Below are 895,455 nucleotides of genomic sequence, written 5' to 3'. Positions count from 1 at the left end.
GCGTTCTCGGTCTACGTGGTGCCGATGCTCGTCGTGATCGCGGTCGCGCTGGCGATCGTCCTCGGCCGGCCCGAATGGCTCGGCGTCATGGGCGGCGCGTTGTTCGCCGCGTACGGCTGCGGGCTGGCGATCAACGCGTTCGTCTCCGTGCTCGGCGCGTACTCGCTGCCCGAGTCGAGCAACCCGTTCGCCATGAACAGCGGCGCCGGATTCACCAAGGGCCTGCTCACCCTGGTCTCCATGGTCGGCTCGGCGGTGGTTGCGGTGCCGTTCGTGGTGGCCGCCGCGCTGCTCGGCGACGTGTGGCTCTGGCTGGCGCTGCCGGTCGGCCTGGCGTACGGCGGAGGCGCGGCACTGCTCGGCGCGTACATGGCGGGGGACACGCTCGACCACCGGCAGCCGGAGCTGCTGGCCGCTGTCACGCCGAGGCGCTGATGCCTGTCGTCGAAGCGGTCACCACGGTCCCGGTCCCGCCGGAGCTGGCGTTCGCCGTCTCCCAGACCACCGCCCCGGTGCGGTACCGCTGGGATCCGTTCGTCCGCGAGCAGCACTTCGTCGACGGCGCGACGCGGCCCGGCCGGGGCGTGCGCACGTACACCCGGTCCCGGCACGGCTTGGTCATGGTCAGCGAGTACGTCTCCTGGTCACCGCCGACCAACGTCGGCATGAAGATGGTGCGCGGACCGTGGTTCTTCGAGCGGTTCGGCGGCGGCTGGCGCTTCGCGCCCGGTCCGGAGCCGGACACCACGATCGCGACGTGGCGGTACAACTTCCGCTGCCGGCCGGCGTTCCTGCGCCCGGTCGCCGAGCGGATCGGTGAGTGGTTGCTCGGGCGCGACATCCGCCGCCGGATCGCCGGGTACGCGGCCGGCTGCGCCGATCCGGAGGTGCTGGCCGCCGCCCGCCGGTTGCTCGCCGACGACTGAGCCGCGCGTCCCGGGCTGCCGTCAGGCGGTGCGGCGCATCGCCGCGTAGACGTGGTGGCCGTCGCCGACACTGGTCATGGTGACCAGCTCCCAGCCGTAGTTCGACAGGTGCTCCACCGCTTCCATCAGCGGCTGGAACGCCCTGCGGCCCCAGGTGTTGTTCGCCCTGACCAGCAGGTGCCGGTGGGGATAGGCACGCAGGTCGACCTGGCCGCCGAGGATGGCGTCGGCGGCGACGACCCGTTCCTGGGCGAGCTGCTGCGGGGGAATGAGAGCCATGCCCGGCAGGGTAGGGCGTTCCGTCGAACCTCGCGCGGGGACGGGCGGCACAATGTTTCACGTGAATCCAGAGCCGGGCGCGCAGATCCACTCCACCGATCCGTTCGCGGCGCCGGCCGCGCAACGCTCGCCGGTACGCCGGCTGCGCGGACGGCTGGCCGCCCCGGTGACGCTCTGGACCGCGCCCGGTCCGGCCGGGCTGACCGTCTCCTCCACGCTCGTGGCCGAGGGCGAGCCGGACCGCCTGCTGGGCCTGATCGACCCGGATTCGGACCTGTGGGCGGCCGTCGAGGAGGCGGGACGGTTCGCGGTGGCCCCGCTGGGCCCGCAGCACCGGCAGCTCGCCGACCGCTTCGCCGGCCTGTTTCCGTCGCCCGGCGGCCTGTTCGCGCTGGACGCCTGGACCGAGACGCCGTACGGCCCGGTGCCCGCGGACGCCGGCGGCTGGGCGGGCTGCCGCCTGGACACCGCCCGCGAGTACGGCTGGGGTCTGCTGGTCGAGGCCACCATCGAGTCGGTGGACCTCCCCCGGGACACACCCCCGTTGCTGCACTACCGGGGCCGCTACCACGACCTCCCCGGCTGACCCCTCGCGCCGACGATCATGAAGTTGGCCGCGTTCGGCGTCCGATTTGTCGCCGTCAACCTCATGATCGACGGGGTCGGGGTGACCGGTTAGCGGAGTGATGTGGGTCACTGGGCGCAGTGGGGGCGCCGTTCGGCGCAGCCGTCCGCCGCCCGGCGGCGGAGCCTTCCCGGGTCGGGAGCGCGCTCTCTACCGTGCGCGAAACTCCCCCACGCCTGCGAAGGTGGTGATCCACAGATGTCCACGGACACACCCGCGTCCGCACCCGCCGAGTCGGCGGCGGAACGGTACCTAGCCGTCCAGCGGTCGGACGAGTTCGCCGGGTTGCGTCGCGCGCTGCGCGGCTTCGTCTTCCCGATGACCGTCGCGTTCTTCCTGTGGTACGCGCTCTACGTCATCCTCTCCGCGTACGCGCGGGGATTCATGGGCACGAAGCTGATCGGCAACATCAACGTCGCCCTGGTCTTCGGCCTGCTCCAGTTCGTCTCCACGTTCCTCATCGCCTGGTTCTACTCGCGGTTCGCCAGCCGCCGGATCGACCCGGTCGCCGACCGGATCCGCGACGAGATGGGGGAGGTGACCCATGAACACGGTCCTCGCGGCTGAGGCGGGCAGCACCACCGCCCGGAACCTCACCATCACGCTGTTCCTGGTCTTCGTGGCGATCACGCTGGCGATCACCGTCTGGGCCAGCCGGCAGACAAAGACCGCCACCGACTTCTACGCCGGCGGCCGGTCCTTCTCCGGCTTCCAGAACGGCATGGCGATCGGCGGCGACTACATGTCGGCGGCGTCCTTCCTGGGCATTGCCGGGATCATCGCGCTCTACGGCTACGACGGCTTCCTCTACTCGATCGGCTTCCTGGTCGCCTGGCTGGTGGCGCTGCTGCTGGTGGCCGAACTGCTGCGCAACTCCGGCCGGTACACGATGGCGGACGTCCTGGCGTTCCGGATGCGGCAGCGGCCGGTCCGGACCGCGGCGGCGGTCTCCACCATCACCGTGTCGATCTTCTACCTGCTGGCCCAGATGGTCGGCGCGGGCGCGCTCGTGGCCCTGCTGCTCGGCATCAAGCCGGGCACCACGTTCCTCGGCATGGACGCCGACACCGCCAAGGTCGCCACCATCATCATGGTCGGCGCCCTGATGATCATCTACGTGACGGTCGGCGGCATGAAGGGCACCACGTACGTCCAGATCGTCAAGGCGTTCCTGCTGATGGGCGGCGCGCTGGCGATGACGCTGCTGGTGCTCGCCAAGTACAAGTTCAACCTGTCCTCGCTGCTCGGCGACGCGGCAAGCGCCTCCGGCAAGGGAGCGGCGTTCCTCGAACCCGGGCTGCGCTACGGCGTGGAGACACCCGGGGACGCGCTGAAGACGTTCTACAGCAAGATGGACCTGCTCTCGCTGGGCATCGCGCTGGTCCTCGGCACGGCCGGCCTGCCGCACATCCTGATCCGCTTCTACACCGTGCCGACCGCACGGGCGGCCCGTAAGAGCGTGCTCTGGGCGATCGGCATCATCGGCACGTTCTACCTGCTCACCCTGGCGCTCGGCTTCGGCGCTGCGGCGATCGTCGGCGGGTCGGAGATCACCGCGCAGGACAAGGCGGGCAACACCGCGGCACCACAGCTCGCCGAGAAGCTGGGGATTGACTTCCTCGGCGGGGACCTGGGCGGCGCGACACTGCTGGCGATCATCGCAGCGGTCGCGTTCGCCACGATCCTCGCCGTGGTCGCCGGCCTCACCCTGGCGTCGTCGTCCAGCCTGGCGCACGACTTCTACGCCAACGTGATGAAGAACGGGCAGGCGTCGGAACGGCAGGAGGTGAACGTCGCCCGGATCTCCGCGCTGGTGATCGGCGCGGTGTCGATCGTCCTGTCGATCTACGCGCAGAACCTCAACGTGGCGTTCCTGGTCGCGCTGGCGTTCGCGGTCGCCGCATCCGGCAACCTGCCGGCGATCCTCTACAGCCTGTTCTGGAAGCGGTTCAACACCTCGGGCGCGGTCTGGGCCATCTACGGCGGCCTGCTCGCCGCCGTGGTGCTCGTCTTCTTCTCGCCGGTCGTCTCCGGCGCGCCGACGGCGATGTTCCCCGACCACGACTGGCAGTGGTTCCCGCTGTCGAACCCGGGCATCATCTCGATCCCGTTCGGCTTCCTGTGCGGCTGGCTCGGCACGATCCTGTCCAAGGAGAGCGACGAGGAGAAGTACGCGGAGCTGGAGGTGCGCTCGCTCACCGGAGCCGGCGCCCACTGAGCACCACCGTCGAGCGGGGCCCCTGCCTTACGCGGGGGCCCCGCCTCGCGTGTATAGGCTGGCCGCCATGAAGGTCGCTCCCCGCTTCGGTACCGGACACCGCATCCTCGTCACCGGCGGCGCCGGTTTCGTCCCGTCCCACCTGGTCGACCGGCTCGTCGAGCGCGGCTGCGACGTCGTGGTGCTGGACAACTTCGTCACCGGGTCCAAGGACAACGTGGCCCACCTGCTGGACAAGCCGACCTTCACGCTCGTCGAGGCGGACATCTCCGACGGCCTGCCGAACCACCCGGCGATGACCGAGCGGTTCGACGCGATCCTGCACATGGCGTCCCCGGCCAGCCCCACCGACTTCGAGAAGCTGCCGGTGGAGATCCTCCGGGTCGGCTCGGTGGCCACGCTGGCGCTGCTGGAGCGGGCCACCGACGACAGCGCCCGGTTCCTGATGGCCTCCACCTCGGAGGCGTACGGCGACCCGAAGGAGCACCCGCAGCGCGAGACGTACTGGGGCAACGTCAACCCGATCGGCATCCGCAGCGTCTACGACGAGGCGAAGCGCTTCTCCGAGGCGGCCACCATGGCCTACCACCGGAGCCGGGGCACCGACACCGCGATCGTACGGATCTTCAACACGTACGGTCCGCGGATGCGCCCGGACGACGGCCGGGCCATCCCGACGTTCATCTCCCAGGCGCTGCGCGGCGAGCCGATCACGGTGCACGGCACCGGCAACCAGACCCGCTCGATCTGCTACGTCGACGACCTGGTGCGCGGCATCCTGCTGCTGCTCGACTCGACTGAGACCGGCCCGATCAACTGCGGCACCGAGCATGAGATGTCGATGCGGCAACTCGCCGAGACGATCGTGTCACTCACCGGAAGCACGTCCGAGGTGAGCTACATCACTCGCGCCTCCGACGACCCGGAGATGCGCCGCCCGGACCTGACCCTCGCCCGCGAACTGCTCGGATACGAGCCGAGCGTCACGCCCGAAGACGGCCTCCGACGCACGATCGAGTACTTCCGCGGGCGGCTCGGGTACTGAACCCGACGGGAACGCGGCTGACACCGGCGCGCGTACGAGGGCGACGGTGGCCCGGCCGACCTACCCTCGGTTACATGTCAGCGACCTCGTCTGCCGGCGCCCCGATCCCCCGCCACCTGAGCCGGGGCGCGGGCCGCGCCCAGGTTCCCGGCTCGGACCGGGCCGCCACCGGGCGCGCCCGGCCCTCGGAAACCAGGTGGTACCCCGCACACGACGAGGCGCCCCGCTCGGGCGGTCCCGGCGGCCCGGTGGGGCCGACCGGTCCCGGTGGTCCGGGCGGCGGCGGTCCGGGCGGGTCCGGGCGGCGTGGCCCCCGGCCGCGCTGGGGACGCATCGGCCTGGTGGCCGGCGTGGCGGTACTGGTGCTGGCGCTGCTCGGCGGCCTCGGCGCATGGTTCTACGCCCGCAACCTGGACGATGACCTGGCCCGCACCGACCCGTTCGCCGGGATCACCGGGGGGCGGCCGGCCAAGCAGGTCGAGGGCGCGTTCAACATCCTGCTCGTGGGCAGTGACTCGCGGGATCCGGACGCCCCGGTCGACGGGAGCGGCAAGTGGCGCGCGGACACCGTGATCGTCATGCACATCCCGGCCGACCACAAGAGCGCCTACCTGGTCTCGGTGCCGCGTGACCTGTACGTGCCGATCCCGGAGAGCGCGGGCGCGTCGTGCGACTCCGGCTCGCGCAACAAGATCAACGCGGCGTTCGCGTTCGGCGGCCTGCCGCTCGCGGTGAAGACCGTGGAGTGCTTCACCGACGTACGGATCGACCACGTCATGGCCATCGACTTCGGCGGCTTCAAGGAGGTCACCGACGCGCTGGGCGGGGTGGACCTCAAGGTGGAGCGGACCATCACCTCGATCCACAAGCCGTACCGGACGTTCACCAAGGGCGTGAACCACATGAACGGCGCAGAGGCGCTGGACTGGGTCCGGCAGCGCAAGCAGTTCCCGGACGGCGACTTCGCCCGGATGCGGCACCAGCAGGAGTTCCTGAAGGCGCTGATGGACAAGGCGGCGAGCACCGGGACGCTCACCAACCCGAAGAAGCTGAACGACTTCCTCAAGGCGGTGACCGCCGCCGTCACGGTCGACCAGGGATTCTCGTTGACCGACATGGCAGTGCAGTTCCGCAGCCTGCGGGGCGAGAACCTGACGTTCGTCACCAGCCCGCACCTGGGCGGCCAGACCATCGACGGCCAGTCCGTGGTGGTCTCCGACCGGGAGAAGGCGCTGGCGATGTACAAGGCCATCGCCGCGGACCGGATGGCCGAGTGGATGCAGGCCAACCAGAAGGGTTCGGGCGACAACGCGGGCGGCTGACGCCGGCACGACATGACCGGTAACGAGCGCTAGGGTCTCGCCACCACGGAGGCCAACCGCCGACCGGCTCCTTACCCCTGCCCGTTCGGCCACAACCCAAAGGTGTTGGCCGGTATTGACGGGAATTGCGCCCCTACGAGGTCGCGAGAACGGGAACAGATACGTAAAGTGGTCCCGCCCCCGATCACCGAGCTGGAGCACGCATGTCGGTCCAGACCAGCCGTCGCCCGCAGTCACCGGCACCCGGATCATCCGGGCGGGTCCCTCCGGTCATCCCCACACAGCCCGGTTCCGGCGGTCGCGGTCCCGGCGGTGGCAAGAAGAAGCGCACCAAGCGCAAGGACCCGCTCTGGGCGAAGCTCACGCTGGTGCTCGGCGCCGTGCTGATGGTGACCAGTGGTGTCGCGATCGTCGGCAGCAAGGCGGTCATCGGCCAGGCCACCAGCAACATCGCCCAGCGCAATCTTCTCGGCGAAGCGGGCAAGACCGAGGCTGAGGGCGGCAACAGCCTCGAAGGCCCGATCGACATGCTGCTGCTCGGCGTGGACGCGCGGGCCCGCTGGGCCGCCGACGACGTCCGGTCGGACACGATCATCGTGTTGCACATCCCGGCCAGCCACGACCAGGCCTACCTGATCTCGATCCCTCGGGACACCGAAGCCCGCATCCCGGCGTATGAGAAGAGCGGCTACCGAGGTGGCGTCGACAAGATCAACGCTGCCTTCTTCCACGGCGCGCAGAACGGCGGTGGCTGGGAGGGCGGTGCCCAGCTAATGGCCAAGACGATCAAGGGCATGACCGGCATCAGCTTCGACGGCGCCGCGATCATCAACTTCGGCGGCTTCAAGAACGTCATCGACGCGATCGGCACAGTCAACATCTGTGTGACCCAGGACGTCTCTTCGCTGCACATGTCGTACGTCGACGGCAAGCCGATGTGGAACGCGGACGCCAAGAAGACCGGCAAGAGGATGAAGCCGGTGAGCTACAAGAAGGGTTGCCAGGAGATGGAGGGGTGGCAGGCGCTGGATTACTCCCGGCAGCGCAAGACACTCCGCAACGGCGACTACGACCGGCAGCAGAATCAGCAGCAACTGATCAAGGCGATGGCGAAGAAGGCGAGCCAGAGCGGGACGTTGACCAACCCGATCAAGCTGAACGCGCTGATCAAGGCGGCCGGCAAGGCGTTCGTCCTGGACACTGGCGGTGTGTCGATCGAGGACTTCATCTTCACCATGAAGGGTGTGACCGGCAACGATTTGGTCATGCTCCGCACCAACGGCGGCACCTTCAACGGCAACGGCAACCGGGAGATCCTCAACGAGGTCAGCATGGACATGTTCAGGGCGGTCAAGAACGACAAGCTGGCCGAGTTCGTGGTGAACAACCCGGACGTCCTCTCCACCCGGAAATGACCCGCTGACCTGCGCGAAAGCGATACCGGTCGGCCGATCCCCCCGTAGCCTGACGTGAGCGTGTCTCATGTCGCGGCTACGGGGGGATCGTCACGTCCAGGCCAGCACGGAACCGACGCGGGCGGGGTGGACCCGCCCGCTGGGCCCGGTTCCTGCTCGGCACCGGGCTCGTGCTGGTCCTGCTCGCCACGCTCGGCGTCGCCGGGCTGCACTGGCTCACCTCGCGCTACGACCGCACCGTGGCCAAGGAGCAACTGCTCGACCCGGCCGCCCGGAACAAGCGGACCGACCTGGACGGCGCGCTCAACTACCTGCTGATCGGCTCGGACCACCGGCCCGGCGCGAACCCGGAGGACCAGCGCTCCGACAGCATCCTGATCGTGCACGTGCCGGCCGGGATGCGGCAGGCGTACCTGATCTCCGTGCCGCGCGACCTGCTGGTGGCGCTCCCCGCGGCGCCCGGCTTCCCCGGCGGCCAGGACAAGGTCAACGCCGCGTACGAGCACGGCGGCGGCGGTGAGGGCGGTGCCCGGCTGCTCAGCACCACCCTGAGCCGGCTCACCGGGATCCGCTTCGACGGGGCGGCACTCGTCGACTTCTCCGGCTTCAAGCAGGTGATCGACCAGCTCGGCGGCATCCGGATGTGCGTGGACACGCCGGTGCGCTCGATCCACACCCGGCACCAGTTCGACGCCGGCTGCCAGCAGATGGACGGCGCGCGGACGCTCGACTACGTGCGGCAGCGCTACGACCTGCCCGGCGGCGACTACGACCGGCAGCGGCACCAGCAGCAGATGCTGCGGGCGGTGCTCGACCGGGCGGGCGAGACGCGGCTGCGCAGCGACCCGGTCAAGCTGGACCGGGTGCTCCGCGCGGCCGGCGGGGCGCTGACCGTCGACACCAACGGCGTACCCCTGGACGAGCTGTTGTTCGCGCTGCGCGGCCTGCCCGCGGACGCCCTGCGCGGGGTCCAGGTGCCCTCCTACCCGCAGACCATCGACGGCGTCTCGTACGTGGTGCTGGACAACGGCGGCGGCGGGCTGTTCACCGCGCTGCGCGACACGCGCGTGCCGGAATGGGCCGGCGCCAACCCGCGCTGGGTCAACCGGCTCTGAGCGACGAGGGCGACTAGGCTTGGTGACCGTGTTCGGAGCCTCACTACCCAGCGTCCCCGCGTCGGCCGTGCCCGACGACGTCTACCTGCTCGACGTCCGCGAGGACGACGAGTGGGCCGCCGGTCACGCGCCGGCCGCCCATCACCTGCCGATGACCGAGCTGCCCGCCCGGCTCGCCGAGATCCCGCAGGACCGCGACGTCGCGGTGATCTGCCGCTCGGGCGGACGTTCCGCCCAGGTGGTCGGTTACCTCATGCGCAACGGCTGGGACCAGGTGCGCAACGTCGACGGCGGGATGGGCGACTGGGCCGCCGCCGGCCGTCCGGTGGTCACCGACGACGGGCAGCCGGGCCGGGTCGCCTGAGTCGGTGACGCGGCCATGACCGTCCCCCTGGTCTTCGCCCATCGCGGCGCCTCGTACGACCTGCCGGAGCACACGCTCGCCGCCTACCTGCGCGCTCTCGACGAGGGCGCGGACGGGCTGGAGTGCGACGTCCGGCTGACCCGCGACGGGCACCTGGTCTGCGTGCACGACCGCCGGCTGGATCGCACCAGCAACGGCCGTGGGCTGGTCAGCGCGCGGACGCTCGCCGAGCTGGAGGCGCTCGACTTCGGCTCCTGGCACCGGGCCGCGACGCTCGCCGAGGACGACGCGCCGCTCGACGAGTCGCACACCCGGCTGCTCACGCTGGAGCGGCTGCTCGACGCGGTGCTGGCCGCCGGGCGCCCGGTCCGGCTGCTGATCGAGACCAAGCACCCGTCCCGCTACCGGGGCGAGGTCGAGCGCCGCCTGGTCGAGATGCTGCGCCGGTACGGGCTGGCCGAGCCCCGCCCGGGCCATCTCGTCCAGGTGACTGTGATGTCGTTCTCGCCGCTCGCCGTACGCCGGGTCCGGGAACTCGCCCCGGCGCTGCCCACGGTGCTGCTGCTGGAGGTGCTGCCGCGTCTGCTGCCGCTGGGCCGGCTGCCGTTCGGCGCCCGGATCGCCGGCCCTGGTGTGGACCTCGTCCGGACCCGCCCGCGGCTGGTTCCCGCGCTGCGCGCCGCAGGCAACGCGGTGTACGTCTGGACCGTCAACGAACCGGAGGACCTGGAACTCGTGCTGGAAGCGGGCGTGGACGGGGTGATCACGGACCGGCCGGCCCGCGCGCTGGCCCGGTTGGGCCGGTGAGTCCCGTCGATCGGTACCGGCGACGGTCGACCGGCCGGGGGTGTCACGGACGCGGACGGCGCGGCACACTCGGGACATGCCGGAGCGAACCGACTACCCCGCCTTCATCGCCGGCCACACCGCAGTGATCAACATGATCAACTCGGGCGAGTCCGGTCTCGCCGTGCTCACCCGTCTGCTCCGCGAGGCCGAACCGTCGGTCGGCGCGGCCGGCCTGGTCTTTGTGGAGTTCACCCCGGCCGGGGGCCGGGTGATAGCGGCGACCGGCAGCGCCGAGTTCGTCCTCGGCCGCCCGCTGCCCGCCACCGACCCGGCCACCGTCTGCCTGCTCGCCGGCCCGCCGGTACGGGAGGTCCGGGTCGACGCGATCCCCGGTGCGCTCGCCGACGAGGTCGCCGGCCGGGGCCTCTGCCGGATGATCGTGGCGCGCGCCGAGATCGGCGGGCTCACCATCGGCAGCCTGCACGCGCTCTACCCGCTGGGCGAACCGCTGCAACCCTCGCAACGCGCCGTCATCGGCTACATCGCCGCCTGCATCGCCCACATGTACGGCGACCAGACCGGCCTGCCCGTACACGGGGACGGCCCGGTCGTGGCGGCGCTCGCCGACGGCCTCGCGGTGGTGGACCGGGACGGACGGGTCCGGCTCTGGAACCCGGCCGCGGTCGAGGTGACCGGCCGGCCGGCGGAGGAGGCGCTGAGCCGTCCGCTGCCGTTCCCGCTGCCGCCGCCCGGCCAGGTGCTCGACCACCGGCTGCCGGACGGCCGCTGGCTGCGGATCACCTCCGGCGAGCTGCCCGGCCCGAACGCGCTGCGGGTGGTCAGCTTCCGCGACACCACCGACCAGCAGCGGCGCGACCACGACCGGGACCTGTTCGTCGCGGTGACCAGCCACGAGCTGCGTACCCCGGTCACCGTGATCAAGGGGTACGCGGACACGCTCACCGACCACTGGGACTCGCTGAGCGACGGCGACCGGAGGCAGGCCGCCCGGATCATCGGCCAGCGCGCCAACGAACTGGCCCGCCTGGTGGACCGGCTGCTGACCGCCGCCACGGAGAACCGCCCCGGCGGTGAGCCGGCCGCGCCGTTCGACCTGGTCGACGCGCTGCGGTCGGCGGTGGCCGACCTGCCGGCCGACGTCCGGCACCGGGTCGTGCTCGACCTGCCCGCCGACCTGCCCAAGGCGCTCGGCGACCGGCACAGCCTCGCCACGGTGCTCACCGAGCTGGGCACCAACGCCGGGAAGTACTCGCTGCCGGACACGCCGATCGAGATCACCGCCGAGGCGAACGAGCGGACCGTCTCGTTCCGGGTGGCCGACCGGGGCATCGGCATCCGGCCGGAGCACGTGGAGCGGGCCTTCGACCGGTTCTGGCAGGGCGAGTCCGGCGACCGCCGCCGGTATCCCGGCGCGGGGCTCGGTCTCTATCTCGTCCGCCAGATCGTTGAACAGCAGAATGGATGGGTATCCCTCCGGCCCAGAGCCGGTGGCGGTACGGTCGCAGAGGTGCGGCTGCCCCGGGGTTGACCGGGGCGCTCACGGGCGGGGAAGGAACGACGTGTCGACTGGTCCGGCCGAACGGTCGTGGTGCGTGGTGGTGCCCCACGACGCCACCGGCGCGCGCCTGGCCCGGCACCGGCTCGCCGACGAGCTGACCGGTGTCGTACCCCCGGTCCTCGTGGCCGACCTGGTCGCGGTCCTCGCCGAACTGGTCGGCAACGCGGTCCGGCACGCCGACGCGCTGCCCGGCGGCGTCGTCCGGGTCGCCTGGCGGCTACGGACGACCGAGCAGGGGCCGAGTGTCGAGCTCCGGGTCACCGACGGCGGCGCCGGCGCCGGCCCGTGCATGCGTACCGCCTCGCCGGACGCGGCGGACGGGCGAGGGCTGCACATCGTCGCCGGGCTGGCCAGCGGCTGGGGCGTGGAGCGCGACGGCCTGGGCCAGAGTGTGTGGGCCCGGTTCGACCCGGTGCCGGTGCAGCGGACGGATCTGGTCGCCGCCGGCTGACCGACGCGGCGGGCGGGTCCGGCACCCACCGCCGAGACCCGGCATCTAGGCTGTCTCGCCATGGGCGAGCGGAGCGGAGCGGGCGCATGAGCAAGCGTCGGAAGAACCAGTGGGCCGGCGAGGCCACCCCGAAGCGGGAGAAGGTGCGCGACGTCTTCGTGCCCCGGCCGTTCGAGGGCCTCGCCGACGAGCCGGAGTGGATCGCCCTGCGCGAGCTGGTCCCGGCCGCCTCCGCGCCGCTGCGGCTGACCCCGGAACTGATCGAGGAGTACGGCGACCGGCCGGTCACGCTGGCCACCGTGCTGCCGATGGCCGCCCCGGCGATGACCAAGCCGGACGGGCGGGTCTTCATCGGCCTGCAACGGCACCAGCAGTCCGGCGACGTCTCCCGTGACCTGGCCGACGCGCTGATCTCCGCGTTGCGGACCGAGCCGGGCGGCCAGGTGAACGTGCCGCCGCTGCCCGGGCCGGGTCCCCGCCTCCAGGACATCCTGGTGGACGGCCCGCTGGAGATCAGCATGCACGAGGGGTTCGACTTCTGGCTCGACCCGGGCGCCGCCGACGACCCGAACGTCCAGGCGTCCCTGGAGCGGGCCAACTCGGCGATCTACCCGACGGTGAAGCTGGCCGCGGCGCGGGCCGCCTACTGGTGCCAGGTGCCGGAGAAGGCCCACGTGCGCCTGGTCCTGCCGGAGGACGAGGACACCGCGCTGGACGCGCTGTCCCGGCTCGCCGCCGCGGGCGCGCTGACGCTCGGCGACGACACGAAGTTCGCGGGCATGTTCCGGGCCCACGGGCGCCTCGCGCCGGTGTGGGACCTGCCGGAGGACACCCCGGCCGCCGAGTGGGAGGCGCCGGTGGCGGAGTTCGCCAAGCGCTACGCCGAGGCGGTCGCGGAGCGGGAGCCGCTCGACGCGGCCGGCCGCCGGGCCCGCCAGGGCCTGCTCGGCCGCCAGCTGACGCTGCGCTGACGTCTCCGGGTCAGGCGGCCCCGCCCTTCTCCCGCACCAGCGGGCAGGACATGCAGCGCGGGCCGCCCCGCCCGGAGCCCAGCTCCGACCCGGCGATGGCGATCACCTCGATGCCGGCTCGTTCCAGTTGCGCGTTGGTCTCCACGTTGCGCTCGTACCCGACGCAGAGCCGGGGCGCGAGGGCGAGCGTGTTGTTGCCGTCGTCCCACTGCTCGCGTTCGGCGGTGACCGGGTCGAGGCCGGTGTCGATCACCCGGAGCTGGTCGAGGTCCATCGCGTCGGCGGCGGCCCGCAGGAACGGCGCCGGGCCGTCGACCCGCAGGTCGTCGCCGTCCGCGCCGGCGATGACCGTGTACGCGGACAGCTGGTCGGCGACGTTCGCGTACATCAGGACGGCGTCGACGTCGACCATGGTGCAGATCGTGTCCAGGTGCATGGTGGCGCGCTCCTGGGCGATCGGCACCACCAGGATGGTGTGCGCCAGCCCGGCGGCGAACACCTGCCGGGCCAGCCGTTCCGCGCCGGCCGGGGTGGTGCGCTCGCCGACGCCGACGGCGAGCACCCCGGGCGCGAGCAGCAGCACGTCGCCGCCCTCCAGGTGCTCCAGCCGGGGGTGGTAGACGAACTCGGTGCCGACGAAGCGCGGGTGGAAGCGGTAGATCGCGTCGGTGAGCGTGGTCTCCCGCCGCCGGGCCGGCATGGCCAGGCTGGTCACTCCGACCCGGTCACCGATCCAGACCGACGAGTCGCGGGTGAACAGCAGGTTGGGCAGCGGGTCGATGACGAAGTCGTGCCGGTCCATGAGCGTCCAGACCAGACCGCCGGGGCGGTCGGCGCCGATCCGCAGTTCCTCGTGGGCGAGCCCGGCGGTGAGCACGTCGGCCAGCCCGGCCGGGTCGAGGTACGCCAGATGGTCGGCGACCCGGCGCCGCAGGGTGTGGCCGAGCCGGCGGGACCGCAGCACCTGGTCGGTCAGCTCGGCCCGGGCGTCCGCCACGGCGAGCGTCTCGACCAGCAGGTCGGCCAGGTAGAGCACCTCGACTCCGCGGGACCGCAGCGCCGCCGCGAACGCGTCGTGCTCCTCCTGCGCGCGTCCCACCCATGGGATAGCGTCGAACAGGAGACTGTCGTTGTTCCGCGGGGTGAGGCGGGCCAGTTCCGGTCCCGGGCGGTGCAGCAGCACCGTCCCGAGCCGGGCGACTTCGCTGTCCACATAGTGGGTCACTCCCGCAGCCTAGGGCAGGCTTGCGCACCATCCGGAAAAGAAGTGTGAATGAATATGGCATTCATCCACACTCACTCCGGCGGTCCAACTTGCCGAGCCCCCGGGGGCGCAACGTAGGGTAGTGGAGACATAACTTCGAGAGACCTTTTGCCGGAGGTCGCGATGACTGTCTTTCCCGCTCGTCGAGCCGTACCGAGCAGGGCACTGCCGCCCCGCACGGTGCCGCACTCCCGGGTCGAGCCCACCTCGGTGCTCGAGCCGGCCCGACCGACTCCGCTGGAGTGGGCCCGGCGTCGCCGGGCGGAGCGGGGGGCCCGCCGGTTGGAAGCGGCAGGGGCCCGCGCCCTGGGCCAGCTCGACCACCTCGGTCCCGCCTGGCACGTCATCGAGTGGCCCCGGACGGACCCGGCGGACATGCTGCTCGACCGCGGCCGCGACGACCGGGCCGGGTTCCTGGCCATCGGCCCGAGCGGTCTGTTCGCGGTCACCATCGCCGACCACGGCCGGGCCCGGGTGCTCGTGGCCGGAGACGTGGTCCAGATCAACGGCAAGCGCCCGCCGTACGTGGCGGAGGCGCGCCGGGACGCCAAGCGGGCCAGCAAGGCCCTCTCCGACGCGGTCGGCCTGCCGATCCCGGTGACCCCGGTGCTGACGTTCGTCGGCTCCGGGGTGATCAGCGTCTACGGCCTGCCGAAGGACTGCCTCATGGCCACCCACCGCGAGCTGGACCGCCTGCTCGTGGCCGGCGGGAACCGGATCAGTCCGGCCACCGCCGAGAAGCTCTCCCGCGTCGCGCAGGCGCCGGCCACGTGGTTCAACGGCACGTACCGTCCAACCGCCGACTACCGGTGGTATGACGAGGGCCGAACGGCCGCTGACAAGCGAGCCGCCCACCGGTAACGTCTCCGGCGACGCCACGCGGCCCACGGCACCGCCCCCGACTGGTTCCGTCGGTCCGCGCCGTCGCCGGCCGCCCGGCAGCCGATGCTTCCGCCGCACCGACCGGCTAGCGTGGACAGACCGTCGGTGTACATAGGAGGCGCGGTGGCCCACGTCGAACTCTCACTCTCGGAAGTGTTCGCGCCCGCGGCATCCACCGAGCAGGAGTCCGACAACTTCGGGCAGTGGTCCGGCATGGTCTCCCGGGCCGCCGAACCGTGCCTGCTGATCGACGAGGGCACCACCGTCGTGGCGATCTCCTCGTCCGGCTGTGACCTGCTCTGCCTGGGCGCCCCGGAGGACGTGATCGGCCTGCCGCTGCTGGAGGGCGGCCTGCGCCTGGTCGACTTCACCGCGAGCCCGAGCGAGCTGACCGAGCAGGAGACCGACAAGATCCCGCCGCTGCTCGCGCTGCACTCCGGGCGGCTCGCCCGCGGCCTGCTGCGGGTGCAGGGGCCCGGCTCCGACGCGGGCCGCACGGTCGACGCCATCTCCACGCCGGTGCTGACCGACGGCGCGGTGGCCGGCTCGCTCACCTTCCTCTCCGCGGTCTGACCCCCTCGCGGTCCGACCGGCACGCTTCACCCCGGGACGGTCCTGCTCCTACGATGGCCTCGGTCCCACCACACGACGACATCCCTCGATGCCCGAGGACGCCCCCGTGCCCCGCACCCCACACCCCCGACGCCGCCACCGCCCACTGGCGCTGCTGACGCTGCTCGCCCTCGCCGCCTGCGGCACCCCGCCGGAGCTGCGCACGCCACCCGCCGCCGCCACACCCGTCCCGGTCCCGTCCGCGTCCGCCACGCCCAGCCCGAGCGCCACCCCGGCCCCATCGGCGCCGGTCCTCCCGCCCACGCCCCCGCCGTCCGCGCCGTCCTCGGCGGCGCCCTGCCGGGGGCGGCCGTCCGGCGACCGGATCGTCGCGCTGCTGCGCGGCTCGGCAGGCGTGCTGCCCCGCGACGTCAAGGTGACGGTGGCGACCGGTCCGCTCTGCGCCGAGGGCTGGCAGTACACCGTGCTGACCGTCACCGGGCACGAGGAGTTGCAGGTGGTCACGCGCGGCGAGACCGGTACGCCGAGGCTGGTCACCGCCGGCACGGACGTGTGCGGCGTCGAGGTACGGACCGTGGCGCCAGCCGGCATCCGTACCCTGGCCTGCGACGGCACGCCGGGTGCGTAGGCTGGTCGGCATGCCGGGAACACCGCCGACCCGCTTCGTCTACCTGGGCCCCGAGGGCACCTTCGCCGAACAGGCCCTGCGTACGGTGCCCGCCGCCGAGCGCGGGGACCGCACGCCGGCCCGCAGCGTCGGTGAGGCGCTCGACGCGGTACGCGCCGGGGAGGCGGACGCGGCGCTGGTGCCGCTGGAGAACTCCATCGGCGGCGCGGTCGGGGTGACGCTCGACGAACTGGTCGAGGGTGACCCGCTGGTGATCACCCGCGAGGTCGTCCTGCCGGTGGAGTTCGTGCTGGCCGCCCGCGCCGGCACCACACTGTCCGACGTCCGCTCCGTCGCGGCCCACCCGCAGGCGTCCACCCAGTGCCGGGGCTGGCTGCGGGAGCACCTGCCCGACGCCACAGTGGTCGACGTGCTCTCCAACGGCGCCGCCGCGGCCGGTGCGGCGAGCGGCGAGTACGACGCCGCCATCTGTGCCCCGATCGGCGCGACCCGGCACCGGCTCGCGGTGCTGGCCGACAAGATCGCCGACCACCCGGACGCGGTGACCCGGTTCGCGCTCGTGTCCCGCCCCGGGCCGCCCCCGCCGCCCACCGGCGACGACCTCACCTCACTCGCGGTGTGCCTGGCCCACGACCGGGTGGGCGCGCTGCTGGCGGTGCTGATGGAACTGGCGGTGCGCGGCGTGAACATGACCCGGATCGAGTCCCGCCCGACCGGCGAGGCGCTCGGCCGCTACGTGTTCTTCCTGGACTGCGCCGGACACGTCGCCGACGTACGCCTCGGCGAGGCGTTGCAGGGGCTGCGCCGGGTCTGCGCCGACGTGCGGTTCCTGGGGTCGTACCCCCGGCACCGCTGGAGCACGGCGGCGGGTGACCAGCAGACGCCGGTGCCGCCCGGGCTCACCGACGCCGACTACGCCGACGCGGCGGCCTGGGTGGCCCGGCTGCGGGCCGGCGAGCTGAGCTGACCGGCCCGGGGCGACCTCGGCGGACGCCCCGGGCACCGGAGGGTCACTGCAGCAGGCCGCCGAGCACGCCGCCCTGCTGCTGGGAGCCGCTGCCGGCCACCGGAGGCTCCTCCGAGGGCTGGACCACGACGAAGCCCTGACCGGCGAAGCTCATCGTGAACGCCTCACCGGTGCTGCGGCCGAGCAGCGTGCCGAGCCCGAGCTGCTCGGCGCGGTGGTAGCCGGTCTGGAGGTTCGCCGACCAGCAGACCGCCGCCTGCGGGTCCACGTACGTCGGCGCGTCCACGTTGAGCACCACCGGGGTGCCCTTGGTGGTGACGGCGATCCGGCCGTGGCCGGTGAAGACGCAGTTGAACAGGCCGGACGAGGACGCGAAACCGGCGCCGCCGACCATCTTGATGTCGTACTGGAGCGTCGAGTCGAACGCCAGCACGCTGGAGCCGTTGATGGACAGCGCGTCGCCCGGCTCCAGGTCGATGACGTGCACGTCCTTGGCGAAGTCGGCGAGGAAGACGTCGCCGCGCCCGGAGACCTTCATCAGCGGCACGCCCTCGCCGGTGAGCCGCTGCTTGATGAACTTGCCGATGCCGCCGGAGCCGAGCGCCTGGAACTGCACCTGCCCCTGGTAGGCGACCATCGACCCGACCCGGGCCATCGCCTCGCCGTTCAGCTCGATCTTCAGCATCTTGGAGTTCTGCAACCGCATGCCCGGCTGCTGGGACTCCTTCTCAAGGTTCTCCGCGGAGAACAGCGCGCTGCGCATGGGTTTTCCTCCTGCATCAGGATCTGCCTGATCCGCAGGTTAGGGGACCGGCGCAACCGCCGGAATCAGCCGGGCGGGGACGCGCCGGAGGCCGGTCAGCCCCAGCCCAGGGCGTGCAGGCGCTCGTCGTCGATGCCGAAGTGGTGGGCGATCTCGTGCACCACGGTGATCGCCACCTCGTCGACGACGTCGTCGTCGGTGTCGCAGATCGCCAGGATCGGGTTGCGGTAGATCAGGATGCGGTCGGGCAGCACGCCGGAGTAGTCCCAGCCACGAGAGGTGAGGGAATGCCCCTCGTACAGGCCGAGCAGGTCCTCGCCCGGCGGCGGGTCGTCCTCCACCAGGATGACCACGTTGCTCATCAACCCGAGCAGTTCCTCGGGCACCTCGTCGAGCGCCTCGCCGACCAGTTCCTCGAACCGGTCCCGGCTCATCTCCACGGCCACGCGGCCCGGTCACTCCCTCCGGATCGGGCACACCGCACGGCGAGGGCGCCCCGCAGGACACCCCCGCCGTGCCGTACGCGATGTCAGGCCAGACGGGCGTTCAGCGTGATCTGCGCGCCCGGCGACAGCAGCCGGGAGATCGGGCAGTTCTCCTTGGCCGCCTCGGCGAGCTTGGTGAACTCGGCCTGGTCGATGCCCGGAACCTGGCCCACTGTCTCCAGGTCGATGCGGGTCACCGTCATGCCGGCGTCGGTCTTGTCGAAGTGCACCTTGGCGGTGGTCTCCACCGCCGTCTCCTGGGCGCCGGCGTCGGCGAGCTGCTTGGAGAGAGCCATCGAGAAGCAGCCGGCGTGTGCGGCGCCGATCAGCTCCTCGGGGTTGGTGCCCTCGCCCTCCTCGAAGCGCGACTTGAAGGAGTAGTTGCCGGACAGGCCGCCCTTGCCGGTGCGGACGGTGCCGGACCCCTCGGTGAGGTTGCCCTGCCAGCGAGCGGATGCGGTACGGATAGGCATGGCACCGACGCTAACCGAAAGCGGGCCGCCCCGCACCGGACCTCGGGGTCGCGATCCCGGCCGCCGGGAGCGGGCTGTGCCATGATTCGACGCAGGCCCGCGTACGGGAAGGGTGGCCATGTCGCAGGATCTCCCCGTTCCCCGGCAGGACAAGCGAATCCCCCTGCAGGACAGCCGGTCCGACGACACCACGATCGTCGAGTGGGGCGACGCCGAGCCGGAGTCGTCCGGCCGGGCCGCGCGCTCGCTCGCCGCGCTGGGCCGGGACCGCCGCCTGCCGCCCGTGCTCACCGGGCTCGGCGCGGTGGCCGCGATCGCCTCGCTGCTCGGCGAGTGGCTGGCGATCACGGTGCCGGCCGAGGCCCGGGGCGACGACGCGCCCGCCCGGCTGACCGGCGGCATCTCCGAGATCGGCGGGTTCGGTACGGCGTACCTCGTGGGCCTTCTCGGGCTGTCGGTCGCGGTGGGGCTGGCGCTGCGCGGTGCCCCCGCGGTACGGCAGCACGCCCGGCTGGCCGGGCTGGGTCTCGCGGCGGGCTTGCTCGGAGTGCTGGTCGCGACCGCCGGCTCCCTCGAACAACTGGCCCGGCGCATCCTGTTCTTCGTCGGCGAGCAGCAGCTGGAGGCCGAGCACGGACGCGGTCTGGTCAGCGCGTTCGTCGCCGTCGCGCTGCTGGCGGCCGCGCTGCACCTGGCCGGCCGGGCGGCCGGCGGGACGCCCGCCGACGGGGAGCCGGACGACGACCGGCCCGACCGCCGCCGCCGGACGGACGAGGACGACGTGCCACCGGCCCCGGCGGATCTGACGGTGCAGCCCACGGTGCCGTTCGCCGGCCCCGAACGGGCGTACTGAACCGGGTCCGCCGACGCGTCCGGCGGCCACCGGAGCTTCGCCGCCGATTCGCCGGAAAGCCGTGGTTGCCGCCCCTTCCGCGAGATACGGTTGCTGCCCGCCGTCCCATGGTCGCGGCACCGAGGACCTGGTCGGCCGGCGTGACGGCGGCGGGCGAAGGAGGAACCATGACCCGCCCGGGACTGCCCAAGCTGATCGCCACCGACCTCGACGGCACGCTCGTGCGCAGCGACGAGACCGTCTCCGCGTACACCCATCGGGTGCTGGACCGGGTGCGGTCCGCCGGGATCCCGGTGGTCGGCGCGACCGGCCGCGGACCGCGTCTGACCGAACTCACCCGCAACGACATCCGGGCCGCCGACTTCCTGGTGATGGCCGGCGGCGGCCGGGTGGTGGACCAGAGCGACCCGGAGGGGCCCCTGGTGCTGCGGGACGAGCGGCTGCCCGGCGAGGTGCTGGCCCGGATCCTCACCGACCTGGAGGCTGCGGTCGGCCCGCTGACGGTGATGGTGGAGGCGTCGGACGAGCACGACGCGCCGCTCTGGGGCGACTACCACCCGAGCTGGCCCTACCCGGACCGGTTCGAGGCCCGCAGCCGGGTCGAGTGCCTGTCCTGCGACGTGATCAAGGCGTTCGCGCGTACCGCCGACCACCACGTGGACGAGCTGCTGGCCGCGGCGCGGGCGATCGTGCCACCGGACGTGGCCACGCTCACCCAGGCCGGGCTCGACTTCGTCGAGATCTGCCCGCCCCGCACCGACAAGGCCAGCGGGCTGAGTGTCATCGCCGAGCGGCTCGGCGTGGACCCGGCCGACGTGCTGGTCTTCGGCGACCAGCCGAACGACCTGCCGATGTTCGACTGGGCCGGCTGGGCCCGGGTGGCGGTGGCGAACGCCCACCCGGAGGTGCGCGCCGCGGCGGACGAGATCACCTTGCGCAACGACGACGACGGGGTCGCGGTCTACCTGGACCGGCTACTCTCCCGGTGATGGAAGATCCACCTCGCCTCGTCGCCTCCGACATCGACGGCACGCTGCTGCGCGACGACCGGACGCTCAGCGCGCGTACCGCCGCGGTGCTGGCCCGCATCAACGCCGCCGGCACGCCGGTCGTCCTGGTCACCGGCCGTCCGATCCGCTGGCTCCAGATGGTGTACGAGCAGCTCGCCGAGCCGCTGCCGGCGATCTGCGCCAACGGCGCGGTGGTGTACGACCCGGTCACCGACCAGGTGCTGCGGGCCGACCCGCTCGCCCCGGAGCTGCTGGCGGAGGTGGCCCGGCGCCTGCGCGCCGAGGTGCCCGGGGTGAGCTTCGCGGTGGAGATCGTGGACAGCCGGCAGATGCGGCACGAGGCGCACTACCCGCTGCGCTGGGACGCCGACCTCGACGCGATCCGGGCCGTCGAGTCGCCCGAGGAGCTGCTGTCCGCGCCCGCGGTGAAGCTGCTGGCCCGGGCCGGTGAGCAGGACCCGGACGTCTTCGTGCGGGTGGTGGCGGGCGCGCTGGAGGGGCTGGCCGAGGCGACCCACTCGTCGTACAGCGGGCTGATCGAGATCTCGGCGGCCGGCGTCACCAAGGCGGCCGGTCTGGCCTGGTACGCGGAGCGTCTCGGCATCGGCGAGCGGGACGTGCTGGCCTTCGGCGACATGCCCAACGACGTGCCGATGCTGGCCTGGGCGGGACGGGCGGTGGCCGTCGCCAACGCCCACCCGGCCGTACGCGAGATCGCACACGAGGTCACCGGGCCCAACACCGAGGACGGCGTCGCGGCGTACCTGGAGAAGGTCTTCGGGGTGGACTGAGCGGCCGGGGCGCGTGACGCGCCCCGGCCGACGGGTCACAGGTACTGGCCGGGCGCGTGGCCCTCGCCGCCGGGCATCCCCGGCATGCCCGGAATCACGCCGCCCGGGCCGCTCGGCAGCGCCTGGCGGCCGGAGCGCATCTGCTCCAGCTGGACGCGGGCGGCCATCTGCTGGGCCACCAGCGCGGCCTGGATGCCGTGGAACAGCCCCTCCAGCCAGCCCACCAGCTGGGCGTGCGCGATGCGCAGCTCACCCTCGCTCGGCGCCTGCTGCTCGGTGAACGGCAGCGAGATCCGCTCCAGTTCCTCGCGCAGCTCGGGGGCGAGGCCCTCCTTCAGCTCGACGATCGAGCGCTCGTGGATCTCCCGCATCCGGTGCCGGCTCGCGTCGTCGAGCGGCGCCGCCTTCACCTCCTCCAGCAGCTGCTTGATCATGCTGCCGATCCGCATCACCTTGGCCGGCTGCTCGACCAGACGGGTCGGGTCCTCGCCCTTGCCCTCGTCGGTCTGCACCGTGCCGACCGGGCGGCCGTCCGGCCCGACCACCACCACGGTGCCGGGGATGCCATCGTTGCCCTGTTCGTCGTCGTGTCCGGCGGAGTGCGCTTCGGTCATGGCACCCATCTTTACCCACGCCGACCATGTGCACGCGGCCGGACCGGTGGACGCTACCGTCGCCGCATGCTCTCCGACCCGCGCGAGGTGCTGACCCGCCCGTCCCCGCCCCCGGATGCCACCGTCTCCTACGGCGACCACCCGGACCAGTGTGCCGACCTGCGCCTCCCGGCGGGCGACGGGCCGCCCCGGCCGCTCGTGGTCGTGGTGCACGGCGGCTTCTGGCGGGCGGAGTACGACCGGACCCACACCGGCCCGATGGCGGCGGCGCTCGCGGCGCTCGGCCACCCGGTCGCGCAGATCGAGTACCGGCGGACCGGCCGGCCGGGCGGAGGGTGGCCGCACACGCTCACCGACGTCCGCGCCGGGATCGCCGCGCTGCCGGAACTCGCCGCCGCCGCGCTGCCCGGCCGGGTGGCGCCCGTGCCGCCGATCCTGGTCGGTCACTCCGCGGGCGGGCACCTGGCCCTGTACGTGGCCGCGCACGCCCCGGAGACGGTCGGTGGGGTGCTCGCGCTGGCACCGGTGGCCGACCTCGCGCAGGCGTACCGGCTGGACCTGGACGAGGGGGCGGTGGCCGCGCTGCTCGGCGGCGGCCCGGAGGAAGTGCCGGACCGGTACGCGGCGGCCGATCCATCGGTATTGGTACCCATCCAAACACGCACAGTAGTCATTCACGGTGATCAAGATATGCAGGTTCCGATCGCGATCAGCCGGTCCTGGATAGCCGCAGATCAGGCCGCCGGAGGCTCGGCCACGCTCGTTGAGCTGCCCGAATGTGAGCATTTCGGGCTGATCGCACCGGGCTCCACCGCATGGCCCCGGGTCGCCGAGGCGTTGCGGTCGCTTCACGATGATCTTCCGGGCATTGACGCAGCGTCGTCGACCAGGTAGAACGCCGAAGGGGTGTGCACCATGGCCGCCCCGTCGGGAAGGAAGTCGGTGGCACAGATGAACCGCAGGCGGGCCCTGCAACTGCTGGCCGCGCTGGGCACCACCGGACTGGCGGCGGGGTGCGGCTCCGGAGACGACTCCGGGGAACAGGCCGGATCCGGCAGCCCGATCAAAGTCGGACTGATCGTGCCCGGGAGCGGGGCGAACAAGGCCATCGGCGACGAGATCACCAACGGCTTCCAGCTCTTCCTCAGCATGCGCGGTCAGCAGATCGCCGGCCACCCGGTCACGCTCGTGACCGCCGAGGAGGGCGACACCGCCGCCACCGGCAAGGCCGCCGTCGACCGGCTGCTCTCCGAGGGCGTGCTCGCGCTCACCGGCGTGGTCAGCCCGACCGTGATGACCGGCATCAAGGACGCGGTCGAGGAGGCCCGGGTGCCCCTGCTGGGCTCCAACGCCTCCCCGTCGACGCTCCAGGGCGTCGTCTACATCTGGCGCACGTCGTACGTGCTGACCGAGCCCGGCGAGGCGCTCGGCGAGTACCTGCGCCAGAAGCTGGACGCCTCCAGCCGGATCGCCATCTTCGGCACCCGCGGCCCCGGCAGCCAGGACGTCATCGAAGGGCTGCGGCGCGCGTACGAGCGGGGCCGCCGGCTCACCGAGGACCCGATCTTCACCGAGGACGACCCCAACCCCTCCCGGTCGCTCTACTCCGGGCCGATCCGCAAGGCGCTCGGGCGCAAGCCGGACGCGGTGTTCTGCCACTACTCCGGCGCCCAGGCGGTGCAGTTCGTCAAGCAGCTCTACGCCCAGGGCTACCGGGGGCCGATCTACGCCCCCGGCTTCCTCACCGAGGGCACCGCGCTCGACCAGCTCGACGACGGGGAGAAGGGCCGCGAGCGCAAGCTCATCGAGTCGTACGGCATCGAGACCGCGCTGAACTACTCGGCCGACCTCAACAACACCGCGAACCGGATCTTCGCCTCGGCCTACCGGAAGACGTTCAACTCGGCGCCCACCACGTACGCGATGGCCTCCTACGACGCCGCGCTGGTGCTGGACAAGGCGATCCGGCTGGCCGGCGGGAACCCCTCGCCGCAGCAGGTCAACCTGGCGCTCGGCAAGGTCGGCCAGGTGGACAGCCCGCGCGGCACCTGGCAGTTCAACCAGACCCGTACGCCGCAGCAGAAGTGGTACCTCCGCCGGGTGCAGACCGACGGCCGGCTGCTCTCCAACGTCGTGATCAACGAGCTGGCGACGCTGGGCTGACCGGCCCCCGTACACGCGCAAGGGCGGTCTCCCACCGGGAGGCCGCCCTTCGCGTCGAGGCGTGGCTCAGTGCCGCAGCTCGGCGATGCAGCACTTCACGCTGCCACCGCCCTTCTTCAGCTCGGCCAGCTCCACCGGGACCGGGTGGTAGCCGGCGGCCTTCAGCTTGCCGGCGAGCCGGGTCGCCTCGTTGTTCAGCACCACGTTGAGCCCGTCGCTGACCAGGTTCAGGCCGAACGCCAGCGCGTCCTCGTCGTCCGCGACGATCCCGTCCGGGAACAGCTGGGCCAGCACCTTCTGACTGGCGGCGGAGAAGGCCCCCGGGTAGTAGACGATGTTCTCGTCGTCGATCGAGGCCAGCGCGACGTCCAGGTGGTAGAAGCGCGGGTCGACCAGGTGCAGCGAGACCACCGGCCGCCCGAGCGCCTCCTGCGCCTCGGCGTGCGCGGCCGGCTCGGTCCGGAAGCCGTACCCGGCGAGGACCAGGCCGCCGTGCGCCTCCGGCAGGTACGCGAAGTCACCCTCACCCTCGTTGGTCTCGCTCGGCGCGATGAACCGCCAGCCGTGCTGCTCGTAGAACGCCCGGTGCGCGGCGGCCTCGGCGGACCGCTGCTCGTGCTTGAACCGGGCGCCGTAGACGGTGCCGCCGACCACGAACGCGCCGTTGGCCGCGTAGACCATGTCCGGCAGGCCCGCCTCGGGAGTCAGCAGGTGCACCTCGTGGCCCAGCCCGACGAGCGTCTCGCGCAGCCGGTCCCACTGCTTGACCGCCAGGTCGGCGTCGACCGGCGTGGTCACGTCCATCCACGGGTTGATCGCGTACTCGACCGTGAAGTGCTCGGGCGAGCACATGAGATATGTCCGCTTTCGCGAGACTCGCTGCTGGTTCACGGTCACCAAGAGTAGGTACGGTACAAATTTGGTAACAGCCACAAGCATTGCTTCCCAGGAGCAGAACGTTGCAGATAGACACGGTCGACCAGCGAATCATTGCGTTACTCGTCGCGGATGCTCGCGCCTCGTACGCGGACATCGGCAACCGGGTGTCACTCTCCGCCCCCGCCGTCAAACGACGGGTCGACCGACTCCGATCCGCCGGGGTGATCCGCGGGTTCACCGCCGTCGTCGACCCGGCCGCCGTCGGCTGGACCACCGAGGCGTTCGTCGAGCTGTTCTGCGCCGGCCGGACCACCCCGGCGCAGATCGGCGCCGCCGCCCGCCGGCACCCCGAGGTGGTCGGCGCGTACACCGTCTCCGGCGAGGCGGACGCGCTCGTGCACCTACGCGCCGCGGACATCTCCCACCTGGAGGAGGCGCTGGAACGGCTGCGCGCCGAATCGTTCGTCACCTCGTCCCGCAGCACCATCGTGCTCTCCCGGCTGGTCGAGTCCCCCGGCGTCGGACCGTCGACGCCTTGACCTCAACCTCGCTTCATGTCGTGCACTGGTGACCGGCTCGAAGCGAGGGGGCGGTATGCGTGCGGTGTGGCTGCGGGAGTTCGGCGGACCGGAGATGCTCGTGCCCGGGACGGCACCCGACCCGGCACCCGGACCGGGCCAGGTGCTCGTCGACGTGGCACACGCGAACATCACGTTCGTCGAGACCATGTTCCGGGCCAGCGGCTTCGGGCCGTTCGGCGCCGAACTCCCGGTGATCCCCGGTAACGGGGTCGGCGGCACGATCACCGCACTGGGACCGGACGTCGACCCGGCGCTCGCCGGCCGCGTCGTGGTCACCGCCACCGGCGGCACCGGCGCGTACGCCGAGCGCGTCGTGGTCGGCCAGGGCGCGCCTGTCCCCGTACCCCCGGGTTTGGCGCTCGACGCGGCGGTGGCGCTGATGGCCGACGGCCGGACCGCCCTGATGCTGGCCCGCGCGGCCGGGCTGCGGCCGGGCGACCGGGTCCTGGTCGAGGCGGCGGCCGGTGGCGTCGGATCGCTGCTCACACAGCTGGCGGCGGCGGCCGGCGCCACTGTGGTGGGCGCCGCCGGCGGCGACCGCAAGGTGGACGTGCTGCGCGCCGCCGGCCTCGACGTGGTCGTCGACTACCGGCGGGCCGGCTGGACCGGCCGGGTCCGGGACGCCGTCGGCGCCGTCGACGTGGTGTTCGACGGCGTGGGCGGGCCGCTCGCCCGGGAGGCGTTCGACCTGCTGGACCCCGGCGGACGGATGCTCAGCTTCGGGCTGGCCGGCGGCGCCTGGGCGGACATCCCGGCCGAGTCCGCCGCCGCACGCGGAGTGACGCTGCTGAGCCCCCGGCCCAGCCCGGACGAACTGCGCGCCCTCACCGAGGCGGCACTCGGCGAGGGCGCGGCCGGGCGGCTGCGGCCGCTGATCGGGCAGCGCTTTCCGCTGGAACGGGCCGCCGCCGCGCACGCCGCGATCGAGGCCCGGGAGACGGTGGGCAAGACGCTGCTCGACGTACGGTGACCGGGCTCAGAGGTACATGCCGGTGCGGTGCTCCTCGGCCCGGGCCGGCTTGTCGCCCTCACCGAAGAAGCGCTTGCCGCCGAACTCGCCGTGCAGGCGGTCGTCCAGCTCGTCCGCGAGACCGGTCATCACCTGCACCGCGAGCATCAGGTGAGTGGGCTGGAAGTTGCGGCCGAACACCGGGATCGACGCCCACACCGTGTCGTCCGCGCAGTACAGCCGGCCGATCGGCATCCGGTTGGTCAGCTCGGAGAGCTTCACGTACAGGCGCTCGGTCGGTTCGACCTCGGTCAGCACCGGCGAGAACACGTCCACCAGCGGCGGGTTGTCGCGTACCCGGACGAAGACCATGGCCGAGCCGGCCCGGATGTTGATGTCGCCGTCGGAGTCGACCTGGAGCTGGTCGGACGCCGACTTCAGCATGGTCGACACGACGGTGCGGACCCGCTCCTCCAGCGCCAGCACGTCGTTCTCACCGGACTGCGCGGCGGCCGCCGCGGCCAGCGCCTCGTCCAGGTCGGCCTCGACGTCGCGGTCCGGGCCGAACTCGCTGCGGGCGGTACCGAGCGGTTCCACCGGCAGCGCCTCGCCCTCGGCGTCGTGCACCAGGTAGACGAGGAAGGCCGGATGCGGGGCGCCGTAGACGTCCCGCAGCGTCCGGGACAGCACGGCGGCCAGCCGGGTCGCCTCGTCGACGCCGCAGTCCAGCCCGAACTGCTCCCCGGAGCCCGGCACCACACCCGGCGGCGACCAGCCGAGCGCCACCATGTCGGCCACCGCGGCCCGGTCCAGCCGGTAGCCCTGCGGCAGCGTGGCGTTTCCGACCGCGCGGGCCGACAGACGCCCCTCCTCGCCCGCGTCCACGCTCACCGAGTAGACGGCGTCGCCGGTCCCCGAGGCGGTCGGGTCGAGCGTGACCTCCAGGTGCCCACCGGCGGGCAGCCCGCGCAGCCGGTCGGCGAGCGCCCGGGCGAACTCCCGCCAGGCCTCGGTGACCTTGGCCCGCAGATCAGCAGTGGTCGGCTCGTCGAGCAGGATCGACTCGTGGTGCTGCTCCGGCGCGCCGCCGGTGGCCTGATGCGCCGACGCGGCGCCGGTGGCGTGGTGCTCCGGCGCGCCGCCGGCAGGCTCGTCGACCGGCTCCGAGGGGTGGTCTGCCGTCATGATCGCCTCCGTCCGTTCCCGCCACCCTACCCAGGCGCGAAGGGGACCGAATCCCGCGCGAGGCGCTAATCCTCAGGCGTGGAACCACCCAGGTCCACCGGCCAGGAACCGGCCAGCGCACTGAGCCGCTCGGCCGCCGCGGCCGGGTCCGCGCCGCGCCCCACCGCCAGCCCCAGCAGGTACGCGGTGACCGGCGCTCCCGGCCGGACCACCTGGTGGGCCACGTCCCGGGCCACGTCGAGCACTGTCGGCACGGGCACCCCCGCCGGGTCCAGGTCCAGTTCGGCGCAAACCGCCGTGACCCAGTCGTCCAGCACCGTCATCTCGTCCACTCCTCCGCCCGGCGTACGTCCTCGTCAGTGTCGCAGTCGAACCACGGCGGCGGCCCCGAGCCGGACCAGGACACCTCGCGTACGGCGACACCGGCCAGCAGCCCGCGTACCGGCGCCCCGTCGAGCGAGCCGCCCCGCGTCGCGGCGAGCCGGTCGAGGGCGGCCCGCAGGGCCGGCACCCGCCAGACCGCGCAGAGGTACTGGCGGCGGCCGTCGCCGTCCACGTAACAGGCGAGCGCGGCGTATGGACCGCCCAGGGTCTCCCGCCGGGCGGCGGCCGGTGCGTCTTCCGGCCCGGCGGCTGCGGCGGCGAGCGCGGGCGGGTCGTCGCGGGACTGACAGGCGGCGAGCGCAGGCGGGTCGTCGCGGGACTGACAGGCGGCGAGCGCAGGCGGGTCGTCGCGGGACTGACAGGCGGCGAGCGCAGGCGGGTCGTCGCGGGACTGACGGGCGGCGAGCGCGCGTCGCAGCTCGGCCACCGCTGCCGCGGTGAGTAGCGGCAGGTCGGCGGCGAGCACGGCGACTGTCGTCGTACCGGGGTCGAGCCACGCCAGCCCGGCTGCCGTAGCGGCCACCGGACCGCCCCCGGGCGGCTCTTCCCGGGCCGTCCGGACTCCCTTGGGCAGCGGGCCGGACGAGCCGACCACGATCCGCTGGTCCGCGTCGGCCACCGCGTCCAGCACCCGGTGCAGCATCGGCCGGCCGCCGACCGCCCGGGCCGGCTTGTCCACCCCGCCCATCCGCCGGGCCGCGCCACCGGCGAGCAGGATCGCCGCGTACCCCGTCACCGCCTCACAGTAGCCACAGCCACGACCGCCGCCTCCCGGCTCGGGTCGGCGCCCGGCGTTGTTCGGCGGTTTTCCGACGTTGATCCACTGCTTTTCGCCGGAGTGGTGGCATCCATTGGCCTCCGACACCGCCACTTCGCCGAACTCGTGTCGATCATCGGGGTTGGGTCGGCCGGCCGGGCGGGCCGGCCGGGGGCCGGGGTGGGGTGGGGTGGGGTGGGTGAGGGTGGGAAGGCCTGGGGCGAGGTGCGGGCGGCGGGGTGGCCGGGGAGGATGGCGGCATGGGACGGGCGACGGATCGGCGTGGTGTGCTGCGGATCGACCTCGACGCGGCCGGGGACGGCCGGGGGCGGATCCGGCGGCAGGACACCCTGGCCGTGGAGGAGCCGCTGGAGATCCGCGTCGGCGCGGCCGGCCCCGGCCGACGCCGGCCGCTGGCGGTGACTATGCGTACGCCCGGCGACGACCTGGACCTGGCCATCGGCTTCCTGCTCACCGAAGGGCTGATCCGGTCGGCGGAGGACGTGCACACCGCGCAGCTCTGCGCCGGGGCGGAGACCCCGAACACCTACAACGTGGTCGACGTGGTGCTCTCGCCCGGAGTGCCGGAACCCGTCACCGACCCTTCGCGCAACTTCTACACCACCAGCTCGTGCGGCGTGTGCGGCAAGGCGAGCATCGAGTCGGTGCGGACCCGCTCGCAGTTCGCGGTGCAGGACGACCCGTTGGTGGTCACCGCCGACCTGCTCGCGGGGCTGCCGGACCGGCTGCGCGTCGCGCAGCGCGCCTTCGACCGCACCGGCGGCCTGCACGCCGCCGGCCTCTTCACCCCCGACGGGGAACTGGTCGTGCTGCGCGAGGACGTCGGGCGGCACAACGCGGTGGACAAGGTGCTCGGCTGGGCCACCCGGGAAGGGCGGCTGCCGCTGGCCGGGCACGTGCTGCTGGTCTCCGGACGGGCCAGCTTCGAACTCACCCAGAAGGCGTGGATGGCGGGCGTGCCGCTGCTCGCGGCGGTGTCCGCACCGAGCACGCTCGCGGTCGAGCTGGCCGAGGAGGCGGGGATGACGCTGGTCGGCTTCCTGCGCGGGCCGACCATGAACGTCTACACCGGGGCGGCGCGCGTCGGCGGCTGACGGCCAGGCAGCACCGGACATCGGCGGGACGGGCGTCGGCGGCCCGGTGGGCGGCTGACCACCGGGTGGCTGACGGCTCACCGGCGTGGCCGGCGTCGGCGGCGCCGCAGCACCGCGCCGTCGCCGGAACCGGGCCACCCGTCCAGCGCGGACGGGGCGACTCCGCGCCGGAGCGCCTCGTCGAGCAGCACCGCGAGCGAGTAGCCGGGGTGGGCGGACAGCACCCGTTCCAGGGCGACAGCCGCCAGTGCCCCGTGCCCCGAGCGCCAGGCGGCGAACGCGAGCAGGCATCCCGGCGCGGCGATCAGGTCCGGCTCGGCGCGTCGCAGCACGTCGGTCCAGAGGCTGATGTCCTCGTCCCGGCCGTCGGTGCGGGACCAGGCGTGGTCGCGTACCTCGACGTGGGTGAGGAGCACCGTCAGCCAGGCCACCTCGTCGTCGTCCAGCCGCTCGCCGCGCCGCTGCCGCCGGAAGGCGGCTCGCACGGCCGCCGTGCCCGCCGTCCGCACGGCCCGCGGCTCCCCACCCGATCCGGCACCGCCGTCCGCGACCGGCGACCGCCCATCCGACCCGGGACCGTCGGCCAGGACCAGCTGCTCCCCGCCCGACCCGGGACCGTCTGCCGGGACAAGCGGCTCCCCGCCCAGGCCGGGACCCTCCGCCGGGACCAGCGGCTCCCCGCTCAGCCCGGGACCGTCGGCCGAAACCGGGACGGCCTCGCCCAGCCCGGAGCCGTCGCCCGGAACCGGGGACTTCACGTACGGCCCGGAGCCGTCGGCCGGTGCTCCGCTGAGCGGGCTTTCCGCCGACGATGAGGACGGCCGTCCGGTGAGCGCGGCCAGGCGGAGGCGTGCCCGCCCGGTGGCCCGGCGCATGGCGAGCCGGACCGGCCCGTCGAGCGGGGACACCTGCGCCGCGAGCGCGGCCCGGTCGGGCAGGGCCACCTGACCGGCGAACACCGCCGCCGCGCTGACCTGGCTGGCGGCCGGGTCGTACAGGGTGCCCTCGGGCGGGCAGCAGGACGGCTCGGCGCACAGGTACGAGAACCAGCGGCCCTCGGTGACCCGCAGCGCGTCGAGCACCACCACCCCGGTGGCGGTCAGCGCGTCGCCGATCGCGTCCACGACGCCTGTCACCCGGGCGGCCGGACCGTAGCCGACGACAGTGGCGGCGTCGGCGTCCTGCCGGGCCACCACGTGCGCCAGGTGCCGGGCTGCCGGGCCGGGGTCGGCTCCGGGCGCGGGCAGGTCGCCGCGGGCGGCGAAGACGACGCGCCGGCCGCGTACGGCGACCACCACGACGCTGTCGGCGGGATGGAAGCCGAGCAGGTAGGGCACGGCCGCGACCATGTCGGCCGGCGAGCGGACGGAGAGGCGCGCTGGCTCGGTGGAGTTCATGCCGGGAGCGTGGGCGGTCGCGGGTCACCGCGTCCGCCCCTGTGGACGACACGCGGTCCGTCCACAGATACGGAGCGTATCGGTCCAGGTCAGCGGTGATCGACGGCGCTTCTCGGCACACGGATGTCCGGGGTAACCGCTACCTTGCGCTCATGGACCTGGCATACCTGCGGGCACACCCGGAGCACCTGCCGACCTTCCTGACCCACCAGCGGATCCGGGAGACCCCGGTCTCCGGCGGTGACATCTGCGCGGCCTCCCGGCTGACGCTCGACGACGGGCACTCGGTGTTCGCCAAGACCTGGCCGGAACGGGCCGCGCGTGCGCTGCCGGAGGGCTTCTTCGCCGCCGAGGCGGCCGGTCTGCGCTGGCTGCGCGAGGCCGGCTCGGTGCCCGTACCGGATGTGCTCGTCGCCCTGCCCGACCTGCTGGCGCTCGACTGGGTGGAGCCCGGCGAACCGACGCCGGAGGCCGCGGAGGTGTTCGGCCGCGACCTGGCCGGGCTGCATCGGGCCGGGGCACCCGCGTTCGGCGCGGACTGGCCCGGGTTCATCGGCGCGCTGCCGCAGGACAACACGCCCGGCCCCGGTCCCTGGCCGGACTGGTTCGCCCGGCACCGGCTCCTGCCCTACCTGCGCATGTCGGTCGACGGCGGCGCGCTCGACGACGCCGGGGCGGCGCTCGTCGAGCAGGTCGTCGACCGGATCGGCGAGTTCGGCGGTGACGAGCCGCCGGCCCGGCTGCACGGTGATCTCTGGCCCGGCAACCTGCTCTGGGGCGCCGACGGCCGGGTCTGGCTGGTCGACCCGGCCGCGCACGGCGGCCACCGCGAGACCGACCTGGCGCAGCTCGCCCTGTTCGGCGGCCCGCCGCACCTGGACCGGATCACGGCCGCCTACCGGGAGGCGTGGCCGCCGGCTGACGGATGGCGGGAACGGGTGCCGCTGCACCAGTTGCATCTGCTGCTCGTGCACACCGCGATCTTCGGCGCGGCGTACGCGGACGCGGTGCGCTCGACCGCCCGTGCCGCCCTCCGTGGGCCCGACCGCGCTACGGTCGACAGATGAGCGCCCCCGGGACGAGCGACGGCGTCCTCGCCGACCGGTACGGCCGTGTCGCGCGGGACCTGCGGGTCTCGCTGACCGACAAGTGCAACCTGCGCTGCACCTACTGCATGCCGGCCGAGGGTCTGCCCTGGCTGGCCGGTCCGCAACTGCTCACCGACGACGAGATCATCCGGCTGGTGGGTGTCGCGGTGTCGCGGCTCGGCATCACCGAGGTGCGCTTCACCGGCGGCGAGCCGCTCATCCGCCCGGGCCTGCCCGGCATCGTTGCGGCGGTCGCCGCGCTCACGCCCCGGCCGCGCATCTCGCTGACCACCAACGGCATCGGCCTGGCCCGGATGGCGCCGGCGCTGCGCGCGGCCGGGCTGGACCGCGTCAATGTCTCGCTGGACACGCTGGACCGCGACCGGTTCACCGCGCTGACCCGCCGTGACCGGCTCACCGACGTGCTCGCCGGGCTGGCCGGCGCGGCGGAGGCCGGGCTGACCCCGGTGAAGATCAACTCGGTGCTCATGCGCGGCACGAACGACGACGAGGCGCCGGAGCTGCTGCGGTTCGCGCTCGCGCACGGCTACGAGCTGCGGTTCATCGAGCAGATGCCGCTCGACGCCCAGCACGGCTGGGACCGCTCGACCATGGTCACCGCCGACGAGATCCTGGCCTCGCTGCACGCCGCGTTCGCGCTGACGCCGGACCCGTCCGAGCGGGGCGCGGCACCGGCCGAGACGTGGCTGGTGGACGGCGGGCCGGCCCGCGTCGGGGTGATCGCCAGCGTGACCCGGCCGTTCTGCGGCGACTGCGACCGCACCCGGCTCACCGCCGACGGCCAGGTACGCAACTGCCTGTTCGCCACCGAGGAGTCGGACCTGCGCGGCGCGTTGCGCGACGGCGCCGACGACGAGGAACTGGCCCGCCGCTGGCGTGCCGCGATGTGGGCCAAGCGGGCCGGGCACGGCATCGACGACCCGGCGTTCCTCCAGCCCGCGCGCTCGATGTCGGCGATCGGAGGCTGAGGATGGAACTCACGGTCCGCTACTTCGCCGGCGCCCGCGCGGCCGCCGGACGATCCGAGGAGACCGCATCCGCCGGCCGGTCCCTGGACGAACTCCTCGATGACCTGGCCGCCCGGCACGGCGAACGCCTCGCGGTGGTGCTGAAGGCGGCGAGTTTCCTGGTCGACGGCGTGGCCTGTCATGATCGACGGGCACTGTTGCCGGCCGGGGTGACGGTGGACGTGCTGCCGCCCTTCGCAGGCGGCTGAGGGGGACACACGTGCTGGCCATGGCGACATTCCTGGGCTTCGTCGTGCTCGTGATCGGCCTGATCCACTTCTACCTGTGGAAGCGGCTGGTCCGGGACACCACGCGCCCCGGGCGGTGGCGCCGGGCCGGTGGCGTGGCGATCGCGGCGCTGGCGGTGCTCGTACCGGTGACCATGGCCGGCACCCGCAACGGCTGGTACTGGCTGGCCTGGCCCGGCTACCTCTGGGTCGCGCTGATGTTCTACCTGCTGGTGCTGCTGCTGGTGCTGGAGGTGCCGACCGCGGTGGTCCGGCTGGTGCTGCGCCGCCGGGCCCGCTCGGCGGTCGCCGCCGGCCCGGAGCCCGAGCCCGCACTCGTGGGCGCGGCGACGGCGGAGGGCGCGACGCCGCCGCCGGTCGACCCCGCCGACGCGCCGCCGGCCGGTACCCACGCGCCGGACCACGACCCCTCCCGGCGACTGCTGCTCGCCCGCGGAGCGGCGATCTTCGCCGGGCTCACCGCCGCCGGCGTCACCGGGTACGGCGTCCGCACCGCGATGGGTCCGCCGCAGCTCGACCGGGTGCAGATCCCGCTGGCGAAGCTGCCCCGGAGCATGGACGGCCTGCGTATCGCCACGGTCTCCGACATCCACCTCGGGCCGTTGCGCGGCCGGGCGCACACCGAGCGGATCGTCGCGATGATCAACCGGATGGACGCCGACCTGGTCGCTGTGGTCGGTGACCTGGTCGACGGCACGGTGGCCGAGCTGGGCGAGGCCGCCGAGCCGCTGCGTGACCTGCAGTCCCGGTACGGCAGCTTCTTCGTCACCGGCAACCACGAGTACTACTCCGGCGTGGAGGAGTGGGTCCGCGAGGTGGACCGGCTCGGCCTGCGCGTGCTCCAGAACGAGCGGCTGGAGATCCAGGCCCGGGGCGGCGTGCTGGACCTCGCCGGGGTGAACGACGTGAGCGCCGCCGGCACCGGGGTGGCCGCACCCGCCGACTACGCCGCCGCCCTCGGCGACCGTGACCCGAGCCGGCCGGTGGTGCTGATGGCGCACCAGCCGGTGGCCGCGCAGGAGGCCGCGAAGTTCGGCGTCGACCTCCAACTCTCCGGACACACGCACGGCGGCCAGATGGTGCCGTTCAACCTGGCGGTGAAGCTCGAACAGCCGGTGGTCTCCGGTCTCGGCGAGGTCGACGGCACGAAGGTCTACGTCACGAACGGCGCCGGTTTCTGGGGCCCGCCGGTGCGGGTGGGCGCGCCTCCCCAGGTGACGCTCGTCGAGCTGCGCGCTCAATAGCGTGCATGGGCCGCCGAGTCCAGCACCGCATTGCTCAGGTCACCCGTACGCGTGGCGACGGGCGGGCGGGGGACCGGACGTGACAGGATGCGGCGTGCCTCCGTTCAGCGCCGCACCCCCCGGTGGCCTCCCGCCGTACGTCGCGGATCTGCACATCCACTCGAAGTACTCCCGCGCGTGCAGCCGCGACCTGACCCTGCCGAACCTGGCCTGGTGGGCCCGGCGTAAGGGCATCGGCGTGCTCGGCACCGGCGACTTCACCCATCCCGCCTGGTACGACCACCTGCGCGAGACACTGCACCCGGCCGAGCCGGGCCTGTACCGGCTCTCGCCCGAGGCGGAGCGGGACGTCGCCCGGCGACTGCCGCCCCGGCTCGCCAGTGAGGCGGAGGCGGACCCGGTCCGGTACATGCTGAGCGTGGAGATCTCCACGATCTACAAGCGCGACGACCGTACGCGCAAGGTGCACCACCTGATCTACCTGCCGGACCTGGACGCGGTGGCCCGGTTCAACACCGCGCTGGGCCGGATCGGCAACCTCGGCTCGGACGGCCGGCCGATCCTCGGGCTGGACTCCCGCGACCTGCTGGAGATCACGCTGGAGGCGAGCCCGGACGGCTTCCTGGTGCCCGCGCACATCTGGACGCCCTGGTTCTCCGCGCTCGGCTCGAAGTCCGGCTTCGACGCGATCGCCGACTGTTACGCCGACCTGGCCGAGCACATCTTCGCGGTGGAGACCGGCCTGTCGTCCGACCCGGAGATGAACTGGCGGGTCGGCAGCCTGGACCGCTACCAGCTGGTGTCGAACTCGGACGCGCACTCGCCGCCCGCGCTGGCCCGGGAGGCAACCGTCCTCACCGCGGCCCGCGACTACTTCGCCATCCGCGAGGCGCTGCGTACCGGCGACGGGCTCGCGGGCACCGTGGAATTCTTCCCGGAGGAGGGCAAGTACCACGCCGACGGGCACCGCCTGTGCGGCGTGAACTGGTCGCCGGAACGGACCCGCGAGGCGGGCGGACGCTGCCCGGAGTGCGGCAAGCCGCTGACCGTGGGCGTACTCAGCCGGATCGAGGAGCTGGCGGACCGGCCGGCCGGGCACCGTCCGGCGCACGCCCGCGAGGTGACCCATCTGGTGCCGCTGGCCGAGATCCTTAGCGAGCTGAACCGGGTCGGCGCGCGGTCGAAGAAGGTCGAGGGCAAGCTCAACGAGCTGATCGCCGCGCTCGGCCCGGAGCTGGAGATCCTGACGCGTACGCCGATCGAGGAGATCGGCCGCGTCGGCGGCGAGCTGCTCGCGGAGGGCATCGGCCGGCTGCGCCGCGGCGAGGTACGCCGGGTGCCGGGCTACGACGGCGAGTACGGCGTGATCACGCTGTTCGACCCGGCGGAACTGGGCGCCTCGGGTGCCCGGGCCGGGCAGGAGACGCTGTTCGACGTACCGGTGCCCGCGCAGCGGCGGCCCGCGGAGCCGGCGCCGAAGCCGAAGGCCAAGCGCCCGGCGGCGGCCCGGCCCGAGCCGAAGCGGACGCCGCCGCCCGCGCCCCCGATCGCGCCGCCGCCGTCCCCGCACGAGCCGTTCGAGCCGATGCTCGCCGGCATGGAGGAGGTCGGCACCGGCCTGCTGGACCGGCTGGACGCGATGCAGCGGGTGGCCGCGTCGGCGCCGGGTGGCCCGCTGCTGATCGTGGCCGGTCCGGGCACCGGCAAGACCCGGACGCTCACCCACCGGATCGCGTACCTGTGCGCGGAGCTGAACGTCTTCCCGGACCAGTGCCTGGCGATCACGTTCACCCGGCGGGCGGCCGAGGAGCTGCGGCACCGGCTGGACGGGCTGCTCGGCCCGGTCGCCGAGGACGTCACTGTGGGCACGTTCCACTCGCTCGGCCTGACCGTGCTGCGGGAGAACGCGGCGGCGGCCGGGCTGCCGGCGGACTTCCGGATCGCCGACGACGCGGACCGGGCGGCGGCGCGCGCCGAGGCCGGTGACGACGACGAGCGGTACACGGCGCTGCTGCGCAAGCGGGATCTGGTCGACCTGGACGAGCTGCTGACGCTGCCGGTGGCACTGTTGAAGGGCGACCGGAAGCTGGTCCGGGAGTACCGCGAGCGGTGGAAGTGGATCTTCGTCGACGAGTACCAGGACGTCGACGCGGTGCAGTACGAGCTGCTGCGGCTGCTCAGCCCGCCGGACGGCAACCTGTGCGCGATCGGTGACCCGGACCAGGCGATCTACTCGTTCCGGGGCGCCGACGTGGGCTACTTCCTGCGGTTCTCGCAGGACTTCACCGACGCGCGGCTGGTCCGGCTGAACCGCAACTACCGCTCCTCGGCGCCGATCCTGGCCGCCGCCGTGCAGGCCATCGCGCCGTCGTCGCTGGTGCGCGGCCGGCGTCTCGACCCGGCCCGGCTCGACCCGGAGGCGCCGCTCGTCGGCCGGTACGCGGCGAGTTCCGCCTATGACGAGGCCGACTTCGTGGTCCGTACCGTGGACGAGCTGGTCGGCGGCCTGTCCCACCGCTCGCTCGACTCGGGGCGGATCGACGGGCGGGCCACCTCGCTGTCCTTCTCCGACATCGCGGTGCTGTACCGCACCGACGCCCAGGCCGCGCCGATCGTGGACGCGCTGGCCCGGGCGAACATCCCGGTGCAGAAGCGCTCGCACGACCGGCTGCGCGACCGTCCCGGCGTGCCGGCCATCGCCCGCGAGCTGCGCCACGCCGGTCTCGACGGCTCGCTCGCCGCCCGGGTACGCCAGGCCGGGCAGATCCTGGCCGAGCGCTTCGCGGTGCCCACGCTGGACGGCTCCGGCGCGGTACGCCCCGAGGACGTCCGCACGGCGGTGGACCTGCTCACCCCGCTGGCCCGGCGCTGCGGCGACGACCTGGAGCTGTTCCTCAACCAGCTCGCCACCGGCGCGGAGGTGGACGCGCTCGACCCTCGTGCCGAGGCCGTCACGCTGCTCACGCTGCACGCCGCGAAGGGCCTGGAGTTCCCGGTGGTGTTCCTGGTCGGCGCCGAGGACGGTCTGCTGCCGCTGCGCTGGCCCGGCTCCGAGCCGGACGACGACGCGGTGGCCGAGGAGCGGCGGCTGTTCTTCGTCGGGCTGACCCGGGCGCAGGACCGGCTCTACGTCAGCCACGCGGGCCGGCGCGCCCGGCACGGCGCGGAACGCGACTCCCGCCCGTCGCCGTTCCTCGACGTGATCGACCCGGCGCTGTTCGAGCGCCTGGACGCGACCGAACCCCGCCGCCCGAAGGACCACCAGCTCCGGCTGATCTGACGGCACCTCTCAGGTGAGGACGGCGGCGAGCCACGCGCCGCCGAGCAGCGCCGGGCCGAACGGCACCGGGGTGTCCCGGCGTACCCGGCCGGTGGCGAGCAGGACGAGCACCGCCGTACCGGCGAGCACGTGCGGCAGGAGCAGCCCGAGGCGCAGCGCCGGCCAGCCGAGCCAGCCCAGCGGCAGCCCGAGCGCGGCGGCGAGCTTCACGTCGCCGAAGCCGAGTCGGGCGCGGGGCAGCAGCGCCAGCAGCGCGTACCCGGTGAAGGAGAGCGCGGCCCCGGCCACCGCGACGGCCAGGCGGCGCGGTTCACCGGCGGTCGCCGTGGCAGCGGTCAGGCCGAGCCCGCCGCCGAGCGCGACCACGCCGACGAGCGGGTCGGGCAGCCGCAGCGCGGACACGTCGGTGACCGCGAGGACCAGCCCGGCGGCGGCGACCAGCAGCAACGCGGGTAGCGCTGGCTCGCCGCCCCGGGCGGCGGCGAGCCCGCCGAACACCACGGCACCGGCCAAGGCGAACGCTCCCCGGCGCGGAGCGCCGCCGGCGGAAACGGTGACGAACGACCGGCCGACCGGTACGGCCGCCCACCCGACCACCGCGCCGAGCAGCGCGACCCCCGTCACCAGCAGCGCCGACACGGACCGGGACGCTACCGCCGGGCAGGTTCTCCGGCTGCCCCGTCGACGGCTGGTGGCGGGGACCGGCGGGGTCGCTCGGTGCTCACCACCACCGCCACGCCGACCACGATGACCGCGCCGCCCATCAGCACCTGCGAGGTGATCGGTTCCGCGACGAACAACGCGCCGAGCGCCACCGCGACCACCGGGTTCACGTACGCGTACGTGGAGACCAGGGAGATCGGCGCGTGGGCGAGCAGCCAGACGTACGCGGTGAACGCGACGAGCGATCCGGCCACCATCAGGTAGGCCATCGCCGCCCAGGACCGTCCGGTCACGTCGGCGAAGGAGAAGCCGCGCAGCTCGCCCCGGGCCACGCCGACGAGCGCGAGCACCGCCGCGCCGGCCACCATCTCGTAGACGGTGGCCACGAACGGGTCGGCGGGCATCAGGATCTTCCCGGACAGGTACGAGCCGACCGACCAGCTCGCCGCCGCTGCCACCACTGTCAGCGCTCCGGCCACGGGCACGCCGTCCACCCCGTCCCGGGGCAGCACGAGCAGGACCAGGCCGGCGAAGCCGAGCGCCACCCCGAGGAACGTCCACGGTCGCGGCCGGTCCCCGCCTGCCGTGCGCAGCAGCACCACGAGCAGCGGCACCGTGGCGACGAGCAGCGCGGCGACACCGGAGGGTACGGCGGTGCCGGGCGGCCCGGACTCGGCGAGCACCACCAGACCGTTGCCGCCGGCCAGCAGCAGCACGCCGACGAGCGCGGCGGAGCCGACGCGGCGCGCGGGCACCCGCAGAGCGCCCGGTCCGCGCCGCAGGCGCAGCACCACGGCGAGCACCACCGCGGCGGCGGCGAACCGCATCGCCGCGGAGATGAGTGGCGGCAGGGACTCGACCGCGACCCGGATGCCCAGGTAGGTCGAGCCCCAGAGCAGGTAGACCAGCACGAGGGCGGTCCAGATCAGCGCGGTGCGGGCCGGCGGCGTCGCGGAATCGACGACGTTCGTCGCACTCGTGGGGCGTGAGCTCATCGTGGGACCACGCTACGGTGACCACGGCGTCGGCGTCCCCAGTTGGTGGCCGGCCTCTCAGCACTGGCGTACGCAGGAGGCGTTCATGTCGAACTTCGGTCCACCGGGCGGCGGCTCTCCCGAGCCCTGGGGGCGGCCCGACGACGGCTACGCCCCGCAGCCCGATCCCCGCTACGCGCCGCAGGGCGACCCGCGTTACGCCCCGCAACCCGACCCGCAGTACGGCCCGCCGCCGGGCGCGCGGCCGTACGGTCCGCCGGCCGATCAGTACGGACCGCCCGCCGACCAGTACGGGCCGCCCACGCAGCAGTACGGGCCCGCCGACCGGTACGGGCCGCCGGCGCAGCGCTACGAGCCCGGTCCGGCCTGGTCCCCCGGGCCGCCGCAGCAGGGCCACCCGGGCGACCCCTACGCCGGGCCGCAGTACGGCGGTGGCCAGCCGCCGTACGCCGAGCCGACGCCGCCGAAGCGCGGGAAGGGTCCGCTGCTGGTGGTCGTGATCGTGCTGGCCGTGCTGCTGCTGGGCGGCGCCGGGGCGTACTGGATGGTGGGCCGGGACGAGCAGACCCCGACCGGCGGTACGACCGCTGCCACCCCGCCGGCTGCGGATTCGAGCGAGGCGCCGCCGAGCGATCCGGCCGACACGACGCCCACGACGGCGGCCCCGGCCTCCTCCACCGATCCGCGCTTCGTCAAGGCGGGCCAGTGCGTCGCCAACGAGGGTGGCGGCGGCCAGCCGAAGCTGGTGATCGCCGACTGCGCCCCGAAGACGTACGAGGTGCTGCGCCGCATCGACGGCGCGACGAGCGGCAAGAAGGACGCGGAGGCGAAGTGCGGGAAGGTGGCCGGCTACACCGACTGGTACTTCTTCGACAGCGAGCTGGACACGCTCGACTTCGTGCTCTGCCTGAAGCGCCGCTGAGCGCCGACAGCCTCGCCGGGCGCGCCACGGATCAGCGCCGGTAGCCAAAACTAGGGCTGTCTAGCATCCACGCTAGACAGCCCTAGTTTTATGTCGAGGCCGACACGCGGTAGCCGCCTCTACGCGCATCTAGCCTGGTCCCTAGAGAACCCGATACTGTGCGATTCGTGGATCCGGTCCGCAACCCGTACGCACCGGGCGCCGGCCAGCGCCCGCCCGAACTCGCCGGGCGGGGGCGGGAACTGGACGTCTTCGACGTGGTGCTGGAACGGATCGCGCGCGGTCGCCCCGAACGCAGCCTGATGCTCACCGGCCTGCGGGGAGTGGGCAAGACGGTCCTGCTCAACACGCTGCGCTCCGAGGCGATCAACCACCTCTGGGGCACCGGCAAGATCGAGGCCCGGCCGGACCAGTCGCTGCGCCGGCCGATCGCCGCCGCGCTGCACATGGCGGTCCGCGAACTGGCGCCCCGGCACCGCGCCCCGGACCGGATCGACGCGTTCCTCGGCGTACTCAAGGCGTTCGCGCAACGCTCCGCTCCCACCGGGCGCGGCGGCGCGGCGCCCAAGCTGCGCGACCGCTGGCAGCCCGGCATCGACGTGCCGGCCAGCAGCGGACGCGCCGACTCCGGCGACATCGAGATCGACCTGGTCGAGCTGCTCAGCGACGCGGCGGCGGTCGCCACCGACGTCGGCACCGGCATCGCCGTCTTCATCGACGAGATGCAGGACGTCGGCGCCGAGGACGTCTCCGCGCTCTGCGCCGCCTGCCACGAGCTGTCCCAGCTCGGCGCGCCGCTCATCGTCGTGGGCGCGGGACTGCCGCACCTGCCCGCAGTCCTCAGCGCCGCCAAGTCCTACTCGGAGCGGCTCTACCGCTACCAGCGCATCGACCGGCTCGACCGGATCGCCGCCGACCAGGCGCTCTGCGCGCCGGCCGAGCGGGAGGAGGTCGAGTACGAGCAGAAGGCCCTCGACCTGCTCTACGAGAAGTCCGGCGGCTATCCCTACTTCGTCCAGGCGTACGGCAAGGCCACCTGGGACCACGCGCCCCGCTCACCGATCACCGCTGCGGACGTCCGGGTCGCCGCGCCGGAGGCGGAGGCCGAGCTGGCGGTGGGGTTCTTCGGCTCCCGGTTCGAGCGGGCCACCCCCGCCGAACGCGAGTACATGCGCGCGATGGCCACGCTGGCGCTGGTGGACGGCGAGGAGGGCGGCCGGGACGACATGGACGCGGCGGTGCCCACCGCCGAGATCGCCCGCGCGCTCGGCCGCAAGCCGGCCAGTCTCTCCCCGGCCCGGGACGCACTGATCAAGAAGGGGCTGATCTACTCCGGCGAGCGGGGAACCGTGGCGTTCACAGTGCCGCACTTCGGCCGCTACCTGCGCACCCAGCCCGCCTGACCGCTGCTTTTAAAACGGCCTCAGACCCGCGACCACGGCGGCGGGAAGACCACCTCGCCGGCCGGCGGTGGCGGCTCTCCGCTCGCCGACGGCGGCAGCACCAGCGCCTGCCACGGCTCCCCCAGCCCGGACCAGGGACTGGTCAGGCCCAGCCGGTCGGCCGGGCCGAACCCGAACCGCCGGTAGTAGGCCGGATCGCCCAGCACCACCACCAGCCGTTCGCCCAGCTCGGTCGCGGCGTCCAGCGCCGCCTGCACCGCCGCCGTGCCGTGCCCCAGCCGCTGCCGGTGCCGGGCCACCGCCACCGGACCCAGGGCCAGCGCCGGCCAGGTGCCGCGTTCGGTGCGTACGCCGACGCGCGTGAGCAGCGCGTACGCCACCACCTCGCCGCCGTACTCGGCGACCATGGCTAGCTCCGGAATCCACGCCGGGCTGTGCCGCAACTCCTCGACCAGGCCGACCTCCGGTGGGGTGGCCACGTCGGGACGGGCGAAGGCGGCGGCCAGCACCCGGGCCACCGGCGCCTCGTCGGCGGGGCCCTCCGGGCGCAGTCGCAGCGTCGTCACCCGCGCGACCTTACCGAACGCGACCGGTCCATCCGCGACGGTCGCTGAAATCGATACCGATCGGACGTCCACGTCGGCCGATACCTTTCGTGTGTTGCGGGGATGACGACGTCCCCGACGGGGTAAGACTGAGCCATGAAGCCCGTGCGCTCCCTCGCCCGAGTCATGTTGAGCGGCATCTTCGTGGTCAGCGGCGCCCGCAACCTGCGCAACCCGGAACGCCTGGTGCAGGCCGCGGAACCGGTCACCGGGAAGGTCGCCCCGCTGATCCAGAACGTGCACCCCCGCATCCCCACCGACACGGTCTCGCTGATCCGGGCCAACGCCGCCACCCAGCTCGTCGGCGGCCTGATGTTCGCCACCGGCCGGTTCACCCGTCCGGCCGCGCTGGTGCTCGCGGCCACGCTGATCCCGACCACCGCCGCCGGTCACGCCTTCTGGAACAACGACGACCCGGCCGCCCGCAACAACAACCAGATCCACTTCCTGAAGAACCTCGGCCTGCTCGGCGGCCTCCTCCTCGCCGCCGCCGACACCGAGGGCAAGCCGGGCCTGCGCTGGCGCGCCGGACACCGGATCGACCACTCGCGCCGGTCGGTCAAGCGTGCGGTCCGCACCGCGCGACGCGAGGCGAAGATCGCCGTACGCTCCGCGTCGACCGCCCGCCGCATGCCCGGCTGACAAGCGTTTTCGTACGGCCGCCACCCCCCGCAAGGCCACCAATCACCTGAACCGTCCGAGACCCGTTAACGCGGTGGAAATGTCAAAAACACGTGTGGGATCGGACACGGTCGCGTAACGCGGGAGGCAGCAACGTGAGGCGCCGTTCTAGGCTCCGTTCTGGACCTGGACGGGTACGACGACCTTGGTACGGGGGTGGCCACGCCATGCCGACGACAGTCGGTAGACGGACCAACCGCCTCGCCCCGACCTCCCGCGTCGACCGCCGGATCGTCATGCGTCTCGGCGTCGTCGCCGCCGTGTCGTACGCCGCGTGGCTCGCCATCGGAGCCTTCGGACGGCCGTACAACTTCTTCGACATGAAGATCTACCACGGCGCCGTGCTGTGGTGGGCCGGCGGCAACGAGCTGTACGACTTCGTCGCGCCCTCGACCACGCTGGGTTTCACCTACCCGCCGTTCGCCGCCCTGGTCATGCTGCCGATGTCCTGGCTGCCGGTCGACGGTGCCGGTTTCGTCAACGCGCTCGCCAGCATCGGCGCGCTCGCTGTCGTCCTCGCCGCGCTGCTGCGCCCCATCGTGGACCGGCTCGGCTGGCCGCTCTGGTTCACCGTCGGCATCGCCACCCCGCTCGCGGTCGCCATCGAGCCGTCCCGGGAGACGCTCGGCTACGGGCAGGTCAACCTGCTGCTCTTCGTGCTGATCATGGCGGACATGGTGGGCCTGCGCTGGCGGGCCAAGCGGGGCACCCACTACGAGACGGCCGACTCGCCGCTGGCCCGGTTCGTCTACAGCGGTACCTGGGCCGGTGTGGGCATCGGGCTCGCCACAGCGGTCAAGCTCACCCCGGCGTTGTTCGTGGCCTACCTGATGCTCACCCGGCAGTGGCGGGCCGCGCTCACCGCCGTCGGCACCGCTGTCGGCGTGACCATCGCGACGTTCGGCGTACTCGGTGAGGAGTCCCGCGCGTACTTCACCGGCGTGCTGTGGCAGACCGAGCGGGTCGGTGCGGCGGACATGACCGCCAACCAGTCCCTCGCCGGTCTGCTGGCGCGGCTCTACGACTCGATCGAGACGCCCGGCCTGCTCTGGCTGGCGTTCTCGGTGCTGATCCTCGCGCTGGGCCTGTCCCGGGCGATGAGCGCCCGCGCCGACGGCGACGAGCTGACCGCGTTCACGCTGGTCGGGCTCACCGCCAACGTGATCAGCCCGATCTCCTGGTCGCACCACCTGATCTGGGTCATCCCGGCGATCATCGTGCTGGCCGACGCCGCGGTACGCCGCCGCGAAGCCAGCCGCGGCCTGCCGCCACGCGGCACCGGCGGACCGTCGGCCAACGGCGTGCCGACACTGCGCCCGCCGATCTGGTACCCGACGCTCACCGGGCTCCGCCACGGCGTCGGCGCGCTCGGGCTCTACCTGCTGTTCCTGATCTCACCGATCTGGCCGTACGAGCACCAGCTCCCCGAGGTGTCCCACTACCAGGACGGCCTGTTCGGCGCGTTGATGGAGAACTCCCTGGCCATCGCGCTGATCGTGCTCGTCGCGGCGCTGCCGTGGCGCCCCGGCGCCGAACCGGCGTTCTACCACGAACGGCTGGGCCGCACCGCCGCGCTCGCCGCCCGGCGCTGAGCGTTCAGGGGCAGTTCACCCACTCCTCGGTGCCGTCGTCGAAGACCTGGCGCTTCCAGATCGGCAGCCGCGCCTTCACCTCGTCGACCAGGCGTGCGCAGGCGGCGAACGCGGCCGCCCGGTGCGCCGTGCTGACGGCCGCCACCAGTGCCACGTCCCCGATCTCCAGCGGGCCGATCCGGTGCGACACCGCCACCGCGTACACCTGCGGGTCGGCCGCGACCTCGGCCGCCACCTCGCGCAGCACCGCCTCGGCGGTGGGGTGGCCCTCGTACTCCAGCCGGGTGACCCCCCGCCCGTGGTCGTGGTCGCGGACCACGCCCTGGAAGGACACCACCGCGCCGGCCCGGCGGTCGGCGACCGCCACCTCGTGCGCGGCCAGGTCGAGCGGCCGGTCGGTCACCGCGCCGAGCACCACGCCTGCTTCCACTGTCACGACGTCTCCCGTCGGCTCGTTCGTCGCGCTCACCCGAATCGCTCCCCGGGGGTCAGTGGCAGCGGCACGAGCGGCACCCGGTCGCCGGCCGCGCCGCTGGTGCCGGGCCGGATGACCGCGAACCCGTCCGCGCCGGCCAGCCCTCGCAGCATCGCCGAGCCGACGTGCCGCACCGGGTACGCGGTGCCGGCGACGCGGTCCCAGCGGGCCAGCGCCAGATGGGTGTAGTCGCCACGCCCGGGAATCGGCTCGGCGAGCGTCACGTGCGGCAGCACCGGCATCGGCCGTCCGGTGAGACCGGCGAGCAGGGGAGCGACGAGCGACACGAGCGCCACCACCGCTGACTGCGGGTTGCCGGGCAGGCCGGCCACGAACCGCACCCGCCCGTCGCCGTCCACCAGCCGGGCGAGCAGCATCGGGAAACCGGGACGCACCGCCACGGTGTTCACCACGTAGTCGGCGCCGAGCGCCTCCAGCGTCGGGTGCAGGTGGTCGACCGGGCCGTGCATGGTGCCGCCGGTGGTGCAGACCAGGTCGGCGTTGGCGAGCGCGCCCCGCAGCGCCGCCACGTGCGCGGGCAGCGTGTCGGCGACCGGGCCGACCACGTCGGCCGCACGCACCTGGCAGCCGTAGCGGCGCAGCCAGGCCGGCACCGACGGACCGAGCGCGTCACGGACCCGGCCCGCACCGGGCGGACCGGAGGTGAGCAGTTCGTCGCCGAAGACCAGCAGCGCGGCCCGGGGTGGGCGGCGGACCCGCAGCGTGTCGAGCCCGCAGGAGGCGGCCAGGCCCATCACCGCCGGGTCCACGGGGGTGCCGGCCGGCAGCAGTTCCTCCCCGAGGCACGCCTCCTCGCCCGGCTCCCGCCACTCCGGCGCCGTGCGGGGCGTGCCGGACACCAGGCCGTCCGCCGTACGCGTCGACTCCTCGATCCGCAGGATCGCCGTCGTGCCCTCGGGAACCATCGCGCCGGTGGCGATCTCCACCGTGCTGCCGTCGGCCTCCAACGGAGGCGCGGTGTGCCCGGCGAGCACCCGCCCGACAACCCGCCACGGCCCCGGGCCGCGCACCGCCCAGCCGTCCACGCTGGAGGTCGGGAACGCGGGCAGGTCGGTACGCGTGGTCAGCGGCTCGGCCAGGGTGTGCCCGTCGGCCTCGGCCAGCGGACGGGCGACCGCGGGAAGCGCGGCGGACAGGCCCACCGCGTACACCCGGGAGCGGGCCTCCTCCCACCCGGCCGGGGGTGGCGTGCCCGCCTCGGCCGTGGCGGCTTCGGTTTCCGTGCTCATCCGGCGAGCCTAGCGCCGGGGCACGTGTCGCGCGGGTTCAGTGGTCGCCGCCGCGAAGCTGGTCGACGGCGTGCCGCAGGATCGGCCCGAGCACGGCCAGGCCGTCCCGGGCACCACCCCGCGAGCCGGGCAGGTTGACCACGAGCGTCCGGCCGGTCACCCCGGCCAGCCCTCGGGACAACGCCGCCGTCGGCACGGTGTCGCGGCTGTGCGCGCGGATCGCCTCGGCGATGCCGGGGATCTCGTAGTCGAGCAGCGCGCGCGTCACGTCGGGCGTGCGATCGGTCGGGGTGATGCCGGTGCCACCGCTGGTCAGTACCACGTCGACGCCGTCGGCGCGGGCCGCGCGCAGGGCGTCACCGACCGGTTCGCCGTCCGGCACGACCACCGGCGCGTCGACCTCGCACCCCAGCTCGCGCAGCCCGGTCACGAGCAGCGGGCCGCTGGTGTCCTCGTACACCCCCGCGGCGGCCCGGTTGGACGCCACGATCACCCGGGCCCGGATCACGGCCGGTCCTCCGGCCGGACCCACTCGCCGGTCTTGCCGCCCTCCTTGCGGAGCACCCGCACGGCGTCCACCGACGCGGCCGGGTCGACCGCCTTCACCATGTCGACCAGGGCGAGCCCGGCGACCGCCACCGCGGTCAGCGCCTCCATCTCGACGCCCGTGCGGTCGGCCGTCTTCGCCGTAGCCGTGATCTCCACCGTGTCGGCGGTGAGCTCCAGGTCGACGGTGACGCCGTGCAACGCGATCGGGTGGCACAGCGGGATCAGGTCGGGCGTGCGCTTGGCCCCCATGATGCCGGCGAGCCGGCCGACGGCCAGCGCGTCGCCCTTGGGCAGGCCGTCGCGACGCAGCAGGTCCACCACCTCGGCGGTGGTGCGGAGGCGGCCGGCGGCGACCGCGAGCCGGCCCGAGACCGGCTTGGCGGAGACGTCGACCATCCGGGCCGCACCGGCCGGGTCGACGTGGGTGAGCTGCGCGGGTTCGGTCACGGCCCGACCCTATCCGCCGGGTACGACGCCGCGGGTGCCCCGGCCTGCGGCGGGGAGGAGCGTCGTGTCGGGTGCCGGTGCACGACGCTCCTCCCTCACCTGCCCACCGCCGATTCGCTGGGGAGAACTGACGGTGGGGGCCTCGTTCGGCCGGGTCCGCTCGGACGGTGGACCCACCCCGTGGCCGATGCCGGGGACGCTAACGAACGCCGCGATAAGAAATCGATAAGCCGGTTCAGTGGCTCACGCCGAGGAGCAGAGCGCGGACTCGCTGCTGTTCCGGTCCACCGATTCGCTCGAAGATGGCCAGCGCCCTCCGCCACAGCCGGCGCGCTTCGTCCGGATCCTTGTCCGACAGGAGACTACCGAGCCGAGTCAGAGCACGGCCTTGTTCCTGAGGGTGTGCGATACGGCTGGCCAGCTTCAGAGCCTGTTCATGCAGGCGAATCGCTTCCTGCGGGTATCCCTGGGCTCCGGCGGTCGTACCGAGTTCGTTAAAGGCGGCGCACTGAGCGTGGCGTTCACCATTGTCGAGCGCCAACCGCAAGGCTGTTTCGTGCTGATGACGAGCTTCGTCCAACCGGTTGAGCTCACGTAGGGCGATGCCGAGATCCACCCGAAGCTCCGGCTCGCCGTAGCGGTGGCCCGTCCGATCCCGTAGCCGCAGCGAAGCTTCCATGATCCGAACAGCAGGTTCGAAGTCCCCCATCCTCGACCTGACCATGCCGATGTGCCCCAGAGCATTGAGCAATTGAAATTGGTCTGATGCAGATCTCGCCAGGAACAGGTGTAATCGATGAAGTTGCAACGCCTCCTGGTACCTACCGATCGCTGCCAGCGCGATGCCGTGATTCGGTAGCACGAGATCGATCCAGGCATGGCGGCCCAGCAACACCTCCCGTCGTAGATACGCGCCCAAATGCGCCGCCGCCTCGAGTTGCCCCGTCAACCAGTAGACGACCGTAAGATTGGCACGGTACCGAGCCGCATTACGCGTGTCGCCCAACTCCTCGTAAATTTCAACCGCTGACTCCACCAGTTTGGTCGCTGCGGGATAGTCACCGGTTCGCACGTAGGCGGAGGCGAGGTAGTTCTGCATCTGGGCGGTCGCCTTTCGATCGCCGAGACGCTGGGCGGAGCGCAAGCCACACCGGTGGGTCGACAGCATGTCGTCGAAATACGTTCTCATGTAGAAAAAGCGCCAGAGCGAGCGCGCCAGCCGCCAGGAGAATTGGTCATGACCCATTTGTGTGGCGTAAACCACGAGAGCAGTGAGGGTATTCCGTTCGCGTTCCAGCCATTCTATGTCCGGGCTGATCGCCGCAACCAGATCCGGGCGGGAAGGCGGCTCGGCGACCAGCTCGCTTGCCTTCAGGCGCGGCTCCAGCTCCAGCGCCACGGACAGTGCAGCGTGAAGACACAGCTCGAGAAGCCGGTCTGTCGCCTCCCGTAGAACCCGCGGCGGATCGATGCGCCGCGAGAGCCCACTGGCGTACTCGCGAACCAGGTCGTGCAACCGATAGCGCCCGCTCGTCTTCTCCTCGAGCAGATGGCGATCCACCAGTTCGTCAAGAACCCGCTCGGTCTCGGGAAGCGGGAGATCGGCCAATGCCGCCGCCATCGGTGAACTGAGATCGTCGCCGGGATGAAGCGCGAGAAGCCGGAACACCTGCCGACTTCGCTCATCGAGCGGTTCATAGGAGGTCGAGAACGCGTCCACCAACGTCCGGTCACCTACTGCGATCTGGCCTAGCCGACCGCGTTCGTCGGCGAGTCGAGCCGCCAGATCCGCAACCAGCCAACTCGGGCGGTGCGCCAACCGTGCTCCTGCAAGCCGTATGGCCAGGGGAAGACAGCCGCAGCGGCGTACCACCTCGTCTGCCGCCTCCGCCTCCGCTCGCACCCGATCTGCACCAGCGGTGGAGGCGAGCAGGGCGACGGCCTCGGCAGAGGTCAGGACTCCCAGGGACTCCGGAACTCCAAGTTCGGTTGCGAGCAGCCTCGACCGCGTGGTTATCAGCACTACGGTTCCCACGCCTTCGGGCAACAGCGGGAGCACCTGCTCAACGCTCGCCGCGTTGTCCAAGACCAGCACCGTCCTGCGTTGTGCCAGCTCACGGCGCCAGAGATCGGCTCGATCCTCGAAGTCGGTCGGCACCCGCCCTGGAGGCACGCCCAACTGTCGAAGCAGTGTCAACAGGACCGCCTGCGGTTCCAGAGCGGCGGTTTCTCCATGGCCTCGCAGATCGACGAACAGCTGGCCGTCCGGATGCCGCGTTCGCAACAGCTCGGCCAGCCGGACTGCGAGAGTCGTCTTGCCGCAGCCCGCCATCCCGTCGATCACCTGGATGACGGCCGCCTGCTCCGAACGTCTCCTGATTTCGCGCAGCAGCCGGTCCAGCACGTCCTGTCGACCGACGAAGTCGGTTGTCGGCCGAGGAAGCCAACTTACGGAAGGCGCCCCCTCAGGGGACGCCGACCGGTCAGGCGAGTTCGGCAGCCGCCGGCCGGCCTCAAGTGCCTTTCGATGCAGCTCGTCCAGCCGCGAACCCGGCCGCACGCCCAATTCTTCATTTAGCGCCGCCCGAGTGGACCGGTAGACGGCGGACGCTCCGGCCGAGTCCCCACCAGCAATCAGAGCTTCCATGAGAACCGTCTGAAGCCGTTCCCGGGTGGGTTGACGGGCGGCATGGGGTCGAAGAAGCCGGATGGCCTCCTCCGGCCGCCCAGAGCCCAGGTGTAAGCCGGCCAGGAGCACCAACGCAGCCTCGTGTTCCCGTTCGGCCACTTCGCGGCGGGCGGACAACACCGGCCCCAGTGGCAGCCCGGGAAGAAGTAGACCCGACCAGTCGTCGACAGCATCGGTGAGCACACGGATTGCGGCGCTTGCCTGGCCTGCGTCGACCATGGCACGCCCGTGGGCGACCTGGCGCTCGATCCGGGCCAGGTCGACCGCATCCGGACCGATCAACAGTTGGTATCCGCCCGGCTGGCGAACGACCACCGCTTCTCCGTCGGCATCGACGAACGTCCGCCTGAGGTTGGCCGCATATGTGCGGACGTTAGGTACGGCCGAGCGAGGAGGCGAGTCTGGCCACAGTTCGTCCACCAGCTTGTCGAGGGTCACGAGCCGACCCGCGTGTACGGCGAGCATCCCCAGGACAAGCTGCTGCTTCGGGGTGCCGAGGTGCACCGACCCGCCCTCGTGGTACGCCGCCAGGCCGCCGAGAACCCGAATCTTCACGCCGTCCGACTCCGGATTTCGCGAACTCAATTACGCTAGTTGAATCCTAGTCTTCACTGCGGGCCGTCGCTGACCGGCTACCGAGGAGCAGGGGCGCCACCGATGCGGCCATTGAGGCATGAAAGCTGCGCCGCCCGACGGTTGTATTCCCGCCTAAGGGTCACCCAGGCTGACAGCATCACGCGAGGTGCGGCTGACCCTGGTTGCAATCCGCAACCGGGCAAGCACCGGCAGGATACTTGCGACTTCGCTCTGCATCACCACGATGGACAGAACGTCATTAATTAGCACAGACTTAGCTGATATTGCGCATAGCGACATTTATGTCTTCTAACCAGGACCTTTCCTCTCCTAAGCTCCTTTCGAGGTTTTGCCCCGCCGTAAAGGCTTCGAAAAGAGCAGGAAAGGAGTTCGGAGATGCGCGGTAGCGAGTGGCACTGAAATGCGGCACTTCTCGCCGAGAAACTCCTCGCGGTAAGCTCTTGGTCACGCCGCTGGCAACCCACCAGCGACGTGCGTCAGCCTCTCAGCCCTGGGAGCTGCATGAGTCGCACCGCCGGACGACGCGATGCTGGGACCGATCGACGTCTGCTGACGCTCGTCGGTCTCATCGTCGTTCTCGCGTCAGGCGTGGTGGTCGGCGCCATCGCCTCCCTGCCCCGAACTCTTCCCGATTCGGTCCGGGACATCGGAACCTTCGCCACGCTCATCTTCATGATCACGCTGGGCGGTGTCGTCAAGGCGTCGATCCGGATCCGCTCCACCACGCACTCCATCGCCTGGGTCGAAACAGCTGTGGTGTTGGGTGTAGCGATCGCGCCGGCCTCCTGGGTCGTCGCCAGCACCGTCCTGGGTGTCGCCGCGTCCTCGATCATCCTTCGTCTGCCGGCAATCAAGTCAGCCTTCGGAATCGGCAAGAACGTGCTGATCGCAGGCGGCACGGTTGCCGTCGCGTCGCTCCTCGACTGGCCGGGTGAGTCGCCGTCGATAGGTGGCCTCATAGGCACCCTGGCCATCGTCTACCTGGTAGCGGCGCTCCTCGATGATCTCCTGGCCATGCCGGTCATCGCGCTCGCGTCCGGGACGCCCGTCGTCCGGCAGTTCCGCACCGACCTCGACCTGCGGGTCGCCGGCTTCGCGGTCCGCTTCCTCGTCGCCGCGTGCACGGTACTCATCCTGCGAGCCGACCCCCGATTGCTGCTCGCCGTGCCACCGCTCGTCCTCAGCCTGCACCTGGCCTACTCCGCCCGGATCCGCACCCGCACCGAGCAGCAGGCATGGCAACGCCTGGCCCGCGCCACCGACGCCCTCAACGTGGTCGACCTCGACCAGGTGCTCACCACCGCGGTCACCGAGGCCAGCGAACTCTTCTCCGCCGACGAGGTCGAGATCGAGCTGCGCGACGGCGGACGCACCGTCCGGGGCAACGGCACCGACATCGCGTACGACGGAACAGCCCCGCAGCCCAGCGCCGTCGACGGTCAGGTCATGCCGGTCCCGTTGGAGGGCCACAACCGCACCGACGACGTCGGCGTGCTGCGGCTCCGGTTCGCCGGCCCGGTCGAACTCTCCGAACGCGAGCAGTACACCCTGCGTACCTTCGCCTCCGCCCTCTGCACGGCGGTCCGCAACGCCCAGGCGTACGCCGAACTCGCCCGCATCGCCGAGGACCACGCCTACGCCGCCACCCACGACGCCCTCACCGGCCTGTCCAACCGGCGACACCTGCTCGACGAGGGCAGCGCCCAGCTCACCACCCGGCACGCCGACGGCGTCACCGCGCTGGTGCTGATCGACCTCAACCACTTCAAGGAGGTCAACGACACCCTCGGGCACGGCGCCGGTGACCGGGTGCTGATCCAGGTCGCCGAACGGCTGCGCGACGCGGCCCGCCCCGACGACCTGGTCGCCCGGCTCGGCGGCGACGAGTTCGCCGTACTCCTGCGCGGCCTGCCCGCCCCGGCCGTCGCCGCCCACCGCGCCGAGGCCCTGCTCGCCGCGCTGCACGACCCGCTGGACCTCGACGGCATGCGGATCAGCGTGGAGGCCAGCGGCGGCATCGCGGTCGCCCCCGCCACCGGCGGCATGGCGGAACTGCTGCGCCGCGCCGACGTGGCCATGTACCAGGCCAAACGTGCCGGCCAACGCGTCGCCACGTACGCGCCGGCCCGCGACACCGCCGACCTGAGCCGGCTCACCCTCGGTGGCGAACTGCCCCGCGCCGTCGCCGACCACGAGTTCACGGTCAACTTCCAGCCCATCGTCGACCTGGCCGGCGGCGAGGTGATCGGCGCCGAAGCCCTGGCCCGCTGGCACCACCCCACCCACGGGCTCATCGACCCGCTGCGCTTCCTCGAAGCGGTGGAACGCTCCGGGCTGCTCCCCGCGTTCGCCGAGGCGATCCTCGACCAGGCGCTCATCGCCGCCGGCTCTTGGCGCGACGCCGGCTTCGACCTGCCCGTCTCGGTCAACGTGTCCCCACGCAGCCTGCTCGACGCCCGCTTCCCCGGCGCGGTACTGGCCCGGCTGCGCGCCCACGACCTCCCGCCGGACCGGCTCGTGCTGGAACTGACCGAGACGCTCACGCTCAGCCAGCTCGACGTGGTCGACCGCGTACTCAGCCGCCTGCGTGACTCCGGCGTCCGGCTGGCACTCGACGACTTCGGCACCGGCTACTCGTCGCTCTCCCTGCTCTCCCGCATCCCCGTGCACGAACTGAAGATCGACCGCAGCTTCGTCGGCGCCATGGAGACCGCACCCGAAGCCGCCGCCGTGATCCGCTCCACCCTCGACCTCGGCCGCAGCCTCGACCTCACGGTGGTCGCCGAGGGCGTGGAGAGCGAACCGCAACGCCGCGCGCTCTGGGAACTCGGCTGCGCCGCCGGGCAGGGCCACCTGTTCGCCCGCCCGCTGCCCGCGGCCGCGCTGCTCGCCGCCCTCCATCGCGGCCACGGCGGCCGGACCGGCGCGCTCGCACCCGCGCTGCACGACGCCGGCGCCGTCATCCGCCTCCCCGGCCGCCGCACCGGACGCACCCGCCCGGCGCCCCCCGCCGCCACCGACGCCCGGCAACCCTGACCCGGCCGGGCCACCCCGCCGGTCTGCCACACTGGCCCGCGTGACCGCCCACGCCGACCCGGCAACCCCCGTCTCCCGCCGCTGGTCGGCACTCGACACCGCCGCCGGCGGCCTCGCCCTCGACCTGGGCCTCTACGCCGCCGCCACCGCCTTCGCCGCGATCACCGCCGCCACCTCCACACTCCCGCCGCACCGCGCCTGGGGCACCGTCGCCACCATCGGGTACGCGCTCGCCACGCTCGCCGCGACCACCCAGCTGCTCGCCCGCCGCCGCCACCCCGGCACACCCCTGGCCGGCCTGCCCGCACGGTGGACCGTCGCCGGTCTCACCTGGGCCGCCACCGCGCTGCTGCCGATCGTCACGCAGAGCGTCGAACGCGCCGGCGGACGCACCGACCGCGCCCAGGAGGAGGTGATCGTGGTCGAACACGCCGGCGCCCGCCTCGCCGAGCACGGCACCCCCTACCTCGGACCCGACGCCATCGCCGCCCTGCCCCCCGGCGAACAACTCCTCGGCTACACCCCCTACCAGCCCGGCATGGCGCTGTTCGGGCTGCCCCGAGCCGCCGTCGACGCCTGGTGGACCGACTCCCGCGTCTGGTTCGCCCTGGTCACCGCGCTCACCCTCGTCGCCCTCGTCGCCACCCTGCGCGCAAGCGGCAGCCCGTCCGCGCCCCGCCGCGACGCCGCCGTACTGCGCGCCTTCCAGGCCGCCACCGTCCTGCCCGTCTGCGCGCTCACCCTCGCCACCGGCGGCGACGACCTGCCCGTACTCGCGCTCTGCCTGCTCGCCCTCGCGCTCGCCGCCGCCGGACGACCCGGCCGGGCCGGCCTCGCGATCGGCGCCGCCGGCGCCCTCAAACTCTTCGCCTGGCCGGTCGCCGTCGTCCTGATCTTCTGGGCCGCCACCCGCCGGGCCGCACTCCGCACCGCCCTCGGCGCCATCGGCCTGCCCGTCCTCGCGCTGGTCCCGGTGCTGCTCGTCGACCGCGACGCCCTCGTCGAGAACGTCCTGCGCTTCCCACTCGGCCACGGCCTCGTCACCAGCCCCGCCCAGTCACCGTTCCCCGGCCATCTGATCGCCGAGACACTCCCGGCCGGCCGGGCCGTCGCCGCCGCGCTGCTCGTCGCCGCCGGAGGAGCCATCGCCGTCCGGCTGCTGCGCCGCCCGCCCCGCACCGCCGCCGCCACGGCCCTCATCTGCGGGTACGGGCTGCTCGCCGCGATCCTGCTGATGCCCTCCACCCGCTTCGGGTACCTGCTCTACCCGGCCGCCCTGCTCGTCCTCGCCCCCGCGCTGGCGCTCACCCGACCGGACGACCCGGCGACATTCCCGGCAACCGCCCCGCGCGATCCCGCCGGAAGGCGTACACCTGAGGGATGACCACCTACCGCGACCGGGCCGAGGCGGGACGCGAACTCGCCGAACGACTCACCGACCTCGCCGGCCGGCCCGACGTCATCGTGCTCGGCCTGGTCCGCGGCGGCGTACCCGTCGCCCGGGTGGTCGCCGACCGGCTCGGCGCACCACTGGACGTGCTCGTCGTCCGCAAACTCGGCGTGCCCTGGGCACCCGAGGTCGCGTACGGCGCACTCGGCCCCGGCGGCGTCCAGGTCCTCAACGAGATGGTCGCCGGCCGGATCAGCGAGAACGACCGCGCCCAGGTCCGCCGCCGCGAACAGGCTGAACTGGAACGCCGCGAACAGCGCTACCGCGGCGGCCGCCCACCGCTGGACCTCACCGGCCGCACCGCCGTCATCGTGGACGACGGACTCGCCACCGGCGCCACCGCCCGCGCCGCCGTCCAGGTCGCCCGCCACCTCGGCGCCGCCCGCGTCCTGGTCGCCGTCCCGGTCGGCTCCGAGCAGGCGTACGACATGCTCGCCGCCGACGCCGACACGGTCGTGAGCTGCCAACTCCCGCACGACTTCGCCGCCGTCGGCGCGTACTACGAGGACTTCCACGAGGTCTCCGACGACGAGGTGACGCAGGCGCTGACCGCCGTCGCGTGAAAACACCCGGTACCGTCGTTGTCATGCAGATGACCTGTCCTAAATGCCGCGGAGAGATGCGCCAGTACGAGCGCAGCGGAGTAGTCATCGACCAGTGCGGCGAATGCCGGGGCATCTTCCTCGACCGCGGTGAGCTCGAGAAGCTGTTCGAGGCCGAGGCCAACTGGAACCGGCAGCACGGCGGCGCCCCGCAGCAGGCCGCGCCGGCCGGTGCCGGCTACCCGCCACCCCCGCCGCCCCCGCCCGCCGCGCCGCACCAGCCCGGCTACGGCGCCGTCCCCCCGCCCCCTCCGCCGCCGCCCGGCCACGGCTACGCGCAGCCCGCGTACGGCCACAGCCAGCAGCAGCACTACGGCTACCACGGCCACTACCGCCGGAAGAAGAAGCACGGCTTCCTCGGCGAACTGTTCGACTGACCGCCGACAACACGCACGCCGGGCCGGTGCACCGCATCGACCCGGCGCGCTCGTCGGCGTGCCGCACCTGCCACACCGTGGCAGGCTGCTCGGCATGAGCCCGATCCGGCAGCACAAGGCGCTGGCCCAGGCGTACGACGGCATCACCGCCGTGGTCACCCCGCTCGACGACGCCGCCCTGCAACGGCCCACCCGGTGCCGCGGCTGGCTCGTCGCCGACCTGCTCTTCCACGTGCTCTGCGACGCCCAGCGCGCGCTCGTCGCCCTGGCCAGCCCCGCACCCGGACCGGCGGACGTGGACGACGTCAGCTACTGGCGCGCGTTCACGCCCGGCGACGACGACGCGGTCGCCGGGCACGCCTGGTGGGCCCGCCGATCCGCCGCCGCCTTCGACCGGCCCACCGGAGTGGTCCGCCTCTGGACCGACACCGCGCCCGCCGCCGTCCGCGCGGCCACCGCAGCCGACCCCGACGGGTACGTGACCACGCAGGGTCACGTGCTGCGCGTACCCCATCTGCTCGCCACCCTGACCACCGAGGCGGTCATCCACCACCTGGACCTGGTGGTGGACCTGCCGGACGCGCCGCGACCGGCGGCGGACCCGACGCGGGTCGCGGTGACCACGATGGACGGCCTGCTCAGCGACGACGCGGTACGGCCAGCCGGCTGGGACGACCACGACTACCTGCTGAAGGCCGCCGGGCGGGTGCCGCTCACCGACCGGGACCGGCTGGAGCTGGGCGAGGCAGCCGGATGGTTCCCGCTGCTCGGCTGACGCCGCTCAGACGATCGCCATGTCCACGAAGCGCGACAGGTGCAACTGGGCCGCCACCGTCACCGTGTCGGTCGGCCCATTCCTGTGCTTGGCAACAATAAAGTCCGCCTCGCCCGCTCGCGGTGACTCCTTGTCGTAGTAGTCGTCGCGGTGCAGAAGGATGACAACGTCCGCATCTTGCTCGATCGAGTTGTGCGCGGCGATGCCGTTGGCGATGAAGTTGTGTGTGCCGAGCACCGTGGCGTCGTAGACGTCCTTCTCGCCGACTGACTCGATCGAGACGATCTCGTCCCAGAAGACGTCGTTCGTCGCGTGCAGATCAAGATCCGCAGAGTCCAGCACCGCGGCCACCTTGGCGAGTCTTGACCGGCTGGGTGCACGCTTCCACATTGCGCTGCCGGAGAACTGGGTACCGACGGCCGCGGCGAACTCTCGGTGGCTCATCTTGCGCTCCGCCAAGATTTCGCGAACCCTGGACCACACCTCCTTGGGCACGGTATCCACGTTCGGATTGCTGACGACGGATTCGAGAATCACAAGCAGCGCCGCGCAGCCGTTGGCGCGCTCGCCGTGCACACCGATCTCCCGGAGGAAGCGAAGCTGGTCGTCGCGACCGGAGATGTCCAGGGTGTACTGCGGCCGATGTCCAGCGACCGGCACCTGTCGCAACCGAGCCGAGATTCCGTAGCGAAGCAGCAGGCGTGAGATGTCCTCCAGCATGCGCGGCGATGTCGAGGAGAAGTAGATCCGTCCGCCTCGACCGGACTTGTTGACAGTTACGGACCCGTCCGTCGCCCAGATGTGTCGCAGGAAGAGCGTGATCTGTTCCTTAGGCAGGCCGAACACCGCTGGCGGTACGAACTTCTCGTGGGACCGCAGCCCGAACAGCCCCAACCCGTCCAACCACTCGGCGATCGGGTTCCGTCGCCCGCGGGCGAGCCGGAACGGTGCCGGTAGTCGGAGCGTCGTCACCCGCGCAGCCGGGTAGTCGTCTCGCACAGCCGTGATCCCGAAGTGCATGGCCGCCTCCGACACGGCTGTCAGATTGGCCTCGTCACAACTGGCGTAGCGGATCGGCTGCCGGCGGACGAACGAGCCGTCCCCGAGGAGGTGAGCCAGCATCACCACCTCCGGCTCAGCCCATGGCTGAATGTTCAGCGGTGGCGGAATGTGCCGAGGCGCGGCAAGCCGAGTTCCCACCGTGAGTTCTCCCAGCGGCAGCCAACCACCGAAGGTGAGAAATGGGTGGTTAGCGGTCGCTTCCACCTGCTTCCCGGATGCCAGGGTCATCCGGAACACCTCGCGCGTTCCACTGGGAAACGCGTGGGTGAGCGTTCGGGGGGTGTAGCGGAGACCTTCATCGAGGGCCCACACAGGAACGTCCCTGACGTTCCCGGCAAGGAGCGCCCCGAGAGTGATCTCCGAGTTGTCATCGGCTCGTACGAGCCTGGTGTCGGCCGTCAGGCAGCCGGATTCACGCAGGTCGGACAATTGCGGACGCTTATCGGTGCGCTGCTCGGGGCCACGGTTCAGCTGGCTCACCGCGATCACCGGGCACTCGACCTCCTTGGCCAGCAGCTTCAGGCCACGGGACAGGTCCGCGACCTCCTGCTGCCGACTCTCGGTGCGTTTCGGTGAAGTCATCAGCTGGAGATAGTCGACGACGATCAGCTTCAGGTCGTGCTTCTGCTTGAGCCGCCGCGCCTTCGCCCGGATCTCCATCAGGTTCATGCTCGGCGTGTCGTCGACGAAGAGCGGCGCCTCGCTGATCTCGCCCATGCAGCGGGCCAGCTTGGTCCAGTCGTCGTCGGAGAGCTGCCCGCTGCGCAACACGTGCAGCGGCACGCGCGCCTCGGCCGAGAGGAGTCGCATGACGATCTCGACCTTGCTCATTTCCAGCGAGAAGATCGCCGACGCCTGGTTGGCGCGGATCGCTGCATTTCGGGCGAAGTCCATGCTCGCCGTGCTGTTGTGCGTCGGGATCATCGAGCGGCCCGCCAGATACAGGTGGTCGGGATTGTCGACAGTCACACAACGCACCGGAACGCTCGGCACCGGACGGACGTCCACGATGAACCGCGAGTGGGAGCGGACGTCCGAGGACGTCCGGCGTCGGGCCGCATGAGCGGTGCGCTTCCGGTCCAGCCGGAAGACCGTGTCCGGGGTGGAGAAGTTCAGCGTGTACGCGATCGACGATTCCTCGGTCCGGCCGCGCACCTTGCGCTCGGTCATGGTGCACCGATGTCCCAGGCTGACGACGAGTTCCCGAACGCCGTCGATCAGGCGCCTCGAGGTGGATGTGTACTGCAGGTTCCCGGTCGGCGCCACCGTGCCGTCGGTGTCCATGAGACCGGCGAGCAACGCCCGGCGCTGTGTTTCGGAGGCGCGGAGGTAGTCCCGCGGAATGTGCTTGTCGTAGGCCACCCCGACTCGCCGGAGCAGGGCCAGGAAGGAGCCGTTCCGCTCGTGGCACTCGGCGCAGCGGCGGGTTTCGGGGTTCTCCCGCAGGGCACGAGTGGAGCCGCCGCAGTCGACGCAGGTGCGGTCCGGCGTCCTGGCCGGCGCGGGCAGATGCACGCTGTAGACCATGGGGCCGCTCGGGCGTACCAGGAAGCCGTCCTGGGCCACGAGGTCGAGCATCTCCGCGTCCGCGGTGGTGAAGCGGCTTGCCCCGGTGTGCCCGTCGCCGAGCCACACCCCGAGGGTGTACGGGGGGACGACCAGATCGCGTTCCGGAAGCCGGAGCGGCGCGCAGTTCCGCACGGCGTGGTTGAGACGGCGGTCGGCCGTCTCGGTACGCAGCGTGGCCGCGATCTGCGCCGTCGTGACGATCCCGTCGTGCTCGGCGCGGCTGCCGGCGTTCACCGGTCGTTCCGCGCGTGCACGGAGGCCGGAGATCAACGCGCCCACCGGGTAGCCGGGTGCCGTCCAGTTGCGTGTCTTGCCGGCCCGGGTCACCGGTCGGGCGACCCGGCCGTTGGAACCCACCGTCTGCGCCACCGCGTGGAGCACGTTGCGGAATTCCGGGCCGACCTGATCCAGGGTCTCCGCGAGAGTGACCAGCCGGTGCGGTTCGGTGGATGCGGCCGCCTCGGCCGCCCGTACCTTCGCCAGCGCCGGCTCGGCCCAGTGGTGCCGCCGGCGTGCCTCCGGCTGGCGCCGGCTGGCCCGGGTGGTGGTCTTCCACAGGTGCTCGGCGTCCGCCACGATGACGCTTCCGTCGGAGAACTCGACCTCGTAGCAGGGGCGGTCGTACATCACGTCGAAGACGTTGGTGATCGTCGTCGGAGTGCCGTCCGCGGCGAGGAGCTGCTCGCCGACGCGCACCTCACCCATGGTGGTCCAGCCCTGCGGGGTGGGCAGCGGGGTGTCGAGTGCGAGCGCCTTACCGAGACCGGGCCGGCCGGCCACGATGATGAGTTGGCCGGCGTGCAGGCCGTTGAGCAGGCGGTCGAGGTCGGTGAAGCCGGTCGGCACACCCGTCATCACCCCGCCCTGGGCGCCGACCGCCTCGATCTCGTCGAGCGTCGGCTGGAGCATGTCGGCCAGGACGGCGAAGTCCTCGCTGACGCGCTTCTCGGTGATCTCGTAGACGGCCTGCTGGGCGAGGTCGACGATGTCGTCGACGTCGCGGCTGCCGCTCGGGCCGGTGCCGTAGCCGAGCTGCACGATCCGGGTGCCGGCCTCGACCAGCCGGCGGAGCACCGCTCGTTCGCCGACGATGCGGGCGTAGTACGCGGCGTTCGCGGCGGTGGGCACGCTGGCGATCAGCGTGTGCAGGTATGGGGCGCCGCCGATGCGGGCGAGGTCGCCGGAGTCGGCGAGCGCTGCCGCCACGGTGATCGGGTCGGCGGGTTCGCCGCGTCCGTAGATGTCCAGGATCGCGTCGAAGATGGTGGCGTGGACCGGGCGGTAGAAGTCGTTGGTCTTCAGGATCTCCACGACGTCCGCGATGGCGTCCTTGGAGAGCAGCATGCCGCCGAGTACGCACTGCTCGGCGGCGACGTCCTGGGGTGGTGTCTTTTCGAACGCCGCATCGCGCGGTGGCGGCTCGGGCGGTTGCCCCCCGGTCCGTTCCGCACGCGTCTCGTCGGTGACCGACACGGGTTCCCCCCTCGCTGCGTCGGATCGAGTCCAGCTGTATCGCCGGGGTATGACAACTCTCCGCCGACCCTCCGGTCGATCGGGGGTCATCGCCCGGCGGTCGGTGGACCACGATACGGAACCCGAGGTCAACCGCTCAACAAGGCCGGTGGATGAGCCTCGGGACAACCTGTGGACGCCTGGGGACAGGCATGTGCGCAGGGTGTGCACAGGGGTGTGGAAAAGTGATGGGGAATTCCGGGCTTATCGCCTCTGACCTGGGCTTTTCCTATCCCCACCCTGTGGACGGAAGATTTCCGGCCGAGCTTTGTCGTCGTTCGTCCCGTACTATCGCTGCGAACGGCGACACCTGGGACAGCGGGTTTACTTTCGGGTTGAGAGAGGTCACGCTCCGGCCGTGAGACACCGGGACTGGGGACGCGGGGAGGACAGCCCGCGCGAGCGACGGCCGAGCGGTTCCTGGGATGAGCCCGCCGGGCCGCGCCGGGTCGACTCGTACGCGCCGGAGGGCTACCGCACGGCGAGCCGGCGGCGCGCGATCGAGCGTGGCCAGGACGAGCCGGTCGAGACGTACCTTCCCCGTTGGGCTCTGGAGTCCGGGGTGAGTCGCGCGGACGGTGGCGGGCGGCATGCCGCGCCGGACGACGAGGTGGAGACGCCGTCCTCCGGCGGTGGTCGGCGGGTGGACGCCGGGCCGCGTCGCGATCTGCGCGCGATCGGTGCGGGTCCGTTGTCGGATCACACCGCCGAGTGGACGATGGACGCCCCGCAGGAGCGGGGGTACGTGGGCAACCGGCGGGCGGACGAGGGCGACGAGCCGGTGTCGGGGGCGGTGCCCCGGAGTCGTCCGCGTCGGGCGGCGACACGTCGGCCGCAGGTGACCTGGTCCGGGCTGCCGGAGTCGGCGGGTTCGAGCGAGGGGCCGGCGGGATCGGACGGTGAACGGCCGGCGGGCCGCCGTCGCCGGTCGGCGTCGGGTTCCTCCTGGCCGCCGCCGGCGGGGTCGGATTCCGGCTGGTCGCGGCCGGCGGCCCCGGACGGCGCGTGGCCCCGCTCGGGGACGGATGCCGACTGGCCAACGGCGTCGGATGCGGGCCGGTCGGCGGCGAGGGCCGCGGAGCCGGAGCCGAGCTGGGGACAGACGGCGGCGAGGGCGGCGGAGTCGGAGTCGGCCTGGTCGCGGGCGGAGCCGGAGTCGGCGCGGCCGCAACCGGCGGCGGATCCGTGGCAGCGCCGCCGGAGCGTCGAGCGTGAGCCGGTGCAGCCGCCCGCTGTCGATCCGTGGGACGCGTCCGGGGTGCACGCCTGGGACCGGCCGGTGCCCGCGAGCCGCTGGGAGCGGGCGGAGAACCGGTGGGACCGTACGGAGCACACGGGTGAGTGGGACCGGTTCACCGACACCGGTTTCCTGGAGCCGGTGCGGGACGCGGGCGACCGGTACGCGCCGGCCGATCCGTGGGACCGGTCGGCGCCGCCGGTGCGGGAGGGCTGGGCGTCGCCGGAGCGGGCCGAGGCGTTCTGGTCGGGTACCCGGCTCTCCGGTGACGATCCCCGGTGGATGGAGACCCCGTTGACGGCGCCCCGCTCGCCTGCGGTGGCGTACTCGGCGCCGCGCCCGCGTACCGTGCCTCGCCGTGGCCCGGTGGAGCCGGCGCCTTCGACGTTGCGGCGCCGGGTGGAGACGATCGGCGGTGGTTCGTGGGGCCGGCGGCTGGAGGACGACCTGCTGGATCCGGACCCGGGTGGTCCGTTGCGGCCGTTGGTCTACACGGCGGCCTGCTATCTGGTTCCGGCGGTGCTGCTGGTGATCGGTCTGCTGTTCCTGAGCGGTCAGCCTCCGGCGGGGTGCGTCACGGACATCACCGGCGGTGGGTGTGACTCGCCGCGTGCGCATGCGCTGGAGTCGCTGGTGTCGGCGGCGCCGCGGTTCGGGTTGGCGATGGTGAGCAGCCTGGTGGTGGCGGTGCTGCTGCGGCAGGTCGGGACGACGTGGCGGTCGGCGACAGTGGCGCTGGCGGCCGCGGTGGTGGGTGGTGGCCTGTCCACGGTGGTGATCAGCGCGGTGACGGGCAAGCCGCTCGGTTGAGCGGTGAGGATGTGGAAAGGCCCGCACCGGCGACCGGTGCGGGCCTTTCGCGTCGTGCTTCGGGTGTCAGCCCTTGACCACGTTCAGGTCGAACTTGGCGGTCACCTCGGGGTGCAGCCGGATGCTGACCGGGTAGGAGCCGAGCGCCTTGATGTGGCCGGGCAGCTCCAGCCGGCGGCGGTCCAGGGTCGGGCCGCCGGCGGCCTTGACGGCGTCGACGATCTCGGCCGGGGTGACCGAGCCGAAGAGCCGCCCGCCGTCGCCGGCGCGGGCCTTCAGGTTGACCTTCAGGCCCTCGACCTGGGTCTTGACCTCGGTGGCGTGGCCCAGGTCGCGGATCTCGCGGGCCGAGCGGGCCCGCTTGATGACCGTGACCTGCTTCTCCGCGCCCTTGGTCCAGGCGATCGCGAAGCCCTGCGGCAGCAGGTAGTTACGGCCGAAGCCGTCCTTCACCTCGACGATGTCGCCCGGAGAGCCGAGGCCGGACACCTCCTGAGTCAGGATGATCTTCATGTCCGTGCCTCCTCTCAGCGGGTCGTGGCCGTGTACGGCAGGAGCGCCATCTCGCGGGCGTTCTTGACCGCACGGGCGATCTGCCGCTGCTGCTGCGAGGTCACGCCGGTCACCCGTCGAGCGCGGATCTTGCCGCGGTCGGAGATGAACTTGCGCAGCAGCGCGGTGTCCTTGTAATCGATGTAGGTGATCCCGTCCTTGTCGAGCGGGTTCACCTTCTTCTTCGGCTTGCGAAGTGCCGCAGCCTTAGCCATTGCTCGTGCTCCTGGTTTGCGATCGCGGGCGCTCGGCGCCATTAGAACGGAGGCTCCTCGTCGAAGTTTCCGCCCGAACCACCGCGGGAGGGGGCGGGGGCAGCAGAGGCCCAGGGGTCGTCGAAGTTGCCTCCGCCGCCGCCCTGGCCGCCACCACCACCGAAGCCGCCGCCACCGCCACCGGAGCGGGACATCTTCTGCACCTTCGCCGTGGCGTAGCGCAGCGACGGGCCGATCTCGTCGACCTCCAGCTCGATGACGGTGCGCTTCTCACCCTCACGGGTCTCGTACGACCGCTGGCGCAGTCGGCCGGACACGATCACGCGAGCGCCGCGCTGCAGCGACTCGGCGACGTTCTCGGCGGCCTGGCGCCAGACCGTGCACGAGAGGAACAGCGGTTCGCCGTCCTTCCACTCGCCGGAGGCCTTGTCCATGAAGCGGGGCGTCGAAGCGACCCGGAACTTGGCGACCGCCGCGCCGGAGGGGGTGAATCGCAACTCGGGATCATCGGTCAGGTTGCCGATGACCGTGATGGTGGTGTCTCCTGCCATGACCATCTCCTCGCGCACTCATCTTTGTGCCGTTCAGGCTCTCAGAGCCGTACGACAGCGTGGATGAGGCTTGTGATCCGGACGTGCCGGGTCTGGATGCTCAGCGCATCTCCGGTCGGATGACCTTGGTGCGCAGCACCGACTCGTTGAGTCGGAGCTGACGGTCCAGCTCGCCAACGGCCTCCGGCGTCGCCTGGAGGTCGATGACGGCGTAGATGCCCTCGGCCTTCTTGTTGATCTCGTACGCGAGGCGCCGGCGGCCCCACACGTCGGTCTTCTCCACCGAGCCACCCGCGGTCCGGATCACGTTCAGGTACGTGTCGAGCGACGGGGCGACGGTGCGCTCCTCGAGGCTGGGGTCGAGGATCACCATGACTTCGTAGTGACGCAAGACGTGCTCACCTCCTGTGGGCTAAGCGGCCACGGTCCTTCCGTGGCAGGAGGTCGTGCGTCGCTGCCCGCGCCGGTGCCGGGGGAACCCGGTCGGACACGCGGACAACCGGACCAGGATAGCCGGTCCGGACGATCATGGCCGGGCCGGTGGCCCCGGTGTCCCGGGTGCGGCGACAGGGGCCCACCTCCGGCGAGCCGGCAGGTGGACCCCTGTCCACGGGACCGCGGGGCGTCCCGTCCGCATTCCTTGGGTGGGACCTGGGGAGGAACGACCACACCGATGAGGTTGGATCGAAGACGCCCCGCGGAGCTTTATCGTGTTGTCACCTGGTCTGACCATACAATGGCTCTCGTCACCACTTGGGGTAAATGGAGGAATTGGTCCTACTGCTGGCCTCCCGTACCGGGATGACGAGCGGATCCCGCCCCGTCGTGCCGGGCCGCACGGCGGGGCGTCCCGTTTCCGGGGGTCCACCCTCGCCCGTCCGTGCTGTGGACCACGTTCGGGCGGAGCGTCGACCATCGATCCCACCTCGGACAACGACCGCCGGGCCGGGTGGTGACGCGTTCGACCCGCCGGGCGCCTCCCGCGAGCGCGCCGACCGTCGCAGGCGCGACGTAGGCTGCCCTGCATGCGAATCGGAGCCCACGTCGATCCGACCGACCCGCTGGCCGAGGCGGCCGCCCGGCAGGCCGAGGCGGTCCAGTTCTTCCTGGCCGACCCGCAGGGCTGGAAGGCCCCGAAGCCGCGCGAGGACGCCGAGCGCCTGCGTTCCGCCGACGTCGACCTCTACGTGCACGCGCCGTACGTGATCAACGTGGCCACGCTCAACAACCGGATCCGCATTCCCAGCCGTAAGCTGCTGCTCGCCCACGCCACCGCCGCGGCGGACGTCGGAGCCAAGGGGCTGATCGTGCACGGCGGCCACGTCAACGCCGGCCACGACGTCGCCGTCGGCTTCGACAACTGGCGCAAGACCTTCGCGTACGCGGCGGACTCGGGCGGCTTCCCGCTGCCGGTGCTGATCGAGAACACCGCCGGCGGCGACAACGCCTGCGCCCGGCACCTCGACTCACTGGCCCGGCTCTGGGACGCGCTCGGCGACCACGAGGTCGGCTTCTGCCTGGACACCTGCCACGCGTACGCGGGTGGCGAGGAACTGCTGGGCCTGGTCGACCGGGTGAAGGCGATCACCGGCCGGATCGACCTGATCCACGCCAACAACTCCAAGGGCGCGTTCAACTCCGGCCAGGACCGGCACGACAACCTGACCGGCGGCACCATCGACCCGGAGCTGCTGGTGGCGGTGATCCGCGCGGCGGGCGCGCCGGTGATCGTGGAGACCCCCGGTGGCGTCGAGGGCCAGGCCGCCGACATCGCGTTCCTGCGCGGGCAGCTGGGCGCGGCGGCGTGACGACCGAGCAGTCCGGCACGACCGGCCGCCGGTCCGGCGCCGAGCCCCGGCCGGACGGGACGGGCGCGCGGAACCGGCCGGACGAGAGGGCCGAGGCGACCCCGACCGGCGAGGGTGGGACCGCCGAGGGCGGATCCGGCGTGGACGCCACCGCCGGCAAGGCGGGCACCGGGCCCGGTGCCGGCACCGCGGACGAGGCCGCCGCCGAGGAGAAGGCCGAGGCCCGGGACGATGCCGCCGCCGGCAAGGGCGGCGCCCACGACGGGCCGGCGAAGGGCGGCGACGCCGGAGACGCCGCCGGCACGAAGGCCGAGGGCCGGGACAAGAGCGCAACGGGTACGGCCGACGAGAAGCCCGCCGACCCCTGGTCCGCGTTCGGGCCCGCGCCGGAGCCGGTGCTCGGCCGGGCCCGCCGGGCCGTACGCGCGGTCGGCCGGTTCCTGGTGCACGAGTGGACGCTCGCCGCCGTCGCCGCGCTGGCGCTGGCCGCGGCGATGACCTGGCCCACGTTGCGCTATCCGCGGCACACGCTGCCGCAGGACTACTGGGATCCGAGCCTGCAGGCGTGGCAGATGGCCTGGTCCGGGCACATCCTGCGGACCGACCCGGCGATGCTGTGGCACGCGAACACGTTCTATCCGGAGAACTGGAGCTTCGCGTTCTCCGACACGCTCCTCGGGTACGCCCCGGCCGGCCTGATCGGGGTCGGCCCGGAGCACGCCGTCCTGCGCTACAACATCATGTTCGTGCTGGCGCACGCGCTCGCCGCGTTCGGCGCGTACGTGCTGGCCCGGCAGCTCGGCGCGGGCCGCATCGGCGGCGCGGTGGCCGGGGCGAGCTTCGCCTACGCGCCGTGGCTGCTGGCCCAGGCGGGGCACCTGCACATCCTCTCCAACGGCGGCATCCCGCTGGCGCTGGCCATGCTGGCCCGGGGGCACGGCTGGTCGCTGCGGTACGGCTACCGGCCGCGCCGCCGGCACGCGGGCTGGGCGTTCGCCGGGTGGCTGGTGGCCGCGTGGCAGCTCAGCCTGGGGTTCGGCATCGGGCTGCCGTTCGCGTACATGCTGGCCGGGACCGGCGTGGTCTCGGTGGTGCTGTGGTTCGTGCGGCGGCGCCGGGTGAAGCGTCCGTTCGGGCGGCGGCTGTTCCTGGCCGACGTGTTCGGCGGGCTCGCGTTCGCCGCGGTGGGCGCGGCGCTGGCGGTGCCGTACTTCAAGGTCGCCGAGCTGCACCCGAACGCGGAGCGGACGCTCGGTGACATCGGGCTCTACTCGCCGCCGGCGAGCGGGTTCTTCACCGCGCCGGCCGAGTCCCGGGTCTGGGGCGGGCTGCACGAGGGCGCCCGCGCCGTGCTGCCCTGGCATCCGGAGATGACGCTGCTGCCGGGCTTCGCGCTCTACGCGCTCGCCGCCGGTGGCCTGTTCTTCTCGGTCTGGCGGGTCCGGCACCGGATCTTCCTGCTGGCCGGGGTGCTCGTGACGATGGCGCTGGCGATGGGCACCCGGTTCTTCGGCGGCCGGTTCACCTACGTGCCGTTGTTCGACTACCTGCCGGGCTGGAGCGGGCTGCGCACGCCGGGCCGGATGATGCTCTGGACCACGCTGCTGCTGGGCCTGCTCGCGGCCGGCGCGGTCACCGCGCTCTGCATGCGCGTACGCGAGCTGGCCGCCGAACGGGTGCCGCCGTGGCCGGGCCCGTGGCTGCGGCTGGCCACGCTGCTGCCGTTGGCGCTGGTGCTCGTGGAGGGGCTGAACGCCACGCCGCAGCCGGTGGTGCCGCGGCAGCCGGCGGCGATGCGGACCGTCGACGGCCCGATGCTGGTGCTGCCGAGCAGCCAGAACCTGGACCAGCCGGTGATGCTCTGGTCCACCGACCGGTTCCAGCCGATGGTCAACGGCGGCAGCGGTTTCACGCCGCGTTCGCAGGCTCAGATCCGCGAGGCGACAGTGAGTTTCCCGGACTACGCGAGCGTCGACTACCTGCGGCAGATCGGCGTGAAGAACGTGGTCGTGTTGCGCGACGAGCTGGAGGGCACCCCGTGGGAGGGGATGCTCGACCGGCCGGTCGACACGCCGGGAGTGACCCGGGAGCAGGTCGGCGAGGCGGTCGTGTTCCGGCTGTAGACCGGAACACGACCGTCTCGGTCACACCGGAACGGGTTCGGCGGGCCGTTCGGCGGCGCGAGCCCGCCAGCGCTGATGCCAGGGCGCGTCGGGCGCGCCGTCGAGCACTCCGCCGTCCGGGTCGTCGGGGTAGGTGTGCCGGACGACGTCCAGTTCGGGCCGCATGATGTCCCGGATGACGAACCCGCAGAGGACCGCCACGGTGATCAGGCGCAGGCTCGACGCCAGCACGAAGACGCCTTCGGGGAAGACCGGCCGGGACATGGCCGTGCCGAGCAGTTCGCCGTAGAACGCGGCGAAGTAGCAGACCTCGGCGACCTGCCAGGCCAGGAACGCGCCCCAGCGCGGCCGGGCGAGCACCGCGAGCGGCAGCAGCCAGAGCACGAACTGCTGGGACCACACCTTGCTGAAGATGAGGAACGCGGCGACCACCAGGAAGGCGAGCTGGGCCAGCCGGGGGCGGCGTGGCGCGAGCAGCGCCAGTCCGGCCACGCCGAGGCAGGCCAGGCCGAAGAGGAGGTACGACAGCCAGTTGAGGGTGGGGATGTTCGCGTTGAGCCACTCGAAGGGCCCGAGTTCGCCGGGTGAGGACGGGCTGATCCGGCCGTCCAGGTAGCGGCCGATGTACCAGAGAGTGCCCCAGTCGATGGGGCGTGTGGTGTTCAGGTCGAAGAAGCGTTCCCAGTTCTCCCGGTAGGGGATCGCCACCGGCAGGTTCACGGCCACGAGCGTCACCAGCGCGGTCGCCGTGGCGACGAGCCCGGCCAGCATCTTGCCGGCGCGCAACGCGAGGACCAGGATCGGGCCGAGGAGGAACAGCGGCCACATCTTGGCCGCGCCGCCGAGTCCGATGAGGACGCCCGCTACTCCGGGCAGCAGCAGCGCGTACCGGCCGGGGCGGGCGCGCGCCCAGGCCAGCAGGCCGAACGCGGCCAGGCCGATGGCGAGCAGGTCCCAGTTGACGGTGGCGGTGAGCACGAGCGCCGGGGAGAGCGCGAACAACGCGGCGTCCCAGGGTCGTCGCCGGCGCAGGCTGAGGATCACCGCGACGGTGGCGACGGCGAGCGCGCCGAGTACCAGCGCGTTCAGGTTGTAGAACCACTGGCCCTGGTTGATGGCGGGGTTGTCGGCGCCGAGGGCGTGCACCGGCAGGCCGAGAGCGCCCATGAAGTAGCCGGTCAGCACCGGGTACTCCACCGGGTGGTCGGCGTAGGGCACCTTGCCCTCGTTGAGCCCTTCGGCGTAGTAGAGCGCGAGCACGTCGGTGTAGCACATCCGGGTGTACTGGATGTTGTTCTGCCAGGCGCCGTCCTGGCAGGGCGACTTCTGCACCCAGTGCAGGGCCAGCGTGAGGCAGACGAGCGCCAGGACGATCCGGCCGGCGGTCCAGAAGCGGCTCTCCCGGTCGGCGGGCCGGTCCAGGGCGGCGGCGTGGTCGCCGAGCGGCCCGCCGATCAGACCGGAGGCGCCCCGGACGAACCAGTCGGAGCGGGACGGGTGGTCCACCGTCTCTGCGGATCGTGGCGCCGCCTCGGACGCGCCGGGCTCATCGATGCCTGCGGGCGACTGGGTGCTCATGGAGAGGCATCCTGCCGTACACCGGGGGTCGCCGTCCCGTCGCGCGCGGAGAAATTCCGGTACGCGAAACGCGGCGGCGGCCGGACCCGAGGTCCGGCCGCCGCCGTCAGGTGGTACGCGTCAGTTCTGTCGTGTCGGTGGTGTGCTCGGTAGCAGCCCACCGCCGCCACCGCCGCCACCGGGGCGTCCGCCGCCTCCGGGGAGCCCGCCCCCGCCGGGCGTTCCACCCTGGTCGCCGCCGCCACCGGGGGTGCCGCCACCGGGCGTGCCGCCGGGGCAGAACAGGCCCAGCGGGTCGCAGTTCGGGCCGCCCGGCTGGCCGGGCTCGTTCGTCGGCGGCGGGGCCTCGCCGTTGCCGGTGTCGTCCTCGCCGACGTTCGCCGCTGGGGGGAACTCCTCCTTGTCCTTGCCCTTGAGCGCCTCGTTCATGAAGCGCTGGAAGATGTCACCGGGCATCTTGGCGCCGCTGATGCTCTCGCCGCCCTTGTACTTGATCGCCTTGCGGTCGCCCTTGTTGCCGACCCAGACCGCGGTGGCGAGCTGCGGCGTGTAGCCGATCATCCAGGCGTCGCCGTTGTCGGTGGTCTTGTCGTTGAGTTCCCAGGTGCCAGTCTTCTCGGCGACCTGCCGGCCGTCCTCGAGCTTCTTGTTGATCTGGCCCGGGTACTGCTTCAGCACGGAGGTGACATCGGCCGCGATGTCCTTGTCGATCCGCTGCTGCCCCTTGAGCTTCTCCGAGCCGACCAGGTCCCACTTACCGGTGTCCGGGTTCTGCTTCTCCACCTTCCGGATGAAGTGCGCCTTGTGGTAGACGCCCTGGTTGGCGAAGGTGGCGACGCCGTTGGCGTGGTCGAGCACCGTGATCGGGTACTGGCCGTAGCCGAGGACGTGGAAGAACGGCGACGGAGCCAGGTCCTTCGGGTCGGCCTTGGTCAGGTCGTGCGCCTTGGCCGGGTTGGTGTCGGTCTGCCACATGGTGGTGACGCCGGCCTGCTTGGCCATGTCGAGCACCTTGTCCGGGCCGATCTTCTCGGTGATGTAGTAGAACGGCACGTTCAGCGACTTCAGCGTCGACAGTTCGAGCGTGCAGGAGTCACCGCATGTGACACGGTCCGCGCCGGCGTTGCTGACCTTGAACTTGGTGCCCTTCGGCGTGAACGCCGACCCCTTCCACCGGGACTTGAGGGAGATGCCTTCCTTGAGCGCCGCGGCAAGCGTGTAGATCTTGAAGCTCGAACCCGGCGAGTGACCGCCGCTCACCACGCCGTTGTCGACGTTCTTCCCGGCGTAGTCGGTGCCGGTGCCGTTGTCGCCGCCGTAGTAGGCCAGCACCCGGCCGGTCTTCGGGTCGATGGCCACCACGGCGGCCATCAGGTTCGGCGGCTGGCCGGCGAGTTCGGAGCCCTTCTTGGCCCGCTGGGCCGCGGCGAGCGCCGCCTCCTGCATCTTCTGGCTGATGGTGGTTGTGATCTTGTAGCCGCCGCGGCTGAGCGCCTTGGCGCAGAGCGGCTTCTTCTCGGTCGCCTCGGCCTCGTTGTCGGTGCAGAGCTTCATCTCGCGCAGTTCCTGCGAGACGTAGTTGACGATGTTGCCGTACGCGGTGTCGATGCCGAAGCCGCCGCCGCTGTTCTTCGTCGGCTTCGCGATGTTCGTCGGGTACTCGGTGGGGTGCACCGGCATGTTCGGCGCATCAAGCCACTTCTCCGTGATCATGCCGTTGATCACGTAGTTCCACCGGTCCAGCGCGGCCGTCGGGTTGATCGCCGGGTCGTAGCCCTGGTGGGTGGCGCTCGGCTCCGGCTGCTTGATCAGCGCGGCGAGCACCGCGGCCTCGGCCACTGTGAGGCTCTTGACGTCCTTGCCGAAGTAGGTCCGCGCCGCCGCCTGGATGCCGTACGCGCCCCGGCCGAAGTAGATGACGTTCAGGTAGTGCTGCATGATCGCGCGCTTGTCGTACTTGTCGTTCAGCTTGGAGGCGAGGATCGCCTCCTTCACCTTGCGGCCGTACGTGTCCTGGTTCAGGTTCTCGAACGCGTTGCGCGCGTACTGCTGGGTGATGGTCGAGGCGCCCTGCTTGTCGCCGCCGGTGAGGTTGTTCCACGCGGCCCGGGCGATGCCCTTGTAGTCCACACCGGAGTGCTTGTAGAAGTTCCGGTCCTCCGCCGCGGCGACCGCGTGCTGGACGTGCTCCGGGATCTGGTCGATGGTGACCAGCTGGCGGTTCTGGTCGCCGATCCGGGCGATGGCGGTCTTGCCGGTCGAGTCGTAGATGGTGGTGGACAGCGGCGGGATGGTGTCCTCCGGGAGCACCACCTTGGTGGAGTACCAGGTGAAGCTCACCACGCCGATGCCGGCGAGCATGATGAACACGGCGAAGCCGGCGATCAGCATGTTGATCCGGCGGCGCTTCTTCGCCCGCGCCGGGTCCTCGCCGCGGCCACGCCGGCCGGGGCCGGCCGGACCGCCGGGACCACCGGGGCCACCGCCGGAGGCGCCGGGCACCCGGGCCCGGCCACCGACAGCCGCCGCGCCGACGCTCGCGCGTGCGCCCACGCTCGCACGCCCGCCGACGCCGGCCGCGCCGACGCTCGCCGAGCCCACCGAGGCGCGTCCGGCCGGAGCGGCCGGGGAGACCGGCACCGACGCCCGGCCGGCGCCGGCGCGTCCGGAGACGCCGGGCGCCGGCGAGACGGGCACCGAGGCGCGGCCCGCGCCGGCCCGGCCGACCGAGGCCGAGCCTGCCGCCCCACGCGGCGCCGGAGCGGCGCCGCCGACCGAGGCCCGGCCGCCCGCGCCGTACGGTGTCGCGGAGGCGCGCGCCGAGGCGCCGCCCTCAGCCGCGCCGGACCAACCGCTCCCGCCCCGGCTCCCTTCGGAACCGGGGTCGCCGTTCGGGCCCGGGATCTGGGCCCGCCCACGCGAAGAACTGGGATCGCCGTAGTTCATTCCTCACACCCTGCCGGTCGCGGTGGGGCGCGGGGGCGCCGCCACCGGGTTGCCGTGAGCTGGAACACGGGACGTTACCCGCCGGCCGTGCCAGCGATCGCCCGTCAAATCCGATCTATTCGGACCAATTACGCGTAAGGGCTGTCGATCCTGCCACCCGGGGAATGGGCCGGCAGTGATCGGGACAGCCGCGTTCACCGTTGCGCCTCTCGCCTTCGCCGAGGGGTGGAGCCGTTGGCCGCGACCGACTCGTCCGCGTCCTCCGCCTCGCCCGCGAGGCCGTCCCGGCCGAGCAGGAACTGCTCGACGAGATGGTTCCAGTCGCAGCCGGGGCAGACCTCCACCACGAACACCTGGAACTCACGCAGCGTCATGGCCAGGACGGGCAACTCGGCCCGGGTACGCGCCTGGCCGGCCGACTGCTTGAGTTCGTCACCGTAAATGTAGTGGACGTGGATCAGGTTCTCGCTGCGGCAGATCGGGCAGCGGTGGTCGGTCGGCTCGCCATGGAAACGAGCAGCGTTCTTCAGGTACGGCGAAGCGTCGCAGACGTCGTACGTGCCGACCCGCCCGGCGAGCAGTTCACGCAGCACAGCCCGCTTCTGAAGCGAGTAGTCGACGACCTGGCGCTGCGTACGCATGCGGCAAAGGGTACGCGCTCCGGCGAACCCAGGCGACCATGGTCACGATGCGTGAGGACCGCGTCGCGTAAGCAGGGGTTTGCCCCACCCTCACCTCTCCGCTAACGTGCGATGTATCGGTCCGATACATCGCGGTGGTTAGTGCTCCGCGCAGGGGGAAAGAGGGGATGGCCCGTGCTCGAGCTTGCCATCCTCGGCCTCCTGCAGGAGGCACCGATGCACGGCTACGAGCTGCGCAAGGAGCTGACCGCCAAGCTCGGTGCCATCCGGGCGGCGATCAGCTACGGCTCGCTCTACCCGACGCTGCGTCGGCTGCAGGCGGCGGGATGGATCGCCGAAGCCGCCGAGACACCCGCGACCGCCGAGGAGGTACCCGCGCTGACCAGCCGACGCGGTCGGGTGGTCTACACCATTACCGCGGAGGGCAAGGAACGCTTCGCCCAGCTCATAGCGCAGGCTGGACCCGAGACGTACGACGACACGGGCTTCGGCGTGCACTTCGCGTTCTTCGCCCGGACCGACCAGGCCACCCGGCTCCGGATCCTGGAAGGTCGTCGCCGCAAGATCGAGGAACGTCGCGAAGGTCTTCGTGACGTGCTCGGCCGGGCAGCCGAGCGCCTCGACGCGTACACCCTGGAACTGCAACGCCACGGGCTCGACGCCTGTGAGCGCGAGGTCCGCTGGCTGGAGGAGCTCATCGCCAACGAGCGCTCCGGCCGGGCCCCGGCCGACCCGCGACCCGGGACGGCCGGTGGCCGAGGAGACAACGACAGCCCGCCCACGCCTGGAACGTCCAGGACAGAGCGGCCGTGATGAAGAAGAAGGAGGCAGACGCTATGGGCTCCGTCCGCGTCGCCATCGTCGGTGTGGGTAACTGCGCCTCGTCCCTCGTACAGGGCGTGGAGTACTACCGGAACGCCGACCCGAACGACCGCGTCCCGGGTCTCATGCACGTCACCTTCGGCGACTACCACGTCTCGGACGTGAAGTTCGTCGCGGCGTTCGACGTGGACGCCAAGAAGGTGGGCATGGACCTCGCGGAGGCGATCGTCGCCAGCGAGAACAACACGATCAAGCTGTGCGACGTGCCGCCGACCGGCGTCACCGTGCAGCGCGGCCCGACCTTCGACGGTCTCGGCCAGTACTACCGCGAGATCGTCGAGGAGTCGGACGCCAAGCCGGTCGACGTGGCGCAGGCGCTGCGCGACGCGCAGGTCGACGTGGTCGTCTCCTACCTCCCGGTGGGCTCCGAGGAGGCCGACAAGTTCTACGCCCAGGCCGCGATCGACGCCGGCTGCGCGTTCGTGAACGCCCTGCCGGTCTTCATCGCCTCCGACCCGGAGTGGGCGAAGAAGTTCACCGACGCCGGTCTGCCGATCGTCGGCGACGACATCAAGAGCCAGGTCGGTGCCACCATCGTGCACCGCGCCCTGGCGAAGCTCTTCGAGGACCGCGGGGTCGAGCTGCTGCGCACGTACCAGCTCAACTTCGGCGGCAACATGGACTTCATGAACATGCTGGAGCGCAACCGCCTGGTCTCGAAGAAGATCTCGAAGACCCAGTCGGTGACCTCCCAGATCCCGCACGAGATGAGCAAGAGCGACGTGCACATCGGCCCGTCCGACCACGTGCCCTGGCTGGACGACCGCAAGTGGGCGTACATCCGCCTGGAGGGCCGCTCCTTCGGTGACACCCCGCTCAACGCGGAGCTGAAGCTCGAGGTGTGGGACTCGCCGAACTCGGCCGGTGTCATCATCGACGCCGTCCGCGCCGCGAAGATCGCGCTGGACCGGAAGATCGGTGGCCCGATCCTCTCCGCCTCCTCGTACTTCATGAAGTCCCCGCCGGAGCAGTACGCCGACCACGACGCGCACGCCGCCGTCGAGGCGTTCATCGCCGGCGAGATTGAGCGCTGACACGTCTCACGAGCACGAAGAAAGAAGGCCGGGTCCGCGCGGACCCGGCCTTCTTTCTTCGCGTACGTCAGGACCAGGCTCGCCGCAGCGCCACCGACGCCTCCAGCTCCAGCAGCGTCACCTTGCGCGGCAGCCCGCCGCCGAAGCCGACCAGCTTGCCGCCCGCACCGACGATCCGGTGACAGGGCACGATCACCGGCACCGGATTGCGGTTGCAGGCCACCCCGACCGCCCGGGCGCCGCCGGGATCTCCGACCGCCTTCGCCACCTCGCCGTAGGTCTTCGTCTCCCCGTACGGGATGCGGGTCATCTCCCGCCACACCGCGCGCTCGAACTCCGAGCCCCGGGGCGCCGACACCGGCACCGTGAACTCGGTCAGCTCACCGGCGAAGTACGCCCGCAGCTCCGCCACCGCCAGCCGGGCCACCACGTCACCGGGTTCGTCGGCCGCCCCGTCCACCCGGCCGAAGTGCGCGCCGCGCACCGCGTCGTCGTCGGTGCCGACGGAGAACTCCCCGATCGGCGAGTCGAGCACGGTCCAGCGCATGGCACCCATTGTCGCGCGCCCGCCGGCATTGCCTCGCTGAGGGCGGGCTGGACGACCGCTGAGCGAAGTCGATGTTGCACGGCGTCGATACCGTGCAGGTCATGGCCACCGGGACGCTCATCTTCCTGATCATCGGCGGGGTCGGTGTCGGCGTGCTGACGCTCGCCCTGCTCGGCTCGGGAGTGCTCCACCTCGGCCAGCCGGACGTCGACGGGCCGGTGTCGCTGGAGGCGGCCGCCGGGTTCACCGGGGCGTTCGGTTTCGGCGGCGCGATCGTCAACGAGCTGCTCGGGGGCCGTACCCCCGGAATGATCGCGGCGGCGGTGGCCGGCGGCGCGCTCGCGGCCGTGCCCACCGGCTGGCTGGCGGCGCGGCTGAGCCGCGCGGCCCGCAACATGCGCACCGACGCCACACCCACCCGCGACCACCTGGCCGGCGCGATCGGCCTGGTGGTGACGCCGATCCCCAGCGGCGGCTACGGCGAGGTGCGGGTACGCCTCGCCGGCCAGCCGGTGAAGCTCAACGCCCGCGCCGACGGGCCGATGCCGGTCGGCACCCGGATCTTCGTGGTCGAAGCACTGAGCGAGACCAGCGTGCACGTCGAGACCTACTGACACACCACCACACAGACGGGAACGCCCATGCCCCTGCTCGTCGCCATCGGCGGCGCGGTCCTCCTCGCCGTCGTCCTCGTCCTCTTCGTGTTGTCCCGGATCAAGGTGGCCGGGCCGAACCAGGCGTTCATCGTCACCGGCCGCAAGGGCCGCACCACCCAGTCCGCCGACGGAGCCCGCTCCACCGACATGTCCGGGCAGAAGGTCGTGCTCGGCGCCTCGGTCTTCGTGCTGCCGGTGGTGCAGAAGCTCCAGTCGCTCGACCTGTCCAGCCGCCGGATCGACGTCAGCATCCGCGGCGCGGTGAGCAAGCAGGGCATCCGCACCGAGCTGCACGGCGTGGCGATCGTGAAGGTCGGCGGCACCGAGGACGCGATCCGCGCCGCCGCCCAGCGCTTCCTGAACCAGCAGGAGGAGATCGACAACTTCACCCGCGAGGTGCTCGCCGGCGCGCTGCGCTCGATCGTCGGGCGGCTCACCGTCGAGGAGATCATCCGGGACCGGGCGGCGTTCGCCAGCGCGGTCGCCGAGGAGGCCGAGCACTCGATGACCAACCAGGGCCTGGTGCTGGACACGTTCCAGCTCCAGGACATCTCGGCCGAGGGCTCCTACCTCCAGGACCTGGGGCGGCCCGAGGCGGCCCGGGTGCTCAAGGACGCGGCCATCGCCGAGGCGCGGGCCCGGCAGCAGGCCGAGCAGGAGCGGCTGCTCGCCGAGGAGGCGATCGCCGAGGCGAACCGGAACCTGGCGCTCAAGCAGGCCGGCATCCAGGCCGAGATCGACGCGGCGAAGGCGAAGTCGGCCGCGGCCGGTCCGCTCGCCCAGGCCGAGCGGGACCAGGCGATCCTCTCCGAGCAGCAGAAGGTGGCCGAGCGCAACGCCGAGCTGAAGCAGCGCCAGCTCGACACCGAGGTGCGCAAGCCGGCCGACGCGGCCCGGTACAAGGTCGAGCAGGAGGCCGAGGCGGCCCGCAACGCGGCGGTGCTCAACGCCGACGCGCAGCGGCAGGCCACCATCGCCGCCGCGCAGGCCTCCGCCGAGCAGGCCCGCCTCACCGGTGAGGGCGAGCGGGCCCGCCGGGCCGCGCTGGCCGAGGCGAACGCGATCGAGGGCGCCAAGGAGGGCGAGGCCGAGCAGCGCCGCCGTTCCGCGATCGCCGAGGCGGTCGAGCGCGAGGGCCAGGCCGAGGCCGCGGCCATCCTCGCCAAGGGTCAGGCCGAGGCCGACGCGATGGCCCGCAAGGCCGAGGCGTTCGCCGCGTACGGCGAGGCGGCCGTCCTGGACCTGCTGGTCAAGGTGCTGCCCGAGGTGGTCGGCGCGGCCAGCGCCCCGATCGGCGCGATCGACAAGATGACTGTGATCTCCACCGACGGCGCGTCGTCGCTGACCAAGTCGGTGGCCGGAAACGTCGCCCAGGGCCTGCAGCTCGGCAGCGACCTGACCGGCATCGACCTGGCCGGCCTGCTGGCCCGGCTGGGCAGCAGCGCGCAGAACAACGGCAAGAACACCGTGGACGGCACCACAGTCACCCAGTGACGACGGACGCCCGCCGGTTCCCCTCGGGGAGCCGGCGGGCGTCGTGCGGTGGTACGGATCAGAGCACGGCGATGACGAACTTCTCGCCCTCGCCCAGATCGAAGGGCGGGCCGCCCCAGTCGATGGTCCGGCTGGCGATGAGCTGGCTGGTACCGGCGCTGCCGGCGGTGACCGCCTTCTCGTTGACGTTCGCGTACAGGTAGACCGAGCCGTCGGCGTTGTAGTGCAGGAGCGACAGCCCCTCCCACGCGCCGATCGAGGCACCCCGGGCGATCAGCGGCTTCGCCCCGGCGCTCTCCGCCGTCACGAACTTGCCGTTGATCTGGGCCTTCAGGCCGAAGGTGCCGAAGCCGTCACCGACGTTCACCAGCTCGTACTTCTCCCAGGCGCCGACGGTCGCGGAGCGGGCGATCAGCGGCTTCGCCCCGGCACTCTCCGCCGTCACGAACTTGCCGCTGACCACCGACTTGATGCTCACGAGCGGCGCCGGGGCGTCGAAGTCGAACTTCTCGGCGGTGCCGATCGCGGTCTTGCTCGCGATCAGCGGCGAGGTGGCGCTGGGCGCGGTGACGTACCTGCCGTTGATCGCCGCCTTCAGGCTGATCGTGCCGTCGGTGTTGTCGACGATCTGGAACTTCTCCCAGGCGCCGATGGTGGCCGAGCGGGCGATCAGCGGCTTGGCCCCGGCGCTCTCCGCCGTGACGAACTTGTTCGTGACCCGCGCCCGCAGGCCGAACAGGCCCCCGCCGGCGTCGACCACGTCGTACTTCTCCCAGGCCCCGATGGTGGTGCCGCGGGCGATCAGCGGCTTCGCCCCGGCGCTCTCCGCGGTGACGTACCGGCCGTTGCCACGCGCCTTGAGCCCGTACGAACCGCGGGCCGTCGCCGCCGCGCCGATGTGCAGCAGCCGGTCCGTGGAGCCCATCGTGTCGTGCACCGCCCCGCCGATGCCGGTGGTCACGACCGAGTCCCGCACCTGCTGCGGCGACCAGTCCGGGTGCTCCTCCAGCAGCAGCGCGGCGGCGCCCGCCACGTGCGGGGAGGCCATCGAGGTGCCGCTCATCGACTCCGAGCCGGCGCTGGTGCCGGCCTTGGCCGAGACGACGCCGGTGCCCGGGGCGAAGAGGTCCAGGCAGCGGCCGTAGTTGGAGAACCAGGCACGCATGTCCACCCGGTCGGTGGCGCCGACGGTGATGGCGGCGGGCACGCTCGCCGGCGAGGACTCGCAGGCGTTCGCCATGATGTTGCCGGCGGCGACCGCGTACGTGATGCCGGAAGCGATCGAGCGGGCGACCGCGTCGTTCACGGCCTGGTCGACGCGGCCGACGCCGAGGCTCATGTTCGCGACGGACGGCCCGGTGGCGTTGGTGGTGACCCATTCGATGCCGGCGATCACCTGCTCGCTGTCGCCCTCGCCGTCGCAGTTGAGGACCCGGACGGCGACCAGCTCGACGGCCTTCGCGACGCCGTACGTCGTACCGCCGATCGTGCCTGCCACGTGGGTGCCGTGCCCGTGGCAGTCCTGGGCGACGTTGTCCTGCTCGACGGCGTCGTAGCCGTTGCCGGCCCGCCCGTCGAAGTCCTGGTGGTCGATGTCGATGCCGGTGTCGATCACATAGGCGGTCACCCCGGCGCCGGTCGCCGGATAGGTGTACTTCCCGTCGGTCCGGGTCTTGAGCTGGTCGATGCGGTCCAGGCCCCACGGCGGGGTGGTCTGGGTGCCGGCGGTGCTCCAGCGCTGGACCTGCTGGACGTACTCGACGTCCGGGTCGGCGGCGAGCCGCGCGGCCTGCCGGACGTCCATCGTGGCGGAGTAGCCGTTCAGCGCCTTGCCGAAGACCCGGCGGACGGTGCCGCCGTGCTCGCCGGCCAGCGCGGACGCGGCGGACTTCACCTTGGCCGGGGTGGTCTTGCCCTTCTTGAGGACCACGATGTAGCGGCCGGGCACCGCCTCGGCCGTGCCGGCGCCGCGGACCGACGGTCGCTTCGGGTCGGCCAGGGCCGGGCCGGCGACTGTGGCGCAGAGTATGGAGGTGGCGCTGGTGAGGGCGAGCCCCACGAGCGCGGAGCGGCGCAGGCCGCCGTGACGTGTCATGAATTGACTCCCCGTGTCCAGCGACCGTCCGGAGCGGACGGGCGGATGAGATCGGACAGCCACATCTGTCGATTCGGCGGCTGCCGATGACTCATCATGCGGGAGACATCGACCGGAACGGGTCAACCGATCGGTCGACACGCCGCCGTATCGTCGTCAGATCACGGACGCCGGTCTCAGCCGGTGATGCCCTCGTCGCGCGCCCAGCGCAGCAGCTCCGCCTCGGCCTCGTCGCGGTCCAGCGGGCCCCGCTCCAGGCGCAGCTCCTTGAGGTACTGCCAGGCGCGACCGACCACCGGCCCCGGCGGTACGCCGAGCAGCTCCATGATCGCGTTGCCGTCCAGGTCGGGCCGGACCCGGGCCAGGTCCTCCTCGGCGGCGATCCGGGAGATCCGCTCCTCCAGCGCGTCGTAGTCGGCCGCGAGCTGGGCCGCCTTGCGCCGGTTGCGGGTCGTGCAGTCGGAGCGGGTCAGCTTGTGCAGGCGGGACAGCAGGTCACCGGCGTCGGTGACGTACCGGCGCACCGCCGAGTCGGTCCACTCGCCGCGGCCGTACCCGTAGAAGCGCAGGTGCAGCCCGACCAGCTTGACCACCTGGGAGGTGATCTCCTTGGAGTAGCGCAGCGCCTTCATCCGGTTCTTGGTCAGCCGGGCGCCGACCACCTCGTGGTGGTGGAAGCTGACCCGGCCGTCCGTGCCGACCGCCTTGGTGGCGGGCTTGCCGACGTCGTGCATCAGCGCGGCCATGCGCAGCACGAAGTCGCAGCCGTCGGACTCCATCGACATGGCGTTACTGACCACTGTGAGCGTGTGCTCGTAGACGTCCTTGTGCTGGGCGTGCTCGTCGATGGTGAGCTTGAGGCCGGTCAGCTCGGGCAGGAAGCGCTCGGCCAGCCCGGTGTCGACCAGCAGGCGCAGCCCGGTGATCGGGTCGGCGCCGCAGAGCAGCTTGGTGAACTCGTCCCGGATCCGCTCGGCGGTGATCCGGTCCAGGTCCGCGGCCATCTCGGTCATCGCCGCACGGACGTCCGGGTGGACGGCGAAGCGGAGCTGGGCGGCGAACCGGGCCGCGCGCAGCATCCGCAGGGGGTCGTCGCGGAACGACTCCTGCGGCGTCCCGGGGGTACGAATGATCTTGGCGGCGAGGTCGGCCAGCCCGCCGTACGGGTCGGTGAACCGGTGGTCGGGCAGGCTGACCGCCATCGCGTTGACTGTGAAGTCGCGGCGCTTGAGGTCTTCGGTCAGGCTGGTGCCGTACTGCACCACCGGGTTGCGGCTGACCTGGTCGTAGACCTCCGCGCGGAACGTGGTGATCTCCAGGTTGAGGCCGTCGCGCTGGCAGGCGATGGTGCCGAACTCGCGTCCGGTCTCCCAGATCGACTCGGCCCAGCCGCGGATGACCTTGATGGTCTCGTCCGGGTGGGCGTCGGTGCAGAAGTCGAGGTCGTTGCCGAGCCGGCCGAGCAGCGCGTCGCGGACGGATCCGCCCACCAGGTGCAGTTCGTGACCGGCCTGGGCGAAGCGCCGGCCCAGCTCGTCGGCGACCGGTGAGACTCGGAGCAGTTCGGCGACGGCGTTGCGCTGCGCGGCGGTCAGTTCGCGGCGGTCGGCGGCGTGGGAGGCGGAGGCTTCGGACATGGGATCGCCAGCCTATCGGGCCGGAGGTGGATCGACCGCGCCGGGCGCGGGTAACGGGCCCGGGTTGACTAAGGTTCCGGTTGGGCGGGGCCGGCCGGGCCCGGTCGCCACGTACCCCCTGGAGGCTGGCAGATGAGCGGCGGGCTCTACCGCAGCGCGAACGCGCACGGCGGCGGCCTGCCGCCGGACGACGGCGCCACCTTCATCTCCGCCGAGCCGCTGAACCAGCCCGGCGTCGAGGCCGTCGCGCCGCCGCAGGAGGTGGTCGCCGAGACCAGCGCCGCGGCGAACAGCGCGGTGATGGCCATCGGCAGCCTGGTGAGCCGGGGTACGGGCTTCATCCGCAACCTGATGATCGGTGCCGCGCTCGGCACCATGGTCGGTGACGCGTTCACCACCGCCCAGTTCCTGCCCAACCAGGTGTACGAGTTCCTGCTCGGCGGCGTGCTGACGAGCGTCCTGGTTCCGGTGCTGGTCCGCCGCCGCAAGATCGACGCGGACCGGGGCGAGGCGTACGCACAGCGCCTGCTGACCCTCGCGGTGCTGGCGCTCGCCGCGACCGCGCTGATCGCGGTGCTGCTGGCCCCGGTGCTGACCGCCGTGTACGCGGCCGGTGGCGACGACCCGGCGTACACCACGCTCGTCACCCGGCTGTCGTACCTGATGCTGCCGATGCTGTTCTTCACCGGCATCAGCGCTTTGATCGCCGCGGTGCTGAACACGCGCGGGCACTTCGCCGCCCCGATGTGGGCGCCGATCCTCAACAACCTCGTCTCGATCGGCACGTTCGGCCTGTACATCGTCGTCTTCGGCGCGACCGGCCTCCGGCCCGACGAGGTGGGCTGGGACCGGATCCTGCTGGTCGGCGGCGGCACGCTGCTGGGCGTGGCGGTGCAGGCGATCGGACTGCTGCCCGCGCTGCGCAAGGTCGGCTTCCGGTGGAAGGCGCGGTTCGACTTCCGCGAGCTGGGGCTGCGCGAGCTGGCCCGGCTCGGCGCCTGGATGTTCTGCTACGTCGCGGTCAACCAGCTCGGCCTCTTCGTGGTGGTCAACCTGCTCAACCGGGCCACCGGCGGGGACGGCGAGAACGCCGGCCTGCTGATCTACAACAACGTGTTCCTGCTGCTGATGATGGCGCACGGCATCATCGCCGTCTCGATCATCACCGCGCTGATGCCCCGGATGAGCGCGGCCGCGGCCGAGAACCGGTTCCACGACGTCACCGCCGACCTGTCCCGGGGCACCCGGATGGTCACCGCGGTGCTCGCACCCATCGCGGTCTGCTACGCGGTGCTGGCCGCCCCGATCTCGGTGGTGGTGTTCCGGTACGGCGCGTTCACCGGCGACAACGCGGTGGCCACCTCGACCGTGCTGCTGGTGGCGGCGCTCGGCCTGGTGCCGTTCGCGGTGAGCCAGCTCTTCACGTTCGCGTTCTACGCGCTGCCGGACACCCGCACCCCGGCTCTGATCAACATTCCGGTGGTGGCGCTGCGCGTCCTGCTCCAGGTGGGCCTGTTCCTGCTCTTCTCGAACACGTTCGCGGCGGCCGGGATGATGCTCGGCAACGCGGTGTCGTACCTGGCGGCAGCGATCATCTCGGCGATGCTGCTGCGGCCCCGGGTGGGCCGGATCGGGCTGGGCGGGATCATGCGGACGCTCGGGCGGGTGGTCGTGGCGGCGCTCGGCGCCGCGCTCGTCGGCGTACTCGTGGTCGCGGTGCTCCCCGGCGACCCGGCGAGCCTGAGCTGGCTCGCCGCGGCGGTCCAGTTGGTGATCGGCGGCGCGGCGATCGGCGCGACCTACCTCGGGCTCGCCATGGTGCTGCGGATCGGCGAGATCACCGAGGTGGTCGGGATGGTCCGGCGGCGCCTCGGGCGTTGACCCCCTCGGTGACCGACGGTGAACGAGGATCACCAGGCTGGGGATACGGCTGTGGATAACTTGGAATTCCGCCGTCCAATGGGCCTCTCGGCCTGTGGACAACCAACCGTACGGATGAGGGAGCGCAGGCCGGGGCGGGGAAAACCTTCCCGCCGCCGCACCGGTACGCCCCTGTGCCGCTTCCTTGCCGTCAACCTTTAGATTGGCGGTGCGTGTCCGGCTCGCCCGCCGGGTGGGCGGGCGACCCGGCCGGGGCCCGTGGCGACTGGCCTTCCGGCCGGTCACAGCGGGAAGATGACATGTCGGAGAACCGGGCATCCCGGGTAAGGTCGCTCTCGACGGGTACGACCGGGATCGACGCGGGTGTCGACACCGCGGCCGTTCCACCGAAGGTAGAGCGGGAAGCCACATGCCCAGCAGCACGGGTCCATCGATCGACGCGATCACCGAGGGAGGACGGGTGACCCAGGTCGGCGAGGGTCAGGAAGCGGAGGAGACCTCTCCTGCGGTCGTGACCTTCGGTGCTCCCACGGTCGGTGAGCTGCTCGCGGAGCGATACGAACTGGTCGAGCACATCAACAACGACAGCGCGGGCCGGCTGGTCTGGCGCGGTGTCGACGTGGTGCTCCGCCGTCCCGTCGCCGTGGTCCTCCGCTACCCGGGTGGCGACTCCGCCACCGAGATGCTTCAGGCCGCGGTCGCCGCGAGCCGCGTCATCCACCCCAATCTGGTCGGCGTCTACGACGCGATCGACGAGGACGACCGGGCCTACGTGGTCCGCGAGTGGGTCGACGGGCAGTCGCTGCGCGAGATGGTCGCCGCCGACGGGCCACTGGACCCGGCCCGGGCCACCGCTATCGGCAACGCCGTCGCCAGTGCCCTCGCCGCCGTGCACGCCACCGGCATGGTGCACGGCAACCTTCACCCCGGCACCGTCATGATCAGCGACGACGGCCGGGTGGTGCTCGCCGACGCGCGTACCGACGGTGCGGACAGCCAGGAGAACGACCTGCGCGCGGTCGGCGGGGTGCTCTACTTCGCCCTGACCGGGCACTGGCCGCACGGCGAGGCCCCGCTGCACGGCGCCACCGCCGGGCACGGCCGCGCCGCCCTGCCGGACGCCGTCCGCGACGCCGGTGGCGCGATCGCCGCGCCCCGGCAGATGCGCGCCGGTGTGCCCGCCTACCTCGACGACCTCACCATGGACCTGCTCGACCCGGAGATCGCGCCGCCGTCGTCGGACGTGCTGGCCGCCGAGCTGAGCCGGCTCGACATCCCGGCCGACGAGCAGTTCCTGGAGCAGGCCGGCCCGCTGCGTTTCACCGCCGAGCCCGGCGAGGAGCCCTCCCCGCTGGCCGCGGCCGGCGGTCGCAAGGTCGCCATCGGCATCGCCGGTCTGCTGGCTGTGGCCCTGGTCGGGCTGCTCATCGGCATCAACGCGCTCGGTGGTGGCGACGACGGCGGCAAGGAGCCGGTCGCCCAGCCGTCGAACAGCGCGCCGGCCACCGGGGGCGGGGACGAGCCCGCCGCGCAGGTCCGCAAGCTCACCATCGAGGCCGTACGGATCATCGACCCGGACGGCGACCGCGCCGAGGTGCGCAACGCCGAGAAGGTGATCGACGGGAACGACGACGAGGGCTGGGAGACCAACAGCTACCGCAACAACGGCAAGTTCGGCGGGATCAAGAAGGGCATGGGCGTCTGGATCGACCTGGGCGCCCCGCACTCGGTCAAGCAGCTGGAGGCCACGCTGTCGGCCACCGGCGCCACCGTCGAGCTGCGCACCGGCGCTCGCGGCGACTTCCCGTCCACCTCCGCCGGCGACAAGCAGCTGGTCAACGCCTACTCGACGTTGATCGGGCCGCCGAACGAGGACGGCGGCACCAAGATGATCTTCAACGCCTTCGAGCCGGACCAGAAGTACCAGTACCTGCTGTTCTGGATCACCAAGCTGCCGGCGAAGGACAGCGGCAGCGGCTGGAAGCTCGGCGTCCAGGAGATCGTGGTCCAGGGCTCGTGACCCGGCCGCCGTCCCCGCCGCGCCACCTCCTCCGGATGTGGTGATGGCGGAACGCGACGGCGCGCAGCCCGGCCGCTCCGACCTGGAGCTGCTCCGGGCGCACGCGGCGGGTGACCGGGACGCCTTCACCGAGCTGTTCCAGCGGCACCGGGACCGCCTCTGGGCGGTCGCGCTGCGGACGATCGGCGACCGCGAGGAGGCCGCCGACGCCCTCCAGGACGCCATGCTGTCGGCGCACCGCGCGGCGGCCCGGTTCCGGGGCGACTCGGCGGTCACCACCTGGCTGCACCGCATCGTGGTGAACGCCTGCCTGGACCGGATCCGGCGGCGCCAGACCCACGCCACCGTCCCGCTGCCCGACGGCGTGCACACCGACGGCGAACCGGGCCGGCACACCGGCGGCCCGGAACCGGCCGCGCCGGCCCACGACCACGACACCGCGCTCGTGGTCCGGCAGGCGCTCGCGGCACTGCCCGCCGAACAGCGGGCCGCGCTGGTGCTGGTCGACGTGCAGGGCTACCCGGTGGCCGAGGTCGCCGCCATGCTCGGCGTCGCCGAGGGCACCGTGAAGAGCCGGTGCGCCCGCGGCCGGGCCCGCCTCGCCGTGCTGCTCGGGCACCTGCGTACCGGCACCGACGCACCGGCCGCCGACGTGCCGCGGCTCACCTCCGGGAACCGCAGGCGCCCCGAGGGCGTCGGATCCTCGTCGGGAGCGTCCCGTCAGGCCGTCAGCCAGGAGGAGCCGTGACTTCCCGGGAGTTCAGCGAGGTCGACCACGACCTGCTCGCCGACTACCTCGGCGGGGCGCTGGACGGCACCCCCGAGCAGGCGACAGTGGCCCGGCTGGTCGAGCAGGACCCGGCGTGGCGTGCCGCGTACGAGAATCTCGCCGACGCGGTCGACCTGGTCGGCGCCGACCTGGCCGGCTGGGCCGCGGCCCCCGCGCCGGAGATGCCCCAGGTGGTGGCCGACCGGATCACCGCGGCGCTCGCCGGGGCCGGACCCGCGCTGCGCGACGGCACGCCGGTCGTCCCGGCGCAGTCCGGCGGCGCGAGCCGACCACCCGGCACGGCCCCCCGTACCGACCGGCACAGCGGCCCCGGCCGTCGTCCCCGGCGCTGGGCCCGCATCGCCGGGCCGGTGGCCCTGGCCGCCGCCTCGGTCGCCGCGGTGGGGCTCGGTGTCGGCCGGCTGGCCGACCCGGGCGACAGCGGTACGGCCGACCAGGCGGCCCGGGAGGCGGCGCCGATGGTCGGCGCGCCGTACCGGACCACCGGACCGGCAGTGCGCAGCGGCACCGACTGGACACCGGAACGCCTCGCCGCAAGCGGGGCGTTCGCCGGGACGAAGTCGAATCCGGGGGACATGGCCGCGGCGTCCGGCGCGGCGAAGGACGGCGCGGAGACGCCCCTGCCCGGCGCGCCTGACCGCCTCAGCGCCCTCGGCGGGCTGGACCGGCTGACCCGGCCGGAGACGCTCGCCGCTTGCCTCACCGCGATCGGGGTCGAGCACGCCGCCGGGCCGCTCACCGTGAACATGGTCGACTACGCCCGGTTCCAGGGTGCCCCGGCGCTCGTGGTGACGTTCGCGGACGCGGGCGGCGCCCGCTGGGGCTGGGTGAGCGGGCCGGAGTGCGGGGTACCCGGGTCCGGCGCGGACACGCGGTTCCGGACGCGGGTAGGGTGAAAACGCGGTCACGACGCTTGTCCCGCCACGTGACCTGACCCACCGGATGACCGGCTCGGGAATCCCCGCTTCGTACGATGACGTTCTGCAAGTCAGGCGCCGGCGCCCCTAGAGCCGTCGGCACTCGGGATCGACATCGGTGCGGCCGGTGACGAACACACACATCGGGAGACGGCAGTGGACGAGGTCCGCAACCTGATCATCATCGGCTCCGGTCCGGCCGGCTACACGGCGGCGGTCTACGCCGCCCGCGCCAACCTGAAGCCGCTGGTGATCGAGGGCGTGCAGTCGGGTGGCGCGCTGATGACCACCACCGAGGTGGAGAACTTCCCCGGCTTCGCCGACGGCATCCTCGGCCCCGAGCTGATGGACAACATGCGCAAGCAGGCCGAGCGCTTCGGCGCCGAGTTCCTCACCGACGACGTGACGCGGGTCGAACTGAAGGACACCGGCGAGATCGGCTCCGACGCGGTGAGCACCGTGTGGGTGGGCGAGACCGCGTACCGCGCCCGCGCCGTCATCCTCTCCACCGGTTCGGCCTGGCGTCCGCTGGGTGTGCCGGGCGAGCAGGAATACCTCGGCCACGGTGTGTCGTCCTGCGCCACCTGTGACGGCTTCTTCTTCCGCAACCAGCACATCGTGGTGGTCGGCGGCGGCGACTCGGCGATGGAGGAGGCCAGCTTCCTCACCCGTTTCGCCGAGTCGGTGACCATCCTCCACCGCCGCGACTCGTTCCGCGCCAGCAAGATCATGGCCGATCGCGCGCTGGGCAACGAGAAGATCAAGGTCGAGTGGAACACCGTCGTCGAGGAGATCCTCGGCGACGACGGCAAGGTCAACGGCGTACGGGTGCGCAACGTGCACACCGGCGAGAGCAAGGTGCTCGACGTCACGGGCGTGTTCGTGGCGATCGGTCACGACCCGCGCAGCGAGCTGTTCCGCGGTCAGGTGGAACTGGACGACGAGGGCTACGTGAAGGTGCAGGCCCCCAGCACTCGTACCAGCGTGCCCGGTGTGTTCGCGGCGGGTGACCTCGTCGACCACACCTACCGGCAGGCCATCACGGCGGCCGGCACCGGCTGCGCCGCCGCGCTGGACGCAGAGCGGTTCATCGCCACCATCCAGGGCTGAGAGTTCCACGAGCAAGGTTCGGAGGAGGAGAGTTCATAGTGGGAGCAACCAAGGCGGTCACGGACGCGAGCTTCGTCAGCGACGTGCTGCAGTCCGACAAGCCGGTTCTGGTCGACTTCTGGGCGGAGTGGTGCGGCCCCTGCCGCAAGGTCTCGCCGCTGCTGGAGGAGATCGCGGGCGAGATGAAGGACCAGGTCACCATCGTCAAGCTCAACATCGACGAGAACCCGGAGACGGCGCGCGCCTACCGGGTGATGTCGGTGCCGACGCTGACCATCTTCAAGAACGGCCAGCCGGTGCAGTCGATCGCCGGCGCCAAGCCGAAGGGTGAGCTGGTGAAGCTCATCGAGTCGGCGCTCTGAGCCGTACCGACACCTCCGGAACCCCCGTCACCGCGCCCGGTGACGGGGGTTCCGGCTTGCCTGACCTGCATGAACGCGAACCCGTCGGGTATCGGCCACGGTACGCTCCGTAAGCATCCGTCGGAGTTCCGGTCCGCCAACGTCCGTGCAGAGGGGGTCGTCGTGCGTCCGATCCGACCCGGTGACCAGGGACCGGCGGTGGCCGAGATCCGTACCGTCCTCGCCGGCCTGGAACTTCTTCCCGCCGAGGCCGGAGGCGACGACTACGACGCCCAGACGGAACGCGCGGTCCGGGCCTTCCAGCAGTCCCGCGGCCTCAGCGTCGACGGGCGCGTCGGCGCCGAGACCTGGCGGGCGCTCGACGCGGCCCGCTGGCGGTTCGGCGCCCGCGCGCTGTACCACGCCGTACCCGAGCCGCTGACCGGCGAGGACGTCCGCTCGCTCCAGGAACGCCTGCTGGAGATGGGGTACGACGTGGGCCGCGCCGACGCCATCTACGGCATCCGCACCTCCCGCGCGGTGGCGCAGTTCCAGCGGGAGATGGGCCTGAAACCGGACGGGTCGTGCGGACCACACACCGTCAACGCCCTGCGCCGCCTCGGCCGCAAGGTGGTGGGCGGGCGCCCGCAGTGGCTGCGCGAGTCCGACGCCATCCGGCAGGCCGGGCCGACGCTCGTCGGGCGGACCGTGGTGATCGACCCGGGTCACGGGGGCACCGACCCGGGTGTGGTGGTGCCCGACGGCACGCTGCGCTGGAGCGAGGCGGACCTCGTACACGACCTCGCCAGCCGGCTGGAGGGGCGGCTCGCCGCCGCCGGCGTACGGGTGCAGCTCACCCGGGGCCCGTCACCCGGCGACTGCCTGCCGGACGCGGACCGGGCCCAGCTCGCCAACTCCCTCGGCGCCGACGTGTTCATCTCCCTGCACACCGACGGGCACGCCAACCCGGAGGCCGAGGGCGTGGCCACCTACCACTACGGCACCGACAACGGCGTCACGTCGGCGACCGGCGAACGCCTGGCCGGGCTCGTGCAGCGGGAGATCGTGGCCCGCACCGGGCTGCGCGACTGCCGTACCCACGCCAAGGCGTGGGAGCTGCTGCGGCTCACCCGGATGCCCGCGGTACGCGTCGAGGTCGGCTACCTCACCTCACCGGACGACCGGGCGCGGCTCGTCGACCCGCGCTTCCGGGACCGGGTGGTCGAGGCCATCGTGGCCGGCGTGCAGCGGATGTACCTGCCGATCGAGCGGGACGTGCCGACCGGCTCGATCGACGTGAGCGAACTGCGGGCGATCGTCGCCGCCGGCACCGTCGTCGACTGACCCGCGACTCAGCTCGTCGAGCGGGTGGCGGGCGCCGGGCGGACCGGCCGCAGCAGCGTCTCCGGGCTCATCGAGCCGAGCAGCTTCTCCAGCGCGTACTCGACGTCCGACTTCCAGCTCAGCGCCGTCCGCAACTCCAGCCGCAGGCGGGGGTAGCGCGGGTGCGGCCGGACCGTCTTGAAGCCCACCGAGAGGAAGAAGTCGGCGGGCGCCACACAGGCGCGGGCCGGGTCGTCCGCGTCGTCGCCGAACTTCGCGTCGCCGAACGCCTCGATCGCCTTGATGCCGCGCTTGGTCAGGTCGCGGGCCACGCCCTGCACGAGCATCCGGCCCAGGCCGCCGTCGGCGAAGGCGGGCACCACGTGCGCCGTCATCAGCAGCGCCGCGTCCGCCGAGACCGGCGAGGTGGGGAACGCCATCGAACGCGGGACGTACGCCGGCGGGGCGTACATGACGAAACCGGCCGGCATGCCGTCGACGTAGACGAGCTTGCCGCAGGAGCCCCACTCCAGCAGCGTCTGGGAGACCCACGCCTCCTTCTCCAGGCCCGGGTCGCCGGCCGCGCAGGCCCGCTCGGCGGAGACCGGATCCAGCTCCCAGTAGACGCATTGCCGGCAGGATCGAGGCAGGTCCTCCAGCGTGTCCAAGGTCAGGCTGACCAGACGTCGCGACATGAGCGCACCCCACCAATAGGCTCGGAGCGCCGGTGAGTCCCGCGCCCTCCTGCTCCCGACGAGCGATCGTACGCCCCTGTCCGGCGGTACGGGAGGGAACGCGCGAACCCCCGCCCGGACGGCCGACGGCGGGTCCGGGATGTGGACGTGTCCACACGGCCGGTGCCGCGACCGTCACCGGGGACTACGATCGACCAACCGGCCCCCGCCGCCAATGGATGTCGGCATCGCGGGTACCACACCGGGCGGCAGCCCCGCCGACACCCGATCGAGGTGATGTCCATGACCGGCACGACGCTCGACGACTACACCGACCGGTACGCCCGGCGCGTCCGCGGGATGACCGCCTCGGAGATCCGGGCACTCTTCGCGGTGGCCAGCCGGCCGGAGGTCGTCTCGCTCGCCGGTGGGGCTCCCTACATCGCGGCGCTGCCGCTGGACGCGGTCGGCGAGATGCTCGGCCGGCTCGGCTCCGAGCACGGCGCCACCACTCTCCAGTACGGCATCGGCCAGGGCACCCCGGAGCTGCGCGAGCGGATCTGCGAGGTGATGTCCCTGTCCGGGATCGACGCCTCCTGCGGCGCCTCCCCCGAGGACGTGGTGGTGACCGTCGGCGGCCAGCAGGCCCTCGACCTGGTGGCCCGCCTGTTCCTGGACCCGGGTGACGTGGTGCTCGCCGAGGGCCCGACGTACGTCGGCGCGCTCGGGGTGTTCCAGGCCGCCCAGGCCCAGGTCGCCCACGTGCCGATGGACGACGAGGGGCTCATCCCGGAGGCGCTGGAGGTGGCCATCGCCGACCTGGCACGCGCCGGCCGGCGGGTGAAGTTCCTCTACACCATCCCCACCTACCAGAACCCCGCCGGCGTGACGCTGAGCGAGGAGCGGCGCGAACGGGTGCTCGACATCTGTGAGCGCGCCGGGCTGCTCGTGGTGGAGGACGACCCGTACGGTCAGCTCGGTTTCGAAGGTGAGGCGCCCCGGCCGTTGCGGGCCCGGCGGCGCGACGGGGTCTTCTACCTGAGCACGTTCTCCAAGACGTTCGCGCCGGGCCTGCGGGTGGGCTGGATCCTGGCCCCGCACGCGGTCCGCGACAAGCTGGTCATCGCCAGCGAGGCGCAGATCCTCTGCCCCAGCGCCTACGCGCAGTCGGCCGTCTCCACATACCTGGGCACCATGCCGTGGCGGCAGCAGCTCAAGGTCTACCGCGAGGTCTACCGGGAGCGCCGGGACGCGCTGCTCGACGCGATGACCGACCTGATGCCGGAGGGCACCACCTGGACCACGCCCGCCGGCGGCCTGTTCGTCTGGGCGACGCTGCCCGACGGGCTCGACTCCAAGGCGATGATGCCCCGCGCCGTGGCCGCCCGCGTCGCGTACGTGCCGGGGACCGGCTTCTACGCCGACGGCACCGGCACCGGCAACATGCGGCTGAACTTCTCCTTCCCGACGCCGGAGCGGATCCGCGAGGGCGTACGCCGGCTGGCCGGGGTGATGGAGCAGGAGATCGCCATGCGCAAGGTCTTCGGCGCGGTCGGCGGTGCCGGACCCCGCCGTCGCCAGGGCGGCTCGGACGCGCCCGGTCCCGACTTGGCATGATGCCCGCATGTCCGACAGCCCCGCCGCACCGCTTCCCGTGACCGGATCCGCCACCGACGAGCTGCACGTACTCGTGCTCGCGGGCGGCCTCTCCTACGAGCGGGACGTCTCACTGCGGTCGGGTCGCCGAGTGCTCGACGCGCTGCGCGCCGTCGGTGTCGACGCGGAACTGCGCGACGCCGACGTGGCGTTGCTGCCCGCGCTGACCGCCGACCCGCCGGACGCCGTGGTGATCGCCCTGCACGGCGCCACCGGCGAGGACGGCTCGCTGCGCGGCGTACTCGACCTCTGGGACGTGCCCTACGTCGGCTGCGACGCCCGGTCGTCCCGCCTCGCCTGGGACAAGCCGTCCGCCAAGGCGGTGCTGCGCGAGGCGGGCATCCCGACGCCCGACTGGGTGGCGCTGCCGCACGACCGCTTCTCCGAGCTGGGCGCGGTGGCCGTACTGGACCGGATCGTCGACCGCCTCGGGCTGCCGCTGATGGTCAAGCCCGCGCAGGGCGGTTCCGGACTGGGCGCCGCCGTGGTCCGGGAGGCGGCGTCGCTGCCGGCCGCGATGGTGGGTTGTTTCGCGTACGACCAGACCGCGCTCGTGGAGCGCTACGTCCCCGGGATGGACGTGGCGGTCTCCGTGCTCGACCTCGGCAAGGGGCCGCAGGCCCTGCCCCCGGTCGAGATCGTGCCGCGCAACGGCGTCTACGACTACGCGGCCCGCTACACCGCCGGGCGTACCACCTGGCACGCGCCCGCCCGGCTCGACGCCGCGACCACGGCCCGGGTGACCGAGGTGGCGCTCGCCGCGCACACCGCGCTCGGACTGCGCGACGTGTCCCGGGTCGACCTGATCGTCGACGGCGGAGGCGACCCGCACGTGCTGGAGGTCAACGTCTCCCCGGGCATGACCGAGACGTCGCTGCTGCCGCTGGCGATCCAGGCGGCCGGGCTGGACTTCGGCCGGGTCCTCGGCACGCTCGTGACCCGGGCCGCCGCCCGCCGCTGACCTCAGCTCTGCGGAGTACGCGTCGCGCCCTGCTGATCGTCCGGGGCCTTCTGCGGCTCGACCTCGTCCGCTTCTTCGCTCTCGCCGGCGCTGTTCTGGGCGCCGCTCGGCGAGCTGTCCGGCGCGTTGTCCGGCGCGTTGTCCGGTGCGTTGTCCGGTGCGTTGTCCGGTGCGCTGCCCGGTGCCGGGCCGGTCTGCGGTGCCGGGTGGGGCTCCAGCGGGTCCGCCGAGGGGTCTGAGAGGTCCGCTGCCGCGTCGGACTCCGGGATCTCGTCCGCAGCCTCGATCACGGACGCGGACTCCTCCTCGGGCTCCTCAACGGCGTTCGCGGGGGAGGTCGGGGAGAGACTCGACGGCGCCTGCCACTGGATGCGCGGCGGCTCGGCCAACGGGCGGCCACCGAACTCGGCGAGCCACGCGGCCACCATGGCGAGGTTCTCCCGCCACTGGTCCTCGGAGATCGGCGGCAGGATCGAGTCCCACAGCGACAGGAACGTGCCCCGCAGCTGCAGCCGCCCGTACGGCCGGGCCAGGAACCACAGGTGCAGGTGCGCCGAGCCGTCGCCCCACCGGTTCACGTGAACCCGGGCCACCCCGTCGAGCGAACGGACGGCCCGCTCCAAGCGGACGGTCATCACGCCCAGTTCGGCGGCGAGCAGGTTCGGCAGGTCGCCCAGATCCAGGTGGGAGCGGGACTCCAGGATCAGGACCATCGGCAGGCCGGTGGGCCGGTCCATGGCGCGGACGCGCCACCGCTCACCGACCCAGATGTACGCCTCGTCGGGCGCGTTGCAGGCGGTGCACTCCCGGTCCGCCTCGCCGCGGCGGGGAGGTTCGAACGGTACGGGCTCATCGAGCTGCTTGACGCGGAGATCGCCCTCGAAGGGGAAGGACGGCCACTGGGTGAAGTCGGGAACTGAGGGAGGGGTGTCCGGCACGACGCTGACCCTAACCGAGTTGGCGACGCCTGTCCCTACCCGTTCCACTGGCCGTCCACCGGTTGTCCACCGTGTTGTCCACAGGCTGCCGAGATCACCAGCACAGCGCGTCATGCACTGCTCAGCAAGGGTTTCATCGCTTTGTTTCACGTGAAACGGGGCGCGCCTGTGGACAACTGCTGTGGATAACTTTGGGGGTGGTTCCGGGTCCGTTCTTCCAACGATCCGGCGGCCGATCCGCACCGGGTGCCGTCGGCTTCTTCTCGTGCGTGTTTCACGTGAAACCGCGGGCGCGCGCTGCTCCCCAGCCGGTGCCGGCAGCCGCCAGTTCGCCGAAGTGGCGGGGACGTGGAGCAGATCGGGGAAACGGCTACATCACGGCCATCCTCACCACACCACTTCCCCGAAGTGGTGGGACGTCCGGCTCGCCACGCCGGTCGGGTGTGTTCCGAGAGCTCGACTGCTTTTTCGAGCCTGGCGCCGGACGAGCGAGTGATCGGGAGGCCGCCGGCTGGGGTGCCGCGAAGCGGCCGCCGTCCGAAGGCGGTGGCGTTGTTCGGGGCTTGGCCGCGATGAGCCGGGCGACGCTGCCGCTCTGCTCATGCCGAGCGAGCGAGCGGCATCGCTTGCACCCGGCGCAGTCCTACCCGGGGGGCGGTGGCTCGCTGCGCGATCCGTTTCACGTGAAACGGGTCGTCGTCCAACCAGGGCTCGCCTGCGCAATGAGGCTGCGGGCGAGGCGCGTCACCGCGTGGGGTGGAACCACTCGCGGGAGTCGAGAGTTCGGGCTTGCCATGCGCCGCAGCCCGAAGGATGGGGCTCATCGTTGCACGGACTCTCTGCGGATCGGGCTTGTCATGCGCGGCCCGATGGAGGGGAATCGTCGTGCGGCCCGATGCTGGGGGTTCGCCGGCAGGCGCCCGCTCCTCCGGCTCACCACGCCCGGGGAGGCGGACCCGCACCGCGATGTGGGCCGAGTGATTGATCCCGGCACCCACGCCCGATAGTCCGGCCTCGCGCCGGCCGGACCAGCCGGGTCGATCCGAGGGCGGGCGGGCTGGTTGGCTGCCCGGCTGCACTGGTCCGCCCGCACTGCTCGACCCACCGTGTGGGTCAGGGCTCGACGCACCGTGTGAGTCGGGCTCCCCACACCCGGCGCCGCTCTCCGGTTCATCCAACGGGCTGAGATCCCTCGTCTCCTTCCGACAGGACAGAACAGAGCGAGGTCGGGAGTGCAGCTCTGGGCGCAGCCCGATCCCGGCCCGCACTGGCGATTCGGCCAGGCGCCGAAGTTCGTCCTGAACAGGAACGCGGCGTCATCCGACCTTGAGCCGTCGAGCCTGGACGTTCGGCACTGCAACCCGAGCCAGCGCGCCGAGCCTGAGCCGTCGGACCCCGACGCTCACCCCAGTGAACTGACCCGAGCCGGCGTGGCAGGTGTGGCTCGGAGGAATGAGCTAGGCGTGCTGAGCGAAGGAGCGATTCGACGCCTGGGCCGTCACGCGGCCCACGCTTGGTTCGCGTCCGATCGGTTGGGCGGTGGGCGGTCCCAGGCCGGCAACGAAGCGGTGGGATCCGGCAGGCGAGCCAGCCGTCAAGGGACGGATTCCTCAACCGTCGAAGCCTGCCCGGTCTCCCATCGCTGCCGGCTCCCATCGCCCCCGCCCGCCGATGCCGACCTCCATCGCCTACCCGCTCGGCGGCACCGACTCCCCACCCGCCCTACCAACCGGGCGGTACCGACTCCCATCACGGACGACCCGGAACCGCCATCCCGTCGCTACGGGCCGACCGGTGCCGGCTCGCCTGTTATCGAAGAAAGCCCTCAGAGTGCTCGGCCGCTCGACCGGTCTCAGCCCGGTCTGCGCGTGCGCCGGTCTCAGCCCGGTCTGCGCGGGCGCCGCGAGCGCCGCACGCCTCGGCCGCGCTACCCGTTTCACGTGAAACCGGGGGTGACATTCGGCAGCCGACCAACCGACGCGATCAGGAAGCGAGCCGCCCGCCTCGATCATCCAGGTGCGACGCGGACCATCCGGCGACCCACCGCGGAGCCACCAGCACGATGAGGTCGACGCCGACAGCGGCCCGCAAACACAGATCCGGCCGCACCGCCCGACGAGGGGGTGCGGCCGGATCGACGACCGGAGGTGCCGGGCTACTCCTGGGGCTGTCCGTCCTCGCCGACACCGATGATGCCGACGATCCGCTCCAGGTCGTCGACGGTGGCGAACTCGATCGTGATCTTGCCCTTGCTACGGCCGATGTCGACCTTCACCCGAGTGTCGAACCGGTCGGAGAGCCGGTCCGCGAGATCGGTGAGGGCCGGGGCGTGCGGCTTCGGCCGGCGCTTGGCGGCGGCTGACTTCGCCGGCTCCTCGGCGAGGGCCAGGTGCACCAGTTCCTCGGCGCCACGAACCGTGATGCCCTCGCGGACGATCCGCTCCGCGAGTGCCTCCTGCGCCTCGGCGTTGTCCAGACTGAGCAGAGCCCGGGCGTGGCCGGCGGACAGGACGCCGGCGGCGACCCGGCGCTGCACGGCGGGCGGCAGGTTCATCAGCCGGATGGTGTTGGAGATCTGCGGCCGGCTGCGGCCGATCCGCCGGGCCAGTTCCTCGTGCGTGGCGCCGAACTCCTCCAGCAGTTGCTGGTACGCCGCCGCCTCTTCCAGCGGGTTGAGGTTGGCGCGGTGGATGTTCTCCAGGAGCGCGTCCCGGAGCATCGCGTCGTCCTTCGTGTCCCGGACGATGGCGGGGATGGTCTCCCGGCCGACCGCCTGGGCGGCACGCCAGCGCCGCTCGCCCATCACGAGTTCGAACTTCTCGGGGTCGAGCTGGCGGACCACGATCGGCTGGAGGAAACCCACCTCCTGGATCGAGGTCTTCAGCTCCTCCAGCGCCTCCTCGTCGAAGACGTGCCGGGGCTGCTTCGGGTTCGGGACGATCGCGTCGACCGGGATCTCCGCGAAGCGGGCGCCGGGCACCGGGCTCAGCTGAGGCTCGGGCTCGACGGCCGGAGACGGGGTGCTTCCGACGCCGCCGGTGATGGCGGCGGTCGCACCGGCTACCGGAGCCGACGGCGACGCGGCAGCGGTCGACGACTCCGGCTCGACGGCAGCCGGTTCGGCGCCCGGTACCGGTCCGGTGGGGATGAGGGCACCGAGCCCTCGGCCCAGTCCGCCGCGGGGACGGTTCTTCATGCGACGCCTCCCAGCGACATCTCCGCACTACGCATTCCGGCTCACCGGCTCCTTGACGCCTCGCTCCGCGATCTCCTGGGCGGCCTCGAAGTAACTCGTGGCTCCCCGCGAACCGGGATCGTAGGTCATCACCGACTGGCCGTAGCTCGGTGCCTCGGAGACACGCACGTTGCGGGGGATGACGGCCTGGAGCACCTTTTCGCCGAAGTGGTTCCGGACGTCCTGCTCCACCGCGTCGGCCAGCCGGGTACGCCGGTCGTACATGGTGAGCAGGATCGTGGAGACCTCAAGCTTCGGGTTGAGGTGCTGACGTACCAGGTTGATGTTGTTGATCAACTGGTTGAGGCCCTCCAGCGCGTAGTACTCGCACTGGATCGGGATCAGCACCTCCTGCGCGGCCACGAGCGCGTTGACGGTGAGCAGGCCGAGCGACGGCGGGCAGTCTATGAAGACGTAGTCGAAGTGCCCCGGATACGCGGCGATGGCCCGCGCCAGGCGCGACTCCCGGGCCACCACGGAGACCAGCTCGATCTCGGCGCCGGCCAGGTCGATCGTGGCCGGTACGCACCAGAGGTTCGGGATGCCCTCGACGGCCTGGGCCACCTCCTCCAGCGGCACGCTGTCGATCAGGCAGTCGTACACGTCGGGCACGCCCGTGTGGTGCGGCACGTTCAGACCGGTGGAGGCGTTGCCCTGGGGGTCAAGGTCGACCACGAGCACCCGGTTGCCGTGCAGCGCGAGCGCCACGGCCAGGTTCACGGTGGTGGTCGTCTTACCCACGCCGCCCTTCTGGTTGGCGACGCACATCACCCGGGTCCGGTCGGGGCGCGGCATGGTGACCTCGCCACTGGGATTCAGGATCTGCACGGCGCGCATCGCCTCCATAGCCAACGGTGGATCATCCTCTTCGCGCGTCGGGGTTTCACGTGAAACGTACGTGCTGGCATCTACCTCGTCCCCGTACCCATCTGCCTGTGGCGTGTCGGACGGCGCCGCGGTGACCTCGGGGGCGGCCTGATGCGGAACGGCCGAGACGGGCGGCTGGGGTTCGTAGCGAGTGGGCACCGCGGCGTTCGCCCGCACCGCGGGCGGGCGCGGGGTCGGTGCGTTCACCGGGCCGTCGGCCGGGTCGAGCGGGTCGCGGGCCGGCGGTACGTTCGCCGGCACCGACGAGACAGGACGTACGGGCCCGCCGGCCGACGGCTCCCGTCGCCTGGACGGCTGAGCCGGGTACGGGGAGGACGGTTCGCCGGACTCGTTCACCGCCCACTCCTGGTCGTTGGTTTCACGTGAAACGGGGTCGGCGGAGGGCTGGCCTCCTGGTCCGGTCAACCGTGGATCGTCGTACCTGCCGTCGTCATGCACCTGTCATCCCTACCCGCTCCGGATGGTCGGTCCGCACCCGTCGAATCGCGTCCGCGCCTCGCACCGTGCCGTCGGATCGGCGGGAACCATCGGGTTCGGGTGCCGCCCGGCACCGCCGTTCCACACTATCGACGCGCGGTCAGCCTACGGCCGACGGGCGCGGTGGGTCCATGTCGGGTTGTGATCGATCACGTCACGCCCACCGGTCCAACGACCGGATCGGGCGTGCGGAATGGCGTACCCGCTCAGCGGTCGCCGCGACGGCGACCGCCACGCGACCGCTTCGGCTTCTTCGGACGGCGCGGGTTGACCACGCGCTCCCGGACCACCTCGACCACCGTCGCCGGTGGGTCGATCACCCCTTCGCCGCAGCGATGCAGTTCCGGCGTCCCACCGCCGAGGCGGGTCACGGCCTCGGTGTGTTCGGTGATCTCGTCGGCCGCCGATGCGCCCTTGAGCGCGACGAGCCGGCCGCCGGGGGCCACGAGCGGCAGGCACCAGGAGGCGAGCCGGTCCAGCGGCGCCACCGCGCGGGCCGTTACGATGTCGGCGCTCAGCGGTTCCCGGTCACGCGAGCCGGCCGCCGCCTCCTCGGCCCGTCCACGGAACACACGGACGTCCCGGGTCAGGCCGAGCCGCTGTACCGCCTCGATCAGGAAGGCGGTCCGTCGAGCCAGCGGCTCGACGAGCGTCACGGTGAGGTCGGGACGCGCGATCGCCAGCACCAGGCCCGGCAGCCCGGCGCCGGAGCCGACGTCGATCACGCTGGCACCCTCCGGGATCCGTTCCGCCACCACCGCACAGTTGAGGAGGTGCCGCTCCCAGAGCCGCGGCGTCTCGCGGGGGCCGATGAGGCCGCGGACCACGCCGTCGGTGGCGAGCAGTTCGGCGTACGCGGCGGCCAGGTCGAGCCGGTCGCCGAACAACGCGCGGGCGGCCTCCGCCAGTTCGGGTGGCAGCGTCGCCGACGCCGGATCGGGTGCGGCATCACTGTCCACGAGGGACGGTTCGTCCTCCGACGGCTCCGCGAAGACCGGGTCGGCCACGGCGGCCGGGTCGGCCGGCGTCACGTCCGCCGCCTGCTCACCGGAGAAGGCGGGTGTCACGTCCACCGCCGGGTCGGCGGGCTCGATCCCGGTCACCACCGCCGGCTCCGCGGAGAAGGCGGGCTCGCCGGGGTCGGTCACCGCCCTTCCCGGGTACGCCGGGTCGGCCGGCCCGTCGTCGTCGGAGAAGACCGGGTCGACAGTGTTGTCGGGGCGCACAGCCGACGGCCCGGGCGGCGTACCGCCCGGGCCGGTCACGGCTCCTGCCGTCGTCTCGTCGGAGATCACGGACCTCAGTCCGTCACCGGGCGGACGACGATGCGGCGGTTGGGCTCGACGCCCTCGGACTCGCTCTCCACCCCGCTCATCGCGTTCACCACGTCGTGCACGCACTTGCGCTCGAACGCGGACATCGGCTCCAGGCGCACCGGCTCACCGTGCTCCTTGACCTTCTCGACCGCGTTCTTCGCCACGGCGGCCAGCTCCTTGCGCCGGGTGGCCCGGTAGCCGCCGACGTCGAGCAGCAGCCGGCTCGGGGTGCCGGTCTGACGGAACACGGCCAGCCGGGTCAGTTCCTGGAGCGCCTCCAGGGTCGCGCCGCGCTGGCCGACCAGGTTCTGGAGCCGCCCGCCGACCACCTCGACGACCGGGCGGCCACCGGACACCAGCTCGTCGATGTCGCCGTCGTAGTCGAGGATGTCCAGCAGACCCTCGACGTAGTCGGCGGCGATCTCGCTCTGCCGGAACAGGTCGCTCTCGGCCGGGGCCTTCTTCTCCCGGGCCTCGCCCGCGGCGTCCTCGGTCTCGGTGGCGGCGGTAACGGGGGTCTCCTCGTCCAGGGACTGGTCGGCGCTGGGGATGCTGGTCTCGGTCACGGGTCTCATCTCCGTACTCGCTCGGCCGGACCGTCGGGGGTCCGCTGGTCTCCCGGGGCCGGCGGGAGGTTCGCCGGGTGCCCTCGGGCACGTCTGTACGGGCCAGTTTCGCCCGTGTCCGCGCTCCGCGCGGCGATTCCGGCCCGGCGCCGACTCCTCGGATGGCAGCACGCGGCCGGAACGGGCCACCGCCGGCGTCGCGGCGGTGGCCCTGTGGGCTCAGCCCTGTCGCTTGGCGGGCTTGTTGCCGCCCTTCTTCGGGTTGACCGGCTTGGCGCCCGGCTTCGGACCGGCCACCTTCGGCGCCGCGGCCGGAGCCTTCGCCGCCGGCGGGGTCGTCTTGCGGCCGAACAGGCCACCGGCCTTGGCCGGCTGCACCGGGCCCTTGCCGGAAGTGCTCTTGCCGGCGGTGGCGCTCTTCGCGGTCGGCGGCGGCGGGAACTTCCGCAGCACCCACTGCTGCTGGCCGAGCGTGAAGAGGTTGTTGGTGACCCAGTAGATGATCACACCGATCGGGAAGATCGCACCCGAGATCAGCAGCGACAGCGGGATGCCGTAGAGCATCAGCCGCTGCACCATGCGCTGCTGCGGGTCCTCGGCCCAGCCGGTCTTGAGGATCATCTGACGGCTGGTCAGGTAGGTGGTGGCGATCATGATGAGCACCAGGATGCCGGCGACCACCTTGACCGTGCCGGTGCTCGCGCCGAGCCGGCTCAGTTCGTCGGCGGTGGAGCCGAACTTGCCGGAGATCGGCGCGGTGAACAGCTTCGCGTTGGAGGCGCTGTTGAACTGGTCGACGGTCCAGCCGTACAGGGTCTTGCCCTGGTTGTCGGGGTTGAGCCGCCGCAGCGTGTGGAACAGGCCCAGGAAGACCGGGATCTGGAGGAACATCGGAAGGCAGCCCATGAGCGGGTTGGCCTTTTCCTTCCGATAGAGCTCCATCATCTCCTTCTGGAGCGTCTCCCGGTCACCCTTGTGCTTCTCCTGGAGCTCCTTCACCTTGGGCTGGAGCGCCTGCATGGCACGCTGCGACTTGATCTGCTTGACGAAGACCGGGAACAGGATCACCCGGACCGTCACCACCAGGAAGATGATGGCGAGGATCCAGGCCCAGTTCGTACCGATCACGGCCCCGACCGGCACTCCGATGGCGTCCCAGGCCGAGTGCCAGGCCAGCAGGATCCACGAGATCGCGTAGTAGATCCAGTCGAGACTAAACACTCAGGCTCCAGTCACGTCGGAACGGCGGCGGTCGCCCGGCTCCGGAACCGGGTCGTGTCCACCAGGGTGGAAGGGGTGGCAGCGCGACAGCCGACGGACCGTCAGCCAGGCTCCCCGCAGCGCACCGTGCCGGGACACCGCCTCGACGGCGTAGGCACTGCACGACGGGTAGAACCGGCAGCGGGCCGGCAGTGCCGGACTTATCCACCGACGGTACGCGATGATGGGCGCCAGCAGCATGCGGGCACCGGTTGTGGGCGACGGAGTCGCCGTCGGCGGGCCGGTCACCGCGACCGCCGTCCCCGGGGGGTCCGCGCGGCGGCGAGAGCGGCGTCCAAGTCGGCCCCGAGCCGGGTGTACGTCGCGTCGGCTGCCGCTGGCAGCGCGCGTACCACGAGGGTGGTGCCGGCGGGCAGCTCGGCCAGCCGCTCGCGGACCAGGTGCCGGAGCCGGCGGCGGACCTTGTTGCGGAGCACCGCGCCGCCGACGGCCTTGGACACGACGAAGCCGGCGCGGCTCGGTGCGGAGGTCTCCGCACCGCTGCGTCGCGCCGGCTCCGGCGAGAGTGTCGCGGTGGTGCCGATCGGCTCGGGGAGGGTCAGGTGGACCACGACGGCGCCACGGCCGACGCGTCGGCCACCGCGAACCGCTGCGGCGAAGTCGTTACTGCGCCGCAGTCGTTGCGCGGCGGCCAGCACGACTGCCCACGTCCCCGGACCGGACCTGTCGGCGTCAGGCCGACAGGCGGGCGCGGCCCTTGGAGCGACGGGTCGAGATGATGGCGCGGCCGGCACGGGTGCGCATGCGCAGCCGGAAGCCGTGGGTCTTCGCGCGCCGGCGGTTGTTCGGCTGGTAGGTGCGCTTGCTCACGTCAGGCTCTCCGTTGTCGTACGCCCCGCGCGGCGGATCGCCCGGGGTCGTGTGCTGGTCCAGATCACCTGTCGGTGACCTCCGATCGGCGCTGCCGTGACACGCTCCCCGGCGATGCGAGGTGACAGCCACGGACAGCAAGCATCAATCACCCTAGCAGAGGGCGAGAGAGCAGCCGCTCCAGCCTACGCAGGGGCGCAATGACCGTCAAACGTCACACTCGGGCGTCCGACCTGCGGGCAAGCGCGACCGAAGGGGCGGTTTTCACTGATGTTGCCAAGGTCGTCAGGGTGTCGCCGGTTGATGCTGTGGGGTCCGCGCTGTTAGCGTGCGCGATTGCGGTCGGCGTCGGGGGTCCGGGGTTTGTCGCCGATCGGCAAGACCGGACACGCTGTTGAATCGTTCGGCACGGTGAACCCGCTTCAACGCCTCCGTGGATCGAGGGGGGCAGGTCCGACCCGCGTCCGGTGGGCGGCCACAATCGGTCGGTACACAGGCTGTGGATAACTTGTGGATGACGACCGGTCAGCCGTCCGGGCGGGCGTGAGAAGGAGCAGGCGAGGGGGTGGCACGACGGTGACCGGAGCGACCGACCTTGCCGCGGTGTGGACGGCGACCACCGACGAACTCGCCGACGAGATCATCTCCGCGCAGCAACGGGCGTACCTCCGGCTCACCCGGCTGCGGGCGATCGTCGAGGACACCGCGCTGCTCTCGGTGCCGGACGCCTTCACCCGGGACGTGATCGAGTCCCGGCTCCGCCCGGCCATCACCGAGGCGTTGAGCCGCCGGCTCGGCCGGCCGATCCAGGTGGCGGTCACCGTACGGGTCGCCGACGACCCGAATGCCCGTCCGGCCGGCACCGTCTACCGCAGCAGTCCGGAGCCGCTGCCCGAGCACGACGGCGCCGCCCCGCTGCCCGGCTTCGACCAGCCCGGCCCGCACGCGTCCGCCCCGGCTTTCCCGTCGCCGCGCCCGGAATCCGGGTACGCCGACTCCCGCTCGGAGTCCGGTTACGCCGGCGCCCGCTCCGAGCCCGGTTACGCCGACTCCCGCCCGGAGTCCGGTTACGCCGACTCCCGTCCGGAGCCCGGATACGCCGAACCGCGCCCGGAGCAGCCGCTCGACGAGCCGGCGCCGCGCCAGCGGAGCGCCGACGGCGGCCGCCCGCACCTGATCCCGGCCGGCCGCGACGCCCAGGACACGCTCTTCAGCGCCGCGTTCGCCGAGCCGGTGCGCACCGCGCCCGAACGCCGCGGCTTCGACGAGCCCACCCGGGTCGAACCGCCGATGCCCGACACCGGCGGCTACGAGCCCCGCTACCGGGAGAGCCCGGCCGCCGGCCCCGCGCCGATGCGCGGCCTGCCCCGCGACGGCGCCACCGACAACGGCCCCGGCCGCGGTGGCGCCGACCACCACCGCCCCGGCGGCGGCCAGGCCGACCGCAGGCTTCCCGGCGGTACGGAGAGCGGCGGCAACCGGCTCAACCCGAAGTACATGTTCGAGACGTTCGTCATCGGCTCGTCGAACCGGTTCGCGCACGCCGCGAGCGTGGCGGTGGCCGAGTCGCCGGCCAAGGCGTACAACCCGCTGTTCATCTACGGCAGCTCCGGGCTGGGCAAGACCCACCTGCTGCACGCCATCGGGCACTACGCCACGACGCTCGGCAACGCGCGCTCGGTCCGGTACGTCTCGACCGAGGAATTCACGAACGACTTCATCAACTCGCTGCGTGACGACAAGACGAGCGCGTTCCAGCGCCGCTACCGGGACGTGGACATCCTCCTGATCGACGACATCCAGTTCCTGGAGAACCGGGAGCGGACGCAGGAGGAGTTCTTCCACACGTTCAACACGCTCCACAACGCCAACAAGCAGATCGTGATCACGTCCGACCGCTCGCCGAAGCAGCTGGCGACGCTGGAGGACCGGCTGCGTACGCGCTTCGAGTGGGGCCTGCTGGCCGACATCCAGCCGCCGGACCTGGAGACGCGGATCGCGATCCTCCAGAAGAAGGCGGCGCAGGAACGGCTGTTCGCACCGCCGGACGTCCTGGAGTTCATCGCGTCCCGGGTGTCGAACTCGATCCGCGAACTGGAGGGGGCGCTGATCCGCGTCACCGCCTTCGCCAGCCTCACCCGGTCCTCGGTCGAGCTGTCGCTGGCCGAGGAGGTGCTGCGGGACTTCATCCCGGACGGCGCCGGCCCGGAGATCACTGCGGACCAGATCATGGTGTCGACCGCCGACTACTTCGGCGTGAGCCTGGAGGACCTGCGCGGCCACTCCCGCTCCCGGGTGCTGGTGAACGCGCGTCAGGTGGCCATGTATCTGTGCCGCGAGCTGACCGATCTGTCGCTGCCCCGGATCGGGCAGGCGTTCGGCGGCCGGGACCACACCACTGTGATGCACGCGGACCGCAAGATCCGTCAGCAGATGGCGGAGCGGCGCTCGCTCTACAACCAGATCGCCGAGCTGACGAACCGCATCAAGCAGAACACCTGACTTTCCCTCCGCCCCGCCTCCCTGGCGCCGCTCCGGCGGTGATCAAGGAGTTCGTGTCCGGGAGAGACGTCATTCCCGCCCCAAACTCCTTGGTCAACAGGGCGCGGCAAGCGCGCGGACGCCGCCGAGCGGGGAAGTGGCCGTGTCCCGCTGGACCGTCAACTCCACGATCGACCCGGTGGACGTGCGCTCGCTCACTTCATCCGCCTCCCGCCCACGAGCCGCGGTTGAGCCGAGGGCCACGCCCCCGCCCCTCACCCGCCGGCCCTCCCCGTCGATCATGAGGTTGGCGGTGACAAATCGGGCGCCACTTGCCGTCAACTTCATGATCGACGCGAGCAGGGGCGGGCGGCGAGAGGGTGCGGCGGGGTGGGAAGTTGCCGACAGGGGGACGGGTTGACCCTCGACCCGGTGGAGGGCCCAGGATCGGGGGTGTGTTCGTCCACAGCTTGTACCCGTTGTCCACAGCCCCTGTGTCACAGGCGGTGGACAACCACGCTTCGCACCCGGCCGGTTACCCACAGACTGTGGACAACTCCTGGGGACGACGCTGTGGATGCCTGGGGATGACCATCACGTTGTCCCCAGACAGCGGTGCGCCTGTGGGCGGGCTGTTGAAGGTTCTGGGGATGACGGCTGTGGACCCGGCCGGCGCTGTCCACAGCGCTGGGGAGAAAACCGGTGGATTACCGGTGGACAACCGGTGGACAGCCGTGGAAAACCCGGCGGCCGGCGAGGGCTGTGGACCGGGACACGAGTTTTACCCCTGGTTCTCCACAGCCAAACCACCGGTGGATAACGTGTCTGACCTGCGCGGACGCCGGTTCTCCACAGTTTGCACAGGTGCGATGAAGACGATGAGTTATCTCTTCTAAACAACAAAAACCAATCATCACCGTTGGACTTCCTGTGGATCGGGCCGAAGCACTGCCGTCGGCAGTCGCCCCGGCACCTGGATCCACGGGGTCGGGCGCACAGCCGATGCCCCAGCGCCTTAAGGTGCGATGGGTACCCGCACGGTCGGGCGGGACGGGTGGCAGCGGTCGGCATGAGAGAGTTGTCGCTGACGTCGACGCGGAGGCATTGATGAAGTTCCGAGTGGAGCGCGACGCGCTCGCCGAGGCGGTCGCGTGGACCGCCAAGAGCCTGCCCAACCGACCCTCCGTACCGGTGCTGGCCGGGGTGATGCTCCGGGTCACCGACGGCAACCTCCAGGTCTCCGGCTTCGACTACGAGGTCTCCAGCCAGGTGACCGTCGAGGTGCAGGGTGACGCTGACGGCGCCGCCCTGGTCTCCGGCCGCCTGCTCGCCGAGATCACCAAGGCCCTGCCGGCCAAGCCGGTGGACATCGCCGCCGTCGGCGCCCACCTCGAACTCGTCTGCGGCAGCGCCCGGTTCACGCTGCCCACCATGCCGGTGGAGGACTACCCGACGCTGCCGGAGATGCCGGAGAGCGCCGGCACCGTCGACGCCGCCGCGTTCGCCTCCGCCGTGGCCCAGGTGGCAGTCGCCGCCGGCCGCGACGAGACGCTGCCGATGATGACCGGCGTCCGGATCGAGCTGAGCGGCAGCACCATCGCCATGCTGGCGACCGACCGCTACCGTCTCGCGCTGCGCGAGATGGAGTGGAACCCGGACGACCCGGAGATCAGCCTCAATGCGCTGGTGCCGGCCCGTACGCTGCACGACACCGCGAAGGCGCTGGGCCCGCTCGGCGGCCACGTCACCATGGCCCTGTCGTCCAGCAAGGCCGGCGAGGGCATGATCGGCTTCTCCGGCGGCACCCGCCGGACCACCAGCCGGCTGCTCGACGGCGCCAACTACCCGCCGGTGCGCTCGCTGTTCCCGGCCGACCACAACGCCGAGGCCCGCGTCGCCGTCGCCGCGCTCATCGAGGTGGTCAAGCGCGTCGCGCTGGTCGCCGAGCGCACCACCCCGGTCCTGCTCAGCTTCAGCGCCGACGGTCTCGTGGTCGAGGCGGGCGGCACCGAGGAGGCCCGGGCCAGCGAGGCCATGGAGGCCACCTTCAGCGGCGAGCCGCTGACCATCGGGTTCAACCCGCAGTACCTCATCGACGGTCTGGCCAACCTGGGCGCGCAGCACGCCCTGCTCCGGTTCGTCGACGCGTTCAAGCCCGCGGTCATCTCCCCGGCCGGCGAGGATGGCGAGGTCATCCCGGGGTACCGGTACCTCATCATGCCGATCCGCGTGTCCCGCTGATCGCAGGCAGCACGACCCTGACGTACGGAGGTAGGAGCAGATGCAGCTCGGCCTGGTAGGACTCGGCCGCATGGGCGGCAACATGCGGGAGCGGTTGCGCGCCGCCGGGCACGAGGTGGTCGGCTACGACCGCAACCCGGAGATCAGCGACGCCGCGAGCCTGGCCGAGCTTGCCGAGAAGCTCCAGTCGCCCCGCGCGGTCTGGGTCATGGTTCCGGCCGGCGTCACCGACGCCACCATCGACGAGCTCGCCGGTGTGCTCGGCGAGGGCGACATCATCATCGACGGCGGCAACTCCCGGTTCAGCGACGACGCCCCGCGTGCCGAGCGGCTCAACGAGCAGGGCATCGGCTACATCGACGTCGGCGTCTCCGGCGGCGTCTGGGGCCGGCAGAACGGGTACGCGCTGATGGTCGGCGGTGCGCAGGAGCACGTCGAGCGCCTGATGCCGATCTTCGAGGCGCTCAAGCCCGAGGGCGAGTTCGGCTTCGTGCACGCCGGCCCGGTCGGCGCCGGCCACTACGCCAAGATGGTGCACAACGGCATCGAGTACGGCCTGATGCACGCCTACGCCGAGGGCTACGAGCTGCTGGCCGCCTCCGAGCTGGTGACGAACGTCCCCGGCGTGTTCAAGTCGTGGCGCGAGGGCACCGTGGTCCGGTCCTGGCTGCTCGACCTGCTGGACCGGGCGCTCGACGAGGACCCGGAACTGGCCGAGCTGAGCGGCTACACCGAGGACACCGGCGAGGGCCGCTGGACGGTGGACGAGGCGGTCCGGCTCGCCGTGCCGCTCAACGTCATCACCGCGTCGCTCTTCGCCCGGTTCGCCTCCCGGCAGGACGACTCGCCCGCGATGAAGGCCGTCGCCGCGCTGCGCCAGCAGTTCGGCGGCCACGCCGTCCACAAGCGCTGACCGGTATCCACAGGCTGTGTACGTCCGCCGGCTCGAACTGGTCGACTTCCGCTCCTACGAGCGGGTCGGCGTCGACCTGGAGCCGGGTCCGAACGTGCTCGTCGGTGCCAACGGCGTCGGCAAGACCAACCTGGTCGAGGCGCTCGGCTACGTGGCGACCCTGGACTCGCACCGGGTCGCCACGGATGCCCCGCTGGTGCGGATGGGCGCCACCTCGGCGGTGATCCGCTGCGCGGTGGTGCACGAGGGCCGGGAGCTGCTGGTCGAGCTGGAGATCGTCCCGGGCAAGGCCAACCGGGCCCGGCTCGGCCGGTCCCCGGCCCGGCGCGCCCGGGACGTCCTCGGCGCGCTGCGCCTGGTGCTGTTCGCGCCGGAGGACCTGGAACTGGTCCGCGGCGACCCGGCCGAACGCCGCCGCTACCTGGACGACCTGCTGGTCACCCGCCAGCCCCGCTACGCGGGTGTCCGCGCCGACTACGAGCGCGTGGTCAAGCAACGCAACGCGCTGCTGCGTACCTCGTACCTCGCTCGCAAGACCGGTGGCACACGCGGCGGCGATCTGTCGACGCTGGCCGTGTGGGACGCGCATCTGGCGCAGCACGGCGCGGACCTGCTCGCGGGCCGCCTGGAGCTGGTCGCCGCGCTCACCCCGCACGTCGCGAAGGCGTACGACGCGGTGGCCGCCGGCCGCGGCGCGGCGGGCATCGCGTACCGGCCCTCGGTGGAGCTGCCCGAACCCGGCGCCGACCGCGCGGCGCTGGCGGAGGCACTCGCCGCCGCGCTGACCGCGAACCGGGCCGCCGAGATCGAGCGCGGCACCACGCTCGTCGGCCCGCACCGCGACGACCTGGCGCTGACGCTCGGCCCGCTGCCCGCCAAGGGGTACGCGAGCCACGGCGAGTCCTGGTCGTACGCGCTGGCGTTGCGGCTTGCCGGGTACGACCTGCTGCGCGCCGACGGGATCGAGCCGGTGCTGGTGCTCGACGACGTCTTCGCCGAGCTGGACACCGGCCGGCGGGAACGGCTGGCCGAACTGGTCGGCGGCGCGAGCCAGCTCCTGGTCACCTGTGCCGTGGACGACGACGTGCCGGCGACGCTGCGCGGCACCCGGTACGCGGTGGGCGAGGGGACGGTGCGACGTGCCGGATGACGAGGTGCAGCTCCCGCCCGCACGGCTCGGGCCGGGACGCGACGCGCGTACCCCCGGAAAGCCCGCGGAGGGTGAGCCGGCCGCGAACCTGCCGGAGGGCTCGACCGGGCCGGAACTGGCCCGGGCGGTGCTCGACGCGGCGAAGGCCCGGCGGCAGGCGGCGGCGCCGCGACGGCGCGGCGCGGTCCGCGGCGACGGGGAGAAGCGGCTGCGTGGCTACTCCGGTCCGGGGCCGGACCCGCGCGACCCGCAGCCGCTCGGTGCGGTGCTGGACAAGCTGATGAAGGCGCGTGGCTGGCAGCAACCGGCGGCCGAGGCGACGGTGTTCGGCGCGTGGGAGAAGGTGGTCGGCCAGGAGGTCGCGCAGCACAGCCGACCGGTCAAGCTGGAGGACGGCGAGCTGACAGTGGAGGCCCGGTCGACGGCCTGGGCGACGCAGTTGCGCCTGCTGGCGGGCTCGCTGTTGCAGCAGATCGCCCGCGAGGTGGGCCACAACGTGGTGCGCAAGCTGCACATCCACGGGCCGGCGGCGCCGTCGTGGTCGCGCGGCCCTCGTCGGGTACGCGGGCGCGGCCCGCGCGACACCTACGGCTGACCGACGCCGCCGGAACGCCGCGCCTCACGCCGGGCGCGCTTGAGTTCGCGCTGCTCACGGCTCCACTGCTTGCGGCGCTCCAGGTCTTCCTTCCACGCGTCGCGGGCCAGCTTCGAGCCGCCCTGCACCGCGCCCTGCACCTGGGACGGGCCGGCGAGGTTGCGGAACACCCAGCCCAACAGGCGGCCACCCTTGCCGGAGGCGTCGCCCACCTGCTCGTCGTCGCTCATCCCGCCGCCCTCTCGCTGTTTTGTGTGCAAACCATTGGTACACCAATCGTTGCTAGGATCGCAACGACGACGAGGAGGACGAGGGTGACCGACGGCATCGAGGAGGACCCCCTGGCGTTGGAGCAGCAGGTCTGCTTCGCGCTCTCAGTCGCCGCCCGCAGCGTCGTCGCGGTCTACCGCCCGCTGCTGGAACCGATGGGGCTCACCCATCCGCAATATCTGGTCATGCTGGCGCTCTGGCAGCACGCGCCGCTGTCGGGGCGGGATCTGAGCCGGCTGCTCCAGCTCGACCCGGGCACGCTGTCGCCGCTGCTCAAGCGGCTGGAGGCGGCCGGATACATCCGGCGGGAACGCGACGCCGCCGACGAGCGCAGCCTGGCCGTCTCGCTCACCCCCGAGGGGCAGGCGCTGCGAGCGCGGGCCGAGCAAATCCCGCCCGCCATCGTGCAGCGCCTGGGCCTGCCGCCGGCCGACCTGCGGCACCTGCACTCGGCGCTGACCGAGGTGATCGCGGCCGCCAACCGGGCAACGTCTTCTCCCGGCGCTGCGGCGCCCGGTCAGGCGTCGGCGTAGACCGCGAAGCCCCGCTCCGCGCAGCGCCGGTAGAAGGCCGCCAGCACGCTCAGCTCGGCGCAGGTGAAGTTCCACTGCGGCGGGTCGCCGTTCTCGTCCCGCAGCCGGTCCAGCCGGCTGTCCAGCCAGCGGAGCTGCTGCTCGGCCAGCCGCCCGTCACCGAGCAGCGCGCGCAGCACCTCGCTCACCGACTCGAACGTGACCGGCTCGCCGTACGGCCGGTGCCGCGCGACGAACTTCTCCACGCCCTCGGCGATCCAGGAGCAGCCGTCCGGGTCGATCACCGGGTCCTCGTCCTCGACCGCGTTCTCCGTGGCGTAGAGCACATTTTCCAGCCCGAGGATCAGGTCGACCAACTCGGTGTACGCGGTCGCGCGTACCGTGCCGGTCTTCGCGATCAGCTCGGCGAGCGCCGCGGTCGGCGCGGAGATCCGGGGCATGTCCACGATCTCGCCGAAGTCCACGAACTCAGCCGGCGCGACCGGGTCGTAGAAGCGGCCGGTCCGCGGCCAGTGCACCGCGACGTTGTCCAGCCCCATCTGGCGTCACCTCTCACCAAGCGTTTTCGGACCGTCTCCGACGATCGTCCCGGTTCCGGGCGCAAAAGATCAAGACCGCAACGGCGGCGCCGCAAAAGCTACGGCACGCCGGGCCCGGCCGCGACCCCCGGTCGGATGACCGTCACGGCTCACGGTGGCCGGTGGCGCGGCGCCGCCCCAATGGCGTGTAGGGGGAGTCGTGGGCGGCGCGGTTCGTCCGGCTACGGCATTCTCAGCCGCCTCGGAGAGGGTGCCGAGTGGCGGTTTGGTCGGCTCCGCACAGTAAGATTGGGGGCGAGACGAAAGACCCGAGACGGAGCGACGGACTGGGGCCCGGTGGGCCCTCGATCATAGTCCCGCATCGGGTCCGAGCCGATCGCGATCCGCGGGCAACCGCGGCGCCCGGCGCACATGATCCGACCTGGCGATCCCAGGGGCGGACCATGCGCGCCGACGTCGCGTCCTGTCCGCCGAACCCGCGCCCCCGCGCCCACGCGCGGCCGGTGCGAGAAAGTGGCCGAGGGTGGCAGCGGAGGACAACAAGAAGTACGGCGCCGAGTCCATCACCGTTCTCGAGGGCCTGGAAGCGGTCCGGAAGCGGCCCGGTATGTACATCGGGTCCACCGGCGAGCGCGGTCTGCACCACCTGGTGTGGGAGGTCGTCGACAACGCGGTGGACGAGGCGCTGGCCGGGCACTGCGACACCATCGACGTGGTGCTGCTGGCCGACGGCGGTGTCCGGGTGACCGACAACGGCCGTGGCTTCCCGGTCGACCTGCACCCGAAGCTGAAGAAGCCGGGTGTCGAGGTCGCCCTGACCGTGCTGCACGCGGGCGGCAAGTTCGACGGCAAGGCGTACGCCGTCTCCGGCGGCCTGCACGGCGTCGGCGTCTCCGTGGTGAACGCGCTGTCCACCCGGATGGCCGTGGAGATCCACAAGGACGGCTTCGTCTGGCGCCAGCAGTACGACCACTCCAAGCCGACGCCGCTGGAGAAGGGCGAGGAGACCGACCGCACCGGTTCGGCCGTCTCCTTCTGGCCCGACCCGGACGTCTTCGAGACCGTCGACTTCGACTTCCACACCATCTACCGGCGCCTCCAGGAGATGGCCTTCCTCACCCGGGGTCTCACCATCCACCTGCTCGACGAGCGGGTCCCGGAGGACGAGGACGGCAAGACCCGCGAGGTCACCTTCCACTACGAGGGCGGCATCGCCGACTTCGTCCGGCACCTCAACGCCTCCAAGAGCCCGATCCACAAGACGGTGGTCGAGTTCGGGGCCGAGGAGACGGGCATGTCGGTCGAGATCGCCATGCAGTGGAACGAGTCGTACGGCGAGTCGGTCTACACCTTCGCCAACAACATCAACACCCACGAGGGCGGCACCCACGAGGAGGGCTTCCGGGCCGCGCTGACGAGCGTCGTCAACCGCTACGGCGCCGAGAAGAAGCTGCTCAAGGGCGACGAGCGCCTCTCGGGTGAGGACATCCGCGAGGGCCTGGCCGCGATCATCTCGGTCAAGCTCACCGACCCGCAGTTCGAGGGTCAGACCAAGACCAAGCTGGGCAACACCCCGGTGAAGGGCTTCGTGCAGCGGGTCTGCAACGAGTCGCTCGTCGACTGGTTCGACCGCAACCCGGCCGAGGCGAAGATCATCATCCAGAAGGCGTCCCAGGCGGCGCGCGCCCGGATCGCCGCGCAGCAGGCGCGCAAGCTCGCCCGGCGCAAGTCGCTGCTGGAGTCCGGCTCGATGCCCGGCAAGCTGGCCGACTGCCAGTCCACCGACCCGCGCGAGTCCGAGGTCTTCATCGTCGAGGGCGACTCGGCCGGCGGCTCGGCCAAGCAGGGCCGCGACCCGCGCGTCCAGGCGATCCTGCCGATCCGCGGCAAGATCCTCAACGTCGAGAAGGCCCGGATCGACCGGGTGCTGAAGAACAACGAGGTGCAGGCGCTGATCACCGCGCTCGGCACCGGCATCCACGACGACTTCGACATCGAGAAGCTGCGCTACCACAAGATCGTGCTGATGGCCGACGCCGACGTGGACGGCCAGCACATCCAGACGCTGCTGCTCACCCTGCTGTTCCGCTTCATGCGGCCGCTGGTCGAGCTGGGCCACGTCTACCTGGCCGCCCCGCCGCTCTACAAGATCAAGTGGAACAAGAAGGGCGACGACGCCCAGTACGCGTACTCGGACCGCGAGCGCGACGGGCTGATCGCCCTGCGCCAGCAGAAGAAGCCCAACGCCCGCCCGGACGACATCCAGCGGTTCAAGGGTCTCGGCGAGATGAACTACCCCGAGCTGTGGGAGACCACGATGAACCCGGCCACGCGTACGTTGCGCCAGGTCACGCTCGACGACGCCGCCACCGCGGACGAGCTGTTCAGCGTCCTGATGGGTGAGGACGTCGAGGCTCGCCGGTCGTTCATCCAGCGCAACGCCAAGGACGTGCGGTTCCTGGACATCTGACGGACGCGCCCGGGCCGGCCGGACATCCACCGGCCGGCCCGGCAGTCCACAGAGTTATCCACAGCCTGAACGCTTTCCACAGCCGTTATCCACAGCGAGACCACGACTGAAGAGTCTGATAAGGGTTAACAGTGACCGATACTCCCGAGTCCACCCCGAACGAGCCGGAGACCCCGGAGACACTGGCGGCGGTCGTCCAGCACGACCGGATCGAGCCGGTCGGCCTCGAGGTCGAGATGCAGCGCTCGTACCTCGACTACGCCATGAGCGTCATCGTCGGGCGGGCCCTGCCGGACGTCCGGGACGGGCTCAAGCCGGTCCACCGCAAGATCCTCTACGCCATGTTCGACTCCGGCTACCGGCCGGACCGCGGGTACGTGAAGTGCTCCCGCGTCGTCGGTGACGTGATGGGCCAGTTCCACCCGCACGGCGACTCGGCCATCTACGACGCGCTGGTCCGGATGGCGCAGCCGTGGTCGCTGCGCTACCCGCTGGTCGACGGCAACGGCAACTTCGGCTCGCCCGGAAACGACCCGGCCGCCGCCATGCGTTACTGCCTCGTCGGCGACGCCCGGATTCGTACCGCTGAGGGGTCCGTGAGGATCGCCGACGTCGTGCCGGACGCCGCACCGAGCAGCGAGACCGATGTCGACCTGAAGGTCCGTGACCGCAACGGTGACCTGGTCCGCGCCTCCAAGTTCTTCCACTCCGGCGAGCACCCCACGCTGCGGCTGCGCACCCGCGAGGGGTACGAGCTGACCGGCACCCACAACCACCCGGTGCTCTGCCTGGTGAACGTGGCCGGCGTGCCGACCCTGCTGTGGAAGCTGCTCGCCGAGATCTCCCCGGGCGACCGGGTGGTCCTCCAACGCACCGTGCCGGACGAGATCGGCTACCCGATGCTGGAGCACGTCGAGGCCGCCGTGCTGGCGGGCGCGTTCGTGTCCGAGGGGTGGGTGTCCGAGCAGCGGGCCGGCTTCAACAACGTGGACCGGGAGTTCTTCGTCCGGGTCCTTACCGCCTACGACCTCGCGGTCGGCGGTCCCCGGTACGTCGCCGAGCGGGTCATCGCCTCCGGCAGCACGCTGCACGAGCTCGACGTACAGGATCTCTCCGCACTCCGGGCCAGCGTGCTGGGCGAGATGGTGGGAGCGCGGAGCGCCGACAAGTTCGTGCCGGAGTTCGTCTGGCGCGGGCCGGCCGCGGTCAAGCGGGCCTTCCTCCAGGCGCTGTTCGAGGGTGACGGTTCGTCGTCGCTGCTGCCCCGCCACACGATCCAGGTCTCCTACTCGACCCGCAGCGCGCGGCTGGCCCGCGAGGTCCAGCAGCTGCTGCTGGAGTTCGGCGTGGTCAGCCGGCAGTGCCGGTACGACAACGGCGAGATCAAGGTCGTCGTCACCAACCGGCGGAACGCCCGGATCTTCGCCGCCCACATCGGCTTCCTCGGCCGCAAGCAGGCGAAGCTGGAATCCGAGCTGTCCCAGGTGCCGGCGAGCAGCACCGCGCTCTCCGGCGACCACGTGCCGTTCGTCGGCGACTTCGTCCGTGAGCACGGCGCGAGCCGCTGGACCGAGCGCGACTGGCTGCGCCGGCACAACGTGGACCGGATCGAGCGCTGGGAGCGGGACCGCGACGAGATCGCGGCCCGGATCACCGAGCCGGGCATCCTCGACGTGGTCGAGCCGCTCGTCGACGGGCGCTTCTACTACGCCGAGGTGACCGAGATCACCGACGCCGGTGTGCGGCCGGTCTACAGCATCCGGGTGGACACCGAGGACCACTCGTTCGTCTCCGACGGCTTCGTCAGCCACAACACCGAATGCAAGCTCGACCCGCTGGCGATGGAGATGCTGCGGGACATCGACGAGGACACCGTCGACCTGCAGGACAACTACGACGGCCGGGCCAAGGAGCCCACCATCCTGCCGTCGCGGATCCCGAACCTGCTGATCAACGGCTCCGAGGGCATCGCGGTCGGCATGGCCACCAAGATCCCGCCGCACAACCTGCGCGAGATCGGCGCGGCCGTGCAGTGGTGCCTGGAGCACCCGGAGGCCGACGAGGCCACCACGCTGGAAGCCCTGCTGGAGATCGTCAAGGGCCCGGACTTCCCGACCTACGGCCTGATCGTCGGCCAGGCGGCCATCCAGGACGCGTACCGGACCGGGCGTGGCTCGATCCGGATGCGCGCCGTGGTCGAGGTGGAGGAGGACAAGCGGGGCCGGCCGGCGCTCGTGGTCAGCGAGCTGCCCTACCAGGTCAACCCGGACAACCTCGCCGAGCGCATCGCCGAGCTGATCAAGGAGGGCAAGCTCGCCGGCATCGCCGACATCCGCGACGAGTCCTCCGGCCGTACCGGCATGCGGATCGTGCTCGTGCTCAAGCGCGACGCGGTCGCCAAGGTGGTGCTGAACAACCTCTACAAGCACACCCAGCTCCAGGAGACGTTCGGCGCCAACATGCTGGCGCTGGTCGACGGTGTGCCGCGCACGCTCAACCTGGCCCAGTTCATCCGCTACTACGTCGAGCACCAGATCGAGGTGATCCGGCGGCGGACCGCGTTCCGGCTGCGCAAGGCCGAGGAGCGGGCGCACATCCTGCGCGGTCTGTCCAAGGCACTGGACGCGCTGGACGAGGTGATCGCCCTGATCCGTCGCTCGCCCACGGTGGAGGACGCCCGGCAGGGCCTGATCCGGCTGCTGGATATCGACGAGGTCCAGGCGACCGCGATCCTGGACATGCAGCTGCGCCGGCTCGCCGCCCTGGAGCGGCAGCGGATCCTGGACGACCTGGCGAAGCTCGAACTGGAGATCGCCGACCTCAAGGACATCCTGGCCAAGCCGGAGCGGCAGCGGCAGATCGTCTCGGAGGAGCTGGGCGAGATCGTCGCGAAGTGGGGCGACGAGCGGCGCACGAAGATCGTCCCGTTCGACGGCGAGGTCTCGATGGAGGACCTCATCGCCCGCGAGGACGTGGTGGTGACGATCACCCGCACCGGGTACGCGAAGCGGACCAAGGTCGACCTCTACCGGTCGCAGCGGCGCGGCGGGAAGGGCGTCAGCGGGGCGACGCTCCGCCAGGACGACATCGTCAGCCACTTCTTCGTATGCTCTACCCACGACTGGATCCTGTTCTTCACGAACAAGGGTCGGGTCTACCGGGCGAAGGCGTACGAGCTTCCCGAGGCCAGTAGGGTGGCCAAGGGCCAGCACGTGGCCAACCTGCTCGCGTTCCAGCCCGACGAGCAGATCGCGCAGATCATTGAAATCCCGAACTACCAGGTGGCCCCCTACCTGGTACTGGCCACGAAGAACGGCCTGGTGAAGAAGACGCGGCTCGAGGAGTTCGACTCCAACCGTTCCGGCGGCATCATCGCGGTCAACCTGCGCGATGAGGACGAACTGGTCGGTGCGGTCCTGGTCGCTCCGGAGGACGACCTGCTGCTCGTGTCGAAGAACGCCCAGGCGATCCGCTTCAACGCCACCGACGAGGCGCTGCGCCCGATGGGCCGGGCCACTTCCGGGGTGATCGGCATGCGCTTCAGCGGCGAGGACGAGTTGCTCGCCGTCGAGGTGGTGCGAGAGGGTCTGGACGTTCTGGTCGCGACGAACGGGGGTTACGCGAAACGTACCCCGATCGAGGAATACCCGGTCCAGGGCCGGGGAGGTAAGGGCGTGCTGACCGCGAAGATCACCGAGCGACGCGGTGGCCTGGTCGGCGCGGTCGTGATCGATCCGGAGGACGAGCTGTTCGCCATCACGAGCAACGGCGGCGTCATCCGGACTCCGGTGAAGCCTGTACGCCGTACGCGTGACCGGAACACAATGGGGGTCAAGCTGATGGACCTCCCGGACGGCGTGACTATCGTGGCGATTGCTCGCAATGCCGACGAGCCTGACGAACAGGACTAGTTGATGACGGAGACACAGGCGAAGTCGGGGAACAAGGGGACCTCGGCCACTCCGGTCGAGGAGGAGGCCGCGCAGGGCGGCACACCAGCGACCGGCCGCGCGGCTGTGGGCCGGGCCACGGTTCCCGCCGACGCGCCTGCCCCGAAGTTCACCCGGGCTCCCGGCATGGCCCCGCCTCCGGACATGCCGGGAGAGGACTCCGGCTCCCGGGACTCGGCCGAGACCAAGGTCGACGCTCCGACGTCGGCCGACGGTCTGGCCGCTCCGGCAGCCAAGCCCGCGAACGCCACGAACACCCAGCCGATCACCCCGTCGGCCGCCGGCCGGGCCTCCACCGGGACGACCGGCACGCAGCCGCGGATCGGCGCCGGCCTGGGCACCGCCCCGAAGGCGTCGCCCGACGGCTCGCGCCCGAGCGGCGCCGCGAGCGCCCAGGCGCGGCCCGCCAACGGTGGCGGCCTGCCGCCGGGCATCAGCGGCGCGGCGGCCGTCGGCGCCGCGCGCGTGGGTGAGGCGGTACGCGCCGCGCGTACCTCGGTCAGCTCGGCCGCGTCGCGCGGACCGCGACGGGCCCGGCTGAATCTGAAGCGGATCGACCCGTGGTCGGTGATGAAGTTCGCCTTCGCGGTGTCCGTGGTGCTCTTCATCGTGGTCGTCGTGGCGACGTCGGTGCTCTACCTGGCGCTGGACGCCATGGGTGTGTTCAAGAGCGTCAACGACAGCCTCACCGACCTGGTGAACGCCGGCGGCGGCCAGGGTGGCGGCGGCTTCCGGATCACCGCCAAGGGCGTGATCCTGACGTCGGCGCTGATCGGCCTGGTGAACGTCGTGCTGTTCACCGCGCTGGCCACGCTCAGCGCGTTCGTCTACAACGTCTGCGCCGACCTGGTCGGCGGGATCGAGCTGACGCTCGCCGAGCGGGACTGATCGACCGACGCCGGGGCACCGCGTAAAGCGGTCGCCCCGGCGTCGTGCGTCCGGGTAGGTTCGAGGTGGCGCGGGTGCTTCCACCACAGACCCCCGATTTGGGCGCGGTGGAGGCGATGGGTTAACCTAGCTCGTCGCTACGCGGGGCTATAGCTCAGTCGGTTAGAGCGCAGAGCTGATAACTCTGAGGTCGCTGGTTCGATTCCAGCTAGCCCCACCGCACATCGTCCGACGACAGTCGAGCGCGAGGGGTCAAGCACATGTTCAAGAAGCTCCTGATCCTGGCCGGCATCGTCGGTGTGGCCGCCGTCGTGGCCAAGAAGGTCAAGGCCTCGAACGACGAGCGCGCCCTGTGGCACGAGGCGACCACGGCGCCCGACCTGCGCTGAACGCCGACACGGGGCCCTAGCTCAACTGGCAGAGCACTGCCTTTGCAAGGCAGGGGTTAGGGGTTCGAGTCCCCTGGGCTCCACCAGCACTTTCCCCGGTTGATCTCGGGTCCGAGTACAGCCATTCGTACAGCCAAGCGGTCACGCCATATCTTCCTCGCCGAGGACCCGGTCAATGGCCGAGGCAGCCTGACGAGCCCGCGCCGGCAGGACGTGCCCATAGGTGTCGGCCGTCATCCGGATCGTGGAGTGCCCGAGCAGCTCCATCACCGTGCGCAGCTCCTCGCCCTGGTCGAGCAGGAACGTGGCGAATGCATGGCGCAGGTCGTGCAGGTGCAGCCAGTCCAGACCTGCCGCCGCGCGGAGCTGGTCAAAGCGCCGGTTGACGTTCCGCGGCTCCATCGCGGTCCCGATAGTGCTGGCGAAGACCAGGCCCAGATCCGACCACAGCTCTCCGGCCGCGAGCCGTTCCTTGGCCTGGCGAACCCGCTGCGACTCCAACGCCCGTACCGCAAGGGACGACAGCGGCAGCGGACGGCTCGACCGGTGCGTCTTCGGTGGCACGAGCTCCAGCCCGCGATCCGTGCGCTGCAGCGTCTGCCGAACGAACAGCGCCCGCCCCGGCAAGTCGACATCCGACCAGCGCAGGCCCAACAGCTCAGCCCGCCGCAGTCCGGTCGCCAGCGCCAGGACGAACAGCGATTCCAGCCGGTCCCCGGTCAGCGCCGACAGCAGCGTCTTGGCTTCCTCCGGCGTCAGGGCACGTCGCTCGGTCCGGCCGAGAGCCGGCGGCTTGGCGGCCTTGGCGACGTTGCGCGGCACCAGGTCCATCCGCTCAGCGTCGGCCAAGGCGACCCGCAGCACCGCGTGCACCTTGATGATGCTGGCCGGCGCGAGCTTGCCCCGTAGACCGGAGAGGAACCGCTGCACATCCCGAGGCGTCAGCCGATCGAGCTTCACCCGACCCAGGCCCGGCACCAGGTGCTTGCTCACGGCCAGGCGGTAACGCACCAGCGTTGACGGCCGGGTACCATCGTGCGCCTTCACGTCCCGCAGCCACTCGGTCAACCAGGCTTCCAGCGTCCGAGGCCGCGCAGTGAGGTCGACCCCGAGCTGAAGTTGACGACGCAGATCGTCCCGCTTCCGGACCGCCTCAGCCTCGCTCTTGGCGTAGACGTACTTCCGCTTACGCTTCCCGTCGATCCACCCGAGGTCGACCACCGCAGCCCACACGCCCGGCCGCTGCTCGTACACCGAGCCCTCACCATGAGCACGACGCCGCCGGCCGGTCATGCCGCGAACTCCTCATCGGCCGACAGGAACTGGTCGATTGCCGCGACCGGTATCAGCCGAGCACGGCCCGCTTTGATCGACCGCAGGCGACCGGATCGCATGAGGACGTAAACGGTGTCTCGACAGACGCCGAGCAGGGCCGCAGCCTCAGCCGGGCGGACGCTCTTCTTCTCGCTCATGCTGCGGTCCCTTCCTGCTCTGCGGACTGACGTGAGGTGGTTGCCGAAACGTCGGGCGGGTCGGCGGCTGCTCGTCTGGCGGCGTCGAGTTGGGCGCGCCATTGGATGCGTTCGGAGATGGCCCGTAGCACCCGGTGTCCGATCGGCGGAACGTCGGGATCGGTGGGCTTGGCCAGTTCCCAGGCATGCCGTTGCTCGCCACCGGCCGGGGCGGTGTTGGCGTCGGTGGTGACGCCGAGCAGGGCCTTAACCCAGTCGCGGCGGTCGGCCCGGTGATCAGTGAGCGTCTTGCCGGACCACTGCCGGGAGATCAGCACCCGCCGCCCACCGATGCCGAGCGTTTCCCGCTTGTGGACCTTGTTCTTGCAGTTGCCGGGCTTCAACCCGGGCCGCGCCTTCTTCGGCTGGATGCCGTAGAGCAGCCAGTTAGCGCACCGCTCGGAGCACGGCGTGTGCCGCAGCTCGGCCCAGAGCCGTTCCAGGTGCGCCCGTTGGCGGCCGGTGGTGATGTCGTGGCAGTCGGCGGCTTGCTTGGTCAGGTACTTGGTGATGTAGCCGACGCACCGATCCGCGTCCTTGGTCCCGGCGAGCACGCCTTTGGCGTCAACCTGAACGCCGAAGCGGACGACGTGCACCGGGGTGGCGTCGGGGTCGGCGTCGACCAGGTCCAGGGCGTCATCCCAGGACGGCAGCAGCCGCCCGGTATCGGGGTCGGTGTAGCCGGCGGCGTCGGCGTCCCATCGCGGCGCCCTCCCCGGTTCGTAGACCACCTCGGTGGCGGGCGGCCACCAGACTTGGTGGTAGGTGGCGGCGGCGACCTGGCGGACGAGGGCGCGGGGGATGGTGCCGCGCATGGCGAAGTGCGCGTGCGGGGCGAGGCGGCGTTGCGGCTCGACCGCGCCCGCGTATTGGACGTTCCAGCCGACTGCGCGGCGCAGGTTCTGCCAGAAGCGGTCCAGGAGTCGGGGGAAGTGCACGGCGTCCCAGGCGGCGCGGCGGTAGTCGTAGGCGTCCGGGTCGACGGGGGTGCCGTCGGAGTGGACTCGGCCGTAGGAGCCGAGGGTGAGGGTCAGGAACATCGACGGCCGGAACACCTGCCCGCCGTGGCCCTCGAACGTCCGCCCGATCGTGCGGTTCTCCACCGGCAGCCGGGGCAGGTCCGGGGCGTCCTGGCGACGTTTGGTGGAGCGGACCCGTCGCTTGCCGTCGCCGTCCTGGTCGTCGTCGGTGGCGTGGGGTGGGGCGGGTCGGCCGCGCATGCCTTCGGTGGTGATCTCGGCTTCCAGTTCCGCGATGGCGTCGTCCAGGTCCGCGACCTGGTCCCACTGTGAGGTGCGGGCGGCTTCGTCGCGGGCGAATTCCAGGTGAGCGCGGGCGACGATGAGCGCCTGTTGCGCCTCGGTCGCCGGGCGGGGACCGGGGTCGGGTTCGTCGTCACGATGCCAGCCCTCGCGGATCTGCTGCTGCCGCAGGCGGCGCGCCCGCTTGGCGCAGGCTGGGCACTTGGCTTCCTGGGTGGCGCCGCAGGGCATGTCGATGACCTCGGTCTGCCCGGAGTCGAGGTCAGTGCGGCGCAGGGACACGGGGCGGGTGCAGACGCCGTAGTCGGCGGCAAGGTCGGCCACGACGTCGACGGAGCGAGGCATGAGCATCCGGGCGGCCCGGGAGCCCGGCCTCGGAGCCTTCGCCGAGGTGGCGGGTTCGAGGCCGGGCAGCGTCGGAGACAGGGTCATCGGCTCACCCCCTTGGTCGGGGCCAGTTCCCGGGTGCGGACCAGGGGCCGGGGGTCGGCGGTGGCGTGGTCGTCCCGCAGCGGGTCGAACGCGGCCACTCCGGCGCGGGTGGTCTTGGCCCGGTACATGGCCGCGTCCGCGTCGGCGAGGGCGGCGGCGAGCCCCGCCGGGCTGGCGGGTGCGAGGCCGATGCTGGCGGTCACCGACACCGCCACCCCGGACGGCAGCCGGACCGGCGCGGCGATCGCAGCGGCCAGGCGGCGGGCCGCCGTGGCGGGGTTGGTGTCCAGGAGCAGCGCGGCGAACTCGTCCCCGCCGAGGCGGGCCGCGACGCCATGCACGGCACGCAGGCGGGAGGCGACGGCGGTCAGGACGACATCTCCGGCGGCGTGGCCGTGAGTGTCGTTGACCGGCTTGAAGCCATCCAGGTCGACCACCACCACCCACGGCCGCAACGCGGCGAGCTGCTCCCACGACTGAGCGAGTCCGGCGCGGTTCGCCAGGCCGGTCAGCGGATCACGCAGGGTCGAGCGGTGCAGCGCGGCCAGCTCGTAGCGCACGGCGTAGAGCCGGTACTGATCCCAGCAGAACACGGCGAGGGCGGCGATGAGGAGCAGGCCGGTGAGCAGGTGGTCGGTCATCGGGTCACCTCTCCGAGCAGGGGGACGCCGTTGCGGCGGGTGAACGCGGCCGGCGGCACCGGAGCCACCGCAACCGGACGAGCAGGCGGGACAGGAGCCGCAGCCGGGGCGGGCGGCGCGACCGGGCGGGACGCAGCCGGGACGGGAGCAGACGGCGGCACCGGAGGAGCCAAGACAGCAGCAGAGACAGGAGCCGTGGCCGGAGCCGGAGCCGGAGCCGGGACGGGGGCCGGGGTGGGGGTGGTGGTGACGACGAGTTTGGACAGGCCCATGAACGCCAGCGCGGGGACAGCCGACAGCAGCCAGCCGGACAGGCCGGGCTTGGCGACGGCGAGCTGCGCGGCCAGGGACAGGGCGACGGCGGCGACGAGCAGGAACATCGGGTAGCCGACCGGCTGGCGGGCGCGGCGTCGGCGGCGGATGGTCAGCAGCGCAGCCACGGGCACCAACTCGCTGATGACGGCGTTGGCCCAGCCGAACCACGCCCCGGTCCCAGGCGGGGAGTTGTCGAGGGTCCATTCCTTGACGTGGGTGAACGACGCTGCGCCCGCGAACCCGGCCACCAGGAGGAGGATGACGACGAGGACCAGGCCCTCAACGCGCTCGGTGCGGGTGGTGGTGGGGTGAGGCTTCACGCGGCACCTCCGAGGACTTCGCCGTCGATGACGCGGAGACGGCCGTAGGTGTGGGCCATGTCGCGGATCTCGTCATCGGTCAGGTAGGAGAACCGGACCCGCATCGGGGTGGGGTCGCCGTCGATGACCACGAACGCCACCCCCGGCAGTGACTGTGGGATGCGGTCACACAACGCGCCCCGGTCCCGCATCCCCTCACCCAGCACCAGGTCCACCTGGGCGGCTTCGGCCAGCCGCAGGCCGATGCGGGTGGGGAACAGGTCCCGGAACGGCAGCACCTCCTTACGCGGGTCCTGAATCGCCGCGACAACGTGCACACCGACGGCGCGGCCTTGCGAGAGCAGGATCGACAGGGCGGCCTTGACGCGGTCCTTCAACTGCCGGTCGGTCAGATAGGCGGTGAGGTTCGCCAGCTCGTCAATGACGACGACGATCAGCGGCTCATCCGGCGTCGGGGTGTGCTGTCGGGTGCGGCCGTAGAGCTTGCCGGCGCGGTCTTTGGCGACGGTGGCGGCTTCCTCGATCAGCTCCACCATGGCCGGGTAGTCCTTGCGGGCGAAGCGGGCGAACATCGGCGCGCCCATCCCCAACTCCATGCCGCCCTTGGGGTCCAGGCCCCACAACTGCACCAGGCCGGAGGTGACCCCGTTGGCGAGGGAGCGGACCAGCGACCAGATGACCGAGCCCTTCCCCGCACCCGTCGCCCCGACGACGAGAACCTGCGTGCCGAACAGCCGAAGGTCATAGCCCTCGCCGTCCTCACGACGGCCGACCGGCAGGGCGGTGAACTCGGGGACCGCCGGCACCGGCAGCGGGCGCACCAGTTTGGCGAGGGGGTCCCCACGGAACAGGTGCAGCAGCACCACATCCGGCCGCGCCCCTGGGATCGCCTTGACCTGGCGGACGCCGAAGGTGTGGGCGAGGCGTTCGGCGACCTTGGCGAAGTCGTCGGGGATCTGGCCGGTGACCATCCGCACCGTCACCACGTCGACCCCGCCCGCGCACTGGACCTTCCGCAGCACCGGCAACACGGTGTGGGAGTCGAAGGAGACGGCGAGCTTCGCGGTGACCATCGCGGCGTGCCAGTTGCGCCGGTACAGCCACCGCCGGAACCGGGCCAGGACCGGCCACCACCCGAACCGCAGCCACGACGACCGATGCCCCAAACCCCAACCGGCCGCGACGGCGGCGACCAGGACCACGACACCGACCGGACCGACCCAGCCGAAGCGCAAGTACAGCCAGCAGAAGAACAGCACCGGGGCGGTCACGTACCAGAAGCGGACCAGGACCGCAGCCAGCCGGGCGAGGCCCTTGAGCGTCCACCAGGACAGGGCCAGCCACATCGGGATACGCACGAACGGCGTCCGGACGTTGAGCGGGGCGGAGTCGATGCGCTCACCCCGGATCACGTTGACCAGCGGCACGACTCAGCCCTCCCCACCCGCAGCGGCGAACAGGACGGCCTGACCCGGCGCACCGGGACGGCGGCGAACCACCCGGCGGCGCACCGGGATCCGGGACGGGCCGAGAGCCGCCAGGTCGACCGGGCCGGTCAGCGGAGCCGGGACGTGGCGGGTCATGGTGGGCAGCCACCGGCCCCGGCCCAGGACGGCACGGAGGTCGACCCGGTCGGACACGTGCGGGGCGATCAGGTCCGGGTCGAGGCGGCGCAGCTTCACCACCGTCCGAGCGAGGGCAGCGGCAGCAGCGGAGATCTCCACCAGCGCCGCCACGCGGACCGCGTCGGACGGGACGGTGGTATAGACCTCGCGGGCGGCCCGGATCCCGGGACCGGCCAGCCGCATCACGGTCCGGCGGTGCGTCGTGCGGCGTGGGGCGGGGCGCGGGTTCCCGACGATGCGGGCAGCGTCAGCTAGCGTGGGCATCAGCCCAACTCCTTCCAAGGAGATGAGGGTCAGAGCGCGGGGCGGGAATCGTCTTGGTCGGTGAGCCCGCCCCGCGCGTGCAGTTCTGGTCAGGCCGCCTGCTTCGACACGGCGGCGGTCGGCTCGGTCATGGCGCCCGCGCGGATCGACCACGCCTGACGCGCCCGGCACTTCCCCGAGCCCTTGCACCGCTGCGAGTCGACGTACGGCGTCAGCGTCACGTCGGAGAACGTCACCGCCGGCGGGTAGCCCGGGATCTTCGACGCGGGCGGGACCGGCTGCTGAGGGGCGGCGATCTTCACCTTGACCTCCTTCGACCCGCCGAACTTCCCCGCCTCCGGGTCCAGGTCCAGAACCTTGACCACCCACAGGCGCTCGCCCGTGTCCTTGTCGCGCGCCTGGTCGTCACCCTGGCCGCGCTTGTCGAAGTCCGTCACCGGCTCCACACCCAGGCACAGCGCGCCCGCCGGGAAGACGTAGTCGAACGGAACCGGAACCTTGATCGAGTTCGGGACAGCCATCTCGGCACTCCTTCATGTCGCCGCCGGCCCTCTGCCGGTCTTGGCGGGTCCGAAGACCTATAGAGGACTGTAGGTGGTTGGCTGCCAGTCATCAAGACCTCTATAGGACCAATGTTGCCGATAGGTGCGGGCCTCATCGGCGCTACCGTGGTCAAGAGGGGTAGACCTCCATAGGACCGGCCCAGGATGGGGCAGACATGACCGACGACCTTGGTGCCAAAGCACCCAAGTACTTGCAGATCGCGGCCCAGCTACGCAGGGAAGTCCGCGAGGGCAAGTTCAAGCCGGACAACCGGCTTCCCGCTGAGACAGCTCTCGCAAAGCGCTTCCGAGTCAGCCCAATCACTCTCAGGAACGCCATTGGCGTGCTTCGGGCCGAAGGACTGATCGAGTCCCGTCACGGCGTAGGCACGTTCGTGCGTGAAAGCCGTCGGCTGCACCGTCGGTCCCGCGACCGCTACGGGCGAGCGCGCAAGGATCAGCGGCTGCTGACCTCACACCTCCGGCACGAGATCGTCTTTGCCGGACGCGCCCACGTACCCGCGCACATCGCCGAAGTCATGGGCATCGAACCAGGCACGGAAATCGTGGTTCGCCGCCGCAACCTCTACGACCGGGAAACGGGCAAGCCCGAGGAGATCGGGGCCAGCTACATCCCCGCCGAGATCGCTGCTGGCACCTACCTGGAGGAACCCACAGTCGTCCCGAAGGGCCTGTTCCTCTGCGTGGAAGACCTCAGCGGCAAGCGCTACACAACGGCACGGGACCAATGGGTAGCCCGCCTTCCCACCGCCGACGAAGCGGCAGCCCTCGCGCTACCTCTGGGTGCCCCAGTCATGCACGTCATCCACACGGCCCGAGCCGAAGACGGCAGCATCCTCGAAGTGTCAGAGTCGGTATGGCCCGCCGACCGAATCATGGTCATCGACGACTACCAAGTAGAACCAGGGGCCATCGAGCCCGAAGCACCCTCCGAAGTCTGACAGGAGAAGCCGTGTCACTCGCAGACCTCGCACCGGGGCAGCACGCCGACCGCGTCCGTGACCACTGGTGGTGGCGGCCCGGGTGGCGCGTCGGGCGCCGCTTCTACGCCTTCCACGTGACCTTCGAGGACCAACCCGAGCTCTACCGCCTTGCCGACTCCTACCGGTCAGCTCTGGCCGCTGCTCCGCCCTCGACGCTGATTCCGGATGAGTGGCTACACCTCACGATGCAGGGCATCGGCTTCACCGACGAAACCAGCGAGGCGACACTGGCCGCAGTCATCGAGGAAGCGGGCAAGCAGCTCACGCAACTGCCCGCAGTGTTTGTCGAGTTCGGGGAGGTTGTTGTGGCTGACGAGGCCATCGTCATGCCCGCGCTGCCCGTCGAGCCTCTCCAACGACTACGAGCCGCGACGCGGACCGCCATCGGGCACGTCGTCGGTGAGGACCAGGTCCCCGAGGACCCCAGCCGATACCGGCCTCACGTCAGCGTCGCCTACCTGACCACCGATGGCCCATCCGAGCCCTACGTCCAGGCGGTGCAATCCGTGGCTCCCGAGCCCGCCACCGTCTCGATCAACCACGTCGATCTGATCGAGATGCACCGAGACCGGCGCATGTACGAATGGCAACTCGTCGCGCGGATGCCGCTCGGCTAACCCTTGCGGTCTGCGTTGCCGAATTCCGCTCTATCAGATCAAGGCGGCCCGCAAGCGGGCCGCGCCGGCCCGGCCCCGGCCTGCTGGCGACCTCCGGCCGGCATCGGCCGGGCCGGCCGGCCACGCTTCGAGACGACAGGTCCTTGAAGACCTCGGGGCTCCGCCCCGAACCCCGACCCTCCTCGGAGATCAGCCGCGGATCCCCTCGCCGGGCACCACGAGGGCTACCAGCCTCCCCGGACGGGGTCCAGGTCGTTCGTCCGGTGGGGCGCTCCACCTGGACCCCGTCCGGGGAGGCTGGACGGTCTACGACTGCCCGACGAGGAGATCCGCCACTTCCGCAGCCGGCATGAGCCCCAAAAGCAGATGCGTACCCATGGATGCATCGGCATACTGCCCGGATGGATTTTGAGGCCATCAGGGATGAGTGGCAGACCCATGGATTTGTCATCCTGCCCGGCTACATCCCGCCAGCGGACCTAGCACCGGCACTTGGTGAGTTAGACACCATGTTTCCCTCACCTGAAGGCTTCCATGACGGGACCGACCCACGGCGAGACCGATACATCGGAGACGAGTTCGCCGGCATTGAGGCCTTCCCCTTCGAGAGCGTCGAGCTCAGCTTGCTGGCGGTGAGTGATCGCTTGGTCGGCCTGGCGCGCGAGCTGCTCTCCGACGAGGATCTCAGGATCTACTCCGCCGAGGCATGGGCGAAGTTCACCGGAGCGGCTGACTACGACCAAGCACTGCACCGCGACTACCTCAACCACACTCTGCTCGTGCCCACGGACGCGACCGACTACCAACAGGTGGAGATGTTCGTCTACCTCGTCGACGTGCCCGAGGGCCTCGGTCCGCCGCACATGCTTTCCACCCAACGCACCCGGGACTTCTCTGCCAAGCCGAACTGGTACCCGCGTGCAGACGTGGGCGGGGAGGTCAGCGAGTTCGTTTCGCCTACCGGAAGCCCGCACCTCTATGAGGCGGAAGTGTCCGGTGCCGGTCCAGCCGGCACGGTGGTCGCATTCCAACCGGGCACGTTCCATCGAGGCACAGGCATGACCACGCCACGGGGTGCGCGCTACAGCATGCATCTCAATTACCGGCCAGCCTCCGTGGAGTGGGGTACTCGCTATGCCTGGGCCGACCGAAGCCACGAGCCCGCCTGGTACCGGTTCGTAGGCCAAGCAACTCCACAGCAGCTTTCGCTCTTCGGCTTCCCGCCACCGGGCCACCCCTACTGGACCGCCGAAACCGTCACAGGAGTTGCCCAGCGTTACCCGAACCTGGACATGACGCCCTGGAAGATCTGAGGTCAAGGCAGAACAGCCGCCAACTCTGAACTAACCCGACGAGGTGTGCGAGTTCCGGCCGTGTCCACACTTCCTAACCCGTGTGGCTGTACAGCCATCCGTACAGCCAAGCCGGTCGACGGGTATGGGTGACGAGCGACAGCAGCCGACAAGCCGAGCAGGTCAGCGGCAGTGGCCGACGCTGGTCGACAGAAGTCTTGATCTTTGCAAGGCAGGGGTTAGGGGTTCGAGTCCCCTGGGCTCCACCACATCATCCGGCCAGGTCACGGCCTGTTCTCTCCTCCCCTGACTCTTGGCTGACTTCGGGTACGGCTTGTCGAACAGGTGGCCGTCGACCTCGATGACGACCCGCTCGACAACTAGAGTCGACGGGTGCTGGCAGCGTCGTCAGCGGTGCTCGCCGAAGACCGCCGCGGCCACCTGGTAGCTGTCGAACGCCCGGGCCGCCCCGGCGTACGCCTCTAGGTGGATGAAGAGCTCGACGATCTCCTCCTTGGTCACGCCGGACGTCAGCGCGATGCGCAACTGCCCCCGCAGCGGCTCGTGGGTGCCCAGCGCCGCCGCGACGGCCACCGAGATCAGGCAGCGGCTCCGCAGGTCCAGGCCTGGTCGCGGCCACGAGTCGCCGAAGGTGTGTTCGGTCGCCAGCCGCCGGAAGTCCTGACCGACCGCGGGTTCCCCGTCGGCCAGCGGCAGGGTCAACGGTTGGCCGAGGAGGCGCTCCGCGGTGTCGAGGGCCTGCTGGTATCGGGGATCGTCGGGCATGCGTTGCCACCTCCGCACGTGTCAGCCGATCGACTGCCGTTCGGTTCCAGCATCGCGCCCACCCCGGCCGTTCGGTCGGCCGTTCCGGGAAACCGGTTCCGTCCCTGCTGATGCTTGACGGTTGGTTTAGTGCGCCTGCTTTAGGCGAGGGCTACTCGCGGCCGGTGGCCATGACGAGGGCTTAGGTGAACTGCTTCCAGGTCGGTTGGTCGGGGAAGTCGTCCCCGCGCGGTTGCGATAGAGCCATGGAAGGGCTTTGAGCGAGGATTTGAGTGCGTCCAGGGAACGTTCGAGGGTGTGGTTCTCCCACTCGGTGGGGGCGCGCGCAGGTCGGTGAGCATCCGCGCGACGATCTCGGCCGCATCGGTGTTCGTGGTGACGTGGTCGACGTCGTCGGCGCGGATGTTGGCGAACCTGCCGGTATCGTGTGCGCTGCTCATCGGGTCATCGTGCCCGTTCTGGAGGGGGAGTCGGTCTTTCGGGGCGGCTGGCTTGATGTTGCGGACGGGCTGGGGGGTGGTGCGTATGCCGTCGTTGCAGGTGATGGCCAGCTCGGTGACGTCGACGGTGACGGTCTTGCCGGCATGGACTCGACCGAGGGCCACTTCTTGCCCGTTGTCTGACGCTGGCACGACGCGGTCGCGGAGTTTGGTCGCCGGCTGGGTTCACGGAGGTGGGCTTTGAGGCAGAGGAGCGGTATTGCCGGACGAGGTGTTCCCCAGCGATCTTTCCGGCCACTTCTGGGCAACAGTGAAACGCCTGCCGGAACTCGATCGATGGCGCTTTGAGATCCTCGACTATCAGAACAACGTCCTGCTCAGCGGCTTGGCCTGTAGCGAGAGGCAGGCCGCAGTCATTGTCAACCCGTGGGACCAGGTGATCGCAGCGTCGCCGGACGAAGAGGACCGCAGCATGGGTGGCATCGATGACTCGGGATGACGGGCAAATCCGCGCCACGCGGACGCGCGGTCCTAAAGCATCGCGATCTGGCCGGGCAGTTCGGTAGGACCGGACAGCACTGCGCGGAGCCTGGTGATCCGCGGGAACTCGATCGCTCCCGCCTCGCCCCATAGGCTCCGCCACTCCGAGTCGTCGCCGAGGACCCGGTCGAGTGCTTCGACCGCCAGCTGTGGCAGGTCATCGTCCAAGTCAAGGGATTCACCAGCAAGCAGGAAGTCCGGCGCGTACGGCGAGGTTATCGGTTCTCCGCCGGGCATCTGAGACGCCACGATGGCCGCTGCGGCGATGGCCGAGGCGGCGTCGTCATGGTCGAGGTACCCGGTGTTGAGCGCTGCCGTTGTCAGAGCAGCACGAACCATTGCCGGCCGGGCAGGCGGATCGGCATCGTGGAGATCACCGCACCAGTCGGCGGCGCTGTCGTTGTCGAACGGGCCGTCGTCCCAGGCGCCCATGTGCTCCTCCTTCACGTTCCCGGTGAGCGGATCATGAAGCCGAGCGGGGGCGGACGCAAGGCGCGAGAGCGCTTGGCGGTACAGCCATCGGTACAGCCAAGCCAGCCGACGGGCGCGCGTCGAAGCGCCTGGCGGGATCGGGGGTCCGTGCGGAGGCTTCGGCTCACAGTGGCCATGGTGGGCGGACGGCACTACGACGACAACGGATTTCTCCGTGTAGCAACTCGGTGAGACGGGCGGGGGTGGAGCAGACTGCCGGCAAGCACCCGAGCGGCGGGCAGATCGGCGAGGCTGTTCGGACCCAGGGACCACGTACTGATCGGTACAGAACGTGACCCGGATCAGGGACCGATCGGTACAGAATCCTGTTACGGTCGTGTCAGAACCGAGCGGTACAAAATCTCGCTCGCTCCGACGGCCGGTCCGGTGATGCGGGTCGACGCACACAGATGAGGGAAAACGATCATGAGCTTCGTCGTAACCCAGCCAGCCATGTCCACCCAGGAACTGCGGGACTTCTACCTGCGGTACGTCGAGCTGGCGAACAAGCGGGAGTTCGCCCGCATGGCCGACTTCGCCCACGAGGAGGTCGTCATGAACGGCACCCCGGTCAAGATGGCGGACATGGTGGCCGAGTTCTACAAGCACGTGGAGGCGGTGCCAGACCTCCACTGGGAGATCCAGGACCTCGTCGTCGAGGGCGACACGATCGCCGCCCGGCTCGTCGACACGGGCACCCCGGTCAAGGAGTGGAACGGCCTGACGCCCACCGGCAAGTCGGTGTCGTTCACCGAGACCGCCTTCTACCGGGTGCAGGACGGCAAGTTCAAGTACATGTCGTACCTGATGGACACCGACTCGGTGCGGCGGCAGCTCGCCGGCTGACGGGGGAATCCGGAAAACGCGGCGCGCCCAGCCCGATGACGCAATCGAGCTGGGCGCGCGCAGGGAACTACGCGACGAAGCGGGAACGACGCCGGCGTCCGATGACGTAGCTGGCGCCGCCGATGAGCAGGAGTGCCCCACCGATGCCGGCCACGGTCGCGGTGTCGGCGCCGGTCACGGGCAGCCCGCCGCCCTCGCCACCACCGTCGCCGCCGGGCGCACCCACGCCGGCGGAGGGGGTGACGGGCGGTACGACTGTCGACGTGGCGCTGGGCGTCGCGGTCGGCGTGGTCGTGGGCTGAGACGGCGTCGGAGTCGGCGTCGGCGTCTGGGACGCGCAGTCGAGCGCACGAGCCTCGTACAGGCCGTTGTTCAGGTAGGCGAGGTAGGCCTCGACGGACGGGTCGTCGAGCACCTTCTGCGCGGCGGCCCGCACGTTGGGGCCGGCGCCCGTCATCGTCTGGCCGATCCTGACGCGCAGAGCGATCGCCCAGCGATCCTGCACGTTCTTGAGGTATGCGCGAAGGTCGTCCGAGGTGCCCTTGAGCCGCTCCTCGATCTCGCCCGGCAGAACCGGCAACGATTCGGCCTGCGCCTCGGCCAGCAGCCGGTACGCCAGCAGCCGAAGCTCGGAAACGGTGGCGGTGTCCAGGTCGATGGTGACAAGTTCGCGGAAGTCCTTGTACACCTTGCGTTCGACCGTCTGGCAGGACTCGTTCAGCCCGGGCGATGCGGCTTGCGCCGCCGCAGGGGCCGCCGGAATCAAGAAGGCCAGCGCCACCAGGGCACCGGCCGGAACCTTCCATTGCATGTGGACTTTCCTCCCCGTGGAAATCAAAACATGGAGATGTTAGCGGTATCGGTCCCCAGAGCAAGGGCATTGATGTGGCCGACGCTGCACAGAGTGCGCTAAGGGCACGGTCGATCAACTGCCTCTTTGATCGCCGTCACCCGGGTCGCGAGCGGTCCCGCCGGCACGTCGACGAGGTCGAATCCCGCCTCGCGGTACGTCAGTTCGTGGACCCGCTCGAAGACGATCGACTCCTCGAAGCTGATCCGCCGGGCCGCGGTCGCCTCGACGAAGCCCTGATTCCGGACGAAGAAGACGGTCCGTTCCGCGGTCATGCCCTCGATCTCGTCGAGCAGGGCGGACGGCGGTGTCATGCCGAGGTGGCGGCACAACGCGAGCGTGCACACGGGTGAGCGGTCGTGGAACACCACGTCGTCGCCGAACATCTCGGCCCGGCGCCGACGCCTCCGCTGGAGATCCAGCACCCGGTCGGCGAAGCCCGGCTCCCGCCACGGCTCCGGCCGCCCGAGCGCCTGCTGAAGCGCGATCACGTCGGTCGCGGCCTCCTCCACGACGGGGTATCCGTCGATCTCCAGGTGCCGGAGGATCGCTGTCTTACCGGAGCCGGGAGCGCCGGTGAGGATGTATCCGGGCATGACGTCCTCCGATGGCGGGCAGCCTCTTGATAGGCAAGCCACTACTTGCATATGGTGGGTGACGTGGGCGATCTGTACCAGGCGCTGGCCGATCCCACCCGCCGCCTGATCCTCGACGAGCTGACCGAGCGCGACGGTCAGACGCTGTTCGAGATCTGCGGCCGGCTGGCCACGAAGCACCAGGTCGGCTCGTCCCGGCAGGCGATCTCCCAGCACCTCGACGTCCTGGAGGCCGCCGGCCTGATCGTCACGCGGCGGCAGGGGCGCTACAAGTTCCACCACCTCGACACCCGGCCGCTGCGGTCCATCACCGAGCGATGGCTCAGGTCCGCCGAACCCACCCAGGAGAACCCATGAGAATCAACCTCACCAGCGTGTACGTCGACGACCAGGCCAAGGCGCTGCGCTTCTACACCGAGGTGCTCGGCTTCGTGAAGAAGACCGACGTGCCGACCGGGGAGTACCGCTGGCTGACAGTGGTCTCGCCGGACGCCCCGAACGGCGTGGAACTGCTGCTGGAGCCCGACGCGCACCCGGCCGCCAAGGCGTTCAAGGAGGCGCTCGCGGGCGACGGCATCCCGCTGACGCAGTTCGCGGTGGACGACGTGGCCGCCGAGCACGACCGGCTGCGGGGCCTCGGCGTGCTGTTCACCCAGGAGCCGGTCGACATGGGCCCGGTGACCACAGCGGTGTTCGACGACACCTGCGGCAACCTGATCCAGATCGCACAGTACCGGTAGCCGGGCGCTGACTCCACGCGGAACCGCTGGACACGATCGGTCACGCTGGCGGCATGACGGTGTGGCGGCGTCCGTACTCGCTGGACCTGACCACCGCCGACTTCATGGTCGTGGCGGTGCTGGCGGTCGGCTTCTTCGTGCTCCTCGTGTTCGAGGTCCGCAGCGGCGGGCTGCTGGGACCGGAGGCGCTGTTCCTCGGAGTGTGGAACGCCGTCGGCCTCGCCGTCGCGGTTCGCCGCGCGATGCTCGGCGTCTGGGTGAGCCCCGTTGGCGTGCGCGCGCGCTTGCTGCTCCGCACGACCACGGTGCCGTGGGCGTCGGTCGTGGAGATCCGCAGCGGTGCGGGTTCGATAGCGGGTCTGGACATGGGACGCGACGCGATCGTCATCGAGCGGACCGACGGCGAGCCGGTGCAGACGCCGATCCAGTCCGGCGCCGTCGTCCGGCCGTTCCGCCTGGAGCTGACCCGCCTGGTCACCTGGCCGGAGCACTACGACGAGATTCTCGCGAACCTGCGGGAGTGCCACCGCAACGCCCGTCCCCCGGAGCAGCGCGCGCCGGCGAGCCCGGCACCGGACCCGGCCCGCGCCGACCGGCCGGACCCGCCGGAGCAGGTCCGGCGGCCGGCTCCGAACGCCGCCCGGCGGCGCGACATCCACGCGCTGACCAGGCAGTACGAGCGTGGGGTGCTGACCGACGCCGAGTACGCGGCGGCGTTGGCGCGGCTGCGCGGTGACGGGTAGGCGTCAGCCGAGCCGGTCGAGCAGTTCGCGGCTGCGGCTCACCACCAGCGCGGTCGCCTCCGCGTCGTACGAGGGCAGCGAACTGTCGGTGAACAGGTGCCGGTCGCCGGGGTAGACGTACAGCTCGCCGCGCTCGGGGCCGACGATCGACACCAGCTCGCGGGCGGCGTCCACGTCCCCTTCCAGCCCGAAGAACGGATCGTGCTCCATGCCGTGCACCTGCACCGCCACGCCGTCGGGCCAGGGACCGATCGCCCACTCGCCGGTCACCGGCAGGCAGGCCTCGTAGAGGAGGGCGGCCCGGGCGCCGGCCCGGGTCTGGGCGAGCCGCTGGGCGATGGCGGCCCCCCAGGAGACGCCCGCGTAGACCAGGCCGGCCGGCAGGTCGGCGACGAGCGCGTCGGCGCGCTGGTCCAGGACGTCGCCGCCGATCCGCTTGGTCAGCGCGGCGCCGTCGGAGATGGTGGCGGGCAGTTCGCCGTCGAAGAGGTCGGGGGCGTGCACGGTGTGCCCGCCGGAGCGCAGGGAGTCGGCGAGCGCGCGAACCCCGTCCGTGAGCCCTTGAATGTGGTGGAAGAGCACGATCTCGGCCATCACTACACTCCTGAGTTGTCAGACCAGAGTTATCGAACGAACCAGAATCTTAGAACGGTCGAGAAATGTCGGTCAATCAGCGGATCCCGGACTACGACCTCGACGACCTGCTCGTGGTCACCGCTCCGGAGCAGCTGCGTGCGCTCGCCGACCCGTTGCGGAGCACGCTGCTCGAACTGCTCCTGGAGCGCGCCGCCACTGTCAACGAGATGGCCCGCGCCGTCGACCGGCCCAAGAGCAGCGTGGCGTACCACGTGAACCAGCTGGTGGACGCCGGTCTGCTGCGCGTGGTGCGGACCCGGCGGGTACGCGCCATCGAGGAGCGGTTCTACGGGCGGGTGGCGCGCACCTACTACGTCGGGGCGCTCAGCCGGGCGGAGGACAAGCAGGTGGTGTCCCGGATGAACGGGCTCGCCGAGGCAGCCGCCGAAGCGGCGGCCGCGCACGCCGCCGACGAGTTGCGGTGCACGCTCGTGCACGCGCGCATCCCGATCGAGGACGTCCGCGAGTTCTGGGCGGAGGTGCAGGCGCTGGCCCGGCGGTTCGCGCAGATCCCCCGGGCCGGCGACCAGGTGTACGGCTTCGCCGCCGGCCTCTACCCGACCGACGCGCCCACGCTCCCCGACACGGACCCCGCCACCGACCCACGCGGCTGACCGCCCCACCACGCGACGGCGGGGTCTTGCCGGGGCGGCGATCCGGGCAGGCTAGCGTCGGAAGCGTGAGCACCGGATCCCCGCGCGTCCTGCCGGCCGAGAGCGGCATCGACGAGGCAGCCGCCGTCCTGCGCGCCGGCGGGCTGGTCGCCTTCCCCACCGAGACGGTCTACGGGCTGGGCGCCAACGCGCTCGACGCCCGGGCCGCGGCGCGGATCTTCGAGGCGAAGGCCCGGCCCAGCTTCGACCCGCTGATCAGCCACCTGGCCGACGCCGCCGACCTGGCCGCGCTGGTGGGCGAGGTGCCCACGGCGGTGGCCGAGCTGGCCAAGCGGTTCTGGCCCGGCCCGCTCACCCTGATCGTGGACCGGCCGGAGATCATCCCGCCGATCGTCACCTCCGGCCTGGACACCATGGCGGTACGCGTACCGGACGAGCCGTCCGCGCGGGCACTGATCGCGGCGGCCGGTGTGCCGGTGGCCGCGCCGAGCGCGAACCGGTTCGGCCAGCTCAGCCCGACCCGGGCCGAACACGTGGTGGCCGGGCTGGGCGGCGCGGTGGACGTGGTGCTCGACGGCGGGCCCACCCGGTGCGGGATCGAGTCGACGATCGTGGACGCCCGGGGTGACCGGCCGGTGGTGCTGCGGCTGGGCGCGCTGCCGGTCGAGGCGCTGGTCGAGGCGGTCGGCCCGGTCGAGGTACGCCAGGGCAGCTCCGGCCAGCCCGTCGCGCCCGGGACGCTGGCCGCGCACTACGCCCCGCGTACCCCGTTGCGGTTGGGCGCGGCGGCCGAGCCCGGCGGCGGCCGGCAGGGATTCCTGGCCTTCCGGGAACCACCGGCGGACGGCGACTGGGCCGCGGTGGAGGTGCTGTCGGCCGACGGCGACGTGACGGCGGCGGCGGCGCGGCTGTTCGACGCGCTGCACCGGCTCGACGCGGCCGGGGTGACCGAGATCGTCGCCGAGCCGGTACCGGACAGCGGCGTGGGCCGGGCGATCAACGACCGGCTGCGCCGCGCCGCCGCCACCTGGCACTGAGCGGCGGTCAGCCGCGGAGCGGCCGCCCGCGACCCGCCGGTCAAGGTGTCAGCGGAACCGTTTCGCCACGAAGAACGGTACGAATCTGGCCGGCGAAGCCGCGCCGCCTCGCCTCCTCGACGAAGTGCCGCAACGGCGACCGGAACACCGGGTAGTCGTCGTAGTGGATCGGCACGGTGAGCCGTGGCCGGATCAGCTCCACCACGTCGGCGCCCTGCCGGGCGTCCATCGTGAGCAGGATGCCGGCGATGCGGGTGCCGCCGAGGTGGATCAGCATGGCGTCGATGTCCGGGAAGCGGGCGGGGATCTCGGCGAGCTGCGGTCGGCGCAGCGTGTCCCCGGTGACGTAGAGGCGGAAGCGCCGCTCGCCGCCCTGTTCCAGGTCGATCAGGCTGCCCATCACGTCGGGGAGCGCGCGGTCGAGCAGGCCCGGCCCGTGCTGGCCGGGCAGCGCGGTCAGGCGCAGCGTCTCGTCGCCCCGGTGCAGCTCGTACGCCCGCCAGGTGGGCAGCCCTTCCGCCGCGCCGAAGCCCCAGCGGCGCAGCTTCCGTTCCGCCTGCGGCGTGGTGAGGATCGGCAGCGACCGGTCCAGGCCACGCCGGGCGACCCGGTCGAAGTGGTCGCCGTGCAGGTGGGACAGGACCACCGCGTCCAGCGGGGGCAGCTCGGGGACGGTCAGCGCCGGGTCGGTGCTCCGCTTCGACCACAGGCCCCGGCCCAGGTACGCCCGCTGCCCCCGGTGCAGGAAGTTCGGGTCGGTGAGCAGCGTGAAGCCGCCGATCCGCAGCACAGTGGTGGCCGTACCGACGAACGTCACCTCAGGCGTCATGTCCTTCGCCGTACCCCTGATCGGGACGCCCATGCGAGCCGGGCTGCGGCAGGCGGTCGACCAGCTTGGTCAGCGTGCCGTTGGCGAACGTCGCGCCGAGCGCCGAGCCGGTCGCGATGGTCCAGCCCACCGGGCCGAGCGGCGTGCAGCCGAAGAACTGGCTGACACCGGGCGTCTGGACCACCGCCACGAGCACACCCACCGACGCGGCGGTGGCGGCGAGCACGCTGGGGCTGGTGCCGCCGGCCAGCACCGTCTGCCCGAGCTGTGTGCCGATCAGCGAGGCCAGTGCGACGGTGCTGGCCCGCCGCTGGGTGCCGGTCCACCTGGCGATCGTCCAGCCGGCGGTCGCGCCCAGCGTGGTCGACGCCGCGCGCAGGCCGATCTCCCGGGTCATGGTGACGCCGAGTGAGGAGTCCGGCCCCTCCCGCAGCAGGTGGTCGGCGCTGTCGTCGGCGGGCGGGCGGACCGCGATGGCGAGCGCGGGCGCCAGGTCGGTGAGCAGGTTGACCAGCAGGAGTTGCCGGCCGTTCAGCGCGGACCGGCCGGTCGCGGCGGCGGTCAGCACGCTGAACGCGATCTCGCCGAGGTTGCCGCCGACCAGGATGCTCAGCGCGTGCCGGACCGACGACCACATGGCCCGTCCCTCGACGAGTGTGGCGATGATCGTCTCCAGCCGGTCGTCGGTGACCACCAGGTCGGCGGCGGCGCGGGCGGCGGGAGTGCCCCGTTGACCGAGAGCGATACCGACGTCGGCGAGCCGGATCGCCGGGGCGTCGTTGGCGCCGTCACCCGTCATCGCGACGGTGCGGTCCTGGCGCTGCAACGCCTGGATGATCCGTACCTTGTGGGCGGGCGTGCAGCGTGCCACCACGTCGGTCGCCATCAGGCGCTCGGCGAGCGTGGCGTCGTCCAGCCGGTCCAGGTCGCTGGCCGTGACGACGCGCTGCCCGCCGTCGTCCGGGCTGATCGCGGCGGCGATCGCCTCGGCGGTGGCCGGATGGTCGCCGGTGATCATGACGGTGTGCACGCCCGCGGCCCGGATCCGGGCCACCGCCGGCCGGGCGCTCTCCCGGACCCCGTCGGCGAGCGTCAGGAAACCCACGAAGACCAGGCCGTCGACCTGCTCGTCGCTCACCTGCTCGGTGGAGACCGGGCACTCGGCCACGGCGAGGATGCGGTGCCCGGCGCCGGCCCGCCCGGCCAGCATGGCCTGCACCTCCTCGCGTCCGGCCGCGTCGAGCGGCCGGTCCCCCTCGGCGGTTCGGCGGGACGCGCAGCGCGGCAGCACCGACTCGGGGGCGCCCTTCACGCTCAGCAGCAGCCCGCCGGCGGCACGGCCGACAGCGGCGCTGTAGCCGCGGGACGGCTCGAACGGCAGCCCGGCCGTGGCGGTCCAGTCCGCCGCTCCGGTCCGCTCGTCCACCCCGGCGGCGTCCGCGCCGTGGCGTACCGTCCGGTCGGTCTGCTGCGGCAACTCGTCCGGGTCGGCGGCGGACGGGGTGGCCCGCACCGCGGCGGCCAGCGTCGACCGCAGCGGCTCGTCCAGGTCGTCCAACGCGGCGTACCGGCCGTCGCCAGTACCCACCCCGGCCAGCAGCAGCTTCCCCTCGGTGAGCGTGCCGGTCTTGTCGAAACAGAGCACGTCGACCCGGCCCAGCGCCTCGATCGTCCGGGGGTTGCGGACCAGGGCGCCGTGCTCGGCCAGCCGCCGCGCCGCCGCCAGCTGCGCGGCGCTGACCAGGAACGGCAGCCCCTCCGGCACCGACGCCACGGCCAGGTTCGCGGCGGTCGCCGCCGTCTCGGCAAGGGGTACGCCCCGAAGCAGTCCCGCCCCGGCCACAGCGATCGCCGAGGCGGCCGCCAGGGGTACGGCGCTGCTGGTCAGCTTGCCGAGTCGCGCCTCCACGCCACTGGCGGGCGGGGCCTCCCGGGCCATGGCGAGGCTCCGCCCGGCCTCGGTCTCCGCGCCGGTGGCCACCACCACCGCGGTGCCGTGGCCGGCGGCGACAGTGGTGCCCTCGAACAGCATCGAGTGCCGTTCGGCGATGGCCGCCGCCACCACCGGATCCGGGCTCTTCGCCACCGGCAGCGACTCGCCGGTCAACGACGACTCGTCCGCCTCCAGCCCGTCGCTGGTCAGCACCCGGCAGTCGGCCGGTACGGCGTCCCCGGAGCTGACGGTGATCACGTCGCCGCGTACCAGCTCCTCGGCGGGCACCACCCGCTCCTCGCCGTCGCGCACCACCCGGGCGGTGACCGCCGAGCGGGACAGCAACTCGGCCAGGGACCGTTCGGTGTTGCGCTGGTGCACGGCGCCGACCAGCGCCGAACCGCCCACCACGCCGCCGACCAGTGCGGCGTCGACGAGGGAGCCGAACGCGGCGGAGAGCACCGCGCCGGCGGCCAGCACCGGGGTGAGCGGGTTGGACAGCTCCTCGACGAACGAGCGGAGCAGCCCGGCCGGGCCGTGCTCGTCCCCGACCTCGACGCGCCGGCGGCGGGCCGCCTCCTCGTCGGTCAGCCCGGACGGGCCGGTGTCGAGCTGGTCCAGGACGGTCTGCGCCGGCATGAGATGCCAGGCGGTGAGCGCGGGCATCGGGGCGCCGGTACGGTCCGGCAGCCGGTGCGCCCGGAACACGCCGTGCGCGAACGCGAGCGCCGCCGCGCCGTTCACCGCCGCCAGGGCCGGTCGGGGCAGGCGCCGCCGGTCGGCGGTGAACGCGCCGAGCGCACCGAGCCCGCTGCCGGCCATGGCGATCCGGATGTTCTGCTCGGTCATCCGGCGGGCCACCCCGGCGGCGTCGATCAGCAGGGCCGGCACGCGCAGGTCGTCGCCGACGAGCAGGTGCGCGCCCCACGGCGGCAGGTCGTCCGGGCCGTACACGCCGAGGCCGCAGTCGGACGCGGCGAGCGCCGACCGCTCACCGGAGACGACCATCACCACAGCGCCCTCGCGTTGCAGGTCGTGCACCGAGTCGGCGAGCCCGGGGCCGCCGGGCACGAGCAGGTCCGCGAAGTCGTACCGGCCGTCGTCCGGGCCGCCGACCACGAGCCGCAGGCCCGCCTGGCGGGCGGCCGACGCCAGCGCGTCCACGCCGGGCGCGGGCTCCGGCTCGACCCGCAGTACGGCGGCGAGCCGGCCGTTCTCGGCCAGCCCGAGCAGCCGTCCACCGTCGGCGCGCAGCCGGGCGCTGTCCGGGGTGTCCCCGGGATCGTCGGCGCCGAGGCGGTCCAGCGGGCCGATCCGCCAGCCGCCGTCGGCGCGTACCGCGTCCGGCTCGTCCGGGTCGAACAACGCGAACGCCCGGGCGGAGACCCGCCCGGTGTCGGCGTCGGCCAGCGGCGCGAGGTCGGCCAGGACGCCCCGGTCCGAGCCGAGCACCGCGGCGTCCAGCACCACCGTGTCGATCCGGTCCAGCTCTCGCAGCACGCTGCGGTCCATCGCGATCACACCGCGCCGGGCGAGCATCCGGCCGAGCTGGGCGCCGTACCCCTCGCGGCCGGAGCCGGGTGCCTTCGGCAGCGAGGACAGCGCCAGCGCGGCGGCCCGCTTCGGTCCCAGCACCGGCAGCGCCGCCGCCCCGGCAACCGCGCCGGCCGGGAGCACCCGCTTGGCGTACCGCTCGGGCTGCCCGTCCGGCACCGGGCAGGGCCGCTCGCCGTCGGGCACCCGGGCTACCGCGTGCTCCGGGTCGCCGGTCAGGCGCGGTTCGGCCCGGCTCCACGCGGCCAGTTGGGCACCCGCCTCACCCCACTGCACGACGCGCTGCGCGCCGTCGAGCACGATCCCGGCCCACCCGCCGGTGAGGCCCTGCACCACGGCCTCGGCCAGCGGGAACAGCACTTCGGCGCGCGGGTCGGCGCGGATGCCCAGGCCGGCCAGCGCGTGCAGCTTCGGGTGCAGGTCGACAGCGCCCAGCAGACCGGCCACCTCGGCCGGAATCGGGGTCAGCGGCAGCACGCGGGTGGCGGCGGAGATACCCAGCCCGAGCACGTCGGACAGCAGCGCGCCGAACGTCCGCGCGGTACGCGGGCCGTCCTCGGGCGGCTGCGGCGGTTCGATCTCCGGGTCCGGCTCGTACGGGCAGGTCCGCTCGACGCGGGCCACCGTGGCGATCAGGTCGCGCAGCTTCGGCGCCGGATCCCCGGTGGCCACCACTACCCGGCCGGACGGCGCGTTCACCCGCGCCCAGGTCACACCCGGCATCGACTCCAGCGCCGCCTCGACCTGACGGGCCAGCCGGTCACCGCCGTCCTGGCAGACGCCGTGCACCTCGATGTGGTGGCGGCCGTCCTGCGACCACACCCGGCGGCTGGTCAGCCCGGTGAGGCGGGCCAGCCGGGCCGCGGCCGTACCGACGCTGCCCGCGACCTCGGTGACCCGGGCCGGCACGGCGTCCGTGGGCAGGGCCGACCCGACGGTACGCGCGACGCGCGCGGCGGCCTCCGGTACGACCGTCGGCGACAGCAGGAGGCCGGCGAAGCGTCCCAGCGAGGTCATCGAGTCGTACGGCCGGGCAGTCGGTTGAAGGTGTCGCAGCCGTACGCCATCTCGCCTCCCGGTCTCGTCCCGGCGGCCCGACTTCCCGGCGCGGCGTCCGTTATGCCACCCCGACGGCAGAAGTTTCCGGCGTCGGCCCGCCGTTGCCGCGCGGGACGAGACGCGCGACACAGTTGACCTCAACCGGGGGTGAGGTCCGAGGCTGAACGCCATGACCAGCACCACCGCCGTACCGGCTGATCCACCCGTCGACCTGTGGTCGCCGCGCCTGCGGGCGATGACGGTGGGCAGCGTCGCCCTGGTGTCCCTGCTCGCGTTCGAGGCGCTGGCGGTGGGCACCGCCATGCCGACAGTGGCGCGCAGCCTCGACGGGCTCGGCCTGTACGCGCTGGCGTTCGGCGGCTCGTTCGCCTCCGGCGTGGTGGCGATGGTCGCCTCCGGTATCTGGTGCGACGCGCGCGGGCCACGCCCGGCCATGTGGCACGGGGTCGTCTGGTTCGTCGCCGGCCTGGTGGTGGCCGGTGCCGCCACGACGATGGAGGTGCTGGTCGTCGGGCGGGTGGTGCAGGGCTTCGGCTCCGGACTGGTCTCGGTGGCGCTCTACGTGGTCGTCGGCCAGGCGTACCCGGAGCAGTTGCGGCGTCGGATCTTCGCCGCGTTCGCCGCGGCGTGGGTGGTGCCGTCGCTCGTCGGTCCGGCACTGGCCGGGCTGATCGTGGAACATCTGGGCTGGCGGTGGGTGTTCCTCGCGGTGCCGGCGGTGGCGATCCCGGCGGCGCTGCTGGTCCAGCCGGGTCTGCGGGCGCTGACCGCCACCGTGGCGACCCGGCCGCCGGCGGGTGCCCTGGCCCGGATCGGCTGGGCCTGCGGGGCGGGGGCGAGCGCCGCACTGCTGCACTACGGGGGGCAGCAGCGCGGCGTGCTCGCCGCCGCACTGATCGCCGGGGCGCTGGCCGGGCTGTTCGTCTGCGTGCCGCACCTGCTGCCGGCCGGTTTCCTGCGCGCGGCACGGGGACTGCCGACGGTGATCGGGCTGCGCGCGCTGGCGTCGGCGGCGTTCGTGGCCGCCGAGGTGGTGATCCCGCTGATGCTGTCCCGGGAGCGTGGTTTCTCGCCCACCGGCGCCGGCCTGGTGCTGACCGTCGGTGCGCTGTCCTGGTCGGTGGGCTCGTGGATCCAGGGCCGGATCGGCTCACCCCGTTCGGCGGCGACGCTGCCCCGGGCCGGGCTGGCCTGCATCACCATCGGTACGGCGGGCGTGGCGTCTGCGCTGGTGCCCGGACTGCCGGTGCTGCCGGCCGTGCTGAGCTGGTCGGTGGCCGGGCTGGGCATGGGCCTGCTCTATCCGTCGCTGTCGGTGCTCACCCTGGAGCAGTCCGCCCCGGCCGAGCAGGGCCGCAACAGTTCCGCGCTGCAACTGGGCGACTCGCTCGCCGCCGCCACGGTGCTGGCGCTCACCGGCGCGGTCCTGGCCGCCGGTTCGTCCCCCGGCCCGGCCGGCTACGCCACCACGCTGGGCGTCGCAGCCGCCTGCGCCCTGCTCGGCCTGGTTCTGGCCGGTCGAGTCTCCCCCCGCCCCGCCATGTAACCGCCCCGCCCCCCGGCCACCTGACCGCCCGGAGCCCGACCGGCCCACCCGTTACCCCTGCTCCCTGTCCCGCCCTCCCGGTTGATCAAGGAGTTCGGGTGAGATTCCGGGCCGCCGTCCGACACAAACTCCTTGATCAACCGGGAGGGCGAGGGGAGCGGAGGGGCCGAGGGGGTGGGGTGCGGGCTGAGGTGGGGTGATCCGGGCCGGGCGGGCCGTCGGATGGCGCAGGATCGGGTGGAGGGCTGCCGAGCGGGCGGCTGTCACGATCCGGGTCGGCGTTCCGTCCCACCGGGGAGCCGCGGTGTGGCGGCTGCGCGTGAGCGGGAGGAGTGGCGATGCGGGTGCTGGTGACCGGGGCGACCGGGCGGCTCGGGCGGGTGGCGGTACCGCGGCTGCGGGACGAGGGCTTCACGCTCCGGGCGGCCAGTCGCCGGCCGCGTACCGGAGACGGGGTCGAGTGGGTCACCGCCGACCTGGCCACCGGCGCAGGGCTGGCGGAGGCGGTCGCCGGAGTGGACGCGGTGCTGCACCTGGCCTCGTCGCCGCAGCGGCGCACCCACGACATCGACGTGCTCGGCACCCGCCGGCTCGCCGTGGCCGCCGGTCACGCCGGGGTGCGTCACCTGGTCTTCGTGTCGATCGTCGGCGTCGACCGGGTGCCGCTCGGCTACTACCGGCACAAGCTCGCGGCCGAGCAGGTGGTGGCCGCCGGGCCGGTGCCGTGGAGCGTGCTGCGGGCGACCCAGTTCCCGGAGTTCCTGGCCGGGCTGCTGAGCGGCGCGAGCCGCCTCGGCCCGGTGATCGGGGACCGGGCGGTGCTCGCCCAGCCGGTCGACCCCGGTGAGGTGGCGGACCGGCTCGCGGTCCTGCTGCTGGCCGGACCGTCGAACCGGGTGGAGGACTTCGGCGGACCGGAGGTGCTGCGCTTCGACGAGGCGGCGCGTACCTGGCTCGCGGCCCGGCGGGTACGCCGTCCGCTGCTGCCGGTCCGGATTCCCGGCCGGCTCGGGCGGGAGCTGCGCGCGGGTGGTCTCACCACGACCGCCACGCCGACCGGCACCCGGACCTGGGCCGACTACCTCGCGGACACGTACGGGGGAACCGGCGGAAGGTGAGAACCGGTCGGGTCCGCACCGGCCTACGGTGACCGCATGCTGGTCTTCGTCGCCACAGTGGTCCTGTACGTCTTCGGTTTCGTCTTCCTCTACGGCGTGATCCGGGTCGGCGTCCGGCACGGCATCGAGGACGCCGAGGCGAACCGTCCCGAGGTGCTGCGCCGCCGGCAGCTCACCACCACCGAGAACCGGGACTTCGCCCAGGAGAACGCCTTCCTCAGCAATCCCAACTGAAGGGCGCGGGCGGGGTCCGGCGGGTCGATCCGCCGGGCGGGTGCGAGGATCGCGGCATGATGGGGACGCTGAAGACGGAGCCGGCCCGGACACGGCTCGACCTGCTGGCCCCGCCGGTCGCCGCCGTGGTGCAGGCGTGGCCGGGCGAGGCCCCGGTGGACGTGGACGACGTGCTGGTCGCCCCGATCGACGCCGACCTGGCCGACACCGCTGCCTTCTGCGAGGCGTACGAGGTGGGGCTGGAGGAGTCGGCCAACTGCGTGGTGGTCGCCGGTAAGCGCAGCGGCGAGACCCGGTACGCCGCCTGCGTCGTGCTCGCCACCACCCGCGCCGACGTGAACGGCGTGGTCCGCAAGCTGCTCGACGTGCGCAAGGCGAGCTTCGCGCCGATGGCCGAGGCGGTCGAGTTGAGCGGCATGGAGTACGGCGGGATCACGCCGATCGGCCTGCCGGCGGACTGGCCGATCCTCGTCGACTCCCGGGTGATCGCCACGCCGCACGTGATCATCGGGTCGGGCGTACGGCACAGCAAGATCGCCCTGCCCGGGCCGGCGCTGGGTGCGCTGCCCGGGGCGAGGGTGGTGGAGGACCTGGCCAAACCGGCCTAGGTCCTCATCCGCATCGATCTTGTTCCACGTGAAACATCAGGCTGCCGCTTCGCGCTGCTCCACCTCGCGCAGCGCGGCGAGCAGCGTCTCCGGCTCCTGGGCGCCGGTGACCGCGTACTTCCCGGCCAGCACGAACGTCGGCACGCTGGAGACGCCGAGCTGGTGGGCGGTGCTCAGGTCGGCGGCGACCTCCCGGCGGCCCAGGTTCGACTCCAGGTACTGCCGCGCCTCGGTCTCGTCCAGCCCGGCCTCACCGGCCAGCGTGACGAGCGCGTCGATCGAGCCGACGTCGACGCCGTCGTGGAAGTGCGCCCGGTAGAGCCGCTCGACCATCTCGGCGGAGCGCCCGTGCTCGGTGGCGAACCGCACCAGCCGGTGCGCGTCGAACGTGTTCGCGGCCACCGCGCGGTCGAACCGCAGGTCGAGGCCCGCGCCCGCGGCGACGCCCGTCACGTGCGCGGCCATGCCCTCGGCCTTGTCCCGTCCGCCGAACTTGTCGCCGAGCGCCTCCAGCAGCGGCTTCGGCTCGGTGACCGGCGTCGGGTCCAGCTGGAACGGCCGGAACCGGACGGTCACCTCGCCGTCGTACGACTCCAGGGCCTGTTCCAGCCGGCGCTTGCCGATCCAGCACCAGGGGCAGACCACGTCGGCGTAGATCTCGATGTCCATGACCAGCGACAACCCGCGGGTCAGGAGATCTGTTCCCGGACCTGCCGCTTGAGCCGGGCCAGGATGGCGGTGCCGCCGCGCACCCGCAGCGGGCTGATCGCCTGGGCCAGGCCCATCCGCTGGTAGAGGTCGTCCGGTACGGCCAGCACCTCCTCGGCGCTCGCCCCGGCCAGCCCTTCGGCGAGGATGCCGGCGAACGCCCGGGTGGTGGGCGCCTCCGGCGGGCAGTCGAAGACGGTGCTCACGGTCTTGTCCGCGTTCACCTCGGCACGCAGGAAGAACGCGGTCTGGCACTCGGGGACCTGCTCCAGCTCCTCCCGGTTCACGCCCTCGGGCAGGGGCGGGATCACGTCGGCGAACTCCAGCAGCATCTCCAGGACGACGTCGCGGGGCGCGGCGGCGAACTCGTCGACGATCTCGGCCAGCTTGGTCGGCATCTCGGGCATGGGTCGAGGCTATCCGCCGCCGCGCGTCGCCACCCGGCGGTGCCGGTCGGGGCCCCACCGTACGTGCGGGGCCCCGCCCTCACGCGTTCGGTGCGGCCTCGCTGATGTCGCTGAGCGCCGACTGGGGGTCGAGCTGCATGGCGAGGTCGCCGAGGGAGACGATGCCGACGAGCTTGCGGTCGCTGTCGCACACGAGCACCCGGCGGATGTTGCGCTCGCGCATCAGCGCCGCCGCCTCGTTCGCCGTGCAGTGCTGCTCGATCATCACCACCTCGCGGGTGATGATCGAGCCGATCGTGGTGGTGCCGGGGTCGGCGCGCTCGGCGACCGCCCGGACCACGATGTCGCGGTCGGTCAGCATGCCGGCGAGCGTGGCGCCGTCGGTCACCACCACGTCGCCGATGTCCGACTCCTTCATCACGCGGGCCGCCTCGTCCAACGGGGTCTCCGCCGAGAGGTAGACCACCTGCCTGGTCATCACGTCACTGACGCGGAACATGAGAGCCTCCGAAAGCTTCGGTCGATCCGTCTGCGGTACCCGGTGGCGCGCTCGCTACACCCCGTCGCGGCGCGTCGCGTCCACCTCGTCGCGCAGGCGATCCACGATGGCCTCCACCGGCAGTTCAATGCGCTCGCCGGTGGCCCGGTCGCGCAGTTCCACGTACCCCTCGGCCAGGCGGCGGCCGACCACGACGGCGCGCGGGATGCCGATCAGCTCGGCGTCGGTGAACTTCACCCCGGCCGACACGTGCGTGCGGTCGTCGACCAGCACCCGCAGGCCGCCGGCGGCGAGGCGCCCGCCGAGGTCGAGCGCCGCGTCGAGCTGCGGCCCCTTCCCGGCGGCGATCAGGTGTACGTCACACGGCGCGACAGCGGCCGGCCAGACCAGCCCATGGTCGTCGTGGTGCTGTTCGGCCACGGCGGCGACCGCCCGGGACACACCGATGCCGTAGCAGCCCATGGTGGGCCGGACCGGCTTGCCCTGGGGGCCGAGCACGTCGACCGCGAAGGCGTCGGCGTACCGGCGTCCGAGTTGGAAGATGTGCCCGACCTCGATGCCCCGCCGGATCGTCAGCTCGCCGTCGGCGCAGGCCGGGCAGGGGTCGCCGGGCCGCACCTCGGCGGCCTCGATCGTGCCGTCCGGGACGAAGTCGCGCCCGCACACCACGTCGGTGGCGTGCCGGCCCGGCTCGTTCGCCCCGGTCAGCCACGCGGTGCCGGGCACCACGCGCGGGTCGACCAGGTAGCGGATGCCGTGCTTGGCCAGGATCTGCGGCCCGATGTAGCCGCGGACCAGTTCCGGGTGGGCGTCCCAGTCCTCGAAGACCGCCACCGTGGCCGGGGCCAGCACCGCCTCGACCCGCTTGAGGTCCACCTCGCGGTCGCCGGGCAGGCCGATCACCAGCGGCTCGCCCTGTTCGACGCCGGGCCGGCGGACGGTGAGGACCACGTTCTTCAACGTGTCGGCGGCGGTCCAGCCGGTGCGCCCGCCCAGTTTCCGGGCCTCGGCCAGCTCGACCAGGGCGGCGATGGTCGGCGTCTCCGGGGTGTCGTGCACCTCGGCGGACGGGTGCGCGTCCGGGTCACCGGCGGCCGGGGCGCGGGTCACCACCGCCTCGGTGTTCGCCGCGTAGTCGCAGGCGGTGCAGCCGACGAACGTGTCCTCGCCGACGGGCGTGGCGGCCAGGAACTCCTCCGACGCGGACCCACCCATCGCGCCGGACATCGCGTGGACGGTGGTGAAGTCCAGCCCGAGCCGGGTGAAGACGCGCGCGTAGGCCGCCCGGTGCCGGTCGTACGCCGCCTGGAGCCCGGCCTCGTCCAGGTCGAACGAGTAGGCGTCCTTCATCAGGAACTCGCGCCCGCGCAGCAGACCGGCCCGGGGCCGCGCCTCGTCGCGGAACTTGGTCTGGATCTGGAACAGCGTCACCGGGAAGTCCCGGTACGAGGTGAACAGGTCCTTCACCAGCAGCGCGGCCAGTTCCTCGTGGGTCGGCGCGAGCAGGTGCTCGGCGCCCTTGCGGTCGGCGAGCGTGAAGATGTCGTCCCCGTACTCGGTCCACCGCCCGCTGGTCCGGTACGGCTCGGCCGGGAGCAGCGCCGGGAAGTGCACCTCCTGGTCGCCGATCGCGGTCATCTCGTCCCGCACGATCGCGGTGATCCGGTCCAGGACGAGCTTGCCCAGCGGCAGCCAGGTGTAGCCGCCCGGCGCGGCCCGGCGGACGTAACCGGCGCGCAGCAGCAGCCGGTGGCTCGGCACCTCCGCGTCGGCCGGGTCCTCGCGCAGGGTCCGGAGCAGCAGGGTCGACATGCGCAGCAGCATTGCCGCAGCCTATGGCGCGAGCGGACGACCGGGCGATCCCTTTCCGCGCCGTGCCGGGTGAGGTTGTCGCAGGGTCGGGGTAGGAAGGGCGGCATGGTGGATCGACCGACGTTGGAACTGAGCAGTTTCGTGCTCGACGCACCGTCCGCACAGGACCTGGCCGCGTTCTACGAGCGGCTGCTCGGCTGGTCCCGCCGCGAGGACGAGCCCGACTGGGTGGTGCTGGCCCCGCCGGCCGGCGGCACCTGGCTGGCCTTCCAGGACGAGCCGGCCTACGTGCGCCCCGTTTGGCCCGCCGGGCCCGGCGACCCGCCGATGATGACCCACCTGGACATCAAGGTCGACGACCTGGAGGCCGCCTCGGCGTACGCGGTGTCGGTGGGCGCGACGGTGGCCGACTTCCAGCCGCAGGACGACGTCCGGGTGCACCTCGACCCGGCCGGTCACCCGTTCTGCCTCTACCTGTGACGGGTGACCGGCTCCCACGGCCGGCTAGCTGACCTTGGTGCGGTAGATCGCCGTCGCGGCGGCGTAGGCGGCCAGGAGCAGGCCGGCGCACCAGGCGAGCGCGATCCAGACGTCGTTGCCGACGGGTTGCTGAGCGAAGAGCGCGCGGAGGGTGTTCACGATCGATGTCACCGGCTGGTTGTCGGCGAACCAGGCGACCGGGCCGGGCATCGAGTCGGTGGGGACGAACGCCGAGCTGATGAAGGGCAGGAAGATCAGCGGGTAGCTGAAGGCGCTCGCGCCGTCGACGGTCTTGGCGGACAGGCCCGCGATGACGGCGACCCAGGTCAGGGCGAGGGTGAACAGGATCAGGATGCCGGCTGCGGCGAGCCAGCCGACCACCGATGCGCCCGTCCGGAATCCCATGATCAGGGCGACGCCCGTGACGATCACGAGCGAGGCCAGGTTGGCGACGAGCGAGGTCAGGACATGCGCCCAGAGAACTGAGGGCCGCGGGATCGGCATCGACTGGAAGCGCTCGAAGATGCCGCCCTGCATGTCGAGGAACAGGCGGTACGCCGTGTAGGCGATGCCGGACGCGATCGTGATGAGGAGGATGCCCGGCAGCATGTAGTTGATGTACGACTCGCCGGATCCGGTGTTGATGGCTCCACCGAGCACGTACACGAAGAGCAGCATCAGCGCGACGGGGGTGACCGCCGTGGTGATGATGGTGTCCGGGCTGCGGAGGATGTGCCGCAGGGAGCGGCCGGTGAGGGTTCCGGTGTCGCTGAGGACGTGGGTGGTCATCGGGATTCCTCTCCTGCGGGCACGGCTGCCTTGTCGGCGGCCTCGGCGGTGTGGCCCACGAGGGCGAGGAAGACGTCCTCAAGGGTCGGCTGCTTCTCGACGTACTCGACCTTCGCGGTCGGGAGGAGCCGCTTCAGTTCGGCGAGAGTGCCGTTTTGGATGATCGTTCCCTCGTGCAGGATCGCGATCCGGTCGGCCAGTTGCTCGGCCTCGTCGAGGTACTGGGTGGTGAGCAGGATGGTGGTGCCGTCCTCGGCGAGCTGCCGCACGGTCCGCCAGACCTCGATGCGGGCCTGCGGGTCGAGGCCGGTGGTCGGCTCGTCGAGGAACACGACCGGCGGGTTGCCGACGAGACTCATCGCGATGTCCAGCCGCCGGCGCATGCCGCCCGAGTACGTCCCCGTCCGGCGGTTCCCGGCGTCGGTGAGCGAGAAACGGGCCAGCATGTCGTCGGCGACCGCACCCGGATTCCTCAGGTGGCGGAGCTTCGCGACCAGGACCAGGTTCTCCCGGCCGGTGAGCACTTCGTCGACGGCGGCGAACTGGCCGGTCAGGCTGATCGACTTGCGTACCTCGGCGGGAGCCGAAGCGACGTCGAAGCCGTGGACGGTCGCGGTGCCGGTGTCCGCCTTGAGCAGCGTCGACAGGATCCGCACGAGCGTGGTCTTTCCGGCGCCGTTCGAGCCGAGCAGAGCGAAGATGCTCCCGGCCGTCACCTCGAAGTCGACGCCGCGCAGCACGTGCAGGTCCTTGTAGGACTTGGTGATGCCCCGAGCCCGGATGGCGGGTTCGCGCGTCGCGGTGGTCATGAGTGTTCCTCCCCGCTGTGGCCGCCGGCGGCGTCGATCGCCTTCCGGAGGCGCTCGCGCTCCTTGTCGATCCACTGCCTCCCGGAGTACGCCTGCACGAACGTCTCGGCGAACTCGACCGGGTCGTCGCCGACGATCGCGCGGACGGGCGTGTCGTCGGCGACCGCGCGCTCCCAGAGGTCCACGGAGTCGCCGAGCATCGCGACGAGTGTGTTCCCGTCGACGATCCCGCCCTGGTACATGAAGTACCGCTGGAGCGCCTTGGCCGCGCTGCGATGGGGTTCCGGCAGGGCCTCCATGCGGGCCATGTGCCGCTTGTACTGCTTCTTCTGGTCGAGCGATCCGACGAGCGTCTCGATCCACTTCGCGGCCATGCTCATGCTCCTTCGTCGTGCCGGTCGTCGTTGTCACGAAGGTGGTCGATGCGTTCCGCGAGGACGCTCCACGTCCGCCAGAACTCGGCGAGCTGCTCCCGCCCCTTCGCGTTGATCGAATACACCTTCCGCGGGGGCCCCTTCTCGGAGGGAACCTTCTCCACGTCCACGAAACCGCGTTGCTCGACGCGGACGAGCAGCGCGTAGATGGTGCCTTCCGCGATGTCCGAGAATCCGCGGCCGCGCAGCCAGGCGGTGATCTCGTAGCCGTACGCGGATCGGCGGGCCAGGATCGCCAGGACGATGCCTTCGAGGGTGCCCTTCAGCATCTCCGTCATCTGGTTGGCCATGTCCTCGTTCCCTCGCTATTAAGCGTCGCTGAGTACCAGTAGAAGGTAACACTAGGTACCGGTAGCTAGCAACGCTTAATACCGGGGATCCCGGAGAACGGCTTCCTCTACATTCGGCGGATGACCACCACTCCGTCGGCTCGCGCCGTGAGCCAGTACGCGACGACCACCGGCAACCTGACCGCCCGCATCGCACTGCACTCGTACGGCACGAACCCGCAGGGCTGGTTCGCCTGGCTGGGCGAACGGCTGCCGCTGACCGGGGACGTGCTGGAGGTGGGCGCCGGCACCGGCGAGCTGTGGCGCCGGGTCGGCCGTCGCGGCCGGCTCACCCTCACCGACTTCTCACCCGCCATGTGCGCGCGGCTGCGCGAGGTGCCCGACGCCCGGGTGCTGCGCTGCGACGCCACGTACCTGCCGTTCCGAGCCGGCGTCGCCGACGCGGTGATCGCCAACAGCATGCTCTACCACCTGGACGACCCGGACGCCGCGCTGCGCGAGTTCGCCCGGGTGCTGCGCCCCGGCGGGCGGCTGGCCGTCGCCGTGAACGGCCGCGACCACATGGCCGAGCTGAACACGCTCGGCCCGGTGATCGGCCGCCCGGACCTGGCCGTCCGGTTCCACGACCGGAACGACGTGACCGCCGAGGCGACACCGGCCCGGGTCGCCGCCCACTTCGACGACGTGACGGTCGAGCGCTACCCGGACGAGCTGGTGGTGCCCGCCGCGGAGCCGATCCTGGCGTACGTCGCCAGCATGATCGGGCCGCTCACCGCCGCGCAGGAGGCGGCCGCCCGCGCCGCGATCCAGGCCCGCATCGACGCCGAAGGCGCCTTCCGGGTACGCAAGCACACGGTGCTGATCAGCGCGGAGCGCGGCTCCCGCTGACCCGGACGAAGGCACGCCAGGCGTCGGGCGTGAAGGTGAGCACGGGTCCGGCCGGGTCTTTGCTGTCCCGCACCCCGACCACACCGGCCAGATTGTCCGCCACCTCGACACAGTCGCCCTGGGTGCCGCTGCGGCTGGACTTCCGCCAGATCGCTCCGGTCAGCTCCACGAGGTCATCACGTCCTTCATCAGCTCGACCGACTGTCGGCGCGGTAGTGCCTCGCTGCGGACACTCTCCCATCTGGACAGCAGGATAGCCACGTCCTCGTCCTTGTCGACCACGACGCCGCCGAGTTGGTTCTCCAGGTGGCCGACCCAGCCGCCGTCTGTTCCCCGGGCCAGCGCGAACGGTCCGACCAGGCCGACGTGCATCGTGACCGAGGCCGGCACGATGTGGATGTCGACGTGCGGGCGCTCGGCGCACTCGACCAGGTGTGCGATCTGCTCGGCCATGAGTCCGCGGTAGCCCTCGTCGGCGCGGCGCAGGACGGACTCCTCGATGACGGCGATGTACTTCGGGCGACCCGGGTCGGACAGGATGGACTGCCGGTCCAGCCGCACCCCGAGCCGCCGTTCCACCTCGTCATCCGTGATCAGATCGTCCGTGCGGATCATCGCCCGGGCGTAGTTCTCGGTCTGGAGCAGTCCGGGCACCAGGGTCGGTTGGTAGGTGCGCAACTGCTGCGCCTGGCGTTCGGCTTCGAGCCAGGGGCGGAACCAGCTCGGCTGGCCGTCGCGCTCGGCGAGCTTGAGCAGCGACGTCAACAGCCCGCCGGTGCCGAGCACCTCGTCGGCCCGGGCGAGGAAGAACCGGTCGAGCGGCCGGTGGCCCAGCTCGACCGCCGACACCTGGGAGCCGGAGAAGTGCACGAGCCTCCCGAACTCCTCCTGGCTCAGCTCGGCCCGCAGCCGCAGTCGCCGCAGTTGCGCGCGGATCAGCTCGGCGGTCGGCTCGTTCTCCACACGCCCTCCTCAGTCCGCCGCCGGTCTCCCGGCCTCTCCCCGGACCGGCCGCGACGGCTTCCGAGCGTAGTGGTGTCGTCAGCAGACTGTCACGCATGAACCTTCCCGTACCGCGGCTCGGGCCGTACCCCGATCGGCCCCGCCCCTACCCGCCGGACCACCCGGCCCACCTGCCGATCCGGCCGCTCTGGCTCTGCCGCGCCTGCGGCGGACCGTGGCCCTGCGCGCAGGCCCGCCTGCTGCTCAAGGTCGAGTACGCGGACCACCCCGTCGACCTGGCGGTCTACCTGTCCGGGCTCTACCACGAGGCCACCCACGACCTGTTCCGCCTCAATCCACACGACGGGCCGACCCCGCGCGAGCTGTTCGAGAGGTTCGTCGGCTGGGGCCCGTACCGGCGGAGCATCACCGATACGATGCCCGCGACATGACAGCGCCCGGGGACTTCGACCTGACGACGGACGAGCTGCGCGAGGTGGCGCGGTACGCGGTCCGGCACGCGGAGGACGTCCTCCCGGTCTACGAGCGGGCGGTTCCCGGTGACCCACGTCCCCGTGCGGCTGTCGACGCGGCCTGGACGTTCGCGCGCGGCGCCGCCCGGACGAAGCTCCAGCGGGTCACGTCCCTCGACGCGCACCGGGCCGCCCGGTCCGCGCCCACCGAGGCCGCGCGCCTGGCCGCCCGGGCCGCCGGTGACGCCGCGGCGGCCGCGTACCTGCACCCGATCGCGAAGGCCACCCAGGTCGGCCACATCCTGCGGGCCGCCGCCAACGCCGCGCGCGTCGCCGAACTGGAGGCGGGCGGCGACGTGACCACCGGCGAGGCGCTGCTGGAACGATCCCGGCGGCTCGCCACACCCGTGCTCGTCGACGTGCTCCGCCGCTACCCACCGGTGACCGGCGGCGGCAGCCGGGTCGCCCGGCTGATGAGCAGCCTCGACCACGACCTGCGCCAGGGTGACGCCGGGGCGGAGGTCGCGCCGTGATCCTGCCGAAGATCCGCGATCCCCGGTTCACCACGATCCGCCGGGGCGGCACGCTCACCGACGAGCACCACCACCTGCTGGCGCTCTGGGCGGCCACGTGCGCCGAGCACGTCCTCGGGCTGTTCGAGGCGGTCCGGCCGGACGATCCGCGTCCGCGGGAGGCGATCGAGCACGCACGGGCCTGGGTGCGGGGCGAGGTCAGGATGATGCAGGCGCGCGCGGCCGGCGGGCACGCCATGGGCGCGGCCCGGGACCTGCGCGGGGCGGCACGCAACGCCGCGTACGCCGCCGGTCAGGCCGCCGTCGTGGCGCACGTGGCCGCCCACGAACTCGGCGCCGCCGCGTACGCGATCAAGGCCGTACGCGCGGCGGCGCCCGCCGGTCTCGGCGAGGCGGCCGGGCGCGACGAGTGCCGATGGCAGCGCGACCAGCTCCCGGCGGAGATCCGCGACCTGGTCCTGGACGACCAGCGCCTGCGCAACGACATCTGCTGGTCTGTCTTCGACTGCTGACGCCGGCGGTGCCGGTCGAGAAGGAGTCACCGGCGGCGGCAACCATGGCGTGGACAACTGGCGTCTCGGAAGGCATCACGCTGATGCACCACCTGACCCCAAGGACCGGCTCGTGTGGACCCTCTCCTGAATGAGTTCGACCTGTTCGTCCGAACTCGCACCCCCGCGTTACTGCGATCCGCCTACCTGCTGACCGGCGACCAGCACCTGGCCGAGGATCTCGTCCAGTCCGCGCTCGCCCGTACCCACCGTGCCTGGAACCGGTTGCACGAGACCGGCAACGCGGAGGCGTACACCCGGAAGATCATGTACCACCTGCAGGTCTCCTGGTGGCGGCGCCGCCGGGTGGCCGAGTCGATGCCGGGCGACATGCCCGAGCCGCGCGGAGGCGACTCGACCCCCGACCACGCCCAGCAGACCACGCTCCGGCTGACCCTCCGGTCCGCGCTGGCCCGGCTGTCCGCCAAGCAACGGGCCGTGCTGGTCCTGCGGTTCTTCGAGGACCGCACCGAATCCGAGGCCGCCGAACTGCTCGGCGTGACCGTCGGCACCGTCAAGAGCCAGACCTCCAAGGCGCTGGCGAAGCTGCGCAGCGTGGCCCCGGAGCTCGCCGAGCTGTACGTCACGGAAGGAACCGCCCGATGAACCAGGACCGACTGCGTTTCGACCTGGCCGACCTGGCCGAGGAGGTCACCCCGGTCGACCTGCGTGACCGGGCGCTGCGTACCTCGCGGCGGCTGGGCATCCAGCGGGCCGTCGCCACCTCCGCCGCCGCGCTCGTGGTGCTGGCCGCCGCGACCGGGACGGCACTGGCGATCCGGCCGAACAGCCAGGCGCCCGCACCGGCCGGCCCGTCGGTCACAGTCACCGCCCCGCCGGTCGAGCCGTCCCGTACGCCCTCCACCGATCCGTCCCGCACGTCGTCCGCCGACGCGAGCACCGCCACGGGCCAGGCGCAGTCGTCGCTGGCCGGTACCCGCTACTACCTGCAGCAGACGTCCACCCGGTCGCGGATCCACGAGGTCCGCGGCACGCAGGACCGGGTGGTTCACGAGGTCGTCCACGAGGCCGCCTCTCGCTGCGAGGCCAACACCGTCAGCATCTCGCCGGACGGCAAGCGGGTGGTGTGGGTGCAGGACAGCACCGACAACGCGAACGGGGTGCTGCTGATCGCCACCGTCGGAGAGAAGGGGGCGACGACCCTCGCGGAGGGGATCAGTTGCCTCGGTGCCCGGCCGCTGCGGTGGAAGGGCGACGACCTGTTGATGGTGCAGCGGAAGAACCGCCAGTCCGTGCTCTACGACGTGACGGCCAACAAGCAGGTCGTCGGCGACCCGGGCCAGGAGACCAAACGCTGCTGGTCCGCCGACGGCACCTGGCTGGCCGCCGAGTCGGACGGCAAGCCCTACGTCTCGGACACCACCGACCTGCGGCAGTACACCTACACCCCACCCGCGCAGGAGGCCGCGAAGTGGGGCGGCTGGGAGGCCCGCAGCGTGTCCACCGACGGCCGCTACGTGGCAGTGGGCTGGATCGGCACCGACCCGTCCCGCCGGGACGGCAGCTTCGCGGTGGTCGACACCAGGACCAGCAAGGTGGTCGACCTGCCCGGCACGGGCGAGGTACGGAGCATCCTGTTCAGCGCCGACGGCACGGTGTTGCTGCGGCGCGGTACCGGCATCACGGTCCTCGACCGTGAGTTCAAGCCACTCGGCACGGTGACCGAGCCGGCCCCGACCCGGAGCCGGGCACTGCTGGCGTACGTGCCCTGAGCCGCCTCAGACAACCCCTACAGGCCCCTGGCGCTTCGTGCGCCGGGGGCCTGTCCGCGTCCGCCGACCCGGGCCGAAGTTCTTTCGATCAAGCGGCAACCATGCAGATCGAAACCGACGTCTGGGAGTGCATCAGAGACGCGCACCAACCAACCCCCGAGGATCGATTCGTGAACGTCATCGTCACCAGCGCCCGCGGACTACGTACCGTCGCCGCCCTCGCCGCCGCCGCGTTCGTCGCCGTGGGCGTGAGCGCCTGCGGCGACGGCGGGTCCACGCCGTCCGCCCCCGCAGCCGGGCAGTCGTCCGCCGCCGCACCGTCGTCCGCCGCCCCGAGCCCGTCGGACGCCTCCTCCGCCGCACTGCCCGGCACCCGGTACTACCTGTCGTTCGGCGAGCAGGCCGCGGAGGTGCACGTCGTCAAGGGCGGTACCGACCGGGTGAGCGCCAGCGTCCCGTACGGCGGCGGCGACTGCGTCCGGAACACCATCACGATCTCGCCGTACGGCGAGCGGCTGGCCTGGGTGGAGGGAGCGGCCGGAGCGGAGGCCGGCAAGCTCGTGACCACCCGGATCGACGGCAGCGACCGGGCCACCATCGCGGCGGAGCCGCCCTTCTCCGGCAAGGCGCCCTGCGACGGCGGCGACCCGCTCGTGTGGAACACCAACGACCGGGTGCTGGTGCAGCAGGACGGCCACATGGCGCTCATCGACCTGAGCAGCCGCAAGCCCGCCGACGGCGACGCCGGCAACGAGACTCTGAAGTGGTGGACGCCGGACGGCCGCAACTGGGCCGCCGTCTCCGAGGGCCGGCCGTACGCGACGACCGACCCGAAGGTGACGTTCTACCGCTACACGCCGCCGGCGGCCCAGGCGGCCCGCTACGACGGCTGGCGGGTCCGCAGCGTCTCGGCGGACGGCCGGTACGTGGCCGTCGGTTGGATCAACAAGGACGAGACCCGCAACGACGGGAGCTTCGCGGTGGTCGACACCAGGACCAGCAAGGTGGTCGACCTGCCCGGCACGGGCGAGGTACGGAGCATCCTGTTCAGCACCGACGGCACGGTGCTGGTCCGGCGCGACAACGGCATCAGCGTGCTGGACAAGCGTTTCCAGCCGGTCGGGACGGTGACCGAGCCGGCCGGGCTGAGCGGGGCGCCGCTGCTGGCTTACGTGCCTGCCTGACGACAGGCGACGCGGGGCGGGTCACCGACGGGTGGCCCGCCCCGCGTCGTACTCAGCGCAGGACGGTGATCGCCGCGTCCGCGGTGACGTGCTTCCACGGCACCAGCACCACCGTGCCGTCGCGCTCCAGCACCTTCGCGTCGCTGCCCTCGGTGCCGGCCGACAGCGGCGCCTCGGCCAGCACGCTCACCGCGCCGGTGACCGGGTCGATGCGGACCAGCCGCGGGGCGAGATCCCGCCGGTCGCCCACCTCCCACGCCAGCACGCCCTGCTCGTCGAGGCGGATGAGTTCCACCTCGCCGTCGGTGTGCCCGGCCGACACCCAGCGCCGCTTGCCGGTTGCCAGGTCGATCGCCACCACCTGGTTGGCCTGGCGTATCTTGCCGCCGACGTTCGTCGCCTCGGTGGGCAGGTAGAGCGTGTCCGCGTCGGCCAGGTACGGCCGGATCTCCGGCCCGCTGACCGTGTTGGAGCGGTTGATCGGAAGGTCGCTGAACCGCGTACCGTCGACGGGGTTGCCGAACGTGGCCCGCGCCTTGCCGGCGGCGTCGCGCGCGACGAACGTCTCGCTGACCAGGCCGGGCAGGCTGACCAGCGGGTCGACGCTCAGCACCCCGGCGCTCTGCTGCGCGGCGGGCAGTTTCTGCTGCCAGCGCGGCTTGCCGGTGGCCGGGTCCAGGCCGAGCAGCGCGCCCTGGTCGCCGTCACAGCGCGCGGTGACCACCGCCTGGTCCCCGGCGGCCTGCGCCTGGGTCAGACGGCAGTCGCGACCGGGCAGCAGCCGGTCGGCGTCGGTCTGCCACAGCCGCTTGCCGTCGGCCAGCGAGTAGCCGAGAACGCTCTCGCCGCTGCGCACGACGACCTGCCCGGCGGCCACGGACAGGTCCGGGGCGGCGATCTCGGACCGGCCCGTCCGGCGTTCGACCGGGAACGTCGCCCGCCACGTCTGCGTGCCGCCGGCCGCGTCGAAACCGACGAGCGTGTCGCAGGAGTCGGCGGAACCGAGCGCCACCACACCCCGCCCCTCGGCCAGCGTCTGGGCGGCCGCGCACAGCGAGGACGCCTGCGGCGCGGGCACGCCCCACGCCTGGGCGCCGTCGCCGAGCCGGTAGGCGATGATCCCGTCCGGCTGGGCCCGGACCACGGCGTCACCGACCAGCCAGGCGCCGAACATGTCCTGCCCGTCGTACGTCTTCAGCCCGTTGCGCTGCCGCTCCGGGAAGTCCAGCACCCACGCGGTGCGCAGCTTCTTCCCGTCGTCGTCACCGCCGCCGACCAGCCGGGACACGCCGTAGGCGGTGCCGCCCGCGACCGCGAGCACCGCCACCAGGCCACCGGCGACGAGCAACGCCACGCGCCCGCGCCGCTTCGGCGCCGACGGCGGCGCACCGGCCGGACCCGGCCGGCCCACCGGCGGGTACGCGGGCGGCGGGTACTGCTGGTGCTGATAGGTCATCGGTCGTCTCCCGTTTCCGTCAGCCGTCCAGTTCGCGGACGTAGTCGGCCCAGCCGGCCCGGAACTCGTCGAGCGACACGCCGAGCACGTCCCGGGCGGCGCGGTCGGTAGGGGTGCCGGCGTAGACCGCCTCGACGAAGCGGAACAGCTTCGGCTCGCCGTGCTTCTCGGCGAGGTGGTTCATCGCGGTGTGCCCGAGCCAGTAGTGGAAGGTCAGCATCCCGGGGTTGTCCCAGTCGCTGTTGCCGGGCAGCGCGCCGTTCCAGCCGTTGCGGACCATCTGCCGGGACGGCGCGGTACGGTCGCTGGCGGCCAGAGGGCGGCCGTGGAAGGCGATGTACTCGGCGAAGCCCTCCACCACCCACTCGTCGAGCTTGCTGAACTCGTCCACGGCGGCCAGGTCGGTGCGGAGTGTCATCAGGGAGTGCGCGATTTCGTGCCGCAACACCATGTGGGCGTCGTTGTCGCCGCCGGAGCGGGTGAAGTAACGATCGCTGGTGTCCACCACGACGCGGGTGCCGCCGATCGTGTCCTTGCCGTCCTTGCGTTCGGCGGCGACCATGCCCACCGAGTAGCCCGCCTCGGTGGCCTTCTCGGTGCCGATCCGGTAGAGCGAGGTCATCTCGTCCTTGCCGTCGGCGAGCGTGACGACGAACTTGTCCGACAGCGGCTCGGGCGGCGCGTTGGCCCGCCACACGGCCAGGTTGCTCGTCACCGCCTTGTCGACGGCCGGGGCGTACCGCCTCGCCACGCCGGCCCGGGCCGCGTCGGTGATGATCAGGGCGAACGGGGTCCGCTCGACGTGGATCTCCTGCCACTTGTCCCACGGCCCGGGGTAGTAGACGGTCTTCGAGTCGCCGTTGCCGCCGGCCGGCGCGCCGGTCACCGCGGTGACCTGGATGGGCGCGTCCTTGCCGGCGCGGACGATCGTCCAGCGGTACCACTCGGCGACCGGTGCCAGGTCGAAGCCGTCCAGCTGGTGCACGAAGGAGACGTCGAGCTGGAACGTGATGCCCTGCCCGAAGGTGTCGCTCACGCGGCCCTGCTTCTCGATCATCTCGTAGCGGGCCACCGACAGCGGCAGCTTCGCCAGGTTGCGGAACAGCTGGGCCTGCCCGGTGACCAGCTCCTTACGGGCCGGGTCGAACGCGGCCAGGTAGCCGTCCAGGTCCTTCGCCGCCAGCGCCGTGCTGTGCCGGTCGAGCAGTGCGGTCAGCTCGGCGTCCGTGACGGTGACGCCGTTCGCGCCGGCCGCCGCCTTCGGCGCCGGGCCGTCCTCGTCGTCGCCGCGCATGCCCAGCCCGACGCCGACCGCCGTGCCGGCGCAGACCGCCAGCGCGAGCGCGCCCGCAGCGAGCCCGATCCAGAGCCCACGGCGGGACTTCGGTGCCGGGGGCGGCGGCCCCCACGGCCCCGGCTGCGCGGGCGGCGGTGCCGCGCCGTACCGGGGGTCGGCGTTGCCGGGCGGTGGCCAGCCCGCCGCCGGTGGGTGCCCCTGCGTCATGTGGTTCCTCGCTCGTGCCGGGTGCGGGACCGGCCGGACGGTTTTCGCACAGCCGGATGACGGCAGACATCATCCCCGGTCCGGGCGACGGATTCTGCCCCGCCGGACGTGTCGGACGGATTTGTCCCGCCGGGTGGCGCTCGTGAACAGGACGTCGAGACATCCGCCACGTCCGGCGTCCAGGGCCAGCGGGACCGGCCCGCGCGGTGACAGACTGTGCGACGCACTTCTGCCGGGACGTCTGAGGGAGGCGCCGTGCGCTGGCGCAGCTACGTGGCGGTGGGCGACAGCTTCACCGAGGGCATGGACGACGCATATCCGGACGGCAGCTACCGGGGCTGGGCCGATCTGGTCGCCACCCGCCTCGCCGCCGAGGCCGGTCCCGACTTCGGGTACGCCAACCTGGCCATCCGGGGCCGGCTGTTCCCGAACGTGGTGGCCGAGCAGGTGCCCGCAGCGCTGGCGATGAAGCCCGATCTGATCAGCTTCGCGGCCGGCGGCAACGACGTGCTGCGCCGCAGCTTCGACGCGGACGCGTTCGTCCCCCGCTTCGACGCGGTCGTGCAGCGGCTGCGGTCCGGCGGCAGCGACGTGGTGCTGTTCCGGTTCGCCGACGTGATGTCCCGGCTGCCCGGCCAGCGCATGATGGCCCCGCGCGTGGCGCTGCTCAACCGGGTGGTCGGCGAGGTGGCCGAGCGGCACGGCGCGATCCTGGTCGACCTGTACGCCGACGACACCTACCTCAACCCGCTGCTCTGGAGCACCGACCGGATTCACCTGTCCGCGGAGGGCCACCGCCGGGTCGCCGCGCAGGTGCTCACCGCGCTCGGCGTCGGCTGCGAGGAGGAGTGGCTGCTGGTGCCGCCGCACCCGGCGCCCAGCCCGTGGCTCGCCGCGCGCGCCGCCGACCTGCGGTGGGCCGGCAAGCACCTGGCGCCGTGGATCAAGCGCCGGCTGACCGGGCGGTCCTCCGGCGACTTCATCACCGCGAAACGGCCGGTGCTCGGGCCGGTCGAGGCCGACTGAGCGTGCGTACGGTCCACGCCGCCGACCTGCTGCGGCTCACCGTCGACGACCCGTCCCGCCCCGGGCTGGCGGTCGTGGTCGCCGGTGACCGGGTCGAGGCGATCGTGCCGGCGGCCGAGCTGTCCGGCGCGTACCCCGGAGTGCGGGTGCGGCGGTGGGCCGGAACGCTCGGGCCGGCGCTCGTGCACGACGGCCCGCTGCCTCCGGCGCCCACGCCCCGCGAGCGGGTGCACGCGTTGTTCCGGCTCGGCGCCGCCGCGGTGCTCGACGACCATGTCACCGATCCCGCACTGCGGTCCGCCGCGGCCCGTAACGACGTGGCGGTGCTGCCGGTCGCCCGGCCGCCCGCGCTGGTGACCGGCGGGCGGGCCGACCTCGCCGTGTTCGGCCCGGACGGCTCCTGCCTGGCCACCGTGGTCGCGGGCCGGCTGGTCCACCGCCGCGCCTGACCGGCACCGCACTCCGCTGATCCGGCGTACCTTGGGGATCATGCCTGTGCCGAGCGATCCGCATCCCCACCTCCAGTCGTACGCCGACCCGCAGCGCCTCGTCACCACCGAGTGGCTGGCCGAGCACCTGGGCGACGAAGGGCTCGTGGTGGTCGAGTCCGACGAGGACGTGCTCCTCTACGACACCGGCCACATCCCCGGCGCCGTCAAGGTCGACTGGCACACCGAACTCAACGACCAGGTCACCCGCGACTACCTGGACGCCGCGAGCTTCGCCGAGCTGTGCGCGGCCAAGGGCATCGGGCGGGACGACACGGTCGTCTTCTACGGCGACAACTTCAACTGGTGGGCCGCGTACGCCCTCTGGGTCTTCTCCCTCTTCGGTCACGCTGACGTGCGGCTGCTCGACGGCGGCCGGCAGAAGTGGATCGCCGAGGGGCGGGAGCTGACCCGGGACAAGGTGAGCCGGCCCCGCGCCTCGTACCCGGTGCCGGAGCGCAACGACGCGCCGATCCGCGCGTACCGGGAACAGGTCATGGCGCACGTGGCGGCCGGCCGGCCGCTCGTGGACGTGCGGTCGCCCGGCGAGTACACCGGCGAGATGCTGCACATGCCGGACTACCCGCAGGAGGGCGCGCTGCGCGGCGGGCACATCCCGGGCGCGGTGAGCAAGCCGTGGAAGTCCGCCGCGAACGACGACGGGACGTTCAAGTCCGCCGACGAGCTGCGCGCCATCTACGCCGACCAGCTCGGGCTGAGCCCGTCCGACGACGTGGTGGCGTACTGCCGGATCGGTGAGCGGTCCAGCCACACCTGGTTCGTGCTGCACCACCTGCTCGGGTTCCCGCAGGTGCGCAACTACGACGGCTCGTGGACCGAGTGGGGCAACCTGGTCCGGGCGCCCGTCGTGAAGGGCGACCAGCCCGGCGGCCTGACCCGCTGAGCGTCCCGGCCGGTCCCGCCGTCACCGCGCGGCGGGACCGGTCGCGTTCCGCTCGGCTCCGCTCGGCGGGACCGGCCGGGACCGGTCAGCCGGCGGCGATCGACAGCCGGCCGGGGACGTTGCTCGCCACCCAGTCGACGGCACCGGTCTCCGGCCGCCACCGGGCCAGCCCGGCGTCGTAGCGGAGCAGCAACGCGCCGTCGGCGGTCCAGCCGTACACCTCGCAGCACCCCTTCGCCCGGTCCTCGCGGCCCAGGTCGAGCAGGCGGGTCACCGCCCCGGTACGGGCGTCGAGCACCGCCACGCCCTCGGCACCGCTCATCGTGCCGGCGGCGCCCGCGGTGGTGGTCCACCCGGCCTGGCCGATCCGGTCGCCGCGCTGCCAGCCCCGCCCGTAGACCTCGTTCACCTGGTAACCGGGGGGAAGCTCCCCGGCGGTCACCGGCCGCCGCTCCGGCGCGCCACCGGAGGCGGGGAACCGGCGTACGGCCAGGCCACCGTCCCCGGCCCAGCCGCCCACTGTGAACAGGTCACCGGACCGGGCCGGCTCGGGCACGACGAGCGTCCACGGGTCGACCGGGAGCTTCCGCGCCGATCCGGTGCGCCGGTCCAGCTCGTACGCGGTGTCGTTGTCCCCGACCACCAGCCGGTCCCCGGCCCAGACCACGTGTTCCAGGTAGCCGGCGAGCGGGTAGCGGCGGACCGCGCCGTCGGTCAGGCCGACCACGACGACCTCGCCGGTCTGCGCGAACGCGGCGGTCCGGCCGTCCGGCGACAGGCTGCCCGGCTTGAGCGGAGCGGCCTCGTTGCCCCCGGCGTCGCGGGTGGGCGCGAGCGTCACCACGTCGAGTTCCCGGACCATGCCGTCGTCACCCAGCACCCGGACCGGGCCGGCCTCGCCGGTCTCCGGGTCGATCGGCTGATACAGCGCCAGCGCCCGGCGCACCGGGCGGTCGGACAGGCCGTAGGCGACCCGGTCGCCGAGCCGGCCCAGCGGGTCGCCCGCCTGTCCGAGCCGGTCCGGGGGCCGCTGCACCACCGGCGCGCTCGGTGCCGAGGTCACAGTCGGGCGGGGCGGTGCGGCGGGGGGCGGGCCGGCGCGGTGCAGCAGTGCCGTCGTACCGCCGCCGAGCAGGACCACGGCGACGGCCGCGGCGCCGGCGGCCCGGCGGGCGCGGCGGACCCGACCGGCCCGGTCCCATCCCGTCTCGGCCGGCCGGGTCGGCCGGATCTCCTCGGCGGCCCGGGTCAGCAGCCGGGTCAGCTCGGGCTCGTTCACGGGCTCGCCTCCATCCCGGTCACCAGGTCGTCTCCGGACGTGCCGGGGGCGGGTACGACGTCGCGCAGCCGGCGCAACGCGTCGTGGCACTGGCTCTTGACCGTGCCGACTGTGACGCCGAGCGCCTCGGCGGTGGCGACCTCGGTCAGATCCTCGAAGTAGCGCAGCACCACGACGGCCCGCTGGCGTGGCGGCAGCCGGTCCAGCGCCGCGCGCACGGTGAGCCGCAGCGCGGCGTCGGCGTCGGCACCCGGCCGGTCCGGCGGGTACGCGCTGAGCCACTCCCGCCGCCGGCGTCGCCACCAGGAGACGGCGTCGCGGTAGAGGATGGCGCGCACGTACGCGGCCGGGTCGCCGTCGCGCACCGACGACCAGCGCAGCGCCAGCTTGAGCAGCGCGTCCTGGAGCAGGTCCTCGGCCTGGTGGCGGTTCCCGCAGATCAGGTACGCGGCGCGCAGCAGCCGGTGCTGGTGCGCCTCGACGAAGGCGAGGTAGTCCGCCCGCCCGTCGTCCGCGTCGCGCCCCATCCGGCTCCTCCCTCCGTCACCCGCCAGACGCGCGGGACGGGGGCAAAGGTTGGGTCAGGTAGCGCTGAATCGTCGGGCCGACCCAGGTGGCCAGTTCCTCCGGGTCGAGGTCCACCACCGGTGGCAGCCGGACGACGTACCGGGTGAGCGCGAGACCGAGGATCTGGCTGGCCACCAGGCCGGCCCGGCGGGCGGCGGTCGCCGGGTCGGCAACGCAACTGGCCACCGCTGTGGCGAGCTGGCCGGCGAAGACGCCGCGCATCCGTTCGGCCGCGCCGGGGTTGGTGGCGGCGGCCCGGAGCAGGGCGACGAGTGTCCCGTCCGCCTCCCAGCGGCGCACGAAGTGCCGGGTCAGTGTCTCGCCGAGCCGGTCCGGCGGCACCTCGGCCAGGTCGGGCAGGCGCAGGTCGAACTCGGCCGCCGCGGCGAAGAGTCCCTCCTTGCTGCCGTAGTAGCGCATCACCATCGAGGGGTCGATGCGGGCGTCGGCGGCGATGGCCCGGATGGTGGCCCGGTCGTAGCCGTCGGTGGCGAAGCGTTCCCGGGCGGCGCGCAGGATGGCCGCCCGGGTGGCGTCCGAGCGGCGGGCGCGGGTGGCGGGTTCGGTCACGTCCACGACTGTATGCCAACACGTGTTGACATCGGCTCTACAGTGAAGCCAACAAGCGTTGGCAAACAGTTGTTGACCCGACCCGGAGGTGGAACGATGCTGCCCGAACGCACTGACGTCCTCGTGGTGGGAGCCGGGCCGACCGGCCTGGCCGTGGCGGTGACGCTGGCCGGGCACGGCGTGACCGCGACAGTCGTCGACCGGCTCGCCGAACCGCCGGTCACCTCGCGCGCCGCGGTCGTGCACGCCGGCACCCTGGAGGTGCTGGACCGGATCGGGATCGCCGCGCCGCTCGCCGCCCGAGGGCTGCGCTCGGCCCGGTTCAGCGTCCGCGACCGGGACCGGGTGCTGGTCACCGTCCCCTTCGACCGGTTGCCGTCGCGCTACCCGTACGCGCTGCTGATCTCGCAGGCCGAGACCGAGGCGGTGCTCGCCGACCGGCTCACCGCGCTCGGCGGGCGCGTGCTGCGGCCGTACGAGATGACCGGGCTGGACCTCGACGGCGACGGCGCCGTCGCGCGCTTCGACGGCGGCCGCGCGGTCCGCGCGCGCTGGGTCGTCGGTGCGGACGGGATGCACAGCCGGGTCCGCGAACTCGCCGGCATCGGCTTCGGCGGCCCGGCCGACCCCGGGGAGTCGTTCCTGCTCGCCGACGTCCACGTGGACAGCACGCTGCCGCGCGACCAGGTGAGCCTCTTCCTGTCCCGGCAGGGCCCACTGGTCTGGGCGCCGCTGCCCGACGGCACGGTCCGGCTGGTCGCCACGGTGGACGCCGCGCCGCGCGACCCGCAGGCGCACCACTTCCAGGCGCTGCTCGACGAGCGCGGTCCGGCGCGCCGGCCGGACCGGGTCACCGGCATGGCGTGGTCGTCCCGGTTCCGGATCCACCACCGGATCGCGAGCACGTACCGCTCCGGCCCGGTGCTGCTCGCCGGGGACGCGGCGCACGTGCACAGCCCCGCCGGTGGGCAGGGGATGAACCTCGGCCTGCGGGACGCGGTCGCCCTCGGCGACGCGCTCGCCGCCGGGCCGCAGGCCCTCGACGGGTACGCCGCCGACCGCCGCCCCCTCGCCGAGGAGGTGCTCGGCTTCGCCGCCGGCCTGACCCGGCTCGCCGCCGCCCCGCCGCCACTCCGCCCGCTACGCAACCTGCTGCTCCGCCTCGTCTCCACAGTGCCCCCGGCCCGGAACCGAATCGCCACTCGCCTCGCCGGCTTCGAACCCTCACCCCGTTGATCTTGCAGTTGCGGCCCCTGTCTGGTCCTTTTTGTGCATGTTCGCCTGGGCAGAAACTGCAAGATCGGTGAGGAGGTGGGCGGGAGGGGAGGGGTGAAACGGGACGGACACTGTCGGCGCTGACCGGTACGGTGAGCGCCGAAAATCCGAACCGGGAGCGCGATTGGACCGCACCTTCCAGGTGGACCTCCGTGGCGTGGTCGACCTGCTCAGTCATCACCTCTACGGCAGTCCGCGGGTGTACGTGCGCGAGCTGCTCCAGAACGCCGTCGACGCGATCACCGCACGGCGGTCCGCCGAGCCGGAAGCCCCGGCGCGGGTCCGCATCGAGCCGCCGGAACTGACCGGCGACGGGACGCTGCGCGTGCACGACACCGGCATCGGCCTGACCGAGGCGCAGGTGCACGAGCTGCTCGCCACCATCGGCCGCAGCTCCAAGCGCGACGAGCTGGGCTTCTCCCGGCACGAGTTCCTCGGCCAGTTCGGCATCGGCCTGCTCTCCTGCTTCCTGGTGGCGGACGAGATCCGGGTGGTCACCCGGCACGCCGACGAGCCCACAGTGCTCTGGACGGGCTGGTCCGACGGGCGGTACGCGGTGCGGCTCGCCGAGCCGGAGCAGGCCCGGGACGAGCCCGGCACCACGGTCACGCTGGTGCCCCGGCGCGACGCCGACCAGTGGCTCGGCGTGCCCACCGTCACCGAGCTGGCCCGCCTCTACGGCGGCCTGCTGCCGGTCGACGTCCGGGTCGGTGACACGCCGACCACCTCCGGCCCGCCGCCGTGGCCGACCACGCCCGGAGCACCGGTGGACCGGGCCGCGCTCCAGCGGTACGCGCAGGAGCTGCTCGGGTTCGTCCCGTTCGACGTGGTGCCGCTGTCGGTGCCCGAGGCCGGCCTGACCGGCGTGGCGTTCATCCTGCCCGCGGCGGTGAACCCGGCCGCCCGGGCCGGGCACCGGGTCTACCTCAAGCGGATGCTGCTCAGCGAGCACGCCGACGGGCTGCTGCCCGAGTGGGCCTTCTTCGCCCACTGCGTGGTCGACGCCAGCGAGCTGCGCCCCACCGCCAGCCGCGAGGCGCTCTACGAGGACACGCTGCTCACCTCCGTCCGGGAGGCGCTCGGCGACCAGATCCGCGGCTGGCTGGTCCGGCTCGCCAAGCACGACCCGCGCCGGCTCGGCGAGTTCCTCCAGGTGCACCACCTCGGGGTCAAGGCGCTCGCGATGCACGACGACGAGATGCTGCGGCTGGTCGACCAGTGGTGGCCGATGGACACCAACGTCGGCACGCTCACGCTCGCCGAGTTCCGGCAGCGGCACGGCGTGCTCCGGTACGCCGCCAGCCTGGACGAGTTCCGTCAGCTCGCCGCCGTGGCCGCCGCGCAGGATCTGGCAGTGGTCAACGGCGGCTACACGTACGACACCGAGCTGATCGAACGGCTGCCCACTGTGGACCGGTCGGTGCTGATCGAGCGGCTGGAGCCGAGCGACCTCACCACCCGGTTCGAGATCCTCGACCCGGCGACCGAGCTGGCCCTGCGGCCGTTCCTCACCGCCGCGCAGCGGGCCCTGGAACGGCTCGGCTGCGAGGTCGTGATCCGGGCGTACGACCCGGTGTCGCTGCCGGCGCTCTACCTGGTGTCCCGCTCCGCCGCGTTCCACGACCAGCTCGCCGCCAGCCGGGACAAGGCCGACGAGCTGTGGGGCGGCGTGCTCGACGCGCTCGCCGCCTCCGCCCCGCCGGACCGCCCGCAACTGGTGCTCAACCACCGCAACCCGCTGGTCCGCCGGGTCACCACGCTCGCCGACCCGGAGCTGGTCGGGCTGGCCGTCGAGGCGCTCTACGGGCAGGCCCTGCTGCTCGGGCACCACCCGATCCGGGCGGCCGACGCCGCACTGCTGAACAGTTCCTTCCTCGGCCTGCTCGGCCGGGCCGTACCGGGAGAGACCCGTGACTGACGACGACCTCTGGCGGATGCACCACGAGATCGAATCCATGCCGTACGGGCCGGGGCAGATCGCCGCACTGGAACAGTTGCTGCGCCGCGCCGACGCGGGCGACGACCGGCACCTCACCTTCGCCGCCCGGGTCACCGGCACCACCGCGTACGTCTACGGCGGCGAACCGGCGAAGTCCTTCGTCACGTTCTCCTGGTGCCTGGCCGAGTACGACAAGGACCCGCAGCCCTACCACCAGCGCTACACGCACCAGCTGCTCTGGTTCTTCAAGTACATGGTCAACGCCATGGTGAAGTTCCCGGAGCTGCCGCTGGACCGGACGTACGCGGTGCTCGACGACATGGAACGGCGCTACCGCGACTCCGGGCACTCGCTCCAGGCGGTCTACAAGCACCGCTACCTGGTGGCCGCGCACCTGGGCGACGACGAGGCGGCGGAGCAGTGGTACCGCAAGTGGATGACCACTCCCCGCGACGCGCTGTCCGACTGCGCCGGCTGCGATCCGACCACGCAGGTCGCGCACCTGGTGCGGCACGGCCGGCACGAGGAGGCGGTGGCGCTGGCCGAGCCGGTGCTCGCCGGGCGGCTGACCTGTAGCGAGCAGCCGCAGGGGATCCTCACCGCGCTGCTCACGCCCTACCGGGAGACCGGCCGGGGCGACGCCGCGCGGGACGCGCACCGGGAGGCGTACCGGCGGGTGCGCGGCAACCTGGCCGACCTGTGGGACATCGCCGACCACGTCGAGTTCTGCACCGTGACCGGCAACGAGGCCCGCGCGCTGGAGCTGGTCGAGCGGCACCTGGACTGGCTGGACCGGGCGCCCACCCCGGCTGCCGCGATGCACTTCGCGGCCGCCGCCTCGGCGGCGCTGCGTCAGGTGCCGGCCGAGCTGACGGTGCACCGCCGCGCCTCCGGCGAGCGGCCGGCCGCGGACGTGCCGGCGGGCGCGCTCGCCGACGAGCTGGCCGGTACGGCGACCGCGCTGGCCGAGCGCTTCGACGCGCGCAACGGCACCACGCACCAGTCCGGGTTGATCGCCCGCAAGCTGGCGGCCGGGCCGGTCGGTGAGCATCTGCCCCTGTCCGCGAGCCTGCGCCGCCCGGCGGTGCCCGCGCCGCGTACCGGCCCGGACGCTCCGGTTGCCTCCGCGCAGCCGGTCACCGTGCCGGCCGACGCCGGTGCCGACGAGCTGCTCGCGCTGGCCGAGGAGTGCTGGCGCACCAACCACCGGGACGGTCTGGTCGCCGCGTTGCGCGCGTACGACGAGCGGTTCGGCGACGCCGACGTGCCCGCGACCACCCGGGCCTGGCGGCTGGAGCTGCGGGCCGGTGAGCTGTCCCAGGACGACGACGGCGTACCGGTGGCGATCGAGGTCAACCGGGAGGCGCTGGCCGCGTGGCGGGAGGTGCCGGACCCGCTGCGCGCCCAGGTGGTGGCCGGGCGGCTCGGTGTGCTGCTCAGCATGGCCGAGGAGAGCGCGGACGAGGGCCTGGCCCTGGCCCGGGAGTCGGCCGACTACCTAACCGAGCACGGCGGGCCGCGTGACCGGGCCGCCGGCTGGGACCGCCTCGCCCTGGCCCACGTGCACGGCGAGCGGTGGGCGGAGGCGCTCGACGCGCTCGACCGGGCCGCGGCGGAGGCGGACGCCGATCCGTGGCTGGCCGGGCGGGTCGCGCTGCACCGCACGCACGTGCTGGAGCAGCTGGAACGGACCGAGGAGTTCCGGGACGCGGCGGCGCGGTCCCGTCGGCTGGCGGGCGAGCTGGGCGACGCCGAGATGCTCACCGGCGCCTGCCTGGCGTACGCCCGCGCCACCGACGACCCGGCCGACGCGGTGGCCGCCTGTGAGGAGGCGCTGTCCGTGGCACCGGCCGGTGCGCACCTGCCGCTGCGGGTGACCCGGGGCCGGGCGCTGATGGCCGCCGACCGGGCCGGCGAGGCGGTGGAGGATCTGGCCGAGGCGGTCACCCTCTGCGTCGAGCAGGGGCTGGAGGGCGACGCGCTGCTGCGCTGGGAGCTGGCCGAGGCGTACCGGATGGCCGGGCGGCTGGCCGAGGCCGCCGAGGTGGCCGAGGAGGCGGTGCTCGGGCTCGACCGGGCCGGTGCGCAGGCCGAGGCGGACCGGTGCCGGCACCTGCTGTCGGGCATCTACGCGGGGCTCGGCGAGACGGATCTGGCGCTCGCGGTGCTCGACACGCTGGCCGAGAACCTGGACGGGCCGGACAATCTCCCCCACCGGGCGCAGGTGCTGGAGGAGTCCGGTGGCCTGCTCTACGACGCCGACCGGGACGCCCTGGCCGCGCAGCGGTTCGCGGCGGCGGCGACCGCCTGGCGGCTCGCCGGCTACCAGGTGGACGAGTTGCGGGCCCGGCGGCGGGAGCTGCTCGCCCTGCACTGGTCCGGTGACCTGCCGGCCGCGGTGGCCGCGATCGAGCGGGTGGACGAGGCAGCGGCCGCGCTGCCGGTCGGCGCCGACGAGCCGCCGGTGGTCACGTACGAGCGGGCGATGGCCGCCGACGCGGTGGCCCGGGTGCTGATCGGCGAGGACCGGCTCACCGCCGCGCTGGACCGGGTGGACGGCGTGCCGGAGCGCCTGCGGTCGATCGAGGCGTTCGGCGAGGCCGCCCAGGTCGAGGTGCTGACCGGCGAGCTGCTGCTGCGTGACGGCCGGCCGGAGCAGGCCGAGGGGCTGCTGCGCCCGGTCCTCGGCGGGCTGCCCACCGGTTCCCGCCCGGCCACGCAGGCCGCCTGGCTGCTGGCCCGCGCGCTCGACGAGCAGGGCCGGGAGGCCGATGCGGCGAAGGTCCGCGCCGACCACGGCATCGAGGAGGACTGACGCGACGGGCTGGGGCAACCGTTGGGTAACCGCGGCTGCCCCAGCTCGAACGCGAGGTCTAGGCTGGTCCGGTGGCGGTGGAACAGCAGGCACGGGGGGCGGCGGGCGCGGCCCGGCGCCGGTCCCGGCGGGACGAGATCCTGGAGATCGCGGTCGGCCTCTTCGCGGCGCGCGGCTACCACGGTGTGTCGATGGACGACATCGGCGCGGCGGCCGGGGTCACCGGTCCGGCGCTCTACCACCACTTCGCCGGCAAGGAGGCGATGCTCGTCGCCGCGCTGATCCCGGTGAGCGAGGGGTTGCTCGCGGGCGGGCGGGAACGTGCCGCCGGTCACCCGGGCGACCCGCGTGCGGCGCTGGAGTCGCTGATCGACTTCCACGTCGACTTCGCGCTGGCCAACCCGGCGGTGATCGCGTTGCACCTGCACGAGCTGGACCGCCTCCCGGACGAGCCGCGCCGCCGGATCCGCCGGCTCCAGCGGATGTACGTCGAGGAATGGGTCACCGTGCTGACCGCGCTGCACCCCGGCCTGCCCGACGGCGAGGCCCGGGTGCTCGCCCACGCGGCGTTCGGCCTGATGAACTCGACCCCGTTCCTCGGCGGCGAGGTGGACCGCCGGCGCCGGGCCGAGCTGTTGCGCGGCGCGACCCTCGCGGCCCTGCTCGCGCCCACCGACCCGACCTGACACGCCGCGCTCACCTTAACGCGTGTTAAGAAGAGACCCCGGCTTTGCGTCGAGAAGGGGTCACGTCCGTGCAGAAGATGATCGAATCGTTGTTGGTCGCGAATCGGGGGGAGATCGCGCGGCGGATCATCCGTACCGGCAGGCGGCTCGGGATCCGGACGATCGCGGTGCACTCGGAGGCCGACGGCGGGCTGCCGTTCGTGACCGAGGCCGACGAGGCGGTCTGCGTCGGCCCGGCGAACCCGGCGCAGAGCTACCGGAACGCCGACGCGATCCTCGACGCCGCCCGTAGCACCGGCGCCCAGGCGATCCACCCCGGCTACGGCTTCCTGTCCGAGAACGCGGACTTCGCCCGTACCGTCGAAGGGGCTGGCCTGATCTGGGTCGGGCCCGGCGCCGACGCGATCACCGCGATGGGCGACAAGATCAACGCTCGGAACCTGATGGCGGCGGCCGGCGTGCCGATCGCGCCCGGCACCACCGAGCCGGCGAGCGACCTGGACGCGGCGGTCGCGGCCGCCGCGGGGATCGGCTACCCGGTGATGGTCAAGGCCGCGGCGGGTGGCGGCGGCATGGGCATGGGCGTGGCCGCCGACGAGGCGGCGCTGCGCACCGAGTACGACAAGGTCCGCGCGTTCGCCGAGCGGATGTTCGGCGACGGGTCGGTGCTGATCGAGCGGTACTTCCCCCGGGTGCGCCACGTCGAGGTGCAGATCCTCGGCCTGGCCGACGGCCGGGTGGTGGCCCTCGGCGAGCGGGAGTGCTCGGTGCAGCGGCGCAACCAGAAGCTGGTCGAGGAGTCGCCGTCCCCGGCGGTCTCGCCCGAGCTGCGCGAGCGGTTCCTGGCCGCGGCGGTACGAGCGGGCGAGGCGGTGAACTACCGCAACGCGGGTACTGTCGAGTGCCTGCTCGATCCAGCGACGCAGGAGTTCTTCTTCCTGGAGATGAACACGCGGCTGCAGGTCGAGCACCCGGTCACCGAGTACGTCTACGGCGTCGACCTGGTCGAGGAGCAGTTGCGGGTGGCCGCCGGCCTGGCGCCGACGTTCGACCCGGACGCGCTCACCCCGCGCGGCCACGCGATCGAGCTGCGGATCAACGCCGAGGACCCGAAGCGCTTCCTGCCCGGTCCGGGCGCGATCACCACCTGGAACGAGCCGTCCGGCGCCGGCGTGCGCGTCGACTCCGGCTACGTCGCCGGCAACACCGTCACGCCGTTCTACGACAGCCTGATGGCCAAGCTGATCCTCACCGGGGACACCCGCGAGGAGGCGGTCCAGCGGGCGCGGGCGGCTGTGACCCAGTTCGAGATCGCCGGCCCGAAGTGCAACCTGCCGTTCTTCGCCGAGCTGCTGGAGAACGAGGAGTTCCTCTCCGGCGACTACGACACCGGCATCGTCTCCCGGATGCGCTGACGCCACCCGGTGTCATGCTCGACTCAAGTGAGGTGAACCTGATGGCGCAACTTCCGGAATCCGTGAGCATCCGTGAGGTCGGTCCCCGCGACGGCCTCCAGAACGAGGAGCCCATCCCCACCGACGCCAAGGTGCGGCTGCTCGACGCGCTGTCCCGCACCGGGGTACGCCGCATCGAGGCCGTCTCCTTCGTCCACCCGAAGGCGATCCCGCAGATGGCCGACGCCGACGAGGTGTGGCAGCGGGCGGAGAAGGTCGACGGGGTGCGCTACTCGGCCCTGGTGCCGAACACCCGTGGCGCGCAGCGGGCGCTGGCGGCCGGCTTCACCGAGATCGAGGTGGTGGTCTCGGCCAGCGACACGCACAACCGCCGCAACGTCAACCGCTCCACGGACGAGTCGCTCGACGACATCGCCGAGCTGATCGACCTGCTGCACGGCGCGGGCGCCACCGCCGAGGTGATCGTGGCGACCAGCTTCGGCTGCCCCTACGAGGGCGACGTGGACCCCCGCCGGGTCGCCGCGATCGTCGACCGCGTCGCCCGCGACGGCGCGGACCGGGTCGCCTTCGGCGACACCACGGGCATGGGTACGCCCCGGCGCGTCCGCGAACTGGTGACGGCGGTACGGGACCGCAACGCCCACCTGCCGGTGCTGCTGCACTTCCACAACACCCGGGGTACCGCCCTGGCGAACATGCTCACGGCGATGGAGTTGGGCATCACCGAGTTCGACGCCAGCGTCGGCGGCCTCGGCGGCTGCCCGTACGCCCCGGGTGCCAGCGGCAATCTGGCCACCGAGGAGGCGGTGCACATGCTGCACGACATGGGCATCGACACCGGCATCGACCTGGACGCCCTGATCGAGGCCGCCGAACTGGCCGAAACCCTGGTGGGCAAGAAGCTGCCCTCCGGAGTCCTCCGCGCCGGCCCCCGAACCCGCCTGACCCCCCTTCCCTCCTGACCCCCTCCCCTCGTGACCCGTCCTATCTGGCGTTGATCAAGGGGTTTGTGTCCTCCGGGTGCCCGGATGAGGACACGAACTCCTTGATCGACGAAATGAGCGGGGGTGGACGGGGCGCGGGGGTGTGGCGGGGTGCCGGGGGAGGCGCGGGTGGGGTAGCCTAACGATCGTTCAGGTCGGTGGGCGCCCTGTGCGGGGGCCGTGGGAACGGGAGTCGGCGTGACGCTCGACGGTGAGGCTCTGGAGCAGCTACGCAAGCGCGCCCGCGCCGGCGGAGCGGACAAGTACCACGCGGCCAACGCCGCGAAGGGGAAGCTGTTCGCCCGCGAGCGCGTGGCGTACCTGGTCGACGAGGGCTCCTTCGTCGAGGACGGGCTCTACGCCAACGCCATGGCCGACGGTCTGCCCGCCGACGGCGTGGTCACCGGCACCGCCACGATCGACGGCCGCCAGGTCTGCCTGATGGCCAACGACTCCACGGTCAAGGCCGGCAGCTGGGGCGCGCGTACCGTCGAGAAGATCATCCGGATCATCGAGCGGGCCTACGCGACCGGCGTCCCGATGGTCTACCTGGTCGACTCGGCCGGCGCCCGGATCACCGACCAGGTCGACCTGTTCCCCGGCCGGCGCGGCGCCGGCAAGATCTTCTGGAACCAGGTCCGCGCCTCCGGCTCGATCCCGCAGGTCTGCGCGCTGTTCGGGCCGAGCGCGGCGGGCGGGGCCTACATCCCGGCGTTCTGCGACGTGGTCGCCATGGTGGACGGCAACGCCAGCATGTACCTCGGCTCCGACCGCATGGTCGAGATGGTCACCGGCGAGAAGACCACGCTGGAGGCGATGGGCGGCGCCAAGGTGCACTGCGCCGAGTCCGGCGTGGGTCACTTCCTCTGCAAGACCGAGAACGACGCGCTCGACGTGGTGCGGACGTACCTGTCGTACCTGCCCTCGAACTGGAAGCAGGACCCGCCGGCCGCCGAGGCCGTGGACGCGCCGGAGAAGGCCGACCTGGCCGCGCTGGTCCCGGCCAGCGAGCGGCAGGCGTTCGACATGCGCCGGTACGTCAAGGGTCTGCTCGACTCCGGCAGCTTCTTCGAGATCCAGGCGCTGTGGGCCAAGGAGCTGACCATCGGGTTCGGCCGGCTGAACGGCCAGGTCGTCGGCGTGGTCGGCAACAACTCGATGTTCAAGGGCGGCGTGCTCTTCGTCGACTCGGCCGACAAGGCGACCCGGTTCGTGCAGCTCTGCGACGCGTTCAACGTGCCGCTGCTGTTCCTCAGCGACGTGCCCGGGTTCATGGTCGGCAGCGCGGTGGAGAAGCAGGGCATCATCCGGCACGGCGCGAAGATGATCACGGCGATCTCCGAGGCGACCGTACCCAAGATCTGTGTGGTGGTCCGCAAGGCGTACGGCGCGGGTCTGTACGCGATGGCCGGTCCCGGCTTCGAGCCGGACGCCACGATCGCGCTGCCCACCGCGAAGATCGCGGTGATGGGCGCGGAGGCCGCGGTGAACGCGGTCTACGCCAACAAGATCGCCGCCATCTCCGACGAGGCCGAGCGGGCCGCGTTCGTGGCCGCGAAGCGCGAGGAGTACGAGCGCGACATCGACGTGGTCCGCCTCGCCAGCGAGCTGGTGGTGGACGCGATCGTCGAGCCGCACGAGCTGCGCGCCGAGCTGGTCCGCCGGTTCGCCGCCGCGCGCGGCAAGGAGCGGCACTTCTCCCGGCGCCGGCACGGCGTCACCCCCGTCTGACCGGCCCACGCACCCGGTTCGACCCACCCACGCCCCGGCGTCACGAGCGCCCGGCCCGTCCGTACCGCGTCCCACCAGGAGGATCAGATGGACTTCCGGCTCAGCGACGAACAGGAGGCGCTGCGCTCCAGCGTGCGGGAGTTCGCCCGCGAGGTGGTCGCACCCACCATCGCCGAGCACTACGAGCAGCACACCTTCCCGTACGAGATCGTCCGTCAGATGGGCAAGATGGGCCTGTTCGGGCTGCCCTTCGCGGAGGAGCACGGTGGCATGGGCGGCGACTACTTCGCGCTCTGCCTGGCGCTGGAGGAGCTGGCCCGGGTCGATTCCAGCGTGGCGATCACGCTGGAGGCGGCGGTGTCGCTCGGCGCGATGCCGATCTACCGGTTCGGCACCGAGGAGCAGAAGGCGCAGTGGCTGCCGAAGCTGCTCAGCGGTGAGGCGCTGGCCGGGTTCGGGCTCACCGAGCCGGGCACCGGGTCGGACGCGGCCGGCACCCGGACGCGGGCCGTCCTGGACGGCGACGAGTGGGTGATCAACGGCTCGAAGGCGTTCATCACCAACTCCGGCACCGACATCACCGCGCTGGTCACCGTCACCGCCGTCACCGGTACGCGGCCGGACGGCGGCAAGGAGCTGTCCACGATCATCGTGCCGTCGGGCACGCCCGGTTTCACCGTCGCGCCCGGCTACTCCAAGGTCGGCTGGACCGCGTCGGACACGCACGAGCTGACGTTCGACGACTGCCGGGTGCCGGCGGCGAACCTGCTCGGCGAGCGCGGCCGGGGCTTCGCGCAGTTCCTGCGCATCCTGGACGAGGGCCGGATCGCCATCGCGGCGCTCGCCGTCGGCCTGGCCCAGGGCTGCGTGGACGAGTCGATCAAGTACGCGAAGGAGCGCCAGGCGTTCGGCCAGCCGATCGGCAACTACCAGGCGATCCAGTTCAAGATCGCGGACATGGAGATGAAGGCGCACACGGCCCGGCTGGCCTACTACGACGCGGCCGCCCGGATGCTCGCCGGTGCGCCGTTCAAGCGCCAGGCGGCCATCGCCAAGCTGCACGCCTCCACCGTCGCCGTGGACAACGCCCGCGAGGCGACGCAGATCCACGGCGGGTACGGCTTCATGAACGAGTACCCGGTGGCCCGCTTCTGGCGCGACTCCAAGATCCTGGAGATCGGCGAGGGCACCAGCGAGGTGCAGCGCATGATCATCGCGCGCGACCTCGGCATGTGAGGACGCCCGAAACCGCGCCCTGTCGGATATCGGCAGTGGACGGTCGGGTGGTTGACGATGGGCTGTGGAGCGTCGGAGTCCATCCGTAATCTTCGTGCCCATGACTCCGGATCATGACCGTGCGCGGGGCCCGGGCGGTCGTACCGGTCTGTCCGATCTGCTGCGCGGGCACCGGCTCGCCGTCGGCCTGACCCAGGCCGAGCTGGCGGACCGGGCCGGCGTGGGCGTACGGACGGTCCGCGATCTGGAACGGGGGCGGGCCACCCGGCCCCAGCGCACCACCGTCGACCTGCTGGCCGACGCGCTCGGCCTGAGCGGTGACGAGCGGCGCGAGTTCGTCGACACCGCCCGGCCCCCGGCATCCCGTCTTCCCGCCGCCGGCGCCGCCGCCGACGATCCGCAGGTGGCGCTGCCCCAGCCCGTACCGCTGTTCGGCCGCGAACGGGACGTGGCGGAGGTGTCCGGCCTGCTCGACGCGTACCCGGTGGTGAGCCTGGTGGGGCTCGCCGGGGTGGGCAAGACGGCGCTGGCCGTCACAGTCGCGCACGCGGTGGCGGCCCGCCACCCGGCGGGCGTGGCCGGGGTGCTCGTGGGCGAGGGCTCGGACACCCCCGACGTGCTCGCCGCGTCGGTGTCGATGTTCGGCGTGAACCGGCTGGCCGACCTGTCCTGCCGGATCGGCGACCGGCGGGCGCTGCTGCTCGTCGACGCCGTCGACCGGGCGCCGGACGCGGTGGCCGAGGCGCTGCGCGTCCTGACCGCCGCCGTGCCGACGCTGCGGGTGCTGGTGACCGGCCGCCGCCCGGCGGGCCTGCCCGGCGAGCTGGTCCGGCCGGTCGCGCCGCTCGACGTGCCACCGGCCGGCGTCGAGCCCGCCGACCGGGCCGACCTGGACCGCTGGCCGGCGGCGGCGCTGTTCGCCGCCCGCTTCGCCCAGGCCCGCCGGGAACCGCCCACCCCCGCCGAGCTGCCGGCGCTGGCCGCGCTCGTACGCCGGCTCGGCGGACTGCCGCTCGCCATCGAGCTGATGGCGGCACGGGGACGCATCCTCGACGTCACCGAACTGCTCGACCGCTACGGCGACCGCGTCCTGGACCTGACCGGCGTACGCCCCGGCTGGGAGCCCGCCGACCCGTCCGCCGGCACTGTGACGCTGCGCGACGCGGTGGCGAGCAGCTATCACCTGCTCGCCACCGCCGACCGGGCGGCGCTGCGGCGGCTGTCCGCGTTCCGTAACCGCTGGTCGGTCGAGCTGGCCGAGGAACTGCTCGCCGACGGCGGCCGGCGGTGGGACGCCGCGCCGTTGCTGGACCGGCTGCGCGAGCTGGGCCTGCTCAGCGTCCGGGGCACCGGCCCGTTCCGGTTCCGCCTGCTGGACGCGGTCCGTGACTTCGCCGCGGAGCAGGCCGACGCCGACGGCGAGACCGCCCGGATCCGGATGCGGCACGCGGCGGTGATCGCCGGTCTGGTCCACCGCACCGCGCCGGGGCTGGTGGGCGCACAGATGTCCGGCGCGGTGCGCGCGCTCGACGAGGCGACGAGCGACATCACCGCCGCGCTGACGTACGCCGCCGAGCACGCGCCGGAGACCGCGCTCCTGCTCGCCGCCTCTCTGCCGCGATGGTGGCGGCTGCGCGGGCGGGACGTCTCCGGCCGCCGTCGGCTGCGTCGGCTGCTCGCCGATCCGCGTACCGCGGGTGCCCGGCCCACGCTGCGGGCCTGGGCCATGCTCGGCGCGGCCCGGCTGGCCGCCGAGCACGGCGCGGGCGCGGAGGAACTGCCGGCGGCCCGGGCCGCCCTGGTCGTCTTCGCCGAGGCGGGCGACGTGACCGGCGAGCTGTCCGCCCGCTCGGTGCTCTGCGCGCTGCTGCTCGGGCTCGGCGCGCACGACGAGGCCCGCGAGCAGGCCGAGGCCGCGCTGGCGGCGGCCACCCGGCACCACCGGGTACGCGAGATGGCCGTCGCCCAGGCGCACCTGACCTGGCACGACGTACGCGAAGGGCGGCTGGCCGGCGCCCGGCGGCGGCTGGCCACCGTCGACCGGCTGGCGGCACAGTGCGGTGACCAGCGCCTGCGTGTGCTGGCGCGGGCCGATCAGGCCGAGCTGACCCGCCTGGAGGGCCGGTTCGCCGAGGCGGTCGAGCAGGGGCGCCGGGTGGCCGCCGCGCTCGCGGAGCTGGGCGATCCCGGGCGGCGGCGCCGGACGGTCGGGGCGGTCGGGTTGGCGCTCGCCCACGCCGGGCGCACCGACGAGGCGCTGGCCACCGTCGCCGAGCTGTGGCCGTCGGGCGCGGTGCCGGGCCGGCGCCGTCCACCAGCGGTGGAGATGCTCGACCCGCCCGGCGCGGGCGGGGACGCCCGCACCGAGGACGCGCTGCGCGGGTTGATCGAGGGCCACGTGGCGCTGCACCGGGGAGACCGGGAGCTGGCGGCGGAGTGGTTCGCCGCGGCTGCGGAAGCGGCGGAGGGAGTCGCCGACCGGCGGGATCTGGTCGAGGCGCTCGTGGGGCTGGCGGTCAGTACCGCTGACCCGCGTGTGCTGGACCGGCTGGACGCGGCGCGGCAGGTCACCGGCGTCAGCCTGCTACCGCAGGAGGAGGAGTTGCTGTTCTCCCTGTCGGCCCGGCGCGGGCGATGAGCGCCGGTGGACGGCGGGTCGCGTCGGCCGGGCACGGGGAGGCGGAGGGCGCGGGGGTGGCGCGAGCGAAGTAGCCCCCTGGTGCTGCCCCTCGCTCCACGCTCGCGCCAGCACCCCCCGGTGCCCCCCGCTGCCGGAAGACTACCGAGGCGTGACGACCGATTCGCGAATATACGGACCGCTTTGTCCGGCTGCCCTGGCGGTTCTGCCGGTCATTCTGCCGGTGAGTCGCGGACCGTCAGGCGGCGTCCTCGGCCAGCTCGGTGCTGCCGGCGGTGGCGCCCGGATGGACCGCGTCGCGCACCCGGCGCAGCCCGTCCAGCAGCCCGTCGAGCTGCGCCGGGTCGAGCTGGCTGGTGAACCACTGCTCGATGATCCGCAGATGGCCGGGAAGGACGTCGTCCAGCCGGCTCAGGCCGGCGGTGGTCACCACCGCGAAGGAGCTGCGCCGGTCGGACGGGCAGGCGCGCCGGCAGATCAGCCCGTCCCGCTCCATCCGGTCCACCACGCGGGTCACGCCGCTGGTGGAGAGCGAGGTCTGTGCGGCCAGATCGGTCATCCGCAGCTGGTTGTTGGGTGAGCGGGCGAGCCGGGTCAGCACCTCGAACTCGACCGGGGAGAGGCCGTGCTCCTCGAACTGGGCGGCGAACCGGGCGGCGAGCCCGGCATGCGCCTCGACGAGCAGGCCGACGGCAGTGATCCGGGGGTCGTCGAACACGTTCTGGTCCACGCCACCATCCTAGCAACACTTGACACGGGGAATATTGTCTCAACTATAGTTGCTCAGTCAGTCGTTGGGCTCCTAAACATTCTTCTCCGGAGGAGAGCATCATGACCAGCAGCACCGAGGCGACTACCCGCGACTGGGAGGGTCTCACCATCCCCACCCCCGGCACCTACGTGCTGGACGCCGCGCACAAGCGTGTCGGCTTCGTCGCGCGGCACATGATGGTCAGCAAGGTACGCGGTGAGTTCGCGGACGCCACCGCCACCATCACCGTCACCGACGACCCGATGCAGTCCACGGTGACCGCCAGCATCCAGGCGGCCAGCATCAACACCGCCCAGGCCGACCGCGACGCGCACCTGCGCAGCCCGGAGTTCCTCGACGCGGAGCAGTTCCCGACGCTGGAGTTCCGCAGCACCGAGGTGAAGTCCCGCGACGGCAACGAGTTCGTGCTCGTCGGCGAGCTGACCATCAAGGGCGTGACCCGTCAGGTCGAGCTCGAGGTGGAGTTCGAGGGCGTCGGCCGCAGCCCGTTCGGGCAGGACATCTTCGGCTTCTCCGCCTCCACCGAGATCGACCGCGAGGACTTCGGCCTGACCTGGAACGTGGCGCTGGAGACCGGCGGCGTCCTGGTCGGCCGCAAGGTCAAGATCGAGATCGAGGGTGAGGCCATCCGCCAGGGCTGAGCCCGGCACCGGCCCGCAGGGCCCGCACCGTCCGCCGACGGTGCGGGCCCTTCTCGCGTACGCCCCGGCGGTGCGAATCGTCACGTGAAGTTCTCCGCCACGGACGCGCTGGTGGCGGCGGTGACGGGGTACAGGTGCAGACCTGTCGCCCGTCCAGCCGGGCGGCGGGGTGGGCGCACTTACGCCCACCACGCGAATGGTTCACAATGCGTTGCGGAACGGTACGGTTCCGTCGCACCGGCGCCGGGAGGACACATGGGCAGAGACGTCGAGCAGGGCGCCTTCTCCCGGGAGGATCGGGTCCGCTACCGGCAGAAGGTCCGGCGATGTCTGGACGTGTTCGCGCTGATGCTCGACGACTTCGGCTTCGACGCCGACCGCCCGATGACCGGGCTGGAGATCGAGCTGAACCTGATCGACGCGGCCGCCGAACCGGCGATGCGCAACGACCAGATCCTGGCCGACATCGCCGACCCGCTGTTCCAGACCGAACTGGGGCAGTTCAACCTCGAACTGAACGCCTCGCCCCGGCTGATCGAGGGCGGCGGCTTCGCCGACTACGAGCAGGACCTGCGCAGCAGCCTCAGCCGCGCCGACGAGCGGGCCGCCAAGTCCGACGCGACGATCATGATGGTCGGCATCCTGCCCACGCTCACCGAACGCCACCTGGTCGCCGACAACCTCTCCACGAACGAGCGGTACCGCGTCCTCAACGACCAGATCGTGGGCGCCCGCGGCGAGGACATCGAACTGGACATCAACGGCGTCGAGCGGCTGCGTACGCACACCGACTCGATCGCGCCGGAGGCCGCCTGCACCAGCCTCCAGTTCCACCTCCAGGTCGCGCCGGACAGCTTCGCCGACTACTGGAACGCCTCCCAGGCGATCGCCGGCGTACAGGTCGCCGTCGGCGCCAACTCGCCGTTCCTCTACGGCCGGCAGCTCTGGGCGGAGACCCGGATCGCGCTGTTCCAGCAGGCCACCGACACCCGGCCCGACGAGCTGAAGGCCCAGGGCGTACGCCCCCGGGTGTGGTTCGGCGAGCGCTGGATCACCTCGATCTTCGACCTGTTCGAGGAGAACGTCCGCTACTTCCCGCCGCTGCTGCCCATCTGCGAGGAGGAGGACCCGGTCGAGGTGCTGCACGCCGGTGGCGTGCCCCAGCTCGGTGAGCTGCGACTGCACAACGGCACCGTCTACCGCTGGAACCGGCCGGTCTACGACATCATGAACGACCGCCCGCACCTGCGGGTGGAGAACCGGGTGCTGCCCGCCGGCCCGACAGTGGTGGACATGCTCGCCAACGCGGCGTTCTACTTCGGGCTGGCCCGCGGCCTCGCCGAGGCGGACCGTCCCATCTGGAGCCAGCTGACGTTCAGCTCCGCGGAGGAGAACTTCCACGCCGCCGCCCGGCGCGGCATCGAGGCGGTCCTGCACTGGCCCCGGCTCGGCGATGTGCCGGTCACCAAGCTCGTCCTCGACACGCTGCTGCCGGTGGCCGCGCAGGGGCTGGACCGGTTCGGCGTCGCCCCGGCCGAGCGGGACCGCCTGCTCGGCGTGATCGAGGGCCGCTGCCGTACCGGCCGCAACGGTGCGGTCTGGCAGACCGAGACGGTGTGGACGGCCGAGCGGACCCGGGGCCTGGACCGGGAAGCCGCGCTGCACCACATGGTCCAGCGGTACGCCGAGCTGCAACGCGGCAACGAGCCCGTCCACACCTGGCCCGTCGACTGACCCCCCGGCCGCCCGCCGTCCGCCCTCCCTCCGCCTCGTCGATCTTGCACTTGTCGCCCCGACAAACCTCCCATTCGGGAGATTCGAGGGGCCACTACTGCAAGATCGGCGCGGCTGGGTGGGTGTGGGGAGGGCTCAGCGGCCTCGGCGGCGGGTGGTGTCGGTGGTCGGCGGGTCGGTTGGGGAGGGCTTGCCCGGGGACGGGAGGGCGTCCTGCGGGTTCGTTCCGTCGTGTGGTCCTGCGGGGACGGCCTGCTCGGATGCCTCGGGTTGCCGCTGCGGTGGGATGGCCCGGCCCCGGCGGCCGGTGGCGGACCGGGTGGCACGACCCCGCTCGGTCTCCGTCCGGCCGGATGCCGTGCCCGGTCCGTCCTCCACCCCGGTGTTCCGGCTCGGCCCGACCGACGTGTCCGGTGCCTTGTCCGGCGCGGTCGCCTGGTCGGCGAGGCCCGACGCCGACGGGCTCGACGCGGAGCCATCCGGCACGGACCGGCCCGACGCCGAGGTGTCTGACAGGCCCGAAGCCGATCCGCTCGCCGCCGACTTGTCCGACCGGCCCGCAGCCGACGTGCCCGACTTCGAGGTGCCCGACTTCGAGGTGTCCGACGGCGACGTGCCTGACCGGGTCGCAGCCTTCGTGTCCGACTTCGAGGTGCCCGACGGCGACTGCGGGTCCGCCTCGGTCGGGTCTGCGGGGGCCGGGTCGGCATCCCCGCTGATCTCGTCCGGCTCGCCGGTGCGCTGCCGTGGCAGTGTCACCCGCTCGGCGCTCCGGCGCTCGGCACGTTGGGCCAGCGCGGCCATCACCATCGAACCGCCGACACCGGCGATCACCGCGTACGGGGCGATCAGATGGGCCGACAACTGTTCCGCGGCGATCCCGGCGAGGCGCGGCACGGCCAGCAGGTACGCCAGCGCGACGAGCAGCGGCCCGGCCGCCCCGGAGGCCGCCGCGCCGACGCGGATCTCGGGTGCACGGGCGGCTCGGCGGGCCGCCACCAGGCCGATCACCAGGGCGGAGAGCACCGACAGGAGCGCACCGGGCCAGTAGAAGTAGTCGCGGATCCAGAACGCGCCACGGTCCGCGCTGATCTGCCAGATGCCGAGCTGGGCGGTGGTCAGGCCACGGCCGGCGACCACCCCGTCGACCACCGACACCACGGCGAGCAGCCAGAGCCAGCCGGTGGTGGCGATCAGGTTCGTGGCGGCGGCCCGGGTGTGCAGCGCCCAGACGGCGAGCAGCACACCGAGCAGCAGCCCCGCACCCGCGTACGCGGCGGCGACGACCTGCGGGGCGGCGACGTCCGGCACCCGTGCCGCCCGCGCCGGAACCGCCACCAGCAGCACGGTGACGATCGCGCCGGCACCCGCGGCGAGCGCCAGGCCGAGCCGGGGCAGTGTGCCCCGCGGCTCGTCGTCGCTCCCGCGCAGGCGCTGGGCGCAGACCGCACCGACGATGACCGATGTCGCCGCGATCCAGGTCGCCCAGGCGAGGCTCGCCACCCAGGCCGCCTCGGCCCGTACCGCGCCGGCCGGCGCCCAGTTGATGATGCCCAGCCCGTACCCGAAACCGAGCTGCGCGGCGCCCGCGCCGGCGGCGACGCCGAGCGCGGCGGCTGTCGATCCTCCCCAGCCCCGTCTGACCATGCCGGGGAGCGTAACGTCCCGAGGTCGGCGCGGCGAGTCGTGACGACAGGCCGTGACCGTTCCGCAGCAACGGATACGGTCGTCGATGATCGGGGCGGGGAGCATGACGGACGAGCGGGAACCGGCAGCCGACGGCGGCGGACCGGGGCGGGGCAGGATGCTCCTCGGCGGTGGCGTGGCCGTGATCCTGCTGGCGGTGATCGGTGCCAGCGTCGGGTGGATCCTCGCCGGTGAGCCGGAGCGCCCGGCCGCACCCGGCGACACCGCACCGGTCGGCGCCCCGTCCACATCGGCCTCGGCGACCACAGCGCCGCCGACCGCCACCGCCCGGCCGACCGGTACGCGCAGCAGCGCCCCGGCCGGGCTCACGGTGCCCGAGGTGGTGGGCGTGGACTTCGAGCAGGCCCGCCGCGACCTGCGCGAGCGCCGGCTCGGCTGGCGCCTGGTGTTCGGTACGGGCGCCGGACGCACCGTGGAGCGCACCTCACCGGCTCCCGGCACCCCGGTGAAGCGCGGCACCACTGTCACCGTGTGGGTCTCCGGGCCGGCGCCGGCCGTCACCGTGCCCGACGTGAGCACGCTGTCCTGCTCCGACGCGGCCGACGACCTGGTGGAGGCGGGGCTCTATCCCCGGTACGCCACCGGACGCCAGGGTCCGGTCACGGCGCAGGAGCCGGCGGCCGGTGGCACCGCCCGGTGGAACGACCAGGTGACGCTCACCTGCGGCGACAAGGCGTCCACGCCGCCGACTGTCTCCCCGTCGCCGACTCCCTGACGGGCGCGGCGCGCTGATCCCAGCCGGTGTCGCCGGGGACCGTTACGGTGGACGATCGAGGGCCGTGCGCCCCGTCCCGGTGGGGAAAGGACGTGCCATGAGCGACGACCGTCAGGAACCACCCGCCGGCGACGCGGACGCGACCCGGGCGCTGCCCCCGGACGCGGACGCGACCCGCGCGATGCCTCGCGACGCGGCCGGTGCAGACGCCGACCCGTCCCGAGCGTCGCCTCCCGAGCCGGACGCGGACGCCACCCGGGCGATGCCGCGGAACGCGGCCGGGGAGGACGCGGACGCCACCCGCGCCATGCCCCGGGGCGCAGCCGGCGAGGACGTGGACGCCACGCGGGCGATGCCGCGGAATGCAGCCGGGGAAGACGTGGAGGCGACCCGCGCCATGCCACGGAACGCGGGCGACGCCACCCGCCCGTTGCCCGGCGCACCGGCAGGACCGGGCGGGGCGGCAGGACCGGGCGGCCCCGCCGGGCAGGGCGGTCCGCGCCGTCCGCTCGACGCCACCGCCCCGCAGGAACCGGTGGGCGCCTGGTCCGGCCGGGCCGGGGTGCCGCCACCACGGCCGGCGGGCTATCCCGAGCCCGGGGCCGAGTGGTACGGCGACGAGCAGGCCGGGCGCCGCTGGTGGATGCCGATCCTGCTCGGCATCCTGGCACTGCTCCTGCTCGGGTTGATCGGGGTGGGGGTGTGGCTGGCGCTGCGTGCCGCCGACCGGAACTCCGATCCGGGCCCGGCGGTACCGAGCATCTCGGCGCAGACGAGCGCCGCCCCGACGACCGCCGCGCCGACCAGTGCCGCGCCGAGTAGCTCACCGCCGAGTACGCCCCCGGCCACGACCGCACCGGTCGAGGTGCCGATGCCGCCGCTGGTGGGGCTGCCGGAGGCGGCTGCCCGGGCGGCGCTCGACCGGCTGGACCTGGACTACCGGGTGCAGCGGCGGGCGTCGGACCGCCCCGCCGGCACGGTGATCTCCACCGATCCGGAGGCCGGTTACCCGGTGGGCGAGGACGACCGGGTCACCATCGTGGTGGCCGTACCCGCGCCGCCGACGAGCGGGCCGAGCACTCCCGGATCGGCTCCGGCGACGACCACCACGCCCTGACGCGCCCCTGACTCACCACTGGCGTCTGCGGGTGCCGACCAGACCCAGGCCGGCCAGCGAGATGGCGAGCCCGAGCAGCCCGGAGTAGAACAGCGACCGGCTGAGGTTGTCGGTCGGGTCGGTGGGCCGTTCGGCGAGCGCGCCCTCGCCGCCCCCGGCACCCGAGGCCGGTTCGTCCTCGTCCTCCGCCGGGTCGGCGTCGGCCCAGCCGCCCTCGTCGTCCGGCTCGTCGGAGTCGGTGGCATCGGAGTCGGCGGCATCGGAGTCGGCCGGACCGGACCCGGCGTTGTCGGACCCGGCCGCGTCGGACCCCGACCGGCCTTCCTCGCCGGCCACGGTGATCTCCGGGGCCGGTACGGGCTCGGCGAGCTGCTGGGTGGCGGAGAAGGCGGGATGACGTACCGCGAGCGCGAGGGCGGTCGCGGTGACGAGGAAGAGGAAGAGCCCGAGGGCATAGCCGATACGGGACCGGTGGTGCCGGCGCGCGGCGGGCAAGTTGACCATGACCATCCCAGGTTCAGGGTCCATGGCGCGCGGGGTGGAACATGCCGGGGTGGGCGTACCGATTCTATGGCGACGGCACGCCCTCCCGACCGGGAATCGTGAGGTCAGCCGACCCGGACCGGGGTCCGGACCACCGGGCGGCGGGCCGTCCGCACGGTGTGCTGACGCGGAGCCGGCGCGGCCTGGAGCTGCCGCAACCCCTCCTGGAGTACGAAGATCGACCTCCGGTTGACCGCGTCCCCCGCCGCGTTCAACTCGTAGCCGTCGAGCCAGAGCCAACCGTCGTAGGTCGGCCAGTCGAGCACCCGGATCACCCGGAACATGATCGGTCGGAGGAACTGGACACTCGCCGCGCGAGTCACGTGCAGTACGTCACCGGAGCGGGGAAGCACATGGGCTCCTGGGAGGGTCGGCCGGCGGGGCCGGCGAGGCTGAACGGGGTCGGGTGCGGTCCGGTGACGGGGGGTCTGCCTCGTGGACCGGCGGTCGGTGGGTCGGTGCTGGTCGGGCCGTACCCACGGTGGCGGACCGCCACCCGACCATCACCCGGCTGCTCCCGGTTACCGCTCCCGCCGCCGCAGCCAAACTGGCGTGCAGCGACGGGGTCTTCATTCCGGGGCAGGTCGCACGGCGCGGGACGGCTCCCCTCCGGCCGTCCCACGGACCGTGGTGTCACCACGCCCGGAGATCAAGCGAAGACGGTGAGTAACCCGTGCCATACGGACAGACTGCATCAGGGGCGTGCGACATGCAAGTTGCACGTCGAGTTTTGCTGATAGGTGAGTCGGACACGCAAACGGCGATACTTGAAGCGTCAGGTATCGGAGCGGCACACTGGACGCCGGTTTCGCCCGTCGCGGCCGGTCGACGACCGGCACCACCCCTGCCGCGAACGACACCCGCCGCTCGCCGGTCGCGCCCGCGGTGGGAGCCGCACCGGGGCGCGACCGACCGGAGGTAGCCGGGTGACTGTGAAGCGTGGTCCCGCAATCCGATGGACGGCACCGTGAGCGCGAGGAGTGAGCCGGTCCTGCGAGCCCCGCAGTCGCGAGCCGAGGAGACTCCGTGACGGAAAGGCGCAGCCCCACCATCCGGCGGCGCCGGCTGGGTGCGGAACTCCGCCGGCAGCGGGAGGCGGCGGGCATCACCATCGAAGTCGTCGCCGAGCAGCTGGAGTGCTCCGCGTCGAAGATCTCCCGGATCGAGACCGGCCACACCACGGCGACCCCGCGCGACGTCCGCGACATGCTCCGCATCTACGGCGTCGTCGGCGCGGAGAGCGACGAGCTGGTGCAGATCGCCCGGGAGGCCCGGCAGAAGGGCTGGTGGCATCCGTACAGCACGGTGCTCGTCGGCGCGTACGTCGGCCTGGAGGCGGCGGCCAGCTCCATCCGGGCGTACGAGCAGCAGGTGGTGCCGGGCCTGCTGGAGACCGAGGAGTACGCGAGCGCGATGATCCGGGCGGCCCGGCCGGACTTCACCGACGAACAGGTCGACACGCGGGTGCGTGTCCGTCTGGGCCGTCAGTCGTTGTTGACGCAGGACGATCCGGTCGATCTGTGGGTGGTGCTCGATGAGGCGGTGCTGAGCCGGCCGGTTGGCGGCGACGCGGTGATGCGTGGTCAGCTCAAGCGGTTGGTGGAGGTGGCCGAACTGCCGAACGTGACAGTGCAGGTCCTGCCCTTCGAGGTGGGAGCGCACGCCGGCATGGACGGGACCTTCACGATCCTCAGCTTCCCCGAGCCGAGTGATCCCGATGTCGTGTACGCGGAGAACGCCACGGGTGGACTCTTCCTGGAGAAGAGTGACGAACTGCAGAAGTACAGCTTCATCTTCGATCACATTCGAGCAGCGGCCATGCGCCCGGAGGAGTCCGTCGCACACATCGCGAAACTGGCAGAGGAGCCACTGTGGAAATGGCGACCAAGGAGTTCCCCGTGGACCTGACGCAGGCGACGTGGTTCAAGAGCTCGAAGAGCGGGCCGAACTGCGACAACTGCGTCGAGGTCGCGTACGTGACCGGGGCGGTCGGAGTGCGGGACTCGAAGGACAAGACCGGCCCGGCCCTGGTCTTCGCTCCGGGTGACTGGCACGCCTTCGTCGCCCGCGCCCGGAACGGCGTGTTCGGCCGGAGCTGACCGGCACCGAGATGTGGTCCCGCCCGGCAGCGCCGCCGGGCGGGACCATTCGTGTCCGCGTACCCGCGCCGCGGCGGCCACCCGTCGCCAGTTCCGATCCGCCTCGTTGAACCGCACGGATCGGCAACCGAACAAGGCAGGCGAGACGGATGACGACGATCGGTTCAGAGAACCTCACCAGCGGCCCGGGCAAGCCCGAGCGGTTCGGTGGCAAGTACCGGGGTGCCCGCCGGGACACCGTCCTCACCGAGGTGGTCTCCGGTGACGGCGACGACGCCCGCGAGGGTGGCGTCCCCGAGCAGGCCGCGGCGCCGCTGTCCCTGCCGTCGCTGGACCCCAACCCGCTGACCGAGCCGTCCTTCCCGCCGAGCGGCTGGCCGGTCGAGCAGCAGGAGTCCCTGGTGGACCACCCGCTGCTGCGCGGCCTGCTGATGGAGCTGCCCCCGAAGGGCAGCGTGCCTCCGCCCGGCTGGCTGGACCGCTGGTTCGAGGCGACCCGCGCGATCCTGGAGCTGCTATACGTGCAGGGCGCGAGCCGGTCGCGCTGACACCGCCTCGGCGGCCGGCGTCGCCCGCTCGGCGAGCCGGTTGTGCCGCAGCGCGTGGCGTACTCCGATCGCGCACACGCCGAGCACCCCGACGGTGATCGCCGGGCCGGCGACGCCCGGCGCGGCGAACAGGTCGACCCCGGCCGCCGGCAGCACCGCCACCAGCGCCGCGATCGCCGTCGCCTGGAGCGGCAGCGCGATCAGCGGGTGCGCCGCCGCCGCGCGCAGCCCGTGCGGGGCGGGGGTGCCCGGCGCCGCCGCGAACGCGCCCGCACCGGACCGCAGCCGCCGGACCCGCCGTACCGTGCAGACCGCCACCACCGCTGCCGGTACGGCCGCGAGACCGAGTGCGGCGGCGGCCCGGTCCACAGTGGTGTCGCCGGCGCTCTGCAGGCCCGCGGCGAGGACCGCCGCGGTGAGCGCGAGGCCGGTCAGCACCAGGGCGGACAACCATCCGGTACGCCGGCGCAGCGCGCGGGCGCGGTCGAGCCCGGGCAGGCCCTCCGCGACCAGTCCGGCGGCGAGCCAGACGGCGGCGACAGGAAGCAGTACGGCGAGACGGTCATCCATGCCCCCTAGCCTTGCCCGTTTCGACGTTCGGCGAATCCGGGACGGCACCCCGGTTCGCCCCGTACCCGGGCCCGTAGGGGTAGGGGCGGCTCAGACGTCGAACGTGGCGGGACGCCCGGTGGCCGGCGCCGGCGGGGTGGCCTTCCACAGGCCGGTCTTCTGGGCGGCGAGCCGGGCCAGGTAGGCCGGGTTGAGGATGACGTACCGGCGCCACAGACGCTTGGGTTCCAGGCCGAGCCGCCAGAACCACTCCAGCCCGGCGCGCTGCATCCACGATGGCGGGTTGCGCAGCAGGCCGGCGTGGTAGTCGAAGGCCGCGCCGACAGCCATCAGCGGCATGTCCAGCAGCGGGCGCATGGCGTACGCGAAGACCTCCTGGCGCGGGCAGCCCAGCCCGACCAGGACGAGGCGGGCGCCGCTGGCCCGGATCCGGTCGGCGATCTCGGCGTCCTCGCCCGGCGCGACGGCACGGAACTTGGACGGCTCGACTCCGGCGATCTTCAGCGCGGGGAACTTGCGCTCCAGCGCCGGGACGAGCCGGGACAGCGTCTCCTCGGTGGAGCCGTAGAGGTAGACGGGCAGCCCCTCCTCGGCGAACCGGGCGAGCACCCGCAGGGTCAGCTCCGGCCCGTAGACACGGTCGGTGAGCCCGGCGCCGTGCAGCAGGTTGAGCGCCCAGCGCACCGGCTGCCCGTCCGGGGTGACCACGTCGAACGAGTTGAGCCGGGCGTTGTGCGCCGGGTCGAGCACGCCGGTCATCACGCCGTGCACGGCGAGGGCGGTGAGCGCCAGCGGGCGGCGCTCGTGCGCGGCCGCCACCACGGCCTCGGTGGCCCGGGCGTAGTCGGTGGCGTCGACCCCGACGCCGAGCACGTTGCGCTTGGTCCCGGTGGTCATGCCTTCGGCACCCACTTGTCGACGTTGGCCTCGTAGATCTCGCGCAGGATCATCGGCACGTCGTACGTGATCTTCCAGGAGGGGTAGTGCTCCTCGAACCGGGCCATGCTGCTGACGTACCACTGGTGGTCGCCGGTGCGGGCCTGCTCGACGTAGTTGATCCGGGCCTCACGGCCGGTGATCTCCTGGGCGATCCGGAACGCCTCGATGTGCGAGGTGTTCGAGTGCCGGCCGCCGCCGAGGTTGTAGACCTGGGCGGAGCGCGGCTCGCGGAAGAACGCCTCGAACGCGGTCAGCACGTCGTGCGAGTGGATCGCGTCCCGGACCATCTTCCCCTTGTAGCCAAAGAGGTTGTACGTCCGGCCCTCCATCACGCACCGCATCAGGTACGCCAGGAAACCGTGCAGCTCGGCGGCGGAGTGCGCCGGCCCGGTGAGTGTCCCGCCCCGGAAGCAGGCGGTCCTCATGTCGAAGTAGCGGCCGTACTCCTGGACCATCACGTCGGAGGCGACCTTCGAGGCGCCGAAGATCGAGTGCAGCGACTCGTCGATCGACATGTCCTCGGTGATGCCGTCGTACCAGCGGTGGTCCTCGGGCAGCTCGTAGCGGGTCTCCAGCTCGATCAGCGGGAGCGAGTTGGGCCGGTCGCCGTACACCTTGTTGGTGGAACAGTGGATGAACGGCGCGTCGATCGCGTGCCGGCGGGTGTTCTCCAGCACGTTGAGCGTGCCGCCGGCGTTCACGTCGAAGTCGGTGAACGGCTCCTTGGCGGCCCAGTCGTGGCTCGGCTGGGCGGCGCTGTGGATCACCACGGCGATGTCCTTGCCGTACCGCTTGAAGACCTGCTCCAGCCCGTCGCGGTCGCGGATGTCGACGGCGTGGTGGGTGTACGCGGAGCCGAGGTCGGCGGCGAGCCGGTCCAGGCTCCAGGCTGTGGAGCCGTCCTCGCCGAAGAAGTACCGCCGCATGTCGTTGTCGATGCCGACCACGTCGAGACCCAGTCCGGCGAAGTGCCGGGCCGCCTCGGAGCCGATCAGACCGCCGGAACCGGTCACCAACGCGACAGTCACACGCCACTCCTGGTCCGTGGGAGGCAGGGAAACCATCGGAGCATAGCGTGACGTCCGGAACGCCCCGATACGAAGCAAGGGCCCCGCGATGTGCGGAGCCCTTGTTCTGGTGGGGATGGGGGGAGTTGAACCCCCACGTCCTTTCGGACACACGGACCTGAACCGTGCGCGTCTGCCATTCCGCCACATCCCCGTGGCACGACCCGGAACACCATATCGCATCCCGCGCCCGCCATCTGCGGCGGGTGCCGGGACATATTACGCTGTCCACTGGTCACGCCACGAACGATCACCGCTCGTGGCGGGCGAAACTTTAGCACGTCCGCGGGCCTGGTCACGAACGGGCCGACGGCAGCCGGCCGAGCGGCGTGTGAGCTGCGGAGGCGGTGTCCGGATACCATCATTGCCTCGGGACCCGAGGAGGAGCCGGTGAGCGTGCTGCAACGCTTCGAGAAGCGTCTGGAAGGCCTGGTCGAGGGGGCCTTCGCCAAGGTCTTCAAAGGGGTGGTCCACCCCGTGGAGATCCTCAACGCCATGCAGCGGGAGGCCGAGGCGCACAAGGCGATCCTGGCCGGTGGGCGCACCCTTGTGCCCAACCGCTACGTGATCGATCTCTCGCCCTACGACCACAGTCGGCTGGCGCCGTACGCTGCGGCGCTGGCCCAGGAGCTGGCCCAGTCGCAGGCCGAGTTCATCGGCGAGCAGGCGTGGACGGTCTACGGCGACGTGATCGTCGAGGTCGAACGCGGTGAGGGCCTGGACACCGGCATGTTCCGGGTCACCGCCGAGGTCTACACCGGTGGGGACGTCGCCCCGGTCTCCGCGCCCGGCGGCTACGACGCCGGCCCGGCGTACCCGGCGTACGACCAGGGTGGCGGCTACGGCCCTCCGCCCGGTCACGGCGGCGGCCGCAACGTCCGCCTGGTCTCCGGCGACGGCCGCACCTACCCGCTCCAGATGGGCTCGACCGTGATCGGCCGCGGCGACCAGGCCAACCTGCGCCTGCCCGACGTCGGCATCTCCCGGCGCCACGCCCGGCTGGACTTCGACGGCGGCCAGGTGGTGCTGACCGACCTGGGCTCCACCAACGGCACGATGGTCAACGGCCAGCGGGTCTCGGCGGTAGCCCTCAACCCCGGCGACATGATCCAGCTCGGCACCACGACCCTGACCTTCCGCGTGGACGGCTGATCCGCGTTGCCGGAACTCGTCATCACCGTCGCCCGGTTCGGGTTCCTGATCCTGCTGTGGATCTTCGTGTTCACGGTGGTCGGCGTGATCCGCCGGGACCTCTTCGCCGGCGCCCGGTCGGGCCGGCTCGTGGCCGCGCCGCGGGGGATCGGCGCGTCGACCGGGCAGCCGGGGAAGCCGGCGAAGGCCAAGCGCGGCCGGGCCGCCCACCAGCTGGTGGTCACCGCCGGTCAGCTCGCCGGCACCCGGATCACGCTCGGGGAGGCCCAGATCACCATCGGCCGCGCGGAGGACTCGACCCTGGTGATCACCGACGACTACGCCTCGGCGAGACACGCCCGGCTGGTGCCCCGCGACGGGCAGTGGTACGTCGAGGACCTCGGATCGACTAACGGCACCTATCTCGATCGCGCTAAGGTCACCGGACCAACCCCCGTCCCCCTCGGCGTGCCGATCCGGATCGGCCGCACTTCCCTCGAATTACGGCCATGACTCTGACCCTGCGCTACGCGGCCCACAGCGACCGCGGTCTGATCCGAGACGGCAACCAGGATTCCGTCTACGCCGGACCGCGGCTGCTCGCCGTGGCCGACGGCATGGGCGGCATGGCCGCCGGTGACGTCGCCAGCAACATCGTCATCGGTGCCATGGCGCCACTCGACGAGGACGTCCCCGGTGACGCCCTGGTCGACGCGCTCCGCTCCGCCGTGGGCACCGCCAACCAGCAGCTCCGCGACACCGTGGACGCCAACCCGCAGCTGGAGGGGATGGGCACGACGCTCACCGCGACCCTCTTCTCCGGCAGCAAGCTCGGCATGGTCCACATCGGTGACTCGCGGGCCTATCTCCTGCGCAACGGCGAGTTCGCGCAGATCACCAAGGACGACACGTACGTCCAGATGCTCGTCGACGAGGGCCGGATCAGCGCGGAGGAGGCGAGCAGCCACCCCCAGCGCTCGCTGCTCACCCGGGCGCTCGACGGCCGCGACATCGACCCGGAGTACAGCGTCCGCCAGGTGCTGCCCGGCGACCGCTACCTGATCTGCTCCGACGGGCTCTCCGGCGTGGTCAGCGCGGAGACCATCGCCGACACCATGCGGGAGTACCCCGACCCGCAGCGGTGCGTGGAACGCCTGGTGCAGCTCGCGCTGCGCGGCGGCGGCCCGGACAACATCACCGTGATCATCGCCGACGCCACCGACCAGGACATCGTCGAGGCGTCCCCGATCGTCGGCGGCGCCGCCGCCCGCGACCGGGGCATGGCGACCTCGGCCGACGACTCCACCCCGGCGGCCCGCGCCTCGGCGCTGTCCGCCCCCCGGCCGCCCGCGCCCGAGGAGCCGGTGGACAACCGCGACGACGAGCCCGAGCGGCGTCGCCACCGACCGCTGCGTACCGCCGCCATGGTGCTGGCGCTCGCGGTGATCGTCGGCGGTGGCGCGTTCGGCGGGTGGACGTACACCCAGCGGCAGTACTACGTCGGCGCCACCGACGACGGCCAGCTCGCGGTCTTCCGTGGGGTGCCCGGCCAGGTCGCCGGGCTGGACCTGTCGAACGTGCACGAGCGCAGCGAGGCCCGGCTCGACGACCTCACCCTGGCCGCCCAGGAACGGGTGAAGCAGGGCATCCAGGCCCGCAACGAGCCGGACGCGGAGCGCCGGCTGGCGGAGCTGACGAGCGAGGACCCGGCGAACCCGAACCTCAAGCCGCTCTGCCCGCCCGACCCGTCGCCCGGTGTGACCAGCCCGACCCCGGTGACGACGACGGGCGCGCTGAACCCGCAGGCCAGCGGCAGCCCCACACCGTCCGCGCCGCCTGCCGGCTCACCGACCTCCGGCGCACCGTCGCCGACGTCGACCATCACGCCCGACGCCGTACCCTCCGACACCGTTCCGCCGGCCGACCCGGCGGGTTGCCGGTCGCCGGAGTGAGTGCCGGCTCGATCCCGAGGACGTATCCGTGACCGCAGCCGCCGTACCGGCCGCCTCGCCCGCTTCGACGGGCGAGCAGTCCGGCGTACGCCTGGCCCGGTCCCGGCGTAACGCCGAGCTGTCCCTGCTCCTGCTCGCCATGGTGCTCGTGGCGGCGTACGCGGCGATGGTCGAGGCGAAGGCGCTGGACACGATCACGCCCGACTTCTGGATCCCGGCCGCCGCACTGGGGCTGGTCTTCCTCGGCCTGCACCTGGTGATCCGCTGGCTGGCGCCGTACGCCGATCCGGCGCTCCTGCCCGCGGTGGCGCTGCTCAACGGCATCGGGGTCGGCTTCCTGCGGCGGTACGACCTGGCCAAGGCCACGCCCGCCGAGCGGGAGGACCTGGCCGTCTTCGCCGGCACCGGCGGCCGGCAGCTCGCCTGGACGCTGCTCGCGGTGATGCTGGCCGCCGGGCTGCTGGCGATCCTGCGCGACCACCGCTCGCTGTCCCGGTACGCGTACACGCTGGGCCTGGCCGGCATCGTGCTGGTGATGATCCCGGCGGTGCTGCCGAGCCGGTTCTCCGAGATCAACGGCGCCAAGCTGTGGATCAAGTTCGGCTCGTTCTTCTCCATCCAGCCGGGTGAGTTCGCCAAGCTGGCCCTGCTCACGTTCTTCGCCTACTACCTGGTGCGCAAGCGCGAGGTGCTCTCGCTCGCCAGCCGGCGGGTGCTCGGCATCGACTTCCCGCGCGGGCGTGACCTCGGCCCGGTGCTCGTGGTCTGGCTGATCAGCCTCCTGGTCCTGATCTTCGAGAAGGACCTGGGCACCTCGCTGCTCTACTTCGGCATGTTCGTGGTGACGCTCTACATCGCCACCGAGCGGGTGAGCTGGCTGCTCATCGGCCTGATCCTGTTCTTCGGCGGCGCCTACCTGGCGTACCTGCTGGGCAGCACCGTCGGCGGCCCGTTCGCGAACTTCTACGACCGGGCGCAGATCTGGCTGGACCCGTTCGCCGAGCCGTACGACAGGGGTTACCAGCTGGTGCAGGGCCTGCTCACGCTCGGCACCGGCGGTCTGTTCGGTGCCGGGCCGGGCGGCGGCCAGCCGGCGCTGCTGCCCGAGGTGCAGACCGACTTCATCTTCGCCGGCATCGGTGAGGAGATCGGCCTGTTCGGTCTCTCCGCGCTGCTGGTGATCTACCTGCTGATCGTGGAGCGGGGCCTGCGCGCCGCGTTGGCGGTACGGGACTCGTTCGGCAAGCTGCTCGCCGGTGGTCTGGCGTTCACGCTGGGCCTCCAGGTCTTCGTCATCGTCGGCGGCATCAGCAAGCTCATCCCGCTGACCGGTCAGACCACCCCGTTCCTGTCCGCCGGTGGCTCGTCGCTGATGGCGAACTGGCTGCTGATCGCCCTGCTGCTGCGGGTCTCCGACGGCGCCCGTCGCCCGGTGACCGGCGGCGGTGGCCCGGCCGCCCGGCCGGCAGGTGGCCCGCCCGAGCAGTTGCACGGCGCCCCGACGGAGGTGATCCGGCCGTGAACGCCCCCCTGCGCCGCGTCGGCGTTGTCGTGATCGTCCTGTTCGGGCTGCTGTTCGCGAACCTGAACTGGATCCAGGCCTACAAGGCCGACGAGTACCGCAACAGCGACTACAACGGCCGGGTCCAGGTCGCCGAGTACGACCGCAAGCGCGGCAACATCGAGGTCGGCGGCACCGCGTACGCGGTCAGCAAGGAGACCGGCGGTGAGCTGAAGTACCAGCGCACCTACCCGGGCGGGGCGATGTACGCGCACGTGCTCGGCTGGAAGCCGGTCAACGGCGGCGCGAGCGGCATCGAGCGGGTGGAGAACGACTTCCTGGCCGGCACCAGCGACGCGCTCATCGCCAGCCGGATCAAGGACATGTTCACCGGTGACGAGACCGGCGGCGGCAACGTGCTGCTTACGCTCTCCAAGGGTGCCCAGCAGACGGCGTACAAGCAGCTCAACGACAACCAGGTCGGCGCGACCAAGGGCGCGGCCATCGCGATCGACCCGCGTACCGGCGCGGTGCAGGCGCTGGTCTCCATGCCGAGCTTCGACCCGAACCCGCTGGCGAGTCACGACAGCACCGAGGCGGACCGGGCGTACAACGCGCTGGAGAAGGACAAGGACCGGCCGCTGGCGAACCGGGCGCTGTCCGAGACGCTGCCGCCGGGCTCCACCTTCAAGATCATCATGGCCGCGGCGGCGCTGGAGAACGGCGTCGGGCAGCAGACCCGCATCCCGGCCGGTTCCAGCTACACCGCGCCCGGCGCCGGTCAGCCGATCCGCAACGCCGCGCCGTCGATCTGCCCCGAGTCGCAGGTGACGCTGCGCGAGGCGGTGACCGAGTCCTGCAACACCGGCTTCGCCCAGCTCGGCGTACGCCTCGGCTCCGACAAGGTCAAGGAGAAGGCGAAGCAGTTCGGCTTCGAGCAGGAGGACCTCACCGTCGGCCAGCTCGGTGAGGGCGGCCTGCCGGTGGCCGCCAGCCGCACCGGCGACATGCAGAACCCGGACGGCAGCACCGACCAGGCCGCGCTGGCGCAGTCGTCGATCGGCCAGAACAACGTGCGGATGACCCCGTTGCAGGGCGCGATGATCGCCGCCGCGGTGGCCAACAAGGACGGCAAGCAGATGCGTCCCTACCTCGTCAAGCAGCTGCTCGGGCCGGACCGCACCACCGTCTACGACGCCGCCCAGCCGCGCGAGCTGCGCCGCCCGATCAGCGGCCAGGTCGCCGCCGACCTGCGCGACATGATGCAGAACGTGGTGAAGGAGGGCACCGGCCGCCGGGCTGCCATCGACGGCTTCGTGGTCGGCGGCAAGACCGGCACCGCCCAGTCCGGCCCGAACACCCCGGACCACGGCTGGTTCATCGGCTTCGCGCTGGACAAGGACGGCACGCCGCTCTCCGCGGTCTGCGTCGAGCTGGAGCAGGCGGGCAGCGGCGGCAGCGCCGAGGCAGCCCGCATCGCCGGCCGGATCATGGCGGCGGCGATCGCCGACTCCGGGAGGCGCTGACGTGCTCGGTCCGGGAGTCAAGCTCGGCAACCGCTACCGCCTCGACGAGCGGATCGCCAGCGGTGGCATGGGCGACGTGTGGCGCGGCACCGACCAGGTGCTGGGCCGTACCGTCGCCGTCAAGAGCCTGCTCCCGGCGCTGCTGGACGAACCGGGCTTCGCCGAGCGGTTCCGCGGCGAGGCCCGGACCATGGCCACCATCAACCACCCCGGCGTGGTCGACGTCTACGACTTCGGCAGCGACCAGCACATCGCGTTCCTGGTGATGGAGTACGTCGAGGGCGATGCGCTCTCCGCCACGCTCAGCCGCGTCGGCCGGCTGACCCCGGCCCGCACGATGGCGCTGCTGGCGCAGGCCGCCGACGCGTTGCACGCGGCGCACGAGAAGGGCATCGTGCACCGCGACGTGAAGCCCGGCAACCTGCTGGTCCGGCCGAACGGCACGCTCGTGCTCACCGACTTCGGCATCGCCCGCTCGGACCTGGTCGGCCAGCTCACCGCCGCCGGCTCGGTGCTCGGTACCGCCTCGTACATCTCGCCGGAGCAGGCCACCGGCGCTGTCGCCACCCCCGCCTCGGACGTCTACGCGCTGGGCGTGGTCGCGTACCAGTGCCTGGCCGGCCGCCGCCCGTTCGAGGGGGACAACCCCCTCGAAATCGCTATGAAGCACGTGCGGGACGCTCCGCGGGCGCTTCCGCCCGACATCCCACCACAGGTTCGCGCGATCGTGGAGCGGGCCATGGCGAAGGACCCGGCCGCGCGCTGGCCGAGCGCCGCCGCGCTGGCGAGCATCGCCCGGCAGGCCAAGCTCGCGCTCTCCCAGGCGGCACGCGCCGGGCACCCGATCTCCGGCGTACCCGCCTCGCCGGCCGCGCCCGTCGCGCGGGCGCAGGTGCCGACCGCCATGCCGCGTCCGCAGCCGCCGGCCGCCGCCCCGCGTCCGCAACCCCGGCCGCCCGTGTCCCCGGCCCACCCGCCGCTCGCCGCGCCGCGCCCGGCAGTGGTCGCGCACCCCGCCCCGCAGCCCCGCCCGCCGGTGGCGCCGCGCGGCGCGGCCCCCGTGCCGCAGCCACGCCCCGTTCCCCAGCACAACCCCCTGGGGTACGCGCGACCGCCCGCCGCCGCTCCGCCCCGGCGCTCCCGGTCCGGCCTGTGGACGACCGCGATCGTGGTGGCCGTACTGGTCATCCTCTGCTCGGGCGTGATTTCGTTCCTGTACCGGAAATACGGTGCTACCGCATCCGCTCCGGCGAGTGTGAGCGTGACCTCCGGCGCGGTGCAGCCGTACGGAGGCGACTATCCGGTCCGCACGTCGTACCGTCGTGAGGTACGCCTCCTGCCGGCCGGCGGCGGTACGACGACGAGCGAAGGACGAGAGACGCGATGACAGCGCAGGCCCGCCTGCTCGGTGGCAGGTATCAGGTCGGCGAGCTGCTGGGCTACGGCGGCATGGCCGAGGTGCACCGCGGCCGTGACCTCCGGCTCGGGCGGGATGTCGCGATCAAGATGCTCCGTGCCGACCTGGCCCGGGATGCCACCTTCCAGATGCGGTTCCGCCGCGAAGCGCAGAACGCCGCCTCGCTCAACCACCCGGCCATCGTCGCCGTCTACGACACCGGCGAGGAGACCGGCCCCACGGGCGAGACCCTGCCGTTCATCGTGATGGAGTTCGTCAACGGCCGGACCCTCAAGGAGGTCCTCGGCGTCGAGGGGCGGCTCCAGCCGCGCCGGGCGCTGGAGATCTGCGCCGACATGTGCGCCGCGCTGGAGTTCAGCCACCGGCACGGGATCATCCACCGGGACATCAAGCCCGGGAACGTGATGCTCACCCAGACCGGCCAGGTCAAGGTGATGGACTTCGGCATCGCCCGGGCGCTGGCCAGCGGCGCCACCACGATGACGCAGACCAGCGCGGTCATCGGCACCGCGCAGTACCTCTCCCCCGAGCAGGCGCGCGGCGAGGCGGTCGACGCCCGCTCCGACGTCTACGCGGCCGGCTGCGTGCTGTTCGAGCTGCTCTGCGGCCACCCGCCGTTCGTCGGGGACAGCCCGGTCAGCGTCGCGTACCAGCACGTACGGGAGCAGCCGCCGACGCCGAGCACGATCAACCCGGACGTCAACCCCGCTGTCGACGCCATCGTGCTCAAGGCGCTGTCGAAGAACCCGCTCAACCGCTACCAGAGCGCCGGCGAGATGCGGGCGGACCTGCTCCGCGCCGCCGCCGGCCGGCCGGTGCTCGCCACCCCGGTGATGCCGGCCGACGAGACCATGCCGATGGGCGCGGCCGCGGGCGGCGGATACCACCAGGCGCAGCAGACCCAGATGATGGGCCCGCAGACCCGCCAGCAGCCGGTGGCGCGGGTCGGCGACCCGGGCAAGCGCAAGAGCTCGTCCTGGGTGATCGCCGCGTTCGCCGCGCTCGGCGTGCTCGCGGTGATCGCGCTCGGCACCGCGCTCTGGCTCAACCAGGCCGGCAACGAGAAGGTGTCGGTGCCGCAGTTGGTGGGCCGTTCGCAGGCCGAGGCGCAGGCGGCGCTCACCCAGGCGGGGCTGCGGTTCACCGCGGGCGACCCGGTGCAGAACACCACCTGCGAGAAGGGCTCGGTGGTCGACCAGAGCCCGTCGTTCGGCCAGCGGGTGGAGAAGGACACCGAGGTCACCGTCAACGTCTGCACCGGCCCCGGCCAGGTCAACGTCCCCACCAACCTGACGGGCGGCACGTACGACGCCGCGAGCGACCGCCTGACCGAACTCAAGCTGATTCCGGTGCGCGAGAACGTCAACGGCAGCGCGCCGGAAGGTCAGGTCGTCGACGTCTCGCCGAAGGAAGGCAGTGCGGTCGCCGAGGGCAGCAAGGTGACGCTCAAGGTCTCCCGGGGCAACGTCAGCGAGGTGCCGAACGTCCGCGGCTACACCGAGGACCAGGCGAAGCAGCGGCTCAAGGAGGCCGGCTACGTGGCCCGGGTCCAGGAGGGCGACGAGGTCGACCCGGCCGAGGCGGGCAAGGTCAGCAGCCAGTCGCCGGCCGCCGGGACCAGCCTGGCCAAGGGCGAGCGGGTGACGATCAAGGTCGACGTGCCGCGCGAGGAGGAGCCCACCAGCCCGACGCCGAGTGGCAGCCCCAGCACGTCGCCGAGCACGCCGGGCAACGGTGGTGGCGGCAACGGCGGCGGCAGCGGCTTCCCGTTCCCGACCATCGCGCCGACACGTACCGACCGCTGACCACCACCTGACCGACCGCCGCGGCGGCGTCCCCGATCCCCGGGGCCGCCGCCGCCCCCATTTCCGCGTCGATCATGAAGTTAGCGGCACTAAGCGCCCGATTTGTCCCCGTCAACTTCATGATCGACCGGGAGGGAGGCGGGCGGGACCGCGCGGGGGAGGGGCGGGACCGCGCGGGGGCGTCAGGCTGGGGAGAAGGCGGCGCGGCGGCGGGCGTCGACCTCGGCGGCCAGCTCCGGGGCGCGCTCCAGCGCGGCCGGGAAGCCGCAGGCGGCGAGCCAGTTCGCCAGCATCAGGTGACCGCCCTCGGTCAGCACCGACTCCGGGTGGAACTGCACGCCCTCGATCGGCAGCGTGCGGTGCCGCATCGCCATCACCACGCCGGAGGCGGTCCGGCCGGTGACCTCCAGCTCGTCGGGAAGCGTCTCGGGCAGTACGGCCAGCGAGTGGTAGCGGGTGGCGGTGAACGGGTCGGGCAGCCCGGCGAGCACACCCACGCCGTCGTGGCGTACCTCCGAGGTCTTGCCGTGCAGCAGTTCCGGCGCGCGGGCCACAGTCGCGCCGAACGCCTCGCCGATCGCCTGGTGACCGAGGCAGACGCCGAAGATCGGGAGCTTGCCGGCGTACTCGCGGATCACGTCCAGGCAGATGCCGGCCCGGTCCGGGCTGCCCGGACCGGGTGACAGCAGGACACCGGCGGCGCCGGCGCGGCCCACCTCGGCGACGTCGATCTCGTCGTTGCGCCGCACCTCGCAGTCGGCGCCGAGCTGGCCGAGGTACTGCACGAGGTTGAAGACGAACGAGTCGTAGTTGTCGATCACCAGTACGCGCATCGCTGTCACCTGTTCGGGGTGGAGGGTGGGGCGTTGTTCGTCTCGGTGCTGTACGGCAGCTCCTCCTCGCCGGGCAGCCCGGTGGGTTCGGTGATCCCACCGTCACCCGGTACGCCGGATTCCTGGGTGACCTGCACGTCGTCGAAGGGCAGCAGCGGTTCGGCCCACGGGAAGACCACGAACCAGAGCAGCGCGACGGTGGCGGTGGCCAGCACCAGCGAGCCGATCAGCTTGCCGGGCAGCCCGAACGGCAGTTTGCGCCAGATCCACGAGTACACGGCTCACGCCTCCAACTCGGCCGGGCGGCCCGCCGACTTGGCCTGCGTGTGGTCCAGCCGGGCGTGGATGATCAACCGCTGGTAGTTGTCGAACTTCGGGTTGCAGGTCGTGAGCGTGAGCAGCTTCTCGCTGGCCTTCGCGTCCGGCTTGCCCGGCACCGGCGCGACCACCTCCACCTGGGACGGCTTGACGATCCGCTGCTGGTAGACCCGGTAGACGAGCCAGTCGGTCCTGGTCTCGACCACTATGGCGTCGCCGGTCCTCAGCTCGTCCAGCCGCCAGAACGTGGAGCGGATGCGGTGACCGGCGACGGAGAAGTTGCCCACCTCGCCGGGCATGGCGCTGTCCGGGTAGTGGCCCGGGGCGTACCGGATGTCCTCCGGGCTGACCCCCTCGACCACGACCCAGTGCTTGTCGAACCTGGGGATGTAGAGGCCGGCGACCGGCTTCCCCTTGGCCGGCGGCTTCGGCTTCACCGTGGGACCGGTGGTCGGGCCGACGGTCGGGTCCGCGGTGGCACCCCACTCCTGGGCGAGTTGGCTGTTCAGGTCGCTCTGGTGGGCCTCGACGATGACCGCCTTGCCCCAGATCTCGTACCCGGCGAAGAGGAGCACCACCAGCCCGAACGTGATCAGCAGCTCGCCGGTGCCCCGGACGACGGTGCGCAGCCGGGAGCCGACTGTGGGGCGGGTCAGCTCGGAGTAGACGCTGCGGTATCCGTCGCCGGTCTGCTCGGGCCGCAGCTGCACCACCCGCTCGCCGCGCCGGGGGCGGGGTGGCTCGGCGGGCGGCTCGCCGCCGCCGGTGTCCGGCGCCGGGGGCACCGCGCCCATCAGCCCGGTGGCGTCCAGGTGGGGGTTCGCGGGTGGGCGGGTGACGGCGGGCAGCACCGTCGTCGCCCCGGTGTCGGCCGGAGGGTTCCGGTCCGCGCCGGTCGGCCCGCCGAGAGGGGGTACGCCGGGCGGCCGTTCACCACCCCCCGGCGGTCGGCGAGCGTCCTCCGGCGGGCGTCCGCCGGCCTCCCACGGGCGGGTGCCCGCCTGCGGTGGCTGTCCGCCGCGGCCACCGCGCTCGGGCGGGACCGCCCCACCGGTGGAGTGGCGGACGGCGTTCTGCTGCCCTGCCGGTCCGTACCCCTCCGGTCGTGAGGGGTGCTCACCCGGCCGGTGTGTGACGTCGCCGGGCGCGGCGGGGCGCATCCCGGGGGCGGGACCACCCCGGGGCGCCGGGCCGTTCTGCGGAGGGCCGTTCTGCGCCGGCCCGTGGTTTGCGGGGCCGTTCTGCGCCGGCCCGTGGCGTGCGGGGCCGTGGTGTCCGGGGCTGTGGTGCGCGGGGCCGGCCGGGTGGGGCGTACCCCTGGGGGGAGGCTCGCTCGCCGAGGGGCGGAACCGGGGGTCGGCCTCGGCGCGGGAGGAGCCCGGCGGCTGGTGCGCCTGAGCGCCCGGCCACGGCGGCGGCGGAGCGGTCGGCGGGGCGGTCCGGGGCGAAGCGGACGGCGGCGGGACCGTCCGGGGCGGGGCGGGAGGCGGCGGGACGGGCGGCCGGGGGTCCGGGCCGCGCCGCGCCGGGGCGGTGTGGGCCGGGCCGGCGTCGGGCCAGGGCAGGTCGAGCGGGGGTGGCGACGCCGGGGCCGGACGCTCGACCCGGGGGAGGAACGATGTCGGCTCCTCCCGGCGGTCGTGGCCGGCGCGTTCCCGGGGGTCGCCGCCGGTCACCGGGGCACCGTCGCCGATTGCAACGCGGTGGAGTCCTCGAACGCCGGCACGGTGACCGTGGAGACGCGCTCGACGTACCCGAGTTGGTAGTGGTCGGCCACTTCCTTGAACACCCGCACTCCCTCAGAGGCGGCGAGCGCCCGCTGGAGTTCCGCGGGATCGCCGATTGCCACGATCTTGAAAGGAGGGGAGTACACCCGGCCGTGCAGCAGCAGGGTGTTACCGACGCAGCGTACCGCGCTGGTGCTCAGCACGCGGACGTTCATGATTGACATGGCCTCCGCGCCGCCGGCCCAGAGCGCGTTGACGACCGCCTGGACGTCGCCCTGGTGCACCACCAGGTCGTCGTTGCTGGCGCCCTTCGGCAGCGGCTGGTCCGGCCGGCGGTCGGCGTCGTTCAGCTCGACCGTCACGCCGCTGCCGGTGAGCGCGGTGAATCCGGCGGCCTGCCGGCTGGCGGCGGCCCGGTCCCGCTCGGTCTTGATCGGCCCGTCGGCGCCGGCCAGCGCCTCGGTCTGCTCCTCCACCTCGGCGCGGAGCCGGGCGGCCTTCGCCTCGCTGGCGGCGACCTCCTCGCGGCGGTCCTCGATGAGCTGGGTGAGCTGGGGCCGGCGGTCCTCGCGCAGGGGCGTGCCGCCCGCGGTGGTGGCGGTGGTGGTGAAGAGCAGGCCCGCCGCGGCGGCGATCAAAGGTACGCCGATGGACCAGCCGGGGCGGCGCTGGCGGGCGCGCCGGGGCAGCAGGGCGGCTGCCGCGCGGCGGAGGACCTTCTGCCAGGAGGCGGCGCCGGACGTGTACTCCACCGGGCGTTCCCTTTCCCGTCGTCTCGTTCCGGCCCGCGCCGGTGCGAGCCGACCTGCTCGACCCGGAAAGTCCGCTCTTTCCGGTTACTGAGTGCACCGGCCTGGCCCCATTCGTGGCCTGGACGGTCCGTCGGGACTACGCTAGCTGTCGAACATTATTGGCCATGGACCGTCGCCCTCGCGCCCGGTTGTCAGGCCGGACGAGGTCGTACCCCCCTCTGGAGAGCGTCGTGCCCAAGTCTCAGGTCCGCAAGAAGAAGGTGTACACCCCGCCGACGGACGTGCGTCCGACGGCGACGGCGTCGACGCGCAAGCCTAGCCCCATCTGGCTGCCGGTCACGGCGGTCACGCTGATCGTGGTGGGCATCGGCTGGCTGGTCCTCTACTACCTGTCCGAGCAGGCGTACCCGGTCGCCAGCTGGGGCTACTGGAACCTCGCCGTCGGCTTCGGCGCGATGGTCTCGTCGCTGATCCTGCTCTCCCGCTGGCGCTGATCCGGCGCTGCCCCACCCCGGCGTAGGTCACGCCACGCCGCCCCTGCCCGGCGCTTCGACGCCGCTCCACCTAAGGTGTGCGCAGGGCGGCGTGGCCTGGTGCGAGAAGACTCACGTTACTGCTGGGTAACCTTGCGCGTAGGCTGCACGGACAAGCAGCAGACCGGGAGGCCAACTCGATGGGCAGCGTCCAGATCGTCACCACGATCCTCGCGGCCGCCATCACCGCCGTGGCGGTGTGGCTTGCGGTGCGCGCGGTCATGAAGATGACAGCCGTCATCCGGCTCGGCCAGCCCGCGCCGGAGCGGTTCGGCGACAAGGGCGCGCGCACCAAGAAGATGCTGGTGGAGACCGCCGGTCACACCCGCATGCTGAAGTGGAGCGTGGTCGGCGCCGCCCACTGGTTCGTGATGGTCGGCTTCATCGTGCTGTCGCTGCTGGTGCTGGAGGCCTACTTCGAGGTGGTCTCGACCGGCGGCGGGCTGCCGATCATCGGGCACTGGACGATCTTCGGTCTGGTCACCGAGTGGATCGGCATCCTCGGCCTGGTCGGCATCCTGGTGCTGATGGCGATCCGGCTGCGCAACCGGCCCGGCCGCGCGGAGAACCGCTCCCGGTTCACCGGCTCGACCATGTGGCAGGGCTACTTCGTCGAGTGGGTCGTCCTGCTGGTCCTGATCTTCGGTTTCGTGATCCGGGGCTTCAAGGTCGCCACCGACCACTTCGAGTACCCGGTCTGGGCCGCCCCGCTCAGCCACGCCGTCGGCTCGGTCCTCCCCAACTGGGAGGCGGGCGTCAGCGTCGCCGCGCTCATCAAGATCGCCATCTCGATGACCTGGCTCATCGTGATCTCGCTGAACGTCACCATGGGCGTGGCCTGGCACCGCTTCCTGGCGTTCCCGAACATCTTCTTCAAGCGCGACCCGGAGAAGCCGGCCGGCTCCGGCCTCGGCCCGCTGCGCCCGATGACCAGCGAGGGCAAGCCGCTGGACTTCGAGGAGGCCGACCCGGAGAAGGACCAGTTCGGTGTCGCCCACGTCGAGCAGTTCACCTGGAAGGGCCTGCTCGACTTCAGCACCTGCACCGAGTGCGGTCGCTGCCAGTCGCAGTGCCCCGCCTGGAACACCGGCAAGCCGCTGTCGCCGAAGCTGCTGGTGCTGAGCCTGCGCGACCACGCGTACGCCAAGGCGCCGTACCTGCTGGCCGGTGGCGGCAAGGACCTGACCGGCGAGGAGAAGGCCACGCAGGCGCAGCTCGCCCACATGGACGTGCTGGCCCTGGCCGAGGCCGACCGGCCGCTGATCGGCACCGCCGAAGAGGGCGGCGTCATCGACCCGGACGTGCTCTGGTCCTGCACCACCTGCGGCGCCTGCGTCGAGCAGTGCCCGGTGGACATCGAGCACGTGGACCACATCGTCGACATGCGCCGCTACCAGGTGCTGATCGAGTCGAGCTTCCCCTCCGAGGCCGGCGTCATGCTGCGCAACCTGGAGAACAAGGGCAACCCGTGGGGCGCCCCGCAGAACACCCGCGAGGACTGGACCAAGGGCCTCGGGTTCGAGGTGCCGCGGGTCGGCGAGGTCGACGACTTCGAGTACCTGTTCTGGGTCGGCTGCGCCGGCGCGTTCGAGGACCGGGCCAAGAAGACCACCCGCGCTGTCGCCACGCTGCTCAACGAGGCGGGCGTCAAGTTCGCCATCCTGGGCGAGGGCGAGACCTGCTCCGGTGACCCGGCCCGCCGCATCGGCAACGAGTTCGTCTTCCAGATGCTGGCCCAGCAGAACGTCGAGACGCTGAACGAGGCGTTCGAGGGCCGGGAGAAGAGCAAGCGCAAGATCGTCGCCACCTGCCCGCACTGCTTCAACACCCTGGGCAACGAGTACGGCCAGCTCGGTGGCGAGTTCGAGGTGGTCCACCACACCCAGCTGCTGGCCCACCTGGTCAGCGCCGGCAAGCTCACCCCGGTGCAGCCGGTCGACGGCGGCGTGACCTACCACGACCCGTGCTACCTGGGCCGCCACAACCGGATCTTCGCCGCGCCGCGTGAGGTGCTCGGCGATTCGATCCAGGGCGAGCTGACCGAGATGCCGCGCAACAGCGAGCGCTCCTTCTGCTGCGGCGCCGGCGGCGCCCGGATGTGGATGGAGGAGAAGATCGGCAAGCGGATCAACGTGGACCGGGTCGAGGAGGCCATGTCCACCGGCGCGAAGACCATCGCGGTCGGCTGCCCGTTCTGCTCGACGATGCTCAACGACGGCGTGAACGGCAAGGGCGCGGGCGAGGACGTCGAGGTGGTCGACGTGGCCAGCGTGCTGCTGCGCTCGGTCAAGCCGGAGGCCCCGGCCGGTGAGCCGGAGGTCGCGCCGGCCGCGAGCTGAGGCGTACACCGGCAGGAGCCGGACCACGACGGCGGCGGCACCCGAGCGGTGCCGCCGCCGTCGCGTTCAGCTGGTCGTGGTGGTCATGATGGCGGCGCTCGTCCCGGCCGTCATCGCGACCATCAGCGCGGCCTGCATCTCCTCGATCGCCTTCTTGACGGCGGCCGACGCCCAGTCACCGGCCGCGATCTCCTCGATGCGCGCCTTGACCCGCTCCTTGGGCAGCTCGCGGAAGATCTTGCGGTCCAGGCCGACCGCGCGGGTCAGCGTGAGCAGCGCGGCGGTCCGGGCGTCGACCGGGCCGTCGGTGGTGAGCGCCGTCGTCATCCGTTGCCGGGCCGCGGTCTCCACCGCCGGCTCCGCGCCGGTCGGCGAGGGATAGCGGGTACGCGGGAAGACCAGCAGCACCCGGTCGGACTCCCGGCGCAGCACCCCGGCGTCGACGAGCCCGCCGAGCACCCGGTCCGGCAGGCCCTTGGCGAGCTTGCCGATCCAGTCCTTCGGCTTGCGCGGCCGGCCGGACCCCACAGTCGCCAGTGCCTCGTCCAGCAGCGGTACGCCGGTCGGCGTGGGATCGGTGACCACGAGACGCTTGTCCGCCACCTCCACCCGGCCGGCCAGGGCCAGTTCCAGCAGCACCGCACCGGCGAGGCCGTAGCCGAGGTGCGGACTGCCGAGCCGGTTCGCACCGTCGTCGTCGTACGCGAGCAGGACCAGTTCGTCGGTGAGCAGCAGGCCGTCCATGCGTCCACGCTACGGGGGGCCCGCCATCGGCGCGCGCGTGCCACAATCACGCGCATCGACGGCCTTCTGCTTCTGACGCTGTTGCCCCTGGTCGGTTTCGTGCTGCTGACCGCCGGCAACGCGTTCTTCGTCGCGGCCGAGTTCGCCCTGGTCACGGTCGACCGGGCGGAGATCGACAGGCGGGCCGGCGAGGGGGACGGCCGGGCCGTCACGGTACGCCGCGCGCTGCGCGAGCTGTCGTTCCAGCTCTCCGGCGCGCAGCTCGGCATCACGCTCACCGCGTTGCTCACCGGCTACCTGGCCGAGCCCGCGCTGGCCCGGCTCTTCACGCCGCTGCTGCACCCGCTCGGCGGTGCGGAACGCTTCTCCGGCCTGCTCGCGCTGGCCCTGGCCACGCTCATCTCGATGCTGTTCGGCGAGCTGGTGCCGAAGAACCTGGCGCTGGCCCGTCCGATGCCGGCGGCGCTCGCCACCGCCGCGCCGATGCGGGCCTTCTCCCGCACCTTCGGCTGGCTGATCCGGCTGCTCAACGAGTCCGCGAACCGGCTGGTGCGCCGCCTCGGCGTGGAGCCGCAGGAGGAACTGGCGAGCGCCCGCTCCCCGGAGGAGCTGGGTCTGCTCGCCGCCATCTCGGCCCGGGCCGGCGCGCTGCCGCCGGACACCGCGATGCTGCTGCGCCGCACCATCCGCTTCGGCGACAAGCGGGCCGCCGAGGCGATGACGCCCCGGGTGGACGTGACCGCGTTGCACGCCACCACGACGGTGGCCGAGTTGCTGGAGGCGTCCCGGCGCACCGGCCGGACCCGGTTCCCGGTGTACGAGGAGACGCTCGACCTGGTCACCGGCGTCGCCGGGGTGCCCGACGCGCTGGGTGTGCCGCTGGCCCGCCGGGCCGCCACCACTGTCGCCGCCGTCGCCCGGGAACCGGTGTACGTCCCGGAGAGCCTCAACCTGAACGGGGTGCTGGCCGCGCTCAAGGCCGCCGGGGCGGACCTGGCGATCGTGGTGGACGAGTACGGGGGCACCGACGGCGTGGTGACAGTGGAGGATCTCGTCGAGGAGCTGGTCGGGGAGATCGCCGACGAGTTCGACCCGGACGCGGTGGACGGCTTCGGTCCGGTGGAGCTGACAGTGCCCGGCGGGGAGCGGACCGTCCTGACCGACGGTGTGCTGCGCGCCGACGAGCTGGTCGAGCAGACCGGGTTCCGGTTGCCCGACGGGCCGTACGAGACGCTCGGCGGGTTCCTCATGGCGCGGCTCGGCCACATCCCGGTGCCGGGCGAGACGGTCGACGAGGCCGGGTACGAGTTCACTGTGGTGGAGGTCGACCGGCACCGGATCGAGCAGGTGCGGGTGGTGCGCCCCGAGGAGCCCGACGACGGTGCCTGAACTACTCGTGGCGGTGGCGTTGCTGCTCGGCAACGCGTTCTTCGTGGGCAGCGAGTTCGCGCTGATCGCCTCCCGCCGTACGGTGATCGAACCGCTGGCGGCGACGTCGAAGCGGGCCCGGCTGGCGCTGGCGGCGATGAACCAGATCCCGCTGATGATCGCCGGGGCGCAGCTCGGCATCACGGTCTGCTCGCTCGGTCTCGGCGCGATCGCCGAGCCGGCGCTGGCGCACCTGCTGGAGCCGCCGTTCGCCGCGCTGGGGCTGCCCGCCTCGGCGGTGCACCCGGTGTCGTTCGTCATCGCGCTGGCGGTGGTGGTGTTCCTGCACACGGTGGTCGGCGAGATGGTGCCGAAGAACATCACGCTGGCCGGCCCGGAGCCGTCGGCGCTCTGGCTCGGCCCGGCGATGCTGGCGTTCTGCCTGGCCACAAAGCCGCTGCTGCTGGCGATGAAGTGGGCGTCCCGGCAGGTGCTGCGGTGGTGGCGGGTGGAGGCCACCGACGCGGTGAAGACCGTGTTCACGGCGGAGGAACTGGCCGGGCTGGTCTCCCAGGCGCGTACCGAGGGACTGCTGGACGCCGAGGAGCACGCCCGGATCACCGGCGCGCTGGCCCTGCACAGCCGTACCGCTGCGGACGCGCTGCAACCCTGGTCCACCGTGACGACCGTGGCCGAGGACGTCTCACCGGCGTCGCTGGAGGTGCTGGCGACCCGTACCGGCCGCTCCCGCTTCCCGGTGGTGCAGCGGTCCACCCGCCGGGTGCTCGGTTTCGTGCACGTCAAGGACGTGCTCGGGTACGCCGGGGCGAGCCGCCGGGCGCCGGTGCCGGCCGCCGTCTACCGGCCGCTGGCTGTGGTGCCGCCGGACCGTACGCTCGCCGATCTGCTGCTCGCGATGCGCCGCGAACGCCGCCACATGGTGCTGGTCAGCGACGGACGCCGGCCGATGGGTGTGGTGACGCTCGACGACGTATTGACAGCCATCGTCGGGAGATGAAATGAATACCCTTGGTGTGCAATCGATTGCGGATACGTGATTGAACAAACGGTCGCCTTGATTCCATCGGACGCCTTCCCTAATGTGGGGCACCGACCGCTGTGGGTCGTCTGCCTCGAACTTCCCTCTCGCGAGGCGCCCGGCGGTCGGTTGCAAAGGAGTCCGTGCCGGTGGCAACCACGCCCCCTCAACGTCACGCCCCGAGCGCTCCACCCGGCCGGCGGGCCGGGTTCCAACGGGTGGTACGCCGTCTGGTCACCCTGGTCGCGGCCGCCGCGGTCGGCGCCGGGATGCTGACCGCCCCGGCGCACGCGGCACCGTCGGTCGACGAGATCGACGCGCAGATCGACAAGCAGTGGGAGCAGCTCGAACCCACCATCGAGCAGTTCAACAAGGTCCGCTCGCAGCTTCGGACCAACCAGAAGAAGTCCAAGGCGCTGAAGGACAAGATGGTGCCGCTGGAGCTGGCCTCCACGCTCGCCATGAACAAGGTCGGCGACATCGCGGCCCGGTACTACATCCAGGGCCCGTCGCAGGAGCTGGGCGCGCTGCTGGTGAACAGCAAGCCGGGCGCGCTGGCCGAGCAGCTGGTCATGCTGGACCGGATCGCCGACGACCAGCGCCGCCAGATCGCCGGTGTGCTCAAGGTGCGCGACGAGTACAACAGGCAGAAGGAGAAGCTCGACGCGCTGATCGCGCTGGAGATCAAGCAGCAGAACGACCTCGCGGCGAAGAAGAAGCAGATCGACTCGGAGATCAAGCGGCTGACCGCCATGCTCCCGGTGACCTCGATCCGCCCGGCGGGCTGCCCCAAGATCGACGGCGTGGTGAGCAGCGCCGCGCGGACCGCCATCAAGACGGCGTGCGCCCAGGTCGGTGACCCGTACGTGTGGGGCGCCACCGGCCCGAACTCGTTCGACTGCTCCGGTCTCACCCAGTACGCGTACAAGGCGGCGGGCATCTCGCTGACCCACTTCACCGGTGCCCAGTGGAACGAGGGCCGCAGGGTCTCCCGCTCCGAGGCCCGCCCCGGTGACCTGGTGTTCTTCGGCTCCGACCTGCATCACGTCGGGCTCTATCTCGGCAACGGGGTGATGGTGCACGCGCCACGTACCGGCAAACCGGTCCAGGTGTCGAGCATCAACACCCAGCCGCTCGCCGGCTTCGTCCGGGTCAGCTGACCCGCAACCCCTGACAGCGGGAAGGCCCCCGGTCCGCACGGACCGGGGGCCTTCTCGTGTGCGGTGACGGGTCAGCGCGGCGCGCCGACCGGGGACGGCAGGATCAGCACGTCGTCCAGGTTCACGAACATGATCCGGTGACCGAACTGGACCTGCACGTAGCGGTTCTCGCCGCGGACCACGGTCCGGTCACCCGGTGCGGAACCGTCGAACGAGACCGCCCGGTAGTACTCGCCCGGCAGCACCCCGCCGACCGCGTACCGCTGGCCGGCGGCGAACGTGTACTGCAGCGGCGAGATGGCCTGGTACGGGATGGTGTCCGGGTAGGCGGCCTGCTCCGGGTAGGCCCGCCCGTACACCGGGATGGTGGCCTTGCCGGGCCGCGGGGTCACCACGAAGCCGGTGGCCCACTTGGCGGTCGGCGCGGAGGCCGGGTTGAGGAACCACGCCTTCTGGCCGAGGTACCAGATCGCCGTCCAGTCACCCTGGCGGCCGGCGAGCGCGTACGTCTGGCCGGCGGAGGCGCGGGCGCCGTGGTCGGAGATGTACATGGTGTCCGGCGTACCGTCCGGGCGCAGCCCGAGGTCGTTGACGAGCGGGGCGTCCGGGCTCGGCGCGGTCCGCAGGATCACCGCGGAGGAACCCCGCGACGGGCACGGCTCGGCCGGCGGCCGGGGCGTCGGGACACCGGGCGGCTGCTGGTTGCAGCCGGTGAACGCCGGCCGGTTGGTGGCGAAGTCCGGGTCGATGGTGACCAGGCCGGTACGGGGCGTGCCGGTGCTGCGGAACGGCGCCTTCATCAGGTCGAAGTAGTGCGACCAGTCCCAGTACGGTCCCGGGTCCCAGTGCATGCCGCCCACGTTGGCGGCGGTGATGCCGGGCACGTTGTCGTGACCGATGATGTGCTGCCGGTCCATCGGGATGCCGAGCTTCAGCGCGAGGTGCCGCACCAGCTTGGCGGAGGTGCGGTACATCGCCTCGGTGTACCAGGTGCCCTGACCGGCGAAGCCCTCGTGCTCCAGGCCGATGGACTTGGCGTTGACGTACCAGTTGCCGGCGTGCCAGCCGACGTCCTTGGTCTTGATGTGCTGGGCGATGTAGCCGTCCACCGAGCGCAGCGTGTAGTGCCAGCCCAGGTAGTCGGCCCGCTTCACCAGGTCGACGCTCGGGCCGAAGTAGCCCTCGGTGTCGTGGATGACGATGTACTCGATCTTCTGCTGCTTCGGCCGGTCGCCCAGGTCGTGGTTGCCGTAGTCGCCCGGGTCGTTGCTGAGCTGCTCGTACGGCGCCGGGATCCACTCGCAGGCCAGCCGCACCGGGCACTCCAGCCCGTCCGGCCGCTCGGCGTTGCGCAGGCCGAGGCGGGCCAGCCGGGAACGGTCCGGCGTCGCGGCGGTGGCGGCGAGCGTGACCCGCTGGCCGTCGTCGGTGGTCCGGCTGGCGCCCTGGCCGAGCTGGTCGTAGACCTCGTCGGCGAAGGCCGCCGCGGCGTCCGAGGTGTCCGCGCCGGAGTACCGGGCCACCGCGGCGTACCAGGCCGCCGGGTCGGTGCCGGCGCCGACCGGCCCGCCCAGAGCCTTCTGGTACGACGCCAGCAGCGCCGCGCCACCGCGGATGTTCGCGGCCGGGTCGGTGCGCAGCGTGCCCGCGTCGAGCCCGGTGAGCGCGGCGGCGGCGTCGAGCGTCTGGAGCGAGGCGGGCGGCAGCGGGGTCTCCCGCTCCGGCGCGGCGGCGGTGGCCGGGTCGAGCTTCAGCGGCCGGGAGTCGTCGCCGCGCGGGTCCTCGTCCTCGTCGACGTGGGCGCTGCCCGGCATGGCGAGGATGTGCGCGGCGTCGGTCAGGTGCATCGGGCCGTAGCCGCCGCTGGTGCTCGGCTGCCCGGGGTGGGTGTCCCAGCGGGACTCCAGATAGGAGACGCCGAGCAGCACGTTCTGCGGCACGCCGTACTCGGCCGCGGCGGCGGCGTATTGTTGTTGCCTGTCGCTCGCGGGCGCGGACGTGTCCGGCGCGGCGGTCACCGGGCCGGTCGTCGCCAGCGCGGTGGCTGTCGCCACGGCGGCGGCGAGCAGTATCCGTCTGCCCGACGGCGGGGCGGAGAGGTGCATCGAACCTCCTGGACAGGGATGGGGGTCACTGCGTTTCCACCCTCACTCCGCACACCCGTGAGGGTCAATACCTTTCCAGTGGGTAATCAGCCTTGAAAGAAAATTTCACCTCCGCACGGGGTGCGGCGCCGGATCGCGTACGGAGTGTCACGGCGCTGGAAGTTGCGGATCGATAACGGTGGTCCCTACTCTGGTGAATCGTCGGCCGCACGTCTCACCGTCCAACCCGGTCGGTGACGGTCCGACACCGCCGAGTCGCCTCCGGGCGAGCCGGGGAACCAGGTACCTGGGGTGAATCCGCAGCGATGCGGTAGGGCGGCTCCCTTCCCGCCCGAATCCGTCAGCTAACCCGGTAGGCGGTACGGAAGAAGGAGTACGGACGCCCGGTGGCACTCCATGCCCCGCGGCCGTCGTCGAACCGGTCGGTCGACCGGTCCTTCGTCGCGCCGCGTTCCCGCTGGTCCCGCTTCACCACCGCCCTCGCCGCACTGGTCGGCACCGCCGTCGTCCTGACCGGCGGCGCCACGGCGGCACACGCCGAACCCTCGGTCGCCGAGATCGAGGCCCAGATCGACCGCGACTGGAACAAGCTCGAACCGGTCATCGAACAGGTCAACGCCGTACGCGGGCAGCTCGCCGCGCGGCGCAAGCAGGCCGACGCGCTCGGCCGGCAGATCGCACCCCTCCAGGCCCGGGTGGACGCCGCACTCGGCCAGGTCGGCGGGCTCGCCGCCGACGCCTACAAGGGCGACAACCTCTCCACCGTGAACGCGCTGCTGGGCAGCCGTTCGCCCGGTGACCTGGTGAACGGCCTGGAACTGCTCGACCGCTTCGCGCACCGCCAGCACGAACAGGTGCGCTCCGTCGCCGCGCTGCGCGACGAACTGGCGGCGAAGAAGAAGCCGCTGGACGAGATGATCGCCGGTCTGGCGCGTACCGAGGCCCAGCTCGCGGCGAAGAAGAAGCAGATCGACGCCGAGATCGCCAAGCTGGAGAAGCTGCGGCTCAAGGTGTACGGCAAGGGTGGCGGCGGCCCGCTGCGCCCGGCGCCGTGCCCGGCCGGCTACCCCGGCGGCCCGGCCGGTGCGGCGGTCAAGTTCGCCTGCGCCCAGATCGGCAAGATCTACGTCTGGGGCGCGGCCGGACCGGACCACTTCGACTGCTCGGGCCTCACGATGGCGGCCTGGGCCAAGGGCGGCGTCTCACTGCCGCACAGCGCACGCCAGCAGCACGGCGTGACGAAGCGGATCAGCCGGGCCGAGCTGCGCGCCGGTGACCTCGTCTTCTACTACAGCGACCTGCACCACGTGGCGATGTACGTGGGCGACGGCTGGGTGGTGCACGCCTCCCAGTCCGGCAAGCCCATCACCATGAAGCGGGTCGACGACGGCGACATCAACAGCTACGGCCGTCCCGGCTGAGGTGTAAGGAAGGGCCCCCTCTTAACGCCTCCGGTAGAGGAGGGGGCCCCTATTAACAACTGCGGGTGCCGTCAGCGGGTCGGCCAGGTGCGCCAGCTCTGCCAGGACCGGCTCGGCGTCGGGCCGCGCTGCCCCTGGTAACGCGAGCCGTAGACGGCCGAGCCGTACGGGTGCTCGGCCGGCGAGGAGAGCCGGAAGATGCAGAGCTGGCCGATCTTCATGCCCGGCCAGAGCGTGATCGGCAGATTCGCCACGTTCGACAGCTCCAGCGTGACGTGGCCGGAGAACCCCGGGTCGATGAAGCCGGCCGTCGAGTGGGTCAGCAACCCCAGCCGCCCCAGGCTCGACTTGCCCTCCAGCCGCCCGGCGAGCTGGTCACCCAGCGAGATCACCTCAAGCGTGGAAGCGAGCACGAACTCGCCCGGGTGCAGCACGAACGGCTGCCCCTCCGGCACCTCCACCATCGAGGTCAGGTCGTCCTGCTGGATCGACGGGTCGATGTGCGTGTAGAGGTGGTTGTTGAAGACCCGGAACAGCCGGTCCAGGCGTACGTCGATGCTCGACGGCTGCACCAGCGTGGGCTCGAAGGGCTCCAGCGCGAGCGTGCCGGCCTTGATCTCGGAGACCAGGTCGCGGTCGGAGAGCAGCATCGGAACACCATAGCGACCGGTGCGGGTGACCAGCGTGTCGCACTACATCTTCGTACACGTGTTCGATAGAGTGTCCACATGGCTTCCTGGTCCGAATTCGCCGCCGACGAGCCCCGCCTCGCCGACGAGATCCGCCTCCTGATGCAGCAGTACGGGCCGGGCTTCGGCTACCTCGCCACGGTCCGCGCCGACGGCGGCCCCCGGGTCCATCCCGTCTCCCCGGTGATCACCGACGACGGCCTCTGGTGCTTCGTCATCGACTCGCCGAAGCGCCGCGACCTCGAACGCGACGGCCGCTACGCGCTGCACTCGTTCCCGCCGGAGGAGAGCGACGACGAGGCGTACGTCGCGGGCCGCGCCCGGCCGGTGACCGACCCGGCCACCGTGGCCCGGCTGGCCCGGATCGCCCGCGCGTCGCCGCAGGGCGACTGGCGGCTGTTCGAGTTCACGGTCGAGGCGGCGATGCTGACCCGGCGCGACCCGGTGGCCCAGCCCGGCGCCGCCCCGCCGCAGGTGCAGGTCTGGCTCGACCCGCGCGGAGCCGAACCGGCCCGGCGGGAGCCGGTGGGCGCGGAGGCCCGGCGCGGCCGGCACGGCTTCGACACCCGCCGCCCGGCCGCCTGACCCGACCCGGAACGAAACGGTGCCGGCCCCGTCCGAGGACAGGGCCGGCACCGGTACGTGGTGCGAGGGTCAGGCCGCGCGGTAGGCGTTCCACGCGGTGAGCATGCGGCTCGCCTGACCGGCGGTGAACTGGTACATGCAGGAGTCGTACGTGTAGTCCATGAAGTTGGTGATCGGGTCCTTGCCCGCGGTCGAGCAGGTGTCCCGCCCGGTCGGGCACTGGTACGCCGGGGACGCCTCGGCCGGGGTGTCGGAGACGCTGTCGCCCGAGCCGGAGCAGCCGCCCTGGAAGGTGTGGTAGAGGTTCAGCCAGTGGCCGACCTCGTGGGTGCCGGTGTCACCCTGGTTGTAGTTGGTCGCGGTGCCGCCGGGCAGCGACTCGTTGAGCACGACCACGCCGTCCATCTTGTCCAGCGTCCGCTTCGGGAACGTGGCCCAGCCCAGCAGGCTGTCGCTCAGCTCGCCGAGGTAGATGTTCAGCGTGTTCTTGCCGCCCTCACGCAGCGAGGTCTTCATCGAGCGCTCGGCGGAGGAGCCCTGCACGATCGGGTACCACGACGGGTTGGTCACCCGGTTGATCTTCGTGAGCTGGAACCCGAACGCGGTGGCGGCGCCGCCGGTCGAGCCCGCGTACGCCTGGTTCAGCACGGTGATCTGCTGGTTGATCATCGAGTCGGTGATGTTGCCGCCGGCCCGGGTGCTGTTCTCCTGGATGACGTGCACGACGACCGGGATGGTTACGGTGGCCAGCGGCGCGACGGCGCCGGTCCGGAAGTTGGCCCGCTCGCGCTGCGCGGCGGCGAGGTCGGCCTCACGGTCACGGACCTGCTTGGCGGTCAGGTGGTTGGGGTCCAGCTTGGCGTTGCCACCCTTCGCGACGCGAGCGTTCGCGTGCTCGTCGGCGTGGGCGTCGGCCGGCTCGGCGCAGACGCCGGCCGGGGCGGCCGAGAAGGCCGAAGCAGCGGGGACGACGCCGACGGCGGCGGTGCTGAGCAGCAGCGCGAGGGTCGACGTCGCGACACCGGCGGTACGCCGGGTCAGCAGGTTGGGACGGAGTCCCATGGGCCCACCTCTTTCTGACGGCGTGCCAGGGGGTGTGTCACGCCGGTTCGGAAACGTGGGGCAGACGTTACATCTCATCGACAGATTTGAGAACGCCCATATGTTGCCGACGTGCAACTTCGCGCCGGCCGGCTCCGGTGGGTGCTTGATCCACTCCAGCTCGGGGAGGTGGCGGGCTCAACCGCTCGCCGATGTAGCCACCTCGCCGAAGTGGCGCGGGCACCTGGATGCACGAGGGTGGGGGCCTTCAGGTAGAGTGGTGCCGCCTGCGGGTGTAGTTCAATGGCAGAACATCAGCTTCCCAAGCTGACAGTGCGGGTTCGATTCCCGTCACCCGCTCCAACGTGAAGGCCCTGATCAGGACGACAGTCCCGGTCAGGGCCTTCGATGTTCCAGGGTCACCAGCCTGCACGGGACGATGACCGCGGCTTCTTGCCGGCGCCTATGGTTCTGCGCGTGAGTGAGAATGCGTTCGTCTTCCCGGCCGTGTCCAGGGCGGACGTGTTGCGGCTCCTGGGTGCCCTCGGTGAGACCCAGCCGGATCAGTGGGTCGCGCCGGGCTCGGTCTTCCTCTGGCTGGTGGAGGAACACCGTGACCTGTACCTGGACTGGGAGCCCGAGATGGTGGCGGAGTTGGAGCGCGCTGTCGGCGAGCGGCCGGCGTGGGCGGTCCAGGTGAACTACCGGTTGTCGCGGCGGCAGGAGGCAGTGGCAGCGATCCGGACGCTGCTCGGACGCGGTGGTGTCGCGGTGGACGACTTCGTCGGTCACGTCTGGACGGCCCACGAAGTCGAGACCGATTCCGTCGTCCGTGGTGGCAGATTCGGCGAGCCGCCGGTTCGCACCTGACGTGCGGACGAGGTAGGGCTGCTGACGCCGGTGACTGGGGCGGTGAGCATCGGGAGAAGCGGTTCATGGGCGAGACGCAGGCCGGCGAGGGCGGACGTCGCGACCAGGCCACGGCGTCGTGCTCGTCCGGTGCCCTGCGAGCCGGTCGCGAGGCCGCTGCCTGTCGGCCGTCGTCGGTACGATCGCGCGATCCCCATTTGTTGATCAACGGAGAGAACCGTGCAACTGCGCCTGAAGTACGCGCCCGTCCCGGAGAACGCAGCCCGGTTCGCGGGCGACATCGTGGTGTCAGCGGCCCAGGTCAGCGGCGTGCACCTGGACTACACGCCGGACAGCCTGGCATCCGTGGACGCCATCCTCGACGGCTTTCGGGCCGAGGGCCTCGCGGCTGGACAGGTGGCGGAGACTCTCTTCGGCTTCGGTTGCTATGTCGGCGAGGTGCTGACCCGCCATGCCGGTGGACGGTGGCGCGCAACGGCGGCAGACGAACTGGCCGTCGTCGGGTGGCCCATGGTGGTGGAGCTCGGCGGGCAGCGCTGGTGCAATCCGATTGCGAAGGCCTTCAAACGACTGGAGAACGGTCCGGAGGACAGCCTCCGGTACTTCTACGCGGTGTTCGCACCGGGCGGAGCCCGCTAGGGCTGATCAGCTCGCCGCCTGGGTCGCTCACGTGTCCCGGGACGCCGCCTGGGCCAAGGCGGATCTCCGGAGTCGGTTGAGGTGACACGTACCATCGTGGTGTGCGACCTACCGAGCCGGTGCGCTCCGGTTCGCCCGCCTGGGATATCGCGGTTCCGCAACGACCGGGCCGGTTGGCGGGGGTCACCATGGCGGGTTTCAGCGATCGGGCTGACGCCCCGGTCGAGGTCGAGGTCGTGCCGCATCCCGCCGTCATGGTGATCTTCGACCTCGGCGATCAGCCGATCGTCGTCGACGACGGTGCTGGACGGCAACAGCGAGGCTGCGTCACCGCCGGACTCGCGTCACCCCCTGGCGCGCAAGGACGAGGACAGGCCGGAAGCTTCGCGTGCCTTCAGGTGCGGCTGTCGCCTGTGATCGCGCACGCGGTCCTGGGTGCCGCATCGGAACTGAGCGGGACCGTGACAGCCCTCGACGACCTCTGGGGGCGCGACGCCGCGCGAATCCAGGAGCAACTGCGCGCCGCCCGATCCTGGGACGACCGGTTCGCGATGGCCGAGGTGGCGCTGGCCCGGCGTCAGGACGTGGGCCGCGCGGTCGATGCGGAAGTCGCCTACTGCTGGAGGCGGATGGTGGCCGGCGGGGGACAGGTGCGGGTCGAGCGGTTGGCGGCCGAGGTCGGATGGAGCCGCAAACGGCTGTGGGCCCGATTCCGGTCCCAGATCGGACTCACCCCCAAGCGCGCCGCCCAGCTCATCCGGTTCGATCGTGCAGCCCATCGCCTCGCCGCGGGTCACAGCGCCGCAGCGGCGGCGGCAGACAGCGGTTACGCCGACCAGTCGCACCTCCACCGAGACGTCATGACCTTCACCGGAGCGACGCCCACGACCGTGGCGAACGCACCGTTCCTCGCCGTCGACGACGTCGCCTGGCCCGCCCGGCCCTGACGCCGGAGGGGTGGGGAGTCCGTCCTGACATTCGTTCAATCCACCGGCATGCACCGGCTGTGACAGTGAGCCCACAGCGTCTGCACCCCGGAGGACACCATGAGAGGTAAGGCCCCACTGGGCACCCGGCTCCTGAGGGACACCCTGGACTGGGAGGCTCTGACCGACGAGCAGGTGATCGCCACGCGCGAGAAGGCCAACCGCGTGGCATCGTCTCGTGTCGCACGGATCATCACCGGCTTCCCGGACCGCCGCGCACGCATCGAGGCAGCCTCCATCGATCTGCCTGGTCGACGCCTGGGCCTGCGCGTACACCGACCGAAGGACACCGGCCGGAAGCTGCCTCTGGTCGTCTCGTTCCACGGCGGAGGCTTCTTCGCGGGTACCGCTGCCCAGCACGACTGGCTCAACAGCCACCTCGCGGTCCGGTGCCCGGCGGTGGTCGTCTCGGTGGAATACCGCCTCGCGCCGGAGCACCCGCTGCCCCAGCCGATCGACGACGGCTACGACACCGTCGTCCGGCTCGTCGAAGATGCCGCCCAGTGGGGCGTCGATCCCGCAGCCGTCGCGGTCATGGGCGAGAGCGCCGGTGGCACGATCGCCGGACTCATCGCCCTGCGCGCCCGCAAGGACGGCCCACCGCTGAGCGCCCAGGCGCTGCTCTACCCGGGCACGGACTGGACGGAGAGCATGACCGAGTACCCCTCGATCACGGAGAACGCCGACAACCCCACGCTGTCGGTGTCCCGGCTGCGCGCGGCCCGCAAGGTGAGCCTGCCGCCCACGCTCGACCCGCGCAGCGTGTCACCCCTCATGTTCGACGACCTCAGCGGACTGCCGCCGACACTGGTGATCACCGCCGCACTGGATCCGCTGGCCGACCACGGAAGCCGCTACGTCGAACGACTTCGCGAGGACGGCACCGACGCCCGCCTGACCTGCTACCCGAGAGCCACCCACACCTTCCTGAGCACTCCCGGTCTGGTGCCGGCCGCCCGGCCGGCGCGCCGCGAGATGGTCGCCTTCATGCGCAGCCGTCTTCATCCGGTGCCCCCAGACCGGTTGTCTCCGGTTCGACAGGATTCAAGGCGTGGCTGATCGAGCGTCGAGATATGTGCGTCGTGGGCCGGAGGGTGGGCCGTATGCGTGTCCGTGCTGCCAGTGCCTCACGCTCGACGAGCGTGGCATGCACGGGATCTGCCTGGTGTGTTTCTGGCAGGATGACGGGACAGACGACCTCAGCGCCGACGAGTTGAGTGGGCCGAACGGGCTGACCCTGGCCGAGGCGCGGGAGAACTTCGAGCGATTCGGTGCCTGTGCCGGGCTGCGATCGGACTGGCCTGAGCAGTTCGAAGAAGTGCGGAGCCGGCTCGCTGACGGGATGCCGGTAGATGCAGCCATCGCTCTGATGCGCGAGCGCGGCCTGGGCTGGCTGGAGTCGAAGAAACTTCTGTGGCACCTGGTGGTGCCGGATGTTCGCGCGGTGAGGCTGCTGATCGAGGGCAGCGCTACTTGGGCTGATCGCCGTTCGAGAGCTGGCCGGCGCGGGCGACAGGGGGCGTGACCGCAGTGAAGGCCCTGGCCAGGACGTGAGTCCCGCCAGGGCTTTCGACGTCACTCAGGCCACGGGCGCCTGGAGCGCCACCGCGAGAGCGGTTTGTCGTACCGCTCGGAGTCGGGAAGGCTGAACCGGCGGATGTCCTCGAGCAGTTCGGCCGACGCGTCGTACTCGCGCAGGACGGTGGGCGCGTGTCGGATCACCCACAGTTGCAGCGCGGGGGCCCACGCGTCGATGTCGTGCCAGCTCGGCCACGGCAGCGCATCGCCCCGCAGGTCGTACATCCACTCATCGATGGCCTGGACCAGGTGTCGCCGGGCCGGCTCGTCGGCCAGCGCCTCCGCCCAGTCGGCCAGCCACGGGGTGAGCTCTGTGGTGGCCTCGGCGAGGAACGACAGGGCCGCGTGTGCGGGCACCTTCGCGTCGGGCTCGACCAGGACGTGCACCCACCACACGTTCAGGAACTTCCGCAGGGCAGCCTGTTGCTCTCTCGGCCACTCGTGCCAGGGGGAGACGGCGAAGAAGTTCGCCAAACTGCCCAGCCCGTCCATCAGCACGATTCGGCCGGTCACGAGGTGCTGGGTCACCTGGGGCAGGATCCGGCGCAGCAGCAGACCGGGATAGTGCCAGTCCATGGTCCAGTACGTGCGACGAAACAGGTCATCGTCGAGCGGCACGTCCGGCGTCTTCAGCAGTGCCAGTTCCTCCGCGCTGCCCCAGTGGCACTCGCAGTTGGACTCCTGCTCGTGGGCCGTCATGCCCTGGAACGCGACGGCCACACCCGCCAGTGCCTCGTCCAGGAGGACGCTTGTCTCAGTCCGATCGGGGATCATGGCGAAATCCGCCTTCGAGGACTCCGGAAGGCGTACGCCTGCCGAAGAGAATGATCTTACGTGGGAGGCGACACGGGCACAGGCAATTCCGGCGGCGATGAGTTGCCGGTCGTTGAGAGGTCTGACGGCTGACGGATCGGAAACCGGAGGAGCGGACCCATGGGCAAGTTGATCGTGACCGAGTTCCTGACCCTCGACGGCGTGGCGCAGGCTCCCGGCGAACCCGACGAGGACCGCGAGGGCGGCTTCAGCCACGGCGGCTGGCAGATGCCGCTGCTCGACGAGAAGTCCGGCGCGGTGATGTTCCAGCAGGCGAGCAGCATGGACGCGCTCCTGCTGGGCCGCAAGACGTACGACATCTTCGCCGGCTACTGGCCGAAGGCACCAGCGGACATCCCCTTCACCGGGCTGCTGAACGGCGTGCCCAAGTACGTGGCCAGCCGTACGCTCGCCGAACCGCTGACCTGGGCGAACTCGTCGCTGGTGCAGGGTGACCTGGCCGAGCGAGTCACCGAGATGAAGGCCCGCCACGACGAGGTCCACGTGATCGGCAGCCTGGACCTGGTGCAGTCGCTGCTGCGCCTGGGCCTGGTCGACCGGCTCAACCTGTGGGTGTACCCGGTGGTGCTCGGCACCGGCAAGCGCCTGTTCGGCGAGGGGACGGTGCCGAGCGCGTTGCGGCTCACCGAGTCGGTCACCCACGACCACGGCACGCTACAACTGACGTACGAGCCGGCCGGAGCGCCCGCCTACGGGGACGCGGCCGCGTAGGGAGCGCGGAGGTCGAGCGTGTGCCGCAGGCCGGGCTCCCCGTCCAGATCCACCGCGCAGCCGGGTACCGAGCCGTCCGGCACGAAACCGGCACGCCGGAGCACCGCCAGCGAGGCCGGGTTCGCCAGGGCCGCCGAGGCGACCAGCCGGCGTAGCCCGTACTCCGTGCGGGCCAGTTCGCAGACGCGCCGCACGCCCTCACTCGCGAGCCCGCGCCCGGCGGCGCGCTCGGCCACCCGGTAGCCCAGTTCGGCGCTGCCGCCTGCGACGTCGACCAGGTTGAACCGCCCCAGCACGGCGCCGTGGTCGCCGACCAGCACGTGGAAGTGGCAGGTGCCGCGTTCCTGCTCGTCCAGCAGGGCCGCGTGCCGGGCGGCGTACCCGGTGAAGAAGTCGTCGCCCCGGTCGGGGACGTACCGGGCGAAGTAGGCCCGGTTCTCCCGCTCGAACCGCAGCACGGCGGGTGCGTGGTGGGCGGCGAGTCGTTCCAGCTCCGGCATCGGAACAGGTTAGGCGTCGGCCGGGTAGCAGCGCAGTTCGATTGTGTTGCCGTCCGGGTCGCTGACGTAGATCGAGGTGGCGGTGCCGCGCGCCCCGAAGCGCGGTACCGGGCCGGTCAGCACGGTGAAGACGCCGGAGTCGACCACCCGCTGCCAGTCGACCGGCTCCACCACGAGGCAGAAGTGGTCCACGTTGGACCCGGTCGGGTCGCCCTCGATCAGGTCGATGATGGTGCCGGCGTCGACGCGTACGGAGGGGAACGGCACCTCACCGGCCCGCCACCTGTCGACCCGCACCGGGGCCAGGCCGAGCGTGCCGCAGTAGAAGTCGAGGGAACGCTCGACGTCGCTCACCGAGAGGACGAGGTGGTCGAAACCGGTCACCGTCACGAGATGGTTGTGCATGCCGTCAACCCTGGTCCGGCGCGCCGTCCGGACCAACCCCGATCCGGACTACGATCGTTGACCCGCAGGCAACGACGGAGGTGCTCCGGTGCTGGAGCGGTACGAGGTCGAGACGTTCCTGACCCTGGCCGAGGAACTGCATTTCGGGCGGACCGCCGAGCGGCTGCGGGTGAGCACCGGCCGGGTCAGCCACGTGGTGCGCAAGCTGGAACGCCGCATCGGCGCGCCGCTGTTCGAGCGGACCAGCCGGGTCGTCCGGCTCACCCCGATCGGCGCCCGCCTGGCCGAGGAGATGCGCCCGTTGGTGGCCGGCATCGAGGCGGCTGTGCAGCGGGCCGTCGACGCCGGGCGCGGGCTCACCGGTGAGCTGCGGGTGGCGTACGTGGGTGAGTCGACAGCTCCGGTGCTGCTGCGCGCGGTGGCCCGGTTCACCGAGCGCCACCCGGACTGCGAGGTGCACGTGCACGAGGCGCCGCTGGCCAGCACCCGGTCGAGCCTGCTGGACGGCACGATCGACGTGCTGATCGCCTCGTATCCCTTCGACGGCATGGCGAACGGCCCGGTGCTGCTGCGCGAGCGCCGGGTGCTCGCGGTGGCCGCTGATCATCCGCTGGCGGCCGAGGAGTCGGTGTCGCTGGAGGTGCTGGGCGACCATCCGGTGGTGCAGTACCCGGCGGTGACGTCGGCCGCGTTCAAGCAGGACCGCACGCCGGACCGCACCCCGTCCGGCCGCCCGGTGCCGAAGGGCCCGGTGGGCGGCAGCTTCTCGGAGATGCTGGCGCTCGTCGCGATGGGGCGCGGGGTGCTGCCGGTGGGCGAGCAGGCCCGGCAGTTCTACGCCCGCCCGGACGTGGCCTACGTGCCGATCCACGACGCGCCGCCGATCTGTCGCGGTCCGGTGTGGTCGGCCGGGAACACCACTTCCCGGGTACGTGAGTTCGTCCGCGCGGCTGCTGACGCCAACCCGCTGCCGCCGGACTGACCGTCGTACCCGGCTGGCAGCATCGGCGGGATGCGGGACGAGATCCGGGCACTGGTCGAGGAACTGCCACCGGGTGACGAGCTGGAGGCACGGCACCGGGAGGCGGCGCTGGCCTGGCTGGCCGGCACGGATGACATCTTCCGCCGGGTCAAGCCGCGTACGCCGTCGCCGCACCTGGTCGCGTACTTCCTGCTCCGCGACCCGGCCGACGGCGCGGTGCTGCTTGTCGACCACCGCCTCGCGGGGATGTGGCTGCCCAGCGGCGGTCACGTCGAGCCCGGTGAGCACCCGGCCGACACGGTGCGCCGCGAACTGCGGGAGGAACTGGGCGTGGCGGCGGTCTTCGCGCCGCCGTTCGGCGAGCGCCCGGCGTTCCTCACCGTCACTGAGACGGTCGGCCCGCCCGAGCACCGGCACACCGACGTGAGCCTCTGGTACGTGCTGTCCGCCGACCGTGACCAGCGGTTCACGCCCGATCCGGTGGAGTTAGCGGGCATCCGCTGGTGGACGCCGGCCGAGGTGAACGAGGCGCCGACCGGCACGATCGAGCCGCATCTGGGCCGGATGCTGGCCAAACTGGCGACAACGACGCCTTGACCCGTCCCCTGCGGCAAGGCCCAGCGTGACCGGTGCCGGTCGCGGTGACCGGCACGAGGAGCGCGAGGGAGGCACGGTGCGACTGCTGACCATCGGCGCGTTCGCCCGCGCGACCGGCCTGAGCGCCAAGGCGCTGCGCATCTACGACGACTGCGGGCTGCTGCCCCCTGCTGCTGTGGACCCGCACTCGGGCTACCGCTACTACGCGCCGGAGCAGGCGGACCGCGCACGGCTGATCGCCGGGCTGCGCCGGGCCGGGATGCCGCTGGCCGAGATCCGTACCGTCTGCGGCCTGCCGCCCGCTGCCGCCGCCGAGGCGCTCGACGCCTGGTGGCGGCGGGTCAGCGCGGACACCGCGGCGCGCGGCCGGGCCGTCGCGCTCCTCGTCGACAGGCTCAGCGAGAGGGGCACCACCATGTCCGAGACCACCTTCCGGTACGCGACGCGCTGCGAGACCGGCACGGTCCGCGACTCCAACGAGGACACCGCGTACGCGAGCGCGGCGCTGCTCGCGGTCGCCGACGGCGTACGCGGTCCCGCCGGGGCCACTGCCGGCGCGGCGGCCGTGGACGCGCTGCGGCCGTTGGAGCAGGCGGACGCGCCGGGGGCCGATCTGCTCGCCGCGCTTGCCGACGCGGTGACCCGGGCCGACCGGGCGGTACGCGCGCACGCCACCGACGCCGACCAGCCCGCCACCACGCTCACCGCGCTCGTGCGACGTGGCACCCGGCTCGCGCTGGTGCACGTCGGGGACAGCCGGGCGTACCTGCTGCGCGGCGGCGAGCTGTCCCGGCTCACCCAGGACCACACGTACGTGCAGACGCTCGTCGACCAGGGGCGGCTTACCCCGGCCGAGGCCCTGGCGCATCCGCAGCGCGCGCTGCTGGCCCGGGCACTCGGCGCGGGCGCGGAGGTGGAGGCGGACCTGGCGCTGCGTACCGCGCTGCCCGGCGACCGCTACCTGCTCTGCTCCGACGGCCTCTCCGCAGTGGTGGACCCGGGCGCGCTGCACGCCGCGCTGGCCGAGGCGGACGATCCGGAGAGCGCCGTCGAGCGCCTGGTCGAGCAGGCGTACGCGGCCGGCGCGCCGGACAACATCGCCTGCGTGGTGGCCGACCTGGCGGCGTGATCCCCCGCGACCCGGGCCGGGATGTCCGGCCCGGGTCGTACCCTGGCGATCATGCGAATCGGCATCGTGATCCTGCCCGACCAGCGTTGGTCGGAAGCGCGTCGGCGGTGGGCCCAGGTGGACGAGTGGGGCTTCGACCACGCCTGGACCTACGACCACCTGGGCTGGCGTGACCTGGTCGACGGGCCGTGGTTCGACTCGTGGGCGACGCTCACCGCGGCGGCCGGCGTGACGTCCCGGGTGAAGCTCGGGACGCTCGTGGCGTCGCCGAACTTCCGGCACCCGGCGGCGTTCGCCAGGCAGGTGACCGCGCTCGACGACGTGTCGGACGGCCGGGTGCTGCTCGGCCTGGGTGCGGGCGGCATCGGCTTCGACTCGGCGGTGCTCGGCGGCGAGACGCTGCCGCCCCGGCAGCGCGTGGACCGGTTCGCCGAGTTCACCGAGCTGCTCGACCTGATTCTGCGGGAGGACGGCACGACCTGGCGCGGGGAGTGGTTCACCGCCGTGGACGCGCGCAACAACCCGGGTTGCGTCCAGCAGCCCCGGGTGCCGTTCGTGCTGGCCGCGAACGGTCCCCGCTCGATGCGGCTGGTCGCCCGGTTCGGGCAGGGCTGGGTCACCACCGGGCTCGGCGGCGACGACATCGAGGCGTGGTGGGGCACGGTGGCGGAGCTGTCCGACCGGATGACCCGGACGCTGGAGCAGGCCGGCCGTGACCCGGCGACGCTCGACCGCTACCTGTCGCTCGACTCCGCGCCGGTGTTCTCGCTCACCAGCGCCGACTTCCTCGCCGAGCAGGTGGTCCGGGCGGCCCGGCTGGGCTTCACCGACGTGGTGACGCACTGGCCCCGGGCCAGCAGCTGGTACGCGGGCGACGAGGCCGTGCTGGTGGAGGCGGCGGCGCTGCTGCCGGAGCTGCGCCGGGCCGGCTAGGTGCCGACGCTGCCCTCGGTGGAGACCAGCCGGAACCGGAGGCAGACGATCCGGGTGTCGTCGGTGACCGGTGTGCCCTGCCGGGCCCAGTAGGCGCCGTGGCCCTCGCGCCACTCCTCGATCGACCGGTCGCCCTCGCCCTCGGCGCGGGCGAAGTCCCACGGCACGTCGGCGAAGCGCACCACCTCGACGCCGGTGACCTCCACGACGCCGACGAGCGCGTCGTTGTCGTCGACCAGGACCAGTCGCTCGCCGACGTACTCCAGTTCCTCGTTCTCGTCGTCATACTCCTGGACGAGCCCGGCGGTGGCGGTCTTCACGCCGGAGAGCACGAGGGTGTTGAGCCGGGTGCGCAGCTCGCCGGGCGTGCCGAGGGCGAGTGCGCGCAATCCACCGATGCGGGGCCACATGCTGTCGACGCTACGGCACCGTACCGCCGTCGCTCATCCGGTTTGCCGGCGTCTCACGGCAACTCGTCGCCGGTGACCAGGGCGCGCAGCCTCAGCCGCTCGGCGACCGCGGGCGGGCAGGTCGCGACGAGCGCGGCGGCACCGATCAGGCCGGCCCCGGCGTCCCGGACGACCCGGCCCAGCGCGTCCAGTTGCGCGCCGGTGTCGACCCAGTCGTCGATCAGCAGCACCCGGTCGCCGGGGTTCAGCCGCCGGCCGTCCACGCCGACCCGCAGCCGCCGTCCCCGGTAGTCCGGGGGTGTCTGCGCCCAGCGCGTCGGTCCGACCCGGCGCCGCTCGCCGCCGTCCTTGTACGCGGGCAGGAAACCGGCTCCGGCGGCGACCGCGACGAGCGGGCCGAGCAGCAGCCCGGTCACCTCGGGGGCGATCACGACGGTCGGGCGGTCCGCGGGGAACAGCCCGGCCAGTGCCGGGCCGACCTGGGCCAGCACGTCGGGGTCGCGCCACCAGCCGGAGATGTCGCTGATCAGGTGGGTGCTGCCCGGGCCGGGGTCGATCCATCCGAACAGCTCGATCAGGCGACGACTCAGCACGGTTTCCATCCTGGCGGATCGGTGGGCCGTTCGGCCGATCGACTGTGGCGTGATCGGCTACACGTACCAGGGTAAATGCGGGCATAGCACCATGATCACGTTGACTTCGGAAGTGCTTCTCTCGTTACGGTCCGGGCCGGTTTGTTCAGTTGACGAAAGGACCGGGCCGGTGGCTGCTAGGCACCTTCGTACCCGCAAGTTCTCCTCGCCCGCCGCCATCGCCGCGACCGCGGCGGTCGGCGTGGCGCTCGCGGTCGGCGGTACCGTCGGCGCCGTGCGGCTCACCTCCGCCGAGCCGCCCGCCGAGCCGGCCGTGGTCGAGACGCTGCCCAGCACGCCCGCCCCCACGTCGGCCGCCCCCTCGCCGAGCGCGTCCGCCTCGCCGAGCGCGAGCCTCAGCCCGTCGCCGAAGGCCACCCCGAGTCCGAAGGCGAGCCGCACCCAGGCGGCCTCCCGCAGCAAGGCCCGGACCGCCTCCCCGTCGCCGACGGCGAAGAAGACGAGCAGCCCGAAGGTCGTGGACAGCGGCTCCTGCGGCGCCTCCTTCTACGCCGAGGGCCAGATGACGGCGAACGGCGAGACGTTCAACCCGAACGCGCTCACCGCGGCGCACAAGACGCTGCCGTTCGACACCAAGGTCCGGGTCACCAACCCGGCCAACGGCAAGTCGGTGGTGGTGCGGATCAACGACCGTGGCCCGTTCATCGAGGGCCGGTGCCTGGACCTGTCCCGCGCCGCGTTCGCGACCATCGCCGCCACCGGCCTCGGCCACGTGAACGTCCGGTACGAGGTGCTCGGCTGACCGGCCACTCGGGCAGAACTTCCACGACCGACGGGCCAGGTTCATTCTCCCGTTCACGTCCATCAGGCATGCTGTCCGATGTACGCACGCAACCCTTCCAGCCGGGCCGAGGCCCGCTGAGTCCCGGATCCCGCGCCGGCCTCGGCGCGGCCCTCGCGCTGCTCGCGATCGTGGTCGCCGTGGAACTGGCGGACGGCCGACCGGCGCACTACCTCGCGCTGATGGTCGTCGCGCCGTTCCTCGCGGCGGCGCTGGCGTCCTGGCGGGTGGTGCTCGTGGTCGGTGGCCTGGCCACCGCCATCGGTGTCGGCTTCGCCGTCGCCGAACGGGGTAGCCCGCTGGTGACAGTGGTCAACGTGACGGCTGTCGGGGCGGCCACCGCGATCGCGGCCGCCACGGCGGCGATACGCCAGCGCCAGGCGGACCGGATCGCGGAGCTGTCCCGGCTCGCCTCGGTCGCCCAGCAGGCGGTGCTGCGGCCGCTCGGCCCGCAGGTCGGCACGCTTGCGGTGGCCGCCCGGTACATCTCGTCCACCGCCACTGCGGAGATCGGCGGCGACCTGTACGAGGTGATGGACACCCCGTACGGCGTGCGCATGATCATCGGCGACGTACGGGGCAAGGGGCTGGACGCGGTCCGCCTGGCCAGCATCGTCCTCGGCTCCTACCGGCACGTCGCGTACGAGCGGGCCGACCTGCGCGCGGTGGTGACCGACCTGGACCGCGCGGTGGCCCGCAACGTCGGCGACGAGGACTTCGTCACCGCGGCCCTGGTCGAGGAGCGCGGCGGCACGCTCACCATCGTCAACTGCGGGCACCCGCCGCCGCTGCTGCTGCGCCGGGGCGCGGTGATCCCGCTGGAGCCGCCCGCGCCCGCGCCGCCGCTCGGCTTCATGCCAGTGGTCCGCCCTCGGGTGGAGCGGCTGGAGCCGGGTGACCGGCTGCTGCTGTTCACCGACGGGCTGGGCGAGGCGCGCCGGGACGGCGAGTTCTTCCCCACCGCCGACCGAGCCTGGCGGCTGCTCGGCCACGGCACCGTCGCGGACGGACTGGCCTCGCTGGAGACCGCCCTGGTCGAGTGGGTGCACGGCCGGCTCGACGACGACATCGCGCTGGTCCTGATGGAGTACGTCGGCCCGCGCAGCACCACCGCATCCCCGGTACCGAGCTGGGAGGTCGGCGCCGCCGACGGATGAACGGGAAGTGTGTAATCGCTGTCACTTCCGAGATCCGCTTGTCGTTGCCTACCGGCGAGTAATACAGTCTGGAGTTACTGATCGGTAACACCTGTCCGGAAGCGGGGCCAGCGAGCATGACCCACTACAAGAGCAATGTGCGGGACCTCGAGTTCAACCTGTTCGAGGTATTCGGGGCGGACCGGACGCTCGGCCAGGCGCCGTTCACGGACCTGGACGTCGACACCGCCCGCAGCTTCCTCGGCGAGGTCGACCGCCTCGCCCGCGAGGATCTGGCCGCCAGCTACTCGGACAGCGACCGCAATCCGCCGGTCTTCGACCCGGCGACGTTCACCGCGCCGCTGCCGGAGTCGTTCAAGAAGTCGTACAAGGCGTTCATGGACTCCGAGTTCTGGCGCCTGGACCTGCCGGAGTCCCTGGGCGGCACCAACGCCCCGCGCGCCCTCTGGTGGTCGCTCGCCGAGCTGGTGCTCGGCGCCAACGCCCCGATCTGGATGTACGCCTCCGGCCCGTCCTTCGCCCACGTGCTGCACGTCGAGGGCACCGAGGAGCAGAAGAAGTGGGCCCGGCTGTTCATCGACAAGCAGTGGGGCTCGACCATGGTCCTCACCGAGCCGGACGCCGGCTCGGACGTGGGCGCCGGCCGTACCCGCGCGATCCAGCAGCCGGACGGCTCGTGGCACATCGAGGGCGTGAAGCGGTTCATCACCTCCGGTGAGCACGACCTGAGCGACAACATCGTCCACTACGTGCTGGCCCGTCCGGTCGGCGTCGAGGGCGTCGGCGGCCCGGGCACCAAGGGCCTGTCGCTGTTCGTCGTGCCGAAGTACCACTTCGACGCCGAGACCGGCGAGCTGGGCGAGCGCAACGGCGTCTACGCGACGAACGTCGAGCACAAGATGGGCCTGAAGGTCTCGAACACCTGCGAGGTGACCTTCGGCGAGCACGGCGTACCGGCAAAGGGCTGGCTGCTGGGCGAGAAGCACGACGGCATCCGCCAGATGTTCATGATCATCGAGTACGCCCGGATGCTCGTCGGCACCAAGGCGATCGCCACGCTCTCCACCGGCTACCTGAACGCGCTGGAGTACGCCAAGAACCGGGTGCAGGGCGCGGACCTGACCCAGATGGCCGACAAGACCGCCCCGCGGGTGACCATCACCAACCACCCGGACGTGCGCCGCTCGCTGCTGCTGCAGAAGTCTTACGCCGAGGGCCTGCGCGCGCTGGTCTGCTACACCGCGACCTGGCAGGACAAGGTCACGATCGCCGAGGCGGCCGGTGACGAGAAGGCCACCAAGCTGGCGAAGCGGGTCAACGACCTGCTCCTGCCGCTGGTCAAGGGCGTCGGCTCGGAGCGGGCGTACGAGCTGCTCGGTCACGAGGCGCTCCAGACCTACGGCGGTTCCGGCTTCCTCCAGGACTACCCGCTGGAGCAGTACGTCCGGGACGCCAAGATCGACACCCTGTACGAGGGCACCACCGCGATCCAGAGCCTCGACCTGATCTTCCGGAAGATCGTCCGGGACAACGGCAAGGCCCTGATGGCGGTCGCCGCCGAGATCCAGGAGCACATCGCCTCCGAGGCCGGCAACGGCCAGCTCAAGGAGGAGCGTCAGGCGCTCGGCAAGGCGCTCGCCGAGATCCAGAACATCCTCGGCGTGATGACCGGCTGGCTGGGCGAGGCCCAGGGCGGCGACACCCGCGCGCTCTACAAGGTGGGTCTGAGCAGCCGCCGGTTCCTGCTGGCGATCGGCGACCTGGTGGTCGGCTGGCTGCTGCAGAAGCAGGCGGACGTGGCGCTGAAGGCGCTGGCCGGCGAGGTCTCGGCGGCCGACAAGTCCTTCTACACCGGCAAGGTCGCCGCGGCCCGGTTCTTCGCCCGCGAGGTGCTGCCCCGCATCGGCGCCGACCGCCGGATCATCGAGGGCACCGACCTGGAGATCATGGACCTCCCGGAGGAGGTCTTCTGAGCCCTTTCGGGGGCTTTCACCCCTGAAACGTCACTCTCCCCCTCATGACGACGGCCGGCGGGCACCAGCCCGCCGGCCGTCGTCGTGCGTGTGTCAGGGGTGGATAGGCGGCCCGGTGGCGGGTAACCGTCGCGGACCACGACCGGAGTACGCCCAAGGCCATCGCACGGGGGAGTGCAGCGCACATGGGCATTGGTAGCGCCATCTTTCTCATCGCGCTCGGCGCGATCATGACCTTCGCCATCCGGGCCAACGTCTGGTGGATCGACCTGCGCGCGGTCGGCTGGGTGTTCATCCTGGCCGGGCTGGGCGTCCTGCTGACCACGCTGTGGTTCTGGCAGGACCGTCGCAAGCGGGCCCGCACGCTCATCGTGGAGGAGAACCGGCTCTCGCATCCGACGGCGATGATGCCGCCGCCGCCCGACCCGCCGCCGCCGACGGCCCCGCCGTCCTGACGCCGCGTCTCAGCGGCCGATCCGGTCCAGCTCGGCGAGGTCGTCGCCGGAGAGGGTCAGCCCGGCTCCGGCGACGTTCTCGCGCAGGTGCGCGACGGACTTGGTGCCGGGGATCAGCAGGATGTTCGGCGAACGCCGCAGCAGCCACGCCAGGGCGACGCCCATCGGCGTCGCCCCCAGGCGTTCGGCCACCGCCGACAACGCCGAGGACTGCAACGGGGTGAACCCGCCGAGCGGGAAGAACGGCACGTAGGCGACGCCCTGCCGGGCCAGCTCGTCGATCAGGTCGTCGTCCTGGCGGTGGGCCAGGTTGTACAGGTTCTGCACGCAGACGATCGGCGCGATCGACCGCGCCTCGGCCACCTGTTCCGGCGTCACGTTGCTCAGGCCCAGGTGGCGGATCAGACCCTCCTGCTGGAGCGTGGCGAGCGTGTCCAGCGCCTCGGCGAGCGATCCGGGCTGCGGCCCCGTGGCGTCGCCCAGCCGCAGGTTCACCAGGCCGAGCGCGTCCACGCCGAGCGTCTCCAGGTTCTCCCGGACCTGCCGGCGCAGGCTCTCCGGATCCCGTGCGGTGGGCCACCCACCCTGCTCGTCCCGGTCCGCGCCGACCTTGGTGACGACGTGCAGCGAATCCGGGTACGGGTGCAGCGCCTCCCGGATCAGCCGGTTGGTGACGAACGGCCCGTACGCCGCACTGGTGTCGATGTGGGTGATGCCGAGCGCGACCGCCTCGCGCAGCACCGCCAGGGCGCCGTCGTGGTCGGCGGGCGGTCCCATGACCCAGGGGCCGGCGAGCTGCATCGCGCCGTAGCCGAACCGGGTGACGGTCAGGTCGCCCAGCGTCCAGGTGCCGCCGGGAAGGGTGGTGCGGGCCATGCGTGTACCTCTTGGCTCTCGTCGTCCGTCACGGGCGCCGCCGGATCACAGCGCCCGGCCTCCACTATCGGCGTGTAACTTTCCGGGGGGAAGTAGGCACCTCAAAGTGCGTAGCTCACCGGCGTGGCAGGAGCAGAGCATGAGCAAGGCCGAGTACGACGCGTTCCTGGCCCAGTGCCCCAGCCGGCAACTGCTCGACCGGATCACCGACAAGTGGGTCACGCTGGTGCTGGCCGCGTTGCGCACCGACGGCTCGCACCGGTTCGGAGCGGACTGCGCCGGTGAGCCGCGACCGAGGCGATACTCCGAGCTGTTCCGCACGCTGCCCGGGGTCAGCCAGAAGATGCTCACCCAGACGCTGCGCGCCCTGGAGCGCGACGGAATGATCACCCGCACCGTGGAGCCGACGGTGCCGGTGACTGTCACCTACGAGCTGACCGACCTCGGGTACTCCCTGCACGAGATGATCCGGGGCCTGAAGACCTGGGCCGAGACGCACATGGACGACGTGCTCGCCAACCGGGCGACCTACGACAGCCGGGTCTGAGCCGTCCGCTCAGGCGCGGGCGGTGTGGCGGCCGGTGATCGGCGCGTTTCCCGGCGCGAGGTCGGCCCAGCGGGTCGTCGGCCGGTGCACCACCAGATCGGTGGTCCGTAGCCCGTCCGGGTCGGCCCGCTGCGGGTCGAGCAGCGCCGACAGCAGAGAGATCCCCGGGTTGTGGGCGACGAGCAGCACCGTCCCGGCGGTCGGCTCGACCGTCCACAGCAGCTCCAGCAGCTGATCCGGAAGCGCGTCGTACGCGGTCGGCTCGTAGCGCACCGCGGGAGCCGAGCCCGCGGGACCGCCCTCCGGCGGGGAACCGCTCATGCCCATCGCCACGTCGTGCCAGGTCTGCCGGGTGCGCCGGGCGGGCGAGCAGAGGACCACGTCGGGGAGCAGCCCGTGCCGGGCCAGCCAGGCGCCCGCGGTGGCGGCGTCGGCGTGCCCGCGCGCGGTGAGCGACCGGTCCGTGTCCGGGAGGTCACCGGACTGCTCGGCCTTGGCGTGCCGCAGCAGCACCAGCGTCCGCTGCCCGTTCCTGCCGTCCGTCATATCGCCCAGCTTGCCTGATTGACGATCAAAGCGCCTGGGTATGTCGATGTGTGCCGCTACCTCATCCATGGCCGCGGCGGGCAGGAAACGCCAGCAGGACGCCAAGGAGGCGAAGTCATGGGCATCGGTGCCAGCATCTTCCTCATCGCGCTCGGCGCGATCTTCGCGTTCGCCATCGACGCCAATCTGGGATGGCTGAACCTCAACGTGGTGGGCTGGGTGCTCATGCTCGCCGGCGTCGCCGGCCTGCTCACCACGCTCTACTTCTGGAACAGCCGCCGCCGGGTCGTGGCCGCCCCGGTACGCGAGCAGGTTGTCGCCGAGCCGGTGGTGCCGGTGCGTGACGACCGCGTCGTGCGCGAGGAGTACCGCGAGGTGCGCCGCCCGGGCTCGGGCTACCCGGCCTGATCCCCCCGGAACCCGAGGGCCCCGCAACGGCGCGGGGCCCTCGCGCATGTCCGGAGTCCGGCGCGGCCCGGTCCGGCCCGAGGTGCGGTGCCGGCGCGGCGCGGTCCGGCTCAGGCGAACAACGCGAAGTAGATCGCGATGTGGTGGCAGATCGCGGCGACGAGTGTGCAGGCGTGGAAGAACTCGTGGTGCCCGAAGACGGTGGGCCACGGGTTCGGCCGGCGCAGCGCGTAGAACACCGCGCCCACGCTGTAGATCGCGCCGCCCACGCTCAGCAGCACCAGCGCGGTGACGCCACCGGCATGCAGGATCTGCGGCAGCATGGCCACCGCCACCCAGCCGAGCGCCAGGTAGAGCGGGGCGGAGACCCAGCGCGGCGCGTGCGGCCAGATCAGCTTCACCGCGACGCCCGCGATCGCGCCGCCCCAGACCAGGCTCAGCATGATCGTGGCCTGCCGGTTGTCCAGCAGCAGCGCGCAGAACGGTGTGTAGGTGCCGGCGATGAACACGAAGATCATCGAGTGGTCCATCCGGCGCATGATCTGGTAGCCGCGTTCGGACCAGACCCGCCGGTGGTAGAGCGCGCTGGTGCCGAACAGCCCGCACACGGTGAAGCTGTAGATCAGGCAGCTCACCAGCGGCGCCCAGCCGGGACGGCCGGCGGCGATCGAACACAGCACGATGCCGCAGACGAGAGCGGCGAAGAACGCGTATGCGTGCAGCCAGCCGCGCATGCGCGGCTTCCCGATGTCGGCCGGCCGGAGCCGGAACGGTGCGGAGGTCGTCACCTCAATAGGTTACGACGGCGTAGGTTACTTGCAAGTAGTGTGGACCGTCACGTCAGCCGACGGGAGGATGACCGGATGCGGATCCGGCCGGCCGGGGCGTACGCCCTGCTCCTCGACTGCGACGACGCGGAGCAGGCGCAGGCGTGGCAGGCCGAGCTGTGGCACCGCCGCGAGGCCGGCGAGCTGACCGCCACCGAGATCGTCCCCGGCGCGGTCACCGTGCTGCTCGACGGCGTACCGGACCCCGAGGCGGCCGCCGCGCGGATCACCGGCTGGCGGCCCCGGACCGCGGCCTCCGGCGCGGCCACCACCGAGGTCCGGGTGCCGGTCGTGTACGACGGCGAAGACCTCCCACGCGTCGCCGACCACTGGCAGGTGGACGTGCCAGCAGTCGTCGACCGGCTGCGGCGCACCGAGTTCCGGGTCGCGTTCTGCGGGTTCGCCCCCGGGTTCGCGTACCTGACCGGGCTGCCGCCCGAGCTGGCCGTGCCCCGGCTCGCCACACCGCGTACCCGGGTGCCGGCCGGCTCGGTCGCGCTCGCCGGCCCGTACGCGGGCATCTACCCCGCCGCGTCACCGGGCGGCTGGCTGCTCGTCGGCCGCACCGACCTGCCGCTGTTCGACGTGCACGCCGACCCGCCGGCCCGGCTCACCCCGGGCACCCGCGTCCGGCTGGCCGACGCACTGTGATCGAGGTGCTGCGGGCCGGCGCGCTCACCACCGTCCAGGACCAGGGCCGGCACGGGTGGGCGCACCTCGGCGTACCCCGCTCCGGCGCGCTCGACCCGGCCGCCCTGCGCCTGGCCAACCGGCTCGTCGGCAACGACGAGCACGCCGCCGGGCTGGAGATCACCCTGACCGGCTGCGCGCTGCGCGTCACCCGGGCGGTGGCTGCCGCCCTCACCGGGGCCCCGGCCGACGTGGTCGTCGAGTGGCCGGCCGGAGCCGCACGGCGGCGCCCGGCGGACGTGGGACGGCCGCTCGCGCTGCCCGCCGGGGCGGTGCTGCGCGTCGGACCGGCCCGCGCCGGGGTACGCACCTGGCTGGCCGTCAGCGGCGGGATCGCGGTCGAGCCGGTGCTCGGCAGCCGCGCCACCGACACGCTCTCCGGCCTGGGGCCGCCGCCGCTGCGCGACGGGGACCGGCTGCCCCTCGGCACCCCGGCCGGTCCACCCGCACCCGTCGACCTCGCCGTCACGCGGCCCGTCCCAGACGAACTGCGGCTCACCGTGCGTCCCGGCCCCCGGCAGGACTGGTTCACCCCCGAGGCGCTGGAGCTGCTGTGCCGCGACGCGTACACGGTGAGCCCGGACAGCAACCGGGTCGGCGCGCGGCTGGCCGGCGCGGCCCTGCCCCGCGCGGTCGCCGGCGAACTGCCCAGCGAGGGCCTGGTGCTCGGCGCGGTGCAGGTACCGCCGTCGGGCCAACCGCTCGTCTTCCTGGCCGACCACCCGACCACCGGCGGGTACCCGGTCATCGGGGTGGTGGACGACGTGACCCCGCTCGCCCAGGCCCGGCCAGGCACTACGGTGACGTTTCATGGACCTCAACGCTGACCTGGGCGAGGGATTCGGAAGCTGGCGGCTGGGCGACGATCACGCACTGCTCGACCTGATCAGCTCCGCGAACGTCGCCTGCGGCTTCCACGCCGGTGACGCGGCCACCATGCACCGGGTCTGCGCCGGCGCCGCCGAACGCGGCGTCGCGGTGGGCGCGCAGGTCGGCTACCGCGACCTCGCCGGCTTCGGCCGGCGGCACATCGCGTACGACTTCGCCGAGCTGCGCGACGAGACGATCTACCAGCTCGGGGCGCTCGACGCCTTCTGCCGCCTGTACCGCACCCGGGTCCGCTACCTCAAACCCCACGGTGCGCTCTACCACGCGGCGGCCCGCGACGAATCGCAGGCCGCCGCGCTGGTGGCGGCGATCAGCGGGTACGACCACGAGCTGCCGGTGCTCTGCCAGCCCGGCACCGTGCTGGCCCAGCTCGCGGCCGGTGCCGGCCTGCGGGTGGTGGCCGAGGGCTTCGCCGACCGCAACTACCTGCCCAACGGCACGCTGGTGCCGCGCAGCTCACCGGACGCGCTGGTGACCGACCCGGAGCAGGTGGCCGTCCGGGCGGTACGGATGGCAGTCGAGCGCACGCTCGTCGCCGTGGACGGGACGGTCGTCCCCGCCCCGGTCGAGTCGATCTGCCTGCATGGCGACAGCCCCGGCGCGGTGCGCTGCGCGGAACTGGTCCGCGCCGCGCTCATCGACGCCGGGGTGACCCCCACCCCGTTCGCCTGAACGGGACGGTCAGGAGCCGTCCATGCCGCGCAGGACCAGCGGCACGCGGGTCGCGCCGCCGCTGACCACCCGCACCGGGACGCCCCAGTCCTGCCGGGTCAGGTGGCAGGCCGCGTGCTCCACGTCGGCGTCGCAGGTCGCCGCCTGGGCGGTCACCTGGAGCACCCCCTGCGCCACGTCGCCGCTGACCACCAGCTTGCGGGACAGGTCGGTGGTCGTGCCCGCGCCCTCGACCAGCAGCTCCGGCGGGGACGCGGAGACCACGAGCCGGGTCGACGGCCCGTACGTCTCGTCGAGCTTCTGCCCCGGCGCCGGCGTGAAGATCACGTCGAGCGTCAGCTCACCGGCCGCCACGTCGGTCGGCTTGCGCTCCAGCCGGTGCCGGGGGCCGTCCACCGTGTTCGCCCCGGCCGACGTCAGCGCGCCCGGTGCCAGCCGGGTCAGCCGGTGCGCGGCCGACTCGACCACCAGGACGTCGCCCTCACCGGTGAGCACCAGATCGCTCGGCTCGGCCAGCCCGTCCGCCACGGTGCCCACCTGCCCGGTCTCCGGGTCGAAGCGGCGCACCGCACCGTTGTACGTGTCGGCGATCAGGACCGAGCCGTCGGGCAGCGCGCACACGCCCAGCGGGTGCTGGAGCAACGCCTGGTCGGCCGGGCCGTCGACGTGCCCGAAGTCGAACAGGCCCTGACCGACGGCGGTGTGCATCACGCCGTCGGAGACCCAGCGGACCGCGCTGGTCTCGCTGTCGGCGACCCAGAGGCGGGCGCCGTCGGCCGACACGGACAACCCGGACGGCTGGGCCATCCACACGTCCGGCAGCGGGCCGTCGCGCAGCGCCTCGACAGTCGTCCCGGCGTACATGCCGGTGGTCCGCTTGATCGGGTCGAACCACCAGAGCTGGTGGATGCCGGCCATCGCCACGACCACCCGGTCGTCGTACCAGGCCACGTCCCACGGGGACGACAGGTCGACCGCGCGGGCGTCGTGCGCGTGGTCGTCGACAGTCGAACGCCACTGCCGACCGGTGCCGGCCACGGTGACCACCTCGCCGGAGGACAGCCGCACGCCGCGCAGCAGGTGGTTGACCGTGTCCGCAACGACCACGTCGTAACCGGCCACCTCGGCCACGTGCGGCGGCAGCAGGCAGAGCCCCTGCGGCTCGGCGAACGTGGCGGCGGAGGCCGGGCCGTCCGTCCGGCCCCGGGAACCGGCGCCGATGCGCCGGACCACCGTCTCGCCGTCGGCGGCCAGCTCGACCAGAGAGTGCCGGGCCGAGTCGCTGACCAGCAGGTTCCCGCCGTCGAGCGGCAGCGCCTTGCCGGGGAAGCGCAGGACGGTGTCCGGCTCGGCCGGCGGCACGTACGGGCCCTCGCCCCGGTGCAGCGTGCCCTTCGCCTCGTGGGTGGAGATCAGCTCGTCGATCAGCCGGGCGAGCCCTTCGGCGTGCCCCTCGCCGGCCATGGTGGCGACCACGTACCCCTCGGGGTCCACCACGGCGAGCGTCGGCCACGCCTTGGCCGCGTACTGCTGCCACATGTCCATCTCGGCGTCGTCGAGCACCGGGTGGTGCACGCCGTACCGCTCGACGGCCGCGGCCAGCGCCGCCGGGTCCTTCTCGTGCTCGAACTTCGGCGAGTGCACGCCGATCACGACCAGGACGTCGCCGTACTTGTCTTCGAGCGGGCGCAGCTCGTCGAGCACGTGCAGGCAGTTGATGCAGCAGAACGTCCAGAAGTCGAGCAGAACGATCTTGCCCCGCAGGTCGGCCAGTGTGACGGCCCTGCCGCCGGTGTTCAGCCAGGCCCGACCCCGCAGTTCCGGTGCCCGTACGCGTGCGCTCATGCCCCCATCGTGCCGCACCGGCCGGGCGCGCTCCCGGCGATCCCCTGGTGAACAGACGCACACCGGAACGGCGCGGAGCGCCCACCCCGTGAGGGATGGGCGCTCCGCGTCCGTGTGGCTACTGGCCGGCGGGCTTCAGGCAGAGCACCCGGGTGGTCCCGCCGCCCTCGACCGAGACCGAGGGCTGCGACAGATCGGCGCACTTGTCCTTGTTGTCCACCTTCGACACCACGCTGAACGCGCCCGGCTCACCGCAGTCGGCGGCCACCGCGCTCGTGCCGGACTGCTTCACGCAGGAGCCGACCGCCGGGTCGAAACCGGCCGGCTTGTCGTCGCCGACCTTGCCGAGCAGCGTCAGCAGACCGAGCGGCACGGCGAGGATGAGTACCGCCGCGACCAGCACGGCGGCGAGCACCCGGCCGTTGCGCACCTTCGGCGGGGGCGCCTCGGTCTGCGACTCGGTGGCATCCGGCTTGAACGCGTCGAAGCGGCCCTGCTCCGGCTCGGCGCCGGGTCCGTCCTGCGACCAGGCCGGCGGCGCCTGCTGGGGCGGCGGCGGGAAGGCGTTCGCGCCACCCGCCGGACCCTGGCCGGGCACCGCGACCGAGGCACGTCCACCGGCCGACGGGCCGAACCGGTCCGGCTCGCCGAACGGCTCCGGCCGGCCGGCCGGGCTGCCGAACGGCGCCTGCTGCCCGCCCGGGCCGCCGAACGCGTCCTGCTGGCCGCCGGGGCCGCCGAACGGCTCGGGCTGGCCGCCCGGCGCGCCGAACGGGTCCGGCCGGCCACCCGGGCCGCCGAACGGGTCCTGGCCGCCGGGAGCGCCGTACGGGCTCTGCTGGCCGCCGAACGGGTCACGGCCGGCGTCGGGCTGCTCGCCGCCCGGGTGCACGCCGTTGGCGGGACGGGTGTTGCCGGGCGGGTCCACGAAGGACGGCACCCCGACCGGGAACGACGGCGGCGCGGCGGGCGAGGAGGGCGCGCCGGCGTACCCGTGCGGGCCGTCGGCGTCCTCGGAGCGCGACTGCGGACCGGGGAAGCCGTTGCCGGGCGGCCCGTCCTGGCCGGGGAACCCGGGCTCGTCCTGCTCGGGGGCGTCCTCGGGCTCCGGGCGGGCGGGCCGGCCGTACACCCGGGGCTGCGGCGTGGGGCCGCTGGTCGGCAGCGGCTGGTCGGACGGCGGGGTGACCCGGCTGGCCACCGGGACCGACGCGCTCGCCGAGACCGGGCCGCCCTCCGGGGAGGTACGCGGCCCGGGAACGGCGGGCGACTGCGGCTCCTCGACACGGGACGCGCCCCAGGCACCGTCGCCGCGCTCCTGCTCGTACCCCTGGGGTTCGGTGCCCGGGTGGTCGGTGGGCGGCGACGCGGCGAGCGCGGCGCCCGGCACCCGCTGCTGCTGCGCCGGAAGCGGCACGGCGTTGCCGGGAGAGATGCCCGGCGCGGGGGCGGGCTGGTAGGCCGGGGCGGAGTCCTCGGACCGGCCCCACGCCTCGGCCGGCGACCACGGCTCGGGGGCACGCTCGTCCTGGTTGCCGCCCCAGCCGGCGGGTGCGTCGGTCGACGGCACGGACACGCTCGCGCGGGCCTCGGCCGGCGCGGCGGCGCCCCAGGCGGGTTGCGCCGGCTCGTCCGACGGCCGCCCGGGCTCGTGCTGCTGCGGTACGGAGGCCGCGCCGCTCCAGGCGCCGGCCTGCTCGCCGGAGTCACGCTGCTGCGGCACGGCGGCGCCGTCGCCCCAGCCGCCGGACTGCCGGTTCGGCTCCCAGCCGCCCGGCTGTGCCGGCTCGGCGGGGTTCGCGGCGCGCCCGGCGGCCCAGCCGCCGGAGCGGTCCGGGTCCTCGGTGCGGGCCGGCTCGTCCCAGCCGCCGGACCGGTTCTCGGCCTGCGGTGCGGGCCAGCCGCCGGAACGCTGTCCCTCGTCGTGCTGCGGCCCAGCGGTCGCCCGCCAGCCACCGCTGTCCTCGGCGGAGCGGTTGTCCTGATCGGACTGCTCCGGAGTGGACCAGGCGTTGTCCGGCCGGGCGGTGCCGGGCACCGAGACCGCGGCGGCGGCGCGGGCGGGCGGGTCGGCCGGCGGCCAGGTGGCGCCGGTCTGCTGACCCGGCGCCCAGGCCGGCTGGCTCTCGCGTGGGGTCCAGCCGCCCGAGCGGTTCGGGTCGTCGGGCGCGGCGGGCTGCTCGTCGCGCGGGGTCCAGCCACCGGAGCGGTTCGGGTCGTCCGGCGGCGGGGCGGCGGACCAGCCACCGGCGCGACCGGAGGCGTCCTCGTGCTGCCCGCCGGTGGGCGCGAAGCCGCCGGAGCGGTGCGGGTCGTCCGCGGGGGCCGGCGTGACCCAGGTCTCGTTCGGCACGGTGGCCGGGGCGGGCACGTATCCGGTGCCGCGGGCGGCCGGGTCACCGGACGGAGACCAGCCCTGCTGCTGTTCGCCGGAGTTCCATCCGGGACGGTTCTGCTCGGCGGCCCAGGGGGCCTGCGACGGCTCGGCCGGGCTGCCCGGCGGCGTGGCGGCCCAGGCGGGCGGAGCCTGCTCGGCGCCGCGGTCCGGGCCGGACTGCTCCTGGTTGCCCCAGGCGGGGCCACCGGAACCGGCCCAGGCGGGACTGCCCTGGTCGGTGCCGCCCCAGGCGGGCTGCGGGACCTGGGCGGTTGCCCGCCCGGTCACCGGCTGGCCCGCGGGCGGGGCCCACGCGGGCGGCTGGTCGTCGTTCGCGGCCCAGGCCGGGGCCGGCTGCGCGGGCCGACCGGCCGGCGGGGGCGGTGCCCAGCCGAGGTCGGGCGCGCCGTTGTACCCGTTGTCCTGCTGCGCCGGCTGATCGCCGTACGGCACCGGTCCGCCGGTGCCCGGCGACACCTCGCCCGGCTCCTGGCCGGGGCGGTGCGGAGCCTCGGACGTCATGGGTGCGCCTCCTCCATCACAGGTCGGCCGCCGATGCCGGTCGGGGAACCGTCGGCATGGCTACCGGCGTCGCCGGCGGGTACCGGCCGTGCGGGCTCCCCGCACCGTATCCGGTGGTCGCCCGGAGCCGCCCGGGGGAGCATCAGCCGTCACCGTCGGTCACCGGACGACGTCGATGGGTTTCACTTGCCCGCGTCGGCCCGGAACCAACCGGTTGGCGACCGTGCCAACCGTACCGGGCGGTGGAGCGAGGTGGAATCCCGGTGCCGACCGATGCCGATACGCCGAAGACCCGCCCGGTGCCGGGCGGGTCTTCGGACTGGAGGAGGTGAGAAAGGTCTGTGGCGTCAGCTCATGTGACGCTGGGCGATGGCGAGAAGCTCCTCGCGGACCGCGGGCGAGTTGGCGGAGCGCAGCGCGTGCTCGATGGCGCGGGCGCGGCGGTTGGCGTCGCGGCGGGTGCGGATTCGCTCGATCATGCTCATCTTGGGTCTCTCCTCCTGGCTATTCGGTTGTCAGCCCCTTGATGTCTCTATTTAAGCGCACTGGGCCGCCCATCGCCATCGATTATTAGGTGAGTTGAACCACGTACCTACGGATCGTAGGTGTTCACACCCTCAGATCCGACGAATCCGTTCCCAAAAAGTCACGGCCGGTGTGCCGGGCGTTCACCCTTGGCACACCGGCCGTGACCGGAGCGTGGTGCGTCAGGTCCAGGCGAGCAGCGCCGCCTCCGGGTCGGCCAGGAAGTCGCCGATGTCGCGGAGGAACTTCGAGCCCAGCTCACCGTCGATGATCCGGTGGTCGAAGGACAGGCCCAGCGTGGTCACCAGGCGCGGCTTCACCTTGCCCTTGTGTACCCACGGCTGCTCCCGTACCGCGCCGAAGGCGAGGATCGCCGACTCGCCCGGGGGCAGGATCGGCGTACCGGTGTCCACGCCGAAGACGCCGACGTTGGTGATGGTGAGCGTGCCGCCGGACATGTCCGCCGGGGACGTCTTCCCCGACTTCGCGGTCTGCACCAGATCCGTCATCGCGTCCGCCAGCTCGCGCAGCGAGAGCCGCCCGGCGTCCTTGATGTTCGGCACGATCAGGCCACGCTCGGTGGCCGCCGCGATGCCGAGGTTGACGTACTCCTTCACCACGATCTCGTCGCCGGCCCAGGTCGAGTTGACCATCGGGTGCCGCTTGACCGCCAACAGCACCGCCTTGGCGACCAGCAGCAGCGGCGAGACCCGCACGTCCCGCCACTCGCGCCGGTCGCGGAGCCGGTCCAGCGCCTTCATCGCCCGGGTCACGTCGACGGTCAGGAACTCCGTCACGTGCGGGGCGGTGAACGCCGAGCGGGCCATGTTCTCCGCGGTGAGCTTGCGTACCCCCTTGACCGGGATGCGCTGCTCGCGGTCCGCGCCGAAGCTCGCGGCCGACGCGGCCGGTGCCGCGACCGTCAGCGGCTCGGCCGCCGCCGGGGCCGCGGTCGCCGCCCGCTGTACGTCCTCACGGGTGATCGAGCCGAGCGGACCCGAGCCGGTGAGCGTGGCCAGGTCGATGCCGAGATCCTTCGCCAGCTTGCGGACCGGCGGCTTGGCCAGCACCGGGCCGGAGACCCGGCCGTTGCCGTTGACCGCCGGCGCGGGGGCGGGCGCCACCGGGGCGGGAGCGACAGGCGCGGGTGCCACCGGGGTGGCGGCCTGAGCCGGTGCCGGCGCGTCGCCCTTGCGCGGGCGGCGCTTGGCCGGGGCGTTGCGCGGGCCGTAGCCGACCAGCACCGCGGTACGCCCACCCGGGGCCACACCGCCGATCAGGCCCGGCTCGACCATGCCCTCGGCAGGGGCGACCTGGACCGCGGCGAGCGACGCGGCCGACGGAGCCGGCAGGTCCGACGCGGGAGTCGCGGTGGTCGACTCCTCGATCGGCCCGGCGCCCGGGTCGGTGTCGATCGCGATGATCGGCACGCCGACCTCGACAGTGGACCCCTCCGGGTGGAAGATCGCCTGCACCCGTCCGGCCCACTTCGCCGGGATCTCGACCGCCGCCTTGGCGGTCTCGACCTCGACGATCGGCTGGTTCAGCTCGATGTCGTCGCCGACCTTGACCAGCCAGGCGAGGATCTCGCCCTCGGTCAGGCCCTCGCCCAGGTCGGGAAGGTTGAACTCCTTGATCCGGGACATGCCGCTCACCAGCCGAACGTGCGGTCGACGGCGTCGAGCACCCGGTCCAGGTCGGGCAGGTACTCCTCCTCCACCCGGGCGGCCGGGTAGGGGGTGTCGAAGCCGGTCACCCGCAGCACCGGGGACTCCAGGGAGTAGAAGCACTCCTCGGTGATCCGGGCCGCGATCTCCGACCCGAGGCCCAGGTTCCCAGGGGCCTCGTGCACGACCACGCAGCGGCCGGTGCGCCGCACCGACTCGTACGCGGCGGTCAGGTCCAGCGGCGAGATCGTGCGCAGGTCGATGACCTCCAGCTCACGGCCGTCCTCGGCGGCGGCGGTGGCCGCGTCGAGCGCGGTGCGCACCATCGGGCCGTACGCCAGCACCGTCGCGTCGGTGCCGGGCCGCGCGACCCGGGCCGAGTGCAGCGGGTACGCGTCGGCGATCGGCGCGTCCAGGTCCACCGGACCCTTCTCCCAGTAGCGCCGCTTCGGCTCCAGGAACACGATCGGGTCGTCCGACGCGATCGCCTGCTGGATCATCACGTACGCGTCCTGCGGGTTCGCGCAGCTCACCACCTTGAGACCGGCGGTGTGCGCGAAGTACGCCTCGGGCGACTCGGAGTGGTGCTCGACCGCGCCGATGCCGCCGCCGAACGGGATGCGGATGACCATCGGGATCCGCACCTTGCCCTGCGAGCGGTAGTGCATCTTCGCCACCTGCGACACGATCTGGTCGTACGCGGGGTAGACGAAGCCGTCGAACTGGATCTCGCAGACCGGCCGGAAGCCGCGGATGGCCAGGCCGACGGCGGTGCCGATGATGCCGGACTCGGCCAGCGGGGTGTCGATCACGCGCTGGTCGCCGAAGTCCTTCTGGAGGCCGTCGGTGATCCGGAACACGCCGCCGAGCTTGCCGACGTCCTCGCCCATGATGACGACCTTGGGGTCGTTCTCCAGGGCCCGCCGCAGGCCGGTGTTGAGCGCCTTGCCGAGGGTGAGCGTCTCCGTGGCCATCAGTGCGCGCTCCCCTCGAAGGACTCCATGTACTGCGTGAACCGGGCCCGCTGCTCGTCCAGTTCGGGAGAGCCGTTGGGGTAGACGTGGTCGAACATGGTCACCGGCTGCGGGTCGGGCATGGCGAGCACCCGCTCGCGCAGGTGCACCGACTCGGTGCGGGCCTGCCCGTCGACCTCGGTGAAGAACGACTCGTCGGCGATCTTCTGCTTGGTGAGGAACGCCTTCATCCGGGCGATCGGGTCCTTGGCCTGCCACGCCTCGACCTCGCTGGCGATGCGGTAGCGGGTCGGGTCGTCGGAGGTGGTGTGCGCGCCCATCCGGTAGGTGTACGCCTCGATCAGGCTCGGGCCCTGGCCGTTGCGCGCGTTGTCCAGCGCGTGCCGGGTCACCGCGTACGACGCGAGCACGTCGTTGCCGTCCACCCGGACGCCGGGGAAGCCGAACCCGCCGGCCCGCCGGTACAGCGGCACGCGGGTCTGCCGCTCCAGCGGCTCGGAGATGGCGTACTGGTTGTTCTGGCAGAAGAACACCAGCGGGGCGTTGAAGACGCTGGCCCAGACGAACGACTCGTTGACGTCGCCCTGGCTGGTGGCGCCGTCGCCGAAGTAGGCGATGACCGCCTCGCCGTCCTCGCCGCCGGTCTTGCCGTCCATGGCGACACCCATGGCGTACCCGGTCGCGTGCAGGGTCTGCGCCCCGATGACGATCGTGTACATGTTGAACTTGAACTCGTTCGGGTCCCAGCCGCCCTGGTCGACGCCGCGGAACAGGCCCAGCGGCATGATCGGGTCGATGCCGCGGCAGTAGAGCACGCCGTGCTCGCGGTAGGTCGGGAAGGCCATGTCCTGGGTACGCAGTGCCCGGCCGGAGCCGACCTGCGCGGCCTCCTGGCCCAGCAGGCTGGCCCACAGGCCCAGCTCGCCCTGGCGCTGCAGGGCGGTGGCCTCGGCGTCCAGCTTGCGGACCAGCACGAGGTCGCGGTAGAGCCCGCGGTACTCCTCGTCGGTGAAGTCGACGCGGTACTCGGTCCCGTCCGGGCCGAGCGCGCTCTCGATCCGCTCACCCTCGGGGGTCAGCAGCTGTACGAGTTCCGGTTCACCGGTCGCGGCGGCGCGTCTGGTGCGGGGTGCGGCCCGCTTGCTGCGGGTGGCGGCCCCGGGGTCGCCCTTTGCCATCCGTCTCTCCCTGTCTGTCTGCGCCGGCGCCGGGGGTTACCCGAGCCGAGCACCTCGTGCGCCCGCCCGGCTGGTGCCGGGTCGGTCCCTGGCGACCGCGCCTGACCCCGGTAGGGGTTGCCGCGCGGCGTGAGCCGGAGTCGGTCGGTGACAGACCCAGGCCCGGGAGCGCCGGCGCCGTTCCGCACCAGCCGCGGGGTACGCGGAGGTGGCGGCTGCGTTGCCGTCGTGTCTGAATGATTGCAGAGGAGGTGAGCGGGCCCACAGTATGGCCTCCCTCGCCGGTGAGGTTCCATCGGGTTCATGACGGATAAGCGCTTTTGTCCGCAGTGGCGGGTGCGGCCGACGTACAAAATGTGTGTCGACACGCGGTTGCGGCTGGTGGACTGAGCGTCACTGGGTCAAGCTGGCAATGAGCCTCCGCGCGGCATTTGTCCTAATATCCGCGCGTGCTCTTCCGTCCCGTCCGTCGTGAGGAGTGTGCCGGTGTCCGAACCAGAGGGTCCGCCCGGTACGCCCTTCCTCGGCCGGCACCGGGCGCTGCCCGCCTCCCCGTACCGCCGGGTCGTGGGCGCGCACCGCGCCCCCGGAACAGGCGGCCCCAGCCGCGGCTACCTGCTCACCGTGGCGTTGCTCGCCGGCACCGCTTCGATGCCGATCCTCGCCGCGATCAGCACCGGATCGGCCAGCGTCGGCAACAGCGCCCTCCCCGACACCAGCACCCCGTTCCTGCCGACCCCCTCGGTCGGCCCGGTGGTCATCCCGATGCCCCGGGGCACCCAGGCCCCGGCGCCGTCCACGCCCACGCCCGCCGTCGACGTGACCTCGGTGCCCCCGGCCCGGCCGGTGCTCCCGGCGGCGCCGGCCCTGCCCGACGACAGCGACCTCGGCTCCCGGCACCGGTCCCGCCCGGTCGCCGCGCCGCCACCGCCGTCCACGCCGGTCCGGCCCACCCCGGTGCGCCCGCCGCGTCCGTCCCCGGTGCCCTCGCCGTCGCCGACGCCGTCGCCGTCGGATCCGGGTACGCCGAGCCCGAGCCCGAGCCCGGAGCCGTCCGTCACGACCGCCGAGCCGACGGCCACCTCCGAGCCCTCGTCGGAACCGACGTCCGAGCCCTCCGGCCCATCGGGTACGTCCGGTCCACCGGATCCGTCCGGTCCCGCCGACCCGTCCGGTCCCGCCGACCCGTCCGGTCCCGCCGACCCGTCGAGCTCCGCCGATCCGTCCGGCCCGGCCAGCCGGTCGGTTTCCCCCACCTCATGATCGACACCACTTCGCCGTGGTGGTGTGGTTCCGACCGGCCCGATGCGGCCACTTCGCCGAGCTGGTGTGGATCAACGAGGGCGTGAGGTGGCCAGGGGATTGGCAGGGCGCATGATCGACACCATTACGGCGTGGTGGTGTGGTTCCGGTCGGGCTGATGCCGCCACCTCGCCGAGGTGGTGCCGATCATGCGGGCGCGAATGCCTAGGCCGGGTCGTCGGTGAGGCGGTGGCGGTTCGCCTCGATCCAGGCGTTCAGCGCCTCCGGGTCGTCCGGGTCCACCCCGTCCGCCATGAGCTGGGCCACCGCCGCGGTGGCCGGGCTGCGCCGCTCGCCGGTGCTGTAGAGCCGCGCGAACTCCGGGACCATCTCGGTGATCGCCTCGTCCGTCCGGGCGGCCGCCGACTGCGACAGCCCGCGCTGCCGGGCCGCGTACGCCGCCCAGGCGCGCAGCACCCGGGGCAGCATCGCCGCGTCGTCCATGTCCAGCACGGCCCGGCGGTGCACCCAGTCGAGCAGGAACAGCTCGGCGACCATCGGGCTCCACCGCATCGGGTCGGCGTCCGGGAAGCTGGCCGCGTGGTCGAGCAGCAGGCCGAGGCAGAAGTGCAGCGAGGCCAGCTCGCCGTCGGCCACCTCGGGCAGGCCGAACCGGGTCGCCTCGGGCGAGTCGAGGAAGGCGCGGACCAGGCGGGTGCGCTCCTCGTCGGTGGGCGGCGGCACGACCGCCGGACCGGCCGGCGGGGTCGGCCCGGGCAGTGCGGCGAGGCGGGCGCCCACGAGCGCCCGGTCGGTGGCGAGCGAGCCCTGCGCGGGCAGCTCGGCGAGGTCGTCGGTGACCGCCAGGTGGCGGCTCACCTCGGCGTGCATCCGCGCCGGGTCCTCGGTGCGGAACCAGGTGAACTCGTCCTCGGTGCAGATCTCCCGGGCCTGCTCGACGATCCGTCCGGCCGGGCCGCCGACGAAGACGTCCTTGGTGATGCCGATGTTGTGGTCGACGAGGGCCACCAGGGCGTGCTCCGGGCCGCCCTCCTCCTCGTCGTCGTACGCGAACGTGGCGAGGTAGGAGGTCTGGTCGCCGTACACGTCGCCGTAGGCCCAGGCGCCGGTGACGCGCACCCGGCCGAGCTGGCCGGCCCACGACGGGGCGTACGCGCCGGGCCGGACCCGGGCGGCGCCCTCGGCGTCGGGCACCAGGGCGGCGAAGACGGCCCGCAGTGTGGTCGCGGCGGCGCTGCGGCGCCGGGACGTGGCGGCGAGGAAGCCGGTGACGAACTCGCGGACGGCCTGCTCCCGGTCGTGCTCCGCGACGGCGTAGACGCTGCCCAGCAACGCGGCGCCGAGCATCTCCGCGTCCAGGGCCGAGTCGAGCCTCGTCACGTCGCGCGCGGCGTGCAGCACCGCGTCGTAGGGGGTCTGTGGCGTGGCCATGCATCGACCCTACGCCGCACCGGCCGCCCCCACACCGGTCAGCACGCCGGGTTCAGCGCGGTCCCGCCTCGCGCAGCGCCTCCCGGGCCGTGCCGTAGCGTGCCAGCACCGCCCAGACCGGGTCCAGCACGTACTTCTCCCCGACGCTGCCCACCGAGGTGAGCAGGCGCTCCTCGGCCCGCCGCCGGGCCCGCCGCGCGGCCCACCCCACCACCGGCCGGGTGACCGCCGCGACGAGCAGCCCGGCCAGCAGGCCACCGAGCAGCAGGACGGTGGGCCAGGGCACCACGCCGAGCGTCGGGTGTTCCAGCTCCGGCAGGCCGAGCAGGCGCAGCGCGTACCCCAGGACCAGCCAGGCCAGGCCGGCCAGCGCGGCGAGGGTGACCACCCACTGGATCACGCCCACCACTCGCCACCAGGCGGGCCGCCGGTCCATGCCCAGGTCGGTCGCGGCGACCGCGTGGTCGAGCGCGCCCGGCAGGTCGGCCTGCCGGGCCCGGGCCGCGGCGGTCACCGCGGCCGGCCACGGCGCCGGCAGACCGGCGCCGGACCGGTCGGCCACCGCGCGGATCGCCAGCGTCAGCGCCGAGCGCTGCGCGGCTGTCGGATCGGGTACGGAGGTCGCCGCGACCAGGCTCTCCGCCGGCGCGTCCGGGTCCCGCCCGGAGAGGTGCAACCGGCGCAGCGGATCCGGCCGCAGCTTGCGCCAGCTCCGCAGCATCGGCCAGCCGGTGTTGCCGACCGCCCGGTGCCGGTACGCGCCCTCGACCGCCGCCGCCACCGTCGGCACCCCGGCCGCCCCGGCGAGGGCCCGGGTCAGCTCCTGTGCGGACGCGTCACCGGGCCGGGTGCGCGGCGGCTCCGGCCCCACGAGCGGTTCGAGATCGGCCACCACGGCGTCCACGTCGCCGGAGAGCCGGCGCAGCGCGGCCTGCCGTTCGGCGACCGTACGCTCCAGCTCGGCCCGCAGCCCGTCCAGCCCGTTCGGGTCCACCGCGACGGTCGGCAGCAGCGGCACCCCGCCCAGCCCGTCGGCGTCGAGCAGCCGGCGCAGGTCGTCGAGGACCTTCGGCAGCTCGGTCGGGTGCAGCCGGTCGGCCTGGTTGAGCACCACGACCGTGACGTCCTTGTGCCTGTGGAACTCGCGCAGGTAGCTGGTGTGGATCACGCGGTCGGCGTACTTCTGCGGGTCGACCACCCACACCACGAGGTCGACCAGTCCGAGCAGGCGGTCGACCTCCAGCCGGTGGCCGTGCTGCACCGAGTCGAAGTCGGGCAGGTCGAGCAGGACGAGGCCGTGCAGGTTCGACTCGTCGTCGGCGTCCAGCGGGCTCTCCCGGACGAATCGGTGCCGGGGCAGCACCCCGACCCAGTCGAGCAGCCGGACCGCACCGTCGAGCGGGCCCCACACGCAGGCGTGCGCGACGCCTGTCGTCGGCCGGCGTACGCCCACCGGCGAGAGGTCGAGCCGCGCCAGCGAGTTGAACAGGCTCGACTTGCCGCTGCCGGTCGCACCGGCCAGCGCTACCACCGTGTGCCGGCCGGAGAGCGCGAGCCGGTCACCGGCGCGCTCGACCACCGTGTGCGCGGCGACGAGCTGGGCGTCGGGCACGTCGCCGTCCACCGCCGCGAGGAACCGCTGGATCGCGGTCAGCCGTTCGATCAGGGTGTCCGGGTCGACCCGTTGCTCACCCCGCATCGCCTCGCGCATCCGTCCCACGATGTTGCTCACGGTGCCTTCCTTGCTCGCGACTGCGGGGCTCGCAGACCCGGCTCACTCCTCGCGCTCACGGTGCCTTCCTTGCTCGCGACTGCGGGGCTCGCAAACCCGGCTCACTCCTCGCGCTCACGGGGCCGGTTTCTGTTCGCGACTGCGGGGCTCGCAGAACCGGCTCACTCCTCGCGCTCACGGGCGACCGTCCTGTCCGGGGCCCGGGAACAGGCCGCTGCGGTGCCGGGCCCGCTCGACCTCTACGGCGGCCCAGCGCAGCGCCGCACCGGCGTTGGCGGCCGGACGCTCGGCCTCGGTGCGGCTCAGGTAGCGCGCGGCCTCCTCGGCCAGCAGCTTGCCGACCCGGTCGAGCAGGTCGACGCGGGCCTTGCGGGCCAGGTTGCGGACCGCCTGGTCGCCGAAGATCGCCTGGAGCACGGTCTGCCCGGCCACCGCCGTGCCGGTGCCTGCGGCGACCTCCAGCCCGGTGGGGATGAACGCGGTGGAGGCGAACACGCCGATCATGACCGCGAGGCCGGTGGCGTTCACCGCGTACGCGGCCGTGCGGGCCACGAACCGCCGGTCGCCGCCCTCGACCCGGACCAGCTCCAGCACGCCGCGCTGCCAGTCGCGGACCAGCTGCTCGGCCCGCTGCGGCAGGTCGGCCGAGGGGTGGGCCAGGTCCGGCTCCAGCAGCGCCGCGCCCGCCGGGTGCGCCTTCCAGCCGGTGTACGCGTTCTCCGCCGCCTCGGCGGCCACCCCGCGCAGCAGCGTGACGAGCTGGGACTCGATCGCGGTACGCAGTTCCGAGGCGGGAGCGGGCCGCCCGGTGACCGCCGCGACCACCCGGTCGCGCAGCCGCCCGATGCGGGCCTCCAGCCCACGGAAGAAGTCGCCGGTGCCGATGAACTCCTGCCACCGGGCCAGTACCTCGCCGCGCAGCAGCCGGCCGTCCTTGAGCCCCTGGTCGACGCTCCGCTCCGCGCTCCGGTACGCGGCCTGGACCCGCTCGTCCAGCGCGTCGGCGGCGGTGACCTGCTCGTCGGCGGCCTCGGCCAGCGCCTCGACGACCGGGTGCAGCGCGGCCAGCGCGCCGTCGAGCGTCTGCCGGACCACAGTGGCGCGGGCGTCGGCGTCGGCGGCGAGCCGGGCGAACCAGTCGCTCAGCGGCGCGGTGATCCGGTCCGGCAGCAGCCCCTGCCCGTCCACCCAGGTCTCCGGGAGCACGAACAGCGGCGAGGCGCCCAGCTCCTGCTCGGCGAGCATCTCGGACAGGTGGGTGGCGATCTCGTCGGCGGCCTCCGGGGGAACCCGGTCCAGCACCATCGCCACTGCGGTGCCCCGGGCGCGGGCGCTGCGGAGCAGCTCCCAGGGGACGGCGTCGGCGTACCGGGCGGCGGTGGTGACGAACAGCCAGAGGTCGGCGGCGGCGAGCAGCTGACCGGCGAGCGCCCGGTTGGCGTCGACCACCGAGTCGATGTCGGGCGCGTCGAGGAACGCCAGGCCGGGCGGCAGCGCCGGTGCGGTGACCAGGTGCAGGGTGCCCGGCTGCTCGCTGGGCTCGGTGGTCCGGGTCAGGCCGGGCAGCAGCTCGCCCTGCCGGAACCAGGCCGCGTCGGTCGGGCTGCACACCAGCACCGGCGAGCGGGTGGTGGGGCGGAGCACGCCCGCCGCGCTGACCCGCGCCTTGACCAGGCTGTTGACGAGCGTCGACTTGCCGGCGCCGGTGGAGCCGCCGACGACCACCAGGAGCGGCGCGTCGAGCCGGGCCAGCCGGGGCAGCAGGTAGTCGTCGAGCTGGTCGGTGAGGCTCGCGGCGGCGTGCCGGGCCGGCTCGGCCGAGGGCAGGGTCAGCGGGAAGCGGGCCGCACTGATCGCCGCGCGCAGGCCGGTGAGCGCGGCGGGCAGGCCGTCGGCGGCGTGAGCAGGCTGGTCGTCGCCCGTGGTGGCTCCGGTGCGGGCTGCGACGGCGGGCGCGCCGGCACGGGTGGCGGAATCGCCATGCGTCGTCACCGCTAAAGCGTGCCCGACCGACGCAAGGTAAGACAACCAGACAGTAGTAACGGTCGGGTTGCGCCGGGTCGGCTCAACCTCGACTTGCGGATTGGCGATCGCGTGGCACTATTGAGTCAAGTTCACTCAACTTGTGGTGCGGTCGCTTCCGGGCGACCCGCCGGGCAGGCCGTCTGACCTGCTCACCCGTTACGAAGCGAGGAAGCGAACATGGCACGTGCGGTCGGCATCGACCTCGGCACGACGAACTCCTGCGTCAGCGTTCTCGAGGGCGGTGAGCCCACCGTCATCGCCAACGCCGAGGGCTCGCGTACGACTCCCTCGATCGTCGCGTTCGCCCGCAACGGCGAGGTGCTCGTCGGTGAGGTCGCCAAGCGCCAGGCGGTGACCAACCCCGACCGGACCATCCGGTCGGTCAAGCGTGAGATCGGCACCAACTGGACCGTCGACATCGACGGCAAGAAGTACACCCCGCAGGAGATCTCGGCGCGCACGCTGATGAAGCTCAAGCGGGACGCCGAGGCGTACCTGGGCGAGCAGATCACCGACGCGGTGATCACCGTCCCGGCCTACTTCAACGACGGGCAGCGCCAGGCCACCAAGGAGGCCGGTGAGATCGCCGGCTTCAACGTGCTGCGGATCGTGAACGAGCCGACCGCGGCGGCCCTGGCGTACGGCCTGGACAAGGGCTCCAAGGAGCAGACCGTCCTGGTCTTCGACCTCGGTGGCGGCACCTTCGACGTGTCGCTGCTGGAGCTGGCCGAGGGCGTGGTGGAGGTCAAGTCCACCAGCGGTGACAACCAGCTCGGTGGTGACGACTGGGACCAGCGCATCATCGACCACCTGGTGAAGACGTTCCGCGGCGAGCACGGCATCGACCTCTCGCAGGACAAGATGGCCATGCAGCGGCTCAAGGAGGCGGCCGAGAAGGCCAAGATCGAGCTGTCCGCCGCCACCACCAGCAACATCAACCTGCCGTACATCACCGCCGGTTCGGCCGGCCCGCTGCACCTGGACGTGACGCTCAGCCGCGCCGAGTTCCAGCGCATGACGCAGGACCTGCTGGACCGCTGCAAGGGCCCGTTCGAGCAGGCCGTCAAGGACGCCGGCATCAAGATCTCGGACGTCGACCACGTCATCCTGGTCGGCGGCTCGACCCGTATGCCGGCCGTGACCGACCTGGTCAAGCAGCTCACCGGCCGCGACCCGAACAAGGGCGTCAACCCGGACGAGGTCGTCGCCGTCGGCGCCGCCCTCCAGGCCGGTGTGCTCAAGGGCGAGGTCAAGGACGTCCTGCTGCTCGACGTGACCCCGCTGAGCCTGGGCATCGAGACCAAGGGCGGCATCTTCACCAAGCTCATCGAGCGCAACACCACCATCCCGACCAAGCGCTCCGAGGTGTTCACCACCGCCGACGACAACCAGCCGTCGGTGCTGATCCAGGTGTTCCAGGGCGAGCGGGACATCGCCGCCTACAACAAGAAGCTCGGCACCTTCGAGCTGACCGGTCTCCCGCCGGCCCCGCGCGGCGTGCCCCAGATCGAGGTCACGTTCGACATCGACGCCAACGGCATCGTGAACGTGCACGCCAAGGACCTGGGCACCGGCAAGGAGCAGAAGATGACGATCACCGGCGGCTCCTCGCTGCCGAAGGACGACATCGAGCGGATGCGCCGGGACGCCGAGGAGCACGCCGACGAGGACAAGCGTCGCCGTGAGGAGGCCGAGACCCGCAACGTGGCCGAGGCGCTCCAGTGGCAGACCGAGAAGTTCCTCGCCGAGAGCGGCGACAAGCTGCCCAGCGAGAACCGTGACCAGCTCAACGAGGCGCTCGGCGAGCTGCGCAGCGCCCTCGGCGGGCAGGACATCGAGAAGATCAAGTCCGCCCACGAGAAGCTGGCGCAGGTCTCCCAGCAGGCGGGCTCGCTGCTCTACGCCCAGCAGCAGGAGGGCGAGCAGGCCGCCCCGGGCGCGGCCGGGCCGGGTGCCGGCGCGGGTGCGGCCGGTGGCCCGAAGGCCGGTGGCGACGACGACGTGGTCGACGCGGAGATCGTGGACGAGGACAAGAAGTGACTTCCGGTCCCGGACACGATTCGCACGGCAGAGGGATGAGGTAACCGCATGACGGACAAGCCACGAGCGGCCGACCCGGGTGCCACCGGGTCGGCGCCGGGCGCCGGCAAGGACACCGGCGACGAACCCCGGGTCGTCATCCGCGACAAGCGCAAGCTCGGCAAGGTGACCGAGCAGCCGGCGAACGACGCCTCGGCGGCCGACGCGGCCGCCGACGCGCCCGCCGAAGGGCTGGTCGAGGAGGCCGAGGTCGTGGTCGACGAGATCGGCGGCGAGGCCGAGGTCGGCGGTCCGACCGTGGTCGACTCGCCCGCCGAGCCGAAGGGCGGGACCGGCACGGACGCGCCGCTCGGTGCCGAGCTGGAGTCGCTCCGCACCGACCTGGAGGAGCGCACCCGCGACCTCCAGCGGGTGACCGCGGAGTACGCCAACTACCGCAAGCGGGTCGACCGGGACCGCAACCTGGTCCAGGAGCAGGCCACCGGGGCGGTGCTCACCGCGCTGCTGCCGATCCTCGACGACCTGGACCGGGCCCGCGAGCACGGCGACCTGGTGGGCCCGTTCGGCAGCGTGGCCGAGCAGCTCACCGGCGCGCTCACGAAGTTCGGCCTGACCGCGTTCGGCGAGAAGGGTGACCCGTTCGACCCGACCCGGCACGAGGCGGTGGCGCACCAGACCTCCGCCGACGTGACGGAGCCGACCTGCGTGCAGGTCATGCGGCGCGGCTACCAGCTCGGCGAGCGGCTGCTGCGGCCCGCCATGGTCGCGGTCGCGGACCCGGAGTAGTGCCGACCCGTGACGTCCCGCCCGCCCGCACCGGGCGGGCGGGACGACCGGGATTCGACCCGTGGAAGGGGGTGGACCGGTGAGCTCCAAGGACTGGATCGAGAAGGACTACTACGCCGCGTTGGGCGTGGACAAGTCCGCCTCCTCGGACGAGATCAAGAAGGCGTACCGCAAGTTGGCCCGGGAGTCGCACCCGGACCACAACCCCGGCGACACCGGCGCGGAGGAGCGGTTCAAGACCGTCTCCGAGGCGTACGCGGTGCTCGGTGACGAGAAGAAGCGCCGCGAGTACGACGAGATGCGCTCGCTGTTCGGCTCCGGCGCCTTCCGGCGCAGCGCCCGCGGCGCGGGCCAGCCGGGCGGCATGCCGTTCGACGTCTCCGACCTGTTCGGCGGCGCGGGCGCCGGCGACAACCGGTTCAGCGGCGGCGGCTTCACCGACCTGTTCAGCTCGATCTTCTCCGGTGGCGGAGGCGGCGGCGGTCCGGCGCGGCCGCGCGGCCCGGCGCGTGGCCGGGACGTCGAGACCGAGGTGGCGCTCGACTTCGAAGACGCGGTACGCGGCGTCACGCTGCCGCTGACGCTGCGCGCTCCCGGGGTCTGCGACACCTGCCACGGCAACGGCGCGAAGCCCGGCACCCAGCCGGTGGCCTGCCCGGTCTGCCACGGCGCCGGGGTGACCACCCGCAACCAGGGGTCGTTCAGCTTCTCCGAGCCGTGCCGCAACTGCCAGGGCGTCGGCACGATCGTCGAGGAGAAGTGCCCGGAGTGCCACGGCACCGGCGGGGTCACCAAGACCCGCACGCTGAACGTGCGCTTCCCGGCCGGTGTGGCCGACGGGCAGCGGATCCGCCTGGCCGGCCGGGGTGAGCCCGGCGAGCGGGGCGGTGCGGCGGGTGACCTGTTCGTACAGGTGAAGGTCCGCCCGGACGAGCTGTTCGGGCGTACCGGGGACGACCTGACCCTGACCGTCCCGATCACGTACGCCGAGGCGGTTCTCGGCACGGACCTGCGCGTACCGACCCTGGACGGGACGGTGACCCTGCGGGTGCCACCGGGTACGCCCAGCGGGCGGGTGCTGCGCGCCCGCGGCAAGGGCGTCGTACGCAAGGACGGCCGCGCCGGTGACCTGCTGGTCACGCTCGACGTGGTGGTCCCGGCGAAGGTGTCGGACGAGGCGCGGGCGGCGCTGGAGACCTTCGCGGCGCAGACTCCGCCCGCCGCGCGGGAACATCTCGACGCGCGGGTACGTCGATTCAGTTGAGGTCGGCAGCGGAGGTGAGCGGGCATGTCGGAGGAGTACGTCGGCTCGGGTGACCCGGCCTACGAGGCCAAGGTCTTGATGATCTCGGTGGCCGCGCGGATGGCGGGGATGCACCCCCAGACGCTGCGCCAGTACGACCGGCTGGGCCTGGTGCAGGCCGGCCGGGCGTCCGGTGGCGGTCGCCGGTACAGCGTCCGGGACGTGGTGCTGCTCCGCGAGGTGCAGCGGCTCAGCCAGGACGATGGGATCAACCTGGCGGGGGTCAAGCGGATCATCGCGCTGGAGCGGCTGCTCGAAGAGGCGCAGCAGCGGGTGGCCCGGCTGGAGGCGGAACTCGACGCCGCGTACCGGCGGATCGCCGAGCTGGAGTCGCTCGGCGGCTTCCCCCGTGGCGACCTCGTGCCCACCAACCGCACCTCCACCGCGCTCGTCGTCTGGCGTCCGCGCCGCGCTCCCGACCGCTGACCTCGTACCTGAAGGCCGGCGCGCCCCGCTCCCCCGGGGCCGCGCCGGCCTTCGTCGTCCCCCGGGCGGTTCCGGGCCGGGTCAGGGGAAAGCGGCGTACGGCAGGGTGGGGTCAACTACGCTTTTCCGCAGGGGCAAAAGCCCCAAAGCGGATTCCGGGCTGGCGGGGGGAGTCATGACGGAACCGGCGAAGAAGGTGGCCGAGCGCGCGGAGGAACGGCTGGTGAAGGTGGCCGAGAACGTCCGCGAGCGGTTCGACCGGGTCACCGAGGGACGCTTCAGCGACAAGGTCAAGGAAGGGCGCTTCGCCGACCAGACGGACCACGGCGTGGACCGGGCGCGGGACGACGAGCGGCGCAAGAAGCAGGGCGGGTCGACCTGACGATCCGCCGACGTGCGGGCCGGGATCCACGGGGGATCCCGGCCCGTTCGCCGTGCCGAGGCTTTTCAGGGCGGGCCGTCAGAGGCGGCGGTTCTCGCGGACCAGGCCGCCCTCGCACCAGTCCCGGTAGACGAAGAGGTCCGGCCGGGCGAGCAGCACCCGGCTGTTGTGCGCCCAGTTGCGCATCAGGTCGTCGCCGGACTTCTCGGCCTGCTCGACCAGCTTGCGGAACCGGCGCTTGGGGTGGGCGCGGAAGTTCGTCCGGATGCCGTCGGCGGCGTAGATGTAGAGGCAGTGCAGCGTGAACCGCCGCGCCGGGCAGCCCTGGTCCATCGCCAGATCGAACAGCGTCTGCACCAGGTGGTCACCGGCGACCAGCAGGTCCCAGTCGGGCGGCATCGAGGTCAGCGGCACCGAATCCGGCTGATACGCCCACGACCGAAGCTCGGCGGGCGAGGGATCGACCGGGTTGGCGAAGCCGTGGAACGTCTCTTCCTGCACGCTCACCGGCCGACCTTCCGCTTGCGCTGGCGGGGGCGCAGGCCACCCGCGGACCCTGGCTGCTGGGCCGAAACGTTAACGCGGTTGGACGGAGCAGGGGTAGACCTTCCCGGGATCAATTTGACAACGCCGGGCCGGATCTGCCCTCGGCTGATCCGGCCCGGCCGGGTCAGTCGCCGGAGCCCAGGGGCAGCGGCGCGGGCGGCCGTGCGGCGGCGGCGCGGGTGCGCAGCCACTGCTTGAACCACGGGCTGTCCGGCAGGCGGGCGAGCAGCGGCCCGGTCACCACCGTGATCAACACGTACGCGGTGGCGAGCGCGGCGAGCTTCGGCTCCACCGGGTAGACGGCCGCGACGGCCAGCCCGGCGATGACGATGGAGAACTCGCCGCGCGGGGTCAGCGCCAGGCCGGCCCGCCAGCGGCCGGGCTCGGCGATCCCGGCCCGGCGGGCGGCCAGGTAGCCGGTAGCCACCTTCGTCGCCATGGTCACCACTGCGAGCAGCAGCGCGGGCAGCAGTACCGGCGGCATGTCCAGCGGGTTGGTGACCAGCCCGAAGAACACGAAGAAGACCGCGGCGAACAGGTCACGCAGCGGGGAGAGCAGCTCGGTGGCGTGGTGCGCCACCGGCCCGGACAGCGCGATGCCCACCAGGAACGCGCCGACCGCCGCCGACACCTGGAGCTTGGCCGCGACACCGGCGACCAGCAGGGTCAGGCCGAGCACCCCGAGCAGCAGCGCCTCCGGATCCTTGGCGGAGAGCGCGGCGGAGATCAGATGGCCGTACCGGATCGCCACGGCCAGCACCACGACGACGGTGAACACCGCGATGGCGAGCGCGATGCCGCCCTTCATCAGGCCGACCCCGGCGAGCAGCGCGGTGACCAGCGGCAGGTAGAGGGCCATCGCCAGGTCCTCGATCACCAGGACGGACAGGATCACCGGGGTCTCCCGGTTACCGACCCGGCCCAGGTCGCCGAGCACCTTCGCGATCACGCCGGACGACGACACCCACGTGACGCCCGCGAGCACCACCGCCGCCACCCAGCCCCAGCCGAGCAGGAGCGCGAAGGCGAACCCGGGCAGCGCGTTGAACACCGCGTCGATCAGGCCGGCCGGCGCAGCGGACCGGAGGTTGCCCACCAGCTCGTTGGCGCTGTACTCCAGGCCGAGCATGACCAGCAGCAGGATCACGCCGATCTCCGCGCCGACCGCGAAGAACTCCTCGCTGGCGTTGAGCGGCAGCAGCCCGCCGTGCCCGAACGCCAGGCCGGCGAGCAGGTACAGCGGGATGGGCGACACGCCGAAGCGGCGGCTCAGCCGGCCGAGCAGGCCGAGCAGGAGCAGCAGCGCACCGACCTCGATGAGCAGGATTGTGGTTTCGTGCATACGCGTCAGCCGTCCGGATCGGTCTCGGCGAGGATCGCGGTCACGCCGTCGAGCCCCTGACGGGTACCGACCACGACGACCACATCGCCGGCCTCGAACCGGAAGGTGGGATCGGGCGAGACGTTCACGGCGCCCTGACGCAGCACGGCCACGATGGACGCGCTGGTCCGGGTGCGTGCCTTGGTGTCCGCGAGCCGCTTGCCGACGTACTTCGACCCCGCCGGGATGGCGATCTGCTCGGTCAGCAGCCCGGCGGCCTGCTCGCGCAGCCCGGAGAGCTGACCCAGCATCAGCGACGCGCCGAGGATGTCGGCCAGCGCCTCCGCCTCGTCGTCGGTCAGGGGTATGTCGTGTTGGCAGGAGTCGGGATCGTCCGGGTCGTAGAGGACCAGGTCGCGACGGCCATTGCGGTGGGAGACCACGCCGAGCCGGCGGCCGGACTCCGTCATCAGATCATGACGTACGCCGATCCCGGGCAGGGCGGTCTGTTCGACACGTACTCGCACGCGGGTGAGGCTACTCCGGGCGCGCACGTGCTGTTTCCGGGGCCGAACCACAGACTGGTCGATGCGGCTCGGGCGGCTCGTCTAGTCCCGTTCGGCTACGAACACGCCGACGCCTTCGAGCGTCTCGGTGAGGCCGGTCGCGCGCAGGATCATCATCGCCTTGCCGACGACGGTGTCGGAGACGCCGTATTCCTTGCACAGTTGGGCGCGGCTCGGCAGCTTGGTGCCGGGTGGCCACTCGCCCGAATCGATCTTGCTCTTCAGCTCGTCTGCGAGCACTTGGTACTGCTGCTTGGGCATACACACTCCCCGGATGGCACGCCCATTCGACCATGCAACCACCTCCAACCTCAAGCAATTGTGGGTCGGTCGTTGACCTACGACTGGTACCGATTGTAGGTTGCTGACGAACGCTCCCGGATGGCACCTGGAGCTTTCCCGGGTCGGGGCGGGCATCCCCCGTGGCTCGTCCCGACCCCCGTCCTCGCGAGAAGGGACAGTGTCGTGCGCAATCTCCTGCGAATACGTCCGAAGCGGCGGGACGCGGGCCCGCCCAACTCCGCACCGGTCGGCGCCTACCGCTCCGCGTCGTACCTTCCGCTCCGGCCCTGGCAGGTGCGGGGCCGCCGCTTCCCGACGTGCCGTCGAGGGCTGGATCCCGCCGAGGTCGCCGCGTTCCTCGATCGCGTCGCCGGGGACCTCGCCGCCGCGTACGCCGAAGTCGCCCGGAGCCGGGATGAGACGGCCCGGATCAAGGTTGCGTTACGCGAGTGGCAGTCCCGGCAGGCTCCGTCGATGCGTGACCTGGCCGGGCGGCCGTGACCGGGCGTTACGTGATCCACCTGCCGGTGCGTGCGGCCGATCTGGCTCGGGCGAAGATGCTCGGTCGCACGGCCGGACGGTCGTTGGCGTTCCTCGCGGTGGTGGAGCTGGGTGGCATCACCGTCTCGGTCGAGGACGACCAGGCCGTACGCCATTGGGTGTTCTGTGACCGCAAGCTGGACGGCGGCCGGCGTTGCGTGCTGCGCGCCGACCACGAGACCCCGTGCCGCGCGCGCCTCCCGCGTCGCTGAGATCTTGGTACGAAAGGGCCCTCGGAGGGGCCGTTTCATACCAAGATCTCTCCGGCGAGACCGATGGGCGGTGACTCAGGTCACAGGGGTGGAGTTGAGCGGAATAGACTCAACTCTGGTTGTGTCATGTCCAGTGGACACGCCGATCCGGGGGAGCCCATGAACACGGAACGTCTCACCACCAAGAGCCGCGAGGCCATCACCGGTGCCGTCGCGCTGGCGAACCAGCGCGGTCACGCCACCGTGGAGCCCTGGCACCTGCTGCTGTCACTGCTGGACACCGAGGGCTCGACCGCCGCGGGCCTGCTGCGCGCCGTCGGGGCCGACCCCGCCGAGCTGCGCCGCGTCGCCCAGCGCTCGGTCGACGCGCTGCCCGCCGCACGCGGGTCGAGCATCGCCGAGCCGACGCTGGCGCGCGAGTTCGTCAACGCCATCGGCGCCGCCGAGCAGATCGCCCGGCCGCTGGGCGACGAGTACACCTCCACCGAGCACCTGCTGGCCGGGCTGGCCCGGGTTGGCGGCGCGGTCTCGGTCGCGCTGAAGAACTCCGGCGCCACCGAGGAGAACCTGGTCGCCGCGTTCCCGACCGTCCGCGGCGGGGACCGCCGGGTCACCACCGCCGACCCGGAGCAGACCTACCAGGCCCTGTCCAAGTACGGCGTCGACCTCACCGCCAGCGCCCGCGATGGCAAGATCGACCCGGTGATCGGCCGGGACTCGGAGATCCGCCGGGTGATCCAGGTGCTGTCCCGGCGTACGAAGAACAACCCGGTCCTGATCGGCGAGCCGGGCGTCGGCAAGACCGCGATCGTGGAGGGCCTGGCCCAGCGGATCGTGGCCGGCGACGTGCCGGAGTCGCTGCGGGACAAGAAGCTGGTCTCGCTCGACCTCGGTGCGATGGTGGCCGGCGCGTCGTACCGGGGTCAGTTCGAGGAGCGGCTGAAGTCCGTGCTGGAGGAGATCAAGAACTCCGACGGCCAGGTCATCACGTTCCTCGACGAGCTGCACACCGTGGTCGGCGCCGGCAAGGGCGAGGGCTCGATGGACGCCGGCAACATGCTCAAGCCGATGCTGGCGCGCGGTGAGCTGCGGATGGTCGGCGCGACCACGCTCGACGAGTACCGCGAGCACATCGAGAAGGACCCGGCCCTGGAGCGCCGCTTCCAGCCGGTGCTGGTCGGCGAGCCGACCATCGAGGACACCATCGGCATCCTGCGCGGGCTCAAGGAGCGCTACGAGGTGCACCACGGCGTACGGATCACCGACGCCGCGCTGGTCGCCGCCGCCGCGCTCTCCGACCGCTACATCACCGACCGGTTCCTGCCGGACAAGGCGATCGACCTGGTCGACGAGTCCGCGTCCCGGCTGCGGATGGAGATCGACTCGCGCCCGGTCGAGGTGGACGAGATCGAGCGGGCGGTACGCCGGCTGGAGATCGAGGAGATGGCGCTGGCGAAGGAGCCGGACGCCGCGTCCGCCGAGCGCCTGGAACGGCTGCGCAAGGAGCTGGCCGACAAGCGCGAGCAGCTCACCGCGCTCTCCGAGCGCTGGCAGACCGAGAAGAGCCACATCACCAAGCTCTCCACCGCCAAGGAGGAGCTGGAGCGCCTCGGCGGCGAGGCCGAGCGGGCCGAGCGCGACGGCGAGCTGGAACGCGCCGCCGAGCTGCGGTACGGCCGGATCCCCGCGCTGCGGACCGAGCTGAAGCAGGCCGAGGAGGAGCTGGCCCGGCTCCAGGCCGACGGCGCGATGCTCAAGGAGGAGGTCGGCGCGGACGACATCGCCGCAGTGGTCGCCTCCTGGACCGGCATCCCCGCCGGTCGGCTGCTCGAAGGCGAGACCGCCAAGCTGCTGCGGATGGAGGAGTCGCTGCGCGGCCGCGTGGTCGGCCAGGCCGAGGCGGTCGGCGCGGTCTCCGACGCGGTCCGCCGCGCCCGGGCCGGCGTCGCCGACCCGGACCGCCCCACCGGCAGCTTCCTGTTCCTCGGCCCGACCGGCGTCGGCAAGACCGAGCTCGCCAAGGCGCTCGCCGAGTTCCTCTTCGACGACGAGCGGGCCATGGTCCGCATCGACATGAGCGAGTACGGCGAGAAGCACTCGGTGGCCCGCCTGGTCGGTGCCCCGCCCGGGTACGTCGGCTACGAGGAGGGCGGCCAGCTCACCGAGGCGGTGCGCCGCCGGCCGTACTCGGTGATCCTGCTGGACGAGGTGGAGAAGGCCCACCCGGACGTCTTCGACGTGCTGCTCCAGGTGCTCGACGACGGCCGGCTCACCGACGGTCAGGGCCGTACCGTGGACTTCCGCAACGCGATCCTGATCCTCACCTCGAACCTGGGCTCGTCGGTGATCAGCGACCTGACGCTCACCGAGAACGAGCGCCGGGAGGGCGTGCTCGCGGTGGTCCGGTCGCACTTCAAGCCGGAGTTCCTCAACCGGCTCGACGACATCGTGGTGTTCGCCGCGCTCCAGGGCGAAGACCTGCGGTCGATCGTGGACATCCAGCTCGACCGGATGCGAACCCGTCTTGCGGACCGCCGGTTGGGCCTGGAGATCACCGAGGCGGCCCGGACGTGGCTGGCCGAGCACGGGTACGACCCGATCTACGGTGCCCGCCCGCTGCGCCGGCTGGTGCAGTCGGCGATCGGCGACCAGCTCGCCAAGGCGCTGCTGGCCGGTGAGATCCGCGACGGCGACACGGTCCGCGTCGACCTGTCCGACTCCAAGGAGTCCCTGGCGGTGACCGCCGCCTGACCCGCACCACCCTTGCGGAGGCCCGGCCTCCGGCCGGGCCTTCGCCGTCCCACCGCACTCCGCCTGCCGCCGCCCCACCCGCCGGGGTCGCCTCAACCTCCACCTGCGTTGATCAAGGAGTTTGTGTCCTGTGGAGGCGCCGGCGGGGACACAAACTCCTTGATCAACGGGGAGAGCGAGGGGAGAGCGAGGGGAGAGCCGAGGGGAGAGCCGAGGGGAGAACCGGGGCGGGCGGCAGGGGTGAGGGGGTGGTGGGGTGGGCACATAGTGGGGCATGAGCGGGAGCTGGGAACGGGAACTGGACGAGGCTGCGCGGGAACTCGACGGTGCGGACACCCTCGCCTTCGGCGGGGTGGGGCTCGCGGGGCAGATCCTGCCCGCGACCGAGGCGTACCGGACGCTGGAACAGGGGCTGCGGGAGCACCCGGAGGCGGCCCGTAAGCGGGTCGACAGGTTGCTCCGCAAGGGCTCGCCGGCCGGCCGGGCGTACGCGGCCACGTTGCTGGAGGCTGTCGACCCGGCCGCCGGGCGGGACGCCTGGGCGCGGCTGCGCGGCGACGACGGTGAGTTCACCACGTTCTCCGGCTGCCTCATGGGCCGCGCCACGCTGGGCGAATACGCCGCCGACCGGCTCGCCGGCGGCGCGCGGTAACTGAGCGCACACTCAGCGAACAGGACTTCAGAAGGCGTGCGTGCGGTTGTTACCGTTCCCGCCGAGCACGTTGGGGGAGGCGGTCGTGAACGGTTCGTTGGCGTACGTGGTGACCACGCTGGGGTGCCTGGTCGGGGTGGCCGGTGTGGTGATCGCCGTGATCGCGGTACGGAAGTCCCGGTCGGCGTCCCGCCCGAAGACGAAGGCGGCTCCGGGTGACCCGTTCCGGGACCGGGACGCCGACGCGCTGCGTGGTGACCCGCGCGCGCTCAAGCCGGGCGACATCGTCGAGATCCGCACGGTGCCGTACACCGTGCGCGGCTCGGTGCACCTGGTCGAGGGCGGCTGGAGCTGGGCGGAGCACCTGCTCGACGACGCGGGCGGCGTGAAGCGCTGGCTCTCCGTCGAGAGCGACCCGGACCTGGAGATGGTGCTCTGGACCAGCGAGCCGGGGGCCACCGTCACGCCGGGCGCCCCGACGCTGGAGATCGCCGGCCGCCGCTACAACTGGGACGAGTCGGGCCAGGCCCGGTACACCGCGACCGAGGGCACCGGCCTCGACCCGAGCGGCACCATGCGCTACTACGACTACCAGGCGCCCGGTGGCGCGCGGCTGTCGTTCGAGGCGTACGGGGAGGCCGGCTGGGAGGTCAACCTCGGCGAGGAGCTGCGCCGCGCCGAGGTGATGATCTACCCGCAGGGCGGCCCGGACACGGTGCGCTGACGTGCTCGTCTGTCTGGACGCGCCCTACGTCGACACCAGCGCCGCCGATCTGAGCCTGGCCCTGGGCGGCCCGGAACTGCCGGCGCTCGCCGTACGCGACATCGACCTGCCCGGCCTGCCCCGACTGCGGCTGCGCCTGCTCGGCGCCTCCCACCAGGTCGTGCTCGGCACGCTCACCGAGACGGTCGCCTGCCTGCGCGGCCGCCCGCCGCACCTGCCCGGCACGCTGCACGACGAGACGGCCGGCTACCGGTTCCTCGCCACAGTGCTCCGGCCGGAGGGCGACGGCCTGCGCACCCGGGTCGCGGCGCTGCGCGCCGAACTGGCCGAGGACCCGTACGCGCTGATCGGCGTCTTCCCCGGCGACGAGGACGCGGTCACCGCGCTCTCCGTCCGGCCCCGCCCGCCGGACGGCGCGCTCGCCTGGCGCACCTGGCACGCCTACCCGCAGACAAACGAGCTGGTCCTGACCGAGACCGTGGTGGAGGAGCTGTGACGTACCGACGGTGGTTCGTGGTGGGCGTGGCGGTCGCCGTCATCGGCGCGCTCATCGCCGCCTTCACGATCTTCTACGGCAACTTCTCGCCCCGGGGCTACGTGGAGGACAACTTCTCCCGCGCCACCGGGCGGGACATCGGCTCGAACGCGATCGCGTACACCTCGAACAAGGCGCCGAGCGACGTGTCCAAGCAGATCACCGACGCCTGGAAGCCGGCCGACCAGTACGTCGACGGCAGCGGCGTCTACCTGCGCTACGACGACGACTCGGTGGTCATCCTCCCGCTCGCCGTCGGCTCGGTGATCCTGCTGGAGAAGATGACCACCGCCTACCCCCGGTACCACAGCGTCGTCGGCAACAGCTGGGGCTGGGGCCGAGGCAGCACGGTCCGGGGCGGCGGCCCCGGTTCCGGCAAGTAGCCCCTCCGACCCCCTCACCCTGGAGTCTCCTGTGCAGCATCTCGTCACCGACCTGCTGGTCACCCTGGCCTACGGCGCGGTCGGCGTCGTCCTGATGGCGATCGGCTACGTCCTGGTCGACCTGGCCACCCCCGGCAAGCTCCACGAGCTGATCTGGACCGAGCGCAACCGCAACGCGGCGCTGCTGCTCTCGTCCAACCTGCTCGGGGTGGGCACGATCGTGGTCGCCGCGATCGTGGCCAGCGACGACGACTTCACGCTGGGGCTGGTCGGCGCCGCCGCGTACGGCATCCTCGGTCTGGTGATCATGGCGGCGGCGTTCGTGCTGCTCGACGTGGCCACCCCGGGCAAGCTCGGTGAGCTGCTCGTGGACCCGGAGCCGCACCCGGCGGTGTGGGTCTCCGCCACCGTGCACCTCGCCACCGGCGCGATCATCGCGGCCGCGATCATCTGATGAGCGGCAAGCCCGCCAAGCACCAGGTGGGGAAGGACAAGCGCACCCAGACGGTGATCTGGTCCGTGGTGGTGGGGGTCGTGGTGGTCGTCTGCGCCATCGGCGCGTTCAGCGGCGACTCGGACACCTCCGTCCCCGCACCGGCGGCCGACGAGCGCTCCGGCACCGTGCCGATCCTCCGCGCCGCCGCCGACAGCCAGGGCATCTGCTACGGCTGGGAACTGCTCGACGTGTACGACGAGGTGAGCGTCGGCTCCAACCTCGGCGACGGCACCACAGTCGTCGACGCGCCCGGCTGCACGCGCTGGCTCGCGGTCTCCGCCAACGTCAGGTACACCTCGTCGAGCAGCGAGTCGGAGGACTCCGCCACGATCCGGATCAAGGGCTCGGACGACATCGAGTTCGTCGACCTCGCCGCGATCGAGACCCGGCTGGGCCGCTTCGGGCTGGACGAGGACGCGTTCGTCGACGACCCGGGTTGGGCCGTCACCCGGGCCGCCACGATCCTGCCGTTGCTCGCCGCCGAGCGCGGGCTCGCCGAGCCGGCCGCGACGCCCACCGCCGCGCCGTCGACAGCCGCCGCCCCGCTGCCGGACGCCGGCAACGACTTCTGGCGGGACCGCTGGATCTACGTGCTCAGCTCGGTCGGCCTGTTCCTGCTCGCCGCGCTGTTCCTCGCCGTGGGCGTGCGACAGCGCCGCAACCACCGGGTACGGGTGCCCGCGCAGCGCGCCGGGGCGGGAGCCGCCGGACGTACCCGGAGCAGACGGTGACCGCCGACGTGGCCGCACGGCCGCGGTGGCGCCTGGCCCGCGCGGCGGTCCTGCTCGCGGTCTTCGTGTGCGCGGCCTGCGGCCTGGTGTACGAGCTGGCGCTGGTCGCGCTCGGCAGCTACCTGATCGGCGACACGGTCGGCCAGGCGTCGATCGTGCTCGGCGTGATGGTCTTCGCGATGGGCGTCGGCGCGCTGGTGGCGAAGCCGTTGCAGTCCCGGGCGGTGGTGTCGTTCGCGGTGATCGAGCTGACGCTGGCGCTGCTCGGCGGCCTCTCAGTGCTCGGGCTCTACGCCGCGTTCGCCTGGCTCGACCTGTACGGCCCGGCGCTCGTCGGCACCGCGTTCGTGCTCGGCCTGCTGATCGGCGCGGAGATCCCGCTGCTCATGGTGATGCTGCAACGCATCCGGGAGCAGTCCGCGGGCAGCGCGGTGGCCGACCTGTTCGCCGCCGACTACGTGGGCGCACTGCTCGGCGGGCTGGCCTTCCCGTTCCTGCTGATCCCGGTCTTCGGCCAGCTCAAGGGCGCGCTCGTGGTGGGCGCGGTGAACGCGGTCGCCGGTGTGGTGCTCGTCTTCACCGTGTTCCGCGCCGAACTCAGCCGCCGGGCGCGGGCCGCGCTGGGCGCGGCCACCGTCGTGGTCGGCCTGCTTCTCGGGTACGCGTGGGTGACCGCCCACGACTTCGAGGTGACCACCCGCCAGCAGCTCTACCGCGACCCGGTGGTGCACGCCGAGCGCAGCCGATACCAGGAGATCGTGCTGACCCGCTCGGTGCGCGAACCCGGCCACTCCGACACCGACCTGCGGCTGTTCCTCAACGGCGACCTGCAGTTCAGCTCGATCGACGAGTACCGCTACCACGAGGCGCTCGTGCACCCGGCGATGCGCGGGGCGCACGGCGACGTGCTGGTGCTCGGCGCCGGGGACGGGCTGGCCGCGCGGGAGATCCTCAAGTACCCGGACGTGCGCTCGGTGACGCTCGTCGACCTCGACCCGGCAGTGGTCGAGCTGGCCCGCCGCGAGCCGCAGCTGCGCGAGCTGAACCGGGAGTCGCTAACCGACCCCCGGGTACGCGTGCTCAACCTGGACGCGTTCGCCTGGCTGCGTACCGCCACCGACCGCTTCGACGTGGTGATCGCCGACCTGCCCGACCCGGACGAGACGGCCACCGCGAAGCTCTACACGATCGAGTTCTACACGCTGGTCCGGCCGGTGCTGGCCCCCGGCGGGCGGCTCGTCGTGCAGTCCGGGTCGCCCTACTTCGCGCCCCGGTCGTACTGGTCGATCGAGCGGTCGGTGCGCGAGGCGGGCTTCGCCACCGTGCCGTACCACGTCGACGTGCCGAGCTTCGGCGACTGGGGGTTCGTGCTCGCCGCGCCGGGTGATGTCGCGCCGGAGCTGGCGCTGCCGGCCGACCCGCCGCCGCTGCGGTTCCTCACCCCGGAGGTGCTGGCCGCCGCCGGCACGTTCCCCGCCGACCGGGCCCGGCTGGACGTGCCGGCCTCCACGCTGTTGCGGCCGAGGGTGCTGGACTACGCCCGCGAGGAGTGGCGGGGCTACTAGGTTTCGGGACATGCCACCCGAATCGCCGCGCCACCGACCGGGCATCGGCTGGCTGGTCCGCCGGCTGCCGACCCGGGCGGTCGAGGCGGCGTCCTACCTCCAGGCGTTCGTGCTCTCCGGCGTGGTCACCGTGCTGGCCGTGCGCGCGTACCTGAAGGCCACCGACTATCCGCAGCTCGGTGGCGGCGGGCTGCACATCGCACACGTCCTCTGGGGCGGCCTGCTGCTCGCCGTCGGCCTGGGCGTCCCGCTCGTCTTCCTCGGCGGCGGCGCCCGCACCGGCGGCGCGGTGATCGGCGGCATCGGGTTCGGGCTGTTCATCGACGAGGTGGGCAAGTTCGTCACCACCGGCACCGACTACTTCTACGCCCCCGCCGCCGCCATCATCTACGTCGCGTTCGCGCTGCTGGTCCTGCTCACCCAGGCGGTACGTGGACGCACCGGCCGGTCCCGGCTGACCCCGGCCGAGCGCACCGCGAACGCGCTGGACATGGTGCTCAGCGGCCTGCCGGGCGGGCTGACCGATCGCCGTCGCATCGCCGTGCTGCGGCTCGTACAGGGCACCGGGCCGGCCACCGAGACGGCGATGGCGCAACTGCTGGACGCCGTACCCCATCGGGAACCGCCGCCGGTGCCGCTCTGGCAGCGGGCGGCGGACCGGGCCCGGCGTCTCGCCGTCTGGGCGGCCGGACGCCGCTGGCTGGTCTGGCCGGTGGTGGTCTATTTGGTGGTGGAGCCGGTGCTCACGGTGGTGGCGGTGTTCGTCGACGGCGTGACCGGGAAGCTGGACCAGGAACGGGAGTGGGGCGCGGTGCTCGGCGTCAGCGCCACCGCGCTGATCACCGCCGTGCTCGGCCTGTGGGCCGCCTGGCTGCTGCGCCGCAACCGGACCGAGGCGTTCCGCCTGTTCAAGCTGGCGCTGCTGGTCGACCTGCTGTTCGGGCAGGTCTTCAACTTCACTGTGAACCAGTTCGGGGCGGTCTCCGCCGTCGCGCTCGATCTCGCGCTGCTCGGCGTGGTCACCGCCGAGCACCGCCGGTTGCGGCGCGCCGCCGAGAGGTGACCCGTTCCGGCGTGCTGAGCTGGTCGAAGATCGCTACGGTGGGCTTCTCATCCAGGAAGGGAGAATCATGGTCGATGCTCCGGGCACCCCGCCCCGCACGCGTCCCGGCGTGGTGTCGCTCTCCAGTTGGCTGCTCATCCTCGTCGCCGCGATCCAGGTGCTGAACCTGATCGTGGCACTGAGCGTCGTCGGCAAGATCCGCGACGTTCTCACCGACGCGTACGCGGGCACCTCGGCCGAAGGTGCCGCCGACATCGCGTACGCGTTCAGCATCATCACGGCGGTCGTGTCGCTGCTGATCGCGGCCGGGCTCGTCGTCCTCGCGCTGTTGAACAACCGGGGCAAGAACGGCTCCCGGATCACCACCTGGGTGCTGGGCGGCATCCTGTTCTGCTGCACCGGCGGCGGCCTGCTGACCGGTCTCACCGGCGGCATGACGGGCAGCGGCACCACCGGTGACGTGCCCAGCTCGGAGGAGATCCAGCGCCGGCTGGAGGACGCGCTTCCGTCCTGGTACACCCCGGTCAACCTGCTGCTGGGCCTGGTCGCGCTGCTCGCCCTGCTGGCCGCGCTGATCCTGCTGGCGCTGCCGAAGGCGAACGAGTTCTTCCGCAAGCCCAAGGCCGGCTGGGAGCCGCCGGTGCCCGGTGGCGCCTACCCGGCGTACCCGTCGCACCCGGGCCAGCCGGGGGATCCGGCGTACCCGTCGTACCCGCCGGCTCCCGGCACGCCGCCGTCGACGCCCGGCGGTCAGCCGCCGTCCGCGCCGGGTGGTCAGCCGCCGTCCGCGCCCGGCGGTCAGCCGGGTGAGCGCCGCGACCCGGAGCCGCCATCCGGAAGTTGACGTCCGGATTACAGCGACGCCGACGATCCCTCCGAGTAGGTTGCAAGCCGACGCCTACCGGAGGGATCAGTCGTGTCGTACCCCGATCGGGCCGCACCCCGCCGGCCGGGCACTGTCCTCGCCGCGGCGGCGCTGCTGCTGGCGATGGCGGTCGGCGCCGTGGCGTACGCGGTGGCCAACCTGGCCGTCGGCGGTGGCACGGTGGACCGGTTCCGGGACGCGGCGGCGGAACGGACCGGCGCGAGCGGTGGCGACATCGACCAGGTGGCCGGCCTGCTGCGCGGCTCCACAGTGCTGGCCGCCGTGCTCGGTGTGCTCGCCGCGCTGCTGCTCGTCGGGCTCGCGCTCGGCCTGCTCGCCGGTCGTTCCGGCGCCCGCACGGCGACCTGGGTGGTCGCCGGGACGGGCCTGCTCTGCGGTTGCTGCGGGCTGGCGGTGCTGGTCGGCCAGCGAGCCGCCCCGCTGCGGCTCGGCGCGGACGACCGGATCACCGCCGACCTGCTGGGGCTCGTCGGAGACGCCTACCCGTCGTGGTGGATCCCGGTGAACGCGACGGTGTCGGTGGCGCAGATCCTCGGCTACCTGGTGGTCGCCGTGCTGCTCGCGCTGCCGTCGTCCGGCGCGTTCCTGCGCCGCCGCACCGCGCCGCTGAGGCTGTCCGGCTACGGCTCGACCGTGTCCGGCGCGGCCGCCCCCGGTCCGACGCCCTGGGGACCGCCGCCCGGCCTGAACCCGCCCGCCTCCGCCCCACCGGCCTCCGCGCCGCCCGTCTCCGGTCCGTCGCCGTACGAGCGGCCTGCACCGCCCCCGTCCGCACCGCCCGCGCCCGCACCGCCCGCGCCGCCGCCGGGTGGGTTCCCGCCGCCTCCCGAGGACCGCCGATGACAGGTGACACCGACCCCTCCCGGCGCCGTGCCCTGGTCACCGGCGCCAGCCTGGGCATCGGCGAGGCGTTCGCCCGCCGGCTCGCCGCCGACGGCTGGGACCTCGTCCTGGTGGCCCGGGACGCCGCCCGGCTGGACGCGCTGGCGGCCGAGCTGACCGGCCGGCGCGGCGGCGACGCCGAGACGATCGCCGCGGATCTGTCCACCGAGGACGGATGTGCGGCGGTCGAACGACGGCTCACCGCCGGTACGCCGATCGAGCTGCTCGTCAACAACGCCGGCATCAGTCTGAACACGTCGTTCGTCCGCTCGTCGGTGGCGGACGAGGCGCGGCTGGTCCGGCTCAACGTGCTCGCGGTGCTGCGTCTGACCCATGCCGCCCTCGGTTCGATGATCGAGCGGGGCCGCGGGGCAGTGATAAATGTCTCTTCCGTTGCCGGCTTCGGTGTCCCCATGCCGGGATCCACGTACTCGGCCAGCAAGGCGTGGGTGACGAATTTCAGTGAATCGATCGGCCAGTCCGTCGCGCCGCTCGGCGTGCGCGTGATGGCGCTCTGCCCCGGCTACACCCGAACCGGAAATCACGAACGGGCGGGCATCGACATGTCCCGCCTACCCGCCTGGGCCTGGCTGCGGGCCGACGATGTGGTTGCCGAAGGGCTGCTTGACCTGCATAAAGGTAAGTTCGTGAGTGTCCCGGACTGGAAGTACAAGGTGGCGGTGGCCGGGCTGCGGTACGCGCCGAAGCGCCTGCTGCGCGGCTTCCGGCGGGACAGCCGGGGTGCGGTCGGCCGGCAGGGCGGCTGACCGGCGGCCACCCGTACGCGGGCCGGTACGGCGGCCGGCCGGGATGGACGGTCGCACAGCGTAGCCGCTCCTCGCCACCCGCCCGTCGCCCGCAGGGTTGACCAGGGCAGACCCGAAACACGGCGCTCAGACTTGCGAAGTACGCTCTTGGGCCATGGGCGACCACGACGACCTGCGCAAATTCATCACTGACCTAGCTGTGGTGCACGGCCGGGTGGTGCTCTCGTCGGGCCGCGAGGCGGACTGGTACGTGGATCTGCGTCGCGTCACGCTCCATCACGAAGCGGCTCCGTTGATCGGCCGGGTCATGCGTGACCTCACCGCCGACTGGGCGTACGACGCGGTCGGTGGGCTGACCCTGGGGGCCGATCCGGTGGCCGCCGCCATGCTGCACGCCTCGGCGGGCACCGGTCGCGCTGTCGACGCCTTCGTGGTCCGCAAGGAGGGCAAGGCCCACGGTCTCCAACGCCGGATCGAGGGGCCGGACGTCTCCGGGCGGCGGGTGCTCGCGGTCGAGGACACCTCCACCACCGGTGGAAGTGTGTTGACGGCGGTCGAAGCATTGCGTGAGGCGGGGGCCGAGGTGGTGGGTGTGGCGGTTATTGTTGATCGAGGTGCCGGCGACACGGTGCGAGCCGCCGGATTGCCCTATCGGGCGGCCTATACGTTGGCTGACCTCGGCCTTGTGGCGTAAAAGTTTGCCGATTCGGATCTGCTGATATGCAGGCGGATCGATGCTGCTGGTGGAAGGATGGAATACGTGGGAACTGCGTTGGCTGAAATGACCATGCCTCAGATCTCGCCGCTTGCCGGCGAGCCGATCGAACGCGCCGACGCCGAGCGGCTTGCGGGGGTCCTCAAGGCCCTCGCTGACCCCGCCCGGCTGCGGCTGCTCAGCCTGATCCAGTCGGCTCCCGAGGGGGAGGCGTGCGTGTGTGACCTCACCGCGCCGCTCGGCCTCTCGCAGCCGACGGTCAGCCACCACCTGCGAATCCTCACCGAGGCCGGCTTGCTGGAGCGGGAGAAGCGCGGGGTCTGGGCGTACTACCGGCTGGTGCCGTCCGCGATCGCCACGATCGCGGATCTGCTCACCCCGCCGCGGAAGCGGGCCACCAAGAAGGCTCGCTGAAACCTTCGGGCCGGCCCGAGCGAGGGTCGTCTCGACCGGGTGACCGGTGGCGTGCGAGGGGTGGCGCCATCAGCGCACGGTGACGGCTGTCGTCGTCCGTGTGACCCGGCGAGATCAGTGATGTCGAAGGCCGGTCCTCGTCCGAGGGCCGGCCTTCGGCGTCCGTACGCGCTCAGCGGCGGTGCTGCCCGCCGTCTCCGTGCCCGGGCCGGTGCTCCTCGATGCCTTCCCGGGCTGCCTCCACAGTGCCGGCCACCGTCGCCGCGGTGATGACGGCGACCGCCTCGCCGCGCTTGCGCGCCCGCCGGTCGCGGAGGAACTCGAAGAAGATCGGCAGCACCGAGATCACGATGATCAGCGCGACCACCGGCAGGATGTACCTGTCGATCTTGTCGCCGATGGCGTCGTAGATCTGGCGGGCCAGCAGGTAGCCGATCAGCAGGATGCCGTCCACCCAGAGGATCGCGCCCACCACGTTCCACACGAAGAACTGGCGGGCCGACATGCCGAGCACCCCGGCCACCGGGTTGAGGAACGTCCGCACGATCGGGATGAACCGGGCCAGCACCACGGCCTTCGCCGGGCCGAACTTCTGGAAGTAGTACTCCGCCTTCTCCACGTACTCCCGCTTGAACAGCCGGGAGTTGGGCTTCTCGAACATCCGGCGGCCGTACCGGGCACCGAGCCAGTGCCCGAGCTGGGCGCCGGCGATCGCGCAGAGCGGACCGCCGATCATCAGCCCGGCCAGGGACAGGCGGGTGCCGTCGCCGAAGATGGCGTCGGCCACCGGGGAGGCGGCCACCCCGGCCAGGAACAGCAGCGAGTCGCCGGGGAAGAAGAAGCCGACGAGCAACCCGGTCTCGGCGAAGAGGATCACCCAGACGCCGATCATGCCGAAGGTGTGGATGAGGTCCTTCGGATCGAGCGGGTTCAGCGCCACGCTCTCGGAGAACATCCGGGTCTTCTCTGCTGTGTCCACGGCCACACAGGGTACCCCGGCCCGGTCCGGCATTTCGGCCGGACCGGGCGTCCTCGTCAGAGGCGGGGGTCGACCGGCTCGGACTCGCAGGCGAGGATCGCGAACACCAGCTCGTGGCGGCGCCAGAGCGGAGCGTCCTCGGCCAGCGCGTCCAGGGCGGCCAGGCCCAGGCCGTGCTCCCGCAGGGCGAGCCCGCGCTTGCGTCCCAGCGAACGGCGGCGCAACGCGGCGAGCTGCGCCGCTTCGGTGTACCCGGGACCGTAGATGATCCGCAGGTACTCCCGCCCCCGGCACTTGATGCCCGGCTGGAGCAGCGAGCCCTTCGGTGACCGGGCGGCCAGGCCCGCGTACGGCTTGACCACCATGCCCTCGCCGCCGGCCGCGGTGAGCGTCAGCCACCACTGCGTGGCGTCGGCCACCGCCGACTCGTCGGCCAGGTCCACCACCCGCCGCCGGGTCGGGGTGAAGAACTCCGGGTCGGCGGCGCAGAGCCGGTCGGCCAGCGCCAGGTGCCAGCCGTGGTCGCGGTCGGCGTAGCTCACCCCGGCCCCGGCCAGCACCGCGAACGGCGCCAGCGTCACCCCGCGCAGCCCGTCGGTCGGCCGGACGTACGCCCGGTAGGCCGCCGAGTATGCGGTGACCTCGGCGGCCCGCCCGGCCATCCGGTCGCGCAGCGCGTCCACCGGCAGCCCGCGTCCGGCGGCGGTGCCCAGCGCGGCGAGCACGGCCGGCAGGGCGGCCCGCCCGGCCGCGCCGACCCCGGCGTACTGCTCGCGGATCAGCCCGCCCGCCTTCGCCGACCAGGGCAGCAGCTCGGCGTCGAGCAGCAGCCAGTCGGTGTCCAGCTCGGCCCAGAGGCCGGCGGCGGTGACCGCCGCGCGCACCCGGGCCAGCAGCTCGTCGTCGAGCGGCGGGCCGAAGAACGGCCTTCCGGTACGGGTGTGCACCACGCCGCCGCCGAAGCGGCCCGGCTCCCGCTCCACGAGCACCACCGCCCGCGAGCCCATGTGCTTCTCCTCGCAGACCACCCGGTCGACGCCGGCCGCGCGGTACTCGGCGAACGCCTCGGCCGGGTGCTCCAGGAACCCGTCGACTGTCGACGTCGAGCAGGGCGCCATGGTCGGCGGCAGCCACACCAGCCGGCCCGGATCGACCGCGAAGCGGCTCATCACCTCCAGCGCGGCGGCGGCGTTCTCGGCCGGCACGGTCAGCGACCCGTACGCGTGGGTGAGGTGCCGCCGCCCGGTCACGTCGGCCAGGTCCAGCACGGTGTCCGGACGCGCGGGCGCGACCGGGAACAGCGGACGGGCCGGGGCGTACCACTCCTTCACCGCCGGGACGGCCACCAGCTCCTTCTCCGGGTAGCGCAGCGCGGTGAGCTGCCCGCCGAACACGCAACCGGTGTCCAGGCAGATGGTGTTGTTCACCCACTCCGGCTCGGGCGTCGGCGTGTGCCCGTACACGACCATCGCCGAACCCCGGTAGTCCCGCGCCCACGGGTAGCGCACCGGCAGGCCGTACTCGTCGGTTTCGCCGGTGGTCTCGCCGTAGAGCGCGAACGACCGCACCCGGCCGGACGCCCGCCCCTGGTACGCCTCCTTCAGCCCGGCGTGCGCCACCACCAGCCGCCCGCCGTCGAGCACGTAGTGGCTGACCAGGCCGTCGATGAACGTCTCCACCCCGGCGACGAACTCCGGCGGCTCGGCGGCGAGCTGCTCCATCGTCTCGGCCAGGCCGTGGGTGAGCCGGACGTCCCGGCCGCGCAGCTTGCGCAGCAGCTTCTGCTCGTGGTTGCCCGGCACGCAGATCGCGTGGCCGGCGGCCACCATGCCCATCACCAGGCGCAGCACGCCGGGCGAGTCCGGGCCGCGGTCCACCAGGTCACCGACGAACACCGCGGTACGCCCCGACGGGTGCGCCGCGTCCACCGGGCGGCCCGCGTCGTCGCGCCGCAGCACGTAGCCGAGCCGGGACAGCAGCGCCTCCAGTTCGGTACGGCAGCCGTGCACGTCCCCGACCACGTCGAACGGACCGGTCAGCTCGCGCCGGTCGTTGAACAGCTTCTCGTAGCGGATCTCCGCGGCGTCGATCTCCTCCACCCCGCGCAGCACGTGCACCTTGCGGAAGCCCTCGCGGGCCAGCCGCCCGTACGACTGCCGCAGGTCACGGCGCATCCGGTTGAGCACCTGGCGACCGTGCGTGCGGTCGGCGCGCGCCTCCGTACGCTCCCAGGCCACCGCCTCCGGCACGTCCAGCACGATCGCCACCGGCAGCACGTCGTGCTCCCGGGCCACCCGGATCAGCCCGGCGCGGGCGTGCGGCTGGAGATTGGTCGCGTCGACCACAGTCAGCAGTCCCCGCCGCAGCCGGATGGCGGCGACGTGGTGCAGCGCGTCGAACGCGTCGGCGGACGCGGACTGGTCGTTCTCGTCGTCGGCCACCAGGCCGCGGAACGTGTCCGAGGAGAGCACCTGGCTGGGCGCGAAGTGCCGCCGGGCGAACGTGGACTTGCCGGAGCCGGAGACGCCGACGAGCGCCACCAGTGCCAGCTCGGGGATGTCCAGGACGGTCATCGGTTCGTCGCCTCCTTCCGGTCGTTGCTGTCGTTCCGGTCGCGCCGTTCGTCGCGGCCGGCGCGCTCGTCGCGACCGGGCCGTTCGTCGCGGTCGGCGCGGGTGAGCACCGCCATCTGGGTCGGCGTGCCCACCTCCGGATCGTCGTCGCCGACGCCGCCGAGCACCGCCGTGTAGCCGTGCGCCGCCGCCACCCGGTCCACCCAGGCGGCGAACTCCGCCCGGGTCCACTCGAACCGGTGGTCCGCGTGCCGGAACCGGTCCGGCCCCAGCCCCTCGTAGCGCACGTTGTACTCGACGTTCGGGGTGGTCACCACGACCGTGCCGGGCCGGGCGTGACCGAACACGGCGTCCTCCAACGCCGGCAGGCGCGGCGGGTCGAGGTGCTCGACGACCTCCATCAGCACCGCCGCGTCGTACCCCCGGAGCCGGTCGTCCCGGTAGGTCAGCGCGGACTGCCACAGCCGGATCCGGTCCCGCTGCCGCTCCGGCAGACGGTCCAGGCGCAGCCGCCGGGCGGCCAGGCCGAGCGACCGGTCCGACACGTCGACGCCCACCACCTCGGTGAACCGCCGGTCGGCGACGAGCGCGGTGAGCAGCGCGCCGCCACCGCAACCCAGGTCCAGCACCCGGCTCGCGCCGCTGTCCCGCAGCGCGGTGAGCACCGCCTCCCGCCGCCGTACCGCAAGCGAGGCGCGGCGGACGTCCTCCACCGCCGCGACTTCTCCGGTGGCGGGCTCGATGCTGTCGTCGGCGGGCGGCTCGTCGGCCAGCCGCAGCTCGGTCAGCCGGGCCATCGCCTCGCCCGCGAGCGCGCGCCGGTGCGCCAGGTAGCGGCGCGTGATCAGGCCCCGCTCCGGGTGACCGGCCAGCCAGCCGGCGCCAGCGCGCAGCAGCTTGTCCACCTCGTCCGGCGCCACCCAGTAGTGCTTGGCGTCGTCGAGCACAGGCAGCAGCACGTACAGGTGGTTGAGAGCGTCCGCGAGTCGCAGCGTGCCGGTCAGCGTCAGGTCGACGTAGCGGCTGTCACCCCACTCCGGGTACGTCTCGTCGAGCGGGATCGGGGTGGCCGTCACGGTCCAGCCCAGCGGCGCGAAGATCCGTACCGCCAGGTCGGCGCCGCCCCGGCAGCGCAGCACCGGCACCCGTACGGCGAGCGGGATCGCGCTCGCGGCCAGCTCGGGACGGTCGCGCGACTCGCCCCGCAGGGCGGAGCGGAACACCTTCGCCAGCGCCGACGAGAGCAGGCTCGACGCCGCGTACGGGCGGTCGTTGACGTACTGCCCGAGCGCGAAGCCCTCCGGCGCCCGGTTCTTCCGGCCGCCGCCCAGCTTGAGCGGATCGACCTCGACCAGCAGCGCCGCGGTGCAGCGCGCCTCGTCCGCCTCCGGGTAGAACACATGCGCGGCACCGGCGGGCAGGTCGAAGCTCTGCACGCGGTCCGGATGCTTCACCAGGAGGTGTCCGAGGTCGGTCGCCGGGCGATGGGTCGTGGTCAGGGTCAGCAGCACCCATCGATGATCTCGTGATCGCCTGGTTCCTGTCGCGGGGGTTTCCGGCCGAACCGCCCGCGGTGACCGGGCGCCGGATCAGCGGTAGTCGTCCTCGTCGGCGGTGACGACGCGGGCCTGCTCCATGGCGTCCCAGTCGTCGACCTCCATGCCCCGGTGCGGCTCACCGTCTGTCTCGTCGGTCACCGTGGTGGCCTGCTCGACCGCGTCGGCCGGCTCGGCCTCCAGATCCCGCTCCTCCGGGGCGAGGTGGTCACTGGGGGCGAAGTCCTCGTCGGGCTGACCCATCGTCCCTCCCTGTTCTCCGTGCGGGCATCGTCCCCACCACCGTACGGGCTGCTCCGGGCCGCCGCTGGGTGGCGGGCGGAACGGCGGAGTCGGCGATTGTCCCGCTCCCGGCGCGCGGCCGGTGCCAGGATGGGAGGCATGGGCTTCCTGATCCGACTGGCGATCACCGCGGTCGCGTTGTGGATCGCGACGCTGATCGTGCCCGGAGTGGAGGTGAGCGGCCGTAACACCGGCAACAACGTGCTCACCCTGATCGTGGTGGCACTGGTCTTCGGTGTGGTCAACGCGGTGCTCAAGCCGCTCATCAAGGTGTTCGGCTGCGTGTTCTACCTGCTCACACTCGGTCTGTTCGCGCTCGTGGTGAACGCGCTGCTGTTCCTGCTGACCGACTGGATCGCCGGGGTGCTGAAGCTCCCGTTCCACGTGGACGGCTTCTGGGCCGCCTTCTGGGGCGCCATCGTGGTCGCGGTGGTGAGCTGGCTGATCAGCGTCGTCGTACCGGACCGGCTGGAGAATCGGTGAGTGGCGTCCGGGCCGGTTGTGCCCCTCTCGCGCTCCTACGGGATACTGCCCGCGGTGGACAGCGCGGTCCGGCGCAACCGTGGACGTGAGCGACCGGAACGGTCGCGCCCATGGAAGACAGCGGCCTGCACGGCCGAGAGCGGTAAGTAAGGAGCGTTCGACATGCCCATCGCTTCCCCCGAGGCTTACGCGGAGATGCTGGACCGGGCCAAGGCCGGCCGGTACGCGTACCCCGCGATCAACGTGACCTCCTCGCAGACGCTGAACGCGGCGCTCAAGGGCTTCGCCGACGCGGAGAGCGACGGCATCATCCAGGTCTCCACCGGCGGCGCGGAGTACCTGTCCGGCCCGTCCGTGAAGGACATGGTGACCGGCGCGGTGGCGTTCGCCGCGTACGCGCACGAGGTCGCCAAGAAGTACCCGGTGAACATCGCGCTGCACACCGACCACTGCCCGAAGGACAAGCTGGACAAGTTCGTCCGGCCGCTGATGGCCATCTCGCAGGAGCGCGTCAAGGCCGGCCAGGAGCCGCTGTTCCAGTCGCACATGTGGGACGGCTCGGCCGTGCCGGTGGCGGAGAACCTGGAGATCGCCGAGCAGCTCCTCACCGAGGCCGCCAAGGGCAAGATCGTCCTGGAGATCGAGGTCGGCGTCGTCGGCGGCGAGGAGGACGGCGTCGAGAACGCCATCAACGACAAGCTCTACACCACCGTCGAGGACGGCCTGGCCATGGTCGACGCGCTCGGCCTGGGCGAGAAGGGCCGCTACATGGCGGCGCTGACCTTCGGCAACGTGCACGGCGTCTACAAGCCGGGCAACGTCAAGCTGCGCCCCTCGGTGCTGCACGACATCCAGGTGGCGGTGGGCGCCAAGTACGGCAAGGACAAGCCGCTCAGCCTGGTCTTCCACGGCGGCTCCGGCTCGCTGCTGTCGGAGATCCGGGAGGCGCTGGACTACGGCGTGGTGAAGATGAACATCGACACCGACACCCAGTACACCTTCACCCGCCCGGTCGCGGACCACATGCTCCGCAACTACGACGGCGTGCTGAAGGTCGACGGCGAGGTCGGCAACAAGAAGATGTACGACCCGCGCGTCTGGGGCAAGGCCGCCGAGGCCGGCATGGCCGCCCGCGTGGTCGAGGCCTGCGAGCACCTGCGCTCCACCGGCACCACCATGAAGTGACGCCTCGCGCGTGAACGGAAGGCCGGCACCCGGACGGGGCCGGCCTTCCGTGTGTCACCCGGCGGTCAGCACCCGGACGGCGTCGCGGACGTCGTCGGTCAGATGGATCGTGTGCGACAGGTCGCCGAACGGGGACGCCGCGAACAGCGGCCGCAGCAGCGACTCCACCGGCAGCTCCGTGGTCCAGTACGTGCGGTCCAGGAAGACGTACGCCCCGCTCGCCCCGTCGGTGCCGTAGAACGTCTTGGTGGCCGCCTGGAACACCTCCTGCACGGTGCCGGCCTTGCCGGGCGCGAACACGATCCCGCCCCGGGCCAGCCGCAGGATCGTGTCCTCCCGGATGGCGTTGGAGAAGTACTTCGCGATCCGGCCCGCGAACAGGTTCGCCGGCTCGTGGCCGTACAGCCAGGTGGGGATGGCCAGCCCGCCGGACCGGGCCCACTCGGTGCCGGGTGCCGACGGGCGGGGCGACGGCAGCGACGGGCCGTCCGCGTACCGCTTGCGCACCGCCAGCGCCGCCGCCGTGTACCGGTCGTGGTCGGTGAAGTCCGGCGCGACGGCGAGCACGTCGATCGCGGCGGTCAGCTCCTCGGCCGGCCAGGCCGCGAGGAACGCGCCGAGGTTCGCCGCCTCCATCACGCCCGGACCGCCGCCGGTGACCACCAGGCGGTCGGCCCGCGCCAGCTCCCAGCCCAGCACGGCGGCCATCCGGTACGCGACGCTGCCGCGCGGCACGGCGTGCCCGCCCATCACGCCCACCACCGACTGCGGGCCGTGCGCGGCCAGCCACGACCGGGTGGCGTCGGCCAGCGCGTTGTCCACGCCGTGGTCGTGCAGTCGCTGACCGAGCGCCTCGCGTACGTCCGGCAGCGCGCCGCCGTGCGCCCGGAAGTGCGCGTACACCCGGGTGTCGTACATCTCGGCGAACCCGCCCTCGGCGAACCCGGCGGCCAGCTCGTCGGCGGTGTAGAGGTGCGACGGCTGGGTCGGGTAGGGCAGCCCGGAGAACGGCGGGACCACGTTGGCGCCCCGGCGGACCAGGTCCGCGCCCACCTCGCGACCGGCGAAGCGGCAGCCCACGAAGAGCGTGCCGGTGACGTCGACGTCGCGCAGGTCGGGGACCGGGTCGAGGTCGAGGCGCAGGCCCTGCACGGTCAGCCCGGCCAGGGTGCCCCCGGCCAGCCGCTGCTCGAACGCGGTGCGGGTCTCGATCTCGTTGACGTGGGGCGCGTGCGGCTCGATGACGTCCGCGGGTGGTGGGGTCGGCACCAGGCCATCCTGCCCCCGCACGGCAAGTGCCGAAACCGGGGGCGCGAACGACAGGAGCCCGGCGGGCACGCCGCCGGGCTCCTGCGTAACCGGGTCCTGGGGAGGCTCCGGATCTGTATTTGTAGTGCAAGAACCACGGCGGCGGCATGGGCCGCGGGTACGTCCGCTCCCGCCGCAGGCGTGACGAAACCCTCAGCCGTTCAGCCAACCGTACGGGCGAGGCCCCTCGCGTACCCGAGGGCGAAGCGGGTTGAATGGGGCGATGCAGAACCTGTTGCCTGAGCCACCGGCCACCCTGCTCCCGACCCACGAGGAGGCCGACGCCGCGCTGGCGGCGGCGGCCGAGCAGGGCACCGACGAGGCGTACGCCGAGGTCGCGGCCCGTTTCCCGACCTACAGCGCGGCCTGGGCCGCGCTGGCCGGCCGCGCGCTCGCCGCGGATCAGGTCGTCACGGCGTACGCGTACGCCCGCACCGGCTACCACCGGGGCCTCGACCAGCTGCGCCGCAGCGGCTGGAAGGGCCACGGCCCGGTGCCGTGGTCGCACAAGCCCAACCGGGGCTTCCTCCGCTGCCTTTACGTGCTGTCCCGCGCGGCGGGGGAGATCGGCGAGGCGGACGAGGCGGCCCGGTGCGCCCAGTTCCTCCGCGACTGCGACCCGGCCGCCGGCGACGCGCTGTCCGGCGACTGACCACTACCGCGACGGCCGGCCCTCTCGGGGGTCGGCCGTCGCGCCCGTCCTACAGCCCCTCCGCCACCGACGCGGCGATCTTCAGCCAGGCGTCCCGGGTGGCGGAGGAGAGCTGCCCGTACCGCAGCGGCTCGCCGGTGTCGATGAGCCGCTCGTACGGCGCCAGCAGCACCGCCCGGGTCCGCGCCGCGAAGTGGGCCTGGATCGCGGGCAGGTCGATCTCCTTGCGTGACGGTGGCATCGAGACCACCGTGACCGCCTGCCGGACCAGCCGCTGCCGGCCGCTCTGCTCCAGGTGGTCGAGCATCCGGGCGGCGGTCTCGGCCGAGTCGTTACGGGCCGACATGGTGACCACGAGCTGATCGGTGGCGTCCATCGCGGCCTGCCAGTTCTGCGCCCGGACGTTGTTCCCCGTGTCCACGAAGATCAGCTTGTAGAACCGGCTGACCACCTCACGGATCTCCGCGAACGCGGCGGCGGTGAGCATCTCGCCGCCGGTCGCGGACTCGTCCGAGGCGAGCACGTCGAACATGCCCTCGCCCTGCGAGCGGACGTACTGCGACAGGTCACCCACCCGGCCGTGCGGCCCCTGGAACTGGGCCAGGTCGCGCAGCATGTCCCGCACCGTGCGGGCGTGGAAGTCCTGCTGCGCCCGCATGCCGAGGGTGCCCTGGGTCTCGTTGTTGTCCCAGGCCAGCACGTATCCGCCGCGCTTCTGGCCGAACGTCATGGCGAGCAGCAGGATCGCCACCGTCTTGCCGGCGCCGCCCTTCGGGTTGACCACCGTCACCTGGCGCAGGCCGCCGAAGTTGCGGCGGACCATCTCGATGTCGCGCTTCATCTCCTGCTCGTGCCGCCCGGGCGCGAGCCGGACCAGCCCGATCTTGTTGACCACCGCGCGTACGCCCATGGTGGCCACCGGGTCGACCGGCCGGGCCTGGCGGCGGCGGGCGAAGTCCTCGGCGGTCGGGGGCACCGCCTGCTGCTGCGTCCAGCCCTGCTCCGGCTGGGCCGAGGGCTGGTGCGCCGGTGGGGATGCCACCGGGCCGGACACCGGCGCCTGCGGGGGCACCGGACCGCCCGGCTGTGGCATGCCGGTCTGGGGCGTCCAGCCGGGCGGCGGGTACCAGCCGGGCTGACCGGGTTGCGGCTGGTACCCGGGCTGACCGGGTTGCGCCTGGTAGCCGGGCGGCGGGTAGCCGTTGCCGTACGGGGACGGCTGCGCCGGCACGCCCGGCGACGGCGGGAACGGCCCGAGGCGGGGCGGCGGCTCCGGCGCGGGCTCGCCCGGCCCGGCCGGTCCGGTGCCGGATTCCGGCGACGGCTGGGCCGGCATCCCCGCGACGGTGGCCCGGCCCGCGGCGATGCCGTCGGTGGGAAGGGCGTCGGACGGCAGGGGCGGTGCCACGGCGGCGCGGCCGGATGCGGTGCCGTCGGTGGGGAGGGCGTCGGACGGCAAGGGCGGTGCCACGGTGGCGTGGCCGGCGACGGTGCCGTCGGTCTCCGCTACGTCGGACGGCGGAGCCGTGCCGTCGGTGGGGTCCGGCGTGGTGGCGGGGTCCGACCCGGCCCGCTGCGGCGGCTGTGCCCACGGCGAGGTGGTCCGTCCGTTCCCGGCGGCCTCGCCGGCAGAGCCCGAGCCGGTAGAACCCGAGCCGGTGGCGGGCGTTGTCGTCGGTGCGGGAGCCGCCTGCGGCGGCGGGCTCACCGGCGCCGTGGCCGGCGAGCCCGCCGTCGCCGGTACATCAGGGGTCGTCGGCGCACCGGTCACCACCGGTGAGCCGGACGCCACGGGCCCCGGCGGGGCCGGTGCCGGGCCGGACGTCGCCTGGTCGAGCGTGAACGGCAGGTCCAGATCGACAGCCGGCGCCTGGGGCGCCGGGACGTCCGTCGCCGCGGGTGTGGGGGCCTCGGCCGGCGGGAGCGGCCAGGGCACCGACGCCCACGGCGGGATCGTGGCCGCCGAGTCGGTCTCCTCCGGCGGCCAGAGCGGCTCGACGTCCCGCTGCGGCACCTGCGGTCGGCCCGGTACGTGGGCCCGGTCGTCGTTCTCGTGCACCACGGTTCCTCCCCATTCCTTCCGCCGAGGATAGGCGGTCGGGCCAGCGCCGCGAGCCGGGTGGGAATCGACCGAGGTCAGCCCGTCCAGACCGCCCAGGCGCCCGGCTCGGTCCACCAGGAGCGCTTGCGGTTCAGCTCGCCCTCGACGCCGTCGTCGAGGAAGGGCACCTTCTCGTCGCGGGGCACCACGGCCACCGCGCGGCCCCGCGCCCGGCGCACCTCCAGCCGGACCTTCTTCCGGCCCAACGCCGACCGGGTCACCACCGGTACGGCGACGCCCACCGTCACCCGCCCGTCGGCCGGATCCGGACCGCCCAGCAGGTCGACCTCGCCCAGGCGCGCGTACCCGCCCGCGTTGCCGATCGCGCACGCGGTGATCGGCTCGGAGCCGTCGCTGAGCACCGTGCCGTCGACCTCGACCCGGGCCCGCCAGTGCAGCGGTCGGCCGGCGTCGTCGGCGGCGCCGAGCAGCGCCCCGTCGAGCGTCACCGAGCCGCCGTCGTTGCGCAGCAGGTCCAGCCGCCGGGCGGTGCCGTCGAGCACCGCGGCGGCCACGCCCGCCGGATCCCGGGGCAGCCCGAGCTGCGCGGCCAGGTCCCGCGCCGTCCCGGACCGGGCCGGATCGAGCGGGAGTACGCCGACCGGGGGCAGATCGGGCACCGTGCGGTTGTCGGCCAGGTCCGCGGGGCGGCGACTCGGCGGCGGAGCGTACCGGCGGACCAGCCGGCGCAGGACGGCGCGCAACTGACCGTCACTGGCAGTGGCGACGATCAGCCGGGTCTTGCCGTCGGAGTCCGGCCAGGTGAGGCCGTCGGCGCGCGGCGGACCGTCGAGGCGGGCCAGCACCTCGTCGATCTCGGAGTCCGACCGGGCGGTCACGGTGGTCACCCGGGCACCCCGGGCGGTCAGCTCGTCCGCGCAGGCCAGCACCGGTACGCGCGGCGTCTCGCAGCGCTCCTCGCCGGTCCCCGCGGAGGTGTCTTCCGCGCCGCCGCAGCAGGCGCCGCCGCTGCCGCAGCCACCACCGGGAGCGTCCCGCTCCGAGCCGAGGGTGAGCAGCACCACGTCGTACACGAAGGAGCCTCCCGCTTTCCGACCAACCCCTGCTGGTCCCGCCGTCACTACTTGTTAGCCTGACACCCCGGGCTCGCTGACCGGTCGCCACCTGGCACCCGAGCCTTCTGGAGGCGAGAAGATGCCAGCGATCGTGCTGCTCGGCGCCCAGTGGGGCGACGAGGGCAAGGGCAAGGTTACCGACCTGCTGGGTGAGCGGGTCGACTACGTCGTGCGCTACTCCGGCGGCAACAACGCAGGCCACACGGTGATCACGCCGGACGGCCAGAAGTACGCGCTGCACCTCATGCCGTCCGGGGCGCTGTCACCGAGCGCGATGATCGTGATCGGCAACGGCGTGGTGGTCGACCCGAAGGTGCTGCTCCAGGAGATCGACGGGCTCGCCGAGCGCGGCGTGGACGTGTCCCGCCTGCGCATCTCCGGCGACGCGCACCTGATCATGCCGCACCACCGGGCGCTGGACCGGGTGGTCGAGCGCTACCTGGGCAGCTCCCGGATCGGCACCACCGGCCGGGGCATCGGCCCCGCGTACGGCGACAAGGTCGCCCGGATGGGCATCCGGCTCCAGGACCTGCTCGACCCGGGCATCCTGCGCAAGAAGCTGGAACTGGCGCTCCGCGAGAAGAACCAGCTGCTGTTCAAGATCTACAACCGCAAGGCGATCGACGTCGAGGAGACCGTCGAGGAGTACCTCCAGTACGCCGAGCGGCTGCGCCCGTACATCGCCGAGACGCGGGTGATGCTCTGGGACGCGCTCGACCGCGGCGAGACCGTGCTGCTGGAGGGCGCCCAGGCCACCATGCTCGACATGGACCACGGCACCTACCCGTTCGTGACCTCGTCGAACCCGACGGCCGGCGGGGCGTGCGTGGGCGCGGGCATCCCGCCGACCGCGATCACCAAGGTCATCGCGGTGAGCAAGGCGTACACGACGCGGGTGGGCTCCGGCCCGTTCCCCACCGAGCTGTTCGACGACAACGGGCAGCACCTGCGCAAGGTCGGCCACGAGTACGGCACCACCACCGGCCGGGAGCGCCGCTGCGGCTGGTTCGACGCCGTGGTGGCCCGGTACGCGTGCCGCCTCAACGGCGTCACCGACCTGGTGGTCACCAAGCTGGACGTGCTGACCGGCCTGGCCAAGGTGCCGATCTGCGTCGGGTACGAGATCAACGGCGAGCGCTTCGACGACATGCCGATGACGCAGACCGACTTCCACCACGCCACGCCGATCTACGAAGAGCTCGACGGCTGGTGGGAGGACATCACCAAGGCGCGGACCGAGGACGAGCTCCCGGAGAACGCCCGCCGCTACATCGCCCGCATCGAGGAGCTGACCGGCACCCGGGTGAGCGTGGTAGGCGTAGGCCCAGGCCGAGAAGAAAACGTCCTCCGCCACCCCCTCCTCCCCTAACCCCCCGCGCGGTACCCCCTCCCCGTTACCTTTTTGATCGTCCCCAGCCGGGGACTCCTCGGTCGCCCGGCCCGGTATGACTTCCTGCCCCTGTCGTTCGGATGATCCGGGGGGTGTTGTCGCCGGGTCGGGTGGCGTCGGTGGACCGCTGATAGGGACACGGCCACCCGTGTTGGGGTAGGTCTCTTCGTAACGTGGCTGCCGGCAGTCCGACGCCTGGATCAGCGGCCGAGGCCACGGACGATGCGTGGAGGCGGGTCTGGTGCACGACGGATACGGCGTCTACCTCGGCTTGGACGTCGGTAAGGGCGATCACCATGCGGTCGGGTTGGCGCCCGATGGCAAGCGGCTGCATGACGCGGCGTTGCCGAACACCGAGGTCCGGCTGAGGCAGCTATTCGGCAAGCTCGCCCGCCACGGTCGGGTGCTGGTGGTGGTCGACCAGCCCGCCTCGATCGGCGCCCTGCCCGTGGCGGTGGCTCGGGCGTGTGGGCATCAGGTGGCCTACCTGCCCGGCCTGGCCATGCGCCGCATCGCCGACCTGCATCCCGGCACCGCGAAGACAGACGCCCGTGACGCCTACGTCATCGCTGACGCGGCCCGCACCCTGCCCCACACGCTGCGGCGGGTCGACGTCGGCGATGAAGCCCTCGCGGAGCTGGAGGTGCTGGTCGGGTTCGATGACGATCTCGCCGGCGAAGCCACCCGCGTGTCCAACCGGATCCGTGGGCTGCTCACCCAGATCCATCCCGCTCTGGAACGGGTCCTCGGCCCTAAGATTCACCACAAGGCGGTCCTGGAGCTGCTGTCGCGCTGCGGCGGCCCCGTCGGACTGCGCAAGGCCGGTCGCCGCAAACTTGTCTCGATCGCCGCCGTCCACGCACCCCGCATGGGCGAACGCCTGGTCGAGCAGATCCTGACCGCCCTCGACGAGCAGACCGTCACCGTCCCGGGCACCCAGGCTGCGGAGACGATCCTGCCCCGCCTGGCTGACAGCCTCCGCGATGTCCTGCGACAACGCGACCAGACCGCCGGCGAGGTCGAGAGGATGCTTGATGCGCACCCTCTCGCCCCGGTCCTGACCTCGATGCCCGGCATCGGCGTCAGGACCGCAGCCCGGATCCTGCTCGAAGTCGGCGACGGCACCGCCTTCCCCACCCCCGGCCACCTCGCCGCCTACGCCGGCCTCGCCCCCGTCACCCGACGATCCGGCAGCAGCATCCGCGGCGAACACCCACCCCGCGGCGGCAACAAGAACCTCAAACGCGCCTTCTTCCTCGCCGCGTTCGCCGCCCTCGCCGACCCCACCAGCCGCGCCTACTACGACCGCAAACGAGCCGAAGGCAAACGCCACAACGCCGCCCTCATCTGCCTCGCCCGCCGCCGCTGCGACGTCCTGTTCGCCATGCTCCGCGACAAGATCCCCTACCAACCCCGCCCCACCAGCCCCGTCCCCGCTTGACGAAACCCATAGGGACCCCCCCCGCCCCTCCGGCTCCCACTCCGGTGATCAAGGAGTTTGTGTCCAGTTCGGCGTCGGATCCGGACACAAACTCCTTGATCACCGGGGCGGGCACCGGGGCGAGCGCCGGGGCGGGCGCCGGGGCGGGTGGAGGCGGGACGGGCTGTGGAGGGTGGTTGTCCACAGGGTTGTCCACAGGGGTGTCGGCTGTGGGGCGGCGCGGGGGAGCCTGCGCGTGTGGGTGAATTCGACGAGCTGAAGTGGCTGGCCGCCACGCAGGGCGGGTTCGTGACGGCGGGGCAGGCGTTGCGCCTGGGCCTCGGCCGGGAGCAGATCCGGTATCTCGTCCGGTCCGGGCGATGGACCCGCGTCTCGCGCGGCTGCTACCTGCCCTCCCCGGCCGGGCCCGCGCCGGTAGCGCTGCGACGTGCCATCATCCGCGCCACGATCGCGAGCCTCGGGCAGGGCGCGGTCGCCGTGCTGGGTACCGCCGCGGAACTGCACGGCATCGCCGGCCTTCCATCGACGGCGGCGATCCACGTCTCGGTGCCGCCGGATCGACCGCACGTGCAGCGCCGAGCGGAGCCGGGCCTGACGGTGCACCAGTTGACGCTCGCCGACGCGGACGTGTGCCGGGCCGGCGATGTACCGGTCACCACACCGGCGCGCACCGTCGCCGACGTGTTGCTACGCGCCCGGCGCTACCCGGCGGTGTGTGTCCTCGACTCCGCGCTCAACCAGGGGATCCTGGCCGAGAGTGACCTGTCCCTGGTGCTCGCGTACCTCACCGGACGCCGCGGGGCAGTCGCCGCACGGGGATACCTGGCCGAGGCCGACGGCCGAGCCCAGTCGCCCCTGGAGACCCGCGCCCGGCTCCGGTGCGTCGACGGTGGCGTGCCGCCGGACGTTCTGCAACTGCCGGTACGGGACGAGGACGGTTACCTGCTCGGCATCGGGGATCTGGCCTGGCGGGGCGCGCGCCTGATCGCGGAGGCGGACGGCCGGGCCCCGCACCTGACGCCCCAGGCCGTCTACGCGGACCGCTTCCGGCAGAACCGCCTGGTCAACGCGGGCTGGCGGATCCTCCGCTTCACCTGGTCCGACACGGTGCGCCCCGATTACATCCCCCAGACGGTCAAACACGCCCTGATGCGCCGGTGATCAAGGAGTTTGCGGACCCGACCCCCCTCAATCTGAGACGCAAACTCCTTGATCGACGGGGTGGGGTGGGGTGGTCAGTAGGATGCCGGTCGTGCGCGTACTTCTTGTGGGTGGTGGTGGGCGGGAGCACGCTCTCGCGCTCGGACTCGCCGGGGATCCGGCCGTCGAGGCGCTGTTCGCGGCTCCGGGGAATCCGGGGATCGCGGCGGTGGCGCAGCTGCGGGAGGTGACACCCACCGACCCGGCAGCCGTGGCGGCCCTCGCCGTCGAGGTCGCGGCCGACCTGGTGGTCATCGGGCCGGAGGCGCCGCTGGTGGCGGGCGTCGCCGACGCGGTACGCGCCAAGGGCATCGCGGTGTTCGGCCCGAGCGCGGAGGCGGCCCGGCTGGAGGGCTCGAAGACGTTCGCGAAGGACGTGATGACCGCCGCGGCGGTGCCGACCGCCCGCGCGTACACCTGCGAGGACGCGGCTGCGGTGGCGCGCGCGCTCGACGAGTTCGGCGCGCCGTACGTGGTGAAGGACGACGGGCTCGCCGCCGGCAAGGGTGTGGTGGTCACCGACGACCGGGCCGAGGCCGAGCGGCACGCCGCGGAGTGCGGCCGGGTGGTGATCGAGGAGTACCTGTCCGGCCCCGAGGTCTCCCTGTTCGTGGTCACCGACGGCGAGGCGGCCGTGCCGCTGCTGCCCGCGCAGGACTTCAAGCGCATCGGTGACGGCGACACCGGGCCGAACACCGGCGGGATGGGCGCGTACACGCCGCTGCCGTGGGCCCCGCCCGGCCTGGTGGACGACGTGATGCGCGACGTGGTGCACCCGACGCTGGCGGAGCTGCGCCGCCGGGGCACCCCGTTCGCCGGCCTGCTCTACGTGGGCCTGGCGATCACCCCGTCCGGCCCGCGCGTGATCGAGTTCAACGCGCGCTTCGGCGACCCGGAGACGCAGGTCGTGCTCGCCCTGCTGGAGACGCCGCTGGGCGGGCTGCTGCACGCCGCCGCCACCGGCACGCTGGGCGCGCACCCGCCGCTGCGCTGGCGCGACGGCGCGGCGGTCACAGTCGTGGTGGCGGCCGAGGGCTACCCGGCGGGCCCGCGTACCGGTGACGTGATCACCGGCGCGGACCGCGCCGGGATCATCCACGCCGGCACGCGCCGGGACGCCGACGGCACGTTGCGGTCCGCCGGTGGCCGGGTCCTCTGCGGTACGGCGACCGGGCCGGACCTGGCCGCCGCGCGCGACGCCGCCTACGAGCTGGTACGCGAGGTCGAGCTGGTCGGTTCCCACCACCGCACCGACATCGCTTCGGCGGCGGTGGACGGCCGGGTCACGATCCCGGGCTGACCGAGCCGGGGCGGCGGCCGGCCATCCGGTTGAGCACGTTCGCCGTGGCCCGCTCGATGCGCGGGTCACGGTGCCCCTGCCGGTCCAGTGCCAGGGTCCAGCCGAGCGTGCCGCTGGCGAAGACCACAGCGCCGCGTGCCGTCTCGTGGACGTGGCTGTTCTGGACCCGCCGCCCGCCCTGCTGGGCCGGGTACGGCGACGAGCTGAGCGTGGTCCCGGCGGGCCGGGGTAGGGCGGCGTGCACCCCGTCCGCCTCGCCCGCGATCACCCCCGGGATGCGGTCGCCGTCGGCGACGCCGGTGCCGGCCCACACCCAATGGTCGGCGGCGCGCACCACGAGCGGCTGCGGGGTCAGCACGATGCCGTTGTACTGCACGCCGAGCAGCGCCTGTTCCGGCTGGTCGAGGCTGCGCCAGGTCAACGTCGGGTCGCTGCCGTCGGCACCCCGGCTGGGATCGGTCTTGGCGCACTCGACGACCCGCTCGGGGCGGCCGTCGGCGGCGGGGTGGATGCGGGCGTGCCAGTAGACGCTGTTAGCGCCGAGGAACGCCAGGCTGGTGCCCCCGGCCAGCCCGACCTCGGTGGCCCGGCGCATCTCGGCCGACCAGTACTCGTCGTGCCCGCAGAAGACCAGGCCCCGGTACCGGGCCGGATCGAGCCGGCCGGAGTGCAGGTCGAAGCTGGTGGCGTAGCTGACGTCGTACAGGTTGCGTTCCAGCCACCGGATCGCGGCCTCGTCGCGGTCGAAGTGGAAGGGCCGGCCGGCACCGGAGTAGGGACGGTCGAACGTGACAGCGCGGGCCCTCAGCTCGGGGTCGCGCCGCCCGTCGGGCCGGTAGCCGCCGTACAGGCTCTTGCCGACCCGCCGGTCGCGCGGCCACTGGTTGTACGCCTGCCAGGTGGTCACCGGCAGCACCACGCACAGCGCGGCCGGGCGCCGGTCGTCGCGCACCACGAACGGCGTGCAGGCCCGCCAGCCGTCGGCCGAGGTGAAGACCGCCTGGTAGAGGCCGGAGGGCCAGCCGTGCGGGACGGGCAGCCGCCAGGACACCGGCCACCGGCAGTCGAGGACGCCGGTGTCGGGGTCGGCGATCGGCACCGGATGCGGCACGCCGCGCAGCTCGGGGCTGGTCAGCATCGTGCGGGCGCCCGCGCCGCCGTACCAGCCGAGGCGGTGCACGCTGATCCGGAACCGTCCGGCCGGGTTGACCGCGACGTGGAACTCGATCTCCTCGCCGGGGGCGACGCTCGTCGTCGACGCGTACCCCTGGATCTGGCGCCGCCGGTCGTCGGCGGCCCGGCCGTCGTCTTCCGGCCACCACGGCTCACCGGGGGCGCGGTTCTCCCGCTCGACCGGCGAGACCGGCGGGATCGGCGGGATCGGCAACCGGTTGGGTGAGTCGCCGGGCCGGCCGCCGAAGACCGGGTCGAGCGGGCCGAGGGCGGCGGCGGACGCGCCGCCGACGAGGAGGCCGAGCGCGGTACGCCGCCGAAGTCGGTCCATTGTGGTGCTCCCCGTCTCCCCGTTCGATCGGGGGAGACGGTAGCACCGGGAGGCCCGAGCTGTCTGACCGATGTGGATCAGTCGAAGTAGCGGCGCAGCTCCCGGCTGAGTACCTTGCCGGTGGCGTTGCGCGGCAGGTACTTGACGAACACCACGTCGCGGGGCACGGAGAAGCGGGCCAGGTAGCGCCGGACGTACTCGCGGACCGCCTCCGGGTCGAGCGTCTCGCCGGTGCGCAGCGCCAGGAACGCGGCCAGCCGCTGGCCGTAGTCGGGGTCCGGCACACCGATCACGGCGACCTCGCGGACCTGCGGCAGCCGGGCGATCAGGTCCTCGACCTCGGACGGGAAGACGTTCTCGCCACCGGAAACGATCATGTCGTCGGCGCGGCCGTCGACGAAGAGCAGACCGTCGGCGTTGAGCCGGCCCAGGTCGCCGGTGTCCAGCAGACCGTCGCGGCTCTCCCGGCCGGCGCCCGAGGTGTAGCCCTCGAACAGCATCTCGTTGCCCACGAAGATCCGCCCGACCTCACCGTCGCGGACCGGCCGGCCGTTCTCGTCGAGGATGGCCAGCCGGGTGCCGTGCGGCGGCCGGCCGGCGGTGGTGGGCGCGGCGCGCAGCTCACGTGGGCCGGCGATGGAGGCCCAGGAGACCTCGGTCGAGCCGTACAGGTTGTAGAGCACGTCGCCGTAGCGGTCCATGAAGGCGACGGCCAGGTTGCCGGGCAGCGCGGATCCGCTGACCGCGACAACCTTGAGCGGCGGCAGGGGCTGCGGCGGCGCCACCTCCATCAGCCGTTGCAGCATCACCGGTACGGCGAACATCGCGTCGCACCGCTGGTCGACGAGTGCGGCGAGCGTGGCGGCCGGGTCGAAGCGCCGGTGCAGTACGACTGTGGCGCGCAGCGCGAACGAGACCTGGAGCGCGGCGTACCCCCAGGTGTGGAAGATCGGCGCGGCGATCATCACGGTGTTCTTCGCGTGCAGCGGGATGCGGTCGATGATGGACACCAGCGGGCCGAAGCCGTGCGGGGTGGGCCGGCGGGCGCCCTTGGGCGCGCCGGTGGTGCCGGAGGTGAGCACTATGGTGCGCCCGTCGCGCTCCGGGGGCTGGAGGTTCTCGCCCGGGACGGCGGCGGCGATCAGCTCCTCCTGTCGCCGCTCGTCGACCCGGTGCAGCTCGGCCGGGAGACCGAGGACGCGCTCGGTGAACTCGCCGTCGTGCACGAGGGCGCGCAGGCCCTGTTCCTCGGCCACCGTCACCAGTTGCGCGGCGGACAGCCCGGTGTTGACCAGGACGGCGTCCGCGCCGAGCAGCATCGCGGCCACTATCGCCTCGATCAGGCCGTGGTGGTTGCGGCAGAGCACACCCACCCGGTCGCCGGTCTGCACGCCGAGGTGGGACCGCAGCGACCGGGCCAGCCGCTCGGAGCGGTCGAGCAGTTCCTGGTACGTCATGGTTGCGCCGCGCTCGTCGACGACGGCGATGCGGCCGGGGTCGCGGGCGGCGGCCTGGCGCAGCTCCCCGGCGAGGCTCCAGCCCCACCGGCGCAGCGCGTTGAGCTGGGAGACCACGCGGATCGGTCCGCCCGGGGTGAGCAGTCCACGTCGGGTCAGCGTGGCGGCGATGAACGGCAGGTCCAAGGCGCAACTCCTTCGCGTTCGTGGTTCGTCGACCAGGCTCCGGACGGTCGGCCGTCCGGTTCGGCATGATCTTGTGCCCGATCGCGGTTCGGGTCGGCCCGGGAGCGGCGGCCCGGCCCGCGACGGCGCGAGGCGTCGTCACGGGTCGGGCCGCGGCCCGCCGGCGGTCAGCGGATCTGCATCCCGGAGATGGCCCGGGAGATGACCAGCCGCTGGATCTCGGAGGTGCCCTCGAAGATGGTGTAGATCTTGGCGTCGCGGTACCACCGCTCGACCGGGTGGTCGCGCAGGAAGCCGGCGCCGCCGAGGAGCTGGACCGCCTTGTCGGTCACCGCGACGGCCACCTCACCGGCCTTGAGCTTGGACATCGAGCCCTCGCCGGCGGTGAACGGCCGGTTGTTGCGGCCCATCCAGGAGGCGCGCCAGACCAGCAGCCGGGCCGCGTCGATCTCCATCTTCATGTCGGCGAGCGCGAACGCGACCGCCTGGTTGGAGATGATCGGCCGTCCGAACTGGACCCGCTCCTTGGCGTAGTCCAGGGCGTACTCGTAGGCGGCGCGGGCCACGCCGAGCGCCTGCGCGCCGACCGTCGGGCGGGACAGCTCGAACGTCCGCATCGCCGCCTGGCCGGAGGCGCGCTGCCCGGACCGGGCGCGGGCCAGCCGCTCGTCGAGCGCGTCCTTGCCGCCGAGCAGGCAGCGGCCCGGCACCCGGACGTCGTCGAGGAAGACGTCGGCGGTGTGCGAGGCCCGCAGCCCGAGCTTGCGCAGCTTGCGGGTGGCGGTCAGGCCGGGCGTGCCCGGGGGTACGACGAACGCGGCCTGCCCGCGTGAGCCCAGTTCGGGCTCGATCGAGGCGGTGACCACGTGCACCCCGGCGATGCCGCCGTTGGTGGCGTACGCCTTCTGCCCGTTGAGCACCCACTCGTCGGTGGCCTCGTCGTAGACGGCGCGGGTACGCATCGAGCCGACGTCGGAGCCGGCTTCCGGCTCGCTCGTGCAGAACGCGGCGACGGCCGGGGAGTCGACGTCGCCGAAGCACTGCGGCACCCACTCGACGAGCTGGTCGGGGGTGCCGGCACCGTAGATCGCGGCGACCGCGAGGGAGGTGCCGAAGATGCTCAGGCCGATGCCGGCGTCACCCCAGAAGAGTTCCTCGCTGGCGATCGGCAGGGAGAGGCCGGTGGGGTCGGCCCAGCAGGTGGCGAGGAACTCGAACCCGTACAGGCCGACCTTCGCGGCCTCCTGGATGATCGGCCAGGGAGTCTCCTCCCGGGCGTCCCACTCGGCCGCGGCCGGGCGCACGACCTCGGCTGCGAAGCCGTGCACCCAGTCGCGAAGGTCCCGCTGTTCCTCGTTCAGGTCTAGCGAGAACTCGGTCATGTCAGGCCTTGGGGATGTCGAACAGGTTGGCGATGTTGGCGGCCAGACCCAGGTCGCCCTTGGCCTTCAGCTTGCCGGTCATGAACATCATCACCGGGTTGGCGCCACCCGAGACGATCTTCAGGAACTCGACCGGGCCCATGGTGAGGCTCAGCTTCGGGTCGCGGGTCGCGGTCTCCGAGGCGGTGCAGGTGCCGTTCTCGATGACGATCTCGTAGGTGTCGGTGCCACCGTCCGGGCGGCCGGTGATGTTCCAGTGGATGACCGCGTTGGTGGAGCCGGCGCGGTCGGCGCGGAACAGCGTGGGCATCCGGTTGAAGACCTCGCTGAGGATCTTGCCGCGCGCCTCGCCCGACATGATCTCGGCGATCTTGGCGTCCGGCGTGGTCTTGACCAGCTGCGCGAACTCCTTCGGGCCCACGTTCGCGAAGTTGGCCGGGTCGAAGTCAGTCATGGGGGATTGCACCTCTCGGGCGGAGCCGACTTTGGTTACTCTGGCGTAACCTTACGCACGGGTAGGTATGCTCGCAAGGGTGTCCAGCACGCCGACCTTCAAGCGCCTCCCTCGAGCCGTACGCGAGCAGCAGATGCTCGACGCGGCGGTGAAGGTGTTCTCCCGCCGCGGCTTCCACGCCGCCAGCATGGACGAGATCGCCGACGACGCCGGCATCTCCAAGCCCATGGTGTACGCCTACCTCGGCACCAAGGAGGAACTCTTCATCGCCTGCCTGCACCGGGAGAGCACCCGGATGATGGAGGCGATCGCCGGCGCCGCCGCCCCCGACCTGCCCGCCGACGAGCGGCTCTGGCGCGGGCTGCGCGCGTTCTTCGGCTTCGTCGGCGCACACCGGGACGGCTGGGCGGTGCTCTACCGGCAGGCCCGCGGCTCCCAGCCGTTCGCCGCCGAACTGGCCGCCATGCGGGGCCGGCTGGTCGAGGTGGTCGCCGGGATGCTCGACCACGCGCTGCGCGCCTCCGGCCGCGAGGTCGGCGCCACCGACCTGGAGGTGGTCTCGTACGCGCTCGTCGGCGCCAGCGAGTCGCTCGCCGACTGGCTCGCCGACCACCCGGAGGCCGACGCCGGCAAGACCGCGACCCGGATGATGAACGTGGCCTGGCTCGGCGCCGACCAGTTGCTGCGCGGCGTGAGCTGGCATCCGCCGGTGGCGTGACGCCGGTCAGCGGCGGGCGGCGGCCCGCCGGCGGGCCCGCCGACGGCCCCAGCGGACGGCCTCGAACAGGCCGGTGACGGCCAGCGAGATGGCGACGCCGGCGAGCAGCCCGGACAGCGGGTTGTGCTCGAACGCCAAGCCGCCGAAGTAGCCGAGCAGCCCGCAGTAGATCCCCCAGGTGGTACACGCCAGGCCGTCGTAGAGCAGGAACGTGCGCGCCGGGTAGCGGACCGCACCCATGGTCAGCGTGACGGCGGTCCGGCCGCCGGGGACGTACCGGGCGGTGGTCAGGATCATCCCGCCGCGCCTGTCGACCGCCCGGCGGGCCCACTCCGAGCTGGCCCGCCGCCTGCTGTCCGCCGGGAACCGGGCCAGCCGGTGCGCGCCGCCGCCGCGCCCGATCGCATACGAGATGTGGTCGCCGAGGAGCGCGCCGAACGCGGCGGTCACGATCACCAGCACCAGGTTCGGCTCGCCGCCCGCCGCGAAGACGCCGGCCGTGATCACCACCGTCTCGCCCGGTACCGCCGGGAAGAACGCGTCGACTGCGGTGACCGCGATGATCAGCAGATACACCCACGGCGACGTCACCGTGTGGTGCAGCAGGTCGAGCACGTCCCCCATGCACCCATGCTCGGTGGTGCGGTGTCAGGCAGGGGCGCTTCTCAGGCAAAAGGCGTCGAGCAGGGGCCCTTCCTTCGCCTCGGCCGTGGGGCCGCGCGAGGTGAGCACCACGGGCGCCCCCAGCGCCTCCGAGACGGCGGCCGGCCAGTCGTCCGGCGCCTCGTCCAGCACCGGCCGGGCGCGCAGCAGCCGCCGGGTGAGCGCGGCCTGCCGGTCCAGGTCACCGGCCGGGCCGGGGACGAGCCGGTCGGTGTCCTCGTACCGGCGGCAGATCCGCAGCTCGGGACCGGCCAGGTCGAGGTGGGTGAGCGCCAGCCCGTCCACGCCGCCCGCCACCTCCAGCGCGTACCGGTGGGCGACCGCGTCGAAGTGCCCGAACCGGAACCGGCCCTGCCAGGGATTCGCCGAGTTGTGCCGGTCGGTGAACGGCAGCGCCGCGTCCTCGGTGACCAGCGGCCCGGGACCGTGCCGGGTGGTGGTCGTCCGCAGCACGCCGAGCCGCTGCGCGGTCCCGGCCATGCCCGCCTCGGCGAGCAGCGTCTCGGCGTTGGCGAACGTCGTGGTGCTCCACGTCGTGTACGGGTGGAAGCCGTGCCACTCGTCCAGCAGCACCCCCTGCGCGCCCTCGAACACGCAGGTGCCCTCGCGCAGCGCGCCCGCGAGCCAGGTCCGGTCGACGATCGCCACCCGGCGCGCGAAGGACGCGTACGCGGGCAGGCAGTCCTCCACCGGCGGCGCGTCCAGTGGTCCCAGCTCGGCGGTGAGCCGGTCGCGCAGCGCGGTCAGCCGCCGGCGAAGCACCGCCGGGCGGCGGCAGTCCGCCACCCGGGGTGCCTCGTCGGGGTGGGCGAGGCCGTACGCGACCGCCTCGCCCACCCCGAGCCCGCAGGAGCCGTGCCGGTCGGCTCCCCGGGCGATCTCCCGGGCGCGGTTGGCGGCCCGGTGGTACGGGGTGGCGAGCAGCGCCTCCCCGTCCACTGTCAGACGGTCGAGCGCGTCGGGCACGCCGACCGACGCGAGGTGGTCGGCCTCGGCGGCCAGCGCCAGCGGGTCCACCACCACGTGCCGCGCCAGGTGCGTCCGTACGCCCGGACGGAACGTCCCGGCGCCGAACTGCGCGAACGTGTGGTGCCTCCCGTCGCGCAGGACGACGTTGTGCGCCGCCTGCGCGCCCCCGTTGAACCGGACCACCGTGTGGACCTGCCGGGTGGCGCAGAGCAGGTCCACCACTGTGCCCTTGCCGGCGTCGCCGTAGCCGAGGTCGACCACCATCACGTGGTTCACAGCCGGGTGACCCCGCTTCCGCCGCCGGCCGGGCTGAACGGCAGCGTCGCCACCGCGCGCCGGCCGGAGCCGAGCCGGGCCAGCGCCTTCGACACCGTCCGGGTGGCGGTGGAGCCGGCCCGGTCCAGGTCGCGCAGCCCGGCGTCCAGGTCGATGGCCTGCTCGCCCAGGCCGACGGTGAGCGCGATCGTCTCGCAGACCGCGTCCAGGTCGTCCAGCTCGACCGCGTTCTGCCCGAGCAGACCGCGCCAGAAGTCGAGCACCTTGCGGTTGCCCGCGTAGTGGCTGCCGGCGGGCAGCAGGTAGTAGGTGTCCCAGCGCGCGGTCACCTCGTCCACGATCTGCCGGACCGGCACGTCCTCGCGCAGGTCGTCGCCGATCAGCCGGGTCACCTCCGCGGTCTTCACCGCCGGGTACGCCAGCTCGTCGCCGATGATGAACAGGTAGCCGCGCCGGCCGCGCTTGTCCCAGCTGTCGGTGGCCGTGTGCCGGGCCATGAAGTACAGCGCCAGCTCGTACGACTCCATCATCTGGCCGCCACCGCCGCCCTCCAGCACGATCCGGCCGAGGTCGTCGTCCATCCGGTTGTCGGACTCGAACTGCCCGACCTGCAACGGCACCCGGTCGCAGGTGGCGTCGCCGATCGCGCCGAACATGACCTGCGGGTCCTTCGCGTACCCCTGGCGCAGCAGCAGGCCCAGCAGCTGCGGCAGCTTGCTCTGCAGCACCCGGGGCACGTGCCCCATCGAGCCGGTGACGTCGAACAGCACGGCGATCGGCGTCGACTGCGGGTGCTCGGCGGAGTCGCGGCTCTCCCGCAGCGCGTCGCGTGGGTCGAGCGCCGGGTGCACCTTCCGTGCGCCGCTGTCGCTGTACGAGAACGCGCTCTTGCCGGTGCGGCGCCGGTAACGGTCGGCGGCGTCGTACACGTCGGTGGACCAGATTCCACTGCCCATGGCAGCCTCCCTACGGGTTGAGGGTGAAGGGTCGGAAGGTGCGCGGCCCGTACAGCCGGTGCAGCACCTCGTCCAGTTCGCGCAGCAGCCGCCAGGCGTCGTCCGGCCGGGTGGCGAGCGCGGTGCCCCGGCAGCCGTCGGCGAAGGCGCGCAGCTCGCGCGGCGCGCGGTCGCCCATCAGCCAGGTCATGCAGCGGGCGGCCATCGCGATGTCGGTGCCCGGGCCGCACTGCCGCTTCGCGGCGACCTCCGGCGGATACCAGTCCTCGTGGCCGGGCACCAGCGCCGGCACGAGCCCGCCCGGCTCGGCCGAGAAGCACCAGTCGACGAGCACCACGCCGTGCGCGTCCGGCTCGATCAGCACGTGCCGGGGCAGCACCGCGCCGTGCACCACGCCGGCCCGGTGGGCCAGGCCGAGCGCCACCAGCAGCCGCCGCCACATCCAGGCCGCGTCGCGCGGGTCCAGCCCGTCCGGGTACGCGCGACGCACGTCGTCGAGGCTGTGCAGCCCGGGTACCGTCACCAGCTCGTTGACCTGCCGTTGCACGCCGGTCGACGGGTCACGCGCCGGGTAGGAGTCGACGAGCCGGGGCACGTACGCGAGGTGCCGGGCGTCGCCGTGCTCGGCGATCCGGCGCAACGCGCGCGCCTCGCGGGCCATCAGGTCGTTGTCGCCCGGGTGCCGGGCCACCTTGAGCAGCCGCCCGTCCCCGTGGTCGTGCAGGTCGGCGACGTCGCCCGCGTACATCGGGGCGGGGGTGCGCCACCGGGTGGTGACGGTGACGAGAGCGTCGGCGGCGGCGGCGCGTACCCCCGGGTCGGCCGCGCCCAGCCGGTCGGGGTGCAGCGCGCCGACCAGCTCGCGGTAGCGGCGGGCCGGCTCCTGCGTGCCGAACAGGTCGGCGTCGGTGCGCGCGGCGGTGACCAGCCGGATCGCCTCCTCGGTCCTCACCGCACCGTCTCCTCCCGGGCGGGGCGCAGCAGCGCCGGGTGCAGCAGCCGGGCGTCTCCGGCGCGGTAGAGCTTGGCCCGGGGGCCGCCGCGCGCGCCGCCGCGTTCGGTGCTGGCGCCGGTGCTCTCCACGAAGCCGGGCACGGAGAGCACCTTGCGGTGGAAGTTGCCGGCGTGCAGCGGGTGGCCCCAGACCGTCTCGTAGACCTCCCGCAGCTCGGTGATCGTGAACTCGGGGGCGAGGAACCGGGTGGCCAGCGGCGTGTACTCCAGCTTGGAGCGGGCGCGCTCCAGGCCGTCGTCGATGATCCGGCCGTGGTCGAAGGCGAGCTGCCGGCTGGTGAGCGCGGTGACCGGCAGCCAGATCGCCTCGTCGGCGTCGGTGTCGGCGACCGGGTCGGGCAGGTCGGGGGCGAACGCCAGGTGCGCGACCGAGACCACCCGCATGCGCGGGTCGCGGTCGGGCGCGCCGTAGCTGCCGAGCTGTTCGAGGTGCACCCGGCGCAGCCGCTCGCCGCCGAGGCCGGTCTCCTCGGCCAGCTCGCGCCGGGCGCCAGCGGCCAGGTCCTCGTCCGGCTGGACGAAGCCGCCGGGCAGCGCCCAGTGCCCCGCGTAGGGCGGCGCGCCGCGCCGGATCAGCAGCAGGTGCAGCGCGCCCTCGCGGATGGTCAGCGCGACCACGTCGACGGTGACCGCGACCGCCGGGTAGTCCCGGGGGTCGTACTCGGCGAGGAAGTCCTGCTCGTTCACGGTCACTCACTCTCTCAGGTTGAGAACAACTCAATCTGAGAACAACTTAGCGCCGAAAAGAGGGGACGGCAAGTCCCCTCTTTCACTCAGCGCACGGAGCCGGCCAGATGCGGCCTTCCGTCCCGGGCGCTGTGCAGCGCGAAGTCCCAGCCCGCGCCCGCCGCCGAGGCGCTGAACGCCACAGTCGACGGCAGCGGCACCGGCAGCTTGAACGACACGTCCACGGTGTACGCCTCGGGCAGCCGGGGCTCCAGCGCGGCCAGGCAGCGGGCCTTGCTCCACATGCCGTGCGCGATCGGGCGCGGGAAACCGAACAGCCGCGCGCCCAGCTTCGAGGTGTGGATCGGGTTGTGGTCGCCGGAGACGCGCGCGTAGTCCGTACCCACCCGGGGCGTCACCCGCCACCGCGCCGAGGAGTCCGGCGGCGCCGGGCGGTCACCCCGGTCGCGCCGCGGGCCGCCGCCCGTGGCGCGCTCCTTCCCGAGGTACGTGGACACGCCGCGCCACACCTCCTCGCCGCCGATCGACCCGATCAGCACCACGTCGAGCTGGCGGCCCCGCTCGTGCGGGCGCAGGTTCTCCGCGTACGTGTGGAAGTCGACGCGCTCGCCGACCTCGACCGGCCGGTGCACGGTGATCCGGTTGGCGACGTGCACCACGCCGGTCAGCGGGATCGGGAAGCCCGGACCCGTCATCAGCCGCAGCGACAGCGGGAACCCGAGCACGTGCAGGTACGTCGCCGGCAGCCGGTCGGTCAGCCGGAACCCGCACACCCGGTCGTAGTCCGCCAGATGCCCGTGGTCCACCGCGACCCCACCGACGGCGAGTTCCAGCGCCGGCACGTCCGTCCCGCGCCGCCCCCCGACCCCGGGCACCGCCCTCAGAAGCGCCCGCCGGTAGAGCCCCCCACTGGCAGGCAGCCCGTCCAGCTCCACCCGCCGCCGCCCCGCCGCCCCTTCGCTCGGTCGATCATGAAGTTGGCTGCCTTGTGGATCTCCAGAAGTGCCGTCAACCTCATGATCGTCGGAGGTCGGGCGGGCGTTGGTCTGGGCGAGGGCGGCGGCTCGGGCTGAGGTCAGGTCGCGGGTGGGGCCCTCGATCAGGTCGTGCAGGGTCAGGTCCTCCTCGTGGTCCTTCGCCATCACGCCCCCAGCAGACTCTGGCCGCAGACCCGGACCACGTTGCCGCTCACCGCGCCGCTCGCCGGCCAGGAGAGCCAGCCGATCGTCTCGGCCACGTCCACCGGCAGGCCGCCCTGCGCCATGCTGTTCATCCGCCGTCCCGCCTCGCGGATGGTCAGCGGGATACGCGCGGTCAGCCGCGTCTCGATGAAGCCCGGCGCGACAGCGTTCAGGCTGATCCCGCGCTCGCGCAGCACCGGGGAGAGCGAGTCGACCAGGCCGATCACGCCGGCCTTGCTCGTCGCGTAGTTGGTCTGCCCCCGGTTGCCGGCGATCCCGGCGATCGACGAGACCGACACGATCCGGCCGCCGGCCGGGATCAGGTCGCGCTCCAGCAGGACGTCGTTGATCCGCTCCTGGCTGGACAGGTTCACATCGATCACCGAGTCCCACCGGTCGGCGTCCATCCGGCCCAGCGTCTTGTCCCGGGTGATGCCCGCGTTGTGCACCACGACGTCGACCCGGCCGTGCCGGGACGCCAGATGCTCCGCCAGCCGGGTCGGCGCATCAGGCGCGGTCAGGTCGAGCTGCACCGCGCTGCCGCCGATCTCGTTGGCGACAGCGGCCAGCTCGTCCCCGGCCGCCGGGATGTCCAGCGCCACCACCTGGGCGCCGTCGCGGGCCAGCACCTTCGCCAGCGCCGCGCCGATGCCCCGGGCCGCGCCGGTCACCAGCACCACCTGCCCGTCCAACGGCCGGTCCCAGTCGGCCGGCACGACCGCGGTGCCGGTGCCCACGCGTACGACCTGGCCCGAGACGTACGCGGAGCGGCCGGAGAGCAGGAACCGGAGCGTGGCCTCCAGGCTCACCGGCGTGCCGGCGTCACCCTCGCGGGTCACGTAGACGAGCTGGGCGGTCACGCCCCGGCCGAACTCCTTGCCGATGCTGCGGGTCAGGCCCTCCAGCGCGCGCTGGGCGGTAGCCTCCCGGGGAGAGCCGCACTCGGCCGGCGGGGTGCCCAGCACGATCACCCGGCCGCTGGGCAGCAGCGACCGGGCCTGCGGGTGGAAGAAGTCGTAGAGCTGGCGCAGCCCGGCGGAGTCGGTGATCCCGCTGGCGTCGTACACCAGGGCCGCGAAGCGGCGGTCGGCGTCGTGCGCGGCGACCGGATCGGCCAGCTCGACCCCGGCGGCGGTCAGGATCTTGCCGGCCGGCTCGGCGATCCGGCCGCCGGCCGAGGCGCCGAGCAGGACCGGCCCGGGAACGAGCGGGTCACCGGGCGTGTGCCGGCGCAGTCGGGGCGGGTCGGGCAGCCCGAGGCGCTTGACCAGCGCGCGACCGGCCCCCGTCTGGACGAAGCTCGCGTACCTGTCGGTCATAGGCGTAGCCTACTGGCGAGTAGGGTTCGGGCAACAGTTTCGAGGGAGGCCGATCGTGCAGAGTGTCCGGCGGGTCGCGGTCATCGGGGGCAACCGCATCCCCTTCGCCCGGTCCAACTCGCGCTACGCGCACGCGTCGAACGCCGACATGCTCGGTGCGGCGCTCGACGGGCTGGTCGCCCGGTTCGGGCTGGCCGGCGAGCGGGTCGGCGAGGTCGTGGCCGGCGCGGTGCTCAAGCACTCCCGCGACTTCAACCTCACCCGCGAGGTGGTGCTCGGCTCCCGGCTCGACCCGCACACCCCCGCGTACGACATCCAGCAGGCCTGCGGCACCGGGCTGGAGGCAGCCATCCTGGTCGCCAACAAGATCGCCCTCGGGCAGATCGAGGTCGGCATCGCCGGTGGCGTCGACACCACCTCGGACGCGCCGCTCGCCGTCAACGAGGACATGCGGCGCACCCTGATCCAGCTCAACTCGGCCCGCACGCTCGGCGAACGGCTCAAGATCGCCGCGAAGCTGCGCCCGCACCAGCCGTTCAAGCCGGACATCCCGCGCAACGCCGAACCCCGTACCGGGCTGTCGATGGGTGAGCACGCGGCCCGGACCGCGCTGCGCTGGAACGTCGACCGCACCGCGCAGGACGAACTGGCGCTGCGCTCGCACCAGCGGCTCGCCGCCGCGTACGACAAGGGGTTCTTCGACGACCTGATGACCCCCTACCTGGGGCTCACCCGCGACCAGAACCTGCGGCCGGACACCAGCCTGGAGAAGCTCGGCTCGCTCAAGCCGGTCTTCGGCGCCTCCGGCGCGGACGCCGAGCGGGCCACCATGACCGCCGGCAACTCCTCGCCGCTCACCGACGGCGCCTCGACGGTGCTGCTCGCCTCCGAGGAGTGGGCCAAGGCGCACAACCTGCCGGTGCTGGCGTGGTTCTCCTGGTCCGAGGCCGCCGCCGTCGACTTCGTGCACGGCGACGAGGGCCTGCTGATGGCCCCCGCGTACGCCGTGCCCCGGATGCTGGCCCGGGCCGGGCTGAGCCTCCAGGACTTCGACTTCTACGAGATCCACGAGGCGTTCGCCTCGCAGGTGCTGGCCACTCTCGCCGCCTGGGAGTCGCCGGAGTTCTGCAAGGAGCGCCTCGGCCTGGACGCCCCGCTCGGCTCGATCGACCGGGACAAGCTCAACGTCAACGGCTCGTCGCTGGCGGCCGGGCACCCGTTCGCCGCCACCGGCGGCCGGATCGTCGCCACGCTGGCCAAGCTGCTGGATCAGAAGGGGAGCGGGCGCGGCCTGATCTCCATCTGCGCGGCCGGCGGGCAGGGCGTGACCGCGATCCTGGAGCGCTGACGGGCGACGCCCGCCCGGCGAGCAGCCGGGCGGGCGTCGGGTGTCGAGGACGGCTCAGCCGCCGACCGTGAACTTCTCCCAGAGACCGATGGTGGTCCGGTTGGCGATGAGCGGGTTGGTGCCGACGTTGTCGGCGCTGACGTACTTGCTGTTGATCGTCGCCTTGAGGCTGGTGGTGCCGTCCGCGTTGCGGGTCACCGTGAACTTCTCCCACGCGCCGGCGCTCGTGCGGTTGGCGATGAGCGGGTTGAGGCCGACGTTGTCCGCGCAGACGAAGCGGCTGTTGGCGTGCGAGAAGACACCCACCTGCCCGGAACCGAGATCCGCGAGGTCGAACGTCTCCCACGGGCCGGCGGCGTCGCGGTTGGCGATCAGCGGCTTCGCGCCGGCGCTCTCCGCGCTGACGTACTTGCCGTTGACGGCGGCCTTGAGCGTGCGGTTCGAGTCGGCGACGTTCACCCGGTAGAACTTCTCCCGGGTGTTGATGGTGGAGGCGACAGCGGTGAGTGCGGTGCTCGACGAGACACCGACGTAGCCGCCGTTCTCCCCCCGCAGACTGACCGTGCCGTCGGCGTTGCGGAGCAGCTCGAACGTCGAGTTCGAGGCCACCGTGGGGAAGAGCGGCTTGATCGCGTCGCCGTTGTTGCTCAGATATTTGCCGGTGGCACGGGAGAAGAGGGCGATCCGCCCGTTGCCCGCGTCCATCAGGTCGAACTGGCCGCCCGCACCCATCGTGGCCTGGTCGGCCTGCACGTCGGATCCGGCGGTGGGCGCGTTCGCGAAGCGCAGGTTGTGCAGCGACAGCAGACCGATCGACCCGGTACGCGGCAGCACGCTGACCAGCAGGCCGAGCGAGGCGCCGACGCGGCCGTCGCTGCCGGAGACCTTCACCGAGACGGTGAACGTGCCGGTCCGCGTGTAGGTGCGGGAGGCGACCGGCCTGTCCTGGGTCACCACGGTGCCGTCACCGAAGTCGAACACGTACGTGGTCAGGGGGACGTAACCGGGAGTCGACGCGGACGCGTCGAGCGTGACCGAGGAGGTGTCCGGGTCGTACCTGATGTCGAGGACGGCCTGCGGAGTGCCGAGGAGTTCGGTCGGTCCCCGGTCGGCCCACGGGACCGGGCCCGCGCCGGTGTTCGGCACCGCCGGGTTGTCCGCCCGGCCCGCTCCGGTGCGGTCCGTGGCCGGGTAGCCGGGCGCGGCCGAGTTCGCTGAGTCCTCCCGGACAGCGGCCCCGCTGCCCTCCCTGTCGTGAGCGGCCTGCCCGGACACCGTCCGGAAGCGGGCCAGATCCATCGTGGTGCCGTTCCAGGAGTAGCTCGACGCGCTCGGGACGAATGTCTGAGCGGTGTTGTTGTAGTCCACGGTCACCCGCTTGCCGGAATCGTCGTACAGCTCCAGCACCGGCTTGTCGGAGCAGGTCGTAGCGACGTTGCTGACCAGGACGTTGTTCTGCACCGACGCGCCCGCCGACGAGCCGTCGACGCGGACGGCCCCCGAACAGCGGCCCTGGACCTCGTTGTTGCTGATCGCCGTCCGGGCCGCCCCGTTGTTGTGGATCCCGATGCCGTCACCTTCGGACACCTGGTTGTTGACGACCTCGGTGTCGGTGGCGTCTGGACCGACCAGGACGGCCGCGCCGTCGAAGCCCGAGATGGTGCTGCTCGACACCTGGTTTCCCGGCCCGTCGACCCGGGCACCCGTGCCGGGCCCGACGTCGGCGCCGAGCCTGCCCCCGGACAGCACCAGGGACCGGAGGGCGACGCCGGTCGTCGCGGCGTCGAGGACGATGCCGTTGCCCGGTGTGGTGATCGTCGTCTGCGACAGGGTCGACCGGGTGACCCCGGCGAACCGGACGACGGGCGTGGCGGACCTGCCCGACATGGCGTACCACCCGCCCTGCACAGTGATTCCGCTGGAGTCCCGCAGATCGAGGCCGGGCACGTCGGCGAGTGCGGTCATCCACAGGTCGCGGAGCACGACGTCGTGCTGCCCGTCGACCAGCACCCCGGCCTCCGGCCCGCTGATGCGGCCGTTGCTGCCGGCGGTGTTCCGGATGGTGATCGGCTGGTCGGGCGTGCCGGAGCGGGCGAGCGTCACGCGCTCCGCGTACGTGCCCGCGCCGATGTCGACTGTCTGCCCGGCCTCGACCCGGGCCACCGCCGGACCGATCGAGCAGAACGGAGCGGCCTGGGTGCCGGGCCCGGTGTCGGAGCACGCGGCCGAGTTCTGCCGGACGTAGAGCGTCGTCGCGTCGGCTGCCTGGGCCGGTGTGGCCAGGGGCAGCAGGGAGCCGCCGGCCAGTGCGGCTACGGTCAGCCCGGCCAGGGACGGTCTGCGCATCTGGATCCCCCATGAAGAAGAGAACGGTCCGGATCGATCCGGACCGGACGATCCTCGCTTGAGCCGCCCGGCGCGGCTGTCCCGCCCGACATGTCGGAACGGCCGGATCACGATCAGCGGCGGAGATCGGTGACGGTCGCCGGCAACCCAACCGGTGCTCCGTTCCGTCCCCTGGGTATGAGGCGAACGAGGGGCGGCACTCCGTGACCGGGCGTGACGAGGAGTTCCGCGACTACGTGACCGCCCGGCTGGAGCCGCTGCGCCGAACGGCGTACCTGCTCTGCCGGGACTGGCACACGGCGGACGACCTGGTGTCGATCACGTTGAGCAAGCTCTACCGCAACTGGCGGCGGGCGCTCGACGCGGACAACCTCGACGCGTACGTCCGGGGGATGCTCACCAACGCGTGGCTGGACGAGCGGCGCCGGCCGTGGCGGCGGGAGCGCAGCACCGACGAGGTGCCGGACCGGGTGGACCTGACAGCCGGGGAGCCGGCGGTCGGTGAGCGGGAGATGCTGCTGGAGATGCTGGGCCGGCTCGCGCCGCGGCGACGGGCGGTCGTGGTGCTCCGCTTCTACTGCGACCTGTCGGTCGAGGAGACCGCGCAGATCCTGGGCGTCAGCACCGGCACCGTGAAGAGTCAGGCCGCCCGTGCGCTGGAGACGCTGCGGCTGCTCGCCTCGCACCATTCGGCAGTGGAGAGCGGGAGGCAGAGATGACGTACCGGCAGATCTTCGACGAGGCGATCGGTGACGCGCCGCCGACGGCGGTGGACGTGGACGGCCTGGTGGCGCGGGAGGGCCGGCGTCGGCGGCGACGGATGGGCGCGTACGCCTCGGCGACGGCGGTGCTGGCACTGGCACTCGGCGCCGGCGTGGTCGTGCAGCCGGGTGCTTCAGGTGGTCCGGCGCCCGCCTACTCGGCCGCGTCCGCCACCGCCCGGACCCAGCCGGAGCGCCTGCGGTCGGCGATGCTGGCCGCGCTCGACCGGGAGGCCGCGGACCTGCGGTGGGTACGGGGCGCCGATCCGGTCACCGACCACAAGACCTGGAACGGCCCGCTCACCGACGACCCTCAGTGGTCGGTGAAACCGTTCCGGTGGGAGTCCATGACCGGCTGGTTCGGGGTGGGTGTCGCTGCCCGGGGCACCGTTCGGTCCTACCTGGCGGTCAACGTCGGGCGGCCGCTTCCGGGTCAGGCGATCGGCCCGGACGAGTGCAGGGAGGGCATGATTGATTGCCGGTCCTTCACCGGGCCCAACGGCGAGCGGGTGCTGACGTACGACGTGGAGGGCTACCGTGCGCCACCCGCGTCGCCACGGCAGCGGGTCGCCGTCCGGTACGCGCACGTCGAACGGACCGACGGCACCCAGGTGACAGTGCAGGCGCACTCGTCGAGCGACCGGCACCTGCTGACGGCCGAGGAGATGGCCGCGGTCGCGCTGGACCCGGAGATCCGGCTGGGCTGACGGCGCCCCCGGTCCGGCCTGCCCACAGGCCGGACCGGGGACCGACGTCGCCGGGCCGGCCCGGGCGTCGTGAAAGACTGAGGTACGTGACGACGATCCCGAACGTGCTCGCCAACCGGTACGCCTCGCCCGAACTGGTCGCTCTCTGGTCGCCGGAGGAGAAGGTCCGGATGGAGCGCCGGCTCTGGCTGGCGGTGCTCAAGGCCCAGCGTGATCTCGGCGTGCCGGTGCCGGACGGGGTGGTCGAGGCGTACGAGCGGGTGGTCGACCAGGTCGACCTGGCCTCGATCGCGGCCCGGGAGCGGGTCACCCGGCACGACGTGAAGGCCCGGATCGAGGAGTTCAGCGCGCTCGCCGGGCACGAGCACGTGCACAAGGGGATGACCTCCCGCGACCTCACCGAGAACGTCGAGCAGCTCCAGATCCGCGCCTCGCTGGAGCTGATCCGGGACCGGGTGGTCGCCACGCTGGCCCGGCTGGGCTGGCACGCGGGTGAGTACTCGGCGCTGGTGATGACCGGCCGGTCGCACAACGTCGCCGCGCAGGCCACCACGCTGGGCAAGCGCTTCGCGTCGGCGGCGGAGGAGCTGCTGATCGCGTACGAGCGGCTGGAGGACCTGATCGGCCGCTACCCGCTGCGCGGGATCAAGGGTCCGGTGGGCACCGCCGCCGACCAGCTCGACCTGTTCGACGGCGACGCCGGCAAGGTGGCCGAGCTGGAGCAGCGGGTGGCCGGGCACCTGGGCTTCAGCCGGGTGCTGGACAGCGTCGGCCAGGTCTACCCGCGCTCGCTGGACTTCGACGTGCTCTCCGCGCTGGCCCAGGTGGCCGCCGCGCCGTCGTCGCTGGCCACCACGATCCGGCTGATGGTGGGCCAGGAGCTGGTCACCGAGGGCTTCAAGCCGGGCCAGGTCGGTTCCAGCGCGATGCCGCACAAGATGAACACGCGCTCGTCGGAGCGGGTGAACGGCTTCGCGGTGATCATCAGGGGTTACCTGTCGATGGTCGGCGAGCTGGCCGGTGACCAGTGGAACGAGGGCGACGTCTCCTGCTCGGTGGTGCGCCGGGTCGCGCTGCCCGACGCGTTCTTCGCCGCCGACGGCCTGTTCCAGACGTTCCTCACCGTGCTGGACGAGTTCGGCCCGTACCCGGCGGTGATCAACCGGGAGCTGGAGCGCTTCCTGCCGTTCCTCGCCACCACGAAGATCCTGGTGGCCGCCGTACGCCGGGGTGTGGGCCGGGAGGTCGCGCACGAGGTGATCAAGGAGCACGCGGTCGCCGTGGCGCTGGCCATGCGGGAGAAGGGCGCGCCCGAGAACGACCTGTTCGACCGGCTGGCCGCCGACGGCCGGCTGGGTCTGACCCGGGCCGAGATCGACACCCTGGTGGCCGACCGCAACGCCTTCGCCGGCGCCGCCACCGACCAGGTCGCCCGGGTGACCGCAAGAATCACCAAGGTCGTCGAGTCCCACCCCCAGGCCGCCGCCTACTCCCCACCCCCCATCCTCTGACCTGTTCTGGTCGATCATGAGGTTGGCGGCACTCAGGGAGATCGTTCCTGCCGTCAACTTCATGATCGACCCGGTGAAGGCGGCAGGCAGCGTTGGTCAGGGGCCGGTGGGGGTTTCGGCTGCGGAGCTCAGGTTGGGGGCGCTGGCCGGTTCGGCGATGCCGCCCGGGGCGGAGGCGATCTCCGGGTCGTGGGCGGTCTCGGCCGCGATCGCCGGCTGGTCCGGCGGCATGACGTCCGGCATCTTCGGCGCGACGATCACCGCCGTGCCGTACGCGCAGATCTCCATCCACATCTCGCCGCAGTCGCGGCTGTCGAAGCGCATGCCGATCACCGCGTTCGCGCCCAGGCGGCGCGCCTCCTCGCCGAGGCGCGCCACCGAGTCGGTACGCCACCGCGTCAGGTTGTCCGGCGCCAACGGGTCGTAGGCGCCACCGCGCAGGTTCTTGACCCCCTCGCGGTACGGGTTGCGGGTCCTCGCCATCGAGGAGACCACTTCGCCGAGGATCTGGCGGATCTCGTAGCCGGGCAGTTGATCCGTCGTCACGACCAGCACGCTTCCGATGCTGTCAGTCCCCGGCCGGGTGGTTCGCGAGCCGTGTTCAGCTGACCGGATGCTGAAAAACGGCGCGGCGCGGACGGCCGGGTCGCACCCGGCCGATCCGCGCCGCATCGGCATCAACCGTCAGACACCGGCCGTCGAGGTGATCCAGGACCGGTTGTACGCGACACTGCCGTAGTTCTGGATGCTCTGGCCGTCGGCGGTGGAGGCGACGCCGACCTGCCGGCCGTTGTAGAACTGCGGGCCGCCCGAGTCGCCCCGCCACGCGTTGCCGTTGATCCGGGTGCTCCGGATCGCCTGGCCGCCGTACGCGTCGGTGGCGCTGTTGCTGGTCACCTGGACGCTGGCGGTCTTGAGCTGCGACGACGCGCTGCAGCCGCTGTAGCAGGTCATGCCCCAGCCGTAGATGGTGTTCGTCGAGCCGACCGGCGGGTTGCTGCTCGCCAGCGACACGGCGGAGGTGCTGACCGTGCTGGACAGGCGCAGCAGGGCCAGGTCGTAGCGGGTGTAGGAGGCGCTCACGGTGCGGGTGACGCCGCCGGAGGCGCGGTAGACGCTGCCGACCCGGACCGACATGGTGCCGCTGACGCAGTGCCGGGCGGTGAGCACCCACTGGGGCGCGATCACGCTGCCGGAGCAGGTGAACGAGCCGTTGCTGAACACGGCGGCGGCCCACGGGGCGGACGAGACGGTGCCGCCACCGATGATCGGCTGCGGGCCGGCCGGCGCGGCGGTGGCGCCGGAGGCGGTGGCCAGGACGCCGGCCAGCGCGGTGGTCAGCACGGCGAGCAGGGGACGGAGGCGCATGTCGGGGCTCCTTCTGCGCGGACGCCCGGGGGTGCCGGGCGGGGGGTGACACCCGCCGGATGGGGTGGGCCGGCGAGGGACGTCGATCTAACTCATCGACGTCTGACGATGCATGCTACGGCCGCGCTGCCCTCTGTCACAAGGTGCGGATCGAATCAGGCCGATGGCGTGACGCGCGCCGCGTGCCTCGCGGGCCCGCTGTCGGATACCGGTCCAAGGTGGGGTGTTTCGCGGCAGAATGCCTGCTGGGAGGTGTTGCTGAGGGGTGCCCGCGAGCACGGAGCGCAACGAATTCGCATCGACGCCGCAACGAACGGGCAACGGTGTCCGTCCGGCGCCGCCGGCGGGGCCGATCGGTGCCGGAACTGCCCCCGGCCGGTGCGGGCCGGGCGGTATCTGCCAGGTAGGCTGGCTGCGCTCGCCCGATTGTTGGGCCGGCACCCAACTGCGTACACAGTCAGGAGTGCCCAGTGCCTCGCGTCGTAGTCGACGTCATGCTCAAGCCCGAGATCCTCGATCCGCAGGGCCAGGCCGTCGCAAACGCGCTGCCCCGCCTCGGTGTCAGTGACGTCGCCTCGGTTCGGATCGGCAGGCGGATCGAGATCGAGTTCACCGGCGAACCGGACCTGGACCGGGCCCGGGAGATTGCCGACAAGCTGCTGGCCAACCCGGTCATCGAGGACTTCACCGTCCGCGTGGTCACCGCCGACGAGACCGCGGGCGCGCAGTCGTGACCGCCCGGGTCGGTGTGGTCACCTTCCCCGGCTCCCTCGACGACGGGGACGCGGCCCGGGCCGTACGGATCGCCGGCGCCGAGGCGGTCCGGCTCTGGCACGGCGACCCGGACCTGCACGGGGTGGACGCGGTCGTCCTGCCCGGTGGCTTCTCCTACGGCGACTACCTGCGTTGCGGCGCCATCGCCCGGTTCGCCCCGGTGATGGAGACGATCGTCCAGGCCGCGCATGGTGGCCTGCCGGTGCTGGGCATCTGCAACGGCTTCCAGATCCTCTGCGAGGCGCACCTGCTGCCCGGCGCGCTCACCCGCAACCAGCACCTGCACTTCCGCAACCGGGACCAGGTCCTGCGGATCGAGAGCACCGGCACCGCCTGGACGAACGCGTTCCAGCCGGGTCAGGAGGTGCTCGTCCCGGTCAAGAACGGCGAGGGCTGCTACGTCGCCGACACCGCGACGCTCGATCGGCTGGAGGGCGAGGGCCGCGTCGTCGCCCGCTACGTCGGCGGCAACCCCAACGGATCGCAGCGCGACATCGCCGCGATCACCAACGAGGCCGGCAACGTCGTCGGCATCATGCCGCACCCCGAGCACGCGGTGGAGGCGCTCACCGGCCCCTCCCTGGACGGCCTCGGCTTCTTCACCTCGGTGCTCAAGCATCTGGTGGGAGCGCCGGCGTGATGGTGGCCGGGAACATCGGTCGGCCCACCCGCCGCACCGGCGGCGAGCGCAGCAAGGAGACGTCATGACCACCCATCCGGACCCGGCCCTGCGCGAGCCGCAGGGCGTGGTGCCGCAGGCCGGCCCGACCGACGACTGGGCGCTGGGCGTGGACACCGTTCCCCGGGCCGCCGACTCGCCGGAGGAGCTTCAGCCGTACGCCGAGCTGGGCCTCCGCGACGACGAGTACGACCGGATCCGGCACATCCTCGGCCGCCGGCCCACCCAGGCCGAGCTGGCCATGTACTCGATCATGTGGAGCGAGCACTGCTCCTACAAGTCGAGCAAGGTGCACCTGCGCCAGTTCGGCGAGAAGGCGCCCCCGAGTGACCGGCTGCTCGCCGGCATCGGCGAGAACGCCGGCGTGGTCCGGGTCTCCGACGATCTGGCGGTGACCTTCAAGGTCGAGTCGCACAACCACCCGAGCTTCGTCGAGCCGTACCAGGGCGCGGCGACCGGCGTCGGCGGCATCGTCCGCGACATCCTCGCCATGGGCGCCCGCCCGGTCGCCGTGATGGACCCGCTGCGCTTCGGCGCGGCCGACCACCCGGACACCGCCCGGGTGCTGCCCGGCGTGGTCGCCGGCGTCGGCGGCTACGGCAACTGCCTGGGCCTGCCCAACATCGGCGGCGAGGTCGTCTTCGACCCCTGCTACCAGGGCAACCCGCTGGTCAACGCGCTCTGCCTGGGCGTGCTGCCGGTCGACCGGCTCCAGAAGAAAGACGCCACCGGCCCCGGCAACATCGTGGTGCTGATGGGCGCCAAGACCGGCCGCGACGGCATCGGCGGCGTGTCGGTGCTCGCCAGCGCCACCTTCGACGAGGGCAGCGAGCAGCGCCGCCCGTCCGTGCAGGTGGGCGACCCCTTCATGGAGAAGCTGCTCATCGAGGCGTGTCTGGAGCTGTACGACGCCGAACTGGTCGTCGGCATCCAGGACCTCGGCGGCGCCGGCCTGACCTGCGCGCTCACCGAGACCGCCGCCTCCGCCGGCACCGGCATGCGGGTCTGGCTGGAGCGGGTGCCGCTGCGCGAGCCGTCGATGGAGCCGCACGAGATCCTGGCCAGCGAGTCCCAGGAGCGGATGCTGCTCGTCGTCTCGCCGGACAAGCTCGACGCGGTGCTCAAGACCGCCGAGAAGTGGGGCGTCTGGGCCACCGCCATCGGCGAGGTCACCGCGCCGTCGGCGGACGGCCAGCCGGGCCGGCTGGTCATCACCTGGCGCGACCAGCTCGTGGTGGACGTGCCGCCGGGCTCGCTGGTCGACGACGGCCCGGTGTACGCCCGGCCGATGCGCGAGCCGGCCGACCTGATCCTGCTCCAGGCCGACCGCGCCGAGACGCTGCCCCGGCCGAGCACCCCGGAGGCGCTCCGGGAGACCGTGCTGCGCATGATCGCGTCGCCGAACCTGGCCGACAAGACCTGGGTCACCGAGCAGTACGACAGGTACGTGCTCGGCAACACCGTGCTCGCCCAGCCGGAGGACTCCGGCGTGATCCGGATCGACGAGCGCAGCGGCCTCGGTGTCGCGCTCTCCGTCGACGGCAACGGCCGGTACGCCCGCCTCGACCCGTACCACGGGACGAAGCTGGCGCTGGCCGAGGCGTACCGGAACGTGGCGGTGACCGGTGCGAAGCCGATCGCGGTGACCAACTGCCTGAACTTCGGCTCGCCGGAGGACCCGGGCGTGATGTGGCAGTTCGCCGAGGCCGTGCGCGGCCTGGCGGACGGCTGCCTGGAGCTGGGCATCCCGGTGACCGGCGGCAACGTCAGTTTCTACAACCAGACCGGCGCCGCAGCCATCCACCCCACCCCGGTGGTCGGCGTGCTGGGCGTGCTGGACGACGTCGCCGACCGGGTGCCGATGGGCTTCGTGCCGCGTCCGGCCGGCGACCACGACCAGCTGTTCCTGCTGGGCGAGACGCACGTCGAGCTGTCCGGCTCGGAGTGGGCCTGGGTGACGCACGAGCACCTGGGCGGCATCCCGCCGCAGGTCGACCTGGCCCGCGAGCGGCAGCTCGCCGAGCTGCTGGCCGAGGCGGCCCGGGTCGGGCACCTCAGCTCCGCGCACGACCTGTCCGACGGCGGCCTGGCGCAGAGCCTGGTCGAGTCGGCCCTGCGCCGCGGCGTGGGCGCCCGGGTCGTGGTTCCGGAGCACTTCGCCGGTGGCTCGATGCCGTTCGTCTTCCTGTTCAGCGAGTCCGCCGGCCGCGTGCTGGTGTCGGTGCCGCGCGGCCACGAGAAGGCGTTCACCGCCCTCTGCGCCGAGCGCGGCGTGCCGTGGGAGTTCATCGGCGTCACCGACCCGGCCTCCGGCGCGCTGGAGGTGCACGGCCAGTTCCGGATCGGCCTGGACGAGCTGCGCGAGGCGCACACCGGTACGCTCCCGCGCCTGTTCGGCGCGGCCGAGGCGGCCCGGGTGGAGGTCGAGGCGACCCGTACCGGGACGACCACTGTGCTTCCGGCCACGGCCGAGCAGCCGGTCGGCGTGGACCCGGCCGCTGTCGACGCCGAGCCGATCGCCAAGGCCGGCCGGGACACCCCGCCGGCCGACGCCGAGTCGTCCGCGCCCGTCGCCGCGGCGGAGCCCGAGTCGCCCGCTGCGGCGTCCGACGAGGGGACGCCGGCCGACGGTACGGCGGCAGTCGACGGAACCCCGGCCCAGGACGAGTCGGCGGCTGCCGACGGGTCCGACGGTCCGGCTTCCGGTGAGCCGGCGCCGGGTCAGCGCTGAGGCGCTGGCCTTGGCCGTCTTCACCCAACCCGGCTCCGGTGCCCGGTTCGACTGGGGACTGACCGGGGCGGCGGAACTCGGCCGGGTCTGTGCCGCCCTGGTGGTGGTGGACGTGCTGTCGTTCACCACCGCCGTGGAGGTGGCGGTGAGCCGTGGCATGCGGGTGCACCCGTTCCCGTGGGGCGAGCAGGCCGCCGACTACGCCCGCCGGGTGGGTGCCGTGGCCGCTGTGGGCCGCCGGAAGACGACGGCGGAGCACCAGTGGTCGCTGTCCCCGGCGGCGCTGCGGGCCGCGCCGGTCGTCGCCGACCTGGTGCTGCCGTCACCGAACGGTTCGGCGATCAGCGCCGCCGCGAGCGCCACCGGACTGCCGGTGGTCGCGGCGTGCCTGCGTAACGCACCCGCCGTCGGGCGCTGGCTGCGCGCCGAGGGGTACGGCTCGAAGGACGCGCCGGTGGGCGTGGTGGCGGCCGGGGAGCGCTGGCCCGACGGGTCACTCCGGCCGTGCGTGGAGGACCAGCTCGGTGCGGCGTGCGTGCTAGACGCGCTCGCCGGGGTGCCCGGCGGGCTCTCGGTGGAGGCCGCGATGGCGCTCGCCGCGCTGGCGAGCACGCCGGACGTGCCGGCGGCCGTCCGGGGATGCGTCTCCGGGCGGGAACTCGCCGAGGGCGGCTTCGCCGAGGACGTCGCGGTCGCGACCGAGGTCGGTGTCTCCGACGTGGTGCCGGTGCTCCGCCAGGGCTACTTCGCCCCCGCCTGAGCGCCGCTTCCGCTCCCGTCCTGCGGGGTTCGCTGACGACTGTGGCCGCCCGCTGTTCGCGGGCGGCCACAGTTCTCACATCTGGTGGCTGTCAGTCGTCCAGCCAGTCGAGGCGTCGTCCGCCACGGTCCGCCTGCCCGTCCGGGCGCGCGCGACCCGCCTGCGCCGGGTCGTTCGGGTAGGCGTTGTCGTAGCCGCCCCCGCGCTGCTGCGGCGGCGGCTCCTGGCCGTAGCCGCCCTGCTGGCCGTAACCGCCCTGCGGGGCCTGGCCGTAGCCGTCGCCGTACCCGCCGCCCTGCTGACCGTAGCCACCGGACTGGTGGCCGCCGTCGTAACCGCCACCGGCGTTGCCGTAGCCGCCGGCCGGGTCGCCGTAACCGCCCGGCTGGCGGCCACTGTCGTACCCGCCGGTCGCGCCGCTGTCGTAGCCGCCGGCGCCCTTGTCGTAGCCACCCGCGGGGGCGTCGCCGTATCCGCCCTGCTGACGGCCAGTGTCGTAGCCGCCGGCCGGGGCGTCGCCGTAGCCACCCGTGGGGGCGCTGTCGTAGCCGCCGGTCGCGCCGTCGCCGTACCCGCCGCCCGCCGCGCGACCGCCGCCGTAGGCCGGGGCGTCGCCGTATCCGCCGGTCGGGTTGTCGCCGTAGCCACCGCCCGCGGCGTTGCCGTAGGCGCCGGTGGGCTCGCCGTACCCGCCCTGCTGACGGGTGCTGTCGTAGCCGCCGGTCGCGCCGCTGTCGTAGCCGCCCGACGCGGCGCCGCCGTAGCCACCGGCCGCGCCGTAAGCGTCGCCCTGCTCCGGGCCACGGCCGTACGGGGCCGCGCCGGCCTGGTCGTAACCGCCGCGGTCCTGCTCCGGCTGGTAGGTGCCGGTCGGGTACGGGTCGGCGGCCGGCGCGTACTGCGTGCTGTCACCGGTGTAGCGGCCGGTGGGCTCGTCGAAGCGCTCGTTGCCGTAGCCGGCGCCCTGGGCCGCGTAACCGGCCGCGCCGGCCGCGGCACCTGCCGCGTAGTCCGGGCTGCCGTAGCCGGCACCGGAGGAGGGGCCGTTGCCGTAGCCGCCGCCCGAGGAGGGCGCGTTGCCATAGCCGCCCGCGCCGCCGTAACCGCCCTGGCCCGGTGCGTCGTCGCCGTAGCCGTAGCCGCCCTGGCCACCGGCGCCGTAAGCCGGGCCGGGAGGTGCGCCGTACGGGTCCGGCGGGACGTCGTCCACGACCGGCCGCTGGAGCATGGTGGGGGCGTCGCTGATCGAGGGGCCGCCGACCATCGTCGGGGACGGCCCGGCGCCCATGCCGTTGACGACCCGGGTCTGGTCGTCGGTCCCGTGGTAGGCGCCCCGGGCGCCCGGGATCGCACCGCCCGCGCCGGGACCACCCGGACCGGTCGGGCCACCCGGGCCGTCGCCGTCACCGTCGTCGCCCTCGTTCTTGCGGCGCATGTAGAGCAGCACGATGGTGCCCACGCCGACGGCGACGAACAGGCCGCCGAGCAGGATGAGAAGCCAGGAGCCGAAGCCGCCGGAGTCCTCGTTGGCGGCCGGCTGCTGCGCGGCGGGCGCCTCGGCCGACGGGGTGTCGGTCGCCTCCTCGTCGAGCGGCTCCTCGGACGGCGGGGCGGACTCACTCGCCGACGGGCTGGCGCTCGGGCTCGCCGACGCCTTCAGCTGGATGCTGAGCCGGACGCCGGTCACCGACTGGCCGGCGTTCGCGTTGATCGACCGGGCGACGGGTGAGGCACCGTCGGTGGAGGCGCCGAGGTCGATCCGGCCGGGCGCGATCGGGTTGGACTCGGAGCCGCTGAAGCTGAAGTTGCCGTTGCCGCTGGTGTTGGTGCGGCGTTCCTTGCCCGCGCTGTCGCGGAGCATGACCAGGGCGCCCTCGATCGGATCGCCGTCGGCGTTGACCACCTTGCCGGACACCGTCTTGACGGTCTGCGGTTGGTCAGGCGTGGGCGGGGCCGCCTTGCCCTTGACCGTGAGGTTGAAGTTCGCGGTGTCCGGCCGCCCGACACCTTGGATCCGGACCGTCACGGAGGAGTTGGCGTCACCCGCGTTGTCGTTCGCGCGCAGGGTGAGGATCTGGACCTTGGGAGTGCCCGGCGGGTTGAACTCGATGCCGCCGCAACCGCTGGTGCAACTGACGCCGGACGGCAGGCCGCTCAGGCTGATGTCGCCGTTGGTGTCGCTGCCCTCGGGGTTGACGGTGACGGTGACGGTGGCGTCGCTGCCGGCGTTGACCGTTACCGATCCCGGCGAGACGTTGACGCTGGCTGCGAAGGCGGGAGCTGCGGGGACGGTGAGCAGGGCGCCGAAGACCAGCGCTACGACCACACCGGCCCGCTGCTTCCAGGCACGTCGGTGTGTTGACACGTCCACCGCCTTCCGGGTCTGATCTCCCCGCCGGCCGCTCGGCCGAGGTTGATCACTCACGGTACGAATAACGCCGTCGGCAACTATGCCTTGTCTGACCGGATCATCTCTACCCAGGGCCGCCGTCGGGCGGCCTTCTGCCGGGTCGTATCGTCCCGTCGTGTCCTCTCCGCACGCTTATTCCGAAGCGGTACTCGCCGCCCTGGCGGCGCTGGACGAGGGGCGTACGCCCGAACGGCCGGTGCTCCGGGAGGCGGTCCGGACCCTCTTGGCTGCCCTCGCGGATCGCGCCCCCGGCCGATCGGTGGAGGTGCGCGTACCACCCTACGGTGCGGTCCAGTGCGTGAGTGGTCCACGACACACCCGCGGTACGCCGCCGAACGTGGTGGAGATGGATCCGGCCACCTGGCTGGCGGTCGCCACCGGGCGCCGGGGATGGGCGGAAACGGTCACTGAGGGTCGCGTCCGGGTGTCCGGAAATCGGGCTGACCTCTCCCCGTACCTCCCTATTTAGGCCTCAAGCAGCGCAAACTCTGCTCACGCTGAGCGGACGCTTCGTGACTGTCGGTATCGACTGCTGGTCGCGTACACTGAGACCCGACGACGGTCCCGGCCCATGCGTGCGGAGCTGACCCCCCGACTCCGCCAGGCCAGTCCAGACCCCACTGCGAGGGAGCGGCAGGTGCCCCGAGGCGATGGCCGGCTGAGCCACGACCTTGACCCCCAGCGACCCGGCCCGCAGGACGCGTGCGGCGTCTTCGGCGTCTGGGCGCCGGGTGAAGAGGTCGCCAACCTCACCTACTTCGGGCTCTACGCCCTCCAGCACCGCGGTCAGGAGGCCGCGGGCATCGCGGTGAGCGACGGCTCCGGTGTCGTGGTCTACAAGGATCTTGGCCTGGTCGCCCAGGTGTTCGACGAGCCGACGCTGGCGAGCCTGCGCGGGCACGTCGCCATCGGGCACGCGCGCTACTCCACCACCGGCGGTTCGACCTGGGAGAACGCCCAGCCGACCATCCGGGCCACGAGCGCCGGCACCACAATCGCGCTGGCGCACAACGGCAACCTGGTCAACACCGCCGAGCTGCAGCGCGAGGCGGCCGTGCGGGGGCTCGACTCCGACGGCTCGACCAACGACACCTCGCTGGTGACCATGCTGCTGGCCAGCCGGCCCGACCTGTCGGTCGAGGCGGCCGCGCTGGAGGTGCTGCCGCAGCTGCGCGGCGCGTTCAGCTTCGTCTTCATGGACGAGTCGACGCTCTACGCGGCGCGTGACGCGCACGGCGTACGCCCGCTGGTGCTCGGCCGGCTCGAACGCGGCTGGGTGGTGGCGAGCGAGACCGCCGCGCTGGACATCGTCGGCGCGAGCGTGGTCCGCGAGGTCGAGCCGGGCGAGCTGATCGCCATCGACGAGAACGGCCTGCGGTCCAGCCGGTTCGCCTCGCCCGAGCCCAAGGGCTGCCTCTTCGAGTACGTGTACATCGCCCGGCCGGACGCCACCATCGCCGGCCGCAACGTGCACGCCGCGCGGGTGCAGATCGGCCGCCAGCTCGCCAAGGAGCACCCGGTCGAGGCCGACCTGGTGATCCCGGTGCCGGAGTCCGGCACGCCGGCCGCGATCGGCTACGCCGAGGAATCCGGCATCACCTACGGCCAGGGCCTGATGAAGAACCCGTACGTCGGGCGCACGTTCATCCAGCCCTCGCAGACGCTGCGTGCGCTCGGTGTCCGGCTGAAGCTGAACCCGCTGCGGCAGAACGTCCGCGGCAAGCGCCTGGTGGTGGTGGACGACTCGATCGTGCGGGGCACCACCCAGCGGGCGATCGTCCGGCTGCTGCGCGAGGCGGGCGCGCTGGAGGTCCACGTCCGGATCTCCTCGCCGCCGGTGAGCTGGCCCTGCTTCTACGGCATCGACTTCGCCACCCGCGCCGAGCTGCTCGCGAACGGGCTGGACAACGAGGGCATCCGGCGCTCGATCGGCGCCGACTCGCTCGGTTACGTATCGCTGCCCGGCCTCATCGCCGCGACCGAGCAGCCGAAGAGCCGGCTCTGCCGGGCGTGCTTCGATGGGGAGTACCCGATCGAACTGCCGGCCGGGAACCTGATCGGCAAGCACGTGCTCGAAGGAGTGGGACGCCGGGTCGCCGCCGAGGCGGCCGGGCCGACCGGTCCGCTCGTCGCCACACCGACCCACCACCCGTAGCACCACCGACGCGGGTCCGGCCGCTCCGGGCCCGCGGGAACCACAAAGGGGAGAACCGTGACGCACGTGTCCGAGCGCAGCGGCGCAGGATCCAGCCCGACGGGCGCCGGCGGCGACCGCCAGCCCTGGTCGGCGGGGTCCGGCCGGACGCAGCGCAAACGCTCGGTCTCGTACGCCGACGCCGGGGTGTCGATCGAGGCGGGCGACCGCGCGGTCGAGCTGCTCAAGTCCAAGGTCAAGGAGACCCGGCGCCCCGAGGTCATGGGTGACCTGGGCGGCTTCGCCGGCCTGTTCCGGCTGGACACGAAGAAGTACAAGAACCCGATCCTGGCCTCCTCGACCGACGGTGTGGGCACCAAGCTGGTGATCGCCCAGCAGCTCGACATCCACGACACGGTCGGCATCGACCTGGTCGCCATGGTCGTCGACGACCTGGTGGCCTGCGGGGCCGAGCCGCTGTTCCTGCTCGACTACATCGCCACCGGCGAGGTCGTGCCGGACAAGGTCGCCGAGATCGGCGCGGGCATCGCGGACGGCTGCCGGTACGCCGGCTGCGCGCTGCTGGGTGGCGAGACCGCCGAGCACCCGGGCGTGCTGCGCCCGGACGAGTACGACATCTCCGCCACCGGCGTCGGTGTGGTGGAGGAGAGCGAGATCCTCAGCCCGGAGCGGGTCGAGGTGGGCGACGTGGTGATCGCGATGCGCTCGTCCGGCCTGCACTCGAACGGCTACTCGCTGGTCCGGCACGTGCTGCTGGGCGCCGGCCGGATGCGTCTGGACGTGGTGATCGACGACTTCGGCCGCCAGCGGACGCTCGGCGAGGAGCTGCTCACCCCGACCAAGATCTACGCGCAGGACTGCCTGAAGCTGATCGCCGAGGCCGAGGTGCGGGCGCTGGCCCACGTCACCGGCGGCGGCATCCCCGGCAACCTGGTCCGGGTGCTGCCCGAGAACGTCGACGCCGTGGTGAACCGCTCCACCTGGAAGCCGCAGCCGATCTTCGACCTGATCCAGTCCAAGGGCCGGATCGAGGACCCGGAGATGGAGGCGACGTTCAACATGGGCGTCGGCATGTTCGCGATCGTCTCCGCCGAGGACGCCGACCGCGCGCTGGCCACCCTGACCGGCCGGGGCGTGGACGCCTGGCAGGCCGGCGAGATCATCGAGGGGTCCGGCAACGTGCAGATGGTCGGGCAGCACACCCGAGGCTGATCACCCTGCGCCGATCGGCCGGGCACGTGATCGGGGGTTCACCCGAGCGGTCGCCGCGGCCTAGCCTGGAGGTTCGGTTTTCAGGCAGGCGGGGGAGGTGCTGATGGCTGCGCGCACGCCCGAAGGGATGCGGGGCATCGCCGCCGTCCCGTCGTACGTGGTGATGCAGCCGACGACGCTGTGCAACCTCGACTGCGCCTACTGCTACCTCCCCTTCCGGGCGGCCGACAGGCGGATGCCGGTGGCCGTCGCCGAGGCGGTGGCGGCGTCGGTGAACCCGTGGGCGGCGGGCGGCCGGTTCTCCGTGGTCTGGCACGGCGGGGAGCCGCTCGCGGCCGGCCGGGAGCACCTGGCCGCGCTGCTGGAGCCGTTCGGGCCCGACGTCGAGCACCACGTGCAGACCAACGCCACGCTGATCGACGACGCCTGGTGCGCGTTCTTCGCCGAGCACCGGGTGCGGGTCAGTGTCAGCGTGGACGGGCCGCGGGCGCGCAACGGCGAGCGGGTCACCCGAGGCGGGCGGCCCGCGTACGACCGGATCGTGGCGGGCGTGGCGGCGCTGCGCCGTCACGGCCTGCCGTTCTCGGCGCTCGCTGTGGTCTCCCGGCCGGAGCCGGGACTGGCGGCCGAGCTGTACGACTACTTCCTCGATCTGGGCTGCGACGTGCTCGGCGTCAACATCGAGGAGACCGAGGGCGTCAACACCCGGACGAACGCGCGCGACGAGGGCGCGGTCACCGGGTTCTGGGCCGAGCTGGTGGCGGCCTGGCGCCGGGATCCCCGGATCCACCTGCGTGAGGTGGAGTGGTCGCTGCGGTACGCGGGCGCGGTCCTGGCCGGCACCGCCGACGACCTGCTGCCCCGCAGCCTCGACCCGATCCCGACGGTCGGGCACGACGGCTCGGTGGTGGTGCTCTCACCGGAGCTGGCCGGCTTCACCGACCCCCGGTACGGCGACTTCGCCAGCGGGAACGTGCTCACCACGCCGCTGGGGGACATCCTCGCCGGCGCGGCCGGTACACCGTGGGTGGGCGAGTTCCTCGCCGGCGTTGAGGCGTGCCGGGCGTCCTGCCCGTACTTCGGGTTCTGCGGCGGTGGGCACGCCGCCAACCGTTACTTCGAGCTGGGGCGTTTCGACGGTACGGAGACCGAGCACTGCCGTAACAGCAAGATCCGCCTACTGGAGGGAGTGTTGGAGCATGCCCGAGACCATCAGTGACACCGACCGGGAGGCGGTCGCCGACCGGGTGCGGGACGCCGCTGCGGGGCTTACCGCTCTGCTCCACGAGGCGGAGGCAGCGCGGCTGCTGCGGGCGGAGGTGTCGGGCGGGGACGGCGCCCACGCGGTCTGCGCGTGGAACCACTTCGAGAACATCCCGACGTTCTACAACTGGAACAACCGGCCGCGCTGAGGGACGGTTCCGCGATCAAGGACCTGCCGGCGCGTCGGAGCGTGCGCCCCGGGGCGGCAGGTCCCTGATCGTCGGTCGTACGCCGGCTCAGCAGAGCACATGCGTGAGCACGCGGGGGTTACCGCGTGCTCAGATGTGACCGGAGGTCAGCGGGTCGGACGAGCCCAGGTGTCCGGGTCGTCGTCCGCGTGGTCCTCGTCATCGTCGTCGACATACTCTTTGTAGTCGTCGTCGAAGTTGTGCTCAGACTTTCCACTACCCGCCAGTTCGCGCTGCAAGGCGGTTAGGTCGGTGTTCGGGGAGTGGTACTTCAACTCCCGGGCCACCTTCGTCTGCTTGGCCTTAGCACGGCCGCGCCCCATGGCTCGACCCCCTCGCACAGAATGCGGGGCAGCCCGAAGGCGGGCCCCGATGACGTCAGGCATCTCTCGTGGCTCTTACGGTACATGGGGATGCCATCGTTCGGCACCTCGGGTCACCGTCGACCGGACCTGCGCGTCGCAGTGGTCCAGCCGTCACAAAGTGTACCGGGTAAGGGGTGAGCCCCGGGGCTGGCCGTGACACCGGACATACCGGTACGAACAAGCCCGAGAATCAGCTTAACGCGCGCCGCCTCCGGGGGTGGAGCACCGCCCCGCCCCCGGAGGTGAGCCTCACCGCAGATGGATCGTGCGCAGCCGGCCGACCTCGGCCATCCGGCGCTCGGCGAGCCGGTCCGCGGCGACCGCCGGCGGCACCCCCTCGTCGTCGGCGAGCTGGAGGATCTGCCGGGTGGTGTCGAAGATCCGGGTGGCGCGCAGCTTGGCGCGGTCGAAGTTGAAGCCCTCGATCTCGTCGGCCACCTGGATCACGCCACCGGCGTTCACCACGTAGTCCGGCGTGTAGAGGATGCCCCGGTCCGCGAGCACCTTCTCGATGCCCGGGTGGGCGAGCTGGTTGTTCGCCGCTCCGGTGACCACCTTCGCCCGCAGCACCGGCACGGTGTCGTCGTTCAGCGCGCCGCCGAGCGCGCACGGGGCGTACACGTCGATGTCGGAGGCCACCAGCGCCTCGGTGTCGTCGACCAGGGTGACCTGCGGGTGGGTGGTGCGCGCCCACTCCTGGGCGCGCGGGTTGACGTCGGTCGCCACGACCTCGGCGCCGTCGTCGAGCAGGTGGGCGGTCAGGTACTTGCCGACCTTGCCCAGCCCGGCCACGCCGACCCGGCGGCCGGCCAGCGTCGGGCTGCCCCAGACGTGCTCGGCGGCGGCCCGCATGCCCTGGAACACGCCCCAGGCGGTGAGGATCGAGGAGTCGCCCGCGCCGCCGTGCTCCACGCTGCGGCCGGTCACGTAGCGGGTCTCCCGGGCGATCACGTCCATGTCCGCCACGTAGGTGCCCACGTCGCAGGCGGTGTAGTAGCGGCCGTTCAGCGACTCGACGAAGCGACCGTACGCGCGCAGCAGCGCCTCGCTCTTGATCTGCTCGGGGTCACCCCAGATGACCGCCTTGCCGCCACCGAGGTCGAGGTTCGCCAGGGCGTTCTTGTAGGCCATGCCGCGCGAGAGGTCGAGCACGTCGGCGAGCGCCTCGGCCTCGCTGGCGTACGGGTAGAACCGGGTGCCGCCGAGCGCGGGGCCCAGCGCGGTGGAGTAGATCCCGATGATCGCCTTCAGGCCGGACTGCTTGTCCTGGCAGAACACGACCTGCTCATGCCCTGTGGAGACGGGGTCGTCGGTACTGGCGAATACGCCCATGGCTGACTCCTGTGTCGGTGTGCGCCCTTGTGGGGCGCGGAACCTGGTGGCACGCCGGCGGGATGCTGCCGGTGTCGTTGAGCCTAATATCGGCCCGAACCGTACTGTCGCGCATGTCACGCCACGGGCCCGAGGGCGGCGACGGGCGGTCCCGTCTCGTGGGAGGATCGCGCCGTGCCGTCGCTCTTCGCTTCATACCTGCGCGTGTACGAGCCGCTCACCGCCTTCGACCGGGACCGGCAGTCGTACTGGCGCCGGTACGTCAGCGAGGGCCGCGCCATCGCTCCGCTGGAGGGGCCGGTACGGCAGCGGACCGCGGTGATCGAGGCGCTCGGGGCCGGCTGGACCCGGCTGCCCGATTTGCCCGACGAGGCGTACGTCCTGGAGTCCGACGACGCGCTGCTGGTCTGCCCGTGGAACCTGCGTATCCGGGTCGCCGAGGCGGCGCTGAGCGCCCGCGACGGCGTGCCCTCGGTGCTGGCCGACGCGTTCGTGCCGCCGGTGCTCGCCGGGCAGGCCAAGGCCGTGGTGGAGGACTGGCGCAGCGGCGCCCGGGTGCTGGAGCACGGGGTGCCCAGGGTGCACGAGCAGATCGCCACCTGGGGCGTGCCGCTGCGCTGGTTCGTGCTGTTCGAGGCCGGCGAGCGGCACCTGGTGACCGAGCCCGCGCGGCGGGCGCTGCGCTACCGCACCGAGATCTCCAAGGCGCGCCGCCGGGCGTCGCGGGCGCTGTCGGTGCTGCGCAAGTCGATCGGCGAGGCGCCCATCACCGAGGCGGTCGAGGAGGCGGCCCGGTGGCTGGAGGAGTTCCACCCGCGCTCGGTGGTCGAGCTGGACTACGGCGGCCTGGTGCAACTGCTGCCGGACGAGACGCTCGAAGCCGACGACTCGACCGAGCTGGTGGCCACCGGACTGTCCGGACTGGGCCGGGGCGAGGCCGAGGAGGCGTCCGCCGCGTACGACAAGCTGGTCGCCCGCTGGCGCGCGGTGCAGCTGCTGGAGCGCTGCAACTGACGCCCGGTTTGCCCCGCTAAGTGGCCTTGGACACGAGAGTGTCTCGTAGCTGATGCGTCACGAACCGTGATCATGAGTCCGAATAAGGTACTTTCTGCGGCATAAAAGTCGTAAAAATCGGGCATGGTTCATCCGTCCGTCTAGCGACCTTCAGCCGTTCGGCCCATGTCGGACATCGGGGACTAGCCGGACCATGGGAGACGCGTCGGCCGGCGGGACCCCGGCCGATGTCTATACATGTGGAGGAGTGACCCCGATGGCATCGCGAACGCACGAACCTGAGCCGCTACTCACACCGGCCGAGGTGGCGTCGATGTTCCGTGTCGACCCGAAGACGGTGACCCGGTGGGCGAAGGCTGGCAAGCTCAGTGCCATCCGGACCCTCGGCGGCCACCGCCGCTACCGCGAGTCGGAGGTTCGGGCCCTGCTGCAGGGGCAGATCCCCCAGCAGCGCCAGGGAGACTGACGAACCGGCGTTCTCCGGCGTTCCGATCAGGGGCGGTGCCGTCGCGGCGCCGCCCTTAATCGCGTCCGGGGCCGGGGCCGTCCAGCACGATCCGCAGCCCCACAGTGCCGCGCTCACCCCGGCGCAGCCGGCTGCCCAGCAGGCTCAGCCGCCCGATCAGCCGGTACTTCTGCTTGAGCAGCCCCCGGACCCGGTTCGTGCTCTCCGGGTCGGCGATCGTCGCGTGGCCCGGCACCGCCTCACCGTGCGGCCGGCCGCGCACGTCGCACGGCGCCACGGTCACACGACCGTCGCGCCGGATGCGCTTCACCTTGCCGGAGTCGGCCACCGTCCACACCGCCAGCCCGTCACCGTCGCGCACCGCCCACACCGGAGTCGGCACCGCCCGGCCGTCCTTGCGGAACGTGGTGAGCAGGACGTACTTCTCCGCCGCCAGGCGGTCCAGGTCGGTCACGCCGCCAAGGATACGGCGGCGACGGCGCCGCCGACCCCCGGATAGCGTTGCGGGCATGACCGGGGAACCCGAGATCGGCGACGTGTTCGGCGAGATGATCCGCGACGCGTACGCGGTCGCCACCGGGATCGGACCGCGCCCGATGGCCGGCGGCCGTCTGCCCCGCCCGGTCATCGAGATCATCGAGCGCGACGACGGGCTCGTCAACGGCGCGCCCGCCGGGCACTACCTGGACCCGCCGCAGCGGTGGCAGCCGCACGACCACCGGGCCGTGGACCGGGTACGCGGGCACGTGCTCGACGTCGGCGTCGGCGCCGGCCGGATCGCGCTGCACCTCCAGGAACGCGGCGTGCCGGTCACCGGGCTGGACACCTCGCTCGGCGCGCTGCGGGTCAGCCGCCACCGGGGCGTACGCGACCTGGTGCACGGCACCGTCGACGAGCACGCCGCCAACGGGCCGCGCTACGACACTTTCCTGCTGCTGGGCAACAATCTCGGGCTGTTCGAGGGGCGGGAACGTGCCCCGGCGATGCTGGCCGCGCTCGCCGCGCTGGCCCGACCCGGCGCCCGGGTGATCGCCCACGGCACCGACCCGTACGGCACCACCGACCCGGTGCACACCGCGTACCACGAGCGCAACCGCCGGCGGGGCCGGATCGGCGGGCAACTGCGGCTGCGGCTGCGCTACCGGCTGCTCGGCACCGAGTGGTTCGACTACCTGGTCTGCTCGCCCGACGAGTTCGCCGAGCTGGTCCACGGCTCACCGTGGCGACTGACCGACGTGGACGACGCCGACCATCCCTACTACCTCGCCACGCTGACCCTGCGGTGAGCGGCGGAGCCGCCGGGCTCCCCGGCGGCTCCGGCGCACCACTCAGACCTGGACGGTGGGGGTGGTCTGCTCCGGGGGCAGCCCGCCGTCGCCGTCGACCACCTCGTCCGGCGTGCCGTCCTCGTCGATGTCCACCATGGTGATGTCCACCTTGCCGTCACCGTCGGTGTCGAACTGGAACAGGTCGGCCTTGCCGTCGCCGTCGGTGTCCACCACCCAGACGTCGGTCTTGCCGTCGTTGTTGGTGTCCGCACGGAGCAGGTCCACCCGCTCGTCGCCGCGGGTCTCGACCGTCTCGGTGCTCTCCGCGCTCTCCGGTGCCTGGCTCATCTCGTTCCTTCCTTCGGCGTTGACGGCCGTCCTTACCCCGTCCGCTCCGCCCCCACGCATCCCCGGCGGCCCGGCCATGCATAGGGTCGCATGCAGGAACGAGCGAGCGGACGGGCCCGGCGGCGGACACCCCGCGCGCCCCCGCCGCGGCGAGGGGACGTCGATGAGTGGTCGTTTTGTGGTCGTCGGGGCCGGCACCATGGGCCTCGGCATCGCGTACGTGGCGGCCGGCGCCGGGTACGCGGTCGAACTGGTCGAGGTCGACCCCGCCCGGGGCGCCGAGGCCGTGCGCCGGCTCGGCGAGCTGTGGGACCGGGGCGTGCAGCGCGGCAAGCTGACCGAGGAGGCCGCCACCGCCAACCGTGAGCGCGTCACGCTCCGGGCCGGGCTCGCCGAGGTGGCCGAGGGCGCCGACGTGATCGTGGAGGCGGTGCCCGAGCGGCTCGACCTCAAGCGCGCCGTGCTGCGCGAGGCGGAGAGCCGCCGGCCGGCGCTGCTGGGCAGCAACACGTCCAGCATCCCGATCGCCGAACTGGCCGCCGGGCTGGAACGTCCCGCCGACTTCGTCGGGTTGCACTTCTTCAATCCGGTGTGGGCGATGGCGCTGCTCGAGGTCGTGGTCGGCCCGGCCACCGCGCCGCCGACCACCGAGGCGGCCGTCGCGCTCGCCGCCCGGCTGGGCAAGGACCCCGTCGTCGTACGCGACATGCCCGGCTTCGCCACCTCCCGACTCGGCGTCACGCTCGGCCTGGAGGCGATCCGGATGGTGGCCGACGAGGTCGCGAGCCCGGCCGACATCGACAAGGCGATGGTGCTCGGCTACCGGCACCCGATCGGCCCGCTGGAGCTGACCGACCTCGTCGGGCTGGACGTGCGGCTCGACATCGCGCGCACGCTCCAGGCCGCGTACGGGGACCGCTTCGCGCCGCCGCCGCTGCTCGTCGAGATGGTCGCCGCCGGGAAGCTGGGCAAGAAGTCGGGTCAGGGCTTCTACACGTGGAAGGACGGCCAGAAGAAATGAGCGGGCTGCGGATCGAGGAACTGCCGGACCGGCTCGTGGTGACGCTGGACCGGCCGGAGAAGCGCAACGCCATCGACGCCGACCTGGTGGGCGAGCTGCACGCGGTCTGCGCCGACCTGGAGGCGCGTCCCCGGCTGCTGCTGCTCACCGGCGGGACGGCGGGCATCTTCGCCGGCGGCGCCGACATCGCCCAGCTCCGCGAACGCGGCCGGCTGGACGCGCTGGCCGCCATCAACCAGGGCGTCTTCGCCCGCATCCGGGCGCTGCCGATGCCCACTGTGGCCGCCGTCGACGGGCCGGCGCTGGGCGGCGGCGCCGAGCTGGCGTACGCCTGCGATCTCCGGGTGTGCACGGACCGCGCGGTGTTCGGCCAGCCCGAGGTGCGGCTGGGCATCCTGGCCGGCGCCGGCGCGACCTACCGGCTGCCGGCGCTGATCGGTGAGGCCCGGGCCAAGGAACTGCTGTTCACCGGCCGGCGGGTGGACGCCGAGGAGGCGCTGCGGATCGGGCTGGTGAACCGGGTGGTGGCCGACCCGGACGAACTGCTGCCCACCGCGCACGGCCTGCTCGACGAGATGGCCAAGGGCTCCGCGCTGGCGCTGCGGTTGACCAAGATGGCGGTGGACGCCCCGGCGGCCGCGCACCCGCAGCTCGACCTGCTCAGCCAGGCGGTGCTCTTCGAGGACGAGGAGAAGCACCGGCGGATGACCGAGTTCCTGGACCGGCGCCGGGCACGCTGAGCCGAACGACGAGGGCCGCACCGGTGTCCTCCGGTGCGGCCCTTCGCGTCGGTGCGGCTCAGTGCTTGATGTCGACTCCCGCGTCGTCCAGCGCGGTGATCGCCGGCGCGGACTCGGCGAAGCCGATGAGCAGCAGCGCCTCCGGTCCGAACGCCTTGATCTCCTTGGCGGTGCCGGTGAAGTCGACAGGCGTCTTCGGGTCGGCCGGCGGATCGTAGGTGAGCAGCTTGATCCGGTCCGCGCCGATCCCGGCCTTCTCCAGCTCCGAGCGGACGTTCTCCTGGAGGCCCTCGCCGTAGGAGTCCTTGCGGGCCAGGATCGCGATCTTGCGCGGCCCGTCCCGGAGCATCACGTCGGCCAGCGCGCGACCCTGGAGGCTGTCCGGCGGGGCGGTACGGAAGTACAGGCCCTTGTCGTCCACAGCGCTCAGCCCCGCGTCGGTGTTCGACGGGGAGAACAGGATCCGGCCGGCGGCCACCACGTCCGGCAGCACCGCGCGCGAGATGCCGGAGCCGCCCGCGCCGATGAAGACCTGGACGCCCTTGGTGACGTGCGAGGCGACCGTGGCCTTGGCGACCTCCGGGTTGGTGCCGTCGTCGCCCTCGATCCACTTCACCGGCTCGCCGAGCACCCCACCGGCGGCGTTGACCTCGCGGAGCGCCAGCGCGGCACCGGCGGCCAGCGGCGGGTACGCCAGCGCCAGGTCACCGGTCTTCGGCAGCAGGCCACCGAGGACCAGCGGGGCGTCCTTCGCCTTCCCGTCCCGCAGCTTGCGGCCACGCGGCGGCGTCTTGGTGCTCGCCCCCGACTCCTCACCGGCGCCGACGAACTCGGTCTTGCTGTCGTCGATCTTCTGGTTGTCGAAGTGCATGGTGCCGTAGCTCGCGGTCGCCGGCTCGCCGTTGTCGGTGAACCCGGCGCGGGTCAGCGACACACCCCGGTACTCGATGTCCCGGCCGGCGCGGGCGAGCTGGAGGCAGGCAGCCACCTCGTCGCAGCGCTCGCCGCCGGTGGTCACCCCGACGATCTGCTCGGCGATCTCGGCCGGCGCCGTGGACCCGGCGAGCTGGGCGGCCAGCGCGCTGATCACGACCGCGTCGTACGACTCGGCGGAGTAGAGGAAGTCACCCAGCTTCGGGTCTACGGCGAGTAGTCGTTCCTTGAAGCTCTCGGCCAGCGGAGTAAGGGGCGTGGTGCCCTTCATCCCGTTCACCAGGTCCGCCCGGTCCTTGAGCTCCGCGGGGTACGAATTGAGCATGTTGCCGTCGGTGCCGTAGAGGCGTACCTGGGTGGCAGGCGTTTCCTCCGGCTCGTCGCTCCCGCAGGCGCTCGTGGCGAGCAGGAGCGCCGCGCAGGCCATGGACAGGGCCGCGCGCGACGTGCGTGTTCTCAGCATGGTCGTCCTTCCTCCGGCGAAGGTCCGCTGCGCACCTTAGCGTGCTCGCGCAGCGTGCGGGACTGTGGAGTCGCCTCCGTCGGCACCCCGACTGCGGGTATCACTCTGCGTGGTCGACGGGCCGTTTCCTGGTCACCGCTTGACCCCCGGCGATACTGTTCCGCGGGTGAACGACGAAGCACAGCAGACGCTCGACGACGCGACCGCCGTGCTCCGTTCCGCCCTCGCCGGTGACGGTGCCGGCGTGGTGGGCACGTTCGACGCGGTGGTGGACCGCTCCGGCCTCGCCGGGGCGTACGGAGTGGCGTGGTGCCTCGCCGCCACCATGCTCGGCGACGACACCCCGGGCGGCGGCGCCGCCCTCGACTTCCCCGGCATCGACCAGGCCGACTACGACACCCGCTGGGTGGCCCGCTTCGTCAGCGCCTGCGCCAACGACGACGCGGACACCGGCGAGGCCCTGTTCGGGGCGGCCGCGGCCGACGGGCTGCTGCCCGACTGCCTGCTCACCCTCGCCGGCTCGACCATCGCCACGCTGCGCAGCCGGTCGGACTGAGCCCGGCGCGCGGCCCCGCGCCCCGGCTGTGGTAGCTCTGGGTGCATGTCCGAGGCGATGCTCAGCAAGGTGCGCAAGCTGCTCGCCCAAGCAGAGGACCCGGCGTGCACGCCCGCCGAGTCGGCCGCCTTCATGGCCAAGGCCACCGAGCTGATCGCCCGCTACGGCGTCGACCGGGCGCTGCTCGCCGCCCGCGACCCGGCCGTCGACCCGGTCGGTGACCGGACCGTCGAGGTGGTCGCGCCGTACGCCCGGGACAAGGCCGGCCTGCTCGCGGCGGTCGCCGAACCGCTGCGCTGCCGATGCGTACGCCGCCGGCAGGGCAACGGCTTCGTCATGCACCTGTTCGGCTTCGCCAGCGACCTGGAACGGGTCGAGCTGCTGTTCACCTCGCTGCTGGTGCAGGCCGCACACGGGCTGGCGGGTGCCGTCGTACCGGCCGGGGACCACCCGGCGGCGTTCCGGCGTACCTGGCTGGCCGGGTTCGCGTACGTCGTCGCGGAACGGCTGCGCGCGGCCGAGAGCAAGGCGGTGGCGGAGGCGGGTGGACCCTCGACGGCACTGGTGCTCGCCGACCGCTCCGATCGCGTCCAGCGGCGGGTCGCCGAGGCGTACCCCCGGTTGCGCACCGCCCCGCGACGGCGGCTGGCGGGCGGTGGCTTCGGTTCCGGCGCGGATGCCGGCCGCCGGGCCGACCTGGGCGGCACCGGCGTGGGAGGAGCCGGCACGGCGCCCGGTATCGCCGGCTGACCGATCTCAGGCGGTGCGGGCGACCGTCGCCAGATAGCGGCAGAGCAGTTCGTGCCAGCCCGCGGTGAGCGCCTCGCGGTAGCCCTCGGCCGCACTGCCGTGCCGGTCGAAGTAGCGGTGCTCGACGTCCACCCGGGTCCGCTCCGGACCGTCGGCGTGGAACAGGACCTCCACCTCGCTGGCCCGCGCCGGATCCGGCACCGGCACCCGGTCCGGGCCGATCTGCCAGGTGAAGACCAGGCGCCGAGGCGGATCCCAGGTCAGCACGCGGCCCCAGTCGTTGCGGAAGCCGTACGGGCCGATCTCGTAGAGCATGCCGCCGGCCCGCGGCTCGATGCCGATCGCGGCGAGCGCATCCGGGCCGGACCAGGTGTATTCACGCACCCACCAGTCGGCGAGCGCGCCGGTGAAGACGGCGTACGCCCGCTCGGCGGACGCCGGGACGAGCAGGTTGCTGCGGAGGGAGAAGCGGTCGGATTCCTGCCGGACCTCATCCGGATCGGCCATCTCCTGTCCCATAGGTCCGGACCATACCGGCTCATGTCTCGGTGTGCAGCTTCCGTACCGCCCGCTTCCGGACACCGGGAACTCCGGTTCCCGACAGCGGCATCCGGCGGGATCGGCGGCCCACGGGAGGCACCGTTCGGCGCATCCGCGCGGCGCTGAGAGGGCTTCTGTGAGGTGACGGCGGCGCTTCCGTGCGGGCGCGGCCGGAGCGGGCGTCGTCGATGGCCGGGGCGCGACGGATGCCGTACCGGAAAGCGGGTAAGCGCCGCCGACCGGACCGATGGGAGAGCGGGGAGCATGAGCGACAGCCGAGCGACCGAACCAGTGCCGGACCCCGGCTACGAGCGGCCCACCTCGCCGGCCGGCGCGGAGCCGGAGCCGGACGTCCTGCTGGACGTGCCGGAGCTGACCGTCGACGAGATCCGGCTCACGGTCGACGGGCTCGACGCCGACCTGTCGCTGCGCGCCCGGCTGGCCAACCTGCTCCAGCTCGACGCCGGAGTCCGGGTGCATCTGGAGGGCGTCGAGCTGGACATCACCGGGGTGCGCGCCGAGGCGCTGCTCAAGGTACGGCTGGAGAAGCTGGTGCAGATCCTGGACCGGGCGCTGACCACCATCGACCGCAACCCCCAGCTGATCGACGCGCTGGCCCGCTCGGCCGGGGTCGCCCTGGAGGACGTGCACCGTGTCGCCGCGCCGGTGGTGGACCAGACCGGACGTACGGTGGCCGCGGCCGGCGAGGTGGTCGGGCGCACCGCTCCGGCGGTGGTCGACCGGGCGGCGCCGGCGGCCGGTGAGGTGGTCGACCGGGCCGGCCCTGCGGTGTCCGGCCCGATCGAGGCACCCGAACCGCCCCAGCGCCCGGCCCGGACGGAGTCGCCACCGGCGGCCGGTGGTGATCGCGAGAAGCCCTCGCCGGCAGCCGGCGCCCGGCGCCCGGAACCGCCACCGCCGTCCGGCGATCGGCCGAAGCCGTCACCGGCGCCCGGTGCCGGGCGGACCGAGCCGCCCAGTGCCGGGCGGGCGGAGCCGTCACCGTCGTCCGGCGCCGGGCGGGAGGGGAAGGCGCAGTCCGAGCGTGCCGCCGGATCGCGGCCGGACGCCGGTGAGGGCTCGTCGGCCGACCGGTCCGGGGAGAAGAAGCGCGGCTCGGAGCGAACCGGCCAGCCGGCGAGCGCCGCCGCCGAGGCGGCACAGCTGGCGGGACAGGCCGGACAGGCACTCCGGCAGGCAGGCCGAAGCGTCTGGGAGGCGATCCAGGGCAGTCCCGGCCAGAACCGCCGCCCTCCCAAACCCTGACCGCTCACCCCGCCCCGCCCCGGCCCTCGCCCTGCCACCCGCACTCCGTTGATCAAGGAGTTTGTGTCCGGTTCACCGGCTCCGGATGACACAAACTCCTTGATCAGCGTCGGGGTCAGGGTCAGGCAGGGGAGGGCTTCAGTCGCGGCAGCGCTTGTTTCGACGTTCCTCTAGGTTGACAGGCGTCAAAACAGGAGGCAAGGTTGGTCCTGCTTCGATAAACATCTAGACAGGGAGTTCACATGTCCCGCGTTCAGCTCGCCCTGCGCGTGTCCGACCTCGAAGGCTCCGTGGCCTTCTACAGCAAGCTGTTCGGCGTCGAGCCGGCCAAGCGCCGCCCCGGCTACGCCAACTTCGCGGTGCAGAACCCGCCGCTGAAGCTCGTACTCCTCGAAGGTGAGCCCGGCCTGCCGACGGTGATGGACCACCTCGGGGTGGAGGTGTCCACCACCGAGGAGGTCAACGCCGCGACCAGCCGGCTCACCGAGTCCGGCCTGATCACCCTGGAGGAGAACGACACCGAGTGCTGCTACGCGCTCCAGGACAAGGTCTGGGTGCGCGGCCCCGGCGACGAGCCGTGGGAGGTCTACACGGTCAAGGCCGACTCGCCGCAGCTGGAGAAGGTGACCGAGAGCGCCTGCTGCGCCTCGGACACGGCGGCGCAGCCCGCCGCTGTCTGAGCCGCATACCGCGAGGTCCCCACCGGCTCGTCTGCCGGTGGGGACCTCCGTCGTCGTTGAGCCGCCTCAGCGTGCCCACCGCGCACGTCGACTATCGCGCTTTGGCGAACCTCAGCCGTTTGAAGCCCTCGACGTAGACGAACCGCTTGCCGTCCGGAGAGAAGCTCGGGTCGTGCGCGCGGGCGCCGTCGGCGATCCTGGTCTTCTTCCCGGTGCCGACGTCGACCGACCAGACCCCGCCCACGTGGTCCGACGAGACGGCGGCGATCACCGACCGGCCGTCCGGCGACACCGCCAGGTCGGCGAGGCCGGGAAGCTCCGTGACGAACCTGGCCGTGGCCGATCCGACGTCCCACCCGGTCAGGTGCCAGGTGAGATCGTCCGGACTCACCTCCGGCGGCAGCGGCAACCTGCCGAGGGAGTCGGGTGCGGTGATGAAGAACAGCCGGTCACCCAGCGCCGCGGGCGACCGTGCCAGCACCGTCGACTCGCAATCCGTGTCACCGCCACTGAGGTTGAAGGTCGCCCCGCCCACCGTCACCGGAGAGCCGAACTCGTACGCCTTCCCGTCAGCGAGCAGCTGGATTCCTCCCGGACCGCACTCCCGGGGTGCCTGCACAAATCCCCGGTCGGCACCGTGCACGAGTGCGGCGTCGACGAGGAAGCGTGTCGACGCCAGCGGCTCGAACGTCTTGTCGGCGGGCGAGTAGCTGAGCAGCTCGGTGCCGTCCCAGCCGCATTCGAGGCCCACCCCGAGGTCGCCGCCGGGGCCCGCGAACAGGAAGCTGAACAAGCCCGCTTCGCAGGTGGATACCGCCGGCGCGCGCGTGAGAACGGGTTCCTCGGCGCTCCCGTCGGGTCGCTGCCGCCACACCTCGGCTACTCCCGAGCCCGAGGTCGAGGTCACCTCCCGCAGGTAGTAGACCCAGCCGTCGGCGGCCCAGACCGGATGGAACAGGGAGACACGGTCCAGGAGCCCTGTGACCCGGCCACACCCGCCGAGCAGGATCACGGCCAGTACGAGGACCGGCGTCAGAGCCGTACGCAGCGTCCGCACATGCGACCTTCCGGTGCCCACCTGCCTCATTCCGTCAGTCGCTCAGCGGGCTAACCATAGGCGCCGCCGCCGTTGCCGGGGTGCGTACCGTACACCCGGCAGGGACTCCGGCGCAGCGACCCGTGCCGGCCGTGGATCCGGCCCGTCGACCGGGAAGCGCTACCGTCGCGACCCCTAGCGGGACCGGACCACGGCCGTCACCTCGACCTCGAGCACAGCGCCCGGCAGGAAGAGTCTGCTGATCTCGACAGTCGTGCTCGCCGGCGGCGGTGTCCCCGGGAAGAGACGGCGCCGGACGGCCGCGTACGCCGGAAGGTCAGCCAGGTCCGTCATGAACGTGCGGATGTGCAGCACGTCGTCGAAGCTCGCGCCGTGCGCCGCGAGCACGCCGCCCACGATCTCGAAGATCCGTTCGGCCTGGGCGCCAGGGTCTCCGGGGGCCACCACCTCGCCGTCGTCGTCGACGGCGACCTGTCCGGCGAGCATCAGCAGCGCGCCGCCGCCGACATCGATCCGGGCGACGTGCGCGAAGCGGTCGCCGAACGGAGCCGCGACGGATGCGGGGTTGTCCAGGGTGAGGTGCATCAGCATCCCTTCAGGAAGTCGGCTGAGACGAGGCAGGAGAGATCCGCGTCCTGGTCCGGCGCGGCCCGCATCAGGTCGAGGGCGGCCTCCAGCACGGAAGCCGGCACCGGGCGGCGCAGCGCCAGCCGCGCATCCTTCGCCGCCAACGCGACTGCGAACGAGGCACCCGGCGCGGTGACCCGCCCGACCGCGCCGCCGAGGGCCCCTCGGCCGAGCACGTCGAGGGCGGTCTGCCTGTCGACACCGAGCGCTGCGGCGACAGCCAGCGCGTCGTGCAGCGCGGCGACAGCCGTCACCAGACCCGTGTTCGCGACGAGTTTGACGGCGGCGCCTGCGCCGATCGGCCCGCAGTGACGGACCGAACCGAGTTGTTCCAGCACCGAAGCCGCCCTCTCCACGGCATCGGCGGGGCCGCCCACGAAGATCGTCAGCGTGCCGGCCCGGGCGGCGTCGACGCTGCCGCCGACGGGGGCGTCGAGGAGTGAGACGCCCGCCGGAAGCCGGCCGGCCACTGCTCGGACTTCGTCCGGCCCGATCGTCGACATCTGCACCACGACCGTTCCGGGCCGGAGCGCGGCGGCGGCGCCGTCCGGCCCGAACAGCACCGTCTCGACCGCGCCGGCGTCGGCGAGCATGACGACGACGACGTCGGCTCCGTCGACCGCGGCGGACGGGCTCGCGGCCACCGTCGCGCCGGCCGCGCCCAGCGGCTCCGAACGCTCCGGGCTGCGGTTCCACACTCTGACCCGGTTGCCGCCGGCCAGGAGGCGGCGCGCTATCGGCGTACCCATGTGTCCTGTCCCGAGGACCGCGATGATCTTCACGCCGTAACGCTAGGCCGGGGGGAGCAATGCGACCAACGAATGTCTCGCATGCCTGCCATGCGTGATTACCATGCCTGCCATGGAGACTCAGCTGCTGGAGGTGTTCCGCACCGTCGCGCGGCACGGCTCGATCACGACCGCCGCGCGCGCCCTCAGCTTCACCCAGTCGGCTGTCTCCCGGCAGATCGCCGCGCTCGAGGCCGACATCGGCGCTCGGCTCTTCGACCGGCTGCCCCGCGGCGTCGCCCTCACCGAGGAGGGGCGAGAGTTGCTCCCGCACGCCGAGGCGGTCCTCGACCGGCTCGACGCAGCCCGGCGTGACCTCGACGACCTGCGCGGGCTCGGCCGAGGGCGGCTGCGTGTGGGTGCCTTCCCGACCGCTGTCGCGGCTCTCGTACCCCGGGCGATGGCGTCGTTCCGCTCGTCCTACCCGGAGATCTCGCTGTCGCTGGTCGAGGGCGTGACGCCGCGGCTGCTGGAGCGCCTGCTCGCGGACGAGGCGGATGTGGCAGTGGTCAGCACCTCGCCCGCAGGCGAGCTGGATCGCGAACGATTCGACCTGCGACATCTGCTCGACGAGCGGCTCCTGGTCGCGGTCGCGCGCGACCACCGGCTCGCGCGCCGCCGCTCGGTGCGCCTGGCGGACCTCGCCCAGGACGCGTTCGTCGTGGGCTCGGCCACCGCGGAGAACAGCCTGCTCCGGGCAAGCCTGCCCAGCGGTTTCTCGCCGCGCATCGACATCGTCGCGGCCGAGTGGACCGGCAAGCTGGGATGCGTCGCCGCCGGGCTGGGGGTGGCTCTGGTCCCGGCCCTGGCGGTACGCGGAACCCCGCCGGACATCGCCCTGCTACGCCTGCATCCGGACGACGAGTCGGTACGGCAGGTATTCGCGGCGACCGTGCGGGGCAGGACGCCGTCGCCGGCCGTCACGCACTTTCTCGAGCATCTGCGGGCGGAGGCGGCCCACCTGGGCTGAAAAGCAGAACGCCGACCTGCGTCTCCGCTGATCGGCGTTCCTGTAGCCCGGCGAAAGGCTATGTGGCCAGGGGCGGGGTCGAACCGCCGACCTTCCGATTTTCAGTCGGACGCTCGTACCAACTGAGCTACCTGGCCGTGGTGCTCGGCACATGCTACCGCACGGGCCGATACGCAGAACGCCGCGCATCGAGCTGCGCGGCGTCAGCGCTTGCGGTCCTGACGGGACTTGAACCCGCGACCTCCGCCTTGACAGGGCGGCGAGCACTCCAACTGCTCCACAGGACCTGGCTGGTGTTGCATCCGGCGCGAGCCGGACCGTGCCCCCAACGGGATTCGAACCCGTGCTACCGCCTTGAAAGGGCGGCGTCCTGGGCCGCTAGACGATGAGGGCGGCCCCGCCATCATTGCACACTCGCAACTTCAAGCGGACTTGCTCCCATCCGGCCCCGCCGGAGGCAGGAGAAGCATATGTCATGCCTGCGCGGACGACCAAACCGGTATGGGCCTGGCCGTGGAGCCGGGTAAAACCGCAGGTCAGCGCGGTAGGGCGATGCCGAATCTCCGCTTCAGGTCCGGAATCAGGTGCCGGCAGGCGGCCATCGTCTGGGCCCGGTCGCCGCCCGCGTCGTGCATCAGCACGACCGAGCCGTGCCGGGTGGCACCCTTCACCCGCTTGATGATCGTCTTCGCCGGTGGGTGGTCCCAGTCCTGCGGGTCCACGCTCCAGTGCAGCGGGCGCAGGCCCATCTGCTTGGCAATCGTGACCTCCTCGGCCGTCCAGCGGCCGCCGGGCTGGCGGAACCAGGTGATCGGCGCCTTGGGCGCGGCGGCGTGGATGGCCTCGTTCGTCCGTTCCAGGTCGGCCCGGATCTCGGCGGCGGAGCGCCGGCCCAGGTTCACGTCGTGGTGCCAGCTGTGGTTGCAGAGCTGGTGCCCCTCGCGGACGATCCGGGCGACCAGCTCCGGGTAGCGCTTGGCCTGCTGCCCGACGACGCAGAAGGTGGCCTTCACGCGGGCTGCCCGGAGCTGCGCCAGGATCTGCGGGGTGTAGCGGGGATCCGGCCCGTCGTCGAAGGTGAGCGCCACGCCGTTGCTCCCGCTGGCCCGGTGCAGGCCCGCCGGCAGCTTCTTCGGCACCGGGCGCAGCTTCGGCTTCGCGGGAGTGGTGTGGGTCGGTGAGGGCTTCGTCACCGGCGTCGGTGACGGCGACGCCGAGGCCGACGGCGGTGCGGCGGCCTTTTCGGGTGACTTGCCGGCTTCGCCGCAGCCGGTGACGAGGAGCACCAGGCCCAGGGCGAGCGCCGACAGGGCGCGTGGACGCATTCGTCGCTCCCGGAGGGGTCGGGGTCAGACGGACTTTCCGACCGTAGTGGACGCCGACCCGGAACGGGAGAGGGGCTCAGCTCGTCGTCGACTGGTCCAGCGAGTCCCGTACCGCCACGGCCAGCGACAACGCCTCGGCCAGGTCCACCGGCCGGACCACCCCGGCCGGCAGCGAGTCGGCCCGCCAGCCGGGCCCGGCGGCGAGCACCAGCAGCGGCCGGCGCGGGACGGTCAGCAGCGCGGTGAGCTGGCACGGGTCGGCCGTCGCGCGGGTGTGCGACCAGAGCACCACGGCTGCCGGGCCGGTCCGGTTGACCGCCTCCACCAGGGCGGGTACCGGCACCCGGGCACCGAGCATGCGATAACTCACACCGGCCTCGGCCAGTGCGGCGGCGAGCGCCTCCAGCGGCAGCGAGTGCTGCTCCTCGTCGGCGCAGGAGAGCAGGATCCGGGGCGGCCCCGTGGTCGGGTGGGCCCGGGCCACAGTGGCGAACGCCACCGAGACGCACCGGGACATGAGGTGTTCCACCTCGATCAGCGCGGAGGTGGCGGCGTGCCGCTCCCCGATGCCGGCGAGCACCGGCCGCAGCAGCCCCTCCCAGGTCGCCACCACCCCGTCGGCGGCCAGCGCGTCGGCGATGGTCCGGCCGATGGTCACCGAGTCCAGTCGCATGGCGGCACGGGCCAGCCCGCGCGCCGCCGGACCAGCCCGCCCGACCGGGATGGTGGTGCCGCCGCCGTCGCGTACCGTCGAGGCCCTCGCCTTGAGGCCGAGCCGCTCCGGAGGCAGCACGGCCGGCGCCTGCCGGGCCCAGCGGGCGGCCTCGGCGGGCGCCACCCCCTCGGCGGTCAGCCGGCGCATGATCTCCAGCCGGGCGAGGTCGGCCGGCGTGTAGCGCCGGTGGTGGCCCGGCACGTGCTCGCTGGGGCCGAGACCGTAGCGCTGGTGCCAGGTACGCAGCGTGGTGACCGCCACGCCCAGTCGGCGTGCGACGGCCCCCGCGCTCAGCGCCTCATCGGCCACCCGACCGCTCCGGTGCCTCGGTGGCCGGTACGCCCGGCCGGGACGCGTCGGTCGGGTGCAGCAGCCGGTTGACCACGCCGCCGAGCCACGGGGCGTACTCGCGGGGGTGGGCGTCCAGGTCGGCCACCACCGCGCCGGGGTCGACCCAGCGCAGGTCGGCCACCTCGTCCGGGTCGGGCCGCGTGACCAGGTCGGCCGGTACGTCGGCGCGCAGCACGTGGTCGTACTCGAACTCGACGCGTCCGGTCGCCGGGTCCTCCGCGTAGTAGAGGTAGACGCCGACCTCGGTGAGGTCGACCGGGTCGACGCCGAGTTCCTCGGCGAGCCGCCGGTTGGCGGCCTCGGCCGGCGACTGGGCGGGCAGCGGATGGCCGCAGCAGGAGTTCGCCCAGCGCAGCGGGAACCGCGTCTTGACCGCGGCCCGCTGCTGCAACAGCACCCGCCCCTCGGGGTCGACGAGGAGCACCGAGAAGGCGCGGTGCAGCCGTCCGGGTGGCTGGTGGGCGGTCGCCACGGTGGTCTCGCCGACCACCCGGCCGTCGTCGTCGACCAGCTCGACCAGGTGGGTCTCCCGTTCGCTCACGACATCGTCCCGGTGATCCGGGCGGCGGCGAGCTTGCCGCTGATCAGCACCATCGGCACGCCGACGCCCGGCTGGGTGCCGGAGCCGACGAACACCACGTTGTCCAGCGTGCGGTGCAGGTTGGAGGGGCGGAACGGGCCGGTCTGGAAGAGGCTGTGCGCGGCGGCGAACGGGGTGCCGGCGGCCATGCCCTGCGCCGCCCAGTCGGCCGGGGTGACGGCCTCCATCACCTCGATGCCGTCGCCGAAGCCGACGTAGCCGCGCTCCTCGAGCGTGGTCACGAGCTGCTCGGCGTACCGCTGCGTCAGGTCACCCGTCCAGTCGAACGGCGCGCGTTCGAGGTTCGGCACCGGTGCGAGCACGTAGTAGGTGTGCTTCCCGGCCGGCGCCACCGACGGGTCGGTGCGGCTCGGGTTCGTCACCAGCAGCGACGGGTCGGTCATCAGCTCGCCTCGGCGGATCACCTCGTCGAACGTGCCCTTCCAGGACCGCCCGAAGTGAATGTTGTGGTGGGCGATCTTGCCATAGCCCTGCGTCGAACCGATGTGCAGCACCACGCAGGACGGCGAGTAGGTGAGCTTGCGCTGCCGGCTGGGCGGCAGCAGATCCTGGTAGGCGACCGGCAGGTCGGGGTTGAGCACGACCGTGTCGGCGGGGATGAAGTCGCCGTCCGCGGTGACGACGCCGGTGGCGCGGCCGTTGGCGGTCTCCACCCGGGTCACCGTGGTGCCGTACCGGATCTGCACGCCGTGCTTCTCCGCCGCGCCGGCCATCCCACGCGAGACCGCGTGGATGCCGCCGCGCGGGAAGCACACCCCGGCCACCGAGTCGAGGTACGCGATGACCGTGTAGATCGCCAGCGCGTCGTGCGGCGACAGGCCCGCGTACATGGCCTGGAAGGAGAAGATCCGCTGGGTACGAGGGTCGCGGAAGAACTGGTTGATCTTCGTCTGGAGTCGCCGGAAGGCGCCATTGGCGAACAGCTTCAGCAGGTTGCCGGTGAGCAGGTCGGTCGGCGCGTCGAGGTTGCGCTCGATGAAGTCGGCCCGTTCCCACTGCCACAGGTTGCGCGCGTAGTCGACGAAACGCAGGTAGCCGTCGGCCTCCCGGGGGCCGCAGACGCGGGCGATCTCGGCGGCCATCCGGGTGGTGTCGGTGATGACGTCGAGCGTCGACCCGTCCGGGTAGTAGGCGCGGTACGCCGGGTCGAGCGGGCTCAGGTCGAGCCAGTCGGTCAGCTCCTCGCCCACCGCGCCGAGCGCCTCGGCGATCAGGTCGGGCATGGTGAGGACGGTCGGGCCGGTGTCGAACTCGTACCCGTCGACGCTCAGCCGCCCGGCGCGCCCGCCCGGCACCGGCTCGCGTTCCAGCACCGTCACCTGCCGGCCGCTGCCGGCCAGGTGCAGCGCGCAGGCCAGCCCACCCAGCCCGGCGCCGACCACTACCACCCGGTCGGTCCGTCCCTTGACGGTACGCATTCCGGCCCCCTTGCTCACGAAGTTGCTCATCATGCCCGCCGCGCCGTGGCGGCGGTGGCGAGGCCGGTCAGCGCGGTGCGCGCCGTCTCGTCGATCGGTGCGGTGCCGAGCGCGGCGAGCGCCTCGGTCACCCGGTCGGAGATCATCCGCTCCACCCGGGCCATGGCCCCGGTGTCGCGGACCACGTCGGCCAGCCGGTCCACCTCGCGTGCCGAGGTGACCGAGCCGGCCCGCTCCAGGGCGCGGCGCTGCGCCGGGTCGGCGAGCTGCCGGGCCAGCATCAGCAGCGCGGTCGGCTTGCCGGTACGCAGGTCGTCCCCGGCCGGCTTGCCGGTGGTCTGCGGGTCGCCGTAGACGCCCAGCAGGTCGTCGCGGAGCTGGAACGCCTCGCCGACGGCCAGCCCGTACCGGGTGTACGCGGCGATGAGCGGGTCGTCCGCGTCGGCGCCGGCCAGGCAGGCGCCGAACAGCAGCGGACGCTGGACGGTGTAGCTGGCGGTCTTGTACCGCGCCACCCGCAGCGCCCGGTCGACGGTCCAGTTCGCCGAGTCGTTCTCGCCGAGCACGTCCAGGAACTGCCCGGCGACCGTCTCGACCCGCATCTGGTCGTAGCAGCGGCGCACGTCGAGCAGCCGGTCCGCCGGGACCGCCGCGTGCGCCATCAGCCGGTCGGCCCACACCATGCAGAGGTCGCCGATGAGGACGGCGACGGCTTCGCCGTACCGGTCGGGGTCGCCCGTGTGTCCGGCGGCCCGGTGCCGGGCGGCGGCGGCCCGGTGCGCGGTGGGCAGTCCTCGCCGGGTGTCGGAGGCGTCCATCACGTCGTCGTGCACCAGCGCGAACGTGTGCAGCAGTTCGAGCGCGGACAGGGCCGGGAGCACCGAGCACAGCGGTTCCTCCCCGCCGACCACGCCCCGCCATCCCCAGTACGCGAACGTGGGGCGGACCCGCTTGCCGCCGGCCAGCACGCAGTCGCGCGCCGTCGCGGCGAAACCACCCATCGCTGCGTCGATCTCGGTGAGCGATTCGACTTCCGCGGCCAGGAACGCCGCGAGCGTCTCATCGACCCCTTTGATCAGGTCTTTCGTGAACGCGGCCAGTACGCCGCGGACCGGATCGTCCGTCGCCCCGGGCTGAGCCGGCGCGACGCGGAGCGCATTACCCGCAACTGCGTCGTTGGCCATGTGGGCGAGCGTACCCTAGGGTTACGAGTTGCGTCGATTGCTGCGTCGAAACTGAGGAGGGCCGATGGACACGGATCTGACCGCTGCCTATGACCGCTGCCGCGAGCTGCACCGGCGTCACGGCCGTACCTACTATCTCGCCACCCGGCTGCTTCCCGCCTGGAAACGGCGGCATGTGCACGCCTTGTATGGATTCACCCGCTACGCGGACGAGATCGTCGACCGCACCGAGGACCTGCCGCCGGCCGAGCGAGCCGCCCGGCTGCGCGAGTGGTCGGATCGATTCGTCGCCGGGCTGCACGGTGCGTCGGTCGACGACCCGCTGCTCCCGGCCGTGCTGCACACCATCGCCGTGTTCGACCTGGACCGCGACGACTTCGCGTCGTTCCTGCGCAGCATGGCGATGGACCTGACGGTCATGTCGTACCCGACCTACGACGACCTGCTCGACTACATGGAGGGCTCGGCCGCGGTCATCGGCACCATGATGCTGCCGATCCTCGGCAGCTCCGACCCGGCCGCCGCCCGCGAGCCCGCCCGTCAGCTCGGCTTCGCGTTCCAGCTCACCAACTTCATCCGGGACGTCTCCGAGGACCTGGACCGGGGCCGGACCTACCTGCCCGACGAGGACATGGCCAAGTTCGACCTGACCCGTGACGACCTGCTCGCCGCCAAGGCCGCCGGCCGCACCACGCCGCGCATCCGCGAGCTGATCGAGTACGAGGTGACCCGCGCCCAGGCCCACTACGTCGCCGCCGCGCCGGGCATCCCGCTGCTCGATCCCGCCTCGCAGGCGTGCATGCGCACCGCGTACGCGCTCTACGGCGGCATCCTCGACGAGGTGGCCGCGCAGGACTACGACGTCTTCGTCCGCCGTGCCCTGGTGCCGCGGCGGCGCCGGATCGCGGTGGCCGCGCGGGCGCTGCTCACCCCGTCGGGCACGCCGGTGCGGGTGCCCGGCCCGGCACTGGAACCGGCCCTGGCCGGATGACCGGCCGGACGGCGGTGGTGCTGTTCACCCGCGACCTGCGGGTGCACGACCATCCGGCGCTCGCCGCCGCCTGCTCCGCGTTCGACCGGGTGGTGCCGCTCTACGTGCTCGACCCGGCGTTGCAGAAGCTCTCGCCCAACCGCACCCGGTTCCTGCACCAGAGCCTGGCCGACCTGCGCGAGGCGCTGCGCAGGCGCGGCGGCGACCTGGTGATCAGGCGCGGCGATCCGGTGGCCGAGACGGTCGCGCTGGCGCGGAAGGTGGGCGCCGAGGGCATCGGGCTCTCCGCCGACGTGAGCCGCTACGCCCACCGCCGGGAACGCCGTCTGCGTGCCGAGTGCGAGCGGCACCGGATGTTCCTGCGCCTGTTCCCCGGCCTCACGATCGTCGAGCCCGGTGCGCTGCGCCCCGGTGGCGGCAACCACTACCGCGTCTTCAGCCCCTACTTCCGGGCCTGGCAGGGCGTGCGGTGGCGCGACGAACTGGCCGCGCCGAAGCGGGTCCGGCTGCCCGACGGCGTCGACCCGGGGCGGCTGCCCGACCCGCCGAGGGGCGACAGCCCGGATGCCGCCGTCGGTGGCGAGACCGTCGCCGGGCGCCGGCTCACCGCCTGGCTGCCCACCCTCCATCGGTACGACGACATCCACGACGACATGGCCGGCGACGAGACCTCGCGGCTCAGCCCGTATCTGCGCTTCGGGTGCGTGTCGCCGCTGGCGGTGGCGAACCGGGCGGGTGACCGGGACGGACCCTTCGTCCGGCAGCTCTGCTGGCGCGACTTCTACCACCAGGTGGTCGCCGGTTTCCCCGACCTGTCCACGGTCGCCTACCGGCGCGGTGCGCGCGAGGACTGGCGCGACGACCCGCACGCGCTCGACGCCTGGGCCGAGGGGCGGACCGGCATGCCGATCGTGGACGCCGGCATGCGCCAGTTGCGCGCCGAGGGCTGGATGCACAACCGGGCCCGCCTGATCACCGCCGGCTACCTGACCAAGCACCTCGGGCTGGACTGGCGGCCCGGCCTGGAGGTCTTCTTCCGGTGGCTGCTCGACGGCGACCGGGTCAACAACTCGGGCAACTGGCAGTGGGTGGCCGGCACCGGCAACGACACCCGGCCGTACCGGGGCTTCAACCCGGTACGGCAGGCCGAGCGCTACGACCCCGACGGCGCGTACGTACGGCGCTGGGTGCCGGAGCTTGCGTCGGTGGCGGGCAAGGCGGTACACCAGCCGTGGCGGCTGCCCGACGGGGTGCGCCGCACGATCTACTACCCGCCGCCGTTGGAGGTGCCCGACACCGACCCGGTCTGGCTCCGCTGACGCTGCCGCTGCCGCTCACCGCTCACCGCTCACCGCTCGCCGCTCGCCGCTCGCCGCTCGCTGCCCGTCGCTCGCCGCTCGCTGCCCGCTGCCCGCCGCCCGCCCGCCCGCTGGTCGCGGCCCGCCGGGGTAACGCTCAGTGATTCCCTGCCCGCCGCGGCCTGCTGCCTCTCGTCCCCTTTGCTCTGCAGCCATATCCGCATCGGTTGCGGAAAGTGACCGTCTCGGCCTTTGGCGGTTTTCGGACCTGCGAGGAAACCCCTGCTCAGTGCCGTGCTGCGCCGATGGCTGCAGAGCAAAGGCGGAAAAGGGAAGACACCGGCACTCGGCCGGCCGAATGCGCTGCGTGACGACGCCCCGGATCACCGAACGTGACGGGAGATCAGAGGCAGGAGTGCAACGCCTCCACCAGCTCCTCCACCCGGTCGTGGTCGGCCAGCCGGGCTGTCGCGTACGCGAAGGTGTAGCCGCGCTCCGGGTCGGCCCAGGCGCTGCTGCCGCCGATCCCGCCCATGCCCCAACTACCGTCCGGCTCCCACTGCATGCCGAGCGTCCAGTCCACCGGCCGGTCCAGCAGCAGGTCCGGGCCGGCGTACTGCACCCGCGTCGCCTCCGCGACCAGCTCCGGGCTGAACAGCCGTACCCCGTCCAGGGTGCCGCCGGCGAGCAGGCCCGCGTACAGCCGGGCGAGCCCGGCGGCGGTGGCGTGCAGGTTCACCGCCGGGATCTCGGCGGCCCGCCACAGGTCGCTGTTCACCATCGCGACATCGAGGCCGCCCGGCGGGTTGTCCAGCGCCCGCGCCCGCAACGAGCCCGGCTCGCCGCGCATCGCGTCCGGCCAGGCCGGATCGGCGTACGACAGGTCGGCGCACCGCCGCCGGTCCGCCTCGTCCAGCCCGAAGGCCAGGTCCAGACGCCACGGACCGGCGATCTCCTCGGCCAGGAACCGGCCCACGGGCCGCCCGTCCACCCGGCGGACCAGTTCGCCCACCAGGTGCCCGTACGTCCAGGCGTGCTCGCCCGCGACGGCGCCCGGCGTCCACTCGGGGTCGGCGGCGGCCAGGTCGGCGCAGAGCAGGTCCCAGTCGGCGATCGCGGTGGCGGGCCGGGGCACCGGGAAGGCGGGCAGCCCGGCGGTGTGGGCGAGCACCTGCCGCACGGTGGCCGGGGCACGGAACCCCGGCCAGTACGCCGACACCCGCGCGTCCAGGTCGACCCGGCCCCGGTCGACGAGCAGAAGCAGGCAGAGCGCGACCACCGGCTTGCCGACCGAGTAGACGTCGACGAGCGTGTCCGGCCGCCACGGACAATCTGCCCCGGCGGCCGGTACGACAGTGCCGGGCGGCACCGCGGCGGTGGTGCCACCCACCAGTTCGATCACCGGTACACCGTCGTGCCACACCGACAGCGACGCGCCGGTCTCGCGGCCGGTCGAGAACAGGTCGTGGAAGCAGTCCCGGACCGGGGCGAAGCGCGCGTGCATGCGGCCACGGTAGGTGGTCGCGTTCGTTACCGGCGCGGGAATTCCGGGCCGGTGCGGTGGCCGGTGCCCCGCAGGTGCGGAATGCTTGCGGAATGGCGGAGCCGGAACTGGTGGATGTGGTCGTGGTCGGGCTCGGCGTCGGCGGCGAGGAGGTGGCCGGGCGGCTCGCCGAGGCCGGCCTCACCGTGGTCGGCATCGAACGGGACCTGGTCGGCGGCGAGTGCCCCTACTGGGGGTGCGTGCCGAGCAAGATGATGATCCGGGCGGCGAACGCGCTGGCCGAGGCGCACCGGGTCAACGAGCTGGCCGGGTCCGCCCAGGTGCGGCCCGACTGGGCGCCGGTGGCGAAGCGGATCCGGGCCGAGGCCACCGACACCTGGGACGACAAGGTGGCGGTGGAGCGGTTCACCGGCAAGGGCGGCCGGTTCGTCCGGGGCAGCGGGCGGCTCGACGGCCCGAACCGCGTACGCGTCGGCGACCAGGTGTTCCAGGCCCGCTACGGCGTGGTCCTCGGCACCGGCACCCGGCCCTCGGTCCCGCCGATCGACGGGCTGGCCGACACGCCGTACTGGACGAACCACCAGGCCATCGAGGTGGAGGAACTGCCCGGCTCGCTGCTGGTGCTCGGCGGCGGCGCGATCGGGCTGGAACTCGCCCAGGTCTTCGCGCGGTTCGGCGTCCGGGTGACGGTGATCGAGGCGGCCGACCGGGTGCTGGCCGTCGAGGAGCCGGAGGCGTCCGCGCTGGCCGCCGACGCGCTGCGCGCCGACGGGGTGGAGATCCACACCGGGGTCAAGGCCGGCCAGGTCGGCCACGACGGCGACACGTTCACCGTGCACGCCGACGACGCCGAGTTCACCGGCGAGAAGCTGCTCGTGGTGACCGGCCGCAAGGCGCACCTGGAGGAGCTGGGCCTGGACACCGTCGGGGTGGACGCCGGGCAGCGCTACCTGCCGGTGAACGACCGGATGCACGTCACCGACGGGATCTGGGCCGTCGGCGACCTCACCGGCGAGGGCGCGTTCACCCACATCGCCATGTACCAGGCCGGCATCGTGGTGGCGGACGTGCTCGACCACATGCGGCGTACCAAGGGAGGCCCGGACGCCAGCGGCACCGCGAGTGTGGTCGGCGGCGCGGCCGGGGTGGTCAGCGCGGTCGGTGGCGCGATGAGCGCGGGCGGATCGACTGCCGCGCCGGGCAGCGTCCCGGTCGCCGACTACCGGGCGCTGCCCCGGGTCACGTTCACCGACCCGGAGGTCGGCGCGGTCGGCCTCACCGAGCAGCAGGCCCGCGAGCGCGGCGTCAACGTCCAGGTCGGGTACGCCGACCTCACCTCGTCGGCCCGGGGCTGGATCCACAAGACCGGCAACGCCGGGTTCATCAAGCTGATCGCCGACGCCGACCAGGGCGTCCTCGTCGGCGCCACGTCGGCCGGACCGGCCGGTGGCGAGGTGCTCTCCGCGCTCGTCGTGGCGGTGCACGCGGCGGTGCCGATCAGTCAGCTCCGGCACATGATCTACGCGTACCCGACGTTCCACAGGGCCATCGAGGACGCGCTGCGCGCGCTGAAGTGACGCCTCAGCCGGCCGGCGCGCCGTGCCGGCCGGCGCCGTCGGCGAACCGGCCGGCGCCGCGCACCCCGTCCACCGCGAGCGACTCCAGGCCGTAGGTCAGCTCGGCCGCCATCGCCTCCGGCTCCGGCAGCCCCGCGCCGGCCAGCACCGCCGCCCGGTCGTTGCGCAGGCACGTCTGCGGGGACCGGGCGATCCCGGCGGCCAGTTCCTCGGCCGCCGCGCGAGCCTCCCCCGGCGCGACCAGCCGGTTGACCAGACCCATCGCGTACGCCTCGTCGGCGCGCACCGGACGGCCGGTGAGGATCAGGTCCATCGCGCGGCTCTCGCCGATCAGCCGGGGCAGCCGGACCGTCCCGCCGTCGATCAGCGGTACGCCCCAGCGTCGGCAGAACACGCCGAGCGTCGCGTCCGACTCGGCGACCCGCAGATCGCACCAGAGCGCCAGCTCCAGTCCGCCCGCCACCGCGTATCCGGAGATCGCGGCGATCACCGGCTTGGACAGTCGCATCCGGGTCGGACCCATCGGCCCGTCGCCGTCGGGCTCGACCCGGTTGCCGCGCGGAGTGCCGACGGCCTTGAGGTCGGCACCGGAGCAGAACGTGCCGCCCGCGCCCCAGAGCACGGCGACCGCCGCGTCCAGGTCGGCGTCGAACGCGCGGAACGCGTCGGCCAGCGCTCGCGCGGTCGGCCCGTCCACGGCGTGACGTGCCTCGGGCCGGTCCAGGATCACAGTGGTCACGGCACCGGCGTGCTCGACGCGTACCCCCATGGGCTCAGCATGCCCGCGACGGCACCGTCGTGGCTACGGCCTATTTGATCGTGCCGGGCCGGGTCAGCCAGCGCATCGGCTGGCCGGTGACGGCTCCGACCTGGTCGAAGTCCCGGTCGTAGTGCAGCAGCGAAAGCCCGTGGTATTCGGCGGTGGCGGCGATGAGCAGGTCGACGGCGCCCGCCGAGCGGTGTGTGCCCCGCGCGGTCAGCTCGCCCTGGATCTCGGCCGCGCGCTCGTAGACCCGGTCCGGCATCACCACCCAGCCGAAGGCGGCCCGGAGCTGCTCCGCCAGGCGCGTCCGGTCGGCGACGGACCGGGCGGTGTAGAGGAACTCCAGCTCGACCAGGGGGCACACGGCGAGCAGGCCCGCTGTCACCTGCTGCTCCCAGCGCGCCAGCACGTCCGGATCACGCAGGAGCCGGACGAGGGCACTCGTGTCGATCAGGTAGTCGGCCAGCTTCACGAGCGGTAGGCGCCCTTGTCGAGCAGTTCGTCGAAGTCACCGGCCTGCCCGCGCTCGGCCAGTGCCGCCAGCGCGCGGGCGCGGCGCAGTCTCGCCGCGCCCTCGCGGAGCGCGACGTTCACCGTGTCCTTCTTGGTCTTCGTGCCGAACGCTTCGGCGGCATCCGCCAGCGCCTCGTCGTCGACGTCCACCAGGATCTTGGTCATCGCAGCTCCCTATATACGGTCGGCCGTCTGAGTATATCCAGCGGGGTTCCGTGCGAGGGAATTCCGGGGCGTCCGGTTTGGGGGCTCTCCTGCCGGGAAGTCGGAACAGGTGCGCGAACTACTGACGAAGATCGAACAGGCCACCGGTCTCGACCGGGTGGGTGACCGGTTGCAGCGCGCCGTCCAGGGCACGCTGCGCTCGCAACGGGTGCGCGACGCGCTGCACGGGGTGTGGCTCGGCCATCCGCTGCACCCCGCGATGGTGCAGGTGCCGGTCGGCGCCTGGATCTCCGCCGCCGTGGTGGACCTGCTGCCCGGCCAGCGCCGGGCCGCCACCGCGCTGGTGGGTCTCGGTACGGTCAGCGCGGTGCCCGCGGCGGTCGCCGGGCTCAACGACTGGGCCACGCTCACCCGCGACCAGCGCCGGATCGGGCTGGTGCACGCCGCCGCCAACACCGTCGGCCTGGCGCTGTACGCCGGCTCGCTGGCGGCCCGGCTCAAGGGGCGCCACGGACTCGGCCGGACGCTGTCCTATCTGGGGCTGTCCGCCGCGAGCGGTGGGGCGTACCTGGGCGGGCACCTCGCGTACAAGCAGGGCGCCCAGGCCAGCCAGAGCGTCTCCGAGATGCACCTGATCAGCGACGGGTGGCACCGGGTCGGCGACCTGGGCAGCCTGCCCCGGCACGAGCTGGTCACCAAGAAGATCGACGACGTCCCGGTGATCCTCTACCGGGACGGCGACGACGTCAGCGTGATGCTGGAGCGCTGCCCGCACCAGAGCGGCCCGCTCGGCGAGGGCAAGGTGGAGCAGATCGACGGCCACGCCTGCGTGGTCTGCCCCTGGCACGGCAGCGCGTTCCGGCTCGACGGCGGCGAGGTGGTGCACGGTCCGGCCGCCAACGACCAGATCGTGCTGCCCAGCCGCGTGGTGTCCGGCCAGGTCGAGGCCCGGCTGCCCTGAGTCAGTCCCGCCGGTGCCGTCCGCTCGACAGCGCGCGGGCGGGCACCGGCCGCTTGCGCAACCCGAGCAGCGCGCCGATCTGCGCACCCACGATGCTCGCCACGGCCAGCACCGCCGAGATGGCGAGCGGACGGTTGATGCCCTCCTCGGCGGTGGCCCGGGACGCGCCCGCCGACATGGCCGGCGGCTGACCGACAGGCGCCTCCACGGTTGGCGTCGCGTCGCGCGGCGTGGGCTTGGGCTTCGCCTTCGGTGTGGTCGAGGAGGCGCCGCCGCCACCGGGCTTGACGGGTGCCGTCTCGGCCGGCTCGGTGACCACGATCCGTCCGGTGGCGTGCCGTCGGGCACCCGAGTCCGTCGCGCCGTCCGGCAGCGTGATGAGCTGACCCGGGCGGATCCGGTCCGGGTCGGCGAGCCGGTTCAGCCGGGCCAGCTCCTTGTATCTGTCGAAGTCGTCCAGGTAGCGGTCGGCCACCTCGCCCAGGTAGTCGCCCTTGGCCACCCGGTACACGGCCGGTTCGCTCGTCTCCGCCGCGACCGGGGTCGACGGGGTGACCTGGCTCGCGGTCACGGTCGGCGAGGTGACGGCGGCGACCACCGGTTGCGGGGCGGTCAGTGCGGCGGCGCTCGCCGCGGCCGGGCTCGCGACCAGGATCAGCGCGACCGAACCGACGAGCGCGGCGGCCGCCTTCTGCTGGCGGTGCATGCCGGGCAGCTTCGGTGCCGGCCGGCGTACCGCCGCCGCGAGCAGCTCCACCACGACGGAGAACGCGAACGTGGCCCAGCCGAACCAGCCGACCACCGCCAGTGCGCGCAGGAACAGTTGACCGTCGTCGCGGCTGGTCAACGCCGTACCGACCTCGGCCAGCGTGGGCAGATGATCCGGCAGCGGGTTGCCGGCGAACGCCAGCAACGCGACCGGCCCGCCGGCCAGCACGCCGACGAGCACGACGAGGGCGCCGAGGCCGGTGAGAACCTGGCCGGCGCGGCGGACGGGGGAGCGTCGGGGTGCGCCCATGGCGGCCTTCCTTCCTACGGTGGGCCGGTGAGTGCCCGAGCGGTGGCCTCACCGGTGACGGTGGCGGTCTTCTGTGCGCCGAACAGACTCAGCAGGTCCCGGCTGTAGGTGATCTGCACGCGTACCCGGATCTGGGTCTCGGTGCCGACCACGGGGAAGTCGACCTCGTGGTCCTGGACGCCGCCCGCGGCGCCGAGGTAGGCGGCGACCGCGGCGCGGGCGGCGACCTGGTCGATCCGCTTCGGGCCGCCCTCGATGGCCCGCGCGCGGTCGATCATCTGGCCGCCGGCGCGGGCCGCCTCGGCGGCCAGGTTGTCCGCGCGCTGGAGTGTGCGCAGTTGACCGGCGCCGTCGTAGGCCAGGCCGATGATCGCCAGTACGCCGGTCATCGCCACGGCCAGGAACAGGCTCACCCGGCCGCTCTCCGCCTCGCGCCGCCCGGTCATCCGCGACTCCGGTAGGTGTCCAGCGGCGAGGTGAACCTCGCCGAGACGGTCTTGCCGCCCGGCACGCCGGGCAGGCCGGGCGCGCTCAGGTCGTCGAAGGAGACGGTGCAGGTCACCGTGACCGTCACGGTCGCCGGCACGCCTGCGGCGCTCTGGTACGCGGCGGCGAAGCTCGTCGTCGTCCCGGACACCGAGCCCGCGAGATCGATCCGGGGTGGGCCGGTGCAGTTCAGCCCCGCCCAGCCGAGCTGGTCCTGGGCCGCCGCCTCGGCGGCCTCCGCACCGTCGTCGGCGTTGCGGGCCAGCGAGGCGGCCCGGGCGGCGTCGTGGGCGGCCGACTCCACCGCCTCGTCCGCGACCGCGGTCCGCCCGGCCACGCCAGCCAGCACCATCAGCCCGATGAAGGCGGGCGCGAGCACCGCCACCTCGATCGAGACGGAACCCCGGTCCCGTCGCGGCCCGGCGCTCATCCGGTGGTCCAGCGTTCGGCCGGGCCGTGCGCGGTCTGCGTGACCTCGAACGAGACGCCCGGGATGACCGACAGGGAGCGTCCCTGCACCGTGCAGGTGACGCCGGTGGCCGTCTCGACGCAGGTCGGGCCGGTCTGCTCCCAGCCGACCAGCCAGTCCCCGGACTGTTGCAGGAAGCTGATCGCCCGCTGCCGTCCGGCGTCCGGCCCGGCGTCGATCGTGCGCTGGGCGTTCACAGCGGTCTGCGCGGCGTTCAGCGCGGTGGACCGGGCCACGAACCAGACGGCAACCTGGATCGACCCGAACAGCATCACCAGGATCACCGGCATCACCACGGCCAGCTCGACCGGGTTGGCGCCCCGCTCACCCTCGGCCAGGCGGGCGCGCAGGGCAGCGGCGAACCGCCCCGGACCGGGCGGGCCGGCGGGCCGGCCGGCAGACGCCGGCCGGCTCCGGACCGTACGGGCGGGGCTGGGCATCACGGGGCCTGCGGCGCCGTGTTGTTCGGGATGGCGTTCATCCAGTTGTTCGCCTTGGCCAGGGCGAGCCCGGTGACCGCCATGGCCACCGCGACCAGGCCGAAGATGATCACCGCGGTCGGCACCGGGCTGTCGCCGCGCTCGGAGTCCCGGCGCAGCTCGGCGAGGCGGGTGCTCACCGCCACGTACAGGTAGGCGTAGAGGTGCATGGTCGTCTCCTTCTCGGGTGGGTTCACAGGCGGGCGAGGAACGGATAGACGGCGAAGCCGAGCAGGACGAACACCAGCAGCGAGCCGGGGATGTCCAACTTGCTGGTGACCCCCTCGGCCCGGGCCAGGTTGTCGGTACGGATCTGGTCGCGCAGCGAGTCGGCGCGGGACCGCAACGTCTCGTGCACCTGGGCGCCCTCGCTGCCGGAGGAGCGCATGATGGCGCCCACGTCGCCCAGCTCCGGGATGCCGATCCGCTCGGCCAGCTCCTGCAACTCGTCCCAGGGCGAGTGCATCTGGAGCTGGGCGAGCCGCAGCGCCTCCCGGATCCGGTCGAAGACCCAGCCGTCGCAGACCGCCGCCGCGCGCTCCAGCGACTGCACCGGGCCGTGCGCGGCGGAGAGCTGCAACGCCACCAGGTCGAGGTAGGTGCAGACCGCCTGCCGGAACTCGTCCCGGGCGGCGTCCGCCTTGGCGAGCACCGCGCGGTGCGCGAGCAGTCCGGCGCCGAGCGCCAGGCCCAGGCTGGCCACCACCGGTACGGCCACCGGCAGCGCCACCCCGCCGACGAAGAGCACCGCCGAGGCGACCGCCGGGGTGGCGAACCCGACGAGCGCCGACAGCAGCACGGACAGGGCGTACTGCTCGGGCGTGCGGTCGAGCAGCGCGAGCTGCCGGTGCGGCGGGCGCAGCCAGCGGGCGAACCCGCCGAGCCAGTCCGGTCCGGCGCCGGCGGCCGGGGCCTGGCCGGGTGGCTGGTGCAGCCGGCGCAGCGCCGGGCCGAGCGCCGGGGTGGCCGGCAGCGCCTCGCGCACGACCAGGAACAGCCCGAGCCCGACCGCGCACCCGCCGAGCACCCCGATCGCCATCTGCCAGTTGAGGATCATCGAGCCCGCCTTTCGTTCGCGACTGCGGGGCTCGCAAGCTCACTCCTCGCGCTCACGCGATCGCCTCCTCCGGGTCGGGCGCCGGCAGGAACCGCGCGGGCCGGGGCGGCTGGCTCATCGAGCGCACCCAGACCAGCAGCCCGACGAACGCGGCACCGAGCACCGCCATCACGAGCTGACCCGTCACCGTCCCGTACGGACGGATGTATTCGCTGTTCACCAGCCCGTACGCGAGCGTCGCCAGCGTCATGCCGGTGAGGAAGCGGACCGCGAACCGGGGCTGGGTGCGCTTCGCCTCGACCTCACGCCGGGTCGCCACCTCGGCCGAGGCGGCGGTGGCGATCGACCCGAGCACGTCGCCGAGGCGCTCACCCCGGTCGGTGAGGTGCAGGATCAGCGCGGCCACCACCTGGTCGGCGACCGGGTCGGCGATCTCGTCGGCGAAGGCGAGCAGCGCGGATCGGGCCAGCCAGCCGGCCTGGAGGCGGGCGGCGAGCGTGCGTACCTCCTCCTGGATCTCCTCCGGCGCGGTGGCGATGGTGCCGATGATCGCCTGCTGGAGTCCCTGGCCCGTGGCCGAGATGTCCTTGAGCCGGCGGGTCCACTCGCCTACGGCTTCGACCCGGGCGATGGCCCGCTGCTCGGCCCGGCCGACCGCGAACAGCCACGGCACGCCCGGCACCGCGAGCGCCACCAGCAGGCCGACCACCGGCAGCCCGCTGAGCAGGAACGCCACCGCACCGGCGACCACCGCGGCGCCGAGCAGGAGCTGGTAGCGGCGCTGGTCGGCGCGGCTCGCGCCGGAACCGGTCCAGAGCCGGCTCAGGCTCGGACCGGCACCGGGCGCCGGACCGGGCGGGCGGCGGGTGCCGACGAGCGCGACGACGGTCAGCACCAGCCCGGCCACGCAGGCCGCGCCGGAGACCAGGGCGATCAGTTCGATCTGCGTCACGCCGGGCCTCCGCTCGGCCGCGCCCCGAGGCGGGTGTGCCGGGGGCGCCGCCACGCGCCCACACCGGCCTCGACGAACCGGGTGAGCAGGCGGGCGTCGTAGCCGACGCGCAGCAGCTGGTCACGGATGCGTTCGGGCAGGTGGCGGGGGACCGCGCGGCCGTCCGGCCCGGGGCCGAAGACGGTCGTCGTGGTGATCCGGTTGCCCTCGCCGACGCCGATGACCTCCTCGACGTGCGAGACGAACCGGTGCTTGCGTCCGCCGATCGCTGTCTCGTCCTCGACCGTGACGTAGACGATCAGGTCGAGCGCGTTGCCGGCCATCCGGCGGGCCTGGTCGACTGTCATCTCCCGGCCGTGCGACAGCGCCAGCTCGATGATGCGCTCGCTCACCCCCGAGGGGGTACGGGCGTGGATGGTGCACATCGACCCGCGGCTCGTGGTCATCGCCTGGAGCATCGGCACGATCTCCCGGGACCGCACCTCACCGACGATGATCCGCAGCACGCCCATGCGCAGCGACACCGGGATCAGGTCGGCGATGCTGACCTCACCCGCCGGCCGCCCGTCCGCGCCGCGCTCGCCGTGCCCCTCCCGGGACTCGAAGCTCATCACCGCGCGGTGCTTGTGTCCGCGCCGGGCCGGCAGCAGTTCCCGGCTCTCCTCCAGCAGCACGTACGGCTCGTCGGCCGGGATCTCGTCCATCAGCGCGCGGATCACAGTGGTCTTCCCGGCCCCGGCGAGCCCGGCGACCATGATGTTCAGCCCGGCCCGCATGGACGCGCGGAGGAAGTCGCGCAGCAGCGGGTCGATCATCTCGTCCAGGTCGGGCCGGCCGCCCGCGATGTCCTCCAGGCTCACCTCGAGCGTGTTGTGCTTGCGGATCACCGCGTACGGGCGGTGGCTGACCAGGAACACGGCGGCGAGACGGCTGCCGTCGGGAAGTTGCAGGTCGAGCGTGGGCTTCGACGTGGACAGCGAGCGTTCGGTGGCACCGGCCCGGCGGGCCGCCGCCTGGAGGATCTCCACCAGTTCGTCGTCGGTCTCGGCGATCGGCTCGGCCCAGTCGACGCCGCCGCCGTGCCGGGTGATGCGCACCTGGTCGCAGCCGAGGATGTGCACCTCCTCGATGCTGTCGTCGACGAGCAGCGTCTGGAGGCGGCCCAGCCCGACGAGTTCGGCGGTGACCTGGTCGAGCAGCACCCGTTCCGAGTCGGCGGCCATCGGCGTGCCGGCCCGACGTACCGAGTCGGCGTACGCGGACACCACGGCGACCGCCAGCCGGGCGCGCTCGACCTCCTCGGCGTCGGCGTCGAACTCGCGTCCGCGCTGCCACTGGGTGAGCCGTTCGCTCAGCTCCCGGCGCAGCTCGCGGACCACCGCGAAGTCGACCCGGGGGCGCGGCGGTGGCGGGGGCGCGGCGGGCACGGGTCCGGGGACGTGGTGCCGCCCGTTCGGCGGGGCGAGCGGCGGCACGGTGGAGACGACGCCCGGCTGCTGCCCGCGTGGGTCGTGCGAGACCGGCTCAAACCGCACCGGACACCCCCGGCACGCTCGGCGCGGTCACCGCGCGCGGTGCGGTCGTCCCGGGCCAGGCCAGCCGGGCGCGCCGCCGGTCCAGCAGCGCCCGGACCGGCACCTCCAGGGCGCCGGCCGCGCGCATCAGCGGCCGGTTCGCGCGTACGGTGCCGCCGTGGGCGAGCACCTCGGCGGTACGCGGGTCGTGCGGCAGGCGGGCGATCACCGGCAGCCGCAGCGCCTTGCTGATCTCGCTGGTGCCGTGCCCGTCCCCGACCACCAGCAGTCGCAGCGTGCCCGGCGGTACGCGGTGCTCGGTGAGATCCCGCTCGATCGCGCGGGCGGTGGCCCGGGTGGCGGAGAGGTCGGGCAGGTGCGCGCGCGTGACCAGCAGCACCACAGCGGCGGCCCGCAGCAGTGGCCACGGTGGACCGCCGACCGCCAGCCGTCCGCAGTCGACGAGCACGTCGTACGGCGGTTCGCCCCGTTCCAGCCCGGTGAAGTAGTCGGCGAAGCGCTGCCAGAGCGGGATCACGCTGCCGGCCTGGGCCGGGTCCACCACACCGGGCAGCAGCAGCCGTTCGCGGCGGGGCGCGTCCAGGTCGACCAGCTGGGACCAGAACGCGTGTTCCAGGCTGCCGTCCCGCAGCTCACCCACGGCCAGCTCACCGATGCCGCGCGGGCCGTCCAGCGCCCCGCCGAGGTAACCGGCGAGGATCGAGCCGCCCGCCGGGTCGCACTCGGCCAGCACCAGCCGCCGGTGCCAGCTCAGCGCGGCGGCGAGCGCGGCGGTGGTGACGCCCGGCGACCCCTTCGCCGAGACCAGGGCGATGATCGCCATCAGGCCGCCTCGGTGAGCACGAGCGCGATCCGGTCGTCGGCGGCGAGCGCCACGACCGCCGGCACGTCCCGTACGGCCAGTGCCAGGTAGACCACCACGTCACCGTTCTGCGGCGTGGCGGTGTCGATCACGGTCCCCTCGAATCGGGTGCCGCCGCCACGGGACGCGTCGGAGCCGCCGCCGGTCGCGTTCGAGGGCGTGCTGACCAGCAGCACCTTGTCGCCGGGGTGCAGCTTGCGGGCCGGCACCTGCTCGGGCTCCAGCCCCAGCGCGATCTGCTGCTGACCGGCGCCGAGCAGCGGGGCCTCGGTGAGCTGCGCCGGGGTCAGCAGCGTGCCCGGGGTGAGCCGGACGGCCGCCCGCAGCCCGAGCACTTCGTCCATCCGGTCGGCGGACACCGGCTGGAGTTCCCGTCCGCCGGATACGCGTACCGGCACCAGATCGCCGGCGGTGAGCTGCTGTCCCACGTCGACGGGCCGGGCCACGGCCAGGTACGTGCCGGTGGAGCGGACCGACGTGACAGCGAACGCCGCGCCCAGCCCGCCGAGCGCGATCAGCAGGACCGCCAGGCCGAGCAGGCCGGGGCGGACGCGTCGTTGCCGGACCACCTTCGGCGGTGCGACGGGTGCCTCCACCGGGGTTCCGTTGCGGGCTGCCACGACACTCATCGGGTCACCACCTGAAGCTCGTTGATCTGTACCGAGATGACGCCGCTGGACCGGCTCTGGGCGATCACGCCGCTCTCCCCGCCGCCGGACCACTCGACGGTCCAGAACGTCGTGGCGCTCACCTGGTAGGTGCCGGCCTCCGGATAGCCCTGGTCGAGGCCGCAGTCGGGCGAGGTGGACCCGGCCCTCGGCCCGTTCGCCCGGTACGGCGTGCCCGGCCCGTCGCAGGTGACGTCGATGTCGTCGGACATGTGCCAGACGATCCGGTCCACCTTCGCGGTGATCTCCACGGTCAGCCCTCGGTCCGAGGCGGACGCGGACAGCGGACCGAAGTACGAGGCGCCCGGGCTGGCCCACATCCAGACGGGCAGCCCGACCAGGCCGGGGCCCTGGCTGCGCCGGGGCGCCACCGACGCGCGGGGCGGGAGCAGTGAGATCGAGGCCAGCGCGCGGCGGGCCAGTTCCTCCGGGTCCGGCGGCGCGCCGTAGCCGGGCGGCGGGGCGTCGAGAAGCGCCCGCCGCAGGCTGCCGATGTCGCCGCCGTTGCAGGTGAGCTGGTACCACTGCTGGCCGGGAGGCGCCTCGCCCTGCGGCTCTTCGAGCTTGTAGTAGCAGCCGTCGGCGTTGTTGAACCAGCCGAGAACCGGGTGGTAGCAGGGGATGGCCCGGCCGTTCCACTGGCACTTCGGGGTGCTGCCGCCCCCGCCGCCGTTGTCCCCGCCGCCACCCGGCCCACCCGGCCCACCCGGTCCGCCGGGGGTGCCGGGGTCGTCGTCCCAGACGTCGCAGTCGGTCTGCTCCGGCGGGCAGGAGCCGCCCGGGTCGGCGGCGCGTGCGGGTGCGCCGGTGAGCGTCAGCAGCGCGGCCAGGCCGGCGGCGAGCAGCAGCCGGCGGGGCGTCCCGGCCCGGGTCGGGCGGGCCGGGACACCCCTTCCTCCCCAGGTCAGCACGGCTGGTCCTGGTGTGCGGTGCCGCCGTTGACCAGCCACCGGCCGTCCGGGAAACGGACCGCTGTGGCGGTGGCCAGGTAGCGTCCGCTGCGGGTGCCGGGCACGGCCTTGCGGTTCTTGGCGTAGACGAGCCGGTAGCCGCTCGCGTCCAGGCAGTCCTGGATCTCGACAGTGGGCGGGCGGGCGGTCAGGTCGACCGACACGACCTCGGGGTCGGAGAGCAGTTTCCCGGTACGCATCGCGCCGTGCTCCTTCGCGTCGAGAATCGCCATTCGCACCCGAGTCAGCAACGGATCAGCCAGAAAACGGGTCAGAGCGGGATGGGACGGATCGCTGCGCGCACTGGCTGCCCGGGACGCGTCGAGATAGCCGGAATAGGCGGCCAGGGCCGCTTTTCCGGCGGCGTCCTCCTCGGCGCTGGAATGGGCTGCGGGTGCGGCGGCGCGGCCGGTCAGCGGACGGGTGGCCGCCTCCGGCTCGGTGCCGCAGCCGGCCGAGCCGACCACCAGCACAACGCTGAGCAGGAAGATTTCCCATCGGCGGGATTGCCGTGTGCGCAACGCCGATCCCTCCTCGGTGCCGGCCCGGGGCGATCACGCCGACCCGCTCCGGGCATGCGGAAGCGCGCCCGGAACTGTCACTCCGGGCCCCCGTCGCCGCCACTTGTATTGACCTGTACTGATCGCTGCGGATTCTGTGCCTGGTGCCTCCGACGCCCATTGATCGGGGGTTGCGTCGTACCCAAGGGGCGAGCATAGGCTCACGTCCGCCGATGCAACAGAGGTAATTCACGTGAACACGGTGAGTGAAGACGGGAGGTGGTGGCCGGTGTGTGTCGTCACGATGACGAGCGGGCTTCCGCGCGGCTCCGGGCCGGCGGGCGTGTGCTCACCCGCACGCGCCGCGACGGCGGTGACGAGCCGTCGGAGCGCCGCCGGTATGGGTGGGGAGCATGCCGCTCGTCCGATCCGTCCCGCCGGTTCGCCGAGGGTCACGCCACGACCCGCCCCGGCCGCCGCCGCGTCGCATCAGACGCCCCGGTACGCCTCAGCCGTCACATCCGCGCGAGCGAGAAATCACTCTGCGTGCTCCACGATGGAACGCACGGCCACCGGACGGGGGAGCCGGCATGACGGCTGAACGGGTACGGCGCACCGGACGGGTGACCGATGCCCGCCGTCCGAACGCCCGGCTGATCGCCGCCCTGACGGTCGTACCCCTGCTCCGGCTGGCGGTGGCGCGCTACGCCGTACCCCCGGGGTCTCCGGACCGGACGGGGTGCGGCGGCTGCGGCGCCCCGATCGGGCTGGACCGGCCGCTGCCGGCGCTCGGCCCCGCCGCCCGCTGCCCGGCCTGCCGGGCCCGGGTCGGCGCGGCACCCGCAGTGGTGGAGGTGGCACTGCTGCTCGCGGTGGCGGTGCCGGTGCTCGCCGGCGGCGCGCCCGCCGCGCGCCTGGCACTGGCCTGGTGGCTGGTCTGGGCGGTGCCGATGACGATCGTGGACGCGATGGCGCACCGGCTGCCCGACCGGCTCACCTGGCCGGCGGCGGCCGGCGCCTGGGTGCTGCTCGGGGTGGCCGCACTGACCGGTCCGGGCGCGGACCCGTGGATCCGCGCGGTCCTGGCCGGGCTGGTGCTCGGCGGCGGGTTCGCCGCCACCACGCTGCTGCTCGGGCGGCGGGGCTTCGGCCTCGGCGACGCCAAGCTGGGGCTGGGGGCGGGCGCGCTGCTCGGCTGGTACGGATGGCCGGTGCTGGTGGCCGGGCTGGTGCTCGCGCTCGTCCTCGCCGGGCTGGCCGGGGTGGTGCTGCTCGCCGCCCGACGGGTCCGCTGGTCCGGGCATCTGCCGTTCGGGCCGTTCCTGGTGCTCGGCACCGCCGCCGCGCTGGTGCTCGTCACCGTGTGATCCGCCACCCGCAGGTGCGGGTGGGCGTCGCCACGGGTATCGGAGTCCCAGCCACCTCCCAGCCGGGTCTGGTTCGGTGGCGGTCCAGGCTTCGGACTCGGGAGGGCACGTGCCGCACGGCGACGACGGTTGGCGGATCCGGCGCACGAGCGCGGACCTGGACCGGCTGGGCGAGACCGAGTCCGTCTTCGCGCTCGCCAACGGCTGGGTGGGCTGGCGCGGGACGCTCGACGAGGGCGAGCCCTGCGGGATGCCGGGCAGCTACCTCAACGGGTTCCACGAGCAGCACGACCTGACCTACCCGGAGAGCGGGTACGCGTTCCCGGAACGCAGCGACACCGTGATCAGCGCGCCGAACGCCGCCCTGATCCGGCTCTGGGTCGACGACGAGCCGCTGGACCTGCGGACCGGCACGATCCGGCGGCACCACCAGGAACTGGACCTGCGCGCCGGGGTGGTCCGCCGGGAGACCGAATGGGTCTCGCCCGGCGGCCGGGGCGTCCGCATCCGCAGCACCCGCCTGGTCTCGCTGACCCGCCGTCCGGTCGCCGCCGTCGACTGGGTGGTCGAGCCGCTGGACGAGCCGGTCCGGCTGCGGATCGGCGCCGACCTGCTCGCCAACCAGCGGGTGCCGGAACGCGCCGACGACCCCCGGGCCGCCTCGGTGATCCACGACCCGCTCACCGGCGAGATCCGCCGCGACGACGGCCTCGACGGCGTGCTCGTGCACCGCACCGGGCGCAGCGGCCAGCGGGTCGCCGTCGCCGTCGCGCACCGGGTCGAGGCGCCCGACGAGATCGCCACCGACACCGAGCTGACCGCCGACCGGTTCCGGCTGGCGCTGTCCGGTCCGGTACGCCAGGGCGAGCGCATCCGGGTCACCCGGTTCGCCGCGTACGAGTGCGCCGACGCCGACGGCACCCCGGCCGGTGAGCTGGCCGACCTGGTCGTCGCGGAGGCGGACACGGCCCGGAACGACGGGTTCGACGCCCTGCTCACCGAGCAGCGCGCCGCGCTCGACGCGGCGTGGGCCACCGCCGACGTCGAGCTGGACGGCGACCCGGAACTGCAGCTCGCGGTCCGGTTCTCGGTGTTCCACCTGCTCCAGTCCGGCCGCGCCGACGGCGACCGGACCATCCCCGCCAAGGGACTGACCGGCAACGGCTACGACGGGCACGTGCTCTGGGACACCGAGGGCTACGTGCTGCCGGTGCTGACGTACCTGGCGCCGGAGCTGGCCCGCTCGGCGCTGCGCTGGCGGCACGCCCACCTGCCCGAGGCCCGCGAGCGGGCGGCCGAGCTGCGCCTGACCGGCGCCACCTACCCGTGGCGGACGCTCAGCGGCCGGGAGTGCTCCGGCTACTGGCCTGCGGGCAGCGCGGGCCTGCACGTCAACGCGGACATCGCCGACGCGGTGCTCCGGTACGTGGCGACCACCGGCGACACCGCGTTCCTCGCCGAGTGCGGCGCGGAAGTGCTGATCGAGACCGCCCGGCTCTGGCACGGATACGGCCACTTCGACGACGGCGGCGCGTTCCACCTGACCGGCGTCACCGGCCCGGACGAGTATTCCGCGCTGGTCGACGACAACGTCTTCACCAACCTGATGGCCCGGCGCAACCTGCGCGGCGCCGCCGACGCCGCGGAACAGTGCCCGGAGGTGGCCGCGCGGCTCGGCGTCGACGCCGCCGAGGTGGCCGGCTGGCGGGCCGCCGCCGACGCGATGTTCGTCCCGTACGACGGCAAGCGCGGCGTGCACGAGCAGTCGGCCGGTTTCACCGCGCAGCCGGAGTGGGACTTCGCCGGCACCGGCGAGGACGACTACCCGCTGCTGCTGCACTTCCCCTACCAGGAGCTGTACCGCAAGCAGGTGGTCAAGCAGGCCGACCTGGTGCTGGCCATGCTGCGCTGCCCGGTGGAGTTCACCGCCGAGGAGAAGACGCGCAACGTCGCCTACTACGAGGCGCGGACCGTCCGGGACTCGTCGCTGTCGGCGTCCGCGCAGGCGATCCTCGCCGCCGAGGTCGGGCACCTCGACCTGGCGTACGACCTGTTCGCCGAGACGGCGCTCCAGGACCTCGCGGACCTCGGCGACAAGACCGCCGACGGGCTGCACCTGGCGTCCCTGGCCGGCGCCTGGCTGGTGGTGGCGCAGGGTTTCGGCGGGCTGCGCGACGACCGGGGCGTGCTCGCGTTCGAGCCGCGCCTGCCCCGGCCGATCACCCGGCTCGTGTTCCACCTGCGCCGGCAGGGGCACCGGCTACGGGTCACGCTCACGCCGCGGGAGGCCCGCTACGAGCTGACGGACGCGGGGCCGGGCGACGCGGTGGAGCTGTGGCACCACGGCGAACAGCTCCGGGTCACCGGCGACGAGCCGGTCACCCGGCCGATGCCGCCGGTGCCCGATCCCGGCCCCGAGCCGCAGGCCCCACCCGGCCGCCGTCCGGAACGGCGCGCTCAGGAAACAGCCGGCGACGACTGAACCGGCAGGCCGGACATCCGGGCGACGACCTCCTCCAGCGCCTCGAACGCGTACGCCCAGTTGTGGCACTTGAAGCTGCGCAGCCCGGTGATCGGGGTGCGGCAGTCGGCACAGTGGACACCGGGGATCGCGTCCGGCACCTCGGTGTTCACGTACTTGCGTTCGCCGAGGATCACCCGCGCGATCATCGTGTGGTCGTGCACGCCGTGCAGCGCGGACGCGACGATGTCGTACCAGGTGACCCGCCGCCCGCACTTCGGGCAGTCCGGCTCGTCGCCGCTGACCCACAGCGGCGCGCCGATGCTGCGCGCCGGCATGTTCAGCAGCTTCTCCAGCCGTCGCACGTCCGCCTCCGGGGTGGTCCACCGGTGCCGCCCGGGCAGTGACGCGGGCGAGTCGTAGACGGCGCGGAACACCACCGGCTCGACCTCCACGGTCTCCCGTCCACCTGTCATCCGTACCTCCTCGCGCCGGCGTGTCCCACCGTCGTACCAGGTGAAGACCGGGATCGGCCGGATCGTCGACACGACGGGTCAGCGGTGTGTCGCCCAGAGTGCTAGACATCGAGGGGTGACGGAGGCTGAGAACCGACCCAATGTCGCCCGCATGTACGACTACTACCTCGGCGGCTGCCACAACTTCGCCGCCGACCGGGCCGCCGCCGAGGAGATCCTGAAGATCTTCCCGGACACCGGCGTCGCCGCGCAGAGCAACCGCGCGTTCCTGCGCCGGGTCGTGCGCTGGGCGGCCGAGCAGGGCGTACGCCAGTTCCTCGACATCGGCGCCGGCCTGCCGACCCAGGGCAACGTGCACGAGGTGGTCCGCGCGATCCGCCCCGACGCCCGGGTGGTCTACGCCGACCACGACGAGGTCGCGGTCGCGTACGCCCGGCGGTTGCTGCCCACCGACGGCCGCACCGTGGTGCTCCAGGGCGACCTTCGGCGTCCCGGCGAGCTGCTGGCCGACCCGACGCTGCGGGCCACCATCGACCTGAGCGAGCCGGTCGCGGTGCTGCTGCTCGCGGTGCTGCACTTCGTGCCGGACGCCGACGACCCGTACGCGGCGGTGGCGAAGCTGCGTGACGCCACGGTGCCGGGCAGCGTGCTCGCGCTGTCCCACCTCACCCTGGACGGCCTGCCGACGCTGCCCACCGAGCAGGGCACGGCGATCTACCGCCGCAGCAGCTCCCCGCTGGTGCCCCGCAGCCGCGACGAGGTGGCCCGCTTCTTCGACGGGTACGAGCTGGTCGAACCGGGCCTGGTCAGGGTGGCGGACTGGCGGCCCGACGGGGAACCGCAGGCCGCGGTGTCGCACGGGTACGGCGGGGTGGGCGTCCGCCGCTGACCCGTCGTCGTCAGTCCAGGCCGCCGTGCGCGGCCCACAGCGCGGCGGCCCGGTCGGCCGCCGCCGCCACGAGCGCGGCCAGCTCCGGCCGGTCGGGTACCCGGAACGACACGTACGCGCCGCGTCCGCCCGCCGTGGGCCGGCCGTACGCCTTCGCGGCGAGGCGCCCGTCCGGCAGCAGCCGGATGTTGAGCGTGGTCAGCGTGAACTCCTCGCCGCGCCGGGTGTCGGTCCAGCGCAACTCCTCCGGCACCGTCACGTTGATGGCGAGGGCGCTCACGTCGGGGGAGTCGGGGCTGCTCATCCGGCGATGGTCGCACGATCGCTTGCTCACCGGCGCAGCGTGGTCTCCCGGGTCATGTGGGACAGCTTCTCCGGGTTGCGCACCGCGTAGAGCCCGCTGATCAGGCCGTCGTCGAGGCGTACCGCGACGACGGTGTCCAGCTCGCCGTCGAGGCGTACCAGCAGCGCCGGGTAGCCGTTGACCTGCGCCGGCTCGATTGACGCCACGGCGGCGACCCGGCGCCAGCCGCCCGCGAGCAGCCGGGCCACCTTGTCTCCGCCGGTGACCGGCCGGGCGATCGCCTGCTTGATCCCGCCGCCGTCGCCGACGAGCACCGCGTCCGCCGACAGGACGCGGAGCAGCCCGTCCAGGTCGCCGGTCTCGACCGCCCGCCGGAACGCGTCCAGGGCGTCGCGGGCCTCGGCCGCCGGGACGGTACGCCGAGGGCGGCGCGCCGCGACGTGGGCCCGCGCCCGGTGCGCGATCTGCCGTACGGCGACGGGACTCCGCTCGACCGTCTCGGCGATCTCGTCGTAGCCGACGTCGAACACCTCCCGCAGCACGAACACGGCCCGCTCGGTCGGCGTGAGCGTCTCCAGCACCAGCAGCATCGCCATCGACACGCTCTCCGCGAGCGCCACGTCGTCGGCCACGTCGGGCGCGGTGAGCAGCGGCTCGGGCAGCCACGAGCCGACGTACGACTCCTTGCGCCGGCCCAGCGTGCGCAGCCGGGACAGCGCCTGCCGGGTGGTGATCCGGACCAGGTAGGCGCGGCGGTCCCGAATCTCGTCGAGGTCCACGCCGGCCCAGCGCAGCCAGGTCTCCTGCACCACGTCCTCCGCGTCGGCGGCGGAGCCGAGCATCTCGTACGCGACTGTGAAGAGCAGGTTCCGGTGCGCCAGGAAGTCCTCGGTGGCCGGGTCCGCCATGGCTGGCTCCTTCGCTGCTCGGCTGCGTTCCCCACCAGACGCCGGCCACCGCTGCCGTGTGACATCCGGTCGCTGTGGCGGTCCTCACCCGGCGTCGTCGTCACGCCGGACGCGTCCCCGGCATCTCGTGTTCGTCCCACACCCACCCCAGCAGAGAGGGCGCAACCATGCAGACCCGATTCAACCTGTTCGAGAACCCGGTCTCGGCGATGTTCATGAAGCGCTTCGCCGGTGCGGGCCTGATGATCCACCAGTCGTCGCTGCCCCGCGCCGTGCAGGAGCTGGTGTCGCTGCGGGCCAGCCAGATCAACGGCTGCGGCTGGTGCATCGACATGCACACCAAGGAGGCGGTGGCCGGGGGCGAGAGCGCGGTCCGGCTGAACCTGGTCGCCGCCTGGCGCGAGTCGACAGTGTTCACCGAGGCCGAGTGCGCGGCGCTGGCGTTCGCCGAGGAGGGCACCCGGCTCGCCGACGCCCATCAGGGCGTGTCCGACGAGACGTGGGAGCAGGTGCGCAAGCACTACGACGACGACCAGGTCGCCGCGCTGGTCTGCCTGCTCGGGCTGATCAACGCGGCGAACCGGTTCGCGGTGCTCGTGCACCAGCGCGGCGGCTCGTACGAGCCGGGCATGTTCGCGGCGGCCATGGGCTGAGCACCGCCGTCATCGCAGGTTCCGGAAGAACGACCGGACGTCGTCGGCGAACAGCTCCGGCACCTCCAGGGCGGCGAAGTGACCACCCCGGTCGAACTCGCTCCACTGCCGGATCGTGTACGTCAGCTCGGCGATCGGCCGTACGGCCCGGGTGATGTCGTGCGCGAACACGGCGACGCCGAGCGGGGGCGGGCAGGGCGCGGGCGGGCCACCGAACGCGCTCTCCCGCACCAGCCGGGCGGACGAGGCGGCCGTGCGGGTGAACCAGTAGACCGAGACGTCGGTGAGGACGCGGTCGACGCCGACCGCCGATCGCGGGTCGGCCCACTCGGTGAACTTCTCGGCGATCCACGCCAGCTGCCCGACGGGGGAGTCGTTGAGCGCGTACGACACGGTCTGCGGCCGGCTGGCGTAGAGCACCTGGTGGGGGTGCCGCTGCGTCTTGAGCCGCATGATCCGGGCGAGCCGGTCCCGGTCCCCGTCGGACAGGCCGGCCTCCCCGGTCCAGCCCGGTGGCGGGGGCGTCGGCAGGTAGTTGAGGTGCACGCCGACGACGTGCTCCGGGTCGATGCCGCCGAGCCGGGTGGAGATGACCGAACCCCAGTCGCCGCCCTGTGCGCCGTACCGCCGGTAGCCGAGCCGCCGCATCAGCTCGGCCCAGGCGCGGGCGACCCGGTCGACGTCCCAGCCGCGTTCCCGGGTCGGGCCGGAGAAACCGAACCCCGGGATCGACGGTACGACCAGGTGGAACTGTTCGGACAGCGGGCCGAGCACGTCGAGGAACTCCACGACCGAGCCGGGCCAGCCGTGGGTGAGGATCAGCGGCAGCGCGTCCGGGTCGGCGGAGCGTACGTGCAGGAAGTGGATGTTCTGCCCGTCGATGGTGGTGGTGAACTGCGGATACCGGTTCAGCTCGGCCTCGGCCTCCCGCCAGTCGTACGCGGTGTGCCAGTGCTCGGCCAGCTCCCGTACCCGGGCCAGCGGGATGCCGTAGTCCCACCCGGCGCCGGGCAGTTCGTCGGGCCAGCGGGTGCGGGCCAGGCGGTCGGCCAGGTCGTCGAGGTCGGCCTGGGGGACGTGGACGCGGAACGGCTCGATCACGGTAGCTCCGATCGTTGGTGCCACTAACGTTGGCGCGACCAACGATAACGCAGATCGTTGGGGACGCCAACGTTTTACGGCTAGGCTGGGCACGTGGAGAACCCGGAGCCGGACCTCGTACCGACCCGTCTGGCCGGCCTGCCGAGCTGGCTGATCACCCAGACCGCCGTACGCGCCGGCCGGTTGGTCGCCGACGGCCTCGCCGCTGTCGACGCGCGGGGTTACCACTTCCGGCTGCTCGCCACGCTCGACGAGTTCGGGCCGGCCAGTCAGGCGGCGCTCGGCCGGCGCAGCGGCATCCACGTCAGTGACGTGGTGGCGGCGCTCAACGAACTCGCCGAGCGGGAGTTCGTCACCCGCAGCCCGGACCCGGCCGACCGGCGGCGCAACGTCGTCACCATCACCGCGGCCGGGCGGCGGCAGTTGCGGCGGCTGGAGAAGCGGCTCGCCGCCGTCCAGGACGACCTGCTCGCGCCGCTGTCGCCGGACGAGCGCGCGGACCTGACCCGGCTCCTGTCGCGAGTGCTGGCCCACCACACCCGCCCGCCCGCCTGACCGCCGCGTTCCGCCGCGGTTCTTGCCCACGCCCTACCATTATCGTTCTCGATAGTGATAACGTCTAGGGCGTGACGACGTCGATGGAGCGGTGGGCGGAGACCGCACTGCACCCGGTGCGGATCCGCATCCTGCGCGCGGCCGCGGGTGCCCGGGTTACCACTCACGACCTGGTCGAGCTGCTGCCCGACGTCCCGCAGGCCACGCTCTACCGGCACCTGGCGACGCTCGTGAAGACCGGGATGCTCGACGTGGTGGAGGAGCGCAAGGTCCGCGGCGCCGTCGAGCGGGTGTACGCGCTGCCCGCGCACGGCGCGGCGCTGGACCCGGCGGCCCTGGCGGCGGCGACGCCGGAGGACCACGCGCGCTACTTCACCGCGTTCGTGTCGAGCCTGCTGTCCGAGTTCTCCCGCTACCTGGCGCGGGACTCCGTCGACTTCGTCGCCGACGGCGTCGGATACCAGCAGCTCGTACTGCACCTGACCGACGCCGAGCTGCACGAGTTCGCGGCCGGGCTCAACGCGCTGGTCGGCCCGTTGCTCGCCAGAGGGCCCGGCGACGGACGGATCCCCCGGCTGCTGGCGACCATCCTGATGCCCGCCGACCGCCAGGCGGCCCCCGGCGACACGCACACATCAGCGCACGACTCCGACACGACGAAGGGCGACGACTGATGGCCTCCGTGATCCTCGACGGCGATGTGATCGACATCCGGTTCACCGGATGGGAACGGATGTGGATCGGGCGGGAGCGGTTCGCGCTACGCCTGGCCGCCGTGCGGCACGCCGCACCGGTGGACGAGCCGATCCGGCTGGCCCGTGGCGCCCGGCGCGGGTACGCGGTGTCCGGCTTCGCCAAGATCGGCGTCTGGGGCATCTTCGGCGGCCCCCGGCAGCTCGTGGCGGCCCGGCGGGGTCAGCCCGGCCTGCACCTGGTGCTGGACCGCGCGGCGGCCGGCGGAGAGTTCGACGAGGTCGTCGTCTCCGACCCGGCCGCGGCAGGCCTTGCCGAGACGATCGGGCGTGCGACGAGGAGCCGGCCGTGACCGGCGACCACCTGTCGATCGAGGCGTCGGGCCTGACCAAACGCTACGGCGACGTCACCGCCGTACACGATCTGACCTTCACCGTGCGGCCCGGCGCGGTCACCGGCTTCCTCGGCCCGAACGGCGCCGGCAAGACCACCACGCTGCGCATGCTGACCGGACTGGTGACGCCGACCAGCGGCACCGCCACGATCGGCGGACAGCCCTACGGCCGGCTGACCCAGCCGTCGCGGACCGTCGGCGCGGTGTTCGACGGCAACGCGTTCCACCCCGGCCACACCGCCCGTGACCACCTGCGCCTCTACGCCGCGATGGCCGGCTGCCCGGACAGCCGCGTCGCGGAGCTGCTGGACCTGCTCGGCCTCGCGCACGCCGCCGACCGTCGTACCCGGGGGTTCTCCACCGGCATGCGCCAACGGCTCAGCCTCGCCACGGCGCTGCTCGGCGATCCTCGCGTCCTGCTGCTCGACGAACCGTCGAACGGCCTGGACCCGGAAGGCATGTCGTGGCTGCGCGGCCTGCTGCGCCGGCTCGCCGACGAGGGCCGCACCGTGCTGGTCTCCAGCCACGTCCTGCACGAGGTCCAGCAGGTGGTGGACGACGTGGTGGTGATCCGGCGCGGCGAACTCGTCGCCGCCGGGCCGTGGTCCCGGCTCACCGGCCCGCCGACGGTGCTCGTCACCTCGCCGGACGCGGACGCCCTGGCCACCGCGCTGACGGCCGCCGCCGGGTCCGTCGAGGCCGCCGGGCCCGGCCGCCTGCGGGTACGCAGACTGGACGCGCCACGCGTCGCCGACCTCGCCGCGGACCACCGTCTGCGGATCCACGAGCTGGTCACCGAGACCACAAGCCTCGAACAGCTCTTCCTCGACCTGACCACCGACCCGGCGGAGGCCCGATGAACCTGCTCAGAGCGGAACTACGCCGGGTGCTGGCGACCCGGATGTGGGGCGGGCTGCTGCTCACCGCCGTCGCGCTCGGCGGTGGCCTGGTCGGGCTGATGGCGCTCGTCGGGCCGGAGAACTTCGACCCGCCGATGCCCGGACTGCACACCGAGGAGGGCCTGCGGTCGATCCTCGGCATCCTCGGCTTCACCGCCTTCGTTCCGGCCGCCGCCGGCGCCCTCGCGGCCACGTCCGAATACCGGCACGGCACCGCCGCCGTCACGTTCCTGTTCGCGCCGCGCCGAGGGCGGGTGCTCGCCGCCAAACTCGCCACCCACGCGATCGTCGGCCTCGGCTACGGGATCGCGCTGGCCGGCTCCGCCGCGGTGGCCCTGTTCGCGGTCGCCGCCGTGCGTGGCGTGTCGCTGGGCCTGCCCGCTCCCACGGTGCTGGCGCTACTCGCCCGCATCGGCGTCGCGATGGCGGTCTACCTGCTCGTCGGCACCGGCGTGGGTGCCCTGCTCCGCAACCAGATCGCGGCCGTGTGCGTGGTCGTCGGCTACCTGTACCTGGCCGAGCCCGTCCTGATGATGATCCCCGGCGTCAACGCGATCTACCCGCTCCTGCCCGGCGGAGCCACCGCCGCGCTCACCGACTTCACCTACGTCGCCGACGCGATGTCCGCGCAGCTCGGAAGCGACGCCGTCGCCCTCCTGCCACCGGCGGCCGGCGCCCTGCTGCTGACCGGGTACGCGGTCGCCGCCGCCGCGATCGCCGTGGTCGTGCCGATGCGCCGCGACATCACCTGAGCGTCGCCGCTTCGTCGCCGTCCGGCGTATCAGGGCTGGCGCCGGCCGAAGACGATTCGTACTCTGGTCCTCCGACGCTCAGGGGCGACGGTGGGGGAGGGTCGACGCTGCATGGACCCGGTCCTCGCCGGTCTGCCGACCGACCGCGTCGTCGCCCTGCCCGGCGCGGACACCGACGCGGTCGCCATGACGATCGCCCGCGACCACGCGGAGTTGGCCGCCGTCGTGCACCGCCCGGCCTCGGCGTACGCCATGCCCGCGGACTTCGTGCATGCCGCGCTGGACCGGCTCGAACAGGTCGCCGTCGAGCTGCTGCCGGCCTGGCTGCCCGAGGCCGCGCACGACGTCCGCCCGGACACCTCCGGACTCGCCGCCGTGCGGGCCGCGGCCGGCGCGCGCTCGCGCCGGGACCGCTACCCCGGCTCGTTCCTGACCGACCTGGCCGTCTTCGCGGTGACCGGGCGACGGCCGAGTGTCACGACGCTCCCGTTGCGCGCCGGGGCCGCCGCGCTGGCGCGTCTCGTGGCCGACGCGTTCGGGCGGCGGAAGGTGGTGCTGGTCGTCGAGCCGGTCCACGGCGACGCCGCGGTGGTGGCGGCCGGGGGCGCGTGGCTCGTGCAGCACGGCGGCCCGCCGGTCTGGCTGACCGGAGCCGGCGCGGCCGGGCTGGAGGGGCTTTCGGCGTTCCCCGTCGCGCCGCCGGCCGGACCCGCCGGGTACGCGCCGGTGGCGGGCCGGCCGCATCCGGGCAGCGACGCCGAGAAGCGCCTGGAGGCGGCGCTGGCCGCGCAGAGCTGGTCGGCCGGGCGCAGATGGAACCAGAACTACCAGTCGCACCGCCTTTCCGCGCCGGTACGCCTGGATCTAGTGTGGCCGGACGAGCGGTGCGTGGTGGAGATCGACGGCCCGGAGCACTGCCGCCCGGTCCGCTTCGAGGCCGACCGGCAACGTGACGTCCAGCTGCAACTGGACGGCTACGCCGTCCTGCGTTTCACCAACGCCCGAGTAATCCACGACGTCGGCACCGTGGTCACGCAGATCGGCACCTATCTGCGGGCACGTCGCCGAGACCTGGCGGAAGGACGGCACCATGGCCGGCGATGACCTGACCGCATCCGAGAGCGCGATCCTCGTCGTGCTCATGGCCGAGGCGCGGGAGGTGCTGAGCACCGAACTGCGGGACCGCTACGGCCTGGTCGTACGCAAGCCGCAGCGCGACAAGCTCACCCGCCTGCACTACGTCGCCAGCCGCAAGAGCGGGCCGACGTACGCCCTGCAATTGGACGACAAGGGCTGGGTACGGATGCAGAGCGACCTGGACTTCGCGCTGCGGGGCGCGAGTGCGCTCGGTGCCGCGCTCACCGCTTTGCAGGTGAGCCTGCGTGACCGTGTCCTGGCGCGCAGCGGGTGCGCGACGCTCGCCGAACTGTTCGCGCTCACCGACGTGCGCGCGCCCGCCGCCGAGCCGGCCGGGTCGCTGGAGGCGCGTGTGGTCGCCGCGTACCGGGCGCTCGCCGACGAGCCCGGCGCCTGGGTGAGCCTGCGGCGCCTGCGACCGTTCTTCGCCGACGTGCCCCGCGACGACCTGGACGAGGCGCTGCGGCAGCTCAGCCGGTCCGAGGGCGTCACCATCGCGCCGGAGTCGAACCAGAAGACGCTCACCGAGGCGGACACCGCTGCCGCGCTCCGCCTCGGCGGGCAGGAGAACCACCTGCTGGCGATCGGCGTGTGATGAACGAAGCGGAACGGAACGCGCTGGCAGCCCTGCGGTTCGACTGGGCGCCGGTGCCCGACGACGTGTGGCGCCCGCTGCCCTTCCACGTCGACGGCCTGCACGTACCCGTCGTCCGGGACGTCCTCGCCGGGGTGGACGAGGCCGCGTCGAACCCGCACGGCAGCCCGCTCGGCCTCGTCGTCCAGGGCCAGCGCGGATCCGGCAAGACCCACCTGCTGGGCGTCGTCCGCCAGCAGGTGCAGGAGCGCGGCGGCTACTTCTTCCTGGTCGGCCTGCTCGACGCCGGTGGCTTCTGGGACGGCGTGCTCGCCGCGATGCTCGACGGCCTGTCCCGTCCGGTGCCCGGCAGTCGCGAGACGCAGCTCAAACTGCTGCTGCGGCGGCTGTCCGCGATGGTGGGGGCACCACGCACGGCGCGCCGGGCCGTCATGGGCGACACCGAACTGACCAGGGCGGCGCTCGACGCCTTCCTGGAAGGGCTCGGGGACTTCGACAGGCACGCGGCCCGCACCTGCCAGGAGACGGCGCGCGCGCTCGCGCTCAGCGCCTCCGAGGACATCTCCCACCGCGACGTGGCGGAGAACTACTTCCTCTCCGGTGAGGAGATGGTCGCCGGGGAACGCGCGGCCTGGGGCATGCGCCGGGGTCCGCGCCCGGCCCAGCAGATCGTGCAGGACCTGTCCTGGCTGCTCGCCCTCACCGGTCCGTCGGTCGTGGCGATCGACCAGATCGACACGCTCATCGCCCAGTTGGCGATCCAGAGCGATCCCGCCCTGGCCGGTGCCGCCGCCATGAGTCCCGAGCAGGCGCTGATGCTGGCCCGGATGGCGGACGGCCTGATGGCGTTGCGGCAGACGACGCGGCGCACGCTCACCGTGCTCGCCTGCATTCCGAACTCGTGGACCGTCATCAAGTCCGCCGCGGCCGACACGGTGGCCGACCGGTTCCGCGAAGCCTCGCCTCTGCGCCGGATCGACGACGCCGACCTGGCCCGGGCGATCATCGAGAAGCGGTTCACCCTCCGCTACCGGGAGGCGGGTTTCGTGCCGCCGTACCCGTCGTGGCCGGTGTCCCCGCGTGCCTTCGCCGAGGCCGGTGCCTTCACGCCGCGCCAACTGCTCATCGAGATCGACCGGCACATCCGCGAGTGCATCGCCGACGACCAGGTCCGCGAGATGACCACGCTCGGCGAGCCGCCCACGGCGGAGCCGCGCGCGCCGCGGCCCGCCCCGGTGAGCGCCACCGGCGAGGAGATGGACCGGTACGACGCCCGGTTCGCCGAGCTGCGGGAGGCCGCCGACGTCACCGGCCCGCTCCGGCGCGCGTCCGAGGACGAGGCGATGCCGCCGCTGCTCGCCGCCGGGCTCACCGCCTGGATCCTGGAGCGGGGCGACGCGGGCGAGGCGTTCAGTGTCGATCCGCCGCCGAGCACCGACCCGCCGCTGCACGCCCGGCTGCGGCTCACGCTCGACGAGCGCACCGAGGACCAGGTGCACTGGTGTTTCCGGGCGATCGGCGACGACCACCACGGCAACGCGGCGCTGGCCCGGCTCCGCAAGGCGAGCGTGGCCGCCGCCCTCGACACCGGATCGGGCCGACGGAAGCTGTTCCTGCTGCGCAACCGCGCCTGGTCGGCGAGCGCGGCCACCCGCAAGGCGGTCGGCGCGTTCACCGAGGCGGGCGGTCAGACGCTCGGCCTCGACGACGAGGATGTGCGCATCCTGTCCGCGCTGCGGGTCATGCTCGCCGAGGCCACCATGGACCTTCAGGGCTGGCTGGCCGAGCGTCGGCCGACCCGGGAGCTGAAGTTCCTCCAGCACGCGCTGGCCGATGTGGACCGCTGGACCACCGACGCCGGACCGCCGCCGGAACCCGCCGAGCCGGCACCGCCCGCCAACGCTGCCACCGGCCCGGCCGATCCCTCCTTCGTTGTCGGCCACGGGTACGACGACGGGGAACCGGTGCCGCTGGCGCTGGAGGCGCTGCGCAAGCACACCACGATCTTCGCCGGGTCCGGCTCCGGCAAGACCGTCCTCATCCGCCGCATCGTCGAGGAGTGCGCGCTGGCGGGCGTCTCGGCCATCGTGCTCGACCCCAACAACGACCTCGCCCGCCTCGGGGAGGGATGGCCCGAGCCGCCAGCGCAGTGGCGACCGGGCGACGCGGACCGGGCCCGGGACTACCTCGCGCACACCGACGTCGTCGTCTGGACGCCGCGCCGCAACTCGGGCCGTCCGCTGAGCTTCCAGCCGCTGCCCGACTTCACCGGCGTACGCGACGATCCGGACGAGTTCGCCGAGGCCGTCGAGGCGGCCGTCGCGTCGCTCGCGCCGCGCGCCATGGTGACCGGCCGGGCCACCCGGGCGCACCTCGGGCTGGCCGTGCTGCGCAAGGCCGTCGAGCACTACGGCCGGCGCGGCGGCTCGCGGTTGCAGGGCGTCGTCGACACGCTCGCCGACCTGCCGGACGGGATCATCGACCTGGACGACGCCGACAAGATCGGCCTCAGCCTGGCGCAGACCCTGACCGCCGCCATGGTGAACGACCCGCTGTTCGGCGGTGAGGGCACACCGATGGACCCCGGCGTGCTCCTCACCCCCGCACCCGGCAAGCGGGCCCGCGTCTCCGTGGTCAGCCTGGTGGGCCTGCCGTCCGACGACGTACGGCAGAGCTTCGTCAACCAGCTCCAGATGGCGTTGTTCGCCTGGATCAAGAAGAACCCGGCCGGTGACCGCCCGCTGCTCGGGCTGCTCATCATGGACGAGGCGCAGACGTTCGCCCCGTCCGGAGCGATGACCGCGTGCACCCAGAGCACGCTGGCGCTCGCCGCCCAGGCCCGCAAGTACGGACTCGGGCTGATCTTCGCCACCCAGGCGCCGAAAGGGCTGCACAACCGCATCCCCGGCAACGCGGCGACCCAGCTCTACGGTCTGATGAACAGCCCGATCCAGATCGAGGCGGCCCGCGAGATGGCCCGGGCGAAGGGCGGCGACGTGCCGGACATCTCCCGCCTGACGGTGGGCGAGTTCTACCTCGCAGCCGAGGGCGCCGCGCCCCGCAAGATCCGCACCCCGCTGTCGCTCACCCACCATCCGCGCAGCCCGCTCACCGTCGAGGAGGTGCTGGACCGGGCGCGCGGCGCTCAGGGGCGCAGCACGTAGCGCCCGCGTACCCCGCCCGCGGCCATCGCCCGGTGCGCGTCCGCGGCCCGGTCCAGCGGCAGGACCGCGTGCACCCGGGCCGGCAGTTCACCGGCCGCGGTGCGGGCGAGCAGGTCGGCGAGGCGTACCCCGTCGGCGCGGGTCTCGATCACGCGGACGGTGACGCCGCGCTCGGCGGCCGGCTGCGCGTTGGGCCGCACGCCGACGAACGCGCCGCCGTCGCGGACCAGGGCGAGCGCCCGCTCCTGCCAGGCGGCCGCGTCGGCGACCGCGTCCCAGCCCGGTTCGGCGGCGGTGGTGAAGTCGGCGCCGAGGCTGCGGACGAACTTCTCGTCCGCGGCCCGCGCCAGGCCGGTCACCCGCCATCCCCGGGCCGGGGCGAGCGCGAGGACGTAGCCGCCGACCGCGCCGGCCGCGCCGGTGACCAGCAGCCGGCCGCCGGCGGGCGGCTCGCCGAGCAGATCGACGACCTGCGCCGCGGCCAGGCCGTTGAGCGGCACTGTCGCCGCCGCCACCAGGTCCAGATCATCGGGTACGACGGCGAGGTCGGCCGCGGGCACGACGAGCTGTTCGGCGTACGTGCCGTAGTCGCGGTCGAACCCGACCACCAGACCGGCGACCCGGGTGCCGGCGGTCAGGTCGACGCCCGGGCCGGCGGCGTCGACGGTGCCGGCGAAGTCCCAGCCGAGGCCGGTGTGGTGCGGCTGGTCGATCAGCCCCAGCGAGTGGAAGAAGCCGCCCGCCACTCCGAGGTCGACGGGGTTGACCGCCGCCGCGGCGACGGCCACCCGGACCTCGCCGGGCCCCGGCTCGCGCTCCGGGACGTCGACGATCTCGATCGCGCCGGGTCCGCCCGGGGTGCGGACGACGGCGGTGCGGAAGGTACGCGTACCCATGGTCGGGTCTCCTTTGTTCTTGAGGGGTGACCTGCTCCACGATGGAGGGGTAACTTTCTTTCGGGAAGTACGCACTTCGGAGTGCGTTGGGTACCTCGGGGTGGGAGGCGCGGACGATGCCGACGCAGACGGCGGCGCAGAAGCGGGCGCAGGCGCGGGCCGAGTACGACGCGTTCCTCGCCGGCTGCCCGAGCCGGCAACTCCTGGACCGGATCTCCGACAAGTGGGTGGCGCTGATCCTGGCCGCGCTCGGTCGTGACGGCCCGGACCGCAACGCCGAGCCGCGGGCCATGCGCTACTCCGAGCTGTCCCGCCGGCTGGCCGGGGTCAGCCAGAAGATGCTCACCCAGACGTTGCGCTCACTGGAACGCGATGGCCTGGTCACCCGCACCGTGACGCCGAGCGTGCCGGTGACCGTCACCTACGAACTGACCGACCTGGGTCTGTCGCTGCACCGGCTGACGTACGGCATCAAGGTGTGGGCCGAGGCGCACATGGACGAGGTGCACGCCAACCGCGAGCGCTACGACGCCGCGGTCGATCGCTGACCGGTCGCGCCAGGATTTTCCGAAACTTTCGGTCCTCGCCGCGGCTCTCGTCGCGCTTCGTTCTCACGGACATCTGTGGACTCCCGCGCTGATCAGCCGGTTGAGTCCATGTTCGCGTTGACATCGACATTGACCGATCGTGCCGTCGCGGATATCTTCCCAGGGAAGTTACCGGTACATCTTCGAAAAGTTTCAGGGCAGTGACGCGGGGGTGGGCGCACCGCCGGCTCCCACCCGCGTCCAGCCGGGCATCGCCAGCGCATCATCGTCCGATATGCAGAGGAGTGTCATGAAACATCTACCGAGGCGCAGCCACCGCGTGGTGCTGGCCGCCGTCACCAGCGCGCTCGCACTTGCCGGTGCCGCGCTCGTGGTGCCCAGCCTGGCCCAGGCGGCGGCGAGCACGCTCGGTGCCGCCGCGGCACAGTCGGGCCGCTACTTCGGCACCGCCATCGCGGCGAACCGGCTGGGCGACTCCACGTACAGCACCATCGCGGCGCGTGAGTTCAACATGATCACGGCCGAGAACGAGATGAAGCCGGAAGCGCTGCAGCCCAACCGGGGCCAGTTCAACTTCTCCTCCGGCGACCAGATCTACAACTGGGCGACCCAGCGCGGTCTCCAGGTCCGCGGCCACACGCTGGCCTGGCACGCGCAGCAGCCCGGCTGGATGCAGAGCCTGAACGGCAGTAACCTTCGTCAGGCCATGATCGACCACATCAACGGCGTGATGGCCCACTACCGGGGCAAGCTCGCCGCGTGGGACGTGGTCAACGAGGCGTTCAACGAGGACGGCAGCCGCCGCAGCTCCAACCTCCAGGGCACCGGCAACGACTGGATCGAGGTCGCGTTCCGCACCGCCCGGGCGGCCGACCCGTCGACCAAGCTCTGCTACAACGACTACAACATCGAGAACTGGTCGTACGGCAAGACGCAGGGCGTCTACAACATGATCCGGGACTTCAAGTCCCGCGGCGTCCCGATCGACTGCGTGGGCCTGCAGACCCACTTCACCGGCGGCAGCTCGCTGCCCGGCAACTTCCAGACCACGCTGCAGAACTTCGCCGCCCTCGGCGTCGACGTGGCGCTGACCGAGGTCGACGTCACCAACTCGTCCACCAGCCAGTACGCCGGGCTGACCCAGGCGTGCCTGAACGTGCCGCGCTGCATCGGCATCACCGTGTGGGGCGTCCGCGACAGCGACTCGTGGCGCTCCAACGAGAACCCGCTGCTCTTCGACGGCAGCGGCAACAAGAAGGCCGCGTACAACTCGGTCCTCAACGCCCTCAACGCCGCGAAGCCCAACCCCACCCCGACCGTGACGCCGACCGTGACCCCGACCGGCGGACCGACCACGCCGCCGCCGACCAGCGGCGCCAGCCGGATCGTCGGCAGCCAGTCCGGCCGGTGCATCGACGTGCCGAACTCCTCGCAGAGCAACGGCACCCGGGTGCAGCTCTACGACTGCCACGGCCAGACCAACCAGCGGTGGACCTACACCTCCAGCCGGCAGCTGACCGTGTACGGCTCGATGTGCCTGGACGCCGCCGGCTCCGGCAACGGCTCGGCCGTCCAGATCTACAGCTGCAACGGCCAGACGAACCAGCAGTGGAACGTCAACTCCAACGGCACCATCAGCGGAGTCCAGTCCGGCCGCTGCCTCGACGTCTGGGGCACCGGTAACGGCCAGCAGGTGCAGATCTACGACTGCAACAGCCAGGCCAACCAGCGGTTCCAGCTCGTCGCGGCGAGCTGACCCCCTCGTACGGAAGGCGCGCGACGGGCGGGCCCGGTCTGAACACGATCGGGTCCGCCCGTCGCGTCTCTGAGCATTAGCCTGGCTCGGAGTGTGTGCGGCGGCCGCGCGCGAGGGGAGCGGAGGCGGCAGTGGTCATCGTGGTCTTCGACGCCGACCGGGAGTGGTACATCCAGGGCCGCGTCTACGCGAACATCATCGAGTCGGTGCCGGCCGGGATGCTCCAGGACGACGACTTGGAGCTGCACATGTGGCCTGCCCGGGCGATGGGCCTGCTGAGGCTGCCGGGCATGGAACCGGACCGAGCCGAGCGAATTGCGGCCGCGCTCACCGAGGGCGCGGCCCGCCGCCTGCGGACCATCGACCAGAGCGACACCGAGCTGGTCACGTTCTACGAAGGCCTGCGAGAGATCGCCGCCCGGCACGCCTGATTCGTGCCCGCCAGGTCAAGGGACAAGCAACTCCGAGCGGTATTCGGAGGCCAGCGCGGCGGCCCGGTTCCGGCGCTCGGCCTGCTCCTCGTCGGTGAGAGCCGGCGGCGGCGAGGTGGGACCGTCCACCCGATCGCCCACGCGCAGGAAATACTCGTCCTGCCCGGCAGGGGTGCACATGCACAGCAGCCGCGCGGGCTGGTCGAACGAGTTGCGGAAGAAGTGCGGCGCGTTCGCCGGGATGTTGATCGTCTCCCCGGCCCGCGCGACGGTCTGCTCGCCCCGGAACGTGAACTCCACCGCCCCGTCGAGCACCGTGAACATCTCCTCGAAGTCGTGCCGGTGCGGAGGCGGCCCACCGCCCGGCGGAACGCGCATGTCGATCAGGCAGTACCGGCCGGCCGTCTGCTCGCCGGTGACCAGGATCGTGTAGGTGCCGCCCGCGATGGCGAGGTGCGTGAGGGCGGGGTCGTCGGGACGGGCGTGGACGAGGGTGCGGGTCGGATCGTCGGACGGGATCGCAGCGCTGGCCATCGGCTCTCCTCGCTCGCGGGTCTGCTCATGGGGTCTGCGGATCGATACCCCTCATAGCCATCCGGAAAGCCGCTAAACCTGGGTGCCTTGGTGGACCGTCATGCCGGTCGGCGGGCGACCACCGCCAGGGCCATGCCGAAGAACTTCAACGGCGATCGCTCGACCGCGTCGGTCACCGGCCGGATACGACGCCCGAAGCCGGACCGGTCGAACGGCGGCATGATGTAGTCCACCGCTACCGGCTCCAGCCCGGCCCGCCGGAGCTGCGCGGACAAGCCGCGGGCGGTGAAGCAACGGGCATCTGCCAGCCGCCGGTGCAGCGGCACGATCCACGGCAGGAACGGACCCCGCGCGGGCCGGTACCGCTTCCCGCGGATCAGGAACCCATGAGTCTCGAACGGGAACCACCGGTTGGGCGTCGTCAGGGCGAAGCAGCCGCCGGGAACGAGCACGCGATGGACCTGCCGCAGGGCGGCATCGAGGTCGTCGATGTGCTCCACCACCTCGATGGCGGTGACCAGGTCGAAGCTCTCGTCCGGATAGTCCAGCTCGGTAGCGGACAACTCCCGCACGTTGATCTTCCGGGCCGCCGCCGGGTCCTCGGCCAGCCGCTTCCGGAACAGCGCCAACCGATCCTGCTGGATGTCCACGGCCTCGATCTGCTCGAACGCGCCGACCAGCCGCATCGTGTACGTGCCGTCTCCGCAGCCGATCTCCAGTAATCGCCGGCCGGTCAGTGATGTGTGCCGGCTCAATGTGCCCAGCCGCTTCGCCACCCCACGCTCGCCGAACGCGCTGCCGTGCCCCAGTCCCAGGTTGCGACTCGTATTCACCATAGCCGCTGACCTTAGGCCTAACGAGCGTTTATGTGGGGGCACCGTTTTCGATGCGACGACCGCTGAGTGCGGTCGATGGTCGACCGGGTGACGAAGCTCGGCCGGCTTCCGGCGTGGCCTCGCGGAGACAGGCGCTCATCCGGGCTGCCGGCGTTCGTCTCGGTCGGGTAGTCCATCTTCGTCGCGCGAGTCTGCGCCGGGGCCGGGTAGTAGGTTGATGTCCGTGGCGTGCATGGGTTGTCCGCACGCCGAGCACCGCAGTTCCACCTGGCTGGTCCGGCCGCAGGCGTGGTGGCGGTAGAGCACCGGCGGGCCGGCTTCGCCCGCCGTCCACCGGTCGCCCCACCGCACCATGACCAGGAGTAGATCGCACAGCTCCATGCCCTTGTCGGTGAGCAGGTATTCGTGGCGGACCGGCCGGGTGGAGTACTCACGCCGGGTCAGCACGCCCTGGGTGACCAGCCAGTTCAGGCGCTCGGCGAGCACCTTGCGGGACACGCCGAGGCCCCGCTGGAGTTGCTCGAAGCGGTGTGTGCCGGCGTAGACGTCGCGCAGGATCAGCGGCGACCACGGTTCACCGATGACGTCGAGGGTGCGGGCGATCGAGCACGCCATCGCGCCGAACTGCGTTCGCTGCATGGCCCCACGATACTCATGATGGTTCCTTCAGGGAACGGACTCTGTTAACGTCACATCGGCATCGTTCCTTAAGGGAACGGGCAGACCTGATACCGCTGACGAGACGGGGAAGAGGCCGCATGAACCATCCACCGATCGTGCCGACCGAGGACTGGCAGACCGCGCTGGACACCCTGCGCAGCCGCGAGAAGATGCTCACCCGCCAGCTCGACGCGCTTGCCGCGGCGCGTCGCCGGCTGCCGATGACGCTGGTCGAGCAGGAGTACGTGTTCGAGGGCCCGGACGGGCCGGTCGGTCTGGCCGACCTGTTCCAGGGCCGCCGCCAGCTCATCGTGTACACCTTCATGTGGCACGGGGCCGATGACATCTGCTCGGGCTGCTCGATGTTCACCGACAACGTCGGCCACCCGGCCCACCTCAACGCCCGCGACGTCACCCTCGCGCTGATCTCCGGTGGCCCACTTGCCGACCTCATGGCGCTACGGCACCGGATGGGCTGGACCCTGCCCTGGTACTCGTCGCTGCACAACAGCTTCAACGCCGACATGGGAGCCGGCGACGGGTTCGCGCTGAACGTCTTCCTCCGCGCCGACGACCGGATCTTTCGTACCTACTCCACCACCGCCCGCGGCGTGGAACGGCTCGGCAGCAACTGGACCTTCCTCGACCTGACGCCGTACGGCCGGCAGGAGACCTGGGAAGACTCACCCGAGGGCTGGCCGCAGACCCAGCCCTACCAGTGGTGGCAGCTGCACGACGAGTACGACGACTCCACGGATCCGTCATGACCGTCAGTACGCCGATCGCCGAGCTGCTCTTCCGGCCGAAGGACGCGACACCGTTCGACACCGACGTGGCAACCATCAAGCCCTGGAGCCAGGCGTTGTCATGCCTCCGATCGGCGCACCGGGGCTGGCTGTCGACGGTGCGGCCGGACGGTCGCCCGCATGCCGCCCCGGTGATGCTGGTACTGGTGGACGGCGCGCCGTGCGTCGCGAGCCGCCCGGCCTCCCGCAAGGGCCGGAACCTGGCCCGCAACCCGCACACCGTCCTCACCGTCGGCGGCGAAGACCTCGACCTGGTGGTGGAGGGCAAGGCCCACCAGGTCGCAGGCGATGCCGCGCTGCGCGGGGTGGCTGCCGCCTTCGCCACGAAGTACGGCTGGGCATTCGACATCCGCGACGGTCGAGCCCACGACGAGAGTCTGCCCGGATCACCCCGGTACGCCTTCTACGAGATCTCTCTGGTCCGGGCCTTCGGCTACGGCTCGGACGGACTGACCGCGACCCGCTGGCGGTTCCACCACTGACGGGCCAACCCGCGACGATCACTTGGCGTTGACGCTCTCAAGCGGCTCGGCAATGCGCTCGACCGATGACACCCCCTGTGTCAACCTCAGGCAGCGAGCAAATCGTTTTGTTCGGGTTGATTGAGACGTACTGCGTTGCCGTGCCGGGCCGGGTCGTAGGCGACACGGTCTTGCCAGCAGCGCCAGATCACGCGGATCCACGCTCGGGCGAGGACGCCCGAGTTCATCCGCTACCGCACGAGCCTCGTCGAGCACGACGCCATGGGGTTGGAACACCGCGTCGATGTCCCGAGTCGCGCGTCGTAGGCCAGAGCCATGGCCGCCCCGCCGAAGATGTAGAGGTCCGCGACCACACCTCGCCTCGCCAGCCGGTCCCCGAGCCGGCGGAAGGCGTCTTCGATCGCGGGGCGGTCCAACAGTGAATCATCGAGGCTCACGCGACGTTCAACTCCTGCGCCGACACGTACACGCCTCGACGACGGAATGCTGCTGGCGCGTGTACCACCGCGTCGACCCGGGCGGCACGGGTGTTGAAGGGAAACCAGAACCGCCGGAGCGACCGCGTCTCGACCCACGGCGGCGCACCACGCCCGTCCTTGGCGGCCAGGTGCTCCGTCAATGCCGCGAGGAACACATCCCAGCGCTCGTCACCGGTAGAAGCTGGTTCCTGGTCCAACAGACCGGCGCGCACCTCGGCCGGTTCCCAGCGGTACTCCTCAAGGAACTCCGCCACCAGCCGCCACCGTCGCGTTTCGTCGGATCCAACGAGCAGAGCACCCAGGCGCGCCACCGTCAGTGGCTCGTACCTCGCAGCGCGGTTCCTCACCCCCCCTGACGCTAGTACACACCGAGGCGGATCCGTGGCCAGCCGCAGCCCGCAACGAGCAGCCACGCAGGCCGTCGCGAAGCGTCGCGGCCGGCCGGTTCGCATGGAAGATCAACAAGGTGGGCCGCCAGGGACTCGAACCCTGAATCCGGCAGGCTTCATGACTATCCGCCGCGACCGGACAGATCGGGCTGCTGAGCAGGGCGTCAGTTCACGGTGCCTGACAACGTTTGACAGCCCTTGTCGCCCTCTGTTGTGCCGGAGTTGTGCCCGTTGATCTTGTCGCAAGCGGAGGTGGGCGTGCCCGGTCGCAGGGCTACTTGAAGACGCCGATGATCCCCGTGACCGTGCCGACGATGCCGCTGACTGTTGCAAGCTTCGCTGACGCGCCGGTCCAGATGCCCTTGGTCTTCTCCCGCCAGCCGAGAGACCACCAGTCACGCCCGAACTTCTGCCACTTGTGCTGTCTGAGGTGGCATCCCAGGATCAGCCCCGTCGAGTTGTTGCGGCAGAACTCGACCACGCCGCCGCGCTTGCGGTTGATCGCGCCGCAGTACACCGGTGCTTGGAAGAGGACGAAGACGATCAGGAGGCCGACGAGAACGGCGTAGACGCCCGGCCCGATCGTGTTGTTGCCCAGGGATAGAAAGAGCAGCGCCAAAACCGCGTAGCCCCAGTACTGCCACAACTTCGATCTTCCACGCGACGCCATGAGTGCGTACGGTACGGACGCGAGTGCACAACGTGAAGGTTTCTGGGCTGTCGGTCTTCCGACGAGACCACTTCCAGCGGTATTGATCTCGGCCAGGAGCGTAGTCGATCAAAGGGTGCAGGACTAACCCTGACCTGCGGCCAGGACCGTGGTGGTTGGTCAACATTGGTAGCTGTCGGTTCTCCTCCGACGGCCTGGGTACGGCATGATCTTGACCTTCGCTCCCAGCTCACCAGGCCCTCGAACCTGAATCCCTCGCTTGTCCCGAGACCATGTCGAAGGGGGCAAATGGGGCTCTGGCCTGCCGACCTCGTTCGTAGCCTCACAGCGCCTGACAGCGCTTTCTAGCTCCAGTTGCGCCGGATCTATGCCCATTGGTCTTGTGCGAGCCGACCCTGCTCCACCTCTCTTGGTCGACAACTGTCCTACTGGAGCGTCGCACCCAACGATCATCGGGCCTGCCCTACCCGCCTGAGCTGCAAGATCGGCTTGGAAAGACTTACCGATCAGTCAAATATTTGACATACTGCGATAGCGGCAGGCATTGACTTAACCTCAGTCCACAAAGAATCATTCACGCATGGGCAAGCGACAGCGCCGCCCCCTTCCTCCGGGTCTTGTGGGGGAGCCACATCTCTCTCTAAGAGTGGCGGCTCGTTTAGTGCAGGTTGTTCCTTTGTCCTTCTACTCTAAGCAACCCGGCATCCTTGAGTGGAAGGACGTTTACGACGCCGCCACCTTTCTTCTCGCTCTGCATAATCGAGATTTTTCAGGCCTAAGTTCAGACAACTCGTATTTTCAAATTTTCCACAGCAAGCGTCGGTCGGCACTGTGGATATACGACGGCTATCTCGACAGAAGTTGGAAGTTGCATCCTGCCTTCGGGGCGAAGATTGAGGCAGCGCTTGCAGCGAACCTCCCCCCCATGCCACCGAGCGTTTTAAATAGGTTGATTGGCACCATGAGGGGGGACGCAAAGAGCCGGTTCTGGTCTAGCGACTCTTCACTCATCCGCTTTGCTTACGGTAAGTATTCGCAAGACCCCAAACCGCCGCGAATAGCGACGCCCGCCGAGGAAGTAACACGCAAGGAGAGATGGCAAAAAAAGCTTCGCCGACTCTGGTTCAGGCCGAGGCGATCTGGCGGCCCCCCCGAAAAGACTGATCCTATTGAGAAGATCGATGAGGCATCCCTAGATATGAACTATGTGCTTGACCTCATGGGTCCGCCTCCTGAAGGAACGAGGGGAACCTCGCAGGTCAAACCACGTCTCCCGGTTGGCGTGTCATGAGCGCGAGTGCTGGCCGGTCGCGCACCGGCTGGGAAACGTTGACGCCTTGGGAGAAGGCTGCGCAATGGCAGGATGCTGCACCACAAATCGCTGATCAGGTTGTTGAGCTTGCCAAGCGCCATGCCGAGCATCAGTGGCAAATGGAGCTAGAAAAAGCGGCGCATGACCGCATGATGGATAAGAGATTGTGGTTGACACAGATCGCCACGGTCTCAATCGGCTTCATCAATGTGATCGCGTTGGCTTTTGTGGCATGGCACTACGCTGACACAGGAAACGTCGCCCCCGGTTTGGCCATGTTTGGGGCTGGAACGGGCCTGACCGCCGGCACGTATGTTGCCGGGAACGCGATTGGAAAACGCGCTGCTCGTTCCTCCGCCGTACTTTGACCGAGTTCTTGCGGTCTCGCGAATGTCGCTTCTGCGAGCGCGACCCTCCCGGCCATCCCGTCGGCCTTCGTCCGCACATCGTGGAGCAGGTGGGGCCTGCCCGGTCAAGGTGGAGCACACCACCGTCTGAACGACCTTGACCGGGCAGGCCCCACCTGCTCGGCTCCGCCCGGACGAAGGTTGCCGGGATGGCGCCACCATCCCAGAGCGCCCGAGCGCCCCGCCGGAGGCACTGCCTGTGTCTCGACCAACTCGAAGCCCCGGAACTGCCATCGATCATGGCGGCCCGGGGCTTCTTCGCATGTCGCGCCGCCGGCGGGCTCCGACCGTCGCGCTGGCGGCCGAAGGCCAGAGGCGCGGCGGCGGGCCATCGGCCCGGCCCAGGTTCGGCGGCGCGAGCGGCCTGCGAAGCGGGCCGCCTTGATCCCGTACAGAAAGTTCTCACACCACAACGAGTAAATCGAGTAAATCGTCGGCAGGACTAGGTCGCCTTGTGAGACTCAGCCCTTGCTGAGATCATGTATCGGGACGCTGGGGAGGCTGGCATGACAGGCGAAGCGGAACTTCGAGTATCCGGGCGCTTCTGGTTTGCGGACAACCCGGACCTCATCGTGCCAGGAACGCTCGACCTTACCGGCAGACGACCTAGAGTTGAGCTGCTGGGAGCACTGTCGTCCTTCGTCCAAGAGGTGCCCAGTTCGGCTCCTGGAACTAGGACCTACGAACCAGCGGACCCATCAGCGCCCCGCACCATTCACGGCGCGCTGATGGGAAGCAGAACTGTTGTCACGCTCTGCAACGCCTACCAGGTAAAACACACCGTAAAGGGATTCACGCTTAGTTTCGACGAGCCGAACTCAGGACTCCAGCAGGAAGTGATAGAGGGGGCGTACGCAGTAGTTGGTGCTCACATCGAAGGACTTGGTACGCGGGTTCAGCAAGTACGGTTCAGAATTGCCGGGCAGGATGCCTGGTGTCACCACGTTGGCCTATCAATGGAGCGTGACGCGGAGGGCATACGAATAAGCTATGCCGAACCCGACTCTCTGTCGGCGACGCTGACCGATACGGTCGGCGTGTTATCCATGGACGCTTCGGCCACTTTTTGCTTTCCACGGATCGCGGGGTCATTTATCGAGACAAAGACTTGGTTGCGCGTTTCGATTGATGCTGGAATATCCATTCGTGAAGCTTGGCGGCGATACGTACTCGGGTCGAGTGTTTTACTTACACTTCTCAACGACCGGGACTGCCCGCCCGTTGCGTTTCAGATCAAGTCGCCGGAGGACGGCCTTTGGTGCGACGTCGTTCTTCCCGGCCTGAAGGATGACCCACTGGATCTTAGGTCAGCAAAGATTGACGACCCGAGCCTGATCAGTCGGCAGCAGCTCGGACTAGACCGATTTGCTAGGTGGTTTGAGCTGATCGAGGCGCTTAGGCCCCTACCGCACCTTGCGGCAGGGACCGTCGAACACGGTGGTCGCACGGTGCAGAACCAACTACTAGAGTTGGCCACGGCCGCCGAAGGGCTGCATAGACGCCTTTATCCTGATGAACGTCAACTGACACCCGGAGAGACGAGTCAGGCACTTGAAGCCGTTCTAGATAGCCCAATTAACGAGGAAGCTAAGCGCTTGGTCCTAGGCGCCTTGCGGATATACCTGTTCGAGCCGAGCTTTCCCAAGCGTCTCCAGCGCCTTGCCGAAGACGTTTCGCTAGTCGCCCCTGGAATTACTGGGCGAACGAACCGATGGTATCGCGCAATTAGCGATGCCAGAAACGGTTTCGCCCACTCCTTGCGAGGCGAGGAGTCAGATGACACGCTATTCTCTCACCTAACCCTTGCAAAGTCTATTCGATGGCTAATAACCGCTCGCCTACTTATGGAACTAAATGTTCCGGTCGAAATCCTGAAGCCCGCCTTCGAACGATTTGAGCGATACCAACAGTTTCTACGAAACGCCAAGCGTGACTGCCCCAGGGTCTATGCGGCTGGAGATCAAGAGGCCAGAGCCTAGCTACGGGTAGCCATCAGCCCTAGGATTACTGAGTGAGTCTTCCTAGCCGCGCAACTGTCATCGCGAAGCACCACCTCGCAGAGGCTCTCCCCCGACGCTGGTGCCATGTCCAGGCGGTTGCTGCCAAGGCAAGGGCACTCAAGCACTTGGTGGGGGCCGATGGGGACGTGCTCGAAGCCGCAGCCTGGCTGCATGACATCGGCTACGCCCCTGACATCGTTGACACCGGCTTTCATGCGCTGGATGGTGCTCGATGGTTGCTCAGACAGGGTTTCCAACCACGTCTGGCAAGCCTGGTCGCCCATCACTCGTGCGCCTCGTACGAAGCTGAGGAACGGGGATTGAAGCCTGCTCTCATGACGGAGTTCCCACTCGAACAGTCGCCGACCTCCGACGCTCTCTGGTTCGCCGACATGACTACCGGGCCTGACGGTCAAGACCTGACCGTGGATGAGCGGCTGGCAGAGATCCGTGAGCGATACGGCCCGGATGACCTAGTGACGCGCTTTTGGATAAAAGCGGAAGCGCCGCTGCGTGAAGTTGTCCGGCGAACGGAAGAACGGCTGACGGCCTAGCCGATGTACGGCTGCTGCCGGTTGTCGAAGCCGTGGTTAATCCGTAGCCGCATTGACGGGTGGATCGAGAGGTCATCCAGCTCGTCGCGTGCGACCCACCGCACCTCCGAGGACTCATCGCTCGGGGTCGGCCGACCTGAGAGGTAGCGCCCTCGGAAGCAGATCGAGAACTGCTGCCTCACTTCGCCATCGCTGTACTCGACCACATGATTTGGGTTGGTGTAGATCCCGACGACACCTGTCACCTCGACCTCCACGCCGGCCTCCTCGCGCGTTTCACGGACGGCCGTCTCCGCGATGTACTCCCCGAAATCCTGGGCGCCGCCGGGCAGCGCCCAGAGGCCGTTGTCGGTTCGCTGGATGAGGAGTACCCGGCCCAGCTCGTCCTGCACGAAGACGGTGACCGCGACAACGATGCTGTTCGGCTTCGGGGCGTTCGGGTCGTTGAAGTGCTCGGTTCGGGCCATAGTCCTAGCCTCTCACCGCTGGTGGCTCAATGCTCCGGCCAGACGGCCCGCTTCTTTCCGAGTACCTGCTTGAAGCTGGCGACATAGTTGTCGAACAGCTCCGCTCCGCCGATGCGTCGGAGATGTAACACCGGGGCGTAGGCGGCCGGTGTGCCGTAGAGGTGGGTGTTGACCAGCATCTCGTCATCGAAGCGGTAGATGGAGTTGTAGAGGATCGTGTCGTGGTAGTAGATCCCGACGTTGTCGAGGTCTCGTAGGTCCTTGTAGAAGGCCAGCGCGTTCAGAATCTTGCTCGACATGGCAGCACCGATGCCCTCGTCGTCCCCCCGCTCGGCGATGTGCTTGCCGTCGGGATCACCGAATAGCAGCTCCACCTGGGCGCCTGCGAGGGCCTTTTCGCGGAGCGTCGGCACCCATCGGTGATTGAACTCGGGCAGAAACAGCCCGCCGTAGACCAGGACGCCGACCTGCCGGGTGGCTTTCTCCAGGAGCTGCTGCCAGAGGTCGGTCGGGACTGCTCCGCGGCGAGGGTAGATGTGGACCACCTCGGACTGGCTGACCTGCGCTGCTCGCTGCGCCGGCAGAGCGTCCGGCCAGAGGTAGGACTCGCTCTCGTCCAGCAGCTCAGCGATCGTGTGGCGATAGCGCGGGTACGGGTTCCGGTCCTGGGTGATCCACCGCTCGACGGTCTTCGGGTCGACACCAAGCCTTTCCGCGAGTGCCCCAGGCGTCAGCCCTTTCGTCAGCATCCTGCTGCGTAGACGGTCGTTCGGCATGGAGGCTCCTGGCTCGTGAACCGTGGGACGACTCTAGGGACGACTTACCGTACCAAGGACGTCCCTAGGCGTCCATGTCTCGTGGTGAACTCGTCACTACCGATCGACGCACCCTGATTGCAGAAGAGCTGCCGTCCAAGGAGGACGCACTTGGCCCGGCGATACGGGCTCAGCTCGCAAGAGAAGGAGTCAGTCATGGGACGTCTGCTGCTGGACACCTCGCGGGTGTCGTACGAGGTGTCGGTGAACCCGGTGCCGAAGCTGGACCAGAACGGCCAGCAGAAGTTCGACCGGGAGACGAAGAACCCGATGTGGACCGTGCACCTCTACGCCCTGTCGGAGGGTGCGGCGGAGGTCATCAACGTGACGGTCGTGAACCCGGTGATGCCGCCGGTGACCGTTCGTCAGCCGGTGGTTCCGGTGGACCTGGAGGCGCTGCCCTGGGTCAACGACCGGGACGGCAAGGTCCGTTCGGGTGTGGCGTTCCGGGCCTCGGGCCTTACGCCGCTGGACACCGCCGCCGCGTAGCAGCGGGCGTGTCATCTGCTCCAACAGAAGTAGTGGTGGACACGGGCTCGCCGTTGATTGGCGTCGTCTGCGAGCCCGCGTCCTGTCAACAACTCCGGTCCCATGTTGGGAGGACTTGTCGTGTCCAAGTCTACGTCGCGGTCCCCGTTCGGCTGGTCGAACCGTGGGGGCAACGTCACCGTCATCGAAGCTCCGATCGCTCGCTCCTACCGTCGCCGGGCCACCATCGCCTTCTGGGTCGTTCTCGGCGTCGTCGGCCTCCTGGCCGCCACCGTCGCCTCGCACTACCTGCACCCGATCGTGGGCGCCCTGCTCGGCGGTGTCATCGGCGCTGTGCTCGGCGCGGTGGTGTTCGCGCTGATCGTGGCGTGGCCGGTCCTGCGCGTCTTCTGGCACTGGCTGCCGGAAATCGGGCTTGGCCTGGCCGCCGTCTACGGCTGGACCGCGCTGATGCAGTCGACCCCGCTGTGGGGGTCGCTGCTCGTCGTCGCCCTGGTCGTCGGCGTGCCGGCCGCGATCGGCCCGGTCCGCCGCCGCGTCATGGCGCTCGTGTGGTGTCTGGTGGTGCGGCATCGGCTGCGGCTGTGCTTCGCCGCGTTCATCGCCACCAACCGGCACGGCTCGCTGCCGCTGATCCTGCCCGCGAAGCCGACCCCGGCCGGTGAGCGGGTGTGGGTGTGGCTGCGCCCCGGCCTGTCGCTGCGCGACCTGGAGCAGGACGGCCAGGTGCAGAAGCTCGCCGTCGCCTGCTGGGCCAACGAGGTCCGCGTCATGCGCGCCTCCCGCCGCTACGCCGCTTTGATCCGCCTGGACATCACCCGCCGCGAACCCCTCGCGGCAACCATCGTGTCCCCGCTGCCGGACCACGTCCCCACGGACATGCCCGCCAACGCCCCCACCTCCCCGGGCATGCCGCCTGTCGGCCTGGACCTGCCCGACGTGCCGGACACCCCGGCCACCCTCACCGCCGAGACTCCTCGGCCGCGCAAGCCGCGCAACCAACCCACCACCGAGGCGAGCCCGAACGGGTTCGACCCCTCCGACTACGCCTGACCGCCGGGACGGCGCGGACCACGCACCCCTACCGGGTCGAGCGTCCGCGCCCTTCCCACCCTCACCCGCCTTTGACACGTACGTGTCAACCGACCTACCGGGAGCCCGTCATGGATCTCACCGACACCATCGAACTACCCGCTACGTCGGCCGACACGGTGCCGGTCGGCGCGGGCTTGTCCATCTTCGACCCGGTGTTCCTCGGCATCGACGAGTTCGGCCAGGCCGTCTACCTGCCGATGATCTACCGGAACATCCTCATCGGCGGTGAGCCCGGCGCGGGCAAGTCCTCGCTGTTGAACACCATCGTCGGCCACGCGGCGCTGTGCCCGGATGTGCGGTTGTGCCTGCTCGACGGCAAGCAGGTCGAACTCGGTCTGTGGCAGGACGCCGCCGACGTGTTCGTCGGCCCGGACATCGAGCACGCCATCCGGACCCTGCGGCGGGTGCAGACGGTGATGGACAACCGCTACTCGTTCCTGATGTCGCGCCGCCGCCGCAAGATCGGCCGCAACGACGTGTTCGGTCAGATCCTCGTCGCCTGCGACGAGATCGCCTACTTCTCCGCCACCGCCGGGGACAAGAAGACCCAGGAACTGTTCGCCGCGCTGCTGCGCGACATCGTGGCCCGGGGCCGCGCCGTCGGGATCATCGTCGCCGCCGCGACGCAGCGCCCGTCCTCGGACATCATCCCGCCGTCGCTGCGGGACTTGTTCGCGTGGCGGTTCGCCGGCCGCTGCACCAACGACGTGTCCAGCGACATCATCCTCGGCCACGGCTGGTACGCCCGCGGCTTCTCCTCCAACACCATCGACCCGAACAACCAGGGCGAGGGCTTCCTCATCGCCGAAGGCGGCATCCCGAACCGCGTCAAGGCCGCCTACATGAGCGACACCGACATCATCCGCGTGGCCGATTACGCCGCCTGGACCCGCCGCCACGACAGCTCCGAGATCGGAGCGGTGGCATGAACGGCCGGACCGCTGTCCCGACCCGCGTGGTGGACCTGGTGCTCGTCGGCACCGGTGAGGACGTCGCCGCGCTGACCGCGATCACCCGCAATGCGGGCGTACTTGTCTTCCGCTCCGCACCCACCGCCGCTGGCCCTCATGACGACCGGCAGCGGGTGTTCCTCCGGCTCCACCTGCACCACCGATAGAAGCGGCCGACGGCCCGGATCGAGCCCTGAGAAAGCGAACCCGGACCGCCGACCCAACCACCGCCCACGAAAGGACGTGGCCGCCATGAACCCTACCCAAGAACCGACCACCACCCCCGGCGCGCTGGCCGACCTGACCCCGGCCGACACCCTGCGCTGCGCCGCCCGCTACCTGGAAATCCACGGCTGGACCCAGGGCACCTACTACAGCAACCAGGGCGGGACCTTCCCGCCCGCCTGCGCCGTCGGCGCGATCGGCATGGCCGCCCACGGCCGCCTCATCACCGTCCCCGCCACCCACGGGCGCGGCGCCCGCGACTGCACCCGCGCCGTCGACTACCTCACCGACTACCTGACCGACCTCGGCATCATCGCCTACGGCGACGACTGGAACACCGCTCCTACGGACGCGATCGAGTGGAACGACCGCGACGACCAGACCGCCGAGCAGGTCATCACCACCCTGCGCGCCGCCGCCGACAACTACGACTGCGCCCGATGAGCACCGTCACCGCGCTGCCGACCGGCAACGTCCACGCCGTCCTCGACCGCGCCGCCCTCTACCTGGACCGGCACGGCTGGACCTCGACCGGCCTCTACGACGCCCATGACGGGTGCCGCGCGAAGTGCGCCTGTCACCGCACCGGCCTGTACCCGGCGTCGATCCTCGGCGCGATCCGGGCGGCCGTGTTCGGCCAGCCCCGCTGGTACCTCACCGGCATCACCGACGCCGAACAGCACGCCTACAGCGCCGCAGTCGAGTGGTTCAACACCTACCTCATCGCCGTCGGCCACGACGGCCAGCACGCCCCGGTCTTCGCCTGGGAGACCACCCCCGGCCGCACCCCGGCCCACGTCACGCAGGCGCTGTGCGCCGCCGCCATCGCCTACCGCACGCACACCATCCGGAGGGCCGCATGAGCACCGCCGCCCACACCGTCGACCTGACACGTACGTGTCAAAACCCCGTCTCCACCGCCGCGCTCGTCGGCGCGCTCGAATCGGCGTGGGCCGCGATCCGCGCCCAGCACACCGAGATCCCGGCCGTCGTTCTCGTCGTCGGCTCCGGCTCCCCGACCAAGCCCAACCAGGGCATGAAGTGGGGCCACTTCGCCGCTCTGCGCTGGCAGCACGGCGACATCCAACTCCCCGAAATCCTCATCTCCGGTGAAGGGCTGTCCCGCGAACCGGAAGCCGTGTTCACCACCCTCCTGCACGAAGCCACCCACGCCCTGGCCGACGTCCGGGGCATCCAGGACACCTCCCGGCAGGGCCGCTGGCACAACAAGCGCTTCGCCACCCTGGCCGCCGAACTCGGCATGTCCACCACCAAGGACGACAAGCTCGGCTACTCCCCCTGCACCCTCACCGACCTCACCCGCGCCCGCTACCGGGCCGTCATCACCGACCTCACCGAGGCGCTGCGCTTCTACCGCCACCCCGAACCCACCGGGGAAGGCAAGCAGCGCACGAACAACAACAACGGCGTCTCGTGTGAATGCGAGTGCCCCCGCAAGCTGCGCATCGCTGTCACGGCCTTCGAGGAAGGGCCGATCGTCTGCGCCGTCTGCGCGGCGGCGTTCCTGCCCGAGGACGTCGACCGGGACACCTACGAACACCCCACCTTCGCCACCGGCACCCCGGCTGGCGGCCAGGCCGACGACGACCAGGAGGACGACGACCCGATGGTCTTCTACGACCCGACCGGCGAGCGCTACGGCCTGCCCACCTACCCGTTCAAGCTCGCTCCCGGCGACTTGCTGACCCGCCGTCAGCTCCGCGCCCGCGACCTTCGCCCCGGCGGGCAGGATCCCGCCGCGCAGATCCTCTGGCGTCGCGGTAAGCGCGTCGCCTACCTCTACCGCCTCGACCTCGCCCAACCCAAGCGCACCGCCACCGCCGCCCAACTGGCGGCCATCGACAAGGCGCTCACCGCCCGGCGCACCTGCCCCGACTGCGGCCAGGTCAAGCCCTACTACATCCCCCGCCGAACCGGCACCTGCCTCGACTGCACGGAGGGCACCCGATGAACCCGCTTGACAAGCGCATCGGCGAACTCATGGTTCGTCTTCGCCTCACGCGCCGCGCCGCCACCCAGCGCGCCCGCCTCGAAACCCCCGCCCCCACCAAGACCACCACACCGGACACCGACCCCCGCCGGTCCAACTACCGCCTCGTGGCCTAACCGAAAGGACATGCCATGTACCGCTACATGATCTCGTTCAACTACGAAGCGCCGACCGGTATCGGCTTCGCCAGCTTCGAGCTGCCCTGCAAGCGGCCCCTCCGCTCCATGGATGACGTCAACCGCATCGTCAACGACCTCCGCACGGAGGGCTTCGTCAACGCCGTCGTGCTCGGCTTCTCCCTCTTCACCGACCCCGCCCCCAGCCCTCAGGCGGCGTCATGAGCACCAAGAAGAACGGCCGCGTCTACGCCTACATCGGCGCGTTCTCCGGCGGACTCGTCTCCGTCGCCGCGAACATCGCTCACTCGTTCATCGCCCCGGACAACGCTCCGGCCGACTGGTCGCCGGAACCCGGCGCGGTGGTCTCTGCGGTCGTGTGGCCGCTGTTCCTGTTCATCGCCATCGAAATCCTTGCTCGTACGCCCTGGCCGACCGGCTGGGGCTGGAACGTGCTGCGCTGGGTCGGGCTGCCGCCCGTGGCCCTGGTCGCCGCGTTCGTGTCCTACCGGCACCTGTCCGGACTGCTCGACCACTACAACGAGGAAACCCTCGTCGTCTGGTTCGGTCCCCTCGCCGTGGATGGCCTGATGCTCATGGCCACCGCCGCGCTACTCGCCACCGGAAACCGCACCACCCGGCCCACTGATCTCGTCCCGGCACCTGCGCCGGCCACCACCGCCGAGGCCCCGTCATCCGACATCCCCGCCTCGCCGCTGGTCCGCCCGGCCGCCGCGACCCCGGCCACCAACCCGATTCCCGACACCGATCCGCGTCCCATCGAACCCGTCAACCCGCCCACCCCAACCGAGGACACCGACACCCCGACGACGGTCGAGCCCACCCCGGACACCGCCACGGACCCGATCCCGGCACCTGCGGCACCGGTCACCACCGGCCCGCCCCCGGCGCTGCTGTCCAACGCCCGGCTCGTCGCCGCCGCGCACGAAAAGGCCCACGGTGAACCGATCAACCCGGGCCAGCTCGCCGTGCGACTGCGCGTGCCCACTCACACGGCCGCCGACCTCCTGACGGCCCTCAACACCCCACCGACCATCAACGACAAGACCCACAACGGCACTGCCGTGGGAGCCACCGCGTGACCTCCTCGACGCTGCCTCTCGCACCCGGGACCACCACGGTCCCGGGTACGGGAGCCTCCGCCGAGCCCGCCGGTTACTGGCCCTGGGCTTCCCCCACCTCCACCCGCCCCGCCGATGACGGCTGGGTACGCGGCCACGACCCCCGCACCGTCGCCTCCGGCCGCGCCCGCGCACAGGACCCGGACTACGCCGACTGGCTCGGCCACGTCCGCGCCGCCTCAGCCTGCAAGCACCCGATCCGCCTGGCGGGGCAGGTCCACGTCAACGACCGTGACGGCAACCGCATGGTCACCATCGACACCGACACCATGCCCGACGGCGCGATCTACACCCCCTGCGGCAACCGCCGCGCCGCCGTCTGCCCGTCCTGCGCCGAGGTCTACCGCCGCGACACCTACCACCTCATCAAAGCCGGACTACAGGGCGACCGGTGGGGACTGCCGCCACTGCACGAACACATCGCCATCTTCCTCACCGCCACCGCCCCGTCGTTCGGACCGGTGCACCACCGGGTGGTGAAGGTCCACGCCGCGGACTGCCGCAAGAAGGACGGCTGCACCTGCCGCGCCTCCGTCTGCCACCCCTTCGGCCGAACCTGCCCCCACGGCCAGGAGCTGCGCTGCGGTGTCCGGCACAAGGCCGGTGACGGGCAGCTCGGGCAGCCGCTGTGCCTGGACTGCTACGACCACACCGCCCAAGTCGTCTGGAACCACGAAGCCCCCGAACTGTGGCGCCGCACCATCCAACAGGTCGACCGGGTGCTACGCCGCCTCGGCCGCGCTCACGGTGTCGAGCTGCGCCGCCGCTACATCAAGGTCTACGAGTTCCAGGTACGCGGCGTGGTCCACTACCACGCGCTGATCCGCCTCGACGGCCACAACCCCGACTGCCCCGGCGCGATCGTCCCGCCACCCCGCCAGATCACCCGGGACATGTTCGAACAGGCGGCCCGGGCGGCGTTCGTCAAGACTTCCTACACCTCCGCCGGCCACCCCGCCAACGGCGGCCAGGGATGGCACATCGCCTGGGGCGACAAGGGCCTCGACGTCAAGCACGTCAACGCCCCCGGCGGTGAGGTCAACCTCGCCCAGATCACCGGCTACATCGCCAAGTACGTCACCAAGAGCACCGAGGTAACCGGCCTGACGCTGCGCCGCGTCGACGACCTCACCGTCGACGTCCACGGCGACCCGGCAACCCACCTCGGCCGCCTCATCCGCGCCTGCTGGGACATCGGCGAACACCCCGACTACACCCGCCTTCGCCGCTGGGCGCACCAGTTCGGCTACGGCGGCCACATCACCACCAAAAGCCGCGCCTTCTCCGCCACCCTCGGCTTCATCCGCATGCAGCGCACCATCTGGCGACGCACCGAAGGCCACCCCCACACCTGGGACGACGAACAAGCCGAGCAGGTCATCTACGAACTCGGCTACCACGCCACCGGCTGGATCAGCACCGGCGACGCCCTACTCGCCAACACCGCCGCCGCCCAAGCCCGCGCCCGACACCAAGCCGGACTCGACGCCCTCGCCGACGAACTCGCCGCCGCTCGTGCGGTCCGACCCCTGGCCGCTTGACACGTACGTGTCAACGCCTTGTGTAGCCGTTCCTTGACAACTCCACAGCGCACGCAACACCCCCAACCACCCGGCCCGGAAGGAGCACCCATGCCCACACGCCCACGCCCCCTGGTCGCGGTCCGGCTCATCGGCCCGACCGCCACCGTCACCACCCACGCCGCCACCATCGCGGCCCAGCTCGTCGCCCACCACGGCGGGCGCGACCGCGTCACCTGCCGCACCAGCACCCGCACCGCCGACTACAGCGGCGAAAGCCGCGCCTACATCACCATCACCAGGAAGGAGCCACAATGACCGCACCCACCCCGACCCCGCTGCCGGAACTGTGGTCGATTCAGGACACGGCCGCGTTCCTCCGTGTTCCCGTCGGCACGCTCTACCAGTGGCGGCACCGCCGGACCGGCCCCCGCGCTTCCAAGGTCGGTCGGCATCTGCGCTACAACCCCGCCGATGTTCGGGCCTGGCTGGAAGAGCAGGCGGCCTGACATGCCGATCGATGATCTGTGGTACCTCAAGAAGCGCGATCCCGACACGAAGAAGCCGCTCCCGTCCAAGCGGTACGGCCGGGGTAAGCGCTGGCGAGTCCGCTACGCCGATGCCGATAACAACGACCGGGAACGGCTGTTCGATCTCAAGCGCGACGCGGAAACCTTCGACCTGGCGTGCCGCTCCGGTGTAGCGCCAGAGGTCCTGGTCAAGCGGGCGGAAGCCGAACTGACCTTCGGTGAGTACGCGCAGCGGTGGCGAGAGGCCCGCGAATCCGGGTGGTCGACGGAGACCCGGCGGCGGATACCGCAGAACCTGCGAAAGCACCTCCTGCCCGCGTTCGGCGAGGAGGCAATTCGGTCGATCACCCTGACGGACGTGCTGTCCTGGCTCGGCCGGCTGCTCGACAAGCAGACGCCGAAGTCCTCGGTGAGCCTGTACTTCGGGCTGTTCAAGACCATCATGAACGCGGCCGTCGTCGACAAGGCGATCCCGGACAACCCTTGCAACGGCGTGAAGCTCGCCCAGATCCTGCGCGGTCTGTCGCGGGCACCGAAATGGGTTCCCACCGGGGACCAGGTGCTCAAGCTCGTTGAGGTGGTACCCCGGCGATTCCGGGCGGCTATCTGGCTGGGAGCGGGGGAGGGGCTTCGCCTCGGTGAGGTCTTGGGAATGGAAGCCGGTTCACGCTGTGCTGACTTCGAGCACGGCGAGCTGCACGTGGTGCAGCAACTACGGCACTCGCCGGAGCACTTCGGCGGCTTCTACCTCTCGTCACCTAAGAGCGGGTCCGCCGGGACCGTCGACCTTGACGCGGTGGTCGCGGAGGAACTGGCCGCCCATCTCAACGAGGTCGGTCCTGTCGAGTTCGAGCTGCCCGACATCACCACCGGAGAGCGCCTGATCCGACCGGTGGCGGTCCTGTTCACCTCCGCACGCGGAAAGCTGCTGACGGACACCTACTGGTCCGAGCTGTGGGCGGACTGGCGGCAGGCCGCCGGATGGCCGAAGGAAGGCACCTTCCACTCCCTGCGCCACTTCTTCGCCACCACGCTCATGAGTAACGGTGTCGAGCCCCAGGAAGTGCAGAAGGCGCTGAGGCACGCCAACCTGCGGATCACGTTAGAGACCTACGTGCACTGGCTGCCGAAGAAGGACCGCCCACGCGGCCTGGTCGGCAGCCTCCTGCGGCAGGCAGACGGCAAGTCATCTGAACGCCCCACCGACCAAGATCAGAACTGAGTTGTGCCCTGGTTGTGCCCGATGATCTTCGGCCGACGTTCCCGCAGCTCAGGTGCACTGTTGAGTGGGCCGCCAGGGACTCGAACCCTGAACCTATGGATTAAAAGTCCACAGCTCTGCCATTGAGCTAGCGGCCCGCACGGCACAGGTTACCCGAACCCGATCAGCCCGGCGTGCGTCGCGCACCGACCCTCCGGACCACGCTCCGACACCACACGACGCCGCTTCGGGGCCCTCCGCTGCGTCCGCGGACCGCTACGCTTCGGCAATGTCGAGCTGGCGCCGACACGGCCTCAAGGCGGAAGCGGCAGTGGTGCCTGCCGTCGCCCTGGTGGCCCTCCTCGGCCTGATCGTGCAGTCGGACGGCATCGACACCACCGCCGAACTGGTCGCGCTGCTCGTCGTCCTGGCGTCGTCCGCCGCGCTCTACCTGCGCCGGCGATACCCGGTGGCGGTGGGCCTGGTGGCGCTCGCCGCGGTCGCCGCGTACGGCGCTCTGCTGCACCGGCCCGGGCCGATCATGCTGGTGTTCGTCGTGGCGCTGTACACGGTCGTCGACGAGGGGCACCTCGCGGTCGCGGTGGGGCTCGGCCTGGCCTCTGTCGTCTCCTTCGCCGTCGCCGACAGCTACACCCGGACCGGTGTCAGTGGCAACGGCGCGACGCTGCTGCACGCCGGCTGGCTGGTCGCGGTCATCGTCGGCGTGACCCGTAACCGGCGGGCCTATCTCGCCGAGGTGCAGGCCCGGGTGCTGGCCGCGGAGCAGCGCAAGGAGGAGGAGGCCCGCCACCGGGCCACCGAGGAGCGGCTGCGGATCGCCCGCGAGTTGCACGACCTGCTCGGCCACCATCTCTCGCTGATCAGTGTGCAGGCGAGCGCCGCGTTGCACCGGCCCGATCCGGAGCGGTCGGCGGAGGCACTCACCGTGATCAAGCAGACGAGCCGGGAGACGCTGCGGGAGTTGCGGGCGGCGCTCGGCGTGCTCCGGCAGGAGGGTACGACGCCGAGCCACCCCGCACCCGGTCTGGACCGCCTCGACGAGCTGGTCACGACGGCCGGGCGGCGCGGGCTGACTGTGCGTACCGAGGTGACGGAGACCGGGCCGCTCCCGCCGGAGGTGGACCTGTCCGCGTACCGGATCGTCCAGGAGGCGCTCACCAACGTGAGCCGTCACGCGGGCGCGAGCACGGCGGTGGTCCGGGTCGTGCCGGACGGCGACGAGGTGCTCGTGGAGGTGGCCGACGACGGCGCCGGTCCCACGGGTCCGCCCGGGAACGGGATCCTCGGCATGGGCGAGCGGGCCCGCGCGCTGGGTGGCTCGCTCACCACCGGGCCCGGGCCGGACGGCGGGTTCCTGGTGCGGGCCCGCCTCCCGCTGCGGCCCGCACCGCTACCGGTCCCCGCGCCACGCACGGAACGGGGGGAGACGACGTGATCCGGTTGCTGCTCGCCGACGACCAGACTTTGGTACGCGCGGGCTTCCGCTCCATCCTCGACGGCGAGGACGGCATCGAGGTGGTCGGCGAGGCCGCCGACGGCGCCGGTGCGGTACGGCTGGCACGGGAACTGCGGCCGGACGTCGTCCTCATGGACATCCGGATGCCGCTGCTGGACGGCCTGGCCGCCACCCGGGACATCGTCGCCGGCACCGACGCCCGGGTGATCATCCTGACCACCTTCGACCTGGACGACTACGTCTACGGCGCGTTGCGGGCCGGCGCGAGCGGCTTCCTGGTCAAGGACACCGAGCCGGCGGAGCTGATCCACGGCGTACGGGTGGTGGCGCGGGGCGACGCGTTGATCGCCCCGGCCGTCACGCGCCGGCTGATCGCCGAGTTCGCCGCCCGGACCCGGCACCCGGACCCGGGTCCCCGTCTGAGCGCGCTGACCGAGCGGGAACGGGAGGTGCTCGCCCTGGTCGCCGCCGGCCTGTCCAACGACGAGATCGCGGCCCGGCTGGTGCTGAGCCCGGCCACCGCGAAGACGCACGTCAGCCGGATCATGACCAAGACGCGGGTACGGGACCGGGCCCAGCTTGTGGTGCTCGCGTACGAGTCGGGGCTCACCGTGCCGGGCTGGCTCACCGCCTCCTGACCGAGCCGCCGGGACGAAACGAGCGGCCGGCGGAACCAGCGCGCCGGGACAGGACGAGCGACCGGGTCAGGCGGTACGCCGGGAACGGGCCAGCGCCAGCCCGCCCAGCACCGCCCCGATCAGCCCGAACGCCACCCCGGCGACCGCACCTGCGCGTCCCTGACCGCTGCCGAGACCCTCGGTGGTCAGCGCCAGATGCCACGCGCTGAGGACCAGGCTGACCAGGCCGGCCGCGGCCGCCACGAGGGCCTGGACCCGCCCCTCGCCCGGCCCGCGGCGGGAGCGGCTGAGTGCCAGCCCGCCGACGACCACGCTCGCCAGGCCCACCACGGCGATGACTGTGGCGCCCGCCCGGCCGGAGCCGCCGATGCCCCCGGCGGCGAGCGAGGCGTGCGCGGCCGGGGCGAACTCTCCGACGACAGTGGTGGCGAGCAGGTGACGGATGGACATTCTGGGACTCCCTCGGGTCGCGGCAAGTGGTGACGGCGGCAGCGTATGGACGCGCATCGCCGCCGGTCGTCGCCCCGGAGTCGTCGATCGGGCTACCACCACGGGAGTACGCGCTCCGCCCGCGTACCCCAGGGGTTGTCGCCGCCAGGCGTGAACGGCGGCGGCCGGGGAACCTGGGCGACCATGCGAGTCACGACCACCGCCGCCGTGGCGGCGTCCCGCGAGGTGCCGGGCGACGACGGCGTACGCCGGCCCGGCGGTGAGGTGCACGCCTGGCTGCCGGGGCAGAACCAGACGCTGTGCGGGCTGCCGCTGAGCCGGACCCGGCTGCGCCGCTTCCCGCACGTGCCGTTCGACTACTCCGGTACCGACGTGCTCACCGAGGCCGACCCGGAGAGCTGGCTCTGCCCGCGCTGCCTGGCCGCCACCGCCGGTCGCCGCGAACGGGAGAAGGGCTGGGTGCGCACGAACCCCCGTCCGTGAGCGGTTGCTGCCCGGTTCAGCGGGTACGGCACGACCATGCGCATCGTGATCGTGGGGGCGACCGGCAACGTGGGGACGGCGGTGCTGCGCCGGCTGCGGCGGGAGGCGGGCACCGAGCTGGTCGGCGTGGCCCGCCGGCTGCCCGGGCCGGACGCCGGTGAGCCGTACGACGACGTGGAGTGGCACTCCTGCGACATCGGCGCGCCGGGCGCCGCCGACCAGCTGGTGCGGATCTTCGCCGGGGCGCGGGCGGTAGTGCACCTGGCCTGGCAGATCCAGCCCAGCCACGACCGGCGCACGCTCTACCGGACCAACGTCGGCGGCAGCCGCGCGGTGATCGAGGCCGCCGTCCGGGTCGGCGTTCCGGCCCTGGTGTACGCCTCATCGGTCGGCACCTACGCGCCCGGCCCGAAGAACCATCCGGTCAGCGAGAACTGGCCGGCGACCGGGGTGGAGACGTCGTCGTACAGCCGGGACAAGGCGGAGGTGGAGGCGCTGCTCGACGGCGTGCAGCGGGAGCACCCCAATCTGCGCGTGGTACGGCTACGGCCGGGACTGATCTTCCAGCGCGAGGCCGGTACGGAGATCAGCCGCTACTTCCTCGGCCCGCTGGTGCCCGTGCGCCTGCTGCGGTACGGCCGGATTCCGCTGGTGCCGTCGAACAAGCGACTCCGGATGCAGGCGGTGCACGCCGACGACGTGGCTGACGCGTACGCCCGGGCGGTCGTGGGGGACGCTAGCGGCGCCTTCAACGTGGCGGCCGACCCCGTGCTGACGCCGGAACTGGTGGCCCGGCACTTCCACGGCTGGACGGTGCCGGTGGCGACTCCGGTGCTGCGCGCCGCGGCGGCGGTGACCTGGCGGGCGCGGCTGCAACCGGTCGACACCGGCTGGGTCGACCTGGCGCTGAACGTGCCGCTGATGTCGAGCCACCGCGCGGAGACCGAACTCGGCTGGACGCCGGCCGTCGACACGGTCACAGCCCTGAAGGAGCTGTTCGCCGGCATGGCCACGAGAGCGGGCACCGACTCCCCGCCGCTGTCCCCGGACCCGACCCTCCCCGGCCGCCCGGCAGCCCTGACCCGAGGCCACCTCCCCGGCCACCCCAACCCCTACTGACCCCGCCCCGCCCCTCCCCTCCCCCGCCCTGCCCCTCCCCGCCCTGTTGATCAAGGAGTTTGTGTCCCTCCCAGCGATCGACTAGGACGCAAACTCCTTGATCACTGAGTCAAGGGGTCACGCGCGAGGTGAGGCGGGCGGGGCGGGCGCCGTCGGGTCGGGACCTGACTGGTGATCATGAGGTTGACGGCGCGACACGCCGACGGGGAGGCCGCCAACTTCATGATCGACGGGACGGGGCGGGGCAGCGCGGGGCGGGGCAGGACGAGGCCGGGTGGTCAGGAGATCTGGGCGCCCAGGAAGAAGATGCCGGGGTGGCCCTTTGTCTCGAAGCCTCGGCTGGTGTTGCGCCGCAGGGTGCTGCTGTCGATCTTCAGGGTGCCGGTGCGGTTGTTGCTGACGAAGAAGATCGTGCCGCCGCCCTCGTTCGCGCTGTTGTCCTCGATCACCGTGCCGGCGATCCGCACCGCGAACTCGTTGCCGTCGCAGTAGATCGCGCCGCCACTACCGCCGCCCGGCGTTCCGCCCCGGGCCGGGTTCGCGCCGGTGCCGACCGCGCGGTTGTCGCGGAAGACGCTGTTCAGCACCGTCCAGGAGACGCCGATGCTGCTCAACGCCCCGCCGTTGGCGCACACCCCGCCGGTGACGGTGCTGCTCACCACGTACACCGGCTTGTTCTCGAACTGGCTGAGCACGCGCAGCGCGGCGCCGCCGAGATCCGGGCCGGTACGGTCGCAGCGGTTGTCGACGAACCGTGAGTTGATCACGGCGAATCGCCCGCCGCGTACGAAGATCGCGCCGCCCCCACCGCCCTCGGTCCGCTCGCCGGTGGCGTCGCCGTCGGCGAACGTCAGGTTCTGCACGGTGAGCCGCGGGTGGTCCTGGTTCTGGCAGTGCGAGGTGGTGAAGCCCTGCGCCTGGTCGCACGTGTTCATGTAGAGGATGCGCCGCTTGCCGCCGCCGCTGAGCGTGACCTTGCCGCCGCCGTCCAGTACGACGCGCGGGCCGTGCGAGTTCACCACCTTCGCGGTGGCCTTCATCGTGATGGTCACCGGCGCGGGCCCGCAGTCGAACGTGATCACACCACCGGCCGCGACGGCCTTCACGACCGCCTCCGAGGTGCAGCTCGCCGGGGTGCCGCTGCCGACGGTGCGGGTCGGGCGCGAGGTGTCCACCGGACGCGCCTCGGCGGGCACGCTCGCCCGGCCGGCGGGGTTGCCGGCGCGGAACGCCACGGTGGCGGGGGTGGGGCTCGGCCGGGCGCTACCCAGTCCGGAACGCCCATTCGGGGTGGGCGACGGCGTGGCTGCCGGACCGGCCGACGAGCCGGCGGCGTCGCCGGCGGGCGCGGGGGCCGGATCGTCGCCACAGGCGGGCAGCGTCGCCGTCGCGAGGGCGAGGACGAGCAGAGTGACAGCCGACTTCACGCGCACCGCCCGATGCTAGGAGGACCGTCCGCCCCGACACGACCCCACAGCCGATCCTTAACCCGCCGCTAAGCCGCCGGCACCTGAGCCCGCGACCGCGTGGCAGCAGGCAGCGCCCCGGGCACCGCGTGCGACGGTCAGGCGTGCGACAGCGCGAACGCGACCAGGAAGCCGAGCACGGTGATCAGCCCGACCAGCAGGTGCGCGTCCGCGAACGCTTCCGGGACCATGGTGTCGGTGATCATCGCGAGGATCGCGCCGGCGGCGAGCGCGGTGATCGTCGCCAGTACCTCGGGTGGCGCGTCGCCGAGCAGCGTGTACCCGGCCAGCGACGCCGCCCCGGAGATCAACGCGATGGCCGTCCACAGCCCGAACACGTAACGCCGGGTGCGTCCGGCCTGCCGCATGCCGGCCGCGCTGGAGAGCCCTTCCGGCACGTTGCTGAGGAACACCGCGATGACAGTGACCAGGCTGACCGGACCGCCGGCCAGCAGGCTCGCGCCGATCACCACCGATTCGGGTACGCCGTCGAGCAGCGCGCCGACCGCGATCGCCGTACCCGAGCCGGGCTGTTCCCGCTCGGAGGGCTGCTCGTCGCCGGAGCGCTTGCGGTGCCGCGCGCCGTGCCGGGCCAGCAGCACGTTCGCCCCGGTGTACGCCAGCGCGCCGGCCGCCGCGCCGATCGCCACCGGCAGCAGGCCGCCCTGCTCGTGCGCCTCGTCGATCAGCTCGAACGAGACGGCGGACAGCAGCACGCCCGCCCCGAACGCCATCACCGAGGCGGTGACCCGGCGCGGTACGCGCGCGAAGAACCCGACGGCCGCCCCGATCAGCAGGGCCGACCCGGCGAGCAGGCCCCAGAATCCCGCTTCCAGCCACTCCGGCACGCGCTGGACCCTACCCCCGGCGCGGCGCCGTCAACCGGGTCAGAAGTCGGCGAACAGGTGCGGCAGTTCATGGGGGAAGAGACGGCGCAGCTCACCGGCCGCGTCCACCGGCACCTCACCCAGCCCGCGTACGACCACCTCGGCCGGGTCGAGCACCCCGTACGCCAGGGCGGACAGCCCGGCTGCGGTGAGCCGCGCGGTCGGCACGCTGCCCTCGGCGGCGGTCTGCGCCGGCAGCACCGCCAGCTTGCCCGTGGTGCCGTCGAGCAGGTGCCGGCCGGCGAGCCAGCGGTCGCCGACCAGCTCGATCAGCACCCGGCCGACCCCGACCGGCTGCTCGGCGAGCGCGTCCAGGCTGAGCAGCCGGGCCATCGGCGCGGTCGGGTCGGGCCGGGCCACCCGCGCCTCCACCTGCACGTCGAGGTCAGTGAGCCACAGCTCGGGCAGTTCGTCGGGGGTCACCTGGACGCTGATCCGGGCCACCTGGTCGACGTGCCGGGCGAAGAACTGGAGCACCGACGCGCGGGCGTACGCGTCGTCGACCAGCAGGTCGTCGGCGAACAGCGTGCCGGCGTGGTCGTCGATCCGGTAGGTCACCGCGCCGACCGTCTCGCCACCGCGCACCACGCTGACCAGCCAGCGGTCGTCCCGGTCGCGCAGGCCGACCGCCCGGAAGTCCGGGAAGACCGCGAAGCCGTGCCGCTCGCGCAGGCACCGCTCCGTGTACGCGCGCCACCTCGGGTAGCCCGCGCCGATCCGCTCCCAGACCAGCTCGTCGGGCAGTTCGGCCCGCAGCAGCGGCGCCAGGTCCGCCGGGTCGAAGATCGCGGTACGGCGCCGGGGCAGCCCGATGTAGCCGAAGCGCTCGTAGAACGAGGCGCGGAACGGGTGCAGCGCGGTGAGCTGGTGCCCCTCGTCGCGCATGCCGTCGAGGAGCTGCTGCATCAGCGTCCGCACGTGGCCGCGCCGGCGGGCCAGCGGATGGGTGGCCACGCCCGCGACACCGGCCATCGGCAGCACCGCGCCGCGCAGGTTCTGCCGCATCGGGATCGCCGACGCGGCCGCCGCGGTGACCCCGTTCTCCTCGGCCACGAGCGTCGTGTTCCCCGCGTTGTACGGCAGGTACGCGCGGAACTGGTCGGTCCGGGAGGCGCCCATCGGCGAGGCCTCGAACGCGTACGCCTGGAGCGGGAAGCTGGTGGTCAGTCGTTCATCGGCGGCCAGCCGGCGGATGTGCATCCGTTCATCCCAACCGCACCCGGCGCGGTCCGCAACCGGAAAGGGCGCCCGCTCACGCCTCGGTGACGTCCGAGATGACCACAGTCACGTTGTCCGGCGCGCCGGCCTGGTGGGCCAGTTTCACCAGTTGCTCGCCGCACTGCTGGCGGTCCCCGTAGGTGGCGAGCGCCGCGGCGATGGCGGCGTCCTCCACGTAGTCGGAGAGGCCGTCGCTGCACAGCAGCAGCCGGTCGCCGGCGAACACGGTGAGCGCGCCGACGGCGGGTGGCGCGTCGGAGCCCTGCACCGCGCGGGTGACGAGCGAGCGCTGCGGGTGGTGCCGGGCCTGGTCGCGGGAGAGCGCGCCCTGGTCGACCAGCGCCTGGACGAACGTGTCGTCGCGGGTGAGCTGGGTCAGCTCGTGGTCGCGCAGCAGGTAGCAGCGGGAGTCGCCGACCTGGGCCAGGACCAGGGTGTCGCCGGCGAGCAGGGCGGCGGTGAGCGTCGTACCCATGCCGTCGCGGGCCGGGTCCACCGTGATGGCCGCGCGGATGCGCTGGTTCGCGGTGCTCACGACGGCGCGCAGCGCGTCGGCGGCCTCGTCGGCGCCGGTGGGCGGCGTCAGCTCGTCCAGGATCCGGATGACGATCTCGCTGGCCACCTCGCCGGCGGGGAGCCCGCCCATGCCGTCGGCCACCGCCACGAGGCGGTCACCGGCGAGGGCGGAGTCCTCGTTGTTGGTCCGGACGAGGCCGACGTCGTTGAGGATGGCCGAGCGGAGGATGAGCGTCATGACGACAAGCTTGCCAAGAAGAACGGCTCCGCGTCTGCACGCGCTGGCGGGTCTGCTGAAAGAAATGTCATCAGCTTGCATCCTGGGTATGCGTCAACTGTCCAGTGTGGATGGACGAGGATAGCGCAGCAGGAGGCTCGCGTGGACCTCCTCCTCGCCCACCGCCGCGTAGGTGTGCGGCACGTCGGAGGTCCACCGCAGGTAGCCCCCGGGACCGGCGGTCAGCGGGGCGTCGACCGGCCCGGCACGGAGCACGCCGGAGAAGACCGTCACGTGCTCGGTCACACCGCTGGAGTGGGCGGGGGAGAGCTGCGCCGGACCCGGGGTGACCCACATCCGGTACAGCTCGTAGGTCGCCTCCCGGTCGCTGAACACCTCCAGCAGCGTGCCTCCCACCGCGGCCCCGCGCAGGGTCGGCGCCTGGTCGGGCGTGGCGAGCACGGCGGTCAGCGGTACGCCGAGCTGCGCGGTGATCGCGTACAGGGTCTCCAGCCGGGGGTTGCGCACGCCGTTCTCCAGGCCGGAGAGCGTGGCCTTGCCGACGCCCGCGAGGCGGGCCAGCTCGGACAGGGAGATGCCCCGCTCGGTACGGAGCGAGCGGATGCGCCGGCCGACCTCCCGGGCGCCCCGGTCATCGGCTGGTGCGGCGGCTGTCATGAGGGCTATCGTGCTACACCGTGCCGTTCCGTAAACGGAACGGTCGGAGGAGGAGAGCATGGGCGGTCGGCTCCAACCCGTCCTGGCCGGCGTGGTGACCGCCCTGGTCGGCTTCGCCAGCTCGTTCACAGTCGTCCTGGCCGGGCTGCGCGCGGTCGGCGCCGAACCGGAGCAGGCCGCCTCCGGCCTGCTCGCGCTCTGCGTCGCCAGCGGCGCCTGCGCGGTCTGGCTCGGCCTGCGGCACCGGCTGCCGCTGTCGATCGCCTGGTCCACGCCGGGCGCGGCGCTGCTGGTGGCCACCGGGCCGGTCGCCGGCGGCTGGGCCGCGGCGGTCGGCGCCTTCCTGCTCGCCGGGCTGCTGATCATCGCGGCCGGGCTGATCCCCGCGCTCGGCCGCGCGGTCGCCGCCATCCCCACCCCGATCGCCTCCGCCATGCTCGCCGGGGTGCTGCTGCCGCTGTGTACGGCGCCGGTACGCGCCCTGGTCGAGGTGCCCTTGCTGGCCGGGCCGGTGGTGCTGGTCTGGCTGCTGCTGCACCGGTTCGCCCGCCGGTGGGCGGTGCCTGGCGCGCTCGCCGTGGCGGTGGTCGCGATCGCGCTGACGACCTCCGGGCCGGCCCGGCTGGACGCCGCACCGGTCGTCGCGTTCACCGCGCCGGCCTGGACGCTGCCCGCCGTCGTCGGGCTCGCGCTGCCGCTGTTCCTGGTCACCATGGCCGCGCAGAACGTGCCCGGCACCGCGGTGCTCGCCGGGTACGGCTACCGGGCCCCGCTCGGCTCGGCGCTGCGGGTGACCGGGCTCGCCACCGCGCTCGGCGCCCCGGCGGGCGGGCACGCGGTGAACCTGGCCGCGATCACCGCCGCCCTGGCCGCCGGCCCGGACGCCCACCCGGACCCGGAACGGCGCTGGATCGCCTCGGTCACCGCCGGGATCGGCCTGGCCCTGCTCGGCCTGGGCGCCGGCGTGGCCACCGCCCTGGTGCTGCTCTCCCCACCGGTGCTGGTCGAGGCCGTCGCCGGGCTCGCCCTGCTCGGCGCGCTCGCCGGAGCCGTCACGGCGGCGGTCGCCCAGCCGGACGCGCGGGAAGCAGCGGTGGTGACGTTCGTGGTCACCGCCTCCGGGGTGAACCTGCTCGGGGTGGGCGGCGCGTTCTGGGGACTGGTCGCGGGCTGGCTGATGCTGCTGCTGTTCCGCCGCCGGGCCGCACCCCCGCCGGTCGAGCCGCCCCAGACCGAATCCGCCCCGTCGCTTTCCGGCCGGACCGGGTGACGAACTGTTAACCTGGAGTGCGCAGGAGGCCCGTGAGGGTTCCCGCAACCGCCTTAGGGCCCGCTTTCAAGCGGGCCCTTCGTGCGTCGGCCGTCCGGTCGGATGCCAGCACCAGGAGTGGTACCGGCGCGGCTCGACCCAGGACCACAACCGCGTGTTTGTCGTCGCCTCCCGAGGATCCGCGCCCGCCCCGCTCGCCATCCTGCGGAACAGGAAGGTGACCAGGTCGACGGCCTGCACCAGCCGGGATGCGTGCGACGGGGCGAAGTGCAGGGTGTCCACGATCCGGCTGAGCCGCCGCGAACGGTAGCCCCCGGTTCCGTCGACCCGGTAACGGGTCAGGTCCGAGCGGTGAATGGCGGGGTTGTCGACCTCGTCCGCGATCACCAGGGCCAGTTCGTCCCGCATCGCCGCGTACCCGTCCACCCGTTCCAGCAGGTGTGACAGCACCACCTCGTGAGCGGGTCGGGTGAGCCCGTAGCGCCGGGCGAGGCCGTGCCGGTCGACACCGCGCAGGATGACAGTGACGTCGTACGTGCCGATCGCCTTGAGCGCCGCGTTGTAGACGGCGATCCGGGCGCGTGGCGGCACGCCCGCCCAGGACATCCGCCCCTGGAACAGGTCGTACCCGTGGAGTTCGGCGGCTCGGTCGATGCCGTATGCCTTGGCCGCGTCCGTCATCACCTCGTCGAGCGCGGTGCTGAGCGGGATGGCCACAGCCTCCGGGACCAGAAGCGCGCCGATCCAGTACCAGCGATCGGTGTACGACTCGTCCACATAGGTCAGGAGCACCCGACGAGCGTAGGCCGCTTCCCGAGCGCGGCCGCCTCGACGCGCAGGACCGCCCAAACGGCGCATTCGACCCTGGGCGTCACTCCTCGGCGGGTAGCTCCGTGACCGGGACGGTGAGGCGTACCGCGCCGTCGCTCACCGCGGCGATCCGGCCGGCCGGCACGTAGACCGCGCCGGTGCGGACCAGCTCGGTGGAGACCTTGAGGTAGCCGTCGCGCAGCAGCCGGGCCGCCAGGTCGGCCGGAACGTCCGGCTCCTCGGCCGCGGCCGACTCGATCAGCTCGTCCAGGCTGCTGCCCGGGTCGACAGGGGCGGGCGCCTGCACGGTCACCGCGGCCGGGTCGCCGCGCTGCACGAGATCGACTGTGCCCACCTCGACGCCCGCGGAGTCGACCACACGCATGCCGGTGGTGACCCGGGAGACGGTGTCCTGCTGCTGGCTCATGCAGCAGCGGTTCCCGGGGCGCGCGGGCGCTAAACGGAGGGGGCCCAGCCGCCCGGCGGGCGGGGGGACAGCTCGCGCCAGGTGTCGGTGCCGTCCAGCAGCGCCCGGATCGTCTCCTCGGCCTCCTCGACGCTGGCGTGCTCGTAGAACCGGGAGACCCCCTCGGCGCCGCCGGCCCGCTGCTCCACGTGCCAGCGGTCGCCGTCCACCCGGAGGAAGACGTCACGCCGGGCGAGCCGTCCCCATTTCCCGTTCCACCAGTGCCTACGCTGCTCCATGCCCGGACTCTATCGAACATGTGTTCGATACACGTCGGCCCCCGCGAGATCGTCGCGGGGGCCGATCGGCTATGGCGTTCAGCGCGGCGCGGGCGGCTCCTGCCGGCGGCCGAGCACGTCGTCCAGGGCGCTGCGCTGGCCGGGCGTGCCGTGGTTGCCGGCGAGCAACGCGTCGCGGATCTCGGTGAGCAGCTTGACCTCCTCGCTCGGGGCCGAGGGCGGCGGCTCCTCGCCGCGCTTGCGCCGCTCGGCGAGCTTGTTCATCGGGTAGACGACGAGGAAGTACAGCGCCGCCGCGGTGAGCACGAACGTGATCGCCGCGTTGACGAAGGCCACCCAGTCGAACGGGATGCCCCGGAACTTCGGCGTCGAGCCGCTGAGGCCGTCCTCGCTGCCGGTGATCAGCGCGATGAACACGCGTACCAGCGGTTCCAGGAACGACTTGGTGAGCTGGGTCACCACGCCGGTGAACGCGGCGCCGATGACGACACCGACCGCCAGGTCGACGACGTTGCCGCGCATGATGAAGTCTTTGAAGCCCTTGAGCATCCGTACTCCCGTGCCCTGATGAGTCTGCGTCGGGGACAACCTATGCCGTTACCCATCGCCGGCTCTAGTGAGCTCGCGATCGGTAGTCCTGCCTTGCGGCGGGACGGTCCCGGTCTGACCCGCTGAGGCGGCGCCGGGTTGACGCTTCACTGCCACCAGCCCAGCATGCTGGGTCTTACGGTCGGCTCCACGTCCAGCCACCGGACCACTCCCGGTGGTGTGACTCGCGACTAGGGCGGCCAGATTGCGGGCAGCGTTGAGATCTCTATCAAGCACCAGGCCGCACTTTGTGCAGATGTAGATCCGCTCGGCTAGGGCCAGCTTGGCTTTCGCCGTACCGCAACCCGAGCAGGTTTTCGAGGAGGGATACCAGCGGTCGGCCAGAATCATTTGGCCGCCGTACCACTCAGCTTTGTATGCCAGTTGCCGGCGCAGTTCGGCAAAACCGGCATCGGCGATATGCCGCGCCAGCCGTCGATTGCGCAGCATTCCGGCGACGTTGAGGTCTTCTAGCACGATCGTGCCGTGTTCTCGGGCGAGGCGGGTGGTGAGCTTGTGCAACCCGTCGCGACGCAGGTTTCTCACCCGTGCGTGAGCCCGGCTGAGGCGGGCGGATGCCCGTTCCCACCGGCCGGACGGGTGGCGGCTGGCGCACCGATCCGGTCCGGCCTTTCGGGCCAGCGCCCGGCTGAAACGCCGCAACCGCGCCTGTGCACCAATCAGGTGCTGGGGGTTTGGTGCCTTCTCACCGGTCGAGAGCACCGCGAGATGCTTGATGCCAAGGTCGACACCGACCACCGACAGGGGTTGGGTCGGGCGGCGATCGGTTCGCTCGACCTCGCAGGTGAAGGCCACGTGCCACCGGCCGCCGTCACGGCGCACGGTGGCGGACATGATTCGGGCGGTCCCGCTGTCGATGCGGCGGGCGAGCTTACGGGCGGACTCGTGTAGCTTCAGCCGGCCTAGCCGTGGAAGCACTATATGCTTCCGGTCCAACTCCACCCGGATCGTGCCAGTGGTGAAGCGAACGCTCGGCGCAGTGCGTCGGCGGGACTTGAACCGGGGGAAACCGGCGGGTCGGCCGGCCCGGTGCCCGCTGCGGGAACGGGTCCAGTTCCTCAGTGCTCGGGCGAGTGCGTCGAGACCCGTATTGAACGCTTCTTTGGAGCACTCCGTCCACCATGGGGCGACCTGCCGCTTAGCGGCGTTCCATTCCTTGCGCAGCCCTGGAAGCGACCACGACAGCGCCGGGGTGAGTTGATTATCCGGGATGCCGTAGGTGCGCTCCGCGGCCCGTTGACACATCACTGCTCTGACTCGTGCGAGCGCCCAATTGTGCGCCACGCGGGCGGCTCCGGCGTGCGCAAGTGCTGCGCGTTCCTGCGTCGGGGTGAGATCGAGGGCGTATCGGTACGCCTGGATCGTCTTCACGCGGAACCATCGGGAGGTGACGGCGCCGGCCAGGATGCCGTGGCCACTACCTGCTCCTTCGGGTCTCCCGTCATGTCAGGAAGCTAGCGGGTGCCAGTGACATTTTGCGTGCGTCAGCAGCCGCTGCCCCCGGCGGGCCCTTCGAGAAAAGCACCGGCCTCGATCGCCGCCCGCTGCGGGTCGCCGGCCCGGATCGCCTCGACCAGCCGACTGTGATCCACGTACCGCTCGGGGGTCAGCGCCTCGCCCATCGCCTGGGCCACCGTGCTGCGCAGCGCGGCGCCGACCGAGGCGTACAGCTCGGCGAGCATGGCGTTGTGCGCGGCGGCCACCACGGCCGTGTGCAGCGCGGCGTCCGCCTCGACGAACTCGTCCACCCGGCCGCCGCGCCACGCGGCCTCGCGGGCCGCGAGCGCGCCGTCGAGCGCCGCCAGATCCTCGGGGGTACGCCTCAGCGCGGCGAGCCGGGCGGCCTCGACCTCGAACGCGCGCCGGACCTCGATCACCTCGGTCATCCGGTCGTCGGTGAGCCGGCGGGCCACCACCGGCGCCAGCTCGTCGGTCGACACCACGTAGGTGCCGGAGCCCTGCCGGCACTCCAGCACTCCGGCGTGCGCGAGCGCCCGGACCGCCTCGCGGACCGTGTTCCGCCCCACGCCGAGCGCGGCGACCAGTTGCGGTTCGGTGGGGATGCGCCCGCCCACCGGCCACTCGCCGCCGAGGATCCGTTCCCGGAGCTGCTCGATCGTCTGCCGGACCCGGTGACCGCGCGGAGGCGCGGCGACGGAATCCCGGGCGGGTGTCACCGGTTACACCTCGTGCCGAAATTCATCCCATGATTGTAGGTTCGAGGTCATGACTCCGCCACCTGCGCCCGCCGCGACAGTGCCCGCACCGGGCGTCACCCCCGCGGCCGGGCCCGCCCCGGCCGCCGGCCCGGTCCGGGGCGGCCTGCTCGTCCTGGCCGGGATGCTGCTCGTCGCGCTGAACCTGCGGGCCGCGGTGACCAGCCTCGGCGCGCTGCTCGACGAGATCCGGGTCGGGCTGGGCCTCTCCGGCGCGATGGCCGGCCTGGTCACCACGCTGCCCACGATCGCGTTCGCCGGGCTGGGCGCGCTCACCCCGTGGCTGGTCCGCCGCTGGGCCGCACCTCGGGTGCTGGTGCTGGCCATGCTGGCGCTCACCGTCGGGCAGGTGCTGCGCGCGGTCACCGGCTCGGCGGCGATCTTCGTGCTCACCAGCGCGCTCGCGCTCGCCGGCATCGCGGTGGCGAACATCCTGCTGCCGATGCTCGTCAAGCAGCACTTCCCGCACCGCACCGGACTGGTCACCGGGGCGTACACGATGGCCCTGACGGTGGGCACGACGGTGGCCGCGGCGGCCGCCGTGCCGGTGGCGCACGCGTTCGGCTCGTGGCGGGCCGGACTCGGCGTCTGGGCCGGGCTGGCCGCGCTGGCCGTACTCCCGTGGGTGCCGCTGGCGCTGCGGGCCCGCGCCGCGCGACGGGCCGCGCCCCCCACGGTGGCGGTCGCCGCCCGGACCCGGGTGCAACCGGCCCGGACCCGGCTCGGCTGGGCCATGGCGGTCTACTTCGGGGCGCAGTCGCTCAGCGGGTACGCGATCATGGGCTGGCTGGCCCAGCTCTTCCGGGACGCCGGATACCGGCCGGAGGCGGCCGGGCTGCTGCTCGCCGGCGTGACCGCGCTGGGCGTTCCGGTGGCGCTGATGATGCCGGCGCTCGCCGGCCGGCTGGCCACGCTCCGGCCGCTGGTGCTGTCACTGACCGTGTTCTCCGCCGCCGCGTACACCGGTCTGGCGCTGGCTCCGCGGGGCCTGGCGCCGCTGTGGGTGCTGCTGCTCGCGCTCGGCCAGGGCGCGTTCCCGCTCATCCTGACCACGATCGGGCTACGTGCCCGGACCGCCGAGGGCACCGTGGCGCTGTCCGCGTTCGCGCAGAGCACCGGGTACGTGATCGCGGCGCTCGGACCGCTGCTGGTGGGCATCCTCTACGAGGCGACCGGCGGCTGGACCGCCCCGATCGGTTTCCTGCTGGTGGCGCTGGCCGTGCAGACGGCGGCGGGCATGGTGATCGCTCGTCCCCGCTACATCGAGGACGAGCGCTGAGCCGGATCGGTCAGGAGGAGGCCGGGGTGGGGTCGCCCGCGACGGCCTGCTCCACGGTCGGGTACGTGTGCAGCACCTCGACGAGCCCGCTGACCTCGAGGATGCGCAGCACGCCGCGCTGCGGGGCGGCCAGCCGGACGACGCCGCCGGCCTCGTCGCAGTTGTTCTTCGCCCGGACGAACACGGACAGACCGGTGGAGTCGCAGAACGACACCTCGGCCAGGTCGAAGACGAGGCGGTTGCGCCCCTTGTCCAGCAGATCCGTGATCTGGTCCTGCAGCTGCGGTGCCGTGGCCATGTCCAGCTCGCCCGCGACCGACACGACGACCACGTCGCCGCGCTGTTCCGTGTGCACCGTCAAGGACATACGTCGACCTCCTGTGTTCGGGGAAACGGTATCCCACGACGGGCGCGCCGCGCAGAACGGGAGCGGTCACGGGTGCGGCCGATCATTCTTTGCTCCGCGACAAGTACCGCGTCAGCCTCCGGTGATAGAGTCCGCCCGTCCAAATCAGGGAGGTCAACCATGGCGTTGAGCGCCGAACAGGGTGATCGGCTCGCCCACCTGCTCACCGAGCACGCGGAGCGGTTGACCAGTCGCTGGACCGAGATCGTCGCCGCTTCGCTGCGTGGTCGTCTGAGCCGCGCCGAGCTGGCTCGCCAGATGCAGGAGCTGCACCGCGCGCTGGTCGATGCCGGCCGGCACGGCGTCTCCGACCTGGCCGGCGAGCACGGCGGTGAGCTGCGTGCCGTGCTGTCCGAGCTGTCCACGAACCGGGCCCGCCAGGGGTTCTCCGCGACCGAGACCGCGATCAGCGTCTTCGCGTTGAAGGAAGCCCTGCTGGAGCTGATGGAGGAGGAGAAGGGTGACGACACTCTGCGTGACTTCGTCGCCTACTCCGCGCTCATCGACCAGATGGGCCTGTTCACCTTCGAGACGTTCGTCCGGGCCCGCGAGAGCCTGATCGCCGACCAGGCGGAGCAGCTGCTGGAACTCTCCACCCCGGTGGTCAAGCTCTGGGAGGGCGTGGTCGCCGTCCCGCTGGTCGGGACGCTGGACTCGGCCCGCGCCCAGGTGGTGATGGAGCGGCTGCTCCAGACGCTCGTCGACACCGGCTCGCCGTACGCGATCATCGACATCACCGGCGTGCCGGCGGTGGACACGCAGGTCGCGCAGCACATCCTCAAGACCGTGGTGGCCGCCCGGCTGATGGGCGCCGACTGCATCATCTCCGGCATCCGCCCGCAGATCGCCCAGACGATCGTGGCCCTCGGCATCGAGTTCGGTGACATCGCCACCAAGGCGAGCCTCGCCGACGCGCTGCGCCACGTGCTGCGCCTGACCGGCGTCGAGACCACCGCTCGCCGCCCGCGCCGGGAGTCCTGATGGAACGGGTGCCGATCCTCAAGATCGGCGACATCCTGCTGGTCTCCATCCAGGTCGACATGTCCGACCAGACGGCGATCCAGTTGCAGGAGGACCTGGCCGAGCGGATCGTCGCCACCGGCTGCCACGGCGTGATCATCGACATCACGGCGCTGGACATCGTCGACTCCTTCGTCGGCCGGATGCTGTCCACCATCGCGTCCATCTCGAAGGTGCTGGACGCCGAGACGGTGGTGGTCGGCATGCGCCCGGCCGTCGCCATCACGCTGGTCGAGCTGGGGCTGTCGCTCAACGGCATCCGTACCGCGCTGAACGTCGAGCGCGGCATGGAGCTGATCGCGGCCAGCCGCGCCGACGAGTGGGACGAGACGGCCGACGACGGGGACACCGAGACGACGGCGACGGTATGACCACGGGCGTCGACCTGGGTGTGCCGGCGACCCAGGCGATCCGCAGCGACGAGGACGTGGTGCGGGTCCGGCAGTTGGTGCGTACCACGGCCGTCGCGGTCCGGCTCTCCCTGGTCGACCAGACGAAGCTCGTCACCGCCGCCAGCGAGCTGGCCCGCAACACGCTGATCTACGGCGGTGGGGGCAGCGCCGAGGTGAGCACCGTGTCCGACGGCCGCCGCCGCGGCGTGCGGATCGTCTTCGCCGACGAGGGACCGGGCATCCCCGACCTCGACCTGGCGCTGACCGACGGCTACACCACCGGTGGCGGGCTGGGCCTGGGGCTGAGCGGCGCCCGCCGACTCGTCGACGACTTCGACATCCGGACGGTTGTCGGCGAGGGGACGCGGATCACCGTCACCAAGTGGTCGCGATGACCGCCGACGTGGTGCCCGACCACGGCATCTGGTTCCGGGTCGACACCGGTGCGACCGCCGGCAGCGTACGCCGGGCGGCCGAGCGTCTCGGCCGGCAGCTCGAACTGAGCGCGTCGCGCGTCGCGGACCTGGCGATCGTCACCGCCGAGATCACCAGCAACCTGGTCAAGCACGCCCGCGAGGGCACGCTCCTGATGCGCCCGGCGCGCCGGGGCGGCCAGGCCGGGGTGGAGCTGGTGGCGATCGACTCCGGCCCCGGCATGGCCGACCTCACGCTCTCCTCCGTCGACGGCCACTCCACCGCCGGCACGCTCGGCATCGGGCTCGGCGCGATCGCCCGGCAGTCGAGCCGGTTCGACGGCTACTCGGCGCCCGGCCGCGGCACGGTCCTCGTCGTCCAGGTCTGGGACGCCGCAGCGCCGGAGCCGGACTGGGCGGCCGGACTGGCCCGGCCGATCACCGGCGAGCAGAGCAGCGGCGACGGGTACGCGGTCCGCCGGCTCGGCGGCCGGCGGCAGGTGCTGGTCTCCGACGGGCTGGGCCACGGACCGCTCGCCGCCGCCGCGACCGGTGCCGCCGTGTCCGCGTTCCGCTCCGCGCCGGACGGGCCGCCGGACGTCGTGGTGCGGCACCTGCACGCCGCCATCTCGCACACCCGGGGCGCCGCGCTCGCGGTGGCGGAGCCGGATCCGGCCGCCGGAATGCTCCGCTACGCAGGGCTCGGCAACATCGCCGCGATGATCGTCGCGCCGGGCGAGCGGCGGCGCGGGCTGGTCTCGCTGCCGGGCATCGCCGGGCACCAGCGTCCGGTGATCCGCGGGTACGACTACCCCTTCTCGCGCGACGCCACCCTGGTCATGCACAGTGACGGGGTGGTGGATCGCTGGGATCTCGACGACTATCCCGGGCTGGCCGGGCGCAACCCGTTGCTGGCCGCCGCGACGCTGCTGCGCGACGCCGGCACCCGCCGCGACGACGCCTGCGTCCTGGTGGCCCGGGAGGCGGCATGAGTGAGCCGCTCCTGCACCTCGCGCTCCGGGTCGAGCAGGACATCTTCCTGGTCCGGCAGCGTGGCCGGGAGGTGGCCGCGGCGGTCGGGCTGGAACACCAGGACCAGGTACGGATCGCCACCGCGCTGAGCGAGGTGGCCCGGGAGCTGTTGCGCGGGGTCGACGGCGCGGACGTGACGTTCGCCCTCGACCGGGACGCCGTGGGCCGCCGGGTGCTCCAGGTCGACCTGTCACCGCTGCGCCCGCTGCCCGGCGGCCGGTACGAGCCGCAGTCCGGCGCCGTCGCGCGTCTGGTGGACACGTTGCGGGTCGTGGCCGTCGAGGGCGATACCGTCGTGAGGATGTCCAGACGGGTGCCCGACCACGCCGAGGAGCTGACGCCGGAACGCGCCGGCCGGCTCCGTGCCGAGCTGGCCGAGCGCGCTCCGGGCTCCGCGCTGGACGAGCTGGCGGCACAGAACTCCCAGCTCGTCGCCGCCCTCGACGAGGTGCGCAGTCAGCGCGACGAACTGGCCGTGCTCAACTCGGAGCTCCAGGAGACCAACCAGGGCGTGATGGCGCTCTACAACCAGCTCACCGAGGAGCTGGAGGAGACCAACCGGGGTGTGGTGGCGCTCTACGCCGAGCTGGAGGAGAAGTCCGCCCAGCTTCGCGCCGCGAGCGAGTCGAAGAGCCGGTTCCTGGCCAACGTCAGCCACGAGCTGCGCGCGCCGGTGACCGCGATCATCGGTCTGGCCCGGCTGCTGGCCGACTCCGCCTCCGACCCGCTCACCAGCGAGCAGGCCCGCCAGGTGGGGCTGATCCGCTCCTCGGCGGGCGACCTGCTGGGGCTGGTCAACGAGCTGCTCGACCTGGCGAAGGCGGAGTCGGGGCGGATCGAGCCGGACTGGTCCGAGGTCGACCTGCGCGCGGTGTTCGGGCAGCTGCGCGGCACGCTGCGGGCGCTCACCACGCGCTCCGAGGTGGAGCTGGTGGTCGAGGAGCCGCCGGCCCCGGCGACGCTCCGCTCGGACGAGGTGCTGCTCGCCCAGGTGCTGCGCAACCTGCTGCACAACGGCCTGAAGTTCACCGAGCGCGGCGAGGTCCGCCTGCGCGCCGAGCGTCGCGGCGAGCAGTGGACGATGTCGGTCACCGACACCGGCGTGGGCATCCCGCCGGAGCTGCACGAACGGGTCTTCGAGGAGTTCTACCAGGTGCCCGGCACGACCCGGGTCGGTGGCACCGGGCTCGGCCTGCCGTACGCGCGGCGGCTGATCACGCTGCTCGGCGGGACGCTGGAGCTGACCAGCGAACCCGGCCGGGGCAGCACGTTCACAGTGGTCCTCCCCGCGGGCGGAGCGTGACGGTGGACAGCGGGCCGGTGACCGTGCTTGTGGTCGACGACAGCGGCCCCAAGCGATACCTGCTGGTCAACTGGCTTACCCGGGCCGGCTTCGTCACCGTCGAGGCCGAGAACGGCACGGCGGCGCTGGACCGGGTGGCCCGGGAGCACGTCGACCTCGTGGTGCTCGACGTGCGGCTGCCCGACATGAGCGGCTTCGAGGTGTGCGAGCGGATCAAGGAGGAGTACCCGTACATCCCGGTCATCCACGTCTCCGCGCACGCGGTCGACGTGGTCGACCGGGCGCAGGGTCTCACCCGGGGCGCGGACGCCTACCTGGCCGAGCCGATCGAGCCGGAGGAACTGGTCGCCACCGCCCACGCGGTGCTGCGCTACTACCAGGCCCGGCGACGGGCCGAGCAGCTCGCCGAACGTCTTGCCGCGCTGGCCGACGCCACTGTGGAGATGCACGCGTCACCGAACTTCGTCCGGCTGCTGGAGGCCGCCGCGAGCGGCGCGGCACGGATCTTCAACGCCCCCGCGGCTGTGGTCGCGGAGACGTTCGACGGGGACTGCCTGGCCGGGGTGGCGATCGACCCGCACACGCCGGCCCGGATCGTGCCGTGGGTGGTGGACGACACCGGAGTGCCGATCGGCACCCGGGTACGCGTCGACGAGCCGGCCAACTGGGCGGTGGCGGGCTGGCCGGACGGCGACACCGTGACGGTGGCCGCGTCCCGGCTGCGCGAGGACCGGGCCCCGCTCTACGTGGTGGTGCCGACCGCCACCCAGACCGTACGCACGCCGGTGCTGGTGCAGCTCGCCCAGGCGGTCGCCTCGGCGGTGGAGGCGCAGCGGTCCTTCGACGAGGAGCACCGGATCGCGGTGACGTTGCAGCGCAGCCTGCTGCCGCAGCGGCTGCCCGACGTGAACGGCCTGGACCTGGCCGTCCGGTACGAGCCGGCGAGCGCACAGACCGAGGTGGGCGGCGACTTCTACGAGCTGGTGATGCTCGACGGGCACCTGCTGGTGGCGATCGGTGACGTGGCCGGGCACTCGCTGCACGCCGCCACGGTGATGGCCGAGCTGCGGCACGCGGTGCGGGCGTACGCGGTCGAGGGGCACCAGCCGGGCGTGATCCTGGACCGGGTCAACGAACTGATGCGCACCCTGCTGCCGACCGAGCTGGCCACCATCTGCGTGCTGCTGCTCCACCCGCCGACCGGGCTGGTGCGGTTGGCCAGCGCCGGGCACCTGCCGGCGTTGCTGAGCCGGGACGGGCGGGTCGAGTTCGTGACGCAGTCCGCGCCGCTGCTCGGCGTGCGCGCGCCGCGCCCGCCGGACCTGGAGTTCGTGCTGCCGGCCGGGGCGACCCTCGTGCTCTACACCGACGGGCTGATCGAGCGGCGGGACGCCACGATCGACGACGGCATGGCGGCGCTCGGGGTGGCCGCCACCCGGGTCGACGACGACCTGGACGACTTCTGCCGGCGGCTGCTCGTCGAGCTGGCGCCGCCGGAGATCCACGACGACGTCGCGGTGGTAGCGGTCCGCCGTCGCTGAGCGACCGGCGCGGTCGCCGCGGCGGCCGGTGCCGGAACCGGACCCTGCCGGTTCGTGTCCCGTTTCCTCGCGACAGTCCTCATAGGCTGGCCCGATGACTACGAAGACCAGTGAACTGCTCGCCGTCGCGGCGCCGCGTACGGCCGCGATGGTGCGCGGCGTCTCCGACGACCAGCTCGTCCTGCCCACCCCCTGTCCCGACTACACAGTGCGCGACCTGCTGGGTCACCTGTTCGACGTTGTGGTCAACTTCCAGGCGCTGGCCCGCCGGGAGGAGGTCGACTGGTCCGGCAAGACCGATCACCTGACCGACGGCTGGCGGGACCGGTTCGCGACCGAGGCGGCCCGGCTGACCGAGGCGTGGTCCGACCCGTCCACGCAGGAGGGTGTCTCGCCGGGCATGGGACTGCCGCAGGAGACGGTCGGCCTGATGGCCCTGATCGACCTCACCATCCACGGATGGGATCTGGCGCGGGCCACCGGCCAGGATCTGACCGTGGACCCCGCGGTGGTGGCGGCGGGGCACGAGTTCATGGACCGGATGGGCGACACGGGGCAGAAGATGGGCGCGTTCGGCCCGCCGGTGCCCACCGACGCGGCACCGGACAGCATGGACGCGCTGCTCGGCCGGGCCGGGCGAGACCCGGCCTGGACCCGCTGAATCCGGACGGCCCGCGTGGTACGCCGCGCGGGCCGTTCTTGACATCGCTATTCGCTCAGCGAATAGTAGGGCCGTGTCCACATCGCACGTCCTGCTCGGGCTGCTCGCCGCCGGCCCACGCCACGGCTACGAGCTGAAGCGCGCGCACGACGAGCGGCTGCCCCGCGCCCGTCCGCTCGCCTTCGGGCAGGTCTACGCGACACTGGCGCGTCTGTGCCGCGACGGCCTCGTGGCCACGGCCGGCCAGACCCGCGAGGGCGGCCCCGACCGCACCTCGTACGCGCTCACCGACGACGGGCGGGCGGCGCTGGACCACTGGCTCGGCACCGTCGAACCGCCGATGCCGTACGTGGCCAGCACGCTGTTCGCGAAGGTGGTGGTCGCGCTCCTGGTGGCCGACGTCGACCAGGCCCGCGCCTACCTGATCGCGCAGCGGCAGGCGCACACGCAACGGCTGCGCGAACTGACCGCGCTCAAGACGGCCCCCGGTGCCCGCCTCGACGAGGTGGTCGCCGCCGACTTCGCCATCGCCCACCTCGACGCCGATCTCCGGTGGCTGCACACCACCCTGGACCGGGTCGCCGACTGGCACCGGGAGGTGCGCTCGTGACGTTCCTGCAAGCGCGCGGAGTCGTCCGCGCATACGGTCACACACCCGCGCTGCGCGGTGTGACGCTCGACGTGGCCGAAGGCGAGATCCTCGCGGTCACCGGCCCGAGCGGCTGCGGCAAGTCCACGCTGCTGCACTGCCTCGCCGGCATCCTGCGTCCCGACGCCGGTCAGGTGACCTGGCGCGGGGAACGGATCGACACGTGGTCGGAGGCAGCCCGCTCGCGGCTGCGCCGTACCGAATTCGGGGTGCTGTTCCAGTTCGGTCAGCTCGTCGCCGAGCTGACCGCCGCGGAGAACGTCGCACTTCCGCTGTTGCTCGCCGGCACGGGGCGGCGAGCGGCACGGACCGCGGCGCTGGCCTGGCTGGACCGGCTCGGCGTGGCCGACGTCGCCGACGCCCGGCCCGGTGAGATGTCCGGCGGGCAGCAGCAACGCTGCGCGATGTCCCGGGCGCTCGTCACCGAACCACGGGTGATCTTCGCCGACGAGCCGACCGGCGCGCTCGACACGCTGGCCGGCGAGCAGGTGCTCACCCAACTGGTCCGGCTGGCCCGCGAGCAGCGCACCACAGTCGTGCTGGTGACGCACGAGCCGCGCATCGCCGCGTACGCGGACCGGGAGGTGACCCTGCGCGACGGCATGGTCGACCACACCGGGCTCGGGCTCGACCCGGCGCTGCCGGGCGGGTCACGGTGAGGCCGGGGACGCTGCTGCGTCTCGTGCTGGCGGGCACCCGCACGGACGTCGCACGGGTGGTGCTGACGGCGGTGAGCGCCGCGCTCGCGACACTGGCCGGGCTGGCCGCGCTGACGGTGCTGTCGGTGGTCAAGCCGCCCGGCCATGCCTGGACGCAGTCCGAGCAGTACACCAACGCCCTGCTCCGGGAACCCGGCCTGCGCCCCGGCGTCGCGCTCGCGTTGCTGCTGCTCTGCGTACCGGTGCTGGGGCTGGCCGGGCAGTGCGCCCGCCTCGGCGCGCCCGGCCGGGACCGGCGGCTGGCCGCGCTCCGGCTGGCCGGTGCCACCCCGGGGCAGGTCACCCGGGTCGCGGTCGCCGAGACCGGCGTGGCGAGCCTGATCGGCACCCTCATCGGTCTGGCCGTCTTCCTGGCCGGACGCCGGCTGCTGCACCGGCCCGACGCGGACGGGCGGCTGCCGCTGCCCACCGACGTGCATCCGGCCCCGGTGGCGGTGGCCGCCGTCGTGCTCGGCCTGCCGCTGGCCGCCGCGCTGGTGAGCGCGTTGCTGCTGCGGCGGGTCGCCACCACCCCGTTCGGCGTCGTGCGCAGGGTCCGCACCCGGGCGCCCTGGCCGTGGCCGGGCGTGCTCATCCTCGCCGCGCTGGCGATGTTCGCCGCGATCCGCCCGCTCCTGCTCTGGTACGAGCGGCGTGGCGCCGTGGCACCCGACTGGCTGGTGCCGACGCTGCTGGTCGTCGGCGGGCTGACCGCGATGATCGGCGTCGTCTCGGGCACCGGCTGGATCTCGTACCAGACCGGGCGGCTGCTGCACCGGCACGGACGCGGCCCGGCCGCCCTGCTCGCCGCCCGCCGGCTGGCCGCCGACCCGTGGGCCGGCAGCCGCACCTTCGCCGCGTTGCTGGCCGCGCTGATCTTCGGCGCCGGCGCCGCGGCGCTGCGCGCCGACTTCCGGGCCCAGGCCGAGGTGACCCGTCGCACCGGCTCCGGACTGGCCGACCCGGACTTCTTCCTCGGCGCGATGGACCTGGTCGACCTCGCGGTCGTGGTGGCGATGGCGATCGCCGGCGGTGGGCTGCTCGTGGCCGTGGTCGAGGGGATCACCAGCCGGCGACGGGCGTACGCGGCGCAGGTGGCGACCGGCGTGCCACGCGCCACCATCGGCCGGTCGCTGCTCTGGGCCGCGCTCGCCCCCGCCGTACCCGCGATCGGGCTCGCGCTGACGGTCGGCTACCTGCTGGTCCGGGGCGTCATGCCGGCACCGAGCAACGGTGGCTTCGCGCAGACGATCTGCGACGCCGGTACGGAGCTGTGCGGCGACCCGGCCACGGCGGCGCGGTACACCCGTACCGAATGGGTGCCGAAGACGACTGTCCCGCCGGACGTACCGTGGGATCAGCTGGCCTGGCTCGCGGTGGGCGGGCTGGCGGCGGTGCTGTGCACGGTCGTGGCCGGCCTGCTGTTCCTGCGCGCCGCGACCTCGGTGGAGGAACTGCGCAGCACCTGACCGGTCAGCGGCCGAGCAGTCCGGCGGAGCCGGCGACGGCCAGCCCGATCACCGTCGAGCAGCAGCAGACCACGAGCGCGCCGGCGACCACCACGAGGAGCAGCCAGGCCGGCGCACGCCGGCCCGGCTGCTCCTCGTCGCTCATCTGCTCCGGAACGGGTCAGACCCGGCCGACGCGGTCGAGGATCCAGGCGTTGACGAACGCCTCCTCGCGCCAGGAGTCGTACCGGCCGCTCGGGCCGCCGTGGCCCGCGCCCATCTCGGTCTTGAGCAGGTAGTCGCCGGCCGGTGCGAGCGACCGCAGCCGGGCGATCCACTTGGCCGGCTCGTGGTAGAGCACGCGGGTGTCGTTGAGGCTGGTCACCGCCAGGATCGCCGGGTAGTCGGCGGCGGTGACGTTCTCGTACGGCGTGTACGACTTCATGTACGCGTAGACCTCGGGGTCGTCGAGCGGGTTGCCCCACTCCTCCCACTCGGTGACCGTCAACGGCAGCGACGGGTCGAGGATCGAGGTGAGCGCGTCCACGAACGGCACCTGCGCGACGATCCCGGCGAACGCGTCCGGGGCGAGATTCGCCACCGCGCCCATCAGCAGGCCGCCGGCCGAGGCGCCCCGGGCCACCAGCCGGTCGCTCGCCGTCCAGCCCGCCTTCACCAGGTGCCGGGCGCAGGCCACGAAGTCGGTGAACGTGTTCTTCTTGGCCAGCAGCTTGCCCTCGTCGTACCAGCGACGGCCCAGCTCACCGCCGCCCCGGATGTGCGCCACCGCGAAGATCACGCCGCGGTCGAGCAGGCTCAGCCGGGCGATCGAGAACCACGGGTCCATGCTCGCCTCGTACGAGCCGTAGCCGTAGATGACGGCGGGCGCCGAACCGTCGCGCGGGGTGTCGCGGCGGCAGACGAGCGAGATCGGTACGCGGGTGCCGTCGTCGGCGAGCGCCCAGTCCCGGTGCTGCTCGTAGTCGGCCGGGTCGTAAGCGCGCCCGTCCGGCCCGGGACGGACCGGCTTCTGCCGGCGCAGCGTCAGCTCGCGGGTCACCAGGTCGTAGTCGTAGACCGAGTCCGGGGTGACGAGCGAGGTGTAGCGCAGCCGGACCTCGTTCGTGCGGTACTCCGGGTTCGCGTCCAGCCCCACGCTGTAGATCGGCTCGGGGAAGTCGATGTCCCAGCTGTCGTCACTGCCCACCGGCAGCACCCGCAGGCCGGTCAGGCCGTTGGCGCGCAGCGACACCACGAGGTGGTTCTCGAACGCGTCGACCGCCTCCAGCCGGGTGCCCGGGGTGTGCGGGATCAGCGGCTCCCACTCGCCCGGCGCGTCCGCCGAGGTGTACGCCAGCGCGAAGTCCTCCGCGCCGTCGTTGTGCAGGATCAGGAAGCGGTGGCCGTGGTGCTCCACCGCGTACTCGATGCCCTGACGCCGCGGGGCCACGACGGCGGGCTCGCCGGTCGGGTTGGCGGCCGGGATCACCCGGACCTCGCTGGTGATCTTGCTGTGGATGTCGATGACCACGAAGCGCTCGGAGCGGGTCAGCTCGACGCCGACCCAGAACCGCTCGTCGTCCTCCTGGTAGACCACCACGTCCTCGGTGGACGCGGTGCCGACGGCGTGCCGCCAGACGCGGTTCGGCCGCCACGCCTCGTCCACTGTCACGTAGAACAGCGTGGACGCGTCGCTGGACCAGGCCGTGCCGTAGAACGTGTCCGGCACCTCGTCCGGCAGCGACTCGCCGGTGGTCAGATCCTTGATCCGCAGCGTGAACCGCTCGTCGCCGGAGAAGTCGGTGGAGTAGGCCAGCCAGCGCCCGTCCGGGCTGACGTCGAACGCGCCGAGCGAGAAGAAGTCGTGCCCCTCGGCGAGCTGGTTGCCGTCGAGCAGCACCTCCTCGCCGTCGAGCGGGGCGCCGTCCGCGCTGACCGGGGGCGCCGTCTCGCCCGGCCGGACCGCGCGCCGGCAGTGCACGCCGTACTGCTGACCCTCGACCGTGCGGGTGTAGTACCAGTAGCCGTCCTTGCGGGTCGGCACCGACAGGTCGGTCTCCTGGGTGCGCCGGCGCGTCTCCTCGAACAGCTCCGCGCGCAGCCCGGCCAGGTGGGCGGTGCGCGCCTCGGTGTACGCGTTCTCGGCGTCCAGGTACGCGATCGTGTCCGGGTCGTCCTTGGCGGCGAGCCAGGCGTACTCGTCGAGGACAGTGTCACCGTGATGGACGCGCTCGGTCGGGACGCGCTTGGCGACGGGCGGTGGGGTTTCGGTCACGGCGCCACGTTACCGGTCGCCGGGCCGCCGCCGGGCTCGCCCGCCGACCGAATCCCGCGACTCGCCGCCAGGTCTTTCGAACATGTGTACGATAACCGCCATGGCGGATGCGGCACGTTCCACCGACCGACTCGAAGCCCTCGACATCACCCGGAAGCTGGCCGCGATCTGCGGTGACCCGTTCGCCCGCTTCGCCGGCCCGGCCGACGAGGTGGCCGGCCGTACCGCCCGATGGGTGGCCGTGCCGGGCGGCCCGCACGCCGCGGCGGAGGTGTTGCGGCTGGCCGCCGCGCACGACCTGACAGTGGTGCCCCGGGGCGCCGGCACGAAGATCGACTGGGGTGCCGCCCCCGCGCAGGTGGACATCATGCTCGACACCGGCCGCCTCGCCGGGGTCTGGCACGAGCCGCGCGACGCGGCGGTGGCCGAGATCGGCGCCGGCACGCCACTGCGCGCGGTCCAGGCCACGCTCGGGCGCACCAACCGGCGGCTGCCGGTCGACGCGCCCTCGCCGGGCGCGACGCTCGGCGGGGTGCTCGCCGCCGACGAGTCCGGTCCGCTGCGTCACCGGCACGGCAGCCCGTGCGCCCAGCTCGTCGGGGTGCGCTACCTCGATGCCGACGGCGAGTTGGTGAGCGTCGGCGAGTCCGGCACGGAGGCGCTCGGCCGGGCCACCCCGGGCAGCGGGGGTGGTCGTGCGAGTGAACGGGGTCCGGCGGGCGATGGCGGTGCTGCCGGTGCTGCCGGTTCCGCCGGGCGGGGTGCCGGCGGTCCGGCGGGCGTCTTCGGGCCTGGTGGTCCGGCGGACGGCCCCGGCTGGGGTGCCGGTGGTGCGTTCGGCGACGGTCCGGGTGGCGGGGACGCGATCCTCGGTCGGGGCGAGGTGCCCGGGCTCGACGTGGCCCGGCTGCTCTGCGGCTCGCAGGGCGGGCTCGGCGTGCTGGTCTCGGCGACCATGCGAGTGCACGCTGTGCCTGCCGGCCGGCTCTGGGTGTCCCGTCCGGTCTGGACGCCGCTGGAGGTGCACGACCTGGTCCGGGCCGTACTGGCCGCAGGCGTCGATCCGGCCGCCGTCGAACTGGACCTGCCGGTGCCGGTGCCGCTGCCCCGGCGTCGTATCCCGGCTACGCATCCGTCGGTGATCAACCGTCCCGACCATCCCGCCGTGACCGGGCGACCCGCGGCGGGCAGCCTGGTGGTGCTGCTGGAAGGCGGCCCGGCCGACGTGACCGAGCGGGCCGAACGTCTCGCCGCCGTCCTCGGCGCCGAGGCGATGATCAGCCACCACGCGCCGGAATGGTGGGGGCGTTACCCGTTCGCGCCCGGCGACACCGCGCTGCGCATCGAGGTGCCGATCAACGACCTGCACGCCGCCGTCTACGCGTTGCGCGACGCCACCGGCAGCCCGGTGCCGGTACGCGGCTCGGCCGGCTCGGGCACCGTCCACGCCGCCCTGTCCGGCGCGCTGCCGCCCGAGCGGGTCGCCTCGATCCTCACCGCGGTCCGCAGTGTGCTGATCGCCCGGCGGGGCCGGTGTGTCGTGGTGGCCGCGCCCGCGGCGGTACGCCGTGCCGTCGACCTCTGGGGCGAGCTGCCCACGTTGCCGCGCCTGCGCAGCGCCAAGGCCCACCTGGACCCGCACCACCGCCTGGCCCCCGGCCGCCTCCCCGGAGGCCTCTGACCAGCCCTCGCCCTACCCGGGAACCAGCCTGCCGACGTCCGTCTCCCGCCGTTCCGGTGCCCTGCTCGACGGGGTGCCCGCCGGACGCCCTCGCCTGTCCGGCGCCCTCGCCTGTCTGGACGCCCTCGCCCGCCCGGCGCCCCGGCCCGCCCCCAGCCCCGATGCCACCCGCGTCCCCGCCTCCGTCCCCGCCCTGCCTCGCCCCGGTGATCAAGGACTTTGCGTCAGATTTCGCGCCCCCGGAGAACACAAACTCCTTGATCACCGCCGAGGGCGACCTGAAGCGCGACGAGAGCGACCTGAAGCGCGACGACGGGCACCCGAGGCCCCCTGGCGTGCCGGAGTGGGTTGACCATGAAGTTGACGGGGAGGAAACGGGCGAATTGAGCGGCCAACTTCATGATCGACGGGGTGCCCGCCCGGGCGCGGGGTGCCCTGCCCGGGCGCGGGGCGCCCCGCCCGGGCCCGGGAGGGCGGGGGTCAGGGCGTGTCGTTTCGGAGGACCAGGATGGCTATGTCGTCGCGTGGGGGCTCGACCGAGAAGGCGATGGTGGCGGCGCGCAGCCGGGCGGCCACCACGTCGGCCGAGTACCCGGCCAGCGGCGCCGCCGACTCGCGCAGCCGGTCGGTGCCGAACAGCTCCCGTCCGCGCCGCCGCTCGGTGACCCCGTCGGTGTAGAAGATCAGCGCGTCGCCGGGCTTGAGCGTCAGCTCGGCGGTCGGCGTGGTGATCGTGTCGAGCAGGCCCAGCGCCGTACCGCCGGCCCCGACGAACGTCGCGCCGCCACCGCCGTGCAGCAGCACCGGGCGGTCGTGGCCGGCCAGGTGCAGCGAGACGTCGAGCTGGTCGCCGTCGCCGGGTGCGACAGCCGCCAGCGCCAGCGTGCAGTAGCGCCCGCCGCCGCGCTCGACGAGCGTCTCGTTGAGCCGGCCGAGCACCTCGGGCAGCGGTTTGCCGTCGCCGACGAGCACCCGGATCACGTCCCGGACCAGCCCGGTCACGGCGGCGGCCTGCACGCCCTTGCCGGATACGTCGCCGACCACCACGAGCCAGCGGCCGTCCGGCAGCGGGAGCACGTCGTAGAAGTCGCCGCCGACTTCCGCGTCGTCGCCGGTCGGGACGTACTCGGCGGCGAAGCCGATGCCCTCGACCACCGGGAGCACCGGCGGCAGCAGCGACTGCTGGAGCGTCTGGGCGACCCGGCGGCGCTCGGCGTGGATGCGGGCGTTCTCGATGGCGAGGGCGGCGCGGCGGGCCACGTCCTCCAGCACCGACACCTCGTCCGGGTCGTGCCGCTGCCGCTGGTGCCGGCCCACGGCCAGGGTGCCGAGCCGCTGGCCACGGGCGATCAACGGTACGGCGAAGCCCTCCATCGGCCCGCCGAGCGGCACCTGGGCGGCGTTGCGGGACGCCTCGCGCAGCCGGGACTGGATCGAGTCGGGGCCGGTCTCCTGGAGGATCCGGTGCAGTTGCGGCAGCATCGCCTCGTCGGCGTGGCTGGACGCGGCGAGGCGCAGCCGGCCCCACTCGTCGGTGGTGTGCACGGCGCACCACTGGCCGAGCCGGGGCACCACGAGCTGCGGGACGAGCGCCATGGTCAGTTCGACGTCGAGCGACTGGGCGAGCAGTTCACTGGCCTCGGCCAGGAACGTCAGCCAGGTGGAGCGGCGTACGTCGGCGCGGCGCAGCCGGTCGTTCTCCAGGTGCAGCGACAGCCGTTCGGCGGCCAGTACGGCGAGCGGCCGGGCGTACGCCGAGGGCGCCGCGTCCAGCTCCAGCTCGCCGGAGTACGGGCGGTGCACCGCCAGCGGTACGCGCAGCAGCTCGTTGCCCTCGCGCGGCGGGCGGCCGTACCGGGCGAAGACCTGGGTGCCGAGTCCGTCGCCCCGGTCGAGCCGGACCGTGCCACCGGCGGCGCCGACCATCTCGGCGACCCGGGTCAGCAGTCCGGTGGCGAACTCGGGCAGTGGCTCGTCGGCGTACGAGTCGGGGGTGAGCTGCATCAACTCGCTCATGGCCGCGGCGCTCGGCGTACCGTCGCCGTTCCGGTCCGGTTCGGCGACGCGCAGCGGGCCGGCCGACGGCCGGGCGGACCCGCCGGGGCCGGGCCGGTCGAGGCGGAACCAGACGCCCTTGCCGGTGGGCAGGTACGTGGTGCCCCACCGGCTGGAGAAGTGGTCGACGAGCAGCAGGCCGCGCCCTCGGGCGGCGACCTCGGTGATGTCGGACGTGGTGTTGCGCACGCCCACGATCAGCTCGTCGACCGGGCCGGAGGCGAAGTCGGTGACGGTCACGGTGAGGCCGTTGCGGTCGGTGTCGACCTCGATGTCCAGTTCGGTACGCGCGTGTTCGACGGCGTTGGTGGTCAGCTCGGTGGTGAGCAGCAGCGCCTCGTTCAGCAGTTCGGGCAGCCGCGCTTCGAGCAGCATGGTGCGCACCAGCGCGCGGGCCGCGGCGGGGGTGCGGCGGTCGGCGGGGAGGCGGACCCGGCGGACGCGCTCGTCCGCGCCGCCGCTGGCCGGCCCTGCCTCCGCTGACACCTTCGTATCCTCCACCGCGCCCACCCCGGGTGCCAAGCGTCCCGGCGAACCCACCACCCGGGTCGATACCGCACGTGACGCGCGATCACACGCGGTGACCTCGACGGATCGCGCGGCACAATGATGGGATGGCCCGTGTGACCGCACGAGCCCGAGCGGAGCGAGGAACGATGGCCACGGTGAATCAGTCGCTGACCGCGGACCCGTCCGCGTCCGACCACGAGGTGCTCCTCGGTGAACTGGTCGAGGCGTTGCGCCGGGTGGGGCGCGGTGATCTCCGGGTGCGCCTGCCCCGGCGGGCTGGTCTGCCCGGTGAGGTCGCCGACGCCTTCAACGACGTGGTGTCGTTGCAGGAACGGCAGCACCTGGACCTGCGGCGGATCAGCCGGATCGTCGGCCGCGACGGGCGGCTCACCGAACGCCTGGACGACGAGGGCCTGGACGGCTCGTGGGCGGAGGGGCAGCGGGCGGTCAACTCGCTCATCGACGACCTGGGCCGCCCGACGACCGAGATCGCCCGGGTCATCGTGGCGGTGGCCGACGGCGACCTGTCCCAGCACATGGCGCTGGAGATCGACGGTCGTCCGCTGCGCGGTGAGTACCTGCGCATCGGCCGGACCGTGAACACGATGGTGGACCAGCTCTCGTCGTTCGCCGACGAGGTGACCCGGGTGGCCCGCGAGGTGGGCACCGAGGGCAAGCTGGGCGGCCAGGCCGACGTGCGCGGGGTGGCCGGCACCTGGAAGGACCTCACCGACTCGGTGAACACCATGGCGTCGAACCTCACCGGGCAGGTGCGGTCGATCTCCCAGGTGGCGACGGCCGTCGCGAAGGGCGACCTGTCGCAGAAGATCACGGTCGGGGCGCGCGGCGAGGTGGCCGAGCTGGCCGACACGATGAACTCGCTCACCGACACGCTGCGGCTGTTCGCCGAGCAGGTGACCCGGGTGGCCCGCGAGGTGGGCACCGAGGGCAAGCTGGGCGGCCAGGCCGAGGTGCCGGGCGTGGCGGGCACCTGGAAGGACCTGACCGACAACGTCAACTCGATGGCGTCGAACCTGACCGCGCAGGTGCGCAACATCGCCCAGGTGTCGACCGCTGTCGCCAAGGGTGACCTGTCGCAGAAGATCACGGTGGCCGCCCAGGGCGAGATCCTGGAGCTGAAGGACACCGTGAACACGATGGTGGACCAGCTCTCGTCGTTCGCCGACGAGGTGACGCGGGTGGCCCGTGAGGTGGGCATCGAGGGCAAGCTGGGTGGCCAGGCGCAGGTGCGCGGCGTCTCCGGCACCTGGCGCGACCTCACCGAGAACGTCAACCAGCTCGCCGGCAACCTGACCAGCCAGGTCCGCAACATCTCCCAGGTCTCCACGGCTGTCGCCAAGGGCGACCTGGGTCAGAAGATCACCGTGGACGCGCAGGGCGAGATCCTGGAGCTGAAGAACACCGTAAACACGATGGTGGACCAGCTCTCGTCGTTCGCCGACGAGGTCACGCGGGTGGCGCGTGAGGTGGGTACCGAGGGCAAGCTGGGTGGTCAGGCCCAGGTCAAGGGCGTCTCGGGTACGTGGCGTGACCTGACCGACAACGTGAACTCGATGGCGTCGAACCTGACCAGCCAGGTGCGGAACATCGCGTCGGTCACCACCGCTGTGGCGAAGGGTGACCTGTCGCAGAAGATCACTGTGGACGCCCGGGGCGAGATCCTGGAGCTGAAGTCCACTGTCAACACGATGGTGGACCAGCTCTCGTCGTTCGCCGACGAGGTCACGCGCGTGGCCCGCGAGGTGGGCACCGAGGGCAAGCTGGGCGGCCAGGCGCAGGTGCGCGGTGTCGCCGGCACCTGGCGCGACCTGACCGACAACGTGAACTCGATGGCGTCGAACCTGACCGCGCAGGTGCGAAACATCGCGCAGGTGTCGACCGCCGTCGCCAAGGGTGACCTGTCGCAGAAGATCACAGTGGACGCCCGGGGCGAGATCCTGGAGCTGAAGTCCACCGTCAACACGATGGTCGACCAGTTGTCGTCGTTCGCCGACGAGGTCACGCGCGTGGCCCGTGAGGTGGGTACCGAGGGCAAGCTGGGTGGTCAGGCCCAGGTCAAGGGCGTCTCGGGTACGTGGCGTGACCTGACCGACAACGTGAACTCGATGGCGTCGAACCTGACCAGCCAGGTGCGGAACATCGCGTCGGTCACCACCGCCGTGGCGAACGGCGACCTGGGCCAGAAGATCACAGTCGACGCGCAGGGCGAGATCCTGGAGCTGAAGAACACAGTCAACACGATGGTCGACCAGCTCTCCTCGTTCGCCGACGAGGTCACCCGCGTGGCCCGTGAGGTGGGCACCGAGGGCAAGCTGGGCGGTCAGGCCCAGGTCAAGGGCGTCTCCGGTACGTGGCGCGACCTCACCGAGAACGTCAACCAGCTCGCCTCCACCCTGACCACGCAGTTGCGCGCCATCGCGCAGGTCTCCACGTCGGTGACCCGCGGCGACCTGACCCAGCGGATCAACGTGAAGGCGCAGGGCGAGGTCGCCGAGCTGAAGGACAACATCAACCAGATGATCGTCACCCTCCGGGAGACGACCAAGAAGAACGCCGAGCAGGGCTGGCTGGACTCGAACCTGGCCCGGATCGGCGGTCTGCTCCAGGGCCAGCGCGACCTGGGCGAGGTCTGCCGCATGATCATGCAGGAGGTGACCCCGCTGGTGGACGCGCAACTCGGCGCGTTCTTCCTGGCGGACAGCTCCGAGGGCAGCATGCGGCTGCGGCTCACCGCCTCCTACGGGTACGTGGCACGCGGCCACGACGTCACGTTCGGCCCGGGTGAGGGGCTGGTCGGGCAGGCCGCCCTGTCGCGCCGGACGATCCGGGTCAAGGCGCAGCCGGACGGGCGCCTCGTCGTACGGTCCGGGCTGGCCGACACGCCCCCGGCCGACCTGGTGGTGCTGCCGGTCCAGTTCGAGGGCGAGCTGCTCGGTGTGATCGAGTTCGCCGGCGTGGCCACGTTCTCCGAGCTGCACCTGGCGTTCCTGGAGCGGCTGGTGCTCACCATCGGCGTCGCGGTCAACACCATCCAGGCCAACCGGCGTACGGAGGAGCTGCTGGCGCAGTCGCAGCGGCTGGCGCACGAGATGCAGGACCAGTCGGCCGAGTTGCAGCGCACCAACGCGGAGCTGGAGGACAAGGCGAAGCTCCTGTCCGAGCAGAAGGCCAACATCGAGACGCAGAACCGGGAGATCGAGCTGGCCCGCCTCGGCCTGGAGGAGAAGGCGCAGCAGCTCACCCGCGCGTCGGCGTACAAGTCGGAGTTCCTGGCGAACATGAGCCACGAGCTGCGTACGCCGCTGAACTCGCTGCTCCTGCTGGCTCGGCTGCTCGCCGAGAACCCGGAGCGCAACCTCAGCGCGAAGCAGATCGAGTTCGCCCGGACCATCCACGGGGCCGGGTCCGACCTGCTGTCGCTGATCGACGACATCCTCGACCTGTCCAAGATCGAGGCGGGCCGGATGGACGTGGAGCCCACCGAGATCCAGTTCGCCGAGATCCGCGGTTACGTGGAGCAGGCGTTCGCGCCGCAGGCCGAGGAGAAGGGCCTGGACTTCCAGGTACGGGTGAGCCAAGACCTGCCGCCCGCGCTGGTCACCGACGCCCAGCGGTTGCAGCAGATCCTGCGCAACCTGCTGTCCAACGCGGTGAAGTTCACCGACAACGGCGCCGTGACGCTGCGGATCGGCCCGGCGGCCGAGAACGCCGTCTTCGACGTGCCGGCGCTGACGAACGCGCAGCGGGTGATCGCGTTCACCGTGATCGACACCGGCATCGGGATCTCCGACGACAAGCTGTCGCTGATCTTCGAGGCGTTCCAGCAGGCGGACGGCACCACCAGCCGCCGCTACGGCGGCACCGGCCTCGGGCTGTCCATCAGCCGGGATCTGGCCCGCCTGCTCGGTGGCACGATCACCGTCTCGTCCGCGCCCGGTCAGGGTTCGACGTTCACTCTCTTCGTACCCGATGTGCTGGCGCCGGACGCGGTGGTGGCGCCGGCGCCACCGTCGCCGAGCCGCGCGGGCCTGCCGTCTTCGCTGCTCATGCCGATGGAGCTGCCGCAGCCGCAGGAGACGCCCGCGACCCGGCGCCTGGACGGCGTGACAGTGCTGATCATCGACGACGACGTGCGGAACGTGTTCGCGCTGACGTCCGCGTTGGAACTGCACGGGATGACCGTGTTGTACTCGGACAACGGGGCGGACGGCGTCCGCCAGCTCGCCGAGCACCCGGAGGTGGACATCGTCCTGATGGACGCCATGATGCCGGACCAGGACGGGTACGAGACGACCGCGCAGATCCGCCGCAACCACCGGTTCGCGGACCTGCCGATCGTCTTCCTGACCGCGAAGGCGATGCCCGGTGACCGGGAGTCGGCGCTCGGCGCCGGCGGCAGCGACTACATCACCAAGCCGGTGGACCTGGACGAGCTGATCGAACTGATGGCGTCCTGGATCGGCCGGAGCCGAGGCGAGGAGAACGCGTGACGCAGACGGCCAAGGCCCTGCTGGTGGACGACCGGCGGGAGAACCTGATGGCGCTGGAGGCGATCCTCCAGGGTCTCCCGGTGCAGTCGGTCGCGGTGGAGAGCGGCGAGGCGGCGCTCAAACAGCTCCTGGTGGACGACTTCGCGGTGATCCTGCTGGACGCCCAGATGCCGGACATGGACGGCTTCGAGACGGCCACCCACATCAAGCGGCGTGAGCGCACCCGGCACGTACCGATCATCTTCCTGACCGCCGCGGACAAGGACGCGCAGCTCGCGCTGCGCGGCTACGCGGCCGGCGCGGTCGACTACCTGACCAAGCCGTTCGATCCGTGGGTGCTGCGGGCGAAGGTGACCGTCTTCGTCGACCTGTGGGTGAAGACGCGGCAGCTCGCCGCCCAGTCGGACCTGGTGCGGGAGCGGGATCTCCAGTGGCGGCACCTGACCGACGCGGTGGACGAGGCGACAGCGCTGCTGCGCGCCGACGACGACCCGTCGGCCCGGGACCGCGCGGTGGAGCTGCTGGAGCAGGCGCGCTGGGGCAACACCCGCTGACGGTTCAGCCGCCGGCCGGGCCGCCGTGCCCGGTCGCGGCCCGCCGGGCCCGCCAGCGGTCGCCGAGCGATTCCAGTTCCTCCTGTACGAAGAGGAAGAAGTCGCGCATCTCGGTGACCCGCTCGCCGGCCGGGGTGCTCCGGCCGCGCAGTGCGTCGACCCCGCCGGCGGCGATGTCGATGAAGTTCTTGTAGATCGTGGTCTTGGTGATCGTCGCCTCGTACCACGGGTTGTCGGGCATCCGGTAGCGGTCGCGCCGGGAGCCCTTGACCGGCTCGCGGACCAGCATGGCGAACTGGGTCAGGTAGCGCACCGCGCCGCTGACGGCCGCCGCGCTGACGCCGAGCCGCTCGGCGATCTCACCCGCGGTGAGCGGGTCGTCGGCGCTCATGACGGTGAACAGGACCCGGGCGGCCATCCGGGGGAAGCCCACGTCGGCGAAGGCCATCGCCATCCGCTCGACGAAGAGGTGGACCTCTTCCTCGTCGTGGTGGGGCGGCACGTTCATGGTCGGCTCCTCGACGCTCACCCCGTGACCCTACAGTCTTCACAAGTTTGTGAAACGAGCGTAGCTTCTGAAGTATGGAAACGGCAATCGATGTGTCCGGCCTGGTGAAGACCTTCGGCCGCACACGGGCTCTCGACGGGCTCGACCTGACCGTCCGCACCGGAGAGGTGCACGGCTTCCTGGGCCCGAACGGCTCCGGCAAGTCGACCACCATCCGGGTGCTGCTCGGCCTGCTGCGGGCGGACGCGGGGGCCGTCCGGCTGCTGGGCGGCGACCCCTGGCGCGACGCGGTGGCGCTGCACCGCCGCCTCGCTTATGTCCCCGGCGACGTCACGCTCTGGCCCAACCTCAGCGGCGGCGAGGTGATCGACCTGCTCGGCCGGCTGCGCGGCGGGCTCGACCCGACCCGCCGTGCCGAGCTGCTGGAGTCGTTCGAGCTGGACCCGCGCAAGAAGGGGCGCACCTACTCCAAGGGCAACCGGCAGAAGGTCGGCCTGGTCGCCGCGCTCGCCTCCGACGTCGAGTTGCTCATCCTCGACGAGCCGACCTCCGGGCTCGACCCGCTGATGGAGGAGGTCTTCCAGCACTGGGTCCGCCGGGCCCGGCAGGACGGGCGCACGGTGCTGCTGTCCAGCCACATCCTTGCCGAGGTGGAGGCGCTCTGCGACCGGGTGACGATCATCCGGGCCGGCCGGACGGTGGAGTCCGGCACGCTCGGCGACCTGCGCCACCTGCACCGCACCGCGATCGACGCCGAGGTCGCCGCGCCGCTGGACGGCCTGGCCGACCTGCCCGGCGTGCACGACCTGCGGGTGGACGGGCAGCGGGTCCGCTTCGACGTGGACACCGCGTCGCTCGACGCCGCGCTGCGCCGGCTCACCGAGCTGGGGGTACGCAGTTTGGTCAGCACGCCGCCCACGCTGGAGGAACTGTTCCTGCGGCACTACGAGACGGCGCCCTCCTCCGACGTGGCGCGTTCCGAGACGGCGGACCGGTCATGAGTGCGCTCACCGGCACCCGTCACCTGGTCCGGCTGATCCTGCGCCGGGACCGCCTCCTGCTGCCGCTGTGGGTGCTGATCCTCGCGGTGCTGCCGATGACGTACGCGGCCAGCTTCGCCGGGCTGTTCCCGACCGCCGCCGAGCGGGCCGCGTACCTGGAGGGCACCGCCCGCAACCCGTCGATCGTCGCGCTGCTCGGCCCGGCGTACGGCGACAGCATCGGCGGGCTGACCGCCCAGCGCAGCGGCTTCCTGCTGCTCATCGTCGCGCTGGCGAGCCTGCTCACGGTCATCCGGCACACCCGCACCGAGGAGGAGGCCGGGCGGCGAGAACTGCTCGGCGGCAGCGTGCTCGGGCGGCACGCCGGGCTGACCGCCGCGCTGCTCGTCACGTACGCGGCCGGGCTGGTGCTCGGGTTGCTCACCGCCGCCGGCCTGGTCTCGACCGGGCTGCCGGTGGGCGGATCGGTCGCGTACGGGCTGGTCACCGTGCTGACCGGCGTGGTCTTCGCGACGCTCGGCGGGCTGGCCGCCCAGCTCACCGAGACCGCCGGCGGGGCGCGGGGAATCGGCCTCGCCGGTCTCGGCGCCGCGTTCGGGCTGCGCCTGGCCGGGGACACCGCCGGCAACGACTGGCCGAGCTGGCTGTCCCCGCTGGGCTGGGGCGCCCGCGTCCGGCCGTACGAGGGGGAGCGGTGGTGGGTGCTGCTGCTGCCGCTTGCCGCCACGGTGCTGCTCGCCGCGCTCGCGTACCCGATCTCGGTCCGCCGCGACCTGGGCGCGGGCGTGCTGCCGCCCCGGCTCGGCCCGGCCACTGCGGGCGGCGCCCTGTCCGGTCCGTTCGGGCTGGCCTGGCGGCTGCACCGGGGGCAGATCCTCTGGTGGTCGGTCGGGTTCGGCCTGCTCGGGCTGATCCTCGGTGGTGCGGCCGAGGCGGCCGGCCGGTCGGTCGAGGGGAGTCCGCGGATGGAGGAGATCGTGGCCCGGCTCGGCGGGGCGTCCGGGATGGCCGACGCGTACCTGGGGGTCACGCTGAGCCTGGCCGGTCTGGCCGCCGCCGGGTACGGCATCCAGGCCGCGCTGCGGATGCGCGCCGAGGAGTCGGCCGGGCACGCCGAACCGGTGCTCGCCACCGGGACGCGGCGCTCGACCTGGCTGCTGTCGCACGTGGCGTTCGCGCTGCTCGGCCCGGTGGTGGTGCTCGCGGTGACCGGGCTGACGACCGGCCTGACGTACGGGTTGAGCACCGGTGACGTGCCCCGCCAACTGGGCCGGATGTTCGCCGCCGGCCTGGCCCAGGTGCCGGCCGCGTGGGTGCTGGCCGGGCTCGCCGTGCTGCTCTACGGCCTGCTGCCCCGGCTCGCGTCCGCCGCTTGGGTGGTGCTGGCGGTCTGCGTGCTGCTCGGGCAGCTCGGCGCCGTGCTGGAGCTGGACCAGTGGCTGCTGGACGTGTCCCCGTTCACGCACACCCCGCAGGTGCTGCGCGACGCCTGGACCCCCACCCCGCTCTACGTGCTGACGGCCCTGGCGGTGACCCTGGCCACAGCCGGCCTGCTGACGTTCCGCCGCCGCGACATCCCCGTCCTCTAACAGCGTTGATCTTGCACTTGTGGCCCCGGCGAAAGGGGTGAATCACCCCAGTCGAGGGCCGCTAGTGCAAGATCGCGGGGGAGGGGGCCGAGGTCAGGGGGTGGCTTCGTTGCGGATCATCAGGGCGCTGCGGAGGCCGGTGATGTCCAGGACGCGGATCAGGAAGTCACCGACGTTGGTGAGCATCAGCAGGCACTGGGTGTGACTGGCCTTGCGGCTGAGCACCACGAGCGTGCCGAGGCCCTGCGAGTCGCAGAACGTGACCCCGGCCAGGTCGAGCACGATGCGCGGGGGCGGATCCGCCAGCACCTCGTTGACCACCGTCGAGAGCTGGGCGGCCGTGAGCATGTCGATCTCACCGGCCAGGCGAAGCACGGCTTCGTCACCCGTCCGGTGTACGGTGATGGACAGTTCGGCACGATCCACCCGGTCAGCCTATCGCGATCTCGACCGACGGGCCTGTCGAGCGGATCGCCGTCGGCCGTCGCGCCGCTCACGCGGGTGAGCCTGGTTACCCCCGTCGCGGGGTGCCTGCCAGGCAGCACTCCGGCGCTGACACAATGGCCCCATCGTGACCGAGACGCATTCCGCCGGATCCGGCCGCTACCCGGCCGACGCTCCGGCCTCCGAGGCCCTGTTCGACCGCGCCAAGGCCGTCGTGCCCGGCGGGGTCAACTCTCCCGTGCGCGCGTTCCGTGCCGTCGGCGGCACCCCGCGCTTCATGGTCCGGGGGGAGGGTCCGTGGCTCTTCGACGCCGACGGTCGTCGCTACGTCGACCTGGTCTGCTCCTGGGGCCCGCTGATCCTCGGCCACGCGCACCCGGCGGTGGTGGAGGCGCTGCGTGAGGCGGCGGCGCTCGGCACCAGCTTCGGCACGCCGACGCCGGGTGAGGTCGACCTGGCCGAGGAGATCATCGCGCGGACGCCGGTGGAGCAGGTCCGCCTGGTCAACTCCGGCACCGAGGCGACCATGTCGGCGATCCGGCTGGCCCGCGGCTTCACCGGCCGCTCCAAGATCATCAAGTTCTCCGGCTGCTACCACGGCCACTCGGACGCGCTGCTCGCCGCCGCCGGCTCCGGCGTGGCCACGTTCGGCCTGCCCGACTCGCCCGGCGTGACCGGCGCGGCGGCCGGCGACACGATCGTGCTGCCGTACAACGACCTGCGCGCGGTCGAGGAGGCGTTCGCCGCCGAGGGGCAGCACATCGCCGCGATCATCACCGAGGCCGCAGCCGGCAACATGGGCGTGATCGCGCCCCGCGACGGCTTCAACTCCGAGCTGGCCCGGATCGCCCACGCGAACGGCGCGCTGCTCATCGTCGACGAGGTGATGACCGGGTTCCGGGTGTCCCGCGCCGGATGGCACGGCCTCGACCCCTCGGACGCGGACCTGTGGACGTACGGGAAGGTCATGGGTGGCGGCCTGCCCGCCGCGGCGTTCGGCGGGCGCGCGGAGATCATGGCGAAGCTCGCCCCGGCCGGCCCGGTCTACCAGGCCGGCACGCTCTCCGGTAACCCGCTGGCCTGCGCGGCCGGGCTGGCCACGCTGCGGCTGGCCGACGACGCGCTCTACCGGCGGCTCGACGAGACCGCCGCCGCGCTGGGCAAGCTCACCACCGAGGCGCTGTCCGCGGCCGGCGTGCCGCACCGCCTCTCCACCGCGGGCAACATGTTCTCGGTCTTCTTCACCGACGCGGACGTGCACGACTACGACAGCGCCCGCACCCAGGTGGTGCCGGCGTTCAAGGCGTTCTTCCACGCGATGCTCGCCGCCGGCGTCTACCTGCCGCCGAGCGCGTTCGAGTCGTGGTTCGTCTCGACCGCGATCGACGACACCGCGTGGGAGCAGATCGCCGCCGCCCTTCCGGTCGCGGCGCGGGCGGCGGCAGCGGCAGGACACGGGGGGTAACCAAATGGCGGAGACCGTGGTGCACGTGCTGCGGCACGGCGAGGTGCACAACCCGGACGGCATCCTCTACGGCCGCCTGCCCGGGTTCCGCCTCTCCGAGCTGGGCGTGCAGATGGCCAAGGCGGCGGCGCAGGCGCTCGCCGACCGGACCGTCGTGCACGTGGTGGCCAGCCCGCTGGAGCGCGCCCAGCAGACCGCCGAGCCGATCGCGGCGCAGTTCGGCCTCTCCGTCGGCGTCGACGAGCGCCTGATCGAGAGCGCGAACTGGTTCGAGGGCAAGAAGGTCTCGCCGGGTGACGGATCGTTCCGCGACCCGCGCAACTGGTGGGTGCTGCGCGACCCGGTGACCCCGTCCTGGGGCGAGGCGTACCGGGCCATCGCCGAGCGCATGTTCGCCGCGCTGCACGCCGCCCGGGTCGCCGCCGAGGGGCGGGAGGCGGTGCTCGTGTCGCACCAGCTCCCGATCTGGACGCTGCGCCGGCACGTCGAGCGCAAGCGCCTCTGGCACGACCCGCGCCGCCGCCAGTGCGGCCTGGCCAGCCTCACCTCGTTCCACTTCGACGGCGCCAAGATCGTCGGCATCGGGTACTCCGAGCCGGCGGCCCACCTCGTGTCGATCTCGCCGACCGCCCGGACGGCCAAGGGGGCCTGATGCTCACCCGGAGGCTCGCCGCCGCCCTGCTCGCCGCCGTGACCGCCGGTACGGCGCTGGTCGGCTGCTCCTCCGGCAGCCAGGAGAGCCGGTGCGCGGCCGACGGCTCCACCGTCACCTGCGCCCCCGACCAGCGGTCCAAGACGCCGAAGGTGAGCGGTGAGCTGCTCACCGGCGGCAGCTACGACATCTCCCGCGACCGCGGGCAGGTCGTCGTGGTCAACTTCTGGGGTTCCTGGTGCGCGCCCTGCCGGGCCGAGGCGGACGACCTGGAGGCCACCTACCAGGCCACCAAGGGCTCCGGCGTGACGTTCCTCGGCATCAACGTGCAGGACAGCAAGGACAAGGCGATCGCCTTCGAGGAGGGCCGGGTCACGTACCCGAGCATCTTCGACCCGGCCAGCCGGCAGGCGCTGAACTTCGACATCCCGCCGAACACCACCCCGGCCACCGTCGTGCTCGACCGCGAGGGCCGGATCGCCGTGGTGATCCGCCGGGCCGTCACCCGGGACGAGCTGCGGCCGATCGTCGAGGACATCGCCGCCGAGTCGCCGCCGCCGAACGGCTCCCGCTGATGGGCGAGACGTTCCGCCAGCTCGCCGAGTCCGGCCCGCTGCTGCTCGCGGTCGGCGCGGCCGCCCTGGCCGGACTGGTCAGCTTCCTGTCGCCGTGCGTGCTCCCGCTGATGCCCGGTTACCTGTCGTACGTGACCGGCCTGGCCGGCACCGACCTGGAGGGCCGCCGCCCGGCCCCGCCGCAGTCGCCGGACCCAACGCCGACCGGGGGCGGCGTCGCCGTGGCGGAACGGACGCAGGCCCGGACCACCGCCGCCGTCAAGGGCCGGGTGCTCGCCGGCACGCTGCTGTTCATCGCGGGCTTCACCGTCGTGTTCGTCGCCACCGCGATCCTCTTCTCCGGCGTCGGCAAGCTCTTCTTCCGGTACGAGCGCACGCTGGAGATCGTCATCGGCGCGCTCGTGGTGGTGCTCGGGCTCGGCTACCTCGGGGTGATCCCCGGGATGCAGCGGGAGTTCCGCATCCGCTGGCTGCCCTCCGCCGGGCTGCTCGGCGCACCGGTGCTCGGCGCGGTCTTCGCGCTGAGCTGGCTGCCCTGCACCGGCCCGACGCTCGGCGCGGTGCTCGGCATGGCGGCCACCGAGGGCGGGACCGACCGGGCCGTGGTGCTCGCCGTGGCGTACTGCCTCGGGCTGGGGATACCGTTCGTCGTCTTCGGGCTGGGCTTCCAGCGCCTGCTCGGGGTGTTCCGCGCCGTCCGGCGCAACAGCCGCTGGGTGACCCGGATCGGCGGCGCGCTGCTGATCGCGATCGGCCTGGCGCTGATCACCGGCGGCTGGGTGAACGTGGTGATCTGGTTGCAGACGAACGTGGGCGTGGGCGAGGTGAGCATCTGATGACGACCGTCGACGACCGGCCGTCGACCCCCGCGCAGGCGCCCCGGCGGCGGGTCAACCCGGTGCTGGCCCTGCTGCGCAACTCGTGGCGGCAGCTCACCAGCATGCGGACGGCGCTGATCCTGCTGTTCCTGCTCGCCATCGCGGCCATCCCGGGCTCGGTGCTGCCCCAGCGCGGCGTCAACCCGGAACGCGTCAACCAGTGGTTCGTCGACCACCCCGACCTCGCGCCCCGGCTGAACCAGATCGGCGCGTTCGAGGTCTTCGGCTCGGTCTGGTTCTCCGCGATCTACCTGCTGCTGTTCACCTCGTTGATCGGCTGCATCCTGCCCCGCGCCCGCGACCACGTCCGCGCGCTGCGGATGAGGCCACCGGCCGCGCCGAAGCGGTTCGACCGGCTGCCGCAGCACGCGGTGCTGGAGGCCCCCGCCGCCGCCGACCCCGAGGCGATCGCGGCGGTGCTGCGCCGCCGCCGGTGGCGGGTCACCGTGCGCGGCAACGAGGTCTCCGCCGAGAAGGGCTACCTCAAGGAGACCGGCAACCTGCTCTTCCACGTGTCGCTGGTAGCCGTCCTGCTCGGGGTGGCGCTCGGTTCCTGGTACGGATGGCACGGCAACCGCATCCTGGTGGCCGGCGAGGACAACGCCTTCTGCAACACCCGCCAGCAGTACGCCGAGGCGTCGCTCGGCCCGCGCGTGGACAGCTCCGACCTGCCGCCGTTCTGCCTGACGCTGGAGAAGTTCGAGGCCGACTACCTGCCGTCCGGGCTGGCCTCCCGCTACTGGGCCACGGTGACAGTGGACGAGCCGGGCGGCGCGGAACGGACCGCCGGGTTCTCGGTCAACTCGCCGCTGCGGCTCGGCTCGGCGAACGTCTACCTGCTCGGCAACGGCTACGCGCCGCTGCTGAAGTACACCGACAAGTACGGCCGCAGCCAGACCAGCGAGGCACCGTTCCTGCGCACCGGCGACTCCAACGCGACCGAGGAGGGCGTGGCGATCTTCCCGGACGCCAACGTCGACCCGAAGACCGGCGCGCGGGCCCCGGACCAGCAGATCGCCTTCGACGGGCTCTATCTGCCGACCGCGCCGGAGAGCGCGCCGTACGTCTCGTCGCAGTACCCGGCCGAGCGGAACCCGGCGGTGAACCTGACCGCGTACCGGGGCAACCTCGGGCTGGACGCCGGCATCCCCGGCTCGGTCTACGCGCTGGACCGGCGGCAGATCGACGACGGCAAGCTCAAGGAGATCGGCACCAAGCTGCTGCGGCCGGGGGAGAAGTGGACCCTGGACGACGGCAGCACGCTGGAGTTCGTCGGCACCAAGCCGTACATCACGCTTGCGGTCCGGCATGCGCCCGGGCAGACGTTGCTGCTGGTGGCGAGCGGCACGCTGCTGCTGGGCCTGATGGGCTCGCTGTTCGCCCGGCGGCGCCGGGTCTGGTTCCGGGTTTCGCCCCCCGAGGGCGGATCTCCGACGAGCGGTAGTAGTTTGGTGGAGGCCGGTGGGCTGCCGCGCACCGAGCACCCTGGGTTCGCCGACGAGTTCGCGCAGCTCGTCGCCGCGGTGAGCGGCGACGCGCCGGACGCGCGGCGGGCGCGAGAAGGAGACGACTGATGTCCGCACTCTCCGACCAGCTGGTCGCGTTCGCGATCCTGGCGTACCTGATCGCGATGATCAGCCACGCGGTGGAGTTCGCGCTGGGCAACGCGCGGAAGGTGTCCGCGGCCGCGCCGGCGCGGGAGCTGGTCGGCGCGGGTGTCGGCGGAGCCGGCGGCACGCTCGACGAGCCGGCCGTCGCGGCGACGCCGCCGCGCCCGGACCGCACCGGCGCGCGGGCCGTGCTGGCCGGCCGGATCGCCGCCTGGCTCGCCGTGCTGGCAGCCGCCGTGCACCTGGGCGCCGTGGTCACCCGGGGCCTCGCCGCCGACCGGATGCCCTGGGGCAACATGTACGAGTTCGTGCTGACCGGCACCTGGATCGGTGTGGCGGCCTGGCTCGTGGTGCTCTGGAAGCAGCCGTGGCTGCGCCGGCTCGGGCTGTTCCTGACGCTGGTCATGGTGCTGCTGCTGGCCTTCGCCGAGCTGAAGCTCTACGTGCCGATCGAGCCGCTGATGCCGGCGCTGCAGTCGTGGTGGTTCATCATCCACGTCTCGACGATCATCTTCGCCTCGGGCATCTTCCTGCTGGGCGTGGTGCCCGCCGCCGCGTACCTGATGCGGTCCGGCTGGGAGCAGGGGCGGCGCAGCTTCCCGTACACCCTGGCCCGCCGCCTCCCGGAGGCGGCCGGGCTGGAGCGGCTGACCTTCATGCTGCACGCCTTCTCGTTCCCGATCTTCACCTTCGCGGTGATCGCGGGGGCGATCTGGGCCGAGGCGGCCTGGGGTCGTGCCTGGGGCTGGGACCCGAAGGAGACCTGGGCGTTCATCTCCTGGGTGGTGTACGCGGGCTACCTGCACGCCCGGGCCACGCCGAGCGTGAAGCGCAACGTGGCCACCTGGATCTCCATCGTGGGCTTCCTGACCGTGATGATGAACCTGTTCGGCGTGAACTTCTTCTTCACCGGTCTGCACTCGTACGCCGGGGTGTAGTGGCCGGGCGCGCGGTCAGCACCTCGTCCACCCGGCGCGTGATCTGGTAGGCCACCTCGGGCAGGTCGGCCAGTTCGAGGCGGTCCGCCCGGAGCGCGAACTGGGCGTGCAGCTCGCGGGCCACCGCGTCGCGGATCTCGGCCTGGAGCGGGCTGAGGCCGTCGGGGTCACCCACCACGTATGCGTCATCCATCCGCCGATGATGAACCGCCGACGGCGAAGCTGTCAGTGACGAAGTCATCCGCCGAGCCAGCCGGGGACGTCGAGGCGGAACACGTCGGCGGGGACCATCCGGCGCAGGTCGTCCTCGATGGCGTCGACCCGGTCCGCGCCGAGCGTGGCCGCCCAGCGGTCGCGTAGTTCGTCGAAGACGACCGCCGAGCGGTGCAGCCCGTCGTGGCCCTTCGCGGTCATCCGGACCAGTTTGCGGCGGGCGTCGGCGGGGTCGTCCACGCGGTCCAGGTAGCCGAGCGCGACCAGCCGGTCCACCGTCTTGCCCGCTGCCTGCTTGGAGACGCCGAGGCGTTGCCCGAGGTCGGAGGCGGTGGTGCCGGAGGGGCCGACGGCCTGGAGGACGAAGCCGTGGGCGGGGCGCAGCTCGGGGTGCCCCTGGCGGGCCAGCTCGGCGTGCAGGTCGTCGATCAGCGCACGGAAGCCGGCGAGCAGGAGCAGCGGCAGCGCGAAGCCGGGGCGGTCAGGCGTTGCCATGTTCGACAACCACGTTTACTATTTCGTCAACCACGTTGACTATCTTACGAGAGGGGCCCTGTGATGTCCCGCTTCACCACGTACGAGCCGGAGACCGCGCCCGCCGCCGCCCGCCCGGTCATGGCCGGGGTACGCCGCACACTGGGCCACCTGCCCGCCGCCGTCGGCCTGATGGCCGGCTCGCCCGAACTGCTCAAGGGCTTCCTCGCCGCGAACGCCGCGTTCGAGGCCACCGACCTCGACCCGGTCGCCCGCGAGGTGGTCGTGCTGACGGTCGCCACCCGCAACGGCTGCCACCTCTGCGTGGCCATGCACACCGCGACGCTCGTCCGGCACGCCGCCGTGCCCGAGCTGATCGAGGCGCTGCGTGCCGGTGCGGCGCTGCCCGACCCCCGGCTGGAGGCGCTGCGCCGCTTCACCGTCGCGGTCCTCGACCACCGGGGCGCGGTCCCCGACGCCGACCTGGACGCGCTGCTCGCCGCCGGATGGCAGCCCCGGCACGCGCTGGACGTGGTGCTCGGCGTCGGCACGTACACGATCTCCACGTTCGCCAACCGGCTCACCGAGGCGCCGCTCGACGAGCCGCTGGCCGCGTACGCCTGGACGCCCGCCCCCTGTTGACCGGGGGCGCGCCCGGCCCGAGGAAGGCGGTACGGGAGGATGGGGGCATGGCGGCTCGCTTCCCGTACACCGATCTGAAGGACTTCCTCGCGGCGCTGGAGCGTGCGGGCGAGCTGCGGCGGGTGAGCGCGCCGGTCGACCCCACGCTGGAGATCAGCGAGATCGTCACCCGCACCGTCCGGGCCGGCGGGCCCGCGCTGCTGTTCGAGCGCCCCACCCGGGGTGAGATGCCGGTGGCGATCAACCTGTTCGGCACCGAGAAGCGGATGGCGATGGCGCTCGGGGTGGAGCACCTCGACGAGATCGGCGAGCGCATCGGCGACATGCTCAAGCCGGAGCTGCCGCAGGGCTTCTCCGGGATGATGGGCGGCCTGGGCAAGGTCATGCAGCTCAAGTCGATGCCGCCGAAGAAGGTCAAGACCGCCCCCTGCCAGCAGGTGGTCTACCGGGGCGACGACGTCGACCTGAACCGGCTGCCCGGCCTGCAGGTGTGGCCCGGCGACGGCGGGATCTTCCACAACTTCGGGCTGACCCACACCAAGCACCCGGAGACCGGCAAGCGCAACCTCGGGCTCTACCGGCTCCAGCAGCACAGCCACAACACGATCGGCATGCACTGGCAGATCCACAAGAACTCCACCGCGCACCACGCGGTCGCCGAGCGGCTCGGCCAGCGGCTGCCGGTGGCGATCGCGATCGGCGCGGACCCGGTGGTGGCGTACTCGGCCAGCGCGCCGCTGCCGGCCGACATCGACGAGTACCTGTTCGCCGGGTTCCTCGCCGGTGAGCGGGTCGAGATGGTGGACTGCCTGACCGTCCCGTTGCAGGTGCCGGCGCACGCGCAGATCGTGCTGGAGGGCTACATCGAGCCGGGCGAGCGCCTGCCCGAAGGGCCGTTCGGCGACCACACCGGCTTCTACACGCCGGTCGAGCCGTTCCCGGTGATGCACATCGAGTGCATGACCATGCAGCGCGACCCGGTCTACCACTCGATCGTCACGTCCCAGCCGCCGCAGGAGGACCACGGCCTCGGCAAGGCCACCGAGCGGATCTTCGCGCCGCTGCTGCGCTTCCTCATCCCGGACATCGTCGACTACGACCTGCCCGCCGCCGGCGTCTTCCACAACTGCGCGATCGTGTCGATCCGCAAGCGCTACCCCAAGCACGCGCAGAAGGTCATGAACGCGATCTGGGGCGCGCACATGATGTCGCTGACCAAGCTGATCGTGATCGTGGACGAGGACTGCGACGTGCACGACTACAACGAGGTCGCGTTCCGCGCCTTCGGCAACGTCGACTACGCCCGCGACCTGATGGTCACCGAAGGCCCGGTCGACCACCTCGACCACGCGTCGTACCAGCAGTTCTGGGGTGGCAAGGCGGGCATCGACGCGACCCGCAAGCTGCCCGAGGAGGGCTACAGCCGGGGCTGGCCGGAGGAGATGCGCATGTCGCCCGAGGTCGTCTCGCTCGTCGACAAGCGCTGGAAGGAATACGGGATCTGATGACGGCGGCAGTCCAGGAACGGCCCGGCCGGGTCTCGTCCTTCCTCAAGCTCGTCGCCATCGAGCACTCGGTCTTCGCGCTGCCGTTCGCGTACCTGTCGGCGCTGACCGCCATGCAGCTCAACGGCGGCCGGGTGCGCTGGGGAGACCTGCTGCTGATCACCGTGGCGATGGTCGGCGCGCGGACGTTCGCCATGGCCGCGAACCGGATCCTCGACCGGCGGATCGACGCGCGGAACCCGCGTACCGCGAACCGGGAACTTGTCACCGGCGCGGTGAGCGTGCGGACGGCCTGGACCGGCGCGGCCGTCGCGCTCGTGGTGTTCCTGGCCGCCGCCGCCCTGCTCAACCCGCTCTGCCTGGTGCTCGCGCCGCTCGCCGTGGTGCCGCTCGTGGTCTACCCGTACGCCAAACGGTTCACGAACTGGCCGCACGCCATCCTCGGGCTGGCCCAGGCGGTCGGCCCGGTCGGCGCCTGGCTGGCGGTCACCGGCACGCTCGACGGCTCCGGCCCGGCCTGGCTGCTCGGCGCCGCGGTCGGCCTCTGGATCGGCGGCTTCGACCTGATCTACGCCTGCCAGGACGCCGACGTGGACCGGGAGATCGGCGTGCACAGCGTCCCCGCCCGGTACGGGCTGCGCTTCGCGCTGCACGCCTCCACTGTCGCGCACGTGGTGACGTTCGCCCTGTTCATCTGGTTCGGTGCCTGGGTCGGCTTCGGCTGGCTGTGGTGGATCGGGCTGGCGCTGACCGCTGTCGCCTTCACCTACCAGCACATGGTGGTCAGCCCCACCGACCTGAGCAAGGTCAACCGGGCGTTCTTCACCGCCAACGGGTTCGTCGGCATCGCGTTGTTCGTCCTCGCGCTGCTCGACCTGGTGATCCGGCTCGGCCTGCGGCCGTAACGGCGACGACCGGGCCGCCGCACCCCGGTCAGGACGCCGCGGCGACCGGGTAGCGGGCGCTCTCCAGCGTCCAGTCGACAGTGCCGCGCACGGCGGCGGCCAGCCCGTCGAGATGGATGGCGACCGCGTCGTCGAGCGTCGGACCGAACGACGGCGCCGCCGCCAGGAGCGCCGCGAACCGGTCCATCTCGGCCCGCCAGTGCGCGGCCACCAGGTCGACCGCCGCCGGCACCGGCACGCCCCGCTCGGCGGCCGTCGCCAGCACCAGGTTGTGCCCGCCGCCGGTGGCCCGGTCGCGCTCCAGCGAGGCGATGTCGTTGAACCAGGACAGCAGGTCGTTGGCGAGGCCGGCGAGCCGCCGCAGCGCCGGATGGTGGTAGACCGCGTCGGGCAGCGGACGCCCGGACGCGAACTCGATCAGCGGGTACGACACGTACGCCGCCGACGTGGCCCGGCGCAGCCGCACGTACTCGGCGACGCCCGGTGGACGGCCGGACGTGGTGGCGGTGGCCTCCCGGTACACCCCGTCGAGGTGGTCGGCGACCGCGTCGGCGAAACGCAGCCGCCACCGGGCCGGCATCCGGCGGCGCGGCTCCCGCCACGCCTGCACCAGCAGACGCCGCAGCGGGCCGGAGAAGCCCGGATGGCGGGCGCGCGGGCCCTCGCGCAGCAACGCGAGCGCGCCGTCACGCAGCGCCCGGATCTGCGGCGGGGTCAGCCCGTCCCGCCCGTCGCAGGCGTCGTCGACGAGGAAGAACCAGGTGAACACCGCGGTCAGCACCCGCAGGTCGGGCTCGGTGGCGTCCGGGTAGAGCCGGCCGGCGTACCGGGCGAAGCCGGCCCGCGCCAGCCGTCGGCGGGTGTCCGGGTCAGCCGGCAGGCCGAGCCGGTCGACGAGTTCCACCAGCCAGCCCTGCACGTCGTCGGCGTACGGGGAGAGGCGGGGCGGGATCGGGCAGTCGGAGCGGAGCGCCCGCAGCACCGCCGCCGTCATCACCGGCCCCTCCGTGGAAGTGGATCGCCGGTCGAAGAATTTCATGTCGCGGGACGTTCCGTGAACCCTCTGGACATCCCGGGCGGGCCGACCGAAAGGGGGTCGCCGCCCGCCGCCCGCGGCGACCAGGCACGCTTGAGGCATGCGCGAACCATGGGTGGTGGGTGTCTCCGGCGCGTCCGGGACACCGTACGCGGCGGCTGTCGTCCGGGGCCTGCTAGACGCCGGCCAGGCGGTGGACCTGATCGTCTCCCGGGCGGCCCGGCTGACGGTGCTGGACGAGACCGGCCGGCCCTTCCGGGACGCGCACTGGGCCGAGGACCTGGCCGCCTGGCTCGACCGCGACCTCACCGGCGCGGACCTGCGGCACTGGCCCGCCGGTGACCTGGCGGCGGGCCCGAGCAGCGGCTCCTACCCGGTACGCGGCATGGCGGTGGTGCCCGCGAGTACCGCCGCGTGCGCGGGCATCGCGATCGGGCTGTCCAAGGATCTGCTCCAGCGCGCCGCCGAGGTGAACCTCAAGGAACGCCGCCCGGTCGTCGTGGTGCCCCGGGAGACGCCGGTTACCCGCAGTCACCTGGAACATCTCATCGCGCTGCACGACGCCGGCGCGGTGGTGCTGCCGGCCAGTCCGGGCTTCTACGGCGCCGGCGCGGCGGCGTCCGCCGGGCAGCTCGTGGACTTCGTGGCCGGGAAGGTGCTCGACGCGCTCGGTGTCGAGCACACGCTGTTCCGGCGGTGGTCCGGCGAGCTGGCCGCCGGTCGCCGTGAGGCGGATCCGGACTGACCGGCCCGGCTGCGACGTACGGGGCGCGGCCCTCGGCCGGACCGCGCCCCGTACGTTCAGTACATGCCGGCGTTCGCCGGTCCGGGGCCGGTGGAAGCGGTCGGGCCCATGTTGCGGGCCTTGCCCATGTCCTCCGCCTCGTCCAGCATGCCCTCCCCCTCGAGCAGGGCCCGCACCTCGGATTCCCGAAACCGGCGGTGCCCTCCTGGAGTCCGGATACTGCCGATCCGGCCGGCCGCTGCCCATCTGGTCACGGTCTTCGGGTCCACCCGAAACAGCGCAGCGACCTCACCCGGTGTCAGCAGGCGATCTCCAGTGTCCACAGCCCCCTCCTCGCGTCGACGAAGCCCCCGGCTGAACACACTGCCCCCGGCCGGTGCGAGCCCAGAGCCGTCATGAGGGACGTATGGCAATTACAGCACCGGCTACCGGACGTGTCCGCCAAACGCGAAAAACGCACACACTGGGAAGGATAGGAAATGGTACCGGCGGAGAACCCCCGTCATCGTACGTTTGTGAAGGGTTGATCCACGGGTACCGACAGTGTTCCGTGGTCGCCGAACGGATAGGGTCACTCTCCGTGGACACGATCGACCTGAGCCTCGTGGAGCTGTTGCGGGGCAACGCCCGTCTGTCGTACGCCGAGCTGGCCCGTCAGGTCGGCCTCTCCGCCCCGGCCGTGCACGAGCGGGTCGGCAAGCTGGAGTCCAGCGGCGTGATCCGGGCGTACCGGGCCGAGGTCGAGCCGGAGTCGATCGGGCTCGGCGTGACAGCGCTCATCGGCATCATCGAGGACTCCGACGCGGACACCGACGACGTGCTGGAGTCGTTCCGCCGCATCCCCGAGATCGAGTCCTGCTACTTCATGGCCGGCGTCGAGTCCTTCCTGCTGAAGGCGCGGGTCGGAACGATCGCCGAGCTGGAGCAGTTGATCGTCCGGCTGAACCGGACGGCGGGTGTGGCGTCCACCCGCACCAGCATCGCCCTGTCGACCAAGTGGGAGAACCGCCCGCAGCCGCTGGAAGCGCCCACCGCCTGACGCCTCTGGCCCCGGGCCGCCGGTTGCGGTTAACGTGCGCCGATGACGAGCTCGGGACGCGGTGCCGCAGTGGTGACCGGAGCGGCCGGCGGGCTGGGGCGGGCCATCGCCGCCGCGCTGCACGCCGACGGCTGGAACGTGCTGCTCACCGACACCGACGCCGGGGCCGCGTCGGCCGCCGCCGCGTCGCTGGGCGGCTGGTCCCGCCCGCTCGATGTACGCGACGAGTCCGCCTGCGCGGAGGTCGCCGCCGAGGCGGCGGCCACCCCCGGCGGCCTCGGGCTCTGGGTGAACAACGCGGGCATCCTGGCCACCGGCCCGTCCTGGTCGCACGACGCCCCGACCCGCCGCGCGGTGGTCGAGGTGAACGCGCTCGGCGCGATGAACGGCACGCTCGCCGCCGTCGCGGTGATGCGCGAACAGGGCCGCGGCCACGTGCTCAACGTCGTCTCGCTGGCCGGGCTGATCGCCGCGCCCGGCGAGACGGTGTACGCGGCCAGCAAGCACGCCCTGCTCGCGTTCAGCCTCGGCACCCTGAGCGACCTGCGGATGGCCGGCGTCCGGGGCGTACACGTGTCGTGCCTGTGCCCGGACGGGATCTGGACGCCGATGCTGCACGACAAGCTGGACGACCCGGGAGCGCTGGCGTCCTTCACCGGCGCGTTGCTCACGCCGGAGCGGGTGGCCGCGCGGGCCGTCCGGCTGGCCCGCCGGCCCCGGCCGGTGGTCAGCCTGCCGCGCTGGCGCGGCGCCCAGGTGCGGCTCCTGGACGCCTTCCCCCGGCTCGCCCTGGCCCTCACGCCGGTGATCCGGGCCACCGGACGGGCCGGTCAGCGGCGGCAGGCCCGCCGGGTCCGGGAAAACCCGAGCCCACCTCGCTTGTAACGTTGCCGACGTGACTCACTTCGACCGGTGCGACGAGGCCAGCCGGCGCTGGGTGACCGAGGCGATCGCCACTGTCGAGGCGGACGCCAACCGCTCCGCCGACACCCACCTGCTGCCGTTCCCGCTGCCCCGCGAGTGGGGGATCGACCTCTACCTCAAGGACGAGTCGGTGCACCCCACCGGCTCGCTGAAGCACCGGCTGGCCCGCTCGCTGTTCCTCTACGGGCTCTGCAACGGCTGGATCGGCCCGGACACCACGATCGTCGAGGCGTCGTCCGGCTCGACGGCCGTCTCCGAGGCGTACTTCGCCCGGATGCTCGGGCTGCCGTTCATCGCGGTCATGCCCGCCTCCACGTCGCCGGAGAAGATCGCCCAGATCGAGTTCCAGGGCGGGCGCTGCCACCTGGTGGACGACCCGTCCAAGGTCGTGGTGGAGGCGCGCTGGCTCGCCGAGGACAGCGGCGGCCGGTTCATGGACCAGTTCACCTACGCCGAGCGGGCCACCGACTGGCGGGGCAACAACAACATCGCCGAGTCGATCTACGCCCAGCTCGCGCTGGAACGGCACCCGGTGCCCGCCTGGATCGTGGTCGGCGCCGGCACCGGCGGCACCAGCGCCACCATCGGCCGGTACGCCCGGTACCGGCGGCTGCCCACCAAGCTCTGCGTGGTGGACCCGGAGAACTCCGCCTTCTACCCCGCCTGGCAGGCCGGCGACTGGTCGGTGCGCACCGACCGCGGCTCACGGATCGAGGGCATCGGGCGGCCCACCGTCGAGGCGTCCTTCCTGCCCAGCGTGGTGGACCGGATGGTGCAGGTGCCGGACGCCGCGTCGCTCGCCGCGATGCGGGCCGGCTCGGCGGTGCTCGGCCGCCTCGTGGGCGGCTCCACCGGCACCAACCTGTGGGGCGCGTTCGGGCTGATCGCGCAGATGCGCGCGGCCGGGCGTACCGGCTCGGTGGTCACGCTGATCTGCGACCCGGGCGACCGGTACGGCGACACCTACTACTCCGACGAGTGGGTGGCCGCGCAGGGCCTCGACCTCGCCCCGCACCTCGCCACCATCGACCGGTTCCTGACCGACGGCACCTGGCCGGCGGCCTGAACCGGACCCCGGACGGTCAGCGCGGGTCGACCCGCTCGGCCAGCCCCGGGTAGCGCACCACGAAACCGTCCGGGTCGACCTCCAGGTCGGCGGCGAACGTGTCACTGGAATACCGGACCCGGCCCGGGCCCAGCGAGGTGTAGACCTGCTCGGCGGGCACCACGGCCAGGCCGGGCAGCAGCACCCAGGCCACCGTCACGGCGGTGGCCAGGTCGGCGGGCAGCCGGCCCAGCCCGATCCGGCGGATCGGCAGCGTGTTCGTCAGCGGGGAACCGCCCAGATCCACGTCGAGCGCCTCGGCCAGCCGGCTCGGGTCGTCGGTGCCCGGCAGGCCCGCCGGTGGGTGGCCCGCCGCGCTCAGCGCCGCGTCCAGGTCACCCTCCTCGCCGGTACGCACGCGCCACCCGTCCCGGCCCCGCTCCAGGCGTACGCTCCGCGACCAGCCGGCACCCTCGGACTCGACCTCCAGCCGGTTCGTCGACCAGTCCGGGCCGACGGTCAGGCGGTACCGGCACGTGTACGGGATCGGATCCACGGCGAGCGCCACACCCTGCGCGGTCAGCCCCTGACCGTCGTCGAGCACGACGTGCTCGGAGCCGGCGGTGTCGGTCCGGGCCCAGAAGAGCGACTTCGGCATGGTCCGGACGTTACGCGACCCGGCCGTCGGCGGCAGCGGATGCGCGAACGCCGCCGCCGAGCGGGATGTCCCGCTGCTCCCGGGCGTCAGGCCAGCGCTACTGGTTACCCCTGCTCGTCGCCCTCTGTGGGGCGGGGCGGCCGGTTGTGACGGGCCCACTCGTCCACCTCGTCCGCGTCCCAGACGTTCATGCCGATCAGTCGGGCGAGCGGCTCGGGGAACCCGGGGCGGCGGGTGATCTGCAGGACCCGCTGACGCGATACGCCGAACAGGGCGGCCAGCTCGCCGGGCCCGTACAGGCGTGGTCGTCTCATCCGCCGAAAGTAGGCACGACACGCAGTGGTCATTTGTCACTTACAGATTGACAACCCCATGCGAGCTGGGGTGCGATGGGATCAGGCCCCCCGCCCGGTGGCGAGTTTCGCGGCGGACGGGGGTGCCACCTGGACGCAGAACCTTGCAGGAGGCCCCGAGTGACCCAGCGCCACGCTCCGCTGAAACCCCTCTGGGTCTGTACGGCAGACCTGCTCAACTGGCCGTGCGAGAACGCCAAGGCCGAGTTGGTGGCTGACTACGAGCACGACCGACGCCACCTCGCCGTCGATCTGGCCGCCCTGATGCGGCAGGCAACCGATGACCTGACCAGGCTCTACTCCGAGCCGCCGGACCCCGCCGAGATGCACATCCGGTTCCTGGGCTGGCTGCGGTCGGTGCGCAATGTCTGACCCGATCGGCACCGGGCTGCTCCTGGCCGCCGTCATCGCCCAGGCGTTCGGCTGCTGGGTCGCCTGGTCGTGGGGCCGGTCCGCTCGGCGCAGCCTCCGGCAGACCATCGACAAGGCCACCCCGACGCCACCGCCCGACTGGCGGCCTCGTCATCGCCTGTCGCTGTGGAATGAGCCGACCCGGCGATATCCCGTCCTCACACCGCGCAGCTGGAACGGGAGCCGACATCACCCCGGACGCACCGCCGCCGCCGAGCGGATGCTCGGCGGCGGCAGTGGGTGCGCTCAGATCAGTGGGTACGTGCCGGCGGGCGCCCGCCGAAGCCGCGCCTGTCGTCCCGGCCCCGCCCCTCGGCCCGGAAACCGCCGCTTCGGCGCTCAGCCGGACGCGCGTCGCCCCGGTCACCGAAACGCCGCTCGGCGTGCGGGCGGTCGTCCTGGCGCCGGTCGCCGAAGCCGCGCGAGCCGCTCGGCCGGTCGTCGTACCGCCGCTCGTCGCGGTCGTACCCGCGTCCGGTCGCCGGCCGCTGCCGGTCCCCGTACGGCCGCTCGGACCGCTCGCCGAAGCGCCGGTCGTCGCCGCGCGGGCCGCGGTCGTCGGACCGCTGCTCGCCGACGCTCCGGCCGTCGAACCGCCGGTCGCCGAAGCTGCGCTCGTCGCGACGCTCCGGCCGCCCGAAGCGGCGCTCACCGCCGCCGGACCGCTCGCCCGAGTAGCGCTCGCCCGCCGGCCGGTCGCCGAACCGGCGGTCACCGCCCCGATCCGCGAACCGGTCACTCGACTGCTCGCCCGCGGGCCGGTCGCCGAAGCGGCGCTCGCCCCGGCCGTCGCGGTCGCCGAACCGGCGCTCGCCACGGTCGGAGAAGCTCCGGCCGCCACGGTCGAAGCCCCGGCCGTCCCGGTCGCCGAAGCGGCGCGAGCCGCCGCCGCGCCGCGGCTCCGGCTCTTCCCGGACCGGTACGCCGCTGGGCTCGCGGGCGCCGGTCAGCTCGGCCAGCGCCTCGTCGCCCGCCCGGACCCGGGTCTCGGCCGGCTCGACGCCCGCCTTCTCCATCATGGCCAGCGTGGTGCGGCGCTGCTTCGGCAGCACCAGCGTCGCCACCGCGCCCGACTCGCCGGCCCGGGCCGTACGGCCGGCCCGGTGCAGGTAGTCCTTGGGGTCCTTCGGCGGGTCCACGTGCAGCACCAGCGAGACGCCGTCGACGTGGATGCCCCGGGCGGCCACGTCGGTCGCGACCAGCACGGGCGTCCGGCCCTCACGGAACTCGGCGAGCGTCTTGGTGCGCATGCGCTGGGTCTTGCCGCCGTGCAGCCCACCGGCCCGCACACCGACGGCCGCGAGCTGCTCGACGAGCCGGTCCACGCCGAGCTGCGTACGGGCGAACAGCATGGTGCGGCCCTCACGGGCGGCGATGGACGCCGCGACCGCGAACTTGTCGTGCGGCGGGATCAGCAGCAGGTGGTGATCCATGGTGGACACGGCCGCGGTGGCCGGTGCGGTCGAGTGGGTGACCGGGTCGGTCATGAACCGCTTGACGAGCGTGTCGACGTCGTTGTCCAGAGTGGCCGAGAACAGCAGCCGCTGCGCGTCCGCCGGGGTCTTCGCCAGCAGCCGGGTGACCTCGGGCAGGAAGCCCATGTCGGCCATCTGGTCGGCCTCGTCCAGCACGGTGATCTCGACGTCGTCGAGCCGGCACACGCCGCGCTCGATCAGGTCGCCGAGCCGTCCCGGGGTGGCCACGATGATCTCCACGCCGCGGCGCAGCGCGTCGATCTGCCGGTCGTACGGCACACCGCCGACGGCGGTCTTCAGGAACACGCCCACCGACTTGCCGAGCGGCACGAGGGCGTCGTTGACCTGCATGGCAAGTTCACGGGTGGGGACCAGGACCAGGGCGCGCGGGTACAGCGGCCGGGCCCGGTTGCGGTCGGCGACCCGGGCGATGACCGGCAGGCCGAAGGCGAGCGTCTTGCCCGAGCCGGTCTGGCCCCGGCCGAGGACGTCGCGGCCCGCCAGCGAGTCGGGCAGCGTGGCCCGCTGGATCTCGAACGCGGTGGTGATGCCCTGCCGGGCGAGCGTCTCGACGAGCTGCCGGGGCAGGCCGAGCGAGGCGAAGTCGACGGTCTCGGGCGTCGGGTCGATGGACGGGGACGTGCTGGATTCAGCGAACGTGGTCAAGAAATACCTCTCGAGCGGGGCGCATCTTCGCGATGGCCCGCCGCGGCCTGTCACGCCGCCGAATCGCCCGCAAGATCGCCCATGGGCGCGCGCAGTCGGGCGCGCCGGGTCAATGATCAGAGACAAGTGTACGGCGCATCGACGACTCCGCCACGGCAACGCGAGACCGTAGTGGGCGGGCTCACCCCTGTCACTCGATGAGCATGGTCCCGGTCAGGCCGCTCAGCGCGTCGTTGGCCAGGAAGACCACGAGCAGGCTGATCGCGATGAGCATGATCAGCGCGACCGCCAGCACGATGACCACCTTGGTGTTGCCGCCCCGGGCCGCCGGGCTCTCCTCGGACCAGCCCTGGGCCAGGATGTGCCCGGTCAGCGATCCGGAGTTCTCCAGCGGGTTGCCCTGCGGGAACGACACGGTGGCGAAACCCGGCCCGTCGGTCCCGCCGTACGCGGCGGTGGCGAGATCCGGATCGGCGGGCTGCGGGCGTACCGGACGGGTCTTGTCGGCGTCGCGGCCGGGCGTGGCCGGCGGCGGCCAGGTCGGCAGCGCCGGGGCCGGCACCACGGGCGGCGGTGGTGCCGACACGGGCGCGGCGGCCCACGACGGCAGCGCACCGTCCGGCGGGCCGGCCGGTGGCGACAGGGGCGTGACCGGCGGCGCGACGGGCGCGGCCGGCGGCGACAGCGGCGCGGCCGGCGGGCCCGGTACGGCGGCCCGCGCGGGCGGGAACGACGGGCCGGTCGCCGGGGCGGGGAACAGCGGCGCGGGCAGTGGGCCCGGCCCGCCGGTCATCGCCGGTGGCGGCGGGAACGGCGGTGCGGGCATCGGACCCGGCGGGGGCGGCGGCGGGGGTACGGGCGGACCCGGCGGCGGCACGGGCGGCCCGGGGACCGGTGGCACCGGCCCGGGCGTGGGCGTGGGCGTCGGCGGGGTGGGTGCGGGCGGCGTCGGCAGGGGTGGCGTGGGCCGGAGCGGGGGCTCCGGCTCGGGCACCGGCGGCGCGGGCGACGGCGGCGTCGGACCGGGCACCGGGGTCGGCGCCGGCTCGGGCTCCGGGCCGTTCGGCGCCGGGGGCTGCGCGGGCTCCGGCGGCTGGACCGGCTCCGGCGGTTCCGGGTTCACCGGTCCGGCCCGGTAGACAGTGGCGGCGGCGGGCGGCGCGGCCACCACGGAGGCGGCGACCTCCTCCGCGGAGACACGGCTCAGGCCGGGCACCGACGCGCTGGCCCGGGCGGGTACGGGTCCGGCCTGCTCGGCGGGCGGGGAAGCGCCGGTGAGCGGGGCGGGGCGGTCGGCGGAGACAGGTGCCGAGCCGGCGGACCCGTGCGGCAGGGAGTCGGCGGACCCGACCGGCGGTACGTCGCCGGACGTGACCGGCGGCGCGCCTGCGGACCCGGCCGACGCTGCGGTGACGGGCGGCAAAGACTCGCCGGAACCGGCTGCCGAGCTCTCGGCGGCGGAGGAGGCTCCGGAGCCGTCGTGCGGCTCGGAGGCGGCGTCCGCCTGCCGGGCCGGCGCGGCGTCGCGGTCCGCCGGGCCGGCGGCGTCGGCGGGCACTGCGGCGTCCGCTGCCGCCGGGTCCACGGCTGGGGCGGAAGGAGCAGGTACGGGCACGCGTGCGGACCCGGAGACGCGGGGAGCCGGGATGGCCGCCGGAGCGCTGCCGGGCGTACCCGGGGAGGCGTCGCCGTCCGCCGCCGGCGCGGCGGCGGGCTGGGGTGTCGCCGGGCGGTCGGCCACGGCGAAGGCGGACCAGCTGGACGGCGGCACCGTGGCGCCGGGCAGGCGCCGGTCCAGCGGCGGTGGGGTGTCCGCCGGGGTGCCCGCCCGGTACGTCGTGGGACCGGCCTGCGGAAGCGGCTGCTCGTCACCGGCGGGCGGCGGCACTGCCGAACCGGCGACCGACACGCGCGCCCGGGCGACGGCGACCGGCCCGGGTGAGGCCGAACCGCGGTCGTCGTCGCCGGCCGGGTCGGCGGGGCCGGGCGTCGGTCCCGGGTGGACCTTCTCCGCCGGAACGTCCTGCTCGCCCATCTCGCCCCTCCGCACCCACGCTCGCCTCCAGCCGTGGCGCCGACCGGAAGTGCCTGGATCTCACCGTGCCATATTCCGGCCCGGGAGCACAGCCGGAGTGGCGGTTGGGTCAGTCCGCGCTGCTGCTCGGGCTGGCGGAGCCGCTGCCGGCCGTGCTGCTCGACGGGGCGGCGCTGCTGCTGCTCGGCGCGGCGCTGCTGGTGTCCGGCTCGGCGCTGGCGCTCTGGCTCGGCGTCGGGTCGGGCGAGTCGGTCGGGCTCGGCGGCGGCGTGCTGGGCGCGGGGCTGGACGTCGTCGGCTTCGGCGTCGGCGTGGTGGGCTTCGGCGTGGTCGGCGTCGGCTTGGGCGTGGTCGACGGCTTCGGCGTGGTGGGCGTCGGCTTGGGGGTCGTCGACGGCTTCGGCGGGGTGGCCGGCACGGTCGGCGGCGGCGCCGGGGTGGCCGGGGCGGGTACGGCGCCGATCACCCGGGTCGCGGCGTAGAGCCGGGACCAGCGGACCACCGAGATCTTGACGACGTCGCCGGTCCGCGGCGCCTCCACCATCTTGCCGTTGCCGATGTACATGGCGACGTGGTGGACGCTGGTCCAGCTGCTGCCCGAGGCGAAGAACAGCAGGTCACCGGGGAGCAGGGCGTTCGGCGAGACGGTGCGGGAACGGGTGGCGAAGTACTGGTCCTTGGCGACGCGGGGCAGGCCCCGGTAGCCGGCCGCCTGGTAGGAGGCGAGCATCAGGCCGGAGCAGTCGAACCGGTCCGGGCCCTCGGCGGCCCACAGGTAGGGGTCACCGAGCTGGGCGAGGGCGTAGCGCACGGCGGCGAGCGCCCGCGGGTCCGCCACCAGGCCGTCGATGCCCTGGTCGACCACGTACGAGGTGCCGAGCCGCTGCTCGGCGGCGTCGGCCAGGCGCTCGATCTCCAGGAGCTTGGCCGCGTTCTCCTTGCGCAGCGCGACGAGCGCGGTCTCCTGCTTGCGCAGGTCGGCCTCGGCGCGGGTGAACTCGGCGGCCTTCTCGGTCGCCCGCCGCTGGGCCGACTCGTGCGCCTCCCGCGCGATCTGCTCGGCGCTCGTGGCACGGAGGAGTTCGCCGGTCACCGACGTGGTGGCGCCCTCGGCCTTGTCGCCCCGGGTGATGCGCTGGAGGTTGGCGAACTCCCGCAGGCTGGCGCCGAACTCGCCCGGCGGCAGCGCCGCGTCGGCCTTGACCGCGTCGGCGGCGGCGCTCTTGGCGTTGTCCTGGGCGCGGCGGAGCGCGTCCACCGCCTCGGTGAGCCGGGCGGCGGACTGGGTCAGCTCGGTCTGTGCGGCGTCCCGCTCGGTCTTGATCCGGAGCAGTTCCTCGCCCAGCAGGGTGACCCGGGCGTCGAGCTGGTTGATCTGGGCGATCAGTGGGCCGTCGGCCGGGTTGGTCACGCCGGTGGTGGCACCCGCGCCGGGCAGGCCCGGGACGGTGACACCGGGCAGACCCGGGACGGTGCCGGGGAGGCCGGGGACGGTTCCCGGCGCGCCGGGAACGGTGCCGGGCACGCCACGGACGCCGCCGGACGAACCGGGCAGTTGCAGGGGGCCGGTGACCTGGGGCCGGGAGCCGGTGTCGGGCACGACGTCGGGCAGCGGGTCGGCCCATGCGGGTGTGGCGAGCGCCGCGGCCGCGACCGCCCCCAGGAGGGCGGACCAGAGCGCCGGGCGCAGGATCGGTGAGATCACCGGCTGCCGTCCTCGTCGCCGTCGGGCCTTGGTGCTGTGAGCCATACCGCTCCCCGTCCGGTCTGGGGTCCGTCACGCGTGCTTGGGGCGTGTCGGGACAGGACGGCCCTGGTGTGTGTTCCGCCCCACCCTGTCTTACCTCACCGTTGCGACGATGTCGATGTGCGGAGCGTGACGACCGGTGAACCGGCGCGACCACGTCGGCGGCCGGTCGGGCCCGCGACGTACGCTCGATCGGGAACCCAGGTGGAAGGACGTGGCTTTCGGATGGACGCCGGACTCAAGCGCGAACTCGAGGCGAAGGTGTACGCGGGGGAGCGGCTGACCCGCGAGGACGGCATCGCCCTCTACGCCAGCGACGACCTGACCTGGCTGGGCCGGCTGGCCCACCACAGGCGTACGGAGCTCAACGGCGACCGGGTGATGTTCAACGTCAACCGGCACCTGAACCTGACGAACGTCTGCTCGGCGTCGTGCGCGTACTGCTCGTTCCAGCGCAAGCCGGGCGAGAAGGACGCCTACACGATGCGTATCGACGAGGCGGTCCGCAAGGCCAAGGAGATGGAGGACGAGCAGCTCACCGAGCTGCACATCGTCAACGGCCTGCACCCGACGCTGCCCTGGCGCTACTACCCGAAGGTGCTGCGCGAGCTGAAGGCGGCGCTGCCGAAGGTCAACCTCAAGGCGTTCACCGCGACCGAGGTGCAGTGGTTCGAGAAGATCAGCGGGCTCAGCGCCGACGCGATCCTCGACGAGCTGATGGACGCCGGCCTGGAGTCGCTCACCGGCGGTGGCGCGGAGATCTTCGACTGGGAGGTCCGGCAGCACATCGTCGACCACAACTGCCACTGGGAGGACTGGTCGCGCATCCACCGGCTGGCCCACTCGAAGGGCATGAAGACGCCGTCGACCATGCTCTACGGCCACATCGAGGAGCCCCGGCACCGGGTCGACCACGTGCTGCGGCTGCGTGAGCTGCAGGACGAGACCGGCGGTTTCCAGGTCTTCATCCCGCTGCGCTACCAGCACGACTTCGTCGACTCGGCGGACGGCAAGATCCGTAACCGGATCCAGGCCCGGACCACGATGGCCTCGCCGGCCGAGTCGCTCAAGACGTTCGCGGTCTCCCGGCTGCTGTTCGACAACGTGCCGCACGTCAAGTGCTTCTGGGTCATGCACGGGCTGTCGGTCGCGCAGCTCTCGCTGAACTTCGGCGTCGACGACCTGGACGGCTCGGTCGTGGAATACAAGATCACCCACGACGCCGACTCGTACGGCACGCCGAACACCATGCACCGCGACGACCTGCTGCACATGATCTGGGACGCCGGATTCCGTCCGGTCGAGCGGAACACCCGCTACGAGATCGTCCGCGAGTACGACGGTCCGCCGTCGCTGGCGGAGCGTCGGTCCGAGCCGCAGCAGGTCTGGGCCTGACCTGGCGATGAGCGACGAGGAACAGCAGCGCGGCTTTCCCCGGCGCGACGCCGAGGGGCGCATCCTCACCCTCGGCGACCTGCTCGGGGTGAGCCTCGCCGGCCTGGTCATCGGGGTGCTGGCGCTGCTGGTCTTCGAGTTCGCGTTCGCCACGGTGGGCGACAGCGGCTTCGGGGGTACGAACGGCTGGCTCGCGGTGATCCTGCCGCTCTGGCTGTTCTGGGACGAGTTCCGGGCCTGGGAGTTCGGGGCTGCCCGGGTGGTGGCCGCGCTGGCCGGGCTCGGGCTCGGCGTCGTCGCCGGTCTGCTGGTCGCGGGCCTGGCCTCCGGGCTGCCCGCACTAGTCACCGGCGCGTCGGCCGCGGCGGTGTTCACCGTGGTCTACGCCGTCATCTGGTTTCATGGCGTGCACTGGCTGGCCCGGCGTACGGGCTGAGGCACGGAGAGAGTGGGAATGCGGGAATGAGCGCGGCGGTCAAGTACACGCTGGGCCGGGTCGGGCTGTTCGTCGCCGTGCTGGCAGCCCTCTGGTTCGTCGAGATGAACATGTTCCTGCGGCTGATGGTGGCGCTGATCTCCTCGGCCGCGCTGTCGTTCTTCCTGCTGCGCAACTGGCGGGACGAGATGGCCGGGGAGATGGCGGAGGCGTCGGAGCGGCGTCGCGCCGAGAAGGACCGGCTGCGTACCGCGCTCGCGGGCGAGGACGAGCCGGACGCCGAGCGCCGCGACGGCTGAGCGGACGAACGAGAGGGCCCGGCGCCGGAGATGGCGCCGGGCCCCTCGCCGTTCATCGGTCGGCCGAGCCGCTCACCAGTTGGTCGAGCCCGGGACGACCGGCCACGGCCGGTCGGCCGGCTTGATCAGGTACGCGATGCCGCCGGAGCCGGAGGCCACGGTGCCGTTGGCCCGGTAGCGCTTGGTGCGCAGCCAGATCTGCTCGAACTGCTCCCGCTTGTAGACGTTGCGGACCGCGTCGTTGGACGAGGACGCCGGGTCGTTGACGATCACGTCGCCGTCGGCGGTGAAGCCGACGATCACGAACAGGTGCCCGGAGGTGCCGTAGTTGGCCCCGTCCAGCTCGCTGGCGAGGAACGACTGCGAGGTCACCACCGGGATGCCCGCCCTGATGAAGCGTTCCGCCTCGTCCAGCGAGTGCAGCCGGGTGACCCGCGCCTCCAGGCCGGGGAAGCTCGACGCGTACGCGGTGTTGAACGGCCAGTTGCCGGCGCCCTCGTACTCGTAGTCGTAGGTCATCCGGGCGGCGTGGTCGACAGTGGGGTCGGGGTAGGAGGGGTCGACCCAGGAGGTGTCCTCGGCCGAGGGCTTGCGACCCCAGTACTCGACCACCATCTCCGTCGAGGTGGGCGAGCACCACGCCTCACCGCCGCCGTCGTACTCGGGGTACTCGCCGATGTGGATGTTCTGCGAGTAGCGCGGCACGGCCAGCTCGGTGCCCCAGGCGATGCCGCCCCGGCTCGGGGTGACGGTGAACCGGTCCGGCACGTTCGACGCCATCGCGCCGACCATCCGGACCTGCGGCGCGGCGGCCTGACCGGGCGCGCGGTAGAGCGTCAGCCGCAACTGGTACGAGCGCAGCAGCACCCCGGCGTCGGCGTCGTCGATCGAGAACGTGTCGGTCCAGATGCTCGACCACGGGTCGCCCTGGCCGTCCAGCGTGGAGCGCTTGATGTCCTGGTCGCCGGAGGCCCAGCGGCCCATGACGTACCACGGGGTCTGCGCCCCGGTGTTGTACGTGCCGTGCAGCTCGACCTGGATCCAGGTGCCGGCCGGGGTGGCGGCGTTCCACGACGCGACCATCTCGGTGGCGTCGAAGCCGATCCGCCGCTCGGGCGAGGTCCAGGTGGCGTACTCCCAGGTGCGGGTCGTGCCGGTGTGCTCGTCGGTGAACTCGGTGGTGCCCGCCGGGCGGTCGATGGTCAGCGCCGGGTGGCGGCCCGGTACGGCGCGGGTGCCCTGGTGGGTGCCGGTACGCCAGTCGGGGAAGCGGGAGAACTCCTGAAAGGTGATCTGTTCGTCGTGTGTGACGCCCGGTCGCGCGGCTTGCGCCTGGACCGGTGCGCTCGTGGCGAGGAGGGTGAGCGCGGTGAGGCCGGCGAGGGCGGCCGCGCGCATGGGTCGTCCGAACATGGCAGCTCCACAGGGAGACGGCATCGTTGCCGTTCACTGTCGCGCTTGGCGGGAAGTTTCGCCAGATGTTCAGGCATAGAAAATCATTGCCGAAGTGACGATCAGGTCGGGATGGCTAAAGAGAGAGACAGATATTGATATGACCATGTGTCTCCTGGTGGAGTGTGCGGACAACGGGATCTCCCGTACCCCCAGGAGGTTGTCCATGGCCTTCCGCACCTCTCCGCTCCGCCGCCGGCTGGCGCTCGCCGCCGCCGTCGGCCTGACCATCGTCCTCACCGCGGCCGCCGCGCCCGCCGTGGCCCGGCCCGCGCCGGAAGGCTCCGGTGAGCCGGCCACCGTCGCCTACCGGGTGCTCGGCCCGCGTACGGCGGCCGACCGCACCGCCGTCGCCTCCACCGGCGCCGCGATCGACTACTCCGAGCACGGCGTGCTGCACGTCACGGCGACCAAGGCCGAGGCGAACGCGATCACCCGGCTCGGATTCCGGCTCGAGAAGGACGTCGCGCCGGACCCGGGGCACGCCGACGGGGGCATGACCGCGAACGCGTTCCCGCCGGCCGACTCGAACTACCACGACTACGCCGAGCTGACCGCCGTGGTGAACAAGGTGGTCGCCGACCACCCGACGATCGCCCGCAAGCTCAGCATCGGCACGTCGTACCAGGGCCGGGACCTGATGGCGGTGAAGATCTCCGACAACGTCGCCACCGACGAGGCCGAGCCGGAGATCCTGTTCAACGCCCAGCAGCACGCCCGTGAGCACCTGACCGTGGAGATGGCGATCTACCTGCTCAACCTCTTCACCGACAACTACGGCAGCGACTCCCGGATCACCGGCATCGTCAACTCCCGGGAGATCTGGATCGTCCCCACCGTCAACCCGGACGGCAGCGAGTACGACATCGCCACCGGCTCCTACCGCTCCTGGCGCAAGAACCGGCAGCCCAACAGCGGTTCGACAGCCATCGGCACCGACCTGAACCGCAACTGGGCCTACCAGTGGGGCTGCTGCGGCGGCTCGTCCGGCACCAAGTCGTCGGACACCTACCGCGGTCCGTCCGCCTTCTCCGCCCCGGAGACCGCGGCGCTGCGCAACTTCGTCAACAGCCGGGTCGTCGGCGGCGTGCAGCAGATCAAGGCCAACATCGACTTCCACACCTACTCGCAACTGGTGCTCTGGCCGTACGGATACACGTACAACAACACCGCCACCGGGATGAACGCCGACCAGTACAACACCTTCGCCACCATCGGGAGGCAGATGGCGGCGACGAACAACTACACCCCGGAACAGTCGAGCGACCTCTACATCGCCGACGGCACCAGCATCGACTGGATGTGGGGCGCCCACAAGATCTGGGCGTACACCTTCGAGATGTACCCCGGCTCGGCCTCCGGCGGCGGCTTCTACCCGCCGGACGAGGTGATCCCGGCGCAGACCTCACGCAACCGGGAGGCCGTGCTGATCCTGTCCGAGTACGCCGACTGCCCGTACCGGGCGATCGGAAAGCAGAGCCAGTACTGCTGACCTCACCACCGGGTGGGAACCCCGGTTCCACCCCCGCCGGGGTTCCCACCCACCCCCACCGTCCGGACGATCTCCGCTGGTCGTGCGCTACCGTGGCACCGACCGTGCCACAGCGAAGCCGGTGTGAAACCGGCGCTGTCCCGCAACTGTGATGCCCCGTACGCGCGGCGCCGGCCTTCCGCCGGCGCCGACGGACGTGGGACGAGCCAGGTCGCCTGAGGCCCGGTCGCGACACGCGCTCTCGAGGAAGGGCGCCTCGCGGACGGGCCTTTCCCCTGTCGGCGAAGCACCACACTCCTCGACCGACAGGAGGCCCCATGTCCAGACGTACCCCCCGGCTCTTCGCCACCGCGCTCGCGGCCGGCGTGCTGCTTCTCGGCGGCTGCGCCGAGAAGACCTCGACCGACACCCCCGCCGCCGGCGGCTCCGGCGGCGCGTTCCCGGCCACCGTCGGCAAGCTGACGCTGGAGAAGCGGCCCGAGAAGATCGTCTCGCTCTCGCCGACCTCCACCGAGATGCTCTTCGCCATCGGCGCGGGCAAGCAGGTCACCGCCGTCGACGACCAGTCGAACTACCCGGCCGAGGCGCCCCGCACCGACCTGTCCGGCTACCAGCCGAACGCCGAGGCGGTCGCCTCCCGGAACCCCGACCTGGTGGTGATCTCGGACAACCTCAACAAGATCGCCGACCAGCTCGTCGCGCTGAAGATCCCGGTCCTCCAGATCCCCGCCGCGGCCACGCTCGACGACACGTACCGGCAGCTCACCGACCTGGGCACACTCACCGGCCACCGGTCCGAGGCGGACGCCGTGGTGCAGAAGATGAAGGACGACATCACCGCGCTGACCAAGGACCTGCCGAAGCGTACGGAGAAGCCGACCTACTACCACGAGCTGGGCCCGGAGCTGTACACGGCGACCAGCAAGACGTTCATCGGCACCATCTACGCGCTCGCCGGCCTGGAGAACATCGCCGACGCGTCCGACGCCGACGGGAAAAACGGCGGCTACCCGCAGCTCTCCCAGGAGGTCATCGTCAAGGCGAACCCCGACTTCGTCTTCCTCTCCGACACCAAGTGCTGCAAGCAGAGCGCCGACACGGTGAAGGCGCGCAGCGGGTGGTCCGGCGTCACCGCCGTGAAGAACAACCAGATCGTGGAACTGGACGACGACATCGCCTCCCGCTGGGGCCCGCGCGTGGTCGACCTGCTCAAGGTGATCGTCGACGCCACCGCCAAGGTCCCGGCCTGACCGTGGCCGTACGACAGGCGGACTCCGCCCCTCGCCCGGCCGGGACGTCCCAGACGTCCCGGCCGGGTGCCCGGCTGCCCCGGCCCCTGCGGCGTGGGGCGCGCGACGCGGCCGGCACCCCGATCCGGCCCGCCGGGCTGCGCAAGCGCTGGCTGCTCGCCGGTGTCGTGGCGGTGCTCGTCGCGCTGGTCGCGGGCGTCTCCCTCGGCCCGGTCAGCCTGCCGCCCGGCAGCGTCGCGGCCGAACTGCTCAATCTGCTGCCCGGCGTGCACCTGGACAGCGGGCTCACCGAGCGGGAAGTCGCGATCATCACCGAGCTGCGGCTGCCCCGGGTCGTGCTCGGCCTGCTCGTCGGCGCGCTCCTCGCCCTGGCCGGCGGCTGCTACCAGGGCGTCTTCCGCAACCCGCTGGCCGACCCGTACCTGCTGGGAGTGGCGGCCGGAGCCGGATTCGCGGTCACCGCGGCGATCGTCCTCGGCGCCGGTGCGGGCGGCGCGCTGACCGGGCTGCCCGTCACCATTCCGCTCGCCGCGTTCGTCGGGTCGCTCGGCGCGGTCCTGCTGACGTACCTCCTCGGCGCGGCCGGCGGGCGGGACCGATCACCCGCCACACTGATCCTGGCCGGCGTGGCGGTCTCCGCGTTCTTCGCCGCCGGGCAGACGTACCTGCTGCAACAGCACTCCGACAACATCCAGCAGGTCTACTCCTGGCTGCTCGGGCGGCTCGCCACCGCCGGCTGGCACGACGTGTGGCTGGTCCTGCCGTACTTCGTGCTCACCTCCGTGGTGGTGCTGCTGCACCGGCGCGAGCTGGACGTGCTCTCCGTCGGCGACGACGAGGCCGCCGGTCTCGGCCTGCACCCGCAGCGCTCCCGCTACCTGCTGATCGCCGCCGCGTCGCTGGGCACCGCCGCCGCCGTGTCCGCGTCCGGGCTGATCGGCTTCGTCGGCATCATCGTGCCGCACACCATGCGGCTGCTCGCCGGTTCCAGCCACCGCGTGATCCTGCCGCTGTCGATGCTGTTCGGCGGCGCGTTCCTGGCCCTGACCGACGTGGTCGCCCGGACCGCCGCCGCACCCGCCGAGATCCCGATCGGCGTGGTCACCGCGCTGCTCGGCGGCCCGTTCTTCGTGCTGGTCCTGCGTACCGCCCGCCGGGTGGCGATGTGAACGCCCCCGCGGTGCGCGTCCACGACCTGCGGGTCGCGCTCGGCGGCACCCCGATCCTGGCGGGCGTCGACCTCACGGTCGCCGCCGGCGAGTGGGTCACCGTGATCGGACCCAACGGCGCCGGCAAGTCCACCCTGTTGCGCGCCGTCGGCGGCCTGCTCACCGGCCCGGGCGAGGTTGCCCTCTTCGGTACGCCGATCGGCGCGCTGCGCCGACGCGACCGCGCCCGGATCGTGGCCACCGTGGCGCAGTCCCCGGTCGTACCGACCGGCATGTCGGTGTTCGACTACGCGCTGCTCGGACGCACGCCGTACATCCCGCCGCTGGGCCGCGAGTCCGCCGCCGACCTGGCCGCCGTGCACGAGGTGCTGGACCGGCTCGACCTCGGCCCGTTCGCCCACCGCGAGCTGGCCACGCTCTCCGGCGGCGAACGGCAGCGCGTCTTCCTGGCCCGGGCGCTGGCCCAGGGCGCCACCCTGCTGCTGCTCGACGAGCCGACGAGCGCGCTGGACATCGGGCACCAGCAGGAGGTGCTGGAACTGGTCGACCAGCTCCGTCGCGCGCACGGCCTGACGGTGCTCGCCACCATGCACGACCTCTCCATCGCCGGCGAGTACGCCGACCGCCTGGTCCTGCTCGCCGACGGCCGGGTCGCAGCCGCCGGCCCGCCCGAGGACGTGCTGACCGAGGAGCTGCTGGCCCGCCACTACCGAGCCCACATCCGGGTCATCCCCGGCGACCACGGCCCTTTGGTAGTCCCCGTCCGCCCAACCTGACCCCCCGCCCGCCCTCGCCCCCGTCCCCCCCTTCTCCCCGTCGATCTTGCACTTTCCGCCCCGGCAAGAGGCGCATAACCCACGCCTGAAGGGCCGCACCTGCAAGATCGGCGGAGGGGTCCGGCTGCCGGGGTGGCAGGTAGATCTTGGTACGAAATGGCCCTCCTGGCGGGTTCAACCGGTGGTTGCAACACCCTTCGGTGATCTTCGTTGGGGTGGTTGTGGCGTCGAGGTTGAGCCCGCTGGAGCGGGAAGAGATCGGGTTGGGTCGGGCTGCGGGTGAGTCGTTGCGGTCGGTCGCATGCAGGTTGGGGCGGTCGGCGTCGACGGTTTCGCGGGAGGTGGGTCGGTTCGAGCGTTACGGGCAGCGGTATCAGCCGTCGGTGGCGCAGTGGGCGTCGTTTCTGCGGCACAACCGTGCTCGGCGGGTGCCTCGGTTGGCTGGTGACGGGCCGTTGCGTCAGGTGGTGCTGGATATGCTGCGTCGACGTCGCTCACCGCAGCAGATCGCCGCTCGGCTGCGGCTGGAGTACCCGTTGCAGCCGGAGATGCATGTGTCGCACGAGACGATCTATCAGGCGATCTACCTGCAGGCGCGGGGAAATCTGCGTGCTGAGCTGACTCGTCAGGTGGCCCTGCGTTGCGGGCGGGCGGCGCGTCGGCGCCGGCCGGTTGCCGCGGCGGCGGTGCGCTCGAGTCGGCCGTGGCTCGGGTTGAACATCAGCGCCCGCCCTGCCGAGGTCGCTGACCGGGCGGTGCCCGGGCATTGGGAAGGTGACCTGCTCGAAGGCACCCGTCGGGGAACACACGGTGGTTCCGCGATCGCCACCCTGGTGGAACGCGCCACCCGCTTCGTGATCCTGGTCGAACTGCCCGAGGGCAAAGTGTCCGCACACGTTGTGTCGCAGCTGGCCGCCGCGATGACGTGGCTTCCCCAGCGGCTACGGGCCTCGCTGACCTGGGACCAGGGCCCCGAACTGGCACGCCACCGCGACTTCACCATCGCCACCGACTGCCCGGTCTACTTCTGCGACCCGCACAGCCCTTGGCAACGCGGCAGCAACGAGAACACCAACGGTCTGCTGCGTCAGTACTTCCCCAAAGGCCGCTTCGACTTCACCACCATCGACCAAGCCGGCCTCAACACCGTCGCCGACGAACTCAACGACCGCCCCCGAATGACCCTGGGCTGGGCCACCCCCGGTGAGAAGATGGCCCAGCTCCTAGGTGTTGCAACCACCGGTTGAACCTGCCCCTGGGGGCCGTCCCGTACCAAGATCTCGACCGTCCCCGCCTCGCCGCGTCGATCTTGGACTTTCGGCCCGGGTAAAAGGTGCGTATGCCCCACCATGAGGGCCGCAGCTGCAAGATCGGCGGGCGAGGCGGGGGCGGAGGGGGCGGGGTCAGCGGAGGGTGGAGATGGAGAAGAGGGCGCCGGACGGGTCGCGTAGGGCGGCGCTGCGGCCGGCCGGGTTGTCGCGCGGCGGGACGAGGATGGTGCCGCCCAGCTCGGCGACCCGGGCGGCGGTGGCGTCGGCGTCCTCCACCGCGAAGTAGACCGCCCAGTACGCGGGCAGATCCGCCGGCATCGGCTCGGCCCGGGGCAGCATCCCGGCGACGATCCGGGCCCCGCAGCGCCACCCGGTGTACGCGACCGGTCCGGCCGGACGCTCCTCCGGATGCCAGCCGAAGACCAGCGCGTAGAACTCCTTCGCACTGTCGGGGTCGGGGGTGACCAGCTCGTTCCAACACATCGCGCCCGGTGCGTTGTACAGCTCGGCCCCGCGCATCGCCATCGGCTGCCACACGCTGAACACCGCGCCGGCCGGGTCGGCGAGCACCGCCATCCGGCCCTGCTGGGCGACGTCGAACGGAGAGACGACGACCTGCCCGCCGGCCGCCTCGACCCGGGTGGCGACCAGGTCGGCGTCGTCGGTCGCCACGTACGTTGACCAGACCGGCACCTGGTCCGGCGTGCCGGGTGGCCCGGCCCCGGCGACCGCCTTGCCGTCCTTGCGGAAGACGGTGTAGCCGCCGGCGTCCGGTTCGGGGGAGATCTCCCCGGTCCAGCCGAACAGCTCGGGGTAGAACCGTCGTGCGTCGTCCAGACCGGGCGTGGCCAGGTCGGTCCAGCAGGGCGTGCCGGGCTCGACGCCGTTCACGGTGACCCCTCTCGCCGGGGGCGGCTCCGCTCGCCCGCCCTGTCGGCATCGTGGCACCGCCGGGTCGGCCGCCGGGCCGGAACCGGACAAAAGGTCAGCTGAAGCGGCGGCCCTCGTCCCGCCGGTACGCCCAGCCGGCCGCCGCGGCGAGCACGAGCACCCAGACCGCGAGCATCACCAGCGCGCGGGTGTCCGGCCGGAAGTCGGTGACCGCCGCCCAGAGCAGTTCCACGGCGCCCCGGGTCGGCAGGTAGGGGGCGATCGCCTTGATGAAGCCGGGCGCGTCGTCCGGCCCGGAGAGCAGGCCGCCGCCGAACGCGAGCGGGAAGAAGATCACCTGCGCCACCACGATCGCGGCCTTGCTCGGCAGCGAGTAGCCGATCGTCAGGCCGAGCAGCGTGAACGGCACCGAGATCACGGCGACCGCGCCGAGCCCGAGCAGGAACTGGAGCGCGCCGACCCGCGCCTCGGTGGCGACCGCCGCGATCACCACCACCGGGATCATCGACACGTACGTCAGCACCAGCCCGGCCAGGATCCGCCCGGCCAGCCGCGGCGCCGGTCCGGCCGGCAGGGTCCGGGTGTACGGGTTCCAGGGCTGGTCGCGGTCCTCGGCGACGCCCACGCCGTACTGGAAGATGTTGGCGCTCATCACCGCGAAGGTCACCATGGCGGCGGTGGCGTAGGTGGCGCCGGTCGGGTCGTCGCCGGCGAACGGCACCACGAAGAACAGCATGGCGGCGGCGGGGAAGAACGCGCTGCCGACCACAGCCACCGGGATCCGGATGATCTCCAGGAGCTGGTAGCGGGCGTGGACGAGGGCGAGCGGCACGGCGGTCTCCTAGACGGGGGTGGGCGCGGGCCGGTCGTCGGCCGTGATGGCGAGGAACGCCTCCTCCAGCGAGGTGGGCCGGACCTCCAGGTCGCGGAACGCCACCCCGGCGGTGACCAGGTCGCGGACGAGCTGGTCGGCGTCGGTGGTGAGCAGGTGCACCCGCCCGTCGGCGCGTTCGGTGGCGACCACTCCCGGCAGCGCCGGCAGGTCGTCGGCGACCAGGCTGACCCGGCGTACGCCGACGATCCCGCGGATCGCCGCCACCGAGTCGTCGGCGAGCACCCGCCCGTGGCCGATCACCACCACCCGCTGCGCGAGCGCCTCCACCTCCTCCAGGTAGTGGCTGCTCAGCAGCACGGTGCCGCCGTCGGCGTGGAAGCCGCGGATCGCGTCCCAGAGCGCGTGTCGCGCCTCCACGTCGAGGCCGGTGGTCGGCTCGTCGAGCACCACCAGCCGGGGACGGCCGACGAACGCCAGCGCCACGGCGAGCCGGCGACGCTGCCCGCCGGAGAGACCACCGGTCTGCCGACGTACCTGGTCGGCGAGGCCGAACCGGTCGAGCAGCTCGCCCCGCGGCACCGGGTCGGGGAAGTGCGCGGAGACGAAGTCGACCACCTCGCCGACCCGCAGCGTGCCGGGCAGGCCGGTCTCCTGCGGGGTGACGCCGAGCTGCCGCCGGCTCGCCGGGTCGCGCGGGTCGCCGCCGCACAGCTCGACCCGGCCGGCGGTGGGGCGGCGCAGCCCGACCAGCAGGTTGATCAGCGTGCTCTTGCCGGCGCCGTTCGGGCCGAGCAGGCCGACCAGCTCCCCGGACCGGACGGTCAGGTCGACCCGGTCCAGTGCCAGCACCTCGCCGTAGCGGCGGCTGACCTGTTCGGCGCGGGCCAGGATCATCGGCGATCTCCTCCGGCGGGGGACGGTGCATCCCCTGTCTACCGTGCGTGCGCCGGCCGCGGTGTCCCCTGACCGGGTGCTCGTATCCCCTAGTCTGGTGGCGCCGTCGACGACGGTGGAAGTTCCAACCGGACACTGGGGAGGGTCCGTGACCAGTCCGAGCAGGAATCTCGACGTCCAGCCGGAGGCGTTGACGGCGTTCGCCGCCGCCTCCCGGGACCGGGCCGGCCGGTTCCGTGAGCTGCACCGGGCGTTCCGCGACGGCCACGTGGCCCGGCACTCCTTCGGCGTGATGCCCGCGTCGTTCAGCCTCGCCGCCGCGTACGAGCAACAGTTCGAGGCGTGCCTGGAAGGGCTGGCGGACGGCGCCGAGGTGATGGCCGACATCGCCGAGGGGCTCGACGACACCGCGGACGCCTACACCGGTACGGACGTGGCGAACACCGACATGTTCAAGCCGGGCGTCTGAGGGGGCGGGATGAGCACCGAGGCGCTCCAGCGCAACAAGACCTACTTCGAGCAGATCGTGTCGGGCACGCCCGACCCGTTCAAGCCGCTGTCGAACGCGGTGCTGTGGCCGTTCGAGCAGCTCCTGGAGCTGGTCGCCGGTGAGCCGGACGACCTGATGCGGGCGGCCCAGCTCGCGCTGACCACGGGCGAGGCGGTCCGGCGGATCGCGGGGGACCAGGTCGCCGACCGGGCCCGGCTGCGTGGCGCCTGGGACGGCGACGCGGCGGACAAGTTCCACGCCTCGATGGAGTCGGTCGAGGAGGCGATCGAGGAGCTGGCGAAAGGGCTGGACGGCACCAAGGAGGTGCTGGTCGACGCGGCGAACGCCGCTGTGGACGCCTTCAACCTGCTGGTGGAGCTGATTCTGGAGTTCCTGCTCTGGTTCCTGACCGAGGTCATCATCGCCGCGGTGGCGGCTGTGCTGAGCGCCGGTGTGACACTGGCGGCCACAGTGGTGCGCGTGCTGGCCCGGCTGGCCACCACCGTCGGCCGCATGGTCAAGATCGTGGCCCGGTTCGCGGAGATCCTCACCAAGCTGGTCGCCAAGCTGGAGAAGGTCGCCGAGTTGCTCATGCGCTACCGCCGGGTGGTGCTGGAGCTGCGGCAGGCCAAGAAGGCGTACCGGGCGTGGAACAAGTCCGGCTACACCAAGGAGGCGTTCGCGTTCAAGATCAAACGCGCTGCGATCCTCTTCCCCGGCAAGTTCGCCATCAACCAGGCGTCCCCGGTGAACATCCCCGGCATCGGCGGCGCCCTGCTCGACACCGGGATGGGCCTGCACGACGTCTCCGACGGGCGCAAGGACCGCAACTACCTGGTGGACGGCACGTACCGCGAGGATCTGGGCCCGTACACCAAGGGCGTGCAGAACGTGTTCGACTCGATCGTGAACTGAGAGGCAGCAATGACGTTCCCGGCCCTGGACCGGATCGAGGCGCTGGCCCGCAACCTGGACGGGTGGCAGCGCGAACTCGGCGCGCGGATGGCCGAGCTGGAGCAGAGCAGCGCCCAGGGGGTGAGCGACTCCGGCCTGGTCACCGTCGTGGCCGCCGCCGACGGCAAGATCCTCTCCACCGACATCAACGCGCGTGCCATGCGCTTCGACTCGTACACGCTCGCCGAGGAGATCACCTCGGCGGCGAACCGGGCGCAGGAGGCCGCCGCCGCCCGCGTACGCGAGATCGTCGGCGAGGTGATGGGCGACGCCCCGGCCGCGGAGCGCCGCGCCGACGACGGCTACGGCCACGACCGATACTGAGCCGATGGACGAGACCAGATACCGCGACCCGATCGACCGGCTCGTCGAGCCGGGCGAGCGCGTGCTGGCCCACGCCAAGGCGGACGTCGGCCAGGGGCTCGCTCCGGCGCCACCGCCCGAGCCGGAGTCCACAGTCGCGCCGGGCCGGCGGACGGTCGGCTCGGTGCTGCTCAACGTGCTGCTGCCACTGGCCACCTGGGACCGTGGCGATCGCCTGGTCGACGCGATCGGCTGGGGGATCGCCGGGCGCGGCGCCCCCGGCTCGGCCGCCTCCCGCCTGCACCGCGCGCTCCGTCCGCCCCGGCCCGACCTCCAGGTCCGGGAGACGCTGCTCGCGGTCACCGACCGGCGGCTGGTGGTCTGCCGTACCGGCGGGGTCAAGCTGCTGGCCGGGCGCGAGGCCGAGGAACGCGCGCTGGCCGAGACCTCGGTGGCGTGGTCGGCCACCCGGGCGGAGATCGCCTCCGCGCGGGTGGGCTGGCACCGGCTCAACCCGAAGCGGCTGCGGATCGACTTCACCGACGGTTCCTGGCTGTCGTTCACCGTGCCGATCGCCGAGTCCGGCCGGCCGCTGCGCGAGGTCGCCGCCGCGTTGTCCGCCTGACGGATCCGCCCGCCCGGGCCGCGGCCGGCCGCAGCCGCCCGCCCGCGTCAGGCCGTCAGTGGCGCGGGCAGCGGCTCGCGGTGCAGCACGGCCAGGCGGGAGACCGCCCGGGTCAGCACCACGTAGAGGCGGTGCAGCCCGCGCGGCTCGGCGGCCACGATCGCGGCCGGCTCGACGACCACCACGTGGTCGTACTCCAGGCCCTTGACCAGCGTCGCCGGGACCACTGTGACGCGCGCCGCGGCCTCGACGTCGTCGGCGGTCGCGGTCTCGACGCCCGCGTCGGCGAGCGCCGCGCGGAGCCGGTCGACCGCGTCGTCGGCGGCGATCACACCGACCGAGCCGTCGTGCGCGAGCGCCGCCCGCACCTCGGCCACCGTCGCGGCCGTCAGGTCGTCGGCGGTACGCACGTCCAGCGCGCCGTCGTTGCGCAGCGACCGGGCCGGGGGTACGTCGACGGCGAGCGCCGGCAGCAGCCGGTTCGCGAACGCCACCACCGCGGCGGGCACCCGGAAGCCCACGCTCAGCGGCACCACAGCGGCGTCCGGCTTGCCCAGGTGGGCCAGGGACTCCCGCCAGTCGGTCGCCGCCCAGGGCGCGGTGCCCTGGGCCAGGTCGCCGAGCAGCGTGATCGAGCCGTGCTCGCTGCGGCGGGCGATGGCACGGCACTGCATCGGGGAGAGGTCCTGCGCCTCGTCGACCACCACGTGCCCGAAGCCGGCGGGCCGTTCCAGCAGCCCGGCCACCTCGTCGATGAGCACCGCGTCGGCGGCGGTCCACCGGGTCGCCTTCGCGGTGCGGGCGGTCCTGCCGGACCGGAACAACTCCTGCTCCTCGGGCGTGAGCAGGCCGTCCGCGGCGGCGGCCAGCGCGTCCGCGTCGGTACGCAGCCGGTGCAGCAGCCCGTCGGGCGTGAGCGCCGGCCAGACCGCGTCGAGCAGGTCGGTGACCGGCTTGATCCGGCTCATCCGGCGCAGCCAGGCGTCGCTCGGCGACTCCGCCCGGCGGGCCTCGGCCTGGCGTTGCAGCAGTCCCACCACCCGTGCCCGGACCCGCTCCCGGCCGGTCGCGTAGGGCAGCCCCTCCTGGCGGGTCTCGGTGACCAGCCGGTGCAGCGGGTCGAGCCCGATCCGCCACCGGTACGAGCCGTCCGACACCATGATCGGCTCGGTCGGCGTACCGATGTGGGCGTCGACGGCCCGGCGCAGCACCTCGGCCATCCGGACGTCGTGCTTGAGCGCGGCGGCGGCCGGGTCGTCGGCCGCGCGGACCGGCACGCGCGCGACCAGGTCCTCCACTGTGGCCTGCTCGACCTCGACCTCGCCGAGCGCGGGCAGCACCGCCGCGATGTAGGACAGGAACGCCCGGTTCGGCCCGACGATCAGCACGCCCGAGCGGCGCAGCCGTTCCCGGTGCAGATAGAGCAGGTACGCGGCGCGGTGCAGCCCGACCGCCGTCTTTCCGGTGCCCGGCGCGCCCTGCACGCAGATCGAGTCGGCCAGGTCGGCCCGGACCAGTTCGTCCTGCTCCGGCTGGATGGTGGCGACGATGTCGCGCATCGGGCCGACGCGGGGGCGCTCGATCTCGGCGGTGAGGATGCGGCTGGCGGTGCCGAGTTCCTCGCCCCGGTCGAGGTGCTCGTCCTCGAAGCTGGTCAGCGTCCCGGCGCTGAACCCGAACCGGCGGCGTACGGCGACGCCCTGCGGGTCGCGCGCGCTGGCCCGGTAGAACGACCGCGAGACCGGTGCGCGCCAGTCCAGCACCAGCGGTTCGCCCAGCTCGTCGGTGACGTGCCGCCGCCCGACGTGGTACTCCCGCCCGGCGTGGTCCGGGTCCGCCTCCCCGAAGTCGAGCCGGCCGAAGAACAGCGGGGTGGTCGGGTCGTCGGCCAGCTCCTTGACCCGCCGGGCCATGTGCCGGCCGAGCTGCTCGGCGGTGTACGAGTCACCGGCCACCTTGTCGCCGGTGGCGAAGAGCGCCTGGGCGCGTTCCCGCATCCGGGTCAGCGCGGCGCGGGAGGCGTCGAGGTGGGCGCGCTCGGCGGCCAGCTCGGCGTCGAGGCCGGGTGTGGCGTCAAGATCGGTTGCGGGCACGATGAACTCCGATGGCTCAACTGAGGCTCGCTCGCGTGTCCGGGGCGGTTGGCCTGCTCCCGGCGCGGGGACGTCCGCTGCGGTGCATGCTCACCGCGGCCGTCGGGCGGTCCTCCACGCTACGGGAGCACCGGCAGGTCGCGCCAACGAATTTCGTGGTGGCAGGCGATTCGCTCGACCCACCTCCGCCTTAAGAATATTATTAAGTCCGGAGGTGGGGGATGGAGTGGGAGATCCTGATGACCGGGCAGGTGGAGGAGTTCCTCGACCAGCTCTACGTCCTCGACCGCGACTCCCATCGCCTCGTCAACCAGGCCATCCTGGTGCTGGAACGCAACGGGCCCGCCGAGGGGCGGCCCCTCGTCGACAGCATCACCGCCTCGCGTCTCAGCAATCTCAAGGAGCTGCGGCCCCCGTCAGCGGGGCGCACCGAGATCAGGATTCTGTTCGTCTTCGATCCTTGGCGTTCGGCGGTGCTGCTGGTCGCCGGTGACAAGTCGGGGCAGTGGGCACGCTGGTACCGGGAGGCCATACCGGAGGCGGAGCAGCTGTACGACACGTACCTGAAGGAACGGCAGGAGGAGAGCCGATGAGCGGCGTCAAGCGCTGGCGGGACACCACGCACCTGGACCGCGCGATCGACACGGCCGGCGGACCGCGCGCGTTCGAGGCCGAGGTCGGGGAGATGCTCGATCATGCTCGCGGGTGGCGGCTCGCCGAGCTGCGCAAGCGGCGGGAGATGACCCAGGAGCAGGTGGCGTCGAGGATGGGTGTCTCGGTCGCCCGGGTCTCACAGATCGAGGCGGGCAACGTCGCGACCCAGGAGGTGCTCGCGCGCTACATCGGCGCGCTCGGTGGCACCCTCAAACTGATCGCCGACTTCGGCGACGAGCAGCTCAAGGTCGCCTGATCCGATGGGTTCCACCGCTGGATCCCCGCGTCCGCGGACGCGGGATCATTGAGGTATGACCGAGGCGCTTCCCGGCAGGAGCCGGGTGACGATCAGTGATCCGCAGGTGATGCGGGCGCTCGCTCACCCGGCCCGCATGGCGATCATGGAACATCTCGGCACGCTGGAGGGCGGTGCGACGGCCACCGAGTGCGCCGAGATCGCCGGGCTGTCGCCGAGCGCTACCAGCTACCACCTGCGCGAGCTGGCGAAGTTCGGGCTGGTCCGGCAGGCGCCGGGCCGGGGTGACGCCCGGGAGCGGGTGTGGCAGGCGGTGAACCCGTCGTACCACGTCGAGGTGGGGCCGGACGCCGACCCGGAGGCGCGTGCCGCCGAGGCGGCCCTGGTCGAGGCGCACATGGTCCGAGACGCCCAGCGGGTCCGGGAGTGGTTGCGCCGCGCGCCGGACGAGTCGCCGGAGTGGTACGCGGCGACCTGGTTCAGCGACAGCGTGCTGCTCATGACCGCCGAGGAGCTGACCGAGCTGAACCAGGCGGTCCAGGCGCTGATGGAGCCGTACCGGCGGCGGACCCGGACCGATCCGCCCGCCGGGGCCCGGCCGGTGGCGACGCAGTACCGGGCGATGCCTCTCGACTGACGGGTTGCGCACACCAGTTGTGAAGGATTACTTTCGAAGTATGTCTTTCACAACTGGTGAGTCGCGCTGGCCGGACGTCTGGCTCGCGGCCACCGCGCGCGGCATCTCCAGCTGCGGAGACTTCCTCGCCGCCGCCACGCTCACGCTCGCGCTCCAGTCCGCCGGCGCCGGCGGACTCGCCGTCTCCGGGCTGCTGCTCGCCGCGACGTTGCCGCTCGTGGTGCTCGCGCCGCTGACCGGCCGGCTCGCCGACCGGGTGGACAGCCGGGTGCTGCTCGTCGCCGCCGGTCTCGTCCAGGCCGCGGTCTGCCTGGCGCTCGCGTACGCCCGGGACCCGGTCCTGGTGATCGCGCTCGTGGCGCTGCTCGCGGCCGGGCTCGCGGTCACCCAGCCGGCCATCGCCGCGCTGGTGCCGGTGATGGTCCGGCCCGAGGACCTGCCCCGGGCGGGCGCGCTCAACCAGACCGCCGGGACGCTCGGCGCGCTCGCCGGCCCGGCGCTGGCCGGGCTGCTGGTCGGGCAGTTCGGCACCCGGGTGCCGCTGCTCGTCGACGCGTTCAGTTACCTCGCGCTGGTGGCGGCCGGGCTGCTCATCCGTACCCGCAGGGGAGGGCGCCGGACGCCGGCCGGCGTCGCGGCGGCGGTCGCGCCACCGTGGCGGCTGCGCCGCGACCCGCTGCTGACGATGATGGTCGCCAGCGTGGCGGCGGTGGTCGGCGCGGTCGGCGCGGTGAACGTGATCGAGGTCTTCTTCATCCGGGAGACGCTCGGCAGCAGCACCACCGTGTACGGCCTGGTCACCGGCTCCTGGACGCTCGGCATCGTGCTCGGCGCGTGGCTGTTCGCCCGGGTCGCCCGCCGGCTCGCCGACGACGGCGCGCTGCTCGGCGCCGGGCTGGTGCTGCTCGGTGGCTGCTGCCTGGCGGTGCTGGTCTCGGCGGCGGTGCCGTCGGCCTGGCTGCTCGTGCCGATCTGGCTGCTGGGCGGCGTGGCCAACGGAGGCAACAACGTCTTCGACCAGTTGCTGCTGGCGCGACGGGTGCCGGAGGCCGCCCGGGGCCGGGCGTTCGCGGTCTTCGGGGCGGCCGCTCAGGGCGCCGCGATGGGCGGCTACCTGGTGGGCGGCCTGCTGCTGGAGGTGGCCGGCCCGCGCGGGCTCGTCGCCGGCTGCGGCGTGGCTGGCCTGCTCGTGGTCGTGGCGCTGGCCTGGCCGGTGCGCCTGGCGGTACGCGCCGAGCGGGCCGCCGTCGCCCGCGCGGCCACGCCCGCCGCCGTCGCCGTGCCAGGCGGTTAGGTGCGGACTTCACCACTCGATCGGATCCCCCGGCGGCGAGGCCGGAGCCACGGCGATACGGTCGGGTCATGGCCGACCGCATCGCCCGCCCCCGCGTGGGGCACATCCAGTTCCTCAACTGCCTGCCCATCTACTGGGGGCTGATGCGGTCCGGCGCGCTCATCGACGTCGACCTGCACAAGGACTCGCCGGACCGGCTGAGCGCCGACCTGGTCGCCGGTGACCTGGACATCGGGCCGATCACGCTGGTGGAGTTCCTCAAGCACGCCGACGAACTGCTGCTCCTGCCCGACCTGGCGGTGGGCAGCGACGGGCCGGTGCTCTCGGTGAACGTGGTGTCCACCCGCCCGCTGGGCGAGCTGGACGGCGCCCGGGTGGCGCTCGGTTCCACCTCGCGTACCGGGGTGCTGCTGGCCCAGCTGCTGCTCGCCGAGCGGCACGGGGTGCGGCCGGAGTACTTCCGCTGCCCGCCGGACCTGACCCAGATGCTGCTGGAGGCCGACGCCGGGGTGCTCATCGGTGACGTGGCGCTGCGCGCGCTCTACGAGGCGCCGGCCAAGGGCCTCGAAGTGACCGACCTGGGGCAGGCGTGGCACGACTGGACCGGGCTGCCGATGGTGTTCGCCGTCTGGGCGGTACGCCGCGAGTTCGCCGCCGCCCACCCGGGCCTGGTCAAGGAGGTGCACGAGGCGTTCCTGCGCTCGCGCGACCTGTGCCTGGCCGAGCTGGACCAGGTGGCGGAGGCGGCGGCCCGCTGGGAGACGTTCGACGCGGCCACGCTCGCCACGTACTTCCGGGCGCTCGACTTCTCGCTGGGCGAGCGGCAGGTGGCCGGGCTGCGCGAGTTCGCCCGCCGGGCGGCCGCGTACGGGGAGGTGCCGGCGCTGCCGGCCGACGGCCCGGAGTTCTTCCAGGGCTGACCGCGCGCCGCGCGGCTCAGGGTGCCCGGCGGCTCAGGGTGCCGGGCGCAGCAGCGCCTTGGTGATCCGTTCGCAGGCGTCCATGCCGTACTCCCAGCCGCCCTCGACGCCGAACGGGGTGCGCAGCATCACGCCCATCGTCCAGGTGTCACCGATGGCCAGGCAGTTGACGTGGTACTCCTCTTCCTTGTCCCGGTCGATCCACCCGTTCTTGATGGCGATCTTCTTCTGCTGGGCCGCCGGGAACGCCTTGCGGATGCCGAAGTCGCCGGGAGCGCGTACCAGGCGCATCTCGTTGAGCAGCCACTTGGTCCACTTCGGCCCGGCCGCGCGGCCGTCGTCGATGCACTGACCGAGGCGGGCGGTGTCCCGGGGGGACAGCTCGGTACGGCTCCAGCCGCCGTCGGAGGCGACCTCGCTGTCGGTCAGCTTGCAGATCGAGATCAGCCGCTCGATCGAGTCCGAGCCGCCGACGTTCTCGTAGAACTCCTGCGCCCTGGTGTTGTCGCTGTCCCGGATGATCTTCGTGGCGTCGGCCAGCTTCGCGTCGCTCGGCGTCTTGCCGTCCTCGGCGCTCAGGCGCAGGTAGTCGGCCACCACCCAGGACTTGATCAGGGACGCGGTGGTGCTCGTCTCGCCCATGTTCGACGAGCCGATGATCTTCCCGGTGCGCTTGTCCAGCACGGACCAGCCGTACCAGCCCTTGATCTTGAGGTTGTCCAGGTTCTTCGCCTCAAACGGCAGAGGGTCGAGGGACCGTGAGGGGGCGACCCGCGGTTTCGCGTTGCGGTCGACAGTCTGCTGCGCCGACCGCTCGCTCGTCGGCCCGGGATGCGAGTTCGCGGTGGCCTCCAGCGGCGAGCCGGGGATCACGCGCAGGGAGAGGCCGAGCAGGCCGACGAGGACCGCAGCGAGGGCGCTGAACGCGAGCGGGCGCCGATAGCTGCCGGGCCGACGCCGGGCACCGGCCATCAGAGCTTCCCGACCGGCTGCTGCGGCACCTTGAGCGCGGCGCCGGGCAGCGGCGTCACGAGCTGGGTGGCGACGGCGGCGCACATCTTCGCACCGTACGGCAGACCGGAGCGGCCCGGGTACCGCATCATCACGGCGAGACTCCACTTGTCGGTGAACGCCAGGCAGCTGACGTGCCAGTTGCCGTCGTAGGCGAGCTGGGTCCAGCCGTTCTTCATGTGCACCGGGCCCTGCGACTTGATCGTCGCCGGCAGGCCGTCGATGATGCCCCACCGGCCGCCGCCGGACCGCGCGCCCTGCTTGTTGACGCTGCCGGCCACCTTGGTCATCTCGCTGAGCAGCCACTTGGTCCACTTGGGCCCGGCGGCGCGGCCGTCGGCGATGCAGTCGCCGAGGCGGGCCGCGTCCCGCGGGGACATCTCGGTGAAGCTCCACCAGCCCTTGTAGTCGGGCACGTCGCCGGGCTTGGTGTCGGTCAGACCGCAGATCTGGATCGCGCGCGCGATGACCGGGTCCGGCTTGCCGCCGGGCTGGGGCCGGTAGGAGCCGCCCGCCGCCCGGTAGACCGCGTTCGCGCCGTCGTCGTCGCTGTCCCGGATCGCGAGGATCGCCGCCTTCTTGAGCCCGGCACTCGGCTGCTTGTCGCCGAGCTGGCGAAGGTAGTCCGCGACGATCCAGGCCTTGAGCATCGACTCGGTGGAGCTGGTCTGGTTCATGTTCTCCGCGCCGGTGACCGTGCCGGTCTCGCGGTCCATCAGGGCCCAGGAGAAGAACTCGCCCTTGAAGTTCACCGACACCGGGGCGTCGGCGAGCGTCGGGGCCGCCGGCGCGGTCGGTGCCGGCGCCGGGACCTGCTCGCCGCCGCCGATGCCGCCCACGCCGTCTCCGTCGGAGAACTTCGCGTACGCGGCCGGCACCAGCATGACGCCGCCGATGAGGACCGCCACGATGGCGAGCACCAAGGTCACGCGAGGTCGCATGAGTGGTGAGCTCCAGATGTCTGGCCGGGGGGACCGGCGCTTCCGCATGGGTTCGACTCGGTTGCCACTAGGCCGGGGGACGGTGGCCTGAACGGTGACGATCATGAAGCCGAACGGTTTGCCGGTCGGAAGTCTACTTCCGGACAGCTCTGATGCCAGGTCTCGACACCCGTGACTTTGCCGGGTGGGCGGGATATTGAGGCGCTTTGCCATCATTGGGGGATTTCTTCTATTCGAAGTGATCGACATCACAGCCACCAGGGCCGATGGCGGCGTGCGCATGGCCGGTGACGCGAGGTGGTACCCGAAACCTGTTACACCCTCTGGTGTCATTCGTGGCGAGCTGTAACACTGGCTGCATGTATGGCAACGACTTCGCCCCGCCGGAGGACGCTCCGGGCGGCGGCCTGCTCGGCGAGGTGGAGGCGGCGGAGGCCGCGCTGCGCGAGGCGGCGGCGCGGGCCCGGCGTGGCGGCGCGGCCCCGGACGAGGACGTCGAGGCGTACTTCGCCGACGTCATCAACGCGGACCAGAAGATCGAGCCCCGCGACTGGATGCCCGACGCGTACCGCCGGACGCTGATCCGGCAGATCGCCCAGCACGCCCACTCCGAGATCATCGGCATGCAGCCGGAGGGCAACTGGATCAGCCGGGCGCCCTCGCTCAAGCGCAAGGCGATCCTGCTCGCCAAGGTGCAGGACGAGGCCGGTCACGGCCTCTACCTCTACGCGGCCGCCGAGACGCTCGGGATCAGCCGCGACGAGCTGGTGGACCTGCTGCTCGACGGACGGCAGAAGTACAGCTCGATCTTCAACTACCCGACCCTCACCTGGGCCGACGTGGGCGCGATCGGCTGGCTCGTGGACGGCGCGGCGATCGTCAACCAGGTGCCGCTGTGCCGCTGCTCGTACGGTCCGTACGCGCGGGCGATGATCCGGGTCTGCAAGGAGGAGTCGTTCCACCAGCGGCAGGGCTACGAGATCCTGCACACGCTGGCGCACGGCACCCCGGCGCAGAAGGCGATGGCCCAGGACGCGGTGGACCGCTGGTGGTACCCGTCACTGGCCATGTTCGGCCCGCCGGACGGCGACTCGACGCACAGCGCCCAGTCCATGGCCTGGAAGATCAAGCGCTTCTCCAACGACGAGCTGCGCCAGCGCTTCGTCGACATGTGCGTCGGCCAGGCGGAGGTGCTCGGCCTCACCCTCCCCGACCCGGACCTGCGCTGGAACGACGAACGGCAGGCGTACGACTACACCCAGCCCGACTACGACGAGCTGATGCGGGTGATCAAGGGCAACGGGCCGTGCAACCGGGAGCGCATGGCGCACCGGCGCAAGGCACACGCCGACGGCGCGTGGGTACGGGAGGCCGCCGCGGCGTACGCCGCGAAGCGGGCGGAACGAAAGGCGGTAGCGGCATGAACAGCGCGTCCTCTCCCCTGTGGGAGGTCTTCGTGCGGGCCCGCCGTGGCCTCTCGCACACCCACGTCGGCAGCCTGCACGCCCCCGACGCCGAGCTGGCCCTGCGCAACGCCCGCGACCTCTACACCCGCCGCCAGGAGGGCGTCTCCATCTGGGTGGTGCCGGCGAGCGCGATCACCGCGTCCAGCCCGGACGAGAAGGACGCGTTCTTCGACCCGGCTGCCGACAAGGTCTACCGCCACCCCACCTTCTACGAGGTCCCCGAAGGGGCTGCGCACCTGTGAGCGCGAGGAGTGAGCCGGTTTTGCGAGCCCCGCAGTCGCGAACGGAAGGCGGCTCTGTGCCGTTGTTCGACTTCACGCTCGCCGTCGGCGACGACGCGCTCGTCGCGGCGCAGCGCCTCGGCGAGTGGACCTCCCGCGCGCCCGAGATGGAGGAGGACATCGCGCTCGCCAACATCGCCCTCGACCAGCTCGGCGCGGCCCGGCTGCTGCTCACGTACGCGGGCGAGCTGGAGGGCGCGGGCCGCGACGAGGACGACCTGGCCTACCTGCGCGACGACCGCGAGTTCCGCAACTGCCTGCTGGTCGAGCTGCCCAACGGCGACTTCGGCGTGACCATGGCGAAGCTGTTCTTCCTGGCCGCGTACCAGTCGCCGCTCTACACGGCGCTGGCCGGCTGCGCCGACGAACGGCTGGCGGCGGTCGGCGCGAAGGCGCGCAAGGAGTCGGCGTACCACCTGGACCACGCCGCGCTGTGGGTGAAGCGGCTCGGCGACGGCACCGAGGAGTCGCACCGCCGCATGCAGGACGCCGTCGACCAGGTGTGGCCGTACGTCCACGAGCTGTTCGCCCCTGATCCGGCGGCGCCGGTCGACCCGTCCACCCTTCGGGCCGACTTCGACGCCACCGTGTCCGCCGTGCTGGACGAGGCCACGCTGACCCGTCCGGAGGCCGGCTGGGCGCCCGGCGGCGGCCGGGACGGCCTGCACACCGAGCACCTCTCCTACCTGCTCGCCGAGATGCAGGTGCTGCACCGCGCCCACCCCGGAGCCACCTGGTGAATGCCAGGGCGGCCGCGGCGGCGGTGGTGGACCCGGAGATCCGGGTCATCACCATCGACGAGCTGGGCATCCTGCGCGCGGTCGACGAGGAACCGGACACCGGCCGGGTCGTCGTCACCATCACCCCCACCTACACGGGCTGCCCGGCGATGGACGTGATCCGGGAGGACATCCGGCGGGCGCTCGCCGCCGCCGGGCATCCGGACGCCGAGGTCCGTACCGTGTACCACCCGGCGTGGAGCACCGACTGGATCTCCGAGGCCGGCCGGGCGAAGCTCGCCGCCGCCGGCATCGCCCCGCCCGCGCCGCGCGGCGACGACACGGTGGTGCCGTTGACCCTGGCCGTCCGCTGTCCGCGCTGCGGGTCGCCGGAGACCACACAGATCAGCCGCTTCGGCTCCACCGCGTGCAAGGCGCTGTGGCGCTGCCGCTCCTGTTCCGAACCCTTCGACCACCTGAAGGCGCTGTGACTGTCACCATCACCCGGCCGGTGCGCCGCCGGCCGGTCTTCCACCCGCTGCCCGTCGCCGCCGTGGACCGGCTCACCGACGACTCGGTGTCGATCACGTTCGCGGTACCGGAGGAGCTGCGCGAGACGTTCGCGTTCTCCGCCGGGCAGCACCTCACCGTCCGCCGCCCGGCCGACGGCGACGGCGAGGAGGTGCGGCGGTCGTACTCGATCTGCTCCACCCCCGAGGAGCTGGCCCGGCACGGCCGGTTGCGGGTCGGCGTGCGTGAGGTGCCGGGTGGGGCGTTCTCCGCGTACGCCTGCGGCGCGCTGCGCGGCGGCGACACCGTCGAGGTGCTGCCGCCGCTGGGCCACTTCACCTCCGCGTTCACGCCGGACCGGGCCCGCCGGTACGGCGCGGTGGTCGCCGGTTCCGGCATCACCCCGGTCCTCGGGCTGGCCGCGACCGCGCTGGCGACCGAGCCGCGCAGCACGTTCACGCTCGTGTACGGCAACCGCACGGCGAACTCGGTGATGTTCGCCGAGGAACTGGCCGACCTGAAGGACCGCTACCCGACCCGGCTGCACCTGGTGCACGTGCTGTCCCGGGAGATGGGCGAGTCGGCGCTGCTGTCCGGGCGGATCGACGCCGATCGGCTGACCCGGCTGCTCGACACACTCGTACCCGGTGACGAGATCGAGGAGTGGTTCCTCTGCGGCCCGTACGGCATGGTGGTGGACGCCAAGGCGGTGCTCGCGGGTCGCGGCGTGCCGGACGCGGCGGTGCACACCGAGCTGTTCCACGTCGACGCCCCGCCGGAGCCGGTCCGGCGCGAGACCGACCGGCCCGGGGCCGGCACCGAGGTGACGATCCTGCTGGACGGCCGCTCGTCCAGTTTCACGATGGGCCGGGACGAGCGGGTGCTCGACGCGGCTCTGCGGGTGCGCGGCGAGTTGCCGTACGCGTGCAAGGGCGGCGTGTGTTCGACCTGCCGGGCCAAGGTGACCTCAGGTGAGGTGACGATGGCGCGCAACTACGCGCTGGAGCCCGACGAGGTGGCCGCCGGTTACGTGCTGACCTGCCAGTCCAGCCCGGTCACCGACGAGCTGACAGTCGACTACGACGCGTAGCGGCGCCGCCGCTCAGATCACCACCGGCGGTGCCGTGGCGGCGCGGCCACGGGCCCGGCTGACGTGACCACGCCACCCGCCGACGAGCGCGAACAGGGTCCATCCCGCCGCGCCGAGCACGAGCATGCCCCGCTTCCCGTCCGGGTCCACGTCCTGCGCGTCGGTCAGTTCCACCTCGCCCCGCGGGTCGACGAGTACCGTCAGGCGCTGGCCGACCCGGTAGCCGGGGGAGCTGCCCCGGTAGACCAGCGGCTCGTCGAGCCGGCCGGCGTCGCCCTGGAGGGCGAACTCGTGCCGCTTGCCGACCGTCTGCACGTCGACGATCGTCACCGGCTGGGCGACGCCGCGCTCCCGGAGCACCGACTCCGGGGCGAGCTGCACGGCGCCCACCAGCACGAACAGGGCCGGCACCACCGACAGGAGAGTCAGCCACCAGCCCCGGTGCAGCAGGCGCAGGCCGACCGCGAAGGCGAGACAGCCGACCAGGCCGACGCAGATCGGCACCGCGATCGGCAGTCCCACGGTGAGGTGGCCGACCACCGTGGTCACGGCGATCACGGCGAGGCCGAAGCCGACGAGCACGGCGGTCATGGTGAGGGACCAGAGGGCGGAGCGGGCGCCGGCCACGCGTACGGGGGTGGGCGGGGGCGATACGACTGACACGCCGAGAGCGTAGACGCGGCCTGCCACGTCCATTTCTTGTCCGAACGGTTCGGACAGCGGTAACCTTCAACTGCCAGGGGCACTAGCCCCGTGGAAGTGGACCCGGCAGCCTTCCGGACGGTGGGTGAGCCGGGTCTCGCGCTGTCTGCGCCTCGTCAGACCTGCCGCGACTCACTGATCATGCGGCGGATGGAGTCCTTCCAGCGCCCGCCTTTGGCCCAGCCCAGCACCAGGCCAACGCGTCGGGAACGGCCAGCAGACACTCCTCGTGGGCGCGTAGCTGGTCGTACCGCAGCCGCCCGTCCACCCCGCACTTCCTGACCTGCTCGAAGAGCAGGCGCTGATCGGCCTGGAAGGTCGAGTCGTCGCGTTCCAGGACGAGGCGGGCAGCCCCGATCTTCGCCGTGTGCTCCACCAGAGAGACGAGGCAGGCTTCGCGAGCGACCCGGGCGTTGCGATGGTCCTTCGCGTCGAAGATGACGGCGTGCGCGGAGAGCGCGAGAAACCCGTCGATGATCTGACGGCGCCGGTCGTCTCTCTCCTTGTGGAAGTGGATGCGGCGTTGGCCGGGCAGGATGAGATCACGAATCGACCGCCGTGCAGCGTTCAGGTCGGCCGGGTGCATGACCACGGCGGCGACGAGTAGCCCTCGCTCCTTGGTCTCGTCGACGAAGACGTGCGCGGTCATGGGACGAGGCTCTCCTGTCGCTGCTCGGACCCGGTCAGGCGTTGACGATTTCCCTGATGCGGTCGAGCTTCTGCCGGGCGGTCAGGCCGGCGGGGTTCTTGGTGCCGATGACGTCCAGCTCCGCTCGGACGTCACAGTCGTCCGGCTGAAGGATCGCATCGATCACACGTGCTCGGGGGCCGCCGTCCCGGACGTAGATCCAGACCGTCTGCGACTGCCGCGGCTCGGTGTTGAGCGCCGCGTCGAGCCGGTGGGGAGGGAAGAAACCGAGGCCGGTCGCCCTGAGCGTGTCGGCGATCTCGGCCAGGACCCAGCGGCCGAGCTTGCGGTAGCCCAACTCGTCCCGCAACTCGCCGAGGGTCGCTTCCGTTAGTCCTCCGTCCGCTCGGCAACGGGCCGCGATGCCTGGAGCGGTGTCCGTCTCGCTCACGTCCCACCCCAATGGCGTCGATGGATGTCGAACAAGATGATGCGAGATGCTCAACATCTTGTCAACCAATCACCGATGTTTTATTTCGATCTTGAGAATATTTTCGGAGAAGTGGGTTCGGCTCACACCGGAGGGCCCGGTACGGCGGCATCCACCGGTCGCGACGTACGCTCGGGGATGTGACGGCGAACCGGGAGATCGACGACATCCTGCAACGCGGCGCGGACGGCGGGCGGATCACGCCCGAGGAGGCGCTGCTGCTCTACACCGACGCGCCCTTCCACGCGCTGGGCGAGGCGGCCGACGCGGTACGGCGGCGCCGCTACCCGGACAACATCGTCACGTACCTGATCGACCGCAACATCAACTACACGAACGTCTGCGTGACGGCGTGCAAGTTCTGCGCGTTCTACCGGGCCCCCAAGCACAAGGAGGGCTGGACCCACCCGACCGAGGAGATCCTGCGCCGCTGCGGCGAGGCGGTCGAGCTGGGCGCCACCCAGGTCATGCTCCAGGGCGGGCACCACCCGGACTACGGCGTCGAGTACTACGAGGAGTTGTTCTCCTCGGTCAAGAAGGCGTACCCGCAGCTCGCCATCCACTCGATCGGCCCGAGCGAGATCCTGCACATGGCGAAGGTCTCCGGCGTGAGCCTGGACGAGGCCATCGCCCGGATCAAGACCGCCGGCCTGGACTCGATCGCCGGTGCCGGCGCGGAGATGCTGCCGGACCGGCCCCGCAAGGCGATCGCGCCGCTGAAGGAGTCCGGCGCGCGCTGGCTGGAGGTCATGGAGCTGGCGCACCGGCAGGGCCTGGAGTCGACGGCCACCATGATGATGGGCACCGGCGAGACGAACGCCGAGCGCATCGAGCACCTGCGGATGATCCGCGACGTGCAGGACCGCACCGGTGGCTTCCGGGCCTTCATCCCGTGGACGTACCAGCCGGAGAACAACCACCTCAAGGGCCGCACCCAGGCGACCACGCTGGAGTACCTGCGCCTGGTCGCGGTGGCCCGGCTGTTCTTCGAGACGGTGCCGCACCTGCAGGCGTCCTGGCTGACCACCGGCAAGGACGTCGGGCAGCTCGCGTTGCACATGGGCGTGGACGACCTCGGCTCGATCATGCTGGAGGAGAACGTCATCTCCTCGGCCGGCGCCCGGCACCGGTCCAACCTGCACGAGCTGATCGGCATGATCCGGTCGGCCGACCGGATCCCGGCCCAGCGGGACACGCTCTACAACCGGCTCGCGGTGCACCACACGGCCGCCGACGACCCGAGCGACGACCGCGTCGTCTCGCACTTCTCGTCGATCGCCCTGCCCGGCGGCGGTGCCGGGAAGTCGCTGCCGCTGGTCGAGGTCAACTGACCCGGTTCCGCCGTTCGGCCGGTCGGCGTTCGTCGTGCGGCCGGAGCTCCGCCCGTTTCCGGTGAAGCTTGCGCCAGGGGTCTTCACCTGCGTGATCACCGGCGGCTAGCCTGCCCGCGCGACACCACCGATCCGGGCCGCGAGCAGGCAGGTAACAGGTCGGCGGCGACCCGGTCGAGCACGGCCCGGTGAGCCGACGACGCCATTACGCTTGCGGCGTCCGTCGGACCGTCGTCCTCCATCGGCCCATGAGGGCCGTTCACATAACGCACCGCGGCAGGGGCGGGATGGGTGACCATCCCGCCCCTGCCGTCTGCCGGGATCGATGGGAACAACGGCCGCGTACCCGGGGGGAGGCGGGGGCGGCGCGGCTGGCAGAGTGGAGGCGTGAGCCGTACCCCGCAGGGCCAGCGCGCCAGCCTGGACAAGCAGCCGCACGAGGTCGCCGCGATGTTCGACGGCGTCGCCGCCCGCTACGACCTGACGAACACCGTGCTCTCGTTCGGTCAGGACCGGTCGTGGCGGCGGGCCACCCGGGCGGCGCTCGGGCTGCGCCCGGGCGAGCGGGTGCTGGACGTGGGCGCCGGCACCGGTGTGTCGACCGAGGAACTGGCCCACTCCGGGGCGTACGCGGTCGGCGCGGACCTCTCGCTGGGCATGCTGTACGCGGGCAAGCGCACCCGCCCGTCGGTGCCGCTGCTGGCCGGGGACGCGCTGCGACTGCCGTTCGCCGACGCCAGCTTCGACGCGGTGACCATCTCCTTCGCGCTGCGCAACGTCAACGACACCGACGCGGCGCTGGCCGAGCTGGCCCGGGTGACCCGGCCGGGCGGGCGGCTGGTGGTGTGCGAGTTCAGCACTCCGGTGAACCCGGCGTTCCGCACCGTCTACCTGTCGTACCTGATGCGGTCGTTGCCGGCGGTGGCCCGCGCGGTGTCCAGCAACCCGGACGCCTACGTCTACCTGGCGGAGTCGATCCGCGCCTGGCCGGACCAGGCGGCGCTGGCCGCGCGGATCGGCGCGGCCGGCTGGGGACGGGTGGCGTGGCGCAACCTGACCGGCGGCGTGGTGGCGTTGCACCGGGCCGTCCGAAACTGACCCTCCGGCCAGCGCAAGCTGGTAATTTCGTGAATATCCGATTCTGGTCTACTTTGTCCCGTAGGCTCGCCCCCATGACGGGACCAGACCAGGCCGCCACCGACGACGACGCCGCCGAGCTGATCGCGCAGCTCCGCGAGCTGGCCGGCGCGGATCCCGCAGATGTCCGGCAGGTCGTCGCCGAGGTGCTCGCCGCGCTGGACCGGGCCGCCGGCGGCGCGTTGCGCGACCACCTGCCCGAGACCATCCGGCTCGACGCCGGACTCGGACCGGCCGCGCAGGCGCGCCCGTGACCGGTCTCGACGCTCTTACCGGCGCGTTTCCGCGAAGTTAGGCCCCCCTCAGCGCGTACTGGTGTAACGCCGGTCATAGACTCCAACCGGATCGGCTTGTGAAGCATTTCACGAGCATGCGGGAGGAGGCGCGGATGACCGCGGTGGAGAACGACGCCGACGTCATCGTCGTGGGCGCCGGTCCCGGAGGATCGGCCACGGCGTACCACCTGGCGCGGCACGGCGTACGCGTGCTGCTGCTGGAGAAGACGGAATTTCCCCGGGAGAAGGTCTGCGGTGACGGGCTCACGCCCCGCGCCGTGCGGCAGCTGATCCGGATGGGCGTGGACACCTCGCCCGAGGCGGGCTGGCTGCACAACAAGGGCCTACGGGTGATCGGCGGCGGAGTACGCCTGGAGCTGGACTGGCCCGACCTGGCCAGCTTCCCCAACTACGGCCTGGTGCGCACCCGGCTCGACTTCGACGACCTGCTCGCCCAGCGCGCGGTCGCCGCCGGGGCGAAGCTCCAGACCAGCGTCAACGTCCTCGGGCCGGTGCTCGGCGCCGACGACCGGGTGATCGGCGTGCAGGCCGAGGTCGGCCCGGACAAGGAACCCGCCACGTTCCACGCGCCGCTCGTGGTCGCCGCCGACGGTGTCTCCGGCCGCTTCCCGCTCGCCCTCGGGCTGGCCAAGCGGGAGGACCGCCCGATCGGCGTGGCCGTCCGCCGCTACTACCGTTCGGCCGCCAAGCACGACGACGACTACCTGGAGTCCTGGCTGGAACTGCGGGCCAAGGGCAACGACGCGCTGCTGCCCGGCTACGGCTGGATCTTCGGCCTCGGCGACGGCCGGGTGAACGTCGGCCTGGGCGTGCTCAACTCCTCCTCGGCGTTCGGCAAGACGAACTACCGCAAGCTGCTCACCGACTGGCTCGCGAACACCCCCGAGGACTGGGGGATGACCGACGAGTCCAACGCGGAGGGTCCGATCCTCGGCGCCGCGCTGCCGATGGGCTTCAACCGGGTACCGCACTACACCCGCGGCGTCCTGCTCGTGGGCGACTCCGGCGGCATGGTCAACCCCTTCAACGGCGAGGGCATCGCGTACGCGATGGAGTCCGGCGAGATGGCCGCGGAGGTAGTGGTGCAGGCGCTCGCCCGCCCGGCCGGCGCGGAACGGGAGCGGGCGCTGATGGCGTACCCGCAGGAGCTGAAGGCCCGCTTCGGCGGCTACTACCGGCTCGGCGGCGTCTTCGTGAAGCTCATCGGCCGGCCCGAGATCATGCGGATGGCGACCAAGCACGGCATGCCGCACCCGATGCTCATGCGCTTCGTGCTCAAGCTGCTGGCCAACCTGACCGACCCGCGCGGCGGGGACGCGATGGACCGGGTCATCAACGCGATGACGAAGGTGGCCCCGGCCGTGTAGGAGACGACCGGCCCGGGGCCCGACGCCCACGAGCCGGACATGGATCGACCCCGCCGACCGAGGTCGTGAGGGACGTGAATAGTGTGATTTTGGCCAACCACCGAGGTCAGGGAAGGACGAGCAGGGGACAACGATGACGCTCTCTCCTTACGCACCCATCATCGGGCTGTTCGCCCTCGCTGCGGCGTTCGCGCTGTTCTCCGTGGCCGCTGCCCGACTCGCCGGCCCGCGGCGTCTCAACAAGGCCAAGCTCGAGGCGTACGAGTGTGGCATCGAGCCGAGCCCGCAGCCCGTCGGCGGCGGCCGGTTCCCGATCAAGTTCTACCTGACGGCGATGCTCTTCATCGTCTTCGACATCGAGATCATCTTCCTCTACCCCTGGGCGGTCTCCTTCGACGCCCTGCCGATCTTCGGCTTCGTGGAGATGGTCCTGTTCATCGTCGCGGTCTTCGTCGCATACGCCTACGTCTGGCGGCGCGGCGGCCTGGACTGGGACTGAGGAGGTAGCAGATGGGCATCGAGGAGAAGCTCCCCTCCGGCGTCCTGCTCACCAGCGTCGAGAAGCTGGTCAACTGGACGCGGAAGACCTCGGTCTGGGGCGCCACGTTCGGGCTGGCCTGCTGCGCCATCGAGATGATGGCGGCGGGCGGCCCGCACTACGACATGGGCCGCTGGGGCATGGAGGTCTTCCGCGCCTCGCCCCGCCAGGCGGACCTGATGATCGTGGCCGGCCGGGTGAGCCAGAAGATGGCCCCGGTCCTGCGCCAGATCTACGACCAGATGGCCGAGCCCCGCTGGGTCATCTCGATGGGCGTCTGCGCCAGCAGCGGCGGCATGTTCAACAACTACGCCATCGTGCAGGGCGTCGACCACGTCGTCCCGGTCGACATGTACCTCCCCGGCTGCCCGCCCCGGCCGGAGATGCTCATCGACGCGGTGCTCAAGCTGCGCGAGAAGATCATGCACGAGCCGCTGGGCCCGAACGGCCGCAAGATGCTGGAGGCCCGCCAGGCGCGCGGTGACGTGCCGGTGGTGCCGTACGGCTCGATGCCCTCGTCGTACCGCAGCGACAAGGCCCGCCGTGCCGAGTGGACGAAGGCCGTCCGCGAGGGGCGCGAGGAGCAGCTTCGGATCGAGAACTGGATGAAGGCGCAGAACCACCTTCAGGCGTCGCATAGGGGCCCGAAATGACCGCACCGAACGACAAGAACAACGACGGCGGGGTGCCGGTACCCACCACCCCGGCCGGTGCCAGCTCCACCGCCCCGGCGGAGTACCCACCGGCCAGCCCGGCCGGCCGGGGCATGTTCGGCAACCAGGGCACCGGTGACGTCTCCGGCTACGGCGGCCTGGTCCGCCAGCGCAAGCCGATCGAGGAGGCGGCCCGGCCGTACGGGAGCTACTTCGACGAGGTGCGGGACGCGCTGGAGGAGGCGTACCCGGACTTCGGCGACGCGATCGAGAAGGTCGTGGTCGACCGGGGCGAGCTGACCCTGCACGTCCGCCCGGAGCGGATCGCCGAGGTCTGCCAGGTGATGCGCGACGACCTCGCGCTGCGCTTCGAGCTGCTCTCGTCGGTGTCCGGCGTGGACTACCTGGGCGCGGAGCGTCGCCTGCACGTGGTCTACCAGCTCACCTCGATGACCTACCGGCGCATGGTCCGGCTGGAGGTGGCGGTCTCCGCCGAGGAGCCGCACGTCCCGAGCGTCACCGCCGTCTACCCGACCGCCGACTGGCAGGAGCGGGAGACGTACGACATGTTCGGCGTCGTCTTCGACGGCCACCCCGCCCTGACCCGGATCCTCATGCCGGACGACTGGGAGGGGCACCCGCAGCGCAAGGACTACCCGCTGGGCGGCGTCCCCGTCGAGTACAAGGGTGCGGAGATCCCCCCGCCGGACAAGCGGCGGTCGTACCAGTGAGCGCGAGGAGTGCAGCGAAGCGGAGCCCCGCAGTCGCGAACGGAGGGTTGGCACTGTGACCACGTCGAACTACGCGACCGAGCGCGAGACGACCGAGGGCAAGGTCTTCACCGTCACCGGCGGGGACTGGGACGAGGTCGTCTCCGGCACGGACCCGATCAACGACGAGCGGATCGTCGTCAACATGGGTCCGCAGCACCCGTCCACCCACGGTGTGCTCCGGCTGGTCCTGGAGCTGGAGGGCGAGACGGTCCGCGAGGCCCGCTCGGTCGTCGGCTACCTGCACACCGGCATCGAGAAGAACCTGGAGTACCGCAACTGGGTCCAGGGCTCGACGTTCGTGACCCGGATGGACTACCTCTCGCCGCTGTTCAACGAGACGGCGTACGCGCTCGCGGTGGAGAAGCTGCTCGGCATCACCGACGACATCACCGAGCGGGCCACCACCATCCGCGTGCTGATGATGGAGCTCAACCGCGTCTCGTCGCACCTGGTCTGGCTGGCGACCACCGCCATGGAGCTGGGCGCGATCAACATGATGCTGTACGGCTTCCGCGAGCGGGAGTACGTCCTCGACATCTTCGAGACCATCACCGGTCTGCGGATGAACCACGCGTACGTGCGGCCGGGCGGCGTGGCGCAGGACGTGCCGGACGACGCGATCCGCAAGATCCGCGACTTCCTCCAGCTGATGCCGAAGCGGCTCAAGGAGTACGAGAACCTGCTGTCCGGCCAGCCGATCTGGCTGGAGCGTACGCAGCACGTGGCGGTGCTCGACGTGACCGCCTGCATGGCGCTCGGCGTCACCGGCCCGGTGCTGCGGTCCGCGGGCCTCGCCTGGGACCTGCGCAAGACGATGCCGTACTGCGGTTACGAGACGTACGAGTTCGACGTGCCGACGCACACCGACGGTGACGTGTGGGGCCGCTACCTGGTGCGGGTGGCGGAGATCCGCGAGTCGCTGAAGCTGATCGAGCAGGCGCTGGACCGCCTGAAGCCCGGCCCGGTGATGGTCTCCGACAAGAAGATCGCCTGGCCGGCGCAGCTCGCCATCGGCGTGGACGGCATGGGCAACTCGCTGGAGCACGTCGCCAAGATCATGGGTCAGTCGATGGAGTCGCTGATCCACCACTTCAAGCTCGTCACCGAGGGCTTCCGGGTTCCGCCGGGCCAGGTGTACGTCGGCATCGAGTCGCCCCGCGGCGAGCTGGGCGTGCACGCGGTGTCCGACGGCGGCACCCGGCCCTACCGGGTGCACTACCGGGAGCCGAGCTTCGTCAACCTCCAGGCCCTCCCGGCGATGGCCGAGGGCGGCCTGATCGCCGACGTGATCGCCGGCGGCGCCTCGCTGGACCCCGTGATGGGTGGTTGTGACCGATGAGCTTTTCCGAAACGACTCGCGTCCGGGCGCGGGAGATCATCGCCCGGTACCCGGCGGACCGGTCCCGCTCGGCGCTGCTGCCGCTGCTGCACCTGGTCCAGTCCGAGGAGGGCTACGTCTCCCCGGCCGGTGTCGAGTTCTGCGCCGAGGTGCTCGGGCTGAACAAGGCCCAGGTCGGCGCCGTCGCCACCTTCTACACCATGTACAAGCGCAAGCCCACCGGTGACTACCTGGTGAGCGTCTGCACGAACACGATGTGCGACGTGCTCGGCGGGCAGAAGGTCTACGACACCCTCGCCGAGCACCTCGGCGTCGGGCACGAGGAGACCACCGCCGACGGGAAGATCACCCTGGAGCACGCCGAGTGCCTGGCGGCGTGCGACTACGGCCCGGTGATGACCGTCAACTACGACTTCTTCGACAACGTGGAGCCGCAGGCCGCGCTCGACGTGGTCGAGGAGCTGCGCGCCGGCGGCCGGCCGATGCCGACCCGCGGGGCGCGGCTCTGCACGCTCAAGGAGATGGCGGTCCAGCTCGCCGGTTTCGCCGACGAGCGCGACGGCGCGGTGGCCGACGGCGGGCCGGGCGAGCCCAGCCTGCGCGGCCTGCGCCTGGCCGAGCAGCACGGCGTCTCGGTGCCGGGCTTCGACCCGAAGACGCCGATCCGCAGCAAGGCCGAGGCCGACCGGGCCGCCGCCGAGGAGAAGGCGAAGGCCGAGGCCGCGAAGCCGGCCCCCGCACCCGAGCCGGCCAAGGCAGTAGAGCCGGCCAAGCCGGAGGCGGCCACCGGCAGCACCGCGCCGGACGTGAAGGCGCCGGACGCCAAGTCGCCGCAGGTGCGTACCGCCGAGACCCGGCAGCCGGACGCGAGCACCGCGGTGCCCGACGCGCCCGGCACGAAGATGCCGGTGGACGGCCCGGCCCCGGCGCCGCGCGACGCGCGGGCGGCCGAGGCGGCCGGCGCGGCGGCGAACCCGCCGGCCGGCGACGGCAAGCCCGCCGGCGACGCGGCCGGCGCGCAGGAGCGCAACCTCAAGGAAGCGGAATCCGGTACGGGCGCGGACGGCGGCGACCCGGCGGACGCGAGCGGAACGGGGGTCCGGAAGTGACCACTCCTCGGCCGGAGACGCTGGCCAAGCTCACGCCGGTGCTGACCAAGCGCTGGCTCTCGCCGGACGCGTGGCGGCTCGGCACCTACGAGAAGCTGGACGGCTACGCCGCCCTGCGCAAGGCGCTCAAGGCGCACCCGGACGACCTGATCCAGCTGATCAAGGACTCCGGACTGCGCGGCCGGGGCGGCGCGGGCTTCCCGACGGGTCTCAAGTGGGGGTTCATCCCGCAGGGCGACGGCAAGCCGCACTACCTGGTGGTGAACGCCGACGAGGGCGAGCCGGGCACCTGCAAGGACCTGCCGCTGATGACCCACGACCCGCACTCGCTGGTCGAGGGCGTCATCATCGCCTCGTACGCGATCCGGGCCAACCGGGCGTACATCTACATCCGTGGTGAGGCCGTGCACGCCGCCCGGCGGCTGCGCAGCGCTGTCGACGAGGCGTACGCCAAGGGTTATCTCGGCCGCAACGTCCTCGGTTCGGGCTTCGACCTGGACCTGGTGGTGCACTCGGGCGCCGGGGCGTACATCTGCGGTGAGGAGACCGCGCTGCTGGACTCGCTGGAGGGCTTCCGCGGCCAGCCCCGGCTGCGCCCGCCGTTCCCGGCGACCCACGGCCTGTACGCCAGCCCGACCGTGGTCAACAACGTCGGCACCATCGCCAGCGTGCCGTACATCGTGCTCGGTGGCGCGGACTGGTGGAAGACGATGGGCACGGAGAAGTCGTCCGGCCCGATGATCTACTCGCTGTCCGGCCGGATCGCCAACCCGGGCCAGTACGAGTGCTCGATGGGCATCACGCTGCGCGAGCTGATCGAGCTGGCCGGCGGCATGAAGCCCGGGCACAACCTGAAGTTCTGGACCCCGGGTGGCTCGTCGACGCCGCTGCTGACCGCCGAGCACCTGGACGTGCCGCTGGACTTCGAGGGGGTGGCGGCGGCCGGCTCGATCCTGGGCACCACCGCCACGCAGATCTTCTCCGACCAGGACTGCCCGGTGTACGCGACCTACCGGTGGCTGGAGTTCTACCACCACGAGTCGTGCGGCAAGTGCACCCCGTGCCGGGAGGGCAACTACTGGATGGTCCGGGTCTACCGGCGCATCCTGGCCGGCCAGGGCACCCACGAGGACCTGGACACCCTGCTCGACACCTGCGACAACATCCTCGGCCGCTCGTTCTGCGGTCTCGGTGACGGCGCGACCAGCTCGGTGACCTCGTCGCTGAAGTACTTCAAGCAGGACTACCTCGACTACATCGAGGGACGTACCGCGCCGAAGCTGTCGGACAAGCAGCTGGTGGGAGCTCACTGATGAGCGCGAGGAACGAGCTTGCGAGTCCCGCAGTCGCGAATGGAAGGCGGCGCTGATGACCGACGTAGCCAAGCAGACCGAGACCGTCACGCTGACCATCGACGGCGTCGAGGTCACCGCGCCCAAGGGCGCGCTGCTGATCCGCGTCGCCGAGCAGCTCGGCACCGAGATCCCGCGCTTCTGCGACCACCCGCTGCTGGCCCCGGCCGGCGCCTGCCGGCAGTGCCTGGTGGAGGTGGAGGGCCAGCGCAAGCCGGTCGCCTCCTGCACCCAGACCGTCGCCGACGGCATGGTGGTGCGGACGCAGCTCACCTCCCCGGTCGCCAAGAAGGCCCAGGAGGGGGTGATGGAGCTGCTGCTCCTCAACCACCCCCTGGACTGCCCGATGTGCGACAAGGGCGGCGAGTGCCCGCTGCAGAACCAGGCGATGTCCACCGGCCGGACGGACTCGCGGTTCCACGAGCACAAGCGGGAGTACCCGAAGCCGCTGCCGATCAGCACCCAGGTGCTGCTCGACCGCGAGCGTTGCGTGCTCTGCCAGCGGTGCACCCGGTTCTCCGAGGAGATCGCCGGGGACAAGTTCATCGACCTGATGGGACGCTCCTCGCACGAGGAGATCAACATCTACCGGGACGAGGAGTACGGCGAGGACGGCGACGCCGGTAACGTCCCGTTCAACTCGTACTTCTCCGGCAACACCGTGCAGATCTGCCCGGTGGGCGCGCTGACCGGTTCCCAGTACCGGTTCCGGGCCCGCCCGTTCGACCTGGTCTCCACGCCCAGCGTCTGCGAGCACTGCTCGGCCGGCTGCGCCCAGCGCACCGACTGGCGGCGCGGCAAGGTCCTGCGCCGGCTGGCCGGCGACGACCCGGCCGTGAACGAGGAGTGGAACTGCGACAAGGGCCGCTGGGGCTTCCAGTACACCCGCGCGTTCGACCGGATCAGCACGCCGATGGTGCGCGACGAGAAGACCGGTGAGCTGCGCGAGGCGTCCTGGAGCGAGGCGCTCACCCGGGCCGCCGAGGGGCTGCGCGCGGCCCGCGACGGCGCGACCGGCACGGCGGTGCTGACCGGCGGCCGGCTCACCGTCGAGGACGCCTACGCGTACGCGAAGTTCGCCCGCATCGCGCTGCACACCAACGACATCGACTTCCGGGCCCGCCCGGTCTCCCGCGAGGAGGCCGACTTCCTGGCCAGCAGCGTCGCCGGGGTCACCGACGTGACCTACACGGACGTGGAGAACGCGCCCGCCGTGGTGCTGGTCGGCCTGGAGCCGGAGGAGGAGTGCCCGATCCTCTTCCTGCGGCTGCGCAAGGCGTACCTGAAGAAGAAGCTCACGGTGTACGCGATCGCGCCGTTCGCGACCCGCGGCCTGGAGAAGCTCGGGGCGAAGCTCGCCCGGGTCGTGCCCGGCGAGGAAGCAGGCGTGCTGGCCGAGCACGCCACGGTGGCCGAGGCGCTGGGCCGGCCCGGCGCGATCCTGATCGTCGGCGAGCGCCTGGCCGAGGTGCCGGGCGGCCTGTCGGCGGCGGCGGACGTCGCCCGGCGTACCGGTGCCCGGCTGGTCTGGGTGCCGCGGCGCGCGGGTGACCGCGGCGCCGTCGACGCGGGCTGCCTGCCCAACCTGCTCCCCGGCGGCCGGGTCGTCACCGAGCCGGCCGCGCGCGCGGAGCTGGGCGAGGCGTGGGACATCCCGGCCGGGGTGATCCCCAGCCAGGCCGGCCGCGACACCGACGGCATTCTCACCGCCGCCGCGAACGGCAAGCTGGGCGCCCTGGTGGTGGCCGGCGTCGACCCGGCCGACCTGGCCGACCCGCGCCTGGCCGAGTCCGCACTGGACGCGGTGCCGTTCCTGGTCAGCCTGGAACTGCGGATGAGCGCGGTGTCCCGCCGCGCCGACGTGGTCCTGCCGGTCGCGCCGGTGGTCGAGAAGGCCGGCAGCTTCCTGGACTGGGAGGGCCGGCTGCGCACGTTCGAGAAGGTGCTGGACACCGGCGCGATGACCGACGCCCGCATCCTCGACGCGCTCGCCGCGCAGCTCGACGTGCGGCTCGGGACCGGCGACGTGCCGGCCATCCGCCGCGAGCTGGGCGCGCTGCCGCGCACCCGGGTCGAGCGGCCGTCGGCGCCCTCGGTCGAGCCGGCCGCCGTGCGGCAGCCGGGACCGGGCGAGGCGGTGCTCGCCACCTGGCACCAGCTGATCGACCTGGGCAGCCTCACCGACGGCGACGAGCACCTCGCCGGCACCGCCCGCCCGCCGGTGGTCCGGCTGGGCAAGGGCACCGCCGAGGCGCTGGGCGTCGCCGACGGTGACCCGGTCACGGTGGGCACCGACCGCGGCGCGATCACGCTGCCGGCGGCGATCACCGAGATGCCCGACGGCGTCGTCTGGCTGCCGACCAACTCACCCGGCTCCACCGTGCGGCGCGGCCTCGGCGCGACGTCCGGCGACGTGGTGAGCGTCTCCGCAGTCGGGAACGAAAGGTGGGTGCAGTGAACCCCGTCATCCTCGCGGCGCAGGACCCGACGCTTGCCGACTTCGGCAAGGACCCGTGGTGGCTGGTCCTCGGCAAGATCCTGTTCGCGTTCGTCGTCGCCGTGGCGGCCACGCTGCTCGGCGTCTGGTTCGAGCGCCGGGTCGTCGGCCGCATGGCGGTGCGGCCCGGCCCCAACCAGGCCGGCCCGTTCGGTCTGCTCCAGACGCTCGCCGACGGCGTGAAGCTGGCCTTCAAGGAGGACATCCTCCCGCGCAAGGCCGACAAGGTCGTCTACTTCTTCGCCCCGGTGATCTCGGTGGTCTGCGCGGTCACCGCGCTGTCGGTGATCCCGTTCGGGCCGATGGTGAGCATCTTCGGGCACCGCACGCCGCTCCAGGTCACCGACGTATCGGTGGCGGTGCTGGTGGTGCTGGCCTTCTCCTCGCTCGCCGTGTACGGCATCGTGCTCGGCGGCTGGGCCAGCGGCTCGACCTACCCGCTGCTCGGCGGCCTGCGCTCGGCGGCCCAGCTGGTCTCGTACGAGGTCACCATGGGCCTGAGCGTGGTCGCGGTCTTCATGACCGCGGGCACCATGTCGACGAGCGGGATCGTCGCCGCGCAGGGCGACGGCACCCGGCTGAGCATCGGCGGCTTCGACCTCGCCGCCCCCGGCTGGTACGCGATCCTGCTGCTGCCCAGCTTCATCATGTTCTTCATCGCCATCGTCGGTGAGACGAACCGGGCACCGTTCGACCTGCCCGAGGCGGAGTCGGAGCTGGTGGCCGGCTTCCAGACCGAGTACAGCTCGCTGAAGTTCGCGCTGTTCATGCTCAGCGAGTACGTCGCGATGGTGACCATGTCGGCGTTCACCGTGACGCTGTTCCTCGGCGGCTGGCACGCCCCGTGGCCGATCACGATCTGGTCGGGCGCCAACGAGGGCTGGTGGCCGATGCTGTGGTTCTTCGGCAAGGTCATCATGCTGGTGTTCGTCTTCGTCTGGCTGCGCGGCACGCTGCCCCGGCTCCGCTACGACCAGTTCATGCGGTTCGGCTGGAAGGTGCTGCTGCCGCTGAACCTGGTCTGGATCATGGTGCTCGCCGGGCTGCGCTCGATCGAGGACTGGGAGACCCGGGACCGGCTGCTCGTCACCGCTGTCGGCGCGGGCGTGCTGCTGCTGGCCACGCTCTTCTGGCCGTCGCGGAAGAAGGAGCCGAAGCCGTCGCTCCAGGAGCAGGCGGACACCCGGCCGTACGGCAGCTTCCCGCTGCCGCCGATGGATCTTCAGGTTCCGCCGAGCCCGCGTACGAAGCGCGTGCTCGCCGAGCGGGAGCCGGCCAACGTCGTCGCCGGCCCGGACTCCAGGGAGGTGTGACGTGGGCGCGATCACCGGAACGTTCAAGGGCTTCGGTGTCACCTTCTCGCACATGTTCAAGAAGGTCGTCACCACCGACTACCCGTTCAAGCCGCCGGTCTCGGCGCCGCGCTACCACGGGCGGCACATCCTCAACCGGCACCCGGACGGGCTGGAGAAGTGCATCGGCTGCGAGCTGTGCGCCTGGGCCTGCCCGGCCGACGCGATCTACGTGGAGGGTGGCGACAACACCGAGGAGCAGCGCTTCTCCCCGGGTGAGCGGTACGCCAGCACCTACCAGATCAACTACGCCCGGTGCATCTTCTGCGGGCTCTGCATCGAGGCCTGCCCGACCCGTTCGCTCACCATGAGCAACGAGTACGAGCTGGCCCGGGACAACCGGCAGGACCTGATCTTCACCAAGGAGCAGCTGCTCGCGCCGCTGCTCGAAGGCATGGAGCAGCCGCCGCACCCGATGCGGCTGGGCGACAGCGAGAAGGACTACTACGTCGGCGCGCTCACCAACCCGGGTACCTCGGCCGGCGCCGAGCGCTCGCCGATGGGCCCCGGCCGGTACCACGTGGAGGAGCACCCGGGCGTGACCTTCCCCGGCGCCGAGCAGGCCGAGCAGCGGTCCGCCGCCGCGGCGGGCAAGGGAGGCAAGGCATGACCTCGGCAACGGTGCTCGCCGCGGCGGGACAGGTGTCCGGGGGTGAGGAGGTCACCTTCTGGATCCTCGCCCCGCTGGCCCTGCTCGGGGCGGTCGGCATGGTGTGGGCCCGCAACGCGGTCCACTCCGCGCTCTGGCTGGTGCTGACCATGCTCTGCCTGGGCGTGTTCTACGTGCTCCAGGCCGGGCCGTTCATCGGCATGGTGCAGATCATCGTCTACACCGGCGCGATCATGATGCTGTTCCTGTTCGTGCTGATGCTGGTCGGCCGGGACGCGTCCGACTCGCTCATCGAGACGCTGCGCGGCCAGCGGGTCGCCGCCGTGGTCCTCGGGCTCGGCTTCGCCGGCCTGGTGGGCACCGGCCTCTACCGCGCGCTCGACGGCGTCCAGGCGGTCGGGCTCGACCAGGCCAACGGCGAGGGCAACGTCCAGGGCATCGCCCGGCTGCTGTTCACCAAGTACGTCTTCGCCTTCGAGCTGACCTCGGCGCTGCTGATCACCGCCGCCGTCGGCGCGATGGTGCTGGCGCACGTGGAGCGGCGCAAGGCGGACCGGATGGACCAGATCGCCACCATGAAGGCGCGGTTCCGCCCCGGCAACTACCCCGGACCGAAGCCCGGCCCGGGTGTCTACGCCACGTCCTCCTCGGTGGCCACCCCGGCCCGTCTGCCCGACGGCCGGCTGACCGACCGCAGCATCCCGGAGATCATGCCGGTGCGCGAGCTGACGGCCGAGGAGACCGCACCGAAGGGGACTGATCGGTGAGCGCGAGGAGTGCAGCGAAGCGGAGCCCCGCAGTCGCGAACGAAAGGCTGGCACCCGTGAGCGCGAGGAGTGCAGCGAAGCGGAGCCCCGCAGTCGCGAACGAAAGGCTGGCACCCGTGAGCGCGAGGAGTGCAGCGAAGCGGAGCCCCGCAGTCGCGAACGAAAGGCTGGCACGGTGACCCCGGACTACTACCTCATCCTCGCGGCGGTGCTGTTCACCATCGGCGCCGTGGGCGTGCTGGTCCGGCGCAACGCGATCGTGCTGTTCATGTGCATCGAGCTGATGCTCAACGCGGCCAACCTGACCCTGGTCACGTTCAGCCGGATCAACGGCGACCTGAACGGCCAGATCATGGCGTTCTTCGTGATGGTGGTGGCGGCGGCCGAGGTCGTGGTCGGGCTCGCGATCATCATGGCGATCTTCCGGACCCGGCGCTCGGCCAGCGTCGACGACGCCAACCTGCTGAAGTACTGAGGGGCTCGTGGTGGAACAGATTCTGACGATCGCCCAGTCTGAGCCAGCCGAAGCCGTCACCTTCGCCACGGCGGACGGGATGCTGGGCAGTGTCTGGCTGCTGGTGGCGATCCCGCTGGTCAGCGCGGCGATCCTGCTGCTGCTCGGCAAGCGGGCCGACCGCTGGGGCCACTGGCTGGGCGTGGGCGCCATCGGCGCCGCCTTCGTGCTCGGGCTCACCTACTTCTTCCAGCTCCGCGGGCTGGAGAACAAGCAGGTCGAGCTGAGCCTCTGGGACTTCATGGCGGTCGGCAACCTGAAGGTGGACTTCGGTCTGCTCTTCGACCCGCTGGCCGCGGTCTTCGTCCTGCTGATCACCGGGGTGGGCTTCCTGATCCACCTCTACGCCGTGGAGTACATGGCGCACGACGCGGGCCGGCGGCTGTTCTTCGCGTACTTCAACCTGTTCGTCGCCGCCATGCTCCTGCTGGTGCTCGGCAACAACTACGTGATGCTCTACTTCGGCTGGGAGGGCGTCGGCCTGGCGTCGTACCTGCTGATCTCCTTCTGGTACGGCCGGCCCAGCGCCGCCACCGCCGGCAAGAAGGCGTTCCTGATGAACCGGGTCGGCGACGCCGGCCTGGCCATCGGCATCTTCATCATGTTCGCCATGCTCGGCACCACCCAGTACGACGAGGTGTTCAACGGGGTCGGCTCGCTGACCTCGACCACCGTGCTGGTGCTCGGCCTGCTGCTCCTGCTCGGCGCGGCCGGCAAGTCCGGCCAGTTCCCGCTCCAGGCGTGGCTGCCGGACGCGATGGAGGGCCCGACCCCGGTGTCCGCGCTCATCCACGCGGCCACCATGGTCACCGCGGGCGTCTACCTGATCGCCCGCTCCAACGCGATCTTCTCGGCCAACGAGACGCTCCAGCTCGTGGTGGTCAGCGTCGGCGCGCTCACGCTGCTGATGGGCTGCATCATCGGCGCGGCCAAGGACGACATCAAGCGCGTGCTGGCCTGGTCGACGGTGAGCCAGATCGGCTACATGTTCCTGGGCGTCGGCCTCGGCGGTGCCGCGTACGCGCTGGCCATCGTGCACCTGCTGGCGCACGGCTTCTTCAAGGCCAACATGTTCCTCGGCGCCGGCTCGGTCATGCACGGCATGAACGACCAGGTGGACATCCGCCGCTTCGGCGGGCTGTCCAAGTACATGAAGGTCACCTGGCTGACGTTCATGATGGGCTGGCTCGCCATCATCGGCATGTTCCCGTTCTCCGGCTACTTCTCCAAGGAGCCGATCATCGTGGCCGCGTTCGAGCGGGAGGGCTGGACGGCCTGGCTGTTCGGCATGGCCGCGCTGCTCGGCGCCGGGCTCACCGCGTTCTACATGACGCGGCTGTTCGTGCTCACGTTCCACGGCCCGAAGCGCTGGACCGAGGACATCGAGCACCCGCACGAGTCGCCGAAGCTGATGACCATTCCGCTGATCCTGCTGGCGATCGGCTCGGTCGGCGCGGGCTTCCTGCTCGCCACCTCCGTGCCGGACTGGCTCACCGCCACCAACGGGCTCGGCGCCGAGAGCGGGGAGCACGCGCCGGTGCTGGCGCACTGGCTGCTCACCGCGCTGTCGCTGCTGGTCACCGTGCTGGGCGCCGGGCTGGCCTGGTTCCTGTTCCGCTCCGGTACGGCCACCGAGCCGCAGCCGGCCGGCGTGGTGGTAACCGCCGCGCGCCGGAACCTCTACACGGACGCCTTCAACGAGGCGGTCTTCGAGAAGCCGGGCATCTTCCTCACCCGGGCGCTGGTGTTCCTCGACAACCGGGGCGTCGACGGGCTGGTCAACGGCCTGGCCGCCGCCGTGGGCGGGGGCTCGGGCCGGCTCCGGCGGCTCCAGACCGGCTTCGTGCGGTCGTACGCGACCTCGATCCTGACCGGTGCGCTGCTCGTGGTGGCGGCGTTCCTGGCGGTGCAGGCGGGGTGGCTGGCGTGATCGACCTCAACGCGGCCGCCCCCGCCGGCGGGCCACGCAGTCACGACGGAGGTAAGGCCGAATAATGTCCAACTTCCCGTTCCTCTCGGTGCTGACCGTGGCGCCGCTGGTCGGCGCCCTGGTGGTGGCACTGCTGCCCCGCAGCCGCCCGGACCTGGCCAAGCTGGTCGCGTTCGGCTGGTCGCTGCTGGTGCTGGTGCTGTCGGTGGTGATGTGGTTCGCCTTCTCCGCCGGCGGTGACCGGTTCCAGTTCCGCGAGTCGTACCCGTGGATCCCGAACTGGGGCGTGAACTTCACCTTCGAGGTGGACGGCATCGCGCTGGTCATGCTGATGCTGATCGCGATCCTGGTGCCGCTGGTGATCCTGGCGTCCTGGCACGACGCCGAGGCGTCGAAGCGCTCGGTGCCCGCGTACTTCGCGCTGCTGCTCGTCCTCGAGTGCACGATGATCGGCGTCTTCGCCGCCGCCGACGTCTTCCTGTTCTACGTGTTCTTCGAGGTCATGCTGGTGCCGATGTACTTCCTGATCGGCAGCTACGGCGGCCACCAGCGGCAGTACGCGGCGGTGAAGTTCTTCCTCTACTCGCTGGTCGGCGGTCTGTTCATGCTGGCCGCGGTGATCGGCCTCTGGGTGGTCGGCGGGAAGACCTTCGACTGGCAGGCGCTGAGCCAGGCCGAGTTCGCCACCGACACGGCCCGCTGGCTGTTCCTCGGCTTCTTCGTCGCCTTCGCGATCAAGGCGCCGTTCTTCCCGTTCCACACCTGGCTGCCGGACGCCGGTGGCGCGGCCCCGGCCGGTGCCGCCGCGCTGCTGGTCGGCGTGCTGGACAAGGTCGGCACGTTCGGCATCCTGCGCTACTGCCTCCCGCTGTTCCCGGAGGCGTCGCGCTGGTTCGCGCCGTGGGCGCTCGCGCTCGGCGTCATCGGCATCATCTACGCGGCGCTGCTGGCGGTCGGCCAGAACGACCTGAAGCGGCTGGTGTCGTACACCTCGATCGCGCACTTCGGGTTCATCGGCGTCGGCATCTTCGCGTTCACCACCCAGGCCGGCACCGGCGCGGTGCTCTACATGCTCAACCACGGCCTGGCCACCGGCCTGCTGTTCCTGGTGGTCGGCATGCTGATCGCCCGGCGCGGCTCGGCGCTGATCAGCGACTTCGGCGGCGCGGGCAAGCTGGTGCCGGTGCTGGCCGGTGTGCTCTTCTTCGCCGGTCTCGCCTCGCTGGCGCTGCCCGGTACCGCGCCGTTCGTCTCCGAGTTCCTGGTGCTGATCGGCACGTTCACCGTCAACAAGCCGGTCGCGGTGATCGCCACGCTCGGCATCATCCTGGCGGCGGCGTACGTGCTGTGGATGGTGCAGCGCACCACGCAGGGCACGCTGAACCCGGCGCTGACCGAGGTCGAGGGCATGCGCCGCGACCTCACCCTGCGCGAGAAGGTGGTCGTCGCGCCGCTGATCGCGCTGATCGTGCTGCTCGGCTTCTATCCCAAGCCGGTCACCGATGTCATCAACCCCGCCGTCCAGGCGACCATGCAGGACGTCGGCAAGTCCGATCCCGCCCCTGAGGTCGGCAGCGTCCAGGAGGCTGCGAAGTGAGTGAACTGAGGCTGCCGTCGATCGACTACGGGGCGCTCGCTCCGATCCTGATCATGCTGGGCGCGGCGCTGCTCGGGGTCCTGGTCGAGGCGTTCGTACCGCGCCGCCTGCGCAACGCGGTGCAGCTCGGGCTCGCCCTGGTGGCGATGCTCGCCGCGATCGTCATGGTGATCCTGAACGCCGACGACCGGCTGATCACCATCGGCGGCGCCATCGCGATCGACGGCCCGACGCTGTTCCTGCAGGGCGCCATCCTGGTGCTCGCCGTGATGGCGCTGCTGCTCGTCGGCGAGCGCACTGTCGAGCGGGGCGGCGCGTTCGTGGCGCACGCCGCTGTCACCGCCGAGTCGGCGGAGGACCGGCGGCAGGCCGAGGGTGTCGGTGGCGCCACCGAGGTCTACCCGCTGATGTCGTTCGCGATCGGCGGCATGCTGATCTTCGTGGCGGCGAACGACCTGCTGACCATGTTCGTCGCGCTGGAGGTCTTCTCCCTGCCGCTCTACCTGCTCTGCGCGCTGGCCCGCCGCCGGCGTCTGCTGAGCCAGGAGGCGGCGCTGAAGTACTTCATGCTCGGCGCGTACGCCTCGGCGTTCTTCCTGTTCGGTGTCGCCCTGATCTACGGCTTCACCTCCGGGATCCCGGGCCGCGCGGCCGGCGTCGACTTCGCCACCGTGCACGCCGCGGTCACCGAGTCGCCGTCCAGCCCGGTGCTGCTGTTCGCCGGCATGGCGCTGCTCGCCATCGGCCTGCTGTTCAAGGCCGCCGCCGCGCCGTTCCACGTCTGGACGCCGGACGTCTACCAGGGAGCGCCGACCCCGGTCACCGGCTTCATGGCGGCCTGCACCAAGGTCGCCGCGTTCGGTGCGCTGCTGCGCGTCTTCCACGTCGCGTTCGCCGGGGCGTCCTGGGACTTCACCCCGGTGCTCGGCGCGATCGCGGTGCTGACCATGCTGGTCGGCGCGGTGCTGGCGGTCACCCAGACCGACATCAAGCGCCTACTGGCGTACTCGTCGATCGCGAACGCCGGTTACCTGCTCGTCGGCGTGCTGGCGCCGAGCCGTGAAGGGCTCTCCGGCACCATGTTCTACCTGGCCGCGTACGGCTTCTCGGTGCTCGCCGCGTTCGCCGTGGTGACGCTCGTTCGCGACGCCGACGGGGAGGCCACCCACCTGTCCCGCTGGGCCGGGCTGGGCCGCCGCTCGCCGTTCTTCGCGGCGATCTTCACGTTCATCCTGCTGGCCTTCGCCGGTATCCCGCTGACCAGCGGCTTCACCAGCAAGTTCGCGGTCTTCGGCCCGGCCCTGGAGGCGAACCAGGCGTGGCTGGTGATCGCCGGCGTGCTGACCAGCATGGTGCTGGCCTTCCCGTACCTGCGGGTCGTGGTGATGATGTGGCTGTCCGAGCCGGGCGAGTCCACCCCGACGGTGACCGTGCCGGGCGCGCTCACCTCGGCCGCCCTGGTCATCGGCGTGCTCGCCACGCTGGTCCTCGGCGTGGTGCCCGGCCCGCTGCTCGACCTGACCACCGGTGCCGCCGAATTCGTCAGATGACAGACGTGATCCCACCGGGGGCCGGTACGCCGTGGCGTACCGGCCCCCGGCCCGTATCCCCGTCGACGAGCAGGTCGAACGGGTGTGGCATGGTTGAGGACGTGGCGAACCCGGCTGGCGAGCGTTCAGGTCAGTTCGGCGCGCTCGGCCTGCACCTCGCCGACCCGCGCGTCGAAGCCTCCGTGCTGGGCGTGCTCGACCGGGTCGAGGCGAGCCTGCGGGCGAGCGTGGCGAGCGCCGACCCGCTGGTGACCGAGGCTTCCCGGCACCTGGTCGAGGCCGGCGGCAAGCGGTTCCGTCCGCTTCTGGTGGCGCTCGGCGCGCAGTTCGGCGACCCGGATGCCGACCAGGTCGTCCCCGCCGCCGTGGTGATGGAGCTCACCCACCTGGCGACGCTCTACCACGACGACGTGATGGACGAGGCCGCGGTGCGGCGTGGCGCCCCGAGCGCCAACTCCCGCTGGACCAACTCGGTCGCCATCCTGGTCGGCGACTACCTCTTCGCCCGGGCCGCGGACATCGCCGCCGACCTGGGCCCCGAGGCGGTACGCCTCCAGGCGCGCACGTTCGCCCGCCTGGTGCACGGCCAGATCGCCGAGACGGTCGGCCCGCGCGACACCGACCCGGTCGCGCACTACCTGCACGTGATCGCCGAGAAGACCGGCTCGCTGATCGCCACGTCGGCCCGCTTCGGCGGCATGTTCGGCGGCGCGTCGCCCGAGCACGTCGAGGCCCTGGCCGAGTACGGCGAGATCATCGGCGTCGCGTTCCAGCTCTCCGACGACCTGCTGGACATCGCCAGCGAGTCGGTCCAGTCCGGCAAGACGCCCGGCACCGACCTGCGCGAGGGCGTACCCACCCTGCCGGTGCTCTACGCGATGGCCTCCGACGACGCGGACGCGGCGAGCGTACGGCTGCGCGAGATCCTGGCCACCGGCCCGCTGGTGGACGACGCGCTGCACGCCGAGGCGCTGGGCCTGCTGCGGGAGTCCCCGGCGCTCAAGCGGGCCCGGGAGACGGTGCGCAGCTACGCCGAGGACGCACGGGCCCGGCTGGCCCCGCTCCCCGAGGGCCCGGCGCGTCGCGCGCTGGAGTCCCTCTGCGACTACATCGCCGACCGCACCAGCTGACCCCCTCCCCACCCCACCCCACCGCACCGCCTGCCGCCCCGGCCGCCCCGTCGATCATGAGGTTGACGGGCTCGGGGACGGCGTGTCGCGCCGCCAACCTCATGATCGACGGGAGGGGTCGGGCGGGGCGGGGCGGGACGGCGGTCAGGTGGGGGTGGGGGTGGGGCGTAGGAGGCGGGCGCCGAGCAGCATCAGGAAGGCGGCCAGGAGCATCGCCGCGGCGGCCGTCAGCCACATCGCCGGGTAGCCCGCCGCGCCGGCCAGCGCGCCCAGGCCGAGCGGTCCCAGGCAGCCGCCCGCGTACACGCCGGTCTGGGTGATCGAGGTGGCGGCGGCCGGTGCCTGCGGGTGGAGCCGGACCACGGCGAAGTTCATCAGCCCCGGCCAGGCCCAGCCGAGACCGAAGCCGAGCACCACGCCCGCGACCAGCGGTGCCGAACCGGCCACCGCGAGCAGGATCAGGCCGATCGAGCCGGTCAGCAGCATTCCGGCGATCAGTCCGACGTGCCCGCTGGTGCGCCGGTCGGCCAGCCAGCCGAGGCCCACCCGGGCGAGCACGCACACCACGCTGCCCAGGGTCAGCGTCAGGCCGGCCAGGCCGGGGGAGAGGCCGCGCGCCGCCGACGAGTCCACCAGGAACGTGCCGAGGGCGTTCGCCGCGGCCGCCGCGAGCGTCGCGGCCAGCCCGATCACCACGAGCGGGCCGGTGCCACCGTTGCGACGGCCGGAGGCGGTCCGGGCCCGCCGGTCCCGCCCGGCCCGGGGTACGGCCGGCAGCACGGCCAGCGCGGCCACCGCTGCGGCCACGAAGGCCCAGCGCCAGCCGGCGGTGAGCGCGACAGTGGGGACCGCCAGACCGGCCAGCAGCGTGGCGGCCGGTACGGCGGCCTGCTTCACACCGAACGAGAGGCCCTGCCGGTGGGCGGGTACGTGCTCGGCGAGCGCCGCGTTGCTGGCGAGCTGCCCGAGGGCGTTGGCGGCGGCGCTGAGGGCCAGCAGCGCCACCAGGACCGGGTACGACCGGGCCAGCCCGGCCACTGCCAGCAGCGAGGCGGCGGAGAGCAGGATGGCGGCCCGGGCGACCGGGGCCGGGCCGAAGCGCTCGACCAGGGCGCCGGAGGGCACCGAGGCGAGCGCGCTCACGCCGAAGTAGATCGAGACGGCCAGGCCCAGCCCGGCCGGGCTGAAGCGGAGTTCGTCCGCGAGCTGTACGGCGAGACCGCCGACCAGGAAGACGGGCAGAACGCACACGATCGTGGTGAGGGTGGCGCCCGCGCCCACGGAGACGGCGTGTCGGGCCTTCGGCGGGTCGGTTCGCGAAACAGTTTCGGTCATCGCGAGCACACCTTACGCCGGAACGTTTTGGCTGCTCATCGTGTCCGTCGGCACACGGTCTGTGTCCGGTCTTCTGGCATCCTCCATCCGAACAGGCATTTCGCACTCGGCCGGTTTTTCATATGGTGTAAGTCCCCGGCGGCGGAGGTGGTTGTGCGCGACCCCTTGGCGGAACCCTCGGACCTGATCCGTAGCGTGTCCCGCGCGCTTCGAGTGCTCGAGTCGGTCGGCCGTGCGCCGAGAGGGCTCACCGTGAAGCAGATCGCCCGGCGCTGCGAGCTGACCGTCGCCACCACCTACCACCTGGTGCGCACGCTCGCGTACGAGGGCTACGTGATCCGGCGCGAGGACGGGACGTACATCGTGGGGTTGGAGGTGGCCGACCGCTACCGCGAGCTGGTCACCGCGTTCCGGGGGCCGCCGGCGGTGGGCGAGGCGCTGCGCCGCGCGGCGACCGACACCGGCTGGAGCCACTACCTCGGCCGTTTCGTCGGCGGACAGGTGGCGGTGACCGCGTCCGCCGAAGGGCCGCGCTCGCCCTACATGGAAGACCTGGTGCCGGGCTTCGACGAGGGCGCGCACGCCACCGCGCTGGGCAAGAGCCTGCTCGCCACGCTCACCACCGAACAGCGCTTCCGCTACCTGCGCGAGTACGGCATGCGCCCGTTCACCACCGCCACCCTCACCACCGTCGAGGCGTTCGAGGCGGACCTGGCCGCCGGTGACCGTCGCGGCATGCAGCTCGAACTCGGGCAGTTCCGGCAGGGCGTGGCGTGTGCCGCGGTGCTCGTCAGCCCGGACAAGGACATCGAGCGCCGGGTCGTGCTGGCGTGCGCGCTGCCGGCCGGCGAGATGATGACCTCGGCCCGGGTGGTCCGCGCCAAGCTGCTCACCGCCGCGCGGGCCATCGCCGACGGGATCGCCTCGGAGAACTGACGAGCCGCGTGCCGTCGCGGACGGGGTCGCCTCCGAGAACTGACGAAGGGCCGCCGACCTGGTGGGTCGGCGGCCCCTCGCGGGGCGGTCCAGCGCCGGACCGCCCCCGGGGTGGGTCAGCTACCGACCGGGCCGCCGTCGAGGCGCCAGGTGACCACCACGCCGGGCTTGGCGAAGTCGCCGTCCGGCCAGGTGGAGGCCGGGTTCTCCACCGACGCGCCGGTGACCTCGCCCGGGTGCTGTACCGCCACGAAGACCGAACGGTTGTCACCGGTGATGAACGGGCCGCAGGTCTCCGCGCCGAGCGGCACGGTGAGGAACTGCTTCAGGTGGCCCCGCTCCGGCCCCTCGACGGCGGTGGCGAACAGGCCGTCGTTGCTGCCCAGCGCGTTGCCGTCGGTCGAGATCCACAGGTTGCCGGTGGCGTCGAAGGCGACGTTGTCCGGGCAGGAGATCGGGGAGACCTTCGTCTTGTCGTACCCGGCGAAGTAGGTCGACGCGTCGGCCGGGTCGCCGCAGACGATCGGCAGCGACCAGGCGAAGGTCTCGGCGGTGTTGTCGCCGCGGTCCTCGACCAGCTCCAGGATCTGCCCGTGCTTGTTGCTGTTGCGCGGGTTCGCCTCGTCGGCGGGCGCCTTGCCGGCCTTGCCGCGGTCGCTGTTGTTCGTCAGCGCCACGTAGACCTTGCCGGTGAGCAGGCTCGGCTCGACGTCCTCGGGCCGGTCCATCTTCGTCGCGCCGACCTTGTCCCCGGCCAGCCGGGTGAAGGTGAGCACGTCCGCGGCGGTCATGCCGTCGACGTACGAGCGGTTGCCGCTGACCAGCTTGATCCAGCGGCCGCGGCCACCGAAGCCGCCGTCGGCCGGGAGCGTGCCGGAACCGTCGATCTCGGCGGCCGGGCTGTCGCCCTCGATCTTCGCGACGTAGAGCGTGCCCGACTCCAGCAGCGTCAGGTTGTGCCGCCGCGCCACCGAGGACTTCCCCGGCATGAACTTCTTGTCCGAGACGAACTTGTAGAGGTAGTCGAAGCGCTCGTCGTCGCCCATGTACGCGACCACCCGGCCGTTGCGCGCCACGATGACGTTCGCGCCCTCGTGCTTGAACCGGCCCAGCGCGGTGTGCTTGCGCGGCTTGGCCTGCGGGTCGAACGGGTCGATCTCGACGACCCAGCCGAACCGGTTCGCCTCGTTGGGGTGCCGGGCCAGGTCGAAGCGCTCGTCCGCCCGCTCCCACTTGCGGCTGCCGCTCGGGTGGCGCACGTCGGTCGGGATGCCGTACCGGGCCAGCTTCGGCTTCTGCTCCTCCGGCGCGCCGTCGCCGCCGACGAAGTACTGGTTGAAGTTCTCCTCGCCGGAGAGCACAGTGCCCCACGGGGTGACGCCACCGGCACAGTTGTTGAGCGTGCCGATCACGGTCCGGCCCTTCGGGTCGGCGGCGGTACGCAGCCACGCCGAGCCGGCGGCCGGGCCGGTCAGCTCGAACTTCGTGGCCAGCGCGGTGACCCGGCGGTTGTACTCGCGCCGGCCACGCCGTACCGGCCGCCACTGCCCGGTGTTCTCCACCCGCTCCAGCTCCACCACTGACATGCCGTGCGCGGCCATCGCCACCCGCACCTGCTCGACCGTGAGCGCGTCCTGGCCGGTGAAGCCGGGGAACATCAGGTCCTCGTTGGTGTACTCGTGGTTCACCACGAGCAGCGCGCGCCGACGGTCGATCGGCAGCACGCCGACGAAGTCGTTGTTGTAGCCGAACTGCTTCGACTGGGCGACTGCGGTCTGCCGGTCCAGGTCGAACGCGGGTGCGCCGGGCACGACCTCGTCACCCCAGCGGATCACGACGGAGTGGTCGTACCCGTTGGGGACCACGAGGGTGTCGAGCTTGTTCGGCGGGATCGGCTTGAACGTCAGCGCGCCGCTGCCCGGACGGCCCGCCCCGGCGGGCGGCACCTCGCCGCCGCCGGGAACCGGCGGGGCGGCGGGCGCGGCGGCGGCCGGCGCGGCGCCGGCCAGCGCGCCCGCGGCGGCGCCGCCGAAGCCGAGCACCAGCGCGCCGACCGCGCCGGCCCGGACCACGCCGCGCCGGGAGATCTCGGTGCCGACCACGTCCCCGAAGTACGGGTTGTCGGTCGGGTTCGGCACCGGGTGGTCACACGCGTTGCCGCACCGGTACAGACAGGTCATCGCGTCGCGGCTGCCGTGGCGGGTGCCACCGAGCAGCGGAAGCAGGCGAGGCCGGTCGCTCATGTGGTGGAGCCTCCTGATCTCAACGTCGGAAGGCGCGCGGGTGATCGGCTCGCGCGCTCACCCGCCGGACGCTGCCAGGGCACGGTGAGCGGCGATCGGCCCGGACCTGAACCGGACGTGAACAGCTCCGCGCTGACCTGCGGATGAACCGTTCGGCGTCACGGCACGTATGGAAGGGCGAACGCATCGCCGGTTTCCCCGCCGCCGGAAGCGAGGTACCGCCATCAGTGACCACGACGCCCAACTGCTGCGCGCGCTGCACGACGAGCATGCCGACGCGCTGTACGCGCACGCCCTGCGGCTGGTCAACGGCGATCGGCCCCGGGCCGAGGATCTCGTACAGGAGACGCTGCTGCGCGCCTGGCGGCACCCCGAGTCGCTGGACCCGCGACGCGGCTCGGTACGCGCCTGGCTGTTCACCACCGCGCGGAACCTCGCCATCGACGCCTGGCGGCGGCGCTCGGCCCGGGTCGGCGAGGTCTACACGGACGAACTGCCCGAGACCGCCGAGACGGTCGACGAGACCGAGCGCGCGGTGGAGGCGTGGACGGTCGCCGAGGCGCTCAACCGGCTCAGCCCGACCCACCGGGAAGTGCTGGTGGAGTGCTTCTACCAGGGGCGTTCGGTGGCGGAGGCGGCGGCGCGGCTGGGCGTACCACCGGGCACGGTGAAGTCGCGCACCCACTACGCGCTGCGCTCACTACGGTTGGCGCTGGCCGAGATGGGGGTGACCGGGTGACACGCTGCGAGTTCGCGCACGACGACGGGGCGTACGTGCTCGGTGCCCTCGCACCGGCGGACCGGGTCGCCTACGAGCGGCACCTGGCCGGGTGCGCGCAGTGCCGGGAGGCGGTGGCCGAGATCGCCGTGCTGCCCGGCCTGCTGGGCCGGCTCGACCCGGCCGGGCTGGAACAGTTCCTGGAGGTCGGGCCGGAGACGTCGCCGGTGCCCGCGCTGCTCGACGCCGCGCGCGAGCGCAAGCGCCGCGACCGGTCCCGCTCCCGCCGACGGTACGCACTGACAGCGCTCGCCGCCGCCGCGCTCGCCGTGCTGGCGGGCGTCGGGGTGGGGCTCGTGCAGTCGCCCGCCGAGCCGTCCAAGCCGCCGGTGGCGCTGGCCTCCATGCGGCCGGTGGCCGGGACGGTGCCGGTGCACGCCGAGGTGGGGCTGACCGAGACGCCGTGGGGCACCGAGGTCACCATGCACTGCGGGTACGACAGGCGGGCCGGGCACCGGGAGGCGTACACGTTCCGGCTGGTGGCGCACGGCCCGGACGGCGCGACGGAGCAGATCGGCTCCTGGCTCGCCGCTCCCGGGGACGACCTGCGCTTCTCCGGCGTCACCCGCTTCACCAAGGGCGAACTGGTCCGCCTGGAGCTGCTCCGAGGAACAAACGCCCCCGTCCTGGCCTACGACCTCCGCTGACCCCGCCCGTCGCCCTCACTCTCCCGCCCGCTCTCCCCGTTGATCTTGCACTTTTGGCCCTCGGCGCGGGTGGTTCGCCCCTTTCGCCGGGGCAGCAAGTGCAAGATCAGCGAGACGGGGTGGGGGTGGAGGTGGGGACGGGGGTGGGGGTGCGGGCGGCTGCGCGGGTGCGGTGGGAGTGGCGCAGGGCGTCGGCGGTGAAGACCACCAGGGCGAGCCAGACCAGGGCGAAGCCGGCCAGCCGGGCCGGCGGCATCGGCTCGTGGAAGATCAGCACGCCGCAGCCGAGCTGGAGGATCGGCGCGAGGTACTGCAGCATGCCGACAGTGGACAGCGGCAGCCGGTTCGCCGCCCCGGCGAACAGCAGCAGCGGGATCGCGGTGGCGGCGCCGGCGAGCACCAGCAGCGCGGTGTGCCCGGCCGACACGTGCCCGAACGTCGAGTCACCGCGTGCCGACAGCCACCCCAGGTACGCCAGGGCGGGCAGCGCCAGCACCGCCGACTCGACGAACAGCCCTTCCGTGGCGGGCAGCGCGAGCTGCTTCTTGACCAGGCCGTACCCGGCGAAGCTGAACGCCAGCGTGAGCGCCAGCCAGGGCAGACGGCCGTAGTCGACGGTGAGCACCGCGACCGCGAGCGCGCCGACGCCGAGCGCCGCCCACTGAGCCCGGCGCAGGCGTTCCCGCAGCACCAGCACGCCGAACAGCACCGACACCAGCGGGTTGATGAAGTAGCCGAGCGCCGTCTCCACCACCCGGTCGGAGTTCACGCCGTAGATGTACGTGCCCCAGTTGACGGCGATCAGCGCGGCGGCGAGCCCGATGCCGGCGAGCGCCCGCGGCCGCCGGGCCAGCTTGCGCAGGAAGCCGGCGTGCCGCGTCGCGGCCAGCAGCAACGCCACGAACGCCACCGACCAGAGGATCCGGTGCGCGAGGATCTCCACCGGCCCGGCCGGGCGCAGCAGCTTCAGGTAGATCGGGAAGAAACCCCAGATCAGGTACGCGCCGACGCCGTACAGGTAGCCGAGCCGGAGCTGGTTCACCGCTCCACCGTAAGTGGTGGATCGCTGCACTGGTCCTTATCGGTGACCGGCGTCACCCGCTGGTCCAGCTCCATCCACCGATCCGGCGCGACCGGCCGGAAACCGATCTTCGCGTAGACCCCGTGCGCATCGAGCGTGGCCAGCAGGATGCGGCGTACGCCCAGCTCGTTCAGGTGGTCGCGGACCGCGCCGGCCAGCCAGGTGCCCAGCCCGCGACCCCGCTCGGCCGGGTCCACGTACACGTCGCAGAGCCAGGCGAACGTGGCCCCGTCGGTGACCACGCGGGCGACCGCCACCTGCCGTCCGTCGCCGGGCCGGTAGACGCCGAAGCCGATCGAGCCGGCGAAGGCGCGCGCCACCGTTTCCCGCTCCCGCCCCAGCGCCCAGTAGGCGTCGGTGGCGAGCCAGACGTGCACCCGGTCCAGGTCGATCCGGTCCGGGTCGGTGCTGATCTCGTAACCGTCCGCGCGGGTCACTGTGAACACGCGGCCGAGGCTAGTACCGCCACCGGGCCCTTCCGCCAGCCAATTCCCTACTGCTGGCCTGGCGGTCCCGGCCGGCCGCCGCGGCGACCGGCCGGGACCGGGCGTCAGTCGCGGTCGAGGACGGCGCCGAGGATCCAGGTGACGATGCCGACGAAGAGCGCGCCCAGCACCGCCTCCGGCCAGAACCCGTCCACGTGGAAGGGCAGGCCGGCCTCACCGGCGATCCAGCTGGTGAGCAGGAAGAGCAGGCCGTTCACGACCAGCGCGATCAGGCCGAGGGTCAGCAGGTAGAAGCCGCACCCCACGGTCTTGATGATCGGCTGGAGCACCGCGTTCACCACGCCGAAGATGACCGCGACGAGCACCAGCGTGATCACCGTCTCGGTGGCCGAGTCGGAGTCGAGCGAGATGCCCGGGATGAGCAGGGTGGCGAGCCAGAACGCCACCGCCGTCGAACCCACGCGAATCAGAAGACCCTTCAGGAAATCCATGGCCGGGATCGTGCCACGGCCGTACCACCAGGGGAAGTCGCCCGGCGGCGCGTTCCGTCAGTGCCGGGCCGGACGACCGACCAGTTGCGACTCGACAGGTGTGGGCGAGAGCAGCGCCCAGCGCAGGGCCCGCCGGTTGACCACCGCCACCATGTCGTCGCGGATCCGGGTCAGCCACTCCGCGGAGCCGCCCAGGCCCAGCGCCGCGCCCGCGAGCGCGGCCTCGTCCGGGTCGAGCGGCTGGAGGATCGCCAGGTCGGCGCGGGCCAGCGCGGGAGTGTCGGCCGGGGTCAGCTCGTCACGGACCACCAGCACCGACTGCCAGGCGGCTGCCGGTCCGGCCTCCGGCGGCACCGGGCCGGCGTCCACCACCACCAGCAGCGGATGCAGCGGCGAGCCGGGCGCGCCACCGACCGGACGACCCGGCGGGAGCAGCGGTACGCCGCCGCCGACCGTCCCGACACCCCGCACGAACGGTTCCCAGAACCGGGGACGGCCGGTCTGCACCACCACGCGCGCGCCGAGCGCCAGCGCCCGCAGCACGAGCAGTTGGGCCGCGGGCACGCCGCCGACGAGCAGCACCCGCGTCGTGGCCGGCCGGAACAGCCGGACGGTGAGCGCGGCGCCGTGCCGGTTCGCGCCCACCATCAGGCCCGCGGCGGCCGGGGGCAGGTCCAGCGCGGGCGGGGGCGACCCGGCCGCGGCCCCACCGGTCACCGCCAACGGCAGCGTGGCGGCCAGCCCGGCCAGGTGCTCACCGTCGATCCGGCGCAACTCGCCGCCGACGTCACCGGCGACCCGGCGCAGTGTGCGTTCCGCCGTCGACAGTTCGGCCGCGCTCCCGGCCGCCACCCGTACCGCAAGATCGGCCGGGACCGGCGCGGTGCCGGTGCGCGGACCGACCGTGAGCGCGACTGTGGTGGCGGTGGCCGGCAGCGCGAGCAACCGGCCCACCAGCCGTCGCGCCGCCTCGCCGCGCGGATCCGGCCACCGGCGCAGTCGCCAGGTGGCCTGCGTCAGGCCACCCACTGTGAGCTGGGGCCAGGTCTCCCGCACCGGGGCGCCGGGCTCGTGGTGGGCCAGTTCGGCGATCACCCGCGACGCCGCGTCGCCACCCAGCGGCCGGGCGCTGAGCGGGCCGAGCCGGCGGGCGAGCCGCCGCAGGGTGCCGGACAACGCCCGCAGCAGGTCCTCGTCCGGCCAGCCGTCGGCGCGCAGCACCTGGACGGCCAGCACCACGCGCGCCCGCCCGGCCACCCGCCCGTCGGTGAGCTGGCGGTACGACGTCCCGGCCGGACCGCCGGCCACAGCGGGCGCGGGTGCCGGCGAGGACGAGAACACCAGTTGCAGCCGGATCGCGGGAGCGTCCGGCCCGGCCGGTGGAAGCAGGCCGAACGGCGAGGGCAGCTCGTGCGCGTGGTCGCCGAGCAGGTCGTCCGGGTCGCCCAGCTCCAGCAACGCGGTCAGCCCGTCGGCGTCGTGCAGCACGGCCGCCCCACCGGACGCCTCCGTCGCGCCGACCACCGCGCCCGGCCGGAGCAGCGCCAGCAGCGCCGCCGGATCGGCCGCCGGTGGCAGCGCGCGCCGCCGGGTCAGGTACGCGGCGGCGGTGGCGAGCCACTCGTGGAGCCAGCGGCCGCGCACCCGCACCCACGCGGCGGGCAGCAGCAGGGCCGCCGACAGCAGCGCGACGGCCGTCGGCACGACACCCCGCCCGACGGCCGCGATCAGCACTGCCGCCGCGATCTGGGTCGCGACGATCTGGCCGGGGCGCAGCCGTGCCGTCGGACGGCTCGTCCACTGTGGCGTGCGGACCGCGACGGACGCGGGCCGCTCGGATGTGCTGGCGGTCACCGCACCTCCTCGCCGGACCTCCGCGTGACGCTGCCGTGGCTCATCGTAATGGGTGAGTTGTCCACAGGGGAGCCCGAAGGGGTAGCAGAACCGAAGTCGGACGGCTACCGTCAGCGACGAAATCGTCGAGTTGCGTGTCCGCCGCCGCCGGGCTTCCCCCTCCACCGGCCCCGGGCCCCCGCCGACGAGTCCACGGTGGTCACACGGTGACCAGCCACGACCGAGGAGACGAGGTGACGTCCGGGATGTCCCAGACCCAGGCAGAAGCCGCTGTGATGCAGCAGACCGCCGCGAAGTTCGAGCAGGTCGACCAGTCGCTCCAGACCATGCTCAGCGGCCTGATGGCCGAGCTGGAGGTGTTGCAGCAGGCCTGGCGGGGTGCCGGTGGGCGCTCGTTCGCCCAGGTCAAGCAGCAGTGGGCGCAGGACCAGGCCGCCCTTCACCGGGCGCTGCGCGAGACCGCCAACGCGATCCGCACCGCGGGCCGGCAGTACGACGTCTCCGACACCGAGGCCGCCGGCCGGGTGGCGGGCACCAACCGCGGCATCCAGCTGCCGCTCTGACAACCGGAAGGATCGAATCCATGGAGCACGGTGTGCTGGTCGTCAACTTCGCCGCCCTGCAACAGGCGGGCGCCGACATCCAACGGGCGCTGTCCACGCTGGAGAGCCAGCTCGGTCAGCTCGAACGCGACGCCGCCCCGCTGGTGGCGAGCTGGAACGGCGAGGCCCGCGAGGCGTACGAGGTGCGGCAGTCCCGGTGGCGGGCCGCCTCCCAGGATCTCCAGGCGATGCTGCGTGACATCAAGCTCGCGGTGGCGGACTCCGCGACCGACTACCTCGACACCGAGAAGCGCAACGCCAACCTGTTCCAGTGAGCCGACGCCGCGCGGCCCGGGCAGGTGACCCGGGCCGCGCGGCGTCGCACGTGACCGCCGGTCATCTCGGAGCCGCCGGGCCGGCCGCGCGCCAGCGCCTGCGCGCGCCGCGCGGCAGCACCAGGGCGAGCGCCGCCACCAGTGCCACCGCCCCGCCCGCGACGGCGGCGGCCGGCAGCGCCCGGTCCCGGGCCGAGTCCCGGCGGGACTGGCGGGCCAGCGCGGCCGGATCGGGCCGGTCGGCGGGAAGCGCCACTCCCGGCCGAGGGCGGGAATCGGTCGCGCCGGCCGACTCGGTCACCGCCCGGTACGGGTTGAGCACCCCCGCGCCGTAACCCGCGTCCCGCCCCGGCGCCGGGTCGGCGGCGGCCACGATCCGACCGGCCACCTCGTCCGCGCGCAGCCGGGGCCGGTACTGGCGCAGCAGCGCCGCCGTACCCGCCACGAACGGAGTGGCGTAGCTGGTCCCCTCCGCCCGCTGGTGCCCCGACCGGGGTGCCGCCATCAGCACCTCGCTCCCCGGGGCGACCACGTCCACGTACGAGCCGGTCTGGGAGAACGCCGAGCGTGTCCCGTCCCGCCCGATCGCGCCGACGCCGAGCACCCCGTCGTACGCCGCCGGATAGGGCCGGGGATCACCGTTGTCGTGCAGGTTCCCGGCGGCGGCCACCACGACCACGTCCCGCCGGACCGCGTAGGCGACGGCGGCGCGCACGGCCGGGTCGTCCGCGTACAGCACCACCGAGAGGTTCAGCACGTCGGCGTCCTGGTCCACGGCCCAGCGGATGGCCCGGGCGAACCCGGCCGCGTCGACCGTACGCCCCGACTCCCGCCCCTCGACGACCTGCTGCTCGCTCACCCGTACCGGCAGGATGCGCGCGTCCGGCGCGAGGCCGCGGAACGCGACGCCGGGCTGCGGCGCGGCGGCGATGATGCTCGCCACCCCGGTGCCGTGGCCGGCGCAGTCCCGGGTGCCGTCCCCGCCCCGGTCGAGGAAGTCGGCGCCGTCGAGAACCCGGCCGGCCAGCTGCGGGTGGGACCGGTCCACTCCCGAGTCGACCACCGCGACCACGATCCCGGCGCCCGTCGCGAGCGGGGTGAGCCGGTCCGGGGCGTACCGCTGCTGCGGCCACGGCTGGTCCGCCACCGGGCGGGCCGGCGCGGGCGGTGAGGCGCAGCCGGTGGGTGCGCGAGCCGCCGCCGGAGCGGCCGGAACCGCCGTGACGAGGAGCGTCGCCAGGGCGGCCACGGCGGGGTACGCGACTGGCCGAGACATCGACGACCTCCGTAACGTGTCGGCTCCGGAACGGGATGTTATCGGCTCCCTGACGTCGAGGCCGACCGTCGATGGCCAGAAGTCCTGATCTTGTTGCCACCTTGTAGGTTGTAGGCGATGCCTGTGGCCTGTTCGCGGAAGGAGAGGTGGCCGTGACCGGATGGGAGCCGGCCACCGAGGCCGAGGTGGCGATGCGGGACGCGCTGCGCGCGCAGGACCAGCAGCAGTACTTCCGGGTGCTGACCCGTGTCGATCTCCTGCTTCCGGTCGCGAGCGGACCGACCGCCGGATGGGGCACCTGGACCTCCGGGGGGCGCACCCACGTGCTGGCCTTCACCTCCGTCGCCGCGCTGCGCGCGAGCCTCGGGGAGAACGCGGGGCCCACCCGCCGGGTCCCCTACCCGGATCTGGCCACCGGCTGGCCCAACCCCGAGTGGTGGCTCGCGGTCAATCCCGGCCTGCCGATCGAGGGCTACCTGCCCGCCTGGTACGTGGCTCAGCTGTCCCGGGGCGACGTCCGGCTGCCCGGCCGCACCATGGGTGCCCGCGCCCGGCTGGAACGCGTGGAGAACGCCACCCGGGGAGCCCGGAACGCGGTGCCCGAGGCGGCGCCCCGCCCGCCGGCCGTGCCCGTAGCGCCGGCCGCTGTCACGCCCGCCCCGGTGCCGCACGCCGCCGTCCCGCCGGCCGCGGTTCCGCCTCCCGTCGTGCCGCCACCCGCGGTGCCGCCACCGGCTGTTCCGCCACCCGCGATGCCGCCTCCGGTCGTGCCGCCGGTCGCCGGCGCGCCCGGCCGGGACGAGCGGCTGATGAAGACCGACGAGCCGCCCACGGTGCCGATGCGGGCCGCCTCGGTCCTCGGGCGGCGGCTGCCCACCGTGCCGCCCCGCCGCCGAGCGCCGGACAGCGACGTCCCGAGCCGGACCGCCCCCGGCGCCGAGCCGGACACGGACGCCCTCGACGGCTGGCTCACCGATCTGCGCCGCCGCCCCGACGAGCCGGACCCGTTCGCCACCGCCCCGGCGGCACCTGCCGACGAGCCACCGGCGGCCGCCGTCCCACCGCCGTCCCGCTCCTTCTTCGAACCCTCGTCCGGTGGCCGCTCGGCCCGGCGCCCGTCGCCGCTGGACCCGTCGCGCGGCGCCGGCGACCGGGCCACCCCGCCGACCCGGTTCGCCGGCGGGCAGCCGTTCCCGCGCCGACGGCCGCTGAACGAGCCGGTACGCGAGGGCCGGACCCACGCCTTCCCGAGCCGGACGGGCGAGCCGTCGCCAGCGCCTCGGTCGGAGGAGACGACCCAGGCGTTCCGGCCGACCCGCCCGACCGAGGACGCCACCGAGGCGCTGCCCCGGAGGCACGCCGGACCGGCCGCTGCGACGGACGCCGGATCCGCTGCCGCCGCCGGACCGGCCACTGCCGACGGATGGGGGGCCGCGCCGGGCGGCACCGAGGGCGAGACCACGCGGTGGGAGACGATCGACGAGCCGGTGGAGGAGCTGCCCCCGTCGATCGCCGAACCGGTCTCCGCGCCGCCCGCCGCACGCCGCGACTTCACACCCATCGTCATCGAGGGCACCGTCATCGAGGCCCGCGACCTGACCGCGCCCGCACCGCTCTGGTCCGCGCAGCAGACCGGTCCGGTGCGCGCGGAACCGGCCGAGGGCGCGGCCACGCCGTGGGCCGGCACCGACCCGACCATGCCGCTCTCCGCGGACCCGCCGGTCGCCGACGACACGGTGAACCTCGCCGAGCCGACGCCGGCACACACCGGGACCACCGGCACGACGGACCGGAGTACGCCGCGCGACGAGCCGGCCGTGCCGTTCGCGTCGTCGTCCGAGCCCACGACGTCGCCGTTCGAGTCGCCGTCCCCGGCAGGCGAGGCCACCGCGCCGCCGTTCACGCCGCCGGCCTCGGCCGAGCCGACTGTCTCGTTGTTCGACCGGGTGCCGGCCGAGCCGACCGTGCCGCCGGCCGGCCCGGGTGAGGCCGAGCCGACGGTGTCGCTCGCGTCGGAGTCCGAGCGCACGACATCGCTGTTCGAGTCGCCGTCCCCGGCAGGCGAGGCCACCGCGCCGCTGTTCACGCCGTCGGCCTCGGCCGAGCCGACTGTCTCGTTGTTCGACCGGATGTCGGCCGAGCCGACCGCTTCGCTCGCCGGGCCAGCCGAGGCCGAGCCGACGGTTTCGCTGTTCGCACCAGCGGCGTCAGCCGAGCCGACCGCGCCGCTCTCCGCCCCGACCGAGGCCGAGCCGACTGTCTCGCTGTTCGATCCGGCACCGGCTGAGCCGACCGTTTCGTTGTTCGATCCGGTGCCGTCCGAGTCGACGTCGTCGCTGTCCAACTCCGCACCGGACGACCCGACCGCGCCACTGACCAGCCCGGCATCGGCTGAGCCGACCGTCTCGCTGTCCGACTCCGTGCCGGCGGAGCAGCCGACCGTCTCCCTCTTCGCGCCGGCGACCGGCGACGAACCGGTCACCGCGCCGCTGTTCGCGCCCGGCGAGCCGACCGTGGCGCTGTCCACGCCGGCACCGGACACCGCGACCCCCGCCACGACAGCCGGTCCGCCGGCCGGTCACGGATCGAGCACCGCGGACCGGCCCGCCGAGTTCGTACCGGCGAACGACGTCGAGGAGGACCTGCTGGCCGCCGCGGGCAGCGGCAGCACCGACGGTTTCCTCACCACGCTGCTGCTGGCCCGGGTGCTGATGCCCGTCGCGCCCGACTCGGCCGCCGGCAGCCGGCCGGGTGACAGCGGCTTCGTCTGGCACGCCGATCAGGTCGACGGCGAGCGGTGCGTCTCGGTCTACACCTCGCCGGAACGCCTGGCCGAGCACACCGAGGGCCAGGTCGAGACGGTACGGGTCAAGTTCGTCCAGCTCATCCGCAGGTGGCCGGACGTGGCGTGGTCGTTCCGGGTCAACCCGGGCAGCCCGGTCGGCGCGACGTACCCGGGGGAGCAGGTCCTCGCGCTCGCCAACTGGGCGGCCGAGGTGGGCCTCGGCGACGACCCGGAGCCGGCCGCCGCGCCGCAGCCGGCGGAACGACAGCGCCCGGAGGCGCCCACGATCGCCGCGAACCGGCCGGTGACCATGCAGAAGGCGATCGCGGCGAGCCAGCTCGCGTACTACCTGGAGCGTGGTTACGACCGGGTCTCCGGATTCGTGCACCGGGCCGGGGAGCTGGCGCATCTGCGTACCCCGGCGGAGCTGTACCGCGCGCTCGGCCTCGGCCACCCGGGCTCGCCGTTCTCCCCGGACGACGAGGAGATCTACCTGCTGCGCTGGCCCGCCTACCGGCCGAGCCTCTACCGGATCCCGTACGGCGGTCCGAACGAGGCGGCGATGCGGGCGATGGAGGGCTGGGTGATCGAGCGGCCCCCGTTCCGCGGCAACGGCTTCGCGCCGGGGGAGAGCAGCGACGTGATCGCCGAGTTCAAGGTGGACAGCGCCCGGCTCCCGCACGGCGCCGAGCTGTGGCGGGTCGGCGCGGACGGCGACAGCAAGCTGGTCGCCGTCCTGGACACCGACGAGCTGCTGTGGCGGAAGGCGGGCGAGGCGTGAGCCGCGACGGCTACGTGGCCCGCTGGCGGGGCCGGGAATACCAGGCCAGCCCCGACGGCGACGACATCCGCCTCTACCAGCCCGGCCCCGGCGAGGGCTTCACCGAGGTACGCCCCGGCCGGTACGTCCGGGTGGTGCCGGCCGCCGAGGTCGACGATCTGGCGTACGTGCGGACCACGTGCACCTGGCAGGGGCAGCCGTTCATCGTGCTGGCCGAGCACGAGGGCTGGCTGCGGGTCGAGTACACCGGTGGGCGCTGGCCGGTGGCCGAGGCGATGGGGCTGGAGGCGTTCGACTTCGGCGTCTACCAGGGCTGGGCGCCCGCGGCCGAGGTGGCCGACCTGGGCGAGCAGCGGGTCTGAGTCAGGACTTCGCCCAGCGCAGGATCTCGCCGAGCACCACGTCCCGCGCCTCGACGTGCGGGAAGTGGCCCACGTCGTCGAGCAGCCGCCACTCATACGGGGCGGTGACGTAGCGGCCGGAGCCCTGGGCGGTACGGGGGAGCGAGGCCCGGTCGAGCGCGCCGTGCAGTTGCAGGGTCGGCGTGACCAGTGGCTTCTGCATCAGCTTCACGAAGCGGTAGCCGTGCAGCCGCAGCACCGAGCGGAACGCCCAGCGGTAGCCCTCCATCGCGCAGAAGGCGGCCTGCGGGATCTGCATCGCCACCCGGCAGCAGTGCGCGTAGTCGGCGAAGTCGGGGCCGGACACCCAGCGCGGGCCGCCCCACCGGCGCAGGATCTCCTCCACCTCGGCGGCGTCGTCCCGGGCCAGGACGTGCTCGTAGCGGGGGAGCTGGAACTTCAGCGTCGCGGTGGCCGAGGTGAACTGGCCGCGCGGGTCGGCGAAGATGGCCGCCCGCAGCCGTAGCGGGTGCGGCGCGCCGAGCACCACGAGCCGGCGGACCAGGGTCGGGTGGAAGGAGGCGGCGGTCCAGCCGATGAGCCCGCCCGCGCCGGTGCCGACGACGGTGGCCGACCGCTCACCGAGCGCGCGGATCAGGCCGGCGACGTCGGCGGCGAGCGTGTAGCCGTCGTACCCCCGGGGTGGCTTGTCGCTCGCACCGTAACCGCGCAGGTCGACCGCGACCGCGCGGAAGCCCGCGTCGGCGACCGCGGGCAGCATCTCGTGCCAGGCGTACCAGTATTCGGGGAAGCCGTGCAGGAAGAGCACCATCGGGCCGGTGCCCGCCTCGACGACGTGGAACCGGCTGCCGTTGGCGCCGACGAACCGGTGCGTCCACGGCCCTTCGGGCAGGACGCAGGACTCGTCGACGGGTCCGCCGCGCTGGTCGGTCATGGGGCACAGCCTAGGGCCGCCGGTCACCCACCGGCCCCGCAGGTGACCAGGATCAGGGATTTCTCCGGGAGGCCGGGACGGGCGACGCGGGCCGGCGAGGATCCTCGCCGGCCCGCGTGCCTGCCGTCAGCGGAGGTAGGTGCCGAACACCCGGTTCGCGACCGCGTCACCGGTGGCGAGCCCGGCGTCCGCGTCCCACCGGTAGTGCACACCGAGCCAGAGCCGGCTGAGCGCGTTCTCGTTGGCCGCGGCGGAGAAGGAGGTGAAGGTGCGCTGCACTCCCACCGCCTTCGGGTCCTCGGTGGTGGCGGTGAAGGTGACCGCGTCGGTGCCGTAGAACCGCTTCATGATGCCCGCCCAGGCCCCGGCGAACGTGGCGTGCCCGGAGACGTACGCCGGGAAGTTCGGCGAGAAGTGCGTTCCGTTGGCCGCCGTGGAGAGCGGCTGCCAGGACGGGTCGGGGGTGGTGCCGGAGTTGCTGTCGGTCTGCGGTTCCTCGATCGCGGTGTCGGGGCGCCACAGGTCGATGCCGGTCTCGTACTTGGCGTCCCAGGCGGCGATGGCGGCGTCGGCCATGGCCATGGCGACCAGGGCGAAGAGCTTGACGGTCGTGGTGCCCTTGGCCTTCGCGATGATCTGGGTGTGCGCGAAGAGCTGGCCCGGGGGCTTGTACGTGCCGTCCAGGTCGTTGGCCCAGAAGAAGGCCGCCTGGGTCTGGTCGGCGGTGCGGGTGGACCCGGTCGCCGCGCCGAGCCGCCGGACGTCGTTCACCTGGGCCGCATAGGCGGTGCTGGTGAGCATCGTGGCGATGTCCGGGAAGCCGCCCGGCAGCGAGGGCCGGAACTGCGACGACGAGGTCAGCGCGAACGGCTTCACCCGACCCCAGTTCGGGCTGGCCGCGCTGGTGCCCGCCTCGGTCGGACGCCATTGTCCGGCGGCGATGGTCGGGGTGTACGCGGTGTTGTTCGCCGAACCGTCGTTCACCCGCGCGTTGATCATGTTCTGTGCGGTGCCCTCGCCGACGCTGGTGCTCCAGCCCTCGGGCCCCGGCTCGCCGATCGGCGGGTAGACCCGTGAGCCCTGGTAGTCGGCGGTGAAGTCACGGCCGGGGAAGACCGACTGCAGCACCTTGAACGCCGCCCTGTCGATGTTCATGTCAACGTCGTAGCTGAAGTTCGGGGTTCGGTCGACCTTGGCCAGGTAGGTCGACCCGCCGGAGAGTGAGGCCGAGGCGTCGTACATGGCGAGGTGCATCATGGCCGCGGCGCGGGACAGGACGGTCGGCGGACCACCCACCGCCCGGTAGGTCTTCAACAGGACGTTGTTCCAGTAGATCGTGTGGTCGAACCCGGCCGGCACGGCGGCGGCCGGGGCCTGGACGGCCACCAGCCCGCCGACGAGCGCCACGGCGCTGAGCGCGAGTGCGGCGAGCCACCGCAGAGATGTCCTTCGCAAGGTGATCCTTCCCCGATGATCGATGGAACTTCCATCAACCTCCATCGATCATCAGGCGGCGGGGTGTCCCGGCGGCAGGGCAGAGCTGCCCCTGTCCGCAAGTTGCAAGATCAGATCCAGCCGCGCCGGACGGCTGCGATGCCGAGGCTCATCCGGTTGGTGGCGCCGAGCTGCTCCTCCAGCAGCTCGAAGTGCCGCCGGACCCAGCGGGTGCTCCGCCCCAGGCTCCGGGCGATCGAGTCGTCCTTGGCCCCGACCGCCGCCAGTCGCAGGATCTGGAGCTGGACCTCCGACGGGCGGTCGTCACCAGTGGACTCCCGAGCCTCCATCGGAAGCCCGTCGATCCAGGCCGCCTCGAAGAACTGGGTCGCGAGCCGCACCAGCTCCGGATGCCGGAGCAGCAGGCCCGACGGTCCGTCCGGTTGTGGCAGGGAGAGCAGTGTGACCCCGTCGGCGAGCTGCAGGGTGATCGTCAGGTGGGGCAGGACCCGGTGCCGGTGGGTCGATCGCGCGGCCTCCTCGACCGCCTGCCGGAAGGCCGGCTGCTCCAGTCGTGCCCGGGCGAGCACGCTGCGGTGGGCGGTGTCGCCGGGCCGTGGCACCGGGTGTTCGTGTGCCTGTGCGCCTGTCGTCCCGCCCTGCAGGAGGCGGCAGCCCGTCCCGTCCCGGGCGCACAGCCGGGCCGAGAGGCGGTGGAACTCCGTGGCGTCCGGCACGGTTTCGGCCGGGACGCCGGCGCCGGCCTCGCGGACGAGCCGGTGGGTCCACCCCTCCAGATCGGCGTGGGCCTCGGTGAGCTGCCGTTGGGCCCGCCGCAGGTCCTGCTGGCTGGCGGCGATGGATCGTCGCAGATCGTCGAGGAGTGGGCGCGTCGTTGCGGCGTCGGCCTCCGAGGCGCGCCCGGTCGTCGGATAGTCGGTGTCGTCGGCCAGCACTGTCGTGGACATGGTCGCCACCCCCGTGGACGGCGGGGGTGGACCGCCGGGCGCATGACGCGCGCCGGTCGTCTGTTACCCCCGTACCAGACATCCACGATCATGGTTGTCTTGCCGGGGGCGGTCAATCAGCCGTTCCGCCCTTGCCGCCCGGCCGCGTGTGTGCTTTCGGTGCGCATGCCGCTACCCCGGGTGACGTTCAGTCGATGATCCGCATCGGCACGCCCGGTCCGCAGTCGACCGAACGGTCCCGCGAGGTGAGCCGCAGCGTGACGAACTCGCCCTTGCGCAGCTCACCGGCGTCCGGGCCGTACACGGCGTATTCCTTGCCGTTCTCGTCCATCAACCCGTAGCAGGGCCCCGAACCGCCGCGGGTGATCCACCCGCCGACGACGCCGCCGGGCCGGTTGTCGGTCGGCTTCTTCGGCGGACCGGCCGGACGCCGCAGCGTCGGGAGTTCGGTGGCGGACAGCGGCGTGGGGCGGTCGGCCGGCGTGCCCGCGCCGCTCGCGGCCGGCGCGTCGGCTCCCGACGCGGGCGGCGTGGCAGGGCCGGGAGAGACGGGCGGGGCGGGCGGCTGGCGTTCGTCGGGCACTGATCCTCCGTTTCCGGCGCAGCCCGCGGTGGCGAGCAGCGCCGTGGCGAGGGCAGCCGGCAGGGCGGTACAGGGCGTCACCCGGATGGGACGCGGGCGGGGTCCTGGGGGTTCCCCGGAACGGGCGATGCCCGGGCGGTGAGCCCGCCCGGGCATCGCGTGGTGCGTCGATCCGTGGATCAGGAGATGCGGATCTTCATCGAGGTGCCGTTCTGCTCGACCACGCGGATCTTGACCCCGTTGTTCGGGACCTTGACGCCGTGGTTCGGCAGCTCCGGGAACCAGTACTGCTTGCTGTCGTCGAACAGCGGAGCAGCAGCCTGGCCGCGGATGTACTGCGGCTGGCTGTTGAGGTGCAGGGTGAACGAGTCCGCCTTCTTCAGGCTGAACGGCGCGTCGTACACCTGGACACGGGCCCGCCAGGGCTGGCCGGTCAGGTTGTAGATCGGCCGCGGGTGCGCGTCGATGTACAGGTTCCGCCCCTCACCCGGGTGACCGTTCGGATTGGTGGGCGACGCCGGAGCGGTGTTGTTGTCCGCCCAGCGCAGGTTCCAGTACGAAATCAGCAGACCCTCCTGGTACGCGTAGTGGTCCACGTAGTCCGGGCGGGTGTTCGCGTACCCGAAGAAGTACGGGCCGGTCTTGAGGTACTTGTCGTACGAGACGTACGACCGGTTGCCGGCGATGTAGTAGTTGTCGAACTTGCGGGTGTAGGTCTCCTCGGCGATGGTCCAGCCGTTGAGGGTCCAGCCGCTGGCACCGGTCTCGGCGCCGTCGGTGAGCACCGTCTGGCCGTCGGCCGTCACGGTGATCGCGTCACCGTAGAAACCGCCGTCCGAGACGCCGCCGTCCGTCTGGTAACGGAGCCGGAACTGCACGACGTTGCCGGCGACCGCGTCCATCGGGATGTTGATGTCGACCCACTGGTCGTCACTGGAGCCGTCCAGGGCGTAGCGCCCGGGGGAGATCTCCTTCAGCGCGTTGCCGTTGGCAGTGCCGGGGAGCGAGGTCCAGGTCTGGCCACCGTCGGTGGACGCCTCGAAGAAGAGGTAGTCGTAGTCCGCCTCGATGTTGTAACGACCCTTCATCGACAGCGCGGCACTGGTCTTCCCGGTGAGGTCGACGGTCCGCGTCATCGTGGTGTTCAGGTCGTCCGCGTTGCCCGAGAAGAACTGCTTCGTACCCTCGAACGGCTTGCCGTTCTGGAACGTGTACTCCCGCTGCGGCAGCACCACCACGACGCCCTGGGGCTTGGCGGAGTTGTACTCCTGCGGGCCGATCTCCATGGTGCGCTTCTGACCGGCGACGACCACCTCGTAGTCGAGCCAGCCGAGCTGGAGCTTGTTCCACGCGCCCAGGTCGCCACCGCGGTCACCGATGCCGGCGTCGTTCTTGGCGCCGAGCCGGCTCTGGGCCATCAGGGTCCAGTGCTCGTTGTTGTTGTCGGCGCTGGTGCCGGTGTTGTAGTCGTCCGGCAGACCGAGGTCGTGGCCGTACTCGTGGTAGAAGACGCTGCGGCCACCGTTCTCCGGCTGGATCGTGTAGTCACCGATCCAGACGCCGGTGTTGCCGATCTGGGTGCCGCCGGCCGGGAAGTTCTCCGGGCCGGTGTTGCCCTGGTCGCTGGCGAAGGCGTACCACCGGTGGCTCCAGATGGCGTCCTCACCCTGGTACGGGTCACCGTCGGCCTGGTCGCCGCCGGCGTGGACGATCTGGAAGTGGTCGATGTAGCCGTCCGGCTCGTTGAAGTCGCCGTCGCCGTCGAAGTCGTACCGGTCCCACTCGTCCATCGCCTTGACGTCCGCGGCGATCTCCGCGTCGGAGCGGCCCTGCGCCTTCTGGTCGGCGACCCACTGGTTGGCGGCGTCGCGGACCAGCGCCCAGGTGTTGTTGCAGACGTTCGAGGCGCATGGGTAGCCGTCGGAACGGCCGTAGCGGGCCTCGTTGTACCGGACCTTCACCCAGTTGGTGACCTCGCCGTCGACGCTGTACCGACCCGAGGACTGGGCCTCGTAGTACTGCTTCAGCGACTCGTCACCGGGGGCGGTGCCGAAGTACAGCTTCCGGTAGTGGTCGGCGCTGTAGTCGGCCTGCCACACGGTGGAGTTGTCCACCGCCCGGTTGGGCTGGGGGATCTGGTTGCGGAGCGGGCCGTCGAACCGGGTCGGGCCCGGGGTGTCCGGGTCGGTGTCCTGGTCCGGGTAGTTCGGGTGCCGCTCGTCGCCGAACTCCGCGAGGATGACGAAGATCTTGTCGGTCCGCTCGCGGGAGAGTTCGACGTACTGGTCCTTGGTCGGACCCTTGCCGCCCTTGGTGCTCTTGGCTGCCTTGCCCGCCGCGGGACCGGCGACAGCCTGCTCGCCGACCTTGACGACCTTGCTGCCGTTGATCTTCTGGGCCTTCGCCCTGCCGGACAGGACCTCGCTGAGGCCCTCCTGGCGCAGCGCGCGCCGCTTCTCCTCGAGCGGGTTGGGCAGGTCGTGCTCAGCCTGCGCAGGCTCGGCCACCGACGGGGCGGCGGCCGGCAGCTTCGGCGTCGGCGCGGCGCTGGCGGACGTGCCTGCCACCAGTCCCGTCGCGGTCAGCGAAAGCCCGAGCAGACCCACTGCGACTTTGCGCACGTGGTACCTCCGGTGTGAGGGAACCGGCCCAACTGGGGGTACGGGCCGGTGGAACGTCCCACTAGTGGGACCAAAGGTGAACATAGACACTGCTGCGACTGCTGGGAAGATGTGTGCGTCGATTTGTAGCAACTTTTTGTTGGGAATGCTTTTCACCGTCACACGTCGGCCGGCAACCAAGCCGTTGACCAGCGGCGATGTATGGATCACGCGGTGCAGTGACAGTCATGGATTAACCGGCTACGCGGAAGGGTCGGGAGCGCTCACGCTCCCGACCCTTCCCCCATCGAGCCTCTTCAGCTCATTTTCCGGTCATTCCGGTTCCGGTTTGAACGTACGGCTCAGCTCCGCGGCGGAACCACGTACACCTGGGCGTACGAGTTGTCCTTGGCGGCCCGCTTGATGATGATCGAGACGCCGTACTGGACGCCCGCGTCACCCGGGTTGCCGGTGCCGAGCACGATCGCCCCGCCACCCAGCGTCGAACCGTAGTAGTCGGTCGCCGGGGTGCCGTCCGGGTTCACCACCCGGGTCGTGTACTGCTGGTTGCCCCGCGACGGGATGACCACCGAGGCGTCGTTGTCCCGCGAGTACGCGGCGCCGTCTCGGATCTCGATGCCCGGGTACCAGCCCTTGGCGTCGGTGAAGCCACGCACCGGAGCCTGCGGGCCGAACTTCGTGCAGTACTCGCTGTACGGCTCGTCCGCCGCCTCCAGGCACTCCTTGAACGGGTACGTCGGCTTCAGGCCGAACGCGGCGTTGGAGGACTGCGGCCGGCTGGGCAGGTTCTTCAGCACCGACGGGTCCTTCTCGGCCGCGACGCCCTTGCGGCGCAGCGGGTCGTTGTGCGAGTCGACGATCAGCAGGCCGCCCTTGGCGCCGTAGCTGGGCAGCGCGGTCATCTGCGCGGTGACGTGGTTGACGTCGCCGAGCTGGGTGTCCCGGTACCAGACCAGCATGCCCGGTGCGTTGTACGCGATCCGGTCGACCTTCCAGGCCTCGTGCGAGTAGACGGTGTCGTAGGTGTACTTCAGGCCCTTGTCGAAGCCGTCGAAGTTACGCCACTCGGCCAGGTAGTAGTGCGACTTCACCTGGGTGCCCGAGTCGATGAACCAACCCGCGCCGCTGGTGTCGGTGAAGGTGCCGCCGGTCTGGGTCCAGCCCGCCGCGCCGCTCTCCACGTCGTCGCTCCAGGTGGTGGCGCCGCCGCCGGTCACCGAGAAGTCGTCGGCGAACCAGCCGCGCTCCTGGAACGCCTCGTCGGTGGCGTAGCGCAGCCGGACCTGCACGGTCTGCCCGGCGTACGACGACAGGTCGACGTAGTCGTGCCGCCAGCCGTTGGTGCTGCCGGTCAGGCCGTACTTCTTGTTGCCGAAGTCGACCATGCGGCCGTTCGGGTCGGCGTAGCCGTCGTTCGTGGAGACCAGCGCACCGCCCTCGGCGTACACCTTCTGCTCGCTCCAGGTGGCGCCGCCGTCGGTGGAGACCTCGACGAAGCCGTAGTCCCAGTCCGCCTCGATGACGTAGTTGTTCCACATCCAGAACTTCGCATCAGCGGCGTTCGGGACGGTCACCGTGCGGCTGAGCTTGATATCCGCCCAGGCCTGGTCGGCGCCGGAGTACCACATGTTCGAGCCGCTGTGCGGCGTGGCCAGTGAGATCACCTTGTCCGGCAGGTCGATCTTGATGCCGTCCTCGGTGCCGACCGGCGTACGCGAGGTCTGCCCGAGCTTGACCAGCTTGGCCCGGTCACCCGGCCCGAACGTCTTCGGCTCGGCCCAGCCCAGCACCCACTTGTCCCAGAGGCCCATGTGGGTCGGCAGCGCCTGGAAGATCTCGCCGGAGTGCGAGCCGGACGCCATCAGGTCCCAGAAGTCCACGTCCGAGTCGGCGTTGCCGGAGGTGTCGTACAGGTCCGGCAGGCCCAGGTCGTGCCCGAACTCGTGGGCGAAGACGCCGACGCCGGCGTCCTCCGGCTGCACGATGTAGTTCGACACCTTCAGGTTGGTGCCCGGGATCGTGTAGCCGCCGGTCACGGTCGAGGAGTGCGCCCAGACCGAGTAGATCCCGACGTCACCGCCACCGCGGGACTTGCCCTGGTTGGCGTGCACCAGCACCAGGTGGTCGATCACGCCGTCCGGCTCGTGGTAGTTGCCGTCGCCGTCGCGGTCGCTCTGGTCCTCGATGTCGTAGTCGGCCCACGGGAAGTTCGGGTCGGCCGCGGCCAGCGCGTCGATCGCGTCGGTGGCGAGCCGGCCGGCGCCCTGCGGGTTGTCCGGGTGGCCGTTCATCGACTGCTCACGCCCGGCGACCCAGTTGCCGTTCTCGTCCTGGAAGCAGCGCGAGGCGGCGTACCAGCCCTCCGAGTGCGGCACCGTGATCCACGGGCTGGCCTGCCCGTCCACGGTGTACGCGTTCTTGGACATCTCCAGGTACATGTTGTGCATGGTCCGCCCGGCGAGGCTGATGCCCGGCTTGCCGTCCGGCCCCTTCAGGTCCTTGCGGACCCGCTCGGTGATGCCCTTCTTGCTGTACAGCATCTTGTCGTAGTGGGCCGGGGAGAAGTCCGGCACCCACATCGAGTTGTTGTCCTTGTGCGGCAGCGTGGCCGGGTTCGGGATCGTGTTGTGCCGCGGCCCGTTCTGCACGGTGCCGGGAACGCAGGTGCGGTCCTCGAACACCGTCTTCGGGACCATCACGTCGGTGAAGTCGTCGTTGGCCTTGTCGTTGAACTCGACGAGCAGCGTCAGCAGCTTGGCGGTCTGCGTGCTCTTGGCCTTCTTGATCTTCCGAGGGCTCTGGCCGGTCCGGATGGACTTGGCCTCCAGCTTGGCCAGCTCGCGCGCCGCGATCGGGTTGCCCCCGGCGTACTTGCGGTCGTAGGCGCGGGCCTCGTCCGCCGGCGAGGAGAAGATGCCGTCGCGGCCCTTGACCTCCTTGCCGCCGGTGTCCGGCTGGACCTCGGGCTCGGCGTAGTTGATGTAGTGCTCGTCCGCCCCGATCGTGACCGGTGCGGACCGGGCCGGCTGAGCCGCCGCGCTGCCCGTCACGGTCAGCGACGTGGCCGCGAGCGCGATGGCGGGCAGTGCGACGAGTAAGCGTCGCCGTGCCCTGTGCTGCGACATGGGGAGCATGCCACTCCGTTCGTAGGGAATGGTGAGGGACCGGCCGTCTCAGTGACGCTCGTCGAAATCCGCCGGTGGGCTGAACGTAACCGACGACGAGCGACATCGACAGAGGTGATCAGGCCCTCTGGCCGATCAGGTCAGTCCCGGATCCCCCGATCGACGGCGCGGATCCCGGATACGACGAAGGGGCGGACCGCCCGGCGGCCCGCCCCTCGTCATCAGTCGACGTCAGTCCTCGTCGGACTTCCCGCCGCTCATCCCCGACGAGATCAACTCCATGACCGAGGAGTCCTGGAGCGTGGTCACGTCGCCGAGCGACCGGTTCTCCGCCACATCCCGCAGCAGCCGGCGCATGATCTTCCCGGAGCGGGTCTTCGGCAGCTCCGGCACCAGCATGATCTGCCGCGGCTTGGCGATCGGGCCGAGCGTCTTCGCCACGTGGTTGCGCAGCTCGGCGATGAGCTGCTCGCCCGCGTCACCCGAGATGTCCGCGCTGCCGCGCGGGATGGCGAACGCGACGATCGCCTGGCCGGTGGTCGGGTCGGTCGCGCCGACCACCGCCGCCTCCGCCACCGACGGGTGGCTCACCAGCGCCGACTCCACCTCGGTGGTGGAGATGTTGTGGCCGGACACCAGCATCACGTCGTCCACCCGGCCGAGCAGCCAGATGTGCCCGTCGTCGTCCTTCTTCGCGCCGTCACCGGCGAAGTAGACCCACTCGTCGCCGGTGTTCGCACCAGCGCCGAACCGGGACCAGTACGTCTCCAGGAACCGGTTGTCGTCGCCCCAGATCGTCCGCAGCATCGACGGCCACGGCTCCTTCAGCACCAGGTAACCGCCGCCGCCGTTGGGCACCGACTGGCCCTGGTCGTCGACCACGTCGGCGACGATGCCGGGCAGCGGGCTCATCGCCGAGCCGGGCTTCGCCTCGGTCACGCCGGGCAGGGGCGAGACCATGATGGCGCCGGTCTCGGTCTGCCACCAGGTGTCCACCACCGGCAGCTCGCCGCGGCCGACGTGCTGCCGGTACCAGATCCACGCCTCCGGGTTGATCGGCTCACCGACGCTGCCGAGCAGGCGCAGCGACGACAGGTCGTACCCGGCCGGGATGTCCTCGCCCCACTTCATCATGGTGCGGATCAGCGTCGGCGCGGTGTACAGGATGGTCACCTTGTACTTGTCGACGACCTCCCAGAACCGGCCCTTGTGCGGGGTGTCCGGCGTGCCCTCGTACATGACCTGTGTGGCGCCGTTGGAGAGCGGGCCGTACACGATGTAGGAGTGCCCGGTCACCCAGCCGATGTCGGCGGTGCACCAGTAGACGTCCGTCTCCGGCTTCAGGTCGAAGACCGCGTGCGTGGTGTACGACGTCTGGGTCAGGTAGCCGCCGGTGGTGTGCAGGATGCCCTTCGGCCGGGCGGTCGTGCCGCTGGTGTAGAGGATGAACAGCGGGTGCTCGGCGTCGAACGCCTGCGCCTCGTGCTCCGGCGACGCGGTCTCGACCGTCTCGTGCCACCAGTGGTCCTTGCCCGACCAGGCGACCTCCTCCCCGGTACGGCGGACCACCAGCACGTGCTCCACCGACGGGCACTTCGCCACCGCCTCGTCCACCGTCGGCTTGAGCGCCGACGGCTTGCCCCGGCGGAAGCCGCCGTCCGCGGTGATCACCACCTTGGCGCTGGCGTCCTGGATCCGGTTGGTCAGCGCGTCGGCGGAGAAGCCGCCGAACACCACGCTGTGCGTGGCGCCGATCCGGGCGCAGGCGAGCATCGCCACCGCCGCCTCCGGGATCATCGGCATGTAGATCGCCACCCGGTCACCGGCGGTCACGCCCAGCTCGGTCAGCGCGTTCGCCGCCTGACAGGTGAGCTTGTGCAGGTCGGCGTAGGTGACGGTACGGGTGTCGCCCGGCTCGCCCTCCCAGTGGATCGCCACCTTGTCGCCGTGGCCCGCCTCGACGTGCCGGTCCAGGCAGTTGTACGCCACGTTGAGCCGGCCCCCGGTGAACCACTTCGCGAACGGGGCGTTCGACCAGTCGAGCACCTGCTCCCACGGCTGGGCCCAGGCCAGCCGGCCGGCCTGGCGCTCCCAGAAGGCCAGCCGGTCCCCGGCCGCCTCCTCGTACGCCTCGGCGGTCACGTTGGCGTTCGCGGCGAGTTCAGCCGGCGGCGGGAACTGGCGCGTCTCGTTCAGCAAGTTGGCCAATGCCTCGCTCATGCGGTGACTCCTTCGTCGCGTGACCTGCGTCTCCTACTCCGGGGAAGGTTAGTCCCGCCGTACCCCCGTCGCGACCGCCCGCCCCCTCATCGCGCGCCGAGCGGCCCGGTCCCCGCGCCGAGTGCACCGCGCGACGCCGACGGCGTCACTTTCCCGGCGGGCGGAGGCGGATACCGGCCCGCCGGTCGCTAGCGTGACGGGGTGACCACCGATCCGCTCGCCCCGCTGCTCGCACTCGCCGACGTCGCCCCCGCCGTCGAGCGGGCCCGCGAGCGGGTCGACCTGGCCCACCGGCACCGCGCGCTGCGCCGCCAGGGCGGCCAGGTCGCCGCCGAGGTCAGTCTCCGCTCGGCAGTGGCCAGCGCCGCGCTGGAGGGCCGCGTCCACGACCGCGAGGAGGTACGCGCCGGGACCGTCACCGACCCGGTGCTCCAGGGCGCGCTCCGGGTCGCCGGGGCGCTGCCCGGACTGAGCGACCTCTGGCCCAAGGCACCCCGGCAGGTGATGGCCCGGCTGCACGTGCTCGCCGCCCGCGACGTGGTGACCGAGGAGGAACTGGGCCGGCCGGTCGCCGACCCGGTGGTCGCGGCCCGCCTCGACGGCCTGGCCGCCCTGGTCGCCGGCGGCACCAGGGTGCCACCGCTGGTGCTGGCCGCCGTCGTCCACGGCGAACTGCTGAACCTGCGCCCGTTCCCCGGCCCGTCCGGGGTGGTGGCCCGCGCCGCCGCCCGGCTGGTGCTGATCTCCACCGGGTTCGACCCCCGCGGGCTCGTCGCGGTGGACGTCGGTCACCGTGAGCGCGAGCCGGAGTACGTGGGCGCGGCCGGCGCGTTCGCCACCGGCACACCCGACGGCCTGCGCTCCTGGCTGCGGCACTACATGAGCGCGGTGGAGGTCGGCGCCGACCAGATCACGCTGATCGGCGACGAGATCCTCGCCGCGTCCTGACGGTTGCCGGCTGCCGCCGGGCCCGCCTGCGCGCTGTGCCTGGTGGCGGCCGTGCCGGACGCTGCGGTGCCTGCCGTCAGGCGGTGGGTGCGGCGGTGCGGGTACGGCGGTGCCGGCCGTACCAGGCGATGCCGATGGCCACGCCGACGCCCACGCCGAGCGCCGCCGCAGCGACCGGCACCGCCGGCCGCTCGCGCAGCCGGCGGCCCAGCGGGATCGGGTGCCGGAACTCCAGCACCGGCCACGCGTTCTCCACCGCCAGCTTGCGTAACGCCCGGTCCGGGTTGACCACCGTCGGATGCCCCACGCACTCCAGCAGCGGCCGATCGGAGTACGAGTCGGAGTACGCGTACGAGTCGGCCAGGTCGTAGTCCCGCTCAAGAGCCAGTTCGCTGACCGCCTCGACCTTGCTCGGACCGGCCGCGTAGAACTCGACCTCGCCGCTGTACCGCCCGTCCACCACGCCCATCCGGGTGGCGATCACGTCGGTGATCCCGAGCAGCTCACCGATCGGCCGGACCATCTCGTCACCGGACGCGGAGACCAGCACCACGTCCCGCCCGGCGGCCTGGTGCTCCTCGATCAGGGCGGCCGCCTCGGCGTACACATAGGGGTTGATCAGTTCGTGCAGCGTCTCCGCGACGATCTGGCGGACCTGTTCCACCGGCCAGCCCTTGCAGAGTGTGGCCAGGTAGTCCCGGGTGCGGGCCATGGTCTGCTCGTCGGTGCCGCCCAGCCGGAACATCAACTGCGCGTACGCCGACTTGACCACGTCACGCCGGGTGATCAGCCCGTCCCGGTAGAACGGCCGACCGAACGCCAGGGCGCTCGACTTGGCGATGACGGTCTTGTCGAGATCGAAGAAAGCGGCGCTGCGGCCCACGGCGCGAAAGTCTAGCCCGACGAGAGGCGCGGAGGCGTCCGCCCGGGTAGCGAAAGCCGATGAGCACCCGGTGGAGTGACGGCGGTCACAGGTATCTATCGATGAATTTAGCTTTGCGTGGAGTGAACAACACTCGACGTATAAGGGTCGACTGCGGCATGCTTGTCCTCGCGACGGGAGTTCGCATACCCGGCGTCGATGGGCCTCGGCGGTTGCACCCCCCGTAACCGCTGAGTCGGTTCGGCTCGACCCCCCCGGAGCCGAACCACAAGACGACCCCCGTCTCCCCCCGACGGGGGTCGTCCCTTTCCGGGACGAGCGTTCCGCGTCCGGCTCAGGGCGCGTATCCGGGGTCGGCGACCGCCTCGGCGATCCGGGTGAGCCAGTACAGGTCGTTGGCCCGAGCCTCCGCACTGGCCTCCGGACCGAGGATGCTGCCCAGAAACACGGCTACATCGTCGAGATGCCGCTCGCTGCGGTAATAACTCAGCAGGACCGGGTCCGGCTCCAGCGCCCCATAGCCCTCGCGGAAGAGCTCAGCCCGGCGCCCGTTGATCGGGTGGTCCCCGAAGTCGGCGCTGTAGACGAACATCAGGTCCCGCTCGCGCGGCGCGAGGATCGGCGCGTCCCAGTCCACGACGTGCAGGGGACCGTCGCCGTCGGCGATGAGGTTGCCCGGATGGATGTCGGCGTGGCAGATGACGTGCCGCCCCCGCGTCACGCGCGACGCCAGCTCGTCGACGGTCTCCGCCAGCCGGTGCAGCGCGGCGCCGTACCGGTCCCAGAAGGCGCCCAGAACCTCGCTCGACGCGGCCAGCCTGCCGAGGGTCCGCAACCGCTCGCCCGCGCTCGACCGGTACGTCTCGGCCGGCAGGACGGCGGCGACCTCGGCGCCCGGCGTGACCCGGTGCAGCCGGCCCAGGAACTCGCCGTACTCGATCCACTGGCGGTCGGTGAGGCCGCGACCCCACAGGCTGCCGCCGTCGTGGAACGGGTAGAGCAGTAGCCGATAATCCCCGAACCGACGTGCAACCCCGCCAGCGAGGCGGAGGTCCAGCGGCGCGACCACCTGCTGAAGGCCCTGCGCGCGCAGAAAACGGGGCAGCAGGACGGCGGCCGGGGTGAAGTCGCCGCGGCGTACCTTGAGGAAGTAGCGCCTGCCGTCGGACGTCTCCACCCGGTACGCCCACGCGTGCCCGTCGAGCCCGACCGGCATGAACGCCAGCTCGGTGACGTCCACCGACCAGGCGGTGGCAACCTCGGCCGCCAGCGTCCGCTCGTCGATGTCCGGCTTGTCGATCACCCGACGGAGCGTCGCAGCCGCCGGTCGGGCCCGGCAAGGGAGTTACCGGATCACCGCGCGCAGCGTCTGCCGGGCCGGCTCGAAGCACACCAGTCCGCGGCCCCGCTCGTCGGCCACCACCCACGGATGACCGACGTACGTCTGCTGCCGGTAGGACTGCCCGGGCCGGAGCACCGCGTACTGCTGCCGCCGGCCCTCGTAGTTGATCCAGTGGACCACGACTGTCGACCCGTGGTTGTTGACGAAGTCGACGAACGTCGACGGACCGCCGCCGTGCGAGCGCAGCCGCGATTCGCGCGAGGCCGGCAGTGGGGCCAGTTCCCCGGGTCCGACCACAGGCGGCTTGGACCGGGGGGTCGACGGCTTCGGTGAGGTCGACCAGCTGCTCGGGGTGGCGCGGCGGGTCGGTGCTGCGGTCCGGGTCGGCGCCACGGCGCGGTTGGAGAACGACACCGACGGCGGTGCGTAGGACTCGGCGGGTGCCTCCGTCACCAACTCCGCCCTCGTCGGGGACGCCAGGATCGCCTGGCCCTTGATCGGCGGCGGGAGGTCGGGGCGACGTGGCGTGGCGAAGACGCTGACGATGCTCGCCAGCACCACGACCACGAGGCCGACGGCGATCGCGGCGAGCAGTGTCGGCGACGGATCGCGTAGCCAGACCCCGTCTTCGGTCCTCCGGCCGGATCGCGAGTGGCGTCCATCCGAGCGGATCGCCAGGGGGTGCGGTGAATCGGTCATGGCCTCGATTCCGCAAGCCGGTGCCGTCCATCGGGCGGCGAAGGGCCCCGATTATCCGTTACCGATCATCCCTGTCGTCAATGGCCGATTGCCCACCCGTTGGCTCCGTCTCCGGCACATAGCAGATCAACCGGGTCCCCGAGGTCTGTCCACAACGGCCTCCGTTGTCCACAGGGCGCCGATTCCGCATCCCCCGGCCGCGCAGGCTCACCCCGGCACGTCCGAGTCCGACCGATGGAGGCCGCCATGCCGCCCCGCACCCCGCTCCCGCCGTACCGTCGCCTGCCCCTGCTCGTCACCTCCGACGGCGACCTGCTCGACGAGCTGTTGCGACTCGCGGCGGCCGGCGGCACCGAGGTCGAGCTGGCGGCCGATCCGGCCGCCGCCCGGGCCCGCTGGGCACCGGCGCCGCTGGTGCTCATCGGCGCCGACCAGGCGGCGGCCTGCCTGCGGGCGCGCCTTCCCCGCCGCGCCCGCACGGTCCTGGTCGGTCGCTCCGGAGAGCTCGATCCGGGTACGGAGTTGGCCGAACTCATCGGCGCGGAGCACGTCGCGACGTTGCCGGCGGCCGAGCCCTGGCTGGTCGACCGGTTCGCCGAGTGCGTGGCCGGTCCGGCCGGCCCGGGTCAGGGCCGGGTGGTGGCGGTGCTCGGCGGCCGGGGCGGCGCCGGAGCCAGCGTGCTGGCCGGTGGGCTCGCCGTCAGCGCGGCCCGGTCCCGGCTGCGGACGCTCCTGGTCGACGCGGACCCGCTCGGCGGCGGTCTCGACCTGGTGCTCGGCTGGGAGCAGCTCGACGGGCTGCGCTGGCCGGAGCTGGCCGGCACGGACGGGCGCGTCGATCCGCCGTCGCTGATCCGTGCGCTGCCCAGCCGAGGCGACCTGGTGGTGCTCTCCTGGGATCGGGGCGACCTGCGGCACCTGCCGGCCGAGGCGATGGCCGCCACAGTGGACGCCGGGCGGCGAGGGCGGGACCTGGTCGTACTCGACCTGCCCCGGCACCTCGACGACGCCGCGGTGGTCGCGCTCCAGGCCGCCGACCGCGCGCTGCTCGTCGTACCGGCCGAGCTGAGGGCGGCAGCCGCGGCGGCCCGGGTCGCGGCCGTGGCCGCGCCGCACTGCGTCGACCTGTCGGTCGTCGTGCGCGGTCCCGCGCCCGGCCGGCTGCGGGCGGCCGAGGTGTCCCGGGCGCTGGGGCTGCCACTCGCCGGCACGCTGCGACCCGAGCCGGGGCTGTGCCGCGGACTGGAGCGGGGCGAGGCACCGGGCGCGAGCGGGAAGGGGCCGCTCGCCGCGCTGTGCCAGCGGATCGTGGACGAGCTGGTCGGGTCGTCGGCCGCGGGTGCGGCATGACCGGCCCGGGGGAGCTGGCCGCCCGGGTCCGGCACCGGTTCGCCGCCGAGGCCACGCCGGTCACACCGGCGGCGATCGTCTCCGCGGTACGCGCCGAACCGGCGACGGCGGTGCTCGGTGACACCACGCTGCTGCGGATCGCCGACCGGGTGCACGACGACCTGGTCGGCGCCGGTCCACTGGCTCCTCTGCTCGCCGACCCGCAGGTCACCGACGTACTGGTGAACGGCGTTCGGGTCTGGGTCGACCGGGGGCGGGGACTACGTCAGGTCGCCGTGCCGCTGGGCACGCTCGACGACGTACGCCGGTTGGCGCAGCGCCTCACCGCGGCGGCCGGTCGCCGGCTCGACGACGCCTCGCCGTACGCCGACGCGCGGTTGCCCGACGGCACCCGGCTGCACGCCGTGCTGCCTCCGGTGGCGACCGACGGGCCCTACCTGTCGCTGCGTACCTTCCGGCAGCGGCCGTTCACCCTCGACGAACTCGTCGAGCGGGGCACAGTGCCCCGGCCGATCGCGCCGCTGCTCGCCGCCCTCGTGGCGGCCCGCCTCGCGTACCTGGTCAGCGGCGGCACGGGCTCGGGCAAGACGACGCTGCTCAACACGCTGCTCGGGCTGGTGCCCGGCACCGAGCGGATCGTGCTGGTGGAGGACGCCGCCGAGCTGCGTCCGGTGCACCCGCACGTGATCGGCCTGCAGGCGCGGACGGCGAACGTCGAGGGCGCCGGTGCCGTCGGGCTCGGCGATCTGGTCCGGCAGGCGCTGCGGATGCGGCCGGACCGGCTGGTCGTGGGTGAGTGCCGGGGCGCCGAGGTGGTCGACCTGCTCGCGGCGTTGAACACCGGCCACGACGGCGGGGCGGGAACGCTGCACGCGAACGCCCCGGCCGACGTTCCGGCCCGGCTGGAGGCACTCGGGATGCTCGGCGGCCTGCCCCGGCTCGCACTGCACGCGCAGGTCGCCGCCGCGTTGCAGGTCGTCCTGCAACTCCGCCGCACCGGCGAGGGGCGCGTACTGGACTCCATCGGCCTGCTGCTGCCCGACGGACCCGACCGGGTGGTCACAGTGGTCCCGGCCTGGGCGCGCGGCCGGGGTCTCGCCCCGGCGGCCCAGCTGCTCGCCGGCCTGCTGCGGGAGCGGGGAGCACCCGTGCCGCCGATCCTCCAGGCGGCGTGGCCCACCCCGGCGGCACCGTCGTGACCGGCCACCTCTGGCCGGCGGTCCTGCTCCTGGCCGCCGCGGCGATCGCCGTCGCCTGGCCGGTCCGGGCCGGTCGCGCCCGGCGCCTGGCGGTCCTGAGTGGTGCGGGCAGCCCGGGCGAGCGGGTGACGGGTGCGCGTCCAGCACCCCCGGAACCGCCACGACGTCCGCTCGACTCCGGGCCGAGGGCGTCCGCCCGTCCGCCCGGCCGGGACAGGGAACGGCGTCGACCGGGTGCCGGGCATCAGGTGAGGCGATGGACGGACCTCGTGTCGGTGCCGGTGACGTCCTCTCCGGCGTCGGCTCCCGCGCTGGCGCTCTCCGCCGGGCGTGTACTGCCGGTGGCGGCGCTGTGTGGTGCGGTGACCGGGGCGCTGCTCGGCGGTCCGGTGGCAGCCGTAGTGCTCGCCACCTACGCCGTGCTCGCGGCCCGGGCGGTGCTGCGCCGGCGTACCCACCGGTTGGCCACCCTCGCGCACCGCCGCGATCTCGACCACCTCGCCGCCGTGGCCGCCGACCTGCGGGCCGGGCTGCCCGCCGGCAACGGTGTCGACGACGGCCCGGGACGCGTCGCGCGGCTGGCCCGGGCCGCACGGAAGCTGGCCGACCAGACGGGTGCGCCGCTGGCCGATCTGCTGGAACGGATCGAGGCCGACGCCCGCGCCGCCGACCGGGGCCTCGCCGCTGCCGCCGCCCAGGCTGCCGGGGCGCGGGCGACCGCGTGGCTGCTCGCCGCGCTGCCGCTCGGCGGGATCGGTCTCGGCTACGGCATCGGGGTGGACCCGGTGGAGGTGCTCCTGCACACGCCGGTGGGTGCCGGCAGCGCCGTGGCGGCTGTGGTGTTGCAGGTCGGCGGGTTGCTCTGGGCCGAGCGGCTCGGCGTCACGCCCGGGCGGGCCGCCTGATGTCACGGCAGGTGCTGGCCGCCGTCTGTCTCGGCGGCGCCGCGTCGCTCCTGGTCGTCGCCGGTCCGGCCGTCCGCCCGGCACGGCGGCTGCGCCGTCTCGTCCCGGCGCCGCGACCGGGCCGCCCGGCGTGGTTCCCGGATCGGGTACGCCTCGGCGCAACGCTGGCCGGGATCGCGGTGGCGGTGGTCGTCGGCGGGGTGACGGGCGTATTCCTCGGGCTGCTGGCCGGTGTCGCCGCCGATCGTCTGCTGCGCCGGATCGAGCCGCGCGCAGCCCGGGAACGGCGGCTGCGGGAGACCGCCGACCTGCCGCTGGCAGCGGATCTGCTGGCCGCCGCGCTGCGGGCTGGGGCGCCGGTCGACCGCTCGGTGCTCGCCGTCGCCGAGGCGCTCGGCGGGCCACTCGCGGACCGGCTCGGCCGGGTCGGCCGGACGCTACGGCTCGGTGGCAGCCCCGGTGAAGCGTGGGCGCACCTGGACGGCGTCACCGGGGCCGAACCCGTGGTCGCGGCGGCGGTCCGCTCGTCGAACAGTGGTGCCGCACTGGCTCGCGCGCTGACCCGGCTGGCCGACGACCTGCGGGCCGAGCGGTCGACCGCGGCCGAGGCGGCGGCCCGCCGCGCGGGCGTGCTCATCGTGCTGCCGCTCGGGCTGTGCTTCCTGCCCGCCTTCATTCTCGCCGGTCTGGTGCCGGTGATCGTCGCTGTTCTCGGCGACGTGCTGTGAACCATCGAGAAGGGACGTACGAATGCGCAAGCTCCTCACCCGCCTGCGGGGTGACGCCGGCATGAACACCGCCGAGTACGCAGTGGGCACCCTCGCCGCGGTCGCCTTCGCCGGGATCCTGCTGAAGGTGCTCACCTCCGGCAACGTGCAGTCCGCGCTGACCGCCGTCATCGACCGGGCCCTGAAGTGATCGCGCGCCGGCGGGCCGGTCGTCGTGGTCGGTGGCTCCACGAACCAGCGGTCCCGTTCGACGTGTCGGCCGAGCCCGGTCTGATCCTGGGAGCGGCCGGCACCCGGGCCGGGACGGTGTGGCGCCGGTGGCGCTCGCGGGTCGCGTGCGAGCGGGGTTCCTTCACCGCCGAGTTGGCGGCCGGCCTGCCGGCGCTCATGCTGCTCCTCGTCGCCGGGCTGACCGCGGTGAACGCGGTGGGCACCCGGGTCGCGTGTGTCGACGCGGCCCGGGAGGCGGCTCTTGCCGCGGCCCGGGGCGAGCCCGGCACCATCACCGGAACCCGGTACGCCCCCGAGGGCGCCGAGGTGGCCGTGACGGTGACCGGTGATCGGGTCACGGCGACGGTCCGGGCGCCGGTCCGGACGCTCGGTGCGCGGCTGCCCCGCCTGGTCGTGTCGGGGGAGGCGGTGGCCGCCGTGGAACCCGGCGCGCCAGGGCCGGTGCCGTGAGAGCCGGCGTGCCCGGGGAGAGCGGGGAGAGCAGGAAGCCAGCCGGCGGTACGCCTCAGGGCGACCGGGGCGGCGCGACCGTCTGCCTGCTCGCGATCGGGTTGGTGTTCGTGCTGGTCGGGGTGTTCGGCGCCGCGCTCGGGGCGGCCCGGTGCGCGCGGCATCAGGCCCGCAACGCGGCGGACTTCGGAGCGCTGGCGGGTGCCGCCCAGGTGCTCGACGGCGCCGATGCCGCCTGTGCTCGCGCCGCCGAGCTGGTCTCGGCCAACGGCGGCCGGATGACCGGGTGTCGGGTCGACGGACTGGATCTGATCGTCACGGCACGGGTACGTGTCGCACCGCTGCCGGGCCTGACCCGGGACGCCGTCGCGACGTCCCGGGCCGGCCCGGCCCGGTCCTGACGGGCGGACGCCAGTGCCGGAACCGAGAGCCGGGCCGGGCCCGAGTGCCGCAGGTCAGCGGGACTGGAGGGCGTCCAGTCCGACCGCCATGGCGATCACCAGCCGGCGGTCGATCTGCGGGTGATGGATCTCCACGTTGTACCGGTCCCGCAGACCCCACTTCCGGTCGACCGAGAACACCGGCTGGCCGCCGGCCATGAAGTCGAAGTGGTACGGCAGCCAGGAGAGCGAGTCGACGAACCGGCGCAGCAGCGCGACCGGCAGGCTGCGCTCCTGCCCGGTGGCGGGCGGCAGGCCGGGCTGCTCCACGTGCCACGTCGAGCGCAGCAGCGACTGGGCGAAGTCCTTGCGGAACAGCCCGATGGGGTTGCCCGCGTGATCGGTCACGTCGTAGGTGGCGCCGAGGTCGAGCCGCTGACGGGCCTTGAAGCCGAGAAGGGGGTACTGCTTGGAGTCGTCGGTGTAGATGGTCACCTGCTCCTTGAAGGCGAGCCGCTTCTGCTGCGCGAACGCGAGCAGCCCACCCTCGGAGCCGTCGGGCGCCACCGAGTGCACCTCGTACTGGTTGACCATCATCCGGAGTCGCTGACGGATGATGAACCGGTGCTGGGCCTGCAGATTGTCGGGCGACATGGGCTCTCCTTCGAGGGGTCGCCGGAGTCTTGCACAGCGGGCCGACGACCGCTCGCCCGAGCGCACCCGCACAGCGCGACGTCGGCGCGCCGGGCGAGGCGCACGGTCAGCAAGATCAGCGGCCGCCGTCGACCGTGGCCTTCATCGCCCAGCTGTTCAGCACCTGATGGATGCCGCGCAGACGCTCGTTGATCTGCTCCAGCCGTTCCGCCTGGGCGAGCGTGGCCATCGCGGTGCCCAGCGCTATCTGCTGGTCGGGCGTGAGGTTTTCCTGGTCGATGGTGTAGAGCAGCTCGACGGTCTCGGCGATCGTGTCGGCCACGGCGGCACCTCCGGCGGGACGGGTCTCGGGTCACCTGCGCGCTACCGGAAATGATGCATGGAAGCGCTCCCATACATCAATGCCCCGACGGCCCTACCCTCATGCACCCGTCCCACCAACCAGACACCTGGGCACCCGCTGAGCCGCACGGCCCAGCTTGATCGACACCAGTTCGGGGAAGTGGCGGGGTCCAGCACCTGTCGATACCGCAACCTCCCCGAAGTGGCGGCGGGCAGCCCCAACCGGCCCGGTGCGGTCAGGCGGGTGGGGCACCGGCCGCCTGAGCTGGGCGGGCCGTCCGGTCGTCCTGCCGGGGCAACACCTCGCCGCGCTCCGGGCCGCCCGAGTCCGGGCCGGTGCCCGAGTCCGGGCCGGTGCCCGAGTCCGGGCCGGCACCCGCCTCCGGGCCGGCACCCGCCGCCTCGCCGCCGACCGTGGCGAGGTTGGTCAGCACCACGTCGAGGACCTTCACGGCCTCCGCCTTGGCCAGCGGGTTGTTGCCGTTGCCGCACTTCGGGGACTGGACGCACGACGGGCACCCGATCTCGCACCCGCACTCGGCGATCGCGTCCCGGGTGGCGTGCAACCAGGCGGCGGCGGTGCCGTACGCCCGCTCGGCGAAACCCGCACCGCCGGGGTGACCGTCGTAGACGAAGACGGTGGGCGCCTCGGTGTCCGGGTGCAGCGCGGTGGACAGTCCGCCGATGTCCCACCTGTCGCAGGTCGCCATCAGCGGCAGCAGGCCGATCGCGGCGTGCTCGGCGGCGTGCAGCGCGCCCGGCACGTCCGCCGCCTCGACACCGGCGGCGGTCAGCGACTCGGGGGAGAGCGTGAACCACACCGCGACGGTGCGCAGTTCCCGGGCCGGCAGGTCCAGCGGGCGGGTGTCGATCACCTCGCCGGTGGCGATGCGCCGCCGCTGGTACGACACCACCTGGCTGGTCACGTCCACCTCGCCGAGGAACAGCCCGACCGGTCCGGCGTCCACGTACGAGCGGACCGACACCACCGACAGCGAGGTGACGTCGCGGGCGTGGGTGGACCAGTCCGGCTCCTCGGCGTGCACGAGCGCGCACCCGTCGGCCAGGTCGAGGGAGTCGACCACGTACGAGACGCCCTGGTGCAGGTAGACCGCGCCGGTGTGCAGCAGGAAGTGCGCCGACCCGCCGTCGACGGTGCCGAGCAGCCGGCCGGTGGACTCCTCCACCACGCACACCGGGGCGCCGCCCTCGCCGCGCAGGTCGACCTCGGGGCGTTCCCGGTGCCGCCAGTACCAGCCGGTGGGCCGCTGCCGCAGCGCCCCCGCCTCGACCAGCGAGTCCACCGCCTCCTTCGCGCCCTCCCCGAACAGGTCCAGGTCGGCCCGGGTGAGCGGGGACTCGTGGGCGGCACAGGCGAGCTGCGGCGCGAGCACGTACGGGTTGGCCGGGTCGAGCACAGTGGCCTCGACCGGCCGCCCGAACAGCGCCTCCGGGTGGTGCACCAGGTAGGTGTCGAGCGGGTCGTCCCTCGCCACCAGCACGGCGAGCGCCTCGTCGCCGGAGCGCCCGGCCCGCCCGGCCTGCTGCCACAGCGACGCGCGGGTGCCGGGCCAGCCGCAGATCAGCACCGCGTCCAGCCCGACCAGGTCGACGCCGAGTTCGAGCGCGTTGGTGGAGGCCAGCCCGAGCAGGTCGCCGTGCAGCAGCGCCCGTTCCAGCTCGCGGCGCTCCTCGCGCAGGTAGCCGGCCCGGTAGGCGGCCACCCGGTCGCCGAGCCCGGGCACCGCCTCGTCGAGCGACCGCCGGGCGTTCGCGGCCACGACCTCGGCGCCGCGGCGGGACCGCACGAACGCGAGCGTGCGTACCCCCTCGACCACGCTGTCGGCGAGCAGGTCCGCGGTCTCCCGCAGCGCGGAGCGCCGGACCTGGACGAGGTCGGCGTCGGGAGCCGAGCCGGTGGGCGGCAGCAGCGGCGGCTCCCAGAGCGCGAACGTCACCCCGCCGCGCGGCGAGGTGTCCTCGGTGACGGCGGTGACGGGCAGGCCGGTGAGCCGCCCGGCCGCCGTCGCCGGGTCACCCGACGTGGCCGAGGCCAGGAGAAACACGGGGGTACGCCCGAAGCGGGCGCACTGCCGGCGCAACCGCCGCAGGACGTGCGCGACGTGTGAGCCGAAGACGCCCCGGTAGGTGTGGCACTCGTCGACCACCACGTACGCGAGGCGGCGCAGGAACCCGGACCAGTGGGCGTGCCCGGGCAGGATGCCGTGGTGCAGCATGTCCGGGTTGGTCAGCACGAACCGGGAGTGCCGGCGGATCCACTCCCGCTCGGCGCGCGGCGTGTCGCCGTCGTAGGTGGCGGGGCGTACCCCGTCGAGTTCGAGACCGGCGACGGCGCGGAGCTGGTCGGCGGCGAGCGCCTTGGTCGGCGCCAGGTAGAGCACAGTGGCGCGCGGGTCGGCGAGCAGGGTGCTCAGCGCGGGAAGCTGGTACGCCAGGGACTTGCCGGACGCCGTGCCGGTGGCGACCACCACGTGCCGGCCCGCGTACGCCAGCTCGGCGGCCTCGGCCTGGTGCCGCCACGGGGCGGTGACGCCGCGCCGCGCGAACGCCTCCCGCAGGTCCTCCGGCGTCCAGCCGGGCCACCCGACCGGCTCGCCGGCGCGGGCCGGGACGTGTTCGACGTGGGTGACCGGGTCGGTGGTGTGACGCAGCCGCAGCCGGCGCAGCAGCTCGCCCGGAGCACGTCGCGGGCCGGGGCTGTGGTCGGTCACGTCCTGCACTCTCGCACTGGTGTTCGGAATTGGGAACCGCAGGGTGGGGGTATGGGGAGGGCGTGGCCGGTGACCGAGGGGGCCGCACGGGGAGATGGTTAGATGCCCAGGAGAGTTTACCGAGGAGGGGCCGATGGAGCTGTCGCTGGCGACCCGCGCCGTGGGGGAGCACACGGTGCTCGAGGTCGGTGGTGAGGTGGATGTCTACACCGCCCCCCGCCTGCGGGAACGGCTCCTCGAACTGATCGACGGCGGAGCCCGCCACGTGGTGGTCGACCTCGGCCGGGTGGACTTCCTCGACTCGACCGGGCTGGGTGTGCTCGTGGGCGCGCTCAAGCGCCTGCGCTCGGCCGGTGGTTCCTTCGCGCTGGTCTGCGACAAGGAGCCGCTGCTCAAGATCTTCCGGATCACCGCCCTGGACCAGGTCTTCCCGCTGCATCCGACGGTCGACGCGGCCATCGCCGCCGACTCCACCGGCGCGTGATGGCCACCGTCAAGCTGTCCTTCTCTCCGGCCCCGGTGCACGTGCGCACCGCCCGCCTGGTCGGCGTCGCGGTGGCCCGGCGGGCCGGCGTACGCGAGGACCTGCTGGACGAGGTGCGCCTGGCCATCGGTGAGGCGTGCACCCGGGCGGTCGCGCTGCACCGGCAGTACGGCCTGGCCGACCCGGTGTACGTGGAGATGTCCGACGGCGGCGGCTACACGGTCCGGGTGGTGGACCGGGCCCCGATCGAGGCGGGCCTCGGCCTGGCCGCGCTCGGCCCGGACGAGCTGGCGAAGGAGTCGCTCAGCGAGGACGCGCTCACCACCGGGGTGGGCTTCGCGCTGCTCGCCGGTTTCGTGGAGGATCTCCAGGTCCGCCCGGTCGACGACGGCGTCGGCACCGAGGTGCGGATGTCCTGGCCGGCCGGTCGCGCCTGACCCGATTCGCACACGCAGGCCGCGTTCCCCGAAGGGGGAGCGCGGCCTCGTCGTATTGGTCGCGCCGTATATCAGATTTCTTCGCATAACACAGTTACGAAGATCATCGAGACACGGTGCCCCCTCGGTGTGACCCTCGCCACGCGGGAGGGCTACAGTACGCGGGTTGTCAGCAAGTGATCCCATCCCGTAGCCAGCGGGAACGGGAGTTCATCGCTGGTCCGCCGGGGTGGGTCGGCGCGCGCTTGCGAGTCCGCATCCAGGCGTCGGCCCGTGCGTCTCCATGAGCCGGCGCGAGTTGTTCGGTACAGGAGGACATAGATGTCCGGGACCTTGGCCGCCGACGGCGGCGCACTGTCCCTTACCGGAGCCAACGTGACGTACGTCGTCATCGCCGCGGTCATCGCGCTGGTGGCGCTCGTCTTCGCGGCCGCCCTCACCAGGGCGGTCCTGGCGGCCGGTAAGGGAACCACCAACATGCAGGAGATCTCCGGCGCGGTGCAGGAGGGCGCGTCGGCGTACCTGCTGCGACAGTTCCGCACGCTGGCGATCTTCGTGGTGGTCGCCGTCGTGCTGCTCTTCCTGCTGCCGGTGCACGACACCGACGGCAACGAAACGCTCGTGAAGGTCGGCCGCTCGGCGTTCTTCGTGGTGGGTGCGCTGTTCAGCGCGTTCATCGGCGGCGCCGGCATGTGGCTGGCCACCCGCGCCAACCTGCGGGTGGCGGCGGCCGCGCGGGAGCGAGAAGGCGGCCGTGAGGGCGCCATGAAGATCGCCTTCCGCACGGGCGGCGTGGTCGGCTTCCTCACCGTCGGCCTCGGCCTGTTCGGCGCGGCGCTGGTCGTGCTGATCTTCCGGGGTGACGCCCCGACCGTGCTGGAGGGCTTCGGCTTCGGCGCCGCGCTGCTCGCCATGTTCATGCGGGTCGGCGGCGGCATCTTCACCAAGGCCGCCGACGTCGGCGCCGACCTGGTCGGCAAGGTCGAGCAGGGCATCCCGGAGGACGACCCGCGCAACGCCGCCACCATCGCCGACAACGTGGGCGACAACGTCGGCGACTGCGCCGGCATGGCCGCCGACCTGTTCGAGTCGTACGCGGTCACGCTCGTCGCGGCGCTGATCCTGGGCCGGGCCGCGTTCGGCGAGACCGGCCTGGTCTTCCCGCTGATCATCTCCACCATCGGCGTGCTGGTCGCGATCGTCGGCGTCTTCATCACCCGGCTGCGCGTCAGCGACCGCAACGGCCTGACCGCGATCAACCGGGCCTTCTACCTGTCTGCGCTGCTCGCCGCGGTGCTCGTCGCGATCGCCGCGTTCGCGTACCTGCCGGCCACGTTCGCCGAGCTGGAGGGCGGGCTGACCGACGTCGACCGCAACCCGCGGCTGGTGGCCATCGGCGCGGTGGTGATCGGCATCGTGCTGGCCGCCGCGATCCAGGCGCTGACCGGCTACTTCACCGAGACCAACCGGCGCCCGGTGCAGGACATCGGCAAGAGCTCGCAGACCGGCGCGGCCACCGTCATCCTCGCCGGCATCAGCGTCGGCCTGGAGTCGGCCGTCTACTCGGCGCTGCTGATCGGCGCCGGCGTCTTCGGCGCGTTCCTGCTCGGCGGCAGCTCGATCACGCTGTCGCTGTTCGCCGTCGCGCTGGCCGGCACCGGCCTGCTCACCACAGTCGGCGTCATCGTCGCGATGGACACGTTCGGCCCGATCTCCGACAACGCGCAGGGCGTGGCCGAGATGTCCGGCGACATCGACGAGCACGGCGCGCGGACGCTCACCGAGCTGGACGCCGTCGGCAACACCACCAAGGCGATCACCAAGGGCATCGCGATCGCCACCGCGGTGCTCGCCGCCACCGCGCTGTTCGGCTCGTACACCGACACGCTGCGCTCCGCCTACGAGGACGCGGGCGTGAACGACGTGGGCAGCGAGATCCTCAACTCGCTCAACGTGTCCAACCCGCGCAACCTGGTCGGCCTGATCATCGGCGCCGCTGTGGTGTTCCTCTTCTCCGGCCTGGCCATCAACGCGGTCTCCCGCTCGGCCGGCGCCGTGGTGATGGAGGTACGCCGGCAGTTCCGCGAGATGCCGGGCATCATGGACCGCACCCAGCGGCCCGAGTACGGCAAGGTCGTGGACATCTGCACCCGGGACGCGCAGCGCGAGCTGATGACCCCCGGTCTGCTGGCCATCCTGGCCCCGATCGCTGTCGGCTTCGGCCTCGGCCCGGGCGCGCTGGCCGCGTACCTGGCCGGCGCGATCGGCGCGGGCACGCTGATGGCGGTGTTCCTGGCCAACTCCGGTGGCGCCTGGGACAACGGCAAGAAGCTGGTGGAGGACGGCGCGTACGGCGGCAAGGGCTCCGACGCGCACGCCGCCACAGTCATCGGCGACACAGTCGGCGACCCGTTCAAGGACACCGCCGGCCCGGCGATCAACCCGCTGCTCAAGGTGATGAACCTGGTCTCGCTGCTGATCGCCCCGGCCGTGGTGGCCTGGAGCGTGGGCGACGACAAGAACAACCCGCTGCGCATCACGATCGCCGTGGTGGCCGCGCTGATCATCGCGGCGGCCGTGGTGTTCAGCAAGCGCAAGGGCGTGGCGATGTCCGACTCGGACAGCGGCGCCGGCACCCCGGACCAGCGTCCGGAGACGGTGAACGCCTGATCGCACGCGATGGTTCCCGGCCGGCCCCGGCCGGCCGGGAACCCCGTGCCCGGCAAACCTGACCGGTGGCGGTTCGGCCCGGAGGTCGTACGCTGCTTCGCATGCGTACGCGCCGGGCGGCAACCGCCGGAAAGCTCACGGTGGTCCTGGCCACGCTGGTCCTCGTCGTCACCGGGTGCGGCGGCGGTCCCAGCCCTCGGGTCTGGGCCGCGTCGGTGTGCCAGGCGCTGACCCCGTGGCGCGCGGAGATCTCGAAGCTGACCAGCAGCACCCAGCAGCAGATGACCGCGCAGACGACGCCGCCGCAGGCCAAGGAGAACCTGGTCCGGCTCTTCGCCGGCGCCGAGCAGGCCAGCGAGACGGCCCGGCGCAAGGTCGAGGAGGCGGGCGTGCCCGAGGCCGAGCGCGGCGAAGAGGTGTCCGCCGGGTTCCTGGGGTCGCTGAGCAAGATGCGCGACGCGTACGGCCGGGCCCGGGACACCGTCGACCGGCTCGACACCGCCCAGGCCGGTCCGTTCTACGACGGCGTGCGCGCCGCCGTGGACACGCTCAACAAGGAGTACGACGCGAGCGCGCTGGACACCAGCAAGCTCAACTCGACCGAGCTGAAAGAGGCCTTCGACGAGGTCCCGGAGTGTCGCTGACCCCTCCCACCCCGAAACCGGCCCGCCAGCCCTCGCTGTTCTCCACCGAGGCGGCCGATCCCTCGCTGGCGGACCTCGCCGGCCTGCTCGCCGGGCCGGGTGAGGTGGGGCGGATGGGCGGCACGGCGCGGATCTCCGTGGTGGTCGACGCCGCCTGGCGGGTGCACGTGCTGGTGGCCGAGCTGGGCGCCCGGGGCGTGCCGGCGAGCTGGGAGCCGACCGAGGACGGGCGGCACCGGGTGCGCACCGCGTACACGAGCATGCTGGCGCCGCTCGCGCGGGCCTGGCTGCGCGGCGCGGCGAAGCGTCCACCGGCCCGCTTCCACCTGGACGGGCGGCGGCTGCGGCTCTGGGCGGCGGCCGCCGGCACGGCCGAGCCGGCCGGATTCCGGCTGCGGCTCGGACCGGCCGACGAGCAGTCCTGGCCGGTGGTCCGCGCCGCGCTGGCGGCGGTGGGCCTGCCGGCCGCGTTCGTCGAGCCGGACGAGGGCGGGCCCGCGTTCCGGATCGGCGGGCGGCGGATGTCGCGGCTCGCGGAGCTGGTGGGGGAACGGCCGGCGGCGGCGCCGGTGACGGACTGGCCGGGGCCGCGGAGCTGACCGCCGCTGTCCGAAGCCGGACACCCGGCGAGGGCTCCGCCAGGGGTACGCGATCGTCACAGTGACCCGCCTGTCGCCCTACCCACGGTGTACCGTGACGCCGTCCGGCAGGGTGCGGCCGGCGGTCGCCGGGAGGGCGGCCCGTTTGCCGCCCACGAAACCCGGAACGCGGACGGCGCGTTACGTTGGACATCCGGACCGCCTGTGGTCCGGGTGGCGCAACACGGCCCGAAGCGGGCATGGCGTAGGAGTGAGGTCGGGGAGAGACGTGCCGAGCAACGCTGGAACCACCCGTCTGGTCATCGTCGAGTCACCGGCGAAGGCCAAGACGATCTCGGGCTACCTCGGCCCGGGGTACGTCGTGGAGGCCAGCTTCGGCCACGTCCGGGACCTGCCCCGCAACGCCGCCGACGTCCCGGCGAAGTACAAGGGTGAGCCGTGGGCGCGCCTCGGCGTCGACGTCGACAACGGCTTCCACGCCCTCTACGTGGTGTCGCCCGACCGTAAGCAGCAGATCAGCAAGCTGGTGAAGCTGGCCAAGGAGGTCGACGAGATCTTCCTGGCGACGGACGAGGACCGCGAGGGCGAGGCCATCGCCTGGCACCTGGTGGAGACGCTCAAGCCCAAGGTGCCGGTCAAGCGGATGGTCTTCCACGAGATCACCAAGCCGGCTATCCAGGCCGCCGTGGCGAACCCCCGGGAGATCGACCGCGACCTGGTCGACGCCCAGGAGGCGCGGCGCATCCTCGACCGTCTCTACGGCTACGAGGTCTCGCCGGTGCTGTGGAAGAAGGTCATGCCGAAGCTGTCGGCGGGCCGGGTGCAGTCGGTGGCGACGCGGATCGTGGTCGAGCGGGAGCGCCAGCGGATGGCGTTCCGCACCGCCGAGTACTGGGACATCCTGGCCACGCTCGCCGTGGCGAAGCCGGGCGAGGGCCCGCGGACGTTCAACGCCACGCTCGTCGCGCTGAACGGTGACCGGATCGCCACCGGCAAGGACTTCGAGCCGACCACGGGTCGTGTTCGCGCCGGTGCGGGTGTCGTCCACCTCGACGAGGGCGGGGCCCGAGGGCTCGCCGCCCGCCTGGCCGACCGGCCCTTCACAGTCACCCGGGTCGAGGAGAAGCCCTACCGCCGCCGCCCGTACGCGCCGTTCATCACCTCCACGCTCCAGCAGGAGGCGGCCCGCAAGCTGCGGTTCTCGTCGCAGCAGACGATGCGCACCGCGCAGCGCCTGTACGAGAACGGCTACATCACCTACATGCGTACCGACTCGGTGAACCTGTCCGAGACGGCGATCGCGGCCGCCCGCCGGCAGATCGTCGAGTTGTACGGCGAGCGCAGCGTGCCGCCGGAGCCGCGCCGCTACACCGGCAAGGTGAAGAACGCGCAGGAGGCGCACGAGGCGATCCGTCCCGCGGGCGACAACTTCCGCACCCCGGGCGAGGTGGCCAAGGAGCTGTCCGCCGAGGAGTTCAAGCTCTACGAGCTGATCTGGCGGCGCACCATCGCCTCGCAGATGACCGACGCGGTCGGCTCCAGCGTGTCGGTGCGCATCCGCGCCGTTTCCTCCGCCCAGGAGGAGGCCGACTTCGGCGCGACCGGCAAGACCATCACCGACCCGGGCTTCCTGCGCGCGTACGTCGAGTCCAGCGACGACGAGAACGCCGAGGCCGAGGACGCCGAGCGGCGGCTGCCCACGCTGGTCAAGGACCAGCCGCTGACCGCCGACGAGCTGGCCGCGCAGGGCCACCACACCCAGCCGCCCTCCCGCTACACCGAGGCGTCGCTGGTCAAGGCGCTCGAAGAGCTGGGCATCGGCCGGCCCTCCACGTACGCGTCGATCATGCAGACGATCCAGGACCGCGGGTACGTGGTGAAGCGCGGCCAGGCGATGATCCCGTCGTTCCTGGCGTTCGCGGTGATCGGGCTGATGGAGCGGCACTACCCGCGCCTGATCGACTACGACTTCACCGCCAGCATGGAGAACGAGCTGGACGAGATCGCCGGTGGTGACCACGCCGCCGTCGACTTCCTCACCTCCTTCTACTTCGGCAGCACCAACGGCACCGGCGACCAGGCCATCGCGCACGCCGGTGGCCTGAAGAAGCTGGTCACCGAGAACCTCAGCGAGATCGACGCGCGCAGCGTCAACTCCATCCCGCTGTTCACCGACGACGAGGGCCGCGAGGTCGTCGTCCGGGTCGGTCGGTACGGGCCGTACCTCCAGCGGGCGCTGCCCGGCGCGGTTTCGGGCCCGGCCCCGGCCCCGGCCTCGGGTGAGGGTGAGGGCGAGGAGGGCGGCTCGCAGGGCGACCGGGCGCCGATCCCGGAGGGCCTGGCGCCCGACGAGCTGACCCCGGAGAAGGTGCACGAGCTGTTCCTCGGCGGCGGCGGTGAGCGCAAGCTCGGCGACGACCCGTCGACCGGCGAGCCGATCGTGCTCAAGTCCGGCCGGTTCGGCCCGTACGTGGCAAGCGGCGAGCGCAAGTCCTCGCTGCTGCGCTCACAGTCGCCGGACAGCCTCACCCTGGAGCAGGCGTTGCAGCTGCTGCGCCTGCCCCGGCTGATCGGCGTGGCCCCGGACGGCGCCGAGGTGGTCGCCAACAACGGCCGCTACGGCCCGTACGTCAAGCGCGGTGACGAGTTCCGCTCGCTGGACTCCGAAGACAAGATGTTCACCGTCACGCTGGACGAGGCGCTGGCGTTGCTGGCCGCCCCGAAGACGCGCCAGCGCCGGGCCGCCGCACCGCCGCTGCGGGAGATGGGCAACGACCCGCTCACCGAGAAGCCGCTGGTGATCAAGGACGGGCGCTTCGGGCCGTACGTGACCGACGGCGAGTTCAACGCGTCGCTGCGGCGCGGGCAGACGCCGGAGGAGCTGACGCTAGAGCAGGCGTCGGAGATGCTGGCCGAGAAGCGCGCGAAGGGTCCGGCGCCGAAGAAGAAGGCCGCGAAGAAGGCCGCCCCGGCCAAGAAGACGACCGCGGCAAAGAAGACCACGGCGGCCAAGAAGACGACGGCCGCGAAGAAGACGACGGCCAAGAAGGCCGCCCCCAAGAAGGCGACCTCAACCCCGAACGAGTGATCTTGGTACGGAGGCGCCCCTGGAAGGGCGGGTCCGTACCAAGATCTCAGCCGGGCCAACCTGAGGATCGCAGGGCGGCGCGCAACTGGGTCACGACGCGGGTCGGGTCGTTGCGGACGGCCCACGCGGGGAAGCGCAGGACCCGGTCACCGGTGGTCCAGACGTCGTTCTGCCGCTGGATGTCCGCCCAGGCGGTCTTCGGGTCGAGGTGCTGCCCACCGTCGATCTCGACGTGCACCCGCCACCGCTCGAACCAGACGTCCAGGTAGCGCCGCCGCCCGGTGGCGTCACGCCGGACGACCTGGAGGGACGGTTCGGGTAACCCGGCCCGCCGGACGAGATCGAGGAAGTCGATTTCGGCGAGGGAGTGAGCGCCGCCGGCCGCGTCCGTGGCGGTCGCCAGGATCAGCCGGCGCCGACGTGCGCGAGGGAGCCGCTCCAGCACCCGATGCAGGTCGTCGCCCCAGACCAGGCGTTGCTGGAAGCCTGCCGCGATGACAGCCCGTGCCTCCTCGTCGGTCGCCGCCCACTGTGCCGCGTCGACGAGCGAGCGGGCCGGCATGGTCCGGCGGGGCTTGCCGACGTCCAGCACGTCCTCCAGCGGCAGTGCGGTGGTGCGATGGATCCGCACACCCGGGGGCAGGGTTCGCGTCTGATGCCGGGCCGGCAGCAGCAGATGCACCAGCCGGCTCTCGTAGCGCCGCAGGCCCCATGCCTGGGCCGCGGTGAGTCCACCCAGCGTCGCTGCCGGTCCCGCCGCGAGCACCGCCACCCAACGCCACTCTTTCGGACCCACCGGCCCGTTGTGGGTGACGTAGACGCGCCGGTGCGCCTGCCGCCAGCGCCCGCTGCCCAGCCGGTGCCGGATCGCCTTCTCGGACAGGAACCGTCGAGCCTGCGTCGCTTCGAGCACCCGTTCCTGATGGAACAGCAACCAGCTCAACTCGTCCGCGTCATCCCCCGGCATCTCCACACATGAATCCCACCCGCTGTACCGTCGTCCCTGTTGCCCCTGTGGACAGCCGCCGAGATCTTGGTACGGGAACGCCCTTCAAGGGGCGGCCCCGTACCAAGATCCCCGCCAGGCGGGTCAGGCGCCCAGGACCTGGGACAAGTACGGGTTCTGGAAGATGCGGGACGGGTCCAGGCGGGAGCGGACGGACTGGAAGTCCGCGAATCTCGGGTAGGCGGTGGCCAGTGACTCCGCGTCGCGCCAGTGCAGCTTGCCCCAGTGCGGGCGGCCGCCCAACTCCGTCGCCACCTGCTCGAACGCGCGGAAGTACGGCTCGTACGGCATGCCCACGTACTGGTGCACGGCGATGTACGCGGAGTCCCGCCCGTACGAGTGGGACAGCCAGATGTCGTCGGCGGCGGTGAAGCGCACCTCGACCGGGAACAGCACCTTGAACGGCAGCCGGTCCACGATCCGGCGCAGTTCGGCCAGCGCGGTGGGCAGTGCCTCGCGCGGCAGCCCGTACTCCATCTCCACGAAGCGGACCCGGCGCGGCGTGCAGAACACGCGGTCGGAGCGGCCGGTGTAGGTGCGTTCGGTGAGCGCGCGGGCGGAGACGGCGCTGATCCGGGGTGCGAGGGCGGGTACGGCCCGGCCGAGGCGGCAGGCGCCGGCGAAGACGGTGTTGGAGAGGAACTCGTCGTCCAGCCAGCCGCGCCAGCCGGGCAGTGGCTGGTCGTCGGCGGGTACCCGGTCGTTGGTCTTGACCTGCACCCGGTCGGTGTACGGGAACCAGTAGAACTCAGCGTGGTCGTGCGCCTCGTACAGGCCGGGGAGGTCGTCGAGTACTTCGGCGAGCGGGGCCGGGCGTTCGTGCGCGCGCAGCACGAAGGCGTCCACGCAGCGCAGCGTGACCTCGACCAGCACGCCCACCGCGCCGAGCCCGACCCGGGCGGCGTCGAAGACGTCGCGGTTCTCCTCGGCCGAGCAGCGCAGCACCTCGCCGGTGCCGGTGACCAGCGTCAGCCCGGCCACGAAGGTGGACAGGCAGCCCAGCTTCGCCCCGGTACCGTGGGTGCCGGTGGAGAGCGCACCGGCGATGGTCTGGGCGTCGATGTCGCCGAGGTTCGGCATCGCGAGGCCGTGCCCGGCGAGCAGATCGTTGAGCGTGTGCAACGTCATCCCGGCCGGTACGGTGACCAGGCGGCGCGCCACGTCGACTGTGACGTCGGTCTCCAGCTCGGCGAGGTCGATCCGGTGCCCGTCGGCGACGGCGGTGGCGGTGAACGAGTGGCCGCTGCCGGTGGCCCGGACGGTCCGGCCCGCCGCGGCGGCCTGGCGGACCGCCTCGACGACGTCGGAGACGCTACGCGGGCGCACGGTGAGGAGCGCGGTGCTGTGCTGGTTGCCGGCCCAGTTGGACCAGGTGGCGGTGGTACCGGTCATCGCGGCCACTCCTCGACATGAATATGAACTGAATTCATATCAGGAACGTTGTGCCTGGTAAATACCGCAATCGAGCCCGGCTCGTTGTACCGGTAGTCACAGACTCGTGACGTGCAGATATGTTCATCCGTCGAAGGGGGGTGGCGCCGAGTGTCCACACCAGCCGCCACGACCGGGCCGCTGCGTCGAGTACCGGTGCAGGGCCGAAGTGTCGCGCGGGTCCAGCGGATGCTGGACGCCTGCGCCGAGCTCGTCGACGAGGTGGGGTACGAAGGGCTGACCACGACCCTGCTCGCCGAGCGTGCCGAGGTGGCGATCGGGTCGGTATACCAGTTCTTTCCGGACAAGCGGGCGATCGTGCAGGCACTGACCCTGCGCACCATGGAGTCCTACCTCCAGCGGCTCGACGAGCGGTTCTCCTCGGACGACCTGACCCACTGGTGGGACGGGGTCGACGCGGCGATCGACGAGTACATCTCGATGCACCGCACCGTTCCAGGCTTCCGTACCCTGCACTTCGGCGACGTGGTCGACCTGCACCTGCTGGACGACCAGCGGGACAACAACGGGGTCATCGCGGAGCAGCTCGCCCGCGTACTCACCGAGCGTTTCGGCCTCGCCGGGGTGCCCGACCTGCGGTTCCACCTGGAGGTCGCGGTGGAGGCCGCGGACGCCCTGATCAAGCTGGCCTTCCGCCGCCGCACCGACGGCGACGAGCGGGTGCTGGTCGAGGCGAAGGCGCTCATCCGGGAGTACCTGCACCGGCAGGTGAACGCCCCCACGGAGGTCGCCCACCAGGGCTGAGCGGCACGTTGAACGGCGGGTTCTGAGAGTGCGTCGGGACCCGCCGTCGTCACGTGGTGGGGCAGAGCCGCGAGCGGCTCAGAGGAACGCGTGCCCCTCGCCCCGGTAGGTCGGCACGGTGGCGACCACCGCGTCCCCCTCGACCAGGTGCACCTCGTTGACGTGCTCGCACAGCTCGCCCGCCTTGGCGTGGCGGAACCACACCCGGTCGCCGACGCGCAGGGTGTCCGCGGCCTTCCCGGCCAGCGGGGTCTGCACCTCGCCGGCGCCCTCCGCGCCGAGCAGCTTCAGCCCGTCCGGCAGCCACGGCCGGGGCAGCCGGCTGGTCGCCGCCTGGCCGGAGGCGATCCAGCCGCCACCGAGCACCGTCGCCAGCCCGGGCGCCGGGCGGCGGACCACCGCGCAGGCGAAGAACGCCGCCGGGGTGGGCTGCCAGGCACGGTACGCGTCGAACAGCGTCGGCCCGTACAGGCCGGAGCCCGCGGTGACCTCGGTGACCGCGGGGTCCGCGCTGGTGGCGGCCACGCTGCCGGTGCCGCCGCCGTTGACGAACTCCAGGTCGGCGTGCTCCCGGACCGCGCCGACCGCGGCGGAGCGGCGGGCCAGCAGTTCGCGGTACGACCCGCGCTGCGCGACCCGGATCGCCGAGCCGAGCACCGCCTGTCCGGGCGGCGCGTCGCCCAGGCCGGCGATCTGTGCCTCGTACGACATCAGGCCGACCAGCCGGAAGCCCGGCCGGCCGGCGACGGCGGCGGCGAGCGCGCCGGCCGCCGTGGCGCTGTGCACCGGGGAGCGGCGCACGCCGACGTGCACCCGGCCTCCCAGCGGGCGCCAGGAGGCGTCCAGGTCGAGGCAGACCCGCAGCGCGGGGCGGCCCGCGGGCGGGCACACCGCGTCGATCAGGTCGAGCTGCCCGGTGTCGTCGATCATCAGCGTCACCGCGTCGGCGAGTGCCGGGTCGGCGGCCAGTTCGGCGAGGCCGCCCCGGTGGGCCGTCGGGTACGCCACGAGCACGTCGTCGCTGACCCCGGAGCGGACCAGCCACAGCGCCTCGGGGAGCGTGAAGGCCATCACGCCGTGCCACCCGGGCCGCTTGAGTGCCCGGGTCAGCAACTCGCGGACGCGTACCGACTTGCTCGCCACGCGCAGCGGCTTGCCGCCGGACCGGCCGGCGAGCGCCTCGGCGTTGGTGTCGAACGCGGTGAGGTCGACGACGGCGTACGGCGGGTCGAGGTGAGCGGTCGCCCGGTCGAGACGATCGCGAAGTTTGTCACGGTCGATGGCCACGTCTGCACGCTAACTGTCTGGACGGCAATGCGAAATACCCTCGCGTCTGTCCGGGCTGCGGGCGGTGGTCCCGGCGGCCTAGGCTCGGCGAGCAGGTGAATGTCGCGGGGGACGACCCTTCCTGCGCGACTAGAGTGTTCCACCGGGGATGCCCAGACCTGGGCCGGCACGTGGAGGTACGGCCATCGAAAGCCAGAACAACGGCGAGTCGCCCGGCGTGTCGTCGCCCGGGACAGCCGCCGACCACTCCGGTGCCGCCGCCATCCGGTCGGTGCTGCGCATCCGGCCGTTCCGCCGGCTGTGGATCGTGCTCAGCGCCGCCTCCTTCGGCGACTGGCTCGGCCTGCTCGCCACCGCGCTGTTCGCCGCCTCCCAGGTCTCCGGCAGCACCGCCCAGGGCGCCGCGTTCGGCGGTGTGACGGCGATCCGGCTGCTCCCGGCGCTGGTGCTCGGCCCGGTGGCGGGCGTGTTCGCCGACCGGTTCGACCGCCGGTGGACGATGGTCATCTGCGACCTGCTGCGCTTCGTGCTGTTCGCCTCGATCCCGCTGTACGCGCTCACCGGCGCCGCGGGCGGGCTGGTGGTCGGCTGGGCGCTGATCGCCACGTTCCTGATCGAGTCGATCACCCTGCTGTGGATCCCGGCCAAGGAGGCGGCGGTCCCCAACCTCATCCCGCGTACCCGGCTGGAGGCGGCGAACCAGCTCACGCTGATCACCACGTACGGCCTGACGCCGGTCGCGGCGGCCGTCGCCCTGGCCGTGCTGACCCGCGGCCTGCCCGGCGCGTTCGGCGGCGACCTGCCGAACTGGGCCGAACCTGCCCAGCTGGCGCTCTGGTTCAACGCCTTCTCCCGGCTGGCCACCGCGCTCGTGGTGGCGTTCGGGATCAAGGAGATCAGCGAGGCCCAGCGCGGCGAGGCGGAGCGCACCGAGCAGAGCATGTTCCGGCAGTTCTCCGAGGGCTGGAAATACATCGGCCAGACCCCGCTCGTCCGCGGCCTGGTGCTGGGCATCTTCGGCGCGTTCGCCGGCGGCGGCATCGTGGTCGGCACGGGCAAGTTCTTCGCCAACTCGCTCGGCGCCGGTGACGCCGCGTTCTCGCTGCTCTTCGGCGCGATCTTCGTCGGCCTGGCGCTCGGCATCGGGCTCGGGCCGATGATCGTGCGGGACATGTCCCGCCGCCGCTGGTTCGGCATGAGCATCGTGCTCGCCAGCGCCTCGGTGCTGGTGCTCGCCTTCGCCATCCACCTGTCCATGGCCATCCTCGGCGCGATCCTGGTCGGCGCGGGCGCCGGCATGGCGTTCCTGGCCGGCACCACGCTGCTCGGCGGCGAGGTGGCCGACGAGGTGCGCGGCCGGGTCTTCGCGGTGGTGCAGATCGGCACCCGGCTGGTGCTGATCCTGGCCATCGCGCTCAGCAGCCTCCTGGTCGGCGTGGGCGGCTCCCGCCAGCTCACCATCGCCGACCTGGGCATCTCCATCTCCTCCACCCGGCTGCTGCTGCTCGCCGCCGGCGCGGCCGGCATCATCGCCGGAATCAGCGCGTTCGGCCAGATGGACGACAAGAAGGGCGTACCGGTCCTCGCGGACCTCTGGGGCTCGATCCGGGGCCGCCCGCTGATGCCGGCCGAGCCGTTCGTCTCCAGCGGCCTGTTCGTGGTCTTCGAGGGCGGCGAGGGCGCCGGCAAGTCCACCCAGCTCGCCGCGCTCGCCGAGCGGCTGCGCGCGCAGGGCCGCGACGTGGTGGTCACCCGCGAGCCGGGCGCCACGCCGGTCGGCGAGCGGATCCGATCCCTGGTGCTCGGCACCGCCCCCGACGAGGCGCCGTCGCCGCGCGCCGAGGCGCTGCTCTACGCCGCCGACCGGGCGCACCACGTGGCCACTGTCGTCCGCCCGGCGCTGGTGCGGGGCGCGGTGGTGATCAGCGACCGGTACGTCGACTCGTCGCTCGCCTACCAGGGCGCCGGCCGGACGCTCCCGGTGGACGAGGTCTCCTGGCTCTCGTCCTGGGCCACCGGCGGCCTCAAGCCCGACCTGGTGGTTCTGCTCGACGTCGAGCCGCGTACCGGCCTGAGCCGGGTCGAGGACCGCAACGAGGGCACCGACCGGCTGGAGGCCGAGTCGCTGACGTTCCACGAGCGGGTCCGGTACGCCTTCCTCGACCTCGCCGCCGGTGACCCGAAGCGATACCTGGTGCTCGACGCGTCCCGCCCGATCGCGGAGACCGCCGACGCGGTCGCCCGCCGGGTCGGCGAGCTGCTGGCCGACCCGGGCGGCATCGTGCACCCCCGTCCGGCGCAGGGCCCGGACACCTCGGTCCAGCCCGAGTTATCCGACGCGGAGCTGGTGACGATGGAGCAGCCCCGGCGATGACCGACGTCTTCGGCGATCTGGTCGGGCAGGACGAGGCGGTGGCCATGCTGCGGCGGGCCGCCGCCTCGGCCGCCGCCCTGCTGCGCGCGCCGGTGACGGCCCCCGCGGGCGGGCACGACGACCTCGACGCGCTCGCCGAGGAGTACGACGGCGACCCGGCTCCGGCACCGGCCGATCCGGGCGCCGGCATGACCCACGCCTGGATCTTCACCGGCCCGCCCGGATCGGGCCGCTCGGTGGCCGCCCGCGCGTTCGCCGCCGCCCTGGAGTGCGTGCACGGCACCGGGTGCGGCACCTGCCCCGGCTGCCACACCACGCTCACCGGCACTCACGCGGACGTACGCCTCGTGGTGCCCGAGGGCCTGTCCATCGGCGTCAACGAGATGCGCGCGCTGGTGCTGCGAGCGGCCAGCGCGCCCTCCGGCGGCCGGTGGCAGATCGTGATCATCGAGGACGCCGACCGGCTCACCGAGGCCGCCGGCAACGCACTGCTCAAGGCGATCGAGGAACCGCCGCCGCGTACCGTCTTCCTGCTCTGCGCCCCGTCCACCCACCCGGACGACATCTCCGTGACCATCCGGTCGCGCTGCCGGGTCGTACCGCTGCGGCAGCCGCCGCCGGCCGCGGTGGCCGAGGTGCTGGTCCGCCGCGACGGCATCGCGCCCGACGTGGCCGAGTGGGCCGCCGCGGCGGCGCAGGGGCACGTGGGCCGGGCCCGGCGGCTGGCCCGCGACCCGGAGGCCCGGCAGCGGCGCGACGCGGTGCTGGCCGTGCCGCGCCGGCTGACCGGCGTGGGCGCGGCGTTCGACGCGGCCTCGGCGCTGATCGAGGCCGCCGAGGCGGAGGCCGCCGCCTCCGTCGCGGAGATCGACGAGGCGGAGCGTACGGCGTTGCAGACGGCGCTCGGCGCGGGCGGCACCGGCCGGGGCGCGGCCGGTGCCATGCGCGGCGCGGCCGGTCAGCTCAAGGACCTGGAGAAGCGGCAGAAGTCGCGGGCCACCCGCGCCCAGCGGGACGCGCTGGACCGGGCGCTGGTCGACCTGGCCGGGTTCTACCGGGACGCGCTCATCATGGCGCTGCGGGCGCCTGTCGCCCCGGTGCACACCGACACCGCGTCGCTCGCCTCGGCGGGCGCGCAGAAGTGGGACGCCGAGGGCTCGCTGCGCCGCCTGGAGGCGGTGCTGGAGTGCCGCGCGGCGATCGAGGCGAACGTCAAGCCGCGGATCGCCGTGGAGGCGATGATGCTGGCCCTCTGGCGCGGCTGAACCGGGCCCTCCCGCACTGTCCACAGGGCATCGACACGCGCGATTGACGTGCGGTACGGTCCGGTGATGCCGCGGTGACCGAGGCGGCACGCTCAGTGAAGGCCGGACCGGCCGGGAGGAGTCCGCCGATGCCGCGGGGCGAGATCGACGAGGCCTGGATCGAGGAGGCGGTGCGGCGCTACCGCCGGATCGAGAACCTGCAGGCCGAGTTCGACCAGGCGGTCGCGACGGTCGAGGTCACCGTCCGCTCACCCGACGGGCTCGTCGAGGTGGTGGTGACCGCCGGCGGGCGGATCACCGACGTGCGCTTCCTCGGCCCGCTGCACCACCGCAGTCCGCGCGACGTGGCCGGCTCGGTGCAGGCCGCGGTCACCGCCGCCGCCGACGCGGCGCAGTGGGCGCGGGAGAAGCTGCACAACGAGACGTTCGCGGCCTACCGGCCGCTGGCGGGGGCCTGACATGGAGACACTTCGTGCCCTGGCCGCCCGTCTCGACGAGGCCGGCGCGACCCTCGCCACCCTGTCCCGCACGGTGACCGCCACCGACCCGCCGCATCCCGCGTTCGGCGCGCACGCCACCGGCCGCCCCGGCGAGGTGGGCCGCGCGCTGCACCGCCAGTGGACCCTCGCCACCGCCGACCGGGCACGCGAGGCGCAGGCCGCCGCCGTCCGGATGGCCGCCGCCGCAGCGGCGCTGCGCAGTGCCGCAGACCGCTACGCCGCCGCCGACGACGCGGTCGCCCGGCGGCTGGCCCGGGAGGCCTGATGGACGCGCTCGACCGCCTCGCCGAGCCGGGCCTCGACCTGCTCGCCCGCGTCGACACGCTGCTTGCCGCCGGCGCGCCCGAGGGCCACCGGCTCTGGCCGCTGCTGCGCCGCATGCAGGTGCTTCCCGGCGCGGCTGTGCGCGAGTTCCTCGACCTGCATCCCGCGCCGCTGACCGGCGCCGGCCACGCGGTGCGCCGGCTCGTCCGGGGGTACGACGACACCTGCGCCATGCTGGCCGACCAGGTCGCCTGGTCCGGCGCCGCCGCGTCGGCGTACGACGAGGCACGTGCCGCCCTGCTGCGGCACCTGGACGAAGGCCCGGAGAGCCTGGTCGGGCGGCTGGAGTCGACGGCGGGCTACGCCGACGCGCTGGCCGGCTGGGTGGAGGGCAGCCGGGCCGCGCTGGCCCGGGCGCTGGCCGAGGTGCTGGGCTCGGCCGAGGCGGTGGCGGTGCACGCGGCGACCCGGCCCGGCGCCGAGGCCGGACGGGCCGGGGCGGCGGCCGCGGCGGAGATCGCCACGAGGGTCCTGGGTGTGCTCGGGGTGGCCTACGACGGCGCCGAGACGCTGCTGCGCCAGTGGGGGCCGAGCCTGGCCGAGACACAGTGGCGGGATCGCGCCACCACCGCCCCGCGCTACGGCGGCACCACCCGGATCGGCTACTGACGGTCCACGGCGCCGCGCGCCGGTCCGGCCGTGGCCGGGTGACGGCGGCGGCGCCGTGGCCTTCCCCTGCACCCCCCGCAGGTATGCCTTCACTCAACGCGTCCGGGCGGTGTTTGTCAGGGGCCCGCCGGAGATTCAGCCGTCCGGGCGAGGCGATGGGGCCGGTTCGGCCGGGTCGTCGACGGTGATTGCTGCGGTGGGTGACCGGGCGGCGACAGGTGCGCCGTGCGGCGGGCGTCGATCCGCGTAGGGTGTGGCGTATGGGCATGCTCTGCGCGGTCAGCTTCAACCGGTACGGGCGCCTCTACTACCTCGACCCGGGCGAGTGGCGCCCGCAGGTGGGCGACCGGGTGCTGGTGCCCACCGACGAGGGGCCCGAGGTGGCCGAGTGCGTGTGGGCCGCGCAGTGGGTCAGTGAGGACACCGACAGCTTCCCGAAACTCGCCGGGATCGCCGGGGACGACGACCTGCGCCGCGACGAGATGCTGCGCCGGCGCAAGGCCGAGGCGAAGGTGGCCGCCAAGCGGCTGATCCGTGAACACGGCCTGCCGATGAAGGTGGTCGCCGTCGACCACGTCCTGGCCACGCCGGAGAACGGCAGCGACCGCACCACCATCTACTTCACCGCGCCGCACCGCGTCGACTTCCGCTCGCTGGTCCGCGACCTGGGCGCCACGCTGCACTGCCGGGTCGAGCTGCGGCAGCTGTCCGCCCGCGACTCCGCCCGCGTGCAGGGCGGCATCGGCTCCTGCGGGCGCGACCTGTGCTGCGCCACGTTCCTCACCGACTTCGAGCCGGTGACCATCCGGATGGCGAAGGATCAGGATCTGCCGCTCAACCCGCTGCGCATCTCGGGGGCGTGCGGGCGGCTGATGTGCTGCCTGAAGTACGAGCATCCGCTGTATCAGAAGTTCCAGGAGTCGGCCCCGGCGGTCGGCAGCCGGGTGTCCACGCCACAGGGTGAGGGCAAGGTGGTCGGCCACAGCGTCCCGCGCGACGCGGTCACGGTCCGGCTGGACGCCGACGGCTCCCGCTCGATGTGCTCCCGCGCGTCGGTCTGCGGCCCGAGGCAGGCCCACGACCAGCACTACCCCCAGCCCTAACCCCCACCCCACCCCCACCCGCCCCGCCCCTCTCCCGCCCCCTCTCCGTCGATCATGAAGTTGGCGGTCGAAATTGTGATCGACTTCGCCGCTAACTTCATGATCGACGGGGTGAGTCGGCCGGGCGGGGTCAGCGGATGACTATGGGGGGTTCGGCCAGGCGGGGGGTCAGGGGGGTCTTCGGGGTCAGCCAGGAGGCGGTGGGGGACTGGTCGGGGTTCAACTGCCAGTCGTGCGACACCCTGTCGACGGCGATCGGGTAGATCGTCAACGTGCCGTCCCTGTCGATCCGGAACCGCAGGAACGCCTTCGAGTCCTCGATGCCCTGCGCCGCGAACAACTCGTTCAGATTCACCCCGAACGCGCCCGCCACCAGCAGGTAGAGCGCCACGAGCTGGCTGGCCACCAGCCCGCTCACCGGCCCGTAGAGCACCACCGCGGCGACCGCCGGCAGCGGCCACGGCCAGTCGTAGAACGGCAGCTGCAACCAGACCCACGTGCCCCCGGCGGCGAGGGCGATCTGGGCCAACCCGTGCGCCACCCCGAGGATCCAGTGCCGGGCGTGCCGTTTCCCGCCCGCCGTCGGTGGCTTGGCGAAGAACACCGCGCCCATCATCGCCACCACCAGCATGATCGCCAGCGGCACGCTGAACAGGCGCTGCTCGGTGGTGCCCACCCGCTGCACCGCCACCCCGGCCATCGCCAGCATCAGCAGCGTGTGCAGGGTGCCGAGCAACGTGGTGAAACCCGGGTTGCGGAACGGCAGCCGGGCGAAGATCCCCCAGCCGTACCGGCGGGAGCGCGCCTTGTCCGGGTAGCGCGCGGCCAGGTCGTACTCCTGGGTGTTGCTGGCCCGGCGGGTCAGCGTGTCACGCGGCGGCACCTCCAGCTTCTCCGGCAGCCGGTGCGTGGGGTAGAGGTAGGCGCCGCCACCGCCGCACGTGATGAGCTGCCGGTCCGTGCCGGCATAGCGGGCGTAGTGGTGCAGGTCGCCGGAGACCAGCACCCGCACCTGCGCCCCGGTCGGTGCGACGAGGGTACGGATGAAGTAGTCGATCGAGTCGTACGCGTTGGGGTGGTCGACGGCCTTGACCCACGTCGGCGCCGGCACCGCCAGGATCACCTTGGACTCCGGGGTGAGCTTGCGGGCCACCTCGTCGAAGTAGGTGAGCTGCGGGTCGTCCAGGTACGAGCCGGACTGGTCGTCGAGGCCGAGCAGCCACCAGCCGGCCGGCAGCTCGACAGCGAAGTACGAGCGCGACTGGCCGGTGCCCCAGCCGCCGAAGTGCCGGTCCCGGGTGCGCACGAACAGGCGCAGGAACGCGGTCAGCCCGTCGTACCAGTCGTGGTTGCCGGGCACCGCGAACAGCGTCGGCTGCTCCGGCGGGGCGACAGGCAGCGCCGACTGGTACGGGCCCTTGCAGCGGTCCTCGTACGCCTCGTAGCCCGCCGCCGGGTAGACCTGGTCGCCGCCCATCACCAGCGTCTGCGCGCGGGGAAGGCGATGCCCGTCCACTGTCAACTCCGGCTGGGCGAGCAGGTACGCCACCGAGTACGTGGCGTCGAAGCCGTCACCCAGGTCGGCCACGTAGTCGAGCCAGAGCCCGCCGTCCGGCCCGACCTGCCGGAACGTGCCGTCGCCGAACGCGTTCTGCAACTCGCGCTTGTCCAGGTACGCCCCGAACAGCATGGCCAGCAACGTCCGCAGGCCGGTGCTGATCAGCAGCAGCGGCGCGAGCCAGGGCACCGGCCGGCGCGGGGTGAAACCCAGCTCCCGGGGGTCGATGCCGCGGGGGCGGCGGGTGGCCCGCTCGCCGGGATGCGCCTCGGGAGCCGGTGGTCGCGGCGGTTCGTCGGTCACCCGCCGCAGGGTAGTCCGGACCGGGCGCGAAGTCTCTCCCGTGGCGGGGCGGATGTGGTCCGGTATCCGGGTTCGGGGGCGGGGGGATCCGGTTCGGCTTCCGGCGGGGCGTGCCGTACACTTGACGATCGTTGCCGCCTTAGCTCAGTCGGCTAGAGCGACGCACTCGTAATGCGTAGGTCGACGGTTCGATTCCGTCAGGCGGCTCCAGGGGAGGCCCTGACCAGCATCAGCGCTGGTCAGGGCCTTTCAGGTTCGACTGCCCGACGCGGTTAATTTTCGCGTCCTTTGGGTCAGGTTGTTGTCGTCTGACCAGCGACAAGCTTTAGGCAGGTCGGTGCCTTCGTTCGGCCTGAGGGCTGTATGGCAAGAGAGCCACGCCGCCCGGCGGCTCTGAAGAGAGCGTCCGTGGTTGCGATGATCGGTTCCGCCCTGAGCGGCCCATAGCGGGCCGATGGTTCGCCGAGCCCGTGGCACGGGAGGCCTCCGGGGCGGACACGGTGCGACTGGCCCTGTCCCCAAGCCAGTCGCCTATGGGGTCGGGTCGATGACTGGGCAGGCTGCGTGATCACTACGGGAGCAGTGCCAGCCAGACTAGGCGTTCTTGGCAGCCTACTGCTGCACGACAGCAGAAAGGCCACCTCCCGTTTCCGGGAAGTGGCCTTTGACCGGCGTGGACAAACTGGGATCGGACCAGTGACCTCCTCGGTGTGAAGCAAAACGCCGCACCTGCTTCGACGAGGAAACTCGAATCTGCAGAGTTTTGGTCATCGACACTTACTTCCCCGGTGGAATAAACGACCGGGGGTCGTCGTAATCACTGTAGGAAATGCAAGGGCGCAGGAATCGCTGCGCCCCGCCTAATACACGAGCCCTTGCTGCCCGGCTAGAGGACTGATGCTTCTGAGTAAATAAGTAGAATCATTTTACTTCTCCCGCAGGATGGAAGCCAGGGCATGGAGAGCCCAGAAAAGAACCGCGCCAGAAATGAGAACGATGGCGGTTGCATGCATCGGGAACCTCAAACCTAAAAGCCCGTAGTCCAAGTTGCCCGCACAAACAAATAGAATTACGCCGAGCAGTGCCATGCCGATCGCTATCCCGCGTAACGGATAGCTCAGATTACGTTCTTCGTCTTGCATGCAAGCCTACCTTCCTCGTGCGTGTCCCATTTTCTACTTATAAATCCTGCCATGCTCCGCCGCACCCCACCAAGCGTCGCCCTCTGCTACTGTCTTGGCATCTATTCGAGGAAGGAAATACGTGCGTCGCACAACATTAAGCATTATCGCAGGTGCACTCTTCCTATGGGGGGCCGGGGCAGCAATCGATGCCTCACCAGCGGTGGCGGGGCCAACAAAATGTATCCGTACGGGAGCCAATGCCAACAAACCCATTAATGAGAAGTCGCTCGGGAACGCCTCGTCGTTGCTCCTCGCCCGCGGCGAAGGCGAAGCGGCAGCAGATAAGGTTTTCCTCGAGGAATTCTGCTTGGTCCCGCTTGCCAGAAGTGTGAGCAAGCCCACGGCTTCATCCAAAGGATCTGCCGCAGCTCTTGATGATCAGGGCGGAGTGGGCGCGACGGATGTTAGCTGGTCTACAAGTTTATGGTATGAGCCGACGACCAGCCGTTACTACGCCAGAGGTGAATGGTCCTGGCTGAACCACGATTACGCCGCAGATGCTTGGAGGGGATGCATCAACAGGAGCCTTGGCGGACCGGACGCAATTGGGTTGGCGCTGAGCGGTGGCGAATATAATATCAACTCAGGATCGTCACAGCTTTGGTATTGGGGCGATCCAGGCCTCAATGGAATGCGGGACAATTACGGCATCGGCTCTATCACCAGCCCATCCGGGACCACCATCGCCAATCAGTATGGCATCGCGTACCAAAGGCAAGATCATACTCGGGCTCTAAGTGCTAGCTGCGATTTCGACGTTGACTTCGATATGTATGGCGGCATGATTTTAATGTCGTTCACGAGACTTGCCGATTCCTGTTCAAAAACCCAGGTATTTGTCAAGAACGGTCACAGTTGGTCCTCGACTGGAATTAATAGCCTGAGTGTCGGTCCCTTTAGTGTTGGAATCGGTTGGACTAGTTCGGACAGCCGCCATGAGTGGGAACACGCGGGCGCAACCGGGACTGTTTGCGGATCCGGGTCGAGTGGAGGTGGCGGGGGCGACGGCGGGGGCGACGGCGGCGGCGACGGCGGGGGCGACGGAACGCCTCCACCTGTTCCTAATGACTTTGACGGTGACAGGAACGTTGACATAGTTGCCCGCAACACCCAGACGAAAGACCTTCACCTGTTTCAGGGGAACGGCAGCGGCGGTTTTAAACCCGGCACCGGCACCGCGTTCAGCAACGACTGGAGCCGCTACGACACCATCGTCTCTCCAGGTGATTTCGACGGCGACGGGAAATCCGACATTATCGCTCGCCATGCCGTGAGCAAAGATCTTTATCTTTTCTCCGGCCTCGGCAGCGGGGGTTTCAAGCCTGGTACTGGCACTGCGTTCAGTAACGACTGGAGCCGCTACGACACGGTCGTCTCTCCAGGTGATTTCGACGGCGACGGGAAATCCGACATTATCGCTCGCCATGCCGTGAGCAAAGATCTTTATCTTTTCTCTGGCAGCGGCAGCGGGGGTTTCAAGCCTGGTACTGGCACTGCGTTCAGTAACGACTGGAGCCGCTACGATACGGTCGTCTCTCCAGGTGATTTCGACGGCGACGGGAAATCCGACATTATCGCTCGCCATGCCGTGAGCAAAGATCTTTATCTTTTCTCTGGCAGCGGCAGCGGGGGTTTCAAGCCTGGTACTGGCACTGCGTTCAGTAACGACTGGAGCCGCTACGATACGGTCGTCTCTCCAGGTGATTTCGACGGCGACGGGAAATCCGACATTATCGCTCGCCATGCCGTGAGCAAAGATCTTTATCTTTTCTCTGGCAGCGGCAGCGGGGGTTTCAAGCCTGGTACTGGCACTGCGTTCAGTAACGACTGGAGCCGCTACGACACCATTGGTAGTGGGCATACTTCGGTATACGCTGACTGGGACGGTGACACTAAGCCAGACATCATCGCTCGCCACGCTGCCAGCAAGGACCTCTACCTCTTCCCCGGCAACGGCAGTGGCGGATTCAAGTCCGCGGGCACGGTCATCACGCCAAACTGGTTCGGGTATGACACCATCCTCTCTCCCGGCGACTGGGACGGTGACACTAAGCCAGACATCATTGCTCGCCACGCTGCTAGCAAGGACCTCTACCTCTTCCCCGGCAACGGCAGTGGCGGATTCAAGTCCGCGGGCACGGTCATCACGCCAAACTGGTTCGGGTATGACACCATCCTCTCTCCCGGCGACTGGGACGGTGACACTAAGCCAGACATCATTGCTCGCCACGCTGCTAGCAAGGACCTCTACCTCTTCCCCGGCAACGGCAGTGGCGGATTCAAGTCCGCGGGCACGGTCATCACGCCAAACTGGTTCGGGTATGACACCATCCTCTCTCCCGGCGACTGGGACGGTGACACTAAGCCAGACATCATTGCTCGCCACGCTGCTAGCAAGGACCTCTACCTCTTCCCCGGCAACGGCAGTGGCGGATTCAAGTCCGCGGGCACGGTCATCACGCCAAACTGGTTCGGGTATGACACCATCCTCTCTCCCGGCGACTGGGACGGTGACACTAAGCCAGACATCATTGCTCGCCACGCTGCTAGCAAGGACCTCTACCTCTTCCCCGGCAACGGCAGTGGCGGATTCAAGTCCGCGGGCACGGTCATCACGCCAAACTGGTTCGGATACGACATCATCGTTGGACGGGGGGGATCTGTGCGTAGTGATTGGAACGGCGATACCAAGCCCGACCTCATCGCTCGCAATGCCACCACCAAAAACCTCCACCTGTTCGCCGGCAACGGCAGCGGAGGCTTCCTGCCCGGCGCTGGTGCTGAATTCGGCTACAGTTGGGGCGCCTACGACACCATCGTCGCCGTAGTCGATTGGAACGGCGATACCAAGCCCGACCTCATCGCTCGCAATGCCACCACCAAAAACCTCCACCTGTTCGCCGGCAACGGCAGCGGAGGCTTCCTGCCCGGCGCTGGTGCTGAATTCGGCTACAGTTGGGGCGCCTACGACACCATCGTCGCCGTAGTCGATTGGAACGGCGATACCAAGCCCGACCTCATCGCTCGCAATGCCACCACCAAAAACCTCCACCTGTTCGCCGGCAACGGCAGCGGAGGCTTCCTGCCCGGCGCTGGTGCTGAATTCGGCTACAGTTGGGGCGCCTACGACACCATCGTCGCCGTAGTCGATTGGAACGGCGATACCAAGCCCGACCTCATCGCTCGCAATGCCACCACCAAAAACCTCCACCTGTTCGCCGGCAACGGCAGCGGAGGCTTCCTGCCCGGCGCTGGTGCTGAATTCGGCTACAGTTGGGGCGCCTACGACACCATCGTCGCCGTAGTCGATTGGAACGGCGATACCAAGCCCGACCTCATCGCTCGCAATGCCACCACCAAAAACCTCCACCTGTTCGCCGGCAACGGCAGCGGAGGCTTCCTGCCCGGCGCCGGTGCCGAATTCGGCTACAGTTGGGGCGCCTACGAAAGGATCGTTAGCTAGCTGAGAAAGCGGAATAGGTACGCTCAAAAGAGCCGCGTTCTGCTAGAGATTTTTCGTACGAAACCTCATCGGAAGAAGGTCGCTGCTCGTCCGGAGCGACTACCGGATAGCCAAAGTGCGGGGAGTGGCCATCCCTGATGCTCTGAGGTGATCTGCAATCGATACGTGTACCGGCGGTAGGCGAACCAACTGGTTTCGCCTACCGCCGGTGCAGGCATAGGAACGTCTCGTCAACGTGAGGTGGCTGGTGATTCCGGAGGCGACATCGCTCCATTTGAGAGCTTTCGACGGGTCCGGTTGGCCGGGCTGTGACGGCGGGTTCACTATCGATGGCGGAAGGTTGATGGGCTGAGTGTGAGTTCTGCCGTGACCTCAAGGCGGATGGGCGTTAGCCCGGTCATGGGTGATCGAAAGCCGCACCCCAGCGGCGCTCGCCGAAGGCACGACAACATGACGTACGGCGGCTCGACGTGACGGACCGTGACGACGTCGCGGCGTTAGTCGACAGTGCGGTGGTCGAGTTCGGACGGGTCGACGTGCTCGTCAACAACACGGGCCTGATGCCGTTGTCCCGGCTCGACGCCCTCCTAGGCCGTGTTTCATAGCTCGGGGCAGAGCCGTTCGTTGATCGCGGCGACGTGAAGTGTGGCCTGGTAGCGGACGGCGAGTTTGTCGAACCTGGTGGCCACGGCTCGATCGCGTCTGAGCTGGTTGATGCCGCACTCGACGGCGTGACGCTGCCTTTAGATCACGGCGTCGAAGGTCGGCGGTCGGCCGCCCTTGGATCCCCTCTTGCGTCCGCTCGCGGCCTGATCGATCTTGATCGGGATCGTGGCCGAGATACCGCGTCGGCGTAGGTACTCACGGTTGGACTGGGAGCTGTAGGCCTTGTCCGCGAGGACCCGGTCGGGTCGAGTGCGAGGTCGGCCGCCGTCCTGCCTGGGGACCCGGATGCGGGCCAGGACCTGGGTGAACTGCGGGCTGTCACCGCGCTGCCCGGCGGTCAGCAGCATCGACAGCGGCTTTCGGCCCTGCTCGCAGGCCAGGTGCAGCTTAGTCGTCCAGCCGCCTCGCGACCGGCCCAGGGCGTGATCAGCGGGCTCGTTCTCGACCCCCGCCGGGTGATTCCTTCTGCAGCTCGGGATGGGTGCGGGCACCGGCAGCGTGCTGATGCGCCCGAGCGATGGTCGAGTCGACGCTGACGTCCCAGGTGATCAGACCAGCGGAGTCGGCGCGGGTCCGCAGCCCGGTGACGATCCGCTGCCACCTTCCGCACGCTGCCAACGGCGAAACAGCCCGTAGCAGACGAGTGGGATCGGATGATCGACGTCAACGTCCGGGGTCTGCTGCACGGCATCGCGGCCGTCCTGCCGGTCTTCCAGCGGCAGGGCGGCGGCCACCTGATCACCGTCGCGTCCGTCGGCGCGCACGAGGTGGTGCCGACCTCAGCGGTGTACTCGGCGACGAAGTTCGCCGCGTGGGCGATCACCGAGGGTCTGCGTCTGGAGTCCGACCCGAGCCTGCGGGTCACCACGATCACGCCCGGTGTCGTCGAGTCCGAGCTGGCCGAGTCGATCACCGACCCGGTGGCCCGGGAGGCGATGCGGGAGTACCGCCGGAATGCGATCTCGCCGGACGCGATCGCGCGAGCCATCTCGTACGCCGTCGACCAGCCGGCGGACGTGGACGTCAACGAGATCATCATCCGTCCGACCCGGCAGCGAGGCTGACATGTCAGGTACCCATCACCGCAAAGCCGCCACCGTCTTCCTGGCGGCGGCGCTCACCGCCTGCGGCACGGAGACACCGCCCGCGCCGCGCTCCGCGCCGTCCGCGACGCAGGCGCGGCCCCCGGCCTCCGGAACCGTCCATGCGTACGTCGGCATGTGGGTCACCGCCGACGGCTACATCCGGCAGGAGCTGCTGCCCGACGGCCGGTACGACGAGGCGCGTGGCGACCGGGCGAGCGCCTACACCGGCCGGTACGAGGTGACCGGCGAGCACATCGACTACTGGGACGACAGCGGGTTCACCGCCGATGGCCGCTTCGACGGCGACGTCCTGCACCACGGCGGCTACCTGTTCTACCGAGAGGGCAGCGCGGCCCACCGGCAGGCGGTCGCGGAGCGGGCATCCACGCGCCCGTCCGGATAGCGGAGCGCGCCGGGCGCCCGGTGGCGGCCTGCCCGCTACCGGCGCCCGGCCCGCTGCCGGGCGGCCTCGTACAGCGCCACCGTCCCGGCTGCCGCCGCGTTCAGCGAACTCGCCGCCCCCACGATCGGGATGCGCACCATCCGGTCGCTCGCCTCCTGCCAGCCCTTGCTGAGTCCGTGCGTCTCGTTGCCGATGAGCAGGAGAGTGGGGCCGGTCAGGTCGTGCTCGGCGACGTCGACGTCCCCGTGTTCGTCCGTACCGATGATCTGGACCTGCGGAAGTTCGTCCGCGCGCACGGCGGCGACCCAGTCCAGGACTTCGCGGTGACTGGCGACGCGCACCACCGGTACGGCGAACAGCGAGCCGGTGCTGGCCCGGACCGCCTTGGGGTCGTACGGGTCGGCGGCGTGGCCCGTGATGATCACGCCGGACGCGCCGAAGGCGTCGGCGGAGCGGACCAGCGTGCCGATGTTGCCAGGGGTCTTGGGGCGGTCGAAGACCACCACGAGCATCGCCGCCCCGACCGGGATGCGGACGAGGTCGTCGGTGGGCTGCGCCACCACGGCGAGCAACTCGGGGGACTCCTCGTCCTTGCCGCTCAGTTCCCGCATCAGCCCCGGCGCGAGCGCGACCCGCCGGGCGTCGGCGCGGTCGAGCAGGTCACGGCACCAGCGGGACAGCGGCTGCCGGTCCGGGTACAGGAGCGCGCGGATCTCCCAGCCCTGCTCCAGGGCCACGGTGATCGGGCGTACCCCCTGGACCAGGAACTCCCCGGACCGCTGCCGCTTGGTGCGGTTGGTCAGCAGCGCCTGCCACTGCTGGAAGCTCGCGTTGCGGGTGGTGATCGTCAGGGTCTTCGCCACGCAGCCGATTCAACCGCATCGGGGTCGGCGGCCACGCGGCGGTGAGGCGTACGACGCGGCGCGATTGTCCCGCCGAGTGACCAGCCGCTATCGTTCCCTCGCCCCCAGCCGCAGAGTTTGAGGATCGCGATGACTTCCCCGCCGTTGACGAAGGTTGCCGATCGGGAAGGCTCACCCTCCGAGGAGCCGGGCGGTACGGCGACCACGCGCGAGCCGGGCAAGGAGGCGACGCCGAGCCGGTTCCGGGCCGACGTCGCCGGGCTCCGGGCCGTCGCCGTGGGGCTGGTGCTGCTCTACCACGCCGGGCTGCCGTTCATCCCCGGTGGTTTCGTCGGCGTCGACGTCTTCTTCGTGATCTCCGGTTTCCTCATCACCGGGCAGCTCATCTCGGAGATCGAGCGCAGCGGCCGGGTCTCGCTCGTCGGCTTCTACGCGCGCCGGGCCAAGCGCATCCTGCCCGCCGCCACCGTGGTGCTGGCGGCCACCGCCGTCGCGGTCCGGCTGTTCGTACCCCGGGGTGAGTGGCAGGTCGTCGGCGGTGACATCGCCGCCGCGGCGACGTACATCGTGAACTGGCGCTTCGCCGACCGCGCGGTCGACTACCTGGCCGAGGACGTCGCGCCGTCGCCGGTCCAGCACTTCTGGTCGCTCGCCGTGGAGGAGCAGTTCTACCTGCTCTGGCCGCTGTTGATCGTGCTGGCCATCCTCGCCGCGCGCAAGCTCCGGCGGGCGAACGTACGGCCGGTCCTGTGGGTCGGTCTCGCGGTGCTGGCGGTGCCGTCGTTCGTCTGGTCGATCGTCGAGACGGCGAACTCGCCGCAGCGGGCGTTCTTCGTCTCCACCACGCGGTTGTGGGAGCTGGCGGTCGGCGCGGCGGTCGCGCTGCTGGCGGTCCGCGCCGCGCGGATGCCCCGGTCGGTGGCGGTCGTCCTCGGGTGGCTCGGTCTCGCCGCGATCGTGGCGGCGGCGCTGCTGGTCAGCGGGAAGACCGCATGGCCGGGGTACGCGGCGGCGCTGCCCACGCTCGGCGCGGCGGCGGTGATCGCAGCCGGCGGCGCGGCCGGATCCCGGGGGCCGGTGATGGTGCTCGGCCTGCGTCCGTTCCAGTGGATCGGTGACCTGTCGTACTCGCTGTACCTGTGGCACTGGCCGATGCTCGTGGTGGCCGCCGCGCACTTCGGTGACCTGTCGGTGACCGAGGGTCTGGTCGTGGCGCTCGCCTCGGTGATCCCGGCCTGGCTCACGTTCCGGCTGGTGGAGAACCCGCTGCGCTACTCGCGGAAGATCTCCACGTCGCCGCGTCTGGCGTTGAGCCTGGGTGGCAACTTCACGCTCGCCGGCATCTGCGCCGGCCTGGTCCTGGTGCTGATGGGCGCGTGGGCCGCCGCCGCGACCACGACCAAGAGCCGTTACGCCCCGGGCGCCGCGCTGCTGTCCACAGCGCCCGGCACGGCGCCGATCGGTCCGGTGCCGGAGCGGTTCGACGCGATCACGCCGGACCCGCTGCAGATCCGGCAGGGCTTCATGGACGTGCCCGACACCAACCGGGACAAGTGCTTCCAGCAGGTCGAGGGCGCCGAGGTGCTGTCCTGCACGTACGGCGTGCCGAACGGGTCCACCACCGTCGCGCTCGTCGGCGACTCGAAGATGGACCAGTGGCTACCCGCGTTCCAGGTGCTCGCCACGCAGAACGACTGGAAGCTGCTGATCATGGCGAAGGCGGGATGCGCCTTCACCAGCGCCCAGGTGCTCAAGGGTGACGGGTCCGGCAAGCCGTACACCGACTGCATCGAATGGAACCGCGCGCTGCTGGACCGACTGATGCGGGAGCGCCCCGACTACGTGGTCACCTCGCAGTCGGCGTCGACGGCTCTGGACGGCGGGGGCAAGCGCGCCACTGTCGCAGCGATGGTGTCCGGCGTTCGGGCCTCGTGGAAGAAGCTCGACTCGGTGGGGACCAAGGTCGTCGTGCTCGCCAACAACCCGCATCCGGGCGCGGCGGTGGCCTGTGCCGACAAGAACCGCAAGCGCCTGTCGGCCTGCGCGTTCGACCGGGAGCGGCACGACCAGGACCCGGGGTACCGGATGCAGCGGCAGGCGGTCGCGGGCGCGCCGAAGGTCAAGATGATCGACCTGTTCGACGCCGTCTGCCCGACCGACAGGTGCCCGGTGGTGTTCGGCAACGTGCTCATCTACCGGGGTGGCTCGCACATCGGTGCGGCGTACGTGAAGACCACTGCGCCGCACCTCGCCCGCGCCCTGTCCGACGTGGGCGTGCCGACGCGCTTCACCCCGGCGGGGTAGCGAGGTCAGCGGTAGAGCGTCTCCAGGTACGCCGGGCCGTAGTGGCGTTCCAGGTCGGCCAGGCTCTCCGCCGGGGCCTCCACCTCCTTGATCAGCCGGGCCCGCGTCGGCAGCGCGTCCGGCTGCCAGGTCTCCGGCTGCCACAGCTCGGAGCGCAGGAACGCCTTCGCGCAGTGGTAGAAGATCTCCTCGATCGCGACCTCGACGGCCAGCAGCGGCCGGTGGCCCTTGACCTCCATGTCGGCGAACCACGGCGCGTCGGCGATCAGCCGGGCCCGGCCGTTGATCCGCAGCGTGTCGGTGCGGCCCGGGATCAGGAAGATCAACCCGACGTGCGGGTTGGTCAGGATGTTGCGGTAGCCGTCGGCCCGCCGGTTGCCGGGCCGCTCCGGGATCGCGATCGTGGTGTCGTCGAGCACCAGCGCGAAACCGCGCGGGTCGCCCTTGGGGGAGACGTCGCAGGTGCCGTCCGCGCCGGCGGTGGCGATCAGGCAGAACGGCGAGGCGGCGAGCCACTCCCGGTCGCGTTCGTGCAGCTTGCGGCGCTCCTTGGTGGCCGCCCGCGCCATCGGTGTGCCGATCAGCTCGCGTAGTTCGGCCTCGCTGGTGATCTCCCGGGTCGTCACGTCTTCCTCCCCCGTCCGTTGACCTTGACGGCGGTTCCGCCCCGCGACGGGCCGTGATCCGCCACTGTCAGCCTAGGAGAGCGCGTCGAGCGCCGGGTTTGCCCCCGGGGCCGGCGGGTAGGGACCGGATAGCAGCGTGCGTCCGGACGCGACGGATGGAGGCCGAGATGGAGAGCCGACTGAAGGTGCTCGGCCATCCCGTGCATCCGATGCTCGTGATGTTCCCGGTGGCGCTCCTCGTGACCGCGGTGATCTTCGACGTGGTGGACACCGTGGGCGGGCCGGACTTCCTCGGCGAGGTCGCGTACTGGAACATCACAGTCGGTCTGATCGGTGGCCTGCTGGCCGCGGCGGCCGGGGCGTTCGACCTGCTCGCCCTGCCGGCCGGCACCCGCGCCAAGCGGGTCGGGCTCACCCACGCCGCCGCCAACGTCGCGGTGATCCTGCTGTTCGCCGCCGTCTGGGTGGTCCGGCTCAACGCCGACTCCCGCGCGGCGGGCGGCGCGCTGATCGCCATCGAGGTGGTCGCCGTGGCGATCCTCGGCGTCAGCGCCTGGCTCGGCGGCGAACTGGTGGACCGGCTCGGTGTCGGCGTCGACCCGGAGCACGACCTGAACGCGCCCAGCTCGCTGCGACCCCCCTCGGCGACCCAGCGGATCGGAGACGTGCGATGACCGAACAGAGCGGCGGACGAGGCTGGCGTGGCCGCCAGCAGGGCTGGGATCCGATGGGCGAGCTGCAGTCGCTGCGCTCCGAGCTGAGCCGGCTGGTCGGCGGACGCTCCGGCAACCAGGACGTGGATCTGGCCGAGACGGCCGACGGCTGGGAGGTGGTCGTCCGGCTTCCGGGCGTCGCGCCGGAGGAGGTCGCCGTCGAGCTGGACGACCGGGAGCTGTGCGTACGCGCCCGGTCGGAGGCCGAGGTGAACGCCGACCACGGCATCCCGGGCGGGTTCACCACCCGGGGCTTCGAGTACCGCGTGGACCTGCCGTCCCGCGTGGACCCGGACCGGATCGACGCGGTGATGGACCACGGCCTGCTCCGGGTGCGCCTGCCCCGGGCGTCCCGGTCCGCGCCGCGCACCATCACCGTCGGCCGCACCGGCCCGCGACCGGGCGCCGACCGTACGCCGATGCCCGCCGACCCGGCCGCGGACCGGGAGCTGCACCACCCGGACACCGCGCTCGACGAGATCGACAGGCCGTAGGGGCCGCGTGACCAGCTCAGCGGTGCTCGGCCCGGTCGGCGAGCGCGTTCCGGACGTCGAACGGATCGCCGTGCTGCGCGCCAACGCGCTCGGTGACTTCATCTTCGTGCTGCCGGCGCTCGACGCGCTGCGGTCCGCGTATCCGTCGGCGGAGATCGTGCTGCTCGGCGCGCCGTGGCACGCGGCGCTCTGGCGCGACCGGCCCGGCCCGGTGGACCGGGTGCTGGTGGTGCCGGCGGCGCCGGGCATCCGCGACCCGGGGCCCGGCGAGTCACCCGGTGACGTGCCGGCGTTCCTGGCCGCCGCCCGCGCCGAACGGTTCGACCTGGCGTTGCAGGTGCACGGCGGCGGCGCCAACTCGAACCCGTTCGTCGCCGGGCTGGGCGCCCGGGTCACCGCCGGCCTGCGGGCCGAGGGCGCGCCGCCGCTGGACCGGTGGCTGCGCTACGTCTACTACCAGCACGAGGTGATCCGCTACCTGGAGGTGGCCGCGCTGGTCGGGGCGCCCGCCACCACGATCACCCCGGCGCTCGCGATCACCGCCGCCGACCGGGCGGAGGCCGCCGCCGTGCTCGGCGAACCCACCCGGCCCCGGGTCGCGTTGCACCCGGGCGCCACCGACACGCGGCGCCGCTGGCCGCCGGAACGCTTCGCCGAGGTCGCCCGCGCGCTCACCGGAGACGGGTACGAGGTGCTGGTCACCGGTACGCCCGCCGAGCAGGAGACGGTCGACGCGGTGGTGGCGGCGGCCGGAGTGCCGGTGCGCCCCCAGGTCGGCACGCTCGGCCTGGGCGCGCTGGCCGCCGCGTACGCGGACTGCGCGCTCGTGGTCTCCAACGACACCGGCCCGCTGCACCTCGCCGCCGCCGTGGGCGCGCCGACGGTCGGTGTCTTCTGGGTCGGCAACCTGATCAACGGGGCGTCGCCGCTGCGTGGGCGGCACCGCCCGATCGCCGCCTGGACCACTCTCTGCCCGGTCTGCGGCGTCGACTGCACGCCCGGGATCTACCCGCACCGGCCGGGCGACGGGGAGTGCCCGCACCGCGTGTCGTTCGTGGCCGACGTGCCGGCCGCCGAGGTGGTCGAGGCGGCCCGCGAGCTGCTCACACCTCCGCAGGCGACTCGCTGAGCACCACTTCCCACGCCTCCACGTCGCGTTCGGTGACAGTGGTCGGTGACTCCAGGTGGTACGCCCCGCTGGGCAGGACACCGGCGCCGCCGTGGCGCTCCAGCACGGCGAGTTGCGCGGCGACGTCCTCGCCCTGGTGCCGCTCGGGCAGCCGCTCCCAGAAGTCGAAGCCGCCGGAGTCGACGAGCTTGGCCCGGTCGTAGAGCACGCACCCGCCGATCCAGGAGACCTTGTACGCCCGCCACTCGCCCGCCGCCAGGTCCAGCTTCTCGGTGACGTGCAGCAGGTTCGCCGCCGGGTGGATGGACGCCCGGTGCCATTCCGGCGTGCCGGGCTGGATGCGTTCCGGCACCGGCGGCCCGGTCCACTCCTCGTAGTGCTGGTGCGTCTCCGGGCGGACGTCGTCGGCGTAGGAGAGCCCGTGCACCGCGTTGCCCACGAACCCGCAGCCCAGCTCGTCCAGCGCGGTCACCAGCCGGGACAGCGCACCCGGCTCCAGCCACACGTCGTCGTCGAGGCAGAGCACGGCGTCGGCCGCCGACTGGGCCAGCAGGTAGGACCGGTGTTCGGCCAGGCCGCGCCGGGGCAGCCGCCGGGTCAGCAGCACCGGGTGCCCCCGGTGCCGCAACGCCCGGACCATGGTGGCGGCGGCCGGGTGGGCGTACGCGGGCTCGCCGTCGGACTGGTCGCTGACCACCACCCCGAACCCGGGTACGCCCTCCTGGGCGGCCAGCCCGGACAGCGTGACAGCCAGTTCGGCGGGCCGGTTGCGGGTGGGGATCAGCACGTCGAGCCGCCGGTGCTGCCGGAACCGCCCGGGCGTGCCCGGGTCGAGCGGACGGGTCACGCCGGCCTGCCCTCGCCCACGGCGGGGCTGTGCTGCTGGTCGGGCACGGACTCACGGCTCTCGCTCATGCTGTGCCGGTCTGGCATGGCCTCACGGCCCTCGCTTCGCTCGGTGCGTTCGCTCATGCTGTGCGATTGGGCGCGGATCCGGTCGATGATCGCCGAGGTGGAGCGGTCCGGCACGTACCCGAGCGTGCGCACCTGCCCGCCCAGCCGCCGTACCAGCGGCGCCTCCGGCACCATCTCCGGCGGGTAGTCGCCGCCCTTGACGTAGACGTCGGGGCGGACCGCCTCGATCAGCCGGGCCGGGGAGTCCTCCTCGAAGACCACCACGTGGTCGACGCAGGCCAGCGCCGCCAGCAGGGCGATCCGGTCCTCGACCGGGTTGACCGGCCGGTCCGGGCCCTTGAGCCGCCGTACGCTGCCGTCCGAGTTGACCGCCACGATCAGCAGGTCGCCGAGCGCGCGGGCCTGGGTCAGGTAGCGGACGTGCCCCGGGTGCAGCACGTCGAAGCATCCGTTGGTGAACACCACCGACCGCCCGGCCTGCCGGTGCTCGTCCACCAGCGCGGCCAGCTCGTCGGCGCCGACCAGCGCCGGATGCCCGCCCTCGTCCGCGCCGGTGCCGAGCGCGGCCAGCAGATCCTGCCGGCGGCACACGCACGTGCCGGTGTCGGCGACCGTGATGGTGGCGGCGAGCTGGGCGAGCTGGGCGGCGGTGGGCAGGCCCGCGTCGGCGGCGAGCGCCAGCGTCATGGCCGCCAGGTACGCGTCCCCGGCGCCCACCGCGTGGCTGGCCGGGACCGGGGTGCTGTGGCTGCGCCGGGGCTCGCCCTCGGCGCCACCGACCACAGCGCCCTCGGTGTCCAGGGTCACCGCCACCACGTCGGCGCCGGTGTGCTCGCGCAGCTCGGGCAGGCGGGACTCGGCCAGCACGGCCCGGTCGACGCCGGTGCCGGCCGCCGCGCTCACCGTCACGCCGGTCCCGGTGACGCTCAGCCCGTCGCCGGTCAGCGCCACCCGCTCCTCGCCGGGCGTCGGCTCGCCGGTCGGGCCGGTCGGGGCCTCGGCGGCGGGCGTACCGGAGGTCGGGTGCGGGCTGCCCGGTACGCGCTCACCGGATCCGCCGGGCGCGGCGCCCACCATCAGCTCGGACGGGCCGTCGGCCTCCGCCGGGTGGTTCAGGTGCAGGTCGTCGCCGCCGGGGACGGCACCCCGTTCGGCGTGCGCGAACCCGGCGGCGGCGCGGGCCAGCAGCCGGGTCGCCTCGGCGAAGCTCGGCGTCACCACTGTCGGGTTCAGTCCGCGCCAGTCGGCCAGGTCGTGCGCGTCGAGCGCCACGGTGCCGTACCGGTCGCGGTTGGCGACCAGCCAGGCGCGTACCGCCGAGGGCAGCGCGCCCAGGCCGTAGTCGCAGACGACGAGCGTGAGCGGCTGACCGCCGGCCACCGCGCGCAGCTCCTCGGTGGCGCAGTGCAGCGCGGTCAGCAGGCGGGCCACCCCGTCGGCGTCCAGCCCGTCCTCCGGGCCGCCGGAGTCCTCGCGGAGCAGGATCTGGTTGCCGGCGAGCATCCGCCGCTTGACCGGCGTGGGCCGGCCCGGCTGGCTCACCGTACGGTCCCAGACCGCCGCCCGGTCCAGGCAGTCGTGCAGTTCGTCGCCGGCCACGTCGGCGCCGACCGGGGCGACGAGCGCGGCCCGGCCGCCGAGCGCCGCGACGTTCACCGCCGTGTTGGCGGCGCCCCCCGCCGCGGAGATCCGCCGCCGCAGGGTGAGGACCGGTGCGGGCGCCTCGCGGCAGAGCCGCTCCGACTCGGCGAACCGCCACTCGTCCAGCATGGCGTCCCCGACGACCAGCACGGGACGCTGCTGCCAGCTCGCCACCACGGTGGCGAGCCGGCGCTCTTCCGCTGCTGCTCCTGCCATGCCTCTGCGGATCCCCCCGGGCCGTCTGGCCAAACATGGTGCGACGCGGGCCACCCGATGCGTCCGGTTTCGCGGCATCGGGCGGGGGAACCGTGCAGACGTACCCCGGAGAGGAGAAGCAGCATGGCAGCGACACTTCAGGGCAAGCGCATCGCCTTCCTGGCCGCCGACGGCGTCGAGGAGGTCGAGTACACCAAGCCCCGGGAGGCGGTGGAGAACGCCGGCGCCCAGGTCGAGCTGGTCTCCATCGAGTCCGGCACGATCCAGGCCTTCAACCATCTCGACCACGGCAAGCAGTACCAGGTCGACGTCACCACCAAGGAGGCGGACGCCGGGGCGTACGACGGCCTGGTCCTGCCCGGTGGCGTGGCGAACCCCGACTTCCTGCGTACGGACCCGGAGGCGGTCCGGTTCGTCAAGGCGTTCTTCGACGCCGGCAAGCCGGTGGGCGTGATCTGCCACGGCCCGTGGACGCTCGTCGAGGCGGACGTGGTGCGGGGCCGCACCATCACCTCCTGGCCGAGCCTGCGCACCGACCTCACCAACGCCGGCGCGAACTGGGTCGACCAGGAGGTCGTCACCGACAACGGGCTGGTCAGCAGCCGCAAGCCGGACGACCTGCCGGCGTTCTGCGCCAAGATCGTCGAGGAGTTCGCCGAGGGGCGGCACACCGCCCGCTGAAAACTCACAGTCCCACCGGGGGCATGATCCGCCCCCGGTGGGATAGGAAGCGGGATGACCGCCCAGGCCGCCCGTCCCGCGTTGCCCGCCCGCCAGATCCGCCTGCTGATGTTCGGTCTGATGACCGGCATGCTGCTGGCGGCGCTGGACCAGACCATCGTCGGGACCGCGCTGCCGACCATCGTCGGCGAGCTGGGCGGCATCAACCACTACTCGTGGGTGGTCACCGCGTACCTGCTGGCCTCGACCGCCTCGACACCGCTGTACGGCAAGATGGCCGACCTGTACGGGCGCCGGCCGGTCTTCCTGTTCTCCATCGGGATGTTCCTGCTCGGCTCGCTGCTGGCCGGGCTGTCGCAGAACATGACCCAGCTGATCGTCACGCGCGGTGTGCAGGGCCTGGGCGCCGGTGGCCTGATGACGCTGGCGTTCACCATCATCTCGGACGTGGTGTCGCCCCGGGAGCGTGGCCGCTACCAGGGGTTGTTCGGCGCGGTGTTCGGCGTCTCGTCGGTGGCCGGACCGCTCGTCGGCGGCTACTTCGCGGAGAACAACTGGCGGTGGATCTTCTACATCAACGTGCCGCTGGCGATCCTCGCCATCGTGGTCTGCTGGCACGTGATGCGGCTGGTGCCGTTCGAGCGCCGGGAGCACACAGTCGACTGGATCGGCGCGGCGCTGCTGGTCGCCGGCGTGAGCTGCCTGCTGCTGGCGCTGAGCTGGGGCGGCGCCGAGTACGCCTGGGGCTCCGGCGTGATCGTCGGGCTGTTCGTCGCGGGCGCGGTGCTGGGCGTGCTGTTCGTCGTCCAGGAGGCCCGGACCAAGGAGCCGATCCTGCCGCTGCGGCTGTTCCGCAGCGCCACGTTCGCGCTCGCCAACGGCGCGGGTTTCGTGCTCGGCCTGGTGATGTTCGGGTCGATCATCTTCATCCCGCTCTACCTCCAGATCGTCAAGGGCGCCTCGCCGACCCGCAGCGGTCTGCTGATGCTGCCGATGATGGCCGGCGTCATCGTCACCTCGGTGCTCACCGGCCGGGCGATGAGCCGGATCGGCAGGTACAAGTGGTTCCCGGTGGCCGGCGCGGCCGTGCTGGTGGTCGGCATGCTGCTGTTCCAGCAGCTCCAGGTGGACACCACGCTGTGGGCCGCGTTCGGCTACATGGTGGTGATCGGCGTCGGGCTGGGCCTGTGCATGCAGTCGCTGATCCTGGCCGTGCAGAACGCGGTGAGCGTCCGCGACCTGGGCGCGGGCACCTCGTCGGCGACGTTCTTCCGGTCGCTCGGCGGTTCGTTCGGCGTGGCCATCCTCGGCGCGGTGCTGTCGTCCCGGCTCACCGCCGAGATGTCCGCGCGGCTGCCCGGCGCGCTGGCGCAGCTCCCGCCGGAGCAGCGGGCCGCGGTGACGGCCGGCGGGGACTTCTCGATCAACGACCCGGCGGCGATCCTCGCGCTGCCCGCCCCGGTACGCGCCGCCGTCCAGGCCGCGTTCGTCGAGTCGCTGCACCTGGTCTTCCTGACCACCGGGCTGATCGCCGTGATCGCCGTCCTGGTCACCCTGGCCATGCCGAACCTCCAGTTGCGCGGCACCGGCCCGCAGGGCGCCACCGGCGGCGCCGACCCGCTCGGCGGGAAGGCGCCCGCGCCCGGCGGCAAGCCGCTGACGAAGGAGTCGAAGGACGAGGCCGCCGCAGACATGGAGGCGAAGTCGCAGACGATGCTGTGACTACTTGAGGATCAGCCGGTTGGTCTGCTCGAACACGTCGAGGTCGGCGAGCGTCTCGTGCACGCTCGACGACAGCGGGTGCGGGAAGTCCGCCGGGTGGAAGAAGCCGGAGTCGGTGGTCTCGTCGGTGAACCGGGCCAGTTCGCCGTCCCACTCGTCGACGCGGAACGCCGTGGTGAAGACCTGGTACGTGTGCCCGTACATGTTGGTCTGGGTGCGGTCCGGGCCGGTGTAGAGCGCGAACGCGCTGACCCGCAGCGCGCGCAGCCCGGTCTCCTCGCGGACCTCCCGGACCGCGCAGTCGGCGATCGACTCGCCGAGTTCCATGGCGCCGGCCGGCAACGCCCACTGGCCGTTGTCGGAACGTTGGATCAGCAGCACCCGGGCGGCGTTGTCGCGCACCACGGCGCGGGCGCCGACGAACATCAGGGTGCGGTCACCGGCCAGGGCGCGGAGCTGCCCCACGTACGAGTCGGCCCACGAGATGCTCACCCGGACAATCTACGCATCATCCGTGATCACCTCGGCGAATCCGGGGGGTTCCGCAGATGTGACCGCCGCCACTACTTTGTTACCCATGCGTAGCACGATGATGGATGCCCCTCTCCAGGTCGCCCGGATCCTCGAACACGGCTCCACCGTGCACGGTGCGGCGGAGGTGGTCACCTGGACCGGTGCCGAACCCCGCCGGATGACGTACGCGGAGGTCGGTCGCGCCGCAGCCCGGCTGGCCCACGCGCTGCGCGACGAGTGCGGGGTGACCGGCGACGAGCGGGTCGGCACGTTCATGTGGAACAACAACGAGCACCTGGTGGCGTACTTCGCCGTGCCGAGCATGGGCGCGGTGCTGCACACGCTCAACATCCGGCTCTTCCCCGACCAGGTCGCCTACATCGCCAACCACGCGCAGGACCGGGTGGTCCTCGTCGACACCACGCTCATCCCGCTGCTCGCCCGGGTGATCGGCGAGATGACCACCGTGGCGCACGTGGTGGTCGTCGGCGGTGGCGACCCGGCCCCGCTGCTGGCCGCGGCCGGCGACCGGATCACCGTGCACCACTGGGACGCGCTGCTGGCCGACCGTCCGGACCACTTCGACTGGCCGGAGGTGGACGAGCGCGACGCCGCGGCCCTCTGCTACACCTCCGGGACCACCGGCAACCCCAAGGGCGTCGCCTACTCGCACCGCTCGATCTACCTGCACTCGCTCCAGGTCTGCATGCCGGAGGGCTTCGGGCTCGGCCCGAACGACCGCGAGTTGGCGATCGTGCCGATGTTCCACGCCATGTCGTGGGGCCTGCCGTACGCGGCGTTCCTCTCCGGCGCCTCGCTGATCATGCCGGACCGGTTCCTCCAGGCCGAGCCGATCGCCGCGATGATCGCCGCCGAGCGGCCCACGCTCGCCGGTGCGGTGCCGACCATCTGGACCGACCTGCTGGCCTACCTGGACGCGCACGAGGTGGACCTCTCCTCGCTGAAGGAGGTCATCGTGGGTGGTTCGGCCTGCCCGCCGTCGCTGATGCACGCGTTCCACGACCGCTACGGCATCGACGTCATCCACGCCTGGGGCATGACCGAGATGTCGCCGCTGGGCTCGGTCTCCCGGGCGCCGGCGGGTGCCACCGGCGACGACGCGTGGCGCTACCGCTACACGCAGGGCCGCGTACCGGCGGGCGTGACCGCGCGGATCGTCGGCCCGCTGGGCGAGCCGCTGCCCGCCGACGGGTCGTCGGTGGGTGAGCTGGAGGTACGCGGGCCGTGGGTGACCGCCCGGTACATCGGCGACGACGCCCCGGATCCGGAGAAGTTCCGGGACGGCTGGCTGCGTACCGGTGACGTCGGCACGCTCTCGCCGGACGGCTACATCACGCTCACCGACCGCGCGAAGGACGTGATCAAGTCGGGCGGGGAGTGGATCTCCTCGGTCGAGCTGGAGAACGCCCTGATGGCCCACCCGGCGGTGCTGGAGGCGTGCGTGGTGGGCGTACCGGACGAGCGCTGGGACGAGCGGCCGCTGGCCACTGTGGTGGTCCGCGAGGGCGCCTCGGTCACCGCGGAGGAACTGCGGGACTTCCTCGCCGGCTCGGTGGCCCGCTGGCAGTTGCCGGAGCGGTGGGCGTTCATCGACGCGGTGCCGAAGACCAGCGTCGGCAAGTTCGACAAGAAGGTGGTGCGCTCGCGGTACGCCGACGGCGGGCTCGACGTGCGGGAACTGACCGCGTCGTAACGTTTCGCGGCGTACCGTCGCCTACACGGGCAGGAACATGTTTCCAACGGGCATTCCTCCCAGAGGGCGGCCCCGGCGTTCGCACCGCGCCGGGGCCGCCCGTCCGTTACGGGGTGACCCGCACCGTCATTGTTGCGAAACTTGTTCGCGTCTGTCCGGCTGTCGGGGAAATCCGGTCGCCTACTCGTCGGCGGTGCTCACCAGCACCTTGCCCACCACGCTGTCCTGCACCGCCTGCTGTGCGGCGGCGGCCTCCGCCAGCGGATACCGGTGCAGCGGCAGGCCGGCCTCCTCGCCGACCCGGATCGCGCCCTGCGCCACCGCCGCCGCGATGTCAGTGACCGCCTGCGCCTTCGCCACCTTCGGCGCGGTGTAGATCAGCACGAACTGCCAGCGCGCGTTCGGGACCATCAGCGGCCGGATCGGCAACGTCACCTCGTCGCCGCCGTCGTCGGCGTACACGCAGACCGCCCCGCCGGTGCGCAGCATCCGTACGTCGGCGGCGGCGTTGCGGGCGGCGGACACCTCGACGATCGTGTGCACCCCGTCGGGCGCGACCTTGCGGACCTCCTCGACCACGTCCTGCTCGCGATAGTTGATCACGAAGCTGGCCCCGGCCGCCGCCGCGAGCTGCGCCTTCTCCGGGCTGCTCACAGTGGTGATCACACACGCGTCGGCCCAGCGGGCGAGCTGGATCGCCGCGTTGCCCACCGCGCCCGCGCCGCCCTGCACCAGCACCACGTGGTCGCTCAACGCGCCCGCGTGCAGCTTGTCCGGCATGAACTCACCGGCGGTCAGGCAGCGGTGCGCGGTCATGAACGGGATACCGAGCGCCGCACCCAGGTCGAACGAGGCCGGACCGAGCGGCACCGCGTGCCGGACCGGGACCAGCGTGTACTCGGCGGCGGTACCCCACGGGCGCTGCCACGCCGCCTCCCACACCCAGACCCGCTCACCGATGAGCGTCCGGTCCACGCCCTCGCCGACCGCCTCGACCACCCCGGCGCCGTCCTGGTGCGGGATCTGCCAGCCGGCCGGCAGCGGCCACGCCTGGCGGGCCTTCCAGTCGGTCGGGTTCACCCCCGACACGGCCATCCGCACCAGCACCTCGCCCGGCCCAGGTTCCGGCACCGGCCGTTCGACCACCTGGAGCACCGAGGCGTCCCCGCTGCGCTCGTACACGATCGCCTTCATCGCTGTCCCCTCACCGTCGTCGCGTGATGGCGCTACCCCGCCGCCTACCGATCATTCCGCCGGCCGCCCGCCGAGTGACTCGACCACCTCGGGCGTGAGCGCGCCGATCGAGGGGAGCAGCACGGCCGCGAGCGCCTCCGCGTCCGGATCGAGCGGGTACGAGCCGTGCGGCACCGCCACCACCCGGCACCCGGCGGCGGCCGCCGAGCGGACCCCGTTCGACGAGTCCTCCACCGCCACGCACCGGCCCGGGTCGACGCCCAGCCGCTGCGCCACGGCGAGCCACACGTCGGGCGCGGGCTTGCCCCGGGCGGTCTCCTCGGTCGACAGCGTCGCGCCGAACGCGCCGGCCAGGCCCGTCGCGTCCAGCGCCGCCGCGATCAGCCGGGTCGGCGAGGAACTGGCCAGCCCCAGCGGCCACCGCGCGGCCATGCCGCGCACGACCGCGTCGGCGCCGTCGATCAGCGGTACGCGCTGCGCGTACCGCCGGGCCATCTCGGTCACCACCTCCGTGGCGACCTGCTCGGCCGACCTGTCCACGCCCAGCTCACCGCTCAGGTAGCCGGCCCACTCGGCGGTGCTCATGCCCATCAGCCGACGCTGGGTGTCCGGCTGCCAGGTGCCACAGTGCTCGGCCACGTACGCCCGCCGGACCTCCTCCCAGACCGGCTCGGAGTCCACGATCACGCCGTCCAGGTCGAAGAGCACCGCGTCCACCATGCCGCCATCCTGCCCCAGCCGGCGGCCGGACTCACCGCGGCAGCGCCGCTCCGGCCGAACGCTGCGCCGGAAGGCCGATCGGGGCCTTCGCCGGGATGATCGTGCGACAGCGCGTCGCGATCGGTTCCAGCAGCTCCCGCAGCCGGGCGGTACGCTCCGCGCCCAGCGCCCGCCACGGACCCGACGCGGCCCGGTCGGTGGCCTCCTCGACCACGCGGAACGTGTCCGTGGCGTACGGCGTGGGGCTCAGGTCGGCGGTCAGCCAGCCCTTGTCCACCAGGCGCTGCTCGGCGGCGGTCCACTGCTCGTCGGTCCAGCCCCGGGCCGGCTGGTGGAACTCGCGGGACTGGTCGACCCGGCACCGCCAGGCCACCACCTCGACCGGTTCCAGCCCGGTGGTGACCAGCGCCGCCACGTGCCCGTCGCCTCGGTGCTCGCGCAGCGTCGCGGCGGCCTGCCAGAGCCGGGCAAGCGGGTATTCGCCCCGGGGCAGGGCGGCGTTCACCGCGCCGAGCACCCGCCCGGCCGTGTCCACCCGCCCGGCCGCCTCCTCCAGCAGGTCGGCGGCCTCGACCAGGTGCGATTCGGGCAGCTCGTAGGTGAACTCGGCGAGCGCCTGCACGCCACCGGTGAGCCGGGCCCGCAGCGCCTCCTCCGGGGTGGCCAGACGCCACACCGACGGCAGGGCGCGGGCCACCATGGCCGGCGCGAAGCTGAAGAACGCCGCAGTCACCGCCGGCGCGTCGACCGCCCCGAGCGGCGCGGCCCGGCCGGCGAAGTAGCCGCGCCAGTAGCCCCGCAGCCCGACCGCCTCGAACGCGGCCCGGGCCCGGGGGTGAAAGTAGGTCACCGCGTGGACCGGCTCGTAGAGCGTCCACATCTGCCGGGTCACCCCGGCCTCGTCCAGCGCCGCCACGTGCACCTCCGCGTCGGTGGGCAGATCACCACGGGCGGACGTGCCGCCCGTGGTGACCATGAACCTACTGCCGCTGGGTGACCGGACGGAAGCCCGGAGTGATCTACTGCGCAGCGAGCACGTCGACGACGAAGCGCAGCGGCCCGGCCGGACGACCGCCCGCGGCATCGTTGCCGTACGCCAGCTCGGCCGGGAGGTCCAGCTGGACCCGGCTGCCCACCGGCACGCCGACCAGGCCCTGGTCCCAGCCCTTGATGACCTGGCCCACGCCGATCTGGAAGGTGGCCGGCTGGCCGTTGTCCCAGGACGCGTCGAACTGCTTGCCGTCCTTGTAGAACACGCCCACGTAGTTCGTGGTGATGTTCTGACCCGCCTTCACCGCCGGCCCGGTGCCCTTGACGAGCGTGGTGACAGTGAGCTTCTTCAGCTCACCGGTGCCGGCCTGCACGGTCGGCTTGGTCTTCAGCGCCGGGTCGATGCCGGCGGGCAGCTCCTGGGCGGGCGCGGTGGGCTCGGCCGGTGCGGTGGGGCTGGCCGAGGAGCCGGCGGTGGACGCCTTGTCGTCGTCCCCGCTGTTCAGCCAGACCAGGCCGCCGACCAGGGCCACCACCGCGAGCACGCCCACTGCCGCGCCGAGGATCGACTGCCGTCGGCGACGCGCCTCGGCTGCCTTCTTCTCGGCCAGCTGGGCGGCCAGCCGCCGCTGTGCCTTGGTGGCCGGGGCCTGGCCCGCCGACCGGTTCTCCACACGCTCGCTCACGTCGACTCCCTGCAGGGTGGGTGGGTGCGCCCCCGGCGGGCCGCCGCCGAGGCCAGCGCACACGGTACCCGCCCGGAGCCCCAGCGTGCCCATACGGCCACCACGATCCGGACACGAAGCCCGATACGAGGGCACCGCGCGGGGTAGTTTCCGACCATGGCGATCCTCAACGAAGAAGACCTGGCCCTGCTCGGCGAGCCGCAGCTAGCGCACGTGGCGACGGTCGAGGCCGACGGCACCCCGCACGTCACCCCGGTCTGGGTGGACACCGACGGTGAGCACGTCGTGTTCAACACGGCCAAGGGCCGGCAGAAGTACCTGAACATGTCCCGTAACCCGGTGGTCGCGGTGTCGGTGGCGGACAAGGCCGACGACTACCGCACTCTGTGGATCAAGGGCACCGTCGAGTTCGTCACCGAGGGCGCCGACGAGCACATCGACCGGATGGCGAAGAAGTACCTGGGCCAGGACACCTACCCCTGGCGCCGCCCCGGCGAGGAGCGCGTCATCGTCCGCGTCACCCCGACCGAGAAGCTCGGCCGCGGCTGAGCGGTGCGGGCCCCGTCGTCCATCGGGGGCGGGGCCTTCGCCGTACGCGTCAGGCGCTCTTCTTCGCGGCCGTCTTCTTCGCCGGGGCCTTCTTCGCGGCGGTCTTCCTGGCCGGTTCGGCCTTCTTCTCCGCCGCCTTCTTCGCGGGCGTCTTCTTGGCCGCGGTCTTCTTGGCCGGTTCGGCCTTCTTCTCCGCGGTCTTCCTGGCCGGCACCTTCTTCGCCGCCTTCTTCGCGGATCGGGCCGACGAGATCGGGGTCGGCTCGGCCCCGCCGCCGGACGGCGCCTCGCCCCGGGCCGCCCGGGCCCGCTCGACCGACGCCTTCAGCGCGGCCATCAGGTCCACCGCGGCGGCGGGCGCGGCCTCTTCCTCCTCCGGCTGCACCACCTCGCGGCCCTCGACCTTCGCGTCGATGACCTCCTGCAACGCCGCCCGGTAGTCGTCGGTGAACGCGTCCGGCTCGAACTCCCCGGCCATCGAGTCGATGAGCGAACTGGCCATCGCCAGCTCCGGCGGGCGCACCTTCAGGTCCTCGTCCAGGAAACCGAAGTCCGGCCGGCGGATCTCGTCCGGCCACAGCATCGTGTTGAGCAGCAGCACGCCCTCACGGACCCGCAGCGTGGCCAGCTGCTCGCGCTGGCGCAGCGCCACCTTGACGATCGCCACCCGCTCCGAGTCGGACAGCGCGTCGCGCAGCAGCACGTACGGCTTCGTCGCCGAGCCCTCCGGCTCCAGGAAGTACGCCTTGTTGTAGAGGATCGGATCGACCTGCTCGGCCGGTACGAACTCCAGCACGTCGATCGCGTGCGACGTGCTCAACGGCAGGTCGGCGAAGTCGGAGTCGGTGAGGATGACCATTTCGCCGCCGCCGATGTCGTATCCCTTGGCGATGTCGTCGTAGGTGACCTCCTCGCCGCAGACCGAGCAGGTGCGCTTGTAGCGGATCCGGCCGCCGTCCTCACGGTGCACCTGGTGGAAACGGATGTCCTTCTCCTCGGTGGCCGAGTAGACCTTCACCCCGATCGACACCAGGCCGAACGACACCGCTCCTTTCCAGATCGCCCGCATTCCCGCGCTCCTCTCCCCGGTTGACCACCAGAATCGCAAACGATCGAACGGGACGCACGCGCTTCCGTGCGCAACTACAGTCAGGAGGTGCCCGGCGCGCCGTTGAAGCCGATGCTCGCGACGACCGGGCAGCTCCCGGCCGGCGCCGCCTGGTCGTACGAGTTCAAGTGGGACGGCGTACGCGCGCTCGCCGACATCTCCCGCGGCGACCGGCACTTCTACGCCCGCTCCGGCGTCGAGATCACCACCGCGTACCCGGAACTGCTCAACCTGGCCGAGCAGGTCGACGACGCGCTGCTCGACGGCGAGGTGGTCCTCTTCACCGACGGGCAGCCCTCGTTCACCGCGCTCGCCGAGCGGATGCACGTGCGCAACCCGGCCAAGGCGGCGCGGCTGGCGGCGACGGTACCCGTCACGTACATGATCTTCGACGTGTTGCGGCTCGACGGCGTCGACCTGACCGCCCGGCCGTGGCGGGAGCGGCGGGCGGCGCTGGAGTCGCTCGGGCTCGGCGCCGCCCGGTGGGCGGTGCCGCCGGTCTTCGCCGACGGCCCGGCCACCTACGCGGCGGCCGGCGAGCACGGGCTGGAGGGGGTGATGGCCAAACGGGTCGACTCGCTCTACCGGCCCGGCGTGCGGTCGCCGGACTGGGTGAAGGTCAAGCTGGAGGTCACCGCCGACTTCGTGGTCGGCGGCTGGCGGCCCGGCGCGCGGCGCGTCGGCGGCCTGCTGGTCGGCGTGCCCGGCCCGGACGGTCGGCTGATCTACCGGGGGCGGGTCGGTGGCGGGATCGGCGCGGCGATCGAACGGGAACTGCTGCGCGAGCTGGAACCGCTGCGCGTCACCGACTCGCCGTTCGCCGCCGGTGTGCCGCGCGAGGATGCCCGGGGCGCGATCTGGGTAACTCCCCGGATCGTGGTGGAGGTCAAGTACGGCCAGCGCACGCCGGACGGCCGGCTGCGCTTCCCGCGCATCCTGCGCCTGCGCCCGGACAAGCCGCCCGAGGAGGTCGACGATGCCGTCTGACCGGTTCAAGGTCGAGGTCGAGGGGCGCTCGCTGGAGTTGTCCAACCTGGACAAGGTGCTGTTCCCGAAGGCCGGCTTCACCAAGGGCGAGGTGATCGACTACTACACCCGGATCGCCCCGGTGCTGCTGCCGCACCTGCGCGACCGCGCGCTGACCCGGATCCGGTTCCCCAACGGCGTCGACGGCGGCTCGTTCTTCGAGAAGAACGCACCCGCCGCGACCCCCGGTTGGGTACGTACCGAGAACCTGCCCGCCCCCGGGTCGACGAAGGGGCGGGAGACCATCGACTACGTGGTCTGCGACGAACTCCCGACGCTCGTGTGGCTGGCCAACCTGGCCGCGCTGGAGCTGCACACTCCGCAGTGGAAAATCGGCGCCCACCCGGACATGATGGTCGTCGACCTGGACCCGGGCGCCCCGGCCGCGCTCAAGCAGTGTTGCCAGGTGGCGGTGCTGATGCGCGACCGGCTGGCTTCCGACGGGATCTCCTCGTTCCCCAAGACGTCGGGGAAGAAGGGCATGCAGCTCTGCTGCCCGATCGCCGGTACGCAGGACGCCGAGATCGTCTCCGACTACGCCAAGCGGATCGCGCAGGAGCTGGAGCAGGCGCACCCGAAGCTGATCGTGTCGAAGATGGCGAAGAACCTGCGCCCCGGCAAGGTCTTCATCGACTGGAGTCAGAACAATGCGGCGAAGACGACAGTGGCGCCGTACTCGCTGCGGGCCCAGTCGGTGCCGTCGGTGTCGACGCCGCTGACCTGGGACGAGGTCGAGGCCGGGGCGACGGGGAAACGGCCGTCGACGCGGCCGTACACGGCGGGTGAGGTGCTCAAGCGGGTGGAGAAGCAGGGCGACCTGCTGGCCCCGCTGCTCGACGGCGGTCCCGAACTGCCCGCGCGCTGACCCGGGCTGCTTCGGCTGCGCCGGACGGGCGGCTCGGACGGTTAGGGTGGGCGGACCGGCAGACAGGAGCCCGCGCATGGCCCACCAGGCAACCGTCGCCGTCACGCCCGACGCGGTCGGATACCCGCTGCTCAGCTACCACGACGACGCGACCGGGGAACGCACCGACCTCACCGCCGCGCAGCTCGGCGAGTGGACCGCCCGCAGCGCCGGACTGCTGCGCGACGGATGCGGACTGCGCCCCGGTGACCGGGTGGCGGTGCTCCTGCCGCCGCACTGGCGTACCGCCGCGGTGCTGCTCGGGGCCTGGTCGGTCGGGTTGACGGTCTCGTTCCGGCCCCGCGCGCTGGCCGGGCTGCCGGTGCTGGAACCGGGCGCGGACCGGCCGTACGACGCGGTGTTCGTGACCCCGGAACGCCTCGACGACTGGTTGGAGGATGTGCCCGAGGGGACGCACCGCTATCTGGTGGGCACCGGGCCGGACCTGCTCGCCGAGCTGCCGCCGGGCTGGCTGGACTGGTCCGCCGAGGTGCTGCGGCACCCGACCGACCCGCCGGACTACACAGCCGTCGACCCGTCCGACCCGGCCACGCCGGACGGCACCAGCTTCGGCGCGTGGCGCCGCCTGGCCGCCGAGATCGCCACCCAGCTCGCCCTGCACCCGGGCGACCGCCTGGTGATCGACCCGACCGAGGACGAGCAGCCCCTGAAGTGGCTCCTGGCCCCCTTGTCCGCCGGAGCCACGATCTTGATCCACGCCAACCCCACCCTTACCCCCTCGCCGCCGTCTCGCTGATCTTGCAGTCGCGGCCCTCTCGGTGCCGGATTTATGGCTCTTGCCGGGGCCACAACCGCAAGATCAACGGCGTGGGGGTGGGGGCGGAGCGAGTTGCGGCGTTCAGGCGTGCACCTTGGGGGGCCCATACCCGTTCGCCGGGCCATCCTCGGCGGCATGTCCCGTCGATCTTGGAGTTGTGGCACCTCGTGTAAGCCGCTAAGCGGGCATCTGAGGCGCCACAACTCCAAGATCGACGAGGGGGCGGTCGGGCGGGAGGGTGGGGAATGTGGTTGACCTTCACGGTTGGGGTGGGGCCTACTGCCTCGGGGAGCTGGACCGTGGGGTCGGGCTCGGCGGTGGCGGGAGTGGGCGTGAGCGGGATCGATGGGCTGGTCTGGCGGGAGTTCGGCGAGGACGACCTGCCCGCGTTGACCGGGCTGGCGCAGGCGTGTCTCGCCACTGACGGCGGGTTGCCGCTGTTCGGGCGTACCCCGTTGGCACGGGCGCGGCTGCTGCAGACGCGTACCCACGGCGCCTGGTCGGGCGACGACCTGGTCGCGGCCGTCGGGGTCGGCACGGCGCGGACGCCGGCCACCGCCACCGGCCTGGTGCACCCGGCGTGGCGCGGGCGCGGGCTCGGCGGCGCGCTGCTGGACTGGGCGGAGGGGCAGGCGGGCGACGCGGGCCTGCTGGTCACCACGGAGACGTGGAACGCCGCCGCGGAGGAGTTGTTCGCGGTGCGCGGCTACACGCGGACGTTCCTGGAGTGGGTGCTGCGGCACGACCTCGACGCGCTGCCCGAGGTCACGGCGCCGGACGGCGTGACTGTGGAGCAGGCCACGCTGGGGCCGGAGCTGTTCGCCACCTACCGCGCGTCGTTCGCCGACCGGCCCGGATTCGTCGAGCCCGAGGCCGGCGAGTGGCTGGGCGACCTGCGTGACGACGAGGACTTCCGCCCGGAGCTGACGCTGCTCGCGCGCGGCCCGGACGGTGAGGCGGCCGGCTTCGTCACAGTGCTCGACGACTGGATCGACCAGGTCGGCGTGGTGCCCGGGTGGCGCGGGCGGCGGGTCGGGGCGTACCTGGTGGCGCGCGTGCTGCGCGGCCTCGCCGACGCGGGCGCGGAGGCCGCGTGGCTCTGCGTCAACGACGACAATCCGGCGGCCGGCCTGTACCGGCGGCTCGGCTTCCGCGACTTCGGCCGTCGCGCCCGCTACCTCCGTGCCTGACCCGACCCGGGCGGCGATCGTGCGGGCACTCGCCGACCTGTGGGCGAACGGCTGCCCGGTGCCCGCGCCCGAGCACCAGGAACGGCTCGCCGACGTGGGCGTGCGCCGCTGGCGCAGCGTCGCGCGCCGGCACCGGGGGCGGCGGCTCAGCACGGACCAGCGCATCCAGGATCTGGTACGCGGACTGGTCGCCGCGTTCGAGCCGGACCGTGCGCTGGTCGGGCCGCTGGTACGCGACTACGAGTGCGTGGCGCGCGCCATCGCCGACGTCATGACGTCGGCCGAGTAGCGCCGTCGCGTCCCGCGCTAGTGGTACTGCTTGCGGTATCAGGTACGTCAGGTGCTCAAGGCGATCGACAAGAAGGAGGCCATGTGATGTCCGAGTTCCGTCCCGAAATCTCGCACTACACCTACCGCGTCACGTGGTCCGCCGACGATCAGGAGTTCGTCGCCACCTGCGCGGAGTTTCCGTCTCTGTCGTGGCTCGCGACCTCGCAGATCGAGGCGCTGCAAGGGCTCCAAGAGATGCTGCGTGAGGTGATCGCCGACATGGCGGAGCAGGGCGAGCAGATCCCCCAGCCGCTGTCCGAGCGCACTTACTCGGGCAAGTTCAACCTTCGGGTCGGCGAGAGCCTGCACCGCGAACTGGCCATCCATGCCGCCGAGGAGGGCATGAGCCTCAACCAGTACGTGCTGCGGAAGCTCAGCGCCGCCTGACCTGTCCCAAGGTGGCGGACTCGCCGGGGTCTGTTGCGGATGCCCATTGACGTGGTCTTATGGCGGGACGACGACGTCATCGATCCGCAGCTTTGACAACCCCGCGTCGGTACTCCTTTCATGCCTCTCGAAAGGTGCAACGATGCACAGGAAACCGACGATCCACCTGGCAGTGCTCGTCGCTGCCGCCGCCACCTTCCTGACCGCCGGCGGAGCCCCCGTCGCGGCCACGGCCGCACCCGTGACCGCCTCGCCCGCCGCTGGGTGCGAGCCCGGCGCCGACCACCACAGTGCCGCCCGGGTGCGCGAGGGCGCCACCGCCAAGGAGCCCGCGCTCTACTCGACGAACGAGGCGGAGGCGTACGGCGTCATCAAGGACTCGCCGCGCCTGGCAAACGGCAGCGTCACCGTGCCGACGATCTTCCACATGATCTCGGACCACGAGCTGAGCGCCGCCGAGAAGGCCCGCTGGAACACGCTCATCTCGGCGCAGATGACGGTGCTCAACGACTCGTTCGCGGGTCGTACGGCGGCCGACGCGTCGGACACGCCGTTCCGCTTCTCGCTCGTCGACACCACCTGGACCGTGAACAGTGCCTGGTACACGGTGGTGCCGGGCAAGAACGAGCGGGACATGAAGAAGGCGCTCTACACCGGCGACTCCCGCACCCTGAACGTCTACGCGGCGAACATCGGTGACGGCCTGCTCGGCTGGGCGTACTTCCCGAAGGGCTACAACAACGGCCGCGACTACATCGACGGCGTGGTGATGCTCGACGAGTCGATGCCGGGCGGCACGGCCGGCAAGTACGCGCTCGGTGACACGCTGACCCACGAGGTCGGGCACTGGCTGATGCTGGAGCACACGTTCGCGCACGGCTGCTCCGCGTCCGGCGACTTCGTGGCGGACACGCCGCGTGAGGCGGCGCCGCAGTTCAACTGCCCGATCGGGGCGGACACCTGCACCGCGCCGGGTCTCGACCCGATCCACAACTTCATGGACTACACGCAGGACTCCTGCATGAACATGTTCACGCCGGGCCAGGCCGACCGGATGAGCGACGCCTGGGTCGCGTTCCGCGCCAGCGGCAAGGGCTGACGATCGCGAGACCGGGCGGGCCGCACCACGGCGGCCTGCCCGGCCGCGTACGCCGGTCAGTCGACGGTCGGCAGCTTCGGGCCGAGGACGTCGTCGGCGTCGACGATGGTGTACGCGTACCCCTGCTCGGCCAGGAACCGCTGCCGGTGCGCGGCGTACTCGGTGTCGATGGTGTCCCGGGAGACCACGGTGTAGAAGTGCGCCTGCCGGCCGTCCGCCTTCGGGCGCAGCACCCGGCCCAGCCGTTGCGCCTCCTCCTGCCGGGAGCCGAACGTGCCGGACACCTGGATCGCCACCGCCGCCTCGGGGAGGTCGATCGAGAAGTTGCCCACCTTGGAGATGACCAGGGTGCGGATCTCGCCGGAGCGGAACGCGTCGAACAGCCGCTCGCGTTCCTTGTTCGTGGTGGAACCCTGCACGATCGGCGCGTCCAGGTATTCGCCGAGCTGGTGCAACTGGTCGAGGAACCCGCCGATGACGAGGACCTGCTCGGACGGGTGCCGGTCCACCAGGGCCCGCACCACAGGCAGCTTGGTGCGCGCGGTGGCCGCCATCCGGTAGCGCTCCTCCGCCTCCGCCGTCGCGTACGCCAGCCGCTCGGCGTCGGTGAGCGTCACCCGTACCTCGGTGCACTCCGCCGGGGCGATCCAGCCCTGCTGCTCGATGTCCTTCCACGGCGCGTCGTACCGCTTCGGGCCGATCAGGCTGAACACGTCGCCCTCCCGGCCGTCCTCGCGTACCAGAGTCGCGGTGAGGCCGAGCCGGCGGCGGGCCTGGAGGTCCGCCGTGAAGCGGAAGATCGGCGCGGGCAGCAGGTGCACCTCGTCGTAGACGACCAGGCCCCAGTCGCGGGCGCCGAACAGGTCCAGGTGGGTGAACGCGCCGCCGCGCCGCGCGGTGAGCACCTGGTACGTGGCGATGGTGACCGGGCGGATCTCCTTGCGCTCGCCCGAGTACTCGCCAATCTCCTCCTCGGTCAGCGACGTGCGGGCGATCAGCTCCCGCTTCCACTGCCGTCCCGCCACCGTGTTGGTGACCAGGATCAGCGTGGTCGCCTTCGCCTCGGCCATCGCCGCCGCCCCGACGAGCGTCTTGCCGGCGCCGCAGGGCAGCACCACGACGCCGGACCCGCCGGCCCAGAACGCCTCGACGGCCTCCCGCTGGTACGACCGCAGCGTCCACGGCTTGCCGCCGTCGGAGCCGGACTCGGCCAGCTCGATCGGGTGCGCCTCGCCGTCCACGTACCCGGCGAGGTCCTCGGCCGGCCAGCCCAGCTTGAGCAGCGCCTGCTTGAGCCGCCCCCGCTCGGACGGGTGCACCGCGACGGTGTCGTCGTCGAGTTTCGCGCCGAGCATGCCGGCGAGCTTCTTGCTCTTGGCGACCTCGATCAGCACCACCCGGTCCAGGGCGCGCAGCACCAGGCCGTGCACGGGGTCGTTGGCGAGCTGGAGCCGGCCGTACCGGTCCATCGTCTCGGCCACGTCGACGAGCAGGCCGTGCGGCACCGGGTAGCGCGAGTACTTGATCAGCGAGTCGACGACGCCCTCGGCGTCGTGGCCGGCGGCCCGGGCGTTCCACAGGCCCAGCGGCGTGAGCCGGTAGGTGTGCACGTGCTCGGGGGAGCGTTCCAGCTCGGCGAACGGCGCGATCGCCATCCGGCACGCCTGCGCGTCGGGGTGATCCACCTCCAGCAGCAGCGTCTTGTCCGACTGCACGATCAGTGGTCCACCGCTCACGCCAGCGTCCTCTCGCATCGCCCGGAACCCCGGAACCTCGCGGCCCGGCACCCGTCGCCACCCGGGCTGACCTGCCGCGGGCCGACCATCCAGTGTTGCACGCCGGAGGGTGCGGCAAAAAAGTCTCGCTGGACAGGCAACGTCATACTCGTCCCACACGTCTAGCTAGCGGGACGACTGTCCAGGGAGGGCCCATGCAGCGTGTCCGGTTTCTCGCCCGGGCCACCGCCCTGGCGTTGGTCGTGCTGGTCGGTGTCGGCGCCTGTGCGCTCGATCCGCAGGCGGAAGGCGCCGGGGAGAGCACCCCCGGCCCGGTCGGGCTGACGGAGGGAGCATCGGGGGCGAGCGCGTCGCCCACGCCGGAACAGCCGGTCACGTCCCCGTCGGCGCAGCCGAGCCGGACGGCCTCGCCGAAACCCTCCCGGTCGCCCGGGGCGACGAAGACGACGAAGCCCGCGCCGAAGCCGAGCGCGTCCGCCGGGTGCCCGCAGGGGGAGCACCAGCGGGCCGTGGAGACGTACCTGACCCGGCTGGGCGGCTTCGGGACGCTGACCGTGGACGGCGAGCAGTCCCCCGCCGACTGTGCCGCGATCAAGAAGTTCCAGATCCGGTACGGGATCAGCCCGTCCTCCGGCCGCGCCGGCCCCACCACGTACGACGTGGCGAAGCGGCTCGCCGCCACCGACACCGCGCGGTGCAACGCCGGTTCCCGGCTCACCTTCTGCGTCGACCTGACCCGGCAGACGGTCTGGGCGACGCGCGGCGGGAAGGTGGTGATGGGACCGACAGTCACCCGCACCGGCATGTCCGGCTACGCCACCCCCGCCGGCACGTACTCGGTGGGCCGGAAGAACCCGCGCGAGTGGTCCAACCCGTACGAGGTGTGGCTGCCGTACTGGCAGCAGTTCAACGGCGGGATCGGCTTCCACGAGACCACCACCTACCTGCACAACGGCGCGATCGGTTCGCACGGCTGCGTGAACCTGCTGCACCGTGACGCGGTACGCCTGTGGGAGCTGGGCTCGGTCGGCACCCGCGTGGTCGTGATCGGCCGCCGCCCCGGCACCTGAGCGCGCCGGAACTCGTCCCACCCGTGACCGGAGCGCCCGGATCAGGGTTTTAACCCCTGTCCGCGCGCTCCGGTTGGTGTAACCCTGGAAGCCGGGTCCATGCCGGGACGGGGAGGGACTGTCATGACCGTTGACCAGGACGTGCTTCCCGAGGACGAACGGACGCGGCAGCAGGAGGTGCCCACGGCGGTCCTGCTCGCCTACGCGGCCGCCGCCGCGGGGGTGTTCGGCTGGTTCCTGTTCGGGCTGCTGGTGCAGCAGCAGGGCTTCGTCGACTCGGTGGGCGAGTCGGCCGGTGCCGCGTTCGCGTTGCTGCTGGCCGTGTCGGTGATCGGCACGCTGCGCCGCAACGGGGAGTAGCTCACTCCTCCAGCACGGCGGCCGTGATCCGGTGCAGCGCGAACGTGTGCAGCATCTCCGTCCGGTCGTCCTCGGCGCGCAGGTAGCCGGCGCCGATGGACACCGGGCGGACCAGCCGGGACGCGGTCGCCCCGTGTGCGTCGACGTAGCCCACCCAGACCAGCGCCTTGTCCCGTACCGCCTGCTGGAGCACCGCCAGCGCGTCGCCGTGCCCGGATACGGGGGTGGGACCACCCGTCGTCGCCGGGGCGCCGCGGACCACCGCCGGGGCCCGCCGTGCCGCCCGGGCCGCCGCCTCGCCCCGGCGGATCTGCTCCACCACGCCGAGCAGGCGGGGCATCGGCAGCTTCGGCGTGGCGAGCGGATCCACCGCACGGCCGATCGCGGTACGGGCCGGTGCCCGCCGGGTCTTCGTCCGCGCCAGCACCATCGTTCCGCTGGCGTCCTCGGGCACCGGGGCGTACCCGGCGTCGCGCAGCGCGGTGAGCATCCGGTTGACCTGGTACGGGGTGACCAGCACCGTGGGCGCGAGCCGGCGGAACGCCAGCGGCTCCAGTCGCCGGTCCGCCTGCACCTCGGTGAGCAGCGCCTCGTCGTCGCTGCGCACGTACGCGCCGGCCGACCCGACGCGCAGCCCGCCGTGCTTGCGGGCCACGTCGTCGACCAGATAGGTCAGGCCCTGCGGGACCGGGGTACGCGACCGGCGGCGGAACAGCGCGTGCAGGTCGTCGGCGGTGTAGCCGGCGTCGAGCGCCCGCCGGATGCTCGCCGTGGTGACCCGGTGCACGCTGGCTCCGCCCGCCGACTCGTGCTCGGCCACCACGTCCAGCTCGGCGGCGAGCGCGGGGTCGGGCGGGCCGGGCACCACCACCGACAGGTCGGCCTGCACCAGTACGTGGTCGACCGGTGCGGGCAGCAGCCCGTCCAGCGCCCGTACGGTCGTCGACGCGTCGCCCGACTCGGCGTCGGAGCGCAGCCCGAGCGGGTCGTCCCCGCGCTCGTCGGCCTCGGTCAGCTCGGCGAGCAGCAGCCGCCCGTACGAGGTGAGTGCGCCGAGCCCGGTCACGCCCAGCGTGGCGGCCTCGGCGAGCACCTCCCGGTGCGCCGCCTCACGCCCCCGGGCCCGCCGGGGCGCGCGCCAGTCCAGCAGCTCCAGCACCTCGTCGGTGGTCGGCGCGGTTCCGGGCGGCAGGTCGGCCAGCACGGCCAGCACCGCGCGCCGGGCGGCCGGCGCGCCGGCCCGTTCCGCCTCGGCGGAGAGCACCGAGATGGGCCGGTCCCGGTCGTCGCGCTGCCCGATCAGGCCGGCCTGGCGGGGCATCGACATCCAGGCGCGGGCGAGCTGCTCCCAGCGTTGGGCCAGCGACACCGCACGCCACACCTCGTACCCGCCGGTGGGCAGGATCTGCTGGTCGCCGCCGTACCGGGTGGTGGCCGCACCGGTCAGCTCCATCTCGCCGGTCAGCCCGGCCGCGTACGCCACCTCGAACAGCAGCGCGGTAGTCGGCTCGTCCAGCCCGAGACCACGGGCGAGCCGCCGCAGGTCGCGTACGCCGACGCCACCGGAACGCAGGACCGGTGCCGGTTCCGCGGTCAGCGCCTCCAGCATCGCCTCGGTGTGCCGGACCACCTCCATGGTCTGCCCGGCCCCGGCCGAGTCGACGGACTTGACCTCTCGCGGCGGGCCGGACACCACCGGCGGGCCGGTGCGCAGCGGGCCGAGCGGACCGGCGTCGCGGCGCAGCACCAGCCCCACCTCGCGGGGCAGCTCGACGGTGCCGTTGCGGCCGCCGGACATCCGGACCAGGAGCCGGTGCTCGACCAGCCAGCGGATCGGGGAACCGGTCGGCGCTCCGCCGTTGACCAGGTCGGGTGGCAGCACGTCCTCGGCGCCGGTGGCGGGGGCCTCCAGCGCACCGGGCGCGACGGTCCCGACCGGCGGCCCGGCGGCGAGCCGGTCCAGGACCGCCCGGGCCGAGGGCGGCGCGGACAGCAGCGTCCGCCGCAGCTTCGCCGGGTCCGCGCAGAGCGCCGCCGCGCGCGGGTCCAGCTCCGCCGCCGGCCGACCCAGCCCCGCCGGGTACGGGGACACCTCGTCGATGCCGCCGGCCACGCACAGGTCGTGCTCGGGGCCGTACAGCAGGAACCGGGCCCGGAGCCGGTCGACGGCGGCGCGGACCGCCGTCGGTGCGGGCGGCTGCGGCCCGGCGGTGGCCATGGCCAGGATCTGGTCGGTGGAGGTGGCGCCCTCGGGGCTCCGGGTGAGCCGGGCGGCGTCGAGTATCTGGAGGGTGAACTGGTCCAGCCCGTCGAGCGCCCGGGCCACGGAGACCCGGGACTGGGCGCGCAGGGCGAGGGCGGACACGTCGGCCGGCACCGGCACGACGAGGTCGGGCCGCAGCTGGAGCAGGGCGGCAAGCGACTCGTCGGGGAGGGCCCGCAGGTGGTCGGCGAGTGAGGTGGTCATCGTCGTACCACGCTAGCCCGCTGGGTAGGTTCTCGGCATGTCTCCGCTGATGGTCGGCTTCGACCTCGACATGACCCTGGTCGACTCCCGGCCCGGGATCGCCGCCGCGTTCCGGGCACTGACCGCGCGCACGGGCGTGCACGTGGACGGGGAACTGGCCGTGTCCCGGCTGGGCCCGCCGCTGCGTACCGAGCTGGCGCACTGGTTCCCGCCGGAGCGGGTGGAGGAGGCGGTGACGCTCTACCGGGAGCTGTATCCGGCGTACGCGATCACCCCGACCGTGCCGATGCCCGGTGCGGAGGCCGCGTTGCGCGCGGTGCACGCGCGCGGCGGCCGGACGATGGTGGTGACCGCGAAGATGGGCCGGCTGGCGAAGCTGCACCTGGACCACCTCGGGCTGCTGGTGGACGAGCTGGCCGGGGACGTGTTCGCCGAGCAGAAGGCGGTCGCGTTGCGCGAGCACGGCGCCACGCTCTACGTGGGTGACCACGTGGCCGACATGGCCGCCGCGCGGGCCGCGGGAATCCCGGGCGTGGCAGTGGCGACCGGCCCGTGCCCGGCCGCCGAACTGACCGAGGCCGGGGCGTACCTGGTGCTTGATGATCTCGTCGAATTCCCGAGGGCGCTGGACCGGATCATCGGGCTAGCCTTGGAGGGGTAGACGGTTCGAGTGGAGCGGGGTTCAACAGGTGCCGACGGGTCGAGTGAAGTGGTACGACGCCGCCAAGGGGTACGGGTTCGTCACCAGTGACGAGGGTGGCGACGTGTTCCTGCCGAAGGGCGCGCTACCGGCGGGTGTCGCCGACCTGAAGGGTGGCCAGCGGGTCGATTTCAGCGTGGTCGACAGCCGGCGGGGCGCCCAGGCGATGGGGGTCAAGCTGCTGGAGGCGCCGCCGTCGGTGGCGGAGCTGCGCCGCCGGCCGGCCGAGGAACTCCACGGCCTGGTCGAAGACATGATCAAGGTGCTGGAGGCGAAGGTCCAGCCGGACCTGCGCCGGGGTCGCTTCCCGGATCGGAAGACCGCTCAGAAGATCGCTCAGCTGGTCCACGCGGTGGCGCGCGAGCTGGAGGTCTGAGGGACGAGCCCGGCGTCGGCGGCCCGGCCCAGCAGCGCCTCCACGGCGGCGACGCCGGCCTCTCCCAGGTCGGCGGTGAACTCGTTGACGTAGAGGCCGATGTGCCGGTCCACCACGTCGGGCTCCATCTCCTGCGCGTGCGCGAGGACGTACTCCCGGCTGGCCTCCGGGTCGGCCCACGCCTGGCGTACCGACTCGCGGATCCAGGCGGCGGCCTCGACCGGGTCGACGGCGCCCCGGCGGGCCAGGATCGCGCCGAGCGGGATCGGCAGCCCGGTGTCGCCCTCCCACCACTCGCCCAGGTCGACCAGCGCGGTCAGCCCGTGCCGCGGGTAGGTGAAGCGCGCCTCGTGGATGACCAGACCCGCGTCGTACCGGCCGGCGGCCACGCCCGGCATGATCTCGTGGAACGGCACCACCTCGATGCGCGCCGGGGCCTGGTCGGCCGCCCACAGGCGGAACAGCAGGTACGCGGTGGTCCGCTCGCCGGGCACCGCCACCGTCGCGCCGGACAGGTCGGTCCGGTCACCCCGGGTCAGCACCAGCGGGCCGCAGCCGCGGCCGAGCGCGCCGCCGCAGGGCAGCAGGTGGTAGTCGTCGAGCAGCCACGGCAGCGCGGCGTAGCTGACCTTCACCAGGTCGAACGCCCCCCGCTCGGCGGCGGTGTTGGTGACGTCGACGTCCGCGTATGTCACCTCGACCGCCGGTGCGCCCGGCACCCGCCCGTGCACCAGGGCGTCGAAGACGAACGTGTCGTTGGGGCAGGGGGAGATCGCCAGGGAGAGCGCCACGGTCCCACCGTAACCCCGGCGTCCGGCTGACCCGTCACCCCGTCCGGTGTGACGTCCAGCCGTCCCGGTGCAGCCGCTCGATGCCGTCCAGCAGCAGGTCCAGCGCGAACTCGAACTCGTACTGGTCGTCGCAGCCCGGCCCGACGACCGAGTCGCCGTCGTGGGACGCCGCGGTGGCGACGGCCGCGAGGTTGGGGAACCGGGCGGCCACCTCCGGCGGCAGGTCGGCCGGCGCCTCGGGCACCGTCGCACCGGACCGGCCGGCCTGGCGGGAGGCGTCGAACAGTTCCTGGCTGAAGCCCAGCACCCGGCTGCCCAGCGCGTGCATGACGTGGTGGGCCAGGTCGGTGGAGAACCCGCCCGCCCGCAACGCGCCGACCGTCGAGTCGAGGTACGCGAGCACGGCCGGTGTGGCCATGGTCCGGGACTCGATCGCCAGCGACGCCCAGGGGTGGCGGAGCAGCATCTGTCGCGCCGACAGGACGCGCCGGCGGATCGCCTGCTTCCAGTCGCCGGCGGCCGGCGGGTCGATCTCCTCGACGACGATGTCGATCATTCCGTCGAGCAGTTCGTCCTTGTTGGCGACGTGCTTGTAGAGGGCCATCGGCACGACGCCCAGGTCCTGCGCGAGGTTGCGCATGCTGAGCGACTCGATCCCGGTCTGGTCGGCGAGCGCGACGGCGGCACGCAGGACGCGGTCCCTGGTCAGGGGTGCCCGGCGCACCGTCTCCACCTGCTCAGCCATGTCGTCCCCAGTCCACCCGGCGGCCGTTGACACAGTAACCGCCTTGACGGGTATACGGCGTACACCTAGCCTGGTCCCATCACGGTGTACGCCGTACACCTGGGAGGGAGCGGGACATGAAGGCGATCGTCCAGGACCGGTACGGCCCCCCGGAGACACTCACGCTCGCCGACGTCGAGACGCCCGAGCCCGGCCCCGGTGACGTCCTCGTCCGGGTCGAGGCCGCCGCGGTGAACGCGTACGACTGGCACGTCATGCGCGGCGACCCCCGGCTGTCGCGGCTGGCGCTCGGCCTCGGGCGGCCCCGGGCCCGCGTCCGTGGCCGCGACTTCGCCGGCCGGGTCGAGGCCGTCGGCACCCAGGTGCGGCAGGTACGCCCCGGCGACGCCGTCTTCGGCGACCTCGGCGAGGCCGACGGCGCGTTCGCCGAGTACGTGCGCGTACCCGAGCACCTGGTCGCGCCGCGGCCGGCGAACCTGGCGCCGGCGCAGGCGGCGGCCCTGCCGCTGGCAGGCGTCACCGCGCTCCAGGGGCTGCGCGACGCCGGGCAGGTCCGGCCCGGTCACCGCGTCCTGATCAACGGGGCGTCGGGCGGCGTCGGCACGCTCGCCGTCCAGCTCGCGAAGGCGCTCGGCGCGACCGTGACCGGCGTGTGCCGCACCCGCAACGTCGCGCTGGTCCGCTCACTCGGCGCGGACCACGTGGTCGACTACACCCGCGACGACTTCACCCGCGTGGGGGACCGCCACGACGTGGTGTTCGACCTGGTCGGCAACCGCTCCCTCACGGCGTTGCGGCGGGCACTGACGCCTTCCGGGACGCTCGTGCTCTCCGGCGGCGGCGTCTACCGCGGCGGCAGCCTGCTCGGCCCGATCGGGCTGCTGGCCCGCGGACGGCTGACGGCGCCGTTCGTCCGGCAGCGCGTCGTCGTCCTCGCCACCTCACCCGGCCGGGCGCACCTCGACGCGCTCCGCGAGCACGCCGAGGCGGGCCGCCTCACCCCCGTCGTCGACCGCACCTACCCGCTGCACGACGTGCCCGACGCCGTCCGCTACCTCGAAGGCGAGCACGCGCGCGCCAAGGTCGTCATCACGGTCTGAGGCTCCGCTGTCCCCAGCCCGGCGGGTTGTCCACAGGCTTGTCCACAGGTGGACAAGATCAGTGGAGGGCGGCAGCGGCGGCGGTGAGCGCGGCGAACGCCTCGCGCATGCGCCACGCGCTCCGGTCGCGGGGGCCGATCGGGTTGGAGACGGTCCGCAGCTCGGCGAAGGGCACACCGGCCTGGGCGGCGGCGACCCCCACGCCGTACCCCTCCATGGCCTCGGCCACCGCCTCCGGGTGCCGTTCGGCGAGCGCCGCGGTGCTGGCGGCGGTGCCGGTCACCGTGCTGACGGTGAGCACCGTGCCGACCGTGGCCCCCGGCAGCGCGGCGCGCAGACGGGCCAGCAGGGCCGGATCGGCGAGCACGGTCCGGCCGCCGCCCAGCAGCTCGAGAGGCATGCCGAGATCCTCCACCGGGATGAAACCGGCCGGCGACTCGGCGCCGAGGTCGGCGGCGACGCTGCGGTCGGCGAGCACCGTCCCGCCCACAGCGACCCGGCCGGCGAACCCGCCGGCGATGCCCGCGCTGACCACCGCCCGGTACGGCCGCCCGGCCGCCTCGGCCAGCGCCAGCAGCCGTGCCGTGGCGGCCCCGGCCACGGCCGGGCCGACCCCGACCGGCAGCACCGTCACGTCCGGCGGCACTGTCCCGTCCGGCGGTGCCGGTGCGGTCGATGCGGCGAGGCCGGCACGGATCGCCTCGGCCTCGGCCGGTACGGCCGTGACCACGAGCAGACCGGTCACGCCACCGGCCCCCGGGGATCGCGCCGCTCGGTGTCCTCGACGCCGCCGGGCCCGCCCACCGATGAGGACGGCCGGTAGATGTGGAAGCCGGGCGGGGCCAGCCCGTCGTCGTCCGGCGGCGGGCCGGAACGCTGGGGCGCCGGTGACGTGGGCGCCGGATCGTCGAACGAGGTGGCGGCCGGTTCCTCGGCCCGGGTGGCCTGCTCCGCCGCCAGCTCCTGGTCGCCGAGCGGACGGCCGACCAGGTGCTCACCGCGCAGCTTGCCCGCGACCAGCACTCCGCGTACGGCCACCAGCGCGGCCACCGCGGCGGCGACCGTCACGCCGATCAGCCCGGTGAACGGCACCAGCCCGAGCCCGCCCCCGGCCACGAACGCCAGCATCAGCGCGGTCTCCGAGTGCGCGAACGAGCTGGCGCGCAGCCGCTCCGGGATGCGTTCCTGGATCGAGGCGTCCACGGCGAGCTTGGCGATCCCGCTCATCATCGCGGCCACCAGGCAGAGCAGCGCCACCATGGGCAGCGAGAACTTCAGCGCGGCGAGCACCGCCACACCGGCCACCACGATCGTGCCGCTGGACTGGAGCGCTGTCGGCCGGTGGATGCGCAGACGGGTGCCGATCGCGGTGGCCAGGAACGTGCCGACCGCCAGCGCGCCGCCGACCAGGCCCAGCGCGCCCTGGGCGCCGAGGTCGCGGCCGAAGAAGTCGGTGGTCAGGTCACCGGCCTTGATCGCGAAGGCCAGGAACAGCAGCAGGAAGCCGTAGAGCCCGCGCAGCGCCGCCGCGCCGATCAGCGTGGCGATCACCAGCCGGCCGCTGGGGCGGCCCCGGCCCAGCGGGCGCTCGCCGTCGCGGCGGCGCATCGCGCGCAGCGGGTGCGGCATCCGCTCCGGCGGCTCGGAGTCGGCCTTCGGCGGCAGCCGCAGCGAGATCACCATGCCGATCAGGAAGATCACCGAGGCGACCCGCAGCGGCCACTGCGGCCCGAACCAGAACGCGGCCAGCCCGATCGGCGCGACGAGCGCCCCGGCCACCGTGCCGTAGACGCTCGCGCGCGCCCCGACCTGGGACAGCCCGAGCCCTTCGGGGAGCAGCCGGGGGACCGCCGCCGAGCGGGCCACCCCGTACGCCCGGGAGAGCGCGAGCACGCCGAACGCCGCCGGGTAGAGCCCGAAGCCGCCGATGTAGTCGGAGATCAGCCAGGCCAGGAACGCCCGGCCGAGCATGGTGGTGGCGAGCGCGTACCGCCGGCCGTGGCGGAAGTGGTCGAGCAGCGGGCCGACCACCGGGGCGAGCATGGCGAACGGGACCATGGTCACCAGCAGGTAGAGGGCGACCTTGTTGCGCGCCTCGCCCAGCGGCACGTCGAAGAAGATCGTCCCGGCCAGGCCGATCGCGATGAGCGTGTCACCGGCGCAGGAGAGCGCGTGTAGGTCGAACAGGCGGACCATGCCCACCTCGTTGCCGGCGCTGCGGGCCCGGGCAGTGCCGGCCCGCCGGGTCATCCAGCGCCCGCCGTGCAGCGAGCCCCGCAGCAGCAGCCTGGTGGCGCGGATGCCGGTGCCGACGGTCCGCCCGAGGAAGGAGCGGCCGGAGCGGGAGGACAGCGCCATGCGTCCCATCCTCGCCCATCCTTTCCACGTGCGCCGCATCACCCGGAGAGAATGACTCCGGGGAGTGCCTGTCGCCCGTGGACGGGCATGGGGAACAATGGTCCGGTGACCAGGCCCGCCTCCGCCCGCGCTCCCCGGCTCGACCAGGTCTGCGCCGCCGCCGTCGAGGTGGCCCGCGACGCGATCACCGAGGTGGAGCCCACCGACATCGGTGATCATCTCCAGGCGGTCGCCGAGGGCGACCGGGTCGTCACCCACTACTTCGAATGCCGGATGGCCGGTTACCGCGGCTGGCGCTGGGCCGTCACGGTGACCCGGGTGCCGCGCAGCCGGCACGTCACGATCTGCGAGACGGTGCTGCTGCCCGGCCCGGACGCGCTGCTCGCTCCCGGCTGGCTGCCCTGGCAGGAGCGGCTCAAGCCGGGCGACCTGGGCCCGGGCGATCTGCTGCCCACCCCGGCCGACGACGAGCGGCTCGCCCCCGGCTACCTGCTCTCCGACGACCCGGCAGTGGAGGAGACCGCCTGGGAGCTGGGCCTGGGCCGGCCCCGGGTGCTGTCCCGCGAGGGCCGCGCCGAGGCCGCCCAGCGCTGGTACGACGGCGACCACGGCCCGGACGCCGCGATCTCGGTCGCCGCGCCGGCCGCCGCCCGCTGTGGCACCTGCGGCTTCTACCTGCCGCTCGCCGGTTCGCTGCGCCTGGCGTTCGGCGCCTGCGGCAACTTCTACGCCCCGGACGACGGCCGCGTGGTGAGCGCCGACCACGGGTGCGGCGCGCACTCGGAAACGATGATCGAGTCGGCCGAGACGCCCGTCGACGAACTGCCCACCGTCTACGACGACAGCGCGGTCGAGGCGATGACCGTCAGCCGGGCCCCGGGCTCGGTGGAGGCGGCCGAGCCGGCGGAGCCGTACGGCCACCCCTGACGGGTCAGCGCTGTCGCTGCGCGGCAGCCGCGCGCCGGCGACGCCGGTTGGCGTCGTGCCGCATCATCACCGCGAGGCCGGGAAAGCCCCACAGGAAACCGGCCAGGCAGGTCCAGAGCCAGTTCTGACGCCCGGATTCGGTGAGCCAGTCCCGGAAGAAGACCAGTAGCACCAGGCCGGCCACCGCCCAGGCGATCAGCCCGGCGACGGCGAACGGCACCATCGGCGGGTCGAGCGGCTCCGGCCGCGGCTGTTGCTCCTGTGACACCGGCCCAGCGTACGTGATCGTTCTTCCCTGTCCGCCAGGTGATCTGGGACGATGCGCGCGACAAAACCCGGCCGATGACCTAGATGAGGACCCCATGTCCATTGCTCCGCCGCCGGATCACGGCACGCCGCCCGATCCCGCGCACCCACGAAACGCCTTCGACCGCTTCTTCCTGATCTCGGCGCGCGGGTCGACGCTGAGCCGGGAGCTGCGAGGCGGCTTCGCCACGTTCTTCACGATGGCGTACATCGTGGTGTTGAACCCGCTGATCCTCGGCAGCGCAGAGGACAAGTTCGACAACACCCTGGCCATCCCGGCGCTGGCGGCGGCGACCGCGCTGGTGGCCGGTGTGATGACCATCCTGATGGGTGTGGTGGCCCGGTTCCCGATCGCGCTCGCCGCCGGCCTGGGCGTGAACGTGCTCGTCGCCAAGGAAATCGCGCCGTTGATGACCTGGGCGGACGCGATGGGCCTGGTGGTCATCGAGGGTGTCCTGATCGGCATCCTGGTGCTCACCGGCCTGCGTACGGCGGTGTTCCGCGCGGTGCCGACCCAGATCAAGACCGCGATCGGCGTCGGAATCGGTCTGTTCCTGACCATCATCGGCCTCGTGGACGCCGGCTTCGTCCGCCGCATTCCGGACGTGGCGGACACGACGGTGCCGGTCGAGCTGGGTATCGGCGGCAAGATCGCGAGCTGGCCGATGCTGGTCTTCGTGGTCGGCCTGCTGGTCACCCTGGTCCTGGTGGTCCGCCGGGTCCGGGGCGCGATCCTGATCGGCATCCTGGCCTCCACCGTGCTGGCCATCGTGGTCGAGGCGATCGCCAACATCGGCCCGTCCTTCGTCGACGGCAAGCCGAACCCGAAGGGCTGGGCGCTGAACGTGCCCGAGTTGCCCAAGCAGATCGTGGACCTGCCCGACCTGTCGTTGCTGGGCCAGTTCAACGTACTGAACTCGTGGAGCCGGGTCGGCTGGCTGGTGCCGCTGATGTTCGTCTTCACGCTGCTGATCACGGACTTCTTCGACACCATGGGCACGATGGTCGCGATCGGCCAGGAAGGGGACATGCTCGACGAGACGGGCACCCCGCCGAAGGCCAAGGAGATCCTGCTGGTCGACTCGATCGCCGCCGCCGCGGGTGGCGCGGCCTCGGTGTCCAGCAACACCTCGTACATCGAGAGCGCCGCAGGTGTCGCGGAGGGTGCCCGGACCGGTGTGGCCAACCTGGTCACCGGCGGGTTGTTCCTGCTCGCCATGTTCCTGGCGCCGCTGTCGCTGATCGTGCCGTTCGAGGCCGCCTCGACGGCGCTGGTGGTGGTCGGCTTCCTGATGATGACGGCGGTCCGCACTATCGACTGGACCGACTACGAGATCGCCATCCCGGCGTTCCTCACCATCGCGCTGATGCCGTTCACCTATTCGATCTCGAACGGCATCGGGGCCGGCGTGATCAGCTTCGTGCTGCTGAAGGTGGCCAAGGGTAAGGCCCGCGAGGTCCACCCGCTCCTGTACGGGGTCGCCGTGCTGTTCATCGTGTACTTCCTGCGCGGGCCGGTCGAGTCCGTGTTGCTCTGACGCTGGTGAGCCTGGTCATAACGCATGTCGTTAGCCAGGCTCATTAGTTAAGCTAACGAGTGTGACGGAGCGGACGGTGACGGCGAAACGCGTGCCACCGGCGCAGCTGGCGCCTCAGCTGCGAGATGCGATCACCCGGCTCAACCGGCGGGTCCGACAGGCCCGGCCGGTCGGCGACCTCACGGTCACCCAGCTGTCGGCGCTCACCAGCCTCAATCTGGCGGGCGCCCTCACGCCACGGGAACTGGCTGATGTCGAACGGGTGCAGCCGCCCACGATGACGAAGATCGTCGCGAAGTTGGAGGAGCGCGGCCTCGTGCAGCGCACTCCCCATCCGACCGACGGACGGCAGGTCATCCTGGCGGCGACCGAAGGGGGACGGGCCGTACTCGACCAGTTCGAGCGGGCCCGCAACGAGTGGCTGGCCACCCGGCTGGCCGCGCTGACCGAGGACGAACGCGAAACGCTACGGCGTGCCGCGGAGATCCTCCAGGGCATCGCTCGCGCCTGACACCGCCGCCCGCGGTTCGCTTCGTCAGCTGTGGATGAAGCGTACCGACGCAAGGAGGCGCACCTAGAGTGCAGGCCAAGCTGAGCACGATGTTCCAGTCCCTACGAGTCCGTAACTACCGGCTCTTCGCCACCGGACAGCTGATCAAACTGATCGGCGTCTGGATGATGTTCATCGCCCAGGACTGGCTCGTCCTCGAGCTCAGCGACAACTCCGCGACCGCGCTCGGCGTGGTCACCGCGTTGCAGTTCACGCCCGTACTCCTGCTCACGCTGCTGTCCGGCCGGCTCGCCGACCGCTACGACAAGCGGATGCTGCTCTTCGTCGCCAACGCGTTCTGGACCGTGCTCGCGCTGGCCATGAGCATCCTGGTCCTCACCGGCCTGGTGCAGCTCTGGCACGTCTTCACGTTCGCCGCCCTGCTCGGCGTGTCCAACGCGGTCGAGACGCCGGTCCGGCAGGCGTTCGTCTCCGAGCTGGTCGGCATGCCGCTGCTGCCGAACGCGCTCTCGCTCAACGCGGCCGTGTTCAACTCCGCCCGGATCGTCGGCCCGGCCGTCGCCGGCCTGGCCATCGCCGTCGTCGACGTCGGCCCGGTCTTCCTGGTCACCGCGCTCAGCTCGATCGCCCCGCTGGTGAACGTGGTCCGGATGCGTACCGACGAGCTGCACCGCAAGGAACTGCCGCCGGTCGGCGAGCGGGACCAGGCCCGGGTGGTCGACGGCCTCCGGTACGTGGCACGACGCCCCGACATCCTGCTGCCGATGGTCCTCATGTCGGTGATCGGGATGAGCCTGTTCAACTTCCAGCTCACCCTCGCCGCGCTCGCGAAGACCGTGTTCAACACCGGCGCCGCCTCGTTCGGCCTGTTCAGCACCGCGCTCGCGGCCGGTGCGCTGGTCGGGGCGCTGGCCGGCACCGGACGGCGCAGCCGGCCCTCGGTCTGGCTCGTGCTCGGTGCCGCGATCGGCTGCGCCGTCTTCGGCACGCTCGTCGGGCTCGCCCCGGCGTACTGGCTGGTCGTGACGCTGCTGCTGCCCGCCGGGTTCTTCATGATCTACTTCGCCCAGGCCGCCAACCAGCGCGTCCAGCTCGGTGTCGACGCCGCCTTCCGGGGACGGGTGATGGCCCTGTGGGTGCTGGTGTTCCTGGGCACCAACCCGGTCGGCGCGCCGCTGATCGGCTGGGTCGCCGAGACGTACGGCGCGGGCGCGAGCATCTGGGCCGGCGGTCTGATCTCGCTCACCGCCGCGCTGCTGGCGCTCACCTGGCAGCTGCGCCGCTCCGGCGCCCGGCTGCGCATGCGGGTGCTGCCGATGCCCCGCTTCTACGTGGTGTCGCCCGGCGCCAAGTAACGCCGATAGCCGGTCGTACCGGCCCGATTACCCAAACGGGTGGCGGGCCGGTGCGGCAGGGCTTAGCGTCGATGTGTGGAAGTGGGGCAGGGACTGCTGCTGGCGCTGGCGATCCTCGCCGTCTGCTGCCTGCCTGCCCTGTTCGCGCTGCTGTTCTGCGCCGACGAGATCATCGATCGGGTCGCCTGCGGATGGGCCGAGTGGCGGGAGCAGCGACGGGAACGCCGCACCATCGCGCGGCTCGACCGGGCCATCGAGGCCGAGGCGCTGACCCGCGACATCGACCTCACCGAGTTCGACAAGGACGGCCGCCGCCCGCTGGAACAACTCGCCACCGACCTGCGCCGGCTCGGCGGGCACCGGCTCGCCGCCGCCGACCGCAGCGTGGTGTGGCACGGCGCGGTCATCGAGGCGTACGACGAACGGCTGCGCGCCGCCTGCCACGCGCTCGGCATCGCCGAACACCTGGCCGAGCTGGACGGCGTCGACCGGGAGATCGAACGGGTACGCGTCGAAGGGCTGCTGCACGCCGCCGGGCTGACCCTGCCGGCCGCCCGCGCCGCGCACCACCAGCGGCACCGCTGACCGGGTGCGTCTCTTCGCGGCGATCTACCCGCCTGCCGTGGCGGTCGCGGACCTGACCGCCCGGATCAAGGGCCTGCGGGTCGCGTCCGCCCGCCACGCCCGGCTCGCCGACCCGGCGAACCTGCACCTCACGCTCGCCTTCCTCGGTGAGGTGCCGGACGTCCGGCTGCCCGATGTGGAGTCGGCGCTCGCCTCGGCCGCCCGGTCGGGCCGCTCCCCGCGGCTACGCCTCGCCGGTGGCGGCAGTTTCGGTTCGGGCAGGTCCACTGTGCTCTGGGTGGACGTGCGCGGCGAGGTCGAGGCGCTCGACGCGCTCGCCCGGTCGATCCGCGACGGGCTGCGCGAGGCCGGGCTGCCCTGCGACGACAAGCCGTTCCGGCCACACCTGACCGTCGCCCGCCCCGGCGACCGGGTGCCCGAGTCCGACCTCCGCGCCGACCTGGCGACCCTGGGCGACTACTCCGGCCCGGACTGGCCCGCCGACCGCCTGACCCTGGTCCACAGCAACCCAGGCCCACCCACCCGCCACACCCGAGTCACCACCTGGCCCCTCTAGCCCGCCCCCGCCCCGCCCTCTCCCTCCGCCCTCTCCCTCGCCCGCGATCTTGCAGTTTGTGCCCGGGCAAAACACCCGAACCGCCCCGAGCGGGGGCGCAAAGTGCAAGATCAACGGGGCGAGGGCGAGGGGTGAGGGCGAGGGGCGCAGGGCCGGGGTTTACCAGGCCCAGGCCTCGGGGCCGGGGCCGCCGTTGCCCACGGGCGGGAACAGCTCGTCGAGGCGGGTGAGGGTGGGCTCGTCCAGGTGGACGTCGAGGGCACCCAGGTTGCGGTCGAGCTGGTCCATGGTGCGCGGGCCGACGATCGGGGCGGTCACGCCCGGGCGGGACAGCAGCCAGGCCAGCGCCACGTCGGCCGGGTCGTGGCCGAGGTCGGCACAGAGCTTCTCGTACGCCTCGATGGTGTTCCGGTGCTCGGCCAGCGCGTCGGCCGAGCGGCCGGTGGTGCCGCGCGCCGCGCTGCCCTCGGCCATCTTGCGGATGATGCCGGAGAGCAGCCCGCCGTGCAGCGGCGACCAGGGGATGATGCCCAGCCCGTAGTGCTGGGCGGCCGGGACGACCTCCAGTTCGACGTGTCGGGTCAGCAGGTTGTAGATCGACTGCTCGGAGACGAGGCCGAGGAAGTTGCGCTGTCCGGCGGCGGCCTGCGCCTGGGCGATGTGCCAGCCGGCGAAGTTGGACGAGCCGACGTAGATCACCTTGCCCTGGGCGACGAGCGTCTCCATCGCCTGCCAGATCTCCTCCCACGGCGTGGTCCGGGAGATGTGGTGCATCTGGTAGAGGTCGATCGTGTCGGTCTGGAGCCGGCGCAGCGAGTCCTCGCAGGCCCGGATGATGTGCCGGGCGCTCAGGCCCTGCTCGTTGGGCCACTCGCCCATCTTGCCGTACACCTTGGTGGCGAGGACGACCTTGTCGCGGCGCCCGCCGCCCTGCGCGAACCAGCGGCCGACGATGTGCTCGGTGACGCCCTCACCGAGCTTCCAGCCGTAGACGTTCGCGGTGTCGAAGAAGTTGATCCCGTGTTCGAGCGCCCGGTCCATGATGGCGAAGCTGTCCGGCTCGTCGGTCTGCGGACCGAAGTTCATCGTGCCGAGGCAGAGGCGGCTCACGGACAGACCGGTGCGTCCCAGGTTCGTGTACTCCATGCCTCCACCCTGGCACGCCGGCACTTCAAGTGCCTTGCCGACGAGCCAGGGTGGAGCGATGGATCAGGACGATTCGCGGGCCGCCGGGCCGGTGCCGAACAGCACGTCGTCCCAGCTCGGCAGCCGCTTGCGCGGCTTGCCGCCGGCGTCGGTGGACTCGGCGGCCGCACCGCCGGTCGCCGCCGCGGGGCCGGTGCGACGGGGCCGCAGCACGGCCAGCGAGGGTACGGCGGGGATCTCCTTCGGCGCGTCCGAGTCGTCGTCGAAGGCCGAACCCTGCCCACCACCGAGCAGCGCGGCGGCACCACCGGCGACGGCCCGCTGACGGGGCGCCTCCTGCCCGGCCAGCGCGGCCGGGGATCGGGTGTCGAGACCCCGCCCGGACGTGCCGCCGAGCGGCCGGTCCAGCGAGGCGAGCAGCGCGTCCCGGCCGGCGCGGATCGGGTCACGCCCCGGACGGGCGTGGTCGGAGGCGGCCGGCAGGCCGTGCCCACCCCGGCTCGGCTCACCGCGCGACGGGCCGGGCAGCGCGTGGCCGCCCCGCTCCGGCGCCGGCTCCTGGCCGAGGATCGGCGTGGGCCGCTCGGCGCACAGGTATTGCGCCATGTCGTCGTGCGGGGCGACGTTCTGCCGGGTCTTGTCCAGGTCCCACACCGCCTGCGCGGTGGCCTTGCCGGACGGCCAGGTCGCGATGATCCGCCAGGTGCCGTCGTCGCGGCGGTAGGCGTCCCACGAGATCTTCTCGGTGTCGATGCCGTGCTGGGCCAGCCGGCCGTTGACGACCTCGGCCAGCGGGGTCGGCTTCTCCGCGCCCTTGAGCCGGGTGCGGCGGGCGTGCTGGGCGAGCATGGCCCGCTCCTGGAGCACCGGGCCGGCGTAGCGCAGCACCCGGTCGACCGGCACACCGGCGATGCGGGCGACGTCCTCCGCGGACTCGCCGGACCGGATCCGGGCCTGGATGTCCCGTGGGGACAGCGACGGCGTCGGGTCGGTGGCGCTCGGCACCACCGCGAGCGGCGGGGCGCCCGGCTCGGCGTGCAGCGCCGACGCGATCCGCTCGTCGATGGGCAGCGCCAGCAGGCGCCCCACCTCGTCGGCGAGCACCAGGGCCTGGCCGTCCTCGGAGAGGGCGACGAAGCGTACTGGGCGCATGGGCTTGCCTCCGTCCCGCTTCGCTGGCCGTCACGCCACGGGAGCCGGCCACCCGGGCGTCTCGCACCACCGTACGCTCATCTACCCGCCGATGGGGACTGCGACACCCCGGCATGTCGTGACTGAGCTGCGGTAATGATCACGGTGGGTGGCCGCCGGAGCCCCGACGGCCACGCACCGTGACCAAGTGATCAGAGTCGCTCGACCACGTAGTCGATGGACGCGGTGAGCGCCTCGACGTCGGCCGGCTCGACGGCCGGGAACAGCGCCACCCGAAGCTGGTTGCGGCCCAGCTTGCGGTACGGCTCGGTGTCGACGATGCCGTTGGCGCGCAGCGCCTTGGCGATCGCCGTCGCGTCCACCCCGTCGGCGAAGTCGACGGTGGCGACCACGTTGGACCGCAGCGCCGGGTCCGACACGAACGGCGTGGCGAACGACGAGCGCTCGGCCCAGCCGTACACGATGCCGGCGCTCTCGGCGGTGCGCTTGGCCGCCCAGGCCAGCCCGCCCTGGGAGTTCATCCAGTCGGTCTGCTCCGCGGCCAGGAAGATGGTCGCCAGCGCCGGGGTGTTGTACGTCTGCTCCAGCCGCGAGTTGTCGATCGCGGTGACCAGGTCGAGGAAGGCCGGGATGTAGCGGCCCGACTCCTTGACCTCGGTGGCCCGGGCCAGCGCGGCCGGCGACATCAGGGCCAGCCACAGCCCGCCGTCGGAGCCGAAGCACTTCTGCGGGGCGAAGTAGTAGACGTCGGTCTGGGCGACGTCCACGTCCAGCCCGCCCGCGCCGGAGGTGGCGTCGACCAGCAGCAGCGAGCCCTCGTCGGCGCCCGCGACCCGGCTGATCGGCACCGCGACACCGGTGGAGGTCTCGTTGTGCGGGGTGGCGTAGACGTCCACGCCGGCCTCGGCCACCAGCGCCGGGGCGCTGCCCGCGTCGGACTTGCGGACGGTCGGCTCACCGAGGAACGGCGCGTCGGAGACCGACTTGGCGAACTTGGCGCCGAACTCGCCGAAGCTGGCGAACTGGGCCCGGTCGCGGATCAGGCCGAACGTGGCGACCTCCCAGAACGCGGTGGTGCCGCCGTTGCCGAGCACCACCTCGTACCCCTCGGGGAGGGAGAAGAACTCGGCCAGGCCGCGGCGCAGCCGGGCCACCTGGTCGCGGACCGTCTTCTGCCGGTGCGACGTGCCCAGGTAGCTGGTGGCGACGTCGGAGAGGGCGGAGACCGCGGCCGGACGGACCTTGGACGGGCCGCAGCCGAATCGTCCGTCGGCGGGCCTGATCTCGTCGGGAATCCGGATGGTCGGTGCGTCAGCCACGGTCTTGAAGATCCTTCCGCATGGGCGAGAGGTGAGCTGGCAGGGCGCGGACGATGTCCTGCCGCGTGGCGGCGGGCGTCCGAGCCCGTTCCGGCGACACTGCCACGGCCATCCTCGCACCTGCCCGGGCACGTCCGGCGGGCTGTCCCACCCCGGTCGGTGAGGCGTCCGCCACATGCGCGGCGTGCCGGTCCCGGAGATGCCGGAGCCCCGCTCCACCGGCTGGGGAACGGGGCTCCGGGCGAGACGTCAGACGCCGTGCGGGATGGCGTCCCAGCCCTCGACCTGCTGCGGCTTGCGCGGGCCGTGGCCGACGTACGTGGCCGACGGCCGGACCAGCCGCTGGAGCTTCTTCTGCTCCAGGATGTGCGCCGACCAGCCGCCCATCCGGGCGCAGGTGAACATCGAGGTGAACATGTGCGCCGGCACCTCGGCGAAGTCCAGCACCACGGCCGACCAGAACTCGACGTTGGTGGCGAGGACGCGGTCCGGGCGGCGGGCCTGGAGCTCGGCCAGCGCGGCCTTCTCCAGCGCCTCGGCGACCTCGAAGCGGGGCGCGCCCAGCTCCTTGGCGGTACGCCGCAGCACGCGGGCGCGCGGGTCCTCGGCCCGGTATACCCGGTGGCCGAAGCCCATCAGGCGCTCGCCGCGGTCCAGGACGCCCTTGACGTACCCGTCGGCGTCGCCGCTGCGCTCGACCGCCTCCAGCATGCTGAGCACCCGGGACGGGGCGCCGCCGTGCAGCGGGCCGGAGAGCGCGCCGATGCCGGAGGAGATGCAGGCCGCGGCGTCCGCGCCGGTGGAGGCGACGATCCGGGCGGTGAAGGTGGAGGCGTTCAGGCCGTGCTCGGCGGCCGAGATGAAGTACGCGTCGACGGCCTTGACGTGCCGCGGGTCGGGCTCACCCCGCCAGCGCTTCATGAACCGCTCGACGATGGTCTCCGCCTTGTCGATCTCCTTCTGCGGCACGGCCGGCAGGCCCAGGCCGCGTGCCGACTGGGCGACGAAGGACAGCGCGGTGACCGACACCCGGGCCAGGTCCTCGCGGGCCTGCTCGTCGGAGATGTCGAGAAGCTGGTTGAGCCCCCAGTACGGGGCCAGCATGGCGACCGCGGACTGCACGTCGACGCGGATGTCACCGGAGTGCACCGGCACCGGGAACGGCTCGGCCGGCGGCAGGCCCGGGCCGAACCGGCCGTCCACCAGCAGCGCCCAGACGTTGCCGAACGAGACCTGGCCGATCAGGTCCTCGATGTCCACGCCCCGGTAGCGCAGTGATCCCCCCGCGCGGTCGGGTTCGGCGATCTGGGTCTCGAAGGCTACGACGCCCTCCAGGCCCGGTTTGAAATCGGACATGTCGTCTCCTGGCTTCGGCTCGGCGCGCCCGGGCGGGCTGATCGAGCCCCGCAGCTCAGGCGACCCTTCAGGGATGTGGTTCGGAACATCTTGCCCGGTGGGTAACGCGCTGCGCGACCCACAGCCACTGTGCGCCACGCGACATCCCCGCCGGTGGACGCCCGTTCGGGAAGGAGAAGACTGGGTACCGGGGCCTGGCCAGCGTCGGGGGACGCCGGTACGCCCGGGAGAGGGACTACCACAGTGACAGGCGACACACCCGCCCCGGCCGGCATGCGTAACGAGTACGCGGCCGACCTGGGCCTGACCGAGACGGACCTGGCGCCGGACTGGCACACCCAGTTCGCCCGCTGGTTCGCCGACGCGGTTGCCCATCCGCTGCCGGAGCCGAACGCGATGGTGCTCGGCACCGCCGACGCCGAGGGCCGGCCCAGCGGGCGCACCGTGCTGCTCAAGGGGTACGGCCCGGAGGGCTTCGTCTTCTACACCAACCACGGCTCGCGCAAGGGCACCGAGGTTACCGGGAACCCGTGGGCCAGCCTGGTGTTCCCCTGGTTCCCGATGCAGCGGCAGGTGATCGTGACCGGCCGGGTCGAGCAGGTGGACCGCGCCGAGACCGAGGCGTACTTCGCCGGCCGGCCGCGCGGCTCGCAGCTCGGGGCGTGGGCCAGCGCCCAGTCGACGGTGGTGCCGGACCGGGCCGCGCTCGACGCGGCGTACCGGGCGGCGGCCGAGCGGTTCGCCGACGTCGACCCGATCCCCGCGCCGCCGTACTGGGGCGGGTTCCGGGTCCGGCCGGAGACCGTCGAGTTCTGGCAGGGCCGGGCCAGCCGGCTGCACGACCGGCTGCGCTTCCGGCGTACCGGGGACGCTGTCTTCGTCGTCGAGCGGCTCGCACCGTGACCGACGTCACGTCGGCCCGGCGGCGGGGCGCGAGCCGCTGGGCGATCGACCTGCGCCCGCTGCGGGTGCCCGCGTACCGGCGGGTCTGGACCGGCAACGCGATCGCCATGTTCGGCTTCCAGTTCACCGCCGTGGCGGTGCCGGTGGAGATGTTCGACCTGACCGGCGGCTCGCTCTGGGTCGGCCTGCTCGGCATCGCCGGCTTCGTACCGTTGCTGGTGTTCGGGCTGTGGGGCGGCGCGGTCGCCGACGCCCGGGACCGCCGCCGGGTGCTGCTCGTCGGCGGCTGCGTGCTCTGGGCCTCGACGCTCGGGCTGCTCGTGCAGTCGCTGGCCGGCGCGCGCAGCCCGCTGCTGCTCCTGCTGCTGGTCGCCCTCCAGTCGACGGCCTTCGCGATCACCTCGCCGGCCCGTAGCGCGATCCTGCCCCGGCTCGTGCCGGCCGAGCTGGTCCCGGCGGCCACCACGCTGAACTTCACCACGTTCACCGCCGCCGCCGTCTTCGGCCCGCTCGCCGCCGGGCTGATCTTCGCCGCCTGGCAGGTCGGGGTGGCGCTGCCCATCGCGTACGCGGCGGACGCGCTGCTGTTCACCGCGTCGCTCTGGGCCACGCTGCGCCTGCCCGCGATGCCGCCGTCGCCGGACCCGGACGGCGGCGTGCGCAAGGCCGGGTTCGCCAGCATCGTCGACGGCTTCCGCTATCTGGCGACCACGCGGGTGCTGCTGCTCTCCTTCGCCATCGACCTGATCGCGATGATCCTGGCCATGCCGCGGGCGCTGTTCCCGGAGCTGGCGCAGGAACGCTTCGGCGGTGCCTCGGCGGTGGGCTGGCTCTACAGCTCCATCGCCATCGGCGCGATGCTCGGCGGCCTGACCTCGGGGTGGATCGGCCGGGTCCGCCGCCAGGGCCTCGCGCTCACCGTGGCGGTGGTCGGCTGGGGCGTGGCGATCGCGCTCGCCGGGCTGGCCGGGCAGTTGTGGGTCGCAGTGGTGCTGCTGGGCGTCGCCGGTGCCGCCGACCTGGTCAGCGCCACGCTGCGCCAGTCGATGCTGCTGGTCTACGCGCCGGACCGGATGCGTGGGCGTCTCCAGGGCGTGAACACGGTGGTGGTGGCCGGCGGCCCCCGCCTGGGCGATCTGCGCGCCGGTGCGATGGCCGCCGGATTCGGCACCGGCTTCGCCATGGTCGGTGGCGGCCTGGCTGCCGCCGTGCTCGCGGTGGTGCTGGTGGTGGCGTTCCCGGCGCTGTTGCGCTATCGCTCGACCACCCCCGCCGAGGAGCGCCGCTGACGGTAGGGTCGCCGACATGGGGATCGACGTGCAGCCACCGTCCGGTACACAGTGGACCATCGCGGCCGACGGCCACGAGGCCGTCGTGGTCGAGGTGGGCGGCGGGCTGCGGGCCTACCGCTACGACGGGGTGGACCACCTCGACGGGTACGCCGAGGACGAGGTCTGCCCCGGTTCGGCCGGGCAGGTGCTGGCGCCCTGGCCGAACCGCATCCGGGACGGCGTCTACACGGTCGGGGAGCGGTCGTTGCAGCTCGACCTCACCGAGCCGGAGCGGCACAACGCCCTGCACGGCCTGGTGAACTGGGTGCGGTGGCAGCCGATCGAGCAGTCGGCGGACAGCGTGACCATCGGCTACGACCTGCCGCCGAGCCCCGGCTACCCGTGGGCGCTGCGGCTGCGGGCCCGGTGGAGCGTCGGCCCGGACGGCCTGCGGGCCGAGCACGAGGCGACGAACCTGTCCGACGAGCCCGCGCCGTTCGGCTTCTCCGTCCACCCCTATCTGCAACTGCCCAAGGTCGGCGTGGACGAGCTGCGGCTGCACCTGCCGGCCCGGCGCCGGGTGCTGGTGGACAGCCGCCTGCTGCCGGTCGCCGCCGCGGAGGTGACCGGCTCCGAGTTCGACTTCACCAGCCCGCGCCCGATCGGCGACCTGGTCCTCGACACCGCGTTCGGTGACGTCGAGCGGGACGCCGACGGCGGCTCGGCGGTGGTGCTCAGCGCGCCGGACGACTCGTCCGGGCTGCGGATCTGGGCGGACCGCGAGTTCGGCTGGTGGCAGGTGTTCACCGGCGACACGCTCGGCGGGGAACGGCACCGCCGGTCCGTGGCGGTGGAGCCGATGACCTGCCCGCCCGACGCGTTCCGCTCCGGCAAGGATCTGATCATGCTGGAGCCGGGGCAGACCTGGCGGGGCGCCTGGGGCGTCCGCCCGGAGGTCTGAGCGTGGAGTTCGCCGAGGTCGTCCGGCGCCGCCGGATGGTGCGCAACTACGACCCCGACCGGCCGGTGCCGCCGGAGGTGGTGGACCGGCTGCTGGACCACGCCGTCCGGGCCCCGTCGGCCGGGTTCTCGCAGGGCTGGGGCTTCCTGGTGCTGGAGGAACCCGAGGACCGGGAACGGTTCTGGGCCGCGACCACACCGGGTGGCGGCGGCCGGGAACGCTGGCTGGCCGGGATGCGCCGGGCGCCGCTGATCGTGGTGCCGCACGCCAACCGTGACGCCTACCTGGACCGCTACGCCGAGGCGGACAAGGGCTGGTCGGACCGCGCCGAGGAGCGCTGGCCGGTGCCCTACTGGTACGTGGACACCGGTTTCGCGGCCCTGCTGATGCTGCTCACCGCCGTGGACGAAGGACTGGGCGCCTGCTTCTTCGGCATTCCGCCGCAGCGCATCGGGGCGTACCGGGAGGCGTTCGGGGTACCGCCGGAACTGCACCCGATCGGTGCGATCACAGTCGGTTATCGAGACGTCGACCACCGGTCACCGTCGCTGCGCCGCGGGCGGCGTCCGGTGCAGGATGTGGTGCGGCGGGGACGGTGGACCTGAGCGGTTAGGCTGACATCCACATTGTCAGCCTGGCCTGGGGAGGAGAGCACGCCGTGATCTTCAGGGCGGTCCGGGACGGGCGTCCCTACCCGGAGCACAACCTCACGCTGAAGCAGTGGGCCGAGATTCCGCCGCGCCCGCTGCGGCTTGACCAGCTCATCACCACCAAGCGCGAACTCGCGCTGGACAAGCTGCTCGCGGAGGACTCCACCTTCTACGGCGACCTCTTCCCGCACGTCGTCCAGTGGAACGGCGGCCTCTACCTGGAGGACGGCCTGCACCGGGCGCTGCGCGCGGCGCTCCAGCAGCGCAACCAGATCCACGCGCGGGTGCTCGTGCTCGGCGACCAGGGCGAGTGACGCCTCCCTGAGGCTTGGTTAAGGTGACGCCATGACTCCTCTCGACCTGCTCGACATCGACGCGTCGCTCAGCGAGGAGGAGCGGCAGATCCGCGCCGTCGTGCGCCGGCTCGTGACCGACCGGGTACGCCCGCACGTCGCCGGATGGTACGAGGACGGCCAGGTGCCGGCCCGTGAACTGGCCCGCGAGTTCGGCAAGCTCGGCCTGCTCGGCATGCACCTGACCGGGTACGGCTGCGCCGGCTCCTCGGCCGTCGCGTACGGGCTGGCCTGCCTGGAACTGGAGGCCGGCGACTCCGGCGTCCGGTCGCTGGTGTCGGTGCAGGGCTCGCTGGCCATGTACGCCATCTGGCGCTTCGGCAGCGAGGAGCAGAAGCAGCGCTGGCTGCCCGCGATGGCGGCCGGCGAGGCGATCGGCTGTTTCGGGCTCACCGAACCCGACCACGGCTCCGATCCCGGGTCGATGGCCACCCGGGCCCGCCGCGACGGCGACGACTGGATCCTCAACGGCAGCAAACTGTGGATCACCAACGCGCCGATCGCCGATGTGGGCGTGATCTGGGCGCGTACCGACGAAGGGGTGCGCGGCTTCGCCGTACCCATGGACACGCCGGGGGTGACGGCGCGCGAGATCCGGCACAAGATGTCGCTGCGCGCGTCCCTGACCGGCGAGATCGCGCTCGACGACGTCCGGCTGCCGGCTGATGCGCGACTGCCCGAGGCGATCGGGCTGAAGGCGCCGCTGGGGTGCCTGACCGAGGCCCGGCACGGCATCGTCTGGGGCGCGCTCGGCGCGGCCCGCGACTGCCTGGAGACGGCCCTGGAGTACGCGACCACCCGCACCCAGTTCGGCCGCCCGCTCGCCGGTTTCCAGCTCACCCAGGCCAAGCTCGCCGACATGGCGGTGGAGTGGGACAAGGGGATGCTGCTCGCGCTGCACCTGGGCCGCCTCGCCGACGCCGGCTCGCTGCGGCCCCACCAGGTGAGCGTGGGCAAGCTGAACAACGTCCGCGAGGCGCTCGCCATCGCCCGGCAGTGCCGCACGATCCTCGGCGCCAACGGCGTCTCGGGGGAGTACCCGGTGATGCGGCACGCCAACAACCTGGAGAGCGTGCTCACCTACGAGGGCACCTCCGAGATCCACCAGCTCGTCATCGGCCAGCGGCTCACGGGCGTGTCCGCGTTCGCCTGACCTGCGGTTTCACCCGATCGGGTCGCTCGGCGAGCGACTGTCGCACGGTGGCCGTACCGTCATTGTCAGTCGATGTGTCGGACGAGGACTCTGTCGGACGAGGACGGTGAGGGCGATGGCCCGCGACGGTGACATCAACGAGCCCACCCGGGAGTTCCCGGACTACCCCACCAGCGAGTCCCTTCGCGACCGGGCGGAGGGTTCGCCCGACCACGACCGCGAGTACGCCCCGGGTGCCCCGGCGTCGGGCGGCGGCCCGGTGCGCGGCCTGCTCTGGGTGCTCGGCGCGGCGGCGCTGGCGGTGGTGGTACTGCTCGGCGTGCAGGCCACCGGTCTGCTGCCCGACTTCCGCAACCCGTTCGCCAAGGAGCAGACCGACCGCAGCCAGCCGCCGCTGCTCAAGTCGATCCGTGACCTGAGCCGCTACGTCGCCGCCGAGGGCAACTTCCAGGTGGTGGTCGACGTGCAGAACGACAGGCGCAACGTGCCCGACTTCCTGCTCAACGAGCGCACGCTGTTCGTCGGGGCGGGCCGGGTCGAGGCGTACGTCGACTTCGCGAAGATCGCCGACGGTGCCGTCGTGGTCTCCGAGGACGGCAAGTCCGCCGAGATCAAGCTGCCCGCGCCGCAGCTCGGCGAGACCGACCTGGACATGGACAAGAGCTACGTGTTCGCCGAGCAGCGCGGCCTGATCAACCGGCTCAACGACCTGGTGGCCGGCGATCCCAACCGGCAGCAGCAGATCTACAAGCTCGCCGAGGACCGGATCACCGCCGCCGCCCGGGACAGCGGGCTCACCGCCCGGGCCCAGGAGAACACCCGCAAGATGCTCGAAGGGCTGCTGCGTTCCCTCGGGTACGAGAAGGTGACCGTCACCTACACCGCGCCCTGACCTCGCTCGGTACGCCGCGCGCCCGCCCCGGTGCTCCGGTGCGGGCGCGTCGCGTGTGTGCCGGTGTCCGGCTCGTGTCGCGTCAGCGGGTGGCGAGGTAGCGGTCCTCGTTCGGCATCAGGATCCACAGGATCAGGTAGATGATCACCTGCGTGCCGGGCAGCAGCAGCGACAGCAGGAACAGCAGCCGGACCATCCCGGCCGACATGCCGAACCGCTGTCCCAGGCCGGCGCAGACACCGGCGATCATGCGCCCCTGGCGGGGCCGGACCAGTTTGCGACTCATCGTCGTCTCCCACTTCTGCGGCGATCCGCCGCGCTGATTCCACGGTAGAAAGGGGTACGCGCCGCGCCCTCAGCCCCGAGGAGGATCGGCGACCCGGGCACCCGTAGGTGCATACCCCGGACCCTCCCCACCGACGCACCCCCACTCCTTCGCCCCACTCCTTCGCCCGCTCCCCGCCCCGCTCCCCGCTTCCTGCTCCGCTTGCGCGATCTTGCAGTTGCCGCCCATGTTCTGCCCCATTCACACCTTTTCTGGGGACCACAACTGCAAGATCGCGGGATTGGTGGGGTGGCGGGGCGTTCCCCGGGAGCCGCCAGCGGCAGGGATGGATGCGTCGATCTTGGAGTTGTGGCAGTTCGCGAACGCCACAAACCGCACATTCGAGGTGCCACAACTCCAAGATCGGCGCGGAGTGGGGGTGATCGTGAAGGGCTGGCCGCGCCGGGAGCTGGATCGACAGGGGCGGTGGAGGGGGAGCGGCTCGTGCTGAGGGCGCACGTGTGCGGCGGGTCGGGTATGGGGCGGAGTGGGGGCGGGTATTCACCGGGGCGAGGTAGGCTCGCCGGTCGGGCGCCCCCACCCCGGGCGCCGGCCGTCCACCCGCCCGGCGGGCGCGGCACCCACGCACCGGCTCGGAACCGCACAACGGGGACGACGGCGAGGAAAGCAGCCAATGATCAGTGTTTTCGATCTTTTCAGCGTCGGTATCGGGCCGTCCAGCTCGCACACCGTCGGGCCGATGCGGGCCGCGCGTACGTTCGTGGCGGGCCTGAAGGCCGACGGGCAGCTCGCGGACGTGGCGCGGGTACGGGCGGAGCTGTTCGGCTCGCTCGGCGCGACCGGTCACGGGCACGGCAGCGACCGGGCGGTGCTGCTGGGGCTGGAGGGCGAGGCTCCGGAGACCGTCGACACCGACTCGGTCGGGCCGCGTGTGGAGCGGATCCGCACGCAGCGGCGGCTCGACCTGTTCGGCAGCCAGGGGATCGACTTCGACCCGGACGCGGATCTGGTGCTGCATCGCCGGCGCTCGCTGCCGTACCACCCGAACGGGATGACGTTCGCGGCGTACGACGCGGCCGGGAACGAGGTGCGGTCGCGCACGTACTACTCGGTCGGCGGCGGGTTCGTGGTGGACGAGGCGGCGGCCGGGGCGGACCGGATCAAGGCGGACACCACCCGGGTGAAGCACCCCTTCCTCACCGGCGCGGAACTGCTCACCGTCACCACCGGCACCGGGCTGTCGATCAGCGAGGTGATGCTCGCCAACGAGCTGTCCTGGCGCAGCGAGGCGGACGTACGGGCGGGGCTGCTGGAGATCTGGCGGGTGATGCGCGAGTGCGTGGAGAACGGCTGCACCCGTGACGGCGTACTGCCGGGTGGGTTGAAGGTCCGGCGGCGCGCGGCCGAGATGCGGCGCAGCCTGGAGGCGGAGACCGGCAGCCAGGATCCGCTGCGCGCGATGGACTGGGTGACGCTGTTCGCGCTGGCGGTCAACGAGGAGAACGCGGCCGGCGGGCGGGTGGTCACCGCGCCGACGAACGGCGCCGCCGGGATCATCCCGGCCGTGCTGCACTACTACACCCGGTTCGTGCCCGGCGCGTCCGAGGAGGGCGTGGTCCGGTTCCTGCTCGCGGCGGGCGCGATCGGCGTGCTGTTCAAGGAGAACGCGTCGATCTCCGGGGCCGAGGTCGGCTGTCAGGGCGAGGTGGGTTCGGCGTGTTCGATGGCGGCGGCCGGGCTGGCCGAGGCGCTTGGCGGTACGCCGGAGCAGGTGGAGAACGCCGCCGAGATCGGCATGGAGCACAACCTGGGGCTGACCTGCGATCCGGTGGGTGGCCTGGTGCAGATTCCGTGCATCGAGCGCAACGCGGTGGCGAGCATCAAGGCGATCACCGCGGCCCGGCTGGCGTTGCGCGGCGACGGGGTGCACCACGTGTCGCTGGACAAGGTCATCAAGACCATGCGGGAGACCGGCGCGGACATGAAGGTCAAGTACAAGGAGACCGCGCGGGGCGGGCTCGCCGTCAACGTGATCGAGTGCTGACCTCGTTGGGGTGACCCCGGCCCGCACCCGGCCCGGGAGCGCGACTGACAAAGCGACCATGATGCGGTGACGTCAGGCGTCGCGGCGCTCTGGTCCGCCCGCACCTCGCTGCGCATCCTGGTCCGCCGGGATCTCGCGGTGAAGTACCAGCAGTCGGTGCTGGGCTACTTCTGGTCGCTGATCGAGCCGCTCGGCATGGGCCTGATCTACTGGTTCGTCTTCGGCGTGCTCTACTCCGGCGCGACCCGGCGGCACCTCGGCGAGGCGGCCGGGTCGTACCCGCTGTTCCTGATCACCGGGATCTTCGCCTGGATGTGGGCGAGTTCGGCGCTGACCGAGGCCGCTAACGCGCTCACCGGGCAGTCCCGGCTGATCACCACGATGAACCTGCCCCGGCCGATCTTCCCGATCGGGCGGGTCGCCGGACGGTTCGCCGAGTACCTGGCCGGGTTGCCGATCCTGGCCGCCGTCGCGGCGATCTACGCGAGCCAGGGGAAGATCCGCCCCGGCTGGAGCCTGCTCGCGCTGCCGCTGGCGGTGGCGGTGCAGTTCGTACTGCTGGTGGGCCTGGCGCTGCTGCTGTCGGCGGGCAACGTGCTGATGCGCGACATCGAACGCACGATGCGGCTGGTCATCCGGCTGCTGTTCTACGCGACGCCGATCATCTACCCGCTCGACCTGGTGCGGGAGTCGGGCATGCCGGGCTGGCTCAAGATCGGGTACGAGCTGAACCCGCTGGTCGGGATCTTCCAGCTCCACCACGCGGTCTGGTATCCGGACGAGTTCCCCGACGCCCGGCTGCTCACGATCACGGTGTCCGGCAGCGTGCTGGTGCTGGCGCTCGGCTGGTGGGCGTTCCACCGCCTCGAACCGGCAGTGCTGAAGGAACTCTGAATGGCGCCGATCATCGAGGCGGACGGGCTCGGCATCCGGTTCGTCCGCAACCGGCGCCGCCAACTGCGGCTGCGGGAGCTGATCGTGCACCGGGGCGCCCGCGATCCGGACGCGGGCCGGTTCTGGCCGTTGCGCGACCTGTCGTTCCGGATCGAGCCGGGCGAGACGGTGGGCGTGGTGGGGCGCAACGGCACCGGAAAGAGCACGCTGCTGCGGCTGATCGCCGGTGTGCTCATCCCGGACGAGGGCTCGATCCGGGTGCACGGCCGGGTGGCGCCGCTGCTCGAACTGTCCGCCGGGTTCTCCGGCGACCTGACCGGCCGGGAGAACCTGTACCTGGTGGGCGGCCTGCACGGCCTGTCGTCGGCGTACCTGCGGGAGCACTTCGACGAGATCGTCTCGTTCGCCGGTGAGCAGGTGGAACGCGCGATCGACACGTCGGTGCGCCACTACTCGTCGGGGATGAAGGTGCGGCTGGGCTTCGCGGTGATCGCGCACCTGCCGCATCCGGTGCTGCTTGTGGACGAGGTGACAGCGGTCGGGGACGCGGAGTTCCGCGCGAAGTGCTATGCGACCATCGAGCGACTTCTCGCGGAAGGGCGCACGCTGGTGCTGGTGTCACACAACGACAAGGACCTCACCCGGTTCTGCCGTCGGGGGCTCTACCTCGACGCCGGACGGCTGATCGTCGACGGGACGATCGACGAGGCGCTGGCCGCCTACGCCGACGCGGCGAAGCGGTGACGCTCGCGATCGTGCTCGCCGCCGAACCGGCGGCGGGCCGGCTCACCGAACGCCTGGCCGCGCAGTGGCACCGGGCCGGGGCGGACGACGTGCGCGTCGCCGCGGACCTGACCGAGCTGGCCGACCTGGTCGCCGACGCGACCGGCCCGGTGCTGGTCAGCGGCGCGGATCTGGTGGCGCACACGGCCGTACTCAAGCATCTCGCGACCAGCCCGGTCGGGCCGACGGTGGCGCTGGTGCTCACCGATCCGCCCGCTGCCGGGCAGGCCACCGTGCGCGAGGAACGCGGCCAGGTGGTCGAGGTCGACGCCGCCGACGCGAGCGGCGTGTTCGGCGGCGCGTTGCGGGTGGGCGCGGCCGACCTGCCGGCGCTCGCCGAGTCCGCCCGCCGCGCCGCAGGTGCCGCGCCGGATCCGGCCTCCGCGCCGGACGCGCGCCTGACCGATGTGGCGTCCGCGCCGGCCGCGCCCGGCGCCGCCGAGGGCGGGCGGCTCGACGCGGTGGACCGGCTCGTGGCCGGCCTCGCCGCCCGCGGCACGCTGATCTTCGCCCAGCGGGTACGTCTGCTCGTGGCGCACCGGGTCGGCGACGAGGCGCAGCGGGAGGCGGCCGAGGCCGCGGTGGCCGCTGTCGACGAGGACCGGGCCGAGCTGAAGCTGTCGGTGAAGGAGCGGGACGACTTCTTCACCACGTTCTTCGTCAGCACGTGGTCGGTGTACGTCACGAAGGCGGCGGCCCGGATCGGGATCGGCCCGACCGGGGTCACCATGGTCTCGGTGGCGTTCGCGGTGGCCGCGGCGGTGCTGTTCGGCGCCGGTGGACGGCCCGCGCTGGTGGCCGGTGCGATCCTGCTCTACCTGGGTTTCGTGCTGGACTGCGTGGACGGGCAGCTCGCCCGCTACACCCGGCACTTCAGCGCCTGGGGCGGCTGGCTGGACACGATGGCCGACCGGTTCAAGGAGTACGTGGTCTACGCCGGTCTCGGCTTCGGGGCCACGCACGCCGGGTTCCGGTACGGCTGGGCGCTGGCCCTGGCCGCGATGACGTTGCAGACCGTGCGGCACATGACCGACACCTGGTACGGCGCGCTGCACGACGAGGCGGCCCGGCGGCCGAAGGTGGTCAGCGCCGACGCAGGCGGCATCGGCGGGAAGCTGAACGCCGCCTCGACCCGGGTGCAGGCGGACACCGGTTCGGTGTCGTACTGGCTGAAGCGCACGGTGGTGTTCCCGATCGGTGAGCGGTGGGCGCTCATCGCGATCGCCGCTGCGCTGTTCGGACCGCTGGTGGCGCTGGTCGCGGTGCTGGTCTGGGGGACGCTGGCGTTCGCGTACACCGGGGGGTTGCGGACCTTGCGGGCGCGGTGGATGCGGGTGCCGGTGCTGACCACTGTGGACGCGGGTCTGCACCGCGACGACGGCCTGCTGGCCCGGACGCTGCCGACCGCGCGGCGGCCGTTGCTGCTGGCGGTGCTCGGTGCGCTGGGCGCGGCGGGGACGCTGGTGTGGGCGCTGCTCGCGGTGCACGGCGGCGGGGACCTGCCGGTCTGGGTGCCGGTGCTCGCGCTGGTGCTGCTGCTGGGCGCCGCCCAGGGCTCGCGGGCGCCGCACGACGGGTCGCTGGACTGGCTGGTGCCGGCCGCGTTGCGGGCCGCCGAGTACCTGTTCGCCATCGCGGTCGGGGTGGCGGGCCGGGCGCCGGCCTGGCTGATCTTCGGGTACGTCCTGGTGCTCACGCTGCTGCACTACGACCTGACCGCCCGGCTGGAGAAGCGGCAGGTGGCACCGCCGCTGCACGCCGCCACGCTGGGCTGGGCGGCACGTTCTGTGTTGCTGGCAATCGGGCTGATCGCCGGATATGCGAGTATCGCTCTGGCTACACTCGGTGCGTACCTTCTCGTGGTTTTTGTCGCGAGCGTGGTCCTCGCCTGGGTGGTCCTGCCGGCCCGCGCCCGTGGGGGTGTGCGCTCGCCGGGCTGACGGAGGGCGGGCCGGGGTGACCTTGATCAGCTTCGTCGTGCCGGCCTTCAAGGTGCAGGGCTACCTGCGGGAATGTCTCGACTCGATCCTCGACCAGCCGTTCGGCGACATCGAGGTGATCGGGGTCGACGACGCCTCCCCGGACGACAGCGGCGAGATCCTGGCCGAGTACGCGCTGCGCGACCCCCGGGTCCGCCCGGTGCGCCTCGCCGAGAACGTCGGGCTCGGTCCGGCCCGCAACATCGGGCTGGACCGGGCCGTCGGCGAGTACGTGTGGTTCGTCGACGGTGACGACTGGCTGGTGCCCGGCTGCCTGCCGCACGTCGCGGACCGGCTGCGCGACACCGCGCCGGACGTGCTGATCGTGGACCACGTCCGGGCGCACTGGAACAACATCGGCACCCGCAGCGCGATGCGCGACGTGTTCCCCGAACCGCCGGGCGCGACCACGTTCCCGCTGCGGGACCGGCCGGAGACGCTGAAGCTGCTGCACACCGCGTGGAACCGGGTGGTGCGCCGGGAGTTCCTGCTCGAACGCGGGCTGCGCTTCGAGCCGGGCTGGTACGAGGACGTCTCGTTCAGCTATCCGGCGTTGATGGCGGCCGGGCGGATCGGCGTACTCGACCGGATCTGCCTGAACTACCGGCAGCGCCGCACCGGCGCGATCACGAAGACCCGGGGGGACCGGCACTTCGAGGTCTTCGCGCAGTGGCACCGCGTGTTCGGGCTGATGGACCGCTGGAGGGTGACCGGGCTGCGGCCGGCGGTCTTCGAGCGGATGATCTGGCACTACCTCACGGTGCTCGGCAACGGCGACCGGATCGCGCCGGAGCTGCGGGCACCGTTCTTCGCCCAGATGCACGCCGACTACGTGCGGTTCCTGCCGCCCGAGGGTTATCCGGTCCCGCCCGGCGCGGAAGGGCTCAAGCACCGGCTGGTGGCGGCCGGGCGCTGGCGGACGTTCAGCGCGTTGCGCGAGGCGCACCAGGCGGGGGAGACGGCCCGGCGGACCGCCCGGCGCGCCCGGCGGCGGGTGACGCCGGTGGTGCGGCGTACCGCCCGGCGGGCCCGTGACCTGGCGCTCGGCGAGTACTACCGGGCCGAGCTGCACCGGCCGGTCGACCCGACGCTCGCCGTGTACGCGGCCTACTGGTACCGGGGCTACTCGTGCAACCCGGCGGCGATCTACGAGGCGGCCCGCCGGCTCGCGCCCCAGGTGCGCGGCGTGTGGATCGTCCGCCGGGACCGGGTGGCCGCGTTGCCGCCGGGTGTCGAGTACGTGGTGGCCGGCACCCGCGAGTACCACCGCGTCCTGGCCCGCGCCCGCTGGCTCGTCAACAACGTCAACTTCCCGGACTTCGTCCGCAAGCGGCCCGGCTCGGTGCACGTGCAGACCCACCACGGCACGCCGGTGAAGGTGATGGGGCTGGACCAGCAGCGCTACCCGGTGGGCGCGGTGGGGATGAACTTCGCCGGCCTGCTGCGCCGCGTCGACCGCTGGGACTACAGCATCACCTCGAACAGCTTCTCGACGCAGATGTGGGAGCGGGCGTACCCGGCGGAGTACACCACGCTGGAGGTCGGCTACCCGCGCAACGACCGGCTGGCGCTGGCCACCGCCGAGGACCGCGGCCAGGTCCGCGCCGCGCTGGGCATCGCACCCGACGAGTACGTGGTGCTCTACGCGCCCACGCACCGGGAGCATCTGCCCGGGTGGCGGCCGCCGTTCGACCCGGACCGGATGCTCGACGTCCTCGGGCCGCGGGGCCGGCTGCTGATGCGCAGCCACTACTTCCACGACCGGGAGCGGAACCCCCGGGGACCGGCGGCGGACGGCGTGCTGGACGTGAGCGCGTACGACCGGGTGGAGGATCTCTACCTGGCGGCGGACGTGCTGGTCACCGACTATTCCTCGGCGATGTTCGACTACGCGGTGCTGGACCGGCCGATAGTGGTCTACGCGCCGGACTGGGACGCCTACCGGGTGGCCCGTGGCGTCTACTTCGACCTGCTGGCCGAGCCGCCCGGCGCGGTCGCGCTGGACTTCCCCGGGCTGCTCGACGTGTTCCGTTCCGGCGCGGTCGACGACGAGGCGGCCGAGCGGGCCCGGACGGCGTTCCGGTCGCGGTTCTGCGCGCTCGACGACGGGCACGCCGCCGAGCGCGTGGTGCGCCGCGTGTTCCTCGGCGAAACGCCGTAAAAGTGGTTACCGGCAGGTCACTTAACTGCGGAGCCCGGCGAATACCGCTTAATAGGACTGTCACGAGACGAACATGGCACGTTTACCCGATGTGCGAATCAGATGATCCTGGTCACAGTCATTCCCGGGTTTGGGGCGAGGAACTGGGGAGGTGACGGTGGCGACCGTCGCGCTCAAGGATGTCACCAAGGTGTTCCCGGACGGAACAGTCGCGGTCGACACCATCAATCTGGACGTCAACGACGGCGAGTTCATGGTGCTGCTCGGCCCGTCGGGATGCGGGAAATCGACAGTTCTGCGCATGGTGGCCGGGCTGGAGGATCCGTCCTCCGGCGCCATCATGCTCGGCGGTGAGCTGGCGAACGACCTGCCGCCGCGCGACCGGAAGATCGCCATGGTCTTCCAGGACTTCGCGCTCTATCCGCACATGACGGTCGGCGACAACATCGGCTTCCCGCTGCGGCTCTCCGGCGTCGAGCCCGCCCCGCGCGGCGAGCGGATCCAGGACGTGGCGAGCGCGCTCGGCATCGGCGACGTGCTCGGGCGCAAGCCCAGCCAGCTCTCCGGCGGCCAGCGGCAGCGGGTCGCGATGGGGCGGGCGATAGTGCGCCGGCCCGGCCTGTTCCTGATGGACGAGCCACTTTCCAACCTGGACAGCGGGTTGCGCGCCGAGCTGCGGGCGGAGATCTCCGGACTCACCCGCGAGCTGGGCGTCACCACCATCTACGTGACCCACGACCAGGCCGAGGCGCTGACCATGGCCGACCGGGTCGCCATCATGCGCAAGGGCGTGCTCCAGGACGTGGGCACCCCCACCCAGGTGTACGGGCGGCCGGCCACGCTCTACGTCGCCGCGTTCCTGGGCAGCCCGCGGATGAACCTGCTGGAGGCGTCGGTCTACGTCCACCTCGACCGGTACGTCGCGCTGAACCTCGGCGAGCAGTCGCTCTACCTGCCCTGGGACGACATCCGCAGCCGGGCGGTGGCGCACTACCACGGCGAGCGGATCGTGGTCGGCATGCGCGCGGAGGCGCTCACCCCGGTCGCCCCGGACACCGCCGGTGACGTGCTGCACGGGCGCATCCGCTACCTGGAGCACCACGGCCACGAGTCGCTCGCGTTCCTCGACATCGGCGCGACCGCCATCGTCGTGGACGAGATGGGCACACCGGTCGAGCAGGCCGCACCGGGCCAGCGCGGCCTGCGCCGGTTCAACCAGGTGATGCAGCGGCTCACCGGCCGTGCGACGGAGGCTCCGGCGGCGGCCCCGGAGGCCGGCGGGGGCGGCAACCGCACGAGCGTGCTGCCCGACCCGGGCCGCCACCACCGTCGTCCGGCGGAACTGGCGGTACGGCTCGCGCCGTACCCGCAGGTGTCGCCCGGGCACCCGCTCGCGGTGCAGGTACGGATGGACGCGCTGCACTTCTTCGACGAGCGAGGCGACCGCATCGACGTCGGCTGGCGGTGAAAGGAGGGGCACCCTATTAACGCCTCCGGTAGAGGAAGGGCCCCTTATTAACAGTCGCCGCCCGGTGGGACGGGCCGGTGACGGCGGTACGGGCCCCAGCCGACGAAGCGGGCGAACATGTCGGCCGGGGCCGGCGCGTCGTTCGGGTTCAGCCGGTAGAGGTCGCGCGTGGCCTCGTACAGCAGCCCGCACAGGTAGATGGACAACCCGATCCGGTTGTCCTCGTACTCGCTGCGCAGCAGCAGGCGGGCCATCGGGCACGGCCACGGCTGGCCGCAGGCCCGGCAACACCACATCGGACGCAGCGGCGTGTGCGGGGTGGCGTGCAACGGGTACGGCCGGGGGCGATCCGGCCTGGGCCCGTCCGGCGGCTGCCCGAGCTGGTGGCTGATCACCGGCGCTCCTCGTGGTGGCCGTCTCCCGGGCGCTGCTCCGGGGCGGACCGATGGCCGCCGCCGTTCCCGCGCTGCTCCGGTACGGACCAGCGACCGCCGTTCGCCCGCCACTGCTGGGCCGGGGTGAGGTTGCCGACCCGGCCGGGGCCCATCGTCGGCAGTGGACGCGTCGGCTGCCGCATCCACTCCGGCAGGTTGTCGCCCCGTACCCGGTGGGGCAGTGTCGGTGCCGACGCACCCCGGCAGCGGAACCAGCGCAGTCGCACGGCGCAACTCCTCTCGGTAGCGGGAACCGGACGAATTCGGCTCCACTGCGTGACAGTCTCGTCACCGCGCCGCTAGGGTCGGAAGGCGTTCCACCCCCACCTTCCTGGCCGTCCTACCGGCCGTCTTTCCGTGTGCAGCCGTGTGCAGAGGTGTGCAGATGATCCGTGTGCCGTTGTGGGAACTGTTCGCCGGTGAGCTGCGCCGGTTACGTACCGATGCCGGGCTGACCCAGGAGGCGCTGGGCGAGCGGGTGAGCTATTCGGCCTCCCTGGTGGCGGCCGTCGAGCAGTGCCGCCGTGCGCCGCGCGCCGAGTTCACCGAGCGCTGCGACGAGGTGCTGAACGGCGGCGGCCTGCTGGTGCGGATCCGGGACGCGCTGATGCAGGAGGCGCTGATGCCGTGGTTCCGCGAGTGGGTGAGCATCGAGCAGGAGGCTGCCTCACTGCGTAGCTTCGAGCCGCTGGTCGTTCCCGGCTTGTTGCAGACCGAGGAGTACGCCCGTGCCCTCTACGACGGGGCTGCGCAGTTCGTCGGCGAGGCTGTCGAGCAGCAGGTGGCCGCCCGGCTGGCCCGGCAGGCGGTGCTGGACGGCCCGACGCCGCCGCAGTTCGTGGTGGTGCTCGACCACGCGGTGCTGGCTCGCCCGGTCGGTGGGCCGAAGGTGATGCGGGAGCAGTTGGAGCACCTGATCGAGATGGGCCGGCGGCCCCGGGTCCACCTGCACGTGGTGCCGGAGACGGTCGGTGCCTATCCCGGGCTCAACGGCGCGTTCGTGCTCGCCACCCCCGCCGACGGCGACGACGTGGGCTACCTCGATAACCAGTTGCACGGCACAATCGTGGAGCGGACGGTGGATGTGAACTCACTGCGGCAGACCTGGGAGTCCGTCCGCGCGGAGGCGATGCCGCACGGGGCGACTCTGGCGGCGATCTCGGAGGCGGCAAAGCGATGGAGTTGACCGGCGCGATCTGGCGCAAGAGCACCCGCAGCAGCGGTAACGGCGGCAACTGTGTCGAGGTGGCGGACAACCTGCCCGGCGTGGTGGGGGTGCGGGACAGCAAGGACCGGCAGGGGTCGGCGCTGACGTTCACGCCGTCGAGCTGGGCGGCGTTCGTCGCGTACGCCAAACGGGCGTGAGTGCCGTACCGGATCTCGGTCCCCCGCCACGGCGCACACCCGTCGGCGTGGAGCAGGTGCGTCGCCTGGTCGCCGACCAATTCCCGCACCTGGCCGGCCTCCGGGTCGAGCCGGTCGCCAACGGCGGCTGGGACAACTGGACCTTCCACCTCGGCCCCGAGCTGCTGGTGCGTCTGCCCAGCGCTGCCGAGTACGCCCTGGCTGTCGACAAGGAACACCTGTGGCTCCCGGCCCTCGCCGCTCGGCTGCCGCTACCCGTCCCCGCGCCGCTGGCGAAGGGCGAGCCGGGTGCGGGCTACCCGTATCCGTGGTCGATCTACCGCTGGCTCGACGGCGAGACCGCGGCCGTGGACCGGATCGCCGACCCGGTGCGGTTCGCCCTCGACCTGGCCGACTTTCTCGTGGCCCTGCACGGCGTCGACGCCACCGGCGGGCCGCAGCCGGGTATCCACAACTGGTTCCGGGGCGGCACTCTGCGCACGTACGACAAGAAGGTCGAGCGTGCGCTCGCGGCGCTGGGCGGCCACGTCGACGGCGAGCTGGTCCGCGAGATCTGGGGGCGGGCACTCGACTCCCGCGGGGACGGGGTGGACCGCTGGTTCCACGGGGACATCGCCCCGGGGAACCTGCTGCTCGCTCACGGCCGGCTGGCGGCCGTCATCGACTTCGGGACATGCGGCGTCGGTGACCCGGCCTGCGACCTGGCGATCGCCTGGACGTTGCTGACCGCCGAGGGCCGGGAGGCGTTCCGCGAGCGGCTGTCGGTGGATGACGCGACGTGGGCGCGCGGACGCGGCTGGGCCCTCTGGAAGACCCTTTCCACCTACTCCCGCTCTTTCGACGACCCCGAGGACACGGAAGAATCCGCGGACGCCCACCGTGTCCTCGGGGAGATGTTCTCCGAATACGCCGCCGGCGCCGTCGAGGCGGCGAACGTCAGCAGGAGCTCATCCGGTCGATCGGAACCGTGAGGCTCGCGCTCACGACCATCGTGAACACGGATGCCGCGAGCCACGGCCAGGGACTCCGGACACGGCTCCACCTGCTGCCCCAGGCGAGGGCGACGGACAGGCCCGCCGTCAGCAGCATCACCACGCTCAGCAGGAAGAGGACCAGCCTCGCCTGTTGAAAGGAGTCGACCGTGTCGTTCGGGCACGGTGCCGTGGGCGCGAGGAACGGCAGGCAACTGAGACAGCCGACAAGGGTGAGCAGCCCCGACAACACGGTGACCACAATCGCCGCAGCCCTGGCCGCACTGGATCGCATCTCCCGGAGGGTAGGGATCGAAGGTCTCGCGGGCGACACGACCAGGCAACGGTGCCGACCTCACCCGGCGCCGGCGGCCTGCTCTCCCGGCGCGAACGGCCACTCCTCGAACGACAGGCACCGGCCGTCCTCGGCGAACCGCATGATCCAGAGATCGCGCCATTCCTGGTCGACGGGGTCGCCGTACCGGACCTGGACCCGGGCCACAGCGGTGTCGCCGTCGACGGCGACCACCTCCGCTGTCATCTCGAAGGTCTCGTCGGGCCCGTCGCGCTCGCTGTCCCACATGCGGGTGATGGCGGGCAGGCCGACGACCGGGTCCCGGTACGGCCCCTGCTGGTAGCTCGCGTCGGACGTGAACATCGTGCCGAGCGCCGCCGTCCCCGGTGTGCGCCACGCCTGCTCGTACGCCGCGATCCAGGCGGCCACCCGATTCCGGTCCATGGTTGCCAGCCTGCCACCCGAGCGTGCCCGGGTCTCCCAGATCGGCTGCGCGGGGTCGTCGTTGTGCACGACGACGTCGGCGTGCTCGACCGGGCGGGCCGTGGCGAAGTAGAGCCGCTGGGCGGGGAGGTAGCGCTCGCGCCAGCGCCGTTCGACGTCCGCGCGCGGCGACACCTCGCGCTCACGGATCACGGCACGATCCACGGTCCGGTCGAGCGCGGTCGAGACGAAGACGCGAAGCTCCCACCGGTCGACCAGCTCCGGGCGCAGGAGGAAGACGCCGTCGACGATCAGCACGGCGTCCGCCGGGGCGGTCGTGAGCGGCGGGGACAGCACCGTATCCGTGGCGTGGTCGTAGACCGTGTGCCGGAAGCGTCGATCGCCGCCCGGGCCGAGCGGATCGAGCAGCACCCGCTTCAGCGCCCCGTGGTCGTGGGTGTCGACGTAGCAGCCCTCGGCCGAGAACTCGCCGCGTCGATAGCGCCGCGCCCGGGGGAAGAGGAAGTCGTCGACTGTCGCCCGGATGACGTACCGGCCGCGGGCGCGCAGGACGTCGGCCAGCTCGTCGGCGAGCGTGGTCTTGCCGGCTGCGGGCGGCCCGTCGACGGCGACCCGGATCGGGTGCGCCACGGTGACGGACCCGATCGCGTCGGCCAGGAGGTCGGTCAGCTGATCACGGCGGGGATAAATGGATTGCCGCCGCGCCGGGCCGGGAGTTTGACTGCCGTCCATGCCGTCTCCCTCACCGGTCTTCGTCGCGGGCACGGGCCGTTCGGGCACGTCGCGGATCGCCGACATCATCGGCCAGCATCCGCTGATCCACCGGATCCCGATGGAGACCAAGTTCCTCGTCGAACCCGGTGGCCTGCGGGACCTGGCCGACGCGCTCACCGACCGGTACGACCCCATCGTCGGCGAGGACGCCCTGCACCGGCTGAGCGACTTCCTCACCGTACGCGTGCCCGGCCGGCGTGACGACCGTGGCAAGACAGTGCCCGAGCTGGTCGGCGAGCGGCGTTACCGGGACGCCGTACACCAGCTCTGGCCCCGGCTGATCGCGCACGCCTTCGAGGAGCCCGTGCCCGCGGAGGGCTTCGGCGACGGCGACCGCCCGGCCGGGCCGTTCGGGCCGGCCAGCCGACGGCGGGTCGTCCCGAGGTACTTCCACGACCGGGGCGAACTGATCGCCGTCCTGCGGGGCCTGGTCGAGACCCTGTTCGGCGGGGCGGCGGCCGACGCGGGCAAACCGACCTGGTGCGAGAAGACGCCGTTCAACCTCTTCGCCATGGACTTCCTGTGGGAGCTGGTCCCCGAGGCGACGATCGTGCACGTCAAGCGTCACCCGGTGGCGGTGTTCGCCTCCCACCTGGCCCAGCCGTGGGCGCCGTCCACTGTCGACGGGGTGCTCGCCTACCTCGTGCCGGTCTACCAGCGATGGCTGGCCTGGAAGGACGCGGCCGATCTGGCGGGCAGGCGATACGTCGAGGTGAAGGCGGAAGACCTGGCGGCGGACTGGCCCGGGCAGCGGCGGGCCCTGTTCGAGCGGCTCGGCGTCGAGGACGCCGTCACCGCGTTGACGTTCCAGGCGGACAAGCTGGCGCACCGCGACGACCAGTTCGACGCCGGCACCCGCGCGTACGTCGAGCGGGAACTGGGCGAGATCATCCCCGCGATGGGATACGAGTGACGGCAGCGATGGCCCCCGGATCACGCCTTGTGGCGCAGCTCGCGGAGCACGCCGTGCCGGCGCAGCGCCCACCCCAGGCGCCGTGCGCCGGGGTGCCTGACGAACAGCACCGCCGCCCGGCGGATCAGCCCGAACCGGTTGTCGCTCACCTGGTCGTCGACCGCCCGCCAGATCAGCTCGCGTACGCCGGCGCTGTCCAGCATCGCCCGTACCTCGTGGCGTACCCGGGGATCCTCGGCCGCGGACGTGACGGCGGTGACCAGGCCGGGCCGGTCGGCGAGCGGCTCCACCGCCGCGGAGACCAGCGGCCGGCGTACGGTGTCCCGCTCCAGCAGCAGCAACACCGCCTCCCGGACCTCGGTGCTGTCGAGCCCGGACCGCAGCAGGCCCAGCGCGCTCCGCTCGACCTCGCGGTCACGGTCCGGCAGGGACAGCGCAGCCAGCAGCACCGTCACCTCGTCGAGGTCGACGAGGTGACGCAGCCCGTCGCGGAACTCCGGCAGCGCCCACGCCACCGTCAGGCCGCGCGCGAGATCGCGGTTCATGGGCCACTCGCTACCCGGAGTCGGCAGCCTCCGAAACGCCGCTGGACTGATCCACCGGGCCGGACAGCGCCGTGAAACGGACCGTGGTTACAACCGCTCACCTGAGCCGGTCGTATTGGCAGCCTCGGTCGCGAGAACGACCGGCATGGCCGGATAGGGGTCGCTGATCGGCTTGCGCTGAGCATGGACCCGTTCCCGCACCATCACCAGCGTGGGGCCGGCGACGTAGTGCCTTCCCCGCCGTTCGCCACGTGCTTCCAGCAGCCCGTGCTCGACAAGGTTGGCCAGATCACGAGATGCGGTCCGATCCTCGACATCGGCAAGTTTGACGTACCCGGAGCGGCGGATGCGATAGCCCAGGACTGCCTCGTAGAGCAGATCGGTCACCCGCTCAGGGAGCCTGTTCTCGCCAACGATCGCGTCCAACTCCGACCAGATGCCAGACGCCTCACCGAAGCGGCGCGCCACGGTCTGCGCCTGCATGTGATGGGCGCGCAGGTTGAACGACACCCAGAGGTGCGCCGAACCCTCGGGGTTCCAGCGGCCACGCCCGGTAACCGCCAGCACTCGGTAGTAGTCCTCCGTGTTGCTGCCCAGCCATTCCTCGATGCTGGAGAAGGCCGGCTCAACGATTGCGCGCCGGGAAAGCACCAGCGTCTGAAGGGCGCGTGCCATCCGCCCGTTGCCATCGCGGAACGGATGGATCATCACCAGGTTCAGATGCGCCATGGCTGCTTTGACGAGCGGGGAGGCGGTCACGTCCGACCGTAGATCTTCGGTCAGTTCCTCCATGAGTTGAGGTACGTGGTCGGCGTCCGCGCCCTCGTACACCCGCTCATCGGTCCGCTCATCGTGTACATAGATCGGGCCCTTGCGATATTGCCCCGGGCTCTTGCCCAAATCGTGCGAGAGCATCATGTAGTGCATGCTGCGGATCACCGACGTCTCGAAGCGGAAGTGCGGATCCCCGGCGGTTTGCAGCACGTATCCCAGAGCCTGCCGATAGCCCCGGATCTCGGCGAAGGTCCGGTCGTCGGCGCTCAGCGGTTCCTCGTCGTCCAGCGCGGCGGCGGCGTCGTCCTCGGCGACCACGTAGCCCTCAATGCTGTTGGAGCCGAGAATCGCGCGGGCCAACATCGTGCGTCGGAGGCCACCGGTCCACCGGCGAGGACTGCGCAGGACATCGGCGAGGGTGCGGCGCATGTCATGCACCTCCGCCAGCACGGTTTCGTCGTGATCGCTGAGTTCTGGGGTGGCGTAGATCATCTCATGTCCTAATGTCTCTTAATAAGAGACAAGCCTAGCGCCTGTCGGCGCGGATGTCACTTAGTTAGTGACATTGGGCCATCGTGACCCGATACCTTGCCGGGGAAGTTACTGGCGAGTAGCGTTCGGGCATGAGCATCGACTCTCGCCAGGTGGCGGCCGGTCTTCTCGACGCCGTGCCGTTCGCCCGCACGCTCGGAATCGAGTTCGTCGAGGTGGCGCCCGAGGCCGAGGGCGGGGTCCGGGCCGTGGTCCGGCTACCCGACGACCCGGCGCACCACAACCACGTGGGCGGCCCGCACGCCGGGGCCATGTTCACGCTGGGGGAGACCGCCTCCGGCGCGGTTGTGCTGGCCGCGTTCGGGCAGGTGCTCGACCGGGCCGTACCCCTGGCCGTGACCGCGACCATCCGCTACCTCAAGGTGGCGGTGGGGCCGGTGCTGGCGACCGCCCGGCTCGGGCGTCTGCCCGCCGACGTGCTGGCCGAGCTGGACGCGGGGACGCGGCCCGAGTTCCCCGTCGAGGTGGAGATCGGCACCGAGGAAGGTACCGTCACCTCGGCTCTCACCGTGATCTGGACGCTCCGCCCGAACCGCTGAGCCCGGAACGGGGTTTGCCCGGCGCGGGGTCTGGTTAGATTCAAGCGATGCTGGGCCTCCCCGCGCACGTGCGCGCTTGTCTCTTCGATCTGGACGGTGTGCTGACGCAGACCGCCAAGGTGCACAACGCCGCCTGGGCGGAGACGTTCGACGCGTACCTGCGGCGACGGTCGGCCGAAACCGGCGAGCCGTTCCACCCGTTCGACCCCGGACCGGACTACAACCGGTACGTGGACGGCAGACCGCGCGCCGACGGGGTGCGCACATTCCTGGCCTCGCGCGGCATCACGCTGCCCGAGGGATCGCCGGACGACCCGCCCGAGGCGGACACCGTCAACGGCCTCGGCAACCGCAAGAACGTCGTCCTGCTCCAGCAGATCGAGCAGCGCGGCGTCGAGGTGTACGAGGGTTCGGTGCGCTACCTGGAGGCAGCCACCACGGCCGGGCTGCGCCGCGCGGTCGTCTCGGCCAGCGCCAACTGCGCCGCCGTGGTGCACGCCGCCGGGCTGGACCGCTGGCTGGAGGCGCGGGTGGACGGCGTGGTCGCCCGCGCGAGCGGGCTGCGCGGCAAACCGCACCCCGACACGTTCCTGGAAGGCGCCCGGCTGCTCGGCGTCGAACCGGCGCAGGCCGCCGTCTTCGAGGACGCCCTCGCCGGGGTGGCCGCCGGGCGGGCCGGCGGATTCGGGTACGTGATCGGCGTCGACCGGGTCGGCCAGGCCGACGAGCTGCTGGCGCAGGGCGCCGACGTGGTGGTCACCGACCTCGCCGACCTTCTCGCCCCGGAGCCGGCCGCGTGATCCGGGAACGGGCGTACCCGGTCGAGCCCTGGCACGTCCGGGAGATGCAGCTCGACATGGACGTGCTGGCCCAGTCCGAGTCGGTGTTCGCGCTGTCGAACGGCCACATCGGGCTGCGGGGCAACCTCGACGAGGGCGAGCCGCACGGGCTGCCCGGCACCTACCTGAACTCCTTCTACGAGCTGCGCCCGCTGCCGTACGCGGAGGCGGGCTTCGGTTTCCCCGAGTCCGGGCAGACCATCGTCAACGTCACCAACGGCAAGCTGATCCGGCTGCTCGTGGACGACGAGCCGCTCGACGTGCGCTACGGCGAACTGCTCGCCCACGAGCGGGTCCTCGACATGCGCGCCGGCACGCTCCACCGGGACCTGCACTGGCGCTCGCCGGCCGGCCGCGAGGTCAAGGTCCGCACCACCCGGCTGGTGTCGTTCACCCAGCGCTCGGTGGCCGCCATCCACTACGAGGTGGAGCCGGTCGACGGGCCGCTGCGCCTGATCCTCCAGTCCGAGCTGGTCGCCAACGAGTCGCTGCCGCCGCAGAGCCGCGACCCCCGGGTGGCCGCCGTCCTGGAGTCGCCGTTGCAGGCCGAGGAGGAACTGACCACCGACGACGGCGGCCAGCTCATCCACCGGACCAAGGTCAGCGGCCTGCGGGTCGCCGCCGCGATGGGCCACGACGTCGACGGGCCCGAACGCACCACGATCGAGAGCGAAGGGTACGAGGACTGGGTCCGCACCACCATCGGCTGCGTGCTCCAGCCCGGCCAGAAGCTGCGAGTGGTCAAGTACCTGACGTACGGCTGGTCCAGTCGCCGGTCCCTCCCGGCGCTGCGCGACCAGGTCGGCGCGGCGCTCGCCGCGGCCCGGCTCGACGGCTGGGACGGCCTGCGCCGGGCCCAGCGCGAATACCTGGACGCGTTCTGGGACGCCGCCGACGTGCGCGTCGAAGGCGACCCCGAGGTGCAGCAGGCCGTCCGCTTCGGCCTCTTCCACGTCCTCCAGGCCGGCGCCCGCGCGGAACGGCGGCCGATCTCGGCCAAGGGCCTCACCGGCCCCGGGTACGACGGCCACGCGTTCTGGGACACCGAGATGTTCGTGCTGCCGGTGCTCACGTACACGCAGCCGGGAGCGGTCCGGGACGCGTTGCAGTGGCGGTACGACACGCTGGCCCAGGCGCAGGAACGCGCCCGCACGCTGAACCTCGAAGGCGCTGCCTTCCCGTGGCGCACCATCGAGGGGCCGGAGTCGTCGGCGTACTGGCCGGCCGGCACCGCCGCGTTCCACATCGCCGCCGACGTCGCCGACGCGCTGCGCCGCTACGTGCTGGTCACCGGCGACGAGGCGCTGGAACGGGAGATCGGGCTGGAACTGCTGGTCGAGACCGCCCGGCTGTGGCGCTCGCTCGGCCACCACGACCGCGCCGGACGGTTCCACATCGACGGCGTGACCGGCCCGGACGAGTACACGGCGGTGAAGAACGACAACGTCTACACCAACCTGATGGCCCAGCGGAACCTGCGTACCGCAGCGGACTGCGCGATGCGCTACCGGGACCAGGCGCTCGACCTCGGCGTCACCGAGGAGGAGGCCGCCGCCTGGCGGGACGCCGCGAACGACATGCACGTCCCGTACGACGCGGAGACCGAGGTGCACGAGCAGGTGGAGGGCTTCACCCGCTTCCAGGAGTGGGACTTCGAGCACACGCCGCCGGAGAAGTACCCGCTGCTGCTGCACTACCCGTACTTCGACCTCTACCGAAAGCAGGTCGTCAAGCAGGCCGACCTGGTGCTGGCCATGCACTGGCGCGGCGACGCGTTCAGCGCCGCCGAGAAGCTGCGCAACTTCGTCTACTACGAGCGGCGCACCGTACGCGACTCGTCGCTGAGCGCCTGCACCCAGGCGGTGCTGGCGGCCGAGGTCGGCCACCTCGAACTGGCCCACCGCTACCTGCGCGAGGCCGCGCTGATGGACCTGCACGACCTCAACGAGAACACCCGCGACGGCGTGCACATGGCGTCCCTGGCCGGTGCCTGGATCGCGCTCGTCGCCGGGTTCGGCGGGCTGCGGGACCACGACGGGACGCTCTCCTTCGCGCCCCGGCTCTCCAGCCGCCTCAGCCGCCTGGAGTTCTCGCTCCAGTGGCGAGGGATGCGCCTGCGGGTCGACGTCCGGCCGCACCAGACGACGTACTCGCTGCGCAACGGCGGCCCGGACACCGTCGTGGAGCTGCGGCATCACGGCGAGCCGCTGCGGGTCACCTCCGCGCAGCCGGTCACCGTGGCGGTGCCACCGGCACACCCCAGCGGGCCGCAACCGGAACAGCCGCAGGGCCGCGCGCCGCTGATGCACCTGCCGGAACGCATGGACTGAGCGGCCCCGCCACGAAGGGCGGGACCGCTCGGTACGCGTACCTCAGAACTGGCGGCCGTTGGACGGACGCCCGCCGGCGTCACGCGGCGCCGTGGCCCGCGGATCGTCGGCGGTACGCGCCGTGGCGGCGCGGTCGGCCCAGTCCGGCGAGTCCTTCAGCTCCTGCTTGCGGCGTTCCTGGTCGGTGAGTTCCTGTTCCCTGGACCTGTCCTGTTTCGCCATGACGATCCTCGCGATCGGTCGGGGTCCGTGGTCACCCCGCGCGTTCCCGCCCGGCGGCGGCTCAACCGTCCCGGCGAGGGCTCAGCCGTCCCGGCGAGGGCTCAGCCGTCCACGTGCTGCGCGAAGCTGCGGCGCAGGTGGTCCTTCGGGCGGGAGCCGACGATCGAGCCGACCACCTCGCCGTCGCGGAACACCAGCATGGTCGGCGCGGACATGATCCGGTGGGCGCGTGCGGTGGCCGGGTTCTCGTCGGTGTTGAGGGTGACGAAGCGCAGCGCGTCGCCGAACTCCTCGGCCAGCTCGGCGAGGTGCTTCGACACCACCCGGCACGGCGGGCACCACTCGGCCCAGAAGTCCACCACCACCGGCCGGTCGGCGGCCAGCACCGTGGCCGCGAACGTGTCGTCGGTGACCGGGTTCAGCCGGCCGGTCCCCGTGTCCTGAGGCATGTTTCCTCCCGTTGGGCGATCGCGTGGGCGAGCTGGTCGTGCAGCCGGCGGCGGACGTCGCCGAGCCGGTCGAGGTAGTCGTCCACCTCGGCGAGCTTGCGCCGCAGCACCGCCACCGAATCGGGGCAGACGTCACCGGAGTCGTTTCCGGCGCGCAGGCAGGCGACGAACGGGCGGATGTCGTCCAGGCCGAAGCCGATCGCCAGCAGCGACCGGATCTCGCGGACGACGCGCAGTTCCGCCTCGTCGTAGACCCGGTATCCGTTGGCGGACCGGTTCGGCCGGACCAGCCCGTGGGCCTCGTAGTAGCGCAGGGTGCGGGTGCTCGTACCGGCCCGCTGCGCCAGCTCCCCGATCCGCATCCGCCGCCCCCGTCCCTCACTGCCAGGTCGACGCTAAACCTTGCCGCCGACGTCAACGCAACCCGCACGCGTGCGCTTTCCCCCCGGGGGCTGTCCCCGTCGATCATGAAGTTGGCGGCGTTTTCGATCTCGGAATCCGCCGCCAACTTCATGATCAACCCCGTCCGGGGCGGTGTGCGGGGTTGGGGCGCTGCCCTTGTGGATCTTGGTACGAAATGGCCTCTCCAGGGGCCGTTTCGTACCAAGATCTGCCCCGAGGTCTTCCCCGGTCGCATTGATCATGAAGTTGGCGGGGTGGGGGAGCGCTTTCTGGGCCGTCAACTTCATGATCGTCGGGGTGGGGGGTATGCGGTGGGGGAGAGCGGGGGGTGAAGGAGATGCGTGAGGTCTCGGTGACTGTGGTGGACGGCGGGCTCGTGGGGGACGTGGTGGTGCCGGCCGGGGCGCGGGGGGTGGTGCTGTTCGCGCACGGGAGCGGCAGCTCGCGGCACAGCCCGCGCAACACGGCCGTCGGGCGCGCGCTCAACGAACGCGGGCTCGCAACGATGCTCGTCGACCTGCTCACGGCCGACGAGGAGGCCCGGGACGAGGTCACCGCCGAGCTGCGCTTCGACATCGGGATGCTGGCCGAGCGCCTGGCCGGGATCGTCGACTGGATGGGTGCCGACCCGGAGCTGGGGCGGCTCCCGATCGGGCTGTTCGGCGCCAGCACCGGCGCCGCCGCCGCACTCGTCGCCGCCGCGGCCCGGCCGGACCGAGTGGGCGCTGTGGTCTCCCGCGGCGGCCGGCCCGACCTTGCCGGCAGCTCACTGACTGCGGTACGCGCACCGACGCTCCTGCTCGTCGGCGGCCTGGACGAGCAGGTGATCGTGCTCAACGAGCAGGCCCGGGACGCGCTGGGCGAGGTCGCGGAGCTGCGCGTCGTGCCCGGCGCCACGCACCTGTTCGAGGAGCCCGGGACGCTGGAGCAGGTGGCCGACCAGGCAGGTACGTGGTTCACCACGCACCTGCGCCAGCCGCATCCCGCCTGACCGGCACTCGCGCCGGCCCGCATGGAACGGCCGCGGCGGCCGGGCGGCCCTCACCTCGTGAGGCCGCCAGCCCGCGCCACGCGCTGTCGGACCGCGTCGGCAGTCGGACCGCGCCGGCAGTCGGACCGCGCCGGTCGTCAGCCCGCTGCCTCGGCGGCGCGGCCCGGGTCGGCGGTCGGTGCGGGAACGCCGGTGCCGCTCCGTTCGGCGGCGCGGTGCCGCTGCACGGTGTCCAGCACCCGCCACAGCACCGCCGCGATCGGCACCGACACGAACGCGCCGGCTACCCCGGCGACCAGCGTGCCGGCCGTGACCACCACGAGGATGACCGCCGGGTGCAGCTGCACCTGGCGCCGCATGACGAGCGGCTCCAGCAGGTTGCCCTCGATCTGCTGGACGGCGATCACGGCGGCCAGGGTCAGCAGGGCGGTGGTGGGACCGTTCGCGGCCAGCGCGACGAGCACCGCCACCGCACCGGCCACCGTGGCGCCGATGATCGGCACGAACCCGCCGAGGAACGTGATCAGGGCGAGCGGCAGGGCCAGCGGGACACGCAGGACGACCAGGGCCAGCCCGATGCCGATGGCGTCGATGGCCGCGATGATCATCGTGCCCCGGCTGTACGCGCCGAGCGTCCGCCAGCCCGCCCGTCCCGCCTCGGCGGTCAGCTCCCGGCGCGGGCCGGTCAGCCGGCGCAGCACCCAGTGCCACATCGAGCGGCCGTCCTTGAGCAGGAAGAACAGCAGCACCAGGGCGAGCAGCATCGCGCCCGCGACCTCGGCGACCTTGCGCGCCCCGGCGACCGGGTCGGGCGCACCGCTGCTCAGGCCCTGCCGGATCTGCTCCACGAGCCGGTCGAGCTGCTGGTCGGTGACCGGCAGGCTGGACGTGACGAAGTCGCGGGTGCGCTGCAACCCCTCGTCGAGCTGCTGGCTCAGCTCGCCGAACTGGCTCGCGGTGAGGTTCCAGACCAGGACGCCCGCGCCGCCCAGGATGCCGAGCAGCAGCAGGATGCTCAGCAGCGCGGCGAGCCCGGCCGGCACCCGCAGCCGGCGCAGGCGCACCAGCACCGGGTCGAGCAGCGCGGCGAGGAAGAGCGTGCCGGCCAGCGCCACCGCCAGCGGCGCGAGCAGGACGGCGATCTGCCCCAGCAGCCACAGCCCGGCCGTCACCACCAGCAGGCAGGCGCTCCAGGTGACCGCCGTCCGTACCGGCCAGGGCAGTCCGGCCCAGGTCTGCCGCCCTCCGGCGGCCGGTGCCCGCCCGGGTATTCCAGCGTCGTCGTCCACGTCGCCCTCCTCGATCGTGGCCGTTGGTACCCGACGCGGGTCGATCCGACACCAGGGCCGCAACCGCCCACCCGGTGTTTGTGCCCCCGGCCTTAGGGAAGGCATTCAACGTATCGAAGGGAGATCCGACATGAGCGACTTCATGGACAAGGCCAAGGACTTCGCGGACAAGCACGACAAGCAGGTCGACCAGGGCATCGAGAAGGCGGGCGACGCGGCCGACAAGCGCACCGGCGGCAAGTACGACAACCAGATCGACAAGGGTGTCGACGCCGCGCAGCAGCGCACCGGCGAAGGCGACACCGGTCGCTGACGTACGCCCGCTCAGAGGCCGGAACACGACGGCGGCCACGCCCCCGAGGGGAGCGTGGCCGCCGCGGCGTCGGGCCGGCCTCCACAGCGGAGACCGGCCCGTTCGTCAGGCGTCGCGGGTCAGGAGCTGTAACCGCGGCCGGCGATCCAGTTGGCCAGCTCGGTCACGTCCATCCAGTACGTCGGCTCGTCCGGCCGGGCCGGGTCGGCGATCAGCACCCGGTCGCCGTCGCCCTCGTACCGCACGACGGTCACGTAGTGGCCGGGGTAGCTGTGCTCCACCCCGTCGATGTCCCGGGCGCCGCCCAGGATGTTCGCCACCACCGGCCGGTCGTCGTCCACAGCGGTACGGATGTCCGCGCGCAGGCGTTCGACCTGCTCCCGGGTGGCCACGTCGTCGCGGATCTCGGTGGTCCGGTACTTGCCTCCGGTGTACTCGTTGAGCACCCGGGTGATGTCGATGGCCGAGTCGGTGCCGTTCTCGGTGGTGCCGAGCTTGGCGGCCAGCTCGTCCTGGCTCACGTCCTTGCCCTCGGCCGACAGCGCGATCCGGGTCGAGGCGGGACCGCAGTAGAAGAAGTTCGGCTGCGCCTGGTACTCGTAGTCGGCGGTGCGGTCGCCCTTGCCCTTGACCGGGGCGGCGTGGGCGGCGGCGGCCGGACCGGCGACGGCACCACCGGCGGCGGCCAGACCGGCGACGGACAGCACACACTTACGGATGATCGGGTTCATGGTCGAGGCTCCATTCGGGGGTCGATGGCTCCGTGCGGGAGACGCGGCACCAGGAGTGGCGCTCGGCGTACGGAGAGTTCAACCGCCCTGCCGCGGCAGCCCATTTCCGGGCGTGACCGGGGCCACCGCGGAACCGGACAGAAGCCTCAGCCGGGGAGACTTCCCAGGAGCCCGGTCACCGCGATCTCGATGACCACGCGCTCCGGATTCGGACGCGGCGTGCGATACCGCTCGGCGTACCGGCGCTCCGCCTCGGCCACCGACTCCGGGTCGCGGCGCAGCACCGCCCGGCCCTCCACCGTCAGCCACCACCGGCCGTCGACCTGGCACACCGCGACCGGGACGCCGTCCGGTCCGGCCGCCGCGACGTGCCGGGCCTTGGCCGACCCGGCTGAGGTGATCACCCGGGCCAGCCGGGCCGCCGGGTCGAAGGTCACTCCCACGGGTACGACGTGCGGGGTGCCGTCGGCGCGCGGTGTGGTGAGCGTGGCGAGGTGCCGGTCCGCGAAGAAGCGGGCCACCCGCTCGTCGTGCGGGTCCAGCCGGTGATGCCCAGCCATGCTGTCTCCTCGTCAGGGACGGTCGGACGGGCGCGGCGGGGCTGCGGCCAGCGGCACCGCCGGGGCTGACTGGGCGGCCCGCTGCTCGGCGCGGTGCTTGGCGACCAGCCGGCCCAGGTAGAACAGCGCGCCGGCCAGCACGCCCATGTCGTCCAGGTAGATCGGGTCGGGCAGCAGGTCCACCGGCAGGATCGTGTAGATCAGCGCGCCGTAGAACGCGACCTTGCCGCCGGCGCCGAGCGCGCCGAGCATGCGGCGGGTGCGGACCACCCGGATGGCGAGCAGCACCGCCCCGGCCAGCATGGCCGCCGCGAGGACGGCGGCGAGGACGACCAGCACCCAGGTTTCACGGGACACGCCACCACGCTAGTCGAGCCCGGCCCGCCACGCCCGGCGGTCGTCCCCGCCGCGAGGAGCGTCCGCCCGTGGCCGGGTCGCGGCCGGGGCGACGTCCCGCCAGGCCGCTGCCGGCGTCCTCAGGTCGCCACGGCAGCCCGGCCGCGCGCCACCGGCGGCAGCTCGCGGGTGACGTCGGTGCCCGTCCCGGCCGGCAGTTCCCGGGTGGTCTCCGGGCCGGCGAAGCCCACGATGGAGAGCGCGGTCTGCGGCTCGGCGACCGGGTGCAGTGCCGCGAACGCCTCGTCGCGCAGGCTCTGCGCCGCCGCCGCGGCCCGCTCGGCTGCCTGCCAGGCGGCCTGCTCCCGCTGCGTGGCGGCGCGGTGCCGTGCCGCCATGTTGTCCCGGACCAGCCGGCGCAGCAGCAGTTCCTGCTCCACCGGGTGCCGGCTCGGATCCCAGCCGTTGCCGCCGAGGATGTCGCTGAGCTGCCGCACCGTGATCTCGTCGCGCCACTGGGCGTCCATCGCGGCCCGGTGCAGCCAGCGCTCCCGGTCGGCGTACTCGGCCGGGGTCTTGGCGGTCCGGGGCAGCGGCAGCGCTGCGGCGGCGCTCAGGCGCCGGACGTCCTCCTCGGCCGCCTGGTACGCGTGCCAGGCGGCCTCGGCCTCCTCCTGGGCGGTCAGCCACTCGGCGCGGCTCCGCTCGGCGGTCGCCGTCGCACGGGAGGCCGCCACGGCCACCTCGTCGGCGTAGCGGATCCGCTCCTGGTCCCGTACGCGGGCCCGCTCGGCGCGTTCGATGCTGCTCGGCCGGGCGGCGTCACTGATCCGGTCGACCAGTTCGGAACGGAACCGGGACGGGCGGACGATCAGCGCGGCGACCACTGTCGCGGCCACGGCGAGCAGGACCAGCCAGATCACGGCGGCCGCGGGCATGTCGGGCAGGACGGTGGAGAAGACGGTCTGCATCACCAGCACCTCGTGGTGGAACGAAGGACGATCAACGGTTGTGGCCCGGACATCCGGGCGGGTGCGCGTCGTGACTTCAGACGCGACGGGACGCGCGCAGGGCGCGAGGCGTGCGGCCCGTGGGACCGCGCCGGGGCGTACCGGAAAGGCGCCCGGTCAGGCGCGCGGCGGACCGCGACGGGCGATGTCCGCCCGGCCGGGGTCGGCGGCGGCGACCACCTCGACGCCGGGAACGGGCCCGGCGGAGTCGGCGGAAGGGGCTCCGGTGACGGCCGGGCCGGTGCCGGGACCGGTGGTCCGCAGCGCGGCGGTCGGGGCGTCGGTCGCCGTGAGTTCGGCGGAACGTGCGGCGCCGGTCGTGACCGCCTGCCGCGTCGCGGCGTGCCCGACGGCGGTGACGTGCTTGATCGCCCCGACGTGCTCGATCGCCGTGACGTGCTCGGTGGCGACGGCGTGCGAGGCGATGCTGGCGTGCGAGGCCGCGTCGGCGTGGGCGGGTGCGGCGGCGATGCCCTGGAGGCCGACGATCAGCACCAGGCCGGCCACGGCCGTGCGGGCGATTCGGCGCAGCGTCGCCGTCCAGGTGGACGGGGCGAACGCTACGGGCAGCACCGTTTCAACCTATCGGTCGGCGGAGGATCTCGCAGCTCAAGGATCTTGCGGTTTACGTGAGCCACCCCACGGGTCGGTGTGGACGGAGGCCCACGCAGGGCCCGACGCGCGACGGCGCGGCGCCCCTGCCGGGGTGCCGCGCCGTCGCGTGGATGCCGGGGTCAGTTGCCGCCGAGCACCGGCGGCGGGGCGGCGTCACCGTCGCCCCAGACCATCTCGTCCTCGGTGAGCCAGGTCAGCCGGCCGTCGGACTCGTCGTCGCCGTGGCCGCCGCGCCCGCCCAGCACGCCGCCGCGACCGGCCATCGCGGGCCGCCCGGTGGCGCCGCCGGTGCGCCCGGCGGACTTGCTCCCGGCGTCGACCACGAGGCCGCGACCGGAGGTGAGCCGGCCCGTGCCGGCGGCGGAGCGGTTGTCAGCGCCGGGCATGCCGCCGAGACGAGCCGCCGACGCCGAGTTGGCGCCGGTGCCCGCGAGCGAGCCGGTGCTCAGCACGCCGGGGGCGCCGTAGAGGGCACCACCGCCTCCACCTGCGGTCATCGTGGTCGGGCCGGCGCCGCCGGGACCGAAGCCCGGGCCGCCGCCGATCGTCGGACCGCCGACGGTGCTGGTCAGCGGAGCGGCGCCGGCGAGCGAGGTGCCGCCCGGGTCGACGGTGCCGCCGACCGGCACCGAACCCGGAGCACCGGCGCCGGGCTGGCCACCAGGGGTGCCCGCACCCGGCGTGCCCTCGCCCGGCGTGCCGCCGGTCGGGGCCGTGTGGTGCACGCCCGACGTGGTGGCGGTGGCGCTCGCGCCCGGGCCGAAGCTGCCCAGGCTCGGGCCGGACGACGGCGTCTTCACCGACGGCCCGTTCTGTAGCGTCGGGTCACCGTTGCCGGCGTGGCCGGGCAGCTCGGTCTCCGGCGGGTCGGGTACGACGATCCGGCCGTACGCCGAGAAGTCGTAGCCCTCGGCGAGCTTCGCCACGACCTGCACCATCCGCTGGTGCGCCTTCTCCTGCTCGGCCTTGTCCTGCTGGTGGCCGACGATCCCGCCGATCACCGCGCCGGGGGCGCCACCGATCAGGAAGCCCTTGCCGGCGCTGGAGAGCAGCTTGTCGTTGTCGTCGGTCTTCTCCGGGCTCTCCGCCTTGGACTGGGCGGCCCGCAGCTCGCTGGACATCATGTCGAGGCCCTGTCGGATACCCGTCATGCCCTCGGCGAGGTTGCCGGAGTAGCGGACGACCATGTCCAGCCGGCGGTGGAACTCGCGCGCGGCGTCGCCGGTCCAGGTCTTCGCCAGCGCCTCCAGGTCGGCGGTCAGGTCGCGGCCGAGATCGTCGAGCGTGCCCTTCAGGGAGGTCCACTGGGCGCTGAGCGCCTCGATCTGCTTCGGGTCGCCGGCGTTGACGCCCTGGTAGAGCTCTTCGTGACTGACGTGCTCGTAGCGCCGGGTGTACTCAGACACGCGGGTCCTCCTTCGGCTGCTTCATCGCCTCGTTCAGCCCGGAGAGGGCGGCGGCGATGTCGGCCGCGGCGGCGGCGTTGCGGGCCTCGGCGGTCTTGTAGTTCGTCATGATCTTGTGGGTCGCCTCGCGGGCGGCCAGGATCGCCCGGCGCAGCCGGTCGACGTGGTTGACGTAGCTCTGGTGGGTCTCGGAGTAGCGACGTGCGTTGTCGGTCGCGTCGGTGAACGTGCCGAGCGCCGGCGGGCGGCACTGCATCTGGGTGTTGAGCTTGCGCAACACCGACTCCGCCTCGTTCAGGCGCCGCTCGAGCCGCTGGTGAAAGTCCTCCAAGGACAGTACGTCTACTGTCGTGCGCCCCGTCATGGCTGCATCCCCGTAGTCATCGTCGATAACCGTTCGCCGTACTCAGGTTAGTCGAAGCGAGCCAACCCGGGCGACCCGTGACGGAGATCCTCCACTTCGTATCGGTCCGGGGCCGGTCAACCGCCCTGGACCTGCGCCGCCGCGCCACCGGCCGAGGGCGTCGCGGTGGCCCCCGGTGGCGTCGACGCATCGAAGTAGGTCATCGCGTCCTCGCGGGACAGCGTCGGACCGGTCGGCACCAGCGCCAGTAGCGAGGCGGGTACGGCGAGCGGCGTCACGTCGCCGTACCCGAGCGCGCTCTTCGCGTCGCCCCCGGCGGTGCCGAGCGGATAGCGGATGCCCTGGGCGGTGATCAGGTAGACCGTCGAGCCGGCCGCCGCCTTGCCGCTCTCCCCGGCCGTGGCCTGCACCAGCACGCCCTTGCCGCCGGGCAGCAGCACGCTCTCGGCGGTGCGTACCGCGTCCCGGGCGCCCTGCCGGGCCGGCATCGCGGTCGCCGAGGTCAGCTCGGCCGGCGGAGAGTCGAAGACCTCCAGCGTGGTGGCCGGCGGCTGACCGGCCGGGCCGGGCCGGTAGGTGGCGCAGAGCACCGTCCGTCCCGGACGGACCTCGTGCAGCGTCGGCAGCCGGGCCGGCAGGCCGTCCGCGTCCAGGCGCTGGTCGGTGAGGAGCCGGCCCGCCTCGTCCGGTGTGATCTGCGTCACCTCGCCGCCGCCGCCGAGCAGCAGCAGCGCGGTCACCTCGCGGACGGTCGCCAGCCCTTGCCGGGTGAGCACGTAGTACTGGCCGGCGGCCTGGTAGACCTGGCCGATCCGGGCCGGCCGGTCGGCCACCGTCAGCCCGCTGGCGCTGCCGTCCCCGGCAATCGTCGGCTTGCGCAGCACCGGCCCGACCGGCACCGCGTTCAGCAGTTGCTGCCCGACGGTCAGGTTCGTCGCGCCGGCCATCTTCAACGCCACCAGCGCCTGCTCGTCACCGGCGACCCGCAGCCGGGAACCGCCGGTGAGCAGGTAGCGGGCGTCGCTGGTCCGCACCACCACGGCCCGGTCGGTGAGCGCCGTACCGCCGGGCAGCGCGCGGTCGATCACCAGGTGCGTGGTGGAGCGCTGCGGGTCGTTCGGATCCGGCACGTCGCACACCGACCAGGGGAGCCCGACCAGCGACTTGCGGTCCGGCAGGTCGTCCGGGGCGCCCACGATGCCGACCAGCCGCCCGCGTGGACGGTCCTTGATCGACGCCTGGGACATGGTGCGCGGCTGCGCCGCGGCGTCGTTGACGATCAGCCGCGCCGAGGCGTAGTTGAGCGTCGGGCGCAGCACCTTGTCCTCGCCGAAGTAGTACGTCGCGCCGGTCTCCCGCTCGATCACCAGCGTGTTCGGCTCCAGCGGCGCGGAGTTGCTGGTGAGCTGCCCGTACGCGCCCACGCCGCCGAGCACCACGGCCGCCGCGATGACGCTGCCGAACACCGCCATGCCGAGGCGGCGCATCGGCAGGTCGTTGGTCTCCGGATCACCGGAGAGCAGCGCCGAGACGATGCGGCGGGTGACGAACCGGTACGCCTGCACCTGATCGCGGCGGGTCCGCATGACTAACCTCCGGCGGGGGTGGGTCCACGGCGACAGGACCGAACGGCGCCGCGGGCTTCCCTACGATAAGGGGCCGTCGGGGGTGCGCCGGACCCCGTCCGCCGCCCGAACGACCGCACCCGCCCGGCGGATGCCCAGGATGTCCAGAAGGGACGCACACCGATGACGCAGCTCCAGGCGCCACCCGGTCGTACCGCCACCGTTCCCGCCGTACCGCCGGACCGGCCGGTCACCCCCGCCGACAAGCGCCGCCGGGGACGGCTCGGCCCGGTCGTGGTCGGGCAGCTCGTGGTGGTGGAGTGCGCCGCGCTCGCGGTCTGGTTCGCCACCGCCGGCCCGGCGTGGCTGCTCGGGGTGGTCGCCGTCCTGGCGCTGCTGGCGGTGGTCGCGGCGTTCGCGCGCCGGGGCGGCCGCTGGTGGTACGAGGATCTGATGCTCCGGCGTCGGCTGCGCCGGCGCCGCGACCGGGCCCGGAGCGCGGCGCCCGGTGGTGACCCGAGGCTGGCCGCGCTCGCCCCGGAGCTGACGGTGGTGGAGCTGACCGAGCGCGGCACCCGGCTCGGCATCGGGCAGGACGACCGGGGCTGGTTCGCCGCGCTGGCGCTGACCGGCCGTCCCGGCGCGCCCGCCGGCTCGATCGAGGCGGCCGTGGTGGACCGCGCCCTGGCGGTGCTCGCCGACTTCTCCGGCCCGGTCACCCAGACCCAGGTCGTCTCGCACACCCTGGTCTGGTACCCGGCGCCCGGCGCGCCGCCGTCGGCGTACCGGACCGTGTGGGTGGCGCTGCGCCTGTCGGTGTCCGACGCGCGGGCCGAGGCGGTGAGCCGTGGCGGCGGTCTGCGCGGCGTGCACCGCACGGTGGCGGCCGGGGTGGGCCGGCTCGGCAAGGCGCTCAACGCCGCCGGCCTCGGTCACCGGGTGCTCGACCGGAACGAGCTGCACGCGGCGGTGGTGTCCGGAGCCGGGCTCGACCTGGCGCCGGAGTCCCCGGTGGAGACGTGGACCAGCCTGCGCGGAGGCGGCTGGACGCAGCGCTGCCTGGCCCTGCGGGTACGCCCCAACGGCTCGCTCGGCGCGCTGGTGGACGCCGTCACCGCCACCTCGGCGCCCTCGCACACGGTCGCCGCGGTGGTGCTCCCGGGCGGCCGGCAGGTGCCGCCGCTGCTGCGGGTGGCAGCCATGGACGGGCACGCCGAGGCGCTGGTGAAGGCGGTCCGGGAGATGGCCCGGCGCGCGGGCGTGCCGGCCCGCCCGCTGGACGGCCAGCACGGCCCCGGCGTCTACGCCACCGCGCCGGTCGGCACCGCGATGGGGACCGTCACGGTCGAAGGTTGACGATCCAGCCGTACGCGCCGCACACCCAGACGGCCAGCGGCACCAGCGCGATGATCAGCAGGATCTCGACGATGTCCAGGGTCCGGCCCCAGACCGGGGAGATCCGCTTGCCGGCCACGGTCAGGCCGTAGACCAGGCTGATCACGGCCAGCACGGCCAGGCCGCCCAGGATCAGCCCGAGGCGTGTCGCCAGCGAGCCGGCGGCGAACGTGGCGGCGGCGACCAGCCCCAGGCCGACGGTGCCGGACAGCAGCACCGGCGTGCGCTGGGCGCGGCTGAGGAACGGGCGTGCCCGCAGCAGCGACAGCAGCGCCAGCACCAGGCAGAGCAGGACCGCCGGGAGCCGGCCGTTCCCGGCCAGCACCACCTCGCCGCCGAGCACCAGCAGCGAGACGGTCCAGAGCAGGCCGGTGAGGAACGCGTCGGCGCGCTCGCTGTTGCGCAGCACCGACGGCCCGTCCACCGACTCGGTGTCGGTCTTGAGGTCGTCCGGGCCGGTGGGAATGGACGGCACCGGCAGGCGGGCCAGGCGGTAGGCGAGCATCGGCAGCGCGGGCAGCGCGCCGAACGCGACCGTCGCGACCACCGCCGCCGAGGCCGCCGCGCCGATGTCGAAGGCCAGGCTGAGCACCGCGCCGAGGCCGACCGCCGCACCCACGCCCACCGCGCCGAGGAACAGCGGCAGGCGGTCGCCGACGGCGAGCGCGGCGACCGCGCCGAAGACCACCACGGCGGTGCCGGCGAGCAGGACGTGCGGACTCGCCAGCTCGCCGAGGGTCCGGTCCCCGGCCAGCACCAGCAGGCCGCCGACGCCCGCGTAACCGATCCCGACCAGGGCCAGCACCGCGCCGGTGCGGCTGTCGCCGGCGGCGCGGGACAGCACCGCGGCGCCGACCAGCAGCGCCACCGCGACCACGAACGCGGCCGCCGCGCCGGGAAGCTGCGGCGGGCCGGTGAGCAGCGTCGCCACCGCGCCCGCGGCGAGCGCCGAGGCGGCCAGCAGGACCGCGAACGTCCGCGTGGTGCCGACCTGCCAGGCGCCCGCCCGCTGGGTGGTGGAGGTGGCGACCGCGTCCACCACGTCGTCGAAGACGATCTCGGGGGCGGTCGCGGCGCGCGGGTTGAAGTAGAGCACCTCGCCGTCGCGGACGCCGAGCTGCGCGGCGGTCCGGCCGCCGTCGAGCGGCTGACCGCCGAGCCGGGACAGCGCCCAGCCGCCGTGCCGCACGCCCTCGTCGGCCAGGTCCTCGCCCGCGTACCGCAGCAGCGTGGGAAGCAGGTCGGCGAGCGGCACGTCGGACGGCAGCGCCAGATCCATCCTGGTACGCGGCGCCACGATGGTGATCCGGCTCAGCCCACCGGTCGCCGTCTTCGTCGCCACAGTGGCCTCCTCGTGCTCGCATACGATCCGCTGGGCCGTCGGCGTCGCCCCCACGGGTCCACGACGCCACCGGGAGATTACCTACGATGGCGGTCGCACAGGTTGCCCACCCGACGCTCACCGGCGGTGGCAGACCACGATCAGGGCCACTTCTGGGGAGGGGAGAGCCGTGAGTACGGTGGTGTTCCGCCGACTTCCGCGTCAACCGGGGCCCGCGCTGCCGCGCGGCGAGGTGCTGCTGGAATCCCCGCCCGAGCTGCCGGAGCCGCAGGCCAAGGGCATGGGCCAGGTGCTGATGATCCTGCCGATGCTCTGCGGCGTCGGCGCGATGGCGTTCCTCTACGCCGGCCGTGGCGGCGGCATGATGACGTACGTCGCGGGTGGCCTGTTCGGTGTGTCCATGTTGGGCATGGCGATCGGCACGCTCGGCAACGGCGGCAACGACAAGGCCGAGCTGAACGCGCAGCGGCGCGACTACATGCGCTATCTCGCGCAGATGCGCAAGCGCACCCGGCGGGCGGCCGAGCAGCAGCGCGCCGCGATGACCTGGCGGCACCCGGAGCCGGACGCGCTCTGGTCGATCGCCGCCTCCCGCCGGCTCTGGGAGCGGCGGATCACCGAGGACGACTTCGGCGAGGTGCGGATCGCGCTCGGCCCGCAGCGGCTGGCGGTGGAGATCGTGCCGCCGGAGACCAAGCCGGTGGAGGACCTGGAACCGATGAGCGCGATCGCGCTGCGCCGGTTCGTCCGGGCCCACTCCAGCGTGCCGGACCTGCCGACCGCGCTGTCGCTGCGCGCGTTCAGCCGGATCGCGTTGCGCGGCGACCGGGAGCCGGTGCTCGACCTGACCCGGGCCGCGCTGGGCCAGCTCGTCACGTTCCACGCCCCGGAGGACCTCCTGGTGGTCGTGGTGGCCGCGCCGGACCGGCAGGCGGCCTGGGACTGGGTGAAGTGGCTGCCGCACGCCCAGCACCCGGGGCGTACGGACGCGGCGGGCGCGCGCCGGATGGTGTTCGCCGCGCTGGACGAGGCGGAGACCGCGCTGGCCCAGGATCTGGGCGGTCGGCCCCGGTTCGCGCCGGAGGCGAAGCCGCTGACCACCGCGCCGCACGTGGTGGTGGTGCTGGACGGCGGCGAGGTCTCGGCGACGTGCGCGCTGACCGGGCCGGGCCTGCTCGGCTCGACCGTGTTCGACCTGTCCGGCGCGGTCCCGCGCGACGCCGGGCGCTGGCTGCTCTGCCTGGACGCCGGGGACGGCACCGGGCTCGACCTGGTCCGCGGCACCGCCACCTCGCGGCTGGGCCGGCCGGACCGGCTGTCCCTGAGCGCGGCCGAGGGGCTGGCCCGGCAGATCGCCCCGTTCCGGCTCTCCCAGCAGCAGGGCGCCAGCACCGAGGAGCCGCTGGCCCGCAGCATGGAGCTGCCCGACCTGCTCGGCGTCGGCGACGCCGCCACAGTGGACACCCGGCAGACCTGGCGTCCGCGCAGCCACCGCGACCGGCTGCGCATCCCGCTCGGCCTGGGACCGGACGGCAACGTGGTGGAGCTGGACTTCAAGGAGTCCGCGCACGAGGGCATGGGCCCGCACGGCCTGGTGATCGGCGCGACCGGTTCCGGCAAGAGCGAGCTGCTGCGTACGGTGGTCGCGGCGCTCGCGGTGACGCACTCGTCGGAGGAGCTGAACTTCGTCCTCGTCGACTTCAAGGGTGGCGCCACCTTCGCCTCGCTGGACGCGTTGCCGCACACCAGTGCGGTGATCACCAACCTCTCCGACGAGCTGCCGCTGGTCGACCGCATGCGGGACGCGCTGGCCGGTGAGATGAACCGCCGGCAGGAGGTGCTGCGGGCGGCGGGCAACTACGTCTCCCGGTACGACTACGAGAAGGCGCGGGCCGCCGGTGAGCCGCTGGAGCCGATGCCCAGCCTGCTGATCATCTGTGACGAGTTCTCCGAGCTGCTGGCCGCCAAGCCGGACTTCATCGACCTGTTCGTGATGATCGGCCGCCTCGGCCGGTCGCTCGGCGTGCACCTGCTGCTCGCCTCGCAGCGGCTGGAGGAGGGCAAGCTGCGCGGCCTGGACACGCACCTGTCGTACCGGATCGGTCTGCGCACGTTCTCGGCGGTGGAGAGCCGGATCGTGCTCGGCGTGCCGGACGCGTACGAGCTGCCCAGCGCGCCGGGTCACGGCTACCTGAAGACCGACACCGCTACCATGCTGCGGTTCCGCGCCGCGTACGTGTCCGGCCCGTACCGGGCCCCGGGGCAGGTGCAGCGCTCCACCCGGGCGCAGGTGCAGCGCCGGATCGTCCCGTACGGCATCGACTACGTGCCGGTGCCGGCCCAGCCGAGCCCCGCCGAGGCGGCCCCGGAGCCGGAGCAGAGCGGCGACGGCAAGGCCGTGGCGATGCTGGACGTGCTGATCGACCAGCTCAAGGGCCGGGGCAAGCCGGCGCACCAGGTCTGGCTGCCGCCGCTGGCCGAGCCGTCCGGGCTGGCCGAGCTGCTGCCCAAGCTGAGCGTGCACCCGACGTTCGGCCTGACCACCGCCGACTGGCCGGGCCGCGGCCGGCTCGCCGTGCCGGTCGGCATCGTGGACCGGCCGTACGAGCAGCGCCGCGACCCGATGATGGTCGACCTGGCCGGGGCCGGCGGCAACGTGGTGATCGTCGGGGCGTCGCTGAGCGGCAAGAGCACCATGCTGCGCTCGATGCTGGCCTCGCTGGCGCTCACCCACACGCCGCGCGAGGTGCAGTTCTTCTGCCTCGACTTCGGCGGCGGCGCGCTGCGCAGCCTGGACGGGCTGCCGCACACCTCGGGGGTCGCGGGCCGGCGCGACGTCGAGGCGGTCCGGCGGACGGTGGCCGAGGTGGTCGCCGTGATCGACGAGCGGGAGAACCGGTTCACCCAGCACGGCATCGACTCGGTGGCGAGCTACCGGCGCCGCCGGGCGGCCGGTGAGTTCGCCGACGACCCGTTCGGTGACGTCTTCCTCGTGGTGGACGGCTGGAACACGCTGCGCCAGGAGTACGAGGAGCTGGAGCAGACGATCACGAACCTGGCGAACCGGGGTCTCGGCTTCGGCGTCCACGTGGTGATCACGGCGGTGCGGTGGGCGGAGATCCGGATCAACATGCGGGATCTGCTCGGCACCAAGCTGGAGCTGCGGCTCGGTGACCCGTCGGAGTCGGAGATCGACCGGCGGGCGGCGCAGAACGTGCCGGTGGGCGCGCCCGGCCGCGGCCTGACCCGGGACAAGTTGCACTTCCTGACCGCGATCTCGCGGATCGACGGCAAGCGCGACATCGAGGACCTGACCGAGGCGTCGGTGGCGCTCGCGGGTCACGTCGCGTCGAACTGGCCGGGGCAGCCGGCACCGAAGGTCCGGCTGCTGCCGCGCAGGCTGGCGGTCACCGAGCTGGCGAAGGTGGTCGACCGGTCCGCCCCGGGCATCCCGATCGGCGTGAACGAGTCCGCGCTCGCCCCGGTCTACCTGGACCTGGCCGGCGAGCCGCACCTGACCGTGTTCGGCGACGCCGAGTGCGGCAAGACCAACCTGCTGCGGCTGATCGCCCGGGGGATCGCCGAGCGGTACACCCCGGCCCAGGCGCGGCTGGTCATCGCCGACTACCGGCGCGGTCTGCTGGGCGCGGTCGAGGGTGACCACCTGCTCGACTACGCGCCGTCGAACCAGGTGTTCAGCCAGGGCCTCGGCTCGATCCGCAGCGCGTTGCAGAACCGGCTGCCCGGCCCGGACGTGACCACCGCGCAGCTTCGCGACCGGAGCTGGTGGAAGGGCCCGGACCTGTACATCCTGGTGGACGACTACGACCTGGTGGCCTCCGGTGGCAGCAACCCGCTGAGCGCGCTGCACGAACTGCTGCCGCAGGCGCGGGACATCGGCCTGCACCTGATCATCACGCGCCGGGTCGGCGGTGTGGCCCGGGCGCTGTACGAGCCGGTGCTGCAACGCCTGCGCGAGCTGGACTCGCCGGGCCTGCTGATGTCCGGCAGCCGGGAGGAGGGTGCCGTCTTCGGCAACCTGCGGCCGACCCCGCAGCCGCCGGGCCGGGGCACGCTCGTCCGCCGCCGCGACGGCCAGCAGCTGATCCAGACCGCGTGGACGGAACCGGCCTGACGGGACGGACGCCGGGCGGCCCGGTCCGGTAGCGTCGGCGCGATCGATCGTCGCGAGTGGAGAGGGGCGCGCAGGTGAGCAGCCCGTCGGGTTTCGGTGCGGCCATGGAGGGCCTGCTGCGGCAGGCGCAGGAACAGCAGCGCCGGCTGGCCGATCTCCAGCGGCAGCGTGCCGAACTGCGGGTCACCGGAGAGAGCCCGGACGGGCTGGTGCGGGTGACGCTGGACGGCGACATGAAGGTCGGCGACATCGAGCTCAACGCGCGGGCGATGCGGCTGGACAGCTTCTCCCTGGCCGAGGCGATGCAGGCGGCGATCGACGCCGCCTACGCGGCCTTCGAGGAGCGCCAGCGCGAGATGCTGGGCGAGATGCTCGGCGACTCCGAGATGGTCCGCCGGGCGCAGGACGGCACGCTGACCCCGGAGGACTGGTTCCGTCAGTTCGGGGTGGACGTGTCCGACCCGACCCGCAACCTGCGGCGCTGAACGAGAGGAAGGCCGGCGATGCCGAACACCGTCGACGTCGACGCGATCCGGAAGGCGGGCAGGATGCTCGACGCCCCGGACGGCCCGATTCAATACCTGCGCAACGTCGAGACGTTGCTGGGCGAGGTCAAGCTGCCCGGCGGCGCGCTGAGCTGGTTCGGCACCGGCGCGGTGGAGCGGCACAACGCGGCTGTGGACGGGCACCTGGACAACGTCCGCACCGGCGTGGAGCATCTGCGCAAGGCCGCCGCGCAGCTCGAACAGAGCGCGAAGAACTGGGAGAGGTCGGATCAGCCCTGGGTGGTCAAGTGACCGGCCGGGTCCGCCACGGGAAGGACGCCTGATGCCTCCGGAGATCCTCATCGCCAACGCCTCGGGGACGGTGACCGGCACCGTGACGGTCGCCGAGACCACGGCTCCGGTCCGGTCGGCGGCGGCCATCGCCAAGGGCAACGTGGTCTGGATCGTCGCCTCGGCGGCGCTGATCGGCACGATCCTCTACCTGGAGTCGTTCGACAACCAGCAGGTCAACGAGTCGATCAAGAAGTGGGACGAGGCGGCCCGCCTGCTCGGCGCGGACCAGTTCGGCGCGGCCATGGCGGCGGTCCCGCCGGACGCGGCGGAGTGGGACTTCGACGACCGCGACGCGTTCGACCTGTTCCTCCGCAAGCTCGGGGCGGAGATCAACTCGCTGGCCGAGGCGTTCGCCGCCAACCGGGACACGCTCACCGCCGCCCGGGACGCGTACAACGACGCGATCTCCGGGCTGGCCCAGGCGCTCATGCCGATCCTGGTCGCGGTGATCGCCTCGATCGCGCTCCAGTTCTTCCCCGCCACCACCGCACTGGCCCAGGCCATCGGCATCGTCGGCCTGACCGCCACCGCCGCCGTGCTGGTCCTGGTCTTCGGCGAGATCAGCGCGCTGCTGCACGCGCTGCTGGCCGCCTTCCACACGGACAACCGGTTCACCTTCACCGCTGACTCCCGCCCGGGCTGGGCGCCGACCGGCTCGGACCCGGACATCAAGGACATCAAGATCGACTGGGTGCGGGACGCCAAGTTCTACGGGTGACGGGAGCGACGCATGGACACTTTGCTCTTCTCGCTGCTGCTGTACGTCCTGCTGACCATCCCGGTCTTCGTGGTCCTGATGCTGTTCGCCGCGCTGACCCGCTCGGTGCGGCTGCGGCGGGCCGCCGAGGTGGTGTCGCTGAGCACCTGCGCGGCGCTTCTGGTGCTGTCGTTCCAGCGGGCGTTCGAGAAGCCGATGCTGTGGGCCGTGGTGGTGATGCTGGTCGCGGTGCTGGTGTTCGGCGTGTCGATGATCGTCAAATCGTCACGCGAACGGTCCTGACCTCGGGCTCGACCGTCCAACCCGTACTCAGGGTGCGAGAACGCGTCTGTCGACAGTGGGATGTCGGAATACGACGATGGGCCAGCAGGGCTGCGCGGGTTGGACATCGTCCGCTACGGTTCGGATGAAGTGTCCGTCGGTGGGGTGTGTACGCCTTGCCGCGGGGGAGGGCGCGGCGGAACCGCCGCCACAAGATGACGGAAGGGTGTGAAGCATGGCGTTCGAGGTCAGTGCAGCGACTCTGCACACCGCCGCGAGTGACGTGCGGTCCACGCGCAGCGATGTCGACGGCGAGCTCAAGAAGCTGTGGAACGTGGTCGACGACCTGGCGATGGCCTGGAAGGGCCAGGCGTCCACGGGCTTCCAGAGCCTGATGACTCGCTGGAACGAGGACACCACGAAGCTGCTGACCGCGATGGACAACATCGCGGATCTGCTCGACAAGTCGGGCACCACGCACCAGGTCAACGACGAAGAGCAGCAGCAGATGCTGGACAAGTTCCACGCTGCTCTCAACCCGTGATCCGCGAAGACAGGCAGAGGAGGAATCGATGAGCATCAAGGTTGATTACGCTGTTCTGGAGAGCAGCAACCAGCAGATGCAGGCCATCTCGCGGACCATCGACGAGAAGCTGGACACGCTGCGGGCGATGCTGACCAAGCTCGAGTGGGAGGGCCAGGACCGGGCCGCCTACCAGCAGCACCAGGCTCAGTGGGACGCCGCCGTGCGGGACATCAACAAGGTCCTGAACGAGATCGGCGGCGCCGTGGGCATCGCGCGTGAGAACTACATGACCACGGAGATGAGCAACTCCAAGGTCTGGGGCAACTGACCCCCGACCGGTCCACAGCGGCTCCGCTCCGGCTCGCGCCGGGCGGAGCCGTCGTGTTTCTCAGGCGTCCTGCGGGACGTCGCGCCGGCCGGGCCGCCACCCGCGCCGGCGTCCGCGTACCACGATGGGGCGCAGCGTCAGCAGGACGCCGGCCAGCAGCGCGCCGACGACGGCCACCCAGATCGCGACGGTGCGCTGCCAGGCCAGCGGATCGGTGGGCGGCGCCGGTGGCGGCATCGCGCCCAGCGGCGGATCGCTCCGGGTGCCCAGCAGGCTGGTGACCGCCCGGTACGGGTTGACCATCCCGAAGCCGACCTCGGCGTTGTGCCCGTCGGGCGGGTTGTCGGCGGTGCGGGTCAGCCGGTAGGCGACCTCGTCGGCGCTGATGTCCGGGTGTGCGGCCCGCACCAGCGCGGCCACCCCGGAGACGTACGCGGTGGCGAAGCTCGTCCCGCCCTGCGGCTCGGCCCGGTATCCGGATCCCTGCGGCGCGGGCCCGACGATGTTCAGTCCGGGGCCGGCGATGTCCACATAGTCCCCGCTGACCGAGCTGCCGACGTGCCCGCCCTGCTCGTCGATTCCGGCGACGGCCACGACACCGTCGTACGCCGCCGGGTAGGCCGGCCGGTCCTCCCGGTTCTCCTGCCGGTTGCCGGCGGAGGCGACGACCACCACGTCCTTGGCGAGCGCGTACTGCACGGCGGACTTCAGCGCCGGGTCGTCGAGCGTGACCAGGGACAGGTTGATCACGTCGGCGTCGTGGTCGACGGCCCAGCGGATCGCCTTGCCGATCTCGGCCGGCACGTCCGGGTCGAAGTTCTCCTTGTTCTCGGCCAGCACCCGCAGCGGCAGGATCTTCGCCTCCGGCGCGATGCCGGTGTACGGCGAGCCGGTGCCCTCCCGGCCGGCGATGATGCCCGCGACCATGGTGCCGTGGCCGACCAGGTCGCACTGCCCCTTCAGGCGGACGAGCTGGTTGAAGTCCTCACCCGGCAGCACCCGCCCGCGCAGCAGGGGGTGGGCCGGCGAGACCCCGGAGTCGATCACCGCCACGGTGGTTCCCGCGCCCTTGCCGATCCGCCACGCCGCGGCCGGGTCGAGGCGGCTCAGCGCCCACGGCACCTCGGTGGGTGCGGGGCCGCCGGCCGGGCCGCACTTCGGGGCGGCCTGCGCGGGCGCGGGCACCGCCAGCGCGCCGCCGAGCAGGGCGGTGACCGTCGCTCCGGAGAGGACGGACCTGATCCGGTGTCCGGCCCGGACGCGTCCCGTGGTCGCGCCCGGCCGCAAGCTGTCGCGCACGCGGTGAGATTACCCGCCGCGCCCGCCCGTGCGGGCACTCGTGGTGCCGGTCCGGGTCACCTGTCGGCGGTGGCGTCCCCGGCCGGCTCGGCGGCGAAGAGGGCCAGCAGGGCGCCGACCTGCTGGTCGGCCTCGGCCGGGTGCCGGAAGCGGCCCTTCGGGTTGATCGTGTACTTGTTGCGCCGTCCCACCCGCGTACGCCGCAGGTAACCCCCTGCTTCCAGGTCGGCGACGATGGCCTGGGCCGCCCGTTCGGTCACACCCACCTCGTCGGCCACGTCGCGCAGCCGGGCGGTGGGGTTGCGCGCGATCGCGAGCAGCACGTGGCCGTGGTTGGTGAGGAAGGTCCAGTTACGGCGGCTCCCGTCCTCAACTGGTGTGGTCGCCATGGTGGTCATGCTATGGCCACCGCCGCCACCGGCCGAATCGGCGCGGGCCGAGGGCGGGTGGCAACGGGAAAGTATGAAATGCGTATCACGAATCTTGACGGGCCCCGAGGTGCGTGTGACCGTGGGTCGCGAGGCCGTTCGGCCCGGTAGTTCCCCAGGTAGACGAGGTGAGGGACATGACGCCGAGCACCCCGGAGCAGGCACTGACCGAACTGCGTGCCGGTAACCACCGGTTCGTCACCGGTGCCCCGCAGCATCCGAATCAGGACGCCGGGCACCGCGCGGCTGTCGCCGACGGCCAGCATCCCTTCGCGGTGATCGTCGGCTGCTCCGACTCACGGCTCGCCGCCGAGATCATCTTCGACCGCGGTCTCGGTGACCTCTTCGTGGTGCGTACGGCCGGGCACACCGCCGGGCCGGAGGTGCTCGGCAGCGTCGAGTACGCGGTCACCGTGCTCGGCACGCCGCTCGTGGTGGTGCTCGGGCACGACTCGTGCGGCGCGGTCCAAGCCGCCCGGGAGGGGTTCCGGACCGGGTCCGCTCTGGTCGGGCACCTGGGCGCGGTGGTGGACGCGGTCTCGCCCAGCCTGCTGCGCGCCTCCCGCCAGGGCGTCGACGACCTCGACGGCATCATCGACGTGCACATCGCGCAGACCGTCGAGACGCTGCTGGCCCGCTCCGCCGTGCTGGCTGAGCGGGTGGCGGCCGGGCGGTGCACGGTGGTGGGCATGTCGTACCGGCTCGCCGGCGGCGAGGTGCGGACCGTGGCGCAGTCCCCGGCCCCGCTGCCCGCTCCGGCGGCGCCCGCCGACCCGGCGCTGGCCGGCTGAGCCGTCGGGAAGACGAAAAGGGGCCGCCCGAGGGCGGCCCCTTTCACCGTGTCCGGGTCAGAGCAGCGACATGTGGACGTGGTCGGTGTGGTTCGACGGTCCGCTGTACGAACTCCAGCCGGTGGCCGGGAACCAGATCTGCCGGTTCCAGATGACGTAGTAGATGCCCAGCCGGTCGGCGTTGCGGATGAGGAACGCGGCGACCTCGTTGCCGTACCGGCGGGTGTCGTTGTTGTGCCAGGGCGCGAAGCCGCTGTTCTGGAGCGACCAGTCGCACGCCTTGCCCTTGGGGTGCTCCCACGGCCCGCCAGGCCGGTAGCAGCCCACGAAGCGCTTGAAGCCCGCGCGGCGGACCTCCTTGTACGCGTGCAGCGTGCGCGGGGTGACGCAGCCCGACGTGGTCGGGTCGTCCTCGCTGCACGACTCGGCCTTCCAGCCGCCGTCGGCCGTGCGGCCGGGGGCGATCTTGGCGACCGGTGAGGTGGCGGAGACCAGGCCGCCGGTGAAGCCGAGACCGCCGACGAGCTTCAGCGCGCGCTCGGCCTGTACCTTCTCGCGCTCCATCGCGTTCTTCTGCTTCTCCTGCTCGCGCACCTCGGCGTCGAGCGCGATCTTGGCCTGCTCGGCGCGGGTCTTGACCGCGTTGATGGCGGCCAGGCGCTGCGCGTTGAGGAGGTTCAGCTCGTCCAGGGCGTTGACCCGGCGGACGAACGAGTCGGGCGAGTTGCTCTCCAGCAGCATCGCCATGGCGCCCATCCGGCCGGTCCGGTAGGACTGGGCGGCGAGCTGGTTGACCTGCGGGCTGAGCGCGTCGAGTTCGGTCTGTGCCGTCTTCACCTCGGCCGCCAGCCGCCGCTGGCGGTCCTGCGACTTGGCGAGCTTTGCCTTGGCCTGGAGGAAGTTCCGGTTGGCGGCGTCGATCGCCTCGGTGATGAGCGGCGGTTCGCCGTCCTCCTCGTGTCCCGAGGGGGTGCCGGGGGCCGCCGCGGTGGGGGCCGCGGTCGCCGGGGCCGGCCCGGCCAGCACTGCCAGCGAGGTCAGCACGGCCACCACGGGTGTCAGCCAGCGGCGCAGGGGTGCCGTCACAGTGTTCCCTTCCGTCGGCCGCCGACCGGGTTAGCTGACGGGTTCGGGACGGAAGTGGCCCCTACCGCTGTCGCGGATTCACCCCATGTACCTGGTTCCCCGGCTCGCCCGCGGGCGATTGGGCGGCGGCACCGCTGGCGCCGGTGCGCGCCTTCGGCGGTGACCGGCAGCGAGGTTACCTGACAGCACTCCTGAGGATCTACGTCCGGAAGCCGACCAATAGCGAGATTTCGCCGTGGCGCACCGTGACCAGCGTCGCGTTTGAAATCGATGGTCACGCTGCGGAGTGTCACCATGCGGCCTCCGTACTCTTCCCGCCGCCGAGCGCCTCCAGCGCGTCGTCCCGTCCGGCCGGCGGCCGGGCCGCGGGTGGCGCCGGCTCCGCGCCGCGCGAGTGCCGTCCGGCGGTGGTCACGACCGCGGCCAGTCCGGTCGTCAGCGGTACGGCGGCGATCAGGCCGAGCGTGGCCACCGCGCTGCGGACGATCTCCTGGGCGAGGAACTCGCTCGTGAGGATCTCGCTCACCGGGCGGGAGTCGGCGACCAGCAGGAGCAGCAGCGGCAGCGAGGCGCCCGCGTACGCCAGCACGATGGTGTTGACGGTGGACGCGATGTGCGCCCGGCCGACCCGGGTCGCCGCCCGGTAGAGCTGCCGCCGGGACAGGCCGGGGTTGGCGTGCGCCAGTTCGGTGACGGTGGCCGCCTGGGTGACCGTGACGTCGTCCAGCACGCCCAGCGAGCCGATGATGATGCCGGCCAGGAGCAGGCCGTGCAGGTCCACGTCGCCCTGGAACATGGACAGCGTGGTGGCGTCCTCGCTGCCGAATCCGGTCAGGTGGGTGGCGGACGTGGCGAGCAGGCCGAGCACGCCGGTGACCACCAGGCTGCCGAGCGTGCCGAGCACCGCCACGGACGTCTGCGCGGTGATGCCGTGGGTCAGGTAGAGCACCACGAACATGATCAACGCGGCGCCCACTATCGCCACCAGCAGCGGAGGCTGACCGGCGCCGATGCCCGGCAGCACGAAGCCGAGCAGGATGGCGAAGCTGGCCACCAGGCCGCCGAGCGCGGCGAGACCGCGCCAGCGGCCGAACGCCACGATCGCGGCGGCGAAGAGCACCATCAGCCAGATCAGTGGCGTGCCGCGCTGGTGTTCGGCGATGTTGTAGGACTTCACCGCCGGGTCGGCCGGGTCGGTCAGCTCGACCAGGACGACCTCGTCGCCGACCGCGACCCGGGGCGCGCCCGGCCCGGCCGGGATCGGCGTCTCGACCTGCCGGCCCGCGTCCGGGCCCTGCTCGACGGTCACCGTCACAGTGCCGCAGGGGCCACCTGCGCCGTCCGGGGACTCCGGGGTCGGCGGGCAGGGTTCGGTGACCACCCGGGTCACGGTGCCGTGGTAGCGGGGGACGTCCGCGCCGCCGACCGGCTCCCGGTCCTGCCGGGGCCAGAGCACCAGCGCCGCGATCACGGTGATCACGAACAGCGGCACCACGACGGCGACGAGCAGCCGTCGTACGCCCGGCGGCGCGGCGGGTGCGGGGTGGGTGTGGTCGGCACCCATGGCGTCTCTCCCAACGGTCGCGGCGACGCCTGGTCCGCCGGACCGGTCTGGTCACCCGGCCGGCGTGGACGTGTCGACCACGTCCGGGTCGTCGCCCGGCCATGGTAGGCAACCCGGCCGGGCGCTTCCGGGCACCGTGACCGTGACGCGCGCTCCGCGCGGATCAGCCCAGGCCGGCCCGGCGTCGCCGGTACTCGTCCTCGTCGATCTCGCCGCGGGCGTACCGCTCGTCCAGGATGCGCCGGGCCGTCGTCGGGCCCAGGTACTGCGGGCCGGTCCACCGCACGGCCGCCCAGACGAGGCCCGCCAGCACCGCGAGCACCAGCAGGGACCAGATCCACATCCAGCCCATCATCGGGCTCTGCCACATCATCGGGCCGCCCTCCGTCCGTCGCCGCGGGTCCGCCGGGCCGGCCTGCCCGCCACTTCGACGGTACGACCGGCACGACGCGTCGGCGCGGGTCGATGTGCCCTGCTCCGAGGGTCGGAGGTCCCGCTCAGCCGCGCTTCATCAGGCGGCCGACGGCGGCCATCATCTCGGTCGCCATCTCGTCGGCCCGGCCCTCGGCGGCGCCCTCGTGCATGCAGTGCCGGGCGTGGCCGTCGAGCAGGCCCAGGCCGACCTTGTCCAGCGCCGCCTGGATGGCCGAAATCTGGGTCAGCACGTCGATGCAGTATCGGTCGTCCTCGACCATCTTCTCGATGCCACGGACCTGGCCCTCGATCCGGCGGAGCCGGGCGAGGAGTTGGTCCTTGCTGGCGGTGTAGCCCCGGGTCGGGCTGGACGGCGCGGTCATGAAACCGAGGATAGCGTACCCCTCGGGGGTATGCTAACGTTCCGAACGTACCCCTAGGGGGTATCAGATCGGAGGGCGAGATGGAGACCACCTACCAGGTGAGCGGCATGACCTGCGGGCACTGCGTCAACTCGGTGAGCACCGAGCTGAGCGCGTTGCCGGGCGTCACCGACGTCCAGGTCGACCTGGCCAGCGGCCGGGTCACCGTCACCAGTCAGAACCCGCTGGACGCGGACGCGGTCCGCGCGGCGGTCGACGAGGCCGGCTACGACCTCGTCGGTGCGTGACGGGTCCGACGACCCGTAGAAACCGAGGAGACACCATGAACACGGCGACGAAGCTCAGCGGCTTCGCCCTCGGCCTCGTGGCGGTGTTCGGCGCGGCGTACGGGATCGGCAACCTGGCCGATCCCGTCGCCCCGGCCGCCGAGACCCGCCACGACGACAGCGACAGCGACCACGGGGCCGGCGACACCGGCCACGGTGACGAGAGCGGCGCGTCCGCGCATCTGCCCGGCGGGCTGCTCGTCTCCGAACGCGGCTACACGTTCCAGCCCGCCACCGCCCCGGCCGGGCAGTTCGCCTTCCGGATCACCGGCCCGGACGGCGCGCCGGTCACCCGCTTCGAGGTGGCCCACGACAAGCGCATGCACCTGATCGTCGCCCGCCGGGACCTGTCCGGGTTCCGGCACGTCCACCCGGAGATGACCGGCGACGGCACCTGGCGGGTCGCCTCGCCGCTCGGAGGCCCCGGCGTCTGGCGGGCCTTCGCCGACTTCACCCCCGAGGGCGACGAGCCGCTGACCCTCGGCCTGGACGTCACGGTCCCCGGCGAACTGACCGCCCGGCCGCTGCCGGCGCCGGTGACCAGCACCACAGTCGACGGCTACACGGTCACGCTGACCGGAACGCCGGAGCCGGGCCGCACCAGCCGGCTCACGCTCTCCGTCAGCCGCGACGGGCGGCCGGTCACCGACCTTCAGCCCTACCTCGGCGCGTACGGGCACCTGGTGGCGCTGCGGCAGGGCGACCTGGCGTACCTGCACGTGCACCCGGAGGGGACGCCCGGCGACGGGCGCACCCCCGCCGGTCCGGCGATCACGTTCGCGGCCGAGGTGCCCTCCGCCGGGGCGTACCGTCTCTACCTGGACTTCCGGCACGGCGACGCGGTGCACACCGCCGAGTTCACCGTCCTGGCCGGCGACCGGACCACGCCCGCGCCCGCCGCGCCGGCATCCACCACCGCACCGACCCCGGACGCCGGACACGGCACCCCGGGGCACGGGCACAGTTGAGCGCCGGAGGTGCCGCGATGACTGCCACGGGAAAGGCGCTGCCCACCGCGCCGAACCTGATCGAACTGGCGATCGGCGGGATGACCTGCGCGTCCTGCGCCGCCCGGATCGAGAAGAAGCTCAACCGGATGGACGGCGTCGAGGCGACCGTGAACTACGCCACCGAGAAGGCCACCGTCCGGTACGCCGACGACATCGCGCCGGCCGACCTGATCGCCACCGTCGAGAAGACCGGCTACACCGCAGTGGTGCCGCCGCCGCCCGAGCAGGCGGACGCCGCCACGGCCGGGGAGCCGGTGGACGAGCTGCGCACCGCGCGTACCCGGCTCTGGGTGTCCGCCGTGCTCACCCTGCCGGTGATCGTGCTCGCCATGGTTCCGGCCTGGCAGTTCGACTACTGGCAGTGGGCCTCGCTCACCCTGGCCGCCCCGGTGGTGGTCTGGGGCGGGCTGCCGTTCCACCGCGCCGCGCTGGTCAACCTGCGGCACGGCGCCGCGACCATGGACACGCTCGTCTCGCTCGGCACGCTGGCCGCGTTCGGCTGGTCGCTCTGGGCCCTGTTCCTCGGCACCGCCGGCATGCCCGGGATGACGCACGCGTTCAGCTTCGCCATCACCCGCGGCGACGGCGCCGGCAACATCTACCTGGAGGCCGCCGCCGGGGTGACCGTGTTCATCCTGGCCGGGCGCTACTTCGAGGCCCGCTCCAAGCGCACCGCCGGGTCGGCGCTGCGCGCCCTGCTCGAACTCGGCGCCAAGGACGTGGCGGTGCTGCGCGACGGGCAGGAGACCCGGATCCCGGTCGGCCGGCTCGCGGTCGGCGACCGGTTCGTGGTCCGGCCCGGCGAGAAGGTCGCCACCGACGGCGTGGTCGAGGAGGGCACGTCGGCGGTCGACGCCAGCATGCTCACCGGCGAGTCCGTGCCGGTCGAGGTGGGGCCCGGCGACGCCGTGGTCGGCGCGACTGTGAACGCCGGCGGCCGGCTGGTGGTCCGGGCCACCCGGATCGGCGGCGACACGCAGCTCGCCCAGATGGCGCGGCTGGTGGAGCAGGCGCAGGCCGGCAAGGCGGCGGTGCAGCGGCTCGCCGACCGGATCTCCGGCGTGTTCGTGCCGATCGTGATCGCGCTGGCCGCCGGCACGCTCGGCTGGTGGCTCGGCACCGGCTCCGGGCCGACCGCCGCGTTCACCGCCGCGGTGGCCGTCCTGATCATCGCCTGCCCGTGCGCGCTCGGCCTGGCCACGCCGACCGCGCTGCTCGTCGGCACCGGGCGCGGCGCGCAGCTCGGTGTGCTGATCAAGGGGCCGGAGGTGCTGGAGTCCACCCGCCGGGTCGACACAGTGGTGCTGGACAAGACCGGCACCGTCACCACCGGCCGGATGGCGCTGGCCGAGGTGCTGCCGGCCGACGGAGAGGACGCCGCCGAGCTGCTCCGGGTGGCCGGCGCGCTGGAGGCCGCCTCCGAGCACCCGATCGCGCGCGCCGTCGCCGAGGCTGCGGCCGAGGCCGGGGCACTGCCGCCGGTCGGCGAGTTCGCCAACGCCGAAGGGCTGGGCGTGACCGGCACCGTCGACGGCCGGACCGTGGTGGTCGGCCGGGCCCGGCTGCTGCGGGAGCGGGGTCTCGACGTACCCGAGGAGGTCGTGCGGGCCGCGACCGGCGCGGAGGCCGCCGGGCGGACGGCGATCCTGGCCGGCTGGGACGGGCGGGCCCGCGGTGTGCTCGCGGTGGCCGACGCGGTGAAGCCGACCAGCCGGGCGGCGGTCGCCCGGCTGCGTGAGCTGGGCCTGAAGCCGGTGCTGCTCACCGGCGACAACACCACTGTGGCGAAGGCGGTGGCGGCCGAGGTCGGCATCGACGAGGTGATCGCGGAGGTGCTGCCCGCCGACAAGGTCGACGTGGTCGAGCGGCTCCAGCGCGAGGGCCGGGTGGTCGCCATGGTCGGCGACGGGGTGAACGACGCCGCCGCGCTGGCCCGGGCCGACCTCGGGCTGGCCATGGGCACCGGCACCGACGCGGCCATCGAGGCCGCCGACCTGACGCTGGTCCGGGGCGACCTGATGGTCGCGGCGGACGCCATCCGGCTCTCCCGCCGGACGCTGGCGATCATCAAGGGCAACCTGTTCTGGGCGTTCGCCTACAACGTCGCGGCGCTGCCGCTGGCGGCGGCCGGGCTGCTCAACCCGATGCTCGCCGGGGCGGCCATGGCGTTATCGTCGGTCTTCGTGGTGGGCAACAGCCTGCGGCTGCGGCGCTTCCGCCCGATCGGGTGAGGGGATTGAGCCGACGGCCGACGGGGTAACCAGTTGTCGTCAGGCAACCGCATCAGTGGAGGTCATCATGGGTCTGGACGACAAGATCGACAACGCTTCCCAGGACACCGCGGGCAAGGTCAAGGAGGGCGTCGGCCGGGCGACCGACAACGAGCGCCTCGAGGCCGAGGGCCGCAACGACCAGGCGGGCGCCAAGCTCAAGCAGGCCGGCGAGAAGATCAAGGACGCCTTCAAGAGCTGAGTACGCGACGCACACACACCACCGGGTCGGCCCACGGGCCGGCCCGGAGTGCTGTCCAGGCGCGGGTCAGCGCGGCCGGTCACCGGCCAGGCGCGCGGCGCGTACCTCCAGGTAACGCCGTTCCGGCAGGCTCGTGGTGGCCCGCGCGGCGGCCAGGTACGCGGCCCGGGCCGCCGTACGGTCGCCGGCCAGGTCGAGCAGGTGCGCGCGGACGGCGGCGAGCCGGTGGTGGCCCGCGGTCCGGTCGTCGCCGTCGAGCGTGGCCAGCAGCGCCAGCCCGGCACGCGGGCCGTCCACCATGGCCACCGCGACGGCCTGGTTGAGCGTGACCATCGGGTTCGGCGCGACCCGCGCGAGCACCCGGTAGAGCGCGACGATCTGCCGCCAGTCGGTGTCCTCGGCGGTGGGCGCCTCCGCGTGCACCGCGGCGATCGCCGCCTGCACCTGGTACGGCCCCGGCGCCGACCAGGTGAGCGCCTCGGTCACCAGCGCCACCCCCTCGGCGGTCGCGTCCCGGTCCCACCGCCCGCGGTCCTGCTCGGCCAGCGGCACCAACTCGCCGTCCGGCCCGGTACGGGCGGCCCGGTGCGCGTCGGTGAGCAGCATCAGCGCCAGCAACCCGGCCACCTCGCCGTCGTCCGGCAGCAGCCGGCGCAGCTCCCGGGTCAGCCGGATCGCCTCACCGGTCAGCTCGGCCCGGTGCAGCGCCTCGCCGCTGGACGCGGTGTAGCCCTCGTTGAAGATCAGGTAGAGGACGCGCAGCACCGCGCCCAGCCGCTCGTCCCGGTCGGCCGGCGAGGGCAGCGTGAAACGCGCGCCGGCCGCCTCGATCCGCTGCTTCGCCCTGCGGATCCGCTGGCTCATCGTCGCCTCCGGCACCAGGTACGCGCGGGCGATCTCGGCCGTACTCAACCCGCCCACGGCACGCAGCGTGAGCGCCACCTGCCCGCTCACCGGCAACGCCGGATGACAGCAGAGGAACAGCAGCTTCACCGTGTCGTCGGCGCCGGGCGGCTCCTCGTCGGCGGGCGGGGCGACCGCCGCGTACGCGGGCTGCCGGACCGCCACCGCCACCTCGCGTTCCCGGCGGGCGTGCTCGCTGCGCCACTCGTCGGTGAGCCGGCGCGTGGCGACGGTGACCAGCCAGGAGCGGGGATGGTCCGGCAGGCCCTGCTCCGGCCACTGCACGGCGGCGGCGAGCAGCGCCTCCTGGACGGCGTCCTCGCAGGCGTAGAACTGGCCGTGACGGCGGACCAGCATGCCGAGGACCTGCGGCGCGAGCGTGCGCAGCAGGTCCTCGACCACAGGTGCTGTCACATCTCCGTCCCGGCCTGCTCCATCACCGCGCGCACCTCCAGCACGCCGAAACCGTGCCGGACGTCCGGCCAGCGCGCGGCGATCTCGGCGGCCCGTTCCGGGGTCTCGCAGTCGACGGTCAGGTAGCCGGCGAACTGCTCCTTGCTCTCCATGAACGGCCCGTCGGTGATCTCGACGCCGCCGGCCGCCGGGCGGGCCGTACGGGTCTGCGAGGGGTGGGCCAGCGCCTCGCCGCCGACCAGCTCGCCGGACTCGGTCAGCTCCTTCATGATCTCGTCGACCTCACCGAAGATGGCGGTGCGCTCCGCCTCGGTCAGCTCCTCCACGAAGCCGGGCCGGTTCCAGATCAGCAGCATGTACTTCACGGTGCACTCCTCGGATGCGGGCCACCGGCGGTGGCGCCTCGCAGACGGGTCGGAGCCGGTCCGCCCGATCCGACATCATCCCCCGGGAAGTTCAGCGACCCCCGCGAAGCGGACGGCGCGCCGGTCGGCCCGGGTCGAGCGAGGCCCGGTCGGCCGCGCTGGTGCCCGAGACCCAGCCCTGCTCGTCGCGCACCTGGAGCCGGTGCCGGGTGGTGCCCGGGAAGAGCTGGTCGACGCGTTCCCGGACGGCGTCCGAGCGGGCCGCGAGCACCGGCAGCAGGCGGTCGTCGTCGAGTTCCTCGGCCGCCGCCGCGCTCGCCTCCCGCAGCCGGTCGCCGATGCGCAGCGCGAACGCGTTGAGGAACGACTCGTCGTAGCCCTTCGTGCGCCGCCCGCCGGCCCGGCCGCGCTCACCCCGGCCGCGCAGCATCGCGGCGGTGGCCTGCACGAGCAGCGAGGTGTGCAACAGCTCGACCGCCGCCAGGTCGGCCGGGAAGCCGAGCACCGTGGCGAAGCCCAGGTCGTCGGACCACACCGACTCGCACCGGTTCGCCGCCGCCACCTCCTGGATCAGCAGCGCCTTCGCCGCCGCGTACGGGGCGTCGACGCCGATCCGCACGCCGCCCGGGCCGCCGGACCGCTCGGCCCCTGCGTCGAGCAGCGCCGCGTCGATGCTGTGCCGGGCCATCAGCTCCTGCGCCTTCGCGGTGAACGCCTCCGCCTCGGCCGGGTAGCCGGTCGACTCGGCCTTGGCCAGCAGCGCGCGTACCCGGTCGAGCATCCGGGAACCGCTCGGCGTCGCGGCGGCAAGCGCGGTGCCGGCCGAGCCGGGTGGCGGGCGGAGCGCCGCGACCGGCGGCAGCCCCGCCACCAGGACGACCGCGTCGACCGCGTCCCGCAGCGTGGTGATCCGGTCGCCGTCGGCCCGCCGGTCCAGCCAGCCCGCGTCGTCGTCCCAGCGGGCACCGGTCTCGGTGAGCTGTTCGTCGAACCAGGCCGGGACCGGCGCGGGCAGGGTGCGCCGCTGCGCGGCCATCGCGTCGCGCAGCAGCCGGGCGCCGCGCGGGGTGAGCCGCCGGGTGGCGAGCCGGTCCAGGTCGGCGGGCTGCCAGCCACGCGGCCAGAGCCGGCCCACGTCCCGGGTCAGCCGGGCGAGCAGCGCCGCGTCCACTGCTGCGCCGTCGGCGACCACGAGCCCGTCGAGGGCTCGCTCGGCAGCGCGTACGTCGGTGCCGCGCGCGGTCGCGACGGCGGCGTCGAGCAGTTGCTCGGCTGGTGACACGGGTGGCTCTCCCTGGGCTCCGACAGGCGGCAGGTCGTCCACCCCGGCACCGACGGTACCCGGCCGCCCGTTCAACCGTCCGGGCCCGGCGTCCGTACTCCTGCCCGGAGCGGGGCGGGGCGACGGACGGAGATCGACGTGGGCGGGCATGACCGGGGGCTGCACCGGCGACGGCGGAGGTCGCGATCAGGGCGGTTCCTGGCGGTGGTCCTGGTCGGTGCCGCGCTCGCCGCCGGCGGGTACGCCGCGCGGCATCCGGACCTGCTGGACCGCATCGAGGCCCGGCGGACCGTGCCGGCGGCGGCACCGAGCGCGCCCGCACCGGGCGCCCGCCCCACGCCGACTGCCGCGCCGACGCCGGTCCCGGCGGCCGGCCGGGTGGCCCCCGGCGTCGGCTATCCGGCCCGGGGCGCCGGCACCTTCCGGACCGCCGACACGGTCGGCGCGGTCGCCGGTAGCGCCGGTGAGCTGCTGCGCTACCGGGTCGCGGTCGAGGACGGCATCCGCAACGTGGACGTGGAACGCTTCGCCCGGGACGTGGCCGCCACCCTCGCCGACCGGCGCGGCTGGACCGGCGACGGCCGGTGGCGGCTGCAACGGGTGGGCCGCGACGACCGGGCCGACTTCACGGTGCTGCTCACCACGCCGGTGACGCGCGGGCGGTTGTGCGGCGACCCGAGCGACCGCTACACGTCCTGCCGCAACGGCGACCGGGTGGTGATCAACGTGGCCCGCTGGGTGTACGGAGTGCCGCACGTCAGCGATCTCTCCCGGTACCGGCAGTACCTGCTCAACCACGAGGTCGGTCACCGGCTGGGCCGCGGCCACGAGCGCTGCCCCCGCGCCGGTGGCCCGGCGCCGGTGATGGTGCAGCAGACGCTCGGCCTGCACGGCTGCACGCCGAACCCGTGGCCGCTGGTGGGCGGGGAACCGCTGGCCGGGCCGCCGGGTCAGTACGACGACCCGGTCCCGGCCGGCGACCGCTGAGCCGGTCCGGCGGCCGGGCCGACGCGTGGCCCGGCTGCCGGGCCGTCACCGGGAGAACGAGGCCCAGATGTTCTTGGTCTTCGCGGTGGCGTACCAGCCGACGTCGAGCGAGACCGACTGGGCCAGGAACAGGCCCCGCCCGCCCGAGTCCGTCGGGCTGATGTCGGTCAGCTCCGGCACCGTTCTCACGTCGTGGTCGGCCACGTCGAGCAGGAACCGGTCGTCGGTGGCGAGCAGCGTGATGATGGTGGGCGGGCGACCGTGCCGCAGCGCGTTGCTCGCCAGTTCGGTGGCGACCAGCACGACCAGGTGCGGCACCTCGTCGAGGTCCTCGCCCTGCACCAGGCCGTGCCGGTTCAGCGCCTCACGCAGCGACGCGCGCAGGCCGCGCAGATCCTCGGGACTGTCCAGCACCCACTGCTCCAGCTCCGAGGCCTGTGGCGGCGGCGGCGAGGTGCGCAACTGTCCCATGATCTGGCTTTACCCTGCGTAGCCGTTCGCTAAGCAGGTCAGCGCCGCAGCAGCGCGAACACGCCCCACCCCAGATACTCGCGCTGGAAGCGGACGTACCGCACCGGATCCTCGGTCAGTTCCCGCCGCAGCTCCGGGGCCAGTTCGTCGTCCGGGTTGGCGTCGAGCCAGCGGCGCAGGTTCAGCCAGTGCGCGGCGGCGTACCGGTCCCAGCTGTCCTGGTCGGCGAGGACCATCTCGACCAGATCCCAGCCGCAGTCGCCGAACGACTCGACCAGGCCGGGCAGGTCGGTGAACTCCTCGCGCGACCCGGCGTGCGAGCCGGTGACCGCCTCGTCGTCCGGCGGGTCACGCCGCCAGTAGGGCTCTCCGACGAGCGCCATGCCGCCCGGCCGCAACGCCCGGTCGAGCAGTTCCAGCGTCCCGGGCACCCCGCCGCCGATCCAGGTCGCGCCGACGCAGGCGGCCACGTCGACCGGCCGCTCCGGGGTGTACGCCGCGGCGTCGCCGTGCACGAAACGTACCCGGTCGGCCACGCCCAGTTCGGCGGCGCGTTCCCGGGCGGCGGCGGTGAAGACGGTGCTCAGGTCGACCCCGGTGCCGGTGATCCCGTGGTCCCGGGCCCAGGTGCAGAGCAGTTCCCCCTTGCCGCTGCACAGATCCAGCAGCTCGTCGCCGGGGCGCAATCGGATCGCCCGGCCCAGTGTGGCCAGCTTGACCTCGTCGATCGGGTTGAGGACGCGCAGCTCGCCCTCGCGGATGGTGAACTGGCGCGGCAGGTCCGGTGAGGTCATCCGTGGAGGATGCCGCCGCCCGGTGACGCGGAGCAACGGAATTCCGGTCTGGGCCGGTCCGGGTGTCCTGGGGTACGGTCACCGCATGGTGGTCGAGGAACACTGGTGGAACGGCGTCAGCAACCCTCGCGGACGGCGCGACGTATACATCCGTACCGACGGAAGCCAGTGGCAGGTCCAGGCGCAGATCGGCGGGGCGAGCGGCCGGTCGAAGATTCAGCAGTGCCCGAGCCGCGGCTCGGCGACGATCCTGGCCGGCGCGTGGCGTGCGAGCGGCTCCGGCTGGCGCGAGATGCCGCGCTGACCGCACGCTCAGTCACGAGGGCCGTGCACAGCGCGGTCGACGAGTGACTCGGCGACCTCCCGCAGCTTGCGGTTGGAGTCCTGGGACACCCGGGCCAGAATGGCGAACGCCTCGTCGGCCGTGCAGCGCCGCTGTCCCATGATGATGCCCTTCGCCTGCTCGATCACGGCCCGGCTCTGCATCGCCTCCTGCATCTGCTGCGCCAGCGTCGCCGTGCTCTCGTAGAGGTGGACGTTCGCGAGCGCGATGGCGGCGTACCCGGCCAGCGTCTGTGCCAGCTCGACCTGCCGGTCCAGGACGCCGGGTGCCGCGCCGTAGATGTTCAGCGCGCCGACCACGGCCTCCTGGATGGGCAGGCCGATCGACAGCGAACTGGCGGCGCCCGCCTCGTGCGCCCGGGCCGCCCACTCCGGCCAGCGGCTCTCCGCCGCCATGTCCGGCACCAGCATGGCGGTGCCGGTGGTGGCGGCGTCCAGGCACGGGCCACGCCCGTGGGCGTACTGCCACTCGTCGAGCGTCAGCGCCAGCTCGCCGGTGTACGCGGCGGTGTGCGCCTGCGTGCCCTGCACCAGGGTGACCGACACCTCGGCGGTCCCGGGCAGGGTGTCCTTGGCGACCTGGGCGATGGTCGACAACACCACGTCGAGGTCGACCTCGTCGTACTTGATCCGACCGAGTCTGATCAGGGCTGCGGCGAGGTCGGGGTGGGCCTGCGGCATGAGCTGTGACGTCCTTGTGCGAAGCGACGCCGTCGGCCCGGCGGGGCACGACGGCTGGTGGCGAGGGTCGGCCCGTGGTGACGGACCAGCGTCCCGATTCCGGCAAGGGATCGGGACCGGCGCCGCTTCTTGACGCTCGTTCGTGACGCCCCGGACGGGACGTCGACTACCCGGACAACTCTACGACCCGGAGCGGGTCGGCACGACGGGACGTGCCCACCGGTCGTCGACGGCCGGTAGTGCGGGGCGATCGACGACCTCGAACGCGGTGAGCGTGCCGGTGACGTCGAGGACGCGCCGGACCACCGGGGAGGGCCGGTGCAGGATCAGCCGCCGGCCTTGCCGGGCGAGCATCCGTTGTGCGAGCACCAGCGCGTTGGTGCCGTACGCGCCGAAGAAGCCGACCTCCGACAGGTCGATCACCACGAGCGGGGCGGAGGCCGCGACGGCTGTCTCCACGAGTTCGGTGAGCAGGTGCGCGTTGCTGAGATCCACCTCGCCGGCCACCGCGATCCGGGTGACGCCCGCGCCCGCCTCGCAGCTCAGCCACATGATCGGCTCGTCCGGGCGGAACGACCCGGACGCCGTGGGAACGCGATGGCAGCCGAAGACCGGCCGTTCGTCCGACATGACACCTCCGACCTCATCGCTTGAGGAAGCCCTCGGCGAGACTCGCCGTGAGCTGGGAGGGCACATGTCTTGACCCGTACCCAACATACGTCGACCGGGTGGACGTCGCAGCGTGGGAGGCGTTCGGACCCGCCCGCGCCGGGTACCGTCATCGGAACGACGGAAGCCGATGACCCGCCAGGACAGGACCCGAGGATGGAAGCCGCCCGCATGGATCCCGCCGACGCCCTCGCCGAGTTGAGCCGGATCCGGCTCGACGAGGTGGCGCTCGACGACGTCCTGGCGCGCGTCGCCGAGCTGGCGAACCGGGCGGTCCCGGGCAGCGTGCACGTGTCGGTCTCCCTGGTGCAGGCGGGCGCCAACCGGGCCATCGCCTACACCAGCGACCTGGCGCGCAGCCTCGACGAGTGGCAGTACGCGCACGACGACGGCCCCTGCCTGGACGCCTCGGTCAGCGCGGGGAGCGTCTCGCTGCCCGACCTGGCCGACGAGCCGCGCTGGCCGGGCTGGGCAGCTCGGGCGCGGGCGGCGGGTGTGCAGAGTTCGCTGTCGATCGGGCTGCCGATCCAGGAGGCGGTCACCGGGGCGCTCAACGTCTACGGGGGCACGACACACGCGTTCGACAAGGCGTCGATCGAGCTGGCGGAGGAGTTCGCCGCGTACGCGGCTGTGGCGCTCGCCAACGCGCACCTCTACGAGAGCACCGCGACGCTGGCCCGGCAGATGCAGGAGGCGATGCGCAGCCGGGCCGTGATCGAGCAGGCCAAGGGCATCATCATGGGGCAGCGGCGCTGCTCGGCCGAAGAGGCGTTCACGCTGCTCGCCAAGCTCTCCCAGGACTCCAACCGCAAGCTGCGCGAGGTGGCCGAGGCGCTCGTCGCCCGCGCCGCCGTCCGCTGAGGTAGCACCCGGCGAGCGGCCGGGGCGGACGGCGCCCGGTCCCGGGCCGTGCCGATCGGGTTCGCCGCGGTGCTCGGCACCGGCTACCGCCACATCCGGTCGATCGGCGCCGAGGCCCGTGCGGTGACCCGGATCACCGGCCACGGACGCGGCGTGAAAAGCGCGTCAAGAAACCGCGGCCCCGCGTGATGGTCGCGTCAAGAACCCTGTCCGTCCGGCGGATCCGGCGTTGTGATTGCCCGGCGCGGCCGGGAGGCGGTCGCGAGGACATCTTCCGCTAGGAGAGATCAGCCGTGTCTGACGTGCTGTTCGTGTTGCTGACGGTGGGGCTGTTCGCGGCTCTCGCCCTCGTGGTGAGGGGCGTGGAGAAGCTGTGAGCGCCGTCAACGCCGTCGGCCTGGTGCTGGCGATCGGCCTGGGCGTGTTCCTGGTCGTCGCCCTGCTGTTCCCGGAGCGCTTCTGATGAGCACGACCACAGCCGGCGTGCTCTTCGTACTGTCGCTGGTGGCGGCGCTGGTCGCCGTGCACCGGCCGTTCGGCGACCACATGTACCGCGTGGTCGCCGGAACCCGGTCGTCCCGGGCCGAGCGGGGGATCTACCGCCTGGTCGGGGTCAACCCGGACGCCGACCAGACCTGGGGCGTGTACGCCCGCTCGGTGCTGGCCTTCTCGGCCGTCTCCCTGTTGTTCCTGTACGCGTTCCAGCGCCTGCAGAACCACCTCTGGCTCTCGCTGGGCTTCGACCCGGTGGTGCCGCACGGCGCCTGGAACACCGCCGTGTCGTTCGTGACCAACACGAACTGGCAGTGGTACTCGGGTGAGTCGACGATGGGCCATCTGGTGCAGATGGCCGGCCTGGCGGTGCAGAACTTCGTCTCGGCCGCTGTCGGCATCGCGGTGGCGGTGGCGCTGGTCCGGGGTTTCGCCCGCAGCCGCACCGGCGAGCTGGGCAACTTCTGGGTCGACCTGACCCGGGTCACGCTGCGGATCCTGCTGCCGATCGCGGTGCTCGGCGCGCTCGCGCTGATGCTCGGCGGCGTGGTGCAGAACCTGTCCGGCGGCACCGACGTGACCGCGCTGACCGGCGGCACCCGGACCGTCACCGGCGGGCCGGTGGCGAGCCAGGAGGTCATCAAGGAGCTGGGCACCAACGGCGGCGGCTTCTACAACGCCAACAGTGCCCACCCGTTCGAGAACCCGACCGCGTGGACGAACTGGCTGGAGATCTTCCTGATCCTGGTGATCCCGTTCAGCCTGCCGCGGGTCTTCGGCCGGATGGTGGGCCAGAAGCGGCAGGGCTACGCGATCGTCGCCGTGATGGCGATCCTGGCGGTCGCCGGCATCACTCTCACCAACGTCTTCGAGCTGACCGGCGACGGCACCGTGCCGCAGGCGGTCGGCGCCGCGCTGGAGGGCAAGGAGGTGCGCTTCGACGTGTCGAACTCGGCCACGTTCGCGGCGGCCACCACGCTCACCTCGACCGGCGCGGTCAACTCGTTCCACGACTCGTACACCGCGCTGGGCGGGATGATGACGCTGGTAAACATGATGCTCGGCGAGGTCGCCCCGGGCGGCGTCGGCGCCGGCCTGTACGGGCTGCTGATCCTCGCGGTGATCACGGTGTTCGTGGCCGGCCTGATGGTCGGGCGCACCCCCGAGTACCTGGGCAAGAAGATCGGCGCGCGCGAGATCAAGTTCGCCTCGATGTACTTCCTGATCACCCCGGCGCTGGTGCTCGCCGGCACCGCCGCCGCGTTCGCCACCGGCAACGCCTCGACAGCGCTGAACGTCGGGCCGCACGGTCTGTCCGAAGTGCTCTACGCGTTCACCTCGGCGAGCAACAACAACGGCTCCGCGTTCGCCGGCATCACGGTGAACACGCCGTGGTGGAACATCGCGCTCGGGCTCTGCATGCTGCTCGGCCGGTTCCTGCCGATCATCTTCGTGCTCGCCCTGGCCGGCTCGCTGGCCCGCCAGCAACCCACACCCGCCTCCGAGGGCACCCTGCCGACCCACCGGCCGCTGTTCGTCGGCATGGTCGTCGGCGTCACCGTGGTCCTCGTCGCGCTCACCTTCCTTCCCGCACTCGCGCTCGGCCCGCTGGCCGAAGGGCTGTGACCACCATGAGAGACAAGGACATGACAGCACCTCTCCAGACCGCCGACGCGCCGGTATCCGGCGACACCGAGGCTCCCGGCACGCCGGGCCGCCGCGACGGCCGGATCGGCGGCGGACTGCTCGACCCTCGCCAGTTGCTCCGGTCGTTGCCGGACGCGCTGCGCAAGCTCGACCCGCGCACGCTGTGGCGCAACCCGGTGATGCTGATCGTGGAGATCGGCGCGCTGTTCACCACAGTGCTCGCGGTGGCCGACCCGTCGGTCTTCGCGATCGCGATCACCGTCTGGCTCTGGCTCACCGTGATCTTCGCGAACCTGGCCGAGGCGGTCGCCGAGGGACGCGGCAAGGCGCAGGCCGACACGCTGCGCCGGGCCAAGCAGGACACCGTCGCCACCCGCCTGGTCGGCTGGACGCCGGGTGCCGCCGCGAACGCGTACCGGGACGAGGCGGTGCCCGCGCCGCAACTGCGGCAGGGTGACGTCGTCCTGGTCGAGGCCGGACAGGTCATCCCCGGCGACGGCGACGTGGTGGAGGGCATCGCCAGCGTCGACGAGTCGGCGATCACCGGCGAGTCCGCCCCGGTGATCCGGGAGTCCGGCGGCGACCGCAGCGCGGTCACCGGCGGCACCCGGGTCCTCTCCGACCGGATCGTCGTCCGGATCACGCAGAAACCCGGCGAGAGCTTCATCGACCGCATGATCGCGCTGGTCGAGGGCGCCAACCGGCAGAAGACGCCGAACGAGATCGCACTGAACATCCTGCTGGCCGCGCTGACGATCATCTTCCTGCTCGCCGTCGTCACGCTCCAGCCCATGGCGATCTTCGCCAAGGGTTACCAGGCCGCCGCGCCCGACACCGCGGCGATCACCGACTCCGGCGTCACCGGCGTCGTCCTGGTGTCGCTGCTGGTCTGCCTCATCCCGACCACCATCGGCGCGCTGCTGTCCGCGATCGGCATCGCCGGCATGGACCGGCTCGTGCAGCGCAACGTGCTGGCGATGAGTGGCCGGGCGGTCGAGGCGGCGGGCGACGTCAACACGCTGCTGCTGGACAAGACCGGCACGATCACGCTCGGCAACCGGCAGGCCGCCGAGTTCCTGCCGGTGACCGGCGTGGACGCGGCCACGCTCGCCGACGCGGCACAACTGTCCAGCCTGGCCGACGAGACCCCCGAGGGCCGGTCGGTGGTGGTGCTGGCGAAGAACGAGTTCGGGCTGCGTGAGCGCGAGCCCGGCCTCATCCCGCACGCCACGTTCGTGCCGTTCACCGCGCAGACCCGGATGAGCGGCGTCGACCTGGACGCCGACGGAGACATCAGGCACGTCCGCAAGGGAGCCGCCGCCGCGGTGATGAAGTGGGTACGCGACAACGGCGGCCACCCGACCGAGCAGGTCGGTGAACTGGTCGACGCGATCAGCGGCACCGGCGGCACGCCACTCGTGGTGGCCGAGCACGTGGCCGGGGAGCCGGCCCGGGCGCTCGGCGTCATCCACCTCAAGGACGTGGTGAAGGCCGGGATGCGGGAGCGCTTCGACGAGATGCGCCGGATGGGTATCCGGACCGTGATGATCACCGGCGACAACCCGCGTACCGCGAAGGCGATCGCCGACGAGGCGGGCGTGGACGACTTCCTCGCCGAGGCCACGCCGGAGGACAAGCTCGCGCTGATCAGGAAGGAGCAGGAGGGCGGCCGGCTCGTCGCCATGACCGGCGACGGCACGAACGACGCGCCCGCGCTGGCCCAGGCGGACGTCGGCGTCGCCATGAACACCGGCACGTCGGCCGCGAAGGAGGCCGGCAACATGGTCGACCTCGACTCCGACCCGACCAAGCTGATCGAGATCGTGGAGATCGGCAAGCAGTTGCTGATCACCCGGGGCGCGCTGACGACGTTCAGCATCGCCAACGACATCGCGAAGTACTTCGCGATCATCCCAGCCATGTTCGCCGGCATCTACCCGTCGCTGGACCGGCTCAACGTCATGCGCCTGGCCAGTCCCGAGTCGGCGATCCTCTCCGCCGTCGTCTTCAACGCGATAGTCATCGTGGCGTTGATCCCGCTGGCCCTGCGCGGCGTGCGCTACCGCCCGGCCAGCGCCTCGACGCTGCTGCGCCGCAACCTGTGGCTCTACGGCCTCGGCGGCATCGTGGTGCCGTTCGCCGGCATCAAGCTCATCGACCTGCTCGTCCAGTTCGTCCCGGGGATCTCGTGATGCGCCTTCCCAGTTGGCTCTCCCAGCACCTGGCCGCTCTGCGCGCGGTGCTCGTCTTCACCGTGCTGCTCGGCCTGGTCTACCCGCTCGCCCTGGTCGCCGTGGGCCGGCTGCCCGGCCTCGACGGCAGGGCCGACGGCTCACTGCTCACCGTCGGCGGCCGGACCGTCGGCAGCTCACTGATCGGCCAGTCGTTCACCGACGCGGACGGCAACCCCGTCCCGCGCTACTTCCAGTCCCGCCCGTCGGCCGCCGGGGACGGCTACGACCCGACCGCCACCGCGGCGAGCAACCTCGGCCCGGCGAGCGTGGTGGACACGCTCACCGGCGACGAGGAGACCTCGGCGCAGAGCCTGCTCACCCAGGTCTGCGCCCGCAGCAAGGCGGTCGGCGAACTGGACGGCGTGGACGGGCGGCGCCCGTACTGCACGCCGGACGGGGTGGGCGCGGTGCTGGCCGTGTTCCGCGCCGACGGCCTCACCGGCCCGATCACCCGCGTGGTGAGCGTCAACCAGGCCGCGCCCGCGACGCCGTTCCTCACCACCTGGCAGGGCGTGCCGGTGGAGGCGGCCCGGCCCGGCCACGACTACGTGGCCGAGGGCGGCATCGTCACCCCGGTACGCGGGGACGCCCCGGCGCGCCCCGCCGTACCGGCCGACGCGGTCACCGCCAGCGGCAGCGGCCTCGACCCGCACATCTCCCCGGCGTACGCGGAGATTCAGGTGGCCCGGGTGGCGCGGGAGCGCGCCGCGGACCCGGCGGCGGTACGGCGGCTGGTCGCCGAGCACACCACCGGGCGGGCGCTGGGCTTCATGGGTGAGCCCGGTGTGAACGTGCTGGAACTCAACCTCGCGCTGGACGAGGCGTTCCCGGCGCGCTGACGCGACAGTGACCGGAGCGGCCCCGGGGAAGACCCGGGGCCGTTCCCGGCCGGTCAGGGAGGATGGACGCTGTGGGCAGGGGTGAACTGCGGATCTATCTCGGGGCCGCCCCGGGCGTCGGCAAGACGTACGCCATGCTGGAGGAGGCCCAGCGCCGGGCCGAACGCGGCACCGACGTGGTGGTCGGCCTGGTCGAGACGCACGGCCGCCGGCACACCGCCGAGATGATCGGCGATCTGGAGGTGGTGCCGCGCCGCTCGATGACCTACCGGGGCGTCGAGTTCACCGAGATGGACCTGGACGCGGTGCTGGCCCGGCGGCCCGAGGTGGTCGTGGTGGACGAGCTGGCCCACACCAACGTGCCCGGCTCCCGCCACGACAAGCGCTGGCAGGACGTGCAGGTGCTGCTCGACGCCGGGATCAGCGTGCTCTCCACCGTCAACGTGCAGCACCTGGAGTCGCTCAACGACGTGGTCGCGCAGATCACCGGCACCACCCAGCGGGAGACCGTGCCGGACCAGGTGGTCCGGGCCGCCGAGCAGGTCGAGCTGGTGGACATGACGCCGGAGGCGCTGCGCCGCCGGATGGCGCACGGCAACATCTACCGGCCCGACAAGATCGACGCCGCGCTCGGCAACTACTTCCGGGTCGGCAACCTCACCGCGCTGCGCGAACTGGCGCTGCTCTGGCTGGCCGACAAGGTCGACGAGCAGCTCGACGCGTACCGGGCCCAGCAGGGCATCTCCGACACCTGGGAGGCGCGGGAACGAGTTGTCGTCGCGCTCACCGGCGGCCCGGAGGGCGAGACGCTGATCCGCCGGGCCGCCCGGATCGCCGCCCGCAGCAAGGGCGCCGACCTGCTCGCCGTGCACGTGGCCCGCAGCGACGGGCTGGCCGGCGCCGACCCGGCCCAGCTCGCCCGGCAGCGGGTGCTGGTGGAGAGCCTCGGCGGCACGTACCACCAGGTGCTCGGCACCGACATCCCGGCATCGCTGCTCGACTTCGCCCGGGGCGTCAACGCCACCCAGCTCGTGCTCGGCGCGAGCCGCCGGGGCCGGTTCGCGCAGGTGTTCGCCCGGGGCGTCGGGGTGACCACCACCGCGCTGTCCGGCCCGATCGACGTGCACCTGGTCACCCACCCGCAGGCGGGACGCGGGCGCCGGGGCACGGCCGTGCCCGCCGCGCTGTCCCGGCGGCGACGGCTGATCGGGTACGCGCTCGCGGTGCTCGGCATGCCGCTGCTCACGCTCGTGCTGCGGACGCTGCCCGACCTCACCCTCACCAACGACATCCTGCTGTTCCTCGCCGGTGTGGTGGGCGTGGCGCTGGTCGGCGGGCTGTGGCCCGCGCTGGTCGCCGCGCTCGGCGGCTCGCTGCTGCTCAACTGGTTCTTCACCCCGCCGTATCGGACGCTGACCATCGCCGAGGCGGACAACCTGCTCGCCCTGGGCGTGTTCGTCGGTGTCGCCATCGCGGTGAGCTGGGTGGTCGACGTGGCGGCCCGGCGTACCCGGGAGGCGGCCCGGGCCTCCGCCGACGCGCAGACCCTGGCCACCGTCGCGGGCAGCGTGCTGCGCGGCGAACGCCCGCTGCCCGCGCTGCTGGACCGGCTGCGGGAGACGTTCGGACTGCGCGCGGTGAGCGTGCTGGAGCTGACCGACGAGGCCGGTGGCCGCCCGGCGCGCGCCCGGGAGGCGGACGCCTGGCGGGTGGTGGCGAGCGTCGGCGAGCGGCCGCCCGGCAGCCCGAGCGCGGGCGAGACGGTGGTGCCGGTCGACGACCGGCTCAGCGTGGTGCTCGCCGGCCGGCGGCTGGAGGCGGCCGACCGGCGGGTGGTCGAGGCGTTCGCCGCGCAGGCCGCCGTCGCGCTGCGCCAGGAACGGCTGGCCGAGGAGGCCGCCACCGCCCGCCCGCTCGCCGCCGCCGACCGGATGCGGACCGCGCTGCTCGCGGCGGTCAGCCACGACCTGCGTACGCCGCTGGCGTCCGCCAAGGCGGCGGTGAGCAGCCTGCGCAGTCACGACGTCGAGTTCGACGCGGACGACCGGGAGGAACTGCTCGCCACCGCCGACGAGTCGCTGGACCGGCTGGGCCGGCTGGTGGCGAACCTGCTCGACATGAGCCGGTTGCAGGCCGGGGCGCTGGGCGTGAGCGCCACCGCGATCGGGCTGGAGGACGCCGTACCCCTGGCGCTGGACGAGCTGGGCCCGGCGGCGGCCGAGGTGACCACCGACATCCCGGCCGACCTGCCGGCGGCGCTGGCCGACCCGGGCCTGCTGGAGCGGGTGCTGGTCAACATCGTGGCGAACGCGCTGCGGCACAGCCCGCCCGGACACCCGCCGACGATCACCGGCAGTGCGCACGCCGGGCAGGTCGAGCTGCGGGTGATCGACACCGGGCCGGGCATCCCGGCGGACCAGTGGGAGCACGTCTTCCTGCCGTTCCAGCGCCTCGGCGACCGGGACAACCAGACCGGTGTCGGCCTGGGCCTGGCGCTGTCCCGGGGACTGGCCGAGGCGATGGGTGGCAGCATCACCCCGGAGACCACGCCTGGTGGCGGTCTCACCATGGTGCTGCGGCTGCCGGCCGCCACCCAGCCGGAAGGGCCGCGGGAATGACCCGGATCCTGGTCGTCGACGACGAGCCGCAGATCCTGCGCGCGCTGCGGATCAACCTGCGGGCCCGGGGCTACGACGTCGAGGTGGCCGACAGCGGCGCCGCCGCGCTCAAGGCCGCCGCCGGTCACCCGCCGGACCTGGTGGTGCTCGACCTCGGCCTGCCCGACCTGGACGGCACCGAGGTCATCCGGGGGCTGCGCGGCTGGACCGCCGTGCCGATCATCGTGCTCTCCGGCCGGGCCGGCAGCGAGGACAAGGTGGCGGCGCTCGACGCGGGCGCCGACGACTACGTGACCAAGCCGTTCGGGGTCGACGAACTGCTCGCCCGCATCCGGGCGGTGACCCGGCGCCTCGCCCCCGCCTCGCCCGCCGTGCCCGCGCTGCGGATCGGCCGCAACACCGTCGACCTGGCCGACCGGACCGTCACCCGGGACGACGGCGTCGAGGTCAAGCTCACCCCCACCCAGTGGGCCATGCTGGAGAAGCTGCTGCGCAACCCGGGCAAGCTGGTCAGCCAGCGCCAGTTGCTGCACGACGTGTGGGGGCCGGAGTACCACCACGAGACGAACTACCTGCGGCAGTACATGGCCCAGTTGCGGCGCAAGCTGGAGGACGACCCGGCCCGGCCCCGCCACCTGATCACCGAACCGGGGATGGGTTACCGCTACCGCCCCTGACGTTTGCGCGAGCCTCGGCGGGGGACTCGGCGAGCCGGCCGAGCAGCGGGGGAGGGGCATGGCGGACAACCGGTCCTCGGAGGGGTTCGGCCGCCGCCTGGACGAGCACGCCATCGACGCCGGCGCGGCCGAGCCGGAGCGACCCGACGGTCTGGTCGACAGCGGCGTCTACGTCGGCGGCGTACGCCGGGCGTCGCCGATGAGCCTGGCCGACACGTACCGCTGCCTGCAACAGCTCGACGACGCGATGGCCTGGATCGGGCTGCGCCGGCCCGGCCGGGAGGAGGTCGCCTCGCTCGCGGCCGAGTTCCAGCTCCCCGACCTGGCCGTCGAGGACGCGATCAACGCCCACCAGCGCCCCAAGCTGGAACGCTACGGCGACACCCTGTTCGTGGTGTTGCGGGCCGCCCGCTACCTGGACGAGCGGGACGCGGTCGAGTTCGCCGAACTGCACCTGTTCCTCGGCCCCGGTTTCGTGATCACGGTCCGGCACGGCGGCACACCCGACCTGGCCGGGGTGCGGCGGCGGCTGGAGGCCGAGCCCGAGGTGCTCGCGTTCGGCCCGGAAGCCGTGCTCTACGCAGTGCTGGACCGGGTGGTGGACGGCTACGCGCCGGTGGTCGCCGGGCTGGAGAACGACATCGACGAGATCGAGACCGAGGTGTTCGGCGGCGACCCGAACGCCAGCCGCCGCATCTACGAGCTGAGCCGCGAGGTGATCCAGTTCCAGCGGGCCGCCCGGCCGCTGCTGAAGGTGGTCGACGCGCTCACACACGGCTTCGACAGGTACGGCACGGACGAGGAACTGCGCCGCCGGTTGCGCGACGTGGCCGACCACCTGACCCAGGTGGTGGAGCGGGTGGACGGGTTCCGGCACCTGCTCCAGAACATCCTCACCGTCAACGCCACGCTGGTGTCGCAGGCACAGAACGAGGAGATGCGCAGCCTGACCGCGGCGAGCTTCGAGCAGAACGAGGAGATCAAACGGGTCTCCGCGTGGGCGGCCATCCTGTTCGCGCCCACCCTGATCGGCACCGTCTACGGGATGAACTTCAGCCACATGCCGGAGCTGGACTGGCGGTACGGCTACCTGTTCGCGGTGGCCCTGATGCTCGCCGTCTGCGGCGCGCTCTACCTGCTGTTCAAGCGCCGCGGCTGGTTGTGAGCCGGGCCGGGCGCGCCTCGGCGGCAGCAGTTCGCCGTCGGTGATCCACTAAAGTGTCCGGGTGGCTACCCCCTGTCGTGCGCGCGTCGTCCGGTTCCGGCGCTCCGGAGGGGAACGCTGATCGGGGACACGGTTCCGGCACCGCGCGGCGGGCGCCGGACCGCCACCGGCAAGCGCGGGCTGGCCGGCCACTGTGCCCGGATCGTCGCGTCCCGGCCGTTCGAGGTGGCCATCGTGGTGCTCATCATGGCCAACGGGGTCGTGCTGGGCATCGAGACGTACCAGGATCTCGGCGCCGCCGGGCCGGTGCTGCGGTGGACGGAGTGGATGTTCCGGGCGGTCTTCGTCGTGGAGATCACCATCCGGGTGCTCGCGTACGGCCGCCGCCCGCAGGACTTCTTCCGGCACGGCTGGAACGTCTTCGACCTGCTGGTCACCGCCGCCATATTCATCCCGGGTCTGCACGGCGACTCCGCGGTGCTGCGGTTCATCCGGGTCGCCCGGGTGCTGCGCCTGGTCCGCTTCTCGCCCGGCCTGCGGACCATCGTCGCGGCGCTGTGGCGCAGCCTGCCCGGCGTCGCGGGTTTTCTCGCGCTCGCCGCCGTCACGCTCTACGTGTACGGCATGGCGGGCTGGCTGATCTTCGGCGACCGCTATCCGGAGCAGTACGGCGACATCGGCCGTTCGCTCGTCACGCTGTTCGTGCTGCTGTCCCTGGAGACGCTGCCGGACCTGCTGGAGCAAGGGCTGGAGGTGTCGCCGTGGACGCTGCTCTACTACGTCAGCTTCGTGATGATCGCGGTGAACCTCCTGCTGAACATCCTCATCGCCGTCATCGTCAACTCCATGGAGGAGGCGCGGCGGCTGGAGATGACCGAGGGGCTGGCGTCCGACTACGACTCCGACGGGGACGGGATACCGGACGAGTTGGACCGGATCGCGATCAGCCAGCGTCTGGACGACCTGCGCATGGTGATCGCGGAGCTGGAGCGGGAACTGCGCATCGACAGGGAGGAGCCGCCCGGCGCGCCGCGCCGCCGGCAGCCCTCGGATCACTGATCAGGGACGGTCATGACAGTTCCGTGACGAAAGCGGTTCCCGGGTTTGGCCGAGTGGTTGATCGGGGCAACCAGCCAGGCGTCAACACATCCGAGGGAAGGGACGCCTCTCGTGGAGATCACGGGCTTCTTCACCGCGCTCATCATCGGCCTCGTCATCGGTGCGCTCGGGCGCCTGGTGGTGCCGGGCAAGCAGAACATCCCGATCTGGCTGACCCTGCTCATCGGTGTGGTCGCCGCGTTCGTCGGCACGCTGGTGGCCGGCGCGTTCGGCGTCGACGACACCCCCGGCATCGACTGGATCGAGCTGGCGCTCCAGGTGGGCTTCGCCGCCATCGGTGTCGCCGTCTTCGCCGGCCTCTACGGCCGCCGCCGCGTCTGAGGCACCCGCCGGGGCCGCTTCCGCGACGTGCGGAAGCGGCCCCGTCGTGTCATTCCCGCCAGCCGGTCAGTTCGACGCCCTTCGCCAGCTCCACCCGGAAGCCCAGCGCGATCTCGCCGCTCTCACCCGGCGCCAGCGACAACCGCCAGGTCAGCTCGCCCAGCTCCGTACGCTCGGCCGGGGGCGGCGTGAGCGCGGTCTCGCGTACCACCACGGACTCGTCCCGGGAGACCGGCAGCTGGTCCCGCACCTCGACGGTGGCCGGGCGGGGCGTGTGGTTCGCGACAGTGATCCGGTACTCCACCTCCCGCCGCCGTGTCGACCCGAGCGTGGCCTTGCTCTCGGTGCGCCGGGACAGCTTCCGCTCCACCCGTACCCGGTCGTCGATCCCGAGCGCCAGCTCCGTCTCCTCGCCCGGAGCCCAGGTCTTCAGCCGCGTCGCCGCCACGAAGTCGGCGCCGTGGAAGACCGACGCCGGGCCGGGCAGCAGTGTGTGGTCCGACGTGTTGCGGACCGTGGCCCGCAGGTGCGCCTCGGCGGCGCGCACCGGCACGCTCACGTGGTCCAGCCGGGCCGGCAGCTCCAGCACCGCGATGGTGACCCGGTGCGCGCTGCCGTCGGCGGGCACCGCCACCGGCCGGGCGGGGCGGTAGGTAGCCGCCGTCATGCCCTGCTCCACCTCGGCGACGCTCTCCCGCACCGCCGGTGCCGGGGCCCGCGCCGCCCGGGGACGGCCCGCCGGCGCCGCGCCGGGCGCCGGGGGCGGCACCATGCCGCCGAACGACGCGGCCGACACGGCCGTCGGCGGCTCCGGCCGGAACCGGTCGAGGTACCAGGGCGACAATTCGGGTACGCCGCTCGCCGCCGCCGGACGGGCGGTGGAGAGCTGGAGTTCGCACTCCGGCCAGTCCTCCCCGGTGCCCTGGCTGACCAGCCCGAACCAGGTGACGGTCATGGTGTCCTCGACCAGCCGCAGGTCGTAGGAGGGCGTCCAGCGGGCGCCGTCCACCAGGTACGTCAGCTCCAGCTCCACCTCGGTGTCGTCGGCGTCCACCGAGACGGACACCTCGGCGGCCAGCCGGTCCGGCTCCCGCTTGCCGCGCGCCGCGTCCAGCTCCCGGTCGACGGCGGCCAGTTCCTCGGCCAGCTCGGTGCGCCGCCGGGCCAGCCCGCGCCGCCGGGCCCGGGACTCGGCGAGCTGACCGGACACCGAGTCGGTGAAGGCCGCGACGTCGGCCGGGGCCGCGTCACCGGCGGCCAGCGCCCGGGCGTACGTGCCACCGGCGCGCTCGGCCAGCCGGGTGAGGAACTCGCCGCGCTGTTCCTCGACCGCGTCGGTGTCACCGGCCTCGGCCAGCTCGTCAGCCAGCTCGCGGCGCCGCCGTTCCAGCTCGACGACCTGGGCGTCGGTGCTACGGGCCTGCCGCCACGCGCTCACGTCCACCCCGAGCACCGTCACCGCTCCCCGGCCACCCACCCGGATCGAGTCCCGCCGCAGGCCCAGCGGGAGCGGGGCGACGCGTACCCGATGGTCGCCGGCGGCCAGCCGGACGCCGCCGCGGCGGGTGACCCGGGCGCGGTCCGGGTAGACGGTCACGCCGACGACCGGCGCATCGATCTCCACAGTGTCCACGGCGGCGAGGGTAGTTCAGGCGCGCCCGCGGCGGGGCTACCGAAGGTGCAGCCGTTCGTCGACGGCGAGCGCCGCCAGTTGGGGCGCGGTGAACGGCAGCGGGGACGCGGGCGCCTGCCGGTCGTACGCGCCCTGCGCGACGAAGACGACCACGCCGTCGGGATGCCGGTAGGCGGCCCACTGGTCGAACCGGTCGTCCGAGCCGGGCCGGACCACCACACCCACAGTCGCGTCGCCGACGGTCATCGGCTGGCACTCGCCTCCCATGCCCCAGAACTCACGCGCCAGGTCGCACGGTTCGCTCGGCAGCAGGTTCCCCGGTGTGTGCACCTCGGTGAGCAGGCGTCCCTTCCACGTCCCCTTCGTCACGTCGACCGAGGCCATGTAGCTCCACAACTCGACGCCGTCTGCCCGTCCGCTGAAGTTCGCCTCGTGCGTCCCCAGCGTCTCCTTTCCGGTTCCGGTGGAGACGGTCTTCTCGGCGGTGTACCCGTCGGGCACCACTGTGACGAGCCGGTCGAGCAGCAGTGCGGCCTGGTCGTACCGGGTGCCCGCCCGCGCGGTGCGGTCCTCCTGCGGCAGGCCGTCGGGCCCGGTGGGCATCGGCTCGGCGCTGCCGTCCGACGACGGCGGCGGGGCGGCCTGGGGCAGCGCGGCCGGGGGGCGCCGGTCGCCGCCGTCCGGGGTGGAGAGCGCCACGACACCCGCGACGCCCGCGACGGCGAGTACCGCAGTCGCCGATCCGGCGCAGGCCCGGACGGCTCGGCGCTTGGTGCGGGCCCGCCGGGCGGTCCGAAGCATGCCGTCCGTGCTCGGTTGCGGTGGCGCGGTGACGCTGAGCATCTCGTCGCGAAGCGCCTCGCGCAGCTGGTCTCCGTTCATCGTTGCCCCTTCTCGCTCGGTGAGTGCATGGGTGACAGGAGGCCGCGCAACGTGTCCAGACCGCGGGCGGACTGGCTCTTCACCGTAGTCAAGTAGCGTAAGAAGCCAGCCGATCCCACCTCAATGGCCAACGAGCGACGGGTCTGACAGGTGACGAGCAGAAGATGTCTCTCACAATGGCCGACGTCCATGAGGGCCGAGGCGTACAGTTCAGCGAGGTTCGATCATGTGTACGACGCGTTTCGTGTGATGGAGAGACCAATGTTCGAGGTGGACTTTCTGCCGGTGGAGAACCGGGACCAGGACGGCGGCAAGAGTGGCGACGCCATCGCGATCAATTTCACGGTGCACGCCGAGCAGCGGCAGGCCGTTGTAGTGATCGACGGCGGCTTTAAAGACACCGCCGACTCGCTCGTCGGCCACATCAGGGAGTACTACCGCACGAACGTGGTGGACCTGATGATCTCCACCCATCCTGATGCGGATCACCTGAATGGGCTGGCAGGCGTCGTGGAAGCCCTCGAAGTGCGGGAGCTGATGGTCCACCAGCCCCGCGCGCACGTCCGTGACGTGTCTGACTTCAGCAACCTCGAGGCCCTGGACGAACTCCTCGACACGGCCAAAGCTCGCGATGTGATGGTGAGCGAGCCCTTCACCGGAGAGTCACGGTTCGGTGGCCAGCTGACGGTGCTGGGGCCGACGGCCAGCTACTACGAGGACCTGCTGGCGCAGCAGTTGTGGGAAGCCAAGCACTTGGCCGCGTCGGCGACGGCCGCCAGGGGCTGGTGGCAGCGAGGGGTCAACCTCCTCGAACGAGCAGTCGACTGGCTACCGGTGGAGACGCTGACCGACGATGGCGAGACCAGCCACCGGAACAACTCCTCGGTGATCACGTTGCTGACTCTGGACGGACAGCGGATGTTGTTCACCGGAGACGCCGGCATCCCCGCGATGACGGCCGCCGCCGATCAGTACGAGAACACATATGGGTCTTTTGCGGCATCCCCACTGTCCTTTATGCAAGCACCGCACCATGGCAGCAAGCGCAACCTGGGGCCGACCCTCCTGAACCGTGTCCTTGGCATGCCGAACTCGCCGCACGCGTCCTCGACGATCGCCTTCATCAGCTCCGCCAAGGCGGCTCCAAAGCATCCCTCACCGAAGGTGGTCAACGCCCTGACGCGTCGGGGTTGCTTTGTGGGAGCCACCGAGGGGAAAGCCATCTGCCATAATTCGGGAACGCTGGCGCGTCCGGGCTGGGGAACCTTGCAGCCACTCCCGGCGCTGGTCGAGGACGACGATGAAGCTTAGTGAGGCGGTCAGCGGCTTTGACTCCTACAGCCGGCGGGCTCGCATCTATCCAGCGATGCTCGCCGTGCTACCCGTCGCACTGATCTCGGCGCTACTCACGAACAACAAACCGCTCGTAGCGCTGAGCCCGATCTTGTTGAGCGCAGGAACATTGTTCCTCGCCAGCAACATCGTGCGCGTACTCGGCCAACGCACGCAGCAACGCTTGATTGTAAAGTGGGACGGCATGCCCACGACCAAGCTGCTCCGATTTCGCGCGGCTCAGAACAGCGTCATGTTGCAACGGCGTCGACATGCCTTGGAAGCGCTGTTTGGCGCTCCGCTACCCACCCGTCGGCAAGAAGCCGCCAACCCCCAAAAGGCAGACGAAGCCTACATCGCAGCAACCCGCTGCCTGATCACCCATGTGCGTTCGCGACCTGGCCAGTTTCCCCTCATTGATCACGAAAACGCCGCCTACGGCTTCGCCCGCAATCTGCTTGGCATCAAACCGCTCGCGCTCGGCGTGCTCACGGCCTCCGCTGCGGCCGACGCTGTCATCTACTTGCGCGACGGGCTGACGAGCCCGCTCGTTGTGGTCGGCGGACTGCACTTGAGCCTCGCCGCCGCCTGGCTCTTCTTCATCCGTCCCGCGTGGGTGCGCCAGGCCGCCGAGACGTACGCCGAGCGGCTTTTCGAAGCCCTGGACCTACCACCCGGGCCGGCTTCAAACGAGCAAAACTCAAGCGCAGACCAGGCAACGAGCCTCTTAGGGGAGTAACAGCGCTTCGCGAGGAAGGACGTCTCCTGTCGCCGGCTCCCTGCGATTGACCCGGCACCTGCACCAGTCACCAGGCGCATCCTGCGTCACCAGATTTCACACGAACTGTCACGATCGGCCCTGAGGACACGCGCGACGCGGGGTGATCCGCCTAAGGGAGGTGGCTTGCGCGGGCCTAGGCTGGGCGGTTGCACGACCATGGGCGAGCGTAGAGGGTGGAGCGGGTGCGGAAGTTGACGTTGCCGCAGTTGGAGCGGCATCTGTTCGCGGCGGCGGACATCCTGCGGGGCAAGATGGATGCCTCGGAGTTCAAGGAGTACATCTTCGGGATGCTGTTCCTCAAGCGGGCGTCGGACATGTTCGACGCCGAGCGGGAACGGGTCTTGGCCCGCTACGCCGATCGGGGCTCGCAGGAGGCCGCGCACCGCGCCGAGCAGCCGGAGTCGTACCGGGAGGCATTCTTCGTCCCGAAGAACGGCCGGTGGGGCCACCTCCAGCGGCTGCACGACAACGTGGGCGACGGCATCAACAAGGCCTTGTCTGCCCTTGAGGACGCTAACCCGGATTCGCTGGAGGGAGTCGTCCAGCACATCGACTTTAACCGGCAGGTTGGCAACTCCCGCATTCCGGACAAAAGGTTGCGCGACCTGATCGCGCACTTCAGCAAGTACCGGCTGCGCACCGAAGACTTCGAGTTCCCGGACCTGCTGGGCGCTGCGTACGAGTATCTGATCAAGGAGTTCGCGGACTCGGCCGGGAAGAAGGGCGGCGAGTTCTACACCCCGCGCGCCGTGGTCCGGATGATGGTCCGGCTGGTCAAGCCGGCCGAGGGTATGAGCGTGTACGACCCCTGCTCGGGCTCAGGCGGCATGCTGATCCACGCAAAGGAGTTCGTCGAGGAGCACGGCGGTAGTCCGCGCAACCTGCTGCTGGCCGGGCAGGAGAATGCGGGCAGTGTCTGGTCGATCTCGAAGATGAATTTGCTGTTGCACGGCATCCCCGACGCGAAGATCGAGAACGACGACACGCTGGCTAACCCGCGCCACGCCCACGGCGGCCAACTCGACCTTTTCGACCGGGTGCTGTCCAACCCGCCGTTCTCGCTAAACTACTCCAGCGACGGCATGCGGCACAGCAACCGCTTTCGCTGGGGCTGGGCACCGGAGGGCGCCAAGAAGGCTGACCTGATGTTCGTCCAACACATGGTCGCCGTGCTCAGGGCCAACGGCGTCGCAGCCACCGTCATGCCGCACGGCGTACTGTTCCGCGGCGGCGCCGAGCGGGACATCCGCACCAACCTCCTAAACGACGACATCATCGAGGCCGTCATCGGCTTGGCCCCGAACCTGTTTTATGGCACAGGCATCCCCGCCTGCGTGCTGGTGCTCCGCGCGCCGGGCTCGAAGCCGCCAGACCGGGTCGGCCGGGTGCTGTTCATTAACGCCGACCACGAGTACGCCACGGGCCGCGCACAGAACTACCTGCTGCCCGAGCACATCGAGAAAATCTTGTATGCGTACGAGGCGTTCACGGACATCGCCGGCTACGCCCGGGTGGTGACCCGCGCGGAGCTGCGGGAGAACGACGACAATCTCAACATCCGCCGGTACGCCGACAACGCCCCGCCGCAGGAGCCGCATGACGTGCGCGCCCACCTGCACGGCGGCGTGCCGAAGGCCGAGGTCGCCGACAAGGCGGACCTATTCGCTGCGCACGGCTTCACCACCGACGCCGTGTTCGTCGACCGGAGCGACGCCTACGTCGACTTCGCCCCGGGCGTCGACCGCAGGGCACTCGCCGCGCTGGTCAATAACCATGCCGGGGTACGCGACCGCGAGGCGGCGCTGGCCGCCGCCCAGCGGGAGTGGTGGGACGGGCACCGCAAGCTGGTCATCGACCTACCGGCCACGAAGCGGCTGATGGCCGTGCGTACGGAGCTGATCGAGTCGTTCACCACCGCTCTGCTACCGGTAGGGCTGCTGGACAGGTTCCAAATAGCCGGGGTGGTCGTGCGTTGGTGGGATGCCAATCAATACGACCTTCAGACCCTGGCCGCGCACGGCTTCGGCGGTGTGGTGGACGGTTGGGTCACCACGATCGGTACCGCACTGGAAGACGAGCGGTCGAGGACCGACCCGCTTGATCACCGGGTGGTGCCAAAGTTGGTGCCCGAGTACCTGGAGGAACTGGCCGCCGTCGAGGCACAGCGCGCCGACCTGGACGCCCGAATCAAGCGGGTCACCGCGCCGGCCAGCGAGGACGACGAATCGGCGGATCAGGATGCCGAGGAGGCGGTCAGCCCGGCGGAGCTGAAGCGCCTCAAAGCGGAGCTGACCAACGTCCGCAAGCGGCAGCGGGAGCTAAGGGCCCAGTTCATCGCCACGCTGGACCGGGCGCGGGCGGCGCTAAGTGGCGCGCAGGATCAAGGCCTAGTGATGAGCATCTGGCAGGAAGACCTGGCGGCCCACCTGGACGGCTACGTGACTGCCCACCGGGGCCAAATGATCGCCGCACTAGAGAACTGGTGGGACAAGTACGCCGTTTCGCTGGCCTACATCGAGTCCGAACGCGACGCCGCCAACGTCCGGCTCACCACTTATCTCAAGGAACTGGGCTATGCCTGACGATATCCGTCACGTCCCGATCTCAGCTCTCGCAGAGGTGAACCCGGGGACCTCGCTCCCGCCTGCCACGGAATGCTCGTTCGTTGGCATGGAAGATGTGTCCGAAAGCGCGCGGCTGATACGTACCTCAACGCGACCGACCACCAAGGCGGCAGGGTATACCACCTTCCGCGACGGCGACGTACTCTTTGCCAAGATCACACCATGCATGGAGAACGGCAAGGGCGCCCTGGTCGACGGCCTCCACGGAGGCTTTGGTTTCGGCAGCACCGAGTTCCACGTCCTCCGAGCCCGCCCACATACCGATGCCCGCTTCATCGCACAGTGGTGCCAGGCGACGCGCCTCCGGAAACGCGCCGAAGCAATGATGACGGGATCGGCGGGGCAACGCCGCGTTCCTTCGCAGTTCTTCGATCACTTCAGAGTTCCCGCGTTCTCACTCGCGGAACAGCGGCGGATCGCGGAGATCTTGGACTCTGTGGATGGGTCAATCCGCTCCACCGAGCACCTGATCGATAAGGTGAGGAACGTTAAGTCTGCCCTAGTCCAGGACTTCCTGTCGCGCTGGACTAGCGAATCCCGAAAGTTCGAGCAATATTCGGCTAACGGCCACTTCCGCAAGGACGCCGATACGCTGAAGGTGCGCGGCAGCAAGTTCAGCACTGTTGCTGATGTCGCGTCCCCAGCGCCAGGCAGTACCGTAATTGGCCCCTTTGGCAGCAACCTTACCGCCCGAGACTACCGTTCTAGCGGCGCCCCAGTGGTCTTTGTTAGGGACATTCGGCCCGATGCCTTTAAATGGGTCAGCAACGTATGGCTGTCGAGCGGAAAGTTCCGCGAACTCGCTCCCCATGTTGTCATTCCTGGCGATGTGGTTGCTACTAAGATGGGCCTTCCTCCCGGTGTTGCCGCAGTCTATCCAGAGGATATGCCTGACGGGATTATCACGGCCGACGTAATCCGGATCAGGCCAAATCCGGAGGTCGTTCGTTCTCGCTGGCTGAGTCTCATTCTGAACTCTGACCTCGTTGGGCGACAAGTAGGTGCGATCACCGGTGGAGTTACGCGTCCAAAGATTACGCTCCGGGATTACCGCCAGATCAGCCTCCCCACACCCCCTCTGGATGTGCAGGATTTCATCATCTCTGCACTTGATAGTCACGACAACCAAACGCATCGCCTCGTCGAGGAGTTGGACAAGCTGCGTAGCCTCAAGAAAGGACTGATGGAAGACCTGTTGACAGGGCGGGTGCGGGTAACCGCGGAGGGGGCGTAGCAGGGTGGGGTTGAAGTCGGAGTACGAGCGGGTGGAGCGCCCGCTCGTCGAACAGCTCGCCCGGATGGGCTGGCGGCACATCGAGAGCAGCAAGGCTCTTCCGCCCGGTGCGACCGGGCGGGAGAGCTACCGGGACGTGCTGCTCCTTGACCGGCTTCGGGCCGCGTTGCGGCGGATCAACCTGGATGACGACGGCAACGAGTGGCTCGACGACGGCCGAATCAGCCAGGTGCTCTCTCAGCTCACCCGGCCACAGGCCACCTCGCTACTAGAGATCAACGAGGAGCTGACCGAGAAGCTGTTGCGCGGCGTCACTGTCGAGGGCGTGCCGGGCTGGGACGGCGGCCGGGACCGCACGGTCCACTTCATCGACTGGAGCAGCACCGACCCGCTGGCCCGCAACGAGTTCCTGGTGGTCAACCAGTTCCGGGTCGACCCGCCGGGCGGGCGTACCGCGATCTATCCGGACGCCGTGCTCTTCGTCAACGGCATCCCGCTGGTAGTGGTCGAGGCCAAGTCCCCGACCGTGCTGGCACCCACCAACGCGGCCATTGAGCAGCTGCGCCGGTACGCCAACCAGCGCGGCTCGGTAGAGCCGGAAGGCAGCGAACGGCTGTTCCACACCAACCAGTTCGTCGTCGCCACCTCCTTCGACGAGGCGAAGGTGGGCACGTTCACCTCGCTAGCCGAGCACTATGCGGAGTGGAAAACCACGGCGCCCGTACCCGAAGAAGACGTCCAGGACGACCTCGGCGTAGCACGGTTGTCGTCGCAGCAGCGTTTGGTCGCGGGGATGCTGCACCCGGCCCGGCTGCTGGATCTGGTGCGGCACTTCACGCTGTTCATGCAGCCGGAGGACCGGAAGATCAAGGTGGTCGCGCGATACCAGCAGTATCGGGCCGTGCGGGGGACCATCGACCGGCTCGTCAGCGGGCAGACCCGGGCCCAGGACGGCTCGCATGATCGGCGGGGCGGGATCATCTGGCACACCCAGGGCTCGGGCAAGAGCTTGACCATGGTGTTCCTGGTGCGGGCGATGCGCTCGCAGCCGGCGCTGGTTGGGTTCAAGGTCGTCGTGGTCACCGACCGGCGCGACCTGCAGAAGCAGCTCGCGGACACGGCCGAGCTGACCGGCGAGACGGTGCTCACGGCCAAGAGCGTCGCGCAGGCCAAGCAGTCCCTTGCTACTCAGGGGAAGGCGCTGGTCTTCGTGATGATCCAGAAGTACCGGAACCCAGAGGCGCGCAAGAACGACGACGCGGCGTTGAAGACCATCGGCGAGTTGGACCCGTCGCCCGAGGTGCTGGTGCTGGTGGACGAGGCCCACCGGTCGCACGCAAGCGCGCTGCATGCCGCGCTGCGCACGGCCCTGCCCAACGCCGCGCGAGTCGGCTTCACCGGCACACCGATCATCATGGGCGCCAAGAAGAAAACCCACGCGATCTTCGGTGACTACCTGGACCGGTACGACATCCGCCAGTCGGAGACCGACGGTGCCACGGTGCCGATCGTGTACGAGGGCCGCACCACCCGCGGCGGGGTGGCCGACGCCGACGACATCGACGAGTTCATCGACCTCTATGGGCTCAGCCCTGAGCAGACCGAGCAGCTCAAGCAGCGGTACGCCACCAAGGCGCACGTCAACGAGGCAAAGCAGCTCATCGCCGCCAAGGCGCGCAACATGCTGCGCCACTACGTGGACGTCGTACTGCCCAACGGGTTCAAGGCCCAGGTCGTGGCCAGCAGCCGGCGGGCCACCGTCCGGTACCGCACCGCGCTGCTGGCCGCCCGCGACGAGCTGGTGGCCGAGCTGGACACCCTGGACCCGGTGTGGCGGGAGCCCGAGGCACTGGCCCGGGTCGACCGGCTGCCGGCAAAGCGGGCTACGTTGGTACGGGCGTGGCGGTACCGCGAAGTCATCGCCGCGCTGGACTTCATCCCGGTGATCTCCGGTAGACAGAACGACCCGGCCGACCTGGCCGCCTGGACCAGCGGCTACGAACAGGTCGTCGAAGACTTCAAGGCCAGGAAGCTGCTGATGCCGGGCGTGCCGGCCGAGCAGGCCAGCCCGGTCGCCATGCTGATCGTCAACGCGATGCTGCTGACCGGGTTCGACGCGCCCCGCGAGCAGGTGCTCTATCTGGACAAGGCGGTTCGCGAGGCCGACCTGCTCCAGGCCATCGCCCGGGTCAACCGCACCGCCCCCGGCAAGAGCGTCGGGTACGTGGTGGACTACTACGGCGTCGCGCAGCACCTGGCGCAGGCGCTGGAGGCCTACGCCCCGGACGACATCGAGGGCGCGCTGACCAGCCTCGACGACGAGGTGCCGCGGCTGGCCGCCGCACATGCCGCCGTCCGGCAGCTATTCGCGGGCATTCGGGACTTCAGCACCGTCGCCGCACAGGACGCCTGCGTAGAGGCGTTGGCCGACGAGCGGCTGCGGGCGCGGTTCGAGGCCGCGCTCAAGATGTTCACCCGCAGCCTGGAGATCGTGCTGCCGTCGGAGAAGGCGCTGCCGTACGTAGCGGACGGCAAGGCATTCGGCGCCATTGCGCACCTAGCCCGCCGCCGCTACCGCGACCACACGCTGTTCGACGTCCGCGTGTACGGGGAGAAGGTCCGCGCGCTGATCGACGCGCATGTCCACGCCCTGGGCATCGAGCAGAAGATTCCGCCGATCTCCATCACAGCCGCCGACTACGCCGAGAAGGTCAGCGGGCTGACCAGCCCGCGCGCCAAGGCATCGGAGATGGAGCATGCCATCCGGCACCACATCAGCGAGCACATGGACGGCGACCCGGCCCACTACCAGCGGCTTTCCGAACACCTGGAGCAGATCCTCACCGAGCTGCGGGATCAGTGGGAGCAGCTCGCGCTGGCGCTGGCCGACTTCCTGCCGGTGGTGACAGCCGGGCGGACCGAGCACACCGACGGGCTCGACCCGCGCACAGAGGCCCCGTTCCACGACCTCATCGCCGAAGCACTGGCCGAACATGGCCGGCCAGTCACCGCTGCGGCGGCCGGACCGCTGCGGCAGGCCACCATCGACGTCGTACACCTCATCCGCGACGACATACGCCTGGTCGGCTTCTGGGACAATCCGCACAAGCGCGAACAGCTCCGCCGGGCGATCATCGCGCGACTGGACGACACCCGGCTGGAGGACGGCAGTGACCTGTTCAAGTACGCCATGCTGCGACCGCTCGCTGACCGACTGCTGGAACTGGCCAAGCACAACCACCACCGGCTGGCGTCGTCGCCGTGAGCGTTACCGAGGCGCTACCCGACACAATGCTCATCGGTGACCTCCACTTCGCGGTCCGCGAGTCGCCGCGCCGCGCCACCGTCGGCATCACCGTCGATCGGGACGGGTCGCTGTATTTGCAGGCCCCTACCGGGTGCCCGCCCGACGCGTTGGCCGCGTGGGCGTACTCCAAGCGGATGTGGGTGTACCGCAAGCTGGCCGAGAAGGACCTGCTGCTTTCCGCCCGACCAGCGAAGGAGTTCGTCAGCGGGGAAGGGTTCGCCTACCTGGGCCGCAGCCACCGCTTGCTGGTCACCGACACCGACGAGGTGCGGATGGAACGCGGCCGGCTGCTGCTACCCCGCACAGCGGCGGTCGGTCCAGACCCGGGCGCGTGGCTGGTCCGCTGGTACCGCGCCCGGGGCCGGCACTGGTTGCCCGGCCGGATCCGCCCGTGGACCGACCGGATGGGGCTGGTCCCGACCGGGCTCGACGTGCGGGACCTCGGCTACCGTTGGGGGTCCCTAAGCGCCAATGGCCGGCTCAACATCCACTGGGCAACACTGCAACTACCGCCGTCGCTAATCGACTACGTGCTGGTGCACGAGCTCGCGCATGTGGCGCACGCGCAGCACACGCCCGCGTTCTGGGCGACGGTGGAACGGGCTTTGCCCGACTACGAACGCCGCAAGTCTGACCTCTTCGGTGCCGGCGCCCGGCTGTGGATGGGCTGACGTTCGGCGTGCACTACCTGGCGAGAGGCACTGCCATCTGTAACCATGGCCATCGCACGGGACCTATCCGACCCTCGCTGAGTTGGGCCGCTCGGCCCGCACCTGTCGAGACCAGGTCACGCTTGCGGAACGCAACTAGGCATTTTGTGCTCGCACGATGTCACGGTGTAACTTCGACTTTCCCACGTCTCCGGCAACTGCTGATTGGGGTCGACATGCGTGAGGTCGTGCGTCGGTCTGTGCGGGCGATCCTGTGGGACGATCGTGACCATCTCGTGTTGATCAAAAGGACGAAGCCTGGCCAAGCCCCTTACTGGACTGCGCCCGGTGGCGGCCTTGAACCGACGGACGCATCCCTCGATGCAGCACTGCGCCGCGAGCTGCGAGAGGAGTTGGGCGCGGAGGCAGAGCGGCTTAGCCAGGTGTTCTTGTTCAGCTCGCCGTCGAGCGAGGGAGTGTCCGTACAGCACTTTGTCTCCTGCCGGCTTACCCGGGTAGACGAGAGCGCTCGTACGGGTGCGGAGTTCACTGATCCGGGCCGTGGTGGCTATGCCCTGGACCGGGTGGCCGTCGACCGCCTTCCTGAGGTGGACCTGAAGCCTGAGGCCCTGAAGGAGTTCATCCTTGCGAACGCCGATGCCTTGCTATCGGAGTTCAGCTAAGGCGGGCCAGATCCCTGCCGGTGCGAGCGTGAAGCGGCGCGCGGCTTGGAACACGTCCTGGGGGCGGCTCGCTCCGGCGGTGATCGCTGCGACCGCGCCGATGAGCATTCGGTGCGAGACGATCAATGCTGTGGACCCTTCACCCGCGTGTCCGAGGATCGCCGAGGCAGCCGTTGCCCGTTCGTAAAGCGCTGTAAGGCTCTCGCCGCCGGCCAGGGCCGAGTCCGGGTCGCGGAGCCGGTCCGTGCGCCAGGTCCGGTACTCGGCTGGGTAGTCGTCCGGTCCTTTGCCGAGGACGCAGTCGGGGGCGCGCCACTCGGCGTACAGCGGGTTGGGAGCGGCGAGCGGCACGCCGAGCAGCGCAGCCAGGATCTCCGCGCTCGTGGCGGCGCGCGGATGCGGGCTGGTCAACACGATTGCGGGCTGGACACCGCGGTCACGAAGTGCGTGGGCGGTGGCGGCGATCTGTGCCGCGCCGCGCGCGCTGAGGGGCGTGTCGGGGCGGGCATGGGCGTGGGGGCGGGTGATTCCGTCGAGGCTGGTTCCGTGGCGGACCCAGAGGGTCGTCATGACAGGTGCCAGCCGCCGTCGACGTTGATCGCTTGGCCGGTGATGAATCCCGCTTCCGGGGTGGCCAGGAAGGCGATGGCGGCGGCGACGTCCGAGGGTTGACCCCGTCGTTTGATGCACTGTCGGTCGAGCTGGCGTCGGACCATGGCTTGGTGATCGGGTACGACGCTGTGTTCTGCGGGGACCTCGATCGAGCCGGGCCGCACGGTGTTGACGGTGATGTTGTGGGGGCCGAGTTCGCGGGCGAGCGCGCGGACGAGTCCCTCTAGGCCGCTTTTCGCGGCGATGTAGCCGGCGAGGTCGACGCGTCCGAGCTGGGTCATGACTGAGGAGACGACGATGATTCGGCCGTAGTCGTTGGCGATGAAGACTGGTGTGGCGGCGCGGATCGAGGCGGCGTGCGTGACGAGGTTGAGTTCGAGCTGGTCGCGAAGGACGTTGAGGTCTGTCCGACTCCACGGGATGCGGGGGTACGCGCCGGCGTTGCTGATCAGGACGGCGAGTTGGGTGGCGTGTTGCTCGACGGTGGCGCGGAGTGCGGTCTGGGTGTCAGCGGCGGTCAGGTCGCCGGTGACGGTGTGGGTCTGTGCGCCGTGGCGGCGGGCGGCCTCGACGACCGCGGCGAGGTTGGTGTCGTCGTGACGGTGGGTCAGGACGAGGTCGAAGTCGGCGGACAGCCGGGCGGCGATGGCCGCTCCGATGCCGGTGCCTGCTCCGGTGATGACGGCGATGGGGCGGCTCATGAGGGCGGCTCCGCTGGCGTCTGAGTGGTGAGTCCGAGGATCTGCTCCAGGTCGGCGTCGGGTGCGTAGAGGTCTGCGAGTAGGCCCAGCGACAGAGCGGCGTCGCGGGGTTCCAGGAGCTGTAGTGGGTAGACGGCGAGGATCCGCATGGCGAGGTATGGGCGTATCCAGGTGAGTAGGTCGGTGGCGGCGGAGAGTGCGAGCGGCCGGGCGAGCGTCGTGAGGTATCGGGTGATGGCTTGCTGCCGGGCCGGCGATGGTTGGTGCTGGTAGTCGATGCCGACGGCTCGGTGAGAGAGCCTCTTGAGCCGTACGGCGGGTTCGACAGCGTCGGCGAGTGCCTTCCTGTGATCGGCGTAGGCGTCGGGGTTGTAGTGCGGGACGAGCCAGGCGCCGTGCAGTCTCTGGTACCAGAGGAAGCAGGCGATCTCGCCGGGGAGGGCATTGAGGCCTGCGGTGTCGTAGTCGAACCAGACGGGCTGGTTGTCGGCGTCGAGGCCGATGTTGAAGTCGGTGGGGTCGCCCTGGGTCATCGCGGCCCAGACCTGCTCGTCCGGGTGGAAGGCGTCGCGTAGCTCGCTGACGAGGGCAGGAAGGTCGAGCCGTCGGGGCTGTCCGTTGACCATGAGGGTGGTCTCCCGCAGGTCGGAGGGCCGGAGACCGTCGGCGTCGGCGTCGGCGTGTTTGAGCACGATCGGGTTGTGGCCGTAGTAGTGGTCCAGCCTGCCGCCAGGCTGGGCCCGGTGGCGGTAGAGCTTGCTGTTGGCGCGTGAGGCGGGGACTCGGCAGATGGTCGCGTCGATGGTTCGGCGGTAGTGCTGGAGGATCGCGTCGAGCCCGCGGTCGAGGTTGGCCGCGCTGCCGGGGCCGGTGGACGTGAGAGCGTCGAGGAGCAGGCCGGTGTCCGGAAGATCGGGTTGGTGGCGGTCGTAGAGGGTGAGGGTCCAGTGCCCGACGCGGTGCTGGGAATGCAGCCTCGGTAGCCGGTAGTAGTGACGGATGCGTTGGTACCCGGCGGCTTCGGCGGCGGCCTCCACGGGGTTCGGGTTCACCTTGGCGAAGAGGCGGTGTGTGCCGATGTCGAGGTGGAAGGTGCGGTTCATCGTAAAGCGGCGGTAGCGGCCGACGCGGATCATCGAGTCCACCAGCCCGCGCACTGCCCCGCGAAGTCGGCTATGACCTTGGCGGGGATGGCGCGAAGGTCGCTCGCGGTGGACCAGAGGGTGTCGTCGTAGCGGTCCCGCACGGGACACGCGTCGGCGACCGACATCAGGTGCGAGAACGGGGTGGCCACCGCGTGGTGGCCTGCTGATCCGGTGATCCACTTGGCGTAGCCGTGCCGTCCGTAGAGGCCGACCACATGCGGCTGGGTGCCGTCCGCTCGGATGGTGAGCGCAGCGAGATGGGTCAGGCCGGTGTCGTTGCCAATGACCAGCTCGGCGGCAGCGAACAGGTCAACGCACTCGACCGCCGTTAGTCCGTGAAGTACCTCAATCTGCCCTACGGATGCCGGAGGCTGGTGGCCCGGTGACGTCACCATGCTGAAGCGCCAGGCGCCCGAGTAGCGGGCCGACAGGTGTTCGGCGATGGCGCCGAAGTTGTCGATGCCGTAGTCCTTGCGGTCGGGGCGACTCGTCGTGGCAACGAAGACCACGTGGAGTGGCTTCGGCGCTGCGACCGACGACCGGAACCTGGGGGACGGGTCAGCGGATGCGGGAAGCCTGACGCCGAGGGCTTGCTCGACGTCGAGGTAGTAGCGCATCGGCAGCGCAGCATGGACCTCGACAATGTCGGCTTCGATGAGGTCGAGCAGCGTTGGAGGCGATTCCGGGACCGCGTCGAATTTCACGGCGTCGTCGCTGCCGTGCGTGCACAGTTGGTGCCCGTCGCCGCCCGTGACCGTGACTGGAAGGGTGCACCGGGCGATCAGGTCCGCTCGGCTGCCGGCGTACTCCAGGGCTCCGAACTGATCGTGTGTGGCGTCGTGAAGTGCCTGTGCCATGGCGAGGCCGAGCAGCAGGTCGCCGAGTCCGCGAGAGCCGAAGTCGACGCGCCACCCGGTCTCACGAACCGCGTCGAGGAGTGCCCGCCGGGGTGGGGTCTCTCCGTTGGCCCGGCGATACGACAGGAGCCGGCCGAGCGGCGCCTGTTCACGTCGGACGACGTACCGTCCGCCGCGGTGGCACACCGGTTCCTCGACGAGGGTCACAGCGTGGTCAGTACGCACAGCGGGACCCCGTTGCGCTCGAGTAGCTGTCGGCCCTCGCCGGCGGTGTCTTCGACGAGGCAGAGCGCGCCGGTGATGTCGGCGCCGGCCGCGCGAAGCGCCTCGACGAGATTGGCCAGAGTGAGTCCGGTGGTGATCTCGTCGTCCACGATGAGGACGCGCAGCCCTTCGAAGTCGCCGTAGGCGAAGACCTCAAGACGCCGGGCATGCGGCTCGTGGAACACGAGCTTCCCGGGTAGGTCGAGGTTGACTTTCCAGGCGAGCCGATACTGGCTACCACTGGCCCAGGCCACCGCGATCGTCGGCACGATGCCGCCGGCGTCCAGGCCCAGGAGAAGATCGTGCGGCCGGTACGCCGGGTGCTCACACCACCGCTTCCACAAGCTGCGTCCCGTCGCCAGGACCTGTTCCGCGGCCACGTCGGTGCGGATGCCATCAAGGCCGTGGACGACGCGGATCGGACGAGTGGTATCGCCTACCCCGAGCCGGGTCACCCGATCGGCGTGCAAAACCTCGTCAAAGGCGGTGGTCATCGAAGATCTGATCCTTCCGTCTGGCGCGTGTTGGACGCGACCGAGCAGCCGAGCACGTCGTGGTAGGCGAGGATCTTGGCGGCAGCTCCGCAGACCCGATGGGGAAGGGTTTCGTTCTGTCGCCACCGGTCGCCACTGACCTCGGCCACCGCCGGGAGGTCGATGTCGGCGTCCGGATGGCTGGTGATGAAGGCGAGACGGACCTCCTCGCTGGCGTCGAGGTCCACCCCGTCGGCCCGCAGAATGATCTTCATGATCAGCACGACGTGCTTATAGACAGCGCGGACATCGGGCTCAGGGTTCGCGGCGAGTCGCCGCAACACCATCGCCACGAGCGGCAGCTCGCTGCGGGAGGCGCGGTCGTCGGCTGGTGCGTCGAAGGCGTTGAGTACGAGGTCGCTTCGGCGGTAAAGCAAGCCGCAGCCATCGCGGGCTATCTGCCGCACCGCGTGCAGTACTCGGGGCGGGACCAACCCGGCGAGCATCTCCCGGGTGGTGAACGACGACAGTGCGATCTTCTCCCCCGCCGGTCCGCTCTGGGGTACAAGCCTGGTCTGGAGCCAGTGCAGCGGCAGCGTGTCGCGTACGACAAGGAGGTCGAGGTCGCTCCATCCCGGCTGCCAACCCTGATGGGCGAGGCTCCCTGTGGCGGCGACGAGCGCGGTCTCAGAATCGGTCAGCCTGGCGACGCAGTCCGCGAGTACCGCTTGCAGCGCCTCCGGGATGGCCGTGTCCGCACGCGGTGGAACCCTGGCCCCGGACCTGCGGTGGACAACTTCCGTGACCGCCCTCTTCAGCGCGGCCAGGCTGCGTCCGTTGTCGATGACCGTGTCGGCGATCGACGCGATGCGGTCTGCGCCCCGGCTTCGCTTGATCGCGTCGCGGGCAGCGAGCGACTCCATGGCCTCGGTGGCGCGCTGCGTGCGGAGCCCGTCCGGAAGGCGGAGGAACACAATTTCGCAGCGCTCCCCCCAGATCCTGCGGAGATGTGCTGTGGCGTCGAAGCGGTGCGCGCTCTCCAGGCTGATCCGGTGCGAGCCCGGGTTCAGCGCGGCGAATCGAAGGATCTCCTCCGTGATCATCTGCGCCTGGGTCAGCTCGTCCCATTCGCGATACGCATCGGCCACCCCGAGCCGATCGGCGGCGAGCTGCATGAGGTAGCCGATCTTCAGCCGGATGGCTGTGTGCTCCGTGCGGAGCAGCTCGCCGACCGTGCTCTTGCCGCTCTCGGACATACCAGCGAGCACCCACAGGCGCTGGATCCGGTCTGGCGGCAGCGGAACGACGGGCACGTCGAGTTGCGTCAAGACTTGGCGGATTTCGCGCTGAACGTCGAGGAGTGGGCGGTGCCCGCGCACCACGATGGCCTGGTACTCCCCGCCGTCGACTTGAAGGTCGATCGCCTCGGCCAGTCGCCGCTGGTACTCGACGTAGCGTTCGGTGGTCGGCACAGGCTCGCGTGCCACGGCATGGTGCGCCTCGGCTACCGGCTGGTCGCTGTGGCGCAGCAGCAGGTGCAGCTCACGGCGCGGCGCGGGGGCATAGCGACGTACTCTGGCCTCAACGTGGGCGAGCGCCTCGGCGGCGGATATGCCGTCCTTGACCGCCGCTGTCGCGGCGCAGGTTGCCACCAGCATCGGCCAACCGCGGTCCTCCAAAGCCAAGGGGCCGCCACCGGTACACCGCGCGGCGTGGGAGCTGAAGACGAGGTCGATGTGTTCGTCGGTGGTGCTGTCGACGAACCACCACTGACTGAAGTCTCGTCGCGACACCTCGGCCCATCGCCGGTCCCACCGATCAACTGTCCCGGTGAACTCGACATCCGGCATCGCCGACGCCAGCCAACGGGCGTTCGTGGTCTTGCCAACGTTGTCGGCGCCGTTGAGGGTGACGGCAATCCTCATCGCGGCTCCCGATAGCTCTTGAGTGTGCGCCACTGAGGAATGCGGCGGCGACCTTCATGGATGTCGAGCACGAGGGTGTCGAAGGCTTCGGTGAGTTCGGTGAGCTGCTGGAGCGCCAACGACGGTTTGACTTCGCTCGGGTCCAGTTGGGCGGTCTCCGAGAATCGCCTCCACCGAACCCACGCGATGGCCAGGCGGTCGATCACGGAGCCGATCGTCTCGGTATGCAACGGTGTCCCGTCCGGAGGCCGGATCACATGCTCAACCCAAGAGTCGATCTCCCCGATGAGAGCGACGCGAGTGGCGTTGAGACGATCGATCGATCTCTTGGCAGCAGCGACCACGTGGTCGTCAGCGGCCGGGTCGCGGGAGATTGTCTCCGCCGCCCATTGTTCGCGGTGGTGCGAGGCGAGCCGGGACGCCACGTGGAGGGGCACCGCCCAGACCTCTGGCAGAACCCGCGGAGGGCCGCCGAACGTACTGGTGATCAGTTCTGAGCTGGGCAGCGGTGGACAGCGCTGCGGGTCGGGGGCGAGTGGTGGGCCACCGACGGAACGGAGGGGCATTGGGTGGGCCTCCTTGATCCTTCGTAGGTCTTGCTACGGGCGGCGTCGACGCCGATGCCGGCGAGGGTGGTGGTCAGCCCTCACCGTCCTCGTGGCGGTGAGCCTTGGTGAGGCAGTCCTGTTGAATGCGGGCGAGGTGGTGGGTCATGCGGGCGGTGGCGGGGTGACCGGGGTGCTCGCGGCGGTGTGTGGCGATGGTGTCGGCGAGCAGGTTGCAGGCGGCTTGGCAGTGTCCGAGGTCGTGCAGGACGAGAGCTGTTGTGGCGTGAACGGCGAGGGTCCGGTGGCCGCGTGGGCCGCAGCTGCTGGTGGAGCGTTCGCCGAGCTGCCGGTAGAGGTGGTATGCGCGTTGATGGTGGCCGGCGGTGCGGTGGGCTGCGGCGAGCAGGTGCAGGGTGTGCAGGCTGCGCCGGTGTGTGGGGCCGTAGAGGTGGTCGGTGCTGTGGTGGGCGTACCCGGCCCAGGCGGTAGCGGCGTCGAGTTCGCCGAGCCGCAGGTGCAGTGTGGCCAGGATGGTGGCGGCTTCGGCGTGCATCGGATGAGGTGGGGCGGTGGCGGGGTCAATGCCGCTGAGGCTGTTGTTCAAGAGGTGTCGGGCGCGTAGCGGATCGTTGAGGGTCAGGTCGCAGGCAGCGGCGTGCTGCGCGCGTCCGGATTCGCACGGGTCTGGGCTGCCTACGGGCATCGCGCGCCAGGTCAGGGTGATGTCGCGGGCGGTGGCGCCGACGGTGACGTGTGCCAGGACGCGGTGAGCGTGGATGGCGGCCAGGTGTGGAGGCGTTGGTGTCGCTGCGGAGGCGGGGATGATCCGTGGCGCGTGTCGCAGGATTGCTCGACCGACGTGATCGGCGATGACGACGGCGTGGAGTGGCCTGCGCCGACAGTCGTTTCCGCAGAGGTACGCCGGCGGTGCCGCGTCGGCCGGTTCGGTCTGAGCCATCGGTTGGTGGCAGAACTTGCAGTGCAGCAGCCCGGGAATTAGGTAGACGTCCCAGGGTCGAGTGCCGTCCGCCGCGTTGTCCGCCTGACGCGGTAGCGGAGTTGTGGCCCTGGTGACCCATTTCTGCACGATGCGGGGATCGAGGTCCAGTTGGCGGGCGACGGTGGTGACGGCGCCGTAGGCCTTGATGGTGCGGGCGTCGGCGACGCGCTGAACGACCGCGTCGACGAGGTCGGGTGGGTATCTGCGGGGGAAGGCCATCATCTGTCCGTGGGAGGGGTGGGCGGGTTAGGCGTGCTGGTCGTGCCAGCGGTTGCCGACGGGGCGTGCAGGGTTGATCGGCATGGGGTTGCTGGCGTGGCGGGGGTTGCGGCGCATGGGGCGCAGGCTCGGTCCGTTCGGCACGGTGAGGGACGGGCGGAGCGTGTACCCGTAGCGGGCGTACAGGCGCTCTGTTTCTGCGGGAGCGGTGGTCCAGGAGGGCAGGTCGATGCGGTCGAGGCGGGCGCGGTGATGACCAAGCAGGGAGCTGCCGAGACCTTTCTTCTGCCCGGTCGGGGAGACGGCGAGGAGCGCCAGGTGGTAGTGCGGTTCGGTGGGCTGCTGCTGTGCGATCAGGCCCTCAAGGGTGGTGAAGCGCTCAGCGTGTGCTCCGGCGGCCTGCACGAGGCGGGTCGGGTAGTTGGTCGGTGGTGGGATCGGTCGGTAGCGGTGAAAGCCGACGGTGGCGGCGGTGAGGTCGTCGGTGAGGTGTACGTCGCCGAAGAACATCGCGTGTTCCACCCACACCGCGACGACGTCGGTCAGCACCTGGCGGCGCTGCGCGGCGTCCGGCACCAGCCAGGCACCGAGCGGGCTGGGGTGCAGGGCGTCGGCGATCAACGCGGCGACGACCTGTCTGTCTGTCCAGCGGGCGGCACGGATACGAACGCTGGGGTCCACGGCTGTTGTCATCTCCTCGGCGGTCTATCGGTAGGTGGCGGTGGCGAGGTCCCCGATCGCGGCGTCGACGGCGGCGGTGATCTCCCGGATGGGCCGGTGGTGCTGGGCGGCGATGGTCTTGAGGTGGGTGGTGAGGGTGGTGGTGTCGTCGTCGAGGTAGAGGTGCTCGGTGAGGCCGAGGACGGCGACGAGTCCGGCGAGGGCGGCGGTGTGGTTGTCCGGTTGTTCGCGGCCGGCGGCGAGGTAGCGCAGCCGGGCGCGGGCGACGACGGCCCATTTGGTGTCGGTGGCGAGGTAGGCGTCGGCGCGGACCAGGCCGCCGAGGCGGCGGCGGGCAGTGTGGCGCAGGATGCCGGCGGCGACGAGTCCGGCGCGGGTGCGTTCATACAGGTCGTCGGCGAAGCTGCGCAGGAACGCCTTCACGGTCGGGGTGGTCCGGGAGTGGTGGATCGCGGCGAGGGCGGTGTCGGCGATCAGGTCACCGACCGGCTGGTCGGAGTTCAGGCGTAGCCACCGGTCCGCCGCCGGGTGCTCGTCGTAGGAGTTGAGGGTGATCCGTCCGGCGAGGAACAGGTCGATCAGCACTGCGCCGGCCATGCCGAGGGCCAGGGCTTGGCGGTGCAGGTGCGGCTGGCCGGTGTCGTCGTGGTGCCCGAGCAGGAACAGCTCGTCACGCAGCGGCAGCCGGGGTATCGACGCGGTCATCCCCGGCCCCTATTCCTGAACCGCGGCAAGGGCCCGCAGCCGGACGTGCGCATCGCGGTAGGCGGGCTGCGGCTGCGGCAGCAGCGCCTTGTCGATGGCGGCCAGGACGGTGTAGTTGGGGTCGCAGACGTTGCCGATGGGTGCCCGCCCGGCCTGCGAGATGAGCTGATAGGCATCGAGCACTTGTAGGCCGCACAGGTTGACGGTCCAGGCGGTGAGGTCCTTGTGCGCGATGCGATAGGCGTCCTCCAGGGGGCGGGCGCAGCCGACTGACATGATCGTCGTGTCGGTTTCCAGGCGGGGCCAGGCGGTGTCGGCGCCCTTGATGACCTCGATGGTGAGGGTGGTGACGGTGGCGATCTCCACGCCGACGCCGCAGGCTTCGCCGTGGCCTTGGCGGGCGTGTCCGTCGCCGAGGGCGAGCATTGCCCCGTGCACGTTCACCCCGAGATACAAGGTGGTGCCGGCGCGCAGTTCCGGGGTGTCGAGGTTCCCGCCGTAGTAGTCCCCGACGATCGTGGACCGGGACTCCATACCGCCGAGGGCGACGCCGATGGTGCCGATCATCGGCTCCAGCGGCAGTTCGACCATGTGGTCACTGGCGGTGGCCCGGTACCGCACGACGCCCGCCTGCCGGTCGATGCCGTACACCCACACCCGCTCCTCCAGCGGCGGCTGCAACGTGGCGGTGTGCGAGGTCGACGTGAGTGCCCCGAAGTACGGGAAGGTAGCCGACACGCCCCAGTCGCGGGCTGGTTCGATCGACACGAGGTGCACGGCGAGGGTGTCGCCGGGCTCGGCGTCCTCGACGAAGAACGGCCCCGACACCGGGTTTAGGTACGGCATCTGGCACACCTGCGACGGCAGGTCCGCCGGTCCTCGCACGAGACCGCCGAAGCAGTCCTCGGTGTGCACGGTGATCAGGTCGCCGGAGCGGAGGTGCGCTACCGGCAGGCGTCCACCGAAGGTGTACGCGAGCTCGTCGCGGGCGGGCCGGTAGGTGAGGTGGCTCATCGGGATCACACCCGCTCCAGGTCACGCCCGACGGGCTGGGTGGGGGCCAGGCCGGACAGCACCGGCCGCCGGCCGGTCAGGTACAGGCCAGCGAGAACGACCATGCCGAGGGCGAGCCATGCCAGGCCGAGGCGCTGGGCGGCGATGTTGGCGTTGACCACGACGTAGGCGAGGATCACGAACCCGATGGCGGGCATGAGCAGGTGCGCGAACCAGTTGCCGCTACGTCGGCGGATCAGGTGGTGCACGACCACGGAGACGTGCAGGACCAGGAACGCGACCATCGCCCCGAAGTTGATCAGCGACGACAGCAGCGTGATCCCGTCTGAGCGGATGGCCATGTACAAGCCCAGGGCGAGGGACACGACACCGGTGAGCAGCGTGGCGTTGATCGGCACGCTGCGGCGCACCGACACCTTCGCCAGAAACGCGGGGAGCTGCCGGTCGCGGGCCATCGCGTAGAGCAGCCGGGACGTGGCGACCTGCGCGACCATCGAGTTGGGCAGGCCCCACGCGATCGCCGTCGCCACCGCGCACACCGTCGCCAGCCAGCCTCCGCCGGCCACCGCGGCGGCGTCGTAGAAGGCGGTGCCGTTCACGTCGCCCTCGGTCAGTAGCGCGTCGGGGTTGGGCACGAGCATCGCCGCCAGCCACGTCTGCGCGATGAACAGCACCCCCGCCAGGACGAGCACGGCCGCCATCGCCCGGCCGATCTGCCGGGCGCCGTCGCGGGTTTCCTCCGCCAGCATGGAGATGCCGTCGAAGCCCAGGAACGACAGCACCGCGATCGACACCGCTCCCGCCACGAGGGACCACGTGAAGGTGTCGGAGTTGTAGAACGCGTCCCAGCTGAACCGGCCCCTACCCGACGCGAGCGCCCAACCGGCGACGACCAGGAACAACGCCAGGACGATCAGCTCACCGACGAGCATCACCCGGGTGACCACCGCCGTCATGCGGATGCCGACCGAGTTGACGACCGTGTTGACCGCGACGAACCCGAGCAGCCACAGCCACACCGGCACCACCGGCACCGTGGAGTGCATCGCCACCGACGCCACCAGGTACAGCAGGCCGGGCACGAGCACGTAGTCGAGCAGGATGACCCAGCCGGCGAGGAACCCGACCGGCGGGCTGATTCCCCGGCCCGCGTAGTTGTAGACGCTGCCCGACATCGGGAACGCCTTCACCATCTGCGCGTACGAGAACGCGGTGAACACCAACGCCACCACACCGACCGCGTAGGCCAGAGCCACCATGCCACCGGAGCCCGCGTACACGCTGCCGAAGATCGCCATCGGCGCGATCGGCACCATGTACACCAAGCCATACGCCAGCAGATCCCGGAATCGCAGCTGGCGCGCCAGTTCCTGCCGGTAGCCGTACCGGGCCAGGTCGTTCGAGGTTGTCATCGGTAATCCTCACGAGGATGAGAAGCGCGAGCAGGGCGCGGAGAGACGCCTGCCGGGTGGTCGTGAACGACCTGACGGCGACGGGTATCCGCGATTGACGTTGCCGTAGCAGCCACTCCATTCGTCACCGGCGGTGGCTACATCCGGACCGACGGTGATCCGGCTCGGCAAGCTTGCCAAGCGCATCCACGTCAATGGATTCCCAGCGGTGGTGAGATTTTCCCCCACCCGCGCACGCCTGCGACCTGCACGTACTTTGATCAATTAGCGGCGAGCTACCCACCCCAGGGCCGGTGGCCTCGCCGCGCCCCGTACCGATGCCGATGAGAGGGGCGATACCGTGCGACAGGAGGCAGCACGTAGGAGGTGACCGCGATGGCAAGGACGACGGGCACCAAGGCGCAGCGTGATCACGTACGTCAGACGCTTGCCGGTTTCGGAGCGACGCCGACGGCCATCGCCGCCGAGTTGCAGCGACGCTTCGGGCTGCGCCCCCGAGATGCCTTTCGCCAGGCCCATGGTTGGACCCAGGATGCGGTAGCCGAGAGACTGAACGCCAAAGGGAACGGTTCGGCGACGTTCACCGGGGCGCGGATCAGCGATTACGAGCGGTGGCCCTTCGGTGGCCGTCGGCCCACCTTGGCCGCCTTGAACGCGCTGGCGCAAGTCCTCGGAACCGAACCGAGCAGTCTGGTCGACCTCGATGACCTGGCCGCTATGCCGGAAGCAGACCGAGAGGCGCTGAGCGGCAGGAACGCCGTCCTGATGCCTGCGCCATCGGTCGCATCCTCAGCGCCGCTTGGCGCGGCGGCTGAGCCTCTGCGGTGGGACCTCGGCGCTCTGCAGGACGAGACGGAACTGGTGATAGCGGTGGCAGAACGCACGGCAAGCTTCGGCGCATGGGCGCAAGCCTCCAACGTCGGGCCCTTTACCCTTGATGATGTCCGCGCCTCCACCCGCAGGATCGCCGTCGACTACCTGACCGAGCCGCCCGTTGTCGTCTACGCCCGGGCTGGCCTCCTGGCGGATCGCGTATTCCGCCTTCTGCAGACCGGGCGTCAGAACCCTGATCAGTCTCGGGAGCTCTACACCTGGGCGGGCTACCTCTGCACCCTGCTGGCCTGGATGGCAGGCGACCTCGGTCACCCCGCCGCAGCCGAGTCCCAGGCACGCACGGCCTGGATGTGCGCCGAGACCGTCGGCGACAACACCCTCCGTGCCTGGGTCCTCTCCACGATCAGCAAGACGCACCTGTGGGAGCGACGGTTCGAAGATGCGGCGAATGCCGCCGTGCGCGGCTACGGCCACGCCGCCGAGGGCAGCGCGGCGGTCATGCTGGCTTGCCAGGAAGCGGACGCCTGGGCGGAGATCGGCGCCGTCGAGCCGGCCCGGGCAGCACTGCAGCGGGCCGAAGAGGCCCGCCAACGTGCCAGCCGCGACCCGGTGGGCGGCCTTCTCGCTTGCGGCACGGTGCGCCAACACAACTACGCTGGTTCGGTGCTGCTCCGTATCGGCGAGGCCGCCAACGCCGTCGAGCACGCCGAGCACGCCCTTGCGGAAGCCGCCGCGGATCCCACGGTCGCCTACGGCACGCTGGCCCAGATCCGCATCTGGGCCGCCGCAGCGCATCTCAAAGCCGGCAGCCTCGACGGCGCGTTCTCAGTCCTGTCACCGGTGCTCGCCCTGCCACCCGAGCAGCGGCTCGAGCCGCTGGTGCACCGCCTGCGTGGCGTCGGGCGCAACATCGCCGGCAACCCGTCGCTGCGCACGAGCATCGAGGCTCGCACTGTCCAAGCAGCCATCACCGAGTTCTGCGCCACCGGCGCCGCCCGGCAACTTCCCTGAACCTGGAGAACCCATGGCAGTCCCGCACGTCACCAATATCCGTAACCACTGGTACTGGCGACCGGGTTGGGGCATCGGCTCCCGCTTCTACACCTGGCACATCACCTTCGACGGGCAACCTGAAGTCGAGAAGCTCGCTGACCAGTACCGGTCCCTACTTTCCTCGCAGCCCAGCCTCGACGTCATTCCGAACCGATGGCTTCACCTCACCATGCAAGGCATCGGCTTCGTTCGAGACGTCGCCACCGACGACGTCGACGCCATCGTGGCCGCCGCCACCGACCGGTGCTCGCGCCTGTCACCCTTCAAGCTCACCATCGGCACCCCCCACGTCGATCCCGAGTCCATCCAGATCGCCGTCGACCCGATCGAGCCCGTGCGGCAACTCCGCGCCGCCATCCGTGCCGCCATCGCCGACGTCTGGGGGCAGAACCGAGTACCCGAGACCGCCGAGCCCTATAACCCTCACCTCAGCCTGGCCTATACCAACACCGACGGTCCCGCGGCGCCGCTCATTGGGGCCCTTTCCTCGGCACCGAAGATCAGCGCGGACGCGCTGATCACCTCGTGCCAGCTCATCGTCCTCAATCGGGACGAGGGCATGTACGTGTGGGAACCGTACGCATCGGTAGAACTCGGTTCCTGAATCCTGTTCTACGTCCGCCATGTCACCCCGATACTGGCCCGCGCAATCCGTTGCCGTGTCGGCCGGTGGTCATACACGCTCGGGTGACAGAGAAGTGGGCTGAGCCGAGGCCTTCTCGCCGCCACCGTTGCCGTCGAGTAGACCGAACAGTCCGGCGGCGAACAGGTGCCGCTGGACTGCGGGCGGGATGTTGGTCAGCCGCAGAATGCCGTCGCGTGCGTGCACGGCGCTGAGGCAGGCCACCGGCGTGCTGGTGGCGCCAGGACATGCAACGCGCGGGAGTCGATGGCTTCGCCATCACCACGAACATCGACTGGGCGTAGCCGGTTTCCCCCTCGACCAGGCGCAACTCATCAGGTCGTGGACCAAGCTGGCGGTCGCGGTCTCCGGCGGCTTCGAACCCGCCGACGTTGAAGCCAGCCGACGACGCTCATGGGACATCCTCGTTGTCGGTCGCGGAGTCACCGACTCCCTGGACCCCGCCGTCGCCGCACGGGACCTCGCCGCGTCGATCGAACTCACCGAAGGAAGCCGTTCATGATCATCGCCCCGCTCACGGTCGACCGGATCCCTGACCTCGAGAAACTGCTGGCGTTGGGTGAGCCGTACATCAGGTTGCGGGGTTCATCGGACTACTGGCTGTACGCCACGCTGTTCGCCAACACCTGCCCACTCGCCATCATCAACGGGCAAGTCGCCGGCAGCGTAATCGCCTTTCGAAGCCAGGTCGACCCGTCAGAGATCTACCTACAGGACGTGATGACGCACCCCAGCCACCGCCGTCAAGGGGTCACGCGGGCACTCGTGGAAGAAGTTCACCGCCAAGGCTCCCTGTGGGGATGCCTGCGCCTGTTCCTCACCTCGGAGTCCGACAACCACGCTGCCCACAGTGCGTGGCTCGGGTTGGGCTTCAGCAACGTTCCGGGCGACACCACAGAGGCAGGCCTGTCCGTGATCTACGACTTCAAGGGGCCGGGGAAGCACCGCGCCGTGTATGAGCGATCGATCGGCGCCTAACGTCAAGTGGCCCGCGCAGGACGTCACCACCGCGACATGCACGGCGAAGTAGACCTCGGCGACGGTGTGATTTCAGTCCGCCCTGCCTGCCGAGTTCGGGCCGGCGGTAGCAGCGGCTGCGCCCGCCCGGTGGGGCGGGTGCAGGTCACGCGGCGTGTGGTGGAGCGGCGGGCTGGTGGTGCAGGCGCAAGAGTCGGGCGAGCTTAGCGGCTTGGTCGATGTCGGGTAGGCCGGCTTCGGCGGCGAGGGCTTGGATTTCGTCTTCGGTCTTCGGGTCGGTCAGGTAGTGGGCCATCGACAGCGTCCCTGGCTGGGTCAGGGGCTCGGTGTTGGGGTGGGCGGTCGGGGACTCGTCGGCGGATGTCCTCGTGAGGTTGGCCGCCGGCGACGGGTGTGGTGTGGTCGCGCGTGATTGCTGGTCACGGCGTATGGCCATGTCCCTCCCAGGACGGCTCGTGGCGTGAGGTCGAGGTATCGGGTCATCGGCAACTCCTTCTCGTGGGAACTGGCATCAGAGTTCATCGCCGGGTCTCGCCGCTCGGTCAGACAGCGATGTACCCCGACGACAGTGGCGAGGGCCGCAGAGGTTAGCTCCAGTGGCTGCGAAAGCGAATGGGGTCGCCACTCACGCGATCTGTCGCGTCGCGGTCGCTGTTTGTGAGTGTGCGGTTCGGTTGCTGGCCTGTCACCGGAGCGCCGTGCTGACAGATCGGTGAGTACCGGCGTGGTCGCCATTTGGCGCTGGCTGTGTGCCGTCCGCGCCGTTGTTTCGCACGGTAGGGCCGTACGGCGGTCGACGGCCGCAGGGGTGCGGGGGCGGGCGCGCGTCATGCGGCGTGTCGGCCTCGCACGCCGCGTGGGGTCCCACCCGGCCTGGGTCATCAGGCTGCACGCTCGTTCCCACGTGGCGAGGTGTGGGTCGGGAACTCGTCGTCGTGGTGGGTGTCGGTGTAGGGCAGGTCGATGAGGCGGTGGCGGCCGGCGGTGCGGCCGGTGAGTTGCCAGACCCGCTCGGCGGGACTGGCGCCGAGTGCGAGACGCAGTTCGGTGGTAGTGGTGGCGATGACGGTGTCTAAATCGATGCCGGCGAGGCGGTGGTGCAGGTTCGCTTCGCGGCGGGCGGAGGGTAGGTGGAGCAGGACCGGCCATGCCCAGTTGCTCATGGCATGAAGCCGTTCGTACTTGGCGACTTTCTCGGTGAGGATGTCGAGGCGTTCGCGGCCAGTGTCGTACTCGAGGAAGAACGGCACGGACCGTCCGCGCTCGGTCCACACCCCGGCGCCGTCGGGGCGGGGCAGTCCCTTTGGTCCATGGACCATCATCTGCGGGTTGCCGCCTTGGCGGTAGAACACCCCTGGGTCGTGGAAGGCTGAGGCAGGATGCCAGCGTTCCAAGCTGGTGTGGGGGTGGGTGCGGGCGTGCGTGGCGAGGTCGATGAAGACCTGGTTGCCGCCGAGCAGGTGTGGCAGGTCGGGCCGCGCGGTCAGGGACTGTTTGCGGCGGCGGGCTTGGTCCCGGCGCGGTGGTCCGAGTCCTCGTTGAGCGTGGACGTGGTCGTAGCCGAGTTGGTCCAGGACGTAGTGGTACGGGTAGGAGCCGCCGTCGGCTCGGTTGGGTCGGAATCGGTCTGTCGCGCGGAGGACGGTGAGGCGGCGTAGCCGTCGTTGGGTGAAGTCCAACGACGGAAACAGCGCGCTGGCGATCTGGTCGGTGGTCAGCACTCCGTGGTCGTAGAGCCAGCCGAGGAGACGGTCGTCACGGGCGGTGATGCTCGCCTGCAGGCGCAGCAGCGGGTCCGGAGCCGGCAGCGGTCTACGCATCGGCGGCCCCTGGGGGGATACCCCACACATGAGGGTGTGTCTGGAGCCGATCAGGGTCGGTGATAGGCGGCCTGACCTGGGCTGTGAGGGGGACCGGGGGGTCAGTCCGGGGGTCGGTGTCAAGACGGACGGTGCAGCGGAGATCGACACCGACATCAGCACGGCCATCCACACGGGTTCCGCCAGGGCCGTGTGAGAGGCTTTGCCGGGCGGATCGGTGACGACCCAGCCAGTACAGGTGAGGGGTGCTGAGCTGGGTGAACATGCTCGTTGCTCCTTCGACGATCGGGACGCGGGCGCAGAGGCAGCGCAAGAGACCGGCCGCCCCGCCGTGGCGGACGGGCCGGTGTTCGCTCTGCCAGGTCGGGTCAGGTTCTGTCAGACGACGAACTTCCTGACAGAGGCAGGCGCTGGTCTCACTCAGACGGCTCCGTCTGACAGAAATCGCAGGTCGTGGTTCTGTCACGCAGCTTCCTGCTGTGACAGAACGGGCGCGGGCGAGGTCCGCTCGGCGCGTACGAGGCGTACGAGCGCCGAGGCGGTCGCGTTGGATAGTTGATGCCCCTCCGCGCGTAACTGCCGCGCGAGGGCCTTTCGGGACAGCGGCGTCCCCTGGGTAGCGAGGACGCGAGCGGCGGTCCGGGCGGCCGGGACCAGCGCCTTGACCTCCGGGCCCCGGTCCCGGACCGGGGCACCGTCGTCGCGCCGGTCCGGGACCGCCGGGTCCTGGTCCGCCGGGGCGGAGACTGCAGTGGGCAAGTCCCGGACCGCGGTAGCGCTCGCCGGGACCCGCAGCGGTGTTGTCGGGGCCGTCTCGCGGGTGTCCGGGACCGAAGCGTCAACTATGCGTACGGGTCCGGACGCGGCCGGTCCAGACCGGCGGGGAGTGCGGTGGGTTGGGGCGAGATCGGCGCGGCCGAGGGCGATCTTCACCATCGCCAGGAAGCCGAGCGCCGGCAGTGCGGCGGCGATCCAGCCGATCGCCGACGCCTCCGCCTCCACCACCTGGGCGGCGAGGGACAGGATCACCGCCACGGTCAGGACGGTCGCCGGGAAGGCGACGCTCTTGCCCAGGCGGCGGTTGCGGCGCAGTTCCAGACCGGCGGCGATCGAGGCCAACTCCAGCACGACCGCGTCGGCCCAGGCGAGCCAGCCCGGCTGACCGTGTGCCGCCGCGACGTCATGGACGTGCCGGAAGGAGGCCGCGCCGGCCGCGCCGCCGATCAACAACATGATCAGCACCTGGATGTGGTTCTCCAGCCGTTCCCGCCCCGTCCGCTGATCGGCGGCGACGTCGTCGGATCGCTGTTCAGATGTCGCCAACGGCCCACCTCCCGTGGGGCAGCACGGGCGCAGTCCTGACCGGCGTCGTCGTACGGGGGCGGACCGAGATGGCAGTCGGCTTGGTGGGATTGATGTGGATTGAGGTCACGTCGTACTCCAGTTGATAGATGTTGACGATGCGGTGTTGTCGGGTGCCGTCCGGGTCGCGCCTGCCCGCTCAGATCAGGGCATGGGCAGGCGCGACCCTGCCGGGTGACGCCCGGCCGGGCGGAACCCATCGTGTAGATACGGGGGCCGAGAGAGGTCACTATGGTCGAGTCAACGAACAAGCCGGACCCCTCGCAGGGGCAGGCGCCAGGGCAGCAGGCGTCGCCACAACCGGCACAGCAGGTTGCGGTCAACAGGCGGACACGGGGGGCGGACGGCAAGCCGAACCACAGGGTCAAAACTCTGGCCACCGGCAGCGCTCGACAAGTGCCATGGTGGTGCGGCGGCTCAACTCGCCGACGAGCGATCCTTCATGTGGGGCCTCCTTCTCTCGACGATCCCGTCACCATCGACGCGAACAAGAGCAGGCACCCCGGCTCCGGGAGTGCCTACCCGCCTCTTCCTGGCCGATCGCGCCAGCCGACAGTGCGGGAACGTGTATCCAGTACGCCCCGGGAACACCCGTCGAGTCAACCCCCAATTTCGCAAGGATCGGTCCCGGAGTCTTGACGCCGGTCCGGTGGAGTGCTATCCAGTCCGCCCTGGTCGCCGGAAGTCCGTCTGCGTCCACCCGACCCCAGGCAAAGAACCTGCAGGAGCGACCGCATAGCGAGACGGTCATCTCGATTGCTGGGCCGGCGGCATGAGCGGGCGAGTATGTGGTCCTTCGTCACCTCAAGCCGGGGCAGAAGCGGACGGCGGACACGATCAGCGTGCCGACCCTGGAACCGAGTTCCACGTTCAGAGCGGTGGACGGTTGCAGGTTGCCGAGGTTCACGGTCAATCCGACGTCTCCTCGGCCGGTGCGGCCGGGATGGAAACGAAGCGGGACAGGTGCAGTTGGGCGGCGACCGTGATGGCGTCGGTTGGTCCCTGGCGGTGCTTGGCGACGATCAGGTCCGCCTCTCCCGCTCGTGGCGATTCCTTGTCGTAGTAGTCGTCGCGGTGCAGCAGGATGACCACGTCGGCGTCGTCTTCGACAGTGCCGGAGTCGCGGAGATCGACAAGCTGGGGTCGCTTGTCGGTGCGCTGTTCGGGACCGCGGTTTAGCTGAGAGACCGCCACCACGGGCACTTGAAGCTCCCGGGCCAACTCCTTCAGGTCGCGGGTGACGTCGGAGACCTCCCGGTACCGGTCGTGGACACCCTTGGCGAACTGTTGAATGTAGTCGACCACGATCAAGGACAGACCGTGACGAGAGTGCAGGCGGCGAGACTTCGCGCGGACCTCGTCGATGGTCCACACCCGGTCGTCGATGAAAAGCGGGGCGTCGGAAACCTCCGACATCGCACGAGCCAACGTCGTCCAGTCATCGTCGGACAGGTACCCGGATCGCAGCACGTGCAGCGGCACCCGCACCTCCGCTGAGATGATCCGCATACCGGCTTCGAGCCGGTCCATCTCCTTAGTGAACAACACTGCCGGACGTCCGAGCCGCACGGATGCATGACGGAGCAGGTCGGCAGCCAACGTCGACTTGCCCATGCCGGAGCGCCCGCCAATGACCACGAGATGACCGGGGAGGAGTCCGTTGAGCAGCCGATCCAGGTCCTCAAAGCCGGTCGTTAGCCGACCGCTCTGTTCCTCCGCGGCGGCCTCAACCTCGTTGAGTACTGGCAGCAGGATGTCGGCGAAGACGTCCACTTCAGCATCGGCCTGGGGACGGCTCACGTCCGCGATCGCTTGTTGAGCAAGGTCTACGATGTCGCGGATGTCACCCGAGTGGTCGTGCATCGCCAACTGGGCGATGCGGTGTCCAGCCTCGAGCAGCCTGCGACGAACCGCCGCTTCGGCCACCGAACGGGCGGGTGCCCGTAGCGAAGCACCCGCAGGAACGGCGCTGACCAACAAATGTAGGTAAGGGGCACCACCGCAACGCTCGAGATCACCCTTGTCAGCCAAGGCTGCGGCCACGGTGATCGGGTCTACCGGCTCCTGTCGGCCGTGCACCTCGCGCATCGTCTCGAAGATGACCTGGTGGACCGGTCGATAGAAATCCTCCGGCTCGAGCATCTCCGACGCGTCCGCCATAGCCTTACTGCGCAGCAGGACGATTCCCAACACCACCTGCTCTGCAGCGACGTCTTGCGGTGGTATCGGCTGGTCAGATCCGCCGGCTGAGGCGGTCGTCGTTGGCATGGCGCAATTCTTCACGACGGCCTGCACGGTGACACACCACAGTGGATAACAGTTGAACAGGCCCTCTGCTCCAGTCGCCGGACGTCCCAGACTTTTTCGAGGTCCTGCTGGTCGAAACGCGACCGCCGACCATGGAGTCCTCACTGATGCCAGCACTGCCGCCCTCCGTCAGCGACAACAAGGCACGCACTCCGGCCAGCGGACCCAACCTCGACCACTCATGCCGCACGCACGGCGACAGACCATGCAGGCGGCTGCCTCGATGGCGGCTCCGCCTCTGGCTGGGTAAGAGAGGTGGAGAACCAGCCGCGGAAGGCGGCCGGCCGGCGGGCGGCGGCGGCACGGCCGTGCGCCGGCCTCGACCCGGCCGAAGTGGCGGTCGCACCGGGGCGGTGGGCGAGGGCCATGGCGCGACGGGCGGTGCTGGCGGCGGCGCACATCCCGCGCTGGCCCGCGCACTGCAGGTTGCGGCAGTTGCCGCGCTCGTCGGGCTGGTGGGCGGCGACGACGTCGAGAGCGAGCCGCCACAGCAGCGGATCGATCACGTCGTCGGGCAAGGCGGCGAGAGCGCTGAGTCGTTCACGGGGCACGGCGATAAACCTTCCGTCGACGGGTCGCGCCGCCCGCCCGATCAAGGCGGGACGGCGGACATGATCGACGCTCACCTTTTCCTCAAGGTCAAGTCGTCGGGTGACTTCCCCGAGCAATACCGAAGCTCAGGCCGTTTGCTGGTCTTGCGGGCCGAACTTCCAGGTCCAGTCGAGGCGGTGGCGGCCGAAGGTGCGGCGTTCGCCCTTGAACCCAGCGCGCAGGAGTTTGATGTCAGCGACGAGGCGGATGATCTCCCGCTTGACCGGGATGTCGTCGCCGAGTTCCTGCCACGCCGCCACCGCCTGATCCCCGATCCGTCCGCGCAGCACGGCCGGGATACCGGCTTCGGCGGCGCGTTGCTCGTACTCGGCGATCTGTGCCAGCAGGCCTTTCTCGGCGCGGGCGTAGGCGATAGCGGTGACCTCGCCCTCCTCGCCGAGCTTGCGCCACTCCTCCAACTCTCCCCGCAGCCGTTGTGCCTCCGCGCGGGCGTGGGCGACTTCCTCGTCGGTGGCGCTGGCGGCGGTGAGGATGTCGTAGACATCGGGGCGGGACAGCCACGCCACCACCGCTCGCTGCACGTACTCGTCGAGAAATTCGGCCTTCACGGCGGCGCACCGCTTGTGCAGGCACGAGTACACCTGCCCGGTCCAGCCGTGCCGGTTCACCCGCTGCGACGACAACGGCCCGTCGCACACGCCGCAGCGCACGATGTACGACAGCAGGTGCACCGCGCGGGCGGGGCGGGTCGTAGTGCGGGACGGATCTTCCAGCATCCGCACCACCGACCAGTAGGTTTCCTCCTCCACCAGGGCGGGCCAGATCCCGTCGCCGACGATCTCGCCGCGGAGCACCCGTTTGCCGATGTAGGCCGGATTCATTACCTGCTTGCGCAGGATCCCGCGCCGCCAGATCCCACCCTGCGATGCCGGGATCCCGAGTCGGTTGAGTTCGGCCTCCCGCACGGTCAGCGGCATACCCTCGGAGATCTTGCGGAAGTTGTCCCGCACCACCTGCGCGTGCGAATACTCCGTCACCGTCCCGTCCGCAGCCACTGCCTCGCGGATCTCGGTATCGGGTTCCTGGCGCAGGAGGGCCTTGGTGCGCTGGTCGTAGATTCGCCGGTACCCGTAAGTGATCTTTCCGTGCGGGCGGCCCGCCTCGGCGGCGCCGACGATGCCGCGCAGCACGTTGTCGCGGATCGAGTCGGCCATCCACTCCGCCTGCACCGCCTGGAAGCCGAGCATCATCCGGTCGTTCTTGTCCCGCAGGTCGTACAGCACCCCGCCGACCAGCCAGAAGTAGAGACCGACCTCGTGGCACATGTCCCGGATCTTCACGAACACCGCAAGGTCACGCTCCTTGCGGGAGATCTCCCAGACCACCAACACGTCCCCCTTGCCCGCGCGGATCTGCTCGATCAACAACTCGAACTGCTCCCGCTCCTTCGTCGCACGCCGGCTCGCTGAGCGGTGGTTGTCCGTGAACGACCCCGCATCGGTCCACGACCGCTTCGTGATCTCCGCCAGGTTGAGCACACCCTGGTCGTGGACGCTCTTGCCCTGCTCCTTCTTGTCCTGACTCGCGCGCTGATACCGCAACGCCCGTACATCCGAGCCGCCGGCCAGCAACGCGTCCTTGCTGTCGAACCGGCCCCGGTGCCCCGACCGGGCCTTCCGCCGTACCATCAGAACCGTCCCCCTAGATCGACGTTCGTGTCGGCAATATCGACCATAGCTTCTAACGATTCTTGACAGTTCCCGGCGAGCAGCCCAGCAGCGCCGCCACCTCGTCGACCGGCAGGTCCTCCCAGTAGCGCAGGACCAGGACGGCCCGTTGCCGGGGCGGTACGGCGGCGAGCGCCTGGAGCAGCACGAGCCGGTCCTCGTGCGGACTCGCCGGCATCGGCGGATCGGCGTCGGGCGTGCCCACCCGTTCGCGTCGCCACCAGCCCCGCCGCCGTTCGTCGAGGAAGGACCGGACGATGATCTGGCGCAGGTAGGAGTCGAGCACCTCGTGCCGGGCGATCCGGTTCCAGACCAGGTACAGCTTGGTGAACCCGGTCTGGACCAGGTCCTCCGCGCGGTGCCAGTCACCGCAGAGCAGATACGCGGTGGCGCGCATGGCGTGGTGCCTCGCGGAGAAGTACTCCGCGAACGCCGTGTCGCGATCACTCATTCGGACCTCCGATCGGATACGGGATAGTCACGCCAGGTGTGGCTCCCGGGGTTGCTCGGCGGGCGGAGTGAATTCGTGGCGCGGTCAGCCGCGGAAGCTGCGGGCGAGCAACCGGAGCCCCTCCGGTACGTCGGCGGTGGCGACGGCGCCGTAGCCGAGCACCAGGCCGGCCGGGCCGGGCGGGCCCGCGTGGTAGCCGGCGATCTCGCGTACCGTGACGCCGACGTCGGCCGCCCGCGCGACGACGGCCGGCAGGTCGACGCCGGCCTCCGGGCGCAGCCGCGCACACAGGTGCAGGCCCGCCGTGGACGGCACCGGGTCGAGCCAGTCGGCGAGGTCGGAGCGCAGCGCCGCGTCGATGAGCTCGCGCCGCTGGGCGTAGACCCGGGTCGCCTTGCGGATGTGCCGGGGCAGCTCGCCGGAGTCGATGAACCGGGCCAGCGCGGCCTGCGTGGTGTGGTCGCCGTGCCAGTCGGTGAGCTGCCGGGCGGCCAGCAGCGCGGGGCGCAGCGACGCCGGGGCGACCAGGAACCCGAGGCGCAGCATGGGCAGCAGGGTCTTGGAGAACGTGCCGACGTAGACCACCGTCCCGGCCCGGTCCAGCGTCTGCAACGGGTCCAGCGGCCGCGCCGAGAAGCGGAACTCGGTGTCGTAGTCGTCCTCGACGACCACCGCGTCCCGTGCCGCCGCCCAGTCCAGCAGCGCCGCCCGGCGGGCCGGCGACATCCGGACGCCCAGCGGGAACTGGTGGGACGGGGTGACGTAGACCAGCCGTGCGTCGCCGGGCAGCGCGCGTACGTCGATGCCCTCGTCGTCGACGGGCACCGGCACGATCCGCGCGCCGTGGCCGGCGAACAGCCGCCGGGCAGGGGGATAGCCGGGATCCTCGACGGCCACCCGGTCGCCCGGTCCGAGCACGACCCGGGCGATCAGGTCCAGCGCCTGCTGCGCGCCCTGGGTGACGACGACGTCCTCCGGCCCGGCCCGTACCGCGCGGGCCAGCCCCACGTACCGGGCGACGGCGGCACGCAGGCCCGGGTGCCCGGCCGGGTCGGCGTACCCGCCCCGGATCGTCGCGGTGCGCAGCTCACCGGCGACCAGCCGACGCCAGGTGGCCAGCGGGAACAACCCGGTGTCCGGGGTGCCGGCCCGGAAGTCGTGGCCCGGCCGGGGCGTGGCGGTGGGTGCCGGTGCGGCGGACGCCCAGAACGCGCGGGGGCGTACCCCGCCGGCCGGCGCCGGACGGGGCCGGGCGCGGGCGACCGGCTCGTCGGCGACGAACGTCCCCGCGCCGACCTGGGCGGTCAGCAGGCCCTCGGCGGTCAGCCGCTCGTAGGCGACGGCGACCGTGTTGCGGGAGACGTCGAGCCGCCGGGCCAGTTCGCGGGTGGGTGGCAGCCGTTCGCCGGGCCGCAGCCGGCCGTCCAGGATCGCCTCCAGCAGCTGCCTGTGAATCCGGGTGGCGCGGTCGCCGGGCCCGGCCAGGCTGACGTGTACGTCCACGGCGCCGACCCTACATTGGCCCAATCAGATCGCCGGGAATCGGTGCTTCTCGCGGCCAATCCGCGGGTCTTGGATGGCGGAGGGAGCACGGCGAACGGGGGACGAGCAATGACCGATGTCGGCACCGGCCGCCGGGTCCGGGTGCTGGCCCTGGCCCAGCTCGCGAACTCGGTGGGCGACGGCGCGTTCTACGCCTGCTCGGCGCTGTTCTTCATCCGGGTGGTCGGGCTGTCCCCGGCGCAGGTCGGGATCGCCCTCACCGTGGGCTGGTCGACGGGCATCCTCGCCGGGGTGCCCGCCGGCCAGTTGGCCGACCGCTACGGCGCGCGGCGGATGACAGTCGTCTTCGCGGTCGCCACCGCCGCCGCGCTCGGCGGCTTCCTCGTGATCCGCTCCTTCCCGCTGTTCGTGCTGCTCGCCTGTTGCTACGCCGCCTGCCAGGCCGGGCTCACCGCCAGCCGGCAGGCGCTCCTGGTCGGGCTGATCGAGCCCGCGCGGCGCACCGCGGTACGCGCGCGGTTGCAGTCGGTCTCGAACGCCGGCCTGGCCGCCGGGGCCGGGCTGGGCGCGCTCGTGCTCTGGGCGGACAGCCGCCCGGCGTACCTGTCGGCCTTCGCGCTGGACGCGGCGAGCTTCCTGGCCGCCGCCCTGCTGGTGCGCCGGCTGCCCGAGGCGGCGGCGCCGGTCCCGGCCGGACCCGAGCCGGGACGGCTGGCCGTGCTGCGCGACCGCCCGTACGCGCTGATCACGCTGCTGAACGCGGTGATGTGCCTGAACATGCCGCTGCTCAGCCTGGCGTTGCCACTGTGGATCGCGGAGCGGACCGACGCCCCGGCGCCGATGGGCGCGATCGTGCTCACCGTCAACATGCTGTGCGTGGTGCTGTGGCAGGTCCGGGTGGCCCGCCGGGTGACCGATCCGGGCTCGGCGGCCCGGGCCAGCGGGCACGCCGGCTGGGTGCTGCTGGTCGCCTGCGGCGCGTACGCGGTGTCCGGGATGGTCGGCGGCGCGTGGGTGGCCTCGGCGGTGCTGCTCGCCGCGGCCCTGGTGCAGGTGTTCGGCGAGATGGTGCAGGCGGCCAGCGGCTGGGAGGTCGGCTTCACCCTGGCCCGCCCCGACCGGCAGGGGCAGTACCAGGGCTTCTTCGGCATGGCGCCGCAGCTCGCCCGGATGCTCGGCCCGGTGCTGCTGACCTCGCTGCTGCTCGGCTGGGGCACGCCGGGCTGGCTGGTGCTCGGCGGGCTGTTCGTGGTCGCGGGCCTGGCCATGCGTCCGGCGGTACGCCTCGCCGAGCACCGCCGGGCCGCCGCCGACGTGCGGATTCCCGCTCCGGTGCGGCGGACCGGCACCGAGGTGTCGTCCACCACTTCCCGGGAAGACCGCTGAGCCGACGTACGCCCCACGGGAGGCGGCAGGGGCCGGTTTCTGGCACGGTGTCGGGTAGCGAGGTACGCGGTTGAGGGGGAGTGGTGGAGTTCTCGGCGACGAGCAGGCAGGGGCGTGTCGGCCCGGTGATCGAAGTCGTCGGCGACCTGGACATGAGCACCACTCCGCAGTTGCGCGACCGGCTGCACGAGCTCACGGAGGGCGGTGCCCGGGTCGTCGTCGTCGACCTGACCGGCGTCGGATTCATGGATTCCAGTGGCCTGGGCGCGCTCGTGGTCGGCTACAAGAGCCTGCGCGAGCGCGACGGCTGGCTGGGCCTGGCCGGTGTTCGCCCGTCCGTGCGCAGGGTCTTCTCGATCACCTCGGTGGACCGCGTGATCCCGCTGTTCGACACCGTGCCGGAGGCGGAGGACGCGTCACCGCTGGTGCCGTGAGCGCTCCTCGCCGGGGCGATCGCTGGTGCGGGTGAGGTCGGCGCCGGCGGTGCTGCGCCGTGGCTCGTGGTCGCCGTACCAGTCGACGACGAGCAGGGTGGCGTCGTCGGCCAGAGCCGGCCCGGCGATCTCCAGCACCGCGTCGGACAACGCCCGGACCGCCTCGCGGGGGTGCAGGTCGGCGAGACGGGGCAGGGCGGCGGGCAGGTCGAGGTCGGCCGCGTTGCGTTCGCGCGTGCCGTCGGTGACCACCACCAGCCGGTCGCCGGGCCGCAGTGGCACCTCCGCGCTGCGGTAGCTCTCGTCGGGGAACATGCCCAGCGGGAAGTTGCCCGGTAGTTCCACCGGTACGACCCGGCCGTCCCGGACCAGCAGCGGTGGGACGTGCCCCGCGTTCAGCAGCTCGCAGCGCCCGGTGGTCAGGTCGATGCGGCCCAGCACGGCGGTGACGTACGCGCCGCGTACGTTGGCGTGCTCCGCGACGGCCCGGTTGGCCTCCTCGGCCTGGGCGACCAGGCCGGCGCCGCGCCGTCTGGTGTTGCGCAGGCTGCCCACGCCGAGGGTGGCGGTGAGCGCGCTCGCCACGCCGTGGCCCATCGCGTCGGTGACGCTGAGGTGCAGCAGATCCCGGGCGAGGCTGTAGTCGAACGTGTCGCCGCCGACGCTGGCGGCGGGTTCCAGCCAGCCGGAGAGGGCGAAGGCGCCGGCCTCGCAGGTGAACGAGGCGGGCAGCAGGCGGCGCTGGATCTCGGCGGAGAGGGTGAACGGCGTGGTCCGCTGTCCCCACTCGAACAGGTCGGTGTGCCTGCGGTTGGCGATGACCACGAACGCCAGCGCGTGCGCGGTGCGGGCGACCCAGTTCACCGCGTCGTCGTCCGGCTCGTCGGGCAGGTCGATCTCCAGCAGGCCGATCGCCTCACCGCGGTCGGTGACCGGTGCCAGCACCGTCCACGTGCCGTCGCCGGGGACGACCCGGGGAGTCTGCCGGCGTAGCGCTTGTTCGTAGGGCCCGCCGTCGAAGGGGAGGACCTCGGCGTCCTCCTCGCCGTGGCGCCGGCCGGGACCATCGCCGGCGGGCTGGTGGGTCAGCCGGACCAGCGCACGGCCGCTGAGGTCGGCGATCAGCAGCGAGACGCCGAGCGCGTTCAGCGCCGTGGCGATGACGCCGGTGACGGCCTCGACCGCCTCCACCGGGGCGGCGTCCTCGGCCGACTGCAACATCCCCGCCAGCACCGCCTGCTCGCTGTCCTCCACGCTCTGAGCATATTCAGCGCGGCGGGTGGCCGCCTCACGAGCGGACGCCCGAGCCCGGAGGGCCGTCCGCCGTCGATGGTTCCCTATTGCATATGCTTGGCAACTACCGAATAGTGGCAGAAGTGGGCGGGCGCTCGGGCACGCGGTGATCTGATCTTCGCCGGAGCGCCCGCCCGCTGCCGAGGACGAGTTCGAGGGGTTGCCGGTGGCGATCAAGCCCAAGCCCGTACGCGTGGCCGTGGCGCTCGCCGCCGCCCTGCTCGCCGTCACCGGCTGCTCGTCGCCGACGGCGTCGACCGGCGGGACGGGCAGCGCCGGCACGCTGGTGGTCGCCACCGCGGGCGAGCCGGACACGCTCAACCCGGTGCTCAACTACGGCGTCGACGGCGCGTCGCTGATCTTCGACGGGCTGGTCGCCCGGGACGCCCGCAACGATCTGGTGCCCGCCCTGGCCCGCGAGCTGCCCACCGTCTCGGCGGACGGGAAGACCGTCACGGCGAAGCTGCGCGAGGGCGTGCTGTTCCACGACGGCAGCCCGCTGACCGCGCAGGACGTGGTGTTCACCTACCAGGCGGTGCTCGATCCGGCCGTCGACTCCACGCTGCGCTCCGATCTGGACATGCTCGCCTCCGTCACCGCGCCCGACCCGGCGACTGTGGTGTTCACCCTGAAGTACGCGTACGCGCCGTTCCTGCAACGGCTGGCGCTGGGGATCGTCCCGGCGAAGGCATTCGCCGGGCAGGACGTCAACAAGGCCGGCTTCAACCGGAAGCCGGTCGGCACCGGCCCGTACCGGTTCACGTCCTGGACCCCGGGTGACCGGCTCGTGCTCGCGGCGAACGAGACGTACTGGGGCGGCAAGCCGGCGAACTCCGGCGTCGTGGTGGCGTTCGTCGCCGACGACAACGTCCGGGCCCAGCGGATGCGGGCCGGCGAGTTCGACGCGGCGGAGCTGGCACCGAAGCTCGCGTCCGGGTTCGAGAGCCGCAACGGCTACCGGGTGCACAAGGTGCCGACCGCCGACTACCGGGGCGTCATGCTGCCGATGGGCAACCCGGTCACCGCCGACCCGGCGATCCGGAAGGCGCTGAACGTCGCGGTGGACCGGCAGGCCATGGTGACCGGCGTGCTCGGCGGTGCGGGCGAGCCCGCGTTCGGGCCGGTGCCGCCGACGTCGGAATACGCCGAGCCCTCGATCGCGGGCAAGCCCGGCGCCGACCTCGCCGCGGCGACCGCCGCGCTGGACGCCGCCGGGTGGAAGCCGGGCCCCGACGGCATCCGGGTCAAGGACGGGCGTACGGCGGCGTTCGCGCTCCTGTACCCGGCCACCGACAGCCTGCGCAAGGAACTGGCCCTGGCCGTCACCGCCGACGCGAAGAAGGTCGGCATCACTGTCACCCCGGAGGGGCTGACCTGGGACGCGATCACTCCGCGGATGGGCCGCGACGCGCTGATGATGGGCTACGGCACGCCGTACGACCCGGACTTCGTCTCCTACAAGCTGTTCAACTCGGCCTTCGCCGGGCAGGGCTTCTTCAACCCCGGCTCGTACCGGTCCACGGTCACCGACGCCGCGTTGCAGGCCGGCCGCGACAACGCCGACCCGGCCGCCCGCAAGGCCGCGTACGCCACGTTCCAGAAGCAGCTCGCCGCCGACGTGCCGTGGGTGTTCCTCACCTACCTCCAGCACACCTACGTGCTGAAGGACGCCGTGACCGGGGTGACGCCGCGGGTCGAGCCGCACGAGCACGACGTCGCCAACAGCATCTGGTGGAACGTGCACACCTGGACGAAGACGTCGTGACGTCACCCGTGACCGGCCGGCGGCGGCTGGCCGGGGCAGGTGCCGTGGTCCGGCGGCGGCTGCTGGTCGCCGTACCGGTGCTGGCCGCGACCAGCATGGGCATGTTCGCCCTCGGCGCCGCCTCCCCGATCGACCCGGCCCAGCAGTACGCGGGCGCGGCGGCGTTCACCACCAGCGAGGAGAACCTCGCGCAGATCCGCGCCAACTGGGGTGTCGACGACCCGCTGCCGGTGCAGTACGCCCGCTGGATCGGCAACCTGCTGCGCGGCGACCTCGGGTGGTCGACGAGCCGGCACGAGCCGGTCACCTCGGTGCTCGCCGCCCGGGCCGGCTGGACGCTGCTGCTCGTCGGCACCGCGCTCGCCCTGGTGCTGGTGGCGAGCGTGCTGCTGGGCACGCTGGCCGCGTACCGGCGTGGTGGCTGGTTCGACCGGGCGCTGCGCGCCGTCGCGTACGCCGTGCAGTCCATGCCGGTGTTCTGGATCGGCCTCGCGGCGATCGCCGTGTTCGCCCTCAGCCTCGGCTGGCTGCCCGCCGGCGGGCTCACCGACATCACCGCCACCGGCACCGACCCGGCCGACGTGGCCCGCCACCTGGTGCTCCCGGTGACAGTGCTGGCGATCTCCCAGGCGCCCTGGTTCGTGCTGTTCGTCCGCGACGCGGTCGCCGAGAGCCTGCGCGACGACCACGTCCTGGCGGCCCGCGCCCGCGGGCTCCCCGGCCGGGTCGTCCTGTTCGGACACGCGCTGCGTACCGCGCTGCTGCCGTTCCTCACGCTGGTCGGCACGCACCTGCCCGAACTCGTCGGCGGCGCCGTCCTGGTGGAGACCGTGTTCTCCCTGCCCGGCCTCGGCGCGGTCACCGTCGAGGCCGCGCTCGGCGCCGACTTCCCGCTGCTCGCGGCCACGACGCTGGTCACCACCGTCGTGGTGCTGACCGCGAACCTGCTCACCGACCTCGCCTACGCCGCCGCCGACCCCCGGGTACGCCTCGATGACTGACCTCGCCCTTCCCGCGCGCGTCCGGCGCCTGCGCCGCCCCGGCAACGTGGGCACGACAGTCGCCGTCGTGGTGCTCGCCGGTGTCGTCGCCGCCGCGCTGCTCGCCCCGGTCCTGTGGCCGCTGGACCAGAGCGCCGTCGACCTCTCCCGTACCCGGCTCGCGCCCTCGCCGGAGCACCTGGCCGGCACCGACGACCTCGGCCGCGACGTGGCCGTGCGCAGCCTCTACGGCCTGCGCGTCTCGCTGCTCGTCGGCGCGGTCGCCGCGCTCGTCGCCGCTGTCATCGGCGGCCTGGTCGGCGCCGTCGCCGGCAGCGTCGGCGGCTGGGTGGACCGGACGCTCATGCGCGTCGTGGACACCGTCGCCGCGCTGCCGCACCTGCTGCTGGGCATCTTCATCGTGGCGATGCTGCGGCCCAGCCTCGGCGCGGTGATCGCGTCCATCGCGCTGACGCACTGGCTGTCCACCGCCCGGATCGTCCGCTCCGAGCTGCTCAGCCTGCGCAACCGGCCGTTCGTCGACGCCGCGATCTCCGGCGGCGCCGGGCGCGTCCGGGTGCTCACCCGGCACCTGCTGCCGCACGTGCTGCCGCGCCTGGCGCTGGCGACCACGCTCATGGTGCCGCACGCCGTCTGGCACGAGACCGCGCTGTCGTTCCTCGGCCTCGGCCTGCCCCCGCACCTCGCCTCGATCGGCAACATGATCAACGACGGGCAGCGATCGCTGCTCACCGGCGCCTGGTGGGCCAGCATCGTCCCCGGTCTCCTGCTCGTGGCGGCCACGCTGGCGCTGGCCGTGCTCACCGGCCGGTGGCGTGACCGCCTCGACCCGCGCGTACGAGCGGAGCTGCACCTGTGACCGCCCCGGCGCTGCTGACCGTCGACGGGCTGACCGTCCGCTTCCGGCTGCGCGACGCCGTCGTGCACGCCGTCACCGACCTGAGCCTCACGCTGCGGCCCGGCAAGCTGCTGGCGGTGGTCGGCGAGTCCGGGTGCGGCAAGTCGGTCCTCGCGCACGCCCTGCTCGGCCTGCTGCCGCGCAACGCCACAGTCACCGGGCAGGCCCGCCTGCACGCGCCGGGCCGCGACGAGGCCGACCTGATCGGCGCGGGGGAGCGGCACCTCGCCCGGCACGTACGCGGCCGGGGCGTCGGACTCGTCCCGCAGAGCCCCGCCACCGCGCTCACCCCCGTGCGTACCGGGCGGAAGCTGCTGGAGGAGACGCTGCGCGCCCACGGGCACAGCCGCCGCGAGGCGCCCGCCGCCGCCGACCGGATCGCCGCCGACGTCGGCCTCGACCCGGCCGACCTGAACCGGTACCCGCACGAGCTGTCCGGCGGCATGGCCCAGCGGCTCGCCACCGCGCTCGCGCTCGCGCCCGACCCGCCGGTGCTGCTCGCCGACGAACCCACCACCGGCCTCGACCGGCCGCTCGTCGACCACACGCTGGACCTGCTGCGCCGCCGCTGCGACGCCGGCGCCGCCGTCCTGCTCATCACGCACGACCTGGCCGCCGCACGCCGTGTCGCGGACACCGTCGCCGTGATGTACGCCAGCCGGATCGTCGAGCACCGCCCCACCGAGGCGCTGTTCGACGGCCCGGCCCACCCGTACACCGCCGGTCTGCTCGACGCCCTGCCCGACCGCGCCTTCGTGCCGGTGCCCGGCCACCCGCCCACGCTCACCGACCTGCCCGGCGGCTGCGCCTTCGCCCCGCGCTGCGCCCGCGCCACCGACACCTGCGACAGGCTGCCCCGACTCGCCGCCGACGGCGCGGGCCGGGTCGCCTGTCACCACCCGCTGCGCGAGGAGGTACCGGCATGACGATCACGGTTCCCGGCGCCACCGACGCCGCCGCCCCGGGCGACGCGGCGGCCGGCGGACTCGCCGCGCACCAGGTCTGCGTCGCGTACGGCGGGCAGCGCGTCCTCGACCGGGTCGACCTGCACGTCGCCCCCGGCGAGACGGTCGGGCTGCGCGGCCCCTCGGGCAGCGGCAAGTCCACGCTCGCCCGCGTCCTCGCCCTGCTGCACGCCCCAAACAGCGGTCACGTCACGATCGACGGGCGACCGCTCGGCGGCGTCCGCCACCGCCTGCCGGCGGAACTGCGCACCCGCGTCGCGATCCTGTTCCAGAGCCCGCGCGCCGCCACCGACCCGCGGCTCAGCCTCGCCGACATCATCGCCGAGCCGCTGCGCGCCACCGGCACACCGCGCGAGCAGGCGGCGGCGCGTACGGCGGAACTGGCCGACCTGGCCGGCCTGACCCCCGACCTGCTGACCCGCCGCCCGCACGCGGTGAGCGACGGGCAACTGCAACGGGCCTGCCTGGCCCGCGCCCTGGTCCACCGGCCGGACTACCTGCTCTGCGACGAGGCCACCGCGATGCTCGACGCCTCCACCCAGGCGCACGTCGCCGCCGTCGTCACCGACTACCAGCGCCGGCACTCCGCCGGGGTCCTGGTCATCACCCACGATCCGGCGCTGATGGCCCGCTGGGCCACCCGGGTGGTGGACCTGCCGGCGGCGTGACCCGGCGTCACTCCTCGGCCGGGCGGCGTACGGTGCCCAGCGCCCCGGCGACGACCGCCCCGAATCCGACCGCCATGAGCGGCATCCCCATCTCGAACGGCAGCTCACCGACCCAGTTGATGCTGTCGCGCTCCGGCAGCGCGCCCAGGCTCACCGCGACCACCGCACCGGCGAGGAACATCCCGGCCACCGCCGCGCCGACCGCGAGCTTGGCGCACGCCACGCTCCGCCCGGCCCAGAGGCCGGCGAGGACGGCGATCACCAGGGACACCACGACCAGCCAGGTCCAGCCGCCCTCGGTCTCCAGGTAGGCCCAGCCCGAGTACGACCACTGGTGGAGGCGGCTGGCGCGGAACCACGGGATCAGGTAGCCGAGCAGCGCGGTGGCGCTGCCGGCCGTGAGCAGCACGTCGGGGGCCGGGCGGTACCAGCGAGGGGAGTCGTCCATGCGTCCGGAAGTTAGCAGTCGCCGTCACCGTCGTGAGCGGGCGGCGGATCCGCGCGGACATGGCGGTGGCCCGGCCGCTTCGCCGCGACCGGGCCACCGCGCGTGCGTTTGTCAGCCGCCGAGGCTCGCGGCGGCGGACCGGATCGCCGAGGCGAACGTGCTGACCTGGGTGTAGACACCGGGGTAGTTGGGGCGGGCGCAACCGTTGCCCCAGCTCACGATGCCCACCTGGATCCAGGCGCCGGCGGCGTCCCGGCGGAACATCGGGCCACCCGAGTCACCCTGGCAGGTGTCGACACCGCCGCTGGCGTAACCGGCGCAGATCTCCTCGCCGGGGATCACGTCGCCGCCGTAGTAGCGGTTGCAGGTGGTGTCGTCGACGAACGGCACCGTGGCCTTGAGCAGGTAGCGCTGCTGCGCGCCGCCCTCCCGCGCGGCGCCCCAGCCCGCCACCGTGAACGTGCCGTTGTCGTACGCGGTGCTGGTGGCGATGTTGAGCGTGGCGAGCGAGGTGACCGGGGTGGCGAGCCGGATCAGCGCCCAGTCGTCACCGTTGCCGTTGTAGCCGGGGGCCCGGTAGACGTAGTTGGAGCGGACCTGGATTCGGCTGGAGGACTGGAGGTCCACCACGCCCAGCGTCGCGGTGATGCTGGTGTTGGCGCCGGTACGGCCGACGCAGTGGGCGGCGGTGAGGACCAGTCGCGGGCTGTAGAGCGCTCCGCCGCAGCCCATCGAGAGCCGGACCATGAACGGGAACTCGCCCTGCGCGGCCCGGGTGCCGCCGACGACGTACGGCGTCATGTCCCCGGCGGGTGCCGCTGCGGCGGGCGCCACCGCGGTGGCCGCTCCCGCGGTGACCACTGCCAGAACGGCCGCCATCCGGCCGAGGAATCTGCGCCAACGGACCATGGTTCCCTCCAGACATCGACGCTGTGCCGCCCCGCCGGGCCGCACTCGCGGTGGCAGGGAGCCTATGGGCAGACATCGATGAACGGCAATGGATGGGGGCATCCCGGCTGCGTCATACGCCGCGCGTGCCGACGCCGTGTCCGGCGCCGGCACGTGTCTTCCGGCGTGGTCAGCACCAGCCGTTGATCGGCCCGTTGACCCCGGTGGAGAGGTAGGCGTCGGACACCCAGCTGCCGTCGCTGAGCCGGTCCCACAGTGCCGTGGTGCCGTACCGGCCGGTGTGCGAGGTGCCGTTGGCGGAGCAGGAGACGGTGACGGTGGCGCCGTCGGCTATCGACCCGACCGCGCCGTATCCCGTGCCGGGGCCGGAGCGCCGGGTCAGCGTGCCACCGCCGTTGGCGTCGACGACTCCCTGGTTGAAGCCGAGCGCGCCGTAGTTGTAGACGCCGCCACCGCCGCCGACGTAGGCGGACCCGTGCCGGGCACCGCCCTGGTACGCGGCCGCGCCGCTGACGAAGTCCCACTTGCCGATGCCGTGCCCGGCGATCGGCACGTACGCCGAGTTCTGCCGCAGCCCGAAGTGCACGTGCCGGCCGGTGGCGGAGCCGCCGCAGGTGACGTCGGTGCCGGTGTAGCCGAGGTACGCGCCCTGCGCGACGGCGGCGCCGTTGACGGAGATGCTGCTCCACAGGTGGTAGTAGTCGGTCGAGTAGCCCCGGTCGTGGATGACCCGGATCCACCCGGTGCACATCGTGTACGCGGTTCCGGCCCGCGCGGCGCGAACCACCTGGTCACCACCGGCGAGGTCGACCGAACTCCACGGCGCGGCGGCCCCGCCCCAGCCGTGCGGCCCGGAGGTCAGCGTCCACGTCTGCCCGACCGCGAACGGCAGTGCCATGCCGGTGCGGAAGTCCCCGCCCGCGGCCAGTGGCGCGACCGGCGTGCGGAACACGGCCTTCTCGTTCTCGCTCACCAGCGGTGACGCGGCGGCCAGGTCGCCGAACGACGCCTCGCCGTCGAAGGCGACGGTCCAGCCCTTGGTGTCGGACCGGGCGAGGAAGACCGATCCGGTGGGGTGCGCGTCCTCGGACCGGTCGGCCAGCAGTACCGCGGTACCGAAGGCCCACCGGCCGTCGGCGCGGGTGACTGTGACCCGGGTCCGCTGCGGCCCGGCGGTCCGGGTCGCGGCGTCGGCCTGGCCGAGGAGTTTCGCGGTCACCGCGTCGGTGACGGGCGCCGGTGCCGGGCGGGGTGCGGCCGAGGCCGGTGCCGGCACCACGGCCCAGGCACCGATCGTCGCCAGCGTGAAGGAGAGCACGAGCCGTCGCATGGAGCCTCCTATCGACAAGCATCACTGAATGGGGAGGCTATCGAAGGGCATGAAAATTGTCTACGAGTTCTGCATCCTTCGATGAAGGATCTGTGCACCGGGGGTGTCCGGAAGTGGATCTTCCGGTGGTGCGGGTTTATCCGCCGCTGGCCGGGTAGCTGACCCGGTATGCGAGTACCGACCCTGGTCAAGACCGCGGCAGCAGTCGCCGCGACCGCCGCCGCGGGCGCCGCCGCCACCTCCACCGGCACCTCGTCGCGCTGGTACCGCCGCCTGCGCAAGCCCGCCTGGCAGCCGCCGTCGGCCGCGTTCCCCCTGGTCTGGACCCCGCTGTACGGGTTGATCGCGGTGGCCGGCGCCCGCGCGCTGGACCGCTCCGAGGGGCCCGAGCGCGCCGCCTTCGCGCGCGGCTACGCGCTCAACCTGGCGCTCAACGCCGGCTGGAGCGCCCTGTTCTTCGGCGCCCGCAGGCCCGGAGCCGCGCTGGCCGAGATCGCCGCGCTCAACGTGTCCAACGTCGTGCTGCTGGGCCGCGCGGCGCGCACCGACCGTCCCGCCGGGGCGGCACTCGCCCCGTACGTCGCCTGGACCCTCTTCGCCACCGCCCTCAACGGCGCGATCGTCGGCCTCAACCGGGGGCGGTGACCGGATCAGGCCGGGTGGACGTCGGCGGACGCCGGGCGGGTCGCACGCCACGACGCCAGGAGCCGTAGCCGGTCGGCGTCCGGGCTGCCCGGCTCGGCGGTGAAGACGAGCATGACCGGGCCGGGACTGCCCGGCAGCGGATAGGTGTCCCAGTCCAGGACGATGTCCCCCAGTCCGGGCACCCGGAACGTCTTGGTGCCGCTCACCGAGGCGCGGACGTCGTACCGTGCCCAGAGCCGCCGGAACTCCGCGCTACGGATGCTCAGCTCGCCGACGACGGCCGTGGCGCGGGGATGGGTCGGGTCGTCGGCGACGGCGGCGCGCATCATGCCGATGTAGTCCAGCGCCTGCCGCTCCCAGTCCGGGCAGTTCCGTCCCCCGGTCAGCGCGTCGTCGAACATCAGCAGGAGCATGTTGAGCCGGCCGGGCGGGTGGTCCGCCGGGTCACCGAGCAGCGCCTGCGCCATCGGATTCCAGTCGAGCAGGTCGAGATGCCGGCCGAGGACGACCGCCGGGGTGTCCATCACCCGCAGCAGCCGCCGGGTGCTGTCCGGCACCCGCTCCGGGCCGCGCTCGACGCGCGCGGGCACCGGCCGCCGGGCGGCCCGGGCCAGCGTGAACAGGTGCCGGCGTTCGGTGTCGTCCAGACCGAGGGCGCCGGCGATCGCGTCCAGGACGTCGTCCGAGGGGCGTACCTCCCGGCCCTGCTCCATCCGCTGGTAGTAGTCGGTGCTCAGCCCGGCCAGCAGGGCCAGTTCCTCCCGCCGCAGGCCGGTCACCTTGCGTCGGCCGCCCGGCTCCAGGCCGACGTCGCGGGGGCGAAGTCGGCCGCGCCGGGCGCGGAGGAAGGCGCCCAGCTCGCGGGCGTACGGATGCGGGCTGCTCATGCCGCCAGTCTGCCGCGACGCCGGGCGCCCAGGGTAGGTCCGGCGGACCTAGGCAACCGCGAACGACCGAGACCGGCCGGATCGCTCCTAGCGTCATCGCCGGACGCGAACCCCGCACCCGAGGAGCAGCAGATGACCGGATGGACCGCCGACCGCATCCCCGACCAGCGCGGCCGGGTCGCCGTCGTGACCGGCGCGAACTCGGGCCTCGGCCTGGTCACCGCCACCGAGTTGGCCCGCCGCGGCGCCCACGTCGTGCTGGCCGTGCGGAACACCGCCGCCGGCCGGCAGGCCGCCCGCCACATCGGCGGCGACACCGAGGTACGCGAGCTGGACCTGGCAAGCCTCGATGCGGTACGCGCGTTCGCCGCGAAGCTGACCGCCGACCATCCGACGATCGACCTGCTGGTCAACAACGCCGGTGTGGTGCTGCTCGGCCCGCGCCGTACCTCCGCCGACGGCTTCGAGCTCCAGTTCGCCACCAACACGCTGGGCCCCTACGCGCTGACCGGCCTGCTGCTGGACGCCCTGGCCGGGGCGCGGGCGGCGCGGGTGGTGAGCCTCAGCTCCCTCACCCACCGCAACGCGCGCCTCGACTTCGGCGACCTGATGTCCGAGCGCGACTACCGGGCCTCTGCCGCGTACGGCCGCTCGAAGCTCGCCACCACCGTCTTCGGCGTCGAGCTGGACCGCCGCCTGCGCGCGGCCGGGTCGCCGGTCGTCAGCGCGCTGGCACATCCCGGTCTCACCCGCAGCAACCTCACGCCGCGTGCCTGGGCACACCGTGGCCGGCTGGGACGGGTGATCGGGCGGCTCGGCCTGCTCGCCACCCAGCCGGTCGAGCGGGGCGTCCTGCCGCAGTTGCGGGCCGCGACCGACCCGGAGGTACGCGGCGGCCAGTTCTTCGGCCCATCCCGGTTCTTCGAGACGTGGGGTCCGGTGACCGAGGCGCGGCTGAGCCGGCAGGCCGCCGACCCGGCCGTGGGTGAGCGCCTCTGGGCTGCGGCGGCGGAGCTGACGGGTATTCGTTACCTCTGAACCGCCGGCGCGCAACGGTGCTGCCGAGTGGGATTTTGCACTCCCAGTGCACTTGTCTGGAGTTTTGCGGCTGCCTAGCGTCAGGCCATGGCTGACTCGTGGACGTTCGCTGTGGCCCGTGACGACCTCGCTCGCACCACACTCGTCGACGGCGCCGTGCCCGGCCTCGCCGACGGCGAGGCGCTGCTGTGCGTGGACCGCGTCGGCCTGACCGCCAACAACGTCACCTACGCGGTGCTCGGCGAGGCGATGCGCTACTGGGAGTTCTTCCCGCCGCAGCCCCGTGGGCTCGACGGTGGGTGGGGGCTCCCGCCACTGTGGGGCTTCGCCGAGGTCGTCACGTCCACAGTGGCCGGTGTCGAGCCGGGGCAACGGGTCTACGGCTACCTGCCGCCCGCCGGCCACCTGGTGGTACGCCCGGACCGGGTGGACGCGTCCGGGTTCCGGGACGCCAGCCCGCACCGGGCCGGCCTGCCCTCGCCGTACAACTCCTACCGGTCGACCGACGGCGACCCCGCCTACCGGGCGGAGCAGGAGGATCTGCTGATCCTGTTCCGGCCGCTGTTCTTCACCTCGTTCATGCTCGCCGACCAGGTCGTCGACGAGGACGGCTACGGAGCAACGGCGCTGGTGCTGTCGTCCGCGTCCAGCAAGACGGCGTACGCCGCGGCGTTCGAGCTGCACGGCCGCGGCCCGCGCCTGATCGGGCTCACCTCGCCCGGCAACCTCGCCTTCACCCGGTCGCTGGGCTGCTACGACGAGGTCCTCTCCTACGACGACATCGGCGCGCTCGACGCCGTTCCGACCGTCTACCTCGACCTGTCCGGCTCACCCGCGACCCGCGCCGCCCTGCGGGCGCACCTCGGCGACCTGCTCGTCCGGGACATCGCCGTCGGCCTCACCCAGCAGACGCCGAACGCCGGCGCCGCCGGGGAGGTCTTCTTCGCGCCGGTACGCATCCGCAAGCGGAGCCAGGACTGGGGCCGGACCGGTCTCGACGAACGCTTCGCCGACGCCTGGCAGCGGTTCTCCCAGGTGGTGAGCGGATGGCTCGACGTACGGGTCGGCACCGGCCCGGACACGCTGCGGGACGCGTGGCTCGACGTCCTCGCGGGCCGGACGCCGCCCCGGGTGGGTCACGTCGTCCAGCTCTGAGAACGTCACCGGTTTCGACCGTGGCGCGCCCGTCCGGCCGATGCGCGCTAGGCTGTCGGTACGGGGTACCGACGGCTGATCGCCGACCCCTTGCTTCTCCCACGGTTTCCCAGCCGCGATGACTGAGTCGAGCGCTGCCGTGCAGATTTCCTTGGAGCACCACGTGCCCGACAACACTTTCGCCCTGAACCCCTTCCGCGTGGAAGGGCTCGGGGCCACCGACGACGAGCGCAGTCCGATCGCGGACGTCAGCGCCGAATCCATGACCCGTCTGCGGAGCCCGTTCACCGCGGCGAGCACCGCTCGCGAGTCGGCCGGCGCGCCCGTCCGGCGCTAGGCCCGTACCCGGGCGTGTCCGGTCAGCGGTTGACGTAGGCGGCCAGGCCGCCGAGTTCCTCGTTGGCGATGAACACCGAACGGACGTTGATGATCGCCTCCTCGACGTGGACCGGGCAGCCCCACGCCGCGTCGCCCCACGAGTCGGCGATCTTGATCTCGGCGGGTGCCGAGCAGCCGTCGCTGCCGCCGAGCTGACACCGCTCGGGGCGGGGAGAGGCGGCCTGCGCGGCGGCAGCGGTGCGCAGCCGGGCGGTGAGTTCCGCGGCTGCGGCGGCGCGCTGTTCGGCCTCGGCGCGTAGCTCCCGCTCCGCCCGCACCACCCGGGCCAGCTCGTCGTGGGCGGCTCGCGCGCGGGCGTCCGCTTCGGCCTTCGCCTGTTCGATGTGGTGGCGTTCGATGGCCAGGGCGGCGGTGCCGGTGAAGACCCGGGCGAGGGCCAGGTCGGCGTCCCGCGGGACGCGCGGGGTGCGGTGGTACATGGCGAATGTGCCGAGCAGGCTGCCGTCACGGGCCAGGATCGGCGTGGACCAGCAGGCGGCGAGGCCCGCCCGCTCGGCCAGATCCCGGAAGTCGGCCCAGAACGGGTCGGTGGCGATGTCGGTGACGACGACCGGTTCCCGCCGGTGCGCGGCGGTGCCGCACGAGCCGACACCTTCCCCGGTGGCGATCCCGTCGATGGCCTCGTTGTAGAAGTCGGGCAGGCTGGGCGCGGCGCCGTGGCGCAGGTGCCGGCCGTCCGCGTCGGCGAGCAGGACGGAGACGAGGACCTCCTGCGGTGCGAGGTTCTCGATGCAGCGGGCCATCCCGTCGAGCACCTCGGCCAGGGGCGCCTGCCGGGCGATCTGCTCCAGCATCGCGCGGTGTTCGGCCATCAGCCGTTGCGCCTGCTTGACCTGCGTGGTCTCCACCCCGATCACCCGGATGCCGGTCACCGTGCCGGCGGCGTCGCGGCGTGCCTCGTAGGTGAAGTCGAAGAACGACTCCCTCGCCTGCGATCCGGTGCCCAGCATGATCCGGGCGTCATGGCCGGTGTAGGGCTCGCCCGTGCGGTAGACCTCGTCCAGCAGGGCGATGAAGCCCTGGCCGTCCAGTTCCGGCATCAACTCGGCGAGCGGAACGCCGGTGCGTGCGCGTTCCTCGCCGATGGCGGCGAAGAACGCCGGGTTCGCCGCCTCCACCACGTGCGTCGGCCCGGCAAGCGCCGCGAAGACGGCGATGGACTGCCCGAACAGTGTCCGCAGATCCTCGTCGGCGGGCCGCCCGGCGGCCGGTGAATCCGCCGCGGCCGGACGCTGGCCTGGTAGCGCCGTCATGCCTGGTCTTCCTCCCGCGCCGGTTCGTCGGTCGACTGGCGGGCCTTCGCCCGGTGATCACCCCAGATTACGGGGCAGTGGCCGGCGTTCACATCTTGGCATCGACGCCCGCCTCCGTTACCGTCGTGGGAACGCTCCCATGAACTTAGATACGTCTATGTGATCAGGAGGAAACACGACGTGGCTATCCTCTCGTCCCGCCGCAGTTCAGCGGCCATCAGCGTGGCCGCCGTCGCGGGGCTCGCCGCGGCCGGCGTCGGTCTCGCCGTCGGCGGCGCGTCCGCCGGCACCGTGTCCGGATCGCTCTACCGCGACCCGTCCTCGGCGGTCGTCCGCTGGGTCGCCGCCAACCCCGGCGACTCGCGTGCCGCAGTCATCCGCGACAAGATCGCCAGTCAGCCGCAGGCCCGCTGGTACGCCAACTTCAACCCGTCGACCATCCAGTCCGAGGTCTCCGGCTTCGTCGGCGCCGCCAACGCGGCGCAGCAGATCCCGGTGCTGTCGGTGTACGAGATCACCAATCGGGACTGCGGCGGCGCCAGCGCCGGTGGCGCGCCGGACCTCAACCAGTACCAGACCTGGGTGTCCAACTTCGCCCGGGGACTCGGCAACCAGACCGTCCTGATCATCCTGGAGACCGACTCGCTGGCGCTCCAGACCTGCCTGAGCACCGGTGAGCTGAACGCCCGCAACCAGGCGCTCACGACGGCGACCCAGACCATCAAGTCGGCGAACCCGAACGCCAAGGTGTACCTCGACGGCGGCCACTCGACCTGGAACAGCGCCAACGACACGGCCAACCGGCTCCGGGCGGCCGGCGTGCAGTACGCCGACGGCTTCTTCACCAACGTGTCGAACTTCAACCCCACCTCAAGCGAGGCGAACTTCGGCCGCGCGGTCATCTCCGCGCTCAACGGCATGGGCATCTCCGGCAAGCGGCAGGTCATCGACACCAGCCGCAACGGGGGAGCCGCCGGGGACTGGTGCGCCGACGACAACACCGATCGGCGCATCGGGCAGTACCCGACGACGAACACCGGCGACGCCAACATCGACGCGTACCTCTGGGTGAAGCCGCCGGGTGAGGCGGACGGCTGCCGCTACACGGCCGGTTCGTTCCAGCCGGACCTGGCCTTCAGCCTGGCCAACGGCGCGCCGAACCCGCCCACCACCGCGCCGCCGACGACCAACCCGCCGACGACCGCGCCGCCGACCACCGCGCCGCCGACGACTGCCCCGCCCACCACGGCGCCCCCGACCACGCCGCCGCCGAGCGGTAACGGCTGCTCCGCGGCGGTCGCGATCAACCAGTGGAACGGCGGCTTCACCGCGAGCGTGAACGTCACCGCGGGCTCCGCGGCCATCAACGGCTGGACCGTGACCGTCGCGCTGCCGGGCGGCGCCGCGATCACCGGCACCTGGAACGCCCAGGCCAGCGGCACCAGCGGCACCGTCCGGTTCACGAACGTGGGCTACAACGGGCAGGTCGGCGCCGGCCAGACGACCAACTTCGGCTTCCAGGGCACCGGCACCGGCCAGGGCGCGACCGCGACCTGCGCCGCCTGACCGGACCCGACGCCAGGGCCCGGCGCGGAGGATCGCTCTCCGCGCCGGGTCCTGTCACTTCCCCGCTGATGTCCGCGACGGAGTGACGAACCGCCGCGCACGCCTCAGGTTGAGCGCCAGCTCCTCGCGGTTCTGGTGCGCGTGGCGGATCCACGCGGGCTGGCCGGGGCCGGTACGCCAGGACTCGCTCAGCGGACTGTTGTCCACGGTGTCGAAGCCGAACCGGTCGTAGAGCCGCGTCACGAGTTCGACCGCCTCCGGGTGGTCGCTGGAGACGGACAGCGCCAGCCGGTCCGGTGCGCCGGCGGGCCGGGCCGAGGTGAGCAGCCGCGGCGCCTGGATGTGGGTGAACGCCTTGGCGACCTTCGACGTGGGGAGCTGTTCCTGGCGCAGCTCGTGGACCGTCTTCTCACCCGAGTCGAGCACCGGGATGTTCCCGTCGCGCCAGACCATGTAGTTGTTCGTGTCCAGCACGACCTTGCCGGCCAGCTCCTCGACCGGCATGTCGTTCACGACCTTGAGCGGCACGGCGACGATCGCGAAGTCGCCCGCTGCCGCCGCCTCCGCGGCGTACGCCGCCCGCGCCGACGGCCCGAGTTCGGCCACGAGGTCCGTCAGCGTGTGCGGCCCCCGGGAGTTGGCGATCACGACCGCGTATCCGGCGGCTACCGCCGCGCGGGCGAGCTGGCTGCCCACCTCACCCGCGCCGATGATGCCGATGGTGGTCATCGTCGGTGTCCGTCAGCGGGCGGCGGTGAGCTGCCGGAGCATCTCGGCCGAGTCGTGCAGGGCGGTCATCTGCACGAACCGACCGTCGCTGACCTTGTAGATGGCGTACTCGACGATCTCGAACGAGGCGCCGGAGGGCGGTACGCCCAGCCACTCCTTCACCGGCGTGCCGTAGTTGATCGCCCGGACGGCGATCCGGTCGCGGTCGAACAGCAGCTCCTCGACCTTCCAGCGGAGGTCCGGAACGGCGTCCACGTCATGCTTCTGCACCGCGATGACGTCGTCCCGGGTGCCCGGCTCGCCGTTCAGCATCACCGTGTCGTTGATGAACTCGTCCATGCCGTCGAACTCGTGGGCGTTGAGCGCGGCGACGTAGCGCAGGTACCAGTTGCGGAGATCGTTCTGAGTCATGTCACTTTCCCTCTGATGTGCGGGTCATGTGCGGACCCCGGCCGGGGTCGCGGTCGGGGCGGACGGCTACCAGCTCAGGAGCCCGGAGTCGTCCTGGAGGGTTCCGGTCGGGCCGTCGGGGGGCAGCGTCGCCAGGCGTACGACGGTCCGGGCGCTCTCCGCCGGGGTCCTGCCGCCGCCGATCGCGGCGGTCAGGTCGGTGGCGGTGTAGCCCGGCTCGACCGCGTTGAACCTGATCCCCGGCTGGGACTTGGCGTACTGGACGGTGATCATCGTGGCGGCGGACTTCGACGCCGAGTAGAGCGGCGACGTCAGGTGGTACTCCGGCCGGTCGGGGTTGTTGACCGCCCAGAAGGAGCCGGCGCTGCTCGACACCGTGACCACCGTCGGATTGGACGACCGGCGCAGCAGGGGCAGCGCCGCCTCGGTGACCCGGACGATGCCGACCGCGTTGGTGTCGAAGACGCGCAGGGCGGTCGGGCCGTCGACGACGCCGTTCTCGGCGATGCCCGCGTTGTGGACGAGGACGTCCAGCCGCCCCTCGTCGGCGTCGATGGTCGCCAGCGCCCTGGCCACCGAGGCGTCGTCGGTCACGTCGAGCGGCACGAAGCGTGCCCCCAGCGCCGAGGCGGCCTCCTCGCCTCGCCTGGGGTCGCGCGCTCCGACGTAGACGACGTGCCCCAGATCGAGAAGCTCTCTGGCGGTCACGAAACCGATGCCCTTGTTCGCGCCGGTGATCAACGTGATGGTCATGCTCTTCCCTCATGCCGCAGTTTTTGTACTGATCGGTTCGTGATCACCGTAGCAGCTTTCTGTACCGATCGGTTCGTGGCTTGGGTCACTTCTGTACCGAGCGGTATAGTCGAGGCATGGGCACTGAGACTCCGACCCCGGGACGGCCGCGCGCCTTCGACGAGCAGACGGTCCTCGACCGCGCCGCCGAGGTCTTCTGGCAGCAGGGCTACGAGGGCGCGTCGCTGAGCTCACTCACCAGGGCGATGGGCATCAACCGCCCGAGCCTGTACGCCGCGTTCGGCAGCAAGGAAGAGCTGTTCAAGCGGGCCTTCGACCGCTACCACGAGACCAACCTCGCGAACGCCCGCGCTGCCCTCGACCAGCCGACGGCGTACGCCGCGATCGAAGCCTTCCTGCGCGCCAGCGCCGACAACCTGACCGCGGGCGGCCACCCCGCCGGCTGCCTCTCCATCCAGGGCGGCCTGGCCTGCTCCCCGGAGAACGCCCGGATCTCCGAGATCCTCGCCGCCGGCCGGGCGGCCACCGAGGCCGCGCTCGAAGAGCGGCTGGCCCGCGCGGCGAAGGAGGGGGACCTCCCCGACGGCCTGGACAGCCGGGCGCTCGCGCGTTTCGTGATGGCGCTCAGCGAGGGTCACGCCGTCCACGCCGCGGCCGGCGCGAGCCGCGAGGACCTCCAAGCCTCCGTCGACGTCGCCATGCGGGCCGTGGCAGCACTCCACCCCGGTTCCGGAGAGTAACCCGCTGAGTTCACTCAGCTACTTCTCAGGTGGCTTTGGTAGCTTCCCCGCTCGACGGCTTCCATTATGGACTCCGTTGATCTCGTTGCGGCACAAGGGTTTCACGTGAATTCCTCACGATCCTGGTGTCGCGCGTCGGCGGTCGTCGAGGGAGAGGTTCGTGGTGTTCAAGAAGATGCTGGGCGCGTTCGGGGTGGGCGGCCCGAGCGTCGATACGGTCCTGTCCAATCCGAGCACCCGCCCGGGGCTCGTGCTGAGCGGGCAGGTGAACCTGACCGGCGGCAGCCATGACGTGGAGATCGACCACATCACCGTCGGGCTGGTCACCCGCGTCGAGATCGACGGCGCGGAGGAGGAGTACGACGCCCTCGTCGAGTTCCACCGCGTCCAGGTGGCGGGTGGTCTGCACCTGCGTGAGGGTCAGCAGTTGTCGCTGCCGTTCCAGGTGGCGATGCCGTGGGAGACCCCGGTGACCGACCTGTACGGGCAGCACCTGCACGGCATGACGATGGGCCTGCGCACCGAGGTGGCGATCCGCGGCGCGATCGACAAGGGCGACCTGGATCCGGTGTACGTGCACCCGCTGCCGGTGCAGGAGCGCATCCTCGAGGCGTTCGGCCGGCTCGGCTTCGGGTTCAAGGGCGCCGACCTGGAACGCGGGCACATCTCCGGGCTGCACCAGAATCTGCCGTTCTACCAGGAGGTCGAGTTCTACGCCGCCCCGCAGTACGCCCACGACGTCAACGAGGTCGAGCTGACCTTCGTGGCGAACGAGCACGGCGTCGACGTGGTGCTGGAGTTCGACAAGCGCGGCGGCCTCTTCACCGGCGGCCACGACTCGTACGGCCGCTACCACGCCGCGCACGCCGACGCCGACCGCGTGGACTGGGCCGCGCAGGTCGACACCTGGGTCCGCCAGGCCCTCGACGGCTACCAGAGCCTGCACGTCGGCCACGGCTACGCCCCGCCCGCCCAGGGCTACGGCGCGCCCGGCTACCCGCCCCCGCCGCCCGGCTACGGGCACGCCCCGTACGGCCACCCCGGCGGTCACCACAAGGAGCACCACCACCAGGAGCACCACGGCGGTCCCGGCATGGGTGCCGTCGCCGCGGGCGTGGTGGGCGGCGCCGCCCTGGGCTTCGCCGGCGGCATGGTCGCCGACGAGGCCTTCGACTCCTTCGGCGACGACGAGGGCGGCGACGAGGAGGCGTGAGCCAGCTTCCATCCATAGTGGACTTGGCCGCACGCTCCATGATCTAATTCGGCCGTTTTGTCCGTAGACGATCGGTTTCCACCGATCGCGCGTTCGACATCACCACCGTCGGCGACCTGGGCCGTAATCCGTACTTCCGGACCGCCAACGCCCTGGTCGCCCTGACCGGCGCCAAGTAGCACCACCGCCGGCGAGCCCTACAACACACCCGATCCGGCCGGCTACCGCACCAGTGGACCGACCTGCTGTGCGGTGAACCGGACGAAGCCCTCGAGGTCGGGTTCGTCAGCGGTGGGCTGCAGGATCACGGCGTCGGCTCCGGCGTCCCGGTAACGGTTCACGACAGCGGCAACGGCGGCTGCGTCGCCGGCCGCTGTGGCGTCCCAGCCGTCCGACTCGTCCCAGGACTCCAGCTCGCGTGCCATGCGTGCCTCGGCGTCGGGGCCGGTCGCCGCATGGACGTACACGGTGACGGCCTTGGCCGTCGACCTGACGGCGGCCACCTCCTGCGGAGGCGTGCCGGCGGTCAGCAGGATCCCGTCGGCGACCTCGCAGGCGAGAGCACGCGTCTTCGGCCCGGTCGCGCCGGCGTAGATCCGGGCCGTGCCCAGCGGCGGGTAGTCCAGCTTGACCTTGTCGAGCTTGACGTAGCGACCCGACGTCGTGACCGTCTCGCCGGCCAGCAGCGCCTTCAACGCCTCGACGTGCTCGCGCAGCAGCGTCAGCGGCGAACCCACCCGCGCGCCGACCTGCTCCATCCAGTCCTGGACGCCGTGGCCCACGGTGAGCAGCACCCGGTCGGGGAAGAGCCGGTGCAGCGTGGCGGCCTCCATGGCGAGTGCCGCGACGTTGCGGAACGGCACCGGCATCAGCCCGACGCCCACCGCCAGCCGGTCGGTCCAGGCCAGGGCCGCGGCGGCGGTGGCGATGCCGCTTTCGAGGAAACAGTCCTCCCAGAGCCACAACTGGTCGAGGCCGGCTTCGTCGGCGGCGCGTGCGACCGAGCGGAGGCGTTCGGGTGGATTCTGGGGCCGGAACACCACACCGAGAGTCGTCATGACAGCCAAGCCTAGCCGCGGAGTGGCCCACCACCGATGCTCTGCCCGGGAGGGCGACCCGCTCAGCGTGGCCCGCCCGGCCCGACCAGGCCGGTTTCGTAGGCGACGATGACCAGTTGAGCCCGGTCACGTACCGCCAGCTTGGTCAGCAGCCGCCCGACGTGCGTCTTCACGGTGGCCAGGCTGAGACCGAGGTGCCCGGCCAACTCCGCGTTGGACAGACCCCGGCCGATCAGCGTGAGCACTTCCCGTTCCCGCTCGGTCACCCCGTCCAGCCGTCGCGGCAGCGGCCGGGCCGGCTCGGGCCGACGTGCGAACTCGTCGATCAGCCGGCGGGTCACGGTCGGCGCGAGCAGTCCTTCGCCCGCGGCCACCACCCGGATGCCGGCCAGCAGGTCCGCCGGCGGGGTGTCCTTGAGCAGGAACCCGCTGGCTCCGGCGCGCAGCGCCCCGTAGACGTACTCGTCCAGGTCGAACGTGGTCAGGATGACGACCCGGGTGCCGGCGGTGGCGGAGTCGCCGCAGATCCGCCGGGTCGCCTCGATGCCGTCCATCTCCGGCATCCGCACGTCCATCAGCACCACGTCCGGCCGGTGCTCGGCGGTCAGCGCCACAGCCTCCACGCCGGTGCCCGCCTCACCGACAGTGGTGAAGTCCGGGGTCGAATCGACCAGCAGCCGGAAGCTGCCACGCAGCAGCGCCTGGTCGTCGGCGATCAGCACCCGGATCACGCGGCCCCCCGGTAGGGCAGAGTGGCCGTCACGGCGTAGCCGCCGCCGGAGCGCGGCCCGGCGTGGAACTCGCCCCCGTGCAACGTCACCCGTTCCCGCATGCCGATCAGCCCGTGCCCCGTCCCGTTGCTCAGGACCGGCCGGCGGCCGTCGTCGGTCACTTCGACCCTGACCTCGCAAGGCGTGACGGTCACCGTCGCCCGGCACGCGGCCGGCCCCGCGTGTTTCACCACGTTGGTCACCGCCTCCTGCACGATCCGGTAGACCGTCAGTCCCACCGACTCCGGCACCGCGCCGGACGGTTCCTCCCGCCGTACGTCGAGCCGCACGTCGACCCCGCCGATCGCCGCCTGCCGGGCGAGCGCGGGCAGTTCGTCGAGCCCGGGCGCCGGGGCGTACGGGGCGTCCTCGCGCAGTGCGCCGAGCACCCGGCGTACGTCGGTCAGCGCGTTGCGGCCGGTCTCCTCGATCACCCGCAGCGCCGCCCCCGCCTCGCGGGGGTCGGTCTCGGCGACGTGGTTGGCGACAGCCGCCTTCACCACGATGAGGCTCAGGGTGTGGGCGACCACGTCGTGCAGCTCCCGCGTCACCCGCAACCGCTCCTCGGCGGCGGCTTGACGGACCAGGTGCTCGCCCTGCCGGGCGGCGAGGGCGCGTCGCTCGCGGACCAGCCAGCCGATCGCCCAGGCGGGCGCGATCATGACGGCGCCGTAGACGACGGCACCCGTCCGCGACCACAGGTCACCCCCGGTCAGCGCCAGCGCGACGCTCACCAGAGCGAGACAACCGGCGGCACTGGGCAGCGACCGGCGGGTGGTCGTCGACACGGCCACCGTGTAGAAGGACAGACCGACGGCGAGTCCCGGCGCGGCGGCGGCGTAGTTGGGGATCACGCCGGTGATCAGGGCGACTGTGGCGACGGAGCTGATCACGGCGGCGACGGTGATCGGCCACCGGCGCCGGACGGCCAGCGGCAGCCCGAGGGCGAACCCGACCAGCACCGACACCCAGAGCGGCTCGCGTACGCCACCGTGCAGCGGCGACTCCAGCGCCGCATACGGGCCGAGCAGCCCGCCGACCGCCACGGCGAGCGCGGCGTCCACGATGTACAGCTCCACCGGCCGCAGTCGCCGGGTCAGCAGGGGAGCGGTCACCTGCACGACGGTATCGGCTGGCCGGGCCGGACGCGTCCACCCGCGGGTCGTCATCCCGGAGGACGACGTACCGGCGATCGCGGGCCTTCGCCTCCGACCGGGGAAGGGCCGGAAAGTGTCCACGCCGGCACGACGCGCGGCACCCACCACGCCGGGCACCGTGGCGGTCATGACCACACACACGGTGACCCTGACGGGGCTGCGCGCGGTGTACGGCACCGGAACCCGGCGGGTGACGGCGCTCGACGGCGTGACGACCGGCTTCGCGAGCGGCACGTTCACTGCGGTGATGGGCCCTTCGGGCTCGGGCAAGTCCACCCTGCTGCACTGCGCGGCGGGACTGGACCGCCCGACCGAGGGGACCGTCACGATCGACGGCACCCGCCTCGACGGCCTGGGTGAGGACGAACTGACCCGGCTGCGTCGGGATCGGATCGGGTTCGTGTTCCAGGCGTTCAACCTGGTGTCCACGCTGACCGCGGCGCAGAACGTCGAGTTGCCGCTGCGGCTGGCCGGCCGCCGCCCGCCGGCCCGGGACGTCGCCGCCGCGCTCGACGCGGTGGGGTTGGCCGACCGGGCCGGGCACCGGCCGAGTGAGCTGTCCGGTGGCGAGCAGCAGCGTGTCGCCGTCGCCCGAGCGTTGATCACCCGCCCGGCGGTGGTCTTCGCCGACGAGCCGACCGGCGCGCTGGACAGCGCGGCCTCCCGGCAGGTGCTCCGACTGCTGCGCGCACTCGTCGACGACCACGGGCAGACCGTCGTGATGGTGACCCACGATCCCGCCGCCGCCGCGTACGCCGATCGGGTCCTGCTGCTCGCCGACGGCCGCGTCGTCGACGAGTTCGACGGCGGGATCACCGCGGCGGTGGTCGCCGCCCGGATCGCCGAGCGTGCGGCCGTCCCGTCCCCGCACGCGGCGACGCCTGCGGGGCCGTCGTGCTGAGCATCCGGCGGTCGCTGAGCGCGTTCGTGGCCGTGGCCGTCGGGGTCACGCTGGTAGCGGCGGCCACGCTGCTTCTCGCCTCCGGGCGCCCCCAGGTGCCGGATCGGCTCGCGCGGGCGGCGGTCGTGGTGCAGAGCCCCGAAGCGGGCGCTTCGGCCGACTCGTTCGTGCCGACGCGGCCCTGGTCCGCGACCACGACGGCGGAGCTCGTCCGCCGCCTGGCCGCCCTGCCCGGGGTCGCGGCGGCCGTGCCGGACCGGACCTTCTACGCGCAGCCGCTCGTCGACGGCCGCCCCGCGGGCACCGACGGCCGGCGGGAGGACGCCCACCAGGGACACGGCTGGTCCAGCGCCCGGCTCGGTGGGCTGCGCCTCACCGACGGCGAGCCGCCCCGCAGGCCCGGCGAGGTGGTCGTGGACCGTGCACTCGGGCTGCGCCCCGGCGTGCCGGTGACCCTGCTGACGGCGGCCGGCCCGCAGCCGTACACCGTCACCGGTCTGGTCGACGGGCCCGGCGTCCATGTCGCCGACGACGTGGCCGCCACGCTCGCGCCCGGCGTCCGGGCCATCGGGCTGCTGCTCGCGACGGGCGCCGACCTCGAGCGGGTCGCCACGGCGGCTCGCGGAATCGTCGGCGCGGACGGATCGGTTCTGACCGGCGACGCGCGTGGCGCGCTGGAGCCTCGCAACGACGCCCGCACCCGCTGGATCGGCATGCAGGTGCTCACCGCCACGGCGGCCCTCGCCGGCTTCGTCACGGTGTTCGTCGTGGCCTCCACCTTCGCGTTCACCGTCGCGCAGCGCCGCCGTGAGCTGGGCCTGCTGCGCGCCGTCGGCGCCACCGGCCGCCAGGTCCGCCGCATGGTGTACGGCGAGGCGCTCGTCGTCGGCACCGCGGGCGGGATCGCCGGCCTCCTGGTGGGCGGAGGGCTCGCGCCGCTGCTGGGCCGGCTTCTCGTCGACGCCGGATTCGAACCGTCGACCTTCCGGGTCGGGTACGAACACTGGCCGGTCGCGCTCTCGCTCGTCGCCGGCCCGGTGATCTCGCTGCTGGCCGTCTGGTCGGCCTCGCGCCGGGCGGCACGGATCCGACCGTTGGAGGCGTTACGCGAAGCGGCGGTCGAGCAGCGACCGATCGGACGGCTGCGCATCGCCACCGGTGCACTGCTCGTCGCGGTGGGGGTCGCGCTCAGCGTCGGGACGGCGACCGCCGACGAGGCCCGCGTCGCGGCGCAGTACGCCCTGTGCGCGGTGATGGCGCTGGTGGCCGGTGCCACAGTGCTGGCCCCTGCTGCCGTCGGCCCGCTGGTGCGGATGCTGCGGTGGCCGGTGCGTCGACCGGGTGGCGCGATCGGGATGCTGGTCCGGGCCGGAGCGTCGACCGCGACCCGGCGGACGGCTTCGATCGCCGCCCCGGTGCTGCTCACTGTGGCGTTCGCGGTGCTGGTCGCCGGAATGGTGCGCACCACCACGGCTGCCTACGCGGCGGGCCGGGCCGACAACGTCAACGCCGGCTGGATCGTCGTGCCCGACCGCGCACCGGGCCTGTCGGACCAGGCCGTCGCGGCGACAGGGGGCACGGCCCTCCTCCCGACGACGGTCTTCGAGAACTACCCGGAGTCGTCGCCGGAGAACCGGCCACTGACCGCGCTCGGCGTGGACCCGGCGGGCTTCGCCGCCGCGAACCGGGCGCTCACCGTCGTCGCCGGCTCACTGGACGACCTGAGCGGCGACGACACGGTGGTCCTTCCCGCCTCGGCGAACCGGCGGCCGACCGAGCCGTACGCGCTGGTCTTCGCCGACGGGGAGGTGGTGTCCCTGCGCGTCGTCGCGGTCGTCACCGACGACTCGATCCCCGGCGACCTGCTCCTGCCCCGATCCGTGGTGCGGGCGCACGACCCCTCGGCGCTCACCTCCGCGGTGTACGTCCAGGACCGGATCGACCCCCCGCTCGGCGGGCGGATCGTCGACGTGGCCGGGTGGGCGGCCGAGGCGGACCGCGCCGAGGATCGCCTCGTCTGGCTCTTCACGCTGCTACTGATCGGTGTCTCGGCCGGCTACGGGGCTGTCGCGGTGGCGAACACGTTGCTGATGGCCGCCGCCGGCCGGGTGGCCGACCTGCGGCTGATCCGGTTGGCCGGTGCCACCCGAAGGCAGGTCGTCTGGCTGGTCACGGCCGAGTCCGCCCTGGTGGTGCTGATCGGCGCACTGCTCGGCGGGGCTGTCGCCTTCGTCGGTCTGCTGAGCATCCGCGCCGGCCTCGCCGAGCAGGCCGGTGTACCGGTCGACCTGGTGGTGCCGTGGTCGGTGGTCGGCGGGGTGGTGGGGCTCTGCCTGCTCCTGGCGGTGCTGGCGAGCGCACTGCCGACCTGGCGGTCACTGAGCCGTTCTGCCGCGCGGTCTGTCGGGTTGGGGTGAACCCGCACCACCGTCTCCCAGGACCGAGGTTCGTGTGCTCCGGGTTGGTCCTGGGCTGGGACAACGCTGGTTCGGGGACGTGGGTGAACGTCGGCCGCTCCCTGCCACCTCGGGTGAACCCCCAGGTCGCTAGACTGGGCGCTCGCGCCCTCGTAGCTCAGGGGATAGAGCATCGGTTTCCTAAGACGACGGTCTGCCGGTGTCCACAGGCCGACGACCTGCTTTCTCCTGCTGTCCCTCGTGGCGTGCCGGTCGCTTCGCGGGCTCGCTGCGATCGCTTGCCGAAGACCAGCTGGACGTTCTGGGCCCTGCGTGTGCAGGCTTACGCTGCCGGGAGTCGGGACCGAGTCACCCTTCCTCGCCGTCGAGCAGGTCGCGGCGCCACTCCGCGAATCGGCTACGGAGATCGTCCAGCGCTGGGCCGGTGATGCCGTACTGGGTGAAGTCGTCGGAGTCGAGCTGGGCGGCTTGTCCGAGGGCGTCGGCGAAGATGCGCGGGTCGAAGCCGCGGTCGGCGCGCTGCGCGAGGGTGAGGAGGGCTTCGCGGGTGTAGCGGCCTGACCGCAGGGTGGCGTCGATGTCGATGAAGTCCCGGGCGAACGCTCGCCCGTAGAGGGCGCTCATCTTGTTCGCTACCGCGTCGTCAGGGTGGAGGACGGGTCCGATCGCCATGAGGATTGGTTCGTTGGCGCGCCAGTCCACGCCGAGTTCGACCTTGGAAACCCGGGTGCCGTCGGTGACGGCCAGCCGGGCGAACGTGTCGTATTGCCGCTCGGTCTCGACGGTGAGGCCGTCGTTCCGGTAGGCGTGCACGACGGCGGTGACCGCGGCGGTGAACTCGTCGCGGCGGTCCCAAGCGGTGAACAGGTCGACGTCCTCACTGGGCCGCTCCAGCAGCCCGGCCGCCTGCACCGCGTAACCGCCGGCCAGTGCGAAGCCGTATCGATTGGCAGCCGCGAGCCCGGTACGGGCGAGGCGTTCGTGGAACGGGTCCACCGCTATGCCGCGTTGCTGCGGGTCGCGGCGAGTTCGGGGAAGGCGTCCTCCCAGCGCTGGCGAAGCTGGGGCGGCAGCCAGAGGGTGGGCCAGAGCTGCCGGAGGAGGTCGGCGTCGAGCCAGGTGTTCAGATCCTCGACGGTACTGGCTTCGGTGAGGACCACCTTGTACATGCTGGCCAGGCGTGCGGGCCGGTTGAGGTCGTACTCGGCGTGCCCGGACCAGTCGAGATGACGCGGAAGCGTCACCGTGCCCGCGGTCGGGCCATGCAGATCGGCGAGAGTCGCGGCTACCACGTAGGGCTTCCGGTCGCCGTAGGGCCGGTAGTCCGCCGGCGGCTGGGGTGACGTCCTGCGTCGGCTGAGATTGGTCGCCCGCCGGACTTCCGGTCGTAGCGCCTGGCGGATCGTCTCCCGGCTGTACCCGGTGACCCGTTGCAGATCCACCGGCCGCCAGCCGGCGGCGTGGAACGCCCGCAGCTGCTCGTCCCGCTCGGTCAGCGCGGCGGCCCGCGTCGCCTCATACCGGGAGACGACCGCCTGCAGCTCATCCTCGGAGAACCGGCCCATGGCCCGTAAGCCTACCAGGCTAGGCCCAGCGCGCTTGGCTTACGTCGTAGCTCTGTAGCCGGCGGACCAGTCATGATGATCGCGATTGATGCGCTCATGTTCTGGTGAAGCCGAGGGCCCGGTATCCGGGCATGCGGCGTGGGAGTGAGGCGGCGAGGATTGGTGTGGCCGGGTCGTGGTAGTCGTGGACCTCGGCGAGGTCCTTGCCGGGCGCGGCGCGGATAACGCGGCCGGCGCATTGGACGAGTAGGCCGTCGTAGGAGATCGGGCCGGCGAGGAAGAGGGTGTCGAGGGCGGGGGCGTCGAAGCCTTCACCGATGAACGGTGTGGTGCCGACGACAAGGAGGCCGTCGCCGGCCTTGGCGCCGTCGAGCCGGTCAACGATGGCCCGCCGTTCGCGGGTGCTCATCGCGCCTTGGAGCACAAGCGCCTGATGTCCGCGTGCGGCGAGTAGGGCGGTGAGTGCCTCGACCTGGGCGACCCGGCGGGTCAGCACGAGACAGTTGCGACCGCGGGTCAGGGCCGCGGCGACATCGTCGGCGATCTGGGTGTTGCGGGGCTCGTCGAGGGCCAGCCTTCGGTGCACCTCGGCGAGCGCGCCGGGCGCGTCCAGGTCGACGTCGCCGGGTTGGAATGTGGTCTCGTGGATGAACAGCGCTCGACGGGGTCCGGCGTCGGTGTGCATCGCGGCCGCGAGGGTGCCTTGTTCCTCGTCGGTCAGGGTGTGGCGGACGGGTCCGAGTTGCCAGGTGACGAGTTGGCCGAGGCCGTCGCGTCGGGTGGGGGTGGCGGTGAGGCCGAGCCAGAACTGCGCAGCGACTCGTTTGACCGAGTGCTCGTAGGCTGCGGCGCCGAGGTGGTGGCATTCGTCGACGATGACGTGCCCGTACCCCTGGGTCAGGGTGGCGACGTCGTCGCGCCGGGCGAGGGAGGGCAGCAGCGCGATGTCCACGGTGCCGGTGAGCTTGCGTCGGCCGCCACCGAGTTGACCGGGCTTGATGCTGAGGAACTGCTCGACGCGGGTGCGCCACTGGTCGGCTAGGGCTTTGCGGTCGACGAGAACCAGGGTGGAGGTGCTGCGTTCGGCGATCACGGCGCAGGCCATGACGGTCTTGCCGGAGCCGGGTGGAGCGACCAGGATCCCGTCGTCGTGGGCGAGCAGAGCGCCGACCGCGTTGGCTTGCCTGCTGGTGAGTTCGGCGGTGAACGCGGCGTCGATCTCGGTCCCGGAGTTTCGTACGTCCGTGACGGCCAGCCGTGACCCGGCGCGCTCGACGATCGTGGCGATGGTGTGCCGCAGGCCCCTGGGGAGGACCAGGCGGTCATCGAGGGTGAGGTCGTAGCCCTGGATGAAGCGTGGGGTGTCCCAGGTGGACTTACGTAGCCGCTGCAGCTCGTAGAACTTCGGGTTGGTCATGGCGGCGGCGTGCTTGAACGTCGCCAGCGCGGCGGGCGTGAGCTGCCTGGCGTCGATGCTCAGCCCGGCACCGGCCTCCGCGTGGACCACCGCAGGGAGCGGAGGGTGGACCTGGGTCGCGGTGGACCGGCTCATCGTCGCGACGTCCGCGCCGGTGAGGGCGTGCTTGGCCTGCCGGGCGACGTGTTCGGCGTCGCCAGGGCTGAGCCGATCCAGCGTCGACAGGAACGCCCACTGGTCGGCGTACGGCTCGAGGGTGCCGAGGTCGAGGAAGGTGGTCAGTCCGTCCTTGCGGCGGCGACCCTGAAGCGGCGCGGCGATGAGGTTGCCGAAGCCACCCTCGGGCAGCACGTCCTGGTTGGGGAACAGCCGGTCGTACGAGCGGAGGTCCATCGACCCGCGCAGCACCATCGCCTCACGGAGAAGGACGGTGCCGAGGGACCGCGCGGTGGCCGCGGGAACAGCGCCGGTGAAGAAGACCCACACGTGGGCGCCGCGGCCCGACTGGGAGATCTCCAACGCGGCGGGCACCGCGCTGGCCCGTGCCGCCTTCACGTACGCGAGGGCGTCGAGCATCGCCGTCGGCCCGTCGAAGTCGGCCACGACGAAGTGGCAGGTGTTGCCGGGCATCAGCGGGTACAGGCCCATGAACACGTCGCCGACCAGATGCGCCGCGACGACCTCCGTCGTGCGGGGCAGGTAGGTGGCACCCCGCCGGTCCATACCCTTACGCCAACCGCCCGCGACCGCGGGCATCCACCCGGCAGCGCCGGTACGGGCGTTGTCCCACCGCACGGCGTACACGTCGGCCCGGGCCCGGAACCGGTCGGCGAACAGCGCCAGCTTGTCCCGAGTCGGCGAAGCCATGGTGACCAGCCCTGGCGGCTCAACCGGAGCGGACAACTGCTCCGGCGCCGCAGTCGTGTCCTGGCCGCGCAGCTCCAGCAGACGCGCCAGCCGGGCGTTCTCCGCCCGTAACCGCTCCACCTCCCGCCGAAGATCGACGGACTCGGCCACCGAACCCATGCCGACCATCCTCGCGTATCAGGCTCCGAACACCTCGACACCGGTCCGCTATCCTCCGCCGATGGCATCGAAGGGGACCGCCGCGTTGGAGGCGATGATCGAGGAAGCCACCGTCGACACGGACGGTCACGAGGACGAGCGTGCCGGCCTGTTCGCCATGATCGAGGAGCATCTGGCGGTGCCGTTCACCACCACCGTCCTCGGCGTCGAGGTCACCATAGGCAAGATCGAGCTGGCCGCGGACAGCATCGTCGCGGTCTGCGCCCGAGGCCGCCACCGGCAACGTGTCGGTCTTCTCGACCTTCCGCTACTCACCCCTATGCCGGACGGTGCCGCGTGGATCGATGCCTACCGGCACTGGGCCGGGAGGTAGGCCACGGTGAGCGAGTACCAGTACTACGAGTTCACCGCCGTCGACCGTCCCCTCACCGGCCGGGAGCGGGCCGAGTTGCGGTCGCTGTCGACACGGGCCGACATCACTGCCACCAGCTTCGTCAACACCTACGAGTGGGGCGACTTCAAGGGCGACCCTCGCAAGCTGATGGAACGGTACTTCGACGCGCACCTGTACCTGGCGAACTGGGGCACCCGCCAGCTCATGCTCCGGCTACCGAAACAAGTGCTCGACCCCGCCACCGTCGCCCGGTACTGCCAGGGCGACAGCGCATCCGCGTGGACTGCCGGCAAGCATGTCATCATCGACCTCCACGACGAGGACGAGGACGGCGCGGACGAGTGGGACCTCGACGGCCACGGCCTGCTCACCTCGATCATCCCGGTCCGGGCCAGCCTCGCCGCCGGCGACCTGCGCCTGCTCTACCTCGCCTGGCTGCGCTGCGTACAGTCCGAGGAGATCACCGACGACGAGCCCGAACCGCCCGTCCCCGCCGGGCTGGACACCCTCGACGCGCCCCTCACCGCCGTCGCCGAGTTCCTGCGCATCGACCCCGACCTGATCGCGGCCGCAGCGGCCGGATCGCCGCCGGACGCCTGCGGTGAACCGACCGCCGCGCAACTACGCACCTGGGTCGTCGGGCTGCCCGCCCAGGACAAGGACGCCATCCTGGCCGAGCTGATCACCGGCGGCGACAGCCATCTACGAAACCGACTACTGCGCAGCTACGGCGACGCGCATCCCATCGACGCGTCCACCCCGACGGCCACCCGTACTGCCGGTCAACTGCTCGCCACCGCCGCGGAGCTGCGCGCCGTGCGGGAACGACGGGACGCCGAGCAGCGGGAACGCGACCGGATCCGCCGCGAACGGTCCGCAGCAGCCGCCCGGCAACGGCACCTCGACACCCTCGCAGTCGACCAACCCGCCGCCTGGCAGCGAGTCGACGAACTCATCGCCACGAAGAAGGCCCGCGAGTACGACACCGCTGTTCAACTCCTCGTCGACCTGCGCGACCTCGGCGAACGCGACGAGGACAGTTCGTCGTTCCAGCACCGGCTGGCCGAGCTGCGGGTGGCGCACGCCCGCAAGCCCAGCCTGCTCGAACGCCTCAACCTCGCAGGCCTCGACACCTGACGCCTGGTCCGCCGCCCGGTGGACTGGCCACCATCGCCTTCACGCGCTGCAGCTCTCGCGCCGGCGCCACGACCTCGGACGTTGACCGTCGGCCTGCAACAGGGCCGGCGTGGGCGGCCATAGTGTGGTGTGAGGCATCAGGTACGGCCGTCGGACGAGGACCTATGGTCCTCGATCGCCGCCGGTGACGAGGCGGCGTTCGGTCGGCTCTTCGACCGGTACTCCCGCCCGGTCTACAACCACGCGTTCCGGCTGACCGGGTCGTGGTCGACGGCTGAGGACGTCACTCAGGCGACGTTCCTCGTCGCGTGGCGCCGCCGGCACGACGCCCGCCTGGTGGACGGTTCGGCGCTGCCGTGGCTGCTGGTCGTCGCCACCAACGCGGTCCGCTCGGAGTGGCGGTCCGCGCGCCGGTGGCTGGCGCTGCTACGGCGTCTACCGGGTGAGCGGTACGCCGATGGTGACCTCGCAGACGAGGTTTCCGCTCGGCTCGACGACGAAAGGCGGATGACCGAGGTCCTCTCGGTGGTCCGCGGATTGCCGCCTGCCGAGCGGGAGGCGGTGGCGTTGTGCCTGTGGTCCGGCGTGTCGTACCCGGACGCGGCAGCCGTGTTGGGCATCAGCGAGGTGGCGGTGCGGTCGAGGGTGAGTCGTGCGCGCAGCCGCCTGGCCCGTCTGATGCCGCAGGAGATCCAGGAGGGGGAACAGTGAACGACATTCTCGACCTGCCGGCGGAGCGGGACCTGCCGCCGGATGCGGCACACGCGATGCGGGCCCGGATCCTCGGCTTCGTGAGGCCGCGTCCGGCGCGTACGCCGCGACTGCGGATCGCCGTGGCCGGGATGGCGCTGCTGGCCGCGGCATCCGGGGCCGCGGTGGCGGGGTGGGACCGATCGGAGCGATCGACCGTACAGGTGCTGGCCATGGGGGCCGGTGAGCTGTCGCCGACGCTGCGGGACGCGGCGCAGCGGTGCCTGCAGTGGAACTCCCCGCAACGACAGACCCGCCAGGCACCAGGGGAGCGACCCGTTCCGGTGGCCCTGGCTGACCTGGCGGTGGCCACGGAGCGAGGTGACCGTGCGCTGGTGTTGTTCATGAACGACGTCGGCTACGCCACCTGCGACGTGGACGGGGCGGGGACTCCCCGCGAGTCCGGCGGGGGCGCCACTGAGCCGTGGCCGCACGGTGACCTGCTGCCCGGGCCGGTGCAGCGGCTGCTGCTGACCTCCACCGAGCACGACGGCGGGGACGTCAGCGTCAGCGGCCGGGTCAGCAGCCGCGTCCACCGGCTCGTGCTCGACCACGGCGACGGCCACACCACCACAGCACGACTGTCCGAAGGCGCGTTCGGCCTGATGACCAACGACGCCCGACTCAAGGCCGGCAACGACCCTGAACTGGTCAGCTACGACGCCCGCGGGACGGAGATCGACAGGCGTCCGCTGTTCCAGGCCGAAGACCAACTCGAGCACTGCTACGCGGACCCGGACGGGAAGCGGATCTACGGCAAACCGACCAGCGACTGCCGTCCCGCCGAGACGTGGGGGCGTTAGCCATGATCGGAGGCTGCCCGCTGCCCGCTGCCCGCTGCCCGCTGCCCGCTGCCCGCTGCCCGCTGCCCGGGGCGTGGGGCGTGGGTCGTCACTCGCGGGTCAGCCCCGGTGGCAGCGCGTCCTCGCCAGGTCGGACCTGGCGGGCACTGGCCACCGGGTCATGTTCCAGGGTGTGGATCAGTGGTGCCGGGCCGCCGACGCAGGTCCAGGTGTCGTCCCAGAGAGCGGAGACCAGCCATGACAGGTCGGCGGGGAAGAACATGTCCGGCAGCGCGCCGTGCGGGCGGCGGATATGACCACCGGTCCGCCAGGTGAGGGCCTGTTCGGGGCCGGCCTGGACCAGCACGTACGGCCAGTTCCAGTAGAGGCACACCCTCGGGGCGTGGGGGAAGACGACGTCGTGGGCGCCGGTGTCGAGGTAGGCGAGCCACCACGGCTGGTCGGGGGTATGCGTGGTGAGGTCCTCGATCAGGGCGTGCTCGTAGGCGGTGGCGGTGACGTCGTCGGTCTGGTACGTGGTGGCGTAGGCGTCGAAGATCGGCGGGATGGCGGTGGTGATCGAGACGCCGGCAGTGGTGTGCCCGGCGATCCAGCCCACGTCGGCGGCAGTGCCGACGCACCAGCCCCGCCCGTCCTTGCTGACCTGCACACCACCATTCAAGCCGCTGCGGCGACGGTTGGCGTGGCAATCGGGCCGGTCGCGGAGCGGCGGCCGGCGACCAGCCGTCGTGGGCCACGATGCCCAACGCCTGCCCCGCGCTCGGTGGAGCGCTGATGCTCGCAGGTCCCGCACATCGTGTCCGGGGTGCCGGCCGGAGACGGCGGCAGGCTCAGGGTTGCCGCGCCCGCGGGGTCCGAGGGTGGGGAGGGCTGAAGTGTGTTCCGCCGTGATCGTGGCTGAGCCTCGAGGTGCCACCCACTTCTCGCTCCGCGGGCGGGCCGGGTTGAACGGGCGCGGCCCTGGCGGCCGTAGACCCGGAGATGCCCGAGAGCGGTGGGTATGGCTGCGTGTGTTTCGTCGAGATCGCTTGGCTCACGGTAGGAGATGCCACCCGCCGCTTCGTCGTCTGTGAGATTCGGTAGACCGCTGATGGAGATCCGCGACCTGCGTTCGCATCGTTAGAAGATGCCGGCAAACCCGAACCCCAGACGAGGCGCATTCGAGAAAAAGCCGACCGACGAAGGAGAGCACGACGGTGGCGAAGCTGTGGATCGGCGTGGACATCGGCAAGACCCACCACCACGTCGCCGCTGTCGACGGTGACGGCCGGCTCGTCTACTCCCGTCGAGTAGCCAACGACGAGACCGCGCTCCTGACAGTGATGGCCGAGGTGTCAACGCACGGCCGTGGGGTCTGCTGGGCGGTCGACGTCACGACCGGCCTGTCGGCGCTGCTGCTGACCCTGCTGTGGCGGCGGCAGGTGCAGGTTCGTTACGTCTCCGGCACCGTCGCGTTCCACATGGCCGCCGCGTTCGCCGGGGAGAACAAGACCGACGCCCGCGACGCGGTCGTCATCGCCCAGACCATCCGCCTGCGCCCCGACATTCCGATCCTGGAACCCTCCGACCGGCTCCTGGCCGAACTCAGCGTGCTCACCGGCTACCGCGCCGACCTCGTCGGCCAGCGCGTCGCCACCCTGTTCCGGCTGCAGGAACTCCTCACCGGCATCAGCCCCGCCCTGGAACGCGCTGTGGACCTGAACCGGAAGGCCCCGATGATGGTCCTCGCCTGTTGGCAGACCCCGGCCGCAATCCGGCACGCCGGCGTCGACCGGATCACCGCCCTACTCCGACGCGGTCACGTGAAAAACGCCGTCCAGGTCGCCGAGGCGATGGTGGCCGCCGCCCGCCAGCAGACCGTCACGCTCCCCGGCCAACGTGCCGCGGCCGTGGTGGTGGGGCAGATGGCCACCGAGATCCTCGCCATCGACCAACGCATCGCCGCCGTCGACGACCTCATCGCCGAACAGCTCGACCAGCACCCCCTCGCGCCGATCATCGGGAGCCTGCCCGGCATGGGCCCACTACTGACCGCCGAACTACTCGTCCACACCGCCGGCATGACCGAATACGACAGCCCCACCAAACTCGCCGCCCACGCCGGCCTGGCACCCGTCTCCCGCGACTCCGGAACGGTCTCCGGCAATCACCGTCAGCCCCGCCGCTACCACCGAAGACTGCGACACATCCTGTGGATGGCCGCGTTCACCGCCGCCCGAGAATGCCCCACCTCCCGCGCCTACTACGAGAAGAAACGCGCCGAAGGAAAGAACCACCGCCAAGCCATACTCGCCCTCGCCCGGCGACGCGTCGACGTCCTCTGGGCACTCATCCGCGACCGCAAGACATTCACTCGACCGGCACCGGTGATCCGCGCGGCAGCCTGAACCAATCGGCTCCCCGCCGGCGCGAGCCCACGCGCCGGCCGATCCACCCTGCCCGCCAAGATCAACCGGAGTCACATGGAGACTCCTAACCCGACGCTCCGCCTGTATCCGCAGGCCGACGACCTGTGGCTTTCCTATCGTCCCTGTTGCGTGCCGGTCGCTTCGCGGGCTCGCTGCGATCGCTTGCCGAAGATCAGCACACCACGCCTCTCGGTCTTCGGCGGCCCTGAAGGGCTAAGGAGCGACTTGTGAGCGGGTCAGTCTGTTGTCGAGGCGGATGAAGTCCCGGGCGAACGCCCGCCCGTAGAGGGCCCTCATCCTGTTTGCGACCGCGTCGTCGGGGTGGAGGACGGGTCCAACCGCCATGAGGATCGGTTCGTTGGCGCGCCAGTCCACGCCGAGTTCGACCTTGGAAGCTCGCACGCCGTCGGTGACGGCCAGTCGGGCGAAGGTGTCGTACTGGCGCTCGGTGTCGACGGTCAGGCCGTCGTCGCGGTAGGCGTGCACGACTGCGGCGACTGCGGCGGTGAATTCGTCGCGGCGGTCCCAGGCGGTGAACAGGTCGACGTCCTTGCTGGGCCGCTCGACGAGCCCGGCGGCCTGGACCGCGTAACCGCCGGCCAGCGCGAAGCCGTATCGATCGGCCCCGCCGAGCCCGGTGCGGGCGAGGCGTTCGTGGAAGGGGTCCACTGCTATGCCGCGTCGCTGCGGGTGGCGGCGAGTTCGGGGAGGGCGTCCTCCCAGCGTTGGCGGAGCTGGGGTGGCAGCCAGAGGGTGGGCCAGAGCCGTCGGAGGAGGTCGCCGTCGAGCCAGGTGTGCAGATCCTCGACGGTACTGGCCTCGGCGAGCACCACCTTGTACATGCTGGCCAGGCGTGCGGTCCGGTTCAGGTCGTATTCGGCGTGCCCGGACCAGTCGAGATGATGCGGAAGCGTCACCGTGCCGCCGGTCGGGCCATGCAGTTCGGCGAGGGTTTCGGCGACGACGTAGGGCTTGCGGTCGCCGTAGGGCCGGTAGTCCGCCGGCGGTTGGGGGGATGTGCGGCGCCGGCTGAGGTTCGTCGCCCGCCGGACTTCCGGTCGCAGGGCCTGGCGGATCGTCTCCCGGCTGTATCCGGTGACCCGCTGCAGATCCACCGGCCGCCAGCCGGCCGCGTGAAACGCCCGCAGCTGTTCGTCCCGCTCGGTCAACGCCTGCGCCCGCGTGGCCTCGTACCGGGAGACAACCGCCCGCAGGTCATCCTCAGCAAACCGGCTCATGGCCCCAAGCCTACTACGCTAGGCCAAGCATGCTTGGCTTTCCGGCGTGTACTCATCTGAAGTGCCTGGCGGGGGTGAGGCGGGCAGGCGCCAAGAGCGGACCGGGGTCGGGGCCGGTGGAGGCGAGCCACCGAGCTGCCGGATCCGTCGGTTGGCCTGATCGGTCACAGAGAGTGGATTTGCGTGTACGTATAGCACGGGGTTGCCGCGGATGTAAGGCCTTACATATCTCCGGTCTTCGATGGGAGGCTCGAGGCTGGCTGGCCTTCAAGCGGCCGCATCGTCGATATCATCATCTGTCCACGGGGGACCGCCCATGCGTCGAACGAGACAGTTCAGCCTGCTCGCGTTTATGGTCGTGATGCTTGTCATGCTTCAACTCGCCGGTGTTTCGCCAGTTGGGGCTACCACCGGCCAGCACGGCTCGGTGGCCCGGCCGACCGCCGTGGTGCCGCCCGCCCGGCAGGTCCCGAGGCCGCCGAAACCGATGACGCCGACGGAGCGCCAGGCGCAGGTCGAGCAGCTGCAGGGCGCCGACCGGTCGGCACGACGGAACGAGGCATACAGCGCCACCGAGTGGGTGCGAAAGCGGCACGACGCTCCGGGCGGACACCGGATGACGGGGGTGCGGAAGTCAGGCCGATCCGACGCGACCACGTCATCCACCCCCGCCAGTGCGGCTATCGGCCCACCGTTCAACTTCCAGGTCCCCGGGGACTTCGAGGTGGCCCCCGGCACGATCTACTGGGGCATTGACTGGGAGCAGCCGGCCAGCACAGTGGCGTACCACATTACGGTCCATCGCGCGTCGGACAACGTCAAGATCGACGAGTACTGCTACAACGCCGGGTTCCCACATCCCGCTGCCTACTACGAGTGGTACATGACCCCCGAGCACGGCTACGTGCCCGGTGTCGGCTACTACGGGAAGGTCGCCGTCACGGCGAGCGGCACCGCGAAGGAATGGAGCCTGGACTGGAGCTGTGGGACGGACTGGAGCACCGAGGCAATATCGCCAGTTGTCGTGGCGCGGGGCGGCGCGTCGGTCCTGCCCGCCAACGAAACCCTGGGCTGCGGGCTCAGCAACGCCAGCGGTCGGCCGTGCTTCCAGGCGTTCCGAGGTGACCCGGTCAACACGGCGACCGGCGGGCTGAGCGAGTCCGTCGTCGATGCTTACGTGCCCGCACCAGGAGTGGACTTCCGTCTGACCCGGACCTACTCGTCGGCCAGCAACGTGTCGGTCTGGCTCGGTCCACGGTGGGCGCACTCTTACCCGTTGTGGGTGAGTGTGTCATCGGGCCGGGCGAACCTGAGATTGGAGGACGGCTCGTACGCCGTCTTCAAGGACCTCGGCGCGGGCAAGTGGGAACCCGCCTCCGCGGGAGTGCAGGCAACCCTCGCCGGCACCCTCGCCACCGGTCTGACACTGACTACGGTCGTCCAGGAGAAGCTGACCTTCGACTCGGTGGGTTACCTGGCGTCCTGGAAGGACCGGTCGGGCATGGGGCTCAGCTTTAGCTATACCAACTCGAAGCTGACCGGTGTGACGGACGGGGCCGGCCGTACCCACACCTTCGGATACGACGCGACGTCGGGTCGGCTGACCCGGGTCACCCTGGCCGACGGCCGGTACCTCGCCTACACCTACGACGCCGGCAACCGGCTCGCGACCGTGCGCGACCTCAACGGTGGCGTCACGAAGTACACCTATGACGCGAGCCAGCGACTCAACAGCATCACCGACCCGCGGAACAAGCTGGTGATGCAGACCACCTATGACTCGTCCGGCCGGGTCATTCAGCAGACCGACGCCACCGGTCACACCATCCGGCCGACCTGGGGCAGTTCGGTGACGAACTTCCCGGATAACAACGGCGGCATCTGGACCGACATGTACACGGGCAGCGTGCTGACCGAGCAGATCGATCCGCTGGGCAAGGTGACGAAGTACGAGTACGACTTCAACAGCCCTAACCCGACGCTGCGACCGGTCAAGATCACCGATCGGAACAACCACGTCACCACGATGACGTACGACACCCGGGGCAACATGCTCAGCCGGAGCTCACCAACCTCGGTGGGGATCGTCGAGTCGTGGACCTACGACGCGGCGAACAACGTCACCTCGTACACCGATGGCCGTGGGAAGAAGACCATCTACGGCTACGACGGCCAGGCGCGGCTGCTGACCGAGACCGATCCGCTGGGCGGCAAGACCAGCTACACCTACACCACGGCCGGGGATGTGAAGACGGTGACCACCCCCGCCGGGCGGGTGACCACCTACGGGTACGACGCGGCCGGCAACGTGACGTCAATGACCACACTGGGTGGCCGCAAGACGACGTACACCTACGACGCTGCTGGCCGGATGCTCAGCAGCACCGATCCACGCGGCAACGTCACCGGCGCCGACCCCGCCACTTACACCACCCGCTACACCTACGACGGCGCCGGACGCATGCTGACCAGCACCGACCCCGCCGGCCGGGTGTTCGCCTACGGCTACGACGCCAACGGCAACCAGACCAGCGTCACCGACCCGGACAACCACGTCACCACTTACGTCTACGACAACGCGAACCGGCTGACCGACGTCACCAATCCAGCGGGACACACCCGGTCCACCCGATACGACAACGCCGGGAACATCACCTCGATCACCGAGGCGACCGGCGCGAAGACCACGTACCACTACGACGCCGCAGGCCGGCTGCACCACGTCGTCGGGCCGCGCGGCAACGCCACAGGCGGGGACCCGGCGACCGACACGACCAGCTACGGATACGACAACGAGGGGTATCCGACCTCGGTCACCGACCCGTCCGGAGCCGTGACGGAGACCAGGTACGACGACGTCAACCGGCCGACGAGAGTGATCGACCCGCTGGAGCGGAGCACGTGGTACGGCTACGACAAGGCCGGCAACCAGACGTCGGTCACCGACCCGAGTGGCGCGGTCACCTCCTGGCAGTACGACGACGCCGGGCGGCTCGACGCGACCATCGACGCGCTCACCAAGACCACCACCTACGACCACGACCCGGACGGCCTGCGCACCCACGAGGTGAACCCGCTTGGCCACACCACCACCTGGAAGTACGACAACGACGGTCGCCTTGAATCGATGACCGATCCGCGTGGCAACATCGCCGGGGCCACGGCTGCCGACTTCACCACCTCCTTCCAGTACGACGCGGCCGGCAACCGTACTAAGATCATCGACCCGTTGGGTCGTTCCACGGTGACCGAGTACGACGCGAGCAACCGGCCCACCAAGGTCTTCGACGCGAACAACCGTCCCACCGCCTACGAGTACGACAACCTCGGTCGAGTCCAGAAGGTGACCGCGCCGAACCGTCCGGCCACCTCGTTCGGCTACGACCTGGCCGGCAACCTGGAGACGGTGACCACGCCGCTAGGCAAGATTTACGACTATGACTACGACAAGTCCGGCCGGGTCACCGCCGTCAAGACCCCCACCGGCCGGGTCACCGGGTACACCTACACCTGGGACGGGTTGGTCGACACGATGACCCTCCCCGCTGGCTCCATAACGTACGCGTACGACCGGGCGGGTCGCACGACGAAGGTGGACTACAGCGACACCACCCCGGACCTCAGCTACACGTACGACGGTGCCGGGCAGATCAAGACGGCGAGCAACGGCAGCAGCACCGCGACCTACGGCTACGACACCGCCGGGCGGGTGAACAGCATCGTCCGCAGTGGCAAGACCTTCGGGTACGGCTGGAACAAGAACGGCCAGTTGGAGCGGCGTACCCTGCCGGACGGACGGGTGCAGAGCTACACGTGGCGTGACGACCACCGGATGAGTGGCACGAAGCTCACCAGCGGCACCACGAGTTGGCAAGTCAGCTACGGCTACGACGTGGCGGGTAACCGGACGAGCGTCACCCGTCAGGGTGGCCCGGCCAGCGCCTACACCTATGACCGGGCCGGCTCGCTGACCCGGGTGGCGCACACGTCTGGCAGTACGACGCTGGTCAGTCAGGACGTCGCCCGAAATCTGGCCGGCGCACCGGACACGGTGACCACCACCCGGGGCGGGAGCACGTCCCGGGCGATCTACTCCTACGACGACGTCGGCCAGGTCACCCGGGTGTGCCGGCCGGCTTCAGGGACGACCTGCGCCGCGACCGATCCGCAGACCAGCTACGGGTACGACCACAACGGCAACCGCATGAGCAAGGTCACGACGCAGTCCGGTAGCACCAGCACCACCAGCTACGCCTACGACGACGATGACCGGCCGACCGGCCGGACCGTCAACGGGGCAACCACGACCCTGACGTACAACGCCAACGGCGCGCTGGCGACCGAGGCCGGGCCAGCCGGCACCACGACCTATGGATACGGGCTCGACGCCAACCTACGCCGTGTCCAACCGCCGACCGGGCCCGCCGTCGGTTACGACTACGACGAGGACGGCAACCGGATCGGCCGAACCGTCAACGCCTCCACCGACGCCACCTGGACGGTCGACACCCTCGGTTTGCCCACCCGGGTGGAGGAGAAGAACGGCTCGGGCACGCTGACCCACAAGTGGTGGGAAGAGCCACAGGGGCAACTGGGTGGCGCCCTGATCGATACTGTCGCGGCCACCCCGGCCTGGCTGCTCGACGACTACCAGGGCTCGGTTACCGACCTGGCCAACGCCACCGCGTTGACCGGCAGTGCCACGCTCGACCCGTTCGGCGAGGTGGTTACCAGCAGCGGCACGTACGCCAACAACCCAATGCGGTTCCACGGGCAGTACCTCGACCAGAAGAACGGGCTCTACGACGTCCGGGCCCGCGACTACGACGCGGGCAGTGGCCGGTTCACCACTCCAGACCCGGTGCCGCAGGCGCTGGGGACCTCGTTCACCCAGACCTACCACTACGGGTACAACCAGCCGACGGTGCTTACCGATCCGACGGGGCAGTGCGCGATCGTCTGCACGGCGATCATCGGTGGCATCGTCGGTGGGGCCGTGGGTGGCGTGGACTGCTGGCTCAGCGGCGACGACCGCAACACCTGCATCAAGAAGGTGGTCGTCGGCGCGGCGGCCGGTGCCCTCACCGGTGCCACGATGGGCATGGCCGGGGGCGCGGGCACCGGCCTGTACGGCGGACTGGCCGCCGGTTCCCAGTCGGGCGTGCGCCAAGTCGCCACCTCCGCGGTCGTCGGTGGCTCGGGCAGCGCGCTCTACGGCTCCGGGGTGGCGGCCTGGACGGGTCAGCCGTACAGCTACCGCGACGCCGGGCAGGACTTCCTCTGGGGAGCGGCGTTCGGCGGCGTGGGCGGATACCCAGGTAGTCGACCGGGCGGGCTGCTCAACGGTGCCCAATGCCCTGGAGTACCGAGTGGCGGCTTCCCGAAGCGTGCCTACGTCGGGCGGACGCCGACCGAGCTCATTGACGTCAACGTGAATGATCCCGCGGCGATCGCGCTCGCGGCTCGAATCGGCGGGCGTCCGTCGGTGAAGTTCGAGCCTCGTGGGCGAGAGTTCGACGCGGTAAGCCAGCGCTACGTGGCGCAGTCCAAGCCGGCGAACTACAAGATGGGCTCGGACTTCCGAAACCAGGCCAAGGCGACGTTCGAGAAGGCTATCGAGACCGGACGAGTGCCATACTTCCACTTTGAGGGGCCACCCGCGGGTGGAGTGCTCAGGAAGCTGCACGAATACGGTGTCCGATACGGCATCGAGCCCGTCATCGATACCAGACCGCTCGGAGGGTGACGTGTACGAGTTCCACGGATGGTTTCGCCTCGCGCAAACCACCGAGGAGTCAGACACCGGCCAACTCAACGCCGTCATCGATGAGGTGAACGAGACGATAGCCCGGTTGGACTTCCCGACGAATGTCGCGGCAGAGGTGACGGTTCTCAACGGGGAGTACCACCTGCTCCTGCACGGAGTGGCGAACCGACGTCGGGACGAGGCGGCGGGGATGCGCCAGGTGCTCGAGTTCGTGGCACGACGGCTACCCGGCTCCTATGGCCTCCTCTACGAAAAGGACGAGGAGATGCCTGTTCCTCCCGGACCGAACGCGTTCCTGGTCCACGTCATGGCCCGGGGTGGCATCACCGAACGCCTCGACCCGTTCCTGTCACCGCTGCATCCCGTCGTGGAGGACTGACTCCTAGGATCTGTCCGTCAGGTGCCAGATCCATGGGCGCATCAAACCATCATCAAGGGCTTGACCTACTACCAGTCGGTCAAGCCCTTGATGGAGTCTTTTTCATCCTGCGTAGCGGGCGGCTTCGACGTGGTGCAAGACGAGGGTGGCCTGCACGATCGCGGTAGCGCGACGCGGGCAGCAGCGAAGCTTGGCCAGGATCTTCCAGGTCTTGAGCGTGGCGATCGCGCGCTCACCGCGGGCGCGGATCTTCGCGTGCGCCCGGTTGACCGTCTTCTGCCGGCGTGACAGCTTCGGCCGGAAGCGGCGCCGCTTGAACGGGATGCGCAGGCTGCCACGGGCGCCCTGGTAGCCCTTGTCCGCGAAGGTCATCACATCGGCGCTGGTCAAGGCTTCGATGATGCCGTGGGTGCGGGCGGCGGTCAGGTCATGCGTTGAACCGGGCAGCGCGGCCGATGCCCAGACGAGACGCCCGGCCGCATCCGCGATGACCTGCACGTTCACGCCGTGACGTTTGTGCTTGCCGGAGTAGTACGGCTTCTGGTCGGCGACCCGGTCGATCGGGATCAGCGTGCCGTCCAGGATCGCGTAGGCCAGTTGTCGGATGCGCCGCATGGCGGTTTCCAGGTCCTCGGCGGCAGCGCTGAGCAGGGCGATTGCTTCTTGAACATAGCGCCAGGCGGTCGCGACGCCGATCTCGAAGCCGGCGGCGAGGCGGGTGTAGGTGTCGCCGTTGCGCAGGTGGGCCAGGGCGAGTAGTGCCTGGCGGCCCGGGGTCAGTCGCCTCCACCGGGATTTGCGCTGCTGGCGGTGGCCGCGGATTCGCTCGGCGAGGTGGTTCAGGGTCCGGTTGGACAACGGGATCGTGGCAGGGTAGGACAGCATGGCGAGGCTCCCGGTCGGGGCATCGGGTTTTGGTCGATTTGCTGTCCTACCTGGAGCCTCGCCCTCATCGATCAGCACCCCTTGCCGACCCGGGCTGACCTGCAAGATCAGGCTGGAAAAGGCTCATGATGTGCGCCGTGCGGCCGGCGGCCGGCGCCGTCGCGGCGGCAGAGCCGGTCCGGGCAGCCGCCGGTTCGGCTACTCGCTCGCCAGGATCGCTGCGCGTCGGGGACGGCACCGCCGTCCGCCCACGAGATCGATACCCCACGTTCTCGCACATCTTGTCCGAGGTGCCGGCCGGCCACGGCGGCAGGCTCGGGGCTGGCGTGTCCGCGGGGTCGGGAATGGGAATGGCTGAAGTGTGCCGCCGCGCCTGTGGCTGAACCTCGAGGTGCCACCCACTCCTGCCTCGTAGACGCGCTGCGTTGAACGGGCGCGGCCCTGGTGGCCGTAGATCCCGGGGCCCGGGAGCAGTGGGTATGGCTGCGTGTGTTTCGTCGAGATCGCTTGGCTGACGGTAGGAGATGCCATCCGCCGCTTCGTCGTCTGCGAGATTCGGTAGACCGCTGATGGAGATCCGCGACCTGCGTTCGCATCGTTAGAAGATGCCGGCAAGTCCGAACCCCAGACGAGGCGTATTCGAGCAAACCGACCGACGAAGGAGAGCGTTACGGTGGCGAAGTTGTGGATCGGCGTGGACATCGGCAAGACCCACCACCACGTCGCCGCCGTCGATGGCGACGGCCGGCTCGTCTACTCCCGCCGCGTCGCCAACGACGAGACCGCCCTCCTGGCGGTCATGGCGGAGGTGTCGACGCACGGCCGGCCGGTGTGCTGGGCGATCGACGTCACCACCGGCCTGTCCGCCCTGCTGTTGACCCTGCTGTGGCGGCGGCAGGTGCAGGTTCGTTACGTCTCCGGCACCGTCGCGTTCCACATGGCCGCCGCGTTCGCCGGGGAGAACAAGACCGACGCCCGCGACGCGGTCGTCATCGCTCAGACGATCCGCATGCGCCCCGACATCCCGATCCTGGAACCCTCCGACCGGCTCCTCGCCGAACTGACCGTGCTCACCGGCTACCGCGCGGACCTCGTCGGCCAGCGCGTTGCCACCCTGTTCCGGTTGCAGGAACTCCTCACCGGCATCAGCCCCGCCCTCGAACGGGCGGTCGACCTCAACCGGAAGGCGCCCATGATGGTCCTCGCCTGCTGGCAGACCCCGGCCGCGATCCGGCACGCCGGCGTCGACCGGATCACCGCCCTGCTCCGCCGCGGCCACGTCAAGAACGCCGTCCAGGTCGCTGAGGCGATGGTGGCCGCCGCCCGCCAGCAGACCGTCACCCTGCCCGGCCAACGTGCCGCGGCCGTGGTGGTGGGGCAGATGGCCACCGAGATCCTCGCCATCGACCAACGCATCGCCGCCGTGGGCGACCTCATCGCCGAGCAGCTCGACCAGCATCCCCTGGCGCCGATCATCGGGAGTCTGCCGGGCATGGGCCCCCTGCTCACCGCCGAGCTGCTGGTGCACACCGCCGGCATGACCGAGTACGACAGCCCCGCGAAACTCGCCGCCCACGCCGGCCTGGCACCCGTCTCCCGCGACTCCGGAACGGTCTCCGGCAACCATCGGCAGCCTCGTCGCTTTCACCGTCGGCTACGGCACATTCTGTGGATGGCCGCCTTCACCGCCGCCAGGGATGCCCCACATCGCGCGCCTACTACGAGAAGAAACGCGCCGAAGGAAAGAACCACCGCCAAGCCATACTCGCACTCGCCCGACGACGCGTCGACGTTCTCTGGGCGCTTATCCGGGACCGCAAGACCTTTATCCGACCGGCGCCAGCGATCCACGCCGCAGCCTGAACCAGCACGCTCCCGGCCGACGCAACCCCATCGCGCCGGCCGATCCACCCTGCCCACCAAGATCAACCGGAGTCACATGGACTCCGGGTGTGGTCCTGGGCTGGGCGAACGGGGTTCTGGGGAACGTGGGTGAACGTGGGCCACTCCCTGCCACCCCAGGTGAACCCCCAGGTCGCTAGACTGTGCCCTCGCGCCCTCGTAGCTCAGGGGATAGAGCATCGGTTTCCTAAGACGACGCTCTATCTGTATCCAGAGGCTCACTGCCTGCAGGTTCCTATTCTGTTTCACGTCAGTGGGTCGCAAACGCGCGATGCTGTGCTCGCTTGCTCTGGCGCCCGGGGTACCGGCTTTCGCGGCTACGCACAACCGTCACGTAAGCAGATCAACGATTTATGCGAACTGCGGTAGGCCACGTCAACTGACCGTGAGGCATCGCGGACAAAGAAACATGACTCGGCCGTCCATCATCGGTTAGCCGGGGCGATTTCACATATCAGGGTAAGGAAGCATCGTCTGCACGGGGGATTCGCGTTGTTTCTAGCCTGCTCCTCGGTGATCCGGTACCAGCCATGTACCGGTAGGCCACACCAGGTCAGTGCCACCTTGGCTGGGTCTAACAGATGGAAGATGGCTAAGGGCATTAACGTCGGCACGACCACAGACGCCGGCATCGTTGCGCCTCCTTGTTGGGGGCAGTGGCCCTGTCGTTTCTGCCTCCCTGGGGGTAGGGGCTCGAATCGACAGGGCCACCGCGTACAGGCGCCGGGAGATCGATCATCGTTGTCACGCCGACGAGGTTACAGTAGATGCACCTAGTTCAGTAGGTCAATGGCAGAGTCGAGAGCGCTCCGCTGTACGTGATCTGGTCCTGATCGCCACGGCCCAGCGTGCTGTGATGGTGCTCCACGCGGGCGAGGGGTTCGTGGAAGGGCCCACCGCTACGCCGCGTCGCTGCGAGCAGCGGTGAGTTCGGGAACGGCTCCCTCCCAGCGCTGGTGGAGCTGATGCGGTAGCAACAGGGTGGGTCAGAGCCGCCAGAGGAGGTCGGCATCATGTGTTCAGATCCTCGACCGTGCCGGCTTCGGTGAGCACCCCTTTGTACATGCTGGTTAGGCGGCGGCCCGGTTCAGGTCATACTCGGCATGCCCGGACCCGTCGAGATGACGCGGAAGCGTCACCATGCCGTCGGTCGGCCGTGCAGCGCGGCGGGGTTCGGCCACCACGTGGGCTTCCGGTCGCCGTAGGTCCGGTAGTCCGCCGGCGGCTGGGGAGATGTCCGGCGCCGGCTGATGTTGGTCACCCGCCGGACTTCCGGTCGTAGCGCCGGGCGGATGGCCTCCTGGGTGTATCCGGTGACCCGCTGCAGATCCACCGCTCGCCAGCTGGACGTATCGAACACCCACAGCTGCTCGCCCCGCTCGGTCAACGCGGCCGTGCGCCCCGCCTCGTACGTGGCGACAACCGCCTTCAATTCACCTTCGGAGAATCGGCGCATGATCTTGACTGCCATGCTATGCCTCGCGTGCATGGAGTTTGGTGTTTCTCTGTGACCAGCGGGGCCGGTCTTGGCGGTCGACGAACTCATCGTCGTGAAGAGACCCCGCGGGTACGGCAACACCGCCGTACAACTCGTCGTTGACCTGCACGACCTCGGCGAACGCGGCGGGGAGAGCGGCGACGCCGGCTGGCCGCGCTGCAGGCGGTGCACGCGTAAGCCCAGCCCGCTCGGCCGCCTCCACATCGCAGGCCTGGACACCTGAGGCACGGGGCGCCTGATATGCGTTTCTCTGCGCTGGCTCGTGGTCGCAGGTGCAGCGGATCTCGTGATCACCTAGGGTTTCGTGGCCTGACGCGGGCTAGGCGTGCGGCGAATCGCGCCGCCCGGCCAGCAGCCCGGCGCCGGGTCGCCGTTTCGCGGTACGCGGCCTCCATCTGGGTGAGTAGCCGCGCCGCAGGGCGGCCGGGTTCGTGCGCTGACCTGACGCACGCGACGATCCCGGCCAGCTCCGCCAGATCCGCCGGCTCGTATGTGTCGGCGAGCGCGCGGGCCACTGCGTCTAGGTCGGTCGGCTCGCCGATCCGCTGGGCCGTCCCGAAGATGCGCGGCGTCATGTCGCGAGGCTACCCGGAGCCGGCTTATACGCCGGTTCTGTCTGCCGAAGTCCGAGACAGGGTGGCGTGTCGTGGAAGCGGAAGCGGCACCTGGTCGAACAGGAGATGATCGTGACGACCGCACCACTTAATCTGCGGACCGTCGGCAGGCCGCTGCTGGCCGAGTTGGGCCCACACGGCCCGGCCTCGGCCGAGGTTGGCGTCGTGGGAGACCCCGCCCACCGGGGCGGCTACCCATGCGGCAGGGACCGGGCCGGCCTGGATGTGGCAGCGATGTCGAGTTGTTGCGGCGGGAGGCCACCTGGAGGCGCATGTCCGTAATGGAGGGTCGAGTTGACCACTGGTCGGCTGGTCGTTGTTGTGGTCGCCGGGCTGGTGGGTGCCGGCGCTCTGGTGTGGGTGTGGGTGTTGGTCTGCGGGTCTTTGCGTTGCGGTGCCGGGCTGCCGAGTGGGCGGCGTTGGCTGCTCTAGGTCGCTGCGCCGGGGAGGGCGAGCGGTTGGCCGCCGGGAAGGTCTGCGTGCTGAGCTTCTGGCGCCAGGTCGCCGGCCGGTACGCCTATCAGCTGCGCTGCGCCGGTCACGAGCCGGACCCGCCGAACCCGATCCCGCCGAATCTGATTCCGCTGGCCCAACGGGGTGACAGATCCTCGTGGGGGTAGCGGGCGCCCTGCCGTCGCATCCGCTCCCGTACGTCCATCGCGTGTCCGGCTGCGACTGCCATGTCTGCGCCGGCCGCTTTCAACAGTCGCACCGTTTTTCCGCTCATCTGGCACGGGTCGGCCAGCGCCACCCCGGCCTGGATACCGAGCAGCCGCGCGTCGGTGGTGACCGCGCGGATCGCGGCGATCGCCTCATCCTGGGAGCGGTCCCGGTCGACGCCGGTGCTGTAGCGGCCGGCTACGCCGGACAGCTCGGCGAGGATCAGCCGCTCACGCTGCGACAACGCCGTCACCTGCACCATGCCGAGACCGTACCGAGGAGGCAACCCTGATGCATCGTTCCCGCCCTGTCCTCTACATCACCATGGTCCTGGCTGGTCTCGCCGGCTTGCTGCCCGCCACGGTGATCCTCTGGCTGTTGCTTGTCCAGGCCGTCGGCGGTCGCCTTGCCCGGCGTCTACCTTTAGCCGATGGTGACGCCGCTGTCCGACCCATGACAAAGGCGGCCGCCAGCTGCGGGCACTACCGCCTCGGTAACGTCCCGGCCAGCGCCGACCCGTATGCGAGTGGCCCCGTCCTCCGTCGGGAGGGCGGGGCCGCTTCGTCTAGTGGCGGTCCGAGCCGGCTCTCGTCAACCCGGACCGCCACTGCCATGTGGACGAGGCTCAGCCACGATAACGCCAGTGCCCCCTGAGCACATACAGTGATCGACTACTTATGGCGAAGCGGTATGGCCAACGGTCACTTTGCGGCCCGGTCCTCCCTGGAGGATGGCGGGGCCACTCGTCGCATCTGCCACCATCACGGCGTGACTAGCCGACTCGAACGCGCCGCCCACGCCTACCACCAGGCCAAGGAGGCCCTGGACAAGGCTCGCCCCGAACTCGCCGACGCCATCGTCGACGCCGCCCGCGCCGGTACCAAGCACACCGACATCGCCCGTGTCTCCGGCTACACCCGTGAGCAGGTCCGCCGTATCTGCCGCGCCGCCGGTCTCGAAGCCGAGTAGCCCCAGGTATAGCTCCCGGCTGTCGCGGGGTGCAGTCGCTGGGCCTCTGGCGGCGCTCCGGCTTCAGGATGGCCGGGGCTTCGTCGGCCGGCCACGGTCCGTGAGTGGTTGCGGAGGGAAGGTACCCACCGTCGTCGACCCGGGCGAGCCGAGCAGGCCCATCCGCACGACCCGTCAGCGTCCGCACGAGCCGTCAAGGTCCGTTGACGTGGCGTGCCGTCTGTCGGCTGCCGCCGCCGCCCAACCGGAGCTTGCCGTCCGCGCCTTCGATGAGGCCGCGGCGTCCTTCGCGAAACGAGGGATCACCAGCCTCAGCAGTAGCTGAGTGACTCTCTGGGTGACCACGAGTGGGAGCAGCGGTGGACGCCCAAGCATTTCGGCGGAGAGCCGACCCGCCATGTTGCGGGAGGGCGGGCTCTTCCGTCGTGTCCATCAGCCTTCGCGGGCGCGATCGTCTACGGCCTGCCTGCCATTCCTCATCGCGCGTACGGTCGGTGGCGGCGGCATCCAGCTCGAGTGGGGATTTGCCGCCTTGGCGCAGCTGCGCACCAGTCGCAACCGCCTTACGCAGCAGTTGACCTGAATCGGGCTGCGGCCCGACCACGGCGCGGCTACTCAAGCTTCCCCGGATACGCATTTCAAGCTCGTCGTACACGGCACCTCCAGTCCAGTGACAAAGAACCAGCGGCGGCTCCGGCCCCAACCGCCTCGCCGCGCTGCTCACACGTGGAAGACGCCGCCGCGCATGTCGCGCGATGACGAGGCGTCGAAGGTAGCCTCCCTGGGCGACGCGGTTACTGCCGTTCTGCGGGGCCCACCCTGGTGGCTGCTGGCGACGCTCGGTCGGGATGGTCATGGCGCGCAGTGCGTCCTGCGGTGCGGCCCGGGCCAGGTAGTCGCGACGCCACTGCCGCCGCTTGCGCCGGCACGGACGGCACGCCCGCGGCAGCAGCTTGTGCTTCCCGCAGACCCAGCACGCCGTCACGACCACACCGGGGTCAGGCCGGCGCGAGGGCTGTGCCGCGCACGTTGATGGTCAGCCACGCGATGCGATGTAGAAGAAGACGGCAGCGGCCACGAGGGCGGCGGCGATCACGGCCAGGCCAAGGGCAGGCGACCGCCGGAAGGGGGTGGGCCTGCCCTCCGCCGCCGGTTGGTGCTGGTCGGGTGTGATCATGATGCCCCCGCGCGCTGAATTACGGATAGTGGTCGGGCAAGCACGCTACTGCCGTATCTGCTGCCGTCCGTCGTTCTGCCAGTATTCGATGTAGCGATAGGGCGGGCCTTCAGGTCTTGGTCCGGCCCGCAGGCTTTCCCGGATTCGCCCTCTCCGCTGACTGCTGGCGTAACACCGCTGGCAGCTACCCCTACCAGCGGCGACTGGTAGGCGTGGACCACGTTCCCACCATCCCGCCCGCCGACGATCCGGCAAGCCGAGCAGACCACGCCCAGCGTGTAGGTGAGGTTGAGTAGCATCAACATGTGTCGTTGTGTGCTTTGATCCCCTCATGGAGCATTATGTCCGCCCTGACGACGCCGATGACCCGACACCTCCGACGCCTGCCCGACGGGAGCTACTGCACCAACGGCTTGCGCGCTGGCTGTCGTCCCTCATGGCTGATCGCGGGCCCGCAAAGCAATCACCGAACCTCATCCGCAAGTCGGACGGAAACGACGGCACCGTTGTCTCTGGCAGTGGTGATGGCGGTGGGGGCGGGCAGTAGAAGATCATTCAGCAGATGCGCCCCCGCGCCGGCCGAACCAAGCCGAGCGGGGGCGCTTCTCGTGACTCAGCCGCCCTGCCGAGCGGCCCGCACCTGCCGGATTCACCGCTTCGCCGGCGCCTCCGACACCCGGCTAGACCCCATATGGCCCGGCGCACGATCTCCATGTATTGCACGCCCTGCGGGTGCATTCGGTCGACCGTGGTCTCCTGCGTCTCAGACACCGCCAGGTCCAGGTCCACGTGGTAGCGGTGGAGCTCGTTGACGCGGAAGCGTCGGCATCAATGTTCGACGATCTGCCCCACCAGCGATGTCACGATCGGTGTCACCGGGTCTGACACCGCGCTGACCTGCGCGTTGGCATCAGTGTCAGTGTCACCGCCTTCGGTGAGGGAAGGGGAGGCGGTGCTGCTGCTGTCACACGTAGTGCACGTCAGGCTCCGTTCCATTCGAGCACCGTGGTGTCGGTGCTGGCATCGCGGATCTCCAGGCAAGGCGCGTCCGTCGGTTCGTTCTCGGTGGTGCTGGCCAGCCGGGTGAGGGCTTCGAGGAGCCGGTCGGGGGCACCGTCGACGCCTGGGCCTTCCAGGTCGAGCTGGTAGGTGAAGGTGCGCTTGTGCGGGACCTCGTATGCGCCGTCGAAGATGTGCACCCGGTAGATGGGCATCAGGGGCTGTCCTCCGTCTCAGGGTGGTGAGCACGGGGAACTGGCTGGTGCCGAGCAGCAGCATGCTGGCCGTGGCCGCACACGCGGAGGTGTTGTGGCCGGTGAGGGCGGTGGCCAGCTCGGCCAGCACACCTGCGGTGAGCGCGACGGCGATCCGGGTTCAGTTGACCGGCCGGGGCGCGGCGACGACGATCGGTCGTGCGCCGGCTGCGCGGAGTTCGCCGATCCGCTCGGCGGGCTGCGCCAGGCCGCGGGCGGGCAGGGTAACGATCCGGCCGGCGAAGGGGCGTAGCGGCGAGGTCGGGGGGATGTAGCCGCACACGTGGTGGGTGGGGGGCATGATGATGGCTCCTTCCTTGCGAGGGGAGGAACCCCGGGGGCGCGGGCGTGCTGGCAGGCGTTGGCCGCGCCCCTGGGGCGCTACGGGGTGAGGGTGTCGGCGGGGCGGCGGATGGCGCGGTCGCCGTCGGCGAGGACCGCGGCGTCGATGAGCCGGACGCCGATCATTCGCGCCTCGTCCGGGGTCAGCTCCCGGCCGGCGAGGATGACCTGCGCGGAGGCGGTGTCGACCTCAATCGGTACGGGTGAGCCGAGGATGTCGGCGTGCAGGCGCGTGGGCGTCGCGCCCTGCCGCCAGCGGGTGTAGTTGCGCAGCATCACTGCTCCTTTGTGGTTGTGGCTCGGTCGATCAGACCGCGACGCCGTCGAGGCCTGCGGCGCTGTCCGAAAGGTGGATTGGCTCCATGTGGGTCTTCCGGACGATGCGGACCGCGTCGGTCGTGCCGTGCTTCCGGCAGCCATTGCGGTCCGCCACCGCCTGAACCGGATTCGGGCCAGGTAGCCAAGCGAGGTGATCCGCGTAAAGCGTCTCTACGAGAAACCACCGGGGCGGCGGCGGCTTCGCCGCCGCGTGCGGCTTTCGGGCAGCGGCTGGCCATCGGGCCGCTTTCGACGCGGATGAGGCCCGAAGGGCGGGGCGGTCCATGGCCGATGGTCCACGGGCATAAGGCGGTGCGGGCTCCGGAACATGGGCCGGGCTGGTTGCCGGTCCATTGGTGGCCCGCTTGGCCTGGCCGATCGCCAGCATCGCCGCCGAGCACACCACCATCAGGCCGTCGACGCGGGGCACTACCTCTGCGAAGAGGGTGAAGGAGTGGGCGAGGTTCGCGGCGGTAGAGGCGATCACTCCGAGACGCGCCGATCGGCGCGATGGCCAGGAGGTGCTGGAGCTGGAAACCGCGCTGCGCGGCGGCGAGTGGCTGCGTCCCGGCGACGTCGCCCTGTTGCTCAACGCCTCCAACAGCACCGTCATCCGGATGCTCACCGCCAACCCGCCCGAGATCCGGTTCCGCCGCAAGTCCGGCGCAGCTCGGCACCGGGACTGTGCCACCCCGACACTATTCGCCGAGAGCTGAGCGCTCGCCGTCAGGTGCACGGCGGCGGGTAGCGGGGCAGGCGGAGCGCCCCCACCCGTGCGCGGGTGGGGGCGCCCCTATCTATCGGCGTGGGGCATCTATCGGGTCTCGATGCCCTGGCCGGTTTGTTGGCACCGTTCGACGCCCCTGAGGCACTTCCTGAGTTCGTCGACCTGGTGCGGGCGGCGTTCCTCTACGGTGGCCGGCCGCACGGTACGGGCCGGGATCTGCTCGGGTCGGCGGTTCGCGCCTCCACCGCCGAGAAGCATCAGCATGACGCCGACGATCACCGCGACGAGGGCGGCTTGCGTGATCGTGGCGCGGCGAGCGCGGCCGATCACGTGTCACCTGTTCGCTGTTGGGGGATGTCGCCAGGGTCTTTTGCGCGTTCCTGGCGGACAGCGGCGAGGGTCCGGGCGGCGGAGGCGCCGCTTTCGCAGTGCCCGGCGGCGCAGGCCTCGCATTCCTGGTGCGCCGCTACGAGGAGCGCCGCGACTACGGCGTCTCCGCCTAGGTCGTCGTAGATGGAGGTCACGCGCGGGCTCCTGACGTCGACGGGGAGGGCTGGTGCCGGGCGGGTGCGCGTTTTGGTGGACCGGCCCCCGCCCGGCCGGATCACCTCATGCCCAACGCCAGCCAGGTAGAAGGTAACCCGCTGTCCAAGCTAGGTCACTCTATGACCATTGGTCAAACAGTGGTTGAGGGTTATGGACATGCGTGATGAAATCTGGATCGCCAGCCAGGGAGATCATCATGCCCATACCCATGTCCTCGCGTCAGATCGCCGACGACCTGACTGCCCGCATCCGAGGCCGCGAGTATCAGCCAGGCGAGAAACTGCCGTCGCTGCGGGAGCTCGCCGACCTGTACTCGGTGAGCGTATCCACCATTCAGCGTGCCTTGGAGCTGACACGCGACCGTGGCCTCACCGTCGGCCGCCCCGGCGCCGGCGTCTATGTGGCCGAACAGCAACAAGACGCGAACTCCTTCCGAAACTGACGAAATTGCATCCCCGCCCCTGGGGAATTGGAGGCGGGGATGCTCTACTGGGGGGTGCCTAGTTGCCTGTAAGGGTGCTGGGTGAGCGGAGTGGACAGCGGTCGGATGGCGATTCTGCGCTGTCCACTTCGCATTGTGGTGTAGATCTGCGTCGAAGTGATGGAGGAGTGCTGTAGCGCCTCCTGGATGGTCCGCAGCGACGCCCCGGAGCCCATCAGCGGAAGTGCGCGGTCTGATGCTGGGACAGCCCCGGCCGGTGATGTCTTGCCCGGAGGGGCCGCCCGGACGAGCCGGCCGGTCCTTGACGTGCTGGCAGCGACGGGGTGGTGTAGACGACTCGGGGTCGGCGCCGTTGTGTGAAAAACATGAGCGGGCCTGCTCAACGAACGGCACCTCTCTGTTGCCAACGCCTTGACGCAGAGAGGCGCCAATCGTCTTACAGTCCGTAAGCGGCGTCGGTTACCAGGTCAGCGGATCGAGCCGGAGGTAGAAATCAAGCCTCTCGGGGTCGAGCGTGATGCCATACCGGGAGGCGAAGTCGTCATCCGCACGGCGGGCGGCGTCCTCGTCAGGCCAGGTCTCCCGGGCGTTCGCGAGTAGGAGAGCGATGTCGGCATAAGGGTCCGCGCGCCCGAGTCGTCCGAGATCGATGAGCCCGGTGACGAGCGAGGTATCGGTATTGATGAGGATGTTGGGGAGGCAGAAGTCTCCGTGGCAGACCACCGCGTCGGAGGCCTCTTGCTCCTGGCGTGTCGGGAGATCGCGTTCCAGGCCTTCAAGGATCACGACCGGCGGGGTGCCGATGAGGTGCTGGGGTAGGAACTCGGGTTGGACACGGTTCTCGGCGACGGTCGCGCGGGCCAGCGCCATCATCTCGTGCAGTGTCCTGTCGTACAGGCACGAGCTGGCGGGGACGCTGTGCAGCCGGACCAGGGTGTCGATGATCGACGGCCAAGCCTGCGCGAGCTGGGCCGCGTTTAGCCGGTCAGCGGGGACCCCCGCTACGGCGCTGGTGATGAGACAGACGCCGTGCTCGGTGGCACGCCAGTCGAGCAACCCGGGTCCGGGGATTCCGGTGCCCGCCAGCCACTCGATCCGATCGCGCTCACCCTCGAGCCTGGTCGCATCGGCAACCGACACCACTTTGGCGAACCGATCCTCGAACATGTGACGCAGCACGATCGCGCCTGACTCCCCGTCCGCCACGGCCGTCCACGCCGCACCATCAGAGAGCAACCCAGCCAGTGGCACCGAGCGAATCATCATGCCGTTAGCATCTCGTGCCCGCCGGTCCTTCACGTGGACCGCGCCGCCTCGGCCCAAGGTCGACGGAGCGGTGCGTCCTGGTGAGGACGCGAAGGCCGGAGTGCATGGCGTTCCAGCGGAGGCGATCACCTCGTTCACGCTCGTCGCCTGTCCCCTCAGCGATGCGATCGGTCGACGCCGCATCTAGCGCACGGGCGCCCCGTACAGCACGTTCGCCCCGAGTGGGACTACATCACCGAAATTGACCAGCTTCTGTCCAAACTCGCTGAACAGGATCGTGGAGCCTGAGTGCGGTTGCCGGAGCCTTGTAGGCGGTGCGTTCCCATGCTGGTACGGAACTAACTGCAAAGGCAGCAATGGTGCTCAGAGTCGCGGTGTATAAGTGGCGGAAATTTAAGGGCCGTGGGGTCGCTCGTGCACCACTGCATGCGGTACTCGCACGGGTCGCTGTAGTCAACAGCTCGGGAGGAGCTATAATGCCGATTTGGCACGCCCGAAGGGGGGTCACGTGAATACGGTTGCCTTCATTGTGCAACTCGGTGGCGCTGCTCCCTTTGCGTATGCTGTTGTGGTCGTTGGGATTAAGGGCGAGTGCCCGCGGAACGCCCGCCTGTGGGGAAAGGCCGAACGGCTCTCGCGGAAGAAATTTGCCGCGTATTTCGGCTCGCTCGGTCTAGCCCTCAGTCACGCAGTATTTCTGCTTATCAACTTCCGTAGCGATGATCTCCTCATGCTCGCCACAGGGGCCTTGGCTGTTGTGGTGATTGTGCTGTTGTTCAACTGGTTGCTGAGGCTACGTCGTTAGGCGTGCCGCTCGTTGAACGTCGCTGGCGGCTGGATCACCCCGATGTGTGCCCTGACCGCCAGCGGCCAAGTGGATCCGGCGCTGCGGCGTTCCATGCGAAACGTAGGCGGGGCGTGGGATCCCGCAGCGCAGGCGCTGTTTCGCCGGGCGTCCACCGACGAGGCACTTCCGGCGCCTTCATCGAGTTCTCGGCACATGAAGAGGGCAATCTCTCCTTCCGATGCTGTTCCTCGGTAAAGAGAGGCGTCCAGACCGCAGAAATCGAATCCGATCCGACGGTAGGCGCGGATAGCGGGCGCATTGATATTCGTGACCTCGAGCCAGATGACTCTCGCGTCCCTCAAAAGCCCTTGTTGCGTGGCGGTATTCATAAGGTGTCGAACGACGCCTCGGCCGCGGAGTTTCCGGTCGACTACTACGTTCTCGACAATCAGGCGCCGATGCCATTCCTCGTAGCTCAGCTCGATTACGCCACGGATGACGCCATGTTGGTCAACAGCAACGAACCGATCGGTGTCACCGACGTCCTTGTCCACATCTTCGTCTGGGAAGTGCTTCACGATTGGAGCCGACAGCATTCTTTCGCGGATGCCGAACCCGATGTGCGTGCGGACGACTTCGAATACCGCGTTGGTGGTGAAGGAGCTGTCTAGCTGCTCGATGAGAACCTCGTCCGCTGAGCGAAATCGTCGGACGGTGATCTCGCCAAGGAAGGAGCGGGTGCGCTTCATCCCGTCACTCATATTTCCGCCTTCCCTAAATGCATCGACCGCCACTCATCCCGATTGTAGCTTCGCTCCCCCGGGAGAGAGGTGTGCCGTGCTCGAGATTGGACCGCCAGGGAAGGGAATCTGCCGGCTCCGCCTGATTCCCAATGCTGTTTGTCGGCGAAGGCGGTGAAGGGTTTGGCCTTGGTCGTAGGGACGGTCGTCGCGCAGCATCGCCCCGAGCGCTTTGACGCGGCGCCGTGCGAGGGCGAGGACGGCGTGACCGTGGCGTTTGCCTGAGCTCGTTTGCGCTCGTGGAACGACTTGGAGGCAGGGCTGCACTGGATGCTGGTCAGCGCTGATGTGTAGAAGACGCGTTGGAGCTGGCGGTTGTGTCGCTTTGGGCGGCGAAGTTGCCGACGCGTCGGCCGGCGTAGCCGGCGAGGTGGTCAGCGGACGCGAATCCGTCAAGGTTGCCGCCGGTGGCGACGAGAAACTACGCGCCGAGGAGATCACCAATGCCAACCATGCTGGTGATCACCGGGGCGTGGTGGTGGCGGTGAGATCCGTCAGCGATGTGCTTGTCCAGCTCGGTGAGCTGCCGGTCGAGGTCGATCACGTTGTCGGCAAGTCGGCCGACGATTCCCCCGCCATTTCCTCACCCGGAACGTGCGTGTGCTCCGGCGGCTTGCCTCGCTGCTGTGGCCAGCTTGTCCGCGTGGCGGACCGTGCGTTCGCGGAGTAACCGCTGCACCTCATCTCGCCCGGCTGCGATCAGAGCGGCCGTTGTCTGCAGCTGGCTGATGAGCACAAGCGGCCCGCGGTTGGTGAAGTCGAGTGCGACGCTCCAGGGCGGGGATGAAGCCGCGCAGCCGCACCCGTAGCCGGTCGATGGTGCGGGTGTGATCGGCCGCGAGGCCGGCGCGGTGTGCGGTGAGCATGCGAAGTTCAGCGAGCAGGGTGTCCTCGAGGAGCGGCTCGCGCAGGTCAACGCGCATGCGGGCCTGGTTAGCGATGACTGCCACGTCCTCGGTGTCGGTCTTGCCCACGCCGCGGTAAGGATCGGCAATTCAGTTCACCGCGCTCGGCAGGTAGAGGACCCGCCAGCCGCACTCGAGCAGAAGCGCGATGGCAAGAGCGGCTGGACCGTCGGCCAGGTCAATGGCCCAGGTCACCTTCTTCGCTCGGGCGAGGACGGTAGCGTCACGGCAGCCAGCGCGGGTTCATCGTTGGGCAGCCGCTGCGACAGCAGGCGGCGCCCTTCGCTGTCGATGACCACCAGGCGGTGGCCCTTGCCGGGTCGACCCGGCCCATGCGTGCTCGACCGTCTGCATCCAGCCCTCTCCCTGTGGACGGGGGCTGACCTTGCCTCAGCGCATGCAGGCGGTCTCGTGTAGGCGATCAAAGATGATGTGGTCGACTGACGAGGCCAGGTAGCGGTCGCATGGGTAAGCCAGACCATCTCCTCGATCTCGCTGTTGGGCTACAAAACGCGTTGGTAGTCAGCGGTGTAGTAGGTCATGCGGATCATCGTCCGCCGCCGGGCCGGGCGGGCAACTCGGCCAGGAGGCGTTGGTGCTCCGCGTGGCTGCCGATGGCGGCCCGGTGATCGGGGTGGCGGACGTAGTGATGGATCGCGGCGGCGAGAAACCGGGAATCGACGTTGTCTGTGCGCAGTGCGTGGCGCCGCCAGGGAATGCCGCGCTGTCGTACCAGCCGGGGTTCAGCGTAGGCCAGCCGCAGCGCTGCGGCCTGTTCGGCAGGCATGGCCGTCTGGGCCACGGGTAGCGCCTCCCATGGCACAGTGAGCGAGCCGAGAATCCAGCTCTGCTGTACGCCGTGAGGGCGCAGCTGCACCCCCCGGCCACGCCAAGCCTCAGCAAGCAGCAGGGCGACCAACAGTAGCCAGGAGATATCGAGGATCAGCTCGGGCGGCCACAGATTGTCCTGCCTGATGGAGCGAATCAGTGCGCCGACTTCAGCTGAGATTGGCAGAAGGAGACATACGCCCAGCCCCGCCCTCCACGCGGGCACGGGGGTGCCGAAAGCTGGTATTTGTGGCTGCACCACGAAGCAAGCCGGACGATTCTGGAAGCTGAGCAGCCCCAGGACCAGGAGCGCCAGGGCAAGGACGACCAGCGGAAGGAACAGGAGCTGCGCCATGGAGGGCGCGAACGCGATGGCCGCCGCATTCCCGACCGCCGGGACCACGCCCAGCATCAAGACGCTGAGCTGACGGCGCACCGCTGCAGCGAGGACTCTGCCCATCATGTCCGTGATCTTACGGGCATCGATCAGCCAACCCGTTGGCTGACCCAACGGACACTGCACAACGAAACCGATGAGCATGTCAAGCATCGGCTTGCCTGATGGGGCTTCGCCGCAGCGTACGGCAGCAACGAGGCGGTCGGCGCGCTGCCCGACCAGTCCGACATCGCGGCGTCTATGGAGTGCTGGCTCGCCAGCGAGCCAGCACGAGCGCGGACACCGATGGAACCGCAAGCAATAGAACACTGTGACCGCTATTTCCGGCTCTCGGCAGTCAGAACAGTGTTTCTCGGCGCCGACGGCCCTCAGACGAAGGCCTATCCCCCGACGGCCGGAACAACTCCGGCGTGAGCCACAAGATGGCGATGGCAGTCACGAGCCCAACCAGCGATCCGACGGCCGACTGGACCACACCGGCGAGGATCCCCGCGCCCACCGCGGCACTCAGCCCCAACGCCACCAGCCGGCCTCGGGATGTATTGACACGACCATGAAATATGCGAAACAAATTTGTGATCGACATAGCCTCTTCTTACTCCGCAGGGCGATGACCTTGGCGCTACCGCGCGAGGAGGGGTGCGTCGGCAGCGACGACTACCCCGCCCGAGGCTGGGTATCCTCGGTGTCGGCTGGGGAGGCGTCGCAGGGCATGGGTTCGTGAACTGGCCCGTCGGCCTGTCGTTCGCCCGCGCCGGACTCGGCGGAAACAAGCCCGGCGAGGCCCGGGCCGCCCCCGCCCACTAGGTCGCCATGGGGCCTGCGGTTCGAGGAGGATCCGGTACATGGCGCCGGTGGAGGCGTTCGGTGTGCGTCGGCGAGATCCGGCGACCAATTTTGGCAGCGGCACCACTAGGTGGCCGGCTGGCGAGCATCATCGCCGCCGACGATATCCGGGGCTCAGGAGCGCTACGGCAGACCGGCCGCGACCCTCCGGTGCCTTGAACACCACGCCGCCGTGCGAGAAGTACGTCCAGGAACAGGGACGGCGGGGTGCCGCGGATGGGTGCGGCGGGCCCCACAGGCTACAGGTGAACCCCACTGCCAAGAGGATGGCGAACAGCGGTATCGAGTCATCAGACTGGTGGCAGCGCGCATTCTGCTTAACATCCTGATTTACCCATGATGTTCGTACGTGTAGTGGCCGTCCCTATCGACTGCGGGCCGACCCGTTCCAGGATCAGTGCGTAGCGTATACGTGACAGCGCGTGCGCTGGACCTGTGCTCCTGCGAGGTGGAGGCGGTCCAATCCTTTGGCAAGGAGACGGTGCAGACGATAGGCAACTCCCGCTGAATGCGCCTCTGCCCATCCAGCGGACCGCCGCAAAACTGCACGATCATGACGCCCTCCATATCGTTAGCTTGCCCTATCCCGAGGAAGTGGGCGGCGCATTGACATAATCGGGAAGGCGGGCTGCAGACGCGCTCCGTCGTCAAAGCCTCGGTTTGGTGCAGTTGGGAGTATTACGGCAAGGCTCTTCAGTTCCACTGACTGGTCGGCGTCGAGCCGGCTTCGCCCGGCCGAGCCCTCAGCCGGGCCCACCCACATCGCATCACCTTGACAGTATCGTCCGAATCGCAGGTCGTCCTCCCCTGCCGGCGACACCATCACCAGCGCGTCCGCACTCGCCGCCTGAGCGCGCCACACCTGATCGTGAGCCAGCTCGGACCGCAGGTTGTACGGATCGTTAGCCCAGGACAGCCGAGCCGACTGCCTTCGCGGACTCGGCAACGTCCACGACGCTGAACGCAAGCGCCGACCTGGGTTGACGTGCTGGTTGCCGATGCTCAAGCTCTTGCGGATCGGGCTGTTGCTGAACTGCTAGACGCAGATATCGACTGGTCGAAGGCAGCCGACGTCTCGAATCGGTGACCGCAACGCATAGCCGGGTGGCAGCGTCGCTGTACCGCTCGGGTCAGCAGATATCAGCCGCATGGTCGAAGACGTGCCCGGAGTCGAGTCTGTCGACGGTTTGTATCGGGCGGAGCCGGCACACCTCGGGAGATGTTTGCCCCGGCTAGCCAGCAGTAGAAGTTTGGGCCTGGGTAAAGCCAAAGGTGAAGGGCCAGGCTGGCCACCGCACGCGACGAACCTGCATAGACGTGAGACGACCGCAGTTCCAGGTCGCCGCCCGATACACCATCATCCACATCCGACGGCCACTGTTGATCTCCGCGCGCGTCACCGGGCCATACGGCCATCCGATGCTCTGGCCCGCCCTGCGGCGCAGCAGCGCATCCGGCCTCCTGGAACCGGCGCTCACGCTGATCGCGCATCTAGATCTCACCCGCGATCGGCGCGCATTCGCAGATCAGTTGGCCGACGCGTGCCCTACATCAGCCGACGGAGGACAGTGCAGCCGGTGATCTATTGCCGATTGCCCTGCACTGGATCAGGCAGCCCGCAAGCGGGCCGCGCCGGCCCCGGCCAGGCTCCGGAGCAGAGGCTCGGAAGACCTCGGGGCTCCCTCCCGAACCCTGGCCTTCTTCAGAGATCCCTTCAGCCAGCAGGTCGCTCCACCTACTTTGCCCTTCCGGCCAGGTACCACAACCCGGCGTGCTGCGGGTCACGAAGCCACCGGACCCGAGATGCCTCATCGGGGCGAGGCTTCCAATCGCGGTAGGGCAAGAAGGCCAGACGCCAGGCGATGACCGCGAATATGTAAAGGCCTGGCCCAACCAACCACAGAAGTGCATCTCGCCGGCGGTAGGAAGCACGCGGTGCAAACCAAGCCGTAGCGGCTGCCGGCACTGCTATGAAGCCGATATCGGCCAGCGGGCCGTCTCCCATCCTGGCCTTGATCAGCTCGCGGATCATGAGAGCCGGCACCGCCACCCCGAGGACAAGCAGAGCCGCGATCACCATGCGCGGCACGCGGCCCAGTGGCGAGCTGGAGCCGGGTGGATCAACGGCCATGACCACGGAGGATACGGGCCAGTAGTGATCACGATGCTGAGGGATGCCAGTGGTCTCTATCGCCTGAACGTCGGCCAGGCACTGCTGGCGTTGACCAAGTTCACTGGCGTGGCGCCCCGTTTTTCCACCCGGTGAGGTGCCGGCGGCAGAGGGCTTCGTGTCATCACGCTCGCTTACAGCCGTCTAGGCCATAGCCAGGCGGGCTCTGCGGCTGGCTTGGGCTCCTCAGGGGGGCGGCGGGCGGCCTGCCGGCTGTCAACCAGCGCGATGTCAAACAGAACGACTGCGGCAATCACCGCCGAGACGAGCGGCGGAGCGAATAGCAGCGGCGGTCCGGCGGCGAGCAGTACGGCAATGCCCACCCAGCGTCGATGGGAGATTCGCGCGAAAACGGCACGTTCCAGCGCGGCCCGGCCTAGCAGGAAACACGCGGGGCCGCCGAGAATCATGGCGAGCCATGCTGGATAACTGTGCCCGGTAGGGCGCGTCTGGACGATGCCATGACCGATTGAAGTGCCCATAATTCCAGCGATCATCACAAAGTGGGTAGATCCAGCGAATCGGCCCAGGTTGGCCGGATCCCGGGCAGCGGATACCGCGTCGCCTAGCACGAGTCCCGCTCGGTGAAAATAGATCCGCCACAGCAGCACCGCCGTCAGGAACGCCACGAGCAGGCCGAAGATCTCGGTGAGGGTTATCCGACCGCGGCCGCTGGCAAATGTTGCCCCTACTGACAGTATGGTTTCCCCGAGGGCGATGAGGACGAGCTGCTGGTACCGCTCAGCGAGGTAGTGCGGCCGCAGGGCCCACGCCCAGGCCCGCTCCCGTCCCAGCCCGGGCAGCGGCCAACCCAGCCGTGCCGACCCCAGCTCGATGACCACCGCCACACTCCATAGCGTCATCTGCTCCACGCCGGTCGTGAACGCGCCAATGAGCCAGAACACTGCCGCCAGGGAGAACCAGGCCAAATTCCGGAAGTACAGATCACGGAGGGGATGGGCGCCTAGTGCCCGGACGAGGACCAGGACGCGGCCGGTCTGGGCCACCACGTAGGCCAGCGCGAAGACAAGTCCAGCGCCGTCGAAGGCGTCGGGCAAAGCCGTGCCCATCACGAGCATGGCGAATGCTCCCAGTAAGACTGACTGTTGGGTTCCTCCTCTATACGGTTCAAACCTAGTGGTTAAGTATGCCGTGGTCGTCCACGCCCAAATCAGCGGCGTGAACAACAGCAAGGCCTTCCAAACCGCTATCCACTCGAAGGAAGAATCAACACTGCCGGCGCCATTGAGCGCGAAGGCAACCAAACGGTTGAGCGCGAACACCATGATCAGATCGAAGAACAACTCAAGATAGGTGGCCTGTTGACTGCTCTCCCTCGTACGCAGAAGCCCTCCTGCGCGCCCTCGCGTCCACCAACCGTGATCCCTCCGCATTGCCCCATCGCAGCTCATTTCCCCTGAAACCCGCACGCAAATCGATGGTCATCCCCATGCCCACCGACGCCTCCCAGATCCGGCCGCAGTGGCGCTCGTCCAGGCGACGTGAGAAGTCTGCGCCGATCCGGCAAACGGCCCCCGCACTTGCCGCCGTGCCTTGAGGTGAGCAGGAGCAAAGACCCCAAACCTTGATCAAATGAAACAGTCCTGAACTGGGGCCTTAGGGCAGAGCGCGTCGGAATCCGCCCCCACCGACCAGCTGAAACAAGGACGGCATGAACCGCTGTAGGCGACCGACCCGCGCGGGCCCGTGCAGGTCCGTACGGGCCGACTGCGGATCACGCACCCCGGGCCGGCTCCAGGCGGAGAACTCGTTCGCCATGAGGGCCTGTCACAGAGCCGCCGCACCCAAAGGGTGTTACTCGTCAAGCCCAGGAGCTCCCACGGCGGCGCCGACAGGCTTCTGGGGAGCCGGAGGCCAGCTGCTGTGGATACCGACGCGCCCGCGGGGTAGGCGGCGCCATGTCGTCGACTCGATCCAGGAGGCAGGCGTGGATTGGCCGGCTGCGTTCATGGCTCTGCGTCGCCGCTCAGGGTAGCTATCGCCACCTGCAGACGTATCTCCTGGTAGCGGTGCAGACAGGGCTGGCGGCGGCCCTGGCGTGGCTGGTGGCTCGGGAGACGCTGGGCAACCCCCAGCCAACCTTCGCGCCGCTGGCCGCTGTCGGTGTGATCGGCTCGGCTGTCGGTAACCGCGCGCGCCGCGCCCTCGAACTGATCGCCGGAGTGGTGATCGGCATCGCGGTCGGCGATCTGCTGGTGGCCGTACTGGGAACGGGGCCGTGGCAAACCGGTGTGATCGTTTTCCTGGCAGTCGCCATCGTGGCCGCAGCGCGGAGCAGCGGCGCGCTCATGGTGCAGACCGGAGGTACGGCCGTGCTGGTCGCAACCCTCACACCGACCTCACCCGATCTGGAACTGCCGCGAACGGCTAACGCGTTGGTCGGCGGGGCGGTCGGTCTGCTGGTCGTCCTCGTGTTGGCACCACTGAATCCGGTGCGTGCCGTACGCCGGGTCGCCGACTACTCGCTGGACCGCTTCGCCCGCGAGATGAGCGCCTCGGCCGCCGCTCTGACCCGCCGCGACGCCGACGGCGCGGAACGGATCCTTGATCGCATGCGTGACGCCGATGCAGAGCTGAGCCAGATCACGGAAGTGGTGACCGCCGCCGACGAGGTGGCCCGGTTGTCCCCGCTACGGTGGCGCCGCCGACGGTTACTGGCAGCCTACCGGCAGGGCGTGGAGCACCTCGATCGCGCCTTCCGCAACAGCCGTGCCCTGGTACGCCGACTAAGCGCCGCACTGCGAGATGACGAACCGGTGCCCCACGAACTCCCCGTCGCGATAGAACAACTCGGTGAGGCGATCCGCATACTGCACCAGGAATTCCTCGCCGCCCACGAGCCACTGGCCGCCAGGGAGCGCGTACTGCAGGCAGTCCGCCACGCAGGCGCGGCCTGCCGCCAGGACATGGGTTTCTCCGGCACCATCGTCGTGTCCCAAACACGTCTGGTCGCCAACGACATCCTGCGCGCCACCGGCCTGCCCCGAGACACAGCCCGACGGATGGTGCGACACGCGGCCGCAGGCAACTGACGCTAACCCGCGACACCACCCGTGGCGGAAGCGCTACCGCAGGTCTCGCCGCTCCCGAAATATCTGCCCCCGCCAGCACTCACCCGACCACAACGCCACGATCAGCATCTCCATCCGCCACAGCGCGGTCCGCGACCAGCTTTTGGAGCAGCGCGTGATGGACAGCCCCCAGGTACAGGCCAGCACAAACACGATGTCCCGGAACAAACTCGATGGACCTGGCCGCCAAGGCCGCTCCGGTACCGGACGAACGCGATGACACGGCCAGCGATCCCAAAAGTCACCGAAACAATGAAAAAAAGCATAGTTCGAGCGGCAGCCCTGCTGCCCGAAAGCGCGTCTTAAACCGCCGACCTGTCGACGGAAAGCTCTTACGCTAGTTCAGGTCGCGCTCGACGTCCGCGACGTCAACCACGCGATCACTGTCGCCCAAGCCGCTGCCAACGCGGGTGTGCCATTCATCGAGATCGGCGACCCGCTCATCAAGAGCGCCGGCGTCCAGGCCATCAGCGCGGTCAAGCACCGCACTCCCGGCGCGTGGATCGTCGCCGAGATGATGTCCGCAGACTGGGGACGCGAACAGGTGGTCCTCGCGGCCGAGGCTGGCGCCGACATCGTACTGCTCATCGGACCCGCCAGCATCGCCAGCGTGTCCGCGGCGGCCGATGCGAGCAGGCGCTTGGGTATCCCCGCCATGATCAACCTGCCCGAAGGCCGGCTGGGCTTGCCGACCGCATCGATCCGCTACGAGGAGTTCAACTTTCGCTGATCCCTGCCCGCAGGCATCCGTGCGATACAGCGTGCCTATGAGGTCCGTGGACCTGGTCTTAGCCGTCGTGGCCGCCGCGGCCAACCTCACCGTCGCCGCTGTACTGCTCGTCAGGAGCCGTGGTGGCATGGCGATGCCTCGGATCTTCGGCCGCCCGCAGCCCTTCCCGTGAGGTTCCCCCGGTTTGCCGGAGGGTTGACTACCTGGCGCCGGTGGGCTCAGGCTGAACGATAGTCGTCTCGTCCTGTCGGGCCTGGTGGGTGTGCCAGGCGGTTTCGTACTCATCTGGAGATCGCCAGCCGAGGTCTTTTTGGATGCGGCGGGTGTTGTACCAGCCGTCGATGTAGCTGAAGATCGCGTTGTCGGCCTCGTCGCGGGTGCGCCATGAGTTGCGGTAGACCAGTTCGATCTTCAGCGTCGACCAGAAGTTCTCCATCAGGGCGTTGTCGAACGAGTCGCCGACCGACCCCATCGAGGGCAGGATGCCGTTGTCGGCCAAGCGCTGGGCGAAGCTGAACGACGTGTAGTTCGAGCCGCGGTCGGAGTGGTGGATCAGTTGACCGTCGCGGACGTCGCGGGACCAGATGCCGTATTCCAGGGCGCCGAGGATCAGGTCGGTGTCGCAGCGGTCGGAGCACCGCCAGCCCACGATGCGGTTGGAGAACACATCTCGCACCGCGGCCAGCCAGAGCATGCCCTCGCCGCAGGGGATGCGGGTGGCGTCAGCGACCCACCACCGGTTCGGCGCCGCGGCGGTGAATTGCCGGTTGACCGGGTCCGGAGCCGGTGTCGCCTTCGGGTTCGACCGCGTCGACGGGATGCGCCACTTCTTGCGCAGGAACGCGCCCTGCAGGCCGGCGTCGTGCATCAGCCGCTCGACCCGCTTGCGGCCCACGTGCCGGCCTTGGCGGCGAAGCATCGCGTGTACCCGCGGACTGCCGTAGGTGCCGCCGGAGATGTGATGGATCTCCGCGATCTGCACCGCGTCCTCCCGTCGCCGGGCGCACGGGTTGGCGGCCCGGGCGAGCCAGCCGTAGTAGGTCGACACGGCGATGTTGAGGACCCGGAGGACGGGCTCGACCCCGAAGCGATCTTTCAGCTCGTCGACGAGCGTCACGACCGTCGCCGGGTCGGGTCGAGTTCCGAGGCGAAAAAAGCCGAGGCGGCTTTCAGGATCTCGTTGGCCCGCTTCAGTTCGGCGTTCTCCCGCCGCAGCCGCCGAAGCTCCTCCAGCTCGGAGGTCGTCGGCCTATCGTCACGCTGGCCCCGGTTGGCGTCGTCTTGGCGGATCCAGTTCCGCAACGCCTCGTGATGCACGCCAAGCTGGCGGGCCAGCTGGCGGATCACGGGCTTCGGGTCTGACTCCCGATACAAGCGCACCGCACGTTCACGCAGCTCATCGGGGTACTTCTTCGGTGCTGCCACGGATGACTCCCTTCAGCTCCATCAGAGCATGATCGAAAGCCTCCGAGCTACCGGGGGAACCTCACCGCGCCTGCGGGTCGCAATGCACGCCTGCCTGGGGCTGGGAATGGGCGTAGGCTGGATCATTAAGGACATCTTTCCGCCCCACTCCACGGGCGACACGATGCTGTTCAACGTGACTAGGATCCTGTTGGTGACTGGCCTCGTCACCGCCCTGCTGGTCGCCTTCCAACACGCGCGAGCCATTCGTGACAAGGTCGCCCGCTAGTGCGTTGGCTACTATAAGTTCGCCATGAAGACGGTCGATGACAAAGCCTTGGCTGGTCTGGGCGTTCGGCGTGTCCGCGGGCACGGGAAACGCCCCCGGTGTTGCGAGACATCTACACGGCTCCGACCGTCGCGGTCGAGGCCCGGTTCGATGAGTACACCACGCAGTTCGGTGACCAATACCCGGCCGCGATCCGGCTGGGGCGTCTCCTAGCCATAGTTCGCGCCGTTCCTGAACTACGACCCGAGGTCCGCAAGGTGCTCTCCACCACCAACATCATCGAGAGCTGAACGACCGGTTCCGTCAGGCCCCCGTCTACGTGGACACTTCCGGACCGAGCGGGCCGCGATGAAGGTGGTCCTCCAACAGAAGAGCAAGGGCGGCGGGAGCATCACCGGCCGGGTCTACGGTTGGGCCAAGGCGCGCGCAACGCCCTGATACTCGCCTACGGCGACGGGATCACCAGCTAACAACCTCGATCACACCACAGGGCCAAACACAGAAATCGACACACACTCCCCGCCGATTGCGTCTCGGTCTAATAGGCCGAGCAAGCCAGCGGCGAACAGTTGCCGGCGGACCGCAGGAGCGATGTTCGTCAGCCGCAGGATGCCGCCGCGTACGTGCACGGCCAGAAGGCAGGCCACCAGCATGCTGGTAGCGGCGGCATCGACGCGGTCGAGGCCAGTGAGGCTGCAGCCGACGTTCCGGACTGTGTCGGCGCGGTGACCACGGCATCGTAGACGAGGCCGCGCCGAGTCGGCCGGTCAAGCTCAAGCAGACGGACGGGCCCGCGCCGCTGGTGGTGATCGTCACGTCCATGATCCCTCGCTCCGTACCTCGCCGCCAGCAGGAGGGGGATCGCGATATCCGGCGAGTTGCTGGATGACATTTGCAGATTGTGCTGCGCGTCGGCGTGGCGTCCGACCGCGACGGCCCGGCCGCGTCAGTCGGCGAGGGGTGGTAGGTCGATATCGTCGTCGGTATCGGGCAGCGGCACCCAACCCGGACCGTCTACGGCGGGCATCAGGTGCGCGGCGGCCGTCCGGGAGCGGGCCCAGGCAAGGACCGTTTCGCGCGTGCCTTCGACTCGGTCGATGCTGGTAGAGCGGCCGTTGATCTCGTCTACCCAGGTGGCGACCCAGACGACACGCCGGTGCAGATCGCGCCCTTTGTGTACGTAGACGATCCCGTAACGGGGGCAGGGCTCGGCGACAAGTTGCTCTGGTGCGATCTCCTGGTCACGCAGCTCGGACAGCAGATGGGAGGCGTTCTCGCGTCGGCGTGGGGTGTCCACGACCCGCATCGTAATGTCGCCGCGCGGAGCAGGCCGCTCCCGCGATGGAGGCTCACTCGGACGACGTTGGGGTGAAGGAGACCGCGCCCGTCTGAGGGGGGCGCAGGTCACGCGGCGCGCGGTGGCAGAGTGTGAATCGAACGGAGACTTTCTGTTGCCAGCGCCTTGGCACTGAACCGCCCCGCGCTTGGTAGCGGCTAAATGGGTTGGATTCCAGCTGGATCAGCCGGTGTTCGGTGGGAACGTAGAGGGCTTCGAAGGCGGCTGGCGGTAGGCCCGCGGTTCCGCTGCGGGGCGGCGGTGATTGTGCTAGTCGACGTACTCGAAAGTGGCGATCTCCGCCTGGTCGCAGGTCCGCCACAGCCCGCGGCGGTCGGTCAGTCCGGTCTTGAACGGGCCGATGTGACCTCTCATCGACGCGTCCGGCTCCATGGGGACTTTGCCACGCCGATGTCCTCCGCCCCGCGGATCGTCGCCCACGCCGCGACCTGCGCCGGAGCCGCCAGCGCGACTCTTGCCCACAGCGACCGGACCGCCGTCCTGATCCCACCCGCCGCGACCCGCCATGGTCCGCGACATGCGCGCCGGATGCCGGCCCGGAACGGTTCGTTGAAGCCTGCGCCGATGCCGACCGGCTCCTGCACCTGTCCACGCCCGGCACCGCGCGACTGCTTGTGGCCGTCTCTGAAGGCCACTGCGTCAATCCCGACCTGAGCCAGGCCGCCATTACCCGCCTCGACCACATCGGCTGCGCCCATCTGCTGGATCGCACCGGACAACAAAAAGAAGGAAGTCCAGGGCCTTCGACCACACCACCACCGCTCGCCGTCGCCGTCGATGACCCCACCACCTGCATTAACCTCATTAGCCCGGCCATCGGCGTCCTTGACCAGGCCTGATCTATCGGCCGCGCCACGTTGAATCTCCCACGCCGCGCGGCCAGGCCGGATCTCGGCTTACCTCGCCGATTGAATGGCGCGGCGGCGGCGGTATCACCGGGAGCTCGGATCAGGATTTCATTTCGCCAGGATGATGCTGTTGAAGTTGGTGACGCTGGAAACCCATCGTGAACGGCGCGGAGGAGGCGGTTCGGCATAGGTCGTAGGCTAGCGCCAGGATCTCGCGCGACGGCAATTTCCGGTCGCGTTTGGCGTCGCAGCCGGTGCGACGTTATCGGCCCTGAGCGGCTTAATGCGGGAAGTGGCTGAGCATTGGGGCAGCGCGGGGTGATGTAGCATGCGGCCATGCTCAGCGGAGCCGCTGCGGACGGAAATGGAGGCGTCACGACCGGCCCTGACAAGCGGTGGCGGTGGCGGGTCTAGCGCGGACCAGAAGGCGTTGTGGTAGCTTTGCGCGGCGAGCTTGATATCGCCCAGCGTGTATGACCTGCGTAATCGGTTGAACACCACGATCGGGTCACCCGGTAGTCGAGCTCGACCCTGCCGCCGTGACGTTTATCGACTCCACGGTCATCAGCGTGCGGGTAATCGCTCACCACGCCGCCCGGCGGCAGGTTGGTACTGATCAACTGCACTGGTCAGGTCCGCCGCGTTCTGAAAACACAGGCCTCCTGCCGCTGCTCAGCCCCGACGACACCACCTGCGCGCCGCCGCCGAGCGACGTCTGATCAGGTGCCGCGCTGTCCGGCGATGGTTCGCCCAGCCAAGCCGGGGTGGCGGTGTTGACTGTCGGGACGGACGGACCTCAAAAGAGGGGATCACTTCCGTGAGCGAGCTGACCGCACACCTGGACCTTCCCAGCGGCGTCGACGCTCTTACCGCCGCGCGGGAGGTCACCAGGACTGCCCTGACAGGGTGGCGGCTCGGCGACCTGCAGTGGGTGGACGACGCGGTGCTGATCGCCGACGAGCTGGTGGCTAACGCGGTGCGCCACGGCGGCGGCTGCCCACGCCTGTACATTCACGCTGACAGCACAAGCGTGACGATTGCAGCCGTGGACGGCTCCGCCATCGTCCCGCGCCGCCGCGACCCGGACAGCGACGGCGGCCGGGGCCTGGCGATCATCGAAGCCCTGGGCGCCGAGTGGGGCGTCACCGACCTCAGTGACGGTTACAAGTGCGTCTGGGTCCGACTTTCGGCGCCGTCGGCCGCCACCGCCGACTAGCCTCTGCACCGATCGCCGGAGCTGCGAACAGCATCGAGGGCGAACGACGCGGGTAGTGGCAGCCGTGTTGGAGCGGCGGGCGCAGCCAGGCGGCTAACTTCCTCCTAAGCGCCCGCCGCTCTCATTCGGTCCGCCGAAGGGACCGCGAGCCCGGCGCGCCGTGGGTATGCGACGCTTGCGTCGCTCCAGAGTACGACGGTGCCTCGGGTTGTGGTGTGACTGTTGCCGACGGCTTCGCCAGCAGCGTCAGGCAGTTGCTGGCGTCGTCGAAGACACCGACGGCCTCCCACTTGTCGCGGCGCCCCTCCGCCAGCCGATCATGGTTGAGACCGACGCACCGCACCGCCTGGGCTAGCGAGGCGATGACCCGGCCGGCGTTCTCCAAGCTGGCCACTGCGAGGGAAGCCGCGGCCACCTCGCTGTTCTGCGCGTCGTCCGCCTGCTTGACGTGGGCCACGAGGTCGGCAACGCCGACAGTCGAAAGGTGGGACCGCACTACGGTCTCCTCGCGGATCGCCAGCAGGTCGGCGGGGGTGGTGACGAGGTCGGCGAGGATGTTCTGCGCGACAGCACCCGAGATGTCGAGACCCTGACGGCGGCATTCCTCGCGCAGCCGCTCGACCGCCTGTTGGCTATTCCTCATCCGACGCACGCGGTCCTCCTGCAAAGCGATCGATCCGGACATTAGCCGTAGTCATCGGTGCGTCGGGAGGCAGAAAGTCGGCAGTTGGCCCCCGCCGCGAGGCTGATTGGCTCCTGCCACCGGGGCTTCGACCAGTCGGGGTTGGGGCAGCCCGCCCGATGGGTAGCGTCGCATCCACCTCAGGCGCCTGGATTCTGCTGGACCGGTGCCACCAGCCACACATCCTCGCGCGTCGTAACCGAGGGCTTATCGCGGTTGCTCGGCCACCTGGCGGAGCGTCGCGGTGACCAAATTGAGGGTTTCGGTGCCCGTGTCGGGGGAGGGTGAGCCGCTGCTCGGGAAACTGCGGTGGGAGTGGAGATGAACCGCTGCGGGCTGGCGGTGGCGACCCGCCATCTCTGTGGGCGGTCAACATGCTGCCGTCGCCAGCGAGCAGTGCGGCATGGGAGGGCGGGCTCGCCGTGGAACATCAGCGGAACCTGAAAACCGGCTCCCGCCATAACAACGGCTGACGAACAGGCACCTAATCCTCATGCGGTGAGTAGGGCTGTCGACGGGTACATTGTGGTCGTCGAGGATCTTCCGGCTGGTGCCCCAACTGCTGGCCGACACGAAGACTGCTGCGGGCGGTCGCGGTTATGGTGCCGTCCGGCCACGTGAAGACCCTGGAACAGCCAGCCGGGTACGGCGCTGCACGTCTTCACCGCAGGGGCGGGCCCGGCCCGCCGCCTTTGTCGACGAGTAGCGGGACCGGCCCGTACAGCGGTAGGTGATCCGCCCGACGTGTTCGGTCACCACCACGTGGGCAGTCTCGGAAATGGCGGTCTGCGGCTATGCCGTGCCGTCGGATGCCGTGCTGAGGTATCGACCTGCGCGATACCCCTGCGTTAGTTGTTCTTGCGGGCGACGCCGCAGTACTCGGAGGCGGGCGTCGTGTCGTTGCCGTTGGGACGCCAGCGCGAGCAGGTGACGAGCCCGGGTTCGATCAGTTGCAGCCCGGCGAACAGGTCCGTGATCTGCGCTGGGGACCGGATCACCATCGGCGCTGAGCCGGCGGCGTTCCACATTCGCACGGCCCGGTCGACGGCCTCCGGGTTGACCTCGCGGGTCGGATGGGAGATCACCAGGTGGCTGCCGGCTGGGACGGCGTCAAGCAACTGGTGAACGATGCGGGCCGCCTCCGCGTCGTCGACGACGAAGTTGAGAATGCCAAGCAACATGATCGCGATGGGTTGGTCAAAGTTCAGTGTGCGGCGTGCTTCGGTGATGACCCGTTCGATATCCCTGATGTTCGCGTCGATGTAGTCGGTGGCACCCTGCGGGCTGCTGGTCAGCAACGCGCGCGCATGAGCCAACACCATCGGATCGGTATCGACGTAGACGATGCGCGAATCAGGTGCGACGCTCTGGGCGACTTCATGAGTATTGTCCGCGGTCGGAAGGCCAGTGCCGATGTCGAGGAACTGGCGGATCCCCACCTCGTCAGCGAGGTACCGGACCGCGCGGCCGAGGAACTGCCGGTTGAAGCGGGCCGACTGCACCAACTCCGGCATGAAGGTGAGAACCTGCTCGGCGGCCTCCCGGTCGGCGGCGAAATTGTCCTTACCGCCCAGGAGGTAGTTCCACAGGCGGGCGGAGTGGGCCACGCTGGTGTCGAGCTTGTCGTACGCAGACGAGGACGTGTTCGTCACCGGGGCTCCTTCAAGGCGGACCGCGGTACGGGAGGAGTGATCGCGTATCCGGGCAAGCCTAACGCCTTCGTGCTCCATCGTGGAGCCTCCCGCCATAGGCCGCAGAGGCGGTTGAGATGGTGCACATCGACACGTTGGGCATGGTGTTCGAGCAACTGCTCGTCCGTGACCGCGATCGACGAATTGACCCGCGAGCGCGACATGGTCGTCAACATGATCGGTGGTGTGCGCAGTGCGCACACCGTTGGCGATGTCGACGCGATGGCCGAAGTCGCACGCGGGATCGCTGCCGTGCTTCGCCCGCACACCGAGGTCGAGGAGCGCGTGTTCCCGCTGCTCAACCGATGAGTTCCCCGGACACGTCGCCGTACTGGAGGCCGAGCACCGCCAGGTCGAAGCGATCCTGGGCGCCGCCGAGGCGGGAGTACCTGTTGATCTCGGCTGGCCGCAACAGCTGATCGACGCCCTGGGCCTGCTGCGTGAACACATCCCCAAGGAACAAGACGGCGTCTTCCCGGCCGCGCTTACCAGTCTGAGCGGTGACGATTAAGACATAGTCGACGCGGTCCGCGTCCGAGCCGGTACCCTCCTTCCCTCCGCGCGCGCCGCAGGCGATCGCGGATAGTGCCCCTTCCGTCGCCCTCCGTCCGCGCTCCTCGTGCCGGGCCTTTCGCGCACACGCGATGAGGGTACGGTCCGATACGGGCCGGGGTGCAGCGCTGGTGGGACGGAAGGCCGAGGATTTGTCTGGTCAGGTGCGGGTGAAGGGCTCCGGGCGGGCGGAGCTGAACCTTTCCAGGGGCTGGGTGCAGGGCGTCGCCTTGGTCATGGTGTTCGGGTTCTTCGTGATGGGCATGCTGGCGTTGCGCACCTATACCGACTCGATGCCGTTGCCGCAGCGGGTGACTGGTCCCGACGGCCAGGTGATCTACAGTGGGGCGGACGTGACGGCAGGGCAGCAGACGTTCCTGCGCCGTGGGTTACAGCAGTATGGCTCGGTGATGGGTCATGGCGGGTACCTCGGTCCTGACTACACCGCTGAGTACCTGCGTATCTCGGCGGAGCACATCAAGGACGAGCTGACGGTCGCGGGGCAGCAGGAGCCCGTCGAGGCCGCCAAGCGGATGCTGCGCGAGAACCGGTACGACGAGGCGAGCGGCGAGCTGGTGTTCACCGCGGAGCAGGTCTCGGCGTTCGAAGCGGCCACCCGGCACTACGCCGACTTCTTCGGCACCGACAGCACGAAGTACGGCCTCATCCCTCAGGTGATCACCGATCCTCGCGAGATCCACGAGCTGACCGCATTCTTCTCCTGGACGGCTTGGGCGAGCGCTGCGGAACGGCCTGGCCACAGCTACTCCTACACCAATAACTGGCCGCCGGAACGGCGCGTCGACAACACCCCGACCGCCGACATCGTGGTCTGGTCAGGCCTGTCGCTGACCGCCCTGCTGGTCGGCCTAGGCGCGTTGTTCGCGCTCTACGGGCGGTGGAGCCGCAACATCGGGTGGCACGCCGCCGAGCAGCCGTCCCTGGCGTTCCGCCAGCCCGGTGAGGTGCAGATCACCAAGGCGCAGAAGGTGACCGCGTGGTTCTTCTTCGTCGTCGCGGCGCTGTTCTTGGTGCAGGCGATGCTGGGCGGTGCGATTGAGCACTACCGGGCCGACCTGAGCACGTTCTTCGGCATCGACCTCGCGCAGGTGCTGCCGTTCAATTTGGCCCGTACCTGGCATGTGCAGCTGTCGCTGTTCTGGACGGCGGCGGCGTTCCTCGCGGCCGGCATTTTCCTCACGCCGATCATCTCGGGCCGGGAGCCGCGGCGGCAGCACTGGCTGGCGTGGGGGCTGCTCGGCGCGCTGGTGATCGTGGTGGTCGGCTCGCTGGCCGGCGAGGCGGTCAGCATTTTCGGCGTGGACTGGGCGAAGGGGTCGGTCTTCTTCGACCAGCAGTGGGAGTACCTGGACCTGCCGAGGTTCTGGCAGGCCCTGTTGATCGTGGGCTTGTTCCTGTGGATCGCGATCGTGTATCGCGGGATCCGGTCACGACTGAAGACCGAGCACAAGCTCAACATGCCGTGGCTGTTCCTCTACGCGGGCCTGGCGATCCCGGCGTTCTACGCGGTCGGCATGTTGGCGTCGACCGGAAGCCATCTGACCGTCGCGGAGTTCTGGCGCTTCTGGGTGGTCCATCTGTGGGTGGAGGACTTCCTCGAGTTGTTCACCACGGTGATGGTCGCGTACATCTTCGTGATGCTCGGTGTGGTCCGCCGGCGGGTCGCCATTCACATCGTCTTCCTCGACGTCATCCTGTACTCCGCCGGTGGCGTGATCGGAACGATGCATCATCTGTACTTCTCCGGCACGCCAGTGGAGCACATGGCGCTGGGGGCGTTCTTCTCGGCGCTCGAGGTGATCCCGTTGACCTTCCTCACCGTCGAGGCGTGGACGTTCCTGCAACTGGGCGCCCGGCAGCAGACCCGCAGCAGCGCGCCGTTCCCGCACCGGTGGGCGGTGATGTTCCTGGTCGCTGTGGGTTTCTGGAACTTCGTCGGTGCCGGTGTCTTCGGCTTCCTGATCAACCTGCCGATCGTCTCCTACTATCAGATCGGCACGGCCCTGACCGCGAACCACGCGCACGGCGCGATGATGGGTGTTTACGGCATGCTCGCCGTCGGCCTGGCGTTGTTCGCGCTGCGCTACATCGTCCCGGCGGCGAAATGGCCCGACAGGTTGGCGAAGATCTCCTTCTGGTCGCTGAACATCGGCCTGGCGTGGATGGTGTTCGTGACGCTGCTGCCTCTGGGCATCCTGCAGCTGTGGCACTCGGTCAACGACGGGTACTTCGAGGCGCGCACGTTGAACTACCTCACCGAGCCCGGCAACGCCCTGTTGGAATGGATGCGGATGCCCGGTGACCTCATCCTGATCATCGGCGGTGTGCTGCCGTTCCTGTGGATCACCTACCTTGGCATCCGTCACGGCATCAAGGCGACGGCGACGCAAATGCCACCGGAGACACTCTACGTCGAGGAGACCGCCGAGGCGGCGCACGACCGCACCGGCATCCCGGTCAGGGCCGGCTCTGCGGGCAGGGTCGCGCAGGTGCCCCGGTCGCGTAGCCGCTACGCCTCCGACCGGCGCGACGAGACAGACGAGCCGTGACCGGGTTCTCGGCCTCCGCTGTCGCTGTGGAGACGTGGCTGGCGGCCGGCTACTGCCTTGCTCTGGTGGGGCTCGCGTACGCCATCGACGCGCTGGCGCGCCGCGCGGCGTCGGTCTCGGAAGGCGGCCTGTCCGGCGGCTTCGTTTACCACCAAGATCACGACGCATGGCAGTGCCCGCAGGACCAATGGCTGTGGCCGCAGTCCTTCGACGCGCAGAACCGCGTCATGCGCTACCGCGGTACCCCGTCGGTCTGCAACGTCTGCCCGGTCAAGGCCACGTGCACGACCTCCGCCTCCGGGCGCGAGGTCCAGCGAGCGGTCGACTCGTGGCCGGCCTCCGAAGCAGCGAGGTTCCACCGTGGCATCGCCTGTGTAGTGGTCGTGCTCGGGCTGGTGTGGCCGATCGGTGTCGCGCTCACCGGACCGGGCTGCGACTCGCTGTTCGTCCTGATCGTCGCCGTGGTGATGGCATCGCTGCTCAGCCTGCCGCTCTGGTCCCATCTGCGCCGCAACCCGGTGTTCATCCCCGAGGGGATGGCCCACCAATCGCTCGACGATGCGGTCGCCGAGCGGGAGGCCGCCGCGGACGCCCTGACCCGGCGGCGCTCCAGCTACGCATCCGACCGACGCGAACCCGGATCGGAGGTCCCCCAATGATCATCGCGAGCATCGTCGTCTTCGTGCTGCTGGTCTTTCTGCTGTCTTCGCTGCGAGTGCTGAAAGAGTACGAACGCGGTGTGGCGTTCCGGCTGGGACGGCTGCGTGAGCCCCTCGGTCCGGGCGTCCGGCTGCTGCTGCCCGGTTTCGACAAGCTGGTCAGGGTGGACCTGCGGGTGGTCACGCTCACCATCCCACCGCAGGAGGTGATCACTCGCGACAACGTCCCGGCCCGAGTCAACGCCGTCGTGCTGTTCCGCGTGGTCGACCCGGTGAAGTCCGTGATGTCGGTGGAGAACCACGCGGTCGCCACCTCCCAGATCGCGCAGACCACCCTGCGGTCGGTCGTCGGCCGTGCCGATCTCGACACGCTGCTCGCTCACCGGGCAGACCTCAACGAGGATCTCGCGAAATCGATCGCGTCCATGACCGAGCCCTGGGGTGTCAAGGTCGACGTCGTGGAGATCAAGGACGTCGAGATCCCCGAGGCCATGCAACGGGCCATGGCACGCGAGGCCGAAGCCGAACGGGAGCGACGCGCGAAGGTGATCAACGCCCGGGGCGAGCTCCAGGCGTCGGCGGAACTGCGCGACGCGGCGAAGACCCTGAGCGAGAGCCCTGCGAGCCTGCAGCTGCGCTACCTGCAGACCCTGCTCGAGCTCGGTGCCGACCACAACTCCACCGTCGTCTTTCCTCTGCCGATGGACATCATCGGTCCGTTCCTGGACGCCGTGCGCGGCAGGGCCGTGCCCGGCGTCGACGGGTCTTCAGCCGTAAGCAACGCCGCGGAAAGGGCACATGATGACCACTGATCTCGATCCGAGTTCCGAGGAAGGCCGGCCGGTCCGGCTGACTCCGGTACCGGCGGGCGTCTGGCTGGTCATCATCGGCGCCGGGGTGACGGTCCTGGGTCCGCTCTTCGGTTTCCTGATCGGCACGATCCGCGGAACCGAGGGAGAGATGCTCGGCGTGAGTCCGATCTTCCTGTTCCTCTTCCTCGGATTCCTCGTCGGCGGCGTCGGTCTCGGCATCGCGCTGCTCGGCGTCCGCCGCGTCCTCCGCAATCGGAAGACCATCGGGGACTGACCGGGAAGCGGATCCGGACTTGTCTCGGCGGCGGTGCCACGGAGCACGCGCCGAACCGTCACGATGACGACCAGTCCGCAGTGTCGCCGGTAGGCACGGCGCGCCACCGAATCGCCCAGCTCGGCTGAGTCGTTACAGGCATCCGAGGTACGTGCATACCTCGTCGGCGGCTGCCTCGCCGCTGCTGATGCAGGCCGGGATGCCGACCCCGTCGTACCCCGCACCGGCGAGGGCAAGACCGGTGGCAGGCCGGCACGGACGGCCGCGATGCGTTCGAGATGCCCGGTGCGGTACTGGGGGAGTCCATTCTCCCAACGCTGCACCCAGAACGCGATCGGTGGTGGGAGCTCGGCACCGAGCAGCTTCCCCAACTCGATGTGAGTCCGATCGGCGAGGGCGGCGTCGTCGTGTCGCAGTTGCTGCTCATCGCCGGCATGGCCGCGTGAGGCCCGGATGATCACCGATGCGTCGGACGCACCTGGCGCAGGCCACTTGCGGGTGACGAATGTTGCCGCCTTGACCAGCGTGCCCTCCGAAGGCGGCACGAGAAAGCCGGACAGTTCCGGCAGCGGGGTGTCGAAGGGCAGCGCCACCGCGACGAGCGCGACGCTCGCATAGTCCAACGCGCCGATCACAGCCGAGCCGCAGGTGTCTCCGGCGCTGCGCAGCAGTCGCGAGGCCGCCGCGGCGGGAACGGCCAGCACCACCGCGTCGACGTCCTCTACGTGCCCGGTCAACGCCGCCGTGAGCAGCAGCCGCCAGCCGTTCCCCGTTCGAACCAGTCCTTGGACCTGCCGGCCGAGGTTGATGCGAGCGCCGCTCGCTGCGGCGGCTGCCCCGACGAGCCGGCTCTGCCCTCCGTCTATGGTGGCCAACACCGCTCGTCCGGGCACTCGCACGGTGCCAGCCTGTGCGGCCCGCACGGCCGCGGCGAGAGTGTGCTGGTGCGTGCTGCCGCGGCGAGCGCCGGCATGGTCGCCGCGAGCGATAGCTGGTCGGCGCGGCCTGCATAGACGCCGCCCAGCAGTGAGTCGACCAGCCGGTCCACTACGTCGTCGCCGAAGCGTGCGCGGACCAGTGCCCCCACCGTAACGTCGTGGTGCGGGCCTAGCAGCGGTGTGCCGGTGTCATGGTCGTCGCCGTCCGACTCGCGGGGGATGCCCATCAGCGTGCCGGCCGGGATCGGTTCGAGGCGTCCGCCGACGGCGAGAGCGGCCTGCCCTGTCGATGGGTGCACGAGCGCGTCGCCCAAGCCCAGCCGCCGGGCGAGGCGTACGGCTGCGGACTCGGTTCCGTCCGGTGAGCCGGTCAGGAACGCTTCGGCGCCGCGTTCCACGTTCGCGCCGGTCAGTTCACCGGTGCGGAGCTTGCCGCCGAGCACGCCGCTCTGCTCGTACACGATGATGTCAGTCTCCGGCGGCGCCTGGTCGCGGACCCGCGCCGCCGCGGCAAGCCCGGTGATCCCGCCGCCGATGACTGCTACGCGTTTGTGCATGTCTTCCGAAACCCTTCAGGAGGCACGGCTTTTTCTCGATCCGAACGTGGAACCGCCGCCCCAAGGTTTGTCACCGGCTGGATCGGCGGGCAGTCATCGGGTGGCCACGGTGGTGATGAGCACAAGCGTAGAAGTCACCATTTCGATGATGCCGACGTGTTTCGGTGTCAGCCGGTAGCGGGGAAGGACGGCCGAGCGGGCCAGCAGCAGAGCAACAACCGCGGCGATCGGGACGCTGAGACAGGCCGCCACACCCAGCGCGAAGACGTGGTAAATCACCGATGCCCAGTAGTACGACGCGCTGCCGCGCTCCCGGATCATGGTCTTGACGTAGAGGACCGTTCCGGTGAAGTACAGCAGGACCACGGTGAAAGCCGGCGTGACCGGGCTGAGGCCGGCGCCGGCGACGCTGGCTGCGACGAAGACCATGAGGCAGCTCTGCACGACGAAGATGAGGTCGTTGAGCAGCGCCCGTTCCCGGCGGCGCCGAGCGTAGAAAACGTTGAGGGCCAGCAGCAGCGCGTAGGCGGGGGCGTAGGCCAACAGCTGCGGTCGGACGGCGACGACGAGCAGGCAGAGCGCGGCGGCGATCGGTCCGTACAGCAACAGTTGCGGCCGGAACCGGGACAGCCGGCGCGTCTTGACGGCCTGCAAGGCGTAGTAGGACAGCAGATAGCCGGCGAGCCAAGCGCCGAGCAGCGGCACGTGCGCCCAGTGGAATCCCGAGACCAGGACCCCGGCGAGCCACGGGACGAGAAGCATGGCCCAGGCGCCGTGCTGCGGGGGGATGAACTGCCGTACCGACCTGCGCCGGGCCGGCCGCCTGCGGATGCCGGTGGTGTTGTCGGTTCTCATCTGGCGGTTCACCTGACCTGGATGGCGCCGCGCGCGCCCCGTTCGGCGTCGACCATGAGGTGACTGAGGAACGGGTACTGGCCGGGTTCGGTCAGGACCGTTTCGACGAACCCGCCGGCTGCCGGGGTGAGGTCGAGTAATTGGGCGGCCCCCGGGTCGCTGCGGCGTAGCTGCCATTGGCCTTCCCGGTACACGGTGTCGAAGTGAGCGCCGACGACGTGGAAGGCGCTGGTGCGGTTGGGGCCGGCGTTGAGCACCCAGATGCGTACACGCTGGCCGGGACGGGCGGTCAGCGGACGGTGGGCGTACTGGGCGACGTAGCCGTTGAACACCACGGCATCGGGCTGCTCGGCCTGCATCTTGGCCAGGTCGCCGGGTTCGCCGTCGCCGCCGAGGTACAGCTCGGACTGTATGAGCACGTATTCGCGGTCCACGGCGGGCAAGTCGGGTGGGTCGATGATGACGGCGCCGTACATGCCGTTGCCGATGTGGTGCAGCATCGGCATGGTGGAGCAGTGATACATCCAGATCCCGGCCTTGGTGGCGGTGATTCGGTACGTGAGGCGCTGTCCGGGGTCGATCGGTCGCATCGGTTCGTCGGGGGCGAGGGCGCCGGCGTGGAAGTCGGCGCCGTGGTCCACCGTGCCGTCGTTGATCAGGGTGATCTCGAAGGTGTCGCCGACACGCCCGCGAAGCACCGGCCCGGGCGTGGTGCCGTTGAACGTCCACAACTTCTGTCGTACGCCCGGGGCGACCTCGCGCTGCACCTCGTGCACCCGCAGGTCGAGGCGGTGCAGCCGTCCGGCGGGGCGCGTTGGTGCGGTCGCGTCGCGGGCGACGAAACCGTCCCCCGGTTGGGTCATCGCGTCGAGGGCTGACGTGGTCGAGCCCGGGGCGGTCGTGTGGTCGTGACCGGCGGCTGCTGCTGGCGCGGTGGTGCCAGTGGCGGTGATGGTCAGCCGCATACCGGCCTGACGGTGGCCGGGTAGGGAGCACCAGCCCTCGACGGTGCCGCCGATGACACCGGCGTCCAGGCGCGCGGTGTGGCCGCTCGCCAGACTGGGCGACTTGGGGCCGGTGGCTAGGACGAGGTCGTGGCGGCGCCGGTCGGTGTTGGCGAGTTCGATGATCAGCCGGTTGCCGGCCGCGACGGTGATGGTGTCGGGGTGGAAGCGCATTCTGTCGGTGGTGACCGTCACGGTGGTGGTGTTCCCGTTCCAGCTCACGTCGGGCGTCGCGGAGGCGAGTGTGGCCTGAGGGTTGGTGATGCGTTGGGTCGCCGCGCCGAGCAGCACGGCGACCAGGACGAGCGCGAGGCCGGCCGCGACGCCGCCCAGCGGGTGGGTCTGGGCGGGTGCCGGTGGGGGTGGGTGGGATGGTGTCATGGTCGTCTCCGGGCGAGCAGGATGCGGACGGCGGGGATGAGGAACTGCAGCAGGGCGGCGAGGATGAGCAGTGAGGTGGTGATCCGCACGTACGGCGGTGCGGGTAGGACGAAGACGACCAGCGCGGCGTTGGTCATGGCCACCCGCTGCGCCCAGTGCCGGTCCAGCCGGTTCGTGCGTTCCCGCACGACGGCCGGGCCGCCACCAAGTGCCACGGGCAGCAGGTACGCCATCGCTCCGAGCAGGGTCTGTGCGACGAAGCCGACCAGCAGCGGGACCAGCACGGCACTGAAGCGGTCAGCCGCCGCGGCCGGGTAGGGGGCGGACAGCAGCGTCCATGCGTCGACGCCGAGGGCGATGAGCAGCCAGCCGCCGGCCGCGGCGATGGACCAGCCGGGGAACGAGGCCGGTGTCTTGCGGCGGGCGGTCTGCACGGCGGGGCGGGCGATGAGCCCGACGGCGACGGCGATCACTCCCAGTCCGCCGGCGGCCAGCATCGGCCACCAGGCGAGCACGGTGATGCCGAGTACCGCGAGCCCGGCCACGGCTACCGGCAGCGCGCGGCGAGCGGCGATGGTGGCGCCGTCGGCCATCCGGGTACGCAGTATCGTGGGCCACAGCGTGAGCAGCGTGCCGAGCACGGTCAGCGTCACCCAGCCGAGCAGGTTGACCTGGGCGTGGAACAGCAGCAGCCGCGGCCGGCTGTCGTCGTCGACGAGCATCCAGGCGCCGACCGGAACACCGACCAACAATGCCGCCGCCGCAGCGACGTAGTAGTGCACGGTGACCGCGAACCGGGCCGGCAGCGCAGCCCTCAGCCGTGCGCCCAGCCACCGCAGGTGCGCGACGACCGCGGCGAGCACTAGCCCGGCGCCGACGACGCCCGGCCACGGCAGGTCGGTCGCGCCGCCGGCCAGAACACCGACCACGCCCGTGTTGAGCAGGACGAGCCGCAGCGCCTCGCCGCGTCGGCCGGCCGATGCCGGTGCGCGCAATACCGCGGTGGTGAAATGGGCGCTCCAAACCACGATGGCGTTGGTGACCGCGCCGAGCAGCAACAGATGGATGGACAGCCACCGCCAGGACGGCAGAAACGGGTGGATCAGCGCGACGGCGACCAGCGCCGCCAGGTATACCAGCGGCAGCATGCCGACGCGGCGATGCCAGCGGGCCCGCCCGGTGGAACCGGCACCGCTGTCGGCCTGCTGCGCGTCGTTGTCGGCGGTGGGCTTCATGACCCGGCCACCACAGCGGTCGGTCGACTCGTCGCAGCGGCCCGCAGGACTTCCGTCGGTGCCCGGCACAGCCATGACACGGTGACAGCGCACGCGGCGAAAGCAAGCACCGCGACCACGTTGACGACGCCGGCCCAGCGCCACACCCGCTCCATGCCCGCCGCGTCACCGAGACCGACGCGTACCAGTAGCGAGGCGTGCAGCAGGACCAGCGGGACGTACAACACCCGGTGGTAGGGCAACGGCCGGCGCAGCACGGCGGGCAGGATCACCGGAGCGTGCACGAAGATCATGGACATGGTGAAGCCGAGGAAGACCGCGTGCAGCGTGGCGTCGTATCGGGGGCCTTGCAGGGTGGTGCCGGCGCCGGCCCACAGCAGCCCGGCCAGCGTCAGCCATCCGTAGCCGGCCAGCAGACCTGCAGCGATGTATCGGGGCAGCGCTTTCGCTTGCACTGTGTGTCGGGCGACGTCGAAGACAGCGAGCCACGTCGTGACCGCGAGCAGCCCGGCGCCGAACAGGTGCGCTCCGCTCGCCGGCCACAGGGTGCTCGCGGTGGCGCCCGCCACAACGGCGGCCAAGGCGGCCAGGAACCAGCGCTCGGCGTGCCGGTCACGTATCGCGACGTGGGCCAGTTCGAGGCGCTCGCCGGCGATGGTCGCCACCACGAATACCACCATCCACGGCACGAGCTCCGCTATCGCGTATCCGGCCAGCCACAGCAACGTGGCCGCGTACCAGCCGAACGCGCCGCTGGCCTGGGCGAGCAACGCGGTGCTGGGCTGGCGGCCCCACAATGCCCGGTAGATGCCGAGCAGCACCACCGACGCCGTCATGAGCAGCGTCTTACCGGCCAGGTTGGGTCCGGTCGTTACCAGCATCAGCGCGCCGGCGCCGGAACACGCGGGGGCCAGAAGCGCCCATCGGGTGCCGAGCGCGGTGGTGCGTTCCAGGGCGATCAGGGTGCCGACGAAGCCGAAGACCATCAGCGGGCCGTGCACGTGCTCCACCGCCGCCGCAGGGGCGGGCACTGCGGCGCCGAGCAGCAGCAGGCCGGTGTACAGGCCGGCCAGCAATGCGAGGGCTCCGGCGGCCAGTGCGGGCAGCCGCCACCGGACCGGCACCCCTGCCGAGCGGCTCACGACGGCTTTCCTGCCGCTGGGCGCAGCGCGGCCGGCAGCCGTACGACACACGCGGCCGGAGCTCCGAAGGGCTCCAGCATCACAGACTCGTGAGATGTGCCGGCGCGTTTCAGGATTCCACGCACGACGCCGAGATGGAGCCCGCACATGGCATCGGGGTTCTGACCCACGAGTTTCAGGAACGGGCAGGTGTACAGGTTCACCTGCGCGCCGTCGGCGGTGTCGGGCGGTTGACGGCGAGGACGGAAACCGAGCCCGTCCGACACGGTGATGACCGAGTCGACCGGATCGTCGTGAGCGGGACTCGCCGCGGCCAGTTGACGGCCCCACCCCTGGCCCACCTGCGCCGCGGCCTCGCGGACATCACTGCCGCCGCCGGACAGATGCTCCAGCAAGGCGGCGGCCAAAGCCCGGTACGGCGCTGGCGCTGGATTTGCTGCTGTCACCCGATAGCGCCACGCGGGACGGCCCGGCTGACCGCCGCTCGCGCGTGCCTTCACCAGCAGCGCGGCTTCGGTGAGCCGGTCCAGATGCGCACGGGTGGTCGACAGATGCTGCCCGGTCCTGGCCGCTACCTCGGCGGCCGTGACGCCGCTCTCGGCCTTCCGCGCCAGCCGCAGGATCGTCACCCGGTTGTTCGAGCCCAACGCCCGGTAGAGCGGCGTGTCGATTGTGTCCCCGGTGGGGCCTGTCCGCCGTGTTTCCATGATGGTTAACGTTATAACGCTGAACGGCATCAAAACATTGGAAGGTTCCATGTCACACTCCGATCAGATCGCCGATCAGCAAGCCGCGGAGGCCGTCGTACGCCACCACACCGAGCTCGCCGCCACCCTGACCGACCATGTCACCCGGCTGATCACCGCCGCCGACGCCGGGATCCTGCGGCAGGTGTGGGCTCACCGCGACGAGCTCACGACGTGGCTACACGACGAGTTGCTGCCGCACGCCTATGCCGAAGAGGCGGCGCTGTACCCCGCCGCCGCGGACCTGTCGGCAGGGACGTTGCTCGTCGACGGCATGCTTGGGGAACACCGCGTCATCGCCGCACTGGTCACCGACCTGGAAGCCGCAGCGTCTCCCGTCGTGGCGGCAGCCGCCGCCCGCGCCCTGCAGGCGGTGTTCGCCGGCCACCTCGCCAAGGAGAACGACCTGGTCGTGCCGCTGCTGGTCGCCGCCGACGAGGTTCCGCTGGCCGGACTGCTCGACGGCATGCACGACATCATCGGCGTGGAAACCGGCTCGCCGTCCGGGGGAGGCTGCGCTTGCGGTGGCTGCGGGGGCGAGGCCCCCGGCGCGGCAGGGGCGGTGCCGACGCTGGCCATCGATCCGCGGCTCGACGTGCGCGATTTGCCGCACGGCGAGCGACACGCTCGCGTGCTGGCCGCGCTTGATGCCCTGCCTGCCGATGCTGCGTTGGTTCTGGTCGCCCCGCACGCCCTGTTGCCGCTGCTGGCGGAGGTCGAACACCGCTATGCGGGGCAGGTCGTCGGTGAATGGCTGCAGGACGGCCCCGAGGTCTGGCAGATCCGCCGGCACTGGCAGCCAGTCCCAGCCTGAACGCGCCTTGACGACAGCGCCTGGGCGGCACCTTGCCGTCCAGGCGGGCCGGCATGGCCATCGCTCGGCTGCTGCGACCGGTGGAGGTAGAGACGCTCGATCTGCTGCGGGAACACATAGCAAGGCGGTGCGTCTCCGGCAGCGCTGATCACCTTCAACGGCGCCGACAGGGACAGCGTTGACGCTGTCTGCGCCAGATCGGGCAGTCCTCTACCCTGCTGGCGGACGGCGACCGGCGATAGCGCGACGCCTCGACAACCATCTGCTTCGGAAGGCCATCCGCCCATCGCGGACGTTATGTGAGCGAGGGCAGGAGGACGTCGGATAGTGGGCGGCGAGGTGTGGTGGCGGCGGGGCGGCCGCACCCGATGCGCAGGATCATCTGTGCCCAGATGCCGTTGGCCGTGTCGCTCAGCTGCCTACGGACGGTGGGGACCTCGACGGGCTGGCTGATCGGTGTGGTCGCGAGGTTGAGGTGGGTCGCGGTCAGCAGGACGCGTTGCAGTGCCTGGCCGGCGCGGACCCACTCCAAGGGGTCGTCGCCGGTCGTGGCCAGCACCATGAGCGTCGGATGGATCTCGAACGTTTCGGGCGCTCTGGTGAGGTGCGGCTGCAGGAGCCCGAAGTCGCGGATTGGCATGATCTCCATGGCATCCCAGGGGCCGATCGCCGATGGCGGTATGCCGTCGTGGTGCACGACGCGGTGGGTGGTCCAGCGGGCCAGTTCCGCGCGGTATCCGCCGGTGGCTCGTTGCCTGCGGTCGGCGGCCTGGGACAGGCCGATGATCGAGTTGCGGCTGACCGGGTTGGCAACCGTCAGCACAGCGGTTTCCTGCCGGGCGGCGTCGATCAGCTGCTCGAGCGTTTCGGCGGGGATGGCGCAGGAGGTGAACGGGTATCGGTTGGTGTGCCGGTGCGGAATCGCCGCGACGAGCGTCTCCTCTGCAGGGCTGGGCGGTGCGCGGTGCGCGACGGTCACCCGCGCCACCAGGTCCGGCTGTCCGTCATCGGGAAAGGCGCCGACGTCCGCCCGGTAACCTGCTCCCCGCAGTGCCAGGGCCAGGGTGGAAACGGCCGCGCCGACGCTGATCAGCAGTTCCCGGCCGGTCGGGTCGAGGACTTCCAGTTGTCGGCGCCGGTCGGCGTACACGTCTATCATGCCCGCGCCGATTCGGAACAGCCATGGCTGACTGTTGTGCAGCGACGGTGCCGTGGTGGCCGACCGGATGCAGTTCTCTATCGCCTCCCGCTCGGACGGCGGGGGCCGGATGTCATCCGGCGATGGGGTGTGTCTGTCAGTCATCGTCGCTCCTTGGCCGGACGTCGGCGTCCGGCCGTGGCCAGCGCTGCCGTTTCGACTCGCTTCGGTGAGTGGTCGGCTGCCCGGTGCCGATCACTGTGCCGTTGACTGTCGGTTGCTCACCTGAGCATCGGCGGGAGTTCCGCGCTAGGGGAAGAGCCTTCCGGCCCTATGCCGCGGTGCGTCGCGACGTGCGTGTACTGATCGCTTCGGGCTTCATCTTTTGCGGAGACGCTATCTATGGCGTTGCGATAGCGCGTACGGCGGTGACTAGCCGGTAATCCCGCCCTGTCCGGCATCGCTGTGCTCGAGGTTCTGCTCTACCAGGGCGGTATGGGCGGTGTGGGCGCACCGGGTCGCGCATCGCCTGCATCGGTGGGGGATACCGCTGTTTCCGCAGATGGTGTCGCAGGTGGCGCGGCTGTTCACGGGCGTCGAGATTCATCCCGGTGCCCGGGTCGGGCGCCGGTGGTTCATCGACCACGGCGCCGGTGTGGTGATTGGGCAGACCGCACGGACCGGCGATGACCTGACGATGTACCCCCAGGTCACCCTCGGCTCCCGGGGCTGCCCAGCCGACAGCACGGCCGCCGAGCGTCATCCCATCGTCAGCGACCGGGTCGTCCTCGGCGTCGGCGCGACCCTGCTCGGCCCGATCCGGGTCGGCGGCGACGTCCACGTGGGCGCGCACTGCCTGGTGACGTCTGACGTCCCGGCCGGTCAACGGCTGCGTGCACCCACCGACCATGACCCAGTCTCACCACGGCGGTCTGCACCCCGTGTCCAACCCAGCCAGGGAGCCAGCATGATCTACACCAACGTGACCGAGCAGGGCTTGACTGCTTTGTCCCGAAGGACCACCGCAACCTGTCGGCCTGGCATGATGCGGGCTCCAAGGTGCAGGATGGTCCCCGGGATGTCCGTGGACGTCCAGCGCTGTTTGCGGCCGTAGCCACCCAGTTCGTCACTCACTACTGGCGGCCACGGCCGGCAACCGCCTTCGTCCGGGCACGTCGCGTAGCTGCGCCACAGCGGGCCTCTCATTAGGTCCGCCACGTGTATCAGAGGGCCTTTCGGCGGGAATGCGCAGACGGGTACGTTTCGTCGATGAGCCGAACGGATCACGTCCCAGCCGCTTCCTTCGGCGGCCGCCTGGTGTTGTCGGCACAGGTGCTGCTTCTGGCCCTGCTCCTGATCGGCAGCTTCGGTGTGCTGCTCGCGGCCGCGCTGCGTACCGGCAATCTTTCGGCTGTGCTGGATCCTGGGCTGGAACGGTTGGGCGACCCGAAGGACTCGCTTCCGCCGGTTGGTCCGGACTCGCCGTGGAACCCGCTGCTCTGGTTGTTCGAGATCGGCCGGGTGGTGGCGATGTTCGTCTACCCGGTCGCGTTCGTGGCCCTGCTGCTTGGGGCGGTCGAACTGCCCCGCACCCGGTGGGTCGGCGACCGGACAGCATTCCGCTGGCTCGCCTTCGGCACCGGGCTATGGCTCGCGCTGACGGCGCTCGCCCTGACGCCGTACGGCACGCAACTGCACGTCTGGTTAGCTGATTGAAGCCATGCTGGTCGTACGTGGTGGACGCGGCAGGTTTCGAACCTACGACTAACTTGTGCGCTGACCAAGAAGGTTCACCGGGTCTGACGTCATGCGGCCTTGGCTCGCGGTCGGCCCAGCGTTGTCGACGTTCGCTGCGGATGCGGCTCGTTCCCGGCGTTGGGCGGCGAGGATGTCGGGGTGGCGGGCGTTGACGTTGCGCCACCGCAGGTAGCGCTGCACTTCGCGGGCCAGGACAGTGTGGTTGGGGTAGTTGGAGTTGCGGGCGGCCCACGCCCGGATCTGCGGGTCTTGTTCGCCGACAGGTTGTCCAGGATCACACAGATCGGGGTGCCGTCCGGGCGGGAGGCGCGAATCGGCCTGAGCGCGGCCAAGTGTGGTCGCCGCCTTGGCGGCGAAGCCACACGCCCCAGAGTTGGTCGTTGCCGAGGCTGTAGCAGCCGTGGAAGTAGCGGATGCCATGCGTGCGGGTGGAGGTCGCTGGCAGTCGGTCCGGTCTGCCGGCCGGCACCCACCCGCTGCCGTGGTGCGGGCAGATCGACAGCTGTCCGAACTGGTCGAAGGCGAAGCACCGGTCCGGGAACCGGCGGTCACCTCCTCGATACGGTCGAGCTGGGCGTTCTTGTCCGGGTCGCGGGTCTCCTTCCAGGTACGGGTGCGCTGGCAGGAGACGGCGTGGTGGCGCAGGGTCTGCTGTAGCCGTTCCCGACCGATAAGCAGCCGTCGGGCCCGCTTGGTGGCCAGGTAGTCGGCGAGCTTGCGGATGCTCCAGTGTGTGAAGGGCGCCTCCAGACTCCTCGGTCGGGTCGTGGCCGTCGTGACGATGAACCGCTGGTCGTCATCGGTGATCAGGCGGAGACGGCCTCCCGCCCACTGAGGTTCCAGAGCGCGGAGTCTGAACTCGTTGAACCGGCTCTCCTGATCACTCAACCGCCGCGCCCTCACCGGCTCGACCATCCCGACACCTCACTCTCGACAGCGATCACGATCGCCGTCGAGCCTGAGACCCACCCGACCGACGCGGCGCACCGCGCCCGGCGTATCACCGACCCGGTGAACCCTCTTGGTCAGCGCACTAGGCGTCGTGCGAGCCGAAGCTCTACACGGTTCGGGAAGACCGAGCCAGGGTCAACGCATGTCGTCCGGCGCTTTGGCGGTGGGCCGGACCGGTCGGTTCGGCCCACCGCCTCTTGCCGATGCGGGCGGGAGCTCAGGAAGCCACGACCCAAAACGGTCCGGACGTCGGACAACGGGTTGGCAACTGGGCACCTTCTGGGGCTGCTGCCTCCACTGATCCTCCTCGCAGGGAAACCTTGTCGCTGGTCTTGAGCGACTTCGCCTGACTCAGTGAAGAGGTAGGAAAGATCGGCACATAGGCCACACTTGATGTGGAATCGGTGACGCTTAGGCACTCATCCCTTTTCGGGACGGTGCCCTCCAGTAGCGCGCTGTCGCCGACGCCTGGCTCCTCGTCTCGATACTGGGCAAAAGTTGCCGAGTCGGCGTCAAAGGCATCGTCGGGCGAACGGGGGCAGCCGCCCACTGAGGCCATGATCACGCATCCCACGAGCAGGGGGCGCAGAACAACACGGTTCATCCGTCACCAACTCTGCCAGTAGTAGAGCTTTGTGCCTGACGGGATTCGGTAGATCTTGAAGTGTACGCTCAACCCGCTGCCCGCCTTTATGGATCCCGATCGCGTTACTTCCGTTCACCCATGGCCCGCCGCTGTCGCCTCCCGCTTGGTCGACGCTCACCCTGACGAAGACCGAATTGCATGTCGTCCCGGGAGAGGCGCCCGACCAGGTCGGCTTACCTGCGCTCGCGTCCCGCGACGCGGATCCAGCAGCCGCCGTCGCCGTCCAACCGGTCGTCGCGCTCAGCGACGCCGAGGCGCTGGCCTGCTCCCTGGAGAACCCGGAGAGCTGCGAGGCCTGCCAGTAACCACTGTTTCGATTCCAGCATCGACACCGACACCGACGCCCGGCACATGCTGCTCGACCCCAGGATGGCCTGAGCCTGCGTCGGATGCACTACCCGCACTTCTTCGGCCGGTTCAAGGACGCCATCAAGAACGCCTGGACGGTCGAGGAGGCCGATCTGCACTCCGACCTCGCAGACCTGGCGAAGCTGTCCCCCGCCGAGCGGCACCAGGTGTCGGCGTCTGGTGGCGTTCTTCGCCACCGGCGGCACTACCGTCGCCAACAATCCGGTGCTCAACCTTTACCAGTACGTCAACTCCCCCGAGGACCGGCTCTACCTTTCCCGGCAACTGTTCAAGGAGGCCGTCCGCGTCCAGTTCGACCTGAGCCTGCTCGACACCCACGTCCCGACGAGAAGAAGCGCTTCGCGGCGTTCGCAACAGTGACCAGCTGAGGTGGCGATGTGCGGACCGAGTAGAGACTCCACCCTCACCGCCGGCCAGTACGACACCACCTTCGGCCAGCCCGTCGCCGTCGAGCAGACCAGCGGTGACGCCGACTCCGACAGCGGTAACGGCACCGTCTACGGCGTCGCCGGAATCCTGCTAGGCCTGGCGGCCGGGCTTCTCGCCTGCCGCCGCGCGAATTACGCGAACTGACCGCGTCGACCCTTCTCCGTCTTCTCGTGGACCTCAGATGCGGCGCGGAACAGTGACGGCAGCGCCGTCGGATCAGCTGCGGGCCGGGCGGTCGGGGCCGCGCGCGTCGATGTCGGCGCGTGCGGCGGCGGCCAGGAACCGGTTGTAGCGGGCTAGGTCGTCATCCTCCCCGGTGGCCTCGGCGCGGTCCGCGGCTCGGTCGGCCCGGCGCTGCTCACGCTGGTCGGCCCGGATCCACTGCCGAACCAGCAGGATCATGACGACGGCGGCGGGGATCTCGCCGAATGCCCAGGCGATGCCGGCGCCGAGTTTTTGGTCCTCGAGCAGGGAGGACGCCCAGGAGGGGTGGACGCCGAGGTACCAGTCGGGGGCGATGACGGTGGTGGTCTGCATGAGCGCGAGGCCGAAGAAGCCGTGGGCCATCATCGCCGCGAGGTGGACGAGCACCAGGATCGGGTGGGGCAGCCGGGGCCGGCCGGGGTCGGTGCCGATGAGCACCCAGAACAGCAGGTAGCCGGAGATCACGAAGTGCCCCAGCATGGCCAGGTGTCCCAGGTGGGAGCGCATCAGCGTGCCGAGCAGGTCGCTGAAGTAGAGGCCGAAGAGGCTGACGGTGTAGATACCGAGCGCCACCAGCGGGTGGGTGAGCGTCCGGGTGAGGCGGCTGTGCAGGGCGAGCAGCAGCCATTCCCGGGGCCCGCGTACCTGCGGTTCGGTGGGGCGGCGCAGGGCCCGTAGCGCGAGGGTGACCGGGGCGCCGCCGACCAGCAGGATCGGCACCAGCATGGACAGCACCATGTGCTGCGCCATGTGGGCGCTGAACAGCACGTACGCGTAGCGGGCGAAGCCCAGGCCGGTGGCGGCGGCGAGCACCAGCAGACCCCCCACCCAGCTCGCGGTGCGGGCCATCGGCCAGGGGTGCCCGGCCCGGCGCAGCCGGCGTACCCCGGCGAGGTAGCCGCCGATGCCGACCGCGGTGACGGTGAGGAAGAACAGGTCGGGTAGCGGCTGGCCGAGCAGGTGCGCAGGGGTGGGGGCGGCGGGCATGCCGAAGCCGAGCACCTCGGTCACCGGGTCGGCGTCGACCGGCTCGGTGACCGGCGTCGGGCTGCGGGACAGGGCCACGGCCAGGCCGACCGTGGCGGCGAAGGCCACCAGCTCACCGGCCGCGAGCCGTGCGAACGCGCCGCGCCGCCCGGCGGCCAGGGCCGGCAGGGTACGTGTGCGGTGCGCCGCGCCGAGCAGGCCGAGCACCACGAGCGCGGCCAGCTTGCCCAGCGCCAGCCACCCGTAGCGGGACTGCCACAGCTGGTCGAGCGCGCCGAGGCGTACCGCCGCGTTGGCCAGGCCGCTGACCGCGACGGTGACGAAGCACGCCAGTGCGAGCCGGCTGTAGCGGGCGGCGGCCCCCGGCAGGTGCCGGCTGCGCCGGATGGTCAGCAGCGCGGCCAGCCCGCCGGCCCACAGCGCGGCGGCCAACACGTGCAGCGCCAGGCTGGACACCGCGATCTGGTGGTTGCCCGCCCCGGCAGCGTGCCCGGTCAACGCCGGCGGCAGCAGCCCCACCAGCGCCGCCGCCGCAGCGAGCGCGGCCGTCCGGCGGGACAGTCCGACCCGGGCCGCCACGGCCACCACCGCTGCCAGCCCGGCCTGGGTGAGCAACGCTCGCCCCTGCGTGATGTCGACGCCGAAGCTGACCACGGGTGCCACGCCGAGCCGGCCGAGGGGGACGCCGAGCAGGTCGGAGACCGTGAGCACCAGCAGGGTCAGGGAGGCCGCCGCCCAGCCGGCCGCGGCGAGGCCGGCGCGGCGCAGCAGCAGCCAGCCGTGCGCGGGGACACTCGCCCCGTCACCGGGAAGCAGGAACGCCGCCGTCGCCGCGAAGCCGACGGTGAGGGTGGCCAGCCCGTCGACGAGCAGCCGCACCGTCGGCAGCGCCCATGTTGTGACGGGTCCCGGGTCGGGCAGGCCCGGGATCGCGGCGGCGAGCGCACCGCCGAGGCGCAGCGCCAGTAGCAGCACCGCCACCGCCGAACCGGCCGCCACCACCCCGACGAGCCAGCCACCCGCCGCCGGTCCGCTTCGGCCCGGGTTGGCCTGCCGGGCGGTTGTCGGGTTCCCGCCCACCCGTGCGGTGCTGCCGGACCCCGCGCCGACAGGCCGGCCGGCGACTGTTTCCCGGCTGCCCGGCCCGGCGGTGGCAGGCCCCGCGGCGACCGATCCGAGGCCGGTCGTTCCGGCCGCACCGGGGACGGCGGTGCCGGACGGGCGGGGGGAGCGGGGTGTCGGGGACGGCGACGCGGGCTGACGCACGGTGTGGACCTGGTTTCGGATCGGGGCGCCGGACGGGCCGGCGTCATGGGCTCAGGATGAGCGGCGGCGGCGGAACAGCAGCAGGGCCGCACCGGCCACCGCCACGACGGCGACCCCGCCGGCGGCCAGGAGGACCGACGGTGGCCCGTCGTCACCGCTCCCGCTGTTGGCCACCGGGCTGGCCGGTCCGCTGCTGCCGGTTACCGTCGCTGGCGGTGGGGGCGACGCCGCGGAGGCGGTCGGGTCGGCCACGGTGAACCGGTACGAGCCCTGTACCGGGTGGCCGTCGGCGGAGACCACCCGGTAGGCGACGGTGTAGGTGCCGTTGGCCAGCGGTTGGTCGATGGCGATCGTGCCCGTGGCGCCGTTGACGGCCGGCGGGCCGGTCGGCACCTTCCGCCGGCCGGCGTCGCTGAGCACGATGGTGGTGAACTGCGGGTCGAGCCGCTGCAGGAAGTGCAGTGTCACCGAGGTCGGTGCGGTGGGCACCCAGGCGTCCTGGGCCGGTGTGGCCGACCGCAGCGAGTTGTGCGCGGAGGCGGGCGTGGCCGGCACCAGCAGCAGCGCGGTGAGCAGCGCGGCGAGGGCCGCGGTGATACGGGTCCGCATCGAGCACGGGTCCTTCCGGGCGGCGGTCATCCGAGCACCTGCTGGCCGATCCAGCCGCCGTCGGGGCAGCCGGGCGGGATCGCGAAGACGGCGGAGCCGATCGGGGTGGTCCACTCGTTGAGCAGGTCCCGCTCGGCGAGCCGGCGTTGGACGGGCAGGAACTGGCGGGCGACGTCGGCCTGGTACGAGGCGAAGACGAGGCCGCTGTCCGCGTTCCCCTCGGGGGTCGGCACGCCGTCGTAGTTGTAGGGCCGGCGCAGGATCTTCTGCCGGTCGTCGGTGACGCGGGCCCGGGTCAGGTGCGAGAAGTCGGGGATGACGGTGAGTCCGTCCGGGCCGAGCGCGGCGAAGTCCGGCTCGTCGTGTTCGGCCCGGCCGGTCAGCGGCGCGCCGGTGTCCAGTCGCCGTCCGACGGCGAGTTCCCGGTCGGTGCGGCCCAGCAGGTCCCAGGTCTCCAGGTTCATGCTGATCCGCCGCACCACGAGCGTCGTCGAGTCGCGCAGCCAGTCCGGTCCGTCGGTCACCCACACCGCGGTGTCGGCCGGCGTGCCGGGCTTCGGGTTGGCGGTGCCGTCGAGCTGCCCGAACAGGTTGCGCTGGGTACGCCCCGGCTCGGCGCCGGCCGCCCGGCGAAAGCCCTGCTGCACCCAGCGGACGACGGCGAACGGGCGGCTGTCCTTGACCAGGACCCGCTGGGCGTGGGCGACGGTGAGCGGGTCGTCGGCGCAGATCTGGAGCAGCAGGTCCCCGCCGGACCAGCGGGGTTGCAGCCGGTCGATGCCGAACGCGGGCAGCTCGGCCACCGAAACGGGCCGGCGGTCGTCGAGCCCGGCGGCGGCGTAGAGCCCGGGACCGAAGCCGAACGTGACGGTGAGCCGGGCCGGCAGCACGCTCAGCTCCGGCTCGGTGTCGGCCAACGCCGGGCCGCCCTGGGTAAGCCGGGCCGCGTCGTCGGAGAGCAGCCGCAGCATCCGCCCGAGCGCCGCCCGGTCGGTGCCGGGGCGCAGCGTGAACGCGACGAACGCCGCGTGTGCCTGCGGATCGGTGGTGACGCCGGACTGCCGGGTGCCGTGGAACGACTCGACCGCGCCGCCCACCTTAGCCACCGGGACGGCGTCGTCGGGGCGTACCCCAGGATCGTTGCGACGGGCGGCGGCGATCGCGGCGCCGCCAGCGAGTGTGCCCCCGACGGCGACGGCGCCGCCGGTGAGCAGGCCACGCCTGCTCACCGGGCGGCCCGTGGAGGAGCCCTCGGTCATGAGGCCGGGCTCATGCTCATCTCCGGCATCGGGGAGTCGCCGTGCCCGGGCGCGTAGGACTCCTCGGCGCCGGTGAACGGCTTCGCCACCGCGGTGAACGTCTGGGTCCGGCCGTCGGCGAAGGTGAGCGTGACGCTCAGCTCGTCACCAGCCTTCACCGGCTTGGCGAGGTTCATCAGCATCAGGTGGTCGCCGCCGGGCTCCAGCGTCGCGCGGGAGTGCGCCTTGACCACGATGCCGCCCTGCTTGGGCTGCATGACCATCTTCCCGTCCTTCATGGTCATCTCGTGCAGCTCCATCGGCGACACCTCGGTCGACGCCGCGGTGATGGTCACGTCGGCGTCGCCGTCGTTGACCAGCGTGCCGAACGCGGCGGTCATGCCCTTGTCGGCGGCCTTGACCCACGGGTCACGGACCCCCAGCACCCCGGCAGCCGGGCTGGCCGACGTCGCGGAGGTGACCGTCGGCGTAGCGGTGGTGCCCTCTCCCGTGGACCCGCATCCCGCTGCGGCGACGGCCACAACGGCGGCGGTGGTGAGGAGGACGGCCGGGCGCAGCCGGCGAACGGACATGGAGTTGGGCATCAAAGGTCCTCTCGGTGGAACGGTGTCGGTTCGGCCGAGCGTGAGGCTCCGCACCAGCGAAGACCCACACACTCGGCAGGTAGGTGGTCAGGCCGCGGTACGGCCACGGTGGTGGGCCGTTCCGGGGTGCGGCGGTGGCAGCAGTCGCGGGGCCGGGGTGGAAGCCTCGTCCTCGGTGGGGATCCGCCAGCGCGGCCCGTCCGGCCGCGAACGCAAGGAGGGGTCACCGGGACGCAGCCGGGCCCGGGACATGGCGATGACGATCGCGTAGCCGGCCAGGAGGAAGGCGTGGCTGACCAGCCGGGAGGGATCGACCCGGCCGGTCGCCAGGTCGTTGACCGACAGCAGCACCAGCGTGGCGACGAACGCGCTCAACATCGGCACCAGCCCCGTCGGCGGCGTCCGCCGGGCCGCCACGAACAGGAAACCCGCGCCGACGGCCACGTTCCACGCCGCCGCCTCGTGCCACAGGTGCCCCGACGCCAACGGACCCGCCGCGTGCACGTGCGGGCCGGACGCGCCCTGGCCGACCTGCACCAGACCCAACACCACCTGTGCCGCGCCGATCAGCCCGAGCGCCACCCGCAGCGAGGCCGTCAGCCGCTCGCGCCACGCTCGTCCCGGCCGGGCGGGCAGCGCGCCGAGTACCAGGTCGGTGAGGTCGGGACCGGCGACGTGCACCGACATCCGCGCCCGCCGGGTGACCGCCGCCGCACGGTCCAGCCACACCCGGCAACCGTCACAGCCGGCCAGGTGCTCCTCGGCCCCGCCGCGTTCCTCGGGCGACTCCTGCCCGTCCAACTGCGCCGACAGCGCCTCACGCCACTGGTCACACCCCATACACCGGTAGTCGGTCCCCGCGGGGCAGCGGTTCCCGCGAGTTCAGATGTCGGCGCAGGTCACACCACTACGGTCGGCTTAGCCGGCGGTCGAATCGCCCTTGCGCCCGGCCCGGGGGTCGCTCATCGCCGCGACGAGATCCTCACGAGCCCGCGCTACCCGCGACCGGATCGTGCCCACCGGGCAGCCGCACACCTCGGCGGCCTCGACGTACGACAGGCCCAGCACCTGCGTGGCGACGAAGGCCTCCCGCCGCTCCGCCGGCAACCCGGCGATCAGCCGCTGCACCACCACCTGCCGGTCGAACTCGCCCCGCACCGTGTCCGCCACCTCGCACCCGCCCGGCAGCGGCACCGTAGGCGGCCGCGACGTCCGGACATGATCCACGGCGACCCGACGGGCGATCGACAACAACCACGTCCGCGCCGAGGACCGCCCCGCGAACGACGGCAACGACCGCACCGCCCGCAGGAACGTCTCCTGCGCCAGATCCTCCGCCTCACCCTCGGAGATCAACGCGGCCAGAAACCGGCGCACCTGATCCTGCGTGGCGGCGACGAACCGGGCGGCAGCCCTCCGATCGCCCCGCCCCGCGGCCAGCGCCCACGCGGTGACCTCCGCGTCGTCCACCATCGGATACCTCCGGCCGAGCCGACCCGAACGGCAGCACGACACGTTGTAGTAGTGACTGAGTGGCAGCGTACCGTAGGCGACGGTGCCTGCGATCCGCCCATCGGTTCGGAGCCGGCCCCGCGACGGATCCACGTGACGCTCGGTCGACCGCCTCTGCCACACGAGCCCACCCAGGATCGCCACCGGGCATCACCCCCACGTCAAAGCTGCCGCGATTTGGGAGCCGACTCATCCTCGGCGCTTCTTCTCGTCGAGTAGTTCGCGGCGCCATTCGGCGAACTGGCTCCGGAGATCGTCCAGCGCTCGGCCGGTGACGCCGTACTGGGCGAGGTCGTCAGGGTCGAGCTGGGTGGCTTGTCCGAGGGCGTCGGCGAAGATGCGCGGGTCGAAGCCACGGTCGGCGCGTTGGGCGAGAGGTGAGGAGGGTTTCGCGGGTGTAGCGGCCGGATCAGAGGGTGGCGTCGATGTCGATGAAGTCGCGGGCGAACGCTCGTCCGTAGAGGGCGCTCATCTTGTTGGCGACCGCGTCGTCGGGGTGGAGTACGGGTCCGATGGCCATGAGGATCGGTTCGTTGGCGCGCCAGTCCACGCCGAGTTCGACCTTGGCGACCCGTGCGCCGTCGGTGACGGCCAGCCGGGCGAACGTGTCGTAGTGCCGCTCAGTCTCGACGGTGAGGCCGTCGTCCCGGTAGGCGTGCACGACGGCGTTGACCGCGGCGGTGAACTCGCTGCGGCGGTCCCAGGCGGTGAACAGGTCGACGTCCTCACTGGCCCGCTCGACGAACCCAGCGGCCTGGACTGCGTAACCGCCGGCCAGCGCGAAGCCGTATCGGTCGGCCGCCGCGAGCCCGGTACGGGCGAGGCGTTCGTGGAAGGGGTCCACCGCTACGCCGCGTCGCTGCGGGTGGCGGCGAGTTCGGGGAAGGCGTCCTCCCAGCGCTGACGGAGCTGGGGTGGCAGCCAGAGGGTGCGCCAGAGCCGCCGGAGGAGGCCGGCGTCGAGCCAGGTGTGCAGATCCTCGACGGTAGCGGCTTCGGTGAGCACCACCTTGTACATGCTGGCCAGGCGCGTCCGGTTCAGGTTGTACTCGGCTTGCCCTGACCAGTCGAGGTGACGCGGAAGCGTCACCGTGCCGCAGGTCGGGCCGCGCAGTTCGGTAAGGGTGTCGGCCACGACGTAGGGTTTCCGGTCGCCGTAGGGTCGGTAGTCCGCTGGCGGCTGGGGTGGTGTCCTGCGCCGGTTGATGTTGGTCGCCCGCCGGACTTCCGGTCGTAGCGCCTGACGGATCGTTTCCCGGCTGTACCCGGTGACCCGCTGCAGATCCACCGGCCGCCATCCGGCCGCGTGAAACACCCTCAGCTGCTCGTCTCGCTCGGTCAACGCGGCGGCCCGCGTTGCCTCATACCGGGAGACAACCGCCTGCAACTCATCCTCGGAGAATCGGCCCACGGCCGCTAGCCCGCCAGGCTAGGCCCAGCACGCTTGGCCTCTGGCGGCACCCTCTTTGCCGGAGTCATAAACCTGAGCCGGCTGCGGCGAGCAGGCTGCGCTGGGCTGGGTCAGCTGTAGTGCTACCGAGAGTGGAGCCTGACGGCGCAACGGTCATAAGAGAGTGTGAGCGAGAGGGCGGAGATGATCCGGACCGACGACGGCGAGCTGTGGCAGTCGGGCACGCCAGGGGGAGGCCGAGTGCTCCGGTGTGCCGTTCGACCGACACGGTGGGGCGGTCCGGGCGTTCTGTGCTCGCCGGACCGGCTCGATCGACGCCGCCGACGATCTGGTCTCCATCGTGTTCCTGTAGGCGTGGCGTCGGCGGGGTGAGGGCGATCGGGTTCAACTGGTCAGGTCGCGGCGGTTGAATGCCGCTACTGCGACGGTCAGCAGGACCGCTGTGGTGGCGGTCAGGATGGTCAGGTCGGCCCACTGGAAGCCGTTACGCAAGGGTTCTCCGCCGATGTAGTAGTGGAAGGGGGACACGTATCGCAGGACGTCGGCGCCTATATGGGTGGCGAGGGTGCTGGCGGCGTAGGTGAGGACGGCGATGCCTGCGGCGGCGGCCAGGGCGGCGGGTCGGCTGCCGGTGGCCGCGCCGACCGTGATGGCGATTGTCCCGAAGACGATGATCAGCAGGGCCAGGGCGAGACTCTGGGCGGTGAACTGGCCGACCGTGATGCTGTCGAGTTGTGCGCCGGGCCGGACGGCCAGCATGGCCAGCAGGACCACCGCCGCGATGAGGATGGCGCCCGCGGTGAGCGCGGCGAAGCGGTGCAGTAGCAGGCGGGTGCGGCTGATCGGGTGGGCGAGGAACAAGCCGAGGTAGCCGGCTTCCTCGTCGCCGGCGATGGCGCGGGTGCCGGTGGTGATGCCGAAGATGACGGCGACCAGGGGCACGATGATGCCGAAGACGCTGGAGCCGAGATAGCCGGCGGCGGAGGAGAGGTCTTCCATCCGTAGCGCCTCGCGGAGCGCGGGGGAGAAGCCTTGGACGGTTTGTCCCATCGCGCTGTCGGCTACCTGGGGGTAGAAGCCGGCGTACATCGCTGCGAGCAGGGCGGTTCCGGCGGTGAAACCGGCCAGGGCCCGCCGGCCGTCCCACAACGTCTTGGTCAGCAGGTTAGACATGCGTGGTCTCCTTGCTCGCGGCGTCGGCCTGGTAGTAGGCGAGGAACAGTTGTTCCAGGTCGGGTTCGGTGGCGCGGAGGCTTGCGACCCGCTGCTGGGCGAGTACGCGGATGAGCCCGTCGGGGCTGCCGGTGAGGTGGAACCTTGCGGTCGGGCCGTCGATGGTCAGGCCGGTCACCTCCGGCAGGGCGGCGAGTGCGGTTTCGTCGATCGGGTCGGCGAAGGTGACCTGGAATTCGTGCACGCAGTGGGCACGGAGTCGAGCCACCGCGTCGAGGGCGACGAGATGGCCGTCGCGGATGATGCCGACCCGATCGGCGACCGCCTCGACCTCGCTCATGACGTGCGACGACATGAACACGGTCTGCCCGTCGGCTCTGGCTTCGCGGACCAGGTCAAGGAAGGCCTGCTGCACCAGGGGGTCCAGCCCGGATGTCGGCTCGTCGAGGATCAACAACTCGGGGCGGTGCATGAATGCCTGCACCAGGCCGATCTTCTGCCGGTTGCCCTTGGACAGGGTCTTGATTCGTGCCGTCAGATCCAGTTCCAGCCGCCCGGCCAGCTCGCCGATGCGGGCCTTCGGTACGCCTCCACGTAGGTCAGCCAGGAACGTCAGGCACTCACCGACGCGCTGCCGGGGGTTGACCACGAACTCGCCTGCGAGGTAACCGATGCGCCGGCGCAGCGCCACCGCGTCGCGGCGCGGGTCGTGCCCGAACACCAGCGCGCGTCCGCTGGTCGGTCGGATCAGGTCCAGCAGCACGCGGATGGTGGTCGACTTGCTGGCCCCGTTCGGACCCAGATAGCCGAACACCTCACCCTCGGCGACGGTCAGATCGAGATCCCGCAGGCCCCTGCGGCGGCCGTACGTCTTGGTCAGCTTCTCCAGCTGGATCACATCAGCCATAGCTCGCAGAGTATCGAATATTCAAAGATCCTTGAAGACTGCGAGATGTTAGGGTTTGGTTGGGCCGAGTAGGGGGCACAGATGGCGTTGAGTGATCCGGCGGAGAAGCTCGCACTGACCCTCACCGAGGGCGGACTGCAACGGATGACGGCGCGAGTGCTGGCGGCGTTGCTGTTCACCGAGCAGGAGACGATGACCGCCGGCGAGATCGCGGACACCCTGGCCATCAGTTCCGGCAGCGTGTCCACCGCCATCAAGTCCCTCGCCACCGTCGGGTTGATCGAACGAGTGCCCGCCCCGGGCAGTCGCCGCGAGCACTTCCGGCTGCGCGAGGGCGCGTGGGCCACCCTCATGTCCGGCCAGAACGCGATGATCAGAACCATGCGCGAGGCCGCCGAAGAGGGCATCACCGTCACAGGCGAAGGCAGCCTCGCCGCAGCCCGCCTCGCCGAGATGCGCGACTTCTACGACTACCTCTGGCGCAAACTACCGGCGCTCATCGACAGGTGGCGGGACAACAAGGGCGATCAGTAGGCCTCTACTGCGCACGTCGATGTGTCCCGGGTGTCCGTAGGCCGGTGACCTGTGGCTTTCCATTTCTTGTCCTGGTGTGCCGGTCGCTGCGCGGTCTTGCTGCGATCGCTGGCGCAGATCAACAGGTTACGCACTTCGGTCCTCGGTGGTCCTGACCGGCGGAGAGCGACCTGCGGCCGAGGTCAGTCTGCTGTCAGGGCGGGAACCTGCCACAGTGCGCTGACCGGCATGGCGCGGAGCCTGTCGCCGAACGGCAGCGTGGAGGTTCCGGTATAGAGGACGATGCCGGCGACGAAGTCATTGCTGAGGCGGTCGGCGAGCCGGCGTAGCCCGCGGAAGTCGTCGGGTCCGACGGTGGTGGCTGCTTTGACCTCGATCCCGACCACCTGGCCGATTCTGTTCTCCAGCACCGCGTCGACTTCGTACCTGCTCTGGGCGCGGTAGTGGGAAGGGTCGACGGGCTGCTTGGACCAGGTGAGCTGGCGGGACAGCTCGGACAGGAAGAATGATTCGAGGAGTGGGCCGAACGGTGCGCCCGGCCGGAGCAGTGGCCCGGGCGTCGGTCGCGGTCTCGTTGGCGGGGGTGCCCGAGTCGACGAAGATCAGTTTGGGTGCGGAGGTGGCGCGGGTGCCGAGGTTGCGGGACCAGCCGGGATTCGTTTGATCAGAAAGACTTCCTCCAGTGCTTCGAGTTAGCGGGCGATCGTCGGCCGGCTCAGTCCGAGGGCGGGTTCGAGGGAGTTTGCGGCGATGATGGTCGCGGACCTGGCCGCGAGCAGGCGTACCAGTCTGCGTAGTTCGTCCTTGTGCTGGATGTCGGACAGCTGCCGGACGTCGCGGTCGATGAGTGCTTGGACGTAGGTGTCGAGGAACCGTTGGCGGCGGCGTGGTTCGGCGCGGGTGGTGGCCTCGGGTAGGCCGCCCCGCACGATTCTGGCCGCGTAGTCGGAGCCGGTCACGTCCGACTCGTGTCGCAGGTGCGCGCCGAGCGTGAAGACGGCGTCGACGAATCCGTCCGGCGCTGCGTCGAGTTCGCCTTTGAAAAATGGGCAGTGTTCGACGGTCTTCAATCGGCCTGGCAGCGCGTCCGGAGCAGCCACCATGCCGAAGAACCGTGACGAGCCGGTGAGCAGGTACCGGCCAGGACGGGGATCCTCGTCGACTGCCTTGGTGGCCAACAGTAGTTCCGGAGCGCGCTGGATCTCGTCGATGACCAGGAGTTCGGAGAAGTCCACGAACGGTGGCGTCCACCGGCTCGTACTCGGCCACGGCGACGGCCACACCACCACCGCTTGTCGTCGCTGACGCCGTGATCGGTAGCGGGCACCGTGTGCTCGCGTCCGGCGCGCGGTTAGTAACGGCGATGAAGTCAAGACGAAACACCTCTTGACTTCATCGCCAGCTGGATTAGTGTTCAGACCACCTGCTCACCCGATCAGACGCTCGTCGATCGAGCGTTGAGTGATCGACCACACGGACCGGGCTCCGTGCCCAAATCAGACGCCAGAGGAGGATCGATGTCTTCGCTCGACTACACCTACGAGAACATCGACAAGGTCATTGACAGGTCGACCTGGGTGGCCCCGACGATTGACCCCGAAAAGACGATGCTGCTGGTACTGGACATGCAGAAGGCATGTGCCGAGGTCGGCGGGGCCATGTACATCCCGAGCATCGGTGGCGCCCCGGAGGGCAAGGACGTCGTCCAGCCGGTGGTCAACGTGCTGGAAGCCGCCCGCGCCAAGGGCATCCCGGTGGTCTGGTCGCTGTGGGGCCTGCGCGGCGACGGCAAGGACGCAGGCTTCGCCGACCGCAAGTGGGGCCTCGAGGGGCAGCTCGCCACCTTCCCTGGCGCTTGGGGCAACGGCGGCGACGAGCTGGTCGACGAGCTCAAGCCGCTCGACGACGAGCCGGTCATCCGCAAGCACCGGTTCTCCTCGTTCTACGGCACGCCGCTGACCGAGTACATGCGCCGCGCGGGCTGCGACACCCTGGTCGTCGCCGGCCTGTCCACCGGAAACTGCCAGATCACCACCGCCATCGACGGCAACAACCAGGACTTCAAGATCATCGTCCTGGCCGACACCACCGCCGCCATCCCGGCGTCCATCCCCGGTGACGCCGAGCAGCCCTTGGGCTACGGCCAGCACTGGGAGGCCCTCCGCAACATCCAGGCCAACCACGGCGACGTGCGCACCAGCATCGAGTTTCTCCGGATGATCGGCGCCTGAGCACCGTATCTCCCCACCGTCGGGCTCCTCGGCGGGCCCGCCCTCCTCGGCAGGCCCGCCGGTGTCGATCCATCGAATAACCGTAAGCGCGAGAAGAGGACGTGAAATGTCGCTTTCAGGCAAGCGCGTGGCCCTGCTGATCGAAGACGAGTACCAGATCCTCGAGGGTTGGTACCCCCTGCTGCGCCTACAGGAGGCTGGCGCGGACGTCCGGGTCATCGGCAGCGGCACGAAGGGCTCGTACGACAGCAAGGAGCACTACCCGATGGCGGTGAACGCCGGTGCGCCGGACGTGTCCGCGGCCGAGTTCGACGCGGTCGTCATCCCCGGTGGGTTCGCCCCCGACAACATGCGGCTGCACCCCGAGATGATCGACCTGGTCCGCGAGGCCTACGAGACGGGCAAGCTCGTCGCCGCGATCTGCCACGGCGGTTGGATGCTCGCCTCGGCCGGTGCGACCAAGGGCCGGAAGATCACCGGCTACCTGCCGATCAAGACCGACGTCGAGAACGCGGGCGGTACCTGGGTCGACCAGCCTGTGGTCGAGGACGGCAACGTCATCACCTCGCGTACGCCGGTCGACCTGCCCCACTTCGGCAAGGCCATCGTCGAGTACCTCGGGCGAGCCTGACCGGCACTGCCACCGAGCGCCCCTTCGGGAGGAGAGAGTTATGGCTTATTCGTCCAAGCCGGAGCCGGTCGACGCCATCGTCGTCGGGCTCGGCGCGACCGGTGGCACCGCGGTCAAGGTGCTGGCCGAGGCTGGCCTGACGGTCGTCGGTTTCGACCGGGGCCCGTGGCTGCGTGCCCACGAGCACTACTCCGGTGACGAGGTCAAGTACGTCAACCGGAACTACCTGTGGCCCGACCCGAAGCTGTTCCCCCGCACCCTGCGCCACGACGAGAACTCGGTCGCCGAGGTGTTCCCGTTTTCGCCGACCCCGCAACTCGTCGGCGGCGGCACGAACCACTGGGCCGGCTGGGTGCCGCGCCCGCGCGAGTCAGACTTCATCCAGCGCTCGCTGCACGGCGACCTCGACGGTGCGAGCCTCGCCGACTGGCCGATCCGGTACGAGCACCTCGAGCCGTACCTGACCAAGGTCGAGTGGGAGTTCGGCGTCTCCGGTGTGGCCGGCGCGGACAAGTACGAGCCTTTCCGCAGCCGCCCGTACCCGAGTGAGCCGCTGCGCCCGACCCGCTTCGGCCGGCGGTTCTACGACGCCGCCAAAAAGATGGGCTTCAACGCGTTCCCGATCCCGCACGCCATGGTCACCAACGGGCACAAGGGTCGCGACCCGTTCAACAAGACCAGCTTCTGGAACCAGTACGGCGACCCGAGCGGCGCCCGGTCGAACACGCTGACCACGTTCATTCCGGAGGCGGTGGCGACCGGCAACTTCGAGTTGCGCTCGGAGTGCTTTGTCCGCGAGATCAAGGTCGGCAAGGACGGCCGAGCCACCGGCGTCGTCTACATCGACCCGGAGGGCCGCGAGGTCGAGCAGGACGCCAAGGTGGTCGTGCTGGGCCTCGGCGCCATCGAGTCGGCCCGCCTGATGCTGATGTCGCGCTCCGCCCAGCACCCCGACGGCCTGGCCAACTCCAGCGGCCTGGTCGGCAAGAACGCAACCTTCCACGAGTACGTGTTCGCCGTCGGCCTGTTCGACAAGGACATCGACGACCCGCTGTACGGCTGGGCCGGTAACTACATCAGCGGCGGCACGTTCGAGTTCTACGAGACCGGGAAGGACCGCGGCCACATCGGCGGCTGCCTGATCTCGGCCTCGCAGACGGTGCACCCGGTCAACTGGGTCTTCCCGGGTCGGCCGAGCTGGGGTGGCGCGCTCAAGGACGCCGACCGCGACTACTTCAACTACGCGATGAAGATCGGCGCGATCCTGCACGACATGCCGCGCGAGTCCAACCGGGTCGACCTCGACCCGACCGTGAAGGACGCCTGGGGCCTGCCGGTCGCCCGGATCACCCACCAGCCGCACGAGAACGACGTGCGGATGAGCAAGTGGCAGGTGGACAAGAACGCCGAGATCCTCGAGGTCGCCGGCGCCCGCAAGACCGTCCCGGTCTACCTCGACCGGATGACTGGCAACACCTGTCACCAGCACGGCACGGCGCGGATGGGCAACGACCCGACGAAGTCGGTGCTGAACGAGTGGTGCCAGACCCACGACATCGACAACCTGTTTGTCGTGGACGGATCGGGCTTCCCGACCTCGACCGGCGTCAACCCGACATTGACCATGATGGCCAACGCCTGGCGCGCGTGCGACTACATTGTCGGCACCTTCGCCAAGGGCCGCGAAGAGCGCATCAGGGTCGCCTAGCCAACGCTGCACGCAAGGATGGAGGACTTGTGACCCTCAAGGCTGACTGGGAGATCGTCGGCTCGCCGATCGACCCCGACTCGAACGAGCGGCTGTTCTTCACCGCGCACGAGTGGGCGACGATCGAGGCCGCGACCGCCCGCATCATCCCGACCGACCACGACCCCGGGGCCCGCGAGGCTCGGGCGGTCGTCTTCATCGACCGCTACCTGTCCGGCATCGACTATGTCTTCGCCGCGGCCGACGGTAGCGGGTTCCTCAAGCTCACGGGCAAGTTCGCCGAGGCGTGGCGGGCCCGCATGTGGGACATGCAGCAGACCTACCGCCAGGGCATCCGCGACCTCGACGAGGTGGCCCGCCAGAGCCACGACGCCGATTTCAAGGACCTGGCCGAGGAGCAGCAGGACGCGGTGCTGGAGACCTTCTCCGGCGCGCCGAAACCGTCGAAGGTCACCTTGGGTACGACGGAGCCGGTGACCACGTTCCTGCAGGGCACGTTCGACGAGGGGATGAGCTTCTTCCCCGCGCTGTGCCTGCACACCAAGCAGGGCTTCTACTGCGACCCGGTCTACGGCGGGAACAAGGATCACATCGGCTGGAAGGTGATCGGCTTCGTCGGCCCGAAATCGTTGAAGGACACGATGGACGGCACGTACGACACGACGCCCTACTTCATGGAGGGCGACTACAGCTGGCAGGATCTGGTCCCGCACCTGCACGACCACCCGTTCCAGCCGGCCGGAGGGTAGTTTCGGAAAATCGCCCTCCATGGACGCTCGGCCGCCCATTTCGCGCCGAGAAAGCCAGTTCGGATGCGGCCCGGGCGTGCTGCCCGGGCCGCCATCCAACAGCCACTGTCAATGTCTGGCACGACGATGGTAGGGTATAGTGATCAGGCCACCTGACCATTGGACTGGACCGTGTTTGCTCGGTGAAGGGGGTCACCAAGATGACCGGCATTGGTCCCGGTGATATCAAGCCCATCCTCCGGCTGAAGGTCGCCGACTCGGTCGCGGCCCAGTTGGAGCAGCTGATCACCCGTGGCGACATCAAGCCCGGTGAGAAGCTGCCGCCCGAGCGGGTACTCGCCGAGCGCTTCGGCGTCGGGCGCAGCTCGATGCGCGAGGCGATCCGCGTGGTGGAGGCCAACGGCCTGCTGCGCACCGACCACGGCCGAGGTGTCTTCGTCGTCAGCGACAAGAAGGCGATGCCGAAGCTCTCCGATCTGCTGGTGTTCGACGACTTCACGGTGCCCGAACTCTTCGAGGTACGGATGTCGCTCGAGCCGGACGCGGCGAGCCTCGCCGCCCGGCGGATCACCGCGCAGGAGGCCGCCAACCTCCAGCGGATCCTGGCCGAGGCGGAGAATCCGCAGCTGAGCGACGACGCGTTCGTCAAGCTCGACGCCGAGCTGCACCGCGCCATCGTCGTGGCCACGAAGAACACGTTGCTGCTGCGGCTGATGGAGAGCATCGAGCCGCTCTTCTTCAAATATTCACACCGGGTCATCGAGCTGCCCGGCCGGCGCGCGCACGCGCACGCCGGGCACGTCGCGATATGCCAGGCGATCATCGGCCACCGGGTGCGGGACGCGCGATCGGCCGCGCTGAGCCACATTCGCGACGTCGAGCGCGACATCGCCGAGCACCTGGAGCGGAGGACGACCGAGCGTCCGTGACGTCAGGCACGAAAGGCACCGTCATCGGCGGCGCCTTTCGTCGCGTCACAGGAGATCCAGCATTTTCTGACGGCGGCCGGCCGGGTTGCCGAACGGACGCCGCAACGGGTCCGGAGCCTTCGGCAGGGCCTCGAACTGGGCCATGTCGTGCCCGGTAACGACGAGCGCGTCCGTCGCTTCGGCCAGCGCGGTGAGCCGGTGCATCGAGTGCACCGCCGCCAGGGTGTCGGTCGCGATGCCTGGCGGTAGGTTGTCGTCGATGCAGCTGACGGTGTTGATCGCGTCGCCGGCCAGGATCACGTTGCCCAGGTCGGGAACGTCCCACAGGACCACCGACTGGTGGCCCGGCGTGTGACCCGGCGTCATCATCAGCTGGATGCCGGGCAGCATGTGCCAGTCCCCGTCGGCGAGCGTCCAGTCCGTCGTGCTGAAGTCGGCCGGCGCATACCCCTTGCCGGCGTGCCCGTCCGGGTTGTGCGCCCATCGGTGCTCCGCGCGCTGTACGACGTGGGCGGCGTGCGGGAAGACGCGTCCGCCGCCGGCGTGGTCGTGGTGCAGGTGCGTGTAGACGACGGCCCGTACGTCCCGTGGCGTAAGCCCCAGCAGCTCCAATTGCTTTGCCGGGTGCTGGTGCGGCGCGGTCCGCGGGCGGGAGGCCGCCGCCAGCTCCGGCCCCCAGGCGGCGACGGGGTCGTCGATGACGCCGGGGTCGTTGCCGGTGTCCACCAGGACGTACCCCGAGGTGGTACCGAGCAGGAACATCTGGACCGGTACGACGATTCGGCTGCCGGCGCCGGAACCGGGCACGACGGAACTCGGTTCCACCTCCAGCACGCCGCCGTCCAGCAGGTGGACCGACGTTACCGACGACTTCATGCCGCCCCCTCGGCGCTGCTGTGCAGGCAGCGGAAGAGTAGTGCCATCGAGGTGGCGCCGGCGTCGACGTGACCACGGCTGCGGTCGCCGAGGTAGCTGCCCCGGCCCATCCTGGCGACCATGTCGGCGGTGGCGTCTCGGCCCTTCTCGGCCGCCGTGGCGGCGCGATCCAGGGCGGTCACGAGGCCGACGGACCGAGTGGCGGGGGACTCCAGCTCGTCGACGGCCGGGTGGAGCGCGTCGACGAGAGTCTTGTCGCCGGGGGAGGAGCCGCCGAGTTCACGGATGCCCGCCACGGCAGAGCCGAGCCCCTGGGTGAGGGCGGCCAGATCGAGCGCGGTCCGGCCCTCGCCGACAGCGCTCAGCCGCAGGAAGAACGTGCCGTACAACGCCCCGCTGGCGCCGCCGACCGAGTTGATCAGGGCCATGCCGACGGCGTCGAGCTGTTCCCGGATGTCACCGAACCGGTTGTCCCGCAACATTTTCCGCACAGCGGCGGTGCCCTGGCTCAGGTTCGAGCCGTGCTCGCCGTCGCCGGTGGCGGAGTCGAGCTCGTTCAGGTGGGCCTCGGCGGCCTCGACCTCGGTGCAGAAGCGCTCCAGCCAGGCCGTCACGGCGTCCTGTGACAATGTCGTGGTCATTTCACGCTCCCCAGCGCAGTGTCGGAGTGTGCACGGGCCGGTCCCAGAGCTCGAGCAGCTCGTCGTCGGCGTGCAACACCGTGAGCAGGGCGCCGTGCGAGTCGAGCGACGTGATGTAGTCGCCGACCAGACTCCGGACGGGCTCGGCGCCGTGCTTGACGAGGCGGTCCCGGACCGCGGCAAAGAGCCCGTACAGCTCGATGGCGGGGGTTGAGCCGAGGCCGCTGAGCAGGACCAGGACGCGGTTGCCCGGCTGCAGTTCCAGCTCGGCGGTGATCCGCTCGAGCATGACGTCGGCGATTTCGTCGACCGAGGGCAGCGGACGGCGTTCGTGGCCGCGGTCGCCGCCGATGCCGACGCCCACCTCGTACTCGCCGTCGGGCAGCTCGAACGTGCGCCGTCCCGTTCTGGGGTGGGTGCAGGGGCTCAGCGCGACGCCGAAGGTGCGGCTGCGCTCGACGACCCGGCGGGCCACAGCGGCGACGTCGTCGAGCGTGCGGCCCTGCTCGGCGGCGGCCCCGGCGATCTTTTCGACCAGCACCGTGGCGCCCAGTCCGCGGCGGCGGGCGGCGAGCTCTGGCGGGAACGACGCGTCGTCGTTGACGAGCACCTTCTCGATCCGGATTCCCTTGCGGCGCAGGATCTCCGCGGCCAGGCCGAAGTTCATCACCTCGCCGCCGAAGTTCTTGATGATGTAGAGAACGCCGCCGCCGTGGTCGGCGCGGACAGTCGCCGCCATGATGGCGTTCGGCACAGGGGAGGAGAACACCTCGCCGGGGCACGCGGCGTCGAGCATCCCCAGCCCGACATAGCCGGCGTGCAGCGGTTCGCAGCCCGAGCCGCCGCCCGAGACGAGACCCACCTTGCCGGGAGCGACCGGTGCGCGACGCACGAGGATGCGGTGCTCCGGGTCGCACTCGATGACGTGGGGATGAGCGGCGGCCAGGCCGCGCAGGTAGTCCGCGACGACCGCCGACGCGTCGCCCATGATCTTCTGCATCTGCCGGTCCCCTTTCCGGGGGGAAGAAACCCAGTCGACCCCTTGACTTTGTGGTCCGGATCTCAGGATATTGGTCCGACCACCCGATCACAAGACCAGTCGGTCGCGGAGAGGAGCAGGAATGAGGGCGCCATCCCCAGTGCCGGTCGAGGCACAGCCGCCCGCGGAGGCTCCGCACCTGCGCATGACGGACATCCACAAGCGCTTCCAAGGCGTCCAAGCCCTCGACGGGGTGAGCCTGCTGGTGCGCAGCGGCGAGATTCACGCCCTGCTCGGTGGCAACGGTGCGGGCAAGTCGACCCTGCTGAACGTGCTGTCCGGCCTCGTCACGCCGGACTCCGGCAGCATCGAGCTGGCCGGTCAGGAGGTGTCCATCGGGCATCCCCGGGAGGCGCAGGCCCTCGGCATCAGCACCATTCACCAGGAACTGTCCACCGTGCCCGACCTGACCGTGCTGGAGAACATCTTCCTCGGCCGGGAAGAGGCGCTCACCGGCAAGGGCTCATTGTTCGTCAACCGCCGGCAGATCGCCCGCCAGATCCAGGATCTCGCCAGCGAGTTCGGCATCACGAAGTCCGAGCTGTGGCGGCCGGTCGGTGACTTCGGTGCCCTGAAGAAGCGGGTCATCGAGATCGTCAAGGCGCTCGCCGTGCCGCCGAAGGTGCTGATCCTCGACGAGCCGACGTCCGGGCTCGAGGAGCACGAGAAGACCCTGCTCTTCGAGCACATGCGCAGCCTGCAGCGCCGCGGTGTAGCCCTGATCTGGGTCACGCACCACCTCGACGAGGTGTTCGGCCTGGCCGACGTGGTGACGGTGATGCGTGACGGGCGCACGATCGCGCGGACCGAGACCGCCGAACTCACCCAGCGCGAGCTGGCCGTGCAGATGTTCGGCGGCGACGCGACCGAGCTGATGGAGGCCGCCGACGCCGTGCCCGCGCGGCAGCGTGTCGACGGGGACGCGCGTCCGCGGCTGCGGGCGCTGAACCTGAGCCGGCACAGGGTGCTCCGGGACATCTCCTTCGACGTGGAGCGCGGCGAGATCCTGGGCATCGCCGGGCTGGCTGGCGCCGGGCGGACCGAGCTGGCGCGAGCTCTGATGGGCCTGGACAAACTCCACTCCGGCCGGATCGAGATCGATGGGAAGCCCCGCCGGATCGGGCACCCCAGGGTGGCGTACAAGGCCGGCTTGGCGATGGTTCCCGAGGACCGCAAGCAGCTCGGGATCCTGCCCGACCTGTCGGTCGCCGAGAACATCTCGGTCTCCGAGCTCCGCTCGGTCACCGCGGGCGGTGTGCTGCGATCGCGGCGGGAGCGGGCACTCGCCGACTCGTACATCAAAGGCCTGGGAATCAAGACGCCCGGACCGGCGGAACCCATCCGCAACCTCAGCGGCGGCAATCAGCAGAAGGCGATCATCGCCCGCTGCCTGCACACCGAGCCGTCGATCCTCATCTTCGACGAGCCGACCCAGGGCATCGACATCCACGCCAAGGCCGAGGTCCACCGCCTCATCCGGGACGTCGCGGAGAAGGGCACCTCGGTCATCGTCATCGCGTCCGAGTTCGCCGAGCTGATCAGCCTGTGCCACCGGGTCGTCGTGATGAACCGCGGAGCGCTCGTCGGCGAGATCTGCGGCATCCCCCAACGAGTGGCGACCGACGGATACGACGCCGTCAAGCACGCCATCATCGACAAGGCATCGAGAGCTGACCGATGAACAACTTCCGCTCCGACGCCGCTCGGTTCCTCGGGATCGAAGGCGTACCCATCCTCCTCGCGTTCACCGCGGTCACCATCGGTTTCGCCCTGGCCGTACCGTCGTTCGCCGACGGTGACTCGGTCAGGTACTACCTCAACGACGAGGTGCCGATCTTCATCATCACCGCCGGACTGGCCCTGGTCATCATCGCCGGCGGGATCGACCTCTCGGTCGGCGCCGTCCTCGGCCTCAGCGCCGGAACCTCGCTGTGGGCGTCGATGCACGGGTTCAACCCACTCGTGTCCATCCTTGTCGGAGTCGGCACCGGGCTGGTCTTTGGCCTGATCAACGGCCTGGTGATCGTCAAGTTCCGGCTCAGCGACTTCATCGTCACACTGGGCACGCTCAACGTCGCGGCTGGCCTGCTCTTGGTGCTCACCGACCACGTCCAGCTGGTCGGCACCCGCGACGAGACCTTCCTCGGCATCGCCGGCTCATCGGTCGGTGGCCTCACCAGCGCCCTGGTCCTCGCCGTCCTCGTCATCGTTGCGCTGCACCTGGTGCTCGTGAAGACCGCGATCGGCCGCCGGATCCGGGCGAGCGGCATGGGCAGCGCACCCGCGCTGGTGGCCGGCCTCGACGTCGGGCGGCTGAAGATCTACGCGTACCTCGTCTCCGGCGGCCTGGCCGGCTTCGGCGGCGTCCTGCTCGCCGCCCGCCTCAACTCCGTCCAGGCCGGCATGGCCGGCGGCTACGAGCTGATCGCGGTCGCCGCGGCCGTGCTCGGCGGAGTGAGCCTGGCTGGCGGTCGCGGCGGAATCTGGCAGGCCGCGCTCGGCGCGCTGCTGCTGGTGACCCTCAAGCAGGGCTTCCGGCTGATGGGCGTCGACCCGCTCATCTTCTCGATCATCACCGGCGTCTGCATCCTCCTCGGCGTGATCGTGGACCGCGGTGCCCGCCGCTTCGCCCTGACCCTGCGCACCCCCCAACCCGTCCAGGCTCCGGCCGGTGAAGTGCAACCGGCGATAAGTAAGGGGCGATGATGACCACCCTCACCCCCGAACGGGTGTCCGCCACCACCAACAAGCGGGTCTCCGCGCTCCGCGTCCGCATCCTCCGCGATCCCTCGTTCGGGATCCTCGCCCTCCTCTTCGTCGTGTGCGTCGTGATGGCGTTCACCGAGCCCACGTTCGCGACAGCCGGCAACCTCACCAACATCATCAACGCGATGATGACCGTGAGCTTCCTGGCGATCGGCATGACCGTGGTGCTCATCGCCGGCGGCCTCGACCTCTCGGTCGGGTCGGTGATGGCCCTCAGCGCCGGCGTGGTGGCCAGCTGCCTCAACAACGGGATGCCGCTGGCCGTCGCGTTCCTCGCCGCGCTGGGCGTCGGCGCCGGCATCGGCCTCGTCAACGGGCTGCTCATCACGAAGCTCGGCATCCCCGACTTCATCGCAACGCTGGCGATGCTCGGCCTGGCCGGCGGGCTCCTGCTCTACTGGACGGCCGGCGTGCCGATTCTCGGCTACATGACCGACGCGTACTACTACATCGGCGGACTGCGTCAGATCGCCGGGCCGATCACCGTACCCATGCTGCTGGTCCTCGCCGTCGGCATCGCGGTCTCGATCCTCCTGCGCCGCACCACCTACGGCGTGAAGTTCTACGCGGTCGGCAGCTCGCCCACCGGCGCGAAGAACGCCGGCATCCGGGTCGACCGCATCAAAATCGCCGCGTACGTGATCAGCGGGCTGATGGCCGCGGTCGCCGGCATCCACATCGCCGGCCGGACGACCACCGTGCCGCCGCTGATCGGCAACGGATACGAGATCAGCGCCATCGCGGCGGCCGTGATCGGCGGCGCCTCCCTCTTCGGCGGCAAGGGCCGGGTGATCGGCGCTCTCGTCGGCGCGCTGACCCTGACGCTGACCCGCAACATCATCAACCTGACCGGCGTCGAGTCGAGCTGGCAGGCGGTAGTCACCGGCCTCGTACTCATCCTCGCCGTCCTGGCGAACCAGGCGTGGAGCGGCATCGCCCGCTCGATCGGCGCCTCCCGCAGCTGAAGTTCCCCACCCCCCCGTCCGCAATGCCACACCGCACCTACAAGGAGATCGTCATGCCCAACTTCGATGGAGTCTCGCGCCGTCGGCTGCTGCGCACCGCGGGGGTGCTCGCCGGGGCCGGCGTCGGCGGATCGCTGATCGCCGCTTGCTCGCCCAACGGCAAGGCAGCACGGTCATCCGGCGGCGGTTCGGCGTCCAGTGAGTCGTTCGACGACGCGATCAAGAAGATCGTCAACGGCAAGGAGATCAAGGTCGGCTTCACCCCGCCGGTCCTCTCCGAGAACTTCACCCAGATCGAGCACGCCGCCTGGCACCGGATGAACGAATACGAGCAGCGGTTCGGCTGCAAGTGGGTGTGGGAGCGGCAGGCGCCGGTCGGCGACTTCAACGCCGTCCAGGGCACCCTCGGCATCGTCCAGTCGTGGGTCTCCCGCAAGTTCGACGCCATCGCGGTCTGCACCGGCGCCAACTTCGCCACCGTGCAGAGCCTGTACCGCGACGCCACCAGCAAGGGCGTGAAGATCTACCAGTTCAACCAGCCGGCCGAGCTCTACCCCGAGGACCAGCTGCAGACCGTCACCAACGTCGGCTACGACAACCGGTGGCAGTCCGGCTACCTGGCCGGCAAGTACATCGCCGAGAAGCTCAAGGGCAAGGGCAACATCCTTCAGATCTGGGGCCCGTCCGGCTCGGACTGGACCCGCGGTCGCAAGATCGGCTTCGACAGGGCGCTCGCCGAGAACCCGGGCATCAAGGTGGTCGGCCAGGCCGACGGCGGTTACGTGCGGGACAAGGGCTTCGCCGCCGCGCAGGACCTGCTGACCAAGAACCGCGACGTGAACGCGATCTACGGCGAGAACGAGGAGATGGCCCTCGGTGCGTCCCAGGCCATCGACACCGCCGGCCTCAAGCACTGGGACGGCACCGACGGCGTCCTCACCATCGGCGCCGACGGGCTGGTCTCCGGCTACAAGCAGATCAAGGCCGGCAAGCTCACCGCCACCGTCGACATCGGCGGCGTCGACCAGGGCCAGAACCTCATCGAGGCGATCTTCGTGACGGCGGTCCTCGGCCAGTCGGTCACCCAGATCATCAACAACCCGACCCAGGTCGTCGACAAGACCAATGTGGACTGGCACCAGAGCTACACCGAGTGGGCTCTCGCGGCACCGAAGAAATACGGCGCCTGACGCGCCGCCCCACCATCCGACAGCAACAGCTACGAGGCGAACAGTGAGTCGAGCATGAAAATCGCAGGCGTTCGGGCATATCCCGTCGGGCTGCCCCTGAAAGAGAAGCTGCGCTGGGGAGCGATGGCGGTGAGCACCAAGGGTGGCATCATCGTCGAGGTCAGCACCAGCGACGGGTCAGTGGGCATCGGCGAGGCCGGCTTCTCGGCCGAGTACTTCCCGACCGTCGGCCCGCTGATCAACGAGCAGCTCGGTCCGATGATCATCGGCCGGGATCCGCGGGACATCGGCGCGCTGTGGCACAGCATGATGCGGGCGACGCACATGTGGGGCCGCCGTGGCGTCGAGACGTACGCACTGAGCGGTATCGACATCGCCCTGTGGGACCTGATGGGCAAGACCGCCGAGCAGCCGGTCCACCGGCTGCTCGGCACGTCGCAGCACTCGGCGCGGGCGTATTTCGCGCCCTCACTGAAGCCGGCCGACCAGGCCGTCGCCGAGGCCAAGGAGGCGGTTGCTGCCGGCTACACGGCGATCAAACTGCGTGTCGACGGCGACCTCCATCGGGCGGTCCACCTCGTGCAGTCGGTGCGCACGGCGGTCGGCGCCGAGATCGAGCTGATGGTGGACGCCAACATGGCGTACGACCGCAGGGGCGCCCTGACCCTGGCCAAGGAACTGCACGACCTCCAGGTGGCCTGGCTGGAGGAGCCGATCATGTCGCACAGCCTGTCGCAGTACGTCACCGGCCACTCGTGGCTGGCCGACCGGGTGGACATCCCACTGGCCGGCGGCGAGTCGCTGCTGACCCGGTACGAGTACATCGACCTCATGTCGAAGCTACCCTTCGACATCATCCAGCCGGATGCCGCCAGCGTGGGCGGCATCTCCGAGCTCAAGCGGATCGCGGACATGGCGGGCGCCTGGAACCTCAAGTGCGTCCCGCACATCGGCTGCTCCTCCGGCACCGGCATCGGCATCTACGCCGGACTACAGGTCATCCTCAGTTGCGACAATGCGCCGCTGATCGAGTTCGACGCGTACGGCGGGCTCGGCTGGGAGGGCTTCCTCGTCGATCCGCCGGTGGTCAAGGACGGCCGGGTCTGGGGGAGCGAGGAACCGGGCATCGGGGCGCGCATCGCCGACGACGCGGACGAGCGCTTCAGCCTCCGGATCGGAGCATGACCGTGACGAACTCTCTTCAGGTCGGTCCGGTGCTACCGGTCCTCGTCATCGAGGACGCCGGCCACGCCGGCGCGCTGGGCGACGCCTTGGTCAAAGGCGGACTCACCTCCGCCGAGGTGACGCTGCGGACCGCGGCCGGGATCGACGCCATCCGGGCCCTCGCGGGTCGCGGGGACCTCGTCGTCGGCGCCGGGACGGTGCTCACCGCCGAGCAGGCCGAGCGTTCCATCGCGGCCGGCGCCCGATTCGTCGTGACCCCGGGCTTCGCGCCCGCCGTGCTCCGCGTCTGCCAGGACGCCGGAGTGCCGGTCTTCCCGGGCGTCGCCACCGCGACCGAGATCCAGATGGCCATCGACGCCGGGCTCGGCGTCGTCAAGTTCTTCCCGGCACAGCAACTCGGCGGCGTCGCGATGATCAAGGCGCTATCGGCGCCGTTCAGCGGGGTGCGGTTCATCCCGACCGGCGGCGTCACCACCGCCCTGATCCCGGATTACCTCGCCCTCCCGGCCATCCTCGCGGCCGGCACGACGGCGGTCGCACCCGCCGACGTCATCGCGGCCCAGCAGTGGGACGAAATCACGATCCGCTCTGAGCGGGCGGTCGCGGCAGCGGGCGGTGCGGCATGAGCGCCGTCAGCCCTCGGCTCAAGACCGACTGCCGGTACGACCTCGTGTCGCTCGGCGAGATCATGCTGCGACTCGATCCCGGCGAGGGTCGCGTTCGTACCGCGCGCACGTTCCAAGTCTGGGAGGGCGGAGGCGAGTACAACGTGGCGCGCGGTCTGCGGCGTTGCTTCGGGCTGCGGACCGCGATCGTCACCGCGTTCGCCGACAACGAGGTCGGCCGGCTCCTCGAGGACCTCGTTCTGCAGGGCGGCGTCGACACCAGCTTCATCACCTGGATTCCCTACGACGGGATCGGCCGGACTGTCCGCAACGGGCTCAACTTCACCGAGCGTGGTTTCGGCGTACGCGGGGCCGTCGGCACCTCGGACCGCGGCCACACCGCAGCCGGGCAGCTCAAGCCGGACGACGTCGACTGGGACCACCTCTTCGGCACACTGGGCGTGCGGTGGCTGCACACCGGCGGCATCTATGCCGCACTGTCGGAGACGGCCGCGCAGACCGTGGAAGCGGCGATGATGGCCGCCCGCCGGTACGGCACGATCGTGTCCTACGACCTGAACTACCGGCCCAGCCTGTGGAAGGCCGTCGGCGGTCAGGACCGTGCACGCGAGGTCAACCGGCGCCTCGCCCGGCTCGTCGACGTGATGATCGGCAACGAGGAGGACTTCACCGCCTGCCTCGGCTTCGCTGTGCCGGACACCGACATCCACAGCGGCTCACTGGACGCCGGCAAGTTCAAGACGATGATCGAGGCGGCGGTCGACCAATACCCCAACTTCAAGGTCGTCGCGACCACGCTGCGTGGCGTACGCAGCGCGACCGTCAACGACTGGGGCGCCGTCGCCTGGGCGGCCGGCGAGTTCGCCGAGGCGACCGACCGTCCCGGCCTGGAGATACTCGACCGGGTCGGCGGGGGCGACAGCTTCGCATCCGGCCTGATCTACGGCCTACTGGAGCGGGACGGCGATCTGGCCCTCGCCGTCGAGTACGGCGCGGCACACGGCGCGTTGGCGATGACCACCCCCGGCGACACGTCGATGGTGGGTGTCGCCGAGGTCGAGGCCCTGATGCGAGGAACTGGTGCCCGCGTCCAGCGCTGAGGGTTCTGCGGGCCGCATGACCTCGGTGCGCTGGCAGGCGGCGAAGGAGTTCGGCGTGATCGGCGAGAGGCGGACGTCGGGCGTGCACTGGCCGGCGCCGCCGCCTCTCGCCGTCAGCATGTCGATGTCGCCCAGGTCTTGGGCCTGGTTGTGGCTGTTCCCCGTCGTCGCCGCTCACGCCGGCCAGGTCGGCACGGATGCCGAGCGGGCCGGCCTCCGAATAGAAAGCGGTGTCCGTGCCGACCGCCTGGGGCACGTCGTCGGATAGCAGCACCGTCCGTCACCACCGGGTCTGTGGATCTAACAGCACCTCTCTGTGTCATGGATGACCGGCCCCGCTCCTTCATGGATCAAACAGAGGGGAGCCAACTCCGGACGTCCGGGCCAGGTGCACCAGTGTTCGGCCGTAGGGTCCGCATTGGTAGGACGACACGGCCGGAGCGCAGTGTCTCCTCGATGAGACACTGCGCTTCGGCGGTTCGAGTCGATGTGGCTTTTCGTTCTCAGAGCCGGGTCATGGTGGAGGTGTAGCCGCCTCCGCCGGGGTAGGTCCATTCGCCGGTGACCGTGGTGTCGTCGGTGCGGAATGTGCCCGCGTAGTAGGCGGGGCTGCCTTTCGCGCCGGCCCAGATAGTCATCTTGTCGCCGACGAGTTCGTAGACGTAGTCGAAGGTGTTGCCGGCCGTGTCGTAGAACCGCGACACCACGTCCGCGCCGACCGGTTCGCCGAACGGGTGTAGGTGCCCGATGACCTCCAGGCCGGTGACGGGTTGGCCGAACTGGCTCAGTTCGACGTGCTGGAGCAGGAAGAATCGGCCGGCCATCCATTCGTACCGCACGGTTCCCTCGGCGCCGCCGGTCACCGACCAGGTGCCGACTAGACGGTCCAGAGCGGTCAGTTCGGCGCTCGGCTGGGTGTTCTCAGACATCGTGTCCTCCTCGGTAGGTGTTCGTCGGTACCTCGGAGGCGACGTCCGGGCCTTGACGTCGACGTTGCGTGATCCAGCTCACGCTGTAGAACGTCAAAGTTCGCGGTGCGGCCACGAGGTAGCGGCAAGCACTCACCAAGGAGGAAGTCATGGCCACCGTCGCCGCCACCGTTCCCGCTGCCCGCCGCTTGTCCGACCGGCTGCTCCTCGCCGGCGTCCTCGCGGGACCGGTCTTTTTCGCTTCGGCCGTGACGCAGATGCTCACGCGGGAGGGCTACGACATCACGCGGCACCCGATCAGCCAGTTGGCCACCGGAAGTCCCGGCTGGATCCAGATCACCACGTTCGTGCTCGCCGGCTTCGGCGGGATCGCCCTCGCCATCGGGATCCGACGCACGCTCACCGAGGGTATCGGCCGGCGTGTGGTGCCGATCTTCGTCGGGATCTTCGGTGCCGGTCTCGTCGCGGCTGGGGTGTTCATCATGGATCCGGAGTACGGCTTCCCGGTAGGGACCCCTGAGGGGCCGGTCGACGAGATGTCCTGGCACAGCATCGCGCACTCGGCGGCGGCGGCCGCCGCCTTCACCTCGCTGGCCGTCGCCGCCATCGCGCTGACCGTTCGGCACGTCCGCCGTCGGGCCGCCCTGCCGGCGGCGCTGAACGGCCTCGCCGCGCTCATCCTGCTGATGCCGATGTCACCGAGCCACATGAGCATCCAGATCGCCGTGAACGGCCTGGTCGCCTTCACCTGGACGACGGTCGTCGCCCTCTCCCTGCGCCGTTCGAGCTGATCGGCGTAGCGTGATCCGAGGCCCGCGAACACGAGGAGAATGGTGAAGTATCTGCTGCTCAGCTACACACCGGCCGCCGCCTGGGACGCCGCGACCGCCGACACCCCGTCCGAGGAGGCGCTGGCCGCGTTCGCCGCGTACCAGCGGTTCGAACAGGAGCTGATCGAGACCGGCGAGTTTGTCAGCAGCGAGGGACTCGGCCACCCGGCGGTCAGCACCACGGTCTGCAAGACCCCAACCGGCGTGGTGGCCACCGACGGGCCGTTCGTCGAGCTGAAGGAGGTCCTGGCCAGCTTCGCCGTGATCGACGTGGACGACCAGGAGCGCGCCGTCGAAATCGTCTCGCGGATGGTCGAGGTTCTGGGCGAGCCGATGGAGATCCGGCCGATCATGGGCGCGGACTTCGCGGCATGACCCGCCGCGTCCAGCCTCGCCGGACGGCGGCAGGCCGGGAGGGCACCCGAACGGCAGTACCGGCGTGAGGCCGGACGTCGAGCACATGCTGCGCACCGAGGCGCCGCAGGTTCTCGGCGCGCTGGTGCGGCGCTTCGGCCGCTTCGATATCGCCGAGGACGCGGTACAGGAGGCACTGCTCGTCGCGAGCCGGGTGTGGCCGACGGACGGCGTGCCGGAGAACCCGCGCAGCTGGCTGATCCGGATCGGGTACCGGCGGATGGTCGACCTGCTCCGTACCGACCAGGCCCGACGCCACCGTGAGCGGCACGCCGGGATGAGCGAGCTGGCGATGCGGGACCCGACCCGCCAGGCGGGCCCTGCGCTGGAGACCGACGACAGTCTCACGCTTCTGCTGCTTTGCTGTCACCCCGCGCTGAGCCCCACCTCCCAGGTGGTGCTCACGCTGCGCGCGGTCGGCGGCCTGACAACGGCGGAGATCGCACACGCGCACGGGACGACCGAGAACACCATGGGCGCCCGGATCAGCCGCGCCAAGCAGCAACTGGCCCGCGCCGGCGCCCGGTTCACCCCGCCGACCGATGCCGACCGCGACAGCCGGATGAACGCTGTCATGCAGGTGCTCTACCTGATCTTCAACGAGGGCTACACCGCCTCCACCGGAGACGTACTCACCCGCGTGGACCTGACCCGCGAGGCGATCCGGCTGACCCGTATGCTCCGCGCCTCCCTGCCGGACGACCCCGAGGTGACGGGGCTGCTTGCCCTGATGCTGCTCACCGAGTCGCGGCGTGCTGCCCGTACCGACGGCGACGAGTTGGTGCCGCTGGACGAGCAGGACCGGACACGGTGGGATCCTGAGCTGATCCGCGAGGGCACGGAGCTTATCGACAGCGTTTGGCGGCGGCGCGAGGTCGGCGCGTACCAGCTGCAGGCGGCGATCGCGGCCGTGCATGCTGCGGCTGCGGCGCCGGACCGGACGGACTGGCCCCAGATCGCGGCGCTGTACCTGGGACTGGAACGGCTCAGCCCGACCGCGCCGGTACGGCTGAGCCGGGTGGTCGCAGTCGCGTACGCGTACGGGCCGGCCCGGGGGCTGGCCCTGCTCGACGACCTCAACTGGCGCTACCACCTGGACGAGAACCCGCTGACCCGGCAACGCGAACGCGCGATCCGCGCACATCTGCTTGAGATGACCGGCGACACGGCCTGCGCGGCGGCGCGGTACCGCGAAGCAGCCGCGCTAACCCAGAACCAGGTCGAACAGCGATACCTCCAACGCCGAGCCCACCAACTCGGCTGACCAATCGTCGGCCGGCGCCCGGACATCGGCAGATACGCACCTCCTAGGAACGGCTGGGCTCAGCAACGCCCGTCACGCAATGTCACCGACTTAATTCGCAAACCAAGTCGAGGGGGCGGTCACCATGTGTAGGTCGAGACGGCGGTGTGCACTTGCAGCCGTGCCTACCTCTGCACTCAGCCCTGTACGCCGACAACACCCCGCGAACCATTCGCACTGACACGACTCGATGCGTGTCGGGACTCGGTTTAGCGTCCGTGCCTGGCGGTCAACGACCGCTGGCTGGTCGGGTCACGCCCTTTGCTATCCCGGGCGATCGAGCCCTCACGTGAGACCGTGCGGCCCGGCCAGCCCTCATGCTCCCCGAACGGGACGCTGTTGAAGTACCACGCCGGCTTGGACTGGGGCGAAAGCCACCACGACCTCGCCGTGGTCGACGACCACGGCCGCCTTATCACCCACACCCGCCTACCCGACAACCCCGAAGGGCTGGCGCACCTTTTGGCCGTCCTCGCCGCGATTCGGCGAAACCGCCGGTCGATCCCGATCGGCATCGAGACCGGTCGCGGTCTGATGGTCGCCGGCCTGCTGAAGGCAGGCCAGCCCGTCGTCGTGCCCGACCCGACCCGACTCAGGTCGGGTTGCGTCCAGGATTCCTTCCTTGACGGCGAGGTTGAGGGCGGCGCGCAGCGTGGTGCGCAGGTGGTGCATCGCGGAGGCGGACTGGGGGCGCCCTTGCTGTTCCTGTGGCCGCTATCTGCCCGAACACGGTGCGCAGGAGCGGGGCGTCGAGGTCAGCCAGGGCGGTAGCGGCCGAGGCGGGGATGAGGACGGTGTCGACGTCGCGGGTTTAGTGGAAACGGGTGGTGGGCCGGATCTTCGTGCGGTTGTCGAGCCAGTGCCGCAGCCACCGCTCGACCGTCCAGCCCTGTGCCGTCCGGTCCGCCTCGGTGCTGGTCAGCCATTCGTCGCGGGCATGCCGGGCGGCGGCTTGCGACGGGTAGCCACCACGACGGACCCGCTCCCGCCGGCCGAGCACGCTCCTGGCTGAGCAGTGGAAATACCAGGTCCCGTGCCCACGCTCGGACAAACCGGGGGGCAAGAGCCTTCCCGGCGTCGGCCGTCGTCACGGCATCCGCATCGTTTAAAGATCACACCTGACGTCGCCATGCTGCTCGCACCTCCTGCTGTTGTGGGGGCAGGATGCGCCGCTCTAGACGTGGCGGCCATGGCGGCCAGCGGTGTTGTGCTGGTGCCGCGTGTTCAGGCTACGGATGCTGTTGGCCGCACGTCGCAGCTACCGTTTCAGAAGGACAGGTCGCGGGCAGCCGCCGGAGCATTTCCGGCTGCGCGACGTTGCGTGAGCCACGCTCATGTCCGGCCAGAAACGCGGTGATCGGCAGCATGCGGAAAGCCGCCGAGGAAGGCATTCGTGTGGCCCGCGAGGACAGCCTCGCCGGCGCCCGTCTGGCCGAGATGCGCGGCTTCTGCCACTACCTCTGGCTCGAACTGCCGGTGTTGATCAAAAGGTGGCGTGCGGACAAGCGCGACCGCTGAGCCACCTCATGCCGACAAGGCGTGTCTGCCTCGTCTGGCGGCGTTTGCCGATCGTCGGCGCGGGGCGTCGTATCGGCGTGAAAATTCGGCCGGTGATCGTAGCGGTCGCGTGAAAGTCGTCGACGGTGGCTGGTTGGCGGGCTGACATGGACGTCACGGCGGGTCCGAGGCGCGGGCCCGTGCTGTTGTCGGAGGCGTGCGGTGAGTGTCGATCGAGATCCTGAACTTGTTGCGCATGCTGAGACCACGCCGGTGGGCATCAGTGTGGCTGCCGGTGCGGTGGCGGTGACTGGTGCCGCGCTCGTGGTGGCGGCGGTGTTCGGGGCCGCGGAGCTGCCCGCCCGGGTGCTGGTCATCGCCGCAGTGGTCGCCTGGTTCTCCGCCCGGGTGAGGGACCTGCGGGCAGTGGCGGCGGTGACGGCCCTGGCGGGGGCGGTTTTCGTGGGGTTCCTCGCGAACCGTTACGGCGAGTTGACCGGCGGCGAGGGGTGGTCGTACGCGCCATTGATCCTGTTCGCTGCGGCCCTCGGCGCCGGCTGCCAGCGGATGACGATGACCGCCGAGGACCGTTCTGGCCGGCAGACCGGGGCGACGCCCCGCCCCTGCCCTTGGGAGACCAACACGATGGCGATTCCGCCCGGCAGCAGGTCCGGTGGGCCGGATGGACGCTGACGTCGTGCCAGCCGAGCGCCTCGGAAAGGCTTCGACGGGTTTGACGATTGCCGTCGAGTTGGTGACGGGGCGTGGCCGGGACTGCGGCGGGTGTGGACCGGGCGCAGCAGGAGGCTGCGGCTGTTGACCATGCGATCGAGCAGATCACCGGAAGCCGCGGGCAGCGGTGATGCGTTGCCACTGGCCGCCGGAGAGGTCCTGGCCGCCGGCGAAGGTGCGGTCCAGCAGGGTCTCGTACCCGTGGGGCAGCTCGGAGATCATGTCGTGGGCGACCGCGCGGGCGGCGGCGGCCTCGATCCGGTCCTGCTCCGCCGTGGTGGTGATGTCGCCGATGGCGATGTTGGTGGCGGCGGTGAACGGCCGCTTGTGGTACTCCTGCGTCACGACGCCGATCCGGGCCCGCAGCGCGTCGGTGCCCCACTCGTTGCTGGGCCGCCCGTTGTAGCGGATGGCCCCGCTGGTAGGGGTGCGGAAAGTGGCGATCATGGTGGCCAGGGTGGACTTGCCGGAGCCGTTCTCCCCGACGAACGCCACGGTCTGCCCGGCTCCGATGGTGAGGGTGACGCGGTCGACGGCGGGGGTGTCGCGGTCGGGGTAGCGCAGGCTCACCGCGTCGACGGTGGTGGTCGTGGTGACCCGGCGGGTCAGGCTAAGTTGGATCCGGGTCTCGACGTGCATGACCCGGTCGTACTGGTCGAGCAGGAAGTCGCGCAGGCCGTAGGAGCGCAGTTCGGGGGCGGAGTCGCGTTCGGCCATCAGCCGGTGCAGCAGCCACAAGTGGCGGCGGCGTACCGACCCGGCGGCGTAGGTCTGGTAGCGCAGGTGCCCGGCCCGCAGCGCCGCCCACCCGTTCGGCACGGTCGCCACGAGCAGGGCGAGCAGCCGCAGCGTCTCCGGCGCACGGGCGGCCTGACTCTTCACTACCCTGCGGCTACACCGCGTCCAAGCAGCGTGCGGCCCGGACAATCACGCCTCCCAGCTCCTGCTCGCCCGACTCGCCTTCATACCCGAAGGCCGCGTCCGAGACCACGTCTTCGCCAACGGCGTCTGGAGAGACTCGCTCCTGTACTCGATCCTCGATCATGAATGGCAGAACTTCGTCTCGCCGGATGGTGCAGTGCCTCGAAGCCTCCATGGGATGCTAGAAACCCTTCAGCGGCGCACCGAGTCGGACGGCAGCGCGATGCCCGAATCGGGAGAGCTTTGACAGAAAGAAATGTCGCTGCCGATAGGTACGGCTGGTTAGTTCCCAGGCGACCCAGAGGGCGCTGTCGTGGACAGAAAGTCTGCAGGTACACCGGCGTCGATCAACTGATCGCGCATGCGGTCGAGCGAGCTGGGAGTCCAGTCAGGATAGGTGGACAGAAATAGCCGCCGCTGGGCAGCGTCGCGGTCTACCCGGGCTGCCTCGATCGATGATTCGACCGCGCTCGCGGCCTGTTCCCAGAGCTCGCCACGACGTGCGGTTCTACCTGGAGTCAGGGTGCCGTGAATCGGACGCGACCGGGCGGCGAGAATCAACGTGGCAACGGCGAGCAGGCCGCCCGCGCCGCTCAGAACGGGTAGCAGCCACGTGGGCGCGGCGGGCCAGTATGAGCTTGGCAAGATAGCGCTATGCACGGTGGCTACCGGGCCACCGCTGTCGTCCTGCGCGCCTAACGTGCCTACGAGATTGCCATACATAGCGACAGTGGGGGCCATTAGGACCAGCGCGGTGGTGATGGCCAATGCGATGACCGTAGCCCGTTGTGCGGGATGCGCTGGACGGATCCGCCGCGACGCCGTCGCGGCGAGCGACCATCCGGTGAACAGCCCAAGGCTCATTCCGGCGAGGCTGAGGGCGGGAAACGCGGGTGAGCTGGCAGGCCAGCTGCTCACCCGCACGATGCCGTCGTCGGCGACGGAACTGCCGTTGACTTCGATGATCAAGCCCTGCGATTCGGCCGTGAACCGGGCGTACCGGCTCGGGAGGTAGGTGACCCTCTTGTCGCCGGGATACAGCACGCCCGTCTGGTCGTCAACGACGGTGAGACCGGAGACGGACCAGCCAGCCGCGGCGAAGCGCTGCCGTGCCTGCGCGGGATCCCACTGAGAACTCAGCCTGACATCGGCAGCGATCTTGCCAGCCGTCCGGGGTGAGGCTTCGCGCGACATCACTGGTGCCTCCTCAACTCCCGTGGCCAGCCGAGTGAGGTCGTTCAACGCTGCCGCGTCGGGCAGGTTAACCAGGGCCCGGACGCCTAGGTAGGAGCTGGCTGCCGCGCCGAAGGCGCCCACCAGCACCGAAGCGAGGACTACCGCGGCCAACGTGATGGGACGGCGATCGGGCAGCGAGAGCCATTGACGTATCCGTCTGACGATCAGGCGCGTCCAGTTGAGGACCGTGGACCAGAAGACGTTCATCCGGCCGCTCCCGTCGCGCGCTGCGTTCCGCCAAGCCGTCTACTTGGCATGCCCCCATACAGTACGGGTGCCGCTACCTACCGTCCATCGGACGGCGATCTCCGGACGACTCCCGAGGATATCGCTGATTACTCCGTATGCCGGACAACAAGAAGTAGGCGTAGCTGCGATTGACGGAGTCGGGTCATCCGCCGGCCCACCAAGAGGTCAGGGCCAGCAGACGACCCCTATAGTGCTCGACGATCAACTGAACGAGTGGCTAGTTGTCCGGCGCGTCGGTGTGAGTCTGACGGCAGAACCCACAGTAGGAGTACGAGTTGATCACGAAGGGGAACGAGCCTCGGTCCTGGCCTGCGTAGACGATCGCCGACGAACCGCCGGAGACTCCGCACTTGTTCTGGCTGAACGTGAGGGTCACACTGGTGCCGTTGCTGACCGACCGCATCCCGAACGGCATGTCTTTGCACCAGGTGGAACCCCCGGGCCGCGGGCCCTGGTAGAAGGTGCCGGTGAAGTTCGAGCCCGACCAGGCGCAGATTAGCTCTCCGCTGCACCGGGCGAACGCAGCGTCGGCCTTCGCTTGGGCCACCCCCGGGACGGCGGCGGCTGACGAGACGGCAGCGACGACCGCGAGCGCTGCGAACATTCTCTTGGTCATACTTCCTCCCTCCGTTAGGCAGGCGAAAGGCATGACGACCAAGCGGGCATCGAGCCGCTCCGGTGATCCTCAAGAACGTTCCCCGCCTGGGATCACACCCCGTGACTCGACCCCTAACCGTCGATCACTGTCGATGGCAAGCATTGACAAACTCGAATCGAACAACTTCCACGTCGAATACGGCAAACCGGGCAAGCGCTTTTCGCCCACCAACCACACCGAAGTTGCCGTGTCGCTCGTGGCTTCTATCATCGCTTGACTACGGCGACCGCGACGGCGATGACGCCGGCCAGGCCGGCGAGCAGGCTCATCGACGCCTGGACCAGGGCGGTGGTGGAGTTCGCGCCGCGGGAGGCGCGTTCCATATCGTCGGCGAACGCGTCGGCGTCGAAGGGGCGACAAGGTTCCCTCCTTCCTGCTCGGCAACGGCTTCGAGCAGGTCCACACTCGCTGGGTCGCCGAGACCTGGGCCGGGGGCAGTGCCGGCTGCCGCCTGTACGCCGACAACGCCACCCAGCTGCGCGACCGGCTCCTCGCCGAGGACCTGTCCCACGACGAGCTGGACCGGTTCGCCGAGCTGATGGCCGACCCGGCGGTGCTGGTGCGCGGCTACCAGTTCGCCTCCACTACCGGCCGCAAGCCCCGCTGAACCTGACAGGTGGGCGGTCGGGGAGTGTGGATCTAACGGTCTCGGTGTCCGGCAACGCTGCGTCATTCAGCCGATTGCCCTCCGGCGTCGAACCGACCGCGTGTGACCCACTTTGCCGCCGTCCAAGCCGAGGTAGACGGTCAGTCAGGCCGTGGCGGGCATCCACCGCTCGAGCAGCGTGGGGTCGGCAACGATGGACTCAACCTGACGACGCTCCTCCATGGTCAGGCTGAGTTGCCGAAGCCTGGCGCCCCACTCCGGCACCCGTTCCGACTCCTCCAGTGCCGTCGACAGCTCGATGAGCACGGCCAGCGCCATTGCCTGCTGCACGGCCGGTGCGCTGTCGCCGTGGCGGCGCAGTCCCGAGTTCAGGGCTCGGAAGGCATGCCGGTCGTCGTTCTTGAACTCGCGCAGGATCCGCGCGTTGTCCAGAACCCGGGCAAGCCCTTGCAGCTGCTTGGAGCCGCCGTAGTCCAACTCCGTCGGCTCGTCCCGCTGGATGAAAATGATCGAGTTTCCCGACGGATCCGTGACGGTGAACCGTGAGGCGCCGGGCCGGTACCGCGTTATCCGAGGTAGCCCTTTGGCAAGCACCTTTCCGTACGTGCGGCGCATCGCCTCGGTGAACGCTGCATGGTACGGCGCGACCGTATCGACCATTACCAGGCATCCGCCGGTGTTCTCCGACGGGTCCAGGTTGCTGGACGCGCGCCCGTAGTGCAGCTCGAAACCGCGCCACCGGAACGCCAGGTACAGGTAGGGCTTCGTCTGTTTGTAGGTCACAGCGAAGCCCAGGGCGCGCCAGAAGGCCAGGGTTTCCTCCGGTGCCACACAGGGCAGCATCGGCACGGTGGTCTCGTTGGGCTGGACACCTTCGTCAAGCATCGTCAGCACCTCATTTGTTCAACAGGGCAGGCGACGCAGCAGTCTGCCAAACGCGCGACCATCACGCACATGCCAGAACTCGACGATCGTTGCGGACTTGACAGAGCTGCACCGTCGCGCACGCTCATGCCGCAGGTGGGGCGCCGCCGACAACACGGGTACCCTGCGAGCATGCCTAGACTCGAAGTGGCCGCTGACCAGGACCGCCCGAGCCAAGTAGTTCGTTAGCGAGAACTGCTCTGGGTCGGTTGAGAAGTCGATGAAGTCGCTGGCCGCTCCGAGCTGGACCGATGACGGCAGCGGCAACCACTCCCGGGCCATCGCCGGACTCGCCGGGATCGCCGGTCTGTTCACCAACACCACCGGGCTGGTCTGGCAGATCACCAATCTGCACGGTGACTTCGTCGCCGGGATGACCGAAACCGGCAGCGGGCTAGCGTACACCAGCGAGTACGACGAACACGGCAACGCCCGAAACCCCGCCGACGCCGGCACCCGCCGCTACGGCTGGCTCGGCACCCACCAGCGCGCCGCCTACACTCCTGACGGCTCGATCCTCATGGGTGCCCGCCTCTACAACCCCACCACCAGCCGATTCAAGTCAGTCGACTCCGTCTACGGTGGAAACGCCAACCCATACGAATACGCCACCGGAGACTCGATCAACAAGCACGATGTTTCCGGAAACATGTCATGCTGGCGTACCAGCTACAGCTCGCGTAAGTGGTACTACTATTGGGGCACGTGGGGAGGATATCGCGTCGACTGGCGCTGGCAATGCTATTTCTCGCACAGTGACGTGAAGTATTTTACCCGGGGGCGTTGCATACGGCATCATCGCCATAGTTGTAGGTGTCTTTAACCCTCCCGCAGGGGCCGCGTTCGGTGTCGCCGGGCGCCGTCTACGGGTGGCTGGTGTGGGAGTACAACGAAGCGTGCAGTCGGAAGCGAGGAGCCTATATCAGCGGGTTCTTTCGATGGTGGCTAAACAGAAGTGGGCGGTTCGATTGGGGATACGGGTGGATCAACAATAAGTTTTGTGCATAGGCAAGTGGCAAAGTCTAGAAAGGCAGGCGGATGCGACCAAGGGTCGACGTGTGGGTGGCCGGCAAAACAGCAGGGGAATTGACACCTTCCCCGAGGTCGATCATCGATGGCAGCGAAGCTGCATCGGTGGTGGACACCTCCTGCCTAGGTCGATATGGGCTGAGCCGGTTCGTGGTTAGTCTCTCGGTCGACGCGGCAACGGCCAAACGGTTCACTCGGACATGTCGAATGGAAACCATTTGGAGACGCAAGGTCGTACCGGCAGTTCTCGTCGTAACGGCTTTGATTGTCCTCGCGCACGTCGTCGACTCGGTGCGCAATGATGCGCAGCATACGGGGGTGACACTGCTGATAACACTCATCCTGGCGTTTACTGTGCTGGCCGGAAGGCTTGCGCTGAACCTGCTGCACTCACGGCATCACCCGAAAGAAGTAAGGGGAGATGTCTATATTCGCGGCGTTGACGGCGAGACAGTCAAGGTCTGGACCAGCCTCAATCCGACAGGTGCCATCAAGATAATTGGCGGATAACCAAGCCCGGATCCTGAGGGCTTCCCAAAGTGGCTCGCCCATGCGGGACTTATCGAAGAGCGAGGAACTGTGATTGCATCGTAGGTGGCTGCATGAATGGAGTGCCGCTTGGTTGATGTACTGCGCCGACATTAGCTGGTGTACGTGCAGGTAACACGGAATCCTGGGGTGTGCGCCAAGAATGTGGCACGTACCCCAGGATCCGCAAAACAAGTGTGTGAACCGCGATCCGTCAGAGCGTTTTGGTCCGGTCGTCCGTTTCGGCTTGACCATTTTGTCCCTCGTGGTGGGAGTCGGGGCAGGGTCATTGCGGTCTGGGGTAACTGCTGGTCACGGCGGTGATCAGGTCGTGCGATCGGCGGTTGGCTCGGCGGGTAGCGCGGGCGATGCTGGTCGCGCCGGTGATGCGGTGCCAGCCGATCGCGCTGTTACGTAGCGTTGCGATGACGCCGGTCCGTTGCCTGTCCGGACTTGGTGGAGGTCTTCACGGAAAGTCACGTCGCGTACGTGATGGAGGCGGTTCTCGATGTGCCAGTGCCGGCGGATCCAGGTCTGCAGGTCACGGGGCAGAGCCTGGCCGGCGGGCAGTGACACGGTCAGGTAGGCGGTTTCGCGGCTGGTCTTGCCAGCGACGATGCGGGTGCGGGTGATCCGCACGGCTTTTGCTGGGCGTGTGGGAAGGCGATGCCGCCGGGGTGGCGACGGTGACAGCTTTGATGGTGCGGGTTTCGCGGCGGCCGTGACCACGGTCGCGGGGCCGGTCACCGACCGGGATCTGCGCCCAGGGCAGCCGTTTGAGCTGCTTGAACAGGGTCGGCTGGTTGGCCTTGACCTGTACGAGCAGGTGCGCTCGGCGGGCGGTGATCTCGTCGGCGTGACCGGTCTGGGTGTGCAGGGAGCCACCCCGACCCCGCCGGCGGCGAGTGGTGCTGGCCGGTGCCGTCGTCCTTGTCGCCGGGGTCGCCATCGCGGGTGCGATGCGGGATCGGCCGAAGCCGCGCCCGCAGGTGTCGCCGCCCGTCGCGGAGGCATCGTGCGGCCCGTCGCAGTCGATGGATCCGCGTAGAGCGACGTCGACACCTGCCAGCCGACGATCATGCGGGAGTACACGTCGAGGACGAACGCGGCGTAAACCCAGCCCACACTCGTGCGTACGTAAGTCAGGTCAGCGACCCACAGCTGATTCGGGCCGGCCGCCGTGAAGTCCCGTTTGACCAGTTCAACGGGTCGACTGGTCTCGGCCGCCGGTCGGGTCGTGCGCGGCGACTTATCACGCAGCAGCCCTCGCAGCCCGGACTCGCGCATCAGCCGCTCGACCGTGCACCGAGCCAGCGGCACCCCTTGGCGGTGCAGCTCGCGCCAGACCTTTCGGGCGCCGTAGACCCCGTAGTTGGCCGCGTGGATCCGCTCGATCACCGCGGTCAGCTCCTCATCCCGCCTTGAGCGAACGCTGGCGGGACGGGTCTTGGCGGCGTAGTAGGTCGACGGTGCGATCTGTGCCGGCGTGTCTTCGAGCGCCTGCAGGACCGGCTGGACACCGTGTTCGGCCCTTTGGGAGTCGACGAAGTCGACCTTCATCGCGACGGACGGTCCAGCTCCGCCGCGAAGAAACTCGCCGCGGACTTCAGGATCTGGTTGGCCCGCCGCAGCTCACGCACTTCCCGTTCCAGTGCGGCGAGGCGTTCGGCGTCGCTGCTGGTGGTGCCCGGCCGATCCCCGGCGTCGGTCTCGGCCTTCTTCACCCACGTCCGCAACGCCTCCGGATGAACCCCGAGCTGACCAGCGATCCGCCGGATCGCTCCGACCGCCGACGCCCGATCCCGGCGGGCCTCGACCGCCAACCGGGTCGCACGCTCACGCAGCTCATCGTTGTACTTCTTCGGTGCCGGCATCGCTGGTGTTCCTCCCAGGTTTCGATGTCTCCATCAAACCCGGTGCGGGACAGGTCGGCGCCGCCGGCGACAACGCTGCCATGGAGTCACTCTTCGGCCTGCTGCAGAACAACGTCCTCGACCGCCGAACCTGGACGACCCGGCAGCAGTTGAGGACCGCGATCGTGACCTGGATCGAACGGACCTACCACCGCCGTCGACGCCAACGATCCCTGTCCCGGTTGACCCCTATCGAGTACGAGGCCGTCATGAACCCGCCGGCCAGTCAGGCCGCGTGACTACGACTGTCACCTATCGGTGCAGCAGACCCGCGCCACCCTCGGCATCGACGTCGAAGCCGTCACCAAAGCCCCACAAGTCAGAGGATTCTCCGTGGTCAAACGCCGATGGGTCGTCGAACGCACCCTCGGCTGGATCATGCTCCACCGCCGCTTGGCCCGTGACTACGAAGCCCTGCCCGACAACTCCGCCAGCATGATCCGCATCGCGATGATCGACAACCTCACCAAGCGCCTCACCGACGAAACCACCCCAACCTGGCGAGACACCTGAAGCCGGCATCACCCGCAAAATACGTGAATCAGACGCCCTCTAAGAATCCCTCCCTGGTCGCGAAGAGCCACAAGATCGCAGACCGCCTGACTGACAGCGACCGCAGCCGCGAGCATCGCGTCAAGCCCAAGGACTGCGCCGATGTCATCCGGCTCATCCGAGTTCCCACACCGCCGGACGCCGTCGGCACCCGTTTGGCCGAACTCGCCAGAAACCCCATATGTGGGGCCAGCGTCGCCGCCCGCGTCGACCGCCTGGTCGCGCAGTTCCGCGGGCCAAGCAGCCCCGGCGTCGATCTCGCAGTCACGGCGCTGGCCGGAGCGCTTCCCGAGGAACTGCTGCGTGGGCTCGCCCCGACCTACGTCGAGACGATGCTCCGCGACTAGGGCGTGTCCTGTCGATCATGGGAGCCAGATGACAGCAGCGATCAGGACGAGGCCGGCTCGGTAGAGGGATGCGCGTTTGGCGTATCGCGTTGCCAGGTCACGCCACTGCTTGAGCCGGTTGAAGCAGCGTTCCACGACGTTGCGCTTCTTGTAGATCACCTTGTCGAAGGCCGGTGGTCGCCCGCCGTGGCTGCCCTTGGCGGCCCGGCGAGCGACCTGGTCGCTGCGTTCCGGGATGACGTGCCGGATCCCGCGTTGTCGCAGGGCTCGCCGGGTCGAGTCATGTGCATAGCCCTTGTCCGCGATCAGCACCTCCGGTCGCTTGCGGGGCCGACCCGGCCCGGGCTCGTTGACGCGGATCGCGTCCAGCAGCGCCAGCAGCTGCGGGTTGTCGCCGGCTTGGCCGGGGGTGAGCAGGATCGACAGCGGCCGTCCGCGTCCGTCGACCGCGAGGTGGATCTTCGTGCTCAACCCGCCGCGGGACCGGCCGATGGCCTCGCCATCTTGCGCACCAGGCGTCGCCGCACTTGTCGGGGAGCCCCCTTTTTGCGGGCGCCAGCGGCATGCTGGTGCGCCCGCACGATCGACGAGTCGATGCTGATCGTCCACTGCACCGGCGTGCCGTCGTCATGCACCTGCGCCGCGGCCAGGACCCGATCCCATGTCCCATCAGCGGTCCAGCGGCGCAGCCGTTCGTGGCACGTCTTCCACGGCCCGAAGCGTTCCGGCAGGTCACGCCACGGCGCACCCGTGCGTAGCTTCCACAGGATCCCGTTGATGACCTGACGGTGATCCCGCCACCGCCCCCGAGCCCCGCCAGGTTCCGGTAGCAGCGGCGCGATCACCGCCCACGCCTCATCGGTCAGTTCACCACGACGCACCACCGGCACATCGTCAACGATCAACCACTACATGATCGGCAGGACACGCCCTAGCTAGGGGGCGCTCTTAGGAATCTTGCCACCAGGTATCGAGTAGTTGATCACCGAATCCAGTTTGGGCCACCAGGACGAGAACGACTGATGTCTCCATCAAACCCGGTGCTGAAACGTTGTCCACGATGAGGCCCTTCCGGCCGGCGGCGTTGAGCGCGGCCCGCTGCGTGATCCGTAGTTCCGGACCTGCCCGTTCGGGTTTGTCCGTTGGCGGGTTGATGGATGGCACGGAATCGATCGAGGGGTGGCCGCGTGTTCGGCGGTCCACCCCTCGATCGTCTGGCCGTGCCCGATCTCATCGGGCGTGCCGGGTCCGAAGTTCAGTTAGAAGATGAGGTCGAATGCTGACCAGTTGGATCCGATGATGGTGTAGCTGGGTTTGAATCGGCCGGTGCCGTTGCCTTGGTAGAGGTAAAGGTCGCCGGTGGGGCTGTAGCGGCCGATGACGTCGGTGTTGCCGTCCATGTTGAAGTCGCCGACGGAGAGGATGTGGTTGAAGCTGCCCCAGTTGAAGCCGATGGTGGTGTAGCCGGAGAGGATCCGTCCGCTGCCGCTTCCTCGGTAGAGGTAGAGGTCTTTGGTGGTGTTGATGCGGGCGATGATGTCGGGGTGGCCGTCGCCGTCGAAGTCGCCGGGGGAGAAGATCTTGTCGAATGCGGCGAGGCTGGAGCTGATGACGGTGTAGCCGCTTTGGACTCGTCCGTCGCCCGTGCCTTGGTAGAGGTAGAGCTCTTTGGTGGTGCTGTTGCGGGCGATGATGTCGGCGTCTCCGTCGCTGTCGAAGTCGCCGGGGGAGAAGATGGTGTCGAAGGCGGCCATGCTGGAGGTGATGACGGTGTAGCCGGTTTGGAAGTTTCCTCTTCCGGTGCCTCGGTAGAGGTAGAGCTCCTTGGTGGGGGTGTAGCGGGCGATGACGTCGGTGGTGCCGTCGCCGTCGAAGTCGCCGGGGGAGAAGATGATGTCGAATCCTGACCAGGCGGATCCGATGGTGGTGTAGCTGGGGTTGAACATGGCGCCGTTGCCCTTGTAGAGGAAGATGTTCTTGTTCGGGCTGTAACGGGCTATGACATCCGGGTATCCGTCGCTGTTGAAGTCGCGTTGAGGGCCGGCTGGGATGGGTTGGGCAGGGCTGACGTTGCTCTTCCAGGCGAGGGTTTCGCTGATCTGGCCCTGGAGGTAGCCGGTGTAGCTGGTTGTTCCGTTCTTGTGCGCGCCGATGCGGAGTGGGCCGGTGGCGTTCCATCCGTTGGGGTGGACTGCGGTGGCGACGTTGACGTCGTTGACGTAGAGGCCGAGTCGTCCGGATGTGCTCTGGTAGGAGATGGTGAGGCGGGTCCAGACGCCGATTTGCACGCTGCCGGCCGCGGCGGCGGCGGTGTCCCAGGTTGCGGTGGTGGCGTCGGTGCGGGGCATGCCGACTCGCCAGCTGGCGTCGGAGGCTTCGGCCCAGAGCCTGAATCCTGCGGTGTTGACGCCGTCTTGTGAGATGACGGTGCCGCCGGTGGCGGTGGGTTTGACCCAGACGTTGAGGGTGTAGTCGGCGTTGGTGGCCACTGCCGGGCCGGCCGTGGTGAGGGTGCTGTTGGTGCCGTCGAGGGTGACGTTGGGGCTGAACACGTCGCCGCTGTTCCACGCGGAGTTGCCCGCTCCGGTGGCGGGCAGGGTGCTGACGTCGTCGGTGGCGACGTTGCTGCCACTGACGGGTCCGCCGTCCGCGTTGTTGAAGGGCCAGGCGTGGTCGGCGGTGATCAACGTTCGGTTGGTGGAGGCGGTGATGACTCCGAGGTCGGTGGTGAGGCCGGTGACGAGCCATGGTGTCACCGTGCCGGACGCGTCGAGGCTCCAAAGGTCCCCGGTGCCGTCGCCGTTGATGTCACCGCCCTGCAGGGTCAGGGACTTACCCGCGTTCCAGCTGCCGTTGAGCAGGTGCTGGGTGTAATGCAGGGTGTAGGTGCCGTCGTTGTCGTAGCTCAGGTTGTTCCAGAGGTAGAGCTTTCCGGTGGTGGCCTGCCAGAGGAACAGGCCGGTGCCGGTGGGAGTCTGGGCGGCGGTGATGGTCCAGGTGTTCCAGTCGTAGCCGCCGGTCGGGGTGGCTTGGGCGGCGAGGGTGTCGACCTGGCCATAGCCGCCGATACCGTCGAAGTTGGGGTAGTAGTTCAGGTAGTAGCCGTTGGCGTCGCCGCCGATGCCGATCAGGTCGGGGTAGGCGAGGCCGCGACCGTGGCCGGCGTTGACGAGCTGTACTGGGTTGAGGCCCTGATTGTCGATGAACGTGCCGGCGTTGATGCCGGTGTAGGTGCCGTCGAGTTGTGCCTGGATGGTGGAGCCGTCGCCGTTGCCCCGCAGGATGACCGCTTCCCCGGCGTGGGTGCCGGTGGGGTAGTAGGCGAGGACGTCCTGCAAGCCTTGGCCAGCGAAGCGTCCGGGCAGGATCTGCGCGCCGTTGAAGTCGGTCGGGCGTCCGGTCAGGAACAGACCGTTGCCCTTGGCGCCGATGTTGGTGCCGATTCGGTTGACGCCGGAGATTCCGGCCCCGGCGCCGAGCCACAGGCCTGGTGCGAGGCCGTTCTTGGCGCCGGCGGTGACCAGGTCGGCGTTGCCGTCACCCGTGAAGTCACCGTCTGCGGCGTAGGCGGCCGGTGTCGAGTTGAAGGTGACCACGGCGTTGTCGCCGATGTTCCCGCCGGGGGACAGGCTGGTGACGGTCAGGGAGTTGGTGAAGCGGGTCGGGGTGATGTTGATGGTGAGGCTGCCGTTGGTGGCGGGCAGGGTGCTGGGTGGGCCGGCGTTGAGCTGGTACAGGTAGCCGCTCGGCGTTGTGCCGGTGGTCGGCGGCGAGATGGTGATGGGAAAGGACTTGCCGATCTGGGTGCTGCCTTCGGCGGGGGTGGGTAGGTCCGGGGCGCCGGTGCGGGTGGGGTCGAACTTGAAGCTGCAGGTGCTCGACCAGTCGCTGGTCTGGTTGAAGTCGGTGGCTTGGGCGCGCCAGGAGAACTGGGTGATGGCTCCGCCCGCTGCGGCGCGCAGGGTGTCGACGCTGACCTTGCGTACGGCGGTGGAGCCGGAGCCGTAGGTGAGGAGGTTGGGGTCGGAGGTGGCGAGGATGGTCCCGGGTGCGCTGGTCTTCCACAGCTCGAAGCGGACGCCGAGGATCCCGCCGTTGCGGTCGGAGACCGGCGCGTACAGCGTCACGTTGCCGTCGCCGATGGTGATGAGGGTGGTGCAGGAGGTGGCGGGGGAGGTGGTCAGGCCGGAGGGCTTGTTCGGCTTGTGGTTGTAGGTGATAGCCAGGGTGGGGCTGGTCTCGAGGAACTCTTTCCAGCTGAAGGTGTCGGTTTCGTCGTTGGCGCGTAGCGCGAACGTCTGGAGCTTCTTGCCTGCCGACACGTTGGCCTGGATGGTGCTCTTGACGTCGAAGGCGACGCCGTTGGCGGGGCAGGAGGAGTTGTAGCCGTAGGCGACGGTCTGGTGACTTACGACGGAGCCGAGGCTCTGCCCGCTCCAGTAGTTCCAGGTGGCGTTCGACGCCGTCAGTGTCGTGGCGGGGGCGTAGACGTCGACCCTGCGGGCGTTGCACGAGTAGGCGTACGTTTCGGTGATCTTGAGTGTGGCGGTGTTGATGGTGGCCCCGGCCAGCACCGAAGTGGAGATCGGGAAGTTGATGAACGTGCGGGACAGGATCGACCCGGCGTTGCCGACCTGCATGCGTCCGTACGGGTCGGGTGTCTTCTTCCAGTAGTTCGTGCTCGGGTACTGCTTGGCCACCGTCGTCCAGCCGTCATTGTCCGAACCGGACGACGACCAGGTGAACGTGGGATCGATGAACACCGGATATACCGTTTTCGGTCCGGTGAGCAGTGCCTTGTCCGGGGTCAGGCGGATCTTGCCGCGGGCCAGGGTGGTGCGGATCCGTGCGGTCCGCGCGGTCGGTGCGGGCCCGGCGCTGGTCGAGGTGATGCGGCTGCCACTGCGGTCTGCCGCGGCCGTTGTCTTGCTGCTGGAGGACGGGGCCGCGGTGGTGGAGTCCCACATCAGCGGCGCCGGAGCGGTCAGCACGACCTGCCGACTGCGGTCGGTGCCGGTGATGTTGCCGGTGCTGTCCGTGGACAGGGTGATGCCGGTGGTCTTCGTGCCCATGGACAGGTTGGCCAACGCCGGGTTGGCGGCTGCTTCGGGTGTATGAACGACGAAGACCTCGGAGAACGCGCCTCGGGCGTCGGCGGTGACCTGAAGATCCACATCGGGCAGCACGTTCGCGTAGGTGGCGGTCGGGCCGGACACCGTCGGCCCGGGCAACGGCATCGGAGCCGTCAGCGACATCGACAAGCCCGAGTCGCCGATCGTGGCCAGCGGGCCGCTGCCACCCCCGGACAGGCGCACCTGGCCGTAGCCGACGGCCGAGGACCAGGTGCCGTCGCTGTTGCGCACCAGCGTCGCGTCCAGCGGTTGCCACGTCTCGCCCACCCGCTTGCGCTGCGGCAGAGCCGAGCGGCTGACGGTGACCGTGCCGTCCGGGTTCGCGGTCACGATGTCCGTCGAGGAGGCCGCGCCTGTGACCTCGACCGGCTTGCCCGATGCGCGGGCCTGCGCCACGGCTTGGTCGACTGTCAACCGCCCCGACGTCACCGGCTGTGGTGGAGCCGGAAAGGGAGGCTCATCCGCCGCCGCCGGTGTGGCCGCCGCCGTCATGAGCAGGCCTGCTGCGGCCAGCACCGATATCGCGCGTCTGCGCGCGGCGCTGCCAGGAGTCGTGAGCATTCAGTCAACCGCCTTTGTTCCCCGTCGGGATCCTGTGCTTGTCGGAGGCCGACCTTAGGCGTCCTGGTGGCGGCGGGGGAACCAGTTGATCGAGGCAAATTGCGGCGTTGTCGATGGGTGATGTCCCTTTGGTCAAACCGGGAGAGCCTGATCGTTACCTTACCGTGATCTTGGGGGTCGCCGGGAAGTTGACCTTGCGTGCGAGAGTCCGTGCGGACGTCTCAGCCATGGATGTCCGGCGATTTCCCTTGACCGAGTGAGGTGGCGATGACTGTGCCGAGTCTTCAGCGCGGGCAGGCACGCAGACGACTGCGCGGAGTTCTTGCTGCGTGCATCACGATGACCTGCGTCATCGCCGGGTCGTGGGTGCCCACCTACGCCGCCGCGCAGCAGCCGACCGCGCCGCCGAAGCCGTTCCCGGGACGCGCCGTCAAGGGTGTCAAGCCGATCCCGTCGCACTTCACCACCCCACGGAACGCGGCCAAGAGCAGCTACACGCCCACCGCGACGCGGTGGCCTGCTGCCTCCGCCGCTTCGGTGACGCTATCGGCGTCGAGCGGGGTCACCTCGACGGCCGCGCGCGCTGGGAGTGCCCCGGTGTGGGTGCGCCCGACGACCACGCGAGGTCGGTACGCGGGGCCGCCGCAAGCAGACGTTCGGGTACTGGACCAGGCCGCAGCACAGCGGGCGGGTGTCGCCGGCGTGCTGCTGGCCGTGTACCCGCAGGGGCAGGGATCAGGCAACGCTCGCGTCGGTGTGGATTACGCCGGCTTCGCCGAGGCATACGGCGGCAACTACGGCTCCCGACTGAGGCTGGTGCGGCTGCCGGCCTGTGCGCTGACCACACCCGAGATGGCCTCCTGCCGGGCCGCCACACCGCTGGAGTCGACCAACGATGCGCAGGCACGCACGGTGTCGGCGGAGGTCACCCTGACGGGTGCATCCTCAAGCGACCGTACGGCGGGCGCGGCGGCGCCGATGGTGTTGGCGGTGGCCGCGGCCTCGGGCACCACCGCAAACGGTGCGGGCACCTACGCGGCCAGTGACCTGAAGCCGTCCGGGTCGTGGAGCGGCGGCGGTAGCTCCGGCGCGTTCACCTACAGCTATCCCGTCACCGTGCCCCCGGCAGCCACCGGCCTGGTGCCGGATGTGGCCCTGTCGTACAACTCCAGCAGCGTCGACGGGCAGACCGCCTCCACCCAGGCCCAAGCCTCATGGGTGGGTGACGGCTGGTCCACGCCCCAGTCCTACGTCGAGCAGTCGTTCATCTCCTGCGCTGACGACCCGGAAGGCACCGCCTCCCCAAAGAAGACCAACGACCTCTGCTACGACGGCCCGATCCTCAACATGTCGCTGAACGGTTCGACGTTCGCGCTCGTCTGGGACGCCGGCAAGCGGGTGTGGAAGCCGACGTCCGACAACGGTGAGGTCATCACCCGCGTCATGAACTCTAGCAACGGATCCGGCACCCACGACACCGACTACTGGCGCCTGACCACCCGCGACGGCACCGTCTACGAGTTCGGCCGTAACCAACTCCCGGGCTGGACGTCGGGCAAGCCCACCACGAAGTCGGTCGACACCGTGCCGGTCTACTCGCCGCACCCGTCCGGACCCTGCTACAAGTCCGCCGGGTTCACCTCGTCGGTGTGCACCATGGCACGCCGGTGGAACCTGGACTACGTCACTGACGTCCACGGCAACGCCATGGCCTACTACTACAAGCAGGCCACCAACTTCTACGGCCGCAACCAGGGCACGACCATGGACTCCTACGTCCGGGACAGCTACCTCGAGCGCATCGATTACGGCTTCACCGCCGGCAACGCCTTCGGCACGGTCCCGAACCAGATCGTGTTCACCGTCGACGACCGGTGCCTATCAGGCACCTGTAAGCCGCTCAACGCCTCGACCAAGGCGAACTGGCTCGATGTGCCCTTTGACCTGATCTGTGAATCGGGCTCTACCTGCTCCTCCCGGAGCCCGTCGTTCTTCTCCACCGTCCGGCTCGCCTCGATCACCACCAAGCAGTACGACACGGGCAGCGCTCAGCACGTGACCGTCGACTCCTACGCCTTCACCCACACCATGCCGAAAACCGAGGACGGCACCTCACCGACCCTGTGGCTGGACTCGATCAACCGCACCGGAAACGACACGACCGCAGGCGGCTCGACGGCACCGATATCCCTGCCGTCGGTGTCCTTCGGCAGCATCCGGCTGCAGAACCGTGTCGCTCTCACCGATGGGTTCCCGGTGTTCAACCGGCACCGCCTTGAGAGCATCACCACCGAGACCGGCTCGGTCATCACCGTCTCCTACGAGCGGACCAAACCCTGCGCCACGCCGGTCACCCTCAACCCGGCGACGAACACGACGTCCTGCTACCCGGTCCGGTGGACCCCGGACGGTCTCACCGCACCGATCCTCGACTGGTTCAACAAGTACGCCGTCACCCGCGTCAGCGCCACCGACCCGACCGGCGGATCCGGCGGCACGTTCACCAGCTACGCCTACCCCGGCGATCTGGCGTGGCACTACGACGACAACGAACTGGTCAAGCCGAAACACCGCACCTACGGGCAGTTCCGCGGATACGGCACCGTCCAGACCTTCACCGGCGACGGCGTCAACGACCGGCGCACCAAGTCCACCACGGTCTACCACCGCGGCATGTCCCGCAACAACGGCGGCGCAGTCGTCACCCTGACTGACTCCACCGGCGGCACCCACGAGGACATCGACCAACTCGCCGGCCAGCCATTGGAGAACAGCCAGTACCTCGGTGAGGGCGGCGCGGTGGACAATTCCACCATCATCGCCTACTGGGTATCCGCGTCCTCAGCCACCCGCGAACGGACCGGGCTGCCGGACCTGACCGCGAACTGGGTCGCCCCCGTACTCGTGCAGACCAGGCAAGCCGTCACCTCGGGCGGATCGACCACCTGGCGGGTGAACCAGACTGACACCAGCTACGACGCAACCGTCTCTTCACCCACCTTCGGCCTGGTCAAGGCCACCTACAGCCACACCGTCCCCGCCAACACCGCATACGACCAGTGCACCACGAACAGCTACGCGCCGGTCAACACGACCAAGAACCTCGTCGGCCTACTCAGCGATACCGAAACCGTCTCCGTGGCCTGCGCCGGCTACACCGCCGGAACACCCGCCTCCGAACCCGGCAGCCTCAACACCCTCACCGCCCCGACGACGGTGCCCCGGCCGGCCAAGGTCGTCTCCCGCACCCGCACCTTCTACGACGACACGTCCTGGTCGACCACGTTCCCGCAGACCACGCCGCCCAGCAAGGGCAACGTGACCATGACCCGGCAGGCAGCCGACTACACCGGCGGCGCCTACACATGGCAGACCACCGCCCGGGCAACCTACGACAACTACGGCCGGGCGAAGGACACCTACGACGGCAACGGCAACAAGACCACCACCACCTACACCGAGAACAGCGTCGGACTCACCACCGCAACCACCATCGCCAAGCCGCTCGGCCACAGCCAGACCACGACGATCAACCCACGTCGAGGACTGGCGGTAGCCACCACCGACGTCAACACCGTCGCCACCAACCAGAAGTACGACGCCCTCGGGCGGGTGACCGCCGTCTGGCTCAACTCCCGAGCCACCACCGCACCGGCGAACTACAAGTTCACCTACGACGTCTCCAAGACCGGAGTCACCGCCACCACCACCGAGCGGGCCAACGACTTCAACGGCTACCTCAAGTCGATCGTCATATACGACGCGCAGCTACGCCCTCGGCAAACCCAAACCGTCACCCCGCAGGGCGGGCGGCTCATCACCGACACCTTCTACGACAGCCGGGGCTGGACTGAAGAGACCTACAACGGCTGGTGGGACCCCACTACCACGCCGACCGTCGGCAATCCGGTCACCGCGCCGAAGCTCCCTTCCACGCTGCCCAGCCAAACCTTCACCACCTACGACGGCCTCGGTCGACCCGTCATCGTGAAGCAGGCCAAGGACAACCTCGTCGTCTCCAGCACCACCACCGTCTACAACGGCGACCGCACCACCGTCGTCCCGCCCCTCGGCGGCACGGTCACCACCACCGTCACCGACCCCCTCGGCCGCAACAGCCAACTTCTCGAGTACACCAGCCGCCCGACACTCAACACACCCGCCGACACCTTCACCGGCACCTTCACCACCACCGGCGGCACCGCCCTGACCTCGACCTACGGCTACGACAGCCACGGCAACCAGTCCACCCTGACCGACAATGCCGGCAACCCCTGGACCTCCCAGTACAACCTGCTCGGCCAGATCACCAGCAAGGACGACCCCGACGCCGGCGAGACAACCGGCATGACCTACGACGGCAACGGCAACCTCACCGAGTCCACCGACTCACGCAGCAAAACCGTGTCGTACACCTACGACGCGCTCAACCGCAAAACCGCAAGCTACGCCGCCGCCAAAACCGCCCAGTCGGCGAGCAACCAACTCACCGCCCTGTTCTACGACAACTCCAACAACGCCGTCACCAACATGACCAACCCGAAGGGGCAGCTCACCACCGCCACCGCCTTCTGGAACGGCCAGCCCTACACCACCCAAACCAAGGGCTTCAACGCCTTCGGCAAGCCCACCGGGCAGACCGTCACGATCCCCGCAGCCGAGGGTGGCCTAGCCGGCGACTACATCTTCAGTTACATCTACACCACCAACAACGGGCTGCCACTCAAGACCATCTACCCGAACAAGGGCGGCCTGCCAGGCGAAACCATCCTGTTTGGCTACGACGCCTTCGACCAGGTTGACCACTTCGGCGGACTCAACGGCTACCTCAACGCCGTCACCCAAGATGCCTACGGCCGCATCAACAGCCAAACTCTAGGATCCGCCCCCAACCAGGCATCCATCACCAACACCTACGACGAGCACACCGGCCGCCTCAAGCAACAACTCGTGACCCGCACACCCACCACACCTGGCAACGTCGACCAGCAGAACTACGACTACGACCTCGTCGGCAACGTCACCCGCCACACCAGCACCCGCCTCAACGGTGCCGCAGCTGAAACGCAGTGCTACACCTACGACCAGCTCCGAAGGCTCACCGCAGCCTGGACCGCCACCGACAATTGCGCCACCAACCCCACCACCGCCAACCACGGCATGGTCGGCAACACCATCGGCGGCAACAGCGCCTACTGGACCAGCTGGACCTTCGACAACCTCGGCAACCGCACTGGGCAAACCCAACACAACCTGGCCGGCCCTACAGACACCACCACCGACTACATCTACGACGGCAACAGCGCTGGCCAGCCCCACACGCTCACCTCCACCATCACCACCGGCGCCGCCACCGGCTCAACCAACTACCGCTACGACCCGGTCGGCAACATGACCACCCGCAACGCCGGCAACGGAAACCAAACCCTCACCTGGAACAACGCCGGTCAACTCACCTCCATCTTGAACGCGGGTGGAACCAGCACCACCTTCTACGACGCAGCCGGCAACCTGCTCATCCAGAAAGACCCCGGAATAACGACCCTCTACCTGCCCAACGGGCAGCAGCACACCCTCAACACCACTACCCAGGCCGTCACCGGTGTCCGCTACTACCCGTTCCCCGGCGGCGGCGGCACCCTCCGAACCGGCACCGGCACCAACTACACCTTCGCCCTCGCCGACACTCAGGGCACCCCCACCCTCTACCTCAACAACACCGCCCAAAGCCCCACCTGGCGCCAGTACACGCCCTACGGGGAGCCACGCGGCACCGCCACCACCGCCCCCGACAACCGGGGCTTCCTGAACAAGCCACTCAACGCCACGACCGGGCTAACTCGACTCGGTGCCCGCGAATACGATCCCATCATCGGCCGGTTTATCAGCGTCGACCCGATCATGGATGGCGCCGATCCGCAGCAATGGAACGGATACGCCTACAGCAAAAGCAGCCCGGCCACCTTGTCGGACCCATCGGGGCTGAAGCAATGCGGCGACGACAAATGCACCACGTACGAGACGGTCACACCGGGTGGCACCCATACCGTTCACAGCGGAGGCACGACCGCCTCGACGCGCTACACGGGCCGCACCGACGACGGCCGTCCGTACCCGAACACAGCTAAGGGCGAGCACTGGACGCCCGAGTACTACGCAGAGTTCTTCTACGGAACACACATTACCAACGCTCAGCAGGATCACCTGGTCTACACCGACATGTGCAACAACGTCGGTCAAGGCTGCGCAGGGCTGGACAACAGGCCGCCCGGAGTCAACTGGGCCAATGTTGCTGCAGGCGCCATGACTCTCCTGCTTATCGCGGCGGCTCCCCAGTGTCTTGCTGCTGCGGTCATCTGCGCGAACATGGTAGGCGATGGAATCGTCAGCTTCTACGGATACGGCGGCGGAGGCCCTGCGGCCATGGGCGCCGGTGCCGCAGGGACTACCGCCCGGGCGACGGCGGCAAACGGTGTAAGGACGCCGGAGGAACTCGCGTTGATTGCGAGTCGAATCAAGAATGCCCCAGACGTGCACCCGGCGCAGATGAGGCAGCAAGTCATCGCTGTGGGCTCGGATGCTGACGGCATGTTGGTGGCTGCCAGCAACACGAGCTCGTCATTTACGCGTGGCCAACGTGCCATCATGGAGGAGATGGGGGTGCTGCGGGCACCGTCAAGGACGGTTGCAGGCGATCAGCTGCACGCCGAGGAGAACTTGCTCGGGGCAATGCCGAACCCAACGGGCATCGGGACGTCGGCCCAGGCCCCGTGTGATGGGCGTTGCGCTCCGTTGTTGTCTAAATTTGGTATTCCATCGGCGACAGTTCCGTGAGGATGAGCATGGGTTACGACGACTTCATTGATGCCATGGCGGGGCGCGTGGATGCTCTCCCGCCCCAGCGGAGGGCTGCAGTGTTCTGGCTGGCCGGGACTGCCCTTCGGGCTGGGCTAAGCGACTCTGAGGCTGCGGGGGGTGGTAGCTGGTTCGACGAGGCGAGCCGTTTGTCTGTTAGCTTCATCGTAGAAGGCCGCGTGGGAGACAACCTCCGGATGGTGTGGGAACACGCTTCTGCGGATTCAGGGCCCGATGCATCTCAACTTTTTCACTCAGTCACCATTTGTCTAAGTAGCCCGCTGGTGATTGCGATCGAGCCCGAGAAAAGGGTCGGGGCGTGGATTGAACATGCCCTTTTTCCGGTGATTCAGAAGGTCTCTCTCGATCTATTTGGCGACATCGCCTTTCCTGGCGATGACGAGCTCGAGCAGGTTTTTGCGGACGATCGCGTCCAGGCGGCAGCCAACTATTGCGCAGCAATCTGCGCCAGGCTGACGGGAAGCTCGAGGTTGGATCGAGAAACGTTGGACGAAATGCTCGAAGGCGCTGGCGTGTTGGGCGGGCCATGACAAGGGTTCGCCGGCAGACCTGGTTGAGGCCGCCAACATTGACGATGCTAAACCGATGCGGTTCTGCGCACCGGCCGGGTCGTGCTTGCCATAGCCGACGGGGTCGGTGATCTCACCGTCCAACGCCGAGTCTAGGACCCGCTTCGTGAGCTGCTGCAGCAGCCCACCCCTCGCCGGTCAGCTTCGGCCCGTCACCGCGAGGATCAGCATCGCGATCAACCGTTCATTCGGCGGGTGGACCACGAAGATCCACACGATCGCGGACGGGCAGGGCCGGAACCTCGGCGCCGGCTGCCAGCGCATGACGATGACAGCCGAGGACCGTTCTGGCCGGCAGCCCGGGGCGACGCCCCGCCCCTGCCCTTGGGAGACCAACACGATGGCGATTCCGCCCGGCAGCAGGTCCGGTGGGCCGGATGGACGCT

At 71.7% G+C, this 895,455-nt stretch carries 866 protein-coding genes, 9 tRNA genes, 17 pseudogenes and 3 riboswitches (2 of these 895 only partly in view); of the genes and pseudogenes, 501 read left to right on the top strand and 391 right to left on the bottom strand.

Annotated features, from left to right (window positions below; genetic code table 11):
* Both ACN27C_RS09035 and ACN27C_RS09030 read left to right on the top strand, forming a co-directional pair.
* Positions 1–435: the end of an ABC transporter permease gene (locus ACN27C_RS09035; protein WP_422750918.1), read on the top strand. The gene continues 1,260 nt to the left of window position 1, outside the view; only the last 435 of its 1,695 coding nucleotides appear in the window; its start codon lies beyond the left edge, outside the window; the stop codon is at positions 433–435.
* Positions 435–926, top strand: a complete 492-nt coding sequence (locus tag ACN27C_RS09030; RefSeq protein WP_422750917.1) for an SRPBCC family protein — start codon at positions 435–437, stop codon at positions 924–926. The genes ACN27C_RS09035 and ACN27C_RS09030 overlap by 1 nt, the downstream gene beginning before the upstream one ends.
* Positions 927–947: 21 nt before the next feature.
* Here the strand turns inward: ACN27C_RS09030 and ACN27C_RS09025 are convergent, their stop codons facing one another.
* Positions 948–1,205 (bottom strand): hypothetical protein, encoded by a 258-nt coding sequence (locus ACN27C_RS09025; protein WP_047890511.1) that lies wholly within the window; start codon positions 1,203–1,205, stop codon positions 948–950.
* Here ACN27C_RS09025 and ACN27C_RS09020 point away from each other — a divergent pair.
* From ACN27C_RS09020 to ACN27C_RS08965, 12 genes are all read left to right on the top strand, one after another.
* Positions 1,195–1,791, top strand: coding sequence for a flavin reductase family protein (locus ACN27C_RS09020; RefSeq protein ID WP_422750916.1), 597 nt, complete (start codon positions 1,195–1,197; stop codon positions 1,789–1,791). The genes ACN27C_RS09025 and ACN27C_RS09020 overlap by 11 nt on opposite strands.
* A 237-nt stretch (positions 1,792–2,028) precedes the next feature.
* Complete coding sequence (locus ACN27C_RS09015) at positions 2,029–2,397, top strand: DUF485 domain-containing protein (RefSeq protein WP_047890513.1); 369 nt, start codon at positions 2,029–2,031, stop codon at positions 2,395–2,397.
* Positions 2,375–4,048 carry a solute symporter family protein gene (locus ACN27C_RS09010; protein WP_121683655.1) on the top strand — a complete coding sequence of 558 codons (1,674 nt, stop codon included), beginning with the start codon at positions 2,375–2,377 and terminating at the stop codon, positions 4,046–4,048. The genes ACN27C_RS09015 and ACN27C_RS09010 overlap by 23 nt, the downstream gene beginning before the upstream one ends.
* Before the next feature lie 67 nt (positions 4,049–4,115).
* On the top strand, positions 4,116–5,093 hold the full coding sequence (locus ACN27C_RS09005) for an NAD-dependent epimerase/dehydratase family protein (protein ID WP_422750915.1): 978 nt from the start codon (positions 4,116–4,118) through the stop codon (positions 5,091–5,093).
* Between the two features lie 74 nt (positions 5,094–5,167).
* Entirely contained in the window at positions 5,168–6,415 is a 1,248-nt protein-coding gene (locus ACN27C_RS09000; RefSeq protein WP_357898557.1) for an LCP family protein, read from the top strand.
* Between the two features lie 203 nt (positions 6,416–6,618).
* Positions 6,619–7,830 (top strand): LCP family protein, encoded by a 1,212-nt coding sequence (locus tag ACN27C_RS08995; protein WP_422750914.1) that lies wholly within the window; start codon positions 6,619–6,621, stop codon positions 7,828–7,830.
* A 179-nt stretch (positions 7,831–8,009) separates the two neighbouring features.
* Complete coding sequence (locus ACN27C_RS08990) at positions 8,010–8,945, top strand: LCP family protein (protein ID WP_052166194.1); 936 nt, start codon at positions 8,010–8,012, stop codon at positions 8,943–8,945.
* 28 nt (positions 8,946–8,973) lie between these two features.
* A complete protein-coding gene (locus ACN27C_RS08985; RefSeq protein WP_026268379.1) occupies positions 8,974–9,309 on the top strand; it encodes a rhodanese-like domain-containing protein in 336 nt (111 codons plus the stop codon).
* A gap of 15 nt (positions 9,310–9,324) precedes the next feature.
* Positions 9,325–10,116 (top strand): glycerophosphodiester phosphodiesterase, encoded by a 792-nt coding sequence (locus ACN27C_RS08980; protein WP_120572578.1) that lies wholly within the window; start codon positions 9,325–9,327, stop codon positions 10,114–10,116.
* 76 nt (positions 10,117–10,192) lie between these two features.
* Positions 10,193–11,647: an ATP-binding protein gene (locus ACN27C_RS08975; protein WP_422750913.1), complete on the top strand. Its 1,455-nt coding sequence runs from the start codon at positions 10,193–10,195 to the stop codon at positions 11,645–11,647.
* 31 nt (positions 11,648–11,678) lie between these two features.
* Positions 11,679–12,128 (top strand): ATP-binding protein, encoded by a 450-nt coding sequence (locus tag ACN27C_RS08970; protein WP_120572576.1) that lies wholly within the window; start codon positions 11,679–11,681, stop codon positions 12,126–12,128.
* 86 nt (positions 12,129–12,214) lie between these two features.
* Positions 12,215–13,099 (top strand): DUF5926 family protein, encoded by an 885-nt coding sequence (locus ACN27C_RS08965; RefSeq protein ID WP_422750912.1) that lies wholly within the window; start codon positions 12,215–12,217, stop codon positions 13,097–13,099.
* 10 nt (positions 13,100–13,109) lie between these two features.
* Here ACN27C_RS08965 and ACN27C_RS08960 read toward each other — a convergent pair whose 3' ends face one another.
* Positions 13,110–14,324 (bottom strand): arginine deiminase, encoded by a 1,215-nt coding sequence (locus ACN27C_RS08960; RefSeq protein WP_120572574.1) that lies wholly within the window; start codon positions 14,322–14,324, stop codon positions 13,110–13,112.
* Positions 14,325–14,486: 162 nt separating this feature from the next.
* Here ACN27C_RS08960 and ACN27C_RS08955 point away from each other — a divergent pair, with 162 nt between their 5' ends.
* From ACN27C_RS08955 to pheA, 4 genes are all read left to right on the top strand, one after another.
* Complete coding sequence (locus ACN27C_RS08955; RefSeq protein ID WP_120572573.1) at positions 14,487–15,224, top strand: hypothetical protein; 738 nt, start codon at positions 14,487–14,489, stop codon at positions 15,222–15,224.
* Positions 15,225–15,368: 144 nt separating this feature from the next.
* Positions 15,369–15,818, top strand: a complete 450-nt coding sequence (locus ACN27C_RS08950) for a hypothetical protein (protein WP_120572572.1) — start codon at positions 15,369–15,371, stop codon at positions 15,816–15,818.
* Positions 15,819–15,906: 88 nt separating this feature from the next.
* Positions 15,907–16,446: a hypothetical protein gene (locus ACN27C_RS08945; protein WP_422750911.1), complete on the top strand. Its 540-nt coding sequence runs from the start codon at positions 15,907–15,909 to the stop codon at positions 16,444–16,446.
* Positions 16,447–16,456: 10 nt separating this feature from the next.
* A complete protein-coding gene (gene pheA, locus ACN27C_RS08940) occupies positions 16,457–17,413 on the top strand; it encodes a prephenate dehydratase (protein ID WP_120574083.1) in 957 nt (318 codons plus the stop codon).
* Positions 17,414–17,456: 43 nt separating this feature from the next.
* Here the strand turns inward: pheA and ACN27C_RS08935 are convergent, their stop codons facing one another.
* The 3 genes from ACN27C_RS08935 to ACN27C_RS08925 all read right to left on the bottom strand — a co-directional run bounded on the left by ACN27C_RS08935 (position 17,457) and on the right by ACN27C_RS08925 (position 19,134).
* Entirely contained in the window at positions 17,457–18,176 is a 720-nt protein-coding gene (locus ACN27C_RS08935; protein ID WP_120572570.1) for an AIM24 family protein, read from the bottom strand.
* Positions 18,177–18,271: 95 nt separating this feature from the next.
* A complete protein-coding gene (locus ACN27C_RS08930; protein ID WP_181726620.1) occupies positions 18,272–18,616 on the bottom strand; it encodes a metallopeptidase family protein in 345 nt (114 codons plus the stop codon).
* 89 nt (positions 18,617–18,705) lie between these two features.
* Entirely contained in the window at positions 18,706–19,134 is a 429-nt protein-coding gene (locus ACN27C_RS08925) for an OsmC family protein (protein ID WP_013289315.1), read from the bottom strand.
* A 118-nt stretch (positions 19,135–19,252) separates the two neighbouring features.
* Here ACN27C_RS08925 and ACN27C_RS08920 point away from each other — a divergent pair, with 118 nt between their 5' ends.
* The 3 genes from ACN27C_RS08920 (at position 19,253) to ACN27C_RS08910 (ending at position 21,788) form a co-directional block, all read left to right on the top strand.
* Entirely contained in the window at positions 19,253–19,987 is a 735-nt protein-coding gene (locus ACN27C_RS08920; RefSeq protein WP_422750910.1) for a hypothetical protein, read from the top strand.
* 167 nt (positions 19,988–20,154) lie between these two features.
* On the top strand, positions 20,155–20,976 hold the full coding sequence (locus ACN27C_RS08915) for an HAD family hydrolase (RefSeq protein ID WP_091413415.1): 822 nt from the start codon (positions 20,155–20,157) through the stop codon (positions 20,974–20,976).
* Complete coding sequence (locus ACN27C_RS08910; RefSeq protein WP_121683704.1) at positions 20,976–21,788, top strand: HAD family hydrolase; 813 nt, start codon at positions 20,976–20,978, stop codon at positions 21,786–21,788. The genes ACN27C_RS08915 and ACN27C_RS08910 overlap by 1 nt, the downstream gene beginning before the upstream one ends.
* 35 nt (positions 21,789–21,823) lie before the next feature.
* Here ACN27C_RS08910 and ACN27C_RS08905 read toward each other — a convergent pair whose 3' ends face one another.
* A complete protein-coding gene (locus tag ACN27C_RS08905; protein WP_120572567.1) occupies positions 21,824–22,411 on the bottom strand; it encodes a bacterial proteasome activator family protein in 588 nt (195 codons plus the stop codon).
* A 57-nt stretch (positions 22,412–22,468) separates the two neighbouring features.
* On the opposite strand from ACN27C_RS08905, the gene ACN27C_RS08900 reads away from it, so the two are divergent.
* Together ACN27C_RS08900 and ACN27C_RS08895 are read left to right on the top strand one after the other, a co-directional pair.
* Positions 22,469–23,296, top strand: coding sequence for an alpha/beta hydrolase family protein (locus ACN27C_RS08900; RefSeq protein ID WP_422750908.1), 828 nt, complete (start codon positions 22,469–22,471; stop codon positions 23,294–23,296).
* A gap of 48 nt (positions 23,297–23,344) precedes the next feature.
* Complete coding sequence (locus tag ACN27C_RS08895) at positions 23,345–24,565, top strand: ABC transporter substrate-binding protein (protein WP_422750907.1); 1,221 nt, start codon at positions 23,345–23,347, stop codon at positions 24,563–24,565.
* A gap of 66 nt (positions 24,566–24,631) precedes the next feature.
* Here ACN27C_RS08895 and ddaH read toward each other — a convergent pair whose 3' ends face one another.
* A complete protein-coding gene (gene ddaH, locus ACN27C_RS08890) occupies positions 24,632–25,465 on the bottom strand; it encodes a dimethylargininase (RefSeq protein ID WP_422750906.1) in 834 nt (277 codons plus the stop codon).
* 59 nt (positions 25,466–25,524) lie between these two features.
* Between ddaH and ACN27C_RS08885 the strand changes: the two genes are divergently transcribed.
* Positions 25,525–25,983: an Lrp/AsnC family transcriptional regulator gene (locus ACN27C_RS08885; protein ID WP_422750905.1), complete on the top strand. Its 459-nt coding sequence runs from the start codon at positions 25,525–25,527 to the stop codon at positions 25,981–25,983.
* 55 nt (positions 25,984–26,038) lie between these two features.
* Positions 26,039–26,995, top strand: a complete 957-nt coding sequence (locus tag ACN27C_RS08880; protein WP_422750904.1) for a zinc-binding dehydrogenase — start codon at positions 26,039–26,041, stop codon at positions 26,993–26,995.
* Between the two features lie 6 nt (positions 26,996–27,001).
* On the opposite strand, the gene ACN27C_RS08875 is transcribed toward ACN27C_RS08880, so the two are convergent.
* The 3 genes from ACN27C_RS08875 to mobA form a co-directional block, all read right to left on the bottom strand.
* Complete coding sequence (locus tag ACN27C_RS08875) at positions 27,002–28,159, bottom strand: T3SS (YopN, CesT) and YbjN peptide-binding chaperone 1 (RefSeq protein WP_422750903.1); 1,158 nt, start codon at positions 28,157–28,159, stop codon at positions 27,002–27,004.
* A 65-nt stretch (positions 28,160–28,224) separates the two neighbouring features.
* Positions 28,225–28,482, bottom strand: a complete 258-nt coding sequence (locus tag ACN27C_RS08870; RefSeq protein ID WP_013289326.1) for a DUF6457 domain-containing protein — start codon at positions 28,480–28,482, stop codon at positions 28,225–28,227.
* Entirely contained in the window at positions 28,479–29,279 is an 801-nt protein-coding gene (gene mobA / locus ACN27C_RS08865) for a molybdenum cofactor guanylyltransferase (protein WP_422750902.1), read from the bottom strand. The genes ACN27C_RS08870 and mobA overlap by 4 nt, the downstream gene beginning before the upstream one ends.
* A 281-nt stretch (positions 29,280–29,560) precedes the next feature.
* On the opposite strand from mobA, the gene fdhD reads away from it, so the two are divergent.
* Positions 29,561–30,415 carry a formate dehydrogenase accessory sulfurtransferase FdhD gene (gene fdhD, locus ACN27C_RS08860; protein ID WP_120572559.1) on the top strand — a complete coding sequence of 285 codons (855 nt, stop codon included), beginning with the start codon at positions 29,561–29,563 and terminating at the stop codon, positions 30,413–30,415.
* 77 nt (positions 30,416–30,492) lie between these two features.
* Here the strand turns inward: fdhD and ACN27C_RS08855 are convergent, their stop codons facing one another.
* Positions 30,493–31,812, bottom strand: coding sequence for a DUF4192 domain-containing protein (locus ACN27C_RS08855; RefSeq protein WP_422750901.1), 1,320 nt, complete (start codon positions 31,810–31,812; stop codon positions 30,493–30,495).
* 152 nt (positions 31,813–31,964) lie between these two features.
* Between ACN27C_RS08855 and ACN27C_RS08850 the strand changes: the two genes are divergently transcribed.
* The 5 genes from ACN27C_RS08850 (at position 31,965) to ACN27C_RS08830 (ending at position 38,700) form a co-directional block, all read left to right on the top strand.
* Positions 31,965–32,879: a fructosamine kinase family protein gene (locus ACN27C_RS08850; RefSeq protein WP_120572557.1), complete on the top strand. Its 915-nt coding sequence runs from the start codon at positions 31,965–31,967 to the stop codon at positions 32,877–32,879.
* Positions 32,876–33,889, top strand: coding sequence for a GTP 3',8-cyclase MoaA (moaA, locus tag ACN27C_RS08845; protein WP_120572556.1), 1,014 nt, complete (start codon positions 32,876–32,878; stop codon positions 33,887–33,889). Before ACN27C_RS08850 ends, moaA begins: the two co-directional genes overlap by 4 nt.
* 2 nt (positions 33,890–33,891) lie before the next feature.
* Positions 33,892–34,137, top strand: coding sequence for a MoaD/ThiS family protein (locus ACN27C_RS08840; protein ID WP_013289332.1), 246 nt, complete (start codon positions 33,892–33,894; stop codon positions 34,135–34,137).
* Between the two features lie 20 nt (positions 34,138–34,157).
* Positions 34,158–35,420: a metallophosphoesterase gene (locus tag ACN27C_RS08835; protein WP_422750900.1), complete on the top strand. Its 1,263-nt coding sequence runs from the start codon at positions 34,158–34,160 to the stop codon at positions 35,418–35,420.
* 94 nt (positions 35,421–35,514) lie between these two features.
* Entirely contained in the window at positions 35,515–38,700 is a 3,186-nt protein-coding gene (locus tag ACN27C_RS08830; protein WP_422750899.1) for a UvrD-helicase domain-containing protein, read from the top strand.
* A gap of 9 nt (positions 38,701–38,709) precedes the next feature.
* Here ACN27C_RS08830 and ACN27C_RS08825 read toward each other — a convergent pair whose 3' ends face one another.
* On the bottom strand, positions 38,710–39,339 hold the full coding sequence (locus ACN27C_RS08825; protein WP_422750898.1) for a prepilin peptidase: 630 nt from the start codon (positions 39,337–39,339) through the stop codon (positions 38,710–38,712).
* An 11-nt stretch (positions 39,340–39,350) separates the two neighbouring features.
* Complete coding sequence (locus ACN27C_RS08820; RefSeq protein ID WP_244933168.1) at positions 39,351–40,358, bottom strand: EamA family transporter; 1,008 nt, start codon at positions 40,356–40,358, stop codon at positions 39,351–39,353.
* 85 nt (positions 40,359–40,443) lie between these two features.
* Here ACN27C_RS08820 and ACN27C_RS08815 point away from each other — a divergent pair, with 85 nt between their 5' ends.
* Positions 40,444–41,280 (top strand): LppU/SCO3897 family protein, encoded by an 837-nt coding sequence (locus ACN27C_RS08815; RefSeq protein ID WP_358170571.1) that lies wholly within the window; start codon positions 40,444–40,446, stop codon positions 41,278–41,280.
* A 167-nt stretch (positions 41,281–41,447) separates the two neighbouring features.
* On the top strand, positions 41,448–42,683 hold the full coding sequence (locus ACN27C_RS08810) for an ATP-binding protein (protein WP_120572553.1): 1,236 nt from the start codon (positions 41,448–41,450) through the stop codon (positions 42,681–42,683).
* Between the two features lie 20 nt (positions 42,684–42,703).
* Here ACN27C_RS08810 and ACN27C_RS08805 read toward each other — a convergent pair whose 3' ends face one another.
* The gene (locus tag ACN27C_RS08805) at positions 42,704–43,249 is read right to left on the bottom strand and encodes a GNAT family N-acetyltransferase (protein ID WP_120572552.1); all 546 of its coding nucleotides are present in this window, start codon (positions 43,247–43,249) and stop codon (positions 42,704–42,706) included.
* 135 nt (positions 43,250–43,384) lie between these two features.
* Here ACN27C_RS08805 and ACN27C_RS08800 point away from each other — a divergent pair, with 135 nt between their 5' ends.
* Both ACN27C_RS08800 and ACN27C_RS08795 read left to right on the top strand, forming a co-directional pair.
* A complete protein-coding gene (locus ACN27C_RS08800; protein WP_120572551.1) occupies positions 43,385–43,930 on the top strand; it encodes a DoxX family protein in 546 nt (181 codons plus the stop codon).
* Between the two features lie 206 nt (positions 43,931–44,136).
* Positions 44,137–45,561: a glycosyltransferase 87 family protein gene (locus ACN27C_RS08795; RefSeq protein ID WP_422750897.1), complete on the top strand. Its 1,425-nt coding sequence runs from the start codon at positions 44,137–44,139 to the stop codon at positions 45,559–45,561.
* 4 nt (positions 45,562–45,565) lie between these two features.
* On the opposite strand, the gene ACN27C_RS08790 is transcribed toward ACN27C_RS08795, so the two are convergent.
* The 5 genes from ACN27C_RS08790 to ACN27C_RS08770 all read right to left on the bottom strand — a co-directional run bounded on the left by ACN27C_RS08790 (position 45,566) and on the right by ACN27C_RS08770 (position 51,526).
* Complete coding sequence (locus ACN27C_RS08790; RefSeq protein WP_422751597.1) at positions 45,566–45,991, bottom strand: molybdenum cofactor biosynthesis protein MoaE; 426 nt, start codon at positions 45,989–45,991, stop codon at positions 45,566–45,568.
* 35 nt (positions 45,992–46,026) lie between these two features.
* Positions 46,027–47,286: a molybdopterin molybdotransferase MoeA gene (locus ACN27C_RS08785; RefSeq protein ID WP_421499190.1), complete on the bottom strand. Its 1,260-nt coding sequence runs from the start codon at positions 47,284–47,286 to the stop codon at positions 46,027–46,029.
* A 37-nt stretch (positions 47,287–47,323) separates the two neighbouring features.
* Positions 47,324–47,794, bottom strand: coding sequence for a MogA/MoaB family molybdenum cofactor biosynthesis protein (locus tag ACN27C_RS08780; protein ID WP_013477514.1), 471 nt, complete (start codon positions 47,792–47,794; stop codon positions 47,324–47,326).
* The gene (moaC, locus tag ACN27C_RS08775) at positions 47,791–48,282 is read right to left on the bottom strand and encodes a cyclic pyranopterin monophosphate synthase MoaC (protein WP_252451841.1); all 492 of its coding nucleotides are present in this window, start codon (positions 48,280–48,282) and stop codon (positions 47,791–47,793) included. The genes ACN27C_RS08780 and moaC overlap by 4 nt, the downstream gene beginning before the upstream one ends.
* Before the next feature lie 235 nt (positions 48,283–48,517).
* Positions 48,518–51,526, bottom strand: coding sequence for a tetratricopeptide repeat protein (locus ACN27C_RS08770; protein ID WP_422750896.1), 3,009 nt, complete (start codon positions 51,524–51,526; stop codon positions 48,518–48,520).
* 543 nt (positions 51,527–52,069) lie between these two features.
* Between ACN27C_RS08770 and ACN27C_RS08765 the strand changes: the two genes are divergently transcribed.
* From ACN27C_RS08765 to ACN27C_RS08745, 5 genes are all read left to right on the top strand, one after another.
* Positions 52,070–54,604, top strand: a complete 2,535-nt coding sequence (locus ACN27C_RS08765) for a putative bifunctional diguanylate cyclase/phosphodiesterase (protein ID WP_422750895.1) — start codon at positions 52,070–52,072, stop codon at positions 54,602–54,604.
* A 40-nt stretch (positions 54,605–54,644) separates the two neighbouring features.
* On the top strand, positions 54,645–55,988 hold the full coding sequence (locus tag ACN27C_RS08760) for a glycosyltransferase 87 family protein (RefSeq protein ID WP_422750894.1): 1,344 nt from the start codon (positions 54,645–54,647) through the stop codon (positions 55,986–55,988).
* Positions 55,985–56,617 (top strand): phosphoribosyltransferase, encoded by a 633-nt coding sequence (locus ACN27C_RS08755; RefSeq protein ID WP_364807686.1) that lies wholly within the window; start codon positions 55,985–55,987, stop codon positions 56,615–56,617. The genes ACN27C_RS08760 and ACN27C_RS08755 overlap by 4 nt, the downstream gene beginning before the upstream one ends.
* 23 nt (positions 56,618–56,640) lie before the next feature.
* The gene (locus ACN27C_RS08750) at positions 56,641–57,033 is read left to right on the top strand and encodes a zf-TFIIB domain-containing protein (protein WP_120572543.1); all 393 of its coding nucleotides are present in this window, start codon (positions 56,641–56,643) and stop codon (positions 57,031–57,033) included.
* Positions 57,034–57,127: 94 nt separating this feature from the next.
* Positions 57,128–57,808 (top strand): maleylpyruvate isomerase N-terminal domain-containing protein, encoded by a 681-nt coding sequence (locus tag ACN27C_RS08745; protein ID WP_422750892.1) that lies wholly within the window; start codon positions 57,128–57,130, stop codon positions 57,806–57,808.
* 6 nt (positions 57,809–57,814) lie between these two features.
* Here the strand turns inward: ACN27C_RS08745 and ACN27C_RS08740 are convergent, their stop codons facing one another.
* Positions 57,815–62,002: a replicative DNA helicase gene (locus tag ACN27C_RS08740; protein WP_422750891.1), complete on the bottom strand. Its 4,188-nt coding sequence runs from the start codon at positions 62,000–62,002 to the stop codon at positions 57,815–57,817.
* 1,168 nt (positions 62,003–63,170) lie between these two features.
* Between ACN27C_RS08740 and ACN27C_RS08735 the strand changes: the two genes are divergently transcribed.
* Complete coding sequence (locus tag ACN27C_RS08735) at positions 63,171–63,998, top strand: hypothetical protein (protein WP_422750890.1); 828 nt, start codon at positions 63,171–63,173, stop codon at positions 63,996–63,998.
* A gap of 66 nt (positions 63,999–64,064) precedes the next feature.
* Here ACN27C_RS08735 and rplI read toward each other — a convergent pair whose 3' ends face one another.
* The 4 genes from rplI to rpsF all read right to left on the bottom strand — a co-directional run bounded on the left by rplI (position 64,065) and on the right by rpsF (position 65,707).
* Positions 64,065–64,511: a 50S ribosomal protein L9 gene (gene rplI, locus ACN27C_RS08730; protein ID WP_018788496.1), complete on the bottom strand. Its 447-nt coding sequence runs from the start codon at positions 64,509–64,511 to the stop codon at positions 64,065–64,067.
* Between the two features lie 14 nt (positions 64,512–64,525).
* Positions 64,526–64,765, bottom strand: coding sequence for a 30S ribosomal protein S18 (rpsR, locus tag ACN27C_RS08725; RefSeq protein ID WP_013289355.1), 240 nt, complete (start codon positions 64,763–64,765; stop codon positions 64,526–64,528).
* A gap of 41 nt (positions 64,766–64,806) precedes the next feature.
* Entirely contained in the window at positions 64,807–65,334 is a 528-nt protein-coding gene (locus ACN27C_RS08720; RefSeq protein ID WP_018788497.1) for a single-stranded DNA-binding protein, read from the bottom strand.
* Positions 65,335–65,416: 82 nt separating this feature from the next.
* Positions 65,417–65,707 carry a 30S ribosomal protein S6 gene (gene rpsF, locus ACN27C_RS08715; RefSeq protein WP_013289357.1) on the bottom strand — a complete coding sequence of 97 codons (291 nt, stop codon included), beginning with the start codon at positions 65,705–65,707 and terminating at the stop codon, positions 65,417–65,419.
* A gap of 634 nt (positions 65,708–66,341) precedes the next feature.
* Here rpsF and ACN27C_RS08710 point away from each other — a divergent pair.
* Entirely contained in the window at positions 66,342–67,124 is a 783-nt protein-coding gene (locus ACN27C_RS08710; RefSeq protein WP_120572540.1) for a deoxyribonuclease IV, read from the top strand.
* Positions 67,121–69,247, top strand: coding sequence for a hypothetical protein (locus ACN27C_RS08705; RefSeq protein ID WP_422750888.1), 2,127 nt, complete (start codon positions 67,121–67,123; stop codon positions 69,245–69,247). The genes ACN27C_RS08710 and ACN27C_RS08705 overlap by 4 nt, the downstream gene beginning before the upstream one ends.
* Before the next feature lie 21 nt (positions 69,248–69,268).
* On the opposite strand, the gene ACN27C_RS08700 is transcribed toward ACN27C_RS08705, so the two are convergent.
* From ACN27C_RS08700 to ACN27C_RS08690, 3 genes are all read right to left on the bottom strand, one after another.
* Entirely contained in the window at positions 69,269–70,825 is a 1,557-nt protein-coding gene (locus ACN27C_RS08700; protein WP_422750887.1) for a glycosyltransferase family 87 protein, read from the bottom strand.
* A 120-nt stretch (positions 70,826–70,945) separates the two neighbouring features.
* Positions 70,946–73,771 (bottom strand): transglycosylase domain-containing protein, encoded by a 2,826-nt coding sequence (locus ACN27C_RS08695; protein WP_422750886.1) that lies wholly within the window; start codon positions 73,769–73,771, stop codon positions 70,946–70,948.
* 194 nt (positions 73,772–73,965) lie between these two features.
* The gene (locus ACN27C_RS08690) at positions 73,966–74,412 is read right to left on the bottom strand and encodes a DUF5318 domain-containing protein (protein ID WP_120572536.1); all 447 of its coding nucleotides are present in this window, start codon (positions 74,410–74,412) and stop codon (positions 73,966–73,968) included.
* Between the two features lie 174 nt (positions 74,413–74,586).
* On the opposite strand from ACN27C_RS08690, the gene ACN27C_RS08685 reads away from it, so the two are divergent.
* Together ACN27C_RS08685 and ACN27C_RS08680 are read left to right on the top strand one after the other, a co-directional pair.
* Positions 74,587–75,225: a PadR family transcriptional regulator gene (locus ACN27C_RS08685; protein ID WP_120572535.1), complete on the top strand. Its 639-nt coding sequence runs from the start codon at positions 74,587–74,589 to the stop codon at positions 75,223–75,225.
* Between the two features lie 23 nt (positions 75,226–75,248).
* Positions 75,249–76,328, top strand: coding sequence for an inositol-3-phosphate synthase (locus ACN27C_RS08680; protein WP_013289364.1), 1,080 nt, complete (start codon positions 75,249–75,251; stop codon positions 76,326–76,328).
* Between the two features lie 67 nt (positions 76,329–76,395).
* On the opposite strand, the gene ACN27C_RS08675 is transcribed toward ACN27C_RS08680, so the two are convergent.
* A complete protein-coding gene (locus ACN27C_RS08675) occupies positions 76,396–76,875 on the bottom strand; it encodes a methylated-DNA--[protein]-cysteine S-methyltransferase (RefSeq protein ID WP_422750885.1) in 480 nt (159 codons plus the stop codon).
* Positions 76,876–76,946: 71 nt separating this feature from the next.
* Between ACN27C_RS08675 and ACN27C_RS08670 the strand changes: the two genes are divergently transcribed.
* Positions 76,947–77,489, top strand: a complete 543-nt coding sequence (locus tag ACN27C_RS08670; RefSeq protein ID WP_120572533.1) for a hypothetical protein — start codon at positions 76,947–76,949, stop codon at positions 77,487–77,489.
* Positions 77,490–77,516: 27 nt separating this feature from the next.
* On the top strand, positions 77,517–79,025 hold the full coding sequence (locus ACN27C_RS08665; protein WP_120572532.1) for a flotillin family protein: 1,509 nt from the start codon (positions 77,517–77,519) through the stop codon (positions 79,023–79,025).
* Between the two features lie 58 nt (positions 79,026–79,083).
* On the opposite strand, the gene ACN27C_RS08660 is transcribed toward ACN27C_RS08665, so the two are convergent.
* Together ACN27C_RS08660 and ACN27C_RS08655 are read right to left on the bottom strand one after the other, a co-directional pair.
* Complete coding sequence (locus tag ACN27C_RS08660; protein ID WP_422750884.1) at positions 79,084–81,120, bottom strand: S8 family serine peptidase; 2,037 nt, start codon at positions 81,118–81,120, stop codon at positions 79,084–79,086.
* A gap of 176 nt (positions 81,121–81,296) precedes the next feature.
* Entirely contained in the window at positions 81,297–82,757 is a 1,461-nt protein-coding gene (locus ACN27C_RS08655; RefSeq protein ID WP_120572530.1) for a CCA tRNA nucleotidyltransferase, read from the bottom strand.
* A 132-nt stretch (positions 82,758–82,889) separates the two neighbouring features.
* Between ACN27C_RS08655 and murJ the strand changes: the two genes are divergently transcribed.
* From murJ to ACN27C_RS08620, 7 genes are all read left to right on the top strand, one after another.
* A complete protein-coding gene (gene murJ / locus ACN27C_RS08650) occupies positions 82,890–84,638 on the top strand; it encodes a murein biosynthesis integral membrane protein MurJ (RefSeq protein ID WP_047892728.1) in 1,749 nt (582 codons plus the stop codon).
* A 409-nt stretch (positions 84,639–85,047) separates the two neighbouring features.
* Positions 85,048–86,658, top strand: a complete 1,611-nt coding sequence (locus tag ACN27C_RS08645) for a protein kinase family protein (protein ID WP_162959262.1) — start codon at positions 85,048–85,050, stop codon at positions 86,656–86,658.
* Positions 86,659–86,701: 43 nt separating this feature from the next.
* A complete protein-coding gene (sigM, locus tag ACN27C_RS08640) occupies positions 86,702–87,406 on the top strand; it encodes an RNA polymerase sigma factor SigM (RefSeq protein ID WP_358170594.1) in 705 nt (234 codons plus the stop codon).
* Positions 87,403–88,344 (top strand): hypothetical protein, encoded by a 942-nt coding sequence (locus ACN27C_RS08635; RefSeq protein WP_422750883.1) that lies wholly within the window; start codon positions 87,403–87,405, stop codon positions 88,342–88,344. Before sigM ends, ACN27C_RS08635 begins: the two co-directional genes overlap by 4 nt.
* A gap of 177 nt (positions 88,345–88,521) precedes the next feature.
* On the top strand, positions 88,522–89,475 hold the full coding sequence (trxB, locus tag ACN27C_RS08630; protein WP_120572527.1) for a thioredoxin-disulfide reductase: 954 nt from the start codon (positions 88,522–88,524) through the stop codon (positions 89,473–89,475).
* 38 nt (positions 89,476–89,513) lie between these two features.
* Positions 89,514–89,837 carry a thioredoxin gene (gene trxA, locus ACN27C_RS08625; protein ID WP_013289375.1) on the top strand — a complete coding sequence of 108 codons (324 nt, stop codon included), beginning with the start codon at positions 89,514–89,516 and terminating at the stop codon, positions 89,835–89,837.
* Between the two features lie 162 nt (positions 89,838–89,999).
* Positions 90,000–91,160 (top strand): N-acetylmuramoyl-L-alanine amidase, encoded by a 1,161-nt coding sequence (locus ACN27C_RS08620; protein WP_120574075.1) that lies wholly within the window; start codon positions 90,000–90,002, stop codon positions 91,158–91,160.
* Between the two features lie 8 nt (positions 91,161–91,168).
* Here the strand turns inward: ACN27C_RS08620 and ACN27C_RS08615 are convergent, their stop codons facing one another.
* On the bottom strand, positions 91,169–91,834 hold the full coding sequence (locus tag ACN27C_RS08615) for a GNAT family N-acetyltransferase (RefSeq protein WP_120572526.1): 666 nt from the start codon (positions 91,832–91,834) through the stop codon (positions 91,169–91,171).
* A gap of 282 nt (positions 91,835–92,116) precedes the next feature.
* Between ACN27C_RS08615 and ACN27C_RS08610 the strand changes: the two genes are divergently transcribed.
* Positions 92,117–93,430, top strand: a complete 1,314-nt coding sequence (locus ACN27C_RS08610) for a PLP-dependent aminotransferase family protein (RefSeq protein WP_120572525.1) — start codon at positions 92,117–92,119, stop codon at positions 93,428–93,430.
* A gap of 7 nt (positions 93,431–93,437) precedes the next feature.
* Positions 93,438–94,430, top strand: a complete 993-nt coding sequence (locus ACN27C_RS08605; RefSeq protein ID WP_120572524.1) for a D-alanine--D-alanine ligase family protein — start codon at positions 93,438–93,440, stop codon at positions 94,428–94,430.
* A 2-nt stretch (positions 94,431–94,432) separates the two neighbouring features.
* Here the strand turns inward: ACN27C_RS08605 and ACN27C_RS08600 are convergent, their stop codons facing one another.
* The 9 genes from ACN27C_RS08600 to rpmH all read right to left on the bottom strand — a co-directional run bounded on the left by ACN27C_RS08600 (position 94,433) and on the right by rpmH (position 103,941).
* A complete protein-coding gene (locus tag ACN27C_RS08600; RefSeq protein ID WP_422750882.1) occupies positions 94,433–95,368 on the bottom strand; it encodes a hypothetical protein in 936 nt (311 codons plus the stop codon).
* Positions 95,369–97,523: 2,155 nt separating this feature from the next.
* Positions 97,524–98,564, bottom strand: coding sequence for a ParB/RepB/Spo0J family partition protein (locus tag ACN27C_RS08595; protein WP_252451874.1), 1,041 nt, complete (start codon positions 98,562–98,564; stop codon positions 97,524–97,526).
* 27 nt (positions 98,565–98,591) lie between these two features.
* Positions 98,592–99,929 carry an AAA family ATPase gene (locus ACN27C_RS08590; RefSeq protein WP_422750881.1) on the bottom strand — a complete coding sequence of 446 codons (1,338 nt, stop codon included), beginning with the start codon at positions 99,927–99,929 and terminating at the stop codon, positions 98,592–98,594.
* A 245-nt stretch (positions 99,930–100,174) separates the two neighbouring features.
* Positions 100,175–100,927, bottom strand: coding sequence for a 16S rRNA (guanine(527)-N(7))-methyltransferase RsmG (gene rsmG / locus ACN27C_RS08585; protein WP_422751596.1), 753 nt, complete (start codon positions 100,925–100,927; stop codon positions 100,175–100,177).
* A 341-nt stretch (positions 100,928–101,268) separates the two neighbouring features.
* Positions 101,269–101,859, bottom strand: a complete 591-nt coding sequence (locus tag ACN27C_RS08580; protein WP_120572519.1) for a protein jag — start codon at positions 101,857–101,859, stop codon at positions 101,269–101,271.
* Positions 101,860–102,069: 210 nt separating this feature from the next.
* Positions 102,070–103,071 (bottom strand): membrane protein insertase YidC, encoded by a 1,002-nt coding sequence (yidC, locus tag ACN27C_RS08575; protein WP_120572518.1) that lies wholly within the window; start codon positions 103,069–103,071, stop codon positions 102,070–102,072.
* A complete protein-coding gene (gene yidD, locus ACN27C_RS08570; RefSeq protein WP_013477538.1) occupies positions 103,072–103,311 on the bottom strand; it encodes a membrane protein insertion efficiency factor YidD in 240 nt (79 codons plus the stop codon). It lies immediately after the preceding gene.
* A 44-nt stretch (positions 103,312–103,355) separates the two neighbouring features.
* On the bottom strand, positions 103,356–103,769 hold the full coding sequence (gene rnpA, locus ACN27C_RS08565; RefSeq protein ID WP_422750880.1) for a ribonuclease P protein component: 414 nt from the start codon (positions 103,767–103,769) through the stop codon (positions 103,356–103,358).
* A gap of 34 nt (positions 103,770–103,803) precedes the next feature.
* A complete protein-coding gene (gene rpmH / locus ACN27C_RS08560) occupies positions 103,804–103,941 on the bottom strand; it encodes a 50S ribosomal protein L34 (protein ID WP_013289388.1) in 138 nt (45 codons plus the stop codon).
* Between the two features lie 576 nt (positions 103,942–104,517).
* On the opposite strand from rpmH, the gene dnaA reads away from it, so the two are divergent.
* The 6 genes from dnaA (at position 104,518) to ACN27C_RS08530 (ending at position 111,321) form a co-directional block, all read left to right on the top strand.
* Complete coding sequence (dnaA, locus tag ACN27C_RS08555; protein WP_393378064.1) at positions 104,518–106,443, top strand: chromosomal replication initiator protein DnaA; 1,926 nt, start codon at positions 104,518–104,520, stop codon at positions 106,441–106,443.
* Between the two features lie 566 nt (positions 106,444–107,009).
* Positions 107,010–107,318, top strand: coding sequence for a hypothetical protein (locus ACN27C_RS08550; RefSeq protein ID WP_422750879.1), 309 nt, complete (start codon positions 107,010–107,012; stop codon positions 107,316–107,318).
* A 211-nt stretch (positions 107,319–107,529) separates the two neighbouring features.
* Entirely contained in the window at positions 107,530–108,663 is a 1,134-nt protein-coding gene (gene dnaN, locus ACN27C_RS08545; protein WP_120572514.1) for a DNA polymerase III subunit beta, read from the top strand.
* Positions 108,664–108,703: 40 nt separating this feature from the next.
* Positions 108,704–109,576, top strand: a complete 873-nt coding sequence (gene gnd / locus ACN27C_RS08540; RefSeq protein ID WP_091413544.1) for a phosphogluconate dehydrogenase (NAD(+)-dependent, decarboxylating) — start codon at positions 108,704–108,706, stop codon at positions 109,574–109,576.
* 16 nt (positions 109,577–109,592) lie between these two features.
* Positions 109,593–110,726 carry a DNA replication/repair protein RecF gene (gene recF / locus ACN27C_RS08535; protein WP_121685450.1) on the top strand — a complete coding sequence of 378 codons (1,134 nt, stop codon included), beginning with the start codon at positions 109,593–109,595 and terminating at the stop codon, positions 110,724–110,726.
* Entirely contained in the window at positions 110,716–111,321 is a 606-nt protein-coding gene (locus tag ACN27C_RS08530; protein WP_120572511.1) for a DUF721 domain-containing protein, read from the top strand. The genes recF and ACN27C_RS08530 overlap by 11 nt, the downstream gene beginning before the upstream one ends.
* Here the strand turns inward: ACN27C_RS08530 and ACN27C_RS08525 are convergent.
* The gene (locus tag ACN27C_RS08525; protein WP_013283216.1) at positions 111,312–111,551 is read right to left on the bottom strand and encodes a hypothetical protein; all 240 of its coding nucleotides are present in this window, start codon (positions 111,549–111,551) and stop codon (positions 111,312–111,314) included. The two genes, ACN27C_RS08530 and ACN27C_RS08525, sit on opposite strands and share 10 nt — an antisense overlap.
* A gap of 84 nt (positions 111,552–111,635) precedes the next feature.
* Here ACN27C_RS08525 and ACN27C_RS08520 point away from each other — a divergent pair, with 84 nt between their 5' ends.
* On the top strand, positions 111,636–112,124 hold the full coding sequence (locus tag ACN27C_RS08520; RefSeq protein WP_422750878.1) for a MarR family winged helix-turn-helix transcriptional regulator: 489 nt from the start codon (positions 111,636–111,638) through the stop codon (positions 112,122–112,124).
* Here ACN27C_RS08520 and ACN27C_RS08515 read toward each other — a convergent pair.
* On the bottom strand, positions 112,109–112,663 hold the full coding sequence (locus tag ACN27C_RS08515; RefSeq protein WP_120572509.1) for a hypothetical protein: 555 nt from the start codon (positions 112,661–112,663) through the stop codon (positions 112,109–112,111). The two genes, ACN27C_RS08520 and ACN27C_RS08515, sit on opposite strands and share 16 nt — an antisense overlap.
* Positions 112,664–113,186: 523 nt before the next feature.
* Here ACN27C_RS08515 and gyrB point away from each other — a divergent pair.
* The 6 genes from gyrB (at position 113,187) to ACN27C_RS08485 (ending at position 120,446) form a co-directional block, all read left to right on the top strand.
* Entirely contained in the window at positions 113,187–115,133 is a 1,947-nt protein-coding gene (gyrB, locus tag ACN27C_RS08510) for a DNA topoisomerase (ATP-hydrolyzing) subunit B (RefSeq protein WP_120572508.1), read from the top strand.
* A 131-nt stretch (positions 115,134–115,264) separates the two neighbouring features.
* Positions 115,265–119,044: an intein-containing DNA gyrase subunit A gene (gyrA, locus tag ACN27C_RS08505; protein ID WP_422750877.1), complete on the top strand. Its 3,780-nt coding sequence runs from the start codon at positions 115,265–115,267 to the stop codon at positions 119,042–119,044.
* Positions 119,045–119,047: 3 nt separating this feature from the next.
* The gene (locus ACN27C_RS08500) at positions 119,048–119,971 is read left to right on the top strand and encodes a DUF3566 domain-containing protein (protein WP_422750876.1); all 924 of its coding nucleotides are present in this window, start codon (positions 119,048–119,050) and stop codon (positions 119,969–119,971) included.
* A 143-nt stretch (positions 119,972–120,114) separates the two neighbouring features.
* Positions 120,115–120,188: transfer RNA gene (locus ACN27C_RS08495), tRNA-Ile, on the top strand.
* Between the two features lie 43 nt (positions 120,189–120,231).
* The gene (locus ACN27C_RS08490; RefSeq protein WP_013283222.1) at positions 120,232–120,360 is read left to right on the top strand and encodes a DLW-39 family protein; all 129 of its coding nucleotides are present in this window, start codon (positions 120,232–120,234) and stop codon (positions 120,358–120,360) included.
* 10 nt (positions 120,361–120,370) lie between these two features.
* A tRNA-Ala gene (locus ACN27C_RS08485) sits at positions 120,371–120,446 on the top strand.
* A gap of 55 nt (positions 120,447–120,501) precedes the next feature.
* Here ACN27C_RS08485 and ACN27C_RS08480 read toward each other — a convergent pair.
* The 8 genes from ACN27C_RS08480 to ACN27C_RS08445 all read right to left on the bottom strand — a co-directional run bounded on the left by ACN27C_RS08480 (position 120,502) and on the right by ACN27C_RS08445 (position 127,251).
* Positions 120,502–121,653, bottom strand: coding sequence for a tyrosine-type recombinase/integrase (locus ACN27C_RS08480; RefSeq protein WP_422750875.1), 1,152 nt, complete (start codon positions 121,651–121,653; stop codon positions 120,502–120,504).
* Positions 121,650–121,832 carry a helix-turn-helix domain-containing protein gene (locus ACN27C_RS08475; protein WP_364736102.1) on the bottom strand — a complete coding sequence of 61 codons (183 nt, stop codon included), beginning with the start codon at positions 121,830–121,832 and terminating at the stop codon, positions 121,650–121,652. Before ACN27C_RS08475 ends, ACN27C_RS08480 begins: the two co-directional genes overlap by 4 nt.
* A complete protein-coding gene (locus ACN27C_RS08470; protein WP_422750874.1) occupies positions 121,829–123,565 on the bottom strand; it encodes a replication initiator in 1,737 nt (578 codons plus the stop codon). Before ACN27C_RS08470 ends, ACN27C_RS08475 begins: the two co-directional genes overlap by 4 nt.
* A complete protein-coding gene (locus tag ACN27C_RS08465) occupies positions 123,562–124,206 on the bottom strand; it encodes a GGDEF domain-containing protein (protein ID WP_422750873.1) in 645 nt (214 codons plus the stop codon). The genes ACN27C_RS08470 and ACN27C_RS08465 overlap by 4 nt, the downstream gene beginning before the upstream one ends.
* The gene (locus tag ACN27C_RS08460) at positions 124,203–124,841 is read right to left on the bottom strand and encodes a DUF2637 domain-containing protein (protein ID WP_422750872.1); all 639 of its coding nucleotides are present in this window, start codon (positions 124,839–124,841) and stop codon (positions 124,203–124,205) included. Before ACN27C_RS08460 ends, ACN27C_RS08465 begins: the two co-directional genes overlap by 4 nt.
* Positions 124,838–126,268 (bottom strand): FtsK/SpoIIIE domain-containing protein, encoded by a 1,431-nt coding sequence (locus ACN27C_RS08455; RefSeq protein WP_422750871.1) that lies wholly within the window; start codon positions 126,266–126,268, stop codon positions 124,838–124,840. Before ACN27C_RS08455 ends, ACN27C_RS08460 begins: the two co-directional genes overlap by 4 nt.
* A gap of 3 nt (positions 126,269–126,271) precedes the next feature.
* The gene (locus tag ACN27C_RS08450; protein ID WP_422750870.1) at positions 126,272–126,730 is read right to left on the bottom strand and encodes a hypothetical protein; all 459 of its coding nucleotides are present in this window, start codon (positions 126,728–126,730) and stop codon (positions 126,272–126,274) included.
* An 89-nt stretch (positions 126,731–126,819) separates the two neighbouring features.
* Entirely contained in the window at positions 126,820–127,251 is a 432-nt protein-coding gene (locus ACN27C_RS08445) for a hypothetical protein (protein ID WP_422750869.1), read from the bottom strand.
* 197 nt (positions 127,252–127,448) lie between these two features.
* Here ACN27C_RS08445 and ACN27C_RS08440 point away from each other — a divergent pair, with 197 nt between their 5' ends.
* The 3 genes from ACN27C_RS08440 (at position 127,449) to ACN27C_RS08430 (ending at position 130,206) form a co-directional block, all read left to right on the top strand.
* Positions 127,449–128,234 carry a GntR family transcriptional regulator gene (locus tag ACN27C_RS08440; RefSeq protein WP_422750868.1) on the top strand — a complete coding sequence of 262 codons (786 nt, stop codon included), beginning with the start codon at positions 127,449–127,451 and terminating at the stop codon, positions 128,232–128,234.
* 11 nt (positions 128,235–128,245) lie between these two features.
* Positions 128,246–128,893, top strand: a complete 648-nt coding sequence (locus tag ACN27C_RS08435; RefSeq protein ID WP_422750867.1) for a 2'-5' RNA ligase family protein — start codon at positions 128,246–128,248, stop codon at positions 128,891–128,893.
* A gap of 401 nt (positions 128,894–129,294) precedes the next feature.
* On the top strand, positions 129,295–130,206 hold the full coding sequence (locus ACN27C_RS08430) for a phytanoyl-CoA dioxygenase family protein (protein WP_422750866.1): 912 nt from the start codon (positions 129,295–129,297) through the stop codon (positions 130,204–130,206).
* Between the two features lie 387 nt (positions 130,207–130,593).
* Here the strand turns inward: ACN27C_RS08430 and ACN27C_RS08425 are convergent, their stop codons facing one another.
* Positions 130,594–130,971: a carboxymuconolactone decarboxylase family protein gene (locus ACN27C_RS08425; RefSeq protein WP_088986731.1), complete on the bottom strand. Its 378-nt coding sequence runs from the start codon at positions 130,969–130,971 to the stop codon at positions 130,594–130,596.
* Between the two features lie 380 nt (positions 130,972–131,351).
* On the opposite strand from ACN27C_RS08425, the gene ACN27C_RS08420 reads away from it, so the two are divergent.
* Positions 131,352–131,594, top strand: coding sequence for a hypothetical protein (locus ACN27C_RS08420; RefSeq protein ID WP_422750865.1), 243 nt, complete (start codon positions 131,352–131,354; stop codon positions 131,592–131,594).
* Between the two features lie 76 nt (positions 131,595–131,670).
* Positions 131,671–131,910, top strand: a complete 240-nt coding sequence (locus ACN27C_RS08415; protein WP_422750864.1) for a hypothetical protein — start codon at positions 131,671–131,673, stop codon at positions 131,908–131,910.
* 32 nt (positions 131,911–131,942) lie between these two features.
* On the opposite strand, the gene ACN27C_RS08410 is transcribed toward ACN27C_RS08415, so the two are convergent.
* Complete coding sequence (locus tag ACN27C_RS08410) at positions 131,943–132,383, bottom strand: DUF4259 domain-containing protein (protein WP_422750863.1); 441 nt, start codon at positions 132,381–132,383, stop codon at positions 131,943–131,945.
* 465 nt (positions 132,384–132,848) lie between these two features.
* On the opposite strand from ACN27C_RS08410, the gene ACN27C_RS08405 reads away from it, so the two are divergent.
* Positions 132,849–133,268 (top strand): ester cyclase, encoded by a 420-nt coding sequence (locus ACN27C_RS08405; RefSeq protein WP_422750862.1) that lies wholly within the window; start codon positions 132,849–132,851, stop codon positions 133,266–133,268.
* Between the two features lie 67 nt (positions 133,269–133,335).
* Here the strand turns inward: ACN27C_RS08405 and ACN27C_RS08400 are convergent, their stop codons facing one another.
* Positions 133,336–134,079, bottom strand: a complete 744-nt coding sequence (locus ACN27C_RS08400; RefSeq protein ID WP_350814445.1) for an LPXTG cell wall anchor domain-containing protein — start codon at positions 134,077–134,079, stop codon at positions 133,336–133,338.
* A gap of 98 nt (positions 134,080–134,177) precedes the next feature.
* A complete protein-coding gene (locus tag ACN27C_RS08395; RefSeq protein ID WP_422750861.1) occupies positions 134,178–134,714 on the bottom strand; it encodes an AAA family ATPase in 537 nt (178 codons plus the stop codon).
* A 51-nt stretch (positions 134,715–134,765) separates the two neighbouring features.
* Between ACN27C_RS08395 and ACN27C_RS08390 the strand changes: the two genes are divergently transcribed.
* Genes ACN27C_RS08390 through ACN27C_RS08380 form a run of 3 tightly spaced genes read left to right on the top strand, consistent with a single transcriptional unit; the run spans position 134,766 to position 136,197 of the window.
* Positions 134,766–135,071: an ArsR/SmtB family transcription factor gene (locus tag ACN27C_RS08390; protein ID WP_091413576.1), complete on the top strand. Its 306-nt coding sequence runs from the start codon at positions 134,766–134,768 to the stop codon at positions 135,069–135,071.
* Positions 135,068–135,454, top strand: a complete 387-nt coding sequence (locus tag ACN27C_RS08385) for a VOC family protein (RefSeq protein WP_422750859.1) — start codon at positions 135,068–135,070, stop codon at positions 135,452–135,454. The genes ACN27C_RS08390 and ACN27C_RS08385 overlap by 4 nt, the downstream gene beginning before the upstream one ends.
* A 53-nt stretch (positions 135,455–135,507) precedes the next feature.
* Positions 135,508–136,197, top strand: coding sequence for a PH domain-containing protein (locus ACN27C_RS08380; protein WP_422750858.1), 690 nt, complete (start codon positions 135,508–135,510; stop codon positions 136,195–136,197).
* Positions 136,198–136,200: 3 nt separating this feature from the next.
* Here the strand turns inward: ACN27C_RS08380 and ACN27C_RS08375 are convergent, their stop codons facing one another.
* Positions 136,201–136,791 (bottom strand): dienelactone hydrolase family protein, encoded by a 591-nt coding sequence (locus ACN27C_RS08375; protein WP_422750857.1) that lies wholly within the window; start codon positions 136,789–136,791, stop codon positions 136,201–136,203.
* A 65-nt stretch (positions 136,792–136,856) separates the two neighbouring features.
* On the opposite strand from ACN27C_RS08375, the gene ACN27C_RS08370 reads away from it, so the two are divergent.
* Both ACN27C_RS08370 and ACN27C_RS08365 read left to right on the top strand, forming a co-directional pair.
* Entirely contained in the window at positions 136,857–137,447 is a 591-nt protein-coding gene (locus ACN27C_RS08370) for a winged helix-turn-helix domain-containing protein (RefSeq protein ID WP_120572495.1), read from the top strand.
* 89 nt (positions 137,448–137,536) lie between these two features.
* Positions 137,537–138,484: an L-threonylcarbamoyladenylate synthase gene (locus ACN27C_RS08365; RefSeq protein WP_422751595.1), complete on the top strand. Its 948-nt coding sequence runs from the start codon at positions 137,537–137,539 to the stop codon at positions 138,482–138,484.
* A gap of 40 nt (positions 138,485–138,524) precedes the next feature.
* Here the strand turns inward: ACN27C_RS08365 and ACN27C_RS08360 are convergent, their stop codons facing one another.
* Positions 138,525–139,313, bottom strand: coding sequence for an MBL fold metallo-hydrolase (locus ACN27C_RS08360; protein ID WP_422750856.1), 789 nt, complete (start codon positions 139,311–139,313; stop codon positions 138,525–138,527).
* Positions 139,303–143,817, bottom strand: coding sequence for an HAD-IC family P-type ATPase (locus ACN27C_RS08355; RefSeq protein WP_422750855.1), 4,515 nt, complete (start codon positions 143,815–143,817; stop codon positions 139,303–139,305). Before ACN27C_RS08355 ends, ACN27C_RS08360 begins: the two co-directional genes overlap by 11 nt.
* A 211-nt stretch (positions 143,818–144,028) precedes the next feature.
* Between ACN27C_RS08355 and ACN27C_RS08350 the strand changes: the two genes are divergently transcribed.
* The 4 genes from ACN27C_RS08350 (at position 144,029) to ACN27C_RS08335 (ending at position 147,365) form a co-directional block, all read left to right on the top strand.
* Positions 144,029–145,405, top strand: coding sequence for an MFS transporter (locus ACN27C_RS08350; RefSeq protein ID WP_422750854.1), 1,377 nt, complete (start codon positions 144,029–144,031; stop codon positions 145,403–145,405).
* 338 nt (positions 145,406–145,743) lie between these two features.
* The gene (locus ACN27C_RS08345; protein WP_121685756.1) at positions 145,744–146,523 is read left to right on the top strand and encodes an SDR family oxidoreductase; all 780 of its coding nucleotides are present in this window, start codon (positions 145,744–145,746) and stop codon (positions 146,521–146,523) included.
* Positions 146,524–146,559: 36 nt separating this feature from the next.
* Positions 146,560–146,757: a hypothetical protein gene (locus ACN27C_RS08340; protein WP_421499226.1), complete on the top strand. Its 198-nt coding sequence runs from the start codon at positions 146,560–146,562 to the stop codon at positions 146,755–146,757.
* 59 nt (positions 146,758–146,816) lie between these two features.
* Complete coding sequence (locus ACN27C_RS08335; RefSeq protein ID WP_422751594.1) at positions 146,817–147,365, top strand: YbaK/EbsC family protein; 549 nt, start codon at positions 146,817–146,819, stop codon at positions 147,363–147,365.
* Between the two features lie 36 nt (positions 147,366–147,401).
* Here ACN27C_RS08335 and ACN27C_RS08330 read toward each other — a convergent pair whose 3' ends face one another.
* The 4 genes from ACN27C_RS08330 to ACN27C_RS08315 form a co-directional block, all read right to left on the bottom strand.
* Positions 147,402–148,034 carry a DsbA family oxidoreductase gene (locus ACN27C_RS08330; protein ID WP_121685758.1) on the bottom strand — a complete coding sequence of 211 codons (633 nt, stop codon included), beginning with the start codon at positions 148,032–148,034 and terminating at the stop codon, positions 147,402–147,404.
* A 20-nt stretch (positions 148,035–148,054) separates the two neighbouring features.
* Positions 148,055–148,480: a SufE family protein gene (locus ACN27C_RS08325; protein WP_013283255.1), complete on the bottom strand. Its 426-nt coding sequence runs from the start codon at positions 148,478–148,480 to the stop codon at positions 148,055–148,057.
* A 79-nt stretch (positions 148,481–148,559) separates the two neighbouring features.
* On the bottom strand, positions 148,560–148,979 hold the full coding sequence (locus ACN27C_RS08320) for a CBS domain-containing protein (RefSeq protein ID WP_120572489.1): 420 nt from the start codon (positions 148,977–148,979) through the stop codon (positions 148,560–148,562).
* Positions 148,980–149,033: 54 nt separating this feature from the next.
* The gene (locus ACN27C_RS08315) at positions 149,034–150,803 is read right to left on the bottom strand and encodes a proline--tRNA ligase (protein ID WP_422750853.1); all 1,770 of its coding nucleotides are present in this window, start codon (positions 150,801–150,803) and stop codon (positions 149,034–149,036) included.
* Positions 150,804–150,896: 93 nt separating this feature from the next.
* Here ACN27C_RS08315 and ACN27C_RS08310 point away from each other — a divergent pair, with 93 nt between their 5' ends.
* On the top strand, positions 150,897–151,271 hold the full coding sequence (locus ACN27C_RS08310; protein WP_120572487.1) for a VOC family protein: 375 nt from the start codon (positions 150,897–150,899) through the stop codon (positions 151,269–151,271).
* A 24-nt stretch (positions 151,272–151,295) separates the two neighbouring features.
* Here the strand turns inward: ACN27C_RS08310 and ACN27C_RS08305 are convergent, their stop codons facing one another.
* Genes ACN27C_RS08305 through ACN27C_RS08290 form a run of 4 tightly spaced genes read right to left on the bottom strand, consistent with a single transcriptional unit; the run spans position 151,296 to position 153,593 of the window.
* Positions 151,296–152,060, bottom strand: a complete 765-nt coding sequence (locus tag ACN27C_RS08305) for an ABC transporter permease (protein WP_121685754.1) — start codon at positions 152,058–152,060, stop codon at positions 151,296–151,298.
* A complete protein-coding gene (locus ACN27C_RS08300) occupies positions 152,057–152,869 on the bottom strand; it encodes an ABC transporter ATP-binding protein (protein ID WP_422750852.1) in 813 nt (270 codons plus the stop codon). Before ACN27C_RS08300 ends, ACN27C_RS08305 begins: the two co-directional genes overlap by 4 nt.
* Positions 152,866–153,243, bottom strand: a complete 378-nt coding sequence (locus ACN27C_RS08295) for a DUF1048 domain-containing protein (RefSeq protein WP_422750851.1) — start codon at positions 153,241–153,243, stop codon at positions 152,866–152,868. Before ACN27C_RS08295 ends, ACN27C_RS08300 begins: the two co-directional genes overlap by 4 nt.
* 2 nt (positions 153,244–153,245) lie before the next feature.
* Complete coding sequence (locus ACN27C_RS08290) at positions 153,246–153,593, bottom strand: PadR family transcriptional regulator (RefSeq protein WP_422750850.1); 348 nt, start codon at positions 153,591–153,593, stop codon at positions 153,246–153,248.
* Between the two features lie 120 nt (positions 153,594–153,713).
* On the opposite strand from ACN27C_RS08290, the gene ACN27C_RS08285 reads away from it, so the two are divergent.
* A complete protein-coding gene (locus ACN27C_RS08285) occupies positions 153,714–154,481 on the top strand; it encodes a class I SAM-dependent methyltransferase (RefSeq protein ID WP_422750849.1) in 768 nt (255 codons plus the stop codon).
* Here ACN27C_RS08285 and ACN27C_RS08280 read toward each other — a convergent pair.
* Together ACN27C_RS08280 and ACN27C_RS08275 are read right to left on the bottom strand one after the other, a co-directional pair.
* Positions 154,456–154,650: a DUF397 domain-containing protein gene (locus ACN27C_RS08280; RefSeq protein ID WP_364811130.1), complete on the bottom strand. Its 195-nt coding sequence runs from the start codon at positions 154,648–154,650 to the stop codon at positions 154,456–154,458. The genes ACN27C_RS08285 and ACN27C_RS08280 overlap by 26 nt on opposite strands.
* Entirely contained in the window at positions 154,641–155,444 is an 804-nt protein-coding gene (locus tag ACN27C_RS08275; protein ID WP_357898420.1) for a DUF5753 domain-containing protein, read from the bottom strand. The genes ACN27C_RS08280 and ACN27C_RS08275 overlap by 10 nt, the downstream gene beginning before the upstream one ends.
* 95 nt (positions 155,445–155,539) lie before the next feature.
* On the opposite strand from ACN27C_RS08275, the gene ACN27C_RS08270 reads away from it, so the two are divergent.
* The 6 genes from ACN27C_RS08270 (at position 155,540) to ACN27C_RS08245 (ending at position 159,897) form a co-directional block, all read left to right on the top strand.
* Positions 155,540–155,875 (top strand): hypothetical protein, encoded by a 336-nt coding sequence (locus tag ACN27C_RS08270; RefSeq protein WP_252451212.1) that lies wholly within the window; start codon positions 155,540–155,542, stop codon positions 155,873–155,875.
* A complete protein-coding gene (locus ACN27C_RS08265) occupies positions 155,872–156,429 on the top strand; it encodes a putative immunity protein (RefSeq protein WP_422750848.1) in 558 nt (185 codons plus the stop codon). Before ACN27C_RS08270 ends, ACN27C_RS08265 begins: the two co-directional genes overlap by 4 nt.
* Complete coding sequence (locus ACN27C_RS08260) at positions 156,426–156,941, top strand: putative immunity protein (RefSeq protein WP_120572479.1); 516 nt, start codon at positions 156,426–156,428, stop codon at positions 156,939–156,941. Before ACN27C_RS08265 ends, ACN27C_RS08260 begins: the two co-directional genes overlap by 4 nt.
* Before the next feature lie 114 nt (positions 156,942–157,055).
* Positions 157,056–157,586 carry a SigE family RNA polymerase sigma factor gene (locus ACN27C_RS08255; protein ID WP_120572478.1) on the top strand — a complete coding sequence of 177 codons (531 nt, stop codon included), beginning with the start codon at positions 157,056–157,058 and terminating at the stop codon, positions 157,584–157,586.
* Positions 157,583–158,713: a hypothetical protein gene (locus ACN27C_RS08250; RefSeq protein ID WP_364811121.1), complete on the top strand. Its 1,131-nt coding sequence runs from the start codon at positions 157,583–157,585 to the stop codon at positions 158,711–158,713. The genes ACN27C_RS08255 and ACN27C_RS08250 overlap by 4 nt, the downstream gene beginning before the upstream one ends.
* 170 nt (positions 158,714–158,883) lie before the next feature.
* Positions 158,884–159,897 carry a hypothetical protein gene (locus ACN27C_RS08245; RefSeq protein ID WP_387032586.1) on the top strand — a complete coding sequence of 338 codons (1,014 nt, stop codon included), beginning with the start codon at positions 158,884–158,886 and terminating at the stop codon, positions 159,895–159,897.
* A 52-nt stretch (positions 159,898–159,949) separates the two neighbouring features.
* On the opposite strand, the gene ACN27C_RS08240 is transcribed toward ACN27C_RS08245, so the two are convergent.
* Both ACN27C_RS08240 and ACN27C_RS08235 read right to left on the bottom strand, forming a co-directional pair.
* A complete protein-coding gene (locus ACN27C_RS08240) occupies positions 159,950–161,353 on the bottom strand; it encodes a PQQ-like beta-propeller repeat protein (RefSeq protein ID WP_422750846.1) in 1,404 nt (467 codons plus the stop codon).
* 19 nt (positions 161,354–161,372) lie between these two features.
* The gene (locus ACN27C_RS08235; RefSeq protein ID WP_120572475.1) at positions 161,373–162,857 is read right to left on the bottom strand and encodes a hypothetical protein; all 1,485 of its coding nucleotides are present in this window, start codon (positions 162,855–162,857) and stop codon (positions 161,373–161,375) included.
* 255 nt (positions 162,858–163,112) lie between these two features.
* Here ACN27C_RS08235 and ACN27C_RS08230 point away from each other — a divergent pair, with 255 nt between their 5' ends.
* Genes ACN27C_RS08230 through ACN27C_RS08220 form a run of 3 tightly spaced genes read left to right on the top strand, consistent with a single transcriptional unit; the run spans position 163,113 to position 165,275 of the window.
* Positions 163,113–163,883: an SGNH/GDSL hydrolase family protein gene (locus ACN27C_RS08230; RefSeq protein ID WP_120572474.1), complete on the top strand. Its 771-nt coding sequence runs from the start codon at positions 163,113–163,115 to the stop codon at positions 163,881–163,883.
* Positions 163,884–163,885: 2 nt separating this feature from the next.
* Positions 163,886–164,332 carry a hypothetical protein gene (locus ACN27C_RS08225; RefSeq protein WP_121685747.1) on the top strand — a complete coding sequence of 149 codons (447 nt, stop codon included), beginning with the start codon at positions 163,886–163,888 and terminating at the stop codon, positions 164,330–164,332.
* A gap of 40 nt (positions 164,333–164,372) precedes the next feature.
* Positions 164,373–165,275, top strand: a complete 903-nt coding sequence (locus ACN27C_RS08220; protein WP_121685746.1) for a sulfurtransferase — start codon at positions 164,373–164,375, stop codon at positions 165,273–165,275.
* A gap of 85 nt (positions 165,276–165,360) precedes the next feature.
* On the opposite strand, the gene ACN27C_RS08215 is transcribed toward ACN27C_RS08220, so the two are convergent.
* Genes ACN27C_RS08215 through ACN27C_RS08205 form a run of 3 tightly spaced genes read right to left on the bottom strand, consistent with a single transcriptional unit; the run spans position 165,361 to position 167,697 of the window.
* Positions 165,361–166,554: a hypothetical protein gene (locus ACN27C_RS08215; protein WP_422750845.1), complete on the bottom strand. Its 1,194-nt coding sequence runs from the start codon at positions 166,552–166,554 to the stop codon at positions 165,361–165,363.
* On the bottom strand, positions 166,551–167,081 hold the full coding sequence (locus ACN27C_RS08210; RefSeq protein WP_184977550.1) for a SigE family RNA polymerase sigma factor: 531 nt from the start codon (positions 167,079–167,081) through the stop codon (positions 166,551–166,553). Before ACN27C_RS08210 ends, ACN27C_RS08215 begins: the two co-directional genes overlap by 4 nt.
* Positions 167,082–167,097: 16 nt before the next feature.
* Positions 167,098–167,697, bottom strand: coding sequence for a TetR family transcriptional regulator (locus ACN27C_RS08205; protein WP_121686476.1), 600 nt, complete (start codon positions 167,695–167,697; stop codon positions 167,098–167,100).
* A 90-nt stretch (positions 167,698–167,787) separates the two neighbouring features.
* Here ACN27C_RS08205 and ACN27C_RS08200 point away from each other — a divergent pair, with 90 nt between their 5' ends.
* The 9 genes from ACN27C_RS08200 to ACN27C_RS08160 all read left to right on the top strand — a co-directional run bounded on the left by ACN27C_RS08200 (position 167,788) and on the right by ACN27C_RS08160 (position 182,409).
* Positions 167,788–168,927, top strand: coding sequence for an FAD-dependent monooxygenase (locus ACN27C_RS08200; protein ID WP_422750844.1), 1,140 nt, complete (start codon positions 167,788–167,790; stop codon positions 168,925–168,927).
* Between the two features lie 163 nt (positions 168,928–169,090).
* Entirely contained in the window at positions 169,091–170,884 is a 1,794-nt protein-coding gene (locus ACN27C_RS08195; RefSeq protein ID WP_358170640.1) for an HSP90 family protein, read from the top strand.
* Positions 170,877–173,720 (top strand): hypothetical protein, encoded by a 2,844-nt coding sequence (locus ACN27C_RS08190; protein WP_358170643.1) that lies wholly within the window; start codon positions 170,877–170,879, stop codon positions 173,718–173,720. Before ACN27C_RS08195 ends, ACN27C_RS08190 begins: the two co-directional genes overlap by 8 nt.
* A gap of 71 nt (positions 173,721–173,791) precedes the next feature.
* Complete coding sequence (locus tag ACN27C_RS08185; RefSeq protein WP_120572441.1) at positions 173,792–174,406, top strand: TetR/AcrR family transcriptional regulator; 615 nt, start codon at positions 173,792–173,794, stop codon at positions 174,404–174,406.
* 77 nt (positions 174,407–174,483) lie between these two features.
* Positions 174,484–175,821 carry an acetyl-CoA carboxylase biotin carboxylase subunit gene (locus ACN27C_RS08180; RefSeq protein ID WP_422751593.1) on the top strand — a complete coding sequence of 446 codons (1,338 nt, stop codon included), beginning with the start codon at positions 174,484–174,486 and terminating at the stop codon, positions 175,819–175,821.
* 41 nt (positions 175,822–175,862) lie between these two features.
* Positions 175,863–176,783: a hydroxymethylglutaryl-CoA lyase gene (locus tag ACN27C_RS08175; protein WP_422750843.1), complete on the top strand. Its 921-nt coding sequence runs from the start codon at positions 175,863–175,865 to the stop codon at positions 176,781–176,783.
* A 219-nt stretch (positions 176,784–177,002) separates the two neighbouring features.
* Positions 177,003–178,535: an acyl-CoA carboxylase subunit beta gene (locus ACN27C_RS08170; protein WP_422750842.1), complete on the top strand. Its 1,533-nt coding sequence runs from the start codon at positions 177,003–177,005 to the stop codon at positions 178,533–178,535.
* 87 nt (positions 178,536–178,622) lie between these two features.
* Positions 178,623–179,771, top strand: coding sequence for an acyl-CoA dehydrogenase family protein (locus tag ACN27C_RS08165; protein WP_358170647.1), 1,149 nt, complete (start codon positions 178,623–178,625; stop codon positions 179,769–179,771).
* A gap of 100 nt (positions 179,772–179,871) precedes the next feature.
* Positions 179,872–182,409: an ATP-binding protein gene (locus tag ACN27C_RS08160; RefSeq protein ID WP_422750841.1), complete on the top strand. Its 2,538-nt coding sequence runs from the start codon at positions 179,872–179,874 to the stop codon at positions 182,407–182,409.
* Positions 182,410–182,647: 238 nt separating this feature from the next.
* Here the strand turns inward: ACN27C_RS08160 and ACN27C_RS08155 are convergent, their stop codons facing one another.
* The gene (locus ACN27C_RS08155) at positions 182,648–183,139 is read right to left on the bottom strand and encodes a MarR family winged helix-turn-helix transcriptional regulator (RefSeq protein ID WP_358170651.1); all 492 of its coding nucleotides are present in this window, start codon (positions 183,137–183,139) and stop codon (positions 182,648–182,650) included.
* A gap of 101 nt (positions 183,140–183,240) precedes the next feature.
* Here ACN27C_RS08155 and ACN27C_RS08150 point away from each other — a divergent pair, with 101 nt between their 5' ends.
* Both ACN27C_RS08150 and ACN27C_RS08145 read left to right on the top strand, forming a co-directional pair.
* Positions 183,241–183,822, top strand: coding sequence for a YceI family protein (locus tag ACN27C_RS08150; protein WP_120572438.1), 582 nt, complete (start codon positions 183,241–183,243; stop codon positions 183,820–183,822).
* A gap of 255 nt (positions 183,823–184,077) precedes the next feature.
* On the top strand, positions 184,078–185,556 hold the full coding sequence (locus tag ACN27C_RS08145) for a glutamate--cysteine ligase (RefSeq protein ID WP_120572437.1): 1,479 nt from the start codon (positions 184,078–184,080) through the stop codon (positions 185,554–185,556).
* 135 nt (positions 185,557–185,691) lie between these two features.
* Here the strand turns inward: ACN27C_RS08145 and ACN27C_RS08140 are convergent, their stop codons facing one another.
* Positions 185,692–187,203 carry a hypothetical protein gene (locus ACN27C_RS08140; RefSeq protein ID WP_422750840.1) on the bottom strand — a complete coding sequence of 504 codons (1,512 nt, stop codon included), beginning with the start codon at positions 187,201–187,203 and terminating at the stop codon, positions 185,692–185,694.
* 103 nt (positions 187,204–187,306) lie between these two features.
* Between ACN27C_RS08140 and ACN27C_RS08135 the strand changes: the two genes are divergently transcribed.
* Together ACN27C_RS08135 and ACN27C_RS08130 are read left to right on the top strand one after the other, a co-directional pair.
* The gene (locus ACN27C_RS08135) at positions 187,307–187,978 is read left to right on the top strand and encodes a PASTA domain-containing protein (protein ID WP_358170653.1); all 672 of its coding nucleotides are present in this window, start codon (positions 187,307–187,309) and stop codon (positions 187,976–187,978) included.
* Positions 187,979–188,075: 97 nt separating this feature from the next.
* Positions 188,076–189,095, top strand: coding sequence for a PASTA domain-containing protein (locus ACN27C_RS08130; protein ID WP_121686541.1), 1,020 nt, complete (start codon positions 188,076–188,078; stop codon positions 189,093–189,095).
* A 12-nt stretch (positions 189,096–189,107) separates the two neighbouring features.
* Here ACN27C_RS08130 and ACN27C_RS08125 read toward each other — a convergent pair whose 3' ends face one another.
* On the bottom strand, positions 189,108–189,605 hold the full coding sequence (locus tag ACN27C_RS08125; protein WP_422751592.1) for a hypothetical protein: 498 nt from the start codon (positions 189,603–189,605) through the stop codon (positions 189,108–189,110).
* A 98-nt stretch (positions 189,606–189,703) separates the two neighbouring features.
* Positions 189,704–189,991 (bottom strand): hypothetical protein, encoded by a 288-nt coding sequence (locus ACN27C_RS08120; RefSeq protein WP_018785581.1) that lies wholly within the window; start codon positions 189,989–189,991, stop codon positions 189,704–189,706.
* Positions 189,992–190,664: 673 nt separating this feature from the next.
* Here ACN27C_RS08120 and ACN27C_RS08115 point away from each other — a divergent pair.
* The 3 genes from ACN27C_RS08115 to ACN27C_RS08105 all read left to right on the top strand — a co-directional run bounded on the left by ACN27C_RS08115 (position 190,665) and on the right by ACN27C_RS08105 (position 192,285).
* Positions 190,665–191,546 carry a helix-turn-helix domain-containing protein gene (locus ACN27C_RS08115; RefSeq protein ID WP_262012858.1) on the top strand — a complete coding sequence of 294 codons (882 nt, stop codon included), beginning with the start codon at positions 190,665–190,667 and terminating at the stop codon, positions 191,544–191,546.
* A complete protein-coding gene (locus tag ACN27C_RS08110) occupies positions 191,516–191,737 on the top strand; it encodes a DUF397 domain-containing protein (RefSeq protein WP_013283299.1) in 222 nt (73 codons plus the stop codon). Before ACN27C_RS08115 ends, ACN27C_RS08110 begins: the two co-directional genes overlap by 31 nt.
* Positions 191,738–191,886: 149 nt before the next feature.
* Positions 191,887–192,285, top strand: a complete 399-nt coding sequence (locus ACN27C_RS08105) for a hypothetical protein (protein ID WP_262012857.1) — start codon at positions 191,887–191,889, stop codon at positions 192,283–192,285.
* Here ACN27C_RS08105 and ACN27C_RS08100 read toward each other — a convergent pair.
* The 4 genes from ACN27C_RS08100 to ACN27C_RS08085 form a co-directional block, all read right to left on the bottom strand.
* Positions 192,253–192,855, bottom strand: a complete 603-nt coding sequence (locus ACN27C_RS08100) for a hypothetical protein (protein ID WP_262012856.1) — start codon at positions 192,853–192,855, stop codon at positions 192,253–192,255. The genes ACN27C_RS08105 and ACN27C_RS08100 overlap by 33 nt on opposite strands.
* Positions 192,856–192,945: 90 nt before the next feature.
* A complete protein-coding gene (locus tag ACN27C_RS08095; RefSeq protein ID WP_422750839.1) occupies positions 192,946–193,752 on the bottom strand; it encodes a WecB/TagA/CpsF family glycosyltransferase in 807 nt (268 codons plus the stop codon).
* Complete coding sequence (locus ACN27C_RS08090) at positions 193,749–194,858, bottom strand: NAD-dependent epimerase/dehydratase family protein (protein ID WP_175438584.1); 1,110 nt, start codon at positions 194,856–194,858, stop codon at positions 193,749–193,751. The genes ACN27C_RS08095 and ACN27C_RS08090 overlap by 4 nt, the downstream gene beginning before the upstream one ends.
* Before the next feature lie 71 nt (positions 194,859–194,929).
* Positions 194,930–195,015: transfer RNA gene (locus ACN27C_RS08085), tRNA-Leu, on the bottom strand.
* Between the two features lie 209 nt (positions 195,016–195,224).
* Here ACN27C_RS08085 and ACN27C_RS08080 point away from each other — a divergent pair.
* From ACN27C_RS08080 to pknB, 7 genes are read left to right on the top strand one after another with little or no spacing between them, the layout of a single operon-like run.
* Positions 195,225–196,013 carry an FhaA domain-containing protein gene (locus ACN27C_RS08080; protein WP_026267912.1) on the top strand — a complete coding sequence of 263 codons (789 nt, stop codon included), beginning with the start codon at positions 195,225–195,227 and terminating at the stop codon, positions 196,011–196,013.
* A gap of 6 nt (positions 196,014–196,019) precedes the next feature.
* The gene (locus ACN27C_RS08075) at positions 196,020–196,505 is read left to right on the top strand and encodes an FHA domain-containing protein FhaB/FipA (protein ID WP_013283305.1); all 486 of its coding nucleotides are present in this window, start codon (positions 196,020–196,022) and stop codon (positions 196,503–196,505) included.
* On the top strand, positions 196,502–197,944 hold the full coding sequence (locus ACN27C_RS08070; RefSeq protein WP_422750838.1) for a protein phosphatase 2C domain-containing protein: 1,443 nt from the start codon (positions 196,502–196,504) through the stop codon (positions 197,942–197,944). Before ACN27C_RS08075 ends, ACN27C_RS08070 begins: the two co-directional genes overlap by 4 nt.
* Positions 197,945–197,972: 28 nt before the next feature.
* Positions 197,973–199,466 carry an FtsW/RodA/SpoVE family cell cycle protein gene (locus tag ACN27C_RS08065; protein ID WP_120572427.1) on the top strand — a complete coding sequence of 498 codons (1,494 nt, stop codon included), beginning with the start codon at positions 197,973–197,975 and terminating at the stop codon, positions 199,464–199,466.
* Complete coding sequence (locus ACN27C_RS08060) at positions 199,463–200,971, top strand: peptidoglycan D,D-transpeptidase FtsI family protein (RefSeq protein ID WP_421499246.1); 1,509 nt, start codon at positions 199,463–199,465, stop codon at positions 200,969–200,971. Before ACN27C_RS08065 ends, ACN27C_RS08060 begins: the two co-directional genes overlap by 4 nt.
* Before the next feature lies 1 nt (position 200,972).
* Positions 200,973–202,358, top strand: coding sequence for a serine/threonine-protein kinase (locus ACN27C_RS08055; protein ID WP_120572425.1), 1,386 nt, complete (start codon positions 200,973–200,975; stop codon positions 202,356–202,358).
* Positions 202,355–204,193: a Stk1 family PASTA domain-containing Ser/Thr kinase gene (gene pknB, locus ACN27C_RS08050; RefSeq protein ID WP_422750837.1), complete on the top strand. Its 1,839-nt coding sequence runs from the start codon at positions 202,355–202,357 to the stop codon at positions 204,191–204,193. Before ACN27C_RS08055 ends, pknB begins: the two co-directional genes overlap by 4 nt.
* Before the next feature lie 182 nt (positions 204,194–204,375).
* Here the strand turns inward: pknB and ACN27C_RS08045 are convergent, their stop codons facing one another.
* From ACN27C_RS08045 to ACN27C_RS08030, 4 genes are all read right to left on the bottom strand, one after another.
* Positions 204,376–205,026, bottom strand: coding sequence for an aminodeoxychorismate/anthranilate synthase component II (locus ACN27C_RS08045; protein ID WP_114919202.1), 651 nt, complete (start codon positions 205,024–205,026; stop codon positions 204,376–204,378).
* A gap of 5 nt (positions 205,027–205,031) precedes the next feature.
* Positions 205,032–205,304 (bottom strand): hypothetical protein, encoded by a 273-nt coding sequence (locus ACN27C_RS08040; RefSeq protein ID WP_120572423.1) that lies wholly within the window; start codon positions 205,302–205,304, stop codon positions 205,032–205,034.
* 3 nt (positions 205,305–205,307) lie between these two features.
* Positions 205,308–206,195 (bottom strand): class E sortase, encoded by an 888-nt coding sequence (locus tag ACN27C_RS08035; protein WP_422750836.1) that lies wholly within the window; start codon positions 206,193–206,195, stop codon positions 205,308–205,310.
* A gap of 821 nt (positions 206,196–207,016) precedes the next feature.
* Positions 207,017–207,823 carry a DUF881 domain-containing protein gene (locus ACN27C_RS08030; protein WP_120572421.1) on the bottom strand — a complete coding sequence of 269 codons (807 nt, stop codon included), beginning with the start codon at positions 207,821–207,823 and terminating at the stop codon, positions 207,017–207,019.
* Positions 207,824–208,053: 230 nt separating this feature from the next.
* Between ACN27C_RS08030 and ACN27C_RS08025 the strand changes: the two genes are divergently transcribed.
* Positions 208,054–208,317 carry a cell division protein CrgA gene (locus tag ACN27C_RS08025; RefSeq protein ID WP_018785565.1) on the top strand — a complete coding sequence of 88 codons (264 nt, stop codon included), beginning with the start codon at positions 208,054–208,056 and terminating at the stop codon, positions 208,315–208,317.
* A gap of 179 nt (positions 208,318–208,496) precedes the next feature.
* A complete protein-coding gene (locus tag ACN27C_RS08020) occupies positions 208,497–210,695 on the top strand; it encodes a (Fe-S)-binding protein (protein WP_120572420.1) in 2,199 nt (732 codons plus the stop codon).
* 66 nt (positions 210,696–210,761) lie between these two features.
* On the opposite strand, the gene ACN27C_RS08015 is transcribed toward ACN27C_RS08020, so the two are convergent.
* Positions 210,762–211,439, bottom strand: coding sequence for a GOLPH3/VPS74 family protein (locus tag ACN27C_RS08015; RefSeq protein WP_120572419.1), 678 nt, complete (start codon positions 211,437–211,439; stop codon positions 210,762–210,764).
* An 81-nt stretch (positions 211,440–211,520) separates the two neighbouring features.
* Here ACN27C_RS08015 and ACN27C_RS08010 point away from each other — a divergent pair, with 81 nt between their 5' ends.
* From ACN27C_RS08010 to ACN27C_RS08000, 3 genes are all read left to right on the top strand, one after another.
* A complete protein-coding gene (locus tag ACN27C_RS08010) occupies positions 211,521–212,828 on the top strand; it encodes a hemolysin family protein (protein WP_120572418.1) in 1,308 nt (435 codons plus the stop codon).
* Complete coding sequence (locus ACN27C_RS08005) at positions 212,821–213,825, top strand: hemolysin family protein (protein WP_120572417.1); 1,005 nt, start codon at positions 212,821–212,823, stop codon at positions 213,823–213,825. The genes ACN27C_RS08010 and ACN27C_RS08005 overlap by 8 nt, the downstream gene beginning before the upstream one ends.
* A 170-nt stretch (positions 213,826–213,995) precedes the next feature.
* The gene (locus ACN27C_RS08000) at positions 213,996–215,006 is read left to right on the top strand and encodes a C40 family peptidase (protein ID WP_120574067.1); all 1,011 of its coding nucleotides are present in this window, start codon (positions 213,996–213,998) and stop codon (positions 215,004–215,006) included.
* Between the two features lie 71 nt (positions 215,007–215,077).
* Here the strand turns inward: ACN27C_RS08000 and ACN27C_RS07995 are convergent, their stop codons facing one another.
* Positions 215,078–217,111 carry an N-acetylmuramoyl-L-alanine amidase gene (locus ACN27C_RS07995; RefSeq protein ID WP_422750835.1) on the bottom strand — a complete coding sequence of 678 codons (2,034 nt, stop codon included), beginning with the start codon at positions 217,109–217,111 and terminating at the stop codon, positions 215,078–215,080.
* 238 nt (positions 217,112–217,349) lie between these two features.
* Positions 217,350–217,484: riboswitch (cyclic di-AMP (ydaO/yuaA leader) on the top strand.
* A 13-nt stretch (positions 217,485–217,497) separates the two neighbouring features.
* Here ACN27C_RS07995 and ACN27C_RS07990 point away from each other — a divergent pair.
* Positions 217,498–218,532, top strand: a complete 1,035-nt coding sequence (locus tag ACN27C_RS07990; RefSeq protein ID WP_120572415.1) for an NlpC/P60 family protein — start codon at positions 217,498–217,500, stop codon at positions 218,530–218,532.
* 71 nt (positions 218,533–218,603) lie between these two features.
* Here the strand turns inward: ACN27C_RS07990 and dcd are convergent, their stop codons facing one another.
* Positions 218,604–219,182 carry a dCTP deaminase gene (gene dcd, locus ACN27C_RS07985; protein ID WP_013283324.1) on the bottom strand — a complete coding sequence of 193 codons (579 nt, stop codon included), beginning with the start codon at positions 219,180–219,182 and terminating at the stop codon, positions 218,604–218,606.
* A gap of 78 nt (positions 219,183–219,260) precedes the next feature.
* Between dcd and ACN27C_RS07980 the strand changes: the two genes are divergently transcribed.
* Entirely contained in the window at positions 219,261–219,806 is a 546-nt protein-coding gene (locus ACN27C_RS07980; RefSeq protein WP_422750834.1) for a pyridoxamine 5'-phosphate oxidase family protein, read from the top strand.
* A 69-nt stretch (positions 219,807–219,875) separates the two neighbouring features.
* On the opposite strand, the gene ACN27C_RS07975 is transcribed toward ACN27C_RS07980, so the two are convergent.
* On the bottom strand, positions 219,876–220,868 hold the full coding sequence (locus ACN27C_RS07975; protein WP_302904808.1) for a zinc metalloprotease: 993 nt from the start codon (positions 220,866–220,868) through the stop codon (positions 219,876–219,878).
* 268 nt (positions 220,869–221,136) lie between these two features.
* Here ACN27C_RS07975 and ACN27C_RS07970 point away from each other — a divergent pair.
* From ACN27C_RS07970 to ACN27C_RS07945, 6 genes are all read left to right on the top strand, one after another.
* Positions 221,137–221,210: transfer RNA gene (locus tag ACN27C_RS07970), tRNA-Gly, on the top strand.
* A gap of 114 nt (positions 221,211–221,324) precedes the next feature.
* Positions 221,325–221,717 (top strand): hypothetical protein, encoded by a 393-nt coding sequence (locus tag ACN27C_RS07965; RefSeq protein ID WP_422750833.1) that lies wholly within the window; start codon positions 221,325–221,327, stop codon positions 221,715–221,717.
* A gap of 219 nt (positions 221,718–221,936) precedes the next feature.
* Positions 221,937–222,356, top strand: coding sequence for a hypothetical protein (locus tag ACN27C_RS07960; protein ID WP_120572412.1), 420 nt, complete (start codon positions 221,937–221,939; stop codon positions 222,354–222,356).
* A 101-nt stretch (positions 222,357–222,457) separates the two neighbouring features.
* Entirely contained in the window at positions 222,458–223,303 is an 846-nt protein-coding gene (locus ACN27C_RS07955; RefSeq protein WP_422750832.1) for a helix-turn-helix domain-containing protein, read from the top strand.
* 99 nt (positions 223,304–223,402) lie between these two features.
* Positions 223,403–224,401, top strand: coding sequence for an alpha/beta hydrolase (locus ACN27C_RS07950; RefSeq protein ID WP_422750831.1), 999 nt, complete (start codon positions 223,403–223,405; stop codon positions 224,399–224,401).
* On the top strand, positions 224,394–224,867 hold the full coding sequence (locus ACN27C_RS07945; RefSeq protein WP_422750830.1) for a CPCC family cysteine-rich protein: 474 nt from the start codon (positions 224,394–224,396) through the stop codon (positions 224,865–224,867). The genes ACN27C_RS07950 and ACN27C_RS07945 overlap by 8 nt, the downstream gene beginning before the upstream one ends.
* A 50-nt stretch (positions 224,868–224,917) precedes the next feature.
* On the opposite strand, the gene ACN27C_RS07940 is transcribed toward ACN27C_RS07945, so the two are convergent.
* Positions 224,918–225,694 carry a hypothetical protein gene (locus ACN27C_RS07940; protein ID WP_422750829.1) on the bottom strand — a complete coding sequence of 259 codons (777 nt, stop codon included), beginning with the start codon at positions 225,692–225,694 and terminating at the stop codon, positions 224,918–224,920.
* A 159-nt stretch (positions 225,695–225,853) separates the two neighbouring features.
* Here ACN27C_RS07940 and ACN27C_RS07935 point away from each other — a divergent pair, with 159 nt between their 5' ends.
* Positions 225,854–226,465, top strand: a complete 612-nt coding sequence (locus ACN27C_RS07935; RefSeq protein ID WP_422750828.1) for a dihydrofolate reductase family protein — start codon at positions 225,854–225,856, stop codon at positions 226,463–226,465.
* Here ACN27C_RS07935 and ACN27C_RS07930 read toward each other — a convergent pair.
* Positions 226,444–226,965, bottom strand: a complete 522-nt coding sequence (locus ACN27C_RS07930; protein WP_422750827.1) for a GNAT family N-acetyltransferase — start codon at positions 226,963–226,965, stop codon at positions 226,444–226,446. The two genes, ACN27C_RS07935 and ACN27C_RS07930, sit on opposite strands and share 22 nt — an antisense overlap.
* Positions 226,966–226,974: 9 nt before the next feature.
* Positions 226,975–227,370, bottom strand: coding sequence for a VOC family protein (locus tag ACN27C_RS07925; protein WP_030269673.1), 396 nt, complete (start codon positions 227,368–227,370; stop codon positions 226,975–226,977).
* 88 nt (positions 227,371–227,458) lie between these two features.
* Here ACN27C_RS07925 and ACN27C_RS07920 point away from each other — a divergent pair, with 88 nt between their 5' ends.
* From ACN27C_RS07920 to ACN27C_RS07905, 4 genes are all read left to right on the top strand, one after another.
* On the top strand, positions 227,459–228,352 hold the full coding sequence (locus ACN27C_RS07920) for a LysR family transcriptional regulator (protein WP_422750826.1): 894 nt from the start codon (positions 227,459–227,461) through the stop codon (positions 228,350–228,352).
* A 30-nt stretch (positions 228,353–228,382) separates the two neighbouring features.
* Entirely contained in the window at positions 228,383–228,949 is a 567-nt protein-coding gene (locus ACN27C_RS07915; protein ID WP_422750825.1) for an NUDIX hydrolase, read from the top strand.
* Between the two features lie 76 nt (positions 228,950–229,025).
* Positions 229,026–230,078, top strand: a complete 1,053-nt coding sequence (locus ACN27C_RS07910) for a MerR family transcriptional regulator (protein WP_071098934.1) — start codon at positions 229,026–229,028, stop codon at positions 230,076–230,078.
* 21 nt (positions 230,079–230,099) lie between these two features.
* Positions 230,100–231,011 (top strand): LLM class flavin-dependent oxidoreductase, encoded by a 912-nt coding sequence (locus tag ACN27C_RS07905; RefSeq protein WP_358170691.1) that lies wholly within the window; start codon positions 230,100–230,102, stop codon positions 231,009–231,011.
* On the opposite strand, the gene ACN27C_RS07900 is transcribed toward ACN27C_RS07905, so the two are convergent.
* Both ACN27C_RS07900 and ACN27C_RS07895 read right to left on the bottom strand, forming a co-directional pair.
* Positions 231,008–231,421 carry an ASCH domain-containing protein gene (locus ACN27C_RS07900; protein ID WP_151500991.1) on the bottom strand — a complete coding sequence of 138 codons (414 nt, stop codon included), beginning with the start codon at positions 231,419–231,421 and terminating at the stop codon, positions 231,008–231,010. The genes ACN27C_RS07905 and ACN27C_RS07900 overlap by 4 nt on opposite strands.
* Positions 231,422–231,474: 53 nt before the next feature.
* Positions 231,475–232,023, bottom strand: a complete 549-nt coding sequence (locus ACN27C_RS07895; RefSeq protein WP_422750824.1) for a phosphoribosyltransferase — start codon at positions 232,021–232,023, stop codon at positions 231,475–231,477.
* Between the two features lie 160 nt (positions 232,024–232,183).
* Between ACN27C_RS07895 and ACN27C_RS07890 the strand changes: the two genes are divergently transcribed.
* The 4 genes from ACN27C_RS07890 to ACN27C_RS07875 all read left to right on the top strand — a co-directional run bounded on the left by ACN27C_RS07890 (position 232,184) and on the right by ACN27C_RS07875 (position 236,440).
* The gene (locus tag ACN27C_RS07890; RefSeq protein ID WP_422750823.1) at positions 232,184–232,816 is read left to right on the top strand and encodes a septal ring lytic transglycosylase RlpA family protein; all 633 of its coding nucleotides are present in this window, start codon (positions 232,184–232,186) and stop codon (positions 232,814–232,816) included.
* Positions 232,817–232,884: 68 nt separating this feature from the next.
* On the top strand, positions 232,885–234,012 hold the full coding sequence (locus ACN27C_RS07885) for a PP2C family protein-serine/threonine phosphatase (protein WP_120572401.1): 1,128 nt from the start codon (positions 232,885–232,887) through the stop codon (positions 234,010–234,012).
* A 116-nt stretch (positions 234,013–234,128) separates the two neighbouring features.
* Positions 234,129–235,985 carry an acyl-CoA dehydrogenase gene (locus ACN27C_RS07880; RefSeq protein WP_120572400.1) on the top strand — a complete coding sequence of 619 codons (1,857 nt, stop codon included), beginning with the start codon at positions 234,129–234,131 and terminating at the stop codon, positions 235,983–235,985.
* A gap of 185 nt (positions 235,986–236,170) precedes the next feature.
* The gene (locus tag ACN27C_RS07875) at positions 236,171–236,440 is read left to right on the top strand and encodes a DUF6458 family protein (protein ID WP_013283345.1); all 270 of its coding nucleotides are present in this window, start codon (positions 236,171–236,173) and stop codon (positions 236,438–236,440) included.
* 9 nt (positions 236,441–236,449) lie between these two features.
* Here the strand turns inward: ACN27C_RS07875 and ACN27C_RS07870 are convergent, their stop codons facing one another.
* Positions 236,450–237,316, bottom strand: a complete 867-nt coding sequence (locus ACN27C_RS07870) for an aldo/keto reductase family oxidoreductase (RefSeq protein WP_357235707.1) — start codon at positions 237,314–237,316, stop codon at positions 236,450–236,452.
* 139 nt (positions 237,317–237,455) lie between these two features.
* Between ACN27C_RS07870 and ACN27C_RS07865 the strand changes: the two genes are divergently transcribed.
* A complete protein-coding gene (locus ACN27C_RS07865) occupies positions 237,456–237,863 on the top strand; it encodes a winged helix-turn-helix transcriptional regulator (RefSeq protein WP_120572398.1) in 408 nt (135 codons plus the stop codon).
* A gap of 9 nt (positions 237,864–237,872) precedes the next feature.
* Here ACN27C_RS07865 and ACN27C_RS07860 read toward each other — a convergent pair whose 3' ends face one another.
* Positions 237,873–238,409 carry a SixA phosphatase family protein gene (locus ACN27C_RS07860; protein WP_120572397.1) on the bottom strand — a complete coding sequence of 179 codons (537 nt, stop codon included), beginning with the start codon at positions 238,407–238,409 and terminating at the stop codon, positions 237,873–237,875.
* 117 nt (positions 238,410–238,526) lie between these two features.
* Between ACN27C_RS07860 and ACN27C_RS07855 the strand changes: the two genes are divergently transcribed.
* Positions 238,527–238,817, top strand: a complete 291-nt coding sequence (locus tag ACN27C_RS07855; RefSeq protein ID WP_120572396.1) for a DUF6458 family protein — start codon at positions 238,527–238,529, stop codon at positions 238,815–238,817.
* 110 nt (positions 238,818–238,927) lie between these two features.
* Here the strand turns inward: ACN27C_RS07855 and trhA are convergent, their stop codons facing one another.
* A complete protein-coding gene (gene trhA / locus ACN27C_RS07850) occupies positions 238,928–239,605 on the bottom strand; it encodes a PAQR family membrane homeostasis protein TrhA (RefSeq protein ID WP_121685723.1) in 678 nt (225 codons plus the stop codon).
* A gap of 75 nt (positions 239,606–239,680) precedes the next feature.
* On the opposite strand from trhA, the gene ACN27C_RS07845 reads away from it, so the two are divergent.
* Genes ACN27C_RS07845 through ACN27C_RS07835 form a run of 3 tightly spaced genes read left to right on the top strand, consistent with a single transcriptional unit; the run spans position 239,681 to position 241,894 of the window.
* Complete coding sequence (locus tag ACN27C_RS07845; protein WP_422750822.1) at positions 239,681–240,295, top strand: 5-oxoprolinase subunit B family protein; 615 nt, start codon at positions 239,681–239,683, stop codon at positions 240,293–240,295.
* On the top strand, positions 240,292–241,161 hold the full coding sequence (locus ACN27C_RS07840; protein WP_358170707.1) for a biotin-dependent carboxyltransferase family protein: 870 nt from the start codon (positions 240,292–240,294) through the stop codon (positions 241,159–241,161). The genes ACN27C_RS07845 and ACN27C_RS07840 overlap by 4 nt, the downstream gene beginning before the upstream one ends.
* Positions 241,145–241,894 carry a LamB/YcsF family protein gene (locus ACN27C_RS07835; protein ID WP_120572392.1) on the top strand — a complete coding sequence of 250 codons (750 nt, stop codon included), beginning with the start codon at positions 241,145–241,147 and terminating at the stop codon, positions 241,892–241,894. Before ACN27C_RS07840 ends, ACN27C_RS07835 begins: the two co-directional genes overlap by 17 nt.
* Before the next feature lie 9 nt (positions 241,895–241,903).
* Here the strand turns inward: ACN27C_RS07835 and ACN27C_RS07830 are convergent, their stop codons facing one another.
* From ACN27C_RS07830 to pdhA, 6 genes are all read right to left on the bottom strand, one after another.
* The gene (locus ACN27C_RS07830) at positions 241,904–243,739 is read right to left on the bottom strand and encodes an NHL domain-containing thioredoxin family protein (RefSeq protein ID WP_422750821.1); all 1,836 of its coding nucleotides are present in this window, start codon (positions 243,737–243,739) and stop codon (positions 241,904–241,906) included.
* 118 nt (positions 243,740–243,857) lie between these two features.
* On the bottom strand, positions 243,858–246,638 hold the full coding sequence (locus tag ACN27C_RS07825; protein WP_422750820.1) for an LppU/SCO3897 family protein: 2,781 nt from the start codon (positions 246,636–246,638) through the stop codon (positions 243,858–243,860).
* A gap of 347 nt (positions 246,639–246,985) precedes the next feature.
* Positions 246,986–247,123, bottom strand: a complete 138-nt coding sequence (locus tag ACN27C_RS07820; RefSeq protein ID WP_013283356.1) for a hypothetical protein — start codon at positions 247,121–247,123, stop codon at positions 246,986–246,988.
* 222 nt (positions 247,124–247,345) lie between these two features.
* Positions 247,346–248,809 carry a dihydrolipoamide acetyltransferase family protein gene (locus ACN27C_RS07815; protein WP_120572389.1) on the bottom strand — a complete coding sequence of 488 codons (1,464 nt, stop codon included), beginning with the start codon at positions 248,807–248,809 and terminating at the stop codon, positions 247,346–247,348.
* Between the two features lie 5 nt (positions 248,810–248,814).
* Positions 248,815–249,804 carry an alpha-ketoacid dehydrogenase subunit beta gene (locus ACN27C_RS07810; RefSeq protein WP_030269708.1) on the bottom strand — a complete coding sequence of 330 codons (990 nt, stop codon included), beginning with the start codon at positions 249,802–249,804 and terminating at the stop codon, positions 248,815–248,817.
* The gene (gene pdhA, locus ACN27C_RS07805) at positions 249,804–250,982 is read right to left on the bottom strand and encodes a pyruvate dehydrogenase (acetyl-transferring) E1 component subunit alpha (RefSeq protein ID WP_120572388.1); all 1,179 of its coding nucleotides are present in this window, start codon (positions 250,980–250,982) and stop codon (positions 249,804–249,806) included. The genes ACN27C_RS07810 and pdhA overlap by 1 nt, the downstream gene beginning before the upstream one ends.
* 486 nt (positions 250,983–251,468) lie before the next feature.
* Here pdhA and ACN27C_RS07800 point away from each other — a divergent pair, with 486 nt between their 5' ends.
* Positions 251,469–252,245 carry a hypothetical protein gene (locus ACN27C_RS07800; protein WP_422750819.1) on the top strand — a complete coding sequence of 259 codons (777 nt, stop codon included), beginning with the start codon at positions 251,469–251,471 and terminating at the stop codon, positions 252,243–252,245.
* 204 nt (positions 252,246–252,449) lie between these two features.
* Here the strand turns inward: ACN27C_RS07800 and ACN27C_RS07795 are convergent, their stop codons facing one another.
* From ACN27C_RS07795 to ACN27C_RS07785, 3 genes are all read right to left on the bottom strand, one after another.
* Positions 252,450–253,676 (bottom strand): hypothetical protein, encoded by a 1,227-nt coding sequence (locus ACN27C_RS07795; RefSeq protein ID WP_120572386.1) that lies wholly within the window; start codon positions 253,674–253,676, stop codon positions 252,450–252,452.
* A 52-nt stretch (positions 253,677–253,728) separates the two neighbouring features.
* Positions 253,729–255,387, bottom strand: coding sequence for a GTPase (locus ACN27C_RS07790; protein WP_120572385.1), 1,659 nt, complete (start codon positions 255,385–255,387; stop codon positions 253,729–253,731).
* Between the two features lie 195 nt (positions 255,388–255,582).
* Complete coding sequence (locus tag ACN27C_RS07785; protein ID WP_120572384.1) at positions 255,583–257,400, bottom strand: ABC transporter; 1,818 nt, start codon at positions 257,398–257,400, stop codon at positions 255,583–255,585.
* A 210-nt stretch (positions 257,401–257,610) separates the two neighbouring features.
* Between ACN27C_RS07785 and dnaK the strand changes: the two genes are divergently transcribed.
* The 5 genes from dnaK (at position 257,611) to ACN27C_RS07760 (ending at position 262,370) form a co-directional block, all read left to right on the top strand.
* Positions 257,611–259,473 (top strand): molecular chaperone DnaK, encoded by a 1,863-nt coding sequence (gene dnaK, locus ACN27C_RS07780; protein ID WP_422750818.1) that lies wholly within the window; start codon positions 257,611–257,613, stop codon positions 259,471–259,473.
* 48 nt (positions 259,474–259,521) lie between these two features.
* Positions 259,522–260,259: a nucleotide exchange factor GrpE gene (grpE, locus tag ACN27C_RS07775; protein ID WP_120572383.1), complete on the top strand. Its 738-nt coding sequence runs from the start codon at positions 259,522–259,524 to the stop codon at positions 260,257–260,259.
* A gap of 79 nt (positions 260,260–260,338) precedes the next feature.
* On the top strand, positions 260,339–261,523 hold the full coding sequence (gene dnaJ / locus ACN27C_RS07770; RefSeq protein WP_422750817.1) for a molecular chaperone DnaJ: 1,185 nt from the start codon (positions 260,339–260,341) through the stop codon (positions 261,521–261,523).
* Positions 261,524–261,547: 24 nt separating this feature from the next.
* The gene (locus ACN27C_RS07765; RefSeq protein ID WP_091413778.1) at positions 261,548–261,988 is read left to right on the top strand and encodes a heat shock protein transcriptional repressor HspR; all 441 of its coding nucleotides are present in this window, start codon (positions 261,548–261,550) and stop codon (positions 261,986–261,988) included.
* 175 nt (positions 261,989–262,163) lie between these two features.
* Entirely contained in the window at positions 262,164–262,370 is a 207-nt protein-coding gene (locus tag ACN27C_RS07760; protein ID WP_422750816.1) for a hypothetical protein, read from the top strand.
* A gap of 78 nt (positions 262,371–262,448) precedes the next feature.
* On the opposite strand, the gene ACN27C_RS07755 is transcribed toward ACN27C_RS07760, so the two are convergent.
* The 4 genes from ACN27C_RS07755 to ACN27C_RS07740 form a co-directional block, all read right to left on the bottom strand.
* On the bottom strand, positions 262,449–262,877 hold the full coding sequence (locus ACN27C_RS07755; protein WP_422750815.1) for a hypothetical protein: 429 nt from the start codon (positions 262,875–262,877) through the stop codon (positions 262,449–262,451).
* A gap of 163 nt (positions 262,878–263,040) precedes the next feature.
* Positions 263,041–264,258 (bottom strand): cation:proton antiporter, encoded by a 1,218-nt coding sequence (locus ACN27C_RS07750; protein WP_422750814.1) that lies wholly within the window; start codon positions 264,256–264,258, stop codon positions 263,041–263,043.
* Positions 264,259–264,263: 5 nt separating this feature from the next.
* A complete protein-coding gene (locus tag ACN27C_RS07745; RefSeq protein ID WP_091416018.1) occupies positions 264,264–264,764 on the bottom strand; it encodes a cation:proton antiporter regulatory subunit in 501 nt (166 codons plus the stop codon).
* Between the two features lie 81 nt (positions 264,765–264,845).
* The gene (locus ACN27C_RS07740; RefSeq protein ID WP_121685715.1) at positions 264,846–265,064 is read right to left on the bottom strand and encodes a winged helix-turn-helix domain-containing protein; all 219 of its coding nucleotides are present in this window, start codon (positions 265,062–265,064) and stop codon (positions 264,846–264,848) included.
* 204 nt (positions 265,065–265,268) lie between these two features.
* Between ACN27C_RS07740 and ACN27C_RS07735 the strand changes: the two genes are divergently transcribed.
* The 16 genes and pseudogenes from ACN27C_RS07735 to ACN27C_RS07660 all read left to right on the top strand — a co-directional run bounded on the left by ACN27C_RS07735 (position 265,269) and on the right by ACN27C_RS07660 (position 278,401).
* Entirely contained in the window at positions 265,269–265,586 is a 318-nt protein-coding gene (locus ACN27C_RS07735) for a DivIVA domain-containing protein (protein ID WP_422750813.1), read from the top strand.
* A complete protein-coding gene (locus ACN27C_RS07730; RefSeq protein ID WP_422750812.1) occupies positions 265,583–265,837 on the top strand; it encodes a hypothetical protein in 255 nt (84 codons plus the stop codon). The genes ACN27C_RS07735 and ACN27C_RS07730 overlap by 4 nt, the downstream gene beginning before the upstream one ends.
* 159 nt (positions 265,838–265,996) lie before the next feature.
* Entirely contained in the window at positions 265,997–268,588 is a 2,592-nt protein-coding gene (clpB, locus tag ACN27C_RS07725; RefSeq protein WP_422750811.1) for an ATP-dependent chaperone ClpB, read from the top strand.
* 274 nt (positions 268,589–268,862) lie between these two features.
* Entirely contained in the window at positions 268,863–269,240 is a 378-nt protein-coding gene (locus ACN27C_RS07720; RefSeq protein ID WP_422750810.1) for a hypothetical protein, read from the top strand.
* A gap of 85 nt (positions 269,241–269,325) precedes the next feature.
* Entirely contained in the window at positions 269,326–269,964 is a 639-nt protein-coding gene (locus ACN27C_RS07715) for a DUF4178 domain-containing protein (RefSeq protein ID WP_422750809.1), read from the top strand.
* A gap of 1 nt (position 269,965) precedes the next feature.
* The gene (locus ACN27C_RS07710) at positions 269,966–270,460 is read left to right on the top strand and encodes a DUF2617 family protein (RefSeq protein WP_364808741.1); all 495 of its coding nucleotides are present in this window, start codon (positions 269,966–269,968) and stop codon (positions 270,458–270,460) included.
* Positions 270,457–270,882: a DUF4247 domain-containing protein gene (locus ACN27C_RS07705; RefSeq protein WP_120572372.1), complete on the top strand. Its 426-nt coding sequence runs from the start codon at positions 270,457–270,459 to the stop codon at positions 270,880–270,882. Before ACN27C_RS07710 ends, ACN27C_RS07705 begins: the two co-directional genes overlap by 4 nt.
* 31 nt (positions 270,883–270,913) lie before the next feature.
* The gene (locus ACN27C_RS07700) at positions 270,914–271,336 is read left to right on the top strand and encodes a DUF350 domain-containing protein (RefSeq protein WP_030269725.1); all 423 of its coding nucleotides are present in this window, start codon (positions 270,914–270,916) and stop codon (positions 271,334–271,336) included.
* Positions 271,336–272,109 (top strand): hypothetical protein, encoded by a 774-nt coding sequence (locus tag ACN27C_RS07695; RefSeq protein WP_422750808.1) that lies wholly within the window; start codon positions 271,336–271,338, stop codon positions 272,107–272,109. The genes ACN27C_RS07700 and ACN27C_RS07695 overlap by 1 nt, the downstream gene beginning before the upstream one ends.
* Positions 272,106–273,674: a polyamine aminopropyltransferase gene (locus ACN27C_RS07690; RefSeq protein WP_358170752.1), complete on the top strand. Its 1,569-nt coding sequence runs from the start codon at positions 272,106–272,108 to the stop codon at positions 273,672–273,674. The genes ACN27C_RS07695 and ACN27C_RS07690 overlap by 4 nt, the downstream gene beginning before the upstream one ends.
* A gap of 64 nt (positions 273,675–273,738) precedes the next feature.
* A complete protein-coding gene (locus ACN27C_RS07685; RefSeq protein ID WP_199733234.1) occupies positions 273,739–274,737 on the top strand; it encodes a hypothetical protein in 999 nt (332 codons plus the stop codon).
* 67 nt (positions 274,738–274,804) lie between these two features.
* Entirely contained in the window at positions 274,805–275,581 is a 777-nt protein-coding gene (locus ACN27C_RS07680) for a hypothetical protein (protein WP_422750807.1), read from the top strand.
* A 72-nt stretch (positions 275,582–275,653) separates the two neighbouring features.
* Positions 275,654–276,301, top strand: a pseudogene (locus ACN27C_RS07675) (hypothetical protein); the annotation flags it as partial.
* Between the two features lie 161 nt (positions 276,302–276,462).
* Positions 276,463–277,272 carry an SDR family NAD(P)-dependent oxidoreductase gene (locus ACN27C_RS07670; protein ID WP_422750806.1) on the top strand — a complete coding sequence of 270 codons (810 nt, stop codon included), beginning with the start codon at positions 276,463–276,465 and terminating at the stop codon, positions 277,270–277,272.
* Between the two features lie 154 nt (positions 277,273–277,426).
* Positions 277,427–277,966 carry an orotate phosphoribosyltransferase gene (pyrE, locus tag ACN27C_RS07665; protein ID WP_091413808.1) on the top strand — a complete coding sequence of 180 codons (540 nt, stop codon included), beginning with the start codon at positions 277,427–277,429 and terminating at the stop codon, positions 277,964–277,966.
* 57 nt (positions 277,967–278,023) lie between these two features.
* Positions 278,024–278,401: an ArsR/SmtB family transcription factor gene (locus ACN27C_RS07660; RefSeq protein WP_007454255.1), complete on the top strand. Its 378-nt coding sequence runs from the start codon at positions 278,024–278,026 to the stop codon at positions 278,399–278,401.
* A gap of 172 nt (positions 278,402–278,573) precedes the next feature.
* On the opposite strand, the gene ACN27C_RS07655 is transcribed toward ACN27C_RS07660, so the two are convergent.
* The 4 genes from ACN27C_RS07655 to ACN27C_RS07640 form a co-directional block, all read right to left on the bottom strand.
* Positions 278,574–279,356, bottom strand: coding sequence for a DedA family protein (locus ACN27C_RS07655; RefSeq protein WP_393156960.1), 783 nt, complete (start codon positions 279,354–279,356; stop codon positions 278,574–278,576).
* 80 nt (positions 279,357–279,436) lie between these two features.
* Positions 279,437–281,953: a polynucleotide kinase-phosphatase gene (locus ACN27C_RS07650; RefSeq protein WP_422750805.1), complete on the bottom strand. Its 2,517-nt coding sequence runs from the start codon at positions 281,951–281,953 to the stop codon at positions 279,437–279,439.
* Complete coding sequence (locus ACN27C_RS07645; protein ID WP_350814368.1) at positions 281,950–283,464, bottom strand: 3' terminal RNA ribose 2'-O-methyltransferase Hen1; 1,515 nt, start codon at positions 283,462–283,464, stop codon at positions 281,950–281,952. Before ACN27C_RS07645 ends, ACN27C_RS07650 begins: the two co-directional genes overlap by 4 nt.
* Positions 283,465–283,542: 78 nt before the next feature.
* Positions 283,543–283,752, bottom strand: coding sequence for a hypothetical protein (locus ACN27C_RS07640; RefSeq protein ID WP_120572362.1), 210 nt, complete (start codon positions 283,750–283,752; stop codon positions 283,543–283,545).
* 138 nt (positions 283,753–283,890) lie between these two features.
* Here ACN27C_RS07640 and ACN27C_RS07635 point away from each other — a divergent pair, with 138 nt between their 5' ends.
* On the top strand, positions 283,891–284,274 hold the full coding sequence (locus tag ACN27C_RS07635) for a phage holin family protein (RefSeq protein WP_073826809.1): 384 nt from the start codon (positions 283,891–283,893) through the stop codon (positions 284,272–284,274).
* Positions 284,275–284,436: 162 nt separating this feature from the next.
* Positions 284,437–285,459, top strand: coding sequence for a class II fructose-bisphosphate aldolase (fbaA, locus tag ACN27C_RS07630; protein ID WP_120572360.1), 1,023 nt, complete (start codon positions 284,437–284,439; stop codon positions 285,457–285,459).
* Between the two features lie 54 nt (positions 285,460–285,513).
* Here fbaA and ACN27C_RS07625 read toward each other — a convergent pair whose 3' ends face one another.
* Entirely contained in the window at positions 285,514–286,728 is a 1,215-nt protein-coding gene (locus tag ACN27C_RS07625) for an LOG family protein (protein WP_199733323.1), read from the bottom strand.
* 262 nt (positions 286,729–286,990) lie between these two features.
* Between ACN27C_RS07625 and ACN27C_RS07620 the strand changes: the two genes are divergently transcribed.
* On the top strand, positions 286,991–287,419 hold the full coding sequence (locus ACN27C_RS07620) for a DUF3151 domain-containing protein (protein ID WP_091414087.1): 429 nt from the start codon (positions 286,991–286,993) through the stop codon (positions 287,417–287,419).
* A gap of 49 nt (positions 287,420–287,468) precedes the next feature.
* Here ACN27C_RS07620 and ACN27C_RS07615 read toward each other — a convergent pair whose 3' ends face one another.
* Together ACN27C_RS07615 and ACN27C_RS07610 are read right to left on the bottom strand one after the other, a co-directional pair.
* Complete coding sequence (locus ACN27C_RS07615) at positions 287,469–289,481, bottom strand: chromosome partitioning protein (RefSeq protein ID WP_422750804.1); 2,013 nt, start codon at positions 289,479–289,481, stop codon at positions 287,469–287,471.
* 74 nt (positions 289,482–289,555) lie between these two features.
* Positions 289,556–290,554 carry a diacylglycerol kinase family protein gene (locus ACN27C_RS07610; protein WP_357898284.1) on the bottom strand — a complete coding sequence of 333 codons (999 nt, stop codon included), beginning with the start codon at positions 290,552–290,554 and terminating at the stop codon, positions 289,556–289,558.
* A gap of 121 nt (positions 290,555–290,675) precedes the next feature.
* On the opposite strand from ACN27C_RS07610, the gene ACN27C_RS07605 reads away from it, so the two are divergent.
* From ACN27C_RS07605 to purD, 4 genes are all read left to right on the top strand, one after another.
* Complete coding sequence (locus tag ACN27C_RS07605; protein WP_120572356.1) at positions 290,676–291,965, top strand: adenylosuccinate synthase; 1,290 nt, start codon at positions 290,676–290,678, stop codon at positions 291,963–291,965.
* A 262-nt stretch (positions 291,966–292,227) separates the two neighbouring features.
* Entirely contained in the window at positions 292,228–293,427 is a 1,200-nt protein-coding gene (locus ACN27C_RS07600) for an IS110 family transposase (protein WP_230651872.1), read from the top strand.
* A gap of 237 nt (positions 293,428–293,664) precedes the next feature.
* Positions 293,665–294,588: a type IV toxin-antitoxin system AbiEi family antitoxin domain-containing protein gene (locus ACN27C_RS07595; RefSeq protein WP_422750803.1), complete on the top strand. Its 924-nt coding sequence runs from the start codon at positions 293,665–293,667 to the stop codon at positions 294,586–294,588.
* Positions 294,589–294,679: 91 nt separating this feature from the next.
* Complete coding sequence (gene purD, locus ACN27C_RS07590) at positions 294,680–295,927, top strand: phosphoribosylamine--glycine ligase (RefSeq protein WP_422750802.1); 1,248 nt, start codon at positions 294,680–294,682, stop codon at positions 295,925–295,927.
* Here the strand turns inward: purD and ACN27C_RS07585 are convergent.
* The 4 genes from ACN27C_RS07585 to ACN27C_RS07570 form a co-directional block, all read right to left on the bottom strand.
* Entirely contained in the window at positions 295,911–297,431 is a 1,521-nt protein-coding gene (locus ACN27C_RS07585; protein WP_422750801.1) for a N,N-dimethylformamidase beta subunit family domain-containing protein, read from the bottom strand. The two genes, purD and ACN27C_RS07585, sit on opposite strands and share 17 nt — an antisense overlap.
* A gap of 77 nt (positions 297,432–297,508) precedes the next feature.
* Complete coding sequence (locus ACN27C_RS07580) at positions 297,509–299,074, bottom strand: AMP-binding protein (protein ID WP_422750800.1); 1,566 nt, start codon at positions 299,072–299,074, stop codon at positions 297,509–297,511.
* Between the two features lie 167 nt (positions 299,075–299,241).
* Positions 299,242–300,456, bottom strand: coding sequence for an acyl-CoA dehydrogenase family protein (locus ACN27C_RS07575; RefSeq protein WP_422750799.1), 1,215 nt, complete (start codon positions 300,454–300,456; stop codon positions 299,242–299,244).
* Between the two features lies 1 nt (position 300,457).
* Positions 300,458–300,910, bottom strand: coding sequence for an SCP2 sterol-binding domain-containing protein (locus ACN27C_RS07570; RefSeq protein WP_302904735.1), 453 nt, complete (start codon positions 300,908–300,910; stop codon positions 300,458–300,460).
* Between the two features lie 79 nt (positions 300,911–300,989).
* On the opposite strand from ACN27C_RS07570, the gene ACN27C_RS07565 reads away from it, so the two are divergent.
* Positions 300,990–301,628 (top strand): TetR/AcrR family transcriptional regulator, encoded by a 639-nt coding sequence (locus tag ACN27C_RS07565; protein ID WP_175438589.1) that lies wholly within the window; start codon positions 300,990–300,992, stop codon positions 301,626–301,628.
* A gap of 6 nt (positions 301,629–301,634) precedes the next feature.
* On the opposite strand, the gene ACN27C_RS07560 is transcribed toward ACN27C_RS07565, so the two are convergent.
* The 7 genes from ACN27C_RS07560 to ACN27C_RS07530 all read right to left on the bottom strand — a co-directional run bounded on the left by ACN27C_RS07560 (position 301,635) and on the right by ACN27C_RS07530 (position 308,693).
* A complete protein-coding gene (locus ACN27C_RS07560; protein WP_120572349.1) occupies positions 301,635–302,252 on the bottom strand; it encodes a DedA family protein in 618 nt (205 codons plus the stop codon).
* Positions 302,253–302,276: 24 nt separating this feature from the next.
* Positions 302,277–303,536 (bottom strand): adenylosuccinate synthetase, encoded by a 1,260-nt coding sequence (locus ACN27C_RS07555; protein ID WP_422750798.1) that lies wholly within the window; start codon positions 303,534–303,536, stop codon positions 302,277–302,279.
* The gene (locus tag ACN27C_RS07550; protein ID WP_030273387.1) at positions 303,533–304,492 is read right to left on the bottom strand and encodes a hypothetical protein; all 960 of its coding nucleotides are present in this window, start codon (positions 304,490–304,492) and stop codon (positions 303,533–303,535) included. Before ACN27C_RS07550 ends, ACN27C_RS07555 begins: the two co-directional genes overlap by 4 nt.
* Positions 304,493–304,502: 10 nt before the next feature.
* On the bottom strand, positions 304,503–305,444 hold the full coding sequence (locus ACN27C_RS07545) for a serine/threonine protein kinase (protein WP_121684964.1): 942 nt from the start codon (positions 305,442–305,444) through the stop codon (positions 304,503–304,505).
* Complete coding sequence (locus tag ACN27C_RS07540; RefSeq protein WP_422750797.1) at positions 305,441–306,199, bottom strand: NUDIX hydrolase; 759 nt, start codon at positions 306,197–306,199, stop codon at positions 305,441–305,443. Before ACN27C_RS07540 ends, ACN27C_RS07545 begins: the two co-directional genes overlap by 4 nt.
* Before the next feature lie 80 nt (positions 306,200–306,279).
* Entirely contained in the window at positions 306,280–307,335 is a 1,056-nt protein-coding gene (locus ACN27C_RS07535) for a MaoC/PaaZ C-terminal domain-containing protein (RefSeq protein WP_422751591.1), read from the bottom strand.
* Entirely contained in the window at positions 307,335–308,693 is a 1,359-nt protein-coding gene (locus ACN27C_RS07530; protein ID WP_422750796.1) for a 3-oxoacyl-ACP reductase, read from the bottom strand. Before ACN27C_RS07530 ends, ACN27C_RS07535 begins: the two co-directional genes overlap by 1 nt.
* 55 nt (positions 308,694–308,748) lie before the next feature.
* On the opposite strand from ACN27C_RS07530, the gene ACN27C_RS07525 reads away from it, so the two are divergent.
* Positions 308,749–310,041, top strand: a complete 1,293-nt coding sequence (locus ACN27C_RS07525; protein ID WP_121682931.1) for an acetyl-CoA C-acetyltransferase — start codon at positions 308,749–308,751, stop codon at positions 310,039–310,041.
* 54 nt (positions 310,042–310,095) lie between these two features.
* On the opposite strand, the gene ACN27C_RS07520 is transcribed toward ACN27C_RS07525, so the two are convergent.
* A complete protein-coding gene (locus ACN27C_RS07520) occupies positions 310,096–312,387 on the bottom strand; it encodes a right-handed parallel beta-helix repeat-containing protein (RefSeq protein ID WP_422750795.1) in 2,292 nt (763 codons plus the stop codon).
* Positions 312,388–312,590: 203 nt separating this feature from the next.
* Between ACN27C_RS07520 and ACN27C_RS07515 the strand changes: the two genes are divergently transcribed.
* The 3 genes from ACN27C_RS07515 to purB all read left to right on the top strand — a co-directional run bounded on the left by ACN27C_RS07515 (position 312,591) and on the right by purB (position 315,366).
* The gene (locus ACN27C_RS07515) at positions 312,591–313,106 is read left to right on the top strand and encodes a SigE family RNA polymerase sigma factor (RefSeq protein ID WP_422750794.1); all 516 of its coding nucleotides are present in this window, start codon (positions 312,591–312,593) and stop codon (positions 313,104–313,106) included.
* Positions 313,103–313,855, top strand: a complete 753-nt coding sequence (locus ACN27C_RS07510; protein ID WP_422750793.1) for a hypothetical protein — start codon at positions 313,103–313,105, stop codon at positions 313,853–313,855. The genes ACN27C_RS07515 and ACN27C_RS07510 overlap by 4 nt, the downstream gene beginning before the upstream one ends.
* An 86-nt stretch (positions 313,856–313,941) precedes the next feature.
* Complete coding sequence (gene purB, locus ACN27C_RS07505; RefSeq protein WP_422750792.1) at positions 313,942–315,366, top strand: adenylosuccinate lyase; 1,425 nt, start codon at positions 313,942–313,944, stop codon at positions 315,364–315,366.
* A gap of 96 nt (positions 315,367–315,462) precedes the next feature.
* On the opposite strand, the gene ACN27C_RS07500 is transcribed toward purB, so the two are convergent.
* Positions 315,463–316,038, bottom strand: coding sequence for a YbjQ family protein (locus ACN27C_RS07500; protein ID WP_199733047.1), 576 nt, complete (start codon positions 316,036–316,038; stop codon positions 315,463–315,465).
* Between the two features lie 12 nt (positions 316,039–316,050).
* Positions 316,051–316,734 (bottom strand): S1 family peptidase, encoded by a 684-nt coding sequence (locus tag ACN27C_RS07495; RefSeq protein ID WP_120572283.1) that lies wholly within the window; start codon positions 316,732–316,734, stop codon positions 316,051–316,053.
* 470 nt (positions 316,735–317,204) lie between these two features.
* On the opposite strand from ACN27C_RS07495, the gene purS reads away from it, so the two are divergent.
* The 4 genes from purS to ACN27C_RS07475 all read left to right on the top strand — a co-directional run bounded on the left by purS (position 317,205) and on the right by ACN27C_RS07475 (position 321,678).
* Complete coding sequence (purS, locus tag ACN27C_RS07490) at positions 317,205–317,468, top strand: phosphoribosylformylglycinamidine synthase subunit PurS (RefSeq protein WP_013473439.1); 264 nt, start codon at positions 317,205–317,207, stop codon at positions 317,466–317,468.
* Positions 317,465–318,148, top strand: coding sequence for a phosphoribosylformylglycinamidine synthase subunit PurQ (purQ, locus tag ACN27C_RS07485; protein ID WP_357235648.1), 684 nt, complete (start codon positions 317,465–317,467; stop codon positions 318,146–318,148). The genes purS and purQ overlap by 4 nt, the downstream gene beginning before the upstream one ends.
* Positions 318,149–318,212: 64 nt before the next feature.
* Entirely contained in the window at positions 318,213–320,918 is a 2,706-nt protein-coding gene (gene purL / locus ACN27C_RS07480; RefSeq protein WP_422750791.1) for a phosphoribosylformylglycinamidine synthase subunit PurL, read from the top strand.
* Positions 320,919–320,928: 10 nt separating this feature from the next.
* Positions 320,929–321,678, top strand: coding sequence for a 2-phosphosulfolactate phosphatase (locus tag ACN27C_RS07475; protein ID WP_421499360.1), 750 nt, complete (start codon positions 320,929–320,931; stop codon positions 321,676–321,678).
* Between the two features lie 91 nt (positions 321,679–321,769).
* Here ACN27C_RS07475 and ACN27C_RS07470 read toward each other — a convergent pair whose 3' ends face one another.
* Positions 321,770–324,043 carry a carboxypeptidase regulatory-like domain-containing protein gene (locus ACN27C_RS07470; RefSeq protein ID WP_422750790.1) on the bottom strand — a complete coding sequence of 758 codons (2,274 nt, stop codon included), beginning with the start codon at positions 324,041–324,043 and terminating at the stop codon, positions 321,770–321,772.
* Positions 324,044–324,203: 160 nt separating this feature from the next.
* Between ACN27C_RS07470 and ACN27C_RS07465 the strand changes: the two genes are divergently transcribed.
* The 5 genes from ACN27C_RS07465 (at position 324,204) to amcA (ending at position 328,867) form a co-directional block, all read left to right on the top strand.
* A complete protein-coding gene (locus ACN27C_RS07465; protein WP_128137042.1) occupies positions 324,204–324,557 on the top strand; it encodes a sterol carrier family protein in 354 nt (117 codons plus the stop codon).
* Positions 324,558–324,725: 168 nt separating this feature from the next.
* Positions 324,726–326,243, top strand: a complete 1,518-nt coding sequence (gene purF, locus ACN27C_RS07460) for an amidophosphoribosyltransferase (RefSeq protein WP_091414138.1) — start codon at positions 324,726–324,728, stop codon at positions 326,241–326,243.
* A 57-nt stretch (positions 326,244–326,300) separates the two neighbouring features.
* On the top strand, positions 326,301–327,455 hold the full coding sequence (gene purM, locus ACN27C_RS07455; protein ID WP_120572279.1) for a phosphoribosylformylglycinamidine cyclo-ligase: 1,155 nt from the start codon (positions 326,301–326,303) through the stop codon (positions 327,453–327,455).
* Between the two features lie 127 nt (positions 327,456–327,582).
* A complete protein-coding gene (gene amcB / locus ACN27C_RS07450) occupies positions 327,583–328,674 on the top strand; it encodes a cyclophane-forming radical SAM peptide maturase AmcB (RefSeq protein WP_422751590.1) in 1,092 nt (363 codons plus the stop codon).
* Positions 328,655–328,867, top strand: a complete 213-nt coding sequence (gene amcA, locus ACN27C_RS07445) for a multiple cyclophane-containing RiPP AmcA (protein ID WP_120572278.1) — start codon at positions 328,655–328,657, stop codon at positions 328,865–328,867. The genes amcB and amcA overlap by 20 nt, the downstream gene beginning before the upstream one ends.
* A gap of 146 nt (positions 328,868–329,013) precedes the next feature.
* On the opposite strand, the gene ACN27C_RS07440 is transcribed toward amcA, so the two are convergent.
* Both ACN27C_RS07440 and ACN27C_RS07435 read right to left on the bottom strand, forming a co-directional pair.
* Complete coding sequence (locus tag ACN27C_RS07440) at positions 329,014–329,229, bottom strand: DUF3073 domain-containing protein (protein WP_013283429.1); 216 nt, start codon at positions 329,227–329,229, stop codon at positions 329,014–329,016.
* Positions 329,230–329,520: 291 nt separating this feature from the next.
* Positions 329,521–330,603 (bottom strand): Glu/Leu/Phe/Val family dehydrogenase, encoded by a 1,083-nt coding sequence (locus ACN27C_RS07435; RefSeq protein ID WP_121683172.1) that lies wholly within the window; start codon positions 330,601–330,603, stop codon positions 329,521–329,523.
* A 174-nt stretch (positions 330,604–330,777) separates the two neighbouring features.
* Here ACN27C_RS07435 and ACN27C_RS07430 point away from each other — a divergent pair, with 174 nt between their 5' ends.
* Positions 330,778–331,617, top strand: coding sequence for a hypothetical protein (locus ACN27C_RS07430; protein WP_121683171.1), 840 nt, complete (start codon positions 330,778–330,780; stop codon positions 331,615–331,617).
* 256 nt (positions 331,618–331,873) lie between these two features.
* Positions 331,874–332,083: a BldC family transcriptional regulator gene (locus ACN27C_RS07425; RefSeq protein ID WP_007073996.1), complete on the top strand. Its 210-nt coding sequence runs from the start codon at positions 331,874–331,876 to the stop codon at positions 332,081–332,083.
* 55 nt (positions 332,084–332,138) lie between these two features.
* Here the strand turns inward: ACN27C_RS07425 and ACN27C_RS07420 are convergent, their stop codons facing one another.
* Positions 332,139–332,537 carry a PPOX class F420-dependent oxidoreductase gene (locus ACN27C_RS07420; protein WP_120572276.1) on the bottom strand — a complete coding sequence of 133 codons (399 nt, stop codon included), beginning with the start codon at positions 332,535–332,537 and terminating at the stop codon, positions 332,139–332,141.
* Positions 332,538–332,592: 55 nt separating this feature from the next.
* Here ACN27C_RS07420 and ACN27C_RS07415 point away from each other — a divergent pair, with 55 nt between their 5' ends.
* Complete coding sequence (locus tag ACN27C_RS07415; RefSeq protein WP_422750789.1) at positions 332,593–333,369, top strand: class I SAM-dependent methyltransferase; 777 nt, start codon at positions 332,593–332,595, stop codon at positions 333,367–333,369.
* 42 nt (positions 333,370–333,411) lie between these two features.
* On the opposite strand, the gene ACN27C_RS07410 is transcribed toward ACN27C_RS07415, so the two are convergent.
* Positions 333,412–333,699 (bottom strand): hypothetical protein, encoded by a 288-nt coding sequence (locus ACN27C_RS07410; RefSeq protein ID WP_013283434.1) that lies wholly within the window; start codon positions 333,697–333,699, stop codon positions 333,412–333,414.
* Between the two features lie 163 nt (positions 333,700–333,862).
* On the opposite strand from ACN27C_RS07410, the gene ACN27C_RS07405 reads away from it, so the two are divergent.
* Both ACN27C_RS07405 and ACN27C_RS07400 read left to right on the top strand, forming a co-directional pair.
* Complete coding sequence (locus ACN27C_RS07405; RefSeq protein ID WP_393377904.1) at positions 333,863–334,720, top strand: 3-hydroxyacyl-CoA dehydrogenase family protein; 858 nt, start codon at positions 333,863–333,865, stop codon at positions 334,718–334,720.
* The gene (locus tag ACN27C_RS07400; protein WP_350814347.1) at positions 334,717–335,460 is read left to right on the top strand and encodes an enoyl-CoA hydratase/isomerase family protein; all 744 of its coding nucleotides are present in this window, start codon (positions 334,717–334,719) and stop codon (positions 335,458–335,460) included. Before ACN27C_RS07405 ends, ACN27C_RS07400 begins: the two co-directional genes overlap by 4 nt.
* A gap of 58 nt (positions 335,461–335,518) precedes the next feature.
* Here ACN27C_RS07400 and ACN27C_RS07395 read toward each other — a convergent pair whose 3' ends face one another.
* The gene (locus ACN27C_RS07395; protein WP_252452112.1) at positions 335,519–336,856 is read right to left on the bottom strand and encodes an ABC transporter substrate-binding protein; all 1,338 of its coding nucleotides are present in this window, start codon (positions 336,854–336,856) and stop codon (positions 335,519–335,521) included.
* A gap of 166 nt (positions 336,857–337,022) precedes the next feature.
* Between ACN27C_RS07395 and ACN27C_RS07390 the strand changes: the two genes are divergently transcribed.
* Entirely contained in the window at positions 337,023–337,412 is a 390-nt protein-coding gene (locus tag ACN27C_RS07390; protein WP_013283438.1) for a hypothetical protein, read from the top strand.
* A gap of 45 nt (positions 337,413–337,457) precedes the next feature.
* Positions 337,458–338,162 carry a DUF2786 domain-containing protein gene (locus tag ACN27C_RS07385; RefSeq protein ID WP_422750788.1) on the top strand — a complete coding sequence of 235 codons (705 nt, stop codon included), beginning with the start codon at positions 337,458–337,460 and terminating at the stop codon, positions 338,160–338,162.
* 6 nt (positions 338,163–338,168) lie between these two features.
* On the opposite strand, the gene ACN27C_RS07380 is transcribed toward ACN27C_RS07385, so the two are convergent.
* Entirely contained in the window at positions 338,169–338,681 is a 513-nt protein-coding gene (locus tag ACN27C_RS07380; RefSeq protein WP_199733046.1) for an SRPBCC family protein, read from the bottom strand.
* A 285-nt stretch (positions 338,682–338,966) separates the two neighbouring features.
* On the opposite strand from ACN27C_RS07380, the gene ACN27C_RS07375 reads away from it, so the two are divergent.
* Both ACN27C_RS07375 and ACN27C_RS07370 read left to right on the top strand, forming a co-directional pair.
* Positions 338,967–339,968: a hypothetical protein gene (locus ACN27C_RS07375; protein ID WP_422750787.1), complete on the top strand. Its 1,002-nt coding sequence runs from the start codon at positions 338,967–338,969 to the stop codon at positions 339,966–339,968.
* A 242-nt stretch (positions 339,969–340,210) separates the two neighbouring features.
* Positions 340,211–340,648: an ArsI/CadI family heavy metal resistance metalloenzyme gene (locus tag ACN27C_RS07370; protein WP_364808695.1), complete on the top strand. Its 438-nt coding sequence runs from the start codon at positions 340,211–340,213 to the stop codon at positions 340,646–340,648.
* Between the two features lie 91 nt (positions 340,649–340,739).
* On the opposite strand, the gene ACN27C_RS07365 is transcribed toward ACN27C_RS07370, so the two are convergent.
* From ACN27C_RS07365 to ACN27C_RS07355, 3 genes are all read right to left on the bottom strand, one after another.
* Positions 340,740–341,726: a TolB family protein gene (locus tag ACN27C_RS07365; RefSeq protein WP_422750786.1), complete on the bottom strand. Its 987-nt coding sequence runs from the start codon at positions 341,724–341,726 to the stop codon at positions 340,740–340,742.
* 153 nt (positions 341,727–341,879) lie between these two features.
* Complete coding sequence (locus ACN27C_RS07360; RefSeq protein ID WP_393377891.1) at positions 341,880–342,290, bottom strand: RidA family protein; 411 nt, start codon at positions 342,288–342,290, stop codon at positions 341,880–341,882.
* Complete coding sequence (locus tag ACN27C_RS07355) at positions 342,290–343,114, bottom strand: NAD(P)-dependent oxidoreductase (protein ID WP_422750785.1); 825 nt, start codon at positions 343,112–343,114, stop codon at positions 342,290–342,292. The genes ACN27C_RS07360 and ACN27C_RS07355 overlap by 1 nt, the downstream gene beginning before the upstream one ends.
* Positions 343,115–343,193: 79 nt before the next feature.
* On the opposite strand from ACN27C_RS07355, the gene ACN27C_RS07350 reads away from it, so the two are divergent.
* Complete coding sequence (locus ACN27C_RS07350) at positions 343,194–344,090, top strand: LysR family transcriptional regulator (protein WP_357898233.1); 897 nt, start codon at positions 343,194–343,196, stop codon at positions 344,088–344,090.
* A gap of 63 nt (positions 344,091–344,153) precedes the next feature.
* On the opposite strand, the gene ACN27C_RS07345 is transcribed toward ACN27C_RS07350, so the two are convergent.
* From ACN27C_RS07345 to ACN27C_RS07310, 8 genes are all read right to left on the bottom strand, one after another.
* A tRNA-Phe gene (locus tag ACN27C_RS07345) sits at positions 344,154–344,227 on the bottom strand.
* A gap of 76 nt (positions 344,228–344,303) precedes the next feature.
* Positions 344,304–344,377, bottom strand: a tRNA-Asp gene (locus ACN27C_RS07340).
* 33 nt (positions 344,378–344,410) lie between these two features.
* Positions 344,411–344,483, bottom strand: a tRNA-Glu gene (locus ACN27C_RS07335).
* A 143-nt stretch (positions 344,484–344,626) separates the two neighbouring features.
* Complete coding sequence (locus ACN27C_RS07330; RefSeq protein ID WP_121686115.1) at positions 344,627–345,415, bottom strand: polysaccharide deacetylase family protein; 789 nt, start codon at positions 345,413–345,415, stop codon at positions 344,627–344,629.
* 76 nt (positions 345,416–345,491) lie between these two features.
* Positions 345,492–346,439, bottom strand: a complete 948-nt coding sequence (locus ACN27C_RS07325) for a MerR family transcriptional regulator (protein ID WP_121686114.1) — start codon at positions 346,437–346,439, stop codon at positions 345,492–345,494.
* The gene (idi, locus tag ACN27C_RS07320; RefSeq protein WP_422750784.1) at positions 346,429–347,022 is read right to left on the bottom strand and encodes an isopentenyl-diphosphate Delta-isomerase; all 594 of its coding nucleotides are present in this window, start codon (positions 347,020–347,022) and stop codon (positions 346,429–346,431) included. The genes ACN27C_RS07325 and idi overlap by 11 nt, the downstream gene beginning before the upstream one ends.
* The gene (crtI, locus tag ACN27C_RS07315) at positions 347,019–348,500 is read right to left on the bottom strand and encodes a phytoene desaturase family protein (RefSeq protein ID WP_199733306.1); all 1,482 of its coding nucleotides are present in this window, start codon (positions 348,498–348,500) and stop codon (positions 347,019–347,021) included. Before crtI ends, idi begins: the two co-directional genes overlap by 4 nt.
* Positions 348,501–348,529: 29 nt before the next feature.
* On the bottom strand, positions 348,530–349,684 hold the full coding sequence (locus tag ACN27C_RS07310) for a polyprenyl synthetase family protein (RefSeq protein ID WP_422750783.1): 1,155 nt from the start codon (positions 349,682–349,684) through the stop codon (positions 348,530–348,532).
* A 64-nt stretch (positions 349,685–349,748) separates the two neighbouring features.
* Here ACN27C_RS07310 and ACN27C_RS07305 point away from each other — a divergent pair, with 64 nt between their 5' ends.
* Both ACN27C_RS07305 and ACN27C_RS07300 read left to right on the top strand, forming a co-directional pair.
* Positions 349,749–350,675 carry a phytoene/squalene synthase family protein gene (locus ACN27C_RS07305; protein ID WP_355111232.1) on the top strand — a complete coding sequence of 309 codons (927 nt, stop codon included), beginning with the start codon at positions 349,749–349,751 and terminating at the stop codon, positions 350,673–350,675.
* Positions 350,672–351,994 carry a cryptochrome/photolyase family protein gene (locus tag ACN27C_RS07300; protein ID WP_422750782.1) on the top strand — a complete coding sequence of 441 codons (1,323 nt, stop codon included), beginning with the start codon at positions 350,672–350,674 and terminating at the stop codon, positions 351,992–351,994. Before ACN27C_RS07305 ends, ACN27C_RS07300 begins: the two co-directional genes overlap by 4 nt.
* Positions 351,995–352,376: 382 nt before the next feature.
* Here the strand turns inward: ACN27C_RS07300 and ACN27C_RS07295 are convergent, their stop codons facing one another.
* Positions 352,377–353,477, bottom strand: coding sequence for a serine hydrolase domain-containing protein (locus tag ACN27C_RS07295; protein WP_422750781.1), 1,101 nt, complete (start codon positions 353,475–353,477; stop codon positions 352,377–352,379).
* A gap of 92 nt (positions 353,478–353,569) precedes the next feature.
* Here ACN27C_RS07295 and ACN27C_RS07290 point away from each other — a divergent pair, with 92 nt between their 5' ends.
* Complete coding sequence (locus ACN27C_RS07290) at positions 353,570–355,054, top strand: dihydrolipoyl dehydrogenase family protein (RefSeq protein ID WP_422750780.1); 1,485 nt, start codon at positions 353,570–353,572, stop codon at positions 355,052–355,054.
* Positions 355,055–355,058: 4 nt separating this feature from the next.
* Here the strand turns inward: ACN27C_RS07290 and ACN27C_RS07285 are convergent, their stop codons facing one another.
* From ACN27C_RS07285 to ACN27C_RS07275, 3 genes are read right to left on the bottom strand one after another with little or no spacing between them, the layout of a single operon-like run.
* Positions 355,059–355,823: a crotonase/enoyl-CoA hydratase family protein gene (locus ACN27C_RS07285; protein WP_422750779.1), complete on the bottom strand. Its 765-nt coding sequence runs from the start codon at positions 355,821–355,823 to the stop codon at positions 355,059–355,061.
* Between the two features lie 40 nt (positions 355,824–355,863).
* Positions 355,864–356,289, bottom strand: coding sequence for a PIN domain nuclease (locus ACN27C_RS07280; protein WP_121685912.1), 426 nt, complete (start codon positions 356,287–356,289; stop codon positions 355,864–355,866).
* The gene (locus tag ACN27C_RS07275) at positions 356,286–356,495 is read right to left on the bottom strand and encodes a type II toxin-antitoxin system VapB family antitoxin (protein ID WP_350814331.1); all 210 of its coding nucleotides are present in this window, start codon (positions 356,493–356,495) and stop codon (positions 356,286–356,288) included. The genes ACN27C_RS07280 and ACN27C_RS07275 overlap by 4 nt, the downstream gene beginning before the upstream one ends.
* A gap of 109 nt (positions 356,496–356,604) precedes the next feature.
* Between ACN27C_RS07275 and ACN27C_RS07270 the strand changes: the two genes are divergently transcribed.
* Positions 356,605–357,456, top strand: coding sequence for a Rieske 2Fe-2S domain-containing protein (locus ACN27C_RS07270; RefSeq protein WP_121685913.1), 852 nt, complete (start codon positions 356,605–356,607; stop codon positions 357,454–357,456).
* Position 357,457: 1 nt separating this feature from the next.
* Here the strand turns inward: ACN27C_RS07270 and ACN27C_RS07265 are convergent, their stop codons facing one another.
* Genes ACN27C_RS07265 through ACN27C_RS07210 form a run of 12 tightly spaced genes read right to left on the bottom strand, consistent with a single transcriptional unit; the run spans position 357,458 to position 366,453 of the window.
* Positions 357,458–358,474 (bottom strand): LysM peptidoglycan-binding domain-containing protein, encoded by a 1,017-nt coding sequence (locus ACN27C_RS07265; protein WP_422750778.1) that lies wholly within the window; start codon positions 358,472–358,474, stop codon positions 357,458–357,460.
* Positions 358,475–358,488: 14 nt separating this feature from the next.
* Positions 358,489–358,920: a pilus assembly protein TadG-related protein gene (locus tag ACN27C_RS07260; protein ID WP_120572243.1), complete on the bottom strand. Its 432-nt coding sequence runs from the start codon at positions 358,918–358,920 to the stop codon at positions 358,489–358,491.
* Positions 358,917–359,390 (bottom strand): TadE/TadG family type IV pilus assembly protein, encoded by a 474-nt coding sequence (locus ACN27C_RS07255; protein WP_357898216.1) that lies wholly within the window; start codon positions 359,388–359,390, stop codon positions 358,917–358,919. The genes ACN27C_RS07260 and ACN27C_RS07255 overlap by 4 nt, the downstream gene beginning before the upstream one ends.
* Positions 359,387–359,869, bottom strand: a complete 483-nt coding sequence (locus ACN27C_RS07250; protein ID WP_120574049.1) for a TadE family protein — start codon at positions 359,867–359,869, stop codon at positions 359,387–359,389. Before ACN27C_RS07250 ends, ACN27C_RS07255 begins: the two co-directional genes overlap by 4 nt.
* Positions 359,869–360,078: a hypothetical protein gene (locus tag ACN27C_RS07245; protein WP_013283462.1), complete on the bottom strand. Its 210-nt coding sequence runs from the start codon at positions 360,076–360,078 to the stop codon at positions 359,869–359,871. Before ACN27C_RS07245 ends, ACN27C_RS07250 begins: the two co-directional genes overlap by 1 nt.
* Positions 360,079–360,101: 23 nt before the next feature.
* Complete coding sequence (locus tag ACN27C_RS07240) at positions 360,102–360,965, bottom strand: type II secretion system F family protein (RefSeq protein WP_252452056.1); 864 nt, start codon at positions 360,963–360,965, stop codon at positions 360,102–360,104.
* 52 nt (positions 360,966–361,017) lie between these two features.
* Entirely contained in the window at positions 361,018–361,971 is a 954-nt protein-coding gene (locus ACN27C_RS07235; protein ID WP_422750777.1) for a type II secretion system F family protein, read from the bottom strand.
* Positions 361,914–363,452 (bottom strand): CpaF family protein, encoded by a 1,539-nt coding sequence (locus ACN27C_RS07230; protein WP_120572241.1) that lies wholly within the window; start codon positions 363,450–363,452, stop codon positions 361,914–361,916. Before ACN27C_RS07230 ends, ACN27C_RS07235 begins: the two co-directional genes overlap by 58 nt.
* Positions 363,442–364,275, bottom strand: a complete 834-nt coding sequence (locus tag ACN27C_RS07225) for a ParA family protein (protein ID WP_355513493.1) — start codon at positions 364,273–364,275, stop codon at positions 363,442–363,444. Before ACN27C_RS07225 ends, ACN27C_RS07230 begins: the two co-directional genes overlap by 11 nt.
* Positions 364,275–364,943 (bottom strand): SAF domain-containing protein, encoded by a 669-nt coding sequence (locus ACN27C_RS07220; RefSeq protein ID WP_422750776.1) that lies wholly within the window; start codon positions 364,941–364,943, stop codon positions 364,275–364,277. Before ACN27C_RS07220 ends, ACN27C_RS07225 begins: the two co-directional genes overlap by 1 nt.
* Positions 364,940–365,893 (bottom strand): hypothetical protein, encoded by a 954-nt coding sequence (locus ACN27C_RS07215; protein ID WP_422750775.1) that lies wholly within the window; start codon positions 365,891–365,893, stop codon positions 364,940–364,942. Before ACN27C_RS07215 ends, ACN27C_RS07220 begins: the two co-directional genes overlap by 4 nt.
* On the bottom strand, positions 365,887–366,453 hold the full coding sequence (locus ACN27C_RS07210; RefSeq protein WP_422750774.1) for a hypothetical protein: 567 nt from the start codon (positions 366,451–366,453) through the stop codon (positions 365,887–365,889). Before ACN27C_RS07210 ends, ACN27C_RS07215 begins: the two co-directional genes overlap by 7 nt.
* Before the next feature lie 569 nt (positions 366,454–367,022).
* Here ACN27C_RS07210 and ACN27C_RS07205 point away from each other — a divergent pair.
* Together ACN27C_RS07205 and ACN27C_RS07200 are read left to right on the top strand one after the other, a co-directional pair.
* Positions 367,023–367,799, top strand: a complete 777-nt coding sequence (locus ACN27C_RS07205) for a prepilin peptidase (protein WP_422750773.1) — start codon at positions 367,023–367,025, stop codon at positions 367,797–367,799.
* Between the two features lie 109 nt (positions 367,800–367,908).
* A complete protein-coding gene (locus ACN27C_RS07200; protein WP_422750772.1) occupies positions 367,909–370,281 on the top strand; it encodes a glycoside hydrolase family 65 protein in 2,373 nt (790 codons plus the stop codon).
* Here the strand turns inward: ACN27C_RS07200 and ACN27C_RS07195 are convergent.
* Positions 370,257–370,736 (bottom strand): hypothetical protein, encoded by a 480-nt coding sequence (locus ACN27C_RS07195; protein ID WP_422750771.1) that lies wholly within the window; start codon positions 370,734–370,736, stop codon positions 370,257–370,259. The genes ACN27C_RS07200 and ACN27C_RS07195 overlap by 25 nt on opposite strands.
* Before the next feature lie 115 nt (positions 370,737–370,851).
* On the opposite strand from ACN27C_RS07195, the gene ACN27C_RS07190 reads away from it, so the two are divergent.
* On the top strand, positions 370,852–371,625 hold the full coding sequence (locus ACN27C_RS07190; protein WP_422750770.1) for an SAM-dependent methyltransferase: 774 nt from the start codon (positions 370,852–370,854) through the stop codon (positions 371,623–371,625).
* 10 nt (positions 371,626–371,635) lie between these two features.
* On the opposite strand, the gene ACN27C_RS07185 is transcribed toward ACN27C_RS07190, so the two are convergent.
* Positions 371,636–371,929, bottom strand: coding sequence for a hypothetical protein (locus tag ACN27C_RS07185; protein WP_121686276.1), 294 nt, complete (start codon positions 371,927–371,929; stop codon positions 371,636–371,638).
* 26 nt (positions 371,930–371,955) lie between these two features.
* Positions 371,956–372,837, bottom strand: a complete 882-nt coding sequence (locus ACN27C_RS07180; protein WP_121686277.1) for an RNA polymerase sigma-70 factor — start codon at positions 372,835–372,837, stop codon at positions 371,956–371,958.
* A 167-nt stretch (positions 372,838–373,004) separates the two neighbouring features.
* Here ACN27C_RS07180 and ACN27C_RS07175 point away from each other — a divergent pair, with 167 nt between their 5' ends.
* On the top strand, positions 373,005–373,490 hold the full coding sequence (locus ACN27C_RS07175; RefSeq protein WP_422750769.1) for a carboxymuconolactone decarboxylase family protein: 486 nt from the start codon (positions 373,005–373,007) through the stop codon (positions 373,488–373,490).
* 9 nt (positions 373,491–373,499) lie between these two features.
* On the opposite strand, the gene ACN27C_RS07170 is transcribed toward ACN27C_RS07175, so the two are convergent.
* On the bottom strand, positions 373,500–374,591 hold the full coding sequence (locus tag ACN27C_RS07170) for an epoxide hydrolase family protein (RefSeq protein ID WP_422750768.1): 1,092 nt from the start codon (positions 374,589–374,591) through the stop codon (positions 373,500–373,502).
* A 93-nt stretch (positions 374,592–374,684) separates the two neighbouring features.
* Between ACN27C_RS07170 and ACN27C_RS07165 the strand changes: the two genes are divergently transcribed.
* From ACN27C_RS07165 to ACN27C_RS07130, 8 genes are all read left to right on the top strand, one after another.
* Entirely contained in the window at positions 374,685–375,146 is a 462-nt protein-coding gene (locus ACN27C_RS07165) for a MarR family winged helix-turn-helix transcriptional regulator (RefSeq protein ID WP_302904664.1), read from the top strand.
* Between the two features lie 71 nt (positions 375,147–375,217).
* Positions 375,218–375,820, top strand: a complete 603-nt coding sequence (locus ACN27C_RS07160) for a helix-turn-helix domain-containing protein (RefSeq protein WP_357898202.1) — start codon at positions 375,218–375,220, stop codon at positions 375,818–375,820.
* On the top strand, positions 375,820–376,191 hold the full coding sequence (locus ACN27C_RS07155) for a hypothetical protein (RefSeq protein ID WP_302904662.1): 372 nt from the start codon (positions 375,820–375,822) through the stop codon (positions 376,189–376,191). The genes ACN27C_RS07160 and ACN27C_RS07155 overlap by 1 nt, the downstream gene beginning before the upstream one ends.
* Entirely contained in the window at positions 376,188–377,093 is a 906-nt protein-coding gene (locus ACN27C_RS07150) for an ABC transporter ATP-binding protein (protein WP_422750767.1), read from the top strand. Before ACN27C_RS07155 ends, ACN27C_RS07150 begins: the two co-directional genes overlap by 4 nt.
* Positions 377,090–377,884 carry an ABC transporter permease gene (locus tag ACN27C_RS07145; protein WP_121686285.1) on the top strand — a complete coding sequence of 265 codons (795 nt, stop codon included), beginning with the start codon at positions 377,090–377,092 and terminating at the stop codon, positions 377,882–377,884. The genes ACN27C_RS07150 and ACN27C_RS07145 overlap by 4 nt, the downstream gene beginning before the upstream one ends.
* 111 nt (positions 377,885–377,995) lie before the next feature.
* Entirely contained in the window at positions 377,996–378,988 is a 993-nt protein-coding gene (locus ACN27C_RS07140; RefSeq protein WP_422750766.1) for an endonuclease domain-containing protein, read from the top strand.
* Positions 378,975–379,616, top strand: a complete 642-nt coding sequence (locus ACN27C_RS07135) for a hypothetical protein (RefSeq protein WP_422750765.1) — start codon at positions 378,975–378,977, stop codon at positions 379,614–379,616. The genes ACN27C_RS07140 and ACN27C_RS07135 overlap by 14 nt, the downstream gene beginning before the upstream one ends.
* Positions 379,616–382,780 (top strand): ATP-binding protein, encoded by a 3,165-nt coding sequence (locus tag ACN27C_RS07130; RefSeq protein WP_422750764.1) that lies wholly within the window; start codon positions 379,616–379,618, stop codon positions 382,778–382,780. The genes ACN27C_RS07135 and ACN27C_RS07130 overlap by 1 nt, the downstream gene beginning before the upstream one ends.
* Here the strand turns inward: ACN27C_RS07130 and ACN27C_RS07125 are convergent.
* Positions 382,762–383,676: an alcohol dehydrogenase catalytic domain-containing protein gene (locus ACN27C_RS07125; RefSeq protein WP_422750763.1), complete on the bottom strand. Its 915-nt coding sequence runs from the start codon at positions 383,674–383,676 to the stop codon at positions 382,762–382,764. The two genes, ACN27C_RS07130 and ACN27C_RS07125, sit on opposite strands and share 19 nt — an antisense overlap.
* A gap of 116 nt (positions 383,677–383,792) precedes the next feature.
* On the opposite strand from ACN27C_RS07125, the gene ACN27C_RS07120 reads away from it, so the two are divergent.
* The 3 genes from ACN27C_RS07120 to ACN27C_RS07110 all read left to right on the top strand — a co-directional run bounded on the left by ACN27C_RS07120 (position 383,793) and on the right by ACN27C_RS07110 (position 386,411).
* The gene (locus tag ACN27C_RS07120) at positions 383,793–384,224 is read left to right on the top strand and encodes a winged helix-turn-helix transcriptional regulator (protein WP_422750762.1); all 432 of its coding nucleotides are present in this window, start codon (positions 383,793–383,795) and stop codon (positions 384,222–384,224) included.
* 289 nt (positions 384,225–384,513) lie between these two features.
* Complete coding sequence (locus ACN27C_RS07115; protein WP_422750761.1) at positions 384,514–385,980, top strand: endo-1,4-beta-xylanase; 1,467 nt, start codon at positions 384,514–384,516, stop codon at positions 385,978–385,980.
* Between the two features lie 131 nt (positions 385,981–386,111).
* A complete protein-coding gene (locus ACN27C_RS07110; RefSeq protein ID WP_422750760.1) occupies positions 386,112–386,411 on the top strand; it encodes a hypothetical protein in 300 nt (99 codons plus the stop codon).
* 15 nt (positions 386,412–386,426) lie between these two features.
* On the opposite strand, the gene ACN27C_RS07105 is transcribed toward ACN27C_RS07110, so the two are convergent.
* From ACN27C_RS07105 to ACN27C_RS07095, 3 genes are all read right to left on the bottom strand, one after another.
* Positions 386,427–386,945 carry a cupin domain-containing protein gene (locus ACN27C_RS07105; RefSeq protein ID WP_422750759.1) on the bottom strand — a complete coding sequence of 173 codons (519 nt, stop codon included), beginning with the start codon at positions 386,943–386,945 and terminating at the stop codon, positions 386,427–386,429.
* 98 nt (positions 386,946–387,043) lie between these two features.
* On the bottom strand, positions 387,044–387,781 hold the full coding sequence (locus ACN27C_RS07100; protein ID WP_422750757.1) for a class I SAM-dependent methyltransferase: 738 nt from the start codon (positions 387,779–387,781) through the stop codon (positions 387,044–387,046).
* Between the two features lie 135 nt (positions 387,782–387,916).
* Positions 387,917–388,420, bottom strand: a complete 504-nt coding sequence (locus tag ACN27C_RS07095; RefSeq protein ID WP_422750756.1) for a winged helix-turn-helix transcriptional regulator — start codon at positions 388,418–388,420, stop codon at positions 387,917–387,919.
* A gap of 119 nt (positions 388,421–388,539) precedes the next feature.
* On the opposite strand from ACN27C_RS07095, the gene ACN27C_RS07090 reads away from it, so the two are divergent.
* Both ACN27C_RS07090 and ACN27C_RS07085 read left to right on the top strand, forming a co-directional pair.
* On the top strand, positions 388,540–389,208 hold the full coding sequence (locus tag ACN27C_RS07090; protein ID WP_355111279.1) for a DUF899 domain-containing protein: 669 nt from the start codon (positions 388,540–388,542) through the stop codon (positions 389,206–389,208).
* On the top strand, positions 389,205–389,729 hold the full coding sequence (locus tag ACN27C_RS07085; protein WP_187690094.1) for a pyridoxamine 5'-phosphate oxidase family protein: 525 nt from the start codon (positions 389,205–389,207) through the stop codon (positions 389,727–389,729). Before ACN27C_RS07090 ends, ACN27C_RS07085 begins: the two co-directional genes overlap by 4 nt.
* 433 nt (positions 389,730–390,162) lie before the next feature.
* Here ACN27C_RS07085 and ACN27C_RS07080 read toward each other — a convergent pair whose 3' ends face one another.
* Complete coding sequence (locus tag ACN27C_RS07080; protein WP_091330427.1) at positions 390,163–390,462, bottom strand: hypothetical protein; 300 nt, start codon at positions 390,460–390,462, stop codon at positions 390,163–390,165.
* A 409-nt stretch (positions 390,463–390,871) separates the two neighbouring features.
* Positions 390,872–391,267 carry a hypothetical protein gene (locus tag ACN27C_RS07075; protein ID WP_422750755.1) on the bottom strand — a complete coding sequence of 132 codons (396 nt, stop codon included), beginning with the start codon at positions 391,265–391,267 and terminating at the stop codon, positions 390,872–390,874.
* Between the two features lie 1,287 nt (positions 391,268–392,554).
* On the opposite strand from ACN27C_RS07075, the gene ACN27C_RS07070 reads away from it, so the two are divergent.
* The 3 genes from ACN27C_RS07070 (at position 392,555) to ACN27C_RS07060 (ending at position 395,540) form a co-directional block, all read left to right on the top strand.
* Positions 392,555–392,947, top strand: coding sequence for a hypothetical protein (locus ACN27C_RS07070; protein ID WP_422750754.1), 393 nt, complete (start codon positions 392,555–392,557; stop codon positions 392,945–392,947).
* Positions 392,948–393,492: 545 nt separating this feature from the next.
* Positions 393,493–394,965, top strand: coding sequence for a HEPN domain-containing protein (locus ACN27C_RS07065; RefSeq protein WP_422750753.1), 1,473 nt, complete (start codon positions 393,493–393,495; stop codon positions 394,963–394,965).
* Positions 394,966–394,997: 32 nt separating this feature from the next.
* Positions 394,998–395,540: an HDIG domain-containing metalloprotein gene (locus tag ACN27C_RS07060; protein ID WP_422750752.1), complete on the top strand. Its 543-nt coding sequence runs from the start codon at positions 394,998–395,000 to the stop codon at positions 395,538–395,540.
* Here the strand turns inward: ACN27C_RS07060 and ACN27C_RS07055 are convergent.
* Positions 395,537–396,007 carry an NUDIX hydrolase gene (locus tag ACN27C_RS07055; RefSeq protein WP_422750751.1) on the bottom strand — a complete coding sequence of 157 codons (471 nt, stop codon included), beginning with the start codon at positions 396,005–396,007 and terminating at the stop codon, positions 395,537–395,539. The genes ACN27C_RS07060 and ACN27C_RS07055 overlap by 4 nt on opposite strands.
* Before the next feature lie 26 nt (positions 396,008–396,033).
* On the bottom strand, positions 396,034–396,783 hold the full coding sequence (locus ACN27C_RS07050) for a helix-turn-helix domain-containing protein (RefSeq protein ID WP_422750750.1): 750 nt from the start codon (positions 396,781–396,783) through the stop codon (positions 396,034–396,036).
* Positions 396,784–396,978: 195 nt separating this feature from the next.
* Between ACN27C_RS07050 and ACN27C_RS07045 the strand changes: the two genes are divergently transcribed.
* The 14 genes from ACN27C_RS07045 (at position 396,979) to ACN27C_RS06980 (ending at position 406,122) form a co-directional block, all read left to right on the top strand.
* Positions 396,979–397,311, top strand: a complete 333-nt coding sequence (locus ACN27C_RS07045) for a hypothetical protein (protein ID WP_128136812.1) — start codon at positions 396,979–396,981, stop codon at positions 397,309–397,311.
* 120 nt (positions 397,312–397,431) lie between these two features.
* The gene (locus tag ACN27C_RS07040; RefSeq protein ID WP_422750749.1) at positions 397,432–398,364 is read left to right on the top strand and encodes a hypothetical protein; all 933 of its coding nucleotides are present in this window, start codon (positions 397,432–397,434) and stop codon (positions 398,362–398,364) included.
* A gap of 110 nt (positions 398,365–398,474) precedes the next feature.
* Entirely contained in the window at positions 398,475–399,335 is an 861-nt protein-coding gene (locus ACN27C_RS07035; RefSeq protein WP_422750748.1) for an FtsK/SpoIIIE domain-containing protein, read from the top strand.
* Positions 399,332–399,523 (top strand): hypothetical protein, encoded by a 192-nt coding sequence (locus ACN27C_RS07030; protein WP_357480615.1) that lies wholly within the window; start codon positions 399,332–399,334, stop codon positions 399,521–399,523. Before ACN27C_RS07035 ends, ACN27C_RS07030 begins: the two co-directional genes overlap by 4 nt.
* A gap of 85 nt (positions 399,524–399,608) precedes the next feature.
* Positions 399,609–400,025, top strand: coding sequence for a DUF6197 family protein (locus tag ACN27C_RS07025; protein WP_422750747.1), 417 nt, complete (start codon positions 399,609–399,611; stop codon positions 400,023–400,025).
* Positions 400,022–400,444: a DUF6197 family protein gene (locus ACN27C_RS07020; protein ID WP_422750746.1), complete on the top strand. Its 423-nt coding sequence runs from the start codon at positions 400,022–400,024 to the stop codon at positions 400,442–400,444. The genes ACN27C_RS07025 and ACN27C_RS07020 overlap by 4 nt, the downstream gene beginning before the upstream one ends.
* A gap of 764 nt (positions 400,445–401,208) precedes the next feature.
* Positions 401,209–401,553, top strand: a complete 345-nt coding sequence (locus ACN27C_RS07015; protein WP_422751589.1) for an RRQRL motif-containing zinc-binding protein — start codon at positions 401,209–401,211, stop codon at positions 401,551–401,553.
* Positions 401,550–401,708 (top strand): hypothetical protein, encoded by a 159-nt coding sequence (locus tag ACN27C_RS07010; protein WP_422750745.1) that lies wholly within the window; start codon positions 401,550–401,552, stop codon positions 401,706–401,708. Before ACN27C_RS07015 ends, ACN27C_RS07010 begins: the two co-directional genes overlap by 4 nt.
* A gap of 15 nt (positions 401,709–401,723) precedes the next feature.
* Positions 401,724–401,933, top strand: coding sequence for a hypothetical protein (locus tag ACN27C_RS07005; protein WP_422750744.1), 210 nt, complete (start codon positions 401,724–401,726; stop codon positions 401,931–401,933).
* A complete protein-coding gene (locus ACN27C_RS07000) occupies positions 401,930–402,811 on the top strand; it encodes a hypothetical protein (RefSeq protein WP_422750743.1) in 882 nt (293 codons plus the stop codon). The genes ACN27C_RS07005 and ACN27C_RS07000 overlap by 4 nt, the downstream gene beginning before the upstream one ends.
* Positions 402,808–404,391 carry a replication initiator gene (locus ACN27C_RS06995; RefSeq protein WP_422750742.1) on the top strand — a complete coding sequence of 528 codons (1,584 nt, stop codon included), beginning with the start codon at positions 402,808–402,810 and terminating at the stop codon, positions 404,389–404,391. The genes ACN27C_RS07000 and ACN27C_RS06995 overlap by 4 nt, the downstream gene beginning before the upstream one ends.
* 90 nt (positions 404,392–404,481) lie before the next feature.
* Positions 404,482–404,688 carry a hypothetical protein gene (locus ACN27C_RS06990; protein WP_151016203.1) on the top strand — a complete coding sequence of 69 codons (207 nt, stop codon included), beginning with the start codon at positions 404,482–404,484 and terminating at the stop codon, positions 404,686–404,688.
* Complete coding sequence (locus ACN27C_RS06985) at positions 404,685–404,879, top strand: helix-turn-helix domain-containing protein (protein ID WP_128136802.1); 195 nt, start codon at positions 404,685–404,687, stop codon at positions 404,877–404,879. The genes ACN27C_RS06990 and ACN27C_RS06985 overlap by 4 nt, the downstream gene beginning before the upstream one ends.
* Before the next feature lies 1 nt (position 404,880).
* Positions 404,881–406,122 (top strand): tyrosine-type recombinase/integrase, encoded by a 1,242-nt coding sequence (locus tag ACN27C_RS06980; RefSeq protein WP_422750741.1) that lies wholly within the window; start codon positions 404,881–404,883, stop codon positions 406,120–406,122.
* Positions 406,123–406,187: 65 nt separating this feature from the next.
* Here ACN27C_RS06980 and ACN27C_RS06975 read toward each other — a convergent pair.
* Positions 406,188–406,259: transfer RNA gene (locus ACN27C_RS06975), tRNA-Lys, on the bottom strand.
* Between the two features lie 131 nt (positions 406,260–406,390).
* Between ACN27C_RS06975 and ACN27C_RS06970 the strand changes: the two genes are divergently transcribed.
* Together ACN27C_RS06970 and ACN27C_RS06965 are read left to right on the top strand one after the other, a co-directional pair.
* Positions 406,391–407,557 (top strand): sensor histidine kinase, encoded by a 1,167-nt coding sequence (locus ACN27C_RS06970; RefSeq protein ID WP_422750740.1) that lies wholly within the window; start codon positions 406,391–406,393, stop codon positions 407,555–407,557.
* Positions 407,554–408,216, top strand: a complete 663-nt coding sequence (locus ACN27C_RS06965; protein WP_120572150.1) for a response regulator — start codon at positions 407,554–407,556, stop codon at positions 408,214–408,216. The genes ACN27C_RS06970 and ACN27C_RS06965 overlap by 4 nt, the downstream gene beginning before the upstream one ends.
* A gap of 66 nt (positions 408,217–408,282) precedes the next feature.
* On the opposite strand, the gene ACN27C_RS06960 is transcribed toward ACN27C_RS06965, so the two are convergent.
* Positions 408,283–408,666 (bottom strand): DUF6223 family protein, encoded by a 384-nt coding sequence (locus ACN27C_RS06960; protein WP_422750739.1) that lies wholly within the window; start codon positions 408,664–408,666, stop codon positions 408,283–408,285.
* Positions 408,667–408,849: 183 nt separating this feature from the next.
* Here ACN27C_RS06960 and ACN27C_RS06955 point away from each other — a divergent pair, with 183 nt between their 5' ends.
* Together ACN27C_RS06955 and ACN27C_RS06950 are read left to right on the top strand one after the other, a co-directional pair.
* The gene (locus tag ACN27C_RS06955) at positions 408,850–409,149 is read left to right on the top strand and encodes a hypothetical protein (RefSeq protein ID WP_120574039.1); all 300 of its coding nucleotides are present in this window, start codon (positions 408,850–408,852) and stop codon (positions 409,147–409,149) included.
* Positions 409,150–409,185: 36 nt separating this feature from the next.
* Positions 409,186–410,268 carry an NAD-dependent epimerase/dehydratase family protein gene (locus ACN27C_RS06950; RefSeq protein ID WP_422750738.1) on the top strand — a complete coding sequence of 361 codons (1,083 nt, stop codon included), beginning with the start codon at positions 409,186–409,188 and terminating at the stop codon, positions 410,266–410,268.
* A 278-nt stretch (positions 410,269–410,546) separates the two neighbouring features.
* Here the strand turns inward: ACN27C_RS06950 and ACN27C_RS06945 are convergent, their stop codons facing one another.
* The 5 genes from ACN27C_RS06945 to ACN27C_RS06925 form a co-directional block, all read right to left on the bottom strand.
* Entirely contained in the window at positions 410,547–411,695 is a 1,149-nt protein-coding gene (locus ACN27C_RS06945; protein ID WP_422751588.1) for a hypothetical protein, read from the bottom strand.
* 137 nt (positions 411,696–411,832) lie between these two features.
* Positions 411,833–412,582 (bottom strand): ZIP family metal transporter, encoded by a 750-nt coding sequence (locus ACN27C_RS06940; RefSeq protein ID WP_422750737.1) that lies wholly within the window; start codon positions 412,580–412,582, stop codon positions 411,833–411,835.
* A gap of 39 nt (positions 412,583–412,621) precedes the next feature.
* The gene (locus tag ACN27C_RS06935; RefSeq protein ID WP_422750736.1) at positions 412,622–413,821 is read right to left on the bottom strand and encodes a GNAT family N-acetyltransferase; all 1,200 of its coding nucleotides are present in this window, start codon (positions 413,819–413,821) and stop codon (positions 412,622–412,624) included.
* A 52-nt stretch (positions 413,822–413,873) separates the two neighbouring features.
* Complete coding sequence (locus tag ACN27C_RS06930) at positions 413,874–414,593, bottom strand: PP2C family protein-serine/threonine phosphatase (protein WP_099162983.1); 720 nt, start codon at positions 414,591–414,593, stop codon at positions 413,874–413,876.
* Positions 414,594–414,686: 93 nt separating this feature from the next.
* On the bottom strand, positions 414,687–415,250 hold the full coding sequence (locus ACN27C_RS06925) for a helix-turn-helix domain-containing protein (protein ID WP_120572144.1): 564 nt from the start codon (positions 415,248–415,250) through the stop codon (positions 414,687–414,689).
* A 58-nt stretch (positions 415,251–415,308) separates the two neighbouring features.
* Here ACN27C_RS06925 and ACN27C_RS06920 point away from each other — a divergent pair, with 58 nt between their 5' ends.
* Positions 415,309–416,520 (top strand): benzoate/H(+) symporter BenE family transporter, encoded by a 1,212-nt coding sequence (locus tag ACN27C_RS06920; protein ID WP_422750735.1) that lies wholly within the window; start codon positions 415,309–415,311, stop codon positions 416,518–416,520.
* 66 nt (positions 416,521–416,586) lie between these two features.
* Here the strand turns inward: ACN27C_RS06920 and ACN27C_RS06915 are convergent, their stop codons facing one another.
* The 6 genes from ACN27C_RS06915 to ACN27C_RS06890 form a co-directional block, all read right to left on the bottom strand.
* A complete protein-coding gene (locus ACN27C_RS06915; RefSeq protein WP_121684403.1) occupies positions 416,587–417,312 on the bottom strand; it encodes a DUF3800 domain-containing protein in 726 nt (241 codons plus the stop codon).
* Between the two features lie 79 nt (positions 417,313–417,391).
* Positions 417,392–417,757, bottom strand: a complete 366-nt coding sequence (locus ACN27C_RS06910) for a hypothetical protein (RefSeq protein ID WP_357823109.1) — start codon at positions 417,755–417,757, stop codon at positions 417,392–417,394.
* A 29-nt stretch (positions 417,758–417,786) separates the two neighbouring features.
* Entirely contained in the window at positions 417,787–418,035 is a 249-nt protein-coding gene (locus ACN27C_RS06905; protein ID WP_121684401.1) for a hypothetical protein, read from the bottom strand.
* Between the two features lie 78 nt (positions 418,036–418,113).
* Entirely contained in the window at positions 418,114–418,584 is a 471-nt protein-coding gene (gene mscL / locus ACN27C_RS06900; protein WP_121684400.1) for a large conductance mechanosensitive channel protein MscL, read from the bottom strand.
* Between the two features lie 48 nt (positions 418,585–418,632).
* Positions 418,633–420,015 carry an IS607 family element RNA-guided endonuclease TnpB gene (gene tnpB / locus ACN27C_RS06895; RefSeq protein ID WP_349879496.1) on the bottom strand — a complete coding sequence of 461 codons (1,383 nt, stop codon included), beginning with the start codon at positions 420,013–420,015 and terminating at the stop codon, positions 418,633–418,635.
* Between the two features lie 113 nt (positions 420,016–420,128).
* Complete coding sequence (locus tag ACN27C_RS06890; RefSeq protein ID WP_422750734.1) at positions 420,129–420,821, bottom strand: FadR/GntR family transcriptional regulator; 693 nt, start codon at positions 420,819–420,821, stop codon at positions 420,129–420,131.
* Between the two features lie 163 nt (positions 420,822–420,984).
* Here ACN27C_RS06890 and ACN27C_RS06885 point away from each other — a divergent pair, with 163 nt between their 5' ends.
* Positions 420,985–422,139 (top strand): MFS transporter, encoded by a 1,155-nt coding sequence (locus ACN27C_RS06885; protein WP_422751587.1) that lies wholly within the window; start codon positions 420,985–420,987, stop codon positions 422,137–422,139.
* Between the two features lie 10 nt (positions 422,140–422,149).
* On the opposite strand, the gene ACN27C_RS06880 is transcribed toward ACN27C_RS06885, so the two are convergent.
* Entirely contained in the window at positions 422,150–422,506 is a 357-nt protein-coding gene (locus ACN27C_RS06880) for an STAS domain-containing protein (protein ID WP_091414301.1), read from the bottom strand.
* Between the two features lie 159 nt (positions 422,507–422,665).
* Here ACN27C_RS06880 and ACN27C_RS06875 point away from each other — a divergent pair, with 159 nt between their 5' ends.
* The 10 genes from ACN27C_RS06875 to ACN27C_RS06830 all read left to right on the top strand — a co-directional run bounded on the left by ACN27C_RS06875 (position 422,666) and on the right by ACN27C_RS06830 (position 431,723).
* Positions 422,666–423,526 carry an STAS domain-containing protein gene (locus tag ACN27C_RS06875; RefSeq protein WP_357898176.1) on the top strand — a complete coding sequence of 287 codons (861 nt, stop codon included), beginning with the start codon at positions 422,666–422,668 and terminating at the stop codon, positions 423,524–423,526.
* A complete protein-coding gene (locus ACN27C_RS06870; protein WP_422750732.1) occupies positions 423,526–423,936 on the top strand; it encodes an STAS domain-containing protein in 411 nt (136 codons plus the stop codon). The genes ACN27C_RS06875 and ACN27C_RS06870 overlap by 1 nt, the downstream gene beginning before the upstream one ends.
* Complete coding sequence (locus tag ACN27C_RS06865) at positions 423,933–424,352, top strand: ATP-binding protein (RefSeq protein WP_422750731.1); 420 nt, start codon at positions 423,933–423,935, stop codon at positions 424,350–424,352. Before ACN27C_RS06870 ends, ACN27C_RS06865 begins: the two co-directional genes overlap by 4 nt.
* Positions 424,349–425,362 (top strand): SpoIIE family protein phosphatase, encoded by a 1,014-nt coding sequence (locus tag ACN27C_RS06860; RefSeq protein ID WP_422751586.1) that lies wholly within the window; start codon positions 424,349–424,351, stop codon positions 425,360–425,362. The genes ACN27C_RS06865 and ACN27C_RS06860 overlap by 4 nt, the downstream gene beginning before the upstream one ends.
* On the top strand, positions 425,359–426,705 hold the full coding sequence (locus ACN27C_RS06855; protein ID WP_422750730.1) for an ATP-binding protein: 1,347 nt from the start codon (positions 425,359–425,361) through the stop codon (positions 426,703–426,705). The genes ACN27C_RS06860 and ACN27C_RS06855 overlap by 4 nt, the downstream gene beginning before the upstream one ends.
* A 2-nt stretch (positions 426,706–426,707) precedes the next feature.
* On the top strand, positions 426,708–428,246 hold the full coding sequence (locus tag ACN27C_RS06850; protein ID WP_422750729.1) for a SpoIIE family protein phosphatase: 1,539 nt from the start codon (positions 426,708–426,710) through the stop codon (positions 428,244–428,246).
* A gap of 94 nt (positions 428,247–428,340) precedes the next feature.
* Positions 428,341–428,907: a TIGR03086 family metal-binding protein gene (locus ACN27C_RS06845; RefSeq protein WP_030273517.1), complete on the top strand. Its 567-nt coding sequence runs from the start codon at positions 428,341–428,343 to the stop codon at positions 428,905–428,907.
* 73 nt (positions 428,908–428,980) lie between these two features.
* Positions 428,981–429,517, top strand: a complete 537-nt coding sequence (locus ACN27C_RS06840; protein ID WP_120572135.1) for a PadR family transcriptional regulator — start codon at positions 428,981–428,983, stop codon at positions 429,515–429,517.
* Entirely contained in the window at positions 429,514–430,215 is a 702-nt protein-coding gene (locus tag ACN27C_RS06835; protein WP_120572134.1) for an ABC transporter ATP-binding protein, read from the top strand. Before ACN27C_RS06840 ends, ACN27C_RS06835 begins: the two co-directional genes overlap by 4 nt.
* Positions 430,212–431,723, top strand: coding sequence for an FtsX-like permease family protein (locus tag ACN27C_RS06830; RefSeq protein WP_422750728.1), 1,512 nt, complete (start codon positions 430,212–430,214; stop codon positions 431,721–431,723). Before ACN27C_RS06835 ends, ACN27C_RS06830 begins: the two co-directional genes overlap by 4 nt.
* 4 nt (positions 431,724–431,727) lie before the next feature.
* On the opposite strand, the gene ACN27C_RS06825 is transcribed toward ACN27C_RS06830, so the two are convergent.
* Both ACN27C_RS06825 and ACN27C_RS06820 read right to left on the bottom strand, forming a co-directional pair.
* Entirely contained in the window at positions 431,728–431,868 is a 141-nt protein-coding gene (locus tag ACN27C_RS06825) for a hypothetical protein (protein ID WP_252451919.1), read from the bottom strand.
* A 15-nt stretch (positions 431,869–431,883) separates the two neighbouring features.
* Positions 431,884–433,977 (bottom strand): S9 family peptidase, encoded by a 2,094-nt coding sequence (locus ACN27C_RS06820; protein ID WP_422750726.1) that lies wholly within the window; start codon positions 433,975–433,977, stop codon positions 431,884–431,886.
* A 100-nt stretch (positions 433,978–434,077) separates the two neighbouring features.
* Here ACN27C_RS06820 and ACN27C_RS06815 point away from each other — a divergent pair, with 100 nt between their 5' ends.
* Positions 434,078–435,658 (top strand): FAD-binding oxidoreductase, encoded by a 1,581-nt coding sequence (locus tag ACN27C_RS06815; RefSeq protein ID WP_422750725.1) that lies wholly within the window; start codon positions 434,078–434,080, stop codon positions 435,656–435,658.
* A 480-nt stretch (positions 435,659–436,138) separates the two neighbouring features.
* Here ACN27C_RS06815 and ACN27C_RS06810 read toward each other — a convergent pair whose 3' ends face one another.
* Positions 436,139–438,199: a SpoIIE family protein phosphatase gene (locus ACN27C_RS06810; RefSeq protein WP_013473512.1), complete on the bottom strand. Its 2,061-nt coding sequence runs from the start codon at positions 438,197–438,199 to the stop codon at positions 436,139–436,141.
* Between the two features lie 170 nt (positions 438,200–438,369).
* Between ACN27C_RS06810 and ACN27C_RS06805 the strand changes: the two genes are divergently transcribed.
* Both ACN27C_RS06805 and ACN27C_RS06800 read left to right on the top strand, forming a co-directional pair.
* Entirely contained in the window at positions 438,370–442,734 is a 4,365-nt protein-coding gene (locus ACN27C_RS06805) for a HAMP domain-containing protein (protein ID WP_013473513.1), read from the top strand.
* Entirely contained in the window at positions 442,731–443,288 is a 558-nt protein-coding gene (locus tag ACN27C_RS06800; RefSeq protein ID WP_013473514.1) for a response regulator, read from the top strand. Before ACN27C_RS06805 ends, ACN27C_RS06800 begins: the two co-directional genes overlap by 4 nt.
* A gap of 4 nt (positions 443,289–443,292) precedes the next feature.
* On the opposite strand, the gene ACN27C_RS06795 is transcribed toward ACN27C_RS06800, so the two are convergent.
* Entirely contained in the window at positions 443,293–443,817 is a 525-nt protein-coding gene (locus tag ACN27C_RS06795; RefSeq protein ID WP_422750724.1) for a GbsR/MarR family transcriptional regulator, read from the bottom strand.
* Positions 443,818–443,870: 53 nt separating this feature from the next.
* Between ACN27C_RS06795 and ACN27C_RS06790 the strand changes: the two genes are divergently transcribed.
* Positions 443,871–444,797 carry an ABC transporter ATP-binding protein gene (locus ACN27C_RS06790; protein ID WP_120572129.1) on the top strand — a complete coding sequence of 309 codons (927 nt, stop codon included), beginning with the start codon at positions 443,871–443,873 and terminating at the stop codon, positions 444,795–444,797.
* Positions 444,794–446,386 (top strand): ABC transporter permease, encoded by a 1,593-nt coding sequence (locus ACN27C_RS06785; protein WP_422750723.1) that lies wholly within the window; start codon positions 444,794–444,796, stop codon positions 446,384–446,386. The genes ACN27C_RS06790 and ACN27C_RS06785 overlap by 4 nt, the downstream gene beginning before the upstream one ends.
* Before the next feature lie 93 nt (positions 446,387–446,479).
* Here the strand turns inward: ACN27C_RS06785 and ACN27C_RS06780 are convergent, their stop codons facing one another.
* On the bottom strand, positions 446,480–446,812 hold the full coding sequence (locus ACN27C_RS06780; protein WP_013283540.1) for an STAS domain-containing protein: 333 nt from the start codon (positions 446,810–446,812) through the stop codon (positions 446,480–446,482).
* A 145-nt stretch (positions 446,813–446,957) separates the two neighbouring features.
* Between ACN27C_RS06780 and hemL the strand changes: the two genes are divergently transcribed.
* From hemL to ccsB, 6 genes are read left to right on the top strand one after another with little or no spacing between them, the layout of a single operon-like run.
* Positions 446,958–448,295, top strand: coding sequence for a glutamate-1-semialdehyde 2,1-aminomutase (gene hemL / locus ACN27C_RS06775; RefSeq protein WP_393377801.1), 1,338 nt, complete (start codon positions 446,958–446,960; stop codon positions 448,293–448,295).
* A gap of 4 nt (positions 448,296–448,299) precedes the next feature.
* Positions 448,300–448,947, top strand: coding sequence for a histidine phosphatase family protein (locus tag ACN27C_RS06770; protein ID WP_013283542.1), 648 nt, complete (start codon positions 448,300–448,302; stop codon positions 448,945–448,947).
* Entirely contained in the window at positions 448,947–449,522 is a 576-nt protein-coding gene (locus ACN27C_RS06765) for a TlpA family protein disulfide reductase (RefSeq protein WP_128137297.1), read from the top strand. The genes ACN27C_RS06770 and ACN27C_RS06765 overlap by 1 nt, the downstream gene beginning before the upstream one ends.
* On the top strand, positions 449,522–450,358 hold the full coding sequence (locus ACN27C_RS06760) for a cytochrome c biogenesis CcdA family protein (RefSeq protein ID WP_120572125.1): 837 nt from the start codon (positions 449,522–449,524) through the stop codon (positions 450,356–450,358). The genes ACN27C_RS06765 and ACN27C_RS06760 overlap by 1 nt, the downstream gene beginning before the upstream one ends.
* On the top strand, positions 450,358–451,974 hold the full coding sequence (resB, locus tag ACN27C_RS06755; RefSeq protein ID WP_422750722.1) for a cytochrome c biogenesis protein ResB: 1,617 nt from the start codon (positions 450,358–450,360) through the stop codon (positions 451,972–451,974). Before ACN27C_RS06760 ends, resB begins: the two co-directional genes overlap by 1 nt.
* Positions 451,974–452,948, top strand: a complete 975-nt coding sequence (gene ccsB, locus ACN27C_RS06750) for a c-type cytochrome biogenesis protein CcsB (protein WP_422750721.1) — start codon at positions 451,974–451,976, stop codon at positions 452,946–452,948. Before resB ends, ccsB begins: the two co-directional genes overlap by 1 nt.
* On the opposite strand, the gene ACN27C_RS06745 is transcribed toward ccsB, so the two are convergent.
* Positions 452,917–453,141: a hypothetical protein gene (locus tag ACN27C_RS06745; RefSeq protein ID WP_047891625.1), complete on the bottom strand. Its 225-nt coding sequence runs from the start codon at positions 453,139–453,141 to the stop codon at positions 452,917–452,919. The genes ccsB and ACN27C_RS06745 overlap by 32 nt on opposite strands.
* Before the next feature lie 44 nt (positions 453,142–453,185).
* Positions 453,186–453,656 (bottom strand): MarR family winged helix-turn-helix transcriptional regulator, encoded by a 471-nt coding sequence (locus tag ACN27C_RS06740; RefSeq protein WP_422750720.1) that lies wholly within the window; start codon positions 453,654–453,656, stop codon positions 453,186–453,188.
* 63 nt (positions 453,657–453,719) lie between these two features.
* On the opposite strand from ACN27C_RS06740, the gene ACN27C_RS06735 reads away from it, so the two are divergent.
* The 3 genes from ACN27C_RS06735 to mqnP are packed head-to-tail and all read left to right on the top strand — an operon-like array spanning position 453,720 to position 456,687.
* The gene (locus ACN27C_RS06735; protein ID WP_422750719.1) at positions 453,720–454,277 is read left to right on the top strand and encodes a carboxymuconolactone decarboxylase family protein; all 558 of its coding nucleotides are present in this window, start codon (positions 453,720–453,722) and stop codon (positions 454,275–454,277) included.
* A 47-nt stretch (positions 454,278–454,324) separates the two neighbouring features.
* Entirely contained in the window at positions 454,325–455,782 is a 1,458-nt protein-coding gene (locus tag ACN27C_RS06730) for a menaquinone biosynthesis decarboxylase (protein ID WP_030273542.1), read from the top strand.
* Positions 455,782–456,687 carry a menaquinone biosynthesis prenyltransferase MqnP gene (mqnP, locus tag ACN27C_RS06725; protein ID WP_422750718.1) on the top strand — a complete coding sequence of 302 codons (906 nt, stop codon included), beginning with the start codon at positions 455,782–455,784 and terminating at the stop codon, positions 456,685–456,687. Before ACN27C_RS06730 ends, mqnP begins: the two co-directional genes overlap by 1 nt.
* Before the next feature lie 28 nt (positions 456,688–456,715).
* On the opposite strand, the gene ACN27C_RS06720 is transcribed toward mqnP, so the two are convergent.
* A complete protein-coding gene (locus ACN27C_RS06720) occupies positions 456,716–457,681 on the bottom strand; it encodes a terpene synthase family protein (RefSeq protein WP_377626267.1) in 966 nt (321 codons plus the stop codon).
* Positions 457,682–457,823: 142 nt separating this feature from the next.
* Here ACN27C_RS06720 and ACN27C_RS06715 point away from each other — a divergent pair, with 142 nt between their 5' ends.
* Positions 457,824–458,468, top strand: coding sequence for a UbiX family flavin prenyltransferase (locus ACN27C_RS06715; RefSeq protein ID WP_047891631.1), 645 nt, complete (start codon positions 457,824–457,826; stop codon positions 458,466–458,468).
* A 56-nt stretch (positions 458,469–458,524) separates the two neighbouring features.
* On the opposite strand, the gene ACN27C_RS06710 is transcribed toward ACN27C_RS06715, so the two are convergent.
* A complete protein-coding gene (locus tag ACN27C_RS06710) occupies positions 458,525–458,791 on the bottom strand; it encodes a BldC family transcriptional regulator (RefSeq protein WP_013473529.1) in 267 nt (88 codons plus the stop codon).
* 257 nt (positions 458,792–459,048) lie between these two features.
* On the opposite strand from ACN27C_RS06710, the gene ACN27C_RS06705 reads away from it, so the two are divergent.
* From ACN27C_RS06705 to ACN27C_RS06695, 3 genes are read left to right on the top strand one after another with little or no spacing between them, the layout of a single operon-like run.
* The gene (locus tag ACN27C_RS06705; protein ID WP_120572118.1) at positions 459,049–459,507 is read left to right on the top strand and encodes an Lrp/AsnC family transcriptional regulator; all 459 of its coding nucleotides are present in this window, start codon (positions 459,049–459,051) and stop codon (positions 459,505–459,507) included.
* Between the two features lie 42 nt (positions 459,508–459,549).
* Positions 459,550–460,392 (top strand): SDR family NAD(P)-dependent oxidoreductase, encoded by an 843-nt coding sequence (locus ACN27C_RS06700; RefSeq protein ID WP_422750717.1) that lies wholly within the window; start codon positions 459,550–459,552, stop codon positions 460,390–460,392.
* 10 nt (positions 460,393–460,402) lie between these two features.
* Entirely contained in the window at positions 460,403–461,497 is a 1,095-nt protein-coding gene (locus ACN27C_RS06695; RefSeq protein ID WP_120572116.1) for a PLP-dependent cysteine synthase family protein, read from the top strand.
* 16 nt (positions 461,498–461,513) lie between these two features.
* Here the strand turns inward: ACN27C_RS06695 and ACN27C_RS06690 are convergent, their stop codons facing one another.
* Positions 461,514–462,134 (bottom strand): putative glycolipid-binding domain-containing protein, encoded by a 621-nt coding sequence (locus ACN27C_RS06690; protein WP_120572115.1) that lies wholly within the window; start codon positions 462,132–462,134, stop codon positions 461,514–461,516.
* A gap of 104 nt (positions 462,135–462,238) precedes the next feature.
* Entirely contained in the window at positions 462,239–462,448 is a 210-nt protein-coding gene (locus ACN27C_RS06685) for a helix-turn-helix transcriptional regulator (protein WP_041798756.1), read from the bottom strand.
* Positions 462,449–462,607: 159 nt separating this feature from the next.
* On the opposite strand from ACN27C_RS06685, the gene ACN27C_RS06680 reads away from it, so the two are divergent.
* Positions 462,608–462,859 (top strand): flavin reductase, encoded by a 252-nt coding sequence (locus ACN27C_RS06680; RefSeq protein ID WP_091414371.1) that lies wholly within the window; start codon positions 462,608–462,610, stop codon positions 462,857–462,859.
* Positions 462,860–463,149: 290 nt separating this feature from the next.
* Here ACN27C_RS06680 and ACN27C_RS06675 read toward each other — a convergent pair whose 3' ends face one another.
* The 3 genes from ACN27C_RS06675 to ACN27C_RS06665 form a co-directional block, all read right to left on the bottom strand.
* A complete protein-coding gene (locus ACN27C_RS06675; protein ID WP_422750716.1) occupies positions 463,150–465,039 on the bottom strand; it encodes a DEAD/DEAH box helicase in 1,890 nt (629 codons plus the stop codon).
* 190 nt (positions 465,040–465,229) lie between these two features.
* A complete protein-coding gene (locus tag ACN27C_RS06670; protein ID WP_393156890.1) occupies positions 465,230–467,074 on the bottom strand; it encodes a hypothetical protein in 1,845 nt (614 codons plus the stop codon).
* Between the two features lie 109 nt (positions 467,075–467,183).
* Positions 467,184–468,824, bottom strand: coding sequence for an NlpC/P60 family protein (locus tag ACN27C_RS06665; RefSeq protein ID WP_422750715.1), 1,641 nt, complete (start codon positions 468,822–468,824; stop codon positions 467,184–467,186).
* Between the two features lie 222 nt (positions 468,825–469,046).
* Here ACN27C_RS06665 and mqnE point away from each other — a divergent pair, with 222 nt between their 5' ends.
* Genes mqnE through ACN27C_RS06650 form a run of 3 tightly spaced genes read left to right on the top strand, consistent with a single transcriptional unit; the run spans position 469,047 to position 470,951 of the window.
* Entirely contained in the window at positions 469,047–470,216 is a 1,170-nt protein-coding gene (gene mqnE / locus ACN27C_RS06660; RefSeq protein ID WP_120572110.1) for an aminofutalosine synthase MqnE, read from the top strand.
* Positions 470,217–470,223: 7 nt separating this feature from the next.
* Entirely contained in the window at positions 470,224–470,652 is a 429-nt protein-coding gene (locus tag ACN27C_RS06655; protein WP_422750714.1) for a hypothetical protein, read from the top strand.
* Between the two features lie 26 nt (positions 470,653–470,678).
* Positions 470,679–470,951 carry a DUF4229 domain-containing protein gene (locus ACN27C_RS06650; RefSeq protein ID WP_091414468.1) on the top strand — a complete coding sequence of 91 codons (273 nt, stop codon included), beginning with the start codon at positions 470,679–470,681 and terminating at the stop codon, positions 470,949–470,951.
* Positions 470,952–471,023: 72 nt separating this feature from the next.
* Here ACN27C_RS06650 and ACN27C_RS06645 read toward each other — a convergent pair whose 3' ends face one another.
* Positions 471,024–472,364, bottom strand: coding sequence for a C39 family peptidase (locus ACN27C_RS06645; protein WP_422750713.1), 1,341 nt, complete (start codon positions 472,362–472,364; stop codon positions 471,024–471,026).
* 205 nt (positions 472,365–472,569) lie between these two features.
* Between ACN27C_RS06645 and ACN27C_RS06640 the strand changes: the two are divergent.
* From ACN27C_RS06640 to ACN27C_RS06620, 5 genes and pseudogenes are all read left to right on the top strand, one after another.
* Positions 472,570–473,892: pseudogene (locus ACN27C_RS06640) on the top strand (M14 family metallopeptidase); the annotation flags it as partial.
* 120 nt (positions 473,893–474,012) lie between these two features.
* Positions 474,013–474,106, top strand: a riboswitch (cobalamin riboswitch).
* A gap of 106 nt (positions 474,107–474,212) precedes the next feature.
* Entirely contained in the window at positions 474,213–475,145 is a 933-nt protein-coding gene (locus tag ACN27C_RS06635) for an ABC transporter substrate-binding protein (protein ID WP_364808554.1), read from the top strand.
* A gap of 86 nt (positions 475,146–475,231) precedes the next feature.
* Positions 475,232–476,314 carry a FecCD family ABC transporter permease gene (locus ACN27C_RS06630; protein ID WP_121683320.1) on the top strand — a complete coding sequence of 361 codons (1,083 nt, stop codon included), beginning with the start codon at positions 475,232–475,234 and terminating at the stop codon, positions 476,312–476,314.
* On the top strand, positions 476,311–477,090 hold the full coding sequence (locus ACN27C_RS06625; protein WP_252454343.1) for an ABC transporter ATP-binding protein: 780 nt from the start codon (positions 476,311–476,313) through the stop codon (positions 477,088–477,090). Before ACN27C_RS06630 ends, ACN27C_RS06625 begins: the two co-directional genes overlap by 4 nt.
* A gap of 221 nt (positions 477,091–477,311) precedes the next feature.
* Positions 477,312–478,337, top strand: a complete 1,026-nt coding sequence (locus ACN27C_RS06620; protein WP_422751585.1) for an IS30 family transposase — start codon at positions 477,312–477,314, stop codon at positions 478,335–478,337.
* Positions 478,338–478,493: 156 nt separating this feature from the next.
* Here ACN27C_RS06620 and ACN27C_RS06615 read toward each other — a convergent pair whose 3' ends face one another.
* The 3 genes from ACN27C_RS06615 to ACN27C_RS06605 all read right to left on the bottom strand — a co-directional run bounded on the left by ACN27C_RS06615 (position 478,494) and on the right by ACN27C_RS06605 (position 480,981).
* Entirely contained in the window at positions 478,494–479,252 is a 759-nt protein-coding gene (locus ACN27C_RS06615; RefSeq protein ID WP_422750712.1) for a VOC family protein, read from the bottom strand.
* A gap of 94 nt (positions 479,253–479,346) precedes the next feature.
* Entirely contained in the window at positions 479,347–480,084 is a 738-nt protein-coding gene (locus ACN27C_RS06610; protein ID WP_120572103.1) for an ABC transporter permease, read from the bottom strand.
* A gap of 9 nt (positions 480,085–480,093) precedes the next feature.
* A complete protein-coding gene (locus ACN27C_RS06605) occupies positions 480,094–480,981 on the bottom strand; it encodes an ABC transporter ATP-binding protein (RefSeq protein WP_120572102.1) in 888 nt (295 codons plus the stop codon).
* 148 nt (positions 480,982–481,129) lie between these two features.
* Here ACN27C_RS06605 and ACN27C_RS06600 point away from each other — a divergent pair, with 148 nt between their 5' ends.
* The 4 genes from ACN27C_RS06600 to ACN27C_RS06585 are packed head-to-tail and all read left to right on the top strand — an operon-like array spanning position 481,130 to position 483,353.
* Positions 481,130–481,450 carry a type VII secretion target gene (locus tag ACN27C_RS06600; RefSeq protein ID WP_120572101.1) on the top strand — a complete coding sequence of 107 codons (321 nt, stop codon included), beginning with the start codon at positions 481,130–481,132 and terminating at the stop codon, positions 481,448–481,450.
* A 9-nt stretch (positions 481,451–481,459) separates the two neighbouring features.
* On the top strand, positions 481,460–482,386 hold the full coding sequence (locus ACN27C_RS06595) for a WXG100 family type VII secretion target (protein WP_120572100.1): 927 nt from the start codon (positions 481,460–481,462) through the stop codon (positions 482,384–482,386).
* Between the two features lie 9 nt (positions 482,387–482,395).
* Complete coding sequence (locus tag ACN27C_RS06590) at positions 482,396–482,749, top strand: YbaB/EbfC family nucleoid-associated protein (protein ID WP_120572099.1); 354 nt, start codon at positions 482,396–482,398, stop codon at positions 482,747–482,749.
* A gap of 4 nt (positions 482,750–482,753) precedes the next feature.
* On the top strand, positions 482,754–483,353 hold the full coding sequence (locus tag ACN27C_RS06585) for a hypothetical protein (protein WP_120572098.1): 600 nt from the start codon (positions 482,754–482,756) through the stop codon (positions 483,351–483,353).
* 47 nt (positions 483,354–483,400) lie between these two features.
* Here the strand turns inward: ACN27C_RS06585 and ACN27C_RS06580 are convergent, their stop codons facing one another.
* Entirely contained in the window at positions 483,401–485,446 is a 2,046-nt protein-coding gene (locus ACN27C_RS06580) for a HelD family protein (protein ID WP_422750711.1), read from the bottom strand.
* 221 nt (positions 485,447–485,667) lie between these two features.
* On the opposite strand from ACN27C_RS06580, the gene ACN27C_RS06575 reads away from it, so the two are divergent.
* From ACN27C_RS06575 to ACN27C_RS06555, 5 genes are all read left to right on the top strand, one after another.
* Positions 485,668–486,039, top strand: a complete 372-nt coding sequence (locus ACN27C_RS06575) for a type II toxin-antitoxin system RelE/ParE family toxin (protein WP_120572096.1) — start codon at positions 485,668–485,670, stop codon at positions 486,037–486,039.
* Positions 486,036–486,356 carry a helix-turn-helix domain-containing protein gene (locus tag ACN27C_RS06570; protein ID WP_120572095.1) on the top strand — a complete coding sequence of 107 codons (321 nt, stop codon included), beginning with the start codon at positions 486,036–486,038 and terminating at the stop codon, positions 486,354–486,356. The genes ACN27C_RS06575 and ACN27C_RS06570 overlap by 4 nt, the downstream gene beginning before the upstream one ends.
* Positions 486,357–486,411: 55 nt before the next feature.
* Positions 486,412–486,993 (top strand): ArsR/SmtB family transcription factor, encoded by a 582-nt coding sequence (locus ACN27C_RS06565; RefSeq protein WP_120572094.1) that lies wholly within the window; start codon positions 486,412–486,414, stop codon positions 486,991–486,993.
* 40 nt (positions 486,994–487,033) lie between these two features.
* Entirely contained in the window at positions 487,034–488,287 is a 1,254-nt protein-coding gene (locus ACN27C_RS06560; RefSeq protein WP_422750710.1) for an MFS transporter, read from the top strand.
* A 68-nt stretch (positions 488,288–488,355) separates the two neighbouring features.
* The gene (locus ACN27C_RS06555; protein ID WP_120572092.1) at positions 488,356–489,207 is read left to right on the top strand and encodes a menaquinone biosynthetic enzyme MqnA/MqnD family protein; all 852 of its coding nucleotides are present in this window, start codon (positions 488,356–488,358) and stop codon (positions 489,205–489,207) included.
* A 33-nt stretch (positions 489,208–489,240) separates the two neighbouring features.
* On the opposite strand, the gene ACN27C_RS06550 is transcribed toward ACN27C_RS06555, so the two are convergent.
* Complete coding sequence (locus ACN27C_RS06550; protein WP_422750709.1) at positions 489,241–490,179, bottom strand: hypothetical protein; 939 nt, start codon at positions 490,177–490,179, stop codon at positions 489,241–489,243.
* Positions 490,179–491,159 carry a hypothetical protein gene (locus ACN27C_RS06545; protein ID WP_120572090.1) on the bottom strand — a complete coding sequence of 327 codons (981 nt, stop codon included), beginning with the start codon at positions 491,157–491,159 and terminating at the stop codon, positions 490,179–490,181. Before ACN27C_RS06545 ends, ACN27C_RS06550 begins: the two co-directional genes overlap by 1 nt.
* Positions 491,160–491,518: 359 nt before the next feature.
* Here ACN27C_RS06545 and paaA point away from each other — a divergent pair, with 359 nt between their 5' ends.
* From paaA to paaE, 5 genes are read left to right on the top strand one after another with little or no spacing between them, the layout of a single operon-like run.
* Complete coding sequence (paaA, locus tag ACN27C_RS06540; protein WP_422750708.1) at positions 491,519–492,583, top strand: 1,2-phenylacetyl-CoA epoxidase subunit PaaA; 1,065 nt, start codon at positions 491,519–491,521, stop codon at positions 492,581–492,583.
* A complete protein-coding gene (gene paaB / locus ACN27C_RS06535) occupies positions 492,580–492,867 on the top strand; it encodes a 1,2-phenylacetyl-CoA epoxidase subunit PaaB (protein WP_013283588.1) in 288 nt (95 codons plus the stop codon). Before paaA ends, paaB begins: the two co-directional genes overlap by 4 nt.
* Before the next feature lie 20 nt (positions 492,868–492,887).
* Positions 492,888–493,646: a 1,2-phenylacetyl-CoA epoxidase subunit PaaC gene (gene paaC / locus ACN27C_RS06530; protein WP_422750707.1), complete on the top strand. Its 759-nt coding sequence runs from the start codon at positions 492,888–492,890 to the stop codon at positions 493,644–493,646.
* Positions 493,640–494,116 carry a 1,2-phenylacetyl-CoA epoxidase subunit PaaD gene (paaD, locus tag ACN27C_RS06525; protein ID WP_120572087.1) on the top strand — a complete coding sequence of 159 codons (477 nt, stop codon included), beginning with the start codon at positions 493,640–493,642 and terminating at the stop codon, positions 494,114–494,116. Before paaC ends, paaD begins: the two co-directional genes overlap by 7 nt.
* Positions 494,113–495,225 (top strand): 1,2-phenylacetyl-CoA epoxidase subunit PaaE, encoded by a 1,113-nt coding sequence (gene paaE / locus ACN27C_RS06520; protein ID WP_350816366.1) that lies wholly within the window; start codon positions 494,113–494,115, stop codon positions 495,223–495,225. Before paaD ends, paaE begins: the two co-directional genes overlap by 4 nt.
* A gap of 12 nt (positions 495,226–495,237) precedes the next feature.
* On the opposite strand, the gene ACN27C_RS06515 is transcribed toward paaE, so the two are convergent.
* The 3 genes from ACN27C_RS06515 to ACN27C_RS06505 all read right to left on the bottom strand — a co-directional run bounded on the left by ACN27C_RS06515 (position 495,238) and on the right by ACN27C_RS06505 (position 497,006).
* A complete protein-coding gene (locus ACN27C_RS06515; RefSeq protein WP_244933139.1) occupies positions 495,238–495,888 on the bottom strand; it encodes a hypothetical protein in 651 nt (216 codons plus the stop codon).
* Between the two features lie 178 nt (positions 495,889–496,066).
* Positions 496,067–496,576 (bottom strand): hypothetical protein, encoded by a 510-nt coding sequence (locus tag ACN27C_RS06510; protein ID WP_422750706.1) that lies wholly within the window; start codon positions 496,574–496,576, stop codon positions 496,067–496,069.
* Positions 496,577–496,610: 34 nt separating this feature from the next.
* Entirely contained in the window at positions 496,611–497,006 is a 396-nt protein-coding gene (locus tag ACN27C_RS06505) for a hypothetical protein (RefSeq protein ID WP_120572083.1), read from the bottom strand.
* Positions 497,007–497,185: 179 nt separating this feature from the next.
* Between ACN27C_RS06505 and mqnC the strand changes: the two genes are divergently transcribed.
* From mqnC to ACN27C_RS06410, 19 genes are all read left to right on the top strand, one after another.
* Entirely contained in the window at positions 497,186–498,376 is a 1,191-nt protein-coding gene (gene mqnC, locus ACN27C_RS06500; protein WP_358171073.1) for a cyclic dehypoxanthinyl futalosine synthase, read from the top strand.
* 387 nt (positions 498,377–498,763) lie between these two features.
* The gene (locus tag ACN27C_RS06495; protein ID WP_091414513.1) at positions 498,764–499,474 is read left to right on the top strand and encodes a demethylmenaquinone methyltransferase; all 711 of its coding nucleotides are present in this window, start codon (positions 498,764–498,766) and stop codon (positions 499,472–499,474) included.
* 74 nt (positions 499,475–499,548) lie between these two features.
* Positions 499,549–499,767 (top strand): hypothetical protein, encoded by a 219-nt coding sequence (locus ACN27C_RS06490; protein WP_018787811.1) that lies wholly within the window; start codon positions 499,549–499,551, stop codon positions 499,765–499,767.
* Positions 499,768–499,901: 134 nt separating this feature from the next.
* Entirely contained in the window at positions 499,902–501,176 is a 1,275-nt protein-coding gene (locus ACN27C_RS06485; protein ID WP_121683241.1) for a geranylgeranyl reductase family protein, read from the top strand.
* A 133-nt stretch (positions 501,177–501,309) separates the two neighbouring features.
* Entirely contained in the window at positions 501,310–501,675 is a 366-nt protein-coding gene (locus ACN27C_RS06480) for an NADH-quinone oxidoreductase subunit A (protein ID WP_013283601.1), read from the top strand.
* Between the two features lie 11 nt (positions 501,676–501,686).
* Complete coding sequence (locus ACN27C_RS06475; RefSeq protein WP_013283602.1) at positions 501,687–502,367, top strand: NuoB/complex I 20 kDa subunit family protein; 681 nt, start codon at positions 501,687–501,689, stop codon at positions 502,365–502,367.
* Positions 502,364–503,098 carry an NADH-quinone oxidoreductase subunit C gene (locus tag ACN27C_RS06470; protein ID WP_252454321.1) on the top strand — a complete coding sequence of 245 codons (735 nt, stop codon included), beginning with the start codon at positions 502,364–502,366 and terminating at the stop codon, positions 503,096–503,098. The genes ACN27C_RS06475 and ACN27C_RS06470 overlap by 4 nt, the downstream gene beginning before the upstream one ends.
* Before the next feature lie 55 nt (positions 503,099–503,153).
* The gene (locus ACN27C_RS06465; RefSeq protein ID WP_120572080.1) at positions 503,154–504,479 is read left to right on the top strand and encodes an NADH-quinone oxidoreductase subunit D; all 1,326 of its coding nucleotides are present in this window, start codon (positions 503,154–503,156) and stop codon (positions 504,477–504,479) included.
* A complete protein-coding gene (nuoE, locus tag ACN27C_RS06460) occupies positions 504,476–505,588 on the top strand; it encodes an NADH-quinone oxidoreductase subunit NuoE (protein ID WP_358171075.1) in 1,113 nt (370 codons plus the stop codon). Before ACN27C_RS06465 ends, nuoE begins: the two co-directional genes overlap by 4 nt.
* Positions 505,585–506,901: an NADH-quinone oxidoreductase subunit NuoF gene (gene nuoF / locus ACN27C_RS06455; protein WP_252454323.1), complete on the top strand. Its 1,317-nt coding sequence runs from the start codon at positions 505,585–505,587 to the stop codon at positions 506,899–506,901. Before nuoE ends, nuoF begins: the two co-directional genes overlap by 4 nt.
* 55 nt (positions 506,902–506,956) lie before the next feature.
* On the top strand, positions 506,957–509,398 hold the full coding sequence (locus tag ACN27C_RS06450; RefSeq protein WP_422750705.1) for an NADH-quinone oxidoreductase subunit G: 2,442 nt from the start codon (positions 506,957–506,959) through the stop codon (positions 509,396–509,398).
* Positions 509,395–510,750, top strand: coding sequence for an NADH-quinone oxidoreductase subunit NuoH (gene nuoH / locus ACN27C_RS06445; RefSeq protein WP_120572076.1), 1,356 nt, complete (start codon positions 509,395–509,397; stop codon positions 510,748–510,750). Before ACN27C_RS06450 ends, nuoH begins: the two co-directional genes overlap by 4 nt.
* 1 nt (position 510,751) lies before the next feature.
* Entirely contained in the window at positions 510,752–511,399 is a 648-nt protein-coding gene (gene nuoI / locus ACN27C_RS06440) for an NADH-quinone oxidoreductase subunit NuoI (protein ID WP_120572075.1), read from the top strand.
* A complete protein-coding gene (locus ACN27C_RS06435; RefSeq protein ID WP_120572074.1) occupies positions 511,396–512,166 on the top strand; it encodes an NADH-quinone oxidoreductase subunit J in 771 nt (256 codons plus the stop codon). The genes nuoI and ACN27C_RS06435 overlap by 4 nt, the downstream gene beginning before the upstream one ends.
* A 175-nt stretch (positions 512,167–512,341) precedes the next feature.
* Positions 512,342–512,641: an NADH-quinone oxidoreductase subunit NuoK gene (nuoK, locus tag ACN27C_RS06430; RefSeq protein WP_013283611.1), complete on the top strand. Its 300-nt coding sequence runs from the start codon at positions 512,342–512,344 to the stop codon at positions 512,639–512,641.
* A 7-nt stretch (positions 512,642–512,648) separates the two neighbouring features.
* A complete protein-coding gene (nuoL, locus tag ACN27C_RS06425; RefSeq protein ID WP_120572073.1) occupies positions 512,649–514,610 on the top strand; it encodes an NADH-quinone oxidoreductase subunit L in 1,962 nt (653 codons plus the stop codon).
* Positions 514,611–514,674: 64 nt separating this feature from the next.
* A complete protein-coding gene (locus ACN27C_RS06420) occupies positions 514,675–516,207 on the top strand; it encodes an NADH-quinone oxidoreductase subunit M (RefSeq protein WP_013473559.1) in 1,533 nt (510 codons plus the stop codon).
* Positions 516,204–517,757 (top strand): NADH-quinone oxidoreductase subunit NuoN, encoded by a 1,554-nt coding sequence (gene nuoN, locus ACN27C_RS06415; protein WP_120572071.1) that lies wholly within the window; start codon positions 516,204–516,206, stop codon positions 517,755–517,757. Before ACN27C_RS06420 ends, nuoN begins: the two co-directional genes overlap by 4 nt.
* 89 nt (positions 517,758–517,846) lie before the next feature.
* Positions 517,847–518,887, top strand: a complete 1,041-nt coding sequence (locus ACN27C_RS06410; RefSeq protein WP_120572070.1) for a polyprenyl synthetase family protein — start codon at positions 517,847–517,849, stop codon at positions 518,885–518,887.
* A 144-nt stretch (positions 518,888–519,031) separates the two neighbouring features.
* Here ACN27C_RS06410 and ACN27C_RS06405 read toward each other — a convergent pair whose 3' ends face one another.
* Positions 519,032–520,222 (bottom strand): MFS transporter, encoded by a 1,191-nt coding sequence (locus ACN27C_RS06405; RefSeq protein WP_422750704.1) that lies wholly within the window; start codon positions 520,220–520,222, stop codon positions 519,032–519,034.
* A 153-nt stretch (positions 520,223–520,375) separates the two neighbouring features.
* On the opposite strand from ACN27C_RS06405, the gene ACN27C_RS06400 reads away from it, so the two are divergent.
* A complete protein-coding gene (locus tag ACN27C_RS06400; RefSeq protein WP_120572069.1) occupies positions 520,376–521,158 on the top strand; it encodes an IclR family transcriptional regulator in 783 nt (260 codons plus the stop codon).
* Between the two features lie 116 nt (positions 521,159–521,274).
* Here the strand turns inward: ACN27C_RS06400 and ACN27C_RS06395 are convergent, their stop codons facing one another.
* A complete protein-coding gene (locus ACN27C_RS06395; protein ID WP_422750703.1) occupies positions 521,275–523,401 on the bottom strand; it encodes a PhoX family protein in 2,127 nt (708 codons plus the stop codon).
* A gap of 169 nt (positions 523,402–523,570) precedes the next feature.
* On the opposite strand from ACN27C_RS06395, the gene ACN27C_RS06390 reads away from it, so the two are divergent.
* Positions 523,571–524,140, top strand: a complete 570-nt coding sequence (locus ACN27C_RS06390; RefSeq protein WP_013283619.1) for a sigma-70 family RNA polymerase sigma factor — start codon at positions 523,571–523,573, stop codon at positions 524,138–524,140.
* Positions 524,137–524,826 carry an anti-sigma factor family protein gene (locus tag ACN27C_RS06385; protein ID WP_357898121.1) on the top strand — a complete coding sequence of 230 codons (690 nt, stop codon included), beginning with the start codon at positions 524,137–524,139 and terminating at the stop codon, positions 524,824–524,826. The genes ACN27C_RS06390 and ACN27C_RS06385 overlap by 4 nt, the downstream gene beginning before the upstream one ends.
* 106 nt (positions 524,827–524,932) lie before the next feature.
* On the opposite strand, the gene rarD is transcribed toward ACN27C_RS06385, so the two are convergent.
* From rarD to eccE, 4 genes are all read right to left on the bottom strand, one after another.
* Complete coding sequence (gene rarD / locus ACN27C_RS06380; protein WP_357800677.1) at positions 524,933–525,868, bottom strand: EamA family transporter RarD; 936 nt, start codon at positions 525,866–525,868, stop codon at positions 524,933–524,935.
* Complete coding sequence (locus ACN27C_RS06375; RefSeq protein ID WP_421499435.1) at positions 525,865–526,353, bottom strand: GNAT family N-acetyltransferase; 489 nt, start codon at positions 526,351–526,353, stop codon at positions 525,865–525,867. The genes rarD and ACN27C_RS06375 overlap by 4 nt, the downstream gene beginning before the upstream one ends.
* Positions 526,354–526,457: 104 nt before the next feature.
* A complete protein-coding gene (locus ACN27C_RS06370; protein WP_013283623.1) occupies positions 526,458–526,844 on the bottom strand; it encodes a phage holin family protein in 387 nt (128 codons plus the stop codon).
* A 57-nt stretch (positions 526,845–526,901) separates the two neighbouring features.
* Positions 526,902–528,698: a type VII secretion protein EccE gene (gene eccE / locus ACN27C_RS06365; protein WP_422750702.1), complete on the bottom strand. Its 1,797-nt coding sequence runs from the start codon at positions 528,696–528,698 to the stop codon at positions 526,902–526,904.
* 245 nt (positions 528,699–528,943) lie between these two features.
* On the opposite strand from eccE, the gene ACN27C_RS06360 reads away from it, so the two are divergent.
* A complete protein-coding gene (locus tag ACN27C_RS06360) occupies positions 528,944–529,261 on the top strand; it encodes a WXG100 family type VII secretion target (RefSeq protein WP_120572063.1) in 318 nt (105 codons plus the stop codon).
* Between the two features lie 20 nt (positions 529,262–529,281).
* Entirely contained in the window at positions 529,282–529,575 is a 294-nt protein-coding gene (locus ACN27C_RS06355) for a WXG100 family type VII secretion target (RefSeq protein ID WP_120572062.1), read from the top strand.
* 61 nt (positions 529,576–529,636) lie between these two features.
* Here the strand turns inward: ACN27C_RS06355 and mycP (ACN27C_RS06350) are convergent, their stop codons facing one another.
* Positions 529,637–530,851: a type VII secretion-associated serine protease mycosin gene (gene mycP / locus ACN27C_RS06350; RefSeq protein ID WP_422750701.1), complete on the bottom strand. Its 1,215-nt coding sequence runs from the start codon at positions 530,849–530,851 to the stop codon at positions 529,637–529,639.
* 152 nt (positions 530,852–531,003) lie between these two features.
* Here mycP (ACN27C_RS06350) and ACN27C_RS06345 point away from each other — a divergent pair, with 152 nt between their 5' ends.
* Positions 531,004–534,417: an SseB family protein gene (locus ACN27C_RS06345; protein ID WP_422750700.1), complete on the top strand. Its 3,414-nt coding sequence runs from the start codon at positions 531,004–531,006 to the stop codon at positions 534,415–534,417.
* Positions 534,414–534,779, top strand: coding sequence for a hypothetical protein (locus tag ACN27C_RS06340; protein WP_121684991.1), 366 nt, complete (start codon positions 534,414–534,416; stop codon positions 534,777–534,779). The genes ACN27C_RS06345 and ACN27C_RS06340 overlap by 4 nt, the downstream gene beginning before the upstream one ends.
* A 1-nt stretch (position 534,780) precedes the next feature.
* Here ACN27C_RS06340 and ACN27C_RS06335 read toward each other — a convergent pair whose 3' ends face one another.
* The 7 genes from ACN27C_RS06335 to acs all read right to left on the bottom strand — a co-directional run bounded on the left by ACN27C_RS06335 (position 534,781) and on the right by acs (position 546,664).
* On the bottom strand, positions 534,781–535,713 hold the full coding sequence (locus ACN27C_RS06335; RefSeq protein WP_120572059.1) for an alpha/beta fold hydrolase: 933 nt from the start codon (positions 535,711–535,713) through the stop codon (positions 534,781–534,783).
* A 126-nt stretch (positions 535,714–535,839) separates the two neighbouring features.
* Positions 535,840–537,168, bottom strand: coding sequence for a phosphatase PAP2 family protein (locus ACN27C_RS06330; RefSeq protein WP_422750699.1), 1,329 nt, complete (start codon positions 537,166–537,168; stop codon positions 535,840–535,842).
* A gap of 110 nt (positions 537,169–537,278) precedes the next feature.
* The gene (locus ACN27C_RS06325) at positions 537,279–538,115 is read right to left on the bottom strand and encodes a helix-turn-helix transcriptional regulator (protein ID WP_358191776.1); all 837 of its coding nucleotides are present in this window, start codon (positions 538,113–538,115) and stop codon (positions 537,279–537,281) included.
* A 187-nt stretch (positions 538,116–538,302) separates the two neighbouring features.
* Positions 538,303–538,698 (bottom strand): hypothetical protein, encoded by a 396-nt coding sequence (locus tag ACN27C_RS06320; protein ID WP_422750698.1) that lies wholly within the window; start codon positions 538,696–538,698, stop codon positions 538,303–538,305.
* Between the two features lie 179 nt (positions 538,699–538,877).
* Positions 538,878–541,304, bottom strand: coding sequence for an immune inhibitor A domain-containing protein (locus tag ACN27C_RS06315; protein WP_422751584.1), 2,427 nt, complete (start codon positions 541,302–541,304; stop codon positions 538,878–538,880).
* Positions 541,305–541,660: 356 nt separating this feature from the next.
* Entirely contained in the window at positions 541,661–544,444 is a 2,784-nt protein-coding gene (locus ACN27C_RS06310; RefSeq protein WP_233585896.1) for an immune inhibitor A domain-containing protein, read from the bottom strand.
* Between the two features lie 231 nt (positions 544,445–544,675).
* Positions 544,676–546,664, bottom strand: a complete 1,989-nt coding sequence (gene acs, locus ACN27C_RS06305; RefSeq protein ID WP_120572055.1) for an acetate--CoA ligase — start codon at positions 546,662–546,664, stop codon at positions 544,676–544,678.
* A 201-nt stretch (positions 546,665–546,865) separates the two neighbouring features.
* On the opposite strand from acs, the gene ACN27C_RS06300 reads away from it, so the two are divergent.
* Positions 546,866–547,612 carry an oxidoreductase gene (locus ACN27C_RS06300; protein WP_358171086.1) on the top strand — a complete coding sequence of 249 codons (747 nt, stop codon included), beginning with the start codon at positions 546,866–546,868 and terminating at the stop codon, positions 547,610–547,612.
* A 76-nt stretch (positions 547,613–547,688) separates the two neighbouring features.
* Here ACN27C_RS06300 and ACN27C_RS06295 read toward each other — a convergent pair whose 3' ends face one another.
* From ACN27C_RS06295 to ACN27C_RS06285, 3 genes are all read right to left on the bottom strand, one after another.
* Positions 547,689–548,495, bottom strand: coding sequence for an HAD family hydrolase (locus tag ACN27C_RS06295; protein ID WP_120572053.1), 807 nt, complete (start codon positions 548,493–548,495; stop codon positions 547,689–547,691).
* 334 nt (positions 548,496–548,829) lie between these two features.
* On the bottom strand, positions 548,830–549,798 hold the full coding sequence (locus ACN27C_RS06290; protein WP_422750697.1) for a phosphotransferase enzyme family protein: 969 nt from the start codon (positions 549,796–549,798) through the stop codon (positions 548,830–548,832).
* Between the two features lie 42 nt (positions 549,799–549,840).
* Entirely contained in the window at positions 549,841–550,536 is a 696-nt protein-coding gene (locus ACN27C_RS06285) for a hypothetical protein (RefSeq protein WP_421499443.1), read from the bottom strand.
* A 246-nt stretch (positions 550,537–550,782) separates the two neighbouring features.
* Between ACN27C_RS06285 and ssd the strand changes: the two genes are divergently transcribed.
* From ssd to ACN27C_RS06250, 7 genes are all read left to right on the top strand, one after another.
* The gene (gene ssd / locus ACN27C_RS06280; protein WP_091416099.1) at positions 550,783–551,886 is read left to right on the top strand and encodes a septum site-determining protein Ssd; all 1,104 of its coding nucleotides are present in this window, start codon (positions 550,783–550,785) and stop codon (positions 551,884–551,886) included.
* On the top strand, positions 551,883–553,085 hold the full coding sequence (locus ACN27C_RS06275) for a TadA family conjugal transfer-associated ATPase (RefSeq protein ID WP_358191783.1): 1,203 nt from the start codon (positions 551,883–551,885) through the stop codon (positions 553,083–553,085). The genes ssd and ACN27C_RS06275 overlap by 4 nt, the downstream gene beginning before the upstream one ends.
* Positions 553,082–553,990, top strand: a complete 909-nt coding sequence (locus tag ACN27C_RS06270; RefSeq protein WP_422751583.1) for a hypothetical protein — start codon at positions 553,082–553,084, stop codon at positions 553,988–553,990. The genes ACN27C_RS06275 and ACN27C_RS06270 overlap by 4 nt, the downstream gene beginning before the upstream one ends.
* On the top strand, positions 553,990–554,718 hold the full coding sequence (locus tag ACN27C_RS06265; RefSeq protein WP_358191784.1) for a type II secretion system F family protein: 729 nt from the start codon (positions 553,990–553,992) through the stop codon (positions 554,716–554,718). Before ACN27C_RS06270 ends, ACN27C_RS06265 begins: the two co-directional genes overlap by 1 nt.
* 22 nt (positions 554,719–554,740) lie before the next feature.
* Complete coding sequence (locus ACN27C_RS06260; RefSeq protein ID WP_013283643.1) at positions 554,741–554,908, top strand: DUF4244 domain-containing protein; 168 nt, start codon at positions 554,741–554,743, stop codon at positions 554,906–554,908.
* Positions 554,909–555,024: 116 nt separating this feature from the next.
* Positions 555,025–555,399: a TadE family type IV pilus minor pilin gene (locus tag ACN27C_RS06255; RefSeq protein WP_422751582.1), complete on the top strand. Its 375-nt coding sequence runs from the start codon at positions 555,025–555,027 to the stop codon at positions 555,397–555,399.
* An 8-nt stretch (positions 555,400–555,407) separates the two neighbouring features.
* A complete protein-coding gene (locus tag ACN27C_RS06250) occupies positions 555,408–555,800 on the top strand; it encodes an Rv3654c family TadE-like protein (RefSeq protein WP_422750696.1) in 393 nt (130 codons plus the stop codon).
* Positions 555,801–555,854: 54 nt separating this feature from the next.
* Here ACN27C_RS06250 and ACN27C_RS06245 read toward each other — a convergent pair whose 3' ends face one another.
* The 3 genes from ACN27C_RS06245 to ACN27C_RS06235 form a co-directional block, all read right to left on the bottom strand.
* Positions 555,855–556,433: a hypothetical protein gene (locus tag ACN27C_RS06245; protein ID WP_358191786.1), complete on the bottom strand. Its 579-nt coding sequence runs from the start codon at positions 556,431–556,433 to the stop codon at positions 555,855–555,857.
* A 115-nt stretch (positions 556,434–556,548) separates the two neighbouring features.
* Positions 556,549–556,755, bottom strand: a complete 207-nt coding sequence (locus ACN27C_RS06240; protein WP_013283647.1) for a hypothetical protein — start codon at positions 556,753–556,755, stop codon at positions 556,549–556,551.
* A 256-nt stretch (positions 556,756–557,011) separates the two neighbouring features.
* Positions 557,012–559,549, bottom strand: a complete 2,538-nt coding sequence (locus ACN27C_RS06235; protein ID WP_422751581.1) for a DEAD/DEAH box helicase — start codon at positions 559,547–559,549, stop codon at positions 557,012–557,014.
* Between the two features lie 91 nt (positions 559,550–559,640).
* Between ACN27C_RS06235 and ACN27C_RS06230 the strand changes: the two genes are divergently transcribed.
* The 6 genes from ACN27C_RS06230 to topA all read left to right on the top strand — a co-directional run bounded on the left by ACN27C_RS06230 (position 559,641) and on the right by topA (position 567,429).
* On the top strand, positions 559,641–559,991 hold the full coding sequence (locus ACN27C_RS06230) for an STAS domain-containing protein (RefSeq protein ID WP_013283649.1): 351 nt from the start codon (positions 559,641–559,643) through the stop codon (positions 559,989–559,991).
* A complete protein-coding gene (locus ACN27C_RS06225; RefSeq protein WP_013283650.1) occupies positions 559,991–560,428 on the top strand; it encodes an ATP-binding protein in 438 nt (145 codons plus the stop codon). Before ACN27C_RS06230 ends, ACN27C_RS06225 begins: the two co-directional genes overlap by 1 nt.
* Positions 560,429–560,749: 321 nt before the next feature.
* Positions 560,750–563,098, top strand: a complete 2,349-nt coding sequence (locus ACN27C_RS06220; RefSeq protein WP_422750695.1) for a sodium-translocating pyrophosphatase — start codon at positions 560,750–560,752, stop codon at positions 563,096–563,098.
* Positions 563,099–563,199: 101 nt separating this feature from the next.
* Complete coding sequence (locus ACN27C_RS06215) at positions 563,200–563,742, top strand: hypothetical protein (protein WP_091414621.1); 543 nt, start codon at positions 563,200–563,202, stop codon at positions 563,740–563,742.
* Complete coding sequence (locus ACN27C_RS06210; protein ID WP_120572042.1) at positions 563,733–564,341, top strand: hypothetical protein; 609 nt, start codon at positions 563,733–563,735, stop codon at positions 564,339–564,341. Before ACN27C_RS06215 ends, ACN27C_RS06210 begins: the two co-directional genes overlap by 10 nt.
* Before the next feature lie 268 nt (positions 564,342–564,609).
* Positions 564,610–567,429, top strand: a complete 2,820-nt coding sequence (gene topA / locus ACN27C_RS06205; protein ID WP_422750694.1) for a type I DNA topoisomerase — start codon at positions 564,610–564,612, stop codon at positions 567,427–567,429.
* Between the two features lie 46 nt (positions 567,430–567,475).
* Here topA and ACN27C_RS06200 read toward each other — a convergent pair whose 3' ends face one another.
* Both ACN27C_RS06200 and ACN27C_RS06195 read right to left on the bottom strand, forming a co-directional pair.
* The gene (locus tag ACN27C_RS06200; protein WP_422750693.1) at positions 567,476–568,396 is read right to left on the bottom strand and encodes a DUF559 domain-containing protein; all 921 of its coding nucleotides are present in this window, start codon (positions 568,394–568,396) and stop codon (positions 567,476–567,478) included.
* Positions 568,397–568,519: 123 nt separating this feature from the next.
* The gene (locus tag ACN27C_RS06195; protein ID WP_252449861.1) at positions 568,520–569,836 is read right to left on the bottom strand and encodes a D-arabinono-1,4-lactone oxidase; all 1,317 of its coding nucleotides are present in this window, start codon (positions 569,834–569,836) and stop codon (positions 568,520–568,522) included.
* Between the two features lie 219 nt (positions 569,837–570,055).
* On the opposite strand from ACN27C_RS06195, the gene ACN27C_RS06190 reads away from it, so the two are divergent.
* Positions 570,056–570,631: a TetR family transcriptional regulator gene (locus ACN27C_RS06190; protein WP_013473587.1), complete on the top strand. Its 576-nt coding sequence runs from the start codon at positions 570,056–570,058 to the stop codon at positions 570,629–570,631.
* A gap of 78 nt (positions 570,632–570,709) precedes the next feature.
* Here the strand turns inward: ACN27C_RS06190 and ACN27C_RS06185 are convergent, their stop codons facing one another.
* Complete coding sequence (locus ACN27C_RS06185) at positions 570,710–571,918, bottom strand: amino acid deaminase/aldolase (RefSeq protein ID WP_121683486.1); 1,209 nt, start codon at positions 571,916–571,918, stop codon at positions 570,710–570,712.
* 217 nt (positions 571,919–572,135) lie between these two features.
* On the opposite strand from ACN27C_RS06185, the gene tmk reads away from it, so the two are divergent.
* From tmk to ACN27C_RS06155, 6 genes are all read left to right on the top strand, one after another.
* On the top strand, positions 572,136–574,292 hold the full coding sequence (gene tmk, locus ACN27C_RS06180; RefSeq protein WP_358191792.1) for a dTMP kinase: 2,157 nt from the start codon (positions 572,136–572,138) through the stop codon (positions 574,290–574,292).
* Positions 574,289–575,557: a DNA polymerase III subunit delta' gene (locus ACN27C_RS06175; protein ID WP_120572037.1), complete on the top strand. Its 1,269-nt coding sequence runs from the start codon at positions 574,289–574,291 to the stop codon at positions 575,555–575,557. The genes tmk and ACN27C_RS06175 overlap by 4 nt, the downstream gene beginning before the upstream one ends.
* A 128-nt stretch (positions 575,558–575,685) precedes the next feature.
* Positions 575,686–576,015, top strand: coding sequence for a YbaB/EbfC family nucleoid-associated protein (locus tag ACN27C_RS06170; protein WP_013473591.1), 330 nt, complete (start codon positions 575,686–575,688; stop codon positions 576,013–576,015).
* Between the two features lies 1 nt (position 576,016).
* Positions 576,017–576,322, top strand: coding sequence for a hypothetical protein (locus tag ACN27C_RS06165; RefSeq protein WP_120572036.1), 306 nt, complete (start codon positions 576,017–576,019; stop codon positions 576,320–576,322).
* Positions 576,322–576,990: a hypothetical protein gene (locus ACN27C_RS06160; protein ID WP_120572035.1), complete on the top strand. Its 669-nt coding sequence runs from the start codon at positions 576,322–576,324 to the stop codon at positions 576,988–576,990. Before ACN27C_RS06165 ends, ACN27C_RS06160 begins: the two co-directional genes overlap by 1 nt.
* Positions 576,991–577,250: 260 nt before the next feature.
* Positions 577,251–578,093 carry a PSP1 domain-containing protein gene (locus ACN27C_RS06155; protein ID WP_151015791.1) on the top strand — a complete coding sequence of 281 codons (843 nt, stop codon included), beginning with the start codon at positions 577,251–577,253 and terminating at the stop codon, positions 578,091–578,093.
* 130 nt (positions 578,094–578,223) lie between these two features.
* Here ACN27C_RS06155 and ACN27C_RS06150 read toward each other — a convergent pair whose 3' ends face one another.
* The gene (locus tag ACN27C_RS06150) at positions 578,224–579,954 is read right to left on the bottom strand and encodes a metallophosphoesterase family protein (protein ID WP_422750692.1); all 1,731 of its coding nucleotides are present in this window, start codon (positions 579,952–579,954) and stop codon (positions 578,224–578,226) included.
* A gap of 133 nt (positions 579,955–580,087) precedes the next feature.
* Here ACN27C_RS06150 and ACN27C_RS06145 point away from each other — a divergent pair.
* Positions 580,088–580,164: transfer RNA gene (locus ACN27C_RS06145), tRNA-Thr, on the top strand.
* Between the two features lie 716 nt (positions 580,165–580,880).
* Here ACN27C_RS06145 and ACN27C_RS06140 read toward each other — a convergent pair.
* Positions 580,881–581,096, bottom strand: a complete 216-nt coding sequence (locus ACN27C_RS06140; RefSeq protein WP_422750691.1) for a hypothetical protein — start codon at positions 581,094–581,096, stop codon at positions 580,881–580,883.
* A 121-nt stretch (positions 581,097–581,217) separates the two neighbouring features.
* On the opposite strand from ACN27C_RS06140, the gene ACN27C_RS06135 reads away from it, so the two are divergent.
* Both ACN27C_RS06135 and ACN27C_RS06130 read left to right on the top strand, forming a co-directional pair.
* Complete coding sequence (locus ACN27C_RS06135; protein WP_422750690.1) at positions 581,218–584,601, top strand: FG-GAP repeat domain-containing protein; 3,384 nt, start codon at positions 581,218–581,220, stop codon at positions 584,599–584,601.
* 470 nt (positions 584,602–585,071) lie between these two features.
* On the top strand, positions 585,072–585,206 hold the full coding sequence (locus ACN27C_RS06130; protein WP_422750689.1) for an SDR family NAD(P)-dependent oxidoreductase: 135 nt from the start codon (positions 585,072–585,074) through the stop codon (positions 585,204–585,206).
* On the opposite strand, the pseudogene ACN27C_RS06125 reads toward ACN27C_RS06130, so the two are convergent.
* Positions 585,201–585,938: pseudogene (locus tag ACN27C_RS06125) on the bottom strand (IS5 family transposase); the annotation flags it as partial. The gene ACN27C_RS06130 and the pseudogene ACN27C_RS06125 overlap by 6 nt on opposite strands.
* On the opposite strand from ACN27C_RS06125, the gene ACN27C_RS06120 reads away from it, so the two are divergent.
* Entirely contained in the window at positions 585,921–586,331 is a 411-nt protein-coding gene (locus ACN27C_RS06120) for an SDR family oxidoreductase (RefSeq protein ID WP_422750688.1), read from the top strand. The pseudogene ACN27C_RS06125 and the gene ACN27C_RS06120 overlap by 18 nt on opposite strands.
* Position 586,332: 1 nt before the next feature.
* Positions 586,333–586,755: an Atu4866 domain-containing protein gene (locus ACN27C_RS06115; RefSeq protein ID WP_422750687.1), complete on the top strand. Its 423-nt coding sequence runs from the start codon at positions 586,333–586,335 to the stop codon at positions 586,753–586,755.
* A 35-nt stretch (positions 586,756–586,790) separates the two neighbouring features.
* Here the strand turns inward: ACN27C_RS06115 and ACN27C_RS06110 are convergent, their stop codons facing one another.
* Positions 586,791–587,618 (bottom strand): TrmH family RNA methyltransferase, encoded by an 828-nt coding sequence (locus ACN27C_RS06110; protein ID WP_422750686.1) that lies wholly within the window; start codon positions 587,616–587,618, stop codon positions 586,791–586,793.
* 129 nt (positions 587,619–587,747) lie between these two features.
* Here ACN27C_RS06110 and ACN27C_RS06105 point away from each other — a divergent pair, with 129 nt between their 5' ends.
* Positions 587,748–589,922, top strand: a complete 2,175-nt coding sequence (locus ACN27C_RS06105; protein ID WP_422750685.1) for an acyltransferase family protein — start codon at positions 587,748–587,750, stop codon at positions 589,920–589,922.
* 5 nt (positions 589,923–589,927) lie between these two features.
* On the opposite strand, the gene ACN27C_RS06100 is transcribed toward ACN27C_RS06105, so the two are convergent.
* Positions 589,928–590,548 carry a pyridoxamine 5'-phosphate oxidase family protein gene (locus ACN27C_RS06100; protein WP_120572027.1) on the bottom strand — a complete coding sequence of 207 codons (621 nt, stop codon included), beginning with the start codon at positions 590,546–590,548 and terminating at the stop codon, positions 589,928–589,930.
* Between the two features lie 167 nt (positions 590,549–590,715).
* Between ACN27C_RS06100 and ACN27C_RS06095 the strand changes: the two genes are divergently transcribed.
* From ACN27C_RS06095 to ACN27C_RS06085, 3 genes are read left to right on the top strand one after another with little or no spacing between them, the layout of a single operon-like run.
* On the top strand, positions 590,716–591,222 hold the full coding sequence (locus tag ACN27C_RS06095) for a DUF2231 domain-containing protein (protein WP_120574022.1): 507 nt from the start codon (positions 590,716–590,718) through the stop codon (positions 591,220–591,222).
* On the top strand, positions 591,219–591,755 hold the full coding sequence (locus ACN27C_RS06090) for an Hsp20/alpha crystallin family protein (RefSeq protein ID WP_120572026.1): 537 nt from the start codon (positions 591,219–591,221) through the stop codon (positions 591,753–591,755). Before ACN27C_RS06095 ends, ACN27C_RS06090 begins: the two co-directional genes overlap by 4 nt.
* 7 nt (positions 591,756–591,762) lie before the next feature.
* Positions 591,763–592,884, top strand: a complete 1,122-nt coding sequence (locus tag ACN27C_RS06085; protein WP_121685808.1) for a glycosyltransferase family 9 protein — start codon at positions 591,763–591,765, stop codon at positions 592,882–592,884.
* On the opposite strand, the gene ACN27C_RS06080 is transcribed toward ACN27C_RS06085, so the two are convergent.
* Both ACN27C_RS06080 and rfaE2 read right to left on the bottom strand, forming a co-directional pair.
* On the bottom strand, positions 592,859–593,731 hold the full coding sequence (locus tag ACN27C_RS06080) for a glycosyltransferase (RefSeq protein WP_120572024.1): 873 nt from the start codon (positions 593,729–593,731) through the stop codon (positions 592,859–592,861). The two genes, ACN27C_RS06085 and ACN27C_RS06080, sit on opposite strands and share 26 nt — an antisense overlap.
* Positions 593,728–595,656, bottom strand: coding sequence for a D-glycero-beta-D-manno-heptose 1-phosphate adenylyltransferase (rfaE2, locus tag ACN27C_RS06075; protein WP_422750684.1), 1,929 nt, complete (start codon positions 595,654–595,656; stop codon positions 593,728–593,730). Before rfaE2 ends, ACN27C_RS06080 begins: the two co-directional genes overlap by 4 nt.
* A 123-nt stretch (positions 595,657–595,779) precedes the next feature.
* On the opposite strand from rfaE2, the gene ACN27C_RS06070 reads away from it, so the two are divergent.
* On the top strand, positions 595,780–596,337 hold the full coding sequence (locus ACN27C_RS06070) for a type 1 glutamine amidotransferase domain-containing protein (protein ID WP_121685807.1): 558 nt from the start codon (positions 595,780–595,782) through the stop codon (positions 596,335–596,337).
* A 54-nt stretch (positions 596,338–596,391) separates the two neighbouring features.
* Positions 596,392–598,059, top strand: coding sequence for an MDR family MFS transporter (locus tag ACN27C_RS06065; RefSeq protein ID WP_252449878.1), 1,668 nt, complete (start codon positions 596,392–596,394; stop codon positions 598,057–598,059).
* Here the strand turns inward: ACN27C_RS06065 and ACN27C_RS06060 are convergent, their stop codons facing one another.
* Positions 598,060–598,551 (bottom strand): NUDIX domain-containing protein, encoded by a 492-nt coding sequence (locus ACN27C_RS06060; RefSeq protein WP_393159361.1) that lies wholly within the window; start codon positions 598,549–598,551, stop codon positions 598,060–598,062.
* A 100-nt stretch (positions 598,552–598,651) separates the two neighbouring features.
* On the opposite strand from ACN27C_RS06060, the gene ACN27C_RS06055 reads away from it, so the two are divergent.
* Positions 598,652–600,286 carry a fatty acid--CoA ligase gene (locus ACN27C_RS06055; protein WP_358171389.1) on the top strand — a complete coding sequence of 545 codons (1,635 nt, stop codon included), beginning with the start codon at positions 598,652–598,654 and terminating at the stop codon, positions 600,284–600,286.
* A gap of 180 nt (positions 600,287–600,466) precedes the next feature.
* Here ACN27C_RS06055 and ACN27C_RS06050 read toward each other — a convergent pair whose 3' ends face one another.
* The 4 genes from ACN27C_RS06050 to ACN27C_RS06035 form a co-directional block, all read right to left on the bottom strand.
* Complete coding sequence (locus tag ACN27C_RS06050) at positions 600,467–601,480, bottom strand: NADPH:quinone reductase (RefSeq protein ID WP_091414663.1); 1,014 nt, start codon at positions 601,478–601,480, stop codon at positions 600,467–600,469.
* 51 nt (positions 601,481–601,531) lie between these two features.
* Positions 601,532–602,200, bottom strand: coding sequence for an HAD family hydrolase (locus tag ACN27C_RS06045; protein WP_422750683.1), 669 nt, complete (start codon positions 602,198–602,200; stop codon positions 601,532–601,534).
* Positions 602,201–602,231: 31 nt separating this feature from the next.
* Positions 602,232–603,080, bottom strand: a complete 849-nt coding sequence (locus ACN27C_RS06040; protein ID WP_422751580.1) for an SCO6745 family protein — start codon at positions 603,078–603,080, stop codon at positions 602,232–602,234.
* A 139-nt stretch (positions 603,081–603,219) separates the two neighbouring features.
* Positions 603,220–603,969, bottom strand: coding sequence for an FKBP-type peptidyl-prolyl cis-trans isomerase (locus ACN27C_RS06035; RefSeq protein WP_262015373.1), 750 nt, complete (start codon positions 603,967–603,969; stop codon positions 603,220–603,222).
* A 63-nt stretch (positions 603,970–604,032) separates the two neighbouring features.
* Here ACN27C_RS06035 and ACN27C_RS06030 point away from each other — a divergent pair, with 63 nt between their 5' ends.
* A complete protein-coding gene (locus ACN27C_RS06030; protein ID WP_120572015.1) occupies positions 604,033–604,425 on the top strand; it encodes a PPOX class F420-dependent oxidoreductase in 393 nt (130 codons plus the stop codon).
* Positions 604,426–604,474: 49 nt separating this feature from the next.
* Here ACN27C_RS06030 and ACN27C_RS06025 read toward each other — a convergent pair whose 3' ends face one another.
* Positions 604,475–605,494, bottom strand: coding sequence for a Ku protein (locus tag ACN27C_RS06025; RefSeq protein ID WP_422750682.1), 1,020 nt, complete (start codon positions 605,492–605,494; stop codon positions 604,475–604,477).
* 87 nt (positions 605,495–605,581) lie between these two features.
* Between ACN27C_RS06025 and ligD (ACN27C_RS06020) the strand changes: the two genes are divergently transcribed.
* The 7 genes from ligD (ACN27C_RS06020) (at position 605,582) to ACN27C_RS05990 (ending at position 611,247) form a co-directional block, all read left to right on the top strand.
* The gene (ligD, locus tag ACN27C_RS06020) at positions 605,582–606,520 is read left to right on the top strand and encodes a non-homologous end-joining DNA ligase (protein WP_422751579.1); all 939 of its coding nucleotides are present in this window, start codon (positions 605,582–605,584) and stop codon (positions 606,518–606,520) included.
* Positions 606,510–607,424, top strand: a complete 915-nt coding sequence (gene ligD / locus ACN27C_RS06015) for a non-homologous end-joining DNA ligase (protein WP_422750681.1) — start codon at positions 606,510–606,512, stop codon at positions 607,422–607,424. The genes ligD (ACN27C_RS06020) and ligD (ACN27C_RS06015) overlap by 11 nt, the downstream gene beginning before the upstream one ends.
* Positions 607,425–607,500: 76 nt before the next feature.
* Positions 607,501–608,220 (top strand): TIGR03089 family protein, encoded by a 720-nt coding sequence (locus ACN27C_RS06010; protein WP_422750680.1) that lies wholly within the window; start codon positions 607,501–607,503, stop codon positions 608,218–608,220.
* 353 nt (positions 608,221–608,573) lie between these two features.
* Positions 608,574–609,431, top strand: a complete 858-nt coding sequence (locus ACN27C_RS06005) for a GNAT family N-acetyltransferase (RefSeq protein ID WP_422750679.1) — start codon at positions 608,574–608,576, stop codon at positions 609,429–609,431.
* Positions 609,424–609,720: a hypothetical protein gene (locus ACN27C_RS06000; RefSeq protein WP_422750678.1), complete on the top strand. Its 297-nt coding sequence runs from the start codon at positions 609,424–609,426 to the stop codon at positions 609,718–609,720. The genes ACN27C_RS06005 and ACN27C_RS06000 overlap by 8 nt, the downstream gene beginning before the upstream one ends.
* Before the next feature lie 86 nt (positions 609,721–609,806).
* Positions 609,807–610,148, top strand: a complete 342-nt coding sequence (locus ACN27C_RS05995) for a type II toxin-antitoxin system HicB family antitoxin (RefSeq protein WP_422750677.1) — start codon at positions 609,807–609,809, stop codon at positions 610,146–610,148.
* Between the two features lie 142 nt (positions 610,149–610,290).
* Entirely contained in the window at positions 610,291–611,247 is a 957-nt protein-coding gene (locus ACN27C_RS05990; RefSeq protein ID WP_422750676.1) for a zinc metalloprotease, read from the top strand.
* 56 nt (positions 611,248–611,303) lie between these two features.
* Here ACN27C_RS05990 and ACN27C_RS05985 read toward each other — a convergent pair whose 3' ends face one another.
* A complete protein-coding gene (locus ACN27C_RS05985) occupies positions 611,304–612,983 on the bottom strand; it encodes a DNA repair helicase XPB (RefSeq protein WP_350816728.1) in 1,680 nt (559 codons plus the stop codon).
* 194 nt (positions 612,984–613,177) lie between these two features.
* Here ACN27C_RS05985 and ACN27C_RS05980 point away from each other — a divergent pair, with 194 nt between their 5' ends.
* On the top strand, positions 613,178–614,053 hold the full coding sequence (locus tag ACN27C_RS05980; protein ID WP_422750675.1) for a L,D-transpeptidase family protein: 876 nt from the start codon (positions 613,178–613,180) through the stop codon (positions 614,051–614,053).
* A 123-nt stretch (positions 614,054–614,176) separates the two neighbouring features.
* Positions 614,177–614,413, top strand: a complete 237-nt coding sequence (locus tag ACN27C_RS05975) for a hypothetical protein (RefSeq protein WP_091414684.1) — start codon at positions 614,177–614,179, stop codon at positions 614,411–614,413.
* Position 614,414: 1 nt separating this feature from the next.
* On the opposite strand, the gene ACN27C_RS05970 is transcribed toward ACN27C_RS05975, so the two are convergent.
* Positions 614,415–616,880 (bottom strand): helicase-associated domain-containing protein, encoded by a 2,466-nt coding sequence (locus ACN27C_RS05970; protein WP_422750674.1) that lies wholly within the window; start codon positions 616,878–616,880, stop codon positions 614,415–614,417.
* Between the two features lie 37 nt (positions 616,881–616,917).
* Here ACN27C_RS05970 and ACN27C_RS05965 point away from each other — a divergent pair, with 37 nt between their 5' ends.
* The gene (locus ACN27C_RS05965; protein ID WP_422750673.1) at positions 616,918–617,541 is read left to right on the top strand and encodes an HAD family hydrolase; all 624 of its coding nucleotides are present in this window, start codon (positions 616,918–616,920) and stop codon (positions 617,539–617,541) included.
* A 28-nt stretch (positions 617,542–617,569) separates the two neighbouring features.
* Entirely contained in the window at positions 617,570–617,956 is a 387-nt protein-coding gene (locus tag ACN27C_RS05960) for a cold-shock protein (RefSeq protein WP_026267952.1), read from the top strand.
* Here the strand turns inward: ACN27C_RS05960 and ACN27C_RS05955 are convergent.
* Both ACN27C_RS05955 and ACN27C_RS05950 read right to left on the bottom strand, forming a co-directional pair.
* Positions 617,917–618,747, bottom strand: a complete 831-nt coding sequence (locus tag ACN27C_RS05955; RefSeq protein ID WP_422750672.1) for a 1,4-dihydroxy-6-naphthoate synthase — start codon at positions 618,745–618,747, stop codon at positions 617,917–617,919. The genes ACN27C_RS05960 and ACN27C_RS05955 overlap by 40 nt on opposite strands.
* Positions 618,748–618,781: 34 nt before the next feature.
* Positions 618,782–619,492 (bottom strand): TetR/AcrR family transcriptional regulator, encoded by a 711-nt coding sequence (locus tag ACN27C_RS05950; protein ID WP_120572000.1) that lies wholly within the window; start codon positions 619,490–619,492, stop codon positions 618,782–618,784.
* Between the two features lie 116 nt (positions 619,493–619,608).
* On the opposite strand from ACN27C_RS05950, the gene ACN27C_RS05945 reads away from it, so the two are divergent.
* On the top strand, positions 619,609–620,592 hold the full coding sequence (locus ACN27C_RS05945; protein ID WP_422750671.1) for an NAD(P)-dependent alcohol dehydrogenase: 984 nt from the start codon (positions 619,609–619,611) through the stop codon (positions 620,590–620,592).
* 58 nt (positions 620,593–620,650) lie between these two features.
* Here ACN27C_RS05945 and ACN27C_RS05940 read toward each other — a convergent pair whose 3' ends face one another.
* Both ACN27C_RS05940 and ACN27C_RS05935 read right to left on the bottom strand, forming a co-directional pair.
* Entirely contained in the window at positions 620,651–621,337 is a 687-nt protein-coding gene (locus ACN27C_RS05940) for a futalosine hydrolase (protein ID WP_422750670.1), read from the bottom strand.
* Positions 621,334–622,950, bottom strand: coding sequence for an MFS transporter (locus ACN27C_RS05935; RefSeq protein WP_047892540.1), 1,617 nt, complete (start codon positions 622,948–622,950; stop codon positions 621,334–621,336). Before ACN27C_RS05935 ends, ACN27C_RS05940 begins: the two co-directional genes overlap by 4 nt.
* A gap of 87 nt (positions 622,951–623,037) precedes the next feature.
* On the opposite strand from ACN27C_RS05935, the gene ACN27C_RS05930 reads away from it, so the two are divergent.
* Complete coding sequence (locus tag ACN27C_RS05930; protein WP_120571996.1) at positions 623,038–623,877, top strand: DUF3027 domain-containing protein; 840 nt, start codon at positions 623,038–623,040, stop codon at positions 623,875–623,877.
* Positions 623,878–623,881: 4 nt separating this feature from the next.
* On the opposite strand, the gene ACN27C_RS05925 is transcribed toward ACN27C_RS05930, so the two are convergent.
* Complete coding sequence (locus ACN27C_RS05925) at positions 623,882–624,145, bottom strand: DUF2530 domain-containing protein (RefSeq protein WP_047892542.1); 264 nt, start codon at positions 624,143–624,145, stop codon at positions 623,882–623,884.
* Between the two features lie 94 nt (positions 624,146–624,239).
* Between ACN27C_RS05925 and ACN27C_RS05920 the strand changes: the two genes are divergently transcribed.
* From ACN27C_RS05920 to thpR, 5 genes are all read left to right on the top strand, one after another.
* A complete protein-coding gene (locus ACN27C_RS05920) occupies positions 624,240–625,721 on the top strand; it encodes an NCS2 family permease (protein WP_121686351.1) in 1,482 nt (493 codons plus the stop codon).
* 61 nt (positions 625,722–625,782) lie between these two features.
* The gene (locus ACN27C_RS05915; protein ID WP_194798891.1) at positions 625,783–626,232 is read left to right on the top strand and encodes a MarR family winged helix-turn-helix transcriptional regulator; all 450 of its coding nucleotides are present in this window, start codon (positions 625,783–625,785) and stop codon (positions 626,230–626,232) included.
* 68 nt (positions 626,233–626,300) lie between these two features.
* Positions 626,301–627,587 carry an MFS transporter gene (locus tag ACN27C_RS05910; RefSeq protein ID WP_358171143.1) on the top strand — a complete coding sequence of 429 codons (1,287 nt, stop codon included), beginning with the start codon at positions 626,301–626,303 and terminating at the stop codon, positions 627,585–627,587.
* A 75-nt stretch (positions 627,588–627,662) separates the two neighbouring features.
* The gene (locus ACN27C_RS05905) at positions 627,663–628,172 is read left to right on the top strand and encodes a hypothetical protein (RefSeq protein WP_013283716.1); all 510 of its coding nucleotides are present in this window, start codon (positions 627,663–627,665) and stop codon (positions 628,170–628,172) included.
* 4 nt (positions 628,173–628,176) lie between these two features.
* Positions 628,177–628,728 (top strand): RNA 2',3'-cyclic phosphodiesterase, encoded by a 552-nt coding sequence (thpR, locus tag ACN27C_RS05900; RefSeq protein WP_422750669.1) that lies wholly within the window; start codon positions 628,177–628,179, stop codon positions 628,726–628,728.
* Between the two features lie 159 nt (positions 628,729–628,887).
* Here thpR and ACN27C_RS05895 read toward each other — a convergent pair whose 3' ends face one another.
* From ACN27C_RS05895 to ACN27C_RS05880, 4 genes are all read right to left on the bottom strand, one after another.
* The gene (locus tag ACN27C_RS05895) at positions 628,888–629,874 is read right to left on the bottom strand and encodes an aldo/keto reductase (RefSeq protein ID WP_120571993.1); all 987 of its coding nucleotides are present in this window, start codon (positions 629,872–629,874) and stop codon (positions 628,888–628,890) included.
* Positions 629,875–629,937: 63 nt separating this feature from the next.
* Positions 629,938–631,026, bottom strand: a complete 1,089-nt coding sequence (gene sepH, locus ACN27C_RS05890) for a septation protein SepH (RefSeq protein WP_120571992.1) — start codon at positions 631,024–631,026, stop codon at positions 629,938–629,940.
* Positions 631,027–631,217: 191 nt separating this feature from the next.
* Positions 631,218–632,345 (bottom strand): phosphoserine transaminase, encoded by a 1,128-nt coding sequence (gene serC / locus ACN27C_RS05885; RefSeq protein ID WP_357827011.1) that lies wholly within the window; start codon positions 632,343–632,345, stop codon positions 631,218–631,220.
* Positions 632,346–632,594: 249 nt separating this feature from the next.
* Complete coding sequence (locus ACN27C_RS05880; RefSeq protein WP_422750668.1) at positions 632,595–633,701, bottom strand: citrate synthase 2; 1,107 nt, start codon at positions 633,699–633,701, stop codon at positions 632,595–632,597.
* Positions 633,702–633,974: 273 nt separating this feature from the next.
* Here ACN27C_RS05880 and pdxH point away from each other — a divergent pair, with 273 nt between their 5' ends.
* The 7 genes from pdxH to ACN27C_RS05845 all read left to right on the top strand — a co-directional run bounded on the left by pdxH (position 633,975) and on the right by ACN27C_RS05845 (position 639,884).
* Positions 633,975–634,604 (top strand): pyridoxamine 5'-phosphate oxidase, encoded by a 630-nt coding sequence (gene pdxH, locus ACN27C_RS05875; RefSeq protein WP_205776143.1) that lies wholly within the window; start codon positions 633,975–633,977, stop codon positions 634,602–634,604.
* Positions 634,601–635,893, top strand: a complete 1,293-nt coding sequence (locus ACN27C_RS05870) for an MFS transporter (protein WP_121685968.1) — start codon at positions 634,601–634,603, stop codon at positions 635,891–635,893. Before pdxH ends, ACN27C_RS05870 begins: the two co-directional genes overlap by 4 nt.
* A 16-nt stretch (positions 635,894–635,909) precedes the next feature.
* Entirely contained in the window at positions 635,910–636,836 is a 927-nt protein-coding gene (locus ACN27C_RS05865) for an aldose 1-epimerase family protein (RefSeq protein ID WP_120571988.1), read from the top strand.
* A gap of 2 nt (positions 636,837–636,838) precedes the next feature.
* The gene (locus tag ACN27C_RS05860) at positions 636,839–637,441 is read left to right on the top strand and encodes a nitroreductase family protein (protein WP_422750667.1); all 603 of its coding nucleotides are present in this window, start codon (positions 636,839–636,841) and stop codon (positions 637,439–637,441) included.
* 53 nt (positions 637,442–637,494) lie between these two features.
* Positions 637,495–637,800, top strand: a complete 306-nt coding sequence (locus ACN27C_RS05855) for a type II toxin-antitoxin system VapB family antitoxin (protein ID WP_013283726.1) — start codon at positions 637,495–637,497, stop codon at positions 637,798–637,800.
* A 31-nt stretch (positions 637,801–637,831) separates the two neighbouring features.
* Positions 637,832–638,992 carry an acyl-CoA dehydrogenase family protein gene (locus ACN27C_RS05850; RefSeq protein WP_422750666.1) on the top strand — a complete coding sequence of 387 codons (1,161 nt, stop codon included), beginning with the start codon at positions 637,832–637,834 and terminating at the stop codon, positions 638,990–638,992.
* Positions 638,993–639,107: 115 nt separating this feature from the next.
* Positions 639,108–639,884: a DUF4230 domain-containing protein gene (locus ACN27C_RS05845; RefSeq protein WP_120571985.1), complete on the top strand. Its 777-nt coding sequence runs from the start codon at positions 639,108–639,110 to the stop codon at positions 639,882–639,884.
* 82 nt (positions 639,885–639,966) lie between these two features.
* On the opposite strand, the gene ACN27C_RS05840 is transcribed toward ACN27C_RS05845, so the two are convergent.
* Positions 639,967–640,170: a PspC domain-containing protein gene (locus ACN27C_RS05840; protein ID WP_013473752.1), complete on the bottom strand. Its 204-nt coding sequence runs from the start codon at positions 640,168–640,170 to the stop codon at positions 639,967–639,969.
* Positions 640,171–640,843: 673 nt separating this feature from the next.
* On the opposite strand from ACN27C_RS05840, the gene ACN27C_RS05835 reads away from it, so the two are divergent.
* The 6 genes from ACN27C_RS05835 to ACN27C_RS05810 all read left to right on the top strand — a co-directional run bounded on the left by ACN27C_RS05835 (position 640,844) and on the right by ACN27C_RS05810 (position 649,499).
* Entirely contained in the window at positions 640,844–642,214 is a 1,371-nt protein-coding gene (locus ACN27C_RS05835) for an L-serine ammonia-lyase (protein ID WP_422750665.1), read from the top strand.
* Positions 642,215–642,280: 66 nt separating this feature from the next.
* The gene (locus ACN27C_RS05830) at positions 642,281–643,108 is read left to right on the top strand and encodes an ABC transporter permease (protein ID WP_030272908.1); all 828 of its coding nucleotides are present in this window, start codon (positions 642,281–642,283) and stop codon (positions 643,106–643,108) included.
* On the top strand, positions 643,109–643,852 hold the full coding sequence (locus ACN27C_RS05825; RefSeq protein ID WP_030503547.1) for an ABC transporter ATP-binding protein: 744 nt from the start codon (positions 643,109–643,111) through the stop codon (positions 643,850–643,852). It abuts the gene before it with no gap.
* On the top strand, positions 643,849–645,831 hold the full coding sequence (locus tag ACN27C_RS05820) for a DUF5941 domain-containing protein (protein ID WP_422750664.1): 1,983 nt from the start codon (positions 643,849–643,851) through the stop codon (positions 645,829–645,831). Before ACN27C_RS05825 ends, ACN27C_RS05820 begins: the two co-directional genes overlap by 4 nt.
* Positions 645,832–645,847: 16 nt before the next feature.
* On the top strand, positions 645,848–648,031 hold the full coding sequence (locus ACN27C_RS05815; RefSeq protein ID WP_422750663.1) for a bifunctional glycosyltransferase/CDP-glycerol:glycerophosphate glycerophosphotransferase: 2,184 nt from the start codon (positions 645,848–645,850) through the stop codon (positions 648,029–648,031).
* A gap of 157 nt (positions 648,032–648,188) precedes the next feature.
* Positions 648,189–649,499, top strand: a complete 1,311-nt coding sequence (locus ACN27C_RS05810) for an ABC transporter ATP-binding protein (RefSeq protein ID WP_120574019.1) — start codon at positions 648,189–648,191, stop codon at positions 649,497–649,499.
* Positions 649,500–649,546: 47 nt separating this feature from the next.
* Here ACN27C_RS05810 and ACN27C_RS05805 read toward each other — a convergent pair whose 3' ends face one another.
* On the bottom strand, positions 649,547–649,894 hold the full coding sequence (locus tag ACN27C_RS05805) for a hypothetical protein (protein ID WP_013283736.1): 348 nt from the start codon (positions 649,892–649,894) through the stop codon (positions 649,547–649,549).
* The gene (locus ACN27C_RS05800) at positions 649,891–650,160 is read right to left on the bottom strand and encodes a hypothetical protein (protein ID WP_013473758.1); all 270 of its coding nucleotides are present in this window, start codon (positions 650,158–650,160) and stop codon (positions 649,891–649,893) included. Before ACN27C_RS05800 ends, ACN27C_RS05805 begins: the two co-directional genes overlap by 4 nt.
* Positions 650,161–650,318: 158 nt before the next feature.
* Between ACN27C_RS05800 and ACN27C_RS05795 the strand changes: the two genes are divergently transcribed.
* From ACN27C_RS05795 to ACN27C_RS05785, 3 genes are read left to right on the top strand one after another with little or no spacing between them, the layout of a single operon-like run.
* On the top strand, positions 650,319–651,119 hold the full coding sequence (locus ACN27C_RS05795; protein WP_422750662.1) for a helix-turn-helix domain-containing protein: 801 nt from the start codon (positions 650,319–650,321) through the stop codon (positions 651,117–651,119).
* A complete protein-coding gene (locus tag ACN27C_RS05790; protein ID WP_422750661.1) occupies positions 651,110–651,298 on the top strand; it encodes a DUF397 domain-containing protein in 189 nt (62 codons plus the stop codon). The genes ACN27C_RS05795 and ACN27C_RS05790 overlap by 10 nt, the downstream gene beginning before the upstream one ends.
* A 47-nt stretch (positions 651,299–651,345) precedes the next feature.
* A complete protein-coding gene (locus ACN27C_RS05785; RefSeq protein WP_422750660.1) occupies positions 651,346–652,269 on the top strand; it encodes an aminoglycoside phosphotransferase family protein in 924 nt (307 codons plus the stop codon).
* Here ACN27C_RS05785 and ACN27C_RS05780 read toward each other — a convergent pair.
* The 3 genes and pseudogenes from ACN27C_RS05780 to ACN27C_RS05770 form a co-directional block, all read right to left on the bottom strand.
* The gene (locus tag ACN27C_RS05780) at positions 652,235–652,564 is read right to left on the bottom strand and encodes a hypothetical protein (protein ID WP_422750659.1); all 330 of its coding nucleotides are present in this window, start codon (positions 652,562–652,564) and stop codon (positions 652,235–652,237) included. The two genes, ACN27C_RS05785 and ACN27C_RS05780, sit on opposite strands and share 35 nt — an antisense overlap.
* Before the next feature lie 60 nt (positions 652,565–652,624).
* Positions 652,625–653,008: a YybH family protein gene (locus tag ACN27C_RS05775; RefSeq protein ID WP_422751578.1), complete on the bottom strand. Its 384-nt coding sequence runs from the start codon at positions 653,006–653,008 to the stop codon at positions 652,625–652,627.
* A gap of 21 nt (positions 653,009–653,029) precedes the next feature.
* Positions 653,030–653,740, bottom strand: a pseudogene (locus ACN27C_RS05770) (hypothetical protein); the annotation flags it as partial.
* Here ACN27C_RS05770 and ACN27C_RS05765 point away from each other — a divergent pair.
* Positions 653,739–654,695, top strand: coding sequence for a sulfotransferase family protein (locus tag ACN27C_RS05765; RefSeq protein ID WP_422750658.1), 957 nt, complete (start codon positions 653,739–653,741; stop codon positions 654,693–654,695). The pseudogene ACN27C_RS05770 and the gene ACN27C_RS05765 sit on opposite strands and share 2 nt — an antisense overlap.
* Before the next feature lie 20 nt (positions 654,696–654,715).
* On the opposite strand, the gene ACN27C_RS05760 is transcribed toward ACN27C_RS05765, so the two are convergent.
* Together ACN27C_RS05760 and ACN27C_RS05755 are read right to left on the bottom strand one after the other, a co-directional pair.
* The gene (locus tag ACN27C_RS05760) at positions 654,716–655,240 is read right to left on the bottom strand and encodes a hypothetical protein (protein ID WP_421499490.1); all 525 of its coding nucleotides are present in this window, start codon (positions 655,238–655,240) and stop codon (positions 654,716–654,718) included.
* An 87-nt stretch (positions 655,241–655,327) separates the two neighbouring features.
* Positions 655,328–656,506 carry a Fic family protein gene (locus ACN27C_RS05755; RefSeq protein ID WP_350816707.1) on the bottom strand — a complete coding sequence of 393 codons (1,179 nt, stop codon included), beginning with the start codon at positions 656,504–656,506 and terminating at the stop codon, positions 655,328–655,330.
* Between the two features lie 131 nt (positions 656,507–656,637).
* Here ACN27C_RS05755 and ACN27C_RS05750 point away from each other — a divergent pair, with 131 nt between their 5' ends.
* The 3 genes from ACN27C_RS05750 to ACN27C_RS05740 are packed head-to-tail and all read left to right on the top strand — an operon-like array spanning position 656,638 to position 660,274.
* Positions 656,638–657,105, top strand: a complete 468-nt coding sequence (locus tag ACN27C_RS05750) for a DUF4442 domain-containing protein (protein ID WP_422750657.1) — start codon at positions 656,638–656,640, stop codon at positions 657,103–657,105.
* A 47-nt stretch (positions 657,106–657,152) separates the two neighbouring features.
* Positions 657,153–657,905, top strand: a complete 753-nt coding sequence (locus ACN27C_RS05745) for an HAD family hydrolase (RefSeq protein ID WP_357899538.1) — start codon at positions 657,153–657,155, stop codon at positions 657,903–657,905.
* Positions 657,902–660,274 carry a glycoside hydrolase family 65 protein gene (locus ACN27C_RS05740; protein WP_422750656.1) on the top strand — a complete coding sequence of 791 codons (2,373 nt, stop codon included), beginning with the start codon at positions 657,902–657,904 and terminating at the stop codon, positions 660,272–660,274. The genes ACN27C_RS05745 and ACN27C_RS05740 overlap by 4 nt, the downstream gene beginning before the upstream one ends.
* Before the next feature lie 42 nt (positions 660,275–660,316).
* On the opposite strand, the gene ACN27C_RS05735 is transcribed toward ACN27C_RS05740, so the two are convergent.
* The 3 genes from ACN27C_RS05735 to ACN27C_RS05725 all read right to left on the bottom strand — a co-directional run bounded on the left by ACN27C_RS05735 (position 660,317) and on the right by ACN27C_RS05725 (position 661,307).
* A complete protein-coding gene (locus ACN27C_RS05735; RefSeq protein ID WP_120571974.1) occupies positions 660,317–660,496 on the bottom strand; it encodes a hypothetical protein in 180 nt (59 codons plus the stop codon).
* Between the two features lie 101 nt (positions 660,497–660,597).
* Positions 660,598–660,945, bottom strand: coding sequence for a thioredoxin (gene trxA / locus ACN27C_RS05730; protein WP_228531255.1), 348 nt, complete (start codon positions 660,943–660,945; stop codon positions 660,598–660,600).
* On the bottom strand, positions 660,915–661,307 hold the full coding sequence (locus ACN27C_RS05725) for a MerR family transcriptional regulator (protein ID WP_013283752.1): 393 nt from the start codon (positions 661,305–661,307) through the stop codon (positions 660,915–660,917). The genes trxA (ACN27C_RS05730) and ACN27C_RS05725 overlap by 31 nt, the downstream gene beginning before the upstream one ends.
* Before the next feature lie 377 nt (positions 661,308–661,684).
* Here ACN27C_RS05725 and ACN27C_RS05720 point away from each other — a divergent pair, with 377 nt between their 5' ends.
* On the top strand, positions 661,685–662,338 hold the full coding sequence (locus ACN27C_RS05720) for a dienelactone hydrolase family protein (protein WP_422750655.1): 654 nt from the start codon (positions 661,685–661,687) through the stop codon (positions 662,336–662,338).
* Between the two features lie 137 nt (positions 662,339–662,475).
* On the opposite strand, the gene ACN27C_RS05715 is transcribed toward ACN27C_RS05720, so the two are convergent.
* A complete protein-coding gene (locus tag ACN27C_RS05715) occupies positions 662,476–663,627 on the bottom strand; it encodes an AI-2E family transporter (protein WP_357899547.1) in 1,152 nt (383 codons plus the stop codon).
* Positions 663,628–663,757: 130 nt separating this feature from the next.
* Here ACN27C_RS05715 and ACN27C_RS05710 point away from each other — a divergent pair, with 130 nt between their 5' ends.
* Positions 663,758–663,940, top strand: a complete 183-nt coding sequence (locus tag ACN27C_RS05710) for an antitoxin (RefSeq protein ID WP_073825939.1) — start codon at positions 663,758–663,760, stop codon at positions 663,938–663,940.
* 119 nt (positions 663,941–664,059) lie between these two features.
* Here the strand turns inward: ACN27C_RS05710 and ACN27C_RS05705 are convergent, their stop codons facing one another.
* The 8 genes from ACN27C_RS05705 to eccB all read right to left on the bottom strand — a co-directional run bounded on the left by ACN27C_RS05705 (position 664,060) and on the right by eccB (position 670,548).
* A complete protein-coding gene (locus tag ACN27C_RS05705; RefSeq protein WP_120571971.1) occupies positions 664,060–664,671 on the bottom strand; it encodes a C39 family peptidase in 612 nt (203 codons plus the stop codon).
* Positions 664,672–664,817: 146 nt separating this feature from the next.
* Positions 664,818–665,231 carry a pyridoxamine 5'-phosphate oxidase family protein gene (locus tag ACN27C_RS05700; protein WP_120571970.1) on the bottom strand — a complete coding sequence of 138 codons (414 nt, stop codon included), beginning with the start codon at positions 665,229–665,231 and terminating at the stop codon, positions 664,818–664,820.
* Positions 665,232–665,243: 12 nt separating this feature from the next.
* Entirely contained in the window at positions 665,244–665,588 is a 345-nt protein-coding gene (locus tag ACN27C_RS05695) for a YkvA family protein (protein ID WP_121684409.1), read from the bottom strand.
* 119 nt (positions 665,589–665,707) lie between these two features.
* Positions 665,708–666,538: a hypothetical protein gene (locus tag ACN27C_RS05690; protein ID WP_357899554.1), complete on the bottom strand. Its 831-nt coding sequence runs from the start codon at positions 666,536–666,538 to the stop codon at positions 665,708–665,710.
* 156 nt (positions 666,539–666,694) lie between these two features.
* Complete coding sequence (locus ACN27C_RS05685) at positions 666,695–667,150, bottom strand: hypothetical protein (protein ID WP_422750654.1); 456 nt, start codon at positions 667,148–667,150, stop codon at positions 666,695–666,697.
* A 161-nt stretch (positions 667,151–667,311) separates the two neighbouring features.
* Positions 667,312–668,598 (bottom strand): WXG100 family type VII secretion target, encoded by a 1,287-nt coding sequence (locus ACN27C_RS05680; RefSeq protein WP_422750653.1) that lies wholly within the window; start codon positions 668,596–668,598, stop codon positions 667,312–667,314.
* The gene (locus ACN27C_RS05675) at positions 668,591–668,929 is read right to left on the bottom strand and encodes a hypothetical protein (protein WP_233585692.1); all 339 of its coding nucleotides are present in this window, start codon (positions 668,927–668,929) and stop codon (positions 668,591–668,593) included. The genes ACN27C_RS05680 and ACN27C_RS05675 overlap by 8 nt, the downstream gene beginning before the upstream one ends.
* Before the next feature lie 149 nt (positions 668,930–669,078).
* Positions 669,079–670,548 (bottom strand): type VII secretion protein EccB, encoded by a 1,470-nt coding sequence (gene eccB, locus ACN27C_RS05670; RefSeq protein WP_121684412.1) that lies wholly within the window; start codon positions 670,546–670,548, stop codon positions 669,079–669,081.
* Between the two features lie 162 nt (positions 670,549–670,710).
* Between eccB and ACN27C_RS05665 the strand changes: the two genes are divergently transcribed.
* A complete protein-coding gene (locus ACN27C_RS05665) occupies positions 670,711–671,883 on the top strand; it encodes a type VII secretion protein EccE (protein WP_121684413.1) in 1,173 nt (390 codons plus the stop codon).
* Here the strand turns inward: ACN27C_RS05665 and eccD are convergent.
* Positions 671,867–673,264, bottom strand: coding sequence for a type VII secretion integral membrane protein EccD (eccD, locus tag ACN27C_RS05660; protein WP_120571963.1), 1,398 nt, complete (start codon positions 673,262–673,264; stop codon positions 671,867–671,869). The genes ACN27C_RS05665 and eccD overlap by 17 nt on opposite strands.
* Positions 673,265–673,433: 169 nt before the next feature.
* On the opposite strand from eccD, the gene eccCa reads away from it, so the two are divergent.
* From eccCa to ACN27C_RS05625, 7 genes are all read left to right on the top strand, one after another.
* Positions 673,434–677,399, top strand: coding sequence for a type VII secretion protein EccCa (gene eccCa / locus ACN27C_RS05655; RefSeq protein WP_422750652.1), 3,966 nt, complete (start codon positions 673,434–673,436; stop codon positions 677,397–677,399).
* A gap of 74 nt (positions 677,400–677,473) precedes the next feature.
* The gene (locus tag ACN27C_RS05650) at positions 677,474–677,884 is read left to right on the top strand and encodes a YbaB/EbfC family nucleoid-associated protein (RefSeq protein WP_422750651.1); all 411 of its coding nucleotides are present in this window, start codon (positions 677,474–677,476) and stop codon (positions 677,882–677,884) included.
* An 18-nt stretch (positions 677,885–677,902) separates the two neighbouring features.
* A complete protein-coding gene (locus ACN27C_RS05645; protein ID WP_120571960.1) occupies positions 677,903–678,196 on the top strand; it encodes a hypothetical protein in 294 nt (97 codons plus the stop codon).
* 31 nt (positions 678,197–678,227) lie between these two features.
* Positions 678,228–678,956, top strand: a complete 729-nt coding sequence (locus ACN27C_RS05640; RefSeq protein ID WP_121684416.1) for a hypothetical protein — start codon at positions 678,228–678,230, stop codon at positions 678,954–678,956.
* Between the two features lie 12 nt (positions 678,957–678,968).
* Entirely contained in the window at positions 678,969–679,238 is a 270-nt protein-coding gene (locus tag ACN27C_RS05635; protein ID WP_422750650.1) for a hypothetical protein, read from the top strand.
* Between the two features lie 214 nt (positions 679,239–679,452).
* Positions 679,453–679,761, top strand: a complete 309-nt coding sequence (locus tag ACN27C_RS05630) for a WXG100 family type VII secretion target (protein ID WP_013283772.1) — start codon at positions 679,453–679,455, stop codon at positions 679,759–679,761.
* 28 nt (positions 679,762–679,789) lie between these two features.
* Positions 679,790–680,071: a WXG100 family type VII secretion target gene (locus ACN27C_RS05625; protein WP_013283773.1), complete on the top strand. Its 282-nt coding sequence runs from the start codon at positions 679,790–679,792 to the stop codon at positions 680,069–680,071.
* Positions 680,072–680,131: 60 nt separating this feature from the next.
* Here ACN27C_RS05625 and mycP (ACN27C_RS05620) read toward each other — a convergent pair whose 3' ends face one another.
* Together mycP (ACN27C_RS05620) and ACN27C_RS05615 are read right to left on the bottom strand one after the other, a co-directional pair.
* On the bottom strand, positions 680,132–681,370 hold the full coding sequence (gene mycP / locus ACN27C_RS05620) for a type VII secretion-associated serine protease mycosin (RefSeq protein WP_233585693.1): 1,239 nt from the start codon (positions 681,368–681,370) through the stop codon (positions 680,132–680,134).
* A 56-nt stretch (positions 681,371–681,426) separates the two neighbouring features.
* Positions 681,427–681,768 carry a helix-turn-helix transcriptional regulator gene (locus ACN27C_RS05615; RefSeq protein ID WP_422750649.1) on the bottom strand — a complete coding sequence of 114 codons (342 nt, stop codon included), beginning with the start codon at positions 681,766–681,768 and terminating at the stop codon, positions 681,427–681,429.
* Between the two features lie 167 nt (positions 681,769–681,935).
* On the opposite strand from ACN27C_RS05615, the gene ACN27C_RS05610 reads away from it, so the two are divergent.
* Positions 681,936–682,589 carry a carbonic anhydrase gene (locus ACN27C_RS05610; protein WP_120571956.1) on the top strand — a complete coding sequence of 218 codons (654 nt, stop codon included), beginning with the start codon at positions 681,936–681,938 and terminating at the stop codon, positions 682,587–682,589.
* A gap of 57 nt (positions 682,590–682,646) precedes the next feature.
* On the opposite strand, the gene ACN27C_RS05605 is transcribed toward ACN27C_RS05610, so the two are convergent.
* The 4 genes from ACN27C_RS05605 to ACN27C_RS05590 form a co-directional block, all read right to left on the bottom strand.
* Entirely contained in the window at positions 682,647–683,675 is a 1,029-nt protein-coding gene (locus tag ACN27C_RS05605; RefSeq protein WP_422750648.1) for a coiled-coil domain-containing protein, read from the bottom strand.
* A gap of 4 nt (positions 683,676–683,679) precedes the next feature.
* Positions 683,680–683,810, bottom strand: a riboswitch (cyclic di-AMP (ydaO/yuaA leader).
* A 154-nt stretch (positions 683,811–683,964) separates the two neighbouring features.
* Entirely contained in the window at positions 683,965–685,239 is a 1,275-nt protein-coding gene (locus tag ACN27C_RS05600; protein WP_422750647.1) for a YibE/F family protein, read from the bottom strand.
* A 163-nt stretch (positions 685,240–685,402) separates the two neighbouring features.
* Positions 685,403–685,612: an SHOCT domain-containing protein gene (locus ACN27C_RS05595; RefSeq protein WP_121684421.1), complete on the bottom strand. Its 210-nt coding sequence runs from the start codon at positions 685,610–685,612 to the stop codon at positions 685,403–685,405.
* Between the two features lie 124 nt (positions 685,613–685,736).
* A complete protein-coding gene (locus tag ACN27C_RS05590) occupies positions 685,737–686,036 on the bottom strand; it encodes a metal-sensitive transcriptional regulator (RefSeq protein WP_013283780.1) in 300 nt (99 codons plus the stop codon).
* An 80-nt stretch (positions 686,037–686,116) separates the two neighbouring features.
* Between ACN27C_RS05590 and ACN27C_RS05585 the strand changes: the two genes are divergently transcribed.
* From ACN27C_RS05585 to ACN27C_RS05570, 4 genes are all read left to right on the top strand, one after another.
* Positions 686,117–686,323, top strand: a complete 207-nt coding sequence (locus ACN27C_RS05585) for a heavy-metal-associated domain-containing protein (RefSeq protein WP_120571952.1) — start codon at positions 686,117–686,119, stop codon at positions 686,321–686,323.
* Between the two features lie 35 nt (positions 686,324–686,358).
* Positions 686,359–687,330, top strand: a complete 972-nt coding sequence (locus ACN27C_RS05580) for a hypothetical protein (protein ID WP_422750646.1) — start codon at positions 686,359–686,361, stop codon at positions 687,328–687,330.
* 17 nt (positions 687,331–687,347) lie between these two features.
* Positions 687,348–689,603, top strand: coding sequence for a heavy metal translocating P-type ATPase (locus ACN27C_RS05575; RefSeq protein WP_422750645.1), 2,256 nt, complete (start codon positions 687,348–687,350; stop codon positions 689,601–689,603).
* Between the two features lie 67 nt (positions 689,604–689,670).
* Positions 689,671–689,844: a CsbD family protein gene (locus ACN27C_RS05570; protein ID WP_013283784.1), complete on the top strand. Its 174-nt coding sequence runs from the start codon at positions 689,671–689,673 to the stop codon at positions 689,842–689,844.
* A 66-nt stretch (positions 689,845–689,910) separates the two neighbouring features.
* Here ACN27C_RS05570 and ACN27C_RS05565 read toward each other — a convergent pair whose 3' ends face one another.
* The 3 genes from ACN27C_RS05565 to ACN27C_RS05555 all read right to left on the bottom strand — a co-directional run bounded on the left by ACN27C_RS05565 (position 689,911) and on the right by ACN27C_RS05555 (position 692,808).
* A complete protein-coding gene (locus ACN27C_RS05565; protein WP_422750644.1) occupies positions 689,911–691,161 on the bottom strand; it encodes an RNA polymerase sigma factor in 1,251 nt (416 codons plus the stop codon).
* Positions 691,158–691,517, bottom strand: coding sequence for a YciI family protein (locus ACN27C_RS05560; protein WP_233585707.1), 360 nt, complete (start codon positions 691,515–691,517; stop codon positions 691,158–691,160). Before ACN27C_RS05560 ends, ACN27C_RS05565 begins: the two co-directional genes overlap by 4 nt.
* Positions 691,518–691,617: 100 nt before the next feature.
* Complete coding sequence (locus tag ACN27C_RS05555) at positions 691,618–692,808, bottom strand: DUF2786 domain-containing protein (RefSeq protein WP_121684424.1); 1,191 nt, start codon at positions 692,806–692,808, stop codon at positions 691,618–691,620.
* 204 nt (positions 692,809–693,012) lie between these two features.
* Here ACN27C_RS05555 and ACN27C_RS05550 point away from each other — a divergent pair, with 204 nt between their 5' ends.
* Positions 693,013–693,795 carry a DUF3152 domain-containing protein gene (locus ACN27C_RS05550; protein ID WP_422750643.1) on the top strand — a complete coding sequence of 261 codons (783 nt, stop codon included), beginning with the start codon at positions 693,013–693,015 and terminating at the stop codon, positions 693,793–693,795.
* 45 nt (positions 693,796–693,840) lie between these two features.
* On the opposite strand, the gene ACN27C_RS05545 is transcribed toward ACN27C_RS05550, so the two are convergent.
* Positions 693,841–694,266: an ATP-binding protein gene (locus ACN27C_RS05545; RefSeq protein ID WP_422750642.1), complete on the bottom strand. Its 426-nt coding sequence runs from the start codon at positions 694,264–694,266 to the stop codon at positions 693,841–693,843.
* 38 nt (positions 694,267–694,304) lie between these two features.
* Positions 694,305–695,060: an SAM-dependent methyltransferase gene (locus ACN27C_RS05540; RefSeq protein WP_422750641.1), complete on the bottom strand. Its 756-nt coding sequence runs from the start codon at positions 695,058–695,060 to the stop codon at positions 694,305–694,307.
* Positions 695,061–695,145: 85 nt separating this feature from the next.
* Here ACN27C_RS05540 and ACN27C_RS05535 point away from each other — a divergent pair, with 85 nt between their 5' ends.
* Complete coding sequence (locus ACN27C_RS05535) at positions 695,146–695,364, top strand: hypothetical protein (RefSeq protein ID WP_120574013.1); 219 nt, start codon at positions 695,146–695,148, stop codon at positions 695,362–695,364.
* Positions 695,365–695,372: 8 nt separating this feature from the next.
* On the opposite strand, the gene ACN27C_RS05530 is transcribed toward ACN27C_RS05535, so the two are convergent.
* Together ACN27C_RS05530 and ACN27C_RS05525 are read right to left on the bottom strand one after the other, a co-directional pair.
* On the bottom strand, positions 695,373–696,083 hold the full coding sequence (locus tag ACN27C_RS05530) for a GAF and ANTAR domain-containing protein (RefSeq protein ID WP_252449948.1): 711 nt from the start codon (positions 696,081–696,083) through the stop codon (positions 695,373–695,375).
* Positions 696,084–696,263: 180 nt separating this feature from the next.
* Positions 696,264–696,713, bottom strand: a complete 450-nt coding sequence (locus ACN27C_RS05525) for an STAS domain-containing protein (protein WP_422750640.1) — start codon at positions 696,711–696,713, stop codon at positions 696,264–696,266.
* 195 nt (positions 696,714–696,908) lie between these two features.
* Between ACN27C_RS05525 and ACN27C_RS05520 the strand changes: the two genes are divergently transcribed.
* From ACN27C_RS05520 to ACN27C_RS05475, 10 genes are all read left to right on the top strand, one after another.
* Positions 696,909–697,613, top strand: coding sequence for a GAF and ANTAR domain-containing protein (locus ACN27C_RS05520; protein WP_422750639.1), 705 nt, complete (start codon positions 696,909–696,911; stop codon positions 697,611–697,613).
* Positions 697,614–697,986: 373 nt separating this feature from the next.
* On the top strand, positions 697,987–698,076 hold the full coding sequence (gene kdpF, locus ACN27C_RS05515; RefSeq protein ID WP_036343797.1) for a K(+)-transporting ATPase subunit F: 90 nt from the start codon (positions 697,987–697,989) through the stop codon (positions 698,074–698,076).
* Positions 698,076–699,731 (top strand): potassium-transporting ATPase subunit KdpA, encoded by a 1,656-nt coding sequence (gene kdpA, locus ACN27C_RS05510; RefSeq protein ID WP_422750638.1) that lies wholly within the window; start codon positions 698,076–698,078, stop codon positions 699,729–699,731. The genes kdpF and kdpA overlap by 1 nt, the downstream gene beginning before the upstream one ends.
* Before the next feature lie 20 nt (positions 699,732–699,751).
* Positions 699,752–701,944, top strand: a complete 2,193-nt coding sequence (kdpB, locus tag ACN27C_RS05505) for a potassium-transporting ATPase subunit KdpB (protein ID WP_422750637.1) — start codon at positions 699,752–699,754, stop codon at positions 701,942–701,944.
* Entirely contained in the window at positions 701,944–702,825 is an 882-nt protein-coding gene (locus tag ACN27C_RS05500) for a potassium-transporting ATPase subunit C (RefSeq protein WP_422750636.1), read from the top strand. Before kdpB ends, ACN27C_RS05500 begins: the two co-directional genes overlap by 1 nt.
* A 71-nt stretch (positions 702,826–702,896) precedes the next feature.
* Positions 702,897–705,443: a sensor histidine kinase gene (locus tag ACN27C_RS05495; protein WP_120571938.1), complete on the top strand. Its 2,547-nt coding sequence runs from the start codon at positions 702,897–702,899 to the stop codon at positions 705,441–705,443.
* Positions 705,440–706,120, top strand: a complete 681-nt coding sequence (locus ACN27C_RS05490; protein WP_091414872.1) for a response regulator — start codon at positions 705,440–705,442, stop codon at positions 706,118–706,120. Before ACN27C_RS05495 ends, ACN27C_RS05490 begins: the two co-directional genes overlap by 4 nt.
* A gap of 58 nt (positions 706,121–706,178) precedes the next feature.
* Positions 706,179–707,285 carry a magnesium and cobalt transport protein CorA gene (locus tag ACN27C_RS05485; protein WP_422750635.1) on the top strand — a complete coding sequence of 369 codons (1,107 nt, stop codon included), beginning with the start codon at positions 706,179–706,181 and terminating at the stop codon, positions 707,283–707,285.
* A gap of 72 nt (positions 707,286–707,357) precedes the next feature.
* Positions 707,358–708,344: an ion transporter gene (locus ACN27C_RS05480; protein WP_422751577.1), complete on the top strand. Its 987-nt coding sequence runs from the start codon at positions 707,358–707,360 to the stop codon at positions 708,342–708,344.
* Between the two features lie 111 nt (positions 708,345–708,455).
* Entirely contained in the window at positions 708,456–708,725 is a 270-nt protein-coding gene (locus ACN27C_RS05475) for a GlsB/YeaQ/YmgE family stress response membrane protein (protein ID WP_073825816.1), read from the top strand.
* Between the two features lie 49 nt (positions 708,726–708,774).
* Here the strand turns inward: ACN27C_RS05475 and ACN27C_RS05470 are convergent, their stop codons facing one another.
* Together ACN27C_RS05470 and ACN27C_RS05465 are read right to left on the bottom strand one after the other, a co-directional pair.
* A complete protein-coding gene (locus ACN27C_RS05470; protein ID WP_422750634.1) occupies positions 708,775–710,358 on the bottom strand; it encodes a DUF4139 domain-containing protein in 1,584 nt (527 codons plus the stop codon).
* A 36-nt stretch (positions 710,359–710,394) separates the two neighbouring features.
* On the bottom strand, positions 710,395–711,240 hold the full coding sequence (locus tag ACN27C_RS05465; protein WP_422750633.1) for a hypothetical protein: 846 nt from the start codon (positions 711,238–711,240) through the stop codon (positions 710,395–710,397).
* 261 nt (positions 711,241–711,501) lie between these two features.
* Between ACN27C_RS05465 and ACN27C_RS05460 the strand changes: the two genes are divergently transcribed.
* The 7 genes from ACN27C_RS05460 (at position 711,502) to ACN27C_RS05430 (ending at position 721,851) form a co-directional block, all read left to right on the top strand.
* On the top strand, positions 711,502–712,551 hold the full coding sequence (locus ACN27C_RS05460) for a ComEC/Rec2 family competence protein (RefSeq protein ID WP_422750632.1): 1,050 nt from the start codon (positions 711,502–711,504) through the stop codon (positions 712,549–712,551).
* Positions 712,541–713,311: a hypothetical protein gene (locus ACN27C_RS05455; RefSeq protein ID WP_422750631.1), complete on the top strand. Its 771-nt coding sequence runs from the start codon at positions 712,541–712,543 to the stop codon at positions 713,309–713,311. Before ACN27C_RS05460 ends, ACN27C_RS05455 begins: the two co-directional genes overlap by 11 nt.
* Before the next feature lie 224 nt (positions 713,312–713,535).
* Positions 713,536–715,935, top strand: a complete 2,400-nt coding sequence (locus ACN27C_RS05450; protein ID WP_422750630.1) for an N-6 DNA methylase — start codon at positions 713,536–713,538, stop codon at positions 715,933–715,935.
* Between the two features lie 88 nt (positions 715,936–716,023).
* The gene (locus tag ACN27C_RS05445) at positions 716,024–717,211 is read left to right on the top strand and encodes a restriction endonuclease subunit S (RefSeq protein ID WP_422750629.1); all 1,188 of its coding nucleotides are present in this window, start codon (positions 716,024–716,026) and stop codon (positions 717,209–717,211) included.
* A 4-nt stretch (positions 717,212–717,215) separates the two neighbouring features.
* Complete coding sequence (locus ACN27C_RS05440; RefSeq protein WP_422750628.1) at positions 717,216–720,476, top strand: type I restriction endonuclease subunit R; 3,261 nt, start codon at positions 717,216–717,218, stop codon at positions 720,474–720,476.
* Entirely contained in the window at positions 720,473–721,189 is a 717-nt protein-coding gene (locus ACN27C_RS05435) for a M48 family metallopeptidase (RefSeq protein WP_422750627.1), read from the top strand. Before ACN27C_RS05440 ends, ACN27C_RS05435 begins: the two co-directional genes overlap by 4 nt.
* Positions 721,190–721,404: 215 nt before the next feature.
* Positions 721,405–721,851 (top strand): NUDIX hydrolase, encoded by a 447-nt coding sequence (locus ACN27C_RS05430; protein ID WP_422750626.1) that lies wholly within the window; start codon positions 721,405–721,407, stop codon positions 721,849–721,851.
* Here the strand turns inward: ACN27C_RS05430 and ACN27C_RS05425 are convergent.
* The 12 genes from ACN27C_RS05425 to ACN27C_RS05370 form a co-directional block, all read right to left on the bottom strand.
* Complete coding sequence (locus ACN27C_RS05425; RefSeq protein WP_422750625.1) at positions 721,834–722,421, bottom strand: histidine phosphatase family protein; 588 nt, start codon at positions 722,419–722,421, stop codon at positions 721,834–721,836. The genes ACN27C_RS05430 and ACN27C_RS05425 overlap by 18 nt on opposite strands.
* Positions 722,418–723,164: an SDR family NAD(P)-dependent oxidoreductase gene (locus ACN27C_RS05420; RefSeq protein WP_422750624.1), complete on the bottom strand. Its 747-nt coding sequence runs from the start codon at positions 723,162–723,164 to the stop codon at positions 722,418–722,420. The genes ACN27C_RS05425 and ACN27C_RS05420 overlap by 4 nt, the downstream gene beginning before the upstream one ends.
* Positions 723,161–724,300, bottom strand: a complete 1,140-nt coding sequence (locus ACN27C_RS05415) for a hypothetical protein (protein WP_422750623.1) — start codon at positions 724,298–724,300, stop codon at positions 723,161–723,163. The genes ACN27C_RS05420 and ACN27C_RS05415 overlap by 4 nt, the downstream gene beginning before the upstream one ends.
* A complete protein-coding gene (locus ACN27C_RS05410; protein ID WP_422750622.1) occupies positions 724,297–725,373 on the bottom strand; it encodes a glycosyltransferase family 9 protein in 1,077 nt (358 codons plus the stop codon). Before ACN27C_RS05410 ends, ACN27C_RS05415 begins: the two co-directional genes overlap by 4 nt.
* Positions 725,370–725,924, bottom strand: coding sequence for a phosphoribosyltransferase (locus tag ACN27C_RS05405; RefSeq protein WP_260027012.1), 555 nt, complete (start codon positions 725,922–725,924; stop codon positions 725,370–725,372). Before ACN27C_RS05405 ends, ACN27C_RS05410 begins: the two co-directional genes overlap by 4 nt.
* On the bottom strand, positions 725,921–727,828 hold the full coding sequence (locus ACN27C_RS05400) for a hypothetical protein (RefSeq protein ID WP_422750621.1): 1,908 nt from the start codon (positions 727,826–727,828) through the stop codon (positions 725,921–725,923). The genes ACN27C_RS05405 and ACN27C_RS05400 overlap by 4 nt, the downstream gene beginning before the upstream one ends.
* Entirely contained in the window at positions 727,825–728,265 is a 441-nt protein-coding gene (locus tag ACN27C_RS05395; RefSeq protein ID WP_422750620.1) for a DUF4254 domain-containing protein, read from the bottom strand. The genes ACN27C_RS05400 and ACN27C_RS05395 overlap by 4 nt, the downstream gene beginning before the upstream one ends.
* 202 nt (positions 728,266–728,467) lie before the next feature.
* Positions 728,468–729,595, bottom strand: a complete 1,128-nt coding sequence (locus ACN27C_RS05390) for a hypothetical protein (RefSeq protein WP_422750619.1) — start codon at positions 729,593–729,595, stop codon at positions 728,468–728,470.
* Positions 729,596–729,622: 27 nt separating this feature from the next.
* The gene (locus tag ACN27C_RS05385; RefSeq protein ID WP_422750618.1) at positions 729,623–730,288 is read right to left on the bottom strand and encodes an N-acetyltransferase; all 666 of its coding nucleotides are present in this window, start codon (positions 730,286–730,288) and stop codon (positions 729,623–729,625) included.
* Positions 730,289–730,300: 12 nt separating this feature from the next.
* Positions 730,301–730,981: a GOLPH3/VPS74 family protein gene (locus tag ACN27C_RS05380; RefSeq protein WP_422750617.1), complete on the bottom strand. Its 681-nt coding sequence runs from the start codon at positions 730,979–730,981 to the stop codon at positions 730,301–730,303.
* A gap of 9 nt (positions 730,982–730,990) precedes the next feature.
* Positions 730,991–731,995, bottom strand: a complete 1,005-nt coding sequence (locus ACN27C_RS05375) for an acetamidase/formamidase family protein (protein ID WP_422750616.1) — start codon at positions 731,993–731,995, stop codon at positions 730,991–730,993.
* Between the two features lie 5 nt (positions 731,996–732,000).
* The gene (locus ACN27C_RS05370; protein ID WP_422750615.1) at positions 732,001–733,407 is read right to left on the bottom strand and encodes an APC family permease; all 1,407 of its coding nucleotides are present in this window, start codon (positions 733,405–733,407) and stop codon (positions 732,001–732,003) included.
* A 375-nt stretch (positions 733,408–733,782) separates the two neighbouring features.
* On the opposite strand from ACN27C_RS05370, the gene ACN27C_RS05365 reads away from it, so the two are divergent.
* Complete coding sequence (locus tag ACN27C_RS05365; RefSeq protein ID WP_422750614.1) at positions 733,783–735,252, top strand: helix-turn-helix domain-containing protein; 1,470 nt, start codon at positions 733,783–733,785, stop codon at positions 735,250–735,252.
* 13 nt (positions 735,253–735,265) lie between these two features.
* On the top strand, positions 735,266–735,898 hold the full coding sequence (locus tag ACN27C_RS05360; RefSeq protein WP_422750613.1) for a 2'-5' RNA ligase family protein: 633 nt from the start codon (positions 735,266–735,268) through the stop codon (positions 735,896–735,898).
* Between the two features lie 69 nt (positions 735,899–735,967).
* Here the strand turns inward: ACN27C_RS05360 and ACN27C_RS05355 are convergent, their stop codons facing one another.
* Positions 735,968–736,141, bottom strand: a complete 174-nt coding sequence (locus ACN27C_RS05355) for a hypothetical protein (protein ID WP_422750612.1) — start codon at positions 736,139–736,141, stop codon at positions 735,968–735,970.
* A 294-nt stretch (positions 736,142–736,435) separates the two neighbouring features.
* Here ACN27C_RS05355 and ACN27C_RS05350 point away from each other — a divergent pair, with 294 nt between their 5' ends.
* A complete protein-coding gene (locus tag ACN27C_RS05350; RefSeq protein WP_422750611.1) occupies positions 736,436–736,915 on the top strand; it encodes a GNAT family N-acetyltransferase in 480 nt (159 codons plus the stop codon).
* Between the two features lie 145 nt (positions 736,916–737,060).
* Here the strand turns inward: ACN27C_RS05350 and ACN27C_RS05345 are convergent, their stop codons facing one another.
* The 8 genes from ACN27C_RS05345 to ACN27C_RS05310 all read right to left on the bottom strand — a co-directional run bounded on the left by ACN27C_RS05345 (position 737,061) and on the right by ACN27C_RS05310 (position 746,637).
* On the bottom strand, positions 737,061–737,210 hold the full coding sequence (locus tag ACN27C_RS05345) for a hypothetical protein (RefSeq protein WP_422750610.1): 150 nt from the start codon (positions 737,208–737,210) through the stop codon (positions 737,061–737,063).
* A gap of 586 nt (positions 737,211–737,796) precedes the next feature.
* On the bottom strand, positions 737,797–738,735 hold the full coding sequence (locus ACN27C_RS05340) for a replication-relaxation family protein (RefSeq protein ID WP_422750609.1): 939 nt from the start codon (positions 738,733–738,735) through the stop codon (positions 737,797–737,799).
* Positions 738,736–739,197: 462 nt separating this feature from the next.
* Positions 739,198–739,968, bottom strand: coding sequence for a DUF2637 domain-containing protein (locus ACN27C_RS05335; protein WP_422751576.1), 771 nt, complete (start codon positions 739,966–739,968; stop codon positions 739,198–739,200).
* Positions 739,969–741,006: 1,038 nt separating this feature from the next.
* Positions 741,007–742,392, bottom strand: coding sequence for a replicative DNA helicase (dnaB, locus tag ACN27C_RS05330; protein WP_422750608.1), 1,386 nt, complete (start codon positions 742,390–742,392; stop codon positions 741,007–741,009).
* 191 nt (positions 742,393–742,583) lie between these two features.
* Entirely contained in the window at positions 742,584–743,030 is a 447-nt protein-coding gene (locus tag ACN27C_RS05325; RefSeq protein ID WP_422750607.1) for a hypothetical protein, read from the bottom strand.
* Between the two features lie 51 nt (positions 743,031–743,081).
* Positions 743,082–744,587, bottom strand: coding sequence for a recombinase family protein (locus ACN27C_RS05320; RefSeq protein ID WP_422750606.1), 1,506 nt, complete (start codon positions 744,585–744,587; stop codon positions 743,082–743,084).
* Between the two features lie 109 nt (positions 744,588–744,696).
* A complete protein-coding gene (locus ACN27C_RS05315; protein WP_422750605.1) occupies positions 744,697–745,134 on the bottom strand; it encodes a SigE family RNA polymerase sigma factor in 438 nt (145 codons plus the stop codon).
* Positions 745,135–745,218: 84 nt separating this feature from the next.
* Positions 745,219–746,637, bottom strand: coding sequence for a PLP-dependent aminotransferase family protein (locus tag ACN27C_RS05310; protein ID WP_422750604.1), 1,419 nt, complete (start codon positions 746,635–746,637; stop codon positions 745,219–745,221).
* Positions 746,638–746,745: 108 nt separating this feature from the next.
* Between ACN27C_RS05310 and ACN27C_RS05305 the strand changes: the two genes are divergently transcribed.
* Together ACN27C_RS05305 and ACN27C_RS05300 are read left to right on the top strand one after the other, a co-directional pair.
* A complete protein-coding gene (locus ACN27C_RS05305) occupies positions 746,746–748,023 on the top strand; it encodes an MFS transporter (protein WP_422750603.1) in 1,278 nt (425 codons plus the stop codon).
* A gap of 83 nt (positions 748,024–748,106) precedes the next feature.
* Entirely contained in the window at positions 748,107–748,457 is a 351-nt protein-coding gene (locus tag ACN27C_RS05300; protein WP_233585702.1) for an STAS domain-containing protein, read from the top strand.
* On the opposite strand, the gene ACN27C_RS05295 is transcribed toward ACN27C_RS05300, so the two are convergent.
* Positions 748,440–749,711, bottom strand: coding sequence for a PP2C family protein-serine/threonine phosphatase (locus ACN27C_RS05295; protein WP_422750602.1), 1,272 nt, complete (start codon positions 749,709–749,711; stop codon positions 748,440–748,442). The two genes, ACN27C_RS05300 and ACN27C_RS05295, sit on opposite strands and share 18 nt — an antisense overlap.
* Before the next feature lie 205 nt (positions 749,712–749,916).
* On the opposite strand from ACN27C_RS05295, the gene ACN27C_RS05290 reads away from it, so the two are divergent.
* Genes ACN27C_RS05290 through ACN27C_RS05270 form a run of 5 tightly spaced genes read left to right on the top strand, consistent with a single transcriptional unit; the run spans position 749,917 to position 755,047 of the window.
* A complete protein-coding gene (locus ACN27C_RS05290; RefSeq protein ID WP_422750601.1) occupies positions 749,917–751,515 on the top strand; it encodes an ABC transporter substrate-binding protein in 1,599 nt (532 codons plus the stop codon).
* Complete coding sequence (locus ACN27C_RS05285) at positions 751,512–752,516, top strand: ABC transporter permease (RefSeq protein ID WP_364806261.1); 1,005 nt, start codon at positions 751,512–751,514, stop codon at positions 752,514–752,516. The genes ACN27C_RS05290 and ACN27C_RS05285 overlap by 4 nt, the downstream gene beginning before the upstream one ends.
* The gene (locus ACN27C_RS05280) at positions 752,509–753,375 is read left to right on the top strand and encodes an ABC transporter permease (RefSeq protein WP_422750600.1); all 867 of its coding nucleotides are present in this window, start codon (positions 752,509–752,511) and stop codon (positions 753,373–753,375) included. The genes ACN27C_RS05285 and ACN27C_RS05280 overlap by 8 nt, the downstream gene beginning before the upstream one ends.
* Positions 753,372–754,340 carry an ABC transporter ATP-binding protein gene (locus ACN27C_RS05275; RefSeq protein ID WP_422750599.1) on the top strand — a complete coding sequence of 323 codons (969 nt, stop codon included), beginning with the start codon at positions 753,372–753,374 and terminating at the stop codon, positions 754,338–754,340. Before ACN27C_RS05280 ends, ACN27C_RS05275 begins: the two co-directional genes overlap by 4 nt.
* Complete coding sequence (locus ACN27C_RS05270) at positions 754,337–755,047, top strand: ABC transporter ATP-binding protein (RefSeq protein WP_422750598.1); 711 nt, start codon at positions 754,337–754,339, stop codon at positions 755,045–755,047. The genes ACN27C_RS05275 and ACN27C_RS05270 overlap by 4 nt, the downstream gene beginning before the upstream one ends.
* Positions 755,048–755,054: 7 nt before the next feature.
* On the opposite strand, the gene ACN27C_RS05265 is transcribed toward ACN27C_RS05270, so the two are convergent.
* The 3 genes from ACN27C_RS05265 to ACN27C_RS05255 all read right to left on the bottom strand — a co-directional run bounded on the left by ACN27C_RS05265 (position 755,055) and on the right by ACN27C_RS05255 (position 757,734).
* Positions 755,055–755,495 (bottom strand): hypothetical protein, encoded by a 441-nt coding sequence (locus ACN27C_RS05265; RefSeq protein ID WP_358171210.1) that lies wholly within the window; start codon positions 755,493–755,495, stop codon positions 755,055–755,057.
* 111 nt (positions 755,496–755,606) lie between these two features.
* Positions 755,607–756,404 (bottom strand): S1 family peptidase, encoded by a 798-nt coding sequence (locus ACN27C_RS05260; RefSeq protein WP_422750597.1) that lies wholly within the window; start codon positions 756,402–756,404, stop codon positions 755,607–755,609.
* Positions 756,405–756,573: 169 nt separating this feature from the next.
* On the bottom strand, positions 756,574–757,734 hold the full coding sequence (locus ACN27C_RS05255; RefSeq protein WP_121684446.1) for a peptidoglycan DD-metalloendopeptidase family protein: 1,161 nt from the start codon (positions 757,732–757,734) through the stop codon (positions 756,574–756,576).
* Positions 757,735–757,902: 168 nt separating this feature from the next.
* Between ACN27C_RS05255 and ACN27C_RS05250 the strand changes: the two genes are divergently transcribed.
* Positions 757,903–758,379, top strand: coding sequence for a TspO/MBR family protein (locus ACN27C_RS05250; protein WP_151010867.1), 477 nt, complete (start codon positions 757,903–757,905; stop codon positions 758,377–758,379).
* Positions 758,380–758,384: 5 nt separating this feature from the next.
* Here ACN27C_RS05250 and ACN27C_RS05245 read toward each other — a convergent pair whose 3' ends face one another.
* Positions 758,385–759,266, bottom strand: coding sequence for a helix-turn-helix transcriptional regulator (locus ACN27C_RS05245; protein ID WP_327652696.1), 882 nt, complete (start codon positions 759,264–759,266; stop codon positions 758,385–758,387).
* Between the two features lie 132 nt (positions 759,267–759,398).
* Here ACN27C_RS05245 and ACN27C_RS05240 point away from each other — a divergent pair, with 132 nt between their 5' ends.
* The 3 genes from ACN27C_RS05240 to ACN27C_RS05230 all read left to right on the top strand — a co-directional run bounded on the left by ACN27C_RS05240 (position 759,399) and on the right by ACN27C_RS05230 (position 761,796).
* Positions 759,399–760,304 (top strand): oxidoreductase, encoded by a 906-nt coding sequence (locus tag ACN27C_RS05240; protein WP_422750596.1) that lies wholly within the window; start codon positions 759,399–759,401, stop codon positions 760,302–760,304.
* Between the two features lie 87 nt (positions 760,305–760,391).
* Positions 760,392–761,459: a DUF2855 family protein gene (locus tag ACN27C_RS05235; protein WP_422750595.1), complete on the top strand. Its 1,068-nt coding sequence runs from the start codon at positions 760,392–760,394 to the stop codon at positions 761,457–761,459.
* Positions 761,460–761,577: 118 nt separating this feature from the next.
* On the top strand, positions 761,578–761,796 hold the full coding sequence (locus tag ACN27C_RS05230) for a hypothetical protein (protein WP_358171219.1): 219 nt from the start codon (positions 761,578–761,580) through the stop codon (positions 761,794–761,796).
* 22 nt (positions 761,797–761,818) lie between these two features.
* On the opposite strand, the gene ACN27C_RS05225 is transcribed toward ACN27C_RS05230, so the two are convergent.
* On the bottom strand, positions 761,819–763,111 hold the full coding sequence (locus ACN27C_RS05225; RefSeq protein WP_422750594.1) for a GAF domain-containing protein: 1,293 nt from the start codon (positions 763,109–763,111) through the stop codon (positions 761,819–761,821).
* 180 nt (positions 763,112–763,291) lie between these two features.
* On the opposite strand from ACN27C_RS05225, the gene ACN27C_RS05220 reads away from it, so the two are divergent.
* A complete protein-coding gene (locus tag ACN27C_RS05220) occupies positions 763,292–764,677 on the top strand; it encodes a glycoside hydrolase family 6 protein (RefSeq protein ID WP_422750593.1) in 1,386 nt (461 codons plus the stop codon).
* A 54-nt stretch (positions 764,678–764,731) separates the two neighbouring features.
* Here ACN27C_RS05220 and ACN27C_RS05215 read toward each other — a convergent pair whose 3' ends face one another.
* The 3 genes from ACN27C_RS05215 to ACN27C_RS05205 all read right to left on the bottom strand — a co-directional run bounded on the left by ACN27C_RS05215 (position 764,732) and on the right by ACN27C_RS05205 (position 766,570).
* Positions 764,732–765,406, bottom strand: coding sequence for an NADPH-dependent F420 reductase (locus tag ACN27C_RS05215; RefSeq protein ID WP_422750592.1), 675 nt, complete (start codon positions 765,404–765,406; stop codon positions 764,732–764,734).
* Between the two features lie 12 nt (positions 765,407–765,418).
* The gene (locus tag ACN27C_RS05210; protein WP_120571914.1) at positions 765,419–765,817 is read right to left on the bottom strand and encodes an ester cyclase; all 399 of its coding nucleotides are present in this window, start codon (positions 765,815–765,817) and stop codon (positions 765,419–765,421) included.
* A gap of 66 nt (positions 765,818–765,883) precedes the next feature.
* Positions 765,884–766,570, bottom strand: a complete 687-nt coding sequence (locus ACN27C_RS05205; protein ID WP_422750591.1) for an SDR family NAD(P)-dependent oxidoreductase — start codon at positions 766,568–766,570, stop codon at positions 765,884–765,886.
* Positions 766,571–766,686: 116 nt separating this feature from the next.
* Here ACN27C_RS05205 and ACN27C_RS05200 point away from each other — a divergent pair, with 116 nt between their 5' ends.
* Positions 766,687–767,310 (top strand): TetR/AcrR family transcriptional regulator, encoded by a 624-nt coding sequence (locus ACN27C_RS05200; RefSeq protein ID WP_358171224.1) that lies wholly within the window; start codon positions 766,687–766,689, stop codon positions 767,308–767,310.
* Between the two features lie 160 nt (positions 767,311–767,470).
* Positions 767,471–768,523, top strand: a complete 1,053-nt coding sequence (locus ACN27C_RS05195; protein ID WP_422750590.1) for a sporulation protein — start codon at positions 767,471–767,473, stop codon at positions 768,521–768,523.
* 221 nt (positions 768,524–768,744) lie between these two features.
* Here the strand turns inward: ACN27C_RS05195 and ACN27C_RS05190 are convergent, their stop codons facing one another.
* From ACN27C_RS05190 to ACN27C_RS05180, 3 genes are all read right to left on the bottom strand, one after another.
* Entirely contained in the window at positions 768,745–769,581 is an 837-nt protein-coding gene (locus ACN27C_RS05190; RefSeq protein WP_422750589.1) for an LLM class flavin-dependent oxidoreductase, read from the bottom strand.
* A 62-nt stretch (positions 769,582–769,643) separates the two neighbouring features.
* Positions 769,644–770,312, bottom strand: coding sequence for a response regulator (locus ACN27C_RS05185; protein WP_422750588.1), 669 nt, complete (start codon positions 770,310–770,312; stop codon positions 769,644–769,646).
* The gene (locus tag ACN27C_RS05180; protein ID WP_422750587.1) at positions 770,309–771,466 is read right to left on the bottom strand and encodes a sensor histidine kinase; all 1,158 of its coding nucleotides are present in this window, start codon (positions 771,464–771,466) and stop codon (positions 770,309–770,311) included. Before ACN27C_RS05180 ends, ACN27C_RS05185 begins: the two co-directional genes overlap by 4 nt.
* Before the next feature lie 169 nt (positions 771,467–771,635).
* Between ACN27C_RS05180 and ACN27C_RS05175 the strand changes: the two genes are divergently transcribed.
* Together ACN27C_RS05175 and ACN27C_RS05170 are read left to right on the top strand one after the other, a co-directional pair.
* Positions 771,636–772,409 carry an ABC transporter ATP-binding protein gene (locus ACN27C_RS05175; protein WP_422750586.1) on the top strand — a complete coding sequence of 258 codons (774 nt, stop codon included), beginning with the start codon at positions 771,636–771,638 and terminating at the stop codon, positions 772,407–772,409.
* Entirely contained in the window at positions 772,403–774,826 is a 2,424-nt protein-coding gene (locus tag ACN27C_RS05170) for an FtsX-like permease family protein (RefSeq protein ID WP_422750585.1), read from the top strand. The genes ACN27C_RS05175 and ACN27C_RS05170 overlap by 7 nt, the downstream gene beginning before the upstream one ends.
* 348 nt (positions 774,827–775,174) lie before the next feature.
* Here ACN27C_RS05170 and ACN27C_RS05165 read toward each other — a convergent pair whose 3' ends face one another.
* From ACN27C_RS05165 to ACN27C_RS05155, 3 genes are all read right to left on the bottom strand, one after another.
* Positions 775,175–775,822, bottom strand: coding sequence for a nucleotidyl transferase AbiEii/AbiGii toxin family protein (locus ACN27C_RS05165; RefSeq protein ID WP_047891456.1), 648 nt, complete (start codon positions 775,820–775,822; stop codon positions 775,175–775,177).
* 2 nt (positions 775,823–775,824) lie between these two features.
* On the bottom strand, positions 775,825–776,391 hold the full coding sequence (locus ACN27C_RS05160) for a hypothetical protein (protein WP_091044878.1): 567 nt from the start codon (positions 776,389–776,391) through the stop codon (positions 775,825–775,827).
* Between the two features lie 94 nt (positions 776,392–776,485).
* Complete coding sequence (locus ACN27C_RS05155) at positions 776,486–778,834, bottom strand: DEAD/DEAH box helicase (RefSeq protein ID WP_128136117.1); 2,349 nt, start codon at positions 778,832–778,834, stop codon at positions 776,486–776,488.
* Positions 778,835–778,895: 61 nt separating this feature from the next.
* Here ACN27C_RS05155 and ACN27C_RS05150 point away from each other — a divergent pair, with 61 nt between their 5' ends.
* The 4 genes from ACN27C_RS05150 (at position 778,896) to ACN27C_RS05135 (ending at position 781,918) form a co-directional block, all read left to right on the top strand.
* The gene (locus ACN27C_RS05150) at positions 778,896–779,207 is read left to right on the top strand and encodes a hypothetical protein (protein ID WP_334459781.1); all 312 of its coding nucleotides are present in this window, start codon (positions 778,896–778,898) and stop codon (positions 779,205–779,207) included.
* 6 nt (positions 779,208–779,213) lie between these two features.
* A complete protein-coding gene (locus tag ACN27C_RS05145; protein ID WP_128136119.1) occupies positions 779,214–780,365 on the top strand; it encodes a hypothetical protein in 1,152 nt (383 codons plus the stop codon).
* Positions 780,366–780,494: 129 nt separating this feature from the next.
* Complete coding sequence (locus tag ACN27C_RS05140) at positions 780,495–781,076, top strand: RNA polymerase sigma factor (RefSeq protein WP_128136120.1); 582 nt, start codon at positions 780,495–780,497, stop codon at positions 781,074–781,076.
* On the top strand, positions 781,073–781,918 hold the full coding sequence (locus tag ACN27C_RS05135; RefSeq protein WP_047891451.1) for a hypothetical protein: 846 nt from the start codon (positions 781,073–781,075) through the stop codon (positions 781,916–781,918). Before ACN27C_RS05140 ends, ACN27C_RS05135 begins: the two co-directional genes overlap by 4 nt.
* An 88-nt stretch (positions 781,919–782,006) precedes the next feature.
* Here ACN27C_RS05135 and ACN27C_RS05130 read toward each other — a convergent pair whose 3' ends face one another.
* Positions 782,007–782,567 (bottom strand): hypothetical protein, encoded by a 561-nt coding sequence (locus ACN27C_RS05130; protein ID WP_181726474.1) that lies wholly within the window; start codon positions 782,565–782,567, stop codon positions 782,007–782,009.
* Positions 782,568–783,114: 547 nt separating this feature from the next.
* Here ACN27C_RS05130 and ACN27C_RS05125 point away from each other — a divergent pair.
* On the top strand, positions 783,115–784,305 hold the full coding sequence (locus ACN27C_RS05125) for an IS110 family transposase (RefSeq protein ID WP_091113578.1): 1,191 nt from the start codon (positions 783,115–783,117) through the stop codon (positions 784,303–784,305).
* A gap of 258 nt (positions 784,306–784,563) precedes the next feature.
* Here ACN27C_RS05125 and ACN27C_RS05120 read toward each other — a convergent pair.
* Together ACN27C_RS05120 and ACN27C_RS05115 are read right to left on the bottom strand one after the other, a co-directional pair.
* Positions 784,564–784,995, bottom strand: a pseudogene (locus ACN27C_RS05120) (nucleotidyl transferase AbiEii/AbiGii toxin family protein); the annotation flags it as partial.
* A 2-nt stretch (positions 784,996–784,997) separates the two neighbouring features.
* Entirely contained in the window at positions 784,998–785,564 is a 567-nt protein-coding gene (locus tag ACN27C_RS05115; protein ID WP_260040842.1) for a hypothetical protein, read from the bottom strand.
* 316 nt (positions 785,565–785,880) lie between these two features.
* On the opposite strand from ACN27C_RS05115, the gene ACN27C_RS05110 reads away from it, so the two are divergent.
* Both ACN27C_RS05110 and ACN27C_RS05105 read left to right on the top strand, forming a co-directional pair.
* The gene (locus ACN27C_RS05110) at positions 785,881–791,310 is read left to right on the top strand and encodes an RHS repeat-associated core domain-containing protein (RefSeq protein ID WP_422750584.1); all 5,430 of its coding nucleotides are present in this window, start codon (positions 785,881–785,883) and stop codon (positions 791,308–791,310) included.
* A 1-nt stretch (position 791,311) separates the two neighbouring features.
* The gene (locus ACN27C_RS05105; RefSeq protein WP_030504484.1) at positions 791,312–791,710 is read left to right on the top strand and encodes an Imm7 family immunity protein; all 399 of its coding nucleotides are present in this window, start codon (positions 791,312–791,314) and stop codon (positions 791,708–791,710) included.
* A gap of 102 nt (positions 791,711–791,812) precedes the next feature.
* Here the strand turns inward: ACN27C_RS05105 and ACN27C_RS05100 are convergent, their stop codons facing one another.
* On the bottom strand, positions 791,813–792,595 hold the full coding sequence (locus tag ACN27C_RS05100; protein ID WP_422750583.1) for a transposase family protein: 783 nt from the start codon (positions 792,593–792,595) through the stop codon (positions 791,813–791,815).
* Between the two features lie 673 nt (positions 792,596–793,268).
* On the opposite strand from ACN27C_RS05100, the pseudogene ACN27C_RS05095 reads away from it, so the two are divergent.
* Positions 793,269–794,458, top strand: a pseudogene (locus ACN27C_RS05095) (IS110 family transposase).
* A 1,174-nt stretch (positions 794,459–795,632) separates the two neighbouring features.
* Here the strand turns inward: ACN27C_RS05095 and ACN27C_RS05090 are convergent.
* Positions 795,633–795,968, bottom strand: coding sequence for a hypothetical protein (locus tag ACN27C_RS05090; RefSeq protein WP_244933127.1), 336 nt, complete (start codon positions 795,966–795,968; stop codon positions 795,633–795,635).
* Between the two features lie 1,179 nt (positions 795,969–797,147).
* Positions 797,148–797,531, bottom strand: coding sequence for a hypothetical protein (locus ACN27C_RS05085; protein ID WP_244933126.1), 384 nt, complete (start codon positions 797,529–797,531; stop codon positions 797,148–797,150).
* A gap of 506 nt (positions 797,532–798,037) precedes the next feature.
* Between ACN27C_RS05085 and ACN27C_RS05080 the strand changes: the two genes are divergently transcribed.
* On the top strand, positions 798,038–798,238 hold the full coding sequence (locus tag ACN27C_RS05080; RefSeq protein ID WP_120571900.1) for a hypothetical protein: 201 nt from the start codon (positions 798,038–798,040) through the stop codon (positions 798,236–798,238).
* A gap of 2,157 nt (positions 798,239–800,395) precedes the next feature.
* Here the strand turns inward: ACN27C_RS05080 and ACN27C_RS05075 are convergent.
* The 4 genes from ACN27C_RS05075 to ACN27C_RS05060 all read right to left on the bottom strand — a co-directional run bounded on the left by ACN27C_RS05075 (position 800,396) and on the right by ACN27C_RS05060 (position 801,815).
* Positions 800,396–800,629, bottom strand: coding sequence for a hypothetical protein (locus ACN27C_RS05075; RefSeq protein ID WP_422750582.1), 234 nt, complete (start codon positions 800,627–800,629; stop codon positions 800,396–800,398).
* Between the two features lie 160 nt (positions 800,630–800,789).
* Positions 800,790–800,969, bottom strand: a complete 180-nt coding sequence (locus tag ACN27C_RS05070; RefSeq protein ID WP_422750581.1) for a hypothetical protein — start codon at positions 800,967–800,969, stop codon at positions 800,790–800,792.
* 80 nt (positions 800,970–801,049) lie between these two features.
* A complete protein-coding gene (locus tag ACN27C_RS05065) occupies positions 801,050–801,286 on the bottom strand; it encodes a hypothetical protein (protein ID WP_120571897.1) in 237 nt (78 codons plus the stop codon).
* 31 nt (positions 801,287–801,317) lie between these two features.
* Positions 801,318–801,815 (bottom strand): hypothetical protein, encoded by a 498-nt coding sequence (locus tag ACN27C_RS05060; protein WP_358171244.1) that lies wholly within the window; start codon positions 801,813–801,815, stop codon positions 801,318–801,320.
* A gap of 34 nt (positions 801,816–801,849) precedes the next feature.
* Here ACN27C_RS05060 and ACN27C_RS05055 point away from each other — a divergent pair, with 34 nt between their 5' ends.
* Positions 801,850–802,044, top strand: a complete 195-nt coding sequence (locus tag ACN27C_RS05055; RefSeq protein WP_358171246.1) for a hypothetical protein — start codon at positions 801,850–801,852, stop codon at positions 802,042–802,044.
* A gap of 98 nt (positions 802,045–802,142) precedes the next feature.
* On the opposite strand, the gene ACN27C_RS05050 is transcribed toward ACN27C_RS05055, so the two are convergent.
* Positions 802,143–802,385: a hypothetical protein gene (locus ACN27C_RS05050; RefSeq protein ID WP_422750580.1), complete on the bottom strand. Its 243-nt coding sequence runs from the start codon at positions 802,383–802,385 to the stop codon at positions 802,143–802,145.
* Between the two features lie 412 nt (positions 802,386–802,797).
* On the opposite strand from ACN27C_RS05050, the gene ACN27C_RS05045 reads away from it, so the two are divergent.
* Positions 802,798–803,043, top strand: a complete 246-nt coding sequence (locus ACN27C_RS05045) for a GntR family transcriptional regulator (protein WP_120571895.1) — start codon at positions 802,798–802,800, stop codon at positions 803,041–803,043.
* A gap of 459 nt (positions 803,044–803,502) precedes the next feature.
* Here the strand turns inward: ACN27C_RS05045 and ACN27C_RS05040 are convergent, their stop codons facing one another.
* The gene (locus tag ACN27C_RS05040; protein ID WP_422751575.1) at positions 803,503–804,309 is read right to left on the bottom strand and encodes an APH(3'') family aminoglycoside O-phosphotransferase; all 807 of its coding nucleotides are present in this window, start codon (positions 804,307–804,309) and stop codon (positions 803,503–803,505) included.
* A gap of 508 nt (positions 804,310–804,817) precedes the next feature.
* Between ACN27C_RS05040 and ACN27C_RS05035 the strand changes: the two genes are divergently transcribed.
* Entirely contained in the window at positions 804,818–805,114 is a 297-nt protein-coding gene (locus ACN27C_RS05035) for a hypothetical protein (RefSeq protein WP_422750579.1), read from the top strand.
* Here ACN27C_RS05035 and ACN27C_RS05030 read toward each other — a convergent pair.
* Entirely contained in the window at positions 805,111–805,890 is a 780-nt protein-coding gene (locus ACN27C_RS05030; protein ID WP_358171247.1) for a GNAT family N-acetyltransferase, read from the bottom strand. The two genes, ACN27C_RS05035 and ACN27C_RS05030, sit on opposite strands and share 4 nt — an antisense overlap.
* Positions 805,891–806,221: 331 nt before the next feature.
* On the opposite strand from ACN27C_RS05030, the gene ACN27C_RS05025 reads away from it, so the two are divergent.
* Entirely contained in the window at positions 806,222–806,566 is a 345-nt protein-coding gene (locus ACN27C_RS05025; protein ID WP_205775938.1) for a hypothetical protein, read from the top strand.
* Between the two features lie 10 nt (positions 806,567–806,576).
* On the opposite strand, the gene ACN27C_RS05020 is transcribed toward ACN27C_RS05025, so the two are convergent.
* From ACN27C_RS05020 to ACN27C_RS05010, 3 genes are all read right to left on the bottom strand, one after another.
* Positions 806,577–806,870 carry an IS110 family transposase gene (locus tag ACN27C_RS05020; RefSeq protein WP_205775937.1) on the bottom strand — a complete coding sequence of 98 codons (294 nt, stop codon included), beginning with the start codon at positions 806,868–806,870 and terminating at the stop codon, positions 806,577–806,579.
* A 478-nt stretch (positions 806,871–807,348) separates the two neighbouring features.
* Positions 807,349–808,179 carry a hypothetical protein gene (locus ACN27C_RS05015; protein WP_422750578.1) on the bottom strand — a complete coding sequence of 277 codons (831 nt, stop codon included), beginning with the start codon at positions 808,177–808,179 and terminating at the stop codon, positions 807,349–807,351.
* Positions 808,180–811,176: 2,997 nt separating this feature from the next.
* Positions 811,177–812,436, bottom strand: a complete 1,260-nt coding sequence (locus tag ACN27C_RS05010; RefSeq protein WP_422750577.1) for a low temperature requirement protein A — start codon at positions 812,434–812,436, stop codon at positions 811,177–811,179.
* 636 nt (positions 812,437–813,072) lie between these two features.
* Between ACN27C_RS05010 and ACN27C_RS05005 the strand changes: the two genes are divergently transcribed.
* Positions 813,073–814,095 carry an FUSC family protein gene (locus ACN27C_RS05005; protein WP_422750576.1) on the top strand — a complete coding sequence of 341 codons (1,023 nt, stop codon included), beginning with the start codon at positions 813,073–813,075 and terminating at the stop codon, positions 814,093–814,095.
* A 388-nt stretch (positions 814,096–814,483) separates the two neighbouring features.
* Positions 814,484–814,864: pseudogene (locus ACN27C_RS05000) on the top strand (orotidine 5'-phosphate decarboxylase / HUMPS family protein); the annotation flags it as partial.
* 199 nt (positions 814,865–815,063) lie between these two features.
* On the opposite strand, the gene ACN27C_RS04995 reads toward ACN27C_RS05000, so the two are convergent.
* A complete protein-coding gene (locus ACN27C_RS04995) occupies positions 815,064–815,981 on the bottom strand; it encodes an IS3 family transposase (protein ID WP_422750575.1) in 918 nt (305 codons plus the stop codon).
* Positions 815,978–816,289, bottom strand: a complete 312-nt coding sequence (locus ACN27C_RS04990; RefSeq protein WP_422750574.1) for a transposase — start codon at positions 816,287–816,289, stop codon at positions 815,978–815,980. The genes ACN27C_RS04995 and ACN27C_RS04990 overlap by 4 nt, the downstream gene beginning before the upstream one ends.
* Before the next feature lie 28 nt (positions 816,290–816,317).
* Here ACN27C_RS04990 and ACN27C_RS04985 point away from each other — a divergent pair, with 28 nt between their 5' ends.
* Entirely contained in the window at positions 816,318–816,557 is a 240-nt protein-coding gene (locus ACN27C_RS04985; RefSeq protein ID WP_422750573.1) for a hypothetical protein, read from the top strand.
* 98 nt (positions 816,558–816,655) lie between these two features.
* Positions 816,656–816,847 (top strand): hypothetical protein, encoded by a 192-nt coding sequence (locus ACN27C_RS04980; RefSeq protein ID WP_422750572.1) that lies wholly within the window; start codon positions 816,656–816,658, stop codon positions 816,845–816,847.
* A gap of 189 nt (positions 816,848–817,036) precedes the next feature.
* Here ACN27C_RS04980 and ACN27C_RS04975 read toward each other — a convergent pair.
* Both ACN27C_RS04975 and ACN27C_RS04970 read right to left on the bottom strand, forming a co-directional pair.
* Positions 817,037–817,258 (bottom strand): annotated as a pseudogene (locus tag ACN27C_RS04975) (hypothetical protein); the annotation flags it as partial.
* Between the two features lie 245 nt (positions 817,259–817,503).
* Positions 817,504–817,854: a hypothetical protein gene (locus ACN27C_RS04970; protein WP_422750571.1), complete on the bottom strand. Its 351-nt coding sequence runs from the start codon at positions 817,852–817,854 to the stop codon at positions 817,504–817,506.
* Between the two features lie 674 nt (positions 817,855–818,528).
* On the opposite strand from ACN27C_RS04970, the gene ACN27C_RS04965 reads away from it, so the two are divergent.
* From ACN27C_RS04965 to ACN27C_RS04955, 3 genes are all read left to right on the top strand, one after another.
* The gene (locus ACN27C_RS04965; RefSeq protein WP_422750570.1) at positions 818,529–818,753 is read left to right on the top strand and encodes a hypothetical protein; all 225 of its coding nucleotides are present in this window, start codon (positions 818,529–818,531) and stop codon (positions 818,751–818,753) included.
* 548 nt (positions 818,754–819,301) lie between these two features.
* The gene (locus ACN27C_RS04960) at positions 819,302–819,481 is read left to right on the top strand and encodes a hypothetical protein (RefSeq protein WP_422750569.1); all 180 of its coding nucleotides are present in this window, start codon (positions 819,302–819,304) and stop codon (positions 819,479–819,481) included.
* 98 nt (positions 819,482–819,579) lie between these two features.
* On the top strand, positions 819,580–819,978 hold the full coding sequence (locus tag ACN27C_RS04955; protein WP_422750568.1) for an ATP-binding protein: 399 nt from the start codon (positions 819,580–819,582) through the stop codon (positions 819,976–819,978).
* A 121-nt stretch (positions 819,979–820,099) separates the two neighbouring features.
* On the opposite strand, the gene ACN27C_RS04950 is transcribed toward ACN27C_RS04955, so the two are convergent.
* Positions 820,100–820,663, bottom strand: coding sequence for a hypothetical protein (locus ACN27C_RS04950; RefSeq protein WP_422750567.1), 564 nt, complete (start codon positions 820,661–820,663; stop codon positions 820,100–820,102).
* An 845-nt stretch (positions 820,664–821,508) separates the two neighbouring features.
* A complete protein-coding gene (locus ACN27C_RS04945) occupies positions 821,509–822,312 on the bottom strand; it encodes an SAM-dependent methyltransferase (protein WP_422750566.1) in 804 nt (267 codons plus the stop codon).
* A 165-nt stretch (positions 822,313–822,477) separates the two neighbouring features.
* On the opposite strand from ACN27C_RS04945, the gene ACN27C_RS04940 reads away from it, so the two are divergent.
* Complete coding sequence (locus ACN27C_RS04940) at positions 822,478–822,660, top strand: hypothetical protein (protein ID WP_422750565.1); 183 nt, start codon at positions 822,478–822,480, stop codon at positions 822,658–822,660.
* On the opposite strand, the gene ACN27C_RS04935 is transcribed toward ACN27C_RS04940, so the two are convergent.
* Entirely contained in the window at positions 822,650–822,799 is a 150-nt protein-coding gene (locus tag ACN27C_RS04935; protein ID WP_422750564.1) for a hypothetical protein, read from the bottom strand. The two genes, ACN27C_RS04940 and ACN27C_RS04935, sit on opposite strands and share 11 nt — an antisense overlap.
* A gap of 235 nt (positions 822,800–823,034) precedes the next feature.
* On the opposite strand from ACN27C_RS04935, the gene ACN27C_RS04930 reads away from it, so the two are divergent.
* The 4 genes from ACN27C_RS04930 to ACN27C_RS04915 are packed head-to-tail and all read left to right on the top strand — an operon-like array spanning position 823,035 to position 827,218.
* Positions 823,035–825,473, top strand: coding sequence for a nitric-oxide reductase large subunit (locus ACN27C_RS04930; RefSeq protein WP_422750563.1), 2,439 nt, complete (start codon positions 823,035–823,037; stop codon positions 825,471–825,473).
* Positions 825,474–825,499: 26 nt separating this feature from the next.
* Complete coding sequence (locus tag ACN27C_RS04925) at positions 825,500–826,132, top strand: hypothetical protein (protein ID WP_422750562.1); 633 nt, start codon at positions 825,500–825,502, stop codon at positions 826,130–826,132.
* The gene (locus tag ACN27C_RS04920) at positions 826,129–826,944 is read left to right on the top strand and encodes a slipin family protein (RefSeq protein ID WP_422750561.1); all 816 of its coding nucleotides are present in this window, start codon (positions 826,129–826,131) and stop codon (positions 826,942–826,944) included. Before ACN27C_RS04925 ends, ACN27C_RS04920 begins: the two co-directional genes overlap by 4 nt.
* On the top strand, positions 826,934–827,218 hold the full coding sequence (locus ACN27C_RS04915; RefSeq protein ID WP_422750560.1) for a hypothetical protein: 285 nt from the start codon (positions 826,934–826,936) through the stop codon (positions 827,216–827,218). Before ACN27C_RS04920 ends, ACN27C_RS04915 begins: the two co-directional genes overlap by 11 nt.
* A 132-nt stretch (positions 827,219–827,350) precedes the next feature.
* Here ACN27C_RS04915 and hemG read toward each other — a convergent pair.
* From hemG to ACN27C_RS04885, 6 genes and pseudogenes are all read right to left on the bottom strand, one after another.
* A pseudogene (gene hemG, locus ACN27C_RS04910) lies at positions 827,351–828,713 on the bottom strand (protoporphyrinogen oxidase).
* 93 nt (positions 828,714–828,806) lie between these two features.
* Positions 828,807–829,568 (bottom strand): YwiC-like family protein, encoded by a 762-nt coding sequence (locus tag ACN27C_RS04905; RefSeq protein ID WP_422750559.1) that lies wholly within the window; start codon positions 829,566–829,568, stop codon positions 828,807–828,809.
* Between the two features lie 8 nt (positions 829,569–829,576).
* Positions 829,577–830,953, bottom strand: a complete 1,377-nt coding sequence (locus ACN27C_RS04900; RefSeq protein WP_422750558.1) for a multicopper oxidase domain-containing protein — start codon at positions 830,951–830,953, stop codon at positions 829,577–829,579.
* A complete protein-coding gene (locus ACN27C_RS04895) occupies positions 830,950–832,188 on the bottom strand; it encodes a hypothetical protein (protein ID WP_422750557.1) in 1,239 nt (412 codons plus the stop codon). The genes ACN27C_RS04900 and ACN27C_RS04895 overlap by 4 nt, the downstream gene beginning before the upstream one ends.
* A complete protein-coding gene (locus ACN27C_RS04890; protein ID WP_422750556.1) occupies positions 832,185–833,330 on the bottom strand; it encodes a hypothetical protein in 1,146 nt (381 codons plus the stop codon). The genes ACN27C_RS04895 and ACN27C_RS04890 overlap by 4 nt, the downstream gene beginning before the upstream one ends.
* Positions 833,327–834,037, bottom strand: a complete 711-nt coding sequence (locus ACN27C_RS04885) for a helix-turn-helix transcriptional regulator (RefSeq protein WP_358171395.1) — start codon at positions 834,035–834,037, stop codon at positions 833,327–833,329. Before ACN27C_RS04885 ends, ACN27C_RS04890 begins: the two co-directional genes overlap by 4 nt.
* A gap of 49 nt (positions 834,038–834,086) precedes the next feature.
* Here ACN27C_RS04885 and ACN27C_RS04880 point away from each other — a divergent pair, with 49 nt between their 5' ends.
* The gene (locus ACN27C_RS04880; protein WP_422750555.1) at positions 834,087–834,890 is read left to right on the top strand and encodes a DUF2249 domain-containing protein; all 804 of its coding nucleotides are present in this window, start codon (positions 834,087–834,089) and stop codon (positions 834,888–834,890) included.
* Positions 834,891–835,185: 295 nt separating this feature from the next.
* On the opposite strand, the gene ACN27C_RS04875 is transcribed toward ACN27C_RS04880, so the two are convergent.
* Positions 835,186–836,193, bottom strand: a complete 1,008-nt coding sequence (locus ACN27C_RS04875) for an Acg family FMN-binding oxidoreductase (RefSeq protein ID WP_422750554.1) — start codon at positions 836,191–836,193, stop codon at positions 835,186–835,188.
* A 1,104-nt stretch (positions 836,194–837,297) separates the two neighbouring features.
* On the opposite strand from ACN27C_RS04875, the gene ACN27C_RS04870 reads away from it, so the two are divergent.
* Positions 837,298–837,744 (top strand): hypothetical protein, encoded by a 447-nt coding sequence (locus tag ACN27C_RS04870; protein ID WP_162959201.1) that lies wholly within the window; start codon positions 837,298–837,300, stop codon positions 837,742–837,744.
* Positions 837,745–837,833: 89 nt separating this feature from the next.
* On the opposite strand, the pseudogene ACN27C_RS04865 reads toward ACN27C_RS04870, so the two are convergent.
* Together ACN27C_RS04865 and ACN27C_RS04860 are read right to left on the bottom strand one after the other, a co-directional pair.
* Positions 837,834–838,653: pseudogene (locus ACN27C_RS04865) on the bottom strand (IS630 family transposase); the annotation flags it as partial.
* 596 nt (positions 838,654–839,249) lie between these two features.
* Positions 839,250–839,564, bottom strand: a pseudogene (locus ACN27C_RS04860) (trypsin-like serine protease); the annotation flags it as partial.
* A 170-nt stretch (positions 839,565–839,734) separates the two neighbouring features.
* Here ACN27C_RS04860 and ACN27C_RS04855 point away from each other — a divergent pair.
* Together ACN27C_RS04855 and ACN27C_RS04850 are read left to right on the top strand one after the other, a co-directional pair.
* A pseudogene (locus tag ACN27C_RS04855) lies at positions 839,735–840,111 on the top strand (ribonucleotide-diphosphate reductase subunit beta); the annotation flags it as partial.
* A gap of 16 nt (positions 840,112–840,127) precedes the next feature.
* The gene (locus ACN27C_RS04850) at positions 840,128–840,325 is read left to right on the top strand and encodes a hypothetical protein (protein ID WP_422750553.1); all 198 of its coding nucleotides are present in this window, start codon (positions 840,128–840,130) and stop codon (positions 840,323–840,325) included.
* 72 nt (positions 840,326–840,397) lie between these two features.
* Here ACN27C_RS04850 and ACN27C_RS04845 read toward each other — a convergent pair whose 3' ends face one another.
* From ACN27C_RS04845 to ACN27C_RS04800, 10 genes and pseudogenes are all read right to left on the bottom strand, one after another.
* Positions 840,398–842,452, bottom strand: a complete 2,055-nt coding sequence (locus tag ACN27C_RS04845; RefSeq protein ID WP_422750552.1) for a cytochrome c oxidase assembly protein — start codon at positions 842,450–842,452, stop codon at positions 840,398–840,400.
* A 237-nt stretch (positions 842,453–842,689) separates the two neighbouring features.
* Positions 842,690–843,277: a copper resistance CopC family protein gene (locus tag ACN27C_RS04840; protein ID WP_422750551.1), complete on the bottom strand. Its 588-nt coding sequence runs from the start codon at positions 843,275–843,277 to the stop codon at positions 842,690–842,692.
* Positions 843,274–844,506 carry a Dyp-type peroxidase gene (locus ACN27C_RS04835; protein WP_422750550.1) on the bottom strand — a complete coding sequence of 411 codons (1,233 nt, stop codon included), beginning with the start codon at positions 844,504–844,506 and terminating at the stop codon, positions 843,274–843,276. The genes ACN27C_RS04840 and ACN27C_RS04835 overlap by 4 nt, the downstream gene beginning before the upstream one ends.
* Complete coding sequence (locus tag ACN27C_RS04830; protein WP_421499582.1) at positions 844,503–845,090, bottom strand: copper chaperone PCu(A)C; 588 nt, start codon at positions 845,088–845,090, stop codon at positions 844,503–844,505. The genes ACN27C_RS04835 and ACN27C_RS04830 overlap by 4 nt, the downstream gene beginning before the upstream one ends.
* Before the next feature lie 87 nt (positions 845,091–845,177).
* Positions 845,178–845,930 carry a zf-HC2 domain-containing protein gene (locus tag ACN27C_RS04825; protein WP_422750549.1) on the bottom strand — a complete coding sequence of 251 codons (753 nt, stop codon included), beginning with the start codon at positions 845,928–845,930 and terminating at the stop codon, positions 845,178–845,180.
* Positions 845,931–846,008: 78 nt separating this feature from the next.
* Positions 846,009–846,563 carry a sigma-70 family RNA polymerase sigma factor gene (locus ACN27C_RS04820; RefSeq protein ID WP_422750548.1) on the bottom strand — a complete coding sequence of 185 codons (555 nt, stop codon included), beginning with the start codon at positions 846,561–846,563 and terminating at the stop codon, positions 846,009–846,011.
* Between the two features lie 228 nt (positions 846,564–846,791).
* A pseudogene (locus ACN27C_RS04815) lies at positions 846,792–847,446 on the bottom strand (nucleotidyl transferase AbiEii/AbiGii toxin family protein).
* A gap of 2 nt (positions 847,447–847,448) precedes the next feature.
* Positions 847,449–848,012: a hypothetical protein gene (locus ACN27C_RS04810; RefSeq protein ID WP_422750547.1), complete on the bottom strand. Its 564-nt coding sequence runs from the start codon at positions 848,010–848,012 to the stop codon at positions 847,449–847,451.
* Between the two features lie 384 nt (positions 848,013–848,396).
* Entirely contained in the window at positions 848,397–849,185 is a 789-nt protein-coding gene (locus ACN27C_RS04805) for an ABC transporter permease subunit (protein ID WP_422750546.1), read from the bottom strand.
* Positions 849,178–850,092, bottom strand: a complete 915-nt coding sequence (locus ACN27C_RS04800; RefSeq protein WP_422750545.1) for an ABC transporter ATP-binding protein — start codon at positions 850,090–850,092, stop codon at positions 849,178–849,180. The genes ACN27C_RS04805 and ACN27C_RS04800 overlap by 8 nt, the downstream gene beginning before the upstream one ends.
* An 81-nt stretch (positions 850,093–850,173) precedes the next feature.
* Between ACN27C_RS04800 and ACN27C_RS04795 the strand changes: the two genes are divergently transcribed.
* Entirely contained in the window at positions 850,174–850,626 is a 453-nt protein-coding gene (locus ACN27C_RS04795) for a GbsR/MarR family transcriptional regulator (protein WP_120571868.1), read from the top strand.
* Between the two features lie 182 nt (positions 850,627–850,808).
* Here the strand turns inward: ACN27C_RS04795 and ACN27C_RS04790 are convergent.
* Positions 850,809–851,861 (bottom strand): annotated as a pseudogene (locus ACN27C_RS04790) (ATP-binding protein); the annotation flags it as partial.
* Between the two features lie 282 nt (positions 851,862–852,143).
* On the opposite strand from ACN27C_RS04790, the gene ACN27C_RS04785 reads away from it, so the two are divergent.
* The 5 genes from ACN27C_RS04785 to ACN27C_RS04765 all read left to right on the top strand — a co-directional run bounded on the left by ACN27C_RS04785 (position 852,144) and on the right by ACN27C_RS04765 (position 856,874).
* A complete protein-coding gene (locus ACN27C_RS04785; protein ID WP_120571867.1) occupies positions 852,144–852,857 on the top strand; it encodes a cysteine hydrolase family protein in 714 nt (237 codons plus the stop codon).
* 106 nt (positions 852,858–852,963) lie between these two features.
* Positions 852,964–853,488, top strand: coding sequence for a type 1 glutamine amidotransferase domain-containing protein (locus ACN27C_RS04780; RefSeq protein ID WP_120571866.1), 525 nt, complete (start codon positions 852,964–852,966; stop codon positions 853,486–853,488).
* Between the two features lie 40 nt (positions 853,489–853,528).
* Positions 853,529–855,196, top strand: coding sequence for a GMC family oxidoreductase (locus ACN27C_RS04775; RefSeq protein ID WP_120571865.1), 1,668 nt, complete (start codon positions 853,529–853,531; stop codon positions 855,194–855,196).
* Between the two features lie 29 nt (positions 855,197–855,225).
* On the top strand, positions 855,226–855,945 hold the full coding sequence (locus ACN27C_RS04770) for a gluconate 2-dehydrogenase subunit 3 family protein (protein ID WP_422750544.1): 720 nt from the start codon (positions 855,226–855,228) through the stop codon (positions 855,943–855,945).
* A gap of 200 nt (positions 855,946–856,145) precedes the next feature.
* A complete protein-coding gene (locus ACN27C_RS04765) occupies positions 856,146–856,874 on the top strand; it encodes a FadR/GntR family transcriptional regulator (RefSeq protein ID WP_162959197.1) in 729 nt (242 codons plus the stop codon).
* Between the two features lie 45 nt (positions 856,875–856,919).
* On the opposite strand, the gene ACN27C_RS04760 is transcribed toward ACN27C_RS04765, so the two are convergent.
* Genes ACN27C_RS04760 through ACN27C_RS04750 form a run of 3 tightly spaced genes read right to left on the bottom strand, consistent with a single transcriptional unit; the run spans position 856,920 to position 859,391 of the window.
* Positions 856,920–857,750, bottom strand: coding sequence for an N-acyl homoserine lactonase family protein (locus tag ACN27C_RS04760; protein ID WP_120571862.1), 831 nt, complete (start codon positions 857,748–857,750; stop codon positions 856,920–856,922).
* Positions 857,747–858,391, bottom strand: coding sequence for a dihydroxyacetone kinase subunit DhaL (dhaL, locus tag ACN27C_RS04755; protein ID WP_120571861.1), 645 nt, complete (start codon positions 858,389–858,391; stop codon positions 857,747–857,749). Before dhaL ends, ACN27C_RS04760 begins: the two co-directional genes overlap by 4 nt.
* Before the next feature lies 1 nt (position 858,392).
* Positions 858,393–859,391, bottom strand: a complete 999-nt coding sequence (locus tag ACN27C_RS04750; RefSeq protein WP_120571860.1) for a dihydroxyacetone kinase subunit DhaK — start codon at positions 859,389–859,391, stop codon at positions 858,393–858,395.
* Between the two features lie 184 nt (positions 859,392–859,575).
* Between ACN27C_RS04750 and ACN27C_RS04745 the strand changes: the two genes are divergently transcribed.
* The 8 genes from ACN27C_RS04745 (at position 859,576) to ACN27C_RS04710 (ending at position 867,530) form a co-directional block, all read left to right on the top strand.
* Complete coding sequence (locus tag ACN27C_RS04745; RefSeq protein WP_422750543.1) at positions 859,576–861,111, top strand: sugar ABC transporter ATP-binding protein; 1,536 nt, start codon at positions 859,576–859,578, stop codon at positions 861,109–861,111.
* A complete protein-coding gene (locus tag ACN27C_RS04740) occupies positions 861,108–862,136 on the top strand; it encodes an ABC transporter permease (RefSeq protein ID WP_422750542.1) in 1,029 nt (342 codons plus the stop codon). Before ACN27C_RS04745 ends, ACN27C_RS04740 begins: the two co-directional genes overlap by 4 nt.
* The gene (locus ACN27C_RS04735; protein WP_422750541.1) at positions 862,136–863,161 is read left to right on the top strand and encodes an ABC transporter permease; all 1,026 of its coding nucleotides are present in this window, start codon (positions 862,136–862,138) and stop codon (positions 863,159–863,161) included. Before ACN27C_RS04740 ends, ACN27C_RS04735 begins: the two co-directional genes overlap by 1 nt.
* Before the next feature lie 53 nt (positions 863,162–863,214).
* Positions 863,215–864,351 (top strand): sugar ABC transporter substrate-binding protein, encoded by a 1,137-nt coding sequence (locus ACN27C_RS04730; protein ID WP_162959194.1) that lies wholly within the window; start codon positions 863,215–863,217, stop codon positions 864,349–864,351.
* A 129-nt stretch (positions 864,352–864,480) separates the two neighbouring features.
* A complete protein-coding gene (locus tag ACN27C_RS04725) occupies positions 864,481–865,536 on the top strand; it encodes a mandelate racemase/muconate lactonizing enzyme family protein (protein WP_162959193.1) in 1,056 nt (351 codons plus the stop codon).
* Entirely contained in the window at positions 865,533–866,162 is a 630-nt protein-coding gene (eda, locus tag ACN27C_RS04720; RefSeq protein WP_422750540.1) for a bifunctional 4-hydroxy-2-oxoglutarate aldolase/2-dehydro-3-deoxy-phosphogluconate aldolase, read from the top strand. Before ACN27C_RS04725 ends, eda begins: the two co-directional genes overlap by 4 nt.
* A complete protein-coding gene (locus tag ACN27C_RS04715; protein ID WP_422750539.1) occupies positions 866,159–867,262 on the top strand; it encodes a sugar kinase in 1,104 nt (367 codons plus the stop codon). The genes eda and ACN27C_RS04715 overlap by 4 nt, the downstream gene beginning before the upstream one ends.
* Before the next feature lie 16 nt (positions 867,263–867,278).
* Entirely contained in the window at positions 867,279–867,530 is a 252-nt protein-coding gene (locus tag ACN27C_RS04710; protein WP_422750538.1) for a hypothetical protein, read from the top strand.
* Between the two features lie 235 nt (positions 867,531–867,765).
* Here the strand turns inward: ACN27C_RS04710 and ACN27C_RS04705 are convergent, their stop codons facing one another.
* Positions 867,766–868,191, bottom strand: coding sequence for a hypothetical protein (locus tag ACN27C_RS04705; protein WP_422750537.1), 426 nt, complete (start codon positions 868,189–868,191; stop codon positions 867,766–867,768).
* A gap of 149 nt (positions 868,192–868,340) precedes the next feature.
* On the opposite strand from ACN27C_RS04705, the gene ACN27C_RS04700 reads away from it, so the two are divergent.
* From ACN27C_RS04700 to ACN27C_RS04685, 4 genes are all read left to right on the top strand, one after another.
* On the top strand, positions 868,341–868,982 hold the full coding sequence (locus tag ACN27C_RS04700; protein ID WP_422750536.1) for a DUF998 domain-containing protein: 642 nt from the start codon (positions 868,341–868,343) through the stop codon (positions 868,980–868,982).
* A 42-nt stretch (positions 868,983–869,024) separates the two neighbouring features.
* Positions 869,025–869,396 carry a YciI family protein gene (locus ACN27C_RS04695; RefSeq protein WP_120574004.1) on the top strand — a complete coding sequence of 124 codons (372 nt, stop codon included), beginning with the start codon at positions 869,025–869,027 and terminating at the stop codon, positions 869,394–869,396.
* 85 nt (positions 869,397–869,481) lie between these two features.
* Positions 869,482–870,699 carry an RNA polymerase sigma factor gene (locus tag ACN27C_RS04690; RefSeq protein WP_120571849.1) on the top strand — a complete coding sequence of 406 codons (1,218 nt, stop codon included), beginning with the start codon at positions 869,482–869,484 and terminating at the stop codon, positions 870,697–870,699.
* 336 nt (positions 870,700–871,035) lie between these two features.
* Positions 871,036–871,509: an IS110 family transposase gene (locus ACN27C_RS04685; RefSeq protein WP_420899652.1), complete on the top strand. Its 474-nt coding sequence runs from the start codon at positions 871,036–871,038 to the stop codon at positions 871,507–871,509.
* 40 nt (positions 871,510–871,549) lie between these two features.
* On the opposite strand, the gene ACN27C_RS04680 is transcribed toward ACN27C_RS04685, so the two are convergent.
* Complete coding sequence (locus tag ACN27C_RS04680) at positions 871,550–871,738, bottom strand: hypothetical protein (protein WP_244933115.1); 189 nt, start codon at positions 871,736–871,738, stop codon at positions 871,550–871,552.
* A 353-nt stretch (positions 871,739–872,091) separates the two neighbouring features.
* Here ACN27C_RS04680 and ACN27C_RS04675 point away from each other — a divergent pair, with 353 nt between their 5' ends.
* Both ACN27C_RS04675 and ACN27C_RS04670 read left to right on the top strand, forming a co-directional pair.
* Positions 872,092–872,256, top strand: a complete 165-nt coding sequence (locus ACN27C_RS04675) for a hypothetical protein (RefSeq protein WP_162959191.1) — start codon at positions 872,092–872,094, stop codon at positions 872,254–872,256.
* Positions 872,257–872,457: 201 nt separating this feature from the next.
* Entirely contained in the window at positions 872,458–872,928 is a 471-nt protein-coding gene (locus ACN27C_RS04670; protein ID WP_422750535.1) for a hypothetical protein, read from the top strand.
* 150 nt (positions 872,929–873,078) lie between these two features.
* Here the strand turns inward: ACN27C_RS04670 and ACN27C_RS04665 are convergent.
* The 3 genes and pseudogenes from ACN27C_RS04665 to ACN27C_RS04655 form a co-directional block, all read right to left on the bottom strand.
* A pseudogene (locus ACN27C_RS04665) lies at positions 873,079–873,816 on the bottom strand (ATP-binding cassette domain-containing protein); the annotation flags it as partial.
* A 354-nt stretch (positions 873,817–874,170) separates the two neighbouring features.
* Positions 874,171–875,331: a hypothetical protein gene (locus ACN27C_RS04660; RefSeq protein ID WP_422750534.1), complete on the bottom strand. Its 1,161-nt coding sequence runs from the start codon at positions 875,329–875,331 to the stop codon at positions 874,171–874,173.
* A gap of 259 nt (positions 875,332–875,590) precedes the next feature.
* Complete coding sequence (locus ACN27C_RS04655) at positions 875,591–875,989, bottom strand: peptidase inhibitor family I36 protein (RefSeq protein ID WP_422750533.1); 399 nt, start codon at positions 875,987–875,989, stop codon at positions 875,591–875,593.
* A gap of 31 nt (positions 875,990–876,020) precedes the next feature.
* On the opposite strand from ACN27C_RS04655, the gene ACN27C_RS04650 reads away from it, so the two are divergent.
* Positions 876,021–876,248: a hypothetical protein gene (locus tag ACN27C_RS04650; RefSeq protein WP_422750532.1), complete on the top strand. Its 228-nt coding sequence runs from the start codon at positions 876,021–876,023 to the stop codon at positions 876,246–876,248.
* Positions 876,249–876,782: 534 nt separating this feature from the next.
* On the opposite strand, the gene ACN27C_RS04645 is transcribed toward ACN27C_RS04650, so the two are convergent.
* Positions 876,783–877,523, bottom strand: coding sequence for a glyoxalase (locus ACN27C_RS04645; protein ID WP_422750531.1), 741 nt, complete (start codon positions 877,521–877,523; stop codon positions 876,783–876,785).
* A gap of 259 nt (positions 877,524–877,782) precedes the next feature.
* Here ACN27C_RS04645 and ACN27C_RS04640 point away from each other — a divergent pair, with 259 nt between their 5' ends.
* Together ACN27C_RS04640 and ACN27C_RS04635 are read left to right on the top strand one after the other, a co-directional pair.
* Positions 877,783–878,385, top strand: a complete 603-nt coding sequence (locus ACN27C_RS04640; RefSeq protein WP_422750530.1) for an RHS repeat-associated core domain-containing protein — start codon at positions 877,783–877,785, stop codon at positions 878,383–878,385.
* Between the two features lie 413 nt (positions 878,386–878,798).
* Complete coding sequence (locus ACN27C_RS04635) at positions 878,799–879,101, top strand: hypothetical protein (protein WP_422750529.1); 303 nt, start codon at positions 878,799–878,801, stop codon at positions 879,099–879,101.
* Between the two features lie 342 nt (positions 879,102–879,443).
* Here ACN27C_RS04635 and ACN27C_RS04630 read toward each other — a convergent pair whose 3' ends face one another.
* Together ACN27C_RS04630 and ACN27C_RS04625 are read right to left on the bottom strand one after the other, a co-directional pair.
* The gene (locus tag ACN27C_RS04630; RefSeq protein WP_422750528.1) at positions 879,444–880,679 is read right to left on the bottom strand and encodes an IS3 family transposase; all 1,236 of its coding nucleotides are present in this window, start codon (positions 880,677–880,679) and stop codon (positions 879,444–879,446) included.
* Entirely contained in the window at positions 880,676–880,993 is a 318-nt protein-coding gene (locus tag ACN27C_RS04625; RefSeq protein ID WP_422750527.1) for a transposase, read from the bottom strand. The genes ACN27C_RS04630 and ACN27C_RS04625 overlap by 4 nt, the downstream gene beginning before the upstream one ends.
* Here ACN27C_RS04625 and ACN27C_RS04620 point away from each other — a divergent pair.
* The 3 genes and pseudogenes from ACN27C_RS04620 (at position 880,984) to ACN27C_RS04610 (ending at position 881,931) form a co-directional block, all read left to right on the top strand.
* The gene (locus ACN27C_RS04620; RefSeq protein WP_422750526.1) at positions 880,984–881,271 is read left to right on the top strand and encodes an integrase core domain-containing protein; all 288 of its coding nucleotides are present in this window, start codon (positions 880,984–880,986) and stop codon (positions 881,269–881,271) included. The two genes, ACN27C_RS04625 and ACN27C_RS04620, sit on opposite strands and share 10 nt — an antisense overlap.
* A gap of 34 nt (positions 881,272–881,305) precedes the next feature.
* Positions 881,306–881,545: pseudogene (locus tag ACN27C_RS04615) on the top strand (transposase); the annotation flags it as partial.
* A 23-nt stretch (positions 881,546–881,568) separates the two neighbouring features.
* A complete protein-coding gene (locus ACN27C_RS04610; protein WP_422750525.1) occupies positions 881,569–881,931 on the top strand; it encodes a hypothetical protein in 363 nt (120 codons plus the stop codon).
* A 15-nt stretch (positions 881,932–881,946) separates the two neighbouring features.
* Here the strand turns inward: ACN27C_RS04610 and ACN27C_RS04605 are convergent.
* Both ACN27C_RS04605 and ACN27C_RS04600 read right to left on the bottom strand, forming a co-directional pair.
* A protein-coding gene (locus ACN27C_RS04605; RefSeq protein ID WP_421501094.1) for an IS5 family transposase occupies positions 881,947–882,812 on the bottom strand; the annotation gives its coding sequence in 2 pieces (ribosomal slippage) (positions 881,947–882,479 and positions 882,479–882,812; 867 coding nt in all).
* Between the two features lie 378 nt (positions 882,813–883,190).
* Positions 883,191–887,477, bottom strand: a complete 4,287-nt coding sequence (locus ACN27C_RS04600) for an FG-GAP-like repeat-containing protein (RefSeq protein ID WP_422750524.1) — start codon at positions 887,475–887,477, stop codon at positions 883,191–883,193.
* 486 nt (positions 887,478–887,963) lie between these two features.
* Here ACN27C_RS04600 and ACN27C_RS04595 point away from each other — a divergent pair, with 486 nt between their 5' ends.
* The gene (locus tag ACN27C_RS04595; protein WP_422750523.1) at positions 887,964–894,458 is read left to right on the top strand and encodes an RHS repeat-associated core domain-containing protein; all 6,495 of its coding nucleotides are present in this window, start codon (positions 887,964–887,966) and stop codon (positions 894,456–894,458) included.
* 8 nt (positions 894,459–894,466) lie between these two features.
* Positions 894,467–895,030, top strand: coding sequence for a hypothetical protein (locus tag ACN27C_RS04590; protein ID WP_422750522.1), 564 nt, complete (start codon positions 894,467–894,469; stop codon positions 895,028–895,030).
* Positions 895,031–895,099: 69 nt separating this feature from the next.
* Here the strand turns inward: ACN27C_RS04590 and ACN27C_RS04585 are convergent.
* Positions 895,100–895,229 (bottom strand): annotated as a pseudogene (locus tag ACN27C_RS04585) (IS256 family transposase); the annotation flags it as partial.
* Positions 895,230–895,245: 16 nt separating this feature from the next.
* Positions 895,246–895,455, bottom strand: partial view of a hypothetical protein gene (locus tag ACN27C_RS04580; RefSeq protein ID WP_422750521.1) — the end only. 1,260 nt of this gene lie beyond the right edge of the window; only the last 210 of its 1,470 coding nucleotides appear in the window; its start codon lies beyond the right edge, outside the window; the stop codon is at positions 895,246–895,248.

It is taken from the genome of Micromonospora sp. WMMD1219, assembly GCF_049315215.1.
GTDB lineage: Bacteria > Actinomycetota > Actinomycetes > Mycobacteriales > Micromonosporaceae > Micromonospora > Micromonospora tulbaghiae.
Note: the sequence above shows the minus strand (reverse complement) of the source record. Positions and strands in the feature narration are given on the sequence as shown.

What these genes read in the sequence shown, in the direction of transcription:
- ACN27C_RS05585 (WP_120571952.1), top strand. Translation starts at nt 686,117, where the DNA reads ATGGAGACCACCTACCAGGTGAGCGGCATGACCTGCGGGCACTGCGTC.
- ACN27C_RS06920 (WP_422750735.1), top strand. Translation starts at nt 415,309, where the DNA reads ATGGGCGGTCGGCTCCAACCCGTCCTGGCCGGCGTGGTGACCGCCCTG.
- ACN27C_RS07250 (WP_120574049.1), bottom strand. Translation starts at nt 359,869, where the DNA reads ATGCCCAGCCCCGCCCGTACGGTCCGGAGCCGGCCGGCGTCTGCCGGC.
- ACN27C_RS08910 (WP_121683704.1), top strand. Translation starts at nt 20,976, where the DNA reads ATGGAAGATCCACCTCGCCTCGTCGCCTCCGACATCGACGGCACGCTG.
- ACN27C_RS06735 (WP_422750719.1), top strand. Translation starts at nt 453,720, where the DNA reads ATGTCCCGCTTCACCACGTACGAGCCGGAGACCGCGCCCGCCGCCGCC.
- ACN27C_RS05865 (WP_120571988.1), top strand. Translation starts at nt 635,910, where the DNA reads ATGGGGATCGACGTGCAGCCACCGTCCGGTACACAGTGGACCATCGCG.
- ACN27C_RS06215 (WP_091414621.1), top strand. Translation starts at nt 563,200, where the DNA reads ATGCGTACGCGCCGGGCGGCAACCGCCGGAAAGCTCACGGTGGTCCTG.
- ACN27C_RS08470 (WP_422750874.1), bottom strand. Translation starts at nt 123,565, where the DNA reads ATGACCCTGTCTCCGACGCTGCCCGGCCTCGAACCCGCCACCTCGGCG.
- kdpB (WP_422750637.1), top strand. Translation starts at nt 699,752, where the DNA reads ATGACAGCACCTCTCCAGACCGCCGACGCGCCGGTATCCGGCGACACC.
- ACN27C_RS04750 (WP_120571860.1), bottom strand. Translation starts at nt 859,391, where the DNA reads ATGCAGAAGATCATGGGCGACGCGTCGGCGGTCGTCGCGGACTACCTG.
- grpE (WP_120572383.1), top strand. Translation starts at nt 259,522, where the DNA reads ATGACGGACAAGCCACGAGCGGCCGACCCGGGTGCCACCGGGTCGGCG.
- ACN27C_RS05735 (WP_120571974.1), bottom strand. Translation starts at nt 660,496, where the DNA reads ATGGCGAAACAGGACAGGTCCAGGGAACAGGAACTCACCGACCAGGAA.
- ACN27C_RS08390 (WP_091413576.1), top strand. Translation starts at nt 134,766, where the DNA reads ATGGTGGGTGACGTGGGCGATCTGTACCAGGCGCTGGCCGATCCCACC.
- mscL (WP_121684400.1), bottom strand. Translation starts at nt 418,584, where the DNA reads ATGCTCAAGGGCTTCAAAGACTTCATCATGCGCGGCAACGTCGTCGAC.
- ACN27C_RS08935 (WP_120572570.1), bottom strand. Translation starts at nt 18,176, where the DNA reads ATGCGCAGCGCGCTGTTCTCCGCGGAGAACCTTGAGAAGGAGTCCCAG.
- ACN27C_RS09020 (WP_422750916.1), top strand. Translation starts at nt 1,195, where the DNA reads ATGAGAGCCATGCCCGGCAGGGTAGGGCGTTCCGTCGAACCTCGCGCG.
- ACN27C_RS04985 (WP_422750573.1), top strand. Translation starts at nt 816,318, where the DNA reads ATGATCGAAAGCCTCCGAGCTACCGGGGGAACCTCACCGCGCCTGCGG.
- ACN27C_RS05280 (WP_422750600.1), top strand. Translation starts at nt 752,509, where the DNA reads ATGACTGACCTCGCCCTTCCCGCGCGCGTCCGGCGCCTGCGCCGCCCC.
- ACN27C_RS05935 (WP_047892540.1), bottom strand. Translation starts at nt 622,950, where the DNA reads ATGGCGCTGTCCTCCCGCTCCGGCCGCTCCTTCCTCGGGCGGACCGTC.
- ACN27C_RS08500 (WP_422750876.1), top strand. Translation starts at nt 119,048, where the DNA reads ATGACGGAGACACAGGCGAAGTCGGGGAACAAGGGGACCTCGGCCACT.
- ACN27C_RS08250 (WP_364811121.1), top strand. Translation starts at nt 157,583, where the DNA reads ATGAACCAGGACCGACTGCGTTTCGACCTGGCCGACCTGGCCGAGGAG.
- ACN27C_RS09030 (WP_422750917.1), top strand. Translation starts at nt 435, where the DNA reads ATGCCTGTCGTCGAAGCGGTCACCACGGTCCCGGTCCCGCCGGAGCTG.
- ACN27C_RS06875 (WP_357898176.1), top strand. Translation starts at nt 422,666, where the DNA reads ATGGCGTTGAGCGCCGAACAGGGTGATCGGCTCGCCCACCTGCTCACC.
- ACN27C_RS08645 (WP_162959262.1), top strand. Translation starts at nt 85,048, where the DNA reads ATGCCCAGCAGCACGGGTCCATCGATCGACGCGATCACCGAGGGAGGA.
- ACN27C_RS06370 (WP_013283623.1), bottom strand. Translation starts at nt 526,844, where the DNA reads ATGGATTTCCTGAAGGGTCTTCTGATTCGCGTGGGTTCGACGGCGGTG.
- ACN27C_RS05745 (WP_357899538.1), top strand. Translation starts at nt 657,153, where the DNA reads ATGCTGGGCCTCCCCGCGCACGTGCGCGCTTGTCTCTTCGATCTGGAC.
- ACN27C_RS08750 (WP_120572543.1), top strand. Translation starts at nt 56,641, where the DNA reads ATGCAGATGACCTGTCCTAAATGCCGCGGAGAGATGCGCCAGTACGAG.
- ACN27C_RS08125 (WP_422751592.1), bottom strand. Translation starts at nt 189,605, where the DNA reads ATGGTCATGGTCAACTTGCCCGCCGCGCGCCGGCACCACCGGTCCCGT.
- ACN27C_RS07090 (WP_355111279.1), top strand. Translation starts at nt 388,540, where the DNA reads ATGAACCATCCACCGATCGTGCCGACCGAGGACTGGCAGACCGCGCTG.
- ACN27C_RS08580 (WP_120572519.1), bottom strand. Translation starts at nt 101,859, where the DNA reads ATGAGACCCGTGACCGAGACCAGCATCCCCAGCGCCGACCAGTCCCTG.
- moaA (WP_120572556.1), top strand. Translation starts at nt 32,876, where the DNA reads ATGAGCGCCCCCGGGACGAGCGACGGCGTCCTCGCCGACCGGTACGGC.
- ACN27C_RS05010 (WP_422750577.1), bottom strand. Translation starts at nt 812,436, where the DNA reads ATGCGGAGGGATCACGGTTGGTGGACGCGAGGGCGCGCAGGAGGGCTT.
- ACN27C_RS06565 (WP_120572094.1), top strand. Translation starts at nt 486,412, where the DNA reads ATGACCGAGGCGCTTCCCGGCAGGAGCCGGGTGACGATCAGTGATCCG.
- kdpA (WP_422750638.1), top strand. Translation starts at nt 698,076, where the DNA reads ATGAGCACGACCACAGCCGGCGTGCTCTTCGTACTGTCGCTGGTGGCG.
- ACN27C_RS08105 (WP_262012857.1), top strand. Translation starts at nt 191,887, where the DNA reads ATGACGACGATCGGTTCAGAGAACCTCACCAGCGGCCCGGGCAAGCCC.
- ACN27C_RS07285 (WP_422750779.1), bottom strand. Translation starts at nt 355,823, where the DNA reads ATGGGGGTACGCGTCGAGCACGCCGGTGCCGTGACCACTGTGATCCTG.
- ACN27C_RS08880 (WP_422750904.1), top strand. Translation starts at nt 26,039, where the DNA reads ATGCGTGCGGTGTGGCTGCGGGAGTTCGGCGGACCGGAGATGCTCGTG.
- ACN27C_RS04690 (WP_120571849.1), top strand. Translation starts at nt 869,482, where the DNA reads ATGCTGCGCACCGAGGCGCCGCAGGTTCTCGGCGCGCTGGTGCGGCGC.
- ACN27C_RS06265 (WP_358191784.1), top strand. Translation starts at nt 553,990, where the DNA reads ATGTCACGGCAGGTGCTGGCCGCCGTCTGTCTCGGCGGCGCCGCGTCG.
- clpB (WP_422750811.1), top strand. Translation starts at nt 265,997, where the DNA reads ATGAACACGGAACGTCTCACCACCAAGAGCCGCGAGGCCATCACCGGT.
- ACN27C_RS05490 (WP_091414872.1), top strand. Translation starts at nt 705,440, where the DNA reads ATGACCCGGATCCTGGTCGTCGACGACGAGCCGCAGATCCTGCGCGCG.
- ACN27C_RS05975 (WP_091414684.1), top strand. Translation starts at nt 614,177, where the DNA reads ATGACCGTTGACCAGGACGTGCTTCCCGAGGACGAACGGACGCGGCAG.
- ACN27C_RS08955 (WP_120572573.1), top strand. Translation starts at nt 14,487, where the DNA reads ATGACTGTCTTTCCCGCTCGTCGAGCCGTACCGAGCAGGGCACTGCCG.
- ACN27C_RS06090 (WP_120572026.1), top strand. Translation starts at nt 591,219, where the DNA reads ATGACCGAACAGAGCGGCGGACGAGGCTGGCGTGGCCGCCAGCAGGGC.
- eccB (WP_121684412.1), bottom strand. Translation starts at nt 670,548, where the DNA reads ATGCGGACCCGCCGCGATCAGGTGCAGGCGTACCGGTTCGTCACCCGC.
- ACN27C_RS06120 (WP_422750688.1), top strand. Translation starts at nt 585,921, where the DNA reads ATGATCGACGTCAACGTCCGGGGTCTGCTGCACGGCATCGCGGCCGTC.
- ACN27C_RS07220 (WP_422750776.1), bottom strand. Translation starts at nt 364,943, where the DNA reads ATGAGTGTCGTGGCAGCCCGCAACGGAACCCCGGTGGAGGCACCCGTC.
- ACN27C_RS05340 (WP_422750609.1), bottom strand. Translation starts at nt 738,735, where the DNA reads ATGCGTAGACCGCTGCCGGCTCCGGACCCGCTGCTGCGCCTGCAGGCG.
- ACN27C_RS06325 (WP_358191776.1), bottom strand. Translation starts at nt 538,115, where the DNA reads ATGTCCACGACAGTGCTGGCCGACGACACCGACTATCCGACGACCGGG.
- ACN27C_RS06590 (WP_120572099.1), top strand. Translation starts at nt 482,396, where the DNA reads ATGACGTTCCCGGCCCTGGACCGGATCGAGGCGCTGGCCCGCAACCTG.
- ACN27C_RS08290 (WP_422750850.1), bottom strand. Translation starts at nt 153,593, where the DNA reads ATGGCCAACCAGATGACGGAGATGCTGAAGGGCACCCTCGAAGGCATC.
- ACN27C_RS05260 (WP_422750597.1), bottom strand. Translation starts at nt 756,404, where the DNA reads ATGGTCCGTTGGCGCAGATTCCTCGGCCGGATGGCGGCCGTTCTGGCA.
- ACN27C_RS04950 (WP_422750567.1), bottom strand. Translation starts at nt 820,663, where the DNA reads ATGTCCGGATCGATCGCTTTGCAGGAGGACCGCGTGCGTCGGATGAGG.
- ACN27C_RS07860 (WP_120572397.1), bottom strand. Translation starts at nt 238,409, where the DNA reads ATGACGGACGGCAGGAACGGGCAGCGGACGCTGGTGCTGCTGCGGCAC.
- ACN27C_RS08465 (WP_422750873.1), bottom strand. Translation starts at nt 124,206, where the DNA reads ATGACCGACCACCTGCTCACCGGCCTGCTCCTCATCGCCGCCCTCGCC.
- ACN27C_RS05945 (WP_422750671.1), top strand. Translation starts at nt 619,609, where the DNA reads ATGAAGGCGATCGTCCAGGACCGGTACGGCCCCCCGGAGACACTCACG.
- ACN27C_RS08475 (WP_364736102.1), bottom strand. Translation starts at nt 121,832, where the DNA reads ATGAGCGAGAAGAAGAGCGTCCGCCCGGCTGAGGCTGCGGCCCTGCTC.
- ACN27C_RS08550 (WP_422750879.1), top strand. Translation starts at nt 107,010, where the DNA reads ATGACCATCACGTTGTCCCCAGACAGCGGTGCGCCTGTGGGCGGGCTG.
- ACN27C_RS04840 (WP_422750551.1), bottom strand. Translation starts at nt 843,277, where the DNA reads ATGACCGCCGCCCGGAAGGACCCGTGCTCGATGCGGACCCGTATCACC.
- ACN27C_RS07865 (WP_120572398.1), top strand. Translation starts at nt 237,456, where the DNA reads ATGAGCAAGGCCGAGTACGACGCGTTCCTGGCCCAGTGCCCCAGCCGG.
- ACN27C_RS05115 (WP_260040842.1), bottom strand. Translation starts at nt 785,564, where the DNA reads ATGAGCCGGTTTGCTGAGGATGACCTGCGGGCGGTTGTCTCCCGGTAC.
- ACN27C_RS07015 (WP_422751589.1), top strand. Translation starts at nt 401,209, where the DNA reads ATGGTCTTCTACGACCCGACCGGCGAGCGCTACGGCCTGCCCACCTAC.
- ACN27C_RS07100 (WP_422750757.1), bottom strand. Translation starts at nt 387,781, where the DNA reads ATGGTGAATACGAGTCGCAACCTGGGACTGGGGCACGGCAGCGCGTTC.
- ACN27C_RS06930 (WP_099162983.1), bottom strand. Translation starts at nt 414,593, where the DNA reads ATGACGCTCATCCTCCGCTCGGCCATCCTCAACGACGTCGGCCTCGTC.
- ACN27C_RS06355 (WP_120572062.1), top strand. Translation starts at nt 529,282, where the DNA reads ATGGAGCACGGTGTGCTGGTCGTCAACTTCGCCGCCCTGCAACAGGCG.
- ACN27C_RS05570 (WP_013283784.1), top strand. Translation starts at nt 689,671, where the DNA reads ATGGGTCTGGACGACAAGATCGACAACGCTTCCCAGGACACCGCGGGC.
- ACN27C_RS08430 (WP_422750866.1), top strand. Translation starts at nt 129,295, where the DNA reads ATGGATTTTGAGGCCATCAGGGATGAGTGGCAGACCCATGGATTTGTC.
- ACN27C_RS06470 (WP_252454321.1), top strand. Translation starts at nt 502,364, where the DNA reads ATGACCGCACCGAACGACAAGAACAACGACGGCGGGGTGCCGGTACCC.
- pdxH (WP_205776143.1), top strand. Translation starts at nt 633,975, where the DNA reads ATGCGTAACGAGTACGCGGCCGACCTGGGCCTGACCGAGACGGACCTG.
- ACN27C_RS08480 (WP_422750875.1), bottom strand. Translation starts at nt 121,653, where the DNA reads ATGACCGGCCGGCGGCGTCGTGCTCATGGTGAGGGCTCGGTGTACGAG.
- ACN27C_RS04590 (WP_422750522.1), top strand. Translation starts at nt 894,467, where the DNA reads ATGGGTTACGACGACTTCATTGATGCCATGGCGGGGCGCGTGGATGCT.
- ACN27C_RS06200 (WP_422750693.1), bottom strand. Translation starts at nt 568,396, where the DNA reads ATGCCGGGGGATGACGCGGACGAGTTGAGCTGGTTGCTGTTCCATCAG.
- ACN27C_RS04635 (WP_422750529.1), top strand. Translation starts at nt 878,799, where the DNA reads ATGGAAACCATTTGGAGACGCAAGGTCGTACCGGCAGTTCTCGTCGTA.
- ACN27C_RS06190 (WP_013473587.1), top strand. Translation starts at nt 570,056, where the DNA reads ATGCTGGACGCCTGCGCCGAGCTCGTCGACGAGGTGGGGTACGAAGGG.
- ACN27C_RS06040 (WP_422751580.1), bottom strand. Translation starts at nt 603,080, where the DNA reads ATGTGGACGCTCTACGAGCCGGTCCACGCGGTGACCTACTTTCACCCC.
- ACN27C_RS08270 (WP_252451212.1), top strand. Translation starts at nt 155,540, where the DNA reads ATGAACCTTCCCGTACCGCGGCTCGGGCCGTACCCCGATCGGCCCCGC.
- ACN27C_RS08140 (WP_422750840.1), bottom strand. Translation starts at nt 187,203, where the DNA reads ATGGTCAGACGGGGCTGGGGAGGATCGACAGCCGCCGCGCTCGGCGTC.
- ACN27C_RS05455 (WP_422750631.1), top strand. Translation starts at nt 712,541, where the DNA reads ATGAAGCTTAGTGAGGCGGTCAGCGGCTTTGACTCCTACAGCCGGCGG.
- ACN27C_RS07310 (WP_422750783.1), bottom strand. Translation starts at nt 349,684, where the DNA reads ATGGCCAACGACGCAGTTGCGGGTAATGCGCTCCGCGTCGCGCCGGCT.
- ACN27C_RS06435 (WP_120572074.1), top strand. Translation starts at nt 511,396, where the DNA reads ATGACCTCGGCAACGGTGCTCGCCGCGGCGGGACAGGTGTCCGGGGGT.
- trxA (WP_228531255.1), bottom strand. Translation starts at nt 660,945, where the DNA reads ATGCCTCAGGACACGGGGACCGGCCGGCTGAACCCGGTCACCGACGAC.
- ACN27C_RS08180 (WP_422751593.1), top strand. Translation starts at nt 174,484, where the DNA reads ATGATCGAATCGTTGTTGGTCGCGAATCGGGGGGAGATCGCGCGGCGG.
- ACN27C_RS08130 (WP_121686541.1), top strand. Translation starts at nt 188,076, where the DNA reads ATGAGCGACGACCGTCAGGAACCACCCGCCGGCGACGCGGACGCGACC.
- ACN27C_RS07125 (WP_422750763.1), bottom strand. Translation starts at nt 383,676, where the DNA reads ATGGGTACGCGTACCTTCCGCACCGCCGTCGTCCGCACCCCGGGCGGA.
- ACN27C_RS07925 (WP_030269673.1), bottom strand. Translation starts at nt 227,370, where the DNA reads ATGCACAACCATCTCGTGACGGTGACCGGTTTCGACCACCTCGTCCTC.
- ACN27C_RS08900 (WP_422750908.1), top strand. Translation starts at nt 22,469, where the DNA reads ATGCTCTCCGACCCGCGCGAGGTGCTGACCCGCCCGTCCCCGCCCCCG.
- ACN27C_RS07065 (WP_422750753.1), top strand. Translation starts at nt 393,493, where the DNA reads ATGACAGGCGAAGCGGAACTTCGAGTATCCGGGCGCTTCTGGTTTGCG.
- ACN27C_RS05625 (WP_013283773.1), top strand. Translation starts at nt 679,790, where the DNA reads ATGAGCATCAAGGTTGATTACGCTGTTCTGGAGAGCAGCAACCAGCAG.
- ACN27C_RS07055 (WP_422750751.1), bottom strand. Translation starts at nt 396,007, where the DNA reads ATGGCCCGAACCGAGCACTTCAACGACCCGAACGCCCCGAAGCCGAAC.
- ACN27C_RS07410 (WP_013283434.1), bottom strand. Translation starts at nt 333,699, where the DNA reads ATGAGCCAGGCACCGGAGAGCGCGGAGAGCACCGAGACGGTCGAGACC.
- ACN27C_RS05465 (WP_422750633.1), bottom strand. Translation starts at nt 711,240, where the DNA reads ATGAACGGAGACCAGCTGCGCGAGGCGCTTCGCGACGAGATGCTCAGC.
- ACN27C_RS07010 (WP_422750745.1), top strand. Translation starts at nt 401,550, where the DNA reads ATGAACCCGCTTGACAAGCGCATCGGCGAACTCATGGTTCGTCTTCGC.
- ACN27C_RS05600 (WP_422750647.1), bottom strand. Translation starts at nt 685,239, where the DNA reads ATGGGTGCCGACCACACCCACCCCGCACCCGCCGCGCCGCCGGGCGTA.
- ACN27C_RS05350 (WP_422750611.1), top strand. Translation starts at nt 736,436, where the DNA reads ATGATCATCGCCCCGCTCACGGTCGACCGGATCCCTGACCTCGAGAAA.
- ACN27C_RS05500 (WP_422750636.1), top strand. Translation starts at nt 701,944, where the DNA reads ATGCGCCTTCCCAGTTGGCTCTCCCAGCACCTGGCCGCTCTGCGCGCG.
- ACN27C_RS07815 (WP_120572389.1), bottom strand. Translation starts at nt 248,809, where the DNA reads ATGTCCCGGATCAAGGAGTTCAACCTTCCCGACCTGGGCGAGGGCCTG.
- ACN27C_RS05705 (WP_120571971.1), bottom strand. Translation starts at nt 664,671, where the DNA reads ATGAACCCGATCATCCGTAAGTGTGTGCTGTCCGTCGCCGGTCTGGCC.
- ACN27C_RS04735 (WP_422750541.1), top strand. Translation starts at nt 862,136, where the DNA reads ATGACCACCCTCACCCCCGAACGGGTGTCCGCCACCACCAACAAGCGG.
- ACN27C_RS08490 (WP_013283222.1), top strand. Translation starts at nt 120,232, where the DNA reads ATGTTCAAGAAGCTCCTGATCCTGGCCGGCATCGTCGGTGTGGCCGCC.
- ACN27C_RS05545 (WP_422750642.1), bottom strand. Translation starts at nt 694,266, where the DNA reads ATGGGACAGTTGCGCACCTCGCCGCCGCCGCCACAGGCCTCGGAGCTG.
- ACN27C_RS08300 (WP_422750852.1), bottom strand. Translation starts at nt 152,869, where the DNA reads ATGACCACCGCGACGCGCGAACCCGCCATCCGGGCTCGGGGCATCACC.
- ACN27C_RS07180 (WP_121686277.1), bottom strand. Translation starts at nt 372,837, where the DNA reads ATGGCGGACCCGGCCACCGAGGACTTCCTGGCGCACCGGAACCTGCTC.
- ACN27C_RS08695 (WP_422750886.1), bottom strand. Translation starts at nt 73,771, where the DNA reads ATGAACTACGGCGATCCCAGTTCTTCGCGTGGGCGGGCCCAGATCCCG.
- ssd (WP_091416099.1), top strand. Translation starts at nt 550,783, where the DNA reads ATGCCGCCCCGCACCCCGCTCCCGCCGTACCGTCGCCTGCCCCTGCTC.
- ACN27C_RS06715 (WP_047891631.1), top strand. Translation starts at nt 457,824, where the DNA reads ATGCGCGAACCATGGGTGGTGGGTGTCTCCGGCGCGTCCGGGACACCG.
- ACN27C_RS06025 (WP_422750682.1), bottom strand. Translation starts at nt 605,494, where the DNA reads ATGCGGGCGATCTGGAAAGGAGCGGTGTCGTTCGGCCTGGTGTCGATC.
- ACN27C_RS07020 (WP_422750746.1), top strand. Translation starts at nt 400,022, where the DNA reads ATGAGCACCGTCACCGCGCTGCCGACCGGCAACGTCCACGCCGTCCTC.
- ACN27C_RS05995 (WP_422750677.1), top strand. Translation starts at nt 609,807, where the DNA reads ATGTCCGAGTTCCGTCCCGAAATCTCGCACTACACCTACCGCGTCACG.
- ACN27C_RS05535 (WP_120574013.1), top strand. Translation starts at nt 695,146, where the DNA reads ATGGTGGTCGAGGAACACTGGTGGAACGGCGTCAGCAACCCTCGCGGA.
- ACN27C_RS04880 (WP_422750555.1), top strand. Translation starts at nt 834,087, where the DNA reads ATGTCACACTCCGATCAGATCGCCGATCAGCAAGCCGCGGAGGCCGTC.
- ACN27C_RS05270 (WP_422750598.1), top strand. Translation starts at nt 754,337, where the DNA reads ATGACGATCACGGTTCCCGGCGCCACCGACGCCGCCGCCCCGGGCGAC.
- ACN27C_RS08700 (WP_422750887.1), bottom strand. Translation starts at nt 70,825, where the DNA reads ATGAGCACCCAGTCGCCCGCAGGCATCGATGAGCCCGGCGCGTCCGAG.
- ACN27C_RS07185 (WP_121686276.1), bottom strand. Translation starts at nt 371,929, where the DNA reads ATGAGCAGCCCCGACTCCCCCGACGTGAGCGCCCTCGCCATCAACGTG.
- ACN27C_RS06055 (WP_358171389.1), top strand. Translation starts at nt 598,652, where the DNA reads ATGGATGCCCCTCTCCAGGTCGCCCGGATCCTCGAACACGGCTCCACC.
- ACN27C_RS08100 (WP_262012856.1), bottom strand. Translation starts at nt 192,855, where the DNA reads ATGGATGACCGTCTCGCCGTACTGCTTCCTGTCGCCGCCGTCTGGCTC.
- ACN27C_RS05775 (WP_422751578.1), bottom strand. Translation starts at nt 653,008, where the DNA reads ATGGACCGGAATCGGGTGGCCGCCTGGATCGCGGCGTACGAGCAGGCG.
- ACN27C_RS05640 (WP_121684416.1), top strand. Translation starts at nt 678,228, where the DNA reads ATGCCTCCGGAGATCCTCATCGCCAACGCCTCGGGGACGGTGACCGGC.
- ACN27C_RS08820 (WP_244933168.1), bottom strand. Translation starts at nt 40,358, where the DNA reads ATGAGCTCACGCCCCACGAGTGCGACGAACGTCGTCGATTCCGCGACG.
- ACN27C_RS04715 (WP_422750539.1), top strand. Translation starts at nt 866,159, where the DNA reads ATGAGCGCCGTCAGCCCTCGGCTCAAGACCGACTGCCGGTACGACCTC.
- ACN27C_RS06260 (WP_013283643.1), top strand. Translation starts at nt 554,741, where the DNA reads ATGCGCAAGCTCCTCACCCGCCTGCGGGGTGACGCCGGCATGAACACC.
- ACN27C_RS06335 (WP_120572059.1), bottom strand. Translation starts at nt 535,713, where the DNA reads ATGACCGACCAGCGCGGCGGACCCGTCGACGAGTCCTGCGTCCTGCCC.
- ACN27C_RS06010 (WP_422750680.1), top strand. Translation starts at nt 607,501, where the DNA reads ATGGCCCACCAGGCAACCGTCGCCGTCACGCCCGACGCGGTCGGATAC.
- ACN27C_RS08145 (WP_120572437.1), top strand. Translation starts at nt 184,078, where the DNA reads ATGGGCAGAGACGTCGAGCAGGGCGCCTTCTCCCGGGAGGATCGGGTC.
- ACN27C_RS07175 (WP_422750769.1), top strand. Translation starts at nt 373,005, where the DNA reads ATGCAGACCCGATTCAACCTGTTCGAGAACCCGGTCTCGGCGATGTTC.
- ACN27C_RS07265 (WP_422750778.1), bottom strand. Translation starts at nt 358,474, where the DNA reads ATGGGCGCACCCCGACGCTCCCCCGTCCGCCGCGCCGGCCAGGTTCTC.
- ACN27C_RS08710 (WP_120572540.1), top strand. Translation starts at nt 66,342, where the DNA reads ATGCGAATCGGAGCCCACGTCGATCCGACCGACCCGCTGGCCGAGGCG.
- ACN27C_RS08325 (WP_013283255.1), bottom strand. Translation starts at nt 148,480, where the DNA reads ATGCCCGAGATGCCGACCAAGCTGGCCGAGATCGTCGACGAGTTCGCC.
- ACN27C_RS07425 (WP_007073996.1), top strand. Translation starts at nt 331,874, where the DNA reads ATGGCATCGCGAACGCACGAACCTGAGCCGCTACTCACACCGGCCGAG.
- ACN27C_RS08020 (WP_120572420.1), top strand. Translation starts at nt 208,497, where the DNA reads ATGGGCAGCGTCCAGATCGTCACCACGATCCTCGCGGCCGCCATCACC.
- ACN27C_RS07070 (WP_422750754.1), top strand. Translation starts at nt 392,555, where the DNA reads ATGAGCGCGAGTGCTGGCCGGTCGCGCACCGGCTGGGAAACGTTGACG.
- ACN27C_RS06880 (WP_091414301.1), bottom strand. Translation starts at nt 422,506, where the DNA reads ATGTCCTTGACGGTGCACACGGAACAGCGCGGCGACGTGGTCGTCGTG.
- ACN27C_RS08150 (WP_120572438.1), top strand. Translation starts at nt 183,241, where the DNA reads ATGACCAGCAGCACCGAGGCGACTACCCGCGACTGGGAGGGTCTCACC.
- ACN27C_RS06285 (WP_421499443.1), bottom strand. Translation starts at nt 550,536, where the DNA reads ATGACCGATTCACCGCACCCCCTGGCGATCCGCTCGGATGGACGCCAC.
- murJ (WP_047892728.1), top strand. Translation starts at nt 82,890, where the DNA reads ATGAGCGGCGGGCTCTACCGCAGCGCGAACGCGCACGGCGGCGGCCTG.
- ACN27C_RS05405 (WP_260027012.1), bottom strand. Translation starts at nt 725,924, where the DNA reads ATGACCACCGCCTTTGACGAGGTTTTGCACGCCGATCGGGTGACCCGG.
- ACN27C_RS07655 (WP_393156960.1), bottom strand. Translation starts at nt 279,356, where the DNA reads ATGTTCTCCGAGAGCGTGGCGCTGAACCCGCTCGATCCGAAGGACCTC.
- ACN27C_RS07405 (WP_393377904.1), top strand. Translation starts at nt 333,863, where the DNA reads ATGAGTGGTCGTTTTGTGGTCGTCGGGGCCGGCACCATGGGCCTCGGC.
- ACN27C_RS06545 (WP_120572090.1), bottom strand. Translation starts at nt 491,159, where the DNA reads ATGCGACCTCGCGTGACCTTGGTGCTCGCCATCGTGGCGGTCCTCATC.
- ACN27C_RS06925 (WP_120572144.1), bottom strand. Translation starts at nt 415,250, where the DNA reads ATGACAGCCGCCGCACCAGCCGATGACCGGGGCGCCCGGGAGGTCGGC.
- ccsB (WP_422750721.1), top strand. Translation starts at nt 451,974, where the DNA reads ATGTCCGCACTCTCCGACCAGCTGGTCGCGTTCGCGATCCTGGCGTAC.
- ACN27C_RS05190 (WP_422750589.1), bottom strand. Translation starts at nt 769,581, where the DNA reads ATGACGACTCTCGGTGTGGTGTTCCGGCCCCAGAATCCACCCGAACGC.
- ACN27C_RS08920 (WP_422750910.1), top strand. Translation starts at nt 19,253, where the DNA reads ATGTCGCAGGATCTCCCCGTTCCCCGGCAGGACAAGCGAATCCCCCTG.
- ACN27C_RS05215 (WP_422750592.1), bottom strand. Translation starts at nt 765,406, where the DNA reads ATGACCACCATCGGCATCATCGGCGCGGGTGAGGTGGGCAGCCAGCTC.
- ACN27C_RS07095 (WP_422750756.1), bottom strand. Translation starts at nt 388,420, where the DNA reads ATGCAGCGAACGCAGTTCGGCGCGATGGCGTGCTCGATCGCCCGCACC.
- ACN27C_RS08655 (WP_120572530.1), bottom strand. Translation starts at nt 82,757, where the DNA reads ATGTCCGAAGCCTCCGCCTCCCACGCCGCCGACCGCCGCGAACTGACC.
- ACN27C_RS07375 (WP_422750787.1), top strand. Translation starts at nt 338,967, where the DNA reads ATGAGCGACAGCCGAGCGACCGAACCAGTGCCGGACCCCGGCTACGAG.
- ACN27C_RS05950 (WP_120572000.1), bottom strand. Translation starts at nt 619,492, where the DNA reads ATGGCTGAGCAGGTGGAGACGGTGCGCCGGGCACCCCTGACCAGGGAC.
- ACN27C_RS05075 (WP_422750582.1), bottom strand. Translation starts at nt 800,629, where the DNA reads ATGCCCATCTACCGGGTGCACATCTTCGACGGCGCATACGAGGTCCCG.
- ACN27C_RS07290 (WP_422750780.1), top strand. Translation starts at nt 353,570, where the DNA reads ATGGCGGAGCCGGAACTGGTGGATGTGGTCGTGGTCGGGCTCGGCGTC.
- ACN27C_RS06985 (WP_128136802.1), top strand. Translation starts at nt 404,685, where the DNA reads ATGACCGCACCCACCCCGACCCCGCTGCCGGAACTGTGGTCGATTCAG.
- ACN27C_RS06885 (WP_422751587.1), top strand. Translation starts at nt 420,985, where the DNA reads ATGCTGCTCGTCGCGCTGAACCTGCGGGCCGCGGTGACCAGCCTCGGC.
- ACN27C_RS07650 (WP_422750805.1), bottom strand. Translation starts at nt 281,953, where the DNA reads ATGACCGTCCTGGACATCCCCGAGCTGGCACTGGTGGCGCTCGTCGGC.
- ACN27C_RS05970 (WP_422750674.1), bottom strand. Translation starts at nt 616,880, where the DNA reads ATGACCACCTCACTCGCCGACCACCTGCGGGCCCTCCCCGACGAGTCG.
- pheA (WP_120574083.1), top strand. Translation starts at nt 16,457, where the DNA reads ATGCCGGGAACACCGCCGACCCGCTTCGTCTACCTGGGCCCCGAGGGC.
- ACN27C_RS05255 (WP_121684446.1), bottom strand. Translation starts at nt 757,734, where the DNA reads ATGCGACGGCTCGTGCTCTCCTTCACGCTGGCGACGATCGGTGCCTGG.
- ACN27C_RS08375 (WP_422750857.1), bottom strand. Translation starts at nt 136,791, where the DNA reads ATGGCCGAGATCGTGCTCTTCCACCACATTCAAGGGCTCACGGACGGG.
- ACN27C_RS08360 (WP_422750856.1), bottom strand. Translation starts at nt 139,313, where the DNA reads ATGACGCCTGAGGTGACGTTCGTCGGTACGGCCACCACTGTGCTGCGG.
- ACN27C_RS07605 (WP_120572356.1), top strand. Translation starts at nt 290,676, where the DNA reads ATGCCAGCGATCGTGCTGCTCGGCGCCCAGTGGGGCGACGAGGGCAAG.
- ACN27C_RS08945 (WP_422750911.1), top strand. Translation starts at nt 15,907, where the DNA reads ATGCCCGAGGACGCCCCCGTGCCCCGCACCCCACACCCCCGACGCCGC.
- ACN27C_RS07995 (WP_422750835.1), bottom strand. Translation starts at nt 217,111, where the DNA reads ATGCACCTCTCCGCCCCGCCGTCGGGCAGACGGATACTGCTCGCCGCC.
- ACN27C_RS07050 (WP_422750750.1), bottom strand. Translation starts at nt 396,783, where the DNA reads ATGCCGAACGACCGTCTACGCAGCAGGATGCTGACGAAAGGGCTGACG.
- ACN27C_RS05365 (WP_422750614.1), top strand. Translation starts at nt 733,783, where the DNA reads ATGGCAAGGACGACGGGCACCAAGGCGCAGCGTGATCACGTACGTCAG.
- ACN27C_RS07900 (WP_151500991.1), bottom strand. Translation starts at nt 231,421, where the DNA reads ATGTGGCCCCGCATCGGTGGATTGCGCGCACTCGCCCTCGGCACGCCC.
- ACN27C_RS05315 (WP_422750605.1), bottom strand. Translation starts at nt 745,134, where the DNA reads ATGAGTGATCGCGACACGGCGTTCGCGGAGTACTTCTCCGCGAGGCAC.
- ACN27C_RS04760 (WP_120571862.1), bottom strand. Translation starts at nt 857,750, where the DNA reads ATGAAGTCGTCGGTAACGTCGGTCCACCTGCTGGACGGCGGCGTGCTG.
- ACN27C_RS06595 (WP_120572100.1), top strand. Translation starts at nt 481,460, where the DNA reads ATGAGCACCGAGGCGCTCCAGCGCAACAAGACCTACTTCGAGCAGATC.
- ACN27C_RS07115 (WP_422750761.1), top strand. Translation starts at nt 384,514, where the DNA reads ATGAAACATCTACCGAGGCGCAGCCACCGCGTGGTGCTGGCCGCCGTC.
- ACN27C_RS07750 (WP_422750814.1), bottom strand. Translation starts at nt 264,258, where the DNA reads ATGCACGAAACCACAATCCTGCTCATCGAGGTCGGTGCGCTGCTGCTC.
- ACN27C_RS08095 (WP_422750839.1), bottom strand. Translation starts at nt 193,752, where the DNA reads ATGACCACCGGGACCAAGCGCAACGTGCTCGGCGTCGGGGTCGACGCC.
- ACN27C_RS05990 (WP_422750676.1), top strand. Translation starts at nt 610,291, where the DNA reads ATGCACAGGAAACCGACGATCCACCTGGCAGTGCTCGTCGCTGCCGCC.
- ACN27C_RS06765 (WP_128137297.1), top strand. Translation starts at nt 448,947, where the DNA reads ATGCTCACCCGGAGGCTCGCCGCCGCCCTGCTCGCCGCCGTGACCGCC.
- ACN27C_RS07240 (WP_252452056.1), bottom strand. Translation starts at nt 360,965, where the DNA reads ATGATCCTCAACTGGCAGATGGCGATCGGGGTGCTCGGCGGGTGCGCG.
- ACN27C_RS05725 (WP_013283752.1), bottom strand. Translation starts at nt 661,307, where the DNA reads ATGCGGATCGGGGAGCTGGCGCAGCGGGCCGGTACGAGCACCCGCACC.
- ACN27C_RS07520 (WP_422750795.1), bottom strand. Translation starts at nt 312,387, where the DNA reads ATGCGCAGACCGTCCCTGGCCGGGCTGACCGTAGCCGCACTGGCCGGC.
- ACN27C_RS08515 (WP_120572509.1), bottom strand. Translation starts at nt 112,663, where the DNA reads ATGGGGCTGGACAACGTCGCGGTGCACTGGCCGCGGACCGGCCGCTTC.
- ACN27C_RS05540 (WP_422750641.1), bottom strand. Translation starts at nt 695,060, where the DNA reads ATGACCTCACCGGACCTGCCGCGCCAGTTCACCATCCGCGAGGGCGAG.
- ACN27C_RS04710 (WP_422750538.1), top strand. Translation starts at nt 867,279, where the DNA reads ATGACCTCGGTGCGCTGGCAGGCGGCGAAGGAGTTCGGCGTGATCGGC.
- ACN27C_RS05630 (WP_013283772.1), top strand. Translation starts at nt 679,453, where the DNA reads ATGGCGTTCGAGGTCAGTGCAGCGACTCTGCACACCGCCGCGAGTGAC.
- ligD (WP_422750681.1), top strand. Translation starts at nt 606,510, where the DNA reads ATGCCGTCTGACCGGTTCAAGGTCGAGGTCGAGGGGCGCTCGCTGGAG.
- ACN27C_RS07275 (WP_350814331.1), bottom strand. Translation starts at nt 356,495, where the DNA reads ATGACCAAGATCCTGGTGGACGTCGACGACGAGGCGCTGGCGGATGCC.
- ACN27C_RS08285 (WP_422750849.1), top strand. Translation starts at nt 153,714, where the DNA reads ATGACCACCACTCCGTCGGCTCGCGCCGTGAGCCAGTACGCGACGACC.
- ACN27C_RS08675 (WP_422750885.1), bottom strand. Translation starts at nt 76,875, where the DNA reads ATGCGCTGGACCGTGCTCGACTCGCCGATCGGGGAGTTCTCCGTCGGC.
- ACN27C_RS06175 (WP_120572037.1), top strand. Translation starts at nt 574,289, where the DNA reads ATGACCGACGTCTTCGGCGATCTGGTCGGGCAGGACGAGGCGGTGGCC.
- ACN27C_RS07030 (WP_357480615.1), top strand. Translation starts at nt 399,332, where the DNA reads ATGAACGGCCGGACCGCTGTCCCGACCCGCGTGGTGGACCTGGTGCTC.
- ACN27C_RS08135 (WP_358170653.1), top strand. Translation starts at nt 187,307, where the DNA reads ATGACGGACGAGCGGGAACCGGCAGCCGACGGCGGCGGACCGGGGCGG.
- ACN27C_RS07245 (WP_013283462.1), bottom strand. Translation starts at nt 360,078, where the DNA reads ATGCACCTCTACGCCTACCTGTACGTGGCGGTGAGCACCCGCCTCGCC.
- ACN27C_RS08370 (WP_120572495.1), top strand. Translation starts at nt 136,857, where the DNA reads ATGTCGGTCAATCAGCGGATCCCGGACTACGACCTCGACGACCTGCTC.
- ACN27C_RS06585 (WP_120572098.1), top strand. Translation starts at nt 482,754, where the DNA reads ATGGACGAGACCAGATACCGCGACCCGATCGACCGGCTCGTCGAGCCG.
- ACN27C_RS04900 (WP_422750558.1), bottom strand. Translation starts at nt 830,953, where the DNA reads ATGACACCATCCCACCCACCCCCACCGGCACCCGCCCAGACCCACCCG.
- ACN27C_RS08070 (WP_422750838.1), top strand. Translation starts at nt 196,502, where the DNA reads ATGACTCTGACCCTGCGCTACGCGGCCCACAGCGACCGCGGTCTGATC.
- ACN27C_RS06745 (WP_047891625.1), bottom strand. Translation starts at nt 453,141, where the DNA reads ATGGATGACGCATACGTGGTGGGTGACCCCGACGGCCTCAGCCCGCTC.
- ACN27C_RS06905 (WP_121684401.1), bottom strand. Translation starts at nt 418,035, where the DNA reads ATGGAGCAGCGTAGGCACTGGTGGAACGGGAAATGGGGACGGCTCGCC.
- ACN27C_RS07495 (WP_120572283.1), bottom strand. Translation starts at nt 316,734, where the DNA reads ATGCGCCTCCGTCCCCTGCTCGCCGTGCTGACCACCGCGCTGGCCGGC.
- ACN27C_RS06390 (WP_013283619.1), top strand. Translation starts at nt 523,571, where the DNA reads ATGGAAGGGCGAACGCATCGCCGGTTTCCCCGCCGCCGGAAGCGAGGT.
- ACN27C_RS07130 (WP_422750764.1), top strand. Translation starts at nt 379,616, where the DNA reads ATGAACGAAGCGGAACGGAACGCGCTGGCAGCCCTGCGGTTCGACTGG.
- ACN27C_RS05635 (WP_422750650.1), top strand. Translation starts at nt 678,969, where the DNA reads ATGGACACTTTGCTCTTCTCGCTGCTGCTGTACGTCCTGCTGACCATC.
- ACN27C_RS05665 (WP_121684413.1), top strand. Translation starts at nt 670,711, where the DNA reads ATGACGCAGCTCCAGGCGCCACCCGGTCGTACCGCCACCGTTCCCGCC.
- dhaL (WP_120571861.1), bottom strand. Translation starts at nt 858,391, where the DNA reads ATGACCACGACATTGTCACAGGACGCCGTGACGGCCTGGCTGGAGCGC.
- ACN27C_RS07145 (WP_121686285.1), top strand. Translation starts at nt 377,090, where the DNA reads ATGAACCTGCTCAGAGCGGAACTACGCCGGGTGCTGGCGACCCGGATG.
- ACN27C_RS08340 (WP_421499226.1), top strand. Translation starts at nt 146,560, where the DNA reads ATGCTGGTCTTCGTCGCCACAGTGGTCCTGTACGTCTTCGGTTTCGTC.
- ACN27C_RS04765 (WP_162959197.1), top strand. Translation starts at nt 856,146, where the DNA reads ATGACCGGCATTGGTCCCGGTGATATCAAGCCCATCCTCCGGCTGAAG.
- ACN27C_RS07195 (WP_422750771.1), bottom strand. Translation starts at nt 370,736, where the DNA reads ATGACAGGTGGACGGGAGACCGTGGAGGTCGAGCCGGTGGTGTTCCGC.
- ACN27C_RS07295 (WP_422750781.1), bottom strand. Translation starts at nt 353,477, where the DNA reads ATGCACGCGCGCTTCGCCCCGGTCCGGGACTGCTTCCACGACCTGTTC.
- purL (WP_422750791.1), top strand. Translation starts at nt 318,213, where the DNA reads ATGACCACCCATCCGGACCCGGCCCTGCGCGAGCCGCAGGGCGTGGTG.
- ACN27C_RS06035 (WP_262015373.1), bottom strand. Translation starts at nt 603,969, where the DNA reads ATGGGCACGCTGGGGCTCCGGGCGGGTACCGTGTGCGCTGGCCTCGGC.
- ACN27C_RS08305 (WP_121685754.1), bottom strand. Translation starts at nt 152,060, where the DNA reads ATGACCACCCACGTCCTCAGCGACACCGGAACCCTCACCGGCCGCTCC.
- ACN27C_RS05070 (WP_422750581.1), bottom strand. Translation starts at nt 800,969, where the DNA reads ATGCCCCCCACCCACCACGTGTGCGGCTACATCCCCCCGACCTCGCCG.
- ACN27C_RS06490 (WP_018787811.1), top strand. Translation starts at nt 499,549, where the DNA reads ATGACGGGACCAGACCAGGCCGCCACCGACGACGACGCCGCCGAGCTG.
- ACN27C_RS07790 (WP_120572385.1), bottom strand. Translation starts at nt 255,387, where the DNA reads ATGCGCGAGGCGATGCGGGGTGAGCAACGGGTCGACCCGGACACCCTG.
- ACN27C_RS08440 (WP_422750868.1), top strand. Translation starts at nt 127,449, where the DNA reads ATGACCGACGACCTTGGTGCCAAAGCACCCAAGTACTTGCAGATCGCG.
- ACN27C_RS06910 (WP_357823109.1), bottom strand. Translation starts at nt 417,757, where the DNA reads ATGAGCCAGCAGCAGGACACCGTCTCCCGGGTCACCACCGGCATGCGT.
- ACN27C_RS08210 (WP_184977550.1), bottom strand. Translation starts at nt 167,081, where the DNA reads ATGGGGCGCGACGCGGACGACGGGCGGGCGGACTACCTCGCCTTCGTC.
- ACN27C_RS07765 (WP_091413778.1), top strand. Translation starts at nt 261,548, where the DNA reads ATGTCGGAGGAGTACGTCGGCTCGGGTGACCCGGCCTACGAGGCCAAG.
- ACN27C_RS06105 (WP_422750685.1), top strand. Translation starts at nt 587,748, where the DNA reads ATGACTTCCCCGCCGTTGACGAAGGTTGCCGATCGGGAAGGCTCACCC.
- ACN27C_RS07855 (WP_120572396.1), top strand. Translation starts at nt 238,527, where the DNA reads ATGGGCATCGGTGCCAGCATCTTCCTCATCGCGCTCGGCGCGATCTTC.
- ACN27C_RS05590 (WP_013283780.1), bottom strand. Translation starts at nt 686,036, where the DNA reads ATGACCGCGCCGTCCAGCCCGACCCGGGGCTACACCGCCAGCAAGGAC.
- ACN27C_RS05375 (WP_422750616.1), bottom strand. Translation starts at nt 731,995, where the DNA reads ATGAGCCACCTCACCTACCGGCCCGCCCGCGACGAGCTCGCGTACACC.
- ACN27C_RS06310 (WP_233585896.1), bottom strand. Translation starts at nt 544,444, where the DNA reads ATGTCGCAGCACAGGGCACGGCGACGCTTACTCGTCGCACTGCCCGCC.
- ACN27C_RS04830 (WP_421499582.1), bottom strand. Translation starts at nt 845,090, where the DNA reads ATGCCCAACTCCATGTCCGTTCGCCGGCTGCGCCCGGCCGTCCTCCTC.
- ACN27C_RS07575 (WP_422750799.1), bottom strand. Translation starts at nt 300,456, where the DNA reads ATGACCGAGTTCTCGCTAGACCTGAACGAGGAACAGCGGGACCTTCGC.
- ACN27C_RS08160 (WP_422750841.1), top strand. Translation starts at nt 179,872, where the DNA reads ATGACTCCGGATCATGACCGTGCGCGGGGCCCGGGCGGTCGTACCGGT.
- ACN27C_RS08855 (WP_422750901.1), bottom strand. Translation starts at nt 31,812, where the DNA reads ATGAACTCCACCGAGCCAGCGCGCCTCTCCGTCCGCTCGCCGGCCGAC.
- ACN27C_RS05525 (WP_422750640.1), bottom strand. Translation starts at nt 696,713, where the DNA reads ATGTCGGACGAACGGCCGGTCTTCGGCTGCCATCGCGTTCCCACGGCG.
- ACN27C_RS05250 (WP_151010867.1), top strand. Translation starts at nt 757,903, where the DNA reads ATGCGAGTACCGACCCTGGTCAAGACCGCGGCAGCAGTCGCCGCGACC.
- ACN27C_RS08400 (WP_350814445.1), bottom strand. Translation starts at nt 134,079, where the DNA reads ATGCAATGGAAGGTTCCGGCCGGTGCCCTGGTGGCGCTGGCCTTCTTG.
- dcd (WP_013283324.1), bottom strand. Translation starts at nt 219,182, where the DNA reads ATGCTGCTCTCCGACCGCGACCTGGTCTCCGAGATCAAGGCCGGCACG.
- ACN27C_RS08835 (WP_422750900.1), top strand. Translation starts at nt 34,158, where the DNA reads ATGGCGACATTCCTGGGCTTCGTCGTGCTCGTGATCGGCCTGATCCAC.
- ACN27C_RS08090 (WP_175438584.1), bottom strand. Translation starts at nt 194,858, where the DNA reads ATGGTTTCCCTGCCTCCCACGGACCAGGAGTGGCGTGTGACTGTCGCG.
- ACN27C_RS08525 (WP_013283216.1), bottom strand. Translation starts at nt 111,551, where the DNA reads ATGAGCGACGACGAGCAGGTGGGCGACGCCTCCGGCAAGGGTGGCCGC.
- ACN27C_RS07550 (WP_030273387.1), bottom strand. Translation starts at nt 304,492, where the DNA reads ATGGGCAGTGGAATCTGGTCCACCGACGTGTACGACGCCGCCGACCGT.
- ACN27C_RS05580 (WP_422750646.1), top strand. Translation starts at nt 686,359, where the DNA reads ATGAACACGGCGACGAAGCTCAGCGGCTTCGCCCTCGGCCTCGTGGCG.
- ACN27C_RS06805 (WP_013473513.1), top strand. Translation starts at nt 438,370, where the DNA reads ATGGCCACGGTGAATCAGTCGCTGACCGCGGACCCGTCCGCGTCCGAC.
- ACN27C_RS08815 (WP_358170571.1), top strand. Translation starts at nt 40,444, where the DNA reads ATGTCGAACTTCGGTCCACCGGGCGGCGGCTCTCCCGAGCCCTGGGGG.
- amcA (WP_120572278.1), top strand. Translation starts at nt 328,655, where the DNA reads ATGCCCGAGACCATCAGTGACACCGACCGGGAGGCGGTCGCCGACCGG.
- ACN27C_RS07085 (WP_187690094.1), top strand. Translation starts at nt 389,205, where the DNA reads ATGACCGTCAGTACGCCGATCGCCGAGCTGCTCTTCCGGCCGAAGGAC.
- ACN27C_RS07720 (WP_422750810.1), top strand. Translation starts at nt 268,863, where the DNA reads ATGAGCGGGAGCTGGGAACGGGAACTGGACGAGGCTGCGCGGGAACTC.
- nuoE (WP_358171075.1), top strand. Translation starts at nt 504,476, where the DNA reads ATGAGCTTTTCCGAAACGACTCGCGTCCGGGCGCGGGAGATCATCGCC.
- ACN27C_RS06230 (WP_013283649.1), top strand. Translation starts at nt 559,641, where the DNA reads ATGGAGCTGTCGCTGGCGACCCGCGCCGTGGGGGAGCACACGGTGCTC.
- ACN27C_RS08220 (WP_121685746.1), top strand. Translation starts at nt 164,373, where the DNA reads ATGCCTGTGCCGAGCGATCCGCATCCCCACCTCCAGTCGTACGCCGAC.
- ACN27C_RS06155 (WP_151015791.1), top strand. Translation starts at nt 577,251, where the DNA reads ATGGGCATGCTCTGCGCGGTCAGCTTCAACCGGTACGGGCGCCTCTAC.
- ACN27C_RS08785 (WP_421499190.1), bottom strand. Translation starts at nt 47,286, where the DNA reads ATGAGCACGGAAACCGAAGCCGCCACGGCCGAGGCGGGCACGCCACCC.
- ACN27C_RS06860 (WP_422751586.1), top strand. Translation starts at nt 424,349, where the DNA reads ATGACCGCCGACGTGGTGCCCGACCACGGCATCTGGTTCCGGGTCGAC.
- ACN27C_RS07205 (WP_422750773.1), top strand. Translation starts at nt 367,023, where the DNA reads ATGACGGCTGAACGGGTACGGCGCACCGGACGGGTGACCGATGCCCGC.
- ACN27C_RS05305 (WP_422750603.1), top strand. Translation starts at nt 746,746, where the DNA reads ATGACCGATGTCGGCACCGGCCGCCGGGTCCGGGTGCTGGCCCTGGCC.
- ACN27C_RS06560 (WP_422750710.1), top strand. Translation starts at nt 487,034, where the DNA reads ATGTCTTTCACAACTGGTGAGTCGCGCTGGCCGGACGTCTGGCTCGCG.
- ACN27C_RS05485 (WP_422750635.1), top strand. Translation starts at nt 706,179, where the DNA reads ATGGCGGACAACCGGTCCTCGGAGGGGTTCGGCCGCCGCCTGGACGAG.
- ACN27C_RS06645 (WP_422750713.1), bottom strand. Translation starts at nt 472,364, where the DNA reads ATGTTCGGACGACCCATGCGCGCGGCCGCCCTCGCCGGCCTCACCGCG.
- ACN27C_RS05235 (WP_422750595.1), top strand. Translation starts at nt 760,392, where the DNA reads ATGGCTGACTCGTGGACGTTCGCTGTGGCCCGTGACGACCTCGCTCGC.
- ACN27C_RS08765 (WP_422750895.1), top strand. Translation starts at nt 52,070, where the DNA reads ATGAGTCGCACCGCCGGACGACGCGATGCTGGGACCGATCGACGTCTG.
- ACN27C_RS07225 (WP_355513493.1), bottom strand. Translation starts at nt 364,275, where the DNA reads ATGGCGATCATCGCCCTGGTCTCGGCGAAGGGGTCGCCGGGCGTCACC.
- ACN27C_RS05380 (WP_422750617.1), bottom strand. Translation starts at nt 730,981, where the DNA reads ATGACCGCGTCGATACCCCGGCTGCCGCTGCGTGACGAGCTGTTCCTG.
- ACN27C_RS05560 (WP_233585707.1), bottom strand. Translation starts at nt 691,517, where the DNA reads ATGCTGCTGATCTGGAACCGGCCCGGCTTCGTGGAGGAGCTGACCGAG.
- ACN27C_RS06275 (WP_358191783.1), top strand. Translation starts at nt 551,883, where the DNA reads ATGACCGGCCCGGGGGAGCTGGCCGCCCGGGTCCGGCACCGGTTCGCC.
- ACN27C_RS06450 (WP_422750705.1), top strand. Translation starts at nt 506,957, where the DNA reads ATGACCGACGTAGCCAAGCAGACCGAGACCGTCACGCTGACCATCGAC.
- ACN27C_RS04705 (WP_422750537.1), bottom strand. Translation starts at nt 868,191, where the DNA reads ATGTCTGAGAACACCCAGCCGAGCGCCGAACTGACCGCTCTGGACCGT.
- ACN27C_RS08320 (WP_120572489.1), bottom strand. Translation starts at nt 148,979, where the DNA reads ATGTTCCGCGTCAGTGACGTGATGACCAGGCAGGTGGTCTACCTCTCG.
- ACN27C_RS07980 (WP_422750834.1), top strand. Translation starts at nt 219,261, where the DNA reads ATGGCTTCCTGGTCCGAATTCGCCGCCGACGAGCCCCGCCTCGCCGAC.
- ACN27C_RS08665 (WP_120572532.1), top strand. Translation starts at nt 77,517, where the DNA reads ATGCCCCTGCTCGTCGCCATCGGCGGCGCGGTCCTCCTCGCCGTCGTC.
- ACN27C_RS07760 (WP_422750816.1), top strand. Translation starts at nt 262,164, where the DNA reads ATGACGGAACCGGCGAAGAAGGTGGCCGAGCGCGCGGAGGAACGGCTG.
- ACN27C_RS07885 (WP_120572401.1), top strand. Translation starts at nt 232,885, where the DNA reads ATGCTGTCCGATGTACGCACGCAACCCTTCCAGCCGGGCCGAGGCCCG.
- ACN27C_RS05845 (WP_120571985.1), top strand. Translation starts at nt 639,108, where the DNA reads ATGGCCCGCGACGGTGACATCAACGAGCCCACCCGGGAGTTCCCGGAC.
- ACN27C_RS07810 (WP_030269708.1), bottom strand. Translation starts at nt 249,804, where the DNA reads ATGGCCACGGAGACGCTCACCCTCGGCAAGGCGCTCAACACCGGCCTG.
- ACN27C_RS05150 (WP_334459781.1), top strand. Translation starts at nt 778,896, where the DNA reads ATGGCATCGAAGGGGACCGCCGCGTTGGAGGCGATGATCGAGGAAGCC.
- ACN27C_RS05780 (WP_422750659.1), bottom strand. Translation starts at nt 652,564, where the DNA reads ATGCGATCCAGTGCGGCCAGGGCTGCGGCGATTGTGGTCACCGTGTTG.
- ACN27C_RS08905 (WP_120572567.1), bottom strand. Translation starts at nt 22,411, where the DNA reads ATGGGTGCCATGACCGAAGCGCACTCCGCCGGACACGACGACGAACAG.
- ACN27C_RS07435 (WP_121683172.1), bottom strand. Translation starts at nt 330,603, where the DNA reads ATGGGCGTATTCGCCAGTACCGACGACCCCGTCTCCACAGGGCATGAG.
- ACN27C_RS08450 (WP_422750870.1), bottom strand. Translation starts at nt 126,730, where the DNA reads ATGCCCACGCTAGCTGACGCTGCCCGCATCGTCGGGAACCCGCGCCCC.
- ACN27C_RS04775 (WP_120571865.1), top strand. Translation starts at nt 853,529, where the DNA reads ATGGCTTATTCGTCCAAGCCGGAGCCGGTCGACGCCATCGTCGTCGGG.
- ACN27C_RS07350 (WP_357898233.1), top strand. Translation starts at nt 343,194, where the DNA reads ATGGAGACTCAGCTGCTGGAGGTGTTCCGCACCGTCGCGCGGCACGGC.
- ACN27C_RS07740 (WP_121685715.1), bottom strand. Translation starts at nt 265,064, where the DNA reads ATGCCCAAGCAGCAGTACCAAGTGCTCGCAGACGAGCTGAAGAGCAAG.
- gnd (WP_091413544.1), top strand. Translation starts at nt 108,704, where the DNA reads ATGCAGCTCGGCCTGGTAGGACTCGGCCGCATGGGCGGCAACATGCGG.
- ACN27C_RS05430 (WP_422750626.1), top strand. Translation starts at nt 721,405, where the DNA reads ATGCGTGAGGTCGTGCGTCGGTCTGTGCGGGCGATCCTGTGGGACGAT.
- ACN27C_RS08385 (WP_422750859.1), top strand. Translation starts at nt 135,068, where the DNA reads ATGAGAATCAACCTCACCAGCGTGTACGTCGACGACCAGGCCAAGGCG.
- ACN27C_RS06395 (WP_422750703.1), bottom strand. Translation starts at nt 523,401, where the DNA reads ATGAGCGACCGGCCTCGCCTGCTTCCGCTGCTCGGTGGCACCCGCCAC.
- ACN27C_RS07300 (WP_422750782.1), top strand. Translation starts at nt 350,672, where the DNA reads ATGACCGGCCGGACGGCGGTGGTGCTGTTCACCCGCGACCTGCGGGTG.
- ACN27C_RS07930 (WP_422750827.1), bottom strand. Translation starts at nt 226,965, where the DNA reads ATGCCGGAGCTGGAACGACTCGCCGCCCACCACGCACCCGCCGTGCTG.
- ACN27C_RS06960 (WP_422750739.1), bottom strand. Translation starts at nt 408,666, where the DNA reads ATGTCCATCCGTCACCTGCTCGCCACCACTGTCGTCGGAGAGTTCGCC.
- ACN27C_RS05895 (WP_120571993.1), bottom strand. Translation starts at nt 629,874, where the DNA reads ATGGAGTACACGAACCTGGGACGCACCGGTCTGTCCGTGAGCCGCCTC.
- ACN27C_RS06405 (WP_422750704.1), bottom strand. Translation starts at nt 520,222, where the DNA reads ATGACCGAAACTGTTTCGCGAACCGACCCGCCGAAGGCCCGACACGCC.
- ACN27C_RS05840 (WP_013473752.1), bottom strand. Translation starts at nt 640,170, where the DNA reads ATGAGTCGCAAACTGGTCCGGCCCCGCCAGGGGCGCATGATCGCCGGT.
- ACN27C_RS06575 (WP_120572096.1), top strand. Translation starts at nt 485,668, where the DNA reads ATGGAGTGGGAGATCCTGATGACCGGGCAGGTGGAGGAGTTCCTCGAC.
- ACN27C_RS05200 (WP_358171224.1), top strand. Translation starts at nt 766,687, where the DNA reads ATGGGCACTGAGACTCCGACCCCGGGACGGCCGCGCGCCTTCGACGAG.
- ACN27C_RS07415 (WP_422750789.1), top strand. Translation starts at nt 332,593, where the DNA reads ATGACCGGGGAACCCGAGATCGGCGACGTGTTCGGCGAGATGATCCGC.
- ACN27C_RS04625 (WP_422750527.1), bottom strand. Translation starts at nt 880,993, where the DNA reads ATGCCGGCACCGAAGAAGTACAACGATGAGCTGCGTGAGCGTGCGACC.
- ACN27C_RS05765 (WP_422750658.1), top strand. Translation starts at nt 653,739, where the DNA reads ATGCCGTCTCCCTCACCGGTCTTCGTCGCGGGCACGGGCCGTTCGGGC.
- ACN27C_RS04740 (WP_422750542.1), top strand. Translation starts at nt 861,108, where the DNA reads ATGAACAACTTCCGCTCCGACGCCGCTCGGTTCCTCGGGATCGAAGGC.
- ACN27C_RS05710 (WP_073825939.1), top strand. Translation starts at nt 663,758, where the DNA reads ATGAGCGACTTCATGGACAAGGCCAAGGACTTCGCGGACAAGCACGAC.
- amcB (WP_422751590.1), top strand. Translation starts at nt 327,583, where the DNA reads ATGCGGGGCATCGCCGCCGTCCCGTCGTACGTGGTGATGCAGCCGACG.
- ACN27C_RS07395 (WP_252452112.1), bottom strand. Translation starts at nt 336,856, where the DNA reads ATGCTGAGAACACGCACGTCGCGCGCGGCCCTGTCCATGGCCTGCGCG.
- acs (WP_120572055.1), bottom strand. Translation starts at nt 546,664, where the DNA reads ATGAGCGAGGCATTGGCCAACTTGCTGAACGAGACGCGCCAGTTCCCG.
- ACN27C_RS08355 (WP_422750855.1), bottom strand. Translation starts at nt 143,817, where the DNA reads ATGACCTCGCTGGGACGCTTCGCCGGCCTCCTGCTGTCGCCGACGGTC.
- ACN27C_RS05400 (WP_422750621.1), bottom strand. Translation starts at nt 727,828, where the DNA reads ATGAGGATTGCCGTCACCCTCAACGGCGCCGACAACGTTGGCAAGACC.
- ACN27C_RS08425 (WP_088986731.1), bottom strand. Translation starts at nt 130,971, where the DNA reads ATGCCCGACGATCCCCGATACCAGCAGGCCCTCGACACCGCGGAGCGC.
- ACN27C_RS05155 (WP_128136117.1), bottom strand. Translation starts at nt 778,834, where the DNA reads ATGGGTTCGGTGGCCGAGTCCGTCGATCTTCGGCGGGAGGTGGAGCGG.
- ACN27C_RS05750 (WP_422750657.1), top strand. Translation starts at nt 656,638, where the DNA reads ATGAGCATCGACTCTCGCCAGGTGGCGGCCGGTCTTCTCGACGCCGTG.
- ACN27C_RS06865 (WP_422750731.1), top strand. Translation starts at nt 423,933, where the DNA reads ATGACCACGGGCGTCGACCTGGGTGTGCCGGCGACCCAGGCGATCCGC.
- sepH (WP_120571992.1), bottom strand. Translation starts at nt 631,026, where the DNA reads ATGCGCCCAGTACGCTTCGTCGCCCTCTCCGAGGACGGCCAGGCCCTG.
- ACN27C_RS06670 (WP_393156890.1), bottom strand. Translation starts at nt 467,074, where the DNA reads ATGGGCGAGCAGGACGTTCCGGCGGAGAAGGTCCACCCGGGACCGACG.
- ACN27C_RS07915 (WP_422750825.1), top strand. Translation starts at nt 228,383, where the DNA reads ATGCGGGACGAGATCCGGGCACTGGTCGAGGAACTGCCACCGGGTGAC.
- ACN27C_RS06970 (WP_422750740.1), top strand. Translation starts at nt 406,391, where the DNA reads ATGTCGAGCTGGCGCCGACACGGCCTCAAGGCGGAAGCGGCAGTGGTG.
- ACN27C_RS07140 (WP_422750766.1), top strand. Translation starts at nt 377,996, where the DNA reads ATGGACCCGGTCCTCGCCGGTCTGCCGACCGACCGCGTCGTCGCCCTG.
- ACN27C_RS08670 (WP_120572533.1), top strand. Translation starts at nt 76,947, where the DNA reads ATGTTGCACGGCGTCGATACCGTGCAGGTCATGGCCACCGGGACGCTC.
- ACN27C_RS08345 (WP_121685756.1), top strand. Translation starts at nt 145,744, where the DNA reads ATGCGGGTGCTGGTGACCGGGGCGACCGGGCGGCTCGGGCGGGTGGCG.
- ACN27C_RS08610 (WP_120572525.1), top strand. Translation starts at nt 92,117, where the DNA reads ATGACCGGCACGACGCTCGACGACTACACCGACCGGTACGCCCGGCGC.
- fbaA (WP_120572360.1), top strand. Translation starts at nt 284,437, where the DNA reads ATGCCCATCGCTTCCCCCGAGGCTTACGCGGAGATGCTGGACCGGGCC.
- eda (WP_422750540.1), top strand. Translation starts at nt 865,533, where the DNA reads ATGACCGTGACGAACTCTCTTCAGGTCGGTCCGGTGCTACCGGTCCTC.
- ACN27C_RS04825 (WP_422750549.1), bottom strand. Translation starts at nt 845,930, where the DNA reads ATGGGGTGTGACCAGTGGCGTGAGGCGCTGTCGGCGCAGTTGGACGGG.
- ACN27C_RS06475 (WP_013283602.1), top strand. Translation starts at nt 501,687, where the DNA reads ATGGGCATCGAGGAGAAGCTCCCCTCCGGCGTCCTGCTCACCAGCGTC.
- ACN27C_RS05420 (WP_422750624.1), bottom strand. Translation starts at nt 723,164, where the DNA reads ATGAGCCGCCCCATCGCCGTCATCACCGGAGCAGGCACCGGCATCGGA.
- ACN27C_RS07880 (WP_120572400.1), top strand. Translation starts at nt 234,129, where the DNA reads ATGACCCACTACAAGAGCAATGTGCGGGACCTCGAGTTCAACCTGTTC.
- ACN27C_RS05720 (WP_422750655.1), top strand. Translation starts at nt 661,685, where the DNA reads ATGCGTGAGGTCTCGGTGACTGTGGTGGACGGCGGGCTCGTGGGGGAC.
- ACN27C_RS06870 (WP_422750732.1), top strand. Translation starts at nt 423,526, where the DNA reads ATGGAACGGGTGCCGATCCTCAAGATCGGCGACATCCTGCTGGTCTCC.
- ACN27C_RS07620 (WP_091414087.1), top strand. Translation starts at nt 286,991, where the DNA reads ATGCAGAACCTGTTGCCTGAGCCACCGGCCACCCTGCTCCCGACCCAC.
- paaB (WP_013283588.1), top strand. Translation starts at nt 492,580, where the DNA reads ATGAACAGCGCGTCCTCTCCCCTGTGGGAGGTCTTCGTGCGGGCCCGC.
- ACN27C_RS08265 (WP_422750848.1), top strand. Translation starts at nt 155,872, where the DNA reads ATGACAGCGCCCGGGGACTTCGACCTGACGACGGACGAGCTGCGCGAG.
- ACN27C_RS07305 (WP_355111232.1), top strand. Translation starts at nt 349,749, where the DNA reads ATGGACACGGATCTGACCGCTGCCTATGACCGCTGCCGCGAGCTGCAC.
- ACN27C_RS08755 (WP_364807686.1), top strand. Translation starts at nt 55,985, where the DNA reads ATGACCACCTACCGCGACCGGGCCGAGGCGGGACGCGAACTCGCCGAA.
- ACN27C_RS07830 (WP_422750821.1), bottom strand. Translation starts at nt 243,739, where the DNA reads ATGAGCGCACGCGTACGGGCACCGGAACTGCGGGGTCGGGCCTGGCTG.
- ACN27C_RS04895 (WP_422750557.1), bottom strand. Translation starts at nt 832,188, where the DNA reads ATGAAGCCCACCGCCGACAACGACGCGCAGCAGGCCGACAGCGGTGCC.
- ACN27C_RS08995 (WP_422750914.1), top strand. Translation starts at nt 6,619, where the DNA reads ATGTCGGTCCAGACCAGCCGTCGCCCGCAGTCACCGGCACCCGGATCA.
- ACN27C_RS06480 (WP_013283601.1), top strand. Translation starts at nt 501,310, where the DNA reads ATGACGCTCTCTCCTTACGCACCCATCATCGGGCTGTTCGCCCTCGCT.
- ACN27C_RS06550 (WP_422750709.1), bottom strand. Translation starts at nt 490,179, where the DNA reads ATGGCCGGTGCCCGGCGTCGGCCCGGCAGCTATCGGCGCCCGCTCGCG.
- ACN27C_RS05825 (WP_030503547.1), top strand. Translation starts at nt 643,109, where the DNA reads ATGGCGCCGATCATCGAGGCGGACGGGCTCGGCATCCGGTTCGTCCGC.
- ACN27C_RS09025 (WP_047890511.1), bottom strand. Translation starts at nt 1,205, where the DNA reads ATGGCTCTCATTCCCCCGCAGCAGCTCGCCCAGGAACGGGTCGTCGCC.
- ACN27C_RS04915 (WP_422750560.1), top strand. Translation starts at nt 826,934, where the DNA reads ATGACCACTGATCTCGATCCGAGTTCCGAGGAAGGCCGGCCGGTCCGG.
- ACN27C_RS08395 (WP_422750861.1), bottom strand. Translation starts at nt 134,714, where the DNA reads ATGCCCGGATACATCCTCACCGGCGCTCCCGGCTCCGGTAAGACAGCG.
- ACN27C_RS08240 (WP_422750846.1), bottom strand. Translation starts at nt 161,353, where the DNA reads ATGACCTATCAGCACCAGCAGTACCCGCCGCCCGCGTACCCGCCGGTG.
- ACN27C_RS04905 (WP_422750559.1), bottom strand. Translation starts at nt 829,568, where the DNA reads ATGAGAACCGACAACACCACCGGCATCCGCAGGCGGCCGGCCCGGCGC.
- ACN27C_RS07585 (WP_422750801.1), bottom strand. Translation starts at nt 297,431, where the DNA reads ATGGACCGACTTCGGCGGCGTACCGCGCTCGGCCTCCTCGTCGGCGGC.
- ACN27C_RS04640 (WP_422750530.1), top strand. Translation starts at nt 877,783, where the DNA reads ATGAAGTCGCTGGCCGCTCCGAGCTGGACCGATGACGGCAGCGGCAAC.
- ACN27C_RS05065 (WP_120571897.1), bottom strand. Translation starts at nt 801,286, where the DNA reads ATGCTGCGCAACTACACCCGCTGGCGGCAGGGCGCGACGCCCACGCGC.
- ACN27C_RS04630 (WP_422750528.1), bottom strand. Translation starts at nt 880,679, where the DNA reads ATGAAGGTCGACTTCGTCGACTCCCAAAGGGCCGAACACGGTGTCCAG.
- ACN27C_RS05425 (WP_422750625.1), bottom strand. Translation starts at nt 722,421, where the DNA reads ATGACGACCCTCTGGGTCCGCCACGGAACCAGCCTCGACGGAATCACC.
- ACN27C_RS04745 (WP_422750543.1), top strand. Translation starts at nt 859,576, where the DNA reads ATGACGGACATCCACAAGCGCTTCCAAGGCGTCCAAGCCCTCGACGGG.
- ACN27C_RS07370 (WP_364808695.1), top strand. Translation starts at nt 340,211, where the DNA reads ATGTCCCGCGTTCAGCTCGCCCTGCGCGTGTCCGACCTCGAAGGCTCC.
- ACN27C_RS05370 (WP_422750615.1), bottom strand. Translation starts at nt 733,407, where the DNA reads ATGACAACCTCGAACGACCTGGCCCGGTACGGCTACCGGCAGGAACTG.
- ACN27C_RS04650 (WP_422750532.1), top strand. Translation starts at nt 876,021, where the DNA reads ATGACGACCAAGCGGGCATCGAGCCGCTCCGGTGATCCTCAAGAACGT.
- rfaE2 (WP_422750684.1), bottom strand. Translation starts at nt 595,656, where the DNA reads ATGGCAGGAGCAGCAGCGGAAGAGCGCCGGCTCGCCACCGTGGTGGCG.
- ACN27C_RS08925 (WP_013289315.1), bottom strand. Translation starts at nt 19,134, where the DNA reads ATGCCTATCCGTACCGCATCCGCTCGCTGGCAGGGCAACCTCACCGAG.
- ACN27C_RS08175 (WP_422750843.1), top strand. Translation starts at nt 175,863, where the DNA reads ATGGCGCAACTTCCGGAATCCGTGAGCATCCGTGAGGTCGGTCCCCGC.
- ACN27C_RS07120 (WP_422750762.1), top strand. Translation starts at nt 383,793, where the DNA reads ATGCCGACGCAGACGGCGGCGCAGAAGCGGGCGCAGGCGCGGGCCGAG.
- ACN27C_RS04780 (WP_120571866.1), top strand. Translation starts at nt 852,964, where the DNA reads ATGTCGCTTTCAGGCAAGCGCGTGGCCCTGCTGATCGAAGACGAGTAC.
- ACN27C_RS07695 (WP_422750808.1), top strand. Translation starts at nt 271,336, where the DNA reads ATGAGCGGCAAGCCCGCCAAGCACCAGGTGGGGAAGGACAAGCGCACC.
- ACN27C_RS09015 (WP_047890513.1), top strand. Translation starts at nt 2,029, where the DNA reads ATGTCCACGGACACACCCGCGTCCGCACCCGCCGAGTCGGCGGCGGAA.
- ACN27C_RS06665 (WP_422750715.1), bottom strand. Translation starts at nt 468,824, where the DNA reads ATGGCTCACAGCACCAAGGCCCGACGGCGACGAGGACGGCAGCCGGTG.
- ACN27C_RS05015 (WP_422750578.1), bottom strand. Translation starts at nt 808,179, where the DNA reads ATGCTTGACATGCTCATCGGTTTCGTTGTGCAGTGTCCGTTGGGTCAG.
- ACN27C_RS08615 (WP_120572526.1), bottom strand. Translation starts at nt 91,834, where the DNA reads ATGTCGCGACGTCTGGTCAGCCTGACCTTGGACACGCTGGAGGACCTG.
- ACN27C_RS08165 (WP_358170647.1), top strand. Translation starts at nt 178,623, where the DNA reads ATGGACTTCCGGCTCAGCGACGAACAGGAGGCGCTGCGCTCCAGCGTG.
- resB (WP_422750722.1), top strand. Translation starts at nt 450,358, where the DNA reads ATGACGACCGTCGACGACCGGCCGTCGACCCCCGCGCAGGCGCCCCGG.
- ACN27C_RS06485 (WP_121683241.1), top strand. Translation starts at nt 499,902, where the DNA reads ATGACCGCGGTGGAGAACGACGCCGACGTCATCGTCGTGGGCGCCGGT.
- ACN27C_RS07000 (WP_422750743.1), top strand. Translation starts at nt 401,930, where the DNA reads ATGAGCACCAAGAAGAACGGCCGCGTCTACGCCTACATCGGCGCGTTC.
- dnaN (WP_120572514.1), top strand. Translation starts at nt 107,530, where the DNA reads ATGAAGTTCCGAGTGGAGCGCGACGCGCTCGCCGAGGCGGTCGCGTGG.
- paaA (WP_422750708.1), top strand. Translation starts at nt 491,519, where the DNA reads ATGTATGGCAACGACTTCGCCCCGCCGGAGGACGCTCCGGGCGGCGGC.
- ACN27C_RS07895 (WP_422750824.1), bottom strand. Translation starts at nt 232,023, where the DNA reads ATGGAAACCGTGCTGAGTCGTCGCCTGATCGAGCTGTTCGGATGGATC.
- ACN27C_RS06950 (WP_422750738.1), top strand. Translation starts at nt 409,186, where the DNA reads ATGCGCATCGTGATCGTGGGGGCGACCGGCAACGTGGGGACGGCGGTG.
- ACN27C_RS04645 (WP_422750531.1), bottom strand. Translation starts at nt 877,523, where the DNA reads ATGCTTGACGAAGGTGTCCAGCCCAACGAGACCACCGTGCCGATGCTG.
- ACN27C_RS06605 (WP_120572102.1), bottom strand. Translation starts at nt 480,981, where the DNA reads ATGATCCTGGCCCGCGCCGAACAGGTCAGCCGCCGCTACGGCGAGGTG.
- ACN27C_RS04820 (WP_422750548.1), bottom strand. Translation starts at nt 846,563, where the DNA reads ATGGTGGACGACGCGGAGGTCACCGCGTGGGCGCTGGCCGCGGGGCGG.
- ACN27C_RS05690 (WP_357899554.1), bottom strand. Translation starts at nt 666,538, where the DNA reads ATGCAGACCGTCTTCTCCACCGTCCTGCCCGACATGCCCGCGGCCGCC.
- ACN27C_RS04655 (WP_422750533.1), bottom strand. Translation starts at nt 875,989, where the DNA reads ATGACCAAGAGAATGTTCGCAGCGCTCGCGGTCGTCGCTGCCGTCTCG.
- ACN27C_RS08605 (WP_120572524.1), top strand. Translation starts at nt 93,438, where the DNA reads ATGTCCGACAGCCCCGCCGCACCGCTTCCCGTGACCGGATCCGCCACC.
- ACN27C_RS05980 (WP_422750675.1), top strand. Translation starts at nt 613,178, where the DNA reads ATGCAGCGTGTCCGGTTTCTCGCCCGGGCCACCGCCCTGGCGTTGGTC.
- ACN27C_RS05520 (WP_422750639.1), top strand. Translation starts at nt 696,909, where the DNA reads ATGGAAGCCGCCCGCATGGATCCCGCCGACGCCCTCGCCGAGTTGAGC.
- ACN27C_RS08870 (WP_013289326.1), bottom strand. Translation starts at nt 28,482, where the DNA reads ATGACGGTGCTGGACGACTGGGTCACGGCGGTTTGCGCCGAACTGGAC.
- ACN27C_RS06245 (WP_358191786.1), bottom strand. Translation starts at nt 556,433, where the DNA reads ATGTCGCCCGACAATCTGCAGGCCCAGCACCGGTTCATCATCCGTCAG.
- ACN27C_RS07845 (WP_422750822.1), top strand. Translation starts at nt 239,681, where the DNA reads ATGCGGATCCGGCCGGCCGGGGCGTACGCCCTGCTCCTCGACTGCGAC.
- yidD (WP_013477538.1), bottom strand. Translation starts at nt 103,311, where the DNA reads ATGCTGCTGGCGCCCATCATCGCGTACCGTCGGTGGATAAGTCCGGCA.
- ACN27C_RS05045 (WP_120571895.1), top strand. Translation starts at nt 802,798, where the DNA reads ATGCCCATACCCATGTCCTCGCGTCAGATCGCCGACGACCTGACTGCC.
- rplI (WP_018788496.1), bottom strand. Translation starts at nt 64,511, where the DNA reads ATGAAGATCATCCTGACTCAGGAGGTGTCCGGCCTCGGCTCTCCGGGC.
- ACN27C_RS05755 (WP_350816707.1), bottom strand. Translation starts at nt 656,506, where the DNA reads ATGATCTACGCCACCCCAGAACTCAGCGATCACGACGAAACCGTGCTG.
- ACN27C_RS05210 (WP_120571914.1), bottom strand. Translation starts at nt 765,817, where the DNA reads ATGACTCAGAACGATCTCCGCAACTGGTACCTGCGCTACGTCGCCGCG.
- ACN27C_RS04795 (WP_120571868.1), top strand. Translation starts at nt 850,174, where the DNA reads ATGGCGTTGAGTGATCCGGCGGAGAAGCTCGCACTGACCCTCACCGAG.
- pyrE (WP_091413808.1), top strand. Translation starts at nt 277,427, where the DNA reads ATGGGCGACCACGACGACCTGCGCAAATTCATCACTGACCTAGCTGTG.
- ACN27C_RS07255 (WP_357898216.1), bottom strand. Translation starts at nt 359,390, where the DNA reads ATGAGCGCCGGGCCGCGACGGGACCGGGGTTCCGTCTCGATCGAGGTG.
- ACN27C_RS06740 (WP_422750720.1), bottom strand. Translation starts at nt 453,656, where the DNA reads ATGGCAACGCCTGACCGCCCCGGCTTCGCGCTGCCGCTGCTCCTGCTC.
- sigM (WP_358170594.1), top strand. Translation starts at nt 86,702, where the DNA reads ATGGCGGAACGCGACGGCGCGCAGCCCGGCCGCTCCGACCTGGAGCTG.
- ACN27C_RS05615 (WP_422750649.1), bottom strand. Translation starts at nt 681,768, where the DNA reads ATGACCACCATGGCGACCACACCAGTTGAGGACGGGAGCCGCCGTAAC.
- ACN27C_RS04885 (WP_358171395.1), bottom strand. Translation starts at nt 834,037, where the DNA reads ATGGAAACACGGCGGACAGGCCCCACCGGGGACACAATCGACACGCCG.
- ACN27C_RS07005 (WP_422750744.1), top strand. Translation starts at nt 401,724, where the DNA reads ATGTACCGCTACATGATCTCGTTCAACTACGAAGCGCCGACCGGTATC.
- ACN27C_RS05085 (WP_244933126.1), bottom strand. Translation starts at nt 797,531, where the DNA reads ATGGTGCAGGTGACGGCGTTGTCGCAGCGTGAGCGGCTGATCCTCGCC.
- ACN27C_RS06045 (WP_422750683.1), bottom strand. Translation starts at nt 602,200, where the DNA reads ATGGTGGACGCGGTGCTCTTCGACCTGGACGGCGTGATCGTGGACTCC.
- ACN27C_RS06770 (WP_013283542.1), top strand. Translation starts at nt 448,300, where the DNA reads ATGGCGGAGACCGTGGTGCACGTGCTGCGGCACGGCGAGGTGCACAAC.
- ACN27C_RS07870 (WP_357235707.1), bottom strand. Translation starts at nt 237,316, where the DNA reads ATGGCCCGCACCACCCTTCCCGGCGGCACCTGGACGCTGGGCGACCTG.
- mycP (WP_422750701.1), bottom strand. Translation starts at nt 530,851, where the DNA reads ATGTCTCGGCCAGTCGCGTACCCCGCCGTGGCCGCCCTGGCGACGCTC.
- ACN27C_RS05790 (WP_422750661.1), top strand. Translation starts at nt 651,110, where the DNA reads ATGGAGTTGACCGGCGCGATCTGGCGCAAGAGCACCCGCAGCAGCGGT.
- ACN27C_RS07795 (WP_120572386.1), bottom strand. Translation starts at nt 253,676, where the DNA reads ATGGCCACGCCACAGACCCCCTACGACGCGGTGCTGCACGCCGCGCGC.
- ACN27C_RS08740 (WP_422750891.1), bottom strand. Translation starts at nt 62,002, where the DNA reads ATGACCCCCGATCGACCGGAGGGTCGGCGGAGAGTTGTCATACCCCGG.
- ACN27C_RS08680 (WP_013289364.1), top strand. Translation starts at nt 75,249, where the DNA reads ATGGGCTCCGTCCGCGTCGCCATCGTCGGTGTGGGTAACTGCGCCTCG.
- pknB (WP_422750837.1), top strand. Translation starts at nt 202,355, where the DNA reads ATGACAGCGCAGGCCCGCCTGCTCGGTGGCAGGTATCAGGTCGGCGAG.
- ACN27C_RS08335 (WP_422751594.1), top strand. Translation starts at nt 146,817, where the DNA reads ATGGGGACGCTGAAGACGGAGCCGGCCCGGACACGGCTCGACCTGCTG.
- ACN27C_RS08595 (WP_252451874.1), bottom strand. Translation starts at nt 98,564, where the DNA reads ATGAAGAACCGTCCCCGCGGCGGACTGGGCCGAGGGCTCGGTGCCCTC.
- ACN27C_RS05175 (WP_422750586.1), top strand. Translation starts at nt 771,636, where the DNA reads ATGACCACACACACGGTGACCCTGACGGGGCTGCGCGCGGTGTACGGC.
- ACN27C_RS07035 (WP_422750748.1), top strand. Translation starts at nt 398,475, where the DNA reads ATGGATCTCACCGACACCATCGAACTACCCGCTACGTCGGCCGACACG.
- ACN27C_RS06815 (WP_422750725.1), top strand. Translation starts at nt 434,078, where the DNA reads ATGGCGGATGCGGCACGTTCCACCGACCGACTCGAAGCCCTCGACATC.
- ACN27C_RS06730 (WP_030273542.1), top strand. Translation starts at nt 454,325, where the DNA reads ATGGCGGCTCGCTTCCCGTACACCGATCTGAAGGACTTCCTCGCGGCG.
- ACN27C_RS08235 (WP_120572475.1), bottom strand. Translation starts at nt 162,857, where the DNA reads ATGACGCAGGGGCACCCACCGGCGGCGGGCTGGCCACCGCCCGGCAAC.
- ACN27C_RS05795 (WP_422750662.1), top strand. Translation starts at nt 650,319, where the DNA reads ATGATCCGTGTGCCGTTGTGGGAACTGTTCGCCGGTGAGCTGCGCCGG.
- ACN27C_RS08850 (WP_120572557.1), top strand. Translation starts at nt 31,965, where the DNA reads ATGGACCTGGCATACCTGCGGGCACACCCGGAGCACCTGCCGACCTTC.
- ACN27C_RS06070 (WP_121685807.1), top strand. Translation starts at nt 595,780, where the DNA reads ATGGCAGCGACACTTCAGGGCAAGCGCATCGCCTTCCTGGCCGCCGAC.
- ACN27C_RS06700 (WP_422750717.1), top strand. Translation starts at nt 459,550, where the DNA reads ATGACGAGCTCGGGACGCGGTGCCGCAGTGGTGACCGGAGCGGCCGGC.
- ACN27C_RS07835 (WP_120572392.1), top strand. Translation starts at nt 241,145, where the DNA reads ATGGACCTCAACGCTGACCTGGGCGAGGGATTCGGAAGCTGGCGGCTG.
- ACN27C_RS08690 (WP_120572536.1), bottom strand. Translation starts at nt 74,412, where the DNA reads ATGCGTACGCAGCGCCAGGTCGTCGACTACTCGCTTCAGAAGCGGGCT.
- ACN27C_RS08405 (WP_422750862.1), top strand. Translation starts at nt 132,849, where the DNA reads ATGAGCTTCGTCGTAACCCAGCCAGCCATGTCCACCCAGGAACTGCGG.
- ACN27C_RS09010 (WP_121683655.1), top strand. Translation starts at nt 2,375, where the DNA reads ATGAACACGGTCCTCGCGGCTGAGGCGGGCAGCACCACCGCCCGGAAC.
- ACN27C_RS08310 (WP_120572487.1), top strand. Translation starts at nt 150,897, where the DNA reads ATGGTGGATCGACCGACGTTGGAACTGAGCAGTTTCGTGCTCGACGCA.
- ACN27C_RS06855 (WP_422750730.1), top strand. Translation starts at nt 425,359, where the DNA reads ATGAGTGAGCCGCTCCTGCACCTCGCGCTCCGGGTCGAGCAGGACATC.
- ACN27C_RS09000 (WP_357898557.1), top strand. Translation starts at nt 5,168, where the DNA reads ATGTCAGCGACCTCGTCTGCCGGCGCCCCGATCCCCCGCCACCTGAGC.
- ACN27C_RS05240 (WP_422750596.1), top strand. Translation starts at nt 759,399, where the DNA reads ATGACCGGATGGACCGCCGACCGCATCCCCGACCAGCGCGGCCGGGTC.
- ACN27C_RS08660 (WP_422750884.1), bottom strand. Translation starts at nt 81,120, where the DNA reads ATGACACGTCACGGCGGCCTGCGCCGCTCCGCGCTCGTGGGGCTCGCC.
- ACN27C_RS07560 (WP_120572349.1), bottom strand. Translation starts at nt 302,252, where the DNA reads ATGGGGGACGTGCTCGACCTGCTGCACCACACGGTGACGTCGCCGTGG.
- ACN27C_RS05245 (WP_327652696.1), bottom strand. Translation starts at nt 759,266, where the DNA reads ATGAGCAGCCCGCATCCGTACGCCCGCGAGCTGGGCGCCTTCCTCCGC.
- ACN27C_RS08875 (WP_422750903.1), bottom strand. Translation starts at nt 28,159, where the DNA reads ATGACGGCAGACCACCCCTCGGAGCCGGTCGACGAGCCTGCCGGCGGC.
- ACN27C_RS06825 (WP_252451919.1), bottom strand. Translation starts at nt 431,868, where the DNA reads ATGAGCGACGAGGAGCAGCCGGGCCGGCGTGCGCCGGCCTGGCTGCTC.
- ACN27C_RS05930 (WP_120571996.1), top strand. Translation starts at nt 623,038, where the DNA reads ATGGGGAACAATGGTCCGGTGACCAGGCCCGCCTCCGCCCGCGCTCCC.
- ACN27C_RS07825 (WP_422750820.1), bottom strand. Translation starts at nt 246,638, where the DNA reads ATGACGTCCGAGGCTCCGCACCGCCCCGGCCAGGAGCCGGGCGAGGTG.
- ACN27C_RS08295 (WP_422750851.1), bottom strand. Translation starts at nt 153,243, where the DNA reads ATGGCCGCGAAGTGGATCGAGACGCTCGTCGGATCGCTCGACCAGAAG.
- ACN27C_RS07105 (WP_422750759.1), bottom strand. Translation starts at nt 386,945, where the DNA reads ATGGCCAGCGCTGCGATCCCGTCCGACGATCCGACCCGCACCCTCGTC.
- ACN27C_RS07905 (WP_358170691.1), top strand. Translation starts at nt 230,100, where the DNA reads ATGTCCGGCCCGGGTCGTACCCTGGCGATCATGCGAATCGGCATCGTG.
- ACN27C_RS06720 (WP_377626267.1), bottom strand. Translation starts at nt 457,681, where the DNA reads ATGACGGCGGCGGTGCTGCGGGCGCTCCGCTCCGACTGCCCGATCCCG.
- ACN27C_RS06030 (WP_120572015.1), top strand. Translation starts at nt 604,033, where the DNA reads ATGGCGATCCTCAACGAAGAAGACCTGGCCCTGCTCGGCGAGCCGCAG.
- ACN27C_RS08015 (WP_120572419.1), bottom strand. Translation starts at nt 211,439, where the DNA reads ATGGACGGCCTGCTGCTCACCGACGAACTGGTCCTGCTCGCGTACGAC.
- ACN27C_RS06685 (WP_041798756.1), bottom strand. Translation starts at nt 462,448, where the DNA reads ATGAGACGACCACGCCTGTACGGGCCCGGCGAGCTGGCCGCCCTGTTC.
- ACN27C_RS06510 (WP_422750706.1), bottom strand. Translation starts at nt 496,576, where the DNA reads ATGACCGCGCACGTCTTCGTCGACGAGACCAAGGAGCGAGGGCTACTC.
- ACN27C_RS06115 (WP_422750687.1), top strand. Translation starts at nt 586,333, where the DNA reads ATGTCAGGTACCCATCACCGCAAAGCCGCCACCGTCTTCCTGGCGGCG.
- ACN27C_RS05225 (WP_422750594.1), bottom strand. Translation starts at nt 763,111, where the DNA reads ATGACGGCGCTACCAGGCCAGCGTCCGGCCGCGGCGGATTCACCGGCC.
- ACN27C_RS05700 (WP_120571970.1), bottom strand. Translation starts at nt 665,231, where the DNA reads ATGGCTGGGCATCACCGGCTGGACCCGCACGACGAGCGGGTGGCCCGC.
- ACN27C_RS05110 (WP_422750584.1), top strand. Translation starts at nt 785,881, where the DNA reads ATGCGTCGAACGAGACAGTTCAGCCTGCTCGCGTTTATGGTCGTGATG.
- ACN27C_RS06160 (WP_120572035.1), top strand. Translation starts at nt 576,322, where the DNA reads ATGGACGCGCTCGACCGCCTCGCCGAGCCGGGCCTCGACCTGCTCGCC.
- ACN27C_RS07635 (WP_073826809.1), top strand. Translation starts at nt 283,891, where the DNA reads ATGGGCTTCCTGATCCGACTGGCGATCACCGCGGTCGCGTTGTGGATC.
- ACN27C_RS07530 (WP_422750796.1), bottom strand. Translation starts at nt 308,693, where the DNA reads ATGACCGACAGGTACGCGAGCTTCGTCCAGACGGGGGCCGGTCGCGCG.
- ACN27C_RS08045 (WP_114919202.1), bottom strand. Translation starts at nt 205,026, where the DNA reads ATGCGCGTACTGGTGATCGACAACTACGACTCGTTCGTCTTCAACCTC.
- ACN27C_RS07075 (WP_422750755.1), bottom strand. Translation starts at nt 391,267, where the DNA reads ATGGCGTCGCGTGGAAGATCGAAGTTGTGGCAGTACTGGGGCTACGCG.
- ACN27C_RS07950 (WP_422750831.1), top strand. Translation starts at nt 223,403, where the DNA reads ATGAGAGGTAAGGCCCCACTGGGCACCCGGCTCCTGAGGGACACCCTG.
- ACN27C_RS06845 (WP_030273517.1), top strand. Translation starts at nt 428,341, where the DNA reads ATGACTACGAAGACCAGTGAACTGCTCGCCGTCGCGGCGCCGCGTACG.
- ACN27C_RS07380 (WP_199733046.1), bottom strand. Translation starts at nt 338,681, where the DNA reads ATGGGACAGGAGATGGCCGATCCGGATGAGGTCCGGCAGGAATCCGAC.
- ACN27C_RS05835 (WP_422750665.1), top strand. Translation starts at nt 640,844, where the DNA reads ATGATCAGTGTTTTCGATCTTTTCAGCGTCGGTATCGGGCCGTCCAGC.
- ACN27C_RS08915 (WP_091413415.1), top strand. Translation starts at nt 20,155, where the DNA reads ATGACCCGCCCGGGACTGCCCAAGCTGATCGCCACCGACCTCGACGGC.
- ACN27C_RS06050 (WP_091414663.1), bottom strand. Translation starts at nt 601,480, where the DNA reads ATGAAGGCGATCGTGTACGAGCGCAGCGGGGACGCCTCGGTGCTCCAG.
- ACN27C_RS04870 (WP_162959201.1), top strand. Translation starts at nt 837,298, where the DNA reads ATGAGCCGAACGGATCACGTCCCAGCCGCTTCCTTCGGCGGCCGCCTG.
- ACN27C_RS08315 (WP_422750853.1), bottom strand. Translation starts at nt 150,803, where the DNA reads ATGCTGCTGCGCATGTCGACCCTGCTGCTCCGGACCCTGCGCGAGGAC.
- ACN27C_RS05575 (WP_422750645.1), top strand. Translation starts at nt 687,348, where the DNA reads ATGACTGCCACGGGAAAGGCGCTGCCCACCGCGCCGAACCTGATCGAA.
- ACN27C_RS06690 (WP_120572115.1), bottom strand. Translation starts at nt 462,134, where the DNA reads ATGCCGAAGTCGCTCTTCTGGGCCCGGACCGACACCGCCGGCTCCGAG.
- ACN27C_RS07385 (WP_422750788.1), top strand. Translation starts at nt 337,458, where the DNA reads ATGTCCGAGGCGATGCTCAGCAAGGTGCGCAAGCTGCTCGCCCAAGCA.
- ACN27C_RS07045 (WP_128136812.1), top strand. Translation starts at nt 396,979, where the DNA reads ATGGGACGTCTGCTGCTGGACACCTCGCGGGTGTCGTACGAGGTGTCG.
- ACN27C_RS07440 (WP_013283429.1), bottom strand. Translation starts at nt 329,229, where the DNA reads ATGGGGCGCGGCCGTGCTAAGGCCAAGCAGACGAAGGTGGCCCGGGAG.
- ACN27C_RS06170 (WP_013473591.1), top strand. Translation starts at nt 575,686, where the DNA reads ATGCCGCGGGGCGAGATCGACGAGGCCTGGATCGAGGAGGCGGTGCGG.
- ACN27C_RS06790 (WP_120572129.1), top strand. Translation starts at nt 443,871, where the DNA reads ATGGAAACGGCAATCGATGTGTCCGGCCTGGTGAAGACCTTCGGCCGC.
- ACN27C_RS08200 (WP_422750844.1), top strand. Translation starts at nt 167,788, where the DNA reads ATGCTGCCCGAACGCACTGACGTCCTCGTGGTGGGAGCCGGGCCGACC.
- ACN27C_RS06095 (WP_120574022.1), top strand. Translation starts at nt 590,716, where the DNA reads ATGGAGAGCCGACTGAAGGTGCTCGGCCATCCCGTGCATCCGATGCTC.
- ACN27C_RS08965 (WP_422750912.1), top strand. Translation starts at nt 12,215, where the DNA reads ATGAGCAAGCGTCGGAAGAACCAGTGGGCCGGCGAGGCCACCCCGAAG.
- ACN27C_RS07935 (WP_422750828.1), top strand. Translation starts at nt 225,854, where the DNA reads ATGGGCAAGTTGATCGTGACCGAGTTCCTGACCCTCGACGGCGTGGCG.
- ACN27C_RS05460 (WP_422750632.1), top strand. Translation starts at nt 711,502, where the DNA reads ATGTTCGAGGTGGACTTTCTGCCGGTGGAGAACCGGGACCAGGACGGC.
- ACN27C_RS04920 (WP_422750561.1), top strand. Translation starts at nt 826,129, where the DNA reads ATGATCATCGCGAGCATCGTCGTCTTCGTGCTGCTGGTCTTTCTGCTG.
- ACN27C_RS06555 (WP_120572092.1), top strand. Translation starts at nt 488,356, where the DNA reads ATGGCCGACCGCATCGCCCGCCCCCGCGTGGGGCACATCCAGTTCCTC.
- ACN27C_RS08410 (WP_422750863.1), bottom strand. Translation starts at nt 132,383, where the DNA reads ATGGGCGCCTGGGACGACGGCCCGTTCGACAACGACAGCGCCGCCGAC.
- ACN27C_RS07660 (WP_007454255.1), top strand. Translation starts at nt 278,024, where the DNA reads ATGGAATACGTGGGAACTGCGTTGGCTGAAATGACCATGCCTCAGATC.
- ACN27C_RS05530 (WP_252449948.1), bottom strand. Translation starts at nt 696,083, where the DNA reads ATGCCGCAGGCCCACCCCGACCTCGCCGCAGCCCTGATCAGACTCGGT.
- ACN27C_RS08445 (WP_422750869.1), bottom strand. Translation starts at nt 127,251, where the DNA reads ATGGCTGTCCCGAACTCGATCAAGGTTCCGGTTCCGTTCGACTACGTC.
- ACN27C_RS08980 (WP_120572578.1), top strand. Translation starts at nt 9,325, where the DNA reads ATGACCGTCCCCCTGGTCTTCGCCCATCGCGGCGCCTCGTACGACCTG.
- ACN27C_RS06220 (WP_422750695.1), top strand. Translation starts at nt 560,750, where the DNA reads ATGTCCGGGACCTTGGCCGCCGACGGCGGCGCACTGTCCCTTACCGGA.
- ACN27C_RS09005 (WP_422750915.1), top strand. Translation starts at nt 4,116, where the DNA reads ATGAAGGTCGCTCCCCGCTTCGGTACCGGACACCGCATCCTCGTCACC.
- ACN27C_RS06980 (WP_422750741.1), top strand. Translation starts at nt 404,881, where the DNA reads ATGCCGATCGATGATCTGTGGTACCTCAAGAAGCGCGATCCCGACACG.
- ACN27C_RS08110 (WP_013283299.1), top strand. Translation starts at nt 191,516, where the DNA reads ATGGCGACCAAGGAGTTCCCCGTGGACCTGACGCAGGCGACGTGGTTC.
- ACN27C_RS06760 (WP_120572125.1), top strand. Translation starts at nt 449,522, where the DNA reads ATGGGCGAGACGTTCCGCCAGCTCGCCGAGTCCGGCCCGCTGCTGCTC.
- ACN27C_RS04835 (WP_422750550.1), bottom strand. Translation starts at nt 844,506, where the DNA reads ATGACCGAGGGCTCCTCCACGGGCCGCCCGGTGAGCAGGCGTGGCCTG.
- ACN27C_RS05595 (WP_121684421.1), bottom strand. Translation starts at nt 685,612, where the DNA reads ATGATGTGGCAGAGCCCGATGATGGGCTGGATGTGGATCTGGTCCCTG.
- ACN27C_RS07135 (WP_422750765.1), top strand. Translation starts at nt 378,975, where the DNA reads ATGGCCGGCGATGACCTGACCGCATCCGAGAGCGCGATCCTCGTCGTG.
- ACN27C_RS05360 (WP_422750613.1), top strand. Translation starts at nt 735,266, where the DNA reads ATGGCAGTCCCGCACGTCACCAATATCCGTAACCACTGGTACTGGCGA.
- ACN27C_RS08975 (WP_422750913.1), top strand. Translation starts at nt 10,193, where the DNA reads ATGCCGGAGCGAACCGACTACCCCGCCTTCATCGCCGGCCACACCGCA.
- ACN27C_RS07570 (WP_302904735.1), bottom strand. Translation starts at nt 300,910, where the DNA reads ATGACTGACTTCGACCCGGCCAACTTCGCGAACGTGGGCCCGAAGGAG.
- ACN27C_RS06360 (WP_120572063.1), top strand. Translation starts at nt 528,944, where the DNA reads ATGTCCCAGACCCAGGCAGAAGCCGCTGTGATGCAGCAGACCGCCGCG.
- ACN27C_RS06785 (WP_422750723.1), top strand. Translation starts at nt 444,794, where the DNA reads ATGAGTGCGCTCACCGGCACCCGTCACCTGGTCCGGCTGATCCTGCGC.
- ACN27C_RS04785 (WP_120571867.1), top strand. Translation starts at nt 852,144, where the DNA reads ATGTCTTCGCTCGACTACACCTACGAGAACATCGACAAGGTCATTGAC.
- ACN27C_RS08840 (WP_013289332.1), top strand. Translation starts at nt 33,892, where the DNA reads ATGGAACTCACGGTCCGCTACTTCGCCGGCGCCCGCGCGGCCGCCGGA.
- ACN27C_RS05850 (WP_422750666.1), top strand. Translation starts at nt 637,832, where the DNA reads ATGACTCCTCTCGACCTGCTCGACATCGACGCGTCGCTCAGCGAGGAG.
- ACN27C_RS05160 (WP_091044878.1), bottom strand. Translation starts at nt 776,391, where the DNA reads ATGGGCCGGTTCTCCGAGGATGAGCTGCAGGCGGTCGTCTCCCGGTAT.
- ACN27C_RS07535 (WP_422751591.1), bottom strand. Translation starts at nt 307,335, where the DNA reads ATGGCGAAGGACCACGAGGAGGACCTGACCCTGCACGACCTGATCGAG.
- ACN27C_RS04875 (WP_422750554.1), bottom strand. Translation starts at nt 836,193, where the DNA reads ATGACTGACAGACACACCCCATCGCCGGATGACATCCGGCCCCCGCCG.
- ACN27C_RS05880 (WP_422750668.1), bottom strand. Translation starts at nt 633,701, where the DNA reads ATGTCCGATTTCAAACCGGGCCTGGAGGGCGTCGTAGCCTTCGAGACC.
- ACN27C_RS08350 (WP_422750854.1), top strand. Translation starts at nt 144,029, where the DNA reads ATGACCAGCACCACCGCCGTACCGGCTGATCCACCCGTCGACCTGTGG.
- mqnP (WP_422750718.1), top strand. Translation starts at nt 455,782, where the DNA reads ATGACGGCGGCAGTCCAGGAACGGCCCGGCCGGGTCTCGTCCTTCCTC.
- ACN27C_RS08795 (WP_422750897.1), top strand. Translation starts at nt 44,137, where the DNA reads ATGCCGACGACAGTCGGTAGACGGACCAACCGCCTCGCCCCGACCTCC.
- ACN27C_RS04800 (WP_422750545.1), bottom strand. Translation starts at nt 850,092, where the DNA reads ATGGCTGATGTGATCCAGCTGGAGAAGCTGACCAAGACGTACGGCCGC.
- ACN27C_RS07400 (WP_350814347.1), top strand. Translation starts at nt 334,717, where the DNA reads ATGAGCGGGCTGCGGATCGAGGAACTGCCGGACCGGCTCGTGGTGACG.
- ACN27C_RS05920 (WP_121686351.1), top strand. Translation starts at nt 624,240, where the DNA reads ATGTCCATTGCTCCGCCGCCGGATCACGGCACGCCGCCCGATCCCGCG.
- ACN27C_RS05965 (WP_422750673.1), top strand. Translation starts at nt 616,918, where the DNA reads ATGTCTCCGCTGATGGTCGGCTTCGACCTCGACATGACCCTGGTCGAC.
- rpsR (WP_013289355.1), bottom strand. Translation starts at nt 64,765, where the DNA reads ATGGCTAAGGCTGCGGCACTTCGCAAGCCGAAGAAGAAGGTGAACCCG.
- ACN27C_RS07640 (WP_120572362.1), bottom strand. Translation starts at nt 283,752, where the DNA reads ATGGGTCAGCCCGACGAGGACTTCGCCCCCAGTGACCACCTCGCCCCG.
- ACN27C_RS07500 (WP_199733047.1), bottom strand. Translation starts at nt 316,038, where the DNA reads ATGCGGCGCGGATCGGCCGGGTGCGACCCGGCCGTCCGCGCCGCGCCG.
- ACN27C_RS06225 (WP_013283650.1), top strand. Translation starts at nt 559,991, where the DNA reads ATGGCCACCGTCAAGCTGTCCTTCTCTCCGGCCCCGGTGCACGTGCGC.
- ACN27C_RS06650 (WP_091414468.1), top strand. Translation starts at nt 470,679, where the DNA reads ATGAGCGCGGCGGTCAAGTACACGCTGGGCCGGGTCGGGCTGTTCGTC.
- ACN27C_RS05610 (WP_120571956.1), top strand. Translation starts at nt 681,936, where the DNA reads ATGACGCCGAGCACCCCGGAGCAGGCACTGACCGAACTGCGTGCCGGT.
- ACN27C_RS06635 (WP_364808554.1), top strand. Translation starts at nt 474,213, where the DNA reads ATGTCCAGACGTACCCCCCGGCTCTTCGCCACCGCGCTCGCGGCCGGC.
- ACN27C_RS08380 (WP_422750858.1), top strand. Translation starts at nt 135,508, where the DNA reads ATGACGGTGTGGCGGCGTCCGTACTCGCTGGACCTGACCACCGCCGAC.
- ACN27C_RS06655 (WP_422750714.1), top strand. Translation starts at nt 470,224, where the DNA reads ATGAGCGACGAGGAACAGCAGCGCGGCTTTCCCCGGCGCGACGCCGAG.
- ACN27C_RS08745 (WP_422750892.1), top strand. Translation starts at nt 57,128, where the DNA reads ATGAGCCCGATCCGGCAGCACAAGGCGCTGGCCCAGGCGTACGACGGC.
- ACN27C_RS06990 (WP_151016203.1), top strand. Translation starts at nt 404,482, where the DNA reads ATGCCCACACGCCCACGCCCCCTGGTCGCGGTCCGGCTCATCGGCCCG.
- ACN27C_RS05760 (WP_421499490.1), bottom strand. Translation starts at nt 655,240, where the DNA reads ATGAACCGCGATCTCGCGCGCGGCCTGACGGTGGCGTGGGCGCTGCCG.
- ACN27C_RS06410 (WP_120572070.1), top strand. Translation starts at nt 517,847, where the DNA reads ATGGTTGAGGACGTGGCGAACCCGGCTGGCGAGCGTTCAGGTCAGTTC.
- ACN27C_RS05205 (WP_422750591.1), bottom strand. Translation starts at nt 766,570, where the DNA reads ATGACCATCACGTTGATCACCGGCGCGAACAAGGGCATCGGTTTCGTG.
- ACN27C_RS04700 (WP_422750536.1), top strand. Translation starts at nt 868,341, where the DNA reads ATGGCCACCGTCGCCGCCACCGTTCCCGCTGCCCGCCGCTTGTCCGAC.
- ACN27C_RS06935 (WP_422750736.1), bottom strand. Translation starts at nt 413,821, where the DNA reads ATGCACATCCGCCGGCTGGCCGCCGATGAACGACTGACCACCAGCTTC.
- ACN27C_RS07975 (WP_302904808.1), bottom strand. Translation starts at nt 220,868, where the DNA reads ATGGGACTCCGTCCCAACCTGCTGACCCGGCGTACCGCCGGTGTCGCG.
- mqnE (WP_120572110.1), top strand. Translation starts at nt 469,047, where the DNA reads ATGGACGCCGGACTCAAGCGCGAACTCGAGGCGAAGGTGTACGCGGGG.
- ACN27C_RS07820 (WP_013283356.1), bottom strand. Translation starts at nt 247,123, where the DNA reads ATGAGCATGATCGAGCGAATCCGCACCCGCCGCGACGCCAACCGCCGC.
- ACN27C_RS07875 (WP_013283345.1), top strand. Translation starts at nt 236,171, where the DNA reads ATGGGCATTGGTAGCGCCATCTTTCTCATCGCGCTCGGCGCGATCATG.
- ACN27C_RS04850 (WP_422750553.1), top strand. Translation starts at nt 840,128, where the DNA reads ATGTGCGGACCGAGTAGAGACTCCACCCTCACCGCCGGCCAGTACGAC.
- ACN27C_RS05265 (WP_358171210.1), bottom strand. Translation starts at nt 755,495, where the DNA reads ATGGACGACTCCCCTCGCTGGTACCGCCCGGCCCCCGACGTGCTGCTC.
- ACN27C_RS07670 (WP_422750806.1), top strand. Translation starts at nt 276,463, where the DNA reads ATGACAGGTGACACCGACCCCTCCCGGCGCCGTGCCCTGGTCACCGGC.
- ACN27C_RS07680 (WP_422750807.1), top strand. Translation starts at nt 274,805, where the DNA reads ATGGTCGATGCTCCGGGCACCCCGCCCCGCACGCGTCCCGGCGTGGTG.
- ACN27C_RS05385 (WP_422750618.1), bottom strand. Translation starts at nt 730,288, where the DNA reads ATGACAACAGCCGTGGACCCCAGCGTTCGTATCCGTGCCGCCCGCTGG.
- ACN27C_RS07155 (WP_302904662.1), top strand. Translation starts at nt 375,820, where the DNA reads ATGGCCTCCGTGATCCTCGACGGCGATGTGATCGACATCCGGTTCACC.
- dnaK (WP_422750818.1), top strand. Translation starts at nt 257,611, where the DNA reads ATGGCACGTGCGGTCGGCATCGACCTCGGCACGACGAACTCCTGCGTC.
- ACN27C_RS06165 (WP_120572036.1), top strand. Translation starts at nt 576,017, where the DNA reads ATGGAGACACTTCGTGCCCTGGCCGCCCGTCTCGACGAGGCCGGCGCG.
- fdhD (WP_120572559.1), top strand. Translation starts at nt 29,561, where the DNA reads ATGGGACGGGCGACGGATCGGCGTGGTGTGCTGCGGATCGACCTCGAC.
- ACN27C_RS06065 (WP_252449878.1), top strand. Translation starts at nt 596,392, where the DNA reads ATGACCGCCCAGGCCGCCCGTCCCGCGTTGCCCGCCCGCCAGATCCGC.
- ACN27C_RS07330 (WP_121686115.1), bottom strand. Translation starts at nt 345,415, where the DNA reads ATGCGTCCACGCGCCCTGTCGGCGCTCGCCCTGGGCCTGGTGCTCCTC.
- ACN27C_RS05390 (WP_422750619.1), bottom strand. Translation starts at nt 729,595, where the DNA reads ATGGCCTTCCCCCGCAGATACCCACCCGACCTCGTCGACGCGGTCGTT.
- ACN27C_RS07510 (WP_422750793.1), top strand. Translation starts at nt 313,103, where the DNA reads ATGACGTACCGGCAGATCTTCGACGAGGCGATCGGTGACGCGCCGCCG.
- ACN27C_RS05230 (WP_358171219.1), top strand. Translation starts at nt 761,578, where the DNA reads ATGACTGAGTCGAGCGCTGCCGTGCAGATTTCCTTGGAGCACCACGTG.
- ACN27C_RS05100 (WP_422750583.1), bottom strand. Translation starts at nt 792,595, where the DNA reads ATGCTGTCCTACCCTGCCACGATCCCGTTGTCCAACCGGACCCTGAAC.
- ACN27C_RS04595 (WP_422750523.1), top strand. Translation starts at nt 887,964, where the DNA reads ATGACCTGCGTCATCGCCGGGTCGTGGGTGCCCACCTACGCCGCCGCG.
- ACN27C_RS05040 (WP_422751575.1), bottom strand. Translation starts at nt 804,309, where the DNA reads ATGATGATTCGCTCGGTGCCACTGGCTGGGTTGCTCTCTGATGGTGCG.
- ACN27C_RS05445 (WP_422750629.1), top strand. Translation starts at nt 716,024, where the DNA reads ATGGAAGATGTGTCCGAAAGCGCGCGGCTGATACGTACCTCAACGCGA.
- ACN27C_RS06570 (WP_120572095.1), top strand. Translation starts at nt 486,036, where the DNA reads ATGAGCGGCGTCAAGCGCTGGCGGGACACCACGCACCTGGACCGCGCG.
- ACN27C_RS06955 (WP_120574039.1), top strand. Translation starts at nt 408,850, where the DNA reads ATGCGAGTCACGACCACCGCCGCCGTGGCGGCGTCCCGCGAGGTGCCG.
- ACN27C_RS07025 (WP_422750747.1), top strand. Translation starts at nt 399,609, where the DNA reads ATGAACCCTACCCAAGAACCGACCACCACCCCCGGCGCGCTGGCCGAC.
- ACN27C_RS05345 (WP_422750610.1), bottom strand. Translation starts at nt 737,210, where the DNA reads ATGGCCCACTACCTGACCGACCCGAAGACCGAAGACGAAATCCAAGCC.
- ACN27C_RS07260 (WP_120572243.1), bottom strand. Translation starts at nt 358,920, where the DNA reads ATGACCGGGCGGCGCGAGGCGGAGAGCGGCCGGGTGAGCCTGTTCCTG.
- ACN27C_RS04805 (WP_422750546.1), bottom strand. Translation starts at nt 849,185, where the DNA reads ATGTCTAACCTGCTGACCAAGACGTTGTGGGACGGCCGGCGGGCCCTG.
- ACN27C_RS07360 (WP_393377891.1), bottom strand. Translation starts at nt 342,290, where the DNA reads ATGCACCTCACCCTGGACAACCCCGCATCCGTCGCGGCTCCGTTCGGC.
- ACN27C_RS04730 (WP_162959194.1), top strand. Translation starts at nt 863,215, where the DNA reads ATGCCCAACTTCGATGGAGTCTCGCGCCGTCGGCTGCTGCGCACCGCG.
- ACN27C_RS05335 (WP_422751576.1), bottom strand. Translation starts at nt 739,968, where the DNA reads ATGTTGTTGATCGGCGGCGCGGCCGGCGCGGCCTCCTTCCGGCACGTC.
- ACN27C_RS05645 (WP_120571960.1), top strand. Translation starts at nt 677,903, where the DNA reads ATGCCGAACACCGTCGACGTCGACGCGATCCGGAAGGCGGGCAGGATG.
- ACN27C_RS06420 (WP_013473559.1), top strand. Translation starts at nt 514,675, where the DNA reads ATGTCCAACTTCCCGTTCCTCTCGGTGCTGACCGTGGCGCCGCTGGTC.
- ACN27C_RS06140 (WP_422750691.1), bottom strand. Translation starts at nt 581,096, where the DNA reads ATGCAAGACGAAGAACGTAATCTGAGCTATCCGTTACGCGGGATAGCG.
- ACN27C_RS05090 (WP_244933127.1), bottom strand. Translation starts at nt 795,968, where the DNA reads ATGGCAGTCAAGATCATGCGCCGATTCTCCGAAGGTGAATTGAAGGCG.
- pdhA (WP_120572388.1), bottom strand. Translation starts at nt 250,982, where the DNA reads ATGGCAAAGGGCGACCCCGGGGCCGCCACCCGCAGCAAGCGGGCCGCA.
- ACN27C_RS08330 (WP_121685758.1), bottom strand. Translation starts at nt 148,034, where the DNA reads ATGGACATCGAGATCTACGCCGACGTGGTCTGCCCCTGGTGCTGGATC.
- ACN27C_RS05415 (WP_422750623.1), bottom strand. Translation starts at nt 724,300, where the DNA reads ATGATCCGCGTCGGCCGCTACCGCCGCTTTACGATGAACCGCACCTTC.
- ACN27C_RS04660 (WP_422750534.1), bottom strand. Translation starts at nt 875,331, where the DNA reads ATGAACGTCTTCTGGTCCACGGTCCTCAACTGGACGCGCCTGATCGTC.
- ACN27C_RS07940 (WP_422750829.1), bottom strand. Translation starts at nt 225,694, where the DNA reads ATGATCCCCGATCGGACTGAGACAAGCGTCCTCCTGGACGAGGCACTG.
- crtI (WP_199733306.1), bottom strand. Translation starts at nt 348,500, where the DNA reads ATGCGTACCGTCAAGGGACGGACCGACCGGGTGGTAGTGGTCGGCGCC.
- ACN27C_RS08800 (WP_120572551.1), top strand. Translation starts at nt 43,385, where the DNA reads ATGAAGCCCGTGCGCTCCCTCGCCCGAGTCATGTTGAGCGGCATCTTC.